Source organism: Marinobacter sp. M-5, assembly GCF_032911545.1.
In the GTDB taxonomy this organism is placed as follows: Bacteria; Pseudomonadota; Gammaproteobacteria; order Pseudomonadales; family Oleiphilaceae; genus Marinobacter; species Marinobacter goseongensis.
This window is the reverse complement of the sequence record NZ_JAWJEK010000001.1, coordinates 345,097-1,267,842: the sequence shown is the minus strand read 5'-3', so window position 1 is coordinate 1,267,842 and position 922,746 is coordinate 345,097. Positions and strand designations below refer to the sequence as shown.

The 922,746-nt window shown below is 58.7% G+C and carries 836 protein-coding genes, 12 tRNA genes, 1 other RNA gene and 3 pseudogenes (2 of these 852 cut by a window edge); 349 read left to right on the top strand and 503 right to left on the bottom strand.

The window, feature by feature from the left end; genetic code table 11:
* Together glk and edd are read right to left on the bottom strand one after the other, a co-directional pair.
* Nucleotides 1-480, bottom strand: the 5' end (the start) of a protein-coding gene (gene glk, locus R0125_RS05810) for a glucokinase (RefSeq protein WP_248180936.1). The gene continues 486 nt to the left of window position 1, outside the view; the window shows 480 of its 966 coding nt (coding positions 1-480); the start codon lies at nucleotides 478-480; its stop codon lies beyond the left edge, outside the window.
* Nucleotides 477-2,297, bottom strand: a complete 1,821-nt coding sequence (edd, locus tag R0125_RS05805; protein WP_317237479.1) for a phosphogluconate dehydratase — start codon at nucleotides 2,295-2,297, stop codon at nucleotides 477-479. Before edd ends, glk begins: the two co-directional genes overlap by 4 nt.
* Before the next feature lie 173 nt (nucleotides 2,298-2,470).
* Between edd and pyk the strand changes: the two genes are divergently transcribed.
* A complete protein-coding gene (gene pyk, locus R0125_RS05800; RefSeq protein ID WP_248180934.1) occupies nucleotides 2,471-3,919 on the top strand; it encodes a pyruvate kinase in 1,449 nt (482 codons plus the stop codon).
* Between the two features lie 59 nt (nucleotides 3,920-3,978).
* Here pyk and R0125_RS05795 read toward each other — a convergent pair whose 3' ends face one another.
* The 3 genes from R0125_RS05795 to zwf are packed head-to-tail and all read right to left on the bottom strand — an operon-like array spanning nucleotide 3,979 to nucleotide 6,847.
* Nucleotides 3,979-4,626, bottom strand: a complete 648-nt coding sequence (locus tag R0125_RS05795; RefSeq protein WP_248180933.1) for a bifunctional 4-hydroxy-2-oxoglutarate aldolase/2-dehydro-3-deoxy-phosphogluconate aldolase — start codon at nucleotides 4,624-4,626, stop codon at nucleotides 3,979-3,981.
* A gap of 39 nt (nucleotides 4,627-4,665) precedes the next feature.
* Complete coding sequence (pgl, locus tag R0125_RS05790; protein ID WP_248180932.1) at nucleotides 4,666-5,385, bottom strand: 6-phosphogluconolactonase; 720 nt, start codon at nucleotides 5,383-5,385, stop codon at nucleotides 4,666-4,668.
* Entirely contained in the window at nucleotides 5,372-6,847 is a 1,476-nt protein-coding gene (gene zwf, locus R0125_RS05785; protein WP_317237478.1) for a glucose-6-phosphate dehydrogenase, read from the bottom strand. The genes pgl and zwf overlap by 14 nt, the downstream gene beginning before the upstream one ends.
* Before the next feature lie 185 nt (nucleotides 6,848-7,032).
* Between zwf and R0125_RS05780 the strand changes: the two genes are divergently transcribed.
* On the top strand, nucleotides 7,033-7,905 hold the full coding sequence (locus R0125_RS05780; RefSeq protein WP_317237477.1) for a MurR/RpiR family transcriptional regulator: 873 nt from the start codon (nucleotides 7,033-7,035) through the stop codon (nucleotides 7,903-7,905).
* Nucleotides 7,906-8,037: 132 nt separating this feature from the next.
* On the opposite strand, the gene R0125_RS05775 is transcribed toward R0125_RS05780, so the two are convergent.
* The 10 genes from R0125_RS05775 to R0125_RS05730 form a co-directional block, all read right to left on the bottom strand.
* Nucleotides 8,038-9,891 (bottom strand): SurA N-terminal domain-containing protein, encoded by a 1,854-nt coding sequence (locus tag R0125_RS05775; protein WP_317237476.1) that lies wholly within the window; start codon nucleotides 9,889-9,891, stop codon nucleotides 8,038-8,040.
* Between the two features lie 197 nt (nucleotides 9,892-10,088).
* Nucleotides 10,089-10,361, bottom strand: a complete 273-nt coding sequence (locus R0125_RS05770) for an HU family DNA-binding protein (protein ID WP_008174603.1) — start codon at nucleotides 10,359-10,361, stop codon at nucleotides 10,089-10,091.
* A 238-nt stretch (nucleotides 10,362-10,599) separates the two neighbouring features.
* Nucleotides 10,600-13,017 (bottom strand): endopeptidase La, encoded by a 2,418-nt coding sequence (gene lon, locus R0125_RS05765; RefSeq protein ID WP_248180928.1) that lies wholly within the window; start codon nucleotides 13,015-13,017, stop codon nucleotides 10,600-10,602.
* A 167-nt stretch (nucleotides 13,018-13,184) separates the two neighbouring features.
* Entirely contained in the window at nucleotides 13,185-14,468 is a 1,284-nt protein-coding gene (gene clpX, locus R0125_RS05760; protein WP_248180927.1) for an ATP-dependent Clp protease ATP-binding subunit ClpX, read from the bottom strand.
* Nucleotides 14,469-14,544: 76 nt separating this feature from the next.
* The gene (clpP, locus tag R0125_RS05755) at nucleotides 14,545-15,180 is read right to left on the bottom strand and encodes an ATP-dependent Clp endopeptidase proteolytic subunit ClpP (RefSeq protein WP_248180926.1); all 636 of its coding nucleotides are present in this window, start codon (nucleotides 15,178-15,180) and stop codon (nucleotides 14,545-14,547) included.
* A gap of 166 nt (nucleotides 15,181-15,346) precedes the next feature.
* Nucleotides 15,347-16,651 (bottom strand): trigger factor, encoded by a 1,305-nt coding sequence (gene tig / locus R0125_RS05750; RefSeq protein ID WP_248180925.1) that lies wholly within the window; start codon nucleotides 16,649-16,651, stop codon nucleotides 15,347-15,349.
* 226 nt (nucleotides 16,652-16,877) lie between these two features.
* Nucleotides 16,878-16,962, bottom strand: a tRNA-Leu gene (locus R0125_RS05745).
* An 81-nt stretch (nucleotides 16,963-17,043) separates the two neighbouring features.
* A tRNA-His gene (locus tag R0125_RS05740) sits at nucleotides 17,044-17,119 on the bottom strand.
* A gap of 90 nt (nucleotides 17,120-17,209) precedes the next feature.
* Nucleotides 17,210-17,286 (bottom strand) — tRNA-Arg (locus R0125_RS05735).
* A 32-nt stretch (nucleotides 17,287-17,318) separates the two neighbouring features.
* Nucleotides 17,319-17,395 (bottom strand) — tRNA-Pro (locus tag R0125_RS05730).
* Nucleotides 17,396-17,635: 240 nt separating this feature from the next.
* Here R0125_RS05730 and folD point away from each other — a divergent pair.
* Nucleotides 17,636-18,493 (top strand): bifunctional methylenetetrahydrofolate dehydrogenase/methenyltetrahydrofolate cyclohydrolase FolD, encoded by an 858-nt coding sequence (gene folD / locus R0125_RS05725; RefSeq protein ID WP_317237473.1) that lies wholly within the window; start codon nucleotides 17,636-17,638, stop codon nucleotides 18,491-18,493.
* Between the two features lie 107 nt (nucleotides 18,494-18,600).
* Here the strand turns inward: folD and R0125_RS05720 are convergent, their stop codons facing one another.
* The 3 genes from R0125_RS05720 to R0125_RS05710 form a co-directional block, all read right to left on the bottom strand.
* Nucleotides 18,601-20,781: a malate synthase G gene (locus R0125_RS05720; protein WP_248185465.1), complete on the bottom strand. Its 2,181-nt coding sequence runs from the start codon at nucleotides 20,779-20,781 to the stop codon at nucleotides 18,601-18,603.
* A 99-nt stretch (nucleotides 20,782-20,880) separates the two neighbouring features.
* Complete coding sequence (cysS, locus tag R0125_RS05715; protein ID WP_317237472.1) at nucleotides 20,881-22,263, bottom strand: cysteine--tRNA ligase; 1,383 nt, start codon at nucleotides 22,261-22,263, stop codon at nucleotides 20,881-20,883.
* Nucleotides 22,260-23,939: a glutamine--tRNA ligase/YqeY domain fusion protein gene (locus R0125_RS05710; protein WP_317237471.1), complete on the bottom strand. Its 1,680-nt coding sequence runs from the start codon at nucleotides 23,937-23,939 to the stop codon at nucleotides 22,260-22,262. Before R0125_RS05710 ends, cysS begins: the two co-directional genes overlap by 4 nt.
* 137 nt (nucleotides 23,940-24,076) lie before the next feature.
* On the opposite strand from R0125_RS05710, the gene R0125_RS05705 reads away from it, so the two are divergent.
* Both R0125_RS05705 and R0125_RS05700 read left to right on the top strand, forming a co-directional pair.
* A complete protein-coding gene (locus tag R0125_RS05705; protein WP_248185462.1) occupies nucleotides 24,077-24,586 on the top strand; it encodes a peptidylprolyl isomerase in 510 nt (169 codons plus the stop codon).
* Nucleotides 24,583-25,308 carry a UDP-2,3-diacylglucosamine diphosphatase gene (locus R0125_RS05700; RefSeq protein WP_317237470.1) on the top strand — a complete coding sequence of 242 codons (726 nt, stop codon included), beginning with the start codon at nucleotides 24,583-24,585 and terminating at the stop codon, nucleotides 25,306-25,308. The genes R0125_RS05705 and R0125_RS05700 overlap by 4 nt, the downstream gene beginning before the upstream one ends.
* Before the next feature lie 50 nt (nucleotides 25,309-25,358).
* Here the strand turns inward: R0125_RS05700 and R0125_RS05695 are convergent, their stop codons facing one another.
* Complete coding sequence (locus R0125_RS05695; RefSeq protein WP_248185460.1) at nucleotides 25,359-26,186, bottom strand: hypothetical protein; 828 nt, start codon at nucleotides 26,184-26,186, stop codon at nucleotides 25,359-25,361.
* Nucleotides 26,187-26,346: 160 nt separating this feature from the next.
* Here R0125_RS05695 and R0125_RS05690 point away from each other — a divergent pair, with 160 nt between their 5' ends.
* From R0125_RS05690 to R0125_RS05680, 3 genes are read left to right on the top strand one after another with little or no spacing between them, the layout of a single operon-like run.
* Entirely contained in the window at nucleotides 26,347-28,260 is a 1,914-nt protein-coding gene (locus R0125_RS05690; protein ID WP_317237469.1) for an LTA synthase family protein, read from the top strand.
* A 44-nt stretch (nucleotides 28,261-28,304) separates the two neighbouring features.
* Nucleotides 28,305-30,113 carry a glycerophosphodiester phosphodiesterase family protein gene (locus R0125_RS05685; protein WP_317237468.1) on the top strand — a complete coding sequence of 603 codons (1,809 nt, stop codon included), beginning with the start codon at nucleotides 28,305-28,307 and terminating at the stop codon, nucleotides 30,111-30,113.
* A 34-nt stretch (nucleotides 30,114-30,147) separates the two neighbouring features.
* Nucleotides 30,148-32,925: a mechanosensitive ion channel domain-containing protein gene (locus R0125_RS05680; RefSeq protein ID WP_317237467.1), complete on the top strand. Its 2,778-nt coding sequence runs from the start codon at nucleotides 30,148-30,150 to the stop codon at nucleotides 32,923-32,925.
* A 31-nt stretch (nucleotides 32,926-32,956) separates the two neighbouring features.
* Here R0125_RS05680 and R0125_RS05675 read toward each other — a convergent pair whose 3' ends face one another.
* From R0125_RS05675 to R0125_RS05665, 3 genes are all read right to left on the bottom strand, one after another.
* Nucleotides 32,957-33,571, bottom strand: coding sequence for a TPM domain-containing protein (locus R0125_RS05675; protein ID WP_248185456.1), 615 nt, complete (start codon nucleotides 33,569-33,571; stop codon nucleotides 32,957-32,959).
* Nucleotides 33,572-33,634: 63 nt separating this feature from the next.
* Nucleotides 33,635-34,375, bottom strand: coding sequence for a TPM domain-containing protein (locus tag R0125_RS05670; protein WP_410797592.1), 741 nt, complete (start codon nucleotides 34,373-34,375; stop codon nucleotides 33,635-33,637).
* Nucleotides 34,376-34,383: 8 nt separating this feature from the next.
* Complete coding sequence (locus R0125_RS05665) at nucleotides 34,384-35,001, bottom strand: LemA family protein (RefSeq protein WP_248185455.1); 618 nt, start codon at nucleotides 34,999-35,001, stop codon at nucleotides 34,384-34,386.
* Between the two features lie 119 nt (nucleotides 35,002-35,120).
* On the opposite strand from R0125_RS05665, the gene R0125_RS05660 reads away from it, so the two are divergent.
* Nucleotides 35,121-35,591, top strand: coding sequence for a hypothetical protein (locus tag R0125_RS05660; RefSeq protein WP_317237466.1), 471 nt, complete (start codon nucleotides 35,121-35,123; stop codon nucleotides 35,589-35,591).
* On the opposite strand, the gene R0125_RS05655 is transcribed toward R0125_RS05660, so the two are convergent.
* From R0125_RS05655 to R0125_RS05640, 4 genes are all read right to left on the bottom strand, one after another.
* Nucleotides 35,578-37,158 carry a PQQ-dependent sugar dehydrogenase gene (locus R0125_RS05655; RefSeq protein WP_317237465.1) on the bottom strand — a complete coding sequence of 527 codons (1,581 nt, stop codon included), beginning with the start codon at nucleotides 37,156-37,158 and terminating at the stop codon, nucleotides 35,578-35,580. The two genes, R0125_RS05660 and R0125_RS05655, sit on opposite strands and share 14 nt — an antisense overlap.
* A gap of 51 nt (nucleotides 37,159-37,209) precedes the next feature.
* Entirely contained in the window at nucleotides 37,210-38,319 is a 1,110-nt protein-coding gene (locus tag R0125_RS05650; protein ID WP_317237464.1) for a hypothetical protein, read from the bottom strand.
* Nucleotides 38,320-38,349: 30 nt separating this feature from the next.
* A complete protein-coding gene (locus R0125_RS05645) occupies nucleotides 38,350-39,579 on the bottom strand; it encodes a nucleoside recognition domain-containing protein (RefSeq protein ID WP_317237463.1) in 1,230 nt (409 codons plus the stop codon).
* Between the two features lie 109 nt (nucleotides 39,580-39,688).
* Nucleotides 39,689-40,459: a ferredoxin--NADP reductase gene (locus tag R0125_RS05640; protein WP_248185450.1), complete on the bottom strand. Its 771-nt coding sequence runs from the start codon at nucleotides 40,457-40,459 to the stop codon at nucleotides 39,689-39,691.
* 134 nt (nucleotides 40,460-40,593) lie between these two features.
* On the opposite strand from R0125_RS05640, the gene R0125_RS05635 reads away from it, so the two are divergent.
* Nucleotides 40,594-41,475 carry a LysR family transcriptional regulator gene (locus R0125_RS05635; RefSeq protein WP_317237462.1) on the top strand — a complete coding sequence of 294 codons (882 nt, stop codon included), beginning with the start codon at nucleotides 40,594-40,596 and terminating at the stop codon, nucleotides 41,473-41,475.
* Here the strand turns inward: R0125_RS05635 and R0125_RS05630 are convergent.
* Complete coding sequence (locus tag R0125_RS05630; protein WP_317237460.1) at nucleotides 41,470-42,075, bottom strand: tRNA-(ms[2]io[6]A)-hydroxylase; 606 nt, start codon at nucleotides 42,073-42,075, stop codon at nucleotides 41,470-41,472. The genes R0125_RS05635 and R0125_RS05630 overlap by 6 nt on opposite strands.
* 258 nt (nucleotides 42,076-42,333) lie before the next feature.
* Between R0125_RS05630 and R0125_RS05625 the strand changes: the two genes are divergently transcribed.
* Complete coding sequence (locus tag R0125_RS05625; RefSeq protein WP_248185447.1) at nucleotides 42,334-44,928, top strand: bifunctional aconitate hydratase 2/2-methylisocitrate dehydratase; 2,595 nt, start codon at nucleotides 42,334-42,336, stop codon at nucleotides 44,926-44,928.
* A gap of 178 nt (nucleotides 44,929-45,106) precedes the next feature.
* Here R0125_RS05625 and putP read toward each other — a convergent pair whose 3' ends face one another.
* The 12 genes from putP to R0125_RS05565 form a co-directional block, all read right to left on the bottom strand.
* Nucleotides 45,107-46,597, bottom strand: a complete 1,491-nt coding sequence (gene putP / locus R0125_RS05620; protein ID WP_317237459.1) for a sodium/proline symporter PutP — start codon at nucleotides 46,595-46,597, stop codon at nucleotides 45,107-45,109.
* A 598-nt stretch (nucleotides 46,598-47,195) separates the two neighbouring features.
* The gene (locus R0125_RS05615) at nucleotides 47,196-47,975 is read right to left on the bottom strand and encodes an AraC family transcriptional regulator (RefSeq protein WP_317237458.1); all 780 of its coding nucleotides are present in this window, start codon (nucleotides 47,973-47,975) and stop codon (nucleotides 47,196-47,198) included.
* Nucleotides 47,976-48,082: 107 nt separating this feature from the next.
* Complete coding sequence (gene tmk, locus R0125_RS05610; RefSeq protein WP_317237457.1) at nucleotides 48,083-48,718, bottom strand: dTMP kinase; 636 nt, start codon at nucleotides 48,716-48,718, stop codon at nucleotides 48,083-48,085.
* The gene (mltG, locus tag R0125_RS05605) at nucleotides 48,715-49,770 is read right to left on the bottom strand and encodes an endolytic transglycosylase MltG (RefSeq protein WP_317237456.1); all 1,056 of its coding nucleotides are present in this window, start codon (nucleotides 49,768-49,770) and stop codon (nucleotides 48,715-48,717) included. The genes tmk and mltG overlap by 4 nt, the downstream gene beginning before the upstream one ends.
* Entirely contained in the window at nucleotides 49,767-50,591 is an 825-nt protein-coding gene (gene pabC, locus R0125_RS05600; protein WP_248185287.1) for an aminodeoxychorismate lyase, read from the bottom strand. The genes mltG and pabC overlap by 4 nt, the downstream gene beginning before the upstream one ends.
* 9 nt (nucleotides 50,592-50,600) lie before the next feature.
* The gene (gene fabF, locus R0125_RS05595; protein ID WP_317237455.1) at nucleotides 50,601-51,848 is read right to left on the bottom strand and encodes a beta-ketoacyl-ACP synthase II; all 1,248 of its coding nucleotides are present in this window, start codon (nucleotides 51,846-51,848) and stop codon (nucleotides 50,601-50,603) included.
* Nucleotides 51,849-51,981: 133 nt separating this feature from the next.
* Complete coding sequence (acpP, locus tag R0125_RS05590; RefSeq protein WP_012136033.1) at nucleotides 51,982-52,215, bottom strand: acyl carrier protein; 234 nt, start codon at nucleotides 52,213-52,215, stop codon at nucleotides 51,982-51,984.
* A 133-nt stretch (nucleotides 52,216-52,348) separates the two neighbouring features.
* A complete protein-coding gene (gene fabG / locus R0125_RS05585; RefSeq protein WP_248185289.1) occupies nucleotides 52,349-53,092 on the bottom strand; it encodes a 3-oxoacyl-ACP reductase FabG in 744 nt (247 codons plus the stop codon).
* A 17-nt stretch (nucleotides 53,093-53,109) separates the two neighbouring features.
* The gene (gene fabD / locus R0125_RS05580; RefSeq protein ID WP_248185290.1) at nucleotides 53,110-54,048 is read right to left on the bottom strand and encodes an ACP S-malonyltransferase; all 939 of its coding nucleotides are present in this window, start codon (nucleotides 54,046-54,048) and stop codon (nucleotides 53,110-53,112) included.
* Between the two features lie 126 nt (nucleotides 54,049-54,174).
* Complete coding sequence (gene plsX, locus R0125_RS05575) at nucleotides 54,175-55,176, bottom strand: phosphate acyltransferase PlsX (RefSeq protein ID WP_317237965.1); 1,002 nt, start codon at nucleotides 55,174-55,176, stop codon at nucleotides 54,175-54,177.
* Nucleotides 55,177-55,219: 43 nt separating this feature from the next.
* Nucleotides 55,220-55,399, bottom strand: a complete 180-nt coding sequence (gene rpmF / locus R0125_RS05570; RefSeq protein ID WP_248185291.1) for a 50S ribosomal protein L32 — start codon at nucleotides 55,397-55,399, stop codon at nucleotides 55,220-55,222.
* A 95-nt stretch (nucleotides 55,400-55,494) separates the two neighbouring features.
* On the bottom strand, nucleotides 55,495-56,043 hold the full coding sequence (locus R0125_RS05565; protein WP_317237452.1) for a YceD family protein: 549 nt from the start codon (nucleotides 56,041-56,043) through the stop codon (nucleotides 55,495-55,497).
* A gap of 129 nt (nucleotides 56,044-56,172) precedes the next feature.
* Between R0125_RS05565 and R0125_RS05560 the strand changes: the two genes are divergently transcribed.
* On the top strand, nucleotides 56,173-56,769 hold the full coding sequence (locus R0125_RS05560) for a nucleoside triphosphate pyrophosphatase (protein WP_317237451.1): 597 nt from the start codon (nucleotides 56,173-56,175) through the stop codon (nucleotides 56,767-56,769).
* A 3-nt stretch (nucleotides 56,770-56,772) separates the two neighbouring features.
* Here the strand turns inward: R0125_RS05560 and R0125_RS05555 are convergent, their stop codons facing one another.
* Genes R0125_RS05555 through rluC form a run of 3 tightly spaced genes read right to left on the bottom strand, consistent with a single transcriptional unit; the run spans nucleotide 56,773 to nucleotide 59,628 of the window.
* Nucleotides 56,773-57,804: a S49 family peptidase gene (locus tag R0125_RS05555; RefSeq protein WP_317237450.1), complete on the bottom strand. Its 1,032-nt coding sequence runs from the start codon at nucleotides 57,802-57,804 to the stop codon at nucleotides 56,773-56,775.
* 30 nt (nucleotides 57,805-57,834) lie between these two features.
* Complete coding sequence (locus R0125_RS05550) at nucleotides 57,835-58,482, bottom strand: HAD-IA family hydrolase (RefSeq protein WP_317237449.1); 648 nt, start codon at nucleotides 58,480-58,482, stop codon at nucleotides 57,835-57,837.
* A gap of 45 nt (nucleotides 58,483-58,527) precedes the next feature.
* On the bottom strand, nucleotides 58,528-59,628 hold the full coding sequence (gene rluC, locus R0125_RS05545) for a 23S rRNA pseudouridine(955/2504/2580) synthase RluC (protein WP_410797558.1): 1,101 nt from the start codon (nucleotides 59,626-59,628) through the stop codon (nucleotides 58,528-58,530).
* Nucleotides 59,629-60,227: 599 nt separating this feature from the next.
* On the opposite strand from rluC, the gene rne reads away from it, so the two are divergent.
* Together rne and R0125_RS05535 are read left to right on the top strand one after the other, a co-directional pair.
* Complete coding sequence (gene rne / locus R0125_RS05540; RefSeq protein ID WP_317237447.1) at nucleotides 60,228-63,338, top strand: ribonuclease E; 3,111 nt, start codon at nucleotides 60,228-60,230, stop codon at nucleotides 63,336-63,338.
* A 3-nt stretch (nucleotides 63,339-63,341) separates the two neighbouring features.
* Nucleotides 63,342-63,884 (top strand): YecA family protein, encoded by a 543-nt coding sequence (locus R0125_RS05535; protein WP_248185298.1) that lies wholly within the window; start codon nucleotides 63,342-63,344, stop codon nucleotides 63,882-63,884.
* Here R0125_RS05535 and R0125_RS05530 read toward each other — a convergent pair.
* A complete protein-coding gene (locus tag R0125_RS05530) occupies nucleotides 63,881-64,765 on the bottom strand; it encodes a PHP domain-containing protein (RefSeq protein WP_317237446.1) in 885 nt (294 codons plus the stop codon). The two genes, R0125_RS05535 and R0125_RS05530, sit on opposite strands and share 4 nt — an antisense overlap.
* A gap of 81 nt (nucleotides 64,766-64,846) precedes the next feature.
* Here R0125_RS05530 and R0125_RS05525 point away from each other — a divergent pair, with 81 nt between their 5' ends.
* The 3 genes from R0125_RS05525 (at nucleotide 64,847) to R0125_RS05515 (ending at nucleotide 66,235) form a co-directional block, all read left to right on the top strand.
* On the top strand, nucleotides 64,847-65,146 hold the full coding sequence (locus R0125_RS05525; RefSeq protein ID WP_248185300.1) for a YciI family protein: 300 nt from the start codon (nucleotides 64,847-64,849) through the stop codon (nucleotides 65,144-65,146).
* A 122-nt stretch (nucleotides 65,147-65,268) separates the two neighbouring features.
* Nucleotides 65,269-65,940 carry a TIGR04211 family SH3 domain-containing protein gene (locus R0125_RS05520; RefSeq protein WP_248185301.1) on the top strand — a complete coding sequence of 224 codons (672 nt, stop codon included), beginning with the start codon at nucleotides 65,269-65,271 and terminating at the stop codon, nucleotides 65,938-65,940.
* A gap of 4 nt (nucleotides 65,941-65,944) precedes the next feature.
* A complete protein-coding gene (locus R0125_RS05515; RefSeq protein ID WP_317237445.1) occupies nucleotides 65,945-66,235 on the top strand; it encodes a PilZ domain-containing protein in 291 nt (96 codons plus the stop codon).
* Between the two features lie 59 nt (nucleotides 66,236-66,294).
* On the opposite strand, the gene rraA is transcribed toward R0125_RS05515, so the two are convergent.
* Together rraA and ppsA are read right to left on the bottom strand one after the other, a co-directional pair.
* Nucleotides 66,295-66,774, bottom strand: coding sequence for a ribonuclease E activity regulator RraA (gene rraA, locus R0125_RS05510; RefSeq protein ID WP_317237444.1), 480 nt, complete (start codon nucleotides 66,772-66,774; stop codon nucleotides 66,295-66,297).
* 30 nt (nucleotides 66,775-66,804) lie between these two features.
* Nucleotides 66,805-69,198, bottom strand: coding sequence for a phosphoenolpyruvate synthase (gene ppsA, locus R0125_RS05505; RefSeq protein WP_410797557.1), 2,394 nt, complete (start codon nucleotides 69,196-69,198; stop codon nucleotides 66,805-66,807).
* Nucleotides 69,199-69,301: 103 nt separating this feature from the next.
* Here ppsA and R0125_RS05500 point away from each other — a divergent pair, with 103 nt between their 5' ends.
* Nucleotides 69,302-70,117, top strand: coding sequence for a pyruvate, water dikinase regulatory protein (locus R0125_RS05500; protein WP_248185305.1), 816 nt, complete (start codon nucleotides 69,302-69,304; stop codon nucleotides 70,115-70,117).
* Between the two features lie 28 nt (nucleotides 70,118-70,145).
* On the opposite strand, the gene R0125_RS05495 is transcribed toward R0125_RS05500, so the two are convergent.
* Nucleotides 70,146-73,070, bottom strand: a complete 2,925-nt coding sequence (locus tag R0125_RS05495; RefSeq protein WP_317237442.1) for an insulinase family protein — start codon at nucleotides 73,068-73,070, stop codon at nucleotides 70,146-70,148.
* Between the two features lie 99 nt (nucleotides 73,071-73,169).
* Here R0125_RS05495 and R0125_RS05490 point away from each other — a divergent pair, with 99 nt between their 5' ends.
* The 3 genes from R0125_RS05490 to R0125_RS05480 all read left to right on the top strand — a co-directional run bounded on the left by R0125_RS05490 (nucleotide 73,170) and on the right by R0125_RS05480 (nucleotide 76,066).
* Nucleotides 73,170-73,643, top strand: coding sequence for a hypothetical protein (locus tag R0125_RS05490; protein ID WP_248185320.1), 474 nt, complete (start codon nucleotides 73,170-73,172; stop codon nucleotides 73,641-73,643).
* Nucleotides 73,644-73,745: 102 nt separating this feature from the next.
* Nucleotides 73,746-75,014, top strand: a complete 1,269-nt coding sequence (locus R0125_RS05485) for an MORN repeat-containing protein (RefSeq protein ID WP_317237441.1) — start codon at nucleotides 73,746-73,748, stop codon at nucleotides 75,012-75,014.
* A gap of 50 nt (nucleotides 75,015-75,064) precedes the next feature.
* A complete protein-coding gene (locus tag R0125_RS05480; protein ID WP_317237440.1) occupies nucleotides 75,065-76,066 on the top strand; it encodes a response regulator in 1,002 nt (333 codons plus the stop codon).
* Here R0125_RS05480 and R0125_RS05475 read toward each other — a convergent pair.
* The gene (locus R0125_RS05475) at nucleotides 76,026-76,616 is read right to left on the bottom strand and encodes a nucleotidyltransferase family protein (RefSeq protein WP_317237964.1); all 591 of its coding nucleotides are present in this window, start codon (nucleotides 76,614-76,616) and stop codon (nucleotides 76,026-76,028) included. The genes R0125_RS05480 and R0125_RS05475 overlap by 41 nt on opposite strands.
* A gap of 162 nt (nucleotides 76,617-76,778) precedes the next feature.
* Between R0125_RS05475 and R0125_RS05470 the strand changes: the two genes are divergently transcribed.
* Complete coding sequence (locus tag R0125_RS05470; RefSeq protein ID WP_317237439.1) at nucleotides 76,779-77,630, top strand: 6-pyruvoyl trahydropterin synthase family protein; 852 nt, start codon at nucleotides 76,779-76,781, stop codon at nucleotides 77,628-77,630.
* A gap of 128 nt (nucleotides 77,631-77,758) precedes the next feature.
* Here the strand turns inward: R0125_RS05470 and R0125_RS05465 are convergent.
* The 3 genes from R0125_RS05465 to gltX all read right to left on the bottom strand — a co-directional run bounded on the left by R0125_RS05465 (nucleotide 77,759) and on the right by gltX (nucleotide 79,514).
* Nucleotides 77,759-77,834, bottom strand: a tRNA-Glu gene (locus R0125_RS05465).
* Nucleotides 77,835-77,841: 7 nt separating this feature from the next.
* Nucleotides 77,842-77,917 (bottom strand) — tRNA-Ala (locus R0125_RS05460).
* A 112-nt stretch (nucleotides 77,918-78,029) separates the two neighbouring features.
* Nucleotides 78,030-79,514, bottom strand: a complete 1,485-nt coding sequence (gene gltX / locus R0125_RS05455; protein ID WP_317237438.1) for a glutamate--tRNA ligase — start codon at nucleotides 79,512-79,514, stop codon at nucleotides 78,030-78,032.
* 154 nt (nucleotides 79,515-79,668) lie between these two features.
* Here gltX and R0125_RS05450 point away from each other — a divergent pair, with 154 nt between their 5' ends.
* A complete protein-coding gene (locus tag R0125_RS05450) occupies nucleotides 79,669-80,610 on the top strand; it encodes a zinc ABC transporter substrate-binding protein (protein WP_317237437.1) in 942 nt (313 codons plus the stop codon).
* A gap of 3 nt (nucleotides 80,611-80,613) precedes the next feature.
* Here R0125_RS05450 and R0125_RS05445 read toward each other — a convergent pair whose 3' ends face one another.
* The 4 genes from R0125_RS05445 to R0125_RS05430 form a co-directional block, all read right to left on the bottom strand.
* Nucleotides 80,614-81,528: an AEC family transporter gene (locus R0125_RS05445; RefSeq protein WP_248185313.1), complete on the bottom strand. Its 915-nt coding sequence runs from the start codon at nucleotides 81,526-81,528 to the stop codon at nucleotides 80,614-80,616.
* A gap of 82 nt (nucleotides 81,529-81,610) precedes the next feature.
* Entirely contained in the window at nucleotides 81,611-82,381 is a 771-nt protein-coding gene (locus R0125_RS05440; protein WP_317237436.1) for an SDR family oxidoreductase, read from the bottom strand.
* Between the two features lie 35 nt (nucleotides 82,382-82,416).
* Nucleotides 82,417-82,824 carry an MAPEG family protein gene (locus tag R0125_RS05435; protein WP_248185315.1) on the bottom strand — a complete coding sequence of 136 codons (408 nt, stop codon included), beginning with the start codon at nucleotides 82,822-82,824 and terminating at the stop codon, nucleotides 82,417-82,419.
* Between the two features lie 32 nt (nucleotides 82,825-82,856).
* Nucleotides 82,857-83,723: a metal-dependent hydrolase gene (locus tag R0125_RS05430; RefSeq protein ID WP_317237434.1), complete on the bottom strand. Its 867-nt coding sequence runs from the start codon at nucleotides 83,721-83,723 to the stop codon at nucleotides 82,857-82,859.
* A 112-nt stretch (nucleotides 83,724-83,835) separates the two neighbouring features.
* Here R0125_RS05430 and R0125_RS05425 point away from each other — a divergent pair, with 112 nt between their 5' ends.
* Nucleotides 83,836-84,894, top strand: a complete 1,059-nt coding sequence (locus R0125_RS05425; protein ID WP_317237432.1) for an AraC family transcriptional regulator — start codon at nucleotides 83,836-83,838, stop codon at nucleotides 84,892-84,894.
* A 36-nt stretch (nucleotides 84,895-84,930) separates the two neighbouring features.
* Here the strand turns inward: R0125_RS05425 and R0125_RS05420 are convergent, their stop codons facing one another.
* Nucleotides 84,931-85,548 (bottom strand): class I SAM-dependent methyltransferase, encoded by a 618-nt coding sequence (locus R0125_RS05420; RefSeq protein ID WP_317237431.1) that lies wholly within the window; start codon nucleotides 85,546-85,548, stop codon nucleotides 84,931-84,933.
* 190 nt (nucleotides 85,549-85,738) lie between these two features.
* On the opposite strand from R0125_RS05420, the gene R0125_RS05415 reads away from it, so the two are divergent.
* From R0125_RS05415 to R0125_RS05390, 6 genes are all read left to right on the top strand, one after another.
* The gene (locus R0125_RS05415; RefSeq protein WP_317237429.1) at nucleotides 85,739-86,590 is read left to right on the top strand and encodes a DUF3883 domain-containing protein; all 852 of its coding nucleotides are present in this window, start codon (nucleotides 85,739-85,741) and stop codon (nucleotides 86,588-86,590) included.
* Nucleotides 86,591-86,724: 134 nt separating this feature from the next.
* Nucleotides 86,725-87,783 carry a tRNA dihydrouridine(20/20a) synthase DusA gene (gene dusA / locus R0125_RS05410; protein WP_317237428.1) on the top strand — a complete coding sequence of 353 codons (1,059 nt, stop codon included), beginning with the start codon at nucleotides 86,725-86,727 and terminating at the stop codon, nucleotides 87,781-87,783.
* Between the two features lie 145 nt (nucleotides 87,784-87,928).
* A complete protein-coding gene (tal, locus tag R0125_RS05405; protein ID WP_317237427.1) occupies nucleotides 87,929-88,894 on the top strand; it encodes a transaldolase in 966 nt (321 codons plus the stop codon).
* A gap of 34 nt (nucleotides 88,895-88,928) precedes the next feature.
* A complete protein-coding gene (locus R0125_RS05400; RefSeq protein WP_317237426.1) occupies nucleotides 88,929-89,378 on the top strand; it encodes a TerB family tellurite resistance protein in 450 nt (149 codons plus the stop codon).
* 27 nt (nucleotides 89,379-89,405) lie between these two features.
* Complete coding sequence (locus tag R0125_RS05395) at nucleotides 89,406-90,533, top strand: 3-deoxy-7-phosphoheptulonate synthase (RefSeq protein ID WP_317237425.1); 1,128 nt, start codon at nucleotides 89,406-89,408, stop codon at nucleotides 90,531-90,533.
* Nucleotides 90,530-91,327 carry a glycerophosphodiester phosphodiesterase gene (locus tag R0125_RS05390; protein WP_317237423.1) on the top strand — a complete coding sequence of 266 codons (798 nt, stop codon included), beginning with the start codon at nucleotides 90,530-90,532 and terminating at the stop codon, nucleotides 91,325-91,327. Before R0125_RS05395 ends, R0125_RS05390 begins: the two co-directional genes overlap by 4 nt.
* Before the next feature lie 66 nt (nucleotides 91,328-91,393).
* On the opposite strand, the gene sthA is transcribed toward R0125_RS05390, so the two are convergent.
* The 10 genes from sthA to R0125_RS05340 all read right to left on the bottom strand — a co-directional run bounded on the left by sthA (nucleotide 91,394) and on the right by R0125_RS05340 (nucleotide 101,752).
* Nucleotides 91,394-92,785: a Si-specific NAD(P)(+) transhydrogenase gene (gene sthA / locus R0125_RS05385; RefSeq protein WP_248184034.1), complete on the bottom strand. Its 1,392-nt coding sequence runs from the start codon at nucleotides 92,783-92,785 to the stop codon at nucleotides 91,394-91,396.
* 53 nt (nucleotides 92,786-92,838) lie between these two features.
* Nucleotides 92,839-93,078, bottom strand: a complete 240-nt coding sequence (nqrM, locus tag R0125_RS05380; protein ID WP_317237422.1) for a (Na+)-NQR maturation NqrM — start codon at nucleotides 93,076-93,078, stop codon at nucleotides 92,839-92,841.
* 12 nt (nucleotides 93,079-93,090) lie between these two features.
* Entirely contained in the window at nucleotides 93,091-94,140 is a 1,050-nt protein-coding gene (locus R0125_RS05375; protein ID WP_317237421.1) for an FAD:protein FMN transferase, read from the bottom strand.
* Between the two features lie 9 nt (nucleotides 94,141-94,149).
* Nucleotides 94,150-95,376 carry an NADH:ubiquinone reductase (Na(+)-transporting) subunit F gene (nqrF, locus tag R0125_RS05370; RefSeq protein ID WP_248184030.1) on the bottom strand — a complete coding sequence of 409 codons (1,227 nt, stop codon included), beginning with the start codon at nucleotides 95,374-95,376 and terminating at the stop codon, nucleotides 94,150-94,152.
* Between the two features lie 37 nt (nucleotides 95,377-95,413).
* Nucleotides 95,414-96,022, bottom strand: a complete 609-nt coding sequence (gene nqrE, locus R0125_RS05365) for an NADH:ubiquinone reductase (Na(+)-transporting) subunit E (RefSeq protein WP_248184029.1) — start codon at nucleotides 96,020-96,022, stop codon at nucleotides 95,414-95,416.
* Nucleotides 96,022-96,687, bottom strand: coding sequence for an NADH:ubiquinone reductase (Na(+)-transporting) subunit D (locus tag R0125_RS05360; protein WP_248184028.1), 666 nt, complete (start codon nucleotides 96,685-96,687; stop codon nucleotides 96,022-96,024). The genes nqrE and R0125_RS05360 overlap by 1 nt, the downstream gene beginning before the upstream one ends.
* A gap of 2 nt (nucleotides 96,688-96,689) precedes the next feature.
* Nucleotides 96,690-97,493, bottom strand: coding sequence for a Na(+)-translocating NADH-quinone reductase subunit C (locus R0125_RS05355; protein ID WP_248184026.1), 804 nt, complete (start codon nucleotides 97,491-97,493; stop codon nucleotides 96,690-96,692).
* The gene (locus R0125_RS05350; RefSeq protein ID WP_248184025.1) at nucleotides 97,486-98,694 is read right to left on the bottom strand and encodes an NADH:ubiquinone reductase (Na(+)-transporting) subunit B; all 1,209 of its coding nucleotides are present in this window, start codon (nucleotides 98,692-98,694) and stop codon (nucleotides 97,486-97,488) included. Before R0125_RS05350 ends, R0125_RS05355 begins: the two co-directional genes overlap by 8 nt.
* 4 nt (nucleotides 98,695-98,698) lie before the next feature.
* A complete protein-coding gene (locus tag R0125_RS05345; protein ID WP_317237420.1) occupies nucleotides 98,699-100,045 on the bottom strand; it encodes a Na(+)-translocating NADH-quinone reductase subunit A in 1,347 nt (448 codons plus the stop codon).
* Nucleotides 100,046-100,297: 252 nt separating this feature from the next.
* Complete coding sequence (locus R0125_RS05340; protein WP_410797591.1) at nucleotides 100,298-101,752, bottom strand: glyceraldehyde-3-phosphate dehydrogenase; 1,455 nt, start codon at nucleotides 101,750-101,752, stop codon at nucleotides 100,298-100,300.
* Between the two features lie 206 nt (nucleotides 101,753-101,958).
* Here R0125_RS05340 and mfd point away from each other — a divergent pair, with 206 nt between their 5' ends.
* Nucleotides 101,959-105,465: a transcription-repair coupling factor gene (gene mfd, locus R0125_RS05335; protein ID WP_317237419.1), complete on the top strand. Its 3,507-nt coding sequence runs from the start codon at nucleotides 101,959-101,961 to the stop codon at nucleotides 105,463-105,465.
* 60 nt (nucleotides 105,466-105,525) lie between these two features.
* A complete protein-coding gene (locus R0125_RS05330) occupies nucleotides 105,526-106,311 on the top strand; it encodes a CsiV family protein (RefSeq protein ID WP_317237418.1) in 786 nt (261 codons plus the stop codon).
* On the opposite strand, the gene R0125_RS05325 is transcribed toward R0125_RS05330, so the two are convergent.
* Genes R0125_RS05325 through R0125_RS05305 form a run of 5 tightly spaced genes read right to left on the bottom strand, consistent with a single transcriptional unit; the run spans nucleotide 106,292 to nucleotide 110,643 of the window.
* Entirely contained in the window at nucleotides 106,292-107,074 is a 783-nt protein-coding gene (locus tag R0125_RS05325; protein WP_248184018.1) for an S-methyl-5'-thioinosine phosphorylase, read from the bottom strand. The two genes, R0125_RS05330 and R0125_RS05325, sit on opposite strands and share 20 nt — an antisense overlap.
* Nucleotides 107,075-107,098: 24 nt before the next feature.
* Nucleotides 107,099-108,340: a mechanosensitive ion channel family protein gene (locus tag R0125_RS05320; RefSeq protein WP_248184015.1), complete on the bottom strand. Its 1,242-nt coding sequence runs from the start codon at nucleotides 108,338-108,340 to the stop codon at nucleotides 107,099-107,101.
* Nucleotides 108,341-108,394: 54 nt separating this feature from the next.
* A complete protein-coding gene (locus R0125_RS05315; protein ID WP_248184014.1) occupies nucleotides 108,395-108,901 on the bottom strand; it encodes a L,D-transpeptidase in 507 nt (168 codons plus the stop codon).
* Nucleotides 108,902-108,960: 59 nt separating this feature from the next.
* Complete coding sequence (locus R0125_RS05310; RefSeq protein ID WP_248184012.1) at nucleotides 108,961-109,635, bottom strand: TetR/AcrR family transcriptional regulator; 675 nt, start codon at nucleotides 109,633-109,635, stop codon at nucleotides 108,961-108,963.
* A gap of 60 nt (nucleotides 109,636-109,695) precedes the next feature.
* Nucleotides 109,696-110,643 carry a hypothetical protein gene (locus R0125_RS05305; RefSeq protein WP_317237417.1) on the bottom strand — a complete coding sequence of 316 codons (948 nt, stop codon included), beginning with the start codon at nucleotides 110,641-110,643 and terminating at the stop codon, nucleotides 109,696-109,698.
* Between the two features lie 198 nt (nucleotides 110,644-110,841).
* Here R0125_RS05305 and R0125_RS05300 point away from each other — a divergent pair, with 198 nt between their 5' ends.
* Nucleotides 110,842-111,462, top strand: a complete 621-nt coding sequence (locus R0125_RS05300) for a riboflavin synthase subunit alpha (RefSeq protein ID WP_248184007.1) — start codon at nucleotides 110,842-110,844, stop codon at nucleotides 111,460-111,462.
* On the opposite strand, the gene R0125_RS05295 is transcribed toward R0125_RS05300, so the two are convergent.
* Complete coding sequence (locus R0125_RS05295) at nucleotides 111,435-112,595, bottom strand: methyltransferase (RefSeq protein WP_317237416.1); 1,161 nt, start codon at nucleotides 112,593-112,595, stop codon at nucleotides 111,435-111,437. The genes R0125_RS05300 and R0125_RS05295 overlap by 28 nt on opposite strands.
* A 120-nt stretch (nucleotides 112,596-112,715) precedes the next feature.
* Here R0125_RS05295 and R0125_RS05290 point away from each other — a divergent pair, with 120 nt between their 5' ends.
* On the top strand, nucleotides 112,716-113,165 hold the full coding sequence (locus tag R0125_RS05290; RefSeq protein WP_248184003.1) for a hypothetical protein: 450 nt from the start codon (nucleotides 112,716-112,718) through the stop codon (nucleotides 113,163-113,165).
* Nucleotides 113,166-113,227: 62 nt separating this feature from the next.
* Here R0125_RS05290 and R0125_RS05285 read toward each other — a convergent pair whose 3' ends face one another.
* The 3 genes from R0125_RS05285 to R0125_RS05275 form a co-directional block, all read right to left on the bottom strand.
* Nucleotides 113,228-114,277: a methyltransferase gene (locus R0125_RS05285; protein ID WP_317237415.1), complete on the bottom strand. Its 1,050-nt coding sequence runs from the start codon at nucleotides 114,275-114,277 to the stop codon at nucleotides 113,228-113,230.
* An 80-nt stretch (nucleotides 114,278-114,357) separates the two neighbouring features.
* The gene (gene can / locus R0125_RS05280; protein ID WP_317237414.1) at nucleotides 114,358-115,035 is read right to left on the bottom strand and encodes a carbonate dehydratase; all 678 of its coding nucleotides are present in this window, start codon (nucleotides 115,033-115,035) and stop codon (nucleotides 114,358-114,360) included.
* A 66-nt stretch (nucleotides 115,036-115,101) separates the two neighbouring features.
* Nucleotides 115,102-119,985 carry an NAD-glutamate dehydrogenase gene (locus tag R0125_RS05275; RefSeq protein WP_248183998.1) on the bottom strand — a complete coding sequence of 1,628 codons (4,884 nt, stop codon included), beginning with the start codon at nucleotides 119,983-119,985 and terminating at the stop codon, nucleotides 115,102-115,104.
* 143 nt (nucleotides 119,986-120,128) lie between these two features.
* On the opposite strand from R0125_RS05275, the gene R0125_RS05270 reads away from it, so the two are divergent.
* Genes R0125_RS05270 through R0125_RS05245 form a run of 6 tightly spaced genes read left to right on the top strand, consistent with a single transcriptional unit; the run spans nucleotide 120,129 to nucleotide 127,119 of the window.
* Complete coding sequence (locus R0125_RS05270) at nucleotides 120,129-121,091, top strand: AAA family ATPase (protein WP_248183997.1); 963 nt, start codon at nucleotides 120,129-120,131, stop codon at nucleotides 121,089-121,091.
* 9 nt (nucleotides 121,092-121,100) lie between these two features.
* A complete protein-coding gene (locus R0125_RS05265) occupies nucleotides 121,101-122,048 on the top strand; it encodes a DUF58 domain-containing protein (protein ID WP_317237413.1) in 948 nt (315 codons plus the stop codon).
* Nucleotides 122,048-122,515 (top strand): DUF4381 domain-containing protein, encoded by a 468-nt coding sequence (locus R0125_RS05260; protein WP_248183994.1) that lies wholly within the window; start codon nucleotides 122,048-122,050, stop codon nucleotides 122,513-122,515. Before R0125_RS05265 ends, R0125_RS05260 begins: the two co-directional genes overlap by 1 nt.
* The gene (locus tag R0125_RS05255) at nucleotides 122,509-123,549 is read left to right on the top strand and encodes a vWA domain-containing protein (RefSeq protein ID WP_248183993.1); all 1,041 of its coding nucleotides are present in this window, start codon (nucleotides 122,509-122,511) and stop codon (nucleotides 123,547-123,549) included. The genes R0125_RS05260 and R0125_RS05255 overlap by 7 nt, the downstream gene beginning before the upstream one ends.
* A complete protein-coding gene (locus R0125_RS05250) occupies nucleotides 123,542-125,368 on the top strand; it encodes a vWA domain-containing protein (protein WP_317237412.1) in 1,827 nt (608 codons plus the stop codon). Before R0125_RS05255 ends, R0125_RS05250 begins: the two co-directional genes overlap by 8 nt.
* Nucleotides 125,362-127,119, top strand: a complete 1,758-nt coding sequence (locus R0125_RS05245) for a BatD family protein (RefSeq protein WP_317237411.1) — start codon at nucleotides 125,362-125,364, stop codon at nucleotides 127,117-127,119. The genes R0125_RS05250 and R0125_RS05245 overlap by 7 nt, the downstream gene beginning before the upstream one ends.
* 21 nt (nucleotides 127,120-127,140) lie before the next feature.
* On the opposite strand, the gene ccmI is transcribed toward R0125_RS05245, so the two are convergent.
* Genes ccmI through ccmA form a run of 9 tightly spaced genes read right to left on the bottom strand, consistent with a single transcriptional unit; the run spans nucleotide 127,141 to nucleotide 134,349 of the window.
* Nucleotides 127,141-128,421 carry a c-type cytochrome biogenesis protein CcmI gene (gene ccmI, locus R0125_RS05240; protein ID WP_317237410.1) on the bottom strand — a complete coding sequence of 427 codons (1,281 nt, stop codon included), beginning with the start codon at nucleotides 128,419-128,421 and terminating at the stop codon, nucleotides 127,141-127,143.
* Between the two features lie 41 nt (nucleotides 128,422-128,462).
* Nucleotides 128,463-128,945: a cytochrome c-type biogenesis protein gene (locus R0125_RS05235; protein WP_248183987.1), complete on the bottom strand. Its 483-nt coding sequence runs from the start codon at nucleotides 128,943-128,945 to the stop codon at nucleotides 128,463-128,465.
* Entirely contained in the window at nucleotides 128,945-129,481 is a 537-nt protein-coding gene (locus R0125_RS05230; protein ID WP_317237409.1) for a DsbE family thiol:disulfide interchange protein, read from the bottom strand. The genes R0125_RS05235 and R0125_RS05230 overlap by 1 nt, the downstream gene beginning before the upstream one ends.
* Nucleotides 129,478-131,475 (bottom strand): heme lyase CcmF/NrfE family subunit, encoded by a 1,998-nt coding sequence (locus R0125_RS05225; protein ID WP_317237408.1) that lies wholly within the window; start codon nucleotides 131,473-131,475, stop codon nucleotides 129,478-129,480. Before R0125_RS05225 ends, R0125_RS05230 begins: the two co-directional genes overlap by 4 nt.
* A 35-nt stretch (nucleotides 131,476-131,510) precedes the next feature.
* Nucleotides 131,511-131,984: a cytochrome c maturation protein CcmE gene (gene ccmE, locus R0125_RS05220; protein ID WP_248183983.1), complete on the bottom strand. Its 474-nt coding sequence runs from the start codon at nucleotides 131,982-131,984 to the stop codon at nucleotides 131,511-131,513.
* Nucleotides 131,985-131,998: 14 nt separating this feature from the next.
* Nucleotides 131,999-132,238 carry a heme exporter protein CcmD gene (ccmD, locus tag R0125_RS05215; RefSeq protein WP_248183982.1) on the bottom strand — a complete coding sequence of 80 codons (240 nt, stop codon included), beginning with the start codon at nucleotides 132,236-132,238 and terminating at the stop codon, nucleotides 131,999-132,001.
* A 4-nt stretch (nucleotides 132,239-132,242) separates the two neighbouring features.
* Nucleotides 132,243-132,986 (bottom strand): heme ABC transporter permease, encoded by a 744-nt coding sequence (locus R0125_RS05210; RefSeq protein ID WP_248183981.1) that lies wholly within the window; start codon nucleotides 132,984-132,986, stop codon nucleotides 132,243-132,245.
* Between the two features lie 15 nt (nucleotides 132,987-133,001).
* A complete protein-coding gene (gene ccmB, locus R0125_RS05205) occupies nucleotides 133,002-133,727 on the bottom strand; it encodes a heme exporter protein CcmB (protein ID WP_248183980.1) in 726 nt (241 codons plus the stop codon).
* Nucleotides 133,717-134,349, bottom strand: a complete 633-nt coding sequence (gene ccmA / locus R0125_RS05200) for a cytochrome c biogenesis heme-transporting ATPase CcmA (RefSeq protein WP_317237406.1) — start codon at nucleotides 134,347-134,349, stop codon at nucleotides 133,717-133,719. The genes ccmB and ccmA overlap by 11 nt, the downstream gene beginning before the upstream one ends.
* A gap of 184 nt (nucleotides 134,350-134,533) precedes the next feature.
* On the opposite strand from ccmA, the gene R0125_RS05195 reads away from it, so the two are divergent.
* Both R0125_RS05195 and R0125_RS05190 read left to right on the top strand, forming a co-directional pair.
* Nucleotides 134,534-135,880, top strand: coding sequence for a flagellar hook-length control protein FliK (locus tag R0125_RS05195; protein ID WP_317237405.1), 1,347 nt, complete (start codon nucleotides 134,534-134,536; stop codon nucleotides 135,878-135,880).
* Nucleotides 135,877-136,194 carry an EscU/YscU/HrcU family type III secretion system export apparatus switch protein gene (locus tag R0125_RS05190; RefSeq protein ID WP_317237404.1) on the top strand — a complete coding sequence of 106 codons (318 nt, stop codon included), beginning with the start codon at nucleotides 135,877-135,879 and terminating at the stop codon, nucleotides 136,192-136,194. The genes R0125_RS05195 and R0125_RS05190 overlap by 4 nt, the downstream gene beginning before the upstream one ends.
* On the opposite strand, the gene R0125_RS05185 is transcribed toward R0125_RS05190, so the two are convergent.
* The 16 genes from R0125_RS05185 to flhA all read right to left on the bottom strand — a co-directional run bounded on the left by R0125_RS05185 (nucleotide 136,191) and on the right by flhA (nucleotide 153,820).
* Nucleotides 136,191-137,297 (bottom strand): AAA family ATPase, encoded by a 1,107-nt coding sequence (locus R0125_RS05185; protein WP_317237403.1) that lies wholly within the window; start codon nucleotides 137,295-137,297, stop codon nucleotides 136,191-136,193. The two genes, R0125_RS05190 and R0125_RS05185, sit on opposite strands and share 4 nt — an antisense overlap.
* On the bottom strand, nucleotides 137,297-139,573 hold the full coding sequence (locus R0125_RS05180) for an ATPase, T2SS/T4P/T4SS family (protein WP_317237402.1): 2,277 nt from the start codon (nucleotides 139,571-139,573) through the stop codon (nucleotides 137,297-137,299). The genes R0125_RS05185 and R0125_RS05180 overlap by 1 nt, the downstream gene beginning before the upstream one ends.
* Before the next feature lie 26 nt (nucleotides 139,574-139,599).
* Nucleotides 139,600-139,992 carry a DUF2802 domain-containing protein gene (locus R0125_RS05175; protein WP_248183973.1) on the bottom strand — a complete coding sequence of 131 codons (393 nt, stop codon included), beginning with the start codon at nucleotides 139,990-139,992 and terminating at the stop codon, nucleotides 139,600-139,602.
* 73 nt (nucleotides 139,993-140,065) lie between these two features.
* Nucleotides 140,066-140,554, bottom strand: a complete 489-nt coding sequence (locus R0125_RS05170; RefSeq protein ID WP_317237401.1) for a chemotaxis protein CheW — start codon at nucleotides 140,552-140,554, stop codon at nucleotides 140,066-140,068.
* Between the two features lie 129 nt (nucleotides 140,555-140,683).
* Complete coding sequence (locus tag R0125_RS05165) at nucleotides 140,684-141,460, bottom strand: chemotaxis protein CheW (RefSeq protein ID WP_317237400.1); 777 nt, start codon at nucleotides 141,458-141,460, stop codon at nucleotides 140,684-140,686.
* Nucleotides 141,453-142,250, bottom strand: coding sequence for a ParA family protein (locus R0125_RS05160; protein ID WP_248183970.1), 798 nt, complete (start codon nucleotides 142,248-142,250; stop codon nucleotides 141,453-141,455). Before R0125_RS05160 ends, R0125_RS05165 begins: the two co-directional genes overlap by 8 nt.
* A gap of 227 nt (nucleotides 142,251-142,477) precedes the next feature.
* On the bottom strand, nucleotides 142,478-143,260 hold the full coding sequence (motD, locus tag R0125_RS05155) for a flagellar motor protein MotD (protein ID WP_248183968.1): 783 nt from the start codon (nucleotides 143,258-143,260) through the stop codon (nucleotides 142,478-142,480).
* A gap of 15 nt (nucleotides 143,261-143,275) precedes the next feature.
* Nucleotides 143,276-144,016 carry a flagellar motor protein gene (locus R0125_RS05150; protein ID WP_248183966.1) on the bottom strand — a complete coding sequence of 247 codons (741 nt, stop codon included), beginning with the start codon at nucleotides 144,014-144,016 and terminating at the stop codon, nucleotides 143,276-143,278.
* A complete protein-coding gene (locus R0125_RS05145; RefSeq protein ID WP_317237399.1) occupies nucleotides 144,016-145,158 on the bottom strand; it encodes a chemotaxis response regulator protein-glutamate methylesterase in 1,143 nt (380 codons plus the stop codon). The genes R0125_RS05150 and R0125_RS05145 overlap by 1 nt, the downstream gene beginning before the upstream one ends.
* 34 nt (nucleotides 145,159-145,192) lie before the next feature.
* The gene (locus R0125_RS05140) at nucleotides 145,193-147,253 is read right to left on the bottom strand and encodes a chemotaxis protein CheA (protein WP_317237398.1); all 2,061 of its coding nucleotides are present in this window, start codon (nucleotides 147,251-147,253) and stop codon (nucleotides 145,193-145,195) included.
* Between the two features lie 16 nt (nucleotides 147,254-147,269).
* Nucleotides 147,270-148,055, bottom strand: a complete 786-nt coding sequence (locus R0125_RS05135) for a protein phosphatase CheZ (protein WP_317237396.1) — start codon at nucleotides 148,053-148,055, stop codon at nucleotides 147,270-147,272.
* A gap of 21 nt (nucleotides 148,056-148,076) precedes the next feature.
* Nucleotides 148,077-148,460 (bottom strand): chemotaxis response regulator CheY, encoded by a 384-nt coding sequence (cheY, locus tag R0125_RS05130; RefSeq protein ID WP_248183959.1) that lies wholly within the window; start codon nucleotides 148,458-148,460, stop codon nucleotides 148,077-148,079.
* Between the two features lie 124 nt (nucleotides 148,461-148,584).
* Nucleotides 148,585-149,331, bottom strand: coding sequence for an RNA polymerase sigma factor FliA (locus tag R0125_RS05125; RefSeq protein ID WP_317237395.1), 747 nt, complete (start codon nucleotides 149,329-149,331; stop codon nucleotides 148,585-148,587).
* Nucleotides 149,332-149,361: 30 nt separating this feature from the next.
* Complete coding sequence (locus R0125_RS05120) at nucleotides 149,362-150,174, bottom strand: MinD/ParA family protein (protein WP_248183957.1); 813 nt, start codon at nucleotides 150,172-150,174, stop codon at nucleotides 149,362-149,364.
* A 102-nt stretch (nucleotides 150,175-150,276) separates the two neighbouring features.
* Nucleotides 150,277-151,590, bottom strand: a complete 1,314-nt coding sequence (gene flhF / locus R0125_RS05115) for a flagellar biosynthesis protein FlhF (RefSeq protein WP_317237394.1) — start codon at nucleotides 151,588-151,590, stop codon at nucleotides 150,277-150,279.
* 61 nt (nucleotides 151,591-151,651) lie between these two features.
* Nucleotides 151,652-153,820, bottom strand: coding sequence for a flagellar biosynthesis protein FlhA (gene flhA / locus R0125_RS05110; RefSeq protein ID WP_317237393.1), 2,169 nt, complete (start codon nucleotides 153,818-153,820; stop codon nucleotides 151,652-151,654).
* A gap of 216 nt (nucleotides 153,821-154,036) precedes the next feature.
* On the opposite strand from flhA, the gene upp reads away from it, so the two are divergent.
* From upp to R0125_RS05095, 3 genes are read left to right on the top strand one after another with little or no spacing between them, the layout of a single operon-like run.
* A complete protein-coding gene (upp, locus tag R0125_RS05105) occupies nucleotides 154,037-154,675 on the top strand; it encodes a uracil phosphoribosyltransferase (RefSeq protein WP_248183953.1) in 639 nt (212 codons plus the stop codon).
* Nucleotides 154,676-154,677: 2 nt separating this feature from the next.
* Nucleotides 154,678-155,934: a uracil-xanthine permease family protein gene (locus tag R0125_RS05100; RefSeq protein ID WP_248183951.1), complete on the top strand. Its 1,257-nt coding sequence runs from the start codon at nucleotides 154,678-154,680 to the stop codon at nucleotides 155,932-155,934.
* On the top strand, nucleotides 155,915-156,769 hold the full coding sequence (locus R0125_RS05095; protein ID WP_317237391.1) for a class I SAM-dependent methyltransferase: 855 nt from the start codon (nucleotides 155,915-155,917) through the stop codon (nucleotides 156,767-156,769). Before R0125_RS05100 ends, R0125_RS05095 begins: the two co-directional genes overlap by 20 nt.
* 20 nt (nucleotides 156,770-156,789) lie before the next feature.
* Here R0125_RS05095 and flhB read toward each other — a convergent pair whose 3' ends face one another.
* The 23 genes from flhB to R0125_RS04980 form a co-directional block, all read right to left on the bottom strand.
* Nucleotides 156,790-157,926, bottom strand: a complete 1,137-nt coding sequence (gene flhB / locus R0125_RS05090; RefSeq protein ID WP_317237390.1) for a flagellar biosynthesis protein FlhB — start codon at nucleotides 157,924-157,926, stop codon at nucleotides 156,790-156,792.
* Entirely contained in the window at nucleotides 157,926-158,711 is a 786-nt protein-coding gene (gene fliR / locus R0125_RS05085) for a flagellar biosynthetic protein FliR (protein ID WP_248183947.1), read from the bottom strand. The genes flhB and fliR overlap by 1 nt, the downstream gene beginning before the upstream one ends.
* A 3-nt stretch (nucleotides 158,712-158,714) precedes the next feature.
* Nucleotides 158,715-158,984 carry a flagellar biosynthesis protein FliQ gene (fliQ, locus tag R0125_RS05080; protein ID WP_248183946.1) on the bottom strand — a complete coding sequence of 90 codons (270 nt, stop codon included), beginning with the start codon at nucleotides 158,982-158,984 and terminating at the stop codon, nucleotides 158,715-158,717.
* Nucleotides 158,985-158,994: 10 nt separating this feature from the next.
* Nucleotides 158,995-159,759 carry a flagellar type III secretion system pore protein FliP gene (gene fliP / locus R0125_RS05075; RefSeq protein WP_248183945.1) on the bottom strand — a complete coding sequence of 255 codons (765 nt, stop codon included), beginning with the start codon at nucleotides 159,757-159,759 and terminating at the stop codon, nucleotides 158,995-158,997.
* 3 nt (nucleotides 159,760-159,762) lie between these two features.
* Nucleotides 159,763-160,239: a flagellar biosynthetic protein FliO gene (fliO, locus tag R0125_RS05070; RefSeq protein WP_248183944.1), complete on the bottom strand. Its 477-nt coding sequence runs from the start codon at nucleotides 160,237-160,239 to the stop codon at nucleotides 159,763-159,765.
* Nucleotide 160,240: 1 nt separating this feature from the next.
* Nucleotides 160,241-160,762, bottom strand: a complete 522-nt coding sequence (gene fliN, locus R0125_RS05065) for a flagellar motor switch protein FliN (protein ID WP_317237389.1) — start codon at nucleotides 160,760-160,762, stop codon at nucleotides 160,241-160,243.
* A complete protein-coding gene (fliM, locus tag R0125_RS05060; protein ID WP_248183941.1) occupies nucleotides 160,755-161,753 on the bottom strand; it encodes a flagellar motor switch protein FliM in 999 nt (332 codons plus the stop codon). Before fliM ends, fliN begins: the two co-directional genes overlap by 8 nt.
* Before the next feature lie 51 nt (nucleotides 161,754-161,804).
* Nucleotides 161,805-162,317 carry a flagellar basal body-associated protein FliL gene (gene fliL, locus R0125_RS05055; protein ID WP_317237388.1) on the bottom strand — a complete coding sequence of 171 codons (513 nt, stop codon included), beginning with the start codon at nucleotides 162,315-162,317 and terminating at the stop codon, nucleotides 161,805-161,807.
* A gap of 195 nt (nucleotides 162,318-162,512) precedes the next feature.
* Nucleotides 162,513-163,754, bottom strand: a complete 1,242-nt coding sequence (locus R0125_RS05050; protein WP_317237387.1) for a flagellar hook-length control protein FliK — start codon at nucleotides 163,752-163,754, stop codon at nucleotides 162,513-162,515.
* Between the two features lie 95 nt (nucleotides 163,755-163,849).
* Entirely contained in the window at nucleotides 163,850-164,197 is a 348-nt protein-coding gene (locus R0125_RS05045) for an Hpt domain-containing protein (RefSeq protein WP_248183938.1), read from the bottom strand.
* On the bottom strand, nucleotides 164,190-165,959 hold the full coding sequence (locus R0125_RS05040; protein WP_317237386.1) for a fused response regulator/phosphatase: 1,770 nt from the start codon (nucleotides 165,957-165,959) through the stop codon (nucleotides 164,190-164,192). The genes R0125_RS05045 and R0125_RS05040 overlap by 8 nt, the downstream gene beginning before the upstream one ends.
* Before the next feature lie 41 nt (nucleotides 165,960-166,000).
* Nucleotides 166,001-166,306: an STAS domain-containing protein gene (locus tag R0125_RS05035; RefSeq protein ID WP_248183936.1), complete on the bottom strand. Its 306-nt coding sequence runs from the start codon at nucleotides 166,304-166,306 to the stop codon at nucleotides 166,001-166,003.
* 101 nt (nucleotides 166,307-166,407) lie between these two features.
* Nucleotides 166,408-166,851, bottom strand: coding sequence for a flagellar export protein FliJ (gene fliJ / locus R0125_RS05030; RefSeq protein ID WP_248183934.1), 444 nt, complete (start codon nucleotides 166,849-166,851; stop codon nucleotides 166,408-166,410).
* Entirely contained in the window at nucleotides 166,851-168,236 is a 1,386-nt protein-coding gene (gene fliI / locus R0125_RS05025) for a flagellar protein export ATPase FliI (protein ID WP_317237385.1), read from the bottom strand. Before fliI ends, fliJ begins: the two co-directional genes overlap by 1 nt.
* Nucleotides 168,217-169,092: a flagellar assembly protein FliH gene (locus R0125_RS05020; RefSeq protein WP_317237384.1), complete on the bottom strand. Its 876-nt coding sequence runs from the start codon at nucleotides 169,090-169,092 to the stop codon at nucleotides 168,217-168,219. The genes fliI and R0125_RS05020 overlap by 20 nt, the downstream gene beginning before the upstream one ends.
* A complete protein-coding gene (gene fliG / locus R0125_RS05015; RefSeq protein WP_282448436.1) occupies nucleotides 169,092-170,144 on the bottom strand; it encodes a flagellar motor switch protein FliG in 1,053 nt (350 codons plus the stop codon). Before fliG ends, R0125_RS05020 begins: the two co-directional genes overlap by 1 nt.
* Nucleotides 170,137-171,828, bottom strand: a complete 1,692-nt coding sequence (gene fliF, locus R0125_RS05010; protein WP_317237381.1) for a flagellar basal-body MS-ring/collar protein FliF — start codon at nucleotides 171,826-171,828, stop codon at nucleotides 170,137-170,139. Before fliF ends, fliG begins: the two co-directional genes overlap by 8 nt.
* A 15-nt stretch (nucleotides 171,829-171,843) precedes the next feature.
* A complete protein-coding gene (gene fliE, locus R0125_RS05005; RefSeq protein WP_317237380.1) occupies nucleotides 171,844-172,212 on the bottom strand; it encodes a flagellar hook-basal body complex protein FliE in 369 nt (122 codons plus the stop codon).
* Nucleotides 172,213-172,437: 225 nt separating this feature from the next.
* Nucleotides 172,438-173,898 carry a sigma-54-dependent transcriptional regulator gene (locus tag R0125_RS05000; RefSeq protein ID WP_248183925.1) on the bottom strand — a complete coding sequence of 487 codons (1,461 nt, stop codon included), beginning with the start codon at nucleotides 173,896-173,898 and terminating at the stop codon, nucleotides 172,438-172,440.
* 22 nt (nucleotides 173,899-173,920) lie between these two features.
* The gene (locus R0125_RS04995) at nucleotides 173,921-175,150 is read right to left on the bottom strand and encodes a sensor histidine kinase (protein ID WP_248183923.1); all 1,230 of its coding nucleotides are present in this window, start codon (nucleotides 175,148-175,150) and stop codon (nucleotides 173,921-173,923) included.
* A 227-nt stretch (nucleotides 175,151-175,377) separates the two neighbouring features.
* The gene (locus tag R0125_RS04990) at nucleotides 175,378-176,832 is read right to left on the bottom strand and encodes a sigma-54 dependent transcriptional regulator (protein ID WP_317237379.1); all 1,455 of its coding nucleotides are present in this window, start codon (nucleotides 176,830-176,832) and stop codon (nucleotides 175,378-175,380) included.
* A gap of 70 nt (nucleotides 176,833-176,902) precedes the next feature.
* Nucleotides 176,903-177,232, bottom strand: coding sequence for an SOS cell division inhibitor (locus R0125_RS04985; RefSeq protein WP_317237378.1), 330 nt, complete (start codon nucleotides 177,230-177,232; stop codon nucleotides 176,903-176,905).
* 73 nt (nucleotides 177,233-177,305) lie between these two features.
* Nucleotides 177,306-178,664: a DUF1329 domain-containing protein gene (locus R0125_RS04980; protein WP_317237376.1), complete on the bottom strand. Its 1,359-nt coding sequence runs from the start codon at nucleotides 178,662-178,664 to the stop codon at nucleotides 177,306-177,308.
* Nucleotides 178,665-178,943: 279 nt separating this feature from the next.
* Between R0125_RS04980 and R0125_RS04975 the strand changes: the two genes are divergently transcribed.
* Nucleotides 178,944-179,438 carry a DUF6586 family protein gene (locus R0125_RS04975; protein WP_317237375.1) on the top strand — a complete coding sequence of 165 codons (495 nt, stop codon included), beginning with the start codon at nucleotides 178,944-178,946 and terminating at the stop codon, nucleotides 179,436-179,438.
* A gap of 45 nt (nucleotides 179,439-179,483) precedes the next feature.
* Nucleotides 179,484-179,744 carry a hypothetical protein gene (locus tag R0125_RS04970; protein WP_248183916.1) on the top strand — a complete coding sequence of 87 codons (261 nt, stop codon included), beginning with the start codon at nucleotides 179,484-179,486 and terminating at the stop codon, nucleotides 179,742-179,744.
* 19 nt (nucleotides 179,745-179,763) lie between these two features.
* Here the strand turns inward: R0125_RS04970 and R0125_RS04965 are convergent, their stop codons facing one another.
* On the bottom strand, nucleotides 179,764-180,264 hold the full coding sequence (locus tag R0125_RS04965) for a cell division inhibitor SulA (RefSeq protein WP_248183915.1): 501 nt from the start codon (nucleotides 180,262-180,264) through the stop codon (nucleotides 179,764-179,766).
* Nucleotides 180,265-180,297: 33 nt separating this feature from the next.
* Complete coding sequence (lexA, locus tag R0125_RS04960; protein ID WP_248183913.1) at nucleotides 180,298-180,906, bottom strand: transcriptional repressor LexA; 609 nt, start codon at nucleotides 180,904-180,906, stop codon at nucleotides 180,298-180,300.
* A gap of 162 nt (nucleotides 180,907-181,068) precedes the next feature.
* Here lexA and R0125_RS04955 point away from each other — a divergent pair, with 162 nt between their 5' ends.
* The 3 genes from R0125_RS04955 to R0125_RS04945 are packed head-to-tail and all read left to right on the top strand — an operon-like array spanning nucleotide 181,069 to nucleotide 183,541.
* Entirely contained in the window at nucleotides 181,069-182,073 is a 1,005-nt protein-coding gene (locus R0125_RS04955; RefSeq protein WP_248183912.1) for an amidoligase family protein, read from the top strand.
* Nucleotides 182,063-182,800, top strand: coding sequence for a type 1 glutamine amidotransferase (locus R0125_RS04950; protein WP_317237374.1), 738 nt, complete (start codon nucleotides 182,063-182,065; stop codon nucleotides 182,798-182,800). Before R0125_RS04955 ends, R0125_RS04950 begins: the two co-directional genes overlap by 11 nt.
* A 54-nt stretch (nucleotides 182,801-182,854) precedes the next feature.
* Nucleotides 182,855-183,541: an SIMPL domain-containing protein gene (locus R0125_RS04945; protein ID WP_317237373.1), complete on the top strand. Its 687-nt coding sequence runs from the start codon at nucleotides 182,855-182,857 to the stop codon at nucleotides 183,539-183,541.
* On the opposite strand, the gene R0125_RS04940 is transcribed toward R0125_RS04945, so the two are convergent.
* Nucleotides 183,538-187,314: a translocation/assembly module TamB domain-containing protein gene (locus tag R0125_RS04940; protein ID WP_317237372.1), complete on the bottom strand. Its 3,777-nt coding sequence runs from the start codon at nucleotides 187,312-187,314 to the stop codon at nucleotides 183,538-183,540. The genes R0125_RS04945 and R0125_RS04940 overlap by 4 nt on opposite strands.
* Complete coding sequence (locus R0125_RS04935) at nucleotides 187,311-189,023, bottom strand: autotransporter assembly complex protein TamA (RefSeq protein ID WP_410797556.1); 1,713 nt, start codon at nucleotides 189,021-189,023, stop codon at nucleotides 187,311-187,313. The genes R0125_RS04940 and R0125_RS04935 overlap by 4 nt, the downstream gene beginning before the upstream one ends.
* Nucleotides 189,024-189,271: 248 nt before the next feature.
* On the opposite strand from R0125_RS04935, the gene R0125_RS04930 reads away from it, so the two are divergent.
* From R0125_RS04930 to R0125_RS04915, 4 genes are read left to right on the top strand one after another with little or no spacing between them, the layout of a single operon-like run.
* Entirely contained in the window at nucleotides 189,272-190,576 is a 1,305-nt protein-coding gene (locus R0125_RS04930) for an acyl-CoA dehydrogenase family protein (RefSeq protein WP_317237371.1), read from the top strand.
* 24 nt (nucleotides 190,577-190,600) lie between these two features.
* A complete protein-coding gene (locus tag R0125_RS04925; protein ID WP_317237369.1) occupies nucleotides 190,601-191,809 on the top strand; it encodes an acyl-CoA dehydrogenase family protein in 1,209 nt (402 codons plus the stop codon).
* Between the two features lie 40 nt (nucleotides 191,810-191,849).
* Complete coding sequence (locus R0125_RS04920; RefSeq protein ID WP_317237368.1) at nucleotides 191,850-192,857, top strand: hypothetical protein; 1,008 nt, start codon at nucleotides 191,850-191,852, stop codon at nucleotides 192,855-192,857.
* Between the two features lie 21 nt (nucleotides 192,858-192,878).
* Nucleotides 192,879-194,366 carry an amidase gene (locus R0125_RS04915; RefSeq protein ID WP_248183904.1) on the top strand — a complete coding sequence of 496 codons (1,488 nt, stop codon included), beginning with the start codon at nucleotides 192,879-192,881 and terminating at the stop codon, nucleotides 194,364-194,366.
* Between the two features lie 23 nt (nucleotides 194,367-194,389).
* Here the strand turns inward: R0125_RS04915 and R0125_RS04910 are convergent, their stop codons facing one another.
* From R0125_RS04910 to R0125_RS04895, 4 genes are read right to left on the bottom strand one after another with little or no spacing between them, the layout of a single operon-like run.
* A complete protein-coding gene (locus tag R0125_RS04910; protein ID WP_317237367.1) occupies nucleotides 194,390-195,019 on the bottom strand; it encodes a tetratricopeptide repeat protein in 630 nt (209 codons plus the stop codon).
* The gene (locus tag R0125_RS04905) at nucleotides 195,016-195,798 is read right to left on the bottom strand and encodes an SDR family oxidoreductase (protein ID WP_317237366.1); all 783 of its coding nucleotides are present in this window, start codon (nucleotides 195,796-195,798) and stop codon (nucleotides 195,016-195,018) included. The genes R0125_RS04910 and R0125_RS04905 overlap by 4 nt, the downstream gene beginning before the upstream one ends.
* Nucleotides 195,785-197,989 (bottom strand): AMP-binding protein, encoded by a 2,205-nt coding sequence (locus tag R0125_RS04900; RefSeq protein ID WP_317237365.1) that lies wholly within the window; start codon nucleotides 197,987-197,989, stop codon nucleotides 195,785-195,787. Before R0125_RS04900 ends, R0125_RS04905 begins: the two co-directional genes overlap by 14 nt.
* Entirely contained in the window at nucleotides 197,973-198,692 is a 720-nt protein-coding gene (locus R0125_RS04895) for a thermostable hemolysin (protein ID WP_248183897.1), read from the bottom strand. The genes R0125_RS04900 and R0125_RS04895 overlap by 17 nt, the downstream gene beginning before the upstream one ends.
* 141 nt (nucleotides 198,693-198,833) lie before the next feature.
* On the opposite strand from R0125_RS04895, the gene R0125_RS04890 reads away from it, so the two are divergent.
* Both R0125_RS04890 and R0125_RS04885 read left to right on the top strand, forming a co-directional pair.
* Nucleotides 198,834-199,535 carry a response regulator transcription factor gene (locus R0125_RS04890; protein WP_317237364.1) on the top strand — a complete coding sequence of 234 codons (702 nt, stop codon included), beginning with the start codon at nucleotides 198,834-198,836 and terminating at the stop codon, nucleotides 199,533-199,535.
* Entirely contained in the window at nucleotides 199,526-200,914 is a 1,389-nt protein-coding gene (locus tag R0125_RS04885; protein ID WP_317237363.1) for an ATP-binding protein, read from the top strand. Before R0125_RS04890 ends, R0125_RS04885 begins: the two co-directional genes overlap by 10 nt.
* On the opposite strand, the gene R0125_RS04880 is transcribed toward R0125_RS04885, so the two are convergent.
* Complete coding sequence (locus tag R0125_RS04880) at nucleotides 200,886-202,496, bottom strand: choline dehydrogenase (RefSeq protein ID WP_317237362.1); 1,611 nt, start codon at nucleotides 202,494-202,496, stop codon at nucleotides 200,886-200,888. The genes R0125_RS04885 and R0125_RS04880 overlap by 29 nt on opposite strands.
* Nucleotides 202,497-202,608: 112 nt before the next feature.
* Nucleotides 202,609-203,043 carry a PAS domain-containing protein gene (locus R0125_RS04875; protein ID WP_317237361.1) on the bottom strand — a complete coding sequence of 145 codons (435 nt, stop codon included), beginning with the start codon at nucleotides 203,041-203,043 and terminating at the stop codon, nucleotides 202,609-202,611.
* Nucleotides 203,044-203,274: 231 nt separating this feature from the next.
* Here R0125_RS04875 and R0125_RS04870 point away from each other — a divergent pair, with 231 nt between their 5' ends.
* A complete protein-coding gene (locus R0125_RS04870; RefSeq protein WP_317237360.1) occupies nucleotides 203,275-204,702 on the top strand; it encodes an alkaline phosphatase PhoX in 1,428 nt (475 codons plus the stop codon).
* 100 nt (nucleotides 204,703-204,802) lie between these two features.
* The gene (locus R0125_RS04865) at nucleotides 204,803-206,971 is read left to right on the top strand and encodes an alpha/beta hydrolase-fold protein (RefSeq protein ID WP_317237359.1); all 2,169 of its coding nucleotides are present in this window, start codon (nucleotides 204,803-204,805) and stop codon (nucleotides 206,969-206,971) included.
* Nucleotides 206,972-207,042: 71 nt separating this feature from the next.
* Here the strand turns inward: R0125_RS04865 and R0125_RS04860 are convergent, their stop codons facing one another.
* From R0125_RS04860 to R0125_RS16595, 3 genes and pseudogenes are all read right to left on the bottom strand, one after another.
* The gene (locus tag R0125_RS04860) at nucleotides 207,043-208,596 is read right to left on the bottom strand and encodes a PAS domain-containing methyl-accepting chemotaxis protein (RefSeq protein ID WP_317237358.1); all 1,554 of its coding nucleotides are present in this window, start codon (nucleotides 208,594-208,596) and stop codon (nucleotides 207,043-207,045) included.
* A 117-nt stretch (nucleotides 208,597-208,713) separates the two neighbouring features.
* Nucleotides 208,714-209,136: pseudogene (locus R0125_RS16600) on the bottom strand (methyl-accepting chemotaxis protein); the annotation flags it as partial.
* A gap of 96 nt (nucleotides 209,137-209,232) precedes the next feature.
* A pseudogene (locus R0125_RS16595) lies at nucleotides 209,233-209,961 on the bottom strand (PAS domain-containing protein); the annotation flags it as partial.
* Between the two features lie 359 nt (nucleotides 209,962-210,320).
* Between R0125_RS16595 and R0125_RS04850 the strand changes: the two are divergent.
* Nucleotides 210,321-211,160, top strand: a complete 840-nt coding sequence (locus R0125_RS04850; protein WP_317237355.1) for a metal-dependent hydrolase — start codon at nucleotides 210,321-210,323, stop codon at nucleotides 211,158-211,160.
* 112 nt (nucleotides 211,161-211,272) lie between these two features.
* Here R0125_RS04850 and R0125_RS04845 read toward each other — a convergent pair whose 3' ends face one another.
* From R0125_RS04845 to R0125_RS04825, 5 genes are all read right to left on the bottom strand, one after another.
* Entirely contained in the window at nucleotides 211,273-212,592 is a 1,320-nt protein-coding gene (locus R0125_RS04845; RefSeq protein ID WP_317237354.1) for an NADH:flavin oxidoreductase/NADH oxidase family protein, read from the bottom strand.
* Nucleotides 212,593-212,674: 82 nt separating this feature from the next.
* On the bottom strand, nucleotides 212,675-213,646 hold the full coding sequence (locus R0125_RS04840; protein WP_317237352.1) for a hypothetical protein: 972 nt from the start codon (nucleotides 213,644-213,646) through the stop codon (nucleotides 212,675-212,677).
* Between the two features lie 729 nt (nucleotides 213,647-214,375).
* On the bottom strand, nucleotides 214,376-214,918 hold the full coding sequence (locus tag R0125_RS04835; protein WP_248183882.1) for a hypothetical protein: 543 nt from the start codon (nucleotides 214,916-214,918) through the stop codon (nucleotides 214,376-214,378).
* Between the two features lie 228 nt (nucleotides 214,919-215,146).
* Nucleotides 215,147-215,223 (bottom strand) — tRNA-Met (locus R0125_RS04830).
* A gap of 99 nt (nucleotides 215,224-215,322) precedes the next feature.
* Nucleotides 215,323-216,663 (bottom strand): acetyl-CoA C-acetyltransferase, encoded by a 1,341-nt coding sequence (locus tag R0125_RS04825; protein WP_248183881.1) that lies wholly within the window; start codon nucleotides 216,661-216,663, stop codon nucleotides 215,323-215,325.
* Between the two features lie 180 nt (nucleotides 216,664-216,843).
* On the opposite strand from R0125_RS04825, the gene R0125_RS04820 reads away from it, so the two are divergent.
* Nucleotides 216,844-218,250 carry a 3-oxoacyl-ACP reductase gene (locus R0125_RS04820; RefSeq protein WP_248183880.1) on the top strand — a complete coding sequence of 469 codons (1,407 nt, stop codon included), beginning with the start codon at nucleotides 216,844-216,846 and terminating at the stop codon, nucleotides 218,248-218,250.
* 180 nt (nucleotides 218,251-218,430) lie between these two features.
* Here R0125_RS04820 and R0125_RS04815 read toward each other — a convergent pair.
* The 6 genes from R0125_RS04815 to R0125_RS04790 all read right to left on the bottom strand — a co-directional run bounded on the left by R0125_RS04815 (nucleotide 218,431) and on the right by R0125_RS04790 (nucleotide 221,267).
* Nucleotides 218,431-218,506, bottom strand: a tRNA-Val gene (locus R0125_RS04815).
* A gap of 14 nt (nucleotides 218,507-218,520) precedes the next feature.
* Nucleotides 218,521-218,597 (bottom strand) — tRNA-Asp (locus R0125_RS04810).
* A gap of 88 nt (nucleotides 218,598-218,685) precedes the next feature.
* A tRNA-Val gene (locus R0125_RS04805) sits at nucleotides 218,686-218,761 on the bottom strand.
* Between the two features lie 175 nt (nucleotides 218,762-218,936).
* The gene (locus R0125_RS04800; RefSeq protein ID WP_248183879.1) at nucleotides 218,937-219,149 is read right to left on the bottom strand and encodes a hypothetical protein; all 213 of its coding nucleotides are present in this window, start codon (nucleotides 219,147-219,149) and stop codon (nucleotides 218,937-218,939) included.
* Nucleotides 219,150-219,254: 105 nt separating this feature from the next.
* Entirely contained in the window at nucleotides 219,255-220,166 is a 912-nt protein-coding gene (locus R0125_RS04795; RefSeq protein WP_317237351.1) for a DUF2846 domain-containing protein, read from the bottom strand.
* Between the two features lie 132 nt (nucleotides 220,167-220,298).
* Nucleotides 220,299-221,267, bottom strand: coding sequence for a hypothetical protein (locus R0125_RS04790; RefSeq protein WP_317237349.1), 969 nt, complete (start codon nucleotides 221,265-221,267; stop codon nucleotides 220,299-220,301).
* A gap of 159 nt (nucleotides 221,268-221,426) precedes the next feature.
* Between R0125_RS04790 and purE the strand changes: the two genes are divergently transcribed.
* From purE to R0125_RS04760, 6 genes are all read left to right on the top strand, one after another.
* On the top strand, nucleotides 221,427-221,918 hold the full coding sequence (gene purE, locus R0125_RS04785; RefSeq protein ID WP_248183876.1) for a 5-(carboxyamino)imidazole ribonucleotide mutase: 492 nt from the start codon (nucleotides 221,427-221,429) through the stop codon (nucleotides 221,916-221,918).
* A gap of 36 nt (nucleotides 221,919-221,954) precedes the next feature.
* Complete coding sequence (locus tag R0125_RS04780; protein WP_317237348.1) at nucleotides 221,955-223,073, top strand: 5-(carboxyamino)imidazole ribonucleotide synthase; 1,119 nt, start codon at nucleotides 221,955-221,957, stop codon at nucleotides 223,071-223,073.
* 71 nt (nucleotides 223,074-223,144) lie between these two features.
* On the top strand, nucleotides 223,145-223,723 hold the full coding sequence (sodB, locus tag R0125_RS04775; protein ID WP_248183874.1) for a superoxide dismutase [Fe]: 579 nt from the start codon (nucleotides 223,145-223,147) through the stop codon (nucleotides 223,721-223,723).
* Between the two features lie 271 nt (nucleotides 223,724-223,994).
* Complete coding sequence (locus R0125_RS04770) at nucleotides 223,995-226,040, top strand: putative bifunctional diguanylate cyclase/phosphodiesterase (protein ID WP_317237347.1); 2,046 nt, start codon at nucleotides 223,995-223,997, stop codon at nucleotides 226,038-226,040.
* 58 nt (nucleotides 226,041-226,098) lie between these two features.
* The gene (locus tag R0125_RS04765; RefSeq protein WP_317237346.1) at nucleotides 226,099-226,686 is read left to right on the top strand and encodes a LemA family protein; all 588 of its coding nucleotides are present in this window, start codon (nucleotides 226,099-226,101) and stop codon (nucleotides 226,684-226,686) included.
* An 11-nt stretch (nucleotides 226,687-226,697) separates the two neighbouring features.
* The gene (locus R0125_RS04760) at nucleotides 226,698-228,617 is read left to right on the top strand and encodes a M48 family metallopeptidase (protein ID WP_317237345.1); all 1,920 of its coding nucleotides are present in this window, start codon (nucleotides 226,698-226,700) and stop codon (nucleotides 228,615-228,617) included.
* A 7-nt stretch (nucleotides 228,618-228,624) separates the two neighbouring features.
* Here the strand turns inward: R0125_RS04760 and gspD are convergent, their stop codons facing one another.
* The 6 genes from gspD to R0125_RS04730 all read right to left on the bottom strand — a co-directional run bounded on the left by gspD (nucleotide 228,625) and on the right by R0125_RS04730 (nucleotide 235,219).
* Nucleotides 228,625-230,580 (bottom strand): type II secretion system secretin GspD, encoded by a 1,956-nt coding sequence (gene gspD, locus R0125_RS04755; protein ID WP_317237344.1) that lies wholly within the window; start codon nucleotides 230,578-230,580, stop codon nucleotides 228,625-228,627.
* A 33-nt stretch (nucleotides 230,581-230,613) separates the two neighbouring features.
* A complete protein-coding gene (locus tag R0125_RS04750; RefSeq protein ID WP_317237343.1) occupies nucleotides 230,614-231,468 on the bottom strand; it encodes a type II secretion system protein N in 855 nt (284 codons plus the stop codon).
* Nucleotides 231,468-232,259 (bottom strand): type II secretion system protein N, encoded by a 792-nt coding sequence (gspN, locus tag R0125_RS04745; protein ID WP_317237342.1) that lies wholly within the window; start codon nucleotides 232,257-232,259, stop codon nucleotides 231,468-231,470. The genes R0125_RS04750 and gspN overlap by 1 nt, the downstream gene beginning before the upstream one ends.
* A gap of 205 nt (nucleotides 232,260-232,464) precedes the next feature.
* Entirely contained in the window at nucleotides 232,465-234,117 is a 1,653-nt protein-coding gene (gene groL / locus R0125_RS04740; RefSeq protein WP_248183863.1) for a chaperonin GroEL, read from the bottom strand.
* A 78-nt stretch (nucleotides 234,118-234,195) separates the two neighbouring features.
* A complete protein-coding gene (gene groES / locus R0125_RS04735) occupies nucleotides 234,196-234,483 on the bottom strand; it encodes a co-chaperone GroES (protein ID WP_213477842.1) in 288 nt (95 codons plus the stop codon).
* A 193-nt stretch (nucleotides 234,484-234,676) separates the two neighbouring features.
* Nucleotides 234,677-235,219: an FxsA family protein gene (locus tag R0125_RS04730; protein WP_317237341.1), complete on the bottom strand. Its 543-nt coding sequence runs from the start codon at nucleotides 235,217-235,219 to the stop codon at nucleotides 234,677-234,679.
* Nucleotides 235,220-235,292: 73 nt separating this feature from the next.
* Between R0125_RS04730 and R0125_RS04725 the strand changes: the two genes are divergently transcribed.
* On the top strand, nucleotides 235,293-236,054 hold the full coding sequence (locus tag R0125_RS04725) for an SDR family oxidoreductase (RefSeq protein ID WP_317237339.1): 762 nt from the start codon (nucleotides 235,293-235,295) through the stop codon (nucleotides 236,052-236,054).
* 77 nt (nucleotides 236,055-236,131) lie between these two features.
* Here R0125_RS04725 and R0125_RS04720 read toward each other — a convergent pair whose 3' ends face one another.
* The 3 genes from R0125_RS04720 to R0125_RS04710 are packed head-to-tail and all read right to left on the bottom strand — an operon-like array spanning nucleotide 236,132 to nucleotide 238,334.
* Nucleotides 236,132-236,443 carry an MGMT family protein gene (locus R0125_RS04720; RefSeq protein ID WP_317237338.1) on the bottom strand — a complete coding sequence of 104 codons (312 nt, stop codon included), beginning with the start codon at nucleotides 236,441-236,443 and terminating at the stop codon, nucleotides 236,132-236,134.
* Nucleotides 236,436-237,812 carry an AmpG family muropeptide MFS transporter gene (locus R0125_RS04715; RefSeq protein WP_410797554.1) on the bottom strand — a complete coding sequence of 459 codons (1,377 nt, stop codon included), beginning with the start codon at nucleotides 237,810-237,812 and terminating at the stop codon, nucleotides 236,436-236,438. The genes R0125_RS04720 and R0125_RS04715 overlap by 8 nt, the downstream gene beginning before the upstream one ends.
* Nucleotides 237,813-237,851: 39 nt before the next feature.
* Nucleotides 237,852-238,334, bottom strand: a complete 483-nt coding sequence (locus tag R0125_RS04710) for a YajQ family cyclic di-GMP-binding protein (RefSeq protein ID WP_317237337.1) — start codon at nucleotides 238,332-238,334, stop codon at nucleotides 237,852-237,854.
* A 117-nt stretch (nucleotides 238,335-238,451) separates the two neighbouring features.
* On the opposite strand from R0125_RS04710, the gene R0125_RS04705 reads away from it, so the two are divergent.
* Nucleotides 238,452-239,423 (top strand): response regulator, encoded by a 972-nt coding sequence (locus tag R0125_RS04705; RefSeq protein ID WP_248183855.1) that lies wholly within the window; start codon nucleotides 238,452-238,454, stop codon nucleotides 239,421-239,423.
* Between the two features lie 341 nt (nucleotides 239,424-239,764).
* Here the strand turns inward: R0125_RS04705 and R0125_RS04700 are convergent, their stop codons facing one another.
* From R0125_RS04700 to R0125_RS04645, 12 genes are all read right to left on the bottom strand, one after another.
* Nucleotides 239,765-240,976 carry an argininosuccinate synthase gene (locus tag R0125_RS04700; RefSeq protein WP_248183854.1) on the bottom strand — a complete coding sequence of 404 codons (1,212 nt, stop codon included), beginning with the start codon at nucleotides 240,974-240,976 and terminating at the stop codon, nucleotides 239,765-239,767.
* Between the two features lie 103 nt (nucleotides 240,977-241,079).
* Nucleotides 241,080-241,838 (bottom strand): transporter substrate-binding domain-containing protein, encoded by a 759-nt coding sequence (locus tag R0125_RS04695; protein WP_317237336.1) that lies wholly within the window; start codon nucleotides 241,836-241,838, stop codon nucleotides 241,080-241,082.
* Nucleotides 241,839-241,939: 101 nt separating this feature from the next.
* A complete protein-coding gene (gene fliS / locus R0125_RS04690) occupies nucleotides 241,940-242,338 on the bottom strand; it encodes a flagellar export chaperone FliS (protein ID WP_317237334.1) in 399 nt (132 codons plus the stop codon).
* A gap of 29 nt (nucleotides 242,339-242,367) precedes the next feature.
* Nucleotides 242,368-243,771 carry a flagellar filament capping protein FliD gene (gene fliD / locus R0125_RS04685; RefSeq protein WP_248183850.1) on the bottom strand — a complete coding sequence of 468 codons (1,404 nt, stop codon included), beginning with the start codon at nucleotides 243,769-243,771 and terminating at the stop codon, nucleotides 242,368-242,370.
* A gap of 195 nt (nucleotides 243,772-243,966) precedes the next feature.
* Entirely contained in the window at nucleotides 243,967-244,404 is a 438-nt protein-coding gene (locus R0125_RS04680) for a flagellar protein FlaG (RefSeq protein ID WP_317237333.1), read from the bottom strand.
* A gap of 71 nt (nucleotides 244,405-244,475) precedes the next feature.
* Entirely contained in the window at nucleotides 244,476-245,306 is an 831-nt protein-coding gene (locus R0125_RS04675; RefSeq protein WP_248183847.1) for a flagellin domain-containing protein, read from the bottom strand.
* A 152-nt stretch (nucleotides 245,307-245,458) separates the two neighbouring features.
* A complete protein-coding gene (locus tag R0125_RS04670) occupies nucleotides 245,459-247,570 on the bottom strand; it encodes a 6-hydroxymethylpterin diphosphokinase MptE-like protein (protein WP_248183845.1) in 2,112 nt (703 codons plus the stop codon).
* A gap of 40 nt (nucleotides 247,571-247,610) precedes the next feature.
* Entirely contained in the window at nucleotides 247,611-248,423 is an 813-nt protein-coding gene (locus tag R0125_RS04665) for a methyltransferase domain-containing protein (RefSeq protein ID WP_317237332.1), read from the bottom strand.
* The gene (locus R0125_RS04660; protein WP_317237331.1) at nucleotides 248,392-249,351 is read right to left on the bottom strand and encodes a hypothetical protein; all 960 of its coding nucleotides are present in this window, start codon (nucleotides 249,349-249,351) and stop codon (nucleotides 248,392-248,394) included. Before R0125_RS04660 ends, R0125_RS04665 begins: the two co-directional genes overlap by 32 nt.
* Nucleotides 249,348-250,337 (bottom strand): N-acetylneuraminate synthase family protein, encoded by a 990-nt coding sequence (locus R0125_RS04655; protein ID WP_317237330.1) that lies wholly within the window; start codon nucleotides 250,335-250,337, stop codon nucleotides 249,348-249,350. The genes R0125_RS04660 and R0125_RS04655 overlap by 4 nt, the downstream gene beginning before the upstream one ends.
* Before the next feature lies 1 nt (nucleotide 250,338).
* Nucleotides 250,339-251,400 carry a hypothetical protein gene (locus R0125_RS04650; RefSeq protein ID WP_317237329.1) on the bottom strand — a complete coding sequence of 354 codons (1,062 nt, stop codon included), beginning with the start codon at nucleotides 251,398-251,400 and terminating at the stop codon, nucleotides 250,339-250,341.
* Nucleotides 251,390-252,124, bottom strand: a complete 735-nt coding sequence (locus tag R0125_RS04645; RefSeq protein WP_317237328.1) for a cytidylyltransferase domain-containing protein — start codon at nucleotides 252,122-252,124, stop codon at nucleotides 251,390-251,392. Before R0125_RS04645 ends, R0125_RS04650 begins: the two co-directional genes overlap by 11 nt.
* 388 nt (nucleotides 252,125-252,512) lie before the next feature.
* Between R0125_RS04645 and R0125_RS04640 the strand changes: the two genes are divergently transcribed.
* Nucleotides 252,513-253,679, top strand: a complete 1,167-nt coding sequence (locus R0125_RS04640) for a flagellin (RefSeq protein WP_317237326.1) — start codon at nucleotides 252,513-252,515, stop codon at nucleotides 253,677-253,679.
* Between the two features lie 95 nt (nucleotides 253,680-253,774).
* Complete coding sequence (locus R0125_RS04635; RefSeq protein WP_317237325.1) at nucleotides 253,775-255,775, top strand: tetratricopeptide repeat protein; 2,001 nt, start codon at nucleotides 253,775-253,777, stop codon at nucleotides 255,773-255,775.
* 7 nt (nucleotides 255,776-255,782) lie between these two features.
* Here R0125_RS04635 and sbcB read toward each other — a convergent pair whose 3' ends face one another.
* The 46 genes from sbcB to cysQ form a co-directional block, all read right to left on the bottom strand.
* Nucleotides 255,783-257,231 carry an exodeoxyribonuclease I gene (gene sbcB, locus R0125_RS04630; RefSeq protein ID WP_317237324.1) on the bottom strand — a complete coding sequence of 483 codons (1,449 nt, stop codon included), beginning with the start codon at nucleotides 257,229-257,231 and terminating at the stop codon, nucleotides 255,783-255,785.
* Between the two features lie 56 nt (nucleotides 257,232-257,287).
* On the bottom strand, nucleotides 257,288-258,172 hold the full coding sequence (locus R0125_RS04625; RefSeq protein ID WP_317237323.1) for a hypothetical protein: 885 nt from the start codon (nucleotides 258,170-258,172) through the stop codon (nucleotides 257,288-257,290).
* Between the two features lie 212 nt (nucleotides 258,173-258,384).
* Nucleotides 258,385-258,753 (bottom strand): histone-like nucleoid-structuring protein, MvaT/MvaU family, encoded by a 369-nt coding sequence (locus tag R0125_RS04620; protein WP_248183067.1) that lies wholly within the window; start codon nucleotides 258,751-258,753, stop codon nucleotides 258,385-258,387.
* A gap of 144 nt (nucleotides 258,754-258,897) precedes the next feature.
* Complete coding sequence (tviB, locus tag R0125_RS04615) at nucleotides 258,898-260,160, bottom strand: Vi polysaccharide biosynthesis UDP-N-acetylglucosamine C-6 dehydrogenase TviB (protein WP_317237322.1); 1,263 nt, start codon at nucleotides 260,158-260,160, stop codon at nucleotides 258,898-258,900.
* Between the two features lie 40 nt (nucleotides 260,161-260,200).
* On the bottom strand, nucleotides 260,201-261,592 hold the full coding sequence (locus R0125_RS04610; RefSeq protein WP_317237321.1) for an MBL fold metallo-hydrolase: 1,392 nt from the start codon (nucleotides 261,590-261,592) through the stop codon (nucleotides 260,201-260,203).
* A 78-nt stretch (nucleotides 261,593-261,670) separates the two neighbouring features.
* Nucleotides 261,671-263,608: a nucleoside-diphosphate sugar epimerase/dehydratase gene (locus R0125_RS04605; RefSeq protein WP_317237320.1), complete on the bottom strand. Its 1,938-nt coding sequence runs from the start codon at nucleotides 263,606-263,608 to the stop codon at nucleotides 261,671-261,673.
* 2 nt (nucleotides 263,609-263,610) lie between these two features.
* The gene (locus R0125_RS04600; protein ID WP_317237319.1) at nucleotides 263,611-264,162 is read right to left on the bottom strand and encodes a sugar transferase; all 552 of its coding nucleotides are present in this window, start codon (nucleotides 264,160-264,162) and stop codon (nucleotides 263,611-263,613) included.
* 1 nt (nucleotide 264,163) lies between these two features.
* Nucleotides 264,164-265,123: an SDR family oxidoreductase gene (locus R0125_RS04595; RefSeq protein WP_317237318.1), complete on the bottom strand. Its 960-nt coding sequence runs from the start codon at nucleotides 265,121-265,123 to the stop codon at nucleotides 264,164-264,166.
* Nucleotides 265,124-265,463: 340 nt separating this feature from the next.
* Complete coding sequence (locus R0125_RS04590) at nucleotides 265,464-266,585, bottom strand: glycosyl transferase (RefSeq protein ID WP_317237317.1); 1,122 nt, start codon at nucleotides 266,583-266,585, stop codon at nucleotides 265,464-265,466.
* Nucleotides 266,586-266,633: 48 nt separating this feature from the next.
* Complete coding sequence (locus tag R0125_RS04585; protein WP_317237316.1) at nucleotides 266,634-268,889, bottom strand: methyltransferase; 2,256 nt, start codon at nucleotides 268,887-268,889, stop codon at nucleotides 266,634-266,636.
* Nucleotides 268,874-270,208: an ABC transporter ATP-binding protein gene (locus R0125_RS04580; RefSeq protein ID WP_317237315.1), complete on the bottom strand. Its 1,335-nt coding sequence runs from the start codon at nucleotides 270,206-270,208 to the stop codon at nucleotides 268,874-268,876. Before R0125_RS04580 ends, R0125_RS04585 begins: the two co-directional genes overlap by 16 nt.
* Nucleotides 270,198-271,037: an ABC transporter permease gene (locus R0125_RS04575; RefSeq protein ID WP_317237314.1), complete on the bottom strand. Its 840-nt coding sequence runs from the start codon at nucleotides 271,035-271,037 to the stop codon at nucleotides 270,198-270,200. The genes R0125_RS04580 and R0125_RS04575 overlap by 11 nt, the downstream gene beginning before the upstream one ends.
* Before the next feature lie 23 nt (nucleotides 271,038-271,060).
* Nucleotides 271,061-272,179: a non-hydrolyzing UDP-N-acetylglucosamine 2-epimerase gene (gene wecB / locus R0125_RS04570; RefSeq protein ID WP_317237313.1), complete on the bottom strand. Its 1,119-nt coding sequence runs from the start codon at nucleotides 272,177-272,179 to the stop codon at nucleotides 271,061-271,063.
* Nucleotides 272,180-272,293: 114 nt separating this feature from the next.
* On the bottom strand, nucleotides 272,294-273,178 hold the full coding sequence (locus tag R0125_RS04565; protein ID WP_317237312.1) for a glycosyltransferase family 2 protein: 885 nt from the start codon (nucleotides 273,176-273,178) through the stop codon (nucleotides 272,294-272,296).
* 330 nt (nucleotides 273,179-273,508) lie between these two features.
* Complete coding sequence (wecA, locus tag R0125_RS04560) at nucleotides 273,509-274,567, bottom strand: UDP-N-acetylglucosamine--undecaprenyl-phosphate N-acetylglucosaminephosphotransferase (RefSeq protein WP_317237311.1); 1,059 nt, start codon at nucleotides 274,565-274,567, stop codon at nucleotides 273,509-273,511.
* 141 nt (nucleotides 274,568-274,708) lie between these two features.
* Nucleotides 274,709-276,475 carry an SLC13 family permease gene (locus tag R0125_RS04555; protein ID WP_317237310.1) on the bottom strand — a complete coding sequence of 589 codons (1,767 nt, stop codon included), beginning with the start codon at nucleotides 276,473-276,475 and terminating at the stop codon, nucleotides 274,709-274,711.
* Between the two features lie 41 nt (nucleotides 276,476-276,516).
* Nucleotides 276,517-277,122, bottom strand: coding sequence for an adenylyl-sulfate kinase (gene cysC / locus R0125_RS04550; protein ID WP_317237309.1), 606 nt, complete (start codon nucleotides 277,120-277,122; stop codon nucleotides 276,517-276,519).
* A 76-nt stretch (nucleotides 277,123-277,198) separates the two neighbouring features.
* Nucleotides 277,199-278,161 (bottom strand): DHH family phosphoesterase, encoded by a 963-nt coding sequence (locus R0125_RS04545; protein ID WP_317237308.1) that lies wholly within the window; start codon nucleotides 278,159-278,161, stop codon nucleotides 277,199-277,201.
* The gene (locus tag R0125_RS04540) at nucleotides 278,158-279,258 is read right to left on the bottom strand and encodes a glycosyltransferase family 4 protein (RefSeq protein ID WP_317237307.1); all 1,101 of its coding nucleotides are present in this window, start codon (nucleotides 279,256-279,258) and stop codon (nucleotides 278,158-278,160) included. The genes R0125_RS04545 and R0125_RS04540 overlap by 4 nt, the downstream gene beginning before the upstream one ends.
* A gap of 19 nt (nucleotides 279,259-279,277) precedes the next feature.
* Entirely contained in the window at nucleotides 279,278-280,309 is a 1,032-nt protein-coding gene (locus R0125_RS04535; RefSeq protein ID WP_317237306.1) for an NAD-dependent epimerase/dehydratase family protein, read from the bottom strand.
* Nucleotides 280,310-280,354: 45 nt separating this feature from the next.
* Complete coding sequence (locus R0125_RS04530) at nucleotides 280,355-282,352, bottom strand: acyltransferase family protein (RefSeq protein WP_317237305.1); 1,998 nt, start codon at nucleotides 282,350-282,352, stop codon at nucleotides 280,355-280,357.
* 70 nt (nucleotides 282,353-282,422) lie between these two features.
* Complete coding sequence (locus R0125_RS04525) at nucleotides 282,423-282,722, bottom strand: YdcF family protein (protein WP_317237304.1); 300 nt, start codon at nucleotides 282,720-282,722, stop codon at nucleotides 282,423-282,425.
* Between the two features lie 451 nt (nucleotides 282,723-283,173).
* Nucleotides 283,174-284,208, bottom strand: coding sequence for an acyltransferase (locus tag R0125_RS04520; RefSeq protein WP_317237303.1), 1,035 nt, complete (start codon nucleotides 284,206-284,208; stop codon nucleotides 283,174-283,176).
* Between the two features lie 174 nt (nucleotides 284,209-284,382).
* The gene (locus R0125_RS04515) at nucleotides 284,383-285,423 is read right to left on the bottom strand and encodes an EpsG family protein (RefSeq protein ID WP_317237302.1); all 1,041 of its coding nucleotides are present in this window, start codon (nucleotides 285,421-285,423) and stop codon (nucleotides 284,383-284,385) included.
* Nucleotides 285,424-285,471: 48 nt separating this feature from the next.
* A complete protein-coding gene (locus R0125_RS04510; RefSeq protein ID WP_317237301.1) occupies nucleotides 285,472-286,305 on the bottom strand; it encodes a glycosyltransferase family 4 protein in 834 nt (277 codons plus the stop codon).
* A 206-nt stretch (nucleotides 286,306-286,511) separates the two neighbouring features.
* Nucleotides 286,512-287,891 carry a hypothetical protein gene (locus R0125_RS04505; protein WP_317237300.1) on the bottom strand — a complete coding sequence of 460 codons (1,380 nt, stop codon included), beginning with the start codon at nucleotides 287,889-287,891 and terminating at the stop codon, nucleotides 286,512-286,514.
* Nucleotides 287,892-288,020: 129 nt separating this feature from the next.
* Nucleotides 288,021-289,171, bottom strand: a protein-coding gene (locus R0125_RS04500) for an IS3 family transposase (RefSeq protein ID WP_410797553.1) whose coding sequence is annotated in 2 segments (ribosomal slippage) — nucleotides 288,021-288,934 and nucleotides 288,934-289,171 — 1,152 coding nt in all. Because the reading frame shifts where the segments join, the coding sequence is not laid out codon by codon here.
* 132 nt (nucleotides 289,172-289,303) lie between these two features.
* Nucleotides 289,304-290,248 carry a hypothetical protein gene (locus tag R0125_RS04495; RefSeq protein WP_317237298.1) on the bottom strand — a complete coding sequence of 315 codons (945 nt, stop codon included), beginning with the start codon at nucleotides 290,246-290,248 and terminating at the stop codon, nucleotides 289,304-289,306.
* Nucleotides 290,249-290,752: 504 nt separating this feature from the next.
* Nucleotides 290,753-291,577, bottom strand: a complete 825-nt coding sequence (locus R0125_RS04490) for a glycosyltransferase family 2 protein (RefSeq protein WP_317237297.1) — start codon at nucleotides 291,575-291,577, stop codon at nucleotides 290,753-290,755.
* Nucleotides 291,578-291,663: 86 nt separating this feature from the next.
* Nucleotides 291,664-292,761, bottom strand: a complete 1,098-nt coding sequence (locus tag R0125_RS04485) for a glycosyltransferase (protein ID WP_317237295.1) — start codon at nucleotides 292,759-292,761, stop codon at nucleotides 291,664-291,666.
* Nucleotides 292,762-293,032: 271 nt separating this feature from the next.
* Nucleotides 293,033-294,487 (bottom strand): MOP flippase family protein, encoded by a 1,455-nt coding sequence (locus R0125_RS04480; RefSeq protein ID WP_317237294.1) that lies wholly within the window; start codon nucleotides 294,485-294,487, stop codon nucleotides 293,033-293,035.
* A gap of 12 nt (nucleotides 294,488-294,499) precedes the next feature.
* Nucleotides 294,500-295,345 carry a sulfotransferase gene (locus R0125_RS04475; RefSeq protein WP_317237293.1) on the bottom strand — a complete coding sequence of 282 codons (846 nt, stop codon included), beginning with the start codon at nucleotides 295,343-295,345 and terminating at the stop codon, nucleotides 294,500-294,502.
* Between the two features lies 1 nt (nucleotide 295,346).
* A complete protein-coding gene (locus R0125_RS04470) occupies nucleotides 295,347-296,063 on the bottom strand; it encodes a class I SAM-dependent methyltransferase (RefSeq protein ID WP_317237292.1) in 717 nt (238 codons plus the stop codon).
* A gap of 18 nt (nucleotides 296,064-296,081) precedes the next feature.
* Nucleotides 296,082-297,221, bottom strand: a complete 1,140-nt coding sequence (rffA, locus tag R0125_RS04465) for a dTDP-4-amino-4,6-dideoxygalactose transaminase (protein ID WP_317237291.1) — start codon at nucleotides 297,219-297,221, stop codon at nucleotides 296,082-296,084.
* Nucleotides 297,208-297,780 carry an acyltransferase gene (locus R0125_RS04460; RefSeq protein ID WP_317237290.1) on the bottom strand — a complete coding sequence of 191 codons (573 nt, stop codon included), beginning with the start codon at nucleotides 297,778-297,780 and terminating at the stop codon, nucleotides 297,208-297,210. Before R0125_RS04460 ends, rffA begins: the two co-directional genes overlap by 14 nt.
* A 1-nt stretch (nucleotide 297,781) precedes the next feature.
* Entirely contained in the window at nucleotides 297,782-298,831 is a 1,050-nt protein-coding gene (locus R0125_RS04455; RefSeq protein ID WP_317237288.1) for a TDP-N-acetylfucosamine:lipid II N-acetylfucosaminyltransferase, read from the bottom strand.
* Between the two features lie 37 nt (nucleotides 298,832-298,868).
* Complete coding sequence (gene rfbC / locus R0125_RS04450; protein WP_317237287.1) at nucleotides 298,869-299,441, bottom strand: dTDP-4-dehydrorhamnose 3,5-epimerase; 573 nt, start codon at nucleotides 299,439-299,441, stop codon at nucleotides 298,869-298,871.
* Nucleotides 299,442-299,450: 9 nt separating this feature from the next.
* Complete coding sequence (gene rfbA, locus R0125_RS04445; protein ID WP_317237286.1) at nucleotides 299,451-300,323, bottom strand: glucose-1-phosphate thymidylyltransferase RfbA; 873 nt, start codon at nucleotides 300,321-300,323, stop codon at nucleotides 299,451-299,453.
* The gene (gene rfbD / locus R0125_RS04440) at nucleotides 300,324-301,196 is read right to left on the bottom strand and encodes a dTDP-4-dehydrorhamnose reductase (protein ID WP_317237284.1); all 873 of its coding nucleotides are present in this window, start codon (nucleotides 301,194-301,196) and stop codon (nucleotides 300,324-300,326) included.
* Entirely contained in the window at nucleotides 301,193-302,275 is a 1,083-nt protein-coding gene (gene rfbB, locus R0125_RS04435; RefSeq protein WP_317237283.1) for a dTDP-glucose 4,6-dehydratase, read from the bottom strand. The genes rfbD and rfbB overlap by 4 nt, the downstream gene beginning before the upstream one ends.
* An 18-nt stretch (nucleotides 302,276-302,293) precedes the next feature.
* The gene (locus R0125_RS04430) at nucleotides 302,294-304,513 is read right to left on the bottom strand and encodes a polysaccharide biosynthesis tyrosine autokinase (protein ID WP_317237282.1); all 2,220 of its coding nucleotides are present in this window, start codon (nucleotides 304,511-304,513) and stop codon (nucleotides 302,294-302,296) included.
* A 16-nt stretch (nucleotides 304,514-304,529) separates the two neighbouring features.
* On the bottom strand, nucleotides 304,530-304,964 hold the full coding sequence (locus R0125_RS04425) for a low molecular weight protein-tyrosine-phosphatase (RefSeq protein WP_317237281.1): 435 nt from the start codon (nucleotides 304,962-304,964) through the stop codon (nucleotides 304,530-304,532).
* An 11-nt stretch (nucleotides 304,965-304,975) separates the two neighbouring features.
* Entirely contained in the window at nucleotides 304,976-306,094 is a 1,119-nt protein-coding gene (locus tag R0125_RS04420; protein WP_317237280.1) for a polysaccharide export protein, read from the bottom strand.
* A 113-nt stretch (nucleotides 306,095-306,207) separates the two neighbouring features.
* Nucleotides 306,208-307,704 carry a capsule assembly Wzi family protein gene (locus R0125_RS04415; RefSeq protein ID WP_317237279.1) on the bottom strand — a complete coding sequence of 499 codons (1,497 nt, stop codon included), beginning with the start codon at nucleotides 307,702-307,704 and terminating at the stop codon, nucleotides 306,208-306,210.
* A gap of 203 nt (nucleotides 307,705-307,907) precedes the next feature.
* Nucleotides 307,908-308,390 (bottom strand): transcription/translation regulatory transformer protein RfaH, encoded by a 483-nt coding sequence (gene rfaH, locus R0125_RS04410; protein WP_317237278.1) that lies wholly within the window; start codon nucleotides 308,388-308,390, stop codon nucleotides 307,908-307,910.
* A 5-nt stretch (nucleotides 308,391-308,395) separates the two neighbouring features.
* The gene (gene cysQ, locus R0125_RS04405; protein WP_317237276.1) at nucleotides 308,396-309,154 is read right to left on the bottom strand and encodes a 3'(2'),5'-bisphosphate nucleotidase CysQ; all 759 of its coding nucleotides are present in this window, start codon (nucleotides 309,152-309,154) and stop codon (nucleotides 308,396-308,398) included.
* A 171-nt stretch (nucleotides 309,155-309,325) separates the two neighbouring features.
* Here cysQ and R0125_RS04400 point away from each other — a divergent pair, with 171 nt between their 5' ends.
* Nucleotides 309,326-310,687: an MBL fold metallo-hydrolase gene (locus tag R0125_RS04400; protein WP_317237275.1), complete on the top strand. Its 1,362-nt coding sequence runs from the start codon at nucleotides 309,326-309,328 to the stop codon at nucleotides 310,685-310,687.
* 88 nt (nucleotides 310,688-310,775) lie between these two features.
* On the opposite strand, the gene R0125_RS04395 is transcribed toward R0125_RS04400, so the two are convergent.
* The 6 genes from R0125_RS04395 to R0125_RS04370 form a co-directional block, all read right to left on the bottom strand.
* A complete protein-coding gene (locus R0125_RS04395; RefSeq protein WP_317237274.1) occupies nucleotides 310,776-311,408 on the bottom strand; it encodes an acyltransferase in 633 nt (210 codons plus the stop codon).
* Nucleotides 311,398-312,312: a lysylphosphatidylglycerol synthase domain-containing protein gene (locus tag R0125_RS04390; RefSeq protein WP_317237961.1), complete on the bottom strand. Its 915-nt coding sequence runs from the start codon at nucleotides 312,310-312,312 to the stop codon at nucleotides 311,398-311,400. Before R0125_RS04390 ends, R0125_RS04395 begins: the two co-directional genes overlap by 11 nt.
* Before the next feature lie 20 nt (nucleotides 312,313-312,332).
* Nucleotides 312,333-312,821 carry a hypothetical protein gene (locus R0125_RS04385; RefSeq protein WP_317237273.1) on the bottom strand — a complete coding sequence of 163 codons (489 nt, stop codon included), beginning with the start codon at nucleotides 312,819-312,821 and terminating at the stop codon, nucleotides 312,333-312,335.
* 272 nt (nucleotides 312,822-313,093) lie between these two features.
* A complete protein-coding gene (locus R0125_RS04380; protein WP_317237272.1) occupies nucleotides 313,094-313,972 on the bottom strand; it encodes a glycosyltransferase family 2 protein in 879 nt (292 codons plus the stop codon).
* 1 nt (nucleotide 313,973) lies between these two features.
* Nucleotides 313,974-315,899 carry a hypothetical protein gene (locus R0125_RS04375; RefSeq protein WP_317237271.1) on the bottom strand — a complete coding sequence of 642 codons (1,926 nt, stop codon included), beginning with the start codon at nucleotides 315,897-315,899 and terminating at the stop codon, nucleotides 313,974-313,976.
* A gap of 83 nt (nucleotides 315,900-315,982) precedes the next feature.
* Entirely contained in the window at nucleotides 315,983-316,411 is a 429-nt protein-coding gene (locus R0125_RS04370; RefSeq protein WP_317237270.1) for a pilin, read from the bottom strand.
* A 389-nt stretch (nucleotides 316,412-316,800) separates the two neighbouring features.
* Here R0125_RS04370 and pilB point away from each other — a divergent pair, with 389 nt between their 5' ends.
* The 12 genes from pilB to R0125_RS04310 all read left to right on the top strand — a co-directional run bounded on the left by pilB (nucleotide 316,801) and on the right by R0125_RS04310 (nucleotide 330,706).
* Nucleotides 316,801-318,516, top strand: coding sequence for a type IV-A pilus assembly ATPase PilB (gene pilB, locus R0125_RS04365; protein ID WP_317237269.1), 1,716 nt, complete (start codon nucleotides 316,801-316,803; stop codon nucleotides 318,514-318,516).
* Nucleotides 318,517-318,518: 2 nt separating this feature from the next.
* Nucleotides 318,519-319,739, top strand: coding sequence for a type II secretion system F family protein (locus R0125_RS04360; RefSeq protein ID WP_317237268.1), 1,221 nt, complete (start codon nucleotides 318,519-318,521; stop codon nucleotides 319,737-319,739).
* 78 nt (nucleotides 319,740-319,817) lie between these two features.
* The gene (locus R0125_RS04355) at nucleotides 319,818-320,693 is read left to right on the top strand and encodes an A24 family peptidase (RefSeq protein WP_317237267.1); all 876 of its coding nucleotides are present in this window, start codon (nucleotides 319,818-319,820) and stop codon (nucleotides 320,691-320,693) included.
* Nucleotides 320,666-321,307 (top strand): dephospho-CoA kinase, encoded by a 642-nt coding sequence (gene coaE, locus R0125_RS04350; protein ID WP_410797552.1) that lies wholly within the window; start codon nucleotides 320,666-320,668, stop codon nucleotides 321,305-321,307. Before R0125_RS04355 ends, coaE begins: the two co-directional genes overlap by 28 nt.
* 34 nt (nucleotides 321,308-321,341) lie before the next feature.
* Nucleotides 321,342-322,385: a hypothetical protein gene (locus tag R0125_RS04345; RefSeq protein ID WP_317237266.1), complete on the top strand. Its 1,044-nt coding sequence runs from the start codon at nucleotides 321,342-321,344 to the stop codon at nucleotides 322,383-322,385.
* Nucleotides 322,382-323,113, top strand: a complete 732-nt coding sequence (gene tsaA, locus R0125_RS04340; protein WP_317237265.1) for a tRNA (N6-threonylcarbamoyladenosine(37)-N6)-methyltransferase TrmO — start codon at nucleotides 322,382-322,384, stop codon at nucleotides 323,111-323,113. The genes R0125_RS04345 and tsaA overlap by 4 nt, the downstream gene beginning before the upstream one ends.
* Nucleotides 323,114-323,153: 40 nt before the next feature.
* On the top strand, nucleotides 323,154-325,514 hold the full coding sequence (locus R0125_RS04335) for a response regulator (protein WP_410797551.1): 2,361 nt from the start codon (nucleotides 323,154-323,156) through the stop codon (nucleotides 325,512-325,514).
* Nucleotides 325,515-325,522: 8 nt separating this feature from the next.
* Nucleotides 325,523-325,729, top strand: coding sequence for a DNA gyrase inhibitor YacG (yacG, locus tag R0125_RS04330; RefSeq protein WP_317237263.1), 207 nt, complete (start codon nucleotides 325,523-325,525; stop codon nucleotides 325,727-325,729).
* A 96-nt stretch (nucleotides 325,730-325,825) separates the two neighbouring features.
* Nucleotides 325,826-326,386 carry a YfaZ family outer membrane protein gene (locus R0125_RS04325; RefSeq protein ID WP_248182994.1) on the top strand — a complete coding sequence of 187 codons (561 nt, stop codon included), beginning with the start codon at nucleotides 325,826-325,828 and terminating at the stop codon, nucleotides 326,384-326,386.
* A gap of 136 nt (nucleotides 326,387-326,522) precedes the next feature.
* Nucleotides 326,523-328,742: a hypothetical protein gene (locus tag R0125_RS04320; RefSeq protein WP_317237261.1), complete on the top strand. Its 2,220-nt coding sequence runs from the start codon at nucleotides 326,523-326,525 to the stop codon at nucleotides 328,740-328,742.
* Nucleotides 328,743-328,846: 104 nt separating this feature from the next.
* Nucleotides 328,847-329,746 carry a glucosaminidase domain-containing protein gene (locus tag R0125_RS04315; protein WP_317237260.1) on the top strand — a complete coding sequence of 300 codons (900 nt, stop codon included), beginning with the start codon at nucleotides 328,847-328,849 and terminating at the stop codon, nucleotides 329,744-329,746.
* A gap of 24 nt (nucleotides 329,747-329,770) precedes the next feature.
* A complete protein-coding gene (locus tag R0125_RS04310) occupies nucleotides 329,771-330,706 on the top strand; it encodes an acyltransferase (RefSeq protein WP_317237259.1) in 936 nt (311 codons plus the stop codon).
* A 26-nt stretch (nucleotides 330,707-330,732) separates the two neighbouring features.
* Here R0125_RS04310 and R0125_RS04305 read toward each other — a convergent pair whose 3' ends face one another.
* From R0125_RS04305 to zapE (R0125_RS04285), 5 genes are all read right to left on the bottom strand, one after another.
* Nucleotides 330,733-333,429, bottom strand: a complete 2,697-nt coding sequence (locus R0125_RS04305; protein ID WP_317237258.1) for a LuxR C-terminal-related transcriptional regulator — start codon at nucleotides 333,427-333,429, stop codon at nucleotides 330,733-330,735.
* Nucleotides 333,430-333,697: 268 nt separating this feature from the next.
* Nucleotides 333,698-335,059: a DUF1329 domain-containing protein gene (locus R0125_RS04300; protein WP_317237257.1), complete on the bottom strand. Its 1,362-nt coding sequence runs from the start codon at nucleotides 335,057-335,059 to the stop codon at nucleotides 333,698-333,700.
* A 33-nt stretch (nucleotides 335,060-335,092) separates the two neighbouring features.
* Complete coding sequence (locus R0125_RS04295; protein ID WP_317237256.1) at nucleotides 335,093-337,000, bottom strand: DUF1302 domain-containing protein; 1,908 nt, start codon at nucleotides 336,998-337,000, stop codon at nucleotides 335,093-335,095.
* Between the two features lie 340 nt (nucleotides 337,001-337,340).
* Entirely contained in the window at nucleotides 337,341-338,525 is a 1,185-nt protein-coding gene (locus tag R0125_RS04290; protein ID WP_317237255.1) for a thiolase family protein, read from the bottom strand.
* Nucleotides 338,526-338,547: 22 nt separating this feature from the next.
* Nucleotides 338,548-339,645 carry a cell division protein ZapE gene (gene zapE / locus R0125_RS04285; protein ID WP_317237959.1) on the bottom strand — a complete coding sequence of 366 codons (1,098 nt, stop codon included), beginning with the start codon at nucleotides 339,643-339,645 and terminating at the stop codon, nucleotides 338,548-338,550.
* Between the two features lie 243 nt (nucleotides 339,646-339,888).
* Between zapE (R0125_RS04285) and R0125_RS04280 the strand changes: the two genes are divergently transcribed.
* Nucleotides 339,889-340,335 carry a YhcB family protein gene (locus R0125_RS04280; protein ID WP_317237254.1) on the top strand — a complete coding sequence of 149 codons (447 nt, stop codon included), beginning with the start codon at nucleotides 339,889-339,891 and terminating at the stop codon, nucleotides 340,333-340,335.
* Between the two features lie 16 nt (nucleotides 340,336-340,351).
* Here the strand turns inward: R0125_RS04280 and R0125_RS04275 are convergent, their stop codons facing one another.
* Genes R0125_RS04275 through R0125_RS04225 form a run of 11 tightly spaced genes read right to left on the bottom strand, consistent with a single transcriptional unit; the run spans nucleotide 340,352 to nucleotide 348,955 of the window.
* A complete protein-coding gene (locus R0125_RS04275) occupies nucleotides 340,352-341,095 on the bottom strand; it encodes a Nif3-like dinuclear metal center hexameric protein (protein ID WP_248182978.1) in 744 nt (247 codons plus the stop codon).
* A 47-nt stretch (nucleotides 341,096-341,142) separates the two neighbouring features.
* A complete protein-coding gene (hisC, locus tag R0125_RS04270) occupies nucleotides 341,143-342,195 on the bottom strand; it encodes a histidinol-phosphate transaminase (protein ID WP_317237253.1) in 1,053 nt (350 codons plus the stop codon).
* On the bottom strand, nucleotides 342,192-343,505 hold the full coding sequence (gene hisD, locus R0125_RS04265; protein ID WP_317237252.1) for a histidinol dehydrogenase: 1,314 nt from the start codon (nucleotides 343,503-343,505) through the stop codon (nucleotides 342,192-342,194). Before hisD ends, hisC begins: the two co-directional genes overlap by 4 nt.
* A 51-nt stretch (nucleotides 343,506-343,556) precedes the next feature.
* Nucleotides 343,557-344,201 carry an ATP phosphoribosyltransferase gene (gene hisG / locus R0125_RS04260; RefSeq protein ID WP_317237251.1) on the bottom strand — a complete coding sequence of 215 codons (645 nt, stop codon included), beginning with the start codon at nucleotides 344,199-344,201 and terminating at the stop codon, nucleotides 343,557-343,559.
* Nucleotides 344,202-344,230: 29 nt separating this feature from the next.
* Nucleotides 344,231-345,493 (bottom strand): UDP-N-acetylglucosamine 1-carboxyvinyltransferase, encoded by a 1,263-nt coding sequence (murA, locus tag R0125_RS04255; protein WP_248182970.1) that lies wholly within the window; start codon nucleotides 345,491-345,493, stop codon nucleotides 344,231-344,233.
* Between the two features lie 30 nt (nucleotides 345,494-345,523).
* Nucleotides 345,524-345,766 (bottom strand): BolA/IbaG family iron-sulfur metabolism protein, encoded by a 243-nt coding sequence (locus tag R0125_RS04250; protein WP_248182968.1) that lies wholly within the window; start codon nucleotides 345,764-345,766, stop codon nucleotides 345,524-345,526.
* Nucleotides 345,767-345,826: 60 nt separating this feature from the next.
* On the bottom strand, nucleotides 345,827-346,150 hold the full coding sequence (locus tag R0125_RS04245; protein ID WP_317237250.1) for a lipid asymmetry maintenance protein MlaB: 324 nt from the start codon (nucleotides 346,148-346,150) through the stop codon (nucleotides 345,827-345,829).
* Entirely contained in the window at nucleotides 346,147-346,800 is a 654-nt protein-coding gene (locus tag R0125_RS04240; RefSeq protein WP_317237249.1) for an ABC transporter substrate-binding protein, read from the bottom strand. Before R0125_RS04240 ends, R0125_RS04245 begins: the two co-directional genes overlap by 4 nt.
* Before the next feature lie 56 nt (nucleotides 346,801-346,856).
* Nucleotides 346,857-347,306 (bottom strand): outer membrane lipid asymmetry maintenance protein MlaD, encoded by a 450-nt coding sequence (gene mlaD, locus R0125_RS04235; protein ID WP_317237248.1) that lies wholly within the window; start codon nucleotides 347,304-347,306, stop codon nucleotides 346,857-346,859.
* A 57-nt stretch (nucleotides 347,307-347,363) separates the two neighbouring features.
* On the bottom strand, nucleotides 347,364-348,146 hold the full coding sequence (gene mlaE / locus R0125_RS04230) for a lipid asymmetry maintenance ABC transporter permease subunit MlaE (protein ID WP_248182959.1): 783 nt from the start codon (nucleotides 348,144-348,146) through the stop codon (nucleotides 347,364-347,366).
* Nucleotides 348,143-348,955, bottom strand: coding sequence for an ATP-binding cassette domain-containing protein (locus tag R0125_RS04225; RefSeq protein WP_317237247.1), 813 nt, complete (start codon nucleotides 348,953-348,955; stop codon nucleotides 348,143-348,145). Before R0125_RS04225 ends, mlaE begins: the two co-directional genes overlap by 4 nt.
* A gap of 217 nt (nucleotides 348,956-349,172) precedes the next feature.
* Here R0125_RS04225 and R0125_RS04220 point away from each other — a divergent pair, with 217 nt between their 5' ends.
* The 12 genes from R0125_RS04220 to yjgA all read left to right on the top strand — a co-directional run bounded on the left by R0125_RS04220 (nucleotide 349,173) and on the right by yjgA (nucleotide 358,413).
* Nucleotides 349,173-350,171, top strand: coding sequence for a KpsF/GutQ family sugar-phosphate isomerase (locus R0125_RS04220; protein ID WP_317237246.1), 999 nt, complete (start codon nucleotides 349,173-349,175; stop codon nucleotides 350,169-350,171).
* Nucleotides 350,172-350,181: 10 nt separating this feature from the next.
* Nucleotides 350,182-350,739, top strand: a complete 558-nt coding sequence (locus R0125_RS04215; protein WP_317237245.1) for a KdsC family phosphatase — start codon at nucleotides 350,182-350,184, stop codon at nucleotides 350,737-350,739.
* A 13-nt stretch (nucleotides 350,740-350,752) separates the two neighbouring features.
* Nucleotides 350,753-351,370, top strand: a complete 618-nt coding sequence (lptC, locus tag R0125_RS04210) for an LPS export ABC transporter periplasmic protein LptC (RefSeq protein WP_317237244.1) — start codon at nucleotides 350,753-350,755, stop codon at nucleotides 351,368-351,370.
* A complete protein-coding gene (gene lptA, locus R0125_RS04205; RefSeq protein WP_317237243.1) occupies nucleotides 351,342-351,899 on the top strand; it encodes a lipopolysaccharide transport periplasmic protein LptA in 558 nt (185 codons plus the stop codon). The genes lptC and lptA overlap by 29 nt, the downstream gene beginning before the upstream one ends.
* A complete protein-coding gene (lptB, locus tag R0125_RS04200) occupies nucleotides 351,877-352,602 on the top strand; it encodes an LPS export ABC transporter ATP-binding protein (protein WP_248182949.1) in 726 nt (241 codons plus the stop codon). Before lptA ends, lptB begins: the two co-directional genes overlap by 23 nt.
* A gap of 144 nt (nucleotides 352,603-352,746) precedes the next feature.
* Nucleotides 352,747-354,276, top strand: coding sequence for an RNA polymerase factor sigma-54 (locus R0125_RS04195; RefSeq protein ID WP_317237242.1), 1,530 nt, complete (start codon nucleotides 352,747-352,749; stop codon nucleotides 354,274-354,276).
* Between the two features lie 85 nt (nucleotides 354,277-354,361).
* The gene (gene hpf, locus R0125_RS04190) at nucleotides 354,362-354,670 is read left to right on the top strand and encodes a ribosome hibernation promoting factor (protein WP_317237241.1); all 309 of its coding nucleotides are present in this window, start codon (nucleotides 354,362-354,364) and stop codon (nucleotides 354,668-354,670) included.
* Nucleotides 354,671-354,769: 99 nt separating this feature from the next.
* Nucleotides 354,770-355,240: a PTS IIA-like nitrogen regulatory protein PtsN gene (gene ptsN / locus R0125_RS04185; RefSeq protein ID WP_248182946.1), complete on the top strand. Its 471-nt coding sequence runs from the start codon at nucleotides 354,770-354,772 to the stop codon at nucleotides 355,238-355,240.
* A gap of 26 nt (nucleotides 355,241-355,266) precedes the next feature.
* A complete protein-coding gene (gene rapZ, locus R0125_RS04180; protein ID WP_317237240.1) occupies nucleotides 355,267-356,154 on the top strand; it encodes an RNase adapter RapZ in 888 nt (295 codons plus the stop codon).
* A gap of 6 nt (nucleotides 356,155-356,160) precedes the next feature.
* Nucleotides 356,161-356,430 (top strand): HPr family phosphocarrier protein, encoded by a 270-nt coding sequence (locus R0125_RS04175; RefSeq protein WP_317237239.1) that lies wholly within the window; start codon nucleotides 356,161-356,163, stop codon nucleotides 356,428-356,430.
* Between the two features lie 94 nt (nucleotides 356,431-356,524).
* On the top strand, nucleotides 356,525-357,886 hold the full coding sequence (gene mgtE / locus R0125_RS04170; RefSeq protein WP_248182943.1) for a magnesium transporter: 1,362 nt from the start codon (nucleotides 356,525-356,527) through the stop codon (nucleotides 357,884-357,886).
* 8 nt (nucleotides 357,887-357,894) lie between these two features.
* Nucleotides 357,895-358,413 carry a ribosome biogenesis factor YjgA gene (gene yjgA, locus R0125_RS04165; protein ID WP_248182942.1) on the top strand — a complete coding sequence of 173 codons (519 nt, stop codon included), beginning with the start codon at nucleotides 357,895-357,897 and terminating at the stop codon, nucleotides 358,411-358,413.
* Between the two features lie 15 nt (nucleotides 358,414-358,428).
* Here the strand turns inward: yjgA and R0125_RS04160 are convergent, their stop codons facing one another.
* From R0125_RS04160 to R0125_RS04130, 7 genes are all read right to left on the bottom strand, one after another.
* A complete protein-coding gene (locus tag R0125_RS04160; RefSeq protein WP_248182941.1) occupies nucleotides 358,429-359,277 on the bottom strand; it encodes a carbon-nitrogen hydrolase family protein in 849 nt (282 codons plus the stop codon).
* Between the two features lie 36 nt (nucleotides 359,278-359,313).
* The gene (locus tag R0125_RS04155) at nucleotides 359,314-363,054 is read right to left on the bottom strand and encodes a YhdP family protein (protein ID WP_317237238.1); all 3,741 of its coding nucleotides are present in this window, start codon (nucleotides 363,052-363,054) and stop codon (nucleotides 359,314-359,316) included.
* 6 nt (nucleotides 363,055-363,060) lie between these two features.
* Nucleotides 363,061-364,539 (bottom strand): ribonuclease G, encoded by a 1,479-nt coding sequence (gene rng, locus R0125_RS04150; RefSeq protein WP_248182939.1) that lies wholly within the window; start codon nucleotides 364,537-364,539, stop codon nucleotides 363,061-363,063.
* 44 nt (nucleotides 364,540-364,583) lie between these two features.
* Nucleotides 364,584-365,162, bottom strand: a complete 579-nt coding sequence (locus tag R0125_RS04145) for a Maf family protein (RefSeq protein ID WP_317237237.1) — start codon at nucleotides 365,160-365,162, stop codon at nucleotides 364,584-364,586.
* Between the two features lie 9 nt (nucleotides 365,163-365,171).
* Nucleotides 365,172-365,648, bottom strand: a complete 477-nt coding sequence (mreD, locus tag R0125_RS04140) for a rod shape-determining protein MreD (protein WP_248182937.1) — start codon at nucleotides 365,646-365,648, stop codon at nucleotides 365,172-365,174.
* A complete protein-coding gene (gene mreC / locus R0125_RS04135) occupies nucleotides 365,648-366,568 on the bottom strand; it encodes a rod shape-determining protein MreC (RefSeq protein ID WP_317237236.1) in 921 nt (306 codons plus the stop codon). The genes mreD and mreC overlap by 1 nt, the downstream gene beginning before the upstream one ends.
* A gap of 110 nt (nucleotides 366,569-366,678) precedes the next feature.
* A complete protein-coding gene (locus R0125_RS04130; RefSeq protein WP_070973515.1) occupies nucleotides 366,679-367,719 on the bottom strand; it encodes a rod shape-determining protein in 1,041 nt (346 codons plus the stop codon).
* Nucleotides 367,720-368,080: 361 nt separating this feature from the next.
* Between R0125_RS04130 and gatC the strand changes: the two genes are divergently transcribed.
* From gatC to gatB, 3 genes are read left to right on the top strand one after another with little or no spacing between them, the layout of a single operon-like run.
* A complete protein-coding gene (gene gatC / locus R0125_RS04125; protein WP_248182934.1) occupies nucleotides 368,081-368,368 on the top strand; it encodes an Asp-tRNA(Asn)/Glu-tRNA(Gln) amidotransferase subunit GatC in 288 nt (95 codons plus the stop codon).
* A 50-nt stretch (nucleotides 368,369-368,418) separates the two neighbouring features.
* Complete coding sequence (gene gatA / locus R0125_RS04120; protein ID WP_248182932.1) at nucleotides 368,419-369,876, top strand: Asp-tRNA(Asn)/Glu-tRNA(Gln) amidotransferase subunit GatA; 1,458 nt, start codon at nucleotides 368,419-368,421, stop codon at nucleotides 369,874-369,876.
* Nucleotides 369,877-369,897: 21 nt separating this feature from the next.
* Entirely contained in the window at nucleotides 369,898-371,349 is a 1,452-nt protein-coding gene (gatB, locus tag R0125_RS04115; RefSeq protein ID WP_317237235.1) for an Asp-tRNA(Asn)/Glu-tRNA(Gln) amidotransferase subunit GatB, read from the top strand.
* Between the two features lie 147 nt (nucleotides 371,350-371,496).
* Here the strand turns inward: gatB and rimO are convergent, their stop codons facing one another.
* Complete coding sequence (gene rimO / locus R0125_RS04110) at nucleotides 371,497-372,843, bottom strand: 30S ribosomal protein S12 methylthiotransferase RimO (RefSeq protein ID WP_248182929.1); 1,347 nt, start codon at nucleotides 372,841-372,843, stop codon at nucleotides 371,497-371,499.
* A gap of 270 nt (nucleotides 372,844-373,113) precedes the next feature.
* Between rimO and R0125_RS04105 the strand changes: the two genes are divergently transcribed.
* The 7 genes from R0125_RS04105 (at nucleotide 373,114) to R0125_RS04075 (ending at nucleotide 380,725) form a co-directional block, all read left to right on the top strand.
* Nucleotides 373,114-373,524, top strand: a complete 411-nt coding sequence (locus tag R0125_RS04105; RefSeq protein WP_248182928.1) for a PilZ domain-containing protein — start codon at nucleotides 373,114-373,116, stop codon at nucleotides 373,522-373,524.
* 160 nt (nucleotides 373,525-373,684) lie between these two features.
* Entirely contained in the window at nucleotides 373,685-374,593 is a 909-nt protein-coding gene (gene cysD / locus R0125_RS04100; protein ID WP_248182927.1) for a sulfate adenylyltransferase subunit CysD, read from the top strand.
* 1 nt (nucleotide 374,594) lies between these two features.
* Entirely contained in the window at nucleotides 374,595-376,253 is a 1,659-nt protein-coding gene (cysN, locus tag R0125_RS04095) for a sulfate adenylyltransferase subunit CysN (RefSeq protein ID WP_317237234.1), read from the top strand.
* A 97-nt stretch (nucleotides 376,254-376,350) separates the two neighbouring features.
* Entirely contained in the window at nucleotides 376,351-377,364 is a 1,014-nt protein-coding gene (locus tag R0125_RS04090) for a nucleoid-associated protein (protein WP_248182925.1), read from the top strand.
* Between the two features lie 52 nt (nucleotides 377,365-377,416).
* The gene (locus R0125_RS04085) at nucleotides 377,417-379,486 is read left to right on the top strand and encodes a phospholipase effector Tle1 domain-containing protein (protein WP_317237231.1); all 2,070 of its coding nucleotides are present in this window, start codon (nucleotides 377,417-377,419) and stop codon (nucleotides 379,484-379,486) included.
* Nucleotides 379,486-380,091 carry a DUF2931 family protein gene (locus R0125_RS04080; RefSeq protein WP_317237230.1) on the top strand — a complete coding sequence of 202 codons (606 nt, stop codon included), beginning with the start codon at nucleotides 379,486-379,488 and terminating at the stop codon, nucleotides 380,089-380,091. The genes R0125_RS04085 and R0125_RS04080 overlap by 1 nt, the downstream gene beginning before the upstream one ends.
* A 37-nt stretch (nucleotides 380,092-380,128) precedes the next feature.
* Nucleotides 380,129-380,725 carry a DUF2931 family protein gene (locus tag R0125_RS04075; protein WP_317237229.1) on the top strand — a complete coding sequence of 199 codons (597 nt, stop codon included), beginning with the start codon at nucleotides 380,129-380,131 and terminating at the stop codon, nucleotides 380,723-380,725.
* 23 nt (nucleotides 380,726-380,748) lie between these two features.
* Here the strand turns inward: R0125_RS04075 and trmH are convergent, their stop codons facing one another.
* Complete coding sequence (trmH, locus tag R0125_RS04070) at nucleotides 380,749-381,495, bottom strand: tRNA (guanosine(18)-2'-O)-methyltransferase TrmH (RefSeq protein ID WP_317237228.1); 747 nt, start codon at nucleotides 381,493-381,495, stop codon at nucleotides 380,749-380,751.
* 175 nt (nucleotides 381,496-381,670) lie between these two features.
* Here trmH and miaB point away from each other — a divergent pair, with 175 nt between their 5' ends.
* From miaB to lnt, 5 genes are all read left to right on the top strand, one after another.
* Nucleotides 381,671-383,017 carry a tRNA (N6-isopentenyl adenosine(37)-C2)-methylthiotransferase MiaB gene (miaB, locus tag R0125_RS04065; RefSeq protein ID WP_317237227.1) on the top strand — a complete coding sequence of 449 codons (1,347 nt, stop codon included), beginning with the start codon at nucleotides 381,671-381,673 and terminating at the stop codon, nucleotides 383,015-383,017.
* Between the two features lie 115 nt (nucleotides 383,018-383,132).
* A complete protein-coding gene (locus R0125_RS04060; RefSeq protein ID WP_317237226.1) occupies nucleotides 383,133-384,116 on the top strand; it encodes a PhoH family protein in 984 nt (327 codons plus the stop codon).
* On the top strand, nucleotides 384,113-384,586 hold the full coding sequence (gene ybeY, locus R0125_RS04055) for an rRNA maturation RNase YbeY (RefSeq protein ID WP_317237225.1): 474 nt from the start codon (nucleotides 384,113-384,115) through the stop codon (nucleotides 384,584-384,586). Before R0125_RS04060 ends, ybeY begins: the two co-directional genes overlap by 4 nt.
* Nucleotides 384,583-385,428 (top strand): HlyC/CorC family transporter, encoded by an 846-nt coding sequence (locus R0125_RS04050; protein ID WP_248182909.1) that lies wholly within the window; start codon nucleotides 384,583-384,585, stop codon nucleotides 385,426-385,428. The genes ybeY and R0125_RS04050 overlap by 4 nt, the downstream gene beginning before the upstream one ends.
* The gene (gene lnt, locus R0125_RS04045; RefSeq protein ID WP_410797549.1) at nucleotides 385,418-386,965 is read left to right on the top strand and encodes an apolipoprotein N-acyltransferase; all 1,548 of its coding nucleotides are present in this window, start codon (nucleotides 385,418-385,420) and stop codon (nucleotides 386,963-386,965) included. The genes R0125_RS04050 and lnt overlap by 11 nt, the downstream gene beginning before the upstream one ends.
* 32 nt (nucleotides 386,966-386,997) lie before the next feature.
* Here the strand turns inward: lnt and R0125_RS04040 are convergent, their stop codons facing one another.
* Entirely contained in the window at nucleotides 386,998-387,549 is a 552-nt protein-coding gene (locus R0125_RS04040; protein WP_248182905.1) for a zinc ribbon-containing protein, read from the bottom strand.
* 195 nt (nucleotides 387,550-387,744) lie between these two features.
* Between R0125_RS04040 and leuS the strand changes: the two genes are divergently transcribed.
* From leuS to R0125_RS04015, 5 genes are all read left to right on the top strand, one after another.
* Nucleotides 387,745-390,330: a leucine--tRNA ligase gene (gene leuS, locus R0125_RS04035; protein WP_317237957.1), complete on the top strand. Its 2,586-nt coding sequence runs from the start codon at nucleotides 387,745-387,747 to the stop codon at nucleotides 390,328-390,330.
* A 1-nt stretch (nucleotide 390,331) separates the two neighbouring features.
* The gene (lptE, locus tag R0125_RS04030; RefSeq protein WP_317237224.1) at nucleotides 390,332-390,904 is read left to right on the top strand and encodes an LPS assembly lipoprotein LptE; all 573 of its coding nucleotides are present in this window, start codon (nucleotides 390,332-390,334) and stop codon (nucleotides 390,902-390,904) included.
* A gap of 2 nt (nucleotides 390,905-390,906) precedes the next feature.
* Nucleotides 390,907-391,914 carry a DNA polymerase III subunit delta gene (gene holA / locus R0125_RS04025; protein ID WP_317237223.1) on the top strand — a complete coding sequence of 336 codons (1,008 nt, stop codon included), beginning with the start codon at nucleotides 390,907-390,909 and terminating at the stop codon, nucleotides 391,912-391,914.
* 99 nt (nucleotides 391,915-392,013) lie between these two features.
* Nucleotides 392,014-392,277: a hypothetical protein gene (locus R0125_RS04020; protein WP_317237222.1), complete on the top strand. Its 264-nt coding sequence runs from the start codon at nucleotides 392,014-392,016 to the stop codon at nucleotides 392,275-392,277.
* 374 nt (nucleotides 392,278-392,651) lie between these two features.
* Entirely contained in the window at nucleotides 392,652-393,101 is a 450-nt protein-coding gene (locus R0125_RS04015; RefSeq protein WP_248182898.1) for an endonuclease, read from the top strand.
* A gap of 91 nt (nucleotides 393,102-393,192) precedes the next feature.
* On the opposite strand, the gene R0125_RS04010 is transcribed toward R0125_RS04015, so the two are convergent.
* The 9 genes from R0125_RS04010 to bioB form a co-directional block, all read right to left on the bottom strand.
* Nucleotides 393,193-394,983, bottom strand: a complete 1,791-nt coding sequence (locus tag R0125_RS04010) for an acyl-CoA dehydrogenase C-terminal domain-containing protein (protein WP_248182896.1) — start codon at nucleotides 394,981-394,983, stop codon at nucleotides 393,193-393,195.
* Between the two features lie 189 nt (nucleotides 394,984-395,172).
* Nucleotides 395,173-396,972 (bottom strand): acyl-CoA dehydrogenase C-terminal domain-containing protein, encoded by a 1,800-nt coding sequence (locus R0125_RS04005; RefSeq protein WP_248182895.1) that lies wholly within the window; start codon nucleotides 396,970-396,972, stop codon nucleotides 395,173-395,175.
* A 241-nt stretch (nucleotides 396,973-397,213) separates the two neighbouring features.
* Complete coding sequence (locus tag R0125_RS04000) at nucleotides 397,214-397,819, bottom strand: putative metalloprotease CJM1_0395 family protein (RefSeq protein ID WP_248182893.1); 606 nt, start codon at nucleotides 397,817-397,819, stop codon at nucleotides 397,214-397,216.
* An 85-nt stretch (nucleotides 397,820-397,904) separates the two neighbouring features.
* On the bottom strand, nucleotides 397,905-398,150 hold the full coding sequence (locus tag R0125_RS03995) for a flagellar biosynthesis protein FlgE (protein ID WP_248182892.1): 246 nt from the start codon (nucleotides 398,148-398,150) through the stop codon (nucleotides 397,905-397,907).
* Between the two features lie 51 nt (nucleotides 398,151-398,201).
* A complete protein-coding gene (gene bioD / locus R0125_RS03990; RefSeq protein ID WP_248182891.1) occupies nucleotides 398,202-398,894 on the bottom strand; it encodes a dethiobiotin synthase in 693 nt (230 codons plus the stop codon).
* 3 nt (nucleotides 398,895-398,897) lie between these two features.
* Nucleotides 398,898-399,713 carry a malonyl-ACP O-methyltransferase BioC gene (gene bioC / locus R0125_RS03985; protein ID WP_317237220.1) on the bottom strand — a complete coding sequence of 272 codons (816 nt, stop codon included), beginning with the start codon at nucleotides 399,711-399,713 and terminating at the stop codon, nucleotides 398,898-398,900.
* Complete coding sequence (locus tag R0125_RS03980) at nucleotides 399,713-400,456, bottom strand: alpha/beta fold hydrolase (RefSeq protein WP_317237219.1); 744 nt, start codon at nucleotides 400,454-400,456, stop codon at nucleotides 399,713-399,715. The genes bioC and R0125_RS03980 overlap by 1 nt, the downstream gene beginning before the upstream one ends.
* Entirely contained in the window at nucleotides 400,453-401,643 is a 1,191-nt protein-coding gene (gene bioF, locus R0125_RS03975) for an 8-amino-7-oxononanoate synthase (protein WP_248182887.1), read from the bottom strand. Before bioF ends, R0125_RS03980 begins: the two co-directional genes overlap by 4 nt.
* A 38-nt stretch (nucleotides 401,644-401,681) precedes the next feature.
* Nucleotides 401,682-402,740 (bottom strand): biotin synthase BioB, encoded by a 1,059-nt coding sequence (gene bioB / locus R0125_RS03970; protein WP_248182886.1) that lies wholly within the window; start codon nucleotides 402,738-402,740, stop codon nucleotides 401,682-401,684.
* A 49-nt stretch (nucleotides 402,741-402,789) separates the two neighbouring features.
* Between bioB and R0125_RS03965 the strand changes: the two genes are divergently transcribed.
* Complete coding sequence (locus tag R0125_RS03965; RefSeq protein ID WP_317237217.1) at nucleotides 402,790-403,524, top strand: ComF family protein; 735 nt, start codon at nucleotides 402,790-402,792, stop codon at nucleotides 403,522-403,524.
* Here the strand turns inward: R0125_RS03965 and R0125_RS03960 are convergent.
* Nucleotides 403,521-404,663 (bottom strand): NAD(P)/FAD-dependent oxidoreductase, encoded by a 1,143-nt coding sequence (locus tag R0125_RS03960; protein WP_317237216.1) that lies wholly within the window; start codon nucleotides 404,661-404,663, stop codon nucleotides 403,521-403,523. The two genes, R0125_RS03965 and R0125_RS03960, sit on opposite strands and share 4 nt — an antisense overlap.
* Before the next feature lie 156 nt (nucleotides 404,664-404,819).
* Between R0125_RS03960 and R0125_RS03955 the strand changes: the two genes are divergently transcribed.
* From R0125_RS03955 to cmoB, 5 genes are read left to right on the top strand one after another with little or no spacing between them, the layout of a single operon-like run.
* Nucleotides 404,820-405,257 carry a hypothetical protein gene (locus R0125_RS03955; protein ID WP_248182884.1) on the top strand — a complete coding sequence of 146 codons (438 nt, stop codon included), beginning with the start codon at nucleotides 404,820-404,822 and terminating at the stop codon, nucleotides 405,255-405,257.
* Nucleotides 405,258-405,267: 10 nt separating this feature from the next.
* Nucleotides 405,268-406,269: a serine/threonine protein kinase gene (locus R0125_RS03950; protein ID WP_248182883.1), complete on the top strand. Its 1,002-nt coding sequence runs from the start codon at nucleotides 405,268-405,270 to the stop codon at nucleotides 406,267-406,269.
* 34 nt (nucleotides 406,270-406,303) lie between these two features.
* On the top strand, nucleotides 406,304-406,657 hold the full coding sequence (locus tag R0125_RS03945) for a kinase (protein ID WP_248182881.1): 354 nt from the start codon (nucleotides 406,304-406,306) through the stop codon (nucleotides 406,655-406,657).
* Complete coding sequence (cmoA, locus tag R0125_RS03940; protein ID WP_248182878.1) at nucleotides 406,650-407,411, top strand: carboxy-S-adenosyl-L-methionine synthase CmoA; 762 nt, start codon at nucleotides 406,650-406,652, stop codon at nucleotides 407,409-407,411. Before R0125_RS03945 ends, cmoA begins: the two co-directional genes overlap by 8 nt.
* A gap of 9 nt (nucleotides 407,412-407,420) precedes the next feature.
* On the top strand, nucleotides 407,421-408,413 hold the full coding sequence (gene cmoB / locus R0125_RS03935) for a tRNA 5-methoxyuridine(34)/uridine 5-oxyacetic acid(34) synthase CmoB (RefSeq protein ID WP_317237215.1): 993 nt from the start codon (nucleotides 407,421-407,423) through the stop codon (nucleotides 408,411-408,413).
* A gap of 68 nt (nucleotides 408,414-408,481) precedes the next feature.
* Here the strand turns inward: cmoB and R0125_RS03930 are convergent, their stop codons facing one another.
* The 11 genes from R0125_RS03930 to R0125_RS03880 all read right to left on the bottom strand — a co-directional run bounded on the left by R0125_RS03930 (nucleotide 408,482) and on the right by R0125_RS03880 (nucleotide 421,467).
* Complete coding sequence (locus R0125_RS03930; RefSeq protein ID WP_317237214.1) at nucleotides 408,482-409,777, bottom strand: adenylosuccinate synthase; 1,296 nt, start codon at nucleotides 409,775-409,777, stop codon at nucleotides 408,482-408,484.
* Between the two features lie 14 nt (nucleotides 409,778-409,791).
* On the bottom strand, nucleotides 409,792-410,973 hold the full coding sequence (locus R0125_RS03925; protein WP_317237213.1) for an ATP phosphoribosyltransferase regulatory subunit: 1,182 nt from the start codon (nucleotides 410,971-410,973) through the stop codon (nucleotides 409,792-409,794).
* A 179-nt stretch (nucleotides 410,974-411,152) separates the two neighbouring features.
* Entirely contained in the window at nucleotides 411,153-412,028 is an 876-nt protein-coding gene (hflC, locus tag R0125_RS03920) for a protease modulator HflC (RefSeq protein WP_248182873.1), read from the bottom strand.
* Between the two features lie 2 nt (nucleotides 412,029-412,030).
* Nucleotides 412,031-413,221: an FtsH protease activity modulator HflK gene (hflK, locus tag R0125_RS03915; protein WP_248182872.1), complete on the bottom strand. Its 1,191-nt coding sequence runs from the start codon at nucleotides 413,219-413,221 to the stop codon at nucleotides 412,031-412,033.
* 77 nt (nucleotides 413,222-413,298) lie between these two features.
* A complete protein-coding gene (gene hflX / locus R0125_RS03910) occupies nucleotides 413,299-414,597 on the bottom strand; it encodes a ribosome rescue GTPase HflX (RefSeq protein WP_317237212.1) in 1,299 nt (432 codons plus the stop codon).
* A 121-nt stretch (nucleotides 414,598-414,718) separates the two neighbouring features.
* Nucleotides 414,719-414,970 carry an RNA chaperone Hfq gene (gene hfq, locus R0125_RS03905; RefSeq protein ID WP_248182869.1) on the bottom strand — a complete coding sequence of 84 codons (252 nt, stop codon included), beginning with the start codon at nucleotides 414,968-414,970 and terminating at the stop codon, nucleotides 414,719-414,721.
* Between the two features lie 34 nt (nucleotides 414,971-415,004).
* Nucleotides 415,005-416,003 carry a tRNA (adenosine(37)-N6)-dimethylallyltransferase MiaA gene (gene miaA / locus R0125_RS03900; RefSeq protein WP_317237956.1) on the bottom strand — a complete coding sequence of 333 codons (999 nt, stop codon included), beginning with the start codon at nucleotides 416,001-416,003 and terminating at the stop codon, nucleotides 415,005-415,007.
* 57 nt (nucleotides 416,004-416,060) lie between these two features.
* Nucleotides 416,061-417,980: a DNA mismatch repair endonuclease MutL gene (gene mutL / locus R0125_RS03895; protein ID WP_317237211.1), complete on the bottom strand. Its 1,920-nt coding sequence runs from the start codon at nucleotides 417,978-417,980 to the stop codon at nucleotides 416,061-416,063.
* Nucleotides 417,981-418,000: 20 nt separating this feature from the next.
* Complete coding sequence (locus R0125_RS03890) at nucleotides 418,001-419,344, bottom strand: N-acetylmuramoyl-L-alanine amidase (protein WP_410797589.1); 1,344 nt, start codon at nucleotides 419,342-419,344, stop codon at nucleotides 418,001-418,003.
* A gap of 60 nt (nucleotides 419,345-419,404) precedes the next feature.
* On the bottom strand, nucleotides 419,405-419,899 hold the full coding sequence (gene tsaE / locus R0125_RS03885; RefSeq protein WP_248182866.1) for a tRNA (adenosine(37)-N6)-threonylcarbamoyltransferase complex ATPase subunit type 1 TsaE: 495 nt from the start codon (nucleotides 419,897-419,899) through the stop codon (nucleotides 419,405-419,407).
* A gap of 5 nt (nucleotides 419,900-419,904) precedes the next feature.
* Nucleotides 419,905-421,467: an NAD(P)H-hydrate dehydratase gene (locus R0125_RS03880; protein ID WP_248182864.1), complete on the bottom strand. Its 1,563-nt coding sequence runs from the start codon at nucleotides 421,465-421,467 to the stop codon at nucleotides 419,905-419,907.
* 131 nt (nucleotides 421,468-421,598) lie between these two features.
* On the opposite strand from R0125_RS03880, the gene queG reads away from it, so the two are divergent.
* A complete protein-coding gene (queG, locus tag R0125_RS03875; RefSeq protein WP_317237209.1) occupies nucleotides 421,599-422,663 on the top strand; it encodes a tRNA epoxyqueuosine(34) reductase QueG in 1,065 nt (354 codons plus the stop codon).
* On the opposite strand, the gene orn is transcribed toward queG, so the two are convergent.
* Nucleotides 422,658-423,200 carry an oligoribonuclease gene (gene orn / locus R0125_RS03870; protein WP_317237954.1) on the bottom strand — a complete coding sequence of 181 codons (543 nt, stop codon included), beginning with the start codon at nucleotides 423,198-423,200 and terminating at the stop codon, nucleotides 422,658-422,660. The genes queG and orn overlap by 6 nt on opposite strands.
* 165 nt (nucleotides 423,201-423,365) lie before the next feature.
* On the opposite strand from orn, the gene rsgA reads away from it, so the two are divergent.
* Complete coding sequence (rsgA, locus tag R0125_RS03865) at nucleotides 423,366-424,421, top strand: small ribosomal subunit biogenesis GTPase RsgA (RefSeq protein WP_317237208.1); 1,056 nt, start codon at nucleotides 423,366-423,368, stop codon at nucleotides 424,419-424,421.
* 15 nt (nucleotides 424,422-424,436) lie between these two features.
* On the opposite strand, the gene motB is transcribed toward rsgA, so the two are convergent.
* The gene (motB, locus tag R0125_RS03860) at nucleotides 424,437-425,396 is read right to left on the bottom strand and encodes a flagellar motor protein MotB (protein WP_248182861.1); all 960 of its coding nucleotides are present in this window, start codon (nucleotides 425,394-425,396) and stop codon (nucleotides 424,437-424,439) included.
* Nucleotides 425,397-425,451: 55 nt separating this feature from the next.
* Complete coding sequence (gene motA, locus R0125_RS03855; RefSeq protein ID WP_248182860.1) at nucleotides 425,452-426,303, bottom strand: flagellar motor stator protein MotA; 852 nt, start codon at nucleotides 426,301-426,303, stop codon at nucleotides 425,452-425,454.
* A 145-nt stretch (nucleotides 426,304-426,448) separates the two neighbouring features.
* Here motA and asd point away from each other — a divergent pair, with 145 nt between their 5' ends.
* The gene (gene asd / locus R0125_RS03850; protein WP_317237206.1) at nucleotides 426,449-427,309 is read left to right on the top strand and encodes an archaetidylserine decarboxylase; all 861 of its coding nucleotides are present in this window, start codon (nucleotides 426,449-426,451) and stop codon (nucleotides 427,307-427,309) included.
* Between the two features lie 51 nt (nucleotides 427,310-427,360).
* On the opposite strand, the gene epmA is transcribed toward asd, so the two are convergent.
* Nucleotides 427,361-428,335 carry an EF-P lysine aminoacylase EpmA gene (gene epmA, locus R0125_RS03845; RefSeq protein ID WP_317237205.1) on the bottom strand — a complete coding sequence of 325 codons (975 nt, stop codon included), beginning with the start codon at nucleotides 428,333-428,335 and terminating at the stop codon, nucleotides 427,361-427,363.
* A gap of 9 nt (nucleotides 428,336-428,344) precedes the next feature.
* Nucleotides 428,345-428,920, bottom strand: a complete 576-nt coding sequence (efp, locus tag R0125_RS03840) for an elongation factor P (protein ID WP_248182853.1) — start codon at nucleotides 428,918-428,920, stop codon at nucleotides 428,345-428,347.
* 45 nt (nucleotides 428,921-428,965) lie between these two features.
* Here efp and epmB point away from each other — a divergent pair, with 45 nt between their 5' ends.
* The 3 genes from epmB to R0125_RS03825 all read left to right on the top strand — a co-directional run bounded on the left by epmB (nucleotide 428,966) and on the right by R0125_RS03825 (nucleotide 434,173).
* Nucleotides 428,966-430,006 (top strand): EF-P beta-lysylation protein EpmB, encoded by a 1,041-nt coding sequence (gene epmB, locus R0125_RS03835; RefSeq protein ID WP_317237204.1) that lies wholly within the window; start codon nucleotides 428,966-428,968, stop codon nucleotides 430,004-430,006.
* 217 nt (nucleotides 430,007-430,223) lie between these two features.
* Entirely contained in the window at nucleotides 430,224-432,023 is a 1,800-nt protein-coding gene (locus tag R0125_RS03830; protein WP_317237203.1) for a GTPase, read from the top strand.
* Between the two features lie 65 nt (nucleotides 432,024-432,088).
* A complete protein-coding gene (locus tag R0125_RS03825) occupies nucleotides 432,089-434,173 on the top strand; it encodes an EAL domain-containing protein (protein ID WP_248182846.1) in 2,085 nt (694 codons plus the stop codon).
* A 30-nt stretch (nucleotides 434,174-434,203) separates the two neighbouring features.
* Here R0125_RS03825 and serB read toward each other — a convergent pair whose 3' ends face one another.
* Together serB and parC are read right to left on the bottom strand one after the other, a co-directional pair.
* On the bottom strand, nucleotides 434,204-435,412 hold the full coding sequence (gene serB / locus R0125_RS03820) for a phosphoserine phosphatase SerB (RefSeq protein ID WP_317237202.1): 1,209 nt from the start codon (nucleotides 435,410-435,412) through the stop codon (nucleotides 434,204-434,206).
* Nucleotides 435,405-437,699: a DNA topoisomerase IV subunit A gene (parC, locus tag R0125_RS03815; protein WP_317237201.1), complete on the bottom strand. Its 2,295-nt coding sequence runs from the start codon at nucleotides 437,697-437,699 to the stop codon at nucleotides 435,405-435,407. Before parC ends, serB begins: the two co-directional genes overlap by 8 nt.
* 269 nt (nucleotides 437,700-437,968) lie before the next feature.
* On the opposite strand from parC, the gene R0125_RS03810 reads away from it, so the two are divergent.
* Nucleotides 437,969-438,223, top strand: coding sequence for a hypothetical protein (locus R0125_RS03810; RefSeq protein ID WP_317237200.1), 255 nt, complete (start codon nucleotides 437,969-437,971; stop codon nucleotides 438,221-438,223).
* Between the two features lie 116 nt (nucleotides 438,224-438,339).
* Nucleotides 438,340-439,977, top strand: coding sequence for a methyl-accepting chemotaxis protein (locus R0125_RS03805; RefSeq protein ID WP_317237199.1), 1,638 nt, complete (start codon nucleotides 438,340-438,342; stop codon nucleotides 439,975-439,977).
* 33 nt (nucleotides 439,978-440,010) lie between these two features.
* Here the strand turns inward: R0125_RS03805 and R0125_RS03800 are convergent, their stop codons facing one another.
* The 3 genes from R0125_RS03800 to R0125_RS03790 form a co-directional block, all read right to left on the bottom strand.
* The gene (locus R0125_RS03800) at nucleotides 440,011-440,595 is read right to left on the bottom strand and encodes a YceI family protein (RefSeq protein WP_248182838.1); all 585 of its coding nucleotides are present in this window, start codon (nucleotides 440,593-440,595) and stop codon (nucleotides 440,011-440,013) included.
* A 67-nt stretch (nucleotides 440,596-440,662) separates the two neighbouring features.
* Nucleotides 440,663-441,214, bottom strand: coding sequence for a cytochrome b (locus R0125_RS03795; RefSeq protein WP_317237198.1), 552 nt, complete (start codon nucleotides 441,212-441,214; stop codon nucleotides 440,663-440,665).
* 285 nt (nucleotides 441,215-441,499) lie between these two features.
* Nucleotides 441,500-441,706 (bottom strand): hypothetical protein, encoded by a 207-nt coding sequence (locus R0125_RS03790; RefSeq protein WP_248182835.1) that lies wholly within the window; start codon nucleotides 441,704-441,706, stop codon nucleotides 441,500-441,502.
* Between the two features lie 101 nt (nucleotides 441,707-441,807).
* On the opposite strand from R0125_RS03790, the gene R0125_RS03785 reads away from it, so the two are divergent.
* Nucleotides 441,808-443,115 carry an EAL domain-containing protein gene (locus tag R0125_RS03785; protein ID WP_317237197.1) on the top strand — a complete coding sequence of 436 codons (1,308 nt, stop codon included), beginning with the start codon at nucleotides 441,808-441,810 and terminating at the stop codon, nucleotides 443,113-443,115.
* Here R0125_RS03785 and R0125_RS03780 read toward each other — a convergent pair.
* From R0125_RS03780 to R0125_RS03745, 8 genes are all read right to left on the bottom strand, one after another.
* Nucleotides 443,099-444,877 (bottom strand): SLC13 family permease, encoded by a 1,779-nt coding sequence (locus R0125_RS03780; protein ID WP_248182832.1) that lies wholly within the window; start codon nucleotides 444,875-444,877, stop codon nucleotides 443,099-443,101. The genes R0125_RS03785 and R0125_RS03780 overlap by 17 nt on opposite strands.
* Before the next feature lie 95 nt (nucleotides 444,878-444,972).
* The gene (parE, locus tag R0125_RS03775) at nucleotides 444,973-446,868 is read right to left on the bottom strand and encodes a DNA topoisomerase IV subunit B (protein ID WP_248182829.1); all 1,896 of its coding nucleotides are present in this window, start codon (nucleotides 446,866-446,868) and stop codon (nucleotides 444,973-444,975) included.
* Nucleotides 446,869-446,953: 85 nt separating this feature from the next.
* The gene (locus tag R0125_RS03770; RefSeq protein WP_317237196.1) at nucleotides 446,954-447,457 is read right to left on the bottom strand and encodes a protease complex subunit PrcB family protein; all 504 of its coding nucleotides are present in this window, start codon (nucleotides 447,455-447,457) and stop codon (nucleotides 446,954-446,956) included.
* Nucleotides 447,454-450,033 (bottom strand): S8 family serine peptidase, encoded by a 2,580-nt coding sequence (locus R0125_RS03765; protein WP_317237195.1) that lies wholly within the window; start codon nucleotides 450,031-450,033, stop codon nucleotides 447,454-447,456. The genes R0125_RS03770 and R0125_RS03765 overlap by 4 nt, the downstream gene beginning before the upstream one ends.
* Nucleotides 450,034-450,309: 276 nt before the next feature.
* Nucleotides 450,310-452,361: a TRAP transporter large permease subunit gene (locus R0125_RS03760; protein WP_317237194.1), complete on the bottom strand. Its 2,052-nt coding sequence runs from the start codon at nucleotides 452,359-452,361 to the stop codon at nucleotides 450,310-450,312.
* 21 nt (nucleotides 452,362-452,382) lie between these two features.
* The gene (locus tag R0125_RS03755; RefSeq protein WP_317237193.1) at nucleotides 452,383-453,393 is read right to left on the bottom strand and encodes a putative solute-binding protein; all 1,011 of its coding nucleotides are present in this window, start codon (nucleotides 453,391-453,393) and stop codon (nucleotides 452,383-452,385) included.
* Between the two features lie 63 nt (nucleotides 453,394-453,456).
* Entirely contained in the window at nucleotides 453,457-454,518 is a 1,062-nt protein-coding gene (locus R0125_RS03750) for a hypothetical protein (protein WP_317237192.1), read from the bottom strand.
* 263 nt (nucleotides 454,519-454,781) lie between these two features.
* A complete protein-coding gene (locus R0125_RS03745; RefSeq protein ID WP_317237191.1) occupies nucleotides 454,782-455,396 on the bottom strand; it encodes a TetR/AcrR family transcriptional regulator in 615 nt (204 codons plus the stop codon).
* Nucleotides 455,397-455,555: 159 nt separating this feature from the next.
* On the opposite strand from R0125_RS03745, the gene R0125_RS03740 reads away from it, so the two are divergent.
* From R0125_RS03740 to R0125_RS03705, 8 genes are all read left to right on the top strand, one after another.
* The gene (locus R0125_RS03740; protein ID WP_317237190.1) at nucleotides 455,556-457,364 is read left to right on the top strand and encodes an acyclic terpene utilization AtuA family protein; all 1,809 of its coding nucleotides are present in this window, start codon (nucleotides 455,556-455,558) and stop codon (nucleotides 457,362-457,364) included.
* The gene (locus R0125_RS03735) at nucleotides 457,361-458,227 is read left to right on the top strand and encodes an SDR family oxidoreductase (protein ID WP_317237189.1); all 867 of its coding nucleotides are present in this window, start codon (nucleotides 457,361-457,363) and stop codon (nucleotides 458,225-458,227) included. The genes R0125_RS03740 and R0125_RS03735 overlap by 4 nt, the downstream gene beginning before the upstream one ends.
* Nucleotides 458,228-458,237: 10 nt before the next feature.
* Nucleotides 458,238-459,854, top strand: a complete 1,617-nt coding sequence (locus R0125_RS03730; RefSeq protein WP_317237188.1) for an acyl-CoA carboxylase subunit beta — start codon at nucleotides 458,238-458,240, stop codon at nucleotides 459,852-459,854.
* 103 nt (nucleotides 459,855-459,957) lie between these two features.
* Nucleotides 459,958-461,118: an acyl-CoA dehydrogenase family protein gene (locus tag R0125_RS03725; RefSeq protein WP_317237187.1), complete on the top strand. Its 1,161-nt coding sequence runs from the start codon at nucleotides 459,958-459,960 to the stop codon at nucleotides 461,116-461,118.
* A gap of 17 nt (nucleotides 461,119-461,135) precedes the next feature.
* On the top strand, nucleotides 461,136-461,957 hold the full coding sequence (locus R0125_RS03720; RefSeq protein WP_317237186.1) for an enoyl-CoA hydratase/isomerase family protein: 822 nt from the start codon (nucleotides 461,136-461,138) through the stop codon (nucleotides 461,955-461,957).
* A gap of 153 nt (nucleotides 461,958-462,110) precedes the next feature.
* Nucleotides 462,111-464,093, top strand: coding sequence for an acetyl/propionyl/methylcrotonyl-CoA carboxylase subunit alpha (locus R0125_RS03715; protein WP_317237185.1), 1,983 nt, complete (start codon nucleotides 462,111-462,113; stop codon nucleotides 464,091-464,093).
* Nucleotides 464,090-464,917: an SDR family oxidoreductase gene (locus tag R0125_RS03710; protein WP_248182802.1), complete on the top strand. Its 828-nt coding sequence runs from the start codon at nucleotides 464,090-464,092 to the stop codon at nucleotides 464,915-464,917. Before R0125_RS03715 ends, R0125_RS03710 begins: the two co-directional genes overlap by 4 nt.
* Nucleotides 464,918-464,984: 67 nt before the next feature.
* On the top strand, nucleotides 464,985-466,814 hold the full coding sequence (locus R0125_RS03705) for a long-chain-acyl-CoA synthetase (RefSeq protein WP_317237184.1): 1,830 nt from the start codon (nucleotides 464,985-464,987) through the stop codon (nucleotides 466,812-466,814).
* Nucleotides 466,815-466,947: 133 nt separating this feature from the next.
* Here R0125_RS03705 and R0125_RS03700 read toward each other — a convergent pair whose 3' ends face one another.
* Both R0125_RS03700 and R0125_RS03695 read right to left on the bottom strand, forming a co-directional pair.
* Nucleotides 466,948-467,925, bottom strand: coding sequence for an NADPH:quinone oxidoreductase family protein (locus tag R0125_RS03700; protein ID WP_317237183.1), 978 nt, complete (start codon nucleotides 467,923-467,925; stop codon nucleotides 466,948-466,950).
* A 131-nt stretch (nucleotides 467,926-468,056) separates the two neighbouring features.
* The gene (locus R0125_RS03695) at nucleotides 468,057-468,623 is read right to left on the bottom strand and encodes a BLUF domain-containing protein (protein ID WP_317237182.1); all 567 of its coding nucleotides are present in this window, start codon (nucleotides 468,621-468,623) and stop codon (nucleotides 468,057-468,059) included.
* Between the two features lie 172 nt (nucleotides 468,624-468,795).
* Here R0125_RS03695 and R0125_RS03690 point away from each other — a divergent pair, with 172 nt between their 5' ends.
* From R0125_RS03690 to R0125_RS03670, 5 genes are all read left to right on the top strand, one after another.
* The gene (locus R0125_RS03690) at nucleotides 468,796-469,416 is read left to right on the top strand and encodes a trimeric intracellular cation channel family protein (RefSeq protein ID WP_317237181.1); all 621 of its coding nucleotides are present in this window, start codon (nucleotides 468,796-468,798) and stop codon (nucleotides 469,414-469,416) included.
* A gap of 148 nt (nucleotides 469,417-469,564) precedes the next feature.
* On the top strand, nucleotides 469,565-470,863 hold the full coding sequence (locus R0125_RS03685; RefSeq protein WP_317237180.1) for an NCS2 family permease: 1,299 nt from the start codon (nucleotides 469,565-469,567) through the stop codon (nucleotides 470,861-470,863).
* 28 nt (nucleotides 470,864-470,891) lie between these two features.
* Nucleotides 470,892-471,434, top strand: a complete 543-nt coding sequence (locus R0125_RS03680) for an adenine phosphoribosyltransferase (RefSeq protein ID WP_317237179.1) — start codon at nucleotides 470,892-470,894, stop codon at nucleotides 471,432-471,434.
* Nucleotides 471,435-471,459: 25 nt separating this feature from the next.
* Entirely contained in the window at nucleotides 471,460-472,122 is a 663-nt protein-coding gene (locus tag R0125_RS03675) for a fumarylacetoacetate hydrolase family protein (protein ID WP_317237178.1), read from the top strand.
* A 50-nt stretch (nucleotides 472,123-472,172) separates the two neighbouring features.
* The gene (locus R0125_RS03670; RefSeq protein WP_248182789.1) at nucleotides 472,173-473,492 is read left to right on the top strand and encodes an ABC1 kinase family protein; all 1,320 of its coding nucleotides are present in this window, start codon (nucleotides 472,173-472,175) and stop codon (nucleotides 473,490-473,492) included.
* Nucleotides 473,493-473,510: 18 nt separating this feature from the next.
* Here R0125_RS03670 and R0125_RS03665 read toward each other — a convergent pair whose 3' ends face one another.
* The gene (locus R0125_RS03665; RefSeq protein WP_317237177.1) at nucleotides 473,511-474,188 is read right to left on the bottom strand and encodes an SIR2 family NAD-dependent protein deacylase; all 678 of its coding nucleotides are present in this window, start codon (nucleotides 474,186-474,188) and stop codon (nucleotides 473,511-473,513) included.
* A complete protein-coding gene (locus R0125_RS03660; RefSeq protein WP_317237176.1) occupies nucleotides 474,188-475,591 on the bottom strand; it encodes an FAD-binding oxidoreductase in 1,404 nt (467 codons plus the stop codon). Before R0125_RS03660 ends, R0125_RS03665 begins: the two co-directional genes overlap by 1 nt.
* Before the next feature lie 201 nt (nucleotides 475,592-475,792).
* Between R0125_RS03660 and serA the strand changes: the two genes are divergently transcribed.
* Complete coding sequence (serA, locus tag R0125_RS03655; protein WP_248182782.1) at nucleotides 475,793-477,022, top strand: phosphoglycerate dehydrogenase; 1,230 nt, start codon at nucleotides 475,793-475,795, stop codon at nucleotides 477,020-477,022.
* An 80-nt stretch (nucleotides 477,023-477,102) separates the two neighbouring features.
* On the opposite strand, the gene R0125_RS03650 is transcribed toward serA, so the two are convergent.
* Entirely contained in the window at nucleotides 477,103-478,407 is a 1,305-nt protein-coding gene (locus tag R0125_RS03650; RefSeq protein ID WP_317237175.1) for a S8 family peptidase, read from the bottom strand.
* A 221-nt stretch (nucleotides 478,408-478,628) separates the two neighbouring features.
* Here R0125_RS03650 and R0125_RS03645 point away from each other — a divergent pair, with 221 nt between their 5' ends.
* A complete protein-coding gene (locus R0125_RS03645) occupies nucleotides 478,629-478,913 on the top strand; it encodes a hypothetical protein (protein WP_248182779.1) in 285 nt (94 codons plus the stop codon).
* Between the two features lie 57 nt (nucleotides 478,914-478,970).
* Here R0125_RS03645 and R0125_RS03640 read toward each other — a convergent pair whose 3' ends face one another.
* Together R0125_RS03640 and R0125_RS03635 are read right to left on the bottom strand one after the other, a co-directional pair.
* Nucleotides 478,971-479,627: an OmpA family protein gene (locus R0125_RS03640; RefSeq protein ID WP_248182777.1), complete on the bottom strand. Its 657-nt coding sequence runs from the start codon at nucleotides 479,625-479,627 to the stop codon at nucleotides 478,971-478,973.
* A 23-nt stretch (nucleotides 479,628-479,650) separates the two neighbouring features.
* Nucleotides 479,651-480,670 carry an alpha/beta hydrolase gene (locus R0125_RS03635; RefSeq protein ID WP_248182775.1) on the bottom strand — a complete coding sequence of 340 codons (1,020 nt, stop codon included), beginning with the start codon at nucleotides 480,668-480,670 and terminating at the stop codon, nucleotides 479,651-479,653.
* Nucleotides 480,671-480,805: 135 nt separating this feature from the next.
* Here R0125_RS03635 and R0125_RS03630 point away from each other — a divergent pair, with 135 nt between their 5' ends.
* Nucleotides 480,806-481,699, top strand: a complete 894-nt coding sequence (locus R0125_RS03630; RefSeq protein WP_317237174.1) for an alpha/beta hydrolase — start codon at nucleotides 480,806-480,808, stop codon at nucleotides 481,697-481,699.
* On the opposite strand, the gene R0125_RS03625 is transcribed toward R0125_RS03630, so the two are convergent.
* Genes R0125_RS03625 through R0125_RS03610 form a run of 4 tightly spaced genes read right to left on the bottom strand, consistent with a single transcriptional unit; the run spans nucleotide 481,677 to nucleotide 485,715 of the window.
* Nucleotides 481,677-481,952 carry a GIY-YIG nuclease family protein gene (locus R0125_RS03625; protein ID WP_317237173.1) on the bottom strand — a complete coding sequence of 92 codons (276 nt, stop codon included), beginning with the start codon at nucleotides 481,950-481,952 and terminating at the stop codon, nucleotides 481,677-481,679. The genes R0125_RS03630 and R0125_RS03625 overlap by 23 nt on opposite strands.
* On the bottom strand, nucleotides 481,949-482,854 hold the full coding sequence (locus R0125_RS03620) for a DMT family transporter (RefSeq protein ID WP_317237172.1): 906 nt from the start codon (nucleotides 482,852-482,854) through the stop codon (nucleotides 481,949-481,951). Before R0125_RS03620 ends, R0125_RS03625 begins: the two co-directional genes overlap by 4 nt.
* Nucleotides 482,847-484,253: a sigma-54 dependent transcriptional regulator gene (locus R0125_RS03615; protein WP_317237171.1), complete on the bottom strand. Its 1,407-nt coding sequence runs from the start codon at nucleotides 484,251-484,253 to the stop codon at nucleotides 482,847-482,849. Before R0125_RS03615 ends, R0125_RS03620 begins: the two co-directional genes overlap by 8 nt.
* On the bottom strand, nucleotides 484,237-485,715 hold the full coding sequence (locus R0125_RS03610) for a sensor histidine kinase (RefSeq protein ID WP_317237170.1): 1,479 nt from the start codon (nucleotides 485,713-485,715) through the stop codon (nucleotides 484,237-484,239). Before R0125_RS03610 ends, R0125_RS03615 begins: the two co-directional genes overlap by 17 nt.
* 262 nt (nucleotides 485,716-485,977) lie before the next feature.
* Between R0125_RS03610 and R0125_RS03605 the strand changes: the two genes are divergently transcribed.
* On the top strand, nucleotides 485,978-486,376 hold the full coding sequence (locus R0125_RS03605) for a DUF4168 domain-containing protein (RefSeq protein WP_248182766.1): 399 nt from the start codon (nucleotides 485,978-485,980) through the stop codon (nucleotides 486,374-486,376).
* Between the two features lie 64 nt (nucleotides 486,377-486,440).
* Here the strand turns inward: R0125_RS03605 and R0125_RS03600 are convergent, their stop codons facing one another.
* The 3 genes from R0125_RS03600 to R0125_RS03590 form a co-directional block, all read right to left on the bottom strand.
* Nucleotides 486,441-487,241 (bottom strand): mechanosensitive ion channel family protein, encoded by an 801-nt coding sequence (locus R0125_RS03600; protein ID WP_248182764.1) that lies wholly within the window; start codon nucleotides 487,239-487,241, stop codon nucleotides 486,441-486,443.
* A gap of 12 nt (nucleotides 487,242-487,253) precedes the next feature.
* Nucleotides 487,254-488,438 (bottom strand): hypothetical protein, encoded by a 1,185-nt coding sequence (locus R0125_RS03595; protein ID WP_317237169.1) that lies wholly within the window; start codon nucleotides 488,436-488,438, stop codon nucleotides 487,254-487,256.
* Nucleotides 488,439-488,522: 84 nt separating this feature from the next.
* Nucleotides 488,523-489,359 carry a 23S rRNA (adenine(2030)-N(6))-methyltransferase RlmJ gene (locus R0125_RS03590; RefSeq protein WP_317237168.1) on the bottom strand — a complete coding sequence of 279 codons (837 nt, stop codon included), beginning with the start codon at nucleotides 489,357-489,359 and terminating at the stop codon, nucleotides 488,523-488,525.
* Nucleotides 489,360-489,490: 131 nt separating this feature from the next.
* Here R0125_RS03590 and R0125_RS03585 point away from each other — a divergent pair, with 131 nt between their 5' ends.
* Nucleotides 489,491-490,819: an MFS transporter gene (locus R0125_RS03585; protein WP_317237167.1), complete on the top strand. Its 1,329-nt coding sequence runs from the start codon at nucleotides 489,491-489,493 to the stop codon at nucleotides 490,817-490,819.
* A gap of 315 nt (nucleotides 490,820-491,134) precedes the next feature.
* Here R0125_RS03585 and R0125_RS03580 read toward each other — a convergent pair whose 3' ends face one another.
* The 4 genes from R0125_RS03580 to R0125_RS03560 form a co-directional block, all read right to left on the bottom strand.
* Nucleotides 491,135-492,103 (bottom strand): thrombospondin type 3 repeat-containing protein, encoded by a 969-nt coding sequence (locus R0125_RS03580; protein ID WP_410797547.1) that lies wholly within the window; start codon nucleotides 492,101-492,103, stop codon nucleotides 491,135-491,137.
* Nucleotides 492,100-493,122, bottom strand: coding sequence for an OmpA family protein (locus tag R0125_RS03570; protein ID WP_317237166.1), 1,023 nt, complete (start codon nucleotides 493,120-493,122; stop codon nucleotides 492,100-492,102). Before R0125_RS03570 ends, R0125_RS03580 begins: the two co-directional genes overlap by 4 nt.
* A 475-nt stretch (nucleotides 493,123-493,597) precedes the next feature.
* A complete protein-coding gene (locus R0125_RS03565) occupies nucleotides 493,598-493,957 on the bottom strand; it encodes a DUF4870 family protein (RefSeq protein ID WP_248182749.1) in 360 nt (119 codons plus the stop codon).
* A 67-nt stretch (nucleotides 493,958-494,024) separates the two neighbouring features.
* Nucleotides 494,025-495,665, bottom strand: a complete 1,641-nt coding sequence (locus R0125_RS03560) for a methyl-accepting chemotaxis protein (protein ID WP_248182748.1) — start codon at nucleotides 495,663-495,665, stop codon at nucleotides 494,025-494,027.
* Nucleotides 495,666-495,975: 310 nt separating this feature from the next.
* Between R0125_RS03560 and R0125_RS03555 the strand changes: the two genes are divergently transcribed.
* On the top strand, nucleotides 495,976-498,183 hold the full coding sequence (locus R0125_RS03555) for a PhoX family phosphatase (protein WP_317237165.1): 2,208 nt from the start codon (nucleotides 495,976-495,978) through the stop codon (nucleotides 498,181-498,183).
* Nucleotides 498,184-498,246: 63 nt separating this feature from the next.
* Here R0125_RS03555 and R0125_RS03550 read toward each other — a convergent pair whose 3' ends face one another.
* Together R0125_RS03550 and R0125_RS03545 are read right to left on the bottom strand one after the other, a co-directional pair.
* Nucleotides 498,247-498,546, bottom strand: coding sequence for a hypothetical protein (locus tag R0125_RS03550; protein WP_248181993.1), 300 nt, complete (start codon nucleotides 498,544-498,546; stop codon nucleotides 498,247-498,249).
* 128 nt (nucleotides 498,547-498,674) lie between these two features.
* Nucleotides 498,675-498,938, bottom strand: coding sequence for a hypothetical protein (locus R0125_RS03545; protein ID WP_248181994.1), 264 nt, complete (start codon nucleotides 498,936-498,938; stop codon nucleotides 498,675-498,677).
* A 182-nt stretch (nucleotides 498,939-499,120) separates the two neighbouring features.
* Here R0125_RS03545 and R0125_RS03540 point away from each other — a divergent pair, with 182 nt between their 5' ends.
* On the top strand, nucleotides 499,121-500,416 hold the full coding sequence (locus R0125_RS03540; protein WP_317237164.1) for an alkane 1-monooxygenase: 1,296 nt from the start codon (nucleotides 499,121-499,123) through the stop codon (nucleotides 500,414-500,416).
* Nucleotides 500,417-500,581: 165 nt separating this feature from the next.
* On the opposite strand, the gene R0125_RS03535 is transcribed toward R0125_RS03540, so the two are convergent.
* Nucleotides 500,582-502,384 carry an acyl-CoA dehydrogenase gene (locus R0125_RS03535; protein ID WP_317237163.1) on the bottom strand — a complete coding sequence of 601 codons (1,803 nt, stop codon included), beginning with the start codon at nucleotides 502,382-502,384 and terminating at the stop codon, nucleotides 500,582-500,584.
* A gap of 149 nt (nucleotides 502,385-502,533) precedes the next feature.
* Here R0125_RS03535 and R0125_RS03530 point away from each other — a divergent pair, with 149 nt between their 5' ends.
* Together R0125_RS03530 and R0125_RS03525 are read left to right on the top strand one after the other, a co-directional pair.
* The gene (locus R0125_RS03530) at nucleotides 502,534-503,529 is read left to right on the top strand and encodes a GlxA family transcriptional regulator (protein ID WP_317237162.1); all 996 of its coding nucleotides are present in this window, start codon (nucleotides 502,534-502,536) and stop codon (nucleotides 503,527-503,529) included.
* Between the two features lie 112 nt (nucleotides 503,530-503,641).
* Nucleotides 503,642-503,806 carry a hypothetical protein gene (locus tag R0125_RS03525; protein ID WP_248181998.1) on the top strand — a complete coding sequence of 55 codons (165 nt, stop codon included), beginning with the start codon at nucleotides 503,642-503,644 and terminating at the stop codon, nucleotides 503,804-503,806.
* Nucleotides 503,807-503,849: 43 nt separating this feature from the next.
* Here R0125_RS03525 and R0125_RS03520 read toward each other — a convergent pair whose 3' ends face one another.
* Together R0125_RS03520 and R0125_RS03515 are read right to left on the bottom strand one after the other, a co-directional pair.
* Complete coding sequence (locus R0125_RS03520; RefSeq protein WP_317237161.1) at nucleotides 503,850-504,869, bottom strand: CNNM domain-containing protein; 1,020 nt, start codon at nucleotides 504,867-504,869, stop codon at nucleotides 503,850-503,852.
* A 107-nt stretch (nucleotides 504,870-504,976) separates the two neighbouring features.
* A complete protein-coding gene (locus R0125_RS03515; protein ID WP_317237160.1) occupies nucleotides 504,977-507,031 on the bottom strand; it encodes an NADPH-dependent 2,4-dienoyl-CoA reductase in 2,055 nt (684 codons plus the stop codon).
* A 407-nt stretch (nucleotides 507,032-507,438) separates the two neighbouring features.
* On the opposite strand from R0125_RS03515, the gene R0125_RS03510 reads away from it, so the two are divergent.
* The 15 genes from R0125_RS03510 (at nucleotide 507,439) to R0125_RS03440 (ending at nucleotide 521,317) form a co-directional block, all read left to right on the top strand.
* A complete protein-coding gene (locus R0125_RS03510) occupies nucleotides 507,439-510,240 on the top strand; it encodes a monovalent cation/H+ antiporter subunit A (RefSeq protein WP_317237159.1) in 2,802 nt (933 codons plus the stop codon).
* On the top strand, nucleotides 510,240-510,611 hold the full coding sequence (locus R0125_RS03505) for a Na+/H+ antiporter subunit C (protein WP_317237158.1): 372 nt from the start codon (nucleotides 510,240-510,242) through the stop codon (nucleotides 510,609-510,611). Before R0125_RS03510 ends, R0125_RS03505 begins: the two co-directional genes overlap by 1 nt.
* The gene (locus tag R0125_RS03500) at nucleotides 510,608-512,125 is read left to right on the top strand and encodes a monovalent cation/H+ antiporter subunit D (RefSeq protein WP_317237156.1); all 1,518 of its coding nucleotides are present in this window, start codon (nucleotides 510,608-510,610) and stop codon (nucleotides 512,123-512,125) included. The genes R0125_RS03505 and R0125_RS03500 overlap by 4 nt, the downstream gene beginning before the upstream one ends.
* A complete protein-coding gene (locus R0125_RS03495; RefSeq protein ID WP_317237155.1) occupies nucleotides 512,125-512,613 on the top strand; it encodes a Na+/H+ antiporter subunit E in 489 nt (162 codons plus the stop codon). The genes R0125_RS03500 and R0125_RS03495 overlap by 1 nt, the downstream gene beginning before the upstream one ends.
* The gene (locus R0125_RS03490; RefSeq protein ID WP_317237154.1) at nucleotides 512,610-512,879 is read left to right on the top strand and encodes a K+/H+ antiporter subunit F; all 270 of its coding nucleotides are present in this window, start codon (nucleotides 512,610-512,612) and stop codon (nucleotides 512,877-512,879) included. The genes R0125_RS03495 and R0125_RS03490 overlap by 4 nt, the downstream gene beginning before the upstream one ends.
* Before the next feature lie 42 nt (nucleotides 512,880-512,921).
* Nucleotides 512,922-513,254, top strand: a complete 333-nt coding sequence (locus tag R0125_RS03485; protein WP_317237153.1) for a Na+/H+ antiporter subunit G — start codon at nucleotides 512,922-512,924, stop codon at nucleotides 513,252-513,254.
* A gap of 118 nt (nucleotides 513,255-513,372) precedes the next feature.
* Nucleotides 513,373-515,682 (top strand): putative monovalent cation/H+ antiporter subunit A, encoded by a 2,310-nt coding sequence (locus tag R0125_RS03480; RefSeq protein ID WP_317237152.1) that lies wholly within the window; start codon nucleotides 513,373-513,375, stop codon nucleotides 515,680-515,682.
* Complete coding sequence (locus tag R0125_RS03475; RefSeq protein WP_317237151.1) at nucleotides 515,679-516,104, top strand: Na+/H+ antiporter subunit B; 426 nt, start codon at nucleotides 515,679-515,681, stop codon at nucleotides 516,102-516,104. The genes R0125_RS03480 and R0125_RS03475 overlap by 4 nt, the downstream gene beginning before the upstream one ends.
* A gap of 34 nt (nucleotides 516,105-516,138) precedes the next feature.
* Complete coding sequence (locus R0125_RS03470; RefSeq protein WP_148609383.1) at nucleotides 516,139-516,486, top strand: Na+/H+ antiporter subunit C; 348 nt, start codon at nucleotides 516,139-516,141, stop codon at nucleotides 516,484-516,486.
* Nucleotides 516,483-517,997, top strand: coding sequence for a Na+/H+ antiporter subunit D (locus tag R0125_RS03465; RefSeq protein WP_317237150.1), 1,515 nt, complete (start codon nucleotides 516,483-516,485; stop codon nucleotides 517,995-517,997). Before R0125_RS03470 ends, R0125_RS03465 begins: the two co-directional genes overlap by 4 nt.
* Nucleotides 517,994-518,467, top strand: a complete 474-nt coding sequence (locus R0125_RS03460) for a Na+/H+ antiporter subunit E (RefSeq protein WP_317237149.1) — start codon at nucleotides 517,994-517,996, stop codon at nucleotides 518,465-518,467. The genes R0125_RS03465 and R0125_RS03460 overlap by 4 nt, the downstream gene beginning before the upstream one ends.
* A gap of 9 nt (nucleotides 518,468-518,476) precedes the next feature.
* Entirely contained in the window at nucleotides 518,477-518,749 is a 273-nt protein-coding gene (locus tag R0125_RS03455; RefSeq protein WP_317237148.1) for a monovalent cation/H+ antiporter complex subunit F, read from the top strand.
* A complete protein-coding gene (mnhG, locus tag R0125_RS03450; RefSeq protein ID WP_317237147.1) occupies nucleotides 518,742-519,149 on the top strand; it encodes a monovalent cation/H(+) antiporter subunit G in 408 nt (135 codons plus the stop codon). The genes R0125_RS03455 and mnhG overlap by 8 nt, the downstream gene beginning before the upstream one ends.
* Before the next feature lie 71 nt (nucleotides 519,150-519,220).
* Nucleotides 519,221-519,502: a pyrimidine/purine nucleoside phosphorylase gene (locus R0125_RS03445; protein ID WP_248182007.1), complete on the top strand. Its 282-nt coding sequence runs from the start codon at nucleotides 519,221-519,223 to the stop codon at nucleotides 519,500-519,502.
* Between the two features lie 171 nt (nucleotides 519,503-519,673).
* Nucleotides 519,674-521,317: a fatty acid--CoA ligase gene (locus R0125_RS03440; protein WP_248182008.1), complete on the top strand. Its 1,644-nt coding sequence runs from the start codon at nucleotides 519,674-519,676 to the stop codon at nucleotides 521,315-521,317.
* A gap of 52 nt (nucleotides 521,318-521,369) precedes the next feature.
* Here the strand turns inward: R0125_RS03440 and R0125_RS03435 are convergent, their stop codons facing one another.
* The 6 genes from R0125_RS03435 to R0125_RS03410 all read right to left on the bottom strand — a co-directional run bounded on the left by R0125_RS03435 (nucleotide 521,370) and on the right by R0125_RS03410 (nucleotide 527,640).
* Complete coding sequence (locus tag R0125_RS03435; RefSeq protein ID WP_317237146.1) at nucleotides 521,370-522,812, bottom strand: alkaline phosphatase PhoX; 1,443 nt, start codon at nucleotides 522,810-522,812, stop codon at nucleotides 521,370-521,372.
* A gap of 10 nt (nucleotides 522,813-522,822) precedes the next feature.
* Nucleotides 522,823-524,559, bottom strand: a complete 1,737-nt coding sequence (locus R0125_RS03430) for an alkaline phosphatase D family protein (protein ID WP_317237145.1) — start codon at nucleotides 524,557-524,559, stop codon at nucleotides 522,823-522,825.
* Between the two features lie 136 nt (nucleotides 524,560-524,695).
* Nucleotides 524,696-525,949 carry a D-amino acid dehydrogenase gene (locus R0125_RS03425; protein WP_248182011.1) on the bottom strand — a complete coding sequence of 418 codons (1,254 nt, stop codon included), beginning with the start codon at nucleotides 525,947-525,949 and terminating at the stop codon, nucleotides 524,696-524,698.
* Between the two features lie 90 nt (nucleotides 525,950-526,039).
* Nucleotides 526,040-526,396 (bottom strand): translation initiation factor Sui1, encoded by a 357-nt coding sequence (locus tag R0125_RS03420; protein WP_248182012.1) that lies wholly within the window; start codon nucleotides 526,394-526,396, stop codon nucleotides 526,040-526,042.
* A gap of 28 nt (nucleotides 526,397-526,424) precedes the next feature.
* Nucleotides 526,425-526,973 carry a DUF4136 domain-containing protein gene (locus tag R0125_RS03415; RefSeq protein WP_317237144.1) on the bottom strand — a complete coding sequence of 183 codons (549 nt, stop codon included), beginning with the start codon at nucleotides 526,971-526,973 and terminating at the stop codon, nucleotides 526,425-526,427.
* A gap of 61 nt (nucleotides 526,974-527,034) precedes the next feature.
* On the bottom strand, nucleotides 527,035-527,640 hold the full coding sequence (locus tag R0125_RS03410) for a YigZ family protein (RefSeq protein WP_248182014.1): 606 nt from the start codon (nucleotides 527,638-527,640) through the stop codon (nucleotides 527,035-527,037).
* Nucleotides 527,641-527,675: 35 nt separating this feature from the next.
* Here R0125_RS03410 and R0125_RS03405 point away from each other — a divergent pair, with 35 nt between their 5' ends.
* Entirely contained in the window at nucleotides 527,676-527,885 is a 210-nt protein-coding gene (locus tag R0125_RS03405) for a hypothetical protein (protein ID WP_248182015.1), read from the top strand.
* Here R0125_RS03405 and R0125_RS03400 read toward each other — a convergent pair.
* Both R0125_RS03400 and R0125_RS03395 read right to left on the bottom strand, forming a co-directional pair.
* On the bottom strand, nucleotides 527,832-529,154 hold the full coding sequence (locus tag R0125_RS03400) for a sensor histidine kinase (protein ID WP_248182016.1): 1,323 nt from the start codon (nucleotides 529,152-529,154) through the stop codon (nucleotides 527,832-527,834). The genes R0125_RS03405 and R0125_RS03400 overlap by 54 nt on opposite strands.
* The gene (locus R0125_RS03395) at nucleotides 529,151-529,837 is read right to left on the bottom strand and encodes a response regulator transcription factor (protein ID WP_248182017.1); all 687 of its coding nucleotides are present in this window, start codon (nucleotides 529,835-529,837) and stop codon (nucleotides 529,151-529,153) included. Before R0125_RS03395 ends, R0125_RS03400 begins: the two co-directional genes overlap by 4 nt.
* 184 nt (nucleotides 529,838-530,021) lie before the next feature.
* On the opposite strand from R0125_RS03395, the gene R0125_RS03390 reads away from it, so the two are divergent.
* From R0125_RS03390 to R0125_RS03375, 4 genes are all read left to right on the top strand, one after another.
* The gene (locus R0125_RS03390) at nucleotides 530,022-530,393 is read left to right on the top strand and encodes a hypothetical protein (RefSeq protein WP_317237143.1); all 372 of its coding nucleotides are present in this window, start codon (nucleotides 530,022-530,024) and stop codon (nucleotides 530,391-530,393) included.
* 56 nt (nucleotides 530,394-530,449) lie between these two features.
* Nucleotides 530,450-531,616, top strand: coding sequence for a GNAT family N-acetyltransferase (locus R0125_RS03385; RefSeq protein ID WP_317237142.1), 1,167 nt, complete (start codon nucleotides 530,450-530,452; stop codon nucleotides 531,614-531,616).
* Nucleotides 531,617-531,703: 87 nt separating this feature from the next.
* Nucleotides 531,704-532,369, top strand: a complete 666-nt coding sequence (locus R0125_RS03380; protein WP_317237141.1) for a hypothetical protein — start codon at nucleotides 531,704-531,706, stop codon at nucleotides 532,367-532,369.
* Nucleotides 532,370-533,143 carry a DUF3750 domain-containing protein gene (locus R0125_RS03375; RefSeq protein ID WP_248182021.1) on the top strand — a complete coding sequence of 258 codons (774 nt, stop codon included), beginning with the start codon at nucleotides 532,370-532,372 and terminating at the stop codon, nucleotides 533,141-533,143.
* 29 nt (nucleotides 533,144-533,172) lie between these two features.
* On the opposite strand, the gene R0125_RS03370 is transcribed toward R0125_RS03375, so the two are convergent.
* The 3 genes from R0125_RS03370 to R0125_RS03360 are packed head-to-tail and all read right to left on the bottom strand — an operon-like array spanning nucleotide 533,173 to nucleotide 534,793.
* Nucleotides 533,173-533,484 carry an AzlD family protein gene (locus R0125_RS03370; RefSeq protein ID WP_317237140.1) on the bottom strand — a complete coding sequence of 104 codons (312 nt, stop codon included), beginning with the start codon at nucleotides 533,482-533,484 and terminating at the stop codon, nucleotides 533,173-533,175.
* Nucleotides 533,481-534,191 carry an AzlC family ABC transporter permease gene (locus R0125_RS03365; RefSeq protein WP_317237139.1) on the bottom strand — a complete coding sequence of 237 codons (711 nt, stop codon included), beginning with the start codon at nucleotides 534,189-534,191 and terminating at the stop codon, nucleotides 533,481-533,483. Before R0125_RS03365 ends, R0125_RS03370 begins: the two co-directional genes overlap by 4 nt.
* A gap of 59 nt (nucleotides 534,192-534,250) precedes the next feature.
* Complete coding sequence (locus R0125_RS03360) at nucleotides 534,251-534,793, bottom strand: hypothetical protein (protein ID WP_248182024.1); 543 nt, start codon at nucleotides 534,791-534,793, stop codon at nucleotides 534,251-534,253.
* Between the two features lie 316 nt (nucleotides 534,794-535,109).
* On the opposite strand from R0125_RS03360, the gene R0125_RS03355 reads away from it, so the two are divergent.
* From R0125_RS03355 to R0125_RS03340, 4 genes are all read left to right on the top strand, one after another.
* Nucleotides 535,110-538,622: an indolepyruvate ferredoxin oxidoreductase family protein gene (locus tag R0125_RS03355; RefSeq protein ID WP_317237138.1), complete on the top strand. Its 3,513-nt coding sequence runs from the start codon at nucleotides 535,110-535,112 to the stop codon at nucleotides 538,620-538,622.
* A 116-nt stretch (nucleotides 538,623-538,738) separates the two neighbouring features.
* Nucleotides 538,739-539,839, top strand: a complete 1,101-nt coding sequence (locus R0125_RS03350) for a Glu/Leu/Phe/Val family dehydrogenase (protein WP_317237137.1) — start codon at nucleotides 538,739-538,741, stop codon at nucleotides 539,837-539,839.
* Nucleotides 539,840-539,931: 92 nt separating this feature from the next.
* Nucleotides 539,932-541,344, top strand: a complete 1,413-nt coding sequence (locus R0125_RS03345; protein ID WP_248182027.1) for a sodium-dependent transporter — start codon at nucleotides 539,932-539,934, stop codon at nucleotides 541,342-541,344.
* A gap of 209 nt (nucleotides 541,345-541,553) precedes the next feature.
* Nucleotides 541,554-542,381: a metal-dependent hydrolase gene (locus R0125_RS03340; RefSeq protein WP_317237136.1), complete on the top strand. Its 828-nt coding sequence runs from the start codon at nucleotides 541,554-541,556 to the stop codon at nucleotides 542,379-542,381.
* Between the two features lie 23 nt (nucleotides 542,382-542,404).
* Here R0125_RS03340 and R0125_RS03335 read toward each other — a convergent pair whose 3' ends face one another.
* The 4 genes from R0125_RS03335 to R0125_RS03320 all read right to left on the bottom strand — a co-directional run bounded on the left by R0125_RS03335 (nucleotide 542,405) and on the right by R0125_RS03320 (nucleotide 546,431).
* A complete protein-coding gene (locus R0125_RS03335; RefSeq protein ID WP_317237135.1) occupies nucleotides 542,405-543,307 on the bottom strand; it encodes an NAD-dependent protein deacetylase in 903 nt (300 codons plus the stop codon).
* 14 nt (nucleotides 543,308-543,321) lie between these two features.
* Nucleotides 543,322-544,053 carry a spermidine synthase gene (locus R0125_RS03330; protein WP_248182030.1) on the bottom strand — a complete coding sequence of 244 codons (732 nt, stop codon included), beginning with the start codon at nucleotides 544,051-544,053 and terminating at the stop codon, nucleotides 543,322-543,324.
* A gap of 187 nt (nucleotides 544,054-544,240) precedes the next feature.
* Nucleotides 544,241-544,810, bottom strand: coding sequence for a DUF1415 domain-containing protein (locus tag R0125_RS03325; RefSeq protein ID WP_248182031.1), 570 nt, complete (start codon nucleotides 544,808-544,810; stop codon nucleotides 544,241-544,243).
* Between the two features lie 34 nt (nucleotides 544,811-544,844).
* Nucleotides 544,845-546,431 (bottom strand): ABC-F family ATPase, encoded by a 1,587-nt coding sequence (locus R0125_RS03320; RefSeq protein ID WP_248182032.1) that lies wholly within the window; start codon nucleotides 546,429-546,431, stop codon nucleotides 544,845-544,847.
* Between the two features lie 183 nt (nucleotides 546,432-546,614).
* On the opposite strand from R0125_RS03320, the gene R0125_RS03315 reads away from it, so the two are divergent.
* Together R0125_RS03315 and R0125_RS03310 are read left to right on the top strand one after the other, a co-directional pair.
* Entirely contained in the window at nucleotides 546,615-546,893 is a 279-nt protein-coding gene (locus R0125_RS03315; protein WP_248182033.1) for a peptidylprolyl isomerase, read from the top strand.
* Nucleotides 546,893-547,855, top strand: a complete 963-nt coding sequence (locus R0125_RS03310; RefSeq protein WP_317237134.1) for a succinyl-CoA synthetase subunit beta — start codon at nucleotides 546,893-546,895, stop codon at nucleotides 547,853-547,855. Before R0125_RS03315 ends, R0125_RS03310 begins: the two co-directional genes overlap by 1 nt.
* On the opposite strand, the gene R0125_RS03305 is transcribed toward R0125_RS03310, so the two are convergent.
* Nucleotides 547,828-549,030, bottom strand: a complete 1,203-nt coding sequence (locus tag R0125_RS03305; protein WP_317237133.1) for a Xaa-Pro peptidase family protein — start codon at nucleotides 549,028-549,030, stop codon at nucleotides 547,828-547,830. The genes R0125_RS03310 and R0125_RS03305 overlap by 28 nt on opposite strands.
* Before the next feature lie 76 nt (nucleotides 549,031-549,106).
* Nucleotides 549,107-549,928, bottom strand: coding sequence for a DUF2059 domain-containing protein (locus R0125_RS03300; protein WP_248182036.1), 822 nt, complete (start codon nucleotides 549,926-549,928; stop codon nucleotides 549,107-549,109).
* Nucleotides 549,929-550,052: 124 nt separating this feature from the next.
* On the opposite strand from R0125_RS03300, the gene R0125_RS03295 reads away from it, so the two are divergent.
* Nucleotides 550,053-550,736, top strand: coding sequence for a lysozyme-like domain containing protein (locus R0125_RS03295; protein WP_248182037.1), 684 nt, complete (start codon nucleotides 550,053-550,055; stop codon nucleotides 550,734-550,736).
* Here the strand turns inward: R0125_RS03295 and R0125_RS03290 are convergent.
* The gene (locus R0125_RS03290) at nucleotides 550,733-551,632 is read right to left on the bottom strand and encodes a LysR family transcriptional regulator (RefSeq protein WP_248182038.1); all 900 of its coding nucleotides are present in this window, start codon (nucleotides 551,630-551,632) and stop codon (nucleotides 550,733-550,735) included. The genes R0125_RS03295 and R0125_RS03290 overlap by 4 nt on opposite strands.
* Before the next feature lie 129 nt (nucleotides 551,633-551,761).
* Here R0125_RS03290 and R0125_RS03285 point away from each other — a divergent pair, with 129 nt between their 5' ends.
* Nucleotides 551,762-551,959 carry a hypothetical protein gene (locus tag R0125_RS03285; RefSeq protein ID WP_317237132.1) on the top strand — a complete coding sequence of 66 codons (198 nt, stop codon included), beginning with the start codon at nucleotides 551,762-551,764 and terminating at the stop codon, nucleotides 551,957-551,959.
* 112 nt (nucleotides 551,960-552,071) lie between these two features.
* On the opposite strand, the gene R0125_RS03280 is transcribed toward R0125_RS03285, so the two are convergent.
* On the bottom strand, nucleotides 552,072-553,754 hold the full coding sequence (locus R0125_RS03280) for an AMP-binding protein (RefSeq protein WP_317237131.1): 1,683 nt from the start codon (nucleotides 553,752-553,754) through the stop codon (nucleotides 552,072-552,074).
* Between the two features lie 413 nt (nucleotides 553,755-554,167).
* Here R0125_RS03280 and R0125_RS03275 point away from each other — a divergent pair, with 413 nt between their 5' ends.
* The gene (locus tag R0125_RS03275) at nucleotides 554,168-555,082 is read left to right on the top strand and encodes a glutathione S-transferase family protein (RefSeq protein WP_317237130.1); all 915 of its coding nucleotides are present in this window, start codon (nucleotides 554,168-554,170) and stop codon (nucleotides 555,080-555,082) included.
* 127 nt (nucleotides 555,083-555,209) lie between these two features.
* Nucleotides 555,210-555,488: a YebG family protein gene (locus tag R0125_RS03270; RefSeq protein ID WP_248182042.1), complete on the top strand. Its 279-nt coding sequence runs from the start codon at nucleotides 555,210-555,212 to the stop codon at nucleotides 555,486-555,488.
* 35 nt (nucleotides 555,489-555,523) lie between these two features.
* Here the strand turns inward: R0125_RS03270 and R0125_RS03265 are convergent, their stop codons facing one another.
* Nucleotides 555,524-555,952 carry an Lrp/AsnC family transcriptional regulator gene (locus tag R0125_RS03265; RefSeq protein ID WP_317237129.1) on the bottom strand — a complete coding sequence of 143 codons (429 nt, stop codon included), beginning with the start codon at nucleotides 555,950-555,952 and terminating at the stop codon, nucleotides 555,524-555,526.
* Nucleotides 555,953-556,085: 133 nt separating this feature from the next.
* Between R0125_RS03265 and R0125_RS03260 the strand changes: the two genes are divergently transcribed.
* Nucleotides 556,086-557,186 (top strand): arginine N-succinyltransferase, encoded by a 1,101-nt coding sequence (locus tag R0125_RS03260; RefSeq protein ID WP_317237128.1) that lies wholly within the window; start codon nucleotides 556,086-556,088, stop codon nucleotides 557,184-557,186.
* On the top strand, nucleotides 557,176-557,982 hold the full coding sequence (locus tag R0125_RS03255) for a DUF1338 domain-containing protein (protein WP_317237127.1): 807 nt from the start codon (nucleotides 557,176-557,178) through the stop codon (nucleotides 557,980-557,982). The genes R0125_RS03260 and R0125_RS03255 overlap by 11 nt, the downstream gene beginning before the upstream one ends.
* A gap of 4 nt (nucleotides 557,983-557,986) precedes the next feature.
* Here the strand turns inward: R0125_RS03255 and R0125_RS03250 are convergent, their stop codons facing one another.
* On the bottom strand, nucleotides 557,987-558,652 hold the full coding sequence (locus R0125_RS03250; RefSeq protein WP_248182046.1) for a protein-L-isoaspartate(D-aspartate) O-methyltransferase: 666 nt from the start codon (nucleotides 558,650-558,652) through the stop codon (nucleotides 557,987-557,989).
* Between the two features lie 225 nt (nucleotides 558,653-558,877).
* On the opposite strand from R0125_RS03250, the gene R0125_RS03245 reads away from it, so the two are divergent.
* Entirely contained in the window at nucleotides 558,878-560,539 is a 1,662-nt protein-coding gene (locus R0125_RS03245; protein WP_317237126.1) for a murein L,D-transpeptidase, read from the top strand.
* 18 nt (nucleotides 560,540-560,557) lie between these two features.
* Here the strand turns inward: R0125_RS03245 and R0125_RS03240 are convergent, their stop codons facing one another.
* Both R0125_RS03240 and mtgA read right to left on the bottom strand, forming a co-directional pair.
* Nucleotides 560,558-561,439 carry a chemotaxis protein gene (locus R0125_RS03240; protein ID WP_248182048.1) on the bottom strand — a complete coding sequence of 294 codons (882 nt, stop codon included), beginning with the start codon at nucleotides 561,437-561,439 and terminating at the stop codon, nucleotides 560,558-560,560.
* A gap of 78 nt (nucleotides 561,440-561,517) precedes the next feature.
* The gene (gene mtgA / locus R0125_RS03235) at nucleotides 561,518-562,213 is read right to left on the bottom strand and encodes a monofunctional biosynthetic peptidoglycan transglycosylase (protein ID WP_317237124.1); all 696 of its coding nucleotides are present in this window, start codon (nucleotides 562,211-562,213) and stop codon (nucleotides 561,518-561,520) included.
* A gap of 156 nt (nucleotides 562,214-562,369) precedes the next feature.
* On the opposite strand from mtgA, the gene R0125_RS03230 reads away from it, so the two are divergent.
* The gene (locus tag R0125_RS03230; RefSeq protein WP_317237123.1) at nucleotides 562,370-562,882 is read left to right on the top strand and encodes a DUF2244 domain-containing protein; all 513 of its coding nucleotides are present in this window, start codon (nucleotides 562,370-562,372) and stop codon (nucleotides 562,880-562,882) included.
* An 18-nt stretch (nucleotides 562,883-562,900) separates the two neighbouring features.
* Here the strand turns inward: R0125_RS03230 and R0125_RS03225 are convergent, their stop codons facing one another.
* Entirely contained in the window at nucleotides 562,901-563,140 is a 240-nt protein-coding gene (locus tag R0125_RS03225) for a TIGR02647 family protein (RefSeq protein WP_248182051.1), read from the bottom strand.
* A gap of 105 nt (nucleotides 563,141-563,245) precedes the next feature.
* On the bottom strand, nucleotides 563,246-564,034 hold the full coding sequence (locus R0125_RS03220; protein WP_317237122.1) for an ABC transporter substrate-binding protein: 789 nt from the start codon (nucleotides 564,032-564,034) through the stop codon (nucleotides 563,246-563,248).
* 294 nt (nucleotides 564,035-564,328) lie between these two features.
* Between R0125_RS03220 and R0125_RS03215 the strand changes: the two genes are divergently transcribed.
* Nucleotides 564,329-565,999 carry a GMC family oxidoreductase gene (locus R0125_RS03215; protein ID WP_317237121.1) on the top strand — a complete coding sequence of 557 codons (1,671 nt, stop codon included), beginning with the start codon at nucleotides 564,329-564,331 and terminating at the stop codon, nucleotides 565,997-565,999.
* Nucleotides 566,000-566,014: 15 nt separating this feature from the next.
* Nucleotides 566,015-566,497 carry a DUF4112 domain-containing protein gene (locus R0125_RS03210; RefSeq protein WP_317237120.1) on the top strand — a complete coding sequence of 161 codons (483 nt, stop codon included), beginning with the start codon at nucleotides 566,015-566,017 and terminating at the stop codon, nucleotides 566,495-566,497.
* On the opposite strand, the gene R0125_RS03205 is transcribed toward R0125_RS03210, so the two are convergent.
* Both R0125_RS03205 and R0125_RS03200 read right to left on the bottom strand, forming a co-directional pair.
* Entirely contained in the window at nucleotides 566,475-566,609 is a 135-nt protein-coding gene (locus tag R0125_RS03205; RefSeq protein ID WP_282448322.1) for a hypothetical protein, read from the bottom strand. The genes R0125_RS03210 and R0125_RS03205 overlap by 23 nt on opposite strands.
* Before the next feature lie 5 nt (nucleotides 566,610-566,614).
* A complete protein-coding gene (locus R0125_RS03200; protein ID WP_317237119.1) occupies nucleotides 566,615-567,511 on the bottom strand; it encodes a DMT family transporter in 897 nt (298 codons plus the stop codon).
* Nucleotides 567,512-567,663: 152 nt separating this feature from the next.
* On the opposite strand from R0125_RS03200, the gene R0125_RS03195 reads away from it, so the two are divergent.
* Both R0125_RS03195 and R0125_RS03190 read left to right on the top strand, forming a co-directional pair.
* The gene (locus tag R0125_RS03195; RefSeq protein ID WP_317237117.1) at nucleotides 567,664-568,362 is read left to right on the top strand and encodes a pseudouridine synthase; all 699 of its coding nucleotides are present in this window, start codon (nucleotides 567,664-567,666) and stop codon (nucleotides 568,360-568,362) included.
* 201 nt (nucleotides 568,363-568,563) lie between these two features.
* Nucleotides 568,564-568,740 (top strand): DUF1328 domain-containing protein, encoded by a 177-nt coding sequence (locus R0125_RS03190; protein ID WP_248182057.1) that lies wholly within the window; start codon nucleotides 568,564-568,566, stop codon nucleotides 568,738-568,740.
* An 82-nt stretch (nucleotides 568,741-568,822) separates the two neighbouring features.
* On the opposite strand, the gene R0125_RS03185 is transcribed toward R0125_RS03190, so the two are convergent.
* Nucleotides 568,823-569,626, bottom strand: a complete 804-nt coding sequence (locus R0125_RS03185) for an SDR family NAD(P)-dependent oxidoreductase (RefSeq protein WP_317237115.1) — start codon at nucleotides 569,624-569,626, stop codon at nucleotides 568,823-568,825.
* Nucleotides 569,627-569,809: 183 nt separating this feature from the next.
* Between R0125_RS03185 and R0125_RS03180 the strand changes: the two genes are divergently transcribed.
* A complete protein-coding gene (locus R0125_RS03180; RefSeq protein WP_248182059.1) occupies nucleotides 569,810-570,517 on the top strand; it encodes a lytic transglycosylase domain-containing protein in 708 nt (235 codons plus the stop codon).
* 77 nt (nucleotides 570,518-570,594) lie between these two features.
* On the opposite strand, the gene putA is transcribed toward R0125_RS03180, so the two are convergent.
* Nucleotides 570,595-574,224 carry a bifunctional proline dehydrogenase/L-glutamate gamma-semialdehyde dehydrogenase PutA gene (putA, locus tag R0125_RS03175; RefSeq protein ID WP_317237114.1) on the bottom strand — a complete coding sequence of 1,210 codons (3,630 nt, stop codon included), beginning with the start codon at nucleotides 574,222-574,224 and terminating at the stop codon, nucleotides 570,595-570,597.
* Between the two features lie 169 nt (nucleotides 574,225-574,393).
* Nucleotides 574,394-577,888, bottom strand: coding sequence for an NAD-glutamate dehydrogenase (locus R0125_RS03170; protein ID WP_317237113.1), 3,495 nt, complete (start codon nucleotides 577,886-577,888; stop codon nucleotides 574,394-574,396).
* A gap of 137 nt (nucleotides 577,889-578,025) precedes the next feature.
* Between R0125_RS03170 and R0125_RS03165 the strand changes: the two genes are divergently transcribed.
* On the top strand, nucleotides 578,026-578,478 hold the full coding sequence (locus R0125_RS03165; RefSeq protein WP_248182062.1) for an Lrp/AsnC ligand binding domain-containing protein: 453 nt from the start codon (nucleotides 578,026-578,028) through the stop codon (nucleotides 578,476-578,478).
* Nucleotides 578,479-578,499: 21 nt separating this feature from the next.
* On the opposite strand, the gene R0125_RS03160 is transcribed toward R0125_RS03165, so the two are convergent.
* Together R0125_RS03160 and yeiP are read right to left on the bottom strand one after the other, a co-directional pair.
* Nucleotides 578,500-578,991, bottom strand: coding sequence for an acyl-CoA thioesterase (locus R0125_RS03160; RefSeq protein WP_317237112.1), 492 nt, complete (start codon nucleotides 578,989-578,991; stop codon nucleotides 578,500-578,502).
* Between the two features lie 5 nt (nucleotides 578,992-578,996).
* A complete protein-coding gene (gene yeiP / locus R0125_RS03155; RefSeq protein ID WP_248182064.1) occupies nucleotides 578,997-579,563 on the bottom strand; it encodes an elongation factor P-like protein YeiP in 567 nt (188 codons plus the stop codon).
* 89 nt (nucleotides 579,564-579,652) lie between these two features.
* On the opposite strand from yeiP, the gene R0125_RS03150 reads away from it, so the two are divergent.
* Genes R0125_RS03150 through R0125_RS03140 form a run of 3 tightly spaced genes read left to right on the top strand, consistent with a single transcriptional unit; the run spans nucleotide 579,653 to nucleotide 582,110 of the window.
* A complete protein-coding gene (locus R0125_RS03150) occupies nucleotides 579,653-580,408 on the top strand; it encodes a 5-oxoprolinase subunit PxpA (RefSeq protein WP_317237110.1) in 756 nt (251 codons plus the stop codon).
* Entirely contained in the window at nucleotides 580,405-581,139 is a 735-nt protein-coding gene (pxpB, locus tag R0125_RS03145; protein ID WP_317237109.1) for a 5-oxoprolinase subunit PxpB, read from the top strand. Before R0125_RS03150 ends, pxpB begins: the two co-directional genes overlap by 4 nt.
* Nucleotides 581,136-582,110 carry a biotin-dependent carboxyltransferase family protein gene (locus tag R0125_RS03140; protein ID WP_317237108.1) on the top strand — a complete coding sequence of 325 codons (975 nt, stop codon included), beginning with the start codon at nucleotides 581,136-581,138 and terminating at the stop codon, nucleotides 582,108-582,110. The genes pxpB and R0125_RS03140 overlap by 4 nt, the downstream gene beginning before the upstream one ends.
* Here R0125_RS03140 and R0125_RS03135 read toward each other — a convergent pair.
* Nucleotides 582,076-582,774: a crotonase/enoyl-CoA hydratase family protein gene (locus R0125_RS03135; RefSeq protein ID WP_248182068.1), complete on the bottom strand. Its 699-nt coding sequence runs from the start codon at nucleotides 582,772-582,774 to the stop codon at nucleotides 582,076-582,078. The genes R0125_RS03140 and R0125_RS03135 overlap by 35 nt on opposite strands.
* A 67-nt stretch (nucleotides 582,775-582,841) precedes the next feature.
* Nucleotides 582,842-585,403, bottom strand: coding sequence for a DUF2339 domain-containing protein (locus R0125_RS03130; RefSeq protein ID WP_317237107.1), 2,562 nt, complete (start codon nucleotides 585,401-585,403; stop codon nucleotides 582,842-582,844).
* A 405-nt stretch (nucleotides 585,404-585,808) separates the two neighbouring features.
* Between R0125_RS03130 and R0125_RS03125 the strand changes: the two genes are divergently transcribed.
* Nucleotides 585,809-586,558, top strand: a complete 750-nt coding sequence (locus R0125_RS03125; protein WP_248182070.1) for a CLCA_X family protein — start codon at nucleotides 585,809-585,811, stop codon at nucleotides 586,556-586,558.
* Nucleotides 586,559-586,561: 3 nt separating this feature from the next.
* Here the strand turns inward: R0125_RS03125 and R0125_RS03120 are convergent, their stop codons facing one another.
* The 11 genes from R0125_RS03120 to R0125_RS03070 form a co-directional block, all read right to left on the bottom strand.
* Nucleotides 586,562-586,945: a DUF2750 domain-containing protein gene (locus tag R0125_RS03120; RefSeq protein ID WP_248182071.1), complete on the bottom strand. Its 384-nt coding sequence runs from the start codon at nucleotides 586,943-586,945 to the stop codon at nucleotides 586,562-586,564.
* Between the two features lie 24 nt (nucleotides 586,946-586,969).
* Nucleotides 586,970-587,329 (bottom strand): hypothetical protein, encoded by a 360-nt coding sequence (locus R0125_RS03115; RefSeq protein ID WP_248182072.1) that lies wholly within the window; start codon nucleotides 587,327-587,329, stop codon nucleotides 586,970-586,972.
* Nucleotides 587,330-587,410: 81 nt separating this feature from the next.
* Nucleotides 587,411-588,358: a sodium-dependent bicarbonate transport family permease gene (locus tag R0125_RS03110; RefSeq protein WP_248182073.1), complete on the bottom strand. Its 948-nt coding sequence runs from the start codon at nucleotides 588,356-588,358 to the stop codon at nucleotides 587,411-587,413.
* Nucleotides 588,359-588,417: 59 nt separating this feature from the next.
* Nucleotides 588,418-588,780, bottom strand: a complete 363-nt coding sequence (locus R0125_RS03105; RefSeq protein ID WP_248182074.1) for a hypothetical protein — start codon at nucleotides 588,778-588,780, stop codon at nucleotides 588,418-588,420.
* A 97-nt stretch (nucleotides 588,781-588,877) separates the two neighbouring features.
* Complete coding sequence (locus R0125_RS03100; protein ID WP_317237105.1) at nucleotides 588,878-589,783, bottom strand: LysR family transcriptional regulator; 906 nt, start codon at nucleotides 589,781-589,783, stop codon at nucleotides 588,878-588,880.
* Between the two features lie 3 nt (nucleotides 589,784-589,786).
* On the bottom strand, nucleotides 589,787-592,327 hold the full coding sequence (locus R0125_RS03095; RefSeq protein WP_317237104.1) for an EAL domain-containing protein: 2,541 nt from the start codon (nucleotides 592,325-592,327) through the stop codon (nucleotides 589,787-589,789).
* A gap of 214 nt (nucleotides 592,328-592,541) precedes the next feature.
* Nucleotides 592,542-592,865 (bottom strand): hypothetical protein, encoded by a 324-nt coding sequence (locus tag R0125_RS03090; protein WP_317237103.1) that lies wholly within the window; start codon nucleotides 592,863-592,865, stop codon nucleotides 592,542-592,544.
* A gap of 23 nt (nucleotides 592,866-592,888) precedes the next feature.
* On the bottom strand, nucleotides 592,889-593,938 hold the full coding sequence (locus R0125_RS03085) for a mechanosensitive ion channel family protein (RefSeq protein WP_317237102.1): 1,050 nt from the start codon (nucleotides 593,936-593,938) through the stop codon (nucleotides 592,889-592,891).
* Between the two features lie 78 nt (nucleotides 593,939-594,016).
* A complete protein-coding gene (locus R0125_RS03080) occupies nucleotides 594,017-595,573 on the bottom strand; it encodes a BCCT family transporter (RefSeq protein ID WP_248182079.1) in 1,557 nt (518 codons plus the stop codon).
* A gap of 250 nt (nucleotides 595,574-595,823) precedes the next feature.
* Nucleotides 595,824-596,273: a pseudoazurin gene (locus tag R0125_RS03075; protein WP_317237101.1), complete on the bottom strand. Its 450-nt coding sequence runs from the start codon at nucleotides 596,271-596,273 to the stop codon at nucleotides 595,824-595,826.
* A 118-nt stretch (nucleotides 596,274-596,391) separates the two neighbouring features.
* Complete coding sequence (locus R0125_RS03070) at nucleotides 596,392-597,093, bottom strand: NAD(P)H-binding protein (RefSeq protein WP_248182082.1); 702 nt, start codon at nucleotides 597,091-597,093, stop codon at nucleotides 596,392-596,394.
* A 168-nt stretch (nucleotides 597,094-597,261) separates the two neighbouring features.
* Here R0125_RS03070 and R0125_RS03065 point away from each other — a divergent pair, with 168 nt between their 5' ends.
* A complete protein-coding gene (locus tag R0125_RS03065) occupies nucleotides 597,262-598,245 on the top strand; it encodes a hypothetical protein (RefSeq protein ID WP_317237100.1) in 984 nt (327 codons plus the stop codon).
* A gap of 134 nt (nucleotides 598,246-598,379) precedes the next feature.
* A complete protein-coding gene (locus tag R0125_RS03060; RefSeq protein ID WP_317237099.1) occupies nucleotides 598,380-598,946 on the top strand; it encodes an outer membrane beta-barrel protein in 567 nt (188 codons plus the stop codon).
* A gap of 95 nt (nucleotides 598,947-599,041) precedes the next feature.
* On the opposite strand, the gene R0125_RS03055 is transcribed toward R0125_RS03060, so the two are convergent.
* Complete coding sequence (locus R0125_RS03055) at nucleotides 599,042-599,458, bottom strand: PilZ domain-containing protein (RefSeq protein ID WP_317237098.1); 417 nt, start codon at nucleotides 599,456-599,458, stop codon at nucleotides 599,042-599,044.
* A gap of 175 nt (nucleotides 599,459-599,633) precedes the next feature.
* Here R0125_RS03055 and R0125_RS03050 point away from each other — a divergent pair, with 175 nt between their 5' ends.
* Nucleotides 599,634-600,524: a haloalkane dehalogenase gene (locus tag R0125_RS03050; protein ID WP_317237097.1), complete on the top strand. Its 891-nt coding sequence runs from the start codon at nucleotides 599,634-599,636 to the stop codon at nucleotides 600,522-600,524.
* Here the strand turns inward: R0125_RS03050 and R0125_RS03045 are convergent.
* The gene (locus tag R0125_RS03045; protein ID WP_317237096.1) at nucleotides 600,496-601,422 is read right to left on the bottom strand and encodes an alpha/beta hydrolase; all 927 of its coding nucleotides are present in this window, start codon (nucleotides 601,420-601,422) and stop codon (nucleotides 600,496-600,498) included. The two genes, R0125_RS03050 and R0125_RS03045, sit on opposite strands and share 29 nt — an antisense overlap.
* A gap of 219 nt (nucleotides 601,423-601,641) precedes the next feature.
* On the opposite strand from R0125_RS03045, the gene R0125_RS03040 reads away from it, so the two are divergent.
* Together R0125_RS03040 and R0125_RS03035 are read left to right on the top strand one after the other, a co-directional pair.
* Entirely contained in the window at nucleotides 601,642-602,970 is a 1,329-nt protein-coding gene (locus R0125_RS03040) for a PilZ domain-containing protein (RefSeq protein WP_317237095.1), read from the top strand.
* A gap of 18 nt (nucleotides 602,971-602,988) precedes the next feature.
* On the top strand, nucleotides 602,989-605,553 hold the full coding sequence (locus tag R0125_RS03035) for an EAL domain-containing protein (protein ID WP_317237094.1): 2,565 nt from the start codon (nucleotides 602,989-602,991) through the stop codon (nucleotides 605,551-605,553).
* A 5-nt stretch (nucleotides 605,554-605,558) separates the two neighbouring features.
* Here R0125_RS03035 and R0125_RS03030 read toward each other — a convergent pair whose 3' ends face one another.
* A complete protein-coding gene (locus R0125_RS03030) occupies nucleotides 605,559-605,990 on the bottom strand; it encodes a DUF3010 family protein (RefSeq protein ID WP_317237952.1) in 432 nt (143 codons plus the stop codon).
* A 64-nt stretch (nucleotides 605,991-606,054) separates the two neighbouring features.
* Nucleotides 606,055-606,399, bottom strand: coding sequence for a PBPRA1643 family SWIM/SEC-C metal-binding motif protein (locus R0125_RS03025; RefSeq protein ID WP_317237093.1), 345 nt, complete (start codon nucleotides 606,397-606,399; stop codon nucleotides 606,055-606,057).
* Nucleotides 606,400-606,622: 223 nt separating this feature from the next.
* Here R0125_RS03025 and R0125_RS03020 point away from each other — a divergent pair, with 223 nt between their 5' ends.
* A complete protein-coding gene (locus R0125_RS03020; protein WP_317237092.1) occupies nucleotides 606,623-607,564 on the top strand; it encodes a sensor domain-containing diguanylate cyclase in 942 nt (313 codons plus the stop codon).
* A 40-nt stretch (nucleotides 607,565-607,604) separates the two neighbouring features.
* On the opposite strand, the gene R0125_RS03015 is transcribed toward R0125_RS03020, so the two are convergent.
* Entirely contained in the window at nucleotides 607,605-608,081 is a 477-nt protein-coding gene (locus R0125_RS03015; protein WP_317237091.1) for an NADAR family protein, read from the bottom strand.
* Between the two features lie 184 nt (nucleotides 608,082-608,265).
* Between R0125_RS03015 and R0125_RS03010 the strand changes: the two genes are divergently transcribed.
* Nucleotides 608,266-608,646, top strand: a complete 381-nt coding sequence (locus tag R0125_RS03010; protein ID WP_248182093.1) for a 3D domain-containing protein — start codon at nucleotides 608,266-608,268, stop codon at nucleotides 608,644-608,646.
* Nucleotides 608,647-608,670: 24 nt separating this feature from the next.
* On the opposite strand, the gene R0125_RS03005 is transcribed toward R0125_RS03010, so the two are convergent.
* Both R0125_RS03005 and R0125_RS03000 read right to left on the bottom strand, forming a co-directional pair.
* A complete protein-coding gene (locus R0125_RS03005) occupies nucleotides 608,671-609,393 on the bottom strand; it encodes a molecular chaperone DnaJ (RefSeq protein WP_317237090.1) in 723 nt (240 codons plus the stop codon).
* Nucleotides 609,394-609,461: 68 nt separating this feature from the next.
* Nucleotides 609,462-610,157, bottom strand: coding sequence for a VWA domain-containing protein (locus R0125_RS03000; RefSeq protein ID WP_317237089.1), 696 nt, complete (start codon nucleotides 610,155-610,157; stop codon nucleotides 609,462-609,464).
* 214 nt (nucleotides 610,158-610,371) lie between these two features.
* Between R0125_RS03000 and R0125_RS02995 the strand changes: the two genes are divergently transcribed.
* On the top strand, nucleotides 610,372-611,040 hold the full coding sequence (locus R0125_RS02995; protein WP_317237088.1) for a glutathione S-transferase: 669 nt from the start codon (nucleotides 610,372-610,374) through the stop codon (nucleotides 611,038-611,040).
* A gap of 10 nt (nucleotides 611,041-611,050) precedes the next feature.
* Here the strand turns inward: R0125_RS02995 and R0125_RS02990 are convergent, their stop codons facing one another.
* Entirely contained in the window at nucleotides 611,051-611,632 is a 582-nt protein-coding gene (locus R0125_RS02990) for a nucleoside deaminase (protein WP_248182097.1), read from the bottom strand.
* Between the two features lie 118 nt (nucleotides 611,633-611,750).
* On the opposite strand from R0125_RS02990, the gene R0125_RS02985 reads away from it, so the two are divergent.
* Complete coding sequence (locus R0125_RS02985) at nucleotides 611,751-612,344, top strand: CoA pyrophosphatase (RefSeq protein WP_317237087.1); 594 nt, start codon at nucleotides 611,751-611,753, stop codon at nucleotides 612,342-612,344.
* Here the strand turns inward: R0125_RS02985 and R0125_RS02980 are convergent.
* Entirely contained in the window at nucleotides 612,331-612,765 is a 435-nt protein-coding gene (locus tag R0125_RS02980) for a DUF4399 domain-containing protein (protein WP_317237086.1), read from the bottom strand. The genes R0125_RS02985 and R0125_RS02980 overlap by 14 nt on opposite strands.
* Nucleotides 612,766-612,974: 209 nt before the next feature.
* On the bottom strand, nucleotides 612,975-613,136 hold the full coding sequence (locus tag R0125_RS02975) for a hypothetical protein (protein WP_248182100.1): 162 nt from the start codon (nucleotides 613,134-613,136) through the stop codon (nucleotides 612,975-612,977).
* Nucleotides 613,137-613,288: 152 nt separating this feature from the next.
* Between R0125_RS02975 and R0125_RS02970 the strand changes: the two genes are divergently transcribed.
* Together R0125_RS02970 and R0125_RS02965 are read left to right on the top strand one after the other, a co-directional pair.
* Nucleotides 613,289-614,251 (top strand): DUF6635 family protein, encoded by a 963-nt coding sequence (locus tag R0125_RS02970; RefSeq protein ID WP_317237085.1) that lies wholly within the window; start codon nucleotides 613,289-613,291, stop codon nucleotides 614,249-614,251.
* A gap of 161 nt (nucleotides 614,252-614,412) precedes the next feature.
* Nucleotides 614,413-614,613, top strand: coding sequence for a CsbD family protein (locus tag R0125_RS02965; protein WP_410797546.1), 201 nt, complete (start codon nucleotides 614,413-614,415; stop codon nucleotides 614,611-614,613).
* A 128-nt stretch (nucleotides 614,614-614,741) separates the two neighbouring features.
* Here R0125_RS02965 and R0125_RS02960 read toward each other — a convergent pair whose 3' ends face one another.
* On the bottom strand, nucleotides 614,742-615,209 hold the full coding sequence (locus tag R0125_RS02960; RefSeq protein ID WP_317237084.1) for a hypothetical protein: 468 nt from the start codon (nucleotides 615,207-615,209) through the stop codon (nucleotides 614,742-614,744).
* Between the two features lie 86 nt (nucleotides 615,210-615,295).
* Here R0125_RS02960 and R0125_RS02955 point away from each other — a divergent pair, with 86 nt between their 5' ends.
* Nucleotides 615,296-615,916 (top strand): DUF938 domain-containing protein, encoded by a 621-nt coding sequence (locus tag R0125_RS02955; RefSeq protein ID WP_248182104.1) that lies wholly within the window; start codon nucleotides 615,296-615,298, stop codon nucleotides 615,914-615,916.
* On the opposite strand, the gene trxC is transcribed toward R0125_RS02955, so the two are convergent.
* Nucleotides 615,882-616,322, bottom strand: a complete 441-nt coding sequence (trxC, locus tag R0125_RS02950) for a thioredoxin TrxC (RefSeq protein WP_317237083.1) — start codon at nucleotides 616,320-616,322, stop codon at nucleotides 615,882-615,884. The two genes, R0125_RS02955 and trxC, sit on opposite strands and share 35 nt — an antisense overlap.
* 148 nt (nucleotides 616,323-616,470) lie before the next feature.
* Between trxC and R0125_RS02945 the strand changes: the two genes are divergently transcribed.
* Together R0125_RS02945 and R0125_RS02940 are read left to right on the top strand one after the other, a co-directional pair.
* Nucleotides 616,471-616,968 (top strand): DUF2780 domain-containing protein, encoded by a 498-nt coding sequence (locus R0125_RS02945; RefSeq protein WP_317237082.1) that lies wholly within the window; start codon nucleotides 616,471-616,473, stop codon nucleotides 616,966-616,968.
* Between the two features lie 127 nt (nucleotides 616,969-617,095).
* Nucleotides 617,096-618,097, top strand: a complete 1,002-nt coding sequence (locus R0125_RS02940; protein ID WP_317237081.1) for an MBL fold metallo-hydrolase — start codon at nucleotides 617,096-617,098, stop codon at nucleotides 618,095-618,097.
* Here the strand turns inward: R0125_RS02940 and R0125_RS02935 are convergent.
* Nucleotides 618,092-618,985 (bottom strand): DUF4124 domain-containing protein, encoded by an 894-nt coding sequence (locus R0125_RS02935; protein ID WP_317237080.1) that lies wholly within the window; start codon nucleotides 618,983-618,985, stop codon nucleotides 618,092-618,094. The genes R0125_RS02940 and R0125_RS02935 overlap by 6 nt on opposite strands.
* A gap of 368 nt (nucleotides 618,986-619,353) precedes the next feature.
* Between R0125_RS02935 and R0125_RS02930 the strand changes: the two genes are divergently transcribed.
* Both R0125_RS02930 and R0125_RS02925 read left to right on the top strand, forming a co-directional pair.
* Complete coding sequence (locus R0125_RS02930) at nucleotides 619,354-621,843, top strand: galactose oxidase early set domain-containing protein (RefSeq protein ID WP_317237078.1); 2,490 nt, start codon at nucleotides 619,354-619,356, stop codon at nucleotides 621,841-621,843.
* A gap of 179 nt (nucleotides 621,844-622,022) precedes the next feature.
* Nucleotides 622,023-622,883, top strand: a complete 861-nt coding sequence (locus R0125_RS02925) for a hypothetical protein (protein ID WP_317237077.1) — start codon at nucleotides 622,023-622,025, stop codon at nucleotides 622,881-622,883.
* 205 nt (nucleotides 622,884-623,088) lie between these two features.
* On the opposite strand, the gene R0125_RS02920 is transcribed toward R0125_RS02925, so the two are convergent.
* On the bottom strand, nucleotides 623,089-624,405 hold the full coding sequence (locus tag R0125_RS02920; protein ID WP_317237076.1) for a ferredoxin reductase family protein: 1,317 nt from the start codon (nucleotides 624,403-624,405) through the stop codon (nucleotides 623,089-623,091).
* Between the two features lie 301 nt (nucleotides 624,406-624,706).
* Entirely contained in the window at nucleotides 624,707-625,387 is a 681-nt protein-coding gene (locus R0125_RS02915; protein WP_317237075.1) for an HAD-IA family hydrolase, read from the bottom strand.
* 180 nt (nucleotides 625,388-625,567) lie between these two features.
* Here R0125_RS02915 and R0125_RS02910 point away from each other — a divergent pair, with 180 nt between their 5' ends.
* A complete protein-coding gene (locus R0125_RS02910; RefSeq protein ID WP_317237074.1) occupies nucleotides 625,568-625,771 on the top strand; it encodes a hypothetical protein in 204 nt (67 codons plus the stop codon).
* 484 nt (nucleotides 625,772-626,255) lie between these two features.
* Here the strand turns inward: R0125_RS02910 and R0125_RS02905 are convergent, their stop codons facing one another.
* The 5 genes from R0125_RS02905 to R0125_RS02885 all read right to left on the bottom strand — a co-directional run bounded on the left by R0125_RS02905 (nucleotide 626,256) and on the right by R0125_RS02885 (nucleotide 630,402).
* Nucleotides 626,256-628,025: a DEAD/DEAH box helicase gene (locus tag R0125_RS02905; RefSeq protein ID WP_317237073.1), complete on the bottom strand. Its 1,770-nt coding sequence runs from the start codon at nucleotides 628,023-628,025 to the stop codon at nucleotides 626,256-626,258.
* 18 nt (nucleotides 628,026-628,043) lie between these two features.
* Complete coding sequence (locus tag R0125_RS02900) at nucleotides 628,044-628,523, bottom strand: peptidylprolyl isomerase (RefSeq protein WP_248182112.1); 480 nt, start codon at nucleotides 628,521-628,523, stop codon at nucleotides 628,044-628,046.
* 95 nt (nucleotides 628,524-628,618) lie between these two features.
* On the bottom strand, nucleotides 628,619-629,071 hold the full coding sequence (locus R0125_RS02895; protein WP_317237072.1) for a DUF1294 domain-containing protein: 453 nt from the start codon (nucleotides 629,069-629,071) through the stop codon (nucleotides 628,619-628,621).
* Nucleotides 629,068-629,523, bottom strand: coding sequence for a CopD family protein (locus R0125_RS02890; protein WP_248182115.1), 456 nt, complete (start codon nucleotides 629,521-629,523; stop codon nucleotides 629,068-629,070). The genes R0125_RS02895 and R0125_RS02890 overlap by 4 nt, the downstream gene beginning before the upstream one ends.
* A 105-nt stretch (nucleotides 629,524-629,628) precedes the next feature.
* Nucleotides 629,629-630,402, bottom strand: a complete 774-nt coding sequence (locus R0125_RS02885; protein ID WP_317237071.1) for a GntR family transcriptional regulator — start codon at nucleotides 630,400-630,402, stop codon at nucleotides 629,629-629,631.
* 218 nt (nucleotides 630,403-630,620) lie between these two features.
* On the opposite strand from R0125_RS02885, the gene lldD reads away from it, so the two are divergent.
* Nucleotides 630,621-631,760 carry an FMN-dependent L-lactate dehydrogenase LldD gene (gene lldD, locus R0125_RS02880; RefSeq protein WP_317237070.1) on the top strand — a complete coding sequence of 380 codons (1,140 nt, stop codon included), beginning with the start codon at nucleotides 630,621-630,623 and terminating at the stop codon, nucleotides 631,758-631,760.
* Nucleotides 631,761-631,838: 78 nt separating this feature from the next.
* Here the strand turns inward: lldD and bcp are convergent, their stop codons facing one another.
* Together bcp and R0125_RS02870 are read right to left on the bottom strand one after the other, a co-directional pair.
* Nucleotides 631,839-632,294 (bottom strand): thioredoxin-dependent thiol peroxidase, encoded by a 456-nt coding sequence (gene bcp, locus R0125_RS02875; protein ID WP_248182123.1) that lies wholly within the window; start codon nucleotides 632,292-632,294, stop codon nucleotides 631,839-631,841.
* Nucleotides 632,295-632,354: 60 nt separating this feature from the next.
* Nucleotides 632,355-632,657 carry a hypothetical protein gene (locus R0125_RS02870; protein WP_248182125.1) on the bottom strand — a complete coding sequence of 101 codons (303 nt, stop codon included), beginning with the start codon at nucleotides 632,655-632,657 and terminating at the stop codon, nucleotides 632,355-632,357.
* Nucleotides 632,658-632,849: 192 nt separating this feature from the next.
* Between R0125_RS02870 and R0125_RS02865 the strand changes: the two genes are divergently transcribed.
* From R0125_RS02865 to R0125_RS02845, 5 genes are all read left to right on the top strand, one after another.
* Entirely contained in the window at nucleotides 632,850-633,611 is a 762-nt protein-coding gene (locus R0125_RS02865; RefSeq protein WP_317237069.1) for an SDR family oxidoreductase, read from the top strand.
* Between the two features lie 27 nt (nucleotides 633,612-633,638).
* Nucleotides 633,639-634,280 (top strand): TetR family transcriptional regulator, encoded by a 642-nt coding sequence (locus tag R0125_RS02860; protein WP_317237068.1) that lies wholly within the window; start codon nucleotides 633,639-633,641, stop codon nucleotides 634,278-634,280.
* Nucleotides 634,277-635,221 (top strand): 23S rRNA (adenine(1618)-N(6))-methyltransferase RlmF, encoded by a 945-nt coding sequence (gene rlmF / locus R0125_RS02855; protein ID WP_317237067.1) that lies wholly within the window; start codon nucleotides 634,277-634,279, stop codon nucleotides 635,219-635,221. The genes R0125_RS02860 and rlmF overlap by 4 nt, the downstream gene beginning before the upstream one ends.
* A gap of 80 nt (nucleotides 635,222-635,301) precedes the next feature.
* Nucleotides 635,302-635,847, top strand: a complete 546-nt coding sequence (locus R0125_RS02850; RefSeq protein ID WP_317237066.1) for a nucleoside 2-deoxyribosyltransferase — start codon at nucleotides 635,302-635,304, stop codon at nucleotides 635,845-635,847.
* Nucleotides 635,840-636,331, top strand: coding sequence for an MOSC domain-containing protein (locus R0125_RS02845; protein ID WP_317237065.1), 492 nt, complete (start codon nucleotides 635,840-635,842; stop codon nucleotides 636,329-636,331). The genes R0125_RS02850 and R0125_RS02845 overlap by 8 nt, the downstream gene beginning before the upstream one ends.
* A gap of 65 nt (nucleotides 636,332-636,396) precedes the next feature.
* Here the strand turns inward: R0125_RS02845 and R0125_RS02840 are convergent, their stop codons facing one another.
* Nucleotides 636,397-636,717, bottom strand: a complete 321-nt coding sequence (locus R0125_RS02840; protein ID WP_317237951.1) for a glycine zipper domain-containing protein — start codon at nucleotides 636,715-636,717, stop codon at nucleotides 636,397-636,399.
* Nucleotides 636,718-637,136: 419 nt separating this feature from the next.
* On the opposite strand from R0125_RS02840, the gene R0125_RS02835 reads away from it, so the two are divergent.
* On the top strand, nucleotides 637,137-637,463 hold the full coding sequence (locus tag R0125_RS02835; RefSeq protein WP_317237064.1) for a hypothetical protein: 327 nt from the start codon (nucleotides 637,137-637,139) through the stop codon (nucleotides 637,461-637,463).
* 110 nt (nucleotides 637,464-637,573) lie between these two features.
* Here the strand turns inward: R0125_RS02835 and R0125_RS02830 are convergent, their stop codons facing one another.
* The 5 genes from R0125_RS02830 to R0125_RS02810 form a co-directional block, all read right to left on the bottom strand.
* Nucleotides 637,574-638,311 carry a hypothetical protein gene (locus tag R0125_RS02830; protein ID WP_317237063.1) on the bottom strand — a complete coding sequence of 246 codons (738 nt, stop codon included), beginning with the start codon at nucleotides 638,309-638,311 and terminating at the stop codon, nucleotides 637,574-637,576.
* Nucleotides 638,312-638,469: 158 nt separating this feature from the next.
* Entirely contained in the window at nucleotides 638,470-639,411 is a 942-nt protein-coding gene (locus tag R0125_RS02825) for a M23 family metallopeptidase (RefSeq protein WP_317237062.1), read from the bottom strand.
* A 150-nt stretch (nucleotides 639,412-639,561) separates the two neighbouring features.
* Complete coding sequence (locus R0125_RS02820) at nucleotides 639,562-640,491, bottom strand: M14 family metallocarboxypeptidase (RefSeq protein ID WP_317237061.1); 930 nt, start codon at nucleotides 640,489-640,491, stop codon at nucleotides 639,562-639,564.
* Nucleotides 640,488-640,784, bottom strand: coding sequence for a hypothetical protein (locus tag R0125_RS02815; protein WP_317237060.1), 297 nt, complete (start codon nucleotides 640,782-640,784; stop codon nucleotides 640,488-640,490). The genes R0125_RS02820 and R0125_RS02815 overlap by 4 nt, the downstream gene beginning before the upstream one ends.
* A gap of 62 nt (nucleotides 640,785-640,846) precedes the next feature.
* A complete protein-coding gene (locus R0125_RS02810) occupies nucleotides 640,847-641,467 on the bottom strand; it encodes a DUF2238 domain-containing protein (RefSeq protein ID WP_317237059.1) in 621 nt (206 codons plus the stop codon).
* 561 nt (nucleotides 641,468-642,028) lie between these two features.
* Between R0125_RS02810 and R0125_RS02805 the strand changes: the two genes are divergently transcribed.
* Complete coding sequence (locus tag R0125_RS02805) at nucleotides 642,029-642,196, top strand: hypothetical protein (RefSeq protein ID WP_317237058.1); 168 nt, start codon at nucleotides 642,029-642,031, stop codon at nucleotides 642,194-642,196.
* A gap of 132 nt (nucleotides 642,197-642,328) precedes the next feature.
* Here the strand turns inward: R0125_RS02805 and R0125_RS02800 are convergent, their stop codons facing one another.
* Nucleotides 642,329-642,745 carry a glutaredoxin family protein gene (locus R0125_RS02800; protein WP_317237057.1) on the bottom strand — a complete coding sequence of 139 codons (417 nt, stop codon included), beginning with the start codon at nucleotides 642,743-642,745 and terminating at the stop codon, nucleotides 642,329-642,331.
* A gap of 108 nt (nucleotides 642,746-642,853) precedes the next feature.
* Here R0125_RS02800 and R0125_RS02795 point away from each other — a divergent pair, with 108 nt between their 5' ends.
* From R0125_RS02795 to R0125_RS02785, 3 genes are read left to right on the top strand one after another with little or no spacing between them, the layout of a single operon-like run.
* Entirely contained in the window at nucleotides 642,854-643,804 is a 951-nt protein-coding gene (locus R0125_RS02795) for a hypothetical protein (protein WP_317237056.1), read from the top strand.
* Between the two features lie 57 nt (nucleotides 643,805-643,861).
* Nucleotides 643,862-644,338, top strand: a complete 477-nt coding sequence (locus R0125_RS02790) for a hypothetical protein (RefSeq protein WP_317237055.1) — start codon at nucleotides 643,862-643,864, stop codon at nucleotides 644,336-644,338.
* The gene (locus tag R0125_RS02785) at nucleotides 644,335-645,375 is read left to right on the top strand and encodes a succinylglutamate desuccinylase/aspartoacylase family protein (protein ID WP_317237054.1); all 1,041 of its coding nucleotides are present in this window, start codon (nucleotides 644,335-644,337) and stop codon (nucleotides 645,373-645,375) included. Before R0125_RS02790 ends, R0125_RS02785 begins: the two co-directional genes overlap by 4 nt.
* Before the next feature lie 17 nt (nucleotides 645,376-645,392).
* On the opposite strand, the gene R0125_RS02780 is transcribed toward R0125_RS02785, so the two are convergent.
* Nucleotides 645,393-645,887: a gamma-glutamylcyclotransferase family protein gene (locus tag R0125_RS02780; RefSeq protein ID WP_317237053.1), complete on the bottom strand. Its 495-nt coding sequence runs from the start codon at nucleotides 645,885-645,887 to the stop codon at nucleotides 645,393-645,395.
* A gap of 411 nt (nucleotides 645,888-646,298) precedes the next feature.
* Between R0125_RS02780 and R0125_RS02775 the strand changes: the two genes are divergently transcribed.
* Both R0125_RS02775 and R0125_RS02770 read left to right on the top strand, forming a co-directional pair.
* Nucleotides 646,299-647,330, top strand: a complete 1,032-nt coding sequence (locus tag R0125_RS02775; protein WP_317237052.1) for an AraC family transcriptional regulator — start codon at nucleotides 646,299-646,301, stop codon at nucleotides 647,328-647,330.
* A 121-nt stretch (nucleotides 647,331-647,451) separates the two neighbouring features.
* The gene (locus R0125_RS02770; RefSeq protein ID WP_317237051.1) at nucleotides 647,452-648,525 is read left to right on the top strand and encodes a class I SAM-dependent methyltransferase; all 1,074 of its coding nucleotides are present in this window, start codon (nucleotides 647,452-647,454) and stop codon (nucleotides 648,523-648,525) included.
* 277 nt (nucleotides 648,526-648,802) lie between these two features.
* Here R0125_RS02770 and R0125_RS02765 read toward each other — a convergent pair whose 3' ends face one another.
* Nucleotides 648,803-649,162, bottom strand: coding sequence for a rhodanese-like domain-containing protein (locus tag R0125_RS02765; RefSeq protein WP_317237050.1), 360 nt, complete (start codon nucleotides 649,160-649,162; stop codon nucleotides 648,803-648,805).
* 315 nt (nucleotides 649,163-649,477) lie between these two features.
* On the opposite strand from R0125_RS02765, the gene R0125_RS02760 reads away from it, so the two are divergent.
* The 8 genes from R0125_RS02760 (at nucleotide 649,478) to R0125_RS02730 (ending at nucleotide 657,108) form a co-directional block, all read left to right on the top strand.
* Nucleotides 649,478-649,765 (top strand): hypothetical protein, encoded by a 288-nt coding sequence (locus R0125_RS02760; RefSeq protein WP_317237049.1) that lies wholly within the window; start codon nucleotides 649,478-649,480, stop codon nucleotides 649,763-649,765.
* A gap of 606 nt (nucleotides 649,766-650,371) precedes the next feature.
* A complete protein-coding gene (locus R0125_RS02755) occupies nucleotides 650,372-650,785 on the top strand; it encodes a hypothetical protein (RefSeq protein ID WP_317237048.1) in 414 nt (137 codons plus the stop codon).
* Between the two features lie 180 nt (nucleotides 650,786-650,965).
* Complete coding sequence (locus R0125_RS02750; RefSeq protein ID WP_317237047.1) at nucleotides 650,966-651,607, top strand: helix-turn-helix transcriptional regulator; 642 nt, start codon at nucleotides 650,966-650,968, stop codon at nucleotides 651,605-651,607.
* A gap of 77 nt (nucleotides 651,608-651,684) precedes the next feature.
* Nucleotides 651,685-652,104 (top strand): MAPEG family protein, encoded by a 420-nt coding sequence (locus tag R0125_RS16590; RefSeq protein WP_410797545.1) that lies wholly within the window; start codon nucleotides 651,685-651,687, stop codon nucleotides 652,102-652,104.
* Nucleotides 652,101-653,087, top strand: coding sequence for a carbon-nitrogen hydrolase family protein (locus R0125_RS02745; RefSeq protein WP_317237046.1), 987 nt, complete (start codon nucleotides 652,101-652,103; stop codon nucleotides 653,085-653,087). Before R0125_RS16590 ends, R0125_RS02745 begins: the two co-directional genes overlap by 4 nt.
* 16 nt (nucleotides 653,088-653,103) lie before the next feature.
* The gene (locus R0125_RS02740; RefSeq protein ID WP_317237045.1) at nucleotides 653,104-653,547 is read left to right on the top strand and encodes a hypothetical protein; all 444 of its coding nucleotides are present in this window, start codon (nucleotides 653,104-653,106) and stop codon (nucleotides 653,545-653,547) included.
* Between the two features lie 103 nt (nucleotides 653,548-653,650).
* Nucleotides 653,651-654,640 (top strand): nitronate monooxygenase, encoded by a 990-nt coding sequence (locus R0125_RS02735; RefSeq protein ID WP_317237044.1) that lies wholly within the window; start codon nucleotides 653,651-653,653, stop codon nucleotides 654,638-654,640.
* Nucleotides 654,641-655,029: 389 nt separating this feature from the next.
* Nucleotides 655,030-657,108, top strand: a complete 2,079-nt coding sequence (locus tag R0125_RS02730) for a putative bifunctional diguanylate cyclase/phosphodiesterase (protein WP_317237950.1) — start codon at nucleotides 655,030-655,032, stop codon at nucleotides 657,106-657,108.
* A 231-nt stretch (nucleotides 657,109-657,339) separates the two neighbouring features.
* Here R0125_RS02730 and R0125_RS02725 read toward each other — a convergent pair whose 3' ends face one another.
* The 4 genes from R0125_RS02725 to R0125_RS02710 form a co-directional block, all read right to left on the bottom strand.
* On the bottom strand, nucleotides 657,340-657,915 hold the full coding sequence (locus tag R0125_RS02725) for a demethoxyubiquinone hydroxylase family protein (RefSeq protein WP_317237043.1): 576 nt from the start codon (nucleotides 657,913-657,915) through the stop codon (nucleotides 657,340-657,342).
* A 43-nt stretch (nucleotides 657,916-657,958) separates the two neighbouring features.
* Nucleotides 657,959-658,288, bottom strand: a complete 330-nt coding sequence (locus tag R0125_RS02720; RefSeq protein ID WP_317237042.1) for a hypothetical protein — start codon at nucleotides 658,286-658,288, stop codon at nucleotides 657,959-657,961.
* 548 nt (nucleotides 658,289-658,836) lie between these two features.
* Complete coding sequence (locus R0125_RS02715; protein ID WP_317237041.1) at nucleotides 658,837-659,301, bottom strand: hypothetical protein; 465 nt, start codon at nucleotides 659,299-659,301, stop codon at nucleotides 658,837-658,839.
* Nucleotides 659,302-659,958: 657 nt separating this feature from the next.
* Nucleotides 659,959-660,324 (bottom strand): hypothetical protein, encoded by a 366-nt coding sequence (locus tag R0125_RS02710; protein ID WP_317237040.1) that lies wholly within the window; start codon nucleotides 660,322-660,324, stop codon nucleotides 659,959-659,961.
* A 72-nt stretch (nucleotides 660,325-660,396) separates the two neighbouring features.
* Here R0125_RS02710 and R0125_RS02705 point away from each other — a divergent pair, with 72 nt between their 5' ends.
* Together R0125_RS02705 and zapE (R0125_RS02700) are read left to right on the top strand one after the other, a co-directional pair.
* On the top strand, nucleotides 660,397-661,230 hold the full coding sequence (locus R0125_RS02705; RefSeq protein WP_317237039.1) for a flavodoxin domain-containing protein: 834 nt from the start codon (nucleotides 660,397-660,399) through the stop codon (nucleotides 661,228-661,230).
* A 300-nt stretch (nucleotides 661,231-661,530) separates the two neighbouring features.
* On the top strand, nucleotides 661,531-662,991 hold the full coding sequence (zapE, locus tag R0125_RS02700) for a cell division protein ZapE (protein ID WP_317237038.1): 1,461 nt from the start codon (nucleotides 661,531-661,533) through the stop codon (nucleotides 662,989-662,991).
* Between the two features lie 44 nt (nucleotides 662,992-663,035).
* Here zapE (R0125_RS02700) and R0125_RS02695 read toward each other — a convergent pair whose 3' ends face one another.
* The 10 genes from R0125_RS02695 to urtA form a co-directional block, all read right to left on the bottom strand.
* Complete coding sequence (locus R0125_RS02695) at nucleotides 663,036-665,309, bottom strand: putative bifunctional diguanylate cyclase/phosphodiesterase (RefSeq protein WP_317237037.1); 2,274 nt, start codon at nucleotides 665,307-665,309, stop codon at nucleotides 663,036-663,038.
* Between the two features lie 231 nt (nucleotides 665,310-665,540).
* A complete protein-coding gene (locus R0125_RS02690) occupies nucleotides 665,541-666,599 on the bottom strand; it encodes an LPP20 family lipoprotein (protein ID WP_317237036.1) in 1,059 nt (352 codons plus the stop codon).
* Entirely contained in the window at nucleotides 666,589-667,914 is a 1,326-nt protein-coding gene (locus tag R0125_RS02685; RefSeq protein WP_317237035.1) for a hypothetical protein, read from the bottom strand. The genes R0125_RS02690 and R0125_RS02685 overlap by 11 nt, the downstream gene beginning before the upstream one ends.
* A gap of 25 nt (nucleotides 667,915-667,939) precedes the next feature.
* Nucleotides 667,940-668,527, bottom strand: a complete 588-nt coding sequence (locus R0125_RS02680) for a penicillin-binding protein activator LpoB (protein ID WP_248182155.1) — start codon at nucleotides 668,525-668,527, stop codon at nucleotides 667,940-667,942.
* Nucleotides 668,527-669,078, bottom strand: a complete 552-nt coding sequence (locus R0125_RS02675) for a hypothetical protein (RefSeq protein ID WP_317237034.1) — start codon at nucleotides 669,076-669,078, stop codon at nucleotides 668,527-668,529. Before R0125_RS02675 ends, R0125_RS02680 begins: the two co-directional genes overlap by 1 nt.
* Nucleotides 669,079-669,401: 323 nt before the next feature.
* Nucleotides 669,402-670,100 (bottom strand): urea ABC transporter ATP-binding subunit UrtE, encoded by a 699-nt coding sequence (gene urtE / locus R0125_RS02670; protein ID WP_317237033.1) that lies wholly within the window; start codon nucleotides 670,098-670,100, stop codon nucleotides 669,402-669,404.
* Nucleotides 670,100-670,924, bottom strand: coding sequence for an urea ABC transporter ATP-binding protein UrtD (urtD, locus tag R0125_RS02665; protein WP_317237032.1), 825 nt, complete (start codon nucleotides 670,922-670,924; stop codon nucleotides 670,100-670,102). Before urtD ends, urtE begins: the two co-directional genes overlap by 1 nt.
* Nucleotides 670,921-672,063, bottom strand: coding sequence for an urea ABC transporter permease subunit UrtC (gene urtC / locus R0125_RS02660; protein WP_317237031.1), 1,143 nt, complete (start codon nucleotides 672,061-672,063; stop codon nucleotides 670,921-670,923). Before urtC ends, urtD begins: the two co-directional genes overlap by 4 nt.
* Nucleotides 672,064-672,066: 3 nt before the next feature.
* Nucleotides 672,067-673,695 carry an urea ABC transporter permease subunit UrtB gene (urtB, locus tag R0125_RS02655; protein ID WP_248182164.1) on the bottom strand — a complete coding sequence of 543 codons (1,629 nt, stop codon included), beginning with the start codon at nucleotides 673,693-673,695 and terminating at the stop codon, nucleotides 672,067-672,069.
* Between the two features lie 104 nt (nucleotides 673,696-673,799).
* A complete protein-coding gene (gene urtA / locus R0125_RS02650) occupies nucleotides 673,800-675,110 on the bottom strand; it encodes an urea ABC transporter substrate-binding protein (protein ID WP_317237030.1) in 1,311 nt (436 codons plus the stop codon).
* Nucleotides 675,111-675,470: 360 nt separating this feature from the next.
* Here urtA and atzF point away from each other — a divergent pair, with 360 nt between their 5' ends.
* From atzF to R0125_RS02625, 5 genes are all read left to right on the top strand, one after another.
* On the top strand, nucleotides 675,471-677,315 hold the full coding sequence (gene atzF, locus R0125_RS02645) for an allophanate hydrolase (RefSeq protein WP_317237029.1): 1,845 nt from the start codon (nucleotides 675,471-675,473) through the stop codon (nucleotides 677,313-677,315).
* A 13-nt stretch (nucleotides 677,316-677,328) separates the two neighbouring features.
* Complete coding sequence (gene uca, locus R0125_RS02640; protein WP_317237028.1) at nucleotides 677,329-680,961, top strand: urea carboxylase; 3,633 nt, start codon at nucleotides 677,329-677,331, stop codon at nucleotides 680,959-680,961.
* A 160-nt stretch (nucleotides 680,962-681,121) separates the two neighbouring features.
* Complete coding sequence (locus tag R0125_RS02635) at nucleotides 681,122-681,844, top strand: GntR family transcriptional regulator (protein ID WP_317237027.1); 723 nt, start codon at nucleotides 681,122-681,124, stop codon at nucleotides 681,842-681,844.
* A 431-nt stretch (nucleotides 681,845-682,275) separates the two neighbouring features.
* Complete coding sequence (locus R0125_RS02630) at nucleotides 682,276-682,545, top strand: ComEA family DNA-binding protein (protein WP_248182169.1); 270 nt, start codon at nucleotides 682,276-682,278, stop codon at nucleotides 682,543-682,545.
* Between the two features lie 108 nt (nucleotides 682,546-682,653).
* A complete protein-coding gene (locus R0125_RS02625) occupies nucleotides 682,654-683,622 on the top strand; it encodes a DMT family transporter (RefSeq protein WP_248182392.1) in 969 nt (322 codons plus the stop codon).
* A gap of 10 nt (nucleotides 683,623-683,632) precedes the next feature.
* On the opposite strand, the gene gloA is transcribed toward R0125_RS02625, so the two are convergent.
* Nucleotides 683,633-684,181: a lactoylglutathione lyase gene (gloA, locus tag R0125_RS02620; protein WP_317237026.1), complete on the bottom strand. Its 549-nt coding sequence runs from the start codon at nucleotides 684,179-684,181 to the stop codon at nucleotides 683,633-683,635.
* A gap of 181 nt (nucleotides 684,182-684,362) precedes the next feature.
* The gene (locus R0125_RS02615) at nucleotides 684,363-685,502 is read right to left on the bottom strand and encodes an alkane 1-monooxygenase (RefSeq protein ID WP_317237025.1); all 1,140 of its coding nucleotides are present in this window, start codon (nucleotides 685,500-685,502) and stop codon (nucleotides 684,363-684,365) included.
* 249 nt (nucleotides 685,503-685,751) lie between these two features.
* Here R0125_RS02615 and R0125_RS02610 point away from each other — a divergent pair, with 249 nt between their 5' ends.
* From R0125_RS02610 to R0125_RS02590, 5 genes are all read left to right on the top strand, one after another.
* A complete protein-coding gene (locus R0125_RS02610; RefSeq protein ID WP_248182394.1) occupies nucleotides 685,752-686,411 on the top strand; it encodes a GntR family transcriptional regulator in 660 nt (219 codons plus the stop codon).
* 182 nt (nucleotides 686,412-686,593) lie between these two features.
* Complete coding sequence (locus R0125_RS02605) at nucleotides 686,594-687,628, top strand: DUF6160 family protein (RefSeq protein WP_317237024.1); 1,035 nt, start codon at nucleotides 686,594-686,596, stop codon at nucleotides 687,626-687,628.
* 65 nt (nucleotides 687,629-687,693) lie between these two features.
* The gene (locus R0125_RS02600) at nucleotides 687,694-688,761 is read left to right on the top strand and encodes a lysylphosphatidylglycerol synthase transmembrane domain-containing protein (RefSeq protein WP_317237023.1); all 1,068 of its coding nucleotides are present in this window, start codon (nucleotides 687,694-687,696) and stop codon (nucleotides 688,759-688,761) included.
* Nucleotides 688,758-690,998: a glycosyltransferase gene (locus tag R0125_RS02595; protein WP_317237022.1), complete on the top strand. Its 2,241-nt coding sequence runs from the start codon at nucleotides 688,758-688,760 to the stop codon at nucleotides 690,996-690,998. Before R0125_RS02600 ends, R0125_RS02595 begins: the two co-directional genes overlap by 4 nt.
* A gap of 82 nt (nucleotides 690,999-691,080) precedes the next feature.
* Entirely contained in the window at nucleotides 691,081-692,028 is a 948-nt protein-coding gene (locus R0125_RS02590; protein WP_317237021.1) for a DUF523 and DUF1722 domain-containing protein, read from the top strand.
* A gap of 66 nt (nucleotides 692,029-692,094) precedes the next feature.
* Here the strand turns inward: R0125_RS02590 and R0125_RS02585 are convergent, their stop codons facing one another.
* From R0125_RS02585 to R0125_RS02575, 3 genes are all read right to left on the bottom strand, one after another.
* A complete protein-coding gene (locus tag R0125_RS02585) occupies nucleotides 692,095-692,823 on the bottom strand; it encodes a DUF481 domain-containing protein (protein ID WP_317237020.1) in 729 nt (242 codons plus the stop codon).
* Nucleotides 692,824-692,835: 12 nt separating this feature from the next.
* Nucleotides 692,836-693,855 (bottom strand): rhodanese-related sulfurtransferase, encoded by a 1,020-nt coding sequence (locus R0125_RS02580; RefSeq protein ID WP_317237019.1) that lies wholly within the window; start codon nucleotides 693,853-693,855, stop codon nucleotides 692,836-692,838.
* A gap of 128 nt (nucleotides 693,856-693,983) precedes the next feature.
* A complete protein-coding gene (locus tag R0125_RS02575; RefSeq protein WP_317237018.1) occupies nucleotides 693,984-694,718 on the bottom strand; it encodes a DsbA family protein in 735 nt (244 codons plus the stop codon).
* A gap of 111 nt (nucleotides 694,719-694,829) precedes the next feature.
* Between R0125_RS02575 and R0125_RS02570 the strand changes: the two genes are divergently transcribed.
* Entirely contained in the window at nucleotides 694,830-695,795 is a 966-nt protein-coding gene (locus R0125_RS02570; protein WP_317237017.1) for a nitronate monooxygenase family protein, read from the top strand.
* Between the two features lie 76 nt (nucleotides 695,796-695,871).
* Here the strand turns inward: R0125_RS02570 and R0125_RS02565 are convergent, their stop codons facing one another.
* The 3 genes from R0125_RS02565 to R0125_RS02555 form a co-directional block, all read right to left on the bottom strand.
* On the bottom strand, nucleotides 695,872-697,407 hold the full coding sequence (locus R0125_RS02565; protein ID WP_317237016.1) for a DUF5666 domain-containing protein: 1,536 nt from the start codon (nucleotides 697,405-697,407) through the stop codon (nucleotides 695,872-695,874).
* A complete protein-coding gene (locus R0125_RS02560; RefSeq protein ID WP_317237015.1) occupies nucleotides 697,404-698,267 on the bottom strand; it encodes a DUF6502 family protein in 864 nt (287 codons plus the stop codon). Before R0125_RS02560 ends, R0125_RS02565 begins: the two co-directional genes overlap by 4 nt.
* A 78-nt stretch (nucleotides 698,268-698,345) precedes the next feature.
* Nucleotides 698,346-699,794: a DUF5666 domain-containing protein gene (locus R0125_RS02555; protein WP_317237014.1), complete on the bottom strand. Its 1,449-nt coding sequence runs from the start codon at nucleotides 699,792-699,794 to the stop codon at nucleotides 698,346-698,348.
* 175 nt (nucleotides 699,795-699,969) lie between these two features.
* Here R0125_RS02555 and R0125_RS02550 point away from each other — a divergent pair, with 175 nt between their 5' ends.
* Nucleotides 699,970-700,143: a DUF6435 family protein gene (locus R0125_RS02550; protein WP_213478078.1), complete on the top strand. Its 174-nt coding sequence runs from the start codon at nucleotides 699,970-699,972 to the stop codon at nucleotides 700,141-700,143.
* A 9-nt stretch (nucleotides 700,144-700,152) separates the two neighbouring features.
* Here the strand turns inward: R0125_RS02550 and R0125_RS02545 are convergent, their stop codons facing one another.
* On the bottom strand, nucleotides 700,153-700,497 hold the full coding sequence (locus tag R0125_RS02545; RefSeq protein ID WP_317237012.1) for a chaperone modulator CbpM: 345 nt from the start codon (nucleotides 700,495-700,497) through the stop codon (nucleotides 700,153-700,155).
* 33 nt (nucleotides 700,498-700,530) lie between these two features.
* Nucleotides 700,531-701,505, bottom strand: coding sequence for a DnaJ C-terminal domain-containing protein (locus tag R0125_RS02540; protein ID WP_317237011.1), 975 nt, complete (start codon nucleotides 701,503-701,505; stop codon nucleotides 700,531-700,533).
* A gap of 132 nt (nucleotides 701,506-701,637) precedes the next feature.
* Between R0125_RS02540 and R0125_RS02535 the strand changes: the two genes are divergently transcribed.
* From R0125_RS02535 to R0125_RS02520, 4 genes are read left to right on the top strand one after another with little or no spacing between them, the layout of a single operon-like run.
* Nucleotides 701,638-702,345: a DUF3348 family protein gene (locus R0125_RS02535; RefSeq protein ID WP_317237010.1), complete on the top strand. Its 708-nt coding sequence runs from the start codon at nucleotides 701,638-701,640 to the stop codon at nucleotides 702,343-702,345.
* Nucleotides 702,342-704,135: a DUF802 domain-containing protein gene (locus R0125_RS02530; RefSeq protein ID WP_317237009.1), complete on the top strand. Its 1,794-nt coding sequence runs from the start codon at nucleotides 702,342-702,344 to the stop codon at nucleotides 704,133-704,135. Before R0125_RS02535 ends, R0125_RS02530 begins: the two co-directional genes overlap by 4 nt.
* Nucleotides 704,135-704,791, top strand: a complete 657-nt coding sequence (locus R0125_RS02525) for an OmpA family protein (RefSeq protein ID WP_317237008.1) — start codon at nucleotides 704,135-704,137, stop codon at nucleotides 704,789-704,791. The genes R0125_RS02530 and R0125_RS02525 overlap by 1 nt, the downstream gene beginning before the upstream one ends.
* A complete protein-coding gene (locus R0125_RS02520) occupies nucleotides 704,788-705,411 on the top strand; it encodes a DUF2894 domain-containing protein (RefSeq protein ID WP_317237007.1) in 624 nt (207 codons plus the stop codon). The genes R0125_RS02525 and R0125_RS02520 overlap by 4 nt, the downstream gene beginning before the upstream one ends.
* A 51-nt stretch (nucleotides 705,412-705,462) precedes the next feature.
* Here R0125_RS02520 and fba read toward each other — a convergent pair whose 3' ends face one another.
* From fba to tkt, 4 genes are read right to left on the bottom strand one after another with little or no spacing between them, the layout of a single operon-like run.
* Complete coding sequence (gene fba, locus R0125_RS02515; protein ID WP_248182199.1) at nucleotides 705,463-706,527, bottom strand: class II fructose-bisphosphate aldolase; 1,065 nt, start codon at nucleotides 706,525-706,527, stop codon at nucleotides 705,463-705,465.
* Nucleotides 706,528-706,580: 53 nt separating this feature from the next.
* Nucleotides 706,581-707,741 (bottom strand): phosphoglycerate kinase, encoded by a 1,161-nt coding sequence (locus tag R0125_RS02510; RefSeq protein WP_317237006.1) that lies wholly within the window; start codon nucleotides 707,739-707,741, stop codon nucleotides 706,581-706,583.
* 29 nt (nucleotides 707,742-707,770) lie between these two features.
* Nucleotides 707,771-708,802, bottom strand: a complete 1,032-nt coding sequence (gap, locus tag R0125_RS02505) for a type I glyceraldehyde-3-phosphate dehydrogenase (protein ID WP_317237005.1) — start codon at nucleotides 708,800-708,802, stop codon at nucleotides 707,771-707,773.
* Nucleotides 708,802-710,802 (bottom strand): transketolase, encoded by a 2,001-nt coding sequence (gene tkt, locus R0125_RS02500; RefSeq protein WP_317237004.1) that lies wholly within the window; start codon nucleotides 710,800-710,802, stop codon nucleotides 708,802-708,804. Before tkt ends, gap begins: the two co-directional genes overlap by 1 nt.
* Before the next feature lie 192 nt (nucleotides 710,803-710,994).
* On the opposite strand from tkt, the gene R0125_RS02495 reads away from it, so the two are divergent.
* The 8 genes from R0125_RS02495 (at nucleotide 710,995) to ovoA (ending at nucleotide 720,745) form a co-directional block, all read left to right on the top strand.
* Nucleotides 710,995-711,996: a metalloregulator ArsR/SmtB family transcription factor gene (locus tag R0125_RS02495; protein WP_317237003.1), complete on the top strand. Its 1,002-nt coding sequence runs from the start codon at nucleotides 710,995-710,997 to the stop codon at nucleotides 711,994-711,996.
* Nucleotides 711,997-712,145: 149 nt separating this feature from the next.
* A complete protein-coding gene (gene metK / locus R0125_RS02490; protein ID WP_317237002.1) occupies nucleotides 712,146-713,336 on the top strand; it encodes a methionine adenosyltransferase in 1,191 nt (396 codons plus the stop codon).
* A 355-nt stretch (nucleotides 713,337-713,691) separates the two neighbouring features.
* Complete coding sequence (gene ahcY, locus R0125_RS02485; RefSeq protein WP_248182210.1) at nucleotides 713,692-715,086, top strand: adenosylhomocysteinase; 1,395 nt, start codon at nucleotides 713,692-713,694, stop codon at nucleotides 715,084-715,086.
* A 12-nt stretch (nucleotides 715,087-715,098) separates the two neighbouring features.
* Nucleotides 715,099-715,968 (top strand): methylenetetrahydrofolate reductase [NAD(P)H], encoded by an 870-nt coding sequence (metF, locus tag R0125_RS02480; protein ID WP_248182213.1) that lies wholly within the window; start codon nucleotides 715,099-715,101, stop codon nucleotides 715,966-715,968.
* Between the two features lie 235 nt (nucleotides 715,969-716,203).
* Nucleotides 716,204-716,962 (top strand): transporter substrate-binding domain-containing protein, encoded by a 759-nt coding sequence (locus R0125_RS02475; protein ID WP_317237001.1) that lies wholly within the window; start codon nucleotides 716,204-716,206, stop codon nucleotides 716,960-716,962.
* Between the two features lie 87 nt (nucleotides 716,963-717,049).
* Nucleotides 717,050-717,721: an amino acid ABC transporter permease gene (locus R0125_RS02470; RefSeq protein ID WP_248182217.1), complete on the top strand. Its 672-nt coding sequence runs from the start codon at nucleotides 717,050-717,052 to the stop codon at nucleotides 717,719-717,721.
* A gap of 13 nt (nucleotides 717,722-717,734) precedes the next feature.
* On the top strand, nucleotides 717,735-718,481 hold the full coding sequence (locus R0125_RS02465; protein WP_282448335.1) for an amino acid ABC transporter ATP-binding protein: 747 nt from the start codon (nucleotides 717,735-717,737) through the stop codon (nucleotides 718,479-718,481).
* Between the two features lie 101 nt (nucleotides 718,482-718,582).
* Nucleotides 718,583-720,745 (top strand): 5-histidylcysteine sulfoxide synthase, encoded by a 2,163-nt coding sequence (gene ovoA, locus R0125_RS02460; protein WP_317237000.1) that lies wholly within the window; start codon nucleotides 718,583-718,585, stop codon nucleotides 720,743-720,745.
* Here the strand turns inward: ovoA and R0125_RS02455 are convergent.
* A complete protein-coding gene (locus R0125_RS02455) occupies nucleotides 720,720-721,853 on the bottom strand; it encodes an ADP-ribosylglycohydrolase family protein (RefSeq protein ID WP_317236999.1) in 1,134 nt (377 codons plus the stop codon). The genes ovoA and R0125_RS02455 overlap by 26 nt on opposite strands.
* Before the next feature lie 82 nt (nucleotides 721,854-721,935).
* Here R0125_RS02455 and R0125_RS02450 point away from each other — a divergent pair, with 82 nt between their 5' ends.
* Nucleotides 721,936-722,469 carry a hypothetical protein gene (locus R0125_RS02450; protein WP_317236998.1) on the top strand — a complete coding sequence of 178 codons (534 nt, stop codon included), beginning with the start codon at nucleotides 721,936-721,938 and terminating at the stop codon, nucleotides 722,467-722,469.
* A 12-nt stretch (nucleotides 722,470-722,481) separates the two neighbouring features.
* On the opposite strand, the gene R0125_RS02445 is transcribed toward R0125_RS02450, so the two are convergent.
* On the bottom strand, nucleotides 722,482-722,970 hold the full coding sequence (locus R0125_RS02445) for a DUF2505 domain-containing protein (RefSeq protein WP_248182226.1): 489 nt from the start codon (nucleotides 722,968-722,970) through the stop codon (nucleotides 722,482-722,484).
* 200 nt (nucleotides 722,971-723,170) lie between these two features.
* Here R0125_RS02445 and R0125_RS02440 point away from each other — a divergent pair, with 200 nt between their 5' ends.
* The 4 genes from R0125_RS02440 (at nucleotide 723,171) to R0125_RS02425 (ending at nucleotide 727,788) form a co-directional block, all read left to right on the top strand.
* Nucleotides 723,171-724,520 carry an adenosylmethionine--8-amino-7-oxononanoate transaminase gene (locus R0125_RS02440; RefSeq protein WP_248182227.1) on the top strand — a complete coding sequence of 450 codons (1,350 nt, stop codon included), beginning with the start codon at nucleotides 723,171-723,173 and terminating at the stop codon, nucleotides 724,518-724,520.
* 2 nt (nucleotides 724,521-724,522) lie between these two features.
* The gene (locus R0125_RS02435; RefSeq protein WP_317236997.1) at nucleotides 724,523-725,257 is read left to right on the top strand and encodes a 16S rRNA (uracil(1498)-N(3))-methyltransferase; all 735 of its coding nucleotides are present in this window, start codon (nucleotides 724,523-724,525) and stop codon (nucleotides 725,255-725,257) included.
* Nucleotides 725,258-725,418: 161 nt separating this feature from the next.
* On the top strand, nucleotides 725,419-726,648 hold the full coding sequence (locus R0125_RS02430) for a DUF445 domain-containing protein (protein WP_248182229.1): 1,230 nt from the start codon (nucleotides 725,419-725,421) through the stop codon (nucleotides 726,646-726,648).
* A gap of 309 nt (nucleotides 726,649-726,957) precedes the next feature.
* A complete protein-coding gene (locus tag R0125_RS02425; protein WP_317236996.1) occupies nucleotides 726,958-727,788 on the top strand; it encodes an HDOD domain-containing protein in 831 nt (276 codons plus the stop codon).
* Nucleotides 727,789-727,809: 21 nt separating this feature from the next.
* Here the strand turns inward: R0125_RS02425 and R0125_RS02420 are convergent, their stop codons facing one another.
* On the bottom strand, nucleotides 727,810-729,129 hold the full coding sequence (locus R0125_RS02420; RefSeq protein ID WP_248182233.1) for a YihY/virulence factor BrkB family protein: 1,320 nt from the start codon (nucleotides 729,127-729,129) through the stop codon (nucleotides 727,810-727,812).
* 199 nt (nucleotides 729,130-729,328) lie between these two features.
* On the opposite strand from R0125_RS02420, the gene R0125_RS02415 reads away from it, so the two are divergent.
* Nucleotides 729,329-730,588 carry an OmpP1/FadL family transporter gene (locus R0125_RS02415; protein ID WP_317236995.1) on the top strand — a complete coding sequence of 420 codons (1,260 nt, stop codon included), beginning with the start codon at nucleotides 729,329-729,331 and terminating at the stop codon, nucleotides 730,586-730,588.
* Between the two features lie 35 nt (nucleotides 730,589-730,623).
* Here R0125_RS02415 and R0125_RS02410 read toward each other — a convergent pair whose 3' ends face one another.
* Nucleotides 730,624-731,556 (bottom strand): D-2-hydroxyacid dehydrogenase, encoded by a 933-nt coding sequence (locus R0125_RS02410; RefSeq protein WP_317236994.1) that lies wholly within the window; start codon nucleotides 731,554-731,556, stop codon nucleotides 730,624-730,626.
* A 75-nt stretch (nucleotides 731,557-731,631) separates the two neighbouring features.
* On the opposite strand from R0125_RS02410, the gene tmpT reads away from it, so the two are divergent.
* From tmpT to R0125_RS02390, 4 genes are all read left to right on the top strand, one after another.
* A complete protein-coding gene (gene tmpT / locus R0125_RS02405; RefSeq protein WP_317236993.1) occupies nucleotides 731,632-732,285 on the top strand; it encodes a thiopurine S-methyltransferase in 654 nt (217 codons plus the stop codon).
* A gap of 365 nt (nucleotides 732,286-732,650) precedes the next feature.
* Nucleotides 732,651-734,573: a PrkA family serine protein kinase gene (locus R0125_RS02400; protein ID WP_317236992.1), complete on the top strand. Its 1,923-nt coding sequence runs from the start codon at nucleotides 732,651-732,653 to the stop codon at nucleotides 734,571-734,573.
* A gap of 33 nt (nucleotides 734,574-734,606) precedes the next feature.
* Complete coding sequence (locus R0125_RS02395) at nucleotides 734,607-735,902, top strand: YeaH/YhbH family protein (protein WP_317236991.1); 1,296 nt, start codon at nucleotides 734,607-734,609, stop codon at nucleotides 735,900-735,902.
* Nucleotides 735,899-737,458 carry a SpoVR family protein gene (locus tag R0125_RS02390; RefSeq protein WP_248182240.1) on the top strand — a complete coding sequence of 520 codons (1,560 nt, stop codon included), beginning with the start codon at nucleotides 735,899-735,901 and terminating at the stop codon, nucleotides 737,456-737,458. The genes R0125_RS02395 and R0125_RS02390 overlap by 4 nt, the downstream gene beginning before the upstream one ends.
* Nucleotides 737,459-737,461: 3 nt before the next feature.
* On the opposite strand, the gene R0125_RS02385 is transcribed toward R0125_RS02390, so the two are convergent.
* The 4 genes from R0125_RS02385 to R0125_RS02370 all read right to left on the bottom strand — a co-directional run bounded on the left by R0125_RS02385 (nucleotide 737,462) and on the right by R0125_RS02370 (nucleotide 743,968).
* Nucleotides 737,462-739,558 carry a TonB-dependent receptor gene (locus R0125_RS02385; protein ID WP_317236990.1) on the bottom strand — a complete coding sequence of 699 codons (2,097 nt, stop codon included), beginning with the start codon at nucleotides 739,556-739,558 and terminating at the stop codon, nucleotides 737,462-737,464.
* Between the two features lie 129 nt (nucleotides 739,559-739,687).
* A complete protein-coding gene (locus R0125_RS02380) occupies nucleotides 739,688-741,829 on the bottom strand; it encodes a TRAP transporter large permease subunit (RefSeq protein WP_317236989.1) in 2,142 nt (713 codons plus the stop codon).
* Nucleotides 741,830-741,832: 3 nt separating this feature from the next.
* Nucleotides 741,833-742,972, bottom strand: a complete 1,140-nt coding sequence (locus R0125_RS02375) for a putative solute-binding protein (RefSeq protein WP_317236988.1) — start codon at nucleotides 742,970-742,972, stop codon at nucleotides 741,833-741,835.
* Between the two features lie 96 nt (nucleotides 742,973-743,068).
* Nucleotides 743,069-743,968: a bile acid:sodium symporter family protein gene (locus tag R0125_RS02370; RefSeq protein WP_248182249.1), complete on the bottom strand. Its 900-nt coding sequence runs from the start codon at nucleotides 743,966-743,968 to the stop codon at nucleotides 743,069-743,071.
* A 271-nt stretch (nucleotides 743,969-744,239) separates the two neighbouring features.
* On the opposite strand from R0125_RS02370, the gene R0125_RS02365 reads away from it, so the two are divergent.
* Nucleotides 744,240-745,709 carry a wax ester/triacylglycerol synthase family O-acyltransferase gene (locus R0125_RS02365; RefSeq protein WP_317236987.1) on the top strand — a complete coding sequence of 490 codons (1,470 nt, stop codon included), beginning with the start codon at nucleotides 744,240-744,242 and terminating at the stop codon, nucleotides 745,707-745,709.
* Nucleotides 745,710-745,739: 30 nt separating this feature from the next.
* Here the strand turns inward: R0125_RS02365 and R0125_RS02360 are convergent, their stop codons facing one another.
* Nucleotides 745,740-746,432, bottom strand: coding sequence for a Crp/Fnr family transcriptional regulator (locus R0125_RS02360; protein WP_248182254.1), 693 nt, complete (start codon nucleotides 746,430-746,432; stop codon nucleotides 745,740-745,742).
* A gap of 118 nt (nucleotides 746,433-746,550) precedes the next feature.
* Here R0125_RS02360 and R0125_RS02355 point away from each other — a divergent pair, with 118 nt between their 5' ends.
* Genes R0125_RS02355 through R0125_RS02345 form a run of 3 tightly spaced genes read left to right on the top strand, consistent with a single transcriptional unit; the run spans nucleotide 746,551 to nucleotide 749,331 of the window.
* Complete coding sequence (locus R0125_RS02355) at nucleotides 746,551-747,321, top strand: class II aldolase/adducin family protein (protein WP_248182255.1); 771 nt, start codon at nucleotides 746,551-746,553, stop codon at nucleotides 747,319-747,321.
* Between the two features lie 12 nt (nucleotides 747,322-747,333).
* Nucleotides 747,334-747,927: an HD domain-containing protein gene (locus tag R0125_RS02350; RefSeq protein ID WP_248182257.1), complete on the top strand. Its 594-nt coding sequence runs from the start codon at nucleotides 747,334-747,336 to the stop codon at nucleotides 747,925-747,927.
* Nucleotides 747,928-747,966: 39 nt separating this feature from the next.
* Nucleotides 747,967-749,331: a GntP family permease gene (locus tag R0125_RS02345; RefSeq protein WP_317236986.1), complete on the top strand. Its 1,365-nt coding sequence runs from the start codon at nucleotides 747,967-747,969 to the stop codon at nucleotides 749,329-749,331.
* A gap of 10 nt (nucleotides 749,332-749,341) precedes the next feature.
* Here the strand turns inward: R0125_RS02345 and R0125_RS02340 are convergent, their stop codons facing one another.
* Nucleotides 749,342-749,971, bottom strand: coding sequence for a TetR family transcriptional regulator (locus tag R0125_RS02340; protein WP_248182261.1), 630 nt, complete (start codon nucleotides 749,969-749,971; stop codon nucleotides 749,342-749,344).
* Nucleotides 749,972-750,161: 190 nt separating this feature from the next.
* Between R0125_RS02340 and R0125_RS02335 the strand changes: the two genes are divergently transcribed.
* Together R0125_RS02335 and R0125_RS02330 are read left to right on the top strand one after the other, a co-directional pair.
* Nucleotides 750,162-751,265: a ferredoxin reductase gene (locus tag R0125_RS02335; protein WP_317236985.1), complete on the top strand. Its 1,104-nt coding sequence runs from the start codon at nucleotides 750,162-750,164 to the stop codon at nucleotides 751,263-751,265.
* Between the two features lie 23 nt (nucleotides 751,266-751,288).
* The gene (locus R0125_RS02330) at nucleotides 751,289-752,368 is read left to right on the top strand and encodes an acyl-CoA desaturase (RefSeq protein ID WP_317236984.1); all 1,080 of its coding nucleotides are present in this window, start codon (nucleotides 751,289-751,291) and stop codon (nucleotides 752,366-752,368) included.
* Between the two features lie 48 nt (nucleotides 752,369-752,416).
* Here the strand turns inward: R0125_RS02330 and R0125_RS02325 are convergent, their stop codons facing one another.
* Nucleotides 752,417-752,854 carry an RrF2 family transcriptional regulator gene (locus tag R0125_RS02325; protein ID WP_248182266.1) on the bottom strand — a complete coding sequence of 146 codons (438 nt, stop codon included), beginning with the start codon at nucleotides 752,852-752,854 and terminating at the stop codon, nucleotides 752,417-752,419.
* A gap of 395 nt (nucleotides 752,855-753,249) precedes the next feature.
* On the opposite strand from R0125_RS02325, the gene moaA reads away from it, so the two are divergent.
* Nucleotides 753,250-754,242 carry a GTP 3',8-cyclase MoaA gene (gene moaA / locus R0125_RS02320; RefSeq protein WP_317236983.1) on the top strand — a complete coding sequence of 331 codons (993 nt, stop codon included), beginning with the start codon at nucleotides 753,250-753,252 and terminating at the stop codon, nucleotides 754,240-754,242.
* A 51-nt stretch (nucleotides 754,243-754,293) separates the two neighbouring features.
* On the opposite strand, the gene hemN is transcribed toward moaA, so the two are convergent.
* Nucleotides 754,294-755,703, bottom strand: coding sequence for an oxygen-independent coproporphyrinogen III oxidase (hemN, locus tag R0125_RS02315; protein ID WP_317236982.1), 1,410 nt, complete (start codon nucleotides 755,701-755,703; stop codon nucleotides 754,294-754,296).
* Nucleotides 755,704-755,916: 213 nt separating this feature from the next.
* On the opposite strand from hemN, the gene R0125_RS02310 reads away from it, so the two are divergent.
* A complete protein-coding gene (locus R0125_RS02310; protein ID WP_317236981.1) occupies nucleotides 755,917-757,449 on the top strand; it encodes a cryptochrome/photolyase family protein in 1,533 nt (510 codons plus the stop codon).
* A 107-nt stretch (nucleotides 757,450-757,556) separates the two neighbouring features.
* Here R0125_RS02310 and R0125_RS02305 read toward each other — a convergent pair whose 3' ends face one another.
* A complete protein-coding gene (locus tag R0125_RS02305; protein WP_317236980.1) occupies nucleotides 757,557-759,245 on the bottom strand; it encodes an HAD-IA family hydrolase in 1,689 nt (562 codons plus the stop codon).
* A gap of 64 nt (nucleotides 759,246-759,309) precedes the next feature.
* On the opposite strand from R0125_RS02305, the gene R0125_RS16585 reads away from it, so the two are divergent.
* Nucleotides 759,310-759,453: a DUF2256 domain-containing protein gene (locus R0125_RS16585; protein ID WP_248182271.1), complete on the top strand. Its 144-nt coding sequence runs from the start codon at nucleotides 759,310-759,312 to the stop codon at nucleotides 759,451-759,453.
* Nucleotides 759,450-760,976 (top strand): FAD-binding domain-containing protein, encoded by a 1,527-nt coding sequence (locus tag R0125_RS02300; RefSeq protein WP_410797588.1) that lies wholly within the window; start codon nucleotides 759,450-759,452, stop codon nucleotides 760,974-760,976. The genes R0125_RS16585 and R0125_RS02300 overlap by 4 nt, the downstream gene beginning before the upstream one ends.
* A 20-nt stretch (nucleotides 760,977-760,996) precedes the next feature.
* Here R0125_RS02300 and R0125_RS02295 read toward each other — a convergent pair whose 3' ends face one another.
* Nucleotides 760,997-761,521: a hypothetical protein gene (locus R0125_RS02295; protein ID WP_317236979.1), complete on the bottom strand. Its 525-nt coding sequence runs from the start codon at nucleotides 761,519-761,521 to the stop codon at nucleotides 760,997-760,999.
* Between the two features lie 164 nt (nucleotides 761,522-761,685).
* Nucleotides 761,686-762,036 (bottom strand): DUF3147 family protein, encoded by a 351-nt coding sequence (locus R0125_RS02290; protein ID WP_248182275.1) that lies wholly within the window; start codon nucleotides 762,034-762,036, stop codon nucleotides 761,686-761,688.
* Between the two features lie 234 nt (nucleotides 762,037-762,270).
* Here R0125_RS02290 and R0125_RS02285 point away from each other — a divergent pair, with 234 nt between their 5' ends.
* Together R0125_RS02285 and R0125_RS02280 are read left to right on the top strand one after the other, a co-directional pair.
* Nucleotides 762,271-762,963 carry a HupE/UreJ family protein gene (locus R0125_RS02285; protein WP_410797587.1) on the top strand — a complete coding sequence of 231 codons (693 nt, stop codon included), beginning with the start codon at nucleotides 762,271-762,273 and terminating at the stop codon, nucleotides 762,961-762,963.
* A gap of 15 nt (nucleotides 762,964-762,978) precedes the next feature.
* Nucleotides 762,979-763,674: a hypothetical protein gene (locus R0125_RS02280; RefSeq protein WP_317236977.1), complete on the top strand. Its 696-nt coding sequence runs from the start codon at nucleotides 762,979-762,981 to the stop codon at nucleotides 763,672-763,674.
* 43 nt (nucleotides 763,675-763,717) lie between these two features.
* Here the strand turns inward: R0125_RS02280 and R0125_RS02275 are convergent, their stop codons facing one another.
* The 3 genes from R0125_RS02275 to R0125_RS02265 are packed head-to-tail and all read right to left on the bottom strand — an operon-like array spanning nucleotide 763,718 to nucleotide 766,714.
* Entirely contained in the window at nucleotides 763,718-764,461 is a 744-nt protein-coding gene (locus R0125_RS02275) for a copper resistance protein B (RefSeq protein WP_317236976.1), read from the bottom strand.
* Nucleotides 764,458-766,164, bottom strand: a complete 1,707-nt coding sequence (locus tag R0125_RS02270; protein WP_317236975.1) for a copper resistance system multicopper oxidase — start codon at nucleotides 766,162-766,164, stop codon at nucleotides 764,458-764,460. The genes R0125_RS02275 and R0125_RS02270 overlap by 4 nt, the downstream gene beginning before the upstream one ends.
* A gap of 13 nt (nucleotides 766,165-766,177) precedes the next feature.
* The gene (locus R0125_RS02265) at nucleotides 766,178-766,714 is read right to left on the bottom strand and encodes a plastocyanin/azurin family copper-binding protein (protein WP_317236974.1); all 537 of its coding nucleotides are present in this window, start codon (nucleotides 766,712-766,714) and stop codon (nucleotides 766,178-766,180) included.
* Nucleotides 766,715-766,867: 153 nt separating this feature from the next.
* On the opposite strand from R0125_RS02265, the gene R0125_RS02260 reads away from it, so the two are divergent.
* From R0125_RS02260 to R0125_RS02245, 4 genes are all read left to right on the top strand, one after another.
* A complete protein-coding gene (locus R0125_RS02260) occupies nucleotides 766,868-767,533 on the top strand; it encodes a response regulator transcription factor (protein WP_248182282.1) in 666 nt (221 codons plus the stop codon).
* Nucleotides 767,520-768,878: a sensor histidine kinase gene (locus R0125_RS02255; protein ID WP_317236973.1), complete on the top strand. Its 1,359-nt coding sequence runs from the start codon at nucleotides 767,520-767,522 to the stop codon at nucleotides 768,876-768,878. The genes R0125_RS02260 and R0125_RS02255 overlap by 14 nt, the downstream gene beginning before the upstream one ends.
* The gene (gene cadR / locus R0125_RS02250; RefSeq protein WP_317236972.1) at nucleotides 768,875-769,333 is read left to right on the top strand and encodes a Cd(II)/Pb(II)-responsive transcriptional regulator; all 459 of its coding nucleotides are present in this window, start codon (nucleotides 768,875-768,877) and stop codon (nucleotides 769,331-769,333) included. Before R0125_RS02255 ends, cadR begins: the two co-directional genes overlap by 4 nt.
* A 94-nt stretch (nucleotides 769,334-769,427) precedes the next feature.
* A complete protein-coding gene (locus R0125_RS02245; protein ID WP_317236971.1) occupies nucleotides 769,428-770,072 on the top strand; it encodes a cation transporter in 645 nt (214 codons plus the stop codon).
* Here the strand turns inward: R0125_RS02245 and R0125_RS02240 are convergent.
* Both R0125_RS02240 and R0125_RS02235 read right to left on the bottom strand, forming a co-directional pair.
* Nucleotides 770,040-770,525: a DUF6174 domain-containing protein gene (locus tag R0125_RS02240; RefSeq protein WP_248182398.1), complete on the bottom strand. Its 486-nt coding sequence runs from the start codon at nucleotides 770,523-770,525 to the stop codon at nucleotides 770,040-770,042. The two genes, R0125_RS02245 and R0125_RS02240, sit on opposite strands and share 33 nt — an antisense overlap.
* Entirely contained in the window at nucleotides 770,525-772,171 is a 1,647-nt protein-coding gene (locus tag R0125_RS02235) for a M12 family metallo-peptidase (RefSeq protein WP_317236970.1), read from the bottom strand. Before R0125_RS02235 ends, R0125_RS02240 begins: the two co-directional genes overlap by 1 nt.
* A gap of 90 nt (nucleotides 772,172-772,261) precedes the next feature.
* Here R0125_RS02235 and rrtA point away from each other — a divergent pair, with 90 nt between their 5' ends.
* Nucleotides 772,262-772,858, top strand: a complete 597-nt coding sequence (rrtA, locus tag R0125_RS02230; protein ID WP_317236969.1) for a rhombosortase — start codon at nucleotides 772,262-772,264, stop codon at nucleotides 772,856-772,858.
* Here the strand turns inward: rrtA and R0125_RS02225 are convergent.
* Complete coding sequence (locus tag R0125_RS02225) at nucleotides 772,848-773,768, bottom strand: AEC family transporter (RefSeq protein ID WP_248182292.1); 921 nt, start codon at nucleotides 773,766-773,768, stop codon at nucleotides 772,848-772,850. The genes rrtA and R0125_RS02225 overlap by 11 nt on opposite strands.
* 170 nt (nucleotides 773,769-773,938) lie before the next feature.
* On the opposite strand from R0125_RS02225, the gene R0125_RS02220 reads away from it, so the two are divergent.
* Complete coding sequence (locus R0125_RS02220) at nucleotides 773,939-774,643, top strand: Crp/Fnr family transcriptional regulator (protein ID WP_317236968.1); 705 nt, start codon at nucleotides 773,939-773,941, stop codon at nucleotides 774,641-774,643.
* A 54-nt stretch (nucleotides 774,644-774,697) separates the two neighbouring features.
* Here R0125_RS02220 and wrbA read toward each other — a convergent pair whose 3' ends face one another.
* Nucleotides 774,698-775,297, bottom strand: a complete 600-nt coding sequence (gene wrbA, locus R0125_RS02215; RefSeq protein WP_317236967.1) for an NAD(P)H:quinone oxidoreductase — start codon at nucleotides 775,295-775,297, stop codon at nucleotides 774,698-774,700.
* Between the two features lie 196 nt (nucleotides 775,298-775,493).
* Here wrbA and trhA point away from each other — a divergent pair, with 196 nt between their 5' ends.
* Entirely contained in the window at nucleotides 775,494-776,165 is a 672-nt protein-coding gene (gene trhA, locus R0125_RS02210; protein ID WP_248182295.1) for a PAQR family membrane homeostasis protein TrhA, read from the top strand.
* A gap of 18 nt (nucleotides 776,166-776,183) precedes the next feature.
* Here trhA and R0125_RS02205 read toward each other — a convergent pair whose 3' ends face one another.
* Nucleotides 776,184-777,428 carry a hypothetical protein gene (locus R0125_RS02205; protein ID WP_248182297.1) on the bottom strand — a complete coding sequence of 415 codons (1,245 nt, stop codon included), beginning with the start codon at nucleotides 777,426-777,428 and terminating at the stop codon, nucleotides 776,184-776,186.
* A gap of 299 nt (nucleotides 777,429-777,727) precedes the next feature.
* On the opposite strand from R0125_RS02205, the gene R0125_RS02200 reads away from it, so the two are divergent.
* On the top strand, nucleotides 777,728-778,183 hold the full coding sequence (locus R0125_RS02200) for an EVE domain-containing protein (protein WP_248182400.1): 456 nt from the start codon (nucleotides 777,728-777,730) through the stop codon (nucleotides 778,181-778,183).
* An 82-nt stretch (nucleotides 778,184-778,265) separates the two neighbouring features.
* The gene (locus R0125_RS02195; RefSeq protein ID WP_248182298.1) at nucleotides 778,266-779,096 is read left to right on the top strand and encodes an ion transporter; all 831 of its coding nucleotides are present in this window, start codon (nucleotides 778,266-778,268) and stop codon (nucleotides 779,094-779,096) included.
* A 34-nt stretch (nucleotides 779,097-779,130) separates the two neighbouring features.
* Here the strand turns inward: R0125_RS02195 and R0125_RS02190 are convergent, their stop codons facing one another.
* The gene (locus R0125_RS02190; protein ID WP_248182300.1) at nucleotides 779,131-779,502 is read right to left on the bottom strand and encodes a SirB2 family protein; all 372 of its coding nucleotides are present in this window, start codon (nucleotides 779,500-779,502) and stop codon (nucleotides 779,131-779,133) included.
* Nucleotides 779,503-779,683: 181 nt separating this feature from the next.
* Between R0125_RS02190 and fabA the strand changes: the two genes are divergently transcribed.
* Together fabA and fabB are read left to right on the top strand one after the other, a co-directional pair.
* The gene (fabA, locus tag R0125_RS02185) at nucleotides 779,684-780,205 is read left to right on the top strand and encodes a bifunctional 3-hydroxydecanoyl-ACP dehydratase/trans-2-decenoyl-ACP isomerase (protein ID WP_248182302.1); all 522 of its coding nucleotides are present in this window, start codon (nucleotides 779,684-779,686) and stop codon (nucleotides 780,203-780,205) included.
* An 11-nt stretch (nucleotides 780,206-780,216) separates the two neighbouring features.
* Nucleotides 780,217-781,428, top strand: coding sequence for a beta-ketoacyl-ACP synthase I (gene fabB / locus R0125_RS02180; protein ID WP_317236966.1), 1,212 nt, complete (start codon nucleotides 780,217-780,219; stop codon nucleotides 781,426-781,428).
* A gap of 6 nt (nucleotides 781,429-781,434) precedes the next feature.
* Here the strand turns inward: fabB and R0125_RS02175 are convergent, their stop codons facing one another.
* Entirely contained in the window at nucleotides 781,435-781,791 is a 357-nt protein-coding gene (locus R0125_RS02175) for a helix-turn-helix transcriptional regulator (RefSeq protein WP_248182306.1), read from the bottom strand.
* Nucleotides 781,792-782,281: 490 nt separating this feature from the next.
* On the opposite strand from R0125_RS02175, the gene sufB reads away from it, so the two are divergent.
* The 7 genes from sufB to R0125_RS02140 all read left to right on the top strand — a co-directional run bounded on the left by sufB (nucleotide 782,282) and on the right by R0125_RS02140 (nucleotide 788,538).
* Nucleotides 782,282-783,730, top strand: a complete 1,449-nt coding sequence (gene sufB / locus R0125_RS02170) for a Fe-S cluster assembly protein SufB (RefSeq protein WP_248182307.1) — start codon at nucleotides 782,282-782,284, stop codon at nucleotides 783,728-783,730.
* 65 nt (nucleotides 783,731-783,795) lie between these two features.
* Entirely contained in the window at nucleotides 783,796-784,566 is a 771-nt protein-coding gene (gene sufC / locus R0125_RS02165) for a Fe-S cluster assembly ATPase SufC (protein ID WP_317236965.1), read from the top strand.
* A gap of 11 nt (nucleotides 784,567-784,577) precedes the next feature.
* Nucleotides 784,578-785,864, top strand: a complete 1,287-nt coding sequence (gene sufD, locus R0125_RS02160; protein WP_248182309.1) for a Fe-S cluster assembly protein SufD — start codon at nucleotides 784,578-784,580, stop codon at nucleotides 785,862-785,864.
* Nucleotides 785,865-785,870: 6 nt separating this feature from the next.
* Complete coding sequence (locus R0125_RS02155; RefSeq protein WP_248182310.1) at nucleotides 785,871-787,124, top strand: aminotransferase class V-fold PLP-dependent enzyme; 1,254 nt, start codon at nucleotides 785,871-785,873, stop codon at nucleotides 787,122-787,124.
* A gap of 13 nt (nucleotides 787,125-787,137) precedes the next feature.
* Nucleotides 787,138-787,491: an iron-sulfur cluster assembly accessory protein gene (locus R0125_RS02150; RefSeq protein ID WP_317236964.1), complete on the top strand. Its 354-nt coding sequence runs from the start codon at nucleotides 787,138-787,140 to the stop codon at nucleotides 787,489-787,491.
* Nucleotides 787,492-787,533: 42 nt separating this feature from the next.
* Complete coding sequence (gene sufT / locus R0125_RS02145) at nucleotides 787,534-788,076, top strand: putative Fe-S cluster assembly protein SufT (protein ID WP_248182313.1); 543 nt, start codon at nucleotides 787,534-787,536, stop codon at nucleotides 788,074-788,076.
* Nucleotides 788,077-788,538, top strand: a complete 462-nt coding sequence (locus R0125_RS02140) for a SufE family protein (protein ID WP_248182315.1) — start codon at nucleotides 788,077-788,079, stop codon at nucleotides 788,536-788,538.
* On the opposite strand, the gene R0125_RS02135 is transcribed toward R0125_RS02140, so the two are convergent.
* Nucleotides 788,539-789,744, bottom strand: coding sequence for a flagellar assembly protein T N-terminal domain-containing protein (locus R0125_RS02135; RefSeq protein WP_410797586.1), 1,206 nt, complete (start codon nucleotides 789,742-789,744; stop codon nucleotides 788,539-788,541).
* Nucleotides 789,745-789,774: 30 nt separating this feature from the next.
* The gene (locus R0125_RS02130; RefSeq protein ID WP_248182317.1) at nucleotides 789,775-790,311 is read right to left on the bottom strand and encodes an LPP20 family lipoprotein; all 537 of its coding nucleotides are present in this window, start codon (nucleotides 790,309-790,311) and stop codon (nucleotides 789,775-789,777) included.
* Nucleotides 790,312-790,587: 276 nt separating this feature from the next.
* On the opposite strand from R0125_RS02130, the gene traF reads away from it, so the two are divergent.
* The 5 genes from traF (at nucleotide 790,588) to trmL (ending at nucleotide 795,575) form a co-directional block, all read left to right on the top strand.
* On the top strand, nucleotides 790,588-791,832 hold the full coding sequence (gene traF, locus R0125_RS02125; protein WP_317236962.1) for a conjugal transfer protein TraF: 1,245 nt from the start codon (nucleotides 790,588-790,590) through the stop codon (nucleotides 791,830-791,832).
* An 82-nt stretch (nucleotides 791,833-791,914) separates the two neighbouring features.
* Complete coding sequence (locus R0125_RS02120; protein ID WP_317236961.1) at nucleotides 791,915-793,036, top strand: multifunctional CCA tRNA nucleotidyl transferase/2'3'-cyclic phosphodiesterase/2'nucleotidase/phosphatase; 1,122 nt, start codon at nucleotides 791,915-791,917, stop codon at nucleotides 793,034-793,036.
* A 3-nt stretch (nucleotides 793,037-793,039) separates the two neighbouring features.
* On the top strand, nucleotides 793,040-793,783 hold the full coding sequence (locus R0125_RS02115) for a pteridine reductase (protein ID WP_317236960.1): 744 nt from the start codon (nucleotides 793,040-793,042) through the stop codon (nucleotides 793,781-793,783).
* Nucleotides 793,784-793,927: 144 nt separating this feature from the next.
* On the top strand, nucleotides 793,928-795,106 hold the full coding sequence (locus R0125_RS02110) for an acetyl-CoA C-acetyltransferase (protein ID WP_317236959.1): 1,179 nt from the start codon (nucleotides 793,928-793,930) through the stop codon (nucleotides 795,104-795,106).
* Nucleotides 795,107-795,110: 4 nt separating this feature from the next.
* The gene (gene trmL, locus R0125_RS02105) at nucleotides 795,111-795,575 is read left to right on the top strand and encodes a tRNA (uridine(34)/cytosine(34)/5-carboxymethylaminomethyluridine(34)-2'-O)-methyltransferase TrmL (protein WP_248182403.1); all 465 of its coding nucleotides are present in this window, start codon (nucleotides 795,111-795,113) and stop codon (nucleotides 795,573-795,575) included.
* A 90-nt stretch (nucleotides 795,576-795,665) separates the two neighbouring features.
* On the opposite strand, the gene secB is transcribed toward trmL, so the two are convergent.
* Both secB and R0125_RS02095 read right to left on the bottom strand, forming a co-directional pair.
* On the bottom strand, nucleotides 795,666-796,166 hold the full coding sequence (gene secB, locus R0125_RS02100) for a protein-export chaperone SecB (protein ID WP_317236958.1): 501 nt from the start codon (nucleotides 796,164-796,166) through the stop codon (nucleotides 795,666-795,668).
* Nucleotides 796,167-796,195: 29 nt separating this feature from the next.
* The gene (locus tag R0125_RS02095) at nucleotides 796,196-796,612 is read right to left on the bottom strand and encodes a rhodanese-like domain-containing protein (protein WP_248182328.1); all 417 of its coding nucleotides are present in this window, start codon (nucleotides 796,610-796,612) and stop codon (nucleotides 796,196-796,198) included.
* A gap of 143 nt (nucleotides 796,613-796,755) precedes the next feature.
* Here R0125_RS02095 and gpmM point away from each other — a divergent pair, with 143 nt between their 5' ends.
* The 4 genes from gpmM to R0125_RS02075 all read left to right on the top strand — a co-directional run bounded on the left by gpmM (nucleotide 796,756) and on the right by R0125_RS02075 (nucleotide 801,774).
* Nucleotides 796,756-798,303, top strand: coding sequence for a 2,3-bisphosphoglycerate-independent phosphoglycerate mutase (gene gpmM / locus R0125_RS02090; protein WP_317236957.1), 1,548 nt, complete (start codon nucleotides 796,756-796,758; stop codon nucleotides 798,301-798,303).
* The gene (locus R0125_RS02085) at nucleotides 798,300-799,445 is read left to right on the top strand and encodes a murein hydrolase activator EnvC family protein (RefSeq protein WP_410797542.1); all 1,146 of its coding nucleotides are present in this window, start codon (nucleotides 798,300-798,302) and stop codon (nucleotides 799,443-799,445) included. The genes gpmM and R0125_RS02085 overlap by 4 nt, the downstream gene beginning before the upstream one ends.
* Before the next feature lie 110 nt (nucleotides 799,446-799,555).
* Nucleotides 799,556-800,947 carry a S41 family peptidase gene (locus R0125_RS02080; protein WP_317236956.1) on the top strand — a complete coding sequence of 464 codons (1,392 nt, stop codon included), beginning with the start codon at nucleotides 799,556-799,558 and terminating at the stop codon, nucleotides 800,945-800,947.
* Nucleotides 800,947-801,774, top strand: a complete 828-nt coding sequence (locus R0125_RS02075; protein ID WP_248182335.1) for a divergent polysaccharide deacetylase family protein — start codon at nucleotides 800,947-800,949, stop codon at nucleotides 801,772-801,774. The genes R0125_RS02080 and R0125_RS02075 overlap by 1 nt, the downstream gene beginning before the upstream one ends.
* A gap of 1 nt (nucleotide 801,775) precedes the next feature.
* On the opposite strand, the gene hisF is transcribed toward R0125_RS02075, so the two are convergent.
* The 5 genes from hisF to R0125_RS02050 form a co-directional block, all read right to left on the bottom strand.
* Nucleotides 801,776-802,549, bottom strand: coding sequence for an imidazole glycerol phosphate synthase subunit HisF (gene hisF / locus R0125_RS02070; protein WP_317236955.1), 774 nt, complete (start codon nucleotides 802,547-802,549; stop codon nucleotides 801,776-801,778).
* Nucleotides 802,550-802,560: 11 nt separating this feature from the next.
* A complete protein-coding gene (gene hisA / locus R0125_RS02065; RefSeq protein ID WP_317236954.1) occupies nucleotides 802,561-803,298 on the bottom strand; it encodes a 1-(5-phosphoribosyl)-5-[(5-phosphoribosylamino)methylideneamino]imidazole-4-carboxamide isomerase in 738 nt (245 codons plus the stop codon).
* A complete protein-coding gene (gene hisH / locus R0125_RS02060) occupies nucleotides 803,292-803,933 on the bottom strand; it encodes an imidazole glycerol phosphate synthase subunit HisH (RefSeq protein WP_317236953.1) in 642 nt (213 codons plus the stop codon). The genes hisA and hisH overlap by 7 nt, the downstream gene beginning before the upstream one ends.
* Before the next feature lie 28 nt (nucleotides 803,934-803,961).
* Nucleotides 803,962-804,555 carry an imidazoleglycerol-phosphate dehydratase HisB gene (gene hisB, locus R0125_RS02055; protein WP_248182341.1) on the bottom strand — a complete coding sequence of 198 codons (594 nt, stop codon included), beginning with the start codon at nucleotides 804,553-804,555 and terminating at the stop codon, nucleotides 803,962-803,964.
* A gap of 107 nt (nucleotides 804,556-804,662) precedes the next feature.
* Nucleotides 804,663-805,124, bottom strand: coding sequence for an SRPBCC family protein (locus R0125_RS02050; RefSeq protein ID WP_317236952.1), 462 nt, complete (start codon nucleotides 805,122-805,124; stop codon nucleotides 804,663-804,665).
* Nucleotides 805,125-805,308: 184 nt separating this feature from the next.
* Here R0125_RS02050 and R0125_RS02045 point away from each other — a divergent pair, with 184 nt between their 5' ends.
* The 4 genes from R0125_RS02045 to R0125_RS02030 all read left to right on the top strand — a co-directional run bounded on the left by R0125_RS02045 (nucleotide 805,309) and on the right by R0125_RS02030 (nucleotide 809,170).
* Nucleotides 805,309-807,558, top strand: coding sequence for an AsmA family protein (locus tag R0125_RS02045; RefSeq protein ID WP_317236951.1), 2,250 nt, complete (start codon nucleotides 805,309-805,311; stop codon nucleotides 807,556-807,558).
* Nucleotides 807,555-808,622, top strand: a complete 1,068-nt coding sequence (mutY, locus tag R0125_RS02040; RefSeq protein ID WP_317236950.1) for an A/G-specific adenine glycosylase — start codon at nucleotides 807,555-807,557, stop codon at nucleotides 808,620-808,622. Before R0125_RS02045 ends, mutY begins: the two co-directional genes overlap by 4 nt.
* Nucleotides 808,623-808,701: 79 nt before the next feature.
* On the top strand, nucleotides 808,702-808,974 hold the full coding sequence (locus R0125_RS02035) for an oxidative damage protection protein (RefSeq protein ID WP_248182345.1): 273 nt from the start codon (nucleotides 808,702-808,704) through the stop codon (nucleotides 808,972-808,974).
* A 120-nt stretch (nucleotides 808,975-809,094) separates the two neighbouring features.
* A tRNA-Phe gene (locus R0125_RS02030) sits at nucleotides 809,095-809,170 on the top strand.
* A gap of 142 nt (nucleotides 809,171-809,312) precedes the next feature.
* On the opposite strand, the gene R0125_RS02025 is transcribed toward R0125_RS02030, so the two are convergent.
* Nucleotides 809,313-809,468 (bottom strand): hypothetical protein, encoded by a 156-nt coding sequence (locus R0125_RS02025; protein WP_248182347.1) that lies wholly within the window; start codon nucleotides 809,466-809,468, stop codon nucleotides 809,313-809,315.
* A gap of 227 nt (nucleotides 809,469-809,695) precedes the next feature.
* On the opposite strand from R0125_RS02025, the pseudogene R0125_RS02020 reads away from it, so the two are divergent.
* A pseudogene (locus R0125_RS02020) lies at nucleotides 809,696-809,974 on the top strand (calcium/sodium antiporter); the annotation flags it as partial.
* Between the two features lie 5 nt (nucleotides 809,975-809,979).
* Here the strand turns inward: R0125_RS02020 and R0125_RS02015 are convergent.
* The 8 genes from R0125_RS02015 to dctP all read right to left on the bottom strand — a co-directional run bounded on the left by R0125_RS02015 (nucleotide 809,980) and on the right by dctP (nucleotide 818,182).
* A complete protein-coding gene (locus R0125_RS02015) occupies nucleotides 809,980-810,420 on the bottom strand; it encodes a DUF4124 domain-containing protein (RefSeq protein ID WP_317236949.1) in 441 nt (146 codons plus the stop codon).
* Nucleotides 810,421-810,469: 49 nt separating this feature from the next.
* Complete coding sequence (gene glcF / locus R0125_RS02010) at nucleotides 810,470-811,678, bottom strand: glycolate oxidase subunit GlcF (protein ID WP_317236948.1); 1,209 nt, start codon at nucleotides 811,676-811,678, stop codon at nucleotides 810,470-810,472.
* A 61-nt stretch (nucleotides 811,679-811,739) separates the two neighbouring features.
* Nucleotides 811,740-812,804, bottom strand: coding sequence for a glycolate oxidase subunit GlcE (gene glcE, locus R0125_RS02005; RefSeq protein ID WP_317236947.1), 1,065 nt, complete (start codon nucleotides 812,802-812,804; stop codon nucleotides 811,740-811,742).
* Nucleotides 812,797-814,269 (bottom strand): FAD-linked oxidase C-terminal domain-containing protein, encoded by a 1,473-nt coding sequence (locus R0125_RS02000; protein ID WP_248182357.1) that lies wholly within the window; start codon nucleotides 814,267-814,269, stop codon nucleotides 812,797-812,799. Before R0125_RS02000 ends, glcE begins: the two co-directional genes overlap by 8 nt.
* 40 nt (nucleotides 814,270-814,309) lie before the next feature.
* Entirely contained in the window at nucleotides 814,310-814,735 is a 426-nt protein-coding gene (locus R0125_RS01995) for a GlcG/HbpS family heme-binding protein (RefSeq protein WP_248182359.1), read from the bottom strand.
* Between the two features lie 33 nt (nucleotides 814,736-814,768).
* On the bottom strand, nucleotides 814,769-816,322 hold the full coding sequence (locus tag R0125_RS01990; RefSeq protein ID WP_317236946.1) for a TRAP transporter large permease subunit: 1,554 nt from the start codon (nucleotides 816,320-816,322) through the stop codon (nucleotides 814,769-814,771).
* Nucleotides 816,319-817,032, bottom strand: coding sequence for a TRAP transporter small permease subunit (locus tag R0125_RS01985; RefSeq protein ID WP_317236945.1), 714 nt, complete (start codon nucleotides 817,030-817,032; stop codon nucleotides 816,319-816,321). The genes R0125_RS01990 and R0125_RS01985 overlap by 4 nt, the downstream gene beginning before the upstream one ends.
* 97 nt (nucleotides 817,033-817,129) lie before the next feature.
* Complete coding sequence (dctP, locus tag R0125_RS01980; RefSeq protein WP_317237947.1) at nucleotides 817,130-818,182, bottom strand: TRAP transporter substrate-binding protein DctP; 1,053 nt, start codon at nucleotides 818,180-818,182, stop codon at nucleotides 817,130-817,132.
* Nucleotides 818,183-818,520: 338 nt separating this feature from the next.
* Between dctP and R0125_RS01975 the strand changes: the two genes are divergently transcribed.
* The 6 genes from R0125_RS01975 (at nucleotide 818,521) to astE (ending at nucleotide 823,761) form a co-directional block, all read left to right on the top strand.
* Nucleotides 818,521-819,279 carry an FCD domain-containing protein gene (locus R0125_RS01975; RefSeq protein ID WP_317236944.1) on the top strand — a complete coding sequence of 253 codons (759 nt, stop codon included), beginning with the start codon at nucleotides 818,521-818,523 and terminating at the stop codon, nucleotides 819,277-819,279.
* A 153-nt stretch (nucleotides 819,280-819,432) separates the two neighbouring features.
* Nucleotides 819,433-820,203: an ABC transporter ATP-binding protein gene (locus tag R0125_RS01970; protein ID WP_248182363.1), complete on the top strand. Its 771-nt coding sequence runs from the start codon at nucleotides 819,433-819,435 to the stop codon at nucleotides 820,201-820,203.
* A 101-nt stretch (nucleotides 820,204-820,304) separates the two neighbouring features.
* The gene (locus R0125_RS01965) at nucleotides 820,305-821,057 is read left to right on the top strand and encodes a transporter substrate-binding domain-containing protein (protein WP_317236943.1); all 753 of its coding nucleotides are present in this window, start codon (nucleotides 820,305-820,307) and stop codon (nucleotides 821,055-821,057) included.
* 51 nt (nucleotides 821,058-821,108) lie between these two features.
* On the top strand, nucleotides 821,109-821,813 hold the full coding sequence (locus tag R0125_RS01960) for an ABC transporter permease (RefSeq protein ID WP_248182366.1): 705 nt from the start codon (nucleotides 821,109-821,111) through the stop codon (nucleotides 821,811-821,813).
* A 3-nt stretch (nucleotides 821,814-821,816) separates the two neighbouring features.
* Entirely contained in the window at nucleotides 821,817-822,539 is a 723-nt protein-coding gene (locus R0125_RS01955; RefSeq protein WP_317236942.1) for an ABC transporter permease, read from the top strand.
* A 160-nt stretch (nucleotides 822,540-822,699) separates the two neighbouring features.
* Nucleotides 822,700-823,761, top strand: a complete 1,062-nt coding sequence (gene astE / locus R0125_RS01950; RefSeq protein WP_317236941.1) for a succinylglutamate desuccinylase — start codon at nucleotides 822,700-822,702, stop codon at nucleotides 823,759-823,761.
* Here the strand turns inward: astE and R0125_RS01945 are convergent.
* Both R0125_RS01945 and R0125_RS01940 read right to left on the bottom strand, forming a co-directional pair.
* Nucleotides 823,718-826,744 carry an efflux RND transporter permease subunit gene (locus tag R0125_RS01945; RefSeq protein ID WP_317236940.1) on the bottom strand — a complete coding sequence of 1,009 codons (3,027 nt, stop codon included), beginning with the start codon at nucleotides 826,742-826,744 and terminating at the stop codon, nucleotides 823,718-823,720. The two genes, astE and R0125_RS01945, sit on opposite strands and share 44 nt — an antisense overlap.
* Entirely contained in the window at nucleotides 826,744-827,823 is a 1,080-nt protein-coding gene (locus R0125_RS01940; protein ID WP_248182371.1) for an efflux RND transporter periplasmic adaptor subunit, read from the bottom strand. Before R0125_RS01940 ends, R0125_RS01945 begins: the two co-directional genes overlap by 1 nt.
* A 206-nt stretch (nucleotides 827,824-828,029) precedes the next feature.
* On the opposite strand from R0125_RS01940, the gene R0125_RS01935 reads away from it, so the two are divergent.
* The gene (locus R0125_RS01935; protein ID WP_248182373.1) at nucleotides 828,030-828,680 is read left to right on the top strand and encodes a TetR/AcrR family transcriptional regulator; all 651 of its coding nucleotides are present in this window, start codon (nucleotides 828,030-828,032) and stop codon (nucleotides 828,678-828,680) included.
* Here the strand turns inward: R0125_RS01935 and astB are convergent.
* From astB to R0125_RS01905, 6 genes are all read right to left on the bottom strand, one after another.
* On the bottom strand, nucleotides 828,671-830,011 hold the full coding sequence (gene astB / locus R0125_RS01930; RefSeq protein WP_317236939.1) for an N-succinylarginine dihydrolase: 1,341 nt from the start codon (nucleotides 830,009-830,011) through the stop codon (nucleotides 828,671-828,673). The two genes, R0125_RS01935 and astB, sit on opposite strands and share 10 nt — an antisense overlap.
* Before the next feature lie 28 nt (nucleotides 830,012-830,039).
* Complete coding sequence (astD, locus tag R0125_RS01925; protein WP_317236938.1) at nucleotides 830,040-831,515, bottom strand: succinylglutamate-semialdehyde dehydrogenase; 1,476 nt, start codon at nucleotides 831,513-831,515, stop codon at nucleotides 830,040-830,042.
* A gap of 47 nt (nucleotides 831,516-831,562) precedes the next feature.
* The gene (astA, locus tag R0125_RS01920) at nucleotides 831,563-832,660 is read right to left on the bottom strand and encodes an arginine N-succinyltransferase (protein ID WP_317236937.1); all 1,098 of its coding nucleotides are present in this window, start codon (nucleotides 832,658-832,660) and stop codon (nucleotides 831,563-831,565) included.
* Between the two features lie 34 nt (nucleotides 832,661-832,694).
* Nucleotides 832,695-833,711 carry an arginine N-succinyltransferase gene (locus tag R0125_RS01915; protein ID WP_317236936.1) on the bottom strand — a complete coding sequence of 339 codons (1,017 nt, stop codon included), beginning with the start codon at nucleotides 833,709-833,711 and terminating at the stop codon, nucleotides 832,695-832,697.
* Nucleotides 833,712-833,721: 10 nt separating this feature from the next.
* Nucleotides 833,722-834,945, bottom strand: coding sequence for an aspartate aminotransferase family protein (locus R0125_RS01910; RefSeq protein WP_317236935.1), 1,224 nt, complete (start codon nucleotides 834,943-834,945; stop codon nucleotides 833,722-833,724).
* 68 nt (nucleotides 834,946-835,013) lie between these two features.
* A complete protein-coding gene (locus R0125_RS01905; protein WP_317236934.1) occupies nucleotides 835,014-836,465 on the bottom strand; it encodes an exonuclease domain-containing protein in 1,452 nt (483 codons plus the stop codon).
* 161 nt (nucleotides 836,466-836,626) lie between these two features.
* On the opposite strand from R0125_RS01905, the gene R0125_RS01900 reads away from it, so the two are divergent.
* The gene (locus tag R0125_RS01900; RefSeq protein WP_317236933.1) at nucleotides 836,627-837,841 is read left to right on the top strand and encodes a DcaP family trimeric outer membrane transporter; all 1,215 of its coding nucleotides are present in this window, start codon (nucleotides 836,627-836,629) and stop codon (nucleotides 837,839-837,841) included.
* 494 nt (nucleotides 837,842-838,335) lie between these two features.
* On the opposite strand, the gene R0125_RS01895 is transcribed toward R0125_RS01900, so the two are convergent.
* From R0125_RS01895 to aceE, 3 genes are all read right to left on the bottom strand, one after another.
* The gene (locus tag R0125_RS01895) at nucleotides 838,336-839,589 is read right to left on the bottom strand and encodes an NADH:flavin oxidoreductase/NADH oxidase family protein (RefSeq protein ID WP_248181308.1); all 1,254 of its coding nucleotides are present in this window, start codon (nucleotides 839,587-839,589) and stop codon (nucleotides 838,336-838,338) included.
* 170 nt (nucleotides 839,590-839,759) lie between these two features.
* Nucleotides 839,760-841,448, bottom strand: coding sequence for a dihydrolipoyllysine-residue acetyltransferase (gene aceF, locus R0125_RS01890; protein WP_317236932.1), 1,689 nt, complete (start codon nucleotides 841,446-841,448; stop codon nucleotides 839,760-839,762).
* Between the two features lie 10 nt (nucleotides 841,449-841,458).
* Nucleotides 841,459-844,131 (bottom strand): pyruvate dehydrogenase (acetyl-transferring), homodimeric type, encoded by a 2,673-nt coding sequence (gene aceE / locus R0125_RS01885; protein ID WP_248181312.1) that lies wholly within the window; start codon nucleotides 844,129-844,131, stop codon nucleotides 841,459-841,461.
* 639 nt (nucleotides 844,132-844,770) lie between these two features.
* Between aceE and R0125_RS01880 the strand changes: the two genes are divergently transcribed.
* The gene (locus tag R0125_RS01880) at nucleotides 844,771-846,135 is read left to right on the top strand and encodes a lysine 2,3-aminomutase (RefSeq protein WP_317236931.1); all 1,365 of its coding nucleotides are present in this window, start codon (nucleotides 844,771-844,773) and stop codon (nucleotides 846,133-846,135) included.
* A 53-nt stretch (nucleotides 846,136-846,188) separates the two neighbouring features.
* Here the strand turns inward: R0125_RS01880 and R0125_RS01875 are convergent, their stop codons facing one another.
* Nucleotides 846,189-847,226 (bottom strand): AraC family transcriptional regulator, encoded by a 1,038-nt coding sequence (locus R0125_RS01875; protein ID WP_248181315.1) that lies wholly within the window; start codon nucleotides 847,224-847,226, stop codon nucleotides 846,189-846,191.
* 136 nt (nucleotides 847,227-847,362) lie between these two features.
* On the opposite strand from R0125_RS01875, the gene R0125_RS01870 reads away from it, so the two are divergent.
* Complete coding sequence (locus R0125_RS01870) at nucleotides 847,363-848,457, top strand: fatty acid desaturase (protein ID WP_317236930.1); 1,095 nt, start codon at nucleotides 847,363-847,365, stop codon at nucleotides 848,455-848,457.
* A 10-nt stretch (nucleotides 848,458-848,467) separates the two neighbouring features.
* Here the strand turns inward: R0125_RS01870 and R0125_RS01865 are convergent, their stop codons facing one another.
* Nucleotides 848,468-848,788, bottom strand: coding sequence for a hypothetical protein (locus tag R0125_RS01865; protein WP_317236929.1), 321 nt, complete (start codon nucleotides 848,786-848,788; stop codon nucleotides 848,468-848,470).
* A gap of 61 nt (nucleotides 848,789-848,849) precedes the next feature.
* Nucleotides 848,850-849,713 (bottom strand): thioredoxin, encoded by an 864-nt coding sequence (gene trxA, locus R0125_RS01860; protein ID WP_248181321.1) that lies wholly within the window; start codon nucleotides 849,711-849,713, stop codon nucleotides 848,850-848,852.
* A 196-nt stretch (nucleotides 849,714-849,909) separates the two neighbouring features.
* Here trxA and lon (R0125_RS01855) point away from each other — a divergent pair, with 196 nt between their 5' ends.
* Nucleotides 849,910-852,360 carry an endopeptidase La gene (gene lon / locus R0125_RS01855; RefSeq protein ID WP_317236928.1) on the top strand — a complete coding sequence of 817 codons (2,451 nt, stop codon included), beginning with the start codon at nucleotides 849,910-849,912 and terminating at the stop codon, nucleotides 852,358-852,360.
* A gap of 101 nt (nucleotides 852,361-852,461) precedes the next feature.
* Here the strand turns inward: lon (R0125_RS01855) and R0125_RS01850 are convergent, their stop codons facing one another.
* On the bottom strand, nucleotides 852,462-852,956 hold the full coding sequence (locus R0125_RS01850; protein WP_248181707.1) for a MarR family winged helix-turn-helix transcriptional regulator: 495 nt from the start codon (nucleotides 852,954-852,956) through the stop codon (nucleotides 852,462-852,464).
* A gap of 279 nt (nucleotides 852,957-853,235) precedes the next feature.
* On the opposite strand from R0125_RS01850, the gene R0125_RS01845 reads away from it, so the two are divergent.
* The 6 genes from R0125_RS01845 to R0125_RS01820 all read left to right on the top strand — a co-directional run bounded on the left by R0125_RS01845 (nucleotide 853,236) and on the right by R0125_RS01820 (nucleotide 859,307).
* Nucleotides 853,236-854,192 carry a tetratricopeptide repeat protein gene (locus R0125_RS01845; RefSeq protein ID WP_317236927.1) on the top strand — a complete coding sequence of 319 codons (957 nt, stop codon included), beginning with the start codon at nucleotides 853,236-853,238 and terminating at the stop codon, nucleotides 854,190-854,192.
* 173 nt (nucleotides 854,193-854,365) lie between these two features.
* Nucleotides 854,366-855,478 carry a branched-chain amino acid ABC transporter substrate-binding protein gene (locus tag R0125_RS01840; protein ID WP_317236926.1) on the top strand — a complete coding sequence of 371 codons (1,113 nt, stop codon included), beginning with the start codon at nucleotides 854,366-854,368 and terminating at the stop codon, nucleotides 855,476-855,478.
* A gap of 161 nt (nucleotides 855,479-855,639) precedes the next feature.
* Nucleotides 855,640-856,563 (top strand): high-affinity branched-chain amino acid ABC transporter permease LivH, encoded by a 924-nt coding sequence (gene livH / locus R0125_RS01835; RefSeq protein ID WP_248181326.1) that lies wholly within the window; start codon nucleotides 855,640-855,642, stop codon nucleotides 856,561-856,563.
* Nucleotides 856,563-857,834, top strand: a complete 1,272-nt coding sequence (locus R0125_RS01830) for a high-affinity branched-chain amino acid ABC transporter permease LivM (RefSeq protein WP_317236925.1) — start codon at nucleotides 856,563-856,565, stop codon at nucleotides 857,832-857,834. The genes livH and R0125_RS01830 overlap by 1 nt, the downstream gene beginning before the upstream one ends.
* Before the next feature lie 6 nt (nucleotides 857,835-857,840).
* The gene (gene livG, locus R0125_RS01825; protein ID WP_317236924.1) at nucleotides 857,841-858,596 is read left to right on the top strand and encodes a high-affinity branched-chain amino acid ABC transporter ATP-binding protein LivG; all 756 of its coding nucleotides are present in this window, start codon (nucleotides 857,841-857,843) and stop codon (nucleotides 858,594-858,596) included.
* 9 nt (nucleotides 858,597-858,605) lie between these two features.
* On the top strand, nucleotides 858,606-859,307 hold the full coding sequence (locus R0125_RS01820) for an ABC transporter ATP-binding protein (protein ID WP_317237946.1): 702 nt from the start codon (nucleotides 858,606-858,608) through the stop codon (nucleotides 859,305-859,307).
* 87 nt (nucleotides 859,308-859,394) lie between these two features.
* Here R0125_RS01820 and R0125_RS01815 read toward each other — a convergent pair whose 3' ends face one another.
* Nucleotides 859,395-859,829: a hypothetical protein gene (locus R0125_RS01815; RefSeq protein ID WP_248181331.1), complete on the bottom strand. Its 435-nt coding sequence runs from the start codon at nucleotides 859,827-859,829 to the stop codon at nucleotides 859,395-859,397.
* 322 nt (nucleotides 859,830-860,151) lie between these two features.
* Between R0125_RS01815 and R0125_RS01810 the strand changes: the two genes are divergently transcribed.
* The 3 genes from R0125_RS01810 to R0125_RS01800 all read left to right on the top strand — a co-directional run bounded on the left by R0125_RS01810 (nucleotide 860,152) and on the right by R0125_RS01800 (nucleotide 863,413).
* Entirely contained in the window at nucleotides 860,152-860,616 is a 465-nt protein-coding gene (locus tag R0125_RS01810; RefSeq protein WP_317236923.1) for a DUF3015 domain-containing protein, read from the top strand.
* Between the two features lie 89 nt (nucleotides 860,617-860,705).
* Nucleotides 860,706-862,571, top strand: a complete 1,866-nt coding sequence (locus tag R0125_RS01805; protein WP_317236922.1) for a DUF4105 domain-containing protein — start codon at nucleotides 860,706-860,708, stop codon at nucleotides 862,569-862,571.
* Nucleotides 862,541-863,413, top strand: coding sequence for an alpha/beta hydrolase (locus R0125_RS01800; RefSeq protein WP_317236921.1), 873 nt, complete (start codon nucleotides 862,541-862,543; stop codon nucleotides 863,411-863,413). The genes R0125_RS01805 and R0125_RS01800 overlap by 31 nt, the downstream gene beginning before the upstream one ends.
* 114 nt (nucleotides 863,414-863,527) lie before the next feature.
* On the opposite strand, the gene pnp is transcribed toward R0125_RS01800, so the two are convergent.
* The 13 genes from pnp to ftsH all read right to left on the bottom strand — a co-directional run bounded on the left by pnp (nucleotide 863,528) and on the right by ftsH (nucleotide 878,226).
* Nucleotides 863,528-865,642, bottom strand: a complete 2,115-nt coding sequence (pnp, locus tag R0125_RS01795) for a polyribonucleotide nucleotidyltransferase (protein ID WP_248181709.1) — start codon at nucleotides 865,640-865,642, stop codon at nucleotides 863,528-863,530.
* A 375-nt stretch (nucleotides 865,643-866,017) separates the two neighbouring features.
* Complete coding sequence (rpsO, locus tag R0125_RS01790) at nucleotides 866,018-866,287, bottom strand: 30S ribosomal protein S15 (protein ID WP_248181337.1); 270 nt, start codon at nucleotides 866,285-866,287, stop codon at nucleotides 866,018-866,020.
* 90 nt (nucleotides 866,288-866,377) lie between these two features.
* Entirely contained in the window at nucleotides 866,378-867,298 is a 921-nt protein-coding gene (truB, locus tag R0125_RS01785) for a tRNA pseudouridine(55) synthase TruB (RefSeq protein ID WP_317236920.1), read from the bottom strand.
* Entirely contained in the window at nucleotides 867,295-867,717 is a 423-nt protein-coding gene (gene rbfA / locus R0125_RS01780) for a 30S ribosome-binding factor RbfA (protein ID WP_248181340.1), read from the bottom strand. Before rbfA ends, truB begins: the two co-directional genes overlap by 4 nt.
* A gap of 25 nt (nucleotides 867,718-867,742) precedes the next feature.
* Nucleotides 867,743-870,301 (bottom strand): translation initiation factor IF-2, encoded by a 2,559-nt coding sequence (infB, locus tag R0125_RS01775; RefSeq protein WP_317236919.1) that lies wholly within the window; start codon nucleotides 870,299-870,301, stop codon nucleotides 867,743-867,745.
* 18 nt (nucleotides 870,302-870,319) lie between these two features.
* Complete coding sequence (nusA, locus tag R0125_RS01770) at nucleotides 870,320-871,813, bottom strand: transcription termination factor NusA (protein ID WP_248181343.1); 1,494 nt, start codon at nucleotides 871,811-871,813, stop codon at nucleotides 870,320-870,322.
* 42 nt (nucleotides 871,814-871,855) lie between these two features.
* Nucleotides 871,856-872,317, bottom strand: a complete 462-nt coding sequence (gene rimP, locus R0125_RS01765) for a ribosome maturation factor RimP (RefSeq protein WP_248181344.1) — start codon at nucleotides 872,315-872,317, stop codon at nucleotides 871,856-871,858.
* 359 nt (nucleotides 872,318-872,676) lie between these two features.
* A tRNA-Leu gene (locus tag R0125_RS01760) sits at nucleotides 872,677-872,761 on the bottom strand.
* Between the two features lie 7 nt (nucleotides 872,762-872,768).
* On the bottom strand, nucleotides 872,769-873,137 hold the full coding sequence (gene secG, locus R0125_RS01755) for a preprotein translocase subunit SecG (RefSeq protein ID WP_248181345.1): 369 nt from the start codon (nucleotides 873,135-873,137) through the stop codon (nucleotides 872,769-872,771).
* A gap of 42 nt (nucleotides 873,138-873,179) precedes the next feature.
* A complete protein-coding gene (gene tpiA / locus R0125_RS01750) occupies nucleotides 873,180-873,944 on the bottom strand; it encodes a triose-phosphate isomerase (protein ID WP_317236918.1) in 765 nt (254 codons plus the stop codon).
* A gap of 75 nt (nucleotides 873,945-874,019) precedes the next feature.
* Complete coding sequence (gene glmM, locus R0125_RS01745) at nucleotides 874,020-875,363, bottom strand: phosphoglucosamine mutase (protein WP_248181349.1); 1,344 nt, start codon at nucleotides 875,361-875,363, stop codon at nucleotides 874,020-874,022.
* Complete coding sequence (folP, locus tag R0125_RS01740) at nucleotides 875,360-876,193, bottom strand: dihydropteroate synthase (RefSeq protein ID WP_317236917.1); 834 nt, start codon at nucleotides 876,191-876,193, stop codon at nucleotides 875,360-875,362. The genes glmM and folP overlap by 4 nt, the downstream gene beginning before the upstream one ends.
* Before the next feature lie 89 nt (nucleotides 876,194-876,282).
* Nucleotides 876,283-878,226, bottom strand: coding sequence for an ATP-dependent zinc metalloprotease FtsH (gene ftsH / locus R0125_RS01735; RefSeq protein WP_248181351.1), 1,944 nt, complete (start codon nucleotides 878,224-878,226; stop codon nucleotides 876,283-876,285).
* A gap of 416 nt (nucleotides 878,227-878,642) precedes the next feature.
* On the opposite strand from ftsH, the gene yhbY reads away from it, so the two are divergent.
* Nucleotides 878,643-878,954 carry a ribosome assembly RNA-binding protein YhbY gene (gene yhbY, locus R0125_RS01730; RefSeq protein ID WP_248181352.1) on the top strand — a complete coding sequence of 104 codons (312 nt, stop codon included), beginning with the start codon at nucleotides 878,643-878,645 and terminating at the stop codon, nucleotides 878,952-878,954.
* Between the two features lie 90 nt (nucleotides 878,955-879,044).
* Here yhbY and greA read toward each other — a convergent pair whose 3' ends face one another.
* The 7 genes from greA to grpE all read right to left on the bottom strand — a co-directional run bounded on the left by greA (nucleotide 879,045) and on the right by grpE (nucleotide 888,805).
* Nucleotides 879,045-879,524 (bottom strand): transcription elongation factor GreA, encoded by a 480-nt coding sequence (greA, locus tag R0125_RS01725; protein ID WP_282448249.1) that lies wholly within the window; start codon nucleotides 879,522-879,524, stop codon nucleotides 879,045-879,047.
* Nucleotides 879,525-879,528: 4 nt separating this feature from the next.
* Complete coding sequence (gene carB / locus R0125_RS01720; protein WP_317236916.1) at nucleotides 879,529-882,744, bottom strand: carbamoyl-phosphate synthase large subunit; 3,216 nt, start codon at nucleotides 882,742-882,744, stop codon at nucleotides 879,529-879,531.
* An 83-nt stretch (nucleotides 882,745-882,827) separates the two neighbouring features.
* Entirely contained in the window at nucleotides 882,828-883,952 is a 1,125-nt protein-coding gene (gene carA / locus R0125_RS01715; RefSeq protein ID WP_248181355.1) for a glutamine-hydrolyzing carbamoyl-phosphate synthase small subunit, read from the bottom strand.
* A gap of 195 nt (nucleotides 883,953-884,147) precedes the next feature.
* Nucleotides 884,148-884,948: a 4-hydroxy-tetrahydrodipicolinate reductase gene (gene dapB / locus R0125_RS01710; protein WP_248181356.1), complete on the bottom strand. Its 801-nt coding sequence runs from the start codon at nucleotides 884,946-884,948 to the stop codon at nucleotides 884,148-884,150.
* Nucleotides 884,949-884,959: 11 nt separating this feature from the next.
* On the bottom strand, nucleotides 884,960-886,090 hold the full coding sequence (gene dnaJ / locus R0125_RS01705; protein ID WP_248181357.1) for a molecular chaperone DnaJ: 1,131 nt from the start codon (nucleotides 886,088-886,090) through the stop codon (nucleotides 884,960-884,962).
* An 80-nt stretch (nucleotides 886,091-886,170) separates the two neighbouring features.
* A complete protein-coding gene (gene dnaK / locus R0125_RS01700; protein ID WP_317236915.1) occupies nucleotides 886,171-888,096 on the bottom strand; it encodes a molecular chaperone DnaK in 1,926 nt (641 codons plus the stop codon).
* A 112-nt stretch (nucleotides 888,097-888,208) separates the two neighbouring features.
* Nucleotides 888,209-888,805 (bottom strand): nucleotide exchange factor GrpE, encoded by a 597-nt coding sequence (grpE, locus tag R0125_RS01695; RefSeq protein ID WP_248181360.1) that lies wholly within the window; start codon nucleotides 888,803-888,805, stop codon nucleotides 888,209-888,211.
* A gap of 241 nt (nucleotides 888,806-889,046) precedes the next feature.
* Here grpE and recN point away from each other — a divergent pair, with 241 nt between their 5' ends.
* Complete coding sequence (recN, locus tag R0125_RS01690) at nucleotides 889,047-890,726, top strand: DNA repair protein RecN (RefSeq protein ID WP_317236914.1); 1,680 nt, start codon at nucleotides 889,047-889,049, stop codon at nucleotides 890,724-890,726.
* 108 nt (nucleotides 890,727-890,834) lie between these two features.
* Here recN and fur read toward each other — a convergent pair whose 3' ends face one another.
* Nucleotides 890,835-891,245, bottom strand: a complete 411-nt coding sequence (gene fur, locus R0125_RS01685; protein ID WP_248181363.1) for a ferric iron uptake transcriptional regulator — start codon at nucleotides 891,243-891,245, stop codon at nucleotides 890,835-890,837.
* 122 nt (nucleotides 891,246-891,367) lie between these two features.
* Between fur and R0125_RS01680 the strand changes: the two genes are divergently transcribed.
* Complete coding sequence (locus R0125_RS01680; RefSeq protein WP_248181365.1) at nucleotides 891,368-891,694, top strand: outer membrane protein assembly factor BamE; 327 nt, start codon at nucleotides 891,368-891,370, stop codon at nucleotides 891,692-891,694.
* An 8-nt stretch (nucleotides 891,695-891,702) separates the two neighbouring features.
* Here R0125_RS01680 and R0125_RS01675 read toward each other — a convergent pair whose 3' ends face one another.
* The 3 genes from R0125_RS01675 to R0125_RS01665 all read right to left on the bottom strand — a co-directional run bounded on the left by R0125_RS01675 (nucleotide 891,703) and on the right by R0125_RS01665 (nucleotide 894,121).
* Nucleotides 891,703-891,984, bottom strand: coding sequence for an RnfH family protein (locus tag R0125_RS01675; protein ID WP_248181367.1), 282 nt, complete (start codon nucleotides 891,982-891,984; stop codon nucleotides 891,703-891,705).
* A complete protein-coding gene (locus R0125_RS01670) occupies nucleotides 891,981-892,427 on the bottom strand; it encodes a type II toxin-antitoxin system RatA family toxin (protein WP_248181370.1) in 447 nt (148 codons plus the stop codon). Before R0125_RS01670 ends, R0125_RS01675 begins: the two co-directional genes overlap by 4 nt.
* A 71-nt stretch (nucleotides 892,428-892,498) precedes the next feature.
* The gene (locus R0125_RS01665) at nucleotides 892,499-894,121 is read right to left on the bottom strand and encodes a sodium-dependent transporter (RefSeq protein WP_317236913.1); all 1,623 of its coding nucleotides are present in this window, start codon (nucleotides 894,119-894,121) and stop codon (nucleotides 892,499-892,501) included.
* 180 nt (nucleotides 894,122-894,301) lie between these two features.
* On the opposite strand from R0125_RS01665, the gene smpB reads away from it, so the two are divergent.
* The 3 genes from smpB to ssrA all read left to right on the top strand — a co-directional run bounded on the left by smpB (nucleotide 894,302) and on the right by ssrA (nucleotide 896,831).
* Entirely contained in the window at nucleotides 894,302-894,781 is a 480-nt protein-coding gene (gene smpB / locus R0125_RS01660; protein WP_248181374.1) for an SsrA-binding protein SmpB, read from the top strand.
* A 212-nt stretch (nucleotides 894,782-894,993) separates the two neighbouring features.
* A complete protein-coding gene (locus R0125_RS01655) occupies nucleotides 894,994-896,406 on the top strand; it encodes a wax ester/triacylglycerol synthase family O-acyltransferase (protein WP_317236912.1) in 1,413 nt (470 codons plus the stop codon).
* Nucleotides 896,407-896,467: 61 nt separating this feature from the next.
* Nucleotides 896,468-896,831: a transfer-messenger RNA gene (ssrA, locus tag R0125_RS01650) on the top strand.
* Nucleotides 896,832-896,881: 50 nt separating this feature from the next.
* Here ssrA and R0125_RS01645 read toward each other — a convergent pair.
* The 6 genes from R0125_RS01645 to R0125_RS01620 form a co-directional block, all read right to left on the bottom strand.
* Nucleotides 896,882-898,057 (bottom strand): Arm DNA-binding domain-containing protein, encoded by a 1,176-nt coding sequence (locus R0125_RS01645; protein ID WP_317236911.1) that lies wholly within the window; start codon nucleotides 898,055-898,057, stop codon nucleotides 896,882-896,884.
* Nucleotides 898,027-898,215, bottom strand: a complete 189-nt coding sequence (locus tag R0125_RS01640) for an excisionase (RefSeq protein ID WP_317236910.1) — start codon at nucleotides 898,213-898,215, stop codon at nucleotides 898,027-898,029. Before R0125_RS01640 ends, R0125_RS01645 begins: the two co-directional genes overlap by 31 nt.
* 41 nt (nucleotides 898,216-898,256) lie before the next feature.
* Entirely contained in the window at nucleotides 898,257-900,815 is a 2,559-nt protein-coding gene (gene mobF / locus R0125_RS01635; protein ID WP_317236909.1) for a MobF family relaxase, read from the bottom strand.
* Nucleotides 900,793-902,523 (bottom strand): type IV secretion system DNA-binding domain-containing protein, encoded by a 1,731-nt coding sequence (locus R0125_RS01630; protein WP_317236908.1) that lies wholly within the window; start codon nucleotides 902,521-902,523, stop codon nucleotides 900,793-900,795. Before R0125_RS01630 ends, mobF begins: the two co-directional genes overlap by 23 nt.
* Nucleotides 902,524-902,567: 44 nt before the next feature.
* Nucleotides 902,568-902,852: a hypothetical protein gene (locus tag R0125_RS01625; protein ID WP_317236907.1), complete on the bottom strand. Its 285-nt coding sequence runs from the start codon at nucleotides 902,850-902,852 to the stop codon at nucleotides 902,568-902,570.
* Between the two features lie 77 nt (nucleotides 902,853-902,929).
* A complete protein-coding gene (locus R0125_RS01620) occupies nucleotides 902,930-903,889 on the bottom strand; it encodes a hypothetical protein (RefSeq protein ID WP_317236906.1) in 960 nt (319 codons plus the stop codon).
* Nucleotides 903,890-904,311: 422 nt separating this feature from the next.
* Between R0125_RS01620 and mads1 the strand changes: the two genes are divergently transcribed.
* The 8 genes from mads1 (at nucleotide 904,312) to R0125_RS01580 (ending at nucleotide 918,783) form a co-directional block, all read left to right on the top strand.
* The gene (gene mads1 / locus R0125_RS01615) at nucleotides 904,312-904,500 is read left to right on the top strand and encodes a methylation-associated defense system helix-turn-helix domain-containing protein MAD1 (protein WP_317237945.1); all 189 of its coding nucleotides are present in this window, start codon (nucleotides 904,312-904,314) and stop codon (nucleotides 904,498-904,500) included.
* A 12-nt stretch (nucleotides 904,501-904,512) separates the two neighbouring features.
* The gene (locus R0125_RS01610) at nucleotides 904,513-908,085 is read left to right on the top strand and encodes a helicase-related protein (protein ID WP_317236905.1); all 3,573 of its coding nucleotides are present in this window, start codon (nucleotides 904,513-904,515) and stop codon (nucleotides 908,083-908,085) included.
* Nucleotides 908,082-909,446: an AAA family ATPase gene (locus R0125_RS01605; RefSeq protein WP_317236904.1), complete on the top strand. Its 1,365-nt coding sequence runs from the start codon at nucleotides 908,082-908,084 to the stop codon at nucleotides 909,444-909,446. Before R0125_RS01610 ends, R0125_RS01605 begins: the two co-directional genes overlap by 4 nt.
* A 1-nt stretch (nucleotide 909,447) precedes the next feature.
* Nucleotides 909,448-910,083 carry a retron Ec78 anti-phage system effector HNH endonuclease PtuB gene (gene ptuB / locus R0125_RS01600; protein WP_317236903.1) on the top strand — a complete coding sequence of 212 codons (636 nt, stop codon included), beginning with the start codon at nucleotides 909,448-909,450 and terminating at the stop codon, nucleotides 910,081-910,083.
* A gap of 9 nt (nucleotides 910,084-910,092) precedes the next feature.
* The gene (locus R0125_RS01595) at nucleotides 910,093-912,903 is read left to right on the top strand and encodes a DUF1156 domain-containing protein (RefSeq protein WP_317236902.1); all 2,811 of its coding nucleotides are present in this window, start codon (nucleotides 910,093-910,095) and stop codon (nucleotides 912,901-912,903) included.
* A gap of 10 nt (nucleotides 912,904-912,913) precedes the next feature.
* Nucleotides 912,914-915,769 (top strand): ATP-binding protein, encoded by a 2,856-nt coding sequence (locus tag R0125_RS01590; RefSeq protein ID WP_317236901.1) that lies wholly within the window; start codon nucleotides 912,914-912,916, stop codon nucleotides 915,767-915,769.
* 1,132 nt (nucleotides 915,770-916,901) lie between these two features.
* Nucleotides 916,902-918,128: a hypothetical protein gene (locus tag R0125_RS01585; RefSeq protein WP_317236900.1), complete on the top strand. Its 1,227-nt coding sequence runs from the start codon at nucleotides 916,902-916,904 to the stop codon at nucleotides 918,126-918,128.
* A gap of 58 nt (nucleotides 918,129-918,186) precedes the next feature.
* Nucleotides 918,187-918,783 (top strand): exopolysaccharide biosynthesis protein, encoded by a 597-nt coding sequence (locus R0125_RS01580; RefSeq protein ID WP_248181378.1) that lies wholly within the window; start codon nucleotides 918,187-918,189, stop codon nucleotides 918,781-918,783.
* An 18-nt stretch (nucleotides 918,784-918,801) separates the two neighbouring features.
* On the opposite strand, the gene R0125_RS01575 is transcribed toward R0125_RS01580, so the two are convergent.
* The 3 genes in view from R0125_RS01575 to R0125_RS01565 are tightly spaced (at most 46 nt apart) and all read right to left on the bottom strand, a layout consistent with a single transcriptional unit that may run on beyond the window.
* Entirely contained in the window at nucleotides 918,802-919,680 is an 879-nt protein-coding gene (locus tag R0125_RS01575; RefSeq protein WP_317236899.1) for a hypothetical protein, read from the bottom strand.
* Nucleotides 919,681-919,726: 46 nt separating this feature from the next.
* On the bottom strand, nucleotides 919,727-921,397 hold the full coding sequence (locus R0125_RS01570; RefSeq protein ID WP_317236898.1) for an acetolactate synthase large subunit: 1,671 nt from the start codon (nucleotides 921,395-921,397) through the stop codon (nucleotides 919,727-919,729).
* Nucleotides 921,398-921,432: 35 nt separating this feature from the next.
* Nucleotides 921,433-922,746, bottom strand: the 3' portion of a protein-coding gene (locus R0125_RS01565; protein ID WP_317236897.1) for a hypothetical protein. Its footprint extends 717 nt past the window's final position; only the last 1,314 of its 2,031 coding nucleotides appear in the window; its start codon lies beyond the right edge, outside the window; the stop codon is at nucleotides 921,433-921,435.

The window sequence follows — 922,746 nt, the reverse complement described above, 5'->3', positions numbered from 1 at the left end:
CTCAGTCATCAGCGGCACCCAGCCATTGGTGATCGGCACCAGCCCTGAAACTCCAAGCCCGGTACCCGGGCCCATCACCAGTCTGGGCCGGCGGCTGTCACCCGGCCCGCCGCACACATGGACCAACTGATCGGCCGAGACATGAGGCACACCCAGCGCCATGGCGGTAAAATCGTTGATCACCTTGAACGCCCGCCACTGGAATTGCTGGCGCAGCTCTTCGGTGTCAAAACGCCAATGGTTGTTGGTCATCCGCACCCGGGTGTCCCGAACCGGGGACGCGACCGCCAGGCAGGCTTCAGCAACGGCCTCAATGCCCGCTTTGTTGAGGTAATCCGCGATGGCCGCGCCCAGACTGTCGTAGTCCCGGCAGGGCAACACAGCAATCGCTTCGGGTTTGACCTGACCCCCGCGCACCAGCGCAAAGCGGGCGTTGGTTCCACCAACATCCCCGACCAGGGCGAATTCGTGATCGGTCATGCGTTGTGGTTCCAGAAAAAACAGGCGCCTTCCTCGGGGTGACTGGCAGAACGCCGCATCCAGCCAAACAGTTCCCGTCCGTAGCCCTGATGAGACCGGGCCAGATCGGCTTTTTCCGAATCACGGGCCGCCAATTCGTCCGCATCAACCAATACGGACAGATCACCGTGTTCCGCGTCCACACGCACCAGATCACCATCGCGAAGCCTCGCCAGCGGACCGCCATCCAGCGCTTCCGGATAAACATGAATGGCCGCTGGCACCTTGCCCGAGGCCCCGGACATTCGCCCATCGGTAACCAGCGCCACGCGGAACCCGCGGTCTTGCAGCACACCCAGGTAAGGCGTCAGTTTGTGCAACTCCGGCATACCGTTGGCCTTGGGGCCCTGGAAGCGCACCACGACCACACAATCACGATCCAAATGGCCCGCCTCAAACGCGGCCTTCAGGTCGTTCTGGTCATTGAACACCACTGCAGGCGCTTCCACCAGGCGGTGTTCCGACGCCACCGCCGACACCTTGATCACCCCGCGCCCGAGGTTACCATCGAGCACTTTCAACCCCCCGTCTGGTGCAAAAGGCGCGGCGACAGAACTGAGCACCTCTGGTGCCTGGCTGGTTTGCGGTGCCGGCGACCACACCAGCTGGTCGTTATCCAGCTCCGGCATGCGTGTGTACTGCTCAAGCCCCGGCCCCATCACGGTCTGCACGTCATTATGAAGAAAGCCGCCGCTCAGCAATTCGCGGATCAGGAAGGGTGTACCACCGGCCTCGTGAAACGCGTTGATGTCCTCCTGGCCATTGGGGTAAATGCGGGTCATCGACGGCACCACCGACGACAATTCGGCGTAGTCGTTCCAGTCAATGATTACGCCCGCCGCACGGGCAATCGCAATCCAGTGAATGGTGTGATTCGTGGAACCGCCGGTCACCAACAGCGCCACGAGGGCATTGATAATGGCCTTCTCGTCCACCATGTCTCCCAGACCCAACTCGCCGCCGTGGGGTTGTGACAACCGGATAACCTGCTCGGTTGCGGCACGGGTCAGACGGTCGCGAAGCGGTGTGCCGGGATTCACGAAGGCCGCGCCGGGCAAGTGCAGGCCCATCACTTCCACCAGTAACTGATTACTGTTGGCCGTACCGTAGAAGGTGCAGGTACCGGGACTGTGGTAAGACTTGCTCTCCGCCTCCAGCAGCTCCTCTTTCCCGATTTTGCCCTCGGCATACAGCTGCCGGATACGCTGCTTTTCCTTGTTCGGCAAGCCGGAGGGCATCGGGCCGGCCGGCACCAGAACGGTGGGCAGATACCCGAAACTGAGGGAGCCCATCAACAGACCCGGCACGATCTTGTCGCAGATACCCAGCAACAGCGTGGCATCAAACATGTTGTGGCTCAGCGCCACTGCAGTGCTCATGGCAATGACATCCCGGGAAAACAGGCTGAGTTCCATCCCGGGCTGGCCCTGGGTCACACCGTCGCACATGGCCGGTGTGCCGCCGGCAAACTGTGCTACGGAACCCATACCGTGGGCCGCGTTGCGAATAACGTCGGGGTAACCGTGGTACGGCTGGTGCGCCGAGAGCATGTCGTTATAGGCAGACACAATGGCCACGTTGGCCTTGTTCATGAATTTCAATGTGTCTTTATCCGACGCGTTGCACGCGGCGAATCCATGGGCGAGATTGCCGCAGGATAGTGAGCTGCGGTGAGGCGACTGCGCCTTCAGCGCGTTCATTCTTGCGAGATAGCCCCCGCGGCTGGCGCGGCTGCGCTCAATGACTCGCTGGGTCACCTTTTTAACCACTGAATGCATGCGGGTCTCCTCCCTGTATGGTTATGACATCTGGTATTAGACGTAAGTGTACACCCGGGTTCTCGGCCGTCACCTGAAAGTCATGGCGTGGTACGATAATAACCGCATCGGCCGCAGTTCGATCCGCGCCGTCCCCTCAGTCACCAAGGTTTCTTCACAAGGACATTCAGACCATGCTCAGGCGTACCAAGATTGTCGCCACCCTCGGCCCCGCAACCGACTCGCCGGAATCCCTTGCCGCCGTTATCGCGGCGGGTGTGGACGTCACCCGGCTGAACTTTTCCCACGGCAGCGCCGAGGACCACATAGAGCGCGCACGGCGAGTGCGGGAAACCGCCGCCTCACAAGGTCGGTTTGTAGCACTTCTGGCCGATCTCCAGGGCCCGAAACTTCGCATTGCCCGTTTCCGTGACAACAAGGTGACCCTGAAGGCCGGTCAGGAATTCGTGCTCGACGCCAGCATGGACAAGGAAAACGGCGATGAGCACCGGGTCGGCATCGACTACGAGCAGCTGATTGACGACGTGGTAGCCGGCGACATCCTGGTGCTGGATGACGGCCGCATTGAAATGGAAGTGACCGCCGTTGATGGCAGCAGCATCACATCCCGAGTGCTGATCGGCGGTCCCCTCTCCAACAACAAGGGCCTGAACAAGCGCGGCGGCGGTCTGTCCGCCGACGCGCTGACGGACAAAGACAAAAAAGACATTGTGACCGCTGCCCGCCTCGGCGCAGACTACGTCGCGGTGTCGTTTGTTCGCACCGCCGAAGACATGCATGTTGCCCGCAGACTGCTGAGCGACGCCGGCTCCGAAGCATACCTGGTGGCCAAAATCGAGCGGGCCGAGCTGGCGCATGACAACGCCGCTCTGGACGCGGTAATCGAGGCGTCGGATGCAGTCATGGTGGCCCGTGGCGATCTGGCCGTTGAAATCGGCGACGCGGAGCTGGTGGGCGTGCAGAAGCACATCATCCAGCGGGCCCGGGTGCTGAACAAGGTGGTCATCACCGCCACCCAGATGATGGAATCCATGATCGACAACCCGATGCCGACGCGCGCCGAAGTATCCGATGTGGCCAACGCGGTCATGGATTACACCGACGCCGTGATGCTGTCCGCCGAAACCGCCGTGGGCGATTACCCGAAAGAAGCGGTCGAAGCCATGGTGCGCATCTGCCTCGGTGCCGAGAAGCACCCCTCGATGCACCAGTCCAAACACCGCATCCACGAGAGCATGGAAATGGTGGATGAAGCCATCGCCCTGTCGGCCATGTACGCCGCCAATCATCTGGAAGGGGTTGCGGCCATCATCTGCATGACCGAAACCGGCGCAACGCCGCTACTGATGTCTCGCATCAAGTCCAGCCTGCCGATCTTCGCATTCTCACGGCATCACTCCACCCAGCACCGGGTTGCCATGTTCCGGGGCGTGCAGACAGTTCCGTTTGATTCCGCAAAAATTCCCAACGAACGCACCAACGCACTGGCCGTCTCGGAGCTGGCGAATCGTGGCGTGGTCAAGGCCGGCGACCTGGTGGTGATGACCAAAGGTGATTACGTGAACGCCCAGGGTGGCACCAACACCATGAAGATCGTACGGGTAGGCAACGACATCCGCTGACAACACCGGGTGAGCGACCATGGGTATGGTCGCTCACCACACCCAACTGCCCCCCGCTCCTAGAGACCCGCCAGGCTCTCACGGGCCACTTGTGAAACGGCGGCCCAGTCTTTGCCCGCAATCGCCTCGGCCGGGGTTAGCCAACTTCCGCCCACGGCGTGCACATTACCGAGCGCCAGGTAATCCCGAGCGGTTTCACGGCGAATTCCCCCGGTCGGGCAGAAGGATACATCTGGAAAGGGTCCGGCAAAGGCTTTCAGCGCGGGTATACCGCCGGCAACTTCAGCGGGAAAGAACTTGAATTCACGGTAACCCAGGTTATACCCCACCATCAGCTCCGAAATGGTGGAAATTCCCGGCAACAAGGGCGCCTCTGACGTCAGACCAAACTCCAGAATGGCCTCGGTGACACCCGGTGTGATGACGAACTGCGCGCCAGCCGCCTCGACCTGCCGATACTGGGCGATGCTGGTCACAGTGCCGGCGCCCACCCAGGCGTCCGGGATAGCCTGACGAACCGCTTCAATGGCTTTCACGCCGTGCTCGGTACGCAGGGTGATCTCCAGCACGCGGATGCCTCCATCCACCAGCGCCCGGCATAGCGGTATCGCATCATCGGGGTCGTTGATGGCTATCACCGGAATCAACGGTGAGGCCGCGAGCACCGTCTGCACGCGCTCACGATGGAATTCGGACAGTTGGTTCATGATCTTCTCCATTAAACGGACAGGAAAAATCGCGCCGCCTCAGGGGCTCCAGAACACCTGCAACCCGGGCTTCAAAAACGCACGCACCGGCATCGCCAGGACATCGTCCGGGTTTTCAAACGCCCGCTTCAGGGTGTCCAGCTTGTCGGCGCCTTTCAGGTGCAAAACGGTGAAACGGGCCTCACTCAGCACCGGTCGAGTCAGGGTAATCCGCGGCTGCGCCTGAGACGGCGGCGTCATAGCAGCGACCACTTCGGGACAGCCAGCGTCCATTGCGAATGGCAGTTCCGGGGCATCCGGGAATAGAGAGGCGGTATGGCCATCATTGCCCATCCCCAGAACAAGCACGTCCAGTGGCTGGGCCAGAGCAGCCAATTCCGCCCGGACCGCATCCAGACCCAGGGCGGGGGTTTCACCCTCCTGCTTCAGGGAGAGATAACGCGCCGCCGCGGCCTTGCCCTGCAGCACCGACGACTTCACCAGGCGGGTATTGCTGGCCGGATCCGCTTCGTCCACCCAGCGCTCATCCGCCAGCGCAACCGTGACGCCGGACCAGTCCAGATCCTTGTTCGCCAGCGCCTCGAAAAACGGCACCGGTGTTGAGCCGCCGGACACCACCAGCGTCGCCTGCCCGGCTTCAGCCAGACGGCTACGCAACACCTCGGCCACCGCATCCGCGAGCGCAAGCGCCACCTGCTGCGGACTGTCACCAAACCGTTGCTCAATACCGTGGGGCAGCCGAATCTCAGGCGTCTTCATACCAGCTCCTCCCGTCCCGCGTGATCATCGCAATCGACGCTACTGGCCCCCAGGTGCCCGCCGCGTATCGCTTCGGAGGTTCCCCGCTGTCATTCCAGTTGCGGATCACACGGTCCACCCATTTCCAGGCATGCTCGACTTCGTCCCGACGCACAAACAGGTACTGGTTGCCTTTCATCACCTCCCACAACAGCCGCTCATAGGCATCGGGAATACGGTCGGTATCGAAGGTTTCCGAGAACGTCAGCTCCAGCGGCCCCTGGCGCAGACGCATGCCCTTGTCCAGCCCCTGGTCCTTGGTCAGGATCTTCAGTGACATCCCCTCATCGGGCTGGAGGCGGATAATCAGCTTGTTGTTGGCCAGATGCTTCTGATCCGGATCGAAGATGTAATGAGGTGCCGGCTTGAAGTGGATAATAATCTGCGACAGCTTCTCCGGCAGCCGTTTTCCGGTACGGATGTAAAACGGCACACCGGACCACCGCCAATTCTCGATCTCGGCTTTCAACGCCACGAAGGTTTCGGTGCCACTCCCCTTGTTAGCCCCCTCCTCCTCCAGATACCCGGGCACCGGCTTACCGTTGCTGGTACCCGCCGTGTACTGACCTCGCACCACATGGCTGTCCATCAACTCCGGAGTGATGTCCCGCAGGGCTTTCAGCACTTTCACCTTCTCGTCCCGAATGCTGTCAGCCGACAGGTCCGAGGGCGGATCCATGGCGATCAGACACAGCAGCTGCAACAGGTGGTTCTGGATCATGTCACGGATCTGGCCCGCTTTATCGAAATACCCCCAGCGCCCTTCAATACCCACGCTCTCGGCAACGCTAATTTCCACATGTGAGATGTGGTTCTGATCCCACTGGGACGCAAACAAATTGTTGGCAAATCGCAGTGCAATCAGATTCTGTACGGTTTCCTTGCCCAGGTAATGGTCGATGCGGAAAAGCTGGTCTTCGCGATAGACCTCGCCCAGCTCATCGTTGATCACCCTGGATGAGGCAAGGTCGTGGCCGATCGGTTTCTCTACCACCACCCGGGTCTTGTCTGTGCAGCAACTGGCACTGCGAAGATTGCGGGAAATCTCGCCGTACATGGCCGGCGGCGTGGCCATGTAAACAATAAGGTTGCTGTCCGGCGTACCGCGCCACTCGTTGAGGGCGGCGAAACCGGCTGAATCGGTGAAATCCAGATAAAGATAATCGATGCGTTTCAGGAAGGTCTCAGCGAGGGCCTCGTCAAACTCTGCCGGCTTGACGTGTTCCCGGAGCTTTTCCCTCAGGAGCTTTCGAACACCCGAGGTGTCGGACTTGTCCCTGGCAATCGCGAGGATACGGCTGCCCTGATCAAGCAGACCGGAGCGGTCAAGCTGGTACAACGCCGGAAAGAGCTTGCGCTGCGCCAGGTCCCCAAGGGCACCGAACATCATCAGGTCTGAGCGGGTATGGTCGTTATCAGCCATTGCTTCCTTCTCTTTTAACAACGCCAGATGTAGTAATTCTTAACAAATAATGACACCGGGGTTCGATTAATCCAAGAGTTAAATCGCGTTTCTGATATTTTTACTACCGCATATTCCGGGAAAACACGGTATAATCACCAACAATTACGCTAATGACCGCCGATGAATTCAGGGAGCACCTTTCCATGACCGCGCACCAGGCGAAACGCGACGACAACCTGATTGAAGACATACAGTCCCGCCTCGACAGCCTCAACAAATCCGAGCGCAAAGTGGCGGAAGCCATTCTCCGGGACCCCAGCGCAGCCACCCGCTACAGTATCGCAGCCCTTGCCCGTGCCGCAGACGTGAGCGAGCCCACCGTAAACCGGTTTTGTCGCGGGTTTTCAGCGACCGGTTTTCCCGACTTCAAGATTCGCCTGGCCCAGAGCATTGCCACCGGCACCCCCTACGTGGGCCAGAACGTCGAGCCGGACGACAGTGTTGCCGAATTCGCTGACAAGATCATGCTGAGCACGATCGCCAGCCTGGACAAGGCCCGCCAGGCGCTGGACCCAAAGGCCCTGGCCACCGCCATCGACTATCTCATTCAGGCCAAACAGATCAATTTCTTCGGCATGGGGGGCTCCGCGCCGGTTGCCCTCGACGCCCAGCACAAGTTCTTCCGTTTCAATATTCCGGTGATGTCCTACGACGACGCTCTCATGCAGCGCATGGTCGCGGCCGGCTCCAGCACCGGTGACGTCATCGTGATGATCTCCTACACCGGCCGCACCCGCGAAACCGTCGACATCGCTAAAATTGCCCGGGCCAACGGCGCGACTGTGATTGGCATTACCAATCCGGACTCCCCCCTCGCGGACGCCTGCACCGTGGTCCTGGAAGTCACTGCTCCAGAAGACACGGAGGTCTACATGCCCATGTCATCGCGGATCATTCACTTGACGGTGATCGACATTCTGGCGACCGGCGTCACGCTCAAGCGTGGAGCCGACTTCCTCGGCCATCTGAAAAAGATCAAGGAAAGCCTGAAACCCACCCGCTTCCCGTCCGAGTAGCCCTGCCTTAAAAGGTAGCAGAGTCAACGGAGCCTGATCCCTGCTGGCGCGAAAGCGTGACGATTCGCCCCAACAAAAAAACCCGGCCAACGCCGGGTCTTGCAAAAAAGGCACCCCGCAGGGTGCCTTATCTCAGTTCCGGGTCACTTCCGCCCTTTCCCGAAGGTATTGCTGATAGGCCGCATACTCCCGCTGCCCCTCCATGGACGCCAGGAAGCCACGCAACTGATCCAGCTCACCGCTGTCCTGGTCAATATCGCCTTCGTTCACCCTGTCCAGGGCGATGATGGCGACACCGCTGCCGGCCAGCGCCTTACCATAATTGACCGAGCCTTCCTGCGGACGATCAATCGAAAACACTGCCGAGATAAGCCCACGGCCAAGGTCGGACCCGCTGCGGGACTGAGCGGTGTATTCCGTCCATTCCCCAACCGCCAGCGCCTCAACGTCGGTACCCGCCTCCAGCTCCGCGATCAGTGCGTCAGCCCGGTCTCGCAGGGCTTCGCGGGTTTTCTGCTCGAGCAGCACAGAACGAATCTCTTCCCGAACCTCGTCGAGAGGGCGCTCCTCAGCTTCGTAATAGTTCTTGACCCGGGCCACCACCGAAACGTTGTCGCCCACATCGATCAGTTCGGTGTTGAAGCGGTCTTTCACAACGTCATCGGAGAACAGTTGACGCACCAGACCGGCATGGTCAAACGGTGCACTGCCGCCGTCGCGGGTGACATCGCTGGTCTCGCGAATCTCCAGCTCCAGCTCCTCAGCCGGGCCGTTGAGATCGTCCGAAGCGTAGGCAGAATCTGCCAACTGCGTGCGCACCTCGGCGAACCGCTCCTGCGCCTGACGCTCGGCCAGGTCGCGACGCAACGCATCTTCCATCTCTTCCAGTGGCGGCACATCCGACTTTCTCACGTCCAGGAGCTTGATCAGATGCACACCAAAACTGGTGGTGACGGGATCCGACACTTCACCCTTTTCAAGCGCAAACAGCGTCTCATCAAAGGCCTCGTCATAGACACCACGCCCGGCAAAACCAAGATCCCCCCCTTCGGCGGCGGACATGGAGTCTGCCGAGAACTCTTGCGCCAGATCCTCAAACGCTTCTCCGGCTTCCAGACGCTCCTGAATGGTGGCCATGGTAGCCGAAGTATCTGCCCCTTCTTCCAGCAGAATGTGCGCCGCACGGCGCTCTTCCGCCGCCAGATCCGACGCGCGGTCCTGGTAGTAGGCCTGCAGATCTTCCTCGCTCACCTCAACAGTTTCTGCCAACGCTTCCAGAGAGAGCGCAATGTATTCGGCGTCCACGCGCTCCGGCAGGCGATAGTCGTCCAGATTGTTCTGGTAATAGGTTTCAATGTCGTTGTCACTCACCTCGATGCCCTCGCGGACATCCTCAGCGGACACCGTCACCACCCGGAAATCCCGGGTCTGGTTCTGGATCCGCAGCAGCTGGGCAACGTTCTCATCCGTCACCACACCGCTCTGGGCAATGCCGGCGCGGATCTGGTTCACCACATACTGTTTGCGCATGGCTTCGCGGAACTCCCCGATACCCATGCCCATGTTGCGCACAGTCGCCACAAACCGATCCTGGTTGAACGTTCCGTCCACCTGGAACTGGGGCATCTGGGTAATCAGCGAGTCGATGTCCTGATCAGACAGCTCCAGACCCTGCTCATTGGCATCCTGAATCAGTACCTGCTCCTGGATCAGTGACTCAAGGACGTCGCGGCGGATTTCGTCTTCATCGAGCATGGCCGGGTCGGGATTCTCCATCGCCGACAGGCGGCGCTGGCCCTCCATCTGGACCACGCGCAGGAACTCCCGCTCAGTAATGGCTTCACCGTCGACGCTGGCGACTTCCGATTCACCGGAGAAACCGCCGATGATGGATTCCACACCCCACAGAGACATAACAACAATCAACAGACCAATGATGATTTTGGCAATAGTGCCCTGGGAATTATCCCGAATATCTTGAAGCATGTTTCTCCCGAATCCCTGATCAGAATCGAACCAGTGGCTGGCGCGACATCTTTAAAGCCGGAGGCTTAACGTAAAAAGGCGCACCCTGAACGGAATGCGCCTTGAATTCATCTGGAGCGGGCTGGCTTCGGAGCTGACCCCGGGCCAACCGCTCCGGCAGCACCCGCATGACCGGTGCTGCCTGAGAAAGAAACCGTTTACTTAACGGCGTCTTTCAGGGCCTTACCTGCCTTGAACCCAGGCACTTTGGAGGCCGGAATCTTGATCTCGGCACCAGTCTGCGGGTTGCGACCAGTACGGGCAGCACGCTCTTTAACAGAGAAAGTGCCAAAACCGATCAGAGTAACCTGATCGCCTTTTTTCAGGGCACCGGTGATGGAGTTGGTCATTGCGTCCAGAGCACGGCCAGCGGCGGCTTTGGAGATATCTGCGGACTCTGCAATTGCATCGATAAGTTCGGACTTGTTCACACTAAACCCCTTCGATTTCAGGTTGAAGATGTTATAGGTTGGATTGTTTTTTCTCGGACGTTCTCGACTATCGCATAAGCGGTCAGAGAATTCCATTCTTCAGTTTTTTTATTCCTTGCGGTTGTTAACCGGTATTCGGAATAGGCACTTACTGCGCGGGAGCCCTTGGTATTGGCTGCTTCACGGCGAAACAGTTATACCAACGGGCTCTCAGGCATGTCAACAACTCATCAAGGGTTTAATGTGTATTTATGCGTTCCGCACTGTCGGAATCGTCGTCCCTGGGTTTGCCGGAACCGGTTTCCGATGACGAATCCGCCGACCGCGGTTCCGGCGGATACGCCAGCGCCACATCCAGCACTTCGTCGATCCATTTCGCCGGGATGATCTCCAGCGATTCCTTGATATTATCCGGTATCTCCTTGAGATCACGAACATTTTCATCTGGGATCACAACGGTTTTGATGCCCCCGCGATGGGCTGCCAGCAGCTTCTCCTTGAGCCCGCCGATAGGCAGCACTCGGCCCCGCAGAGTGATCTCACCGGTCATCGCCACATCAGCCCGAACCGGAATTTTGGTCAGCGCAGAAATCAGTGCGGTGCACATGCCGATACCGGCACTCGGACCGTCTTTCGGCGTTGCGCCTTCCGGTACGTGCACGTGCAGATCGTGTTTCTCGTGGAAATCATCGGCAATCCCGAGACCCTGTGCCCGACTCCGGACCACGGTCAATGCGGTCTGGATGGACTCCTGCATGACGTCACCGAGTGAACCGGTTTTCACCACACGCCCTTTGCCACTGGTCAGCGCACACTCGATGGTGAGCAGCTCGCCGCCAACCTGAGTCCAGGCCAGACCAGTCACCTGCCCGATCTGGTTGGTTTCTTCCGCCAGACCATACTTGAACTTCTTGACGCCGGAATAGTCCTCCAGCATCTCCTGGGACAGGGTTACCGAAGCCTTGTCGCCGCTTTCAACGTGCTCGCGCACCACCTTGCGGCAGATCTTGGCGATCTCGCGCTCCAGACCCCGCACACCGGCCTCACGGGTGTAGTACCGGATCAGGTCACGCAGCGTCTCTTCCGGGATCGTCAGTTCGTCCTTGCGCAGGCCATTGGCCTTGATCTGCTTCGGCAGCAGGTAGCGCAACGCGATATTGACCTTTTCATCCTCGGTGTAACCCGGGATACGGATGATTTCCATCCGATCCAGCAGCGCCGATGGGATGTCCATGGAGTTGGAGGTACAGACGAACATCACGTCCGACAGATCATAGTCCACCTCGAGATAATGATCGTTGAAGGTATGGTTCTGCTCCGGATCCAGCACCTCCAGCAATGCAGACGCAGGATCACCACGGTGGTCCATGCCCATCTTGTCGATTTCGTCGAACAGGAACAGCGGGTTCTTCACGCCGACCTTGGACAACTTCTGCAGCAGCTTGCCGGGCAATGCACCGATGTAGGTCTTGCGGTGACCACGAATTTCCGCTTCGTCACGGACGCCACCGAGGGCCATACGGGTGTACTTGCGATTGGTCGCGCGGGCAATGGATTGGCCGAGCGAGGTCTTACCCACCCCGGGAGGCCCGACCAGGCACAATACCGGCCCCTTCACTTTCTTCACCCGACTTTGCACAGCCAGGTATTCCAGAATGCGCTTCTTGACCTCATCAAGCCCGTAGTGGTCCTTGTCGAGGATCTCACGAGCCTTTTCAATGTCGTGACGAACGCGGCTGCGCTTTTTCCACGGTACGGCCAACATCCAGTCAATGTAGCCGCGCACTACCGTGGCCTCGGCGGACATCGGCGACATCATCTTCAGCTTGTTCAGCTCGGCCTCGGTTTTCTTGAGCGCTTCCTCGGGCAAGCCGGCTTCCTCAAGCTTCTGCTCAAGCTCCTCGAAGTCGTTGTTGCCCTCACCCAGATTACCCATTTCCTTCTGGATAGCCTTCATCTGCTCGTTCAGGTAATACTCGCGCTGACTGCGCTCCATCTGCTTTTTGACGCGGCCACGGATCCGTTTCTCAACTTCGATCAGGTCGATCTCGCCGTCCAGTTTGCCCAGCAGCAGATCCACCCGCTTGCGCACATCCAGCGCCTCGAGCAATTCCTGCTTTTCCGGAATCCGCATTTCCAGATGCGCCGCCATGGTATCGGCGAGGCGCTCCACATCAGTAATGCCGGTAAGTGCGTTGGACACCTCCGAAGGTACCTTTTTGGACAGCTTGACGTACTTCTCAAACTCGTCCATCAGGGTTTTGACCAAAACGTCCTCTTCGCGATCCGGCAGGGTGTCCTCGTCCATCATCACGGCTTTGCCCGACAGGTAGTCACCCTCCTCGATGCCGCTCAGGGTGGCCCGGGCATTGCCCTCTACCAAAACCTTTACAGTACCGTCCGGCAAACGCAACATTTGCAGCACCGTCGCCAACGTGCCCATATCGAACACATCATCCGGGCCGGGCTCGTCAGTGGAGGCATCCCGTTGTGCGACCAGCAGAATTTCCTTGCTGCCCTCCATTGCGGCTTCCAGTGCCTGGATGGATTTTTCGCGCCCCACGAACAAAGGGACGACCATGTGCGGGAACACCACCACATCTCGCAACGGGAGCAACGGGTATTCGTGCACAGACTCTTCAGGTATCCGGGTCATAAGGAATCCTCTGACGACGTTTCTTTCAGCATATCACCCATCATTGGGGCGACAGCGAAAATTGCAATCTTTTTACCAAATGAAACAGGCGGGGAAACGCGGTTTACAGAACAATAAAAAAGGGCGTTGCCGCCCTTTTTTATACGTCACAATCCTCCCGGAACGACTCAGTCCTCCGGAACCGCCTTGGCGTGGTCGCTGCTGGCGTAGATCTTGAACGGCTCGGAATCGCCGCTGATCACGCTCTCGTCGATCACCACCTTGGTGACGTCGTGCTCGGAGGGAATCTGATACATGGTATCCAGGAGGGTGGCTTCCATGATGGAGCGCAGCCCCCGGGCCCCGGTTTTCCGCTCCATCGCCTTGCGGGCAACCGCCCTCAGCGCCTCTTCACGGAAATCCAGCTCCACACCTTCCATATCGAACAGCTTCTGATACTGCTTGGTCAGAGCGTTCTTGGGTTCGGTGAGAATCTGTATCAACGCTTCCTCATCCAGCTCGGTCAGCGTTGCCACAACCGGCAGACGACCCACGAACTCGGGGATCAGGCCATACTTCACCAGGTCCTCGGTCTCGACATCCTTGATGATGTCGCCGGTGTTCTTGGTGTCATCCGGGCTTTTCACCGATGCGGAGAAGCCGATGCTGCTGCGCTCGGAGCGCTCCTGAATCACCTTGTCGAGACCGGCGAAGGCACCACCACAGATGAACAGCATGTTGCCGGTATCCACCTGCAGAAACTCCTGCTGCGGGTGCTTGCGGCCGCCCTGGGGCGGAACCGAGGCTACCGTGCCCTCGATCAGCTTCAGCAGGGCCTGCTGCACCCCTTCGCCAGACACGTCCCGGGTAATCGAGGGGTTGTCCGACTTGCGTGAAATCTTGTCGATTTCATCGATGTAAACAATGCCTCGCTGGGCCTTGTCGACGTCGTAATCGCACTTCTGCAACAGTTTCTGGATGATGTTTTCAACATCTTCGCCCACGTAACCGGCTTCAGTCAGGGTGGTGGCATCGGCAATGGTAAACGGTACGTTCAGCATGCGCGCCAGGGTTTCAGCCAGAAGAGTCTTACCGCTACCGGTCGGACCGATCAGCAGGATGTTGCTCTTGCCCAGTTCGACCTCGGCCTTGCCCTCACCATAGCGCAACCGCTTGTAGTGGTTGTAGACCGCCACCGACAGTACGACTTTGGCGCGATCCTGGCCAATGACGTACTCATCGAGCGTATCGCGAATTTCAGCGGGAGTGGGAAGACGGTCGCTGGCTTCTTCCTGCGCATTCTCCTGAATCTCTTCACGGATAATGTCGTTGCACAGGTCGACGCACTCGTCGCAGATGAACACCGAGGGCCCTGCAATGAGCTTACGGACTTCATGCTGGCTCTTTCCACAAAACGAGCAGTAGAGCAACTTGCCGTTATCGTCGCCCCTGCCGTTTCTTTCATCTGCCATTGAAATACCTCTGATCTTGGTTTGCCGGCGTTACTGGCTGATACGCCGGCCAAGGATGATGCGATTACCTTCAGTATTATTTATTCGGTACGCGCTTATCAAGTATAGAATCAATCAGGCCGTAGTCTTTGGCCTGCTGCGGATCCATGAAGTTATCGCGATCCGTATCCTTTGAGATGGTCTCCAGATCCTGACCGGTATGATGGGCAAGGATGGAATTCAGGGTGTGGCGGATCTTGAGAATTTCACGGGTGTGAATTTCAATGTCCGTGGCCTGTCCCTGGTAACCGCCCAACGGCTGGTGAATCATTACCCGCGAATTGGGCAGACACGCGCGCTTGCCCTCTGCACCACCTGCCAACAGAAACGCCCCCATGCTCGCCGCCTGACCGACGCACAACGTGGCCACGTCCGGCTTGATAAACTGCATGGTGTCGTAGATGGACATGCCGGCCGTAACCGAACCGCCGGGGCTGTTGATGTAAAGATGGATATCCTTGTCCGGATTCTCGGACTCGAGAAACAGAAGCTGCGCAACAATCAGGTTGGCCATGTGGTCCTCAACCTGGCCCACCATGAAGATCACCCGCTCCTTGAGCAACCGGGAGTAGATATCAAAGGAACGCTCACCGCGAGCGGTTTGCTCAATAACGATCGGAACCAGACCGGAACTGGTTACCATTGCGGGACCATCAATCGGTTTTTGCATCATGATGCGCCTGAACTCCTTCTGGACATTGGGGCGTGGCCTCTGGCCACTGCGTTATCAGTCTTATACACCCTATACTCTGCCACCACGGGGCCAAGATGAAAACAGCCGGACATGCCGGCTGTTTTCCCTTTTCGGCCAACAGGAGCCTTTCCGACTCCTGACAAGATCAGCGCTGGGGCTGACCGGCCTGAATGGCTTCTTCGTACTTGACCTTCTTCTCTTTCACTTTGGCCTGCTCAAGCACGTAATCCACAACCTGGTCTTCCAGCACGGAGGACTCGATCTGAGACTTCTGCTCGGGGCTGCTGTTGAAATGGGCAACCACGTCCTCAGGCTGTTCATACGTTGACGCAATTTCCTGGATCTTTTCGTCAACCTTGGCCTGATCCGCTTTCAGGTCATTCTTCTTGACTACTTCCTGGAACAACAGGCCCGTTTTCACACGACGCTTGGCCTGATCTTCAAAGATTTCCTTCGGCAACTGCTGGAAATCCACCTGCCCACCGAAACGCTGAACCGCGTCCTGACGCAGGCGATCAATTTCCTGATCCACCAGTGCCGCGGGAATATCAAGCTCGGTCGCTTCCAGAAGGCCGTCAACCACGTCGTTCTTGACCTTGGTGGAAATCGCCTGCTTCAGCTCACGCTCCATGTTCTTCTTCACTTCTTCACGGAAGGCTGCTTCGTCGTCTGCCTCGATACCGAACTTCTTGAAGAATTCGGTGTCGAGCTCCGGCAGCTGGGGCTCTTCAACCTTGTGAATGGTGATGGCGAACGTGGCCGGCTTACCCGCCAGATCCTCGTTGTGGTAGTCCTCGGGGAACGTCACCTCGATTTCCAGTTCTTCGCCGGTCTTCCCGCCGACAATGCCCTTTTCAAACCCAGGAATCATCTGGTCCGAACCCAGTGTCAGACGGTGACCTTCGGCCGCGCCGCCCTCGAACTCTTCACCGTCAATGGTGCCTTTGAAGTCGATAGTCACCACGTCCTTGTTCTTGGACTTGCGCTTGACTTCTTTCATGGTGGCCTGCTGACGACGCAGGTTATCGATCATGTTATCGATGTCCTTGTCGCTGATGTCAGAGGTCAGTTTTTCCACTGAAATCTTGCTCAGGTCACCCAATTCGATTTCCGGCAGCACTTCAAAAACGGCAACGAATTCCAGATCCTTGCCTTCTTCCATCACTTTCGGCTCAAGCTTCGGCCAACCCGCCGGGTTGATGTCCTGCTCCTGCAGCGCCTTGATGTAGTTGTCGCGCATTGCCTCGCCAACCACTTCCTGACGAACGCTGTCACCGAAACGACGCTTGACCACGCTCATGGGTACCTTACCCGGACGGAAGCCATTCAGGCGTACGGTGCGGGCAGTTTCCTGCAGGCGCTTCTGGACCGCCTGGTCGATTTCCTGGGCGGGCACACCAATCGTCATGCGACGCTCGATGTTGGAGGTCGTTTCAACAGACACTTGCATGGAAGATCCTCAAATAACAGGTTCAGTATGTGAATGAAATTAAACCGAAAAATCCGTCTCCGGGCAGCTTCCCGCAGAAGGACCGAAATTTAAAAGCCGGTAGTTTATCACGGTTTACCCCGCCGAGAGAATCACCCGACTCGCGCCGCTTGCGCCGGTGCCGCAAAGCCGTTGATCGCGATAAACAAGGTACAGAGATGGGGACAAACCGAAAAAAAGAAAGGGGTGGTGCGCGAGGAGAGACTCGAACTCTCACGGGTTGCCCCACTGGAACCTAAATCCAGCGCGTCTACCAGTTCCGCCACTCGCGCACAACAGGATGAAGAATGCTCGATCGCGTCGTGCCAATCGATGAACTCATCAACATGCGGAATCAACATCTGAAAGAAAAGTGGGGTGGACGAAGGGGTTCGAACCCTCGACCGCAGGAGTCACAATCCTGAGCTCTACCAACTGAGCTACGTCCACCACATCGGGACATGCCTTGCGGCATTTACATCTGCTTACGTCAACTTTGCTGATTCGGCGAGTCCAGAGCGGACCTAACCAACGGCTTAATGGCGCGCCCGGCAGGACTCGAACCTGCGACCACCCGCTTAGAAGGCGGGTGCTCTATCCAGCTGAGCTACGGGCGCTTGACCGTTCGCCCACCTGAATATTCAGAAAGTGGTCGGGGTAGAGAGATTCGAACTCCCGACATCCTGCTCCCAAAGCAGGCGCGCTACCAGACTGCGCTATACCCCGTCTGAACTGAACAACAAGTGCCTCAGCAAAGTTGGCGCGCATATTACCGGCGCCGACCCCTGCCGTCAACACAGATTTGGAAATTGATTGAAGCGGCAACAGATTAGCTGACCGCGCCCGCGCCATTTGGTTCCCCGAACCGGCCCCTGTCGCACCTGCCGTCAATTGGAGTTCGGGTCCAAGCATGAGACAATGCTCGCCCTTTATTTTGCCCAACCGACAAGACGACAAGACAGAGACATGAGCGCCAAACTGATCAACGGAAAAGAGATTGCTGCCCGGGTTCGCCAACAGGTTGCCCACGGCGTGGAAGCCCGTCGACAACAGGGCTTGCGAGCCCCGGGGCTGGCCGTCGTGCTGGTGGGGAACGATGCCGCATCCCAGGTCTATGTCGGCAACAAGCGTAAGGCGTGCGACCAGGCCGGCATTCTGTCGCTGTCTTACGACCTGCCTGAAGACACCTCGCAGGAAGCCCTCGAGGCTCTGGTTGAGGAACTGAACGAAAATGCGGCGGTGGATGGCATCCTGGTCCAGCTTCCACTGCCCTCACACCTGGATGCCGACCCCATTCTGGTCAAGATCCGTCCGGACAAGGACGTGGACGGCTTCCACCCCTACAACATCGGCCGCCTGATGCAGCGTAAACCCGCCCTGCGCCCCTGCACGCCCGCGGGGGTTATCACCCTGCTGGACAGCATTGGCACCCCCTACAAGGGGCAGCACGCGGTGATCGTGGGCGCTTCCAATATTGTGGGCCGCCCCATGAGCATGGAACTGCTGCTGAAAGGTGCCACTACGACAGTCTGCCATCGCTTTACACCTAACCTGGAGAAGTTTGTCGGCGAAGCCGATATCCTGATTGCCGCCGCTGGCAAGCCGGGCCTGGTGAAAGGCGAATGGGTGAAAGCCGGCGCCACCGTGATTGACGTGGGCATTAACCGGATGGAAGACGGCAAACTACGAGGCGATGTGGATTTCGACACCGCCGCCGAGCGCGCCGCCTACATCACGCCGGTGCCTGGCGGCGTGGGCCCGATGACTATTGCGACCTTGCTGGAGAACACCCTGTACGCAGCGAACGAGCTGCATCAGGACTGAGGGCTGGCTTGTCGGATTACGCTTCGCTAATCCGACACCAGACCGGAACGTAGCTCCCACAAAAAAGCCCCGCTCGAGAGCGGGGCTTTTTTTATGACGCCTTAAACTTACTGGCCGTACTTGGCTTTCGCCTTCAGGCGGTACGCGTGCAGCAGTGGCTCAGTGTAGCCGTTCGGCTGCTCGCGACCCTTCAGCACCAGATCCAGTGCAGCCTGGAACGCGACACTGTCGTCAAAATTCCCGGCCATCGGGCGATAGGCGGCATCACCGGCGTTCTGCTTGTCGACCACCGCCGCCATGCGCTTCATGGTCTCCATGATCTGCGCTTCGGAGCACACACCGTGATGCAGCCAGTTGGCCAGCAACTGAGAGGCAATCCGCAGTGTCGCGCGGTCTTCCATCAGGCCCACATCATTGATGTCCGGCACCTTGGAGCAACCCACACCCTGATCGATCCAGCGCACAACGTAACCAAGGATACCCTGGGCGTTGTTATCGAGTTCCTGCTGAATGTCCTCGGCAGACAGAGACGCGGGGTCGTCCATCACCGGCACGGTGAGAATGTCGTCCAGATTGGCACGGGTGCGGCTCTCCAGCTCTTTCTGAATGTCCGCTACGGACACCTGGTGGTAATGGCTGGCGTGCAGCGTGGCTGCGGTCGGCGACGGTACCCAGGCGGTGTTGGCGCCGGCTTTCGGGTGACCAATCTTGGCGTCCAGCATGCCGGCCATCAGGTCCGGCATCGCCCACATACCTTTACCAATCTGCGCCACGCCACGGAAACCAGCTTCGAGGCCGATGTCCACGTTCCACTGCTCATAGGCATTGATCCAGGTAGCCTGCTTCATAGCGCCCTTGCGAATGAATGGCCCCAGTTCCATAGAGGTGTGAATCTCGTCGCCGGTGCGATCAAGGAAGCCGGTGTTGATGAACACCGCACGGTCTTTGGCAGCGTGGATACAGGCTTTCAGATTCACCGTGGTGCGACGCTCTTCGTCCATGATGCCCACTTTCAGGGTGAAGCGCGGCAGGCCAAGGGCATCTTCAACGCGACCAAAGAACTCGTTGGTGAACGCCACTTCTTCCGGCCCGTGCATCTTCGGCTTAACAATGTACATTGAGCCGGTGGTGCTGTTCTGGAACTTGCCCTTGCCTTGCAGGTCGTGGATGGCGATCAGCGACGTGATCAGACCGTCCATCAGCCCTTCCGGGATCTCATTGCCGTCTTTCAGCAGCACCGCCGGGTTGGTCATCAGGTGACCCACGTTACGAATGAACATCAGGCTGCGACCTTTCAGGCTCAGCTCGCCACCGTTCGGTGCGGTGTAGCTGCGATCCGCGTTCATCTTACGGGTCAGCTGCTCACCCCCTTTCTGGAAGGTTTCCTGCAGATCACCTTTCATCAGGCCAAGCCAGTTGCGATAGGCCAGAGCCTTGTCGTCGGCGTCAACCGCGGCTACCGAATCTTCGCAGTCCATGATGGTGGTCAGGGCGGACTCCATCAGCACATCTTTGACATTGGCGCCGTCGTCTTTACCGATCGGGTGGCTGGCATCAATCTGGATCTCGAAGTGCATGCCGTTCTTGACCAACAGAATGCCGGTCGGCGCATCGGCAGCGCCGGTGTAGCCAACGAAGCCGGCTTCGTCTTTCAGGCCGGTGCTTTCACCGTTCTGCAGCTTGACCACCAGCTTGCCACCGTCAATCAGGTATTTCGCGGCATCCTTGTGACTGCCAGACGCCAGCGGTGCCGAGCTGTCCAGCAGATTGCGGGCCCACTCGATCACCTTGGCGCCACGCACCGGGTTGTAGCCGCGACCCTTGTCGGCCCCACCTTCCTCAGAAATGGCATCAGTGCCGTACAAAGCGTCGTACAGGCTGCCCCAGCGCGCATTGGCAGCATTCAGTGCAAAGCGCGCGTTCATGATCGGCACCACCAGCTGCGGGCCGGCCATGGTGGCCACTTCCGGATCCACGTTGGAGGTGGAGATCTTGAACTCGCCCGGCTCATCCACCAGGTAACCGATGTCTTTCAGGAAAGATTTGTATTCGGCCATGTCCAGCTTCTGACCCTTGTGGTCACGGTTCCAGCTGTCCATCTTTTCCTGAATAACATCGCGCTTGGCCAGCAGCTCGCGGTTGCGCGGCGCCAGCTCGTTCACGATCTTGTCGAATTCAGCCCAGAATGTATCTGCATCGACACCGGTTCCCGGGATCGCTTCATTGTTCACGAAATCATACAGATTCTTCGCGACCTGAATGCCGCCGATTTGTACGCGTTCTGTCATCGTTGTCTGCCTCAGTGGGTTAATTTCCCGACTCCCCTGTTCCCGGAGAGTTGTTCTATCAAAATGAGCGCCGGATTGTACGTGAAAATCCGTAAGGGGTCAGCCCCGGCGCCAGGTCGTCCCTTCACGGGAATCGTCAAGAATGACGCCTTTCTCAGCGAGTTCGTCCCGGATGCGGTCACCTTCGGCGAAGTTTTTGGCTTTGCGGGCGTCAGCGCGGGCCTGAATCATGGCCTCGATGTCCTCCGCGGACAGCTCCCCTCCAGAGTCTGCCTGGAAGAACGCCTCCGGATCCTGTTGCAGCAGGCCCAGCACGCCACCCAGCCGCACCAGCACGGCCGCGGCCTCCCGGGCCTGCTCGTCGCGCCCCTCGCGCCGGTGCTGGTTGATGTCGTTCGCCACGGCATGAAGCACGGCAATGGCACCGGCGGTATTGAAATCGTCGCTCATCACCTCTTCGAAACGCTGATCATGCCCGGTTAGGGCCACGTCCTTGGCGGGAATCACCCCGCGCAGGGCGTGATAGAGCCTGGTCAATGTACGGCCAGCCTCCTCCAGACTCTCCTCCGAGTAGTCCACCTGGCTGCGGTAGTGGCTGGACACCAGGAAATAACGCACAATTTCCGGCGGGTACTTCTCAAAAATCTCGCGAATGGTGAAGAAATTACCCAACGACTTGGACATCTTCTCCTTGTTCACGCGAATAGCGCCGGCGTGCATCCAGGTATTCACAAAGGTCTTGCCGTTAGCGCACTCGGACTGGGCAATCTCGTTCTCGTGATGCGGAAACAGCAGATCCGGCCCACCACCGTGAATATCAAAGGTTTCACCGAGACAGCAGTTCGACATCGCCGAGCATTCGATGTGCCAGCCAGGGCGACCATCGCCCCAGGGCGATGGCCAGCTCACTTCACCCGGCTTGGCGGCTTTCCACAACGCGAAATCCGCCGGGCTGCGCTTGGCCTCCTGCACATCGACACGGGCACCGGCCACCAGATCTTCCAGCTTTTTCTTGCTGAGCTTGCCGTAGCCCTCGTAGGACTCCACAGCAAAGTACACATCGCCATTGTCCGCCGCATAAGCGTGGCCGCCGGCCACCAGCGTGTGGATCATCGCAATGATCTCGTCAATGAATGCGGTGGCCCGGGGCTCCTCGGTGGGCGACAGCACTCCCAGGCGCGCCTCGTCCTCGTGCATGGCACGGATCATCCGGTCGGTCAGAGCGGAGTATACCTCTCCGTTTTCATCGGCGCGGCGCAGGATCTTGTCATCAATATCGGTAATGTTGCGCACGTATTGCACATCAAAACCGCTATGGCGCAGATACCGTGTAATCACATCGAAAGCCACCAGCACCCGGCCGTGTCCAAGGTGGCAGTAGTCGTAAACGGTCATGCCGCAAACATACATGCGGACCTTGCCCGGCTCGATCGGCTTGAACTCTTCCTTGCGCTGCGTGAGCGTGTTGTAGATGCGGATCACTTGCCCCCCTTACCCCAGGAATCCCGTAGCGTGACGGTGCGATTGAATACCGGCCGGCCGGCGTTGGCGGTGAGCGCCCGATCGCAGAAAAAGTAACCCTCGCGTTCGAACTGATACGGCAGGTCGGTGCGTGGCTGCGCCAGGCTTTTCTCGACCCGGGCACCGGTCAGACACACCAGGGATTCCGGATTGATGTGATCCACGAAATCACCGCCCTTGTCGCTGTCCGGCGATTCGTGGGTAAACAGGCGATCGTACTGGTTGATGTCAGCCTCCACGCTGTCGGTCGCAGAGACCCAGTGAATCACGCCGTTCGGCTTATAGCCCTCCGGGTTGACACCGAGAGTGTCGGGATCGTATTCGCATTTCAGTTCCACGATTTCGCCGCTGGCATCGCGGATCACCTCACGACAGGTCATAACGTACCCACCCCGGAGGCGAACCGCCTGATCCGGCGCCAGGCGTTTCCACTTGCGAGGCGGCTCCTCAGCAAAATCCTCACGATCAATGAACAGGGTCTGGCTCCAGGGCGCTTCACGCTCACCCATATCCGGGTTCTGAGGATGCACCGGCAAAACCAGCGTTTCGGTCTTGTCGGCCGGGTAATTGGTCAGGGTCACTTTCAACGGACGCAGCACACACATGGCGCGGGGAGCCCGGGTATTGAGATCCTCACGAATGGCGTGCTCCAGCATGCCCATGTCCACCGTGCCGCCGGCCTTGTTCACACCAATCATGTCGCAGAATGTGCGGATGGATTCCGGCGTATAGCCGCGGCGACGCATGCCGGAAATAGTCGGCATGCGGGGATCGTTCCAGCCATCAACCAACCCCTCGTCCACCAGGCGCTTGAGCTTGCGCTTGGAGGTAATGGTGTAGTTCAGATTCAGCCGTGCGAATTCTATCTGCCGCGGGTGGCAGGGGCCGGAAATATTGTCCAGCACCCAGTCATACAATGGGCGATGGTCCTCGAATTCCAGCGTGCACAGGGAATGGGTAATCCCTTCCATGGCATCGGAAATCGGATGGGTGAAGTCGTACATCGGGTAGATGCACCACTTGTCGCCGGTTTGGTGATGGTCGGCGTAGCGGATGCGGTAAAGAATGGGATCCCGCAGATTGATATTGGGCGACGCCATATCAATCTTCGCCCGCAACACCAGCTCGCCGTTCTGGTGTTTGCCGTCACGCATGTCGCGGAACAGCTGCAGGCTCTCTTCCACCGGGCGGTCCCGGTAGGGGCTGTTTTTGCCGGGTTCCTTGAGCGAGCCGCGGTATTCGGCCATCTGGTCCGCCGTCAGCGCACACACGTAGGCCTTACCCTTCTCAATCAGCTCTTCGGCAAAGCTGTAGATGGCGTCGAAGTAGTCCGAGGCGTAGCGAACCTCACCCGCCCAGGTGTAGCCCAACCATTCCACGTCCTGCTTGATAGCGTCGATGTATTCCTGCGACTCTTTCTCGGGATTGGTGTCGTCGAAACGCAGATTGCACTCGCCACTGAAAGTGCCGGCAATCCCGAAATTCAGGCAGATCGACTTGGCGTGCCCCACGTGCAGGTAGCCGTTCGGCTCCGGCGGGAACCGGGTCACCACTTGGCCGCTGTGCTCGCCTTTGGCAATCGCATCTTCAATCAGGCTCTGGATAAAGTTATGGGCTTTCTTTGACTCGGCGCTCATAGGTTCTCTGTCAAAAGGGAGTGGATCTGAAACCGCTTATTATACTCACAAATGCGCCTCTAACTCATGCACACGCACAAACTCTTCAGTACAATAGTGTCACAAGCTATTCTTATCCCTTGATACAGGAAAACCTGATGATTCTGCTGAAAACCTCCCACGGTGACATCACACTGGAGCTGGACTACGAGAAAGCGCCGGAAACCGCAAAAAATTTCGAGCAATACGTTCGTGACGGCTTCTTCGACGGACTGATTTTCCACCGTGTTATCAGCAACTTCATGATTCAGGGCGGCGGCTTCGAGCCCGGCATGACGCCGCGCAAAACCCGCGACCCGATCCAGAACGAGGCAGACAACGGCCTGAGCAACATGCAGGGCACCATCGCCATGGCCCGCACCATGGATCCGCACTCCGCCACAGCCCAGTTCTTTATCAACGTTGAAAACAACGGCTTCCTCGACCACACCGCCAAAAATGCCGAAGGCTGGGGTTACTGCGTCTTCGGCAAGGTGGTCAACGGCATGGAAACCGTGAATGCGATCCGTGCCGTGCGCACCACCATGAGCGCCGGCCATCAGGACGTCCCCTCAGAAGACGTGGTCATCGTGAAAGCGGAGGTAGTCGAGGGCGGAGGCGCGGTGTGACCACGCTGTTCATTTCCGATCTGCACCTCGAAGAATCCCGCCCGGACATCACCGACGCCTTTCTGGGCTTCCTGGAAACCCGCGCCCGGGGTGTAGAGCAGCTCTACATCCTGGGGGATTTCTTCGAAGCATGGATCGGAGACGATGAACGCACGCCACTCCAGGACACCATTGCCGGCGCCCTGAAAGCACTCAGCGACAGCGGCACCGCCATTTTCCTGATGCACGGTAACCGAGACTTCCTGATCGGCGAAGACTTCTGCACCCGCGCCGGGGCCACCCTGCTGGATGACCCCACGGTGGTGGATCTGTACGGCACCCCCACCCTGCTGATGCACGGCGACAGCCTGTGCACTGCCGATGTGGAGTACCAGAAGTTCCGCCAGAACATGCGCAACCCCCAATGGCAGCAGATGATACTTCAGCGCCCACTGGCAGACCGTCAGCAGATGGCCCGCCAGTTACGGGAAATCAGCATGGCCAAAAACCAGGGCAAGGAAGAGTTCATCATGGACGTCACCCCGGAAGAGGTGGTGAGCGTGATGGAAGATCACGGGGTACAACGACTGATCCACGGCCACACTCACCGGCCGGCAGAGCATTCTCTGGAAGCGAACGGCAAACCCGCCAGGCGTATCGTGCTGGGCGACTGGGACACCCATGTCTGGTGGCTGAGCGTTGAGCCGGGCCGCGAGCCCGTGCTGGACAAGACGCCACTCTGAACGCTCCGGAGGCCGCACAGAAGGCCATGCCGAATCGGGGCGGGCGCCAATCAGCCCCCCGATTCGCCAGGCTCCCGATAGGTCTCCAACCGTTTGAGCCAGCCTGGCAGCCAGCGCTCTCGCTCAATGGGCTTGTCTGCATTATGCGCCCGCCGGGTCAGCACCTCCGCGGCGGCGGCCCGGAAGCGGGGCAGCACCGGGCTATCGGCGGAGTCAGACATTGCGAGCAACACCTGCAACAACCCCCATCCCTGCCCCTCGTAGCGCTCGGTCGGGCTCAACCCCTCTCCCTTGAAGTTAACGTAGTCAATCACCGCGTAGGTGCCGCCGGGGGTCTTGCTCAACGCCTCCAATTGCTGACGAATCGACGCTTGCCTGGCTGACGGGGCCGCGGCAATGATTTTCTCGAGTGATTCCCGGGCCCGGCCGACAATGAATGCCGCCTGTTCGCCCTTGGTGTCTGCCAGAAACGCCCGCAGCGCCTCGATTCGGTTGCTGTCCGCGCTGGCGAGAAATTGCGCCCGATCAGCCCAGGGTGCTCCCGGCACGGGAGTCTTGTTGAGCCACTCGGGCACGGCAGCGGACCGGTCCTGCATGTGACGTATCAGCGTCGGAAAGCTCTCCACAAACGGCCCGCTCACGCCCTCGGGGTACCAGATGAAATGGCCGATTCCCAGTGAAGGGAACGCCTCGCCACGGTTCCAGTGCACCAGACATTCGCGGCGACCGGCACACTCGTTGCGGAATACCTGCTGGCCCACCCACTCCAGCTCCTGCTCGGTCAAAGACAGCTGTATGGAATACTCACGGCCAGACGCCGACGCCAACATCAACAATGCCGCCAGACCCAATACCAAACCCACCCAGGACGTTCTCACTCAGTGCTCCGGAATTCATAAAACCCCCATTAAACCACTGACGGCCCTTTCCGCGAGATTAATTCTGGGACACAGAGGCGACAGGACCGCCGGAACAGTTGAAGCCTGAAATCACAGGCGCATACTGTACGATTACATTGGACACAGGAACTCCGCCACCATGAGATTTCTCACGGTTCTGACGGACCGTCGTTTTTTACTAACCGTGTTACTGGCACTGGGCTGGTTGCTGTTGGTTCGTGCCGGCGTCATTCTCCAGAGCGGGGTCTGGCCGAGCCCGGTGGGCACCATCGGCGGCGACCTCGCCGGGGCATTTATTCTGGCGGTATTGCTCACCATCACCAGAGGGCCTTTCCGCTTCGCCCTGGTTCTGCTGCTTGGCTGCGCCGCATATGTGGCAGGCATGCATCTGACGGCCCACGGCACCCTGTTCCAGCTCGCTTTTGCCGGCAAAGGTATGGACCCCACCTTCATCACCGGAAGCCTGATCAATGTGTACCTGTTTCTCCTGCCGCTGTACCTCGTTCTCGCCTGGGGACTTCACCGCGCCCACCGTGCCTTGATACCCGACCCTCCGCGGGGCTTTTGCAGCCTGACTGTGTCCGCCGCAGTTGTGGTTGCCGTCTACTCGCTGTCTTTTCCAAGCCTGACCACGCCAGCCAACAACGTCGTGGCCAGTGTGTTCGCGCAAATTCCCGGCACCATCGTCAACCCGGTTGGCACCGCGATTGGTGATGAAGCGGTAGAAACCGATGAGACACTGACGTCGAAAACCAATTTTTTTCACCAACAGGTCACATCACGCCCCGACACCACCAAGCCGAACGTGCTGCTGATCATGATTGAGGGCCTGTCCGGCGGTTACTTTCCCAGCATCAGCCAGTATCACGACCTGCAACCCACCGTGGTGCTTGAGCATCTGGAGGACACACTGGCGAACAAGGGCTTCCGGCTTTATCGCAACACCCTGAGCATGGAGCGTCAAACCGACCGTGGCACCTTCGCCATCCTGTGCGGGCGCTACCCGGACTTCCGCCGCCCCTCCCGGAAGATGCTGGACGTCGTTGAAGAACGTACCTCACCAGACTGCCTCCCCTCCAAGTTGAAGGATCATGGCTATCACACCGCGTACTGGCAGGCCGCGCCCATTGAGTACATGAAGAAAGACGAATTCATGCCGAAGGCGGGATTTGTGGATGTGACCGGCGCCGAGCGTTTTGTCTCTGCGGAAAACGACGTCGGCGAAGCCGGGCCCAAGGGCAGCGACGGGACTGACGCCAGCGAGACTGCAGAAGGCTGGGGCCCACCGGATCCCGTCTACTTCAGGGATGTTACCGGGCGGTTGACCGAACTGAACCGGGACACGTCACCCTGGTTCGTGACCTTGCTGAACGTGGGCACTCACCACCCGTTCGACATCGGCGAAGAAGCCGAACAAGACACCGGGACGCAGGCTGGCGAGGCGCTGATGGAATCGGCAGAAGCGGCCCTGATCGAGCCACAACGGGCCCGCCGCGCCGCAATGAAAGTCATGGAAAAAACCCTGGGTGAGTTTCTCGACCGGCTGGAAGCCGAAGGGATCCTGGAGAATACCCTCGTGATCCTGACGTCCGACGAGTCCGGCGGATTCGTGCGGGAGGATCATGAAACGCTCCCCCTCAATAGCAACCTCGGCGTGCTCGCCGTTCGCCCGCCGGATCTGGCCGATCTTGAGCGCTACGCGCCGGCCACGGCACTCACCGCCCAGCTGGATATACCCATGACCATTCTGGATGCCACGGGTAACGGTAAGCATGCCGGCGATATGGTAGGCCGCAGCCTGCTGGTCACCGACGATCGCCAACCCCGCGACATCATGCTCGCCGACACCTACACCGGGCTCAAGTATTTCCTGCGCGAGAGCGGCCAGCTGCTCTCCTGCACCGAAATGCTGACTCGCTGCACTTCGTGGTCCTTCGATCCCAGGCGGGTTTTTGGCTCCTTCCGGGAAACGGAGGAACCGCCCTTCCTGTCCCTTGAGGAGCGCCTGGCCCTGTTTGAGAATGCCGCCACGCCCGATCCGATCGAGGAATGAATCGTACCCACAGCACCAACCCGGAGATCTGACATTAGCGGCCTATGAAGACGCTGATTACCAGCACAATCAATATCCTCCACAGCCGCCGCCGGGCCCTGCTGACTTTCTACCTGTTCTTCTCCGGGCTTGCGATGGCGGCGCTGACCCCGGCCATTACCTGGGCGCTGGCATCCCTGCGCCCGGTGACCGGGCGGGCCGCAATCAGCACCGGTGGCATCATGGAGTTCCTGGTTTCTCCGGGAGGCATCCTCTGGGCGGTGCTCACGCTCAACCTCTCTGTGCTGGTGATTCTGTTGCAGCAGGCGGGCATGACCCTGATCGCGGCCTCCCCGCCCTACCGGCACTACCGGACTGCCCTGAGTGCGCTCTGGGGCGCAGCGCGGAAGTTTCCGGCACTCATCCAGCTGACCCTGATCCAGGTGTTCGCCCACCTGTTGGTTGCCATGCCCTTTCTGGTCGCTATCGGGCTCGCCTGGTTCTCGTTACTGGCAGACTTCGACCCTTACCTGTTACGACTGGAGAAACCCCCGGAGCTGTGGTGGTTTGCCGGCAGTGCCTTGCTGGCGCTGGTCGGACTCATCCTCTGCAACGGCACGCTGTACCTGCGCTGGATCCTGTCGGTGCCCTGCCTGATGCTGGAGGGGGCCAGCCCAATCCGGGCCCTGACGGCAAGCACCCGCCTCACCCGTGGACACAAAGGGCATGCCACCGGCGTACTGTCGTCCGGGTTCGCAGCGGTACTGTTATTGCCCGTTCTGGTTACCCTGGCGTTCGATCAGATTGCAGCGGCTCTGTTTGCCATTCTGCCGGAGCAGACGAGTGTCCTGGTTCCGTTCGTGGTGATACTCATCGCCTGCTACCTGCTAATCGGCATCGCGGTCACTTTCTTCGGCACGGCGGCCTATGGCGCCTTCATCGTCAGTCTGTATCAGCGGGCCAGCGGCAACAACGTGTCCGCGCCTGAGCCCTCCCTGCGCTATCCAATGCCCGAGAACGCCGGCCCGAAAGCATGGATCGCCGAGGCGCTGGTGATCATCCTGGCTTTCGGCCAGGCGTGGCTGGTGCTCGGGTCGTTGGAGCAACAGGAAGAGGTCACCATTACCGCACACCGGGGCAGCGCGCTCAAAGCCCCGGAAAACACCATTAGTGCCATCGAACAAGCAATCGAAGACGGTGCCGACTACATCGAAATCGACGTCCAGATCACCGCGGATGGCGTGCCGGTGTTGTGGCATGACTCTGACATGAAGCGAATTTTCGGCTTGCGGGAACGAGTCAGCGAGACGTCTTTTGCCGACATCCGCGACCTCGACGCCGGTACCTGGTTTGACCGGCAATTCGGTGATGAACGGATTGCCACGCTGGCCGATGCCATCGACACTGTGCGTGGTCGCGCGGGTCTGTTCATTGACCTGAAGCCTGACCGCCACACCCCGCATCTGGCGCGGGCAGTCGTTGACCTGCTGCACCAGCAGGACTTTGTGGACGGCACCATGGTGGCCGCCGCTGACTGGTCAACGCTGCAAGAGGTAAAACGGCTTGAGCCCGGCCTGAAAACCACCTTGCTGGCGCAGTTCGTGGTCGGGCCGCTCTGGGAGGACAACTACGATGTACTCGGGCTGCGCATGAATCGCGCCACGCCAGCGGCGGTGGCCCGGGCGCATCGCAGCGGTAATGAACTGCACGTGTGGACGGTAAACCAGCCGGCGGCGATGTCCCGATTCATCGATATGGGTGTGGATAACATCATCACTGACCGACCCGACGTGCTGTCAGACCTGTTGCAAAAGCGCGCCTCCCTCTCGGATACCGAGTTGCTGGCCACCAAGTTACGCAACTGGTTGCGTTAACACCAATTGGAAATGGTGTAATCTTGACGGACACATGCCCACAGCAAACTCCCGACGCAAGGACCGCCGCAGAATGAACCACCGCCTGCCCCGCCTCTCAAAGCTCGCCCGGGCTCACTGGTTACTGGCGATATGTCTGATCCTCAGTGCCGCCTTGCCCGCCACCGCTGAGGAAAACGACACCGCGGCCGCTGAACAGGCCAGTGCCGGGAGCGCCGGGCAATCGGGCGAAGCCGAAACCGAAACCGACGGTGAAAAGGAAAAGGAAAAACCGGAAGAGGCCCGCCCTGCGGTTCAGCCCGAATTGGAAGCGGCAACCGAGGGGCCGCCGGAAATAAAACTGCCCGATGCCGAGACCGCAGACATTCGGCAGCAGATACGGTCCCTGAGAACCTCGCTCGATCAACGTCAGGTGGCGGTGGATTCTACCCGCAACCGACTTACCTATGCTGAGTCCCTGCTCAACCGCCTCCAGGATGAATACGACAGCTTCGAATTGCGGCTGGAGAAAGCCGGGCTGAATCTCACCGGCGATTACGCCGGCCTGCTGCAGCAAAGGCTGGAGCGCCTTCGTCGCCAGGAAATCGCAGAGGATCTGATCCGCGGCATTGAGAATCAATTGACCACCGCACGGGAGGAACAGCTGCGGCTGGAGGAATTCGAGGCCATCATCGATCCCGGCGACGATGCCCGGGACCAACTGAGAAGCCTGCGAGCCAATCTGATCCGCCAGCTCCACAAGGCAGTCACTGAACACATCGACGTGCTCAACGAATATTACAGCACAGTGTCGGCACTTCAGGGGCGGGTAGAGGCTTACCAGACACTCCTGCAACAGCGCCTGTTCTGGCTGCCCAGTGCGCCGACGGTCGGAATGGATACACTGACAGAACTCTTCAGGTCAGCCGCCTGGCTTGCCTCGCAGTTACAACTGACTCCGTTCACTGAGGCCATCGGTGACTCCGTGTCAGAGCGGGACGGGCGCATAGCCTTTCTGGTTTTGGCTCTGGTGCTGCTGCTCATCAAACGCCGCTCCATCAAAAGCAACCTCGATACCAACCGCCGCCACATCGGTAATGTCGGACGTGATCGTATCGCCTTTACCGTATTCGCCTTCGCCAACAGTCTCTTACTGGCCTTGCCCGGTGTACTGATATTCGCGCTGGCCGCGCTCCTGCTGATGGAAGGCAACGACTTCTTCGCCGCCCTGTCCCGGGGCTTTACCGCAGCCGCCCTCATCGCTCTGCTACTGAACTTTATTCATGCGGTCGCCCGCAAAGGTGGGCTGGGAGAGGCCCATTTCCACTGGCACATCGACTCCCTGCGCGCCATTCGCCGGGAGCTGCCAATCCTGCTGGCGGTCATCATACCGATAACTGTCATCACGCCGATTACCGCAACGCCGGATGGCGCAGACTTTGATGACAGTCTGGGGCGGCTGCTCTTCATTATCGCATCCATAGCGCTGTCTACCTTCGCCCAACGCATCATGGGCGCGGTCAGGGCCGACCGCCCCGGCAGCCGCTTCCTGCGGCTACTTCACGCTCTGGCCGTCGCCACGCCGCTGGTACTTGCCGCTGCGTCGCTGCTGGGTTATCACTTCACGGCCATGGAGCTGGAGCGCAATCTGTTCATCAGCATCTGCTGGGTGGCATTCAACGCCATGCTGTTCTATCTCGGATTGCGGGCACTGGCGGTAAGAGAGCGGCGGCTAACGCTGGAACGACTACGGGAGCAACGGGCCGCCGAGCGTAAAAAGGCCGAGACTAAAGAGGCCGCCGATTCCTCTGGCGAGGGTGTGCCACAAACCCTGGAAATGCCGGAAATGGATCTCAGGGACATCAACCAGCAAAGCACCTCGCTGTTGCGAATCCTGGTATCGGTGCTGACCATCAGCGGCTTATGGTTGCTCTGGGCCAGTCTCATTCCAGCACTGCAACTCTTCGATAACATCACCCTCTGGACCATTACAACCGGCATCGAGAGCGCGGATCCTCTGCCCATCACGCTCGGGGATCTCATGCTCGCAGTGGTGGTGGCTTTCGGCACCGTGCTGGCCGTCAGGAATCTGCCCGGCACACTGGAAGTGATGGTGTTGAGCAGAATGCACCTGGAGCCAGGAACGGGCTACGCCATCACCACCATCACAACCTATATCCTGGTGTTTCTCGGGGTGGTGATCTGCCTCGGGGTGATTGGAGTGCAATGGTCAAAACTGCAATGGCTGGTGGCCGCGCTGGGTGTTGGCCTGGGTTTTGGTCTTCAGGAAATTGTTGCCAATTTCGTTTCGGGCATCATTCTGTTGTTCGAACGCCCGATCCGCGTTGGTGACACCGTCACCATTGGCGGCATTACCGGCACGGTGTCACGCATCCGCATACGCGCAACCACCCTGGTAGACTGGGATCGCAAAGAGCAGATCATCCCCAACAAGACCTTCGTCACCCAGGACCTGACCAACTGGACCCTGAGCGATCCCATCACCCGCGTCATTCTGCATGTCGGGGTGGCCTACGGCTCGGACGTGGACAAGGTTCAGGGCATACTTCAGGAGGTGATTCACAGCAACAAGCGGGTGGTTGCCGATCCCGCGCCGGCCGTGTTCTGCGTCGGCCTCGGTGACAGCAGCATCGCTTTCGAGCTGCGCATCTTCGTAAAAAACATTCTCGACATCATGCCGTTGTCCCACGAGATCCACGCTGCGACCACCCGCGCCCTGCGCGAGGCAGGGGTTGAGATTCCCTTCCCCCAGCGCGATATCCATGTACGGACGCTGTCCGGCCTGGAAGGGCAGAAGCGCTCCAGCGACTAGCCCCGCGTTGCCAGCTTGCAGGCAACGCCTGTTACAGCATGACCAGGCGGTTCGGCAGCTCGTTTTTCTCACGGGTCGCCGGAACCTGAGCCTTGAGCTGATCCCCGCAGGCCCCGATGGCGTCTACAAAACCCTCAAGGGTTCGGCCCTGGCGGACCTTGGCGGTGAAGTCGCTCACAATGCTTTCCCACACCTGGTTCTCGATTTTGCTGGAAATGCCCTGATCCACCAGAATCTCCACGTAGTGTTCGGCTTCGGACACGAAAATCAGTATGCCGGTACCCCCGGCGGTGTGGTGCAGATTCTGTTCCAGAAACTGCCGCCGGGCCAGATTGGAGGCTCGCCAGAAGCGCACCGCCTTGGGCACCAGCCAATGACTTCCACCAGACACCCGCACCAGCAGACACAGGCCGATGAAGGTGCTCCACTGGGCCATTAACAGCCCGTTCACGCCAAACCAGCCGGTAAGAAAATTCACGGCACCGGGCACCAGCAGCGCCACAATACCGGCCCAGAGCAAGGGGATATAGGTGTAATCGTCGGAGCTTCTGGCCAGCACCGTGACCAGTTCGGCGTCGGTTTGTTGCTCGACCTCGGCGATGGCCGCGGCCACCTGCTTTTGTTCACTTGCACTCAGTAATGTCATGATTGTTTCGTTCTCATGGGATCAGAAAGAGGTGCTGCTCAGGCGCTGACCAGATCGGCCGCGTTACCAACCACCGGAAGCGCCGCCACCACCGAAACCGCCTCCGCCGCCACCGAAGCCGCCACCACCAAAACCACCGCCACCACGGCCGCCCATCAGCGCGCCGGCCGCGAGGCCACCCAGCAGGGCACTGCGCCCACGTCCGCCGCCCATACCGCCAAAAAACGAGAGAATTACAATGGCGAAGAACAGGATGGCAAGAGCCGGATGTGGTTTGTCATCGCGCTTGTCCGAGCGGGACTGCGGAACCGCAAGAGGCTTGCCCCCGAGCACCTCCAGCATCGCTTCGGCGCCATTGACAATGCCAGTGGGGATGTCACCGGCGCGGAATGCCGGCGTGATCACCTGGTTGATAATGGTCGCCGAGGCGGCATCGGTCAGGCGCCCTTCCAGCCCGTAACCCACCTCGATGCGGATTCGGCGCTCTTCTTCCGCCACAATCAACAGGGCACCATTATCCTCGCCTTCCTGACCAATGCCCCAGTGGCGACCGAGCTGATAGCCGAACGCCTCAATGGGGCGACCCTGCAGGTTCGGCATGGTGACCACCACCACCTGTTCAGTAGTGGCTTGCTCATGGGCCGCCAGTATTTCATTGAGCCGGCTTTCAACCCGAGCCGGCAGCATATTGGCGTTGTCCACCACCCTGCCCGTGAGTTCCGGGAACTCCGGACCTGACTGAGCCGCCGCGTGCGCTGGCATCAGTGCAGCCAGCGCGGCAATCACCCCTACCCGACAGACCATCAGAAGCATCAGAATTCCACCTGCGGCGGGTTTTCGGCCCCCGGACTTGTGGCCTCGAAGTTAGACCGCAATTCCAGATCACTGTAGAGGAAGCTATGCCAGAGGCGGCCCGGGAACGTGCGGATTTCCGTGTTGTACCGCTCGACTGCCTGGATAAAGTCGCGGCGCGCCACGGCAATGCGATTCTCAGTGCCCTCCAACTGCGACTGCAACGCCAGGAAGTTCTGGTTGGATTTCAGATCCGGATACCGTTCCGACACCGCCATCAACCGGCTCAAGGCGCTGCTCAGCTCGCCCTGCGCCTGCTGGAACTGCTGCAACCTCTTCGGGTCATTCAGGATGCTCTCATCCACCTGAATGGAGGTGGCGCGGGATCTCGCCTCGATGACAGCAGTCAGGGTTTCCCGTTCCTGAGTGGCAAAGCCCTTGACCGTTTCCACCAGATTCGGCACCAGATCGGCTCGGCGCTGATACTGGTTCTCTACCTGCGACCAGGCCGCCTTGACCTGTTCATCGTAGGTGGGGATATTGTTGATACCGCAGCCTGTCAGCAGCAGTGCCAAGAAAGCAAGAACCGAAAGCCTTACGCCGGCGCGGCGGGGCAAGAAGGCAGAACTGTTCACCATGGTGTCTCCGTTCCCTGAAAGTGGGTAAACCCACGTTTGTTGACGTAAGAACGGTAACACAACGGCGCTTTCAAGTGGGGGTATCTGAGAGCCGTCACACAACCCGGGGAGGATCTGCCATGCTAAGAAACGGTCTCGTTATCACGGTGCTGGCTCTGGCTGGCTGCCAGTCGCTGCCATCCGCCGAGGAGGGGCGTGCCAGAGGCGTGTTTTTTGTGGCGAGCGAAAACTGTTTGTCGACATACATTGAGGATCAGAACCGCCTGCATCTCGGCCCCTGCCTGACCATTACCGCCGTCAATGGTCAACCACCAGCGGTGCGGCCCGACGGGTTTATCGAGCTGCCTGTCGGCGACCCCACGGAGCTGGCGCTGGATTGCGTGTACCGCCACCAGGATGGAACCTTTCGTGAACAGCCTCGCACTGGCAAATCCCTTGTCCTGTCACCGGAGCGGTTTACCGAGCCCGGCCAGCGCTGGTACCCCGGCATCCGCACGGCCGGTCATGATGCCGTTCACCATCGTGACACCGATTGCACACCGTCATTATCACGCGCTGCGCAACCGGGGGCATCCGTCAACGGGCGGTAACCCGCAAGAGCCGGCCCCGGGGGCTGTCCGTGAGCAGATAGATGGCGCCCTCCGGACCGGTTCTGACATCGCGGATACGCTCATCCAGTTCACCAAACAGCGTTTCCATGTCCACCGCGCCATCGTCCGCCAGCACCACCCGATGCACACTCCTGTCAGCCAACGCCCCGACCAGCAAATTACCTTGCCAATCCGGAAACTGGTCCCCGCGAACCAGCGCGAAACCCGACGGTGCGATTGAGGGCGTCCAGTGCAAGGCTGGGGATTCCATGCCCTCGTATTCGGTGTAAGGCGTGACCCGCGCGCCGGTGTAATCCAGGCCAAGGGAGACCACTGGCCAGCCATAGTTCTTGCCCGGCTCGATCACATTGATCTCATCGCCTCCTCTGGGACCATGTTCGTGGGCGATCAGGCGGTTCGACTCGCGGTCGAAGACCAGGCCCTGCACATTGCGATGCCCATAGCTGTAGATTTCCGGCAGCGCGCCGGGCCGGTTAACGAAGGGATTATCCTGCGGGGTCGAGCCGTCCCGGTTGATGCGCACGATGGTTCCGATGTGACTGCTCAGTTTCTGGGCCTCTTCGCGATAATCGAAGCCATCACCGAGACTCACCACCAGCGACCCATCCGGCAACCACGCCATTCGGCCCCCGTAATGGGCATCGCCCTCCTTGCCGGGGCGGGCCCGGAAAATCTCTGTGACCGCCGCAAGGCGCTCCTGGCCCCGCTCCAACCGGCCGCGGGCAACGCAGGTATGGTTTTCTGCGCGGGTCCCGCAGGCGTACGCCAGGTACACCTCGCGGCTGCGCTCGAAATCCGGCGCGATCACGACGTCGAACAGGCCCGACTGACCCGAGGCGAAGACCTCAGGCACCCCCATTACCGGGTCAGGGCTCAGTGCGCCGGTCTGATCCAGTATGCGCAGTTGCCCGGTGCGTTCTGTAATCAAGGCCCCGCCTCCGGGCAAAAAAGCCAGCGACCAGGGATGCTCCAGCCCCTCGGCCACGGTTTCCACCCGGTACTCCGCAGACGGCTGTGCCCGTGCCTCCTTAGTCGGCGAGAGCGCGACACACCCGAGCATCAACAGCGCCACCGTGCCTCTGGCGGGACGGCTCAGCCGGCGAGCGGTCAGTGCCGCAAACAGCCAGCCGGACAATGCGGCCGTGGCCAACATGGCCAGCAGTCCACCGGCGCCGCGGGTGGCGGCTATCAGGGTGGGCATGGGGGCCAGGGCGTCTACCAGCCGCAACGTCGCCCACAAACCGACAGCGGCGCCCAGCGCCAGAAAAGGCGCTCGCGCACCGAGGCCAAACCGGTAGACCAATTGAGCAGCAACCACTTGCGACACCAGAAAACTGGTGCCAAACACCACGGCGTAGATCGGGGCGAAATTCATCAGATCCTCGAAAGTGGTCTCCAGCCGCGCCGCTATGCCGATATCCACCCCGAGATTTTGCAGTGCCAGAAGATTGACCTGGGTTTGCACCAGCGTTCCTGTACACACACCAAACGCCAGCGCCAGCAGGAAACCCACCATGATCCTGCGCCATCCCGTGCGATTTTCCATTCTCGAAACTCCCCTTATGCCCTGTCCCCTGCTGAACGCGCAGCGATTGAATCAACGATAATCCGGATACCTCGGCGCTCTGCCCGCCAGCCGAACCAGCATCGCCAGCAGCCCTTTCAGTACAAGGATTGCCGGCAGCAACAACCAGCTCATCAGGTACAGCGCCGGCGCCAGAATCAGCAGCCACCCCATGATCTGGATCGCCAGCGGCGACACGCCCAGCACATCCGCGATACCGGCAAACACGTCATTGATGATGCCGGGGTGCCGCAGAACCAGGTACCCGGCCCCGATGATCGCTGGCCACTTTGCGTACCGCGCACTGCTCAGAATCAGCCGGCCGCCGCCAGTAATGCGCGCGGCCAGAGCCGCAGAACGGGTGGACACCCCGGCACTGCGGGTGGCCGTGGCGGCAGCGCGCCCGGCCCGGAGCAGTTTCACCGCACTGGCAAACACCAATACGTCAACGGAGGCCCAACCGATGTCACTGGCGGTAATCTCGTCACCGGTGCGATACCGGGTTTCCAACTGGCGCACACCACTGGCAAAGAACTGGCCGATGCCTTCCAGCACGCGTTCGGTTTGCACCCATTGAGTGTTGCCTTGGGCATCCATCACGAACTGACCCAGGAAATCGTGGCCCTCGGCGCGGATAAAGTTCACCGCATACCAGCCCCTTTCTTCTGGCGTGAGGTCGCCGCTGCCCGCCGGTTCCCGCGCGTCTGCACTACCCTCCCCGCGCAGCTGCGCCCAATATTCCCGGGCCCGCTGGTATTGCTGCGAGGCGGCATTCATCCACTCGATGGACGTAACGGGCTCTTGCAGGAAATAATCAATGGGCGGTAACACATGCTCCCCGTAGCGGCGCAGCACCTCCTGGAACTCGGCCTCGGCGGCGTAGAGAGGAAAAACCCTGCGGGCCATCTCGGGGTAGCTCAGCAGCGCCGCCTGGGCTTTCAGCAAAAGCAAAGGGTCGTCACCGAGGTCGACAAGCGCGGCCTGAACCTCAACCGGCTCATGCCGAAGGGCATCGAAGTGGGGCATCAGTTCCCGCGCCTGCACAGTCACCAGCCGCTCCTCGACCAGCATCGGTCGGGACACTGCGCTGATCAGCACCGCCAGTGCCAGCGCGAGCCCCAGAATCACCATGGTTTTTCTCAAGTGTCCACCCCTGCCGCAGTCACCGTGCCATTAACCAAAGAACCAATAGCATACACCGATGGCGGTCACCATACCGGCCAGGTCCGCCAACAGCGCGCAGCCCAGTCCATGGCGAATCCTGCTGATACCGACGGCGCCAAAATACACCGCCAACACATAGAACGTGGTTTCGGTGCTACCCTGCATGGTTGCGGCCATCAGCGCCGGGAAACTGTCGACACCAAAGTTGTCCATGGTTTCCAGCATCATCGCGCGGGCACCGCTTCCGGACAGCGGTTTGATGAATGCCGTCGGCAGCGCGTCTACGAATCGGGTGTCCCAGCCGAACCCCTCCGCCAGCCAGCGGATACCGTCCAGCCCCGCATCCAGCACCCCGCTGGCGCGCAGTACACCCACCGCAATCAGCATGGCAATCAGGTACGGCAGCAAGGTGACGGTGAAGCCGAGCCCTTCTTTGGCGCCCTCGATAAAGGCGTCGTAGACATTGACCCTGCGCAATGCCCCGATCACCAGGAACCCCATCACGATACTGAACAGGGTCAGATTGCCCACCAGCGTGGAGGTGGCCGCCAGCGCATGTGCCGACATCCCCGCCAGCATCGTTAACAGCAGCCCTAGCCCGAGCGCGCCGGCCAGCAGATACGCCAGCACCACCGGCTGCCATAGTTTCAGCCTTTGCATCACCGCCACACTGAGCAGCCCTACGAGGCTGGACGCGGTGGTGGCCAGTAGAATCGGCAGGAACACCGATGTGGGGTCTGCCGCACCCTGTTGCGCCCGGTACATGAAGATGGTGACTGGCAGCAAGGTCAGCGAGGAGGTGTTGAGCACCAGAAACAGGATCTGTGCATTGCTGGCAGTATCCCTGCTCGGGTTAAGGCTCTGTAGTGCATGCATGGCCTTGATCCCGATGGGTGTGGCGGCATTGTCGAGCCCGAGGACATTGGCGGCAAAGTTCATGCTGATCAGTCCCATGGCGGGATGGCCGCTGGGTACTTCCGGCATCAGCCTGCGGAACAGTGGGTCCAGCGCTCGCGCCATCAGGCGAATCAGCCCCGCCTTTTCAGCGATAGCCAGAAACCCAAGCCACAGGGTCATGGTGCCCGCCAGCACGATGATGATGTCGACACTCAATCGGGCCATATCGAACAGCGCGGCAACCAGGCGGCTGAAGACTTCAGAATCGCCCATCCCCAGCCATTGCCAGAGCGCAGCGACAAAGGCCGCAATGAAAAAGCTCAGCCAGATTCCGTTTAACATGCAGCGTCCAGACGTTTGATCAGGCGATATCAATGGCCAACAAAAAACCCCGAAGCTCTCACTCCGGGGTTTTCGTCAGGCCGGTCTGGCCAGCAGTATAGGCGGGCTGTTACTGCTCCACAAACGCCCGCTCGATCACGTAATGTCCGAGATCGCCGCCACGGGCTTCCTTGAACCCCATGTTGTTGAGAATGCTGCAGGTGTCCTTGAGCATGCTGGGGCTGCCGCAAATCATGAAGCGGTCGTTCTCCAGATCGAAATCCGGCAGATCGAGATCGCGGGTCAGTTTGCCATTTTCCATGGCATCGGTCAGACGCCCCTTGTTACGGAACTCTTCCCGGGTCACGGTCGGGTAGTAAAGCAATTTGCCATCCACCATCTCTCCGAAGAACTCGTTGTTGGGCAGTTCCTCGATTTCCTGCTGGTACGCCAGCTCGGAGATGTAGCGGACACCGTGGGTCAGGATGACCTTGTCATAGGCCTCGTAGACCTCGGGATCCTTGATGATGCTCATGAACGGTGCCAGGCCAGTGCCGGTGCTGATCAGCCACAGGTTCTTGCCGGGCAGCAGGTTGTCCATAATCAGGGTACCGGTAGGCTTGCGGCTCACCAGGATCTCGTCGCCCACCTGGATTTTCTGCAGCCGCGAGGTCAGCGGGCCGTCCTGAACCTTGATGGAGAAGAACTCCAGCTCTTCCTCGTAGTTCGCGCTGGCGATACTGTAGGCGCGCATCAGCGGCTTGCCGTCAGTTTCCAGGCCAATCATGGTGAAGTGGCCGTTCTTGAAACGAAACCCCGGGTCGCGGCTTGTGGTGAAGCTGAACAGGGTGTCGTTCCAGTGGCGGACGCTGGTGACTTTCTCTTTGATCAGGTTGCTCATGATAACTCTCGCCTGTTCGTTTCGCTTTGAGTGGAAGTTCTGAATTGCATAAATAGTAACCCGCAGCTAACCTATCGACAAAATGGGATATTTTCATAACCTTATTCGGCCTAATCGATTACGGCAGCGTCTTCATGAAATACAGTTTCCGCCAACTCGAAGTTTTCCTTGCCGCGGCCCACTTCCAGAACATCACCCGGGCCGCGGAATCCCTTGCCATGTCCCAGTCTGCGGCCAGTAGCGCGCTGAAAGAGCTGGAAAACCAGTTCGACATCCAGCTGTTCGACCGGGTGGGCAAGCGTTTGCAACTGAACGAGCTGGGGCGGTTGTACCGCCCCAAGGTGGAGGCGCTGCTGGCCCAGGCCGGCGAACTGGAGCAGGCGTTCAGCAAGCACTCCGAGGTGGGTGCATTGAAAGTGGGCGCCACCCTGACCATCGGCAACTACCTGGCCGTCGGTGTCATGGCCCAGTACATGAACACCCCCACCCGACCAAAGGTTGCCCTGGAAGTTGCCAATACGCGCACCATCGCCAAGCGGGTGAGTGATTTCGAGCTGGATATCGGACTGATCGAGGGTGAGCTGCAATCGTCTGAACTGGAAGTGATCCCCTGGCGCGGCGACGAACTGGTGGTGTTCTGCTCGCCAGACCACCCGCTGGCAGCAAAACGAGCACTGAACGACAACGATCTGCGCAGCGCCACCTGGGTCATGCGGGAACCGGGCTCCGGCACCCGTCAGAGTTTTGAGCGCGGCATGCACGGGCTGCTGCCTGATCTCAACATCCTGCTCGAACTGGAACACACCGAAGCCATCAAGCGGGCGGTGGAGGCGGGATTGGGTATCGGCTGTCTGTCGCAGGTGTGCCTCGCGGACGCTTTCCGCCGAGGCAGCCTGGTGCCGCTGAGCGTGCCGGAAAGCCGATCATTCGATCGTCAGTTCTACTTCATCCTGCATAAACAGAAATACCGCAGCGCCGGCATTGATCGCTGGATGGCCCTGTGCCGCGAGCTATAACAGCGGCCCACTGTGAAAACGGAACTCGTTATCGGGCTGCTCGACCAGAGTCCGTTCAGCCTCCCGGAAAACCGCTAACCGCTCATCCACGGGGCTACCGTTGGCCTGCTCCGCCAGCTTGAGGTAATCCTGATAATGACGGGCCTCGGATTTCAGCAGGCTGGTGTAAAAATCCGCCAGCGTTTCATCGAGGTGCGGCGCCAGCGCCGCAAACCGCTCGCAGGAGCGGGCTTCGATGATTGCGCCGACGATCAGCACATCCACCAGCCGCCCGGGGTCGTCCGAACGCACGTGCTGCCGCAACCCCGCCGCGTAACGGGCCGGGGTGAGATGATCGTAACGAACGCCGCGCTTGTTCATGATCGCCAGCACCTGCTCGAAATGCCGCAACTCCTCACGCGCCAAACGGGACATTTTGTTAAGCAGTTCGGTGTTGTCCAAGTAGCGATACATCAGGCTCAGCGCTGTCGAGGCGGCCTTTTTCTCGCAGTGGGCGTGGTCGATCAGCATCAGGTCCTGATGGTCCAGGGCGTTCTCGATCCAGCGATGGGGCGTTCGGCAGGGCAGAAAGTCGTGAATCTCTTGCAGGGCGTCGGTCATATCTCTGTTACGGCAGCAACGATTGGGGAAACGGAGTATAACGCACTTAACAGAGGACTCCGACCACTGTCCAGCTTAACTTTATACGGGGTTTCCTATAGAATACAGCGCCAGATCAAGGAGTCTCTGAATAAATCCTGAAACCCCATCGGTGATTTGAGGCCTTATTCAGAGGCTCCTGCGGCCTTTCCGCCAAAAACTCCCGCCAGGCACTGTTGCCAACGGCGCGGGACATTCCAACTGATGAGGGTCCATATCGTGTTAGAAGCCTATCGTGAGCACGTTGCTGAACGTGAAGCCCTGGGAATCCCACCCAAGCCCCTGAACGCAGAGCAGACCGCTGCCCTGGTCGATCTACTCAAGAACCCGCCAGCCGGCGAAGAGAATACACTGGTTGATCTTCTCGAAAACCGTGTACCGCCGGGCGTGGACGAAGCTGCGTACGTAAAAGCGGCCTTCCTGACCGCCATTGTTAAAGGCGAAGCCGCTTCCCCGCTGATCGACAACAAGAAAGCGGTTCAGCTGCTGGGCATGATGCAGGGCGGCTACAACATTGCCACCCTGGTTGACCTGCTGGACAACGCCGAACTGGTTGATCTGGCCGGTGAAGAGCTCAAGCACACCCTGTTGATGTTCGACGCGTTCAACGACGTCAAGGAAAAGATGGACGCCGGCAACGCCGTTGCCAAGTCTGTGGTTGAATCCTGGGCCAACGCCGAGTGGTTCACCAATAAGAACAAGGTACCCGAGAGCACCAAGATGGTGGTATTCAAGGTAACCGGTGAAACCAACACCGACGACCTGTCCCCCGCTCCGGATGCCTGGTCCCGCCCGGATATCCCGCTGCACGCTCGCGCCGCCTACAAAATGGAACGCGACGGCCTGAAGCCGGAAGAGCCCGGTGTTACCGGCCCCATGAGCCAGATCGACGAGATCAAGGCCAAGGGCCTGCCCGTTGCCTTTGTGGGTGACGTTGTCGGTACCGGTTCCTCCCGTAAGTCGGCCACCAACTCGGTACTGTGGTTCTTCGGTGACGACATCCCGGGTGTGCCGAACAAGCGCGCCGGCGGTGTCTGTATCGGTAACAAAGTCGCTCCGATCTTCTTCAACACCATGGAAGACGCCGGCGCTCTGGTTTTCGAAGCACCGGTTGATGACATGAACATGGGCGACGTGATCGAAATCCGCCCTTATGAAGGCAAGATTCTGAACGAAGCCGGCGAGACCATCTCCGAGTTCAAGTTCAAATCCGATGTCATTCTGGACGAAGTCCAGGCCGGCGGCCGTATTCCGCTGATCATCGGCCGTGGCCTGACCGCCAAGGCCCGTGCGGCACTGGGCATGGGCGCAACCGACCTGTTCCGCCTGCCAAACGATCCGGAAGCCGGCACCAAAGGCTTCACCCTCGGCCAGAAGATGGTCGGCAAGGCCTGCGGCCTCGAGGAAGGCCAGGGCGTGCGCCCGGGTACCTACTGCGAGCCGCACATGACCACCGTGGGTTCCCAGGACACCACCGGCCCGATGACCCGTGACGAGCTGAAAGATCTGGCGTGTCTGGGCTTCCAGGCCGATCTGGTGATGCAGTCATTCTGTCACACCGCTGCTTACCCCAAGCCGGTTGACGTTGAAATGCAGCACACCATGCCGGACTTCATCCGTAACCGTGGCGGCGTCTCCCTGCGCCCGGGCGACGGTATCATCCACTCCTGGCTGAACCGCATGCTGCTGCCTGACACCGTCGGCACCGGTGGCGACTCCCACACCCGCTTCCCGATGGGTATCTCCTTCCCGGCCGGTTCCGGTCTGGTTGCCTTCGCCGCAGCCACCGGCGTTATGCCGCTGGACATGCCAGAATCCGTTCTGGTGCGCTTCAAAGGTGAAATGCAGCCGGGTATCACCCTGCGCGATCTGGTACACGCGATCCCGCTGTACGGCATCAAGCAAGGCATGCTGACCGTCGAGAAGAAAGGTAAGATCAACGAATTCTCCGGCCGCATTCTGGAAATCGAAGGTCTTGAACACCTGACCGTCGAACAGGCATTCGAGCTGTCTGACGCTTCTGCCGAGCGCTCTGCTGCGGGTTGTACCATCAATTTGTCGGAAGAGTCTGTCGCCGAGTACCTGCGCTCCAACATCACCATGCTGCGCTGGATGATTGCCGAAGGTTACGGCGATCCGCGTACGCTGGAGCGTCGTGCCAAGCAGATGGAAGAGTGGATTGCTGATCCCAAGCTGATGCGCGCTGACCAGGACGCCGAGTACGCCCACGTGGTAGAAATCGATCTGGCCGACATCAAAGAGCCGATCGTATGCTGCCCGAACGATCCGGACGACGCCAAGTTCCTGTCCGAAGTCGCTGGCGACAAGGTGGACGAGGTCTTCATCGGTTCCTGCATGACCAACATCGGTCACTTCCGCGCGGCCGGCAAACTGCTCGAGCAGCACAAAGGTGCCCTGACCACCCGTCTGTGGATGTCTCCGCCGACCAAGATGGATCAGGCGCAGCTGATGGAAGAAGGCTACTTCAACACCTACGGCACCGCCGGTGTGCGCACCGAAATGCCGGGCTGCTCCCTGTGCATGGGTAACCAGGCACGTGTGGCTGCCAAGTCCACGGTGCTGTCTACTTCCACCCGTAACTTCCCGAATCGCCTCGGCGATGGTGCCAACGTGTACCTGACCTCTGCGGAACTGGCTGCGGTGGGTGCGGTTCTGGGCAAACTCCCGACTCCGGCGGAGTACATGGAGTACGCCAAGAACCTGAACAGCATGTCGAAAGAGATCTACAAGTATCTCAACTTCGACCAGATGGAGAACTACACCAAGAAGGCCGCCGAAGCGAACGTCGCTTAAGCACTGGCCTTCTGCCTCGAAGTTAAAGAGGCAGTTCCATGAAAACGCCAGCCTTCGGGCTGGCGTTTTTTTGTTTATAGCATCGGGCCTCCCGCCCCGCTGCCAGGCACCCCAAAACAAAAAAAGGGGCTCCCGAAGGAGCCCCTGCAATCACTCAGAGCGATGTTTCCGCTCCTGGTTACCGCTCAATGTGCTGGTATTCGCCAGCATCGGCAGTCGCCAGACTCACCACAATGATAGCGATCATAGCGGCGGCAAAGCCGGGAATGATTTCGTACACACCCGGGCCACCCATGAATTCACCGTTCCAGCCCAGTGAAATCCACGCCATCACAGTAGCTGCACCCACCACCATGCCTGCGATAGCGCCGGCACCGTTGGTACGCGACCACATCAGCGACAGGATGATCAGCGGACCAAAGGCCGCACCGAAGCCTGCCCAGGCGTTACTGACCAAAGCCAGTACCTGGGAGTCAGGATCCGACGCGATCACGGCCGCAACCAGACCGACCAGAACAACACACACACGGCCAACGCCAACGCATTCCTTGTCGGTGGCTTCCTTGCGCAGGAACAGACGGTAGAAGTCCTCAGTCAGCGACGAGGAAGACACCAGCAACTGACTGGAGATGGTGCTCATGACCGCTGCCAGCAGCGCTGCGTAAAGGAAACCGGTGATCAGCGGGTGGAACAGCAGGTCCGAGAGGATAATAAAGATCGTTTCGGGATCGGCGATGTCCATGCCGTTACGTACGGCGTAGGCTCGACCAAAAATACCCAGTGAGATGGCACCGATCAGGGAAATACCCATCCAGCCCATGCCGATATTGCGGGCAATGGGCACATCTTTCAGCGTGCGGATGGCCATGAAGCGAACAATAATGTGCGGCTGGCCGAAGTAGCCCAACCCCCAGGTAACAGCAGACAGCCAGCCGATGAAGGTCAGCCCCTCGGTCCACGACAGCAGTTTGGGATCCACCGAATTGAGGGTCTCGGTCGCTTGCGCGAACCCGCCACCGCCTTCGCCGAACAGCACCACCGCCGGCATGATCACCAGTGCCAGCATCATGATGCAGCCCTGCACAAAGTCAGTCATGCTCACCGCCAGGAAGCCGCCAACCACCGTGTAGGCCAGTACTACGCCCAGGGTGATCACGATACCCACGGCGTAGTCACTGAGACCACCGAAGTTGAAAATTCCGGCAAACGCGCTTTCAAACAACTTGCCGCCGGCGACCAGGCCAGACGCGGTGTAGACCGCAAAGAAAATCACAATAACGATGGCGGATACCGTTCTCAGCGACAGCGCCTGAGTCGGGAACCGGTTCGCGAGGAACGACGGAATGGTAATGGCGTTGCCGTAGTGAACCGTTTGCTCGCGAAGACGCGGCGCAACCAGGGTCCAGTTGACGAACGCACCCACAAACAGGCCAATACCAATCCAGGCGGATGCCAGGCCAGTAACGTAGAGCGCTCCGGGCAGACCCAGAAGCAACCAACCGCTCATATCCGAGGCACCGGCAGACAGCGCCGCCACTTTCGGGCTGAGGGCGCGACCACCCAACATGTAATCCTCAGATGATGAGGTGGATGTGCGCATTGCATAAATGCCAATGACAATCATGAGCGCAAAGTATGCAAACAGACTGATCCAAACTCCAATAGCCATAAGGCTCCTCCAGTTCATTAATCGGGCATTCGCCCGACTGTTTGACGCGCTTCCCGGGCTGAGTCCGACAGACGCGTCAATTGTTGTTATGTCTCTTCTGCTTTAAACGAGTGAGAACGCACTAGCGCCTACAACGCAGGCTGATACATAAGTGTGACTACCTCCTTATCCAGTTGATGGCGTGTTGCTCTGTGACAAGAGCCCCGGGCTCCTCAAACTCTCCCAACGGCACACGGAAGCAAGGGCGCATTTACGGCCGCTGAACGGCCACACTCTCACCACCGCATCCGTCTGATTACAATTAATATAGCAGTTACCGGCTTTTACGCGTTGTTCGCTATAAAAAGCGTTACTTTTGCTGCCGATGGTGAAAGCGGACGGGGCAACAAAATAACCGGGAACGCAGGACGCCGGCAAAGGCATACCGGCGATGTGGCGGGGCTCAGCGGATGGCTCAAGAACCTTGTTGGCACTGAACATAATGGCGGTTTCCGCAGAGTGACACACAGGTATACGTTAGTGTTACTACGGATCATCGACTTACAGAATCCTACGATTCTTTTGCAAATTCATCCGAAAGTAGCCGTTTTTTATGAAATCAGGCGACTTTTTCGCCAACACGCAACCGCGTTGGTGTGGTGCCCCTATGTTTTCGCAGGGCATTGGTGAGGGCGCTTTGAGAGGAAAAACCGGTCCGGTAGCTGACTTCAGACACCGACAGCCCGGTTGACACCAGCAATTGCGCGGCCTGGTCCAGGCGCGTTTTAAGCAGAAACTGGTGCGGGGTAACACCGGTCACTTCACGGAACATCTCGTGAAATCGGCTGACACTCAGGCAGGCGACGCCGGCGAGGTCGTGAACCGTGATCTTGCGATGCAGGTTTTCCATGATGTAGCGACGGATCGTGTCCGGGCGAATGAGCTGGCGATTAACCGGCGCCGAACGCTGGTTGTTCAAGCGCTCGGCCATGCAATGCAGGATGCTGCCGGCAAGATGGCGTTTCATCCCCTCGTTGGTCGGGGCGCGGTCAAACTCGCCGGCGGCGAATTGCACCAGCCCCTGAAGCTTGCTGTCCATATCGAGGGTTCTGGGCCGTTCGAACAACGGCGCCAGGCGCTCGTAGTCGCCGTGGTCAGGGCTGGTCAGGGCCGACATGTAGGGATCGAGATTGATTACCAGAACGTGATTCTGGTTGTCGCCACAGTAATCGTGACGGGCGCCGGTGGGCACGAGGCAGGCACGCCAGGTGTCAAGGTGAGCCCCGGTTCCGTCGACACTCAGGTCCGCCTCGCCCCTGACACCCACCACGATCTGATGGTGTTCATGGCAATGCTGGTGTGACGCTGTCGGAAGCTTCAACAAGAGTGCGTTCAACATACCCGGATCCCGAATTAAAACGATCTGGTGCACCGATTAAATCAGATATGAACAGAGTTTGCACGAAACGGCCGGGAACGTCCGATTTCGGGTGTGCAGCACCGGCATCACTCTGCCGTGGCCACCAAAGTCCGAAGGCGCTCAGCGACGTCGGCGGTGACCACATCCAGGTCTCTGGCCGCATCAACAATTTGATAGCGGACAGGATCCCCATGGGCCCGCCGCAGGTAGGTCGCACGAATGCGCTGGAAAAAATCCACCGCTTCCTGCTCGAAACGATCGAGCTCACCACGGTGGCGGGCACGGGTCATGCCGGTCTCGACCGGTGCGTCCAGAAGAACGATCCGGTCCGGCCGCACTTCACCCTGAACCAGCTGTTCCAGCAACGCAATGCGCTCTTCCGGCACACCACGCCCGCCGCCCTGGTAGGCAAAGGTGGCATCGGTGAACCGATCGCACAGCACCCAACGGCCAGCATTGAGCTCCGGCAGAATGCGGGTGTGCAGATGCTGCGCCCGGGCGGCGAACATCAGCAACAATTCGGTGATGTCGTTCACCGGCTCGTCCCGCGGCGTCAGTAGCAACTCACGAATGGCTTCCGCCATCGGGGTACCCCCGGGTTCCCGGGTCACCACACAGTCAATGCCCAGCGCTTCCAGCGTGTCGGCCGCCGTGCGCAACTGGGTCGACTTGCCGACGCCCTCGGTGCCCTCGAAAGTAATGAACAGGCCGCGCCGGCTCATGGGTTGTCCTCGGACACCGCCGGTGCCGGCGACGAGCGATAATCGGAACGACGATTGAGCTGAAATTCCCTTACCGCCTTCTGGTGCTCACTGAGCGTTCGGGAAAACTTGTGGGTACCGTCACCGCGGGCGACAAAATAGAGACTGTCGCCGTCCTCCGGGTTGAGTGCCGCATGGATCGCCTCTTTCCCCGCCAGCGCGATGGGCGTCGGTGGCAAGCCGTCAATACGGTAGGTATTGTAGGGCGTGTATTTCTGCAGATCCTTGCGGGTAATGCGGCCAATGTAGCTATCGCCCATGCCGTAGATAACGGTCGGATCGGTTTGCAAGCGCATACCCTTCTCAAGGCGCCGCACGAAAACACCCGCGACCTGCCCGCGCTCATGGGGTGCGCCGGTCTCCCGCTCCACGATGGAAGCCATGATCAGCGCCTCATAGGGGGATTCGTAGGGCAGCCCTTCCGCGCGCTTCTCCCACTCTGCCTCAAGTACGTTGTTCAGGCGCTCGAAGGCGCGGCGCAGCATGTCCAGGTCGGTGTCATTGCTGGTGAACGAATAGGTATCCGGAAAGAAACGGCCCTCAGGGTCCTCTCCTTCGGCCCCCACCGCGGTCATGATCTCCTCATCACTCCAGTCGGTGGTTTCCTTGCTCAGCCGCTCACTGTTCGCCAGCGCCTGGCGCATATCCTGAAAGGTCCAGCCTTCAATAAACTGGATAGACCATTGCTTGGTGTCGCCGGCCACCAGCTTCGCGAGCAAATCCCGCGCGCTCATGCCATCGGTCACCTCATACTCACCGGCCTTGATTCGAGCCTCCTCCGGATGGAGACGGCCGTGCACACGCAGCCACAGGGCATCGGGCAAAAAGCCCTCAGCCTCAAACTGGCGCGCCAACTGACCAAAGCTGGTGCCCTGGGGCACGTCGAACAGGACCGGCTCCTGCAGCCTCATGGGCGCATCGAGGGTTTCCAGACCCTGCCACACCCACAACGCGCCACCTGAAGCGGCCAGTACCACGAGACAAACAACGGATATCAATAGCTTCCGGATCAAACCTGGGTTTCCACTAGATCGAGAGGGTTGAAGATTGTCGCAAGAGCGCTGTCCACTGGCAAATCCCGGCCGTCCAATCCGCGAACCGGCACCACGCCAATCAGGCTGTTCATCAGGAACAGGCCCTGACAACGGTCCGGATCCAGCGCCGAGGGGGCAACGGCGCCCTGCTCTACAGGCTCCCCGCCCCGCTCCAGGGTTTGCACCACGTGATCCCGCATCACGCCGGCCACCGCCAGTTGCGACACCGGCGGGGTCAACCAGCCCTGCGAGGTTCTGACCAGCAGATTGGTGCGGGTGCCCTCAACAAGGTCTCCCGCCGGATTGGTCATGATCATCTCGTAAAGGTCACCGGTCAGCTCGCGGCTGGCCATCACCTGTTCGAGACGATTCAGCGTCTTGATGCCTGCCAGCAGAGGGTTGACGGTCAGGGGAAACGCAGACTGCGCAGCCATGACTCCGTCATGACCCGGATGGTGAGGCAACGCCGCGGCAGACACCACCATGGTCGGAACCAGATCGGCCGTTGGCCGGTAGCCACGGCCACCGGCACCGCGGGTCAGCACCAGTTTAAGCACCCATCCGGAGGCACCGTAAGCGCCCCCGTATCGACCGGAGGCCTGACGAATCACGCCCCGCACATCAGACTCGGTCAGCGGAATTCCCAGGACAGCCGCACCGGCCACCATCCGCGCCACATGACCGGACAGCAGAACCCCACCGCTTCCGTGCATGCGAATGGTCTCGAACAGGCCGTCGCCATAGGCGAGACCGCGATCCGCTGCCGGAATGCCGGCGTCATCTGCCCAGTACAGATTCATCGGTGCGGGTCAGTCTTCGAAGCGCTGGAAGATCAGGGTACCGTTGGTACCACCAAACCCGAACGAATTCGACAGGGCAATCCGGATATCGGCTTCTCTGGCGCCACTGGCAACGAAGTCGAGATCACAGCCTTCATCCGGATTGTCCAGATTGATGGTCGGCGGCAACACGCCGTCGCGAATGGCCAGCACAGAAAAAATGGCCTCTACCGCCCCCGCAGCGCCCAACAGGTGCCCGGTCATGGATTTGGTACTGCTCATGGCGAGCTTGTCGGCGTGCTCGGAAAACACCTGCTCTACCGCAGCCACCTCGGCCACGTCGCCGACCTGGGTCGAAGTGCCATGGGCATTAATGTAACCGATGTCTGCAGGCTGGATGCCCGCATCACGAATCGCGTTCTTCATGGCTCGGGCCGCGCCCTCGCCGGACTCCGGCGGAGCGGTGATGTGGTGGGCATCATCGCTCATACCAAACCCGATGACCTCACCGTAGATGGTGGCACCGCGACGACGAGCGTGCTCGAGATCCTCCAGCACCATCACACCGGCACCGTCACTGAGTACAAAGCCATCACGCTCGCGGTCCCACGGCCGGCTTGCTTTTTCCGGCTCGTCATTGCGGGTCGACAGGGCCCGGGCAGCGGAGAACGCCGCTATGCCGGTGCGGGTGGTGGCCATTTCCGAGCCCCCGGCCAGCATTACATCCGCATCACCATAGGCAATGGTGCGGGCGGCGTAGCCGATGTTATGCGTACCGGTGGTGCAGGCCGTGGTGATGGCAATGTTGGGACCGCGATAACCGAAACGGATGGCCACATTCCCGGAGATCATGTTGATTACCGAGGCGGGGACAAAGAATGGTGACACCTTGCGGGGACCGGACTTGTCCATGGCCAACACACTCTTCTCGATGAACTCCAGGCCCCCAATCCCGGACCCGATGGCCACGCCCACCCGCTCATTGTCCAGCTCGGTGTAGAGTTCGAGACCACTGGCTTCCACTGCTTGCTGGGCCGCGATGAGGCCGTAGTGGATAAAGGCATCCAGTTTGCGGGCGTCCTTGGTGGACAAGTAGGGCTCAAGGTCCAGATCTTTGATGGCTCCGCCAATCCGGGTGTTGTAGCCGGAAGCATCGAAACGGTCGATCATCCCTATACCGCTCCGCCCTGCCCGGATTCCTTCCCAAGAGGACTCGACGCTGTTCCCCAGCGGCGACAGCATGCCCATGCCCGTTATTACAACACGTCGTTTTGTCATAACCCCTTTCACCTGGTGTGGATGGTGTGATGTCGAAAAGCCAATCGAACCGGAAAGTCAGCCAATAAAAAAGCCGTCCTCCGAATCAACCCAAGGACGGCTTTCTGGCCTGGCTTATACTACGTGCTGAGTATCAGGTGTGCGCGACGATGTAGTCGATTGCATCCTGAACACTGGCCAGCTTCTCGGCTTCTTCATCGGGAATTTCAGTTTCGAATTCCTCTTCCAGTGCCATGACCAGCTCAACGGTGTCCAGTGAGTCAGCGCCAAGATCCTCTACAAAAGAAGATGAGTTCTGAACTTCGGACTCTTTTACGCCCAACTGTTCACAAACGATCTTCTTCACGCGCTCTTCAACTGTACTCATAATGTCCTCACTTTTGTGTCAACCAAGCAACCTAAGTGTTGCCAGTTTAGTTTAAACCCTACCTGCAAACAAGCAGGGATTCTGTCTAACATGTTGTGCGACAAGGAGTTGCGCACAAGCCCGGTTCGCGGGCCTATCCCATGTACATGCCGCCGTTTACGTGAATGGTTTCCCCCGTCACGTAAGCAGCCGGTTCGGACGCCAGGAAGGCCACCACAGCGGCAACTTCTTCCGGTTCACCCAGACGACCCGCGGGTATGACTTCCAGCATAGCCTCACGCTGCTTGTCGTCCAGTTTTCGCGTCATATCCGTGTCGATGAACCCCGGCGCCACACAGTTTGCGGTGATGCCACGATTCGACATTTCTTTTGCAAGGCTGCGGGTAAAGCCCTCAACACCGGCTTTCGCGGCACAGTAGTTGCCTTGCCCCGGGTTGCCCATACCGGCCACCACGGAACTGATATTGATAATGCGCCCCCAGCGGGCCTTTGCCATGCCACGAAGCACCGCCTTGCTGGTCCGGTAAACGCTGGAAAGGTTGGTTTCCAGCACCGATGTCCAGTCGTCGTCCTTCAAACGCATCAGGAGGTTATCACGTGTGATGCCGGCATTGTTGACGAGAATCAACGGCGCGCCAGACTTTTCCGTCACGGCCTTCAGACCCGCCTCTATGCTGTCGGGATCGGCGACGTTCATGACAATACCGTAACCGTTCAGACCCGCTTCTTTCAGCGCTGCGGTGATGGATTCGGCGCCCTCGGCGCTGGTAGCGGTTCCCACCACTTCGACACCCTGTTCCGCCAATGCCCGCGCAATGGCTTTGCCAATACCACGGGTTGCACCGGTGACCAGTGCGGTTTTGCCTTCAAGAGACATGTGGTGCTCCCTGTTGTTTACGACTGTCCGAATGCATCCAGCGCCTTGGCGATCGCATCCGGTTCCTCGATTCCATACACCGACAGATTGCGGTCGATACGCTTGATAAGACCGGCAAGCACCTTGCCGGAACCGCACTCCACTGCGCAGCTTACCTCTTTGCCGACCAGTGTGCGTACCGAGTCGACCCACAGTACCGGTGAATGCAACTGCTTGACCAGATTGGCTTTCAGTGTAGCGGAGTCCGACTCGGCTGAGGCGTTAACATTCTGTATGACCGGTATGACAGCATCGTTAAAGCTGACGTCGTCCAGCGCCTCGGCCAACTCCGCCGCAGCGCCCTTCATCAGGGCACAATGGGAAGGCACGCTGACCGGCAGCGGCATGGCCTTGCGGGCCCCTTTGGCCTTACAGGCTTCGATAGCCCGATCCACCGCGGCGGCCGAGCCGGCGATGACAACCTGGCCGGGTGCGTTGAAATTGACTGCCGACACCACGTCACCTTTTGCGGCTTCTTCACAGGCCGCGATCACGTGCGCATCTTCCAGACCGAGAATCGCGGCCATTTTGCCCTCACCCGCTGGCACTGCGGTCTGCATCAACTCACCGCGCAACCGCACCAGTTTGATGGCGTCGAAGAAATTCAGGCTCTCGGCGGCGACCAGCGCACTGTATTCGCCCAGACTGTGGCCCGCCACAAAATCCGGCTTGCTGCCGCCTGCCACAAACCACTGGCGCCACAAAGCCACACTGGCCGTCAGCAGTGCGGGCTGTGTCACCGTGGTCTGGTTCAGCTCCTCTACCGGGCCTTTCTGGCACAGCTGCCACAAGTCGTAACCAAGAAGTTGAGACGCTTCCGCGAAGGTCTGTTCGATGATGGGCCAGTGCTCGGCGGCGGCAGACAACATGCCAACCGACTGAGACCCTTGTCCGGGAAAAATAAAGGCTGATTTCATAAGCGGGATCTTATCGTCATTGGGGGGTTGCGGGAGATTAGCCAATAGTACAATTTAAGGCATGATCCGGCCAATGTACCGGTCAGAAGGGGCAGACTTTAGTCTCAGGGCTGATTCCGGACAGGATCAGATCATCAAATCGTCGAGGCGCTCGTTGATCCGCTGGGGCACGTCAAGCTCGACTTCCTTCACCGCCTGACGGATGGCTGCCAGCATGGCACGCTCATTGGCATTGCCGTGGCTCTTGATGACAACGCCCTGCAGTCCCAGCAGGCTGGCGCCGTTATGCCGGGAAGGATCCATCAACTGCAGCAGACGCCCGATGATGGGCCGGGCCAGCAAACCCACAAAGCGGCCATACAGCGTTCGGGTGAACGCCTGCTCCATCAGTTCGATAAGCAGGCCGGCCACACCCTCACCGGTCTTAAGCGCAATATTGCCGACAAACCCGTCACACACTACGACATCCGCCACATCGCGGAACAGGTCACTGCCCTCCACGTAGCCGATGTAATTGATGGTGTCGCACTGGGCCAACATGTGGGAGGCCAGTCGCACCTGCTCATTACCCTTGATCTCTTCCTCACCCACGTTGAGGAGCGCCACCCGCGGTTCAGGCTGGGCGCAGATGGCCGACGCCATCAGCGACCCCATCAGCGCATATTGGTAGAGATTCTCCGCAGTGGAATCGACATTGGCACCCAGGTCCAGCACATGACAACGGCCACGCAGAGAAGGAATCAGCTTGGAAATGGCAGGACGCTCGATCCCCGGATACATCCGGATGATAGAACGGCCAAAGGCCATCAATGCGCCGGTATTACCAGCACTGACGCAACCACGGGCCTCACCGTCCCGGACCAGTCCGAGCGCCACCGCCATGGACGAGTTGCGCTTGTGCCGCAGGGCATGAGAGGGCCTTTCATTCATCCGCACCACATCCGCCGCTTCCGCAATGCGAATTCGGGCATGGCCCGGATGCAACAAAGCCTCGAGCTCGCTCCGGATTCCAACCAGAATGAGACTCAAGGCTTCGTTTTCACGGACCGCATCCAGGGCCGCGGCAACAACAACAGCCGCTCCGCGGTCGCCGCTCATGGCGTCGATCGCAACGGTGACGGGCGTCACCGGTTTTACGTCCTGCACTGGGCTACGGCCTGATTGCAACGATTTACTCGTCGCGCGCTTCAATTACCTGCTTGCCACGGTAAAAACCGTCCGGAGACACGTGGTGACGACGATGAACTTCACCAGTAGTGCTGTCGGTGGACAGAGCTGCGGCGCTCAGGGCGTCGTGTGAACGGCGCATGCCACGCTTTGAACGGGTCTTTCGGTTTTTCTGTACAGCCATGATTATGCTCCTGACCTGTTAACGTAAACTAAAACAGTAACGTGTGTTCATTCATATCGCGCTGGCGTCCCGCAGGTCACCGCGCCCGGTTAATGCTACTTTGTCTTGAGACCCGCCAGCACGCTGAACGGGTTCTCGCCTGAGGGCGTTTCCGGCTTTGCGGGCTCGGATTCAGGCTCGTAAGCTTCGAGATCTTCCCGTGCCGGGCACGCGTTCCGCTCATGGAGCGGGAACGGTGGCAGCACCAGCAGCAGCTCGTCTTCGCACATCGACCAGAGGTCTGCGCTGAAGTCGTCCGTCAGGAACGGTTCCAGCTCTTTTGGCAACTGCTGCGCCTGCTCATCACTGGTGACCAGCCCCAGGGTAAAATCGGATGTCAGCGTCTCGCGCATGGGGTTCATGCACCGCTGGCATTCCAGATCAACCGGGACCTGCAACTCACCCGACACAATGCGACGACGCTGGCTGTCCATGGTAAACGACAGCCGAACCCGGCACACCGCCCCATCATCAAACCCAAAAACCACTTCGCGGAAACGAGGCAATCCGATCAGAGGAATATCTCCCTCCAACACAGTGTTCTGCTCCGCCAACCGGTAAGGATCGACAGCTCTGGGCAACTCGGCGTTTGACGCTTTTGACATAGGCGCGCAATTTTAGGGGGCGGACCGCCCGCTGTCAAAGACTTCATTGCCTTTTACGACGCGCTTCCGGTATGAATAGGGGTATTCAACGATCATTCCCGGCACAGGCCGGATCAATCAGGCGACTTCATGACTTCCCGACCACTGCTTCTGGCGTCCTCTTCCCCCTATCGCAAGGCATTGTTGCAAAGGCTCGGAATGCCATTTGTCACCGCCAGCCCGGACATCGATGAGACCCCCGCCGTCGGGGAATCCCCGCATCACCTGGCCATCCGCCTGGCGCAACAAAAGGCCCAGGCTCTCGCCCCGAGCCATCCCGGACACTGGATCATCGGCTCCGATCAGGTGGCCTGCCTGCCCGACGGGACACAACTGAGCAAACCCGGCAGCCATGAACAGGCGGTTCGTCAGCTCTCCCGCAGCAGCGGCCAAACGGTTTCGTTCCTGACCGGCCTGGCGCTACTCGACGCCGACACGGGCGCCCTCCAGACCCACTGCGAGCCGTTTCAGGTGCACTTCCGCACCCTGACCCACAAAGAGATCGAACAATATCTGGAGCGTGAAACACCGTACGATTGCGCCGGAAGCTTCAAGATGGAAGGGCTTGGCATAGCGCTGTTCGAGTCCCTGGAGGGCCGGGACCCGAACAGTCTGGTTGGATTACCGCTGATCGCGCTGGTCGATCTGCTTCGCAACTGGAACCTGAACCCGCTGCTGACAGACTGAACCCTAGCGCAACTCGAAGCGGGCCTCCATCAGGCGATTGGCCAATCCGCTGCCGACCGATACTCCGAACTGATCGACAATGTCCTGGAACGGGGACTTGCGGCGACTGTAGTCAACCAGATCCTCCTGACCGACCACCTGACGCGCCACGTGTGAGGCACTGCCAAGTCCGTCCACCAGGCCCAGCTCAAGGGCCTGCTCGCCGCTCCAGACCAGCCCCGAAAACAGCCGTTCGTCGTCGGAAAGCCGGTCGCCACGGCCTTCACGCACCTTTTCAATAAACTGCTGATGGGTAGTCTCCAGCACGTCCTGCCAGAACGCCACTTCATCGCCGTCTTCCGGCGAGAATGGATCCAGAAACGCTTTGTTCTCACCCGCGGTATAAAGCCGACGCTCCACGCCGATTTTTTCCATGGCGTCGGTAAACCCGAAGCCACCGGCCACCACTCCGATGGAGCCCACCAGACTGGCCTTGTCCGCGTAAATCTCGTCCGCGGCAGCAGCGATGTAATACGCTCCGGAGGCACCCACATCGGAAATCACGGCATAGACTTTCTTGTCGGGGTACTCGCCCCGCAGACGCTGAATCTCGTCATACACATAGCCGGACTGCACCGGGCTGCCGCCACCGCTGTTGATACGCAGAACCACCGCCACGGAATTATCGGCTTCAAAGGCCTTGCGCAGGGAGCCCACGATATTGTCAGCACTGGCCAACTCATCGGCGGCAATCAGACCGTTGATTTCAACCAGCGCCGTGTGCTGTCCTGTGGTCGCCTCCAGACTTTCTCCAAGCGGAAAACGGAATAAAAGCACCAGCAGAAACAGATAGCCGAAGGTCAGAAACTTGAAAAAGATCCCCCAACGGCGACTCTTGCGCTGCTCGGACTGCAGCGACAGCACCAGCTTTTCGATCAGCTTCCAGTCGCGACCGGTCTCCGGCGGCAGATTGGGCTTCCCACGCTTCCCGGACTGGGGCGCCGGTGCAGGCTCATCTCCCCACTTTGGCTTGTCATCCGAATTCCAGTCACTCATACCCTGTTTCCTTATTACATCCGACAGGCATCACAGACCCAACACTTCCCGCAAATCCGGGACCGAGTCCACGATCGCATGGGGCGCATAATGCCCCAGAACATCCCGCTTATGCACGCCCCACTCAACGCCGATCGACGGCATGCCAATGCACTGCGCCATCTCGAGATCGTAGCGGGTATCACCAATCATCACCGCCTCGGCGGGCTTGATGCCGTAGAACGCCAGAATTTCCTGCAGCATCGCGGGGTGGGGCTTGGAGCGGGTCTCATCGGCGCAACGGGTAATCTCGAAATGAGGTCCCAGGCCGCTCGACACCAACGCCCCTTCCAGGCCTTTGCGGCTCTTGCCGGTCGCCACAGAACAGCCGCGGCCGCCAGCCCGGATATCAGAAACAACCTCCGCCATGCCGTCAAAGACATTCTGCGGGGTGGTTCCCTTGGAGAAGAAATATCGACCGTAGCCCTCGCGAATGGTGTTCATCTGCTCGCGACTGATGCCCGGATACAATTTCTCCAGAGCCTCGACCATGCCAAGGCCAATGATATCCCGGTAGGCCTCCCGCTCGAGCGCGGGGTAACCCAGTTCAGTCGCGGCCTGATGAAGACTGTCCGCAATGTGCTCCACGGAATCTACCAGCGTGCCATCCCAGTCGAATATGACGACTTTCACATCCATAGATCGGTTCCTGTTGTACCAACCTGCGCACAACCCGCAGGCAGCCTATCGGCCTGATTGTTGGCGGGCCGCCAACCTCGCCAGCACATGCTGGAAGGCCTCGTCATAGGGTGCTTCCAGTCGCACCGGCTCGCCGCTCACCGGCAACGAGAATTCAAGAGCCCGCGCGTGCAGCATCAGCCGCTGCCCGCCGGCCGCCCGAAACGCTTTCAGGCTGCCATCATCCATATACTTGTCGTCCCCGGCAATCGGATGACCTGCCCACATGGCATGAACCCGAATCTGGTGGGTTCGACCGGTCACCGGCGAAGCCTCCATCAAGCTGTAGCCTTCAAACGCCGAGAGACAACGGAACAGGGTCAGCGACGCCTTGCCTTCTTCATCCACCCGAACCCGGCGCTCACCGTTGGGCATTTCATAGCGCAGCAACGGCTCCTCGACGCGATTGACCGACGCAGGCCAACTTCCCGCCACCAGCGCATGATAATGCTTGCGGATGCGTTTATGGCGAAGCTCGTCCTGCAGGTAGCGCAGCGCGGAGCGCTTCTTTGCCACCATCACCAGCCCTGACGTATCGCGGTCGAGGCGATGAACCAGCTCAAGAAAACGAGCCTCCGGTCGTGCCGAGCGTAGCACCTCGATCAGCCCGAAGCTCAGACCACTGCCGCCGTGCACGGCGATACCCGCAGGCTTGTTAACCACCAGCATCTGCTCGTTTTCGAACATCACGGCAGCTTCCATGACCGTCTTCACGCGGGAACCCGGCGCAACCTGTTGCGGTTTCTCCTTAACGGTGATGGGAGGGATACGCACATTGTCACCGGCCTTGAGGCGGGTATCCGGCTTCACCCGGCCCTTGTTGACACGCACCTCGCCCTTGCGAATCACCCGGTAAATGATGCTTTTGGGCACACCCCGCAACTGGGCAAGCAGGAAATTGTCCAACCGCTGACCTTCGTTGTCTTCCTCCACGGATACGTGACGCACGCCCTCCCGAACCTCCCTTGCGGGCTCCGCGGCCCGCGTATCCGCAGGCGCTGACGACCGCTGGGGCCGGCTTCCGGTTCTCGGCTTGTGATCCTGGGCAACGCCGCCTCGCCTGGGCGCAGAGCGCGGCGCCTGCCTGTTTCTGGGAGCTTTGGTCATGAATACCTTATCGATGGCAGAACTGCGGGATTGAAGCCCTGACAGAATACTGTTATATTCCGGCGTGCTTTTCCGTTTGTCTACGGCCTGACCATTTGAGTCAGAAGCCGGAGCGGCAGAAGTATACCGACACTATTTGAGAGTTTGAACGCCGCAGGCCCAATCATTAGCGGGCGCGGCGATTAAAATGCTCCCCGGCCATCACGGCAGGTCAATAACAGGCCTACAACCGGATCCCGGGAGAGCGAAAACAACCGTACGGAAAACCGTCGGGCGACATCGCGAAGAATCATTACCAGCACGCAGGGCCGGGCCGTCCAGCTTACGAATACGACGTGAGACCCAGGCACCAGTGTGAACCTGAAAACGGATAACATGCGTCAACAGACACTTACCTTACACGACTTCTCCCTGCCCTCTGGCAGTCGGACCGTCGGCGGTGGTCTCAGGCTTTCGGGGCAGCTACCCGGAAAAGCCTGATCCGTCTGGCCGCCGGCTTGCTTCTGTAGTAGGAAGCCCGCGGCACGCACGTTCTGCTTCGCAGATGCATCTCCCCCCGGTTTTCTGTCCAAACCAAACGACAGGAAACCTTTCTTTCCATGAAAAGAATGCTAATCAATGCAACTCACCCTGAAGAGTTGCGCGTCGCCCTCGTTGACGGCCAGCGTCTGTTTGATCTCGACATCGAATCCAGCTCCCGTGAGCAGAAAAAAGCCAACATCTACAAGGGTCGCATTACCCGTGTAGAGCCCAGCCTTGAAGCCGCTTTCGTCGACTTCGGTGCGGATCGGCACGGCTTCCTGCCCCTGAAGGAAATCTCCAAGGAGTACTTCAAGAAATCCCCGGGCCAGATCGAAGGCAAGATCAACATCAAGGATGTGGTATCCGAAGGCCAGGAAGTCATCATTCAGGTCGACAAGGAAGAGCGCGGCAACAAGGGCGCAGCCCTGACCACCTTCATCTCCCTGGCAGGCCGCTATCTGGTGCTGATGCCCAACAACGCCCGCGCCGGTGGTATTTCCCGCCGCATCGAGGGTGACGAGCGTGCCCAGCTGAAAGAAGCGATGAACGACGTCCAGGTACCGAAATCCATGGGCATCATCGTTCGCACCGCTGGCATCGGCCGCACCAGCGAAGAGCTTCAGTGGGATCTGGATTACCTGGTGCAGTTCTGGGAAGCCATCACCCAGGCCGCTGGTGAGCGCAAGGCGCCCTTCCTGATCCATCAGGAAAGCAACGTGATCATCCGCGCCGTGCGCGACTACCTCCGCCAGGACATTGGCGAGGTGCTGATTGACGCCCCCACGGTGTACGAAGATGTGCTGAATTTCGTCCGTGCCGTAATGCCAACCTTCGAGAACAAGATCAAGCTGTACAAGGATGAAATCCCGCTGTTCAGCCGCTACCAGATCGAAGGCCAGATCGAAACCGCCTTCCAGCGTGAAGTGAAGCTGCCCTCCGGTGGCTCGATTGTGATCGACCCCACCGAGGCACTGGTGTCTATCGACATCAACTCCTCCCGTGCCACCAAGGGTCATGACATCGAAGAAACCGCGCTGCAGACCAACCTGGAAGCAGCGGAAGAGATCGCCCGCCAGCTGCGGCTGCGCGACATGGGCGGCCTGATTGTCATCGACTTCATCGACATGACTCCGGCCAAACACCAGCGCGAAGTGGAGCAAAAAGTACGCGAAGCTCTGGAAATTGACCGTGCCCGGGTTCAGGTCGGCAAGATCTCCCGTTTCGGCCTGCTGGAAATGTCCCGCCAGCGCCTGCGCCCTTCCCTCGGCGAAACCCGCAGTGAAGTGTGCCCGCGCTGTGAAGGCCAGGGCACCATCCGTGGCATCGAATCCCTTGCGCTCAGCATCATGCGCCTGATCTACGAGGAATCGTCGAAAGAGAAGACCGGTGAGGTCCGCGCCATCGTGCCGGTCGCCGTCGCCACCTTCCTGCTCAACGAGAAGCGCAAGCAGCTTGCCGATATCGAGAGTCGCCAGGAAGTGAGCGTCGTGGTTGTGCCTGCACCACACATGGAAACCCCGCACTTTGAAATCGTGCGTATGCGTGACGACGAAAGCGGCGCCGAGCACGTGTCCAGCTATCAGGTCGCCGAGGAATACGCCCAGCACGAAGAGGAGGTGTTCCAGGCCCCCAACGCCCAGCCGCCTGTTCGCGAGCAGGCTGCCGTGAAAGCCATTCGCCCCGTTGCTGCCCCGGCACCGGCAGCCGCCGCTGCACCGGCACAGCCGGCCAGCGAGCAGGAAGAAGGTCTGTTCCGCAAGCTCGGCCGCAAAATCGCCTGCTTCTTCAGCGGCGAAACGGAAACCGGAGGCGAACAGAAGCCGAAAACTCAGGGCGCCCGCGATGATCGCCGTACCCAGGGTCGTCAGGATCGCCGCAAAACTCGCGTAGCACGCGACGATGACCGCAGTGGCAACCGCAGCGGCAATGAACGCCGCCAGGGTGGTCAGCCGAATCGTGGCGGTGATGAAAACCGCAATCGTAACCGCAATCGTGGCGATGATCAGAACCGTGGCGGCCAGCAGACCCGCTCCGGTGCTGGCGGCAACGCAGCCAACAAGGACGGTGAAAATAAAGGCGGTGACAACCGTCGTGGCAATCAGAGCCAGGGTCGCGGCCAGGGTCGCAATCGCCCTCAGCGGGACCAGAAAGATCAACGGGATCAGAAAGACCCGAAGGATCAGAAGGAACAGAAGGACAACCGCGAAAAGCCGGACAACGCCGCCAAGGCAGCACCCGAGAAAACCGGTGGTGAAGAAAAGCGTCGCAAGCCGCGCCGTTCCCGCAACCGTGACGGTTCTGCGAGCGAGTCACCGGCGTCAACTCCAGCCGATCGGAAAGCGTCTCGCAGTGAACGGCACCAGAAGGATACCTATCCGGAGGACCGCCAGGATGCACCGAAAGCAGACGTAAAAGCCGAAGCCGCTCCCAAGGCTGCAGAAGCTCAGGCCACGCCGGTGCAAGCGCCAAAAGCCGAGGACAAGCCAGCCGAGCAGGCGCCTGCAAAGACCGACGTTAAAGCCGACGACAAGGCCGACAGCAAACCGGCGCAGAAACCAGCTTCAGCTCCTGAGGCCGCCAAGGCAACGCCTGCAGCTGCGGCTGACACCGAGGCCAAGGCTGAGAGCAAGCCTGCCAAACAGCCGGAAACCAAGCCGTCAGAGCCATCGGCAGAGGCACCGGAAGCCGCCAGCAAACCCGCTGACAAGCCCGCGGAAGAGCCAGCCAAACCTGCCGAACCTGCCAAGCCGGCGAAAGCCGAAGCGGCTCCGGAGACGCCCAAGGCCGACACCGACAAGCCGGCAGCTCCTGCGAGAAAGCCCAAGGCAGCGCCGAAGGCGGACACCAAAGTAGACGCCCAGCCGCAACAGCCGGCTGCCAAAGCCGAAAAGTCAGGTGCCAAAGCGGAGCAGCCCGAAGCCAAAGCGGAGCAGCCTGCACCGAAAGCGGAAAAGCCAGCCCCGCAGCCAGAGAACGCCAAGCCTGCGGCCGAACCGGCAGCGAAGGCGGAAGCACCTGCGAAGCAGCCAGTCCCGGAAAGCAAGCAACCGGAAAAAGCAGCCGAACCTACAAGCGTTGAAAAGGCACCGGATGTACCGGTAACGCCCGGACGCGCCTACAATGATCCGCGAGAAGTTCGCAAACGTCAGCGAGCGGCGGAAGAGGCCAAAAAGGCCGGGAGCAACTAAGGCATGCTATCCAATTCGGACATCGAAGCACTGGAAGACATTCTGTTTGCGGAGCCCTGGGGTGATGATGCCCTGGACTTTTTCGGGCTTCACGGCGTGGTGTGTGCCAGTGTTGTCGGACCGGTGGAGCTGACCGCTGAAGACATGTTTCGCCTTGCCACGGGAAGCGACCAGCTTCCCGACGGTCAGGTGCCGGAGATCTTCAGCCAGTGCGTCAGTCAACTGACCCGTGCCATGGCTCACGCCCTGGACATGGGGCAGCCCCTCGAACTTCCTGAGCCGGAAGACGGCGACCCGATGAACGCGCTTGAAAACTGGTGTGCGGGTTTCGTTGACACGTTTATGGAAAGTGAAGACGAGTGGTTGCAGGGGGGTGGCGAGGAAGAAACCGCCGACCTGCTGGTGCCGATGCTGACCCTCTCGGGTCTGTTCGAGGATGAGGACTTCCAGAATGTCCGTAACAGCGAGAAGCTGTCCCGACAGATGGCGGACGCTATTCCCGACTCACTGACCGACCTGTATCTGCTGTATCACGCCCCGGATTAAGCCGGCGCGGAACAGCCCACAGGTTCTCTGAAATAATGCCAGACCGGCTCCAGCCCGTCTGGCATTTTCATGATATGGCCCAGCTCACACCAGGGGGCACCGGGAAAGTGAAAATCACTGCCCTGGGACGCCAGTAGCTCCTGCCTTAGGCACAATTCCGCCAGAAAACCCAGATCACCACTGGACTGCCCCGAGGTAGACACCTCGATGGATCGCCCACCTGCCCTGATGAAATCGTGAACGAGGTTTCTCAGCTTGGTGGCCGTGAGCTTGTATTTGCGCGGATGGGCCAGAACCGCAATGCCCCCGGCATCGGTAATCCACTGCACCACTTCTGTAAGGTCCGGCCAGAACGCCCGGACATCCCCCGGCTTACCGGCTCCCAGGTAGCGCTTGAACGCCTGGGCGCTGTCTTTCACCTTTCCCTCATCCACCAGAACCCGGGCAAAATGCGGGCGGCCCGGCACATCACCGCCGGCCGCCGCCGTGGCTTTGTCCAGCAGGTCCGTCACCCCGATCTTCTGCAGTCGATCAACGATCATCCGTGCCCGCGCCCAGCGGTTTTCATGCTGCCGCGCCAGCGCCTGCCGGAAAGCAGGGCTGTCACCGTCAAAATCGAGGCCCACGATGTGGATGGTCTGGGTTTTCCAGAGGCAGGACAGTTCCGTACCGTTGATCAGTTTCACACCGGATGCCGCGGCCTCAGCGCGAGCCTCAGGCAAACCCTCGATGGTGTCGTGATCGGTGAGCGCCAGGTGAGTGACCCCCTTCCCGGCTGCCCGGCGCACCAGTTCCGCAGGCGGCAGCGCGCCGTCTGACGCGGTGCTATGGCAATGCAGATCAATGCAGAAAACAGACTCTTGGGGTATAGTCACATTCATTCCTGAAGCTAAAGGGCAAAACACGCTGGCAGTGTACCAGCCAACGGATTGCCTGTACCAAACAACGTTCCGGAGAACCCTATGTACTACGCCATCATCAGCGAAGATGTGGAGAGCAGCCTGCCGTTGCGCCAGACCGCGCGCCCGGCTCACATCGAGCGGCTGCAGGCGCTGAAAGCAGAGGGCCGGCTGTTGGTGGCGGGCCCTCACCCGGCGCTGGACACCCCCGAGCCCGGAGACGCCGGCTTCACCGGCAGCCTGGTCATCGCCGAATTCGATTCCCTGGACGCCGCACAGCGCTGGGCAGACGCGGACCCCTACGTAGACGCCGGGGTATACCAGAAGGTAACGGTTAAACCGTTCAAGGCCGTTCTGCCGTGAACCAGGCAATGCGTCCATGAGCGTATTGTAATAATACGCCGCTTGAATGCAGGGAAAGCTGTGACAAAATTGCGCACTTATAATCTTATGCCCGACACTCGCCAAACTCAGGAAAAAAGCCCGTGACGCTCATTCGCCTCATTCTCAGTGTTCTCGTTGTCGTCTCCTCCGTAGCGGTTGCCCAGGCGAGAACCGTGTACGTCGATGACCAGCTCTACCTGCCGGTCCGGTCAGGCCCGGGCTCCCAATACCGAATCATTGAAAATGCGGTACCCAGCGGCACCGCGCTGCAAGTTCTTGAAGGTGAGAACGAAAATTACACCCGGGTGCGCACCCCCAAAGGCAACGATGGCTGGGTGTCGACGCAATACCTCAGCGATACCCCCATTGCACGAGACCTTCTTCAGCGTGCCACCCGCAACCTGGAGAGCGCACGCAGTGAGCTCAACCAGACCCGGGAGCAGCTGAAAGAAGTCACCGCAGAGCGGGACGAACTGCGCAACTCCGAGACGTCACTGTCAGGCCGCACGGAACAATTGCAGCAGGAGCTGAGCCGCATCAAGGAAGTGGCTGCTGATTCCCTGAATCTTCAGCAACGAAATGGCGAACTGCGTGAAGAGAACCAGAAACTGCGGAACGATCTGGAAGTACTCACCGCCGAGAACGAGCGTCTTGAAGCCAGCAAGGAATCCGATTTCATGCTGCTGGGCGCTGCACTGGTGCTGGGCGGGGTTCTGCTTGCCCTGATTATTCCAATGCTCAAACCAACAAGAAAAACCGATAACTGGGCGTAACTCTATGAAAGATTATTCGGAAAAGCGCGATTTCCATCGCATGCAGGTGAACTCCGAGATCGAAATCACCAACAGCAAAGGTGAAACGTTTATCGGCACCTGCCGCGACCTGAGCGCCGCCGGCATGCAGTTGTACGTTGACCGCCCGGTGGTGGTCGGCGAAGAGCTGAAAACGGTGCTCCGCCCCACCAGCGATCAGTTTCCACCACTGGAAACGGTCTGCGAGGTGGTTCGCTGCGAACCTGAGGGCGAGGGCTTTCTGCTCGGAGCCAACATCAGCGAAGTTACCCGCTGACACAAAAACGGCGGCCAGTGGCCGCCGTTTTTGTTGGTATTACCGCTCTCTGACACGCATCAGACCAGCGGCTTTTCGGACACGATAATGCCATTGTTGTCGGCATACACGTAGTGACCGGGCTGAAAGGTCACACCGTGGAAGGTCACCGGCACGTTCAGATCCCCCAGGCCACGTTTTTCGCTCTTGCGCGGAAAGGTTCCCAGCGCCTGCACGCCCAGTGCAGTGTTGCCGATTTCATCCACATCGCGCACGCAGCCATAAATGATCAGGCCGGCCCAGCCGTTGCTCGCGGCCTTTTCTGCCAGCATATCGCCCAGCAGTGCGTGGCGCTTCGACGCACCACCGTCCACCACCATGACCCGGCCGTTGCCCGGTAGACCCACCTGCTCCTTTACCACGGAGTTGTCTTCAAAGCATTTTACGGTCACGATTTCACCGCCAAAGGCCTTGATACCGCCGTAGTTGTTGAAGCCGGGCTCGGCGACCAGCACTTCCGGAAATTCGTCACACAGGTCCGGGGTTATGATATCCGTCACGTTGTTACTCTCCTTCTCCGGGAAATGAATTCAGTCGATCTTTTCGTCGGCCAGGAAGAACCAGGTATCCAGTACCGAATCCGGGTTCAGTGACACCGTATCGATCCCCTGATCCATCAGCCACTTGGCGAGATCCGGGTGGTCCGACGGTCCCTGCCCGCAAATGCCGATGTACTTGTTGGCTTTCTTGCAGGCCTGGATGGCGTTAGACAACAGGGCCTTGACTGCATCGTTCCGTTCATCAAACAGGTGCGCGATGATGCCGGAATCTCGGTCCAGACCGAGGGTAAGCTGGGTCAGATCGTTGGAGCCGATGGAGAAGCCATCAAAATGCTCCAGGAACTGATCCGCCAGAATGGCGTTGGCCGGCAGCTCGCACATCATGATCACGCGCAGTCCGTTGTCGCCACGCTTGAGACCATTTTCCGCCAGCAGGCTGACCACCTGTTCCGCTTCACCAACGGTGCGCACAAACGGCACCATCACTTCCACGTTGGTCAGGCCCATCTCGTTGCGCACCTTTTTCAGGGCACGGCACTCGAGCTCGAAGCAGTCACGGAAGGTTTCGGAAATGTAGCGGGAGGCGCCACGGAAGCCCAGCATCGGGTTTTCTTCATCCGGCTCGTACAGCGTGCCGCCGATCAGGTTGGCGTATTCGTTGGACTTGAAGTCCGACAGCCGAACAATCACCTTCTTCGGCGCAAATGCAGCCGCCAGGGTGGAAATGCCCTCCACCAGCTTGTCCACGTAGAAATCCACCGGGGAATCGTAGCCTGAAATGCGCTTCTCAACGGTTTGCTTGATGTCACGCGGCAGGCCTTCGAAGTTCAGCAATGCCTTCGGGTGCACACCGATCATGCGGTTGATGATGAACTCCAGACGGGCCAGCCCCACCCCTTCGTTGGGCAGTGCCTGGAAATCAAACGCCCGGTCCGGGTTGCCGACGTTCATCATGATTTTGAACGGAATAGCCGGCATGGAGTCCACGGTGTTTTCCCGCAATTCGAAGTCCAGCGCGCCCTCGTAGATCATGCCGGTGTCGCCTTCCGCGCAGGAAACCGTCACGGCCTGGCCGTCTTTCAGCACTTCGGTGGCGTCACCACAACCCACCACCGCCGGAATACCCAGTTCGCGGGCGATGATGGCGGCGTGGCAGGTGCGCCCGCCGCGATCCGTCACAATGGCGGAGGCCCGCTTCATGACCGGCTCCCAGTCCGGATCGGTCATGTCGGTGACCAGTACATCGCCTGGCTGGACCCGGTCCATCTCATTGATGCTGTTCACAATCTTGACCGGACCGCTGCCGATCTTGTGGCCGATACTGCGCCCCTCCACCAGCACCTTGCCGGTTTCGTTCAACAGGTAACGTTCCATCACGTTGGCAGAGGCGCGGCTCTTGACAGTTTCCGGGCGCGCCTGAACGATGTAGATGCGGCCGTCGTCGCCGTCTTTCGCCCACTCGATGTCCATCGGGCGCTGGTAATGCTTTTCGATGATCATGGCCTGTTTGGCCAGCTCTTCCACTTCGGCATCGGTGATGCAGAAACGGTTACGGTCTTCCTGCTCCACCTTCACGGTTTCCACAAACTGACCCTCACCCGGGCTGGTGTGGTAGATCATCTTGATGGCCTTGCTACCCAGGTTACGGCGCAGAACCGCAGGGCGACCAGCTGCAAGTGTCGGCTTGTGGACGTAGAACTCATCCGGGTTTACCGCACCCTGCACCACGGTTTCGCCGAGGCCGTAGGAACCGGTTACGAACACCACATCGCGGAAGCCGGATTCGGTATCCAGGGTAAACATCACACCGCTGGCCGCTGTTTCACTGCGCACCATCTTCTGAATGCCCGCAGACAGCGCCACCAGCTTGTGATCAAAGCCGTGGTGCACCCGGTAGGAAATCGCGCGGTCGTTAAACAGCGATGCAAACACTTCTTTCACCGATGTGCGCACCTGCTCCAGACCCACCACGTTCAGGAAGGTTTCCTGCTGGCCGGCAAACGAGGCATCGGGCAGATCTTCCGCGGTGGCGGACGACCGCACGGCCACTGCCATGTGGTCGTTGCCATCGCGCAGTTTGGCGTAATTGTCTGCCAGCGCTTTATCCAGAGCATCCGGGAACGGGGTGTCGATCACCCACTGACGGATCCGCGCGCCCACTTTCGCCAGCTCATTGACGTCGTTCACGTCCAGGGCGTCCAGCGCCTGGTCGATTTTGTCTTTCAGACCGTCAGTAGCGAGGAATTCACGGTAGGCATGGGCCGTGGTGGCAAAACCACCGGGAACGGTAACACCCGCATTGGCAAGATTACTGATCATTTCACCGAGGGAGGCGTTCTTACCGCCAACCCGGTCAACATCGGACATTCCCAGGTGGTCAAACCAGATAATGTAATCTTCCAAAGCACGTCTCCCTTGATTCATTAGAGCAAACTGCGCTGCGCAGTCTCGAACTTGGCGTGTATGATACTGTAACCTGTGGCAATTACCTAGGGTACCCGTCGAATCCGGAGCCGGACGAACTACCATGAAACGAACTGCATTCTTTATCTCTGACGGCACCGGCCTGACCGCCGAAGCCCTCGGCAACAGCCTGCTGGCCCAGTTTGAAAAAATCGATTTTGAGCGCGTGACCGTGCCCTACATCGACGATCAGGGCAAGGCGCGTGACATGGTCAAGCGCATCAACAAGGCATCGGAAACCGACCAGAGTCGCCCACTGGTTTTCGACACCATCGTGAACGGCGACATCCGTGACATTATCTCCACCGCTGACGGATTCATGGTGGACATTTTCGGCACCTTCCTGAATCCGCTAGAGCAGGAACTGCAGTCATCGTCGTCCTACTCGGTGGGTAAATCCCACGCCATCAGCAACGAAGGCAGTTACGAGCGCCGCATCAAGGCGGTTAACTTCGCCCTGGACAACGATGACGGCGCGCGCACTCGCCACTACGACGAGGCAGATCTGATTCTGGTGGGCGCCTCGCGCAGCGGGAAAACCCCCACGTGCCTTTACCTGGCGCTGCAATATGGGGTGAAAGCCGCGAACTACCCGATTACCGAGGAAGACCTGGAAGACCAGCAGATGCCCGGGGCCCTGAAACCCCACAAGGAGAAAATCTTCGGGCTGACCATTGAGCCGGAGCGCCTGGCCACCATCCGGAATGAACGGAAGCCGAACTCACGCTATTCCTCCATGAAGCAGTGCATGCACGAGATCGAGGAGATTGAGCTGATGTATCGCCGTGAGCGGATTCCCTTCCTCAACACCACGGCCTATTCCGTGGAAGAGATTTCAACCCGGATCATGGTCGCCACCGGGTTGAAACGTAACCGCTGACTCGTTGGGCCGGCGGTTCAGGGGCGGATCACAGCTCCTGGATGGCCAGCCCCAGCGCCTCCGCCCTGGCCCGGTTTTCCGGGCTGGTTACCACCGCAACACTGGCCTTCTCCGGCACCAGCCACTGGCTCGCCACCCGTTTCAGGTCCTCCATTGTCACCGCCAACACCCGCTCACGGAACGTGGCCCGCTGCTCTGGTGTGCGACCAAACAGCTTGTTGTGGAAGGCATGGCGCGCAGCACCGGCCGGTGAACGCGGCCGGTCCAGCTGCCCCACCACACCGAGAATAGACTCCTCCAGCTCCTGCGGATCGTGTTCGGCTTCCTGCAACCAGAGCAGCGCGTTGTCGAAATCCTCAAGGGTTTCCTCCATGCGCGGGTCGCGGTACGAGAAGAACCGGAACGCGCCGTTCACGCTGTCCTGTCCGGCGCCACCACCGTAGGCGCCGCCTTTTTCACGGATCGCCCGGTGCAGGTACCCGTTGCGCAGGAAGCCGCCCAATACCGTCAATGCCGCCGCGTCGGGATGATCCACCGCCACGGTGTTGTAGGCCTTGGCGCAGAAATTCACCTGGGTCGAGGTCACCCACGCCTCGCGGGTGGCGTAGTTCACCGGTGCCATCTTCCAGGGCTCCCCCGCGGTTGCGGCCACCGGCTCCCAGCAGGATTTGAGATCGTCCAGCATCGGGTCGAGCTGATCCTGCTCGCCGATCACCAGGAATTCACGGGCCTGCTGGCGAACTTTCTCGTGCAGCGCCGCCAGACGATCACAGAACGCCTGCAGCTCCGCCGGATCGTTCAACGCTTTGTCGAGGGCTTTGGTGCCACGAATGGCTTCCAGACCACCGATGCGGAAGGAAAGCCAGGCGCCCGGGCTCATACCCTGAGACGCAGCCCCCATGGCCAGGCCATGACCACTGCCGGTGACGGCCTGTTCGCGACGGGCACGAATCTGCGCCACCAGCTCACGCACCCGCTCGGTTTCATCGAAACGGGCCCCGTGGAAAACGTCGTTAAGCAGCCTGGTCAGCGCACTGCGATTGCGAGCCAACGCCTTACCGTTGAAGATCAGGTAACCGGTCAGGTCCTGGACGTCATCAATCCGCCCCTTGGCGGAAAAGGATGCGCTGATACCGCCGGATTCGGCGGAAATGCGGTCCTGCATCTGGAGGTAATCAAGATCGCCGCAGCCCACCTCTGGAATCAACGTGGTGTAATACGGCAGCAGCAACAGCTCTTCTTCGGTCAGTGCCGGTACCGGCAATACCACCTGCTCGTAAACCAGACCATTGGTGCCACGGGCAAACACCGTTGCGGCGATGTCGCCGTCGTAGCGGCTTTCCGGCTCCGGCATCTGCAGAGGCACATCAGACAGATCCACCTTGGGCAGGATGGAATCGTCGTCCTTGCGCTGTTGTCGTTCTTCCAGCGCCTGCGCCCGCTCGACGATCTGGCGCACCTCGTCATCGGTCAGCGCGGCTTTGCGCCGTGCCAGGGCCTCGCGAATGGCCTGCTGACGGTGGCTTTCCAGCTTCTCGTCAGGACGCAACGTCAGTGTGACCCGATGGGGATTCTCCAGCAGCTTACTGCGAATCAGCCCCGGCACATACTGGGGATCACGGATCTTCTCACGCATGTGCGCCAGCACCGGCTCCAGGTCCAGCAGCTCCACCGGATCTCCGCCGTGGACCATCGGCGAAATGGCGCTCATGATCAGTTGCAGGCCATAGGGGAACTGGTCGCCGGCAATTTCCCGCTGGTGCAGTTCGAGCTGGTGCAGAATGGCTTCCAGGCGATCTTCGCTGACCCCCTCCTCGACCACCTTCTGTAGTGTTTCTTCGATCAGCGCTTCGAGTTCCTTGTGCTGCTCCGGCTCGCTGCCTTCAATACCGCACACAAACGTCATCTCGCGGTTGGAGTCCTCCAGACCGCACATGGGCGATGGCGAATGGCCGATATCAGTGGTTTCCAGGGCCCGCATCAACGGCGACGCACTGTTCTCCAGCAGAACCGCAGAGAGCAACTGGCCCTCCAGGTTTTCCTGCAGATCAAAGCTGTGGCCCAGCAGCCAGCCCATCACGATGTGGGTTTTATGGTCGGTGGGTTCGCCCTCGTTGACGGCGTAACCCTGCTCCACCCTCACCGGCGCAAACAGACGTTTCTCGTCCCGCACCGGCAATTCAATGTCCAGCCGATCAAAGCGCTTCAGCGCCAACTCCTCGAAGCGTTCGTGGTGCTCATGGGCGGGAATATCACCGTAGGTGGCAAAGATGGCGTTACTGGGGTGGTAATGGTGACGATAAAACTTCACCAGATCCTCGTACTCCAGATCCACAATGTGGTCCGGCTCACCGCCACTGTTGTAGTGGTAGGTGGTGGTCGGAAACAGGTGGCTCGACAGGTTCTGCCACAACTGGGAGGTGGCGGAACTCATCGCCCCTTTCATCTCGTTATAGACCACGCCGCGGTAGACCAGATCCGTTGACGGATCCTCCGGCTTGTCGAATTCCAGGCGATGGCCTTCCTGGGCGAAATCCAGCGGATCCAGCTTGGAGAAAAATACCGAATCCAGATACACCGACAGCAGGTTGTCAAAATCCTTGCGGTTCATGCTGGCGAACGGATAGGCCGTCCAGTCGCTGCTGGTAAAGGCGTTCATGAAAGTGTTCAGTGAACGGCGGATCATCATGAAAAACGGATCGCGCACCGGGTAACGCTCGCTGCCGCACAGCGCCGTGTGCTCCAGAATGTGGGCCACGCCGGTCGAATCCATCGGGAAGGTTCGCAGCGCCACAAAGAAAACATTCTCATCATTATCGGCGGCCAGATGCAGGTGTCGCGCCCCGGTTTTGCGGTGGCGGTACTCTTCCACGGTGACATTCAGCGTGCCGATCTGGTGGCTGCGAAGCTTCTCAAAAGCAGGATGGGTTGCGTTGTCGATCACAGCGGCCATTCAGTCTATCCTGTCGTTAACAAATTGAGAGTTGTAGGGTAACACGGTCTATCGATTATCATGCATCCGTCCTGTAACCAGAAGGTAGCGCCCGAATCCATGACCATTGCAGACAGCCATACCACCCCGAAAAAGGGTTCCGTTCAGGCTCCGGAAGTTGCTGCCTGGTGGGCCGAGCGCCGCCGCTATATCGAGCAGATCCGCAAGGTGCCGGAGGTTCGGCAGCGCTACTGGCGGGAAGCAGCCGTTTACCTGCTGCGGAGAATTCTCTGGTCGTTCGGCTTTTTCCCGGTGTTTATCGCCTTCTGGGTGCCCTTTGTGCTCTCCAGCTTCAATCCGGTGGTCATGGCCTCGGATCTCATCCCCATGCTGCAGAACTTCGTGGAATCCAACCCCGAAGTTCAGGCAACCACCTTGAGCACCCTGGCCATTGCCTGGGCCTCGGTGGGCTTCTTCTTTCTGGTGTTCGATTTTGTGCTGACCCCGTTCCGCTCACCCTATGAATATGAAGCCGACGTGTATATGCGCTCCTGGGAACAGCTCAATCATGACCAGCTTCCGGCCAAAGTGTGATACGGCCTGCATTCTCGTTAAGTTCAGACACTTTCTGTTACATAACGTTGCATTCACTGGTTAATATGATGGCGTCCGGAATGCAGGAATGCGAGGTTTCCCATGGTCGATTTCAGACCCCTTCTGTTCATCAACGCACTGGCCCTCATGCTATTGGTCACGGCAGGGTTTGCCTCGGTGCGCGAGGACAAGCCGCTGGTTGACGCGTTCAGCGCCGAAGCTCCGACACAGTCCCGGCCTGCCCCGGAACCCGAGCAGTTGTATGAGTCGCCACAGAACACTCCGGTTACCGTAGACGCGCCCCGCGAGGCGATCACTGCCGAGCCCTTCTCGATTTCTCCGATGCCGGAAAACCCGACGGTGGTTGCGCGGGCCGAGCCACCCTCCGCTATGAACACCCGCACCGACGTCGCCCCGGAACCCGTGGCACCGCCCCCGAGCACCGGGAAACTGGTGCTACGCTCGAATGTGGTGGGCGACAAGGTCACCATCAATGGCCGGCAATACGGCGCCACCCGCCTCGACCTGGAACTGGATCCGGGCCGCTATGAGGTCACCATCAGTAAAAACGGCTTCAAACCCTGGAGCCAGACCGTCGCCATGGAGGCTGGCCAGAACAGAACCCTGATGGGCAAGCTGGAGGCCTACACCACCGTCAATTTCCGCGATGGCACCTGGATTGGCGGCGTGCGCACCGGCGACGGCAACTACAAAGACAGCAACGGTCTGCGCTATGAAGGGCATTTTGTCGATGGTCAGTTCCACGGCAAAGGCACCGCCTGGTACGCCGACGGTAGCCGCTACAGCGGCGACTGGAATGAAGGCCGCCGCGAGGGTGAAGGCGAGTGGCGCAGCGCCGACAACAACCGCTACACCGGCCAGTTCCTCGCCGACCAGTTTCACGGCCAGGGCACCCTCACCCTGGAGAACGGCGACATCCTCACCGGTCAGTGGGCAGAGGGCCGGCTGAACGGTCACGGATCCATGACCACCGCTGACGGCATGCTTTACGTGGGCGGCTTCCGCAATGATGAGTTCCACGGCAGCGGCAGCCTGACCTACCCCGATGGACGGCATTACGAGGGCGAGTTCTCCAACGGTGATTTTCACGGCAACGGTGCTGAGGTATTTGCCGACGGCAAAAAATACGAAGGCCAATACATTGAAGGCAAGTTCCACGGCAAGGGCCTGCTACGCAATCCCAACGGCAGCTCCATCGAAGCCACCTTCAAGCTCGGCGAACCCTACGGCCAGGTCCGCCTGACCACCGCGGCCGGTGAAGTCTTCACCGCCCGCACCACAGAACCCGGTGTGTGTTATCGGGACAAGAGTTACCGGGCCACCCAGTGCCCGCAACTGGAAGGCTGGTAAGTCATCAGCCCGATAATGAACGCAAAGCCCTGACAGGTTGAGGTTGTGACATGGCGATCAAGAACGCACTTCTGGTAGACGACTCTAAGGTAGCGCGATTTGCCCTGAGCAAACTGCTGGAAAACCGGGACATGGAAGTCAATATGGCGGGTTCTGCGGAAGAAGCTCTGGATTTCCTCAACAGCAACCAGCGTCCGGACGTGATTTTCATGGACCACCTGATGCCCGGCATGAACGGTGTAGAAGCCACCAAGGCCATCAAAGGCAATCCCACCACAGCCGGCATCCCCATCATTATGTGCACCTCGAAGAAGTCGTCGTCGTTCATGGAGGAAGCCCGCAATTTTGGCGTATACAACATCCTCACCAAACCACCCCAGACCGAAGGCCTGAGCCTGGTGCTGGACCAGCTCGACAGCGATGTGACCCAGGGCGCGATCTCCGGGGAGCCTATTGTGGTCGCCAAAGAGCCGGAGGTAAAAGCCGAGGCCGAAGACGACCTGGTCGAGCAGATTGCCCGCTCGGCGGTCAAAACCCACATCAACAACCGCCTGCACGAACTGCTGAGCGATCTCTTTGATGAACAGTACGACCACCTCAAGCGCGCGCTGGACGATGCCAGCAAGAAACAGGACGCCGCTGTTGAGGAAAAATTCAAGGCTGTTTCCGAGCTCATGGATGAGCGCACCCGCAACCTGAGGGACGATGTCGCCGCCGAAGTGAACCTTAACCTCGGCCGGGAACTGGCCGAGCTGAAGAAGGAACTGGCCCGCAACAGCGGCTTCACCGGTGAGCACATGGCAGAGCTGAAGGACCACATCACCAGCGTACAGACCATCGACACCGAGTTCTGGCAAACCCTGCAATCGGAGGCCATCCAGCAAGCCCACGAGATCTCCCGGGAAACCGCAGAGGACATCGCCCAGCGCACCATCGATCTGTTCGTGGCGCAGCAGCGCGCCGCGACCTCGAAGCTTTACACCCTGGGGTTAGCGGTCAGCCTGGGCGTCTTTACCGTCGGCATTGCCTGGTTGTCGGGCCTGTTCGGCTGAGCCGCAGCCTGACCGCCGCCCAGTCCACCGGGGTGTCAACGTCGTCTGCCACCCCGGGGATCTCCACGCGGGTGGCACCGGCGGCCAACAGTACCGACGCCGCCCCGCGATCCCCCTCAAGGGCCAGAATATCCGGCCACAACCAACGCGGCAGCCAGGCGGGCACCCCGGGCCAGCCGCCATAATCCGCTGCAACCGGCTGATCCGGCATGAAACGCGCGGCCTTCCCCATCGCCATCAGTGCGGCCGGTTCCAGTAACGGCTGATCCGCCAGCACCACAAACACCCCCCGGGCGTCTGCTCCCAGGCTGGCGATTCCCGCCCGCAATGAGGCTGCCATTCCCTCGCGCCAATCCGCCACCGGCAACCAACACGCTGGCTGAACTCGACCGCGAAAACGCATCAGCGGATAACCGGCACCGGTGGCAACCGTCACCCGGCTACTCATCAGCCTGGCTTGCCGTATCGCCTGATCCAGCAGCGTACCCTGCCCGGTCTCCAGCAGGGTCTTGCTGCGCCCCATACGCCGCGAGGCACCGGCTGCCAGCACCAATGCGGGGAATTGCTCATGGCTGGCCTTTGGTGATTTGTCTATGGTGTGGCCCTCCCACGGGACAGCAAATTAACGCAGACACATCGACAGACTGCTCGCGTACCCGGATTTTTGCTAGAATCCGCCCATCAATCAACCTCATCCTGTTCGGACTTCTCGATGAATCACCTGTTTGTGGACAATCTGACCGTTATCGATTTCGCCTACCTGGATCCGAACCGGGGTCTGGTGGGTGAGAGCTGGATTGCCGACGTGGTCCTGGGCGGCGAACTGGACGAGCAGGGCATGGTGTTCGATTTCAGCAATGTGAAACGCACCATCAAGCGGGTGATCGACGAGCTGGTGGACCACCGCCTGGTGGTGCCCCGGGGCTACGAGGGCGTTGCCTGGACCGAAGAAGAGTCAGACACCTTCACCTGGACACTCACCGACGGCTCACGCATTGTTCACCGCGGGCCGGATGAGGCCGTTGTCTGGTTGTCTGCCGAGCGCGTGGTGCCCTCCGCCGTGGCGGCGCTGCTGGAGCGTGAATTATTGGCGGTGCTGCCGGGTAACGTGACCGATGTGCAGATACACCTGCGCGAGGAAGTGATCGAAGGCTGCTACTACCACTATGTCCACGGCCTGAAGAAGCACCTCGGCAACTGCCAGCGCATCGCCCACGGCCACCGCTCCCCCATCCGCATCGATCGCAATGGCCACCGGGACTACGACCTTGAGAAGCGTTGGGCAACCTTGTGGTGTGACATCTATGTCGGCTCGGAGGAAGACGTCAGCGGGCGCTGGGTGGACGAGAGCGGCGTGGCCTACGTGACCTTCGAGTACGAGGCCAATCAGGGCGAGTTCGCGCTCACCCTGCCGGAGCAGCGGGTGTACATGATGAGCACCGACACCACGGTTGAGCTGATTGCCGCGCACATGGCGGGTGAGCTGAAAGCGGAGTTCCCGGAGGATAGCATTCGGGTGAAGGCGTACGAAGGCGTTGGTAAAGGCGCTATCGCCTCTCGCTAGGCTCTCTGATCAGAGCCTGCCCGCAACAGCTTCAGAGAATGTTAATCAACTTTCTTCCCGACACAAAAAAACCGCCCGAAGGCGGTTTTTTTGATGGCTTTCCGGTGGACTAAACCGTCAAGCCGTATTGGCGTCCCCTAGGGGGTTCGAACCCCTGTTGCCGCCGTGAAAGGGCGGAGTCCTAGGCCACTAGACGAAGGGGACTAGAAATTGGTGGAGCCAAGCGGGATCGAACCGCTGACCTCAACACTGCCAGTGTTGCGCTCTCCCAGCTGAGCTATGGCCCCTCAACGGCTGCGTATATTAAGGATCCGCCCTATGGGCGTCAACCTTTAATCTCCATTTTTTTCAGTTTTCTGAACTTCCCTGTTCATTCCGTTTAGTTCTTCACCAAAGCGGTTATTCCGCGAGCAACGCGGCGTATTCTTTCTCCACTTTCTTGGTTTCTTTCTTCGAGAAGCCACCCATCACGTCCAGGGCATGGCGTAACCGTGAGCGGGTCATATCCGGACCCAGCAACGCCATGGAATCCATCACCGACCAGGAATTCGGCGTGCCGGCGATGGCCACGAAGATGGAAAACATGAAGTCGCCCATTTTCAGGTCCATGGCCTTGGCCAGGGTCTTGATGTCGGCAAAGATGGTGTCCTTGCTCCAGTGGCGCTGGGCCTCCAGCTTCCACAGGGTGAACTGCAGCACCCGCTTGACCTGAGCTTCCTCAAGCTTGTTGTGGGCAAAGTCTTCCGGCTTGAGGTTGAGCATGCCGGCGAACATGAACGCCGCCATGGGCGCCACATCGGAAAACACTTCCGCCCTGCCCTTGATGTGCGGAATCAGCGCACGCAGGGCGTCTTCGTTGAACCACCAGTGGCGCATCTTCTCCACGAACTGGTCGTCGCTCAGATCCTCGCGCAGCCACAGGCCGTTCAGCCAGCGCAGTTTTTCCACATCGAACACCGGGCCACCGAGGGATACCCGCTGAATGTCGAAGTTCTCGATCATCTCGTTGAGGGTGAACTTTTCCCGCTCGTCGGGCATAGACCAGCCCATACGGCCGAGGTAGTTGGTCACCGCCTCCGGCAGGAAGCCCATGCGCTCGTAGAAATTGATGCTGGTGGGGTTCTTGCGCTTGGACAACTTGCTCTTGTCCGGATTGCGCAGCAACGGCAGGTGGCACAGCTCGGGCATGTCCCAGCCGAAGTACTGGTACAGCAACTTGTGCTTGGGCGCGGAGTTGATCCACTCCTCCCCCCGCAGCACGTGGGTGATTTCCATCAGGTGGTCGTCCACCACGTTGGCAAGGTGGTAGGTGGGCATGCCATCGGATTTCAGCAGGATCTGACAGTCCACCTGGGACCAGTCGATCTCGATGGTGCCACGGAGCATGTCGCGAATCTCGCACACCCCCTCATCCGGCACCTTCATACGGATCACGTAAGGATCACCGGCGTCCAGACGACGCTTCACCTCTTCCTCGGACAGCTCCAGATCGCCCTTGATGCCCGGGTTCAGGCCCTGGGCCTTGCGCTCCTCGCGGATGGCGTCCAGTTCTTCCGGGGTGCGGAAGCAGTAGAAGGCGTGACCGGCGGTGACCAGGTCCAGGGCGTACTGACGATAGGAGTCCTTGCGCTCGGATTGCCGATAGGGGCCGTGCGGGCCGCCCACGTCCGGCCCTTCGTCCCAGTCCAGACCGAGCCAGCGCAGGGCGCGCAGAATGTCCTGCTCGGACTCGCCGGTGCTGCGGGCCTGGTCGGTGTCTTCGATACGCAGAATGAACTGGCCGCCGTGCTGACGGGCGAAGCACAGGTTGAACAGGGCCACGAAGGCGGTACCAACGTGTGGATCACCGGTGGGTGACGGGGCAATTCGGGTACGTACGGTCATGAAACAATCCTGGTAGATAAGTGGCCGACTGGAAAGCCACGCATTATAACGGCCCGGGAGCAATTTCGCATGAGGGCAGCGCCACACAACCTTTCGCTGAGAATGCAATTGTTATATTATAACGTATCAATTCAGAATCAGAGCCCGATCTCTCATGCCCAATCCTTCTCGAACCAGCGCCGTTGCGCTGGGACTGGCTGCGCTGCTCAGCCCGCTGTCCACCCTCGCTGCCACTCAGGTAGTGACGTCCATCAAACCGGTCGAACTGCTGGTCAAAGCGGTTGCACCAGAAGATGTGGAAGTCACCAGCCTGGTGCCGTCAGGCTCCAGCCCGCATAACTACACCATGCGCCCCTCCCAACGCCGGGCTCTGGAGAACGCCGACGTCATCTTCTGGGTGGGTCCCGAAATGGAGACCTTCCTGTCGCGCCTGCTCGGCGGTGAGGAGTTCAGCCAGAGAACGGTATCGCTGATGCACGGGGATGAGGTACCGGCAGCAGAGGCTGTTGATGCGCACCATCACGACCATCATGACGATCACAACGACGCCCACAGCCACGGTCATGGCGACGGCGAAGACCCACACATCTGGCTCGACCCGGCACTGGCCCTGGACATGGCACAGGATATCCACCGGGCACTGTCACAGCTTGAGGGTGCGGACACCGAGGCCCTGGATGCCAATCTCGCCCGCTTCGAAACCTCACTGCACGAAGCCGAAGACAACATCCGCCATCGCCTTGAGCCGCTGGCAAATATCAGCCTGTTTGCCTACCACGATGCCTTTACCCGTTACGCCGGGCACTTCGATCTGAAACTGGAGGGCGTGCTCACGCTGAATCCGGAACTGTCTCCAGGCGCCCGCCACATTGCCGAGGTGCAGGACAAACTGCGCGCTGCCAATCAGCCCTGCCTGCTCACCGAACCCCAGTTCAACCGCCAGTGGTGGCGCTCCATCACTAACGGCCTGGACATCACCTTCAGCACCTGGGATCCGCTGGCCACAGACGTTGAATCCGACCGTAACGGCTACGTGAACTTCTTGCAGGGTATTGCGGACAACGCGCTAAGCTGCCTGCCAGAGAAAACCCGGTAACCCCTACCAGAGCACACCGAGCACAAGGGGAATCGACATCATCGCCAGCAATGTCTGGCCACTGATGATGCCGGCCATCAACGGCGCGTCACCACCGAGCTGACGCGCCAGGATGTAGGACGACGTCGCCGTGGGCAGCGCCGCCAGCAGCACAGCCACCTGCACTAACATTCCTTCCAACCCCAGCAACAGCGCCAACCCGGCGGTGATCAGCGGGAACGCCACCAGCTTGGCCACCGATGCCACCAGAAATGGCATGGATGCACCCCGCAAAGCTTTCAGCTGCAACCCGGCGCCGACGGTCATCAGCCCCATGGGCAACGCCAGATCGCTCAACGGCGCCAGAATACCGGCCACCAAAGGATGGAAGCCGATCTGGAAGAAACTCCAGGTCACACCGAACACCGAACCCACGATCAGCGGGTTGGTCACGATGGCTTTCAATACCGGCCGCCACTGCAGTGGCCCCTGCCCCGCCGTCAGCGAGAACATCAGAATGCAGAGCAGATTCAGCAGCGGCACCTTGACGGCCACGGCAATGGCGATCAGTGACAGCCCCTCATCACCCAGCAGCATGCCGGCCGCCGCCAGGCCCACGTAGGAATTGAACCGGATACCGCCCTGAAACACGGAAGAGAATACCGGCCCGGGCCAGCGCCAGACCGCTTGCAGTAGCGCCAGTACCAGCGTCATCACCAGCAACATGGCCACAATCAACAGCAGGATGTCGCCGTAGGCGGAGGCGGGCAAGCGGGCCTGGCCCAGCTTGTAGACCAGCATGGCGGGAAACAGCACGTAGTAGGTAAAGCGCTCGGCCTGCAGCCAGAAGCCGTCGCCGGGAAAATTCCAGCGTCGGAACAGATGCCCCATCACGATCAGCGCGAAAACAGGCACCAGCGCCTGAACCATCACCGGCATTGCGTCATTCCCCCGAGCCCCGTGCCTGTAGAGCCCGAGAGAATAACAAAGTCAGCCCGCCGGCGTCTTGATGCCGCAGATCCTACTTGCGCCAGAGCTTGCGCAGCACGGAGCGGGTAACGGAGGCCGGCGCCGACCTGGCAACGGGCCACAACGCACGGAACTGCAGGGAGATAGGCCGATGCAGGCGCGGCTGTTCCACCTGCGCCCAGACCTGAGCTGCCACCAGATCCGGTGTCAGATTCACCCCCAGGCGCTCGAACAGCCGGGAACTGTGCTCGTTCTGCTGCACCATGGCGGTTCTGACAAACGGCGGCATCAGATCGCACACGCGGATACCGTGGGGCTCCCACTCAATATCCAGCGCCTCCGTCATGGCCCGTACCGCGTGCTTACTGGCGGAATAGGACGCAAAATCCGGAATGCCGTAGGCGGCAGAGGCCGAGCTCATGTTTACCACCTGAGCGTCCGGCGTGGCTTTCAGATACGGGAACGCCGCATGCAGCACCGTCATCAGGCCGATCACGTTGATCTCGACCACCGCGCGATGGTCCGCCAATGCAATCTCCTCGAACGGCCCCACCCGCAGAATGCCGGCGTTGTTGTGCAGCAGCCGCAGCTGGCCGCCGGTGCGCTCGGCAAACTCCGCAAGGCCCCGCTTCACCGAGGCTTCATCCACCACGTCCATCACGTGAGTGCTGCACCGATCGTTACCCAGTTCTTCCCGTAACGCCGCCAGCGCCGCCTCATCCCGATCCGCTGCGCCGACAAACCAGCCTTTGGCGGCAAACAGCAGCGCGGTTTCACGACCGATACCCGCGGCCGCGCCGGTGATAAAAATGCAGTCTTTCATGGACAATCCCTGTAATGGTTATCGGAGCGCTTCGGTCAGCCGAGCAGCAAGCGGTAAACCATCACCAGCACCAGCACGATCTGGATCAGGAAGAACGTCGCCCGCAGGAGAATCTGGATAAACGAGGTGCCGCTGATGTGCACCACGCTCTGGGCAATGCGCGCGTACAGTACGAGCGCAGCCAGCCCACCGATCGCTTCCAGCCGGTTCATCAGCCCGGCCACCACCACCACCGCCGCAAAGACCGCGAAGTTCTCGATGCAGTTCAGGTGCGCCGCCTTGGCCCGCTGCAGAATCGGCGCATCGATGGGCTGCTTGTTGCGCTCCCAGCTATCAATGGGTTTGGCGCCAGTGAGGGCTTGAGGCACACGGGGCACGGCGTAGATCAGCGCCAGGATCAGCATCCATCCGGCGTACAACAGAACAGCGGTGTAAGCGGTCATTCAGTCTTCCTTTTTTGTTGAGTTTTGGGATCTTACTCGCCGAGCCATTTCACCTTGGCTTTTTCAACCAGGGAACGGGCATCGTGATTCCAGGGGTGAAACCCCGGGCTGTAAAACTTCAGGTAGGATGGCACAAGTTTGCGAAACACGCCGGGCTTGCCCCACATGTATTTGAACGCACCCGCCCAGGACTTCAGATTGCCCAGCTGGCCATCTTCTTTCATCAACTGTACCAGGTGAATGCTGGTAAATACGGGAAAAAGCACACTCACCACCAGCATTTCCTGCAACCGCACACTCTCACGGCCACCCACGGCCTTGTAGACGTCAAACGCCACCGCCTTATGCTCAGACTCCTCAATAGCATGCCATGCCCAGATCTTGGCCATGCGGGGGTCCATTTCATCCAGCGCGTCATACTTCAGCAGGAACTCTTCCGCCATCAGGGCCGTGAAATGCTCAACGGCGACGGTGTGGGCCAGTTGCCGCTCGGGGCTGAAGTTCTTGCGCATCCAGTCCATGAACGCCTGAATTTCGGTTTCCAGGCGACCAAGACCAATGCCCCGCTCCTCCAGGAAGCCATTCAGCAGCTTGTGTTCCCGCGAGTGGTGCGCCTCCTGCCCGATAAACCCACGCACCGCTTTCTTCAGTTCCGGATCGGTAATACGATCCTGGTAGTGGCGCACGGTGTCAATGAAGAAGGTTTCGCCCGGTGGGAACGATGCAGACAGCGCTGCCAGCAGCAGCGTTTTGACCGGATCGTTGTCCCACCAGTATTTCGGCGTATCGTTCGCCAGATCGATGTTCGGGCGGCGCACCTGGGGAATCACGCTCAAGGGCGACTTGGCAGGCTTGCCTCCGGACAAAGGAATGGCTTGGGCATTCACGGCTGAGCTCATGGGCAGACTCCTGAATTCGGGATTTCTTGTAATCTGGCCTACAGAGTACTGGTCAAGGCCCTGCCTCCGTGAGATGTTTGGCGGACAAAGCACTTGTCATTGGTGGCCAACCTTGAGCAACACCCAGCCTACAAGCATTCCGACTGACCTCCCGGGCTGGACCCAGCAGCCGAACCAGCCCGTGACCTACCCCCGCATGTTTGTAGAAGTGGCGCGGGAGCTGGGCGCGGAACCCGCTGACATACTGCAGCAGGCCGGCCTGCCCCCCGGTGCACTGGATGACCCCGCCGGCCGCATCTCCTACCTGCAGACCCTCCACGTGTTCGCTGCGGTACATGCAGCCATTGGCGACACCGCGCTGGGGTTCGACAACGGCTTGCGCCTGCCCCTGACCGCGCACGGCAGCCTGGGCTACGCCCTGATGTGCGCTCCTACCCCACGGGAAGCCATCGCGATTCTGGAGCGATTCTGGAACCTGCGGGGGCGCGGTGTGTTGATGACCGTCCGCCAGACCGAAAACCAGCTGTTCTTCGAAATCGAACCGGAAGTGCCCCTGCCCGAGCCGCTGCGGGAAATGATGTTCAGCTCCATCCTGACCAGTATTGTGCGTGGCATGGAGTTTGTGCAGCCGATGCAACCCAGTGAACGGGAAATCTGGCTGCGGGGGCCCGAACCCCCGGGATACCAGCGTCGCAAGCACCAGGTGCCGGGGGTCAGGTTCAACATGCCCAGCGCCGGTGTGCTCCTGGGCGGCGATGCCGCGTGGCTGGACGAGCCCCTGCCCACCGCCAACCCCGAAGGCCTGGCCCAGGCGCTGGCCCAGTGTGAGCGGGAAAGCGCACTGACCGAAACCGACAACGACATCGCCCGCCAGATCCGCGCGCACCTGGTGCTGGAACAGAACGGCTACCCCACCCCCGAGCAACTTGCCAACAAGCTGTGCCTGACACCCAGAACCCTGCGCCGGCGCCTGCATGAACAAGGCCTGAGCTACAAACAGATTCTGGATGACGTCCGCCGCCGCGACAGCTGCCACCTGCTGGCCACCTCCGACCTCGAGATCCAGAGCATCAGCGAACTGCTGGGCTATGCGGACCCGGCGAATTTCACACGGGCGTTCAAGAGTTGGACCGGGAAGGCGCCGCGGGTTTGGCGGCGGGATAATGATTAGATGCCAAGCCATTCGGCCAGTTGAAGGTTGGATCTATCAGTCCTGCAGGGTTTCTCCGTTGGACCGTTGATAGACTGCCGTTTCCCACCACACATCCGGGCGATTGAGCTGATCGGTGCGCGGCATCTTTGATAAAGGAACCGGCATTACCGCACACTGACGAGCAAGCCTGTCTAGCTCGACTCTTGAAACCGCATAAAACTCCCGCTCACCATCCCCCGGCCCGTGCCGCAGAGTTATGACCAGCAACCCGGAAGGCCCCAGCAATTCCGTCAGTATTCGGAACGCCCTTTCCCGTGCGGTCGGCGGCAAGTGCATCCAGACTGCGGACACCAGAATCAGATCGAACCGGTAACTCAGCTTGCGAATCTGAGTAAGGTCGGGCATCGAGTCGTCGACCCACTGGATACTCCGGTGAGCAGTAGCCGACTCACCCAACCTCCGAAGCTCGGCCGCTGGTTCAACCGCAACGACATCCCAACCCCGCTCAGCCAGAGCCAATGCGTCCCGCCCACTGCCGGCACCGACATCGAGGGCCAGTCCGGTTTTGTCGTCCAGTTGGGGAATCCAGTCGTTGTGGACCTGTTCGAAGGACAGCGACTGATACTGAGCAAAGAAGTCTTCGGCCCGGAGGTTATAGGGATTCAATGGCATTCCCGTTTTGTTCCCTTCACTGAACTGCTTTGGGATAGCGTTTTGCTGTATTTGAACATAGCCGAATCATATCGGTACTTCCCGTCAACAGTCTCGCTATTGTTCAGAAAAGTGAACAATTGCCACGCATTGGATACTGGGGCACTATGCCTGCAGCCCCAAATTTCAGACGAATGAGAGATCAGCTCCCATGGCCACTGGACAGCATTGGACCGACCGAGAAATTGCCTTAACGGTCGCTGATTACATGAAAATGCTAACGCTGGAGCTAGCTGGACAGAGCTATAACAAAACTACGCATCGGAGGGCTCTCCTAGAGCAGTTGGACGGTCGCAGCAATGGCGCGGTTGAGCTCAAGCACCAGAATATAAGTGCCGTTCTCCGCGATTTGAACTGTTTCTGGATTCCCGGCTACAAGCCGAGGGCTAATTATCAAGAGGCCTTGGCACGTTACCTCGAAGCATGGATCAATACTCACCCGGAGTTCGATCGCGCTTCACAGTTTGCAGTGGAGCAGCCCGCCTTTATGCCCAGCGGCATCGAGCTTTCTAAACTTTTGGTCGATGCACCAACGCCCTCGAACGAAGTAAAAGAAAATCACCCGGCTTACGCCGTAAAGAGGTCGCCCTCAAAGCGCGACTACGTTGCCCAAGAGGCCCGCAACTCTGCTCTTGGTTCCGCTGGTGAGTTCTTGGTGATGGAGTACGAGGAATTCAGGCTCAGATCCGCAGGCAAGAAAGCTCTCGCGGATCGCATCGAGCACGTTTCGCAATCACAGGGGGATGGCCTGGGTTATGACATCCTGTCTTATGAAATCTCGGGGAAAGAACGTTTTCTGGAGGTAAAAACCACCGCTTTCGCGAAAGAAACACCGTTTTACGCCTCCAGAAACGAAGTTTTGTTTTCAGAAGAATTCCAAGAGCAGTTTCATCTTTACCGTCTTTTTGAGTTTCGGAAATCGCCAAAGCTGTTTTCATTGCCGGGAGCTATCGGCAATCACTGTTTCATGGACCCTGTCAGCTTTGTCTGTAAACTCCGCTGAGCTGAGTACTGGTGTATCCTCAAAGAGTTTCCCGCCTCCAATCTGTCTAGTTATTCGCCGAAACCCTGCGGAATCACCCCCTATATTCCTGATAGAATACCCTCCACGTAAATGTTTTCCGAAGTGGACACCCAATGATTTCAGAGAGTAAAGCCGAACATCGTGCAGATTCGGTTAAAGACGCCAGTCATTCCGTGACGGAACTTTCTCGGAAATTCTGCGTGGCCCCCATGATGGACTGGACCACTACCCACTACCGTTATCTGGCGCGCCAGCTCAGCCGCAATACGCTGCTGTACACGGAAATGGTGACCACCGGTGCGCTGATTCATGGCGATACCGCCCGTTTTCTGCGCCATGACGAGGCGGAGTATCCGCTGGCGTTGCAGCTGGGCGGCAGTGATGCCGGTGAGCTGGCGCATTGCGCGACGTTGGCGGAGCAGTATGGGTTTGATGAGGTGAACCTGAATGTGGGCTGCCCCAGCGATCGGGTGCAGAACAACATGATCGGTGCCTGCCTGATGGGGCATCCGGACAAGGTGGCCGAGGGGGTACGGGCAATGATTGACGCCACCGGCCTGCCGGTCACGGTCAAGCACCGGATCGGGATTGACGGCCGGGAGTCCTGGGACGATCTGTGCGAGTTTGTGGAAAAGGTTGCCGCCGCCGGTTGCCGTACGTTTATTGTTCACGCCCGCATTGCCATCCTTGAGGGCCTGAGCCCCAAGGAAAACCGCGACATTCCGCCGCTGAAGTACGACTGGGTGTATCGTCTGAAGGCGAAATACCCGGAGCTGGAGATCATCATCAACGGCGGCATCAAGACCTTTGAGGAATGCCACCAGCACCTGCAACACACCGACGGCGTGATGCTGGGCCGGGAGGCGTACCACAACCCCTGGTTGCTGGCCGGCGTCGATCCCGAGTTCTTCGGGCAGGCCGCGCCGGTACAGAGCCGCCATGAGGCGTTGCGGGCGACGCTGCCCTTTATTCAGCGTGAGCTTGAGCGGGGCGTGTTTCTTACACACATGTCACGTCACCTGCTGGGGCTGTTCCACGGGCAGCCCGGGGGGCGTCAGTTCCGCCGCCACATCAGCGAGAACGCCCACAAAACCGGGGCCGGGCTGGAAGTGATCGAAGACGCCCTGGCGCGGGTCCACGAGTCCGAAAAACCGGTGATAGCGCCGGCTTAATCGGATCTATACCTTTTGTTGTCTTGTTCCTGTCAGACCAGCCCGTTATTGTAGGGAAATTGCCGCAAACTCTGCGTGAGATGCGCGCCAACACCCAGGGAGCGGGTGCTCCAATAACGAATCAACCGGGACGACAGGACGACGAATGACCAGCAAACTTGAACAACTGAAAACCATGACCACGGTGGTTGCCGATACCGGTGATCTGCAGGCCATTGCTCAATGGCGCCCGGAAGATGCCACCACCAACCCGTCCCTGCTGCTGAAAGCGGCGGCGTCCGACGCCTACCGCCCGATGCTGGACAAAGCCATAGCCATGGCCAGCCGCCAGGGCGGGTCGGATGCCGAGCAACTGGCGTACGCCACCGATACGCTGGCGGTGCTGGCCGGCCGCGAGATTCTGGAGCTGATACCCGGTGTGGTCTCCACCGAAGTGGATGCCCGCCTGTCGTTTGACACCGACGCCACCCTGGCCCGTGCCCGCCGCCTGATTGAGCTTTATGACCAGCAAGGCGTAGACACCAGCCGGGTGCTGATCAAGATTGCCTCTACCTGGGAAGGTATTCGCGCTGCGGAGCAGTTGGAGAAGGAAGGCGTTCACTGCAACCTGACGCTGCTGTTCTCCTTCATTCAGGCCGCCGCCTGTGCCGACGCCGGGGCGTTCCTGATCTCCCCGTTCGTGGGCCGTATTCTGGACTGGCACCTGGCCAACAGCGGCCGCGACAGCTACCCGGCGGCGGAAGACCCCGGCGTGCAGTCGGTCTCGCGCATCTACAATTACTATAAGACCAACGATTACAAAACCGTGGTCATGGGCGCGAGCTTCCGCAACATCGGTGAGATCGAGATGCTGGCAGGTTGTGACCGCCTCACCATCAGCCCTGCCCTGTTGCAGGAACTGAAGGACGACGCCGGCACGCTTGAGCGCCAGCTCTCTCCTGCCACAGCCAGTAGCCAGGACAAGCCCGGCACACTGGATGAGCGCCTGTTCCGCTGGGAATCCAATGAGGACGCCATGGCCACCGAGAAGCTGGCCGACGGCATCCGCCGCTTCGCCGCGGACCAGATTGAGCTGGAGAGCCGGGTGCGCAAGCGGGCGAGCGCCGCGTAACCCTATTCGCAAACACCGGAGGATCCGCCCCACCATGATCGAACGCCTGAAGCAGTTGTTTGCCCCCAACGAGGGTGATGCCCGCGAAGCGCCGGACCCGCATCAACTGGCCGTCGCCGCCAACGCCCTGATGGTGCAACTTTCCCGTGTGGACAACAACGAAGACGACCGGGAACTGCAAGCCATTCTCGATCTGGCGGTGAACGTGCACCAAGTGACCCGGGAAGAAGCGGAAGACATCCTGCAGAACGCATTAAGCCACGCGGATGACGCCACGTCGCTCTATGAGTTCACCGGGCAGATCAACGAACACCTGGATCAGGCGGCCAAGCAGTCGTTGCTGGAGAACATCTGGCGGGTGGCGTTTGCCGATGGCCGCATCGACAAGTACGAAGAACACCTGATTCGCAGAATGGCGGACCTGCTCCATCTCAACCACCGCGAATACATGCAGGCACGCCACCGGGCCGAAGCCGCGAGCTGACCCCAAAGCACCGAACAAGGAGCGATCATGTTAGCCATTCTTCATCCCGACACTCCGTTGGACAGCGAAGCCTACCGGCAGACCCTGCACTTTCTGGAGCACCTGCCCGGGGTCACCGTGCGGGTTCATGAGATTCAGGGCGCCACTCAGCGGTTGACGGAAATCTACCTGCTCGGCGATACCAAGTCCCTGGACAAGGAGGAGATCGAGGCCCTGCCTGCGGTGGAGCGGGCGATCCGCATATCCGACGACTACCGTATTCTGGGTCGCCATCGGGATGATCGCCGCCAGACTGGCTTTACCTACAACGGGGTGGAGTTCAGCCAGTCAAACCTGAACATCTTCGCGGGACTGTGCGCCGTGGATGTGCCGGAGCACGTCGAGATGATGATGCAGGCGCTGGAAGAGCATGGCGAGGTCTGCACCCGCATGGGCGCCTACAAGCCGCGCACCAACCCCTATTCGTTCCAGGGCCACGGCAAGGGGTGCTTGCCCTGGGTGTTCGAGAAAGCCGGGAAGCATGGTATCAAGGTGGTTGCCATGGAGATTACCCATGAAAGCCACATCGAGGAGATCGACACCTGCCTCGAAAAGCTGGGCCGCCCCACCGGGGTGATGCTGCAGGTGGGCACACGCAACACCCAGAACTTCGAGCTGCTGAAGGCCATTGGCCGCCAGAGCACCTACCCGGTGCTGTTGAAGCGGGGGTTCGGTATTACCCTGAACGAATCCCTGAATGCGGCGGAATACCTGGCCAGCGAGGGTAACGCCAACGTGATCTTCTGTTTGCGCGGCATGAAAACCGAAGCCGGCCAGCCGCACCGCAACATGGTGGATTTTGCCCATGTGCCTGCGGTGAAGCGATTGACCCGTATGCCGGTGTGTGTGGATCCGTCGCACTCGGTGGGCAGCCGTGACCGGGCGCCCGATGGCATCCTCGATGTCATGCACGCCACCGCTCAGGGCGTTATTGCCGGCGCCAACATGGTACTGGTGGATTTCCACCCGAAACCGGAGAAAGCGCTGGTGGACGGCCCACAGGCCCTGCTGATGCGGGAATTGCCGGCGTACCTCGAAGACATTCGCCTGTGCCACGACACCTGGAAGCAACGCCAGGCCATTTATCAACGCTTGAAGGAATCAGCCACAGAATGATTGTGTACGGACACCGGGGTGCCAAGGGCGAAGCCCCGGAAAATACCCTGGCGGGGTTTACCCACGCCTATCGCCACGGCATTCGTCATTTCGAGTTTGATCTGGTGCTATCCAAAGATGGCAAACCAGTGATCATTCACGACCTGACCGTGGATCGCACCACGGGCCAGAAAGGCGCGGTGGCCAATTACACCGCAGACGAGCTGGCCGCCATGGACGCCCGGCGCAGCGGCACACCGTGGCCCCGCAAGGCGGGCGTGCCCTCGCTGGAAGATCTGCTGGACGAATTTCCGGATCTTGAGCACCTGCAACTGGAGGTCAAGAAAGACAGCCGCCAGCGGCTCAACGTCCTGTGTAATCGCCTGACCGAGATCGTTCAGCGGCGGAACCTGTATCAACAGGTGGCGGTGACGTCCTCGGATACCTGGTTCCTGCAGCAGATGCGCCGGCGCGACACACAGATCCGGCTTGGCCTGGTCACCGAGAAGAAATTCCCGCGCCCGGTCAATCTGGCGGCGCGCCTGCATTGCGATTACCTGTGCATCAACTGGAAAATCTGCAGCAAGGCCATTGTGGAGGACGCCCACCGGCGCGGCATGCACGTGTCCGCCTGGACGGTGAACCGTATCCACGACATGCTGGAGCTGGAGCAGCAGGGGGTGAACAGCATCATTTCGGACTTCCCTACCAGCACCCGCATGTTCTTCGATAACCGTGCCAATTCCGTTCTGGCCCTGACCCGCAGCGATTCGGCAGACAGCACCGGCGAGCCCGCGGCCCTGCCCACCAACTGATCCTTCGGCCATAAAAAACCGGGTGGCGGACTTTCCTCCGGCACCCGGTTTCTGGCTTCAGCCCACTCAGAAAATGCGATTCAGGCCGTTCAGCGCCGCCACCCGGTAGGCTTCCGCCATGGTCGGGTAATTGAACGTGGTGTTGATGAAATAATTCAACGAATTGGCTTCGCCTTTCTGGTTCATGATGGCCTGACCGATGTGGACGATCTCGGCCGCCTGGTCGCCAAAACAGTGAATGCCCAGAATTTCCCGTGTCTCGCGGTGGAACAGGATCTTCAGCATGCCTACCGCATCGCCGGTGATCTGCGCTCGCGCCAAATCCTTGAAAAACGCCTGGCCCACTTCGTAAGGCACCTTGGCTTCGGTCAGCTCGCGCTCGGTTTTGCCGACAGAGCTGATCTCCGGGATGGTGTAAATCCCTGTGGGTACATCCGAGACGTAGCGGAAATACTCGTCATGAACAATATCAGACGAGGCTGAGCGGCCCTGATCATAGGCGGCACTGGCCAGGCTCGGCCAACCGATCACATCGCCGGCGGCGTAGATGTTCTCGACCTCGGTGCGGTAATGCTCGTCCACCTTCAACTGGCCACGGCCGTTGGGCTCCAGGCCCACGTTTTCCAGGCCCAGCTTTTCGGTGTTGCCGCTGCGCCCGTTACACCACAGGAACGCATCGGCGCGAATCTTTTTGCCGGATTTCAGCGACAGCACCACGCCGGCATCATCGCCGTCGACCCGTTCGTATTCTTCGTTGTGCCGCACCAGCACACCGTTGTTGCGCAGGTGGTAGCTCAGTGCGTCGGAAATCTCATCGTCGAGGAAAGTCAGCAGTCGGCTGCCCGGGTTAATCAGGTCCACTTTCACGCCCAGGCCTGCAAAGATCGAGGCGTATTCCGAACCGATAACGCCGGCACCGTAAATAATCAACGTGCGCGGGGTGTGGGAGAGGTTCAGAATAGAATCCGAGTTGTAGATTCGGTGGTGGCGGAAATCCACATCCGGCGGCAGATACGGCCGCGAACCGGTGGCAATGATTGCCTGCTTGAAATGCAGGATTTCTGCCGACTTGGCGCCACGTACCTCGATCCGGTTAGCGTCCAGGAAATAGGCGCGACCGTTGATCAGCTCCACCCGGTTGCGGGCATAGAACTGGGTGCGCAGCTTGACCTGCTTGCCGATCACTTTCTGGGCGTTCTGCAGTACCCGCGGGAACGAGAACCAGCGCGGCTCACCAATGTCGCGGAACATCTGATTGGTGTTAAAGGTGATGATCTGCTTGACGGAGTGACGAAGCGCCTTGGAGGGGATGGTTCCCCAGTGGGTGCAGTTACCACCAACGGTGGGCTTGTCTTCGATGATCGCGACACGTTTGCCGTGTTTCGTCGCATTCATCGCTGCACCTTCTCCGGAAGGACCAGCGCCGATAACGACGACGTCGTAATGATGTTCTGCCATGCGTGCAGTGACTCCTTAAGTACGTCGCAAGTGATACGCGTGAAACTGTCTTATTATTTCCTGGTGGCGTCGTAACTCAGCGAGTTCGCAGCATTGCCCTCGTTGGCAACCCGCTCATTCTCCTCTTCACATTTCTGGGTGTTACCGCCACAAATATCACAGGACTGGTTGATACCCAGCGCCCCGATACCACCACAGGTGCCGCTGATGGGCTTGCGGCCAAAAATAACGCCCACCGACATGGCGGCCACCAGAACCGTAACAATCAACAAAACCAACAGAAAGGTACCCATAAGGCCTCCCCTTTACTGAGTAAGGTACGACGTGAATGCGGGGGTGTGATGGCTCTCGAACCCGCCATCACGACGCACAATGAAATAAGCCGCTATGTTTTCGCGGGTGGCCAACGCCTGTGCCCGTTCGTATCCCATAACGTTGAACCCCGTTGCCAATGCATCCGCCAGCATGGTGTTCTCGGCGATCACCGTGACCGACGCGAGATTGTGCACGATGGGCCGACCGGTATCTGGATCTATTGTATGCGAATAACGACGGCCTTCCGATTCGTAATAGTTACGATAGTCGCCGGACGTCGCCATGGCATGCTGGTCGAGCGCCACCACCCGGTTGATCTGGCGCTGCTCCGACACCGGCTCTTCGATGGCCAATCGCCAAGCGCTGCCATCCGGTTTGCGGCCGTTGACCCGCACTTCCCCGCCGATCTCGACAAGGTACGACGCCACACCGGCATTCTCGAGATAGCGGACGACGGCGTCGACCCCGTACCCCTTGGCGATGGCCGAAAGATCAATGTACTGGGACTTGCTGGCCCGGATTGCCGGGGGCTCCGCTCTCAACTCGAGCTTTTCGTACCCGGTAGCGTCCAGACGTGCCGCCAGCTCGTCGTCATCAGGCACCGTGTCCGGGCGGGCTTCAGGGCCGAATCCCCAGAGATTGACCACAGGGCCGATGGTGATATCAAACGCACCCCCGGTCAGGCTGGATACGTCGACCGCGGTGGCGAGCACTTCGTGAAGCGGCACGGAAATATCAATCCAGTCGGACTGATCTTCGCGACCGTTCAGGCGGGAGAGCTCGGAATCCTCACGCCAGGTCGACATGGAAGCGTCAACCTCTTCAAGAACCTCTGTTATGCCCTCGCCCAGATTCTCAAGCGAGGCCTCGTCGTCGGTCAATACGACGTTGATATGATAGCGGGTGCCGAAGACAGGTCCGGCAATTTCCCAAATCTGTTGCTGCTTCTCAAACGAACAACCCGCCAGCGCGACCAGGGCCAGCGTCATGAGGACGCTGGCCACTGCCACCCTGGCGGGTCGGAACATGCGGGATGTCATCTGAGCTGATTACCCTCCGAAGTCATCCAGCATGATGTTCTCGTCTTCGACACCCATATCTTTGAGCATCTTGATGACGGATGCGTTCATGATTGGGGGCCCACACATGTAGAACTCACAGTCTTCCGGCGCCGGGTGGTCCTTCAGATAGTTTTCGTACAACACGTTGTGGATAAAGCCGGTCGGGCCTTCCCAGTTATCTTCCGGCAGCGCGTCTGACAGGGCAACGTGCCACTCGAAGTTGTCATTCTCTTCGGCCAGGCCGTCGAAGTCTTCCACGTAGAACATCTCGCGGACACTGCGGGCGCCGTACCAGAAGCTGATCTTGCGCTTCGAGTTCAGGCGCTTGAGCTGGTCAAAGATGTGGGAGCGCATCGGCGCCATGCCGGCACCACCACCGATGAACACCATTTCGGCATCGGTCTTCTTGGCGAAGAACTCACCAAACGGCCCCATCACCGTCACTTTGTCACCCGGCTTCAGGTTGAACACGTAGCTGGACATGATGCCCGGCAGGTGATCAGTGCCCGGGGGCGGTGTCGCGATACGGATGTTGAACTTGAGAACACCTTTCTCTTCCGGATAGTTCGCCATGGAGTAGGCGCGAATGGTGTCTTCCTTGTTGATGGCCTTGTAACGCCAGATGTTGTGCTTGTCCCAGTCTTCGTGGAACTCTTCCTCAATAACGAAATCCTTGAAATCAATTTCGTACGGAGGGCACTCAAGCTGAACGTAACCGCCCGCGCGGAAGTCCACTTCCTCACCTTCCGGCAGCTTCAGGACCAGTTCCTTGATGAAGGTGGCCACGTTGTGGTTGGACACCACTTCGCATTCCCACTTCTTCACGCCGAAGAACTCTTCCGGCACTTCGACCTTCATGTCCTGCTTTACCGGCACCTGGCACGACAGGCGCCAGCCTTCTTTCTCTTCACGGTTGGTGAAGTGGGTCTTCTCGGTGGGCAGCATGGCGCCGCCACCTTCCAGAACCTTGCACTTGCACTGGGCACAGGTGCCGCCGCCGCCACAGGCGGAGGACAGGAAAATACCATTACCTGCCAGCGTTCCCAGCAGCTTGCCACCGGCTTCGGTGGTCAGCGTATGTTCCGGGTCGTCATTGATTTCGATGGTCACATCACCGGTGCTTACCAGCTTTGAACGGGCCGCGAGAATAATCGCAACCAGCGCCAGTACGATAACGGTGAACATGACCACGCCAAGAATAATTTCAGTACTCATGGTCTCGCCTTTTCGTTAAACCGAATCACCGGGTTGATTACAGTGAAATACCTGAGAACGACATGAAGCCAAGTGACATCAGACCCACAGTGATGAAGGTGATGCCCAGGCCACGCAGTCCCGGTGGCACATCGCTGTACTTCAGTTTTTCGCGGATGCCGGCCAGCGCGACGATCGCCAACGCCCAACCCACACCGGCACCGAAGCCGTACACCACACTCTCGCCGAAGGTGTAGTCCCGCTCAACCATGAACAGCGACGCGCCCAGAATGGCGCAGTTCACTGTGATCAGCGGCAGGAACACACCCAACGCGGCGTAAAGCGAGGGAATGTACTTGTCCAGTACCATCTCCATGATCTGAACAATCGCAGCGATTACACCGATATACGTAATAAGTCCGAGAAAGCTCAGGTCCACGTTCGACAACCCGGCCCACTCCAGCGCGCCGTCACGAAGGATGCTGTTGTACAGCAGGTTGTTCACCGGCACCGTGACCGTGAGCACCACCACAACGGCGATACCCAGACCCGTAGCGGCTTCGATCTTCTTCGAAATCGCCAGGAATGTGCACATACCGAGGAAGAAGGCCAGCGCCATGTTCTCAACGAAAATGGCCTTCAGAATCAAGCTGATATAGTGTTCCATCAGAAGGCCTCCTTGGCGGTTTGGCGCGACATCTTGTAATCCGCCTCTTCGATCTGGTCAGGCTTCCAGACACGCAGTGCCCAGATCGCAAGACCGATGATGAAGAACGCGCTCGGCGGCAGCAGCATCATACCGTTCGGCACGTACCAGCCGCCTTCGTTGACCACCGGCATCAGGGAAATCCCGAACAGGGATCCTGCGCCCAGCAGTTCACGGAAAAACGCTACAAAGAGCAGCAGTACTGAATAGCCCAGGCCGTTACCGATGCCGTCGAGGAAGCTCAGGTAAGGACCGTTCTTCATCGCAAAGCCTTCAGCGCGGCCCATTACGATGCAGTTGGTGATGATCAGACCCACAAACACCGATAGCTGCTTGGAGATCTCGTAGGCGTAGGCCTTGAGCACCTGGTCCACCACGATAACCAGCGAGGCGATGATGGTCATCTGCACGATGATCCGGATACTGCCCGGAATCTGGGTGCGAACCAGCGATACCGCCAGGTTGGCAAACGCCGTTACCGCGATAACCGCCGCACACATAACCAGGGTTACGTTCATGCTGGTGGTCACCGCCAGTGCCGAGCAGATCCCGAGGATCTGCAGGGCGATCGGGTTGTTACTGAAAATCGGCTCGAAGAGAACCTGTTTGGCTGAAGCGTCTGCCATGATCAGACCTCCCCTTCACGAAGTTTTTGCAAGTAGGGCGCAAAGCCGCGCTCGCTCATCCAGTAGTTGACGAGCTGCTCAACACCGCGGCTGGTCAGCGTCGCTCCGGACAGCGCGTCCACTTTGTGCTCGCGATCCGCAGCATCGGCACTAACGCCGCCTTTCACCAGGCGAACCTGGGGCTCGGCCCGCTCGCCGTCGTAGACCTCTTTACCCACCCACTGCTGCTTCCAGCGGGGGTTATCCACCTCGCCACCCAGACCCGGGGTCTCGGCGTGCGCGTAGAAACCCAGACCTTCGATCGTGTTCAGGTCACCTTCCAATGAGATGAACCCGTACAGCGTTGACCACAGGCCATACCCGTGAATGGGCAGCACCACGCGGGTGACTTCGCCGTTCTCGCTCATGGTGTAGATCTTGGCAACGTTCGGACGACGTTTGATGCCGGCCTTGTCCTCGGACGACGGAATATTGGTCGACATACTCGGGTCCGATGCTGCCTTGTACATGTCGTACTTCATCGGATCCTGCACATTCACCACGGACGGTTCAACGTACTCACCGGTGTTGAGATCGACCAGGCGCACCTCGAACTCGCCGAACAGTTCCTCAATTTCTGCGGCACTGGCGCCTTGCGGCAGCAGGCCGGCAGCCGACAGGATGTTGGTTTTGATATCGAGGTTCTGGTTCTTCACCTGCGCCGGTCTGAGCACGACGGCAGCAGTAGACACCACCACCGAGAAAAAGATACTCAGAACTGCGGCAACAACCAGTGTTCTGGAGACGGTTTCTTTAGCTTTAGCCACGAGCAAGCCTCCGTTTGATGTTGGCCTGAACCACGTAGTGGTCCATCAATGGCGCAAACAGGTTGGCAAAGAGGATGGCCAGCATGATGCCCTCGGGGAAGGCCGGGTTGACCACACGGATCAACACTGTCATCACACCCACAAGGATGCCGAAGCACCAACGACCGGTGTTGGTCATGGCCGCAGAAACCGGGTCCGTGGCCATGAACATCATACCGAACGCAAAGCCACCCATGACCAGATGCCAGTGTGCAGGCACGGCAAACATGGGGTTGGTATCGGAGCCGACAATGTTCAACAGTAAGGACGTGGCAATCATGCCGATCAGCACACCCCCGACAATGCGGTAGGAGGCAATTTTCATCGTCAACAGGATCGCGCCGCCGATCAATACGGCCAGGGTGGAGGTTTCGCCCATGGAACCCTGGATCGTGCCCATAAAGGCGGACATCCAGCCAATCTGGGTCTCCAGCGCTTCCAGGCCGCCACTGGCAGCCCAGCTCAGCGCCGTAGCGCCACTGAAGCCGTCGACAGCGGTCCACACGGTGTCACCGGAAATCTGCGCCGGGTAGGCGAAGTACAGGAACGCACGACCGGTCAGGGCCGGGTTCAGGAAGTTCTTGCCGGTACCGCCGAACACTTCCTTACCGATAACCACACCGAAGGTGATACCCAGGGCCACCTGCCACAAAGGAATGGTCGGCGGGCAGATCAGTGCAAACAGCACCGACGTGACAAAGAAGCCTTCGTTGACTTCGTGACGGCGAACCGTCGCGAACAGCACTTCCCAGAAACCACCGACCACGAAGGTGACGGCGTAGATGGGTATGAAGTACGCCATGCCATATACGAAGTTGTCCCAGACACCCGCACCGGCGCCGGTGACGGCAAGCGCCTGAATGAACGCAGTCCGCAGGCCGCCGTCGCCGATCAATGCATCCGGATTGGTTGCAAGGTAACTGTTGGCCTGAAAGCCGATGTTCCACATGCCGAAGAACATCGCAGGGAAAGTACACATCCACACGGTAATCATGATGCGCTTGAGGTCAACGCCGTCACGCACGTGTGCCGTGGTGGAAGTCACTTTGCCAGGGGTGTAGAAAATGGTGTCTACGGCCTCGTAAAGCGCATACCAGCGCTCGTACTTGCCGCCCTTCTCAAAATGATGCTCGATTCCATCGAGAAACTGTCTGATAGCCATCGTATTAGCCCTCGATCTCGATTCGGGTCAGGTTCTCGCGGAGAATCGGACCATATTCATATTTACCCGGGCACACAAAGGTGCACAGCGCCAGATCTTCTTCATCCAACTCCAAAGCGCCGAGCTTCTGTGCCATTTCGGTATCACCGACAATCAGCGACCGAAGCAGCTGGGTGGGCAGAATGTCCAGCGGCATGATCCGCTCGTAGACACCGGCCGGAACCATCGCGCGCTCACTGCCATTGGTGGTGGTGGTGAAATTGAACAGCTTGCCGGACATCAACTTGGACACGTAGATGTTCAGGGTAGAGAACCGATTCGGCCCCGGAGACAGCCAGCCCATGAATTCGCGCTTGTTACCCTCTTCCAGTACCGAAACCTGATTGGCGAAACGGCCGAGATAGGCACAGGGGCCGTCGCTGCGGCGACCGCCGAATACCGAGCCGGAAATCACCCGAACGTCGCAGTCTGTGGCCACTTCGTCTGCCAGCAGCTCGTCCAGATTGGCACCAACACGGGTGCGCACCAGACGCGGCTTGGCGGCTTTGGGCCCACCAATGGCGACAACGCGCCCGACCGGAAGTTCCCCGGTTTCGAACAGTTTGGCGATGTCGATGACGTCCTGATAACCGATGGACCAGACCAGCTTGTTGCCGGCAATCGGATCGAGGTAGTGGATGTGAGTACCCACGTTGCCCGCCGGATGCACGCCGTCAAACTGATGAACCTCAACATTATCCGCCTTGGGAACCGGCACGTCTGAGCCGGGCTTGCCGGTCACAAACACCTTGCCGGTGGTCAGCTTGCCCAGGATTCTCAGGCCTTTTTCGAACGTGGCACCGTTTTCACGGATGATCACGGTCGGGTCAGCGGCCAGGGGATTGGTGTCCATCACAGAGACGAAAATGGAATGAGGCGCTGAATCGATGGTGGGCACCTTGCTGTAGGGACGCGTTCTCAGCGTTGTCCACAGACCGGATTCAACCAGATTATCAACCACCTGCTGGCGTTCCAGACCCGCCAGGTCGGCATCGCTGTAGCGCGCGAAGGTTTCCGCGTCATCGCCATCGATCTCGACGACAACCGACTGGAACACGCGGCGCTCACCGCGGTTAATTTCTTTCACCACACCGGCAGCCGGTGAAGTGTAACGAACGCCCTCGGTCTTCTTGTCCGTGAACAGCAGCGTACCGCGCTTGACACGGTCTCCCTCTTTCACAGCCATCGTCGGCTTCATGCCGTTGTAGTCAAAACCGATCAACGCCACGTGGCGAACGGCTTTGCCATCAGTAATGGTCTGTTCGGGAGCGCCGCTGATGGGAAGATCCAGGCCTTTTTTGATCTTGATCATTAGCCTCATCCAATCATCAGAAACTATTCTATGGATTTGTAACGCCAGACACCTGCGGCCCAGGAAATGTTGAGAAACGGGGTGCCAGACGTACCCAAAATCGCGCCAATTATAGAGATTAGTTAACCTCATTTCCACCAGAAACCCCGCGGACTTTGTGCACGAACGTAACTTGCGGCGGTTTTTTCGGGGCCAAAAAAAGAAACCCCGCCAGCGCGAGCTGACGGGGTTTCGCGATCCTTCAGGGAAAGATCAGTCGCGGGCGCGCTTGGGGAAAATCGGGTAAGTCACGCCGGCCATCTGGTTCACCACACGAACCACCTGGGCACTGTAGCCGAACTCGTTGTCGTACCACACGTACAGGATCAGTCGCTTGCCACCGGCAATGGTGGCCTGGGAGTCAACGATACCGGCATGGCGGGAGCCCACGAAGTCGGTAGACACTACTTCCGGCGAATTAACGAAATCGATCTGCTTCTGCAACTCAGAGTGCAGCGCCATTTCACGCAGGTACTCGTTCACGCCCTCAACGTCCACGTCCTTCTTGAGGTTCAGGTTAAGAATGGCCATGGACACGTTCGGGGTCGGCACGCGGATGGCGTTGCCGGTCAGCTTGCCTTTCAGTTCCGGCAATGCCTTGGCGACTGCCTTGGCGGCACCCGTCTCGGTGATCACCATGTTGAGCGCGGCACTACGACCACGGCGACTGCCCTTGTGGTAGTTGTCGATCAGGTTCTGGTCGTTGGTGTATGAGTGAACGGTTTCAACGTGGCCGTCCTCGATACCGTATTCGTCATGAATCGCCTTCAGTACCGGCGTGATCGCGTTGGTGGTACAGGAGGCCGCTGACAGAATCTTGTCTTCGTCAGTGATCCAGTCGTTGTTGATGCCATACACGATGTTCTTGATGTCACCCTTGCCCGGCGCAGTCAGAATCACGCGGCTCACACCCTTGGACTTCAGATGCAGGCTGAGGCCGGCCTCGTCGCGCCAGATACCGGTGTTGTCGATCACGATGGCGTTGTCGATGCCGTAGGCGTTGTAGTCTACCTGGTCCGGACCTTTGGAGTAGATCACCTGGATGTAGTTTCCGTTGGCGATCAACGCGGAGTTCTCGGCATCGACAGTGATGGTGCCATCGAAAGGACCGTGCACGGAGTCACGACGCAGCAGGCTGGCGCGCTTCTCCAGATCGTTCTCGGCGCCGCCCTGGCGAACCACGATCGCGCGCAGGCGCAGGTTGTTACCGCCACCGGCCTTTTCAATCAGGATGCGTGCCAGCAACCGGCCGATACGGCCGAAACCATAGAGGACAACGTCCTTGGTGCCATTCTCGGCGTTCTGCTCGGACTGAGCCGCGTACTGACCCACAATCGGACCGATTTCACGGTTGAGAAAATCCTCAAGCGAACCGCCTTCGGCCTTGAACTTGACCGCCAGCTTGCCGATGTCCACGTGGGCAGTGCCAAGCTCCATCTTGTCCATGGCCTGCAGGATGGGCAGCGTGTCATGAACCGACAACCCGCTGTCTTCTACCTGGCGCACAAAACGGTGAGCACGAATGATTCCGATAACCGACTGGTTAATGATGGCGCGACCGTAAACGGAGGTCACCACGTTGTTCTTGCGGTACAGGCGGCCGATCAGCGGAATCATCGCTTCCGCAGTGGATTCTCTGTCGGTCCAGTTAGACAGGTGCTGGTTGATCTGTTCGTGACTCACGCTTGAACCTCTGCAGTTGGCACTTGGAAAATAGGGCGCATATTATCCAACTTAAACCGCCAGACCGCAAATACAGACGCTGATTCCGTTCGTAGACGCTCTGCCCTGCATTGCGGACAGGCCGCTTGCGGGCATGTAGAATACGCGCCTCGCCGCCCCGGACTTTACACAGCAGGAGATTGAACACACCCATGACCGACGGTGCCTCTTCCCGGAATGCCCCCGCGCTGGTCGCCCCGGCTTTTCCCGCCAAAGCCGGCGATCATCGCCAATGGGGCCAATTGCATGGCAGCAGTGATGCACTGGCCATCTGCGAGAGCGCACGCCAGCATCATGGCCTGACCCTGGTGATCACCCGCAGCACCGACGAAGCCATTCAGCTTGAGCAAGCCATGCGCTATTACCTGGGGCTGCCGGCGGAAGAGGACGGTGCCGCGTTGACCGGCAGCGGGCTGGAGTTGCTGTCGCTGCCGGACTGGGAAACCCTGCCCTACGACCTGTTCTCACCGCACCAGGACATAACGTCTCGCCGTATCCGCACCCTGCACCGCCTGCCGGCCACCCGCCACGGCGTGCTGGTCGTGCCGGCGCGCACGCTGATGCACCGGTTGCCTCCGGTGAGCTATTTGCAGGGCAACACACTGTTGCTGGAAGTTGGCCAGTCGCTGGATATCGACACCTGGCGGCTGCAGCTGGAATCCGCCGGCTACCGCCATGCCGAAAATGTCTATGAGCACGGTGAATATGCGGTGCGGGGCGCCATTCTCGACATTTTTCCCATGGGCGCCACACAGCCGTTCCGCATCGACCTGTTCGATGACGAAATCGAAACCCTGCGTACGTTCGATCCGGAAACCCAGCGCTCCATCGACCGCATCGAGCGCATTGAACTGCTGCCGGCGAACGAGTTCCCCTGGAACAAGGAGGCCCGGTCCGGCTTCCGCAATCGCTGGTTCGAGCACTTCCCCCACGCCGACAAGAACGCCCCGATCTATCAGGACGTGACCCACGGAATTACGCCTCCGGGCATTGAATATTATCTGCCGCTGTTTTTCGACGAGACGGCCACGCTGTTCGATTACCTGCCAGCGGGCACCCACGTGTTTACGGCGGATGGCCTCAACGAGGCGGTTTCCCATTTCGACGTGGACACCCGCGCCCGCCACGAAGACCGTCGCCACGACCGGTTGCGCCCGATTCTTCCGCCGACCGAGCTGTTCCTGCAGCAGGACGAACTGTTCGGGCACCTCAAGCATTTTCCGCGCGTGACCATGACCACCGGTAATGTCGACGGCGCCGGTGCCGAAAACTGCGGCGCCGCAGAGCTGCCCGATGTGGCCATGGACGGGCGCGCTGCCGATCCGGCAGGACGCCTGAAACGCTTCGTTGAAGAGTTTGCCGGGCGCGTGCTGCTGTGCGCCGAGTCATCCGGTCGTCGGGAAGCCTTGATCGACAACCTGTCGGATCAGGATGTAAAGCTGGAGACCCTCGACAGCTGGCAATCGTTCCTCACCAGCCCGGACTGCAAGCTGGGCATCACCATCGCCCCCATGGAACAGGGCCTGCTGCTGCCCGGCCAGGGCCTGGCGTTGATCACCGAAACCGCCCTGTTTGGCGAGCGGGTACTGCAGCGGCGGCGGCGGGAAAAACCCACGGAAGTGGACGACTCCGGCTATCGCGACCTGTCCGAACTGCGCATCGGTGCGCCGGTGGTGCACATCGACCATGGCGTGGGCCGGTATCAGGGCCTGGAAACCATTACCGTAGAGGGCGAAGCCAACGAGTTTCTGATGCTGGAATACGCCGGCAATTCCAAGCTGTACGTGCCGGTTTCCAGCCTCCATCTGATTTCCCGCTACAGCGGTTCCGACACCGAGCATGCGCCCCTGCACAAGCTGGGCACCGACCGCTGGAGCAGCGCCAAACAGAAAGCGCTGGAGAAAATTCGCGATACCGCGGCAGAGCTGCTGGATGTGTACGCGCGCCGCGAGGCCCGCAAAGGCTTCTCGTTTGAGGATCCGAAGGAAGCCTACCGCAGCTTTGCTGCCGGTTTCCCCTTCGAGGAAACCCCGGATCAGCAGATCGCCATCGAGTCGGTATTCGAGGACATGACCAACGAACGCCCCATGGATCGTCTTGTTTGCGGCGATGTGGGCTTCGGCAAAACCGAGGTGGCGATGCGCGCCGCCTTCATGGCGACCTTCTCCGGCAAACAGGTGGCGGTGCTGGTGCCCACCACCCTGCTCGCCCAGCAGCACTATGAATCGTTCCGCGACCGCTTCTCCGATACCGCGGTGAATGTGGAGCTGCTCAGCCGCTTCCGCAGTGGGGCCCAGACCAGCAAGGCCATGGCCGCCATCGAGGCGGGCAATGCAGACATCGTGATCGGCACCCACAAGCTGCTTCAGGGCGACATTAAATTCAAGAACCTGGGGCTGGTGATCATTGATGAGGAACACCGCTTCGGTGTGCAGCAGAAGGAGAGGCTGAAGGCCCTGCGCGCCGAAGTGGACATGCTGACACTCACCGCGACACCGATTCCCCGCACCCTGAACATGGCCATGGGCCATCTGCGGGATCTGTCGATCATCGCCACGCCGCCGGCGCGACGGCTGTCGGTGAAGACCTTTGTGCGTCAGCGTGACGACGCCATGGTCAAGGAAGCCATCCTGCGGGAAATCCTGCGCGGTGGTCAGGTGTACTTCCTCCACAACGACGTGTCCACCATCCAGAAGACCGCCGAGGACCTGCGCAGGCTCATTCCGGAGGCCCGCGTCGGCGTTGCCCACGGCCAGATGCGCGAGCGGGAACTGGAACAGATCATGTCGGACTTCTACCACAAGCGCTTCAACGTGCTGGTGTGCACCACCATTGTGGAAACCGGTATCGACATTCCCAGCGCCAATACCATCATCATCGAGCGTGCTGACAAGTTCGGTCTTGCCCAGCTGCACCAGCTCCGGGGTCGGGTCGGCCGCTCGCACCACCAGGCCTACGCCTACCTGCTGACACCGCCACCCCGCTCCATCACCGCAGACGCAAAAAAACGGCTGGATGCCATTTCCGAAGCTCAGGATCTTGGGGCCGGCTTCATGCTGGCCACCCACGATCTGGAAATCCGGGGCGCCGGCGAGCTGCTGGGAGAGGAACAGAGCGGCCAGATCGAGAGCATCGGCTTCACCCTGTACATGCAGCTGCTGGACGAGGCGGTCAAAGCCATTCGCGAGGGCCGCACGCCCAACGCCGACCTGCCCCTGAGCCACGGCACCGAGATGAACCTGCGCATTCCGGCACTGATCCCGGACGATTACCTGCCGGATGTGCACAACCGGCTGATGCTCTACAAGCGCATCGCCAGCGTCGGTAAAAAAGAAGAATTAAAAGAACTTCAGGTTGAGATGATTGATCGCTTCGGTTTATTACCGGATCCGGCAAAGAATCTTATGCGCCAGACCGAACTTCGCCTGCAGGCGGAGGCACTGGGCATCGTCAAAATCGATGCAGGAAAGGAGTGGGCGCGGCTGGAATTCGGCGCAACCACGCCGGTTGATCCGCTGGTTCTGGTTAAAAAAATGCAATCGGCACCGGACCAGTACCGACTCGAAGGGGCCAACAGTTTCCGGTTCCGGCTGAAGGATGACTCAACCGGTGGTAAACTCGACGGCATTTCCGACATGCTCGGCCAGCTGACTGCCTGAAACACCGGCAGCGGCCCGCCGACAGACAGCAACTGACACAGTGGAGTACAGCCCTTGCGAATGCCCGGTTATGCCCTGCCCGGAAAGGCCCTGATGACCTTCGCCGCCGCCCTGCTGGCGCTGGCCCCGATGTATGCCGGTGCCCAGTCACGGGACAACTACTACCGGGCCGAAATCGTGATTGTGGAGCGCATTGTCGACCCGGCAAATGTGCAGGAGCGCATGGCCAGCCGCGTGCCGGAATCGGCCGACGACATCACGGGCATGATGAAAGTGGTCGGCGTGGACGGCAGCGTTCAGTCCACCCTCAACCTAGCGCCGAACAGTGATCTGCGCCTGCGCTCCGCCGCTCAGAGGCTGGAAAACAGCGGTCGTTACCGGGTACTGATGACCGCAGGCTGGTACCAGTCCTTTCCACCGGATTACGACGGCGAACCCCTGCGGGTCGCGGTGGGCGACTGGCTGGCCGATGCCGGCCATCGTGAAGTGGAAGGGCATATCACCATTGATCGCCAGCGTTATCTGCACGTGGGCGTAAACCTGAACCACTGGCAACCTGCCGCGGCCTCGATCAGCCCGGTTCAGAATGATGAGCGCATCGACAACAATGCCGCTGAAACCGGCGATTCCGATGCATTCGACACACCGGTAGAGGGTGACGGTTCAACCGGCTCGCTGGCCAACGGTGGGGACATCAACCCGGACAACGCCCCGGCCGCACTGGCGGCCAAGGCGGAACTGCTGACATGGATTCGGGAAACCCGACGCATGCGCAGCGAGGAAGTTCATTTCATCGACTCCCCCACCATCGGCGTGCTGGTATTTTTCAGGCGGGTTGAGGACTGAGGGCGCCAAGCCCACCGATGGATTCTTCGAGAATCCGTTTGATCCCTGACATGCCCTGATCAATGGCGGCCTCGATTTCGTCCATGGTAATGATGTGATCGGACTTGCCGGCCGCCCAGTTCACCACCAGACCCAGGCACACATAATTCAGCTTCAGCTCGGCGGCGAGCGCCGCTTCGGGCATGCCGGTCATTCCCACCAGATCGCAGCCATCCCGCTCCATGCGGACAATTTCAGCCGCGGTTTCCAATCGCGGCCCCTGTGTCGCGCCGTAGACACCAAAATCCGAGAATGTCAGGCCAAGATGACGAGCCGCCCCGACCAGCGCCGCTCGCGCCGATTCCGTGTAGGGGAAGGTGAAATCAATGTGGGTAACGCCGTCCAGCTCACCTTCGAAAAAGGTACTGGCGCGCCCCCAGGTGTAATCAATAATCTGCTCGGGGATGACAATGTGGGCGGGCCCCATCGCCCGATGGATGCCGCCGACGGCGTTAACGCCCACCACGGTTCTGACCCCGGCCTTTTCAAGCGCCCACAGGTTGGCCCGGTAGTTCACCTGATGGGGTGGAATGCGATGGGGATTGCCATGGCGCGACAGGAAAATCACCGGCTGGTCACCCAGCCGCCCTTCAACCAGCGCGGATGAGGGATCGCCCCAGGGCGTTTGCACTTCCCGTTCGCCGGTGATTTCAAGGCCCGACAGCGTTGTCAGTCCGGTACCACCGATAATGCCGACCGGGGCCGGCGCTGCTGCACTGCTCATGAATTCACTCTCTCCTTGGTCATCTCAGTCGGCACCGCCGGTGGCTTCCGCTGACGACCCATGGCGGGTGCGCTGGGAGGCATGGGATTTGTCAGATCCTTCGTCGTCGTTCTCGATGGGCCCGTCGTCGCCAACCTTGTCGGATTTCTGGCTGTCTGCGCTGGCCAGGCGCAGGCTGTCCGCCACGTGCAAGGTGCGTGTCGGGAAAGCCACTTCCGCGCCATGACTCTCAATGATTTCACTGATCTTCAGCAACACGTCCTGTTTGACCTCATGGAACTTCACCCACTGGGTCGTCTTGGTAAAGCAGTACACCATGATATCGAGGGAAGACGCGTTGAACGCGAGGAAATTGACGATCAGCGTCTGCTCACTTTCTATGTCTTCGTGGTTCTCCAGCATGGTGCGTATTTCAGAGACTATGGTGGAAATCTCGCGAACATCCGCGTAGCGAATACCGATGGTTTCGGAAATACGACGGTGGCTCATGCGGGACGGGTTCTCGACCGCAATGGTGGTGAACGCGGCGTTGGGCACATAGAGAGGGCGCTTGTCGAAGGTACGCACGGTGGTCAATCGCCAACCGATGTGCTCAACCGTGCCCTCAATGTTCCGGTCCGGTGAACGCACCCAGTCGCCGACCTTGAAGGGCCGGTCCAGGTGGATAATAAAACCGCCAAAGAAATTGGCCAGCAGGTCCTTGGCAGCGAAACCCACGGCAATGCCTCCAACGCCACCAAACGCCAGCACACCGGAAATGCTGTAGCCGAGGGATTGCATGGCGATCAGTACCGCGGTGATGATCACCACCGCACGGGACAGCTTGCTGACGGCATTGACGGTGGTGTAATCCATCGGCGCGGCCATCTTCACCGGCGACGTCAGGATACCCTCCCCCTCTTTGATCAAGCGCAACAGCGCCCACACCAGCACCCAGACAAATCCGATCTGCAGCAGTTTGTCATTCACCGCGAATATTTCGGCTTCAGAATAGCGGTAGGCCACTTCGGCGGCCCAGTACACGCCCTGTATCCAGACGAACGCGACCACCGGCTTTCTTGCCGCGTGCAGAAAGGTGTCATCCCAGAGGTTCTTTGTTTTGGCAAAGCGCCTTTCCAGGGCGCCCACAATGAAGCTCGCCAGGTAGGCGGCCGTCGCAGTCCCGGACACCAGGGCGAACACCACGATGCCCACTCGCCAGTTTTCCGACAACAGGTCCCAGTTCTGGATCCAGCCGTTTATGGTCGCCTGCATTTCTCCGATCATTCATGTCCCCGGTGATCAATTCAGTGTCAGGTGAATCTGGGCGGTCGAAGCCGCTCAGGCCTCGTCGATAATGACAACGGTGCCGGGCTCGACCAGATCGAACAGCGCGATGACATCGGCATTGCGCATACGGATACAGCCGTGGGACTTTGCCACGCCCATGGGCTCGGTGTCCGGTGTGCCGTGAATGTATATGAAGCGCCGAAAACTATCGACCCCGGCACCGCGATTTTTTCCGGGCTCGCAGCCGCACAGCCAGAGAATACGGGACAGAATCCAGTCACGCTGAGGATGCCGATCGGCCAGTTCTGGAGAGTAAATTTCGCCGGTGGGGCGACGGGCAACGAACACGGTGTTTTCCGGCAGGCCCGCGCCCACCATGGCGCGGATAACGTGCTTGCCACGGGGGGTGCACCCGCTGGCGTTCTGCTCGCCGGGGCCGTTCAGTGCGGTGGACACGGGCCGTTCAAACAGGCGGGTACCGTCGGCACCGATGAGCGCCAGAAATTGGTCAGCAATACTGATTCGCAGGTAAGGCGCGGCGCCCTCTTGGATACGCATGTGCAGCTAAGCTCCGGATAGCCATGGCCAATCCGGAAGCCTAACCGACAGCAGACAATTCAGGCAACCGGTGCTTCGCTGAGCGAGGGCATCAACATGGTGTCCTGAGCCTGCATGCCTGCGGCCAGGAACGGCACCAGGCGGGCTGCGATTTCCTGCACGGTTGTCTCCACACCCAGCTTGTTCTGCAGGATGTCTCTGAGGGCATCACTGCTGGACATGGTAAACGCGGTAGCGCCGAGCATGAACTGGATGCGCCAGTAGCGGTCAACCGCGGACAGCTGCGGCGTGGCTTCCTTGAGCAGACGCATGAAGCGGCTGAACGGCTGGCTGTATTCCTGCTCCAGAAACTTGCGCAAATGCCCCTGAGACTGAGTATAGGCAAGACCGAGCAAGCGCATAAAAATGGAGATGCCGTTCTCGTTGCGCTGAGGCATGCGCACGGCACTTTCGGTCAGGGCCCAGAGGGTCTGGTTGAGTGTGGGCGGATGGCCATCACAGCGCTCCTCCAGATCGTTGAACGCGTTTTCCAGAGTGGCCGAAAATGGCGTCAGGAAACGGGCAAATACCGCATGAATGAGCGCGTTCTTCGACCCGAAATGGTAATTGACAGCCGCGAGGTTCACTTTAGCCTTACTGGTGATCATTCGCAGCGAGGTTTCGGAGAAGCCCCGATCGGCGAACAACTCTTCAGCAGCATCCAGAATGCGGTCAACGGTATCAGACTGAGCCATATTGTTTTCAGTGCCTCTAGCAAACGTCTGTTTGAAACATACGTTTGAGGCACCGTTATGTCAAGCTCTCTGCCCCGGCGACGCGGCCACCGACGCCCAGCCCCGGTCCATGGCTTGTTGATTGCCATCAAAGAAGGCTTTCTGCACCCGGTCATACGCCTTTTCCGCCTCCAGAAGATAGATCAGATACAGACGGATGTACTCGCGGCGGGTCATGTTTCGGGCCAATGCCCGCTGCTCGGACAGCGCCAGCAGTTCACTGAACCGGGAGGAACGGAGCGAGGTGTTGAATTCCGCCATGCGGGCGCACTGCCAGACCAGTCCTTCCTTACCTTCCAGGTGCTCAATATGCTTGCGGGCATCCCGCAACAACCGCTGGCGTTTAATCACCAGATCCAGGTAAGACGGGCGTGCGGTGTAAATTCGGCGGATGGCCGGCACGCCCAGCATCAGGATGATAACGAATGCACCGAACCCGCCACCGGCAATCCACGCGGGAATAAACCCGGTGAGGCCGCTCAGAAACACCAGCGCGGCCACCAGCGCACTGAACAGCCAGAGGTCACGGTTACGCCTTGCGGCGGCGAGGGAATAGTTGTCGGGCCAGCCCGACATCGCCAGGAGGTCGAAATCCATCAACAGCACCCGGTCGCACTGCTTTAGCATCAGGCGTAACGTGCGTTGCCGGGTTTCCGCCAGGGCTTTTTCAATCGCTGCCGGACTCTCCTCCTGCTCAGGCTCGTCCTGCCCGGACTCCGGTACAGCCGGTGAGGTCGCTTTGGCGGGTTGGGCCGGGGCCTGGTCACCCCGGTCAGCATCGCCCAGCGGCGGCTCAGCACCCTGAGCGGCCACTGTGGGGTCTTTCGCCGGCGGCGGCGCCACCGTCGATACCGCCTGTGACGTGGCGGGTGATGGCGACATAATTGGCGCAGGCACCGGGTCTGCCGCGCGGCCCTGTCGCAACACCGGCTCATCAGGCATCTGCTCCGCGCCAGTGGCGGCCTTCAATCTGCTCTCTGCCATAACTCTGTACAAGCGACGTCCGCTGCCAGCGGCCCGCCACGCAGCCTCTTTGAATGGATTCTATTCAGGCTATCGGCCATTTGCCGGGAACCTTGAACCCTTGGCATCGCCGGGTCGTATCGCTATGCTTTCCCGGAGTTTCCAGGCGGCCAGTTGCAGCCGCCCCTGACCAGAGGCAAGTTCATGTTTACAGGTATTGTCCAAGGCGTTGCCACCATCGAGACAGTGTCCCCGGCCCCGGGTCTGAACACTTACGCCATTCGGCTTCCTGCCGGACACACCGGGGGTGTGACCATCGGCGCTTCCGTGGCGATCAACGGCACCTGCCTGACCGTTACCCGGCAGGACGGTGACTGCCTGTATTTTGATGCCATGCAGGAAACCCTGAGGCTGACCACCCTCGGCGCCCTGGGCCAGAACGATCGGGTCAACTTCGAGCGAGCGGCGCGAATTGGCGACGAAATTGGCGGGCATCTGCTTTCGGGCCACGTTCACACCACCGCCACGGTCACCACCATTGAACGCCCGGAAAACAACGTCACCCTGGAATTCGAGGTGCCGGACACCTGGGCGCGGTACATCTTCCCCAAGGGCTACATTGCGATCAACGGCGCCAGCCTGACCATCGGCGAAGTCACCGGAAACCGGTTCAATGTGCACCTGATCCCTGAAACCCTCAGGGCCACCACGTTCGGCGACCTCCAAGAGGGCAATGTTGTCAACATCGAGATCGACAGCCAGACCCAGACCATCGTCGACACCCTGGCACGGCTCGGCTACGACCGACCTGCTCCGCTGTCCTGATGACGGGCAGAGAACACCACGAATTTCGGATCGGCCTGCAGCTGCTGAACCACCGGGAAGTAACGCTTGAGACTGCGGTGGTAACCAAGGTGGCGGTTGCCCACGATTAATAGCTGCCCGTCTCGGGCGAGATGTTGGGCCGCCTGCTGAAACAGCCGCAGGGCGATGTGATCCCCGACCACACCGCCTTCATGGAAGGGTGGGTTCAACAGGATCAGATCAAACGCCCCGACCTCAGCTGGCACACCGTCCGCGTGGTGGAATTCTGCGACGGCATCGGGCGCCAGTTCCTGCACGTTGTGGCGGGCGCTCGCCACGGCCTGACTCGACACATCACTGAACACCACCGCGGCCCCCGGCCGCGCCCGCAGCAGTTCGAGACCAAGAACGCCATTACCGCAGGCGAGATCCAGCACCCGGGCATCTACAGGCAGTGACGCCGCACTATGGCCAATGGCGGGAAATAACAAGCGGCTGCCAATATCCAGACGCTCCCGGGCAAACACCGCCGGCAGGCCCTCCACCGCCCGATTGTAGCCATCGATCACGTAACCCTTCCACTGCCCCGGCCATCCGTCCAGTGTGGCACTGCCCTGCCCGCAGACCACCACGCGGGCTTTCTTCCGGGCCGGGCATACCTGGCGGGTCTGGAGCAGTTCGTTAAACACCTCGGCACTGCGATCCGGCAGGTGCTTGATCATGCCGCCGGCAATGACCACACCATCGGGAGCCAGAACGCTGTTTACCCACCGCAGCAGCCAGCTCAGGTAGTCCAGTTGGCGGGGAATGCGCATGACCACGGCGTCAAACGGCCCCTCTGGCGGTGCCAGCCAGCTCAACGGGGGGGCGGCAATCAGGTTATTGGCCACGCTGTTGCGCTCGAGAGCGTTGGCTAGGGAGGCGCTGTCGGCCAGGGACACGGTATCGAACTGGCCAAGCCCCAGCGTCAACGCACCGAACTGATCGTCCAGCACCAGCACCCTTGGCGGCCCGCCGGTGGTGGTAATCCATGCAGCAGCCTGCTCCAGCAAAAGTTCGTCTGCAGCATCCCAGGCCCTCAGGGTCGGGTCGGTGTTGCCGGGACGCTCCAGACTCAGATTCCGATAGGCGGTTTTCAGGGTGTTGCTTGTCATTTCAGGCACCAAATCAGACAGGGTTCAGACGCGCATCCATTCTAGGCTGATTATTCTAGAAATTAACCCTATGGTGTTTTCCAAGTTGTTTTGAAACCGAACGCACACGAGAGACACCCTATGATCCGCGACTCCATCAAAACCCGTTTTGAATCCGTTCAGGCCGCCGGCAAGCGTTTTGAAGACCAGCTTCGCCCGCAGCTGGACAAGGCGTCCGTCGAGCTGAAGAAAGTACTGGCCAGCCTGGGTGCCGACGTGTCTGAACCCCGTAGCCTGTCTGAAGTGGTCAGCCAGATTCGCAGCAAAAACCCGACCTTCCGCGAGCTGACGCTGCGCCTCGACGTGGCAACCTACGATCTGCGTAAGAAGCTGTGGTGGGATGCCAACATGATGACCGCCTACTTTACTGACAAGGCCGGCAAAACCTACGAGGCAGAGGTCAAGCCCAAACTGACTGAGGCCCGCAACCGCGCCGAGTCTGAAGCCCGCCGCTTGCTTGAGCAGGTGCGTGAGCTGGCGCCGCGCCGTCCGGCCCCCGAGCAGGCCGAAGAGGCCGGCAAGCAGGACTGATTTCAGGTTGGCTCCGTCTTAGTGTTGGAAGCAACCTTTTGCCCCTCACCCCAGGGGCTTTTTTATGTCTGGCGTTTGGCGGAATACACCGTGAAGCGCTTGTCGCTGGCGAGGCGGGTGACCGGTCCGATCGTTCTGCGGATCAACGCCTCATAGGGCAAGAAACTGTTCGCCACCAACCGTAATTCCCCTCCAGGCTGAAGATGCGCTGCCGCTTGCCGCAGAAATTGCTCCGTCATGGTGGTATCGGTGCGCACACCAGCATGAAACGGCGGATTGGTCACAATGGCGCGGTACTTCCGGGTTACCGCAGCCAACCCGTCGGATGCCAGCACGTCTCCCAGGGTCTGGTTTTTCTGGTAGGTCGCACGGGTGCAAATCACCGCCTGTGACTGCACATCCACCGCATCAATCGGCGCGGGTTCGGTGCCGCCAGCCCGCTGCCACGCCTGAATCCAGCTACCAATCACACCCGAGCCGCAGGCAAAATCCAGGGAATGGCCCCGGGGCAGCGGCAGGTCCGCCAGGGTTTGCAGCAGCATCAGGGTGCCATGATCCGGTTCGCCGTCACTGAAGATCCCCGGTAACCCGGCCACGGACACCTGAACACCGGCGGCGTCGACGATATGCCAGCTCATCCAGTGCTCAAGGTCAAACCCGCCAGCAGTGGCAAAACTGTCGGCCAGCCACACCTGGCAATGGCGGGCACTGTCGACCTTGCTGGCCTCCGGCGCCACCGCCTTGAGCTGCTTGACGGCACCGGCGATGCCTTCGCGCTTCTCTCCGATCAGGATCAGTCTCGCCCCGGCAGCCGCCAGATACCCCGCCAGAGCCAGACGGAAGGCCAGTTCTGCCCGCGCCTTGGGCAGAAACACCACCACCGTGTTGGCAGCATTACCCTGCAGGGCCGTGTCGTCATAACCGAAGGCCATTTGCCAGCCGTTCAGGGCCGGAGTTCTGGCGAACACACCCGCATGATCCGTGAGCGCCAGGCCGCCGCCGGGCAAGTCGGACAGTAGCGAGGTATCGGACAGGCCGATCAGGGCCAGACGGCCGACAATGAGATCACGATTCTTGAGCAGGGCTTCGTGGGCGTTGGGCAGAGCAGACATGACGTTCGAGTATCCCGGGCTGGTGTACAGGCGGGATACTCTAACCGGAAATGGCTCCGGAGTCTTGGGAGAGTTGGCGGTTACTTTTTCTGACGCCCAGACCGGACAGGCCGCAAAATCAGCTCTTCGACGCTGTTGGTCTGCACCGCATCGCGCTCTTCCTCACTGGCGATGGACAACCCCATATCCCGCAGGATGCCGTCGGCGACATCGTAGACGAAGCCATGAACAGTCAATGGCTGGCCCCGGCGCCACGCTTCCTGCACGATGTTGTTCTGACACACGTGACCCACCTGCTCCACCACGTTCAGTTCGCAGAGGCGATCCACCCGGTCCTGATCATTGGACAGAGCATCCAGCACCGATTGGTGCTTGTCGCGCACATCCTGGACGTGGCGCAGCCAGTGACTGATCAGGCCAAAGCCCTCGTTCATCATCGCCGCCTTCACCCCGCCGCAGCCATAATGGCCAACCACCAGGATGTGCTTGACCTTCAGCACCTCGATGGCGAACTGAAGAACAGAGAGGCAATTGAAGTCGGTGTGTACCACCACGTTGGCAACATTGCGGTGAACGAACAGTTCGCCGGGCATCAGATCAACGATCTGGTTTGCCGGAACGCGGCTGTCCGCGCAGCCGATCCACAGATACTCCGGCGCCTGCTGATTCGACAAACGATGAAAAAACTGGGGATCCTGAGCCTTGATGCCGTCGGCCCAGGATTTGTTTTTTTCCAGAAGGTGATCAAGCTGCCGCATTTGCATTCTCCCCGTTAAATGAACCTGTAGCGGAATTGAACGGGAATCAGCGGCTTAACGCAATACTCAGTTTGTCTGAATGCTTCCATCCACGTGACTGCTGTGCATCGTGGATTGCGCCAGATCCAGCAATTCCCGCAGCGCCACCGAGAACATGGCGTACTCCGGTTCGCGGACCCCCTTCAATTCGGTGAGCATGGTTTTCCAGCGACTGATCATGCCGTCATGTCTGGCCATCCAGCCCTCCACGCAGCTCGGGACGTCCTTGGCATTGCCGGCCAGCTTGAGCACCCCGGTGGTGAGGGCCCGCTGTTGCCAATCCAGATCCTCGCGGAAGCTTTCCCGCGCCAGCGCCTGCCAGTGCGACGCCGGAATCAGCGCGGCGATGGCATTGGCAAACCAGCTCAGATCCAGCCGTTCGCCCAGATCATAGTAAAGGTTGGCGACCGTTTTCAGCGGCAGTCCGGTGGCTTCCCGGGCCTCGATGATACCCAGCGAGGAATACAGGTAACTCGTGCCCGCCAGCACCGAGGCCAGCTCCTTGGGCAGCCCGGCTTCCAACAGCTCGTTAAAACGTTTGTCCCAGTGAGACCGCGCCTGTTCGCCAAGGTAATCCGGCAGATCAGCGGTGATTTTCCAGACGCTGTCAGCAAACCGCTCCATGTGGCTCTGGATGCTGAGTTCGGCACGACGATTGCGCAGCAGCCAGCGCACCGAGCGCCGCACCAGTCGCATCAGGTCGTTCATCAGCTCCATCTGCAGTTTTGCCGGAATGTGGAAGTCGAGAGATTCGATCCGGTCCCACCAGGTGTCCAGGCGGAACACATCCCGCGCGATGATCCAGGCCAGGGCGATCGACGCCGGATCAGCACCAGTAGACTGCGACAGGCGCTCCACAAAAGTAATCCCCATGTGATTGACCATATCGTTGGCGATCTGAGTGGCAATGATTTCCCGCCGCAGCTGGTGCTCGCCGAGCTCATCGGAGAACTTACGGGTCAGTGCCTGCGGGAACACCTTGTACATTTCGCCCGCCAGCAGGGGTTCGTCCGGTAATGAGCTGGCAATCAGTGTCTGCTTGAGATCCCCTTTGACGTAAGAAATCAGTACCGACAGCTCCGGGCGGGTCAGGCCTTTCTTGTCGAGCTTGCGTTCAGACAGTGTCTCGTCCTCCGGAAGGAATTCCAGGGCACGATTGAGCTTGCCCTCGCTCTCGAGGGTATTCATCAACCGCCGATATTCTTCCATACGGCCAGTGGCATCGACGCTGGCGATACTGATGGCCTGGGTCTGGCGGTAGTTGTTCTTCAGCACCAGATCGCCGACATCGTCGGTCATGTCCTCGAGCATAACGTTGCGCTGCTTGGCGGTCAGATCGCCCAGGGCCACCGCCCGGTTGAGCAGGATCTTCATGTTCACTTCGTGGTCGGAACAATCCACGCCGCCGGAGTTGTCGATGAAATCAGTATTCAGGCGGCCACCGTTAAGAGCGAACTCAATACGGCCCAGTTGGGTCATGCCCAGATTGCCGCCCTCACCCACCACCTTGCAGCGCAATTCGGCACCGTTGATTCGCAGACCGTCGTTGGCCTTGTCGCCGACGTCACCGTGGGTCTCCGCCTGCCCCTTGACGTAGGTGCCGATGCCACCAAACCAGAGCAAATCCACCTGTGCCTTGAGAATATGGGTGATCAGCATGTTTGGCGGCACCCGGTCCGACTTGATGCCCAGCAGCTTCTTCATTTCCGGGCTGACCGGAATGGACTTGGCGCTGCGACTGAAAACACCCCCGCCTTTGGAGATCAGCTTGCTGTCGTAATCGGTCCAGGACGAACGCGGCAGCTTGAACAGACGCTTGCGTTCCTTATAACTCTTCTCGGCATCCGGGGTCGGGTCGATGAAGATGTGCACATGGTTGAACGCCGCCACCAGGCGGGTTTTCTCGGAGCACAGCAGGCCATTACCGAACACGTCGCCGCCCATATCACCAATGCCGATGGCGCTGAACTCGTCCAGCGCAGGATTGATGCCCATTTCGCGGAAATGCCGCTCCACGGACACCCAGGCGCCGCGGGCAGTAATGCCCATCTTCTTGTGGTCGTAGCCATTGCTGCCACCGGAGGCAAAGGCGTCGCCCATCCAGAAGCCATATTCGGCAGAGAGGCCGTTGGCAATGTCGGAGAAAGTGGCTGTGCCCTTGTCGGCAGCGACCACCAGATAGTGGTCGTCGTCATCGTGACGAATCACCTGCTCCGGAGGCTGAATGCCGGCGTCCACCAGGTTGTCGGTGATGTCCAGAAGGCCGCGGATAAAGGTTTTATAGGCTTCGATCCCTTCCGCCTGGAAGGCTTCCCGATCGGAAGGGTCTGGCAACCGTTTGGCTACAAAACCGCCTTTGGCGCCCACGGGCACGATCACTGCGTTCTTTACCTGCTGGGCTTTCACCAGGCCAAGAATCTCAGTGCGGTAGTCCTCGAAGCGATCAGACCAGCGCAGCCCGCCGCGGGCCACTTTGCCACCTCGCAGGTGCACCCCTTCAACCCGCGGCGAATACACGAAGATTTCAAACATCGGCATCGGCAGCGGCATGTCCGGAATCTGGGTGGGATCGAATTTGACGCTGATGTAGGGCTTGTTGTTGCCGTCATCATCGCGCTGGAAATAGTTGGTGCGCAGGGTCGCCTGGATCAGTTCCAGGTACAGGCGCAGCACGCGGTCTTCACTGAGGTTCTCGACATTGTCCAGGCCCGCATTGAACTCGATCTCCAGCTTCTGCTGGGCGGCCCGGCTCTTGCCTTCGCTCTGGTAACGCTCGGGATTGAAACGCACTTCGAAGAACTCGAGCAGCATCTGCGCCAGATCCACATGATTGACCAGAGTGTTGGAGATGAAGGTCTGGCTGTTGGAGAAGCGGATCTGCCGCATGTAGCGGGCGTAAGTCCGCAACAGGGCGATCTGCCGCCAGCTCATGTAGGACGACAGCAGCAACCGGTTGAAAGCATCGTTCTCGGCATCGCCATACCAGACCCGGCGGAACAGATCCTCGAAGATCGGACGGATGCGGTGGATATCCACCACACGGCCGCTATAAGCCTGCAAGGTGAAATCGTGGATCCACACCACCTTGCCATGCCGGTCGCTGACTTCGAACGGGTGCTCACCGATAACACGGAAGCCGAGGTTATCGAAGATCGGCATGACATCCGACAGTGGCAGGGGCTCGTCAGCGTAGAACAGCTTGAAGTGAAGAACGCTCTCCTCTTCCTCCAGCGCTCGGTAGAAACTCATAGTCAACTGCCCGGCAGCGGCGCCGGCAATGTGCTCCAGATCGATGGCAGCGCGGCGGGGCGAGAACATGTCGGTGTAACTGGCGGGGAAACCGCCGGAATACAGCCGGTGCAGCTCGTTGCCCTGCTCTTCACCGTACACTTCATTGAGCGCCTCCCCCAGGCCATCCCGCCAGGACTGGGCCAGTTCGATCACTTTTTCGCGAATCTCGGCAATCGGCAACTGGCGGTTTTCCACCTGGGGAACGCGGATGGTGAACTGCACCCGCGCCAGTACCGACTCCGAAAAGTGGGTCACAAATTCGATGTCTTCCGCTTCCAGGCGATCCAGCAGCACCTGCTCCACCTTCAGGCGCAACTCGGTGTTGTAGATGTCCCGCGGAAAGAACGCCAGACAGGTCACAAACTGGCCATACACGTCCTCGCGCATGAACAGCTCGATCCGGCGCCGCTCCTGGATGTAGAGAATGCTTTTGGCCACACCCAGCAGCTCCTGGGGCTCGATCTGGAAAAGCTCGTCACGGGGGTACAGCGTCAGGATCTGTTCGAGCTCCTTGCCGGCATAATCTTCCCGCAGGAAACCGGACTTCTTCATCACCAGCTCGAACTTGCGGCGCAGCAGCGGGATTTCGTCCGGCCGCTCGTTGTAGGCGCGGGCGGTGTACAGTCCGAGAAAGCGGCGTTCACCCACCACTTCCCCTTTACTGTTGAATTTCTTGACTGCGATGTAATCCGGGTAAGCCGGGCGGTGAACGCGGGACCGCTGCGCCGATTTGGCAAAAATGAAAATGTCGTCGGTGCGGGTCATCTCGTGACGGGTTCGCTGGGGCAGCTCGTTCAGCCGCACCCGGTCCGGCCGCTCGTTGTTGACCCGCAGAATACCGAGCTCGGAATTCTCCACCCGGCGAACCACCATGCCGCTCTTGTCCTTGGCAAAGTCGTATTCGTCATACCCGAGGAAGGTGAAACGATCCCCCAACAACCAGGTCAGAAACGCCCGCGCTTCTTCCTTGTCGTCATCGCTGATGCCTGCCGTGGTGGCATCCAGTTCCGCCAGAATCTCGCTCACCTTGCCGGTGACCACCGGGAAATCCTCGACGGCGATCCGCACTTCGTGGAGGATGGTCTGCAGCACCTGCTCCAGCTCACGCAAATCCTTCGGGTCGCTGTGGCGGTCAATCTCCAGCACAATGAATGCTTCGTACTCGGAGCCGGCGCTGGATTTCTTGGTGGAATGCAGTTTCTGCAGCTTGCCGTCAGCGTTGCGGTCAACCCGCAGGATGGAATGCTGGATCGAATGAGTACCGATTTCGCGCTGGTTGATGGCAATGCGCAGGGAATCGATCAGGAACGGAATATTCGGATGCAGGATAAAGATGACAGTGTGGGTGGACTGCCAGCCATCGCTCTCCAGGTCCGGGTTGAACACCGCCACCGGGGTTTCTTCCGCACTGCGTTTCTGCAGGAACTGCCAGGCCGCGAGCACCGCTCCGTAGGTATCCGAAAATCGTCGACTGACCAGCTCCTCAAGGGGAATATGCGCGTAATGTTGCTTGGCAAATTCACTGATCTTTTTTGCTTCGGTTTTCGCAATTTTCTGTGCGAAAGCTTCAGCCAGCTGTTCGAAGAACTGATCCTTGCTGGCCACCGTCAGCGCATTCATAGTCAACCTCGGTTAGTGTGAAATAAACGTAATCAGGGTATCGTCACATAAGCATAGTCAAGCCCTTGATTTTTGCCGACCAAATGCCAAAACTGCGGCAACTACGTACGCAAAGAGCCTCCACACAGGAACAACGATTACCCATGTCATTACAGCATACGTTCGGGGAGCTTCGATCTCAGTTAGCCAAAAGGATCATAGGTCAGGAAAAGCTGGTAGACCGGCTGCTGATTGCGTTACTGGCAGACGGTCATCTGCTGGTAGAAGGGGCGCCGGGTCTGGCCAAAACCACGGCCATCAAGGCACTTGCGGAGCATCTCGAAGGGGACTTTCACCGAATCCAGTTCACCCCCGACCTGCTGCCGTCGGACGTCACCGGCAGTGAGATCTACCGCGCCGAAACCGGCCAGTTCGACTTCCAGCACGGCCCGATCTTCCATAACCTGGTGCTGGCTGACGAAATCAACCGGGCACCGGCAAAAGTGCAGTCGGCGTTGCTCGAAGCCATGGGCGAGCGCCAGGTCAGTGTCGGCATGCGCACCTTTCCCCTGGACCCGCTGTTCATGGTGATGGCCACCCAGAACCCGATCGAACAGGAGGGGACCTACCCGCTGCCAGAAGCCCAGCTTGACCGTTTCCTGATGCACGTGGTGATTGACTACCCGTCGGCCGATGCCGAAAAAGCCATTCTCCATCTGGCCAGAAACGATTACCGCCAGGGACAGCCGGCGGTGGAAGTGCGGCTGAGCGCGGACCAGGTGTTCCAGGCACGCCGCGAAATTGGCGACATCTACATGGCCGAGCCGGTCGAGCAGTATCTGCTGGCGCTGGTATTGGCTACGCGTAACCCGCAAAGTCTGGATCCGGAGCTGGCGCGCTGGACGGCCTTTGGCGCCAGCCCCCGTGGCACCATCGCGCTGGATCGCTGCGCCCGCGCCCTGGCCTGGCTCGATGGCCGCGATTACGTCAGCCCGGACGATGTGCGCCAGATCGCTTTTGACGTGCTTCGCCACCGCATTCTGCTGACCTTCGAAGCGGAAGCCGAAGGAATGACGGCTGACATGGTGATTCAGAGACTGATTGATCACGTTCCCGTAACCGCCTGATCACACGCAATGATGCTTTCGCCTCACGCCACCCATATCGACCTGCCCGCGCTGATCCGCCTTCAGGCGGACGCCAGGGCCCTGAAGCTGCCAGCCGCGCGGCCGGTGCGCAGTCAGCAGGCCGGCCTGCAGAGGTCTCCACAACGGGGCAGAGGCATGGCATTCGCGGAGGTGCGGCAGTATCAGCCGGGTGATGACATCCGCAGCATAGACTGGCGGGTGACCGCCCGCCGCCAGGCCCCCCATACAAAGCTATACGAGGAGGAACGGGAGCGCCCGGTTCTGCTGCTTTGTGATCTCGGGCCCACCCTGTTTTTTGCCAGCACAGGGGCCTACAAACAGGTACGCTGCGCGCAAATGGCCGGCATTCTGTCCTGGCTGGCGCTGTGGTCCGGAGATCAGGTCGGGGGCATTGTATTCAACGGCCGGGAGCTGACCGTGCAGCGCCCTGCCCGACGCAAAAAATCCGTGCTGCAACTGCTCGACACCCTGGCGAAACAACAGAGGCTACCGGACAACCCGCAAGCGCCGGATGTGCGGGCAACCGCGCTGACGGCCAATCTGGATACCGCGCTTGGCGAGGCCCGACGCGTTGCCCACACCGGCAGCCGCATCTTTGTGATCAGCGATTTCCTCAACCTCACCGCGGATACCCCCCGACTGCTGGGCGCTCTGGCCCGGCACAATGCCGTCAGTGCCCTGCGCATTGCCGACCCGTTGGAGCTGGAGCTGCCGGATAGCGGGCGCTTCGCCGTGGCCGGTGAGGAAGGCCCGGTGTGGTTCGATGCCGGCAATCCTGCATTTCAGCAGGCCTGGCACGACAAAGTGGCGCATCACGAAGCCGATCTTGCCGACTGTTTCCGAACCGGAGGGGTCCGGCCAGCGACCGTAATGACCGGCGATGAGCCGGCCATCGTGCTGCAATCCCTGCTTGGCCCCAGAGGGAGGATCGGCTGATGGAACAGGATCCGCTGAGCCAGCTTCGGGATATCCAGCTTCCCGAAACCGGCGGCTTCTGGCCCCCGGCACCGGGCTGGTGGCTGCTCCTGGTTCTGGTGCTGATCGCACTGATGGCCCTCTTCCTGATGATCCGTCGCCGCCGGCGCAGACACCGCTGGTTGCGGATTGCGCGCCGGGAGCTGGACCTGCTTGCCCGGTCCCGCACCGCCTCTCCCGAGTGGTTTGCCCAACTCAATGCCCTGCTGAAACAGTGTGCCCGCACACGCTACCCCACGGAGCGCCCGGAGGCCATGAGCGGCGATCAGTGGGCGGACTTCCTGTTGAAAACCAGTCCGCAAGACCGGGTGGCGTCGCGGCCTGCCGTTGAGGCCATGATCACCAGCAGCTGGCAACCGACAGCGTCGGCGGATCCGGACAGCGCTATCGCGTTCGCACGGGCGTGGCTTGGGGGTCAGTCATGCTGAGTCTTGCCTATCCCTGGGTGTTGCTGTTGGTGCTGGCGCCGCTGTTGGTCCGCCTGGTCCGGCGCTCGGGGCAATCGGTCGACGCACCGGTGCTGCCCGTCGGGCACTGGCTGTCGGATCTCCCCGGGGTTAGCCGCAGTGGCAGCCGCTTGCCCTGGTGGCAGGGTGTGTTTCTGCTGCTTGCCTGGCTGTTGCTGGTGGTAGCGGCAGCGCGCCCTCAACACGTGGGTGAGCCCGTGCAAATGCCGGTCAGCGGCCGCGACCTGCTATTGGCAGTGGATATCTCACCCAGTATGGATGAGCAGGACATGATCATTCAGGGCCGCGGCATCAACCGCCTGCAGGCGGTCAAGCGGGTGGTGGATGACTTTATCCAGCGTCGCGAAGGGGATCGCCTGGGCCTCCTGCTGTTCGGCACTGAACCCTATATCCAGGCGCCGCTGACCTTCGATCTGGCGACCGTACGCACACTGCTGAATGAAGCCGGAATCGGCATGGCCGGTCGCGCCACCGCCATCGGCGATGCTATCGGACTCGCGGTCAAACGATTGCGAGACCGCCCTCAGGAGCAGCGCGTGGTGATCCTGCTGACCGATGGCGCCAACACCGCCGGTGAGATCACCCCCGACAAGGCCACCGAAATTGCCAAGGCAACCGGTGTGCGCATCTACACCATCGGCATTGGCGCCGAATCCATGATCCAGCGCGGTTTGCTGGGCTCCCGCCAGGTGAACCCGTCACGGGATCTCGATGAAGCCCTGCTGGAACGCATGGCCGAGCAGACCGGCGGCGAGTTCTTCCGCGCCCGCAGCCTGCCGGAACTGGAGATGATCTACCAGAGTATTGATCAGCTCGAACCCATTGAGCTTGAGGGCAAACATTACCGCCCGGTGACGGACCTGTTCGTCTGGCCGGCTGCCGCGGCGGTCTTGGTCTGGCTGTTATTACAGGCACTCAAACTGGCGCGGGTGGCGGGCGTACGCAATCCCGATAATCCGCGTCAGCGGGGACAACGGAGGCCGCGCCATGGCTGACTTCCACTTCCTGCGCCCGCTGTGGCTGTTGCTCCTTCTGGCCATTCCATTCCTGCCAGTGATGTTCCGCAAGGCGCGCCAGAGTGACAGCGGCTGGGCACGCATCATCCCGGATCGGTTGCTGCGCCCGGTCATCACCCGCCATGGTCAGTCCAGCGGGCACAGCCGGTCACCCTTGCTGGTGGCCGCCGCAGCGCTGCTCGTTCTGACCATTGCGCTGGCAGGGCCCGCCTGGCGTCAGGTGCCAACGCCGCTGCAGCAACAGAATGACAGCCTGGTGGTGGTACTGGATTTGTCGTTGTCGATGCTGGCCACGGACGTGGAGCCCGATCGTCTGACCCTGGCAAAGCGCAAGATCCGCGACATTCTCGATCAGCGGGAAGGCAGCCTCACCGCCCTGGTGGTGTATGCGGCGGACGCCCACGCTGTCAGCCCTCTGACGGACGACCGCAACACTATCGTCGGCTTGCTCGATGTGCTCGATCCGGTGATCATGCCGGCGCCCGGAAACCGGGCCGATCTCGGCGTTGCGCGGGGGCTGGCGTTGCTGGAACAGGGTGCCCCCGGGGACGGTCAGCTGCTGCTGTTGACCGATAATGTCAACGACCGCTACCAGGACCAGATCACGGAAACCCTTCGAGACAGCCCGTTCCCACTGAGCACCCTGATCGTCGGCACTGCGGAAGGTGGCCCCATTCCGTTACCCAAACAGGGCTTTATCCGCGAAAACGGCAGTATCGTCATGGCCAAGGCCAGTCCGTCGGCATTGCAGCAATTGGCCAGCCGCAACGGTGGCCGTAGCCAGCGCCTCACCATCGACGACACCGACATCAATAACCTGCGCCTGCGGTCCGAAGACGCCGGGGAGTGGCAGGACAGCGAGCGGGATCTCACCGTCAATCGCTTTCAGGACGACGGTTACTGGCTGCTATGGCTGGCCCTGCCGCTGATTCTGATCGGGTGGCGTAAAGGCGCCCTTGCCCTGATGTTGTTCACTCTGCTGCCACTGGCACCCAGGCCCGCAATGGCACTGAGCTGGGCAGAACTCTGGGCGCGCGAAGACCAACGGGCACCTGCAATGATCGCCGAAGACCCGGCAAGCGCTGCCACGGAACTGGAGAATCCGGAGTGGCGCGGCAGCGCACACTACCGGAATCAGGATTACGAGGCCGCGGCGGAAGCGTTCGACCGCGCCGCCACGCCGCGGGCCGATTACAATCGCGGTAACGCTCTGGCCCGCGCCGGCAAACTGGAAGAAGCGATCAAGGCCTATGACGACGCGCTGGACGCAGAACCCGACATGGAAGATGCCCGTGTCAACCGGGATCTGGTGGAGCAACTGCTGAACCAGCAGCAGTCAGAAAACCAGTCCGGGGACGGCGACCAGGACCCGGACAATCAGAACAGCGACGATAATGGGAGCGACAGCGACCAGAATCAACAAGGCAATGACAGCAACAACGGTGAACAGGATCCCGACAGCCAGCAGGGCGACCAGACTGGCCAGGAGAGTGGCCAGGAAAGCAGCGAAGAAACCGGCGAGCAGCAGAATAGCCAGAGTGGTGCGCCGTCAGACCAGGAGAATGGCAACGAGCCACCACAGCAGCCCTCTGGCACCGAAAAGTCTGCCACGGCGAATGACGCCAACGGCCAGCAGCAACCGGCGCCGGCAGAATTGACCGAAGCGCCCCTGACTCAGGGCCAGGAGCAGTGGCTGAGGCGGATTCCGGACGATCCGGGCGGACTGTTACGGCGGAAATTCCTGCAGCAGTACCAGCAACGAGATACTCAATCCGACGAGGGTGATACCCCATGGTAAACCGGCTTGCGACCCCCTTCTTCCTGACCGCCATGCTGTTCTGCCTGGCGTGGCCCGCCTGGGCCGAGAATGAACTCACGGTAGAGCCGGACAGAGCACAACTCTACGAGGGCGAGGTGCTCACGCTCAATGTGCGGGGCAGCATGAAGATCGACATCAACCTCGGCAACCTGTTCGATCTGGACATTTCCAACCTGCCGTCACCGGACATCGAAAAAGTCGAGGAAGACTTCGAGATTCTCGGGCGCAACCAGCGCTATAGCATCCGCACCGTCAACAATGAAATGGTGGGCGAAATCACTTGGACCTTCGAGCTGGCGCCTAAGACCACCGGCAGGCTGACCATCCCGGCCCTGACCTTCCAGGACGCCCAATCAGAACCGGTGGATATCAATGTGATGAGCGGAAGTCCACCGCAGCAGGACAGCGAGGAACCGCGGGACAGTTTCATTGAGCTGTCCACTGACAAAGACGAGGTGTTCGTTCAGGAACAGCTGGTGCTGACCATCAAGCTGTTTTTCAGCGGCAATTTGATCCGTGGCGAATTGTCCGAACCCGAGCACCCGAACGCGATCATTGAAACTCTGGGCAAACAGCGGGAGTACAGCCGCTACCGCGACGGCGCACGCTTTCGCGTGGTGGAGCGGCGTTACGCGATCTATCCCCAGCAGCCCGGGGAATTCACCCTCAATACTATCCGCTTCGAGGGGCGGGCACGCACCCCGGACGGCCAACTCAAGTTCCTGCGTGACAGCGAGGACCTGTTCGATATCCCGGTGAAAGCCATACCCGCCAGTTTCAGCGGTGATACCTGGTTGCCGGCGCGCAGCCTGGAGCTGACAGAGTCCGGGCTGCCCGAAAACCAGACACTGACCACCGGCCAGAATCTGACCCGCACACTGGCACTGAAGGCGGAGGGATTGCCCGCAGAAACGCTGCCACCGTTTACGGAAATGGACGTGCCGGGCATCCGCACCTACCCGGAAACCCCCGAACGGAACACCGACGCCACCGGCGACGGCCTCACCTCTAGCCTGACACAGACCACGGCCATGGTGCCCGTGCAGCCAGGCAACCTGATTGTGCCGGAGATACGCATTGCGTGGTGGGACACCGAGGCGGATGAGGAAAAATACGCCGTGATTCCTGCTCGAACCCTGGCCGTGAAGGCACCACCGGGTCAGGCACCGGCGCCGTCACCCCGCCAGGACAAAAAGCCGGATACAGGCGCCGACACCGCCCAGCAAGCTGCCCCGGCCATGCCGGGGAGTTCCGGTTTCTGGCCGTGGCTCAGTCTGATTCTGGCCCTGGCCTGGCTGGTAACAGCGGGCTTGTGGTGGCGCACAAGGGGCAAAAAGGATGCGGGGCAGCGCGGCCAGCCGTTGGCCACCGACGAAGGCGAGAAAGTCCTGTTCGAGCAGCTGTGCAAAGCGGCCACCACCGGATCCTCGAACACCCTCAGGCTGCTGCCGCAATGGGCGAACCGGCATTTTTCCCACCGCAGTGGTATCGACCACCCGTTTGACAGCGTTGCCGAGGTCACAGCCCATGTGGGCGATGCGCGCCTGAGTGAACAGCTTGAGGCCCTGCAGCGCCACCTGTTTGGCAAGCCCGGGCAAGAACAGGAACCGTGGCACGGTTCAGCGCTGGTCGCCGCCCTCAGGCGGGTTCGCGGCGATCGTGCTTCCCTCGCCAGCCAGGCAGACAGCCTGCCTCCGCTGTACCCGGAAGGGCTGACCGGTCACTCGTGAGCCCGGGCCTGACGGCCGGCTTCAGTCCCGCAGCTGGTGGTCAATCACCAGGGTTGCAGCGACCTCCCGGTTATCGGTCACGGCAACCGGATCCGTCACTACACCCTGCCAGTCGCCTTCCTGGGCCTTCGCCGTACCGGACGGCGACAGGCGAGCCACCAGCAAGACTTCGGCGGCTTCCGACACGCGGTTTTCCGGCGACATGGTGTAGCGGTCGTCAAGTCGGATGTCCGCTGGCAGATCCCCTGCGGTCAGACGCGCCACCGCTAGCGGAACGCGATTCTCCCGATCCGTGCTGCGGGCAAACACAAACAGCGTGGTGTCATCGGGGATCTGTCCTTCGAAGGCTTCCGTCAACTCAACCCGTACCGTCACACCGGGTCCGTTGGCCTCTGCGACCTCCTGTTCTGGCGCATCCCGGCCGAGTCGTTGATAGGCCTCGCGGATGCCCTCGCGAATGGACGCGATCTGCGGATGATCTGGTGCCACGTCGACAATGCGTTCCCAATAGCCTACAGCCTGTTCGTAGTTTTCCCCGCTGAACGCGGAGATGCCCAGCAGACCCAGTGCATTGACCTCGTCCGGATTCAGCGCTCGCGCCTTGCCGATCGCTCGGGTGACGTCATCGTTCAGTGCGCCCTGACTGTTAAAGAACAGCGCCTGGGCAGACAGCCCCCAGGCCGTGGCTTCGGACTGTTGGTCATCCTGCACCTGGCCGGCCAGCTGTTCAAACGCCCAGGCTGCATCCTCGTATTGCTCCAGACGCATGTAGCTGCGCCCGAGCATGGCCCAGCCCTCGGTATTGTCAGGCTTGGCTGCCAGGCGTTCCCGCAATTGTTCGGTGAGCCGGGTCATCTGCTGAACACGGTCGCCAGAGGAGGCCGTCATTTCCTGCATCGCACGGTACTGCGCAACGTCCTCCATGGCGCCCCACTGCTGGTACATGTACACCGCAGCCGCAGGCACCGCCAAAAAACTCAGCAGGGCAATGACCAGGGCGCTGCGGCGTCCCCGCCCCGGCGTAACCCCACCCGCCGAGCCATTGTCAGCGTCAGGGACATCGTCCAGCATGCTGCCCGCCAGCTCTTCGCGCAGTTGCCGGTAATTCTCTTCATCGAGAATGCCGGCCTGGTATTCGCTGTCGAGCTCCTCCATGCGGGAACGATAGGCCATCAGATTCTGATTACGCAGATCCAGTTGGGCGCGACGATCCGCGCGGTGCGAAAACAGCGGCCAGATAATGAAAGCCAGCGACAGGCATATCAGCGCTGCGGCGAGTATCCAGAATAAAGTATCAGTCATAGGAGTTTCGTAACGTGTTGGAAGGGAGTGGAAACATCAGATCAGGAGTGGCTGTTCCGGTCTTCGCCGGCCAGCAACCGGCTGACCCGGGCCTGCTCCTCGGAAGTAAGGCTGGCGCCCTGCTCACCGCGGCGGCGCGACCGTATCACAATGCCGCCGACCACCAGCAGGCCGATACCCACGGTAATGGCGGGTGTCGCCCACAGTAAAAAGGTACGACGGTCCACCTCCGGGTTGTAGCGCACAAACTCGCCGAAGCGATCCACCAGGGCACCGACAATGGCGTCGTCTGACGCGCCATCCTGCATCATCAGGTAGACCGCATCCCGCATGTCCTTTGAGATCGGTGCATTGGAGTCGGCAATGTTCTGATTCTGACACTTCGGGCAACGCAGCTCGGATATCAACTCGCGGTAGCGCTGCTCCTCCGCCAGGTTATCAAAGCCCTGGACGTTCGCCTCGTCGGCGGACACCGTCTGTGGCAGCATCGCCAGCAGCAGACACATGGCAAACCACCGGGCCATCACGCGCCCTCCCGGTATCGAGTCACCAGCGGTTCCAGGTCTTCTTTCCAGACCTTTTCATTCACCACCCCGACATGGCGGTGCCGCACAATGCCCTCGGCGTCAATCACGTAGGTTTCCGGCGCGCCGTAGACGCCCAGATCAAAGCCCAGCGTACCCCGGGGGTCGTAAAGGGTCACCGCATAGGGGTCACCCAGGCGCTCCAGCCAGACCAGCGCATCTTCGCGATTGTCCTTGTAGTTTAGGCCGATAATACGCACGCCCTTGTCCTCCGCCAGCCACAACAGGTCGTCGTGCTCGTCGCGGCAGGCGGGGCACCAGGTGCCCCACACGTTCAACAGAGACACCTCGCCCCTGAAAACCTCACCGTCCAGTTGCCGCTCAGCGTCAGCGAGATCGGACAGGTTAAAAGCTGGCACGGGTTTGCCAATCAACGCAGATTCCAGCCGATTGGGATCTTTGCCGATACCTGCGAAAAGCACCACGCCAAGCACGATGACCAGAATCACCGGCAAAAACAGGAACAGGCGCTTCATGACAGCGCCTCCGCCGCGTCGCCCCGGGGCTCGGGCGTAGTGGCGGCGCGCTTCTCAGTAGCCTTGTCGCGGACACGATAGCGCCGGTCCGCGATGGCCAGGAAGCCGCCGGCGGCCATGAAAATCGAACCCAACCACAGCCAGCGCACCAGCGGCTTGTATTGCAGCCGGATCGCCCAGGCGTCGTCGCTGATGCGCTCACCGACCGCGACAAACACATCGCGGAACAGTCCGGCGTCAATGCCTGCCTCGGTCATGACGCTGCGCTGCACGAGGTACTGGCGTTTTTCCGGATGCAGGATCGAGACAGCATCTCCGTCCAGCGACACTACAAAAGTGCCATACTGGGCGGAAAAATTGCGGCCCTGGCGATCCCCGATCTCGATAAACTCGACCTGGTAATCCCCCACCATCGCGGTGTCACCCGGACTCATGCGCACATCACGTTCGATCCCGTAATTGGAAACCACGGTGGCACCGGCCATGGTGATGGCCATGCCCAGATGCCCCAGCACCATGCCGTAATAGCTCCGGGACTGGCGCTTGAGGCCATACAGCCGCCCTTTTCTGGACGCCGATTTGTCCCACAGATCCCAGAGGGTCGCGACCGATACCCACACCGCTGCGAAACAGCCCATGAAGGCCCAGGGCTTGAATCCACCATAGACCACCATCAAAACGGTGGTTACCAGCAGGCTGACCGCCAGCGGCCACAACAATTTACGACCCAGCCAGCCCCCGTCGGTTTTCTTCCAGCGCGAGAACACTCCGGCGCCCATCAGCAATCCGGTCGCCACGGCCAGCGGGCTGAAGGTGAGATTGAAGAATGGCTCACCGATGGACAACCGCCCCATGTCCAGGTAATCCAGCACCAGCGGGTACAGGGTTCCGATCAGAACCAGCAGTGTGGCAGCCACCAGCAGCACGTTGTTCAACAGCAGGAAAATCTCCCGCGACATCGAGCCGTAGCGGGAACGGACATGCACGACCGGGGCACGAACCGCGTAAAGTATCAGGCTCGATACAATGGTGATGGCCAGCAGCGCCAGCAGGAAAGTACCGCGCTCAGGGTCGGAAGCAAACGCATGCACCGAGGTCAGTACACCGGAGCGGACCAGGAAGGTGCCCAGCAGGCTCAGCGAGAAGGTGACGATGGCCAGCAGTACCGTCCAGCTCTTGAACACACCGCGTTTTTCCGTCACTGCAAGCGAATGCATCAGTGCAGTGCCCGACAGCCAGGGCAGCAACGAGGCGTTTTCAACCGGATCCCAGAACCACCAGCCGCCCCAGCCAAGCTCGTAATAAGCCCACCAGCTGCCGAGAGCAATGCCCAGCGACAGAAAGGCCCAGGCCACCGTGGTCCAGGGGCGCGACCAGCGAGCCCAGGCCGCATCCAGCTTGCCATTGATCAGCGCGGCGATGGCGAATGCAAAGGCAACCGAGAAGCCCACATACCCCATGTACAGCATCGGCGGGTGGACGATCAGCCCGAAATCCTGCAGCAGCGGATTCAGATCGTTGCCGTCTGCCGGCACGTTCGGCAGCATCCGGTCAAACGGGTTGGACGTCAGGATGGTGAACAGCAGGAAACCCACGGTGATCATGCCCATCACCGCCAGTACCTGGGCAATCATCACCGACGGCAAGCGGCGGCTGAACACCGCGACGGCAAGCGTCCAGCCTGCCAGCATCAGAATCCACAGCAACAGTGAGCCTTCATGGCCGCCCCAGACCGCACTGAACTTATAGTACCAGGGCAGCATACTGTTGCTGTTATTGGCGACATAGGCCACGGAGAAGTCATCAATCAGGAAGGCGTAGGTGAGAATCGCGAAGGCAATGGCGACGAACACGAACAAGCCGGCCGAGAGCGGGCGTGCAAACGCCTGCAGATTATCCCGGCCGGTTACCGAGCCCGCCAGCGGGACCACAGAAAGAAGCACAGCAAGTAGTAGCGCAAGTATCAGCGCAAACTGTCCGAGTTCCGGATACATCAGACCTCTCCCAACGTCAGCAAATAGAAATCGTCTCAGTAGGCCGTGTCTGCGCTACTGCTGTCACCGGCCTTGAGCTTTGCCGCCGAAGCTCTTTCCAGGGCTTCGGCCACTTCCGGTGGCATGTAATTCTCGTCGTGTTTCGCCAGCACCTGATCGGCCACAAACCGGCCATTGTCGGCCATCCGGCCCATGGCGACGACTCCCTGCCCTTCGGCAAACAAGTCCGGCAGAATGCCGGTGTATTCCACCAGCACGGACGCATTGAAATCGGTGACCTTGAACTCCACCTTCAGGCTCTCCGGGTCCCGCAGTACCGATCCTTCCTCGACCATACCGCCGGCTCGGATTCTGACATCCAGCGGCGCTTCACCGGCCGCGATCTGGCTGGGGTCGTAGAACAGGTTGATATTCTGGCGCAGGGCATAGGTCGTCAGCCCGACAGCAACGGCAATCCCTGCCAGTAGAAACAGCACAATGGTCAGTCGTTTTCTTCGAATCGGATGCATCGGTTTCCTGCCGTTCAGTCTTGAGATTCGTGAACCCGGTTGAAGCTTGCGCCAACCGCGGCCTGGGGGGTAGCAGACTGACCAGCCGCAGCGCGGGCCATGTCGCGGCGCTGGGCAGACACCACCCGGCGGCGCTGCAGCAGTGACCAGTAAACCAGCGCCCCCAGCAACAAAAAGAACACACCATAACAGGTCCAGACATAGGGACCGTGGCCTTCCATGACGATAAGCGCAGTCAGAGAATCAAACGCCATGTGATCAGTTACCCTCCGCCTGCACCAGCTCTTTAACCCAGCGGGTACGGCGTTCGCGAATGAGTATTTCCGTTTGCATGCGCAGGCAGGCAAACCAGCCAAAAATCAGATAAAGCCCCAGCACCGACAGTAAAAGAGGCACCCACATTTCCATGGGCATGGAGGGCTTTTCCGTCAGCTTGAACGTGGCGGGCTGGTGCAGCGTATTCCACCACTCAACGGAATACTTGATGATAGGTATATTCACCACCCCCACCAGCACCAGAACCGCCACCGCCCGCGCCGAGGATTTCTCATCGGAAATCGCCGCGCCCAGGGCGATGACACCGAAATACAGAAACAACAGAATCAGCATTGACGTCAACCGTGCGTCCCAGATCCACCAGGTGCCCCAGGTGGGCTTGCCCCAGACCGCTCCGGTAAACAGAGCCAGGAACGTGAGCACCGCACCGACCGGCGCCGCCGCTTTGACAAACACGTCCGCCAGCTTCATCCGCCAGACCAGAGTGACCAGCGCCGCCGACGCCATCATGACGTATACGGATTGGGCCAGAAAGGCGGATGGCACGTGGATGAAGATAATCCGGTAGCTGTTCCCCTGCAGGTAATCCTTAGGGGCAAACGCCAGCCCCCACACCAGGCCGGCAAACAACAGCAACGCCCCGCCCCACAGCAGCCAGGGCATCAGCCTGGTCGCAATACCGAAGAACCACTTTGGCGAGCCCAGCTTGTGAAAGAATTGCCACATCCGGTGATACCTTTTTTAACTGTTTGACAGACTGATTCGCAATGCCGCCGCCGACGCGAACGGAGCCAGCGTCAGAGCGAGCACCAGAAATGCTCCCAGCAGCGCCATGTAACCGCCCACCGGCGCACCGTCCGTCGCCGCTGCCACCGTGCCAGTGCCGAAAATAAGCACGGGAATGTACAGCGGAATAATCAGCAGAGACAAGAGCACGCCGGCCGACCTCAAACCCAGGGTGAGCGCGGCACCAATGGCGCCGATCAGGCTCAGCACCGGCGTACCGATCAGCAGCGTTAGACATAAAACCGCAATAGAGTTCCCGTCCAGATGTACCATCACCCCGAGAAGAGGCGCCAGCAACACCAGCGGCAGTCCGGTCAGCACCCAGTGCGCCAGAGTTTTAGCCAGCACCAACAGGAACAGTGGCTGCGGCTGCAATACCAGTTGCTCCAGCGTGCCGTCGTCAAAATCGTGGCGGAACAGGTGATCCAGAGACAGCAACACCGAGAGTAACGCTGCCACCCACAGGATACCGCTACCGGCCTGCTGGAGAAATGACACTTCCGGACTGACCCCGAGCGGAAACAGCGACACGACCATGACAAAAAACAGCAGCGGATTCAGCAGATCCTGGCGCTGACGGAAAGCGGTCTTGAGATCCCTCAGGAAAACGGCTTTCATCGCGGGGAGCACGCCGATCGCCTCATGGGCCAGACGCAGGCGCACGCGAGCATCAGAAGCCATCGCCACCCCCCAGGGATATCCGCTGCATCGAGGGCAACCGGAGGTCATGGTGCGTGGTCACCACGATTGCGCCGCCCTCTTGAGCCCGTTGCACCAGCAGGCTCTCAAGCGCTTCCACGCCGTCCATATCAATCGCTGTGAACACTTCATCGAGAATCCACAATGGCTCGTCGGCAATCAGCAGCCGCGCCAGCGCTACCCGGCGTTGCTGGCCGGCCGACAGCCGGCGACAGGGCACATCCTCAAAGCCGTACAGGCCGGTACCGGCCAGTGCCTGCATCAGCACGACGTCACTCACGGTTTTTCGTCCGGCCATCAGCGCCCGCAGGTTCTCGAGCGGTGTCAACAGCGGCTTGATGCCCGGCCGGTGGCCGATGTAGAGCATGTTATGGAGAAATTCTTCACGCCGGTGTGCACGGGGCTCGCCGAGCCAGTGCAGGCCTCCGGACCAGGCGTCGTTCAGGCCCGCCAAAATCCGCAACAGGGTCGTTTTACCGGAACCGTTGGGGCCCTCGACACGGGTCAGGGTACCGGGCAGTATGGAGAAACAGAGATCCCGGAACAGTATCCGGTCGTCACGCTCACACTGCAGATTCATGGCCTGTAACAACGGCTCAGACATCAGGGCCCCAGATTTTGCACAACACGGGTCGCGGAGATCCGTCGTTGCAAACATTCGATTCTGCTTCCTCATCATCAACGGGTTGAGGGAAAACAGAGGTTTCAGGCAGGCAATGGTTACCGGCGCGGCGTATTATAACGAAACCGTGCCTTGAATACTCTTGTCCGGAATCAAATCGATACAGATGAAATTACCAAACGGTAACCCCACACCACCGCCAACCGGCGACCAGCCCCGACCGCTGGCGTCGACCGCTGGCCGTGAGCCCCAACAAACGACGACGGCTGTGTCTGCACGCCAGCAGCTGGACCAGTTGAAGGTGGCGAACCGGGAAACACTGCTTGCCCGTGTTGCCGAGGTGATAAACCGCCAGCCTGGTGCCGGGGCGCAACTGTTGCTGGAGGTACGAGGGCGTACCCTACCCGTACAGGCGGCGGTGGGGGAGACCGCGCTGGAGCCCGGTGACTGGGTGAAGATCATGCGGGCCGGAAATGAGCTGCAGTTGCTGGGCAAACTGGCACCGGCCCAGGAAGCCGGCATCGCCCGCGCGCTTGCGCAACGGCTGCCCTGGCAGCAAAGCATCGACGCCGGGCTGGTGCGAATCCTCGCCAGTCTGGCACAGGGCATGCGCCCGGACGCCGGCGGCAGCGCGCCGCCCTCGGCGCTAAAGCCACAACCCCTGCCCGCCCCGGTGCGCCAGGCGATTGAGCAACTGCTCAGTCGCCTGCCGGTCAGCACCAATCTCGCCACCCCGGGTACCAGCAACGAAGCCGGCCAGCAGGTGCGCCAGTGGATCGCCGAAAGTGGGCTGTTCGCAGAAGCGCGACTGGCCCAGTCCCGCGATCCTGCACTTCCGGACCTGAAGCTGGCCCTGGCCCGCATCATCACCACCCTTCTGACGCAACAGGGCAATGGCCCGGAACAGTTCAACCGGCTGACAGCCCTCGCAACTCCCGCGCTGATTCAGGCCCCGCTGCAATTTCCCAACGCACTGGCCCCGCCGCCGCCACAGAGCGCCACCGAGCCGGCAACGGTGGGCCAGATGCTGCGCCTGCTGGCCGGCATGCTGAACCGGATCACAGTAAACCAGTTGCACAGCCAGGTATTGTCCACTCGCACCACGGCAGACGCACCGGCGCCGACGACAACGCTGTTGCTGGAGCTGCCCTGGGTAACACCACAGAACGAGCCCCGGCTTGCCCAGTTGCGAATCGAACACGAACGCCAGGATGAAGGCAGTGCTGGCACCAAACGCGCCGCCGGCATTGCCGAGTGGCGGCTGTCTCTGGCCATGGATCTGGACGATGCGGGCCCGGTTCACTTTGATGTGGCACTGCGCCAGCAACAGGTGTCTGCCAGAGTGTGGGCCGAGAAGCAGGCCACTCTGGCCCACGTGCAACAGTCGCTACCCTCGTTACGCCAGAGCCTGTCGGAACTGGGCCTGGAGGTCACCGACCTGGAGTGCCGCCGGGGCAACCCCAAGGGCGCTACCACGCGACTGGAACACCGTTTAGTGGATACCCGAGCATGACAGAAGACAAGCACAAACAGGCCGCCAATGCGGCGGTAGCGCTGAAGTATGACGGCAAGACCGCACCCACTATTGCCGCCACCGGCACCCATGAGCTGGCCGAGGAAATCATCCGGATTGCCCGGGAACACAACGTGCCGCTCTACGAAAACCCTGAACTGGCCAGCATTCTGGCGCGCCTCGACCTGAACGAGGAGATACCGGAAACCCTGTACCAGATCATCGCGGAAATTCTGGCCTTTGCCTTCAACCTGCAGGGTAAGACGCCCGAGGACGCCGGCAAAGCTCCCGCGCCCGGCAGCCAGACACCTTAGCCCTGAATCACGGACCGTAACGACCACGCCTGCCGCCAGTTGTCTGCTTTGCGAGGTGACACAGCGGTCTCGAAATAGTGGCGAAGTCGGCGGCGATCGTCGGGCTGGTCCTTGAGAGCGGAGCCCACGATGTGGTGCATCAGGTGCTCCATCGTCATGGCGCCGCCGCCGAAATACCAGGCGTTCAGACAGGCGGCGTGCCCGACCGACACAGCTTCTGCGGTGGACAGTGCCGAGCCGGCAAGGCGATCCGTGCTGCGCCCGTCTACCGACTGGCCATTGCGTAACTCATGGAACATGGTCACCAGCACCTCGATCACCTGCGGGTCCACCTCAACGGTGACACCCGCCTTCAGGTTTTGCTTACGAATCTCCCGAAGCACAACCTCCATCTCGTCGTCCACCCGGCGGATCGGCCGGATCTCCTCAAAATCCATACGCCGCTTGAGGGCCGCACTCATGGTGTGTACGCCCTCATCAATGCTGTTGGAGGTTGCCAGCAGGTTAAACCCCTCACGAGCGAACACCACGCCGTCGTCACCAGGCAATTCCGGGATAACCACAACGCGGTCCGACAACACCGACAACAGTGCATCCTGCAGCGCTTGCGGGCATCGCGCTATTTCCTCAAACCGGACCAGACGTCCCTCAATCATGCCCCGTAACAGCGGGCTCGGCACCAGGGCTTTGAGGCACGGGCCCTCGCTTTGCAGGATGGCCTCATTCCAGCCATACAACAGCTGGCCAACCTGGCTCACTGCCCCGCCCTGCAGGGTCAGGGTGGAGCTGCCGGAGACTGCGGCCGCAATCAATTCCGACAACCAGGACTTGGCCGTACCCGGCTCACCCACCAGCAAGCAACCCCGGCTGGTGCAAAGCGAGACCACAATACGACGAACGATTGCCGGGTCCGCCACAAATTTTCGTTCAATACCGAGCTTGTCGTCGCCGAGCACAAAGCGCTCCACCGATCGGGGCGACATCTGCCAGCCCGGCGGTACCGGGCCATCATCCTGCGCAATCAGTCGGCCCAGCTCCCCGGCATAACTGACCTCCGCCGGATCCCTCTGGGCGGCTCTTACTGATGTAATGTTATCACCCATCACACGACCCTCCTGCCGCCACGAAGCTCCGGAGCCATGCGTTCCCGCGGGAGAATACGCGGCACCTCGGACAACGGGATGACACCTTCAATGACATGATCAAGCGCACTGTCACGCATGGTGATCAGTCCCGCATCAAGCGCCCGCCAGCGCAACTCGCCAATGGGAGGCTGACTGGAAATCGCGTTGCGGATATCTGCATCCACCTCCATATACTCGACAACGGCCACCCGTCCGTGCGTGCCGGCTCCGTTGCAGTGGCCGCAGCCGGTACCGGCGAAACACCGGAAGTTGGCCGGTGTGCCCTCCGGAAACAACTCGGCCAGAATGGCCGGATCCGCTTCCGCAGGCTGCCGGCAATGGGTACAGATGCGCTTGGCCAGGCGCTGAGCAATCACCGCCATCAGCTCACCGGCCATAGAATTCGGATGCACACCCAGGTCATACAGTCGCTGGAGTGAGTCTACGGCATCGTTACAATGCAGCGTGGAAAGCACCACATGACCGGTCTGGGACGCACGAATCGCCTCCAGTGCGGTTTCCTGGTCACGAATTTCGCCCACCAGAATCACATCCGGGTCTTCCCGCACGAACGCCCGCATGGCATCGGCGAAGCTGAAGCCGATATCCGCCCGCACGCGGGTCTGCTGGACATTATCGATGGCGTATTCGATGGGATCCTCCACCGTGATCACTTTGCGGCGACCGTCGTCAGCGAGGTTCTGCAGGCCGGCGTAAAGTGTTGTGGACTTGCCGGACCCGGTGGGCCCGACCACAAGCAGCAGGCCCGCCGGGTTATTCAGCAGGCGCTGATAGCGCGCGCCGATCACTGACGATATCCCCAAATCTGCAATGGTCATGGCTCTGCCGGTCTGGGGCAGCAGCCGGATGATGGCATGCTCGCCATGAAGTGACGGCTGGGTCTGGATTCGCAGATCGTATTGCGCATCACCCAGCTGCAACCGGGAGCGTCCGCCCTGGGGTAACCGATGCTCGGCAATATTGAGCTCGGCTCGGAGCTTGATGACGTTGATGACCCCCTTTATTTCCCGGGGCGACAGTTGATACTGGGACAAATCGTGCAAATCACCGTCCGTTCGCAGGCGGATGCGAACGCGATTGTCATATTGTTCAATGTGGATATCGCTGGCCCGCGCACTCACCGCGTCCAGAAGAATGGCTTCGTAAACAGAGACCAGATAGGGACTGATGCTGTCATCGCCCGTGCCGATGAGGTCGTTCGCGGTGCGGGCCCCTGTGGTGTCAGCGCCTGAATCCGATGATGCGTGATCGGCCACGAAGCGGTTGCCCCGGGTCGTCAGGTCCAGTGACGTCCACAAGCGGCGGAAATCCGTCGGTGTCACCAGCTGGCACTCGATTTCCTGATCGGGGCTCATGCGTTCCAGCTGATCGGTGCGTGCATCGGGATCGTCAGTGACCAACGTTAGCTTGCCCTCGTTTGATGCCACCGGAATCAGCCGTGACAGGTCGAGAAACGTTCGGGAAAAACGGCGGAACAGCTCCGGCTCCAGCTTTGGCAGCAGCTGATCGGCATCCATCAGGGTCATGCCCCGTTGCTGCGCCAGTGAGCGGTACAAACCGGACTCTTCCAGGTTCAGCCTGTTTCTGAGCACATCCAGCAAACGGCGGTTCTCGGCTGCTGCCTCGATTTTGGCCGACGCCAGGGTTTTCTCATCGACCATACCGAGATCAATCAGCACCTGTTCCGAGTTCCGATTGAAGTCCACCCAACCGAGAGTACGTGCCCGCTCCAGCTTGCCCGCCTTCCGCACGAACATGGCGAGACTGGGTACCGGCCCTGCGCGGCCTTCAAGACAGATCAGGTGCCCCCCATCCACCAGGTAGTTCACCATTGCCTCGCGACTCACCGAAAAGGTGGTACAGATGATGGTATCGCAGGGGGTATCGAGCTCAAGACCGTCCTCCAGCGGTGACGCAATGACCTCGATGTTGTGTAATCCGAGTCGTTGGAACCGCGCTTTCGCCGCATCAGCCACCAGCACATTCCGGTCGACATAAAACACCCGCCGTGCCAGCGCGGCCAGCACAGCGGCGAGATAGCCGGAGCCACCCCCCACATGCATGACCTGCTGATCGGGCTCGACTTCAGGAATAAGCGCCAGAATGTGGCGGACAGTTTCTTCGCGGGGGATGGAGTGGCCGGTTATGGAATGAACCAGATCGGCACCGGCGACAAATTCAGGGCGGCGAACAGCAGCGAGGGCCTCGAGGGCCCTGGGGTATAAGTGTTTCATGCAGCGACATCCGTAACGTCATCAGGTCACGCGGCCTGCCGTTTTCGCAACGCAGAGACCAGCTCGGCTTCGGGACGGGAAATACCGCACGTGTTCATAAGATCGTCGATATCCGCGCCGAGATCAACCAGGCGTGATGCTTCGTCGTAAGAAATTCTCAGGGGATCGTTCTGGCGCATCTCGTCCAGCGCGCCGCGCAGTTCGTGCAGCTGACGCTCACAGGTCACCAGGCGCTGGCCCACGCCCATGCTGCCGCTGGTGGTCGCGTGGAGTTCGCGACCGAGGGTGTCGCACCGCTGCTTGAGCTGACTGCGCAGGCGGCGAAGCTCACGGCGCGACAGGATACCCTGAGCGGCCAGCAGCGCAATAACGACGGTGGTCATAATCCAGGGGATCAGGGAAGCGTATTCTGCAAACATGATGAACGTCCTCAGCTAGGTTAAGCCACGGGAGCGTTCATCATGCCGGCCTGCTCCGAAAAAGGTTCGGAGGTTACAGTGACGCGATTTCAGCCCACTCGTGGTCTGACAACATCTTGTCGAACTCGACCAGAATGATCAGTTCGCCATCTTTATTGCACACGCCCTGAATAAACTTGGCGCTTTCCTCGTTACCCACGTTCGGTGCGGTTTCAATATCACTGGACTTCAGGTACACCACCTCGGCCACGGAATCCACCAGGATGCCCATCACCTGGTTGGCCGATTCCATCACCACGATCCGGGTGGCGTCGGTCACTTCCGAATCCGCCAGGCCGAAGCGGCGACGGGTATCGATGACGGTGACCACGTTGCCCCGCAGGTTGATGATGCCGAGCACGTAATCCGGCGCACCCGGTACCGGGGCAATTTCCGTGTATCTCAGTACTTCCTGAATCTGCATGACGTTCAGGCCGTAGGTCTCGTCATCCAGGCGGAAGGTCACGTACTGGAGTACCTGATCGTCCTGGGCCTGATGTTGTTGTCCGCTCGGGGATGCCATAGCGTTATGTCTCCTCTGTGGCTGCCCGGCGGGCAACCTGATCGTCAAAAAATCATCATCAGTGCCCAATACTATAGTTAAGGGCACAAACCGTGCCAGCACAGCACGGTATCAATCCGTAACGTCTTGTCAGCTCAGATCCAGGTGGTGTTCGCGCTCGGCGCGCACCAGCAGATCGGCCATGGTGCGCACATCAATCAACGCGCACATGTGATTGACAACGGTACCCGCCAGCCAGGGGCGTTTGCTGCGGGCGGTGCGCCAGCGCACTTCGTCCGGCTTCAGGGTGAACGACTGGGCCACATCGTCACAGGCCAGACCCCACTCACTGTTGTCCAACCGGATCACAAAGCGGTAGTTCTCCCGCGCATTCGGCGGCACACGGCCGGCCATGATCCACTCGGCGGTGTCCACCACCCTCAGGTTCTGATCCCGATCGGCACGGATCCCCATGTACCAGCGGGGGCTGCCCGGAATCGGTTTAATGTTCTCTTCAATACGGTGGATGGCACCCAGCAGAATCAGTGGTACCGCCAACTGCAAGCCCGCCACGGTAAATATCAGGCACTCGAACGGCTGCCCCGACCATTCCGGGCGCGACGGCGGCACTGCCGGCTCCTCCGGTTGCTGCGGCAAAGGCTCGGCCCTGGGCACAGGTTCTGCCACTTTTCTGGCAGCAGGCTCAGGTGCCGGGGATACCGCCACAGGCTCGATCTCGACCGCCTGCGCCTCCTGCGCCTCCTGTACCTCCTGCACCTCTTGAGAATCTGCGACTGTCTGGATTTCCCGAATCTCTTCGACGTCCGCCTCGCGTGCCGTATCGGTTGCGGTGTGCAGCAACTCGTCCAGATAACTGGCAATGGCGCTGGCGGGATCCGCCAGCTTCGTCAAATTATCGTCAGCCATGTTTATGCTCCCGCCCAGCTCCGGTTGTCGCCAGCAGATCATCCAACAGGTGACTGTAAGCCCGCACGCCATGGGTACCGGCGTCCAGCGACGACGGCACCACACCGGCCTGGCTGGCATCGCGGAATTTGGTGTCAACCGGGATGGCGAATCGCCACAGGGTGTCCGGGTAGGTCTTGCGAAGCAGGTTCAGGCTTTTGACGGAAGCCTGGGTGCGGCGATCAAACATGGTGGGCACAATGGTGTAGGCCAGCTCGTTCTTCTGAGAGCGCATCACCATTTGAAGGGTATGCAGCATACGCTCCAGGCCCTTGATCGCCAGAAATTCCGTTTGCACCGGAATGACCAGATACTGCGCGGCGGCCAGGGCGTTCACCATCAGCACCCCCAGTGACGGGGTGTTATCGAGGATCACGTAGTCGAAATCGTCCCACAGCTGGGCCAGCGCCCGGGAGATAATCAGCCCCATACCCTCAACGCCGACCATGCGCCGCTCCAATGTTGCCAGCGCAGTGCTGGCTGGCAGCAACGAGACTCCTGAGCAACTGGTTTCGGTGACCAGCTGGGCCGGCAGGCCTTCGGGCACTTTGCCCTGATGTTGAAACAGATCGAACACACTGTGGGCGAGGGTGTCAGGGTCGTATCCGAACCAGCTGGTCAGTGAGCCATGGGGGTCCAGATCCACCACCAGCACACGCTTTCCTCGCCCGGCCAGCAACCCGGCCAGCGCCACCACCGAAGTGGTTTTTCCGACACCGCCTTTCTGATTGGCTACCGCCCAGATTCGCACGTTACGCTCTCCACTCAACCTTTCCCGGTCATGCTGACACACAAAGCCCCGGCCCTACCTCAAAGTATCGGCCATACAAGGGACAACTTGAACAACTCCGGCAAGGTTTTGCCGAAACGGATTATCCGGGAGAGTAAATACAGAAACTGTGCCAACCTTCCTGTACGCATATGCCACCGTGACGCTGACGTGCTTGCGGCAAAAACTGTCAGACGAGGTCCGGCCGTTCAGCGCATGGCGCCGCGGACGCTGGCATCGCGGGAGATCATCAGCACCACACGCCGGTTGCGGCGCCGGCCTTCTTCGGTATCGTTACGGGCAACCGGTTGATGCTGGCCGTAACCGACGGCCGCCAGCCGCTCCGCCTCGACGCCTTCCATGGTCAGGATACGCACCACCGCGGCAGCACGGGCCGTCGACAGTTCCCAGTTGGAGGGAAACGCATTGGTGCGGATGGGGCGGTTGTCGGTGAATCCCTCCACCTTGACTGCGTTGTCACGATTGCGCAGCACCCCGGCGATCTTCGCCACCACGTCAAAGCCATCGTAATGGGGTTCGGCAGCGCCACTGCTGAACAGCAGGCTGTCGGGCAGGTTGAGCTCCAGCCAGCGCTCATTGGTCTCCAGCGTCACAACGCCCTGGGTGATCAGTTCGTCAAACTCCAGCGCCAGCTGATCGGCCATGGCCCGCAGGGCCTCGGTTCTGCCCTCCTCACTGACGTCCGGATTGCGCGGTGCTTCGGTGACTTCCGGAATGATCACGTCATCGGCGGAAGCGGCGTCTCCCTGACGCGGCTGGTTGCCCACGGCAATGGGCTCGAAGGAGCGCTGGGGCACATTGAACACACCGGTCAGGGTCTCGGAGAGTACCTTGTACTTGCCTTCGTTCACCGACGATACCGAATACATCACCACAAAAAACGCGAACAACAGGGTGATGAAATCGGCGTACGAGATCAGCCAACGCTCTTTGTTGTGGAGATCTTCCTCGGTCTGCCTGCGTCGCCGCATACGGTTACCCCACCCTCACTGCAGGAAACCCCGCAAACGCAGCTCTATGGATTTGGGGTTTTCACCCTCGGCGATGGCAATGATGCCGTCGATCATCATGTCTTCGTAACGAGTGCGCTCACGGACTATGCCACGCATCTTGTTCGCCACCGGAAAGAACAGCAGGTTGGCCAGCGCCACCCCGTAAATGGTCGCCACAAAGGCGGTCGCGATACCGCTGCCCAGGGACTGGGGATCCTCAAGGTTGGTCATGACCTGAATCAGGCCCATCACCGCGCCAATGATGCCAATGGTGGGCGAGTAGCCGCCCATGGCCTCAAACACCTTGGCAGACTCAAGATCCCGCTGCTCGCGGCAATCCAGATCCACTTCCATGATGCTGCGGATAGTTTCGGTTTCAGCACCATCCACCAGTAACTGCAACCCCTTGCGGGCGAAGCGTTCCGGCTCTTTTTCCGCCAGGCCTTCAAGACCCAGAAGGCCCTGTTTACGGGCCTTCACGCTCCAGTCGATCACCTTGCCAATGCCATCTTCGAGACTGACGTAGGGCGGCACAAACACCCAGCGCACCTGAACAAAGGCGCGTTTCAGCAGGGGCCAGGACGTTTGCAGGATGGTGGCCGCCAGGGTGCCGCCGATAACGATCAGCGCCGCCGGGCCGTTGAACAGGGAACTGATGGCTCCGCCCTCGAGCAGATTGCCGCCCAGAATGGCCGCGAAGGCCAGAATGATGCCGAGCAGGCTGAGAATATCCATCAGCTCACCCCCTCTATCAGCCGCGGGCCGATGTCGTTGAGCGGAAGCACCTCGTCGCTCAGGCCGGCCTTGGCGACGGCCATGGGCATGCCGTAGATTACCGAGGTTTTTTCATCCTGGGACCAGATCAGCGAGCCGCTCTGCTTCATCAACCGACAACCTTCCTTGCCATCGGCTCCCATGCCGGTGAGGATGACCCCGAGGGTCTTGCCGGGGAAGCTCCGGGCCAGGGATCCGAAGGTCACATCCACGCAGGGCTTGTAATTAAGGCGGTCGTCTCCGGGCAGGATACGCACCCGCGCCTGGCCGTTGCGGTTCTCGATCATCATCTGTTTACCGCCGGGGGCAAGCAGCGCCAGCCCCGGGCGCAGGATGTCGCCGTCTTCCGCCTGGCGGACCTCGATCTGACACAATTTATTGAGACGTTCGGCAAACGCCGGCGTGAAACTGGCGGGCATGTGTTGCACCAGCACGATGGGGGCAGGGAAATTCCCGGGCAACGCGGTCAGCACCCGCTGCAGCGCCACCGGGCCACCCGTGGAGGTACCGATCGCCACGACCGCGAAGTGCCGCGCTGGCCCGCGCCGGGGCGGCCGTTGCGCAGTCTGCGGCTGCGGAGCCGGAGGAGGCACCCGGGTTGTCGGCGCAGAGCGCTCAATGCGGGCACGGTTAGCCGGAGTTTCTCGCGTAGCGGGAGCGGGAGCCGGCGCCGGCCTGGGCAAGGGCGAGGCTTTGCCGCCTGGCCGGCTGCCGGCCACATCCAGCACCCGGTCAATGAGGATTCTCTGCAACTGGCTGGAATCCCGCGCGATGTCCTCAAAATTCTTGGGCAGGAAATCAACCGCCCCGGCCTCAAGGGCGTCCAGCGTGACCCGGGCACCCTCGTAAGTCAGTGAGGAAAACATCAGCACCGGCGTCGGGTGCTTTTTCATGATCTCCCGCACCGCCGAAATGCCGTCCAGAATCGGCATCTCATAGTCCATAGTGATGACGTCAGGGCGCAGCTTCTCTGCCAGTTCCACACCTTCGCGGCCGTTGGTGGCTACCCCCACCACCTTGATCTGACCGGATGCGGTCAGGATTTCCGTCAGGCGCTTGCGGAAAAATCCTGAGTCATCAACAACCAGGACAGAAACTGTCATCCATTTCTCCTAAACCTTGTCCACTCCCTGCGCCTCAACCGTAGTGCTGCAGCAGGCTGGGAACATCAATAATCAGGGCAATGCGACCATCGCCGGTAATGGTGGCACCAGACATGCCCGGCGTGCCCTGCAGGGCACGGCCCAGAGGTTTGATCACCACCTCTTCCTGACCCACCAGCTGGTCCACCACGAACCCGACCTGCCGTGTTCCCATGGCTACAATCACCACATGGGCGTTTTCTGGCTCCTGTTGTGCGCGCGCGCCTTTCACCAGCCAGCGCTTGATATGAAACAGCGGGAACACCTTGTCACGGACCACAATACACTCACGGCCGTCCACCACGTTGGTCTTGCTCAGATTCAGGTGGAAAATCTCCACCACATTCACCAGCGGCAGGGCAAAAGACTGATCCCCCAGGTTGATCATCAACGTGGGCATGATCGCAAGCGTCAGGGGCACCTTGATCACGATGCGTGAGCCTTTGCCAAGTTCCGACTCCACGCCGAGCTGGCCGTTCAGCTGGCTGATCTTGGTCTTGACCACGTCCATGCCGACACCGCGGCCGGACACATCCGAAATCTGATCCTTGGTGGAAAAGCCGGCGGCAAAAATCAGATTATAGCATTCGGTGTTGGTCAGCCGATCTGCCGCATCCTGATCGTAAAGCCCCTTTTCCACGGCCTTTCGACGCAGCACATCCGGGTTCATGCCAGCACCGTCGTCCTCAATGGACAACAGAATATGGTCACCCTCCTGCTCCGCGTTCAGCGTGACGGTGCCGACCCGGGGCTTGCCGGCTTTCTCGCGAACGTCGGGCGCTTCAATGCCGTGATCCACGGAGTTGCGGACCAGGTGAACCAGCGGGTCCGACAGGGCCTCGACCAGATTCTTGTCGAGGTCGGTCTCCTCACCGTGCATCACCAGGTTCACTTCTTTCTTGAGACTACGGGCCAGATCACGGACCACCCGAGGGAAACGGCCGAAGACTTTCTTGATGGGCTGCATGCGGGTCTGCATCACGGCCGCTTGCAGGTCGGTGGTGACCACATCGAGATTGGAGACCGCCTTGTGCATGTGCTCGTCTTCGCTCTCGGCACCCAGGCGCTGGAGGCGATTACGCACCAGCACCAACTCGCCCACCATGTTCATGATGTCGTCGAGACGCTTGGTGTCGACCCGCACGGTGGTTTCAGCCACCGGTGCGTTATCCTTGGCGGGCGTCGCAGCGGGAGCTTTGACCTCGGCCCGGGCGGGCGCCGGCGCCGGTTTACTGGCCTCGGCGGGCACCGCCGCAGCAGCGCCGGCAGACTTGTCCGCTGCATCCGCGGTCGGACTTCCACCCTTACCGTGAAGCTGATCCAACAAGTTCTCGAACTCGTCGTCGGAAATCAGATCATCCCCACCGGCCGCCGCTTCCGGCGCAGGTACTTCTTCATCCGCTGGCGCGCCGGCGAATTGCCCCTTGCCGTGGAGCTGGTCCAGTAAGGCCTCGAATTCGTCGTCGGTGATGTCGTCGCCACCGTTGCTACCGTGGTTACCGCCATCGGAAGCCAGTCCGGTCTCGGCGGCGGCTGCCTCATCCGGCGAGGCTTGGGCAGGATCATCGCTCAACGCGTCCAGCAGCTGTTCGAACTCGTCATCGGTGATGTCGCCGTGGTCGTCGCCTGCCGGCTCAGCAGCGGCTGGCGTGGCGGCAGCGGTGGTCGCCGGTTCAGCAAAGGCGTCCAGTCGGGCGATCAGAGCCGCCGGGGCCGGGGTCAGCTCCTCGTGATTGCGGACCTGCTCGAACATGGCGTTAACGTTGTCCAGCGCTTCCAGCACCACGTCCATCAGCTCCGAGTCCACTTTGCGTTTGTGATTGCGGAGAATATCGAACACGTTTTCAGCGGAGTGGCAGCAATTGACCAGGGCGTCCAACTGGAGGAAACCGGCACCGCCCTTTACGGTGTGGAAACCGCGGAAAATGGCGTTGAGGAGATCGCTGTCGTCGGGATTCTGCTCCAGATCGACCAACTGCTCGGACAGTTTCTCGAGTATCTCGCCAGCTTCAACCAGGAAGTCCTGCAGGATCTCTTCATCGGCATCAAACGCCATGGGTTACCCTCTTGATTCAGAATCCGAGACTGGACAGTAGGTCATCAACATCATCCTGACCCGATACCACATCTTCGCGTTCCTCGGCTTTCACCTGCGGGCCAACGCCCTGCTCTGCCGATACTTCCTTTGACTCGATCTCGTGCACGGTGCCCGTCAGCTGGTCCACATGGCTGGCCATGACCACCAGGCTCAACAGGTGTTCTTCCACTTCCTTGACCAGGGCAGTGACTTTCTGGATCACCTGTCCGGTGAGGTCCTGGAAATCCTGGGCCAGCAGAATTTCGGACAGATTGCCGTAAATCGTGTCGGCATCCCGGTTCAGGGTGATGAAAAAGGTGTCTATCCGGCCATACAGATCGCGGAACTCCGCCGGCTGCATCTCCCGCCGCCGCAAGCGTTGCCATTCATCCCGCAGACGGGCCGCTTCATCTCGCATGGCGTGCGCCTTTGGCATAGCGTCTTCCACCAGGTCCATGGTGCGGTTGGCGGCCTGGCCGGTCATTTTGACCACGTATTCCAGGCGGTCGGATGCGTCGGTCATTTTCGACAGCGCTTCCTGCTGCTCGGCGTTACGAGGGTCAATCTGGAAATTACGAATGGCCTCGTGGAGGCTGCGCGTCAGTCGCCCCACCTCCCGATACAGACTCTGATCCCGAACCTCGCTGAGGTCATTGATCAGGGTCATGGCACCGGCATAATTACCGGCGTTCACCTGTTCCGCCAGGGCGTTGGCCTGCTCGCGGAGCTTTTCAGTTACCTCCGGGTCGAGGTCCTGCGGATTCTTTTTGCTATCGCTCATGAGAGCCCATCCGACCTCTGGTTACTGGATTCGTTCGAAGATTTTCTCAATCTTCTCCTTGAGAACCGCAGCCGTGAACGGTTTGACCACATAGCCGTTTACCCCGGCCTGCGCCGCCGCCACGATCTGATCCCGCTTCGCTTCGGCGGTTACCATCAACACCGGCAGGGTCTTGAGGTTGTCGTCCGCCCTGACGGCTTTGAGCAGATCAAACCCGGACATACCCGGCATATTCCAGTCGGTGACCAGAAAATCGTATTTACCGCTGCGCAGCATGGGCAACGCGGTGTTGCCGTCGTCCGCTTCGTCGGTGTTGGTAAAGCCAAGATCGCGCAAGAGATTCTTGATGATCCGTCGCATTGTAGAAAAATCATCCACAATGAGGATTTTCATGTTCTTGTCCAAAGGGACCTCCAGTTTGTGACACCCGGAATGCATTTTATCGTTCTGCCGGTGTTTCGGCAGGCCAGCGGATTAGCCGCTTATTGTGTGGTGTTTGGCCCGGTTGTAAAGCGCCGGTTACCAAAAGCTACAGAGCGCCACTCTCCTGCTGCCAGCCTGACAGACGCCCTTTCAGTCGCAGGGCAGCCTGGCTGTGAATCTGGCTGACCCGACTTTCACTGACCCCTAGAACCGCACCGATTTCCTTGAGGTTCAACTCCTCCTGGTAATACAGGCTGAGTACCAGTTTTTCGCGTTCCGGCAATTCCTCAATGGCCTCTGCCAGACTCCTCCGGAAGGCATCGGAGGTGATGCCGTCCAGCGGGTTATCACTGGCGTCTACTTCTTCTATCGGCAGCTCGCCGGATTCATTGAGCTCATCGAGACTAAAAAGACGACCACTGTTGGCATCGCTCAGGCTGGAATGGTACTCCTGCAGGCTGACGCCCAGCTCTTCCGCCACTTCCTGATCCTGGGCTTCCCGACCACGACGGTCCTCCACGGCCTTGATGGCCTGGGAAATCCGGCGGGCATTACGGTGAACAGAACGGGGAACCCAGTCGCCTTTGCGGATCTCATCCACCATGGCCCCGCGAATGCGGATGCCGGCGTAGGTTTCGAAGGTAGCGCCCTTGGCGGAACTGTATCGTTGGGCCGCTTCCAGCAGGCCGATCATGCCGGCCTGCATGAGGTCGTCGAGTTGAACCGATGCCGGCAATCGAGCCATCAGGTGCAACGCGATCTTCTTGACCAGTGGGGCGTGTTCCTCCACCAGTCGGGAGCCGCTGCTTTCAACGGCTTTTTGGTACATTCCCAGGTTTTTCGCCAATGCCATGTATCCAGCTTCTTGGTGACAGGATCAATTTCAGACTTCGACGAGCCGCTCCACGAAAAACTCCAGATGGCCACGGGGAGACGACGGCAATGGCCAGCTGTCGACTTTTTCAGCCAGCGCCTTGATGGCCAGCGATGCCTTCGCTCGCGGGTAGGCTTCCAGCACGGCCTTCTGCCTCTGCACCGCTTTCTTGACGGCCTCGTCGTAAGGCACCATCCCTACATATTGTAGTGCCACATCGAGAAACCGCTCGGTCACACGGGTGAGTTTTTCAAAAAGATGCCGACCTTCCTGCTCGTTGCGCACCTGATTGGCCAGAATCCGGAACCGGTTGGTTCCGTAATCACGGTTCATCAGTTTGATCAGCGCGTAGCAGTCGGTAATGGAAGTGGGCTCGTCACACACCACCAGCAGGAGCTCCTGGGAGGCGCGCAGAAAACTGACCACGGATTCGGAAATGCCGGCTGCGGTATCGACGATGAGCACGTCAATCTGGTCGCCCAGTTCGCTGAACGCGTTGATCAGGCCGGCGTGCTCCATGGCGCTGAGCTGCGTCATGCGCTGAGTGCCCGACGAGGCGGGCACGATGCGGATGCCACCGGGGCCGTTTACCAGAATATCCCGCAGGTCGCAGTCGCCGGCGAGCACATCCGCCATGTTGCGGTTAGCGGTGATGCCCAGCAGCACATCAATGTTCGCCAGGCCGAGATCTGCATCCAGCAGCACGACCCGTCGGCCCTTCTGCGCCAGGGCAATACCGAGGTTAACCGAAACGTTGCTCTTGCCAACGCCGCCTTTGCCGCCGGACACCGCAATCACCTGTACCGGATGTGGTTTGCTCATACTTGGTTCGTCTCTCGCCACGTTTGACCGAAGGCTCTGTTGTTGTTCAACGGCGCGGTCTGCGCGCCGGATCGTTCGTCATCCGGTACGGCAGGGTTTTGTTCAGGCCCCCTCTGCCACCGCCTGCTGTTGCTGGAGTGTTCTCAGCCGCTCCACCGCCAGGCGGATTAGTGGAACCGCCTCGGCGTGATGCAGGTCTTCCGGAATCTTCTGGCCATCGGTGTAATAGGCCACTGGCAAACCGGACTCCATGACAAACCCCAATGACTCACCCAGTGTAAGGGCTTCGTCAATTTTGGTCATGACGCAACCTGCAAGATTTGCCATCTTATAGCAATGCAACACGGATTTCATAATGCGCGGCTGGCTGGTGGCTGAAACCACCAGATGGGTACGGATGCGGTGGTGGCTGCGGGCGAGTTCAGACAGCTGCTGCTGGTACCCTTTATCGGAGCTGGTCAGGCCGGCAGTGTCGATCAACACCAGGTGGCGATCTGAAAGCTCGTCGAGAATATCGTCCAGGGAATGGCTTTCATCCACCACCCGCACCGGCACGTTGAGAATACGACCGAACACGAACAGTTGCTCGTGGGCCGCAACACGGTAACGGTCAGTGGTCACCAGCGCCAGGGAATCGGCGCCGTGCCGCAGCACATGCCGGGCCGCCAGTTTACCGATGGTGGTGGTTTTGCCAGAGCCGGTCGGTCCGACCAGCGCGTACACACCGCCCTCGTCCAACCATTCCTGACGGGCAGTTTTAACACCGGTGGCCAGCATCTTCAGCGACTGCTTCCAGCCATCCTCGAGGCGGCCACCCTTATGACGACGTGACAGTGAGTTGGCAAGCTCCAGTCCGAGACCAAATTCCTGCAAGCGCTCGGACAACCGTTGCTGCACCGCGTTGGAGGCGGGGCTCGCGGGCTCCACCTTCGGATTCGGGGCGCCCATCAGGTCACGCAGGGAGCTGATCTCGGCGCGCATCTGTGCCAGTTCATCGGAATAGCGGCCACTGGCCTGTGCCGCCGCAGTGGCAGGCGCGGCAGATGCAGCGGCTTCGGGCTCGAGTTCCAGAGTGGCCTCATCAAGAAGACCGGCGGCGCCGGCGTAGCCTGACCCGAGACTTGCACGTTTTTCCCGCACCTCGCGAATGCGATCTCGGGAACGACCAAGCTCCTGTTCCAGCCGGCGATGTTGTTCCGCCTGCATCTCCGCCAGTTTCGATCCGTTGGTGGCTTCGCGGGCCCGATCACCGAGACGCTGACGCGCCATGTTTTCGTCGTAATCCAACGCCGTCACAATCTCGACGCCACCGTCCACCCGGCGATTGGAGAGAATCACGGCGTCCGGGCCCATCTGTTCCCGCACCTGCTTTAAAGCTTCGGCCATGCTCTGAGCAAAAAAACGTTTTACTTTCATGATGCCTCATCCTCCACCGGCAACGCCGTGCCTGCGTTGTCCGCTTTGCCGTCCGCGGCCGTTACTGGCCGACGGAAGCCACAATGGTGATCTGTTTGTTGTCCGGAATTTCCTGGTAGGAAAGCACGTGCAGCCTTTCCACCCCGTAACTGGCGAACTTCGCCAGCACCGGCCTGAGCGGGCCCGACACCAGCAGGATTGCCGGTTTGCCAAGCATCTCCTGGCGCTGAACACTCTCCTGCAATGAACGCTGCAGCTTCTCGACCATGTTTGGCTCCAGTACCAGCCCGATGTCTTCCTGACCGCCGGATTGTTGACTCTGTTGCATAGACTTCAGCAATAACTGTTCCAAGTCCGGATCAAGGGTGATCACCGGTATTTCCTGCTCGTTACCGCAGATGCTTTGCACAATCATCCGGCGCAGCGACTGACGGGCTACCGTCGTGAGCAGCTTGGGGTCCTGACTTCTGGGGTGAACATTGACAATGGCCTCGGCGATGGAGCGCATGTCGCGGATCGGCACCTCTTCCTTGAGCAGATTCTGCAGCACCTTCAGCAACAGGCTGATGGACACGGTGGTGGGTACCAGCTCTTCCGCCAGTTTGGGAGACACTTTTTCCAGCTGGTCCAGCCACTTCTGGGTTTCTTCGTGACCGAGCAGCTCGTGGGCGTGTTTCTGCAGCACCTGGTTCAAGTGTGTGGCCACCACAGTACTGGCATCCACCACGGTGTACCCCAGCGTCTGGGCCTGGTCTTTCTTTTCCGGTTCAATCCAGCAGGCATCCAGACCAAAGGCCGGGTCTTTGCCCTCAATACCTTCAATTTTGCCAAAAACCTGGCCCGGGTCGATCGCCAGCTCCCGATCCGGATGAATGTCCGCCTCGGCCAGCGTGACCCCCATCAGGGTGATGCGATACACGTTGGGCATCAGGTCGAGGTTGTCGCGAATGTGCACCGAGGGCATCAGAAAACCCAAATCCTGGGACAGCTTTTTGCGCACGCCCTTGATGCGACTCAGCAGTTGCCCGCCCTGGGACTTGTCTACCAACGGAATCAGCCGGTAGCCCACTTCCAGCCCCACAATGTCGACGGTTGCCACATCATCCCAGCCCAGTTCCCGGGTTTCCCCGGGTGCCGGCAGAGCCTGCCCGTGATCGCCGCCGTCGGCACCCGCAACCAGATCGCGGCCTGCAGGCCGGGCACCGCCACCCCGCACCGGAAAGGCTTGCTCTTCCTCGATGGTCTGCTGCTCCCGCTTCCAAATAAAGTAGGCAGCAGCCGCGGCGATACTGCCGAGACCCAGGAACGCCACGTGGGGCATACCGGGGATCAGACCAAGGATGATCAGGATCGCGGCAGCAATGCCCAGCGCTTTGGGGGCGTTGAACATCTGATGAAGAATCTGCCCGCCCATGTCCTGACTGGAGGTCACACGGGTGACCATGATGGCGGCGGACGTGGACAGCAGCAGCGACGGAATCTGGGCCACCAGACCATCACCGATGGTCAGCAGTGCGTAATTCTGCATCGCCGTGCCGAAATCCAGACCATGCTGCACCATACCAATGGCGACACCACCGATGATGTTGATCGCCAGAATCAGCAGGCCGGCAACGGCATCGCCTTTGACGAATTTGCTGGCACCGTCCATGGAGCCGTAGAAATCCGCCTCCTGGGCGATTTCTGCGCGCCGGAATTTCGCTTCGTCCTGATTGATCAGGCCGGCGTTGAGGTCAGCGTCGATGGCCATCTGCTTGCCCGGCATGGCGTCCAGGGTAAAACGCGCACTGACCTCGGACACCCGGCCGGCGCCCTTGGTGACCACCAGGAAGTTGATGATCATCAGAATGGCAAACACCACCAGGCCGACGGCGTAATTGCCGCCAATCAGCACCGCGCCGAAGGATTCGATGACCTTACCGGCGGCATCCCCGCCTTCGTGCCCCTCGAGCAGAACAATGCGGGTAGACGCCACGTTCAGCGCCAGACGCAACAATGTGGCCACCAGCAGCACGGTGGGAAAAGACGCAAACTCCATCGGCCGCAGCGCATAGACACACACCAGCAAGATCACGATGGAAAGAGTGATGTTGAACGTGAAGAACACGTCCAGCATGAACGCCGGCATGGGCAGAATCATCATGCCCAGCAAGCCCATCAGCATGAGGGGCACGCCCAGGTTTCCCCGCGTCAGGGATTTGACGTTATTCAGGACTAAAGCTCTGTCCATACCTGGAAACTCTCCGCGTGGCCGTGCCTGCCGGCATTCAAGGGGTCGGATTTCTGACGCTGATGCGCCGTTTGAAAAGGTGATCGCAAGATCCGTACCAGCCCTTACGGGTTTTCCTTTTTCAGTGCCTGACGCGACCTGTCAGATACGGTATCCTTGCGCCATTTACTCCGACACAGCCGGCTTATACCCGGTCTCAGACCCAGAGGTGACGACATGCCAATCCACGAGGTTAAACACCCACTGATCCGCCACAAACTCGGCCTGATGCGCCGCGCGGACATCAGCACCAAGAATTTTCGTGAACTGGCACAAGAAGTGGGTGCGCTACTGACCTACGAAGCCACCAAGGACTTCTCCCTGCAGGAAAAAACCATCCAGGGCTGGGCCGGGCCGGTTAAGATCGAGCAGATCCAGGGCAAGAAAGTCACCATCGTTCCCATCCTGCGCGCCGGCATGGGCATGCTGGATGGCGTATTGAGTCTGATCCCGGGCGCACGGGTCAGCGTGGTTGGACAGATCCGTAACGAGGAAACGCTGGAAGCCAGCACCTACCTGGAAAAGCTGGTGGGCGAGCTTGATCAGCGCATGGCGATGATCATCGACCCCATGCTCGCCACCGGCGGCTCACTGATCTCCACCATCGATCTCCTCAAAAAGGCCGGCAGCACCGAAATCCGCGCGCTGATTCTGGTGGCGGCCCCGGAAGGCGTAGAGAAGGTGCTGGAGAAACACCCGGACGTGTCGATTTATACGGCCTCAATTGACGAGCGCCTGAACGAAAAAGGCTATATCCTTCCCGGACTTGGTGACGCCGGCGACAAAATTTTCGGCACCAAGCAGAAGGACGTCTGATCATGCAGGACCACACCAACGACCCGACCTGGAAGCAGGCCGTCGCAGGCTCACAAATGCTGCTGGTGGCGTTTGGCGCACTGGTGCTTATGCCGCTGATAACCGGCCTCGATCCCAATGTGGCCCTGTTCACCGCTGGCCTGGGCACGCTGATTTTCCACATTGTGACCGGTGGTCAGATTCCGATTTTCCTGGCGTCTTCCTTTGCCTTCATCGCTCCGGTTATTGCTGCCAAGAGCAAGTTCGGCCTGGAAGAGACCCTCGGCGGCCTGATGGCCGCGGGCGTGCTGTACATCATTCTCAGTGGCGCCGTGAAACTGCGCGGCACAGGATTCATTACCCGCCTGTTGCCACCGGTCGTGATCGGCCCGGTGATCATGGTGATTGGTCTGGGGCTGGCGCCGGTGGCCGTGCACATGGCCTCGGGCCGTGCCGGTGACGGATCCGCGCAGCTGGTGCCTTACGACACCGCGATCTGGATTGCGATGACCTCCCTGCTGGTGACGGTGATCATGGCGGTGTGGGCGAAAGGCATTTTTCGCCTGATTCCGATCATGTTCGGGGTGATCGTCGGCTACCTCCTCTCGGCCTTTGCTGGCATTGTGGATCTGACGCCGATCCGCGAGGCCGCCTGGCTGGCAATTCCTGATTTCGTCGCCCCGGCCTTCAGCTGGAGCGCCATCCTGTTCATGATCCCAGTCGCCATTGCGCCCGCCATCGAGCATATCGGCGACATCCTGGCCATCGGCAACGTCACCCGCAAGAATTACCTCGAAAAACCCGGCCTGCACCGCACCCTGCTGGGTGACGGTCTGGCCACCAGCGCCGCCTCGCTGCTTGGCGGGCCGCCCAACACAACCTACTCCGAGGTAACCGGCGCGGTGGTACTGACCCGCAACTTCAATCCGAAAGTGATGTGGTGGGCGGCGATCATTGCCATCGTGCTGGCGTTCGTCGGCAAGTTTGGTGCAGCGTTGCAGACCATCCCGGTTCCGGTTATGGGCGGCATCCTGTGCCTGCTGTTCGGCTCCATTGCCGTGGTCGGCCTGAACACCCTGATCCGCCATCAGGTGGACCTGTCCCAGGCCCGCAATCTGGTGATCGTCGCGATCACGCTGGTATTCGGCATCGGCGGCATGGCCATCGGTCAGTTCGAGGGCATTGCCCTGTGTGCCGTGGTGGCGATTGCCCTCAACCTGATACTGCCCGGCACGCGCGAAGCCTGGGGAAAGGCCATCTATGAGCAAAAAGCAGACTGACAGTTCCGGCATCAGCTTCACCGCCCTTTACACCGGTGCCGTCTGGCACCGGAACGGGTTGTCCGATGACGTTCTGAGTACCGAACAGGGCCGCTGGCTTTATCATTTGATGAGCCCTTTCGAGACCGCCAGCAAAGCTGCCATCGGCGGGAATCTCCGCACCTTTCTGCTGCAACGACACCTGATTATCGACCATCTGATCGACCGGGCTATCGTTGAAAATGGCGTTGACCAGGTGCTGGAAATTGCCTGTGGCATGTCCCCACGGGGCATCCGCCTGCGGGAAAAGCACCCCACCCTGACTATGGTGGAGGCAGACCTGCCGGACATGGCCTCCCGCAAGGCCGCCAGACTCCTGGCGGCGGGCCGTCTTGGCGAGCATCATAAGGTGACCCCCATTGATATCCTCGCGGATTCCGGCGACCACACCCTGGAAGCGGTCATTGCCCGCGCCTTCGACAACACCAAACCCATTGTGGTGATCACCGAGGGCCTGACCAGCTATTTTTCCCTTGAGGTGATCACCGGCTTCTGGCAACGACTGGCCCGCACTCTGGCCATCCGCCCCGGCTCGCTGTATCTCTCCGAAAGCTACCTGATGCCGCGGCAACCGCTCCTGCGCTCATCCCTGAAAGCCCTGGGCGGCATGCTGGGCACCATGACCCGCAGCCAGGTCAGCTTCCATTTCGACAATGACCAGCAGGCCCACCACCACTTCCGCGATTGCGGGTTTCCCTCGGTGAGGGTGTATAACCCGACGGAGTTTTACGGGCTGCTGCCGATTCCTGAAAGCCGGCATGATCCGATGGTTCGGGTTGTTGGGGCTTCGGTCTGAGCTATCGAAAATAACCAGGATCAAACGTCGCGCCGCATATCCGGCGGAATAGGAAAGTCCGGCATGCCAGGCCGATCACCCCGTCCCTTACGGAACTGGCGTAGCTGGAACACGTAGGCCAGAACCTGGGCAATGGCCATGTAAAGGCCATCCGGAATCTCGCCGCCGATGTCGGTATTGTGATACACCGCCCGTGTCAGCGGCGGTGTCCGCAGGATTTCCACCTTGTTCTCGCGGGCAATCTCCATGATCTTGAAGGCCACCTGATCGGCGCCTTTTGCCACTACAATGGGCGCCGCCATGGATTTCTGGTCGTACTTCAGCGCCACGGCGTAATGGGTCGGGTTGGTGATAACCACATCTGCGCCCGGTACATCCTGCATCATCCGGCGCTGAGCCGTTTCCCGCTGCAACTGGCGAATTCGGCCTTTGACCTCCGGTTTACCTTCGGTGTCCTTGTACTCGTCCTTGACCTCCTGCTTCGTCATCCGCAGCTTCTTCTGGTGATCAAAGATCTGGAAAGGCACGTCGACGGCCGCGATGATGATGGTGGCGGTCGACAGCACAAAGAAACTCCAACCCAGAGTCCACAGTACGTGCTCCATAGCCGGGACCGTCGGTTCCTCGGCAATGCTCAACAGGTCGTCGGTGCGCAGGTTGAGTATCAGGATCGCGACCGCCAGCACCAGGCCTACTTTCAGGATGGCCTTGACCAGCTCGATCAGGGAGCGCAGGGAAAACATCCGCTTCAAACCTTTGATCGGGTCCATGCGGTTGAGTTTGGGGGCAATGGCTTTGCCACTGAACAGCAGCCCGCCGATGCCGATGGAGCCGGCAATGGCGGCAATCAGCAGCACAAGCAAAATGGGAGACAGCGCAAGGGCCGCCTCTTTGGCCGAGCCGATCAGCTGGACGCTCATATGGCGGGTGTCGAAGATGGCGGAGCGTTCCAGCACAAAGCTGTCCCGCATGATGCCCTCCAGCGACGCGCCCAGGCTGCTGCCAAACATCAGCAGACCACCGGCGCCAGCCATCAGCACGGCCATGGTGGCCAGCTCCTTGGAGCGCGCTGTCTGGCCATCCTCCCGGGCTTTTTCAAGCCTTCGGGGCGTGGCCTCTTCGGTTTTCTCCTGACTGTTGTCGTTTTCTTCAGCCATCAGGGCTGCCCCTGCAGGTTTCTCATGAACTCAAACGTTTCCCGGGTGTACTGGTCGAAGTGCGGCAGAAAGTTGGCGTGCAGCACCCAGATGGAGAAGAGTCCAAAAATCAGGCCAATCGGGAAACCAAGCGCAAAAATATTCATCTGCGGTGCCGCCCGGGTCATAACGCCGAAGGCGATGCTAACGATCAGCACCGCGGACACTGCCGGCAGGGCCAGCAACATGGCGGAGACAAACATCCAGCTGATCCGGTGCGCCAGCTCCCAGACGCCCTCCTGCCCCAAGCCACCAAAACCGATGGGCAGAGTGCGGAAACTTTCAATAAAGACCTCGAACATCACCAGGTGGCCGTTCATCGCCAGAAACAACAACGTGATAGTGATGGTGTAGATTTGCGAGAGCACCGGCACGTTGACGCCGTTGGCGGGATCCACCATCGAGGCGAAGCCCAGGCCCATTTGCATCGCGATCATCTGCCCGGCCACCACGAAGAGTTGCCAGAGTGCGGTCATGGCAAAGCCCATACCGATGCCGATCAGAATTTGCTGCAGGGTGATCACCACGGCATCCGCGCTCAGGGCGTCAACCTGCGGCACGGGGGGAATCATGGGCACGATCAGTATGGTCATCAGAATGGCCAGCCCGAGACGGACCCGGGTGGGCACCAGCTGGGTGCCGAAGATGGGAATTACCATCATGAAGCTGGCCAGCCGGAACAGCGGCCACAGATGCTGGCCAGCCCACTGGCCGATCAGATCAGCACTGAGTTCAGTCGGCATCATGGGTTAGCCAATGATGTAGGGAATACTGGATATCAGGCGTTGTGCATGATCAAGCAGCTTGGTCAGCATCCACGGCCCGGCCACGATGATGACAATCAGGGTCACCAGCAGCCGCGGCAGAAAGCTCAGGGTCTGTTCGTTGATCTGCGTGGCGGCCTGGAAGGTGCTGACTACAAGACCGATCACCAGGCCCGGGCCGATAATCACCGAAGACAACAGCACAATCATCCACAGCGCTTCGCGCAGAATGTCAATAACGGTTCCCGGTGTCATAAGCGACTCCCTAGAGGCCGTAACTGGCGGCCAGCGTACCCATGATCAGCGCCCAGCCATCCACCAGTACAAACAGCATGATCTTGAACGGCAGCGAGATAATAATGGGCGAGAGCATCATCATACCCATCGCCATCAGCACGCTGGCCACCACCATGTCGATGATCAGAAAGGGTATAAACAGAATAAACCCGATCTGGAATGCTGTCTTCAGCTCGCTGGTGACAAACGCCGGCAGCAGCACCCAGAATGAAACATCCTCCGGTGAATCGTACTGTTCATCAGCCAAGCGCATGAACAACCCGAGATCGCTCTCCCGGGTCTGTGCCAGCATGAACTCCCGGAACGGCAGGCTGGCCCGTTCCACCGCCTCCAGCGAAGTGACCTCTTCCGCAAGGTACGGTTGCAGGCCCACTCGATTGGCTTCTTCCAGCACCGGCTTCATAATGAAAATACTGAGAAACAACGCCAGGCCCAGCAGGATCTGGTTGGACGGTGTCGCCTGCAACCCCAATGCCTGACGCAGGATGGAAAACACGATGATGATGCGGGTGAATGAGGTCATCATCATCAGCATCGCCGGCAGGAACGTCAGCGCCGTCATCAATGCCAGGATCTGCAGGGTGACCGAATACTCCTCGACCCCCTGCTCTTCTCCCGGGGTCATGGTGAAGGCGGGGATGCCAGGCAGGTCGGCCAGGACCGCCGGGCTCCAGCCACACAACAGGATCAGCGGCAGCAGCGCCAGGGCGCGTTTCAGGAGAAGCGGGCTCATCGGTCAGTCTCCCTTTGTGGACCGGGATGTCCACGACTTGCCGATCATGCCCTGAAGCCGGCGGGCAAACTCGGTGGACCCGGTCTGATCGGGCGTCACCACCGGCTCATCGAATACCTGCAGGGTGCGGATCGTTGAGGGCGTAATACCGACCAGAATCTGCTGGCCGCCCACCTCAATCAGGGCGATCCGTTCCCGTGCGCCCAACGCCATCACCGAGACCACCTTGATGGCCTGATTGTTCATGCCGGTCATGCCGTTCATGCGGCGGATGATCCAGGCGCACCCGTAAATAATGGCGATGACAGCCAGCAGGCCGCCGCCGAGACTCAACATGGTGGCCAGGGTGTCTGGCGCGCTGGCCGTCTCTTCCCGGGCCGGGGCTTCTTCCGCTATGGCCAGCACGGGAAGCAGGCTGACACTCAGAGCCGAGACCGTGCGCAGTAACCGGGACCTGAGGACGCGTGGCTGCCAGCCCATCTTACTTCTGCAACCGTTTGATGCGTTCGCCCGGGCTGATCACGTCGGTGAGACGGATACCGAACTTCTCGTTCACCATCACCACCTCGCCATGGGCGATCAGAGTACCGTTGACCAGGACATCCAGCGGCTCACCGGCCAGGCGGTCCAGTTCGATCACCGAGCCCTGGTTCAGTTGCAGCAGGTTGCGGATGGGAATCTGGGTGTTGCCCACTTCCATGGAGATGGTGACCGGAATATCGAGAATGACATCCAGATCCGGTGCCGGGCCGCTGCCCTGGGAAATTTTGGACGATTCCTCGAACTCCTCCATGGGTGCGGCACGAACGCTGGAACCACTGCCCTTGCCGTCGCCGTCGCCATCGCCCGCATCAGCCGATTCGGCTTCCGCCATTGCCGCGGCCCAATCGTCCTCGCTGGAGTCCTCGTCGTCACCGGTCTCCTCCATGGCGGCCTCCCACTCGGCGGCGAGCTTTTCGTCTTCGCTGAGTTCCTGGTCGTCTTTCTTGTTGTCGTCAGCCATTGCGTCCCACCTTCAGTTGTTTCTTGACCTTGGGCCCCGTGGCCCGCTCGTGAATTCTCAGCGCCAGTTTCCCGTCACGGGTACCCATGGTGGCTTTGTACACCGGTATCCCGTTAGCGGTCACCGTCAGAAAATCGGGAATCTCCACCGGGATGATGTCACCGGTCTTCAATTTTGCGATGTCACGAAGCGAGATCCTTCGCCGGCAGACCATCGAATTGACCGGGACACTCACGTCCTTGATGTCTTCCTGCAAAGCATTCACCCAGCGTTCGTCGACGTCGTCTATGTCACTCTGAACCCCGGCGTCCAGCACTTCGCGGATGGGCTCGATCATGGAGTAAGGCAGTGCCATGTGCAGCTCACCACCGCCGCCATCAAGCTCGATGTGGAAGGTGCTGACCACCACCACTTCACTGGGACTGACGATGTTGGCCATGGCCGGGTTCACTTCCGAGCTGAGGTACTCGAAATCGACTTTCAGCACGGCGTGCCAGGCTTCTTTCATGTCGTGAAAGACCTGGTTAAGCACCATCTGCACAATCCGGGTTTCGGTGGGGGTGAACTCACGCCCTTCAATCTTGGCGTGACGGCCCTCGCCGCCGAAGAAGTTGTCGACCAACTTGAAAACCAGTTTGGCATCCAGCACGAACAGCGATGTGCCGCGCAGCGGCCGGATCTTGCAGAGATTGAGACTGGTGGGCACGTACAGAGTATGAATGTATTCGCCGAATTTCATGATCTGCACCCCGCCGGTGGACACATCGGCGTTGCGGCGAAGCAGATTGAACAGGCTGATTCGGGTGTAACGGGCAAACCGCTCGTTGATCATCTCCAGGGTGGGCATGCGGCCACGAACGATCCGGTCCTGGCTGGCCAGATCGTAGGACTTTATCCCGGCCTCGTCGGTTTCCTCATAGGTATCGATGTCCCCGTCATCCACACCGTGGAGAAGGGCATCGATTTCATCCTGTGACAGTAAGTCCTGCATACGTTTTCCTGCCCTGACAAGCCGCCCGTTACCGGGGCCTCATAATACTTTTCATTGAACAACAAAATTCCGGAACAATACCCGTTTCAGGGGGGATTCACCCTCCTGCTCAAGCACCCGGTTGATGGTGGTCAGCATGCTGTCGGCCAGTGCCGCCCTGCCCTCCGGGGTCTGCAATTCCAGGAATTGACTGCTACCCAGCAGACTGACCAACTGACTGCGAATCAACGGCATATGCAGCTCAGCCGCAGACAGGGTCTGAGGGTTGTCGGCCTCGAGCGAGACGAACACCTGGGCGTACCGCTGACGTCCGCCACCCTCGGACTGAACGGTAGTAACCAGCGCTTTCTCGATATCGATGTAGACGCTCGGTGCGAACAACTCCGCGGCTTCCTGCGGGGCCGCCTCACCCTCGGACATGCCCGGCAATCCGCCGCCGAGAAACCACAGAGTGCCAACAACAGACAGCGCCACCGCAAGCACGATCACCAGTGCCAACAGGATGATCTGTTTGAGCTTGCCTTTTTTTGCGGGCGGAGCCGCGGGGGTCGTGTTTTCAGCCATAAATTGCGATTCGCCAGAAATCCGTCATCCGGATGGTGTATTGGGTCCTTTCAGAGTCATCAAGCAAAGGATGGGCCAAAAGACCAAATTGCCCGATTCAGAACAGCAGTTTAGCGTTGTGGGGAGGGATGGGCAAAGGAGAATAAAGCACGGGGCCCGAGGGCCCCGTCAGACAGGTCAGGCAGGTCAGGCAGGTCAGGCAAAAATATCGATTTCACCTTTCCAGGTAAGATCCAGGCCGCCGGACGCAACGCCCAGTTCATCCTGAGCGGATCCCGCCAGGTCGGAATCCGGGGTGTTGCCGGCGTTACCGGATTCACCACCCGCATCCTGGCCACCCGCCTGTTGCTGCGGCGAATCGGCAACATCAAACTGCTCGAGAGACAATCCGTGCTCACTGAGCATGTCCCTTAACCGGTGGCTGTGCAGTTCAAGCTGGTCTCGCACCGCGGGGTTAGCTGAGTGAACGGTGATGTTAGCCTGCTCATGCTGGACCTGCACCCGAACCTCCATGGGCCCCATATCCGGCGGTGTGAGATGAATCTCTGCCACCGACAGTTTGTTGGCCGTCAGCCAGGCCAGCTTCCCGATCAACTTGTCGCCCCATTCGGCGTGTCCGACCGGCACGTCCACCGACGTGGCATAGCCCCTTAGACCGGCGCCCTCAGCAGGCAGCCTGGCGGTCGCGCTGGCCAACTGCTGGCCAGACACGTCCGCCAGGGACTGTACCCGCCCGGAAGCCAGCAGCGAAGTGTTGTCCTGGGCGCGTCCGGATTCCGCACCAAGCGCGGTCAGCGCTTCAGAAAACTGAAAGCCTGCAGACTGGCTGGCGCCCTTGCCGCCGCTGTCCGCCTGATTACCCGGAATCATGCCTTTCATACCAGGTAGCCCGGCCAGCACGCCGGCAAGACCCTGCATACCCGGAGGCTGCCCCATGCTACCGGGCATACCCCCTGAATTGGCACTCATGGCGTTGGTACCGCTCATCCCCGGGTTCGCGGCGCCTGTTGCTGGCACCACCAGTGCCTGCAGTTCGGCAAAGGTCAGCGCTACCGCATCGGTCTGGGGCTCAAGGTCGGCAGTGGCTGCCCCGTTTTGCGCGACCTCTTCCTCCGTGGCGGAGGTCTGGCCGGCTTCGGTCGGCGTGTCATCGGTGGCGGTTGTTGACGCTTTGCGGGCAGACTCGCTGGTGTCCGCGCGCCTGTCGCTCTCGGCCGGGGGCTCGGTGCGCTCGTCCGGTTTCTGACGGGCCTTTTCAAGGGCCCTGGCATCGTCCCGGCGATCCGCCTGTTTCTGGTCAAGCCGCTTCTGCTCCGCGCGGGACACGGAATCGAAACGACTGTCTGCGGATTTTTCAGAACCGGTTGGCGGCTTCTTGCCGCCAGTGTCGGGCTGTGCCCCGGGGGCCGGGGTTTGTGGAAGAACCATCTGGGACATGGCAACCTCTTGCCGCTTTTACAGGTTAGGAGTAAGAAACATCCTCGTTTCCTGAGTTACAGCAAAAGCAATGCCACTCTCGTTTGAGCCCGGGTTCAATCGACCATGAAACTTTCCAGCATCTCCTGAACCTGGCGGAATTCTGACTCGACCCTGTCCAGCATCGGCCCGGCGTCAGCCAGACGTCCTGCCCGACCGGCGTCCTCCACGTCCATGCACAGCGCCCCCAAACGTGGCGCACCGATATTGATGGAACTGCCCTTGAAGCTGTGGGCGGTTTTGGCGAGCGCGTCGGCGTCTCCGGCTTCCAACGCCGTCCGCAACGCAGACACACGCTCGGCCGAATCACTGATGTAGGTTTGGATCAACACATCGAACTCGTTTTCCATCACATCCTGAAGCTCAGCCAGAGCCTCTTCATCCAGGTGCGGTCTGTCATTCATGACTAACCCCCGATTTGGTGACGGCCGGATTTTCTGACTTTCCGGCCTCTGAAAAGTGCCAATCATATACGATTTCAACATGATTTCCGCGCTCTCTGAAGGTCAGCGGCCCTGCCAGACGGTGCAGCAACATCAAACCGCGCCCGGCATAACCCCGCCCGGCCTCCGGTGGCTGACCGTGTTTGTGGAAGTCGAAACCCCGGCCGCTATCCTCACAGACCACCACCAGCCGACCACCGTAATCGGTCATGGAATGGGTGAGGCTGAATTTGATGAAGTGCTCCTCAATTTCATTAAGCCGCTTTTCTCGCTCTTCATAGTAACGCCCGAAGCCTTCTGCGGTTGATTTCCACTCCGACGGTAACCCCAGGATGCCATGCTCGAGGGCATTGGTGTAAAGCTCCGACAGCAGAGTGTAGATTTCCCCACTGCGACGCCGCAGCCCCGGGACTTCCATGCAGATATGCAGCAACAGCGGCAGCGGGCTGAACTGGCCCAACGTGCGGTCGCGGATCTGATAGGTGCAACGCCATTCTGCCGGCCCTTCCAGCGCAGACAGCTGCAAACGGTCAGAGAGGCCCTCCAGCGCGGCACCGTCGGCCATTTCAAGGGTCACCAGGGTCAGGTCGTCCTGCTCAAGCAGGCCACCGGAGAACTCGTGTAACCGGCCCATTACTGCATCAAACGGCGTTTCGCCATCCTTGATACCGCGCAGGGCGGCGGCCACGCCGTTGTCGCCGAACATGTCGCCCCCGGCGTTTCTGGTTTCCATAACACCATCGGTCATGAACAGTAGGGTATCGCCGGGGCAGGTCTTCAGGATGGTCATTGCCGCATTGAAGCGGGTCGCATCCAGCACCCCCAGCGGCAAATGCGCGGAGGGCAGCTGGACGGGCTCTGCGGCCGTGCGAATAACCCAGCCATCAGGAAGCCCACCGTTCCACACCTGAATCTGATTCAGGGCAAAATCCGCCTGAATCAGCGCGGCGCAGCAGAACATGCCCGACGGCAGAATACGCTTGAGTTTCTGATTGATCTCCCTCAGCACGTCACTGGCGCTGAACCCCTTGCTGGTCATCCCGTAGAAAATCTCGGCAACCGGCATGGCGCCAATGGCCGCCGGCAAGCCATGCCCGGTGAAATCACCGATGAGGAGCTGTATACCACCGTCGGGCCGTGGGCAGGCAAACAGGATATCGCCGTTGAAGATCGACATGGGCGAGGCATGGTGGCGAATGCTGGCGGCATCCAGGCATCCGGTGTGGGCCACGTTCTCGAACACCCGCTTGGCGATTTCCTGTTCTTCGGTGAGTTTGCGATTCTGTTCGTGGATCAGATCCCGCTGATCGCTCAGCGTTTCATGCATCAGGCGCATGCGGTTAAACGCGTTGATCTTGGCCTCGATAATGACCCGGTTATAGGGCTTGGTCAGAAAATCGTCACCGCCGGCCTCCAGGCATCGGGCGAGCGCATCGGCATCGGACAGGGAAGTGAGGAAGATCAGCGGCACCAGGCGCTCGCCGGCCAACGTCTTGATCTGCCTCGCCGCTTCCATTCCGTCCATGCGGGGCATCAGCGCGTCCAGCAAAACAATCTGTGGCGAGGCCTGACGGAACAGTTCCACCGCCTCGGCGCCGTTAGCGGCGTCGAGCACCTTATGGCCGAGGCGACGTAACAGAGTCTTCAGAATGAGGCGATCGCTGTCGCTGTCGTCGGCAATCAGGATTCTAAGTGGCTGATTATCGGATGGTGCATCCTCCACAACGGGCCTCCCCAGGTGTCTGTCGAGGGTTTTACTGCCGGTCAGTGGATGGCAAACAACTGCTCGAAATTGGATATGGCCAGAATACGACGAACGTCACTGTTGCAGTTTTCAATACGGATGCTGGCGTTGTCGCCGCCGGCGTAATCGCGCAACAGCAACAACATGCCCAGGGCTGAGCTGTCCAGATAGGTGGTGTCAGTGAGGTCCACCACAAACGCCTTCACCTCCTGATCACCATGTTCGTAGGCGTCACGGAAGGCCTGGTGGGTGCTGAAATCGAACCGCCCCTCAATTTTGATGGTCAGGGTGCGACCGTCTTCGCTGCGACGCGTCTGAATAGGCATTCCTGATCCTCCGTGGGAATTGACCGAAAAGGCTTTACACCGATAAGAATAGCTCAGTGCCGATGATTTGCACCCGGCTCAAGCCGGCAATTCACGGGAAATTAGCGGCGGCGACGGGCGAACGCGCGCCCGGCGGCTTCATCGGACAGTTTCTGCTCTTTCAGGTCCTGCTCGCGCTGCTCCTGCTGGCGACAGGTCTCGATGTACTTTTCCATGCCGCGGCGGCGCTCCCAGGCCATCTGCCACTGCCGGCGCGCTTCATCAAACTTTTGCTGGAGCATATCCAGCTGTTTGTGCTGTTGCCGCAGCACCTGATCCAATTGCGAGATAAACGCCTGCCAGGCCTGCAGACGGGTCACCGATACCACGCCCTGCTGGTTGCTGCGGATCTGGTCGCGATACTCCTGTTGGTAACGGTTCAGGTCGTCGATCTGCTGCTGCTGGGCTTCAACCTGCTGGCGGGCTTCCCCGAGTTTTTCCAGGGCTTCCTGCTCCTTGCGCTCCTCAAGCGTTAACACCACGGCAAGCCGCCGGGAACGCAGCATTACTCAGATTCTCCGGTAACTTTTGGCACACCGGCTTTCAGGCGCTCAAGAGAGCGGCGCTCTGGCACCACCGCCAGCAACTGTTCAATGCTCTCCGCCAGTGGCGAACTCTCATTGAGCCCCTGCTGGAGGAACTGCCGCATGTTGCTGATGTGGGTCATGGCGAAATCGGTTTCCGAATCCGACCCTTTTACATAGGCGCCCACGCTGATCAGATCCCGGGCCTGCTGATAACGGGAGTAAACCTGTTTGAACCGCTGTGCCCGCGAGAAATGCTCCAGCTCGGTCACCTGGGGCATGACCCGGCTGATGGACGCTTCCACATCGATGGCCGGATAATGCCCCTCCTCGGCTAGTCGGCGGGACAACACAATGTGCCCATCGAGGATGGCTCGAGCAGCGTCAGCGATAGGGTCCTGCTGGTCATCGCCTTCGGTCAACACGGTGTAGAATGCCGTGATCGAGCCACCCCCGGGGCGGCCGTTCCCCGTGCGCTCGACCAACTGCGGCAGTTTGGCAAACACCGAGGGTGGGTAACCCTTGGTGGCCGGCGGTTCGCCCACCGCCAGCGCAATCTCCCGCTGAGCCTGGGCATAGCGGGTCAGGGAATCCATCAACAGCAGCACGCGTTTGCCCTGATCGCGGTAATATTCCGCGATACGGGTGGTCAGCATCGCCGCACGCAGGCGCATCAGCGGCGAGTCGTCCGCGGGCGCTGCCACCACCACGGAACGGGCCAGCCCCTCGTCGCCCAGAATATCCTCGATAAATTCTTTGACCTCACGGCCCCGCTCACCAATCAACCCGACCACGGTGACATCGGCGTCGGTAAACCGGGTCATCATGCCCAGCAGCATACTTTTACCCACACCACTGCCGGCAAACAGGCCGAGGCGCTGGCCCTGACCCACGGTCATCAGTGCATTGATAGCGCGAATGCCCACGTCCATGGACTGCCGCACCGGCGCCCGGTCCAACGGGTTGATAATATCACCGTGAATGGAGACCCGAGCCTCGGTTTGCAGCGGGCCCTTGCCGTCCAGCGGCTCGCCACTGCCGTCGACCACACGGCCCAGCATCTGCGGCCCCACCGGCACGCGGCTGGCGGCGGAAAGGGGCACCACCCTCGCACCCGGACGCAAGCCTTCGATGGCTGTCAAAGGCATGAGGTAGACCCGATCGTCCTCGAAGCCGACCACTTCGGCTTCCACGCTGCCGGTGCCCTGGCCCTGTATCACACAGCGATCGCCCACCACCATGGGGCACCCCACACATTCCAGGGTCAGACCCACCATGCGGGTCAGCCGTCCGGACAGCTCTGGCTCGGGTTCCTTGTTCAGGGAACCCTGCAACCGGTCGAGGCGATCAGCCAGGTTGCCGATCATCGTCCTCGCCCTCGTCCTTGGTACTGGAATCGCTAACGCTGTTGCCGAGCACATCCCGATGGAAATCCGTAAGGTCATCCATCATGACGTTGAGGCCCTCTCCGTCAGAAATCTCTTCGGTGTTCAACTGCTGATCCAGCATGCTTTGCACGGCTTTCTGGAAGCGTTTTTCCACGGTGAAATCCACCAGGCTATGGCGGGTTTCCAGCTTACAGCCACCGGGAAGAAGGGTGTCGTCCTCGACCACCGCGCTGGCGGCTTCGAATCGCTCCGCCACTTGCCTGACCCACTGGGCATCATCCGGGTGAACGTGGATGCGTACATTGTCACTGGTAGATGGCAGTGCGGCCATGGCCTTGCGCACCACCTGCTGAATCTGGGAGGAATCGATGGAAAGCTCACGGTAAACCACGGTGCGCGCCAGCACTGTGGTGAGGTTGATCAACGCCGTTTCCAGTTCGTCTTCGTGGCGGCGGATCGGTATCAACAGCTCGCCCATCAGGTGCTCAAGGCGGTCCATGCGGGATTCGGTTTCCTTGCGGGTTTCTTCCAGGCCGGCCGCCTCGCCTACCGCGCGGCCCTCGGCAAAACCGGCCTCATGGCCGTCCTTGTGGCCCTGCTCCCGACCTTCATTGAACCCGGCCTGATAACCGGCATCACGACCCTCGGCGTGGCCATCTTCCCGGGCGGCCTGGCGGATATCCTCAATATCCTGCGCGGTCAGTGGTTTGACGTCCCGCTCCTCCTCCCGTGCCACTTCGTTGCCACGGGCATCCAGCAGCGGCAACTCCCAACGCTCGTAAGCGGTGAGCTGCTCTTTGGGGATGCGGTTGAGGCTTTTCTCGCTGTCTTTCATCACATCATTTCTTCGCCAGCGCCACCGAGGGTGATTTCACCGGCTTCGGCCATACGGCGGGCAATGGTAATAATGTCTTTCTGGGCAGACTCCACTTCACTGACCCGGACCGGCCCCTTGGCTTCCAGGTCGTCCTGCAGCAGTTCGGCCGCTCGTTTCGACATGTTCTTGAAGATCTTGTCCTGTACACCTTCGTCGGCGCCTTTCAACGCAACAACCAGCACTTCCGAAGACACTTCGCGCAGCAGCGCCTGGATACCCCGATCGTCGATATCCCTCAGGTTATCGAAGACGAACATCAGATCCTCGATGGTGGACGCCAGATCCGGATCCATGTCCTTGATGGAGTCCATCAGCCCGCCTTCAACACTGCGATCCATGAAGTTCATGATATCCGCTGCTCGTTTGACACCACCAATCCGGCTGGTCTGGGCGGCCGAGCCGCCGGAGAACTGCTTCTCGAGGATGTTGTTGAGTTCCTGCAGCGCTTGCGGCTGGATACTCTCCAGAGACGCCACACGCATCATGACATCCAGACGCACCTTGTCATCCAGAGTGGCGAGGATCTCCGCCGCCTGATCCGGATCCAGATACGAGATGACAATGGCCTGAATCTGCGGGTGTTCGTACCGAATGATATCGCCGACCGCGCGGGGCTCCATCCATTTCAGAGTATCGAGACCGGTGGTGTTGCCGCCAATCAGAATACGGTCGATGAGGCTGGACGCCTTGTCGTCGCCCAGCGCCTGGGTCAGCATGCTGCGTATGTAGTCGTCGTTGCCGACGCCGAGGCCGGTCTGGCCACCGACGGCTTCCACAAACTGGTTGAGCACGAAGTTGACGTCGTCTTTGCTGACGTCACGCATCTGGGCCATGGCCACGCCGACGCGCTGCACCTCTTTGGGACCCATGTGCTTGAGCACTTCCGCCGCATCGGTTTCACCCAGCGACATCAGCAGTATGGCTGCCTGCTCCACCCGGGGAATCTTGCGTTGCGGTTTTTGCGGTGCCGTCTGGGCAACCTCCGCCGGACGATTGGTTTCTTCAGTCATCGACATTCACCCACTGGCGCATGACCTGAGCCACCCGGGCCGGGTCCTCGGCAATCAGGCCTTTCAGTGCATTCAACTGTCTATCATAGCTGTCCGTTGCCCCCGGCAACAGCAGTTCGTCCTGGGAGGACATGGCCTGGCGCAGTGCGTCGCCGCCTTCGATCTGGTTCAGGCCTCCATAGTTTTCCTCGTCACTGCTGTCGCGACGCTCGTTACGGCCACCACCGGACAGGCTCTTGAGCGTCGGGCGCAGCAGGCCCAGCACCAGCACCAGAATGACCAGCCCCGCCAGCACCTGCTTCATCAGGTCCCAGAACCAGGGCTGCGTCCAGAAACCCGGACTCTCGAATTCAATCTGCTCCTGGGCAGCAAAAGCCGTGTTCATCACTGTCACGCTGTCGCCCCGGGCGGCAGAATAGCCCACGGCATCCCGCACCAGCATATTGAGGCGCTGCAGCTCCTGCTCGGGCCAGGGCTCATAGCTGACTGCGCCGGTTTGCGGGTCAACCACCTTCATGTCATCGACCGCCAGTGCCACGGTCAGGCGTTTCACCCGGCCCAGCTCCTGGCGGATGTAACTGACCGTGCGATCCATTTCGTAATTACGGGTGGATTCACGGCGCACATTGACCGGTTGTGGCGCTGGCTGGCCATCCTCGCCTTCGACGTTTTCCGGCACCTGAGCCGCAGCCGGCGGCTGATTCGCCAAAGCGCCAGGAATGCCCCCTACCCCGCCCCCGGTGCGCTCTTCGCTCATTTCACGCTCACTGCGGATAGCCTGTTGTTCTGGGTTGAACAGCTCTTCCGCCTGTTCAACCGACGAGAAGTCCAGATCGGCTGTCACTTCCGCACGATAGCGACCGTCACCGACAATCGGACCGACCAGCGACGCGACTCGTCCGGTCAGGCGCTCTTCAACGCGGCTGGTATAGTCGTACTGATCTTTGATCTGCTGGCTGTTACTGTTGCCCTCGCGGCCGGTCAGCAGGCTGCCATTCTGGTCCACTACCGTCACGTTGTCTTTACTCATGCCGGGAATGCTGCCGGCCACCAGATTCACGATGGCGGCAATGTGTTCTTTCTCAGGCTTGCGCCCGGCGAAAACATCAAGAAACACAGATGCGGTGGGCGTGCGGGCATCGCGGACAAACACCGAACGCTCCGGAATGGCCAGGTGAACGCGCGCCGATCTGACACCACGCATAGCCGCAATGGTTCGCGCCAGTTCGCCCTCGAGACCACGGCGGAAACTGATCGTTTCCATGAATTGGGACGTGCCCAGCCCGCGATCCTGGTCCAGCAGCTCGTAGCCCATGGTCTTCTCATCGGTGACGCCCTCAGCAGCCAGTTTCAGACGGGCGTTGTAGACTTCATCCGATGGGACGAGCAGGGCCCCGGAGCGAGGGTCCATGCGGTAGGTGATACCGTTCTGATCGAGGATCGAGGTAATGTCTTGCGGGTTGTAACCGGACATGTCCCCCACCACGGGCTGATAGTTCGGTTCCTGCGCCCAGAGCACGACCGCCACACCCAGTGCAACGCTGGCCGCCAGGCCCACCATCAGACCAACCTGGCGCAGCAGATTAAGCCGATTGAAACCGAACAGCAGATCGCTGCGGCTTTCCGTGTTGTCGTTATCGGCGGTTGCCGGCATTTTGGCGGTTTCTGCAGGTACGCTGGCCATTGGGTTACTCCGCTATTACACCGGCATGTTCATGATGTCTTCGTAGGCCTGAACCACCCGGTTACGAACCTGGGTCAGGGCTTCGAAGGAGACTGACGCCTTTTGCGCGGCGATCATCACCCGAGTGATATCGACATTGGGATCGCCCATGTCGTAGGCCGTTCTCAGATCGCCAGAGGTCTGCTGAAGTTCGTTCACATTGCCCACTGCGCGGCTGAGCATATCCCCAAAGCTCGGGGTTTCGGGGCTCTTGTCGACTCGCTCGGGGCCGTCGATCCGACCACGGATGTTGTTATCCTGCTCAACACGCTGATTCTGCATCATCTGCGAACGCATGTTGCGGATTTCCGACAAAACACTGTTGATATCTGCACGCTCGACCATAACTGACTCCCCGGAGTGGTCTGACTGACAACCATCCATTGAACTCTGATTCTGTTAGTGGCTATAAAGCAAACACCAGGCCAACGAGGGAATAGTCTTTTCTTTCATTGCATTACGAGGGATTCAGGAAGGGAGGGATCCGCTGGTGACGGGGATTTGACAGAAAAAAAGGGCACCTTGGGGTGCCCTGAATCGTGCCTTTGCATTCTGTGTGAAGCAGTGGGGTCAAGCCATGGCCAGTTCGGAATCCAGGTCAATACCGGCATCCCGCATCTGGGCAAGCTTGTAACGAAGGGTCCGGGGACTGATACCGAGTTGCTCGGCTGCCCGGTTACGGCGGCCGCGCTCCTTCCTGAGCGTACTGATAATAATACGGAACTCCTGTTGCCTAAGATCATCCCCCAGTGACGCGGCACTGTCGGCGACGAGCGGGGATTGCCCGGTGGCATCCGGCTCCGGCATGCCCGCCCGGGACTCCGGCATCTCGGAAAGCGCGTTACGATCAGGCACCGGCGCGGCCGGGAACGAGGCAGGGCCGCGATCCACCCGCCCGGTAATCCCGAGCTCGAGGCACAGGTCGGCGTCATGTATCACGTTGCCCTGGTGCAGCACCAATGCCCGCTGAATGGCGTTATCCAATTCGCGCACGTTGCCCGGCCAGCCGTGACTCATCAACGCGGTGCGAGCGTCTGGCGCAAAGCTGATGCCGGTCAACTTCATCTTGCGACAGTGCTTTTTCAGCAAATAGCTGGCCAACGGCATGATGTCCAGCACCCGCTCCCGCAATGGCTGCCAGTGCATGGGAAACACCGTCAGCCGATAGTAGAGATCCTCGCGGAACTTGCCTTCGCGGACATAATCCCCGAGATCCCGGTTGGTGGTGGCCACCACGCGCACATCCAGGGAAATGGTTTTGCGCCCACCGACGCGCTCCACCTCACGTTCCTGCAACACCCGCAGCAACTTCGACTGCAGACCCAGGTCCATCTCGGAGATTTCATCCAGCAAAATGGTCCCGCCATTGGCCTGCTCGAACTTGCCCGGCGATGACGCCACCGCACCGGTGAAGGCGCCTTTTTCATGACCGAAGAGAATCGCTTCCAGCATGTTTTCGGGGATCGCGGCGCAGTTGATGGCCACAAAAGGTTGGTCGGCCCGTGGCGACTGCTGATGAATGTAGCGGGCGAGCACTTCCTTCCCGGTGCCACTTTCCCCCGAGATCATCACAGTGGAATCACTCCCCGCCACTTTCGCGGCCAGCTGGAACATACGTTTGCTGATGGGGTCTTCCGCCACCGGCTCATCGCTCAGTTTTGTGCGGACACCGCCCACCACTTTGGTGACCGCCTCCACCAAAACCTGGGGCTCGAACGGCTTGACCAGATAATCAATGGCACCGGATTGCATGGCAGACACCGCGTGGCTGATCTGGCCATAAGCGGTAATCAGCATCATTGGTAGCCCAGGGTACAGGCGCTGAACTTCCGCCAGCAGCTCGTGACCCGACAGGCCCGGCATGTTGACATCGCTGACCACCATATCCACGGAAGACTCCGCCAGGCGGGCGAGGGCCTGCTGCGCGTTCGCCGCTTCACACACCCGGAACTTTGCCAGTTCCAGCGTTGTCACCAGCGCTTCGCGCAGATCATGATCATCCTCAACTATCAGAATCCGGGCTTTGGCCATGGTTGCCTCCAATGACTGTTCGTTATTTTCCAACCAGCGGCAGGGTCAGTGTCGCCACTGCCCCCCCCTGCTGCGAAGATTCAATGGCAAACCGCCCCTGATGGGCTTTCACCACAGCCTGCACCACGGCGAGCCCCAGCCCGGTACCGTGAGACTTGGTGGTGTAAAACGCTTCCATCAGCTGACCGGACTGCGCTGCGTCGAACCCCGGGCCGTTGTCCACGACACGGATCACCAACTCGTTGCCGGCGGGGAATAGCTGGACCACCACCCGGGTGGCGCCGGCTTCAAGGCTGTTGTTCACCAGATTGGTACAGGCGCCCACGAGGGCGTCCCGATTGCACATCAGCCGACTGTCACTGACATGGCTGTCCAGCCGGACCTCAACCTCCGGCGCCAGTTTGAGGCCGTCCAGAGCGGAACCCACGGCGCTGGCCAGGGTCTCCGCGGAAAGCTCCTCCGCCAGGCGGGTTTCCCCGCGGGCGAAAATCAGCATGTCTCGCACCTGCTGCTCAAGATGGGTCAGCCGTGACATCAGCCGTGATACGCAGCGCTGGCGCATTTCTTCATCCAGGTCGTCCTGGCTGAGGTGGCCACCGTAGAGAATCGCCGCAGACAACGGTGTGCGAATCTGATGGGCCAGTGATGCCACCATCTTGCCCATGGCGGACAGACGCTGGGCATGGGCCAGCTGCGCCTGAAGGTGACGGGTTTCTGTCAAATCGGTGAGCAGGATCAACTGGCCCGGCTGGTTTTCCATGGTGCGGATTTCAATGCTGACCCGGCGCCCGTCTTTCAGGGACACCTCGTGACCGTCGTCCCGACGTGGCGCGAAACAGCGACGAATGACGTCCACCCAGCGCTCGTTGTCGAGGGGCTCGCCGAGCAGACCGATCGCGGCGGGGTTGGTCTGAGTCACCACGCCCTGTTTGTCCAGTACGACAACGCCGGCCGGCAGCGCGTTCAGCAGTGTTGAGAGTCGGTCCGCCAGCTGCTCTTTTTCTTCCAGCTCCTGCTGGCGCTGCAGCGATTCTGCCGTCAGTTCACCGGAAAGCTGATTCACGCGGGATTCAAGGGTGCGGTAGGAGTCGGTGATCTGCCGCGACATCTGGTTGAAGAGCTCCAGTGCCGTATCCACGGCTTCGTCGTCCTGCTGTGGAAACAGAGCGGTAACCTTGTCGTTCACATCCGCCGCCGCATTGGCCTGGGCCTGCTTGGCGGATGACTGCACAACAAAATGTAGCTGACTCATAAACGCGTCCCCTGACTCACCCGACCAACGGGTCAAACTCTTCGGATGGTTTGTTTGCAGGGACTTAAGCCAGCATCATGCCAACTCGGGTTTTTCTATATTTTTCAGAGGTCAGGAAAACATGGCGCTGGGGAAACGACGGTTTTATGTCGGTTTCCCCGGTCGGAAGCGGAGGTGGTTACGAAGGTTTGACGTAGGCGATGGGTCGTTATGTTACGGGAACAGGGTCAGGAGTCTTCGGACTCCTCTTCCTCCCGGAGCCCATACTTGCGCACCTTCTCCACCAGCGTGGTGCGGCGGATCCGCAATTTCTCGGCGGCACGGGCAACGACGCCACCGGCCTCATCAAGGGCCTGTTGAATCAACTGCTTTTCGAGGTTGGACAGATAATCCTTGAGATCCAGACCGTTCACCGGCAACAACGCCGGTGCATCCAACCCGACAAGACCGGGCACGCCGGATGGCATGCCGGAATCTTCGACCGGACGGTTTTCGTCGTAATCATCCACGTAGCGGAATTTTTTCGGAAGCTCCTGAACCCCGATCACACCATAGGGATGCATGATCGCCAGGCGCTCCACCAGATTTGCCAGCTCACGGACGTTTCCGGGCCAGTCATGGCGGCACAGACTCATGATCGCAGCGGAATTCATTCGCAGGGAGCCGCGCTTCTCTTTTTCCATACGGGAGATCAGTTCGTTGATCAGCAGGGGAATGTCTTCCACCCGCTCCCGCAAAGCCGGCATTTCGATGGGGAACACGTTCAGGCGGTAGTAGAGATCCTCGCGGAAATCACCACTGCCGATCATGTCTTCCAGATGTTTGTGAGTGGCCGCGATGATGCGCACGTCGGCGGACAGGGTCCGGTTGCTGCCGACTCGCTCGAACGTGCGCTCCTGCAGGACCCGCAGTATTTTGACCTGCATGTTCAGGGGCATGTCCCCGATTTCGTCGAGAAACAGGGTGCCGCCCTCTGCCATCTCGAAACGACCCACCCGGGCGGTAATGGCCCCGGTGAAGGCGCCTTTTTCGTGGCCGAACAGCTCGCTTTCCAGCAGCTCCCCCGGGATGGCGCCGCAGTTCACCGGAACGAAAGGTTTGTCCCGACGGGTGGAGTGGTAATGCAGGTTTCTGGCCACCACCTCCTTGCCGGTGCCCGATTCGCCGGTGATCAACACACTCACTTCCTTGTCAGCCACCTGCTGCATCAGTTGGCGAACCGACTGTACCCGACGGCTGGTGCCGACAAGGCTGCGGAATAGCTGCAGACCTCGTTGCTGGCCTCGCTCTTTGGAATGGATGAACTGATCCCGGAAAATCTGCGCCCGGTAGAGTGAATCCACGAACTTGGTGTAACTCAATGGCCAGGTCATACGGGCGATGATACGGGCCAGAACATCATCGGCAACGCCTTTCAGCGAAGGGTCGCCCACCATCAGCACCGGCACGCCCTGCAGTTTGCTGCAAACCTCGGAGACGGTTTGCTGGACACTCGCGTCCTCGCCGTCCAGCATCGCGACCGATACCGATGCCAACTCGGTCTCATCACCCGTGGCGAGCAGCGCTCTGGCTTCATCACCGGCAATAACCTGCTCTTCTCCGATGAACTCCAGAATGGTGACCATGTCGCGGCGGCGAGTGTCGTCCTCGCTCAGCACCAGCATTTTGTTATTCTTCGGCATCCCGTTACATCTCTGAGAGGATTTGAGCGATATTTAAGACTTTAAAAGCGTGAGAGTCAATTTTATGACGCTATTTGGTGCGGTTCGTTGAAACGTTTTGATACGCGCGTGCTGCGGTACGGTTACGGTTGACGCCCTTCAGCGCCTGACGGGCTTCATCGCGGGCTTCCGAGGCTCCCGCACTGGCAGCGTCGCAAAAAGTTTGCAGCCTGGCCAGACGTTCGCGGACCGGCTCGGCTTCCAGCTCGCCGGCCTCCAGTTGTGCCATAATCGGCTCAACGGTCACGCGCACGCGGCTGTTCAGCTCGGTGAGACGATCCCATTCCTGATCCTCAAGCGATTGCTCCAGGCCCTCGATCAACCGGTCCAGTGCTTGCATGTGCGTCGAAGTCTCAGCCATGGGGTGTATCTCCTGCGCCTGACGTAGGGCCAGATGAGCCGGGCAGGCGCCTCGCCCCTGCCCTTCTTGCCTGTTAACGACGCGCCGCCCGGCGGGCTGCGGAGGCCGTAAACTGGTTGCCACGGAAACCCGGCGCGAAATTGTATGCCGAGAATCCGTCATCAAGACCGTCGATGTAATAACGACCCGATTTCAGATCGTATGTCATTTCCATGGTAGTCCAGAACACCGGTTCGCTGTAGAAACTGATGTTATGGGCTTCCGATACGCGCCACAGGTTACCCTCTGCGTCGTATGCCTCTGACGCGAGAATCTGCCAGCTGTCCTCATCGACATAGAAGACCCGGCGGGAGTAGATGTGGCTGATGCCTGTACGCAGCCTTGCCTCCACAACCCACGCGCGATGCAGTTCGTAACGGGCCAGTTCCTGGTTGATGTGACCCGGGCGGATCACATCATCAGGACGAACCTCTTTCTCGTGCAGGCGGTACGCATTATAGGGCACAAACACTTCGCGCTTGCCCTTGAGCTCCCAGTCGTACTGGTTCGGCGCGCCATTGTACATATCCTTCTGATCCACCGACCGCAGAGAAGAAGAATTCGGCAGGTCGGTTTCGTAAGCCAAATTCGGCGAGCGACGCAGACGGCGTGAGCCGGCATCGTAACGCCAGGCCAACCGGGGGGAACGGATCTGATCGAGGGTTTCGTGGACCAGGGTAATGGTACCGGCCAGATTTGATGGCGCAATGGTGTCGGTCTTCAGGTAAAAGATCTTGTTATCAATATCGTCCAGATCGGCCCCACGGCGGCTGTACGCGAAGTAATAATTGTACTCGTTAACCACCGGGTTGTAGGAGCCATTTACCTGCGGAGTGGCAGATGCGCTGCGAAACGACAGCTCCTCGCCACGATAACGAAGAATGTGGTTCCAGATCACCTCCAGACCGCTTCCGGGAATCGGGAACGGGCTGGTCATGATGGTGTCGCGGACACCGTTGCCGTTATCCAGCAGCTCAGCGGACACTGCATTTTCCCGAAACTTGTCATACACATGCTCAGGGAAGGCCGCGGTACGACGTGTCTCATAAACCGGCATTAAGAAGTCAGGGCCGTACTGCTCAAGCATCTTGATATGCCCGGCCGTCAGCCTGTCGCGATAAAGATCAAGGTTCTCTGCAGTGATGATGAACAGCGGCGAGTCTTCGGGGAACGGGTCGGTTTCCACCTGCCCCGACTTCCAGTCAGCAGGCGGCGTTGTCAGCCCTCCGGTCCACTCGGGGATACTACCGGATGCATTCCCTGCTCTCTCGGCACCGACCGGAGTGAGTTCGTTGCCCAACCTCTGAGCTTCCGACTGCGTGACGGCGGCCGTCGCAGTGCCGGACATTCCCAACCATGCTAACGCTACACCTGTGACCACATGCTTACGCATATTTAACGTACCTCCCTTATGCCGTTGACCGCCCTGCCGCAAAAAAACAGTGCTCTCCGCTCGCGATTGCGAACCGCTGAAATCGCTCAAATCTCGTTCAGCGGGCGGCCTTTTTGCCAAATTCAAACGGGCGTTTCAAGTGAATGTTTGTAGTTTCTTGTTAAACCCGTGACGACCAACACAGGGGAGGAAATGCAACTGTAAATATGATAAGCTGATGAATTAATTTAATGGGCGCTTATTCCCGACTCGGCCGTCCATCTTTTTTGGCAGGTAATCATGGCGTCACAGTGGTATTCACTGGTTTCCCAAAAGCTGTTCATGGCCCGGGTGCTGTTACGGCAGGCTGACACCCCCTCCAGCGGGGAGGACGCCAGTGACGCCTTGCAGCGGGAAGCAGGTCTACAGGGCAGCATTGAGCTGACGCTGCGGGCAAGGCGCCTGTTACTGATCATGGTTGCGAAGCTGTACCAACAGAAGCAAAGCGATCCCGAAACGCTGGAGGCACTGGTCACTTTGCTTGGAGAGGACAACCCGGAAACCGCTGAGTTGCTGACTCTGGCGCGCAAAGGCGGCAGTTGGTGGAACCACCTGGATCAACTGGAGGCCGCGCAGGCCAAGCCACCGGCAACTCGAAAAACGGTCAGTGCGGAGAATATCATTGCGATATCCGCGGATTCCGGTCCTGACCGTTCTGCGGCTGCTCTGGGTAAAGTGCTCGACGCGTTGAAACAATTCGCCGATACCCTGGAAGAACGCCACAGCGAGTGGTAAATCGCGAGGCACCACAGGGTCGAATACAACTGAAAGGTTATGTGAATGTCACCATCTTTTTTCGAAATTGTACAACTGAGCGATGGCGATTATGCGTTGCGTCGCATTGACGACGATGCCGCACCACTGGTCCGCATTTCGTTTTCGTCAGAGGCCCGCGACATGATGGAAGATCGCGAAATGGCAGTTGCCAAAGCCATGATTGCGGCTGGCATTGAAGCGGTAGGCAATGTTGCGCACGATATTGACTGGGAAGACGACGACGCGGAAGCACAGGACGCGCAACCGTCCTACACCCTCCACTGAGTGAGATCCGCCAGCGCTCTCAGCGCTGGCGCAAAACCACCCCATGACTGTTGCCCTGAGCGGACGCCTTCTGTAGCGCTTCCAGACCTTCCCGGCCCAGCTTGCGGGTCCACATCACGACCGCATGACAGGTTCCGGCGCTGAGCGCCCGTTCCGCAAGATCCCGCGCCGGGTAATCCGGCGTTGAGCGCAACACCAGCAGCTCACCTGCTACGATGCCATGCATCTTCTGCCACTTGCTGACCAGCGCCTGAGGCGGATCGATCCATGCCAGCCAGCGCTTCTCCTGGTTCAACTGGGTCAGCATGGGCAACAGCAGCTGAAAATTCTCTACCTGACCCTCCGGCAGAATAATCTCAGTGACGTTACCTGTGACCGGCGCAGCAGGGTCGGCTCGCTTAGCTCTGGCGGAACCGGCCCGAACAACGGCTGACTTTCCCGACAGATGGCTGGCCGGCGCCTGAAAGCCGAATGCTGAGCCGGAATACGCCATATTCTGATTAAAGCTGAGTTGTTCCATGATGCGCCTCGTCTTCTGGTTGACCGTTGGAGATCAGTGCATATCCGAACGACGGATAACACCTACGCCAAGCCCTTCGATAAAGATCTCCTGCTCCCGCAGATCGACTTCAATCGGGACGAATTCTTCGTTTTCCGCAATCAGGAATACCTTGTTGCCCTCTTTCCTGAAGCGTTTCACCGTGACCTCTTCGCCAACACGAGCCACCACCACCTGACCGTTGTGAACGTCCTGCGTGCGATGAACCGCGAGCAGATCGCCATCCAGAATGCCGATGTCTTTCATGCTCATGCCTCTTACCCGCAACAGATAGTCCGCTGAGGGCGAGAAAAAGTCCGGCTTCAGGGTGCAATGGTCTTCGATGTGCTCCTGAGCCAGGATCGGGCTACCGGCCGCCACCTGACCAATCACCGGCAGGCCCAGGTCGGCTTCCGCCTCAGGCAACCGGATACCGCGGCTTGCGCCCGGAACCATCTCAATCGCGCCTTTGCGCGCCAGCGCCCTCAGATGCTCCTCGGCGGCGTTGGCTGAGCGGAACCCAAGTTCCGCGGCGATTTCCGCGCGGGTCGGCGGGTATCCGGTTTCATCCACGTAGCGCCGGATAATATCCAGTACCTGGCTTTGCCTTGCTGTCAGCTTCATGAGGTTGCCCCGTTTATCCTGTTTTTATATACAGTGAATTGACTATATACAGTGTTTTATCCAGTGTAAAGACTGCTTCCTGTATTTTTTGTCAGCAAGCCCCGGGCTCACCCTGTTGGGGTCTGTGTTAAGGTAACGGCAACCTATTGTGGAGGCACAGGAATGAGCGAATCACAGGCGTGCAGGATGCCGGACATACTGCGAACCGCATCCGGCGAAGAGCGGCGTGTCGGCGTCGAAATCGAACTGTCCGGACTGAGTTACGAGGACCTGGTCAGACTCTCGGAGAAACTGCTGTCCGGCGACGCACATGCTGCATCCCGGTATGTCGCCGAGCTGGAAACCGACTTGGGCAAATTCACCATCGAACTGGACTCCGATCCGATCAAGGATCTGGATCTCCAGGATGAGCGCCTGCCGGAGTCCGTGCGCGAACTCGGTGGCCAGGCCATGGACGTGATCGATGCGGCCGCGGAGAAGATCGTGCCCCTGGAGATCGTCAGCCCACCGCTGCCGTTTTCGACGCTCGAGCGCATCGAGACCCTGTGTGACGAACTGAGAAAAGCCGGCGCCCTGGGCAGCCGGGAAGCGCTGTACTATGCCTTCGGGCTGCAACTGAACCCGGAGCTGCCGGACCTGGAGGCGCCCACTCTGGTGCGTTACCTGCAGGCATTTGCCGTGCTCTACGAGTGGCTCAAAGGTCGTCATCAGGTGGACATCAGCCGCAAATTCACCAGCTACATTGAACCCTGGAGCAGCACCTACACTGACAAACTGCTTGAGGACGATTACGCTCCAGACGTCGAACAGCTGATGCGGGACTACCTGAAATACAACCCGACCCGCAACAAGGCTCTGGATCTGCTGCCATTGTTCGCGCACCTCGACAGCCGCTTGTTGGCGGAATTCGTTGAAGACGAACGCATCAAGAGCCGGCCGACCCTGCACTACCGCCTGCCCGATTGCGACATCGACAACCCGCAGTGGCATTTTTCTACGGTATGGAATGACTGGGTGGTGCTGGAGCAGCTGGCCAACAATGCCGCAGAGCTGGCGGAACTCAGGGAAGCGTTTCGAAACAGCCGCAAACTGAGCCTGCGCAACCTGACCCAAAGCTGGCCAGACACCTGCAACCAGTGGCTGCACGACCGGGGCTATGTCCGATAACGCCGTCGACAGCCCGGATTTCCCGGGCCTGACCATAGGAATCAGCGGGCCGGCGAGGCGCAGTCTCGCCCACCGGCTGATTAACCTGGGGCTGAAACTGCATGGCGCGAGAACCCATTACATCCGCCCGGGCTCAACGGTGGATGTCTCGATGCTCGACGGCCTGGTGCTGTCTGGCGGCACCCATGTGGCCCCGGAACTGTTCGGCCAACAGTCAACGGTAACCGCCCGCTATGATACCCGCCGGGACCAGACCGACCAGCGGCTTCTGGCCGACGCCCGCCAGCTGAAACTGCCCGTGCTGGGGATTTGCCGGGGCGCCCAGTTGATCAACGTTTTCCATGGCGGCTCGCTGTGCCAGAACGTGACACCGCTGCGGGTTCACACCCGGCATCGGCCACTGCTACTGCCCATGCAAAGGGTCAGACTGGTCCGGAACAGCCGTCTCGGCCGGTTGATGCACAGCCCCGCAATTGGCGCCAATCGTATCCATAGCCAGGCCATCATGCGGCTCGGCAAAGGCTTGCGGGTCGTGGCGGTAGACAACGACTGGTTTGTCCAGGCTATTGAAAATACCGGTGACCAGTGGCTGATGGGCGTTCAGTGGCACCCGGAATACCTGCTCTACCATGCCGGACACCGGCGCATTTTCAGCCACTTTGTTCACGCCGCCCGAGAGCGCAAGCTGATGAGGCTGAACGAGGCGGATGCCCGGACCCAGGCATAAAGCCCGGCTCCGGGACACGAAGACCAAGACCCAACACAGAACGGAGATCTGACGATGCTTGATGCCCTGAAGAAACACCTGGTGCCCGGCCTTGCGGTGGTTTTACTCCCCCTCGCCGCCCAGGCCGGCGAAGTGACCCTGACCGGAGAAGGCGCTGTCAAATACACCCCTGACAGTGCCCGAGTGCGGTTTACCGCCTCCGCGGAGGACAACCTGCCGGCCAACGCGTCTGACGAGGTCAACCGGATGATGGCCCAGTGGCGCAGTGCCATCGACGCCTATCGCGACCAGCTCGACGAGTACAACGATGCCGACCTGAATATGTACACCCGGATGATCCCGATGCAGGAGCGGGACCAGGAGCCGGAGAAACGGGCGGTGGCATCGCAGGCCGTCAGTTTCACCATTGACGATCTGGCGCTGCTGAACCCGTTGCTGGCCGAAGCCCAGAAGCTGGGCATGGATTACCACCTGGGTGCCGGCAACTTCTATCACTCGGATGAGAACGGCCTGCAGAAGCAGGCGCTGGCAAGGGCCATTGCCGATGCCCGATCTCGCTGCGACTTCGTGGCCGAAGAGCTGGACATGTCCTGTGGGGAGGTGGTCACCCTCAACATCAACGGCGGACATCACCCGATTCCGATGATGCGGGCGGAAGCAATGTCCGCTGGCGATGCAGTATCCAGCATCAGCGACCGGGAACTTCGCGCCAGCGTCAACGCCACCTTCAAGCTCGATTAGAAGTCCCGGGTGTAGAAAATGTCCAGCGATGCGGCCAGGCCACTGGCCGCTTCCAGATAGAAGTAGCGGCCCAGATCATAGCGCAAGGCGACAGTGGTGATGGGTTCAAATATCCCCACGCCGTAGCGCAGGCTCAATTTATCGGTGATATAGCCGCTGGCCACTACTGAAGCCTCGTCGCCAGCCCCCTCTGTTTCGAGCATCAGGTTTCGGATGCCCAATTCGTCCCCGATACCCTGGGTGAGCTTGTTGGCCTGAGTCAGCCCCAACGAAATAGCCGCCTGACTCATCTGCCCCTCTTCGCCCTGGCTCTGCGGCGCTCTCCCCAGAATCACATAAGACAACGCGTCGCTCTGGGGCATGGATGGCTCGGAAAACACCTCGGTTTCCGGCTCGCTAACTGGCCCACTCAGGCGGATACCCGCCACGACCGAATCCACCCGACGAACGGCTTCGATGTCGAGGTAGGGTTCAGTCAGGGATCCGACGAAAACAACCCGCGCCCGGCGCAGGTCCAACTCTTGGCCATAGGCTTCGTATCGGCCATCGACCAGTTTCAGCGAGCCGCGGGTGTCCATGTCATTGCCAATTCGCAGCGTGCCTTTCAGGTCACCGGTCACACCGAAGGCATCGAACGTCACCTTGTCATCACCAACCACAACGGTGATGTCCATGTTCAGAGCCTCAATCGCCCGTTCCTCCGGTTCGACGCCCACGATCACTTCGTCTTCGGACACCGACACCGCCTGCGGCGGCAATGCCTGCACCTCAATTTCGCCGCGGGGGACATCCACCCGCCCCGTCACTGACAGCGCGCCTTCCCGGAAGGCGATGGTGATGTCGGGCGCCACCTCTACCTGTGCGTAAGGATCGTAAGTGATCGGCAGGCGGTCGCCGGTAACGGTGACTTCAGCCGAGGGCTGGTTCTCCCAGTCAAAGGCGCCGGTGAGCCTCCCCTTCGCCCGGTCACTGCTGTTCCAGCGTCCGCTGAGGTCGGCCGAGTAGCCGTTCAGCTGCAGGGCAATCACCACATCGTTCAGAGGGAGCGGAATGGACGGGTCAACGAAGCGCCCGCCAGTAAGCGCCACTTCGCCGTTAACCGCCGGCCTCAGCAGGGGCCCGGATAACCGGCCTTCACCATTGAGTTCCCCCTCGAATTCTTCCAGCCCGGCAATCACTCCGGCAAGGGCAATGTCGAGACCGGCGAGGGAAAAGCGGCCGGTCACCGGCCGCGCTTCGGTCGTCGGATCCACGGAAAGGTCCAGATCAAACTGGCCGAGTTCGGGGCCCGCGAGATTCACGGTGACATCCGCCACTTCAGGTTTCATGGCGACGTTTACGGTGAACGTGTCGTGCCGGAGCGTCTCCCACTCCTCCAGTACCCGAACCTCGAAATCACCGGCACCGGCATCCACGGAGAAAGTGCCGTCCGGCCCCTGATCAGTCATGGTGAGATCAAGGGTTGCGTTCAGGGCGGCATCCCAGCGCAGGGTGTCCGGCAGCAACGGCGCCAACGCCGATGTCGGGAAGTTATCAATGCGGTAGGCCAGCGCCGGCTCCGGAAGCAGAGTCTGATCCTCGGCACAGATGGAACTGTCCTGCCAACGCCAGCACTGGCTACCCAGGGTCAGGGTTCCATTTTCCCGGTACGCCATCTCCGCCGGCTGATCCAGCGACCAGGTCTGGGACGCGCCGGGCAAGTCAATCCTCCCCTGCTCGATCGCGCCCTGCCAGCTCTTCCACGCGTCCCCGGCAACGCCGGCCAGCGCCATGGTCAGCTCTGCTTCGTCATGCAATGCGGACAACGTTAACCGGTGGCTCTGTCGAGTTCCGTTCAATTCCAGCTCCAGCCCAGCGAGGCTCTGCTCACCAGAGCGAATCTCCTGCGCTCGCGCCGACGCCGCAATCCGGCGTCCACCCGGGAGACTGGCATCCACCGCCACCTGTGACACCGCCGCCGCATCCTGCCAGACCAGATCCGAGCCGCGCAGGCTCAGGGTTCCCTCGGGATCATCAGGGGTGCCGCCGGTCACCGTCAACGTGGCGGCCAGCTCCCCCGCCAGGCCCGGCACCAGAATACCCGGATCCGGCAGGTTGATCTGCAGATCCCCCGCCAGCGTTTCGCCCCAGCGCCCGCTGCCGTTGACGCGGTTGTCCCCCAGCTCGCCGACCAGCTCCGAGACAATCCAGGTGCCGGCGGCCAACTCCAGCTGCCCCCGGGTTTTCGCTGGCTCGTTCTGCCATTGCCCGACGATATCCCAGTCGGCGGTCATGTCCGGCTGACCCTCCGCGCTCAGACGCCCCTGGCTGCTGACTTTCCCGTCAAGTCGGGCCTCCAGTGCCGGCACCCAGTAGCCGGGATTGAACTCGTCGAGCGTGATACCGGCGTCCCAACTCAACTGATCGGCGAAACCGATCTCCGCCTTGCCGCGAAGCTCGCCGGCCCCGGTACTGACCAGCAGCTCGGTCAGGGAAACCGATTCCAGGTCGCCGGCCAGCGCGGTATCCAGTTCTGCATCGCCATAGGGCCCGGTCACTGCGGCCTCAAGCTGCGCATTGTAACGACCGTCCCGGTATTCGAGATCGCCCTGCAGTTGGCGCAGAGTGACCGGAGGCTGCGCCATGTCGGGCAGCAGCGTGTGCCAGGGGAAAGCTGCCAGGGCGACCGACAGCTCAGCGTTCAGAGCCTCCTGCCAGCTCACATCGCCGGTCAGCGCCAGCGTGCCCGGTTGTGGGCCGTCCTGCGGGCCGGTCAGTTGCAGGCTGACATCCGATGCGCCAGCGGTGGTCACAAGCCCCTGCAGTGACACCGTGACCGGACCGGCGGTGCCCGGGAGTACCGCGTTTGAACGGGTTGCGAAGCCCTTTTCCAGGCTGCCGTCCAGCGCCAACCGCCAGTCTTTCAGAGTGAGTGTCGGTGGCAAGGCGTCCAGCGCCAGGAACGACGGGGATTCCAGTTCAAGCTGCAGGGGCAAACGCTTGTCCAGCGGCGCAGCCCGGCCCCGCAACGACGCCTCCAGGTACCCACGGCTGCGAGCCGAAAGCCTGAGGTCCTCGGCACTGCCGGTGAGATTCAACGCAATCTGCCAGGCGTCGCCCCGGGGTGGCGGCAGAGACACGTCCACATCGAGGTCAAGTGGCCAGCCGCCCCGGGTTTCCAGACGCCCGGACGCACCCACCGCAATCTCGTCGAGGCGGTAACGGGCGTGCTCCAGAGTCCAGTCCGCCCCGGATCCTCCGGCTTTGAGTTCCAAACTGTCCCACACCTTGCTGCCATCCAGCGTGAAGCGGCCCAGCTGGACATCACCAATGCGCACGCCCACAGGCAGATTGACGACGGGCAGGCTGATATCCCCGCCCGGCTCCTCCGGCTCGCCAGAGGGCTGCAGTGTCAGATCGATGGTTTGCGCATGCAGCGTGTCGAGGCACAGCTCCTTACTCAGCAGACATCCGGGCGACCAGTCCACCACCACTGCTTGCAATCGCACCCCGGTGCCGTATCCCTGCCAGATCACCGACTCGGCCTGCCAGTAGCCGAACAATGAACCGCGGTCGCCCTCAACGGTCAGGCCAGGCACCTGGTCAATGGCCCAGGCGGTGCCGGTTTCCGAACGCAGCACCAACAATAGCGCAGCCACCAGTGCCAGCGGCAACAGCAGCGCCAGCAGCAGAATCACCAACAGCCAGAACCGCCAGCTCCGGCGTGGCGTGCCGGCGTGCGCGGTCGGCTCAGCGGGAGCGGCCGTTGCCTTGTCGCGGTTGTCGTCCGTCACAGCTCTGGCCCCATGGAAAAGTGAATTCGCCAGTCGCCACCAAACTCGTCATCCAGCCCATGGGCAATGTCGAAGCGGATTGGGCCGACCGGACTCACCCAGCGGATCCCGATACCCGCGCCGCTGGCACGGGGGTCCAGCAAGTCGTTCATGGCGTTGCCTTCATCATAAAATGCCGCCATGCGCCAATTCGTGACAAATTCATACTGGTACTCGACGCTGCCCACCAACAGATAGCGTCCACCAATCGCCGCACCATTTTCGTCCTTCGGCGACAGAGTTTCGTACCCGTAGCCACGCACGCTCTGGTCGCCGCCGGCGAAAAATCGCAGGGAGGGCGGCACATCGTCAAACTGGTTGGTCGCAACGCCACCGAACTGGAAACGCGTCAGAAACCGATGTCGGTCCGCGAGGGTATACAGCCCGCGCGCAAGAAAATTCACGTGCAGGATGTCCACATCGGAGAGCGCTGCTCGATGAGAGCCCCTGACGTCCGCCTGCACCCGATACCCCCGGGACGGATCGAGGGGCGAATTAGCGTGGAGTTTGGAATACCCCAGCCCTGGCAGCAAGAGACTGCTGGTTTTACGATCATCCTCACCGATGCGGAAGCGCTCACCTTCCCAACCCAGGGAGGCCACTTGAAGCCATCCGGAGTCGAGCTGATGCTTCCACTGCTGTCCCAGTGTCAATAATTCGGACTCCACATCCTCGATGTCTTCTCGCTGATATCCCGCACCGAAGCGAATAGAGTCCGTCATGGGTGGGTCGAGTGGCAACTCATAGTAGGTACTGAGGTTCTGGCGTGGTTCGGACACCTCCATGTCCGCCCCACGACGGTGCCCCATCCGATTGATCCAGTGCTCCCGCCAGTTAGCACTGAAGCGAGGCCCCACATCGGTCGAGAAACCGACGCCGGTCGCGACCGACCTCGGTGGGCGCGTGGTCAAACCAACGTCAACGGGAATCACACCGTTGTCTGCATTGGTTGGGGACGCATCAATATCCACGCCGGAAAAATAGCCGCTGTCAGACAGGTCCCGGTTCAGCTTTGCGACCTCATCTGCATGGAACAGTTGCCCGGGCTCGATGGTGACAAACTGTTCAAGCAGGCTGTTTTCGAACCCGTGCCCCTCCTCGAAGGTCACTTTTCCGAAGCGGTATCGCTCCCCGCTACGAAAGTTAATGATGATATCGGCGCTGCGCTGCTCGGGATTGACCTCGAGTGTACGACTGACAAACTCACCGTCAAAGTAGCCCAGCCGGCGGGCTCGGTTCTGAATGGACTGACGCAGGCTGCTGTACTGGCCGTGATCCAGCACATCGCCTTCCGTGGGGGTGTCTGGAATGGCGCTCAGGAAGCTGTCGTCCGCCGATGCTGGCCCTTCAATCCGTACGACCCTTGAACGGACGCGCACCGGCTCACCCGGAATCACCTTGAGCGTCAGTAACGCAGGCTCGTCGCTGTCACCTTCGGACACCGTCCAATCAACGACCGGGCTGTAATAGCCCAAAGCTTTGAGTGCCTGCTTTACCTGTTTCTCTGCCGTGCGTGCGTAGCGCCTCAGGTTATCCGCGCTGCGGTCTTCGACCACCCCCAGAAACACCTCGGCGTTTTCCTGGAGCTGCGGGTAATCACCCTCCACTTCCACGCTCACCTGATTGGCCCACAGCTGGCATGGCACCATCAAAAGCAGGGTGATCAACACATGAATGCCGGGAGGGAGGCGGTGTCTGGAGAGGAGTAGCATCCGAATATGAATCGTCTTTGTTATAGGGAGAATTCAAGGCTGCGCGGGAGTTTACCGGATTGACCAGACCGACCACTACCCACGCTCCTTATGCCAATGGCTGACAGACGCAACGCGCCCATGATCAACCCTGATCAATTTCAACAACAACCAGTCTGATAGTAACAGGCGCGCCGGGTTCCCGCCGCCTTCAAAGGAGACCCACAATGACCAGGGATCCCATCGGTATGGCACTGGCCATGATGAATCGCCTTGCCGCCAACCCCTTACTGGACCGTTTCGGGCTGCGCACAGCCACTGAAAAAACAGCCTACCACGGTACCCGCATCGGATTTCGCACTCTGGCGCTGGCCGGGCGGGAGTTCAAGCGGGTGTCGAACTGGCTGCCCCGCAAAAGATTACCCGGAAAACCCGCACCGATACTGTTTGACCTTACGCTGGATGAAGACCAACAGATGATCGTGGACAGCCTCCAGCGACTGGCGCGGGACACCCTGCGCCCGGCCGCCGCAGGGGCTGACGAAGCCGGCGCCATGCCGGCGGATGTGTTTGACACCACCACCGAGCTTGGCCTGGCCCTGTACGCCGTGCCCGCGGAGTTCGGGGGCGTGGCCGAAACACAATCACCGGTGACCAGCGTGCTGATCGCCGAACAACTGGCGTGGGGCGATATGGGCCTGGCCGTGGCGTTGCTGGCGCCGTTCAGCGTGGCCCAGGCCATCACCCGCTGGGGCACCGGTGAACAGCAGTCCCGGTACCTGCCCGCGTTCTGCGAACCCGAACCCCCGGTAGCCACCATTGCCATGGACGAGCCAAGGGCGCTGTTTGATCCCCTGACGCTGAGCACTCGCGCCGACACCACGCCCAATGGCTATCGACTCAATGGCCAGAAAAACGGCGTGATCCTGGGCGCCCAGAGCGATCTGATGCTGGTCTCCGCCAGCCTGAATGGCCGCCCACGACTGTTTATCATCGAAAGCGGCACCCCGGGACTGATCTGCGAGGCGGATCCCGCCATGGGCCTGCGGGCCGCGCAACCGGCCACCATTACCCTGAAAGATGTCAACGTGCTCACCGATGCCCTGCTGGGTGACGACGACTTCGATTACCAGGCCTTTCTGGACATGGGAGCCCTGCTGCGCTGCGGGCTGGCAATCGGCACCGCCCAGGCGGTAGTGGATTACGTCATCCCCTACTGCAATGAGCGGGAAGCCTTTGGAGAGCCCATCAGCCATCGACAATCCGTGGCGTTCATGATCAGCAATCTGGCCATCGAAACCGAGAGCATGCGCATGCTGACCTGGCGCGCGGCCAGCCGGGCAGAGACGAACCAGACCTTTCACCGGGAAGCCTGCCTCGCCAGGCTACTGTGCAATGAGAAGGCCATGGAAATTGGTACCAACGGAGTTCAGCTGCTGGGTGGCCATGGCTTTGTAAAAGAACATCCGGTTGAACGCTGGTACCGCGATCTGCGGTCTGTGGCCACTCACACCGGCGGCGTCCACGCCTGAGCCTGAGCAAATCTGGAGCACCCCATGTATCTGGAAATACCGAAAAAATTTTCCCCCATTGTGAATCAGGCACGCCAGGTGGCGCAGGAAGTCTTCCGCCCCATCTCCCGCAAATACGACCGCGCGGAACACGCCTATCCCAAAGAACTGGATATGTTTGCCTCCATCATGGACGGCATGAACGACGGTGCACCCGACGGCGGTGCCGGCGCCGGCAAGCTCGCCCGCTCCGGCGGCAATGGCGCCCCGGGCAATCGTAACGGCACCAACATGAAAACCGTGCTGGGGCTGACCGAACTGTGCTGGGGCGATGTCGGTCTCGCCCTGTCCATCCCCCGTCAGGGGCTCGGCAATTCCGCCATCGCGGCAGTGGCCAACGAAGAACAGCTGGCGCGCCTGGGAGACACCTGGGCCGCGATGGCCATTACCGAGCCAGGGGCCGGTTCCGACTCCGCGGCCATTCACACCACCGCAAGAGAAGACGGCGACCATTACGTGATCAACGGCGAGAAAATCTACGTCACAGCCGGCGAGCGTGCCAACGCCGTGGTGGTGTGGGCCAGTCTGGACCGCAACAAGGGTAAGGCCGCCATCAAGTCCTTCGTGGTGGAGAAAGGCACACCGGGCATGACCCTGGAGCGACTCGAGAAAAAACTCGGCATCCGCGCCTCCGACACCGCCGCCATCCGCTTCGAGAACTGCCGGGTGCCCAAGGAGAATCTGCTGGGGGATCCGGAGATCAGCGTCAACAAGGGCTTCGCGGGGGCCATGCAAACGTTCGACAACACCCGCCCGGTGGTCGCTGGCATGGCCATCGGGGTGGCCCGCGCAGCGCTGGAACGCACCCGCCAGATCATCGCGGAGTCCGGAATTGATCTGGACTATCACACCCAGACCTGGACCCAGCCGGCGGTCAGCCGGGAGCTGCAACTGCTGGAGGCGGAGCTCGAGGCCGCCAGGCTGCTGACCCTGAAAGCCGCGTGGATGGCTGACAACGGCCTGCCCAACTCGAAAGAGGCCTCCATGGCCAAGGCCAAGGCCGGGCGGGTGGGTAACACCATTACCCTGCGCTGCGTGGAGCTGTGCGGCAGCCTGGGCTACGGCGAAACCGAGCTGATCGAGAAGTGGGCGCGGGATTCCAAAATTCTGGATATTTTCGAGGGCACCCAGCAGATTCAGTTGCTGATCATTGCCCGGCGCCTACTCGGGAAGTCGTCGGCCGAGCTCAAATGAGCTAACCTGTGAGAAAATTCACAGAAATTCAGGCACCTGAATGCTGAAGATCAACCGCGCAAATCTCAAGAAAAGCCATCAGACGATCTGGCTCACCATCGACTTCCTGATGCTGGGCCTGCTTATTCTCAACCTGTCCCTGATCATTTTCGATTCCATCTATGCCTTCAGCGCCATCGAAGGCTTTTTGGCCGACCATGTACCCGGTTTTCAGGCGTTCTACGACCCGATCCACGAGAATTTCCTGTTCTATGACCTGATCTTCGTGGGCATCTTTCTTACCGAGTTCTTCGTGCGCTGGGGCTATGCGGTAAAAGCCAGCGTGTACGACCGCTGGTATTTTTACCCGTTTATCCACTGGTACGACCTGGTGGGCTGTATCCCGGTGGGCAGCTTCCGCTTCCTGCGGATTCTTCGCGTTATCTCCATCATTTACCGGCTGCATCAGTACAAGATCATTGATGTCACCAGCATGCGCGTCTACAAGTTCGTGAACTTCTACTTTGAGGCGTTCATGGAGGAGTTGTCGGACCGCATCGTGCTCAAGGTGCTGTCGGGAGTACAGCAGGAAGTCAAACGGGGCTCGCCGCTGTTCGAGCGGATCCAGAACGACATTGTCTACCCGCGCAGGAGCATGCTGACCGACTGGATTTCCGGGCGCGTGGCCCAGGCCGCGCAGGAAGGCTATGTCCCCAACCGGGGCGCCCTGCGCAGCTACCTGGAGGACCGGGTAGATCACGCCCTCAAGCAGAATCTGGAGCTGTCGCGGCTGAAATACCTGCCGGTGGTCGGCCCGCAGATACAGGAGACCCTGGAAGAAGCGGTGGGCGATATCGTTGCCAATGTCATCCATCAGATTCTGGAAGACCTGGCGTCGGCCTCCAACCATGCGTTCATCGAGGACATCGTCAACGTCTTCATCCCGACGCCGGACGACAGCGCGGAGGAGACCCCGGAGAATCAGGCCGTGATCAACCTGATCCTGGAAATCCTGGATGCCGTGAAAACCCAGGTGCAAGTCAAACACTGGCGCGAAGACCTGCCATAACAACCCAAAGAGTCAAGACTCATGCCTTCATCACAACCGGCACTGCACTACCGGCCCGCTCATGAGCTGGTTCGGGAGCTCAGTGACGGCACGCTCACCAGCGAAGCCGTCACCCAACACTTTCTGGACCAGATTCGCCGTCACAACGGCAGCATCAATGCCGTGGTTACGGTGGACGAGGAACAGGCACTGAAAAAAGCCCGCGCAGCGGATGAGAAACGGGCTGGCGGCGCCAACCTGGGACCGCTCCATGGGCTGCCGCTCACTCTGAAAGACACCTGGGAAGTGGCCGGCATGACCTGCACCGCCGGCGCCCGGGCCCTGAGGGATTACACACCCCGTCACCACGCCGATGTGGTGCAGCGTCTGGAAGACGCGGGGGCGATTGTCGTCGGTAAGACCAATGTGCCGATTTACGCCACCGATCTGCAGAGTTACAACAAGCTGTTCGGCGTCTCCAACAACCCGTTCAACACCGACCACACCCCCGGCGGATCATCCGGTGGCGCCGCCGCCGCGCTGGCCGCCGGCATGACGCCATTGGAGGTGGGCAGTGACCTGGCCGGCTCGATCCGCACCCCGGCCCATTTCTGCGGTGTGTTCGGGCACAAGCCGTCTCGCGCCCTGGTGTCGTTCCGCGGCCACATCCCCGGACCGCCCGGCACCCAGTCACGGCCGGATCTGGCCGAAGGGGGACCGCTGGCGCGCAACGCGAAAGACCTGCAACTGCTGCTGGACGTCATTGCCGGCCCCACGCCGCTGGACGCCCGTACCTGGACCATCAGCATGGCGCCTGCCACCGTTTCCTCCCTGGATCAGGCCCGCGTGGGCCTGTGGCTGGAAGATCCGCTGTGCCCGATAGAACAGGAACTGACCGACGGCTACCGCGCCCTGGGGCGGGAACTGGAGCAGCGCGGCGCCCTGGTGGCCAACGCACAACACCCGTTGCTGGATCTCGAACACATTCTGCCGCCCTATTTCAATTTGCTGGGCAGCCTGTTGAGCACTTCTCTCAAACCCGCCCAGCGGCGGCAGATGCTCTGGGTCGCGCGGCTGGAAAAGTGGCTGAAATTACTGGGCCCGCTAACCGCCTTTATCGGCGAATACGGACGCGGTGTGAACCAGCCGGTGCATCAGTGGATCGCAGTCAGCGAAACGCGGGAGAAGATGCGCGCAGAGATCGCCAGCCTGTTCGAGGAGTTCGATGTGCTGCTGACGCCGGTCACGCCCACCACCGCCATACGCCACGATCACAGCCAGCCGGTGTTCAAGCGCCGCATCGCCGTTGCCGGCCAGCCGCGGGCTTACATGGATCAGTTCTGCTGGATTGCCTTCGCCACCCTGCTGGGCTTGCCGGCCACGTCGGTGCCGGTGGGGCGGAGCAAAGACGGGCTGCCGTTCAACGTACAGGTGATCGGTGCCCCCGGCAAAGACCTGACCACCCTGCGCTTTGCGGAACTGTTGGAGCAGGCGGGGCTTGCCGGGTTCACGCCACCCGCGGGTTTCTGAGCCCCAGGGGAACGGAGCCGGTTTCAGGAATTGGCCAGGCGTGCCAGTCGTTCACGGATTTCCCGTCGCCGGCCCTGATCTGCAACCTCGCGCCCACTGCGATCCGGCGCGGCGAGGGCACGTTCCAGGTACTGTCTGGCGCGGGCCTTTTCCCCCTGTTCGAGCAGGTAATCCCCGAAGAAAAAGTTCGGATCAATGCCGTCGGGGTTGATTGCCAGCGCTCTCTGCAAATACCGACGCGCCTTGTCATCGTCACCGAACCCCAGTGGCCATCCCGGTACCTGATAGTAAAGCGAGCCGAGTGAGGTATACGCCGAACCTTCCAGCGCCGTATCGTCAATCTCCAGCGCTTTTTCAAGCTGGCGGCGGGCATCCTTTACCAACCCGAGCGCACCCAAGCCCCCCTTCTCGCCTGCCCATGTGCTCAGCACAATGGCCTGCCAGATGCGAGGCTCGGCACGGTCCGGGTAAGTCGCTACGAACCCCTCGGCGTCTCTGGCCAGGGCCTCAAACGCCTTGGCTTTCTCCTTTCCGGGCAGCTGATACTGAATTTCGGCCCAGCGTTGCTGAACGCGGGCAAGGTCCGCTTCGACGCTGTCTGCCAAGGTCGGTACAGCCCACAATAACGTGAACAACACGCAAAGCATTTTCATGATGAGGCTCCTGATTGGAGAAATCGCCGGATGACCGGCAGTTGTTTGAACATCGCCCTGTCCACCAACCGCGGCAGCACACTGTTGATCACCACGAACAGCCGTTCTGGCCAGCCCATAAAACAGCGGCGCTGATCCCGGGTCATGGCCTGAACGATGTTGCGGGCGACCCGCTCGGGTGAGTCCACCGAATTGCCAAGTGCCTGGTTCAAGCGGTTAACCGCTTCCGGGTTCATTGCCGTTGCGGTAGCGCGGGGGGCGGCGTAGAGCACTTTGACCGGGGTGTCGGCCAGCTCCCTGCGCAGGGCTTCGGTGAACCCCCGCAGCCCGAACTTGGTGGCACAGTAGGCGGTATAGCCCGGGAAACCGATGCTGCCGAAGGTGGAGCCGACGAACACCAGTGCGCCCTCACCGACCGCGCTGAATCGTGGGGCAAAATGACGGGCCACCAGCATGGGGCTGCGCAGATTGACCGCCAACTGGCTGTCGATGGCAGAGACCGGCGTCTGCGACAACGCGGAAAACTGGTTCTGGCCGGCACAGTGAATCACGCCGTAAATCTCCGGCCAGTTATCCGTGATGGTCTGAAGCTGCTCCTCCAGATCCCCCGCTGCCAGATCCAGCTGAACCGCGGCAGCGCCGGCAGGAAGCCGCAAACCCTCAGACTGCCGCGACGCCACCAGCACTCTCGCCCCCTCTGCCAGCAGCATGGTCATCAGCGCCTGACCAATACCGCCAGTGCCGCCCAGCAACAAAAAACGACGTTCACGCAGCTGCATGGTCCGTCTCCTTCTGCTGGGCTGCCTCGCTGGCCGGCAACGGAATGCGGTGCAGCATATCGCCGTACAGGCGATACACCACCCGGGCAGAGTCAATGATCGCCTGCTGGTCGTCGGGGTCGGTGATGCTGTTCATCAGGTCGCGAAAGAACTCGAAATGCCCCTGATCGAGCTCGCCGTGGGAGTACAGATAGCTAAACGCCTTGTCCGGCAGCTGCAACTGTTGCTGAATCTGTTGCGCCAGCGGGGTTGCCAGCTCAATGGACGTACCTTCCAACACCTGCACCATGCCGAAGAAGGCCGCAGGATTGCCGCGGTCAATCTGGTGGTACAGGTAGGCCACCATCAGTTCGATCGACAGATCCGGCTGGCTGGCGCGGCGCTCCTCGCGGTCCTCGCCGCAGGCTTGCAGGTCGTCAAGAATCCACTCGTGGTGGCCGTACTCTTCTTCAATGTATTCCACCAGCGCCTTACGGACGCCTTCAAGACGCTCCGGCAAGCGGCCACCGCAGGCCATCATCAGTGGCACGGTGTGTTTGACGTGGTGAAAAGCCTGGGTCAGGAACCAGGTATAACCTTGTAGCGTCATCCGCCCCTGCTGGACAGCCTGCACTACCGGTGCTCCGGTGACGTGGGTGCGGGCCTGGGCGGTTTCGGTTTGGAGTCGGTCAAAAAATGCCATGGTCGTTCCTCTTGGCGTGATCGGGTTGATCGGAGTGATCGGGAGTATCAAGCTCATCGGGTCGCTGTTGGCGATCAGACGGGGCAGATCAGTGTGAATGCGGTGCCGCATCAGCCGGCCATTGGCGGTGAGATGGCCACCGGCGGCAGACAGCGGCGCCACCAGCCGGTAGATGTGTGACAACCGGGCGTAATCCGGCAGCCGGTCGTTAAGCTGATGACAGACGGCGGCCAATCGTTGCAGCGCTTCGGGGGAGTCGGTGTGGAGCCCATAGATCAGCGCACGCGGCCGGGCCTCACCGTCACCGAATACCAGCGCCTGCTGTGCGCCCAGAGTCTGAATCAGTTCGCTCTCCAGCCATTCCGGGCTGATGTTGCGACCAAAACTGGTGATCAGCAGGTTCTTGGAGCGGCCGTCCACCGTCAGGAAGCCATCGTCCGACAGACTCCCCAGATCCCCGGTATCGAGCCAGGAGCTCTGGGGCACGGCGGCACCCAGATACCCGAGGAAGGTATTACCGCGGATCAGGATGCGGCGCTGCTCATCGACACGAACCTCAACATGATCCAGAGAGCGTCCGGCGGTGCCCGGGCGATTGTCGGCCGGCGTGTTCAGTGCCACTACGGAGCCACACTCCGACAGTCCGTAGCCTTCGAACAGCGGAAGTCCCAGTGCGTGTGCCCTGGCCAGAAGCGCGCTGGCCACTTTGCCACCGCCGACCGCAAGAAACCGGAAGCGGTCGGTTTGCAGTGCCCCGCGCTCTGCCTGCTGCACCAGCAGCCTGGCGAGCTCCGGCACCAGTATCAGTGACTCCGGTCGCCAATGGTTCACGGCAGCCGCCAGCCGGCTTGCATCGACACCGCTGCTGCCACTCATACCGAGCGCAGCCAGCGGCTCCACACGCACCGTCGACCCCAGCAACAAGGGCAGATAGAGACCGGCGACATTTTCCAGAAGAGTCGCCAGGGGCAAGATGCAGAGGTGAGAGCGGCCGGCGTGGGCGCGAAGACGGTCTTTCAATGCGCAGGCGGTCGCGGCCAGATGCGCCCGCGAGAGGCACACGCCTCTGGGCAGGCCGGTACTGCCTGAGGTAAAGGTGATTTTCGCGGTGCCGGTGGGCAGGTCAACCACCTCGGTCGACGCATCCAGCCGGCTTAACGACACGCCATCACTCAACGCCTCCTGCCCGACCGTTGCGTTCGACCAGAGCAAGGCCTGCAGGCCCGCCGCGCGGATCAGGTGCGCTTTCTGCTCGGCCGAGAAGAACGGCGGCACAGGCACACACACCACGTTGGCACTCAGGCAGGCCAGATCGGCGATCACCCAGCCGGGTGTGTTATCGCCGCATAACCCCAGGCGTTGGATACCGCGGGCCTGCAGTTGATCGGCCAGCGCCTTCACGGCCTGAAACAGTGACATGTAGGAATACGTCAGATCGCCGGACACCAGAGCGGTCGCGTTCGGCCGCGCGTCGACCACGCTCCGGAACAGATCAGCCAGTGTGGCCATAACCACCTCCCGTTGCCCAAGCGGCGCTTGTGACCATCGTCGCGCTGGCATCAATACTCTGCACGTGCCGAAGCAGGCCGCGCGCTCGAAGGCTTTCGAGGCCCTGGCGGACATTGATTGCCAGCACCCGCGGCTGGCATTCATAGTACCGCCCCCAGGTCTGGCCGGCGCCCGCAAGGCGATCGGGGTCAGCGCCCCCCAGATCCACCACGTCAATGCCCAGGTGCTGAAAGCTGTTTCGCAGCTGGGCGGTACCGGTACACACGACCCACGTCAGCCCCCTCTGATTCAGCCGAACCGCCAGCGCAGCAAACAGGGGCCGGCTGATGCCGGTTTCGACACCGGCCAGGTGGGCGATTTCCACGACGGACGCCCGCTCAGCGCCTGCGCACGGGAGGCAGGCCTCAATGGGCCGGTCCAGGTAATCTTCCAGGAACAGTCGCTCCACGGCGGCGTTGCGCACGCCGACTGCAGCCAGCAAGGTGCCATGTTCGGACACCAACGCCATGAGTGGCGGCATGTGCAGGGTCGGGCGTGCCCCGTATGCCTGCTCGAAGCGCCGGCGAATGAACGCGGCGGCTCGCTGCTCACTGGCGGTGCGCGGGCGCAGCTCGCACAAATGGCGATGGCCACAACGCACCACCGGTTCGGCTTCCGCTGATGCAGGATCAATACTGGTGGGCATGGTCAAACATTCGGTCATAAGAATCCCCCTCGACTGGCCTCCAGACTAAGGGGAAAGACTTAAGGCTGGCTTAACGGAGCAGGATCGATTTCTTAAGCCGGTGTTAAGGTTTCTGTGCCAGAATCAGGTGATATCCACTCTGGTGACGGAACTGACCGAATGCGCATTCTGCTTGTGGAAGACGATCACATGCTGGCAAACACCATGCTCACTATGTTGCGAGATGATCAGCACACCGTAGACTGGCTCGACGACGGCCAGCAGGCGCTCAATGCACTGACGGGCGAGCACTTTGATCTGGCCGTCCTCGACCTGACGTTGCCCAGGCTGGACGGTCTGGAGGTGCTGGCTCGTGCCCGCAGTCGGGGAACGAACACGCCGGTTATTATCCTGACCGCACGCGCGGGACTGGAAGAAAAACTGCAGGGGCTGGACGCCGGTGCCGACGATTACCTCACCAAACCCTTTGCCATGGCGGAACTCAAGGCCCGCATCCGCGCGGTCACCCGCCGTGGCACTAACGGCAACCAGGCTGCCAGTATTGGCCTGAGCCTGGGCAACCTCAATCTGAATCCGGACTCCGGCCGGCTCACTATCGGCGAACAGACCGTCAGCCTGCCCCGCAGCGAGGTCCAGATACTGCACTATCTGATGCGCAACCCGGATCAGGTGGCCACCCGCCGGCGGCTGGAAGAGCAGCTTTATGGCTGGGACCATGGTGCCGAGAGCAATGCCCTGGAGGTTCATATCCACCACCTGCGCCGACGGGTTGGCAAAACGGTGATTCGCACCATCCGCGGCGTGGGCTACCTGCTCGACAGCCAGCAGGCGACCCGATGTGGAGCGCCGGCATGTCCCTGACCCGCACGCTGATTTTGCTGGTGGCCTCCATTGTCATGCTGATTGCTGTGGCGGCCGCCACCTGGAGCTACCTTGAAAGTAACCACGAACTGGAGGAACTGTTCGATGCGGAACTGGCCCAGAGCACACGCATAGTACAGGGGCTGGTGCAGCACCTCGCGGCAACGCAATCGTACGAGGAGCTGGCAGGTGCGCTCAAACAAACCCTGCAACTGCCGCAGGGTGCGCTGAACGAGGACGACTACGACGAGATTCTTCCCGATGGCACCGGTCACAAGTACGAGAAGAAACTGGCGTTCGAGGTCTGGACAGCGGCTGGTGAACCGGTGCTCGACACGCTCGCAGCGAATGATGATCAGCTCCTGAATTCCGGTTACGCCTGGTCAGAGGCAACCGGATTCCAGTGGCGCACCTTCACCCTGCAAGATCCCCAAACCGGCTACTGGATACGCACGGCCCAACGCGAGGACATTCGCCAGGAGCTCAGCCAGGAACTGGCGCTGAGCAACATCCTGCCATTGCTTGCCGCGTTGCCCCTGCTGGTTATTGCCGTCGCCTTTACCATTCAGATGGGATTCCGGCCGCTGCGCAAGCTGGAAAAACCCATCCGTCACATGGACCCCGAGCGCATTCACCCACTGGACACCCGCCACGCCCCCAAAGAAGTCAGTGGTCTGGTGGGCGCGGTCAACGGACTGCTGAAACGGCTGGATGATGCCCTGGAACGGGAACGCCGGTTTTCCGCCGACGCAGCGCACGAACTGCGCACACCACTGACGGCGTTGCGGCTGAATCTGGAGCGAATCGATGAACAGTATCCGGGCGAATTCAGCGATCTGACCGCATCGGTGGATCGCATGGTGCACCTGGTGGAACAGATGCTGCTGCTGAGTCGGGTAGAATCCGGTGCCGGCTTCAGCCCCGAGCGCCAGAATCTGTCAGACATTATTGCCCAGAGCATTGCCGACGTGGCCCCACTGGCACTGCAGAAGCGGATCGAGCCATCTCTGGATGATCAGGCCGGGCAATCGATTATTCGTTGCCAGGCGCCGCTGGTGACTTCACTGATGCGATCGTTGCTGGCCAACGCTATCCAGTACAGCCCACCGGGCACGTGTGTGGAGACCCATCTGGAAACAGCGGATGACGGTTATCGGGTGCTGATCTGTGACCAGGGCCCGGGCATTCCCGAGGATGCCCGCGAGCAAGCCCTGAACCGCTTCACCCGCCTCGATCAGCGCATGGGATCTGGCGCAGGTCTGGGCCTGGCCATCGCCCGCCACATTGCGGAAATGCACGGCGGGCGGTTGGCCTTGATGGAGCGGCGAGACGGTCAGCCGGGGCTGTGCGTCAGCGTGTGGTTCCCGGCTCATCGCTAGCCCGCATCATGTCCGCCGCTTTTTCAGCGATCATTACCGCCGGGGCATTGGTGTTGCCGCCGATGATGCTGGGCATGATGGACGCATCCACCACCCGCAGGCCTTCCAGGCCATGAACCCGAAGCTGTGGATCAACCACCGCCATATCATCGATACCCATTTTGCAGCTGCCCACCGGGTGATAGACCGTGTCGGTGCGGGAACGGAGCACGTTGCGGATATCGTCGTCGGTGCTGACGTTGCCGGTAAACGGGTCACTGGTGATAAACCGCGACAGCGCCGGGGCTTTCATCAGTTTGTCAGTCATCTTGTAGCCCTTGACCATGGCTTCAATATCGTCCGGATGGTCAAAGAACTTCGGATCGATCACCGGCGGCGTCTGCGCGGAGGCATCTTTCAGAGACACTGTACCGCGGCTCTTCGGCCTGAGCAGGCACACATGGCAGGAGAAGCCGTGCCCGCTGTGCAGCGTGCGGGCATGATCATCCACCAGCGCAACCACAAAGTGTAGCTGGATATCCGGTGCCGCCTGCTCGGGACCGGTCTTGAGAAAGCCGCCGCCCTCGGCGAAATTGGAGGCCAGCAGGCCGCGACGCTCCTTGCGGTAACGCAGGAACTGGCGGATGCCGTGCAGCCCGCCTTTCAGTGACAGACCCAACAGATTGGCATCGCTGGACTTGTAGCCGAAGATGAAATCGGGGTGGTCGTGCAGGTTCTTGCCCACGCCGGGAAGGTGATGCAACACCGGCACACCGACCGCGGTCAACTCATCGGCATCACCGACGCCGGACAGCATCAGCAGCTGCGGCGACTGGAAGGCACCGGCACTCAGTACCACTTCCTTACGAGCACGAATCTGCCGTAGCTGGCCATTCTGCAGAATCTCCACACCCACAGCTCGCTTGCCCTCGAACACGATTCGTTGCGCTAGAGCATCGGTTTCAATGGACAGGTTCGGGCGTTCGAGGTGGGGCATCAAATAACCGCGGTAGGTACTCCAGCGCTCGCCGTTGAGCTGGGTAACCTGATAGAGACCGATCCCCTCCTGCTGGGGACCGTTGAAGTCCGGGGTCAGCGGGTAGCCGACCTGGCGGGCAGCCTCAAGATAGTGCTGCTGGAACGGGTTGTCGCTCTGCAGATCACTGACTTTGAGCGGGCCATCGGTGCCGTGCCACTCATCATTGAGGGTCTGATTACCCTCGGATTTGCGAAAGTATGGCAGCACGTCCTTGAAGGACCAACCCTCATTGCCCTGCTCAGCCCAGTGATCGTAGTCACTGGCGTGACCACGAATGTAGGCCATGGCGTTGATGGCCGAGGAACCACCCAGCACCTTACCCCTGGGCTGATAGCCCCGGCGCCCGTTCAGCCCAGGCTGAGGTACGGTTTCAAAGGCCCAGTTATTGATGTTTTTAGGCACCATGGCGACCACCGCGGCGGGGGTTTGCACCAACCAGCTGGCACCTTTACGGGAACCGGCTTCGATCAGCGCCACGGTGGTGTTGGCGTCTTCGCTCAAACGCCCGGCCAGCGCGCATCCGCTGGAGCCACCGCCCACAATTACATAGTCCACTGTCTGCATTACTGAATACCCTTTGAATTCTTGTTATGGAGAAGAACGTCGCAGCCTACCTTTGATGAGAGAGTGGGCGAAGTGACACCAAACCTGAAGGTGAATCCGGGCCACTTTGCACTTATTGACATCCAGCCGGAACATCACGCTCCACGAGGGTGATGATGCGCTTGAGGAAACCCTTTTCGCTCATCACCGGCAGATAACGGGATGCCAGCTGAATTCTGTGCCCGTCGGCATGAACGTGGGTGAAAAGCCCCCGGTGCGCATGGCCTGTGACCAGCTCACGCCAGAACGTGATGTACGCCTCGCTGCCAGTGTATTGTGTATCGCACAGAACCCGGTGGTGTTGGCCCACCAATTCATGCTCCTGATAGCCCACCGCTTCCCGAAACAGGGGGTTGGTGCGTTCAATCAGCCCATCGGGAGACATCACCAGCACCGCCTGGTGGTCCTCGATGACCGCGAAGTCCGCTTCCAGCTCTCTGAGCTTCTCCTCTGCTGCCGCCAGTTTGTCGAGGGCGGCCTGAAGTTCTCTCTTCGTTTTACCAAACATCACCACTATGACCATCCCATCCGAACACCAGTCTCTCGACCTCGAGGCCAATCCGAGAAGTCTATACGTTGTATCTGAGGGACTCGATGAAAACCCGCACGAGAAGAACATCTGTTTGTCAGCGAAACCACCATTGGACTGCCCACCGACAGGATAACAGTCACCGAAACGTAACACTTCGTTACTATCCTCCGTCAGAAGAGTGAGCTTATTCGGTGCGAGGCAGTGGTCATGGACAATCAAAGACGTCGTTTATTACAGATGTTGTTCGTCGGCGGTTCGGCGATGGCGCTGGGCGCCTGCGGTGGCAGTACGCGGACCCCGGGTACGCCGGAGCAGACCGCGACCACGCCCCCGACGAATACCCCGCCAACGCCTGCGAGCCCAGAGGCGTTGGCCATACAGCTGCCCTTGCAGCAGGGCCCCCTGATGGGCATTGGCGCACTGCAGGACAGCGGCGTTGACGGTGTGCTGATACCCCCTGAATTTGACATTCGCAGAGTGGCGATCTCCGGGCTCACCGCCTCCACCTTCCTACCTCTGCCCTCACTGGGACTGATTACCTATCCCTGGCACACCTTTCCGGACGGCGGCGCCGTATTCGATCTCGACGACGGCGGTTGGATCTACGTTTCCAACAGTGAAACCATGTTGACCGGTGGCGTCGGAGCGCTCCGTTTCGACCGTGACGGAGCGATTACCGACTCCTACCCCATCCTGTCGGGCACCCGACGGAATTGCGCAGGTGGCCCAACGCCCTGGCAAACCTGGCTGTCCTGTGAAGAGGTCGACGATGGCAAAGTTTACGAGTGCGACCCGCTGGGCACACCGGATACGGCGCAAGAACTGCCGGCCCTTGGCATATTCAACCACGAAGCTGTCGCGGTGGACCTCGAGACCCGTACGCTCTTTCTGACCGAGGATGCCGGTGACGGTCGGCTGTATCGTTTCCGCTCCAGCGGCATGGCGCCTTCCATCAACGGAGAGCCGGGCCTGGATATGCAAAATGGCACTCTGGAAGTGCTGGAAATTCAGGGTTTCGAGTCCGGCAACTATCAGGAAGACCTTAACGAAGCCCGCAAAGTCGCGCGCGTGACGTGGGTGCCCGTGGTATCGCCCGAAAGGGCTCAGTCCGAGGTTCGTTCAGAAATCCAGATGGCTACAGGCATGGGCGCACCCGGCACTATTTTCAAAGGCGGCGAAGGCATCTGGATTCAGGAAATCCCCCGCGAGCAACAGCAACGCGTCAGCGCCACACAACATCCGCTGCGAGCGGTGGTTTACTTCGCCTGTAAGGGCGATAACCGGGTTTACGCCCTGGATGTGGATAACGACCTGATCGAAGTGGTCTTCGATAATGACCAACTGATGGCGCCGGACATCCCCTTTGACGATGTCGACAACCTCACCGTATCGCCCATGGGCGACATCATCGTCTCGGAAGATGGCGATGCCATGCGGCTGATGGTCATGAACCCGAACGGTCCATCCAAGATATTGCTGCAGGTGCCCGGCGGAGGCAGTGAGCTGACGGGTCCGGCCTTTACGAGAAATGGACAGTATCTCTATTTCAGCTCCCAGCGGGGGAACGCGTTGGGTAGCGGCATCCCGGGGCTTGGCATCACCTATGAGCTCGAGGTTCCCGAGAGATTCCGCTGAATATTGACCAGATTGACGCTCCAACTGATTGCCCGAGACACGCACTTTGCAGTGGCTTTGTTGTTAGTCTTTTCCAAAATAAACAACAACAGGCGAATCAATGAAACAGCTGCATAAACTTGGCTTGGCCATTCCGGTGGGACTTCTGCTTGGTTGTGGAAGCGAGTCAGGAGAATCCACTGCTTCAAACGGCACGGTACCTGCCGCCGAAGCCGCGGCTCCCCAGGTTGCTCAGGAGCAGGCGGCGGACTGCTCGAAAAACAGCTGGATAGCCGGCTCGGTCGAGTGGTGCGAAGGCAAACTCACCTACTACGATTATGTGTATGACGATTACGGTGCCGACCGCGGCCTGATTTCCCCGGCGCCTACTCTGCTCAATGTGCTGAACAGAGGCGGGCAACTGGGCTCGCCGGTTGCGAATAACCCCGGTTTGTTGTCGCCAACCGCCGGTGACGAGCGGTATCCCGAGGGGCTTCTGAATACCGCAGACCTGGTCAAACTTCACGTCGAAAATCTCGATGGTACCCTCAGGATTACCGCGGAGCTGAACACCCTGTTCAACCCGGGCGATGCAATCCTCGGCGTGGCGTTGGACCTGGATCCTGGCCAGTCCAACGGCGGAGGCGACTGGGGTCGGGTCGATGTTGCCAGCGAGGGTTGGGATCAGGTCCATTTTCAGGACAACGGCGACCCCGACTCCAATGAACTGGTGCTGACGATTCCCGCTCCCGCAGCTGACAACTACCGACTCCAGGCCGTCGTTGCCCAGGCCGATGGTACCGTTATGAATGTTGCGTTCCGCGGCATCCATGAAGGCGCATCCGCCGATGGCGGTGTGAACCAGGTGTTGCCCGCTGCCGGTAACTGGTGGGATGACCATCAGGCCGAGGCACTGGGGCGTGGTGACATCAGCGAATTCGGGCTGACGATAGAGCGTCAGGATTTTGAAATCCGGCGATCTGATGATATCGACTTACCCAGCGGCTTTTATCAGCGGGTGTACACGTCGGATTACCCGTTGGGCGAAGGCGTTGCCATACCGGGGGTTAACGGTCGAGACGGCGGCGGTACCTTCTGCGGTCAGTCCTTCAACTATCTGGGCAAGTATCAGCCTTATGGCATTTACGTCCCCGAATCGGCTGTCCAGCCTGAGTCCAAGCCGGGCATGATGGTCGTTATGCATGGCTGTGAGGCCAATCACGCCAGCCAGATCAATCAGCCAAACATGCAGCAGCGATTCGGCGACGCGCTCAATCGCATCCTGGTTTCCCCTCTGGGACGCGGACCTTACGGGTTCTATACAGGCCCCTCCGAACGCGATGTGCTGGATGTGATGGACGATGTTCAGGACACCTACCCGGTTAATCCGAAACAAGTGTTCGCCTCCGGATACTCCATGGGGGGTTACGGCGCCTTGCATTTCGCAACCCATTACCCGGACCGCTATGCTGGCATGGTCAACTGGGTGGGCTACACCGGTGACCTTCTCAATATCCCCGAATTTACCCCTGTCGTCGATGAACTGCTGGAACAGGGAACAGAACTTGTGCTGCGCCCGATCCTCGGCGAAATACTGGGCAGCATCACAACTCCGGCAGAAGGGTTTGCCAATGTAGTGGATTACGTCGGAAATCTTCGCCACATCCCCAGCGCTCATTTGTATGCGGCGGCAGACGAGCTTGTTCATGTGAGTGAAGCCCTGGCCATCGCCCAACGGCTGTCAGCGGCAGACAATCTGGAATACAACTTTTACCTGCATCCTGTGGCGGAGCATCTGACGTTCCTGGTGCTGGATGACTGGCGTAAAGAAGCCCTGGTTTCAGCCGGTTGGGTGCTGGAAGAGAATCCTGTCAATGTGGTTTATACCTTCGACCCTACGTTTGATTACCCGGAATTCGACATCAAGCATGATTCGGCCTACTGGATCAGCAACCTGGTCGCCCGTGAGTCCACGGCAGCCCGGGTTGAACTTAACAGCTCCGGGTGCCGATCGCTGACAGAAGAGGCGTCCACCGAACTCACCGGGGGACTGGATCCCGTGCCCTGGAGCGGAACCCGCAACGAGGTAGCCGAACAGCAAGGTCCTGCGACGAGCAGACTGACCGGAACACTGGAGAATGTCGGCAGTGCGACTATCGATGTTGACGATACCTGCTTGGCTGACATGCCGATTTACTACCGGATCGAAAGTGACGGAGATGCCTCCATCACGTTCAGCGATGGCAGGACACTGACTCTTGAAGACGGTTTGCAGGAGGGCGTCTTGTAAGAGAGCGCTCCTCAGAAACGCTCACTCACTGAAAAACGAACGTGGCTCAACGAATTCGTTGAGCCAGTCACTTATTTGAATCTCACCACCAGCTCGTGAAGGTCACCGGCGATCTTCTCCATTTTCTGGACGCTGGCGGTTGATTGCTCGCCTTTATCCAGGTTATCTGCCGCCAGCACGGAAATCTGCTCAACCTGCTCATTGATCTGGTCAGACACCTGAGCCTGCTCCTCGACGGCCGCGGCCATCTGGGTCGCCATTTCCGCGATGGTGCCGACAGACTCGGTAATCTGCCCCAGCGCGTCCTCAGCCTCCAGCATGCGCGCCAGCCCTTCATCAGCTGCCCGATTCCCTTCGTCAGCCACCTTGACCGACGCAGACGATCTGGCCAGCAATGTGTCAATGATGCCGTGGATTTCCCGGGTTGAATCCTGGGTCCGTTTTGCCAGTCCACGCACCTCATCGGCTACCACCGCAAACCCTCGCCCATGCTCACCCGCTCTGGCCGCCTCGATGGCAGCGTTCAAGGCAAGCAGGTTGGTCTGGTCCGCAATTTCCTCGATAATTTTGGCGGCGCCGGCAATTTTTCCGCTCTCCGTGGCCAGCTCAGTGACCGACTCCGATATCCCATGCACCTTCTCTTTGAGCTTCTGAATCGATTCGCGGGTCGAGATGACCACCGATGCGCCCCGGTCCGCGTATTCCCGCGCGCCCTCAGCTTTCTCCGCCGTTTGCTGAACGTTGGCAGACACCTCACCGATGGTTTGCGACATCTCATGGACGGCCGCCGCCACTTGCTCAGTCTCGGCCTGCTGCTTTTTCAACGTTTCCTGAGCTTCGTAGGTGATTTCCAGCCCCTGCACAGCGCCAATCTTTACACTGCCAGCCGCGTCTTCGATCCGGGTCAGAACGGCATCCAGGTGCGCCTGCTGGGAAAGCACCGCGACCTTTACCCGGCCCAGCTGTCGGTCGTCGTCCGTGTAGCTACTGGCAGCAAGATCGTCAGTGAAAACCTTACTCATCAGTTGTGTGACCGACCGAATGAGGGCGTCCTTGGACAGCTTCATCCAGATCGCGTAGGCAATAACGCCAACAGACAGCACAATCTCTGAAACAACTTCCTGCTGGTAGAAGAACAATCCGGCAGAAATCACCAGCACCGCCACGAGGAAGAGAGTGCTCACCGCAATCCGTTTCCACCACGGGGTTCCGGTTTTGCCGCGCCGCATATCCGCGTACAACTTTTCAGCTCTCGCCACGTCTTCCCGAGCCGGGCAGGATCGCACAGATTCATAGCCGACAACGTCCCCGTTTTGCGTGACCGGCGTGACGTAGGCACTGACCCAATAGAAGTCACCGTTCTTGCGGCGATTCTTCACCAGACCCATCCAGGGGCTACCGGATTTCAGGTGAGACCACATGTTCTCGTAGGCGGCCGGGGGCATATCCGGATGCCGAACAATGTTGTGAGGTTGGCCAATAAGCTCGTCACGGGTAAACCCGCTCACCTCGACAAACGCGTCGTTGCAATGGAGGATCTTGCCTTTGAGATCCGTCGCCGATATCAATTTCTGCGACTGCGGAAAGGTTTTTTCATTGTTTGTTATTGGTAAATTTTTGCGCACGTTAAGTCCTCAAATCATCCGGTTATGTATGCAACTCCTACATAGATTCTTTATCGGCAAGGGATCGAGAATCTTCAGTACCGATCTAACAAAAAAACAATCGCAATGACTCTTTCATTACCCCGAACTGGACATCATCGCAGCCAGCTCACTAATACCCCGATCCACTTCAGTGATACCCTCGGCAACCGAACCGATGCGCTCCGCACTATTTTTTGATAGCCCACTCACGTTATCCATTGTGCCCCTGAGCTCCGCAATCATGGCATTGTTCGCCGCTACGACATCTGAGATTTTTGCAAGAGATTCGGCAGTCCTTGCAGCCAGTGTGCGAACTTCATCGGCTACTACCGCAAACCCACGCCCAACCTCGCCTGCCCGTGCGGCCTCAATAGCAGCGTTCAAGGCGAGCAGGTTGGTCTGATCGGCCACTGCCTGGATCGTGGTAACAATACTGTGGATCTGGGCGGCCTGCCCCTCCAGACTCTCGCTCAGTTTCAGGGCACCCTCGATCTCCGCAGCGACCCGATCTGACACCCTAACGGCCTCCTCGATGGCGTGCGTTGACTGATTGGCGATCTGCGACGCCTCTTCCGAAGTAGCCGCAGCGGATTCCCTGGCCTCCTGTGCCCGACTCACCTGTGGGGTTATGTCCATGGCAAACTTTACAATTTTACTGACGCGCCCCAGCTCATCGAACACCGGGCTGTAGGTCGCCTCAAGCCAGATCGAGCGACCTTGCCGGTCTTTACGCTCGAACCGACCGGAAAAACTTTCACCTGATGCCAACTTTTGCCAGAAATTCGGGTTTTCGCGGTAAAAAGCGTCAAAACAAAACATTTTGTGGTGCTGACCCACAATCTCGTTCAGCCCATAGCCCATGGCGCTCAGAAAGTTCTGATTCGCATCCAGTACGATCCCCTCGGGCTTGAATTTAATGACCGCCATGTACGTATCAAGAGCCGCCAGCAAGGCCTCTTTATCCGCGTTTTCTGTATGGGTCCTGGTCACGTCTGCGGCAATTTTTATGATTTTTACTACCTGACCTTCACGATCTCTGACCGGAAAATAACTCCCCTCAAGCCAGAGCTTTTTTCCTTTCGCATCAATTCGTGGAAGTCGTCCCTGGCGGTAACTCCCACCCGCCAGCTCGCGCCAGAAATCCTTGTACTCCTGGCTGCTCGCATAGGCTTGCTCGCACAGCATCCGATGGTGCTTGCCAATCAGTTGGCTCTCGTCGTAACCCAGCAGCTCAAGCAGCGTATCGTTGACGGATTGAATGATGCCCTCAGGGCTGAACGTGATGAAGGCAACCGCTCCCTGAATGGCCTGCAAGGTACTGAGGAGTTCCTCATTTTCGGCCATGCACATGTCCAGCTTTTGAGAGCTGTCCGTATTTTTCGATTTTTTACCGAACATTTTCATCCCTCAGATACCGGACCGCCGGGCAAACCCGGGCAGTCCGGAAGCGGCAGAGAACACGTTGATGAGAAATAACCGAATAGCTTTCCGATTAATTGCAATTCTCAAGCACTAATAAGTTTTATACCCCAAATCGCGGCGAGCTGTGATTGTCATTTGTAATGAACTGTCACCTCTTGAACCTTTTAGTAGTATTGAGTAACGCCGCCCAATCGGATAACCAGTTGTCCCAAAAGGGCAAGTCCGTTCACCCGTCACGCCACTATAACTCGGTTCCAAGATCGACAAGAGAGGAGCCTGTTGTGGCTACAACGAAAGCAGTTTCAGCATTCCCAGTTCGCCGGCAGGATTTTGAATTCGGAGAAGTTCCGAGATACTGGGTAAACGGCGACGCCTTCATGACCCATGTATTTAACGGCATGTCAGCCTTGTTCCCCGATGGCGAACGATTCTTTGTCGCCAGCGTGCGGGCCGTTCGCGAGGCAGTTAATGACCCGCAACTGCAGAAGGACATCGGCGCCTTCATCGGCCAGGAGGCGATGCACGCAAAAGAGCACGAGAAATTCAACCGTGGTGCCGTCGACAACGGCTATAACCTGGAAGCGCTCGAGGGATGGACGCGTAAATTCCTGTCAGTTGCCGACCTGCCGGGGCTCAGCAACAAAAAAGTCCGCCTCGCGGCAACGGTGGCTCTCGAGCATTTCACCGGCATACTCTCCGCACAGCTGCTGCGCCGGGACGACATCGTTGAATCAATTGATGAATCCATGCGCAACCTGTGGATGTGGCACTGCGTAGAGGAGAACGAGCACAAGGCCGTGGCCTTCGATACCTATAAAGTCGCGTACGGTGAGGGCGCACTCAACTATGCCATTCGTATGGGCACGATGATGCTGGCAACACTGCTGATCATGGTGGCCATCCATGCGTTCGTTGCCGAACTGTTGCGTCAAGACGGCAAGCTCTTCAGCGGCAAGGAATGGAGAAGCGGGCTGACCCAGTTGTGGGGGCGCACGGGCATGTTCAAGCAGATCATCCCCGAGTTCTTCGACTACTTTAAACCGGGCTTCCATCCCTGGGATCACGACACGGAGTTCCTCCTCAAGCGCTACCGCAAGCGCATGGGCTTCCAGAGCCACTGAGGCCCCCGCACCCTATTCGCCCTGCACGACGCAACCGGGATAGGGAGTCACCGCAGAGCAACCGGGTCCCCGGTTGCTCTCGCACTACTCGGGCAAACCCTCAGAAAGGGTGTCACCGAGAACGCTTTTTCACCCGCCGGGCCTGACCGAGCTCATCCATAAGGTAGGCGCCAATCGCCCTGAGGATGCCCATGCGGGGATCCGCCGCCTCGTTGTCCGCAAGCCGGAAGATTTGCTGGTAGTACCATGCCTGGCCACCCAGCACGTTAAGGACCTTGATCGGCATCAGCGGACTGGCCGGTGAAAAGAAGCCCTTCTGGGCAAGCTTGACGTGATCCTCGTGGCAGACGGTTTTGTCGATACGCCCCTCAAGCAGATCCCCGGGCGTGTCCGGGTCTGTGCAGAGCGGCCGGCCAAGGCCAATCACATCGGTTTCACCAGTGGCGACCACTTCCTCCATGAAGGCCCGCGTGCGGAAACCACCGGTCACCATCAATGGGCAATCGCAGACTTCGCGGATCTTCTGGGCGTAATCCAGGAAATAGGCCTCGCGCTTACGGGTACTCTCCCGCATGGCCGGCCCCTCACTCGCGGTGTCCGCATCGCCGCTGTACCCGAGTAGCCGGGGCTGTTCGTAGGTGCCGCCAGAGACTTCAAGCAGATCGATTCTTTCTTCGTTCAGCCAGCGCACCACCTGCACACTGTCCTCAAGCGTGAACCCGCCCTTGCGGAAATCGTCCGAGTTGAGCTTGACCGCCACCGGAAAGTCCGGCCCCACGGCTGCCCGCGTGGCGCGAACCGCCTCCAAAAGGAAGCGGGCGCGATTTTCCAGCGAACCGCCCCAGCGATCGGTCCGCTGGTTGGTCACCGGAGACAGAAACGACGACAACAGATAGCCGTGGGCGCCATGCACCTGAACGCCGGTGAAACCCGCATTCTTGGCAACCCGGGCAACGTGGGCGAACCGCTGGATAAAGTCGAGGATCTCAGCTTCCGTCAGCGCCCGCGGACGGGCATAGTTACCCAGCAACGAAAGCTGAACGGCAGACGGACCCATAGGACGGTTGGTGACGTACCGCGGCGATTGCCGACCCGCGTGGGAGATCTGCATCCACAAGTGGTTACCGTTCCGCGTGCCCGCTTCTGCCCAGGCGCGCAATTGCGCCATGTTCTCCGGCTCGCCCTCTGTTGGCGCAGGATCAATCGCCACGTTACCCGGCCGTTCCAGCACTCGCCGATCAATCATTACGTTGCCGGTAATCAGCAGCCCTGCCCCGCCATCGGACCAGCGCCGATACAGGGTTTCATGCCGTTCGGTGGCGCTCAAACGGTCGTCTGACAGGCCCTCGGTCATGGCCGCCTTGGCAATGCGATTGGGTAAAACGGCGCCGCAGGGGAGTTCGAGGGGTTGCGCTAAAGGTGATTGATGCATCGGGTTATCCTGTGTATTTGACGAAGTAGAGCCCACAACCTGCGGGCTCTATTCTTACCGATGGACAGTTGCCCTGGTCAGATCACCAGCTGTACTGGTATGCCAGTGTGAACATCCAGTCCATCTCCATTTGAACGCCATTGTAGTCCTGATGAAGCGGCAGCGAGAGCTCTGCTCCCAGACGCTGACCGCGAATGGCCCCGCTCTGGCCCACCAGATTGGCACCGATGGCCACGTCGACAAAATCACCGCCGTAATTCTCCGGATTCGCTGTCTGAATCGGCGCACGAATTCGCGAGTCATCCCCGTCAATGGCGTCCTCAGTACGGGCAGTAAGACGCAGCGATGTGCTCATCCATGGCAGAACACGATAAGCCCCCCAACCGGTCAGCTCATGCTTATCGCCCAGAGTGTAGTCTTCGTCATTCTCACCAAGACGAACAACGGCTTTGTACTGCCCGCCCCAACTCACCAGTCCATCCCGTCCGTTGTAAGTTACACCAGGCTCGAGATCATAAGTGCCGGAACCTAACTGCATGGCATAAGGCATACGCAGTGTGGGGCGCGTGTTCATAGGCGTCAGCACATCGTCCTCCTCGTCAATCGAGCCTGTTGGCAAACTGAGGCCCGCATTGAGATGAACGCTGTGTTTCCCCTGTTCGTAAACCGGAATTAACGCTCCGATTTTGGTATCGCCCCAACCCCGGTTATCCGTAGTGAACTTCCCGAGCCGCGTTGTGCCAGAACCGCCCTGAAAGGTCAGATGGTCCATCTCTTTCTCGATGTAGTTGGCCATAAGCATAAGCGTCACTTTATCACTCGGCGCGTACATCAGACCCAGCATGTGCATTTGCGTCGTCATCTCAAGCGGCACCACCCTGAGTGTTTGGGGCTGCATGGGCTGGCCCGCAAAAGGATTGCTGACAGTGGACACAATCTGCTCGGGGGAAATGCTGTCTCTGCCTTTCTTGTTATCCTTCATGGACATGTTCATGAACCGGTATGAAAACATCCACTCGCCGGCGTTATGGGTGTGGTCACCCATTACGCCCATTGGCGCGTGACTATCCGGGGTAGGACCCGCCTCATGCGCGTAAACGCCGGTTGAAAAAACTGTGGCACATAACAGCACGGCGGCTGTGCCGGCCGGTTTCACTGGAATCAACATAGAATATCTCCACGCGTCCCTCCCAAACCCTGTTTCAGGCGGAATGAGGGCACTGAGTTTGATTTAAGACTGATTAGCTGCTTAAAACGGCGAGTGGTGGAGCCCGCGGGAGATTGTTACGGAGATGCGGCCTTGCTGCGACCATCGAGACCAGCGGAATACCATGGATCTCAGTGGCTGCGATGAAGGGGGAAAAACTGCTGGCTGAGAGATCAGCAAAAACGAACGAAAGCGCGTCGAATTCGCACAGCTCAAACCCAAGGCTTGCAGAACTGGCATTATGGGCATGCTCGGAAGAGCCAACGTCCTGCCACGCCCCAAGGAGCTGCACCGACTGAGCGTCTCCGCCACACAGCATAAAGATCGACAGGGTTGCGCCTGAGTGAAGTGGCGCAGGCATATAACCCGGGGGCACAATCGCTCTGGAGAAAACCACAAGCAACAAAAAAGGCAGCAATGTCTGACGAACGCCAGGACGGCACGTTCTACTGGCAGGAAACTTTTCCGATGAGCCCATATGTCTTGTTTATTGTAGGTTATATGACAAATTTTCGCGGTCAGACTAACATAAAACCTTATCGATTCGACCCTCTGCCGCCTGTTCGCTCGGAATACTCAACCGGATACTCCGATTTGCTCGAACAACCGGTCCAGATTGTCCTCGATGACATCCGCGATCGTAACAATTAGTCGCCTGTCGTTTTCGCGAACCGCCACTTTATGAACAGCCTCGACCGTGGATCTGCCATGCCATTCGTCAAAGGCTATGTGGTGCAAAGGCGCATTCTCATCTCGCGCCTGATTCAGCACTTCCAGCGCTACATCAAAGTCGAAGCCCAGAAAGACGTCAGGCCCCTGCCGCGTTGCCAATAGTTGAATGACATCGAACTGCTTACCAAAGCAGGCCCACGATATTCCCTTGTAGTCATTCAGACAGTCCCTCGAAAGCCACTCAAAATAGGGCGGGAGCTCATCAAGGAAGTACACAATTTTTTCCATATCCCCTTCGTAGCAGGCCTGACAGAAGGCTTGCTTAGCATTACGCTGGAACTGCCCGAGAGCAGCGCCTCGGAGATTTGTTGCCGCTTCCTCGAAATGGGTGCGCAAATCTTCCAGAGATATGTCTTTATCCGTGCTGAAGCTCTGTTCACTGTTCATGGCGTATTGGCGTTCCGAAAGACTGTTCTTTTCAGTTATTTTTGATGGCGCCCGTCTGGCAAAGGGAACGAGACGTTATCACAAGTTGCAACTGACCCTTTACAATATACGAGAACAATCGGAACCCGGATTCGCTTGCACACGCCTAACCTTTTCGGTTCTGATTTTTTTGACCCCAGAACGCAAAAAAGGCAGATCAGTAATATACTGATCTGCCTTTCTCGAATATGGTAGCGGGGGCAGGATTCGAACCTACGACCTTCGGGTTATGAGCCCGACGAGCTACCAGACTGCTCCACCCCGCATCAAACTGGTTGTTTCTCGGGGATGCCCCGATCAACAAGGTGCGCATGATAAGGGGCAGGCCCGTGTGTGTCAAAGGAAACAGGAAGTTTTTTAAAAACTTACCGTTCCAGGATGGCTGTTACCCCCTGGCCGCCAGCGGCGCAAATAGAAATCAGGCCGCGGCCGCTGCCTTTCTGCTCCAGCAGCTTGGCCAGAGTCGCGACGATACGCCCGCCGGTGGCGGCAAACGGGTGCCCGGTGGCCAGGCTGCTGCCCTTAACGTTCATCTTGCTGCGATCAATGCTACCCAGCGGCTTGTCCAGACCCAGACGCTCCTTGCAGAAGGCAGGATCTTCCCAGGCCTTCAGGGTAGACAGCACCTGAGCGGCGAACGCCTCGTGAATCTCATAGAAGTCGAAATCCTGCAGGGTCAGACCGGCTTTGGCCAGCATCCGCGGCACGGCGTAGGCCGGCGCCATCAGCAGGCCTTCTTTCTTTTCCACAAAATCCACGGCGGCCACTTCCGAGAAGGTCAGGTAGGCCTGCACTTCAAAGTTGTGCTCTTTCGCCCATTCTTCGCTGGCCATCAGAACGCAGGAGGCGCCATCGGTCAGTGCCGTGCTGTTGGCGGCGGTCATGGTGCCGTTATCCCGATCGAAGCAGGGCTTCAGGCTCGCCAGTTTTTCCAGTGTGGTATCCGGGCGCAGGATATTATCCTTGTCCAGCCCCGCCAGCGGGGTGATCAGGTTATTGAAGAACCCTTCGTCATAGGCTTTGGCCAGTTTCTGGTGGCTCTCAAATGCCAACTGGTCCTGCTCATCCCGCGGGATGCTCCATTCATGGGCCGTCACCTGGCAGTGGTCGCCCATGGACAGGCCGGTGCGGGGCTCGCCGTTCTCCGGGATTTCCGGCGCCAGGTGGCTGGGGCGGAAACGGCCGATAATTTTCAGGCGCTCACCGGCGGTCTTGGCACGATTGAGGTCCAGCAGAATTTCGCGCAGGCCCTCGCCGACGCCAATCGGCGCATCTGACGTGGTATCGGTACCACCGGCAATGCCGCATTCAATCTGACCCAATGCAATCTTGTTGGCCACCAGAATGGCCGCTTCCAGCCCGGTCCCACAGGCCTGTTGAATGTCATACGCGGGTGTTTCGGGCGCCAGGCCCGAGCTCAGAACCGACTCGCGGGTCAGGTTGAAGTCACGGGAGTGCTTGATCACGGCACCGGCAACCACATCGCCCATACGTTGGCCCTGCAGGCCAAAACGATCCACCAGTCCCCGCAGCGCAGACGTCAGCAACTCCTGGTTACTGATCTTGCTGTACGCGGTATTGGAGCGCGCAAAGGGAACCCGGTTACCACCAATGATGGCCACCCGGCGAATGCCCTGGGCGGACGCTTTGGTTTTCGCCCGTGACGCGGTCGTTTTCTTTTGTGTGGTTTTCTGAGCCTGTGCCATGATGAGATCCTGTATTAACGTGTGTATCCATTGCGAAGCAGTCTAGCGCCAACGGGTTCTGGCTCATTGGCATGCCTGACATCCCGGTCAGAGCATTGAGTCAATCCAAATGCGGCCTGAATCCTTAATCTGTACGGCAATTCACAACCGTTAAACGCTTAAGTGTAAAAGGAAGCTCTTATGTCTGACCTCTATCTGAAATTCGTCAACACGCCGGTGGGCAAAACCACCGCCCAGACCCTGGGCTTGCCCTCCCCGGTTCAGCTGGCCCGTTGGAAGCGGTCTGACCAGCCCTTTATCGAGGGTGATGTTCTGGTCGGGGCGGCGTCTGGCGCCAAGGCCATCGCCGCCATTGGCAGCGTTCTCGGAGCCAGCGCCGCCAAGGTGCATCACGCGGACGGTATAGATACTCTGAAGGATTCAGCGAAGGCTGGCAACAAGGCCCAGCCACTGACCCTGGGCGACGACATCAGCCAGAAATTTTCGGCCCTGGTGTTCGATGCCACCGGCATGAAAGACACCACCGAGCTGCGGGCGATCTATGATTTCTTTCGCCCGACCATCAAAAAGCTCGGCGGCAACGCCCGGGTACTGGTGATCGGACAGGATCCTGCAACCTGCCGCAAGCCGGCCCAGGCGGCGTCCCAACAGGCGCTGGAAGGGTTTGTTCGTGCCGTCGGCAAGGAAATCGGCAAGAAAGGCGCCACCGCCAATCTGCTGTGGATGGCACCCGGTGCCGACAAGCAGCTGGACTCCAGCATCCGCTTCTTCCTGTCTGCGCGTTCAACCTACGTGTCCGGTCAGGTTGCCCGTGTCGGTAAAGGCGTGGCGTCGCCGGCCACCAATCCGGTTGCGCCGCTGTCTGGCAAGGTCGCGCTGGTCACCGGTGCCTCCCGCGGTATCGGCGCCTCCATTGCCGAGACCCTGTCCCGCGATGGCGCAACGGTGATTGGCCTCGACATCCCGCCGGCGATGGAAGAACTGCAGAAAGTGACCGATGCCATCAAGGGCAAGGCCCTGGCCTGCGACATCACTGATGCGGCGGCCCCCAAGCTGATTGCGGACTTTGTGGAAGAGCATTTCGGTGGCATCGATCTGGTGATCCACAACGCCGGCATCACCCGCGACAAAACCCTCGGCAACATGCCGGAGCATTTCTGGGATATGACCATCGCGGTGAACCTGACGGCAGAAGAACTGATCGATGAAGAACTGATGCACCGGGAACTGCTGCGGGAAAATGGCCGCATCGTGTGCATTTCATCCATCAGCGGTATCGCCGGCAACTTTGGCCAGACCAACTACTCCTGCGCGAAATCCGGTGTGATCGGGTACGTGGAAGCCATGGCCAAGCAGCTGAAGAATGGCATCACCATCAACGCCATTGCGCCCGGTTTCATCGAGACCCAGATGACCGCCGCCATGCCCATGACCATTCGTGAAGCCGGACGGCGGATGAACAGCCTGTCCCAGGGTGGCCAACCGGTGGACGTGGCCGAAGCCATCGCCTGGTACTGCAACCCAGGCTCAAGCGGCGTCAATGGCAACGTGGTACGGGTATGCGGACAATCGTTGATTGGCAAGTAAGGCGATAGTCTTATCGTGGTGTCGGATTACGCCTTCGGCTAATCCGACCTACGGGTGTTGGCGTTGGTCCTGATGTAGGTTGGATTAGCCGAAGGCGTAATCCAACAAACCAACCGCTCAGACACGCAAAAGCACCGACAGCCATGCAGCACGGTGAGCGAAAAATCTTCGAGGAGAAAATGGTGGGTGGTACTGGGATCGAACCAGTGACCCTCGCCTTGTAAGGGCGATGCTCTCCCAGCTGAGCTAACCACCCGGGAATAAAAGAGTTGGCGGAGCGGACGGGACTCGAACCCGCGACCCCCGGCGTGACAGGCCGGTATTCTAACCAACTGAACTACCGCTCCGCATCAGTTTCAACCTTTTGGGGCCGTGAAGCCTGGCAAGCTGAAACCTGAAACCGGACGGGGTAGCCCGGTGATGCCACATGAAAGATGGTGGGTGGTACTGGGATCGAACCAGTGACCCTCGCCTTGTAAGGGCGATGCTCTCCCAGCTGAGCTAACCACCCAGCTTTCATGCTTTGCTCTCACTCATCGCTTTCGCGATCTCCTGAGTCAGCGCTGCTGTCTCAATCAAGTGAGACGCGCATTTTAAGCATTTGTCCGACGGTGTCAAATATTTTCCGGAAATTTTCTGGATAAAGCGGCAACCGATTAAAAAGCGGGCACTTTTTGACCAGATCGTCAGGAAGACGGGCCACGCCGCTTATCGCTCTCCACCACTTTCAGCACCGGGCCATTCTGGCCCGCGTCCTGTGCTTTCTTTCGCAGCGACAACTCGCTGACCCTGAACTTGCGGTCACCCGGCAAAGCCTTTTCGGCAAGCGAGCGATTGACTTGATCCAGGCGACGCCGAAACGTCTCCAACCGCTGCCGCAACGAATCCTTAAACGACATATCCTTTTACCTTGTGTGTGTAACTAGCCACAGTGTAGTAACGCTATCGAATTTCGACAATTGTGACTTTGCTCACACCTGATGTCGCTTCAGTCAATCACCCCGTCAGAAGACCCACCAACCGCCAGAACTCTCCGCTTCGGCCCGTCGCTGCCGCTCATTCTCAATGGCCGCATACTCGCTCTCCAACTGGCGGATTTTACCGTCTGCCTCAAGGGGCACTGTTGGGCCACCACCGAATGGCCAGAGCCAGGAGGGCGAATCGTATTTGCCCTCCTTCTTCAGCCGCTCGATTTCCAGCTCTCGCTCCTCCTCCAGCAACTCCATTTTGCGGGCGTAGTCAAAATCCTCATTGACCTTGGCGATGGAAACCGCAGCGTGGTTCGGCGCCAGCAGGTCACTGTTCAGAAAGCGCGTGGACACCAGCTCCTCTGCCTGCATGGCGTATTGCCGCGGTACCAACTGTAGATCACCCTGGGCCAGCGGGTGCTCGGGATCAAGATCCGGATGGGGTTGCTCCGGGGCGATCAACTCGTTGTATCGCAGGTAATAGACGCGCCCGGCCTCGACCTGCAAGGTAGCGTCGGCAATCAGGCTCAGGCTGAAGGAATTGAGCCCTTCAAGCCCCAGCAGCGGGCGGCGCATGGCGATGTGGCGCTCACCAGGGCTGACCTCAAGCCAAGTGAAACTGTCGTTGCGGATGTTGAAATAGTGCTTGTCGTCCACGTACACGCTCGGGGCTTCAATCTCATCCGCCGCCCATTGGGAATGGGTCCGGTAAAAATAGATCAGGGCATTTTTCTGGTTCCACTGATCGTTATCGATATGGACAAAATCGTGCCCGGACACCGGATGCAGGAACGACCCGACGCTCTTGCCAATGGACTGATAGACCGTACAACCGGACGTCAGAACCACCAGGGCGAGAACGGCGACGGGGAACCGCAGCGAGCGACAGGCTCGTGGAATGAACGCCGCGGTGACACGGCGCTGGGCGAAAGGCAATCGGGTTTGCATTGTTGTTCACTCTTCATCCTTTTGCGAGTTGCCCGATCATAACAACTGCAAAACGGCAGAACTGAGAGCTACCGCAAGAGATGAATACAAACTGTTACAAACCCAGCGGCCCGGAAACCGGGCCGCCTTAGGCTACTGGCTGGCGGACTGATTCCGCAGGTTATCCACCTGTTCGGAGAGGCGCACGAGGCGCGACGTCAGTTGCGACCGCGAAGCATCAATCGACTCGACGGTTTCCTTCAGGCGGTTCAACTCGGTGCGCACCGAGTTCACTGCAGAACCATCGGCGACATTCTCCACGGTGCGTTCAAGAGCACTGATACGCCCTTCCATGCCATCGAGACCCAGTTTCTGCTCCCGCTCGAATCGCTGAATACGATCATCCACCAGCTGGTCCACACCATCGAGGGCCGAATTCAGCTCCGTCAGGCGCTTATCTGCCTGTTCGGTCGACTCTTTCAACGCTACGATCTGCTGTTCCAGCTCTGTCTTCAGCGACGCCAGCTCACCGGTCAGCGAGGACTCCAGGCTGTCTATGGAGGCGGCCAGCGCCTCGCGGGCATCACCCTCCTGTGCCAACTCCCCGGTCAACGTCTCCAGACGTGCCTGATGATCGTCCAACCGCTTCTTGTTGCGCTCATTAGCGATGGCCCACAACTTACGGATTTCACTGTCGGCGGTATCCAGACGATCGTTCTGATTGCTCAGTTTCTGCTCGATCGACTGCCCCCGCTCCTCCAGATTCTCGCCGGTTTCAGACAGATCCCCCTCAAACCGTGCCAGCGCCAACTTGCTTTGCCGCGCCCAGTAATCCGCCTCTTCCAGCTGGCCTTCCAGCGCCTCAATCTGCTGCGCCTGAGTGAACCAGCCGCCTCCGGCAACCGCCGCTACCAGCACCAGCGCCAGCCAGACGCCCAGCTGGCCGCCGCCATTGCCACCGCTGCCGGATTGCGGCGCGCGGGGTCCGCCGTCGTTACCCATGCCTCCGCCTGTTTTTTTCGACTGCCCGGCGTGCTTTTTAGCAGGCTCAGGGTTCTTCCTGGCGCCGCCGATAGGCGGATCGGCGCGCAGTTCATCGTCATCTGGACGGATTGGTTCCATTACAGCTCCCGGAATATGGACGGTTCAGGTAACAACGCCCGATAATACCCGCTCTCAACGATTCATTGAAATGACAGCCCGTCAACAAAGCATGGTTTGCATGGTAATTAGCCAAAACATACAATGGCCGGCTTTCCAACATACACAGGACTGTGGCATATGCAGCCGCTTGTAGGTCTGATCATGGGCTCCAAATCGGACTGGCCCACCATGGAACACGCCGCCAATATGCTCGATAAGCTTGGCGTGCCCTTTGAAACCAAAGTGGTGTCTGCCCACCGCACGCCGGATTTGCTGTTCGACTACGCGAAAACCGCCTCGGACCGCGGCCTGAAAGTGATCATCGCCGGCGCCGGTGGCGCGGCTCACCTGCCCGGCATGGTGGCATCACAAACCTCGTTGCCGGTGCTCGGCGTTCCGGTTCAGTCCAAGGCCCTGAACGGTCTCGATTCCCTGCTGTCCATCGTACAGATGCCAGGGGGCATTGCGGTGGGCACACTGGCGATCGGCAAAGCAGGCGCCACCAACGCCGGCCTTTTGGCCGCGCAGATAATCGGCACGTTCAGCGATGACGTGCGCAAAGCCGTTGATGAGTTCCGGGACACCCAGACGCAGACGATTCTGGACAATCCCGACCCCAGCGATCAGTAAACCGGATCAACCGAGCTGAAAGGCAGGAGAACACAGATGAGAATTGGTGTACTGGGCGCCGGCCAACTGGGACGAATGCTGGCACTGGCCGGATACCCGCTGGCCAAGACTTTTGTTTTCTATGACATGTCCGGCAGCCCCAGCGCCGGGCTGGGCGAAGTCATCATCGACCGGGACGGCCAGTATCTGGACGATTTCCTGTCCCGGGTTGATCGCGTCACCTACGAATTCGAACACCTCCCGGTCGAGGTGGCAGAGAAAATCGCCACCTGCAAGCCGGTGCACCCCTGCCCCCGCGCATTGCAGGTCTGCCAGAATCGGGAAGCCGAGAAAACCCTGTTCGGTCAACTGGGCATCCCGACGCCGGAGTGGAAGATTGCCGACAGCGCGGAATCCCTGAGAGCGGCAGCCGAAGCCCTCGGCTGCCCGGTGGTGGCCAAGTCCAATACCGAAGGTTATGACGGCAAGGGCCAGGCCGTGCTCAGAACCCCGGAAGACGCCGAAGCCGCCTGGAACAGCATCGGCCACCCGCGACTGATCGTGGAAAAGTTTGTCGACTTCCATCGGGAAGTGTCGATCATCGCCGTGCGCGGTGAAGACGGCGCCCTCGCCTTTTACCCGATGGCCGAGAACACCCACCATGAGGGCATCCTGCGCTATTCCATTGCCCCTGCGCCGAAGCTCGAGAACCACGTACAGGAAGACGCCGAGCGGTACGTCAAATCGCTACTGAACGAATTGAACTACGTGGGCGTATTGACTCTTGAGCTGTTTGAAACCGCGGATGGCCTGGTCGCCAACGAAATGGCCCCGCGGGTTCATAACTCGGGACACTGGACCATCGACGGGGCCATGACCAGCCAGTTCGAAAACCACATCCGTGCGGTGAGCGGCCATCCGCTGGGTAATGTGGCGCCGCGGGGCTTCAGCTGCATGATCAACATCATTGGCGAGCACGGCGACGTTGAACGCATGCTGGAACTGCCCTACGCTCATGTTCACCTCTACAACAAAGGGGAGCGTCCGGGCCGCAAGCTCGGACATGTGAATATTCTGGCAGACAGCTACGACGAACTGGTTTGGCGGGTCAAGAATTGCGCACAGTTTCTTCCCGGCAGTCCCGAGTTTAAAAGTTCTTTAACACCAAGGGGTTGATCTGACCCAGATCGCCCTTATATTGAACTTACGTACATCCACATAAACAGAGAGACAGGGAGAACGACCTCATGGCATTTGAACTTCCCGCACTGCCGTACGAAAAAAACGCACTGGAACCGCATATTTCTCAGGAAACGCTTGAGTACCATTACGGCAAGCACCACAACACCTACGTCACCAAGCTCAACGGCCTGGTTGAAGGTACCGACAACGCCAACAAATCGCTCGAAGACATCATCAAGAGCGCCAGTGGCCCGTTGTTCAACAACGCCGCACAGGTCTGGAACCACACCTTCTACTGGCATTGCCTGAGCCCGAACGGTGGCGGTGAGCCGACCGGCGCCGCTAAAGACGCGATCGAGAAAGCGTTCGGTTCCTTCGAGGACTTCCAGAAGGAGTTCAACGACAAGGCCGCCAACAACTTCGGCTCCGGCTGGACCTGGCTGGTGAAGAAGGCCGACGGCAGCGTTGCTATCGCCAACACCAGCAATGCCGAAACGCCGCTGACCGGCGCCGACAAGCCGGTGCTGACCGTTGACGTCTGGGAACACGCGTATTACATCGATTACCGCAACTCCCGCCCGAACTACCTCGAGGCATTCTGGAAGCTGGTCAACTGGGATTTCGTAAACGAAAACCTCGCCTGATCCGGCTTGCAGCACCAGGCAGGGCTCGCCCTGCTGACAGAAACGCCCGCGTCATCGCGGGCGTTTCTGTGTCCGGCGTACAAAAACCTTACAAATTGATACACCTGCCCCGTGCAAACTTCTAAAAAAATTGTCGATACTGAAGGCAGCAATCCGAAACTGAACCATACTTTAAAACAACAACCAGCCTCAGGTCCGCGAATAGCGTTTTCGCTCTTCGGGTCGAGACAGGGGCAATGGATCACATCGAGCCTCCATGCGGAAAGCATTCGTGGTTGAAAATCACCTGAGTTATCGAGTCCTGCGCTGGGTATTGGGCGTTGCACTGGTGACTGGCGTGGTCGTCAGCGCGATTCAAGTGACGCTGGACGCTGGCAGAGTATCCCGCTCTCTGGATGAGCAAGCGCAGCAAACCATTGCCCTTGTCCGCGATGCCGCGACGCAATCCGTTTTCAGTATCGATGATGAATTAGCCCAGCAAGTGGTCGACGGCCTGTTTGCGCAGGAAGCCATTCACATGGCCCGCATTACCCACCCCGATGGTGAGCCGCTCGGTAAGGGGACGCGACCGCTGCAAATGAGTGCCTTCCGACCGATAACCGATCCCATTTTTGCGCCAGAGCGTCAGTATCGCGAGGCGCTGTCACGGCATGGAAGTCCCGGCACGGTCTACGGCCATCTCGACATCCACTACGACACCGCCCATGCTGCCCGCACCTGGCTGGAGCGCGCATCGGTCACTTTCGCATCGGGCATCGCCATTGCCATCGTCCTCGGTCTGGCCTTATTTGTTGTTTTTTACCTTCTCCTCACCCGCCCGCTGATGCGTATTGTCCAGTCCGTTACTTTGGTTGATCCAGCACAGCCCGAAGACCGCCTTATCGTGCTCCCAGGTGGACACCGATCAGACGAACTCGGCCTCTGGGTCAACGCCACGAACGACCTGCTCATCGCTATCGGGGAGACTCAGAGGCGCCATTGGGAAGCAGAGGACCGGGTCAATCGCCTTGCCCGATATGACCAGTTAACCGGGTTGCCGAGCCGTGAGACCTTTATGGAATTGCTGCAGGCAGACCTTGACGAAGCCCAGCAACAGCGTCGTGTGCTCGCTCTGGTGGTCTGTGGTATTGATGATTTCAAGTCGATAAATGAGCAATGCGGTTTCCGTACCGGGGATCTGCTGTTGCAGACCGTGGCCGATCGGCTGACCCAACGCCTCGGGGCAAGTCGGTTCACCCTCGCACGACTTGGAAGCGATCAGTTCGGTATCGTCGAGAAAGGCCTGCATGACGGATATCAGGCGGCAAAGACCGCCGATCAGATACTCGCAAGCATCAGTGAAACAATGGTCTTCGAGGGCCAGGCCATTTCTATGACGGCTACCCTTGGCATTGCTATGTTCCCGGCAGACGCCCGCGAACCCGACAGGCTCCTCCAGAGTGCGGAGCAGACCATGGCACTGGCAAAACAGCACGGCCACAACCATTTCCAGTTCTACGTTGCCAGTATCGACAAGGAAATCCGCGAGCGGAAGCAGCTGGAAAAAGATCTCTCGCAAGCGCTGGCCGGTCACCAGTTCCACCTGGTCTACCAGCCCCAGATCAACCTCGAGACCCGTCGCATCATCGGCGCCGAGGCGTTGATCCGCTGGGAGCACCCGGAGAAAGGCCTGGTACCACCCGATCACTTCATACCCATTGCCGAGGTGAATGGCTCCATTGTCGAGATTGGTCAGTGGGTGCTGGATCAGGCGTGCTGGCAGGCGGCACGGTGGGCCGAAGAAAGCATGCCACTGCGGATTGCGGTGAACCTCTCCGCCGTTCAGCTGCGCCAGCCCAGCATTGTAGATGATGTTCTGAACACTCTGAAGCGCCACAACATTCCCGCCGGTCGACTGGAACTGGAGGTGACCGAAACCAGCTTCATGACCAACCTGGAAGACGCCGTGGCCAAGCTGCACCGGCTGCACAAAGCCGGCATCAGCATCGCCGTGGATGACTTCGGCACCGGCTATTCTTCCCTCACCTATCTGAAGCGGATGCCCGTGCAGCACCTCAAGATCGACAAGCAGTTCATTCGTGACCTTCTGGTGAACGAGGAAGACACCCGCATCGCCAACACGATTATTGATCTGGGCAAGAGCCTGAATCTCTCGGTGGTCGCCGAGGGGGTGGAAACGGCCGAACAGGAGTATTACCTGACCCAGCGTGGCTGCAAACTGGCGCAGGGCTATTTCTTCAGTAAACCCCTGTTGCCCCGAGATTTTGAGACCTTTGTAGCTGGTTTTCACCAGAAATTAATGGAAAATAACGTCTGATCACACAAGGCATCGGGCGCCGCCGCCTGAGCCACCCCATTCCGTTTGAGGAGTCGCCATGGGAACCACCATCATTGGCATTGCCGTTATCGCGGTTGCCGTTTTCTACGTTGTCTACATCTACAACCGCCTGGTGTCATTGCGCAACCAGTTCAAGAACGGCTTTGCCCAGATCGACGTGCAGCTTCAGCGCCGTCACGACCTGATTCCTAATCTGGTGGAGTCCACCAAGGCCTACATGGCCCATGAGAGCAATACCCTTACCGCGGTCATGGAAGCACGGAATAACGCCGTAAGCGCCCAAAAGGACGCCGCCCGGGACCCCGGAGAAGGCACCAAGATGCAACGCCTGGGCTCCGCTGAAAACCTGCTGACCAAGGCACTGGCAAACTTCTACGCGGTCTCTGAGAACTACCCGGAGCTGAAGGCCAACGAGACCGTACAACAGTTGATGGAAGAGCTGTCCAGTACCGAAAATCGTGTGTCCTTCGCACGCCAGGCTTACAACGATGGCGTGATGGGCTACAACATTTTTCGCGAGCAGTTCCCCAACAACGTCGTGGCCGGCCTGCTGGCCTTCAAACCGACCGCCCAGCTCGAGCTGGAATCGCCTGAGGCCCGCCAGGCGCCCAAAGTCGCCTTCTGAAGCAGGCTCTCATGGCTCATCCCGGTTTCTTCCAGCGCCAGGCCAGTGCCCGGCGCAACACTTCGGCACTGGTTGCCCTGTTCCTGGTGGCCGTCACACTGATTACCCTGGCAGTGTGCGTGGTCGGATATTTTGTCACCCGCAGCGAAAGCTCCGGGCTGGCCTTCCACCACTGGCTGCTCAGCCAGCACGGCCTCCTGACCGCCGCGGCCGTCGTGCTGCTGATTGGTGGCGGGTCGCTGGTGCGCTGGGTGGACCTGGCCGGCGGCGGTGAACGGGTGGCGAAGATGGTCGGTGCCCGGGAAATCGACCCGGACACCCGAGACGCTGACGAACGCAAACTGCGCAACATTGTCGAGGAAATGGCGATCGCCAGCGGCGTCACCGTCCCCACCCTGTACGTGATGGATCAGGAAACCGGCATCAATGCCTTTGTCGCCGGCTACAGCCCCGGTCAAGCGGTGATGGTGGTGACCCACGGAGCGCTGACCCAACTCACCCGTGACGAGCTTCAGGGCGTAGTTGCCCACGAATTCAGCCACATCTTCAACGGCGACATGCGGCTTAACGTGCGGTTGATCGCCATTCTCGCTGGCATTCTCATGCTCGGCCAGATCGGCGGTTTTCTGCTGCGGGCTGGGTCATTCCGATCCTCGAGATCATCCAGAGATGGCCGCGGCCAGGCCGCCATCGGATTGATCGGCCTGGCCCTGTTGATCATTGGCTACATCGGCGTGTTTTTTGGCCGGCTAATTCAGGCCGCGGTATCGCGGCAACGGGAGACGCTCGCGGACGCGTCCTCGGTGCAGTTCACCCGCAATCCGGAGGGCATTGCCGGCGCCTTGTTCAAGATCGGCCTCAAGGGCGGCTACCTGGACACCACCAGCCACGCTAGTGACATGAACCACATGTGCTTCGGTGAAAGCGCCCGGATGAAGCTGTCATCGCTGCTGGCCTCCCATCCGCCCATCGAAAAGCGCATCCATGCGATTCAACCGGGCATGCTGGCCCGCTTGCGCAGTCGCCTCCGCGACACAGAAGCCGCACCAGGACCATCACACACCCGGCAACCCTCAGCGTCGGCGGAACGCCCCGCCCAGGCATCGGGCTTTGCCGGCACCCCTGCCAGCGGTTTCTCTCGTCAGGTGGGGTCGGCATCGGCCGCCGGTGAGTACTACGCTGTTGATCTGCTGGCCAACCTACCGGCTACTTTTCGCAGCCTGCTCTATACCCGGTCCGGAGCGGTCCAGCTCTGTTATGCCCTGCTGCTCTACTCCCTGCCTCGCTCCGAACAGGACGCGGCCCTGGCGCGGATTGACGCACATCCTTTGCTCGGCCCGCAACGAGACCTGCTGGACAAGTTTCTTCCGACTCTGGAGCGCCAGGGCGAACGACTTCGCTTCCCGGCGCTGGAATTGGCAATGCCGGCACTGCGCAAACTGGATTCGGATGAGCGGGCGGGGCTGCAAGCTGCGGTTGGTGACCTGATCCGCGCTGACCGTAAAGTCTCACTGTTTGAACTGGCCATGAGCAGCTTTCTGAATCGCCACCTGGCGGCCGACTCTCAGCGGGTGGTGCCCGTGACGCACCGGAACTATAAAGCGGTATTGCCGGCTTTGCGGGTATTGATGAGTCTGCTGGCGCGCGCCGGAGCTGAGAACAGACACGGCGCAGAGGCCCTTTACCAGCAGGCCATGGCGGGTTTCGCGTCATCGGAGGGGGAAAGCCAGCTGGCGCCCAGAGTCTCTCTGAAGGAACTGCAGGAGGCCCTGCACACGCTGAACCGGCTATCCCCTCTGCTGAAACCGGCGGTTATCGACGCGTGCGGGCATTGTGTCACCCACGATGGCCGTGTGGATACTGCCGAGTACGAACTGATGAGGCTGGTGGCGGATCAGCTGGATTGCCCGATGCCGCCACTGGCCGCCTGATGCTCTGTTACTGAATTCGCTCGGTTCCCGGATTAAACAGCGTTTCAATTTCCGGGCGTTCATCCACCTCGGGAAGGCCAAGTTTCTTACGCACGCCCAGATTGATTTCCCACAAACTGTTGTATTTCTCGCTGGTCATTGCCACCGCGTCGGCCTTATCAAGCATGATTTTGGGACGCAGGAACACCAACAAGTTGCGCTTTACGCGGCGCTCCGATTCTGAGGAAAACAGCCGCCCGAGTACCGGAATGTCGCCCAGCAGCGGCACCTTGCTGCGGTTGATCATCAGGTCATCCCGGATCAGACCACCCAGCACAATGGTTTCGCCGTCATCGGCCAGTACCGTGGTCTTGATCTCGCGCTTGCTGGTGATGATGTCTGACGCATCTTCAACGCTGTCTGCGATGTTCTCGGTCGTCTGCTCGACCACCAACCGCACCAGACCGTCCGCACTGATAGTGGGAGTAACCTTGAGAGTCAAACCAATATCCCGGCGCTCGATGGTGGTGAATGGATTGGTGGTGCCGTCGCCGGTCACAGTGGACTGACCGGTTCGGAACGGCACGTTCTGACCCACGATGATTTCCGATTCCTGGTTATCCAGCGTCAGGATACTCGGCGTGGACAGCAGGTTCGCGGCGGCAGAGGTAGACAACGCCTGCAGCAGAACGCCCCAGCTCAGACCGTTCTCGTCTCGCTGACCGGCACCCACGGTAATACCCCCGGTGGCTGGCGTAATCGCGGATTCGGTCAGGATGGCGCTGAGCACATCCCCAAGGCTGCGACCGACGTTGCCGAAGTTGGAACCGATGATCGGTGTTGACTCGCCGGACTCATCGGCTATGGCAACCTGAACCCCCAGGTCTTGGCCCAGCTCATCGCTGATTTCAACGATGGCGGCCTCGATCAACACCTGTGCCCGACGAACGTCCAGCTGAGTCACGATCATTTCCGCCTCCTGCATCAGCGACGGCTCACCGCGCACAACCAGCGCGTTCAGGCCCTCATCTGCAAACACAGAGAAGCTGGTGTTGCGCCGACCGGAGGATCCCGAGCCGGAGCCATTGCTCCCGCTCGCTTCCTCGACCAGCTCGCCCATCACGCCACTGAGCAGTTCCGTCAGGTCTTTGGCATTAGCGTGTTTCAGACGAATGACCTTAGTGGTGCCACCGCTGGCGGCGGGCTGGTCAAGCTTGCGAATCAGCCCGCGCATCTTGTCGCGGAAGGTCTGATCGCCCCGCAGGATCAGGCGATTACTGCGCTCATCCGCAGTCACACTGTATTTGCGGGCAGCGTTTTCACCCCCGGACTTGCCCAGCTCGTCCGGCGCCAGCTCCTGCAACAGTTCGACCATGTCGCCTACCCAGGCCTCATCCAGCTGAATCACCTCCACTTCGTACTTGGAGGGGCTGTCGAGTTCACGAACAATCTGCTCGATCCGGCGGATGTTCGAGGCATGGTCGCTGATGATCAGCGCGTTGGCCGCCGCAACGCCGGCCAGATGGCCGTATTTTGCCACCAATGGTCGAAGAATCGGCACCATCTCCAGGGCGTTGGCGTTGTCAATCTGGATCACCCGGGTGACCAGCTGTTCAGAGGGCACCTCGGAAAACCGGTCCAGCGATTCGGCGGATTGTTTGGCGTCTACCTGCTGGACTACCTTGATCACTTCCTGTCCCGGAATCGCTGTAAAGCCATGCACCTGCAGCACCGCCAGAAACAGGTCGTAGATTTCGTCTTTGTTCATCGGGGCGCTGGAAAGCACGGTTACCTTACCCTTGACCCGGGGATCCACCACAAAACTGTACCCGGTAATATCAGCCACCTGGGTGACAAAGGCCCGGATATCGGCGTCCTTCAGGTTCAGTCTCCAGGTCTGGTCCTGCCCATGAGCGACCGACATCAGTGGCATCAAAAGGACCAACGCTATGGCCCGCAACAGATTCGTCTTATGGTTATACATCTGGCGATTTCGTCCTGTTATTGATGAACCCGGTCAGCGCCACTGCTCGGGTATGGCATAGCTCACGGTCAGGAGAGTTCCGTCCCGTTCAATTTCAATGTCCAGCTGGGATTGCGACCGCCAGCTTTCCAGTAACGACTTGTCCTGCTCGAGATCACCCAGTTGCTGCCCATTGATCGCGGTGATCACATCCCCGGCTCTGAGGTTAACCGCATTGAGCATGGCATTGGAACCATCGTAGACATATCCGGCGCTGCCGCCGTCGTCCGCCGGGCTCAAGCCGTAGGCGGCAAGAGCCGCGGCGCCCTGACTGTCGAGCTGTTCCCGCGCGCTGGCCAGAAACTCGTCGGGCGACGTGTCCGCCGGTCCCGGAGACCCGTCCGCAACCAGAGTGTCATCCCCGGTTTGCTCGTCAAAGGCAAGAGATTCGTAACGACCGTTGCGGCGAATCAGAATGCGCCCAGTTTCGACTTCCGCGAGCTCAGCGTTGCCCGGCAGTGTGTCACCCACACGATAGTGCGCTGTCTCACCGTTACTTCCAGCAACTATAGCACCAGAGTCCTCCGGACGCTCCGCCAGCAACACGCCTTCCAGCCTTAATCGCAGGCCAGTCTCCGGGGCCGAGCGGCGCACCACGTCCGCAACCCGCGACTCGCCTTCCAGCCTGCCGAACAGTTCGTAATTGGCAATCGCGGTGGACGACGCCCTGCCCTTACCACCATTCAAGCCCTGTGCAACCGGGCTGGCAGCCACGGGCTGCTCGTTCCAGGCCATTAACCAGGTCATTTTGGCCAGGGTCATGCCCAGATAGAGCGTCAGCGCCACCAACAGAATATTGGCCAGGGAGCGGGCCACTCGGGCCTGGGCGCGCACCGGAAGCGTTGCCATCACAGGCCCCCCGGCAACAGTGGTTGCCGAACCCGGAAAATAACGTCGCCGGGCTGAGCCGACCCGGACCAGGGCTGATCAGCGAGGTCCACCATGCGCTTGAAGACGCGCAGCTCCAGGGTGCCGTTCCAAAGTATGTTCGCATCCGCAGCGGGGCCTTCGCCCCCCTGCTCACTCACAACCAGCGCCAACCCGCCGTCGGAGGTGGACAGATCCGCTTCCATAGCCGGAAACACGGCCTGCCCGGTCTGATTGCCCATGGGCCAGGTCACCAGACCTCCGCCCCAGCGGCCATAGCCACTGGCATTCGCGAGACGGTTGTCTTTCAGACTCAACTGCAGGCGATCAACCAACACATCACCTTCAATCATCGCGCCACCGCTCTGGCGGATCAGATTCTCGAACTCGGCCACAGCAATGCGGCCAGTGGCTGCCAGATTGACCGTGGCCGGCCAGCCCACGGTGACGTCACCGTTGAGCGACGATTGCGATGACGCGATGGTCAGCGATACCGGCAGTTGCAGAGAGGCCAGCGATGGCCAGCCCAGAGCCCAGTTGACCCGTACCGGATAGCCGGCAGCCGTCACACCGGCCGCCCCGCTCCAGACCGTACCGGACACCTGGCGGACCTGAATCTGAGGCGGCAAAGTGACATACGCCGACGCCTGATGCCACACCCAGCCTGCGGGCACCCAGATAACCAACGCAACCAGATAGACAAGCACACCCGCCAGAACCAGCAGAAGTACCTTGCCGGGGCGGAGGAAAGCTTTGGGTGCGGATTCAGTCATTCGGCGACACGTTCAAAAAAGGCTGGTTGCCGAGTCTAGCAAAGGGAATATGGCAGGTCATGAAGGAAATGCACAAAGGTGACGGTTTTTCTTGTCAGATCACGCCGACACGCGGGCATAAAAAAACCCGCACGTTACCGTGCGGGTTCTTCGGGGCTCCGATGGCAGAGTTTCCTCACCAGCGGAGCGGAGTACGCAAGGGGGCTTACATCATGCCGCCCATGCCTCCCATTCCACCCATGCCGCCCATGTCGGGCATGCCGCCACCGGCTTTCTCGTCTTCCGGTTCGTCAGCAATCATCGCCTCTGTGGTAATGATCAGAGACGCCACGGAAGCAGCGGCCTGCAGCGCGGAACGGGTCACCTTGGCAGGATCCAGGATACCCATTTCCAGCATGTCGCCGTATTCTTCGGTCGCTGCGTTGTAACCGTAACTGCCTTCACCGGCGCGGATGTTGTTTACCACAACGGAGGCTTCGCCACCGGCGTTGGTCACGATCTGACGCAGCGGAGCTTCCATGGCGCGGCGCAGGATGTTCACACCGGCTTTCTGCTCTTCGTTAATGACGTCAACCTTGTCCAGCGCGGCAATGGCACGGATCAGGGTCACACCGCCACCCGGTACAATGCCCTCTTCCACCGCGGCGCGGGTAGAGTGCAGCGCGTCTTCAACGCGGGCTTTCTTCTCTTTCATTTCCACTTCAGAACCGGCACCAATCTTGATGACGGCGACGCCGCCAGCCAGTTTGGCCACACGCTCCTGCAGCTTCTCTTTGTCGTAATCGGAGCTGCTGTCTTCGATCTGCTTGCGGATCTGCTCAACGCGGGCTTCGATATCGCCCTGGGCGCCAGCACCGCCGATCAGGGTGGTGTTTTCCTTGGTCACGTTGACACGCTTGGCGGTACCCAGGTCGTCCAGCGTGGTGTTCTCCAGGGTCAGGCCCACTTCCTCGGAAATCACAGTACCACCGCTCAGGATGGCGATATCCTGCAACATTTCCTTACGACGGTCGCCAAAGCCGGGCGCCTTAACGGCGTTGACTTTGACGATGCCGCGCATGTTATTCACCACCAGCGTGGCCAGGGCCTCGCCTTCGATGTCTTCAGCGATGATCTGCAGCGGTTTGCCAGCTTTGGCTACCGCTTCCAGCACCGGCAACAGCTCACGGATGTTGGAGATCTTCTTGTCGACCAGCAGGATGTACGGGTCATCCAGCTCGGCGGACATGTTGTCCTGGTTGTTGATGAAGTATGGGCTCAGGTAGCCGCGGTCGAACTGCATACCTTCAACCACGTCGAGCTCATCTTCCAGGCCACGGCCTTCTTCAACGGTGATCACGCCTTCCTTGCCCACACGCTCCATGGCGTCGGCAATGATCTTGCCGATGCTCTCGTCGCCGTTGGCAGAGATGGTGCCCACCTGGGCGATGTTGCGATTGTCGTCGCAGGGCTTGGACAGGTCACGGATCGCCTGAACCGCGGCGATGGTGGCTTTGTCGATACCACGCTTGAGGTCCATCGGGTTCATGCCGGCGGTGACCGCCTTGATACCTTCGCGAACGATGGCCTGAGCCAGAACGGTCGCGGTGGTGGTGCCGTCACCGGCGGTGTCGTTGGTCTGGGAAGCCACTTCCTTGACCATTTGAGCGCCCATGTTCTCGAACTTGTCTTTCAGCTCGATTTCCTTGGCCACAGACACACCGTCTTTGGTCACGGTGGGGGAGCCGAAGGACTTCTCCAGAACCACGTTACGGCCTTTCGGGCCGAGGGTTACCTTGACGGCGTCTGCCAGGATATTAACGCCTTCAACCATGCGCTTACGCGCGCTGTCGCCGAATCTAACGTCTTTTGCTGCCATGTCTTCAATTCCTGTTCGTTAAACCGAAATCGTTGAATCAATCGGATTAATGAGAGTTCGTGCCGGTCGCTTCAGCGATCACTCAAGCACGCCGTAGATGTCGTTCTCGCTCATGATCAGGAGCTCTTCGCCATCGACCTTGACGGTGTTACCGGCGTACTGACCGAAAACCACGGTGTCACCTACCTTGACCGCCAGTGCACGGGTCTCGCCGTTGTCGAGGATACGGCCATTGCCCACGGCAAGAACCTCACCCTGGGACGGCTTTTCCTTGGCATTACCCGGCAGCACGATGCCACCTGCAGTTTTCTCTTCTTCTTCCTTTCGGCGTACGACGACACGATCGTGTAGCGGACGAATTTTCATTGCTCGGTTTCTCCAATAGTCAGATTAATGTGGCAATGACATTGTTGATTTAGGTCGGATTAGCGAAGCGTAATCCGACAAATTGCCCGGCCGTTAACCGCCTGTTTTTCGGAGGTTAAAGACCCGCAGCGAACTTGTGAGTCCTATTTGGGGTAGCCTGAAGGTGTTTTCAACACCCGGTGCTAAAAATTTTTCACTTTTTTTCGATGCGATCCCGGTCACTCTCGGTCTCATCCCGGTACTCGCCTTCAATGATGTCGCCGTTGGCGTCCCGGCCAAACGGCCGCTGGCGTTCGAAGGGGCTCTCCTGCCCGCCGAACGGATCCGGCCCGAACGGCCCCTGGCCTCCTCCGGCGCGGAAGTGAAAGCTGCGGCCCTGCCCCGACATCACCATGCGCTTCATCGCCTGGGCGACAAACCAGTGACGGGTACCGGGCAGCAGGCAAAGGAAGCCGATGGTGTCGGTGATAAAGCCCGGGGTCAGCAACAAAGCGCCGCCCACCGCCAGAATCAACCCTTCGGCGACTTCCTTCGCCGGCAGCTCACCGCTGTTCAGCCGCTGGTTCGCCCGCAACAGCGTCGCCAGCCCTTGCTGACGAAGCAGCCAGGCACCCACCACCGCCGTCAGCAATACCAGGCCGACGGTGTTCAACACGCCGATGACACCACCGACCTTGATCAGCACCGCCATTTCGGCGATGGGCATAATAATGAAAAGAAACAGGAAAACGGGCAAAATGCCTCCTCATAAAAACCACGCAGACGCACAGAAAACGTAAAACCACCTGAGAACTCAATTAGGGCAAAACATGAAACTTCAAGATTCCGTGATTGCAATCACCGGCGGCGGCCAGGGCCTGGGCCGCGCCATGGCCGAATACTTCGCTGGCAAGGGCGCCAAACTGGCACTGATCGACCTGATGCCGGAAAAGCTGGACGAAGCCGTCGCTGCCTGTAAAGCCGCCGGTGTGGACGCCAGAAGCTATGTCTGCAACGTCGCCAAAGAAGAAGACGTTGAGAAAACCTTCGAAGCCATTGTGAACGACTTCGGCCACCTCAACGGCCTGGTCAACAACGCCGGCATTCTGCGCGACGGCTTGATGGTCAAGGTAAAAGACGGCCAGGTCGAGAAGCGCATGGAGCTGGCCCAGTGGCAGGCGGTGATCGATGTAAACCTGACCGGCGTGTTCCTGTGCGGCCGCGAAGCCGCCACCCAGATGATCAAGAACGGCGACCAGGGTGCGATCATCAACATCGCCTCCATCTCTCGCGCCGGCAACATGGGCCAGAGCAATTACTCCGCCGCCAAGGCCGGGGTTTCTGCACTGGTTCCGGTCTGGGCCAAAGAGCTGGCCCGCTACGGCATCCGCTGCATGGGCATTGCCCCGGGTTTTATCGAAACCGAGATGACGGCCTCCATGAAGCCGGAAGCACTGGAAAAAATGACCGCCGGTATCCCGCTCAAGCGCATGGGCAAGCCGGAGGAGATTGCGTCCGCGGCGGCGTTTATCTTCGAGAACGATTATGTGTCCGGGCGGATGATCGAGGTTGATGGGGCTTTGCGGCTCTAGTCGTTTTGACTCCCTGGCCGGCCCTCTTGAACCGGGGGCTGGCTTTTGGTGTGAGGGCTGGTCCCGGCCCTACCACCTCACGGCTGCCATTGAAACTTCCGCATGGCAACCCGACCGTTTAGGACTTCCACGCCCTCTTCTCGCAATCGGTACACCTGAGTTTCGTAAGGATCGGAGCCTTGTGGAAACGCAATCTGGCCGTTGCTGCGAATCACCCGGAACCAGGGGATTGAGTGGCCCGCTGGCAATTTACCCAAGGCGCGGCCCACGAAGCGTGCCTGTCGGCCCAGACCGGCCATGGCAGCGACCTGGCCGTAGCTGGCGACGGAGCCGGATGGTATTGCAGCGACTACCTGCCAGATTTTTTGCTCTTTGGTGGGTTCAGGCATAGCGTTCTGGAACGGGCTCCGCTTCCTCTTTTCGGGGCGCCAAAGCATCCAGCCGAGCCCCCTGGCGGATCATAAAGATGGCCAGCAGGATGGCGGGCACCCCCATAAAGCCCGCGACGAGGAAGAACTGGGCGTAGCCGAAGTCCGCCACCACGATGCCCGAGAAGCCGCCGAGGAATTTGCCCGGCAGAGTCATCAGAGAGCTGAACAACGCGTACTGGGTGGCGGTGAAGGAGGCACTGGTCATGCTGGAGAGCCAGGCGATCAGGGCCACGTTGGCGATACCGCCACTGAGGTTATCGGCGCTGACCACCGCCGCCAGGGTATAAATGTTTGGCGGATACTGCGCCAGGACCACGAACAACAAATTGGTGGCCGCCGTCATGATCGCGCCCAGCAGAAGAATATTGCGAACACCGTATCGCACGACCATCACCCCGCCTAACAGCGAGCCGGCGATGGTCATGAAGAAGCCGAAGATTTTGGTTACATCCGCCACCTGGGTTTTGCTGAACCCCATAAAGTCCAGGTAGAACGGATTGGCCATCACCCCCATGGCGATGTCGGATATCCGGTAGACCGCCACCATCACCAGAATCAGGATCGCCAACTCCTTGTAGCGGCGGAAAAAATCCAGGAACGGGCCGGCGACGGCGGCGTAGAACCAGCCGATCATGCGCGCCACGCGGGGGTTCAGGTGGGCGCGCTTGCTGGCTTCGTGCTCGATCTTGTGGGCGATGTCCTGGGCGGCTGCGAAATGGTTTACCCGAGGCTCACGCACCACCAGAACAGTAATAGCGCCAACGCCCACCAACAACGCCATCACCTCATAGGACACCTGCCAGGACCAGAATTCCGCCAGGTAAAGCGCACCGGCCCCGGCCACCAGCAGTGCCAGCCGATAACCGAAGATGTAGGTTGCCGCCAGGGCTGCCTGCAGGCGCTCCTCGGCAATCTCGATGCGGTAGGCATCAATGGCCACATCCTGAGTGGCGGAGGAAAACGCCACCAGCAGGCCGCACAGGGCCATCATTTCCGGGGCCGTGATCGCATCCACGTGGGCCATCAGATACAGCCCGGTCGCGATCCCTGCCTGGGCCAACAGAATCCAGCTACGGCGCTTACCCAACAGCCGGTCGAGCAGCGGCAGCTTGAGCCGGTCCACCACCGGTGCCCAGAACACCTTGATGGAATAGGTAATGCCCAGCCAACTGAAAAAACCGATGGTGGCGGTCTCTACCCCCACATCCGCCAGCCGCGCATTCAGCGTGGAAAACACCAGCAGAAACGGCAGGCCTGCGGAGAATCCGAGAAACAGCAGCGCAATTACCTGCCAGCGGGTGTAGGTGTGGAGTGCGTCCCTGAACAAGGCCAGGCGGGTTCCGGATTCGATGGTGCAGCCTCCGGATCAGTCGCGGAAATTATTGAACTGCAGAGGAATCTCCAGCTCGGTTTCTTTCAGCAGGGCGATGGCGGTTTGCAGGTCGTCGCGCTTCTTGCCAGTTACCCGCACCTTATCGCCCTGAATGCTGGCCTGGACCTTCAGCTTGGCTTCCTTGATCAGCTTGACGATCTTCTTGGCCATATCGGTTTCGATGCCCTGCTTCAGCAGCAAATGTTGCTTGACCAGCTTGCCGGACTTGCTTTCGCCGTCCTCTGACAGCGCGCGGCCGTCAATCTTGCGCTTAGCGAAGGCCATCCGCAGCATGTCCATTAGCTGCTCCAGCTGAAATTCCTGCTCGGCGCTGATGGTAATGCCCTTGTCATCATGCTCGATAGTCGCCTCGACATTCTTGAAATCCCAGCGAGTCGCGAGATCTTTTTTGGCCTGGTCCACGGCATTGGTCACTTCGTGCATATCGATTTCTGAAACTATGTCAAAAGAGGGCATGGTCGTTATTCTCCGAATTCCGTTAGGGGTATACTCTGACCTAGAAAATAAGGGCAAAGCATAGCAAGACCCGCACCTTACCGCATCTGACAATGGACTGGTTAAAAGTAGATAACAATGCCAAATCTGGATCTCCCCATCCTCGTAGTAGACGACGCAAAGTTCAGCAGCATGGTGGTTGGCCGCACCCTGAAGAACGCCGGCTATCGCGATGTGCGCATTGCCAACAACGCGCCGGCGGCCCTGGCACTGATTGAACAGCGCCCGGTGAGCGTGCTGATTGCGGACTGGCTGATGCCGGAAATGGACGGGCTGGAGCTGACCGACCAGGTGCGTCAGCAGGACGAGCAGGACAACCACTACACCTACGTTATTCTGCTGACCGCCCGCGAGAGTGTGGAGGCGCTGTCCGAAGCCTTCGATCGGGGCGTGGACGATTTCATCTACAAGTCCGACATGACCAAGCAGCTGATTCCCCGTATTTTCGCCGCCGACCGTATGGCGGACCGGCAAAACACCCTGCTGCGAGCCAATTCCCTGCTGATCGAGAACAACCGCGAGCTGGAAGCGACCAACATCATCGACCTGGAAACCGGGCTGTGCAACAACAAGTACGCCCGCGAGCGCCTGGGCAAAACCCTGCGCCACGCCGAATCCCGCAATGGCGCTACCGCCTATGTGTTGTGCGGCATCCGTAACTGGCAGGAACTGAAGCGCAAGCATCCTCCGTCCGTGATGAGTGAGCTGGCAATCGGTATCGCCCGCCGCCTGAGCCACCTGATCCGACCGATGGACGCGCTGTGCCGGGTGGGCGACAATCAGTTCGCTATCGTCGCCCATTTCCCCACCAGCGATAACTGCACCACCACTGCATTCCGGAGGGTGTTTGACGGCATTAACCACAAAGCCCTGAAAACCACCGCCGGCTATATTTCTGTGGAAGCGGGCATGGTGCTGTGCAAATCCGACGCCCAGAATGGCACCCCTGGCGTGCAGGACGTGGAGCGCGCGGCTGTTCAGGGGTTGGTGGACGCGTATGAAACCCGGCGTTTCACCGAAACCGTGCCGGAGTTGAAGGCCAGCGCCTGATTGGCCTGTCGGATTACGCTTTGCTCATCCGACAACACATTCCGTAACACCTGCACACACTTCACAAACAGACTCCCCGGCGCGGAAGCCCTATTCTGCAAGGGTGGATTCAAGCAGTATCCGCCCATTGGCGGAGGAGCCGTGCAGTACCTCCGCCGCCGTATGGGAAACGAGTCCACCGGACTAGCGAATTTTTCAGGCACTTTCGTTTTTTCCTCGAGATTTGTTTTCAAGCCAGCTCACACGAGCTGGCTTTTTTATTGGGCAAACAAAACTCAAGGCAAAAAAACGCCCGGAACGTTCCGGGCGTTTGCAGGCGGTTCTGACAGAACCCGCTCAGATCAGAGCTTGCGGCCTTTGCCAGCGGCAATGCGCAGGCGCAGGGCGTTGAGCTTGATGAAGCCCTCTGCGTCCTTCTGATCGTAGGCACCCTGATCTTCCTCAAAGGTGGCGATCTTCTCGTCAAACAGGGAGTCGTCAGACTTACGTCCCACCACGTCCACATTGCCCTTGTAGAGCTTCAGGCGAACGGTGCCGTTGACGTAATGCTGAGTCTGGTCGATCAACGCCTGCAGCGCTTCCCGCTCCGGCGACCACCAGTAACCGTTGTAGATCACTTCCGCGTAGCGCGGCATGATGCTGTCCTTCAGGTGAGCCACTTCCCGATCCAGAGTGATGGACTCGATGGCACGGTGCCCACGCAGCAGAATGGTGCCACCCGGAGTCTCGTAGCAGCCGCGGGACTTCATGCCCACGTAGCGGTTCTCGACAATATCCAGACGACCGATACCGTTGGCACCGGCAATCTTGTTCAGGGTTTCCAGTACCACGTGAGGCTTCATTTCCTCACCGTCGATGGCGACGACGTCACCCTTGCGGTAGGTCAGCTCCACATACGTGGGCTGGTCCGGCGCGGCTTCCGGAGACACGCTCCAGCGCCACATGTCTTCCTCGGCTTCCGCCCAGGGATCCTCAAGGTTCATGCCCTCATAGGAAATGTGCAGCAGATTGGCATCCATGGAGTACGGGGACTTACCCTTCTTCATTTCTACCGGAATGTTGCGCTCTTCACAGTATTGCAGCAGTTTCTCACGGGAGTTCAGATCCCACTCGCGCCAGGGCGCAATCACCTTGACGCCCGGCTTGAGCGCATAGGCACCCAGCTCGAAGCGCACCTGATCGTTCCCTTTGCCAGTGGCGCCGTGGGAGATCGCGTCTGCACCGGTTTCGTTGGCAATGTCGATCAGACGCTTGGCAATCAGCGGGCGAGCGATGGAGGTACCCAGCAGGTACTCGCCCTCGTAGATGGTGTTGGCACGGAACATCGGGAATACGTAATCCCGCACGAACTCCTCGCGCAGGTCCTCGATGTAGATCTCTTTTACACCCAGTGCTTCCGCTTTGGCACGGGCCGGCTCAACTTCCTCACCCTGGCCGATGTCGGCGGTAAAGGTGACCACCTCACAGTTGTAGGTGTCCTGCAGCCAACGAACAATCACAGACGTATCCAGGCCACCGGAATAAGCCAGCACCACCTTGTTGATATCAGACATACCCTTGCTCCAAATCCTGAAATCGGGGTCAGTAAAATAAGGCGCATATTGTACGGGAGCGCGGGAGTAATGGCTATTGGGCAAAAAGTCGGGAACCCGACGCTTACTCAGCCTGGCCGAAAAAAATGCTTTGCAGCTCGCCACTCTCGGCCATGGCCTCGAGGGCGCGGGTGAACTTATCCGCATGGTCCTCGCTACCGCTTCGGGAGCGACCGCTTCGGGAGCGGTACAGCATGGCCGGCTGGCCCTGCACATGCCGCTGATAGCGGAACTGGCGGAATGTCACATCCCGCGACTCGATGGTTCGGAGAATATTGTGATCGCTGGCAAGGATGGCGGCGACGCGGCCCATCATTAACAACTCCATGGCCTGGCCCACACTGTTGACCGGCACTTTGACAATGTCAGCGTTGTTCTTGAACGCTTCGCCCAGGTAGGTTCCGCGAATGTAGGCCACGCGCTGGTCTGCCAACGATTGGAGGTCCAGCGGGTAATCCGTATCCGCCGCGGCCAGGAGCAACAGGTTAACATTCATAACCTTGTGTACCGGAACCGCTTTTTCATCCAGCTCCGGGCTCTGAAACAGAAAGGTGAAGCCAACATCACCGGCCGTAATTTCGCGGATAACCCGTCGCAGCGGTCGCAGCTCGGCGCGGATCGGAATGCCCGAGATGTCCGACAGGCGATTTGCCAGCCTGATCAGGCTACCGCGCTGTTCCCCGCTCTCGGCTTCATACGCCCAGGGCCAGACATCGGGGATAGAAAAGGTCGCGTAGGTGGGTTCCGCGCGGGCAGAGAAAGTGACTGTGACAAGCAACGCGCCTAAACACCCGGCAACCCACGAGAGCCAATAACGAGACATGTGTAACAGGGCCTTGCTCGAGTTCAGAAACGGATAGAAAGTATAGCTGGCAGGATGGAACAATGGCCCGTATATCGGGCCATTGTTATCGGGAACTAGGCTTAAACGGCCTGCTGCTGGTTGACGACTTCCTCGCGGATGCCGTCCCAGCCTTCCTTGATGGCGCGCAGGAGGTTGGCGACTTCGTCGAGTTTGGACGGATCATTGTGGACATTGGCCTCCCACAACGTGCGTTCCATGTAGTCATAGAGCGCATCCAACCGCTCGGCCAGTTCGCCGCCCTGCTCTTTATCGAGGAAACTGCGAAGGCCGGCCACAATGTCGATCACCTTAACAATCAGCGCGCCCTTGGCCTGATGGTCGTTGGCCTGCATTTTTGCCTTGGCCATATTGATGCGCTCCAGCGCACCGTTGTACAACAGCTGAATCAGCTTGTGCGGATCAGCATCGGTGATGCTGGTCTGGGTATTGATTCTCTGATATTGCTGAAGACCGTTCATGCTATAACCCCTTAACTGTCCTGTTCAGACTAGCGCTCATTGCTCCTGGGCGCCAGCGCTGCCAATTGCTGGCTGACAAAGTCACCCGTGCTGTTCAGTCGTGCAATGAGTGAATCCGCGGCAGAGAACTGGTTGAACAGGCGCTCCTCCAGTGACTGCAACCGCAGCTCCAGGCGATCCCGTTGGTCCTGGATTTTTTCCAGGTCGTCGTTCAGTCCTTCGGTTCTTGCGGCCAGCGCACCATCGCTGGCCAGGAAATTGGTCACCACATTCACCGTGCGCTCAGCGATGCCCTCTACACCATCTTTCTCCGCAAACAGTGAGGTCATGGCCTCCGGAAACGCCTCAAGTTGTTCCGTAAAACGCGCCTGATCAAATTCCAGTTTGCCGGTACTCGGATCCGTCTTGATACCGACATCCGCCAGCATCCGGATCGGGGACTCTTCCAGCCCCGGGGGAATCTCTGTCAGCATTCGGCGCAAGTCACTCTGAATGTTGCGCACCGTGGAGTCACCCGTAAGAACCGCGCCACGACCAGATTCGGCGTCGAAGCCGGAGACTTTCTTGACCACGTCCTGGAACGCGTTGAACTTGTCCACGAAAGCCTGAACATTGCTGGCAACGGCCTCTGCATCCCGCTGGATCGTGACCGCAGAGGTACCCACTGACTTCAGGTCGAATGTGACACCATCAATCACCCCCTCCACCGAGTTGGTGGGCCGGCTGACCGCGATACCGTTAATCTCGAGTTGCGCATCTTTGGCGGCCACTGTTTCTTCAAGATTACTGGCCGTGCCGTTGAACGCGAACTGGCTGAGGCCACCGGCGTCTGTGTTGTTACCATCGCTGTCGGTTACCGATACCTGCACGGCATTCTCAAGGCCGGATTCCTCAGCCGACAATACCAGGCGGAAACCGGAACCGGTGTCTACCACACCCGCGGAGACCCCGGCATTCGCGTCGTTTATGGATGCCGCCAGGCCTTCCAGGGTGTTGTTACTGCCGTCCACGGTGATGTTCGTGGTAACCCCGCCCACATCGAAGGTCAGCGTGCCCGTTCCAACCGTGGTGGTGTCACGATCCGCAAACACGCCGGACGCCAATGATTGAGACTGGGCAAGCTGAGTCACATTCAGACTGTACGAACCGCGGCTGGCACTGAGCGCATCCACCGAAACTCCCGCCACACTCTCGTTGGAGGAGCTGGATGAGAACGCCTTCATGCCCTCGGGGCTGCTGAGCTTTTCCATAGAGGCTCGCATCTCCTCCATGGCACTGCGAATGGCGCCATAGGCAGAAATGCGGGTCTCTGTGCGCTGCTGGCGCTGGTCAAGGCGAAGTTCCGTGGGCCGTCGCTCAGCATTGACCAGCTGGTCGAGCAGGTCGGCACTGAAAATGCCGGAACCCGCGCCTAACGATGTGATTGATGCCATGACCGTGCCTCCTGAAAGGCTGAATTAACCAAGTACCTGTTTATCGGCACCGAGCGGCAAAACTTTGCCCTATCAGACCCTGTTTTTGTAACAGGACGTAAACCCCGGGCGCTCAATGCAGAACACCGCCGGCCCTGTCAGGGGGCGGCGGTGCTGAAATGCCATTATTCAAGCCAAGCTCAAACCGGCAAGGTTTTACACTTTTGCATTGAATAACGTCAGCGGTTCATCCTGCTGCAAGTTTTCTGCCAACCTCAACGCTACCTCGTCAGGGATCTGTCGCACAACTTCTCGGGTTTCCTGATCCACCACACGCACGATGGTCTGGCCGATGTCGTTGTTCACTTCGAACTGCAGATCCCGCTGGACCGTCTGGACATAATCGTTCAGACGGGAGACCGCTTCATCCAATGCTTCCCGCTGCGCCTCGTTCCGACTCTCAAGCCTTTCCGCTTTCGAGGGATCCTGGACACTGATGGATTGGATGGGTACTGGCCGACCAGCAGAGGACACGAACGACTGAGCGGAGGCATTGCTGCCTTCGACCTGAGGTGACGCGGACGCCCGAGCCGGAGCTTGCTCACTGGAGCGGACCAGCTTCAGATCCGGGCTAATAAGGTTCACGTCATTCATAGCTCACCCCGCTATCTTCTAACGGCGAGAAGCTACCCCGGGAGTGGGGTAGCTTTGCCGCGTTGTCCCAATTACTGCAGGAGGGACAGAACCTGGTTCGGCCGGGCGTTCGCCTGTGCCAGTACCGAGATACCAGCCTGCTGCAACACGTTCGCCTTGGAGAGCTTGGCGGTTTCTGCCGCGAAGTCTGCATCCACGATCCGGCTGTTGGATGCGCTCAGGTTCTCGATGTTGGTCGCCAGGTTGTTGATGGTGCTTTCAAACCGGTTCTGCACCGCACCCAGATCGGACCGGAACGAGTTTACGGTGTCCAACGCGGTGTCCAGAGTGTCCAGGGCCGCAGAAGCGCCGCTGGCGGTGCTGATATCGAGGGCAGCCACCGACAGACCCGAGGCAGACATGTCCTGATCGAAAGACACGTCAATGGTCTGGCCGGCGTTGGCGCCCACCTGGAAAGAAACCGCGTTACCACTGTTCAGCTGGCCGTCGAGCACACTCTGGCCGTTGAACTGGGTATCTGTAGAGATACGGGTGATCTCGTCCAGACGCTGTGACACTTCGGCTTGAAGCAGAGCACGGTCTTCGTCGGTGTTGGAACCGTTGGCAGCCTGCACGGCCAGCTCGCGGATCCGCTGCAGGTTACCCACGGTCTCATTCAGGCCGCCCTCGGCCGTTTGCACCATGGAGATTGCGTCGTTAGCGTTACGCTGAGCAACGCTCAAGCCACGAATCTGGGTGTCAAAGCGGGTGGAGATCGCCAGGCCAGCGGCGTCGTCTTTGGCCGAGTTGATGCGCAGGCCAGAGGACAGACGCTGAAGTGCCTGGTCAGACAAACCCTGTGAACGGTTCAGCTGGTTTTGTGCGTTCAGTGATGCGACGTTGGTGTTGATGCCGAGAGCCATAATGCTTCTCCTAAAAACGATTTTGTTTCATTTGAAAGAGGTCTGGCTCCCGTCTCGTTTGTTTGGGGTAGCCGCCCTACTGAGTTGCTTAACGGCGCCCTGTCGACATCCTTTAGGAAAAAAGACGGTTTGTTTGTTACGGATTGTAAGGCCTAGGAACCCCCCTGTTCGTAGAGCTCTGGCTCGGGGAATCGAATACCGGTTCGAGACCAGGGGTTGTCTGCCATCGGGCGGGCATCGGACATCACACGCTGAAAATGATCCGGCAGCGCCTCCAGCAGATCCACCACCTGATCCCGCCATAACCGGATGAACTGGTCGCGCCCTTTGCCATCGTGACACGCCAGCCCATGAGAGAGGCCGACATGCACCAGTCGCAGCACGCCACCCTGCAATACCTGATTCATCGCCAGTTGCGCTCCGGTCACCCCTACGCCGCCCGGTTTGGGCTTTATTCTGGTAATTGATGTCTTCAGCTCATTGGCAAGAAGCGCAAGATCCCGGGCCCCACCCAGCTTGGTTTTCTTCACCAGCCTGGCGAGCGCACCGGTTTCCCGGCGGATTTCCGCCACCAGATCCGGTAGCGCTTCGTCCATGGTGTCGCGGCCCAGGTCTGCCTCTATTGACTGAAAACGCTCATCCAGGCTGGGCAAGTCCGCAGCACTGAGACCCTCAATCCGTTTGACGAAATCCTCCTCCGCGAGCCAGACGGTACCCTCGATCTCGGCACCGTCCGCGCAGTTGAACACCTCCATGGATGACGCCGCGCTTTCCAGGTCCAGCAACAACTGCTCCACGCTGCGTTTGGCGCTGTAATAGTCGCTACGGGTGTAAATCCTGCCGCCCCCCACCCCGGGCACCTCAAAGACGGGGCGCTTCCGCTTTGCCACTTTGGCGCGGAACTGCAAGGCAAAATCGGTGTCCGCCTTATCGCCGTGAATGGAGGTGCTGGCGTGATCCTTATCCTTGCTCTCGAAGCCGTAGTCGGTGCCAAACAGGAACAGCTTGCGGAAGCCCAGGCTGTAGCTGATCGACAAGGCCGCGTTGGTGCAGGTCGGGTTGCACCCGGGGAACCCATCACCGGGAATGCCCAGCAGGGCCGGCACCGCGTTGTCCGATTTGAAGTAGTATCGGGTACGGCCGAACAGCTCGGGCACGTGGGGGTTGATCTCATTCACCGCCAACAGCGGAATATCCTTCAGCGTGTCAGCGCCCAGGTCCGCGTGGATCTCATAGATTGAGTAGCCGGGGTCAAGCTCAACGTGCAGATCCGGCTTTATTCCCGCCATCAGCAGAGGGCGCAGGCCCGTACCCGCACTGACGATCAGAACGCGATCCCGGACCGATTTCAGGCTGTCGATGCGATGGTCAATGGAGGGCCCACTGCCCACCACGACCAGCGGATACTCGCTGGCGGGCAGGTTTTTCTTCTTCAGGTAACAGATGCCCTTGCTGACGTTGAAGGCGGTGTTTCGCAAACGAATCAGCTGATCATCGTAGTTGGACCAGTGGGCCGCAATCGTTGCAACGTCCTTGGACACCTCCATGGCCGCCTCGGCCAGCTCAATGTCCGCCAGGTGATTGTAGTAAGTCGTCATGAAGGGGTAGAACGGCACCGCGCCCTTGAGATGCCGCGCCAGAATGCTCTGGATATTTTCGCTGCCATTGCCAAGACCGATGGCAAAATTGATGGAATGCCCGCGCCGCTTGAACTTCGCGCAGATCGCCGCCCAGTCCACTGTAAACAGGCTGAGAGCGAACTTCTCCGGCTCTCGCTCAACGATGAACGCGCTCACCACCGTGGTTCTCTCCAGCACGGCCTGAATATGAAAGCCCAGACCGCACCCGAGAAAGACAATGGAAGGAAAAAAATTGTTGCCGCGCAGGTACCCTTCAAAGTTCTCGGGGGTAACCGGGCTGGCCTCAAGCAAGTGGCGCACCCTGACTGACGCGAAGCGATCAGCGGGGTATGAAGACGGCCACTCCGGCGCAAAGGTTTTCAGCGGTTTCTCCGGCGGATTCTCCTTGAGAAACTGCAGCGCTTCGTCTTCTGAATATTCCTTCGCCAGCCCCCGGTAACACGACTGACCATCAATCGTCATGTCCAGATCTTTGGCCCCGGGCGTCACCACCAGTTCGGCGCGGGTCAGCATTTGGTTCTCAAGAATCTGATAAATCTTCGGCAAGCTCACTTTGAAGAAGTCCAGGTTCTTTTGTTTGCGCCTCAGATAAACCTGTGCGGCGGTATCCGGGTTGTTGCTCATCTAAACCTCGCCGTGTCTGGCATCGAATTCATTTATCTGTTCAGGGCCGGGGGCCGCGTCGGTACAGCCGGGTCATCATCGAGCCCCAGTAGGCGTGATGCACGTCCGGCAGCGAGCCCTGCACCGCGCGCAACCAGTGATGATCATCCGCGTCCGAGCGATATACAGATTCCCGGTACAGATCCACATGATCGATCAGCACAAAACCCCGTTCGGCCAGCAACTGGTCAACCAGCGCCGAGGTAAAGTGCTGAAAGTGGCTGGGATAATGATGTTGCACCCAGCGGTCCCGATAGAGGTTCGCAACCGTTGACGAGGCATCCGGCGTCGCGGTAATAAAGAAAGCGCCCCCCTCAGCCACCAGGTCGGTCAGGTCCGCTACGATACCCCGAAAATCCAGCAGGTGCTCCAGAACCCCCCTGAGCGTTACCAGCTGCATCGACCCGGGCTCACAAGAGGCCACCGTTTTGCGGTAACCCTTCTCTACTAACTGCTCAACAGCCCCGGGTGACAGATCGTCGCCGTATGCGGCACTGGCCGGCACATTGCCGTCGGAAACCAGCGCATCCAGAAAATAGCCGCCAGAGGCGCCATAATCAAATACCGGCGCAAGGAGTGGGTCACCCAGCCGACCCTCCAGCCAGCGAATCTCCTGGCGGTAAGACACCGCACGAGCAAGATTCTTGGCTTCAGACTTCTGATGATTGTTTTCATGGTACCGGCTGTAATGCTGATCGATCTCTTCCGGTGTCGGTGCCGGCACCGAACAGATGTACAGGCAGTCATTGCAGCGCTGGTATCGCCCGGTCCAGGGCTTAAGGTCAGTGCCCCCGCAAAAACGGCATTGCTTCATGGTGCGCTTCCTTCTTGATCAGTTGATAGATAAGCACTTGCCAGAAGGACTCATCTATTTCCGCCTCCAGGCCACGGCATGCCCGCGCCATCTCTGCCCGCTGGCCGCCATTGTCGCAAACGAAATTGATCGTATTCTCCAGTTCAGCAATGCTGCTGCCGGTTGATCGCCGGGAACAACCGGACAACTCCAGAAAGCGGTATGCCGGGGTAAAATCGGAACGGCTCCGAATAACCGTCGGGATGCCGAGCAACGCGATTTCAATAGCACTCAACCCACCCTGACAGACCACCAGATCACACTCAGAAAACACGTAATACGGAAACGGATCAGCGGGATGGTCGTACAGTTTGTGCTCGAGAAAGTGCGAAAGCGTGGGATGACGGCCCGCCTCATTGGCCATCGTCAGGATTTGATGGCCGGATTGGCCCAAAGCGCGCTCAAGAACCGGGGTAAGACCCTCAACATCCGCGCCGCCCATCGAGATGCCGATCGTCAACGCGCCACTGTTCCGATCATGCGGCCCCACGATGGCTTTCGGGCGATTACAGAGAATGGCAGACAGATCGGTGAGAAAATGACCCGGCACATGCATTCCATTAAGCGCAGGGGCAACCACCAGATCGACCACATCATTGACGTCTGACATATACGACAAGGACGCCACCGCACCTGCCCGCACCTTCAGGCCAAGTTCCTCACGCAACTCCAGGCCATCAACGAACGCAATATCCGCCCGGACCGGGTGCTGGAGAGCAAACGCCTGTTCGAGCTCGGGATTCGCCCAGCCCTCCCTGTTGACGATTTTCAGTTCCACATCGAAGGATGGCGACAGTATGCGCCGCAGAATCAGGCAGCGGGACACATGCCCCCAGCCAACACGGTGGCCGATCTCTGCGATGAGCACCACCTTTGGCCGGTTGATCATTGAAGATGCTCTTTGCAGAGCGGAGTTCGCTTTTCCACGGCTGAATTGAGTGTCTGGCCTACAACGCCCTCAAGCTCTCCAACCGAAAAATCCCGCTCCGGGCGCAAGGGGACAAAATCCTCCGTGCGCAAGACATGCCCGGCAGGAAGGTCCCGGCTGAAGTAAAGACCGCGGCGGGCGCGACGAGCGGTGTATTGTTCAGCATCCGTCGGCTCTGTGCGCACCGTTTCCAGCGCCGGTTTCACGCTGCGAACCATGCGGCAGTATTCGGCCAGCCCGGCCGGCGTGACCGAGTGTTTGGCATCAAGCCCACCGTTGTCCGCGGAAAGCGTAAAATGCTTTTCAAACCATTCCACGCCGAGCGATGCAGCCAGCATGGCTGCACCATAGCCAAGCGAGTGATCCGAATAACCAATCGGAACCTGGTAGCGATTCTGCAACCAGGGGATGGAGCCCAGCATTGACTCATCACACCCGTGGGGGTACGCCGCAACGCAGTGCATCAGCACAATATCGGAGGTATGTCTCATCAGCCGTTCAACGGCCTGATCAATCTGTTCCGTCGTGGACATTCCGGTTGAAATGATCACCGTTCGACCGGAACGGCCAACCGCATCCAGCAACTCCATGTAATTGTTGTCGCCACTGGCGACTTTGACGAACGGCGGGTCGGTTTCGATCAGCTCATCCAGCGAGCGCAGATCAAAGGGGGTTGCTGTCATACACCGATAGCCGGCAAGGCTGGCCGCCCGGTCTGCGGTCTGCCGATACTGCTCATGGGGTATGCGGGAATGACGCCTCAGCCAGCGCACCTCATCGATATCGTAAGTACCGTATTCATACTGACCGTCCGCATAGATTTCCTCATCACGAATCAGCTGGAACTTCACATAATCGGCTCCCGCCTCAAGCGACGATGCCACGCATCGCCACAGCAAGGGCACGGACCCAAAGTGATTCATGGCGGCTTCAGAAATGATCTTCACATTACACCTCCAAAAGCTTCAGAAACCGCCGGATACCCGCTTCCTGCGTCTCCCGCAATTGCTGCCAGCGCGCGGGAGGCTCCACGGAAACAGGAAATGAGTCCAACCGGGACTCAATTTTCCCGAGTGTCGAATCACGATCTTCCACAATGTTGAGATCATACTGACTCATCCCCAGGGCATCGATCAGGCTTTCCGAACGCTCATCGTAGGACAGGTTCAGCGCGGGCCGCCCCAGAGACCAGAGGGGCAGACTGGTATGGACGCGAAAGGAAATAGCCTCGCTGACGCCGTCCAGAATCTGAAAATATTCATAAACGTCGCTCGTGTAGAGAATCTCCCTGCCAAACGACATGGCGTACTCAATATCCCTCTGATCGTTGCATAGCACCATAGCCGGCTTGCCCTGCCTGCGCTCAAGGATTTCGAGGCATTGCTCGGAAAGCGTGTGGACACGAATTTTCTGTGACAAGGGTACGTTCATCTGCTCTGGGTTCCGCACCGCCAGCATCGGGTACCGGGTCTCCGCCGATGGACTCGCTTCGAACTCCGCCGCTGCCAGTTCCGAGATGTACACCGAGGGACAGCCGCCCACCTGATGGTCAGAATGTTGCGTCAGGGAGTCAATGTGCCTTCTGGTCGCCTCATCCCGTGAGAGAACGACATCGGCCCGCTCAAGCAGCGCCCGCAGGTCCGCATCGCTGATGGCATCGGTGCGTCGAACGTAGGACAAATCGGGGCCGTAGATGCGCCCGTAGGAGGAAGAGTAAATCAGCATCGGACGGCGCAACGCCTGCAGTGCAGTCCGGTCTATCGAAATCTCGCCGTTTTCAAACAGGTTACCGCCACCCACAATCACACCGTCTGCGGTCTGATTGATGTCGTACACAATCTGTTTGGTCAGCCCCGCCTTGGAGCCAAAACCTGACGCCGGCACAGTGATAAAATTGATACCGCAACCCGACAGACTGGCCACCATCCGCCGGACCGACTGCTGGATCATGAAATTGCCGATATTGAAGCCCGGACCAAACGGACAGATGTGGTAGATATTAAGTCGCACCAGAGCGCCTCCTGTTATAAGCATAGTTTACACGCTCCACACTTCCGGGGCGGGTTCTCTGAAAATCGGGATCGGTCCAGAGCGCGCGAAAAAATCCGGCATCTGTCGCATCATCAATGGTTAGCCGAACGCCAGGATCAAAGCGGGCCAGATCCAGGTCGCCGGCGGTAACCCCGAACACCGCGCGCGACGGAAGTTGCTGGGTAACCGGTGTTATGTGTTCGAGCTGCTCGGGTGTGGCCTGATCCAGATTGACGGCGTTGATCATGGCCGCCCGGAACATTTCGAGTGACACCCCATAAGGAAAGCTTCGATCAACCAGATTCGTGATGACGTGCACCTGATCATCCATTCCCTGTAACTGCGCCGCCGCAAATTCGATCAGGGGCTGGAGGAGAAGCGGGCTGTCGGCGTTGACACGCCAGAGCCAACACTGGGGGTGGGCAGCCGCAATGGCGGAGAGCCGTTTCAACGGCGCGAAATGATCGGTGACGGCAGCGACGCCCGCCAGCCTGGCCTTGTGGACCAGAGGCTCGTCTACCGCGCGCGACGTCGTTGCGATAATCGGCTCGATGACGCCTGGCACCTGCTCAGCCATCCGCCCCAGTTGAACCAACAGCTCATCAATAACACATTGTCCCCCGAGCAACGGCTCAAGGACCTTACCGGGGAGTCGCCGGGAATCCAGCCTGGCAAAGATGACCGGAATAATCGATGCGCTCACACCCGCCTGCCCCCAACTCGCCTAACCATGCTCAATCGCTCACTTTTTCAGCCCGAATTCGACACAATAACATGTTAAAGATACAGGTTTTATGCAAGAGGAAATTGGTAGCCCTCTGTAAACGAAACCGCCCAGCGGGGCATTCAGTCTGAACCGGGCGGGCGGCAAGTCGCTGCCGCCAAGCGCCGTCAGCAATGTGGCAGCAAACCGCCAACCTCTTTTGGTGCCATCTTAAAAAAGCCTAAAAATCATCAGGCTGGACCGCTAATAAGATATTGGCATGAACTTCGCTTTGTCTCCCGTAAATCGGCAACACAACGAATAATGGCCGGCAGGGGCACAACGCAACAGGGTCCTCTAACCGGCACTTCTGTCCAGGAGACACACCATGCCTCAGATCATTAATACCAACATCGCGTCGCTGAATGCCCAGCGTAACCTGAATGCGTCACAAACCGATGCCAACACGGCTCTGCAACGTCTGTCCTCCGGCCTGAGAATCAACTCAGCCAAAGACGACGCTGCCGGCCTGGCCATCTCAGAGCGTTTTCAATCCCAGATCACTGGCCTGAACATGGCTCAGCGTAACGCCAACGACGGCATCTCTCTGGCACAGACCGCAGAAGGCGCGCTGGACGAAATCACCGCCAACCTGCAACGTATCCGCGAACTGGCGGTGCAGTCCGCCAACGGTTCCAACAGCAACTCCGACCGTGAGGCACTGAATCAGGAAGTGCAGCAGCGGGTGGCCGAGATCAACCGCATTGCCGGCCAGACCTCCTTCAATGGCCTGCGCGTGCTGGACGGCTCCCTGCCGACACAGACCTTCCAGGTGGGCGCCAACACCGGCGAAACCATTCAGGTTAACGGCCTTGATGCCCGCGGCAGCCAGCTCGGCTCCGTCATCGGCGACACGTCCGGCCTATTAAACGCCGACGTAAGCGGCCTGACTGTGGCTGAGCGCTTCGAGAATGGCGAAACCGTCGATTTCACCGTGGACCTGCCGCTGCTGGACGGGTCAGGCACCACCACCCTGAACATTACAGATGCCAGCTCACTGCAGGACATCCTCGGTCAGGTGAACGCACAAACACCCCAGACCGGCATTACCGCCTACCTGAACAAGAACAACGACGAGATCATTTTCTCCTCGGCGTTCGATCAGCCCTTTACGGTCGATGTTACCGTCGCCAGTGGGACGACCTTCTCGGTCGCCACGACAGTGCCGGATGACCTGGTCACCGTGAATAACACGGATGTCTCTACTCAGGCTGGCGCCGACCTGGCCATGATTTCCCTGGACTATGCCATCGAACAGATCAACGGTCTGCGGGCCGAGCTGGGTGCGGTCCAGAACCGTTTCGAGTCCACCATTGCCAATCTGAGTACCACGTCCGAAAACCTCTCGGCTTCCAACAGCCGGATACGGGACGCTGACTTCGCCAAGGAATCGGCGGAGCTGGCCCGGACCCAGGTACTGCAACAGGCCGGTCTCTCGGTTCTGGCCCAGGCCAATGCCCGACCGCAGCAGGTGCTGCAGTTGCTGCAGGGTTAATAAGAAAGACAGGCTGATGTCGGATTATGCCTCAGGCTAATCCGACCTACTTTCAAGATCGGAATACTGCTGCGGCAGGTTGTACGAGGTGTCCCATGCAAGCACAGCATCACATTCAGGCTTCAGAATCCCCACAGGCGCACGTGGCGCGGCTGGTGTTGCAGGCGAACCTGGCTTATGGCGAGTCCAACAACGGGACAGCCTCGTTTGTTCAGCGTCTCAAGGCGAGACATGAATGCCGCAGCTACCTCGATGAAGCGCTGGCACAGGAGCCGGACCACGCCGCTGCACTGGGGCTGCTCGGGCGGGTAGAACTGGATGATGGCCAGCTTGAGAAAGCCCACACCCTGTTCAATGCCAGCCTGAACCTGCAACCGGGCCAGGCGCAGCAATACGCCAACCTCGGTTACTGGGCGATGAAGAGTGAGCGCCCGGCACTGGCGGAGCAGTATTTCCTGCAAGCCCTGGAATTCGACCGGCAATCGGCCGCCTCGTTCTGCGGAGTAGCCCACGCCAAGCGGCTTCAGGGGCAGTTTGATGTGGCGTATCTGCACTATCGCAAACTGCTGGAGAGCGGTGCCCACTGGGATTCCGTCTACAGCGGCATGGTCACCTGCGCGACGCACCTGGACATTACCAAGGCCGACGCCGCCCTGGCACAGGATGCCATCGCCCTGCTGAACAAGAGCGGCCTGCCCCACCAGGAACTGGGCCGCTTCGTGGCGGCGATCATTCGCCAGCAATATGACCTGGACAACCCGCAGGCGCAGATCTTTCTGGATGCTGCCAGCGAGGACGAACTGTTGATTCTGGCGCTGGAGAAAACCCTGATGCCCGACCCGGCGGTGGAAGAACTGGCCGCTATGCTTCGCCGCGCGGTCATTGCGGAAGTGGCGCACACAGCAGAACTGCGGGAAAGCCTGCAGCCGCTGACCCTGGCGCTGGCCCGCTACGCCGACCGCACCGGCTATGCGCTGTGTGCCGACGAAGACGAAGAGCGCCTTGTCGACACCCTCAACAACAGCCTCTGCGCCCAGATCGCCATGGGCGAATCCCAGGACGCCATGACCGCCTCACTGATACTCAGCGCCCTATACGGCGCCCTCTTTCACCAAACGTTCGCCGTTCACCTGGGCCAATGGAATCTGGTGGACTGGCCGCTGGCCATGCAGCCGGTGCTGGCGGCGAGTTATTACGAGCGCGCCACCGAAGAAGCCATCAAACAGAATTTTGACGAAAAAGCCGACGAGCTGTGCCTGGACAAGGCGGACGTCCCCCAGGCCTGGCCGAGCTGGTCACAACTGGCCTATCACGTCGGGAGCAGCCTGAAAACGCTGATGGCAGAGGAATTACAGCTGCCCACAGACAGCCTTCCGGCCACCCTGCGCATTCTGGTGTGCGGTGCGGAATCCGGCCAGCGAGCGATGGAACTGGCCCACTACCTGGATGATGTGGAAGTGATTGCGGTTGACGAGTCCCTGGCCAACATTGCCAAGGCTACTCGCATGGCGGACGACATGGGCATGGACAACATCGTGTTCTGGCCCTGGTCGATTGCTCAGCGCTTCGTTGCCGATGGGCACAAAGTGCATTGGGTAGAGGTGGGTCGCTTGCCGTCCACCGCCATGACCGACGTATCTCTGGCTGCGCTGGTGAGCTCCGCGACCCAGAACGGCGCCGTGGTGCATATGCACACCGCCGTTGCCGAGCAAACCGAAGGCGACCGACAGATTCGCAAACTGATCAGCCACCACAAGCTGCAACCCACGCGCACAGCGCTCCGCCAGCTCAGGCGCATGGTGCTGACCAACAAGCACGACAACCATTGGCAAAGCCTGCTCAACGAAGCGGACTTCTACTCCCTCGGCGGCTGCCGCGACCGCTGGTTCCGCCCCCAGGACGTCCACCAGTTGCAAGAGCTGATGGCACTGGTCAGCAACGAAGTGGAGTGGAAACTGGTCAAGGCGCGAGACACCGACGGCCACACCCTGGCGACCGCACCGGTACAGAAGCAGGTGCAGGCCGAAGCGCTGGGCAGTGAGGTTCAGAGCCTGATGGGACAGGGGCTGAGTGTGTACTTCGCCAAGCGGCGGTGATTGGGCGTCACATATAAGGAATCAACGATTCCCCATACAAATGCAGATCCTCCAGGATCTGCATTTTCTCAGGCGCTAACGTCGGGTCCGCCGCCAGCCGCTGCAGCTCCTTCCCATACGCCTCCAGCGACCACCACCCCTTCTTCGGCTGCATCAAACGCTGGCTGCGAAACGTCTCCCAGCGTTCCATTTCCTCACCAATCAGGCTCCCCGGGTAATTGCGGGCACGGTAGCGAAACAGCAATTCCTGCAATCGCTCGTCCTCAAAGCGGACATCCAGTTCCCCCAGAGTCTCCACCGGTTGCTGAATCACCCAGTTGAGCTTTTCCCGATCGGTTTTGCTGATAAAGCCCCCGGCGTAGAGTTGCTCATCCGGATCGCTCAGATCACTGCCCTCGAACTCCCGGTCAAACGCCTGGGCAATCCGCGCGGGCAGATCCGTGGCCTTGCGCAACAGGGCGAGATTGGCGCGCAGCTGGTCACCGTCCAGCGCCAGCTCGCCCAGCCGCTCCGGTGACAAGGTAGACAACATGTTCGCCGGCGCCAGCACCGGGCACTTGTTCAACTGCACGCCCTTCAGGGGAAACCGGCTGACGCCCTCCCCCAGTTCCGCCTGGGAAGTGAATACCCGCTGACGAATCTCGTCAACACCGGCGTGAATCAGCGCACTGGGGTCTTCCCGCAGATCGTAAACGATCACCAGGTTCTTGTTGGTCGGGTGCTCGGCCACCGGAGCCACCAATGCACAGCAGCCTCTGGATGCCGGGTACTTGGCCGACACATGGAAGACCGGCTTCAGGGTAGCGGTATCCAGCATGGCGCGGGCGGAGTGCTTGTCTTTGTTGTTCAACACAAAATCGAACAGCTTGGGCTGCTTTTCCTTGATCAGCCTGGCCACGGCAATGGTGGCTTCCACATCCGACATGGCATCGTGGGCGGCCTCGTGAGCAATGCCGTTGGCAACGGTCAGTTCCTCAAGGCGAAAGCTTGGGCTGCCATCTTCCTTGCGGGGCCACTCGATCCCCTCCGGGCGCAATGCGTAGGTCAGCCGCACCATATCAATAATGTCCCAGCGGGAATTGCCGTTCTGCCATTCCCGGGCGTAGGGATCGCGGAGATTGCGGTACAGGGTGTGGCGGCTTACTTCGTCATCGAACCGCAGGCTGTTGTAGCCCACCACGCAGGTGCCTGGCTGACTGAAGGCCTCGTTGATCTGGGCAATAAACTCCGCCTCCGGGAAGCCGTCCTGAAGGGCTTTCTGAGGCGTGATACCGGTAATCAGGCAGGCTTCCGGAGAGGGCAGGTAATCGTCCGCAGGTTTGCAGTAAATCACCAGCGGGTCTTCGATGATGTTCAGATCCGCATCGGTCCGCACGCCGGCAAACTGCGAAGGCCGGTCATGAACCGGGTCCACGCCGAAGGTTTCATAATCGTGCCAGTAAAAAGAGCGGATCACCGGGAAGACTCCTGCGTCAGGTTATAAACCAAACGCAGTGTAGTGGAATACGCCCATCAAAACATCCCGTTACCGCGGTCGATGTAATGGGTCTGCTCCCGCGGAATACCGTTCTGAAACACCGTTTCGGCATTCAGTGTCATGCTGGTGGGCAGGTTGAGAAACACCCCTTTCGCGGCCTCTATCACGTTGCCGCCCTCCGGGCTCTGCCAGCTCACACCCTCGCGCTGAAACGAGAGAAAGAAGTCGTTGGTGAATTTGGCGGGCGCGCCCTCTACGTCCGGGGCATCGCCAATGTCCAGGGTACGCAGGTAGCTCAGCGGTGCGCAGTTGCCTCCACCGCTTACGCTGCAATCGGTTGCCTCACCGGCGATCCCGAAATGACTGGCGCGGAAATGGGTGGCATTGGTGTTGGCATCAAACAGCGTGACCGGTGCGGTGGTGCCGTCCGCCTGCTCGATCTGCAACCCAATGTTGCCACTGAAGGATTCCATGTCCGAAGAGAAAGTGCCGCGGGCCTCGCGGAAGCCCATGCGGAAGCCGGCCAGTTGGTTGTCCACCTCCGCCAGCTCAATGTACGGCTTCAGCCCCACAAATGGCACTGTGTCGCCAGCGCGGTAGGTCTGGCCGTCAATGCGCTGAACGCCGTCTTCGCGGGCAATGTGGCCCAACGCCACGTCTGCTGCCAGGAAATCGGCGCCACCGTCTATGCTGCCCAGCGTCATGCTGTCGGCATTCACACGGGTTTCCGCATCCATGGTGAGTGACATGCGGGTGAACTGATGCACGCCGTCCGTCAGGTTTTCGATGGCCATGAAGCCCTGCCCCTGCACTTCGCTCATCTCCTGTTCGGAAATGGGTTCCAGCTCAGCCTGGGCAACGGGCGCAATACCCAGGCAAGCCAGTGCAAGAACAGCGTGTCCGTACGCGTTCTTTGTCATCGTTTTGCGTCTCTGAATCGTGTTTCGGCCTTAATTGTAATGTTATGTAGTCGATTGGCCGTGGAAGCAGTATAGCCCAGGCGTTGAAGCCAATAGAGTGAGCGCTGTCACACGCAGAGATGACAATGCGTTAAGGAAAGGGGGAGTATGAGTTGTGTCACAGATGGGGGGGGAGCGGCTGCGCCCTCTCAGGAGAGAGGGCGCGAACGGAATCAGTCCTGCTGCCAGCTCTGCACAGCATCTTTTCCGTGCTTCTCACGCCACTCGTTCAGCGTCTTGTGATTGCCACCACGGGTCTTGACCACTTCACCGGTGTGCGGGTTCTTGTAGGTCTTCAGGGGGCGCTTGGCACGGGTGCCAGCCGGCGCATCCGCTTTGCCGCCGGCAATGGCGGGGTCAATCGCACCAAGAATCTGCAGCACGTCTTTCGGCGACTTGTTGTACTCTTTCATCAACGCGCGAACTTTGTTCTCGAATTCCAACTCACCTTTGAGAGCCTGATCCTGCTCCAGCTGCGCCAATTCTGCAGAAAGCTTTTCCATAAGCTGTTTCTTCTGGTAGTAATCGTTAATCTTTGCCATGAATAAAAACCCTTATGATGTATGACCAAAAATCACCGCAAATAATAGGTTAAATACGCCATCAAGGCAAAGCACTTTATTTACTGATCAGTAATAAAAAAACCAGCCATAGGCTGGTTTAAATAATGATGAACTGAAAACATATTACAATCGTAAGTCGGCTTCGCCTAATGGCAGCACACCTTTCAGGTCAAACAATACACCGTTATCTTTCAAAAATGCGCGCAGTTCGTGTGAGGAAAGTGCGGCGTACTCCCGATGGGGCACGGCCAACATAACGGCATCATATTCACCTTGATGTGGGTTATCCAATAATTCGATGCCGTATTCGTGGCGGGCTTCTTCGTTGTCTGCCCAGCAATCGGTGATGTCGACGGTGCAGCCAAAATCCTGCAATTCGTTAACCACATCAATAACGCGGGTATTTCGTAAATCCGGACAGTTTTCCTTGAAGGCAAAGCCCATCACCAACACGCGGGCCCTGGCAATCGTATGCCCGGCCTTGATCATGGCCTTGACCAGTTCGGCGGCCGCATAGGGCCCCATGTTGTCGTTTACCCGGCGACCGGCCAGGATAATCTCAGGATGATAGCCAGTAGCCTGCGCTTTATGGGTGAGATAATACGGATCCACACCGATACAATGGCCGCCGACCAAACCCGGCTTGAACGGCAGGAAGTTCCATTTGGTTCCCGCCGCGGCCAGCACCTCATGGGTATCAATCTTCAAACGAGAAAAGATCATCGACAGCTCGTTGATTAACGCAATGTTCAGATCCCGCTGGGTGTTTTCAATGACTTTCGCGGCTTCGGCGACTTTGATAGAGCTCGCTTTATGGGTACCTGCGGTAATTATATCGGCATAAAGCGCATCCACTTCCTCCGCGATTTCCGGCGTGGAGCCTGAGGTCACCTTCATAATAGTAGTGACGCGATGCTCTTTGTCGCCGGGATTGATGCGCTCGGGGCTATAACCTGCATAAAAGTCCTGATTGAACGTCAGGCCCGAGACTTTCTCCAACACAGGAACACAGACTTCTTCGGTTGCCCCCGGATACACCGTCGATTCATAGATCACAATATCGCCGGCTTTAAGCACTTTGCCCACGCTCTCGCTGGCCTTGAGCAGCGGAGTAAGATCGGGCGATTTGAATTCATCGATCGGCGTTGGGACGGTCACGATATAAATCTGACAGTCGCGAATGCCATCCACGGAGTCCGTAAATGACAACCCAGAAGAGGCTGCCAACTCCTCTGAGGAAACCTCACGGGTGAAATCTACGCCGTCCCTCAAATCAGCAATGCGCTTTGAGTTGACATCAAAGCCAACGATCTCCCGCTTTTCACCAAACGCAGCAGCCAAAGGCAAGCCGACGTAACCCAGGCCGACAACGGCTATCTTCTTCATAGACAGTCAATCCTTTTTATAAGAGCGTTACCCGAGGCACTCACGGAATCATTATCCCTGTGTGACCCAAGTCATGAAACCTGTATTTCAGTGCACGCTTGGCGCCGGGATCACCATGCACAATTCGAATCTCGGACGGCGCCTGCGCGATACCCTCAACAAACCGAATCAGATCGGACTGCCCGGCGTGGGCTGAATACCCTCCCACCTTGTGAACCTGCGCCCGAATCTCGTAACGCTCGCCGTCAAGTTCCACCCAACCGCCTTGAGGGCCATAAGTAAGGATATCTCGTCCCGGAGTGCCCGCAGCCTGGTAGCCCACAAAAAGCACATCGTTGCGACTGTCCCCGAGCATCGTTTTCAGGTAATTGACTACCCGGCCCCCGGCGCACATCCCAGAGCCCGCGAGCACGACGCAGGGCCTATTGGTTCTGGCAAGATAATCAACTGCTTCGAGATGGTCACGGTGATCGCCTATGACCGTGAGTTGCTCGAAAGACAACGGATGGCGTCCGTCACGAACCAATTCCGTTGCCTCATCATCCCAGAAAGGCCGAAGGCGATCGTAAATGCGGGTAAACTCGGCCGCCAGTGGTGAATCGACAACGATTTCAAGATCGTTCCAGGTGAGCTTCGGGTCACTGACCGGCGTGTCGCCAAACTCCGCAATCAGGCTTTCAATTTCATACAACAGTTCCTGGGTGCGTCCAATACTGAACGCGGGCACCAGTACCGTGCCGCCATCTTCCAGTGCATGCTCCAGAACCGCTTTCAAACGATAGCGCCGGGTTTCCCGATCCTCGTGGTCCCTGTCACCGTAGGTGCTCTCAATAACGAGACGGTCCGCTTTTTCCGGCGACTGCGGCTCCGGCAACAGCGGCGCGTGCGGTGCGCCCAGGTCTCCACTGAACACAACACGCTCTTGCGTCCCACCGATGCGGGCATCGCATTCCACATACGCTGAACCCAGAATGTGGCCCGCTCGCTGCAACCTCACCTGCAGCGAACCATCACTCTCATCGAAAACAGAGTGCCATTGCTCATAAGGCAGCGGCACGATTCGAGAGCGAATCAAACCCAATACCCGCTCAATCAGGGACCGATCTCGTGTAAAGCCGATCTTCAGTGCATCTTCGAGGATTTCCGGAAGCATGATGGCCGAAGGCTCAGAGCAGATGATCGGTCCGTCAAACCCGGCGGAGAGCAAATAGGGGATGCGACCAACGTGGTCGATATGAACGTGGGTAACAATCAAGGCGCGAATGTCGTCGATCGGGAAATCAATCGTCAGGCTGTTAGCATCTGCGCCCAAGCTCTGATCATTGCCCTGGAATAAGCCGCAGTCAATCAGAACGGCAGCGCTACCAACATTGAGTTGATGACAGGAACCGGTGACGCCGTTGGTGGCGCCGTGGTGTTGGATGTCAATCATGAAAACGTCCGTGTTTCAGAAAATGAGTGCTTTTCCAGACACTCCGGTAGGTCAGGTATAGCAATAACGCGACCAAACCTAAATGGGAAGCCGCCGCACATTACCTTCGTTTGTCTCATCCCGTGGCGCTTCGATACCAGCGCGCCAAACCAGATCCGCTACATCACTGTTCGGTGCGTACCCTGTGGGAGCATCCTTCAGAATCTCTGTTACCGCACGGCAGTCAAAATTCTGACTGGCGCGTCTCAGCTTATCCAGCGTCGTCTCGACGCTTACCCACGGCATCGACGCCTCTCGCGCCATCATAATCCTGGGGTGCGCGGTGCCTTGCGGATCATCTCCAACCAGAAGCTCCTCATAAAGCTTCTCTCCCGGACGCAACCCCGTGAATACTATCTCAATATCCCCGTCAGGCTCTCCTGTGGTCCTTTCATCCAGTCCCATCAGATGAATCATCTTTCGCGCAAGGTCAGCAATTTTAACGGGTTCGCCCATATCGAGCACAAACACTTCACCGCCACTGCCCATGCTTCCAGCTTGCAACACAAGCTGACTGGCCTCTGGAATCGTCATGAAGTAACGAATGATATCGGGATGAGTGACGGTAACCGGCCCGCCATCACGAATCTGATCACGGAACAGAGGAACCACGGATCCTGACGACCCCAAAACGTTCCCGAAACGCACCATGGAAAACACGGTATCACTCTGGCGTTGCGCCAAACCTTGTAAAACAAGTTCCGCCAGACGTTTGCTCGCCCCCATCACATTGGTAGGTCGAACTGCCTTGTCTGTTGAAATCAGAACAAATCGCTCCACACCGGTCGCCAGTGCGGCTTCCGCTGCGTGCCAAGTGCCGAACACATTGTTCTGTACACCTTCAATGACATTCTGTTCAACTAGTGGCACGTGTTTATAAGCCGCTGCGTGGTATAAGGTCTGAATACCGAATGCCCTCATGACCACCTCACAACGGCGACGGTGAGTTGCGCTGCCCAACACAGGATGGAGCATAACGCCCAGCCCCTCAATCTGGTTGATTGATTGCAGCTCTCTCTCGATGGCATAAAGGGAGAACTCGGACTGCTCAAACAATACCAGCGCCCGGGGTTTGTAGCGCAAAATCTGGCGGCAAAGCTCTGAACCGATAGATCCACCTGCGCCGGTCACCATCACGGCTTTCTGATAAAGACTATCGGCAACCATTGCCGTATCCGGGCGCACAGGATCACGCCCAAGCAAATCCGCGATATCCAGGTCCCGAATATCGTTGATCCTCGCCTGACCCGCCACCAATTCGGACATGGAAGGCACGGTCTGAACGGGAATGGTCAAGGGTTCCAGGCGTTTAAGCAGATCTTTCCGATCTACCGTCGATTCAGCGTCCAACGCTAACAGTATCCGTCGCACACCGTGCTTCTGAGCGTGCTTGGCAATATGTTCGATACTGGCAACCGGCAAGCCATTAATCATGGCTTTGTGGTTAGAGCGCAGAAGCGACACGAACATTACCGGACGGTACTCAGTGCCTTGCTGCAGGGCGGACGCCAGCTGCATGCCCGTTTCCCCCGTGCCAACAATAGCCACCGCTTCTTTGGCACGCTGACGGGGGTGGTTGACAATGATGCGGACACCGAGCCGAGTGCCGCTGACGAAAAGAAAAGCCAACGCGCCATAAATAACCGGCACCGAACGTGGTATGAAGGCCTGTAGCAGGTAGCCCAACACCATCAGCGACAGGCTGGACAGGATCACTCCGTAAATAATGGTCAGAAAAGCTTTGTCACCGAGAAACCGGATGACAGCCCTATAGAGACCCAGCCTAATGAACACCGCTATCGTGAATATAACTGTTATCGACGCTGCAATCACCTGATCCTGGTTTGGCACCCAAAGATGTTGCTCTAATCTCAGCGCAAAAGCGGCCCAAATTGAAAGAAAAAGCATGACCACGTCTGATGCGACAGAGATAACCCGCTTCTGGTATCTAGGTAGGTTCAAAAACGTTGTGATCACTTTCAGTCCCTTAAACGATCGCCGGCACCCTTTCCCAGCACCGTCAAAGCAATGTACCTGAAATACTGGAGGATGTTCAGTTTCACCAACATCGCCTTATCAGTTTCAGCCAGCAAACGTGGCGTAGACATGTCTATATCATTAATTTGCGCTAAGCCGGTAATACCAGGGCGGGCATCGAGCACCCCGCGCGAATCACGCTCTGCAATTAGCTCATGTTGGCTAAATAGGCAGGGCCTCGGCCCAACTAAACTCATTTCGCCCTTGAAAACGTTCCATAGTTGGGGCAACTCATCCAACTTGGTGCGGCGGAGAAACCGACCAAACCGCGTCACAGAGGCGCTGCTAGCGAGGTGGCTCGCCACAGAAGCGGTGTCAACTGCCATCGTACGGAACTTTATCAACGTGAAAGGCTTTTTCCAGCGACCTACCCGTTCCTGACGGAAAATTGGTGATCCTGTGTCGAGAAAAGCTATCCCGTAGATCACAACCAATACTGGTGTCGTCAATATGAGCCCAATCAGCGATAACAGAACATCGCATGCACGAATCACGTCAATAGTCCCGTTTCGCTTCGCAACATCGTCGTAACCCCTCATCAACGGAAATTGGCGGCTCCCAATTCAGCAAATCACGAACCTTGGTAATATCCACCTGCAGCGAACCCAGAAGTCGTTGTGCCTGCATCTTTCTTCCAAGTACAAACGCAGCGAACTCAAGAAAACGATTAGGCACCGGAATTAATATGGCCGTTTTTTCAACGGCGGTCGCTACCCGACGAAGGAGTTCAGGGGTTGACAGATCATCACCGTCACTAACCAGAAATAGCTGGTTCGCAGCCTTTGGGTGGACCATACACACCGTGACCAGGTCCACTAGGTTCTTCAGCGACACAAAAGAGCGTTTGTTCTCCACTGCCCCCAGCGGCAATGGCAACCCCCTACAAACCAAAGCTACCAAACTCGCAAAATTGCCTTTTACCCCCGGACCATAAACGAGCGGAGGCCGGATCACGACAATCTCCATATCGGTATCCCGCCCAATCTCCCATAGCCCCTGCTCTGCCTCAAGCTTTGAGATGGCATAAGCATCCGAGGGATCCGGAGCATCGCCCTCTTTGAACGGTACACCCCGCAAGGTTTGCTCTCCGTTCACTTTGATAGAACTAATAAACACGAAACGGCGAACGCCTGCTGCTGCGGCTTGCCTTGCAAAATTCAGTGTGCCGGCAGTGTTCACCTCCCTGAAAGCCGCAAGACGATCTGCGACTTCATCGTGCGTCGAATTTAGCAGCGCTGCGGTATGAATAACCACTTTTTTGTTGCGTAACAGGGCTGACCAATCTGTCTTCGAGTGTATGTCACCTATCTCCAACATGCCGTCAATCGGATTTCTCTGTGCCGATCTCACCGAGCCGCTGACCCTGAGCTCAGGAAGATCCCTCAAATTTTTGACGAGAGCCTGCCCGACAAACCCACTGGCGCCCGAAACTAGAACCTCCATTTTGTCAGCCATTTCTCTCTTTTCCAACCGAATCGATGTTGTCATTGACCACAGGCAGGGTATAGGCCCCCCCCTGAGTATTTAAGATCTCCGGAACAGAAGAGGCAGTCTCACCCGGGAGCTGAACTTAACCTGCTGTAACGCCGCTACTGAATACATCGGGGCCGTACTGGCCACAGGGGTCGCTCAGATCACCACGAGCATCATGAAATTCTGAAAGGGTTTACTCCAGTTCACTAGCCACTGGTAGGTGACCCACCTGCCTAACCAAGCGAATTGCCGAGGAACTAGAACTTAAACACACAAGCAGTAATTTGCGGAATTTCAAGGGCATAATGACTTGGCAATACCCTTAAGCGCTTTGCTCTGATAGGCCACCCAGTAATCCTGAGGCCTCAAACCTTGCCTCCCAACAATTGTCACGCAAAAACAATCCTGAGTCCTCTCCGTAAGTGTGCTTGAGTGCGGCTTCAGCCATAATTTCGATATCTTGCCTAGTTTCGGTAAGAAATGTCCCCGGTTCACACTCGCGAAAGCCCATCTCACCAAATTTCGTAGATAAGATCGGCAGTTGCAGAGCCCGGTATTCATAGAACTTAATAGGATCTACCGAGCTCGTTAGCTGATTTCGTTTAAATGGGATTAATCCAACATCGAAGGAATTCATCGCCTCCATTGCTTCCCTATGGCTACAAGGCGGGCAGAATGTAATATTTTCAGGAAGGTTGTCCGGAGGGCTCTGACACACGGGGCCAATCAGCCGGATTTCGTCGTTAGGTCGACACATCGCTAGAGTATCGATCCACTCCCAGTCGAACCAAGAGCCAATAGTCCCAACGTATCCGAATACGACTCTGCCACCTCCCCTCCGCCCTGCCCTGAACTCGTCAGGCATCATATTTTTATCCAGGCCATTAGGTACCAGTGTCATCCTTTTGCCGGCCCCACTCCAACGCTCCCGGAGTGCCGAGCTCGATACAAATAATTCGCCAGTTCGCTCAACAACACAGCGCTCGCGTTTACACATAGCAATTCGCGAGAGGCCGTAGTAAAAGGCCGGAAAGTCATCCATCGCGTCGTAAAACGAACGAACGCCAGACAACTGTGACAACACCTGCAGAGCCAAAACCGAGGGCTTACCAACACCTATCAAAACGTTTTTTTCTCGCCCGAACTCTTTAGCCTGCTCTAATACATCAGACCAAAATAACCTATTTACTACACCTGAACCCGGCAGTGGCTCAATAGGAAGAGATCGCGGGCAAACTCTCTGAATCCATTGCGGGAGTTCGCTGCACTGCGTAACGCTATCTGCCCTCAATCTCCCAAAATCCGCTAAGACTGGAAAGCGCGTGGGATACGGTTCAATCCAAAGGACCTCTCCACCAGTGCGCTCGTGAAACCACTGTACAAACTTGTGAGGACGTTGAGCAAAACTCGACCACGGCACCGGAGATAAGTAGATCAGTTTCATAAACGAGCATCTTTCGGTCGCTTAAAGAGGTTCTTGCACTTCCGGCAACTATTCACTTAGTTCCTCAAACTTATCAAAACAAACGCTGATCGCCTTTGCCCTCTGGTCCCAATCATTTTCATCAGCGAGCTGCGCAAGACGCTCTCGAAAAGACGCGTCGTTCTTTTTTGCGGTTGCGTCGTCCAATGCCTTGCTCAGCTCTTGTACTGAGCCTCCCCTGAAAACCTCTGGATATTGAACGCACTCCCGCATCTCAGACGTCACAATGACCGGCTTCTCAAGCGCAAAATACTCAAATAGCTTTAGCGGAGAAGTTGTGCGAGCTATTTCGCCAGGCTTAAACGGAATAAAACAAACATCAAAACGTCTTGCGTAAGCCGGTAGGATTTTGTAATCCACCGCACCAAGGTAGAGAACATTATCGGCTGAAGGGAGTTTCTGGGCTCCGCCATAGTAATCCGGGCCGATGAATACAAAGCCAAGGTCCGGTCTTTGCCGTATCAGTTCCGAAAGAGCCTCATACCAGAGCCATGGGGCAAGCGCTCCAAAATAACCCACAACAGTTTCATAACGATCACTAAAAGACTCAAGTTTCTTGGGAATAGATGTATCGGCGTGACCCGGATTGCGATAGTGCCGAGTATCGACACCATTTTGTGCCAGTATTACGCGCTCTTCTCCAACAAACTTGACAGCCTCATCATATAACTGGCCGGCAGAGGCCACAATGAAATCTGCTCCGCCATTAAAAGCAAAATTTTTCAAAGCTAAAAGTCTTTTGATATTCTGCTCGTCACCACTAATCTCTGGGTCTATGTGGTCGATATATTCATAGAGCAACACACCGCTTTCGTCTCTCTTCTTCACACTTTCAGGAGTGTGAGCGTAGGCGGTAGAGTACAGGGAACGTACCGCGCCTTTTATCTGATCGACCTCATGTCGGTTAGTAATCCAAACATTATCAGCCACCTCGCGAAATCCATTCACATCATCACCAGCCCAGTTGTCTGTGCGGTAAATGACCAAGAAGCCCAGACGCCCCATTGCTGCGCTAATATGCTGAGGCCGCTGATATAGAGGAACATTCCAATCAATAACTAATTCCTGTATGAATATTCCTTTGTAAGAGTCTCTTTTCGAGAGAATCAGCTCTTTAAATTTAAGCCAAGACAAGTCGTTGTGACTTAATGATGGACCACTTGAGCTGCTTTCGACAGGTAACCCTCTAAAATATCTTACTAGTCTGTGGCGAGGCCCCTGAAGCGCTCTCCGCATAAACGGGGGAAGACTCCAAAAAATATACTTCCCCAAACGATAAATGCTGACTAATGGAGATTTTACAAATTGACCGCCAATCCTCAACGGCTTCGTTAGCCGCCACGAACTTGATGCCTCGATTTCATCAATGAGTACTTCAAGCTCTTTGACATAGTTGTGAAGAGGTTCAAGTTCCGCAAGCTTTACGTCGTTTTCGGATAAAAGCCGATCTTTCTCAAACAGCGCTTTTTGGCCACGCTCGAGTTCGCTCAAGAGCTCCGATAAACGCGCGCCCTGTACTTCCACGGACTCTTGCAATTCATTGAGTTTGGTCTCAGTATCGTGCTGCTCTATCGAAATATCGTTAAGAACGAGGTTCAACGACGACAGCCAATCTTTATGACCATACACCAAAAGAATCTGCTCGCCAGACCATTGAGTATCCGGCAGACTACGACAATCAACGACTTTAGAGTGACAAAGCTGGAAACACGTGTTGACCTCAGATGGTATATTCTCTGGCAGAAAGGATGCGTGATGCTCGTCAATTCGATCCAGCTCCCGAAATGGGAGGGCCAAAACTATCGCTTTTCGCGACCTCTCAGCGAGCCTCTCCAGAACTCGGTAAGGCGCATGAAAATGCTCAAGAGTGTTCGAGGAAAATACAACATCGAAGCAAGAATTGGACCGATCACTTCCTACTTCGATATTTTCGTCAAGCCAGTTTTTGGCCTGGAAATTGATGGCTTTATATCGCCCTCTAGCAGCACTGATAGCGACTTCTGAAAAATCCAAACCGGTTAATTGAGATCGGTCAATCGATTCAGCAAGTGCGTCCGTACCATCACCCTCAGCACACCCCCAGTCTACTACTGACAATTTTTCTCGACGAATTTCACGTAACAGCCATGCAGGGGTATTTTGCAGCGCGAGCCTGGCAAAGAATCGAGACTGAGCAGGACCATCATTTTCGTCCCAATCATTTGAGAAACGGTCATCCCAATAAGACTTAGAATTGATTGGTCGTGGATTTAAGTTGTTCGGCATGGTTCTACCTTCACACTTTTGTCAATGGGGGGCTGAAAGATCCCGAAAAAACGCGCCTCGGAAAGAGTAGAGAAATAATGTGCGCCCTCAAAATACTCGTAGTAATGAATATCTTGGTGTTGACGGTTTTCGACTGCGGCAACCAACAAATATTTTCCGCTAACCAAAGGGTTTGTGAGTCTGAAACACACTTCAAATTCCGCCTCTTCGGGGAGAGACAAGCGATCGAGATCATGAGTGGTGGAAACGATTAAGTCAGTGCCTTGGAGATCCTTAATCGCAAAAGCTATCCCTAGGTGCTGTCTCGGAATGTCGTCCGGTATTTTCACGCCGATTACTATATTTAGAAGACAGCCCCATTCGTGGATATCCTTGCGAATGCCCTCTGAATTGCAAACCGAAGCGCTGAGTATTGTACCTTTGTGAGAGCCCCAGTGAGTTACCGGTCGACTATCCAAACCAGCTCCGGCTACAGCAACGTCGTCGCGTATCCCATCGCCAGCATTCAGTTCGGATTTCGCTGCTTGGTCTGCTCCACTTAAATCAGAGCCGTCTTCATCCCTGAACATAAACTCCATATAGCGTCCCGTTACAGGAAATACATCGCCGTCTTCCACGAGATTCCCATTACTCAGCCAGATCGCTCGATCACAGAGAGTGCGCACTGAGGACACATCATGACTCACAAATAAAATGGTCGTACCCCTCTGTTGGATCTCTTTGATCCTGCGCATGCACTTCGCTACGAAGCGCGAATCCCCGACCGCCAACGCCTCATCGATAATCAAGATGTCCGGATCAACGTGAATTGCGATCGAGAAGGCCAACCGAGCGTACATACCGCTTGAATAGGTTTTGACAGGTTGGTCAATGAACTCCGCTAGCTCTGAAAATGCCAACACATCGCCCATGCGTTGCTCCATCTCTTCCTGAGGGAACCCGAGAATTGCGGCGTTGAGCAGAACATTTTCTCTACCAGTAAATTCCACATTGAAGCCGGCGCCAAGCTCTAGTAGGGCCGCTACACGACCATTAGTCGTCACAAGACCCGCAGTTGGAGTGACAGTCCCGCAAACCATTTGCAACAGCGTGGATTTTCCGCTCCCGTTTCGACCGATTATACCAACCGTCTCACCCTTCTTTATCGAGAACGAAACATCCCTAACAGCCCAAAACTCTCTAAAATACTGGGGTGGCTCAAGCCCAATCAATTTTTTGAGCTTGGGCATAATCATTTGCTTAAGGCGGTCCTTCGGCTGACTGAAAACCTCATATCGCTTGCTTAAGCCGTCCACAGAGATTGCAATATCAGAGGACATCTGCGAATCCTTGTCTCGTCTTCTGAAACCAGCCAAAACCAATACAAAAGACAATCGTAGCGGCCGACATATACACAAACAAGCCTTCAAAGTCAGGTGGTGTGCGCCAGATCAGAACATCCCGCGCCTGCTGAATAATAAACGTCAAAGGATTCGCCAAAAAAAGCTTCTGATAGACCTCCGGGAGTCTTTCTATCGGAAAAAATACCGGCGAGAGAAAAAGCAAAACGCTAGACAGAACCCCCATTGTTTGAGCGATATCTCGCAGAAACACACCGAGAGAGGCTAGAAGATAAGCCACGCCAAGCGCAAGAGTCACGAGAGGCAACATTACAAGAGGCATGTAGATTATCTGCCATCCAGGGATGCCTATGAGAACCAGGTACGCCACACACCAAACCGTTAAACTGATGCAAGCATGAATCAGCGCACTTAGCACCGCGATCCAGGGCATAAGCTCCAGAGGGAAAATAACCTTCTTGACGTAGTTAACGTTACTCAAAATTAGGGTTGGAGAGCGGGTTAAAACCTCAGAAAGAAAACTATGCATTATAAGCCCGACGAAGAGGACAACCGCAAATACTCCTTTCCCCTCCTCCTGGCCTTCGATGGGTACTCCCCACTTGGTTTTAAATACAACTGAAAACACAAACGTGAACACCGCCAACATCAGCAGCGGATGTAGAAAGGACCAACCAATTCCTATCACAGAGCCGCGATAACGGCCTACGACGTCCCTTTTCGTCATTTGTCTGACTAAACGGCTGTGATGCTTGGCAGAGCTGAAGAACTGAAAAACCGAGGCACGTTGCGAGGCATGCGGATTCATTGAGGGTACCGTAATACGAGTGGTTATGTACGAGCTAAAGCATCACGGATACGCGCGCAAGCCTTTCCATCTCCATATGGATTGTGAGCATAACTCATCGACTGGTATGCACGTTCACAGGAAAGCAAAGAATCAATTGCGCCCGTGATAGCGCCAACTTCAGTGCCAACAAGCTTCACAGTACCCGCCTCTACAGCCTCTGGACGCTCGGTTGTATCGCGCATGACCAACACCGGCTTACCCAACGACGGCGCTTCCTCCTGTATACCGCCCGAATCAGTAAGAATGATGTAAGCTCGGTTCATTAAATACACAAACGGAAGATACTCAAGCGGCTCAATAAGGTGGATGTTAGGGCTTTCTCCGAGTAATCGCTTAACCGGCTCTTGCACATTTGGATTAAGATGAACCGGGTAAACAATCTGTACATCCGGATGGCATTTTGATGTCTCGGCGAGCGCCTGACAGATTCGCTCGAACCCTCCACCAAAACTTTCTCGACGATGCCCCGTCACAAGAATCAGCTTTTTGTCATTACTCAAAAATTCGAATTTCTCTTGTTGCTCCCGCGCCAAACCTTGATCAGACTCCAGTTTGTGCACAACCTCTAACAGTGCGTCGATAACCGTATTGCCCGTTACAAAAACACTTCCCGCCGCGACACCCTCATTCACTAGGTTTTGACGAGAGGTTTCTGTCGGAGCAAAATGTTTCTCTGCCAACACGCCCGTAAGCTTACGATTCCCCTCCTCCGGCCACGGCGAGTACAAATTCCCTGTTCTCAAGCCGGCCTCTATGTGACCCACCGGAATTTGCTGGTAATAAGCTGCAAGGCTGGCTGCAAAAGTAGTAGCGGTGTCGCCATGGACTAGAACCATATCGGGCCTGAACTCGGACAAAACTGCCTTCATCCCGACAAGAATGCTGGCTGTAACATCCGTCAAGTCTTGGCCGGGTTTCATTACGTTCAGATCATAATCAGGAGCAAGCCCGAACAACTCAATAACTTGATCGAGCATCTCCCGGTGCTGAGCCGTAACACACAGCCGGGCATCAAATCGCGGGTCTTCGCTGAGCTGTATAACCAGAGGGGCCATTTTGATGGCCTCAGGACGTGTTCCAAAAACTGTCAGAATCTTCATTAATTCATCTATTCCTGATTTCCATTTAGCGCGCTACTCGATCCTTTCACGAGCGAGGTGGATCCTATCTCGTTCTAGCCAACTCTTCAATCACCAAGATCAAGCGTTAACCCTCTACTCACGTAAGGTGCCGTCGTGCATGGGAATACTCCAGATACGCCAGCCATGGCTTCGAAAAAAGCTCCAGGCTGATTTAATGAACATCTTGCGATGTAAACTGCTTTTCCCCCCTGCGTTACCTCCCGCGTGCCGAACACACACCGAAGGATCATACACATGAAGCCAGCCTGACTTACGAGACCGCAGCGCAAGATCGAAATCCTCAAAGTACATAAAATATCGCTCATCGAATCCACCGACATCGCGCCACAATTCATCTCGAGCAATCAGAAAACACCCGCTACACAGCTCCACTCCCGGCAGAAATCTGTTAGTAGAACAATCCCCATACTCATATCGATCATTCAACCGCACCAGCGCTGGAATTCGATCCAGCGTCCTTAAAAGCCTAAACCCTAATACAGCCAGCGAGGGATATCGTTTGTGCCCAGGGCTCTCTTGGTGCCCAGTCCAATCAAAAATCCGAGGGCAGACAAACCCCCAACAAGAATTTTCACACAACCTTGACAATGCATTAGAAATAGCTTTTTTCTCAGGTGCAACATCGGGATTCATTATCAAGATGCACCGCTTGGCACCGTTACTCAAACATTCTGCAAGAATATGATGGTTTATAGTTAGGTTGTTTGTGCCGCCATAACCCAAATTCGGCTGCTTCAGCAATAACTGAAAGGGCCACTCAAAACACTCAAGTATCTCACTCTCGACTCGGTCTGAGTTGAGGTTTTCAGGTCCGTTATAAGCCAGCCAGAGTGTTGCCGCAGAGAGCTGCCCATCCAAGCGCGCTTGATCCAGACTCCGGGACAAGGTTCTCAAACATTCGAATAGCACTGCTGGCGACCAGTCGTGAACAACAATTGAAATCTCAAGCTTTGTCATCGTGTTGCTTTATCTCCGGATAACATCGGATTGCGGTGGTTTAGCCCAGTGACTTAGTCAAAGCTACACCGTCTGACACGCGAGCGTGACTCTGGGGATCATTAAAGGTGCTAAGCGGGCATGGTAACTGACCTGCTCAATCAGGCAAACTGGATAATCAATCGTTTCACGGCTCGGCAACTGGTAAATGAGCTGGGGCTGAGGAGACAACTACCGGAAGAGCGCACCCACAGAGAAGCTAGTACTATTTCCGAAAGTTGAGTGAGTACCTGTTTTTAGATACCGGAATGAGCTGGGGGTCAGTTAATCACCACAGATTTCAACAATAACTCACGTCTTGACTCGGTTTCGAAACAAAACCAACAACCGCCACGCATGACTCAAAGCCCAGTCATACGCCGCGAACACGCCCACAAACAGCGTGAACATCAGCCACTCCGGCACCTGAAAGTACTCCCCCGCCAGCCCAATCAGTGCCAAAAACAGCGCCACCGTCGTGATCGCCACCAACGCCTGGCGATCAGTAAACCCAGCCCGCATGAAGATATGATGCAGATGCTCCCTGTCGGGCTTCATCACCGATTGCCCCTTACGGGCGCGGCGCACCATGATGGCTACCATGTCCATCAGCGGCAACGCAATCAGCCAGAGCGCGGTGACCGGGCGAAACGCCTGGGCCTCGGGCTGGGTGCCCTTGACCAGCAGCCAGACGATGGAGAAACCGATAAACATGGAGCCCGCGTCTCCCATGAAAATGCGCTTACGAAACGGAGGCATTTTCAGGTTCGCGGCCAGGTAGGGCAGCAGCGCGATCGCGATCGCAAAAGCCAGTACCAGTTCCGAAAGGTTGCCAGGACCCAACAGGAACAGCAGTGACAGAGAGAACAGCGCGATCAGACTCATGGTGCCGGCGAGGCCATCGATGCCATCCATCATATTGAAGGCGTTGGTGGCGCCAATCACTGCGGCAATGGTCACCAGCGGCCCCAGCCAACCGAGCTCGATCACACCCAGACCGAACAGATCACCAAAATGCACCAGCGATATGCCCGAGCCATACGTCAGTAACGCGCCCAGCGCCACCTGCGACCACAACCGGAACTGCGGGGGCAAATCGCAAGCATCATCGACGGTACCCAAAACAACCAATAGCAGCGACGCGAGCAGGTAAATCCCGTAGCCGCCTGCCAGCGGCATGGAAATCATCCACGCGGCGAACAGGCCAATGAATGCACTCAGGCCACCAATCAGCGGAACGGCTCCCGTATGCACCTTGCGATGATCCGGGATGTCCAAAAGGCGGAAGCACATAGCGAAAGGCCGGAGAAGCAACAAAGACACAAACGCGAAGAAACCCGAGGAAAGGCCGACAGAACCTACAACTTCCATATACTTCCCTGTGTTTTTGGGACTGTTCCTTCTAGTACGCGGCGAGGTTACCTCATAGTTGCAATTTGAGATAAGAAACACAGCATTATTTTACAATCTATGACAGGGAATAGTGTTAGGGAGGGATGTGCGAGTCGTCTTCTAAAAACGCCACACATTGGGGATAAGCAGAATTGCGACCGACGCCACCAGGCAGCTCAAGGGCAGCCCTACCCTGGCGTAATCGCTGAATCGGTACCGGCCGGGGCCGAAAACCATCAGGTTGGTCTGGTAACCCAGTGGCGTTATGAACGACGCCGATGCGGCAAACATCACCGCCACGGCAAACGGCAGGAAATTCACACCCAACTGCTCCGATACCGCCATGGCAATCGGAAACATCAACACCGCAGCCGCATTATTGGTAATCACTTCGGTGAACACGGCCGTCAACAGGTACACCAGGGCCAGCATCACCCAAGGGGGCCACTCGCCAGATCCGAGCAGGCCACCGGCCACCCATTGGGCTGCGCCGGTTTCGGTCATGGCATTTCCCAGTGCGAAGGAGGCCGCAATGACCACCAGTACCGGCAAGTCCACACTGCGCCGCGCCCGGCTGGCGGTAATGCAGCGCGACACTATCATGCCGCCCGCTGCCAGAAACGCCGCCTCCATGATACTGAACAAACCCGAGGCACTGGCCACTACCATCAACAACAGGATCACCAGGGCACGGGGCGCTTTCCGGAAATCCGGGGGCGTGGAATCGTTCAGGGCGCTGACCAGCAGAAAATCCCGCCGGAAGCGGTACTGCTCGGCAAACTGATGGCTGGCTTCCAGCAGCAGGGTGTCGCCAATCTTGAAGGTAATATCCCCCAGCTTACCGGGCACCCGTCGGCCCTCCCGGGACAGCGACAGAATCACCGCGCTGAAGCGGGTACGGAAACGGCTGTCGCGAATGGTCATGCCGATAGCGGGAAACTCCGGGCCCAACACCACCTCCACCAGGCAACGCTGATGGTTCGCCACATCCAATTTGTGCACATTTCCGCTGGCCGGCTTGAGGCCATGAATGCGCCGAAGCTCACTGGCGCACTCCGGCGCCCCGACGAAATAGAGTTTGTCGCCAGGTTGCAGGGTGCGGTCTGGCTCCACGGCGGTAATCAACCGGCCACCCCGATCAATCTCGGTGAGGTAGCCGTGGTTCAGCGCCCGCAACCCGGCCTCAGCAATGGTGCGGCCAACCAGCGGCCCGGGGCTGACCACTTCCACCTCCACGCCGTACTGGCGCACCTCCGCCAGCTCCTCGGTGACACCCCCTCGGTCCGGTAGCAAGCGACCGGCAAACAGCACCAGAAACCCACCGCCCACCACCAGCAACGGCACCCCCACCCAGGCCAGCTCAAACAGCCCCAGCTGGATGCCTACCTGGCTTTGCAGCAACCCGTCTACCACCAGATTGGTACTGGTGCCGATCAACGTGCAGGTGCCCCCAAGAATGGCGGCGTAGCTCAGCGGCAGTAACAATTTGGAAGCCGGAATACCCAGACGTTGGGCCCAGTCCTGAATGGCGGGAATAAACATCGCGACCACCGCGGTGTTGTTCATAAAACCACTCAGCACGCCAGTCGGTGCAATCATGCGCAGCTGCGCGCCACGCTGGCTTTTCGGGTGGCCTAACAACAAGCGGGCAATCCACTGCACCGCACCGGTTTCCTTCAACCCCGCGGCCACCACATACAGCGTGGCAATGGTAATCACCCCCGGATTGCCAAACCCCACCAGCGCACCAATGGGCTCAAGCACGCCACTGATCAGCAACAGCGCCAACGCCGCCATCAACACCAGGTCCGCAGAGATCCGGGTCAGCGTCAGTGTCGCGAGCACGCCCGCAAGAGTAATCAGCGTGAAAACGGCCTGCCATTCCATATGGCTATGAGCTTCCCTGATAATTAAAGCAATGTGGACATTCAGGCATTGCGGGCAATCAATTCGCGCTCCAGCAGATAGGCAATCACCGACTCAACACAGTCATCCACCGAATGGCAAGACGTGTCCAGGCGGATTTCCGGATGCGCCGGCACTTCGTAGGGGGAGTCGATGCCGGTAAAGTGCCTGATCTCGCCCGCGCGGGCTTTTTTGTAGAGCCCCTTCGGATCCCGCGATTCACAGGTTTCCAGTGGCGCGTCCATGAACACTTCAATGAACTCACCCGCCGGGAACAGCTTACGCACCATGCGTCGGTCACTGGTGAACGGCGAAATGAATGCACTCATCACAATCAGCCCGGCGTCCGCGAACAGCTTGCACACCTCGCCCACGCGACGAATGTTCTCCACCCGGTCTTCATCGGAAAACCCCAGATCATTGCACAGACCGTGGCGCACGTTGTCACCGTCCAGCAAAAAGGTATGGTAACCACGCTCATGCAGGGCCACATCCAGAGCATTGGCGATGGTGGACTTGCCGCTGCCGCTCAGCCCCGTAAACCAAAGCAGGCAGGGCTTCTGGTTTTTGTTGGCGGAGCGCTCGGCGCGGGTGATTTTGTGGTCATGCCAGACAATGTTTGACGCCAAAGTACCATTCCTTCTGGTCTCAGGTGGGTTTGTGGGTTTGTCGGATTACGCCTAAGGCTAATCCGACGATAAATGCTCAGGCCCAAAATTCCGCCATCACGGCTAAAAACTCTTCCAACTGCACCGCAGGCAATTCATTTATGCCGGCAGCGGCCTTCCGCCCCCCACCCGTAGGAAAACGGCGAGCCATCTCATCCGCCCCGGACCGGTTATTCAGCGGCGCGCGAATACTCACCAGATAATCGCCACCGGGGTTCTCTGTCACTATGGCACAAGCCTGATCCGGGTGCCGATTGGCCAGCTCGTTGCCCAGCACACCGCTCACCCGCCGTGCCCAGGCTTCATCCGGCAGCTTCACCACCAAAGACGTGGCAGTTTCCGCCAGCACCGGCGCCGCCAGGCCCTTCGCCATATCCGCCTGATACCCGTCGCGCAGCTGTTGCCAGGCCACCGGTGCCGCGGCAATCAACTCCAGGGGGTCAGCGAACATCACGAACTCCCGGTACAGATCGGCCGGATGAAAGTGTAAATCCGCCACCGTGGCGCCGTAGCCGTTGTAATTGATACACACCCCAAGCGCCTTCAAGGCCTCAGCTTGCTCCGGCGACAAACCGGCTTTTTCTGCCAGCGATTCCGCCACCGCATTCAGGTTGTCTCCGAAAGCCGCGGCAATTGCCCAGTGATGGAAGCGGCCACCCAGGTGCTGGTCCACCAGCAAACTGGTGCACGTGGTCGGCTGCGTATCAATCAGGGCAGTAAAGTTGTTGGAGCTCGGCAGCGTGTCACCGGGGAAGTGGTGGTCCACATAGAACACCGAGCAGCCCGCAGCCAACAGCTTGTCCACCGCCGCCCGGTTTTTGTCGAGGCTGACATCGAGAATAGTGACCCGGGCCGGCGTTTCCGCTGGCACCTGTTGCGCCAGGGCAATGTCCCGTTTTACGCCGGTGATCAGGGTGGCTTCGCAAGGCTCTGCCAGGCGAAGTTGAATCAGCGCGCAGATGCCGTCTGCGTCGCCGTTGAATACGTCATACACCTTCATAAACACTCCATATACGCCTGCACCACCCGTTCTTCACTGAACTCTCGCTCCATGCGACCCCGGGCGGCATCCCCCGACTTCTGCAATGCCTCAACACCCACGCCCATAGCCCGTCGCATCTGCCGGGCCAAAGAGTCCGCATCGCGCACGTCACACAACCACCCGGTCACCTCTGGCTCAATGGCATGGCGGCAGCCAGGCACGTCGGTCACTATGGCAGGGCGGCCCATGGCGGCGGCCTCCAATACTGTGCGTGGCATGCCTTCACGGTAGGAAGGCAACACCAACACGTGGGCCTGCTCGATCAACGGACGAACGTCGTCTGTAGCGCCCAGGTATTCCACAATGCCCTCAGCCTGCCACTGATGAACTTCGGCTTCCGAAATCGCTGTGCGGTTGCTTACCCCCAACGGACCCACCAACAGACAGCGCACCTCCAACCCTTCGGCATTCAGCTGCCGGCAGGCTTCAGCATATTCCCGCACACCCTTATCACCCAGCAAGCGGGCAATCATAATGAAGGTGAAGGGCCCACTTTTCGGGAGAGGCGAAGTCTGAAACCGCAGTAAATCCACTCCGGAACCGGGCAACAGGGTATAGGGTGTATCCCCCAACAATGCCTTGCCTCGGAACACGCCCAGGTCTTCCTCGTTCTGGAAGAACAGTTTTCGCGCACGGCGGTTCACCAGGCCATACACCTGCCGCACCCGCCGAAACAGCCAGGAATCGTGAATAAACGCCGTACCCAGGCCGGAAATATTATTGGCAAACGGAATTTTCTGCAGCGCGCACACCAGCCCGCAATAGATGTTCATCTTCACCGTGAAGTTGAACACGAAGTCCGGCCGGTAACGGCGCATCACCGCCCAGATAAACCTCAGGCTTTGCAGCTCCTGCAGTGCGCCCGTGCTCTTGCCATCCAGCGGCAAGGCAATGTGCTCCGCCCCCAGCTCATCCATCAACCGTTGGCTGAAATCATCCTGCGGCGACAGACATATCACCCGGTTGCCCTGCTCGCACAATGCGCGAATGGTACTGGCGCGGAAGTTATACAAATACCAGGAGGTATTAGACGTAAGAAAAACTATCGGCTTCAACTGCTTACCACCTGCGCGTTCAATGCTCCAGATACCAAGGCATAGCCCTGGCAATCCCCTCAACAATCCGGAACTCCGGCGCATACCCCAGCTTACTGGCCGCCTTGCCAATATCCGCCTGAGAATGCCGAACGTCCCCCGGCCGGAAATCCCGGTACACCGGCGCCTTCTCATACACCACGCCATTTCCCGCCAGGGCACTCTTCAGTGCGGCAAACAGATCATTCAGTGTGGTGCGGTCACCCACCGCCACGTTGTAAACCTCATTTTTGGCAGATTCCTCCGCCGTGGCCGCCAGCACGTTCGCTTGCACTGCATTTTCAATGAAACAGAAATCCCGGCTGGTATCGCCATCGCCGTTGATGAACACATCGTCACCCCGCACCATGGCGGCGGTCCATTTTGGAATCACCGCTGCATAAGCGCCGTCCGGGTCCTGGCGCTTGCCAAACACATTGAAGTAGCGCAGGCCTATGGCCTTGAAGCCATAACTGCGGGCGAACACCTCGGCATACAGCTCATTCACATACTTGGTGACTGCATACGGCGACAACGGCTTGCCGATGTTCTCTTCCACCTTCGGCAACGCCGGGTGATCGCCATAGGTGGAGCTGGACGCCGCATAAGTGAAGCTCTTTACCCCCGCATCCCGAGCCGCCACCAGCATATTCAGAAAGCCGGTAATATTGGCCGCATTGGTGGTGATGGGATCATTCAACGACCGGGGCACCGAACCCAGCGCCGCCTGGTGCAACACATAATCCACACCCTCGCAGGCGCGTGCACAGTCTTCCGGATTACGGATATCGCCCTCGATAAACTGAAACTTCGCCCACTGTTCTGCAGACACCAGGCTACGAACCTCATCCAGATTGCGCTGGTAGCCGGTGGCGAAGTTGTCCAAGCCTACTACGCGCTGGTTCAGCTTCAGCAGATGCTCCAACAGGTTGGATCCGATGAATCCGGCTACGCCAGTAATTAGCCAGGTTTTGGGTTGTTTGGGGAGTTGGTCGAGAAGTTGCGGGTAGTGGAACCTATCAGCAGAGTGCATTCAAAAACCTTTGAGAATTTCTGGGCGCTAACAGCAGGTTTCGCTTCAGGGGCCCGCGCCAGCTAATCCAGAACCAGCATTCGGTACATCTTGTGATTGGTCTGCTAATTGCTGTACCGATCCAAGTAAATCATATCTCAACCCAATGAGCTCTGAACCTTGATCAGAAAGGTGTCCGACATCCCGATAGATATTGATTCCATCAACGAGCGTAGGGCATTTTCCCCTATCACAGATGTACTGCCCCAGATCCAGAACAGGCAATGCCAAGTCTGGCCGCGCAAGGAATGTCATGACAGCGATGTGCTGCTCTGAAAGTTCTGCGACAGTGAAAGCACAATCAAATACTTCATTGCCTTCAAATATCAAATTGTAAGTTGAACATTTCGAGAGGTTCTCGCCGGTTCGGGGGGGGGGGGAGACAAAAACGGGTTTCTTTCCGAGGCTTTCTACGAAAGCGGCGGTCTCGTTCATGGCTGCCAAAACAACTTCTTCTGATGCTGGTCGGCGAGCACCTGTAGCGTCATAAATCTCATTAAATAGAATGCCCAAAGGTGAAGACATGATGACGTACTCGATGTCGTTATCATTTTTTAGCCAGTCTCGAACCTGGTCATTGAATGAGACACAACTTCGAGACCAAGCCTCAGGGTATTTTCGATTTGTAAGCGCTACTCCAAGAATTGGTGAACAGACCGATTTCGTGAATTGGATCAGGTTTTTGCCTTCTAGACTGGGGCTTGCAAGAACTGCTTGGGCCAGATGCATGGCAAAGCTGTCCCCCCAAAGCATAACTCTCGGGTCAGGCCCCGTTCGGCATTTTTCGGATGTTGTGAATGTGCCCTCACATTCAGAGTCGAGGCCGTGATTAACCTTAATGCGTTCAGCAATGTTGATTTCTGAAAAGGGAACGCCGGATGGGGCGACTCTGTCAGGTAATCCGCTGTTGAAATGTCCGTATAGCCCTGAGGTAGTAAAAATAACAGTCCCAATAGCGGCGTAACTGAAGATCTGCTTTCTAGAACGGGTGAAGGACAGCTCTCTGGTCCGGAAAGGCTGCTCAATGTACTTCCAGGTGATGAGAGCCAGTGTAAGAGATGCGATGGAAAGCCCAAACATCAGTACCCAGCCGGGCTCGGAGGCACTTCGAATCCTGGCAAAGGCCAGAAGTGGCTGGTGCCAGAGGTAGGCACTGAAGCTGATCAGGCCGATCCCAACCAAAATACGGCTCGCAAGGATACGGTTTACCAGATTCTGTTCATGGCTATACAGAATGATGAGTGCAGTTCCCAAGACTGGTGCGAGAGCATACACCGATGGAAACGGAGTGGTTTCGTCGAAGAAGAAAATTGAATATGCAATCAGGGCCAAGCCTGTGCTTGCTGCCATAGAATTTGGTTTGGGTGACCGCTGGAACATAAGGAACGCACAAATTGCGCCGACTCCCAGTTCCCAGGCACGGGTTGGTAACAAGTAAAAGTTTGCAGTTGGATGGTTTCTCCATCCATATTCAGACAACAGAAAGCTCAGAAATGAGAGGCCGATAATTACGTAGAAGATCGGCTTCTTTCCAAACCGCCATAGCATCAATAGCAGGAGCGGAAAGAAGATATAAAACTGTTCTTCCACTGCAAGACTCCAGGTATGCAGCAGCGGGTTTTCTTCGGCAGCAGGTGCAAAGTATCCTGATTTTCGCCAGAACAAGACGTTTGATGCGAAAAATGAAATCGCCACGAAACTTTGGTAAAAGTTCTTGAGTTCTTGCGGAACCATCCAGAGCCAGGCGAATGGAACGCAGCAAATCATTACGAAGAATAGTGCCGGCAATATTCGGCGAGCGCGCCGTTCGTAAAACTTGGCGATAGAGAAATTCCCTTCACTCATCTCACTGATGAGGATATTTGTGATCAGATATCCGCTAATCACGAAAAAGACATCAACGCCTACATAGCCACCAGAGAACCATGAGAAGCCGGCATGGAAAAGAATAACCGGCAAGACGGCCATTGCTCGTAAACCATCTATTTCCCTTCTGTACTGCATTCCGAATTACCTGTTGTAGATATGAAAAAACTCAAGTATGCCGCTTTGAGTGAGATCGAAAGATGGGTTCCTACCGCCCCACCAGGCGCCTGACAACTTCCTTAATGGCCCGACTGCCGCCATCCAGCGCACTGGTCTCAGGGAGCAAATTGCGCCACTTGGGCCGAGACAACACCTCGTGGTCGGTTGCCACCGGAACAACCTCTAAGCCATGAGTATCGAGCAACCTCGTTGCCCTTGGCGTATGGTGGGCACAAGTGACTAGGAGAACTCTGCTAACGCCCTGCTCTGCCAGTATCTCCGCCGGAAACTCTGCGTTCTGGCTCGTGTTACGACTCCGGTTTTCCAGAACCATGGCATTTCCCGGCACGCCGAGATCCGCCTGAAACTAATGCACGCCCTCTGCCTCGGAGGTGGCGCCAAGCTCAGGGTCGCCGCCAGCAGTCAGTGACGCAAACGGTGCTTTAGAGGCATGGAACAAACGGGCCGCATGCCACAAACGATCAGCACCGGATTCCAGATTCAGATACAATTCACTATGGCCAGCAGGCGCCCCCCCACCACCACTATTACTTTTGCGTGAGAAACGCCTTGAACTGCTATAGATGGTTGTTGGTATTCCAGATAGCCGAGCACCTAGTCGCTAGCCACAGGTAAGGACCAGGACCAAGGCAGCGCTATGACACCAAACCATAAAGCCAGCCGCTTGCGGTCCGCCAATATAAAGAAAAGCCCAAGCAAACCACCAAATAGTGCCACGCCCAAAGGCAATATCAGAGCTCTAGCAAACTTGGAAACTACGAAAATGATTTATTCGTCAATCAGTCTCTGGCTGATTCAATCTCGAAATTCTTTGTCTTAGCACGAAAATACTGGTTAGTTTTCGATTTGCACCAAGTAATGGCATGCTTTTCATACAAGGCAAAATAGATAATTCCAACGACCAGAGAAACGCCAGTAATAGCCCAAAAAGCCAAAATTGGAGACCAAGATTCAGAAATGGTCGGCAGAACTCGTGCCAGAACAGACTGCACGGGGCTGTGCACCAGATATACAGAGTACGAAGCCGCACCGAGATACAGAAGAAACCGAGGAGCCGGCACCTCCAGGTTTTCGACTTTCGTGAACAGTACAATCATCACGGCAAACACCAGCCCTATGTATATCCGGCTGAAACCGTTGATCACCAGCACATATAACGCGCTCGCCAAAACCAGAAATCCCGCCCAATATCCAAAGCGGCTCAGGCGGATTTGCGGACACAAATATACTGACATCCCAACATAAAACCAAAGATTCAAAGGGTTCAAGAAAATCTGAAGAAAGCCTGATTCAGGTACTTCAAGCAGCTGCCGCACGAATACAATTGCAACCAGCCAAGTCCCCATCACCCCAATGAACAGCACCCTGGAAACAAAAAACGACGCAAACAGAAGATAAAAAAGCAATTCATGCTTAAGCGTCCAAGCAACGCTGAGTGCAGTAGCCTGCACTGTCGGTATCAATGTGAAGCTGGTCAGCAATCCAATTTCTCGATCTCCTGCACTCATATTTGGCAAGAGTTGGTACGCAAAATAAAGTGCAACCCCAACGGGCAAGTACGGCACATAAATTCTGACGAGTCTGTGGGAAAAGTACTCTCCAAGTGTTTTACCCGCCTCGAGCATTCTTGAAGAGGAAAAAGCAATGATAAAACCCGAAAGAATAAAGAAGAAGTCCACGCCCAGGAAACCTCGGGCAAAAAACGGATAGTTCACGCCGCCAAAGAAAGCACTGGCCGTTAATTCGGCATGGTGCAGAAGCACCCAGACGGCTGCCCCCCCCCTCATCACTTCTAGCCACAGATACTTTTTCACATGGTCTCTCTTTGAAGATTGAAGCAAACGGCATTCCTTCGAGCACAAAAAAGCAGGCAAAAGCAGTGTCTAAAAGAACGCAAATGGATACAGAAACCGAATGCCGGTAATATCTGCCAAAAGGTTTAGGTCCAGTCACCCTGACTTTTTATTTTGCCAAGCTAGAAAATCGACTCAATGAAAAGGAGCAAACCTATATGGCAGCCAGGCGAAAGCATGATTTGCGAGAGTTAACCACGCAGCAAGCGCCAATGTGTAATAAGCCATCACAGCAAGCATGACCACGCCACGCCCCTTTGGGTCTTTGGCAATGAAAGGGAGCCTCGAAAAAACAAACAATTGAATGGGAATCAGATAAAGGGCAACCCTATCGGTAGCAGTTGAAGAGAGAAACACGAGGGGTATGCAGGCTAACGAGAAAATCGCCATCCATGTCCAAAGCCTTCGCTCTTTTTCGTTTAGCCGCAGAGATCGCGAAAACACCATAAAAAGAAGAGCAGGCACTACATTCATCAATACTCGTATTACGCCCCCCCGGGAATGGTAATCTGCCTCAACATAATTCGTCCAAAACCTATCTATGGAATCAAAAAGAAACAGATACCCGCCAACAGCGGTAATGATTCCGACCCAAAAAAGGCTCCAAAACCGGTTAGTCGTGGAGGACAGAGCAGCTATCGGAAGCATAAGCACTGCCGATTTATGGAACGTTGCCCCCAGCAATACCCACACAACAAACCATACATTCTTTCCCGAACCGAGGGCAGCTAAACCCAACAACAAAAAACCGAGGGCAGCCGATTGCCGTGTGTACCCCATTGCGACAACAATGATCAGGTACGGCACCGCCACCAGTAAAGCCAACCACGGCAATGGCTGACTTCTGGAGAAGTTGACGACCCCAGCCATCACCACTGCACCGCAAAAAAAATTGACCAAATAAATGTCGCCGCCAATCTGCCCAACAATCCAGTTAACCAAGTAATAGCCAGGATCACCTCTGTTGAATACTTCTGCGAAGGTATACGTTTTCAAATGCTCGAAATGCATCAGGTACGTAATCCAATCTCCGCCAACCTCCAGCCTATACCCGATCACGGTTGAAAAGAACAACCACACCAACCCCCAAGCCATTGCTGACGCCCGCTCATTGAGCCGTGCAGAAGACAAAAGGGTGAAAAACGGTATGGAGAAAAAAAACCAATATGGCAGCATTAAATGGGCGCTTTAAGGTAGGGCACAGGAGTGTCTGAAAAATACAATTCAAAAATCTTCAAAAATACGCTGATACATTGACCCAGCGATGCCAATATCGTATTTGGTGATTGCGGCCTCTCGAGCTCTTCTACCCATGGTTATCCTCAAATCAGGGTCAGCCAAAAGGGCCTTGATCGATTCATACCACCCGTCAGTATCTACAAGGTAACCAGTTTGGCCATGCTCAATAACATCGTTGTTGAAGCCAACGGCGCTGCCGACGGAGGGGATACCGACAGCTTTATACTGGATGATTTTGAACGAGCACTTACCCTTGCACCAGTCATTGTCAAATAGGGGCATCAACCCGATATCGAAACTCTGCAAGATCGAAAGCTCATCATTCGCACTCCATTTCACGAACTCAGCTCCCAGCTCACCGAACAGGCGCTCATTCACAGCATCACTACAAATCACAAACCGGAAGTTAACCCCATCGGCCCTGAGCCGTTTTACTGGCTCTATCAGCTGCGACAAGTAGGGAAAGTTACCACTCGTACCAATCCAGCCAACCACCGGCACACCATCCAAACGCTGTCCAGATTCTTTAGGCAAATACTTTTGGGTATCAATGCAGGTGGGGATCACCTCAACATCCGCAGAATCACGTACATACTCCGCAAGCCAGGAGTTGCCCGCAACTACCTTATCGCTAGCCCGAAAAACCTTCTTCAGGGCACCATTACGGGAGCCTGACAGCCCTCCATTACCTCCAAGAAAAACCGCATCGTCAAAGTCAAAAACAAACCCTTGCGTTTTCATGGCAAGCGCCCTTTCCGCTCGCGAGTTCCAAGGCCAGGCGAGTCGCTGAACCATCACTGGCCCCTCAGGCTTGTACATGGCTGTTCTTGCATATCTGGAAATACGGCAACCTGCACGATAAGCCCTTCGAGCTACTCCATTTCCTAATTTGTGGTCCAACTGCCCGTACCCGTACACGGTATTAACACGCCAACCCTGCGCTGACAGGTATTCTGCTACTGGCTCTACCCGAAACCGAGACGCCGGCACATCCTTACCACCACAGAAAAAAGTGACCGGCTTAGTCATCCTTGAACACCACCTTTTCTAAGCATTTCATTAACAACCAATCGAAGCTTGCCGTTTGCTCCTTTCGGAATCTCACTCAATTCCTGAAATTCGAGAGTGATTGGGTATCCAAGTGCACGCTCAAACTTATCTTTAACGGCAGCGCTAACTTCCGTGGACTCAGCCCCATCTGCCAAAACCGCCCGCACACAAAAATCGTCATAATCTCTTTGTACCACCTGTGCCTCATGAAGGCCGCTAACTTCTTTCAAGGTTCGATAGGTAAACATCCCCATCCGCTTGCCGCCGCGTACCAACACCATATCCTCAATGCGACCTTCCACTGACGCGATCGTTGGTGTTCTCATACCACACCCGCACTGGTTCTGATTCTGGTGGCTCAACCCCTTCACATAATCGCCAGTGCGATAACGAATCAGGGGCGTTCTATCCTGGATAAAGCTAGTCACGACAAGCTCACCATCGCCCTCGAATGCGGTATTACCGTCAACTACAACCTCGAAGATGCCGGACTCCCATCGTACGTGATAGGTTCCGTACTTGCACTGCTGGATAATAGGAACACCCTCGCTGGCAGCGTAGTAATCCAGAACTTTTGCACCTGAGAGAGATTCCAGCTCCTCGCGCACGGCAGGTGACAAAGTTTCAGCCGTTGTCACAATCGCTTTTAAGGAGCTAAGTTTCACTCCAGCTCGGTCCATTAACCTCAACGTCTCCAAAACTCCAGATGAATAACCGTCCATTACTTCCGGAGCAAACCGGGAAAGCTTCTGGCTAATTGTCTGCTGGTGATCTGCATTAAGATGGTAACTGGATACAAGCAGCTGGTTTTCAGTTGGAACATATAACCAGGGGCGGGAAATTTCTTTGGAGGGATCCGCAATGATCCTGCCAGAGAGGCGAACAGATGGCGAATTCTTGCTCACACCAGCGAATTCCAGGTGCTGCTTGAGTAACGCAAAACGACGTTGCATAGAAGACTTACAATGCTCCACCTTCATGGGCGAGCCAGATGTGCCGCTTGTTGCACTAACCAGCCATTTTTTGACGTTGCGGTTGAAAAACTGTTCGGGTGCCCGACGCAGCTCATGTTTTTCAAGCACCGGCAATGAACGCACGAGAGATTCGAAGTCCAACTCTCTATCAAGCGCTAAACTATTGTAGTGAGCGGTGCCAGTTTTAGCAGACTCTACTAAACTCAACAATTCAGTCTTTTGCCATGCAGTTTGTTCAGCAAGCCCGTACTGTATTGAATCTGCAAGGAATGCCGAGAACCGAGCAAACTCCGTTCCGTATCGCCCTGCTGAGAGTTTTAACCCCATACCAGCTGCCAAAATTGCCCGTACTGAATAAGGTAACTTTTCGAACTTAATCATCATTGAGCCTAACGAATGAAATGTGACTGAAAATTAAAGACCAAACGAGACCATCATTCTGGGAAGTCATTACCTTATAGCCAAAATAATTAAAGAAACACTCAGTTCGAGTGGCAAGCCCCCGATATCCTAGACACCTGACAGCTTTGTGAAATACTGCTTTTCGAAGTCCACGGGGGACAGCCCACCGTTATTTCCATGCCGGCGAACCGGGTTATAGAACATCTCAATGTAATCGAAGATATCCTGCCGGGCTGTTTCCCGATCCTTGTATATTTTCCGTTTCACTCGTTCACTCTTGAGCAACGAGAAGAAGCTTTCGGCAACCGCATTGTCGTGACAGTTTCCGCGACGGCTCATGCTGGGTTTCAATTGGTGGTCTTTCAGGAAGTCTCTCCATTCACGACTGGTGTACTGCGAGCCTTGGTCTGAGTGAATCAGGACCTCCTGTTTCGGTCTGCGCCTCCAGGAAGCCATCAGCAAGGCGTCCATAATCAGGTCCGTCGACATCCGTGGCTTCATAGACCAGCCCACAATTTGCCGGGAGAACAGGTCTAGAACTGTGGCGAGATACAAGAAGCCCTCGTGAGTCCGAATGTAGGTAATATCAGTCACCCATCGCTCGTTTGGCTTCTGAGCCTCAAAATCGCGATCCAGATGATTGGGCGCGACATGAGCGGACTCTCCGCCGTAATAGCCTTTGTGGCGTTTGTAGCCGCGCTGAGCACGAATACCTTCCGTCTTCATCAATCGGTACACCCGATTTTTACTGCATCTCTCGCCGAGGTCTTTGAGATCCAGGGTGATATTTCGGTAACCGTAAACGCCACCACTTTCGAGCCAGGCCTGCTTAATCAATCCCACCAAGCGACGGTTGGCCTTGGCGCGAGGACTTTCCGGTTCATGCAGCCAGGCATAAAAACCACTGAAGTGGACTCCCAGCACTCGGCACATCACACGGACTTGAAATTCACTCTGGTGAGCCCTGATGAAGCGATACTTTACTTGGACTCTTTGGCAAAGAACGCTGCGGCCTTTTTTAGTATGTCGCGCTCCTCACTGACCCGCCGCAACTCCGCTCTCAGTTTGCGTAGCTCATCCTGCTGCTCACTGATCTGTTGATGTTGACTGCCAGCATCACCGTACAGCTTGATCCATTTGTGCAGACTGGCCGAGGTAATCCCCAGCCTCCGACACACATCAGTCACTTTGTAGCCACGCTCCGTGACCTGTTTGACCGCCTCAATCTTGAATTCCTCGGAGTAACGCTTTCCGCTCATTGCCAACGCCTGTAGATTTGCGTTTAGTGTAACGCTATCAGGCGTCTACTGTATCGGGGGCTTGCCAGAGTGTGGAAAAAATATCAGGTTACCCGCAGGTGGATGCCGAAATTAAGAAGAGCACAAAAATTCTCAACCGACCAGTGACTGATGACTGACCGAGCTGTAAGTTTCGACCGCTTCAAGCGCCCGCCGATAAGAATCCACGCTTGCCTGCAATGAGTACTGTGCCGCTCCTAATTCTCTTGCGCGTGTTCGAAAGCCTTCACGGTCCGCCAACACGCTCTCAACGAACCAACAGGCAGCATCCTCCAGCGCTTCTTGGGTGTGCTCCTTCATCAAATATCCAATTTCTTCAGTTATGCCGTCAGTATCACCAATTCCTTTCGTTGCAACGAGCGGAACGCCACATAAAAGATACTCGCCAACTTTAACGGGCGACACACCCTGCATGGAGAATGATGTCCGCCGCAGACCTAAACCGAGATCCGCACTTGCAACGATTGAAGGTACCTTATCGGGCTCAACAGACTTGATTTCAATTTTCAACTTCAAGTCATCATGATTGTCAATTTCACGGGCAGCAATCTCCGGGGAACCAGTAAGAAATAGAAGACGAGTATCGGATCGATAGGCAAGCACATGTCTGAAAAATGCAAGCATTTCAGGCAAACAATACTGCTCTCCGAGGGATCCGGAATAAATAATAAGAGGGGCTTCGGGGTCAACTCGCAACTCTCGGCGAATACGGGCCCTTTCACTACCATCTGTTAAAGCGAATTTCTCTGAATCTCTCCCATTGTTAACTCGGAAAAATATTGACTCAGAGGTCCCAGCGCCCGCACGAGCATAGAGAATTTGAGAAGCCTTGTCCGTACGAGTCAACACAACACTTGATTTGCGGATCCCCAGAGCTTCAATATCTCGTAAAACACGGTAAACGAATCCCCTCGATGATAAACCAGCGAAGTCAACGCGTTCATCGATTGGCAAACCATCAGCATCGAAAACCAGGGGAAGGGAGATATGCTTCAACGCTCGCATAGAGGAGAACAAAGGCAATGTGCTCCGAGGCATTAGGACATCAATCTCCCAATCGTGAACTGCTCGCCGGATGTCCCTCGCCCCCTTTATGGCAGAGGCATATGAGCCAACCGACACTGGTTTCCGCCACACATGAACTGAGCGATACGGAACTCCGGCGTTCATACATGCTTGGCGTGTTTGTATGAGTTGCTGAGTTGAGCCCCAGGTAAACTGAATAACGTGAAACTCCCAGCCATACTGGTTTAGGCTACGAAATATCGGTAGAAACAAACTCTCTAAGTAAGACACCTGTGGACCGTCCCATGTAACGAACAATACCTTCATATCGATCTAATATCCTTCCAAAAGATTCTATAAATATCGGCACGGGCGACAAAGAAACGATCCTATAAATTTACCTATTCCGCACGTCGGTGAAAAATCATGCCTATCGAGAATTGAAAAAGTATCACGCCCGAAATGAGCGTTTCACTGTTAAGTGTTTTGATTTTACGATAAGTGCCAGCAAAAACATCTATGTAATGTTTTACATGATCATCCCTGATTCACGCACGCTCTCCGTATTTTGTAAAGCGCTAACAACGCTCGGTCAGGTCTAAATATTCGCAGCCATGACCGAAATAAAATACGTTGCACGCGTTGCCGCTGGGTCGTCAAACAAGAATCACTAATTCTCGGCATATTTACGCTTAAACGTATAAGCCCAAGATAACCCGATTCAAGCCCATCCACGTCAGACATAGCCGAATTCTCTTGCAGCCGGTATTCATATACAGTGTCCCTAATAGCCCCGTAATTCAATCCCGCGTCATGTGCTAACGTGAGGAAGAACACCAAATCCTCAGAGTGGCTGAGGTCTCTTGAAAACCGGTGGTCTCCAAGTTTTTCGCGTCGAATCATGTACAAAACACCGAAGAAAACGCCGGGCTCGAGTCGAGCAAGTCTTTCCAAGAGTGGCCCTTTTTTTAGGTCTGGTTTGTACCGACGCAGCAACTTTCCGTCAGACGTAACATGTACGCCAGCATTAACAATATCCACATCTGGAAACGCATCAAGGAAATCAGCACGTGCGCTGAGAGCGTTCGCAGGCAATAGATCATCAGCATCCAAAAACGTAATATATTTTCCCTTAGCCAAATCCAAGCCAACGTTTCTCGCAGCACTAACACCCAAATTCTGTTGATGCACAACCTGGATCCGAGGGTCATCTAGGCACTCTAGAATTTCGGCTGTACCATCCGTGCTACCATCATTTACGATGATCCATTCCCAATTTTCACAGGTCTGCGCTTCTACCGACGATACGGCCTCGCGTATAAAACGTTCTCCATTATAAACAGGTGTGATGATTGAGATCATAATTTTTAACGCTTCAATTAGAACTGTCGATATACCAAAAGGTGAGTAAATTTCAAATTGACTGCCTTTGGAATCACAATATTGATTTAAATAAGCAGGAGTCCAAGGGGACCAATCTCCTGCGCAATTCGATTGACATGCTCGGAATATGTGTTTTTCACAGCAAAATTTTGCCTGTGAGCAATAAGTTCGGGAGTGTTCCAATCAGACGGATTCTTAACAATCTCGGTAAAGGCTTGAACATACGCATCACGGCTTATCCGCATCTCTAAGAGATCTGAACGCCCCTCATACTCAAGGGTTCGTGTAGCTAGGACGCACCTACCAGACGCAAGGTATTCCATTATTTTGTGGGGATTGGCTAGTTGCGCGAGATGCTCATCAGCTTGGTACGCTACGAGTAAAACATCCGCAAGTCGAAGAAAGTGGCCTAACTCAGCAGCGGGTCGCCTACCCCAGAATTTTACATTAGGCACGGAGCCAGTTAACGCATGCAGGCCTTTACCGGCGGTAAAAGAACCAACAAAGTGAAACTGCACGTCAGGGTGAATATTGACTAGCCGGGCCACTAGGTCTACGTCGAGATAGGAAATATCGAGATTTCCCGTTAGAACAGCATTCACACCCTTCTTAGCAAACTCAGGTTCCAAACCATTTGGCAGTGAGACTCTGTTCCCTATAGGCGCATAGCCATGAGTAATTCGAACAAGTTGATTAGCAAATGGTGCGATAAGCTGCTCTATCGGAGCAGAAACGGCTATGGAGAGATTAGCCGTCGACGCAGCTACATCAGGTTGGAAGTTTTGGTTTAGGTCTACCTGCTGATATATTTTTAGCCGGTCGCCCGCGAACCTGAAATCGAAAAACCGTGAATTTTCAAAATTCCAGATAACATCAATTCTCTGCCCTATGCGCCGTTCAAGTCGATGAAGCCACCGCCTTTCAAATATACGCCTTATTGTCGCAGGAAACCGCCGTAGGCCGATTGCCACTCGAGGCGCACGTAATATTCGAAGCCGACCCTGAATTTCACAAATATCCTCTAGACATATCTTTTTATCCAGAGAAGGAGGGCCATAAAAAATTATATCATGCCCCCTTCGAGCTAGCTCCATCGCATAATGATGTTTGCTTACAAAGTGGCCGTCCCAGGCTTCGGGTGAAATAATGAGAATAGTAGTCATAAGAACGTTTCATGAACTGAGTTGGCAAAGTCATATTTTAACGTGAGTTAAAATTCATCAAGCTCACATGGGAACTCACTCTTAGATGAGTTTCTGTGAAACTTAAATACTAATTAATGGTTCGATCGTAAAGCGTTTGCCCATATCAGGCTGAGATGATTTAACTATATATCCAGTAAATTGGCCACTAGGACCAAATTAGCCTGTCAATCGGGCTGATCCTCTTAACACAGTCAGATAATAGTGCTATTATATTTTTATCCAGCTTATTTTATGCCTTGCTCCCCACTGAAACAATAAAGTTACGGATAAAATTACGAAGATTCTTTCCATTTAAAACAAAAGAAACTATAAAATAAAAAAATATACCCGATACAACTAGTATAATTAATGTTAGTATATTTTGCTCCCAAGTGAAAAACTCATAGATCGCAGCAACCCCAACCCCCATTACGCCCGAAGACAGGAGGGGCTTGACTATAGTCCCGAAATACTCTTTTGCACAAGGGCCAATCAACCGACGCACCCAAAAAAAGTAAGCAACTATTAGCAGCACGAATTGCGTTAATAGCATCGCAAATGCGACCATTTCAATACTACCCGCTAAACTACTAAAAAATACCACTGCCGGAATTATGAACAACAGGAAAAAGTTCCAATAAAACGACCAATTCGCTTTACCCAAACCCATTACCAAGGGACTATTCATATTACCCAAAGAGCGAAGGAGCACGTAGCCACAAAGAATACTGAGGACTGAGCTAAGATTCGTCCATTTATCTCCCAATAACACATTAACAAATACAGGAGAAACGGCAGCTAACCCTATAAAGAGAGGAGCTGAAACCAAAAGTACATTTGCAATCATAGTCAAGTAAATGTCCTTGACTTCATCCAAATCGTTCTGTCTCTTTGATACTGCTGGAAATGCCACTCTAGTTGCGACACTGTTTATCTGCTGCATAGTTTGCAAAGTTATCTGACTTCCAATACTGTAAACACCTAGAGCAGTGGTGCCCATTGTCTTACCTATTATTATCTGATCCGCACGTGAGTTAATCAAATTCATCGACATCGCTGCTGTCTGATACAGTCCGAAGGACAACATTGGTATTACAGATTTGAAAGAAAGGCCAAATCCATTTAACAGATTTTTTTGAAGGCCATAAATAAATGCTAAACCATTCCGAATAATGACAGCTGCCAGCTGGCTTATCACGATTGACCAAATGCCCCAGCCCAAACTAACAAGAGAGATCGCCACAAACACATTAATCGCTGCTGAAACCATTGATATTAATGACATTACCTTGAATTTAAGCTCTTTTTGCAAAAGAGCAAATACTTGCTGGCCTACTGCGCTGATCAAAACCGTTAGCCCGGCTACAGAAATCAGGTCAACCAGTTGCTCGCGTTCGAAAAAAGTTGCAACTAACGGCGCCGACAAACAAATCAGGAAATAGCTCGCTGCAGCAAGAATCCAGTTAAAGGAGTAAAGTGTTGCCAGCTGTTCGCTCGTGGGATGTTTGTAATGAACAAGCGCCTGTGTGATCCCCATCTCTGAAAACAACCTGAAAATCTCCAGAGCCACCCAAATAATAGCGACTGTTCCCATGACCTCAGGACCAAGTATTCTAGCTACAAACAATGCTGAAATTAACTGCAGTACGCGAGAAAAAATAGTTTCAAATGCAACCCATTTTGCGCCACTTATAATTTCGGACATGTTTCACCAAAGCTACTGAGTATATCCATATTTTCGCATTTCGTTGCCGCAAATCCGTTGAAAAGCTTCATGCTGTTCTTCGGTCCAATTTTCAGGCGTATTCGCCGATTCACAAACCCTGTTAGCGTTTATCTTTCTCTCAACATGCTTTCGCCAATGGCTCTCTTCTATTTCCATACCTAAAACAGACGCAAATTTTTCATTAAAGTATGTATAATCATTTATTAAGTCCTCAAAATTTACAGTGGTTTCACAACATTCGTTTAACCACCTGTTCTCTTCCGACCACATAAAGCAAATTTTCTCGAATCTCGAAAATTTTACCCATTGATCCTTATTAACGATTGAGGAGTGAGGAATCATATCCCTATATGCCCAATCTAACTTTGTAAATGTCGCTCGGTTCATAATTGATGAAACTACATCATACCCGTTTCGAACCAAATGAATGACCGGTGCATCAGGTACAAGACAGCGAATATCTTTAACATGTCTCCGAAGAGCACCATTTACTTCTCCGTATCGCAAACCTCTTTTTTTTCGAAGAAAAATTTCTTTTATACGAAACCTCGAAATATAAGCATGCGAATTCACAGGATTCTCAAGTGCTAACCGATGCCAATATTGCTCTCTATGAATTGGCTCATGCTCGACTTGTACACCGATACATTCATTCAATAAATTTGTGAATAATGCCGTGCCAGTTCTCCCCGTACTGGTCACTAGAAAAAAACTATTATTTAACTCTTTTAACACACGCTCTCGATTCGTCGGAATCATTCTTATCAGCCAGTAATAAAGGAAATGCCCACCTCGAAACCGACCGCAAATTCGACGTATCAAATCAACAAAGTTCACTTTATACCTCTTTATCAATGGTGCTTTGATGTGGTTTGACCGCAGTAATAAAGTACCCAAAGCTCTCAAGATCCCAATCCTTGTCCGCTTTATCGAGAATCGGAGCAATAGACTGACATATATACCATAAGGGAGTCAGGGCCCACTTAAGCATTAATCGCATTGGTTCTCGCCCAGCAATGAATCTTGTACTGAAATAGTTAAATTTCAGGACCATTGTTGTAAAGAAACCTGACTGAGCTTCTATTCTGATATCAGAAAACCCCGCTTCTTGTAAGAGATATGACAGCCCAGAAGGAGTATATCGGAAATAGTCATGGGGAAATTCATGGATATGCCACTGCCAAGGTACTTGAACTACTAAATCCCCACCCGGTTTAAGTATTCTGTATGCTTCACTTAGCATTGTCTCTGGATCATAGAGGTGTTCAATAACCGAGATTGAAACAACGCTATCCGCCACATCTGATTCTACTGGAATTATTTTATTTAAATCTGCAGCAATATCGGCTTTAGTTTCATGCAAGCTACCAGCCCAGTCTACGCCAGTATATTGTTTTGCGTACTTAAGGAAGAACTCTCTATAGGGAGCCTCCCCGCACCCTAGATCGAAAATATGTCCGTGGAACTTGGAAGAGTTTTTTTCGAGAAAGCGGTCAGTTATATTATAAACTAGCCAATTATGCGGTAGCCGATTCTTGTGATATATACTGATCATAAAATTTCCATGTTGCGTTCATCGTACTTTTCGATAAAAATCATTGACTACTTCGATCACGCTATTTTGACTAGCTTCATCAAGACCAAACCATAAGGGCAAGCGAACTAGCCGCTCACTCTCTCTAGTAGTATAACGGTCTTCTCCAACAAAATGACCGAAGACTGTTCCGGCTTTGGAGGTATGTAGCGGAACATAGTGAAATACCGCAAGAACATCCCGCGTTTTGAAATATTTAAGGAATGCCGTGCGCTCCTCCAACCCACATGTTTTCAGGTAAAACATGTGGGCATTGTGGGTGCAACTGTCTGGAATAGTTGCAAGCTCGATCAGACCTTCTTTGACCAGCGGTTGAAGTCGTTGCCAGTAGATCTGCCAAGCATCTAAACGCGATTCATTGATTTCGGTTGCGCACTCCAACTGTGCCCACAGGCAGGCTGCCTGCAATTCGCTGGGCAAGTAACTGCTTCCAATATCCACCCATTGATACTTGTCTACCATGCCCCGAAAAAACTGGCTACGGTTTGTGCCTTTCTCTCGGACGACATCGGCACGGTCTAAAAATCGTTCTTCGTTTATAATCAGCAGGCCACCTTCGCCACCGCTAGTGTAGTTTTTGGTTTCGTGGAAGCTATAAGCACCAAAATGACCAATAGTTCCGAGCGCTCGCCCTTTATAACTGCTCATCATGCCTTGAGCAGCGTCTTCAACTACAAACAGGTTGTAGCGCTCAGCAATATCCATAATAGCTAGCATTTCGCAGGCAACGCCGGCGTAATGGACGGGTACTATGGCTCGGGTGCTGGTCGTGATTGCCGCTTCAATTAGTTTTTCATCAATATTCATGGTGTCGGGGCGGATATCCACGAACACAATTTTTGCACCACGCAGTACGAACGCGTTTGCTGTACTAACGAAGGTATAGCTCGGCATAATTACTTCATCACCAGGCCCTATTCCGATCAAAATAGCTGCCAACTCCAGTGCAGCAGTACAAGAAGGGGTGATCAAAGTTTTCTTAGCTGGCAAATTAGTTTCGAACCAGCTCTGACATTTCTTACCGAATGGACCGTCGCCGGACATTTTTTTACTTTCAAGCGCCTGTTTTATATACGTTTCTTCAAAGCCCGTGAAAGGTGGCTTATTAAATGGAATCATTTTTCAGCTCTTTCAGAAATTCCGCTTCGAGTTCCAACAAATCCTGCTTACGATTCTTGATTCTGCGGGCAGGGTTGCCTACATAGATGCCCCAGGGATCAGTGCCCTTATTCACCAGCGTCATTGCACCAACGGAGCATCCTTCTCCAATTGTCACTCCGGGAAAGATAATTGACCCGGCACCCACGATAACCTGTCTTTCAAGGATCACTTCGGCCAGATATTCATCTTTGAATTTCTTAGGCACTAAAGAATTCACCATTGTGCTACCGCTATAATCATCAGACTGAGCAAAAATCTTAACGCCGTAAGCTAAAGTGCAGAAATCAGACAATGTTATTCCTGGAGCCCCCCCAGCCACTAAACACATAGTGGTAACGTGACAATATTTACCAATTGATACTTTGCCCGATAGAACACTGAAGTCATCAATTCGTGAATAGTCTCCTAATACAATAGATTCTGGGTTGTATATACTCGCTTTGTCGCTCACTTTTACATTTTCACCTACAGCCTTGAACCCCATCGCCTTTAACTTTTTTTTACTCAGATAGGCCATTTTATCCCTCAAAAATATCCGTCAGTTGCTTAACCAGCGTAGCCCTCGAAAAGTATAAGCAAATTGCACGCGAATTCTCTTCCGCTTCTTTTGGCGCTATACGGCAAAGCTCTATATTTTCGACGTCATTCAGCTTAACCCCTAAATTGGTGAGAAAGTGCCAATGGCTCAGGTTCTTCCGCATAAACACTGTTTTCCCAATACTCAAAAGCGTAATGGTATTCCCCATGGCCTGCTGCCTCTGATGATTGAAAATCACAATATCAAGGCTTTGCAAGAACTCGACATACTTTTCAAACGGCATGAAGTCTGTCATGGGTACAAACTTATCTCCGAACCACTCTTTACCCGAACTAATTACTTTCTTGGCGTGTTTTTGATCACCATAAGATAGGGGCGCAAAAATTTTAATGGCTTGTCTCTTGAACGGCAGCAGCCGCCCCAATGCTTCGATGTGATTATTGCTTGGGTCTGCCGAGTTGCCCAGGAGTATGTGCAATTCTTGACGTTCCGGTGTAGTGCCTAGTTCACGAATCATTTTGGGTTCAACCACATTACTCAGGTACATGATACATTCGTGATAGGTGCCTGTAGCTCCATACCATTCTTGAGCCCGTTCCAGGTCACCTTTTATATAGGTTACTAAATGCCCAACCCTGCTGATAACAAAACGACGCAGAAGTTCATTTATATGTGATCGCCAGTAAGTTTTTAAATTGTTGTACTGATATAAATCTCCGCCCCAGATTAGCCAATAGCATTTGGGCAGTAACCACGGACATAAAACTAATAGTCTTACTGTGTTGATATCAAAAAGCCCGTGAAGCATGACTTTTCTAGCTTGATGCATCTGCTTAAGTAACCTGAGGTATCCCTTGAGCTTGCACCATCGGCCAGGTTTACAATGATATGTCGTTTTGTCCAACTTAACTGGATATTGTTGTATCGACCCAATGAGCCAGAATTTATGAACTTCTTCCTGAAATTCCTCCCTAACAAGATTAAAAAAAGGGGGAATAAATTTATCTAACTGTGTGACATGAAGTATCAAAACCGTTCCTTCTCTCGTCAGCCCGCCACTTTACTTCTCAACTATTTGCAACAGCTGTTTTTCGCAATTCATCAATGGCCTTTTCGAAGCCTTGGGCTTCTTTATCTTTGACGGATAACAACAGGGCTTCCGGTTTAATTACGCCCCAGTTCACCTTCAGGACTGGGTCGTTCCAACGGATGGAGCGTTCGTACTCAGGCGCATAGAAGTCCGTGCATTTGTACTGGAAATCAGCTGTGTCACTGATCACCAGAAAACCATGTGCGAATCCTGGTGGCACCCACAACATGCGGCTGTTCTCTTCTGAGAGGTACTCGCCCACCCAATGGCCGAAGTTAGGTGAGTTGATACGAAGGTCCACGGCGACATCGAACACCGCGCCAAGAGTGACCCGTACCAGTTTGCCCTGGGGCTGTTTGATCTGGTAATGCAAGCCGCGTAATGTGTTTTGGACTGAGCGGCTGTGGTTGTCCTGCACGAAGGTTGCGTTTATACCCGCTTTTTTGAAAACTTTATCGTTCCAAGTCTCCATAAAGAAGCCGCGTTCGTCCCCAAACACTTTGGGTTCGATGAGTTTAACATCTGGTATTCTCGTTTCAGTGATTTTCATAGCCTTCGTCTACTTAGCCGTTTTTATCAATTTTTTCAGGTATGCGCCGTAGCTGTTCTTTTTGAGGGCTTCCGCCTCGGCGTGGAGCTCTTCTTCCCCAATAAAGCCCATTCGATAAGCTACCTCTTCTAGGCAAGCTATTTTAAGGCCTTGGCGTTTTTCGAGGGTTTCAATAAAGCCAGCGGCATCGTGCAGAGAATCAAAGGTACCCGTGTCCAGCCAGGCGAAGCCGCGGCCTAACAACTCAACGTTGAGATCGCCTCGCTCGAGGTAGACCTGGTTTACAGTGGTGATTTCAAGCTCGCCCCGGGCGGAGGGCCTCACCGACTTGGCAATCTCGACCACATCGTTGTCGTAGAAATAGAGGCCGGTCACTGCGTAGTCGGATTTCGGGTGGGCTGGCTTTTCTTCGATGGAGACGGCTCGCTGGTTGTCGTCAAACTCCACCACGCCAAAGCGTTCCGGATCGGTTACCTGGTAGCCAAAGACCGTGGCCCCCTTGCCCCTTGCAGCGGCGGCTTGCAGCAATTTGCTCAGGCCCTGGCCGTAGTAGATGTTGTCACCCAACACCAGGCATACGCTGTCTTGGCCAATGAAATCCTCACCAATAATAAACGCCTGCGCAAGGCCGTCTGGGCTTGGCTGTGCTGCATAACTGAGGTTGATGCCCCACTGGCTGCCATCTTGCAGCAGGCGTTTGAAGCCGTCCTGATCCTCAGGGGTGGTGATCACCAGGATGTCCCGAATGCCCGCCAGCATCAGTACCGAAAGCGGGTAGTAGATCATCGGCTTGTCATACACCGGAAGAAGTTGTTTGGAGATACCACGAGTGATGGGGTAAAGGCGGCTGCCAGAGCCGCCGGCGAGGATGATCCCTTTCATTTACTGCTCCAGGTATTCACCGAGGGTGAGTGTCAGCTGGCTTTGCCAGTTGGGGAGTTGAATATTCAAGGCTTTTTCCAGCTTGGTCACACTCAGTCGCGAATTCAGCGGGCGGGTGGCTGGTGTTGGGTAGGCACTGGTTGGAATCGCTTGTGCGTTTTCAGTATCCAGTGTCAGCTCCAACCCAAATTCTCTTGCCTGCCGGAAGATTTCCCGGGCAAAGCCGTGCCAGCTGGTATTACCATTGGGAGCCAGGTGGTACAGGCCTTTCGCAAGTTGACTGTGGATAGCCAGCGTCGTGATCTGGGCAATCAGCCTGGCTGGCGTCGGCGCACCGATCTGATCTGCGACGATACTGAGCTCGGTTTTACTTTGGGCCAGGCGCAGCATGGTTTTCATGAAGTTGTTGCCGCGGGCGCTGTAAACCCAACTGGTCCGAAAAATGAGGTAGTCCGCGCCGCTCTGTGCAATGGCCTGATCACCCTGTAATTTGGTTGTCCCGTAGTGGCTCAGGGAGCCGGTAGCGCTGGTTTCCTGCCAAGGTGTCTCACCGGCGCCCGGGTAGACATAGTCACTGCTGTAGTGCACCAACCGAATACTGTTGGCGGCCGCGTATGCCGCCAGTTGTTCAGGCAAACCGGCATTCAAACGCTCTGCTTCGGCCTGCTGCGCTTCGGCGGCGTCTACGGCCGTCCAGGCTGCGGCGTTTATGATCAGGTCTGGCCGGGTTTCAGCCAGGCACTGAGCCACTGCCTCGTTGTCCAACAGATTTACTGCGCTCCGGCCCGGGGCGATCAGCGTGCCTAGCGGGGAGAGGGTTCGGTGTAATTCAAAACCTACCTGCCCGGTTTTTCCGAGCAGTAATATATTCATGCTCCTGCTCCCTCACCCAGACGTTCCCGTTGGTAGCTGCCGTCCTGCACCCGCCGGCACCAGCCCAGATTATCCAGATACCACTGCACCGTTTTGCGAATGCCGGTTTCGAAGGTTTCCTCTGGAGCCCAGCCCAGCTGTTGCTGGATTTTGCTGGCGTCGATGGCGTAGCGCCTGTCGTGACCGGGGCGGTCTTTGACGTTGGTGATCAAGTCTCGATAACTCCGCTCCTGCGGGCGGAGTTCCTGGAGGATGTCGCAGATGGTGTGCACAACTTCGATGTTCTGTTTTTCGTTATGGCCGCCGATGTTGTATGTCTCACCGGGTTTGCCTTCGGTGACCACTTTATAAAGCGCGCGGGCATGATCTTCCACATACAACCAGTCGCGGATCTGGTCGCCGTTGCCATAGACCGGTAACGGCTTGCCTTCAAGGGCATTCAGAATCATCAACGGCACCAGTTTTTCCGGAAAATGATAGGGGCCGTAATTATTCGAGCAGTTGGTGACCAACACCGGTAAACCGTAGGTGCGTTGCCAGGCCCTCACCAGGTGATCGGAACTTGCCTTGCTTGCCGAGTAAGGGCTGCTAGGCGCGTAAGCCGTTTGCTCAGTAAAGAGGTGTTCGTCCGCATTCGCTGTTTCAGCAGGATGTGGCAGATCGCCGTAAACTTCGTCTGTACTGATGTGATGAAAGCGAAAATTGGCTTTGCGCTCTGCGTTATCCAGGGCCTGCCAGTATTGGCGGGCGGCCTCCAGCAAAGTGTAGGTGCCTACGATGTTGGTCTCGATAAATTCCGCCGGGCCGTCTATTGAGCGATCCACGTGGCTTTCCGCGGCCAGGTGCATGATGGCATCTGGCCGGTGTTTGGCCAGCACGCGGTCCACCTCGGTGCGGTTGCAGATGTCGACTTGTTCGAAGGTGTAGCGGGGGCTGTTACTCACCTGGCCGAGGGACTCCAGGTTGCCTGCGTAGGTGAGCTTGTCGAGGTTGATAACCTCATCCTGAGTATTCTGCAAAATATGGCGGATTACAGCGGAGCCGATGAAGCCCGCGCCGCCGGTAACAAGAAGTTTCATGATGGGAATGGGCTGACTCTAATCGGATTTGTAGGCGTAATTGTAGTAACCGTAATAGCCGTAAGCGGTCGCCGCTTTCTTTTCCATGGCGTTGAGAATGGTGCCCTTGAGGGTGACACCGCCATTCGCCAGCCGGGTTTCGGCAATCTGGATTTCCTTTGGCGTGTTCATACCGAAACGAACAACCATCAAGGTGGTGCCGCACTGCTTACCAATGATGGCCGCGTCCGTTACCGCGAGGATCGGTGGGGTATCCACGATCACCAGATCGAAATTCTGACTGAGGTAATCCAGGAACTCGGTAAACCGGGCCTGCATCAACAACTCGGAGGGATTGGGTGGCGCACTGCCGCGGCTGACCCAGCTCAGGCCATCCAGGTCCGACGCTCGCACAGCCTCTTCAAAGCTCAGCTTGCCGGAAAGCAAGTCGGAAAGGCCATTGGCGGAGTCCTGGTTAAAGACTTCATGCACGTGCCCTTTGCGCATATCGCCGTCGATCACCACCACTTTCTGGCCGGCTTGGGCACAGACAGCTGCCAGGTTGGCAGACATAAAGCTTTTACCAATGCCGGGGCTGGGGCCGGTGATGACCAGGCGGTTGTCGCTGCCCTCCATCATGGCGAAATGCAGCGAGGTGCGCAGGCCGCGAATGGCTTCTATGGAGAGGTCGGCGGGATTGCGCGTGGCTAACAAACCCTGCTTGGGTGCCCCCTTACGGCGCCGCCGATTCGCTGAGCTGCCCTTTTTTTCGCGGCGCTTCTCTTCTTCAGACAGCGGCACCGTGGCGTAGACGGGCAAGTCGAGCTCTTCCAGCTGCTCTGGTGAAACAATGCCCCGGTTGAAGGCGGCACGGAGCAGAACGATCACCATGGCGAGTAGCAAGCCGGTCATGGCTGCCACAGCAACGATCAGATTCCGGCGCGGCGCCACCTGGCCCTGGGTGACTGCGTCGTCAAGGATGCGCACGTTGCCCACTGTGCCGGCGCGCACCAGGCGCAGCTCCTGCATACGGTTCAGCAACTGCACGTATATTTCTTGGGTCACTTGCACGTCTCGGCTCAGGCGCAAGACCTGTTGCTGAGTTTCGGGGAGATCGCCCGTGCGATCTTCAAGTCGATCTTTTTCCCGCTGGAGCTGCTCCTTTTTTTCCAACAGTGAGCGGTATACAGGGTGATTCGGGGTGAAGCGCCGTGCCAGCTCGGATTCCTGCAGTTCCATCTCGTTCAGGCTGGCTTCTATGTTCACCAGACTACTGAGGGCGTTTTCAGTTTCAAAACTGAGATCGATACTGTCACTCTGCAAGCGGTACTCGTTCAGCCGGTTTTCAGCTTCTGTGAGCTGCTGGCGAACACTGGGCACCTGCTCTTCCAGAAATTCCAGGCTCTTTTCCGCTTCCGCTGCTTGCCGGGCTATGTTCTGGGTGAGGAAAACCTGGGTGGTCGCGTTCAGGCTACTTACCAGCTCTTCCGGATCCGTTCCCCGAAGCACAAGGCTGAGAATCCCGGTATCTCCTCCTTGTCCGAGAATTTCCAAACGGTTTTTCAATCCTTTAGTAGCGGCAAGGCGGCTCTTTTTGATGATGTTGAACGTTGCACCTGCAGGGGCGTTCAGTTCCGCCACAGTCAGCTCCAACCAGGGCTCTTCTATGACAAGCTTCTGGCCTTCCCTTCCTTGGCCCAGCACCTCGCCTTCAGTATTAATCAATTGGAAACGGCCGCCACCCAGGGATTCCAGCAGGAACGCCAGCGTGCTGCTCTCGTAGCTTGCCACCAGTTCCTTGATAGTCAGACTCTCACCCGCCCAAACCGAGGCACTGCCTTCCATAAAGCCCGGGCGGGAAATGCCTTTGCGGCGGAGCCAGTCGCCCACAATCGGCAGACTGACTGGTTGCACTTCGACGTCGAGATCGGTCTGGTCGACCACTTGGCCCAGAATCAAGCGGGAACGAAGAATCTCGATTTCGGTACTAGTATCGCTGCTTTGTCCACCGCCTAACATCTCCGCCATATCCGCGCCCGGGATAGTGCCGGACTTCTTCTCTATCTGCACCAGCGCATCGGCTTGGTAAATGGGAGTTGATAAAGTGGCGTGGGCAAACCCCACCAGCGCCAGGATTACCGTGAGCGCAGCAATAAAAATTCTATGATCCCAGAGGCTGCCTAACAGGAAGCCAATGTCGATTTCATCGTCGTTCTGGCGGCTTTGTTTGCCGGGTGCAGTTGAAACGGGTTCGCTCATTCTTTGCTCTTGCTCGTTATTTTAGCTTGGGCAGCCAGGCCTGGACGGCGTTCTGGATCATGTCATGGACGTGTTCAAACGCCTCTGGGCTTTTCTTGTACGGGTCGGGAATATCCGGCTTGCCGGGCAGCCAATGGCTGAGCAGCATGGTCTTGCCAGCCGCTGCCGGGTCTTGTGACCGTACCTGGGCTCGCTGGCTCTCGCTCATCACCAGAATCAGGTCAGCCCGGCGCAGGTGCTCCGTATCTACTTGCCTCGCCTTATGTGCCCTGACGTCCAGCCCGGCCTGTTCGGCCAGACCGGCAGCCGTCGGGTCGGCGCCATGGCCTACCAGCGCGCCCAGCCCGGCGGATTCCACGATTTTGCCCGGCAGGTTGGCTTTCAGCAAAGCCTCGGCTACCGGGCTGCGGCAGATGTTGCCAATGCACAATACCAGAATGTGACCAAACATGGTGTATCAGCTTACTCCGTAAGATTCACTGCGCTGTCACCCAGGAATAATGCACTGAACGACGGAACCAGCAACGAGATAACACGATTCCAACGCGCAAGAGGCGCTGCGGTTACGTACACCAGGTCCCGATTGTTCAGAGTGAAGCTGTCAGCCACCACCATTGCGGTGGCGTCTTTCAGGTTCAGTTGGTACAGGTCGATCAGATGCTCGCTGTCTGGCCCTGCCTGCTCTGATCGGCGCACCACAAACACGCCGGTGGCGTCAGACTGGCGCTCGTTCAGACCGCCCACATTGGAGATGGCTTCTGCCAGCGTCAAACCGTTACGGCCCATGGGCAGGGTTTGCGTTGAGGCTACCTCACCCAGCACGAAAACCTTTCGATCGTTGCCCAAGGGGACATTGATTACATCGCCACTTTGCAGCAGTACGTTGTGCTGTTTATTGCCTTTCTCTAACACGTCTTTCAACGATAGGCTGTAATCGCGGCCATCCCGGGTCAGCACCACATGGCGCCAGTCGCCGTTCTCATCGAGGCCGCCGGCCTGACTGATGGCGTCCACCAGCCGGGTGGGGATGTTGGTCAGCGGGTAGACGCCCGGAGTTTCTACCGCGCCGCTCACGTAGATGCGCTGGCTGCGGAAGGCAGCGACAGACACGTCTACCTGGGGCGCTTCCAGGAAATCGGATAACCGGTCTGCAACCTCTTCCCGCACTTGCTGAGTGGTCTTGCCGGCCACGTTGACGTAACCGATGTACGGGTAATAAATGTCGCCGTTCTCATTGACCACGTTGCCCGATTCCTGCGAGCTGCGCTCAGAACCGGCGGGTATGGTCAGTTCCGGGTGATCCCACACGGTTACCTGCAACACATCGCCGATGCCAATGCGATACTGGAAATCGCTGTCTTCCAGAAGAATCTCTTCCGGGGGGCTCGGTATTTCAGCCACGATCGCCTGGCGCAAATTAGCCGGCCCGATACGGCTGACGTTCACCAGGTGGCTGAAATCCTCTTCCGGCGGGGCCTCGTAATCCGGGTTCCAGCCACTGGTTTCAATGTGGGAGCCGGGCGCAAAGGCACAGCCCTGCAGTGTGAGCAGAGCCAGGGGGAGCAAAATCCTTAATACCATGTGTAATGCCAGAACTGTCTGTCGGTTGTTAGGCTGATGATCATAGCCTGATTCGTGGGTTGTTGCAGTAATCAACGGCTATGGCCCGTAGGTCATGTGTTGTTGATTTGTAATCAGAACCGATAGCGCCAGCTGGCGCCTGCGGACCACTGATCCAGCTCCTCACCAATCAGTTTGATTTTCTTGTCGGTGCCGCGCAGGTTCAACTCCAGTTGGCCCTTGAGAAAGGCCATACCATAGCCCAGGTTAACAATGCCAACAGTCTGGCTGGCCCCGGGGATAAAGTAGCGCACGTTCGGATCCGGGGTCACGGCACGCACCTGGCCCGTGCTGTTCAGCTCGGCGTAGCTGACGGTGACAGACAGGTTACTGCCGCTATCAAAAAACTGGTGGGCACCCAATGTGAGCGCTTCGGCATCACCCTCAAAGGTGCTGGCTATATTGCGACCATGATGGCGATAGCCGGTGCGGTAATTGAAATGCTCGAAGGTGATTTTGGGTCTGGCATTGCCGAGAAAATCATCGGCAATGGTGTTGGTGTATTCGAGGAACCACTGTTGGTCTGACTCGAACAAGCCGGTGGTCCAGTCTGAACCGATCAACCAGGATTTGCGGGCCGGAAAGGCCCCGGCTTCGTCTTCACCCATCATTTGGGTGTAGAAGCCCATGGATTGTTCGCCGATGGCGAAACCGTAGCGTACATCGATGCTGCCCAGCTGATTACCGGGATCGTTGTCGCCACCATCCTGGCTGTTGTCCCGGCCGATCAGCGCATCCAGAAACGATGAGCCGTCTTTCGGGCGCCCGTCTCCGCCGAACATGATGGCGCGGGAAATGCCGATGTCCAGGCCCTGAACCGGGCGGAAGGTAAAGCGCATGCCGAACAGGGAGGGATCGGTGATGGCGCGCTCATCCTGAAATTCGCCACCGAACACCGTGAGGTTCCACGGACCAATCCAGCTCAGCCAGGGTGTGGCGGGGGCCAGATCACGCTTGCGGTTAATCCAGATCGCCGGCACCGGCCGCGCGTTGTTCGAGAGAATCAGGCTGGATTGCCACCCCGGCCCCCACCAGCGGTCGATCGCCCCGGCTCCCAACACCCAATTTCCCAAAGTGCCGGCAAGGTAACTGCCGTCATAACGATAGGGCTCGTCGTCGGTCGGGTTGGCCACCACAGAGGGTGACAGGCCCACCGCCCAGTGCGCGCCCTGCCATTGCAGGTCCAGCCTGACCTGGCCTTCCTCCTGCCGGCCACTGCCGAAGCCCTGCACCAGCGGCTGCTCGGAACTGCCAGCCAGGGTGAGTTCCGCTCGCCCACCGTCCTGGAACTGTTCGCGCTGCTCGCTACGGAGATACGCCATAGCGCCAGCCGTGGCCGCCGCATCGGTGGTAACGCTGGGGTTGATGTCTTTCGCAACGGAGCTCCACATGATCGGCCAGGTCGATGTGGTGCGATCGAAGTGACCACGGTCAGCCAGCTTTTGCAGGGCGTGGCGGGCCCGCACATCGCCCGGCTCAAGCCAGGGCGCAGCGTGCAGCGAGGAGGCATGGATAGCAGCGATCAGGCACGCTACCGCCCCACCGACCAGGGTCCAGCGTTTTGAGGTCATAAATGTTCTGTCTGTAGTTGGCAGGGAGGCAGGCACGGAGGGAGAATCATTCCCCCGACTGTATCCCTGTCAGGATTATTACGTATGTGTAAGAGCGCACTCGATTCTACGTTATCGTATAATACAAACAAGTTAAAATTAGACGATACCCGCCTGTTAATCGGCCTGATCTGCAAAACCTTGTCATACGTTCGCATTTGCAACTATTTTCCCCTGATCGCCCCGACAGACACGCTGATTGCCTGCTGCTTTTGCATGAACTGTATCAACACAATCGCGCGCTCCTCGCCGTCGTAAGCTTTGAAAATAGCGTCGATGCCCTGAAACGGTCCGTCGCTGAGCTCAACGGGCTGCCCGGGCTTGATGCCCCCCACGTCTGCCACCGCATGCAGACTGTCTTCGATGTGCTGGATTACCTCATCCCCGATGGCGGCCGGCTTGCCCGCAAACCCCACCACTCGCAGCACGCCCCGCGTGGAGCGCAGCTTGGCCCACATGGGGTCGGTTTGTTCCAGATGGACGAACAGGTACCCCGGAAACAGCGCCTCCAATTTTTTGGAGCGCTTGCCCGCTTTGATTTTTTCCACGGTGATTTTCGGGTAGAAGCAGGTGATGCCCTGGTTCTGCAGGTTGTCCAGCGCACGATCGCCTTGGGCGGGCTTGTGTTGCAGTGCGTACCAGGTCATGCGGCTTACCTTCCGTGGGCAATAAAAAAGGGATTGAGCAGGTCTTCCTTGCCGTAGGTGAGCGGCGCTCCGTCAAGCGTCTCCACGCGCCCACCGGCGGCAACCAACACCGCGTGGGCGGCGGCGGTGTCCCATTCGCAGGTAGGTCCCAGCCGGGGGTACACGTCGGCACGGCCTTCGGCGATGCGGCAGAACTTCAGGGAACTGCCCGCCTGCACCAGTTCATGCTCACCCAGCGTTTCGATGAACGCCCGGGTACCGTCATTCAGATGGTTTTTACTGGCCACTACCCGCTTTACGGTATGGGGTTGTGCCCCATCCATGCGGTGCACTTTGCCCGCCCGGTCACGCTTGTGAGCGCCCTCACCTTTCACCCCCCAGAACGCCTCTTTCAACGCCGGGGCGGTAACCACGCCCAGCACGGGCTCGCCGTTTTCGATCAGCGCAATGTTCACCGTGAACTCGCCAGAGCGCTGGGTGAATTCCCGGGTGCCATCGATGGGGTCAATCAGCCAGAAGGTTTGCCAGTGTTGCCGCTCTTCCCAGGGAATGGTTGCACCCTCTTCCGAGAGGATCGGAGTATCCGGCGTTAGCGCCCGCAATCCTTTGACAATTACGTCGTGGCTGGCCACATCCGCCGCGGTGATGGGGGATTTATCTTCCTTGAACTGAACCTTGAAGTCCGACTGATAGATGTGAAGTACCCGCTCGCCGGCCTCATCGGCAATGTGGATCACGGCGGGCAAAAAATTGCTGTGGTGCATCGGGAGCGTCCTGCTAGGAAAAGGCTATGTAGTCTAACGGAGAGCAGTGGGCAGTGTCAGGCTTGGGTATGGAATCAGGCGCCGCGATCTCTTCGTTAACCGACCCACATCAATTCCACCTTCCGGGCTTTGAGCTACGCTATGGAGAGTTCGCACTGAAAGGACTCACTCATGAAACTACGCTTCCTTGGTGGCGCAGGCACCGTTACCGGGTCTCGCTACCTGCTCTCGGACGATAAACACCGATTGCTGGTGGACTGCGGCATGTATCAGGGCGTAAAAACCCTACGCAAGCGAAACTGGGCCCCCTTCCCCGTCGACCCATCGACGATCGACGCAGTCGTGCTTACCCATGCCCATATTGACCACAGCGGCTACCTGCCTGCCCTGGTGAAAAACGGGTTCAAAGGCAAGATCTACTGCACGAAAGCCACCCATGCGCTGTGCAAGGTACTGCTGCCTGACGCCGGTTTTCTGCAGGAGGAAGACGCAAAGTATGCCTTCCGCAAAAAATTCTCCAAGCACGAGCATCCAGAACCGCTGTTCACCGAGAAAGATGCGTGGGAGGCACTCAAACACTTCGAGTCTCTGCACTACCACGAGGCCTTTGAGCCGGTGAAAGGCATGGAAGTGATATTCACACCCGCGGGCCACATTCTTGGGTCTTCCTGCGTACACGTGACCCATAAAGCCAGTAACCGAACTGTGGTGTTCAGCGGTGATGTCGGGCGGCAGGATGACGTCATCATGCGGCCACCCGAGCCGATCGCCAAAGCGGACGTTCTCATTTGTGAGTCCACCTATGGTGATCGCGCCCATGCCGTGACGGACCCGGAGGAAGAGCTGGCGCAGATCATCACCCGAACTGCTGGCCGCGGCGGCATCGTGCTGATGCCAGCCTTTGCGGTGGGCCGCGCGCAGATGCTGCTGTACCTGATACACAAGATTATGGGCCAGCAACGCATACCCAAGTTGCCGGTGTACCTGAACAGCCCCATGGCCATCAAAGCCACCGAAATCTTCTGCAAGCACCATAAAGAGCACAAACTCAGCGCCGCCGAATGCGAAATGATGGATGACCAGACCCATTTCGTCCGCACCGTTGAGGAATCCATTGAGCTGGATTCCGCACGTTATCCCTGTGTGATTATTTCCGCCAGCGGCATGGCCAGTGGCGGGCGGGTGCTGCATCACCTCAAGACGCTATTACCCAACCCCAGGAACAGCGTGGTGTTTGCGGGCTTTCAGGCGCCGGGTACTCGCGGGGATGCCCTGGTGAACGGAGCAGAATCCGTGAAGATCTACGGGGAGTATTGGCCGGTGAAAGCCGAGATTTACAACCTGGATTCTTTGTCTGCTCATGGGGATTACAATGAGATTCTTGAGTGGCTGGGGCAAGGTTCTCTGGAGCCGGAGAAGGTTTATGTGACCCATGGGGAGATGGTGGCTAGTGATGTAATGCGTAAGCGGATTGCGGAGCGGTTTGGGTGGGAGGTTGAGGTGGCGGAGTTGTTTGATGAGGTGGGGGTTTAGAACCAGCCGCTTAAGCCTTTAGCTCACCGAGGCACTTCGGCCACGGGCATGACGAGCATTGTGGTCAGAACACCCATCCCTGAGTGACTCACAAAGATCTGTTTATATATCCAGAAGCACCGCCAAACTGCGCTTTTTCAACCAGGCTTGAATAATGAATTTCATCCCTTTTCCCAATCGCTATCGGCTTGACCGGAACGACTATTTCAAATGGCTCCACGTCAGTGGTAAGAACCACTCCCATGCCGATAATAGCGCCCTCACCCACATTTACCCCTGGCGCAATGCTTACGTTAATTCCAATCCACACATTGTGGCCAATAGTAACGGGCTTAGCGATATTTACAGAGTCATAAGGCAATAGATCACCCTCATAACGATGATTTCTCGAATAAAGCGTAAAATTTCGGGAAATGTGAACATTATCACCAATAACAACGCCACCTTCGGCCCGAATAAATGCACGATCATTTATATGAACATTATTCCCTACAACCATTTGAAACGCACCAGAAACTGAAACGCGACCATTTAATCTCACGCCTCGACCGCACTCAGAAAATTTTCCCTTTTGAAACTCATTCACACCAATGTAGTATACCGATCTGAGCATAATCAGAAATTTGCTAGTAACATAAAATGGGAAAAATAGAACCCGTATTTTCGAAAAACACACGTCAAGTAAAAAGTTCACAAAGTCAAAAAACCGTTTATTGTGCATGGTTACCACCAAACTTTCTAATAGCGAGAAAAGCGCCGCCAATTGCAAGCATCAACGCCACCTGAACAGTAAGTAAAACATGTACTTTGACAGCAATTTCCAAGGCTTCGCCTTGCGAAAAACCAAACATAATAAGACCGCTAACCCAAGCAAGCTCAAATGTTCCTACATTAGCAAAGCCTTGAACTGGCATTAAGGACAAAGGAACCATAATCACTGAAACAATTACCATTGACGCGGGTTTAACATCGTAGCCCAAAGACATCGACAAAAAATAAAAATTTCCCAGTATACAAAACCAAATCAAGCTAGTTAGAACGATCATCTTTATGAAAACTAACGGCCTGAACCGATCAATATCTAATACTTTATTCCATATTTGACGAAACACTCCGGAGCATTTAGCAAGGAAAAATATCAACAATAATAAAAAGAAAATCACTGTGATAGTGAAAAAAGTATATGTGCTTTGATTTATCCCTAGATCTTCAAAAATTTTATATGCTTCAGCCCACAAAAAGACCACTATCACAGTAAGCGTTAAAATAAATAAAAAGTCCAGTATACGACATAAGAAAAGCGCCGCACCCGACTCACTTAACGATTGATTAAGGAAATATTTGCACAACAAAGGAAAAGACAGTTCACCTAGTTTGAGCGGGAAAAAATAATTTGACGCACCGTGAACTAATGAGACGCCGTATAATATATAAGGCGAAACATTCGATACTAGTAATTCACAAAACCTAACTGAGCGAAACACATAATTAATCATGAACAGAGCGAACGAAACACAGAAAAAAAACCAGTCTATTGAGTAGGTAAAAGGATTCACAAAGTTCAAACCAGAATGCCAGAGAACACCCCCCAATATGAGCAGACTGAATATCGTTGAAGCAACCACCCTAATAATAAATGAACGACTCACCGCTGATAACCATATTGTTCTAAGAGGTCGCCGCAAATATCCGCCAGCATTTCATCTTCATCAGCTGAAGCGCCTTTGTAAGGCTGTGCGCCTATGTTATACCGTTCGGAAATTAATTCCGTTGCAGCGCCAGCTTTATCATTCGACATTCCGAGCCATATCAACGTATCGAGAAACAACTCTTGATCTGAGAAAAGATCTTCAAACCTCACTACCCGATATCTTTCACCCAAGTCGCGACAATCATTCTCAATCACTCGATTGACGAGCGTCCAGAACCAAAACAATCGCACATGCTGGGACATTTTCAGCCAAAGGCGCGCGGTTTTAATCCCAAGATGTCTCGGCTTAATCAACCAATAAGGAAAGAAGCGACTCACCAAACCCTTGAAGCCTCTAAAAACACCATGTCTGAGATGTGATTCAGCATATGTTTTTGGATCTCGAACAATATGTAAAATTCGCACCCCTTCAAACTGATCCACGAGCAGATCGCACAATCCAAACATGAAATTGTTGGACTCGACATATATTTCATGCGCCTGCCTTTGAATCAGACCGCCTCTGAAGAACCTAATAAAAAACAACGACCATCGATCTGATAATAATCCAGAAGCACGAAGAGTCGAAATGATCCTGAAAATCCTGCTCGGGCTCGGCTCATGATAAGCTGAAATTGTGTCTCCGCTGACTTGATGCAGTACTTTAGCCAGGGACTGTGTACCAGTCCTACCCGTTGACACAATGAAGCTACATCTCATTCACGCTTCCTCCCCAACGAAATATAAATCAGGCTAGTAACTTGCTCGGAAATTAGTCCAATAAGAAATATAATGACACCGGTTGTTAAGAGCAACGCAGACATGTTCGTAAACCTGCCCATCTCTATAAGGGTATATATGGCGTAGACTGAACCCATCAATAAGAAAGAGATTGAGATCGGAAAAAAAACCTTGAGCGGACTATATAAAGTCGCGACCTTAAAAATGATTAACAGAAAACGAATGCCATCTTTGATCGGATTTAAGTGACTCTTTCCAGTTCGCTTTTTAACTGATATCGGGTAGTAGCCTACCGAGTAACCAGCTCGAAAAAACGCCATAGTAAGGGTTGTCGGATAGGAAAACTTATTTGGCAAGAGTTCAAGAAACTCTAGAGCCTTCAGACGCTTGACAATGCGAAAACCAGATGTCAAATCGAGAATTTTCTGCTCAGTGATTTTGGACGCAAGAAAGTTATATATCTCATTTGCAAGATGCCTATGGTAATTTGCCTGTCCTGATTTCGAGCGCGCACCGACAACCATGTCGTAACCACCGGACTCCAAATGACTGAAAAGCGTCTTGATATCGGAAGGACTATGTTGCCCATCTGCATCCATCATGACTATTAGCTCTGATCTCGCACTCAGGATTCCAGTCTTGATTGCCGCTCCGTTGCCCTTTGAATACGGATGACAGATCACCCTAGCACCAGCTAGCTTGGCTTTTGTTGCAGTGTCATCTGATGACCCATCATCGATCACCAAAACCTCGTTCACAAAGCCAATCTTGACCAGTTCGCTCACGACCTGCTGTATTGTGCCTGCCTCGTTTTTCGCAGGAAGAATAACGTCAATAGATCCAGATACTTTCATCCTAATTCACACCCTTGCGTTCTGATCGTTGAACCTTAAATGCCTCAATTACCTCTTTCACATCGTTCAACTCAATACTGTTCTTTTTCTTCTCAAGCGGATTTATAGAAGAGTTTATATGATTTTCGCTTCTTTGAAGAAATTCTTCTGCATCTTCAAATAGGCCAGCTGAACCGAGCAAATATGCAGCATTGAGTAAGTAACCAACATCGTTTGAAAGGTCATAATTAGACTCCAGATAATAGATTGACTTCCCAAGATCGCCCTGTATTTTCGCGAGCCTTGCCATGTTGTTTTCGATACTGATTCTAGCACCGGTAACCTGGTGAAAAGAGCTGGACTCCAAGTATGCTGAAATGATCGTCTCCAGATCATTCAAATCCAGATCACAACGATCAGTACCAGCTCGCTCAGTTAGCCAGTTCAAGCCCTCAAGACTTGCATGTTCAAATTTTGCTCTCTCGATCACATGCAGAAGTTCTTCAAGATCGTATTCAATAAAACTTCCATTAAAGTGGTTGCACCTGTCCACAATAAAACCATACAAATAGTACCCGGCATCGTTTGTCGTGTTGGCCTGACCATCTCTGAAAACTTTTTTTGCTTGAATAAAACGGCCCTGCTCAAGCTCATGTCGGACGACCTCCAACCTCGCTCTGAGTGATTCAGGTTTATCCTGTAGCCAAACATGAAACAAAACCCCGGATTGACCCCACGTCGATGCTGAGCTATGTGTTACAAAAGCCAAAATAAGAATATATGGTATAAAAATGAGAACCGTTATTTTTTTTGCTAAAAAGGTGTATGTGCCAACAACAATTGCAATCCAAAGTCCGAGCAATGGTAGATAATTCCTATGCTCAAAATATAGTTCTAACGGTAAAAATGTTGACTCTAATATATGACCGAACAAAAACCACCCAATACCGAAGAACGCCAACGGTATTTTCCGGCGAAACAATGTACTGAATGCAAGAGTTCCAAGCAAAAAGCACCAGCTGAGAAATGTAGAAATCGGCTGAAACAGTTCTCTTGACACCTCATAATCATCGTGAAATGCGCCTGTCGCTGACATTCTAGGAATAAATATTTGCACCAAATAATCTAAAATCACCCGGCCTTGCGTCATTAACCTCTCGATCATCGTAAAATCACGCTTGGCATATAGCTCATGCATTCGTGAAGCGTTAATACCATAATACGACACGAGCATCAGCACTAAAACAGCCGAAAATAAGATTGCTGTTTTGTATAAATGAGGGCTCTCATTTTTTGACTGCTTAACCAGGAATCCCATACAAGCTGCATAAAATACGACAGAAACGGCAGTCTCTTTGAACAACAGCCCGATCAACGTAACTATGCCCGATAAAAAAATAAAAGCTGTTGCTTTCAGCCTATTATCTTCACTCCATGCATATGTCAACAATATAAGAGCTAAAACGGACATTGTTCCTGACAAGAGTGTCATCCGCTGAATTGTCATAAATACTGCTGAGACCTGGATCGGTGAAATTGCCCAAATTAGCGCAATTACGAAACCCAAAAATACAGACTCTTTTTTCGAATCTTTTTTTACTATTAATAAAATACGGTAAACAAGCCAGAACACCAGTAAAGCATTTAAAGTATGAATTAAGACATTGGTAAATTTAAATTCTAACGCGGGCGCAGGCCATGCATTATCATCTATTAGTAGCGCTAGAAAGCTTAAGGGTCGTCCGGTTGCACTTGATCCGCTACTAATGAGATCAAGAACTTCGGCAGCAGTATCGATTTCTCCATCGTTACCTGCCAGTTTCTGGAAATGAATTGGATCATCCAGAAGGAATGGACCGGTAATCCCGGGCTTGTACAGAAGAATAACTACCGTCAATAGAGCAAAGGGCAAAAGTAGTGAAAGTATGTATTTCCAATCTGCACGCATAATTAATCCAAAAAAATAGCCGGCTTGTAGGCCGGCTATTTCAAACACTTTCAAGAGTATGAACGGTAAGCGCTCAGCCTCAGTTAGCGGCAGTTAGCCGGACGATATTTAGCTTCCACGTCACCGCCATTACACGTCCATTCGACGCTACCTGCAGTTACAGAACCACGATAAACGATGTTTGAACCTGCAGTCACGCCTGCTGCTGCCTTGAACACAACAGAAATAGTCGTATTGTTAATCGCAACGTTGCTTACGTACTGGGAATTGGGGGAGGTGTAACCTGCACTAGTAGCGTTGTTCGGCCAGTTTGACGTAGAAATTCGGTATTCAGACACAGTAGTTCTCGCAGCATTAGCAGCTGCGATGCCTTCAGTAATCTTTGCGCGAGTAGTGTAGTCCTGGTAGGCAGGAATCGCTACCGCTGCGAGTATACCGATGATTGCTACCACGATCATCAATTCGATAAGCGTGAAGCCCTGTTGCGCCCGGTTGATCTCGATATTTTTCATTATTAAACCTCTGCGTAATTCAGTTTTAGTCTCAAAATGACCCCACAGTTGGCGACTATTTACCCCAACCGTCTTGAGCCCTGCATCATTCAAGCAGGTCGCATGCCAAGTTCGTTAGTCAACGCGCGAACTCTTTGGTTTCAGTCACTCAGTCGAGTACCTACCATGGCGGAATCGCCGACCAATTGTAAAAAAATGTCAATTTGCGTCAGTCGGTGACAAAAATGGGCACCCCAGAGCACCATAATGCGGCCTAAAATCAAACTCTCACCGAATTGAGGCCGGCGTTACAGTTGGTGACTTCCAAAACCAATCCCAGCCAACTAAACTCAGGTTAACTCACACTAACCAAATTTTCAGCAACTTAGGCAGCAGTCCTTATATTTTTTATGGCTACCAATAAAAGCAATGTCACGCTCACAGGTCTCGCGCGCCGATTTGTCGAAGATGGCCTACTTGACGAAGCCACAGCAAAGGATGCATTTCTCCAAGCATCTCAGAATCGCATACCTCTGATCACTTACCTGGTACAGAACAATTTAGCGAATAGCCGTGGGCTGGCGTTTTCCGCTGCCATGGAGTTCGGCGTATCGGTGTTGGACCTCAGCGCCTTTCTGCCAGACATGCTTCCTGAGAAAGTGGTCGACGAGAAACTCGTACGCAAGCACAACGCGCTTCCGCTGTATAAAAGGGGTAATCGACTTTTCATTGCGGTCTCCGACCCCACGAACATCCAGGCCCTTGATGAAATCAAATTTAATACCGGACTGAGCACAGATGCAGTATTGGTCGATGACGCCAAGCTCCGAGAGGCCATCGACAAATATTTGGAGTCACAAGATACATCGATGGGTGATCTAGACGATGCCGACCTTGAGGGCGTCGAAACCGAAGCCGGCGATCAGGATGATGATGGCAGCGTTGCCCTAACCGAAATCGACGACGCACCCATTGTCAAATACGTCAATAAGATGTTGCTTGACGCCATTCGTGGCGGTGCCTCGGACGTTCATTTCGAGCCCTATGAAAAAATCTACCGCGTTCGATACCGAACTGACGGGATGCTCAAGGAGATTTCCCGCCCGTCTATAAAACTCGCACCGAAAATTTCCGCACGTGTAAAAATCATGGCGCAGCTGGACATCTCTGAGCGCCGGGTTCCTCAGGACGGGCGGATCAAGATGAAGCTTTCCAAAACCAAAGCCATCGATTTCCGGGTGAATACGCTGCCCACCCTTTGGGGTGAAAAGATTGTTCTGCGGATTCTGGATCCGAGCCAGGCTAAGCTGGGTATCGATGCGCTCGGGTATGAAGAAGACCAGAAACAACTTTACCTGGACGCCCTGAAGCAACCCCAGGGCATGATTCTGGTCACGGGACCCACTGGCTCTGGTAAAACGGTATCGCTGTACACCGGTTTGAACATCCTCAACACCGCTGAGATCAACATTTCCACCGCGGAAGACCCTGCGGAAATCAATCTTGAAGGCATAAATCAGGTAAACGTGAACAATCGCGTGGGTCTGGGGTTTGCAGAAGCGTTGCGGGCGTTTCTGCGTCAGGACCCGGACGTCATCATGGTGGGTGAGATCCGGGACCTCGAAACCGCCAACATTGCCATCAAGGCCGCGCAAACGGGCCATATGGTTCTCTCCACACTCCACACTAACAGTGCGGCAGAGACGCTGACCCGGATGATGAACATGGGCGTGCCTGCTTTCAACATTGCGACGTCTGTCAGTCTTATCATTGCCCAACGACTTGGGCGGCGCCTGTGCGTGGCCTGTAAAGAACCCTTGAAAGTGCCCACCGACATCCTTTTGGAGGAAGGGTTCACACAGGAACAAATTGATACAGGCTTCACGTTGTACCGCCCCAAGGGCTGTGATAAATGCAATGGAGGATATAAAGGCCGCGTCGGTATCTATGAAGTGGTCAAGATTACCGACGAGCTGGCAAACATGATTATGGAAGAGGCCAGCTCCATTCAAATTGCAAAACAGGCGCAGGCAGACGGCTTCAGGAATCTACGCCAGTCGGCCCTCCGAAAAGTGATTGAGGGCGTGACCAGTCTAGAAGAAGCTAACCGCGTGACGAAGGATTAAGCATGGCAGAGAAAGCACAGAAACTGGAATCGTTTATCTGGGAAGGCAAAGACCGGAAAGGCAATAAGTCGAAGGGCGAGTTGCTTGGATCTAATCTTGCGCTTGTCAAAGCTCAGCTTCGCAAACAGGGCATAGTGCCTGACAAGGTAAAAAAGAAGCCCAAACCGTTGTTCGGCAGCAGCAAGAAGATTACTCCTTTCGACATTGCCATGTTGACTCGGCAGCTCGCTACAATGATGAAAGCAGGCGTTCCGCTTGTACAAAGCTTCGACATAGTTGCGGATGGCCTCGAGAACAAGGGGCTGCAAGATCTCGTAATGAGCATTCGCAACGATATTGCGTCCGGCACCAGTTTTGCTGGCGCCCTCAGTAGACATCCAAAGTACTTTGACGATTTGTACTGCAACCTCGTTGACTCGGGTGAAAAGGCGGGCGCGCTGGAACAGATGCTTGACCGAATCGCTACTTACCTTGAAAAAACAGAAATCCTGAAAAAAAAGGTCAAGAAGGCGATGACGTATCCTATTGCCGTGGTGGTGGTTGCCATTGTTGTGACTGCAATTTTGTTGGTGAAAGTGGTTCCTCAGTTTGAAGCCCTGTTTCAGGGATTTGGTGCAGACCTTCCTGTTTTCACTCAGATGGTTGTCGGATTATCAGAATGGATGCAGCAGTGGTGGTTCGCGGTGCTTCTAGGAATCATGGGTACTGTATTCGTCTTTAAGGAAACTAAACGCCGATCGCAAAAGTTTTCTGACGCTGTGGACAAGTTTAGTCTCAGAATCCCGATTGTCGGCGAAATATTGGATAAATCTGCAGTAGCGAAATTCGGCCGCGTTCTATCAACCACCTTCGCAGCAGGTGTGCCGCTGGTAGATGCGCTTGAATCAGTATCTGGAGCGACAGGCAACGCTGTATATCGCGACGCAATCCGGACAATAAAGAACGATGTCTCCAGTGGCACTCAACTGCAGGCATCAATGCGCCGAGTTGACGTTTTTCCTACGATGGCGGTTCAGCTTACAGCCATTGGCGAAGAATCCGGCAATCTGGACGAAATGCTGTCGAAGGTGGCGGAGCATTACGAAGCAGTAGTTGATGATATGGTCGATAATCTGACCGCCCTAATGGAGCCAATGATTATGGCGGTTCTTGGCGTGCTAGTAGGCGGTTTGATCGTTGCCATGTACCTGCCGATCTTCCAGATGGGCATGGTCGTCGGCTAACGTTTCCTCTGTGGCGTCGGGTTACACTCCACTAATCCGACCCACCCTTCCTTCATTTTTTGCTTGTCCGGAAAATTCATGCAATTCCTTGATGCTCTGCTATCCACACCCTGGCTCATCTACTTCACCGTCATCTTAATCTCCCTCTGCATCGGCAGTTTCCTCAACGTGGTGATCCTGCGCTTACCAAAGATGATGCAGCAGGACTGGCGCTGCCAGTGTGAGGAGTTTCTGGAGTTGCCGGAGGGCCAGCGCAAGCCGGAAACACCCATCACCCTCTCCTCGCCAGCCTCCACCTGCCCGTCGTGCGGCCACCGCATCCGCGCCTGGGAGAACATTCCGGTCATCAGTTATCTGTTGTTGCGGGGTCAGTGCTCCGCCTGCAAAACGCGGATCTCACCGCGCTATCCGATGATTGAGGCGATCACGGCAGCATTCTCCGTGATTACCCTGGCCATTCTGGGGCCGACGGAAGCGGCGTTGTGGGCGTTGCTGCTGGTGTGGTCGCTGGTTGCGCTGACGATGATCGATTTCGATACCCAGCTGCTGCCAGACAGCATCACGCTGCCACTGATGTGGCTGGGCCTGGTGCTGAACTATTTCGGCGTGCTGACGGACTTTCACAGTGCGTTCTGGGGCGCGGTGGCCGGTTATCTGTCGTTGTGGTCGGTGTACTGGCTGTTCAAGCTGGTGACCGGTAAAGAAGGCATGGGCCACGGCGATTTCAAGTTGCTGGCGGCGCTGGGCGCCTGGCTAGGCTGGCAGTTGCTGCCGGCGGTGATTCTGCTGTCATCGGTGGTGGGGGCCGTGGTAGGTATTTGCCTGATTGTGTTCCGTAATCGGGGACGTGAGGTGCCGATTCCTTTCGGGCCCTATCTGGCGGCGGCCGGGTTGTTATCCTTGTGGTTTGGTGCCGATATTCAGGCATGGTGGTTCGGGTTCCTGGGGGTTTGACGGTGGTAGTGATCGGTTTGACCGGCGGCATTGGCTCTGGCAAGTCCACAGTGGCCCGGCTGTTCGGGGATCTTGGGGTGCATTGGGTGGATGCGGACATCGTCGCGCGGGAAGTGGTTGAGCCGGGCACCCCTGCGCTTGCCCACATTGCTGAGCATTTCGGGCCAGACATCCTCCTGCAGGACGGCCATCTGGACCGCGCGCGGCTGCGCACGGTCGTCTTCGAGCACACAGAAGAGAGGGCGTGGCTGGAAGCACTGCTGCACCCGGTGATCCGCGATGAGCTGATTCGCCAGCTGCATTCCCGGGATACGGACCCGGCCTACACCCTGCCCTACGTGCTACTGGTGTCGCCCTTGCTGCTGGAAACCGACCAGCATGAACTCGTGAACAAGGTGATTGTGGTCGACGTGCCCGAGGACGTTCAGATTGAACGCACCATGGCGCGCGACGCCAATCCCCGTGATCAGGTGGAGCGGATCATTGCCGCCCAGATGCCCCGCGAAAAACGCCTGCACAAAGCGGACGAAGTGGTTGATAATACGAAGCTGATAAGCGACGTGGAACGTCAGGTCAGTGAGCTACACACACAGTTTAAGGTGGCCTTTGGGTAAGCCTTTAATAAAGCGAACATGGGCTGTCCTCGGAATGGGCTGTTTGTTGGCCACGGCCAAGGTTAGCGCCGCTGAGCCGGTGTTTGTTGTGCAGGACCCCGCCGTTGGCGATGTGCTTTCCCCCGCATCGCTGCCCCCGGATTTCTTCGACTTCTCCCCCGACGAGTACTGGCTTGAGCCCAGGGATTCCTACTGGATGAATTTCAGTAACTGGGTACTGCGCCAGGAGCGCACCCAGAGCGAGCGCATCCAGGCCCTCGGCGAATGGGCGGATCGCACCTTTTCCGGGGAAGACGCCGGGCTGCCCAACAACCAGAGCTATCTGAGGCTGGGCTTTGCGACCGAGTCCGAATACGGCGACCCGGCCCAGTTCGAGCCGGAAGCCCGGTTCCGGCTGGACGTACCCACCGTGGAAGAAAAACTGCGGCTGGTGATCGAGAGTGAGAGCGACGAGCTGATCCCCCTCTCGGAACGGCGCCGTGACCGCGCGCTCACCGAAGATGAGCGCTCGGAAACCGAGGCCACCGGGGCCCTGCGCTACCTGTCGGAGGTGGGCGACGCCATCAACCTCAGCAACGACGTGGGTGTGCGGCTGAGATTCCCCACCGACGCCTTCTGGCGCGCCACGGCCGACAAGCGCTGGCAACTGGATGAAGATTGGAGTCTGAAAGCCCAACAACGACTGTATTATTTCCACCAGGATGGCTGGGGTGCCCGCAGTTCGGTAGCGGTCGGCCGCGATCTTGGCAATGGTTGGGATTTCCTGTCCGCCAGCGAGCTGGAATGGGTCCATGACGACCGCATGTTCGACGTGGCGCAAACCTTCAACTTCTACAAGCGCCTGAATAACCGCTCCACGCTGAACCCCCGCTTCGGTATCCTTGGCGAAAGCCAGCCCACCTGGCGACAAACCTCCCTCTTCGCTGACCTGACCTACCGTTACCGGTTGCACAGTGACTGGTTGTTCGGAGAGATCATTCCGGCGCTGGAATTCCCCCGTGACGAGAGCTTTAAAGATCGGGCTTCTCTGATTCTGCGAATCGAATTGTTTTTCTCTGGCCAAATTGACCGACGATGACCTACACCCCGCAAAATGCCCTGACCCTGACGCCCATCGCCTACACCCGCTCCTGTTTCAGCGACAAGTTCGGCGTGCCCCGGCAGCCGGGACTGACCCGGTTCGCCCGCGCAGACCTGTTGATTGAGGCGCCCTTTGATCGCGAAGAGGCCTTCCGCGGACTGGAAACCGCCAGCCATCTGTGGCTGACCTTTCAGTTTCATGAGGCGGTACGCGAGGACTGGCGGCCGGTCGTGCGCCCGCCGCGGCTCGGCGGCAATCGCAAAATGGGGGTCTTTGCCAGCCGCTCGCCGTTCCGCCCCAACAGCCTGGGGTTGTCGGTGGTGCGCAATGAGGGCCTGTGCCGCAGAAACGGCCAGCTGGTCCTGCAAATCAGCGATCACGATCTGATCGACGGCACCCCGATTCTGGACATCAAACCCTACCTGCCGTTTTCCGACTCGGTCCCCGGGGCCACTCTGGGCTGGGCGGACACGCCCCCCACCGACCGCATGGCGGTGGTGTTTCTCGATGAGGCCACAACCCAGCTGCAGAACCTGCCGGCGGATCGCTATCCGCAATTACGGGAGCTGATCGAGGATGTGGTCAGCTACGACCCCCGCCCCTCGTTCCGCCGGGGCCGGGACGAAGATCGCGTTTACGGGGCGCACCTGTATGATCTGAACGTGCGTTTCCGCTTTGTTTATGACAACGCCGGAGAACGTGTCGAAGTGCTAACTGTCTGTTAAACTGGCGGCTGTTTGGACAAATGTTCATCAGTCACAGGGAATGCGTGTCTTGCCTTTGATCCGGTTATTCAAACGAATAGGTGTACGGCCATTGGCAGCCCGGTTGCTGGTCTACGTATTGCTGTTCAGCGTGGTGCTGTCTCTGGCGGCAACCGGCCTGCAGATGATCGGCGAATACGATCGCCGCACCGAAGACCTGCGCTACACCCAGCAGCGGGCCGCGGATCTGATTTCCGGCTCGATGAGCAACAACATCTGGCTGATGAACTTCAGCGAGGTGGCCAACAGCCTCGATGACATGCGCGCCATGCCCGTGATCCAGCACGCCCGGGTGGTCACCTCCAACGGTGAGGCGTTCAGTACCGGCACCTATCCCGAGGGGCGGGTGATTTCCCAGTCGTTCCCGCTGATACTCAACCGCCCCCAGTACACCGGCCCCCGCAACCTGGGCACGCTGACCGTGACCTCTTCTGTTGAGCAGGTGCACGACGAACTCATGGACCGGGCGCTGTTTACCCTGCTGTTCCAGTCCCTGATCGTTACGCTGGGCACCCTGGGGCTACTGCTGATCGTGCGACTGACCCTGTCACGACATCTGGAAACCATGGCGGATTACGCCGCCCGCCTGAATCTGGACGCCCTCATCGAGCCGCTGAAACTGCGCCGCAAGGCTCCCCGGTCAGCCGATGAGCTGAGTGAGCTTGAGCAGGCCCTGAACACCATGCGCCTGCAATTGCTGGAGGACACCCGCTCCCTGCGCCAGACCACTCTGCAATCCCAGGGCGAACGTGATGAGGCGGTGCGCGCCAACCACGCCAAGAACCAGTTTCTGGCCAACGTCAGCCACGAATTACGCATACCGCTGCAATCGGTGCTGGGCTACGCCACCCTCTTGGGCGACACACCGCTGGATCAGGAACAGCGGGAGTTCGTACAGACTCTGCTGAGCGCGTCCGAGAGCCTGTCCGCCATCATCAACGACCTGCTGGACATCTCCAGCATGGAGGCCGGCAAACTGGTGCTGGACGACCTGCCCTTCGACCTGCGGGAAACCCTGAACGATCTGGTGCACATGCTGGGTACCCGCGCGCGGGAAAAAGGGCTGGCGCTGGAACTGCGGGTGGATGAAAACCTGCCCTGGGCGCTTCGTGGTGACCCCGTGCGCCTGCGCCAGATCCTGCTGAATCTGACCTCCAACGCCATCAAGTTTACCGATTCCGGCCATGTGCTGATCAGCATTGAAGTGCTGGGCCGCAAGGACAACCGGGTACGCCTGCGCCTGGCGGTGGAAGACACCGGGGTCGGCATCAACCCGGAAGACACTCCGCTGGTGTACGAGCCCTACATGCAACTGGGCCAGAGCTTCCAGCGCCAGCTCCCCGGTGCCGGCCTGGGTCTGACCATCTGCCGCCAGCTGGTCAAACTGATGGACGGCTCCCTGGACCTGGAAAGCCGGCCCGGCGAAGGCTCCACCTTCTGGGTGGAGGTGTCGCTGCCGGTGGCGCCGGAGAGCACCACCCGCGTCCGTCCTGATACCCGCATGATCCGTGGCAAGCGCATTCTGGTGGTGGACTCCTACGAGCTGTCCCGCAAGATTACCCTGGAAATGCTGTCCCGCTTTGAATTGCAGATCGAGGCCGTGAAGGCCGCTGGTGAGGCCCTGACCTCCGTGCGGCTGGCTTCCGATAACCAGCAACCCTACGACGCGATTGTGCTGGACGGTTTTGTACCGGATATGGACAGCGATCTGCTGTGCCGCCAGATCCGCAGCAACCCGCAGTGGACCGGCACCCGCCTGCTGGTGTTGTCATCCAACCCCCAGCGGGGCGATGCCGAGCATTTCCGCCAGGCCGGTGCCGACGCGTTCCTGAGCAAATCCCTGCGGGAGTCCTGCCTGACCCCCATCCTGCATCAGCTTTTTGCCGACCGCGCCGCCGGTGACCGGCGGTTCCTGACTCGCTTTTCCCTGCAGGCAGTCAGCGACACCTCCCGCCGTCGCGAGTTACCCTGTGGTCGCATGCGGGTGCTGCTGGTGGAAGACAACCCGGTCAACCGCACCCTGACCCGGCGCCTGCTGGAAAAATTGGGCTGCGATGTGATGACCGCCAATGACGGCGAGGCAGCGGCCAGTTTATTACAATGGCACCCGTTCGATCTGGTGTTCATGGATTGCGTGATGCCGCGGGTAGACGGGTTTGAAGCCACCCGCCGCTTGCGCCAGTGGGAAAGCGAGAAAAGCCGTAGCCGTGTACCGGTGGTGGCACTGACCGCCAGCGCCATGGAAGAGGACGAGGAAAAATGCCGCGTGGCCGGAATGGATTCCTTTGTTGCCAAGCCTGTCAATATTGAAATGTTGCGGGCAGTACTGGAACAATACTGCAGTATGTCCACACCATCCTGAAGGTTGTTATGAACGTAGAGTGCCCCAACTGCAAAAAATCCGTGGAATGGAGCGAAAAAAATCCCTTTCGCCCGTTTTGCTGCGAACGCTGTAAACTGATCGACCTGGGTGCCTGGGCCAACGAAGAATACCGGGTGCCGGCCCAGAATGTGTCGCCGGACGATCTTGACCAGCTCGACACCATTGACCCCCAGGACGGAAATACCCGTCACTAAAGCCTTATTAACAAGCCCTTACCCCGTTTTAAGTTGAGCCTCCCGCGTCAGCTCGGTACCATTTTACGAATTCACTGACCCATAAAAGGTAGAAGAATGAAATTGACCCGTATGTCCGTTCTTGCCCTGTCTCTGGCCGCTGCACCGGCCATGGCAGCTGATCTCGACCTGAGCCTCACCAACGATTCCGTGAAGGGCCAGGTGAACTTCTTCGGCGTGAACTCCGACCTGCAGTTGGGTACCGGCTACACCTACCATGAGGGCAGCCGCCACATCGGCAACGTGGATTTCCACGCCCAGGGCCGCACCGCACTGGGCAATCTGCCCACCACCGCCGGCATCGGCCTGCGTGCCATCGGCTGGGACGATGACGATCTGGACGGCGGCGCCGTGGCCCTCGGTGGTTTCGCCACCGTCAACATTCCCGACGTGCCTGGCCTGTCTGTGACCGGTGGCCTGCACTATGCACCGAGCATCCTGTCGTTCGGTGACTCCGAGGACATGACCAGCCTGGAACTGCGCGCCAGTTACCGCGTGATTCGCAACGCCGAAGTGTTCGCCGGATACCGGTACCTGAACACCGATCTGGATTCCCCGCTGCGCGGCGACGTGAATCTGGACGAAGGCGTGATGGCAGGCATGAAGATCTTCTTCTGAACCTGACTGTTCCTTCGATTGAGTCAGCGGGCGCCCCATCGGGCGCCCGTTTTCGTTTCGTGCCCTGCCTCACTCTTTGCAACCGGCGCCCTTGCTAGACTGCCCGCTCATGTTTCGGGAATGGACTATCACTGGCATGGTTTCGCACGCTTTCTCTGGTCATCACGAATCCCCTCACCTGCTCGGACGTCCCGGGCTTCGCCTGCTGACGCTGATCCTGACCGCCGCCCTCCTCAGCGCCTGCGGGGGCAGCAGCGCGACAGACGAAGCGGGATCCCGGGGCAACAGCTTCCCGCCGGCCAAGAATGCACTGGATGATTTCAGCTCCGGCAGCACCGGTGATTCCAACAACACCAACGGACTGGCGCAGAACGAGGTCCGTGTCACCGTGGAGGTGCCCGCAGCGGTGGCACCAAACGGCGAGCCCACCCGTCGGAACCTGCGTATCGTGGCGCCGGACCGGCTCGAGGTGTATCGCACCGGCCCCAGTCTGCGCCCTCTGGGCTCTGTGAATATATCCCGGCGCACCGAGGATAATGGCCGCGAGGTCATAGCATTTGAAGACGGCCTGCCTCTGGCGCCGGATGTCATCATCGAGGCGGTTTACGGCAACACCCGCATGCGGGCCCTGGCGGCGGATTCGGATCGGGACGTGAAGGTGAATCCGTTCTCCGAGTACCTGGTGACCAACACCCTGGCTGGCTATTCCAACACCCAGTTCCGCGAGATTCTGGACTGCGTGGACGACGCCAGCGGCGAGCTGTGCCTGAACAAGTATGTGTGGTCCACTCTGGCAGATCAGGTACACGATTTCGAAATTGACATTCCGGACAACCGGGATCTCGGTGAAGCGCTGGACCTGCTGGGCAATCGTGGCGATTTCGCCGGCTACGTCGCCAGCATGGCGGAGTATGCACTGCTGGATGAGCAGTCTTCCGGGCGGATCAGTGCCAGCTCCGCCGATTACAATTCGGTGTTCGTGGGCATGGAGCTGGGCCAGACATTCCGGGAACCCAGTATTGCCGGTTCCGGCCAGTGGGGTGTTCGCACCGCCCAGGAAGAAAGCGTGACCGACAACAACGGCACCGGCTACGTCTACCCGGCCCTGACCCTGACCAGTTTCGACGCTTTCAACATTCGGGTGACGTCTCTGGCCAACGACATTCCCTACGATCGCGAGGCACTCATCCATCAGGCCGGCAATAACTTCTTCGAACGCGGCTCCGACCAGTGGGATCTCAACACCCACGCCTCCTCACCGGGCGCTGCCACGCTGGTGGACGAAACTCGCCTGCTGGCCGGGCGCGCGTTGTACCAGAGCATTACCGGCGAGGGCAGTTCCGAAATCATCGGCTGGACCCGAAACCCCTACTATCTGGATGCCTTTGTCAGCGCCACCGGTGGCGACAATGACGCTCCGGACCGGGTGTTGAGCGGCTACTTCAGTGCCGGCAAAGCCATTGAGCTGGAATCCAGCGCCGGTGAACTGAAACGCCGCCGCACCCTGGAAGATCATTACGTTTCGGTGCTTGAGGTCAATCTCCTGCGCGATCAGGGGTTCAGCCTCGAGTCATTGAATGGCAAAGACTACAACGTGGTGTACCTCGCCAGCCGTTTCAGCGAGGGCAGCGAACCCATACAGATTGAATCCGGCGCAGGGACATGGGGTATCAGTGGCAACACGGTGGCGCAGGTCATGCCCACCCTTACCATGGCGCGGGCCAGTGACGGCACCGTGAGCGGTCCGGTGGCTGGCATTCGCGATGGAAACCAGACCATCAGTACACGGCCCTCACGACTCAGCGTCGGAGACCGGGAGATTGGCCGGCTCAACCTGGACATCAGCAATTCCGCCGGTCAATTCGGCACCCCGCAGCTGGGTGCAGGCGCCAGTAACCCGGATGGCTCGCTCCTGGCGTTCAATCTGGACAACGGCGTGACCGGCGACGGCATGCTGGTGGCTGCCGAGCAGGCCGCCAGCGCGCCCGCATCCGGACGCTTTCGGCTTCAGGGATTCAGCATGGGGCTGGCTTTCGGCGAGAACCGGCTCCGCCATTTTGACAATGCCCTGCTCACCATCAACTCGTCCAGCGACGCAACCCTGGCGCAACGCACCATCGACATTGTGCATTCCGTAGCAACGGAGAGTGTCTCCACACCGGTGCTGGATGACGGAGACAACGTGGCGCTCGCCTACACTGCGGGTATGGGCGGCCAGGTGACCTTTGCGGCGGGGGATCTCACGCTGGAAGGCTTTGTGACTGCCGACCAGGACCAGTTTTTCCTGCAATTGCGGGACAGCGCCGCCGGCGAGCAGAGCCTCGGTTTGTTAATGGCCACCCGCCTTCCGGACTGATTGTCGGGTTAGCGCAGCGTAACCCGACGCCCGTCTCAACCTGGCGTAAAACCGGCGTATAACCTGTTATAATTCGAGGTATGTCGAATCTATCGCGAGGTTTTATGTCTGCTGGACTCCGGGCGCTTTTGCTGGTTCTTCCTCTGGTGGCTGCGGTCATCTGGGGCAGTATTCACACACCGGATCCCGTCCCGGGCGAAGACGATGACGTCGCTCTCTCGTCCCTTCCCCCTCTGCCCTCCTGGGCAGGCGACGCGCTGCCGGATTTCAACCAGTACCGGGATGCCACCGAACGCAAGGCGGCTTTTTTCTCATTCCTCTATCCCCGCATTGTGCTGGCCAATTCCCGCATCCTGATTGAACGGGATTATCTGGAGGCGCTCTCCCGAAAAGACCAGCTCAGCAGCACCGAGCGCACCTGGCTGGCAAATCAGGCGCAGCGGCTGAGGGTTGACGAGGAACCCGGAAGCCCCGAGCTGTTCGATCTGCTGCGCAAACGGCTGGATGTTATATCACCGTCGCTGGTGCTCGCCCAGGCCGCCAATGAGTCCGCCTGGGGCACCTCACGCTTTGCCACCCGGGGTAACAACTTGTTCGGCCAGTGGTGTTTCTCCAAGGGCTGCGGGCTGGTGCCCCTCGGACGTGCCGAGGGGGCCACCCACGAAGTGGAGAAATTTACCTCTCCCTATCGCTCGGTGCGGGCTTATATCCAGAACCTGAACCGCCACCCGACCTATCAGGTATTACGGGATGTGCGTCTGGAACAACGGGCCAACGGCAAGCTGGCGTCGGGGTCGGCACTGGCTGCCGGCCTGATCGGCTATTCCGAACGCGGCGAAGACTATGTAAAAGAGATTCGCAGCATGATCCGCTACAACAACCTCAACTACTTTGACCTGGCGTTCAGCGACTCGGTGGACGGCAGCACCAGCATAAAGCTGAAGCAGTTGGCCTCGGCCAGCCGAGAGAACAGCCTCATGCCTGACCACAAAACCGCGGATTGACGCATTACCGGGGGATTTCCAACGATGCTAGACTTTTTACCTGCGCCGCTGAAAGGCACACTGGCGGCGCTGCTGATACTGCTGAACACCCTGATCCTGTTTCCGGTGCTGATTGTGTTTGCGCTGCTGAAACTAATCATCCCGGTGACGTCCGTTCGCAAGCTTTGTACCGTTGCCCTCAACACCATCGCGTTTATCTGGATCGGCTTCAATAACCGGTTCCTGGATCTGCTTCACCGGATCGACTGGGACGTGCGCGGCGCCGGGAATCTGAGCCGGGAGCACTGGTACTTCGTGACCTGCAACCACCAGAGCTGGGCCGATATCCCCGCCATTCAGTATGTGCTCAACAGCCGCATTCCCCTGCTGAAATTCTTTCTGAAAAAAGAACTGATCTGGGTGCCTTTTCTCGGCGTGGCCTGGTGGGCACTGGATTTTCCGTTCATGCACCGGCACACCAAAGAACAAATCGCCCGCCGGCCTGAGCTCAAGGGCAAAGACATTGCCGCCACCCAGGCCGCGTGCGAGAAATTCCGCTACACGCCGGTTACCATCTTCAACTTCATGGAAGGCACGCGCCTGACCCCCGCCAAGCACGCGGGCCAGAAGTCTCCGTACAAGCATCTCCTCAAGCCACGGGCCGGTGGCACGGCCTTCGTGCTGGGCGCCATGGGTGAGATGCTGCACACCATGCTGGATGTGAGCATTGTGTACCCGGATGGCAACTCCGGCTTCTGGGATTTTTTGTGTGGACGCACCCGCCGCATCGTTATCGACGTTCAGGTGCGGGAAATTCCCCAGCGTTTCCTGGGCATGGATTATGAGGGCAGCCGCGAGGTGAGAACCGATTTCCAGCGCTGGGTCAGTCAGTTATGGGCGGAAAAAGACGCGCGGATCGAAGCCCTCAAGAACGAAACCGAAGGCAACCCGGAAAACGTAGGTCGGGTCAGCGAAGCGTAACCTGACATCCGACACTCGGCACCCGCTCACAGAAGCCCCAGCTCCCGCGCCCGAACGATGGCCTGGGTGCGGGATTTCACCTCCAGCTTGGCGTTGATGCGCCGGGCATGGGTTTTCACCGTGTGCAAAGAGATGTGCAGGCGGTCGGCAATCTCCTGGTTGGAGAGACCGTTGGCGATCAGCTCCAGCACCCCCTGCTCCCGGTCACTGATAGGCTCGGCCAGCGGTACGGCGTTGACCTTGGCGGCTGACAAACCATAAAGCTGCCCCAGCGCGCGGGTAAACTCGCCCTCCGGCAATTGCGGGTAGGTTTTCTCCATCAGCTCGCTCATTTCTGCTCGCAACTCTGCGAAAGGGCTGATGAAATGCTCGCGCGCGGCCACATTGACCGCCTGGGACAGCAGTTTCTGGGCCGCGCCGACACCCTTCTCCCGCAGGACCACCACGCTTTCCAGCAACCGCAGATGCAGATCTACCGCAAACGGTGTCACCCGCCCACTGTTGAGCCGGATGCTCCTGAGCGAATCTGCGGCTTTCACATCATCACCACGGGCCAGTGCGATACGCACCTGCAATGCATCCAGCAAACCGGGCATCATGGGGATCAACTCGGGTACCCGACGGCTGGCCCGGTAGGGCTGCAGGCGCTCCATGGCATGGCTTGCGCTCTCGATATTGCCCGTCGCCAGCCAGCAACTGGCTTTTAGCGCCTCCAGGACAGGCAGATAGGCCGATTCGTCCACCTGCCAGGCATGCATCGTACGCTCTGCCCTGCCGATCCACACAAACGCGTCCCCAAGTCGCCCTTGAGTACGGCAGATCAGCACCCGCAAGGCCATGGCCAGCAACAAGCCCAGGTCATGGGTCTGTTCTGCGTGCCGGCCACAGGAGACCAGCAGTCGATCCGCTTCCGCCTGGCGCCCTTGGTGCCAGAGCACCAGTACCAGGTTGAGCTGCAGGCGTGTCTCGCCGACCCGTGTCGGGCGCAGGGTCTCATTCATGATGGTATCGAGCCCGGTACGCAGCAGTTGCTCTGCATGGCGCAAGGCGCCCTTACCGAGCTCAATCCGCGCGTGGGTGTACACCGCCAGTACCTCCGCCCCCATGTCTCCGGCTTCCCGCGCCAAACGGGTCGTAGCGCGGTTCGCCTCACGGGCTTCGGCAAATCGACCGGCGGCGCAAAGCGCACTGGATCGCACCATTTGCGTTACCAACTGCCCCTGGGTGGACAGTGTCTCGGCCGACAGCGCAAGGTCAGCGGCTTCCAGCGCCTCCTCAACGTGACCTTCACCCCGCAGGATAAACGCCTTGAGCGCGTTGACGCGGCCCGCCATGGCGTCGTTGTCCTGCGCCCCAAGGCCATCCATCAACGCTCTAGCCTGCCCGAACTGGCCGCCGATGGCATGGACCCAGCTGTACACCACACGCAGACGCGCGCTTTGCTCCAGCAACCCCATAGGCAGCGTGCGGCGCAGACGCAGAAGCGACGCCGTATCCTGTCCGATCAGCAGCGCTTCTGAGCCTTCAGACGCAATGCGCACCGCCTCATCACTGTTCTCCGACAACAACGCATACCGGAGGGCTTCCGGCAGCTGACCGCGCTGGCTGAACCAGCGGCTGGCCGCCAGCGCGCGCTCGCAAGCGCCATCAAGAACAGAACTTCGCAGCCATTCGTGCAGCAACGGATTGAAACGAAACCAGCGTCCACGCCCGGACAGCGAACGCAGCGGGAGCCCCGCTTCCGCCGCCACCGAAGGCCGGAATCCCGGATCGCAGGCAGGATCCGTCAGGCACCCGAACAGGTCGTCCGACACCAGGTCCATCTCGGCCATGATTCGCAAAGACCGTTGTTGTGGCGGAGTCAGACGGGCAAGCACAGAGTCCCGCAGAAACCGTTCAACGCTGATGGTTTCCTGGATCGGCACCCGTGATTCCGCCAACACCGAGAGCTCGCGTTGATACAGTGCCAGAGGCGTCACCCAGCCATCAGTGATGGAATAAAGGTGATCCACAGCCACCGTGGTCAGCTGGCTGGTGGCCAGCGCATGGTCATAGAACTCAAAGGTTTCCCGGCGGGTCAGCTCAAGGGATTCCGGTCCAAAACGAGTGAACCGGCCCTCCAGTTCCGACTTATGGGTTTCAAAGGGCAACGGCTTGCGGGATACCATTGCCAGTGACAGACCTTTCGGCAACTCGACCAGCAACTGCTCGAGCAGCTCAATAACCACCGGATGGCTCAGAGCGCCAAGGTTATCCAGCACCAGCACGCCATTACGATCAGCCTGCTGCCAATACTCATTGGCCAGCATCAATGACAGCGCCTCGCTGAGGTTGGCCGATGAGTGAATCAGGGAGGTATCCGCAGAAGCCTGGGGGTCCAGAGCAATGGATAACAAGGTCAGCAGGCGGGACGGCTCGTTATCCTGAACGGTGACGCCGATCCATTTGACCCGCTCCGACCGACAGTTGGCCGCATGCAAAGCGGATAGCAAGGCGTGAGATTTACCGTAACCGCAGGGTCCCTCAAGATACACTACCGCGCCGGGTTCAAGCGCAGCCTGAATCCTGGCGGTGAGCGCCGGTCGTTTGAGATCCCCGGAAGGTGGAGACGGTATCCGGACCCGCTGCTTGAGCAGATCCCTGACCAGTTCACCGCGATAACCTCCTGCCGCAACCGACTGGAACTCGTCGTTGGCGGCACTGCCATCGTCAAATGGTTTCACACTTCGCCCCGTTCAAGTCCGGCAGACGGGCACGCGAAATGCCCCATCATTTCCGGAATATGCATTCGATGCATGTTTATGCGGCGACCATCGTCGGGTACGCCTTTAGTATGAGTGAGAGGTTAAACCAAAGGGGGGGTTAGCTGCAAAACTTTGACTTGCTGACGGTTATTTTCGTGGCAAATAAATAACGCCGAAGTATCAGAACATTATGGCAGGCAAAAAAACGGCGGGCCGAGGCCCGCCGTTCTCAGACAAATGTTCTGTCTTACCGCGTACCGGCGCGGCGCAGAGCGGCCGGCGTGTAGTCACGGGAGCTGCGGCTGACACCGAAGGTGTACGGATCGTTCTCTTCGTTGGTCAGGCCAAGGGCCAGGTAACGACCTGAGAGCAAATCGTACAGCGTCTCAATGGCATACCACGGGACTTGCACATCATAGAACTGCATGGCGTGCGCCTCGGCAACGCGCCACAGTTCACCGCGACCATCGTAGTGATCGATCACAGCGGCCTGCCAGGTATCTTCATCAATGAAGAAGTCACGCTGGCCATAGATGTGACGTTCACCCTCTTTCAGAGTTGCACGCACGTGCCAGACACGGTGCAGCTCATAGCGCGCCAGGTCCTGATTGATATGACCGGCTTTGACGATGTCGTCGTAGCTCACGCTGCGATCAACCAGCTTGTAGGAGTTGTACGGGATGTACATCTCTTTCTTGCCGACGATCTCCCAGTTATAACGGTCAGGAGCGCCGTTGAACAAGTCAAAGTTGTCGGTGGTACGCATACCGTCTGCTGCGGTACCCGGTCCGTCATAAGCCACCTGAGGCGCGCGACGGACGCGGCGCTGGCCGGCGTTGTATACCCAGGCACGACGGGCTTCAGCCACCTGGTTCAGCGTGTCGTGAACCAGCAAGACGTTGCCTGCGAGTCGAGCAGGTGCAGTGATTGCCTGCTTGAAGTAGAACAAGACGTTGGGATCCTTGGCAGGATCGAAGTCTTCGAGGCTGGCACGCCATGTGAACTCGTCCTGGAATTTCACCACGCTGTAAGCGCCGTTTTCAGTCGGTGTCACCTGCCCAACGTTTCGCTGAACGGATCCACCGCGGTAGCGGGTGATGTGGTTCCAGATGGCTTCCACACCCTCTTTAGGAAGCGGGAACGGAACACCTTCCTGGTAGTTCTCGATCCCGTTGCCCCCTGCGACCAGTTCAGACGTCGTCGCGTTTTCCACGGTCTGATCCATAATGGCCTCAGGGTAAGTCGCGGTACGGCGAGTCTGATAGACCGGGATCTTGTAGGTGTCGTACTTCTTGATCATCGCGACCTGGCCCGCGGACAACTTATCCGCGTATTCGTCAACGTTGCTTTGATCAATAGTGAACTTGACCTCATCGCTCGCGAACGGATCCAGATAGATACCGTCGTTGTTGTAGCCTGCCGGTGCTTGTTTCAGACCACCGTCCCAAGCTGGGATCTCACCGCCGTTGCCGGCTTTTTCAGCGCCAACGGGAGTCAGAGAGGCACCCAGTTTGGCGGCTTCCTCAGAGGACACCGCGCCGAAGGCGTTGCCGGCAACCAGAGTTGCAGCCAATACGCCGGAGGCCAGTAGTTTCTTGTTCAGTTTCATTTAAATTACCTCGTTAAACGAATTCGTTCCGGTTCAGAATGAGTAGGAAACGCTCGCACTCACGAAATCACGGTCGGTCCGCTCATTGAACGGTTTGCCACCGAAAAAGTTTGTGTAGCCGATGTTGCCGGTGATTCTGTTCTGATATACGCCCTGCAGGGATATGCCCACGGCTTTGTTGCCCTCGTTGAAAGCACCGCCCGGTTGCGGGCTGTAGCCTTCTACGTCATGACTCCAGGCCAGCTGCGGAGACAGGTTGATGCCAGCGATGGCGTTCGGATAATCCCAGACCAGACGCGCGCGATAGCCCCACGAGAAGTCTGTAGTGAAGCCTTCGTTGTTGCAGTAGTTGGTGTTGATGTTTGCGCCACCGGCACAAATATCCGCACCGCCGAGAGTTGCCAGCGGAATTTCACCGACCCCGAAGGTACCGGAGCGGCCATACCGGGCCTCGTCATAGTCTGGCAGATCATGAACGTAGGTTGCCCCGAATTCCGTGATCAGAGACATACGGCTTGCGCCCATGACCTGGTCGAAGAACTTGATCAGGGTGAACTGAGCCTGCGACACGTTGAAGCGATCGAAACCGTCTACCGGTTGTCCGGCAAGCGATGCACCACCGGCCTCTGCCACGCGCTGACGTTCCAACAGACTCAAAGGAGTCTGGTTGCCATCAGCTGCGGTCCGGGCCTGAATGCCGCCGAGCAGCAGTTCAAACGCGTTCCACTGAAGCGGGACATTGTCACGGAAGCTGTACTCAGCACCCAGCGACCAGCCACCTGGCGTCGTGGTATTGATGCTGATGCCGTACAGGTTGATGTTCTCCGGGTACTCGATGAAGTAGCTCGGGAACGCAGCCGTTGGTTCATTCGGATTGTTGGTCTGCGTGCCCACCGGGCTGGCCGGGTTGTTTACCAGACCACTCACGTAAGGCAGACGGCTGTTGTACTTAATGTAGAAAAAGCCAATCTCCGAATCGTTCAGTTCGGGAACATACCAGCGCAAAGCCACGCCGAACTGATCCTTGGAGTCAGCATCCTGGTCACCCAGACGCGGCGCGATGAATCCTTGAGCAAACGCCTGGGAGTCGGGCAACTGTCCGGCAAGGAGAACAGGGCCACAGCCATCACCGGCGAAGTCGTTGGTCGAGAAGAAGGTGCCGCAATCATCCGGACGAACCGGCTCCCAGTCAGCCTGGACGAAAGCCTCAACGGTAACGTTCTCTGTCAGGCCCGCGGACGCGTAGAACAGCTCCACAGGCAAGAGAGCGTCTTTGAGCTCCGAGCCCGGGGCACGGAAAGCCGGCACGTCGATCGGGTTGATGACGTTGATGCCGCCCGGGATGAACGTACTCTCACCCCAGCTCACAACCTGTTTGCCGTAGCGCAAGCTCACCGGTACGTTACCAAAGTACCAGTCTGAGAAAACGTAGGCGTCAAGAATTTCACCGCCGGAGGCGTTGTCTTTGACGTCGTCATTCAGCTCACGTTGCTGACCCACGTCGTCAACCGCGCGATCCCCGTCTTTCAGTTCGAAATCGTAGAAATAACGACCACGCAGCAGACCGCCGACGCGGGTCAGATAGGTGCCGTTCACATCGTAGTTCAGGAACAGCTCACTGTTGCCCTTCACAACGTGGGAAACCAGATCACCCTTGTCGAAGTTGAGGTTGCCGTCGTCGTAGTTATTGGTGGAGGCACCAATGTTGGCCAATGGCTGGCCCGGCGCGAATTGCGGCCCCAGGTTACCCTGAGCGATCAGACGACGGTCACGCTCCTGAGTTCTCCAGGTCGCACCGTAGGACAGCGTGGTGTTGAACTGGGCTTCTACGTCGCCCACGTAAAAGGAATAAGCCATTGTCTGCCCGGACATGCCGGCCGCAACCGCCACGGCCAGCGGCAGTTTGCTCCACTGTCGCAAGTGTTGAGTTTTTTTTGTCATTGGAAGACTACTCCATTGTTGTTTTGAGTCGCTGCTCTGCTTGTTGGTATTCACGATGTCAGGAGGCGCTCCATGCACACTACTCGTGATACTGGCACTATAGCTAACGGCTTCGGGCGCTTTGATCAGTCAAAAGTATGATTTTGACACACAACCGGTCCCGGCCCGGTCACCTCGCACTGAATCACTATAGACAACAAAAACAGATGCAACCACCGAGGAGGTACGAAGCAAACAAGGATAGAGATGCACTTTAAAAACAGAGAAAGGATAAGAGGTCAGGTCGGATCTTCAAAACCAGGGAGAGAACCGTTCCTCCCCCCGGTTGGTGCTGGCGTGATCAGAGCAATTCGATGGCCATCGCCGTGGCTTCGCCGCCACCGATGCACAATGCAGCCACGCCCTTTTTCTTGCCATAGCGCCGCAGTGCGTACATCAGGGTGACCAGCAGCCGGGAGCCGGTAGAGCCAACAGGATGGCCCTGGGCGCAGGCGCCACCATGGATGTTCACCTTTTCCGGATCCAGACCCAGCTCGCGGATCGGCATCATGGCGACCATTGCAAACGCTTCGTTGATTTCGTACAGATCAACGTCGCCCTTGCTCCAGCCGGTTTTTGCGAACAGCGTCTCGATGGCGCCGACCGGGGCACAGGTAAATTCAGACGGATGCTGAGACTGGGTGCTGTGACCAACAATACGAGCCAACGGCTTGAGGCCGCGCTTCTCGGCTTCGGATTCGCGCATGAGCACCAGTGCCGAGGCACCGTCCGAAATGGAAGACGCGTTGGCGGCCGTCACGGTGCCGTCTTTGGCAAACGCCGGGCGCAGGCTCGGAATCTTCTCGATGTTGGCATTATGGGGCTGCTCATCGTCTTCCACGACCACATCGCCTTTGCGGGTTTTGACCGTGACCGGAATGATTTCGTCTTTCAGCAGGCCTTCCTCGATGGCTTTCTTGGCACGGGTCAGTGAGGTGATGGCGTACTCGTCCATTTCTTCACGGGTATACCCTTTCTTGTCCGCCATTTCCTGGGCAAAGGCGCCCATCAGGCGACCGGTTTCTGCGTCTTCCAAGCCGTCCAGGAACATGTGGTCCTGGGGCGCCTGACCCGGCCCCATGCGGAAGCCCTTACGCACGCCTTGAAGCACATAGGGGGCGTTGGACATGCTCTCCATACCGCCAGCCACCATGATGTCATTGGTACCGGCCTTGATCAGGTCGTGGGCGAACATTGCGGCCTTCATGCCGGAGCCGCAGAGCTTGTTGATGGTGGTGGCGCCAGTGTTGTCCGGCAGACCCGCCTTGCGCATGGCCTGACGGGCCGGGCCCTGCTTCAGGCCGGCGGGCAGGACGTTGCCCATGATCACTTCCTGGACATCCGCAGGCTGCAGACCGGCGCGCTTTACCGCCTCGGCGATGGTGATGGCACCCAGCTCAGGGGCGGTGACGTCGGCCAGGCTGCCCTGAAAGCCGCCCATCGGGGTGCGTACGCCGCTGACGATCACTACATTATCTGTGCTCATAGCTTGAATCTCTCTGTTGGTTTTAGGGTTTGTGAGCCGCTTCGAGGTATTCCTGTGACTGCATTTCCAGCAGTCGGGACTCGGTGCGCTCAAATTCGAAACTCAGCCGGCCACCGGCGTAGAGATCGGTAATAGGCGCCGCCGCGGACAGGATGACCTTGACGTTGCGGTCGTAAAACTCGTCGATCATGTTCACGAACCGCCGCGCCTGATCGTCCTTGTCGCCGCCCAGTACGGGCACGTTACTGATAATGATGGCGTGAAACTGGCGCGCGAGCTCAATGTAGTCGTTCTGGCTGCGGGGCCCGTCGCACACATCCTTGAAATCAAACCACACCACGTCGTCGGCGTGGGCGATGGCCGGAATCTTGCGGCCGTTGATCTCCATGGACTTGCTGTGTTTCGCCGCTTCCACCGCCAGCGCATCGTAACTGCTGCGCAAACTGACATCGGCCTCGGCATCCAGCGGGAAATGGTACAGCTCCGCCTGCTCCAGGGTACGCAGGCGGTAATCCACGCCCCCGTCGACGTTGACCACATCGGTGTGTTTTTTAACCAGCTCGATCGCAGGCAGAAAGCGGGCGCGCTGAAGCCCATCCTTATACAGTCCGTCAGGCACAATATTGGAGGTACAAACCAGGGTGACGCCACGGCTGAAGAGCCCGTCCATCAGCGTCGCCAGAATCATCGCGTCGCCAATGTCGGAAACAAAGAATTCGTCGAAGCAAATGACCCGGGTTTCATCGGCGAATTTTTTCGCCACCAGTTCCAGCGGGTTCTTCTCACCCTTCAGGGCTTTGAGCTCGTTGTGAACACGCTGCATGAACCGGTGAAAGTGCACCCGCATTTTCCGATCGAACGGCAGGGCCTCATAAAACGTATCCATCAGGTAGGTTTTTCCGCGGCCGACACCGCCCCAGAAGTACAACCCTTTGACCGGCTCCTGCCTGCCTTTTTTCAGTTTGATGCGGAGTTTTGCCAAACCTTTCTGACGCTGGCTTTCGGCGGCCACCAGTTTGTCGTAAAGTGACTGCAATCGCTGAACCGCATCGGCCTGGGCCGGATCTTTCTGGAAATCCGGGCGTTCAAGATCCTGCTGGTAGCGTTGCCAAGGGGTCATGTTAGCGGTCATCAAGCCTGTTCCCGAAGAGTGGTCGTTCATTTACGGCGGCGTATTGTGGCCGATTTTGGGTTTTTTCGCCATGTTCGCCCGGCCCGGAGGGACACGGTGAGCAGAGAAGGCAAGGGAGTACGACGCAATACGACGATTGGCGCAAGCATTGCGGATGGGCGCGGGCGATCTTGAACGTTATACTTCGACATTGGGCTGAGCTCTTCATATTGTTAAAGGACGACATATCTTATGACGAACCTGATTCTGGCAGCCGTTGCCGCATTGGTTGTTGGTGTGATCATTGGCGTACTGGTCGGTCGCTCCGGGCAGACTACGAATTTGCGCCAGCGCCGTGTCGAGCAACAGATTGAAGAACTGCGTAGTGAGTACACTCGCTACCAGGCTCAGGTGAATGAGCACTTTATGGAATCCGCCCATCTTTTGCGCCGCTTCAACGACGCCTACCGCGATGTGAATCAGCACATGGCGCGTGGGGCGAATCGTTTGTGTAATGATGAGGACTGGATGCAGGAGCTGGAACAGGAAGCCTCTCGCGCCCGGCTTGAAGGCGGCCGCGATGATGGCGTGGAACCGCCGCGGGATTACGCGCCCAAGGCAGGACCGGAAGATACCGGAACCCTCGCCGAAGACTTCGGGCTCAAGAAGGGCGACAAGCCGCCTACTTCAAAGGTCTGATCGTGCAGTGCAGTGATCAGACCGGGTTATCGCAATCGATAAACCGGTGATCCACATCAAACGCTTGCTCAAGCGCCTTACCCAACGCCTTCACACCGTAGCGTTCCGTGGCATGGTGGCCCGCCGCATAGTAGTGGATACCGCATTCCCTGGCGGTGTGAGTGGTCGGCTCTGAAATTTCGCCGCTGATATAGGCGTCCAGCCCGGCCTCCAGCGCCGTAGTAATGAAGCCCTGCGCGGCACCGGTGCACCACCCTACCCGTTTGATCTCTGATTTTCCCTCGCCAACCCACAGCGGTTCCCGGTGGAGCCGCTCGGAAATCTGTTGGCCGAACGCCTCCGGGCTGATCGCCTGCGGCAGCTCGCCCTCCCAGACCAGCCCGCCGAGTGGGCGGGGATTCTGGATACCGAGAACGTCGGCGAGTTGGCGATTGTTTCCGTAGTCCGGGTGGTCGTCTAGCGGCAGGTGATATGCGACCAGGTTGATGTCGTGGTCAAGCAGTTGCTTGATGCGCTGGCGTTTCATGCCCTGAATACGCTGGTCTTCGCCTTTCCAGAAGTAACCGTGGTGGACGATGATCATGTCGGCTCTGGCTTCGATGGCGGCATCGATCAGGGCTTTGGAGGCAGTGACGCCAGTGACGATGGTTTTGATCTCGTCTTTGCCTTCGACCTGGAGGCCGTTGGGGCAATAATCCTGGAAATTTTCTGGCTGAAGCCACTGCTCGATCGTGTTGAGAATGTCGTTGCGGTTTGCCATGCAGTCTCCGCCTTTCTTCAGACCTTGGAGTTATCGGCCTCGGGGGTTTACAGAGCTCTAATACCCTCAATCAAAGCATTATTCTGCTCTGGCGTTCCAATCGTGATTCTCAGGAACTCATTGATTCTGGGTTTGTTAAAGTGACGAACGATAATGCCCTGCTCTCGCAGGCCTTTAGCCAACGTTTCGCCCGCAGTGGTTTCGTGGCGGGTAAAGATGAAGTTGGCTTTGGACGGCAGCACTTCAAAGCCGAGACTTTCCAGTGCGCTGGTGACACGCTCGCGCTCAGAGATCACGCCATCGCAGCATTTCCGGAACCAGACTTCGTCTTCATAGGCGGCCTTTGCGCCCGCCAGTGCCAGTCGGTCCAGAGGGTAGCTGTTGAAGCTGTTTTTGACGCGATTCAGCGCTTCGATCAGATCCGGATGACCCACGGCAAAGCCGACGCGCAGACCGGCCAGTGAGCGTGCTTTGGAGAGCGTCTGCGAGACCAGCAGGTTCGGGTAGTGATCCACCAGTGTAATCGCACTCTCGCCGCCGAAGTCGATGTAGGCTTCATCAACCACCACCACACGGTCCGGGTTCGCCTGCAGAATCTCTTCTACGTGCGGCAGGCCGAGATAGCGACCGGTCGGGGCGTTCGGATTCGGAAAAATCACGCCGCCGTTAGGCTGCTGGTAATCGGCCGGGTTGATCTCGAAAGTGTCCGTGAGCGGCACGGTCTTGCCTTCGATGTTGTAAAGGCCGCAGTACACCGGGTAAAAGCTGTAGGTGACATCCGGAAACAGCACGGGCTCACCGTGCTGGAACAGGCCGTAAAAGATGTGCGCCAGGACTTCGTCCGAGCCGTTGCCGAGAAAGACCTGACCAGGGCTGACCTGATGGTAGTCGGCAATGGCCTGGCGCAGGCTGTCGCCTTCCGGGTCCGGGTACAACCGGAGGTTGTCGTTCAGCTCCGCTTTGATCGCTTCGATCACTTTGGGTGACGGGCCAAACGGGTTTTCGTTGGTGTTCAGCTTCACCAAATTCGCCATTTTCGGCTGCTCGCCCGGCACGTAAGGCACCAGGTCCTTGACCAGCGGGCTCCAGAATTTACTCATTGTTCACCCTTAATCCGATACTCCGCCGAACGGGCGTGGGCGGTCAGGCCTTCGCCCCGGGCCAACACAGAAGCAACACGCCCCATCCGGTCCGCGCCGCCAGCACTGAAACCGATGATCGACGAACGCTTCTGGAAGTCGTAAACCCCCAACGGCGAGGAGAACCGTGCCGTACCGCTGGTGGGCAGCACGTGGTTGGGCCCGGCGCAGTAATCGCCCAGGGCTTCGGCGGTGTAACGGCCCATGAAAATAGCACCGGCGTGACGGATCTCGTCAACCAGGGCTTCGGGGTTTTCAACGGAAAGCTCCAGGTGCTCCGGCGCAATGCGGTTGGAAACCACTGCCGCTTCGCTAAGATCGGCCACCTGGATCAGCGCCGCGCGGCCGGTCATGGAGGTGCGGATGATCTCGGCACGCTCCATGGTGGGCAGCAGCTTGTTAATACTGGCTTCCACCGCATCCAGAAACCCTGCGTCGGGGCTGATCAGAATCGATTGCGCCTGCTCATCGTGCTCGGCCTGGGAAAACAGGTCCATGGCGATCCAGTCCGGGTCGGTTTTGCCGTCACAAATCACCAGAATCTCCGATGGTCCGGCGATCATATCGATACCAACGGTGCCGAACACCTCCCGCTTGGCGGTGGCGACAAAAATATTACCGGGGCCCACGATCTTGTCGACAGCGGGAATGGTTTCAGTGCCATAAGCCAGCGCACCCACCGCCTGCGCGCCACCCACTGTAAAAACACGATCAACGCCCGCAATCGCTGCAGACGCCAGCACCATGTCATTCACCACGCCATCGGGCGTTGGCACCACCATAATCACTTCGCTCACCCCGGCCACTTTCGCGGGAATCGCGTTCATCAACACAGACGACGGATACGCTGCCTTACCACCCGGAACGTAGAGACCGGCGCGATCCAGCGGCGTCACCCTCTGGCCCAGAACCGTGCCGTCTTCATCCTCATACTGCCAGGACTTCTGGTTCTGTCGCTGGTGATAGTCCCGAATCCGCGCCGCCGCACTCTCCAGTGCCACCCGCTGATCCTGCGGGATCACCTCCAGCGCCGCTTGCAGCCGCGTCTGATCCATCTCCAGCTCGGAGACACTGCCAACTGTCAGGCGATCAAACTTCTCGGTAAATTCCAGCACCGCCTGGTCACCGCGGGTTTTCACCTCATGCAGGATATGACGCACCGACTCGTTCACCTGATGATCCACGCTGTCGTCCCAGGCCAGCAGTTTGGCCAGTACACTGTCGAAGTCACTTTGGGAGGCGTTTAATCTGGTGATATTGATATCGGTCATCTTGAGTTCCTGAGTCTGACTTGGTTAACCCCGATAAGAGTGTGCAAAGCCTTAACTTTCTCTCCGCTTTTCTACGGCAGCGGACATCTTTTCGATTATGGGGTTAATCTGCCCGTGTTTCATCTTCATGGACGCACGATTCACCACCAGCCGGCTGCTGATGTGTTCAATCAGGTCCCGCGACTCCAGACCGTTGGCCCTCAGAGTGTTTCCGGTATCGACAATATCGACAATCTCATCAGCCAGATCGAGAATCGGTGCCAGCTCCATCGCGCCGTACAGCTTGATGATGTCCGCCTGCCGGCCCTGGGCCGAGTAGTAACGGCGCGCCAGATTCACAAACTTGGTGGCCACGCGAATTCGACCAGCCGGCGCCGGCTTATCCTTGGGGCCCGCCGTCATCAGGCGGCAGCGCGAGATATTAAGATCCAGCGGCTCGTACAGCCCATCACCGCCGTGCTCCATCAGCACGTCCTTGCCGGTCACCCCCAGGTCCGCACCGCCGTACTGCACATAGGTCGGCACATCCGTGGCACGGATGATCAGCACCCGCACATTGGGATCCGTGGTGGGGAACACCAGCTTGCGGGATTTCTTGATGTCGTCGACCAGCTCAATGCCCGCCTCTGCGAGCAACGGCAGGGTTTCATCGAGAATACGTCCCTTCGACAGCGCGATGGTGATGGAATCGGTCATTGGTCCTTCCGGTTGCTGGGCCGTTTCAATCATGCTGGCAGGCGGCGAATGGTTCCGCCCAGCAGCTGCAGCTTCTCTTCAATACATTCGTAGCCGCGGTCAATGTGGTAGATGCGGTCCACAATGGTGTCGCCTTCTGCCACCAGGCCGGCGATTACCAGGCTGGCGGAGGCCCGCAGATCGGTTGCCATGACCGGGGCGCCGGTGAGGTGATCCACCCCCTTGATGATGGCCGCGTTACCTTCGAGGGTAATGTCCGCACCCATACGGATCAGCTCCTGCAGATGCATGAAGCGATTCTCAAACACCGTTTCCACGATGGTTCCGGTACCTTCAGCCACCGCGTTCATGGCCGCAAACTGCGCCTGCATATCGGTAGGAAAGGCCGGATACGGTGCAGTGCGGATGTTGACAGCTTTCGGGCGGTTGCCCTTCATGTCCAGCTCGATCCAGTCCGGCCCCGTGGTGATGTGAGCGCCGGCCTCTTCCAGCTTCAGCAACACGGCCTCCAGCAGGTCTTCACGGGTGTCTTTCAGCTTCACCCTGCCGCCGGTTGCGGCGGCAGCCACCAGATAGGTTCCGGTTTCGACACGGTCAGGCAGTACGTTGTAGTGACAGCCGTGCAGGCGTTCCACACCGTTGATTTCAATGGTCGCGGTGCCGTGACCTTTGATGTCGGCGCCCATGGCAATCAGGCATTCCGCCAGATCCACTACTTCCGGCTCGCGCGCGGCGTTTTCAAGAATGGTTTTACCGTCCGCCAGCGCAGCGGCCATCATCAGGTTTTCCGTACCCGTCACCGTCACCGTGTCGAGGAAAATGTGGGCACCTTTCAGGCGACCGTTGGTCTTCGCCTTGATGTAGCCGTTCTCCACCTTCACTTCCGCGCCCATCATTTCCAGACCGTGGATGTGCAGATTCACCGGCCGGCTGCCAATGGCGCAGCCACCCGGGAGCGACACTTCCGCCTCTCCGAAGTGCGCCACCAGCGGCCCCAACACCAGAATTGAAGCACGCATGGTTTTGACCAGTTCGTATGGCGCATGGAAATGCTTGATGGTGTTGGCGTGCACTTCCACGCTCATTTTCTCATCAATCAGCAACTCCACACCCATGCGCCCCAGCAGCTCGATCATGGTGGTCACGTCATTGAGGTGCGGCAGATTGCCCACGGTGACGGGTTCGTCCGCCAGCAGCGTGGCCGCCAGAATGGGCAGTGCGGCGTTTTTGGCGCCGGAAATCCGGATTTCGCCGTTCAGGGGCTTGCGACCCCTGATCAGAAGTTTGTCCACAATAGTCTTCCTGTTATTGGCGGGCCGTGATCAGCCCTGGCGCGCGGCCCACTCAGCCGGTGTGAATGCTTTCGGGTGCAGAGCGTGAATGGTGCCGTCCATAACCTGCTGGAACAGCGCCTTGTTGATCAGTTGCTGCCGCTTGATGGTCGGCAGGCCCTCGAAGACCTCCCCGACCACTACCACCATGTAATGGGTGCCATCGACCTGAACCTGAACCTCACAGTCCGGCAGGGCCTGCTTCACCAGCTCGGTAACTTCGGCGGCTTCCATAAAAAATCCTCGGGTGTTGATAAATCAGAGGCGAGATTGTACCCAATTCTGCGGGCCGGGTCAGCCGGACGTTTTGTCATGAAAACCCGGGAGCTGATCATCGAGGTTGCTGAGGGAAGCAAGCGAGACAAGCCGGTCACTGACACCGGCGAAGACCAGGGCGTGGCCCCGGGCAGCAGCGTGGCGCTGCCAGCAGAGTAACAGCGACAACACAACGCTGTGGGCGGACCCCATCGCCGAGAGATCCACCGTCAGGTTGCCCGCGGCAGAAGCGATCAGTGCCTCGCCCTCCTTGCGAACGGCGAGCACATTGAGCGGATCGATGGCCCCGCTCACCGTCAGGGTACTCCCCGCCAGAGTTGCCCGGGCCGGGGCTTGGGTCATGACTTGTCGACTTCGTCTTCAAGCTTCAGTGATTCGACGGCATCACTCCAACCGTCGATCACCGCCTGCACCTGACCACGATTCTGCTCCATCTCCTGAGCAAAGCGATCACGGAACGCGAGACCGATATTGATACCTTCCACGATGACGTTTTCCATCATCCAGCGGCCTTCGCTGGTTTTGTACATGGAATAGGTTACGGGGTAGCGATTACCGCTTGCGGTCTGCACTTCCATTTCAACCGTGGCACGATCACTGTTGCTGGCATTGATTTCCGCACCCTTGACCTTGATGCTGAAGTCATCGGCACTGACCAGTGCCTGGGCATAGCTGTCGAACATGCTGCGTTTGAACTTGACGACAAATTCATCCCTCTGTTCCGGCGAGGTCTGGCGGGCATAGCGCCCCATCACACGCGCCGCGATCCGGCGGAAATCGACGAACTCCCGCAGTTCCTTATCCATGCTGACGTAGAACGCTTCGGGATCGCGCTCATACAGACCTTTTTCTTCATTAAGCTTGTCGACCAGCCGCTGGGTGTTTTCATCGACGTACTGGATCAGCTCCTGCTCCTGCTGCGCCTGTACCGGAAGCGCCAGCGCCGCCATCACAAAGGCGATGAGCAGCATACTGCGTCTGATCAAAACCATGATTTTCTCCTGTAACATGTCCGTTCCTTTTGTCCCTTTATCCCGCATCTACCGAACTATTTGCCCGATGCAAAGTTGGTAATCAGGCGCTCGAGATTCATCGCCGACTGGGTTGAATAAAACGTGTCGCCCGCGTTGAGAGAGTCCATATCTCCGCCAATCGAGATATCAATGTACTGCTCCCCAAGCAGACCGGATGTACGTATTACTGCGGAACTGTCTGCGGGAATGTTGTCCACATCCGCATCTATCGTCAGTTCCACTCTCGCCTGAAAGGTGTCTCTGTCCAGGGTGACGCTTTTCACCGAGCCCACGGTGACCCCGGCCATGGCCACTTTACCCCGCGGAGTAATACCCCCCACGTCATTGAAGTTCGCATACAGGGTATACGTGTCAGCGTCGCTTTTCGGCGACAGGCCACTGACCTGTAGCGCCAGAAACATCAGCGCAGCCAGCCCTGCAATGATAAACAGACCGGTGACGATTTCAGTAGTTCTCTGGGCCATTTCCTGCTCCTGCTAAACGCTGTTGAATTCCACAACCGATCCGACTGCTCATACTGCTCAGAAGTCCCCGAACATGACAGCCGTCAGCACGAAGTCCAGGCCCAACACGGCCAGAGACGAATAAACGACGGTTTTGGTGGTGGCCGAACTGATCCCCGCTGACGTGGGCACGCAGTCATAGCCCTGGAACACCGCAATCCAGGAGCACACGAAGCCGAACACAACGGTTTTGATCACCCCGTTGAGCACATCCTGGGTGAAGCTCACCGAAGACTGCATATTACCCCAGAACGACCCTTCAAAGACCCCCAACCATTCAACACCCACCAACATGCCACCCCAGATCCCGACCACCGAGAAGATGGCCGCCAATATCGGCATGGCAATAAAACCGGCCCAGAGCCGGGGCGCGATCACCCGCCGCAATGGATCCACGCCCATCATTTCCATGCTGGACAACTGTTCAGTAGCTTTCATCAGACCAATTTCGGCCGTCAGCGCCGATCCTGCGCGCCCGGCAAACAGCAGGGCGGTCACCACCGGCCCCAGCTCGCGCACGAGCGTCAGCGCTATCATTTGTCCGATCGCCGCCTCTGAGCCGTAGTCACTGAGAATGGTGTAGCCCTGAAGCCCAAGTACCATGCCAATGAACAGGCCGGATACCACGATGATGGCCAACGACAGCACACCCACCGAATACAGCTGACGAACGAGCAGCGGGAAACCCACAGAAGGACGTGGCACACCGGTCAATACACCAGCGAGGAAACGCCCTGCCCGGCCCACAGTGGCAACCACATCGAGGCCCACGCGGCCGAGCGAAGCAATACGATCCATCATGCCGAACCTCCACCGAGTCCCCAGTCCGCTCCGGCGTCATCGGCCGGGTAGTGGAATGGCACCGGGCCGTCCGGGTGGCCGTTGAGAAACTGCTGCACCCGCTCGGAGGGGTGCTGCCTGAGTTCCTCGGGGGTGCCCTCTCCGATGATCTGGCCGTCGGCAACAATGCAGGCGTAGTGGCAGATACTGAGAGACTCAGGCACATCGTGTGACACCAGAACACTGGTCAGCCCCATCGACAGGTTCAGGTCCCGGATCAGCTTGACCAGAACGCCCATGGCGATGGGATCCTGGCCGGCGAACGGCTCGTCGTACATGATCAGCTCCGGATCCAGCGCGATACTGCGGGCCAGGGCCACCCGGCGGGTCATGCCACCGGAAAGCTCTGCCGGCATCAGACGCCGCGCACCGCGCAGCCCCACCGCCTCGAGCTTCATCAGCACGATGTCGCGGATCATGTCCTCCGGCAGCGCCGTGTGCACGCGCAACGGGAAGGCAACGTTCTCGAAAACGCTCAGGTCGGTAAACAGCGCGCCGCTCTGAAACAGCATGCCCATTTTTTCCCGCAGCGTGTACAACGCCTTACGCTTGAGCTGAGGAACCGGCTGCCCGGCCACCACGATGGAGCCGGAATCCGGCCGGAGCTGGCCGCCGATCAGCCGCAGCAACGTGGTCTTGCCGGTGCCGCTGGGCCCCATGATGGCGGTGATTTTGCCACGGGGGATGTCCAGACTGACACCATCGAAAATGCGTCGGCCCGAGCGGCTGAAAACCACGTCCCTCAGGGTTATGTAGGCGCCTGAATCCATAAACAGTCCCTTTCAGTGTGGGCTAACATTATGCGAAGCCGCGGTGAAGCTCAATCTGCACAAGATAAAATGTCCTGATGGCAACAATCAGATTCCCTGAACAAAAGCCCCGTAGCGACGGGAAGTGATATACTCCCGCCACATGACCAAGCCCCTGTGGCGACAAGGCCCTAACACGACGAAACCCAACGATGACAGAGTGCAAGCCGGAACCAGCATGAGCAACAGCAACAAGCCCACAGCCGACATCGAGCAGAAATACCGGGACGCAGCCATCCGCGCCATCGACATTGAAAAAGACGCCATCGCCGCGCTTTCGGATCGCATCGACGACGAATTCGTGCGGGCCTGCGAGGTTATCATGGCCTGTAAGGGTCGTGTGGTGGTGACCGGCATGGGTAAGTCCGGCCACATCGGCAACAAGATTGCCGCTACCCTCGCCAGTACGGGCACACCGTCTTTCTTTGTACACCCGGGCGAAGCCAGCCACGGCGACCTGGGCATGATTACCGGTCAGGACGTGGTCTTGGCCATCTCCAACAGCGGCAACACCAGTGAAGTAGTGACCATCCTGCCGTTACTGCGCCGCATGGGCGCACCGCTGATCAGCATGACCGGCAACGCGGATTCCACTTTGGCCAAAGAGGCCGTAGCCAATCTCGATGTCAGTGTTGCACTGGAAGCTTGCCCGCTCGGCCTGGCGCCCACCTCCAGCACCACCGCCACCCTGGTCATGGGCGATGCCCTGGCCGTGGCGCTGCTGGAAGCGCGAGGCTTCAGCGCCGAGGACTTCGCCTTCTCACACCCCGGCGGCAGCCTCGGCCGGCGATTGTTACTGCGGGTTTCCGACATCATGCACACCGGCGACCGGATTCCACGGGTTACCGGCGACACAACCCTCAGCGGCGCCCTGCTCGAGATTTCCCGCAAAGGGCTGGGCATGACCACCATTGTGGATGAAGCCGGTGAACTGACCGGAGTATTTACCGACGGCGATCTGCGCCGGACGCTGGATAAATCCATCGACGTGCACACCACCCCCATCAGCGACGTGATGACCCACAACGGCAAAACCATTCAGGCCGATCACCTGGCCGCGGAAGCCCTGAACATCATGGAAGAGCTGAAAATCAACGCGCTGCCGGTCACCGATGCAGACGGCCACCTGGTCGGCGCCATCAATATGCACGACCTGCTGCGCGCAGGCGTCATCTGAGGTGCCTGGCATGTCCGAATCCCTGCGTCCACAATGGCCGGCAAGACTTCTGAAGAAAGCGGCCAACATTCGTCTGCTGGCACTCGACGTCGACGGCATCATGACCGACGGCAAGCTGTTTTTCAGTGCCAACGGCGATGAGCTCAAGGGCTTCAATATCCTGGACGGCCTCGGCCTCAAACAGGTGATGGCCGCCGGCATTACCGTGGCGGTGATCACCGGGCGCTCGTCCCCCCTGACCCTGAAGCGGATGACCGACCTGGGCATCCCGCACCTGATGCAGGGGCGCGAAGACAAGCAGATCGCACTGCAGGAACTGGCGGACACCCTGGGCATCGAAGCGGAGGCCATTGCGTATATGGGAGACGACCTGCCCGACCTGCCCGCCATTCGCTTCGCAGGCCTGGGCATTACCGTTCCCAACGGTTACTGGCTGGTACGGGAGCAGGCCGATGTGTGCACCCTGGCCGCCGGCGGCAGCGGCGCGGTAAGGGAAGCCTGTGACCTGCTGCTGACAGCCATCGGCGAGCTTGACAGCACCCTTGCGCCCTACACCCGGGCCCACTGAGGATAACGCTGGCATGAACCGCAATCTCGTCTCCACCATGATGCTTGCCAATCATCCACTGCTGCGGGGAGTTGCGCTTGCCTGTACGGTTGTGGCCCTGATTGCACTGATGTGGCAGAGTGACGAACCCGTTCAACCGATCGATGCGGCAGCCCTTCGTGGCCAGTCTGAACCCGACGGCTTCGTGGTCAACGGCCGATACCTGTCATTCGACGATACCGGCAAGCTGACCGCGCGCTTCGAAAGCCCGCGAATTGAACAGTTTGAAGCCGACAATCTGGCCACCATGGAGTCGCCACGGGCGCAACTGTTCACCGAAGGCGAGACCGAACCCTGGCGACTGAGCGCGAATTCAGGCGTTCTGCAGGACAACAACGACCTGCTGGAGCTGGAGGGGAACGTTCATGTCATTCGCAACACCGAAGGCGGCCGCCAGGTGACGCTGACCACCACGCGACTGACGCTGGATAACGGCAGCCGCACGGTCTTTACCGACGCACCGGTGGAGCTGACCGATGCCTTCAGCGTTACCCGGGCAATCGGCATGAAGGGCTGGCTGGATGACCGCATACTCGAACTCGACTCACAAGTGGAAGGACGCTATGAGCCTGGCCAACAAGCCAAACCGTAAACTCATCGCCACGCTGGCAGCGCTGCTGTTTGCCGGCTCCGCCGCGGCGTTCAATCTGGACTCCAATGTACCCATTACCGTCAACGCGGATAACGCCAGGCTCGACGACGGCAAGGGCATTGCCACCTACACCGGCGATGTGGTGATGACCCAGGGCGAGACCGAACTGACCGCAGACCGGGTGGTGCTCTACCGGGATGAGACCGGCCTGCAGCGCATCGAAGCCTCCGGCCAGCCTGCGCACTACCGGCAGGCTGCCACAGAGGGCCAGGGCAAGACCGATGCGAAAGCACTGAACATCACCTATTCGGCACCCGAAAGCCTGCTGACGTTTGAAAAAGAAGCGGTCATCGAGCAGAACGGCAACCTGTTCCGGGGCGACATCATTCATTATGATAGCGTCCAGCGAGTGGTCACCGCCGAAGGTGCCGCAAACGACAACAATGGCAGCGGCCGAGTGGAAATGGTAATTCAGCCGCGCAGCCGCCAGAACACACAGGATCCGGATGGCAGTTCTCAGGGCCAGTAACCTGGCGAAAAGTTACAAGCAGAAGAAAGTGGTCATTGACGTCTCCCTGGAGATCCGCAGCGGCGAGATCGTTGGATTGCTGGGCCCCAACGGCGCCGGAAAAACCACCTGCTTCTACATGATTGTCGGGCTGGTTCCGGCGGACCACGGCCGCATCACCATCGACAGCCAGGACATCACACCCCTGCCCATGCACGGCCGGGCCCGCAAGGGTATCGGCTATTTGCCCCAGGAAGCGTCGGTTTTCCGCAAGCTGACCGTGCGCGACAACATCATGGCGATTCTGGAAACCCGCAAGGACCTCAGCAAGGCCGACCGCGATGCCAAGCTGGAGGAACTGCTGGAAGAGTTCCACATTACCCACATTCGTGACAGCGTCGGCATGGCGCTGTCCGGCGGCGAGCGGCGTCGGGTGGAAATCGCCCGCGCGCTGGCCATGGAGCCGGCGTTCATTCTGCTGGACGAGCCCTTTGCCGGGGTCGACCCGATCTCGGTCAGCGACATCAAGCAGATCATCCGCCACCTGCGCGACAAGGGTATCGGCGTGCTGATTACCGATCACAACGTGCGGGAAACCCTCGACATCTGCGAAAATGCCTACATTGTTTCCGGCGGCCACATCATCGCCTCAGGCAATTCCAGCGAGATTCTCGCTAATCAACAGGTGAAAGAAGTGTACCTCGGCAATGAGTTCCGGCTCTGATGTCATACTGGCCCCAATTGTCATGAACAAGACAAGCAAGTACACTCGGCAAAGAACTTGCTTGTTCGGGCAAGTGACCAGCATACATAGAATTTTTTGCAACCAGACAAAAGGCCGGTGCGATCGGGTGACGGATTCTGAACCATGGTTATGAAAGCGTCATTACAGCTGAAAATGGGTCAGAGCCTGACCATGACGCCGCAATTGCAGCAGGCGATCAGGCTTCTGCAGCTGTCAACGCTGGACCTCCAACAGGAGATCCAGCAGGCACTGGACTCCAACCCCATGCTCGAGACTCCGGAGGACGACGACACCCCGGAGGCGAATGACGATGCACGGGATACCGAGGCCGAGCAGGTCCAGGTAGAGGAGACTGCGGCTGCAGCCGAATCCGCCAGTGACTGGGACGAATCCGAGAACGGTCCCGACTGGGCATCCGAGAACGACATTCCCGACAACATTCCGGACGACCTGCCTGTCGACACCGCCTGGGACGACATCTACCAGTCTGCCCCGGCTCCGGCCTCTCGTAACGACGACGAGAATGACAGCGATTTCGAAACCCGCAATTCTCCTGCGGAAACCCTCCAGGATCACCTGGATTGGCAACTGAATCTCACGCCTCTGAACGAGCGGGACCGGGCCATTGCCCATGCCCTGATGGATGCGGTAGATGAGCGTGGGTATCTGACCTCGCCCATTGAAGAGATTCACTCCGGGCTGCTGGACGAAACCGAAGACGACCCGCTGGAGCTCGACGAAGTCGAAGCGGTACTGCATCGCCTGCAGCACTTTGACCCACCCGGCGTATTTGCCCGTGATCTGCAGGAGTGCCTGCTGATTCAGCTCAACCAGCTGCCGCCCGAGACACCCTGGCTGTCGCAGGCGCGCCTGGTGATCACCCATTACATTAACCTGCTGGGCAATCGTGACTACGCGCAACTGCTGCGCCGCAGCCGCCTCAAGGAAGACCAGCTGCGGGATGTCCTGACACTGATCACCAGTCTGAACCCGCGCCCGGGAGATTCCGTGGATCGGGCAGAGCCGGATTACGTCATCCCCGATGTGATCGTCCGCAAGCACAATGAGCGCTGGCGCGTCGAGCTGAACCCGGAAATCGCGCCACGCATCCGCGTGAACGCCAGTTACGCCTCGCTGATCAAGCGCGCTGACAGCAGCGCCGACAACACCTACCTGCGCGACCAGCTGCAGGAAGCCAAGTGGTTCATCAAGAGTCTGCAAAGCCGCAACGAGACGCTGCTGAAAGTCGCCACGCGGATTGTGGAGCACCAACAGGGCTTCCTCGATCAGGGCGAGGAATTCATGAAGCCGCTGATTCTGTCCGACATCGCCCAGGCGGTGGAGATGCATGAGTCCACCATCTCGCGGGTCACCACCCAGAAGTACATGCATACCCCCCGCGGCATCTTCGAGCTGAAATACTTTTTCTCCAGCCACGTCAGCACCGACGAGGGCGGAGAGTGTTCCTCCACCGCAATCCGTGCCATGATCAAGAAGCTGATTGCGGCAGAAACTCCGAAAAAGCCATTGAGCGATAGTAAAATTGCAGCCATGCTAGGAGAACAGGGCATCAAGGTAGCCAGACGGACAGTAGCCAAATATCGTGAGGCGATGCACATTCCGCCATCCAACGAGAGAAAGCGGCTGGTTTGACCCGACAGGATCCGCCGGTGGGACATTCGCCGGCACACCGTCAGCCCCTCATCCGGGGCGGGCACGATGACAACAGGAGACGCCTATGCAACTCAACATTTCAGGCCACCATGTAGAATTGACTCCCTCCCTGAAAGAATACGTGTCAGGCAAATTTGAAAAGCTCGAGCGCCACTTCGATCACATCAGCAACTGCCAGGTCACACTGGAAGTTGAGAAGGTGCGCCAGCTTGCGGAGGCAACTCTCCATGTCATCGGTGGTGAGATTCACGCAAAGGCAGAGAGTGAGGATATGTACGCCGCTATTGATGCATTGGTCGATAAGCTGGACCGTCAGATCCTCAAGCACAAGGAAAAGAACGTTGATCGCATGCACGGTAACGGCGCTCGCTAGGGCACTGCTTTACCAGCACTCAACCTGATCGAGCTGCGGCATGACACACGTGCCGCAGCCTTTTTTTTACGGAAACCTTCACGGAACTAAAGTCGATCCATGAGCGACACGTCCCTGACTATCGAAACCATTCTTTCCCCGGAGCTGACCCTTTGCCGGGTGGCCGCGTCCAGCAAGAAGCGGGTTCTGGAATTTATTGCAGAGCTTGTGAACCAGCAGGACGCCACACTCAGCGAAACGCAGATCTTCAACAATCTGATTTCCCGGGAAAGGCTTGGCAGCACTGGTATCGGCGAGGGCATTGCCATCCCTCACTGTCGCCTGGAAGGGCTTGACCGGGTGATCGGTGTGCTCCTGACCCTGGAAGACGGGGTGAGTTTTGACGCCATCGACAATCAGCCGGTAGACCTGGTGTTTGCCCTCATCGTTCCCAAGGAGGCCACCAGCGAACACCTCGAACTGCTCAGCCAGCTGGCGGAGAAGTTCAATGACCGGAATTTCTGTGATCAACTGCGGCAGTGCAGCGATGCCCCGGCGCTCTTCAGCCGAATGACTCAAAGCAGCGACTGACCGCATTCCAGCAGAGGCAACAGGCAATGAAACTGATCATAGTCAGTGGCAGATCCGGCTCCGGGAAGAGCACGGCGTTACATGTCCTTGAGGACCTGAGCTTTTACTGCATCGACAACCTGCCCATCGGCCTGCTGTTTCCACTGACCACAGAGGCCACCAGCCACAGTACGTCACCGGGGCGGTTGCGAAAAATGGCCGTCAGTATCGACGCGCGCAATCTTGCCGGTGAGCTGTCGAATTTCGAGACCATCTACCGCCAGCTTCAGGAAACAGGCGTGACCGTTGAGATTATCTACCTCGACGCCGACGAACAATCCCTGCTTCAGCGCTTTCATGCCACCCGACGCAAGCATCCGTTGAGTGATGACAAAACATCGCTGCGGGAAGCGATTGGCAACGAGAAAAAGCTGCTGGAGCCGCTATCGAAACTGGCCGATCTCTACGTCGACACCACCGGCCTGTCCATGTACGAACTCAGGGATATGGTCAAGCAACGTATTGTTGGCCGCAAGGATCAGGAACTGGCACTGCTGTTCCAGTCGTTCGGGTTCAAGCACGGCGTGCCACTGGACTCGGATTATGTCTTTGACGTGCGCTGCCTGCCGAATCCCTACTGGGATACAAGCCTGCGGCAGTTTGTGGGCACTGACCAACCGGTTATTGATTTTCTCGAGAAAGAACCGCTGACCCGCAAAATGGTGGACGACCTCACCGGTTTTCTTGAGAACTGGCTACCCTCATTCGCAGACAGCAACCGCAGCTACATGACCATCTCCATCGGTTGCACCGGGGGCCAGCATCGTTCAGTGTACGTATGCGAGCAGATCGGCCGGTATTTCCGCACCCGGTACAACAACGTCCAGGTTCGACACAGCGAGCTGCCTCACCTGCAGAACCGCGAGCTAACCTGATCCATCATGATCCGCCGCACCGTCACCATCATCAATAAACTGGGCCTGCATGCGCGGGCCACCGCCAAGCTGGTCGCCACCGCGTCGACCTACCGGAGCACTGTGAGAATCAGCAGCAAGGGCCGGGAGGTGGACGCCAAGAACATCATGCAGGTGATGATGCTGGCGGCGAGCAAGGGGACCGAAGTGGAGCTGGTGGCAGAGGGCCCGGACGAAGAGGCTGCCATCGACGCACTGATCGAACTCATTAACGACTACTTTGGCGAGGGTGAGTAGCGCTCAGTCACCTGCGACATTCACCTACAACTCTTTCTCACCTGTGACGCCTAACTCCGCTATAATGCGAAGGTTTTCTGACTGTGGGTGATTCATGACCGATATTCTGGAAAAAAGCCAGGCCCGCCAGCGCCTTCGCTCTCTCAGCGAAGCGCTGGACAGTGGTGCGCTGAAACAGGTTGCCCGCATCCTGAATGGCGGCCTGAGCCCCAGCGATATCGCCCACCTGCTGGAATCATCGCCACCTCGCCAGCGTGCACTGCTGTGGAATCTGGTCGACAAGCAACTGGAAGGCGAGGTTCTCCAGTACCTCAATGACGACATCCGGGGCTACTTTCTCAGTCAGCTGAACGCCCAGGAACTGGCCGACATCATCGAGGATTTCGAATCCGACGATCTCGCCGACTTACTGCAGCAGCTGCCGGACACGGTTATCCAAGAAGTGCTGGATACCATGGACGAGCAGGACCGGCAACGGGTAGAGGAAGTACTCGCTTACCCGGAGGACACCGCCGGCGGCCTGATGAACACCGACACCATCACGGTGCGGCCCGACATCAGCATCGACGTGGTACTTCGTTATCTTCGCCGCCACCGTAACCTGCCACCAATGACTGACAGCCTGATCGTGGTCAGCCGGCGGGATGAATTCATCGGCATGCTGCCGATCACCAAGATGCTGGTGTCGAACCCGGCGTCAACGGTCCGGGAGGTGATGGATACCGATATCGAGCCGATTCCGGTCACCCTGTCCGACACCAAGGTGGCGACCCTGTTTGAGCGTTACGACCTGATCTCCGCACCGGTGGTCAACGACGAGGGCCACCTGCTCGGGCGCATCACCATCGATGACGTGGTGGATGTTATCCGTGAAGACGCCGACCACTCCCTGATGAGCATGGCCGGTCTGGACGAAGACGAAGACACCTTCGCGCCTATTCTGAAAACCACGCGGCGCCGCGCGGTGTGGCTGGGCATCAACTTGCTCACCGCATTCACCGCCTCCGCGGTTATTGGTCTGTTTGAGGAAACCATCGCCAAGGTGGTGGCGCTGGCCGTGTTGATGCCGATTGTTGCCAGCATGGGCGGCATTGCAGGCAGCCAGACCCTGACCCTGGTCATCCGCGGCATGGCCGTGGGGCAGATCAGCGGCGCGAACGTCGGCTGGCTGCTCAACCGGGAGTTTGTAGCGGGCATTCTCAATGGTCTGTTGTGGGCCGTTGTGGTGGCGACCGCCGCTACCCTCTGGTTCCAGGATTATCTGATCGGCGCCATCATTGCGGCGGCTCTGGTCATCAACCTGGTCGCAGCCGCGCTGGTAGGCACCGTGCTGCCGCTGTTTCTCAAGTCACGCAACATCGACCCTGCCCTGGCAGGCAGCGTGATCCTGACCACGGTAACCGATGTGGTAGGCTTCATGTCTTTCCTCGGCCTGGCCACCCTGTTTTACGCATAGGCAATACCATGACTGATCACGACAACGACAGCCCCGAATACCTCGGGCCCAGCAAATCCCAGCTCAAGCGGGAATCCCATGCGCTCCAGGACATCGGCAAGCGGATGCTGGAACTGAGCAACGATCAACTTGATACGCTGAGCATCAGCGACACGTTGCGGGCGGCCATCGAGGAGTCCCGGCGGATACGCCAGAACGAGGCGAAGCGCCGGCACCTGCAGTACATTGGCAAGGTCATTCGTCAGGAAGACGACCCCGAGGGTCTGAGGCGTGCCATCGATGCCTTTGACGCCGGCAGCGAAGAGCACACTCGCCGTCATCACCTGGCAGAACGATGGCGCGACCGGATGATCAGCGAGGGTGACCCGGCGGTGGGTGAATTTCTCGATTACTGTCCTGGCGCCGACGTGCAGCACCTCCGCAACCTTGCCCGTAATGCCCGGAAAGATGTGGAGAAGCAAAAAAACACCGGACAGGCGAAGAAGCTTTTTCGCTATCTGCGGGAATGCATTGACGACATCGCCTAACTCGCCAGACCAGCATCAGCCGCGGGTCAGGCGCCGATGTTCCCACACCGGCATGCGGCTGCGCACGTTGTTGAGGTGATCCGTGTCGAGCCCGGCGGTGATCACCCCCGGCCCCTCATCAATTTCTGAAACCACTTTTCCCCAGGGGTCGCAGATCAGACTGTGACCATAGGTGCGACGGCGCTCGCTGTTCTGCCCGCCCTGCCCGGGGGCAACCACCCAGATCTGATTCTCGATGGCACGGGCGCGGATCAGTGCATGCCAGTGGGCGTCGCCGGTTTGCCAGGTGAATGCGCTGGGTAGACACACCCAGTCAACGCCCAGCTCTCGCAGGGCCCTGAACAGCTCCGGGAACCTCAGGTCGTAGCAGACCGCCAGTCCCAGAAGCCCGGCCGGTGTCGGCACGGTCACCAGCGCGTCACCGGGCTCGAACGTGTCGGACTCGCGATACTGCCCATGAGCGTCTTCCACCGTGGCATCAAACAGGTGGATCTTGTCGTAGCGAGCCACTTCCCGCCCCTGATCGTCAAACACCAGGCAACTGGCTCTTGCCCGCCCCTCGATCATGGAACCGTCAGGACGGTTTGCCAGCGGCAAAGAGCCCCCCACAATCCACAAGCCCAGTTGGCGTGCCTGCTCCGCCAGGAAGCGACGGATCACCGGCTCGGCCGAGACTTCCTGCTGGCCGCACGCCACCATCTGCGAGGTCGCCAGCACCGCAAAGTTCTCCGGCAACACCGCCACCCGGGCACCCATCTTCGCCGCTTCCGACAACAGTCGCCCTGCCTCGGCGAGATTCGCCTGCAGGTCGTGCGTACTCACCATCTGTATCGCGGCTACGATCTGATCGGATGGATTCGTCATCAGCAGACTCCCCTAGTTTGTTCCACCGGCCCGAGGTCACTCACCACCACCGAAAACCCGACGCAGGTTCACCTCGGGTTCGTCCCAGCTGCCGGTTACACTATAAGATGCACTGGTCAGTTTGCTCAACGGGTCACCGAGGATTTTGTCCAGCACGAACAAGGCCCCACCGATCGGCGCACTGGCCCCCATCAGCAACGCGGCCAGTGGCAGGTTCTGCGTCAGCGGCAGCACCACCACCAGCTGCATGTCGAGGGTCTCTTCAACCATGCTGGTGGTGCCGGACAGGCGGAAAGCGCCCGAGGGACCGACCACCTGCAACTCAGGGTCCCAGGTCAGCAATCCCCGGGTCATCACTGCTTTGCCGGAGATGGCATCGAATGCCACGCCCGCTTCATACAGATCCGAGAAATCCAGCTGCAAGCGGCGCCACAGCGTATCCGAGTTCAGAAGATTGAACACCCGGAAAACCTGGGCGGTGTTGTTGCGCTCCAGAATCACACCGTCGTCCAGTCGCAGACTCACTGAACCGCTCAACTCTTCAAGCATGAAACCATTGGGGCGCCCGGGCCAATCCAGATCCAGTTGCATGGCGGTTTTATCATTGCGAAGTGGAATTTCAGAGCCAAACAGGTTGCCAAGGTCCGCGAGTGTTCCGCCGCTGATCTCCCCGACAAAGCGGGTAGTTTCACGGTCGCCGGCAATGCTCCAGATCATTTCGCCGGCGAGACTCAGGGAATTGAGTTCACCTTCGATGCTCTCAACCTGCAAGCGATAGGGTTGCGGGCGCAGAAGGAATGACCAGGCACCCAGTGCCTCGTCGTTCAGCGTCAATTGCGCGATGCGCACATCGATATCCGGCCACTCGCCGATCTCGAGGTTGCGGAAGGCTTCCAATTGCTCGTCAATGCTCAGTTGTTCAGGTTCCGGATCGCCGGGGTCGCCGCCATCACTGAACAGGTGCAGGCTCTCGAAGTCTGCCGTGATCGCCTCGTCACCCTCAGGCAACACCACCCTGGCGACCGCCCTGTCCGACTGGGTATTGATCACCCACCGGTCACCCAGATCACTGGCGGATATGTCGATGTCGGTCAGCAACTGGCGGCCCAGCCAGAGCCGGCTGATACTGATAGCGAGACCGCTGTCACTTCGCAACATATCCAGCGCCAGACGGTTTTCCCACGTCACAGCAATACCGACACCAGTCTCGCGTGCCGGGTCGATAGCAATGCTCAGCGGTGCTTCCTCTTCGGCGGTTTTGGCCAGGGGCTCAGGCCAGTTTACCGATGCGCCTTTCAGATTGGAGCGCAGGGTGACGATCGGGGCACGATGCTTGGCTACGTCCAGCGAGGCGGTGTAATCGGTAACCCCCTCAATGCCGAGGTTTTCCACGCCGTCGTAGCCACTGCGACGGAACAGACCGGGGAAACTGACTTGCCCCCGCTGCTGGATCGTCAGGGCGTCGTCGGCGCCACCTTGCCGGAACGACACCCTCACCGGGCCACCGAGGAACTGTGCCCGCAAGGGGTCACCGGCAAAGCCTGTACGAGTGCTGTAACGAAGCTGTCCTGCAACCTGCTCCCAGACCAGCCCTGCGGCAGCATAAGTGACCTTCCCGTTGTCTGTACCAACGGTGACCTCTACCTGCGGTTGCGTATCGGCCGGCGCTGTTCCAAGCGGCAACGCCAGAGCCAGATCCAGAGTATAATCCCCATCAATACCGACACTGCCTCCCACGCCACCGGCCATTTCCCCCAGCGGACTGTTCTGCAGCCAGTAAGCCACGGCGGAGCCTGGCATACCGGCTTTGGCATCCACTTCCAGAGTCAGGCGATCATTGACCGGGTTAACCCGGACCTCGCTGGGCGACAGCGTCAACTGACCGGTGCGGCCTTCCTCCAGGCTGACGCGAGTGCGGCCACCGTGTATGAACACCTCACCACGGGCATTGTCCACTGCGGGCCAACGCTCATCATAGCGCACACTGGCGTTGTCGAAGCGGTAACGCATGGATGATACAAACGAGCCCTTGGGGGCATCACGATCAATCTGGCCGTGGCCGTAATAGACGCCCTCGGTAATATCCGCCTGGGTAATGGCCGTGGTCAGCCACTGGTAAAGCTCCGGATTGACCACTTTGACCGGCACGAAATCCCCGAGCATGTCGGCCCTGCCATCCCGAACCCCCACCCGCAAGCTGAGGTTATCCTCGCCCCCACGATCCAAGCGCAGATCGAAAGCGCCACCCAGGGAAGTCTGCTCGCCATAGGCCATTTCCAGGCTGTCGGACCAGACCCGGGTGATGTCGCCATCAAGTTGCCAATCCACTTTGCCCTGAAAACGGGACAGCAGCCAGTCTCGACCGAACAGTTTCGGAAAACCCAGCGTCACGTCCCGGCTGTCGGCGTCGACGTACCCATGGCGCGCTGTCATCACCAGTTGTCCGTTCAGACCGCGAACGCCCGGCGCACCGCCATGGGCCGCCACACTGACATCATCCAGCAATGCTGATAGATGGAAGCCGTCATCCGTGTCGTCAGCCAGACGGAACCGGAGATCGTCAAGCTCCCCACCCGGCTGATAATTTTCCAGGGCGTCACGGGCGACAGCCGGCAATAGCCCAACACCGGTAAACACCTGGCTGATGGGACTCAGGGGAACGTCATCGGCGATAATATCTATACCGCCTTCCAGCTGCAGAATCCGGAGACTGAACGGGGAAACCTGGACACCATCCCAGGTCCACTCGAGGTTGGTCAGGTGGATTTCACCGGCGCCGGCCAGGCTCTCCAGATCCGCCGGACTCGCTTCCGTCAACGCCGTCTCACTGCGCCGCCAGCCGAAACGGGTACGAATGGTTTCCAGCGGCGCCAGCGATTGCCTGCCCACGCCGAGTTGCAGGTAGGGCGTTTCCACGGTGCCCGTCGCCTGCTCCAGACGGCCATTGCGGAAGGTCAGCCACGCCTCGCCGCCCAGATCAAAACCCTCGACACGGATATCACGCCAGGCGTATTCGTCAATCAGCCCATCGAACAGCCGGCCAGAATTCACATTCACGTACAGCTGGCCGTTAAACCCCCCTCGGAAAAAACGCTGACCAAGCAGGCTGAAGCTGGCGAGTTGCTGCGTGGTACCGGCCTGCATGGCACGGCCTGAGGCCTGGAAGAGCCCGCGGCGATAGACCAGATTCAGCTGTGGTATGTCGACATAGCGGATTTTGCCGTTGTTGTCCCGAATCCCCAGGTTCACCCGGGTGATTCGCACACTGGGGTCTGACAGCCAGGCACCAGCCAGATCCAGCCACTTTTTCAGATCGTCGGTCACCGGCTCCGGCAGGTCCGCGCCCTCGACCGACACATCACCCGCCACAGTCTGGTTCAGCGTGACTTCGAGACCGTCCGCCTCGAAATCCGCGAATACGATGCGCAGTCGGAAGAGCGAGGCCAGGGTATCCAGGCGGATGCGCAGGTGCTGGAGGGTTCCCACCACCTCTCCTTCCGGCTCGCTGCGGACACTCAGATTGCGGGCTTCAATCGATGGGTCGAGCCAGTTCCAGCTGGAGCGGAGGGCGCCGATGGAGATCTCGTGCCCCAGCTCGGCAGATAGCCGGTTCTCGATATCAGTGCGGAAGTTATCGATGTTCTGGGTCAGCTGTCGGCCAATGCCGGCATACAGTGCCAGCAGCACCAGAGCCGCCAGCAACAGCCACCACACCAGGCCGGCCAGTCTGGATAACAGCCGGACCGAAGTGCTCTCCGGATCCTGTTCGTTACTCATGACTGTCTACAAAAGCACCACGTCATACTGTTCCTGACTGTAGAAGGGTTCTACCTGAAAGCGGATGGTTTTCTCTATGAAGGTTTCCAGGTCCGCGACGTTGTCGGATTCCTCATCCAGCAGCCGGTCCACCACACTCTGGGAGGCCATCACCAGATAACTCTCGGCGTCATAGGCGCGATTTACCCGCAAGATCTCCCGAAACACCTCATAGCAGACGGTCTCGCTGGTTTTGAGGAAGCCACGACCATCGCAAATAGGACAGGGCTCACACAACACCTGGCCCAGGCTCTCGGTGGTGCGCTTGCGCGTCATCTCCACCAATCCCAGTTCCGACACGCCGGTGATCTTGGTCTTGGCGTGGTCCCGCTCCAGCATTTTCTCGAGCATGCGGTGCACCTGGCGCTGGTGCTCCGGATCATCCATGTCGATAAAATCGATAATGATGATGCCACCGAGGTTGCGCAATCTCAGTTGCCGGCTGATCGACCGGGCCGCTTCAAGGTTGGTCTTGAAGATGGTCTCTTCAAGATTGCGATGCCCGACAAACGCCCCGGTGTTGATATCAATGGTGGTCATCGCTTCGGTCTGGTCAATGATCACGTAGCCGCCGGATTTCAGCTGCACTTTGCGGCTCAATGCCTTCTGAATCTCGTCTTCAACGGAATAAAGATCAAAAATCGGGCGTTCACCCGGGTAATACTCCACCTTTTCCGAGAACTCGGTAACAAACTCCTCAACGAAGCCCATAACCCGCTGATAGCTCTCGCGGCTGTCGATGCGGACTTTCTCGGTCTGGGGACGTATCAGATCACGGATGGTGCGGATAAACAGCGGCAGGTCCTGATACACCACCGCGGGCGCCTGTACCCGGGAAATCCGTTCGTGGATCGAATGGCTCAACCGGTGCAGGTAGTTCATGTCGCCGATGAGGTCATCGGAGGCTGCGGCTTCGGCGGCGGTGCGAATGATATAGCCACCCTGCACGTCGGACTCTGCGGCCGCGGCCGTCTCGACGACGGATTTCAACCGCGCCCGCTCGTTTTCGTCTTCAATCCGCTGGGAGATACCAATATGGCTGGTACCGGGCATGAACACCAGATAACGCGACGGGATCGACAGCTGGGTCGTCAGTCGGGCGCCTTTGGTTCCGATCGGATCCTTGGTGACCTGCACCACCAGGGACTGGCCTTCGCGCAGCAGGGTGCGGATGTCAGGAACCACTTTGGGGGTGTCGTTACCATCTTCGGAGGACTGCCCGTTGACCACGTCAGACGCGTGAATGAAGGCTGCCCGCTCCAGGCCGATATCCACGAACGCCGCTTCCATGCCGGGCAACACCCTGACCACTTTGCCCTTGTAGATGTTGCCAACGATACCCTTGCGGCTGGTTCGCTCGATGTAGGCTTCCTGCAACATGCCGTTTTCGACAAGCGCCACCCGCGTTTCGACCGGGGTTACGTTGATCAGTATCTCTTCGCTCATTGTGGTTCCTTTGCAATTGATGCGAGCCAGACCCTGTGGGCTCGTCAGTGCCAGGCTTTCCAGACCGGGTATCCTGCCCGTGACAGCAGCTCGGCCGTTTCCTGGAGCGGCAACCCCACTACGGAACTGTAACTGCCGCGAATCTCCTTCACAAAAATACCACCAAGTCCCTGAATTCCATAACTTCCCGCCTTGTCCATTGGTTCACCGCTGGCCACATAGGCGCGAATTTCCTCATCAGAGAGTGCGCGAAAGGTCACATCGGTGGTGACCACGCGGGCCTCACAGCCTCTGGCCGACGCCAACGCAACAGCGGTCATCACCTGATGCGTCTGCGCAGACAGCCGCGTCAGCGTTGCAACCGCCTCGGTCGCGTCCACAGGCTTGCCAAGAACCTCACCATCCAGCACCACCGTGGTATCAGAGCCGAGAACTAACTGGTTAGAACCCGCGATACCGGCTAACGCTTTCTCGCGGGCCAGGCGCTCAACATAGGCAAGTGGGCGCTCACCGGCCCGCACCGTCTCATCAATACCGACCGGCCGGGACACAAAGGACAGGCCAATCTGCGTCAGCAGCTCAGCGCGTCTTGGGGAGGCGGATGCCAGAACGAGGGTCTGCATGTAATGGTCCTACCCCAGCTTGCGATTGAGGTTATCCAGCAGAACGCAGACCACGGGCCATACCAGGGCACTGGTCAGAGCCGGCCATAAATAGCTGAATCCGGCGTCTTCCCCGCCCAGCATCTGCTTGATGAAGTGCACCAACATCTGGTTGATACCCAGCAGCAGAAACACCATCAGGCATTGCTGAGGCATCGGGTACATGCGCAGCCGCTGATGAATCGTCAGTACCAGAAAGGCAACGAGGGCCATCGCCAAACCGTTGACGCCCAATGGCGTTGCCTCCAGCACATCCAGCGACAGACCAACGCACCAGGCCAGCAGAATGCCGAACTGGGCGGGTGCCCGGAAGGTCCAGTAAAACACCATCAGCCCCAGCCATTCCGGGCGGAACTCGAACCAGCCAATGGGGAACAGTGAAATGCTCAGCACCAGCGAGAGAACGACACTCAGGGCAAAGACCGGATAACTGATTACCGATAACATCAGCGCACCTCGTCCGGGTCGGTTTCAATGCCGACGGCAGGCTGGCCCTGACCATGCTCATTGCCGTCTTCGTCTACCTCGCCTTCCGGGGAAAAAACCACCAGCACCAGTCGGCTCTGATTGAGCCGCGCTTTCGGCGTGGCTTCAATATTCACGAACGGTTCGCCGGATTCCTTGGTGATGTTTTCCACTTCCGCCACCGGGTAGCCTTTCGGGAATCGCCCGCCGAGACCGGAACTGACCAGCAGATCCCCCTCGCGGATGTCGGCGGTGTCCGGCACGTGAACCAGCTCAAGCGCGTTGATATCGCCGTTGCCCAGGAGAATCGCGCGCAGGCCGTTGCGAACCACCTCAACCGGTACGGCGTGGCTGCTGTCGGATACCAGCAAGACCCGCGACGTGAAGCTGCTGGTTTGCTGTACCTGCCCCATCAGCCCGTGGGCATCCAGGATGGCCTGACCGACGGTGACACCGTCCCGGCTGCCTTTATTGATAATGACTTCATGAGAAAACGGGTCGGGCGACACACCAACGATCTCACCGACAATAACGCGGTCATCGAGAACTTCCGAGGAATTCATCAGACGGCGGAGTTCATTGTTTTCCGAGGCCAGCGCGGCGTATTTCAGCGCCCGCCGTTCAAGAATCAGCAGCCGCGCGTTGAGGTCTTCGTTTTCGGCGAGCAGATCGTCCCGGGTGGTAAACAGGCCTTCGATCCAGTTCTGCAACTCGTAGGGGGCATTGCCAAACCAGTGCACCGGCGCCAGCCCGGTACCAATCACGCTGCGAACGGAGGTCAGTTTGTCGAAGCGGGCATCCGCCACGATCAGCACCGCCGAGAGCAGGATCACCAGCAACAGACGCAAGCCGGGTACGGGGCCTTGAACGAAGATGGTTTTAATGGCTGCTACCCCCGCCATTATTGACCAGGCAGATACGACGACCGCCGCAGCGGAGGTCCACTTGCGGCGGTCGGGGGCGGAGGGGCCCTGGCCGGAGTAACGTCAGGCGTAATGCCAGTACCACGGTTTTACCCCTCCTGGGAGAACATTCCGATTCCGCCACGATCGATCACTTCCAGAGCCTTGCCGCCGCCGCGGGCGACGCAGGTCAGCGGATCTTCAGCAATGATCACCGGTAGCCCGGTTTCCTCGCTGATCAGCTTGTCCAGCCCGCGGAGCAAGGCGCCACCACCGGTCAGCACAATGCCGCGCTCGGCGATGTCGGAAGCGAGTTCCGGTGGGGACTGTTCCAGCGCGCTCTTTACCGTCTGAACGATCTGAGCCAGGGATTCCTGCAGGGCGTCGAGGATTTCCTCACTGTTCAGGGTGAAGGCTCGGGGAACACCTTCCGCCAGGTTGCGGCCGCGCACGTCGATTTCACGGATTTCGAGGCCTTCGTAGGCGCAGCCGATCTCGTGCTTGATGCGCTCGGCGGTGGAATCGCCGATCAGACTGCCATAATTGCGACGCACATAGGTCACGATGGCTTCGTCAAACTTGTCACCCCCTACCCGCACGGATTCAGCGTAAACAATGCCGTTCAGGGAGATAATGGCGATTTCGGTGGTGCCACCGCCAATGTCGACGATCATGGAGCCGCTGGCTTCCTCGACCGGCAGGCCAGCGCCAATAGCGGCGGCCATAGGCTCTTCGATGAGGAACACTTCACGGGCGCCGGCACCAAGAGCTGACTCGCGGATGGCCTTGCGCTCTACCTGAGTGGACTTACTCGGCACGCACACCAGTACTCGTGGGCTCGGTGTAATAAAGCTGTTCTCGTGCACTTTGTGAATAAAGTGCTGGAGCATTTTCTCGGTGACCACGAAGTCGGCGATCACGCCGTCTTTCATCGGGCGGATGGCGGTAATGTTCCCCGGGGTGCGTCCCAGCATGCGCTTGGCTTCGGCGCCGACTGCAGCCACCATCTTCTGGGAACCACTGGTGCGAATGGCCACAACAGAAGGCTCATTCAGCACAATTCCGCGCTCGCGCACGTAAATAAGGGTGTTGGCGGTGCCCAGGTCGATGGACAGGTCGCTTGAGAATAAGCCTCGGAGTCTTTTGATCAACATTCGTGTAGTTTCAACCTGAGAGTTGCAGTCGCAGAAAAGATGCGGCAACTTTAGCAGTGAGCACCCCTGCAGGCAAGGCACGATCGGGCCCTGAGCCTGTCAGTTAACACTTTGCCACAAAAACCTACACCCTCCCGCTGATGTCGGAATCTGTTACCATATCGCCTTTATTTTGACTGTCGGCGCACGAGCCGCCGGGAATCACCTTTCCGAAACACGCTGTGAATACGTCCCTGTGCGCTTGGGCTCCGCCATCCCTGGCTCCGCACAGTTTCGGAAAGGTGATTACCGGCAGCTCCCAAACTCTGAGTTGCGCTCAACTTAAGTTACTGAAATTTCACCTACCCTGGGAGGCAATGTGACCATTTCCCGCAAGGACATTGAGAAAGTCGCCGTGCTCGCCCGCATTCGCGTGGACGAAGAGCAGGTGTCGGCGCTTGAGAAAGATCTGGGTAATATCCTGGACCTGGTTGACCAGCTGGCAGCAGCGGACACTGCCAACGTGGAGCCCCTGGCTCACCCCCTGGATGCAGTGCAGCGCCTGCGCGCAGATGAGGTGACGGAGTCCAACCAACGGGAGGCCTTCCAGGCCATAGCGCCGGCGACCGAGAACGGCCTGTACCTTGTGCCTCGGGTCATCGAGTAAGCAAAGACAACTGAGTGATCGGACGAACAGCGACTCAAGCAGGACGTAACATGCATAACAAATCGGTAGCAGAGCTCTCCCGGGAACTGGAAAGCGGCAAGATTTCCAGTGTAGAGCTCACCCAGCAGTTTCTTGACCGCATCAAGCGCGAAGACGGTCAGTTCAACAGTTTTATTACGGTCACTGAAGAGCAGGCCCTGGCGGACGCCAAAGCGGCGGACGAGCAACGGGCGGCGGGCAATGCCACTCTCTGGACCGGGGTGCCGTTTGCCCACAAGGACATTTTCTGCACCACCGGCGTGCGCACCACCTGCGGCTCAAAGATGCTCGAGAACTTCGTTCCGCCCTACGACGCCACGGTCACGGAAAACTTCCGCAACGCCGGTGCCGTTTGCCTGGGCAAGACCAATATGGACGAATTCGCCATGGGGTCGTCCACCGAGTCCAGCTACTTTGGCGCAACCACCAACCCCTGGGGGCTGAGCCAGGGCGATAAACGGGTTCCGGGCGGCTCTTCTGGCGGTTCTGCCGCGGCGGTGGCGGCGCGGCTGGTGCCAGCGGCGACGGCAACAGACACCGGCGGTTCCATCCGCCAGCCGGCGGCACTGTGTGGCATTACCGGCCTGAAGCCCACCTATGGCCGCGTTTCCCGCTACGGCATGATCGCCTTCGCCTCCAGCCTGGACCAGGGCGGCACCATGGCGCGCACCGCTGAAGACAACGCGCTGATGCTGAATGTGATGGCCGGCTATGACCCGAAGGATTCCACCTCGGTGGACCGTGAGGTGCCGGATTACACCGCCACCCTGAACGAGCCTTTGAAAGGCCTGCGCATCGGGCTGCCGAAAGAGTATTTCAGTGACCAGCTGAGCCCGGCGATGGAACAACAGGTTCGCAACGCGGTGAAGGAATACGAAAAGCTCGGCGCGACAGTTAAAGAAGTGTCGTTGCCGAACGCCCGACTGGCGATTGCCGCCTATTACGTGATCGCGCCGGCGGAAGCCTCCGCCAACCTGTCGCGGTTTGACGGCGCCCGCTATGGCTACCGCTGTGCCGATCCGAAAGACCTCATGGATATGTACACCCGCACCCGGGCCGAGGGCTTTGGCGCCGAGGTGAAGCGACGGATTCTGGTGGGCACCTACGCCCTGTCCGCCGGTTACTTCGATGCTTATTACCTCAAGGCACAGAAGGTTCGCCGCCTGATCCAGCAGGATTTCGTCAACGCCTTCAAGGACGTGGACGTACTGATGAGCCCGACCACGCCATCTCCGGCGTTCATTCAGGGTGAGAAGACCAACGATCCGGTCACCATGTACCTGGAAGATGTGTTCACCATCGCCGTCAACCTGGCGGGCGTACCGGCCATGTCGGTGCCGGCCGGCTTTGTAGACGGCCTGCCGGTGGGACTGCAGATGATCGGGGATTATTTCTCCGAAGCCCGCTTGCTGAACGCCGCCCACCTATTCCAGCAGGCAACCGACTGGCACCAGCGTGAAGCGCAATAAGCCCGAGACAGGAGAATGAGTATGCAGTGGGACATTGTGATCGGGCTGGAAATCCACGTTCAGCTCGCCACCAAGACCAAGATCTTTTCCGGCTCGAGCACCGCCTACGGCGCCGAGCCCAACACCCAGGCCAGCGCCGTTGACCTGGCCATGCCGGGCACCTTACCGGTTCCGAACGAGCAGGCATTCCGCTACGCGGTGATGTTCGGTCTGGCGGTCAACGCCGACATCGAACGGCGCTCGGTGTTCGAGCGCAAGAATTACTTTTATCCGGACCTGCCCAAGGGCTACCAGACCACCCAGCTGGAGCGCCCCATTGTCGGCCCGGGCTACGTCGACCTGGACCTGGCCGGCGGCAAAACCAAGCGGGTGCGCATTCACCACGCCCACCTGGAAGAGGACGCGGGAAAATCCCTGCACGAAGACTTCCACGGCATGACCGGTATCGACCTGAACCGCGCCGGCACTCCGCTGATCGAGGTGGTCACAGAACCGGACATGACCAACGCGGAAGAAGCGGTAGCATTTGCTAAAAAGCTGCACGGCATCGTGACCTCGCTGGGCATCTGCGACGGCGACATGTCCCAGGGCTCCATGCGTTTTGATGTGAACATTTCACTCAAGCCCAAAGGCTCCGACACTCTGGGCACCCGCACCGAAACCAAGAACCTGAACTCCTTCCGCTTCATGGAGCAGGCCATCGCCCATGAAGTGGAACGGCAGATGGACATCCTCGAGGACGGCGGCACGATTATTCAGGAAACCCGCCTGTACAACGGGGACCGGGACGAATCCCGCTCCATGCGGACCAAGGAAGAAGCCAACGATTACCGCTATTTCCCCTGCCCCGACCTGTTGCCGGTGGAAATCGACGAATCGTTCATTGAGGAGGCCCGCAACAGCCTTCCGGAACTGCCGGACGCACGCAAGGCGCGCTTCATGGAGCATTACGGCCTCAACGACTACGACGCAGGCCTGCTCGCCGGCGATTCGAAACTTGCGGCGTTCTTCGAGGAAGCGGTCAGCCACGGTAAAGACGCCAAACTGACATCCAACTGGATTCAGGGTGAATTCTCCGCACGGCTGAATGCCGAGGAGAAATCGGTCGCCGAATCCCCCATTACCGGCGCTCAGCTCGGCGACCTGGTGGTGCGCATTGCCGACAACACGATTTCCTCCGCCGGCGCGAAGAAGGTGTTTGAAGCCCTCTGGTCCGGTGAAAATGACAACGTTGACGCCATCATCGATGCCAAGGGACTGAAGCAGGTATCCGACACCGGCGCGCTGGAGTCGATGGTCGATGAAGTGCTCGCTGGCATGCCGGATCAGGTGGCTCAATACCAGAACGAGGACGATCCCAAGAAGCGCAAGAAGATGCTCGGCGGGTTTATGGGCCCACTGATGAAGGCGTCCAAGGGACAGGGGAATCCGAAGCTGTTTAACGAGATTCTGGTTAAGAAGCTCGGGGGGTAAGTGGTTCGGCCTGGGTCTTGCGTTCACGGCACGGACCCAGCCTGTTTGTTTTGCGGGAGGGCCTTGGCTGGACTATAACTGCGAAGACCGAAGGGTGTGTTTGCTGCCCCTCCCCGAAGCAAACAGGCCAGGAGCCCAGGTCAGAAGCTACCCGACAAGCCGACCCCATAGATCATGCTCATCCGCATGCTCAACAACCACCTGAACCATCTGCCCAGGCACCAGATCGGTCTCGTCGTTGAGGTAAACCATGCCGTCAATCTCCGGCGCATCCGCCTTCGAACGGCCAATGGCACCTTCTTCGTCCACCTCGTCAATCAGCACATCAATGGTCTTGCCAATCTTGGCCTGCAGGCGAGCGGCTGAAATCTCGGCCTGCTTCTCCATGAACCGGGCCAGGCGCTCTTCTTTTACTTCCTCAGGCACTGCACCTTCGATCTCGTTGGCCTTGGCACCTTCCACCGGGCTGTATTTGAACGCCCCCACGCGGTCCAGTTGCGCCTCGTCCAACCAGTCCAGCAAATACTGGAAGTCTTCCTCGGTTTCGCCCGGGAAGCCGACAATGAAGGTGGAGCGGATGGTCAGCTCGGGGCAGATCTCACGCCACTTGCGGATGCGGTCCAGAGTCTTGCTGTCATGGGCCGGGCGCTTCATGGCCTTGAGCACTTTCGGGCTGGCGTGCTGGAACGGGATGTCCAGGTACGGCAGGATCTTGCCTTCTGCCATCAGCGGAATCACATCATCCACGTGGGGATACGGGTAAACATAGTGCAAACGCACCCACACACCCATCTCACCCAGCGCTTCACACAGCGACTGCATTTTGGTTTTCAGCGGCCGGCCCTGCCAGAAACCGGTGCGGTATTTGGTGTCCACGCCGTAGGCTGAGGTGTCCTGGGAGATCACCAGCAGCTCTTTGACCCCGGCATCCACCAGGCGCTGGGCCTCGTCCATGACATCACCGATGGGGCGGCTCACCAGATCGCCGCGCATGGACGGGATGATGCAGAAGGTGCAACGGTGATTGCAGCCCTCGGAAATCTTGAGGTAGGCATAGTGCCGCGGGGTCAGTTTCACGCCCTGGGGCGGGACCAGATCAGTGAACGGGTCGTGCTCGCGCCTGGGCGGCACGAACTGGTGAACCGCACCAACTACCTCTTCATAAGCATGGGGGCCGGACACCGCCAGAACCCCGGGATGGGTCTCGCGGATCTTGTCTGCCTCAACACCCATGCACCCGGTGACGATCACTTTGCCGTTTTCGTTGATAGCCTCGCCGATGGCGTCGAGGGATTCCTGCTTGGCCGCGTCTATGAACCCGCAGGTGTTAACCACCACAATGTCGGCGTCGTTGTAGGTTGGAACAACGTCGTAGCCGTCGAGCCTGAGCTGGGTGAGGATACGCTCGGAATCGACCAGGGCCTTGGGACATCCAAGGCTGATGAAGCCGACTTTGCCGTTGCCGGTGACTGGGGTTTGGGGGTGATCTGTCATAAACGCGTTCGGAGTCCTGGGGCGTGATGCCCACCGATGAATTAAGGTAGACAGTTTACCCCAGCCCGCCCGGGGCCTGAAGCAAAACCAGGGGAAAAGCGCCATCAGCGCTTGCGAACTCGCCTGCAGTGAACTTTGATTTTTGACGGAACGTTCACAAATTCTTCATAAAACTGCCACTAACGGCGACAGGCATCTTGCTGATCACTAATTAAACAACTAGACTTTCAGTTGGTTATAGCTGAAAACGACCGAATCAGAAGAGCCAGAATGAAAACAGTTGCCGTAAAATCGAATCTACGCAATCAACAACGCGTCGATGTCTCGACTCAAGTCACGATCGAGAGACACGACGGCTGCTGTCTCGACTGCACGATTTCAAACCTCTCTCGCACTGGCCTGATGATTTCGTGCAGCCAGGAGCTGGTGAAAGAGCTGGTGCCCGGCCAGAAAGCCCCGGTCCCAGGCAGCTGGATTCCGGTAAAAGCGCGGTTCTCCGTGCCCGTAGTGGCGACTCAGCCTGTGGCGGTGATCGCTGACGGCAACATCGTTCACATGCGCCGCATTGCGCGCGACGAGTATCAGGTGGGCATCCAGTTCGCCGAATTCGAGGGTAACGGGTACGATTACGTGGATCGGTACGTCAGTACCCTGCTGTCGTCCGCCGCGTCCCTGTCCTGAGGTCCCGGCTCTGGTTGCATAGAACCGCGAACATGCTCCCGATATATTCTTATAGCACCAAACTCTAGTTGGACACCTTCTTATACCCTAATCGCCTCTGGTATGATTGCGCTATTCACACGCAAAGCCCATTCGGTTCGCAAGGCGGCAACAGAGTATAATGACCACATACAACCTGACCCATCTCAAGCAGCTGGAAGCTGAAAGCATCCACATCATTCGGGAGGTCGCGGCTGAGTTCGACAACCCGGTGATGCTCTACTCCATCGGCAAGGACTCCGCGGTCATGCTGCATCTGGCGAGGAAGGCGTTCTACCCCGGCACGCCACCGTTTCCCCTGATGCACGTGGACACCACCTGGAAGTTCCGGGACATGATCGACTTCCGCGACCGCAAGGTGAAGGAATACGGTCTGGACCTGATCGTTCATAAGAACGAGGATGGCATCAAACAGGGTATCGGTCCGTTCACCCACGGCAGCGCCAAGCATACCGATGTGATGAAAACCCAGTCCCTGAAGCAGGCCCTGGACAAGTATAAATTCGATGCCGCCTTCGGTGGCGCCCGTCGGGACGAAGAGAAATCCCGCGCCAAAGAGCGCGTGTACTCCTTCCGTGACGAATACCATCGCTGGGATCCCAAGAACCAGCGGCCGGAACTCTGGAACACCTACAACGGCAAGATCAACAAGGGCGAAAGCATCCGCGTATTCCCGCTCTCCAACTGGACCGAGCTGGATATCTGGCAGTACATCTACCTTGAAAACATCGAGATTGTTCCCCTGTACTACTCCGCTGTGCGCCCCGTGGTTGAACGGGACGGCACGCTGATCATGGTGGACGACGATCGCATGCCTCTGAAGGAAGGCGAAAAGCCGATGATGAAATCCATCCGCTTCCGCACCCTGGGCTGCTATCCCCTCACCGGCGCGATCGAGTCTGAGGCCACCACGCTGCCTGACATCATTCAGGAAATGCTGCTGGCCACCAGCTCCGAGCGTCAGGGTCGCGTGATCGACCACGATTCAGCCGGCTCCATGGAACAGAAAAAGCGGGAAGGGTACTTCTAAGATGTCACACCAGTCTGATCTGATCGCCGAAGACATTCAGGCCTACCTGAAGCAACACGAGAACAAGGAACTGCTGCGTCTACTGACCTGCGGCAGTGTTGATGATGGCAAGAGCACCCTGATCGGTCGCCTGCTCCACGACACCAAGATGATCTATGAAGATCATATGGCCAGCCTGAAAACCGACAGTGCGAAGATGGGCACCACCGGTGAGAAGCTCGACCTGGCGCTGCTGGTGGACGGCCTGCAGGCAGAACGCGAGCAGGGCATCACCATTGATGTAGCCTACCGCTATTTCTCCACCGACAAGCGCAAGTTCATCATTGCCGATACACCGGGTCATGAGCAGTACACCCGCAACATGGCCACCGGCGCCTCGACCGCGCAAGTAGCGATCCTGATGATCGATGCCCGTCACGGTGTGCTGACCCAGACCCGCAGGCACTCCTTCATCGCCTCGCTGCTGGGCATTCGCCACATTGTCGTGGCCGTCAACAAGATGGACCTGGTGGATTTCAGCGAGGAGCGTTTCAACGAAATCAAGGACGAATACCTGGCCTTTGCCACCAAGCTCGGCCTGAAGGATATCCGTTTCGTGCCGATCTCGGCCCTGGAAGGCGACAACGTGGTCAACCGGAGTGAAAGCACGCCTTGGTTCACTGGCCAACCGCTGATGGAAATTCTGGAAACAGTGGAAGTCTCCCGCGACAAGGATCTGGAGCATTTCCGCTTCCCGGTGCAGTTTGTTAATCGTCCCAACCTCGATTTCCGGGGATTCTGCGGTACCGTTGCCTCCGGCGTTGTCCGCCCGGGTGACAAAGTGATGGCCCTGCCCTCGCGTCGCACCAGTACCGTGAAGGAAATCGTCACCTTTGAAGGCAACGTTGAAGAGGCCTACATCGACCAGGCCGTCACCCTGACGCTGACCGATGAGATCGACGTCAGTCGTGGTGACATGCTGGTCAAGGCCGAAGACGAGCCGGAAGTGGGCAACCGCTTCAACGCCAACATCGTGTGGATGACCGATGCACCGCTGGAAACCGGACGCCTTTACGACATCAAGCTGGGCCCGACGTTCACCTCCGGTACGGTCAAGAAGATCCACCACCAGACCGACGTAAACACGCTGGATCAGAACGCCAACCCGGCGGCTCTGGAACTGAATGAGATCGGCCTGTGCGAACTGACCCTGAGCCAGCCGGTGGCCTTCGATGCCTACCCGCGCAATCATGCTACGGGCAGTTTTATCGTCATTGACCGTTTGAGCAACGTCACGGTGGGCGCGGGCATGATCGCCGGTACCGCCAGTGACGTGGAATCTCTCGAACCGGTCAGCATGGATGAGCGGGCACGCCGCCTGGCTCAGAAACCGGCCATCATTGCCTGCAGCGGCAAGCAGGCCCAGGCCCTCGCGCTGGCGGTGGAACGCGCACTGTTTGATCAGGGCAAGACCACCGTGGTGCTCAGCGAGGACAACGCCGGTGGCCCGGATGACCGGCGCCGTACCGCCCAGTTGCTCTCTGCCAACGGCCTGATCGCCATTGCAGTGAATCTGGGCACCGATGTGGCGAACGCCGCGGTATTCGCTGACAGCGATCAGGACATCCCCGCTGCCGTAAATGAGTTGGTGCAGGATCTGGTTCGCAGCAAGCGGATATAACGTCTGGGCTCAGCGCCCCGAAAATCGGTACAATGCCAAGCCCTGAAGGTCAGCCCTCAGGGCTTTGTTTTTTTATTAACCAGGGAAAAGCGATTTCATGGCCATCAAGCAGCTTCGCACTCTTTTCGCCAGCCAGTATCAGCCCGGACAACCGGCACGGATTCGCCCCGGCGAGGTCCTGTCTGAGCCAGGTGGCGACTATGAGGGTCTTCACAAGCAGATGAAGCGCCTGTTCAACACCAAGCCGGGCAAGAAATACGGCCGCTTTTCCGACGATATCGGCGAAAGTCCGTTCAGCAGCTGGCTGAAGGATTACCTCGAGGACAAACAGTCCTTTACCGCCCTCACCGACCGCCTGTTCGGGCAATGGCAGGAACTTCTGAACGGCGCCCAGGAGGAATTCGAGGGGCATCTGATGATCGTGCACGAAGCCCTGGCGGACTCCGAAGTGGTCTACCTGCTGGTGATGGAAAACGACAGCGCCATGCGCTTTGACGCCAAACAGACCCTCGACGCTACCGATATCCTCAGCCTGTCACGCCTGAACCTGGCGGTGCGCATCGAACTGGACGACTGGCGTGGAGAAAATCCCGGTGAGAACTACCTGACCCTGGTTCATTCCCGCGGCACCGGTGAAGGCGGCGACCTGTTCATCAAGTTGTGCGGCTTCACCAACCAGGTTGACGTGGAAAAGGAAACCCTCACGTTTCTGGACGCGGTGGAAGCTTTCGCGAAATCCTCTGAGCCGGAAGAAGCCGGCAAGGTACGTGCCCGCGCCTACGAATTCTGCAAGGAACAGCACGCACTGGGCGAACCGGTCGCCATTGAGGCGCTCTCCGGTTATCTGGACGAGAACCAGCCCCAGCGCTTCAAGGATTTCGCGTCCCAGACCGCCGAGCTTCCAGAAAGCGGCGTACTGCACCCGGATCATCGCAAGGTGAAGAAGCTGGTCCGCATTGCGGGATCCGGTGGCGGCATGAGCGTGTCCTTCTCTTCCGACCTGGTGAACCAGGCCATCTATTACGACAAGGACAAAGACGCACTGACCATCACCAGGCTTCCCAAAGCCCTGCGCGAGCAGTTGCAGCGCTACCTGGAAGATCGCAGCTAGAATTCGATCCTGAAATGTGACAGGGACAAGTCACGTTTCGCGGGATTCCGCTATGCTTGCCGGGCCCGAACAAATCAAGAAACGTCAGCAAGGAGCGGTGACGATGCAATTGAAACGGTCAATGGAATTGACCCCGTATGATCTCCCCCGAATAGAAAACCCTTTCCTCGCCGCCGCGGAAGTCGGTCAGCTCATCAGCTCCGGACGCCTCTCCGGCGTGGAACTGAGAGCCCTTCTGCGAGTTCGCCCAGACAGTCGGGAGCCACTGCCAACCCTGGCCACCAGGCAAGTCGCGGACGGCGATCTGTTCCTGGTCCACGGCCCGTTCGATCCGGGGCCGCTATCCCCGGTGATTGACTGGCGTGACAACCCGGAACTGCCGGCCGGCGGCGAATGGAAACCGTCGTCACCACTGCCCTTCGGCCTTGGCTATGCCCTGCAGGAACTGAACCATCGACAACTGACACCGGACGACGTCAGGCGCGGCCCCCTTCCGGGCGCTAGCAGCCCAGCCGCCGAACGCGCGCCCTCACGTGACCCGAGCCCAGCCCGAACCGAAACCAGCGCCACTTCCGCCTCTGTCATGGCCACCACCCTGGCCGGCATAAAACTCGCCAACGAGTCCGGTCGGGTGCCGGAGAAAGCGGAAGAGCCGGAGATTCATGTTGAGGTGGGCATCTTTACTGATGGGACGTTGAATAATGCGTTTAACAGTCAGCAGATGGAAGACATCGTCGACAGGGAATGCCTGACTCCGTTCGAGAACAATGAGATTGATCAGGAAGAGTGTGAGCGACGCTTGGGGTTGCTGATGGGGACAAGCTACGCCAACGCGCCAAGCAATATCGCAAAACTCTCCAATCTGTACGCAGAGGGCGAGACCTCGCATCACAATGGCAAAACGATCCGCGTCAGGGCCTATGCGCCGGGCCCAGGCTCGAAAACGGGTGATAGTGACTCTGTTTTCGGTGCGGCAACCGGAATAGGTGACACTGGAGTCATCATGCAAGTAGAGCGAGCATTTAAAGTTGCCTCTAACCTCCTGCTGGCGCGCTTACGAGGCAAGACAATCAGTTCGTTGAGCGTCGATATATTCGGATTCAGCAGAGGAGCGGCAGCAGCGAGGCATGCTGCCCACGAGATAAGCCTGGGGCAAAACGGGTTATTCGTAAAACTACTAAAAAGAGGCGGCGCAAATCCCCCCGAGCAAATTGAGACTCGATTTGTCGGTTTATTTGATTGCGTTGCGGCGATTGTCAATCCAATCGCCGGCGACCTTTCTGCAAGCAACAACAAAAATCATCCGGTTGAGTTATTTTTGGATCCGAAGAAAGTTACGCGTGCGATTCACTTAACTGCACGCCATGAACACCGAAAACTGTTTGCTCTGAACAGCCTCCAAAATATCGATAGGTCTATGCCAGATAACTTTCGCGAGATCGAACTTCCCGGAGCTCACTCAGATATAGGGGGCGGATACCCCGACATCATGCAGGAAAAAGTTCTTATCAGTCCGTTTTACCCGATCCCGCGAAACCGTCATAAATGGCCGGAACAAACAGTTCAGTGGGATAACCTCGAATCCTTGAGAAAGAAGATCGAAGAGGAGGGCTGGATAGGGAAGTATAGTTCCGCGCACAGAACAGGCGACTCCCGCACGGCGAGCCAGGGTGTTGAACCTTTATTGGAAATTATTCTGAGACATCGTGCCCACCCATCTCCCGACGGTCATACTGAGATTGCGTTAGAAATGGTCAGGGAAATCAACGCCGAATACTCACGAGTTACATTGCGCATCATGCACGCACTGGCTTCAAAAGCTGACGTGCCACTAAATGCGATTGATCAGGCAGATCCAGCTCTCAGCATTCCAAAAGAGCTTAACCCCATCCACAAATCGCTTGATTCGCAAATTTCAGAGGGTAAGGACCAGCCAACACTTCACGGGGACCAGATGCAATTAATCAAGCAAAAGTACGTTCATTTCTCTGCCCACTACAATAGCCTGGAGACTCTCATCGCTGGCCGCCCGGCGAGACTAGAGCTTTTCCGCAATATGCGACCAAACATTCCCTCGTCTGACAGAGACAGATTGGTACATCCGAACTCGGGGTCAGTTTAATGCACTTTTTCTGTATGAGAATCTCACTTTTTATTTTTTTACTCACAGCTCAAGGCTGCGCATCCGTCCCCTATTACAATCAAGACGATTTCAGGCTCGTTACAGTGGGAGCGCCCAAGCACTACAACGTTTGGGTACTGGACATGTTCCTTGAAAAAAGCGGCGAGCGAGGCTGGCGACAGCCGATTGGAAGTGTTGGGTGCTGCTGGCAAGGACCGTCGGGCCCCAGTGGAACGGGTTCGATGGCTGACCCATTCCCAGAACTGATCTTTTTGCATTGGTTTTCTTTTGCCGAGCAAAAATTTTACGCCCATATGATTCATGTTCCGGAAAACTTGTCCGAGCGCATGCGTGAACCAGCTCCGCAGATCACAAACGTTGATACTCGCTTGGTGCCGAGACACACACTGACGATCGGGCTGGCGCCCGGTGGAACCATCGTTATGTGGATTCTCAATCAAGGTGGCAATGAGATCGAAGTGATGCGCATGCAATCCGGGACTGTTGAAGGGGACCCCTCGCACTTCGAGAAGAGAACTGAGGAGTATCTCGAACAGCACGGTGACTACCTCAAAGAAAACGGCTTACAACTGGACAGATGGTGAGCCGGGGGCTTCTGATGTATTCAAACATGGAGGTTAAATGCACGCATTAGTTCAATTCATCGTTTGTATCATGACGCTCCGTACGCTTACAGGATGCGCAGCAACTAGCAAAGAAGAATACTGGAGAGTAGCCGTTGGCGCCCCTGAGAATTACCCCGTTTGGGTGACGGAATTGCAGATGGAAAAGCCGGGAGAAAGAAGTTGGCGGCAACCCGTTGGGAGCGTTGAATGCTGCTGGAAAGGTGACGTAGGGCCCCGAGGAAAAGGATCAAAGGTCGATCCGTTTCCGGAGATAATTTTCTTAACCTGGTTCTCTTTTGCGGAGCAAAAGCACTTTGCAAAACTCATAACGCTGTCACCCGACCTGTTGGAACGGATGCGAGCCAAGACTGTGGTTTATGGCTCAGAGGGAAGCTTTGAAGATGTCCGACACACGCTGATCCTTGGGCTCGCGCCCGGTGGTAAGGTGGTCGGATGGATTCTCAATCAGCGCGGCAATGAGATAGAGGTCTTGCGAACTCAGGCATCTGAAATCGCCGGAAATCCTGACGATTTTAAAGTGGGAACCGAGCAATACTTGAAAGCTCACGGTGACTACCTCAAAGAAAACGGCCTACAACTGGACAAGTGGTAAACCGAGAGCCCCAAGGAATCGGATCAGTCCTGATCCATTTCCTCGGCCGCGGCTTTCCGATGATCATCCCAGCGGGGGCGGTTCTTGCGCAGTTCGCGCACGCCCTGCATCCAGCCGACCCCATCAACGAGCTCGCCGGTGTCCGGGTCTATCGGTGGGTACGGCAGGTTGCGATCATCGCAGTAGCGTTTCACAGTGGGCTGGCACCAGCAGAACAGCAGGCGGTTATATTCATCGTCCGGTAGGCGACGCTCATTATAGAGCCCTGCCGCTTTGCGCTGGCGCTGGGCCTCGGCCAGGATAATCGCGCAGGCGGCGGAGACATTCAGGGACTCGACCATGCCCATCATCGGAATCACGATGTGCTCGTCCGCCTGGTCCGCTGCATCGGCGCTGACGCCGTCCACTTCGTTGCCGAGAATAATGGTGCACGGAACCGTAAAGTCCGCCTCCCGGTAATCGATGGCGCGGTCAGAAAGTTGCGCGGCATAGAGCTTGTGGCCCTGCCCTTTCAGCGCTGTGACCGCGTCGTCCATGGTCCGGTGAGTATGGGTAGTCACCCAGGTGTAGCTTCCGCCTGCGGTCTTGCGGAAGGCTCGGAAGCCTTCCCGGGGCCAGACGGTGTGCATGTTGGCGAGGCCGAAGGCATCGCAGGAGCGGATGATCGCCGACAGGTTTCTGGGCTTGTGGACCTGATCGGTGAGAACACGGAGATCCGGTTGACGGGTGTTCAGGGTTTGCTTGATTCGGGCAAGGCGTTCGGGAGTCATGAGCTGTATCGAATTGGTCAAAAAACCGCATAATACCACAGCCCATCTAGCAACAAGCCGAGACAATGGTGGTTGCAGATTGATCACCCCGTTATAATGACCAGTTCCTTTTTTGCTAGCGCCTCTGATTACCTGTCCAGGCCCGGCGCACCATCCATCAGATTACGTGAGAACCATGGCCAAGAAGCTGTACATCAAAACCCACGGCTGCCAGATGAACGAGTATGACTCCGCCCGCATGGCAGACCTGCTCAAGACTGGCGACACCGTTGAAATGACGGACACGCCCGACGACGCCGACATCCTGCTGCTGAACACCTGCTCCATTCGCGAGAAAGCCCAGGAGAAGGTGTTTCACCAGCTTGGCCGCTGGAAAAAGCTCAAAAGCAAAAAGCCGGACATGATCATCGGGGTGGGCGGCTGCGTAGCCAGCCAGGAGGGCCAGGCAATTCTGGACCGGGCGCCCTACGTGGACATGGTATTCGGCCCCCAGACTCTGCACCGCCTGCCGGATATGATTACCGAGGTGCGCGCCAAGGGAAACGGCGTTGGCGTGGTGGATGTCAGCTTCCCGGAGATCGAGAAATTCGACAACCTGCCGGAACCGGGTGCGGACGGCCCCTCCGCGTTTGTCTCTATCATGGAAGGCTGCAGTAAATACTGTACGTTCTGCGTTGTGCCCTACACCCGGGGCGAAGAAGTCAGTCGCCCGGCCGATGATGTGGTGGCCGAAGTGGCCCACCTGGCAAGCCAGGGCGTGCGCGAGGTCAATCTGTTGGGCCAGAATGTGAACGCCTTCCGTGGTGAAACCCACGATGGCGACACCATGGACCTGGCCGAGCTGATCACCCTGATCGCCGCCATCGATGGCATTGATCGTATCCGCTACACCACCTCGCATCCGGTGGAGTTCACGGACGCCATGATTGACGTGTACGAACAGGTACCGGAACTGGTCAGCCACCTGCATCTGCCGGTTCAGAGCGGTTCCGATCGCATCCTGGCGGCCATGAAACGCGGCCACACCGCGCTGGAATACAAGTCCAAACTCCGCCGCCTGCGCAAGATTCGCCCGGACATCAGCTTCTCCTCGGATTTCATCATCGGGTTCCCGGGGGAAACCGAGAAAGACTTCGAGGACACCATGAAGCTGATCAATGACATTGGCTTCGACATGTCCTTCAGCTTCATCTACAGCGCCCGCCCGGGAACTCCAGCATCAGACTTGCCGGATGACACGCCGATGGAGGTGAAGAAACAGCGCCTGAGTATTCTGCAGGACCGGCTGAACCAGAATGTGATGGATATCAGCCGCAAGATGGTGGGGTCAACACAGCGGATTCTGGTGACGGGCCTGTCCAAAAAGGACCCCGGTGATTACGCTGGCCGCACCGAGAACAACCGGATCGTGAATTTCCGGCATGAGAATCCGGGCATTGTAGGGCACTTTATCGACGTCGAGATTGTTGAGGCTTATCCCAACTCGCTTCGGGGCATTCCTGTGGGCGCTGAACTGTTTTAAAGACTCGGTCGGATTCGTCCGGGTTGCGGAGACAACACCAGGCACCAGCCCTACCCCAACACCCGAACTACCTGCTCCCGTAAAAAACCAGGGGAGTAAACAAAATGGAGCACCTTTGAAAGAAAACGATTCCAGACAGTTTGACCTGCACCCGGTTGATCAGCGGCGGCTGACCACACTTTGCGGCCAGTTTGATGAGCACATCAAGCACATTGAGCGGCGTATGCGGGTCAACATCGGTCGGCGCAACCACCATTTCCGGGTCGAAGGCGAGACCGAGCATGTTGCTGCGGCGGTGGAAGTTATCCGCCATCTGTATCGCGAGACCGAAGCCACGGAAGACATCTCGCCCGACACCGTGCACCTGTTCATCCGCGAAACCGGCTTCGAACGGCTGCCCGAAGACGTTCCCTACGATGGCTCGGTCACCGTGATCAAGACACCGAAGCTGCAGGCCAAGCCCCGTGGTGCCAACCAGCAGAAGTACGTGCACAGCATACGCACCCACGACATCAACTTCGGGATTGGCCCGGCGGGTACCGGCAAGACCTGGCTGGCGGTGGCCTGTGCGGTGGAGGCGCTGAAAGATGAGCAGGTCAAACGCATCCTGCTGGTTCGACCGGCTGTAGAGGCAGGCGAAAAGCTCGGCTTCCTGCCCGGCGACCTGGCCCAGAAAGTGGACCCCTACCTCCGGCCACTCTATGACGCCCTGTATGAAATGCTGGGCTTCGAACAGGTTACCCGATTGATCGAAAAAAGCGTGATCGAGATTGCACCGCTGGCCTTCATGCGTGGGCGCACGCTGAACAACTCGTTCATCATCCTCGACGAAAGCCAGAATACCACCCGCGAGCAGATGAAAATGTTTCTGACCCGCATCGGCTTCGGGTCAACCGCCGTGATCACCGGTGACACCACCCAGGTGGACCTGCCCCGTGGACAGAACTCCGGCCTGATTCACGCCGCTGGCGTGCTCAGCGAGGTCTCCGGGATCGGCTTTACCCGGTTTGAATCCAAAGATGTGGTTCGTCACCCGTTGGTGCAGCGCATTGTTGAAGCCTACGACTCCTTTGACGACGGGAGTTCAAGCGGCCAGTGAGCGAGCTGACAGTAGATTTGCAGCGTATGACTGACGCGGATGGAATCCCTGCGGACGAGGCGTTCGGGCAATGGGCCCGGAAGGCGTGGCTGGGAGACGATCCGTCTGAAGTGACCATCCGTATTGTGGACGTTGACGAGAGCGCCGAGCTGAACAGCCAGTACCGGGGAAAAAGCGGCCCGACCAATGTGCTGTCCTTCCCATTTGAGGCGCCAGCGGGTATAACAGTTCCGTTGGCCGGTGATCTCGTCATTTGCGCGCCAGTCGTTGAAAAAGAAGCCAAAGATCAGCACAAAACGTTGGCGGCCCATTGGGCTCACATGGTGGTGCATGGCATGCTGCATCTCCAGGGTTACGATCACATTGAAGACAACGATGCCGAGGTCATGGAAGCCCTCGAAATCCGGCTGCTGGAGCAGCTTGGACATGGCAATCCTTACGAATCAGAGGAAACGGAAAAAGACTCATGAGCGACGATCAGTCGAGTCGCAGTCAGGGCAACAGGTCCTGGCTGGAGCGTATATCACAGGCCTTTTCCAGTGGGCCTGAGTCCGTAGAGGACGTGCTGGAAATCCTGCGGGATGCCGAATCCCAGGAGATTATCGACGCCGATGCCATGAGCATCATCGAAGGCGCCATGCAGGTCATCGACATGCGGGTGGACGAGATCATGATCCCCCGCTCGCAGATGGTCACTGTCAAGGCGGCTCAGGACCCCAAAGAATTCCTCGGCGAAATCATGTCATCCGCCCACAGCCGATTTCCGGTGATTGGCGACAGCCAGGACGATGTTATCGGCGTGTTGCTCGCCAAAGACCTGCTGCCGCTGGCTCTGAACAATGAGCTGGACTGGAACCACACCCGCGAAATCCTCCGGCCACCCACATTCGTGCCCGAAAGCAAGCGCTTGAACCAGCTGCTGAAAGAGTTCAAGGAAAACCGCAACCACATGGCCATTGTGGTGGATGAATACGGTGGCACAGCGGGCCTGATCACCATCGAGGACGTGCTGGAGCAGATCGTCGGCGAGATCGAGGACGAGCACGATTTCGACGAGGAAACGCACATCAAGGCCCGCGGTGATGGCACCTACGCCGTCAAAGCCGTCACGCCGGTTGACGATTTCAACGAGTTTTTCAAGACCGAACTGGATGAAGAAGAGTTCGACACCATTGGTGGCGTTGTGCTGAAGGAATTCGGTCACCTGCCCAGACGGGGCGAATCGGTTGCATTTGGCGGGCTGCAATTTACTATTGCGAACGCTGATAACCGAGTCATCCGTCTGCTGCAGGTAACCCGAAGTGAGCAATAACGACACCCAGGCCCGAATTCCCGATACCCGCCTGTCCGAGAACCGCGGGCTGCTGATTGCCACCCTGGTGGTGGCCGGCGGGCTGCAAACCCTGACGTTCTCGCCCTTCCACTGGTGGTGGCTCGGCCCGGTATCGGTGACACTGATTCTGCTGGCCTGTGTGCCGCTGGCGCCACAGAAACTCTTCCGCGCTGGCTGGCTTACCGGCCTCGGGCTGTTCGGCAGTGGCGCCAGCTGGGTCTACATCAGCATCAGCGAACATGGCAACACCTCCATTCCGGTGTCCCTTCTCCTGACCGTCGTCTTTGTTGCCGGGCTGGCCCTGTTTCACGGGCTGGCGTTCTGGGGCTGGGGCAAACTCGCGAAAGAAAGCTATGTGCGGCGGCTGCTGCTGTTCCCGGCCATCTGGATTCTTGGGGACTGGGTACGGGGCTGGCTGCTGACCGGCTTCCCATGGCTCTACCTCGGCACCGCCCACGTGGACGGACCGCTCGGCGCCTTCGCCCCCCTGGTGGGCGTGCATGGGGTGACGCTCTGGGTCACCATCACCGGCGTGGCATTCTTCGCGTGCTGGTGGCTGTATCTGAACCGGCGCACCGCCAGCGCCGCAATGGTTGTTGTGGTCGTCCTGCTGCCCTGGGTTACCGGGCCTGCTCTTTCCAAAGTGGAGTGGACTCAGGTCAGTGATGAACCCATCACCTACGCTTCCATGCAGGGCAACATTCCCCAGCAAATCAAGTGGGATCCGGACTTCCTGCGGGATCAGATCATCGTGTATCTGGGCCTGACTGAAGAGGACTGGAACACCGATCTGATCCTCTGGCCGGAAACCGCCATCCCCATTCCCCAGGACAGCGCCGGCAAGATTATTGACCACATCGACGAGGAACTGGGCGAGCGCAGCACGCTGATCACCGGCATTCCCTGGTACGGCTTCAGCGATCGCATCGAGGATTTCACGTTCCATAACAGCATCATGGCCATCGGCAACGGCGAGGGCATGTACCACAAGCAGAAACTGGTGCCGTTCGGCGAGTATGTTCCGCTGCAACAATGGCTGCGGGGGCTGATTGGTTTCTTTGATCTACCCATGTCCAGTTTCAGCCGGGGGCCTGCCAACCAACCCCCGTTGATCGCCAACGGCCACCGCATCATGCCCTTCATCTGCTATGAGGTGGCGTATCCGGACTTCGTCGCCCGTAACGCCCGCAACACCGACATGCTGCTGACCATCAGCAACGATGGCTGGTTCGGCGACTCCATCGGCCCGCTGCAACATCTGCAGATTGCCCGCATGCGGGCGCTGGAAACCGGTCGCTACATGTTGCGGGGCACCAACAACGGCATGACGGTGGTGATTGACCAGCATGGCCAGATCAGCGAGTCGATCCCCCAGTTCACCCGCGGCACGCTGCGGGGTGAAGTGTTTGCCGCCAGCGGTAACACGCCCTATATGCTAACGGGCTCCTGGCCAGTCCTGACCCTGGCACTCATCCTGATTGTGTTCGTCCGTGAGCGCATCATTCCCAAGCCGTAGGTTGGATTAGCGACGCGTGCTCCGACCCACGATCAGTCTGGCTGGTTGCGGGGCCAGCGACTGGTTACCCGCTCGTAGTAGTGGGAGCCACAGGCCTCGCAGGGCTCCAGGTGACTGGTCGCGGTCAGGCAGCGCATGTGGTTGCAGTTCAGGCACTGGAACATGCCGGCCGTCGCCACCTCCCCGGAGATGTAGTGGCCCACCTCCTGATTTTCCAGTTTCTGTTTCAGCTCCAGGGTATCCACCAGGGTCTGGTCAGCCACCGACAGCAACCGGTCCGACAGCTCGTGCTCCAGCAGCGCGATGTCCAGCTGCAGCCATTCCTTCAACCCTTCGCCGGTTTCATCGACAAAGTGTAACAAGTGCTGCAAGTCCCGCTGCAGGTAATCACCGAGCAGGTCGGCCTCTTCCCGTGTCATCTCATCCAGTTCGTACTCCACCTCAACGGCTTTGCGGACCTCCTCGTCCAGGGTCTGTAGCGACTTCTCCTGTAACTCGTTAAGGCCTGCTTGCACCCTTGCCAGCATACGGTCATAAACTTCCAGTGCTTTCCCGGACAGGTGGTTACGCTCAGTCTCGGTCATCGGTGACTCCTTTTGAACGTGGGGGGCGTTGGCAGCCAGGGCGACCTGCGCCACTGCTCTAAGTCTGGCACAGGTTCCGCAAATTGGCAGACTACCTGTTAGTCCTTGTGTGCGTTAGAATGTCCGGCCCGCTCCGGACATCGTTTTGATACAGGGTTTTATTTTCCACACAAGGTAATTTCGGTAATGGCAGGAATGGACGAGCAATACAATCCACGTGACGTAGAACAGAGTGCACGCACTTTCTGGGAAGAGAACAAAACCTTCACCGTCAGGGAAGAGCCCGGCAAACCGAAGTACTACTGCCTGTCCATGTTCCCCTATCCGAGCGGCAAGCTGCACATGGGGCACGTCCGCAATTACACCATCGGCGATGTCATCTCCCGATATCAGCGCATGCAGGGCAAGAACGTCATGCAGCCCATGGGCTGGGACGCGTTCGGATTGCCGGCGGAAAACGCCGCCATTGCCAACCGAACGGCGCCTGCCAAGTGGACCTACGCCAACATCGAATACATGAAGAATCAGCTCAAGCAGCTCGGCTTCGGGTACGACTGGGACCGCGAACTGGCCACCTGCAAGCCGGACTATTACCGCTGGGAACAGTGGTTCTTCGCGCGCCTCTACGAGAAGGGCCTGGTGTACAAAAAGATGTCCACCGTCAACTGGGACCCGGTTGATCAGACGGTTCTGGCCAACGAACAGGTGGTGGATGGTCGCGGCTGGCGCTCTGGCGCGCTGGTCGAGCAGAAAAAGATTCCCCAGTGGTTTATCCGCATCACCGATTATGCCGAAGAACTGCTCAACGACCTGGATCAGTTGGAAGACTGGCCCGAGCAGGTCAAGACCATGCAGCGCAACTGGATCGGCAAATCTGTGGGCACCGAACTGACCTTCCCGCTGAAAGGCAGTGATGAGGGCCTGACGGTCTACACCACCCGACCGGATACCCTGATGGGGGTCAGTTACATGGCGGTGGCTGCAGAGCATCCGCTGGCCCGGGCCGCTGCCGAGCGTCACCGGGATGTCGCCGAGTTTGTGGACGAATGCCGCAACAGCAAAGTGGCCGAAGCCGAGCTCGCCACCATGGAAAAGAAAGGCATCGACACCGGGTTCAAGGCCATCCATCCGCTGACCCAGGAAGAAATTCCTGTCTGGATCGCCAACTTCGTGCTGACAGACTACGGCACCGGCGCCCTGATGGCGGTACCCGGGCACGACGAACGGGACCACGAATTCGCGCTGAAATACCGCCTGCCGATCAAGCAGGTGATCGCCGCGCTGGATGGCCGCGAAATTGATGTACAGGAAAAGGCATTTACCGAGAAGGGCACCCTGGTGTCTTCCGGCAAGTACAGCGGCCTGACCAGCGATGAAGCCTTTGATGAGATCGCAAGCTATCTGGAAGACCAGGACATTGGCCGCCGCACCGTTAATTACCGGTTGCGCGACTGGGGCGTGTCCCGACAGCGTTACTGGGGGGCACCCATTCCGATGATGACTCTGGCGGACGGCACCGAGCGCCCGGTTCCGGATGACCAGCTGCCGGTAACGCTGCCGGAAAACGTGGAAATGGACGGCGTTCAGTCGCCCATCAAAGCCGACCCTGACTGGGCGAAAACCTCTTACAACGGCCAGCCTGCTACCCTGGAAACCGACACTTTTGACACCTTCATGGAGTCTTCCTGGTACTACGCCCGCTTCTGCAGCCCCAACTACGACCAGGGCATGCTGGACCCGGCCGCGGCCAACTACTGGCTGCCGGTAGACCAATACATTGGCGGGATCGAGCACGCGATCCTGCACCTGCTGTATGCCCGTTTTTTCCACAAACTGTTGCGGGACGTAGGCCTGGTCACCAGTTCCGAGCCGTTTAACCGCCTGCTCTGCCAGGGCATGGTGCTGGCGGAAACCTACTACCGGGACGACGCCAACGGTGGCAAGACCTGGATTTCCCCCGCCGACGTAACCGTGGAGCGAGACGCCAAAGGTCATGTTACCGGTGCGGTCCACAAGCAGGACGGGCAACCGGTGGAAGTGGGCGGCGTCACCAAGATGTCCAAGTCCAAGAACAACGGCATTGATCCCCAGGCCATCATTGATCAGCACGGCGCCGACACCGTGCGCCTGTTCATGATGTTTGCAGCGCCCCCGGAACAGTCCCTGGAATGGTCTGACAGCGGTGTCGAAGGCGCACATCGCTTCCTCAAGCGCCTCTGGCGTCTGGTGGGCGAATTGAGTGACGGCGGCGCTGTTCCGCCGCTGGACGTTGATGCCCTGAACGATGCCCAGAAAGATCTGCGCCGCAAAACCCATGAAACCATCGCCAAGGTCAGCGACGACATCAGCCGCCGGTTGACCTTCAACACCGCCATTGCGGCGGTGATGGAGCTACTGAACGAGGTCAGCCGCCTCGGCGACAATGAACCCCAGAGCCGCGCCGTGCGTCAGGAAGCGCTGGAAGTGGCCGTACTGATGCTGTCGCCGATCGTACCCCACATCTGCCACCGCCTCTGGCTGGCGCTGGGTCATGACACCCCGGTGGTGGATGCCACCTGGCCAAGGGCAGACGAAAGCGCCATGGTGCGCAGCCAGATCCAGGTCGTTCTGCAGGTGAACGGCAAGGTTCGTGCAAAGGCGGATGTGCCGGCGGACATCGACAAGGCGGGGCTGGAAAAGCTCGCCCTGGAGAACGAGAACGTGGTTCGTTTCACCGAAGGCCAGACGGTCCGCAAGGTGATCGTGGTGCCCGGCAAACTCGTCAACGTGGTGGCCAACTGATATGACCCTGAGAGCCCACACCGCCAGGATTGCCCGCCTTAGCGGCGTCGCAACACTGTGCCTTGCCCTGGCAGGATGCGGTTTTCAATTGCGCGGTGCCCCTCCGGTGCCGGCGGGTCTTCAGCCGCTAGCAGTGTCCTGCGTTGAGCAGATTCCAGCCGAGCTCTGCCAGGCAGTAAAAGAACAACTGGAGCTTGGCGACATCGACGTACGCTCGCCCGATGAAGCCGATTTCCTCCTGCGCCTGCAGAGCTTCGAACAGGACCGGCGCGCCAATGCCATTACCGCGCAGGCCGCAGCCGCCGAATACACGCTGCGACAGATTGTTACTATCGAGGTGCTGACCCGCGAGGAACTGCCGCTGATTGCCGAAACCCGGCTCAACAGCAGCGAGACCTACCGGTTCGACGAAACCAACGTACTGGCCAAACAGCGGGAGGAGCAGGAGCTTCGCCAGCAACTGTTCGACCGCCTGGCACAGCAGATCATCTTTCGCCTCGCGCCGCTGACCGACGCCCGCATTGCCGAAATACGGAGAGCGGCGGAAGAGGATAGCAGCCAGGATAGCCGCTGATTATGAAAACCCAACCGGCGCAACTTCCGCAGCTACTGAAAAAGTCCCTCGCACCGGTATATCTGATCTCCGGGGATGAGCCGCTGCTGGTTCAGGAAAGTTGCGATCAGGTTCGAGCCGCCGCGCGCGCAGCCGGATTTCACGACCGCATGACTTATCATGCCGATCACCAGTTGGACTGGAACGCCGTAGGCGAGGAGTTCAGCGCGCTGTCCTTGTTCGCGGAAAAACGCCGCATCGAGATACATCTGCCCACCGGCAAACTCGGCGACGGCCGCGCCGTGCTGGAGCGTGTGCTCCAGAATCCCCCGGAAGACATCATCCTGATATTGATCAGCGCCCGGCTCGATGCCGCCGAAACACGGCGTAAATGGTACAAGGAGCTCCAGAACAAAGGTGTTCACGTGCCGGTCTGGCCGGTGGACGGGGACAAGTTTGCCGGCTGGCTGCAGCAGCGAGCCACCGCCCGCGGGTTGCAGCTTACCCGCGGTGCGCTCGCCATGCTCGCGGAACGGCTCGAGGGGAATCTGCTTGCCGCCAGTCAGGAGCTCGATCGTCTGGCACTGTTTGGCGACGCAAAAACCATTGATGAGGAGGCCATAGAACAGGCGGTGCAGGACAGCTCCCGCTTCAACGGCTTTGAGCTGGTTACCGAGCTGCTTGCCGGTCGCGCTGCGCATGCCCGCAAGATGATCGGTGTGCTTCGGCAGGAGGGCGAGAACCCGCTGGGACTGCTCGCGGTTCTGACCCGTGACCTGAATCTGACACTGGAACTGAGCGCGGCCCTCGGGCGCAGAGAGGCCCCCGCCGGCTTCCTCAAACAGCGCGGCGTGTTTCAGCCTCAACGGGCACGCATCATTGAGCACGCCGCGCGCCGCCTCTCCCGACCGCAGCTGCACAAAGCGCTGGAACTGTGCAGCAGCATTGATCGCGCCACCAAGGGTTTCGATCCCGGCTCGCCCTGGCATTTCCTCGAGGATATGGCGACCCATCTCCACCGCCGCACCTGATCCAGATCCATCCCGCACCGCCCCTGTGAACGGCACCCTTGCAGCTTTTCGAATTCCGGAGCATTGTAGAAGCACCATCACTCAAAGGAGGTGACTGATATGAATCTTCAGGAAGAACTCAAAAAGCTGTCGGAAAAAATCAGGCAGTATCGTGACGAGGCCCGGGTTCAGCTGCATCTGGCACGGGAGGACGTGAAAGACGAGTGGGATGATCTCGAAAAAGACTGGGAGAAGTTCCGCAACAAGCTCGATCTCGTGCTGCACGATGCCGAGGATGCAACCCACGATGCCAAACAGACGGCGCAACGATTGGGCGAAGAAGTGCGGGCCGGCTATGAACGCATCCGCGACCGCTTGAAATAACGACGCAACGAGTTAACACAATAATACAAAACAAGACACCAGAGGCTCTGATTCACCGAGCCTCTGTGCCATACTTCACAGTGTTTAGTGAACCAAGCGTCATTTTCTTGTCCATCACGGGTTAACATTCAACCAAGGGTGGCCTGAATAGCAAAGGCGTTTGCAGACACTGCGAGGTATAAACCGATATGAATAAAAAAAGACTAACCTTACTGACACTCTCTCTCCTTCTGTTACCCCCGCTAGTTATTGGTCAGAACACCCGATTCAGTGATCCCGATACGGTTGCGCGAGACCAGTTCTGGGGCACTCTTTACGCTGACGGTGGCACATCCTTCTTTTGTGAAACGCCTTTTACCAGCAAGGGCTTCATCATGACCGAAGGTCACGTCTACCCACTGGCGGTCGTGCGCAGCTCACTGGGCTGCGGCACATCAAACCAATGCAGCAATGACGATCGCTATCGGCAGATCGCTTCCGATCTTCATAACATGGTACCGGTAGCTACCCGCGTGGAAATACGTCGCCGCAACGCCCGCTATGAGCAACTGGGAGCCGGCGCCCGGGAGGACGAATGCGGCAATCGCGAAAGCGCGCAGTTCTTCGAGCCCCCGGCCCCGGTCAAAGGCGACGTGGCACGGACCGTCGCCTACATGGTCGATACCTACGATCTGCCCTGGGTGGGAACCTCCACCGTATTCAAAGGCTGGAACAGGGTGGATCCTCCGGATGACCGGGAGCTGACCCGACACCGTGAGATCAGCGAGCTTCAGGGCAATGACAACCCGTTTGTCACCAATCCCGACCGGATGGCAAATCTGTAGCTCTTCCCGGGTTATGTCTACGGACAAAAAAGGCAGATCCCTTCCGGGATCTGCCTTTTTCATGTCCGCAATATCTTCTGAACGCGAGCGATCAGAATTCCTCTGCAGTTAACGCCATCATCGATTCACTGCCACTGCGGATGCCTTCCGCCAGTGACACTGTCTTGGGCAGCAGGCGGTCGAAGTAGAAACGTGCGGTCTTCAGCTTGCCGGTATAAAAGCCGGACGTGTCGCCCTCGGCTTTTGGAGCCGCGGCCTTGACGACTTTCGCCCACATGTAACCCAGCGCGGTCAGACCGAACAGGTCCAGATAGTCCACGGAGGCAGCACCGACAGCATTGGGGTTGTCACCCGCCTGCTTGATCACGTGCTCGGTAACATCGGACAGGCGCTCGAACGCAGCCGCCAGAGGCTCGAGGTAGGGGCGCAGGTTCTGATCGCCGCTGTTTTCTTCGATAAACGCAGCCACGTCGTTTGCGAACAGCTCATAGAGTTTACCCTGGCTGCCCACCACCTTTCGGCCCATGAGATCCAGCGCCTGAATGCCGTTGGTGCCCTCATAGATCTGGGTGATACGGCAGTCCCGGACCAACTGCTCCTGACCCCATTCGCGGATGAAGCCGTGACCACCAAAGACCTGCTGACCCATGATACAGGCATCCAGACCACGGTCGGTCAGGAACGCCTTGGCGACCGGTGTCAGCAACGCCACCATGCCTTCGGCGTGCTTGCGACGCTCGTCGTCTTCGGCGTACTTGGAGATGTCCAACCACTGGGCAACGTAGGTCGAGAACGTACGGCCGCCTTCCACATAGCTCTTCATGGTCAATAGCATGCGGCGAACGTCCGGGTGCACCAGAATCGGGTCGGCCGCTTTCTCCGGCTGTTGGGCACCGGTCGGGGCACGGCTCTGGGTACGATCAAGCGCGTACTCACGGGCGCTTTGCAGTGAGGCCTCAGCGGCACCAATGCCCTGGATGCCAACACCCAGACGCTCGTAGTTCATCATGGTGAACATAGCCGCCAGGCCCTTGTTCTCCTCACCTACGAGCCAACCCTTGGCGCCGTCAAAGTTCATCACGCAGGTGGCTGAGCCCTTGATGCCCATTTTCTTCTCGATGGAGCCGCAGCTAAAGCTGTTACGCTCGCCCAGGGAACCGTCTTCATTGACCAGGAACTTCGGCACCAGAAGCAGGGAGATGCCCTTCGGGCCTTTCGGGGCGTCGGGCAGCTTGGCCAGCACCAGGTGGATAATATTCTCCGCCATGTCGTGCTCGCCCCAGGTAATGAAGATCTTGGTACCTGTGACGTTGAAGGAGCCGTCGCTGTTCGGCTCGGCTTTGGTGCGGATAATACCCAGATCGGTACCGGCATGAGGCTCGGTCAGATCCATGGCGCCGGACCAGACACCGGAATACATGTTGGGCAGGTACTTTTCTTTCAGCTCCTGGCTGCCGTGGGCATCAAGCGCCAGGCAGGCACCGGCAGTCAGCATCGGTGCCAGGCCGAACGCCATGTTAGCGCCTTGCATCATTTCTTCGAACTGGGCGACCAGGGTTTTGGGCATGCCCATACCGCCGAATTCCGGGTTACCACCCAGGCCGTTCCAGCCACCTTCCACGATGGTCTGATAGGCTTCCTTGAAGCCTTCAGGGGAGGTCACCTCACCGTTGTTCCACTGGGTGCCCTGCTCGTCACCCTCCCGGTTCAGCGGCGCAAGCACGCCACTGGTGATTTTCCCGGCTTCTTCCAGAATGGCGTCAGCGGTGTCCGGATCCACGTTCTCCGCTACTTTTGGCAGCGAAGCCCAGAGTGCCGGGGCATCGAAAACTTCGTTCAGAACAAAGCGCATGTCACGTAAAGGGGCCTGATAATCAGCCATCAAAAACTCTCCAAATTGCAGTCAGTCTGTCGGCACGCCCGCTATGATGGGCTTTAACGTGCCGCTCGGCTATGTGTCCGCTCAAGGTTATTTTTATCGGGCAGTATTCTACCCTATTGGCGTCGCTAACTCATGAAAAAAGCCCGCCTCCGGGGAGAGCGGGCTTTTTCTGGATTACCTGCCCGCGCCTCAGAGGGCGAAGGCTTCTTCCGGCATATCCATCAGGCTGTCAGCACCGGCCAGCATGCTCTCGGCGTGAGCCTTGGCACGGGGCAGCATACGCTTGAAGTAGAAGCGCGCAGTCTGAACCTTGGCGTTGTAGAACATTTCTTCCGTGGTTCCGTCGGCCATCTTGTCCAGCGCAACCTTGGCCATGCGGGCCCAGAGGTACGCGAATACGGCGTAACCGGAATACATCAGGTAGTCCACGGATGCAGCACCGACTTCCTCGCGGTTCTTCATCGCAGTCATGCCGATCTTCATGGTCAGATCGCCCCACTCTTTGTTCATCGCCGCCAGCGGCTCAAGGAATTCCTTCAGCTGGTCGTTGTCAGCATTTTCCTTGCAGAACACATGTACCTGCTTGGTGAACCCTTTCAGAGACTCGCCCTGGGTCATCAGAACCTTACGGCCCAGCAGGTCCAGCGCCTGGATACCGGTGGTACCCTCGTAGATCATGCCGATGCGGGCGTCACGTACGTTCTGCTCCATGCCCCACTCGGCGATGAAACCGTGACCACCGAACACCTGCATGCCCAGGTTGGCAGCTTCATAACCGATTTCGGTCAGGAACGCCTTGGCAATCGGTGTCAGGAAGCCCAGCGCTTCGTCAGCCGCCTTGCGCTCTTCCTCGGTCTTGCCACGCTGAACGACGTCAGCCTGCTGTGCGGTCAGGTAAATCAGCGCACGGGCGCCTTCGGCCACGGCTTTCTGGGTCAGCAGCATACGACGCACGTCCGGGTGAACGATGATCGGATCCGCAATACCTTCCGGGTTCTTCGGGCCGCTCAGGGAGCGCATCGCCAGACGATCCTTGGCGTAGGTCAGGGAGCCCTGGAAACCCAGTTCCGCAGCGCCCAGACCCTGAATCGCTGTACCGATACGGGCAACGTTCATGAAGGTGAACATGCAGTTCAGGCCCTTGTTCTCCGGCCCGATCAGCCAGCCCTTGGCGCCGTCGAAGTTCATCACACAGGTGGCGTTGCCGTGGATACCCATCTTGTGCTCGATAGAGCCACAGGAAACCGCATTACGCTCACCAGCAGATCCGTCTTCGTTCGGCAGGCTCTTGGGTACGATGAACAGGGAAATACCCTTGGTGCCTTCCGGCGCGCCCGGCAGGCGGGCCAGAACGATGTGCACAATGTTCTCCGCCATGTCGTGCTCACCGGCAGAGATAAAGATCTTGGTGCCGGTAATGGCGTACGTGCCGTCCGCATTCGGCTCAGCCTTGGTACGCAGGGTGCCCAGGTCGGAACCGCAGTGCGGCTCGGTCAGACACATGGTACCGGTCCACTCACCACTGATCAGTTTGGTGAGGTAGGTCTGTTTCTGCTCTTCGGTGCCGTGCTCTTCGATGGTGTTGGTGGCGCCGTGGCTCAGGCCCGGGTACATACCGAACGACCAGTTACAGGTGCCGACCATCTCGCTCATGACCAGGCCGAGGGAGCTTGGCAGCCCCTGACCGCCGTAGTTGGGATCGGCAGTCATGGACGGCCAGCCACCTTCTACGTACTGCTGATAGGCTTCCTTGAAGCCGGTCGGCGTTTTCACACCGTCTTCGCTCCAGGTGCAACCTTCGCGATCACCAACCTGGTTGAGCGGAGACAGAACCTGCTCACAGAACTTGGCACCTTCCTGGATAATGGCGTCAACCATATCCGGAGTTGCATCCTCGGCACCTTCCAGATTGGCGTAGTGCTGCTCGCTGTCCAGCAGCTCGGTCATTACGAATTTGATGTCACGCAGGGGCGCTTTGTAATCAGGCATGGAATCCACCTCAGATGTTCGGTCCTGTCCGCAACACAGGTTGCAGCTCTCGGCCTTGGGGTTTGCTCAGACACTGCGACGCTATCGCATCACAGCCTTAATTAAACACTTGTTTGAAACATACGTTTAGAGGCACAGAATTGTCAATAGCCGCTTCTGAAATTTGTGTTGCGTTTTGTGGCCAGGACAGCCAGGGCAAAAGGCTTGCAACCGAAAAAAGACAGGGAGAAAACTTATGGAATCAGGCGGTTACCGATCGGTTACCACCGAGCTCCGGTTCACTGATGCGAGATACAGCCTGATAGGTTTCGCTGGCCTGACGGGACAGTCCGGGGCGCTCATCGCCACGCTCCTCCGACATCTCCCGCGACACCTCCACCTGAGCCTGCAGCATAGTCTGCATTGCCTGTGCCGCAACGGACCGATCCTGCGCCGAGGGTTCCGCCGGGGCCATGGCCGCCGCCCGAACCACGCGCATTTTCTCGATGGTGGCCTGCGGGTCCCCCTCAACCGGAGCGACATCGATGGAGACTTCACCGCCCACAGCATACTGAGCGCCATCCGGTCCACGTTGGAAGACGTAGGAAATAGCGCCGGCGTATTGGCCGCCAACGGCCTGATGCGCGGTCTCGTGGGCCCTGACTTCACGATCGCGGGCCTTGAGTTCTGACAGCTCCTTCAGCTGCGCCTCGTCCAGATTCTGACCGTTGGCCGCCGCATTTCTGGCCGCGGATTCCCTGACGCGCTCAACCTGATCCGGATTCTCACCACCACGCGGGCTGGCGCCAGAAGGTTTAGTGCGTCCATAGGCCGCAGTGTTTCCGTCCGGCGGAAGGACAGGAGACATTCCTGAATACAGGGAGGGAGAGGGTCCGGATATCATCGAGTCAGGCGACCGGGATCAACGGGTGTCAGGCAAACATCAGGCCCGCTCAGGCCTTGATGTCCAGCAGAGTGCCAAGAGTTTCGTCGGCGGTTTTGACCACTTGGGCGGACGCCTCGACGCTGCGCTCGTATAGCTTGAGATCAACGATCGGCTCGATCAGGGAGTTGCCGCCGTCGGCCGTACCCTGAGGACCGTCGGCGCCACCGCGGGCGATTTTCCGGGCAGCGTTCTCCATGCCCATCATGCCGTCCTGGATACCCTGAATGCCAATTCCCAGTGCGTTATTGATCATGACCAGACCACCAGATGACCGAATATTGACTCCAGTAAGCCACAAACCTGGTCAATTTTCAAACAAAACATCCACAGTCAGGTGCCGCGCCAGTTCGGCGGGGTCCGGCTGCACTTGCCAGGGAATCACTCCCAGGCAGGGCGCTCCGAGCCCCATCAGCAGGTAGTTCAGGGTTTCCTGCTCACAGCTCATCACCTCCTGATCAGGCCGGTTCGCCACCCAGCCTGCGAGGGTCAGGCCGTCATTGCGAATAGCCTCGGCACTCAGCAGGGCATGATTGATACACCCGAGCCGGAGGGGCACAACCAGTATCACCGGTATGCCCATTTCTCCGGGTACTGCCGAATAGGTTTCCCGATCGTTGAGCGGCACCCGCCAACCCCCTGCCCCCTCGATCAGCAACAGATCCGCTGGCCGGACCTGCATGCCCCGGCAGAAACCCACCAGGCGCTGCGCCGTCAACTGCCGCCCCGCGATTTCCGCCGCCACATGAGGCGCAATGGCAGGCTTCAGGGCAATGGGGTTGACCTGATCATAAGGCAACGACTCGGTCATCGCCGACTGCAGAATGAGCGCATCCTCGTTCCGCAATCCGTAAGGCGATTCATCGCATCCGGAGGCAATGGGCTTCATCGCAAGGGTGCGTTTGCCCAGGCCTTTGGCGGCCTCAAGGATAGCCGCTGAGGCGATGGTTTTTCCCACACCGGTGTCTGTTCCGGTAACAAAAAAGGTTTTTTTGGCCATGACTCACTTACCGTATGCAATCCAGCATGCTTCGTAGGATGCGGAAATGGACCCGCATGATCGTTTCGGATAATGCTCACACATCGCCCGGACGCGGCCCGGAGCGGTCAGCGTGTTGCGCCGATCCGCTCCTTTGTAGACCGCACCCAGGTGTTTGAGCTCACGCCCCAGCGTAAGCGGCGAAGCGTAATCGAGCTCTATCGTTTGTGTGTCCAGCCCGGCACCCGGTAGCTGATGATGAACCTGCTTTGCCACCGCCGCCGCGGTATCGAACGCATTGACATGGCGATGGCCGGGATCCGCCTGCGCCCACGCCTGCGCGAGTTCCCGCAGGCTGCCTTCGAGCAGCGTGGAACATTGCAGCACGCCCCCTCTGTTCAGCACCCGGCGGCATTCTGCAAACACCCGATCAGGATGCTCACACCATTGCACCATCAGATTACTGAACACCACATCAAAGCTGCCGTCTGCAAACGGCAACTGTTCGGCGTCGGAGACCACCCAGCGGATGCCTTCCGGACTGTTCCTGCGCGCGTGGTCAATCATACCGCCGGACAGATCGACGGCAGTCACGTGAGCCCCGGGGTAACGCCGGGCCAGTTGGCGGGTGAAATAACCGGTACCACACCCCAGGTCCAGGATGCGCAGGGGCGCGCGGCCTGGCTCGAACGGCGGCAGCCGCGCGATCATGAAGGCTCCCATCCGTTGCTGCAGACGCGAAGCCATCTCGTACGTCGCTGTTGCCGCGCCGAAATCCGTCGCAATCTTGACCTTTTCAACCGGCGCGGCCAGCGAACCGGGCTTCATCGGCATACCCATCAAACCTTCCCGCCTGCTTCCTCAAGAAATGCTGCCATCATCTGCCAGCAACGCTCAGCCGCCTGTCCTGCCGGCCAGTGCGCCATGCCGCTGACCACACGCGCCTGATGACGCCCGGCTATGCCCGACCAGCCCGCCCAGGGCCTGACCACGGCATCCCTCTCGCCCAGCAAGTGCAACGCGGGCGTGGTCGATTCCGCCCACAGTGCCCGCTGGTCCGCCAGGCGAAGCCACTCCAACCCTTTGTCGAGATTCGCGCCAGACACCGGCGAACCCGCTTCGAGCCAGGGCCTCAGCTGTTGTCTGAGTCGCCGCTCGCCTTTATCGCCGTTGACCAAAAGCCATAAAAAATGCGACCACTGGCGCGCCGGATCCCGGGCAATGCCCGTGGCAAAATGATTGAAGTCGCCGGCCGGCATACCGGAACGCCAGCCCCCGGCGGCAGTGAAACGAGGAAATCCACCGACCGTGATCACGGCGGTCACCGCACCGGACCGTCGGGCTGCCGCAGCCATCGCAACCTGGGCGCCGAGCGACCACCCCAGCCAGACCGCCGGCTCCGGATGCCGGGCCAACAGGGTGTCGGCGACGTCCGCCACGGAATCGCAGGCGGTCATGAGCGCGTCGTCCAGGCTGATCAGCACCGTCTTGCCGGGCCAGCCGTCATACAACCCTGAGAGCATCTCGCAGCGCACACCCCAACCGCCTACAACAACCAGCGTGCCGGCGGACACTTCACTCATGCAGTTTGTTCCACCGCGGGGCCAGGGCCGGCCGCCTCTTCCGGATAACACTCCGCCAACCCGTGCAGCAGCCGGTCAACGTCGTCCAGAGTGTGCGAGGCGCTGAATGTCACTCTCAGCCGCGCTTCTCCCTCCGGCACCGTCGGTGGCCGTATGGCGGTCACCAACAACCCCCTGGCCTCAAGCGCCTCGCTGAGCGCCAGCGCCGCCCAGTTGTCGCCGACCATGATGGGCTGGATCGGGGTAGCCGAAGGCATCAACTGATAACCCAGTGCCGTGGCACCGCTGCGGAACCTGTTTACCAACAGGTCAAGATGCGCTCGACGGTCATTCGCCTGCTCAATCAGATCGAGACTGGCACAAGTGGCCGCCGCCAGCGCTGGCGGCATCGCCGTGGTGTAGATGTAGGTACGGGCCTTCTGGACCAGATAATCCGTGAGCACCCGGGGGCCGGCCACAAAGGCACCGCTGGTGCCAACGGCCTTGCCCAGGGTGCCAATCAGAACCGGCACATCGTCTTCTGACAGCCCCTGAGCTGCGACACTGCCACGCCCCTCGGGTCCAAGAACACCCAGACCGTGGGCGTCATCAACCACCAGTAGCGCATCGTGAGCGCGACACACGGCGGCCAGCGCCTTCAGTGGGGCGACATCGCCGTCCATGCTGAACACCCCGTCAGTGACGACGAGTTTGTGGCCGGGCGTCTGCGCCAGCATGCCCTCAAGAGCCGCCACATCACCGTGGGGATAGCGCCGCACCCTGGCGCGACTGAGAATACACCCGTCAATAATTGAGGCATGGTTGAGGCGATCCGAGAAGATGGTGTCGCCACGCCCCGCCAGCGCCGAAATGGCCCCCATGTTGGCCATGTAGCCGGTGGAGAAAAACAACGCCGAGCTGCGCTGGGTATAAGTCGCCAGGCGCTCCTCAAGCCGGTGATGGGCGTCGTGATGACCACAGATCAGGTGGGACGCAGCACCGCCCAGCCCGGTTTCCGGCAGGGCATCGCGGAGCGCTGCAATATTGGCGGGATGATTCGCTAGCCCCAGATAATCGTTACTGCAGAACGACAGCAGGGGCCGGCCTCCCGCAGTCAGCTCGGGCTGCTGGGGACCTGAAATCAGCCGACGGGTCCGGTACAGACCCGCCTGTTTACGCTGCTCGAGTTCTGCCGCAAAATCACGCACGGGTCAGTTCCTTGGCAATGAGCCCGGCCATGGCCGGTTTACGCGGATTCCCGCGTGGCGTCGTAAAACATGTGGCGAGTCGCCTCGTATTCCACCGCCTCGGCAATGGTCTCCTCCTCCTGCTCCTCGCTTGCACACTGCTCACGCTGCTCGGGACGAATGCCCAGGCGACGAAACAGCGCCATGTCGGCATCCGCTTCCGGGTTGGACGTGGTCAGCAGCTTTTCGCCGTAAAAGATGGAGTTAGCGCCGGCCATGAAGCACAGGGCCTGCATCTGCTCATTCATGTTCTCGCGGCCGGCGGACAGCCGCACATGAGAGGCCGGCATCATGATGCGGGCGACCGCGATGATGCGCACGAAATCGAACGGGTCCAGATCCTCCACGTTTTCCATGGGCGTGCCCTTGACCTTAACCAGCATGTTCACCGGCACGCTTTCCGGGTGATGAGGCAGATTCGCCAGCTGCATCAGCAGGCCGACCCGGTCATCCTCGTCTTCACCCATGCCCATGATGCCGCCGCAGCACACTTTCATGCCGGCCTTGCGCACGTTATCCAGGGTGTCCAGGCGGTCCTGGTAGGTACGGGTGGTGATGATGTGACTGTAGTACTTCTCGGAGGTGTCCAGATTGTGGTTATAGTAATCCAGACCGGCTTCCGCCAGCTCCGTCGCCTGATTTTCCTCGAGCATGCCCAGCGTCATACAGGTTTCCAGGCCCAGAGATTTGACCTGTCGGACCATGTCGAGCACGTAGGGCATATCCTTCTTGGTCGGGCTGCGCCAGGCTGCGCCCATGCAGAACCGCGACGCGCCTTTCTCGCGGGCCGCTTTCGCTTCTGCGACCACTTTCTCAATTTCCAGAAGCTTTTCTTTTTCCAGGCCGGTGTTGTAGTGACCACTCTGGGGGCAGTACTTACAATCCTCGGGGCAGGCACCGGTCTTGATGGACAACAGGGTGCTCACCTGCACTTCGTTGGGATCGAAAAACTCCCGGTGCACGCTCTGGGCGCGGAACAGCAAATCGTTGAACGGTAATTGGAACAGCTCGCGGGCTTCCTGCAGCGTCCAGTCGTGGCGGAGTGTGGTAGCGGTCATAATCGGGCCCTGTTAACCTTTCGAGGTCTACTGGTTTACGGATAAGCGAATGATAAAGGGACTGGAACTGCTGTCAACCTTGATTGGACGAAAGGTTAACAGCGAAATGCGGGCAGGACATTGCGTGGCCTGCCTGGATCACCGCGCCATCAATGGCTTATGCGACGGTTGCCGCGCCGACCTGCCGGTGAACCGCTGGCGCTGCCAACGCTGCGCCCTTCCTCTGGCCATACCCTCAGGCACCCTCACCTGTGGCGAATGCATGCGCACGCCGCCAACGTTCACCCGCACACTGGCCCCCTGGCGCTATCAGTATCCGGTTGATGCCATGATCGGTCGCTACAAATATCGCGGCCAGCGCAAATTCGCGCGGCCGTTGGTAGCGGGATTGGGGGACTATCTGGAAAACCACCTGCGTACCTGCCCCGAGTCCGTTCCGGAGCTGATCATTCCTGCGCCCATGCACCGCCGTCGCCGGCGGAAAAGGGGCTTCAACCAGGCTGATGACATTGCCGAGGCATTATCCTGCCGTCTTGCCATTCCCTGGTGCGCCCGCACTGTCAGGCGGAGCCGGCACGCCCGGCCCCAGCGGGATCTCGGCCGGGCGCAACGGTTGGCCAACCTCCAGGGGGTATTCACCGTCACGCGCCCGCTGCCTCTCCGAATCGCCATTGTGGATGATGTCATTACCACTGGGGCCACAGTGCGCAGCCTGACCGATGCGTTACGGGATGCCGGTGCTGAGGATGTTCAGGTGTGGGCTCTGGCCAGAACCCCGGGCTAGAGCCGGTCAGCAACATACCCGGCAATCGCAAGGCTCGCGGTGAGCCCCGGGGACTCAATGCCGAACAGATTCACCAGCCCCGGTACCCCATGGACATCCGGTCCGTCAATTCTGAAATCCACGAAGCCGCTGCCCGGCCCTGCCAGCTTGGGCCGGATACCGGCATACGCCGGTTGAAGTCGATTGACGTCCAGCGCGGGCCACCACTGCTGGATACCCCGAGCGAACACACTCACCCGCTGCGGATCCACGGTGTAATCCTGCCGTGTTATCCACTCGACGTCGGGCCCGAAACGGGCCTGCCCGGCAAGATCGAGCGTCAGGTGAACGCCGAGGCCACCAGGCTCCGGTAACGGATAAACCAGGGTGTTAAAAGAATGGCGCCCGCTGTAGGCAAAATACACGCCGCGTGCCAACCATTGCTGCGGGACCGCCGAGGGCTGCAGTCCCTGCCACTGTCGGGCCAACGGTATCGCACCCAGCCCGGCCGCATTCACCACGGTGCGGGCTGTCACCCGGCAGGGCGCGGCGCCGCCGATGGTCAGGTGATGCTCGCCCGCCCGAGAGCAGGCAGCCTCCACCGACGCGCGGGTCACCAGTTGACCACCGGCGGCTTCCAGATCCGCCAGCAAAGCCAGCATCAGGCCGTGGCTGTCAACGATGCCGGTCTCCAGGGAATACAGCGCCCCAACAACCTTCAAACCTGGCAGGGCGGCCCTGATCGCCTCTGCTTCAATAAGCGCCAGGTCGACGCCGTTGCGACCGGCCTGATGCTGCAGGCGCTGCAACTCCGCCCTCTGGTCCGGATGAGTCGCCACAATCCACTTGCCGGTTTTCCGGTGATCGATCTGTCTTCGCTGGCAGTAGTTGTACAACATCCGCCGACCCTGCACGCACAGCTGCGCTTTCAACGACTGTGGCGGGTAATAGATGCCGGCGTGGATAACCTCACTGTTGCGGGAGGAAATGCCCTCACCGATCGATGCACCCTGCTCCACAACCAGCACGTCCCGACCCCGCAGCGCCATTTCCCGCGCGATAGCCAGACCCACCACACCGGCACCGATGACCACGGCATCCATCTGAAAACGTTCCAACCGAGAACCTTCCAGCATGTCCGGCTTTGCCCGCTTTTCCATGTCCACCCGATTGAATCCGGCCAGAATTGAGAGGATGAGAGTATCGCAGAACGCAGACCGAAGGAAAAAGCCTGCAGCAGCGCTGCATTCGCATGACGATGCTGGCGAGGAAACGGTATACTTCAAGCTCACGTACATGCAGGAAGCAGGTGTGAGATGTCAGACAGGAAGCAGTTTTTAACGGTGATGCTGGTTGCCGCCCTTTTCGTGAGCTGGCTCGGTTGGCGCGGGTTTGAGGTGATCAGCCTTAACCAGACGCTCAAGGCCGATGAGATGGTGGCGAATTACCCTTACCAGCACCGCGTGCTGCGGGTGGAAGGCTCCACTGCCATCATGAGCTCACTGCGATCCCACGACACCTCCACCCGCTACGCGCTCACCACCATATTTCCCGTCATGCGCAACCTCAGGGAAGGCGACCGCGGCTGGCAAATGGCAGAGCGGGAACTGGCCCGGGTACAGGCGCGTGCCGGCAATCTGGTGCTTAGCGCGTCGGGCATCACGCGCGTTCGCTGGGAGCTCGACGAGAACTGGTACCACCTCAACAACATGCAGGTCCGCAGCATGCTGGCCCGGCAGGAATCAAGGCACTGAAAACGACTCTATGACCGAAACCTCCAGCCATCCCTACGACGCCCTCACGCCGGATACCATTCTCGATGCCATGGAAAACGCGGGCTTTGTCATCAACGGGCGGCTGTTCGCGCTAAACAGTTATGAAAACCGCGTTTACCAGATCGGCATCGAGGACTCCTCGCCGGTCATCGTCAAATTCTACCGGCCCGGCCGCTGGTCCGAGGCGCAGATCCGTGAGGAACACCGGTTTACTGCCGAACTGATCGAGGCACAGATTCCGGCAGTCGCTCCAGTGACGCTGCCCACGGGTGACACCCTCGGCCGATGGCACGAATTCCTGTTCGCCGTATTCCCTCAACGGGGTGGTCAGGCACCGGACACCAGCGTCACCGATACGCTCTACCGCCTCGGATCCTGGCTCGGACAGCTGCACAATGTGGGGGCCACGACACCGTTCGAGCACCGCCCGGCCGTGGCCATTCTTGACGGCATCACCAGCAAGAACCGACTGCTGATTGAGGGCAACTGGATTCCCGCGGATCTCCGCCCGGCCTGGGACAGCCTGATTCCCGACCTGCAGGACGCCTGTGCCCGCCGCATTGACGACGCTGGCGACGTGGGCAGCCTGCGCCTGCACGGCGACTGCCACGCGGGCAATATCCTGTGTCGGGAGGAACAGATGCTGTTTGTCGATCTGGACGATTGCCGCAGCGGGCCCGCGGTGCAGGATCTGTGGCTATTGCTTAACGGCGACGATGCCGAGCGTGGCGCGCAGTTTGGCGAACTGCTCGAGGGTTATGAGATGTTCCGTGACTTCAATCGCCGCGAGAGGCATCTTATCGAGCCACTGCGTTGTCATCGCCAGATTGCCCACTGCGCCTGGCTGGCCAACCGCTGGGACGACCCGGCATTCCCAAGGTTCTTTCCTTGGTTCGTGCAGCCAAGGTTCTGGTCAGATCAGATTCTGTCCATGCGGGAGCAACTCGCTGCCCTGCAGGCACCCCCCATCAATATTCCCGGCCAGTACTGATAACGGCCGAACCGACTAACCCGGAGATGTTCTGATGAGCGAGAAAGAGGCCACATTCACGGTCCGCAGTCTGATCGCCACGGCCATCGGTGCCGTGATCGCCACCGTTGTCGTACTGGAAGTCAGCGGCCGCATTGATCACGACAACAACAAAGACAACATTCCGGTGGGCGAGTTCCAGGCCATTCACGTCACCCCCGGGGAAGAGTTCCGCATGTCACCCAAATCGTCGGAACTCCACGCCGCCTGCGAGCAGGGCTACCTGGCCATCGCAGCGGATATTGATCCGGACTTCCGCGGTATTGTGGTGGACCACAAGAACCGTGGCGTGCGTTGTAGCCGCGGGCCGGCGCCGGAGGCAGCAGAGGACGCATCCGGCAATGACTGACAAGCCCCAAAAACCGCCGGTGCAGGAAACCGACCGCCTGTTTGCCACCGAACGCAATCCAGAGGACTTCCGCTTTGATGCGTCGGTGGCGCGGGTGTTTCCGGACATGATCCGGCGCTCGGTACCGGGCTACACCACCATCATTCCGATGATCGAAGTGATCACCGAGCAATATGCCCAGGCCGGCAGCAACTGTTACGACCTCGGCTGTTCGCTGGGGGCGTCCACCCTGGCCATGCGCCACGGCATTCCGTTTGCGGACTGCATCCTGACCGGTGTCGACAATTCCGATGCCATGATCGAGCGTTGCGAGCACTACATTGCTTTGGATGACCACCCTCTGCCGGTGCAATTGCGCTGCGAGGACATTCTCAGAACCCCCCTTGAGAACGCCTCCGTAACCACGCTGAACTTTACGCTGCAGTTCGTGCCGCCCGGTGAGCGGGCCAGACTGCTGGCGCGCATCGCGGATGCCACCCGCCCCGGTGGCGCACTGATCCTGTCGGAAAAGATCCGTTTCGAATCACCGCAGGATCAGGGCATCCAGACCCGGCTTCATCACGAATTCAAGCGCGCCAATGGCTATTCCGACCTTGAGATCAGTCAGAAGCGCTCAGCGATCGAACAGGTGCTGATTCCGGAAAGCCTTGAGGAGCACCGGCACCGATTGCTGGAGGCGGGCTTTGACCAGGTTATCGTCTGGTACCAGTGCTTCAATTTCGTGTCCATGCTTGCCGTCAAATCCGGCGTTTGAGGAGTCACCATGGCAACGTTCGACTGGCAGCACTGCTACCAGCCACTTCTTGAGGAACTCGCGAACGACGGGCAGAATCACTGGGCAGACACCCTCAGGGGCCAGCTCCGGCGCCGGTTTGATGAGAACCCCCACGGCGATATTGCCCGCTGGATGGGTGCGCTGGACCAGCTCCCGGACATCGATCACCCGACCGTTCGCCTCGACGCGTCCGCCATCACTCTGGGCAGCGATGCGCCGCTCACCCAGACCCAACATGCGCAACTGCAAAGCGGTCTGCGGGGTCTGATGCCCTGGCGCAAAGGGCCGTTCGACTTTTTCGGCACCTATGTGGACACCGAATGGCGCTCCGACTGGAAGTGGGACCGCGTCGCCCCCTACCTGGCAGACCTCCGCGGCCGCCGCATTCTCGATGTCGGTTGCGGCTCGGGTTATCACTGCTGGCGCATGCTGGGGGACGACGCCGCCCGGGTGATCGGCATTGATCCGGGCCTGTTGTTCCTGTTCCAGTTTCTCAGCGTTAAACACTACACCCCGGACGCACCGGTGGACCTGCTACCAATACGCATGGAGGATCTGCCGTCGGGGCTTGAAGCCTTTGACACCACGTTCTCCATGGGAGTGCTTTATCACCGCCGCTCGCCGCTGGATCACCTGCTGGAACTGAAGGACACTCTTCGTCGCGGCGGTCAACTGGTTCTGGAAACGCTGGTGGTGGATGGCCCCGAGGGCTACAGCCTGATGCCGGAGGACCGCTACGGCCAAATGCGTAACGTGTGGTTCCTGCCCAGCTGTGACACGCTGCTGCGCTGGCTTGGCCGCACCGGGTTCCGCAATGCCCGGGTGGTGGATGTTACCGACACCACCATCGACGAGCAGCGGCGCACCGACTGGATGCGTTTCAATTCGCTTGAAGATTTTCTCGATCCAGACGATTCCGGCAAAACCATCGAAGGCTACCCTGGCCCCAAACGGGCCACCGTCATTGCCGAAAAACCCTGACCGCAGCCGTTTTCACCCTGCAAGAACAGAAAAACCCGCTCGTAAGCGGGTTTTTCATAGCGTCGGCCTTACTCGCCGAAGGGGTGTCGCAGGGTAATGGTTTCCACCCGATCCGGACCGGTCGAGATGATGTCGATCGGCGCCTCGATCTGCTCCTCCAGGAAACGGATGTAGGCGCGGGCATTTTCCGGCAGCTGCTCCAGGGTGGTCAGACCCACAGTGCTCTCTTTCCAGCCGGGAAGCTCGGCATAGACCGGTTCGATATCATCGTAGGTGTCGCAACCAATGGGCGGGCGGAAGATTTCGCCGTTCGGGGTCTTGTAGCCGACACATATTTTCACCGTATCCATGCCGTCCAGCACATCGAGCTTGGTCAGGCAGATGCCGGACACACTGTTGATCTGGATGGCATGGCGCAGAGCCACGGCATCGAACCAGCCACAACGCCGGGAACGGCCAGTGGTGGTGCCGATCTCATTACCCTTGACCGCCAGGTGCTGGCCCATATCATCGAACAGCTCGGTCGGGAACGGGCCGGAGCCGACACGGGTGGTGTAAGCTTTGGTAATACCCAGCACGTAATCGAGGAACAGCGGGCCAAAACCAGAGCCGGTTGCGGTGCCGCCGGCGGTGGTGTTCGACGACGTGACATACGGATAGGTACCCAGGTCGATGTCCAGCAGCGAGCCTTGCGCGCCCTCGAACAGAATATGCTCGCCGCGCTTGCGGTAGTCGTGGAGCATGTCGGTAACGTCGGCCGCCATGGGCAGAATTTCCTCGCCCATCTGTTTCAGCTCGGCCAGCGCGGCATCGATGTCTTCGGCCTCTTCCTTGAAATACTCGGTGAGCACGAAATTGTGGTACGACATGATCTCCCGCAGCTTTTCCTCGAACGACACAGGATTGAAAAGATCACCCAACCGGACACCGCGGCGGGACACTTTGTCCTCGTAGGCAGGGCCGATACCACGGCCAGTGGTACCGATCTTGTCGTTTCCCTTGGCGCGCTCGCGGGCCTGGTCGATGCGAACATGGGTACGCAGAATGATCGGGCAAGCCAGGCTGATACGCAGGCGGTCACGCACCGCCACGCCGTTGGCTTCCAGCTCGCGCACTTCCTTCAGCAGCGCTTCCGGGGAGAGCACCACACCGTTACCGATCATGCAGTGGACGTTCTTGCGCAGAATGCCGGAGGGAATCAGGTGCAGCGCCGTCTTCTTGCCTTCGATCACCAGCGTGTGACCGGCGTTGTGTCCGCCCTGAAAGCGAACAACGGCTGAAACCTTGTCCGTCAGCAGATCAACGATTTTACCTTTTCCCTCGTCACCCCACTGGGTGCCCAGCACAACTACATTTTTACCCATGATTCTCTCTCAATTCAGCCCAGTTGATCCACGACCCACTGGCCGTCACGGTTTACCAAAATTCTGTCACAGCCACGCTTTGCGGGATCTGTGTCTGCATCCTCGGGCAATGCCCGTACAACGCTTTCCGTCATCCGCAAACCGGCAATCACACTTTCCAGCGCCGGGTCGGCATCGGCCGGCGCCCAGATCGCACCGGCTCGCCGCGAGACTCGCTCGCCCAGCGACACCAGTGCGCGAATATCAAGGCTGAAGCCCGTGGCCGGCCGGGCACGGCCAAAATCGCTGCCAATTGAGTCGTATCGACCGCCTTTGGCTACGGCATCGCCATGACCCGCCACATACGCGGCGAAGACGAGCCCGGTATGGTAGTTGTAACCCCGCAACTCACAGAAATCGAAACCGAAACTGATTTCCGGAAAATCCCGTGTCAGCAGATCCGCGACACGCCCCAACTGATCCAGGGCGGCGGTCAGCGCTTCCGGACCGCCGGCCAGGATCTGTCGCGCATCGGCCAGCGCTTCCGGACCGCCGCTGACCCGCGCCAGCGCGCGCAGGCGGCCACCTGCAGAGTCCGCGGCACAGTCTCCCAGCAACTCATCCAGCTCCGGCACCGACTTCCGCGCCATGGCGTCGAAGATCGCAGCTGAGGTATCGCGATCGAACCGGGCCTCACCCATCAGCGTTTCATAGATTGAAACATGCGCCAGATCCAGGTGGATTCGAGGCAATCCCGCCACCCGCAGGGTTTCCAGCATGAGGCTGATCACTTCCAGATCGGCAGACTCGGAAGCACTGCCAAACAGCTCACAACCGGCCTGAATCGGCGTGCGACCCGTCAGCATATGGCGCGGGCGGGTGTGGAGCACATGCCCGGCGTAGCACAGGCGGGTAATCCCGTCCTGGCCGAGGGTATGGGCATCAATGCGTGCGGCCTGCGGCGTCATATCGGCGCGCACGCCCATCATCCTGCCGGTAAGCTGATCGGTCAGCTTGAAGGTTTGCAGCTCCAGATCGTGACCGGTCCCGGTAAACAGGCTTTCGAGGTATTCAATCAGCGGCGGGATGACCAGTTGGTACCCCCAGCGCTGGCAGGTGTCCATTACGTCGCGGCGCAGGGATTCTATCTGTCCTGCAAGAGGCGGCAGAATGTCTTCCACGCCATCGGGCAGCAACCAGCGATCTGATACTGTCATGAGATTCCGTTGTCCGTTCTGCCCCGCGTCGACCAGAGGCGGCGGGAGTGCACAGGATTTAGGGCGAAGTCGGGAGCAGGAGAAAACCCGAACCAAAACCGGCCGAATTTTACACTGTTGCCAGACACAAAAAAACCGGAATACCGAGGTATTCCGGTTTTGGATTCAGGCAATGCCTCTTAGCGGGCGCCCTGAGGATCCTTGAGGTACCGCAGGAAATCGCTGTCAGAGTCGATCACCATGATATCGTCCTTGCTTGAGAACGTGTTCTGGTAGGCCTGCAAACTGCGATAGAAGCTATAAAACTCCTGGTTAGAGCCATAGGCATCGGCGTAGATGCGCGACGCTTCACCGTCGCCCTCACCGCGCGTCTCCTCTGCCTGGGAGAACGCCTCTGCCAGCACCACCGTACGCTGACGATCGGCGTCAGCGCGAATACCCTCTGCCAGCTCGCGGCCGCGGGAGCGAAATTCCTGCGCCAGCTTTTCACGCTCGGTCGCCATCCGGCGATAAACGTTCTCGCTGACCTCGCCCGGGAACTCGATCGCCTTGACCCGGATGTCCAGAATTTCGATGCCGAATTCCTTAATCGCGGTTTCATTCGCCCGATCGCGCAGGGTGTGCATCAGTTCGTCGCGCTGCCCCGATACCACCTCGACCATGGTGCGAACACCGAATTCGTCGCGGAGCCCGTTGTCTACCCGCGACTGCAACAGTGACTGTGCACGGAACTCATCACCACCGGTGGCACGATAGAACTGATCGACGTTGAGAATTTTCCAGGCGATGTACGAATCTACATCCAGCGGTTTTTTCTCAATGGTCAGGTACTGACGTGACGGGAGGTCCATGGTCAGAACTCGAATATCGAACTCGCGGATCTGATCAATCACCGGCACCTTGAAGTGCAGGCCTGCCTGCAGATCGGTCTGTACCAACTCACCGAAACGAAGCTTCACGCCACGGTGGGTCTCCGGAATGATGTACACGCTCGACAAAACCAGCAGGACTACAATGAGGGCCCCTGCGAGGCCCACTACACCTTTGGGTCCCATAATTATCTGCTCCTCCGAATGCCAGTATCCTGCCGTCCGCGCAGCTCCTGAATGACCTGATCTGTCAATGTCTGGATATTGACCTCACCGTCAGAGCCGCCCGATGAACTGCTGTTGCCGCTTCCCATTCGGTTCTGGGTCAGCCGATCCAGTGGCAGATACATCATATTGCCACTGCTCTCGGTGTCGACCAGCACCTTGCTGGTGCTGGAAAGCACACCCTCAAGAGCCTGCAGATACATGCGCTCTCGCGTTACCTCAGGGGCCGTCCGGTACACCTCCAGCATTGCAAGGAAACGGGCGGTTTCACCGTTTGCTCGCTCAATGACCTCCTGTTTGTAGGCCTGAGCTTCTTCGATCATGCGCTGAGCCTGACCCCGAGCTTCCGGAACCACCTTGTTGCGGTAGGTCTCGGCTTCTTCTTTCACGCGCTGTTCGTCTTCGCGGGCACGCTGAACCTCACGGAACGCATCCTGAACCGCATCCGGCGGCTGCGTGCTTTCAACGTTGACCCGAACAATCTCAAGCCCGGCGCCGTAATCCCTCAGGAACGTCTGCAGACGTTGCTCGACACGAACCGCCAGCTCGGCACGCCCCTCGGTGAGCACCTGATCCAACGTGGAGCTGCCGACTTCATGGCGCAGGGCGCTGTCTGTGGCAAACGCCAGTGCTTCGTTGGAGTCACGTATGTTGAGGACGTAAGCCTTGGCGTCGCCAACCCGGTATTGAACCTGCAGATCAACCGTCACCAGGTTCTCATCCTGGGTCAGCATCTGACCGCTTGATTCTGCCGTGCGCACGTTGGTGACGCGCACCTTGGTGACGTCGTCAATCAACGGAACCTTGAAACGCAGACCCGGGCTCTCGGTGCGACTGAATTCACCGAAACGCAGCACAACAGCGCGCTCCTGCTCGTCTACCGTGTAAAACGACTGGAAGATGACATAACCCACAACGAGGATGCCGGCCAAAGCCAGAATGGCGCCGAACCCACCGCTGTTTCCGGATGACGAACCACCGCCGGACCCACCGGAGCGGTTGCCCTTGCCGCCCAGCAGCTTGTTGAGTTTGTCGAGGCCTTTTTTCAGTGCCTCATCCAGGTCTGGCGGACCCTGATCATTGCCGCGACGACCACCACCGGTTCCCCAGGGATCGTTGTCGTTACGGTTACCACCCGGTTCATTCCAGGCCATAGTGCTCTCCGTTCCTGACTAATAGAATGGCTGCAAATACTAGGGATTTATAAGCGCCCCGGCAATAGCGATACCGTTTACTCTGTTCCTGCGTCAATTCTCAGATCCTGTTCACGCACATCCGCGCGGCTCAATAACTGAAGCCAGTCGCGATTCTGCAGTCGCACTTCCAGAGCCGTGTCACCGCTGTCGCGGTGCTCTTCAGTCACCACCGACCCGGCCTCATGCAGCAGGGCCCGCAACTTTCCATCTTGCGGCCCCAGCAGGACATGGTGGTGGACCACATCCTCTGCGAGGCGCTCGACAACCGCGTCGAACAGCCCCTGAATGCCCTGCCCGCTGACCGCCGAAAGCCACACCCTCACCGGCAGTCCATCCTCGTTACGTTCCACACGGGGGGTAAAGTCGTCCAGCAAATCGATCTTGTTGAACACCTGAAGCATGGGAATTTCGTCTGCTCCGATTTCCGCCAACACTTCCTCAACCTGCTCCATGTTTTCATCCCGACGGCTGTCATGACAGTCGATGATGTGCAGCAACAGGGTTGCCTGGGTGGTCTCCTCCAACGTCGCACGGAACGCCTCCACCAGCTTGTGAGGCAGATGGCGAATGAAGCCCACCGTGTCCGCCATTACGACCGCTCCGATATCGGGAAGTTCCAGACGACGCAGCGTCGGGTCCAGGGTAGCGAACAGCTGATCTGCAGCATATACGGTCGAAGTGGTAATACGGTTGAACAATGTGGACTTGCCTGCGTTGGTATATCCCACCAACGATACCGTGGGAATGTCCGCACGCTTGCGGGCACGGCGACCCTGGTTGCGCTGCCGGCGCACTTTCTCAAGGCGTTTGTGAATGGATTTGATCCGCTCACGCAGCAGCCGCCGGTCGGTTTCCAGCTGGGTTTCACCCGGCCCGCGCAGGCCGATGCCGCCCTTCTGGCGCTCCAGGTGGGTCCAGCCACGGATCAACCGTGTCGACATGTGCTCAAGCTGAGCCAGCTCGACCTGGAGTTTGCCTTCGTGAGTGCGCGCGCGCTGCGCAAAGATATCGAGGATTACCCCGGTCCGGTCAAGGACCCGGCACTGGAGCTCGCGCTCGATGTTGCGTTCCTGGGAGGGGCTGAGCGAGTGATTGAACAGCACCACGTCTGCCTCGTTGGCATTGACCGCGTCGCGAATCTCCTCAAGCTTGCCTTCCCCAACGAAGAGCCTGGGACTCGGCTGTTTTCGCGAGCCCGTAACCAGACCCACGGGTTCAACACCCGCAGAAGTGACCAGCTCGCGGAACTCATCGGGATCTTCAGACTCCTCGTGAGAGGTAAAATCAATGTGGACGAGGATCGCCCGTTCACCAACGTCGGGACGCTCAAACAATTGGCAGCAACTCCTGGGTCATCAAAAAAGTGTCTGGTGCATAAAAACAAACACCCGCGATCCTCAGAACCCTTGCGGGCTCATCGGAAACGCGGGTGGCAATGCCGGAGAACCGGGCAACTCAGTCTTCAGCCTCACCCTCTCCGCCAGGAGCCTGCTGGGGAATGCGCACATTCCGGGCCGGCACCACAGTCGAAATCGCGTGTTTGTAGACCATCTGGCTGACCGTGTTTTTCAGCAGAATCACGAACTGGTCAAAGGATTCAATCTGGCCCTGCAGCTTGATGCCATTGACCAGAAAGATAGAAACCGGAATGCGTTCCTTGCGCAAGGCATTGAGGTAAGGGTCTTGTAAAGAATGCCCTTTTGACATGTGTTTTCTCCTGTTTATATGTAAGTGCAGATCGTCATTTTTCAGAATTAAATGTGGCGCGAAGTCTGATATTTTTCAAGGCTGCCTCAATGATATGTTCGTCATCACTGGCAAGCCAGGTCACATCGGACCACTTTCGCAACCAGGTCAACTGCCGTTTGGCGAGCTGGCGGGTTGCTGCCACTCCCTTGCTGACCATGGTGTTGTAATCGTCATCACCGGCCAGGTAGTGCCATGCCTGTCGATATCCGACGCAGCGCATGGAAGGCAGACTGACATTCAGATCCTCACGACCCATCAATCCGCGGACTTCCTCAAGGAAGCCCGCATCCAGCATGTTCTGAAATCGCCGGGAAATACGTTCGTGAAGTACCTTTCTGTCAGGTGGAGCGACAGCAAGTTGGACAACAGTATACGGAAGCGACGAGGTTTCGTCTGCCTGCCATTGCGTAAAATAGGTGTAATCCTCGACATTTGCGCCAACCGGCCCGAGATTCCCTGCCCCTGCAGCCTGCGCCCGCCAGAGCTCGGAAATGGGCCTGCCGGTCAAGCGGATCACCTCCAGCGCCCGCATCAAACGCTGCCGGTTATTCTGATGGATCAGATCCGCCGCAACCGGATCGCGGGCCCTGAGCTCATCGTGCAGGGCTGCCCACCCCAGGGCTTCCGCCTCCTGCTCCAGCGTCCGCCGCAGCTCCGGGTCGGCAGAGGGCAGATCAGACATGCCATGGAGCAGCGCCTTGAAATACATCATGGTACCGCCAACCAACAGGGGAATACGGCCTCGCTGGCTGATTTCCGCCATTTCCCTCAGGGCGTCACGGCGGAAATCCGCGGCGGAGTAGCGCTCTGTCGGATCACAGATATCGATCAACCGGTGGGGCGCGCGGGCCAGCTCAGAGGCGGTGGGCTTGGCGGTACCGATGTCCATGCCACGGTATATCATCGCTGAATCGACGCTGATTATGTCACAGGGCAACTGCTCACACAGCGCCATTGCCAGGTCGGTCTTACCAGACGCGGTTGGCCCCATCAGAAAAATGGCCGGTGGCAATGACGGTGCTCCGGTCGGGATTTCGTTCCTCACACGTCAACGCCCCCGCAGGAACAGCTTGTCCAGCTCGGACAAGGTCACCACCGTCCAGGTCGGGCGACCGTGATTGCACTGGCCACTGCGCTCGGTGGCTTCCATATCCCGCAGCAAGGTGTTCATTTCCGGAATGGTCAACTGACGGTTCGCCCGCACAGAGCCGTGGCAGGCCATTGTACCCAGCAATTCATGGGTCACCGCCTCGACACGATCGCTCTGACCGTTCTCGATAAGGTCCGCCAACACGTCCCGAACAAGCTGCTCGGTGTCGGCACCGCGCAACAGGGCAGGCACCTGGCGAATGGCCAGGGTTTCCGGCCCGATCCGCTCCACCTGCAGCCCCAGTTGCTGAAGCTCGCTGGCGTGGGTTTCCGCCAGCGCCGCCTCTTTCTGGCTGACCGCAAGTGATACCGGCACCAGCAGGGGCTGACTCTTTAGGTCCTGCGCCTCCAGTGCCCGCTTCATGCGCTCGTACGTGATGCGCTCATGAGCTGCGTGCATATCCACCACAATCATGCCCTGACGGCTCTGGGCAAGAATATAGATACCGTGGAGCTGGGCAATCGCATAACCGAGGGGCGGCTCTGCTTCACTGTCTACCGGCGGTGTTGGCTGCCCGGCCGCGAAGTCACGAGCCGGCGCGTCCTGGGGAGCATTCACCAGCCCCCCGCTCTGATTGAGGGATTGATAGAAGCCCATCTGGTCCCGCGCCTGCCACTGGTGCTGCGGCGGCTGAGACTGTGTACTGCCCGAAGGCGCGTCAAACACCGATGCCGTTTCCCCCCAGCTTCGACTGGCAGGCCGCTCGGCCTGGCCAGCGACACCAGGGTAGGCTGATTGCGGGCCCGCTACAACAGCTGACTCCGAACCTTCGCGCACCGCAGATTGGGCAACGGCGCCCCGCAAATGGTCGTCTGGCCGCACATCCGCCAGAGCTTTGTGCAGCGTCCGGAAGATGAAATCGTGCACCAGACGGCCGTCGCGGAATCGCACCTCGTGCTTGGTAGGGTGCACGTTGACATCCACCGTGGCCGGATCCACTTCCAGATAGAGCACAAATGCCGGGTGGCGATTGTTGTACAGCACATCGCGATAGGCCTGGCGCACTGCATGAGCCACCAGGCGGTCACGGATTACGCGGCCATTGACGAAGAAATACTGCAGATCGGCCTGACTGCGGGAGAAGGTGGGCAATGCCACCCACCCCCAGAGTCGCAGGCCCGTGGCCTCGGCGTCAATGACCACGGCGTTGTCGATAAACTGTTGCCCACACAGGGCGCCGATGCGCCGCTCTTTATCCAGCGGATTCGCGGCCGGGCGCAGGCTCTGGATCACCCGCTGGTTGTGGCGCAGGGTGAAACCCGCATCGAAACGGCTCAAAGCCTGCCGGCGCACGCACTCGTCAACGTGGTTGAATTCGGTCTTTTCGGTGCGTAGGAACTTGCGGCGGGCCGGTGTATTGAAAAACAGGTCCCGCACCTCGACGGTGGTGCCGATCGGGTGCGCCGCCGGGGATATTCGGGCGTCCATGTCACGCCCCTCAACCTCGACGCGGGAGGCCGCCTCCTGATCTTCGGTACGGGACGTCAGCGCCAGCCTGGATACGGAACTGATACTGGCCAGCGCCTCACCACGAAAGCCCAGCGATGCCACCGCCTCCAGATCGTCGAGACTCTCGATCTTGCTGGTGGCGTGGCGGCTGAGTGCCAGCGGCAGATCGGCTTCTCCGATTCCGAAACCGTCATCCCGCACCCGAATCAGTTTCACACCACCCTGCTCAATATCGATATCGACACGGCTGGCGCCGGCATCCAGGGCGTTTTCCACCAGTTCCTTGACTACGGAGGCCGGGCGCTCCACCACTTCGCCGGCCGCAATCTGGTTGGCAAGCCGTGGTGACAGCAATCGTATGGCGGGCATAGTACGGGCGAACCTCTTGATCAGGATGCGGGAATGCGAATGGTTTGCCCTACCATAACACGGTCGTTGTTCAGGCCGTTAAACCGCATCAGCTCGCTGACGGATGTCTGGTACTCCCGCGCCAGCGTGGACAGCGTGTCTCCGCGGCGTATTCGGTACTGACTGATACTGCCGCCAATCTTGCCGCTGGCTTTCTGGTGGGCCAGCAAGGTGCCAGGGGGCGGTGTCTTGGCAAAGTAATCGTAAATACCATCAAACACGGCGTTGGCCAGCTTGCGTTGGTAGGCAGAGCTGGCCAGGTTTCGCTCCTCCTGCGGATTGGAGATGAAACCGGCTTCCACCAGCAACGAGGGAATATCCGGTGACTTCAATACCACGAAGGCCGCCTGTTCCACGCCCCGCTTGTGCAGCTTGGTCACGTTTCCGAGCTTGCCCAGAATCGAGCTGCCCACACCGAGGCTGGAGTTGATGCTGGCGGTCATGGAGAGATCCAGCAGCACGCCCGCAAGCATCTCATCGCGCCCATTGAGGGAGACGCCACCGGCGCCACCGATCAGGTCCGAGCGGTTTTCGCTCTGCGCCAGCCAACGTGCGGACTCACTGGTTGCCCCCCGCTCTGACAGGGCGAACACCGACGCGCCGCTGGGTTGCGGCGTGCGGAATGCGTCCGCATGAACGGACACGAACAGATCCGCATTGTGCTTTCTTGCCAGCAAGGTGCGGCTGCGCAGGTCGATGTAGTAATCGCCAGTACGGGTCAGCTTGGCGGTGAATCCCGGATTCTCGTTGATCAGACGCTGCAAGGTCTTGGCCATGGAAAACACCACGTCTTTCTCGCGGGTTCCTCTCGGGCCGATGGCGCCGGGATCTTCACCACCGTGACCGGCATCGATCACCACGACAATGTCGCGCTTGCCATTCGGGTTCTGCGCCACGGTTGGCGTGGCAGGCTTCTGGGTTTTCAGGCCACCCTCATCAATCAGATCAACCACAAGGCGATGGCCGTATTGTTGATTAGGCTCAAGCTGAAAGCTCCGCGGCTTGATGTCGTCCTTGAGGTCCAGCACCACCCGCAGATCATTGCCATTGCGGCGGGCACTGCGGATTCGCTTGATCGGACTGCCCGACAGATCGAGCCCGGAGAAATCGGTTCTCAGGTCGACATTCTTCATGTCGATCACCAGCCGCGCTGGGCCGGTCAGCGAAAAGACGTTGTGGTCCACCTTGGCGGCAGTGTCCAGCACCAGCCGCGTGTGATCGGGAGCAGGCCATAGCCGCACGCCCTCAACGCCCGTAGCGGCCGAAAGCACGGCCGGCCAGGCCAGCAATGTCATCAGCGCTACAGACGCCAGCGATTTTCCCATTGCCTTGATGTCTTTCATACTGCGTACCCGCTTTTTTATCCTGTTCCGCATCGAGGCGGATTATCCTGTTTCAGCACTACTAAAAGCTACCACCAACCTGGCTCCAACATCCGTTCCAGCCACGATATGCGCAAGACGCCCCTTGCCCTCCTGCACCAGGGCAACCGTAAGATCTGCCGTCGGCAGAACCCCCTGCCCCCGCTCCGGCCACTCGATCAGGCACAAGGCGCCGCTCTCGAAGTAATCGCGAATGCCCATGTACTCCAGTTCTTCCGGATCACCCAATCGGTACAGGTCAAAATGATAGGCCGCAGGGCACAAGTGTTCGTAGGGCTCCACCAGCGTGTAAGTGGGGCTTTTGACCGCCCCCACATGCCCCAGGCCGCGGATCAGCCCGCGACTCAGAGTGGTCTTGCCCATGCCGAGGTTACCCTCGAGAAAGATCGTCACGCCCCGGCCTGCCGCTCTGATCAGGCCCGCAAGCCGTTGCCCCAACGCCTCGGTTTCCGCCTCGTCGGCGAGAAAAACCCGGGTCCCGGACTCAGTTGATTGCATAGCCATCATGGTTCCAGTGTTCCCTCGTAGATGTTGAGCTGCTCCGCCTCGGCCAGCACCGACGGCAAAGCGTCAATCACATCGGTCGGCAGCAGGCCCATGTACCCCTTGCTCAGAGTTGCCCGCTGCGCCGCTGCCAGATGCAGGGCTGCGCCCATTCTGGCAGCCGTGGAGGGATTCCCGAACTGGCCGTACAGAGCACCGACGATACCGGCCAGCACATCCCCCATGCCGCCGGTTGCCATACCCGGATTACTCCCACTGACAATGGCTGGCAGCGCTTCCTCACAACCGACCACGGTACCGGCGCCTTTCAGCAGCACCGCGCCACCGTATACCTCGCAAAGTTTCGCCGTCGCCTTGAGCCGGTCAGCTTCAATTTCCGCCACCGGGCAACCCAGCAACCGCGCCGCCTCCCCGGGATGGGGGGTGAGAATGTGGTCGTTCTCCCGAATCGCCACTCGCGAAGCCATCAGATTCAACGCATCGGCATCCAGAACCCGGGGCTTTCCACTGGCCACCACCTGCTGCAACATTTGCTGGCCCCAGGCGCTCTGGCCAATACCCGGACCGCAGACAATCACGTCCGCCGCCTCCGCCAGGGCGGGCAATTCCGACCCATGGATCAGCCCCTGCACCATGATGGAGGGGCACCGCGCCAACGCCGGCGCCGCATGCTCGGGTCGGGTGGCCAGGGTAACCAGGCCGGCGCCGCTGCGGGCCGCCGCCTCAGCCGCCAGGATCCCTGCTCCGCCGAAACCCCGATCACCGGCCACCACCAGCACGTGCCCGAACCGCCCCTTGTGGGCGGTCAGTGGCCGGCGGGGCAGGCTCGCCTGCAGTATCGGCCAGTCAATGCGATGGGCTATTGGCACCTGGCCAGAATGCGCCAACCATGGCTCCGTTCCCAGAGGCTCAAAACAGAGAGCCCCACACACTTCCGGCCCCTGACCCGTGAACAGGCCCGCCTTCAGGCCGATAAAGGTCACGGTAAGATCGGCACGAACCACATCACCCGGCGCCGCACCGGTGGTGGCATTCAACCCGGACGGCAGATCCACCGCCACCACGGGGGCGGGCGAGTGCTGGCATCGCCGGATCATCTCTGCGAACGGTTCCCGGGGCACGCCGGCCACACCCGTACCCAGCATGGCGTCCACAATCAGCGACGCGGACGCGAAGTGCTGATCACGCTCCGAGGCGGACAGCGTTTGCAGGTCCTTGACCTCGACACTGTCACCGCAGGCTTTCTGCCAGGCCCGGCGGGCATCGCCAGACAGTTTCTCCACCGGTGCAACGGCCAGGCAATCAACCGGTATACCGTGGCGCTGGGCGGCCGCTGCCACCAGATACCCGTCACCGCCGTTATTACCGGCGCCACAGAGCACCATAAGCCGGCCTGGCTCGGGCCACCGCTGCATCAACCGGCGGAACACGGCGGCCGCTGCCGACTGCATCAGCCCGAATCCATCAACCCCCTGCTGATCAATCACATAGCGATCAATCTCCCGCACAGCGTCTGCGGAGTACAGGTCTTCTGGTAGACTGTGGCGATCAGTCAGGCGCATACAACCGCGCTCCAGCTAAAGAAATCAGTTTAAGAAAATTGGCCAGATACCTGTAAAGCATAGCAAAACACAGAAAAAGGTCATAACTTAATCAGATTAAAATTCCGTACGCTCACGCTGTTTGCACAAACATGACCGAGAAATCCGCCGAAGCCATTGAAAACCTGCCAGATTCCGTACGCACCTGGGCGCGGGAACTGGGCTTCAATGACGTGGGCATCACCCACCCGGACACCGGTGTGCATGGTGAGCGCCTCAAAAGCTGGCTGGCAAAAGGCTATCACGGCGAGATGGCGTACATGGGTGACCATGGCGACAAACGCTACACGCCCACTTCGCTGGTACCGGGCACCCTGCGGGTGATCTCGGTTCGCATGGATTACCTGGCCGCGCCGGACAACCCGAAACAAGCACTCACTGACCGGGAACGGGCCTATGTCACTCGCTATGCCCTCGGCCGGGACTACCACAAACTGATCCGCAAGCGCCTGGCGACTCTGGCCAAACGCATTGACGAAGCCGTCAGTGGCCACGATCACCGTGCGTTCGTGGACAGTGCGCCGGTTCTGGAACGCGCGCTGGCCCAGCGCGCAGGCCTGGGCTGGATCGGCAAGAACAACATGCTGATTCATCCCAAGGCCGGCTCGTTTTTCTTCCTCGGTGAAATTTTCACCAGCGCGCCGCTGCCAGTGGACGAGCCGTTCGAAACCGATCACTGCGGCAGTTGCAGCGCTTGCCTGGATTTATGCCCCACGGACGCCTTCGCCGGACCACACCAGCTGGATGCCCGCCGCTGCATCAGCTACCTGACCATTGAGCTGAAAGGCAGCATTCCGGAAGAATTCCGCCCCCTGATGGGCAACCGTGTCTTCGGCTGCGACGACTGCCAGCTGGTGTGTCCCTGGAACAAATTCAGCAAACCCAGCCGGGAGCCGGACTTCCAGCCACGCCACGGCCTGAACAACAGCGAGCTGGCCGAGCTGTTCCTGTGGACCGAGGAACAGTTCCTCAAGCGCACCGAAGGCTCTGCCATTCGCCGCACCGGTTACGAGGGCTGGCTACGCAACCTGGCCGTCGGCCTTGGTAACGCTCCCTCCACCATACCGGTGATCGAAGCCCTGAAACAGCGAGCCGATCACCCTTCGGAGATGGTACGGGAACATGTGCAATGGGCCCTGAGACGGCACGGTTTATAGTTTGAAGAAGGTGGCCCGGTAGTGGCGCAGCTCGTCGATGGAGTCGCGAATGTCGTCCAGTGCCAGGTGACTGCCTTTCTTTTTCACACCCGCCAGCACATCCGGCCGCCACCGTCGCGCCAGCTCCTTGATGGTGCTGACGTCGAGATTACGGTAATGAAAAAAGTCTTCCAGTTCCGGCATGTACTTCACCAGAAAACGCCGATCCTGGCCGATGCTGTTGCCGCATAGCGGTGATTTACCCGGCGCCACATACTGTTTCAGGAACTCGATGGTTGCCAGTTCGGCTTCCCGCTCCGAGATTTTGCTGTCTTTCACCCGCTGGGTCAGACCGCTCTGGCCATGGGTCCGGGTGCACCACTCGTCCATGGCGTCCAACAGGCTGTCCGGTTGATGGATAGCGATCACCGGCCCCTCGGCCACCAGGTTCAGTTCCGAGTCGGTGACGATAGTCGCCATCTCGATGATTTTTTCTTTTTCCGGATCCAGACCGGTCATCTCCAGGTCGATCCATACCAGGTTGTTCTCGTCCACCATGCGTAATTCCTCGAAACTGTCGGGTTGGTGCAGGGCACCCGCCAGTGCCCGTAAAGTCAGATACATTCTCAGAGGTTGATGCCGATCGTGCGGGCTGCGATCCTCAGGTTAGCGTATGATGGCACAGCAAAACCTACCCTTCATCAGGATTTCAGCAACTTCTCTATGGCAAAGCGGCGACTGAACAAACAGCAACAATGGCGTATCCAGAAAATTCAGGCGGAACGCACCGCACGGGTTTCGCGGAAGGAAAAGGCCATTGGGGAACTGACGGAAGCCGGCGAGCTGGGGCCCGAACAGCAGGGGCTCATTATTGCTCATTATGGCCAGCAGCTGGACGTAGAAGGGCTGGAAGGTGAACATCGGGGCCAGGTGGTACGCTGTTTTGTACGGGCCAACATTGATGGCCTGGTGACCGGCGACAAGGTGATCTGGCGGCCCGGCAAAAGCGAGACCGGGGTCATTGTTGCCCGTTGTGAGCGCACCAACCTGCTGCAGCGCCCGGACAACTTCGGCGCACTGAAACCCGTAGCCGCGAACATCGACCATATCATTCTGGTGATTGCGCCGGAACCGGAGCCCCACGACAACCTGATTGACCGCTATCTGGTGGCGGCCGAAAGCACCGACATCCCCGTGGTGATCCTGCTGAACAAGACCGATTTGCTGACAGACCGAAACCAACAGGCCATTGATGAGCTGCTGGAGCGCTACGAGACATTGGGCTATGACGTGGTGCGCACCTCCGCAATGGACTCAGGCAGCACGCCTTCCCCACAGGTGGAGGATCTGGTGCGGAACCAGACCAGTGTGTTCGTGGGCCAGTCCGGCGTCGGTAAGTCGTCGATCATCCAGACCTTGCTGCCGGATGAGTTGCTGCGGGTTGGCGCCCTCTCCGAGAGCACGGGCAAAGGCACACACACCACCACCACCGCGAAACTCTTCCATCTGGCGATTGGCGGTGATCTGATTGACTCTCCCGGGATCCGGGAATTCGGCCTGTGGCACATGACACCCCAGGAGCTGGAATATGGCTTTCGGGAAATTCGCGACCTGATCGGCCAGTGCAAGTTCCGCAACTGTCGCCATCTGGGGGATCCGGGCTGCGCCATTGATGCGGCCGCGGAAGAGGGGCGCATCAGCTATCCGCGCCTGAAGAGCTTTCACCGCATTCTCAAAGACATGACCGAGCAACAGGCCCGCGGGCTCAAGCTGGACTGAACACCGCTCGGGTGATTACCAGTTCAGCTCACCCTCAGCCGGTGCCTCGCGCTCCTGCAGCCAGTCACCCTGCTCCAGGCTTTTCATCGCTGCGTCCTGCTCCGCCTCGGTGGGGAGCGTCAGGTCAATCAATGGCTCATCGGATTGACCGGCGGCGTTCTGAATACCATCCGCCGTTTTCTTGTTGAGCACGATAATCGAGATCCGACGATTCACCGGCGCGGTGGCGTCGTCCTTATCAAACAGCACCGAATCACTCAAACCCACAACCCGGGCAATCTGCTGCGAGCGCACACCACCGGCCACCAGCGCCCGGCGTGCCGTGTTGGCGCGATCGGCAGACAGCTCCCAGTTGGTGTACCCGGGACGACCGTTGAACGGTGTTGAATCCGTATGGCCGGTAATGCTGAGCTTATTGTTGACCGCCCCCAGCGGCTTGGCGAGCTCAAACAGGATGTCCTGAGAATAATATTTGAGCTCGGCCCGGCCACTGTCGAACATCGGTCGCTGGGAGCGATCGACGATCTGGACACGCAGGCCTTCGCTAGTCACGTCAATCAGCAGCTGATCCTTGAACTCCTGCAGGGTGTCACTCTGTTCGATGCTTTCCTTGAGGTCCTGGAACAGCTCCTCCATCTGCCGCTGCTCGAGCGTTTCCGCCAGCTCTTCGACCACCTGATCCTCAATCTGGATGTCGCTCCGCTCGACATCCTGGGTGCTTTCGTTGATCACAGAGGCACTGCCTTCTAGATCCACCGGGTTGGGCGATCCTCCCTCGGTGAACCCGATCGGATCCTTGAAATACCCTTCCACCGCAAGCTTCTGCTCCGGCGTTGCGGTCGCTGTCAGCCATAACACCAGAAAGAACGCCATCATGGCGGTGGCAAAGTCGGCAAAAGCCACTTTCCAGGAGCCGCCGTGATGGCCCCCGACAACCTTCTTCTTGCGTTTGACGATGATCGGTTGTTCTTCCACTAACCTGCTCCAACAGCCCGGGGGTCGTTACGTCGGCTTCGTTACGTCAGCTACGTTATTTCGAGCGCACGTGGTCGTTGAGCTCCTGGAACCCGGGCCGCTTGTCGGTGGGCAATGCCTTGCGCCCGAACTCGATGGCCATCTGCGGCGCCTGTCCGGACACGGTGGCGACAACCGAGGCTTTCACACATTCGTAGGCTTTCAATTCGTACTTTGCGGCATGTTCCAGGGCAATCGACGTCGGCCCCACAAACCCGTAGCCCATCCAGATACCGAGAAAGGTACCGACCAGCGCCGCTGCGACGCTCAGGCCGATCTTTTCCGGGCCTTCGGTCAGAAAGTTCATGGTGATCACGATACCCAGCACCGCGGCTACGATACCCAGCCCCGGCAGGGCGTCGGCAATCTTGTTAACCGCATGGGCAGGCTCTTCCAGCTCATGCTGGCGGCTGTCGATCTCGTTTTCCATCATGCCCTCCAGCTCATGGGTCGCCATGTTGCCGGAGCTGATAATGCGCAGATAGTCAGTGATGAACGACAACAGGTGCTTGGATTTCATGATGGCCGGGTATCGTGAAAAGATCTGGCTGGATTCGGGGTCGTCGATATCCTCCTCGATGGCCATCACACCCTGCTTGCGGGACTTATCAAAGATGTCGTATAGCAGGCTGAGCAGGTCCACATAGAATGCTTTGTTGTAGGGCGACCCTGTCAGCAGCCGCAGACAGGCCTGAAACACCTCTTTCACCGTGTGCAGCGGGTTGGAGATGATGAAGGAGCCGACCGCCGCACCCCCGATGATCAGAATTTCAGTGGGCTGCCACAACACCGCAAGGTTTCCGCCGTGAAGCACGTAACCGCCAAGAACACTCGCAATGACTACAACCGCACCGATAATCAGCAACATGGGGGGAGCACACGCCTTATGTAGTGGTTTTACCTGACCCGATCATAGCAAGCACCGGGTCCAACCGAGAAGCGGTGAAACAATTTCTATACACGCCGCTGTATTTGGTAAACTTCGCGCCTTTGAGCGCAAAGGAACCCGTTTCATGTTCGACAAGCTTTTTGTTCTGAGCCAGTACGTCACCCCGCAACTGGCGCTTTCCCGGCTTGCCGGCCGCCTCGCGGACAATGACCGGTCGCCGGCGCTCAAGAACCGCGTCATTCGATGGTTTATCGGCCGCTACGGCGTAAACATGAGCGAAGCGCTGGAATCGGAGCCGGAAGCCTACCCCAGCTTCAACGCCTTCTTCACCCGCGCCCTCAAACCGGGCCTGAGACCAGTGGACAGCGGCAGTTCGGTTCTGGTCAGCCCGGTGGATGGCGCCATCAGCCAGCTCGGCCGGGTTACCGGTGACCGCGTTTTTCAGGCCAAAGGCCAGTCGTTCAGTCTCACCGAGTTGCTGGGCGGTGACGATGCGCGCGCGGAAGCGTTTACCGAAGGGGAATTTGCCACTATTTACCTATCGCCTAAGGACTACCACCGCATCCACATGCCCCTGGCCGGCCGGCTACGGGAGATGGTCTACGTGCCCGGCAAGCTGTTCTCGGTGAACCCGGTGACGGCGGAAAACGTTCCCAACCTGTTCGCCCGTAACGAGCGGGTGGCCTGCATTTTTGACACCGATGCCGGCCCGATGGCGCTGGTGCTGGTCGGGGCGATGATCGTGGGCAGCGTTGAAACCATCTGGGGTGGCGTGGTGGCGCCGGGAACCGGCCTGGTCACCAGTACCCGTTACGACGATGACCAGCCTGCCATTCAATTCGAGAAAGGCGAGGAAATGGGCCGATTCCGGCTGGGCTCCACCGTGGTACTGGTCATGCCCAAAGGCGCGGTTGCATGGAATGACGACGAGGCACCGGGTAAAACGGTGCGCATGGGCGAAGCCTTTGGCACCACCGGATCCTGAATCCTTCCACCCGCCCAGCCCCCTCGACATCGACTCCGGTTGCGGCCGGAGTCAGGCGATTTCCAGCGGAAAGGCCACCACGTCAGCAATGTTGTTGCTGCCCAATTTCAGCATCAGCAGCCTGTCCAGTCCCAGAGCCACACCGGCACAGTCGGGAACACCGGCCTCAAGAGCCGCCAGCAACGCAGAATCCACTGCCATTTCCGGTTTGCCGGCCAATCGGCGAACCCGGTTGTCTTCGTCAAACCGCCGACGCTGCTCGATGGCATCGGTGAGCTCCCAATAGCCGTTGCATAGCTCGACCCCACCCACGTAGAGCTCGAACCGGTGGGCCTGACGGACACCATCAAGCTCGCTGACTTTCGCCAGGGCCGCCTGGGATTCCGGGTAAGCGGTGATAAACACCGGTCCGAATCCCGCCAGCGCGGGTTCCACCAGATAACTCATCAGCAGATCCAGGCAACCGTCGCGCCCGAGTGTCAGGGTTTGCTCCGGCGCCAGCCACTGCTCGCAACGCCGCCTCAGTTCGGTGTCCGCAACCCGGAACGGATCGACACCGGCGAACCGCTCAAGGGCGTCGCGATAGCTCAGAACCCTCGGGCGCTCGCAGCCGAGCCAGCCCACCACCAGGTCGCTGACCTCCGCCATCAGGTCGGTATCTGTAAACCCGGGTCGGTACCATTCCAGCAGGGAGAACTCCGGATTATGACGGGAACCCCGCTCACCGTCGCGGAACACCCGGGCAACCTGATAGATAGGGCCTGACCCGGCAGCCAGCAACCGCTTCATGTGGTATTCCGGGGACGTCTGTAGCCAGCCACCGCCGCTGGCTCCAGCCACCGGTGCCGCGTTGGCCGCAATACCATCGAGGTTGGGGTCGGTTACGCCGTGGCGCCCCAGCACCGGCGTTTCCACTTCCAGCACGCCCCGTTGCGCAAAAAAGCCGCGCAACCAGGCTAACTGGCTTGCGCGGCTTTTCAGGGCACCCAGCGAGGCACGTGGCTGCCACTCCGGTGCATCAGTCACGGGATCAACCTAGCTGCTCTTGACGCGGTTAACATACTCACCGGAACGGGTATCCACCTTCAGCACTTCGCCGATGGTGATGAACAGCGGGACGTTAACAACAGCACCGGTAGACAGCGTGGCCGGCTTGGAACCGCCCTGGGCGGTATCGCCTTTCATGCCCGGATCGGTATCAACCACTTCCAGCTCCACAAAGTTGGGAGGGCTCACGGTGAGCGGCGCACCGTTATAAAGGGTCACCGTGTAAACGTCCTGCTCTTTCAGCCACTTTACGGTATCACCCACCGCTTTGGCGTCTGCCGGGTATTGCTCGAACGAGCCATCCGTCAGCATGAAATGCCAGAACTCGCCATCGGTATACAGGTATTCCATGTCCTGCTCGATTACATCGGCGGATTCCAGACTTTCGCCCGATTTGAACGTGCGCTCCCACACCCGGTTGCTCATCAGGTTACGCAGTCGTACCCGGTTAAAGGCCTGGCCTTTGCCCGGTTTGACGAATTCGTTCTCAAGAATCACGCAGGGGTCGCCATCCAGCAAAACCTTAAGACCGCCGCGGAATTCGTTGGTAGAATATGAAGCCATGAAATGTCCACCTGAAAAGATGCAATTAAAATTTCAAAGGTCGCTATGATACAGCGAACCCCCACCCGTATAGAAGCCCGCCCGGCCGATAACGACTCCGCCAGCTGGCAGCAGTTGTTATCCGGGGCCATCACCTCACCGACGGCGCTGCTGGAACGGCTGGACCTGGACCCCCGACTGTGGCTGCAGGGCGCAGAGGAGGGTCATCGCCTGTTTGCCATACGGGTTCCGGAGCCCTACCTGAGCCGGATAACACGGGGAAACCCTCAAGACCCTCTGTTACGCCAGGTGCTGCCCCTCAGTGAAGAAGGCGTTCTGGCAGACGGCTATGTCTCGGATCCGTTGCAGGAAGTGGGCGCCTCGGAAACCACCGGCCTGATCCGAAAATATCAGAGCCGCGCACTGCTCATGGTGACCGGTCAGTGCGCCATCAATTGCCGCTACTGCTTTCGCCGCCATTTCCCTTATGATGAACATCGATTGTCACCGCTTGACCGCGATCGCGTGATCGATACCCTGCGGCAGGATACCCGGATCAATGAGGTGATCTTCAGCGGTGGCGACCCCCTGGTAGCCAGTGACCGGCTGCTGGCAGCCTGGACGGCGGCCATCGGCGAGATTCCCCATATCCGCCGCTTGCGGATCCACACGCGCCTGCCGGTGGTCATTCCGCAACGGGTTTGCGATTCATTATTGGCCTGGCTGTCCGAAACCCGTCTTCAGACCGTGATTGTGCTGCACATCAATCACCCGGCGGAGCTGGATCTGGCCACACGATTGGCGTTGGCGAGGCTGCGGGCCGCAGGGGCCACTCTGCTGAACCAGAGCGTCATTCTCCGGGGCGTCAATGACAACGCCGAGGTTCTGACCGAGCTCAGCGAGGCGCTGTTTGAGGCGGGGGTTATGCCGTATTACCTCCATGCCTTCGATCCGGTTGCAGGCGCGCATCATTTTGATGTGAGTGATGACGCCGCCCGGGCCCTGGTGCGCACAATGCTTGCCAGTCTGCCGGGCTTTCTGGTGCCAAAGCTGGTCCGCGAGATTCCCGGCAAAGCCGGCAAGACCCCCATCGACCTGTTTGCGTGACCTTTTTTGGCAAAGCTGGCCCAGAATCACTTGTGAAACTTTGTGAACTCGTGATTTTCTCGCTTTTTGTTCTGCCTTTGCTATTTTAAAGTTCAAATTGTCCTACGATAAAAACCTGTATTCACGGCGTTTTCCGATTTAACGGGCAAAACCCTCGGCAGCCGTATATGACAACACTCAGGGTCCCGGTTGTGGCCCATACAATTGGCGCGTACTCATGGAAGGAATGACTCTGAAACCGGATCTCCGGGTTCCTGATCAGAAAACGGCAAGTCTCTCATTTTGCGAGACGTCTCCAAAAGCGTTCCGGGACTGGATCAACCAGCTACCAATGGCCAACATCGGCGAGTCGTCCCGCCAGCTCTATCACGCCATCATCGAGCTGAACCACCTGTTTGTCCCGGCTCAGCAGCGCCTGCAGTTTCTGGAGCTGATCCGCCCTAAAATCCACTTTGTCTGTGCGGAGCTGTCCCGTCACTACCTCGGCATGGCGGTAGCACTGCCAGAGAAACATAAAAAAATCGCCAATCTGTCCCAGGCCCTGCAACTGCACTGCGCCAGCGGTTACAAGCTGTGCGTACTGGAGTTTCTCGATAACGGCGGCCTCGACAAAAACCGCAAAGGCGTCGCCACGTCGGTGCACCGGGCCATCTCGGAACTGGCCGCCACCATTGTCAGGGCACATCAGCTCTACTGTCCCAGCCCGTCGCACAGCTGGCTGGAGTGCCACCGGCTGTTCCGGTTCGCCCACCGCAACAAGCTGGCCACGGTGACGGTGGACGACGCAACCCTTGTGCACCGCCGCAGCAGCACGGTTGAAGACAGCTACAAGCGGATCCTGTTGCTGGGCTGCGCCCGGGCTAACCAGCTGCGACAGAACGAGCTGCTGCAAACCTACGAGCTGTTCGAAACCTGGACCGAGCACACCCAGTGCGGCCCGGATCTCGACGACAGCCTGTTTGCCGTCAACATGGAACGTGATGCACCACCGGTTTACCGCAGCCTGCTTGAGCAGAAACCCGGCGCAGACACCTTCGGCTTTGATACTCGGAAGTTGTCCCGCATGCTGGCAGAAGGGCTCCACGCCGGAACCGATGCCAAAAGCGCCGCCACGGCGCTGCAGTTGCCGCCCCGCGCCAGCGAGACTCTGCTCACCCACCTGTGTCAGGCCCTCGGCATTTTGGCCAAACGCAATTTCAACCGTATTTCCAGCCAGGGCACGCTCGAACTCTGTGTCGGCCTGACCGCTGCGCACTATTTCATCGCCGGCAAGAAACATTTCAGTGAATTTGTCAGTGGCCACGACAACGGCGGTAACCGCGAGAGCAATCTGTTCATGCGCTCTTCCCACGCGGATGACGCCTGGGCCGGAGCGCACGATGCGGCACCGGCGGATGATCGCATGCACGCTTCCGACGCCCCCATCAATTTCCGTGGCAGCCACGGTCAGGTGCCCCAGACCGGATCCGACAAGGCGGCTCCCCGGTCCCACCGGGCACTGCTGGTTAACACCAGCCCCGGGGGCTACTGCGTAGCCTGGGAAAGCAATGTACCATCGTCATTGCAGACCGGAGAGATTCTCGGAGTGCGGGAGCAGTCCACCCATCCCTGGAGCGTGGCAGTTGTTCGCTGGATACGACAGGTCCGCAGCCAGGGCACGCAGATCGGCATCGAGCTGCTGGCACCCAGCGCCTCCCCCTGTGGCGTGCGACTGATCCAGAAAATCGGCAACAGCAGCGAGTTTCTGCGAGGTCTGTTGCTACCGGAGATCAGTGTGGCTAACCAGGCTGCTACACTGATAACACCGAGGCTCCCTTTTCAGTCCGGTAGCCGGATCTCTCTGCTTCATGATGGCCGCGAAGACAACGGCCAGTTGTTGCAGAAGCTGTCGGCCACCGGCAGCGTCAGCCAGTTTGAGCTCAAACTGATGAATTCCGGCACCACCGGCAGCAGTACCGCGCCTCCGGCGGCCGGCTCCAGCGGGGATGAATTTGACTCTCTGTGGCCCTCGCTGTAGCTTCAGCACCTCCGGTGCCGTCGTCGGGGAGGCACTGTCCACGCCTATCACGAGACGTCTGACGAATGCAGAAAAAGAACACGACCGTACACCTTCTGATCCTGGATCCATCACAGAACGACGCCGAGTCGCTGGTCAGTCTGCTGAGGAATTCCGGAAAAGCCACGCGGGCCCATCGCATTACGTCCGAAGAAGACCTGGAAGAAACGCTGAAGAGCGGAAGCTGGGATCTGCTCCTGGCCCGCGACATCGAGCAGGAATTCAGCGCTGACGATGCCCTCGCGATGATCCATCGCCTCGACAAGGACATTCCTTTCGTTCTGCTGACCGATGAGTACAGCCGCGAACGAACCGTCGCGGTGATGCGGGCTGGCGGCCAGGACACCGTGCCGTTCGATTACACCGACCAACTGGTGCTGGTGGTTAACCGCGAATTGGCCGCTCTCGAGGGGCGCCGCCGGAGGCGGACACTGGAATCTCATCTGCGAGAAGCAGAGCAGCGCTGCCAGCTGCTGTTGGAAAGCTCGAAAGACGCCATTGCCTACATTAACGATGGCATGCACATCTACGCCAACCAGTCGTACATGGAATTCCTCGGCTACGACGATATCGATGACCTGATCTGCATTCCGGTGCTCGACACCCTCAACCCCGAAAGTCAGGACAAATACCGGGAATTTATGAAGGCGTTCACCGAGAGCGGTGAAGACGGCATGACCCTTAACTGTGTTGCCCGTCGCAGCGATGACCACGAACTGAACGTGGTCATGTCGGTGTCCGCCGCGACCTACGACGGTGAGCTCTGCACCCAGATCGTATTGCAACCGGAGCACAGTGATGCGGAACTGGAAGAGAAGCTGCGCCAGATCAGTAGCCAGGATTTGCTGACCGGTCTGTACAATCGCCAGCATCTGATGGATGCGCTAGGCCAAGCGGTGGCCAAAGCCGGCAGGGACAATGAGACTGGCGCGCTGGCGTACATCGCGCTGGACAATTTCATGAGCCTGAAAGGTCAGGTAGGCATTGCCGGCGCGGATCTGCTGCTGGGCGACCTGGCTAACATTCTTCGCGAACACGCACCAGACAACGCTATTCTGGCGCGCCTGAGCGATGACGCCTTCTGCCTGCTCTGCCAGCCCGGCGATGACAAGGCGCTGGCAGCCGAGTGCAAGCGCCTCTGCAAGGCCGTTGAGGATCACCTGTTTGAAATCAACGGGCGCACGGTGCAACTTACCCTCAGCATCGGCGTTGCCGCCATTACCGAGAATTCGCCCAAGGCACCCGATGTCATGGGGCGTGCCCACACGGCCTCGTCAGAGCTCAAGAAGACAGAGGGCCACGCCAATGGCAACGGCGTGCTGATTTACAACCCTGCTGACTACGAAACGCTGGATGAAGGCAACTCAGCAGAGGCCATCCAGCAAGCACTGGATGAAAACCGCTTCCGCCTGCTGTTCCAGCCAATCATCAATCTGCGTGGTGAGGGCGAAGAACACTACGAGGCTCTGGTTCGAATGCTGGACAAGGATGGCGAAGAGGTCTCTCCGTACGACTTCCTGCCGCCCGCGGGTCCCACGGACATGTCCATCAAGATCGATCGCTGGGTCATCCTGCAAACCATCAAGCAATTGTCCAGCCACCGCTCACGGGGGCACGACACCCGGCTGTTCCTCAACATCACCGGCGAAACCCTGGAAGACAAAACCTTCACGCCCTGGCTCAGTGTCGCTCTAAAGGCTGCGAGACTTCCTGGTGACTCGCTGATTTTCCAGATCCGTGAGAGCGATGCCAACAACTTCATGAAACAGGCCAAGGAGTTTGCCAAGGCGGTTCACGAGCTGCATTGCAAGGTGTCGATCAGCCAGTTCGGATGTGCACTGAACCCGTTCAACACCCTCAAGCACATTGAAGTGGACTACGTGAAGATCGACGGCTCGTTCACCGAAGAGATCCAGAAAAGCGAGGAAGCCAAAACAGAGGTCAAGGAAATGGTCAAGAGCCTGCAAAGCTCGGACAAACTGACCATCATTCCGCTGGTGGAAAACGCGGGTGTGCTCGCCACCCTGTGGCAGGCGGGCGTGAACTACATTCAGGGTTACTATCTGCAGGCACCGGTTCCGGAAATGAACTATGACTTCGGGGATCACTGACGCGCAGGATCCCCTCCCGTCAATGATCCGTTACTGATCCTCGCTTTCGCGGTATCCGATCAGATAGAGAATGGCGTCCAGACCGAGCGTGGATATCGAGTGTCGGGCTGATTCCTTGACCACCGGTTTGGCACGAAACGCCACTCCCAGCCCGGCCTGGCTGAGCATGGGCAGGTCGTTGGCGCCATCTCCCACCGCAATCACCTGCTCACGGGAAATGTGCTCCCGCTCCGCGATTTCCAGCAGCAGTTCCGCCTTGCGTTTGCCGTCCACAATCTGGCCGGATACGCGGCCGGTTACCTTGCCGTTCTCGATTTCGAGCTCGTTGGCGTGGATGTAGTCAATACCGAGGTTACGCTGCAGGTGGCGGGCAAAATAGGTAAAGCCTCCTGACAGGATCGCGGTGCGATAGCCCAGGGACTTGAGGCGGCGGATCAGATGCTCAGCGCCCTCGGTCATCTTCAACCGGGCGGCGATTCCTTCCAGTACCGACTCGTCCAGGCCCTTGAGCAACGCCAGTCGCTCGGCAAAGCTCTGGCTGAAATCCAGCTCGCCCTGCATGGCACGCTCGGTGATCTCGGCTACTTGGTCGCCCACGCCGGCCTCGCGGGCAAGCTCGTCAATCACTTCGGCTTCAATCAGGGTGGAGTCCATATCGAAAACCACAAGCCGGCGATTGCGACGAAAGATGGAATCCTCCTGAAAGGCAATGTCGACGTTCATTTCACCGGCGATATGCAGAAAATCTGCCCGCAGCTGCTCGAGATCCGATGGGGTGCCGCGCACCGAGAACTCGACACAGGCGATGCGGTTCTCCGCCGGATTCAGCGACGGTCGCGCGGACAGGCGGCTGATGTTGTCGATGTTCAGCCCGTGGCGGGCAGTGATCGCCGACACTCTGGCGATCTGCTCAGCCTTGATGTCCCTGGACAACAACGTCACGATGTAACAGGCGCGATTTCTGGCGGCGGCCCAGGTCTGGTATTCCTGCTCGGTGATCGGGGCAAAGCGTACCTGAAGATCCAGCGCATGAAGGCGGAACAGCAGGTCACGAATCACCGGAGAGGATTTGGACGCATCTGGAATCTCGATCAGGATGCCCCAGGTGAGGTGATCGTGAATCACCGCCTGGCCGATATCCAGAATGCGGACATCGTATTGCCCCATAATGCCAGTGATTTCCGAGGTGAGCCCGGGTTTGTCACGCCCGGACACGTTGATCAGGACCAATTCACTCACTGTCGGTGAACTCCTCTTCGGTGACCGTTCCGGCAGCCGGAATCACGTCAATGCCGTCCACCCGCTGCAACCCGCGGGGGAGTTTGTGGCCCCGGCGGCCACGCTCGCCCAGATAGTGCTCCAGGTCACGGAACTGCAGTCCCATCTTGCGCTTGCCGGCGCGAATCTCAAGGTTGTCATCCTCGGCGAACACCACTACCGCAACCACGTACTCCTCACGGTTCTGAACCCTCGCCGAGGGAATACTGATGAGTTTGTTGCCCTTGCCTTTGGCCAGTTCAGGCAGTTCATTGAGCGGGAACACCAGCATCCGCCCCTCGTTGGAAATCGCACCGAGGAACAACGGCTTGTCGGTCGCGGGCACCACCACTGGCGGCATAATCCTGGCGCCTTTGGGCACACTGACCACGGCCTTGCCGTTGCGGTTCTTGCTGATCATGTCCTCCAGCGAAGTGACGAATCCGTACCCGCCGTCAGTCACCAGCAGAACCTTGCGGGAGGGATCGCCCATCAACAGGCCCGAGAAGGTTGCACCCGAAGGCGGATTGATGCGCCCGGTCAACGGCTCGCCCTGCCCACGGGCCGACGGCAGACTGTGCGCCATCAATGAATAGGCCCGTCCGGTCGAGTCGAGGAAAATCGCCTGCTGGTTGTTACGCCCTCTGGCGGCCATGGCGAAACGGTCGCCGGACTTGTAACTCAATCCCTCCGGCTCGATGTCATGCCCCTTGGCTGCCCGCACCCAGCCCTTGTCCGACAGCACCACCGTGACGGGGTCGTTGGACACCAGGTCCAGATCACTGAAGGCGCGGGCCTCCTCACGCTCAACGATCGGGGAGCGACGGTCATCGCCGTAGGTTTGCGCATCGGCCAGCAATTCGGATTTGATCAGTTCGCGCAAACGCGTTTCTGATCCGAGAATGGACTGCAGCTCGTCACGCTCGGCGGACAGTTCGTCCTGCTCACCGCGGATCTTCATTTCCTCAAGCTTGGCCAGGTGGCGCAGCTTCAGCTCCAGAATGGCCTCCGCCTGATCCGGCGACAGCCCGAAGCGCGACATCAGCTCGGCCTTGGGCTTGTCCTCGTTGCGGATGATTTCGATCACCTCATCGATGTTCAGATAGGCAATCAGCAAACCTTCCAACAGGTGCAGCCGCGCCAGCACCTTGTCGAGGCGGTATTGCAGGCGGCGGGTCACGGTAGTGCGGCGGAAGCTCAACCACTCCGTCAGCATCGTTTTCAGGCCCTTGACGGCGGGCCGGCCATCGTTGCCGATGACGTTGATGTTAACCCGGTAGGTTTTCTCCAGATCGGTGCTGGCAAACATGTGCGCCATCAGCCCATCCAGATCCACCCGATTGGAGCGCGGCACAATCACCAGGCGAGTCGGGTTTTCATGATCTGACTCATCCCGCAGATCCGCCACCATCGGCAGCTTCTTCGCCTGCATCTGCTGGGCAATCTGTTCCAGCACCCGGGCACCGGACACGTGGTGAGGCAGATCAGTAATCACAATCTCACCGCTGTCCCGCATCCATTTGGCGCGCATGCGCAGGGAGCCGCGACCGGTCTCATACATCTGGCGGATGTCTTTTCGCGGCGTAATGATTTCCGCCTCGGTGGGAAAATCCGGACCTTTAACGTGTTCACACAGGTCGTCAACGGTGGCCTCGGGCTCATCGAGCAGGCGAATACAGGCCGCCGTCACTTCACGCACGTTGTGGGGCGGGATGTCGGTGGCCATACCCACCGCGATGCCGGTGGTGCCATTAAGCAGAACGTGAGGCAACCGCGCCGGCAACACCGACGGCTCATCCATGGTGCCATCAAAGTTCGGCACCCAGTCGACGGTACCCTGGCCCAACTCGCTCAGCAGCACATCGGCAAAGGCCGCCAGCCGGGATTCTGTATACCGCATTGCGGCGAAGGACTTGGGATCGTCCGGAGAGCCCCAGTTACCCTGACCATCCACCAGCGGATAGCGATAGGAGAACGGCTGGGCCATGAGCACCATGGCCTCATAGCAGGCGCTGTCACCGTGCGGGTGAAACTTACCCAGTACATCACCCACGGTGCGGGCAGACTTCTTGTACTTGGAGGTAGACTTGAGACCCAGTTCCGACATGGCGTAAACAATGCGCCGCTGAACCGGCTTGAGACCGTCACCCACGTTCGGGAGCGCACGATCAAGGATGACGTACATGGAATAATCGAGGTAGGCCTTTTCCGTGTAGTCCCTCAGCGAAACCCGCTCAAAGCCTTCGTCCGTCGTCTGAAACTCTGGCATGGATGCCTCTTTTTACCTGTTGTGAATTCTGCCGGCTTTTGTGTCCGTTCACCGGAGTCGCCCGGTACTGAATCGGAGGCCACATTATATGGACGCGGGCGCTGATACACCAACAACCGCCACGCAATAGTTGAGACCCCGTAAATTTCGAATACCGTCAATAGCCATTTCCAATAGCGGAATTCCCGCATGGAGAGTCGGTAATGCTGCCCGTATGCTCGCCTGCAGTGAATAGATGACCGTTTTTCACCCTGAGCAAGCGGAACACTATGAAACCGAACATCAAAGCCTGCGGGCAAGCCATGGTAACCGCCATGGTCAATGCGATACTCGCTCTGGCGCTGATGCTGCTGGTGGAGTTTGCCATCAGCGGCACCTTCCAGGTCGCGGAGCCCTATCTCTGGGCCGGCCTGTTAATCTGGCTGGTGATCTTCGTGGCCCAGTTCTGGCGCCAGCGCCATCTTTGCCGATCAGACGACCAACAATTCATCAAACACCCCGCAAAAACCACCGACCTGCCCTGACCTTCCCGCGCCCCGGCCCGGTTGCCCGGGCCCGCCGGCGAAGTTTCGTGATTAAATCGCAAATGCTGCTAATGTAAAGGGAATCAACCTCGATCTCCTGACAGGTAGGCATTTTCATGAACTTGAGCACCTCCATCGGCCTGCGCACCAAAATAGCCCTGCCCTTCGCCATCACAGCCATTGCCCTGATAATCATAGGCCTGTTCAGCGTCAGAACCGTGCAGAATCTGGTCTCGGATGCAGACGCCATTGCTGACCAGTTCCTGCCCGCAGTCAGTGAGGTGCTCAACGGCGATCGCGACCTCTACCAGGCGCTGGTGGCTCAGATGGCACTGATTGATGCAGCCCGTGCCGGTGAACCCACCAAGGGTTTTACCGGTGACTTCGACGAGAACGTCCAGCAAGCCAAAGACCGCATGGGCCAGGCATCGAGGCGACTGTCCGGGACCGGCGTTGCCTCGATACTGACAGGTTTTGATGCCGCATTTGAGCGCTGGGAACAATCGGCAAGGAACGCGATGGCGATGGCCACCGCCGGTGACAGCCGGGGCGCCCGCGCCCTGATGCAGACCGAGGGAGCCCCTAAGTTTTCCACCCTTCGGGATTATTTTGACACAGTTGGCCTTCACGCCGACGAACTCGCCCACGGGAGAGCCCGGGAAGCATCGTCAGAGGGTCAGAACAGCTCGGTGGTGATTCTCGCCACCACCGCCGTGGCGGTCTTGCTCGGCGTGATTCTCTTCCTGGCCTTCATCAGGATGATCATTGGATCCATTGCCGTGCTGCGCAGACAGCTGGACAACATCGCCCAGGGAGAAGGCGATCTGACGCGCCGCATCCCGGTGGAGACCAATGACGATCTCGGCCAACTGGCCACCAGCTTCAATCAGGTGCTCGCCAACCTTCAGACAATGATCGGCGCCATTCAGCAGCTCAGCAACAAACTGGATGATGGTGCGCAGGAACTGGCCACCGCAGCACGGGACAACAACAACGGCATAAGCAAACAAACCGACTCCATTTCCATGGTGGCCACCGCCGTCAATGAAATGCAGAGCGCCATTGAGGAGGTGGCGGGCAATGCCTCCCGGGCGGCGGAAATTACGCGTTCAGCGCAGGAGAAGGGCAACAACAGCGCCACCATCATTCGCAGCTCGTCAGAGCAGGTACGGCGCCTGGCGTCTCAGATCAACAAGGCCGTGGACGTTATCCGCAAGCTCGCACAGAATTCGGAGAACATCACCTCGGTGCTGGATGTCATCCGCGGCGTAGCTGACCAGACCAACCTGCTGGCACTCAATGCCGCGATCGAAGCGGCGCGGGCCGGCGAGCAGGGGCGAGGGTTCGCGGTCGTTGCCGATGAGGTACGCACCCTTGCTCAGCGAACCCAGCAATCTACAGAAGACATCCAGGCCATGATATCCACGCTGCAAACGGGCGTATCGGATATCGTCGCGGTAATGGAAACGGGCAGCCACGAAGCGGTGGAAACCGAGAAGCTGGCCACCGAAGCCGAAAGTGAACTGAGCGGCATTCTGGCGGCCATGGCGGACATCAGCGACATGAACATCAGCGTGGCATCGGCCACTGAAGAGCAAACCCAGGTGGTGGATGAAATCAATCGCAGCGTGACTGAGATCAACGATCTTGCGGCGGAGAGCGCGCGTCGTTCGGAGGGAATCGATTCCATCAGCAAATCCCTTGCGGGTTATGCGGATGATCTCAAAGGTCAGACTGGCCGGTTCCGGGTCTGATCCGGAACCGGCACCCCTGACCTGCAGGCCAGCTTATTGGCGAATGCCCTCTACCGAAATCTCGATGTGGACGGTCTCAGAGGCTTTACCGAGATCCATGGGAATGCCGAAATCCGCCAGCTTCAGCTCGGTTTCCGCTTCGAACCCCATGCGGTAGCCGCCCCAGGGGTCTTCGCCATGGCCCAGCAGTTCCGCTTCCAGAGTAATTTCCCGGGTAACACCCCGGAGTGTGAAGTCACCGATGATATCGGCCTCGTCGCCATCGTCGTCCAGCACGATCCGGGTGCTTTTGAAAGTGGCTTGCGGGTACTCATCCACGTAGAGGAAATCCTCGTTGCGCAAATGCTTGTCGCGTTCGGCGTGGTTGGAATCCACGCTGCTGGTGTCAATGCTGACCTCCACTGAGCTGTTTTCCGGGTTCTCCGCGTCATACACGAACTGGCCATCGAAATCGTTGAAACGACCATAGAGCCAGCTATAGCCCAGGTGGGAAATCTTGAAGGTGACAAACTGGTGAGCGCCTTTCTTGTCGAACGCGTAGGTGCCAGTGTGTTCCGAAGCCTGAACAGCCCCGACAAGCGACAGGGATACGGCAGAAGCCAGCAACAGTTTTTTCATAACACTCTCCTTTGATGAAACAGCCCGATCAGGGGCGAGTCGATATTCGATTCAGGGATTGCAAACACTATCGGTAAATACCCAGCATCCGGCGCAGGGTGTCGTCTTTGTCCAGCACATGGTGTTTGATCGCCGCCAGGGCGTGAATCACAGCCAACACGACAATTGCCCAGGTGGCCCAGTAGTGCACCTCTCCGGCGATGTCCTCCATACCTTTCACCCGCCCGGTTACGGACGGTACATCAAACCAGTTGAATACGCTGATCGCGGAGCCGTCAGCGGTGGAAATGAGGTAGCCGCTGACCATGGCGACGAACAGCAGCACATACAAAAGCCCGTGGGCAACGTGCGCCGCGAGCACTTCCCAACGCTGGTGGCTCGGCAACGGGCGGGGCGTCGGATTCATCAGGCGCCAGACCACCCGCAACACCACAGCGATGAACAGCAGGATCCCGATGCTTCGGTGAATGTCCGGACCAAGCCGGTACCACTCGTCGTAATACGAGAGACCCACCATGTAATAGCCAAGGCCAAACAGACCAAATACGGCGATCGCCACCAGCCAGTGCGCCACGATACTGACCACGCCAAACTGGCTGGACGAATTGCGGATTTGCATGAAGAGAAAAACCTCGCTCCCTGATTGATTTACATTCTCGATGGTCAAGTCTAGTAAGGCAGGCGGCCAAAACCAACCAAAATGTTTTGGATACCAACATCAGAATTTCTGACCGAACCCCACCCGGAAAGTTCAGATTCCCATTATGGGCGCTTCCACCGGACCAGCCCTGCCGACCTTCACTTCGGTTAACCGCTATATCAAAGGTCTGATACGGGTAATACGGATTGTTGGAAATGATCAATGCGATAGACTTTACCCATACTTGAAACCCGGTTGGGTGACTCATTGACCGAGAGGCTTGAAGATGGAAATTGAATTCGACGAAAGCGTTGTCGTACCCAGCAACAACTGATGCTCTGGCGGCCTGAACAGGGCCGCTGCATTGTCCGCCCCGGCGGCATCGATCACACTCACCTCACTCTTTTCCCGGTTTTTTACATTAACGGGTGGCAATACCGCGTAGTTTTTGGCAATCTTTCGCAACTGCATTGCTGACACCTCGTCCCTGAACAGGCATCTGCAATATTTATCTACAGTTCGACCGGCCCGCGCTGATGTCGATGTCTTCGTTTTTAGACCCTGAAGAGCCTATGTCGCGAACCCTTCCTGATACGATGGCAGCACCGGATATTGATCTGCTGTCCCCCATGCTCAACAAGGAAGGTGATTCATGGACAGCAGACTACCAGGGCCTGACCCTTCGAACGGCACTGCAACCGATTTACAGCATCTCCCATAAACGGGTGGTGGGGTATGAGGCACTGATTCGCGCCTTCGACACGGATAATTCGGCGGTATTGCCGATCCACCTTTTCGGACTGCCAGCCTCCAACGCGGAGAACCTGCTGCTCGACCGGCTGTGCCGATACCTGCACATTCGCAATTACTCCGGCTTCCACGATCAACTCAACTGGCTGTTCCTGAACGTATCGCCGCAAGTGGTCACCAGCGGCAGCCGGGCAGACGCGTTTTTCGGCCAATTGCTAGAGAAAACCGGATTGCCCCCACATCGAATCGTCATGGAAATCGTGGAACAGCCCACGGACGATGCCGACCGGCTGCGGGAAACGGTTGCCTATTACCAGAACCTGGGCTGCCTGACAGCGATCGATGATTTCGGCGCGGGCCACTCCAATTTCGAGCGTATCTGGAACCTGTCTCCGGACATCGTAAAGCTGGATCGCAAATTGCTGACCCGGGCCACTGACGACCACAAGGCCAGACAGATACTCAACGGGATCGTGTCCCTGCTCCACCAGTCCGGCTGCCTGGTGTTGCTGGAGGGTGTGGAGACACGGGACCAGGCGCTGATAGCGATCGACGCCGGTGTGGACTTTGTCCAGGGTTTTTATTTCAGAAAGCCCAGTATCCTGTTGGCCGACATACCAACCGAAGCCGCCGACTTCGATCATCTGCTCAACGAGTACAAAAGCCAGAGTTTGGTCACCCGGGACCCGACCCAGCAGCTGATCCGTTTTTTCTCGGGGTATTTTCAGAACACCGTGGAAAAACTCAATAGCGGCGCCAGTCTGTCACAGGCGTGCGCCCTGCTGCTGGGGCACCCGGCGGTGTCGCGGTGTTATCTGGTGGATGATCGGGGAGTTCAGATCGGCGACACACTGGTGTCGGACGCCATGGCAGGCAGCCTGGACCCCCGCTTCCGACCACTGGAGAGCACCACCGAGGCGGATTGGTACCGGCAGCAATACCTGAGGCAGGCGCTGGCTCAGCCCAAACGGCTGCAGGTGACAGCGCCCTACCTGTGCATCACCGGCGCCTACATGTGCGTGACGCTATCACTGGGCTATTATCACCAGAACCCGCGGCAGGACGAGCTGAGGGTATTGTGCTGCGACATTCTCGCCAATCCCACGGACGGCATCAGGCGACTGGACTGATACCGTAGACCACGCTGATGACCGCCACGGTCAGCAGGCCGATGAACAGATTCATCGGCACCCCTACCTTGACGAAATCCGAGAACCGGTAACCGCCGGGGCCAAACACCATCATGTTGGTCTGGTACCCCAATGGCGTGGCGAAACTGGCCGATGCCGCCATCATGACCGCAATCACGAACGGCTCCGCCGGCACACCAAGAGATGTGGTCATGGACAGCACCACCGGGATTACCAGCACAGCGGCGGCATTGTTGGTGATCACTTCCGTGAGCACCGACACCGCGAAATAAACCAGCAGAATGGTCAGTAACGGATGGCCGCTACTGATCCCGAGGATGCCTTCCGCCACGTACCCGGCCGCTCCGGTTTGCTCGAGCGCGGCGCCAAGGGCGAAAGCGGCGGCTATGGTCAGCATCACGGGCACGTCAACGGCCTTCTGGGCCTGTCCCACCGAGCAGCAACCACTGAGAATCATCAGCGCAGCGCCCATCAGTGCAGCGTTCAGCATGCTCAGCAGACCACCGGCGGCGGCTCCCACCAGTACCAGCAGGATCGCCCATGACAACCAGGCACGGTCATGCCGGGGCGTCTCGGTTTCCAGATCGTTGATCAGCAGGAAATCCTTGTTGTAGCGCTGGCGCGTCACGAACGCCGGGCGGGCTTCCAGCAGCAGCACGTCGCCCGGCTTCAGGCGGATGTTGCCGAGATTGCCGGAGACCCGCTCACCTCCCCTGGCTACGGCCAACACAACGGCACCGTAGCGGTCACGGAAACGAGCATCGCGGATGGTCAGCCCCAGCACTTCCGACTGCGGCGACAGCGCCGCCTCAACCAGCCGGCGCTCCGCCCGGTCTTTGCTCAGGCTGGGCTCATCATCGTGTACCGACGGCACGATGCCGTTAATGCGCAGCAGATCGGAAATGGCCTGGGTATCGCCGGCAAACACCAGCCGATCGCCGCCTTGCAGCCGCTCCTCGGAGGGCACCGCGGTGACCACGCTGCCGTCCCGCTCGATCTCCACCAGGTACAGTCGTTCGAGCTCTCGCAGGCCGGCCTCACCCACGCTCTTGCCCACCAGTGGGCCATCAAAGGCAACTGCCACCTCCAGAGTGAACTCCCGCATGGAGCCGAATCTCTGCTGATCCTTACGGTCCGGCAGAAAGCGGGGCAACAGCAGCAGCATCACCGCCAGGCCGATGACCGCCACCGGCAAACCCACGGCGGTAATGGAGAAAATGGAAAACCCCGCTTCCCCCGTCAGCTGCTGATACTGGCCGTTGACCACCAGGTTGGTGCTGGTTCCGATGAGCGTCAGGGTGCCGCCGAGGATGGCGGAGTAGCTCAGGGGGATCATCAGTTTGGACGGGGCAATGCCGATTTTCCGGGACCAGGCGTGAATCGCGGGGATCATCGTGGCCACAACAGGGGTGTTGTTCAGAAAGCCGCTCAGCAGGGCCACCGGCAACGCGATACGGGCCTGGGCCGAGCGCACCGAGCGGGGGGAACGCAGCAAGTGGTTAACGATCAGGTCTACGCCACCGGAATGGTGGATGCCCGCCGCCACCACGAACATGGCCACCACAGTGATCAGCCCACTGTTACTGAAGCCCGCCAGGGCCTGATCGGCGGTGATGATACCACTGGCGCTGAGCACCACCAGCACGCCCATCATAACCAGATGGGGGCCGAATCGCCCAACGCTCATCAGTAACAACGCAACGCCCGCCAGGCTCAGCGCAAACCAGCCCTGCCAGTCCATAGATCCTGCATCCTGAGAATAAAGGACGCAGGATAACGGCTTTGCCGAATACTTAGAAAGAATAAAGGATGCTTTTTAAAGCACTTTCAGCAATATCAGACTTCGATGTCCGCCATATTGCCGTAAGTTTCCAGCCACACCCGCCGATCAGACGCCCGCTTCTTGCCCAGTAGCATGTCCATGCGGCTGTCGGTGTCGTCGCCGTCCTCGATGGTAAGCATCACCAGCCGGCGGGTATCCGGGGCCATGGTGGTCTCACGGAGCTGAAGCGGATTCATCTCACCCAAGCCCTTGAAGCGGGTGGTCTGGATCTTGCCACGGCGATTTTCCGCCGCCAGGCGGTCGAGAATGCCCTGCTTCTCATGCTCGTCCAGCGCGTAAAAAGTTTCCTTGCCCAGATCCACCCGATACAGCGGAGGCATCGCCACGAACACGTGCCCAGCGGCCACCAGCGGGCGGAAATGTTTGAGGAACAGCGCACACAGCAAGGTGGCGATGTGCAAGCCATCGGAATCCGCATCCGCCAGGATGCAGATCTTGTTGTAGCGCAACCCGGCAAGATCGTCAGAGCCGGGGTCAACGCCGATGGCCACGGCAATGTCATGCACCTCCTGGGAGGCCAGAATCTCACCGGAATCCACTTCCCAGGTGTTGAGGATTTTGCCGCGCAGCGGCATCACCGCCTGGAATTCGCGATCCCGCGCCTGCTTGGCAGAACCCCCAGCGGAATCCCCCTCCACCAGAAACAGCTCGGAGCGGTTGGTATCACTGCCCGAACAATCGGCCAGCTTACCGGGCAGCGCCGGACCGGAGGTGACTTTCTTGCGGGCAACCTTCTTGGATGCCCGCAGCCGGCGTTGCGCGTTGTTGATAAACAGCTCCGCCAGAATCTCCGCCACATCGGTGTGCTGATTCAGCCACAGGCTGAAGGCGTCCTTGACCACACCGGAAATAAAGGCTGCGGCCTCGCGTGAGGACAACCGCTCCTTGGTCTGGCCGGAGAACTGTGGTTCCTGCATTTTGAACGACAACACGTAAGCACAGCGTTCCCAGATATCCTCCGGAGACAACTTGACGCCGCGGGGCATCAGATTACGGAACTCGCAGAATTCCCGCATGGCTTCCAGCAGACCGGTCCGCAATCCGTTCACGTGAGTCCCGCCCTGGGCGGTGGGAATCAGGTTCACGTAGCTTTCCATGACCGCTTCGCCCCCTTCCGGAAGCCACTGGATCGCCCAGTCCACCGCTTCCTTGTTGCCGGAGAAGCTGCCGGTAAATGGGTCCAGTGGCACCGCCTCGATATCCGCCAGCGCCGTGCGCAGATAATCCCGCAGTCCGTCCTCGTAGCACCATTCGTCCTTCTCGCCGGTTTTCTCCTGCAGAAAGGTGACCGTCAACCCCGGGCACAGCACCGCTTTGGCCCGCAGGTTATGACGCAGACGGCTGACCGAGAAATTGGGGCTGTCAAAGTAGGACGCATCCGGGGTGAACTTCAGCCGGGTACCGGTGTTGCGCTTGCCCACCGTATCGATCACCGCCAGCTCGGAGGCTTTGTCGCCGTTGGCGAAAGTCATGCGATGCAGCTGACCGTCCCGCTTGATGGTCACCTCAAGGTGGGTCGACAGTGCGTTGACCACCGACACCCCCACTCCGTGCAAACCACCGGAAAAGTTGTAATTGCCCTGAGAGAACTTGCCGCCGGCGTGCAGCCGGGTCAGGATCAGCTCGACACCCGGCAGGCCTTCCTCTTTGTGTAGATCCACGGGCATACCGCGGCCGTCATCCTCAACGCTCAGGGATCCATCACTGTACAACACCACATCGATCCGGCGGGCGTGGCCGGCAAGCGCTTCGTCGACACTGTTATCGATGACTTCCTGCGCCAGGTGGTTGGGGCGGCTGGTGTCGGTGTACATGCCGGGGCGTTTGCGAACCGGGTCCAGGCCGCTCAGGACTTCAATGGCGTCGGCGTTATAGTCTTGCTGGCTCATAGGAAGGAACAGACTCCGCGGATTTGTTATAAAACTGGCCCATAGCTTAGGGATTCGCGGAGAAAGATCAACGGTTGTTTTCGCGTCAACGCTCGCGGGTCAGGGTATCCATGCCGGCACCGGACACTTTCAGGCGATCCCAACCCTCAGGTGTTATCGCAAGCACCGCGCAGGGGGTGGTCAGTACCTGAGCCACCAGGGTGTCTGCTGCGGGCTGCCGGACCGTCATGGTCACCTCCAGCGTACCGTCGCGGATCTCGGACTGATCAAGCGTGACACCATAGCCCCCGGTGGGTTTCTGGCCAAGACTGACCAGAACCAGATGCTCACGCTCGAAATCCACGGCCCTCAAGGTATCCAGCGGCAGATTGCGGGTCGGCAGGCCAGACAGCCGTTCGATCTGACCGGCGCTGTCCAGATACACCAGCCCTGGAGCGGCGAGACCGCAGTGGTCTGACTGGGTTAGCTGGCGCGCCAGCGGAGCTCCTTCTGCGGTCTCCCCGCGGTTAACAGCGCACCCCACCAGCAATCCTGCGGTCACCAGCAAACTGACGTATCGGGTAGCGGGGCGGCCCTGCAATGGGTTCAACGGTTGGTCTCCACAGCTCTCACCGGCTCGTTTGGTGCCGTTTCAACAGATTTCAGACGATACCCCTCGAATCCATAGCGGGGCATGCCCATGGAAGTGATGGTCGGGCGCCTGAAGCTGGTACTCAGTGTGACATCCGCCAGCGGTGACTCGCCAATGACAATTTTTTCAGGCAGCCCGTTTACCGGGTACTCGGCGCAGGCTTCGCCGTTTTCACAGATCAGCCCGTTGTTGTCCATGTCTGTGCCGGCCACCAGGAAATACTCACCGGGTGGCACATCGTCAAAGCCATAGCGATACTGCCCATCGGCCGCCTCGACCACGCTCTGGGCCATGGTGTCGCGGTCATCATCGGTGCTGACCAGCAACACATAATGACGGCCGGCGTTCAGGTCTTCCGAAGAGCCACCGAACTGCAGGGTGATCGGCACGGTTAAGGTCCTTTCAGTAGAACTGTCCGTGCTGGTGTACCTGGCCTCCAGAGTGAACCTGTAGGATTCCGTCTGGTCGAGACCTTCAGTGTTCACAGATACGCTCACGGGCTCTTCCAAATTGAGAACACCGGTCTGGAGACTTGTACTAAGCCACGCTGGTGGCTCTGAAACGCTCAGAATATTGATAGCGATACCCGGATCAGAGGGGTACTTCAACAATTCCAGGCTCTGCGAGTTAACGACTCCGTTGAATTGCAGCGTCGACGGACTTGAGGCAAGCACCGTGGAAAAGTCTCCATCCAAAGCCGCATCTACCGATTTGAGCGCATCAATCATACCCGCGCCATATTCCGTAGAGTTGGGCGGAGAATTGGTCAACTCACCATTAACCAACAGGGTGAAAAACATGTCCGGTGTCATGCCGGGCTGGGCGGATTTCATTAACGCATATATTCCCGATACATGAGGCGCGGCCATGGAAGTACCCTGCAATCCCGCGTATCCCGGCACGAACACGCCGCCGTCGTCACTTCCCCAGGCACTGGGGATGACATCAGCAACCCCATCCTGATTGGCGTCACGACTGGCATCGCCGCCCGGCGCCACCAGATTCACCGAAGCGCCAACATTGGAATAGGAGGCTCGGACACCTGCCCCGTCAACCGCTCCGACGCCGACTACATTGGAGAAGGCAGCCGGGAATGTGGGTTCGTCGGTGCTCTGGTTGCCCGCTGCCGCAACCACAAGCTTGCCGTTGCCGCCGGCCCAGGCCCGGTCAATGGCGTCCTGCAGGCTCTGGCTGGGCCCCAACCCGCCGAGACTGAGGTTAATCACGTCAATTTCGCTACGGGTGGCGGCCCAATTAATGGCCGCTATGAGGTCGGCCGAGTTGCCCACCCCATCCTCGCCCAACACCCGCACAGGGAGAATGTCTGCCTCCGGCGCCACACCAATCACACCCTGAGTGTTATCGACCGCACCGGCAATACCGGCCACATGAGTACCATGGAAATTACTGCTCTGGGCCTTACCATCACCGGGATCGGCCGGGTTGGTATCGCGCCCCAGGGGATCACGGAAACGGTTGTCAATGTCCAGCTCTGCGGATACATAGTCCATAATCTGGCCCGGCAGTGTCACCACGTTCGCCACCAGGTCCGGGTGCCAGGCGCCCCCGGCAGCCGGCGTGTTGCGGAACAGCCCGGTGTCCATAACAGCGATACCTACCCCCACGCCGACATCCGGGGCCACCTGCCAGGCCAGCGGCAGATTAATCAACGGATAGTTCCACTGGCGGCTGTAGAGGGGATCGTTATCCGGCTCGACCACCTGAGCGCTGTACAGGTAGTTCGGTTCCGCATGAGCAATGTCCGGGCGCTGCTGCAAATCCCGGATCCAGGCCACGGTGTCTTCGCGGGCCTGTTTCGATGCCTGTGCCGACAGGGCCGACAAGGGTTGCGCGGTGGTCCGGCGGAGATGCCAGGAATTGCCGCCCAGCCGGCGGGCATTGTTGGCCGACATAGCCTGCGCCACCGCGCCGGCATCTTCGGCTGACATCAGTGCCGGCCGCAAAGTAACAACCGCTTCATCGAGCAGGAAATCCGGCTCAACGTATCGTGTGCTCATCACACTTTGGGCGCCTTCAGTCGCAAGCGTCAGCACATAACGAAATGGCGACCCTCCAGAGGTGCTGACCTCAATCAGGTACTCACCCGCTTCAAAGTCTGACGGCAGAACGGCCGAAATCGAGCCAAATCCCGAAGAATCGGGAGGGCTAAACGGAGACTCTTGACCGGTGTCCGCATCAATAATTCTGACCTTATATCGAGGACTCAATAAAGAACTCAGGAAAAACGCATCGGGCGAGCCGAAAACCTGAAGACTGATGCGATCACCGTCAGACAGATTGGCCGCGTAGGTATCCACCCGGTCCTCGGGGTATTGGAAGGTATCGGACGTTTCCGTGTTGTAACGCCCCGAAGTCGCGCTCAGATAACCACCGATCACGGCCGTGTTCGGTAAAACCTGCGCAGATCCGCGGTCGTTGTTGGTGCCGCTGACACCCAGGCGAATATCATCAGCGGTATCCACATCCACACGGGTGCGGCTCTCCATGGCAATGACACCGGATAGATCAGGCACAGGTTGAGCGTCGGACGATGATCCGCCACCGCCTCCGCCGCATCCGGACACCACGGTGCCCGCGATCAAGAGAATACCTGCACACCATCCTGCTCTTATTGTTTGCATCTACCCGATTCCAGTCGCGATTGCTTGCCCAGTGCTCAAGGATACAACACTGCATGACTTAGTAGTTGACGCTTTCTGTTGTGCTTACGTTCCCGAACTTTTTCCGGATGCAAAAAACCGCCGACAGGTTACCCAATCGGCGGTTTCAGGTGCTTTACGCCCTTCTGATTACAGAGCGTAGAACAACATTGGCACGAACGCTGTCAGCAACAGGGTCGGACCCATCACGGCCAGCGGCAGCAGTAGGCGCTCATAGCGATGCCAGAAGGAACCGGTACGCTCCGCAGCCAACACTTCGGTTTCGCCAACGACCTGCCGGGTAAGCAGGTGGTTCAGTGCCACCGGCGGGCTCAGATAGCCCAGCTCGAAGGCAACCAGACACACGATCCAGAAGTGCAGCGGGTCGATACCCAACTGAATTGCCGGTTGCGCGATGGTGGCAGACACCAGGATGACCGCGCCGAACGGATCCATCACCATGCCGATCACTGTCAGCATCACTACGATCACCATCATGGCGATCCATGGGCTGGTCAGGCTCTCGGGGAACAGGGCATGGACAATGTCCGAGCGCTCGAGAATACCGCCGAGACAGATCGAGAAGCCGATCAATGCCAGCAGGGCACCGATGTGAACCGCAGAATCACTGGCGGCCGCTGTGCTTCGCACCCAGAAGGCCTTTGCACGGCTTTGGCCCTCGTCCCGGCTGTCTCTGCCGGCATCCAGATAAACCAGACCCAACATCACCAGCGGCAGAATCATCGGCGCACTGTACTCGTTGAAGCCCAGCCCCAGAATAATCCAGATACCGAGAATCACGGCCAGGGCAACGGCTGCGTAAGGAGCCAGCGGCTTGAACTGTTGCAGGGATTCACGGAACGCACCCGGAGCCGGGCGCGGACGCCAGTTACCCTGAGTCTTGCAGACAATGATCGAGAACAGCGTGGCCGAGAACATGAAGACCCAGAAACCCCAGCCGTAAAGCTCGGTAGTGGTCACCTCCTTGTTCAACGCCGCCACAACCACAATCAGCAGGCACGGATTGAGCACCACACCCAGACTGCCCGACATGGCGGTGGTTGCCAGCGACAGCTGACGCCCGGCGCCGGCACGACGCAACTCATCGTAGACGACGCCGCCCACGGCCAGGATGAAGATACCGGAGGCCCCGGTAAAGGCGGTCGGGAACGCTGTAGCAAAGATCATCACCGACGCCAGCATGGGGGCTGGCAGCTGGTAGGGCTTGATGATGTTCAGCAGCAACTCCGGTATCCGCGTCTGCTTGAGCGCCATACCCACCAGAACGTAGAGCCCGATGTTGATGAACATGGACGACAGGTTCGCCATCATGCCGAAGTAGATCGCCAGCCCCGAGGAATACCCGTCCACGAAGAAGAAGTAGCTCATGGCGATCAGGCCCATGCCGCAATACAACGGAATGACCAGGCCGGAGGATGCATTAAGATTGCCGGGCTTCATGCGCTCAGGAATACTGAAGAGACGCACCAGGTTGATGACGATGAACAGTCCGAACACCGCGGCCCAGGCATACTGCAGCGTCATCGTCCCTTCCGACCCCGGCGATGTCGATAACCTCCCGGCGTATGACATCAGCGAGAACACCATCAGCCCGTTCACGGCCAGCTGCGTACCCTGGCTCAGGCGCCACTCGGCGCGGTTGCGAGGCAAGCGCAGCGCGATGTGATCGGCATCCAGCGCCGAAATCGCTGCCGCCATGGCAAACATCGCAATGAACAGGAACTTGGTCAGCTCGATGTTATCCAGCAGGAAAGACGCAAACCCCTGCTCTACCGACTTGAACACCGCCAGAGCAGCGGTGGCATGTTTCTGATTTTCCTCGAACATGACATGTTTCTGTTCGCACAACGCCACATTGCGTTCCAGCGATTTACGGATAGCGTCGGCATCCGGTGGTGAGCTGAACAGATCGTCGGGATCGGGCTCGTAGGCATCTAACCGCGCCTGCACCCGTGCATCGATATCTATCGAGAGCTCACAGGTAGGCTCAGTCGCGTCCGGATCAAGCAGGTAGTAATTCGGCCAGGTCTGTTCCCCCACCCAGAGCATTCTGGAGTGGAGGGAATTGCCCATGCCAAGCAGGAGGGTAAACAGCAGAAGCAGCAGGAGGATTACCCCGTGCGAACGATGCACGGGGTAAAGGGTTTTAGAACCTGCCGCTGAGAGGGCTCGCCAGTTCATGAAGGATCAGCCTTGAAGTTATTATTCGCGATCGCTTGCGGTGCATTCAGACGCAGACGGGTTGCTGGAGCAGCGGATCTTGCTGAGCAGGCTCATCATCTTCGGGTGGTATACCTTGTCTGCACCGTCAGTGCCATCCCGAAGCTGGAGGCGGTTGTCGCGGAACATCTCCTGGTAACCTTCAATATCAGTCTCTGAAATCTGGATCCACTGTTTTTCCGGGATTGCTTCTTCCTGGCCACGGATCAGGTTCATGGCCTGGCCGTACATGCCCCAGGCCACTTCACGGGACTTCTGTGCGGTCTCGGCATCCAGCGCGCCTTCACGAGCAATCACCTGGATGGTGAGCTGTGCCAGTGGGTAATCAACAATACCGCCGTTGTCGCCAACGCCCTTGTACAGTTCCAGCGCCTCGTAGGCGAAGGCCGGGGCATAGGCGGTGTCCACGGAGCCGTTATTGAACTTACCGGCAAAGTTGGTGATGTCGGAGGGCACAACGGTGGCCTTGACGTGGTTGACCATGTGAATGGCGTCTTTCTGGTAATCCAGGGTTGCCATGCGCTTACCGGCCAGCTCACCCGCCGTGTCGATGCTACGATCATTTACAAACAGGTATCCGGCGCCGATGGGCACGATCCCCAGCACTTCGTAGCCACCCTGCTGCATCAGCGGCGCCGCCTTGGGCTGCGCCAGCGTGGCCAGCACGGTCTTCAGGTCGTCATAGCTCGGAATCGCCCCAACCGCACTGATACTACCGGCGAACTTGTTGAACGGACGGGTGCGCAGGTCGGTAGCAGCAACGGCATCACACTGGCCGGAGTTGAAGTCGCCCACCGCAACGCCCTCGTCGGTGTAGGGGCGCAAGTCAAAATCGACGCCGTGGGCTTTCATTTCAAGGGCGTAGTCCTTGACCATATTGAACATGTCACCGTTAGCGCCGATGACGTCGAACACACACATCTTGATCGGTTCAGCCGCGGCAAAGGGTGCAGCAGCAACCAGGGACAAGGCAGCAAGGGATTTGCGGATCATAACTGACCTCCGGGTCATTCTTGTGTTTGTAAGAGTTTTCTTTCAACGCCTGTGGACGCCTGCTTACAGCAGGTCGTCCAGGTTCATAGTCTCGACTTCTTCGGCACGTTCAGGGCTCATCTTGCCGAAGAAGCTCTGGGGCGTACGGTAACCGTAATTCGCGGTCCAGTGTTTGTCGGAAGAGAACTGGATAATGTCGCGAGCGATCTCGTCGATTAACCGGTAGTCGTCGTTGACGACGATGGTGTTCTCGGCCTCCGCGAACCGTGCGATGACGTCTTCCAGAACGTCCGGACGACCGAAAGTTTCTGCGGCAACCGCCTCAAGTGCCATGGCAACCCGGAAGCCCTTGGCAACGGCCAGCTCAGAACTGTTCTCGAGAACAGCCCAGGGATCTGGTGACAGTGCCGGGCGGGTGTCGGGCAACAACAGCCATACCAGGCTACGAACCGCATTCGGGAGCCCGCCCCACTTTTCATTGTCAATACAGGTGGCAGCACGCTCAGCCTGGGGCGCGATGTTACGGGGCACACCCGCCATGGCACCGGAGTTGGCGTCGTTGACGATCGCCTGCATACCCGTCAGAACGCCGACCAGGAAGGTGAGCTCGTCCTGGTCGGAGAACAGGAATGGGCACTCGAGTGTCTCGGCTCCCGGGTCAAAATCGTAGGCCGCTATGGCACGCTGAAAGGCCATGTAGCGACGCTGTGCTGTTTCAGCATTGAGGCGTTTGGCGCGTTCGCGGGCGTCTTTGGCCGCCGGCACGTTGCCCGCGTAATCCTCACGAAGGTACTCCAGCTCCGCTTCCCAGGCACGTTTCTCCGAGCAATTGGCTGCGAGCAGCATGATCAGTGAGCCGGGGATATCGGGTGGCGCGGTCACCCGTGAAAAAGAATACAGCAGCGGATCGAGCCCCTCCCCCAGCGAACAGGCCATTTCCGTGTCAGACATTTGCAACACATAAGGTGTCGCCTCTCCCTCAGCGTAGTTGGAGAGCACAACGCCTGTTGTGGTGTAGATGGGATTTGCCGAACAGCCAGCCAGGAGGACCAGTGCAGCGAGGGCAAACAGCTTGTTGCGCATGGCAACCATGCACCCGACGGTTTTATCCAGTGAAGAGATCATAATTCGCCTTGTGTTCTAAGTTGTTTTTATAAGTTCGGGGTGTCTTTACACCCCATGCACCTTCGACGCCTGAAAGAATGCGGCGATTCTTGTCTTACAAAAATGGCTCGAATGCCGACCGGGTCATGCCGATCAGGCCAATGGCCCGGCAAGAGAGGAGATTCCTGAATTTATTTTGATTCAAATCAATAACTTCAGAAAGGACACATTCACAGTACATTTGTACCATTAATGAAACATTTTGCCACTGTGTTCCGGGCGGGCTAGTCAACCAACCCCATCATCGCGACCACCTGATCCGTCAGACCGTCAAGACCCAGCCCGCCATCCGGGCGGTACCAGGTCACGGTCCAGCTCAGGGCACCGGTCAACAAACGGCGCACCACAAACGGCTCGGCCCGCAGGTGGCCTGCCGCTTTGACCGCGTCCAGCACATCCAGCCACAGCTGCTCATAAATATCCCGCAACTCCAGCACGGCGGCCTGGGCGTCCTCCGAGAGGCTGCGCCATTCAAACACCAGCACTGCCATCGCCTCCCCGGTCTGCCCGTTGATCGATTCAAGCTCGGCACGGATCAGCGCCCGAAGTTTGTCCCGCGGGGCATCCACGGCGTCCATCGCGGCTTGCATCAATGCGGTGTTAAGACGAATGGTTTCAACCATCACCGCCTTGAGAATGTCTTCCTTGGTGCGGAAATGGTGAAACAGGCTGCCGGACTGAATGCCAACGGCTGCTGCCAGATCACGCACTGTGGTGCGCTCGTACCCTTTGTCCCGGAACAACCGGGCCGCTTCCTTTAACAGGCGCCCGCGAGCGCCAGCAGGATCGGAAACCAGGTTTTCTGCAATCAGGGAACGGAGAATGGCGTCTTGAGTCACGGGCTAGTCCAGGCGGCGAAACGATTTTGTAATTCTACCCGCAATTTGCCTGTTTACAAACCAAGCGCTTGCTTGGTATTGTCGTTTTTATCCTAAGCCAACCTCCGTCAGTGACGCGCACTCTGCTCCTGAACGGCCACCGGTCACAAGGCAACAACCATGGCAGATTCTCAAAAAACCGTTCGTATCGGCTGCTCTGCAGCCTTCTGGGGCGACACCGAAACCGCGGCGGCCCAGCTCGTTCACAAAGGCAATATCGACTATCTGGTGGCCGACTACCTGGCGGAAATCACCATGTCGATAATGGCCGGCCAGAAGATGAAAGACCCCACTCAGGGCTATGCCCGGGATTTTGTCCAGACCGTGATGGCACCGCTTCTGGGTGATATAAAGAGGAAAGGTATTCGTGTGCTGGCCAATGCCGGCGGTGTGAATCCGGTGGCCTGTCGCGATGCCCTGCAGGCGTTGTGCGAAAAGGCCGGCGTGGAACTGAATATCGCACTGGTGCTGGGCGATGACCTGCTGATGAAAAAGAAACCGCTGGCAGAATCGGGCATCACCGAGATGACCACCGGCCAACGGATGCCGCCGATGATGGTCAGCCTCAACGCTTACCTGGGCGCACCCGGTCTTGTAGCCGCTCTGGAACAGGGCGCGGACATAGTTATTACGGGCCGCGTGGCAGATAGCGCATTGGTACTGGCGCCCCTGGTTCACGAATTCGGCTGGAGCTGGAGCGATTACGACAAGCTCGCCCAGGGCAGTCTGGCCGGCCACCTTCTGGAATGCGGCGCGCAATCCACCGGCGGCAACTTCACTGACTGGCAGCAGGTCGCCGACGGCTACGCTGACATGGGTTTCCCCATTGCAGAAATCCGCGCCAATGGCGACTTCCTGATGACCAAGGCAGACGGCACGGGCGGAATGGTCAGCCGCGGCACGGTGGCAGAGCAGCTGGTCTATGAAATCGGTGATCCCCGTGCCTACCTGCTGCCGGACGTCACCTGCGATTTCACCGGTGTGGAGCTGACCGAAACCGGGAAGAATCAGGTCACTGTAAGCGGTGCCCGCGGCCTGCCGCCCACCGACAGCTACAAGGTGTCCGGTACCTGGCCCGACGGCTTCAAGTGCACCGTCACTTTCCTGCTTGCCGGCCTCGACGCGAAAGCCAAGGCGCAAGCCGTCGCCGAGGCCATTCTGGCGAAAACCGCCCGCATGTTCAGTGAACGCGGCCTGCCGGATTACACCGAAACCAGCGTTGAATTACTGGGCACAGAAGCCACCTATGGCGCCCACGGCCAGCGCCAGGATTGCCGGGAAGTGGTGGTAAAAATAAGTACCGCGCACCCCAAGAAAGAGGCCCTCGTGTTGTTCTCCCGCGAGATCGCCCAGGCCGCTACCGGCATGGCTCCGGGCATCACCGGCATTGTCGGCGGCCGCCCCACGGTGTGGCCGAAGATACGCCTTTATTCCTGCCTGGTGCCGAAGTCCGAGGTCACCGTGGCGGTTGATCTGGGCGGTGAGAAACAGACCGTCACAGTGGACACCGCCGGTGGCTTCGATGCCACCGCCGTGGCCGAACAGGCGCCCACCGAGGCATCACCGGCAACGGACACCACCGTTCGCCTGGTGGATCTGGCCTGGGCCCGCAGTGGCGACAAGGGCGACCACAGCAATATCGGCGTGATTGCCCGCCACCCGGATTATGTGCCCTTTATAGCAGAGGCACTGACCGAATCGGCCGTGGCCGAGTGGATGGCCCACACGCTGAACCCGGAAACCGGCAGAGTCACCCGGTGGGCCCTGCCCGGCTTCCACGCTTTCAACTTCCTGCTGGAACACAGCCTTGGCGGCGGTGGCGTTGCCAGCCTGCGCATTGATCCGCAAGGCAAGGCCTTCGCCCAGCAATTACTGGAATTCCCTGTGCCCGTTACCCGGGCCGCTCTGGAAAAAGGACAACGTTCATGAGCTATCAATCCATTTTTCACCCTGACCTGTTCAAGGGCCAGACCTTTATCGTCACCGGCGGTGGTTCCGGCATCGGCCGCTGCACCGCCCATGAGCTGGCCGCGCTGGGTGCCCGGGTAGCGCTGGTCGGTCGCAAGGCGGAAAAGGTCGAAGCGGTGAAAGCGGAAATCATTGAAGACGGCGGCATTGCCTCTGCCCACGCCTGCGATATCCGCGAGGAAGAGTCGGTCAAAGCTACGGTGAAGGCCATCATCGCCGAGCACGGCGGGCTGCAGGGCGTGGTCAACAACGCCGGCGGCCAGTTCCAGGCCCCACTGACCGGCATCAGCCAGAAAGGCTGGGAAACCGTCGTGCGCACCAATCTGACCGGCGGCTTCCTGATGGCGCGGGAAGCATACACTCAGGCGTTGTCCAAAACCGGCGGCTCCATCGTCAACATCGTCGCTGACATGTGGGGCGGCATGCCCGGCATGGGTCATTCCGGCGCGGCCCGCGCGGGCATGGTCAACTTTACTCAGACCGCCGCGGTTGAATGGGGCGCATCCGGTGTGCGTGTCAACGCGGTGGCCCCGGGCTGGATAGCCTCCAGCGGCATGGACAACTATCCCGAACACATGCGCCAGTGGATTCGCAGCCTGGGCGACAACGTGCCCATCAAGCGCATGGGCACCGAATCGGAAGTCAGCTCCGCCATCTGCTTCCTGCTGAGCGAGGGCGCCGCCTTCATCAGCGGTGACTGCCTGCGTATCGACGGCGGCGCCTCCCAGGGCGGCCGGGTCTGGCCACTGCCTAAAGCCAAGAACAACGAACCCTACAACGGCTTCCACCGCGCCATCACCCCGAAAGTGTTGAGCGAAGACTGAGGAGCACATAATGCAGGTCATCGAATCCACCGTAAGCCCCCAGTCGGACGACTTCCGTGCCAACGCTGAGGCCATGGAAGCCCACATCACCACCTTCCGTGAGGTGGAACAGAAAGTGCTGGATCTGGCCGAGGCGGCCCGGGAAAAGTTCACCAAGCGGCGCAAACTGCTGCCGCGGGACCGGATCAACCGACTGCTGGACCGGGGGGCGCCGTTCCTGGAACTCTGCTCACTGGCCGGCTACAAGATGCACGATGACAAGGACGGCAGCATGGCCGGTGGCGGCATTATCGCCGGCATCGGCTACGTCAGTGGCATTCGCTGCCTGGTGGTCGCCAGCAACAGCGCCATCAAGGGCGGCACCATCACCCCGGCTGGCCTGGACAAGACCCTGCGCCTGCAGCAGATCGCCATGGAGAACAAACTCCCGGTGGTGTCGCTATCCGAGAGCGGCGGCGCCAACCTGAATTACGCCACGGATATTTTCGTGCTCGGCGCCCGCGGCTTTGCCAACCAGGCCCGCATGTCGGCCGCCGGCATTCCCCAGGTGACGGTGGTGCACGGCAACGCCACCGCCGGCGGTGCTTATCAGCCGGGCCTGTCGGATTACGTCATCGCCGTGCGCGACCAGGCCAAGATGTTTCTGGCCGGCCCACCGCTTTTGAAAGCCGCCACCGGTGAAGTGGCCACAGACGAGGAACTTGGCGGCGCCGAAATGCACGCCCAGGTTGCCGGCACCGCCGAATACCTGGCGGAAGACGACGCCGACGGCATCCGCCAGGCCCGCAACATTCTTGAGGCCCTGTCCTGGAACGAACAGCTGCCACCGAAACGGGAACTGCAGTGGGAAGAGCCACTGCATCCGGCGGAGGAGCTGCTGGGCGCGATCCCGGCAGATTCCAAAAAGCCCTATGACGTGCGCGAGATTCTGGCGCGCATCGCCGACGGTTCGAAGTTCATGGACTTCAAGAACGAATTCGACGACCAGACTGTGTGCGGCACCATCCGCATCGAGGGTCATTCCGTTGGCATTATCGGCAACAACGGCCCGATCACCCCGGCCGGCTCCGCCAAAGCGGCGCAGTTCATCCAGCTCTGTGACCAGGCTGGAACCCCTCTGCTGTTCCTGCACAACACCACCGGTTTCATGGTGGGCACGCACTCGGAACAGAACGGCATCATCAAACACGGCTCGAAAATGATTCAGGCCGTGGCCAATTGCAGGGTGCCAAAGGTCGCAATTGTGATCGGCGGTTCCTATGGTGCAGGTAACTACGCGATGTGTGGTCGCGGTCTGGATCCGCGATTCATCTTCGCCTGGCCCAACAGCCGCACCGCCGTCATGGGTCCGGCCCAGGCCGGCAAAGTGATGCGCATCGTGGCGGAGGACAAACAGCGCCGCAGCGGCATGGAGCCGGATCCGAAGACCCTGGATTTTCTGGAGCAGGCCACGGCCAAGAAACTGGAGGACGGCTCCACGGCCCTGTTCGGCACTGCCCGGCTCTGGGACGACGGCCTGATCGACCCGCGGGACACGCGGCGGGTCGTGGCTTTGGTTCTGGACGTGTGCCGGGAGGCCGAGGCGCGGCAGTTGCGGCCTAATACATTTGGGGTGGCTCGGCTTTGATTCTGGTTTTCTGGAATCGGTCCCCCACACCCGCCACCCAAGCTTGAGGACCTGCACCGACACAAGCAGGCACGAACTCGATCATCAGTAGGAGAACAAGAACATGAAATTCACAGCCGAACACGAAGCCCTGAGAAAAACCGTCCGCGACTTCGTGGAGAAGGAAATTAACCCCCATTGCGACGCCTGGGAAGAAGCCGGCGAGTTCCCGATTCATGACCTGTTCAAGAAACTCGGCAACCTCGGCCTGCTCGGTGTCCAGAAGCCGGAAGAGTACGGCGGCATGGGGCTGGATTACAGCTACAACCTGGTCGTTGCGGAAGAGCTGGGCATGGCCCACTGCGGCGGCGTACCGCTGGCGGTGGGCGTGCAGACCGACATGTGCACTCCTGCCATCGCCCGTTTCGGATCCCATGAACTCAAACGGGACTTCCTGACACCCGCCATCGCCGGCGACATGGTCGGCTGTATCGGTGTGAGCGAAGTGGGGGCAGGCTCCGACGTTGCCGGCATGAAAACCACCGCCAAAAAAGACGGCGACGACTACATCATCAACGGCTCCAAGATGTGGATCACCAACAGCCCGAAGGCCGACTTCATCTGCCTGCTGGCCAACACGTCCGACGACAAGCCCCATAAGAACAAATCGCTGATCATCGTGCCCATGAAAACTCCGGGCATTTCCTTCAGCCCGCACCTGAACAAGTTGGGCATGCGCTCATCCGAAACCGCCCAGATTTTCTTTGACGACGTGCGCGTGCCCCAGAGCAACCGCATCGGCGCCGAAGGCACCGGCTTCATGATGCAGATGCTGCAGTTCCAGGAGGAGCGCCTGTGGGGTGCCGCCAACGTGATCAAGGCGCTGGAGAACTGCATCAACATGACCATCGATTACTGCCGCGAGCGCAAGACTTTCGGCCAACCGCTGATCAACAACCAGGTAATTCACTTCCGCCTGGCCGAGCTGCAAACCGAAGTCGAGGCCCTGCGCGCCCTCACCTATCAGGCCTGTGAATTGCACATTGAGGGCAAAGACGTAACCCGCCTGGCGTCCATGGCCAAGCTCAAAGCCGGACGCCTCGGTCGCGAAGTAACCGACAGCTGCCTGCAGTATTGGGGCGGTATGGGCTACATGTGGGACAACCCGCTGTCACGCGCGTTCCGGGATGTGCGGCTGGTGTCCATCGGCGGCGGCGCCGATGAAATCATGTTGGGCATCATCTGCAAGATGATGGGAACCCTGCCGGGCAAGCGCAAAGACTGATCAGGTGGAGTCTTGATATGAGCCAGCTACCACACTGCGAAACACTGCGTCTGGAAAAGCAGGGCCCCGCCCTGCACGTCACCATCAACCGCCCGGACGCACGCAACGCCATGAGCCTGGAAATGGTGGCGGAACTGTCCGCACTGTTCACGCAAGTTGAAACCGACCTCAGCATCCGCGCCGTGGTCATCCGCGGCGCCGGGGGCCATTTTTGCGCCGGCGGTGACATCAAAGATATGGCCGGAGCGCGGGGGCAGAAAGCCGCCAGTGACGAGGCCGATCCGTTCTACCGCCTGAACCGGGCGTTCGGCCAGATGATCCAGCAGGTCAACGAATCCTCCAAGGTCGTCATCGCCATCACCGAAGGTGCAGTCATGGGCGGGGGTTTCGGACTGGCCTGCGTATCGGACGTCGCCATCGCTGGCCCCACCGCCAAATTCGGCATGCCTGAAACCTCCCTCGGGGTTATCCCGGCGCAGATCGCGCCGTTTGTGGTTGAACGCATCGGCCTGACCCAGGCCCGCCGGCTGGCGTTGCTCGGTCTGAGGATCGGTGCCGACGAGGCCTGTGCTCTGGGCATTGTTCACCAGGTTGCCCCGTCGGAGGAGCAGATCGAAGACATGCTGGGCCAGGCTCTTGAGCGTGTCCGCCTGTGCGCACCAAAGGCCACCGCGGAAACCAAGGCGTTGCTCCACCGCGTCGGTCATGAATCCATGGGTGGCCTGCTGGACAGCGCTGCCGAAAAATTCGCCGCCGCGATCCGGAGTGATGAAGGCTCTGAGGGCACCATGGCGTTCATGCAAAAACGTCCGCCAAAGTGGGCAGGCGACGCTGATTGATAGCGGGAGCGCATGTGTGCGGGAGGCTTTCCAGAAAATTTCGGAGGCCATGGATGGCCGGAGAGAAGCGCACACGGATGTGCTTGTAGCGGTTTTCTGGAAAGCCTCCCACACACAGGCGCGGACAGGCACCAAAACAAAGAGAAGAGCACCATGCTAAAGAAGCTCCTGATAGCCAACAGAGGCGAAATAGCCGTCCGGGTCATCCGCACTGCCAAAGCCCTGGGATACCGCACCGTAGCGATCTACTCCGAAGCTGACGCCCGTGCACTGCACGTGCACGAGGCCGACGAGGCCGTTTGTGTCGGCCCGGCTCAGGTGGGCGCTTCCTACCTGAATGTGGACGCCATCCTCGAGGCCGCCAGCAAAACCGGCGCCGACTGCATCCATCCCGGCTACGGCTTCCTCTCCGAGAACGCGGGCTTCGCCAACGCCTGCAAAGACGCGGGCCTGGTCTTCGTCGGGCCACCGGCCAGCGCCATCGAACTGATGGGTAGCAAACGCCGCTCCAAGATCGCCATGCAGCAGGCCGGCGTTCCCGTGGTTCCCGGCTACGAGGGCCCTGTCGAAGGTAACACCGCCAGCGATAACGAACTCATCAGCGCCGCGGCTGACATCGGCTACCCGTTGATGATCAAGGCGTCCGCCGGTGGCGGTGGCCGCGGCATGCGTCTGGTGCAGGAAGAAGGCGAACTGGCAGACAACATCAAACGTGCCCGTTCCGAAGCCAAACAGGCCTTCGGTGACGGCGAACTGATCCTCGAAAAAGCCGTAATCGAACCCCGCCACGTGGAAATCCAGGTCTTTGCCGACCGCCACGGCAACGCCGTCTACCTCGGCGAACGGGACTGCTCGGTGCAGCGGCGCCACCAGAAAGTGGTGGAAGAAGCACCCTCCCCGTTTGTCACGCCGGAACTGCGCCAGGCCATGGGCGAGGCGGCCGTGAAAGCCGCGCTGGCCTGCTCCTACGAGGGCGCCGGCACCGTCGAGTTCCTGGTGGACAAGGATCGCAACTTCTACTTCCTGGAAATGAACACTCGCCTGCAGGTAGAACATCCGGTCACCGAATTGATCACCGGACAGGATCTGGTGGCGTGGCAATTGGCCGTCGCGGAAGGACAGCCTCTGCCTCTGCAACAGCAGGATATCCAGCTCAATGGCCACGCCATCGAGGTGCGCCTGTACGCGGAGGATCCGGCACACGAGTTCACCCCGCAGACCGGCCCACTGTACTCCTTCCAGCCGGCACTGGGCGAAGGCCTTCGGTACGACACCGGCGTGCGCTCCGGCGACACCATCACGCCGCATTATGATCCCATGCTGGCCAAAGTCATTGCCTGGGGCCAGAACCGTGACGAGGCCCGCCGCCGGCTGATCAGGGCGCTGGAAGACACCACCGTGTTCGGGGTGACCACCAACCGTTATTTCCTCAGCCGCATCATCGCCAACGACACCTTCGGCGCGGGCGGAGCTACCACGGCATTCCTGCAGCAGGCCTTCCGTGACGATCCATCATTGGCGCCCTTTTCCCCCGGCACCCGCGAACTGGCTCTGGCCGCCTGCGTGCTCGATCATGGCATTTCGGGCCAGAGCGGCTGGAGCAATGCCCCGTCCACTATGACCCCGATGAAGCTGGACACCGGCGACGGAACTGCGGAACTTCTGGTTCGCAAGACCGGCCATACCGTGTCTGTCAGCCAAGGCGACAGTCACCACCAACTCGTCTTGGAAAGCCTTGGCGATGGCCTGTTATGCATCATCGACAACGGCGTACGTCACCGTTGCCAATATCACCGCGAAGGCGATTCCCTATATTTGCAGGCGTTCGGGCAAGCCTGGGCGGTGCGGGATGTGACCCACCAGCCGGCGGCAGGCGCTAATGGCGCCGGCAGCGGCAAGATTCAGGCCTCCATGGATGGCGCCATTATCGATGTGCTGGTGGCGCCCGGAGAAACCGTCCAGCAAGGCCAGACACTGGTTATACTGGAGGCCATGAAAATGGAGCATCCGGTCAAGGCTGATCGCGACGGTGTGGTCGGCGAGGTGCTGGTCAGCAATGGTGATCAGGTCAAACGCAGCCAGTTGCTGGTGAACATCGCCGCAGGCGAGGCGGCCGAACAGGAGGCCAGCGCATGAGCAGCCTGAACAGACGAACCGTGTTCATCACCGGCGGCAGCCGGGGCATTGGCCGCGCCATTGCCCTCGCCTGCGCACGACAGGGGGCAAACGTGGTGATCGGAGCCAAATCCGACACCCCGCACCCGAAACTGCCCGGCACTATTCACAGTGTGGCTGAGGAAATTCGTGCCGCCGGCGGGCAGGCGCTGCCGCTGGTGCTGGACGTTCGCGATGAGGAACTGGTGCGGCAGCGGGTGAACGAGGCGGCCGAGCATTTTGGCGGCATCGACGTACTGGTCAATAACGCTGGCGCGATTCGTCTGACCGGCGTGGAGAACCTCAAGGCCAGCCGTTATGACCTGATGCACCAGGTTAACGCCCGTGCGGTATTTCTTTGCAGTCAGGCAGCACTGCCCTGGCTGAAGGCGTCGAACAACGCTCACATTCTGAGCCTTTCGCCGCCGTTGAATCTGGACACCAAATGGTTCGCCCAGTACGGACCTTACACGACGACCAAGTACGCCATGACTATGCTCAGCATGGGGATGGCAGAGGAATTCAGGCGTTACGACATTGCCGTTAACTGTCTGTGGCCGAAAACCCTGATTGCAACGGCCGCCATTGAGTTTGAAGTGGGTGGCCCGCAGATGATGGCCCAGGGTCGCAAGCCCGAGATCATGGCCGATGCCGCCGTCAGTATTCTCAACCGGCCCGGCACCAGCCTGACCGGACAGGCACTGATCGACGAAGACGTCCTGAGAGAAGGCGGCGTGACCGATTTCGAACAGTACCGTTACGCAGACGGCGACAAGCCGCTGCTACCGGATCTGTTCCTGGATTAGCCCCGGCGGCGGATGGTGTCCCGGGGCGATAACAAGACCACAATTCAACACCCTTACGGAAAGCACCATGAGTCAAGACAACGTTTCAGCCCGTGACATCGTCCGCAGCATTCCCGGCATCGTTCGCCGCTTCCCGGCCATCGCCAAGGGCTACTATTACTACTCGGTCAAGAACGAGAAGAAGGAGCTGACCCTCGGCGTTCTGGTGGAGCGTAACGCCGAGAAATACCCGTCCCGCCCGGCCATCGCCTACGAAGACCGTAGCATTAGCTGGTCCGAACTCAATAACTGGGCCAACCGAATCGCCAATTTTCTGTTGGCCCAGGGGCTGGTCAAGGGTGATGCCATTGCCGTCTTCCTGGAAAACCGACCGGAGTTGCTGGCCGTGGTCGCCGGCGCTGCCAAGATTGGCGTTTCCTGCGCCATGCTCAACACCTCCCAGAAAGGCAAGGTGCTGGAACACAGCGTCAACCTGATCAAACCGCGCATGGTGGTGGTCGGCGAGGAACTGATCGAGCCGTTTGATGCGGTGAGAGACGACCTGCAGACCCGCCATGGCACCCCCTTTCTGTACCTGGCGGACGCCAATACCCAGAGCATGTTCGGCGACGCGCCGGAAGGCTACGTCAACATGGCGGAAAAAGTGAGCGCCTACAGTGGCACCAACCCGGTGCTGAGCAACCCGCCCAGAATGGGTGACACCGCCATCTACCTGTTCACCTCCGGCACCACCGGCTTGCCCAAGGCCGCGCCCGGCAGCCATCGCAAGTTCGTGAAAGCGTACGGCGGCTTCGGGTTGATGTCGCTGGCCATGGAGCCGGAAGATGTACTGTACTGCACGCTGCCGTTGTACCACGGTACCGCCCTGCTGGTGTGCTGGGGCTCAGTGCTGGCCGGAGGTTCGTCCATCGCACTGCGCCGCAAGTTCTCCGCCAGCGCCTTCTGGGACGATGTACGCCGCTACAAGGCCACCACCTTCGGCTACGTGGGCGAACTCTGCCGTTACCTGCTGAACCAGCCGGCGAGCGAGCAAGACCGTAACCACAACCTGACCAAGATGATCGGCAACGGCTTGCGGCCGTCCATCTGGAAGGAGTTCAAGCAACGTTTCGGCATCGAAACCGTGGCGGAGCTCTATGCCTCCAGTGAGGGCAACATCGGCTTCTCCAACTTCTTCAACATGGACAACACGGTCGGCTTCTCTACCGCCCCCTACAAGCTGGTCAAATTCCACGAAGGCACCCGCGATCCGATCCGCAACAAGAAGGGCTACATGGAAACCGTCCGCAAGGGCGAGCCCGGCCTGCTGATCGGCGAGATCACCAAGAAATGGTCGTTCGAGGGTTATACCCAGAAAGACGCCACCGAGAAATCCATCCTCCGCGACGCCTTCAAGAAAGGCGATGCCTGGTTCAACACCGGCGACGTGCTCAAGGAGATTGGCTGCGGCCACCTGCAGTTCGTGGACCGCATGGGGGATACCTTCCGCTGGAAAGGCGAGAACGTCTCAACCACCGAGGTGGAAAACATTCTCGACGGCTCCGGCATGGTGGAAGAGGCCATCGTCTACGGCGTGGAAATCCCAAAAACCAACGGCAAGGCCGGCATGGTGACGCTGGTGCCCCAGAGCAACGGCAGCGAATTCGACATCAACAAGCTGTTCGCCTACCTGAAGGAGAACCTGCCGGCTTACGCCATTCCAGTGTTCGTCCGCGTGACTAAGGCCATCGAGAAAACCGGTACGTTCAAGTACCGTAAAGTGGATATCCAGAAAGCCGGCTATTCCCTCGGCAAAACCGGTGAGGAGGTGTATGCCCGGCTGCCACGCACCGATGGATACACCAAGCTCGATAAGAAGCTGGTATCGGAGATTGACGACGGGAAGGTTAGTTTCTGACTTTGAATGAACCCATGCCCCTGAGCTTTGGATCTATCTGAGAGGCTGATGAGCCGTGTCGGGCAGGCCTGCCCGACATGGCGTCACCACCACATCAAGCAGGCTACGATAACCGAACTCCCAAGCTTTGACCCTAGCCGACCTTGAGCACCACCTTCCCGGTAGCACGGCGTTCGGTCAGTGCACCCAGAGCCTTGGCATAGTCCTCGAATTCGAACACTTCGCTGATCTTCGGATCGATTTTGCCCTCGGCGTAAAGCTTCATCAGCTCCATCATGTTCTGGGCGCTGGCCTGCGGCTCGCGCTGGGTAAAGCTGCCCCAGAACACGCCGACCACGGAACAGCCCTTGAGCAGCGTCAGGTTAGCGGGAATCTTGGGGATGTCGCCAGCAGCGAAACCGATGATCAGGTGGCGGCCGTTCCAGGCCATGGCGCGCAGGGCCTGCTCGGTGAATTCGCCGCCAACCGGATCGTAGATCACATCTACGCCCTTGCTCTTGGTCAGCTTCTTCACCGCCTCTTTCAGGGGTTCTTCGGTGTAGTTGATCAGGTCGTCAGCGCCCGCGGCTTTCGCGACCGCCAGCTTTTCCGCGGAACTGGCCGCGGCAATCACATGGGCGCCCATGGCCTTGCCCAGCTCGACCGTGGCCAGACCCACACCGCCGCTGGCACCAAGCACCAGCAGAGTTTCTCCGGGCTGGATGTTGGCGCGCTGTTTCAGGGCATAGTAGGAGGTGCCGTAGACCATGGAGAACGCGGCGGCCTTTTCATCAGGCATGGCGTCGGGTATCGGCAGCAGATTCTGCTCCGGCGCGACGATTTCTTCGGCGAAGGCGCCGTAGCCGGTGAGTCCGGCCACCCTGTCACCAGGCTTGAAGCGAGTCACCTTCTCACCCACTTCAAGGACTTCACCGGCCATTTCACCGCCGGGTGAAAACGGCAGTGCCGGCTTGAGCTGGTATTTGTTCTCGATGATCAGGGTGTCGGGGAAGTTAAGGCCCGCAGCTTTGACGCGGATTTTGACACCATAGCCCTTGACCACAGGGCTCTCGATGTCTTCGATCACCAGCTTGTCAGCCGGACCGTACTCCTTGCAGAGGATGGCTTTCATTCAATGACTCCATGGTTGTAGGCATAGGGGAATACCTTGTCTTATGCCCATCAAGCTAAACAGAGTCACTGCATGAAGCAAATAAAGATCTCTTATCTCACCGCATTAGCAACGCTTATAGGGAAGCACCGTCACAGCAGCGTGGCGGTGAATGCCAAAGCACCGATCAGGCAGACGGCCGCAACAATCAGTCCGGTACGAATGACCGGCGAGAGTGCCCCGGGTGTCGCCTCTGTCCGGACCGGCCCATCGTGGTTGACCAGCTTCTGATCCTGGCTCGACCGGCGGATCAGCCCGATCATCTCTTCGCACTGCTCCCGTGAGAAGTCGGTCGGGTTGAAACGCTGCATGCCATGCTTTCCCAGGAGGCGTCGGACATCGGCCGACGTGGGCACGTATTTCATCGACCAGTTGGTGAAGGTGTGTTCGGCCAGAGGCTCCTCGAGAAGCGTGCGCACGTTGCAGTGCCGGTCATCGCAAGCGATACGCTCGTAGGTCCGCCGGAGCGCTTCTTCTTCACCCTCCAGATACTGAAAGAAATGATCGTCGCCGTAATAAAGACCGCCCACCAACTGACTTTTACCGTTGTTACGCCGGGAGGCCATCAGGATTCGCGCAACGTGGGGCTCAACCCCTTTTTCCACAGGTTGGGCTTCGAATGTGGCTTCACTGGCGTAGGCCAAGCGCATCAATGCCATGTAGGACTCCGTACTGCTGGCAATCGGTAAGGTGAACCTGAAATACGTTTGCAACCGGCTCGGGGATCACCCCGGACCGAGAGCCGGGGGTGAATCCACCGGCGATTTAAGCTATCCTTCGCGCACTCAAACCGGCCGGTCCGCCACTGTTTCCCGCCTTTCAGGGTCTGCTATGTTCGACATAATCTATCTTCTTGAAATGATTGGCATCGTTGCATTTGCCGTTTCAGGAATGATTGTTGCCCGCTCCAAGAATATGGATCCTGTGGGCGTGTTTACCATCGGGTTCATTACCGCACTGGGTGGCGGTACCCTGCGGGACCTGATGATGGACAATCACCCACTGTACTGGATCAAGCACCAGGAGCAGCCGATCCTGATTCTCGCCATCGCAATCGTGTTCAGCTATTGGCGCCGGGCGGAGCGGATTCGTGAATCCGGGATTGTGTTCCCCGATGCCATCGGGCTGGGCATTTTCTCGATACTGGGCGCGCAGCTGGCTCTGGATCTCGGGCACTCCTGGTTCATCGCCTCCCTCCTCGGGGTGATGACCGGCACCTTCGGTGGCTTATTACGGGACACCCTGTGTAACGAGGTGCCCTACATTTTCCGCAAGGACCAGATCTACGCCTCGATTTCCTTTGCCGGTTGCTGGCTCTATTTCGTGTGTCAGTGGTTGTTGGAAAGCGAAACCATCGCCCTGACGGTTGGCCTGCTGTTTATCGTGTTTGTCCGGATGCTTGCCGTCCGTTTTGATATCCGCCTGCAGCGGGACGCCCATCAACAGCGTTGAGCACGAACCGGCAGGATGAACCGGAAATCATCCCTTGGCCTGAGCCGTCTCAGCCGGTAACATTGCCGTTTTTTTCACCCAATTCAGTTTCACCGATCCAGTTCCGAACCGTAACCCTACCCAGCACGCAGTGAGGCAGACACCCGTCATGCTTGAGCGACTATTTCAGTTAAAAGCCCATGGCACCAACGTTCAAAGAGAAGTGGTGGCTGGCATAACCACCTTCCTGACCATGGCCTACATCATCGTGGTCAACCCGGGCATGCTTCAGGCAGCGGGCATGGATTACGGTGCGGTGTTTGTGGCCACCTGTCTCGCGGCCGTCATTGGCACCCTGATCATGGGCCTGTGGGCCAACTACCCGATTGCCCTGGCCCCGGGCATGGGCCTTAACGCGTTTTTCTCATTCACCGTGGTTGGCAGCATGGGCTGCAGCTGGCAGGTGGCCCTCGGTGCGGTGTTCATCTCCGGTTTCCTGTTTTTCCTGCTGAGCATTTTCAAGGTCCGGGAGTGGATCATCAACAGCATTCCACTGTCCCTGCGTTTCGGCATTTCCGCCGGTATCGGCTTCTTTCTGGCGCTGATCGCCTTCAAGAATGCCGGCGTGGTGGTGGATAACCCCGCCACACTGGTCGGCATGGGGGACGTCAGAGTTCCCGAGGCACTGCTGTTCTTCGGTGGATTTGCGCTGATCTGTGCCCTGGCGTTTCGCCAGGTCACCGGCGCCGTGATGATCGGCATCATTGCCGTTACCGTGATCGCAATGATGCTGGGCCTGGTGGAGTACAACGGCTTTGTGTCCGCCCCACCCAGCATGGCACCGACCTTCATGCAGCTGGATCTGGCCGGCGCCTTCAACGTGGGCATGATCAGCGTGATCTTCGCGTTCCTGTTCGTGGACCTGTTCGACACGTCCGGCACCCTGATCGGCGCCGCCCAGCGCGGCGGGCTGCTGGACAAGGACGGCAAACTGCCCCGACTTGGCCGCGCGCTAATGTCTGATTCCGTGGCCACCATGTCCGGTGCAGCCATGGGCACGTCCACCACCACCAGCTACATTGAATCCACCGCCGGCATTTCTGCCGGTGGTCGCACCGGGCTGACCGCGGTGGTGGTTGCCGCGCTGTTCCTGGCGTGCCTGTTCCTGTCGCCCATCGCCAGCGTGATTCCCCCCTACGCCACCGCACCGGCATTGCTGTTTGTCGCCGTGCTGATGACCTCCGGGCTCAAGCTGATCGACTGGGACGATGTTACCGATGCCGCCCCGGCCGTGGTGACCGCGCTGATAATGCCGCTGACCTTTTCCATCGCCAACGGCATTGCCCTGGGCTTCATTACCTACGCCGTACTGAAGGCACTCGCCGGCCGCTGGTCTCAATTGAACATCAGCGTGGTGATTATTGCTGTCATATTCGTGTTGAAATTCATGTTCCTGGACGCGGCGTAAGCTGCCTCCAGCGCATATCGGACGACTTATGGATTACTTCTCAGAGAGCATCAAGAAAGCCATCCGCACCGTGCCCGACTGGCCCAAGCCCGGCGTAGCGTTTCGTGACATCACGACGGTTCTGCAGGACCGCACGGCGTTTCGCAAACTGATCGATGCCTTTGTGCACCGTTACCACGGCCAGGCCATCGACGCTGTGGCCGCCGTGGACGCCCGCGGCTTCATCATCGGCTCGGCGCTGGCCTATGAGCTCAACGCCTCGCTGGTGCTGGTGCGCAAGAAAGGCAAGCTGCCGTTTGACACGCTGGTGGAAGATTACGAGCTGGAGTACGGCACCGCGTCCGTCGAGCTCCACAAAGACGCCTTCAAGCCCGGCGACAAGATCGTGCTGGTGGACGATCTGATTGCCACCGGTGGCACCATGCTGGCCGCCTCGCGGCTGATCCGCCGTATTGGCGCGGAGATTGTGGAAGTAGCCGCGATGATCGATCTGCCGGATCTGGGCGGTTCCCGCAAGCTGCAGGACGAAGGGCTGACGGTCTATACTGTGTGTTCGTTCGAGGGCGAGTAACACCAAGCGCAATCAGGAGGCGGTCATGCCCGACTATCAACACCACTGGAAGGACGGCACCCCCGTTCATCTGCCCCTTGGCAAGATTGTCTGTATTGGCCGCAATTACGCGGAACACGCCCGGGAACTGAACAACCCGGTTCCGGACGAGCCGTTGTTGTTTATCAAACCGTCCACCGCGGCGGTGCACATCACTCGGCCGCTGGATTTCCCCCGGGATCGAGGCGACGTTCACTTCGAGACCGAACTGGCGGTATTGATTGGCCGGCCACTGGCCAATGCCTCGGCCACCGAGGCGGAGGCGGCCATTCTCGGCTATGGTCTGGCGCTGGATCTGACGCTGAGGGACGTCCAGAGCAAGCTGAAAGAAAAAGGCCAGCCCTGGGAACGGGCCAAAGCTTTTGACGGCGCCTGCCCACTGTCGCCGTTTGTCAGTGTCGACAAGCTCCGCAGGGATCACCTCACCTTTACCCTGGACATCGATGGCCAGCGCCAGCAGACCGGCGATACCCGCGAGATGCTGAACGCCACTGTGCCGTTGATTGCTCACATGAGCAGCCAGTTCACGCTGTTACCGGGCGATGTGGTGCTCACCGGCACGCCAAAAGGCGTAGGCCCACTGGTCTCAGGCCAGACGCTCTCGCTGGAACTGGACGACGTGCTGTTTGTCGAGACCACTGTGCTCTGACGCCGGTTCCTGTACTCTGGTCCAACCGCCCGTCAGGACGTATATCAGGCATGGCAAAGAAACCGGTTACTTCACGCAGTGGACGATTCTTCAAGCTCGCAGGCATGACCGCCTCCGTGGCCGGGCAGTACGCCGGGCAACGGGCGCGCAGGCTGTTTCGCAGTGAGGAGGACAACGAGGGTGCCCGCACCGAGAGTTATACCCGTATGGCGGACCAGATTGCCGATACCCTGGGTGAACTCAAAGGCGCCGTGATGAAAGTGGGGCAGATCGCCTCGCAGACCCAGGATTTCCTGCCTAAGGAATTCTCTGACGCCCTGCAGAGACTGCAGAAAGAAGCGCCGCCGATGCCGTTCGAGGTCATTGTCGCGCAGGTGGAGTCTGAGCTGGGCCAACCGGTCTCCGACCTGTTCGAGTACCTCCAGGAAACGCCCTACGCCGCCGCATCCATCGGCCAGGTTCACCGGGCCCGCCTGCGTGATGGCACCGATGTGATCGTCAAGGTTCAGTACCCGGGGGTCGATGAATCCTGTGACAGCGACCTGAAGCAGCTTCGCCTGGCGCTCAAGCTTGGCGGTTTGCTGAAGATGCCGAAAGAACATGTGGACCAGCTGTTTGGCGAAATCCGCGTGCGTCTGAAAGAGGAGCTGGACTACGAAAACGAGGCCCGCAACCTGGAGGCGTTCCGCCGGTTCCACGCCAAGGACGACTGGATCATCATCCCGCAGGTGTTCGACAGCCACTCATCACGGCGGGTACTGACCATGGAACTGGTCGAGGGCGATCACATCAGCGCCATCACACCCAGCAAGTACAGCCAGGACACGATCAACCTGATCGGCCACCGGATTTTCACCATGATGGCGGACCAGCTGTTCGGGTTTCAGTGCATCCACGGTGATCCCCATGCCGGTAATTTTGCCTATCGCCCGGACGGCTCCGTAATTCTGTATGACTTCGGCTGCGTGAAGAAACTCAAACCGGAAATTGTCGAGGCCTACCGCAAGACACTGGTATCGGCACTGGCAGAAGATTACGCAGCGCTGGATCGACACCTGATCGACCTGGGCGCGCGGGTCGAATCGCAGCCAGCGGTGGATGAGGCGTACTACGCCATGTGGCGGGACATCCTCATCGTGCCGTTCGATCAGGACGAGCCCTACGATTTTGCCGAATCGGACATCCACCAACGGGTAGCCGCCAAAACAACCACGGTGTTCAAGTACCTGGACTATTTCAAGCCGCCGGTGGAAAGTATCTTTATTGACCGGATGATCGCCGGGCACTACTGGATGCTGAAACGTCTCGGTGTGCAGGCGGCCTTCCGCAACGAGTTGGAGAAATACCTGCAGCAAACTTCCAAAGGCTAACGCTGCGATTGCGAACGGTCAGCCCAGTGCGGCCATCCATTCGGCGACGCCCTCGCAGGCGCCTTTGCGGATAATCCGGGCACGGGACACAGAGGCGGGTTCGCCTGGATCAATCACAGTGATAGGTACGTCGAAATCGGTTTCGTATACCAGGCCAGCAGCGGGATACACCTGTAGCGAGGTCCCCACGATCAGCAGGTGGTCGGCGGTACGGACGACCTCCGCCGCCTTTTCCAGCATCGGAACTTCCTCGCCGAACCAGACAATGTGAGGGCGAAGCTGGGCGCCCTGATCGCAGGTGTCCCCCATGCTGATATCGCGATAGCCGATGTCATACACCAGCTCAGGAAAGCGGGAACTGCGGGCCTTGGTGAGCTCACCGTGCAGATGGATCACGCTGGAGGAGCCGCCGCGCTCATGCAGATCATCCACGTTCTGGGTGACCACGGTAACGCGATAGCGCTGTTCCAGCTCGGCCAGCAGCCGGTGGGCCCGGTTCGGCAGTGCAGATTGAAGCTGGCGGCGGCGTTCATTATAGAACCGCAGCACCAGCTCCTGATTGCGGGCAAAGGCTTCCGGCGTGGCCACGTCGTACACACTGTGCTGCTCCCACAGCCCCCCGTTATCACGGAAGGTAGAGAGCCCGCTTTCGGCACTGATACCAGCGCCGGTCAGTACCACGATGTGATCCTGCATCAGTCGAAGATCTTGCCCGGGTTCATCACACTGTTGGGGTCGAACACCTGCTTGATACCGCGCAGATAGGCAATTTCGGCCTCACTGCGAGTGTATTGCAGGTAGGGCTTCTTGGTCATGCCCACGCCGTGCTCGGCGGACACACTGCCCTGGTAGCGCTCGACGATCTCGAATACCCACTTGTTGACCTGCTGGCACTTCTCGAAGAAGTCTTCTTTTGCCATGTCTTCCGGTTTGAGGATATTCAGGTGCAGGTTGCCATCGCCGATATGACCGAACCAGATGATCTCGAAATCCGGATAATGCTCGGTCACTACCGCGTCGATTTCCTGCAGGAAACCGGGCACTTTGGACACCACCACAGAGATGTCGTTCTTGTAGGGCGTGCGCGGCGCGATGGATTCGGAAATCCGCTCACGCAGCTGCCACAGATTCTGGGCCTGAGTCTCGCTCTGGCTGATCACGCCATCCAGCACCCAGCCGTTCTCCACACACTGCTCGAACAGGCTCATGGCGTCGTCCATCACTTGGTCGGACACCGCCTCGAATTCCAGCAAGGCGTAATACGGCGCTTCGGTTTCGAACGGCGCCTGCACCTGACCGTGGGCCAGCACATGGCCCATGGCCTGATGGGAGAAGAACTCGTAGGCGGTCAGATCAATCTGCTTCTGGAAGGTCTGCAACACATCCATGGTGTTGGTCAGATCGTTCAGGCCCAGCACCAGTACGGTCAGGTTGTCCGGCTTGCGGGCAAGCTTCATGGTGGCTTCGGTGATGAAGCCCAGGGTGCCCTCGGCCCCGATAAACAGGTGCCGCAGATCGTAACCGGTGTTGTTCTTCTCCAGATCTTTGTTGAGATCCAGCACGTCGCCCTTGCCGGTCACCACTTTCAGGCCGGCCACCCAGTCCCGGCTCATACCGTAGCGGATAACCTTGATACCACCGGCGTTGGTGGACAAATTGCCACCCAGCTGGCTGGAGCCGGCGGAGGCAAAGTCTACCGGGTAATAGAGACCGTTCTCTTCCGCGAAGGTTTGCAGCTGCTCCGTCACCACGCCGGCCTGGCATTTGACTGTGCGGTCGCTGGCGCTGAAATCCAGAATCTGGTTCATGTTATCGAACGCCACCACCACTTCGCCGTTGGCGGCCACCGCGCCGGCACTCAGGCCTGTGCGACCGCCAGACGGCACCAGGGCGACCTGATTGTCGTTGGCAAACCGAACCAGCGCCTGCACCTGCTCGGTGGTTTTCGGCAACACAATGGCCAGCGGCTTCGGCGGATAGATTTTAGTCCAGTCCTTGCCGTAGTTTTCCAGGTCCGCGGGGTCGGTCAGCACCTTGCCCTGGGCATCGCCGGTGGCAATCAGATCTCTGAGAGAGTCGATAATCTGTTCAGAATTCATGAGGCTAAAGGTCTCGTAAGGGTTCGACGGCCGGTCATTTCGAGCCTGATCGCTGGGCAATCGCCAAACAGTTAATTCAGGCAATCCGACGCGCTGTGAAAATCTGCGTTTATGGTATCATACCGCCCCTGTTCTGTGAGCCAGCCTGACGATCACTGGTTCCAGGTCATTTCACGTGACGAAAGGTTCGGAAGCAAGCCCATGTCAAATACGTCTCTCGAAAAGAGCAAAATCCGGATCCTGCTGCTGGAAGGCGTGCATCAATCTGCTATTGATACCCTGAATGCCGCAGGCTATACCAACATCGAGTATCTGACTCACTCGCTGGCCGAGGAAGACCTGATTGAGAAGATTGCCGATGCGCACTTCGTCGGGATCCGCTCGCGCACCCAGCTGACCGAGAAAGTATTTGATGCCGCCAGGAAACTGGTGGCCGTGGGCTGTTTCTGTATCGGCACCAACCAGGTGGATCTGCAGGCCGCGACCCGCCGTGGCGTTGCGGTGTTCAATGCGCCCTTCTCAAACACCCGCAGTGTGGCAGAACTGGTGCTGGCACAAGCGATTCTCCTGCTGCGTGGCGTGCCGGAGAAAAACGCCATGGCGCACCGTGGTGAGTGGCTGAAGTCCGCCAAGAACAGCTACGAAATCCGTGGCAAAAAGCTGGGCATCATCGGCTACGGCAACATCGGCACCCAGTTCAGCGTGCTGGCCGAGGGGCTGGGCATGGATGTCTACTTTTATGATGTGGTTTCGAAGCTGTCGATCGGCAACGCGACCCAGGTGGGCACCCTGCAGGAGCTGCTGAACATCTCTGACGTGGTCAGCCTGCACGTTCCGGAAACACCGGCCACCAAATACATGTTCAAGGCGGAGCAGTTCGCCCAGATGAAGCCCGGCTCCATCCTGATGAACGCCTCCCGCGGCACCGTGGTGGACATTGATGCCCTGGCCGATGCCCTCAAGAGCGGCAAGCTGTTGGGCGCAGCCATCGACGTATTCCCGGTGGAGCCAAAGTCCAACGACGAGGAGTTCATCTCTCCGTTGCGCGAGTTCGACAATGTCATTCTGACGCCCCACGTGGGCGGGTCCACCATTGAGGCCCAGGAAAACATCGGCCGCGAAGTGGCAGAAAAGCTGGCCATGTACAGCGACAACGGCACCTCCGTGTCGTCGGTGAACTTCCCCGAGGTGGCTCTGCCCTCCCACCCGAACCAGCACCGCTTGCTGCACATTCACGAGAACGTGCCGGGCGTGATGACCGAGATCAACCAGGTGTTTTCCGAGAACGGCATCAACATCTGTGGTCAGTACCTGCAGACCAAGGAAGACATCGGATATGTGGTGGTCGACGTGGACAAGGCCTATGGCGAGCTGGCGCTGAAGAAGCTGCTTGGAGTGAAAGGCACGATCCGCTGCCGCGTACTGTTCTGATACAACGAACAGGACGGACCTAAAAAAACGGGAGCCATTGGCTCCCGTTTTTTTGTTCCGGCTACATCACAATCTGATGCTTACTGCGGCACCCGCATCAGCAAGTTCGGGGAGCCTGCACCGAGACCACTAAGGACGTTGCTGGTGGACAAATCCAGGACAGTCGCCGCGACCTGATCCGGCGAAAGATTTGCCTGCTCGCCGAGAATCAGCGCAGCCATGCCCGCAACGTGCGGGGAGGCCATCGAGGTGCCACTGATGGTATTGGTTTCCGTGTCTGACTGGAACCAGGCGGCTGTGATGTTGGAGCCAGGCGCGAAGACATCGACGCAGGAGCCAAAGTTGGAGAAAGACGAGCGCTGATCGTTACGGGTGGTGCTGCCCACCGTGATCGCGCGTTCCACGCGGTTAGGCGATCCGGAGCAAGCATCGGTGTTATTGTTACCGGCGGCAACAACAAAAGTCACGCCCGCCGCAATCGCACCACGCACCGCATTATCCAGTGCCACGGAATTGCCGCCACCGAGAGACATATTGGCAATGGCGGGGGCCTGATGGTTCGCGGCTACCCAGTCTACGCCCGCAATCACATCCGCGTTAGCACCGGCACCAGAGCAGTCCAGCACCCGCACCGCCGCCACCGACGCCGACTTGGCGACACCGTATTGCGTACCCACCGCGGTGCTGGCCACGTGAGTGCCGTGGCCATTGCAATCGGTCACATCGGTGGGGTCGGCTTCGCCACCCAGGTTCAGCAGGGGCCCGAGCAGAGGCAAGCTACCGAAGCTCAGGAGCCCGGCTTGGTTGGCGGCGAAGTTCCGTCCTTCAATGACCCGGCCGGAGAATTCGGCGTGACTGGGCCGTATGCCGGTGTCGATAATGTAGACATTGCTGCCCGCACCACCAACGACGGGATAACGATACAGGCTGTCGAGCGGCAGGAAACTCTGATCAACCCGATCCAGCCCCCAGGTGGCGTTTTGCTGCTCCTGCAGGCTGACGGTCACGACACGGTCAGGTTCTACCGCCAACACGCCCGGCAGTGCCGACAGCAGGCTGGCCTGCCCCTCGGTCAGGGTGACCGCAGCTCCGGTGAGCGCTGCGCCGTACAGGTGGAGTACTTCGCCGCCCCCCACCGCACTCAGCAGTGACTCGACACTGGCTTGCAGGGAGGGTAGCCCCAGCAACTCCGGAATCCGGCTGTCGAGCGTGATGATGTACCGGCCCGGCAACAGGTCTCCGGGCTTCAGCGACTCATCGACACTGGGCTCGGGCTCGCCAATCCCGAGAAGGCCCAGTCCGCCCAGCAAACTGCCGTGAAGCATGGGGGCGGAGGCGGCCAGAGCGAGGCCTAGGCACATTGAAGGTATGAGTCTGCGGGTCATGGAGGCGATCCTTGGTTGTGGTTGTTCGCTTCTGATAGTTGAGCCGTAATCTGGCACAGAGCCGGCAGCAGACCCATGTCAACGAGGGCCAAATCCCGGTATCCGAACCGCTTTTAAGACGCCGCTCTAACGCCTTGACTTGAGAATCCCCGGAAAACGACCATGCTTATGGCAGTACAGGCGTTTTATCAACACACACGTTCACCAACAGGAGCAGTGATATGTCGATGAAGGAGTCCCTGTTACGCAAGCTGGAAACCCAGACAGAGCGCTGGAGTAAGCAAATCGACAGCCTGAGGGCTGACGCTGAACACAGAATGGCCAAGGCGAAAGATGACCAGGCCGAGGCCGAAATTCAGCGACAATTCTCTGAGAAGGTGCAGCAACTGGAGGACCGGATTGAGGGTGCCCGCCAAAAACTCGGAGAGATCCGTGATTCCGGCGAGGACCAACTCAAGAATCTGAAAGACCGAATCGAGGAGTGGCTCCCCAGCAACACCAACTGAGGGCATGAAAAAACCCCGGCGCACCAAAGCGGCGGGGTTTTTTTTGGCTGGACGCGCTTACTGCATCGGCACCAATGTCAGTTCAACCCGACGGTTCTGTTCCCGGCCGGACGCTGAATCGTTGGAGGCAATGGGGTAACGCGGACCGTAACCCACAGCGCGGGTGCGCTTCGGTTCAATGCCCTGGTTCAGCAGAAAATCCCGGACAGAACCGGCACGCCGCTCGCTGAGCAACTGGTTGTAACTCTGGGAACCGGTGCTGTCCGTGTGGCCTTCGATCTGAATGATGGTCTTGTCAAATTCCTGCAGCACCAGGCCGACCGACTCCAGCGTATTGCTGAAGGTCGGCTTAATGGTCGACTCGCTGGTATCGAACGTGATGTTGCCCGGCATGATCAGCTCGATCTCGTCACCGTTACGCACCACTCGAACACCGGAACCTTCCAGCTGGCGACGCAGCTGGGCTTCCTGCTTATCCATGTAGTAGCCGATGCCACCGCCAATGGCCGCTCCGCCAGCGGCACCGATCAGCGCGCCCTTACCCCGATCACTCTTGCTGGAGGTCGCCGCACCCACGGCTGCACCCCCGATGGCACCAATGATGCTGCCCTTGGTGGCGCTGGAGGTTTTCTCTTCGCCGGTGTAGGGGTCATACGTCATACAGCCGCCCAGACCAACTGTGGCAACCGCGAAAGCGAGAATAGTTTTCTTCACAGCATTCTCCTGAGATTGTTTTACTAGCAGGCCTCGGAAAGGGGCCTTGCGTGGTCGTTCAGAAAGGTATCAATGATGGTATTGAATACCGTTGCTTGCAAGTCTTGCGCTTCATTCACCAGATGATGACGACCGTCCGGTATTCGCAGTTCCTCAACCGAGGAAAATTTGTTTCTGATAATCCGCAAATTGTGTTGCCAGTCTACGGTCAGGTCTTTTTCACCCTGAACCACAGTAATCGGGTATTTGACCGGTCTGGCGGATTCGATATGCGGCACCCACTGCCTCAGGGCACTGACCCAATCCACGTGAACCGCCCGTGCCTGAAGCGGATCGTGCTCCCGAAGGAACTGCAGAAAGCGGGTGTTGCCGCTGTTCTGCGAGAATACCCGTCGCCAGCGTGTCAAAAACGGCTTGGCGATACTGTGCAACATCTTGGCGCCCAGCCAGCCTGCGGGTCTGACCAGGGGGGCCAGTAAAACAACGCGGCGGAAATCAGAGCTCTGCTGGTCATGGTGATTGGACAGCAGATAATCAATCAGAATCGCTCCGCCGGTGCTCTGGCCCACGGCGTACCAGGGCTCTCTCACCTTACCTTTTACCCCCGCGATCACTTCCGACAGCACCGCCTGATACTCGAGGAAGCTGCCAATGGCTGCAGGCGTCCCGCTGGACAGGCCGTGGCCCGGCTGATCATAAGCCAGCACATCGAACCCGGCACCCAGACAACGATCTATCAGCTGGCTGTACAGCCCCACGTGGTCAAAGTAGCCATGCAGAATAAACACGGTCCCTTTGCTCACAGCACCGTCCGGTGAACGAAAGTAATGCACCATCACTTGATGACGCCCTGCGCTGACATACCCCTGATGGTACTGCACATCGGGGTGCTCCACCCAGAGATCCAGCCCATAAAACCGGCAGTAGGCGACCATTTCATCGCTCAGTTCCCGGTTTCCTGCAGGGTCGAACGGCTCCAGGCGCGCCAGTAGCGAGCTACGGTGCCAGTCCGGGATTTCTATGGTATCTGTTTTCCAGTACACGTAGAGTTACACGCTTGTCATGAATGTGTCGTATTGATGGCCCTGAAGCCCCTTGCTCACATGAGCGTTCGGCACTAGGTTAGCACACCACCGTCTCATCACGGGCAGAACCTGATCATTCTCACGGAGAAATCCATGCTGCAAAATGTGCTTGAAGCCAGCCTGCGCCAGACCATGTGCCGAATCATCCGCCCATGGCTTCACCCGGCATTGCCAGTCTCCCTGCAACGTTCCCTGATTGCCCAGGCTTACCGCAGTTCGGTTCCACCCCGGGCCAGCAGGTTCACCAGCGTCAGTATCGGCGGGATACCGGCCACTCGTACCGAGCACGGGCAGCCCGGAACAGGCATCGTGCTTTACCTGCACGGCGGCGGCTACATCATCGGTTCGTCTTCGACCCATCGCGGCCTGACCGGCCATCTCGCCAAAGCGAGCGAACGCGCCGTCATTACGCCCGATTACCGACTGGCTCCGGAGCACCCGTTTCCCGCCGCACTGGAGGATGCCGAGGCAGCCTATGAAGCTCTTCTGACGGAGGGTCATGATCCCGCGTCCATCGCCATCGCCGGCGATTCAGCCGGTGGCGGCCTGACTATTGCGCTGGCCATGAGGCTGCGAGACAAGGGCAGGCCACTGCCGGGTTCACTCGCGGTGTTGTCGCCCTGGGTCGACCTCACGCACGAGCACCTGTACTCGCCGGAACGCGAACCGGTGCTGCAGCCCCGCTGGATCGACAAGGCTGCGCGCCTGTATTGCGGGCAGGAGTTGCGCACCCATCCGTTCATTTCACCGATTTTTGGCGATCTCAACGGCCTGCCACCGCTGCTGATCCAGGCGGGAAGCGAAGAGATTCTGCTCAACGATGCCCGGCGTCTCGCGGATCGCGCCGCGCAACAGGGTGTCGACACAAATCTCGAGATCTACAACAGCCTCTGGCACGTGTTCCAGGTGCACGCCGGTCAGCTTGACCGCGCAACCGACGCCATTAAGGTCATCGCCAGCCACATCAGCCAATCTCAGGCAAGGTAATCTCACCCCGCACCAGCGCCTCCTTGCGGGCTCGTGGCCACTGTTTGAGGTGCCACTCCAGCCGGGAGGCAACACTGCGATCGTTCACCGTTACCGAGAACACCAGTTCCAGCGGTCCCTTGCCCCTCAGGCTGCGGGCGCCCCTCGGCGCTCCGGCCTGATGCTCGGCAAACCGTCGCGCCACATCGGTGGTAATACCGGTGTACAACGCACCCCGTGCCGTCCGCACCATGTAAAGATGCCAGCGGCTCATGAACCGCTCACTCCGGCCAGCTTTGCCCGGGTTTTGTGCTGCTGGACCCAAAGCCCGGCGACAATGAGCACCAGCCCCACGTAAGTTGATGGCAGGATCACCTCGCCCAGAATCATCGAAATAAACACCAGAGACAGAAACGGCGAGATGAAAATCAGATTGCTCACACGGGAAGTGTTCTCGGCTTTTTTCATGGCGTAGGACCACAGCACAAAGGCGATGCCCATCTCGAACACCCCGACATAAACCGCCGCCGCCATCGCGGTGCCCGGCGCAACATCAAAGCCGTCGGTCAGCGCACAGACAGCGACGATCACCGGCAGCCCGCAAAGAAAGTTGAGAAACAGCCCCACCACCGGATCTCGGGTATCCCGGGTGGCGATAATCCAGTAAGACGCCCAGATCACCGTGCTGCCGATGGCCAGCCCGACGCCGAGCGGATCGGAAAACGTCAGCGACAGCACATCACCACGGGTGGCAATGACCACCACCCCGGCATAACAGACCAGGCCCGCCACCACGTCCAGTCGTCGCAGGCGCTGACCGAGAAAGGGCACCGACAGGTAAGCCAGCACCAGTGCCCAGGTGTAGTTCAGTGGCTGCGCCTCCTGGGCGGGCAGGCGGTCAAAGGCTCCGAACAACACAAAATAGTAGAGACAGGGATTGATCAGCCCCATTCCCACAGATTGCAGATACTGCCTGCCGGACAGTTCGAACACCCGATGCCATCGCCTCTGAGCCACCAGAATCAGCGCCATGACCAGCACCGATGCCGAACAGGCGATCGCCAGCATCTGGACCGGCGACAGGTCCCGCAACGAGAGCTTGAACGCGGTGGCCACCGTCGACCACAGCAAAACCGTGGCCAACCCGTAAAGCATGGCCTGCTTCTGATCAGGCATTGCTCTCTCCCGACTCGGCGTCGAGCCAGCGGTAAAGCGTGCGGCGATTGACCCCGAGTATCTGGGCCGCCCTGCGCTTGTTACCATCCACCGCTTTGATGACTTTGCTGACGTAACCCTGTTGCACCGTCTCCAGGGTTGGCCACTCGGCCAGGTTGCCGGAACGGGTATCGGTTTCTCCGGACGGCGGTTCCGCCTGGCGCTTCCGGATCCGTGCCGGCAGGTGCTCGGGCTGGATGACATCACCGTCACAGAAGGTCACAGCCCGCTCGATGGCACTGCCCAATTCCCGCACATTACCGGGAAATGGGTAATCCGTCAGGGTTTGTGATGTCACCTCACTCAAGCGCATGAACCCGCGGTTATGGCGGCGGGCCGCCTCACGGAGAAAATGCATCGACAACAGGTCGACGTCGTCGTCCCGGTCTCTTAACGGCGGGACCAACAAGGCGAGTGTTTCCAGCCGGTAATACAGATCCTCCCTGAACGCGCCCTCCTCGACGGCCTTGAGCAGATTGACGTGGGTCGCCGCGATGATGCGCACATCCACTGACTCCTCGTGATCAGCACCCACAGGTTTGATCGTGCCTTCCTGCAGCACGCGCAACAGCTTTGCCTGCAAGGCCAGCGGCATTTCACCGATCTCATCCAGCAGCAGCGTGCCACCGTTCGCCTCCGCAAACAGCCCCTTACGCGCCTGTTTGGCACCAGTAAACGCGCCTGCCTCGTGACCAAAAAACTCGCTTTCCATCAATTCCTGGGGAATGCCTGCACAGTTGACCGGCAGAAAGGGCCGGGCTTTCCGATCGCTCTCATCATGAATGGCATGGGCCACCAGCTCCTTACCGGTGCCACTCTCGCCATTGATCAAAACCGCGGCACCGCTTCGTGCCACCTGGCGGATTTCCGTGCGCAAGCGGCGCATGGCCGCGCTGTTACCCACCAACCCCATTGACGCGTCGTCGTCGCTGCGGGATTTGTATCGGGCGAGCTCACTGGTGATTGCCGCCTGGGACAACAAACGTCTGATTTTCAGCCGCAGGTGATCGGTCGACAGCGGTTTGGTAAGGAAATCATCTGCACCGGCCTTCAGGGCATCCACCGCCTGATCGACCGTACCGAACGCGGTGATGATAATGAAGGGCACCGAACGTCCCGCCGCCTGGAGCTCCCGCAGCACCGACAGACCGTCGTCATCGGGAAGTCGCAGATCCGATACGATCAGATCCGGCATGCTGGCCCGCGCCTTGGTTTGAGCCTCCTCTGCCGTGGCCGCGACTTCCACCCGGTAGCCATCCAGTTCCAGCTCTTCCGCCAGCAGCGCGCGCAGGCTGGCATCGTCCTCCACCAGCAGAATGGTGGGTTGATGGACCGAAGACAGGTCAGAGTTCATCGGCATTTACCTCCGTCCAGAGCAGACTCATGCAGCAACCACCGTATTGGCTTTCGCCAACCTCCGCGTAGCCACCGTGTTCTTTCAGAACGCTACCCACGACTGCCAGACCCAGGCCGGTGCCCTGACCGGCAGGGCGGGTGCTGTAGAAAGGTTCGAAAACACGCTCCCGTACCTCCGGGGCGATGCCCGGACCGTCATCTTCCACTCGCACTTCCCACTGCTTGTCCCTGCGCAGCAGCGACACCTCGACGAGGGTTTGACTCGCCTGGCAGGCATTGCGAATGACATTCAGACAGGCCAGCTCCAGCCGAGTGGGCTCTGCCTTGATCTCTGCCAGCTGGTCCAGCCCATGGGTCTTCACGCAGGTGGCGCTGCATTTGGGGTCATCCCCGAGTCGCCGTGTGACGTCCCGTAGTACCGCCGCCAGGTCCGTGGTGCGCCTTGAATCCGGCACATGGCGAAAACAGTCCAGCAACTGCTGGATGATCAGCGTCATCCGCTCCACCTGATGTTCGATATCACCCAAGTGGCGATCCTGACCAGCCTGCAGGCCTTCACGTCGCAGGATATTGGCGCGCCCCTGCACAACACTCAGAGGGGCACCCAGTTCGTGGGCCACACCGCCGGCCACCCGGCCGATCATTGCGACCTTTTCCTGGTACTCCAGCCGCTCCGCCAGTTCCCGCTCGCGAATGACCCGCTCACTGATTTCCTGCTCTGCCGAGGTCATACGCTCGCCCATATCCTGCAAGCCTTCGTGTATCTGTCGCAGCTCGCGGGGACCGCCGGCCGGTTCATCCACACGCCAGTTGCCCGGCTCCATGCCATACATGATTTCCAGCAAGCGACTGACGTGACGACCCACCGCGCCGTAATGGCCAAGCACGACCACCAGAATCACCGACAGCGACAGGGCGGACCAGATGATAACGGCCCACAGCCGGCTCGAAGCCACCCGTTTGTGGAAATCACTGCGCTTGCGGGTAATCTGCAAGAGGCCCTGAATGCGGCCATCCTCAGCCACCAACGGGGTGAACTGGGAAAATACGGATTCACCATCCACCCGGCGGAATGCCCCGCCCAGTTCACCGCTGGCAATCACCCGCTCTGCACTCTCGCTGCTACGGACGTCACTGTCGGCAACGCCCAGGCTGGCCACCTGGTTGCCCGCGTCATCAAAAACCGAGGCACCGTACACACGACCGATCCGGAAGATGGACTCCAGTGATTCACCCATCACGATCTCGTCACCTTCCGACATAGCTCTGGAGAGCGGGCCACTGACCGCTCTGGACACCAGCTCAAGGTCCTCACGGAGACGCTCATTCAGGTTCCGCTCAACCGCAGTCAGGCCGAAGTATATCGCCAGGCCACTGAACAGCATGAGCGGCACCACGATACTGAGAACCAGCGTCAGGCGCAGAGAACGGAACATTCTCCCCGCCTTGAGTACCGGGCGTTGCATAACGGTCACTCCGACAAAATGTCACACATTTTTGCCACATGTGGCATTTAGCCACAACCTCCTTTACACAAAATTAACCACTGAAAAACCTATAAACTATTGTTTTAAATGCGGTTATATTTTTTTAAAAGAGATTGGCACGCCATGTGAAGAGACTCAGAGCACGAAGAGCCATTCGCTGAAACGGCAACGATGAATACCAGTGGCTGAGCCCGGCACGGGTCGGGTAGACAGCCCTCAACCAAAGGAAAGGAGTATCGCTATGAACAAACTACTCACATCACTGACGGTTTCCATGGCACTGCTCGCAGCCGGTCCTGCGCTGGCACAGCAAAGCCAGCAACAGGAGCCGGCCCAGACCGGCCAGGAAGGCTACAGCGATCCGGCCGCGGCGGGCAGCCAGAGCACCAACTATAACGACGCGGAGCTGAAGAAATTTGTTGAGGCACAAGCCGGCATCAACAGCATCCGTGACGAGTATATGGCGAAAATCGAGGATTCAGAGTCTCAGGAGCAGGCTCAGGAACTACAGATGGAAGCCAACGATGAGATGGTTAGCGTGATCGAGGATTCCGGCCTCGACATTCCGACCTACAACGCGATCGCCACGGCTTACAACAGCGAGCCGAGAGTGCGTAACCGCGTAGACGCACTGATGTAAGCCGTCCACCTGCCATCAGCGTCAGCCCAGAGCCCCGCTCCGGCGGGGATTTTTTTGTGCCCGGTCAGACCGTTGCAACGGGTACCGATACCAGCCGCACCCCTTCCGCAGCGAGCGCTTCCGACCCGCGCATGGTGAGGTCCGTCTTGAAACGGAACTGATCCCGGGGGTCGAGCGGGTAGGCCTTGATTTTGTACTGCATCCCGTAAGGCTTGTTCTGCACCGACACCCTGACCGGCTGCTGCGTTTTGACCAGGGGGCTGGTGAAGGCAACGTCTCGCAGTGTATCCAGAATCGCGCGGACGTCATGATGGGGTTCAGCGTGGAACTCGGTGACGCACATCAGGTTATCGGAGCCGTCGTTTCCGTTGGCAATCAACGCCGTCCACAACGTGCTGTGGGGGATGATCACCACGTCGTCGTCGGGTGTCACGATCTCCGCAGAACGGGTACCGATGGACTTTACCTCGCCATATTTGCCATTTACGTCGATCCAGTCTCCGGGACGATAAGGCATCTCATAAAGTGTCACAATGCCGGCAATCAGGCTGTTGGCGTAGTCCTTGAAGGCAAACCCGAGGGCCAGCGCCAGGGCGCCGAAAATCGCAATCATGTTTTCGAACGACGGCTCCACCAGAACCGGAACCACCAGCACGATGGTGACAATGATCACCAGCAGCCGAACCAGTGGCACCGACGCCAGCAGATACAATCGTGCCTTGCCACCGAGCTGATGAGCCACCCGCGGCACAAGGTTCTGCACCACCATGATCACGGCGGACGCCAGCACCACCAGAAACAGGGCCTCCAGTAGTGCATCGACAGTTATATCGGAAAAGGCCGCGCTCAGACCAAGGTCACCCATGCTGTACTCCTGTCAAAACGGATCGACGGGGAAACCGTCGCTCTGCAATTGCCGCCGAATAGCCGGGTAACCGAGCGGGGTGATCCGCCACCTGGCCCCCTCCTCCTGGAAAGCCACCAGATCGGCCCGCCGCAACCGATTCAACACCAGAGCCACTTCATGCCCGGTCAACCCGGTGACCAGTTCAAGGCGGTCTTCATTGAGCGCGTCGTGCAGCAGCAACGCGTGCAGGGTCAGTGCCGCCCCCCGCCCCACCGTGACCGGCATCGAAGGCAGGCTGAGTTTTTCCAGCGGCGCGACCCAGCACGCCGGCCGGGTCGCCGGATGATGATCATCCTGCCTGTCGCGTGCCTGCTGCTCCTCGTCCGGGCGAGCCCGCAAGGCCTTTTGCCAGATTGCCAGGGCCACACCGGGAATACCCCGGGAAAGTGCGGCCAGATCACGAAGGAAACTGGCAGACTTCTGACCTTCATCGAGCTGATCCGCGGCAGCGGGCAGAACCCACAGCCCGCTGTCCGACATACGCGCCACCACGCCCTGCCGATTGCGCCGGGATGCCAGGTCATTGAGCCAGTGCCCAAGCAGCTCCCCGTGCATGGGAGCCGGTGTCAGTGCCTTAAAACGGGCGTCCGGCAGGCAATGACTCCAGAACTGCCAACACCAGCTGGTACAGCCCACCAAACCCTCGCCGGCACGGCCGGCGGCGACACGCTTCAGCAGCTCCCGGATCAGTTCGAGGCCCGAGCGATGGCGGAGCCAGAATGCCGAGAGTTCCGGAATCACCCAGGGCTGCGTCAGATCGCAGGCGTCCCACCAGGCCCGGGCGTCTCCCGCAGACAACAGCAGGTTATCCGGGGGCGTAATGAGTCGACGGGAGGCGCCATGCGTATCGTCCGCCAGCACCTGCAACGCCTTGTGTATGCCCGAGAACGGCGGCGCCACCAGAAACGTCACCGGGTTGTCCGCCGCACTTTCCTCGGCAGACGCCAGTAACAGCATGGCCATCCGCGCGTAATCCCGATCCGGCGCAAACCGCTCTAACTGAAGTTGCGACAGCACGGGCAGGTCATCAAGGCTGTCGAAGGCCTCATTATCCGGCGCGATACCGGCGCGAAGCTGGCCCCAGACGTTCCGAACAGCGCCCTTGATGGACCGGTGCACGGAGGTTTCAGGGAGCCGCCACTCTTCAATGGGCATCAACCCACCGGGCAACTCCGGAAGGATCGTTTGGTGTAAGGCATCATTCGCCAAGCGGAGCACTCCCATACAGCAAAACGGGTTTTATTCCGGCACCAGCCAGTTCATCGAGGTCGATACGTCGAGCGCTTCCTCACCCGACACCTCGGCCAACATCGCCGCCAGGCGCTCTTCAAAACCCCATGGCGCATTCACCACCAACATCCCGGAGCCGACCATCCCTCTGGTGGGTGGGCGCTTAAGGTGCACTTCACTGCACAGCACCGGCTTTACCGGACCGTCCACCACCGCACGTTTCAGCACCTGCTCATGGCCTGTCGTCAATATCGGATACCAGACAAGATAGACGCCATGGCGGCATTTGCACCAGGCCCTCCCCAGAGTATCGGCCACCTGCTGATAGTCGGATTTGATTTCGTAGGACGGGTCCATCAACACCAACAGCCGCGGCGCCGGCGGTGGCAACTGCCGCAACAACCCCCGCAGACCATCCTCACGGAAGACGCGGACCTGACCACGCCCGGCCCAGTCCGACAGCTGCTCGCCCTCAGTGGGATGAAGTTCGAAGGCGGTGAACGCGTCCTGGGCACGCTGGAAACGCCGGAACCACTCCGGTGAACCCGGATACTTACGCAAGGGCAAGCCGGGCGGGTTCATCTTCGTCAACACGGCCAGCAGCGGCTGCCAGTCATCACCCAGAGACAATCCAGCCGCCCAGAGCTTCTGCACGCCCTGGTCCGCCTCGGCAGTCTTACGGGAGCGTTCACTGCTCAGATCGTAAAGGGCACTGCCGGCGTGGGTATCAAAACATGCAATCCCGCCCGGCTTGGCCTGCATCATGCGCAACGCCAGCACCTGGGCGGCGTGCTTCTGGACATCCGCAAAATTGCCGGCGTGAAAGCCGTGTAGGTAACTGAGCATGGAGCATCCTGTGGCCGTTCATCATCGTTAGCACGCATTAGGCCCGAACATCCTCAGGGGGGCAAGCCAACTGGGGCCCAGGCGTTGGCCCTGTTATGATGCCAGCAACCCCGCATTCATTGGAGACAACCTTGTCCGCGAAAGCTACGTCAGCCAGATCCGGCAATGCCACAGAGCAGCTCTACGCACTGATCGCCAACGAGGAAGACGCAAGAGTCTGCAAAGACATTCCCGAGGAAGCGTGTCGGGAAGTGCCCCGTAATTTCTTTCTTATTCTGGCCAGCAACGTACTGACCAAACTCGGTGATCTGCTGATCAGCCCAAAGACCGTGCTGGCCTGGTTGCTGAGCGCCGTGGGCGCGCCGGCGCTGGTGGCCTGGCTGGTTCCGATCCGGGAGTCCGGATCCATGGTGCCACAGATGGTCATCGCGGCATGGGTGCGACGCAAGCCCGTACGCAAATGGTTCTGGACCCTTGGCAGTGTCGGCCAGGCCATCAGCGTTGTGGCTATGGCCGGCAGCATCTGGTTTTTCGAGGGTTATGTGGCCGGCGGCGGCCTGATCGCCGCGCTGGTCGCGTTTTCCCTCGCCCGGGGCTTTTGCTCCGTCTCCATGAAAGATATCCAGGGCAAATGCATTCCGAAAACCCGCCGCGGACGGTTGTCCGGGCTGGCCACAACCATCGGCGGCACCGCAACAGTGGTACTGACAGCGCTACTGTTCTGGGACCGGGGCGACCCTGGCGTCGGATTCTATACCGTGCTGCTGTTGCTCGCCGCCGGCCTCTGGATCATCGCCGGCATACTGTTTGCCAATATTCAGGAACATGAAGGCGAAACCGACGGCGGTGACAACGCCATCCGTGAGGCCTTCAACAGTCTGTACTTGCTGAGAGACGACGCGCCCTTCCGGCATTTCGTTATCACCCGGGCCCTGCTGCTGTGTTCGGCCCTGGGCGCCCCTTATTTCGTGGTACTGGCGCAGAAAGAGGCCGACAACGATTGGTTGTTGGGTGTTTTCCTGTTGGCAAGCAGCCTGGCCAGTTCCGTGAGTGCCAGCTTCTGGGGCTGGATGGCGGACACTTCCAGCCGACGGGTGATGATCCGCGGTGCCTCGATGGCCAGCGCTGTGTGCCTTCTGGTGGGCGTGATTGCCCTGTTTGCAGGCGAACGAACCGGCACGACCTGGTTCTATCCAGCGGCTTTTTTTATTCTGAGCATAGCCCATGCCGGCGTTCGCCTGGGCCGCAAAACCTATCTGATTGACATGGCCGGGGGCAACAAACGCACCGACTACACCGCGGTGAGTAACACGGTCATCGGTGTTCTGCTGCTCGTCATCGGCGGCTTCACAGCACTTGTTTCACTGGCTTCAGACATTGCCGTCGTTGTGACCCTGGGGCTGATGGGCCTGGCGGGGGCACTCAGTGCCATGCGCCTGCGGGAAGTCACCAACGATTGACCAAGAAAACCATGAACTGAATCACCAGGATCAATGTTTTGCTGCCCCGGTCCAGTAACATTCAACCACGAGCAGAACTCCATGCCCGGTGTGGTGGACGTGCAAACCAGTAGGCTGATCCATACGGCCTTTGGCTGGTACGCGATGACGCGCGAACACTATGACCGGTGCCCTGTGTGCCGAAGCTTACATTCTAAACCAGAGCCGGATTGCCTGATGGCGCCGGAGGGTTTTCAGCGCCCTGAAAAAAACCCGCATCGTGATGCGGGTTTTTCAGTTTTTTACTCTGACTGCAAACGCGCCGTACCTGCGCGCCTACAGCGCGGTGGTACTGGCACAGGCGCCGATCACATTCAGCTCGCCAACGACATTGAGCAATCCGCCATACTGAATATCCACAGCGTTGAACGCCAGCGTGGTATCCGCCAGCGTAAAGGCAGCCGCCGCGTCTCCTAACAAGCCCAGCAAGTCCAGAGTCAACACCTCCGTTCCGGAGAAAGTCTCCTGCACGACGCCATTAAGCCTGGTGCGGATGGTGACGTCCTCCAGCAAAGCCAGACTCACCAAACTTCCCCCCGAACCGCTAAGGGCAATGCCGAGCCGGTTCGGCGCCGGGTAGGTAAACGAATCCTCGATATTCAACGTAACGCTGCCACCCACGTTCGCCGTCAGAATCAACGACGTTGAGTTTGTCAGAATCTGGTCAACTGCGTTATCGGGATTCTGAACGGCACAGGCCAAACAGAGGCCGCCGATCGTTCCATTGGCGACAACGACGTTGTCCGGCCCATTCACCAAAGGCTTGAAGGGGTCATCAACGCCCAATCCGCAGGCGTACTCGTCTTCGCCGTCTGCCAGGGTACAGGCGTCGCCGACGCCATCGGTATTGGTATCTTCCTGACCCGGATTGGCAACGGTAGGGCAGTTGTCCGTCGAGTCGGGAACACCGTCCTCGTCAGTGTCACGGGGATCGTCAGCGGGATCACACAGGTCGTCCGGGTCCTGCGGACAAGGGTCAAACGGATTGTCTGTGCCGTCGCCATCAATATCCACATCACAGGCATCGCCCACGCCGTCACCGTCCTGGTCTGCCTGATTGGCGTTCGGCACCAGTGGGCAGTTGTCCGTCACGTCCGGGGTGCCATCGCCATCGCTGTCTGCCGCACTCAGATCTCCGCCGACGGCACCGTCCGAGCCACCAGTACTGTCCGACTTGCAGCCGCCCAGCGCCAGAGTTGCGGCGAACAACAAAGCCAAATACCACTTGAATCCGTTCATGTTCATTGTGTCGCTCCTGTGCCAGCTCCGCGGGAAATCACGTTGAATTCGACGCGACGATTCCGTTCGCGTCCTTCTTCGGTATCGTTGCCGCGCACCGGCTGTGACTCACCATAACCGTTGGCACGCATCTGGTCCGGAGAGACACCAAGATCGATCAGATAATCGCGCACCGAATCGGCGCGGCGCTGGGAGAGCTCACGGTTGTATTCCTCGGCGCCCACACTGTCGGTATGACCAGCCAGCTCCACCCGGAGATCGGCCTGCCCTTTGAGCGCATCCGCCGTGCGAACCAGCAAATCCCGGGCATTGGCGGTCAAGCGGTCGGAATTGAAATCGAAGGTCACACCCAGCAGGACCACGGATTGCGCCCTGTCGGTCTTAACGCAACCCACGGAGTCCACTTCCAGTCCTTGCAGGGTATTCGGACACTGATCCACGCCATCAACAACGCCGTCGGAATCGGAATCGGCGAAGTCCTTCTCGACCAACACCTCGCGCTCGACAATGGTGGTTTTCTCAATGATCTGCCGGCGAACCGCGCCAATTGGCACAGTCAGCCCCAGACTGAAGTGAATATCAGATTGCCCACTGTCAAAGGAGTCGTAAAAGTAGCGGGCATCACCGCGGATACGGAGCCCGGACTGAGTCAGCGGAGATGTCAGCAAGCCAAGGCCGGCATTGGCAAACCCACCAAACTCACTGGAGGAATTATTGGCCACGTCATTGCGGGAAACGCCTCCACCGATCAGCGCATAAGGCGAGAACTCGTTGTCGCCGAAAAAGCGATAGCTGATGTCCGCGCCCAATCCCTGTTGGTAATAGTCGGTAAACCCGGATTCACCGGTTTCAATCACGCCGCCAAAACCCTGGGGCTCGAACCACCAGTGCTTATCCAGACGGACGCCGTAGATGGCTCTGACCGCAGAGCCGTACTCATCGGTTCGGTCGCTGTCGGGATCGATGTAGACGCCCATCACGGATAACTCACGGGTGTGCTGGATGCTGTCTGCAGCCAGACCCATACCGGGGACAAGGGTTATACATAAGCCAGTAGCCCATAGGGCAGGGATTTTCGTTGGATTCCGCATTCCTGATGTTCTCCATCTCACGATACCGTGGAAGCTGACATGTCGTCACTCTGAACAAAACCTTTAAAAGTATAGGAGAGAAATTAGTAAAAGCTTGGTCCGGACGCCGAAAAATGGCGTCAACAAAGCAATGACACTTTTGAGTGACGGATTCCGGAGTGAGCGTTGATCAAAAGGATGACTGAAAGGAAAAAAGAGTGATCTTCCCATGCAATTGAATTGCATGAATTTTAAAAAACGCGACGCTCTCTCTTGGACAGAGGCAAACGAGGACGGAGGACAAACGTCATTATTTCGTCACTGAATCATTCATCTCAGCGACTGCTGAATTATCAAAACTAATTCTGGAATGTTATCAAAAATTGACCTGGATCAACGGAGCTGGCCCATAAAGACACCCCTGACACCCTCACAACGACTTGCCATCGTTGAGCGCCAGGGCCCCCTTGACGATCCGGTAAATGAACCAGATGGCGATGCCGAGCAGAAAGAACCAGCCAATGATCAGCGGTGCGGTCAGCGTGCCGATGACCAGCCACAACAGCCCGATCCAGAAACTGCGGATCTGCCAGCGAAAGTGGGACTCAATCCAGGTGCCGGCGACGTCGTCCATCTTAACGTAATTGATGATCACCCCGATCAACGCGGTGATCCCGATGAAGAAGAACAAGCCCTGGAGAATATAAACCAGCACGGCCAGGTTGCGAGCAGGATCGGTGCGGCGTGCAACGGGGTCGGAATCGGCGGGAATGAAGTCGTGGTCAGCCACTGGGTGCTCCTATCGGGTCATTACCGCGAGTCTACCACCGGGCTGGCAGCCACGGAACGTCTAAACCTCAGTGATTGTCCGGACGGTAGCCGACCCGGAACCCACCCCAGTGGCGGCCGTTCACGAACACTGGTACGGAAAGGTCGTGCATGATTTCGCCGGTGTCGCGGCGGTAGGTCTGCAGCAGCATGTCCTGGGTGTGGTTGCCGCAACGGGCTCCGGTGCGATCGTTGAACATACGCTTGCTGCGGCTCTTCACCAGATCCGCCTCCGGGTTACCTGTTGGAGCGTGGGCAAAATCCCGATTATGAGTGGGCACATAACCGTCTGGTGCCGTGGCGATGGCGAATACCACCGAATCATGTGAGTCCTTGACCTGCTCCTGTACAGGTGGCAATTGCTGGTCGGTAAACTGGTCGAACGCGCTGGAAAACTTTGGTGGCCAGGTGTCTGGAATCGGCGTGCGAGTTCTGTCGAACAACGCACCTTCTCGGATCTTTCCCTCGCCAATGGCCGCTTCAAGGAGTTTTCCGATCCGGTCTGCCCCGGCCCGCGCCTGCTCGTAAAAGTAACGGTGGTAACTGGCGTCACTGTTCAGGGCAAAGGCCGCGTTTGCCTGCTCCGCCAGTTCCATCAGCGTTGCGGCCTGCTCCGCCAGCGAGACGACACTCTGATCACTCTCGGAAATCTGGTCGCGCACGGTCTCGATCGCGCCGTACACGCGCTCCAGACTTTGCTCGTTGTGCTGATCGCTTTCCGCGATGCTGACAACCCGCTGCCGCAACTGGTCGGACTGGTCGCGGATCTGATCCAGTTGCTCACCAACACTCTCAACAGACGTGAGCCCCACCTCAACACTGCGCGCCAGATCTTCGATTCGGGATACGATGAGGGTGGTGTCCGTGCGGATTTCCTGCAGGGTTTCTGCCACTTCGCTGGTCGCCTGCGCGGTGCGCCCCGCCAGTTGTCGCACCTCATCTGCGACGACCGCAAATCCCCGCCCCTGATCACCGGCCCGAGCAGCCTCTATGGCTGCATTCAGTGCCAGCAGGTTGGTCTGTTCAGCAATGCCTTGGATAGTGGAGGTCACGCCCTGAATGCGATTGGATTTCTCATTCAGCTCCTGAATCAGCGTGAGATTCTCACCGGATTGCTGATGCACCATACGCACGCTTTCGATGGCATCGGTCAGTGACTGCCGGCCCTCTGCGCTGATCTCGCTGGCTTGCCGCGCCATAGCGGCAGCATCGGTTGCCTGGCGCGCCGACTCCCGCACGGTCTCGGTGATCTGGCCCGTGTAATCGGCCATCTGTGCGGTTTCTTCGACCTGTCTGTCCAGGCGCAGCTTGAGCTGATCGGCCGCAAACGACACCTGGGCGGCGGAAATGGCGTTCTTGTCGGCGCTGCCTGAGAGCGTGCTCACCAGCGCCCTCCCCGCCCGCGCATCTGCAAGCAGGCGCTCACAGTGGCCATGCAGCGGGCTCTTGGCCGGCAGCTCTTCGGAATCCAGTGCTTTCAGCCCGAGCTCAACCGGTTCCAGCACCCGCAACACTAGGTAAACCGAAGCGGCGACCAGCCCCACGATCACACCCACCAGCATTGACACGAACTCCAGTCCCATCAACGGCGATATCAATGCGGCGCCAACGGCAACACACAAGCCGATAGCCAGCCCAACCAACAGCACAGGACGCGCAAGTAATCCCATGGCAACCTCGTTTTTATCGTTATCAATGAATACTGCATGCCACTGAAGGCCCCTCTCGAGAGTAACCAATCGAACCGTTTTAATAACTGAGACTTTAGTTGATTTTACCGCCGGCCAGGCAGCACGAAAGGGCAGCCACGACCCGGCAGAATCCTGTCAAAAATCTTTTACCGTTCTGTCACCGGCCTGAACCCCGGGTGTCACAAAACTCACGGATGCTCTCCGATGAGCCCCCTCATATCCATATAAATCGGCCAAAGGGGCGAACTCTTTTACCGCATCATTTTTTAATCAGAGACCAAGGAGAGAGATGGGGCACCATCCGGTTGAGGACAGCAACAACAGCAATAACCGTCCGTTTGAGGAGATCATCAACGCCAGGCTTTCCCGCCGCAGAATGCTGACCGGAACGGCATCGGCGGCCACCGTCAGCGTTCTCGGCGCCTTTGGCCTGGCCGCCTGTGGCGGCAGCCGCAGCAGCAACAGTGGCAGTGCCGGTACGCCGGCAGATACGGGCGGTCTCACCGTCGCCCCGAACAAGCTCGGGTTCCGCGCCGTGCCCACCAGCCTCGAGGACAGGGTGATTGTGCCCGAGGGTTACCGTGCTGACGTGCTCTACGCCAAGGGTGATCCGCTGATCAGCGGGCTGGCCCCATTCCGCAATGACGGCACAGACGTGGACTATGACAATCGCTCTGGCGATGAACACGACGGCATGCACTTCTTCGGACTGAACAGCAACGGCCAGTACGACGCCACTGTTTCGGACCGCGGCATTCTGGTACTGAATCATGAAAACCTTGAGGACACGACGCTCCACGAGACCACCACTGCAAAACAGGACGCTATCGACGCCAGTGACGCGGCTACCCTGAAGAAAATCGTCGACCGCGAAATGGGCGGGCATGGCGTGTCCTGCGTCGAGGTCAGAAAAACCGACGGTAAATGGTCTGTGGTGCTCGACTCCCCCTACAACCGCCGGCTCACCATTTTTACAGAAATGGACATGAAGGGCCCTGTCGCCGGTGCCGATTTCGTCAGAACCCGGCTGTCTCCAGACGGCAGCAAGCGCTTCGGCACGATGAACAACTGTGCTAATGGCTACACCCCCTGGGGCACCTACCTGGCGGCCGAGGAAAACTGGTACGCGTATTTTGCTACGCTGGAGACGGCCGAACTCGACGCCCTGTCCGACAAGGAAAAGGCCTGGGTGGCGCGCTACGGGATCGGCGCCGCCTGGGCCTACCGCCAGTGGGACCTGGTCTCTGGCGACCAGTACGCCCGCTTCGACATTTCCGCCATGGGCGCCTCTGCCACTGATGACTTCCGCAACGAAGCCAATGCTCACGGCTATATCACCGAGGTTGATCCTTTCCGGCCAGCCCAGAAGCCACGGGTGCGTACCGCGTTCGGCCGCTTCTCTCACGAAGGTGCCTGGGTCGCACCGGTAAAAGCTGGCCAGCCGGTGGTGATCTATTCTGGCGACGATTCCCGCCGCGAATACATGTACAAGTATGTTTCTGCGGTGGCCTGGGATCCGGCCGACGCCAATGCGGGGCTGGTCGCTGGCGACAAGTATCTCGATGAGGGCACGCTCTACGTGGCAGTCTTCAATGAGGATGGCTCCGGATCCTGGAAGGCGCTGAGCATCGACAACCCGGAACTGGCCGGTACCCAGACTTATCAACTGGATGACACCACCAGTCTGGATTTTGACTTCCAGAATCAGGCCGAGGTTCTGGCCAGCGCCCGCCTCGCTGCCGACGTGCTCGGCGCCACTCCAATGGATCGACCAGAATGGGCCGCCGTCAACCCGCTCAATGGCGATGTCTATCTCACCCTCACCAACGGCAACGCAAGCAACCGGCCGGCAGACCAGCTGGATGGCGCCAACCCACGCGCGATCAATGCCAACGGGCACATTATTCGCTGGAAAGAGGACAACGCCAATCATGCCGCCACGGCGTTCGAATGGGATATCTTCCTGTTCGGAGCGTCAGCCGACGCAAGCACCGACTTCAATGTGTCCGGCCTGACCGCAGACAACGAATTCTCCAGTCCGGATGGCCTGTTCATTGATCCTCGAGGCGTGCTCTGGATTCAGACAGACGACGGCTCCAGCGGTATCCGCAGCACCACCAACAACCAGATGCTGGTGGCCATTCCCGGCACGGTCGGTGACGGTGAGAGCGTCACGGTGACCACCTCCGACAGCAGTGATCAGGCTTCCACCCCCACCTTTGTGGGACAGAGTGCCGAAGCGGTGCAGTTGAAGCGGTTCCTGGTAGGCCCCCGGGGCTGTGAAATCACCGGCATTACGATGACCGCCGATGCCCGTTCGCTGTTCATCAATGTCCAGCACCCGGGCGAAGGCGGATCGGCGGCGGAGTTCAACCGCGACGTCAGCACCTGGCCGGCAACCTCCGGCGACGCAACAGCGGTCGGTGAAGCCGACAATCGCCCACGCTCAGCAACCATTGTGATCTATCGGGAAGACGGCGGCGAAATCGCTATCTGACCTGGCAGGCATAAAAAAAGCCGACCACAGCAGTGGTCGGCTTTTTTGCTGAGGTCCGAAGGCTTATTTATCGTCTTCGGTCACCTCGTCCCAGCCCTCTTCCATGGAATCACCGGCTTCGTCCGCCGCCTCACCCATTTCTTCGCCCGCGTTCTCTGCACCTTCCTGCAGCTCACCCATGGCGCTTTCATCCTGGCCAGTCATTTCCTCAGCGCCTTCCTCGATGGAATCGCCTGCGTCATCCATCATTTCGCCCGCGTTTTCCGCGGCTTCCTCAAAATCGGCACCTTCGTCTTCCTGACTGCAAGCGGCAAGACCCAATGTCATCATCAGAGCCAGTGCACTCAAAGTTAGCTTGTTCATACCATGTCCTTTCGTTGGCGAATGTATATAACAGAGACAAGTTTATGGCCGACGGCCGGGGTAAGCAATTACACCGGCATTACCCTTTTGTTAACTCTCACAGCAAGTTAGCAGCACTCCATGGCCATTCAACCGATCCCGCCTGATATCTCCAGCCCGTCAAGCATCACGATGTGGTCCAGCCGCAACAGCTGACCGCGACCGATCAACACGAACTCCCGACCGGCACGGTTGAACAGGTCGCGGATACTGTCGTGAACGATCTGCACCTGCCCCGCATCATCCCGATATACAATCTCCAGCAACCGCGCAGATGACAGGTACTCGCGAAGCAAGTGATGAACAGAACAGTGCGTTGAGGACGTCGCGTTGGAGAAATTCCCTGTAGCCATGGCTGGCGCTTCCCTGTGTTTGACCGGCGATCATCAGTCTGGCCCAAAACCGGACACCTCGCCAGTTTCCAATTTTTGACACCATAACCATGGCCCCAAACGACCAGTTTTCACACTCCATGTTGCACTGTCAGATTGTCCGACATAAAGTTAAGGCACATCCTGATGACTGGAGCCCAACAATGAACGCAAAAACCCGCGACAATATGCACAGCCAGGCGACACAGACCGCCGTTGAGAGCGTCAACGCCCCTGCCGCCTCGTCAAAGCCCGGCAAGGACTGGAAAGACCCGAAACGCTACCTGTGGCTGATGGGGCCGGCATTACCCGGCATCGGCCTTGCCGCCCTGGCCGGCTACGCCGTGGCCCCGAAAAAACTGCGGTCACTGGCCTGGACCGGTCCCGCCCTGGTGCACGGCGTCATTCCGGCACTGGATCGCGCCATTGGTGAGGACAAGAGCAACCCGCCGGAGTCCGCGGTGAAAACCCTGGAGCAGGACAAGTACTACGACCGCATCGTGAAGGCCTTCATCCCCACTCAGTACGCCATGACCTTCATGGGCGCCTGGCTGGCCAGCCGCAAGAATACGCCGCTGGCTGACAAGATCGGCATCACACTGACGGTCGGCGCCATCAACGGCGTTGGCATCAACACCGCCCATGAACTGGGGCACAAGTCCAACAAGCTCAACAAACTGATGGCCATGGCCGCGCTGGCGCCCACTGGCTACACCCACTTTGTGGTAGAGCACAATTTCGGCCACCACAAGCGCGTCGCCACACCGGAAGACCCGGCCAGCAGCCGCATGGGTGAGAGTTTCTGGAAATTCCTGCCCCGCACCGTGGTCGGTGGTATCAAGTCCGCCGTCAAGATTGAAAAAGCGCGGCTGGCACGCAAGGGCAAGGGTTTCTGGACACTGGACAACGAATTGCTCCAGGGCTGGGCCATGAGTGCCGGCTTCTTCGGCGCCACCACGCTGATCTGCGGCCCGCGCGCAGTGCCCTTCCTGGCGGCCCAGGCGGTATACGGTGCCAGCCTGTTGGAGACGGTCAACTACGTCGAACACTACGGCCTGCTGCGTCAGAAAGACAGCAAAGGCAAGTACCAGCGCACCCAGCCAGAACACAGCTGGAACAGCAATCACATTGTAACCAACCTGTTCCTGTACCAGCTGCAGCGCCACTCGGACCACCACGCCCACCCGACCCGCAGCTTCCAGGCACTGCGTCACTTCGAGCACGCTCCGCAGTTGCCGGGCGGTTATGCCTCGATGCTGCTGCCGGCGTATCTGCCGTCCTGGTGGTACGAGATGATGGACAAGCGGGTGATCGATCACTACGAGGGCGATCTGAGCAAGATCAATTGGGATCCCGATCGCAAGGAAGAGCTGATGAACAAGTACGCCGACTATGCGGCGGCGGTAGCGGCTGAGGCCAAAAACCAGAAGGATTCCTCTTCCTCTGAAGAAGCTGCCTGATTTAACGGAGAAGGCCCGGTCAACGGGCTGATCTTTCCGGGCGCATACGGTTGATGCGGCTTCCCGGGACCGGCTGTGGCCAGGGATGGCCGCATCAGAGCCTGCATGGACGCACTTGCGGCGTGTCCCGGGAAGCCATACCAACCGTTTGTGCTTACTCCAGACTTAGAACCATTCGGACTTCATGTTCAGACAGGTATCATCCTGATTCCGCAACAACACCAGATCCTGCGCCACCGTCGGCAATTCCCAGTGGAAGAAATACTGGGCCGCCTGCAGTTTGCCCTGATAGAAGTTACGCTCATCGTCCGTGTTGGCTGACGCCAACGCCTTAGCCGCTGCGTTAGCCTGACGAAGCCACATCCAGGCCACGATGATGTGACCGAACAGATGCAGGTAGCAGGACGCGTTCGCCAGAGTTTTGTCCACTTCACCGCCCATCAGCGATTTACCCAGACTCTGGGTGACTTTCACCGCCTGCTGCAGGGTTTCACTCAAAGACAGCGCCCATTGCTGACAGCGGTCGGTGGTGGCCGCTTCCAGGTCCACCTGCATTTCCTGCATCAACAGCTGCAGGCCGTGGCTCTGGTCCTGCCAGATCTTGCGGCCCAGCAGGTCCAGTGCCTGGATGCCGTTGGTGCCCTCGTGGATGGGGTTCAGGCGGTTGTCGCGCCAGCACTGCTCCACCGGGTATTCGCGAGTGTAGCCGGCACCACCGTAGACCTGAATGGCCAGGTCGTTGGCCTTGGGGCCGTACTCGGAGGGCCAGGCCTTGATCACGGGGGTCAGTAAATCCAGCAGTTTGCCGGCTTCCATGCGCTTCTGTTCGTCGGGATGGGTGTGCTGGTCGTCCATCAGGCGGGCGCCGAACAGGCACAGGGCCAGTCCGCCTTCGCTGTAGGCCTTCTGGGCCAGCAGCATGCGGCGAACATCGGCGTGGTCGATGATCGGCACCTGTGGGGATTCCGGGTTCTTTTCACTGGCCTTGCGGCCCTGCAAACGGTCTTTGGCGTATTCCAGGCTGTGCATGTAACCACGATAGCCGATCACGGCCGCGCCGAAACCGACGCCGACACGGGCTTCGTTCATCATCTGAAACATGTACTTCAGGCCCTGGTGGGGCTCGCCGACCAGGTAACCGTGGCAGGGCGCATCGTCACCGAAACTCAGGGCGGTAGAGGTGGTGCCGCGATAGCCCAGCTTGTGAATAAGACCGGCAAGGCTTACGCCGTTGCGCTCCGTGGGGTTGCCCTCCTCGTCCACCAGAAACTTGGGCACGACAAACAGGGAAATGCCTTTCACCCCCGCCGGTGCGCCTTTGATTTTAGCCAGTACCATATGAACGATATTCTCGGTGATGGACTGCTCTCCACCGGAGATGTAGATCTTGGCGCCTTTGATCAGGTAGTGGCCATCCTCGGTGGGTGACGCCGAGGTGCGGATGTCTGCCAGGGAGGAGCCGGCGTGGGGCTCGGTAAGCGCCATGGTGCCACTGAAGCGGCCGCTGAGCATGTGCGGCAGGAAGGTGGTCTGCTGCTGCTCGTTGCCGAACACCCGGATGAGGTTGGCGGCAGCCGTGGTCAGAAACGGGTAGCCAGCCGTGCCGGGATTGGCGGCGGTGAAGAAACCATTGCAGGCGGCCATGACCGATTCCGGCAGCTGCATGCCGCCGAGCTCGTAATCGTAGCGACCGGCGATAAAGCCGGCTTCGGCGTAGGCGTCGAACGCTTCTTTGACCTGGGGCAGCATGTCGACTTCGCCGTTGACGAATTTGGGCTCGTCTTTATCCGCAGCGCTGTTGTGGGTGGCAAATTTTTCCCTGGCCATTTTGTCGGCGGTTTCGATGACGGCCTCGAAGGTATCGCGGTTGTGTTCGCTGAAGCGCTCGCGAGTGATCAGGCTGTCGGTATCGAGGACTTCGTAGAGCTGGAACGCCAGGTCGCGGCGGTCGATCAGGGTGTCGGTCATGCTTGGTCTCCTGTTAGTTGCCGATAGCCTCTCATACCTCCGTTTTTCGGGGAACCGGCATTTATGACATAATCATGGTGAATATCGCCAATCGACTCTGAGCAACCGGTGAACAAGAGTCCGGCGATCGGGCGTGAAAGGGAGCAAGCATGCGAACGGTTTCTGTCATCGGATTTGATGGAGCGCTTGCCAGTGCCATTACCGGCATCATCGATCTTTTCCGGCTGGCCGGAGTCACCTGGGCACGGATTAACGGAGAAGCGCCGGAGCCGCACTTCGCCACTCGCCTGTTGACCCGGGACGGAGCGCCCTGCCGTTGCATCAACGGGCTTACCATCCTGCCAGACGGCGCCTGGAATGATCGAAGCCCGGCACAGAGCAACGCCGATCTGGTCATCATTCCCACCATCGGCGGGCCAATCGAGCCGGTGTTGAGCCAAAACCCGGAACTGATTGCGTGGCTGGGTGGATTTCAGTCTTCCGGCACAGGGCAGGTTCAGGTGGCCAGTAACTGCACCGGGGCGTTCATGCTGGCCGAGGCGGGTTTGTTGAACGGACGGCAGGCAACCACCCACTGGGGTTTCAGTAATCAGTTCCGGCAACGATATCCCGCGGTGGATCTGCACCCGGACAAGCTGGTGACGGTGGACAACCACATTGCCTGCGCCGGCGGCGGGATGGCGTGGTGGGATCTGGGGATTTATCTGGTGGAACGGTTTGCCGGGGCGCAGGTGGCGCGAGAACTGGCCAAGGCGTTCGTGATTGATGTGGGGCGCACCAGTCAGGCGCCCTACAGCGCCATGCAGGCACGCCGTTATCACTCAGACGCGGCAATTCTGAAACTTCAGGACTGGCTGGACCGTCACTTCAGTGGGGCAGTCACTTTGGCCGGTCTGGCCTTATTAAGCGGCCTGACGGAGCGGTCGTTGATTCGCCGCTTCAAGGCGGCCACCGGCGATACGCCCACGGGCTATCTGCAGGTTCTGCGCATTGAGGCGGCCCGCCAGCAGTTGGAATATTCCAGAATGGCGGTTGAAGAAGTGACACGGCGGGTTGGTTATGAAGACGTCAGTTCTTTCAGCCGCCTGTTCCGCAAACACACCGGCCTGGCGCCGGGGGCCTACCGAGCGCGGTTCGGACGGTAATGTTCAGACACCACCCACTGGCCCGCGTTATGCATCGTTAGTCATTGAAGGCCATGCCATGGCCGGTAACGTAAAGAATACCGACACAGGTGTAAAAATGGGGAGGTTCGCCATGACCGCACCGATCAGACAAAGCCAGGCAGACATCCTGAGCAAGCTGTACGACATGAAACAGAAGCAGATTGCCCAGGCCGCGCAACAGGGAAACAGCTTTCGCAATCAGGTACTTGAGGCCGAAGCCGAGGCCATTTTCAATGCCCTGAAAGCGGTCCGCTGACCCCCTTTCCGGCCGCCCGCTCCGGCAACCCACAGCGCGGCATTCAGGAGCCGTATTTCTTCAGGCGGCGGCTCCAGCGTTGCTTGGCGTAGCGGCGCAGGTTGGAAACATTGTCGGTTTCGTCCATGATCTCGGTGCCCAAAAGCGTCTCCAATATGTCCTCCAGCGTCACTATTCCCAGCCAGGTACCCAGTTCGTCATACACCACCGCCAGATGCTGGCGCTCCCGCAACATGTCCGAAAACAGAAACTCAATATTAGTGTTTCCTTTCACCCGCTTGATCTTCCGCATGTGATCGAGCAGTTTCACATCTTCGTCCAGGGTGATCAGATCGGCCCGGTGGAGGTAGCCAAGCGCCTCACCGTCTTCATCAATCACCGGATAGCGTGAGAAAGGCGACTTCTTCACCATCTCCCGGAACTCCGTCATGGTGATCGCCGGTGGAATCACCTTGCACACGGTTCTGGGCGTCATTACCGCGCTGGCCTTGATTTCATGGAACCTCAGCACGTTCTGAATCATTCTCCGTTCATCTTCGTCCAGCGCCTGCTGATCGCGACCGATCTCCGCCAGGGCGCTGATTTCGGCGCGGATATCCACATCGACCTCACCGGAACCGATGCGGCGGGTGATCTGCTTGGACAGCCAGATGAATGGCAGCAGCGACTTGATCATGAACCCGAGAATGGCAGGCAGGCGCGGCGCAATGGTGCGCCAGTATTTCGCACCAATGGTTTTGGGGATGATCTCAGAGAAGATCAGGATCGCCAGAGTCATGATGGCCGAGGCCGCCCCCAACCAGGCTTCCCCGAACACCACCGCAACTTGGGCACCCACGCCGGTGGCCCCTACTGTGTGAGCCACCGTGTTGAGAGTCAGGATTGCTGACAGTGGATCGTCAACGTTGTCCTTGAGTTTGCGGAGTTTGGCAAACAGTTTCGGGCTATCTTTCTTGAGAGACGCGATATAACTAGGCGTCACAGACAATAGCGAGGCTTCAAGTATGGAGCACAGAAACGAAAAGCCGATCGACAGAACGGCGAATGCAACCAGGAGCGTCATAGAGACCTTGTGGACAGGAAGATATCGAAATTTTAACGAACGACCACAGGATTCGCTATGTTTTTAGCCTGGATTTCACACCCATCAGGCTCGTGGTCTGGCGGGGCTCAGAGCCCCGCTGCCACTTCTGTTCCCTGTCGGATTGCGCGTTTGGCGTCCAGCTCCTCCGCCACATCGGCACCACCAATCAGGTGGGCGCGAACGCCGGCTCCGGCGAGCTGGTCGTACAGTGCGCGGAACGGCTCCTGGCCGGCACAGATAATCACGTTATCCACGTTCAGCACCTTGCTCTCTGTCAGCTTGCCGTCCTTGTCCTTGATGGAAATGTGCAGGCCTTCATCGTCAATGCGCTCGTAACTGCAACCGCGCAACATGTCCACGTCGCGGTGCTTGAGGCTGTTGCGGTGCACCCAGCCCGAAGTTTTGCCCAGACCGCCGCCGACCTTGCCAGACTTGCGCTGCATCAGGTAGATCTTGCGGGGAGACGACGTCGGCTTGCGCTCCGCCAGCCCACCCGGGCCCTCAAACTCCGGATTCACGCCCCACTCCGCCTGCCAGTCCGCCACGCTGACCTGCTCGCCTTCCGGGTGGTGGCTGAAATCGTGGGTGAGAAATTCACTGACGTCGAAGCCGATACCACCGGCACCGATAACCGCCACACTCTGGCCAACCGGCTTGTTGTGTCGCAGCACATCCAGATACCCCAACACCTTGGGGTGATCGATGCCGTCGATGTTCGGCGTACGGGGCTTGACACCGGTTGCGATGATCACGTCGTCAAAACCGTCTTCGGTCAGTTGTTGCGCGTCAACGCGGGTGTTGAGCCTGAGATCAATCTCCAGCAGCTCGATCTGGCGCTGGAAATACCGCAGGGTCTCGTAAAACTCTTCCTTGCCGGGAATCCGCTTGGCGTAGTTAAACTGACCACCGATCTTGTCGTCTGCTTCGAACAGCGTCACGTTGTGCCCCCGCTTGGCCGCCGTGGTGGCCGCTGCGAGCCCGGCAGGCCCGGCGCCAACCACTGCTACGCGGCGAACAACCGGCGCAACGGTCAACACCAGTTCGGTTTCATGACACGCTCGGGGGTTCACCAGGCACGACGCACGCTTGGCCTGAAAAACATGGTCCAGACAGGCCTGGTTGCAAGCGATGCAGGTGTTGATCTCATCGGCACGGCCCTGCTCGGCCTTGCGGACAAATTCACTATCAGCCAGCAGCGGTCTCGCCATGGACACCATATCGGCCTTGCCGGCCGCGAGGATGTCCTCGCCCTTTTCCGGGGTATTGATGCGGTTGGTGGTGCAGATCGGGATGTCCACTTCGCCATAGAACTTGGCCGTCACATCGGCGAAACCGCCGCGGGGCACTGACGTTACGATGGTGGGCACCCGCGCCTCGTGCCAGCCAATCCCGGTATTGATGATGGTGGCGCCGGCCTGCTCAATGGCCTTGCCCAGCGTCACGATCTGATCCCAGGTCTGGCCGCCCTCGACCAGATCCAGCATCGACAGTCGATAGATAATGATGAACTCGGGCCCCACCGCTTCGCGCATGCGGCGCACAATCTCGACCGGCAACCGCATGCGGTTCTCGTAGGGGCCGCCCCATTTATCGGTGCGTTTGTTGGTTCGCTCGCACAGGAACTGGTTAATGAAGTACCCCTCGGAACCCATCACCTCGACGCCGTCATAGCCGGCAAACTTCGCCAGCTTCGCGGCATCGACGAAATCGTTGATCTGACGTTCCACACCCTTGGTAGAGAGCGCCCGGGCCTTGAACGGACTGATCGGCGCCTTGGTGGCGGACGCAGACACAATCAGCGGCTGGTACCCGTAACGGCCAGCGTGCAGTAACTGCAGGCAGATCTTACCGCCGGCCTCGTGCACGGCGCCGGTGACATGCCGGTGCAACAGCGCTGTGGCTCGATTGTTCATGGTGGACGACAGGGGCGCCAACTGCCCGACCAGGTTGGGTGAGTATCCGCCGGTGACCATGAGCCCGACCCCGCCTTCAGCCCGCTCCGCAAAATACCGGGCGAACTTATGGATGTTCCAGAAGCGGTCCTCGAGACCGGTATGCATGGACCCCATCAACACCCGGTTCTTGAGTTCCGTGAATCCGAGATCGAGAGGCTTCAACAGGTGCGGGTAGGCTTGGGTCATGGGGTATCTCTTGGTGTTTTCTGGGAAGCCAACATGGTAGCACAGCTAACTACGACTAATGTATGACACCCAAAGGGCCTATAAACCGGATTAATGGCCAGTCGACTTGACCTGCGGGACCGGCCACGTATCATCGGTGCTCGTATCAGACGAGCGGAGCACCCATGACCGAGAGGTCCGACGTGTCACACCAACCCGGTTATTTTCCGGCTACAGCCGAGGTGCATCTTCACCGGGGCCGTCTTCCGTATTTTCCAGACCCACCGCGTTCAGACTGAGTGTCCGCCGCTGACCGCGATTGCACGCGGTAATGCATCGACCGGTGCAGAACAGGTGGCCGGAGACTAAGCTCAGACAACGATTAAACCTCCATCCATGAAATACAAGAAACCAATAAAGAGGTTGCGATGTCGCTACCGCTGGTTGTTTTACTGCCCTTTTTAGGTGCTTTAGCCGCGCCGCTGTTCGCCCAAGGCGGGCGTACGGCCATTGCCATAGCCGCATCGGTGCCAGCTCTCATAGCCCTGGCAGCGCTGTATCCGCACTGGCAGACCCTGGCTGACGGCGGCGTGGTGCTGCACAGCTACCCATGGCTGCCACAGCTCGGACTGTCGTTCAGTTTCCGGCTGGACGGCCTGTCGTTACTCTTTGCGCTGCTGATTCTGTTGATCGGCCTACTGATTATTCTTTATGCCCGCTACTATCTGAAGCCCCAAGAAAACGTCGGTAAATTCTACGCGCTGTTGCTGTGTTTCAAGGGCTCCATGCTCGGCATCGTGCTGTCCAGCAACCTGCTCCTCATGATGATTTTCTGGGAGCTGACCAGTCTGACCTCGTTCCTGCTGATCAGTTTCTGGACCCACAAACAGGACGCGCGCCGGGGCGCCCGGATGGCGCTGGCAGTGACCGGTGGTGGTGGTCTGGCACTGCTTGCCGGCATTCTGATCATCGGCAATATTGTCGGCAGCTTCGAGCTTGACGCTGTGCTGGCCGCCGGCGACCAGATCAAGGCTCACAGCCTCTACCCCGTTGCCTTGACCCTGGTGCTGCTCGGGGCCTTTACCAAGTCGGCGCAGTTCCCGTTTCATTTCTGGCTGCCCCACGCCATGCAGGCACCCACACCGGTTTCCGCCTACCTGCATTCCGCCACCATGGTCAAAGCGGGCATATTTCTTATGGCCCGCCTCTACCCTGCCCTGGCAGGCACCGAGCAGTGGTTTTACATGGTCAGCTTTACCGGCATGGCCACGCTGCTCATTGGCGCCTATGTCGCCATGTTCAAACATGACCTGAAGGGCCTGCTGGCGCACTCCACGGTCAGCCACCTGGGCCTGATTACCCTGCTGTTTGGCATGGGGACTCAGCTGGCCGCGGTGGCGGCGGTGTTCCACGTGATCAACCACGCCATCTTCAAAGCGTCGCTGTTCATGGCGGCGGGCATTATTGACCACGAGACCGGCACCCGTGACATGCGGCGTATCAACGGGCTCTGGCGCTACATGCCCCACACCGCCACCCTGGCGATGGTGGCGGCCTCGTCCATGGCAGGCATTCCTCTGCTGAACGGGTTCCTGAGCAAGGAGATGTTCTTCGCCGAATCACTGGCACTGAATCTCCCGGGGCTCTGGGCCTGGCTGCCACCGATCGTCGCGACCCTCGCCGGGGTGTTCGCGGTGGCCTACTCAGCCCGCTTTATCCACGACGTTTTTTTCAACGGCAAACCGGTCGACTTGCCAATTTACCCGCCCCACGAGCCACCGCGCTATATGAAATTTCCGGTAGAAATCCTCGTGTTCGCCTGCATCATGGTGGGCCTGTTTCCCGCGGTTTCTGTGGGGCCACTGCTGTTCATGGCAGCTTCGGCAACGCTTGGCGGTGATGTGCCAGAGTACACCCTTGCGATTTACCATGGCTTCAACCTCCCGTTGTTCATGAGCTTTTTGGCCCTTTTCGGTGGGTTGCTTATGTACAGTCAGCGTCAGCGCTTTTTCGACTTCCACGCGCGGTTCAAGGAGATTGATGAGAAAGCGGTATTCGAAGCGGCCGTGCTACGCATAGTCGATCTGGCGAACAGACTGACTTCTCGGTTGGAGAATGGCTCGCTTCAGAGGTACGCCATGCTTCTTTTCGTGAGCGTCATTGCAGTCGCAGCCCTGCCGATTCTTGATCTCGGTATTTTTGTTGGCGCGAACGGCCTCAGCCCAGTGGATTTGCCAACGGCGATCGCGGCCGGGTTGCTGATTCTCTGCGCCCTGACCACAGCAGCCCTCCACCGGCAACGGTTCTATGCCCTGGTGCTTCTGAGCGTTGTGGGTCTGGTTGTGGCGCTGGCCTTCGCCCGATTCTCGGCACCAGACCTGGCCATGACCCAGCTTTCCGTTGAAGTGGTGACCATCGTTCTCCTCATGCTGGCGATCTTCTACATGCCTAGCTGGACGCCGATTGAAACGCCACTGAAACGTCGGCTCAGGGACATTGCCATCGCGGCGACCGCCGGCTTGGGCATGGCATTGCTGACCCTCGCTATGCTGACCCAACCGTTCAGTTCGATTTCTGATTTCTTCCTGGAGAACAGCAAAACCGGCGGCGGAGGGACCAATGTGGTCAACGTAATTCTGGTGGACTTCCGCGGATTTGATACGCTGGGCGAAATCACTGTCCTGGCCATTGCGGCCCTTGGCATTTACGCCATGCTCAAGAACACACCCCTGACGCCACCGCCGAGCGACGGGGAGGGCCACGCCTGGACAAGGGACTCTCACCCGCTGATGCTGCAGTTGATTGCCCGGCCCATGCTTCCATTGGCTCTGATGGTGTCCGCGTTCATTTTCCTGCGCGGCCATAATCTTCCAGGCGGTGGATTCATCGCCGGTCTGATCACCTCGGTTGCCCTGATCCTTCAGTATATTGCCGCTGGCATGAACTGGACCGAAGACCGGATTTCTTTCCGTTACCATAACGTCATCGGTTTAGGCCTGTTGTTCGCAACCGTCGCGGGCGCCGGGAGCCTCGCTTTCGGCTATCCATTCCTGACTTCCACATTCGATTACATAACCTGGCCCGTCGTTGGCAAATTTGAGGTTGCGTCTGCCCTGGTATTTGATCTGGGCGTCTATCTGACAGTTATTGGCGCTACCCTGCTTGCGTTGGTCAGTATCGGTCGGCTGTCTCCCCACTCCGCCATCAATAGCAAAAAGGAGGCTGCGTAATGGAGCTGGTTTTCGCGCTTGTCATTGGCGCACTCACGGCATCAGGAATTTATCTTATCCTGCGCGCTCGCACCTTTCCGGTAGTCGTCGGACTGACCCTTTTGTCTTACGGAGTGAACCTTTTCCTGTTTTCCAGCGGGCGCCTGGCAACAGGTAAACAGCCCATCCTTGGTACCGCAACCAGCTACTCTGACCCTCTGCCACAGGCACTGGTACTGACGGCCATCGTTATCGGCTTTGCCATGACGGCATTTGTTGTTGTGTTGTCTCTGCGCAATCTGGCCGACAACGAGGACGACCATGTGGACGGCAAACAACCCTATAAATCACCGGCACCGGAGAAAGAAGACGTGGAGGTAACCGGTAAATGAACCACTGGCTTACCGCACCCGTTCTGATTCCCCTACTAGGTGGCATTCTTCAGGCCTTCATGGGCTATGCACCGATCAGCCTTCGGCGGACGCTGGCGCTGGCTACATCTGTCCTTATGCTGGTATCCGCCATTATCCTTCTGGCACTGGCGGACGACGGCACTTACCGGATCTATGCGTTCGGTAACTGGCAACCACCATTCGGGATAGTCCTCGTGCTGGACCGGCTCGCAGCCCTCATGCTGATCCTGACAGCCGTTCTTGCCCTGTTCTGTCACATCTATTCGATCGGTGGCGCAGATGAGGGCAATCGCCAATTCCATGCGCTGTTTCTGTTCCAACTGATGGGCCTGAACATTGCCTTCCTCACCGGAGACCTGTTCAACCTGTTCGTGGCTTTCGAAGTTCTCCTGATTGCCTCCTACGGCTTGTTGATGCATGGCGGCGGGACTGTAAGAACCGTTCCAGGCCTGCATTATGTTGTGCTGAATCTGATTGGCTCTGCGGTCTTCCTGATCAGTGTCGGCATGATCTACAGCGTCACCGGCACTCTGAACATGGCAGATCTGGCGGTCAAAATCCCCGAAGTTTCCGGAGAGAGCCTGAATATCGTCAAGGCCGGTGGCATGATGTTACTGGTGGTCTTCGGTCTGAAGGCAGCCATTCTGCCCCTGTGCTTCTGGCTACCCAGAGCCTACTCAAAAGCCACCGCACCGGTCGCTGCACTGTTTGCCGTGATGACAAAGGTTGGTATCTATGCCATTTTGAGGGTGTATCTGCTGATTTTCGGCGACGATGCGGGCGAACTATCGAATCTCGGCATGGACTGGCTGTTCCCCATTGCCCTTGCCACCCTCGCGATGGGCGTTATCGGCGCGCTGGGATCCGGCAGCCTGAAAACGTTGGTCGCCTGGCAGGTCATCATTTCGGTGGGTACATTGCTGGCGCCAATTGCACTTGGCTCCGAAGCCGGCCTGTCTGCTGCGCTCTTTTATCTACTCAGCACGACCTGGACAGTAGGTGGTCTGTTCCTTGTGTCGGAGCTGGTGGCCAATCAGCGAGGCTCGGCCGGGGACCGCATCATCACGGCTCCCAGAATGCACAACCGAACCTTTCTCAGCGTGCTTTTCCTGGTTGGGGCTGTGGCTGCGGCAGGCCTGCCGCCACTGAGCGGCTTCTTCGGCAAGGTACTGATCCTGAAATCCGTTGAGCCGGGAACCGAAATGGCCTGGCTCTGGTCAGTCCTTCTGGTCGGCAGCTTCCTGACCGTTATCGCCTACAGCCGCGCAGGCAGCATTGTTTTTTGGCGAACAGTAGAGGGCCACGTGGAAAAAACAGCCCCACTCAACGCCAGAATTTCTGTTGCAGCCGGCGCACTGACTGCACTGGCGGTGATTATGGTCATACTTGCTGGCCCGATTACCCGATACACCGATGCAACAGCAGCGCAACTGCACAATCAGGATGCCTACATCGAAATCCTACAAACCCCTATGGTCAGGGAGGATAACTAATGCTTGATCGCCTCAGTTTCCCTCAGCCCTGGCTGAGTCTGATCCTTTTTGTCACCTGGCAATTTCTGAGTGACGGAATCAGCGGCGGCAGTCTTGTCCTCGGTCTTATCCTGGCGTGGGGTATACCGCAGATGACTCAGGGTTTTTGGCCTGACCCTCCAGCATTCATCAACGCCTGGAGAATGCCCGCATATCTCATGCGAGTTGTCCGTGACATTGTGGCAGCCAGCTTCGAGGTAGCAAGACTCATTCTCAGCCCGCGTCCGGTGCGCCCTGCATTCGTCTGCTATCCCCTGGAGCTGGAGCACCCTCTTGCCATAACGATTTTGGCCAGCACGATTTCCCTGACGCCGGGTACCGTCAGCGCCGATGTCAGTGATGACAACAAGCTGCTGTTGATTCATGCCCTCGACGCGGAAAATGATCAGGAAGTCATCGACACAATCCGCAACCGTTATGAGAAGCCTCTGCTGGAGATGTTCCGATGATGATTTTCGCTCTCTACATCACCATTGCCATGGTCACGCTGGCGGTGCTTTTGAACGTTTACCGCCTGATCAAAGGCCCGGACGCACCGGACAGAGTCCTGGCCCTCGATACGCTCTATATTAATGCCATCGCTCTGATCATCCTGTTGGGCATCACACTGGGTACACGTATGTACCTCGAAGCGGCCCTGCTCATTGCCGTTATGGGCTTTGTCGGAACCGTTGCCATGGCCAAATATCTGAAACGGGGCAGCGTCATTGAGTGAGCCCGCGCCAGACAAAACCCTGTTTTTGGGAGGACAAATCGGATGAACCCGTACGCTGAATACGCCATCGCCCTGCTGCTATTGATCGGGGGGGCGTTTACCCTGATAGGCGCCATTGGACTCGCTCGCCTTCCGGATTTTTTTACCCGCCTGCATGGGCCCACCAAGGCTACCACGGTCGGAGTAGGTGCTATCGTGATCAGCTCGGTGATCTACTTCAGTACAGTTGGACAGGGCATTGGTATTGAGGAGTTCCTGATTACGGCCTTTCTGTTTATGACTGCCCCCGTAAGCGCCAACTTCCTCGCAAAATCAGCCATGCATCTGAAGGTTAAAACCACAGAAAACACCCGGGGCCAACCCTGGGACCAATGAGTCTACCGACCATTTTCTGAGAACCTTTTTCACCAAGGAGTCGTATTAAATACTGGTTTTAAAAAAACGCCGTTAACCGCAGGACGTTTTAACTTGGGTCGTAAAGGAGCACCCTTGCATGATGTTACTGGCTGTGCTTTCGGGATTTTTGCTGGCGGTGGCGGTTCCCGCGCTCTATCGCGTGGCAGGCAAACACATTGGCTGGGTGCTGGCCATTCTCCCCGCATTGCTCACGGCCTATTTTGTCAGCCTCATCCCGGCGGTCAGCGGCGGTGAAACTCTTCTGATTCGTAACCAGTGGATGCCCGGCCTCGGCGTCTCGCTGGACTTCATGGTTGATGGCCTGGCTCTGGTCTTCGCGCTTCTGATCAGCGGTATCGGAACGTTTATCCTGATCTATGCCGGCTCCTACCTCCAGGGCCACAAGGATCTCGGCCGATTCTACGTCATCATGCTGTCGTTCATGGCGTCGATGCTTGGGCTGGTGTTATCCGATAACCTCATCACTTTTTTCGTGTTCTGGGAACTGACCAGCATCACGTCCTACATGCTGATCGGCTTCAACCATGAAGATGCAGAAGCCAGGAAATGCGCCCTGCAGGGGCTCTTCGTCACAGCGGGAGGCGGCCTGGTACTGATGGCCGGCCTGATTCTCCTGATCTTCATCACCGGGAGCTATTCGTTCTCCGAGATACTGGCATCCGACCTGGCCATTCACGACCATGGTTTCTACACCGCAGCGGCGGTTTGCATACTCATCGGAGCCTTCACCAAATCTGCGCAGGTACCATTTCACTTCTGGTTACCCAATGCCATGGCTGCGCCTACCCCCGTTTCTGCCTACCTGCACTCGGCGACCATGGTCAAAGCCGGCGTCTATCTGCTGGCGCGCCTGAATTCATCCATGGACGGGGATGCGCTGTGGAGCAACTCCCTGATGTTTTTTGGCGCTGCAACCATGCTCACTGGCGCCTACCTGGCCTTCAGTAGCACCGGCATCAAGAAGGTGCTGGCCTACTCGACGGTCATGGCGCTGGGCACCCTCACCATGCTCATCGGGATCGGCACAGAAAAGGCGATCATCGCTTTCGTCTGCGTTCTGGTGGCGCACTCGCTGTATAAGGGCGCCTTGTTCATGCTTGCGGGCGCGCTGGACCACGAAACCGGCACCAAAGACATCACGAAAATGGGCGGGCTCTGGCGCAGCATGCCCAGGACTGCGGTAATTACCGGGCTGGCTGCATTGTCGCTGGCAGGTCTTCCGCCACTCTTCGGTTTCGTTGCCAAGGAATTGATGTTCGAGTCGGTTATCAACTCGCCGGTGTGGCCCTGGGCGCTCCTGACCGCGGCTGTCGCTTCTTCGATTCTGGTCGTGGCCGTAGCGGGACTGGTTTTCCTGAAGCCGTTTTTCGGTCCCGTTCGCATCACTCCGAAACAGCCCCACGACGCCCCCGCCGCCATGTTGATTGGCCCGGCCGTATTGACCCTGCTGGCGCTGATTTTTGGCGTGGCGCCGTTTGTGCCCGCAACCTTCGTGCTGGATGCCACAGTCTCATCCGTCTATGGCAGTGGGGTAAAGTCGGCTCTGGCCCTTTGGCACGGAGTAAATGTTCCGTTGATGCTGTCTGGCGCCAGCCTGCTGGCGGGCTCCCTGCTTTTCGTAACCTGGCAGCGGCTTCATCCAACGCTTTACGCCGTCAACACGGCCACCAGCCGCTTTGGTCCTGAGGCGGGCTTTTTCCGATTCATGCTCGGGATCACCCAGGTTGCAAGCTGGCAAACCCGAGTCCTGCAGAACGGGGTTCTCGGCATCTATCTGCTGATCCTCGTTCTGGTCACCTTCGGTCTGACGGGCTATACGCTGTTCACCCGCCACGGCTTTCAGCTGGATTTCGATTTCAGCAACGGCTACTTCTACGAGTTTGGCATCGCTCTTCTTATTGTCGCGGCAACCGTCTTTGCCAGCGTCACCCGGTCCCGGCTGGGCTCCGTTGCCTCGGTCGGTGTGCTGGGTTTCGGGGTGGCCCTGATATTCATCCACTTCAGCGCTCCGGATCTTGGCATCACGCAGCTCCTGGTGGAGACGCTGACTGTGATATTGCTGGTTCTGGTGCTCTTCAAACTGCCGCCTTTCGTCAACCTCTCATCGCCATGGGAACGTTATCGGGACCTGGCGGTGGCGGTTTTTGCCGGCGCGATCATGACCCTGCTGATGCTTGCGGTGCTGGATATCCAGTACTTCGACAGTATCTCCAGTTATTACATTGAAAACAGTTATGGCCTGGCCTTCGGCAAAAACATCGTCAATGTAATTCTGGTGGATTTCAGGCAGCTGGACACCCTTGGAGAAATCTTTGTTCTGGGCCTTGCGGCGATGGGTGTCTACTCGATGGTCAAACTCAGGGCGGAGGACCAGCATAAGCCATGAAAACCAACACGCTCATTCTCCACACCGCCGCGCTTGCCATTATGCCGCTACAACTGATGTTTTCGGTGTTCCTGCTTCTGCGCGGGCACGACGAACCCGGCGGCGGTTTTATCGGTGGACTGGTGGCGGCAAGTGCTTTCGTGCTCTACGCCTTTGCCTTTGGGGCTGAATCAACCCGCAAGCTGCTGCGTGTCAGCCCGCGGGATATTCTGGCGGCCGGTTTGCTCTTCGGTCTCGCCTCAACAATCCCTGCCTTCTGGACTGGCCAGGCCATGCTTACCGCACTCTGGTGGGAGGTTCCACTCCCCGGTGAAGGCTATCTGAAACTATCAACCGTTCTGATTTTTGACGTTGGCGTGTACCTGGCCGTCCTGGGCACGCTGATGACCTTTGTGATCAGCCTGATGGAGTCGGAAGAATGAATCGTGCATTCATTGACAGGGAGGTGGCTCAGTTATGGAAACCTTGATGGCCTATGTCGTCGGGCTGCTTTTTACAGCCAGCATATACATGATGCTGCGCCGCTCTATCGTCAAACTCGTCATTGGCCTGATCATTCTGAGCAATGCGGCCAACCTTCTGATTTTCGTCGTCGCGGGTTTGACCCGGGGCGCGCCACCTCTGATTCCTGATGGGGCGAGCGAAGTCGTTGGCGCAGTGGCCGACCCATTGCCACAGGCCCTTATTCTCACCGCCATTGTGATTGCTTTCAGCGTCCTGGCGTTCGCCGTGGTTCTGATCCGTCGTGCCTACGAAGTGGTCGGAACCGATGACCTGGACAAGATGAAGGATACGGATACTTGAACCCGGAACTCGTTCTCCCGATCCTGATACCCCTGACAGCCGGAGCTCTGTCCCTGGCATTCTGGCGCTCCATCAAGCTTCAGCGGATCCTTGCCGTTATTGCCACCGGGCTGTTGCTGGCGGCCGGCATCTGGCTCATGCGCTCAACCATTGAGCAGGGCTTCCTGGTGGTGGAAATGGGCAGTTGGCCTGCGCCCTTCAGCATTGTGCTGGTGTCCGATGTTCTTGGCGCCATCATGATTGTGCTAACCGGCATTATCGGCCTTGCCATCGCAATCTATTCGCTGGCATCAACGCCGAAAGGTCATGAAAAATTCGGTTATTACCCCCTGATGCACCTGCTGCTTGCCGGCGTGGCCGGAGCCTTTCTGACTGGCGATATTTTCAACCTGTTCGTCTGGTTCGAGGTGATGCTGCTCGCATCGTTTGCTCTTCTGACCCTGGGCGGAGAACGAGCCCAGATGGAAGGCGCCATCAAGTACGTGACCCTGAACCTGTTCTCGTCGGCTATTTTTCTCTCCGCCGTCGGCCTGCTTTACGGGATGGTGGGCACCCTGAACATGGCGGACATCGCCCAAAAACTGAACAGCGTGGAAGACCCGGGCATGGTGACGGTGGTCTCCTTGCTGTTCATGGTATCGTTTGGCATCAAGGCGGCAGCGTTCCCGCTGTTTTTCTGGCTCCCTGCCTCCTATCACACGCCACAAGTCGCCGTCTCAGCACTGTTTGCAGGGCTGCTGACCAAGGTCGGGGTTTACGCGCTCTATCGGGTATTTACGCTGATCTTCACGCAAGATGTCGCCTACACCCACACCATACTGCTTTGGGCCGCTGCCCTGACAATGCTGACCGGCGTGCTCGGCGCCGCGGCGCAGTTTGAATTCCGGCGAATCCTGTCTTTCCACATAGTCAGCCAGATCGGCTACATGCTACTGGGGCTGGCGCTATTCACGCCTCTGGCCCTGATTGGTGGCGTGTTCTACATCATGCACCACATCATTGTGAAGACGAATCTGTTCCTGGTAAGCGGCATCACCTACCGTCTCCTTGGGAGCTATGAGCTGAAGAACCTGGGCGGAGTTTACCGTCAGCGCCCGTACCTGGCTCTGTTGTTTTTGATCCCGGCGCTGTCGCTCGCCGGTATTCCGCCTTTGTCCGGCTTTTTCGCCAAGTTTATTGTGGTGAGAGCAAGCCTGGAGGCCGGTGAATATGTGGTCTCGGCCATCGCTCTGCTGGTTGGCTTGCTGACTCTGTATTCAATGATCAAGATCTGGGCGGAAGTGTTCTGGAAAAAGGTTCCCGACCATGTGACCGATGTCCGCAGGCTCAACGGCGAGATAAAGGACGCGCACAACTGGGCCTACTATGTGCCGGTGGTCGGGCTTGCGGCTTGTACGCTCATTATTGGTCTTTACGGGCAGCCCATTTACGTTCTGGCCGAGACGGCCGCAGACCAGTTGATGAACCCGCAGCTATACATAGAGGCGGTTCTTGGAGGGATGCCGAAATGATCGGTCTGTTCTGGAACCTGCTACTTGCAATCGCCTGGGTGGTTCTCAGTGGCAGCGTCACTGCCATGAACCTGCTGGCCGGTTTCTGTTTTGGCTACATTGCGCTCATGGTTCTACAAAACCAGGTGCCGGCTTTGAAGGGCTACTCCCGGAGAATTCCGAGACTCATCGCCTTCCTGGCCTTTTTCCTTAAGGAGCTGGTGAAATCGAACCTGCGGGTTGCTTACGATGTCGCCACGCCGGTTTGGCACATGAAGCCCGGTGTCATCGCATTCCCGCTACAGGCAAATACCGACATGGAGATCATGTTTGTCAGTAGTGTGATCTCCCTGACACCAGGGACTCTCAGCCTGGATGTGTCCGATGATCGACGGGTGCTGTTTATCCACGCCATGTTTCTTCAGGACGAGGAGCAGCTCAGAAATGACCTGAGAGAACTGGAACACCGAATCCTCAAGGTTATGCGCTAGGAGGCCACCGTGCTCGGAATCGCCATTAATATTGTTTATCTCATGCTGTCCCTGGCGTTACTTTTTGCCTTCATCCGGTTAACCCGGGGCCCTTCCCTGGCAGACCGAGTGGTTGCGCTTGAGCTGATTGCATCCGTGGTGGTTGGCTATGTTGGTGTTCATGCCATTGATACCGGTGTTTCCAGTTTTCTTGACGTGGCTATCGTGATATCCCTCACCGCTTTCCTCGCGGCAATCGGGTTCGCCAGGTTCCTGGAGCGCGGAGGCGTCACGGATGAGTGAAATTTTCGTTTCCATCCTCTTGCTGGCAGGGGCCTCGTTCATGGTGCTTGCAGCCATCGGCATCGTGAGGTTGCCGGACCTGCCAACACGCATGCATGCATCCACCAAAGCGGGTGCGATGGGCGCCATACTGACGATGGCCGGGGTGGCGCTGCATTTCTCCGACAGCGCTGTCGCGGCACGGGCGATCGCCTTCATCGTGTTTATTCTTTTAACGGCTCCGATAGCGGCCCACGTCATCGGCAGAGCGGGATACTTCACTGGAATAACGCTGTGGAGCGGCACCACCAAAGACGAACTGCGTGAGCGTTACGATCCGGACAGTCACAAGCTCTACAGCGGACTTGAGAACAAATCGGAGCAGGCTGCCTCATCCAGGAAGCGGGACGATTCAGATTGATGATTTTGTCATTGGAAGTGCAAGAAAATCCCGTATAGTAGGCCTCCAAATTTTTTCCAGGAGCCCAGCACATGCTGAAAGTGAACGAGTACTTCGACGGCAAGGCCAAATCCATCGCGTTCCAGACCTCCACTCTCCCCGCCACCGTGGGTGTTATCAGCCCGGGTGACTATGAGTTTGGCACCAGCAAGAAGGAAACCATGACTGTCGTCAGTGGGGCCCTGACCGTGCTGCTGCCAGGCATGGAAGAGTGGATGACCTACGGTGCCGGCGAAAGCTTCGACGTGGCCGGTCAGGCCAGCTTCAAAGCAAAAACCGATATCGATACCGCCTACCTCTGCACTTACGAGTAACCGTCAGCTCACTGTCACCTGAGCGACATCCCAGAGCGAAATGCAGTATTCCTAACACCTGATTCGCTCTGGCTTTTTTCCTCTTTTCAAGGTTTTCGTTTGCCGAAAAATGTGTCAGATTTACCCCTGTTTCTCGCATAACATCAATAACTGAGAAAGAGGTACCGAGTAATGGCACAGACCCGAATTCTTCCGCCAGCGGACAATGCCCATCAATACCCGTTGCTGATCAAACAACTGCTGCTTTCCGGTCCCAGGTATTCGCCGGATCAGGAAATCGTTTACGCCAATCGCAGCAAGTACACCTACACCGATCTAGTCGAGCGGATTCATCGCCTGGCCAATGCCCTCACCGATGCCGGCGTAAAGCCCGGCGACACCGTCGCGGTGATGGACTGGGACACGCCACGTTACCTCGAGTGCTTTTTTGCCGTACCGATGATCGGCGCCGTGCTGCACACCATCAACGTGCGCCTGTCTCCGGAACAAATCGTGTACACCATGAATCACGCAGAAGACGACGTGGTTCTGGTGCATGATGACTTCCTGCCCATTCTGGAAGGCGTCAGCGGCGAGATCAAAACCGTCAAAAGCTACATTCAGCTGACCGACGAGAGCACCGCCAAGGCCACCAACCTGGAGACGGCCGGCGAGTACGAAGCCCTGCTGGCGAGGGCCGGAACCGAGTTTGATTTCCCCGATTTCGACGAAAACAGCGTTGCCACCACGTTTTATACCACCGGCACCACCGGCAATCCCAAAGGTGTGTTCTTCAGCCATCGTCAGTTGGTGCTCCACACCCTGGCCATGACCGGGTCGCTCTCAGCCTACGACGAGATGCCTCTGCTGAGATCCTCAACGGTTTACATGCCGGTCACACCGATGTTCCACGTGCACGCCTGGGGCGTGCCCTACGCAGCCACCATGCTGGGTATCAAGCAGGTCTATCCGGGTCGTTATGAACCCGAACTGCTGGTGGACCTGCTCAAGGAACACAAGGTGTCTTTCTCACACTGCGTACCGACCATCATGCAGATGATGATGGGTACCGAATCCATCAAGACCGCGGACCTCAGCAACTGGCACGTGTTGATTGGTGGCAGCGCCCTGACCCGGGGATTGTGCGACGCGGGTGCGAAGCTTGGCATCCGCATGTACACCGGTTACGGCATGTCTGAGACCTGCCCGCTGCTGAGCGTCACTCACCTCAAGCCGGAAGATCTGGAACTGCCGTTGGCCCAGCAGACCGCCAAGCGGGTGAAAACCGGGATCGCCGTGCCCATGGCCGAACTGGAAATTGTGGATCCGACCGGTCATCCGGTGGCCCATGACGGCGACGCCAAAGGCGAGGTGGTGGCCCGGGCCCCATGGCTGACCCAGAGCTACTTCAAAGAACCGGAAAAAGGCCAGGAGCTCTGGGAAGGCGGCTGGCTGCATACCGGTGATGTCGCCAGCATGGAACCGGACAACACCCTGGTGATCAAGGACCGCATCAAAGACGTCATCAAGACCGGTGGCGAATGGCTGTCCTCACTGGATCTGGAGAACCTGATCAGCCAGCACCCGGCAGTGGCCGGTGCGGCGGTGGTGGGTATTCCGGACGAGAAATGGGGAGAACGCCCACACGCGCTGGTTACGCTCAAACCGGGCGAACAGGCCAGCCTGGAAGACATCCAGTCGCACCTGAAACAGTTTGTGGAAGCCGGCGAGATCAACAAATGGGCCATTCCGGCACAGATTGATTTTGTTGATGATATCCCCAAGACCAGCGTCGGCAAGATCAACAAGAAGCTGATACGGGATCAGCTGAAGTAACGCCGAAACAGGGGACGGATGGCCATGATCATCCGCCCCCCGTTTAACGGCCTTAAATATCCTCGGGCAGGATCAGTTCGTAGACCATCCCGAGCCCGTTGGTAAACCCGCCCAGACCGTTTCGGCCGCCCCGGTCCGACGTGAAATACATTCGTCCACCATCCGGCGAGAACGCGATCCCTGCAATTTCCGAGGCGTCCTGCCCGACTATCTGTAACAGCGGTTTCAGGTTGCCATCCGGAAGGATCACTACGACCTGCATGTCACCCCCGTCCTCCGCCACCAGAATGTCCCCCTGCGAGGTGACAAACAGGTTGTCCACACCGGAGAGAATGTCGTTTGGCGCAACCGCCGTGGCGCGGTCATAGATCACTTCAATGGTCTGGGCCAGCGTATCGACGGCCCAGATCCGGTCATCGCCCTTGGTGGCGAAGTAGACAACGCCGCGGAAGAACCAGACACCTTCGCCGCCATCGAAAACGGTCGATTCCGGTAACCGGTTCTGGTGCTGCGGTTCGTGGGGGTTCTGGACATCCACCCAGGTGATCGCCTGGGGCCCATCCACGGCAGCTTGCACGCCATTTCCGCCCACAGCCAGCATTTGCAACCGGCCAGCCTGCAAGGCGGCTCTGTCGCTGCCTTCCGGCCAATCAGAAGGATCCGGAATCCATCGGTAAAAGCGTCCGTCCGGCATGTCCTCTGTGAGGTAGAACAGGCGCTCGTCCGGATCGATGGCAGTGGCTTCATGGGAGAAAAAGCCGAGTGTCGGTCGCGGCACACCATCACCGGGCTGATACGGGTCACACTCCCAGACCTGGCCGTTGGGGAATTCCTCACAGGACAGCCAGGATTTCCAGGGGGTCACGCAACCGGCGCAGTTGAAGGTCGTGCCAGTGAGGATGGTGTACGAGTCCACCAGCGTCCCGTCCGGATCGAAAACCAGCGTGCCCACCTGAGCCAGGCCCGGAGTGAACTCCTCAAGCACATTGGTAAGATCCGCCAACTGGGGGAAGGTGAAGCCGATGCTGCCGACGCCGGGCACTTCGCTGTTGCTGATGTAGATCCAACCGCCGTTATCACGGGGCACCACCCCACCGCCATCCGGGAAAATATGCCACGGCCGGTTCCCGATACCCCCGGTGCGGGGACCCATCACAGCCATCCCTTGGGGCTGTGGCAACTCTCCGTTGATCGCCACAATCCGGGTGGCAAACCCCTCGGGCGTGCGAACGCCATGAACGTCGGGTGCCCGCAAAGGACCGATATTCCTGAAACGCCCGAGAAGCTTTTCAACGGTTTCGGGCAGTACTTCTCCGTCCGGAGCCTCTCCCATGCCCGGCGGTGGCGGCAGGGTGGCGCCTGAGGCGCCGGAACCGGAACCGCCACACCCCGACAACCACGAGGCAGAACCCACGGCACCTGCGGTAAAAAACAGGGTTCTCAGAACGTCTCGGCGCGACCAGTGGGGACCCTGGGGGATAATGAATCGGGACATCGTGTACTCCTTAGCTGACAGTTTCACGCACGGGCGGATGCAACAGCGCCGTGCGGACGGCGCGAGGCGTGGACCGGGGCCGATCCTGGTAAATGCGGCTGCTGCCGCTGTCGACACCCACCACCTTGCTCATGGCCAGATCAATCTCGCCGAGCTGATCGACACTGGAGATGCTCCTGACATACAGAAACTCGGCCTGGGTACGCTGGGCTGTCACATCCACCAGCATGAAGCCCGGCGATTTGAGCTCCACGTACTTCATGTGCGGATTGGCCAGCTGGACAGCGACACCCGCAAGACCGGCGATTTGCTCGGGAAAACCCGGAGAGGTAACCGAGGGCGTCACGAACTCGGCGGCAAGGGGATCCGTCAGCGCGTTCTCCAGCAGACTGCCGGGATCCGCGTAGACTTCGTTTGCCCAGGAGGTGTGGATGTCCCCGGTGAAAAATACCGTGTTATCGATGCCCTGCCCGGACAGGGTCTGGAGTATCGCCTCCCGGTCAGCCACATAACCGTCCCACTGGTCCATGTTCAGTGACAGCAACTGACCGTTGAAGGCGGAGATATCCTCCAGCCCCAGGGTGCGGGCCGCGTCCAGCGTCCGGACAATGTTCAGCTCGGAAAACATGACCTGCTGACCAATCATCCGCCAGTGGGCGTCGGACGTCATCAGACCCTCCCTGAGCCAGCTCATCTGCTGCTCACTCATGATGCGGCGCTGGTCGTCAAAGCGGGCGGGATCGGCAGGCGAAGACACCTGCGCATCCCGACCCTCAAGGCGGGTGTCCAGCATAAAGAGGTCAATCAACCGGCCGAACTCGAAGCGTCGCCAGATCCGACCGCTGTCTGCGACCACCTCGCGAATCGGCAACCACTCGAAATAGGCCTGGATCGCGGCCTCACAGCGATTGGTCCAGGCGCCCTCGGTCGCTTCATCGTGGTTCTCCGCGCCGTCCCGATGACTGTCGTTGGCAGACTCGTGGTCATCCCAGATGCAGATCATCGGAAACTGCTGATGTACCGCTTGCAAGTTGCTGTCGGTCTTGTACTGGGCGTGGCGCTGCCGGTAATCCGACAGTTCGAGAATCTCATGGGCAGGCAGCGGGTCGCGGTCGGGAAAGTCACCGTACTCACCCGGACCGTATTCGTAGATGTAGTCACCGAGGTGCAGGATAAAGTCCAGGTCGCTCTGGTCACTCACGGCTTTATAAACGGAAAAAAGACCAAAGGCATAATTCGAGCAGGACACCACGGCGAATCGGGCACGTTCAGCCGGCATACCCGAAGCTGGGAAGGTGCGGGTTCGGCCCACCGGGGAAGTCTGATCACCGACAGAAAACTGATAGTAATACCAGGTGTCCGCCTGCAATCCCGCCGCATCCACCTTGACGCAAAAATCCTGAGCCTGTCCGGTGGTTGTCTGGATCTGACCGACGCGTTCCTGCATGTCCCGATCCCGGGCAACGGTTACCCTGACCGGTATGACACCTGCGTCCCGGGCAAGCGCGTCTGCCGGAGTGACACGGGTCCACAGCACGACGCGGTCGGCGAGAGGATCGCCTGAGGCAACGCCGTGGTTGAATGCGACCGCAGGAGCGCGCTGACTGTTGCTGTCACCGGCGACGTTACCCGGCCCGGAGACTCTGGCCGCGGCCCCGCTGCCCGAACCACCGCCCCCACAGGCCGTCAACGCGCCGAGAGATGTGGCGGCGAGGCCCTTGAGCACCAAACGGCGTTGCTTGTTCATTCTGCTCTCCGGATTCTTGATTGTGAGCCGACGGTCGTCGATCACTTGTTGTGATGGAGATCACAGATTGAAAACAGTCTATTACTCGCGAATGACAGGCACCCCGCACATTGGGCCAAATTAACCGGTTACGGATCTACAAACCGCAAAACGCGAAATCCACATCCGGCGTGCGACCGTCAATGATGTCCGCTATGGCCGCGGCAGAACCGCAGGAATGGGTCCAGCCCAGGGTGCCGTGGCCCGTATTTAGATACAGATTGCCGAAATGACTTTTACCGATGTAGGGCACATTGGATGGCGTTGCCGGGCGCAGTCCGGTCCAGAATTCAGCCTGGTCCCAGTACGCGGCCTCAGGCATCACTTCCGCGGTGCGGCGGACGATCGCCCGGCACCGGGTGTAATCCAGATCCCGGTTATAGCCGTTGAGCTCGGCGGTGCCGGCAACACGGATGCGATCCCCGAGGCGTGAGTACACCAGTTTGTACTCGTCGTCAGTCAGGCTGACCTTGAACGCCGCGGCCTCGTTCCTGACCGGTACGGTGATGGAATACCCCTTGGCGGGGTAGATATTCAGGAACAGACCCAGTTGCCGCGCCAGTATCGCACTGAAGCTGCCCAGGCTAAGCACATAGGCATCGGCACGCTGGGTTTCGTGGCGGCCCTCACAGAGGGTCTGCACACCAAGAACCCGCTCCCGGGTCTTGTCGAAACCGAGGATGTCGGTGCCGTACAGAAAGTGCACGCCGGCTTCCTCTGCCTTGCGCGCCAGTGCCTGGGTGAACTTCCGGGCGTCGCCGGATTCGTCCTCGGAGGTGTAAGTGGCCCCGGCGATGCGATCGCGGATCGGCGCCAGCGCCGGCTCCAGCTCAACGGCGCGGGCAGCATCGATCACCTGGCGGTCGCAACCGAGATCCCGCATCAGCCGTGTGGGCTCAAGAGCGGCATCGAATTCCTGCTGACTGGTGTAGAAGTGCAGTATGCCCTTCTCGAGGTGATCGTACTCCAGCCCGGCCTCCTGGCGCAGGGCCTGCAACTGCGATCGGCTGTAGGTACCCAGGTTCACCATCTGGCGAATGTTATAGGCCGCACGCGCCGACGTGCACTCCTTGAGGAAAGACAGCGCCCAGCGCCACTGGGCCAGGTCAAAACGGGGCCGGAACAACAGCGGCGCGTCCGGTTGGGTCAGCCACTTGAGTACTTTCAACGGCGCCGAGGGATTGGCCCAGGGCTCGGCGTGAGACACCGATATCTGCCCACCGTTGGCATAACTGGTCTCCAGGCCGGCTTTGCTCTGCCGGTCAATAACGGTGACCTCATGGCCTTGTTTGCGCAAAAACCAGGCGGTGGTAACACCAACAACACCTGCACCCAGCACCATTACGTGCATCCTTATCCTCCGCTAAGCGTGAGTCCCGTGCGGGACACCATGGACCGGGCCCCAGTCTAGCGTCCGGGGCCGGCATTGGGTGTTAGATCATCAGCCGCCGGCCCGTTTGACGGTCCAGCCTTTGGCCTGAAGCAGCGGCACGAGGATGTCCCGCTGGTCCCCCTGGATTTCAACGACACCGTCCTTGACGGTGCCGCCGGTCCCACACCGGGCTTTCAGTACCTTCGCAAGGGCCTTGAGTTCTTTATCGTCCAGGGGGATTCCGGTCACAAGGGTGACGCCCTTGCCCTTGCGACCCTTAGTTTCGCGACTGACCCGCACCACCCCGTCACCGGCCGGCCGGGACGGCTGGCCGCAGCAACAGTCAGCAACGGGATGGCGGCAGTCCGGGCACATGCGGCCCTGCTCAGTGGAAAAAACCAGGCCACCAGCGGATCTCGACTTCATTGGTACTCCGATTACAGTGTTTCACGCCCTACTTCAGTCCCGGGGGGTACTCGGTAAACATGTCCGCGACTACTTCGTCGATCAGCTCGCGGCGGTATTCCGGCGATTGGTCCTCGTTGAGGTAACGCCGGCTTGCCGCACGCCACACCACACGCTCGCTCTGCGCATCAACAAGCTCGACCACCAGCTTGCCTTCCTGCACTTCACGAATCGGCGGTGCCGTAGACAGCCCCCAGCCAAAGTTACCACGACCGATGCCGAGACCGAACCCCAGGCCGGAACGTTCGAGCCGTTCCTCCTCGACAATTTGCCAGGTCACCAGCAAATCCGCGACATCTGCCCCGGCCTTGTCGAGCCCCTTCCGGTTCAGCTCGCGCTCAACCGCAGCGCGAATCCGGCTATCATCCAGCGATTCGAAAGACGCACTGTCGCCACCGCGCTCGGGGAATGCCCAGGATGAGTAGTTACCGAAAACGGCGGCCGAGTCGTAATCGGTCACCACGTTGCTGGCACAACCGGCCAGCAACAGCATCGTCAGGGATGCCACAACCGCGCGAATCGTCATAGTACACCTCATGTCTGATTTCCTTGTGTAAAGTATACGCACTCCGAACGGTCAGAGATGTAGCGAGGGTTCCCTACCTTTCGAAACGGTAATCGAGTTTGTGGGCCTCACAAAAAGCGGCAAAGGCCTCGCTATGATCCGCCGGCACCTGCACCCGCGCGTTGACGCTGGCACCGTACTCCACCGCGACCAACAACGCCTCGTGAGTTTCGCACCAGTGCCGCAAGGGCTGCTCATCGGCAAACCCCATGGTCACATCAACCGCGTCCATGGCCTGCTGCACCGACCGTTCCACTGCAGACAACACGCTCTCGGCAGCTCCGGCGTAGGCGCGGACCAGGCCGCCAGCACCCAGTTTGATGCCGCCAAAATAGCGAATCACCATCACCAGCACGTCCCCCATATCCTTGTGCTGGATCACCCCGAGAATCGGCTTACCCGCGGTGCCCGACGGCTCGCCATCGTCGTTCATCGCCGCTTCCGCCGCCGATCCCGGGCGCCCCAACTGGTAGGCCCAGCAGATGTGGCGGGCGTCCGGATGATCCCGGTGGGCCTGATCAAGCCACGCGCGCACCTCGTCACGGCTGCTCACGTGAGCAATACGGGCGATAAACCGGCTTTTCTTTATCTCCGTTTCCCGCTCAAGGTATCCTGCGGGAACAGGGTAGTTCTTGTTCATCTACTCGCGCTCCGCGCACACCGAGGAAATCCAACGTGGAAAATGAAGACGATCCCGTCTCAGCTGGCACCGCACCGCCTGCGAAAATCCGAAAAGCCGGCTGCGGCATCCGCTATGACGAAGGCGAAATTGAGGGCATCGATTTCTCTCGCGCAGCGGAACTCAAACCTGACGCCCCGGCTACCGATGTGTCAGCTGACATCGGTAAAGACCGGCAGGATGACGGTCACCCGAAGCCCGCCTGAAACAGCAAGGTCTGCCCGAATGTCACCATCATGGGCCGCCACAATATCCCGCGCAATGGCCAGCCCGAGGCCCCAACCCTTACCTCCACGGGATTTGTCAGCCCGGTAGAACGGCTCGAACAGATGGGGCAGCATCTCCGGGGGCACCCCCGGGCCTTCGTCCTCGATCACCGTGACCAGAGCGCCATCCACCTTGTTCATGCAGACGTGAACCGCATGACGCGGGCTGGTGTGATCGAGGGCGTTCTGTACGATGTTATCGAAAGCCCGTTGCAACAATCCCTGATCTCCCAGCACGGATACCCCCGGACAATCCGGACTGATCGTTAACTGGCAGTCCACCCCCCGATGCTCGGCATAGTCGGCTGCGTCCTGCAGCACATCGTTGATCACGATCACCGGCTGAACCGCCTCGCGGGGAATGTCGCGCCCCTCTTCCGACACCCGATAGAGCGTGAGAATCTGCGAGGTCATGGCTTCCAGGCGCTCGTTCTGGCGGAGAATGCTCGCCAGCAGGTCTTCGTCCGTTCCGCTTTCACTGGCCAGTTCGATGGCGATCCGCTGCCGGGTCAGCGGCGTTCTCAGGTCGTGGGAAATGTCCCGCAGCAGATGTTTCTGCCGATCAAGCAGACTGCAAAGCTGCTCGGTCATGGCGTTGAAAGCAGCCGCCAGCTGCCCGACTTCGTCCCGCCGGCCGGCAATCTGGTCACTGACCCGCAACTGGGTGTTACCGCCAGCGATGTCCCGGGCAGTGGTTTCCATATGTCGGAGCGGTCGCGAGACCAACCGGGCAATCCACCAGCAAGCCAGTGTAATCAACACAAAAGCAAGCGCCATCTCCAGCACACGGAAAAAGCGCGGGTCGAGCCAACCCTCACCGTCCATCCGTGGCCAGGCCACCAACCGGTACCCCTCACCAACCTCAATCACCGCGGGGCGCTGCCGGTACCAGCCTGACTTCAGGCGCTCACGGATGGCCGAGGGCAAGCGGCCATCCTGCTCATCGTTCTCCACCAGAATGAGGTGCAGTTCCAGGCGTTCGCCCTGCGCTCTCAGAAAGCGCCAGGCCGGCCCCCGGCCCTCACTCCGGCGCACCGTTAATGCCTCCAGGCCCAACTCCCTCAGGCCGACCTGACGCTCGATGGACGCGCGCTCACGATCCATAAGCGCCCGTGTGGCAACGTTGCTGATCAGCATGGTGATCGCCATGGCCAGCCAGATAGACAGGAAAATTCGCCAGAACAGCGGAAACACCACGCGCCGCGTCATGCCGGCACCCGATAGCTGTAGCCCAGCCCTCGTACGGTCTCGATCCGTGGCGGATCGTCGTTACCCAGCTTCTTGCGCAGGTTGCTGATGTGCATGTCCAGGGTCCGGTCATGGGCTTCGAGCCGTCGTCCCAGCGCCCACTGCATCAGGTCGGTTTTACGGACCACGCTGCCGGCATGGGCGAGCAACACCTGAAGCACCTCATATTCCGTGGCGGTGAGTTCGAGCGGGTTGTCATCCTGATAGATCCGGCGATGGGCAGGCTCCACCCGCAGGTCGCCATAGGTGCGGGAAGCGTCCAGATCAACCGCCTGATCCCAGGCGATGCGGCGCAGCAGGGCCTGCAGCCGCGCCACCAGTTCCCGCGGGTTACAGGGCTTGGGGATGTAATCGTCGGCCCCCACCTCGAAGCCGACAATGCGGTCGGTCTCATCACCCCGGGCCGTGAGCAGCACCACCGGGAGGTGGGTTTCGGCACGCAGGGCCCGCAACACGTCGAGTCCGCTGATGTCCGGCAACATGATATCCAGGACTACAATGTCGCAGTTCTGGCCACGGGCCAGCGACAGCCCGTCGTTGCCGGTCGCCGCCTCGCGCACACTGAAACCCTGATTGGTCAGGTAGCGGGCCAGCAATTGCCGTAGCTCATCGTCGTCCTCAACCAGCAATACCCTGTTCTGCATGACTCTCCTCCCGATTGACACGATTCAGTCTAACACGCTGGCCTGCGGTGTCTTTTTCTGGCGATTTTCCTTTGCACAACCTTTACACGGCACTGACACCGGCTGACAGGTTTGTCCGTTAGCATAATCCTCACTGTCACGGGGCTGCTTCGGCGGCTCTACCAATGAGCAAGAGGGTCCAACGATGATCAAACACCCATCCCCCCGGTTTCTCGCCAGCGTCTTTCTGTCCGCAGCGCTATTGGCCAGCCCGCTGGCGCTCGCCGGCAATCACGGAGACAAACATCACGGCCACCACGGCAAGTACAACAACGCCGAAATGTGTCAGCAGATGCGCAACGGCACCGGCAAATTCAGCCCCGAGAACCGCGAGGCGCGGATGCAGGAATACCAGGCCAAAATGGAGCAGCGCCACGCCAGGATGGCCGACCGCCTCAAGCTGACCGACGAGCAGCGCGAGATCTGGGACGAGATCCATCAGGAGAAGCAAGAGAAACGCGCCGCTAAGATGGAGAAATGGCAGGCGAAAATGCAGGAACACTGCGCCAGCCAGTGATCAGTTGCGGGGTTCTGGCGTATGGTATCGGGTATCACCAAGGAGGTTGCCCGACCATGGCCGAACCCGGCTCCCCAATTCCGCTCGTTCGTTTCTGCACATCCATCGAAGACATTGCAGAACCGGACTGGGATGCATTCTGCCCCGGCTCGTACCCGTTTCTCAAGCACCGCTTTCTGCGGGCACTGGAGGCCAATGGCTGCACCACCAGTGAATCCGGCTGGACACCCGCACACCTGACTTTCTGGCTGGACGGCGATCTGGCCGGCGTGGCGCCCGCGTGGCTGAAAGCCCACTCCATGGGCGAGTATGTGTTTGACTGGGCCTGGGCCGATGCCTACCGGCGCTACGGCGAAGAGTACTACCCCAAACTGTTGATCGCCGTGCCGTTCACCCCCTGCCAGGGGCCGCGCCTGCTGCTGGGTGAGACCCTGCGCAAGGGTTTGACGCCCGAGCTGCTTCACAAACTGCTGGACAGCGCCTGTGATGCCCTGGGCGCCCACTCCTGGCACGTACTGTTTCCCAACGCCGATGATCAGCAACTGCTTGAAAAGACCGGGGAGCTGCACCGTCTCGGGTGCCAGTTCCATTGGCGCAACCATGGATACCGGGGATTCGACGATTTCCTCGGCGCGCTCACTTCACGCAAGCGCAAGTCCCTTCGTAAGGAACGCCGACAGGTCAGCGAGTCCGGCGTATCTTTCCGGCGTTTTTCCGGCACAGACATGCCGGCGCAGGTGCTGTCGGCCTTCTATGTGTTCTATCAGGCAACCTATCTCAAGCGGGGCCAACGCCCTTACCTGAATGAGGCTTTCTTCCGCCAGCTGCGCACGGCCATGCCCGAACAGCTGTACCTGGTGATGGCGATCAGGGACGACGACATGATCGCAGGCTCTCTTTTCCTGACCGGTGATGACACACTTTACGGCCGCTACTGGGGCTGTCTGGAAGAGTACGACTTTCTGCATTTTGAAACCTGCTACTACCAGGGCATCGAGCTGGCCATAGATCTCGGCCTGTCCACTTTTGACGCCGGCGCCCAGGGCGAGCACAAGCTGATCCGTGGCTTCGAGCCGGTGGTCACCCACTCCTGGCACGGCATAGTCCATCCGGGATTTCACGAGGCCATTGAACGATTTACCGCCGAGGAGGCGGAACACGTCCGGCGCTATGTTGATGATGCCAGGGAGGCCCTGCCGTTCCGACAGGAGAATACTGGTTAATTTTTATACGATCTTGTAATAACCTGAGCGTGGGTTTCCTGATAATTTCAGAACCCCTCCTTCAGGCATCGGGACAGGTCACACACCATGGATACGGATCAGATCATCAGCCTCATGGACCAGAACAGCATTGCCCTCGTGATATCAGCGGTCGCGCTGATCGTGGCGGTGGGCACTCTCGTATATTCGTCCAGCGCCCGGCGAAACCAGGCTTACCTGGATGCCCAGCTCAAGCAACGCACGGAAACCCTCTGGCGCGATATGGACGAACTTCGCATCAACCAGTTCAATGGCACCCCGCCGCCCCTGCTCGGTGCCGCAGGCGGTGCTCCCGAATCGGCCCAATTCTCTGCCGAGAAGGCCGCGTACGACATTATCTGGCCGCAACTGTGGTTGCTGCACGACCGGCTGGACATGTTCCTGCGCACAGTGGAATCCGGCGAGCCGGCCGGTGAACTCCGGCTGGAAGCGCGTAACGCCGCACTGGAAGCGAGGAATGCGTTGAATCGTCATCGCCCCTACTGCCATGAGGAAGTAGACACGCTGGTCACCAGGGTGATTGATACGGAGATCAAGGCACATCTCGCCGCCTGCCAGTACATGGATCTGCTGAAAGATACCGCCACCTCCGACACCACCCACGACCGCAATATCCAGCGGGAGAAATTCCACCTGCTGTACGATGGGGAGGCGCGGGAACTGATGAATCAGGTGGTTTCCATTATCCGACGACGCACCCTCAGGACAAGCTGAATGAGACGATTTTTGAAAGTAACCACCTGGTTCTTCGGTGGTTTGTTCATGATGTTGGCCGGCCCTCTGCTGCTGGCCACCAGCGGCACCCTGCACAGCGCCGAAAGCTGGCAGACCGCGTCCAGGGACAGCGCCGGAATCGCCCCGCTGGCGGCGGAAACCGAAGAAGCCATCATTCAGGTGTACGGTGCCCGGGCCTGGAGCTGGCGCGGCTATTTTGCCGTGCATACGTGGATCAGTACGAAAGAAAAAGCAGCGGAGCAGTATTACGTGCATGAGGTGACTGGCTGGCGTCAGTACGTGGTAAATTCACGCCCCGGAGACCCGGACCGCCGCTGGTATGGGGCCGAACCGGTGCTGTACGCCGACATTCGTGGCGAGGAAGCCGAAGCCCTCATTCCCGGCATTTACGAGGCGGTGCAGACCTACCCCTATCCAGACGAATATGAAGCCTGGCCCGGGCCCAACAGCAACACCTTCGTGGCCTGGGTGATTCGCGAAACCGAGGGCCTGGACGTGGCTCTGCCGAACCATGCCATCGGCAAGGACTATCTGGGAGATCGCGTGGGCGCATCGGTCCCCGGCGGCTCGGGCTATCAGCTCTCACTGGGGGGCTATTTCGGTTTGCTGGCCGGCGTTCGGGAGGGGCTGGAGCTGAACGTGCTGGGCTTGTCGCTGGGCATAAACCCGCTGGGTCTGGGTATCAAGCTACCGGGCATTGGTGAGCTGGCACTGAGGAATACCAATCCGATGGCCTCCGAATCTGGAGAGTAATGTCAAGACGACGGTGGCCTGCCCGAAGCTCAGAACAGATAACGCACCGCCGCAGCGGCGGCAATCCCGGCAGCGATCGACGGCAGCGGTTTGCGCAACACCAGCATGGTCACTGCGGTGACCAGCAGAGCCGCTCGGGCGCCGGCATCGCCGTCAAAGGCCATGGGCACAACAATGGCGATCAGCACCGAGCTGGCCATGGTGTTGATAAAGCTTTCGACGCGCGGGCTGATCCGCACGAACGACATGGCGAACACGCCGCCATAGCGGGTTGCCAGCGTCACCACCGTCATGATGGCGATGAGCAGCAATATGCCGGAGGTGCTGGTCTCGATGGTCATACCGGTTTTTTCTCCAGCCAGAACAACCCGACCACGCCACCCGCCAGAGCGCCGACCACAACGTGTGTGTGAGGGGGCAGATACCAGTAGGCGGCCAGCGAGGCGGCCGCGGCGACAGCCCAGGCAACCAGAATGCGAGGGGATTTTTTGCCACCCAGAGCCATAGCGAGCAGGAAGCAACCGAGCACCATGTCCACGCCCAGGCTCTGGGGGTCTTGCAGCAGGCGACCGAAGTAAACGCCCATCAGGGTGCCGATCATCCAGGCCAGCCACAATGCCAGCCCGCCGCCAAGAATCACTTCCAGATTACGCCGGCCACTCTGATATTCCTGGGCCGACACCGCCCAGTTGGCGTCGGTCAACAGCAGCAACACGCCATAGCGCTGACGGGGCGGTAACTCTTTGAGCATCGGGTACAGTGACGCCCCCATCAACAGATGGCGGGAGTTAATAGCGAACACCACGGCGATCAACGGTAACACCGAAACCTGGGCGCCCCACATATCGACGGCCGCAAACTGGGACGCGCCGGCAAACACGGTTGCGCTCATCAGCAACGCCTGCAGCGGCTCCAACCCCTTCTGGATGGCGGCCAGGCCAAAGGCAGCACCAAACGCCACCACAAACAAGGAGATGGGAAGCAGCCGGACAAACTCAAGGCGCACCTTGGCCGGCTGAAGCTGATAAGGATAGGAAGCGACAGACATCAGAGAAAACTAAGTCAGAATCCTCAATCAGCGTATAGGTAGTTACCCGCAGACACGGCCTAATGCACGATGTGCACCCGACCGTCTGCCGCAGCAAACGGGTTGTTGAAGCTGCTGCCCTCGCCCTGCAATTTCGCTTCAGGGTGATTCCTTGCCATCACTTCCTTCATTTGCTCTGCATCGGCCTTGGGCACATCCACCATGACCAGGTGCCGTCCGGATTCGATGTCACCGTGGAATTTCCGGATGCGGTAGTTCTCCGTGCCGATACCGCCAAAGCCGCCGAGCCAGCCGCCGGCAATGACCGCGAACACGCCCATCGCAACATATGCAGAGAGCGGCCAGCCAAAGCCGCCCCACGTGGCAATGGGCACCACGAAAAACAGTGCGAACAGGCCACCGATGATCATTCCCCGTTCCACAAACCGGGGCAGATCGGTCTTATCAAGCACGCTGGCGGTGTGCAGCCTGTGGGTATAGAGCCCTGCCTCATCCTTGCTGAAGATGTGGAACCGCCAGTCGGTAATGCCACGCTCGTGCAGATCCTCGGAAATACTCTCGACACTGTCGATAGTGTCCACCAGATAGAAGAGCCGTTTCATAATCGTCCTCCACTCAGATGCCCTGAGTCAGATGATGTGACTTGATTATAAAACAACCAACACAGCTAACCTGATGATTGTTCAAATCGTTTTACGATAAGCAAAACCGGGATATGGCGACTGCATCTAAAGATTCCGGTTTCAGCGTTGACGTTAACGTCAATTGCAGCTAATTTGTTTTTCGTTCCGCCCCAAAAGGGCACTCCAGAACGGAGCACCGGGACACCTGAAATCGAACCGCCGGCCAAAAGCCGGACGACAAGAACAAGATACCCGCTCATGCCGAGATCCGGCCAGGTGGGAGAGGATTTCACACATGCCACATGTTTCACGCACCCCCGACGGGCTGCGTCCCGTCAGCCTTGACGATGTCTGGGAAAAAAATTCCGGCACTGTCTACATGAACGGCAGCCAGGCCCTGGCCCGCCTTCCCCTGCTGCAAGCCCAGCTTGATCGCGCCAACAGCCTCAATACCGCCGGCTTTATTTCCGGCTACCGCGGCTCGCCCCTTGGCGGTTTCGACAAGGTGCTGTGGAAAGCTCGCGATTATCTGAAAAAACAGAACATCCACTTTCTCCCGGGCATCAATGAGGACCTGGGTGCGACGGCGGTCTGGGGCGCCCAGCAGGTCAATATCTTCGAGGGCGCCCAATACGATGGCGTGTTCAGCCTGTGGTACGGCAAGGGTCCCGGTGTCGACCGCACCGGCGATGTCTTCAAACACGCCAACGCAGCCGGCACCTCCCGTTTCGGTGGTGTGCTGGCCGTGGCCGGCGACGACCATGCCTGCAAGTCCTCCACGCTGCCCCATCAGAGCGACTACGCCTTTCTCGATGCCGGGATGCCGGTACTGAACCCGGCGGGCATCCAGGACATTCTGGACATGGGCCTGTATGGCTGGGCCATGTCCCGCTTCAGCGGCTGCTGGGTGGGCTTCAAGGCCCTGGCAGAAAACATGGATTCGTCCATTTCCGCCAACATTGATCTCAGCCGCATCGACATTCGCCTGCCACGCGAGTTCCCGATGCCCGAAGGCGGGCTCAATTCCCGCTGGCCGGACAAACCCATGGCGCAGGAGGAACGCCTGCACCGCTATAAGCTGGAGGCCGCCAAAGCCTTCTGCCGCGCCAACCGGCTCGACCACACCGTGTATTCCGCCCGCCAGCCGAGATTTGGCATTGTCACCACCGGCAAAGCCTATCTGGACGTGATTCAGGCCCTGGCCGACCTCGGGCTGGGCCAGGAAGAACGCGAAACCATCGGCCTGACCGTCTACAAGGTCGCCATGCCCTGGCCGCTGGAGCCGGAGGGCATCTACGAATTTGCCACGGGCCTGGAAGAAATCCTGGTAGTGGAGGAAAAGCGGGGGCTGATCGAGGATCAGCTCAAAACCCAGCTCTACAGCTGGCAGGATGGCCAACGGCCCAATGTCATCGGCAAACGGGACGACCACGGTCACGATCTGCTGCCGACCATTGCCGAACTGACCCCCGCCATGGTGGCCCGCGCCATCGCTTCTCGGCTCGACGGCCGCTACTGCAACGACACCCTGCAGAAACGCCTGGACTTCCTCACCGAAAAAGAACACAGCCTCGCCAACCCGCGGGAGCGTCTGGAGCGCACCCCGCACTTCTGTTCCGGCTGCCCCCACAACACCTCCACCCAGGTGCCGGAGGGCAGTCGTGCCCTGGGCGGCATCGGTTGCCATTACATGGCCACCTGGATGGATCGGGGCACCGACACCTTCACCCAGATGGGTGGCGAGGGCGTGACCTGGCTTGGCCAGGCGCCCTTTACCAGCCAGAAGCACGTGTTCCAGAATCTCGGCGATGGCACCTATTTCCATTCCGGCGTGCTGGCCATTCGCGCGGCCATTGCCTCCGGCGCCAACATCACCTACAAAATTCTCTACAACGACGCCGTGGCCATGACCGGCGGCCAGCCGGTAGATGGCACCCTCAGCGTGCAGCAGATCAGCCACCAGCTCTACGGCGAGGGCGTTCGTCGCATTGCCGTGGTCAGTGACGACATTGACAAGTACCCGTCCCGCGCGGACTTTGCCGACCGCACCACCTTCCATGACCGCAACGACCTGGACGCGGTTCAGCGGGAACTGCGGGAGCTCGAGGGCTGCTCGGTGATCATCTACGATCAGACCTGCGCCGCCGAAAAACGTCGCCGTCGTAAACGCGGCACCATGGCCGATCCCGACCAGCGGGTGATGATTCACTCCGACGTGTGCGAGGGCTGTGGCGATTGCGGCATCCAGTCCAACTGCCTGTCGATCCTGCCCAAGGAAACCGACGCGGGCCGCAAGCGCACCATCGACCAGTCTGGCTGCAACAAGGATTTCTCCTGCGTGCGTGGCTTCTGCCCCAGCTTTGTCACCGTCAAGGGCGGCAAGCTAAAGAAGCCTGCCGGCGTCAGCGCCGACGTCGACTTCCCTGCCCTGCCCGAGCCAACACCGGTGTCCGGCAACGCCCCCTACGGCATTCTGCTCACCGGCGTGGGTGGCACCGGGGTGGTGACCGTCAGCGCCCTGCTGGGCATGGCGGCTCACATCGAAGGCAAAGGAGTGTCGGTGCTGGATCAGACCGGCCTGGCGCAGAAGTTCGGCGCCGTGGTCAGCCACATACGCATTAGCGACCGCCAGGAAAACATTCACGCGGTGCGGATTCCCGCCGGCGAAGCGGACCTGATGCTGGCGTTTGACCTGATGGTGGCGGCCACCGACGACGCCCTGGCGAAACTGGACACCCGTTTTTCCCGCGCGGTGGTCAATGCCGAGCCGGCGATGCCCGCAGCGTTCACCCGCGATCCGGATATCCAGTTCCCCGGCGAATCCATGGAGCAGAGTGTGCGGGAGGCCTGCCGCGCCAACGGCAGCTGGTTCCTCGATGCCGGTGGTCTTGCCAAGGCGCTGATGGCCGATGGCATGGCGGTGAACCTGTTCACTGTGGGCTTCGCCTATCAGCAGGGCCTGCTGCCCCTGAGTGCCCAGTCCATCGAACGTGCCATCGAGCTGAACAACGTGTCCGTCGAGAAAAACAAGCAGGCCTTCCTGTGGGGCCGCCGCGCTGCCCATGATCTGGAAAAGGTCAGGGCGCTGGCGTTCCCGGCACCGAAAGCTGCCGGCGCACAGACGGTTCAGGTGATGGAAACCACCGATCAGTTGATCGAACGCAACAAGGCGCACCTGACCGACTATCAAAGCGTCGCACTGGCCAGACGATACGAGAAACTGGTGCGCGCTGCCGAGAAAGCCATTGCTGGCAGGCTGGGCCGCGACCCGATGCTGTTCCGCGCCATTGCCGAGAACTACGCGAAGGTGCTCGCGTACAAGGACGAGTACGAAGTGGCCCGCCTGTTCAGCAATGGCAGCCTGCGCAAGCAACTTGCCGAAGAGTTCGAGGGCGAAGTGGAGCTGGAATTCAATCTGGCGCCCCCGCTTCTGAGTCGCAGCAAGAACGGGGAACGGCCGAAAAAGCTCAAATTCGGAATGTGGATGGAAACCGTGTTCGCGCTGCTGGCCAAAGCCCGGGGTCTGCGCGGCACCCCGCTGGACCCGTTCGGCTACACCGCCGACCGCCGGCTGGAACGCAGGATCATCCGGGAATACGAGGCCGACGTGGCCTTCCTGCTCCGGCATCTGAGCTCGGATCACGCCGTGGCGGCCCGCAACCTGGCTAGCCTGCCGGCCAAAATCCGCGGTTACGGCCCGGTGAAAGAGCACGCTTACCAGGCCACCCGCAAGGAACGCAACCAGTGGCGGGCCGAGCTCAACCCGCAGGCGCGGGAACATCAGCAAATCGCCAACGCGGCGGTCTAAACTGTAAACAGGGCGGCCGGCCTCTACCTTGGGGCCGGGCCGACTGCCCGCTCCATCAAGTCGCTTCCGCAGGCCTCACAAGGGCAGCGGCGGCCACGGACGAGAGGCAAAACGCCATGAACGTATTCAGCCATCCCGAGTTCGACAACCACGAACACCTGTCCTTTTTCTGTGACCCGGAAACCGGACTGAAAGCCATTGTGGCCATCCACAACACCTCCCGCGGCCCGGCCCTGGGCGGATGCCGCATGTTCCCCTACGCCACAGACGAAGAAGCCCTGCGTGATGTGCTGCGGCTGTCCCGGGGCATGACCTACAAGTCTGCCCTGGCCAACCTGGATCTGGGCGGCGGCAAGTCGGTGATCATTGGCGATCCCCGCAAAGACAAAACCGAGGCACTCATGGAAGCCCTCGGCCGCCATCTGGAAAGCCTGGGCGGCCAGTACATTGCCGCGGAGGACTCGGGTACCAGCGTACCGGACCTCAAGGCGATGGGGCGTCACACCCGGCACGTCGCCGGTATTGCCGACCGCACCGGTTTTGACGGCAACCCCAGCAACGGCGACCCCTCGCCGGCCACGGCCTATGGCACGTTCATTGGCCTGCAGGCCGCTGTAAAGCACAAGCTGGATCGCACCGATCTGACTGGTCTGAAAGTCGCCATTCAGGGCATTGGCAACGTCGGTTTCCGGCTCGCCAGGCACCTGAAAGAGGCGGGCGCGGAGCTGTGGGTCTACGACATCCACGAGGACAACATGCAGCGGGCAGTGGATCAGCTGGGCGCCAGACCGGCGTCTGCTGAGGACATTCTGTTCCTGCCGGTGGATGTGGTGGCTCCCTGCGCCATGGGCGCGGTGCTGAACGGCGACAGCATCCCGCGGCTGCAGGCTCCGATCGTTGCCGGTGCCGCCAACAACCTGCTGGCGCGCCCGGAACACGACGCCATGCTGCGGGATCGGGACATTCTCTATGCCCCGGACTTCGCCATCAACGCCGGCGGTATCATCGATGTGTTCTATGAGCGCACCGGCGCCACGCCGGGCACCGTGCGCGCCCATGTGGACACCATCGGCGACACCCTGACCGAAATTTTCAACCGTTCCAGCCGTTCAGGCCGCCCCACCGGGGCCACCGCTAACGAACTGGCGGAAGAGCGGTTTCACAAACATACCGCGGGTGCCGGGCTGGCGCCTGAGCGGTTGGCTTGCACCGGGTAACCTGACACCGGTGCACCCCCCTTGGGAGCTGCAGGCTTCTGCAGTTCCTCTTTTTTAATCCCTGACAAAAACAAGTACCGCAGGAGATCGTCATGTCTGTCACTTCATCAGGTTCGGCCACCTATCCGGGGGCACTGGAAGGCGCCAACGCCAGACGCGGCCTCTGGTCGTCGCGCCTCGCCTTTATCCTTGCTGCCACCGGCTCCGCCGTCGGCCTCGGTAATATCTGGAAATTTCCCTACGTTACCGGCGAGAACGGCGGCGGCGCCTTCGTTCTGGTGTACCTGCTCTGCATTGCCATTGTCGGCATCCCCATCATGATGGCAGAAGTCATGATCGGCCGGCGCGGCGGGCGCAGCCCGGTCAACAGTTTGCGCCTGATTGCCGAGCGCGACCGGTTGAAACCGGCCTGGAAACTGGTGGGCGCCGTCGGCGTTCTGGCGGGCTTCCTGATTCTTTCGTTCTATTCCGTCATCGGCGGCTGGGCCATTTCCTATGTCGGCACCACCGCCAGCGGCCAGCTCACCGGCCAGTCTGCCGACGCGGTTGGTGCCATTTTCTCGGGGCTGCTCAGCAACCCCACGACCCTGCTGGCCTGGCATACCCTGTTCATGGCGATGGTCATGGTGGTGGTCGCACGCGGCGTGCGCGCCGGCTTGGAGCGGGCCGTCAGCATCCTGATGCCGGCCCTGTTCGTGTTGTTGCTGGTGGTGGTGGGCTACGCCATGACCACCGGCCACTTTGGCGAGGCCGCAGCTTTCCTGTTCCAGCCCGACTTTTCCAAACTCACCACCGCAGGCATTCTGGTGGCGCTGGGCCATGCCTTCTTCACTCTTAGCCTCGGCATGGCGGTGATGATGGCCTACGGCTCTTACCTGCCGAAAAACATCTCCATCGCCAAAACCTCGATCACAGTCTCTGTCATCGACACCGGCGTGGCGCTGCTGGCGGGCCTGGCCATCTTCCCGATTGTGTTTGCCAATGGCCTCGAGCCAGGCGCCGGGCCCGGTCTGATTTTCCAGACCCTGCCCCTGGCCTTCGGCCAGATGCCCATGGGCACCGTGTTTGGCACCCTGTTCTTTGTACTGCTGATCTTCGCGGCCTGGACGTCGGGAATTTCCCTGCTGGAACCGATTGTGGAATGGCTGGAGGAGCAAAAGGGCATGAACCGAGCGGTCAGCACCCTGGCGGCCGGCATTGTCTGCTGGGCACTCGGTATTGCCTCGATCCTGTCCCTGAACCTGTGGGCGGATGTGGCCCCACTGGGCTTTATCCCGATGCTGGAAGGCAAGACCATCTTCGACCTGCTCGACTTCTTCACCGCCAACATCCTGCTGCCGCTGGGTGGGTTGCTGGTGGCGCTGTTCGCCGGCTGGGTGATGTCCCGCCAGGCCATGGAAAACGAGCTGTCGCTGTCGCCGGCGATGTTCAACCTGTGGTTGGTGACCGTTCGCTTCGTTACACCGGTGGCGGTAGCGGTGGTGTTTATCTACAACCTGCTGTAAGGCGCCAGGGAGGCGGTGTTTGCCGTCTCCCTGCCCCCCCTTACCGCCTTTTGCCCCCTTGCCCCGACTGTACTTCCTGCCCCAATGCTTTACGTCTTTTCACACCGTTTTACAGCTGTGACCACATTCTGTCCCTTTCTAACCGGCCAAAGCGGATGGGCGTCCCGTAAAGTGAACGGCATAGAACAATGGATCAGAGAGGTCACACCATGTCAGCAGTAACCGCATCGTTTCCCGTACGCCGTCAGGACTTCGGTTTTGAGGAAGTGCCACGGCACTGGGTCGACAGTGACCCGTTCATGACACACCTGTTCAATGCCCTGTCCGCGCTGTTTCCGGATGGCGAGCGTTTCTTTGTGGACAGCGTCCGCGCGGTACGCGACCAGATCAATGATCCGCAGCTGCAAAAGGACATCGGTGCCTTTATCGGACAGGAAGCCATGCACGCGAAAGAGCATGGCCACTTCAACGAAGGCGCTATCAATCAGGGTTTTGACATCAAGAAGCTGGAAGGCTGGACCCGGGGCTTTCTGTCGGCGAAGAACCTGCCGCTGCTGAACAACAAGCGCGTGCATCTGGCCGCCACTGTGGCCCTGGAGCACTTCACCGGTATTCTCTCAGCCCAGCTGCTGAAGCGTGAGGATCTGGTCAACTCCATCGATCCTTCCATGCGCACCCTGTGGGCCTGGCACTGCGTGGAAGAAAACGAGCACAAAGCTGTTGCCTTCGACACCTATGAGAAGCTCTACGACAAGGGCGTGGCGGACTACGCGATTCGCATGGGTAGCATGGCACTGATCACCGCGCTGATCATGGTGGCGATCCACTCTTTTATCGTGGAGCTGATGCGCGAAGACAAGCAGCTGCTGAACCTGCGCTCCTGGGCCAAGGGTCTGAACCGCGTGTGGGGCCCCAAAGGCCTGTTCACGGCGATCGTTCCGGAGTACCTGGATTACTTCAAGCCGAACTTCCACCCCTGGCAGCACGACACCGAATTTCTGCTACGCAAGTGGCGTAAGCAGCTCAATCTCGCCTGAGGGTTCGCCCCATCCAGGCCCCCTTACAACCGCTCGAGCGAGGCCCTGAGGGTCTCGCCGATGCGGGCATTCAGTTTCAGCGACACCAGCTCATCAGCCCGGGTGCGCCCAAGATTCAACGTGGCAATGGGTTTGTCCCATTCGGACGCGTAGCGGCAGAAGCGAAACCCCGAATACACCATCAGCGATGAGCCGATCACCAGCAGACTATCGCAGGCCTTGAGGGCATCCAGCGCAGAAACCACCCGCTCTTTGGGCACAAAATCCCCGAAAAACACCACATCCGGCTTCAGAATACCCCCACACTTCGGACAATCCACCAGACGGAAATCCGCGAAATCCACATTCAGATCCGCATCCCCGTCCGGCGCGGTGTCGGCGGTGTACTGCCGGAATCCGGGATTGAGATCGGCACAGCGGTCGTGCACCTCATCCCGCGGGCAGCGATAACCACAGCTCATGCACAGCACCTCATCGGCGCGACCATGGAGATCGGTCACCGCGTGGGTACCGGCTTGCTGGTGCAACCGGTCCACATTCTGGGTTACCACCCGGTGGCTGTGGTTGAGTCGTTCCAGTTCGGAGATGCAATGATGGGAGGGGTTCGGCCGGGCATTCCGCATCACCGGCCAGCCGATCAGGCTGCGGCCCCAGTAGCGGCGGCGGGTGTGAATGTCTTCCATAAACGCGTTGTGCTGAACCGGCTGCTTGCGCTTCCAGGCGCCGTCACCGTCCCGGTAATCCGGAATGCCGGAATCGGTGCTGACCCCGGCACCGGTCAGAACCATCAGCTTCGGGTAGCGGTGAATAAACTCTGCCAGCAGCGCCCCCGCCTCGTCCGGCTCGTGCAACACCGGCGGCTGCGCCGGATCGGGCAGACGCTGGCTGGAGCGGAACGGTCGGCTTCGATGGGTGGTCACAGGCACACAGACTCCGGCTTTCAGCCCGGCTTGCGGGCCACATAAACAGTATTGAACGATTCCCTGTTCTGGAACGGGTTGTAGAAACTTACGACGTGGCAGTCCACATCGATGAACACCTCCCGCAACACCGCCATGAATGCCTCATCCTCGCCCTCGTTGGACCACATGGCAAACACGCCCCGGGGCTTGAGCTGACGTGCCATCAGGCGCAGGTTGTTGGTGGTGTAGAAACTCGCGCTGGAGTTATGCAGCAGCGCCCGCGGCGAGTGGTCGATGTCCAGCAGAATGGCATCAAACCGCTTACCCGGTAACGCGGGATCAAAGCCTCCGGTGTCCGGATCGGCGATGGCCAGCTCAAAAAAGCTGCCATGGATGTAGCGGTTCCGTGCATCGGCATTGAGGTCTTTGCCCAACGGCACCAGCTCCTGCTGATGCCAGCCGATCACCGGTTGCAGGTACTCCACCACCAGCAGCTCACTGACACGCGGGTGCTTGAGAGCCGCCACGGCCGTATACCCCAGCCCAAGACCGCCCACCACCACACTGAGGCTATCCCCTTCGGTCTCGCCCAGCCCGATATCAGACAGCGCGACCTCGGCGTCCACAAACATGCTGGACATGAGGAATTCCTCGCCCAGCTTCACCTCATAGATGTCGCGATCGCCAATGGCCGGGATGCGTCTTCGGCGCAGGGTGATCTCACCGATCACCGAGGGCTGGCTGTCTATTTGTTCGAAAAGCAGTCCCATTTCTTACGACTCTTCTGGTGTGGGGGCTGGTTTTACTTGGGAGTTGCCTCTACCAGCCTGATAGTCCGTGCAGTCACCGGTGGGTCGGGCCGTCCAAAACACGCTCAAGCCCATCCATGGGGCGCTTGGGCTCCGCCATCCCTGGCTCCGCACAGTTTTGGACGGCCCGACCCACCGGCTCTTTGTTCTACTCCCCTGTCCGCTCTGGTAAAGCGTTACTGAAGCATGCTGCAAGAGTATTACGCATTTTGTCTTCGCCCAATTTTTCCATCAGCTCAATGTTTCGTTGGGGGATTTCATCCACATCCGGATAACTGTCAATCGCTGCTTCCAGGCTGGCTTCCCGCAACAGGTGAAGCATCGGGAACGGGGAACGGTTGGTGTAGTTCTCCGCCGCGTCAGGTTCCGTTTCAGCGAACTGATAATCTGGATGAAAGCTGGCGATCTGGTAGACGCCTTCCATATCCAGGTAGGCTAACAGACCATCTGCCGCGTCCAGGAATTCATTGTAGAGACCAAAGTCCCGAAGCACACCCGGATGGATCAACAGAGCGGTTTCGATCTCGGGTTCGTCATCCAACCGTTGAAGCTCGGCGTGCAGCGCCTGCAGTAACTCATCTTCCGTCACTGCCTCCGATACGACAAACCGAACCCGATTCCGGACCAGTTCCCGTTTGGCGAACGGACACAGGTTATATCCCACGACCACGTCTTCGACCCACTTTCGAGTCGCATTAATAACTTTGTTCTCACCCATGCGCTTGCCGTTTCCTTGATTCAGTCAAAGGCCCCTACAGGTACCCCTGACTCCTCAGATAATCATCGTAAGACCCGCTGAAGTCAGTAATCCCGTCGGCCTTGAGTTCAATAATCCGAGTAGCCAAAGAAGAAACAAACTCCCGATCGTGGCTGACGAAAATCAGCGTACCCGGGTAGTTCTCCAGCGCCAGGTTCAGCGCCTCGATGGACTCCATATCCAGGTGGTTCGTCGGCTCATCCATCAGCATCACGTTGGGCTTCTGCAGAATCAGCTTGCCGAACAGCATACGCCCCTGCTCACCACCGGAAATCACCCGCACGGACTTACCGATATCATCGCCGGAGAACAGCATCCGCCCCAGCGTACCGCGCACCAGTTGCTCACCACCGGTGGTCCATTGGGCCATCCAGTCCGACAGCGTATCGTCGCTGGCGAAGTCCGCAGTATGGTCCTGGGCGAAATAGCCCACCTCGGCGCTGTCGGTCCACTTCACCTCGCCGCTGTCCGGGGTATAGGCGCCGGCCATGCACTGCAGGAGCGTGGTTTTACCAATACCGTTGGGGCCGATGATGGCCACCCGCTCGCCGGCTTCTACCTGCAGGCTCAGGTTCCTGAACAGAGGCTTCTCATCAAACCCCTTGCTCATCTTGTCGAGGGTGACTGCCTGGCGATGCAGCTTCTTGCCCTGTTCGAAACGGATAAACGGGCTCACCCGGCTTGAGGGCTTCACCTCTTCCAGCTGGATCTTGTCGATCTGACGGGCGCGGGAGGTGGCCTGCTTGGCCTTGGAGGCGTTGGCGGAGAAACGGCTGACGAACTGCTGCAGCTCAGCAATCTGCGCCTTTTTCTTGGCGTTGTCCGACAACATGCGCTCGCGGGCCTGGGTAGCGGCTGTCATGTATTCGTCGTAATTGCCCGGAAACAGGCGCAGCTCGCCATAGTCCAGATCCGCCATGTGAGTGCACACGCTGTTCAGGAAGTGGCGGTCGTGGGAGATGATGATCATGGTGCTGTTGCGGGCCACCAGGATGTTTTCCAGCCAACGGATGGTGTTGATATCCAGGTGGTTGGTGGGCTCGTCCAGCAGCAGCACGTCCGGGTCGGAGAACAGCGCCTGGGCCAGCAGAACCCGCAACTTCCAGCCCGGTGCGAGGGCGCTCATGGGGCCGTCGTGCTGTTCCAGGGGAATGTCCAGGCCCAGCAACAGTTCGCCGGCGCGGGACTCCGCCGTATAACCGTCCATTTCGGCGAACTGCACTTCCAGATCGGCCACGGCCATGCCATCTTCCTCACTCATTTCCGCGAGGGAATAGATGCGGTCGCGCTCTTTCTTGACCTGCCAGAGCTCTTCGTGACCCATGATCACCGTGTCCATGACCGAGCACTCTTCATAGGCGAACTGATCCTGCCGCAGCTTACCCAGTCGAATGTTGGGCTCCAGCATGACCTGCCCGGAGGACGGTTCCAGGTCGCCACCGAGAATTTTCATGAACGTGGATTTACCGCAACCGTTGGCGCCGATCAGGCCGTAGCGGTTGCCATTGCCGAATTTGACGGATACGTTTTCGAACAGGGGCCGGGCCCCGAACTGCATGGTGATATTGGCGGTGGAAATCAAGAAACTGACCTGTCTGTGTGAGGGCCGGATGCGCCGGCAAAGAAAAGGCGGCATTGTACAGGTTTGCGGCCGGAACCGTGAGGCCGCAGAAACACGGATAAAAAGCACTTGCCTCCGGCCGGCAGGGCGGGCAGCATTCCTACCCTGAAGTATTCATTCACCAAAACCTACAGGACACTATCCATGACACAGGCAACCGCACGCCACATCCTGGTCGACAGCGAAGCAAAATGCGAAGAGCTCAAAAAAGCCATCGAAGGCGGCCAGGATTTCGCCGACGCGGCGAAACAGCACTCCTCCTGCCCTTCCGGCCGCAACGGCGGTGATCTGGGCTCGTTCGGCCCGGGCCAGATGGTGCCGGAGTTTGATAAGGCGGTGTTCAACAGCGAGCTGAACACCGTGATCGGCCCGGTCAAGACCCAGTTCGGCTACCACCTGCTGGAAGTGACCAGCCGGGGCTGATGAGAACCGGATCCATCCTGCAAAACCTCTGCAGCGGCCAGCTTCTACAAATACTGGCTGCGGTGGGGGTTGTTCTGATCGTTCCCCTGTTTTTTGTCGGTGGGCCGGACTGGTCGTCGACGCCCCTGGACAGGGCTTTGTGGGATCTTGGCCATCTCATCTTTTTCGCGCTGGCCACCTACGCGGTCCAGCCGTGGCGCTGGCTGCAGGGCTGGCGTTTGTGGCTGACCGTCACTCTGGTGGTACTGGCGATCGGTATCGCCATCGAATTGCTGCAGTCCGGACTGGCGCGGCAGGAAGACTGGCGCGACGTACTGCGCAATCAGATGGGCACCTGGCTGGTGCTTGCCTGGCACCCCCTGCTTACGTCCAAAACCCGCACCCCGGGCTCCACGCGCGCACTGGCGCTAGCGTCGCTGGCACTGGTTATTTTTGAACTGGGTGCCGCCGGCGTGGTGGCCTCGAGGCAGTTCGAGATCAACAGCCAGCTCCCGCTGCTGTACAACTTTTCCCACGAACAGCCCACACGTTTCTGGCGCGGACCGGTGACGCCCTCATCCCTGCATGCCGGGGCCAGCGAGCGGACTGACGGGAAAAGCCTGGAGATCTCACTGAACACCAAACTATACTCCGGCGCGTCTCTGGACAACCTGGCACCGGATTGGCGCGGCTACGACCAGCTCAGGCTGTCGCTGTTCAATCCCCACAGCGACAGCTTCATTATGAATCTGAGAATCAACGACGTCGCCCACGAGCGCGAGGCCAACACCTACGGCGATCGCTTCAACACCCAACTGGAACTGAAGCCGGGGATCAACCGTTTCACCTTGAACCTGGACGACGTTAAGAACGCGCCGGGAACCCGCACCATGGACATGTCCGACATCCGCAGACTGGGGCTTTTTGTGATCCGGCTCCCCCAGCCGCGCACCGTCTACCTGACAGAGCTGAGGCTGGACTGAGCCAGCGACCAGGGATTCGTAGTCAGGGCTTCGGTGCCGGCGTCCGTGACCAGCAGAGTCTCGCTGCAACCGATCCCCCACTGGCCCGGTATTCGCAGACACAGCGGCAGATGAAACACCATGCCCGGTTGGAAACGTGAGGATTGCCCCCGGGCGATGAACCCGGACCCTTCCACCCAGGAAGGCGGAAACTGCGCACCCACGGTGTAGCCGAACACCCCGGAGAAAAACACCTCACCCGCCAGCGGTGCCAGCGCTTTTTCTCCGGCGCGGGCTGCGGCATCGAAACTGACGTCCGGCCTTATTGTCTCGAGCAAGGCCTCCACCACCCGACGGCAGCCGTCAAACACCCGCTGCATTGATCGGGTCGGCACTCCGGCGACCACTGTCTGCATCATCGGGGCGGTATACCGTTTCCAGGCTGCGCCGAATTCCAGAAACACCGGGTCGCCCGGCTCAATGGCAAAGCGTTTGTGGTTGGTGTGGATAATGCTGCTGCGGTGACCGACCGTGACAATGGGCTGCATACTCATGAACTCACTGCCAGCGGCCAGCAGCGCCTCGGCGCCAACCGCGGCGATCTCGTTGTCGGTGACGCCGTGCCTGACTGCCGCCACTGCTGCCTTCAGGCCCAGGCCGGTTGTGTGCGCGCTGCGCCGCAGACAGGCCAGTTCCGCCGGGGATTTCACGATACGCACGCGCTTGAGGAGCAAGGCGCTGTCGACAAACCGGATATCCGGCAGGCGGGTCCGGACACCCTCGATCACACCGTGCCGCAGGGAGCCGTGCCAGAAATCAACGCCGACCCGCTCCTCGAACCCCGACAGCGCTTCGACCAGTGGCTCCAGCACCTCGCCGATGCCTTCCCAGCGATACCCCACCACCTGTTCCACCCGGGTGGTGACCATGGCCGGCCCCATCTCGATGGAGGGCACCTGCAACAGGAGGCTGGCAGGCGTCACCACCAGCGCCACGTGCACCGACACCTCGAAGGTGCTGTAGCCGGTCAGGTAAAAGATATCGGAAGGGTCAGTGAGCAGAAGCGCACTGATGTCGTCTCGGGCCATACCCGCCCGCACCCTGGCCAGCCGGGACTCGAATTCTGCGGGTGGGAACGGACACTCCGCGCCCCGTGCGACACTGGACAGTGCAGTCTGGTAGGCATTGAAGTCCATGGGGCATCCTCCCGCAAACGCTTCCTTTCAGAAGGGTGGACCCAAAACTTCCGTTGATCAACTCTCGGCCCGGGAATCAGCTCCCGGGATTGAGAAAGCGCACCATCTGGCTGCCAATGGACTCAATCGGGGCAGTAATGGCGCGTTGAATGCTGTTAGTGACCACGCGGGAGAAACCGGAGCCCGCGTCACTCTCCAGAAATGCAATGTACAGCGCCAGTTCCTGCGCGCTGATGTCGCGATAGGTAAACAGGTAGCTGTCGAAAACCTGCTGGTTCACCATACCCTCAAGCATGCCGCGCTGGCTCTCGATCTGCGACTGAATCTGCTCGAAGGACGCCGCATCGCTGCCTTTCAGAGCGGATAACGCGGTCGCCAGGCCCAGCTGCACGGCAATGGAGGTGTCGACCGCGCTCTCGGTTGCGCGCGAGGCCTTGTCGAAACGGTCAAACATGTCGACACGCTCGCTGCCGCGGAAGCGCCTGTTGAGTTCCGCTGCGCGGGTCTGGATTTCCGCCCAGGCTTCCGGCCGCGACGCGGCGATTTCCGCAGCGGCAATTTTCTGCGCCAGCGGGGTGTCGTACCAGTCCATCACCGACTGCAATTGCGCATCGCTGAGCGTGGATTCCAGGTCAGCGGTGATCTCCGCCTGAATCTTCTGCGCGTTAAAGCTGTTGCTGACCATGTGGCCAATGGTGTCTGCCGCGAACGGCGGCACCCGGCCACTTTGCTTGAGCCCGTCGCGGATACCCTGGCTCATCATCGCCGGGTACTGGGCAACGATGTCATCAATGGGTGATGCCGCCAGCACTGCATCGGCAGATGGAGCGGCCTGAGCCGTCCCCCACAAAAGAGCGACGGAAACTAAAACCGGTTTAATTTGGGAAAATGCTTTCATGGCCTATCATCCGAGAAGATTGATGGGCGGTTTATGCCACGGTAAAAGCACCCCCTGCAAGCGATACCGGGTGTGGTTTGATGACAAATTGGTAGGGTAACGGAGGGTTCTGGTTTTCCAGCCCATGAGTAAGCTCAGCAAACGTCTTAATGTTTGGAAGTCTCGACTGAAGTGGTACGGGCTGCCGGTGCTCGGCCTGGTGATCGCCAGCTGGGCAACCCTGAGGTTCAGCCTGCTTGAGCCTGAGCCGCCCCTGCAGCAGGAGAACGTGTGTGAGATCTTCCGCGAACAACCGGTGTGGTATGACTACGCCAGACAGTCCGAGGAGAAATGGGGCACGCCCATCGCTACACAGATGGCCTTCGTGTATTACGAATCGTCCTTTCGGAGCCACGCGCGCCCCCCGCGACGCACGCTCTGGGGATTCATACCCTGGACCAGACCAACCTCGGCGTATGGCTACGCGCAGGCGCTGGACCCGGCCTGGGGCGAGTACCTGGAAGCGAACGGTGACGGGCCCTTTGTGGTGCGGACCCATATGGAACATGCCCTGGATTTTGTCGGCTGGTACAATTATCTGACCAACCGCCAGCTCGGCATTCCCTTTCACAGCCCGCGCAACCTGTACCTCGCCTACCACGAAGGCCGCACCGGCTATGCCCGACGAAGCTATGAGGCCAAACCGCGCATCGTCGAGCTCGCCTCACGGGTGCAAACCCGCGCCTATCGCTACGACAACCAGTTGAAAAGCTGCGAGAAAGAGTTCCAGTGCTGGCGCTGGTATCAGTTCTGGCCGATCTGTGGCTAGGCCTGGCGCCGGGGTTCGATCAGCGTCTGCAGTGACTGTAATCGCTCCACCAGATACTCCATGACGATCCTCACCCTCGCCATTTGCTGGGTGTCGTGGTTGACGTGCAGCCACAAATCAACGCTCTCGCCTTCCAGAGGCTCCGACAGCCGCCGCAGCTCTCTCGCGCTTTCCCCCAGGTAACACGGCAGCACCGCCAGGCCGGCGCCTGCGATGGCCAATGCGTGCATCGACTGCAGGCTGTTGCAGCGAATCACCGATGGCACATTTTTCAGATGCTTGCGGTACCAGCGCCCGGTCGCCAGGTGGCTGAAGGTCTCATCCGGAATGATCCATACGCAGCCCTCCGGGTGACTCTCGACGTCCATATTGCGATGTCGCCGGCAGTACTGCGCCGAGCCATACACCGCAGACTCAACGGCGGCGACGCGCTCACCCTCCAGAGTTGCCTGGGGCTTGTTCTCGGGGCGCAGGGTCAGATCCGCCTCCCGATGACTGAGGTTGGCCACGTCGTTATCGGTCAGCACTTCCAGCTCGATATCCGGAAACTCCCGCACCAGATCGGACAGTATCGGGCTGAGCAACGGCGCCATCATGGCATCCTCCGCCGCCAGGCGAACCTTGCCTACCGGTGCGGAGTCCTGGCCGACCAGCTTGCGCTCGAGATTGTCCATCTCGACGGTCAGCCGCTGGGCTTCCCTGAACGCGGTTTCGCCCACCGGTGTGAGCTGCAAACCGTCCCGGGAACGCTCGAAAAACTGCACTCCCAGAGCCTCTTCCATCTGGTCGAGCCGCCGCAACACCGTGGTCTGGTGAACACCCAGAATGTCGCCGGCCCTGGCGAGTGTTCCGCCTATTGCCAGTGCGTGAATATATCGAAGATAATCCCAGTCCATAGTTACTGCATATTTGCAACGTGAGTACGGATTTTAACGTATTTATGCTGCAAATAAGAACCCTTAGAATTGTTTGTAAATTAAAGATAGATCCCTAACTAACCCACCCCCTACAAGGAGGAAGGCGCTATGACTCAGAAGCATATCGCAACCGTTCACCCGCTGCCGTCCAGCATCCTCCACAACAGTGTTGAGGTCAGGCGCCAGTATACCCGCGCTGCCACCAGGCAGGCGGTTCAGTTCATCGGCAGGAAGCTGCGCATTGCAGGTCGTCGCGCCCAGGCTGCAACTACGGACATGCCCCAGGCAATGCAAGGCGGCCACTGAACCCGAAGCGGGCGTCAGGAGCAGGGAAGGGTTTGCGCAAAGATGTGAAAAAGGATGTCAGGAACACCGGTGGCGCCGCAGGCACGGTCCACCGGTGTTTTTCGTTGTAGACTCAGAACTCCCAGACCACTTTGGTCTTCTGACCGAACCACTCGTCCATCTTCCGGTTGTAGTAGTCCTCAATCACGTTGCGTTTGATCTTCATGGTAGGCGTCAACATGCCGTTTTCCATGGTCCAGGGGTCCTTGACCACTACCACGAACGCGAGCTTTTCATGGGCTTCGCATTCGGCATTCACCGCTTCCAGCTCCTGCGCCAGCTCCTGCTCGAGCTCCGCACGACTACCACCGGTTTCCAGCGCCTCCCTTGCCTCATCCGACAACAGCACCATCAGGCATGGCTGCGGCTGATTGGCACCGGCCACACACACCACCTCGGCTTTCGGATGGTTGAACCGGTTCTCGATAGGAACCGGCACCACGTACTTGCCTTTCGAGGTCTTGAACAGATCCTTGACCCGGCCGGTGATCCGCAGGCAGCCATCACCATCAATTTCGCCCATATCACCGGTTTTCAGGAAGCCGTCATCGGTTACATCTTCCCGGGTTTTCTCTTCGTTCTTGTAGTACCCGAGCATCTGGCCGGGGCTCTTCACCTCGACCTCATCACCCTCACCCAGGCGGTGCTCGACCCCCGGATTGGCCATACCCACGGTGCCGACCTTGGCCTGGCCGGGGCGGTTGGCGTGGGAATAACCGAAGTTCTCGGACATCCCGTAGACCTCCAGCAGCTCGAGCCCCAGGCCGCGATACCAGGCAATGATTTCGCCGGACAGCGGCGCAGCGCCGGTGAGAGCCGCGCGGCAGTGATCCAGCCCCAATTGCTTGAGCACTTTTTTCTTCACCACCGATTTGAGAATCGGAATGTTGAACAGCACTTTCTGCTTTTTCGGCGGCAGCTTGGCGTTAACGCCCAGGTAAAACTTCATCCACAACCGCGGCACCGAGAAGAACAGCGTCGGTCGGGCCCGCTGCAAATCCTCCTGGAAGGTATCCAGCGAGTTGGCGAAATACAGGTGGAAGCCGTAATACAGCGACTGGGTTTCCACCGCCGCGCGCTCGGCAACGTGGGCCAGCGGCAGGTAGGACAGCATGCGCTCATCCGATGACACCGGGAACAGCTGCTGCAAACCATCGGCCACTGAAATCATAGTGCGGAAACTGTGCATCACGCCTTTCGGGCGACCGGTGCTGCCGGAGGTGTAGACAATGGTCGCCAACGCGTCCGGGTCGGGCAGTTTCGGTTCAGCCGGCTCGCATCCGGCAATGATGTCCAGCCACTTCGGCGTGTCGTCCCGCGGCGACATGGGCAATGAGATCATCGGCAGTTCCGGCGGTATGTGGCCTTTGATGTCATTCCAGCCATCGGCGGTGCCATCGAGCTTGCCCAGAAACAGCAGTTTTGCCTCGCTGTGTTCAAGGATGTAGGCCGCGGTGTCACCGTTGAGGGTCGGGTATAGGGGAACAGACACATGACCGGCCGCCCAGATGGCCAGATCCGCGAGGATCCAGTGGGCACTGTTTTTGCCAAGAATGCCGATGTTGCTGCGTTCGGGTAACGCCAGGCTGTTCAGGTGAGCCGCCATGCGCGACACCTGGTCCGCAGCCTGGCTCCAGGTGATGTCTTCGACCCGCCCGTCCGGAAATGGCTGGGTCAGGTATACGTTGTCCGGATTCTTGTTTGCCCAGTAGTACAGGCAATGAAGGGAGGATTGCTTCTCAAGGTCTACAGCCATCTTGGGCTCCTTGTTGTTATTGTCAGACACGGACTGACTCTTTGTTTCAGGTCATCTGCATACTACCGGCATTTCACCCTTACTCAATAGCCGCTGGTGCCTCAAAAACTGACTGATTGTTACTTTATTGCAGGCCAGCGCGCAATCGAATCGTGACAGTTGCGCAGGATGGTCTACAGTTGGTGGCTCAGCGTACTAAACAGGGTCACTTCCGGAGATGCCCATGAAAACAACAAATCGCTCTTACCTGATCTTCCCTGCCTGGGGCTTCATCCTGATGGGTTCTGCGGCCTTTATCTATTGTGCCTCGGCCGGGCTTTTGGTTTCCTAGGTCAATCCCACCGGCAGTCATCGCATGATGCCCCCTGATCCGTGTATGCTCTGAGCACTCACAAAAGCCAGGGACCACATCCATGCAAGAACTTATTCTGTATCACTATGCCATGTCACCTTTCGGTGAGAAGACGCGGGCCATGCTCGGCTATGCCGGCCTCAGCTGGCAGTCTGTCATCGTGAAAGAGATGCCGCCGCGACCCGTGCTGGACAAGCTCGCCGGCGGCTACCGGAAAATCCCGGTGGCGCAACTGGGGGCGGACGTATTCTGTGATACCCGCTCTGTCGCGCGGGAAATTGCGCGGCTCAGTGGCAAGCCCGAGTTGATTCTGGAACAGCAGCCACAGGCGGTGCAGGACTTTGTGCGGGAAGCCGATCTCGAGGTATTCCTGGCCTGCGTGATCGCCGCCAGTGACGGCCGTATGCTGAAAAAGCTGATCCGTGAAACCTCTCTGTACAACACCTTCCGCTTCCTGAAAGACCGGATCAATATGGGGCGCAAGGCCCGGGTAAAGGCGCTCAAGGGGCCTGAAGCCAAGGCTCGGGTGCTGGCGCACATGGCGCAGATGGAAGGCATGCTGGAACAGGACTTCCTGTTCGGAGACACACCCTGCGTCGCAGATTTTTCTGCCTACCACGGACTCTGGTTCGCGTGTGACCTGGCGGGCAAGCCCTGGCTCCGGGATTACCCGCGAGTTGAAGGCTGGCTTCAACGGATGCGATCCTTCGGCCATGGCCAGCGTGCAGAAATCACGGATGAACAGGCTCTGGATATCGCCAGAACCGCCGACCCCAGAGCACTGGAGGCAGCCTCTGAACACCCCCTCACCGGGCAGGCTGTGACCGTGGCGCCAGACGATTACGGCCGTGACCCTGTGCAGGGCCTGCTCCTGTTCGGCAATGAGCACACCACCATCCTGAAGCGGGAACACCCCAGAACCGGGACCGTGCACGTGCACTTCCCGGCGCAGGGTTTTGCCATAACCGCTGCCTGAGCCAACGCCCGGAAGCACGCACTGACAACTGTATACATATACAGCTTCGGTGCGCTACACTGCTTTCCATTCGTAACGACTCTCCCGCGCCGCGCCCTGCCGGCGGGGGACCCCATTGGAGAGATTCATGGCTGTACAAGCACTGTACTACTCGGAAAGGGATGGACTGGAGATGGCGCTGAAAAACCCGGATACACTGCTGTTTTCATCCAAAGCGGACGCCGATGCACGAGACAAGGTGCTGGAACTCGCGGAAGAAATCACCCAGTTCCTGCAGGCTCGGGTTGAGGGCATGGACGAGGCCCTGGCGGAAAAAGCGGCGCTGGCCATCGCCGAGGAAAAAGACTTGTTCGGCCGTGCACTGAAAAAGCCGTCGTTGCTGAACCAGACGGCGCTGACCGAGTAACAGCGGCGTCCGCGCTCAGGGAGGAGCGCACAGCCTCAGCGCCGGAAGCGCGTTTCCAGCACCACCGACGAGTTGGTGCGTTCCACCCCCTCCAGATTGCCGATGTCATCCAGAACCGAACTCAACTCCTCCAGAGACTGGGCCTGAACAATCGCGATCAGGTCGTACTCACCGCTTACCGAAAACAGCTGTGACACCTGACTGATGTTTTCCAGTGCCACGTTGGTGCGCGACGTCAGCTTCTGAATCACCTTGATGGAGACGTGAGCCTCCACCTGGCTGGCTTCGAATCGGTCCCCCAGCTGCACCGAATAGCCCTTGATCACACCGCTGCTTTCAAGGCGCGCCAGCCGATGCTGCACCGTCGAGCGGGACAGGTTAAGCGCACGCGCAAGGTCCGACACACTGGTTCTGGCGTTCTGCCGCAGCAGCAACAACAGCCTCTGATCCTGTGTTCCAAGCATAATGCCCACTCATTTCGTCATTTTGATAAATGATTTCATTATTCCGTTAATTTTGCCACTACAAACCGGCATTGCTCCCTTACATACTGCCCCAATACAAACAATCAGAACCGATCCGCCGCGGGGTTACACCATGATTATTCGCCCGATCCAGCATCAGGACCTGGAAGCACTGCGTGCCATCGCCCGGGAATCCGGCCCGGGGTTTACCTCACTGGTGGATGACCCGGACTTTCTGAGGCGCAAGATCGCTCTCAGTATCGACAGCTTTGCCCGATCACCCCGGACCCCTGACGATGAGCATTATCTGTTCGTGCTGGTGGATGAAAACAGCGGACGTGTCATGGGCACTACGGCCATCGAAGCCCGCGCCGGGCAGGATCGCCCGCTGTTTCATTTTCGACACAGCGCTGGCGCTCTGGGAACGGCGGATGAACCAGACCAGTTGATCCGTTGCAACCACTACACCGGTTGCAGCGAAATCTGCAGCCTGTATCTGCGGCCAGGTGATCGGCGACCGCAGGCGGGCAAACTGTTGTCAAAAGTACGCTTCCTGTTCATGGCCCAGCACCCACAACGCTTTGAGGACACGGTGATCGCCGAAATGCGGGGAGTATCAGACGAGCACGGCCAGTCGCCTTTCTGGAACGGGTTACGGGCGCAGGCGGGCAACCTCGATTTTGCCACGGTTACGCGCCTGGCCGGCACCGGCGACACCCGCCTGCTCGACAAGCTGCTACCTGGCGGGTCCCTGTGCACCGCTTCCATCGGTGAGCAGGCTCGCCGGGTGATCGGTGAGGTTCACGAGCGCACCCGGCCCGCCCTGAAAATGCTGACGGACGAGGGTTTCCGCTACACCGGCTATGTGGACCTGTTTGATGCTGGCCCTACCGTCGAGTCACCGCTTGCCGGCATTGCCAGCATTCAGGGTTCTGAGGCCTGCCGGGTTCAGGTGGTGGATGACAACGTACCCGCGATCACTCGCAACCGGCCGGGCCACCTTAACCAGGCCCTGTTACTGACCAATGGCGGTGTCCGCGATTTTCGCGCTACGATCACCCATGGGGCAACCTGGCTGCCGCACCACCGTTTGCTGAGTGTTCCCCGCTCTCTGGCCGGCAAACTGATGCTGGAAACCGGTTCGGTCGCCCGCTGTCTTGCACTGGCTCCAACCGCAGACCAGAAACAGCCACGCAGGCACTCACCGTTACTGGAGGCCCGCTATGCACACTGATCGGGAATCGCTGTTCCACCACTTGTGGGAAGACTACCGCAGAGTGACCCCTTCGGCCGAAGGCCTTCACCGCATTCTGGGCGCCGAGGAGGGCCAGGGCATTGTCAACGACCACATCGCCCTGCGCACCTTCAACCTGGCCCCGGTAGGGCTGGACGCCCTCGCGGAACACTTCACCTCGCTGGGCTATTACGCCGGTGGTGAGTACCGGTTCGGCGCCAAAAAGCTCTATGCCCGCCATTATGAACACCCGGACCCACTGGCCCCGAAAGTCTTCATCTCCGAATTGTTAACCGAGCAATGCTCGCCTGATCTGCAGGCTGTTGTCCGTAACCTGGTGGCCCAGGTGTCGCCCGCCAGCGTGTCCGCCGACAATTTTCTGTATTCCGGCCGCCACTGGGATCTCGATTACGCCACCTACCAGACCTTGTTGCAGGAAAGCGAATACGCCGGATGGCTGGCTGCCTGGGGCTTCCGTGCCAATCACTTCACGGTCAGCATCAACCAGCTCGGGCAGTTTCACAGTGTCTCAGGCATCAACCAGCTGTTGAAAGACAAGGGCTATCGGGTCAACAGCTCTGGCGGCGAGATCAAGGGGTCGCCTGCAGAGCTGCTTGAGCAGTCGTCGACCATGGCCGACCGCATTCCGGTGCAGTTCTCTGACAGGACGGCAACCATACCCAGCTGTTTCTATGAATTTGCGCTGCGCTATCCCGACGCCAGCGGCCAGCTGTATCCGGGCTTTGTCGCCGCGTCGGCCGACAAGATCTTCGAGAGCACCAACACAACGGGCTGATGGGCTAGCGGTTCTCTGCGGGCCAGCCCTCGGCACCTAACAGAGGAACGAAGCGCACTTCTCCCAGGCTTTCACGCTCGAACCCGGAGCGGGACACCCGGGTGATGAGCACCAGCTCCTGACCTCCGAATTCCGAGCCGACCGGCATCACCAGCCGACCCCCGATGACAAGCTGATTCTTGAGGGTTTCGGGAATCCCCGGGCCGCCCGCCGCCACCACAATGCCGTCAAACGGGGCTACCTCCTGCCACCCCAGTGTACCGTCACCGCAGCGCACATGGACATTCAGGAAGCCCTCAGCCAGCAGCACGCGGCACGCCTGCTGCGCCAGTTGCGGAAGCCGCTCGATACCGAACACCTCCCCGGCAATGCAAGCCAGCACTGCCGCGCCATAACCTGAGCCGGTTCCGATATCCAGCACCTTCTCTCCGCCCTGCATCGACAGGGCCTCCGCCATCAGTGCCACGATGTAGGGCTGGGACACGGTCTGGCCATGGCCGATGGGCAACGGGCCGTCGTCGTAGGCCTGCTCGCGCAGCTCGTCCGGCACAAACTGCTCCCGCCTGACCCGACGCATTGCAGCCAGAACCGCGGGCGAGAACTGGCCCCGACCGCGGACCTGGTAATCCACCATCGACGCCCGGCGGGCGGTAAAATCGGGCGCGTCCATTCTGTGCACCTGATGCAAAGGGGTGAAATTCCAGCCTACCCCTGCCCTGACGCGCTCCCCTTGACGCCGGTCAATATCCAGACCGATCCGCCGACCGAAGGCTTCACCCCGGGCTGTCACATTGCATGTCACCCGGGGCCGCAGGCAAAGCTTCTGCTTTTGTCTCGAGCTGGAAAGGACTAGGATTGTGTGAACCAATTCATGTTTTCTGGGCGGAGAGGCAGAATGACCTCAGGTTCCATGGCAGTAAGAGGGATGCTTCTGTCAGCCTTGTGCCTGTGCTCCATGGGCAGCGTGGCCAACGACACCATCCGCACCCGCATGGGCGCCATAGATCTGGACTTCCCCGTCAGCGCCCTTGGCAAGATTCTCACCAGCGACAAGACCCTCTCAAGCTTCTATCGGGAGCGGGATTATACCCTCGCCTGGAGCGAGGCAGCGGATCGCCGGGCTTTGCTCGATGCCGTAGCGGCAGCACAACACCATGGCCTGTCCCCCAACGACTACAACCTGGCGCAACTCACGCGCGTGGCTGCCGGCGATACCCGGCACCTGGACGCCGAAGCCCAGGCCGACATCGATCTGCTACTGACCGACAGCGCCCTGCTGCTGGCGTCTCATTTGCGCTACGGCAAGGTGAACCCGGAAGATCTGCGTCCGGAGCCGGACGCCAGCCACCCGGACCGCGGCATCGACGACCTTCTGGCGGAGGCCCTGGCGGCCGACAACGTTGAGCAAGGGTTGAAACGCCTGGCCCCCGCCACGCCGGGCTATCAGCAATTGCTGAGCGCCCGGGCGGCCGTGGCTGCGCTGATGCGTGAGCCCTGGGAACGCATCCCGGAGGGCGAGACCATCCGGCCGGGAAACAGCGATGAACGCGTGCCGCACGTCCGGCAACGGCTGAGGGCTCTGGGTGACCACCCCCACCCGGACAGCGACGCCCCAGAAGCGATTGCCACCCGGCACGACCGTGCCCTGGTGGCCGCTGTGCAACGATTTCAGGCACGGCACGGGCTGGATGACGACGGCCTGATTGGCCGGGATACCCTGGCCGCGATAAACCTCACACCGGCAAAGCGCCTCACCCAGATTGACGCCAACCTGGAGCGCTGGCGCTGGCTGCCAGAGCAACCCGGAGACACCTACATCGTTGTCAACGTGGCCGGATTCGAGCTCACCATGATTCGCAAGGGTGAGGAGGTTATGCGCACCCGGGTGATTGTGGGCCGCCCCTACCGTCAGACGCCGCTGTTCAGCGACAGCATTCGTCACCTGGTTATCAACCCCAGCTGGACGGTACCCCGTAGCATCATGATCGAGGACCAGTTACCGGTTATTCGCCAGAATCCGGACTATCTGAGCAACCTGGGCTTTTCGTTGTATCGCGGCTGGGGACCCGACCGCATACCGGTCGACCCGGATACCGTTGACTGGTGGGCGCTGTCTGAAAACTACTTTCCGTTTCAGCTGATTCAGGAACCCGGCCCGAGCAATGCCCTGGGGCAGGTGAAGTTCATGTTCCCGAACGAATTCGATGTGTATCTGCACGACACCCCGGCCCGGCACCTGTTCGCCAGCAGTCAACGCTCGTTCAGCTCCGGCTGCATCCGCGTGGAAAACTCCCTGGAACTCGCCCGCCTGTTGCTGGAAAGCCAGAACGGATGGTCCGGCAACCGGCTGAATCGCGTGCTCGACTCCCGCGAGCTGACCAAGGTCTATCTTGAAAACCCGGTACCGGTGCACCTGGAATACTGGACGGCATGGGTAGACGACGCCGGCACACTGAACTTGCGCGACGACATTTATGAACGCAACGGCCCGGTCACAGCCGCGTTGGAAACCTCACTGGACTATGATGGCCGAATTCATCAGGCCAGTGCCAACTGAGCGTCCTTATCAGCCATTTTAACTGGCTGCGCCCCGCAACATCGCCTGCATCAGTTCATTGGCATCGAATTTGGTCAGTGCCTCGTTGGCGCCGACCTGATTGGCATAGCTCAGGCTCATCTCACTGTTCAGTGAGGTGTGCAGGATGATGTAAGGCTGCTTGAGCGCGGTGTTGTCACGAATGGTGAATGCCAGCTCGTAGCCATCCAGCCCCGGCATCTCGATATCGCTGACCAGTATGTCCACCGGGCGCCCGTTGCTGTCCGCTTCCAGCAACATCGTCAACGCGTTCTGTCCGTTGGTGGTCACTTCGTAGGAAATGCCCTTGTTGTCGAGAACGTCCGACAGCTGCTTGCGGGCCACCTGGGAATCGTCAACCAGCAGAATGCGCTGGGCACGCAGGGTTTCGCTCTCCCTATCGGTCAACGCCGCGGCTTCGGCGTCCACTGCAGCGGGATAGACTTTGGAAAGCAGCAGCTCCACGTCCAGCAACTGAATCAAATCACCCTCAAGGTCAATCAAGCCAGTCAGGAAGGCCTGATCGCCCAGCGCTGCCGGGGGCGACTTCACGTTTTTCCAGTCCGCTTCAATAATCTTGTTCACGCTTCGCACCACGAAACCGATTTCCTGGCGCTGGATATCGGTCACGATGATCGATGCCGACGTCAGCTCGTCCGTCGTCAACGCTTGGCCACCGACGGCCGCAGCCATATCGATGACCGGCACGGCTGCCCCACGGAACGACATGGTCCCCAGCACCGCAGCGTGGCTGTGTGGCAATCGTGTCAGGCGTGCAAACGGCAGGATCTCGCGGATTTTCAGCGTGCCGATGGCGAACAGTTTCTGACCGGTGAGGCTGAACAGGAGTAACTTCTGGGCGTGGGCGGTTTGTCTGGGCATTTAGGGTGCGAATCCTTCGGCAGCGTGAAACAACATAAATACTCTAGCAGAGCCGTCACGCGGAAGGGTATCAGTAATCTACAGTCCGCGAAGGTAACCCGGCCCGTTCAACTGCTGCATTTGCCGCTGAACCCAGGCAGCGCGCTCCCACACGTAGGGTGACGGATCGCCCGCACTGAGCACTTTCGGATTGGGCAACACTGCCGCCAACCGCGCCGCCTGGGAACGTGAGAGGTCGCGGGCACTGACACCGAAATAGGCCAGGCTGGCGGCCTCGACGCCGTAGATGCCGGGACCGAATTCGGCGATGTTGAGGTACACCTCCAGTATACGCTGCTTGGTCCAGAATGCCTCCAGCCCCAATGCCAGACCCGCCTCCAGGGCTTTGCGGATAAAGCTCCGGCCATTCCACAGGAACAGGTTCTTGGCGGTTTGCTGGGTGATGGTGCTGGCCCCACGGAGACCTTCGCCGGCCCGGTATTCATCAAGCGCTTTGCGGATCGCGGCAAAATCGACCCCCCAATGCTCCGGGAAGCGCTGGTCCTCACTGGCAACCACCGCCAGCGGCATCCACGGTGAAATCCGCCCATAATCGATCCATTGATGATGTACCTTGCCGTCCGCCTTGCCCAGACTGTGAGCCAGCATGAAGGCCGTGGTCGGCGGATTCAGGAACCTCAGCACCAGCAGTGTCGTTACCAGCAACACAGCAATGCCCGCCAGGAACCAGGCAACATGACGGGTAAACCGTCGGAATACGGATTTCTTGGCCAAACAGGAACTCCCACATGCCTGCAACTATGCTCAGAGGTGAGTAGTATGTCGTTAATTCTACCCCGTTTGAATTACGGCTCCGTCAGGCAGCGTGCATTCATCGGTACCCGCACTGTCGGCGTATAGATCTACACTACCCGCTTCGGGATCAGGTCAATGGTAGAGCATCTGGAATGCGATCAGGGCGTGCGCCTGTTACTGACGCCCAATCGCTCGCTGGGCTGGCAAGGCAACGTGCGGATCTGGCTGGTACTGTTTGTGATGTCTCTGGTGATTTCCATGGGTATGGCGATTGCCGGGGCATGGGTCATTGTGCCGTTTGCCGGCCTGGAGCTGGTGGCGTTGGCTGCCGGCATTTATGTCACGTCCCGGAACTGTCAGGCCCGCGAGGTGCTGATGATTGGCCCCGGCGGCATTACCCTCGAAAAGGGGCGCACCACGAAACACAGCGAGTGGCACTTCCCCGGCCAATACACCCGGGTAAGAGTCCGCTTGCCCCGCCACCCCTTTGCACCACCCAAGCTGTTCCTCACGCACCGGAATCAGACGATCGCGCTCGGCCCATTCCTGAATGTGGAAGATACCCAGATTCTGCTACGGATTCTGGAGGGAAAAGGCGTGACGCTGGATCGCCAGACACCGTCACCGAACGTGAGCTTCTGGTTCTGATGTCCGGCAACCGGACGGTCAGGGACTGGTGAGGATCGATTGCAGTTTCTGGGTGAGTTCGACCGCCTCGCTGCCGAGTGCGGTGAGATAGCCACCGTCGTTCTGGGATATCAGTCCTTTGTCATACAACCGCTGCGCCGCTCTCACCGATTCTTCGGATGCGGAGTGCTGGTGCACCTTGATGCCCTCCAGCGCGGACGTGGAATGGAACAGGGCCAGCAGGTTAAGTTCAGCAAGATGATCAGGCGAAAAAGCCATGGACGATCCTCGTTAACATTGGGAGTTTCCCTTTAAGTTCTATACGAGGATCGTGCTTTCTACAACGTCTTTTCACCCCTGATTGTCAGCCCGCAGGCTGTTGCCTCACTCCGCGGCCGGAGCGGTCTGACTGACCAGGCCGTCCAGCTCGCCGTCTCGACGCGCAGCATCCAGTGCCGCCTGCAGTTCCTCGACCACCGCAGGATCGGTTTCGTTGCTGAATGCCAGATACATGGGAGTCTCCCGGAAGGTCAGCACCGGCAGCAGATCGGAGATTCCATGCTCATCCTGCGCCACCTGGGGCCCGACCAGACCGTCGGTCACCCACAGATCCGCCTCGCCCAGCGTCAGGCGACGGGGGTTCACGTCACCGGACACGCTCATCACCACCTCAAACCCCTGACTGACCAGGTAGTCGGACATGACATCGCCCTTGTAACCGGCAATCCGGTAATCCTTGGCGTCTTCCAGAGACGTCAGCGTGATGTCAGAGCCCGGGGCAGCGAACAGGGTCCACTTGATCGGGGCCAGCGGGCCCACCCACTGGAACTGTTCCTCCCGCTCATCGGTGCGCGCGGTGCAGAACAATCCGTGGTTTTCCCGCCCCTGGACCCAGCTGTAGGCATAACTCCAGTCACGCATCTTGATCACGTAGTCGTAGTCCACCCTGGCCAGCATGGCTTTCACCATTTCGCTGCAGATACCGGTGATGTCCTCCTCACTGTGCGCAAATCCCTTGCCCGTTCTGGTCTCGTTATACGGAGGGTAATTCTCTGTGAAAATGTACAGCCGTTCGGAGGCGCTGGCACGGCCGGCCAGTATCAGCAGGCAGGCCAGGACACACAGCAGGGCGCTGCGGACTCCGGTCATGGACGGTGTCATTGGGTAAGACATTCTTTTATCCCTTTTGACGAAGCGGGTTTGTCTGTTATGGAATAGGTGCATAAGTAATGCACTGGCATAAATTGTCAGCGCTTCTGATCGTTTATGCCATCCCGACATCATTACCTGATACGGATCGAATGTCAGTCACAAAACGTATCCGGGCTCCGGCGAGGCCACAGTTAACGTTTACGCCGGGAATGGCGCTCAGTTCACACAAGGATTCAACCAACGCCGTAATGTAATGCGCGACGTTTTCAGTTAAAACATCCGGTACTGCACAACAATAACGAACAGGCTTCTTCTATGACGGATAACACACAAGCGGAATCGGAAACCTTCGATTTCATCATTGTGGGTGCCGGAACCGCGGGTTGTCTGCTGGCCAATCGCCTCAGCGCCAACCCGGAGAACCGGGTGCTGCTGGTCGAAGCCGGTGGCCGGGACAACTACCACTGGATCCATATTCCCGTTGGCTACCTGTACTGCATCGACAACCCACGCACCGACTGGCGCTTCCGTACCGAGCCGGCAGCGGGATTGAATGGCCGCTCGCTGATCTATCCCCGCGGCAAGACCCTCGGGGGCTGCTCCAGCATCAACGGCATGCTCTACATCCGCGGCCAGCAACGAGACTACGACCACTGGGCCGAGGTGACTGGTGACGACGCCTGGCGTTGGGAGCACTGCCTGCCGGATTTCAGGCGTCATGAAGATCACTACCGTCTGGACGACGGCGGTGATGCAGACGGCCACCATGGACAGTTCCATGGCCACGGTGGTGAGTGGCGGGTGGAGCATCAACGCCTGCACTGGCAGGTGCTGGAGGATTTCGCCGAGGCTGCGGTGCAGGCCGGCGTGCCGCGGACCCGGGATTTCAACCGGGGCGATAACGAGGGCGTGGACTACTTCGAGGTCAATCAGCGGGCCGGCTGGCGCTGGAATACTTCGAAAGCGTTTTTACGACCGGCCGCCAAACGCCGCAACCTGACCGTTCGTCATTCCACTCAGGTGCTGGGACTTGAAATGGACACCCACAACGGTGACGCACCCCGCTGCAGCGGCGTGCGACTGTCGGCACCGAATGCCGCAGAGATACGGGTACGAGCGACCCGCGAGGTGATTCTGTCCGCAGGCGCCATCGGTTCACCCCAGTTGCTGCAGTTGTCCGGGCTTGGCCCAGCCGAATTGCTGGGCCAGCACGGGATTCCGGTCGTGGCGGATCTGCCCGGGGTGGGCGAAAACCTGCAGGATCACCTGCAAATCCGCTCGGTGTACAAGGTGCACGGTGCCAACACCCTCAACACCATGGCCAGCTCGCTGCTTGGTAAGGCCAGGATCGGTCTCGAGTATCTGCTCAAACGCTCCGGCCCCATGAGCATGGCACCCTCCCAGCTCTGCATCTTCACCCGCAGCTCCCCGGAGTTTGATTTCGCCAACATTCAATACCATGTGCAGCCCCTCAGCCTGGATGCCTTTGGTCAGCCCCTGCATGGCTTCGCCGCCATCACCGCCAGCGTGTGCAATCTGAATCCCGCCAGCCGCGGCACGGTGCGCATCCGCAGCGCTGACCCCCGCGCGGCACCGGCCATCGCTCCCAACTATCTAAGTACTGAAGAGGACCGTAAAGTGGCGGCCGACTCCTTGCGGGTCACCCGTCGGATCGCCCGGCAAGCGGCTTTCGCGCGCTACCGGCCCGAAGAATACAAACCCGGCGTTCAGTTCCAGACCGATGACGAACTGGCCCGCCTGGCCGGTGACATCGGCACCACCATCTTCCATCCTGTGGGCACGACCCGTATGGGGCGTGCGGACGACCCGATGGCCGTGGTGGACTCTCACCTCCGTGTCAGGGGTGTTCATGGCCTGCGGGTGGTCGATGCCGGTATCATGCCCACCATCACCAGTGGCAACACCAACTCGCCCACGCTGATGATCGCGGAAAAAGCCGCAGCGTGGATTCTGGCGAATAAATGATCAGGAGAGGGACACATGGACAATGGGGAAACCGCCACAGGCAGCTCGGATCTCGAATCAAGACAGCGAGCGACCCTTGCCCGTCTGGACAGGTTTTCCCGCATCACCGACACGGCATTCCGTATCCCTTTCACCGGCATCCGTCTGGGGCTGGACCCGATCATCGGTCTGGTGCCGGTGATCGGCGACATCATCGGGCTGGTGCTGTCGCTGTATGTGCTACTGGAAGCCCAACGGGCCGGAGCCAGCAAACGGATCAAAGCGCACATGGTGAAAAACATGCTGATCGAGACGTTTGGTGGCATGGTGCCGGTGGTGGGTGACGCCTTCGACATCGTCTACAAGGCCAACACCCGCAACACCCGTATCCTGCGGGAATACCTGGAGAAGGAACTGCAGACCCCGCCCGCGCCGAGCTTTCCCTGGAAGCAACTGGTTTTCCTTATCGTTCTGCTGGCCATCACCACCGGACTGATCATACCGCTGCTGTCAGGCTGATCCGGCACTGGTTATCACCGACCGGCCGATGACCCGGAGTGAGCGGGGCCGCCAGCACGGCGAGGGTGGCTTCCCGCTCGAGGCACAAACGCACACCGCGGTTCCCGATCATTGCGTTCAGGTCCTTTTTGTCGCTGTCCGGGTCACTACCAGTGCAACGCCGGCAATCGATATGGCGCCGCCGGTCATCGCCAGCACGCCCAGACGCTCATCAAACAGCCAGAATGCCTCCAGCGCGGTGACCGGCGGCACCAGGTAGAACAGACTCGCCACCTGGGACGCGGCGCCCTGGCGAATCAACCACATCAGCAACAGAATAGCGCCAATGGATACCCCGAGAATCAGCCACGCCATGGACAATTGCAACTGCAGTGACCAGGTCACTTCCCGGGTTTCCAGGGTGAAGGCACCGAGGGCAAAGAACGCCGCCGCGGCGCTGTACTGAATCAGGGTGCCAGCGACCAGGTCGGCCTGGGTGCCGTGGCGCTTCTGGTAAACCGTGCCGAGCGAGATACCGGTGAGCGAGAAGCCCGCCCATACCAGCGTCCAGAGCGGAAAGCCGGCACTGCCGACCCGGTCGCCGGCGAACTTCTCCAGCAACACCAGAGTCACCCCGATCAGCCCCAGCCCCAGCCCTAGCCACTGCCGACCCGATACGCCCTCCTTGAGAATCACCACAGCGGCCGCCGCGGTCACCAGCGGCTGTAGCCCGACAATCAACGACACAATGCCCGATGGCATGCCACCCTGAATGGCATAGTAAACGCCGCCCAGGTAACAGCCGTGCACCAGCAACCCGGTCACCGCCAGATGCCCGGCACTGCGCCAACCCGGCCAGCGCGTTTTCATCACCCAGGCCAGCCCCGCCAGCAGCGCGAGCGTCAACAGCATGCGGATCAGCAGCAATGTGAAAGGCTCGGCATAGGGCAGCCCGTACTTGGCACCGATAAAACCGGTACTCCACAGCCACACAAACAGAGCCGGAACAAGATAGGTAAAGAACAGGGATCGCATGGAACTCACCGGAATGAACAACGTTCAGGATCTATCTACTGTAGTTGTCAGCAGGCAATCATTACAGATACAGAATGCCACCTTTAGAACCAACACAGGTTGGCCACCAGCTGTGCTGGGACCCGGGGTGGCAAACGGCTATCATCTGCGCCATGAAACTCTCACGCATCCTCAGCAACCAGAACGGTGTCAGTCGCCAGCGCGCCAACGCGCTGATTGCCGCTGGCCGCGCCACCATCGATGACCGGGTATGCAGTGACGCCGCACGGGACGTGAACCGGTTCGAAACAGTCAGGGTGGATGGCCGGGTAATCCAGCCCGGGCAATCCGCCCTTTATCTGATGCTGCACAAACCCGCAGGCTACCTCAGCGCCACCCGGGACGATCTCCACCCCACCGTGCTGGCACTGGTGCCCCCGGAGCTCCACACTGACCTGCACATCGCCGGGCGCCTGGACCGCGCCTCGACCGGTCTGCTGATTCTGACCAACGACGGCAACTGGTCGCGCCGCCTGACCGAGCCCCGCGTCAAGCTGCCCAAGGTATATCGGGTGACGACCGCCCATCCGATTACAGCGGACACATCCCGCTGTTTTGCCGAGGGCATCTGGTTCGACTACGAGCAGCTTCGCACCTCCCCGGCCAGCCTGGAGATTCTGGGTGGCAACGAAGCCCGGGTCACCATCTACGAGGGCCGTTACCACCAGATCAAGCGCATGTTCCACGCCATCGGTAACCGCGTCACCGCCTTGCACCGGGAGCAGATGGGCGACATTCGCCTGGATCCGGCGCTGGCTCCGGGTGACTACCGGTCTCTACTCCGTGAAGAGACACTTTGCGTTCCGGAATAACCCACCACGTCCGCATGTCGACCGCGAACACCGTAACTTATGAAAGCGTAATAGTGCGCCAATAAACAGTATATATCTTTCAGAAACAGAGCGTTAAAAACGGCAGAAAGGTCTGACCCATGGCCGGCCGAGTGTCGCCGTTTGTGCAAAACAGAAAGCTGTGCCACGTTGATAAGCGAAGCCATTAAAGGAGGAAAGGATATGCTCTATTGGGCTGTCGTGTGTCTTGTGATCGCAATCATTGCGGGCGTGCTGGGCTTTGGCGGCATTGCCGGCACAGCAGCAGGCATTGCGAAAATTCTGTTTTTCATCTTTCTGATCCTGCTGGTGATTTCTCTGGTGGCCAACGCCATGCGGGGCAAGGGCCCGAAAATATAGCCACCGCTTCAGCAGGTCCGCAGGCTGCCAACTGCTCACGCCACAACCGACGAGCAGTTGGCAGTGTCCCTAGCTCACTGTATTAATCGCGACCCATTTTCTGCTTCAGCAAGCGGTCCATCTGGCGGAACGCTGGCTGAGTCAGCCGCGTGACCGGACCGGGCAAAGCCGCCAGCGCCAGACTGCCCACGGTGCCAAGCGGACTGCCAACACGGGCCGGTTTCTTCCGGACCGCCTTCACGATCCACCCCGCGGCTTTTTCCACATCCATCATCGGCATGTGGCGATAGATGCTGGTTCTCGACGACATCGGTGTGCGCACCATCGGAAAATACACCACCGTCACATCAATGCCCCTGTCACCCAGTTCCGCCAGCAGCGACCGGGAAAAAGACTCCAGTGCAGCCTTGCTGGCAAGGTAGGCGGAGAACAGCGGAATCGGCACCTGGGAGGACAGGGTGGATATGTTCACCACCTGCCCACTGCCCTGCTCCAGCATCCGTGGCAGCAGCTTCAGGGTCAGGCCGACCGCGGCAATGTAATTGATGTTGATGGTACGTTGGTAATCGTGGAGACGATCCAGTGCACCGGTGATAGGCCGGCGAATCGAGTGCGCCGCATTGTTCACCAGCACATCGACCTGCGGATGATCGTCAAGAATGCGCAGGGCGCACTGATCCAGCGATGCCTCGTCGGTCAGATCGGCCGGGTAAATCCAGGCCTGCCCACCCGTTTCCACGATGGCCCGTTGCACCTCGGCAAGTTCCTCTTCCCGACGCGCCACCAGGCACACCTTTGCCCCCAGACCGGCCAACTGCCTGGCCGCCACCGCACCGATACCGCTGGATGACCCGGTAATCACCACGGTTTTTCCCGCTAGCCTCATGTTCCCTGCCCTGTCGTTGTTGTTGATTTTGCAGAGTAGAGCCGCTCCCGCGGGATTACAATGACCGGAACCGCCATCACATTTGCGGATAAGTACACGAACCGTTACGTTTCATACGCGACACAAGGACGTATACTTGCCGTTGATAAGAAAGACTTCGTTCAGGGCAGATGTGAGTGCGCAATGACCAGCAGTAAACGAATCCCGGGCTCACTGATTGTAGCGGCGTGGCTGACGCTGATAAGCGCCCCGACGCTGGGCGACACTGTGAAACGCGTGGTTCACCCCGACGGGTCGGTGGAATACACCAACGTCAACAGCAACGCGGGCAGCCCCCGCGCCTCCAGCAAAAACGAAGTGGTCTATCGCTACCGCGACAGCAACGGCGTGGTGGCCTACAGCAGCAGCCGGCCGGCCGATGCCAACTTTGATGTGATCCGCTTTCACTGCTACGCCTGCGATCCCGAATCACGGGTCGACTGGCGCACCACCCCCCTTTTCCTGAAGCCCTACCGGGATGAAATCGAGACGGCGGCCCGCCAGTTTGACCTCGACCCCGCCCTGGTCCGGGCCGTCATTCATGCCGAATCTGCGTTCAATGCCGCAGCGGTTTCGCCCAAGGGCGCGCAGGGACTGATGCAACTGATGCCCGGCACGGCGAGGGAGCTGGCAGTGACGAATGCGATGAACGCGGCTGAAAATATTCGTGGCGGCGCCGATTACCTGGCCCGGATGCTCAAGCGTTTCAATGGGGATACCCGGCTGGCTACCGCGGCCTATAACGCCGGTCCGGGTGCGGTCGGGCGCCACGGGGGCATACCGCCCTACGCCGAAACCAAGGCCTACGTTGAACGGGTGGGCATACTGCACGAACGCTACGCCGCGAACTAGAGCGCAGCGCCGCTCGGGAAAGGATTGCGGGGCGCTTTGCCCCGATCCCTGGGGCACAGGTTCCCGCCGGTCAGACTTTACTCCGACGCCGCAATCAGACTGGCGTTACCGCCGGCCGCTGTGGTGTCGACGCACAGGTGGCGCTCGATCACAAAGCGCTGGTCAAGGGTGTGCTCAGTGATCAACGGCAGCAGGGCACCGTCCCGCTTCGCCAGTGCCTGGCGATATTCCCGCAACAGCGACGCTTCCGCACAGCTGACAACCGCAGTGAATCCCCGCGCCTGCTCCAGCGCCAAGGGCTCCAGCAAGCCATTCACACCCGCTATGGGCAGGCCGGCTTTCGCAGCCCGGGCGACGGTGTCTTCCACATCCGGCGCGATCACCACCACCTGGTTGCCCTGGGACAACGCCGTGGCTGCCTGTTCCAGTGCCGTTTGCTGGTCTGGCCCCAGGCACACCACAACACCACGGGCGTGATTGCTCAATCGGTTCAATTCACCGGTCGGTCCCGGCAGTTCCTCGGCATGGGCGTCCAGCGGTGCAGGCACCTGGCCGAAAATCGGCGTCAGAGCTTCGATCCGAGCCTCCGGTTTCAGGGGCTTCACGTCCTTGACGCTGCCGATCAGGCTTTCCAGCTTCTTGATATCGATGGCTTTGGCACCCGACCCGGCCGCGCGTTCAACCGCACTGCCCTTGAGGAAGCGACGCACATACTGCGGCCCACCCGCCTTCGGACCGGTACCAGACAGCCCTTCACCGCCGAACGGCTGAGAACCCACAATGGCACCGATCTGGTTACGATTGACGTAGGTATTGCCCACCTTGATGCGGCTGGAAATGCGCTCGACACGGCGGTCAACGCGGCTGTGGATACCGAACGTCAGGCCATAGCCCTTTGCGTTGATGGCATCCACCACCTTGTCGATGTTTTTGGCTTCGAACGTCGCCACGTGGAGAACGGGGCCAAAGATTTCCTCTTCCAGTTCTTCTATGCCGCTCACGCTGAGCACCGCCGGCGAGACAAACAGCCCCTTCTCCGGCACGTTCAGTTTCTTCAGCAAACGGCCCTTGCGCTCGAACTGGTCGCAATGGTCAACAATCTTCTTGCGGGCATTCTCATCGATCACTGGCCCCACATCGGTGGACAGCCGCCAGGGATCGCCGATGCCCAGTTCTTCCATGGCGCCGTACAGCATCTCCAGCAGGTTCTCGGCGATGTCCTTCTGGACATACAGCATACGCAGGGCCGAACAGCGCTGGCCGGCGCTCTGGAACGAAGACGCCAGCACATCCCGCACCACCTGCTCCGGCAGCGCGGTGGAGTCCACAATCATGGCGTTCAGACCGCCGGTTTCCGCCACCAGCGGCGCGTCCGGCGTCATGTTGTCGGCCATAACCTTGTCGATACGCTGGGCCGTTGCGGTGGACCCGGTGAAGCACACGCCGGCCACCCGTGAATCGGATGTCATCGCTGCACCCACGGTTGCGCCGGTACCCGGCACCAGCTGGATGGCATCGGTGGGGATACCGGCCTGGTGCATCAGTTCCACCGCGCGCACGGCAATCAGGGATGTCTGCTCCGCAGGCTTGGCCACCACGGTATTGCCGGCTGCCAGGTTCGCCAGGATCTGCCCGGAGAAGATCGCCAGCGGGAAGTTCCAGGGCGAGATACAACAGATCACGCCCCGCGCCTCGCCGCTGTCTTTGTAACGCACCGCCTCGTTGGCGTAGAACTCGGCAAAATCCACCGCTTCGCGAATCTCGGCAATGGCATCAAGCAGGGATTTACCCGCCTCGCGGGTGGCCAGCGCGAACAATTCATGGGCGTGTTCCTCGAAGAGCAGACCCACCTTGCGCACGCAGGCGGCGCGCTCTTCCGCCGGGGTCGCAGACCAGCTGCGGAAACCGGCAACCGCAGCACCGATCGCAGTGCTCACGTCGGCATCGTTCGCCTGGGTAACATGACCGACCAGATCCTCCGGATTGGCCGGATTACGCACCACCTGCACCTCCGTGCCGGCGACGTCACCCGACATCACCGGGCCACCCTTCCAACGGTAATCCCGGAATGCGTTACGACCGTCATCAATCTCTTTCACCGTCACCGGATCGGTAATGTCCCAACCCTTGGAATTGCGGCGCTGCTCCCCGAACAGCTTGAACGGGTGCACAATCGCCTTGCTGGAGATCTTGCTGCCCATTTCCTCCACACTGTCGATGGGGTCCTTGGCAATGTCCTCCGGCGTGATGCGGGTGTCCACAATCTGGTTAACGAACGAGCTGTTGGCCCCGTTCTCCAGCAGACGACGCACCAGGTAGGCCAGCAGATCCTTGTGCGGGCCGACCGGGGCATAAATACGACAAGGCACACCACTCACTTTCAGCACTTCGTCGTGCAGGGACTCACCCATGCCATGCAGACGCTGAAACTCATAGTTTTTCACGCCGCGAGCTTTTGCAAGCTCAAGGATCGACGACACTGAGTGGGCGTTGTGGGTCGCAAATTGCGGGTAAATCCGGTCTGCCATGTTCAGCAGCTTGGTGGCACAGGAGACAAACGACACGTCGCTGCAGGCCTTGCGGGTGAACACCGGGAAGCCATCCAGCCCCATCACCTGGGCACGTTTGATTTCCGCATCCCAATAGGCGCCTTTGACCAGGCGCACCATGAACCGGCGATTGTGCTTCTCCGCCAGACCGTAGAGCCAGTCCAGTGCGAACGAGGCGCGCTTGCCATAGGCCTGTACCACCACGCCAAATCCGTCCCAACCCTCCAGCTCGGGATCGGCCACCAGGGCCTCTATTACATCCAGCGACAGATCAAGACGATCCTGTTCTTCGGCGTCGATATTAAACCCCATGTTGGCGGCGGCAGCCTTTCTCACCAGCTCGCGGGCACGGGGCAGCAGCTCGTTCATCACCCGCTCTTTACTGCCGTACTCGTAGCGCGCCAGCAGCGCGGACAGTTTGACGGAAATCCCCGGATTCTTGCGAACGTCGCCCTCACAGCTCTTGGCAATGCTGTCGATGGCGTTGGAGTAGGATTCGTAATAGCGCTTGGCGTCGTCGTCGGTGCGAGCGGCCTCCCCCAACATGTCGTAGGAGTAGGTGTAGCCCTTGGCCATGTACTCTTTGGCTTCGTCCTGGGCTTCCCCGATGTCGCGACCAAGCACGAACTGACGCCCCATTTCCTTCATCGCCTGACCCGCCACTGTGCGCACCACCGGCTCACCGAAGCGTTTAAGCAGTTTCCGCAGGGTGTCGCCAATGGTATTGCGCTCGGAGTCCTTCAACAGGTTACTGGTCATCAGCAGCGCAACGGTAGCGGTGTTGATCAGCGGCGAGGACGCCTTGCCTACGTGGGCACCCCAGGCGCCGGAGGTAATCTTGTCTTCGATCAGCTCGTGGATGGTGGTGTTGTCAGGCACTCGCAGCAACGCTTCGGCCAGACACATCAGCGCAACGCCCTCTTTGGTGGTGAGGCCGTATTCCGCCAGGAACTTTTCCATGATGGTGGATCTGGCGTTCTTGCGGACGCTGCGCACCAGGTCGGCGGCGCGGGCAGAAATGGCCTCACGCTCGGCCTGGGACAACTGAGCGCCAGCAATCATCTCCTGAATGACGGTGTACTCGTCAGCGAGATAATACTCACGAATCGACTGCCGGCTATCAACGAGCTCCGGCGTCACGGATTGCTGCGGTCTCATAGTTGTACCCTCTTGGTTGTTTGTCTCTCCGGCATTCTACCGAGATCAACAAAGACAATTTGCCTGTAAAATCCAGACTAGCATGCCATTGCGTCTTTTTTCGCCGGGGAAAAAACTAAACTAATTCTCATGTACCGGTAATATTCAGACGCTTTACCTGCCTCCTCTTTCAACCTGCCTGCAGGGCCAGCTCCCTCAGCACTCCGTGCGCTACCGAGAACACGGCGCAATCCACATCGTTGGCGGACTGCATATCATTGAGCATCTTCTCCCACCGGCCGAGCACCACCTGCTTGTCGTCAAACCACGCCGCCAGACACTGTTCCGCCGAATCGTTGTCCGACTCCCGCCGTGACAACACACCGGATGTCAGGTTCCGCAACTGATGATCCAGCTCATCGCGGTAGTGAAGGGTTGCCAGTACCTGCCAGTGTCCCTGGGCGCGAAACCCCCGCATCTGTCTGTCCAGCCAGATCAGATTCAGGCTCTCCCCCAACCTGAAATACACCCAGGCCACGGTTTCCAGTGCTTCGCCCGCGTGTCGGCTGATCTCGATCATGTCCATCAACCAGTAACGGCTTTCTGCCGAGGCGCACCAGGCCGCCAGGCCTTCCGGTACATTGTTCCTCACATACTCATCATAGCGTTCCTGCCACCGACTTGCAGGGATCACCGAGGCAAGTCGCTCCCCGGATACCAGGACGTCCGCGAGAGGCTCGCGGTACTGATCCACACAGGACACCGGGTCCAGTCCCTGCCGGTGGTTTTGCAGCAACCAGATGGTGCTGCGTGTGACCAGCCGCACCGCGTCGGCAAGAAGCCCCGCCTGCATTTCGGCATGGATATCCTTATCAAGCGATTCTATAGCTATCCATTGGGCGTCTACGTCGTGTATCCGCAGGGAGATCAGGTAGGCCGCCACAATCTGGCCCGCCTCCACGCCCGTGGCGCTGCGAACCCGGTCGAACCAGGTGATGCCCATGCGATTCACCAGATCATTGGCAATCTGCGTTGCCGCGATCTCCGCTCGCAGCGGGTGCCCGTTCACCGCCTCCGGAAACGTGGCCAGCAATGACGCGGGAAAAGCCGAATGAAGGGCGGCATTGAATCGCGGATCGTGCACGATGGGGGATGCCACCAGGGCCTGTTTCAACTCGATCTTGGCGTAGGACACCAGCACCGCGAGCTCCGGACGCGTCAGCCCGGCGCCGAGTGCCCGCCGAGCCCGCAGCTCATCATCCGACGGCAGGCATTCCAGCGCCCGATCCAGCTTGCCCTCGGACTCCAGGCGGCGCATCAGCCGCTCATTCTGATCCGCCGCTACCACAGCGCTGGCCTGCGCCATGCTCAGGGCCAAGGCCTGGCGGTAGTTGTTGGCAATCACGAGAGTGGCCACCTCCGGGGTCATGGCCCGCAGCATGCGGTTACGCTGCATCAGCGGCATGCGCTGGCGATGCACCAGGTCATTCAACAGGATCTTGATGTTGACCTCATGGTCCGAGCAATCCACGCCCCCGGCATTGTCGATGAAGTCGCTGTTGGCCAGCCCGCCAAGCCGGGCAAATTCAATCCGGCCGCGCTGGGTCACGCCCAGGTTTCCGCCCTCCCCCAGCACCTTGCAGCGCAGCTGATCGGCATTCACTCGCACCGCGTCGTTGGCTTTATCGCCCACATCTTCATGGGATTCGGATGCCGCTTTTACATAGGTGCCAATGCCCCCGTTCCACAACATGTCGACGGGTGCTTTCAGCAGTGCACTGATCAACTCGGAGGGCGCCAGCGCCTGCGACCGGATACCCAGCAGTCGCCGCAGTTGCGGCGACACGGGAATGGACTTCAGGGTTCGTGGGAAGACACCGCCGCCTTCGCTGATCAGGCGGGTGTCGTAGTCGGCCCAGGTCGACCCCGGCTGGTTGAACAGGCGCTTGCGCTCAGCAAAAGCGACCGCAGCCTGCGGCGCCGGATCCACAAAGATGTGCTGATGGTTGAACGCAGCCACCAGCTGAATCCGGTCCGACAGCAGCATGCCGTTGCCAAACACATCGCCCGCCATGTCACCGATACCGACTACGGTGAATTCATCGCGCTGGGTATCGATACCCAGCTCCAGGAAATGGCGTTTGACCGACTCCCAGGCTCCGCGGGCGGTAATACCCATTTTCTTGTGGTCATAACCCTCGCTGCCGCCGGACGCAAAGGCATCCCCCAACCAGAAACCGTATTCGGCGGCCAGGGCGTTGGCGATATCGGAGAATGTCGCCGTGCCCTTGTCGGCCGCGACCACCAGGTAGGTGTCGTCGCCGTCGTAGCGGACCACATTCGCAGGGGGCACCACCACGCCATCATCAAGATTGTCGGTGATATCCAGCAAGCCACGGATAAAAGTCTGATAACAGGCCACACCCTCGGCCCGGAACTCCTCCCGTGAGGCATCCGACGGCGGCCGTTTGACCACAAAACCGCCCTTTGCGCCCACCGGCACGATGACCGAGTTCTTGACCTGCTGCGCCTTCACCAGGCCCAGGATCTCGGTGCGATAATCCTCGATGCGGTCCGACCAGCGCAAACCGCCGCGGGCCACCGGACCGGCCCGCAGGTGAACCCCTTCTACCCGCGGAGAATACACGAACACCTCGAATTTCGGGCGGGGTTTGGGTACGTCAGGGATCGACGTGGGGTCCAGCTTGAGTGACAGATAACCCAGAAACCCGCCGTCCTCGTGACGCTGAAAATAGTTGGTGCGGAGCGTGGCCCGAACAAGCACGAGGAACCGCCGCAGGATACGATCATCATCGAGACTCTCAACGGCCTCAAGCGCCTCCCGGATGTCGCTCTCAACCTGTTCGACCCGCGCCTCCCGGGCCGGTAAATCCGGGTCGAAGCGGGCCTGGAACAGAGACACCAGACGCGATGTGATGCCCGGATGACGAGCCAGAGTGTCGGCGATGAACGCCTGACTGAAACCGAAACGGATCTGCTTGTTGTATCGTGCATACGCCCTGAGCAGGGCAACCTCCCGCCAGCCAAGCCCGCACATCATGATCAGCTGATTGAAATCGTCGTTCTCGGCAAAACCGTTCCAGATTTCACGGAACGCGGCCTGCATCAGCGGCTGGACCGCGTTCAGATCGGTCCCGGCGCAGCGGGCGTGAACCTCCACGGTAAAATCACTGACACCGAACATCCCGCCGTCACGGCGACGAATCCGGTACGGATGCTCTCCGAGAACCCGCATGCCCAGGTTTTCGAGGATCGGAATCACATCCGACAGCACAACCGGGTGCCCCTCGCTATAAAGCTTGAAATGACAACCGGATTCGCCGGGATCCCGCGGCTGATAAAAGCGCATGGGCACGTCCGAGCTGACGGCGATGGACTGGACCTGCTGGATATCCGCTATGGCCTCGGCAACGGAAAAGCGGGCGCGGTAGGCAGAGGGAAAACCACCACTGAATACCCGGGCGTAGCTGCCACCGATGGATGCCCCGAAACAACGCACCAGCTCACCGTGCAGATCGTCGTCCCAGGAGCGGGATTCCTGGACCATGCGGGCAACAATCTCCCGCAGCTCCAGCGACTCATCGTTGTCAGGAGCCTGATCCTGGAGGACATCCGCAAGTTGTTCCAGCAGGGTTTGTTTTTGTAGTGTGCGGGCATCGGTCATCGAAACTCTCCGGTCTGGTGATCAGCCCAGTATAACCAAGGCCAGAAAGTCGCTTTGACCATAGTGTTTCGAATAAAAGGTTTTTTGATTATATTGAATGCAGGAATCAGCCGTTAATCCAGCCTGGAACCGGTAACATGGCCGAATTGGATAGAATCGATCAATCCATTATTCGTGAACTGCAGAAGAATTCGCGGATTACCGTCACCGAACTGGCGTCCCGGGTTGGCCTGTCGAAGACCCCCTGCCAGGTGCGGATGCGGCGTTTGGAGGATCAGGGGTATATCACGGGTTATACCGCGCTGGTGAACCAGACCAAGCTTGGCCTCAGTCACATCGCCTTTGCCCAGGTGACTCTGAACGACACCAGCAGCAGTGCCCTTGCGGCCTTCAACAAGGCGGTGAAACAGATTGCCGCTGTTGAGCAGTGCCATATGATTGCCGGCAATTTCGATTACCTGCTGAAGGTGCGGACCGGCAACATGGCGGAGTACCGGCAGGTGCTCGGTGAGGAGATTTCGGCCCTGCCACACGTGCTGCAAACCAGCACCTTCGTGGTCATGGAGAACGTCCGGGACGCTGGCCTCTGATTCCGTGCCAGCGTTCAGGGCTCAGCGGCTGGAGAGCTTCTTGCGGGTTTCCAGGCGCCCTTCCCGACGGATCTCGGCATTGTCATAACGGCGCTTCTGCTCGTCGGTTTCCGGGATCACTTGCGGCACATCCACCGGCTTGTCATGCTCATCGAGGGCCACAAAGGTGAAGAAGGCCGACAAAATGTGGCGCACGTCGCCGGTGTAGCTGTTTTCCGCTTCCACCCGCGCGCCGATTTCCATGGATGAGCCCCAGCTGCGATTCAGCGCCAGGCTGAACAACAGGGTGTCGTTGCCCTTGGCGGGCGCGCGGAAATGGATGGAGTCCACCGCCGCGGTGACGCAGACATGAGCCGAGTGGCGCTCTGCCACCACCAGCGCAAGCCGGTCACACTTGGCCATGATCATGCCACCGAACACCGTATCGTGAGCATTCATGTCATTGGGAAACACCTTGTAGACGTGTTTCTCGATGGCGGAGGCAGAGACGGGTCTGGAGGTTCGATCGGTCATGACAATCAGGCCCGACCCAGGAACCGACGCTCGTCCACGTTGATCTTGATGCGATCGCCGGTGGAAATATGCTCGGGCACCTGAATCACCAGCCCGGTGGCCATTTTCGCCGGTTTGGTGCGTGCCGTGGCCGAGCCGCCCTTGACCGACGGGTCGGTTTCCAGAATCTCGAGGTCCACGGTCGGCGGCAGGGCCAGCGCCACCGGTGCATCGCTGACCAGAACCGCCATCAGGCCCTGGGTCTCCTCGCTGATGAACAGCAGCTCCTCGGCAATGGCCTCACGGTTCAGGCTGTACTGGGTGAAGTCCTCGGTGTCCATGAACACGTATTCGTCACCGTCAGAATAAGAGAACGACACCGGCCGACGCACCAGGTCCGCCAGGCTGAGCATGTCCGAGTCCTTGAAGGTCTCATCCAGCTTGGCCCCCGTGACGACATCGTACAGGCGCATGCGGTACAGACTGCCACCGGCACGGCCCTGGGGCACCGAGCGTTCGATGTCCTTCACGAAATAGGCTCGGCCCTCATACTCGACCGCGGAGTTTTTCTTGATTTCACTGGCTTTCGGCATGTCTGAAGCTTCCAAACAAAAAATGGGACAATAGGTGTGCTGATATATCATGAAGCGGTGCGAGAATCGAGAGACACAGAGAGGACACCATGAAAACGTTACTGCTGAACGCCGACATGGGGGAAAGTTTCGGCCCCTGGGTGATGGGGCTGGATCATGACGTGATGCCGGAAGTCGACCTGGCGAACATTGCCTGTGGCTTTCACGCCTCCGACCCGGACGTGATGCGGCGCACCGTGCGCCTCGCCGCTGAACATTCCGTGGGCATCGGCGCCCACCCGGCCTACCCGGATCTGGTGGGCTTCGGCCGGCGCGCCATGGCCTGTTCACCGGCGGAAATCGAGAACCTGTTGCTCTATCAGGTGGGCGCGCTGGCCGCCATGTGCCGTGCCGAGGGCACCGAGGTGCGCTATGTGAAACCCCACGGTGCCCTCTACAACGACATGGCCCGCACGTCGGAGATCTTCGGTGCGGTGGCCCGGGCCATCAAGGCCTACGACCCGACCCTGCCGCTGATGACACTGGCCACCCGGAATACCCGCGAGATCCGCGCGCTGGCGCAGGAGCATGGCATCACACTGTGGTTTGAGGCCTTCGCCGACCGCGCCTACGACGGCGAGGGCCGGCTCGTATCCCGGGCCGAGGCCGGCGCTGTGCACCATGACCCCGACGTGATCCTTGAGCAGGCCCGGCGAATTGCCAGCGGGCTCCCCCTGACTGCCAGCGACGGCAGTGACCTGATTCTGCAGGCGGATACCCTGTGCGTGCACGGAGACAATAAAGAGTCGGTGGCTTCCGTGCGCGCCATCCGCCAGATGCTCACGACGTTGCAAGGACCGGCATGAAATCGTTACGCCTGCCGTGTCTTGAGCGGGCCGGCCTGGATGGCTGGATGGTGCGGCTGTTTGACCGCATCGAGGAAAACAACCTGCTGTGGCTGGCGGCCCTGGCCGGGGAATGCGAAACCGAATTCGGCGACACCCTCGTCGATCTGGTGCCCTCCTACACCACGCTGCTGGTGGTGTTTGACCCGTTCCGCCTCACGCCCTGTGACGCGAGACAGAAACTGATAGCCATTCTCGCCCGGCTCGAACCCGCGGATGCCGGAGCCACCAGCAAACAGCACTGCCTGCCCACCTGGTATGACCCGCGCAGCGGTCCTGATCTGCAGCGGGTGGCGGAACTCTCCGGGCTGTCGGTGAACGCCGTGATTGACGCGCACAGCGCCCGGGATTACCGCGTGTTCGCCCTGGGCTTCGCCCCCGGTTTCGCCTTCATGGGTTTGCTCGACACTGCGCTGATCTGCCCCCGCCTGGACACGCCCCGGCAACACGTGCCGGCGGGCAGCGTCGCTATTGCCGGCCAGCAGACCGCCGCCTACCCGGCGGCCACCCCTGGTGGCTGGAATCTGATCGGACGCACCCCCACCCGCTTGTTCGACCGCGATCGCGACGGCTTCAGCCTGCTTCAGGTAGGCGACCGGGTACGCTTCGTGCCGGTAGATCAAGCCACCTTCGAGGCCCGGGGCGGCGACACCAAAGCGGTCAGCCAGCCTGGCCCGGCGCAGGCCCGATGAGCGACAGTGGCCTGAACGGATTCCGTGTAGCCCGCACCGGTCCGCTAGCGCTGCTGCAGGACGCTGGCCGTTTTGGCGTGCGCCACCTTGGTGTCACCCAGGGTGGCCCGGCCGACCTGCACGCCTGGGCCTGGGCCAATCACCTGGCGGGCAATCCGTGGGGCGCGGCGGCGCTGGAAATAACCTTCGGTGGCCTGGTGCTTATCGCCGACCGGGACCTTACCATTGCGCTGACCGGCGCCGACCTGAGCATCACCTGCAATCGGCACCCGGCTGGGCGCTGGCAAACCCTGAACCTCAGGGCCGGTGATACGCTGGCCTTCGGCACACCCATCAACGGCTTGCGCGCTTACCTGGCGGTGGCGGGCGGATTCCGGGGTGATGCCGTGCTCGGCAGTGCCGCGTGCGTGGTACGAGAACAGATCGGAGGCTTTGACGGCCGGGGAACCCCGTTGCGTGAGGGGGACGGGCTGACCGTGTATGGCACGTTAGCCACACCCGCACAGCGAATGGCACCGCACTCGGAACAGCAGGATTACCGCCTCCCGGCCACGCTGGACCTGCTTCCGGGCGCGCAGATAGCGTCGTTCACTGGCAGGAGCCTGTTCGATGCGTTCAATGCCGAATGGCAGGTGGATCAGCGCGCAGATCGGATGGGGGTTCGCCTGACCGGCCCGCGACTGCAGTGCTCAGTCACCTCGCTGGTTTCCGAAGGCATTTCACTGGGTGCGGTGCAGGTGCCGCCGGACGGTCAGCCCATTGCGTTGCTGAACGACCGCCAGACCATTGGTGGCTACCCGCGTCTCGGCAACCTGACGCCTCTGGCCGCCAGCCGTCTGGCCCAGTGCATGCCGGGGCAGACGGTGCGTTTCAGAGCCGCCGGTATTGATCGCACGTTGCGGCAATACCGGCAGTTTCGGGAGGAGTTTTGCGGGCTCAGCCACGGAGGCCGAGATTCTCCGCATCTTTGACAATGCTGCGGTCGAGCAATGACAGGTAATCGGCTTTCGCTTTCACCTTGGTTTCCCGGTGAGCCCGCATGTTCAGGGTCTTGAAGTGGCTGGCCAGCTCGTTGGCGCGCTCGATCAGCTTGTCCTGAGCCACCACTTCGTCGAGGAAACCGGCCGCAATGGCGCCTTCCGGAGTGTAGATCTCCGCGTTCACCACGGACCGGTAGAAGTGCGCCGGCGCCAGTCGATGACGGGCAATCTCGATACCGGCGTGATGCATGGTCATGCCGATGGCAACCTCATTCAGGCCCAGCTTGAAGGGCCCCTCAATGCCAATGCGGTGATCCACGGAGAGCAGGATAAACGCGCCTTTCGCGATAGCGTGGCCGCTGCACGCGGCGATCACCGGCAGCGGGAACGCGGCCAGACGGCGGGTCAGCTTGGACCCAACGGTGACCAGTGCCGCCGCTTCGTTCGGACCTTTCTGCATTTCCTTCAGATCGTAACCGGCGGAAAACACGCCCGGCTGACCGGTGAGGATAACCACGGCCTTGTCCTGCTCGGCCTGATCCAGCGCGGCATTCAGCCCCTCGAACACCTCGTGGCTGAGCGCATTGGCTTTACCGTTGTTGATCACGATGGTCGCGATGCCGTCGTTCAGTTTGTAATCTACCAGGTCCGTCACGGGCCAGTCCTCTTGCTGATGGTGAATCATTGATGGGGTGAACTTTGCCAGCTTACGGCCAGCATGGCTACTCCCGAAGGCCATCCGGGCCCGCCATTGGCGCGTCTGCCAACGATGTTCTGCGGGCCCGGCGGTAAAGCCAGGCCAGACCCAGCAAGGCCAGGCCGAGCCCCATGAAGGCGGCCACACGCCAAAGCCCCTGCAGGCCAGACATATCAATCAGGAAAATCTTGCCAATCACCAGACCCAGTAACGCCATGCCCGCCTTATACAGTACCGGGTGATGACGCCCGGTGGCGTACAGGATTGCGACGATGGCATACGCCATCCCCACCACGGAATAACTGTAAAGCTCACCTTCGGAGACACCGGAGGACAGGGCCATGTCACTGCCCTGCCAGAGCTGTCGGATTTCAAAGGCGGTGAACAGCAGAAAGCCCGCCGCCGCCACACACAGCGCCCAGAACCGAGGTGCCAGCTGCGGGAACCGCGACACGGCCAGCGCCAGCAGGACCGGCGCGCCATAAGCCAGTAACAACAGATTGAACACCGGCGTGGCGCTGATGGCCTCGGAGCCCCACCAGGGATTGTGCCAGGTCAGCAGCGTCAGATAGCTCATACCGGCCAGGCCCAACAACACCCACGAGAACAACCGGTACAGCCAGGCCAGGGACTCACTCACCCGCGCCCGCACGCCGTAACTCAGGCTCAGGGCACCCCACAGTAGTGTGTTCAGTGCCGCCTCGGTAAAGCTGTACTGCTGCGTGAAAATGTCGCCGTCATAGAGCCAGTAACGCAGTTCCGCACCCAGAAACAACACCAGCAGGTGCAGGGTCGCGGCTTCCAGCCAGGGGCGGATCGCGGTGTTGCGGGCAGCCAGCCAGGTTGCCACACCCGCACACAGTGTGGCGCCGCCATAGGTCCACAACGACCAGTGCGCCTCGGTGTCGTAGCCTGCCAACCACGGATTGAAAGTCAGGCGGGCGACCACCAGGGCAAGCGCCAGTTTCAGCAGCAGGTGCAACTGCGGCATCCGGTAGCGGCGCGCCAGCCAGGTGAGACTGACAAACTGAACCGATAACGCGAGCGTCAGTGAGGCCTCGCGGAATACCATCACCGCCGCCAATGAGTAGCAGATGTGTGCCGCGAGAATCGCCCAGACAACGCCGCTGCGGCCGTTGGCCCGCCGCTCCAGCCAACCGGCGATGACGCCATACAGGCCCGCCAGAATCAGGGTTGCCGTTGCCCAGGTCAGCGACAGTTCAGCACGCTGAATCAGTAGCCATCCCAGAACCAGCCAGACCACCGGCGCCAGCAGGGTGAACGACGCCCAGCGCTGACGCTCCGGCGCCCGCACCCAGTGCCAGAGCCCCAGGCCTGCTGTCAGCACCGCAGCGAGCATCAGGTAGGCCACGAAGTCCCGATGGAGCATGACCGGCATCGCCAACCGATAGGTGCCGTCAACATTGATCACCGTTGCCAGCATCAACCAACCCACGGCGCTAGCCAGCACCGCGCCCCAGGGCAGATACCACAGCGCGCCGCGGCTCTGGGGCACCAGTGCCGCTACCGGCAGAATCAGCAACCAGCTCAGCATCAACGGGTCGGACATGCCCTGGCCGCCAATCGACAAACCCCACAGCGCCAGAAGCACCAGCAGCACCTCTCGCAAGCGCGGCACTCCGCTGCGGATCCTGCCCGCCACCAGCGCAAATGTTGCAAACAGACCCGCCAGGTACCAGGGCATAAAAACCTCCGCTGGGGCCGCGGAACTGGCCACAAGCCACCACAGCACGGCACCGGTGACTGTGGCATACCAGAGCCAGTCGCGGAATACGTAGCGCATGAGCAACAACGAGCTGAGAGATATCAGAAAGCTGTAGGCCAGCACAAAAGCCACGTTGCCGCTGTCGCCGCCCACTAACAGCGGCACCAGATAGGCACCGCTCAGCCCCATGATGGCCAACACCGGCCCATGCAACAGCGCCAACACCATGGTGCCCAGGGAAACCGCGGCCAATCCCGTCAGCCCCACCGTGGGCCCGATCAGCCCGTAGTGGTGAACGCCAGCCAGCAAGGCCGCATAGAGCGTGATGCTGCCGCCGCCCGCCAGCGCCGCGAAGACATCATCGCTGCCCCGGTGCCGCCGCCGCAGCCATTCGGCGCCGCCGTGCAGGGCCAGGCCACTGATCAGCGCCAATAACAGTTGTTGCACCGGACCTATGTAGCCGGCACTGATCGAATGGCTGACCATGAAGATGCCCGCCAGCGCGACACTCAGGCCACCGAGCCAGACCATCCAGTGTTCCTTGAGGGCGCTGAAAAAGCGGTCAACATGCGGGGAGGGGTGACTCCCGGTAGCCACCGGCTCATCCGGTTCACCCGGCTCGTCCAGCTCAAGCGGCGGCAAAGGCGTTATCCGGGGCTCGTCCGGCACAGGGTCGCTGGCCGGCGGCACCGCGCCCTTGAATTGGTTCACCTGCGCCCGCAGTGACGCCACTTCCTGCGTCAGCGCCGCGACCTGTCTGGCCTGCTGATGGCGCTGTCGAAACGCCAGAAACCCCAGCACCGAACCAACCGGAACCAACAGCGCAAATCCAACCACAACAATGATCAGTAATGCTTCCAAGCCCTGCTCCCTGCGTCAGTGATTCTCGGGTGCGTTCCCCGTTCAGGTACCCGCCTTCCCGAACCGGGATAGTCTAACCGGTTCCGCCCGGTTCACCCAGACGTACCGGGCTCAACACGGGACCGTGGTCACACTCCGCCCGCGGCGCAAAAAGTTGCTAACAAAAACTGTGGATAACTGTGTTAGCAACGGCGGGAAAGGCTCGCTGAAACCCTTTGCCACGGGGGTTCTCATAATATGACCGTAAATTGACCGCACTCTCTTTTTATCGTGGCCCGACTTTCCCACAATGATTGACCTTGACGTTATACACAGCAACAATACTGTATATCCATACATGTTATTATAAACGGTCGGCGCCGCAGCGATGGCCCGTTTGCAGTAACCGGCAAGGAATGTTTCATCATGAGGTTTTCGGAGCAGCAACCGGGCTTCGCCACCATACGGCGGCGCTTTGACTTTCGCAGCATCGAGATCGGGCGCTGGGTGTCGGAGCCCGAGCGAGATCGCGCAGCAACACAGTTCCAGCAAGCGCTTGATGACCTGATGTCGGTACTGCGGGGGCCGGAACACCTGATTTCACTGAGGCAGACCCTGGGGCTGCAATACGGCATTGGCGGCAGGCCCGGCGTGGCAGCCCATTACATTCCGGCAACGCGGCAGCTGGCTCTTGCCAAGAACGCGGGGGCCGGCAGCCTGGCCCATGAATGGTTCCATGCCTTTGATCACTACATGGGCAGCCGTATGTTCAAGGGCTCCCAGGGGGCGCAGTTTGCGTCCAGCGCCTGGCTTGACCACGCCAAACCCGACGCCCATCCGCTGAATGCCCTGCTGGGCAACTGCTTTCAGGTGATTATCCTGAACCGCGAGGGCTCATTGCCCAGCGAGCTGTTTGAGCAGTCGAGCAAAACCGACCGGGAGCTGGGGGTTCTTTACTACGCCCGGCCAGAAGAGTTGTGTGCCCGCGCCTTCGAGGCCTTTGTTGAAGACAGCAACCCCGCCAGCCCGTTCCTGGTTCGTGGCAGCCGCCACTCCGACGAGGCCAGAGCGGGGTTGTATCCTCAAGGTGAGCACCGGGAACGCATCAACATCGCTTTCGAACACTACTTCAGCGCGCTGGGCCGCGCCCTTTACCGGGAACTCGACACGGCCTGAGCTCTAGAAGTTCGACAGCTCGTCCTGCAGGTCCTGCCTGAGCTCATCCGGCTCGGTGATCCACAGGGTTTTGTCCAGCCCCGGAAACACGCCGATGTCCAGGCCGTCTTTGGCCAGACCGGGAATCCACTTCTTGAGAAAATCCGGCAGCGACAGACTCTTTGGTGTGAGTTCGTCACCGCTCTTGGCGTACGCTGCGGCGAAATCAGCGCTGGGCCAGACCGGCAGGTATTCCACATCGCCATCGTCGGCAGCAATTTTCAGAAACCGGTTCTCGGCATTCACCAGAATCCAGATTTCCCGTTCCTCGCCAACCTGGCTGAGGAAATAGTCGTACCGCTCCTCACCATCAAGTTCGAGAATGGCAGTCAGCTCTTCATTGGTCATGGTTTGGCTCTCTGTTCCCGGCCTTCAGTGTTGGGCCAGGCAATCCGTCATGGTAAGGGCAACATCCCGGAAGACCGCCTCAGAGCGGATCGTTTCCGGAAAACTGTCGTAAATCGCGCGTCGGCACAGGGAATTGCGGGACTCGCTGCGCTCAACACACCCGGCATATGCCTGACTTCCCGCCGCTTCACCGGTGATGTCTTCGCAATGCTCGGGAATCCGTGACACAACCCAGTCCACCACTTCCCCACGCTCCACCGGATTCGCCGCCGGATTGGCGAAACGAGCGGGATCGCCGGCATCGGGCTTGTCACGGGTCAGATCCCAGGCAACATAAACGAGCGCAGCTGAAACCAGTATGACGGTCGCTTTGGGGAATTTCATTGAGGTGTTTCCGGTTGTTTAAGGCAAATGGCGTGCCCAGCATACGCCAAGAGCTTCACCCCCAGAAGACCCTGTTCCACCTCAGGCCATCAAAAATTCCAGGAAGTAGCTGTACAACCCGATACCGACAATCACGTTGAACGGAAAGGTCACACCCAGTGACGCCAGCATGGCCAACCCGATGTCCGCGTCGGGAATTCCGTGCCGGACGGCCACCGGTGCCGCGATATAGGAGGCACTGGCCGTCAGGGTACCCAGCACCACGATGGTTCCCGGTTCCAGACCAAGCCACACGCCAGTCAGCAGGCCGGGGATCGAGAGCAGCGGGGGCAGGCAGAGCGCGAAGGCAATCACCCGCCAGTGGCGCAGCTGGATCTTGCGCAAGGTGTCTGCCGCCACCAGCCCCATTTCCAGCAGGAACAGCGACAACACCAGCGAGAAGGCCCCGGTCAACGGCGCGGTGACACCATCTCCGTTATCCGGCCCATACAGAATGCCGATGATGACACCGCCCACCAGCAACACCACACTGCGATTGGTCAGAGTTTCCTGCCATAGGGGCGTGCCCGTCCCACTCATGCTGGCGCCGCCCTGCTGATAGCGCCGGTACAGCCACAGCCCGGTCAGAATAGCCGGCAATTCCAGCAGCACCAGGTAAAGGGTCACTTGTCCGCCGGTCGCCAGGCCTCTCGATTCCACCCAGGCCAATGCCACCGCGAACGTGCCGGCACTGACCGAGCCGTAGTGCGCACAGAAACTGGCGGCGTCAGCCACGTTCAGACGCACCAGATGGCGCAGCAATGGAAACAGGATCAGCGGAATCACGAAGCCCAGAGCGATAACCGCCAGCACCTGCGACAGCAGCCCCCAGTGCAGGTTGCCATGAAGCGCCATTCCGCCCTTGAGACCGATGGTCAGCATCAGCAGCAGACTGAGAATATCGTATACGGCCTTGGGAATGGTCAAATCCGAGCGCAGCGCGCCCGCCACCACACCGAGCAGAAAAAACATCACGATAATATCGGGCATTGCAGAAAAATCTCCGGCAAAAGAAAGGGCCCCGCAGGGCCCTCAGAGGAACAATGACATCACGCCGATCCCGCTCGCTGGACCGCGGGCCTGAAGATCACGTCGCTCAGGGGGTAGCCGGCGACGACTGATTTACGCTCTTCCGCTGGCGTAACCTCAAAGAGGTGGTACGCCTCAGGGCCAAACGGATCCAGCGCGGTATCCAGATACTGGTAGCTGTCTGGTACCGGATCGCCGGAGTACACCACCACGAACTGTCGTTCAACCGTCGGAATGGTGACATTCAGGGGCTGCTCGACCCACAGATAGACCCCTTTTTGCGCGACCAGGTATTCGCATCGCACGATCTTGCAGCCCTCTCGCAGATTAAGGGTAGTGGGCTCTTTGCCGCACTCGAGACGGAACTTGTGGATAGTTTTCATGGACGACTCTCCTGTGATGGAACACGGTTTCATCATCCACCAACAAAAGATCGAAAAGAACAAAGTTTTATCTGATTTATAGATCGGTTTTTTCGAGCTAATCCATCAGCTCCCGACGTTCCTTTAACAGCTCCGTGACGGCGTCATTATGACTGCCGCGGGCTCGGGTTACAGCGTAAAGGGTGTCTCTGACATCATCGATACTGGCCACGTGCACCACCTGATACTGCCGGCACACCTCATCGCGAATCGAGGTGGGGGCGGCGAAATACCCTAGCCCATGACGGCCGAACACCTTGATCAGCGCACTGTCGTCCACCTCCGCCACCACATTCACGCGAATGCCCTGGCTGGAAAACCAGTTCATCAACGCGTTGATGTAGGGAGCGTCGAGGGACGTCGCCAGAAACGGGCGGCCGTTCAGGCTATCCGGAAAATTGCCGGACAGGCTGTCTGCCAGCTCTGGCGCCGCGTACAGAGACATGGTGGAACTGGCGAGGCGGTAACTGCGGAACTGACTGGCCTCGCCGAAACCGGGCTGGCGATCGGTCAACACCACATCAAGCTCGCGTTGCCCCAGGCGCTTCAGCAATTCCGGCGTGTCGGCGGTGCGACAACTGAGTCGTACCTCACGGCGCAGAGACAGGGCGGGCTTCGTCAGATAGTAGGCGATGAGCTTGTGGATCGATGCGGCAATTCCCACCGACAGGCTTAACGGCCGATGTTCCGCCGGCTGGCGAAGCACATCGGTCAACGCCTGGGCGGTCTGAAACATGTCATCGGCGTAACCGAACACCGTATGCCCGAAATCCGTCAGCTGCAGCGCCCGATTGGCACGGCGAAACAGCGCGTTACCGAGGGCGGCTTCAAACGCAGCCAACTGACCGCTGAGGGTCTGGGGTGTCAGCGAAAGATGTTCAGCGGCCCTGACAATGGCGCCTTCGCGGGCAATGACCCAGAAATAGTAAAGATGGCGCAAATTCAGGTTATCGAGGTCAGACACCTCTCACCCCCTTCCAGGTTTAACGCGGGTCAGGCAACCAAGTGAGACCGGGTATTGGGCCAGCCACTCCCGGAGTTCACTGAGTGGCAGCGGCCCGCACAACCAGAACCCTTGCAGCCGGTCACAGCCCAGGTCCCGCAGCAAACGCGCCGTGGTCTCGCGCTCAACCCCTTCCGCCACAACGTGGTAGCTGAGACTGTGAGCCATATTGACGGCGGTTCTCACGATCACCCGGGAACTTTCACTGCTGTCCACGTCCTCAACCAGGGAGCGATCCAGTTTGAGCTCATTGGCCGGCAGCTGCCGCAGATAGGAGAGCGAGGAATAGCCGCTGCCAAAATCGTCGATGGAAATCTGAATGCCGGTTTCAGCCAGTTCCGCCAGCGCAACCAGGCCCCGTTCCGGATCTTCCATGGCGGCGGTTTCGGTCAGCTCCAGAGTCAGTCGTTCGGCGGCCAGATCGTGGCGCCGGAGTGCCGATGCAATCAGGCGCTTCAGCTCGCCGGAGCCCAGATCCCGTGCGGAAATGTTGATGGATACGGTCAGCCCCGGAAACCCGGCCGACAGGTCCGCCAGATCACGGATGCCCCTCTCTATCGCCCACCGGGTCAACTGGGTGATCACACCGGTTTCTTCTGCCAGCGGGATAAAATCCGCCGGGAACACCCAGCCCCGTTGCGGGTGATGCCAGCGGATCAACGCCTCAACACCGATCACCGCACCGGTTTCCAGGCACAGCTTGGGCTGGTAGTAGAGTTCGGTGCGATTTTCCTGCAACGCTTCCCTGAGATCCGACATCAGGGTCAGCCGGCTTTCACTGTAGATGTCGAGATCCGGTGAGTAGAACCCGGTCTCGAACGGACCATGGGGGGCGATCTCCATACCCACATGGGCATTACGGAGCAGCAGCGCCGCGGTGTCACCGTGCATCGGGTAGCTGGCCGCCCCGAATTTCGGGTGCAGTTCGATGGCGAGGTTGTCCAGAGAGATAGGCTCTGCCAGACGTCGCAATGCGCTGTTCAGTTCTGCAAAGTCGTCGGTCACCTTGTTGGCGTCGACCAACACGCCGAAACTGTCGCCGGACAGCTGATACACCAGCTCCGATCGCTCCTGCCGCTGCGGCCGATGCAATATCGGCAGTTCGTTGGCAAGCCGGGTCATCTCCCCCGCCAGGCGCCGTAGCAGCCGGTCGCTGCGGCTGAGCCCCAGGGTACGATTGATCTCGTCCAGGCGGGTGATACGGGCTACACCAATCATGTAGTGGCCACTGGGGTCGCGCTTCAGTTGCTCGTTGACCATACGCTCGAAACGATTCCGGTTGGGCAGTCCGGTAACGCAATCGTGTGTCATGGCTTCCGCCAACCGGTTCTGCGCTTCGCTGCGCGCCTTCTCCTTCCGCAGACTGTCTGCCTGGGCGAGGATCTTTTCCTCACGCTCCCGATACAAACGATCCGCCAGCGCCAGGGTGAGGATAAACGCCTCCAGCCCGGAGCCGATCTGCATGGCATGCTCGGTCATGAAATTTTCCGGAAAGAACCCCAGAGATCGGCCGGCGGTGGCCAGAACACCGATGGTGAGCGGGGTCCAGGCAATGGTGAAGAATGCCCCGGCCCGGACCCCGGCGGCCCAGGTGATGGGGCCGGCCACGAACAGCAACGAGAAGAATACCAGTGCAGAGAGCGCCGACAGCATGATCGCCGAGTTATAACCCAGTGTCAGCGCGGCCATGAAATTGATCACCTCAAACACGATCATCGCCCGAATGGCGATGTCCAGTTTCGGGCTGTGGGTGGGAATTTTCAGTAACTCCCGGCAGAACAGCACCGAAAACAGCGCCAGTATCGGCATCGACACCAGCAGCGCCCGGGCATGGAGTGACGGCGCGTCCGGGTACAGCAGCTGGAAGCTGTAGCCCTTGATGGATGCAAAAAAGAGCAGATAACCGGCGATGGCCAGCGCATAGTACAGATAGAGTTTTTCCCGCAGCGTGAGAAACACCGCAAGATTGATCAGGATAATGACCGTGAGGCTGCCGTAGTAGAAGAAGTTCAGCTTCTGCTCATTGGAGGCAGCGCTGAAAAAATCGTTCGCCCGCCAGAGATTCAGAGGAAGAATCATTGAGCCGTCGGTCCGCGCCCGGACATACACCGTGCGCGCTCCGCCAGCCGTCAGGTCCAGTCGCAGCAGCATATTAGGATGGTCAATCTGGCGCGGGTAAAACGGCCGGGTGTCACCGGTTCGAAATTCCTCCACGACTTCGCCACCGGAAACCACGTGGAAAACCACATCATCCAGTTGGGAGTAGGCCAGCTCCGCCACCAGGTTCAGCGGCTCCGCTGTCCGGTTTTCCAGGGTGAATCGCAACCAGTAAGCCGACGAAGTAATGCCATAGGTGGCACTGCCGGAGGGAACAGACACCCACTGATCGTCTGCAAGCCGGGTGACCCGAGCAATGTCCGCCCGCCCCTGCGGGTCCTCCCACACTTCGAAATGAGCCGGGATGGATGAAGCCGCGGTGATGGTAATCGGCTGCGCGGCCGCCATCGCTAACGACCCGACACCCCAGAGAAGCACTGCAACCAACCATTGCAAAACGCGGATCAGAACGACCACATGCATACCCCAACGTTGGTCATTGGGCTTTCCTCTTGCTCTTATCATTGTGATGTATCACCCATCGTAGCGCCGAACAGCCTTCAGTTCGACCTGTTTTACATCACAACATGCGCCTGTTCGCACCGGCCATATCGCGAAGCGATTAACCGAAATACTCCTCAATCCAGGCGAAAAGCGTGCCGGCATCCATGTCGGACAGAGGCATCTGTTTGAAGTCGTTGCCGACTTCGTTATCAATGGTGACAAACTGGTAGAGCAGGTTGCCTGGTTGCCTGTCATGCAGGATCAGCGTTATCCGCCGGCGGGTGCGCAGGCAGTCGATAGTCATGACATCAGCGGGGATCCCGGAGTCACGCATACCGCGACGCACTTCGATCACCGGATTGATATGCTGGTGCGTGGCCTGAACTCGGGCGTGGGCATCGCTGGCCATATCAGACAGGGTTTTCAGGGGATCTTCAGACATTAACTCGGGTTCTCCTCTGCGTTTCAGCTTTCCATCAGCCTGGCTCTCACGCGCGGCAACTGGGCGGGATACTGTTCCTGAATGAAGGTTACCAGCCCTTCCCGTACTGCACATCTCAAATCCCAGTTCCGACTGGAATCCGCAGCGCTCATCAGAAACCTCACCTGCATGGCCTGATCGTTGGAATCGGTGACCTGCACCGTTGCCAGTTTGCCATCCCACAAGTTCGACTGCTCCAGCAAGCGTTTGAACTCTTGCCGCAGCGGTTCCACCGGCATGGTGTAGTCTACCCAGATAAACACGGCACCCAGCAGATCCGCGGTATTGCGGGACCAGTTCTGAAACGGATTTTCGATAAACCATTGCAACGGCACGACGAGGCGGCGGAGGTCCCACACCCGCAACACGACATAGGTGGCGGTGACCTCCTCCACCCAGCACCACTCTCCCTGCACGTGCAGTACGTCGTCGATGCGGAACGGCTGGGTAAGCGCAATCTGCATGCCGGCCAGCAGGTTGCTGAGCACCGGCCGCGCCGCGAATCCCAGAATAAGACCGCCCACCCCCGCCGACGCCAGCAGGCTGGCGCCCATGTGCTGGACTGACTCGAAGGTCATCAGCGCGGCACCAAAACCGATAATCACGATGAGAATGTTCAGCGCCCGGACCAGAAAGCGGGTCTGGGTTTCGACCTTGCGCGCCCGTTTCCATTGCCCCTCAAGCACCGGATTGAGCGCCACAATCACCTCACCGATGGCCGACGTCAGCCGCACCGCCGCCCAGGTAATGGCGAGAATAAGCAACAGCGTGGTCACCTGCTGGATCGCCCCAATCAGGGGCAGGTCGTCCGACGCCGCTTTCAGGGTGCCTGCCAGCGCCAGCAGGCAGAATACCAGGCCGAGCGCCCCGGCCGACGCATCGAGAAACAGCCGCGGCACCGCTCTGGACTCCGAGAAATGACGAACCAGCGCCAGCGTCAGCCGATAGATCACATAGGTGGCCACCACGGCAAAAACCGCCGAAACACCCGGCATCCACCACGCCTTGAAGCCGGCTTCAAATGCTTCCAGCATCCGCCCTCCGTGAGCCTGTTCAGGTAAAAAACGCCGGGCGACACCGGATATCCGGCGAGCCGCCCGCTCTCTGGAAGACTAGACCAGCCCCTGTTCCCGTGCCATCGCCATGGCCGCTTTCGGCCCGGTCCACAGCGAGGGCAGGATAATCAGCGACACGGGTATCGCCGTCAGCACGATGAACTGCTGCAACACGCCAATCTGACCGGCACCCATGTACAACAGAATCGCCGCCATCAACGCCATAGCACCGCCCCAGAACACGCGAATCCACGGGTTTGGTTCGTCATGGCCGGCGCCGACCATGGCAATGGAGTAGCTCATGGAGTCGCCGGTAGTGGCCACAAAGATGGTGGTCAGCAACAGGATGGCTGCCGCCATCCAGGTGCCGCCCGGCAGCGCCTGGGCCACCGTGAGTGTTGCCACATCAAAGCGGAAATTGTTCAATGCCTCGGTCAGATCAAAGGTACCTGCCAACTGGTGGTAAATGCCGGAGCCACCCAGCAGGGTGAACCAGATAGTGGTGGCAATGGGGGCCAGTACCGCGACCGCGAGGATCATTTCCCGAACCGTCCGGCCACGGGAGATCCGCGCCACAAAGACTGCCATTAACGGCGTGTAGCCAATGAACCAGGCAAAGAAAAACACGGTCCACCACTTCATCCACCAGCCGGGTGCGGTCTCAGCCGTCAGGGTGGCCATCGCGAAGAAGGAAGTGACGTATTCGCCCATGGACTGGGTGTAGGTGTTAACCAGAAACAGAGTGGGTCCAAAAACGAAAATGATGGCGGCAATGACCAGTGCCAACAGGACGTTGAAGCGACTGAGCAGCTGAATGCCTTTGTGAAGCCCGGTCATGGCAGAGGTCATATAAACACCAGCCAGGATAACCAGCACCGTGAGTTGGGTGCCGAACCCGTCCGTAATACCGAACAGTTCGTGCAGACCAAAACTCATCTGGGTGGCGAGAAACCCGATGGGGCCAACCGTGCCGGCAACGACCGCAATCACGCAGAAGGCATCGATCACACCGCCAATGCGACCCTGAATCACCTTCTCGCCGAACACCGGGTACAAGAGGGTTCTCGGTTGCAGGGGTTTGCCCTGGCCGTAATGCGCCCGGGTCAGAACCAGAGCAGTCAGGGAGCCCAAGACCGCCCAGGCGAGAAAACCCCAATGGGTAAAGGACTGCGCCATGGCAGGCGCCACTGCCGCCGGGGTTGCAGCTTCGGTGTCGAAGGCCGGTGGAGTCACCACGAAATGATAAACCGGCTCACCGGCAGCGAAGAACACACCACCGCCCGCCAAAAGGGTACACATGATCATCGACAACCAGCGGAAACGGCCGATTTCCGGCCGGTCCAGTCCACCGATTCTTGCCGCACCCGCCCGACTGAGCGCGGTACCGATGGCGATAAAAAATGTCAGCAATAACAGCACCTGGAAAAAAGAGCCAAGGTACGCGGCGGTCCAGGTGAAGCCCCGCCCAATCAGATCCGCAACGTAGGTACTGTCGAGCACCGAGGCCGCAACAAACAGCAGAATAAAGCCAACAGTCAGCACCAGAACAACGGGATCACTGTCGGCGAGCGCCCCGGATCGTGCCCGCGAAAGGGGTTGGGATTTAACGGTCATAGAGTCTGCCTCTCGATGAAAAAGCCGCGCAGGCTACAGGAAATCTGGCGATCCTGCACGTTCATAGAAAACACTACGTGGTGTTCATCGATGCGGACGTCTACCGATATTCGAAAGGCACCTGACGCAGGATACGTTCGACCGAACCATCTTCCCGCATGCTGTTGATTGCTTCATTGATGGGCGCGATGAGCCCGGACGGGGAGAAGCCACGCGAACGCGCGGCTCCGCTCTGACATGAATTGGAGGGTTACTGCTGCACCTGCTCGAAGTAACCGGCAAGACGCTCTTTGTTCGTCACCGCAGCAGCGCTCAGCTTCTCCACAGCGGCTTTGGCGCTGTCGTAGTTCACCGCTTCACCCACCTGAATCACACCGGCCATGTTCAGAACTGCATGGGGTGTGCAGTTGAAGACATAAACGCCCTCCTCGTTAAGGGTCACAGTGATCTCTTCATTGATCGCTCCCTGCCATCCTTCCGCGCCTTCCGGCACTGCGACGGATGCAGAGTTATGGGCCTGGTCGGCCAATACAAACTTCACCGTATCGCCCGGCTCAGCTTTCAGAAACCCGGGTTCGAAAACCATGGCGCCATCCGCACCGGAATTCTTCATCTCGATCACATGTTCGGCCGCGAGAGCCGCACCGGAGGCCAGGGTGAGCGCAACAGCAGCCAGGATGTGCTTGAACGTAAATCCCATAATGACTTCACCTCATTGGTTGTTGACTAACAATCCCCCAGGTTTACGCCGCCCCGTGAGGCAGGGATTAATCCGAGCGTTAAGGGTATGTGCCTATGGGAATGGAGGAACGACCAACCTAGTGACCGGCTCTCCCGGGGGACTGGCCCAGCCTCACCTGCTGGAGAATGTCAGCGTATTCGAGAATGCGCTCAAAGGGTGCAGCGGAGGGATTTTCAGCCAACATAGCAACTTCGTTGACCATCGCTGACGCAACCGTCTCCGCACTGATCGCGCGATACCTTTTCAGAGGTCCGATCAGGCCATAATTAGCCAGCGGCATTACCGCCATCCCCAGGGATTCCGCCGTGCGCCGCTCGTCCCGATCGCCCAGCAACAGGCTCGGATGATAAACCGCCAGGTACGCAAACCGCAGCGCCCGAACGGCGTCCTCGAGCTCCCCCTTAACCCGGCTGTAGAAGACCGACGAGGTGGCCGACGCGCCAACAGCGGACATCAGGATAAATGCTCGGGCGCCTGCCATCTTCGCCAGTCTGGCCGCCGCCAGGGCGTAGTCATGATCCACCTTACGGAACGCATCGCGGGAGCCGGCCTTGTGGATCGTCGTGCCAAGACAGCAGACCACTGCGTCCACGTGAAAGATCGCCGCATGGGCCTCCAGCGCATCGAAATCGACCACATGCTGAGACAGCTTCGAGTGCTCAAGGGCAAGCGGTCGGCGCACCGGTGCCACCACAGACGTCACGGCCGGCGTGGCCAGCAAGCCCTCAAGAACCAGACCACCGGTCAATCCAGAGGCTCCCAGAATCATCACGTTCATTACACTCTCCATGCCTGATGTCAGGGCGTAAAGCATATCCAATCAGCCAGCATCATCGCCACCTGACCTGGCCCAGGAAATTGGCATTTCTTCGGCTGACCTGAAAACCAGAGCCAATGGCAGCCCCGGAATGCTGTGTTCTCCTTGTTCAAAAGAGGAGCCATCGCCATGCTGATCCGTACCCTACTGCTGATAGTTACCCTGTTATGCAGCGCCACGCCCCTGTCTGCCCAGAACTGGAGCGATTACCCTGACACACTCGCGCCATTCAGCTACTCCGAGCAGAATCTGGCCGAGCATTGGCAGACGCTGACCTATGGGCTTCGGGGCCCACTGCCCACGGCAGACAGCCTGAGAGAGGATGCCGAGCGCTGGCCGGAGATGTACGGCTACACCCAGGCACACCTGCAGTCTATCGCCAATACCCACCCAGAACTGGCTCATCTCTCCGAAGGCAACCTGGACGAGCATTTCGACGCTTATGCCGCGGAACTGCGCAATGCCTGGAGCCTGCTGTTCAACGGCCGCTTTCAGGAAGCGCGGGATCTGGGGCTGGCGCTCGGACCCGCCGGCTATTTCCCCGGGCTGTACGCCCAGGCGCTCTACGCCACGCTGATCGAAACCGATCCGGACAAGCGACATAGCCTGCTGGAAGAGGTGATCCACCTCACTCGGGACATCATGCCCATGGCCCCGGATCACCCGATGATCCGCTTTGGCAATGCCTATGGCAAAGCGCGGATTCTCGAAGACCTCTCCGCGACCGAGGCGCTTGGCACCGGGTATACCTCGGAAATACAGGACACCCTGGAAACACTGCTGGATGAAGACGCCAACAACGTCTACGCCATCACCCTGCTGGCCGGTGTTCAGGCCGGCATCATCGAGAAAGCCGGCGGCTTTGTCGCGCGGCTGACATACGGCGCCAAGCAATCGTCCGTGGTGGAGCTGTTCGAGCAAGCCCGGAAAATCTCACCGAAGTACCCCGGGGTCTACTACGAATACGCCCGGGCCCACCTGAAAATGAACGGTGACGACGGCAAAAAGGCGGCGCTGCCGCTGCTGGAGAAAGTCGACAGTATGCAACCGGTCAGTGCTGAAGAAGCCCTGTTGATCCGCGCAGCAACCCGATTGCGTGGCATTTTACTTTGAATCCGTTGCCAACCGGCGGCCCGCGCGCAAGGTGCGGGAAAGGATTAACGGAAATTCAGGTTCTAAGGTTCGACAACCGACAGGAAGTTGACTACTTTTTAACCGACACCATCTTGGCAACGGAGGCTAGGATCATGAACCCCGTCATTCCTCTCATTCTTGCAGTTCCCTTACTTGCAGTTTCTGGCAACGCCCTCGCTGGGAGCGACAGCGGCCTGTACCTGGGCGCATCCATCGGCGAGGCGCAGCTCGACTTCGACGATGACCGTCCAGGCGCCAATGACATCGATGTCGACATCGATTTCGACGACGAAGATACCGCCTACAAGGTTTTCGCGGGCTACAATCTCGGGTTGATCCCGTTGGTCGACCTTGCCGTTGAGGGCGCCTACGTGGATTTTGGCAAGTTCCGAGGCGATATCGGCCCGCTCAGCGACGCCGATTTTGAAGTGGACGGATGGACCGCCGCCGCCCTGGCTGGCGTAAAGCTCGGCCCCGTCGGTATATTCGGCAGAGCCGGCTTCATCAGTTGGGACGGTGACCTGGACGACATTGGTGACGAAGACGGCACTGATCCGTTATATGGTGTCGGTGCGCGGATCACCCTGTTCTCGTTCCAGGTTCGCGCCGAATATGAGCGCTACGAACTCGACAACTTTGATATCGATTACTACTCCGTAGGGGCCGCTTACACCTTCTGATCGTTCTCTCCGGGCAGTGCTTCAACCACTGGCGGTCCCGGCAATTCCTGCTCAACCTTTCTCAATGCGACGTCGATGCCAATGTCGTCGGGCGTCTAACCGGAAAAGATGTCTGCAAACTGGCGACCATAGCGCTCAATCCACTCCCGCGCTGCCGTCTGGCTGTCCAGTTCACGTCCGTCCTTACAGAGCGCCTGACGGAAGTGCTCGATCTGGCAAACCTGCTCCACCATTTTGCTCTTAAAAGACTCCGACTCATCGCTGAAGCGGATCGCCACCCGATATCTGTCGGCGATTCGCCGGCACCTCACTACCTCGCCCGAGATTCTGTAATCCTGTTGCAGCGAGGGGATGCCCAACTCCACCGGCTCATCCCGCCGGAGTTTGTTGCGCAGGCTGCAGGCCAGACCGCCCTGGCTGATATCACACAGGCTGGCTTCATCGCCGCGAGCGCTTTTCGCTGAGAAAACGAGAATCGGGAAGTCTGTGGGATGACGTATGAAGCGTCGCACATGTCTTCTCCCTGAGGTTGATGGTTTCCATGAAGCAAACCCGGCTCTTATTACTCAGTATAGGCCGGCTTGCCAATGAAATCCGGGCGGATCTTGATGTCCCGCACCTCTGGTGCCAAGCTTCCTGCTGATTTCCCGGTTCCTAACCCACGCAACCCACAAGAAGGCTGTTACCATGAATGTCGTCAGAACCCCGGATGCACGATTCGATCGACTGCTGGATTATCCCTTCGAGCCGCACTATGCGGAACTGGGAGACCTGCGGATGCATTACGTGGATGAGGGACCCGGCGATGCCAGCCCGATTCTGATGATGCACGGCGAGCCTACCTGGTCCTACCTCTATCGTCACATGATTCCCGTGTGTGCCGCCGCCGGCCACCGGGTCGTTGCGCCTGACCTGATCGGCTTCGGCAAGTCCGACAAACCCACGTCCATCGACGACTACAGCTATCAACAGCATATGGACTGGATGCAGGCGTTTATCGATCAACTGGATCTGAACAACATCACACTGGTCTGCCAGGACTGGGGTTCCCTGCTGGGACTGCGACTTGCCGCGGAAAACCCCGACCGCTTCCGCGCCATCGTGGTCGGAAACGGCATGCTGCCAACGGGCGACCAGAAAGCGCCACTGGCGTTCAAGATCTGGAAGAACTTTGCCCTGCACAGCCCCTGGTTTCCCATTGGCCGCATCATCGACGCCGGTTCTTTCCGCAAGCTGGGCCCGGATGAGCTACGCGCCTACGATGCTCCTTTCCCGGGCAGGAAATACAAAGCAGGCACCCGGGCATTTCCACGCCTGGTCCCCATGCGACCGGACGACCCCGCCAGCGAAGCCAACCGGGGGGCCTGGCGGGTGCTGGAACAATGGCACAAGCCGTTCCTGACCACCTTCAGCAATGGCGACCCGATCACCCGGGGTGGTGATGCCTACATGCAGAAACGCATCCCGGGGGCTCAGGACCAGCCCCACGTTACGCTCAAAGGCGGACACTTCCTGCAGGAAGACTCGCCGGTGCCATTTGCTCAGGCAATCAACAACCTGCTGGCAACCCTGGGGTAAGTTCGAACGCCTCGCCCAGCGTCCGGATGCACGCGAGGGGCTGGTCAATCAGGGGCACGTGGCCGCTTTTCTCCAGGGTCACCATGCGGGCGCCGGGGATCAGATCCGCCATAACTGCCTGACCGGGCCAGGGGTACATTTCCGAGCGGCGGCCGGCCATCACCGTGGTCGGCACCATCAGTTCCGGCAGGAACCCCCGAAAATCGTACCCCTGTTCCGCATAGGCCCGCATGTGCTGGTACAGAGTGTACCAGTTGTCCACCGGCACCAGCTGCCGGGCAATCCCGGGCACTCGCATCAACCGGCCCGCCGCCCACTTCATCCAGCGGCGGCTGAGGGCAACTTCCATGAACTCGGCCAGATCCTCCTGGAACTGGTGGCGCAGGGCCATAGGCAATTGGGCAAAGGGTGTTTCGGGATCAATACGCGCCAGTTGCTCCAGCAGCGGCCACCACGACTGGATCCGGTGTGGGCCGTGCTCGCCAAAAATCCCCCAGGGCCAGCCCGGACCGTGAGCAATGCACGGCGACTGGTCAATGTTGACGTAATGACGCACTGCGCGGGAACCGAAGAGCTCCATGTAGCGCAACGACGTGCTTGCTCCCATGGAAATACCGCCAAGGCCCACCGGCTCGCCCACGCTGTATTCGCGGATGACTGCGTCAAGGTCGCGGGCATGGCTGGTCAGAACACAGGCTTCACTGCAGGCCAGCCGCGACGAACCGCCGAAACCCCGCAAATCCGGGAGTACAAACCGGAAGCGATGCGCCAGCGGCAACACAATGGGCAGCCAGTGACGGCTGTCCATGCCGAAACCGTGCACCAGAATAACAACCGGGCCGCGCCCGATCTCCCTGACCTTTAGCCTGGCGCCGTCGTGTGCCGTTACTCGTGCCATAGTCTTTTGACCCAGTCTGAATGAGGGCCCTATTGTCCACACGCTGGCCGTCCCGACTATGGGCTGTAGGGCCAGAAACCGGGGCAATTGATCACTGCACATGCCTCAGACTGCGGTTAGGGCTTTTCAGAGCGCTGAAACATGGCGGCTTTCTGTGGTTTGGTCCAGACTGTGTTAGGAAAGTGAGTATCCGTTTCGAAAGCGCGTCGGGAGCCTGCCATGATAAGGATGCATGGAGAGTATCGCCGGCATTTGCGATCCGGGATTCGTGTCCCGGTGGTTCTGACGTATGCCAATCACACAGTAGAAGCCAACACACTGGATATATCGGCTGGAGGATTGCGGCTGAAAAGGCCGGAGCGGGTGTATATCCGCCCCGGTGAAAGCGTTGACGTGGACTTTCGCAACATGGCCGGCACCAAGGTCGCGGCAATGGTCACGCACAGCGGTAAGTCTCACATCGGTTTGAAGTTCTATCGCAGACGATTTTCCGAAAGTGAGCTGACCACGCTCTATGGCGCCGCACCCGGCTGGCAGCGTATGACAGCCAAAACTAAGCGGGCACTCTGGAAGAACAGCCGCCGCTTCGCGGTTTTTCTGGCCAACACCTATCTGCGCGCGCCCCTTCACGCCCTGGCCCAGCCACAGTTCCTGTTTGCGGTGTACGGGAATCAGGACCAGGCCGGGGCCTATTTTACACCCGGCATGGCAAAGCGTATGCCCTCCAATATGGTGCTGGGTTTCATCCGCAATGAAGACATGCGCGGCCTGATGGTGGCGTCGCAGTTTCTGGAGCATGAGCTGGAAGCGGATTCCGATAAGGTCCGGCTGTACATGGAGCGATTGCAGCAGGACTACCCCAACGTGCAGCGGATCGCCCTGGTCGGACGCCTGCCCAATTTTGTCATGAAAGCCGGCATCGAGATTGCGGATCCGCTGGTAGAGGGCAGTCTCGGAACTCGCTACATGATCTGGGACGTGGCGCGCCAAATGCTTGAGCGCCCTCAATATTGCAAGCAGACCAGCATCGTTGTGCTCGGGGGCGCCGGGCGCATCGGCAACGCAGTGTGCCGGGACCTCACAAACCTGTATGACCGGGTGATCGGATTTGACCCGCGCTATGAGGAAGACCAGGAAATCGTCACGGACGGGGGCACGATACTGCACACCTCCTCCCTCGCCCATCTGTTGGACGAGAAGCTGTTCATTGGCCTGACCCACCACGGCGATGCCGTACTGGAGCTCCAGCAATACATCAGCCCGGGCGCCCTGATTGCTGATGACACTCACCCCTGCATCAGCCTTACCGCCCGGGAACGCCTGCAGGAAAGTCAGATCGCGGTGGAGAAGGTGGTGCTCTCCCATGAGGAATTTCTGATGTGGCCGCGCATGCCGGCCTGGAACAACCGCGATATTCCGGGCTGCCTGGTGGAAGCCCTGGTTCTGCTCCGGCAGCCGGGCGTTGGCAAAGGTGATTTTTCCGCCTTCTGTGAGGAAGCCGAGTTTCTCGGCTTTACCGGCCGGCTGATCAGCCCGCTGGACGAGTAAGGTGAACAGGGATGCGCCATGAGGAATCGCAACCAATGGGCAGCAGGATGGCTGGTGATATTGCTTCTGTTCGCCCTGTCCGCCAGTGGCCAGGCACTGACGGTGCAGGGCGACACGGGTCGTTACCGCCTGAATCACCTCATAGACTATTTTGTCGGCGATGAGCAATCCCCGGGTCAGGCACTGCAACGGGGACAGTGGCAAGCCAAGCACGATGACAGCGTGCTCAATCTGGGGTTCACCGATCAATCGGTGTGGCTCAGAGCATCCCTGACCATCCCTGAACCCCTGAACCGTCAGTGGTACCTGGTGATTCCCTATCCCCTGCTGGAGGAAGTAGATCTCTACATCCTGCGCGATCGGCAACAACTCCCCATCTACCACATCAGTCGCGAACAAAGTGAAACCCGGCGACAACAGCCCCGTAGCTATCAGGTCGCCCTGCCCTTACCCCGCGACCTGCAGGGTGACTTGCAACTGGTGCTGCGAGCGCGGTCCGCAACGTCATTGCAAGTGCCACTGGAACTCTGGCGCGAGGACCGCCTGCTGACCCAGTTTTCCCTCCGCAGTCTATACTGGGGCGCCTATTTCGGGGTGCTGTGCGCCCTGGTGATCTACAATCTGTTCCTGTTTTTGTCCCTCCGGGATTCAGCCTACGGCTACTACGTGCTGTACATCGTATCGATGAGCCTGGTGATGCTGTGTATATCCGGGGTTGGCAATGCGTGGATCTGGGGCGGGCACCCGCTGCTGACCCGTTACGCCCTGCCCCTCAGCACCGCTCTGGTGTCACTTTTTGCCCTGCTTTTCGCACGCAGCTTCATGAAATGGCAGGACATTTCTCCTCGCTGGGATCGCAGCATGAAGGTTTCGGCAGGTCTTGCCGGCCTGCTGGTGGTCTACACCTGGGTTGATCCCACACGCGGCGCGCTGTTCGCAGGGCTGCTGGCCACGCTGGTGATTTTTCTGCTGATCGCCGTGGGGCTGGCGGGCCTGAAGGCCGGCGTCGCTATTGCCCGCTATTTCGTGTTGGCCTGGACGACCTTCGCCGTGGGGGCTTCCCTGTACCTGCTGAATGTTTTTGATCTGTTACCAGTGAACCTGATTACCAACCATGCCATGCAAGTGGGCTCCGTCGCCGAGGTACTGTTGCTCTCCTTCGCGCTCGCCCACCGCATCAAGGAAGAACGGGCACGCAAACTGGCGGCCCTGCGCAAACAACAGATGGCCGAGCGCCAGGTCCGGGATCTGGAATTGCTGTCGATGGAACAGGCCATGCACGACTCAACCACCCGGATGCCCAATGCCTCGCTGCTAAATCAGCAGCTACACACCATGATGCGGGCGAACAGGCGGGTCGCGCTCACACTGGTCCATTACCCACAGATCAAGGACATCGCCTCCAGCATGGGCCACCGGTTGGCGGAGGAAATGTTCTGCCAGTTGATGAGTAAGCTCAACCATACGCTGGCGGGTCTGCAAGGTGTGATCTGCCTCGAAAGCCGGCAGCGCGCCTACCTCGCCATTCCCGAATTCGGTTCTGCAGCGTTCCTGATAGACCTGGCGCACATTGAAGGCCCGCTGGAGCCGTTCATCGAACAGGTGGTGGGGAATCACGAGATCTCGGTTCATGCCGTCAGGCTGCCGGTGTTCATGAATCTGTGCTGCGGCGTAGCTATAGCCCCGGAGCATGGTGACAGTACCGAGATCCTGTACCAGCATGCCTCGGCGGCCCGCGACCGCAGCGAGTCGAGCAAGGTTCCGGTGCAGGTCTACAACAACGAGATATCCGATTTCGCACGGCGACGCCTGGATCTGGTGACCGCCCTGCCCCCGGCGATACAGGCCGGGGAACTGACGCTGCACCTGCAACCCCAAATGAGCAGCAGTGGTCACAAGCTGGTGGGCGCGGAAATCCTGCTGCGCTGGCACAGCGCGCGTTTTGGTTCGGTTTCCGCACGGGAGGTGATCGAGATTGCGGAGAATGCCGGCCTGATGGACCTGCTGTCACGCCACATCATGACCCAGGCGTGCAGAACCATGCAGACCCTGCATGAGCGCCAGGTGGACATCAACTGCAGCATTAACCTGTCGGTTCAGAATCTCACCAACAGCCACTTTGTCTCCTTCGCCCTGACCGACATCCGGGAGCATGACATTCCCATGAACCGGGTGATCTTCGAAGTGACAGAAACCGCCATGATGCACAATATGGAGGCAGTGATCGGGTCGCTGTTGAAAATTGCCAATAGCGGCTGCCGGATCGCCCTGGATGATTTTGGTACGGGTTACTCGTCGTTGGCGTACCTGAGCCGCCTGCCCATCCATGAACTGAAGATTGATCGTTGTTTCATCAGCCAGATGTGTTCCAACCAGAATGATCTGGGCATCGTCCAGAACACACTGAAACTGGCGCGCAGCATCAAGCTGGAAACCGTGGCCGAGGGCGTGGAGGACGAAAACACCCGTGAGTTACTCAGTCAGCTTGGCTGCAACCGGTTGCAGGGATACCTGTTTGCCCGGCCAATGCCACTGGACACCTTCTGCGACTGGGCAAAGACGCTGAAAGGCTCGCCCTGCTGACACGGCTATTTCGCCATGTGCCCCACGTAGGCGGCGGTAAAGGCAGTCTCCTGGAAAACCTTCAGCCCGGTATCCGCAAACGGAATCGGCAGGGGATGGGCGGCCAGCGTGGACTTGATCAGTGCCGGTGGCAGCAGCCTGACGTCCAGTCCGGGCTGGTCGATCAGTTGGATGGCCGCCTCCAGCTTGAAGCTGATGGCACCCCCGGCAAACTTGCCCTTGGGCATCCGCTCCTTGATCGCCACTCCGGTTACCCCGTGCTCGGTCAGCAAGGCGGCGAACGCCGCCTGGAACTGCTTCAGGTCCTGCCGGGTGTGGTTCTTGCTCAGCGACAGCTTGCGCACCTTGCATTCCGGCAGGCTGAACTGCCCCCGGTCGAGCTTCAGCAAGCACACCACCGCATCGCTACCGGTCAGTTCCACTCCGCAAATAATCATGGCCTTGCTCTCTTCAATCGCTTCAATCGCTTCAATCTTCTGGCTGGACGAACCCTGCGCCCATTCAACCACAACACTTCTTGAACTTCAGACCGCTGCCGCAACTGCATGGGTCATTGCGACTAGGGGCTTTCGCCACCGTGATCGTCGGCCCCTTGTTCAGGATCGCAGTCAGTTCCGCAATGGATTCAACAGCGCCCTCGCGGGTGTCTACGTTGATGTTCGCATACAGGCCGGCCTCGGCCACCTCAGCCGCAAGTTCCAGCTTGCGCGACTCACTAGTGACCACCAGGGTCAGCGGAAATTTCTTGCTGCCGCTTTTTTTGCTGGCGTTGGTCTCAAAGCCGCCGTAAGCGGTATGGTGCTGGCGCGCATCCTGCCGGCCCTTGAAAAAAAACTTGTCTGACATATCGAATTCCTGGAGGTAGGGAGCGTAACCAGTCAAGCATTCACAGGCTGGCTGTCACTGGACGGAACCTTTTAACACGCTTCCGAAATTGACGATATAGGTACCGTGCGATACTCCCTCAGTCAACAGGGGCCGCGAGGGAGATTCATAAGGCATTTGCCACCCGAGCACGTATAATTATGGACATGTAGTCACACTATCCCTTGCTGAGTTGTTCCTGCCCATGGCCGATCAAAATACCGACAAGCTCGTTGCGACCTCTCAGGCTTTGTTGCCGTTCATCGAGTCGTTGCCCGATGCCGTCGTCATCGTCAACGCGAGTCACCAGATCGTACTGGCCAACACCCGCGCCGCAGAGATGTTCGGGCACGAGATTGCCGCCATGATGGGTTCTGACCTCAAGATGATCATCCCGGCGCACCATCGGAAAAGGCATGCCGGAAACGTGACTGGCTACTTCGAGACACCTCATGCCCGGCCCATGGGCGCAGAGAAACGCTTCTCAGGACTGCGCGCCGATGGCACGGGGGTGCCCGTTGATATCATGATTAACGAACTCACGCTGGACGGGGCGCCGGCTGCCATGGCGCTGGTCAGAGATGTCACCTATCAGAGGGCGCTGGAGGATCGGCTGACGCTGGAATCTCTGACGGACGAAATGACCGGTTTCTACAACCGGAAACACTTCAAAACCCAGCTAAAGGCCCAGTACGCCGGTTTTGTTCGCTCGGGCCTGCCCGCTTCCGTAATCATGTTCGATTTCGATCACTTCAAGGCCATCAATGATCAGTTCGGCCATGCCAGCGGCGACATGGTACTGATCAAAGTCGCACAGATGATTCAGAGGGAATTGCGGCCAACGGATGTGGGGTGCCGTATCGGCGGCGAAGAGTTTGCCATCATTCTGCCCAATACGTCCCTGGAGGAGGCAGCGGCGTTTGCTGAACGCATTCGTCAGCGCACCGAGGCCATGGAGCTCAGGCACGAAGACACGTCTTTCCACGCCACCATTACCGTGGGCGTTGCCTCGTTTTCAAAATCCGACACCTCCCACGATTCATTAATGCGCAAAGCGGACAGCGCGCTCTACGCAGGCAAGGCCAGTGGCCGCAACTGCGTCAGAATCACCCGGGATGACGAAGCCACACCCCTTGCTTCTCCGTGAGCGTCCTTGCAGAAACGGCAGCCCCAAAGCGCAATGCCGTTCATGAAGCCTTGCGCTCTTCAGCCAGTTTACCCCTGACCTTCATCAGCACCTCACCGTACCGGTTGTCGCCGCGACGGTCCCGGCCACAGCCCCAGAAGTAATCGAAGTTGCTGTTCTCAACGATATTCCTGTCGCCGGTGTCGAGAAGTTCCTGTGCCAAATGCGGGTACGTACAGCAGCGGGTGTACACGGCTCGCGTCATGATGGTTTCACGCACCCGCTTCCAGTCCGGCCGCAGGCTTTTATGGCGTTTACGGCCCAGCTTTCTTGCTTGCATGGGCGTGGCTGCCATGCGCACCTGTTCCTGGCGGATTTCATCGGTGAATTTCATGCCCTGAAAATAGTGTTCCACCGTGGGCCAGACCTTGCCTTCCAGCTCAAAGCTGAAAGCCGCATGGGTGCCCAGCGGATTGTCGGGGTCGGCCCGTGAAATGTACAGATCGTTCTCGCCGCTGTTGGGTGGAAAAAGAGACATGGATACAAAACCTCGGAGTGAAGATAAAGTGGCGCTGGTGTTCAACTACACGGATTATTACTGAGCCTGAGCCAATGGTCACGTCAGCGGCGGAAACGCGCTGACTTTTCCGCAGATGAATCTTTCCCGGTTTTCTTACGTACCTTCTCTGTACAGTTATTGAAAATAAAAGGAAAGTTTCGTTATGCGCACTTTGTTCATCGCCCTGGCAGCCACCACTCTTATCGGCTGCAGCGGCGGAAATAGCCAAACCCAGGAAGTTACCGCAACCGCCTATAACTCCGTCACCAGCCAGACCAAGGCCGGCGACCCGGCCCTGACCGCCTGGGGTGACACCCTCAAGCCGGGCATGAAAGCCATCGCCGTTTCCCGTGATCTGATCGAAGATGGACTGACTCATGGGACCGAAGTGACTATCGAGGGCATGTCGGGTACGTACATCGTGCGGGACAAGATGAACAAACGCTGGAAAGACAAGATCGACATCTACATGGGTGTGGATGTCAAAGCGGCGAGGGACTGGGGTAAACGCACCGTCACCATCTCCTGGAATGAAACCGAATAGCAGGGCGCGGCCCGTGCAGGACAATCAGCCCAGCAGGCGCTCCTTGGCTTCATTGACGCGCGCTGCAAGATAGTTGCTGCCTCCACGATCCGGATGCATTCTCTGCATCATACGGCGGTGGGCCTGAATGATCTCCTCGCGGCTGGCACCGGGTGCGAGCCCGAGGATGTCGAAGGCCTCGCTCTCAGTCAGCGGGCCACCGGCACTGGTGGAACCGCCGTCAGTGCCGCACGGGTCTTCAGGCTCGTCATCCACCCGCCAGGAATCCCCGAACCGGCGGTCCAGATAGGTCTCCAGCAGCCGGCCTGAATCCTCATCCTGCTCCCGGCAATAGCGCAGCAGCTCGATAAACTCCTTCTCGCTGAGCTCTGCCAGCTCTCGCCCCGCCATCGGTCCCTTGAGGACACGGCCACTCATGGTGCCGGAATCATGATCCAGAGTCATAGCGAGGACGTCGCTGGACACCTGGGACTGATTCCCGGAACTCGCTGTCGTGCCACCATGGCCCGCACCGCCAACTCGCCCTGTCAACAGCGAAGGCAGCACACGACGCAACAGCGGATACAGGAACGCCAACAACGCAAACACGAAGTGCAAACGGCCGGTCAGGGCCAGCAGAACTACCAGTCCGATACCCGCCAGTAACGCCAGTTTGATAACCGCCGGCTTGCGCCGACCGGGCGGCTGGCTGCGCAGCCATGCCCAGGCAACAATCGACGCTCCAATCACCAGTAGTGTCAGTGGCACTCGGATACCCCGGGCGGATCCGCCCAACAATGAATTGACGTTTGTCTGCTTTTAACCGCCCGCACGCGCTACCGGATTTGTCGGGTCAGGCGCTTCACTTCCTCGGAACTGCGGCTGGAAAAATCCCCAAGCGCCTTGGTGCCTCCGGAAGCATAGACCGCCACTGCCGCCATAAGATCCCTGAGAACCTGTGGGCTGGCGCGATCAAAGGGTGCGTAGGCGCCACCCGACAGTTTGCTTACCTGTTTGAACACCGCCCGGGCATGGGCATCGTTGCCCTCATGAAACATGAACACCGGGGTTCGCAGCATGCCCAGCTCGCCAGCTGTGTGGCAAAGATCGTCCACCGGTTCCTCGCAACAATCGCCAATAAACACCACGGCTTTCACCGCCTCGGCCCGGGTCTCCTTGACGGCGTGGGCCAACACCCGGCTGATCTGGGTGCGACCACCCAGGCAGGACACCCTGTTCATCAGCGTCAGCAACTGACCGGTTTCCGTCACAAAGCCTGTGGCCTTGAACTCGCCAAAGCCCCGATAGTAACAAAGCTGAATGGCCAGGCCGCCCAGATCCCGAGTCGCCATAAACAGTTCACTTTGCAAATGGCAGGCCTGATCCCAGGTGGCTTCACGACTGGCGGTGGCGTCCAGAGCGAAAATCAGCCGGCCCTGCCCGCCACCGTGCGTCGGCAGCGTGCGAACCTGATGGATAAACTCGTCGATGGATTGCTTATCGGATCTGGGGCGTAGCTCTTTATCGGACATAAGACTCTGGAAACCGCCTGCGCTGCAACACTGATAGTATAATCGTAGGGTAAAGACACCCCAATTCACAGGTTTAAACGGCTCCGGTAACGACAGCAAATCCGCATAAACTATCCCGAAAAGCGACGCAAATCACGGTGGCGGTGAACCAAAACGCGATTTGCGGCCTACACTGCTAACCTGCTCATTATTTCGATGCGAACGGAGTTTCTGCATGATTACAGTTCATCACCTCAACAATTCCCGCTCACAACGCGTTCTCTGGCTGCTGGAAGAGCTGGGCGTGCCTTACAAGATCCAGCGTTACGAGCGTGATCCCAAAACCATGCTGGCACCGGCAAGCCTCAAAAAGATCCACCCGCTGGGGAAATCTCCGGTCATCACGGACGGTGACTTGGTGGTGGCCGAATCCGGCGCCATTATTGAATACCTGGCCCACACGTACGGCAAAGGCACCATGCTGCCTGAGAGTGGCGGCCAGGCGTGGCTGGATTACACCTACTGGTTGCATTACGCCGAAGGCTCGCTGATGCCACCGCTGGTGATGCGCCTGGTTTTCGAGAAAGTCAAAACCAGCCCGATGCCGTTCTTCATCAAGCCCGTGGCAAAAGGCATCTCAGACAAAACCAATGAGATCTTCATCGGCCCGATGATCAAAACCCACCTGGACTTTGTTGAAGCCCACCTGACGAAAAACACCTGGTTTCTCGGAGACAACCTCAGCGCCGCGGATATCCAGATGAGTTTTCCGCTGGAAGCGTCCGTGGCGCGGGGCATCGTCGGCGAGCACCGGCCCCACATCAATGCCTGGGTGCAACGCGTGCACGCCCGGCCGGCTTATCAACAGGCGCTGGAAAAGGGCGGGAGATACGATTTCGCCTGAACGGCGACCATCAGTTTTTTGACCTGTGCAGGGCGCTGACGCCCTGCCAATCCTCCAGATCCTGCTCGGGTTTTTCAGAGCGAAAGCGGGCATAGAGCGCAACACCCCGTGCATCCTCGAGAATATCCACCCGAATGCCCCTCTCTTCCAACGCCGCTTCGGTGCCGGAGGCATTCGTTACATCACCTACCACAACGCGGCTGAATCCTCGCATTGCAAGCAGCGTGGCGCACACCTCACAGGGGCTAAGGCTGGTGTAAAGCGTGGTCTGGCTGAAATCAAGCCGGCCTGCGTCACGAATGGCAGACGTCTCGCCGTGGTTGTAGGGATGGTTCTCCTGAACCAGCGTGTTGTGCCCCTTACCCACAATCCTGCCGGTGGCATTATCCACAATCACAGCACCAATGGGGCAGCCGCCCTCGTTGTAGCTCTTCTGCGCCAGCAACACCGCGATGCGCATGCGGTCTGCATCCGTCAACGCCTGTGCGAATTCGTCACCCATAAGCACGGGCAGGCTTCGGGTTGGCATATGGGCAATGGCCGTCAAGGCCTGTTCGTTTGCCTCGGACTGTTGATTCAGGAGCGGTTTCATAGGGATCTGGCGGAATCCTTGATGGGATCATGAATGAATGGGCGGCCAGTGGTTCAGTTGCGGATCAGCCGCCCCTGTGGCCCACTGTCAATCAGCATACAACAAAGGACAGCGCGCTGTGATAACCCACTCCTGGGCCAGAACCCTGCGCCCCCAAAAGCTGCCGTTCCGGCGCCATCTGACGCGAGCCTCAGTGGCGTTGATCTATCGCAAAGCGGATGACGGCGGCGTCGAATTGATGTTTATCCAGCGGGCCCGCCGGCAAGGCGACCCCTGGTCCGGCGACATGGGCTTTCCGGGTGGGCGCATGCAACCGGAAGACGCCACACCCCGTGCGGCCGCTGAGCGGGAAACGCTCGAAGAAACCGGCGTCGATCTCCTGCGCCATGGCCGCTTTCAGGCCCGGCTCTCGGACCTGATCACCCGCCATCATAGCCGCTGGCGCCCCATGGTCGTCACACCCTACGTGTATCAATGGCATGGCACGCAGCCGGTCACGCTGAATCATGAAGTGGAACAAATAGTGTGGGTTCCACTGGACTACCTCGCCGCCCGAGAAAACCAGAGCAGGCTGCCCTGGCGCACGCCCGTAGGCACTCTGAACCTGCCTTGTTGCCGCTACCAGGATTACTGCATCTGGGGCCTGAGCTACAGCATGTTGCAGGAGCTGCTTGTGCTGGGCACAAGCGCCGTCGCGATTACTCCACCGTGATGGTGATTTGCTCGGACATCACCGGCGGCTCATGGGGTACGTGCAGGTGGTCTCCCACCAGCAATTGCAGTGTATGCTCACCGGGCGACAATTCCAGGGTGGTCTGGGTTTGTCCACCGCCAAAGTGAATATGGCGGTCATCCGCCGGCACCGGCTGGTTCATGGCGGGCAGATCGTCGACATCCACAAGCAGGTGATGATGGCCGGTGCTACCGCGCTCCACACCCGCCGGAGCCACGCCCAGCCCCTCCAGACCAAACCTCACCGTTACTGGCGAACTGACAGTTTGCCCATCCATTGGTGAAACAAAATACACCGCTGCGCCGTCAGGCGCGGGCGTTGCGCCATGGGCGGCGGAAACCATTGAAACTGCCAGCACGGAGTAAAGGAAGAAACGTTGTGTGTTGGTGATCATATTCATGACCCTTTCCTTGAGTGAGGGAACCGTTCCACAAGGGTAGGACACATTTTACGATCTTGCCGAATATTGGCATCGTCGCTTGCCGGGGCGCAGATGGGCAGCAGCAGCGGGTTTGGCAAGGGAGAGAGCTGGCGCTCAGAGAAGGGATTCAGGCTTGGCGGTGGGTCGGTGAGAACAGGGGCATTATCTGCCCCCGGGCACCGGCTACATCAATTGCTTTTCAGGTTGATCTGCTTCGAACCTGTAGAGGCGAATTGTCCACTTTTACCTTTGCCAACGTACTCAACAACGCCGCCTGCTTTTAAAAATGCCGCGGTCTGCTCTTCGATCGTGGCGGTTGTTAACGTCGCTTTTGCGGGTTTCTTGCTCATGGTAGTCCCCTGGTTGCATGCCGGCTTGCTCGCCAACAACAGTTGGCCAGTATAGCTGAAACCGGGAAACATTGCTGGAGTATGTGGCCGCACCGGTCCATTTTGCGGTTTAATGCGGCAGACACCCATTTGCCTGCAGATGCTCCCTCACTATGCGCACTGTCACATCGCCCGAGCAAACCATCTCCGAAGCCGAGATCGAGCATGCTGTCCGCGAGGGCATCAGACGCTACTTCGACGACTGTCGGGCACGGGTGCCGACGTTTATCGATCGCCACTTCCATTACCCCGGCGCCATCACCACCAACCGCAGGGCGTTGGGTTGGGACATGTTGCGGGCACCGATCAATCTGCTGTGGGCACCCATATATGCCCTGGCCTGCCTGACGAAGATTCTGCTGCCACGACGAACAGGTCTCATATGGCTGCACAGCCTGGCTGATCGTGTGCCGGCTGGGTTCACCACCCGGGTACAGCATCACATCTCGCAGCTGATCCTCGTGGAGTTGCTGAACAATGGTCAGGAGAGCCCGCTCATTGAGCGCTACCTGGTTGAGGCCCTGGAGGCCGTCTATGACCGCCACAATTGCGAGTCAATCGACCACCAGAAGTTCAGCGAGCTGGTACACCCTCTGATCGCAGACACCCTCAGCCAGTACCGGGTGACTCGAACGGCCGCGGCCGATATCACCAACAGTATTGGCTGCACCGTGCTTGGCGCGTTCGCGTTCCAGAAATTCACCCCCGGCGGCATTGGGCTCGGAGTGGTGCTTGCCTCCATGATGGCGAAGACGCTGGCTGCCAGAGACTTTATCCTGGGCGAAACTATCGGCGGATGGTACTACAGCGTATTCCCACCGGAACCTTCACTGGCAACAACCGCCAGCGTTATGGTCGCGGTGATGGCAGCCCTGGCAGCGTTTGCGGCCTTATCCGGTGTGATTTTCGATCCCGTTCAGGCGGCGATCGGTCTGCATCGCCGGCGCCTGCACAAACTTCTGGATCACCTTCAGCAAGACGTGACACTGAGCACCCAAAACAGCTTTCGGCCAAAGGATCAGTTCGTAGCGCGGATTCTGGATACGTTCGATATGGTCCGATCAGGTTTTTTGTAGGGCAAGAACAACGCAGGAGAGCCCACTGGAACGTTTCACCTGAACCAACTGTAATTGTCGAACAACTCGTTGTGTGGCACGTTGAGAGGTGCAGTTACGTAATAGCGAAATGACTTGCTGCTATTGCGGTATTCAGTTCGACTCAAATTCACGGAAAAAGGATGACCGAGATGAACAACGATACTCTGGAAGGTAACTGGAAGCAGCTCAAAGGCAAAGTAAGAGAACACTGGGGCAAGCTGACCGACGACGACGTCGAGGAAATCGCGGGCCGCAAAGATCACTTTATTGGCAAAATTCAGGAAAAGTACGGCCTCAAGAAAGACGAGGCAGAGAAAGAGTGGGACAAACTCACTAAATAAACCTTGCCTGAGCCAGGGATACGGCTTCGTTTTTGTATCCCTGGTGCGTCGCAACCAGCAGACCCTCCGAAACCTGCCTCACCAACCAGGCGCACCAAGACGGCAGCCAGTGAGATTGGGCCCCCTGATCAAATGTCCTCGACAACCTTGCCGACCTTCTGCTCTGCGTTCTGCAAAGCGTCGGAGAGTTTGTCGAAGACATCGTTAAAGCCTTCCTTCATGGACTCCCAGGTGAAATCGGCGCTGTCCTCCATGCGCTCGTGCCATTCAGTGATCCGGGCCCGTTCCCGGTGCAGGGACGCCAGCGCAGTCTGCGACTGGGCGCGGGCGATCTTGTCGGCCTCCTGCCAGTCGGTCTCCAGGCGGTCTTCCAGGGTCGCGATACGGTCATCAATGGCGCCGAGCACGTCCTTGATGTCAGTCATCAACCGTTCCCGACGTTCGGCGCTAAAATCCGCCAGCTCCTCATCGAGCTGTTGCATTTGCTCGCGCAAGGACTCCACCGCCATTTCGCTGTCATCTTTGGCGGCCTGTGCCAGTGGCATCATCAGGACCAGTAGCAGAGCACTGGCCAGCAATCGCATCGGAGTTATCAAAACCGGGTACCTCTTCTGGATCAACATTTACGTCCCATGTACGATGATACCAATCGGAAGCCTTCTCCGCATGGAGACATGACGTAATGGTCACCAACCTGCCCTTTTCCCAAGCTTGTGAGAACAACAAATCGCCGATCCTCGAGAAGCTCCGTGAGATCTTCGACACCCCGGGCATCGTTCTCGAAGTGGGCACCGGCACCGGCCAGCACGCCGTGCATTTCGCCACCGCCATGCCTCACGTACAGTGGCAACCGACCGACCATCCCGACGCGGCGGGAACCTGTCGCCCCCGGCTGGCGCAGGCGTCGTTGCCCAACATCCTGCCAGTGATCGACCTCGACGTCGGCTCGGCCCAATGGCCTGTTGAGGCCTTTACCTGGGCCTTCTCAGCCAACACTGCCCACATCATGTCGTGGCCGGAAGTGGAACAGATGTTTCGCGGTATTGATGAACGCCTGTCAAAAAACGGCGCATTCTGCCTGTACGGTCCGTTCAACCACCAGGGCCGGTTCTCCAGTGACAGCAACCGACAGTTTGATCAGCACCTGCGGGCCCGCGCCGCCCACATGGGCATCAGGGATCTGGAGGACCTCTGCGCGCTGGCGGGGACGGTGGGCCTTACACTGGCGGAGAATTACGCCATGCCGGCAAACAACCGATTGCTGGTGTTCAAACCAATCCGTTCGACTGGAGCCACTGGCTGATCTGCGCCTGATTCATGGCACCACTCTGACGGGCCACCTCGCGGCCATTCTGAAACAGGATCAGCGTCGGGATGCTGCGAATACCAAATTGGCCAGCCGGCCCGCGGGCCTGTTCGGTGTTCAGCTTGGCAAAGCGCACCTTGCCCCGCCAGGCTTTCGCCGCCTGCTCGAACTGCGGCGCCATCACCTTGCAGGGGCCACACCAGCTAGCCCAGAAATCCACCAGCACCGGCACATCACTGCGCGCGGTATGGGCGGCAAAGCTCTGGTCACCCAGATCCAGAACCTGATCCGGCCACAACGGCTGCTTGCAGGCACCGCAATTGCCGCCGGATGACAGCTTGTCCGCGGGCACGCGATTCACTTTGTGGCAATGGGGGCACACGAGGTGTCGGGTGTCAGTCATGGTGAGTCGGTCTCTGAGTCGCTGTTGGAGAGAATAATCTGGGCACATGGAGAGAATTCAAGCGCCCGGGTTCCCCACCCTTTTATTATGCACCCACTGCCCCAACTATACTGTTAATTGTCACTAGAACACCTTTCAGGAAGTCTTAATGAACGCTATTTTCAAGCAATTCCTTTTGGTCTCCAGCATCTATCTATTAGCACCCTCGGCTGACGCCTTTAGCCTCAGCAACACTATTTCCAGCGGAACACAAGCGATCTCCTCGGCAACGGAAGTCACTGGTGAAACGCAGCAACTGGTCGGTCAGCTCCAGAATCAGCTAGGTGTTACCAAAACGCAGGCGACGGGCGGTACCTCTGCGCTATTGCAACTGGCGAAAAATCAGCTCAGCCCAGACTCTATCGGCACCCTGACCAACAAAGCGTCGGGCCTGTCCAGTCTGATGGGCGGTGGTGGTAGCCTGAGCAGCAGTCTGCTGTCCAATGTCTCGTCCATGGACGGCGTGCAATCGGCTTTCTCCGCGCTGGGTATGGACAGCGCCATGATCCAGCAGTTTGTACCGATCGTGATGGACTTCCTGGGCGATCAGGGCGTTGGTTCGTCGTTACTGGGCCAATTGCAAAGTCTTTGGGCACCTGCTGGCTGATTGGGCGGTCAGGAATCCGATCGACCATCGCCTGTGCCCACACGAAGCTCTCCGCCGGCAATACAGGCGCTGCTATGGCCTTCTGGCTCTATCGTGGCAGTCGCAAGAACAGCGTTGAGACCAACCCATGACCATCGACCGTGAACGCCTGGCAGCGCTTGCTGCCGAGCCCCACTTTTACCGGGGCAAATACAGAAACCTGGAACGCTCAGAGCAGCACGGCCTGGGGGATTTCCTGCGCTGGCAACTGGCGCCCGGCCGCCGCTTTCCGCCGGGTAAACGCTACACCCTGCTGCGCCCGGATGGCCACCTGCTGATGAGTCCGCCAGAGGCCCCCCAACTGACGTGGCTGGGGCATGCCTCGTTTCTGTTTCAACACAAGGGCCTGAACGTGCTGACCGACCCGGTGTTGTCGGACCGTGCCAGCCCCTTCCGGTTGATCGGGCCGAAGCGCTGCACACCCCCCGCCCTGACGGTGGCGGACATGCCGCCGATCGACCTGGTACTGATTTCCCACAATCACTACGACCATCTCGACGAGGCAACGGTGCGCCAGTTGCACCGACGGTTCGGGTCTGACCTGCGCTTTTGCATTCCCATGGGGTTGCGCCGCTGGTTCGAAAAGCGTGGCATTCATAACCTGGTGGAGCTGGACTGGTGGCAATCCGCGCCGCTGACCGGCAACAGCGAGGTGTTCTGCCTGCCGGCTCAGCACTTCAGTGGACGAACACCCACCGACACCAACGCCTCGCTCTGGTGTAGCTGGCTTCTGGAGGTGGACGGTTTTCGGCTCTATTTCGGTGGTGATACCGGTTATGGCAGGGTGTTTCGCCACATCGGCGAGCTGTTTGCGCCCATTGACCTGGCGCTGCTCCCCATCGGTGCCTATGACCCGCGCTGGTTCATGGCCCCGGTGCACGTGGCGCCAGAGGAAGCAGTGCGGATTCACCAGGACATTGGCGCCCGCCAGTCGGTCGCCATGCACTGGGGCACATTCGTGCTCACCGATGAACCCATGGACGAGCCACCGCGGCGACTGCGGCTGGCGCTGGAAAGGCAGGGCTTGAATGAGTCGGCATTTCGGGTGATGCAGCACGGGGAGGTGTGGTCGCCGCGCGCCAGACTATAGTCTGATGAGCCCTTTACCCTGAGCGTGCAGCCAACGCCGCCAGTCCGAACCCAGCATGGTCAGGCCACCAAGGTAATTATCATCCACCAGATAATATGAGAGCGTGCGATCACCCCGGTTGAAGTTGTGCATCAACCGCACCAAAAAGTTTCGCCGGGTCGGTTTGGACAGAAGAAAAAAGACAAACTCGCCGGACTGCGCTCGCAGGCTTCCGTGCCCTGCCATCTCGGAATGCCGCCACTTGTTACTGGACAGTTTCAAGAATTCGTCGATGTCTGTTAAACGGTCCTGATCAAGGGCTTGAGCGACGACCCAACGATTGACCGGGTGCGGTTCAAAATACAACCCCGATTCGTCACGCTCCAGCATCTCCATCTGCTCGGCAAGCCCCTCATTGAGCCAGGCAGGCGCATAGGGGACGATGGTATCAACAACCGCGTGACTCACCTCATGCTTGATCGTCCTGAAAGTCAAGCCTCGGTCTTCCTGCATGTAAACGACGATTTGATGCTCAGAGGGGATATACAGACCGTAAGACGCCACGCCCAAGCCTCTGTCATTGCGAACCAGGTAGTTACGGTAAACAGTGTAATCTTTCAAAATCAATATATTGACCGGCACCGTCCGGTACATATCAAAAGACATCACGCGGTCGAAAAACTCATAGACATTATTTACACCGTCTACAATGCTCTGGTTTTCTTCGTCACTCAGTTCGACGTCCACCGTTTCAACTTTAATATCAAAACGCGACCAGTCCGATGCCGTTGGCCTCACGTTGACCACTTCCTGCTCAACGCGATGATCCTGTCGGTCGCTGAAGTGAACCTTCCCGTTCTCATCTACCCATTTATAAATCTTTGCGCTGCCAGAGTTCGCAACGATCATGAGAATCGAAAACACAAGGGCTGGACTGACGGCTTTCCCTGACCTTTTAAACACTGCGCGTTACCCAACCAAGACATGGAATAGTGATGACCAGTAGCAAAAAGGTACAGTGAAAAACCAGTCCTGCCAACACGAGTCGTGGCATAAATGTGCATGTGCCAGCCTTCCTGGCTGGTGATCAAGACCACGCTGGACAATGCAGCGCGGACGGATATTCCGTTCGGGGAACTCTCAAAAAAGTGACATTTTCTGAAACTAAACCTGCCCCCCTTGCGTACGTTGATTGGACGTTCCGGCCAATCAGCCGGGCGACACACACAACAAAAAGCGGAATCGTTCACAAAATGACCTCCGCAGGAGAACGCAAAATGCGACTCGATAAAACCTACAAGCGAGCAGCACTAGCATCAGCGATGGCACTTGCCATTGCGGGGACACCGGCGGCATACGCTGGCCTATTGGGCGGATTGCTGGGTGGCGATGGGGAAAGCACCGGCGACGGCCAGCCTTCCGACGTCACCGGCGACGTTGGCTTCTTCAGCGAGCCTTTCTCTGAGCCCACCATTCAAGTGGACGGTGAGCAAATGGCGACCGGCGAGCGCTGCATCGAGGGTGCCGACGGCTCCCTTCAGTGCAAGCCAACAGCGGGCACCATTGCAGTATTAGGCGGTGATCGCTTTCTTTATCTGAATGCGCTCGAAGGTACTGAGAACGCAGAACTGGCAGTCATCGCCCAGTTTGGCGAGATTTCTGTGAACGACCAGTCACGGGTTATGACCCTGGACGAGAACGATCAGCCCACCTGGGTCAAGCCCACACCGATCGACGGCGGCGCTAATCCCGATGGCAACGACAGCACGACGCTGACCGGTGGTCTGCTCGATACGTCTAACAATACCGCCAAAAATGACGGCGCGCTGTTCTGTGCCGACGTGGTGTTTCTGCCAGACGGCAGAATGATGGCGGTCGGTGGCACCGACTACTATTCCGAGCCAGGCATCGACGGCCTACCGGTAGGTGTTGTGGAACTGGAGGGCCTGAAGTCCTCGCGCATCTTTGATCCGGCAACCAATACCTGGAGCCAGAGCGGCGACATGGAGTTCGGTCGCTGGTATCCGAGCCTGGTGAGCCTGGCCAACAGCGACGTATTCGTGGCCAGCGGCGTCACCAAACTGCTTAAGCCGGTATACCCGGAGGATCCCATCCAGTCCGGTCGTAACGTCGCACAGACCGAAACTTATGATACCGAGAACGGCACGTGGAGCAACAACGGCACGGCTGCTCAGCGCTCACTGCCGCTGTTCCCGCGCATGCACCTGTTGCCGAACGGGCACGTTTTCTATAACGCAGGCGGCCAGGCGTTCAATCCCTTCGGGCAGGCCTATGACCAGGCGCTGTGGAACATCGTCGGAACCTACAACCCTGAATCCAAGCAATGGACCGACCTCGGGTACGCCGGCCTGCCGCTGCGGCTGAATGATATCGGCCTGGGTGCACTCAGCACCACGCTCAACCCGACCAATACCGATCCGGATCAGGTGGAGCGTCTTCTGGGTGATCTTGTTGGCGCGACCCTTGACGATCCGACGGCTGCCATCAATCAGCTACTCGAAACGCCGGTCGATGACCAGTCACTTGAGCGGGCCATCGGCTCCGGCATGCGCGGTTCGACCTTCTCGATTCAGCTGCCGCTGCGTCCGGATGCGAATGGCGGTTACCACGAGTCCGAGTTTCTGACGGCCGGCGGCGTGCCAACCTATGGCGCCGCAGGCAGCCCGGGCGGCTACTTTCCGATCTCTTCGTCGCGTATCGACACTGTCACCACCAACGGTGCTGACATGGCTTACGAGTCACGTCTGACCGGCTCCCTCAACCAGCCGCGCTGGTATGGTTCTGGCGTAATGATGCCAGACAACAGCGTCATGGTGTTCTCCGGTGGAACACGCGATGGCGTGGTAGCAACCGGCTTGGAAGGCGCGATCATTCAGTCTGAACGTTTCGACATCGAGACCGAAACCTGGAAGCCAATGGCCTCAGCGAACCGCGAACGGACCTACCACAACACGGCCGTGTTGATGCCTGACGGACGAGTGATGATTGGTGGTCATTCACCCATCAACACCGCCTACGCTTCGTTCATTAACCTGGACGAACTGGGATTTGCGGACTATGCCGGGCGTGACCCGTCATTTGAGATCTACACGCCACCCTATGCCACGCGTGACGACCGCCCGGTGATCGAAAAAGCGCCTGTTGCATTGATGACGAATGGCGGCGTTTTTGACATCAAGACGGATCGGCCGAATGTTGACCAGGTCATGCTTATCCGCCGCAAGGCGACCACCCATCTGGTCGACGGCGATCAGCGCGCGGTGGAGTTGCCGATCGTAGATCGCAATAGCGCCAAGGTGAGAGTCAAGATGACCGCCAACCGCGCAGTCTTGCCAGAAGGCCAGTACATGATGTTTATCAGCTATGAAGCAGATGACGGCATGCGTGTACCTTCGGAGTCCACACCCGTTCGCGTGCTCGCCGATCCCAGTGGGTCTGACAGCGCGCTCACCCAGCAGCTTGAGCCGGCGCCAGCCGGGGCCGAGGACAGCGACGGTGGCTTGATCGACGGTCTGCTCAACGCGGATGTTGGCACGCTGCTGCAACCGATCTTCGATATTGGTTCAGGTGCGACCAGCGCCGTGCCGACTCTGGGTCAGCTTGAGGATGGTACGCCTCAGTTGATCAATGAACTTGGCGTTGCGTTCGAAGGCGGCATCTCGGTGCTTGGGGATACCATCACAAGCCTGCCCGAGGCCGGTGAAGGCCTGATCGTTGACTTCACCGATCAGAGCACCGAAGGGTGAGATTCTGCCTCAACCACAGCCGGCCCCCTCGGGGCCGGTTTTTCGTCTCATGCTTAACCGTCACCCTGACCTTGCTGTGGGCGGCAACCGCACACAGCCACGGCAGTGGTTCGGACCGGGACAAAGGCAGCATACGTGCCGTGCTCGATCCGTTACCGCCCGCCCTGTCGGAACTGCGAGTGCAGTTACGCAAGACGCTGGCACCCCAGCTACTGGTGGCCAATCCCACTGATAAAACATTAACGATCAACGACGAAGCTGGCCGGCCTTTCCTGCGCATTGGCCCGGAACATACCGAAGGGGACCTGGGCGCGGCGGCGTTCCACCGTACTAACACCCTGATGGCGCCCGGCGCGATTCCGGCAGACGCATCCAGCAAGTCACGCTGGACGGTCGTCGAAGCCTCACCGAACTGGGGCTGGTTCGACCTGCGGCTGCGCACGGACCCTGTAGACGCCCCCCATCAAGTGGTTGACGCAGGTGAGCCAGCGTCCGTCGGCCGTTGGTCGGTGCCGGTGCGATTGGGTGATACCGCAAGCGCGATCTCCGGTCGATTCGAGTATGTGCCCCCCGTGGACGGTATCGTCAAAGCACAGGTGGTGGATGTCGGTGCGTTGAAAGGTCAGGCGCTGGTACGCGCGATGGCTGGCAGTGCACGCCCGGGGCTTTTCCTGTCTTACCGTGGCGACTCGGCGTTGACGCTCATGGGTGAGCAAGATGAGCCCTTTCTGCGTTTTTCGCCACAGGGCGTGGAGGCCAATCGTCACAGCCCGACCTGGGCCAAAATTGCACCTGCTGGCGCACCCCCGTTTGTCGAAGGCAAGGACAACGCCGGAACGGAATGGGCCTCGGTTTCGGGCGGCCCCAGCTACGGGTGGATAGAACCACGTGCATCCTATTCCGGCCAAGTTGAGGATCCGTCTCAGTCGAGTGTTGTTAAACGCTGGCAAATACCGATACGCATCGGTGACAGCAGCAGTCGTATCCAGGGCGAAACTGAATGGCTCCCCGTTAAGCCGGTTGCTGACAAGGGGCTCTAACCCCTTGTCACTCTTGTCACTATCACGGCTATTACACAGGTGACCAAATCCAGCGGCGCGCTGGAACAGGGCTTAAAACAAATCTTCCCCGGTTTTTTCCATGAATCAGCGTAATACAAAAACGAGAAGGATCAGGCACAAGGTGATATTCAGACCCCAGAGGATCAAAGAAACCCGTCGCCGCTGACCCACACGCTTGATTGGATTAGTCATAGCCGAACCGCTCCGACAGGATACGGTGAGAGGGCGTGCCCCTTTTGACCAGGTGATCTTCAACGATATCCATCATGACCGCCGGTCCGCACATCACAAAGACCCATTCGCTGACCTCCTGCTCTGAAAATACGCGATCTATCAGTGCTGCATCTATGAAGCCTGTCTCTCCGTGCCAAGTCTCTGGCGGCTCTGACAGCACATGGACAACGTTCTCCGCACCCAGCCCCCCATTCAACTCGTCACGGTAGGCAATCTGTTCAATGAGCCGATTTCCGTAGATCAGCTTCACCTTGCGCGAATCACCAGTCTGGCGCATTTGCCTGAGTATGCCCAGCAGCGGAGCAAGGCCAACACCACCTGCGATCAAAGCAACCCCGGGTTCAGCGCGGCTATCGACAGTCAGATTGCCATAAGGGCCGTCAAGGTAGGCGACTGTTTCAGCTTTTATCTGGCCAATGGTTCGGGTGAAATCGCCAAGCTCTTTAATCATGAAAGATATTTCTGGTCCGGCTGCCGGCGCTGAGCAAATGGAGAACGGGTTTTCTTTCATCGAGAAGGGATTATGCCCCACATTCAGCCAGACGAATTGCCCGGCTTTGTAATCAAGACCACGATGACCGTCCGGTTTCACGGTCACTTCCCATTGCTTTGGCGTCAACTGGACTACCGAGGTCACGCGCCAGGGGCGTGCCCTCTGCAGCAGGGGTGCCAGCAGGTAAACCGTCAGCAGTGACCCAACAGCCACACCCGTCATTGCCAGCCACACCCAACACATCACAGGCTGCGATCCGTAACGCCCGGCATACACCGTATGATGCAACAGCAGAACCGCGATCAAGAGCGCGCCGACCCCATGTAAAAGGCGCCATGTCTCGTATTTGAAGCCCAGTTGGGTGCGCCCGATTGCCAGTACCACAAGGCCTGGAAGAAGCAGATAGGCGGCAATGCCTGTCGACAGCGCGGAAAAATCGGTCGTGAGCGTCAATTCGCGCGTAGGGTCCCAGGGGCGTTGACCACCTGACGGTGTGCCCTGGTAAAGAAGCGGGTGCAGCAGAGCAAAAACCAGGGCCGTGCGAGCCATGATCTGGTGAAACCGCATGGTCACATCCAGTCCGATGCCATTTGAAATGGTCTTGAAACGGCCGGACAGGATGAATTCAATGAGGACCATCGAGAAGGCAAGCATGCCAAGGCCAGATGCCAGTTCCTGGTGGAACTGGCGTGGCGGTCCGCCGAACCACGCGGACAGGATCAGCGGCAATGTAACCGCAACAAGGTAAGCAACGATCAAAAAGAACGGTTTCATCTGTCTAGTCTGTTTCATTTACTCTGACCCTACTATTCAGTCCTCCCGCAAAACCGGAACTGGTTTGTTTTCCAATGGCACTGTGCCCCCCCTCCTACCCACGAAGAACAGTCCAGCCACGTATAAAACATCAGCAAGACCACTGAAAACGCATGCAAAGGACAGAACGAGTGTAAGGGCCATGGCTTCGACCCGCGCGCAGTCGCGGCACGTCATGCCAAACTCCAGGTTCGCGAGCCGGAGGTCGCATGTCTGAACGAGCCCCGAGCCCACTTGCCGAGCTGCAAGCACGACTGCGGGACTATGTTCTGGGTGACGGTAGCGACATCAGTTTGTCTGCCACCTCAACAAGCGTATCGCCAGTGACGTCGGCGGGTAGAAAGACATCTCCGGGCCTGCACTCAAGGCGTGCACACCAACCCGACAGTGCACCGGCCCGTTTCGCGCCATGGCAATCCCAGGCATGCACGGCAACCAGTGCCAGGCGATCGATAGGCGTATCCAGGCGTTTGGCGGCGAAACGGTAAATATCCGGATGAGGCTTCCAGACACCCGCATCCTGCGCAGTAACTACGTGATCAACAAACACGGCAAGCCCTGCCCCCTCAAGAAAGCGGCGTGTTTTGTCAGGGCTGTTAACAGTCAGGCAGCCAACGATCACCCCCGCCTCCGAGATTTTCTTCAGTGCTGGCGCGGCGTCGTCGAAAGTGGGCAGCGTAGAGAAGCCGTCAACGACATACTCAATATCACGCTCACTGAGCATATATTTTGTTTCCGTGCGGAGTGATTCCCGTGCAACGGCATCGAAGGGTGCCGTATCACCGGCGAGGGTCAGTGCCATGGCGTCACGTTGAAAGCGCAGGAACCAGGGCTCCAGGAGTATCGCTGGCTGGCCAACCTCTTCCAGCCGGGTTGCCAGTGGATGCAGATCAATCAATGTCTCAAGGACATCAAATAAAACGACGTTCGGTGGGCCAGCCATGACGAGCCTCCCTATGCCGTTGTTGATTTAAAAAAGTGTAGCTCAGGTTATCGCAGTATGCTGTCCCTACCTTTTTCTTGTTAACTTTTTATTGAATGATACTGACGCAGGGTAGACATGATGACCGGCTCGCCGAATCTACCTATGTCACGAATCTGAAAGGCAGGGGGACCTCGGCTTATGGAAACTACAGATATCTTCCTGGCACTGCTCTTCGGCTGTGTCGGTTTCGGGTACTTCATGCACGGGCGGCGCAGGCAGAACATCGTCACCCGTTACTGCGGCATAGCGATGATTCTGTACCCATACCTTGCGAGCAGCACCTGGGAACTGTTGGCGGTGGGTGTCGGGCTGATACTGGCCCCACGGTTTATAGAGATTTAGAAGAGATCGGGAGAGCCGCGGGCAGAAAGACATGTCAGACCCTTTGACGGCCACCCGTCCGACCGTACAAACTCATATCGGAGTCTCCCACACGGCGAAATAGTGAGCGCACCTCCAATGCCTGAAAAAGTGAAAACCAGGGTTCTCTTCCATTCCAAATGCCTGAACATATACCTTGTGCGATATCCCGAGGGCCACAGCGTAGGACGCCACGTCGACATGGTCTCCGAAGGCCCGCTGTACAAACTTAACTGGGTTCTCGCCAAGCCCGGGGCCGGAGGCGAATTCATCTGTGAGAAGACTATGTTTAATCTCTTCGGGAGGCTATATCTCTTTCGCCCGGATCTTTACGAGCACCGCGTGTCAACAATTGAACGCGGGAATCGCTGGTTGTTGAGCTTTGCGCTAACCCCCGGTTAACGTGGTGCAACTACACAGGCGGTCTGCGCCGCTCACGGGCAGACCGCTTTGAAGGCTCAAGACCTCAGGCTTCGTTCGCCTTACGATAACTGCCCTGGTAATCAAACACCCGTTCCTGCACCTGCCAGAAATGCTTCTGCTTGCGGGCAATCACGAAATCCGGGGCCGGCAACAGGGCCTGGTTTTCCAGCACCTCATCCACCCTGCTGAACGTTTGCGGGGCCCGGCCGTTCGCGAAACGACGCCCGAACAGCTTGTTAAACACATGACGCTGCGCCGGCTTGCTGAAATCAAACGACTCGCGGAGTTCCTCGCCATCTTCACCGTGATAGGTGATCCTCAGCTTGCGGCCATCCACCGTTAACGCAATCCCGGCGCAGCGGATCACCATGGCATCCTTGAGTTTCAGCGCGTCCCGCAGCTGATCATCCGGGTCGATGATGGCGTTGCGGCACTGGTGGCAGTTGCGGGCGGCAATATCGTTCTCGCCACCGCAGTGGGGGCACTCCTTGAACCGGAAACGGTAATCGCACTGTTGCGGCCGCCCGTTCTGCACGGCAGGATTTTCGGCATCTGCAGTCTCAATCAGCCCCTGACATCGACGCCCGTAATGCTCGATCACATGGCCGTCATCGTCGGTTTCGCCCCAGAAGATATTGGCAAACCCACAGCCCGGGCAGAACACCTGCACCGGCTCACTGTCCGGGTTGGGTTTCGGCTCCCCTACCTCCGGGTGATGCAGGTTCATAGGGTTGCCCGCGTAATCAATCACCAGGCAATCCGGCTTGCCTTCGTCCAGGCGAAGACCGCGGCCGACAATCTGCTGATACAGGCTGACCGACTGGGTAGGCCGAAGAATGGCGATAAAGTCCACATGGGGCGCATCGAAGCCTGTGGTGAGCACAGACACATTCACCAGATACTTCAACTGCCGTTGTTTGAAAAGCCGTATCAGCGAGTCCCGATCCTTCAGATCGGTCGCGCCGGTCACCAGAGCGGTTTCGTCTTCCGGCAGATAACCGGTGATTTCCCGCGCATGGTCCACCGTGGCCGCAAAGATCATCACCCCCTTGCGCTCAGCCGCCAGCTCCATCACCTGCTCAATGATGGCTCGGGTCACCCGCTGGTGTTTGCCCAGCAGCTGGTTGACGTCTCTCTCGGTGTATTCGCCAAAGCGGTCCTGCGCCAGTGCGGAGAAATCGTATTGCGCCACCGCAGCGTTCACCAACTCAGGCCGGGTGAGATACCCGCGATTGATCATGTAGCTCAGCGGCAGCTCAAAAATGCAGTGCTGAAAGGGCTTGTCCTCTTCACTTCGAACAAAGCCCCGATAGTGATAGCGATAGATCCAGCCCATGGCCAGTCGATAGGGTGTGGCGGTCAGCCCCAGCACCTTGAGGGAATCATTCTGCCGCCGCAGCAGCTCGATGATTCGCTGATACTGGCTGGTGTCCTCACCACTGACCCGATGGCACTCATCGATGATCACCAGCGAGTATTCATCCCGGAACTGATCCAGATTGGCCGATACCGACTGCACACTGGCAAAGGTTACCTGGTGCCGGCTTTCCTTGCGCTTCAGTCCGGCGGCGAAGATGCCGCCGGTCAACCCATAGCTCTGGTATTTGGCGTGGTTCTGCTCCACCAGCTCTTTGACGTGAGTCAGCACCAGAATCCTGCGCCGGGCGAGGCGGGCCAGCTCGGCAATAACCAGACTTTTACCCGCACCGGTGGGCAGCACGATGACCGCAGATTCATCGGACTGGCGGAAATGGTTCAGCGTGGCCTCAACCGCTTCCTGCTGGTAAGGCCGCAGCGTGAAAGGCGCCGTCATGTTGCAGGGTTTAATCGATCAATGATGCCCACCCGGCCCATGGGCGTGGCCGTGAGCAATCTCTTCCGCATCGGCGTCCCGCACTTCGATGACTTCAATATCGAAGGTCAGGGTTTTACCCGCCATCGGATGGTTGGTGTCGACATCCGCAAACTTGAGGCCGACCTTGGTGACCACCACATGGCGCGGGCCCTGCTCGGTTTGCACCTGGGCGACCATGCCCGGCTTCCAGCGTTTGGCGCCCATCAAATGCTTGACCGGCACGCGCTGCACCGCATCGCCTTTGCGCGGACCATAGGCTTTTTCCGGCGTGACGGTAACGCTGAACGTATCGCCGGCTTCGCGACCTTCGAGGGCGTCTTCCAGCCCCTGGATAATGCCGCCGTGGCCGTGCAAATAGGCGTTCGGCTCGCCACCACGGGAGTTTTCCACTTCCTTGCCCTGCTCATCACGAACGCTGTAATGAAACAGGACCACCTGGTTTTTTTCGATTGGCATAAGGTTCTCTGCGATGGTTCAAAGTGCGCCATTATAGCCAGTAGCGACGCAGACTTCAGGGATAGAAAACCAGAACCTCCGCGATTTTCAGCCAGCTACCAGACAAGCGGCTGCAAAGGCCTCGACAGATCAAAGCCCAATTGCTGCCGCAAAGCGCTCGCCTCCGGCGCCATAAGCAACCAACCCAGAGCACCCACATTGGACAGAACCGCCAGCCAGAAAACAAACTGATAGCTGCCCTTCCGCGTTTTGTGCCGAAAAACCTGCTGGGCCAGAAGCGCTCCGGGCCAGCCACAGCAAAGCTCGAAAAGGTGCAGCGTGTTCTCAGCGGTGCGTTGTGCACCCCGCTGCGCCGCCCGTTTATCGATCCAGTACATCACGAACAACACCAGACTCATCCCGCTGTAGAGCGCCAGGATCGACACCGGCAGATAACCCCGCTGGAGCAGGCCCGCCAGAATGGCGAAAAACACCAGCACAACCGCCGCGGACACCCAGACGCCCGAAGCGACACTGGCGCCAACCTTTGCCGCCCTATGCGAACTCACAGATACCGCCCACCAGCACCAACCACCACTACGATCAACCCAAGAATCAGGTTGGTACCCACCAGTTTGCGGATCTGCCCCACCTGGCGCCCGCCTTCCTGGGGATCCTGGTTGGCAACAGCCTGCTTCAGGCGGCGGAAAGGCGCAAAATAGACGTGGAAATACAGCAGGATCATCACAATCCCCAGCCCCTGCATCACGTGGATGTGCCAGCCAGCTCCCGCCATGCCGCCGAACACGCTGAAGATCATCCAGTAACCGGTCACCAGCAACAGAATCACCGCCGCCCACACCCACCGGAAAAACCGGGACAGGGTGGCACACCAGAGCGCGCCCCGCTGTGAGGCATCAATCACCTCAATGACCGCCGGGCGCAGGGCCATGTAGGCGAAAAACATACCGCCAACCCAGATAACGGCAGAGAGAACGTGCAATGCGATGGCAAGACTCATAAAGCAACCCCGGAACAGATATGTGTGCGAAGAGCATAAGCCGCACCAGCGGCAACAAACAACAAGGCGCTCACCTGATGGGTAACGACGCTGACAACCCTGGCTTTATGTTTGCGGCCGCTCACGCCGCTGAGCGCGGGCCAGCCGACGAATTTCTTCCTCGCGCTCGTCCAGCACGCTCTGCACAAAACGGATGTGCTCACCCGCAATGCGCCTGGCATCCTCGGCACGGCCTTCCATGATCGCGTCGAACAAGGCCTGGTGCTGCGAAATCAGGGTGTGCCGGGCATCGCTGCGCAGTGCATACATGCCGCCAATATTGGTCACCACACTGCGTTTGAGCAGATCGAACAAACCGCGAATGGTGTGCAGCAGCACCAGATTGTGGCTGGCCTGGGCAATCGCCAGATGAAAACGCGCATCGGCGGCGCCTTCTTCTTCCCGGCTTGCCTTGGGCTCGCGGGCATAGCAGGCCTGCAGCTCATCAAAAGCAAGCTGCAGTTGCTGACGATCAAGGTCCGTGGCGCGGTGGGCGGCGTAGTAGGCGCCATCCGTTTCCAGCGTATGACGAAACTCCAACAGATCGCGGCGGGTTTCGGGCCGGCTTTCCAACAGGTTCATCAAAGGGTCGCTGAAGCTCGACCCCAGCGAGTCGCACACGTAATTCCCGCCGCCCTGGCGACTGATCACCAAGCCCCTGGCCGCCAGCTTTTGCAGCGCCTCGCGCACGGAAGGCCGCGAAACGCCAAATTGCTCGGCCAGGGCCCGCTCCGCCGGCAGGCGCTGGCCCGGCTGCAGCGTGCCTTCCAGTATTAGGGTTTCCAACTGCTCTACGATGTCGTCAGAGAGCCGGTGCTGGCGAATTTGCCCTACTTCCATTACCGATCCTTTGGTCTTACCAATGTACAAAAATCATAACCAACGACTCACTTATGATCAATAAAAATCCCCCTTCCTTTACCAAAACGCCATTTAGGGGTTTGACACCGCATTGATGCTTTTTTAATCTAGTGGGATAAAAATGATTAATTGGCCTTACCAATTTACTAAAACCTCTCCAGACCACGGGCTATCAAAGAGCCTCTGAGGAATCCGCGATGATCATTTCCGCCTCGACCGATTACCGCGCTGCTGCCCAGCGCCGCCTGCCCCCCTTCCTGTTTCATTACATCGATGGCGGCGCCTACAACGAGCACACCCTCAAGCGCAACGTCGCGGACCTCGCCGACATCGGTTTGCGCCAGCGGGTCCTCAAGAACATGGAAGACCTGAACCTGGAAACCAAACTGTTTGACGAGACCCTGAACATGCCGGTGGTTCTGTCACCCGTTGGCTTGACCGGCATGTGCGCCCGTCGGGGCGAGGTGCAGGCAGCGCGCGCGGCAGAGAGCAAAGGCATTCCCTTTACCCTGTCCACCGTCTCGGTCTGCCCGATTGAGGAAGTCGCACCGGCGATCAACCGTCCCATGTGGTTCCAGCTCTACGTGCTGAAGGACCGCGGCTTTATGAAGAACGCGCTGGAACGGGCCAGGGCCGCCGGCGTCAAAACCCTGGTGTTTACCGTTGATATGCCGGTGCCGGGCGCCCGCTACCGGGACGCGCACTCCGGCATGAGCGGCCCCAACGCGGCCATGCGCCGCTACCTGCAAGCCATGACGCATCCGCGCTGGTCCTATGATGTGGGCCTGCGTGGCAAACCCCACGACCTGGGCAACATTTCCGCCTACCGCGGCGAATCGACCGGCCTGGAAGACTACATCGGCTGGCTCGGCAACAACTTTGACTCTTCCATTTCCTGGAAGGATCTGGAGTGGATTCGCGAATTCTGGGACGGACCAATGCTCATTAAAGGCATTCTGGACGCGGATGATGCCCGGGATGCCGTGCGCTTCGGCGCGGACGGCGTGGTGGTTTCCAACCACGGCGGCCGTCAGCTTGACGGCGTTCCATCCACCGCGCGTGCACTGCCGGCCATTGCCGATGCAGTCAAAGGCGACCTGAAAATTCTGGTGGATTCCGGCATTCGAACGGGGCTGGATGTACTGCGCATGCTGGCGTTGGGTGCCGATTGCACCATGCTCGGCCGCGCCTACATCTACGCCCTCGCTGTCGACGGCCAGGCCGGCGTCAGCAATCTACTGGAGTTGATCGAGAAAGAAATGCGGGTCGCTATGGTTCTTACCGGCGCCAAATCCATCAGCGAGATCAATGCCGACCTGCTGGTCTCTGAATCCTAGCGGTATATAGCCCCCTCGGCCTTAGCTGCGTCCCCAGGGGGCAACACCGGCACCCCAGTGCCATCGGCAAAGCAATCGTCAGGTCAGGTCATCCAGTATTTCCTGCACATGCTCGGCCGGCTTGACCTTGCCGTAATGGCGCAGAATCAGCCCCTTCTCATCGATCAGAAACGATTCCCGGTTAACAGACATCACCTGTTTACCGTACATATTCTTCTCCTTGAGCACCTCGTACTGGTTCACCACCACTTCCTCCGGGTCTGCCAGAATCGGGAAGTTCAGCGATTCTTTGCGGGCGAACTTTTCGTGTGACTTGACTGTGTCGCGGCTGACACCGAGTACCTGCACGCCCTGACTGCTGAGCTCATCCAATCGATCCCGAAACTGCTGAGCCTCGGTGGTGCAACCGGGCGTCGCATCACGCGGATAAAAGTAGAGCAGCACTTTCTGCCCCTGATAATCAGACAGCGTGTGCGCTTTGTTTTCCTGGTCGTGCAGCGTGAAATCGGGTGCCGTTTTGCCTTCCCAACCCATCGTGTTTTCCTCCATATTCAGTGATTTCTACCGGTGCATCTGCTCCGATTGTGGTGGTTTTTATGAAACCTGCGAATACGCCGACCTTACCCGCGTCATGACAAGCCGCGCATCCTCCGCTTTCATCCCGTGCTTGCGCAACTGCGGCATCACCATCGCCCCCACCTTGTAGCAGCGTGATGGGGCAATGCCGTGCTTCGAAAATACCTCTGCAATCGCTTGCGACCCGGCCTCCGGATTGGACTTTATCAGCTCGCCAATCTCGATCGCGCAAGCTTCTTCAGCGGGGTTTTCGGTGTGCTTGCTGCGGCGGATCAGAAACACCGCAACAACCACAAATAATCCAATAATGAGAAACTTCATCGCACTCTTGCCCTTGCCCGTTCGCCCAAACAGCAGTCCTTCACACTGTACCGTTTCAAAGGCCAACGCGCAGCCCCAAGAGACAACCGCCTCCCGAGTGGGACTCAATGCAATAAATAACCACAGGTCATTTACAATTTCTGACCACCCCTGTATGTTAAGTGACCATCGTTCACTTAAATGGAGCAGATCATGTCCTATGTGGTTATCACCGGCGCCAGTGCCGGCATCGGCGAGTGTTTCGCCCGGGCACTCGCGAGTGAAAAGCAGAACCTGATTCTGGTGGCCCGCCGGGAAGAGCGCCTCAATACACTGGCCGACGAACTGAAGCAAGAGCATGGCATCGAGGCCGTTGTCCTGAAAGCCGATCTGGCAGATCAGGCTGGCGCAGAGGCCCTGGCAAAACAGATTAACGAGGGCAGCTGGGCGCTGTCTGGCCTAATCAACAACGCCGGCTTTGGCGACCGCGGCGCCTTTGCCGATCTTCCACTGGAACGTCAGCTGGCGATGATTCAGGTGAACATTACCTCCCTGGTCTCCCTGACCTGGCAACTGCTGCCCTCCCTGCGCAAGCAGCCGGGAAGCTTTGTGATTAATGTGGCGTCCACCGCGGCGTTTCAGGCCGGACCGAATATGGCCATCTACTACGCCACCAAGGCCTTCGTGCTTTCCTTCTCCGAAGCTTTGCATGAAGAGCTGAGAGGGGCAGGCGTTGCCGTGAGCACGCTGTGCCCGGGCGCCACCGATTCCGAGTTTGCCCAGGAAGCCCACATGACCGACACCAAACTGTTCAAGGCCGGCACCATGACGGCGGAAGCGGTGGTCCGCAAATCCCTGGCCCAGCGCCGAAAAGCTATCGTAATTCCGGGGCTGCGCAACCTGCTGATGGTGTGGTCTGGTAAACTCTCGCCCCGAGCCGTGACACGACGACTGGCCGGCTGGCTGCAGGCCTGATGCCGGCCTACGCGCGAGAACATTGAGGTGGTTTTGAGGCACAGATTATGCGGCGGTAAACAGCGCGCCCGGTCCGAGTCCGACAAGGCGCAGCGGGAGCAACAGATACTCGATGCGGCGGAAGGCCTGTTTCTGGAACATCGCTTCCACGGCCTGACCCTGGCCGATGTCGCCCGTGAAACCGGGCTCACCAAAGCCGCGCTGTATCGGTATTTCCGTAGCAAAGAGCTGCTGTTTATTGCCGTATACCGCCGGGCCATGACCGGCTGGGCGTCAGACGTGGAAGCGGTGGGCCCAGACGGTTTTCCCGACCAGTTTGTTGACCGCATTCTGGCCCACCCCGTGTTTTGCGGCCTGACCGCCATCCTGCACATTGCCCTGGAAACCGGCCTGAGCGAGGAAGAAGCCCGGGAATTCAAACTGTTCCTGCTGGCTCAGACCCGCCGCCTGACGGCCGTTATCGCCGCAGCGACCGGCCAGGAAGAAGCCACCTGCCTGCGCTACCTGATGCAATGCCAGCAGGCGTTGATCGGCTGCTGGCACATGTCCCACCCGCCGGAGCCAGCGCGCAAAGCCATGCAGGTGGAACCGTTGACCGTGTTTCAGGTGGAGTTTGCGGACACGCTTCGGCATCACCTGCGGGTTTTGACCGAGGCGTTCATATTGTGAGCACCCACCACCAAAGCAAACCAACCCGTGCCAAATCCCTTCGCAAAGGCCTGCACCCGAGAAACCTGCACAACCAGGGCTACGACTTCCCGGCCCTCATAAAAAGCCACCCGGCACTCGTCCCCCATGTGAAACCGAACGCCCATGGCGAGCTTTCCATCGATTTCGCAGACCCGGTGGCCGTGAAAACCCTCAACGCCGCGTTATTAGACCGGTACTACCACATTGCCGATTGGGACATTCCCGAGGGAGCGCTTTGCCCACCGATCCCGGGCAGAGCCGACTATATCCACTTCATGGCGGACTTGCTGGGAATTGGGCCCGGGCCTGAACAGCCCAGCATCAAGCTACTCGACATAGGCACGGGAGCCAATGGCATCTACCCGCTACTGGCCTGCCAGATTTACGGCTGGCAGTGCGTCGGTAGTGATATCAACACCCAGTCGCTTGAGAACGTCGCCACGATAATCGCCAACAACCCCGCCCTCAAAGACTGCTTCACACTGCGCACGCAGCCCGATAAAAACCACATCTTTGAAGGGATCATTCAACCCGGGGAGTTCTTTGACGTCAGCGTATGCAACCCGCCCTTCCACGCCTCGCTCGATGAAGCCCTTAAAGGTAACCAGCTGAAGCGCAATAACCTTGCCCGTAGTCGCGGTGACCAACAAGCAAAACCCAAATCCCCCACCCTGAATTTTGGCGGGATGGGTGCAGAGCTTTGGTGCAAGGGCGGTGAACAGCTGTTTCTGAAAAAGCTCATTAGAGAAAGCCGGGTGTATTCAACTCAATGCCGCTGGTTTACCAGCCTGGTTTCAAAAGCTGACAATATTAAACCGGCAAAGAAGTTGATTCGTAAACTCGGTGCCGTTGATGTACGGGAAATCGAGATGAAGCAGGGAAACAAGATTACGCGGGTATTGGCCTGGACATACCTCTGAGCCGGTCTCGATGTGGTAGATGGTCACGAGCCCAGAAACCAGACCTGTCCCGGATTAACGATCTTTCTGAAGAGGCCCCTATGGCAAAGCCAAAACGCATCTACCTCGCCGGCCCGGAAGTCTTCTTCCCCGCGGAGGAACACGAGGCCATCGTGGCCGAGAAAAAACGCCTGCTCCGGGAAAGCGGGTTCGAGGGCGTCGACCCACTGGATACCGCGATGACATTTTCAGGGCATGAGGCAAAACTCAGGCGCGGCCATCGGATCTACCGGGCCAATCGCGAACTGATGGACAGCTGTGATGCCATCATCGCCAACCTGACGCCGTTTCGCGGCATCAGTGCCGACCCGGGCACGGTCTATGAGGTGGGCTATATGGTCGGACAGGGCAAGCCCGCCCTCGGGTTTACCCTGGACAACCGATACTACCGCGGGCGGGCAGGCGACGCCGAACTGGACGAGCTGGGCCATACCATTGAGGACTTTGAGATGCGCGACAACCTGATGATCGAAGGCGGCATCCATGGTGCCGGCGGCCAGTTGTTCGTGGCCGACCAGCCAGGCGAGCACCGGTTTTTTTCGACCGAGCTGTTTCACCGCTGTGTGATGGCCCTGGCCAATGCCTGAACAAACCCCACTGCAAACCCTGTTAGACACCCTCCCCCAAATCGGCCGCGTGGAATGGATCGGCATCCGCCCCGCCCGGGGTGAGCCCATGGAAGCGCGCGATATCGTAGCGGTCACCCCCGGCAAAGGCCTGGAAGGCGACCGGTTCAAAGGCCGCGAAACCAGCAAACGGCAAGTGACCCTGATCCAGAAAGAGCACCTGTACGCCATCGCCTCCTACCTGCAGCGGGACGCCATCGCACCCGAAGTTTTCCGGCGCAACATTGTGGTGTCTGGCCTGAACTTGCTGGCCCTAAAAGGCAAACGGTTCCGCATCGGCAATGCAGTGCTGGAATACACCGGCCTGTGCCACCCCTGCAGCAAAATGGAAACCACGCTCGGGCCCGGCGGTTACAACGCCATGCGCGGGCATGGGGGCATTACCACGCGGGTGGTTGAGGCGGGGGATATTGCCCTTGGGGATGAGGTTCAGGTTCGAAAATAAAAAAGCCTTTCCGCTGGAGAAAGGCTTTTTGAAGCGCACAGATCAAATTGCAGGCTTGTCGCGTGTCAGCAGTTGCCCTTTTTCGCCTGGCCCGGTGGGCAGAAATGGCCACCAGACTTCCGGTAAGACCGGCGATCATCGTAGTCATGACGGCGGCGATCATGGTCGCGATCGTATTCTCTATGATCTTTGGTAGAAATAGCTGTTCCGGTTGCCGCACCGACGGCACCGCCCAGAATAGCACCATCTCTTCCACCTACCTCGCTGCCGATGGCAGCCCCAATCGCTCCGCCAATACCTCCACCCAGAGCGGCGTCGGCTGTATCGTCAGCAACGGCACCCAATGAAGTGGCACTCAGAGATAAAAAAACGAGCAGTGATTTCATTTTCATTGGTTTAAATCCCATTGTTCAGGTGGTCTGGCCTAGCCACTATGGCGGGAAGGAGACCATTGTCTCCATCGTTCCATCAGGCACTTGCCAATTTTTTGAACCATCCGAGAATATCAAAAATATACGTGAAGCCACCCGTTAAATTTTATTTACATTTCAATGGGTTAAAAAATTTTAAGACACGCTGGGGGGGCGGGGTTTCCGAACACAGCCGGACCATAGGTCTGATCTCTGAGCATCCCCGATTTTTTTCAAATCCCTTGTAACTTTTTGCCACTTCAAGCCTCTTACTTTTTGTTGTCTATCGTCAGGGTATGCACCGCGCAAGTGGTGGGCTCGATCAAAAATGACACGCCTGTCTCCTTGCGAAAGGTCCGATGCCAGTCATCGGATACGCTACAGGAGGGCAAATCATGAAACATACATTGATGTATTCCGCATCCCTGTCACTACTGCTGGCCGTTTCTCCGTCATACGGTGATCAGTGGGAACGGCAGCTGGGCTACGACGGCGTCGCCCGGAACGTCTCAAGCACCGAAAGCATTGTCCGCCATGATTGGTCAGAAGTGGAAGCCGACCGCCGGACGCAGCTGGAGCGAGGTGCAGACCAGGAATCAGCCTTTGATATCGATAGCCTGCCACCTACGGCCGCCGGACCGCAGGAAACCAGAGACAGGTATGTTGATTGGTTAGAGGTAGAAATCAACCGTCGGGAGCAGCTGGAGCGTAGCGCCTACTGAGGCGCGAGGTTTGCTTCCGTAAGTGCGAATCGCCAGGGCTTCGGTCCTGGCGACCGCGATGGGCTCAAGCCTGGGCGATTCATGCCCACGCGACGTGTTTGTGCTTCCAGTCATTTTTTGAAGAACCTTGGGTTTCGTTCAATAAAGGAATCAATCCAGCGCTCCAGAAACGATTTTCTGTCAGCACTCTTCAGATAGCGCCATCCCAGTACAGAAATCACCAGGGCGCCGGTTGCATCCACGATGAGGTCCCACATGGTATCCGTTAACCCGGACGGGTCACCAAGCATCGGCTTTTGCATATTCATGCCGAACACGCCATCCATGGTGAACTCAAAAATCTCCCACAGCGCGCCCACGCCCAGGGCAAACACAAAGGCAAAGAAGGCAACGAAGCCCGGCTTCATATGCACATGAATCTTCTCGGTCTCGTTCATGACGTGCACCAGCAGAAAACCGAGAATGCCCAGCAGGAACCCTGACGTAGTGTGCAGGGCCACATCCCACCACCAGAACCGCGTGTAATAGTCACGGATCTCTCCGAGAAACAGCGACGCAAAAACAAACCCGATGGCAGCCAGCTGCAGCTCAGGCGGAACATGGATGCGGAAACGGCGCTCAAACAGCAGCGGAAAGAAAGTGATGGCGATGATCATTGACGTCAGGAAGGCGGTAAACCAATTCTGGCTGAGGATGGCCAGGACGGTTTCACCCACCAGTATCAGTTGGAGAACCAACGTGATCCTTTGGTGTGTTACACGTATGCGCATAAGTTTTAAAACTCTTGCTTCACGAAACGGAATACTATCATTCTTCGGTGGAAAACTTCCTCTCGAAGCCGCTGCCATCCCGTCTGGCCCGATGCCCAGCCCTACGACACCGATCTCTTTACGCTGGTTGCCTTTGTCATCGTCTGGCTGAACCGCAGGACCATGTTCACGCGCAAATACAGCATTACCGAAGTCGTTCCTGCAGGCCAGGCGGCCTGAGATCGCGCTCTGTGCGATTAAAAACTGAGTCTGTCATTGCGCACCAGAAATCTGTTATTGATGGTAATCCACAACGGCTCGCCAGAGAGGGGCGCCTCCTCCGGCAGTCCTTTCTGAGCATGCAGATGCAAGTGTGGTTCCGAGCTGTTCCCCGAGTTGCCCATCTGTCCCAGCAAGTCACCGGTTGTTACCCTGTCTCCGGTCGCAACAGCAATGCTGCGCTGGCGTAAATGCGCAAGAATCGCGAAAAAATCCCCGCAATTGATAGCCACATAGTTGCCAGCCATGTGGTCACGGTCCATTTCAGGAACCGGCATATCTTCTATTCCATCAACCACCAGGGCTACTTCGCCCCCGCATGGCGAGAGCACCGGCACGCCAAAGGTTGTGTATCTGGCGGGATCTGTCGGCCGCCAGCCCTTCTTGTGAAACCCCAGAGGGCTGATACGGAATATATCCAGGGCCTTGCTCTGGCCGCGCCACGGGCGAAAACGTTCGACTGTCTGGTCCAGGGTTTTGAGGTGCGCATTGATCATCGGTGCGCTGCCGCCATGGGCGATGAGGTAGTGCCCTGGCGGAAAGGGCGGAGCTATGTCCACCACCGTTTCCGCAGGCAGCACTCGACCGTTGATTGCGTGCCATGCCAGGTAACCACCGGGTAAAGCCACCGCCAGGATCATGACCGAACTCGCCGCTGACGCCCGCCATATGCCGGTGCCGGGGACACCTTTTCGGAGCAGATGGGTCGCCCCGATAAGGATCAGTAATAGGCCGTAGGCGTAAGGCACCCAAAATGGCAGCACAGCCCACAGAAACGCAAGGCCAATACCCAGCAGCACGGCCGCTACCGAAATCAGCTGAAGCCCCCACGCCAGCCAGCCCGACGCCGGATAAAATGCCACCCATGCCAGCAGCGCCAGCGGCAGAAGAACCTGTGTGAGCATTACCATCCAGGACATCGGTCAGGCCTCTTTCCTGTGCCACCAAAGAACCAGGAGAGCGGCAGCCAGGAGGTTGCCGGTTAGCATAAAGGGATACATGTCTGGCGAGATCCGAAGCCACTCGCCGGGAAGACGGCGCCCGTCAACCCAACAAACAAACCTCCGGAATTACTCATGAAGAAACGAAAGCGCGTAGTCAATCGCCGCACACACCGCGGCAACCTGCGCGGCGTTGCATTGCTCGGGGGTCACCCGGTCGCTGTCCGGGTAGACCTCGGTGGTGGTCCGGTAGCGGGCGTTGGTCATGCTGGTGCATAGGCCAAGCTGCGCCAGCGGATACTGAATAACACCCCGATCGGCCGCTGGCGAACCGAGGATCTCGCCGTTGTCATCCGCCGGCGCGATATGGGTGATCTTTTCCACCGCCTTGATCAACGCCTGTTGGAATTCCGGGTTCGGGCTCTCGGTGTCATCCACCAGGTAGAAGCCGTCCGGAATGTCCCCGGGCTCAAACGGTTTGCCCTCACGGGCCGCAAGTGCCGGGCGGAATTGAGTTTCGTCGGTATCGGTGGTCTCGTGCAGGTCGATGTGCAGCAGTATTGACTCCTCTATCGAAGCGACCAGCTGCATGAGCGCCACTGACTCCCCGGCCTGCCCGTCATCACTAAACGAGCGGTTGGGATCAATCGCGTTCGCGTTCCAGCGGTGGATGCGTTCGTAAGCCCAGGGGCTGACGCAAGGCGCGACCAACAGGTTCACTCGACCGACATAATCCGCTGCCTGCTGCTCAACGAACTGCAGCGCACCGTGAACACCGCTCGTTTCATAGCCATGCACTCCGCCCGTTATCAGCACTACGGGCCGATCGGCACGCCAGTCGCGACTGCGGATTGCCATCAGCGGATAAACGTCCGGGGCGTAAGCCAGACGACCATACTCTTGCACATCGAAGCGCGAACGCAGCCGCTCGACGACGCTCAACACGTCTGACTCGTAACTGCGTCGACGGGTCTGCCGTGACAGCCACTCAGCACGTTCCGCAGCGCCCCAGGGAGTGCCGGGTGTACCGATTGGATAAGCCGCTGAAGCGGAGTTCATATCGTGGAGATGCCGTCGATCTCAGTCACTGTTTTGACGTCCGCCCGCTCAATAATTTTCACGAGGGTGGATTGAATCGTTTCATCTTCCCGGGCGTCACCGCCACTTACAAACGTTTGCTTCTGAGGATCGGCGCCCTCTTCTTCAGTAAATGAAACAACAACTTCGGTGGCTGAATCCGGTGTTTTACAGGGGCCTGCTTTACCGAAGTACTCCAGCGAAACCAACGGGTAGCCGTGAAAGCCCTTCTTAACCTGCTTTGCAATGCGCTTCTTTGCTTTATCCAAATGCATATTGGGGGCCTGTCACGGATCGTGTTATGTGGGTACCGGATCAAACCGGCAGTTCAATAATCTCACCTACCACACTGTCTTCGCTCATCCTCAGCCGCCCCTGACAGTTGCGCGTCGTGCCAGCGAGACAAACACACCACCGCGCTGATTGCACCTATCAGCGCCAGGAACATGTCGGACTGGGTATCCCAGACGTATCCCTGGGTTCCGAGGAACGCCTCCGCCGCCTCGTCCGACAACAGCGCCACCCACCATTCGATCAGTTCGTAAAAGGCGCTGAAGGCCAGTGCAATGGAAACCACAAACAGCACCAGCCAACCACCACGCCTAACCACTTCGCGACGCACAAGAATCTCCCGCGCGATTAACGCTGGCACCAGGCCTTGGAAAAAGTGTCCCAGTTTGTCGTAGTTATTTCGCTGACTGCCAAACAAGCCGTCAAACAGCGGCACCTCGGCATAGGTGTAATGACCGCCCACAAACAGAATCACGCAGTGGGCCAGTATCAGCGTGTAGAGCAATGGAGTGAGCGGGAATCGCCGGTACGTGGCTAACAGAACCAGAGCGCCGACCATTCCAGGCGATGCCTCAAGGACCCATGTCCATTGATCTTTCGGTTCAATGCCCGACCAGATCAGCACACTTGCAAACACCAACGCCCAACAAACAGCCCATGGATTCATCAAATAGTGCTTCCGCCACCTGTTCTGTATGAACGACGCGTGTTAGGCCATAGGCCATCAACGTGTCTCTCCTTAATGTAACTCATGGGGGGCCAAAACCCTGCACATTCCCCTTTCGCGGTGCCGAACTTATGGTCGGCGTTTGCGCTTTTCCGGTTTCGGCTTTCAATAAAGCCACAGCAACACGCAGGCAACGCCAAAAAGAAGCACACCAATATGAACCGCAAAGTGCCGTGGGGTCGTTGGGTTAGGCTTGCTGGGGAAACTAAAATAATCCTCACCAAACAGCCCGACGCCGCAGCCCTCACAGTAGTTTTGTGAGTAAGAAAGCCTCAGTGCAGCGGGCTCAAACTTTTTCCGACAACTGTAACAACTGGGTTTAAACATCCGGGGCTCCGTACAGACCTATTAGTTTCATTGTATTCTCTGGAGCCAACTTCAAGAAGTGCTGCAGCTGACGGCAGCCACGACACATACATGTCACTCTTGGTAGGGGCTACTACTTTAACTGCAGACGCTGTCTACTGTTCGTGGGTAACTCAGAGAGAGAGGGATAGTGTTATGGAATACGAACACGCCATTGTAAAAATGAACGGGGACGTCGCTAACCTGCTGTGCAACGGCTGCGGCCTCGTTATCGCCGAGGGCAAAGAACACGAGGACCGCGAGCATTACTGCACCCTATGCATGAGCGGCAACTGCAAGGCTAAATTCAAAAAAGAACCCTAAACCGGGCAGAGAGTGCAGCCAGGAAACTAAACTGCTGAATTTCTCAGACTTTTAAAGTGTATAAGATCTCAATACTTACGAAAAAATAGAGCACCGGGACAGATCTAATTTTTAGCTGCAGGCCTTCCGGGCTTACGAGTTTCTGCCCAGGTTTCCAGCACCCGGCTCAAACCGCTCCTGCAGCCATGCCCTGATGTCATCAGACTCGTACAGCCATCGCTCACTGCCGTCATCCTGACGCATCTTCAGGCAGGGCACCTTGATGTGACCACCGCCGGCCTCCAGCGCGGCACGGTGCTGCAGGTCATGCTGGGCATCTCGGGTTTCAATGTTCAAACCCAGCCGGGCGATTTCCTTGCGCACCTTGATGCAGAATGGGCAGGCTTTGAACTGGTACAGGGCGAGATCCTTGCTGGCCTCGTCGACAAGGGCCTGCTGTTCAGCGCTGCGGGTAACGCCTTTGGGCGTGCTGAGCTTTTCGCTGAGCAGCATGAACGGCGTCAGAACAAGGCGCAGGGCTCGGAAAAAATAACGAATAATGACTCTCATGGGTAACCCTCAAACTTCGAATTGGAGGTAATCTACAGGGTGCCGGCACTCGCGTACACCTCATTTCCGCTACTATCAAGGTAAGTCGGTGTTAGAGGCACAGCCGCTATGGGACTGTCGATAAAACAATCGGAATTTACGACGGAAGAATTTGACCGGTTTGCAGCCAAGGTGCGAACGGACCTTACCGCCCTCACCCGCCTTCTGAATCGGCCCGGCTTTGGTGAGGGAGCATCTTCCATCGGTGCCGAGGTCGAGTTCTACATCGTAAACCCGGACCTGCGTGTTCAGCCGATCAACACAGAACTTGCCGCCCGCGTTCAGGATCCACAACTGACGGTGGAGCTCAACCGCTTCAACCTCGAATACAACCTCAGCCCCCAGGCCTTCAAGGGCGCCCCCTTTGCCAGAACCGAGCAGGAACTGCTCGGGGCCATGCAGCGCATCAACCAGCACGCCGCCCCATTGAATGGCGAACTGGTCCCCATCGGCATTCTACCCACGTTGCGCCAGTCCGATATGGGCGCGAAAGCGATGACCGACGAACCCCGCTACCATGCGCTATCCAACGCACTGATCCAGCAACGGGGCGAGCCCTTCAGCATCCATATCGGTGGTAACGACGTCATCGACCTGGAAGCGGACGACGTCACTCTGGAAGGGGCGACCACCTCGTTCCAATTGCACTGGCGCGTTCCCGCCCGCCGCTTTGCCGACTATTTCAACGCCGTGCAGCTGGTGACGCCCATTGCGCTGGCGCTGGCCAGCAATTCGCCCAGCCTGTTCGGCCACCACCTCTGGGACGAAACCCGTATCGCCCTGTTCAAACAATCCGTCGACAGCCGGTCGCCCAACCACAGAACCTGGAAACACCCGCCACGGGTCTATTACGGCAACGGCTGGGCCCGCAGCGCCTGGGAGCTGTTTGCCGCCTCGGCATCCCTGTATCCCCCCATCCTGCCATTGATGTCGGAAGAAGATCCGATGGCGGTGATTGATCGGGGAGACGTACCGGAACTGACCGAACTGCGGCTGCACCATGGCACAACGTGGCCCTGAAACCGGGCCATTTTTGATCACACCGACGGCGGCCATCTGCGCATCGAGATTCGTTCCATGCCGGCCGGACCCACGGCCGTGGATATGTGCGCGAACGGGCTGTTCGTGATCGGAGCGGCGTTGGCGGTACTCGACGATATCCGTCACCTGACGTCGATACTTCCCTTCCATTACACCGAACACAATTTCTATCGGGCCGCCAAATACGGCATCGGCGCAGACGTCATCTGGCCCCACAAAGACCAGGTACAGTTACAGGATACCCCCCTGTTGAACGTTGCCCGTGACCTGCTGCCGCGCGCCCGGGAAGCCTTGCAACGAACCGCGGTGGACGAGGCGGAAATCCACCGCCTGCTGGGCATCATCGAAGGCCGCATTCAAATCGGGATGACGGGCGCCCGATGGCAGCGCCAGATTACCGAGTCTTTTTTAAGGACCCAGACTCCCGACGAGGCGTTCAAGAGTATGCTGTCTCTTTACATGGGCAATCAGAAGACAAACACACCCCTGCACGAATGGACCTTGTCATCGTGAGCCACTTGCACACCTTGGATTATCTCAACAACCCCTCACCCCAGACCTTGGGCCCCTCGCCCCTGGAGTGGCTGAACCGGCTGCAACGGCCCACGGTGGTTCGCGTTACTGGCCGCGACCCTTCCAGGACCCGGGCCATGGCAACGCTGCTTCACGGCAACGAACCCTCAGGGCTGTTCGCGATTCACCGATGGCTACTGGAACAGCACACCCCGGAGGTCAACCTGCTGTTTCTTCTGGGCGGCGTCCTCCCCGCGAAAACACCGCCGATGTTGACGCTGCGCCAACTGCCAGACGGACGTGATCTGAACCGGTGCTTCAAAGAACCGTTTGAAGGCGAGGAAGGCGCCATTGCCAAGGCCATGCTGGCCGAGCTTCAGACCGCCAACCCCGAGTGCTTGCTGGACGTGCACAACACCTCAGGCACCGGCCCTGCCTTCGCTGTGTCCATCACCAACGACGCCGCCCATCAAGCGTTGGCGTCGCTCTTTACCGACCGGCTGATCATGACGGATCTTCGCCTGGGTGCACTGATGGAATATTCCGAGCAAGAGGTGCCCACCGTGACCATCGAGTGTGGCGGGACTCAGGATGATTACGCGCACCAACTGGCGTACGAAGGGCTTGTTCGGTATGCCTCACAATCTGACGTGCTATCACTGGAAAAAACGGAATGGAACGTTGCGGTACTGCGCAATCCGATTCGAGTAGAACTGGCACCCGATGCGACGATCGAGTACCGGTTAACGCCCAGTGGGCAGGCGGACCTCACGATTCCGCCCGACATCGAACACCGCAATTTCGGGATTGTATCGCCGGATGAGCCGCTCGGATGGGTTGGAAAGAAAGGCCTGGACGTGCTCACGGCGATCAGCCACAACCGCACCGAAAACATGGAACAGGTACTGCAAATCAGGGATGGGCGAATCTACCCCGCCCAGGCCCTCAAGGCCTTCATGATCACCACCAACCCGGTGATTGCGAAGAGCGATTGCCTGTTCTATGCCGTCAAGGCGACGGGCGACCCCATTTTTTAAACCCTGGCGAGCCGCTTTCAATCGTAGATGGCCCGCTCTCTCGCATCCCGTTTTCGATCAGGGTCTTCCTGGCTGCGCGTGGCTGAAATGGCATTGAGGTAGTCAGCGGGCACGCCGGTTTCTTTCGCACCAGCAATAACGTGATTCAAATACCAGGAGTGCGGCAGCAAAGATGGATCCGTTGACGTTGCACAGTACGTAAGAGCGTCAACGGAATTGCCGAGAGCATCCGCCACCGTGACCTGCTTTTCATCGTAACCGAAGCCCAACCCCTCAGCCCTGTCCAGCGGGCTTTTCTCGTCGCGCGGTATCTCAAACAGTGCGCCAATGACGAAGTCCTCCGGATTTCCGGTAAACAGTGCGTCGCATTTTGCGGATTTGTCTTTCCTGCTCCACTTATGAAACCGAAGGGCATGCTCAACGAGCGTGAACATACCGATTCGCTCCGCGCTTGGAACCCTCGCTCTTAATCTGAGGAGTGACATATTCGAGCCGTAAGCAAAATACTTCATGCTGCCTCCGTGTCTGCACTTTTGACTCAGGAATCTGGAGTCGTAATCTCAGCAAAACTCGGACAGGTTTATTTTTCCTGTTTCATCCATGATTTTTTTTACCGCCGATCCGGGAGAATTAATCTGTTTAGATTTACCACAACAGACGTCGTACTTATGGGCACCTAACCTGCTCTCCACTGACAAAAAATTCATCGTTCGGTTAGGTCGCAAAGCGAACATTCTGACCGTAGTACGCAGGCCTCCGTTTGAGTCAGGGCGTGTCATGCGTATCGGGTTGGATCTACACTGGGCACTCCTTCCTCCTGATTTATCTTTGCGATAGGCAGACAAAGAATCTGTCACGGTTTTTATTAAAGCGCTTTCCTATCTCGGTTGTGGTTGAATGAAATGGTAAAGGAGGCAACCACTATGAGTGAGGATATGCTTTCCGGGTTACTTCGGAGCATCCGCCTTCGCGGGGCGGTGTTTTTCAATGTTGAATGTCGTGGCGCCTGGGTGACTGAAGCGCCGGACTCAGCGCTGATTGCCAGCGTCGTCATGCCTGCCTCCGAGCACCTGATGGAATACCACGTCATTCTGACTGGTACTTGCTGGGCGGGCATCACGGGCGAACCACCTTTCGAGCTGAACGCCGGGGACGTCATTCTCTTTCCCCACGGCGATCCTCACGTTATGTCCAGTGCGCCCGGCTTGCGTTCCCAGCCCGACCTACCCTCACTGATTGCCGCTCTGAAACAGATGGTCGATTTACCGTTCATGGTTTGTCTGAATGGCAACAGACGCTTCCAATCCGCTATTCCTCAAACCGAAGCCACCTCCTCTCCGCCCGTTGCCAAGCTACTTTGCGGCTTTCTGGGTTGTGATCGCGGCCCCTTCAATCCACTACTTCGGGCCTTACCGCGAGTCATTGTTGCCCGTGCCAGCGAATTATCAGATATCAACTGGGCGGGCCAGCTCGCCAGGCTCGCAGACCCCGAATCGCGCGTCGGCCGGTCGGGGAGCGAGGCCGTCCTTGAACGGATGAGCGAGATGATGTTTGTAGACCTGATCAGCCTGTACCTCAGCAATCTGCCGCAAGGTCAGACCGGTTGGCTCGCAGCCCTTCGTGATCGAAATGTAGGCCAAGTTCTAGGAGCGATGCACAGTCAGCCGGCGGAAGCCTGGACCCTTGCGAAGCTGTCGGACCAGGCTGGTCTCTCACGTTCGGCCTTGCAGGACCGGTTTGTTGAACTGGTCGGTCAGCCCCCGATGCAATATCTGAGATGCTGGCGAATGCAGGTGGCATCCAACCTGTTGATGGAAAGCAACGCGAAAATAGCCACCATTGCCCACGAAGTGGGTTATGAATCAGAAGAGGCCTTTAGCCGCTCCTTCAAGCGCGTCTTGGGGCAATCTCCTGCGGCCTGGCGCCATGGGCGATCCTCCCAACAACTCCGGTAGTTCAGTCATAAACGTCGGACGAATGATCATTCTGTCCCAAGGGTAATCCCAGCACACTAAACACGTCGGCTGCGCACCAGTACAGCAGCTCAAAACCTCTGGGATTTATGGGAGAACGATCATGGAAGCGATCCAGGTTTTTGATGAAAACAAACTCAACGCCTTTGTGGGACAGATACTTGGCGATCTTGGCGGTGCCTACAGTGCGGCGTTGGTCAAAATTGGTGACCGGCTGGGGTTGTACCGGGAACTACAGAGTGGCGGGCCTGCCACCTCGACCGAGCTGGCCGAACGAACCGGCTATTCTGAGCGCTACCTGCGCGAATGGCTTTCCCACCACGCGGCGTCCAACTACCTGGACTACGACCGGACAACCAAACGTTTTCGGTTGTCACCGGAACAAGCCATGGTATTCGCCGACGAAGACAGTCCGGTGTATATGATTGGCGGCTTCGAAAACGCCTTCACCACCCTTGAAAACGAGCCCAAGGTCAGCGAAGGGTTCCGTACCGGTGAAGGGGTTGCCTGGGGCGATCAGGCCCACTGCATGTTCTGTGCGGTCGCCAAGTTCTTCCGACCCGGGTATAACCACAACCTGATACAGAACTGGCTGCCAGCTTTGAGCGGCGTAGTCGAGAAACTGGAAGTGGGTGCAAAAGTGGCGGACATAGGCTGCGGCCATGGCCATTCCACCCTGCTGATGGCAGCGGCGTTTCCAAACTCAACATTCATCGGGTACGACTTTCACGGCGGCTCTATCAATGCGGCAAATGACCATCGTGATGAGCACGGCCTGGACTCTGACCGGGTGAGGTTTGAACAGGCTACTGCCGACGACTTCACGGAGGGTGATTTTGACTTGATCACCTGCTTCGATGCCCTTCATGACATGGGAGATCCAGTGGGCACAGCCGCTCACATTTCCCAAAAGCTCAAGTCCGATGGCACCTGGATGGTGGTTGAGCCTATGGCAGGAGACGAGCTGACTGAAAATTTCAACCCGGTCGGACGTTTATTCTATGCCGCATCAACCACGATCTGCGTTCCAACCTCACTGGCGCAAAAGACGGGCCTTGCTTTGGGCGCCCAGGCTGGCGAGCGCAAGCTGACAGAAGTAATCAAAGCGGGCGGTTTTCAGACGGTGCGCCGGGCGACGGAAACACCCTTCAATATCGTTCTGGAGGCGCGTCACTGAGAAGAGCGTTTGATCCCCGTGAAGAACAATTCTCGGGGATTCTCTGCGCGAAAGTAGGCATAGAGCTTCATGCAGTGCTGATCTTTCAGGACATCGACCTTAGTGCCTCTATCTTCCAACCGCGTTTCAGTGCCAGAAGCGTCCTAAAACCGCCCCTGAGGTGAGGGTGTAGGAATGTCCGCTTTTGTTCAAGACTTTTGGAAGCTCGGCCTGGTCGCAAAGCGATCCTTCATGTTTTGAAACATCTGCAGCGAGGCACTGACAAGACACAATTTTCTCAGTTACTCGTTGCGGATAAATCTCGTTTTTGAAGAGCATCCTCGATGCCACCTTCATTGATGACATTGCTGTAGCCCAATGCTTCTAGGGTGTTTTTGGCAACTGCTGCTCGCCCGCCGCGTGCACAATAGAGGTGAATCTCTGTTTCTTTATCAGGAAACATTTCTGCTACGCGAGTTCCAACATCGGTATGAGCAATCAAAAAATCACCGTCGATATGAGCTTTTTCATATTCAGCTTTGGACCTGACATCTATCCATACCGATTCTCCTGCAACTATCGAAGAAAACGTAACGAGCGCAAAAAAGATCATCGCCCGTTTAGCGTGCCTCAAACAATTCACATTCAAGATTTGCACGAAATATCCCTCCAATGTCAGGGCTTCACCGCTGATTTTTGTCGCTCGGACTCCCATTACATCGCAGACGGCCAACGCCGTCTAAGCGAGTCGCAAAGCCAACGTTGAGATTTGGTGTACCGCTGAGCTAGATGCGCCTGCAGCCGCAGAGAAAAAATCGTAACGCAGCCCCAAATTTTATTATCGTTCCACTCAATCATTACAGCAATGTCGATTTAATGTATTGGATGAATTGCAAATACACTATGCTCTTGGCCGAGGAAGACAACCGCTAAGACTTCAAAGACACCCAAAGCCCCTGATCAGGAACCTACTGTGAAACTACTAAAAATTACAGCTGCCGGCCTGCTGGTTGCTCTGCTTTCTTCGACCTCCTATGCTGATGACTCCGAGAACCGATCAGTGGAAGTTTTTAAACAGGTTCTTGATGACGGTAAGGTTGACCACGTCCAATACGACCTGAACGAGCTTGAAGCAAGGATAGAAAACAGCCAGCGAGAACGCATGCGTGAAAAGGCAAGAAAAGCAAATGAAGAGGGGCAAGGCGAAGGCTCAGTGAGCTCGGAAAACGCAGACCTAGAGGGCGCTTCTTCGGGCGACTAGTGTCAGGCGGCAATCGTCTCTCATTCTGGCCCGCTCCCAAATGTTCTTTTTTTAAGGAGTTTGGAAAGCTCGGCCCGGTCGCAAAGCGATCTTTCATGCGGATAGGTCACGATTTCAACTGCGAAAAATCAGCGCCTTTTTTGGCTGTTTGCAGCAACAAAGTAAAACACGATCGCCTTAACGGGCGCGGTTTTCATATTACTGGCCGTGTTGGAGTTTTGCTCCGCGGGTGCAACCGCCCGCCCGACAGTGCTGGGTCAATCGGTTAGCCTGGTCGTTCGAGAAATTTATAGAATATGCCGACGCCAGATGTACGTTGGTTCCCTGGTTATATTGCTAAGCTGGGGCGTTTTTTGTGCAATTTTGCCGTCAGCTTCTTTTTCTGGCGCTACTTAAATGGCCTGTTGAGCTACAGATTCAGCTTGAGCATTCTGGCGGGCGTGCCAGAATCGGTGTGGGTGACAGACTGCGCTGACGTGGGGCAACGAAGCGCGAATTAGCAAGAGCAATCGACCTGGCCAAATAAAGTGGTCCATGTCTAGCACCTGGTTCTGAGGCAGTTTTTCTACAGACTGCATTTCGTTCGTTTTATCGGGAGGTTAGAACATGAGCCGTTGGATTGGTCTCGCATTCCTGGCTGCTGGGGCAGTCAACATTCTTGGCATGCTGGTGATTTCGCGTGGTTTCACCAATGACGTCCTAGCAATTGCCGACCCCCATGTATTCTCGACTTTTGGGCAGGCAATGATTGTGGTTTGGGGCATGGCGTACATCTCCGTTGCTCAGTCATGGAGAATGGTGCCATGGCTTTGCTTCGTATTCTTTATCGAGAAGATGTTCTATGTCGGTGTATGGTTCATGTGGTGGGGGAGTTCCGCCGATCAATTCGCTTCTATTCTGGAGCAGGATCGCCTGACCGCGTTCTTTATCGCAGGGTACGGTGTAAACGACTTAGCGTTTGGGTTGCTGTTTCTGTTCGCTGGCGTTCTTGCCAGGCGTTACAGCGTGTCCGCTGAGTAAGCACAAGCGATGGGAGTGAAGCAGCTTTGTTGGCGAGCGGGTATTTGAACGATGCCAAGCGAAACCTCGCCCATTCTGTTAGTGGGTGCAAATAGTCAAATATTCATAGGTCCTTTGGGTCGTGGGCGACGGCACTCCCATGGAGCCAATGTTGCCCTGGTCGCTCTCGAGAAACCTCTTATGTTGAGAGCGGGGGCCGACCAGCACTGGAGCGAATACGAATCAACCCTCATCCCCGCTGGAACGGCCCATGAACTGGACCCTCAGCAGGGCTGGTGTGCAGTTATTTACAGTGATATCCACGTGCCACGCTGGCAGGCGATGCAGCCTTGCCCAGGTCAACCACCGCTGAAAGGTTTGGCAGAATGTGATGGGCTGAAGAGTTCGCTTCAGAAATTGATCCAGGCGCAAACGCTCGATGCCGACTTGCAAAATCAGCTAAGCGCTGCACTCACAAAAAGTCTGGGCACCGCTCCGAAAAATTTCAACCGCATGCAGCAAGCGTTACGAGCTCATCTTCAGGAACATGGTGAGCTTAATCTCAACGCATTGGCCTCCCATATGAATTTATCCTCGAGTCGGGTGCAGCACCTTCTTATGCAGGATCTGGGCTTGAGTTATAAACGCCTGCAACACTGGGTCCGCTTTCGAAGTGCGATGCAGGAAATCGAAAACATGCGTTCATTGACCGACGCGGCACTAGAATGGGGCTTCAGTGATTCATCGCACTTCAGCAATGCTTTCAGGACTATGTTCGGCATCAGTGCGAGAGAAGCCGGCATTACGGGCGACAGACTCCGGCTTTGGCCGTTAACCGAGTAGTTTTTAGCAGATTTTTGCAAGTCAGCAATGTATGACTCAGGGCATCATCGACACTCAACGTTAAGAGGTCATGAGCCATGCTTAAGAGTCAATTACTTAACCCACTTTTCATATATGCACTTCTTACTGCCGGCTTGGTCGGTGTTGTATTCACGTATCGGACTGCATTGGTGCTAATGCGCCGATCTGCCGCCAATTCGTGGCCTCGCTCAAAGCCTAAAGCCGAGCCATTGCTGATACAGCGAGCCCACGATGCGCATAAAAATTGCGTTGAAACCTTTCCGTTGTATTTGGTGGCCTCACTTTTAATCGCAAGTAATAGTGACGTTCTTCTGGATTGGGGGGGATGCATATCCTGGTTGGTTGGTATGCGTCTATTGCAATCTACAATTCACGTCATCGGCACACAACCGACATTGGTATTCACCAGGGGGCTTTTGTACGCCGGACAGTTGTTGGGCTTGATGCTCCTTTCACTGGCAGGAGTAATGGCATGAACATAGATACCGCGGCTATTCAAATGCAAACCCGTGTTGGGGATGTGAGTCACAATTTAGAGCTAACCGAAAAAATGATTCGAGAGGCAGCGAAGAGCGGCGCTCGGCTAATTGCCCTTCCTGAATTCTTTACGAGTGCAATTACTCCCGATGAACGCCCCTATGCCGCCGTTTTGGGTGCGCACAACACAGCTGTCAGCTTGTTGCAGCGATTGGCCAGCGAGCTTGATATCTGGATAGGTGGATCGCTCCTCCAGGAGGATCACGGCGAAATATACAACCGCTATGTCTTCGCCGAACCTAACCATCGTCTCCATACCCATGACAAGGACATACCCACCATGTGGGAAAATGCCTTCTACGTTGGTGGAAATGATGACGGCGTAATGCAGTCTGACCTCGGCGTGGTGGGTGCCGCCGTTTGCTGGGAGCTGATACGCGAACAAACCATTCAGCGTATGCAAGGACGCGTGCAGGTCGCAATGACCGGTACACACTGGTGGACAGTTCCCAGCAACTGGCCGGGATTGAGCCACAAAAGCGTGCTTTTGGGTACCCTGGCAAGACGCAATGCTCAGTTGAGCCAAAACGCGCCATCAGAATTTGCCAAACGCCTTGGCGTGCCTGTCCTCCAAGCGAGCCATTGCGGGCAGTTCTCTGGCCGCTTCAAGCTCCTACCTGGACTAGAGACGACGTTGCCGTACACCACACATTTCGTCGGCGCGACTCAGATTGTTGACGCTGACGGCAACGTCTTAGCCAGTCGTCACACCGACCAAGGTCCCGGCATCGTGTATGCCACCATCAAAATCCAACAGCCCTCGCTCACTGATGGACATACAAACGACCGCTTTTGGGTTCCTCGCTTGCCATGGCTAATGCGTCGTTACTGGGACCAGCAAAACTGGGCGACAAAACCAGTCTACGCCAAAAAAGGCCGACAGCTGGGACTGGCTGCGGCTAAAAGAAACTCCCTCAAATAAACGCAGGATAATAACGATGACTAATTTACCGAGTGCAGATTATGTAGCCTTGCTTTCCGCCGGCATCTTTTTACTGGTTGGAATGCTGACAGGTATTTGGAAGTACTGGCACATGATGCGAAGCAAAGATGCCACAGCACCCACTTATGTGGACATATGTCACCGCACTGCTTTGATGTATGCCTTCGCCTGCATAGTGCTTCAACAACTTGCTCTCCATAGCAGCTGGTCGGCGGGGGTGAATTTAGCAGCAGTCGCCATCCCGATCCTTTGGTTTGCCTCAGCAGTATTTACCTATGCAGTCCATGGCTGGCTAAAAGATACTGACAATCAACTACGACGTCCCCATCGCCTCGGTGGAATCACCATCTCTGGCAACATCATCCGTACATATATGCTAATGCTTATTCTGGGCGAGATCGGGGGAACGGCGATACTTGTGGCCGGTGTTCTCGTGTAGTTGCCCTCGCCAGCTTGATCTCTTTTGCGCACGAGAGACGGCTGGCCATCGACGGTCGTAGCTTTTCTCTGCAGCTTCGTTAACAGTCAAAAGGACAGTCCCGGTGGATTTACGAGATCGTTTTCTAATTGAACACCCCGTACTTCAGGCAGGAATGGGCGGCGGAATCGCTGGTGCAGATTTGGCAGCAACGGTTACAAATGCGGGCGGCCTGGGAACGGTAGGCTTTGCGCCACCACAGGATTTTGATCGTGAGATTTCACGTACTAAAGCCGAGACTGAGGGTAAGACTTACGCGGCAAACTTGTTGCTGCCGCTTACGTTACGGGCACATGTTGATTCTCTGTTGCAGCACAAGGTTCCGATCGTCACGATGTTTTATGGGTTTAATGCCTCGGTCATGCGCGCAGTCAAGGATTCAGGTGCTCTTGTTATCTATCAAATAGGCAGCGAAGAAGAGGCGGCGCGTGTAGTTGCTGCTGGGGCCGATGCTCTGATTGTTCAAGGCGTAGAGGCCGGCGGCCACGTTCGAGGTAAAGAGCGACTCACTTCTATCCTTCCCAAAGTTCGTGCTCGTTTTCCCGACACTCCTGTAATTGCTGCTGGTGGAATTTACGACCGTCAATCAGCGTCCAACGCAATCGCAATGGGAGCGGATGGTGTTGCAAGCGGCACTCGTTTTTTAATGACTAATGAGAGTGGCGCACATGCTGCCTACAAAAACCTTCTCGTAACGGGGAGCGAAACTACAATCACAACATTGTTTGGTTTGGGCTGGCCGGATCCGCACCGGGTTTTAATAAACGAAGCGGTCAAACGTTGGTGCAACGATCATGGCGACCCGCAGAGAGCCATACGGATTCTGAACTGGCTAACGCAGTTTGGCTCGAAATACTCACCGCCCAGTGTGCTCAAGAAGCTGGTACAGGCACAGCGAGTGGATCGACCGTTATTTACGCCCATGCTTGCCGAAGCAGGTATGAGCGAACCACTGATGGAAGCCCTGGCTGCTTACGCTGGCGAATGCGTAAGTGAGATAGACACGCTCGAGCCTGCAGTGTCTGTAGTGGAATCCCTGGCGGCCGGTTGTTGACGGCGAACGAATCTCTGCAGACGGCATTAGACAATGCAAGCCATTTTTGCTGTTGCATCAACAGGCGTGGCCTCAACTCAGACACTGTTGCCAAAACTGAATGTTCGCTTTTGTTTAGCTCGGGTCGCAAAGCGAACGTTCGTGTAAGGCGGTCGATGTCAATGGCATGGCCTCTGCTTGAGTCTGCGGGGGAGCAGGCGTTGCGAGGCTGACACCTGCGCTCGGGATTACTTTGTGTCGCTGTTGATCGGTGCGAGAGCTACACTCTTCCATATAAGCACTATTCGATGCCTCTTAACTGAGTGTCGCCAGCGTTTGTGTCCACGTCAGGTCTGGAAAGTCCGTGGAAAGGGCCGGTGTAATCTCCCCCACAAGAAGGCAACTTGGCGATGAACCAGAATTATCTGTACGAAGCGGTGTTTCGTGAAATCCTGCATGAAGTACACATCTGGCAGCTGGTGCGAGACGACACAGGCCGGATAAAAACCTGGCGGCTGCTAGATGCTAACCCATGCGCGCTGAGGAACTGGGGCAAAACACTTGCCGAGGTGCGAGGCAAAACTACCGACGAGATATTTCCGGGTGTAGGGGCCACCGAAATGTTCCTGCCCATCGTCGAAAAAATTTTCAGGGAAGGTAAACCCTACTTCTGGGAAACCTATTTCGAAGGTACGGACCAGACCCTCCAGATGTCCAGCATTCCCCTCGACGACCTGTTTATCAGCACAGGCATCGACGTTTCATACATCCGAAGGTCAGAAAGAGCATTAACTGAGTCACAGCAGCGACTTGCCATCGCCACCGGCGCCGCCCATATCGGCATCTGGGAATACAATATCAACTCGCGGCAGCTGGTCTGGGACGACAGTATGTATCAGATTTACGGCCTTTCGGCTTCAACGAAGGAGCTGGCCTTTGAAACCTGGCAACAATCCTTGCACCAAGAGGACGTTAAAGAAGTAACCCAGGCAATGGAACACTCAATCACGAACGAGCGCGATTTCAAGAGTGAGTTCCGAGTTATCGATCGAGAAACCGGCCGAACCAAGCACATCCTTGCCGATGCGGTGTTTAGAAAGGGGAGTAACGGCGAATCTGACAAAATGATCGGGGTCAACATCGATATTTCCGACCGCAGACGAGCAGAACAGCGAATTGAAGTGCTTTCCTACTTCGACACCTTGACCGGCCTGCCTAACCGGTCAATGATTGAAGACCGTCTGAACCAGTCTATTGCTCTAAGTGAGCGCACCCAGAACTATAGCTCCCTGCTGATTATCGATATCGACAACTTTCAAAAAATCAATGACATGAAAGGTCATGCCGTTGGCGACGAATTGCTCAAAGCCCTTGCCAATCGTGTCAAAAAAGAAATTCGAAAAGCCGATACCTTCGGCCGCTTCGGGGGGGACGCCTTCGTTATCATCCTGAACAACCTGGACAAGAACATAAAAGCGTCATTGAAGTTTTCGGAGCATTTTGCCCAGAAGGTGTGTGACATCATAAGCGCCCCATTCGAGTTGTCGGAGGGTAGGCAAACCATCAACGTCAGTTTTGGCATCAGCCTGTTCAAGAACGAACCGTCGCCCCACGAAATCCTTCGTCAGGCGGATCTGGCAATGCACAAGGCAAAAGAGTCCGACCGGAACCGGATTCAGTTTTATGACCCCCAAATGCAAAAGCTTTTCCTGGATCGAGTAGAGATCGAAAACGAACTACTCGCGGCAATCAACGAGGGGCAGATTGAACTTCATTATCAGATTCAGATAAATGATAGTGGAAGAGTCAGGGGTGCCGAGGCCTTGGCGCGCTGGCAGCATCCGGAAAAAGGCACCATCCCACCCTCAACGTTCATACCCGTTGCCGAAGAGACCGGAATGATAAAGGAACTGGGGGCCTGGATTTTCAAAACGGCTTGCCACGACCTGAAAGAGCAGATTCAGCAACATGTGGATGATGACTTTGTTCTGGCCGTCAACGTTAGCGGCTTCCAGATCTTTGACGAAGACTTTGTCGAAGCCATTCAGAGTCACATCATCAAAAGCGGCGCGCCAGCATCGCAGTTGAAAATCGAAATCACCGAAAGCGTGATTATTCACGATTCAGAGACGATGCATAAAAAAATGTTGGCGCTGAAGGACATCGGCCTCAAATTCTCTCTGGACGATTTTGGCACCGGTTTCTCGAGCCTGGTCAATCTGAAACGACTTCCCATCGATGAACTGAAAATAGATCGGTCGTTTATTCAGGATATTCTGTCAGCTCCCAACAGCACCGCCATCGCCCGATCTGTCATTGCACTCGCAGAGTCGCTGGATCTTGATGTCATTGCCGAGGGAGTGGAAGAGAGTAGGCAGCGTGACTTGCTCAAAGAAATGGGCTGCACTGCTTACCAGGGCTACTTTTTCAGTAAACCGCTACCACTGCTCGATTTCCTTGCCTTGGTCAAAGAACGGACCGGCCGCTGACTTCACAATCGTCAATGCAATACTAATGTGGGTGTACGCTTTTGTTTCGGGTTTGTTGAGCCAGACCTGGTCTCACAGCGTGCATTCAGGCGCTTAGACTAACGCGCTCCGTTGGAGAAATTTGGGCTCGTTTCAGGAGTGCCTGCATTACCGAAGGTGTGACGATAGTTGCCGTGTAAGTGCATGGGTACCTTCATGCAGTGGTGTGTAACACTCAATAAACAGAACCGATTAAACCGCCTTTGCAAATTTGACTGCAATCTGAGAACCGAGGCGAACGAGATGCATCCACAGCCGCAGATAGAGTGGCTTACTCAATAACGATCGCTGCTTCGCATCGTCTCTGTGGTGAACCTCCTCCAATCGACAATATTCAAATCCAGCCAACACTTTTATCTCAGACTCGCGCACAACCTGAGGTTTGAGCACTTTTATCTGCTCGCGATAGTGCTCATCCACAAATGTCTCAACTGCTTCAATTGTCGCGAAGACTGCACGATTTCCAACGAGCGCTGGGATCCAACCTGTCAAAAATCCTGCAAATCGCCAAAGTGGTAGCAACATGCTCGGACGATAACAACATTGTAGGTCTTCGAAAAACTTTAGGTGCTCGGTTTCTGACTTCAGATGAGCCAACGCAAACTGACGCATTTCTGCGTTAGGGCGCGTCGCCAGTATGCCCCTGTAAATCCAACAGGCACCAGTCTCGCCGGCATGGCTACACCTCAACTCCCGCTGAAATCGGACACTCACTCCAGTGGTTTCGAGATGCCTTAGCTGGGTTTTATCAAGCATTAACTCTGACACTTACCGCTCCCGATACTGGCCACTTATAAACATGACAGCGGGGCTAATCCCGCCATCCGGGTATTCGTTCATCCAAGAGAACAACCACAACAGAAACCTCGGTCTCGCTTAGTGCATGTCTGTGATTGAAGGCGTCGAGCAAGTCGGCGGTTGTCTCCTCTCTGAGCCGTCGCTCGTAGTCGTGAATATTGAGACTCTGAAGTGCAGCCAGGCTCTGTGCCGACAAAAGTACCGTGATAACCGATGCCAACAGCAACAGTGTTGCTGCTGAAAATGCGAACGGCGCATCAATCAAGAAGTTCACGTCACTGTATGCGTACACCAGCACGCAAGGCACCGCGACTAAACCCATCATCACGCCTAGCCATTTCATACCAGTGGCCCGAACCAGTCGATGATCCTGGAAATCTCTCAGACGGGGGAAGGAACGTTCAGAAGCTTGATACCTATGATCCATTGCTTGGCACGATTTACGCAGTTGACGTATAAACCATTACGACCGATGACCCGTTCTGGGTTAGCACTCGTCATGCCAATGGATGACATACTTCTGCAGGATCCCCGCATCACCGATTTATGCTGTAGCGATACCTTGAACCATTCAGATAGAGCGAGATTTCGCTCGCACCCCAAAACAAAAAAAGCCGCGCTTGTAGGCGCGGCAACACAAAGGATCCAGACATTTAGCATGAGACGGTGAAAAATACGCTTACGGAGGTCCGACGGATTAAAAAGTTTTGTTGAACGAGCAGCCGTAGCGCGAAAAGCAACAAGGCTTTAGTCAGAGCTCCCCTCTAACACCTCAAGATCATGAGGGTTCTACCCCGTTACTGCGGGCATTCCCAAAGAGAGGCTTGACTTACTCCGATACGCATAACGCACCCCAGGGTCAGGAGGATTGACAAAACGCACGATTCCCTATCACCGGTCGAAATTGGCCAAGGTGTAATCCGTCATCGCAGCTTCGACTGCGGTTTTTATCGTTTGAAGCACGGCGTCAGCCTCCTTAGATGCAAACATCTCGCCGTAGTCTTTAACATAAAGCACCGTCGAGTCGGAGTCCTCGCTACCGAACTGAATGGCGAGGGAAAAGACGGAAGTTTGGTCGACGTTGAGGCATCTGACGCTGACACTCAGGTGGACTTCTCCGCGGCGCCCTGGCTTTGGCTCAACTTCCGATCCCTTGATGACGCTTGCCACGGCGTCTTTTAGCTCGCGCTCCGTAATCACGCAGGCATCTCCCTTAAAACCGGCAACGTAGTCCAGGATGTTGGGATCAGCCTTTTCAAGAGCACTCATGTACCAGGATGGCGGGAAACCACCATGGGCCGCGCTGGTGACCAGGAGCAGCGCAAGCACGCATAAACTCAGTCGGGAAAACATCATTGAGCTCCAAATTTTAGACAGAGACTGATTTTTTAACCAGCAGCTCGCCTTTAAGCAAGCCCGCCACCTTGATGAAAACCTTTACGTACCCCGGAAACCTCCGACCACCAGATCAGCTCCCCACAATCTTGCTCTGGACGAATCAGGCGTGCCCACCATCATATCGTCGAAAACGTCCTACACGGCTTTGACATACAGCTCATAGCCCTCCCCGAGGAAAACCTTGGCCACAAGGCTACCTCTGGGGGTTTAGTACCAGACAGACTATGTGTCAGTCCGGGCACTCAATATCAGGCGCTATGTGCGATTGTTTTTGCCTACAAGCTTGCGCTGAAACGGGAATGTTTACGGGAGGACATGTTCAGGTCCTCAGCTGCACCTCTGATTTGCTACCTATAGTCATGGAGCCGCCCAATGTAATCGAACACATTATTTTGTATTTCGTTGGCGACGCCATTTGATCGCTCACCAGTTATCAAGAAAGCTTGTTTCCTTACCATTTCAGGGTGAAGAAAATGGGTAATTGATGGCGCTCCGAGGGTTCGCTTTTGTTTAACGCCGAAACTGGGAGCAGAGTCATTGCAGACAGCCCCCGGAAACCTGAGAGCTAGAAAATTCTGGCTGACTGGGCGGCCTGAACCATGGAATCCGACTGCTTTACTCGGAGGGCGGCAAGACGATGGTGTCGCCTTCTTCGATCACTCCCGTGCCGACGTTCTCTCCGTTCTGGAACCATTCAAGTTCATTCCCGCTTATCTGTGCTGCATAACAGCCGAAGTCAGTCCCCGGGTAACAGACACCCTCGGCTCTGATTTCATAATTTCCGCCGCCAAAAGCATCTTTGTAGGTGCCGTCTGCCGCGAAGTAGCTTGAATAGACGTCGCTGCCCATACTGCCTTTAAAGGTATTGCCGACCAGTGCGACTCTGACCTCGTCAGCGCTGGAGGCGCCAAGCGCGACTCCAGAAAAAACACATGAAACTGTAGTCGCCAAAGCCAAAACGCTGTTTTTGAGAATACGCATACTCAACTCCTGTTGATCGCCAATGTTCTGTTAATTACGGGGCCCCGGTTTAAAGGGCTCAAACGGATATGGATGAGCGCGATATTCCACCCTATATTTGTGGCAATGACAGACCCAATCGACAAAGAAAAACGCTGCTTCCACAGCGGCGGGCGCATTCTTCTCGCCTTTGCCAGCCAGACTGGCACTGCAAAAGCCCTTGCAACACGGATTTATGAACACAACTCATCCATGTGCGATCTGGTAAATCTGGCTGAGATTGCACCCGAGACGCTGGAGCAATACGGGCGCCACATTTTTATTGTCTCGACATTTGGTGATGGAGAGGCGCCCACCGAAGCACGTCCCTTCGCACAGGCGCTCGAGCAGTCGAGCATCAATCTGGACCAAGTAAAATTTGCGGTGCTGGCTCTGGGTAACAGGCAATACTCAGACTTTTGTGGTTTTGGTAAACATCTGACCCAACAACTGCTTCGTCAAGGCGCGGACCCGCGAGTTCCGACCACCGAATTGCATCGTAATGACGCCGCCGTGTTCAGCCATTGGTGGCAGAAGCTGTCGGAAACCTTTGGCATCGCGTTGGAACCCGATATAAGCGACTGGGAAGTTGCGACCGTGATGGATACGGAGGAGCGAAACGAGTCAGCGCTCGACCTCGTCTTTTATATTCAGTGCCTGGAGCACGAGCAGGCGACGGCTCTTCGCTTTAAGCCCAAACGAAAAAATCCAGAATTCGAGCCATTTGTCGCCGAGATCAACCCGGCCCCCTCGAGTCCCTTTACCCGCATCCGAATCACCACGGACCATACAAAGGTCGATAAGAGCGGAACAGCCAAACTACTGCTGTCTGCACAGCCAGGCGATAAATGGCACGTTCAGGTGAAAGACTCAAAAAATGGCGACTGAGCGGCTTCTTTGGGCAAATCGAGAGGGCGTTGGCTTAGGCTCAGTAAAGGCTAATCGCGTTCGTTGCGAAATCAGACGCAGAGGTCGCGAAGCGAACATTCAAGCGGCTGGAGCAATACTCTCCCCCCGCTGTATTAAGCCTCTTTTTTAGGAATGTTCGCAGCGACAGGGCGGAACCCGAGGCTTGCCGAATAGAGGAGGTGTGTCAGGGTTAATTTGATACTCATACAGAAATCTAGCGTATCAAACCACCATGTTAATAAACTCATCAGTTCCATGATGAAGACTGTGGTGAAGAATATGACAGCACAACATCGCGTCGCTTGGCGGTCCTTCCCGACAGGCCCCGTGACAGCAGCGTATAAACGCATGGTGGATGTGGGGGAGGTGCGACGAGATGACGCGCAGGTCGCTCTGGCGGCAAAATTCGATGCCCTGCACGAGTCTCTTACCTCGCTCCCACCAGTACCAGTACGCAGCGACGAACCGACAGAGGGCAGCTTTAAAAACAGCAGTCCACTGTTACGGTTACTGGCGCGATCCTTGGCACACGCTCAGTCTTTTCTTCGAAAGAAGTTCCATTTGTGGTCTTTTGGTCCACCACCGCGAGGCATGTACATTCATGGACCTGTCGGGGTCGGCAAGAGCTTTCTAATGGATCTCTTTTACGCGTCGGTTTCTGTTCCTGATGATAATTCTTGCTGTACTAATGACAGCCACAAACACATAAACATAACCAAACGCCGCGTCCACTTTCATGAGTTCATGCTAGACGTCCATCATCGCATCTTTGCCTACAAACAGGAGTACCCACGAGGCGATGCGATTCCCATCATCGCGCAACAATTGGCACAAGAAGCCCAACTCCTCTGTTTCGATGAATTTCAAGTGACAGACGTTGCCGATGCCATGATTTTGAAGCGACTGTTTTCATTATTATTGGATTTGAATGTGGTGGTAGTGGCTACCTCGAATCGCTCTCCCGATGCCTTGTATGAGGGAGGCATTAACCGCTCCCTCTTTTTGCCATTCATAGACATGTTAAAACACACATTCGACATTATTTCCATGGAGGATTCCAGCAAGGATTATCGACTTGAAAATCGAGCGGATGGTCAATCCTATTTTTGGTCAAACAAGAAAGTTCATAGTGATAATAATAGTAAAAACAACATGCAAGCGCAGTTGGAAAAAATATTTGGTAGCGCTGCATCCGGAACTGAGGCCGAGATCATTCCCGTCCTTTTTGGTCGCACCGTCCAGGTGACCCGATTGAATGACCGGTGCGCCTGGTTTGACTTTTCCGAGTTGTGCTACCAACCGCTCGGGGCGGCCGATTATATTTCTCTCTGCCGCCGATTTCCGGTCATCATCATGGAGCGCGTCCCCCAACTGGACGCCAATCACCTCAACGAAGCACGACGATTCGTGACCCTCATTGACGCGTGTTATGAATCTCGCACCCGCTTGGTGCTGGCGGCACAAGTCCCGCTCGACGAGTTGTTTGTTGATTTTGAAGCGCAAGTCGAAAGCAGCGACGGAGATGAAGAATTGATTGTCAATGAAAAGGGAGGAAACTCAAGTTCCTTTGCGACCACCATGATTCGCACCAAAGAGGGAGAATATTATGAGTGGTCGGCGACGGGTCGAATTGGCGTGTCGCTGGCACAATTATCGTCTGCCAATGATCTCGCCTTTTCCTTTCGACGAGCCGCTTCTCGGTTGGTTGAAATGGGAGGAAATGAATGGGGACGGCAATGACTATGTGATCCGGTCGGCCCACCCGCCCGGCCTCGCGGTAGATGCTATGCTGACGCAGGATTTCTTGTCGACGAGTCCAGGTAGTCCATCAGATCGGCGCGGGTCATGGGGCGGGCATACAGATATCCCTGCAAACCAGTCAAAGACTTTTCGTGAAGTATGCGAGCCTGGAGCTCAGTTTCTACACCCTCTGCAATAACTTCCAAGTGGAGGCTTCTTGATAGTGCAGCCACGGAATCCACGATGGCTTCTCCGGCGGCTGTTTGTCCCAGCTCGCGAATAAAGCTTTTGTCGATTTTCAACTGATCCACGTCCAAACGGTGCAGATACGCCAGAGACGAGTAGCCAGTGCCAAAATCATCAATTGCGAACCGAAATCCCCGCTGCCGCAAAGCCTGCATCTGCTGATAGGTTTCCTGTTGTTGGCCCATCAAAAGACTTTCGGTGATTTCCAGGGTAAAGCGGTCTGCCGTCAGGTCATACTTTGCCAGGAAAAAATCGAGACGTTCGGTGAGCTTGTAGTTTTGGAGCTGGAGCGGGCTGATATTGATGGCAAGCCGAAAGGCTGGCGGCAATCGATCTTTCTTGCGCAATTCTGCGAGCATCTGGCAGCTCTGTTCGAACACGATATCCTGAAGCTGATAGATCAATCCTGCCCGTTCCGCCACCGGGATAAACGCATCCGGGGGGATGGTGTCTTCTTCCGGGTCAAACCAGCGCAGCAATGCCTCTGCGCCGAAAAGGGCCCCGTCTGGTGTCAACTGAGGCTGAAAGTAGGCCGCAAAATCCATGTTCCGAATGGCGTGAACCATCCGACGCTCCAGATCAAGGCGCCGGTCAGCCTCCCGTTGCAGCGATTCTTCAAAGAACGCGACTCGATTGCCACCATGACGCTTGGCTTCATACATCGCGGCGTCTGCTTTGCGTAGCAGGTCTTCTGTTTTCAATCCGGGCTTGTCGGCCAGGGCTATTCCGACGCTGACGCTGACGCTGTAGGCATGGCCCTGACTTTCCAGGGGTGCATTGAAGCAATCGAGTATCCTATGCGCCACTGCTGTTGCGGATTCGGCCAGCTCATCCTTACCTGTTAAAGGCTCGCGCAACAACACAATGAACTCATCCCCACCCAGACGCGCGACTATTTCCGAACGGCGCGTCTGATCCTCAAGCCGCCGTGCAACCTGCTGGAGCAGCAAGTCACCCTGTTGGTGTCCCAGGCTGTCGTTGATGCGTTTGAAATCATTAAGATCGAGGAACATCACTGCGCCGCTGGCGTGGCCGCGATTCACCTCTTCCAGTAGCTGTTCCAGCTGTTCCTCAGCATGGCGGCGATTGGGTAAGCCGGTAAGCGCATCGAACAACGCCAAGCGGGCAGCGTTTTCTTCGGCGCACTTGCGGGTCGTGACTTCACGGGCCATCCACAAGACATAGGAGTCATCAAGACCCTCGGTATAAAAATCATCGACGATCGCGGTTCTGCCCTCGAAAACCCGGCGCTCGCCTTCCGTCACAACTTCATACTCGAAAATCTGCATCTCCCCGGTCGCGAGGGTCTCGCGCGCTACCGTCATCACCTCTTCAGCGAGTTCGGGGGCGAACAGGTTTTCTATTGACTGGCCCCATAGTGTCTCTGATGGTGCCATCAGCTCGAAGGTATCACCGCAAAAATCAATATAGTGACCTGACAGATCAAGCACGATAGCCACATCCGGGATTACCTGCATGACAGCACTCAGCCTCGCGTTTATCTTTCCCAAAGCTGCAGTAAGCCGGGACTGCTGTTCAGCCAGCCTGTAATGATCAATGACAAGCAGTGCGAGGGCAGAAAAAGCCTGAATCAGGTACAAATGCAAGCGTGAGGGAGAGCGCTGGTCAGGATAGTAAATGGCAAAACTGGCGAGAACCGTGCCGTCGGAAGCAATGATAGGATTTGACCAGCAGGCGCCCAGTCCGTTGAACATGGCCAGATCCCTAAAGTCCTGCCAAAGCGGATCGGTCGCGATATCGGTTACCACCACCTGCTCTCGACGAAAAAGTGCGGTGCCGCAAGAGCCGATGCCTTCACCTATCGTCACTCCATCGATAGCCTCGCAGTAGGCCTCCGGCAGGCTGGGAGCGGCGCAGTGTTTAAGTCGTTGGCCATCAAGCAACAAAATGGAGCAAAAGGCGCTGTCGTCCTTCAGAGCTTGTTCTATCTCGCGGCAAAGCAAGTCCATGCTGGAGACCAGACCATCGCCACGAATAGCTCTCTCCAGAACCTTTCGCTGGATCTGGTATATGGCCAACCTCTGGGATTCGTCTAATTCGCTCTCGTCCATGCAAGGACCTTATTTTGATAGCTTCGGCTTTACCTCGACCCCAAATTCTATTGCATTTAATCGCCAGCATAAGCTGGCGCGGGACATCGCTTAACGGTTGTCGCTTAACAAAGCGTCAAAGCGGCATTGCAACCGGATGAAACACGGCAGATCGTTTGAACTGTCCTATGTAACTATGGCTCAGGGCATGCCTATACGCCACTCGAATGCCTGTATCAGTTTCTCCGCAGACTAGAGTTTTCCGCCTGCAAAGGGGCCTGGCAAACCCGGGTCGCTTGATAGCAATTCGAACACATGGTCCGGTAATGTCTGGTTGAGTTCATCCCGGGCCCGCTGTTGCAATAAACCGGGTTCGGCAGCGGATATCTTCACCGGCCAGCGTTTCTTCGCCAACACAGTCTCCTGGTACTGCAGCATCAGCTCGTAGGAGCCACGCAACCAGAACCAGCCCTGCTGTTCACTGACCGGCGCCAGATCGGAAAACCCGCGTAGTACATAATCTGACTGCGCCACAGTCTTCACGCCAAGCCTGGTCAGGGCACGCTGTAGCTCTGCTTTCACCGATGGATCATCGGCCTGAACCGTGATCGGCAGGGTGCCCAACGCATTGCGAATCAGGGTGTCCACCGCCGCCTGGTCGTACTGACCGGTAACCCCCTGGCCGTCGGCTACAATGATCAGATTCTCGTTGAGCTGATCTCGCTGAATCTGGGCGCTGCGGGCACGTTTCAAGGCGTTGAGGGCGGATATCGGATTGTTAGCGGTAACACTGGCGTAGCGAATCAGATCCTTGATCTCGCGGTCGGAAGTCAATATGGACTGGCGGAAGCGGCTGGCGGCAGGTTGTTTGGCCAGCACAGCCAGGGCGTGAACCCGTCCTGGATTATTGTTATCGTCCCAGTACTCAACAACCCGCGCACCTTGCAGTACCTGTTGGGTCTCAGTGCTCACCGCGCGGGTAACCCTTTGTTCGTTGGTAATCTGCAACTGCCCCGGCCCGGCATTCATCTGAGCACTGCTAAAGTCTGTCGAGCGTTCCTGGACGCTCACTTCAAATATCTTGGCCAGGTTGCTGATCGCCCGATCCGATGCCCTTTGCCGGTCATCGGCTGATCCCGTCGCCGAAAGATGCGTGGCCGCCGGATAGGCCGATTCAGGGTTATTCAGCCACTCCGGTCTATCAGGTATGGAGCTACAGGCAGTCATAGCCAGAACACTCAACACAACCAGCAAACCGGCCAGGGTCTTTGGCTGAATCAAAGATGAACTGAATGCAGGTCTATTGTTCATTAGGCTGTCCTTCGATAGATTCCAGGCCCTCATAGGGCGGATAACTGAGCAGGCGATTATTCAGACTGGTTACCAACACGACACCGTAATGGCGTGAGCCAAGCTTGTTCAGCGCTGGTAACTCGACGTTCTTGGCGACGATCCCGACCGAGGCATCCAGAGGCGTCACCAGCCGCGCCAACTGGATAGACGAGGGCAGCATATTCCAGCTACGCACATCGGCCTGCTCTGACAGCAAACCGGCAATATTGGCCAGGAAACCGCCAAGTTCTCCACTTTCTCTCGCTTTCCTGACCATCTGGTATTTGGTAATTGCCCGAACGGTCGCCGCAGCCATGGTTTTTGCACTCTGCTCCGCAAGGTCTTCACGCGCCCGTTGTTCGATCATTTCTATCACTTCGGTATTTCTGAGGTCTCCGGCTTTGATCGAAAGATGCCTGGTCTGGTAACGCGATGGCGGATAATGAGGCATGACGATGCTGATCTGCGCCTCCAGATTCGGATCAAACACCAAAAGGCGGGTTTCGGTTTTATTGGTAACCACACCATCGTGGTAAAACACAATCCATTCGCCTTCATGAGCCCCGGGCAATGAGGCCTCGCGGCCAAACTCACTGACGTATCGCTGATACTCTTCATCGTTACGGTTTTCATTGTTTCGGCGCAAGCTGACATGCAACAGGCTGGTAGCCAGGGCCTCAGGAACCTTTTCTTTACGAGCCCTGATGATCTGGTGCGCCCGGCGATAGCTGATCATGGCATCATCGAGTTCACCGTTCATTTCGTAAACCAGCCCTGCTAAAAAGCGCACGCTTGCCAGTTGCCCGCTGACAGACTCCGTGTCTCCCAGCTGACTCATGGTGACATCCGCCTGCAGCATTTCGACCCGCGCGCCGTCCCGGTCGCCACTGAACAGATAACCCATGGCCAGCATGGCATGCACCAGCACCTGTTCACTTGGCGTTCCGCCATAGCTGCGAAGCGTCTCGTTGGTCGTCAGGGCACCAAAGTTTTCGGACAGACTGACCGCCTTCAGAGACATCATGATCGCCTTGGCCTGCTCAAGATCCTGTCGGCTACCGGCCAGGTCTCCGGTGTAGAACTTCAGCAGGCCCCGATTCAGCAGGTACTGGCTTCTGTCACGGTCTGGCGGATCAATGTCTTCCAGTTTTGCCAGGGTCTTTTCAGGGCCTACCGCCGGCAGCTCTGCCGAAAGCTGATTGATTTGCCAGGAGGTGCATCCCTGCAGATACAACAAGCACAGCAACACCACTGGACTCGCCAGAAACCGGAACACATGCATCTCGCCAATCACGGTCTATCTGTCATCCAAAAGCAGACTAATAGCGGATGGACGGGTTTTTAATCAGCTTCTTGATTTTCTTCTGACCCAGCCAGACCTTGCGGTTGTCGGCCATGCTGATCAGGGTAAGGTCGACCTGATAGAAACGCACCTGTTGTTTGCCCTCGGCATCAATGATGGTGTTGATCTGTCCGGTCAGCATGAAATCTGCGCCCAGCTCCTGACCTGCGGCGTTGCGGGTATCATCCCGGGCATTCAGATCCTGATCGAGGCGCTCATCACGTATTTCGCCACGCTCGTCTTTCGACGCGACAAAATCCACGCGCCCGGAATTGACCAGTTCACGCTCCATATCGGCGACAAAGGTTTTCAGGTTGATGTGTTCATGGCTCAGGTTACGAACCGTGCCCACAATCACCGCAGGCCGCTCACCGCTTCGGGTAGTAAAATCAGTGATCCAGGGTCGGGACAGGACATCCTGAATCATCTCCTGGGCCACCAGCCGTGAATCGCTGTCATTCCAGGCGCCGCTCAGATCAATCGTGCTGTCACTGTCTACCCGCTCAACTGATGTTCCGCAGCCGCTGAACAGCAGGACTGCAAAAATAACTACCCAGATTTTCATTACTGTTGTCCTTGCACGAATCGTTCGAAGTTGGCGTTGGCCTTGCCAGAATAAAACGCCTTGAAATTATCAGACAGCTTGCTGGCCGTTTGGATAGAGTCGTCCAGCGCCTCCATATCCATTTCCGCGAAGGAAAAGACATTGCCAGTGTTGCTGTCTTTCCAGCGCGCCTTGATTCTGACGCCGTTCAGCGCCGTTCTGGTTGAACTGACCAGGGTCTGTTCGATACTGCTGACGGCCGAATCTCCTGTGCTGGACGAATAGTCGCTCAGGGTGCTGTCGACATAGCTGGAGACTACCCGCGCAACCTCTGCTCGGGCCCTGCTGTCTGCTGTAGAGATCTGCAACGACTGATTGTTCAGGGGCGGTGCATAGGCAACCCCCTGAATATAGCGACCGTCATCGTCGTCAACAGCCTGGGTGCCTTCATTAACCCAGTCAGGGGCACCTGATATGCCCATATCGCTTTCAAGGGTTTCTCTGCTGCTGCAAGCAGCCAGGCCGGCCAGAACGGTCAGGATCATGGCGGCCGATAGTGAACGCTTCAACATAGGTGTTTTACTCCTGGCGCTTGTGCCGTAAATACTTGATGTCGAGAATAACCTAAGTTCCGGTTTCAATCATCAAAGCTAGCGTTATGGCGGTTACTCAGCCTCAAGGAATGAGGGCGCACTCATCAATTCCCAGAGGCGGGTCTGAGATGTAGATGAAGCCTCGAGAAAAGTCAGGTCAAAGAATCAAGTCTCGCAGAGAACGGAAATGATCAATCAATCCCGGACCGTATTTTAAGATTTTCCTTGGCCGCAACGGGCGGAATGTCATCGTTGAATGTGTGAGGCCGGTATCGATTAGAAACCGGCATCGTGGCCGGTGGCTAGACCGTCAGGTGCTTCCTGATAAGTTCATCTGTCAGACCCGCAATCTCGTCTTCTGCAACTCTCCTCCCCCGATCCAGAATCGCAAACCGATCTGCATACTTCCGCGCAAACGGCAACTTCTGCTCAACCAGGAGAACGGTGAGTCCATCCTCCTCAATCAGCCTACGAATAACCTCGCCAATCTGCGCCACAATATTCGGCTGAATCCCCTCCCCCGGCTCATCCAGAATCAACAGCCTGGGCTCAATCACCAACGCCCGCCCAATGGCCAGTTGCTGTTGCTGCCCACCAGACAGGTCGCCACCTCTGCGGTGTTTCATTTCCTTCAGCACCGGAAACAGCTCATACACCCGCTCGGGGATTTTCTTGCTGCCATCCTTACGCACCGCCAGGCCGGTGCGCAGGTTTTCTTCCACGGTCAGTAGCGGGAATATCTGCCGGCCCTGGGGCACGTAACCAATGCCCAGTCTTGAGCGGTCTTCGATTTTCTTTTTGGTGAGCTCCACGTCCTGCGCAAATTCGATGCTGCCGGTTTTAGTGGTTTCCTCGCCCATGATGCATTTCATCAAGGTGGTTTTGCCCACGCCGTTGCGGCCCATTACGCAGGTGCACTGGCCCTGGGGTACGTCCAGGTCCAGATCCCAGAGGGTGTGGCTTTCGCCGTAGTATTGGTTGAGCTTCTGGATCTTCAGCATTACGCCTCCTCCCCGAGATAAACCTTGATGACTTCCGGGTCATTGGACACCTGGTCCATGGTGCCTTCGGCCAGCACGCTGCCCTGGTGCAGCACGGTGACCTGGCGGGCGATGGAGCGCACGAAGCCCATGTCGTGCTCCACCACCACCACGGACTGCTTACCGGCCAGGCTGGTGAGCAGTTCGGCGGTGCGTTCCATTTCCTGTTCGGTCATGCCCGCTACCGGCTCGTCCACCAGCAGCAGCCGGGGTTTCTGCATCAGCAGCATGCCGATTTCCAGCCACTGTTTCTGGCCGTGGGAGAGGATGCCGGCGGGCTTGTCCCGCAGTTGTTTCAGACCAATCATTTCCAGCACTTCGTCGATGCGGTCGCGGTATTCCGCTTTCATGATGGCAGTCAGCGTGGGCCAGATGCGCTTGTCGGCGGCCATGGCCAGTTCCAGGTTTTCGAAAACGGTGAGGGCTTCAAACACGGTGTGTTTCTGGAACTTGCGGCCGATGCCCAGGCTGGCGATGTCCGGCTCGTTCATGGTGAGCAGGTTGTGGCGGCTGCCGAACCATACCGAGCCGGTGTCCGGCCGGGTTTTACCGGTGATGATGTCCATCATGGTGGTTTTGCCCGCGCCGTTGGGGCCGATGATGCAGCGCAGCTCGCCGTCGTCGATGGTGAGATTGAGGTTGTTGATGGCACGGAAGCCGTCAAAGCTCACGTTGACGTCCTCGAGGTACAGGATCGGGCCATGGCGCACGTCCACCGGGGAGGCCTCGGGCGCAAGGAATTCGAACACCCGGTCACGGTTGCTCAGTTGCTCGAATACGCTCATGCGCTGGCCTCCTTCGACTGGGGTTTATAAGAGCCGTTTTCGGTCGTGTCATCGTCCTCCTGCTTGCGGCGTTTCTGCAGCAAACCAGCAATGCCCTTGGGCAGGAACACGGTCACCAGCACAAACAGGCCGCCGAGGGCGAACAACCAGGCGTCCGGCATCACGCCGGTGAACACGGTTTTGGCGTAGTTCACCAGGATGGCGCCGATCACCGCACCGTAGAGGGTGGCGCGACCACCCAAGGCAACCCACACCACGATCTCGATGGAGAACAGCGGCGAGAATTCGCTGGGGTTGATGATGCCCACCTGGGGCACGTACAACGCCCCGGCCACACCCGCCAGCATGGCGGACACCACGAACACGAACAGCTGCACCCGTTCCACCCGGTAGCCCAGAAAGCGGGTACGGGCTTCGGCGTCACGGCAGGCGATGCTGACCCGGCCCAGCTTGCTGGTGACGATGCCGCGGCAGATCACGTAGCCGACGGCCAGCGCGATGCCGGTGGCGATGAACAGCCCCAACCGGGTGGCGTCGGTGCGCAGGTTAAAGCCGAGGATGTCGCGGAAGTCGGTCAGGCCGTTGTTGCCGCCAAAGCCCATTTCGTTGCGGAAGAACGCCAGCATCAGCGCAAAGGTCAGCGCCTGGGTGATGATCGACAGGTACACCCCGGTCACCCGCGAGCGGAACGCCAGGAAGCCGAACACCAGCGCCAGCAGGCCCGGGGCCAGCAGCACCATGATGAAGGCGAACCATGCCATGTCGAAGCCCTGCCAGTACCAGGGCAGCGAGTCCCAGTTCAGAAACACCATGAAGTCCGGCAGCACCGGGTCACCATAAGTGCCGCGATCGCCGATCTGGCGCATCAGGTACATGCCCATAGCGTAGCCGCCGAGGGCAAAGAAGGCGCCGTGGCCGAGGCTGAGAATACCCAGGTAACCCCACACCAGGTCCACCGCCACCGCCAGCAGCGCGTAGCACAGGTATTTCCCCAGCAGGGTGACGGTATAGGCGCTGACATGCAGCGCATGGCCTTCCGGCATGATCAGGTGCAGCAGGGTGACCAGCGCCACCGCCGCGAACAGCACCCCGAGAAAGACCTGGGTGGAACGTTCCTGCAAAGGTCTTGTTAACCACATAGCTCAGCCCTCCGCAGCCCGGCCTTTCTGGGGAAATAGTCCCTTCGGCCGTTTTTGAATGAACAGAATGATCAGCACCAGCACCATGATCTTGGCCAGTACCGAGCCGGCCCAGGGTTCCAGAATCTGGTTGATGGTGCCCAGTGACAGCCCCGCCAGCAGGGTGCCCCAGAGGTTACCCACGCCGCCAAACACCACCACCATGAAGGAATCGATGATGTAGTTCTGGCCCAGATTGGGGCCGACGTTGGTGATCTGTGACAGCGCCACGCCCGCCAGCCCGGCCACGCCGGAACCCAGGCCGAAAGTCAGGATGTCTACGCGGGTGGCACGAATGCCCATGGAACGGGCCATGGCGCGGTTCTGGGTCACGGCCCGCACTTCCAGGCCGAGGCGGGTCTTGCGCATAATCAACATCAGCCCGGCGAATACCACCAGGGCAAAACCGATGACGTACATGCGGTTCAGGGTCAGCGACAGCGCGTCGTTGATCACCAGCGAGCCGCTCATCCACTCCGGGGTGGTCACCGAACGGTTGAGGGGGGAAATCACCGTGCGCACCAGTTGCTGCAGAATCAGGCTGACACCGAAGGTGGCCAGCAGGGTTTCCAGCGGGCGGCCTTTGAGGTGCTGGATCACGCTGCGTTCGATGGCGATGCCCGCCAGCGCCGCGACCAGAAAGCCGGCGGGAATGGACAGGATCAGCGCCAGCCCGGGCTGGCCCGGTAACAGCTGCTGCATGCCCCAGGTGGTGTAGGCCCCCAGCATGATCAGTTCGCCGTGGGCCATGTTGATCACGCCCATCACGCCAAAGGTGATGGCCAGACCAATGGCCGCCAGCACCAGCACCGAGCCGAGAGACAACCCGAAATACAGGGTCTCCGCAACGCGGTTCATTTGCAGTTTCTGCTCGATAGAGACCAGCGCCTGTTTGGCGCGAGCGGCGGCTGCGGGGTCATCCCCGGCCACGGCGTTATTGAGGGCGGCGCGGGCGTTACTGTGGAGGCTTCCGGTCAGTACGTCGATGGCCTCGACCCGGGCCTGGGAGTCGCCCTGCTCCAGCTGGTAAATGGCAACGGACTCTTCAATGCGATTGCGAACCGGACCCGGCAGGTCCCGTTCCAGTAATTTGTTCAGTGGGTTCACCACACTGTTGTTCACTTTGCCCATCATGGCTTCGGCGGCGTTTTCCTGAACTTCGGGGTCGTCCGAATACAGGTCCAGCATGGCCAGCACGCCTTCCAGTTTGCCGCGGATGGCATTATTGATGTTCACCCGGTCCAGCTCCCGTCGGGAGATCTCGCCCAGGTTGTCACCGGTAAGCGGGTCGGCAATGGTCCAGTTGCGGCCTACGTTGCGCAGCACTTCCACCACCTGCCCGGTGTTTTTGTTGCGACTCAGACGGTTATTGCCATAAGCATCCAGCCAGTCTCGGGCGCGGGGATCACCGCTGTCGACAATGGCTTCAATGGCGGCGTCGATTTGCCGTGGGGAGGCGTCGGCCAGGTCCGCGAGCAGCGCCTGACCGGGGTCGGCTTTTACCGGGCTGGCGACGATGAATGCGAGTGCCAGCAGCACGGTCAGGCCCAGGCGTTTGAGACAAGGGGATGCGAGCCATCGGGAGATGCCCATGTGTCCGTCCTGTTGTTGAAGAGAAAGGATGGGTTCGGAACTCGGGAAACACCCGGGGCGCTCACGCGGCCCCGGGGTTCATTCTGCGAGATGTGATCGGCAGATCAGTCAGCGTCGGCCAGGGCCTGCTCGCCGGCAGAGGCGCCACAGGTGCCGGATTTGACGTTGAAGTTGCCGCACTTAAGCGGCGCACGCCAATCGGCAATCAGGTCACGGGAACCCGGCAGGAAGTCAGACCAGGCATCACCCGCCACGGTGGAGGAGGTTTCCCACACCACGGAGAACTGGCCGTTGTCCTGAATCTCGCCGATCAGCACCGGCTTGGTGATGTGGTGGTTCGGCATCATGGTGGCGTAACCGCCGGTCAGGTTGGGAACGGCCACGCCGATGATAGCGTCTTTCACCGCGTCCACATCGGTGGTGCCGGCTTTCTTCACCGCTTCCACGTACATGTTGAAGCCAATGTAGTGAGCTTCCATGGGGTCGTTAGTCACGGCTTTCTCGTCGCCCTTGTACTCAACCCAGGCGTCGATGAAGTCGTAGTTGGCGTCGCTGTCCACGCTCATGAAGTAGTTCCATGCGGCCAGGTGACCCACCAGCGGACCGGTGTCGATACCCGCCAGTTCCTGCTCGCCCACGGAGAAAGCCACCACCGGGATGTCGGAAGAGGCGATGCCCTGGTTGCCCAGCTCACGGTAGAACGGCACGTTGGCGTCGCCGTTGATGGTGGAAACCACTGCGGTCTTCTTGCCGGCGCTGCCGAACTTCTTGATATCAGACACAATGGACTGCCAGTCGGAGTGACCGAAAGGCGTGTAATTGATCATGATGTCGGCTTCGGCCACACCCATGTCTTTCAGGTAGGTTTCCAGAATCTTGTTGGTGGTGCGGGGGTATACATAGTCCGTGCCCGCCAGAACCCAGCTCTCAACGCCCAGCTCGTTCTTCAGGTAGTCCACCGCCGGGATGGCCTGCTGGTTCGGCGCGGCACCGGTATAGAACACGTTTTCTGACGACTCTTCACCTTCATACTGCACCGGGTAGAACAGCAGGCCGTTGAGCTCTTCCACCACCGGCAGTACCGACTTGCGGGACACTGACGTCCAGTTGCCGAAAATCACGTCTACCTTCTCTTTTTCCAGCAGCTCACGGGCTTTCTCGGCAAACAGCGGCCAGTTGGAGGCGGGGTCGACCACAACGGCTTCCAGCTGACGGCCGTCTATGCCGCCTTTGGCGTTCTGCTGTTCGATCAGCATTTCCATGGTGTCTTTCAGGGCGGTTTCACTGATCGCCATGGTGCCGGACAGAGAGTGCAGGATGCCAACCTTGATGGGATCTTCCGCGGCCATGGCGTGGAAGGATACCGACAGCGCCAGAGCAGAGAGGCCCAGCTTCACGTGTTTTTTGATGCTCATGTTGTGAGTCCTTTTACTTTGTTGGGTTTTACCTGATAGAGAGTGTCGTTCGTCGTAAACGCACTTCCCTCTCTGCATCTGCTGTTCCACATTGCCCATATATTCCGCAAAAACAGCAACTTATCTAGTATACAAGCAGATCGATTCGTACCCGGCCAGCACCAAACCCCCCTTAACTCACTGTTTTACGGTTCTGTTTTGGTGCGCCCGCACCGGCTTTGGGCGCTCACTTTTGGAGCGCCATTTCCGCAAAAAACACTATCCAACTGTTTTTAAACGCTTTTAAAGAAAGTTTGTCAAATGGCACGGGCATTGCCAATCAGGATGTATACAAGATGACAAACTGCACGAGGACAACCCATGCCTTCAACAACCGGATGGACACTGCATGACTGGCGCGCCGCCTACGGTCAGGGCCAGTCGCCGGAGTCCCTGCTGGGCGAATTGCTGACCAGCCTGGATACCACCCCTAATAAAGACGTGGCCTGGATCTCCCTGATCGATCAGGCCGGCCTGAAGAAAGCGCTGGCGGATCTGGACCAGCTGGCGCAACAGTCCGGCGGTAATCGGGCAGCGCTGCCTTTGTATGGTGTACCGTTCGCAGTGAAGGACAACATTGATGCTGTGCGTTTCGAGACCACCGCTGGTTGCCCTGCCTACGCCTATACACCCCAGCAGGACGCCGCCACCGTCGCCCGCCTCAAGGCCGCCGGCGCCATCCTGATTGGCAAAACCAACCTGGATCAGTTCGCCACCGGGCTGGTGGGCACCCGCTCGCCGTACGGAGCGGTGCCCAACACCTTCAAACCGGAAGTGGTCAGCGGCGGTTCCAGCTCCGGTTCCGCGTCGGTGGTGGCCCGCGGGCTGGTACCGTTTGCCCTGGGGACCGACACCGCCGGTTCCGGCCGGGTGCCGGCGGGGCTGAACAACCTGGTGGGGCTGAAACCCACCAAAGGTCAGTTCAGCATTGAAGGCGTGGTGCCGGCCTGCAAGTCCCTGGATTGCGTGTCGATCTTTGCCCTGACGGTGGGCGACGCCGGGGCCGTGCAGCAGGTAATGGCCGGCTATCAGCCGACCGATGCGTTCTCCCGCCAGGCGCCTACCACCCTGCCCGACGATGCACCGGCCATTCGCCGGAACGGCCCCATCAAACGCCTGGCCATTCCCGAACAGCCCCAGTGGTTCGGGGATCAACAGGCGGAAGCGGCCTGGAATACCGCCCTCAGTAACTGGCGCCAGCAGGATGTGGAGCTGGTGCCGTTGGATTTTGCGCGGATGTCGGAACTGGCGGCACTGCTGTACGAGGGCCCCTGGGTCGCAGAACGCCACGCGGCAGTGGAAGGGTTTATCGCGGAGCACGCCCGCGAGATGAATCCGGTGGTGAAAGGCATTATCGAAAAAGCCGCCAACTTCACCGCCACCGATGCCTTCAAGGCCCAGTACCGCAAGGAAGAGCTGGTGCGCGCCATTGATGGACAACTGCAGGATATCGACGCCCTGCTGGTGCCTACGGCCCCTACCGCCCCGACTATTGACGCGGTGAATGCGGACCCGGTCACTCTCAACAGTCAGCTGGGCACTTACACCAATTTCGTCAACCTGGCGGATTTCTGTGCCCTGGCGGTGCCCGCCGGTTTCCGCGACGACGGCCTGCCTTTCGGAGTCACCCTGATCAGTGGTGCCTGGAAAGACGCCGAACTGCAGAGGCTGGCCAGCCAGTGGCTGAACGCCCACCCCACCCCGCTGGGCGCTACCGACCTGAACCGCCCCATCGAAGAACCGGCCGCCCCGATGCCGGCGGACACCATTACCGTCGCCGTGGTGGGTGCTCACCTCAGCGGCATGCCCCTGAACACCCAGCTCACCGAGCGCAACGCGGTGCTGCTGGAGCAGACCACCACTTCAGCCAACTACTGCCTGTACGCCCTGCCCAACACCACACCGCCGAAACCGGGGCTCAAACGGGTTGGCCCGGAAAACGGCCGCGAAATGATCGTGGAGGTGTGGCAGATGGCCAGCTCTGAGTTCGGCTCCTTCGTTGACCTGATTCCGGCGCCCCTGGGCATCGGCAACGTGGAGCTGGCCGATGGCCGCTGGGTCAACGGCTTTATTTGCGAAGGCTACGGCTTCGAAGGCGCCCGGGACGTGACCGAATTCGGCGGCTGGCGCGCCTTCATCACCGCCCTCAAATCCGGACAGGCATAAGGAGAGCCCAACCATGTTCAGCAAAGTATTGATTGCCAACCGCGGTGAGATCGCCGTACGCACCATTCGCACCCTCAAGGCCATGGGGGTGGGCAGCGTTGCGGTTTACTCCCATCAGGATCGCCACAGCCTGCATGTGACCAGTGCCGACGAAGCCGTGGCCCTGACCGGCAATGGCGCCAGCGAAACCTACCTCGACAAGTCACAGATTCTGGCCGCCGCCAAGCAAACCGGCGCAACCGCCATTATTCCCGGCTACGGCTTCCTGTCAGAGAACGCGGACTTCGCCGAAGCCTGCGAAGCCGAAGGCATTGCTTTTATCGGCCCCACCCCCACACAGATGCGGGAATTCGGCCTGAAGCACCGGGCGCGGGAACTGGCGGAAGCCGCCGGCGTGCCCCTGGCTCCCGGCAGCGGTTTGCTGAATAGCCTGGACGAAGCACTGGGCGTGGCAGACAACCTGGGCTACCCGGTGATGCTGAAAAGCACCGCCGGCGGCGGTGGCATCGGCCTTACTCGTTGCAACAGCGACAGCGAACTGCGGGAAGCCTTCGAAACCGTGCGCCGCCAGGGCCAGAGCTTCTTCAACGACAGCGGCGTGTTCCTTGAGCGCTTCATCGCCCGCGCCCGCCACGTGGAAGTGCAGATGTTCGGTGACGGCGAAGGCAATGTGGTCGCCCTGGGCGAGCGGGATTGCTCCCTGCAGCGCCGCAACCAGAAAGTAGTGGAAGAAACCCCGGCCCCGAGACTCCCGGCGGCCACCCGCCAGAAGATGCTGGATGCCGCCGTGTCCCTCGGCCAGTCCGTCAATTACCGCTCCGCCGGCACCGTGGAATACATTTACGACGAGGAGCGGGACGAATTCTACTTCCTGGAAGTGAATACCCGCTTACAGGTGGAGCACCCTGTGACCGAGTCCGTCACCAGCCTGGACCTGATCGAGTGGATGCTGAAAATCGCCGCTGGCGAGAGCCCGGACCTGGCTGGTTTCCAGCCAAAACTGAACGGCGCGTCCATGGAAGTGCGCATCTACGCCGAAGACCCACTGAAAGACTTCCAGCCCTCCCCCGGCGAACTGACGGATGTGTACTGGCCGGAGGACGGCGTGCGGGTCGACACCTGGGTAGAAAACGGCAGTGAAGTGTCGGCCCACTATGACCCGATGATCGCCAAGCTGATCGTGCACGGCAAAGACCGCGACGACGCCCTGGCAAAACTGCAGGCAGCGCTGGCGGAAACCCGGCTGATGGGCATTGCGACCAACCTGGATTACCTGCGCCAGGTAGTGGCCCAGAAGAGCTTTGCCGACGGCGTTGTGTCTACTCGCGCGCTGGAGACCTTCGAGTTCAAACCGTCGGTGGCCGAAGTGGTCAAACCCGGCACCTACACCACGGTGCAGGATTACCCCGGCCGCGTGGGTTACTGGAACATCGGCGTGCCACCCAGTGGCCCGATGGACGACTACGCCTTCCGCATCGCCAACCGCATCGTTGGTAACCACCACGAAGCGGCGGGGCTGGAAGCCACATTGATCGGCCCCAGCCTGAAGTTCCACAAGGACTCGGTAGTGGCGCTGACCGGCGCACTGACCGAAGCCACGCTGGACGACAAACCGGTGGAATTCTGGAAACCCATCACTGTCAAAGCCGGTCAGGTGCTGGCCGTCGGCAAAGCCATCAAGGGCTGCCGCACTTACCTCTCCGTCCGCGGCGGCTTTGATGTACCAGTGTATCTGGGCAGCCGTTCCACCTTCGCCCTCGGCCAGTTCGGCGGCCACGGCGGCCGGCCCCTGCGCCCCGGCGACATGCTGGGCATCAGCCAGATCAACCTGCCGGCCTGCACCACCACCGCCCCAACCCACGACGCCGCCCCGGCGGACCCGGACCTGATCCCGTCCTACCCGGATCATTGGGAAATCGGCGTGCTCTATGGCCCCCACGGTGCCCCGGACTTCTTCACAGAAAGTTCCATCGAGAAATTCTTCCAGCAAGACTGGGAGGTGCATTACAACTCCAACCGCCTGGGCATCCGCCTGAACGGCCCGAAACCCGAATTTACCCGGGAAGACGGCGGCGAGGCCGGCCTGCACCCATCCAACATTCACGACTGCGAATACGCCATCGGCTCCATCAACTTCACTGGCGACATGCCGGTGATCCTCACCAAGGATGGCCCCAGCCTCGGCGGCTTCGTGTGCCCGGTCACCATCGCCAAGGCCGAGCTGTGGAAAGTCGGCCAGGTCAAACCCGGCGACACCATCCGCTTCGTCGCCATTGATAACGACACCGCGGTGAAACTGTCCGAACGCCAGGAACTGGCCATCGCCAGCCTGATGGCGCCACCGGAAGTCGCTCTGGTTGCGCCCCAACTGGCACCGCTGAGCGACCTGTCCGCCACCATCCTCGCCCACCTTCCCGAGAAAGACGGCCGCCCGGAAGTCACCTATCGCCAGGCCGGCGACCAGTACATTTTGCTGGAGTACGGTCCCAACGTGATGGACCTGGGCGTGCGCATGCGCATTCACGCGCTGATGGAAGCCATCGCCGACGTGCAACCCGGCGGCCTGCTGGAACTCTCCCCCGGCGTGCGCTCGCTGCAATTGCGCTACGACGCCCGCTTGCTGTCACAGCAGGCATTGATGGAATACCTGCTGGACCTGGAAGAAACCCTGCCGCCCACAGACGAGCTGAAAGTACGCAGCCGCGTGATCCACCTGCCCATGGCCTTCGAAGACAGCGCAACGCTCGAAGCGGTGGACAAATACCGCCAGTCCGTCAGAGACACCGCACCCTGGCTGCCCAACAACGTCGACTTCATGCAGCGGATAAACGGCTTGCCGACGAGAGAGGAAGTGCGGGACGTGCTGTTCTCCGCCCGGTATCTGGTGCTCGGCCTCGGCGACGTATATCTGGGTGCCCCCTGCGCCGTTCCGCTCGACCCAAGGCACCGGTTGCTCACTTCGAAATACAATCCGGCCCGAACCTACACGGCGGAAGGCACCGTTGGCATCGGCGGCGTCTACATGTGCATCTACGGCATGGACTCCCCTGGTGGTTACCAGCTGGTAGGCCGCACCCTGCCAATCTGGAACAAATACCTGAAGAACCCCCAGTTCGCCGAAGGCGCCCCCTGGCTGCTAAGGTTCTTCGATCAGGTGTGCTATTACCCGGTGACAGAGCCTGAGCTGGACGAAATGCGCGATCAGTTCCGCGCTGGTCAGCTGGAAGTGAAGATTGAGGAAGAAACCTTTGATCTGAAATCCCATCAGGCTTTCCTGGACGCCAATGCCGACTCCATCGCCGATTTCCGGAAACTTCAGAAGGCGGCCTACGCCAAAGAAGTGGCCCTGTGGAAAGACAGCGAGGCGGAAGAGCTCGACAAACTGGCGAAAGCACCGCCAAAAGCAGATGTCTCCGACCTGGAGAAATTCGGTGAGCTCATCAGTGCCGAAATCGCCGGAAACATCTGGAAATGTCTCGTTAAGCCCGGTGACATCGTGGCCGAAGGTGATCCATTAATCATCGTAGAAGCTATGAAAATGGAGTTCGAAATAAACGCGACCCTTTCCGGAGAAATCAGTGCATTGCATACTTCCCCCGGAAAGGCCGTAACCCCTGGCGAACCAATACTAAGCATTAAGGTTTAGAGGACTCCAGCACCAGAGTATGTAGCGGTGGTGGGGGGAGTCTTTTTTCAAAACGTCGCCTGTCTGAGCAAAGCGAGTTTAAGCGACGTTTTTAAAAAAGACTCCCCGCTCCGCCGCCACCCCCAAAGTGCAGTGCGATAGTCATCAGAAGAGCACCATCATGACCAGAAAACCCGCAGCAAAACGCAAAGAGAGTATGGCCGATCGGGTATACGAAGCCCTTAAAGAGGACATCTTTGAGTTTCGGTTGATTCCTGGTGACAAGTTCAGCGAAGGTGATGTCGGCACCCGACTGAGCGCCAGCCGAACGCCTGTAAGGGAAGCACTTTATCGCTTGCAGCGAGAGGGGTATGTGGAGGTTCTTTTCCGCAGTGGCTGGCAGGTCAAGCCGTTTGATTTTCAGCAGGTCGAGGAACTCTATGATCTGAGGATTACGCTGGAACGGGCCGCCATGCACAAGATCTGCGCTCTGGACGAACAGCCTCAGGCCGTGCGAACGCTAACCGCGATCTGGAATCCGGATCATCCGTCAGAACGAGCGGTCGGCAGCACCGTGCGGGCACTGGATGAAAGCTTCCACTGCGACCTGGTCGCAGCCGCCGGCAACCGGGAGATGACCCGTATCCATCGGGAGATCACCGACCGGCTGCGAATCATTCGTCGGCTGGATTTCACCCGGGACGACCGGGTGGATGCCACCTACGTGGAGCACTCGGAGATTCTGGCCGCCATCCGCTCCGGCGAAGCCACCGCCGCCGCGGACAAACTCACGCAGCATATTCGCACCTCCCAAAAGGCCGTTCGCGAGATCACCATGGAGCGAATTCGCGAGGCGGCCGCGGCCCATCGGGGCGGGCAAAATATTGCCTCGGAGACCGCATAAATACTGAATTCAGGTTCATTTTCGGGCCACGCCAACGGCTCACGAGTCTGTGGGATATATCGCACAACAGCGGGAGCAATTGTCCGATATGTGCAGATCAGGCCATCTGTAGAATGCTCATTGTCAGGGATGACAAGCCAGCAAGGAACGTTGGTCAAGGATGATGACTCCAGGGATTTGGAGCAGCCCACGGATCAGGGCAGACAGGGACGACCACCAGGGATGAAGCACACAGGACGTGTGTAGCCTGAAGGATCAGGCGGGGGTCAGCCACGGACAAGGGATCACAGGGAAGGTGGTCCTGTTCCGTGCACTTTTTTGCCTTCCAGTTCTTGCTCACCTGCAACAATCTTCCGACCAGCGAACGTCCTGCTGACTGCGTTCTGGCATCTAACCATAACGAAAGTATTCAGACTCAGGAGCTCACGCCCATGAAATCCACGCCAATGATGGCCACACTGGTTCTTCTTTTCAGCCTGCTGTCCGGCTTCGCCTACGCCGAACCGGCCGCCGTCAACATCAACACTGCCGATGTGGAAACCCTCGCCAGCCTGAACGGCATTGGTGAGAGCAAGGCCCAGGCCATTGTCGCTTACCGCGAAGCCAACGGCCCTTTCCAGTCCGCCGACGACCTGGTCAACGTCAAAGGCATTGGTGAAGCTACCGTTGCGAAGAACGCCGACAGCCTCGCCATCGAGTAAGCATTGCCCAGCGGAGCCACCGGCTCCGCGACCTTCTGCCGCTGGCGTTGCCCGGATCGCACTGATAATCTCACGCCCTTGCTCAACACCAAGCCAGGTCGCTATCCGATGATTCACGGTGCACTTCTTATTGCCCTCGCCGCCTTGCTCTGGGCCACAACCGGTATCGTGGCCAAGTTCCTGTTCACCGGAACCGAACTGCAAGCCATCACCCTCGGATTTTTACGCCTCGCGGTCGCGCTGCCTTTCTTTTTCGTGCTGATGCTCCGGGAACGCCGGGATACAACCGGCCAGCCCTCAGCGCGCCAGCGGCCGCCGGGGATCACCCTGAAAGCCTTGCTGCCACTGGCGGCCCTCGGCCTGTTTCAGGCCTGCTATCAAGGCAGCTATCTGATTGCGGTGGACCTGACCGGGGCCGGCATTGCCACCCTGATTGCCCTGTGTCTGGCGCCGGTGCTGGTGGCCATCATGGCCGCGCCGCTGCTGGGTGAAAGACCGGGGGTGATCACCGTGCTGGCATTGGTGGCGGCGATTATCGGCACCTCCATGCTGGTCGTCAGCGACATGGATACCGCCGGGGAGCTTCGCCTGGCGGGCATTCTGGTGGCCGTCTTTGCCGCCGTGGTGTACGCCGGCTTCACCCTGACCAGCCGCCACACCTCCACCGGCACGCCGGTGTTCACCACCGCTTTTATCTGCTTCGCCACTGCGGCACTGATCCTGCTGATGGTGCTGCTGGTCACCGACGGCTTTGACGGTATCGAAACGCTGGGCATCCGGCACTGGCTGATGGTGGGCTACATTGGCGTGGTACCCACCTGCATCGGCTATCTGAGCTTTTTTGCCGGTATGAAAACCACACCTGCCACTTTGTCCAGCATCATCGTGACGCTGGAACCGCTGTTCGTCGCCTTGCTGGCGTGGATAATTCTCGGGGAGGTGCTGGGGGTTATCGGTGTGCTTGGCGCGGTGATCCTCACCGCTGCGGTCATCGTGGCCTCGCAGAGCAGCGCCAGAACCCTGCCCGGCGCAGTGCGAGCAGATGACCACCCGATCAGCGGGCGTCAGGCCGACTGACGCCCGCCTGTCAGCCGTCTTTGCGCTGCTTTTCCAGCATGTTCGGCTGCAGGATCTCAATCCAGTAACCGTCGGGGTCCTTGATAAAGGCCAGGCCTTTCATCTTGCCGTCGTCCGGCTTCTTCACAAACTCCACCCCGAGCGTTTCAAAACGCTCACACGCGGCGTAGACGTCCGGCACCGCCACGCCGATGTGGCCAAAGCCCTGGGGTTCGTCATTGCCGTTGTGGTAGCTGAAATCCGCATCGTTTTCGGTACCCCAGTTGTGGGTCAGCTCCAGCATGGCCTCGCGGCCGAAGATGAAAGTGGTTCGGTGGGCGTCGTCTGTCGGCACGGTGCTTGCCTGGCGGTCGTCCAGGTAGGCGAGGAAGTACAGGGTGAATTTCATCTCGGGGAAATCGAGCTTCCGCACCAGGCGCATGCCCATCACGCGGGTGTAGAAATCCATAGAGCGCTCGGGGTCTTTGATACGCATCATGGTCTGGTTGAAAACGTAGCCTTCTGTCTCCGGAACCGGTGCTTCGTGCAGGCCGGCGGCCTGTTCAAAGTGCTTGGGCATGGTTTTTCCCTTTGTTAATTGCTTGGGTTAAACGATATACCTGCGTGCGTTACCGGTGGATTTCAAGGGTGCTTCAAGGGGACCAAAAAAGGCCCCGCAGTCAGAGACCGAACCTGCGGGGCCTGAAAGGGCCAGTTTCCTGGCACACGCTTCAGAGACGCTCTGAAGCCTCTGGAGAGGCTCAAGAAGCCAGCTGATGCTCCTCACCCCGGTAATACGCCTCCACCCGGGGGTTCATAACGCGCTTCCAGAGGGGCGGCACCATAGCCAGGACGATCATGGCGGAGTAGCCGGCCGGCAGCTGGGGCGCGATGTCATGGTGACGCAGCACCTGGTAGCGGCGCTTGGCGAACGCGTGGTGATCGCTGTGGCGCTGAAGCTGAAACAGGAACACGTTGGTCAGGAAGTAGTTAGAATTCCAGCTGTGCTCGGGAGTGGTGCGCTCATAGCGGCCGTTGTCCAGCTTGCGACGATGCAGGCCGTAATGCTCGAGGTAGTTGACGATCTCCAGCAGGGTGAAGGCGAAGAAGCTCTGACCCAGGAAGAAGGCGGCGCCGAGCCAGCCGAAGGCCAGGGTGAAGCCAATACCTACCAGTGCACTGATGCTGTACCACCAGATCAGCTCGTTGCGCCAGCTCAGGGCTTTGTGACCTTTGCGCTGCAGGCGCTGGGCCTCGAGCTTCCAGGCGTTGAGGAAGTTGCGCACGTAGGCCTGGGGCAGGAACTGGTACAGCGACTGGTTGTAACGTGACGACGACGCATCTTCCGGGGTAGACACGTGCACATGGTGACCTCGCAGGTGCTCCACCTTGAAACCGGCGTAGCAGACCAGTGACAGCAGGAACCCGCCGGCCCAGGTTTCCAGGCGGTCGTCTTTATGGATCAGTTCGTGGGCGACGTTGATGCCCAGCCCCCCGACGATGCCGATGGATACCACCCACCCCAGACCGCCAGCCACGCTGAAAATACCGGAGGCCAGCGTCGCCATGCCCCACACCAGCAGGACCGCAAAGCCGGCAACCCAGCCCAGGGTGATCACGCGGTAGAAGGCTTCGCCGTTCATCACCGGCACGTCGGTTTTCTCATCCGGGTTCAGGGAATCCTTGCCCAGCAACATGTCGAGCACCGGAATGATGCCGAACACCACCACCGGCACGCCCCACGCAAACATGTTCAACAGATCGGTGGCCTGGCCGGCGGCCAGCAGCAGCGGTGGCAGTATCAGCGGCACCATGGCAATGAGGTAGCTGTATTTTTTCAGGGTAAGCAGCACCTTGCGGCGTGCGCTTTCACTGTTGAAACCGATGGACCGGGTACTCATAAAATGAACCTCGCTTGATTTCCCGTTATGCTTTTCCTGATTATTGTCCTACAATATAGCAGTCGTCAATCTATTTGATCGTTTTTTTCATTACCGAAACAAAATTGCGACACGGATCAATACTTTGACTCCTTCTGCGAATCTCTCCTTTGGCAAGGCTGTGGTAAACTCATGAAAGACGCACCCATGGATAGCGGCCCCTCGCCCACTGCGGCGAGCCGGCTAAAACAATCGGTTCAGAGAGCCATTATGGATTTTCAGGTTCCCAACACCCTCGCGGAACAGATCGCGAATTACCTTGCCGAGCGCATCATGACGGGCCGGATCCGGCCTGGTGAACGCATTCATGAGGCCACCACGGCCACGGAGCTGAAGGTGAGCCGCGCTTCCGTCAAGGAGGCGCTGTACACCCTGGAGCGGTGGCACCTGGTTGAAATCACTCCACGCAAGGGCGCGTCGGCCTCCAAGCTGGACCAGGCCCACGCCTCGGAGCTGTACGACGTCTACATGCACTTGCTGATGATGCTCGCGGCGCGGGTCAGCGAGCGCTGGCAAGAGAAGGACAAGCAGCCGATGATGGATGTCGCCCGCAACGTGATCGAGCAGATGAACGAGCCCACTGCCAACGTCACTGCCATTGTTGAAGCCAGCTTTGAAGTGATGGAGGTGTGCTGCGAGGTGGTAGGCAACCCGTATCTCACCGAGGCCCTGTCCAATTTCAAGCCGGCGGTCAGCCGCGCCTACTACCTGAGCGCTGAGCGCTACCGCCAGGGCCTGGACCAGACCAGTCAGTTCTTTACCCAGCTGCCCCAAGCTGTTCTGGCGCGGGACGCGGATCGGGCCCAGGCTCTGATCCGGGAATTTGCCGAACATCAGAAAGCCCTGATTCTGCAAGCTCTGGCCTCCTGACACCGGATTCAGGCAGGCCAGGCCGTGTTGTGACTCAGCTCACAGACCTTCTCCACATTCCCGCTTATCGTAACAACGTGTAACCAGACCACATGGATGCTGCACCGGTTCTGCTGTCCCCTGCGGCCATAAAACAATAAACAGGCCGGCGCCTGGCCGGCCCAGATGATTCCGGGGCCACCATGACCAACAAACTCCCCCGCTCTGCCAAACGATGCACCCGCTGTCACCCGCGCTCATGGCCCGTGGCCGCCGCTGCCGTGCTGGTGGCTTTACCCGTCAGTGCGGATTTCCGTCCCCTGGATGACCGCGATATGGGGCACATCACCGGTCAGGCCGGAGTCACCATTGAGCTGGAAACCAAGCTGGATATCGGCAGACTGAGCTGGCGTGACGAGGGCACGCTGAGCGTGAATGACTTGAGCCTGTCCGGCCACGACGGTTCGGTACTGGACAATCTGCAGATCACACTGGACATCGCCGGCGAGGGTGAAGTGCTGGAGCATGGCTTCTCGGAGATCGCCCGCCGAGCCAACGCCGGTCTGCTGGACGCAAGCGACCCGGACGTAGCCGATGCCCTGGCCCGCTATTCCGTGGCCGGTGAATTTGGCAAGCAGTTCAACAGCGGCGACCTGGTGATTCACCTGGGGGCCGTCAACACCGGCGACCCCACCAGCCTTGACGATTACCTGAATGCGATCGACTTCCAGCTGGAGGTGGGCAGCCTGCAGACCGAGGGCAGCGGTGGCAGCACCACGATGTTTTCGGACGTGCTTCTTAAAGGCTATGTGGGCCCCACGGACCTGGTCATCCGCAACGGGGGCGACGCCACCCGAACGCTCTCCAACGGCACGGTGGTGTCAGGGTCTGAGTTGCAACTGGACACCCACTTTGAAGTCACCGACGGCAGCCTGAACTGGGATGTGGCCGACCTGATCTTCATCTTCAACTTCGCGGCAGTTGGCATCGAGGGGCTGCAGATTCATAACCGTCGCGGCGACGATACCCTCGGGCATTTCGGCATGGCCCACGCCACCGCCAGATTCTCCAGAGGCACCAGCGCCGCCTCCGGCAAGGAAGGCCTGTCGATCCATAACGTGGAGTTCCGCGCCGACATCGATATGCCGGTGTTCCGCATTGGTCCCGAAAGTATCGGCAGTGTGTCGTTCACCGACTTCGCCATCACCGACACCACCCTGATGGTGTATGGCCACTAGCGCAACACTGGACAGCGGCCTTACCTCTGCCTGTAAACTGCCCGTCTCTCACTGACGGGCAGGCCATGACGGATTCCACCGACCTTACATACACGAAAAAGACATCCTGGCGGCGGCTCACCCTGTTCAGCCTGATGTTCATCATCCTGACCGGCATCGGGCTGTACGCCGTGTACGACCGGTTCGCCGGGCGAAGCCTGACCTTCGACAGCCGTCTGATCAACCCGGCCACGGTAACAGCGGTGATCGCGTTACTACTGGTCTACTTCAGCGCCGACGGCCTACGCCTGCACTTCACCCTGCGGGCACTCGGGCACCGGCTCCCCCTGCCCGCAATTTTCCGCCTGGTGTTCATTAACCTGTTTTTCTCCAACGTCACACCCATGGCCACCGGCGGCGGTTTCGCGCAGATCTGGTACCTGCATCATCATGGCGTGCCCGTGGGGCGGGCAACCGCAGCCACCACCATCCGAACGGTGCTGGCGGTGGTGTTCATATTCTCGCTCACCCCGGTGTTCCTGCTGACGCTGGACGCGTTCAACGGTCGCTCACTGGGCGGAAACCTCGGTGTCGCCCTGGCGGTTATCATCGCGCTCTACCTGGGATTTTTCGCGGTGTTGCTGTTCCGCACCCGCTGGCTCATCGGCCCACTCAGCGGGTTGCTGGGCATGCTGCATCGCGCCCACCTGATTGGGGAAAACCGCCACCGACGCTGGCAGTTCAAGGCGCGCCGCGAGATGCTGCGTTTCACCAAAAGCTTCAGTGACTACCTGCGAGGTCGGCCGCTGTTTGTCTGGTTGTCGGTGGTTTTTACGGCGGTGTTCCTGCTGAGCCTGTTCAGCTTTCCGGCACTGCTGATGGTCAGTCTGGGATACGAGGTGGACTATCTGGTGTCACTGGGCTTACTGGTAGTCACCACCTTTATTATGTACTTCTCACCCACCCCCGGTGCGTCGGGCATCTCAGAGGGTGTGTTCGGCAGCTTTTTCCGCGATATTCTCTCGGGTAACCACCTGATTCTGGTCATTGTCAGCTGGCGGCTACTGACCATCTATCTGGGCATGCTCATCGGCCTCGTGGTGCTTCAAAGGGAACTGCTCAGACAGCGCAGACATGTGGGAGGAACGGAATGATCCTGCGTAATCCGCTGAAATGGTTGTTTTACGTTTGCCTGCTGATTGTCATTCTGCTGGTGGGCTACAAAGTCTATCTGAATGTTTTCACCGAGGATTACGCCGGCATCCACACCGACCAGGTGGAACGCATCGAGCAGCTGGTGGCGCCCGGCCAGCCGTTCAGCTTTGCGGTAGTTGGCAACATCAACAATTCCGTGGGGGTATTCGAGGAGCGCATGATTCCCCTGCTCAACGATGCCGGCGTCGACTTCATGGTGTCTGCCGGCAACGCCGTCAGCGGTGGCGGCGAAGACAAATACCGGGCCCTGCACGGCACCCTCAGCCACCTCGAAATGCCCTACCTGCTGACCTTCGGCGCCCATGAGTACGAGGATTTCGGCAGCTTCCGCTTCTACGATCATTACGGCCCGCACTTTTTCAGCGTCATCGCCGGGGATGCCCGGCTGATCTTCCTCGACAGCACCGGCAAAACCCCCTGGCAATGGCAGATGCGCTGGCTGGATGATCTGCTGAGCCAGGGCACCTCCCGGGCGCGCCTCGTATTTATTGGCCATCCGCCGTTCAAGCCCGCAAGCAGCCTGCCCTTTGACCGCGACGAGGATTACCTGAGCCCGCCGGAATTTCGCGAAGCCTTGCTGGACATGGCTGACAGACACCAGATTGACCGGGTGTTCTCCGCCAATCTGTCGGCATTCGCTGAAACCGGGCGGGGTAACACCGGATACATTGCCACCGGGGGTGCGGGCGGGCTGGTGCTGAACGACGACACCAGCTTCTACCACTACGTGCGGGTGGACGTTGATGCAGACGGCCAGGTCAGCCACACCCTGCAGCGGGTGGAGGTGGGGCAGGATCCGATTCTCAAACGACTGGAAAGCCTGTGGTTCTTTATTTATTCGTTGTTCTACACCGGCTATCTCAACTTCCTGCTGATTGTTGCGGTGTTTATAGCGGTCACCATCAAGCTGTACGGCGCCATCTTTGTCGGCAAGGACTACTACCCGGACTATGATCTGGACCCCGCGCCCTGGCTGGGCAAGCCGCTGCGGGTGGCCATGTTCACCAACAACTACCTGCCGTTTATCGGCGGCGTCCCCATCTCCATCGACCGGCTTCGGCGTGGACTGGAACAACTGGGTGACGCCCTGCTGATCGTCGCGCCACGATACCGTGGCGAACCCCATGGCGAAACCGGGGTGCTGCGGGTGCCTTCCCTGCTGGCCATGGGTGAAAAACGGGAATTCCGGCTGGCGAACATCTTCCTCGCCCGCATTCGCAAGCAGGTGCGCCGGTTCCGCCCGGATGTCATCCATTTACACCATCCGATCTGGCTGGGTTCATTGGGCCTGTTTATGGCGCGGCGGCTGGGTATACCGGCCATCTACACTTACCACACCCGGCTGGAGCACTACGCCCACTTTGTGCCGCTGCCGGGGATGCTGTTCCGCAACCTTATTTCCCACGCGCTGATCAGGCGGTTCGCCAACAAATGTGACGGCGTGATCGTGCCCACCTACTCCACCGAAGAATATCTGCGCATGATCGGGGTGAAAGCCCCGACCTATGTTCAGCCCACCGGGATCGAGTATCAGCGTTTCCAGGAGGTTGACCCCGCCGAGGTCAGCGATCTTCGCAAGCGGCTGGGGCTGGGCAGAGAAAAGATCTTCATCAGCGTATCGCGGCTGTCGAACGAGAAGAACATTGATTTCATGATCGAGGCCATCAGCGCGTTACGCCGGGAAACCCGGGTGCCGTTCCGTTTCCTGATGATTGGCGACGGGCACCAGCGGGACCGCCTGCAAGGCAAAATTGAACAACTGGATCTCGCCGGCCACGTAACGCTGGTCGGTGCGGTACCACCCGAGGCGATGGCCACCTGGTACAAGCTGGGGGATGCGTTCCTGTTTGCGTCGAAATCGGAAACCCAGGGCATGGTTATTCTCGAGGCCATGGCCGCCGGACTGCCCGTGGTGGCGGTGCGCTCCAGCGGTATCGAGGATGTGGTTCGCCACGGGGTAAATGGCTTCAAGACCCCGGAAAAGCAGGATCAATGGCGTGCCTGCGTCAGACAGCTGCTGGAAGATGACGACCTCCGCGCTGAGTTGGCCACCCAGGCGCTGGCCTTTGCCGAAGACTTTTCAGTAGAACGTTTCGCTGACGACGTGCGGCATATTTACGCCACCACGCTGGCGCTGGTGGACAAGAAACGGAAGCGCCGTCGCTCCGGAACCTGACGCGGCGATTTCGCCGGCGGCGCTGATCGGTTTACACTGGAAACACGTATTTTCTGTGTATATTCACGACCGGAGAGACAGCGTGAGCGGCATCCCCGTTGGAATCAGCACCTGCTTGTTGGGCAAGGAAGTTCGCCATGATGGCGGGCATAAGCATTCCCGTTACTGCACCCAGGTGCTTTCCAGACATTTCGAATTCCGCGCCATCTGCCCCGAGCTCGAGGCCGGGCTGGGCGTGCCCCGGCCCGCGATTCACCTGCGCGAACACGACAACGGGCTGCGGTTGATTGAAACCCGGGGCGCCGCCGACCATACCCCCGCCATGCAGACGTTCATTGACCGGATCCTGCCGGAGCTGGCTGACCTTCGTGGCTATATTCTGATGGCCAAGTCGCCCAGCTGTGGCATGGCGCGTATCAAGGTGCACAATGAGGAAGGCCGGGTTACCCGCCGGGATGGCCGGGGCATGTTCGCAGACGCGTTAATTCGCGCCTACCCACTCATGCCGGTGGAGGAAGAGGGCCGCCTGAACGACGACAAGCTGCGGGAAAATTTCATTGAGCGGGTGTTCGCCTACGACGACTGGATGCAGAACGTGGCGGGAGCCAACCTCTCGGCAAAAGCACTGATCGAGTTCCATACCCGCCACAAGTTTCAGCTGCTGGCCCATTCGGAACGGCTGTATCGCCAGCTCGGCCCCATGCTCAGCGACCTGAAATCCGAGCCCCTGGCGGATCTGGCGGATCGCTACATTCAGGGTTTTATGGAAGCCATGGGCCGCCGAGTCAGCCGTGGCTCCCACGTTAACGCTATGCAGCACCTGATGGGCTATCTGCGGGATTCCATGGCGGACGAAGACCGCAAGGTGATGATCGAGCAGATTAAGGCTTACCATCGCGGCGAGGTGCCCTTAGTGGTCCCGATGACCCTGCTGCGCATGGCGCAGCGCCGGGAACCGGTGGACTATCTGAGCACTCAGCACTACCTGACGCCCTATCCCGATGAACTGGGACTGCGCAACCGGGTGTAATACCGCCGGGTCACGCCAAAGAAAAACGGGCCCGTCAGGGCCCGTTCTCGTGTTGGCTGGCTGAGATCAGAAGCCGTAGAGCACTGAGATGGAGGTTTCGGTGTCGGTGTCGTCAGAATCCGGCGGCGCGTCCGACACGTGCTTGACCCGGTAGGCCACTTTCATCGACAAATTGCCAACAATACTGGCCTGGATCGAGGTTTCCGATTCAGTAATGACGTTGTTCTCATCAAGGCCGATTTCGGAGCTCAACTTCTGGCGAAACAGAGACGTTTCGGAGAGACCGTAATCGAACTGGGCAGCCAGTCGCGCGATGGCCTCTTCCTCTTCCCGGTTTCCGTCCTCGTCCGGCTCCTCCAGCTTATTGAACCGGTAACCGAGACCGGCCGACAGGTCGAGGAACGTGCGGTCATTCCAGTTCAGGAAGCGGTTACCGTAACCGGTCGTGGCCGATGACTGGAAATCGTACCCGGAGAACCGGTCGTCCTCGTAACCGCCACGCAGGAACAGGTACTGGTGCTCATCAAACTTGTAGTTGGTCTCAAGCTCGGCGCGGTAACGCTCGGCGGTGGTTTCATCCTCTGCTTCGGAATACACCGAGCGGAAGTCACCGCTGTTCCGCCACTTCGTCACTTCGTGAATCAGACCAAGACGGCCGTTCACGTTGGTTTCCTCGGTGTTGCCGGTAGTTTTCAGCACACCCAGCTCCGCCTCACCTTCCCAGTCTCGCGCGTCTGCTGCCGCCAGGGGCGACACCAGAATCGCGGTGATGGCCGTTGCCTGCTTCAGTCCCATGGAATCTCCTTGTTACACGTTCACGGATTTTCCGGTCTGCTCGCCCGCCAGGCTCTTTCGGGCCTGACGTTCCCGCTCCGCTTTCTTGCGGGCCTTGCGCTCGGCAATGGTACGGGCCGCTTCGCCACCCACATGGGCTTCGCCGCGCTCTTCCGCCAGCCGCATCTGCTTTTCCCGTTCGGCAAACCGTGCTTTCTGCTCTTCCGTCAGTGACTCGACGCACTGATGGCAACTCACGCCCTGCTCGTACTCCAGGCGCTGCTTGTCTTCTTCGGTGATTGGCCGGCGGCAGGCGTGGCATTGGTCATAGCCGCCACGTTCCAACCGGTGATTCACGGTCACGCGATCATCGAACACGAAACATTCGCCCTGCCATAGGCTCTGTTCCTCGGGCACCTCTTCCAGGTACTTGAGGATGCCGCCGTGCAGGTGATACACCTCTTCGAACCCTTGCTCTTTCAGAAACGCCGTGGATTTCTCACAACGAATACCGCCTGTGCAAAACATGGCGACTTTCTTGTGTTTTGAAGGGTCCAGATGTTCCTTCACGTACTCTGGGAACTGTCGGAAGGTGTCAGTGGCCGGGTTGACGGCATTTTTGAACGTTCCGATCTCCACTTCGTACTGGTTGCGGGTATCTACCAGAATTACGTCCGGGTCCGAGATCAGATCATTCCAGTCTTTTGCCTGCACGTAGGTGCCAACGATGCGCCTGGGGTCGATCCCCTCAACACCCATGGTGACGATTTCTTTCTTGAGCTTCACTTTGGTGCGCTTGAACGGCTGGATATCCACGAAAGATTCCTTGTAATCAATGCCGTCGAAACGCTCATCGCTGCCCAACCAGGCTTTGACAGCATCAATGCCGCCACGGCTGCCGGCGATGGTGCCGTTGATGCCTTCCCGCGCCAGCAACAAGGTGCCGTGCACGTCTCGCGCAAGCAGCACATCCAGCAACGGCTGGCGAAGGGCTTTGTAATCATTCAGAACTGCGAACTTGTACAGTGCGCAGACAACCACATCCTGACTCATGTCTCTCTCCTGCGGGCCGGACCGTAAATCCGGAGCATGGGGTGAAAAAATCCCCTGTTGCCGGCGATCGCTGGATCGGGAGGCAGACAGGGGACCGAAATTCTAACTAACCGGGCATACCAATCAAGTTAATCCTGATTACCATTTGCCAATTCGCGCTCCACCACGGCAGACAACTGGCCCCAGCCCGGACGGCTCAGGCGGATATTGTCGACCAGCACCGTGGGGGTGCTGGTCACCCGCATCTGCATCGCAACCTGCAGGCTCTGCTCCACCGCTTCCCGGTGCAATTCGGTTGTCATGCAGCGGCGGAAACGGCGCTCCTCGAGACCCAGGTCGCTGGCGTAGCGGGAGAAGGTGGTCAGGGGATCACCGGACCCGCTCCATTCGGTCTGCATGCCATACAGCTCGTCGTGCATTTGCCAATAGGCGCCCTGATCGCCGGCACAGCGGGCGGCCTGGGCGGCGGGCACGGCGTTCTGGTGCTGTTGCAGCGGCAGGTCAAAGTACACAAAGCGGACCTTCCCGGTGTCGACGTATTCCTCCTTCAGCCGTTTGCTGGCGTCCGAGAAGCGTCCGCAGGCAGGGCACTGGTAGTCGGCGAATTCGCGGACCACCACTGGCGCGTCAGCGTCGCCGACGGAAATGCCATAGCGATCAAGCGCTGCGGGGAAGGCGTCTGCACCGGGGGCAGCAACCGGAAGCTCGTCCGACGTTTTGTCCGGCGCCGCCGTCAGGAAGAACACTCCGATGATGGCGGCGAGGATCGCCAGAGCCGTTACGCCGAGCACCAGAGGTTTGCGGCTCTGGGTTTTTTCCGGTGATGGCTGGCCGGTTTCCTTGCGTCGTTTTGCTTCACCCATACGAACTCCTTGTTATTCTCTGCTGTGTTGTTTATTGGTTTTCAGGGGTTTGTGAGCACGCTAAGATCCTTTATATCCTACAAAAGTTCCAACAAAAATTAAGGAATGCTCATGGCTTTGCCTGATTCTCTGAAGAACCGCCTGTCTCTGCCGCTGGTGGCCGCCCCCATGTTTCTGATCTCCGGCCCCGAACTCGCCCTTGCGTGTTGCAAACAAGGCATCGTGGGCAGCTTTCCGGCGCTGAACCAACGCACCAGCGAAGGTTTCGAGCAGTGGCTGATTCAGATGAACAACGAACTTGAGGCGCTCCGTGACGCGGATCCCGACCACCCGCCGGCGCCCTATGCGGTCAATCTTATTGTTCACCGCACCAACCCCCGCTGGCAGGCGGATCTGGAACTGTGTGTGAAACACCGGGTGCCGATTATCATTACTTCGCTGGGTGCAGCCAGCCAGGTGGTTGACGCGGCACACAGCTACGGCGGCCTGGTGTTCCACGATGTGACCAACCAGAAACACGCCCGCAAAGCCGCCGAGGCCGGCGTGGACGGCATCATTGCGGTGGCCGCCGGCGCTGGCGGCCATGCCGGCACCATCAACCCGATCGTCCTGGTGCACGAAATTCGCGATGTCTTTGACGGCGCCATCCTGCTGGCCGGCGGGCTGTCACAGGGTGAGGACATTCTGGCCGCCCGGGCCATGGGGGCCGATCTTGCCTACATGGGCACCCGGTTTATCAACACCGAGGAATCCCAGGCGGACGACGCCTATCGCAACATGATCATCGAAGCGGTGTCCGGCGACATCATTCATACCCCGGCGGTTTCCGGCGTCCCCGCCAGCTTCATGCGCCAGAGCCTGGAAGCGGCGGGCTTCCCGATGGACAAACTGCATCAGGCCGGTGATGTGAACTATGGGGAGAAGCTGAAGCCCATTGACGACGAGGCCAAGGCCTGGAAAACCGTGTGGTCGGCGGGACAGGGCGTGAGCCAGATTCGGGATGTGGTGTCGGTGCAGACCCTGGTGGAGCGTCTTGAGCGTGAATACCGTGAGGCACAGCAGAGGCTGTGTAGCTAGAATGTGCAGCTAGAACGCGAAGCTCGACCCGGGCGAGCCATTCACTGGTCTGTCCCGGGTCGGCAACGGGTAGCGGTCAGTCGTCGCTGTCGTCAGCCCCCTCGTCTTCCAGCTCCACCTCATCGGCGACGTAGTTATTGCTGCCAACGGGACGCTCGCTGTAATCCACCTCAAGCAGCGGGCGCTGGCCCTCGCTCAACAAGTCTTCAATGAAGGCCCGGCTAGTACCCTCGAAAGCCGCATCGTCAGCGGCGATCCTCACCCCCAGTACGGTAATGGTGGTACTATCGATGGCGGTAAGGCGCCCGGTCAGCTCAAACTCGGCATCCTCGATGGACTCCCGCTCGATCTTGACCGCTTCCAGGAACACTGTGCCTGTCTGATCAGACCGCTCAATGCCCTCGACCTCCAGCTCGAAGGCGCCGTTGAGGTCGTTGAACCCGATGCGGCGATCATCCTCATCGTCGCTGATAATCGTCAGCGGGGTGACCTGCACCAGCACACCGCCCACCCGGAAGGACCTCGCCTGGGGATCGATGGACGCTGTGTCCACAGGGCCCTCCACTTCCGCATTGGCATCGCGGATGTCGATTTCCTCTGCTTCCACCCGGCCGTCCGCCAGGAAGTCACCCTCCACCTGAATCAGCAGGCCCGGCTGCAGGTCACTGGCGGTGATGCCGTCATCGAACACGCCGTCGCCGGGTACCACAACGGTCAGGCCATTGATGGTAAAGGTGCGATCAGTTGCGCGGTAGGCGGTGGCAACCGGCCCGGCAAACTCGATGTCATCGCCTTCGCTGCGTTCATAGCGGCGGGCTTCGTCCCGCTCCAGGCTCGTCGCACGAATGGCGGGTTCGCCGTCGAGGGTGACAATTTCACCTTCGGCTTCCACTCGGAACCCCGGCGTTTGCAAATCCGATGGGGTCAGCCCGTCTTCGAACGTTGTATTCTGCTCGTCGAACTCAACTAGGAAACCGTTGATCCGGAACTGGTTCACCCCGACGGTGCCGGGGTCACCGTCAATGCTGCCCTCAATTTCCACCTCACTGGCGGGCCCGTTCAACGCCCCGATGTAACTTGCCCGGTAGTTCCCGCTCGGGAGGCGCCAGCCGCTGACACGAATGACGTCCGCATCGGCCAGTGTTTGCAGCGAGACACCCCGGAAGACGGTCTGCTTGTCCGCGACGATGGTCTGGCCGTATAGGGTGAAGGTCACACTTTCCCGTATGGAACTGTTATCCGGGTCAGCGACCGCCACCAGATTACCGATCTCGCCGCGGAAGGTGTCATCGTATTCCACCCGCTCAGCGGTACCCGTGCCATCGCTGCGCCACTGGCCATCAACCCTCAGGATCATGCCTTTATCAAGCTGGCTTTCCGTGGTGATGCCGTCATCGCTGGCGACATTGCCGTCAGTTTCGAAGCGGATGCCGTTAACGAACACACTGCCGAATCCGGACACCGGGCCAACGCTGGCTCCGGTGCCGCGAATACCGCCGTCGGCCACACCAATACCACCGTCACCACCTCCGCCACCACACGCGGCAAGCAAGGCGGCGCTGAGTGGCACCGCAGCCAGAGTCAGGTGGCGGATCGAGAATGTCGATTTCATTGATTGCTCTCCATGTCCGGATCCGGCTGTAACGGCTCCTCGAAATAGAAAATACTGACGCCGGTTCTGACCGACTCCCCGGTCTGGTCCTTGCCCCCGGCACCGGCGATGTCCCGGTCGTGGGGGCCCAGCCACTGGTCCAACTGCTCAAGGAGTTCCTGGGACCGGGCAGCGGCATGTTGCCGCCAACGGGCCATGATTTCCGGCGGAACGTTGTTGTACGTCAGTGTGCGCTGGAACAGGGGCTGACGGTCTGATTCACCACTGACCAGATTATGATCAATCGTAACGATTAAATCCGATACGTCTTCACCGAAGATCTGGAGCATTTCCTCGTTGTCCCCCGCCGGCACATAGGCGCGCTGTTTCAGCACCAGATGGCCGGAATCACCGTCGACCGCCACAACACCCACCCGGACCAGTTCGTCCAGCACCGCTCTGGGCGGCATGTCGCCACTGTAGCGCTTGACCAGCTCGCTGAAGCTCATGGCGCCGTCAAACGCCAGCAGCGCGGGCTCGCCGTCCCGGTTCTGGAACGCGGCGTCATGCACCCAGCCGGAGACCACGCGAGAGGCCCGGTTGGCCTGGCTGGCGGTGGCGTTGCCCGCAGGCTCGCCCGCCAGGTTCTCCCGGTGCCGCCTGACTTCTTTCCGGGTCAGACCGGTCATCACCGCCGCCCGGGAATCCGTGGGTTTCCTGCGTCCGTCGCCAAAATCTTCCAGTGCCGCTTCCACGTAGGCCCGCTTGACCAGGTCCGCAAACTCACCGAACGGTATCCCGTTGCGGAGCAGGAGCCGGGCAAGGGGGCGCAGAATTCGATACAGCGCCCGATGCAGAGGTGGGGTGTCGGAATGTTTCATGTTTGGGATTGTATTCCCATGGCAACATCAAAACCAGAAACACCCGGTGATGTAGTGTTCACCGGGTTTACGCTTCGGTCAGTCGTCCTTTTCGATGTCTTCAATGACGTAGTCACCACCGGCATTAAGGGTGTAGTCCACTTCCACCTCATCGCCCACTTGCAATCCTGAGAGGTCTGAAGTGCCACGCTGCAATTCCAGCCCAAGAACAGTGACGGTGATGTCGGTCACTGCAGTGATCCGGCCTTCCAGCTCAAAGCCATCGTCGCTGTCGTCCTCTCGCTCGACCGTGATGGCCTCGAGAAACCCGCCCTCATCGGAACGCTGGCGACCTTCGACTTCAACGAAATCGCCAACATTCAGAGTTTCAATGTCGCGGGTTCGCAGCGTGATGCGGTCGTCATCGTCATCATCGTCGTCCTCAATCAGCGTGGCGTTGGTCAGAACCACGCGCACCCCACTGACAACCAGGGTCTCGCTGTCAGGTCTGGACTCGATCACGCCCTCCAGCTCGGCGTCGCCATCCCGCGGCTCGATTTCTTCCGCCATCAGCACACCGTTGCGGTATTCACCTTCCACTTTGACCAGCAAACCGTCAGCCAGGTCGCTTTCCCGCAGGCCATCGTCGAACTCGGTGCCGCCATCAACCTGCACCTGAATACCGTTGATGAAGAACGTGCGGCTGGTGGCGTTTATGTCGTAAACACTGCCGGCAATCTCCACGTCGTCGTCATCGTCGAACAGATCGTCTTCGTCGTCGATTTCCCGGGCAATCAGCAGGGTGCCTTCCGCATTCAGACTGCCCTCCGCTTCCACGGACAGGCCGTTTTGCAGATCGCTGGCACTCAGGTCGTCATCGAAAACAGCGCTGGTGTAACTGACCGGAAACCCGTTGAGGGTGAAGGTCTGGGCCTCGGCATCCAGATTCTCCACTACGCCCGCGATTTCCACTTCATTGTCGTCATCAAAATCCACCCCGATGGTCCGAACGCCGACAAAACTGGCGCGGAATGAGCCGTCCGCCAGCGGCCAGCCACTGACCCGTACCCGGTAGGTGTCCGGCGCAACACCGTTCAGTTCAACCGGGCTCAGCCCTTTGAATACGGTTTGACCATCCAGGCGAACCGTCTGGCCGGCAACGGTCAGCTCACCCACGTTTTCCACCTCATCCCAGGTGGCGGCGGTCAGCGGGCCCCGCAGGGTGTCGTCGTAGTCGATCCGTTGAGCCTCACCCTCACCACGGCCATCCCAGCTACCGCGCACCTTGAGGATCATGCCTTTCTCAAGCTGGGTTTCCCGCTCGATCCCATCGTCACTGGTCACTGCGCCGTCTGTCCGGAAGCGCGTTCCATTGACGTAGACGCTGCCAAAACCGGATACCGGCCCGACACTGGACCCGCTGGATGCACTGACGCCGTCCGACCCACCGGAACTGCCGCTTCCACCGCCACCGCAGGCAACCAGTGCACTGACGAGCGCACCACCGAGGGCAAATCTGATCGCTGTAGCCAAGGCATTGTGTTTCATCGTTCTTCTCCAGATTCGTTTTCCGCTTTTCATTTTTGGGATATTTTTCCCATTTACTATTTGGGAATTTAATCCCATTTTTATCGGTTGTCCAGTTTTTGCTCATTAAGAATTTGTGAACTTTTGCCCCCCGGGCGCGTAAGCTCTCCAGACACCATGTGAAAGGAGAGACACCATGCTGGGATTTTTAAAAGGCGATCCGAAGAAGAAACTGCAGAAAGCGTATGAAGACAAGCTCGCCAAAGCGCTCCATGCGCAGCGTAACGGCGATCTGCGAAGTCATGGCACGCTTATGGAAGAAGCGGAGAAAATCTACGCGGAGATACAGGCACTGGAAAAGCAGGCGTGAGCCGGGGAGTTACCACTCCCCCATCAGTTGCCGCAGTTGCTGGTTCAGCCGGTCAACCTCGCGGCGCATCTGCTGAACCTCGTCCAGCAGATCCAGAGACATAGCCAACCCGGGCAGGTTGATATTGAGGTCGTGCTGTAACCGTTGGGCTTTGCGCAGCCGCGCGAGGGCGGCCAGATCAAATTGCCACTGGCGCTCTTCCGGTCCCTCCTCCACCGGGGCAATGATGCCGTAGCTGACAAGCTTGATAACAAACTCCGCATGGCACTCGCCCCGCTCGCAGATTTCGCGCAGGGTGAGGGTCATCTGCGGTTCATCCACGTCGACGGTCAGAATCGAATCTTTCGCGATCATTTCCAGCTCCTCTTACCGAACCTGTACCTGAACCTAAACATGGAGCTTGCTGCGGGGATTGAAGTTCACCTCAGCCTCAGCCAGCGCCTGATAGAGCTTTTCCGCTTGCTCGGAGTGCTGTTCCGGCATCACGATCTGAAGCAACACGATCTGATCCCCCGGGTGCTTGCCCGGTAGCCCCTTGCCCTTGAGGCGAAGCCGGCGTCCGCTGGATGACCCCCTGGGCACCTTCACTTTCACCCTGGAACCCACCGTCGGCACCGTAATCTGGGCCCCCAGCGCGGCCTCCCACGGCGCAATGGGCACTGTGACCACCACATCCCGCCCCTCGACACTGAACAGCGGGTGCGGTGCCAGCTCCACTTCGATCAACAGATCGCCGGCCTCGCCCCCGCCGATACCGGGCGAGCCCTGGCCTTTCAGGCGCAGGTGCTGGCCCTCGCGCATGCCGGCAGGGATTTTCACTTTCAGGTTCTTCTGGCGCGCGACGATGCGGCCATGGTCGTCAGCCTCATGCACCCGGAACGACACCTGCTTTTCACAGCCCTGGAACACCTCTTCCAGAAACAGCGCCAGCCGGGCATGAACGTCTTCTCCCCGCATGCGATTACTCTGGCGGAAACCACGACCGCCGCTGAAACCCTGGCCTGAATTGCCACCGCGGCCCCCGCCGAAGATTTCTTCGAAGAAGTCACTGAACTGGCGGGCATCGGCGTCGGTGTAGCCGCCCCGGCCGAAGCCGGACGCGCTCTGCCAGCCCGGTGGCGGCTCGAACGAGCCGTCGGGCCGGGCACCGTATTTCCGGAGCTCGTCATACTCTGCCCGCTTTTCCGGGTCTTTAAGTACTTCGTAGGCTTCGCCGAGGTCTTTGAATTTGGCGTCGGCATCGTCTTCCTTGCTGACGTCCGGATGGTATTTGCGGGCCAGCTTGCGATAGGCCTTTTTGATGTCCTCAGGGGAGGCAGACTCGCTCACACCGAGTACGGCGTAATAGTCTTTGAAGTCCATGGATTTCCTCATCTACGGTCATTATCAATTCCCGCATTTAGCCTTTAGTATAGGCAGCCGCCGACACTCGGCAATGAACGACCCTGGTTTTTCCTGTAACAACGGCCAACGCACACGGTGCTCCCACATTCCATGATTCAGTCCCCACTCCGACAACCCGGTGTTGCCCGGTCGCGGCTGCTGCAGCTCACGGCTTCTGCCGCTGGCATAAAGACCGACGATGCCAGCCTGCCCTGCGTCGCCGAGCGTCTGGGCCGGTTGTTCGGCCTGGGAGACACCATGAGCCTGGATTCGGCGCTGTCCTTCCGTGGTGGCACGCCCGCCGGAGTAACGCGTGCGGCGGTCGAGCAACTGGCACGGGAACTGGCCACCACCCGTCGGGCATTGGTTGAGCGGATTCAGCGCTACGGGCACGAGACGGAGGCGGACGATCCGGCGGCGTTCGAGCCCTATCTGAACGCCTGGCTTACCCTGCAACGCAAAGTCGCCGCCAGCAGCCGCCAGTTGCGGGACAAGGTCCGCAAGGCGATGAAAGATCAGAGCCCGACCCTGGCCCGGCTGGCGGAGCTGGATGCGGTGTTCGACCACACCATGGCCGGCTACACCAGCCAGTGTTTTTCGCGAATTTCAACGGTGCTGGAACAACGGTTCCAGACCCTGAAAACACCCCCTGAGCAACTCTCCGAGCACGCCCTGCATGCGGGCAACCCACCCACTGACTGGCGCCACCGTTACTGCGAGGAAGCGCAGACTCTGTTACTCGCTGAACTGGATGTTCGGCTGGAGCCGGTGCTGGGGCTGCTGGAGGCCTGCCACAACGAGGCGAGTGATTCACCATGACCAGACTTTTCTTTTTTCTCGCGTTTGCCCTCGGCCTGGCCGTGGCGGCCTGGATTGGCCACAGCTTTCTCGGTTCCGATCGGCTGGCGCTGACCGTGACCGTCATTATTGCTGCGGTGTACGGGCTGGGTTTTGCCGAGCTGACCGGGTTCCGGCGCACGACACACCAGCTGGCCGAACGCCTGCGCTCCGCCCCGGATAACCGCGGGCAGATTGAGCGCTGGCTGTCCGGCTTGCCGGAACCGGTGCAGTTCGCCATACAGAAGCGCCTGGACGGCCACTCCACCGCCTTACCCAGCCCGCAGCTCACGCCCTACCTGGTGGGCCTGCTGGTTATGCTGGGTCTGCTTGGCACGTTTGCCGGCATGATCGTGACCCTCAACGGTGCCGCCTCGGCGCTCGATGGCAGTACCGAACTGAGCGCCATTCGCAGCGCCCTCGCCGCGCCCATTGCCGGTCTCAGCCTGGCTTTCGGCACGTCCATTGCCGGTGTGGCCGCTTCCGCCATGCTCGGGCTGGCCTCCACTCTCAGCCGACGCGAGCGGCTGCAGGTGTCCCGCCAGCTGGACACCACCCTGCGCCAGCAGCTGCACCATCTGTCCGCCGACTACCAGCGCCAGCAAGCGTTTCAGGCATTGGAATCCCAGGCCCGGGCGCTGCCGGATATGGCGTCGGCCATGGAAGCCATGACCGCCCGCATGGAACAGCTGGGCCAGACCCTTGAGCAATCCCTGACCCGCAACCAGCAGGAATTTCACAGCACCGTCGGAAACCACTATCAGACACTGGCGGATTCCGTGGCTCAATCCCTGGAGTCGGCTCTGGACGCCAGCACCCGCCTGGCGGCAGAGCGCGTAGAACCGATTGTGGAAAAAGCGATGACGGGCCTGAACGAAGAAGCCGGAGAACTGCACCGAAGCTGGTCTGATACCGCCGAACGGCAACTCACGGAGATCGCCGAAGCCTTCCGGACAACCACGATGGATGCGGGGGAACGCTGGCAGCAGAACCTTGCGACCCAGCAGGCGACGTCGGAACAGAACGCCCTGCGCTGGCAGGAGAATCTGGCTACGCTGATCGACGGAATCAGTGAACAGCTCACCGCACTCCGGGACCAGGAAGCGGCCAGAGGCGAGGCAGCGACTGACCGCCTGGCACGGCTGGAGAATACCGTAAGCGACCACCTGACCCAGCTGGGCACGGGCCTGGAAGCACCCATGACCCGACTGATTGAAACGGCTTCGGAAACGCCGAAAGCCGCCGCCGAGGTGATCAACCAGCTGCAACAGGAAATGGCCCGCAACAGCGAACGGGAAAACCAGTTGCTGGCGGAACGCCAACGGCTGGTTGAGGAACTGGACAGCCTGCTGGACTCTCAGCGCAGCAATGCTGACAGTCAGCGCCAGGCCGTTGACGCCCTGATCAGCGGCGCCGGTGACACCCTCACCGGGATCAGCGAACGATTCAACACCCTGATTGCGGAACAAAGCCAGCAGCTTGGCAAACTGGGCGACGACATTGCCGGCAGCAGTCAGGAAGTGGGCGCCCTCAGTGAGGCCTTCCACCAGGCAGTAGCGTTATTCAGCACCTCCAATAGCAGCCTGCAGGAAACTCTGACCAACATTCAGAAGGCGATGGACAGCGCCAGCAGCCGGCATGATGAACAACTGGCCTACTACGTGGCACAGGCCCGCGAGGTCATCGATCTGTCTGTCAGCTCCCAGAAGGACGTTATCGATGCCGTCACCGCCCTGCGCAGGGGCCAGCCAGAGCCTGCCGGGGCCAACTGATGGAACACCTGGAAGGCGACGAACAGCAGTCCACACCGATCTGGGCGATCTTCTCTGACCTGATGGCGGCGCTGGTGGGTATTCTGGTGCTGATTCTGGTGTGGGTGATCGGCGTACAGCTGGAGCTCAGTCAGTCTCTGGCGGAGGAGACGGAGCGCCGGGTGGCCGAGGAAGAGCGCCGCATGGCACTGGAACAGGCGTTGGAAGACCCGCTCACCAAGGGCCTGGTGACCTTCCGCGATGGCCGCATCGGTATCAGCGGTAACGTGCTGTTCGAGCTGAACTCGGATCAGTTGCAGGCAGACGGCGTGGCCGTGCTGCGGTCACTGGTTGCACCCCTGCAGACCTACCTGAACCAGCACGACGAGCTGCTGATGGTCAGCGGCTTCACCGACGACCTGCCCATGCACCAAGGCAATCGCTATCAGGATAACTGGGGGCTGTCGGCCCAGCGGGCGTTGACGGTCACGCGTACCCTGATGGAACTGGGCCTGCCTGCAGACCGGGTCTTTGCCGCGGCCTTTGGCCCGCACCACCCGGCGGTGCCCAATGTGGATGCTGGCTCCCGCGCCCAGAACCGGCGGGTGGAGATCAGCACCGTGCCACGGGCGCCGGCTATGGCCGCCGAAACCGGCAGCGGAGACGGAACCGAATGACAGACGTCACTGAGCCGGAGGCGATTGACCAACTCCTCGCTGACCTGAAGCAGGCGGGTAAAGATCAGGTGGATCCGGTCCACTTCCGTTACCTGGAAGTTCTGGAGCACAGACTACGAGCAAAAGGACTGCAGGGCAGCCGCCACTGGCAGAAGCTGGCGCAGGCCGTGGCGGAGTATCAAGCGAGGTCCGAACAGCAGGCTGGCGCAGAACAACCGGAGCTGTCTGGCCAAACCGGGCAGCGCTCACCCTTGCAGCTTCTGCTGGAGGCTCTGAATCACTCAGCGGAACCGCCCGCAACACACGCCCCTTCCTCCCTGGAGAGGCTCATTTTCGGTGAGGAGCCGGGGGAGGCCACGCAGTCGGCCGCAACCAACCGTTCGCCCCGCCCGCTCAAAGCCATGACCAGAGCCCAGGCGGACCGGGGCCATCAGGCCCTGCATGAGCGCATTCGCCAGGCCATTGAACAGACGCCGGAAAACGCCGGGCCGATAAACGCCCACCGGTTGGTTAGCCGTGCGATTGCCACCATGGAGACGTTGTCGCCGGAGTATCTGAACCGGTTCGTGAATTACGCGGATACGCTGTTGGCGCTGGAGCGGTTGGCAAAGAAGGGATAAAAAAAGCCTCCGGAAATTCAGAAGAATCCGGAGGCTTCTGGCGCCGGGGCGTTATCGGACCTTGGGGTCCAGCTCGCCAGCAGCATAACGCTCGAACATGCGGTCGAGGTTGATCGGCTTGATCTTGCTGGCGTTGCCGGCACAGCCGAAGGCTTCGTAGCGTGCGATGCACACTTCGGTCATCGCCTTCATGGTTTCCTTGAGGAACTTCCGCGGGTCGAATTCCGCCGGGTTTTCTGCCAGGAAGCGGCGAACGGCGCCGGTGCTGGCCAGACGCAGGTCGGTGTCGATGTTGACCTTGCGCACGCCGTGCTTGATGCCTTCCACGATTTCTTCAACCGGCACACCGTAGGTTTCCGGGATTTCGCCGCCGTATTGGTTGATGATCTTCAGCCATTCCTGCGGCACTGAGCTGGAGCCGTGCATGACCAGATGGGTGTCCGGGATGCGGGCGTGGATGGCTTTGATCTGGTCGATGGCCAGAATGTCACCGGTCGGCGGACGGGTGAACTTGTAGGCGCCGTGGCTGGTACCGATGGCGATCGCCAGGGCGTCCACGTGGGTTCTCTTGACGAAGTCGGCGGCTTCTTCCGGATCGGTCAGCATCTGGCTGTGGTCCAGAGTGCCTTCGGCGCCGATGCCGTCTTCTTCGCCGGCCTGGCCGGTTTCCAGGGAACCCAGGCAGCCCAGCTCACCTTCTACCGAGACACCACAAGCGTGGGCCATTTCGACGGTACGGCGGGTGACATCGACGTTGTACTCGTAGTCGGTCGGGGTTTTGCCATCTTCACCCAGGGAGCCGTCCATCATCACCGAGCTGAAGCCCAGCTGGATGGAGCGCTGGCACACCGACGGGCTGGTGCCGTGGTCCTGGTGCATGACCACCGGGATATGAGGCCATTCTTCGATGGCCGCGAGGATCAGGTGGCGCAGGAACGGGGCGCCGGCGTATTTGCGGGCACCGGCGGAGGCCTGGACAATCACCGGGGAGTCGGTTTTGTCGGCGGCTTCCATGATGGCGCGCATCTGTTCCAGGTTGTTGACGTTAAAGGCTGGTACACCGTAACCATGCTCGGCGGCGTGGTCCAGCATTTGCCGCATCGAAATCAGGGCCATGGGTCGTCTCCTTCAGTTGAATTTGGGAATCGTTGAATGCGTTCTGAAACTCGTTATGCGCCGCGCTCTTCCAGTACAGCCACTGCCGGCAGGGTTTTGCCTTCCACGAATTCCAGGAACGCGCCACCACCGGTGGAAATGTAGGAGATTTTGTCAGCCACGCCGTACTTGTCAACGGCCGCCACAGTATCACCGCCCCCGGCCAGTGAGAAAGCGTCGCTTTCGGCGATAGCTTCCGCCAGAGCCTTGGTGCCGTTGCCGAACTGGTCGAATTCGAAGACGCCGACCGGGCCGTTCCAGAGGATGGTTTTGGCGTTTTTCAACAGCTCGGCGAACTGACCGGCGGTTTCCGGGCCGACGTCGAGGATCATGTCGTCGTCGCTGATGTCGGAGATGTTCTTGGTGGTGGCGGTGGCGGTTTCGGCGAATTCGCTAGCTACCACGACGTCCACCGGCAGCGGGATTTCCACGCGGCTGGCGATGTCTTTGGCGGTGTCGAGCAAGTCGTGCTCGCACAGGGATTTGCCGACCGGGTGGCCCGCGGCCGCCAGGAAGGTGTTGGCGATGCCGCCGCCGACGATGATCTGGTCACAGACGTTTTCCAGGGCGTTCAGTACGTCCAGTTTGGTGGAGACCTTGGAGCCGCCAACGATGGCCACCACGGGCTTGGCCGGGTTGTCCAGGGCTTTGCCGAGGGCGTCCAGTTCAGCCGCGAGCAGCGGGCCGGCGCAGGCTTCGGCGGCGAATCTGGCAACGCCGTGGGTGGAGGCCTGTGCGCGGTGGGCAGTGCCGAAGGCGTCCATAACGTAAACGTCGCACAGGGCGGCGTACTGCCTTGCCAGGGCTTCGTCGTCTTTCTTTTCGCCTTTGTTGAAGCGGACGTTCTCGAACAGGACTACTTCGCCGTCGGCCACTTCAACGCCGCTCAGGTAGTCTTTGATCAGGCGCACTTCCTGGCCCAGCACCTGGCTGAGGTGGTCGGCGACCGGCTTCATGGAGGAAGCTTCGTCGTACACGCCTTCTTCCGGGCGGCCGAGGTGTGACATCAGCATGACTTTAGCGCCGGCGTCTCTGGCGGCCTTGATGGTCGGCAGTGACGCGCGGATGCGGGCGTCGCTGGAGACCTTGCCGTCTCTGACCGGCACGTTGAGGTCTTCACGGATCAGCACCCGCTTGCCGGCGAGATCCAGGTCGGTCATTTTTTTAATGGCCATGTCGTTCGTCCCTTCAACAAAATTTCAGATTAGGAGTGTTTGGTTAACCAGCTTTTGCTGACATCGAGCATCCGGTTCGCAAACCCCCACTCGTTATCGAACCAGCACAGCACTTTCACCATGGTCCCCCCGGTCACCCGGGTCTGGCCGCCATCCACGATGCCGGAGTGGGCGTCGTGGTTGAAATCGGAGCTGGCCAGCAGTTCATCGGTGTAGCCAAGTATGCTTTTTAACGGGCCTTGGGCGGCCTCTTCTAGCAGTTTGTTGACCGCGGCCACGTCGGTAGCCTCGCGCACGTTGAGCACCATATCGATGGCGGAGACGTTCAAGGTGGGCACCCGCATGGCCACCGCGCTGAACTTGCCCTCCATGTGCGGCAGAAGACGCTCGATGCCTTTGGCCAGGCCGGTGTCTACCGGTACGATGTTGTGTAACGCACTGCGCGTTCGGCGCAGGTCCTGGTGGTGGTAAGCGTCGATCACCGGCTGGTCGTTCATCGCCGCGTGGATGGTGGTGGTACTGCCCTGCTCCACGCCAAAGGCTTCGTCCAGAACCTTGATCACCGGCACCAGGCAATTGGTGGTGCAGGAACCGGCCGCCACGATGGTGTCTTCGCCAACCAGATCCTGATCGTTGATGCCAAAGACCACGGTGCGGTCCACATCCGACTCCGCCGGCTGCGAAAACAGCAGGCGTTTCGCCCCCGACTGGATGTGTTTTTCCGCGGTGGCGCGGTCGGAATAGGCACCGGAGCACTCCATCACCAGATCCACATCCAGCAGACGCCAGGGCAACTCTGAGGGTTCCGTATGTCGCAGCACACGGATGGCATCACCGTTGACCATCAGGTCCTGACCCATCACGGCGATCTCGCCCCGGAAGCGGCCGTGAGTGGAGTCGTAGCGAGTCAGATGGGCAATGGTATCGATGTCCGATAGCTCATTGATGGCCACCACCTGCAACTGGTCGCGAAAGCCATTTTCGTAGAGCGCGCGCAACACACACTGGCCGATACGGCCATACCCGTTGATCGCGATGCGAAATGGCTTGGCGTTGCTCATCAAGCGTCCAGCAGTTCCGCAGCGACTTCCAGGATGTTGTCGACGGTGAAGCCGAATTCCTTGAACAGCTCGCCGGCGGGTGCAGACTCACCAAAGGTGGTCATGCCGACAACGCGGCCGTCCAGACCCACATATTTATACCAGTAGTCGGCAATGCCGGCTTCGATGGCGATGCGGTTGGTGACTTCCAGAGGCAGCACCTGCTGCTTGTATTCGGCGCTCTGGGCGTCAAAGGTGTCGGTGGACGGCATGGACACAACACGCACCTTGTTGCCCTGCTCCCGCAGTTTGGCGGCAGTGTCCTGGGCGAGGCCCACTTCGGAACCGGTGGCAATCAGGATCAGGTCCGGGGTGCCGTCGCTGTCGGACAGAACGTATGCGCCTTTGGCAACGTCCGCCAGTTGCCGGGCATCACGCTGCTGGTGCGGCAGACCCTGGCGGGAGAAGACCATGGCGGTGGGGCCGTCTTTACGCTCCAGCGCGGCTTTCCAGGCCACCGCGGATTCCACGGTGTCGGCCGGGCGCCAGGTGCTCATGTTCGGGGTGGTGCGCAGGCTGGCCAGCTGTTCGATGGGCTGGTGCGTGGGGCCGTCTTCGCCCAGACCGATGGAGTCGTGGGTGAATACATAGATGGAGCGCTGCTTCATCAGTGCCGCCATGCGTACGGCGTTGCGGCAGTATTCCATGAAGATCAGGAAGGTGGCGCCGTAAGGCACGTAGCCACCGTGCAGGGCGATGCCGTTCATGATGGCGGCCATGCCGAACTCGCGCACACCGTAATAGATGTAGTTGCCGCTGGCGTCTTCTTTAGTGACGCCTTTGGAGCCGCCCCAGATGGTGAGGTTGGAACCGGCCAGGTCGGCGGAGCCGCCCAGCAGTTCCGGCAGCAGCGGGCCGTAGGCGTTCAGGGTGTTCTGGGAGGCCTTACGGCTGGCAACGGTTTCGCCCTTGTCCTGACACTCCTGGATGTAGGCCTGGGCCTTCTCGGAGAAATCGGCAGGCAGGTCGCCGGCCATGCGGCGCTTGAACTCGGCCGCCAGTTCCGGCTCGGCTTTCGCGTAGGCCGCAAACTTCTCATCCCATGCATTTTCCGCAGCGGCGCCTTTCTCTTTGGCATCCCACTCGGCATAGATCTCTGAGGGTACGTCAAACGCGCCGTGGGCCCAGCCCAGCTGCTCGCGAGTCAGCTTAATCTCGTCGTCACCCAGCGGGGCGCCGTGGCAATCTTCTTTACCCTGTTTGTTGGGGGAGCCGAAACCGATGATGGTCTTGCAGCAGATCATGGTGGGCTGATCGGTGTTGGCGCGGGCCGCTTCGATGGCGGCGCGCACGGCGTCGGCGTCATGGCCGTCAACGGCGGGAATCACCTGCCAGCCGTAGGCTTCAAAACGTTTGGGGGTGTCGTCAGTGAACCAGCCTTCCACTTCACCGTCGATGGAGATGCCGTTGTCGTCATAGAAGCAGATCAGCTTGCCCAGACCCAGGGTTCCGGCCAGGGACGCCACTTCGTGGGAAATGCCTTCCATCAGGCAGCCGTCACCCAGGAAGGTGTAGGTGTAGTGATCCACGATGTCGTGGCCGGGACGATTGAACTGTGCCGCCAGCGCTTTCTCTGCCAGGGCAAAACCGACCGAGTTGGCAAAACCCTGCCCCAGGGGACCGGTGGTGGTTTCAACGCCCGGGGTGTAACCGTACTCCGGGTGGCCCGGTGTCTTGGAGTGCAGCTGACGGAAGTTCTTCAGATCTTCAATGGAAACGTCATAGCCACTCAGGTGCAGCAGCGAATACTGCAGCATGGAGCCGTGCCCGTTGGACAGCACGAAGCGGTCGCGGTTTGCCCACTGCGGGTTGACCGGGTTGTGGCTCAGATAATCATTCCACAGTACCTCGGCGATGTCCGCCATACCCATGGGCGCACCCGGGTGGCCGGATTTGGCTTTCTGAACCGCATCCATGCTCAGCGCGCGAATGGCGTTGGCGAGATCTTTACGAGAGGGCATCAACGTTTCTCCAGTGCTTTATCGGGAAAATAGAACTGCGCAAAAATAAGGCGCGTATTTTCGCCGATTACTGTGTGCCGGGGCAAATCGGGTTTCCCGAAACAGGCCAACTTCCGAGAACGCCAAATCTATATCAATATTTTTTGATATGGCTATTGATTGACCAGCCGAACCCTCCTAAACTTGCCCTCCATGACATCCATGAACGCACACGCCGCCGATCTGTCCTCCGTGGACGCTTTGGCCCCGATCTACAAAGCGAGCGGGGATCCGCTGCGCCTGGAGATTCTGCGCGTGCTGCGCCGTGACACTTTCGGGGTGCTGGAGCTGAGCCAATTGTTCGACATGCGCCAGTCCGGCATGAGCCACCACCTCAAGGTGATGCACAAGGCCGGGTTGCTGGAGCCCCAGCGGGAAGGCAACGCGATTTTCTACCGCCGCCCCCTGAGCCTGGACAGCGACAAACTGACGGACCAGACCATCCGGCAGGTTTTCGATACCGTGGATCTGGTGTCCCTGCCCCCGCATCTGGAAGCGAAGATCGAAGCCATCCGCAACCAGCGGGCGGATCAGTCGCAGGCCTTTTTCTCGCGCCATGCCGAGCAGTTCCGCGAACAGCAGGAACTGATCGCCGCGTTTGACCTCTACGCCGAGCCGGTTGCGGATCTGCTGCGCAAACGTGCCAGCAAACATCCCTGGCGCACAGCGGTGGAAATCGGTCCCGGGGAAGGCGCATTCCTGCCGACCCTGTCCCGACTCTGCGACCACGTGGTGGCGCTGGATAACAGCCGCGACATGCTGGCCAAGGCCACCCGCACCTGTATTGACCAGCGGCTGAACAACGTCGACCTGATCGAGGGTGTAACCGACAACCTGCTGGCACGGGGCGATGCCTTTGACCTGGTGGTAGCCAACATGGTGCTGCACCACGTGCCCAGCCCGGCGGACATATTTCTGGATGCGGCAGCGTTGATGAACAACGGCGGCTGTCTGGTCATCAGCGACCTGTGCAGCCACGACCAGGACTGGGCCAAGGAAAACTGCGGCGACCTCTGGCTGGGCTTTGAACCGGAAGAACTCACCGCCTGGGCCGCTGACGCTGGCCTGACCGCGGGCGAGCAACTGTTTATAGGATTGCGCAACGGTTTCCAGATTCAGGTACGGGAATTCTGGAAGAGCGACAGTCCGGGCTGACGACCCGGATCTCAATATCAACAAATTTTGATATACAGATACGTAGTTTTACGTATGCTTACACGAACCAACAAACCGGTAGCCGGAAGGTACTTTAAGAAAGTCACTTACCGGTCTGAATTTGAAACGCTCACAGAGGAGCACGCTTAATGGCTGACTACAATATCTTCACCTCCGAATCGGTCTCTGAAGGCCATCCTGACAAACTGGCCGATCAGATCTCTGACGCGGTGCTGGACGCCATCCTCGCCGAAGACCCCCACGCCCGGGTTGCCTGCGAAACCATGGTAAAAACCGGCGTCGCGATTGTCGGCGGTGAAATCACCACCAGTGCGTGGGTCGATCTGGAAGACCTGGTACGTGGTGTGATCAAGGACATCGGCTATACCTCTTCCGACGTGGGCTATGACGGCGACACCTGCGGCATCATCAACATCATCGGCAAGCAGTCTGTCGACATCGCCCAGGGCGTTGACCGCCAGAAGCCGGAAGACCAGGGCGCTGGCGACCAGGGCCTGATGTTCGGCTACGCCAGCAACGAAACCGATGTACTGATGCCGGCCCCGATCACCTTCTCGCACCGCCTGGTGCAGCGCCAGGCCGAAGCCCGCAAGAGCGGTCTGCTGCCATGGCTGCGCCCGGATGCGAAAAGCCAGGTGACCTGCCGCTATGAGAACGGCCGCGTGGCCGGTATCGACGCGGTGGTGCTGTCGACTCAGCACGATGAAGACGTCACCCAGGCCGACCTGAAAGAAGCGGTGATGGAGCTGATCGTCGAGCACGCCCTCCCGGCCGAACTGCTGCACAAAGATACCCAGTTCCACATCAACCCCACCGGCAAGTTCGTGATCGGCGGACCGGTTGGTGACTGTGGCCTGACCGGCCGCAAGATTATCGTCGATACCTACGGCGGCATGGCTCGTCACGGTGGCGGCGCGTTCTCGGGCAAAGACCCGTCGAAGGTTGACCGCTCGGCCGCCTACGCCGGCCGTTACGTCGCCAAGAACATCGTTGCCGCCGGCCTGGCCGAGAAGTGCGAGATTCAGGTGTCCTACGCCATCGGTGTGGCACAACCCACCTCGATCTCACTGAACACCTTCGGCACCGGCAAGATCAGCGACGACAAGATCATCGAACTGGTGCGCCAGAACTTCGACCTGCGTCCCTACGCGATCACCAACATGCTCGACCTGCTGCACCCGATGTACCGGGCTACGGCAGCCTACGGCCACTTTGGCCGTGAGCCACAGGAAATGACCGTGGGCGGCAAGACGTTCACTTCGTTCCCGTGGGAGAAGACGGACCGTGCGGCGGCTCTTAAGGACGCTGCCGGTATTTAACGGTTGTGAGTCCGGCTCTTGAGTTGGACCTCTGTTATTGCTCGGCCCGCTGCCTGTGGGGGTGGCGGCGCTGAGGGCTGATCAGAGAATGGCTTTGTGCCTCTGCAATCAGAACAGGGAGGCCCGAACGAGAATTTACGGCGTATTGTCTGACCGCATGCGCCAAAAGCGAGGCTGAGGGATCGGGGCTTTGCTTTCGCGGAATTTCGAAGGCCATGGATGGCCTGAGAGAAGCGCACATGGATGTGCTCGTAGCGGTTCCGCGAAAGCAAAGCCCCGATCCCGACCCGCACCCAAATTAGCGGCATCGGAAATCAAACTCCGGGGCCAAAGAAAGCTGACAGGAGAACACCAAATGAGCACTCCAGCAGAAAAGCTGAACACTTTTGAAGACTTCAAAGTACGCGATATCTCCCTGGCCGACTGGGGCCGCAAGGAGATCAACATTGCCGAAGGCGAAATGCCAGCGCTGATCAAGCTGCGCGAAAAGTACCGCGCCGAGCAGCCGCTGAAAGGCGCCAACGTCATGGGCTGCATCCACATGACCATCCAGACCGCCGTGCTGATCGAAACTCTGATCGATCTGGGCGCCAACGTTCGCTGGTCGTCGTGCAACATCTTCTCCACCCAGGATCAGGCCGCTGCCGCCATCGCCGCCAAAGGCATCCCCGTGTTCGCCTGGAAAGGTGAAACCGACGAAGAGTACGACTGGTGCCTCGAGCGCACCGTCGGCGCCGATGTCGAGGGCTGGGAGCCCAACATGATCCTGGACGACGGCGGCGATCTGACTGCCCTGCTCCACGAGAAGTATCCGGAAATCCTGGCCAACTGCCACGGTGTGACCGAAGAGACCACCACCGGCGTTCACCGCCTGCAGGAAATGCTGCGCGACGGCAAGCTGAAGGTTCCGGCCATCAATGTGAACGACTCCGTGACCAAGGCCAAGAACGACAACAAGTACGGTTGTCGCCACAGCCTGAACGACGCCATCAAGCGCGCCACCGACCACCTGATGTCCGGCAAGAAAGCGCTGGTGATCGGCTACGGCGATGTGGGCAAGGGCTCCGCGGCTTCCCTGCGTCAGGAAGGCATGATCGTGAAGATCACCGAAGCCGATCCGATCTGCGCCATGCAGGCGTGCATGGACGGTTTTGAAGTGGTGTCTCCGTACATTGACGGTGTCAACACCGGCACCGAGGCGGGTGTGGATCGCGCACTGCTGCAGAACACCGACCTGCTGGTGACCACCACCGGTAACATGAACGTATGTGACGCCAACATGCTCAAGGCTCTGAAGAGCGGTGCGGTGGTGTGCAACATCGGTCACTTCGACAACGAAATCGACACTGCCTACATGCGCAAGAACTGGCAGTGGGACGAGGTCAAACCGCAGGTGCACGTTGTGTATCGCGACAAGGCCACCAATGACCACCTGATCCTGCTGTCCGAAGGCCGCCTGGTGAACCTGGGCAACGCCACCGGTCACCCGTCACGGATCATGGACGGCTCCTTCGCCAACCAGGTGCTGGCGCAGATGTTCCTGTTCGAGCGCAAGTTCGCTGACCTGCCGGAAGACGCTCGCGCCAAGGGTGTGTACGTTCAGGTACTGCCCAAGCATCTGGACGAAGAAGTGGCTCTGGCCATGGTGGAAGGTTTTGGTGGCGTCATCACCAAGATGACCCCGGAGCAGGCTAAATACATCGGTGTACCGGTCGAAGGCCCGTACAAGCCGGAAAGCTACAAGTACTGATCGGGTATCAAGATGGAATCCCAGACACAGTTCAAGCGCCGTTTCAGCTTTGAATTTTTCCCGCCCAAGACCGACCAGGGCAAGGAAAAACTGCAGAACGTGCGAAACCAGCTGGCCGAGGTGAACCCGGATTTCTTTTCGGTCACCTTCGGCGCCGGAGGCTCCACCCGGGAGCGCACCATTGAAACCGTGCTGAACCTGCACAAGCAGGGCATTTCCACGGCGCCGCACCTGTCCTGCGTGGGGGGAACCCGCGCAGAGATCGGTGAGCTACTGGACGTGTACAAGGCCAACGGCATCAACCGCATTGTCGCCCTTCGCGGCGACATGCCCTCGGGCATGGGTGCGGCCGGTGAGCTGCGCTACGCCAATGAGCTGGTAGCCTTCATTCGCGAGCACAGCGGCGATCATTTCAACCTGGAAGTGGCCGCCTACCCGGAGTTTCACCCCCAGGCCCGCAGTGCCGAGGAAGATCTGAAGAATTTTGCCCGCAAAGTGGAAGCCGGCGCCAACAGCGCCATCACCCAATACTTCTTCAATGCGGACAGCTACTTCTACTTCATTGACCGCCTGGAAAAGATGGGCGTCACCATTCCGGTGGTGCCGGGCATCATGCCCATCGTCAACTTTTCCAGCCTGGTGCGGTTCTCGGACATGTGTGGGGCGGAGATTCCGCGCTGGATTCGCAAGCAGCTCGAAGCTTATGGCGACGACAGCGATTCCATCCGCAAGTTCGGTGAAGAGGTGGTTACAGAAATGTGCGAAAAGCTGCTCAAAGCCGGTGCGCCCGGATTGCATTTCTACACCCTGAACCAGGTTGAACCCAGCATCAGTATCTGGAAAAATCTGGGCATCAGCGAGCGGGAGAAGATCGCTTTCTGATGTTATCCTCAGTGTTGGATTACGGCCCGTAGGGCCGGAATCCAACACACCCAGCTTGCCCCTCCTCTCCGCACCCCCCCCCAAGCATTTGATTTTATGCACCTCTCCCGTTAATGGTCTAGAGTGAATTCGATGCAGTCCCATTAACGCTCTCCGACAGGCGCTGTCACCAACCGTGCCCGTCGGCTTGCCTTACCGGGCAAAGGGAGCCTCATAAGAAAGAGAAGGAGAAAGCATGAACACAAAATGGATGAGAACACTCGGAGCCAGTCTGGCCCTGACCGTGGCCGCGGGCACCGTAAGCGCGGAGACCCTGCGAGTCGTCACCGACCCCAGCTTTGTTCCCTTCGAGATGATGGACCCGGAAACCGGTGAAATGATCGGTTTCGATATGGAGATCATCCGTGAGGTGGCAGACCGCGCCGGCTTCGAAGTCGACCTCAATACCATGGATTTCAATGGCATCATTCCTGCGCTGCAGACTGGCAATGTGGATATTGCCATCGCCGGCATCACCATCACCGAAGAGCGCCAACAGATCGTCGATTTCTCCGATCCGTACTACGACTCCGGCCTCCGCGTTCTGGTTCGCGCCGACAACGACAACGTTGAGGCGCTGCCCGATCTTGAGGGCAAGAAGATCGGCACCAAGATCGGCAGCACCAGCTACGATTACCTGATGAAATCCCTCGATGAGAACGACGGAGTAACGCCCTACCCGGGCAGCTCCGACATGTACATGGCACTGATGTCCCGTGCGATCGACGCAGTGTTCTACGATGCGCCCAACGTGGGCTACTTCGCCAGCACCAAAGGCAAGGGCAAAGTGAAAACCGTTGGTAAACTCTACGAGGGCCAGCAATACGGCATCGCCCTGAAAAAAGGCAGTGAGTGGGTGGATGACGTGAATGATGCCCTCGCCGCCATGAAAGAAGATGGCACCTACAAGGCAATCTACGAGAAGTGGTTCGGCGAAATGCCGGAAAGCGAATAAGGCCGCACGGTTTTATCGGCCTGACTCCTTGCGCCGGGGCCCTCGCCCCGGCCGCATCTGACGTCCACTTCCTTCGGAGGCGCAATTGTGGAATTCCAGTTTCAGTTCGACTGGCAAGCCGCCATCAATTCCATTCCTTTCCTGCTCAAGGGCATTCCCTACACCTTGCTGATCTCATTCGGTGGCCTCGCGATTGGCTTCGCCTTGGGCATCCTGTTCGGCCTGCTCAGCATCAACAAGAAATGGTTCCTGAAATGGCCCGCCACCGCCTATATCGAAATTTTTCGTGGCACGCCCATACTTGTGCAGGTTCTGTTTATCTTCTACGGCCTGCCGGATCTGATCGGTGGTCCGATCGACCCACTCACGGCCGGCATTGCTGCCATTGCGTTGAACTCCGGCGCGTACATCTCGGAAGTGGTTCGCGGTGGGGTTCAGTCCATCGACAAAGGCCAGACCGAAGCCGGGCTTTCCCTGGGCTTGTCCCGCACCCAGACCTTCTGGTCCATTATCTGGCCACAAGCCTTTCGCCGCATGATTCCGCCGCTGGGCAATCAGGCCATTGTCAGTATCAAGGACACCTCCCTGTTCTCGGTCATCGGCGTTGGTGAGCTGGTTCGTCAGGGCCAGATCTACATCGCCAACACCTTTACGGCCTTCGAGGTGTATTTCGTGGTTGCCATCCTCTATCTGGCCATCACCCTCACCCTGTCCCTGATTCTGCGCTTGGCTGAGCGGCGCGGACTGGCATCTGTCTGAAGGAATCGTAGCCATGACTCAGATTGTAAAAATGCAGGGCATGAACAAATTCTTTGGCAAACTGCATGTTCTGAAAGACATCAACTTGTCCGTTGAACAAGGCGAGGTGGTGGTGATTATCGGGGCCAGCGGCTCCGGCAAGTCTACCCTGATCCGCTGCGTGAACGGCCTCGAGGCGTTCGAATCCGGCACGCTTGAGGTAGACAGCCACCCCCTCGAGCCCAAAAGCGGCAACCCCGGCTCACTGGCTGAAATCCGCAAGGAAGTCGGCATGGTGTTCCAACAATTCAACCTGTTCCCTCACCTGACGGTAAAAAAGAACATCATGCTGGCGCCCATGAAGGTGAAGAACGCGCCGCAAGTGATCGCCAACGCCACCGCCGAACGGCTGCTCAACCGGGTGGGTATTGGCAGTCAGGCCGACAAGTACCCCAGCCACCTGTCCGGCGGTCAGCAGCAGCGGGTCGCCATCGCCCGGGCCCTGGCCATGGAACCTCGGCTGATGCTATTCGACGAGCCCACCTCCGCGCTGGACCCGGAAATGATCGGCGAGGTGCTGGACGTGATGCGGGAGCTGGCCAAGGAAGGCATGACTATGATGGTGGTCACCCATGAAATGGGCTTCGCCCGCGAGGTGGCCGATAGGGTGATCTACATTCATGAAGGTCAGATCGTCGAGGAAGGCAAACCCGCAGATGTGTTCGACAACCCGCAGAACGAGCGTACCCAGGCCTTCCTGTCCCGAGTGCTCGCACACTGACAGGTCGATCAGTGACTGACGTTTTGAAGGATCGTTGAACCATCTCCATGTGGTTCAACGTATTGCTTCTCTAGTTCACTCACAACAGGACGTGCTCAACCATGACGTTAGAAGCCCACAAAAAAAACGCCCCGGCCGATCCGCTCAGATCTCATCAATCCTCACCGACGATTTTGAGAACACCCAATCTTGCGGAGGGCGACCCTGAGGCCAAGCGCAGGGAAATTGCGGCTTACTTCACCAATACTTTCGACGTCTACACGCGGCTGTTCGACTGTCTGGATGGTGATGAGGGCTTCTACCAGAAATCAATTCCGCTGAGACATCCGCTCATCTTTTATCTCGGCCACACCGCCACCTTCTTCGTCAACAAACTGGTGCTCGCCAAGCTTCTACCGGCACGTATCGACCCACGCATGGAGTCGGTTTTTGCCGTGGGCGTGGACGAAATGAGCTGGGATGATCTGAACGACGCGCATTACAACTGGCCGGCGGTGTCTGAAGTGATGGCCTACCGCGCCAAAGTGCGCGCCGCCGTGCTGGAGCTGATCGAGTCTCTGCCCCTGGCCTTACCCATCAACTGGGAGAACCCCTGGTGGCCGATTGTGATGGGCATCGAGCACGAGCGCATTCACCTGGAAACGTCTTCGGTGTTGATCCGCCAGCACGATTTGAGCAAAGTCCGGCCGCAACCCGATTGGGCGCCCGTGATTGAAACCGGGGAGGCGCCCGAGAACGAGCTGATCACCGTCCCGTCAGGCACAGTAAAGATCGGCAAGTCCTACGACGACGCTTACTACGGCTGGGACAACGAATACGGCGAGCACCGGGCGGACGTCGAAGAGTTCAAAGCCAGCCAGTACCTGGTGAGTAATCAGGAGTTTCTGGAATTTGTTGAAGCCGGTGGTTATGAGCTGGATACATTCTGGAGCGATGAAGGCCGTGCGTGGCGACAGTTCGCAGATGCCAAACACCCAACCTTCTGGAGTTGGCACAACGGCTGGCACCTGAGGCTGATGACCGAAGAAGTCGAGATGCCCTGGGATTGGCCGGTGGAAGTGAACTATCACGAGGCCAAGGCCTTCTGCGAGTGGAAGCGGGAGCACACCGGCCTGCTGATTCGCCTGCCCACTGAAGATGAGTGGTATCGGCTATGTTCAGTCGCGGGGGTTGAAGAAGTGGATGACCGCCCCGCCCATGCCAATTTGCACCTGGACCATGGTGCCTCGCCCTGCCCGGTGACCCGCTTCCGGCACGGGCAGTGGTTTGACGTGGTTGGCAATGCCTGGCAGTGGGTGGAAACGCCCACCTATCCCTTCGACGGCTTCAAGGTTCATCCCCTCTACGACGACTTCACCACGCCCACCTTCGACGGCCAGCACAACCTGATCAAAGGCGGGTCGTGGATCTCCTGTGGTAACGAGGCCCGACTCTCGGCCCGTTACGCCTTCCGCCGCCACTTTTTCCAACACGCCGGGTTCCGGTATATCGCATCCGATGCGGATGCCGTGCAGCCGAACAGCTATTACGAGAGCGACCGGCTACTGACCGAATATGCGGAATTCCACTTTGGCGATCGCTGGTTCGGCGTGGACAATTTTCCGAAAGCGATAGCGGATATTGCGCTCGATGCCATGGTCGGCAAGGCCTGCGGGAAAGCCCTGGATCTGGGCTGTGCCTGTGGCCGCTCCAGTTTCGAACTGGCGCGTCAGTTCGACGAGGTTGAGGGCGTGGACTTTTCCGCCAACTTTATTCGCCTTGGTGTCGAGATGGCAGAACAGGGCATGGTGCGCTACGCCCTGGCGGAGGAGGGTGAGCTGGTCAGCTACCACACCCGGACACTCCGGGAGCTCGGATTGGAAGACAGTGTCAGCAAAGTTTCATTCCATCAGGGCGACGCCTGTAACCTCAAGCCTCAGCTCAGCGGTTACGACTTGGTGTTGGCGGCCAACCTGATTGACCGGCTCTACCGACCCAGACGTTTCCTGGACAGCATTCACGAGCGCATCAACGACGGTGGCCTGCTGGTGATCGCCTCACCCTATACCTGGCTGGAAGAGCACACGCCGAAAGAGGAGTGGATCGGCGGTTTCAAGAAAGACGGCGAAAATTACACCACGCTGGACGGCCTGAAAGATCATCTCAGCAGCCACTTCAGACTGGTGAGCGCCCCCCGCAAGGTACCGTTTGTCATTCGGGAGACGCAGCACAAGTTCCAGCACACGCTGTCAGAAGTGACTATCTGGGAGCGACTGACGCGCTGATCAGCGTATCGATTTCCTGGCCAATGGCCTCGTGCGCCACCAGCTGCTCGAACCCGCTGGTGGCGACTGAGTCACTCAGAAGTCCCAACAGTACACCGAGCACCATGCCACGGTGCACATTGTCGCCGCCCAGATTGGTGTTCACACGGAGCGCCAGCCACGGGTCCTCGCGATATTTGTAAGCAAGGTACAGCACCACTGGCCAGGAGTCGGATATATAACAGGCCGAGGAGTACAGCCGGCCCACCACCTGATGATCAGGCAGGTTGCGCTTCACCAGACTGGCCACATCGAGCCCCGGTTTTCCCTTTCCGGCCTCTGACAGAAGGGTCGTTATCCCTTGGTCGTCCGGCGCGTCCAGTAACCCACAGAGTAGTTTCACATAGCGGTCACACACCCTCATCAGGCTTTCGTCCGGATGGGTCAATGCCAGGTGATCACGGCACACCGCCTGAATGGAGGACAGTGCAGTGCCGGCCAGCCTGTGGGCAAATACCAGGGCGGCAACAGTCACCAGCCCGCCAACCGACGGCGTATCGTGGGTAATCATCGCACACTGTTCCGGTGGCAGCCCCCGCTGCAGGTTGGCGAAAAAGCCGCGGTGGTAGGATTCGGCGTAGGTGTCCCCGTGCGCGGGCGGGTCAGCCGTCATAAACCCGATGTAGGCCGAAAGAAACGCTTCACGGTCGTAGCCGCCCGAAGACGCCGCCAGCGAGCGCATCAGCACGCGTGTGCAGTGGGCATTCAACGTATTGTCACCGGCACCCATTCCGTGATGATAATGAACGTTGGGCACATTCCAGTGGTGTGCCCGGCCTTTCAGAATCAGACCGCCCACGACCTCCGGCGTCTGATCGCCGGAACCGGTGCGGCCATGATGACGTCCTCCGCTGCGGGTGGAATGCAACGACATGATCGAAGACGGGTGAAACGCCGGGGCGGACTCAAACCGTTGAATCCCTCCGGGGAACGCCCGCTCGATATCCAGCGGGTTGTAATACCAGTGCACCGGCATCGCCAACGCATCTGCGATAAACTGGGTTTTGAGGGCGCTGGAAACGCGGCCCGACAGAGAACTGTTCGCCGAATTGCTCGTATCGTTCTTCATCGCGGTCAAAGTACCTGCTTTATTTGCCTGAGATACCAGTGCATACGACACACAAACATCAATTGGCTTTGAGGGTCCCGTGATGAGTCTGATTTCCAAGCCCTTCGATGACAGTGGCGTTGAGCTGGTCGACCGCATCGCCCTCTACGGCAGCGCGATTTCCGCACGGGTCGAACATCTGCGCACGGCTTCCCGTCGGCCGGGGGTAACAGACGTCAACTATTCGGGGCTTGAGATCGGTATGGCGCTGTGTGATGCCCTGAACCAGATCATCGGCGCAACGCGGCAGGAAACTTACCGCAGTGAATGTGCCCGCGCCGCGAGCACGCTGTTTCTGGAGGCGGCCATGGCAGGTGAGCCTTGCGGGGATCAGGACCTTCTGATGGCCACGGCCGCCTCGATATCACCGGATCCGGTGCTGAAAGACGCGATCGAGGACATCCTGAGGGATCCGGAGGTCCTGCCGGCCGATGACGGGGTCACCACACAAACGGTGCTGCTGGCGTTGGTGTGGTCGGCGCTGGTGTTTGCCATGGAGTCGACGTCCTTGCCGGCGGCGCGGCAATGCGTGCGGCAGCGTATCACCGGCGGGGCATCCGCATTGCCCCACCACTGATTATTCAACCGGTTACAACAGCTCCCGGTTCACGCTGTATTCCTGCTCGATTTTCACGCGGGAATCCTCCGCCAGGAACTTGGCCACTTTCTTACCGAGAAACGGCACATCGCAGCGCACAGTCAGACTGACGTGGTTGGTACAGCGTTCCGGCGATCCGGTGAGTCTCATGACACCGTGAATCTTTGCCGGCACATTCTCGATGCGCACGCGGAATTCGCAATGCCACTCACCGTCGTTCTTGCGGAACCAGTGTTCCTCCTGCCGTACCTGATTCCACTCCCGGTGGAAGCTGGCCAGCACGCCGGGCACTTCGGCGGAGGTCATCATTTCCCGCTCCACCACCAGCTTGGCGGACAGATCGTCGCGGGTAAGCTCGGCCACGCGCACGTTACGGGAGCCCAGTTTGCGGTTTTTTTCGATGATCCGGTTTTCGTCGAAGAAGGCTGCCAGCACCTGGTCAAGCCCTGCTTCGTAGGGATGGTTCAGTTCGAGTTCCATAGTAGCCTCCAATCACAATGACTCAATTGTTGCGGGCGGCAGTTGCGCAAACATTGGCCGGCTGGTCAGGTTGTGAAGGCTGCGTGGCCAGAGTGATTTTGGTCACACTCTAGCCGTCCATACCCCCGGCAAGTATCATGGGCGCCCTTAATGTTTCATCCGTTACCGAGCACCCTACCGGGCCGACAGGAGACTTTTTGATGCGCAACGCCGATCTCGTCGCACGGGACCTGAAATCCGTCTGGCACCCCTGCACCCAGATGAAAGACCACGAATCCCTGCCGCTGGTCCCGATCAAACGGGGCGAAGGCGTCTGGCTGGAGGATTTCGAGAACAACCGGTACATCGATGCCGTCAGTTCCTGGTGGGTTAACCTGTTCGGACACGCCAACCCCCGCATCAACGCCGCCATCCAGGAGCAGATCGGGCAGCTCGAGCATGTGATTCTGGCGGGCTTTACCCACGAACCGGTGGTGAATCTGTCCGAGCGGCTGATAGAAGTCACGCCGCAGGGTCTCAACAAGTGCTTCTACGCCGACAACGGCTCTTCAGCGGTGGAAGCGGCGCTGAAGATGAGCTTTCACTACTGGAAAAATCACGGCAAGCCGGGCAAGAAGAACTTCGTCAACCTGAGCAACAGCTACCACGGTGAAACCCTGGGCGCGCTGGCGCTGGGGGATGTGGCCCTTTACAAGGACACCTACCAGCCACTACTGATGGAGGTGCTCACCGCACCGTCTCCGGACGCCTGGTACAAGGAAGCCGGCGAAACCGACGAAGACTACGCGTTGCGCCAGTTCGAGGCCATGGACAAACTGCTGGCCGAGAAGCACGACGAAATCTGTGCGGTGGTGGTCGAGCCGCTGATCCAGTGCGCCGGCGGCATGCGCATGCACCACCCGATCTACCATACCAGGCTGCGCGAGGCCTGCGACAAATATGGTGTACACCTGATTGCTGACGAGATCGCCGTCGGTTTTGGCCGCACTGGCACCATGTTCGCCTGTGAACAATCCGGCATCACCCCGGACTTCATGTGCCTGTCAAAGGGGCTGACCGCGGGCTATCTGCCGCTGTCGGCGGTGCTGACCACCAACGATGTCTATAACGCCTTTTACGACGACTATGAGACCCTCCGGGCGTTCCTGCACTCCCACAGCTACACCGGCAACCCCATCGGCTGCGCTGTTGCCCTGGCAACCCTGGACATCTTCCGCGACGACAATGTGATCGAGAACAACAAGCGCCTGTCCGCCTGCATGGCGGAGTCGGTGGCGCATCTGGCGGATCACCCCAACGTGGGGGGCATTCGCCAGCACGGCATGACCCTGGCTATCGAAATGGTGAAGAATAAAGCCGACAAAACGCCGTTCCCCTGGCAGGAGCGGCGCGGCATCCGGGTCTACAAGCATTCACTGACCCGCCAGGCACTGCTGCGGCCATTAGGTAACGTGCTGTACTTCATGCCGCCTTACGTGATCACCGAGGATCAGATCCGCCACCTGGCTCAGGTGGCCACCGAAGGCATCGAGATTGCGGTCAGAGACTGACCATGCGCATCCCCCGCATCTACACCGACTCCCCTCTCACTGAGGGGCAAGTCGCGGCGCTGGACGACAACGCCGCCCAGCACGTTGGCCGGGTACTGCGCATGCAGCCCGGCCAGGAACTGCTGCTGTTCAACGGCGATGGCCAGGATTTCCCCGCCACTATCACCAGCGCGGGCAAAAAACAGGTGGAGGTGCAACTGGGCAGCCCGACCGCAAACACCACCGAATCGCCGCTGGAGATCGTTCTGGGTCAGACCCTCTCGAAGGGCGACCGCATGGATTACGCGGTGCAGAAAGCCGTGGAAATGGGGGTCACCCGCATTGTTCCGCTTACCACCGAACGCTGCGAGGTCAGACTCAAGGGTGATCGGGAAGACAAGCGTCTGCGCCACTGGCAGTCCGTCGCCATCAGCGCCGCCGAACAATGTGGCCGCGCACGGGTACCGAAAATTCTGCCGGTGATGACAGTGAACGAATGGTTCGAACGCACCGGAGATTGCGATCTCAGGCTGGTGTTACACCATCGTACGGAACAGTCCCTGACCGCCCTGAACAAACCCGTCCGGATAGCCCTGATGATCGGTCCGGAAGGCGGACTCAGCGGCGACGAAATCGCTGCCGCCGAGCACGCAGGCTTTCTGCCCGTGGCGCTGGGGCCCCGCGTACTGCGAACCGAAACCGCGCCGGTGGCCGCCATGGCGCTGTGCCAGTGGCTTTGGGGTGACTTCGGAGGCTAACCGGACCGACTGCGCAGCCGCCTCTGTTTGGCGTATCAGTCATTGACAGGACGCGGGCTGGCTAACATTATCCCTGTCGGACAGAAGCACTGATGAGAGCGGCGCCCAGGTCGGGGTGGTCATGCTCCGCAGCAACAATAACGAATGATTGCGAGTATTGGATGACTAGCCTGTTTACCAACCCTGAATTCTGGCAATACATCAGCATCCCGGTTATTGCCGCCCTGATCGGCTGGAGCACCAACTGGCTCGCCATCAAGATGACCTTTTACCCGCTGGAATTCATTGGCAAGCCTCCCCTCCTGGGCTGGCAGGGCATCATTCCCTCCAAGGCCCGCAAAATGGCCGCAATCAGCGTGGACGCCACCATCTCGAAAATCGGTACTGTGGAAGAAATTTTCCAGCAGATTGACCCCCAGGTGCTCGCCCAGCACATCATTGAAAACGCCGAACCGCGCATCGAAGAGTACGTGGACGAGATGATGCTGCAGGAATACCCCACATTCTGGGAGAACCTGCCCAACTCGGCCCGTCGCATGGTCTATGACCGGGTCCGCAAGGCCACGCCGCAGTTGGTGGACAACCTGGTCAGCGACATTTCCGTGAACATCGAGGACCTGCTGGACATCAAAGGCATGGTCATCGACCGTCTCGCCAAGGACAAGCGCCTGCTGAACCGTATTTTTCTGGAATGCGGCGACGTGGAATTCCGCTTTATCGTCAATTCCGGGCTCTACTTCGGCTTCCTGTTCGGCCTGATCCAGATGTCAGTGTGGTACTTCTATCAGAGCTGGTGGGTACTGCCGTTCTTCGGCCTGCTGGTCGGCTACGCCACCAACTGGATTGCCCTGAACGTGATCTTCCGACCGCTACACGAGAAAAAAATCGGGCCTTTCCGGCTCCAGGGCCTTTTCCTCAAGCGCCAGAATGAGGTGGCGGAGTCGTTCTGCCACATCGTCACCCACGAAATTCTCACCGTTGGCAACATCATCAACGCCATCATCGAGGGTCCCAAGGGCGACCGGGCGCGCAATATGGTGAAAAAGCACATCAAGCCGCTGGTGGATGAAACCGCCGGTATGGGCAAGGCTCTCACCCAGATGGCGTTCGGGCCCACCGGGTTCGCAAGCCTGAAGCAGAAGGTGGGAGAGAAGGCGATCTCCATCTCGCAATCGTCCTTCAACAGCCCCATGTTCGAGCAGGATCGCGCCCGCGCGGTGGAATCGATCATGGTGGAGCGGATGATTGCGCTGTCGTCGGAGGAGTTCCAGGACCTGCTGCGCCCGTGCTTCCAGGAAGACGAGATCAAGCTCATTCTCGTGGGTGCATTCCTGGGCATGATGGCCGGCGTCGGCCAGTTGATCTTCGTGTTTGGCGGGGCGCTGTCCTGATCATCAGCGTGCCATTTTGCTGTGCATAAACCGGAGACGTCTCTATACTGGTCGTAGGCGGGTGCGTACCTTTTAGCGACTGAAGAGATCCGGAGGCAATGGATGCCAGGCTTTTTTTCCTGGGTATCAGATTTTTTTTCGTCAAACGGGCCGTCAGCCCCGCAAGCTGAGCCAAGGTTGTTCAACCCGGTCAATCGCAATTCCGCCACCTCCGAACAGGAAATCGCCCTCGTCCGGCGCCTTGAGGATCATCTCTTTTGCTGGTTGCTTGATTCACCACCCGCAGGGCTGAGGGCGGACGTCCCGCGCATGGCGACAACCCTTGACCAGCTCGGAGAGCGCCTGGCGACATCGTCCATTGACGAATTGCCCCGCCAACCCATGAGCTTGCCCATGCTGATGCGGGCACTGTCTGACGAATCGTCCGACCGCCAGCGCCTGGGGCACATTATCCTCAGCGACCCCGCGCTGACCGATCAGTTACTGCAAATCGCCAACAGCCCCTATTTCCGCTCGGGCGATCAGGCCATCGAGTCCGTCGACCAGGCCATTTTCTTGCTGGGCATTGATGGTATCCGGAATGTGATTTCAGCGGCGGTAATGCGGCCTATGATGGTGGCCCGCAACAGCCGCGAGGCGCTGTTTGCGCAACGGGTCTGGCGCTGGGGGCTGGCCTGCGCACGCTCGGCGGAACTGATCGCCAAGCTTCAGGGCCAGGACACCAACGCGTTCTTCATGGTCGGGCTGTTGCCGGCACTGTCCTATATCACCCTGCGCCGAGAGTTGCAGCGCATCTATCGCGGCCGCGCCGTAGGCGCAGAGCCAGAGCCGGTGGTCATTCGCCAGGCGCTGGCCCGCTATCAGTGGACCACCTCGCAGCTACTGGCCAACGAATGGAACCTGCCCCCGCAATACCATGCCTATCTGCTGGCGGCAGAGCGCCCCTCTCCGCGACAGGCCCACACACCACTGAACGATGGCATGATCATCGGCAGTCGGGAAGTGCTGCGCCACGCCCATCAACGCAACATGGCCGAGGATAACCTGAGAACGGTAATCCGCCTTGACGATGGCCAGTTCGACCAAGTACGCCAGGTTCTGCTGCAGATGTTGGAAGGCAGCAACAGAGCCCGCCCCTGAGGCGAGGCAGGGCTCTGGCCGTCAAACTTTGCCGGGCGCCTCGTCCTGATTCAGCAGGTCGGCAAAGGTGGTGGGATGCTGGCCAGGGGAGGTGTTCTGCAGGCCTGCTGGCAATACCTTCGGCAACCGGTCAACCACCCGGTCTTCATCATGGCGGATGGCATCCAGCACACCGTCTACCGTGATCAGGTTCAACGCCCGCCCGGGAATGAGCTTGTCGCCGTTGCTGCCGGCCAGTGTGAGAAACCCGGCGCGGATCAGTTTGTCGCTGACGCCGCGGGTGACCTCGCCGGGTACCCGCAACTGCTGTTCCAGCCACTCCTGCTGCGGGGCGGATTTCCCCTCACTGAACGGTTTGGCCACCATCCACATCAATACTAATCCGACCTTTTCCTGCAACTCCGCTGACAACTGCACCTGGTGCCGCTTGGCGACAGATCCCGGATTCTGCAGATAGAACGACAGGCTGGCGCCCAGCAGCAGAATCATCCAGTTCAGGTAGATCCAGATCAGCAGGATGATGCCGATGGCGAAGCTGGAGTAGATCGCCTCGTATTTGGCCGACCCCGCCACGAAAGACGCGAACAGCATGCCCGCGGCCTGCCAGGACACGCCCGCCACCAGGCCACCGATAAAGGCGTAACGCAGTTTCACCCGGGTGTTGGGAATGAACACGTACACGAAGGTGAAGGCGCCGACGACCAGCATGAAGGGCGTGAATCGGGTCAACACGATGATCAGCGACCCGAAAGGCTCTATGGCAATCAATGATTGCACGATGCTCGAGGAGAAAATTGTGGCGCTGACGCCGATGGCGGACACCATCAGCAGCGGTCCCACCATGATCACGCTCAGGTAGTTGCTGAACCGCTGGGCCATGGAGCGCATGTCCGGCACCCGCCAGATCATGTTGAACGAGCGCTCGATCTTCTGCACCAGCGACACCACCGTGTAGACCAGCAACGCCAGCCCGACAGACCCCAGCACCCCCACTTTCATGTTGTCCACAAAGCCCAGAATCTGCTCCGCGATCTGGATGCCTTGCGGCCCCATGGGCTCGAAAAACTGGTACAGGAACGGTTCCATACGCTGATGAACCCCCAGCGCCTTGAGTACCGAGAAACTCAGGGCCAGCAGCGGCACGATGCTGAGCAGGGTGGTGTACACCAGGCTCATGGAGTGCAGTGTCAGGTTGCCGCTGATCACATCCCGCGCCAGCGCGTACAGGCTGCGCCCGGTTTTGTAGAGCCAGGTCCAGGGCCAACGCTCGGGCGGATTCGGGTTTGCCAGAATCCATTTCTCGCCGGCGTTAAGCCGTTCTTTCAATTGGAAGGAAGCCACATAACATCCTGTTTAAAAAAGTTGTTGTAAGAGTATGGGCAGTCAGCCGCAGGATTCAACCACCAGAATGCTCCCAACAGAGTTGACTGCCCACGGCTTCGAAATATCAATATAGCATTGTCTTATTTCTACTTATGCCTGAATAACGGTATAACAGCGCCCACTTCTTAAACCGAACCAGGCAGACAGGTACTTCATCATGCAGTTGAAGTTGGCTTTCACTACGCTGGCCGTTGCCAGTGTTGCTTCCGCGCCGGCACTGGCCACCAACGGCTATTTCAAACACGGCTATGGCACCATCAGCTCCGGCATGGCAGGCGCCGCTACGGCGTTTTCCCAGGACAGCATCGCGGCTGCCTCCAACCCTGCGGGCATGGCCTTTATCGGCAACCGGGTAGACGCAGGGGTCGAGCTGTTCTCGCCCCGCCGGAAGTTCACCGTTGAAGGGGGCAACGCGACGCCTCCGCCGGGCACCTTCTACCTTGCCCCGGGCACCCGCAAGAGCCGCAACAATCTGTTCGCCATCCCCCACTTCGGCGCGAACCGACAGCTCAACCGTGACCACAGCTTGGGCGTTTCAGTGTTTGCCAACGGCGGGCTGAACACCGAATACGGTAGCAGCAACGGCGGCGCTTTCGGCGCAGGTTCTGCGGGGGTCAACCTTGAGCAGCTGTTTATTGCGCCTACCTGGTCCTGGAAATTTACAGACAACCAAGCCATCGGCTTCTCCCCACTGATCGCCTATCAGCGCTTTGAGGCGAAAGGACTGTCCAGCTTCGGAGCGTTCTCCTCGAACCCGGATGCCCTCAGCAACCGCGGCACTGACGACGCTTGGGGTTACGGTTTCCAGATTGGCTGGCAAGGAGAGGTAACCGAAAATCTTCGCGCTGGGGTGAGCTGGCGTACCATCCTGGAGATGGAGGAGTTCGAGAAATACGAGGGGCTCTTTGCCGAACAGGGCGATTTCGACATTCCCCAGATGTTCAGCGCAGGGTTTGCCTGGTCAGGCATTCAGGACCACTGGCTAGCCCTTGACCTGCAGCATATCCGCTACAGCGAAATCAACAGTGTGGGCAACCCGTTCCTGCCTAACGTGCAGACAGCCCGCCTGGGCGACGATGACGGTGCCGGCTTCGGCTGGGACGACATGACCATTGTGAAACTGGGATGGCAGTGGCAGCAGAACGCGTCACAAACCTGGCGAGCAGGCGTCAGTTACGGCGGCCAGCCGATCCCTGACGAAGAGGTTCTGTTCAATATTTTGGCCCCAGCTGTGCCGGAGTGGCACTTTACCGGCGGCTTTACCCACACCTTCAGTGACGATCTGGAAGTGTCAGGTATGGCTTTCTACGCACCGGGGAAGAGCCTGAAGGGCGACAACCCCCTCGGCCCTGGCCAGAGTATCGAGCTGCGAATGTACCAGATTGGCCTGTCCGCAAGCCTGGGTTATTTATTCTGATAACGCCGCGCGACGTTCCCCTGAATTGTGCTTACTCAGCAGGCGGCGAGGTTGCGCGCGGTAATGTCAACAATCCGCTGGCGCGCCTCCCGGCTGGCCCAGGCCGAATGGGGGGTGATGATCAGGTTTGGAATGTCCTGCGACAACAGCGGGTTGCCATTGCGGGGTGGTTCTTCGGTGAGCACGTCAAACCCCGCACCGCCGATGGTGCCCGCCCGTAATGCGTCTGCCAGCGCCTGTTCGTCCACCAGCCCGCCGCGTGAGGTGTTGATCAGCAGCGCGTCCCGCTTCATCAAGGTCAGCTCTTTGGCACCAATCAGGTTGCGGGTTTCGTCGGTCAGCAGGCAGTGCAGCGACAGCACGTCTACCTGCGGTAACAATTCCTCCAGAGGCACACGGGCATAGCCATCCAACTCGCCCGCCTCCTGCCCCGGACGAGCCCCCAGCAAAATGTTCATGCCGAACGCCCGGGCCCGCTCCGCGACCCCCTGCCCCAGATCGCCGTAGCCGATGATGCCCAGGGTGCGGCCCTCCAGCTCCATGATCGGGTGGTCCATCAGGCAAAACATGGAACTGCTGGCCCAGCGCCCTGCCCGCACGTCTTTGTCGTAATCCAGCAGCCGGGTGGCCAGGGCCAGCATCAACGCCAGGGTGTGCTGGGCCACGGTCGAGCGGCCATAGTGGGTCACGTTCATTACCCGGATGCCGTGCTCTCGCGCCGCCGCCTGATCAATGTTGTTGAGGCCGGTCGCCACCACTGCAATGGTACTGAGCTCCGGGCAGGCCTGAAAATGTTCTCCCTTGAGCACCACCTTGTTGACGATGACCGTATCGAAGCCACGGACACGCTCAACCACCTGATCCGGCGCCGTTCTGTCGTGTAGCACCAGATCGCCGGTTACCTTTTCAAGGGGCGACAGATCCACGTCGCTGCCGAGCGTATCCGCATCAAGGAACACCGCTTTCATTCGTTTCTCCTTCACCAAGACCGTGACAGATTAGGGTAGACTGACACAAACCGCCAACAGAAGGATGGGCTGACGATGGAACACGAATTCTGGCACGAGCGCTGGGCAAAGAAGGAAATCGGCTTCCATGAGGGCACAATCAACCAGTACCTCCACGACCACTGGCCGGAACTGGCCGGCAATGGCAAGGAGGCGGTGCTGGTGCCGCTGTGTGGCAAGGCCCACGATATGTGGTGGCTACACGACCGCGGCCATCCCATCATCGGTGTGGAGCTCAGCGATATCGCCTGCAAGGATTTCTTCGAGGAAGCCAGCGAGAAAGCCATGGTTCGCCCCGGCGAGCCCTTCACCCGCTTCAAGCACGACGACCTGGAAATCTGGTGCGGCGATTTCTTCCAGCTGGTGCCCGATGACCTCAAACACATCCGGCTGGTCTACGACCGTGCTGCCCTCATCGCCCTACCACCTCACATGCGCAAGGGTTATGTCGATCACCTCACCGCGGTCATCCCCGACGGCACCCGCATTCTGCTGATTACCCTCGATTACGACACCGAGATCAAGGGGCCGCCGTTCAATGTCAGCGACTCGGAGGTTCATGAACTTTACTCTGGTGACTTCGAGATTGAGCACATTTTGACCAACACCCTTGCTAAAGATCACCCGTTTACCAAGCGGAAGGGGCTTTCTGGGGCTACCGAAAGTGTGTTCAGGCTATTGAAGAAGTAGCCTGGTTGTTGGGGGTATCGGCGGATATGGGGGTGGTCCTTTTTTCAAAACACCGCCTGTCTGAGTGCAGCGAGTTTAAGCGGAATTTTTAAAAAAGGACCACCCCCACGCTCCCTCCCCCTGATAGCAGCAACAGAATTTAATGAACCTTAACCGTAATACCACTGTCGAAGACCCCGAGCGTGAACTAAGCTCACAGTAACCAAACCGACATCAAGCGCTCAGCGTACATCGGTTAGAAGTATCCATTTCTTCCACCCATAACTAACTACACCGCCCAGGTTGGCGGAGCCAACAGCAACGGGGAAATTGCGTGAACTGAAAGCTGTCTATACCAAGACAAAAGAGCGAGCGAGGGGCCATCTATGAGCATACTGCAGCACTTCAAAGACCGGTATGAAGCAACTCAGGAGGAAGAATACTCCCTTGAGGAATACCTGGAGATCTGCAAACAGGACCCAACGGCATATGCCACTGCCGCGGAGAGGATGTTACTGGCTATCGGCGAGCCAGAGGTTGTTGATACTTCCCGTGACTCCCGGCTGTCACGCATTTTTTCCAACAAGGTGATCAAGCGTTACCCTGAATTCTCCGAATTCTACGGCATGGAAGACGCCGTGGAGAACATCGTTTCCTTCTATCGCCACGCCGCCCAGGGGCTCGAAGAGAAGAAACAGATTCTGTACTTGCTGGGCCCGGTAGGGGGCGGTAAGTCCTCCCTCGCTGAAAAGCTCAAGTTCCTGATTCAGAAAGTGCCTTTCTACGCCATCAAGGATTCCCCGGTGAACGAGTCGCCGTTGGGACTGTTTGATCCGGCTGAAGACGCGAAGATTCTGGAGGAAGAGTACGGCATTCCTGCCCGCTATCTGAAGTCCATCATGTCGCCCTGGGCGGTCAAGCGCCTGCATGAGTACGGCGGTGACATCAGCCAGTTCCGGGTGGTGAAGAAGTATCCGTCGGTGCTGGATCAGGTCGCGGTTTCCAAGACCGAACCCGGTGATGACAACAACCAGGATATTTCGGCGCTGGTGGGCAAGGTCAACATTCGCATGCTGGAGGACTATTCCCAGGATGACCCGGATGCGTACAGCTTCAGTGGCGGTCTGTGCAAGGCCAACCAGGGGCTGATGGAATTCGTGGAGATGTTCAAGGCCCCCATCAAGGTATTGCATCCGTTGCTGACCGCCACCCAGGAAGGCAACTACAACACCACCGAAGGCATGGGTTCGGTGCCGTTTGACGGCATTATTCTTGCCCACTCCAACGAGTCGGAATGGCAGACGTTCCGCAACAACAAGCACAACGAGGCATTTCTCGACCGGGTCTACATCGTCAAGGTGCCCTATTGTGTTCGGGTATCGGAAGAGATCGAGATCTACAAGAAACTGCTCAAGCACAGTTCCCTGTTCGGTGCGCCCTGCGCCCCGGATACCCTGGACATGCTCGCGCAGTTCTCGGTGCTGTCACGGATCAAGGAGCCGGAAAACTCCAGCGTGTTCTCCAAGATGCGGGTTTATGACGGCCAGAACATCAAGGATACCGATCCGAAGGCCAAGTCCATCCAGGAGTATCGCGATGCCGCGGGGGTCAACGAGGGCATGGACGGTTTGTCGACCCGCTTTGCCTTCAAGATTCTCTCCAAGGTATTCAACTTCGATACTGCGGAAGTAGCCGCCAACCCGGTGCACCTGCTGTATGTGATCGAAAAGCAGATTGAACAGGAGCAGTTCCCGCCGGAGACCCAGGAGCGCTACCTGCGCTTTATCAAAGAGTTCCTGGCACCTCACTACGTGCAGTTTATCGGCAAGGAAATCCAGACCGCGTACCTGGAGAGCTACAGCGAGTATGGCCAGAACCTGTTCGACCGCTATGTGACCTATGCGGACTTCTGGATTCAGGATCAGGAATACCGGGATCCGGAAACCGGCGAGATTCTCGATCGCTCGGCAATCAACGACGAGCTGGAGAAGATCGAGAAGCCGGCCGGCATCAGTAATCCCAAGGATTTCCGCAACGAGGTAGTCAACTTCGTGCTGCGGGCGCGAGCGAACAATCAGGGCCGCAACCCGTCCTGGCTCAGCTATGAAAAGCTGCGCAGTGTGATCGAGAAGAAGATGTTCTCTAACACCGAGGACCTGTTGCCGGTGATTTCCTTCAACCCGAAGGCCAGCAACGAGGATCAGAAGAAACACAAGCAGTTCGTCGAGCGAATGGTCGATCGAGGCTACACGGAAAAACAGGTACGGCTTCTGGCCGAATGGTATCTGCGCGTCCGCAAGTCTCACTAAGTCAGTGATGGCTCACTGAACTGGAGTAACTCTATGGGTATGACCCACATAGTCGACCGCCGGCTGAACGGTAAAAACAAGAGCGCGGTGAACCGGGAACGGTTCCTGCGCAGGTACCGGCATCACATCAAGAAAGCGGTAGCCGACGCGGTGCAGCGCCGGTCCATCACCGACATCGAACGGGGCGAGAAGGTCAGCATTCCGTCCCGCGACATCGAGGAACCCATCTTTCACCATGGCCAGGGCGGCAAGCGGGAAATGGTGCACCCCGGCAACAAGGAATTCATCACCGGTGACACCCTGCCGAAACCACCCGGCGGTGGTGGCGAGGGGCAAGGCCAGGGCCAGGCCAGCCCCGACGGCGAAGGCATGGACGAATTCGCCTTCCAGATCACCCAGGAAGAATTCCTCGAGTTCCTGTTTGACGATCTGGAGCTGCCTAACCTTGCTCGCAAGAAACTCAAAGACACCGAGGCATTCAAGTACGTGCGCTCCGGTTTCTCCACCCAAGGGGTGCCGGCCAAACTGGATGTGGTGCGCTCGTTGCGGGGTGCCCACGCCCGACGGCTGGGCCTTGGCGGTGCCCGCAAGAAAAAGATCCATGAGCTGGAAGCACAACTGGCGGCCCTGAAATCCGCCCCGGACGATCTCGACCCGGCGTTCAGCCACGAAGATCAGATCCAGGTACTGGAGGAGGAAATCACGCGGCTGAAGGCCAATGTGAAGCGCATTCCGTTCATCGACGAGATCGACCTGCGCTACCGTCAGCACCTGAAGCAGCCCAAGCCCGCCACCAGCGCGGTGATGTTCTGCCTGATGGACGTGTCCGGTTCGATGACCCAGATGCACAAGGACATCGCCAAACGCTTCTTCATCCTGCTGTATCTGTTCCTGAAGAAGAACTACAAGAAGATCGACGTGGTCTTCATCCGCCACCACACCAGCGCCAAGGAAGTGGACGAGGAGGAGTTCTTCTACTCCCGGGAAACCGGCGGCACCATTGTGTCCAGTGCACTGAAGCTGATGCACAAGATCATCGAATCCCGTTATTCCCCGGCGGAGTGGAACATCTACGCCGCCCAGGCGTCCGATGGCGATAACTGGAACGACGACTCACCGGTATGCGGCAAGCTACTGGAGGACAACATCCTGCCGCTGGTGCAGTACTTTGCCTATGTGGAAATTACTCCTCAGGATCATCAGATGCTGTGGTACGAGTACGAGAAAATCCACGAGCGATTCCCCCAGAGTTTCGCCTTGCAGCAAATTGCCGACCCCGGTGAGATCTACCCGGTATTCCGCCAGTTGTTCGAGAGGAAAGCCGCATGACTGACATCGTCGACCGTCCGAACGCGCCGGACAGTGGTCAGCCCGCAACCAGAGAACCCATTTCCACCAGCTCGGAATGGACCTTCGAGCTGATCCAGCAATACGATGACGAAATTGCCAAGTGCGCCGCCGAGTTCGGTCTCGACACCTACCCTAACCAGATTGAAGTGATCAGTGCCGAACAGATGATGGACGCCTACAGCTCCGTCGGCATGCCGGTGGGCTATAACCACTGGTCGTTCGGCAAGCAGTTTCTCAGCACCTCCAAAGGCTATCAGCGCGGTCAGATGGGTCTGGCCTACGAGATTGTGATCAACTCCAACCCCTGTATCGCCTACCTGATGGAGGAAAACACCCTGCCCATGCAGGCGCTGGTGATTGCCCACGCCTCCTACGGCCACAATTCCTTTTTCAAGAACAACTACCTGTTCCGCACCTGGACTGACGCCAGCGCGATCATCGATTACCTGGTGTTTGCCCGCCATTACGTGGCGGAGTGCGAGGAGCGCCACGGGGTGGATGCGGTGGAGCAGATTCTCGACTCCTGCCATGCGCTGATGAACTATGGCGTGGATCGCTACAAGCGCCCGGCGCCGATCTCGGCATCGGAAGAACTGCGGCGGCAGAAAGAGCGGGAAGAATACCAGCAACGCCGGCTGAACGATCTGTGGCGGACGATTCCGAAAATGGGCGAGGACGACGATCCGATCCGGCGCAAGAAGCGTTTTCCGGAGGAGCCCCAGGAAAATCTGCTGTACTTCATCGAGAAGAATGCACCGCTGCTGGAGACCTGGCAACGGGAAATCATCCGCATCGTACGTAAGCTGGGCCAGTACTTTTACCCCCAGCGCCAGACTCAGGTGATGAACGAGGGCTGGGCCACGTTCTGGCATTACACCCTGATTCACCGCATGTACGAGAAAGGCCTGGTGAACGACGGTTTCATGCTCGAGTTCCTGCAGAGCCACACCGCCGTGGTCTACCAGCCGCCGTTCGACAGCCCCTGGTATTCCGGCATCAACCCCTACACCCTCGGTTTCTCCATTTTCACCGACCTGCGGCGGATCTGCGAAAACCCGACCGAGGAAGACCGCCACTGGTTCCCGGATATCGCCGGCACCGACTGGGTGGAATCCCTGCATTTCGCCATGAAGAACTTCAAGGATGAGAGCTTCATTCAGCAGTTTCTGTCGCCCAAAGTGATGCGGGATCTCAAGCTGTTCTCGATCCAGAACGACGATCAGGAAGACGTCTATCGCATCACCGCGATCCATGACGATCCTGGCTACCGGGTGCTGCGGGAGAAGCTGGCTCGCCAGTACAACCTCAGCTACCGGGAACCCAACATTCAGGTGTGGAACGTGGATGTGCGGGGCGACCGCTCACTGACCCTGCGGCACATTCCGGTGGACCGGGTACCGCTGGGCCAGGAAACCGAGGAAGTGCTGCGCCACGCCCACCGGCTGTGGGGTTTCGACGTGCACCTGGAGAGTGTTGACGAGGGTACGGTGGTAGAAGAGTATCATTGCCCGCCCCAGGAGCTGGAGGAGGAGTAATCCTCAGAAGGACCACTCCACACCGGCATAGAAGATACGCCCCGGGCCCGGCTCGAAATAGCGTCGTTCCTCCACCGGCCGGTCGGCGTTGGCGTTGATTCGTACGTTGGCAAAATAGTCTTCATCCAGCAGATTGCGAATGCCGGCGTACAGGTTCAGGTTCTGCTCCGCCAGCCGCACGCTGTCCCCGGCCCGCAGGCCCAGCAGCCAGTAATCACTGACCCGGGTCTGGTTGCTGTTTTCCGCGTACAGATCGCCCACATACTGCCACTCCAGCGCCGCAAAACCGCGGCCCTGCCCGCGCCACTCCAGTTCGGTGACCCAGTGTTCCCGTGGTAACCCGGGCAGGCGATTGCCGCTGGCGTCGTTACCCTGCTCATCGGTGAAATCGTCCAGTTCGTAATCCGCCAGGGTCAGTGCCGAGCTCAGCCGCCAGGCGTAGGAAATGTCCCAGGCCAGCCCAAACTCGACACCGTCGCGGCGGGTGCGCCCGGCATTTTCAAAGAAAGTGCGCCCGCCCTGCTCGAACGGCAGTATCTCGTCATCTACGCGGATAGAGAACAGCGCCAGGTCGTAACTCACGCCACCCCCCAACACGCCCCGCAGGCCCAGCTCCCGGTTGAGGGCTTGCTGGGGTTCGATATCGGGGTTGAAGCCGCCGCTGCCATCGGGATTGGCAAACTCGGTGAAGGTGGGCGATTCGAACGCGGTGCCGACGGTGCCGTAGATCTGGTGACGGGGCCCCAGCCGGTAACTGAGCCCGGCCACGCCACTGGCCTCACGAAACGTGCGGCTGCCGGAATCGTCACCGTCCACCAGGCGGTGATCATCAATTGACAGCCGCAGGCGGTCAAAACGGGCGCCGAGAGACAGGCTCAGCTTGTTCGTCAGCGCGAGATCACCCTGGGCAAACAGGGCGGCGTTGGTCGCGTTCTGGGTTTCGTCCTGGGTCTGGCCGGTGACCTGCCCCCCGAACGACACTTGGTAGCGGCGGCGTTCGTCGCGTTGCCGGTGCACATCCGCCCCCACGAGCCAGACCAGAGGCAAACCCGCCAGAGTGGACTCCTGCTGATAACTGGAACTGATGCCGTAGAACTGGCGATCGAAGGCCACCCGGCTGGCACCGGGGAACGGTAACTGCTGGGCAAAGTCACGGCGACTGAAAAAGGTGTTCACGGTAAGCTGCCCCGGCACGGCGACGGCTTCCTCATACTGCAGGCCCAGCGTCTGCTGATCGACGCGCTGACCGGCATCGAGCTGCCTGGCCAGGAAAGTCGCCTGATGCGGGTCCTCTTCGGCCTGCGCCCGGGTCAGTCCACCGGGATCCTCGGATTCGGGGTTGTGCAGGGCGTTCAGGGTTGCCGTCAGCCGCCGCCCGGGCACCAGCTCATGGCTGAGGCGACCATTGAACAGGCCTTTTTCGGCGGTGCTCTGTTCCCGGTGACCATTCACATTGAGCCACGACAGGGTGGCGATAGCAGCGGTGTCTCCAGCGCGGGCATTAGCCTGTACCGCCGCCTTGCGGTAATCGTCGCTGCCGCCGTCAAGACGCAGGCGAGCCCCCGGGGGCAGCTCATCCCCGCGCGCAGTGGAGACATCCACCACGCCCCCGGCGGCATTGCCATACTGCACGGACGACGGTCCACGAATCACCTCGATGCGCTGGGCCGAGTCCAGATCCACCGCATCAATCTGGGATTGGCCATCCGGCAGGGTGTAGGGAATGCCATCCACCTGCAGCCGGATGCCGCGGATCCCGAAAGGCGCACGGGCGCCGAAACCACGGGTGGACAATCTCAGGTTCTGAGCAAAGTTATACCGGTTCTGGAAAAACAGCCCAGGCACGGTATTGAGCGACTCATCCAACTGCAGGCGCTGCTGCCCCCGGCGGATTTCGGGAGCGTTCACCACGCTGACCGCGGCGGGGGTATCGTACAGATCACGCACCATTCGCGGCGACGTTACCTCCAGCACCATGTCACCGGCCTGGTCATCCTCTTGCGCGGCCTGCGCCGCCAGCTCGCCCAGCGGCAGCAGACCGGACACGCCAACCGCCATCACCACCACACGCCGCGCGAACCCGCAACCCCGTACGTTCACTCTAGCCCCCTGACGCCAGTTGCATCGTATCCTCCAGCCGAGGCACCAACAACAGCGTCAGACCATTGAGAAGAAAGTTCATACCCACACTCCGACTCGTTTACATCAACACCAGCCTGAGCATAGCCACTAACCCGGTGGCTGGATACCCAGCAACAGTTGGAAGGCCGTGTCCCACCAGGCCGGCAGATACGTGACCATGATCAGCGTGCTCCCCATCACCAGCACTGGGAGAATGAAGCGGAAATTACGTTGCCAGAACGTGCCGTACAGGCTTTCCGGCGAGGTGGGCACACCCACCACCTGGCGTGTCAGCAGATGGTTCAGCGCCACCGGCGGGGTCAGATACCCCATCTCGAACGCCAGCACAGTCATCACCCAGAAGTGCAGTGGATCAATGCCGTTATTCAGGGCAATGGGCGCCAGCGTGGCATTCACCAGCAACACCGCACCGTAGGGATCCATGATCATGCCGATGAACACCAGCAAACCCATCAGTAGCGTGAGCGTCAGCCACACCGACCCCAACTGTTCCGGGAATAACTCCAGCAGGCCCGAGCGTTCGATCAGACCACCCACGCTGACGGACAGCGCCATCAGCATCAGCAGGGCACCGATCAGGGCACTGGATTCACGGGTAGCGCGCAACACAGACGATGAGAATCCGGTCGGCAGCGGGCCGCGGGCGTTCTGTGGCGGCTCGTCCGTGTCGGGATCCGATGACTTAAGCACCAGACGCTCGAACGCAAGCACCAGCAGCAGAATCAACGGCAGGATGGCCGGCGCCGAGAACTCGTCCAGACCGCGATCCAGCAGTAGGTTCCACAGCAGGATCACGCCGGCAAAAATGGCCACGTAAGGCACCAGCGGCAGCAGTGCGCGCAGCATGCCGGGCACCGCCTCCCGCAGCGGGGCAATGCGTCCTTTCGACGGCCCGCCGATCAGGAACACGTAAATCGCGTACACCGAAGCGGTCAGCAGCAATACCCTGGCGCCGGCACTGAACATTTCATCGGTGGTCACACTGTTGTTGAGGGTGGCAACGATAACCACCAGCAGGCAGGGGCGCAGCATGGTGCCCATAGAACCGGAAATGGCGGTGGTCGCCAGCGCGAGTTGCTCGGATGTGCCGGCGCGCCGCAGCTCCCGATACAGGGTCAGGCCCGCCGCCAGAATGAAAATACCGGACGCACCGCTGTAGGCCGTGGGCAAGGCGGTGAGCAGTAACACCACCACCCCGAGCCATTTCGGCGGCAACTTCCAGGGCCGCAGAACATCAAACACCTTGCGGGGAAGATGGGTGCGCGCCAGCAACATACCCACCCACACATACAGGCCCAGATTGAGGAACAGCGCCGACAACTCCGCCATCATGGTGAGGTAGACGGCAATGCCGTGGTAGAAGCCATGAAACGCAAACTGGATGGAGGCGGACACGCACATGAAACTGTACAGCGGCACACTCAGCATAGCCCGGGACCAGCTTCCACCAACAGGCAGGTCGTTGCGTTGCTGAAACAGTTGCCACAGAGAGATCAGGGTGAGCGTACCGAAACCTGCCACCCAGATATCGTGCATGAACAGATGCGCCAGAGGCATACCAGCATCCGCCTGAGCCAGTTCCTGCTGACGGTAGAGCCAGGTAGACGCGGTCAGCAAGCCGTTGGCCACCAGCTGCGATACCGTGGCGACGCGGTCATCGAGACGGCTTTCCACCGGTCGCAGGGCAATGTGCTGGCGCCCGAGGGTGGCGGCCGCGGCGCAGAACAACAGCATCAACCCCAGCAGCACCCGGCGGTTTCCGGTCACCAGCAGCACAGCCTGTGACAGCCCGGTCTCCATCAGGGCGAAAGCCTGAACCCCGGGACTGTTGATTGACTGCAGGCGCTCCCACCTGGCGAGGCGGTTCTCACAGGCGCGCGATGTCGCCATAACCGAGGCACGAATCTGCTCCCGGTCGATCTTTTCTCCGAACACATCGGCAAAAGGGTCAGCGGATTTTTCCGCTTTTTTAGCCGCGACGGCCAGGTCTACAGCCGCCTCTTCGTCGCGCACGATCTGGCAGTCCGGCGCGCTGATCTGATCGATCACCCGCAGGTTGAAGTAGTCCGGCCAGGTGTCACCGCCGATTTCCAGCAACCGCGAATGCAGGGTTTCACCCACCGACGCCAGCAGCGTCAGGACCAGAATGACCAGCATTGGCGCACTGGCCAGAGTAAGTGACCGGGTGCGGCTGCCCGCCGCAGGGTACGTCCGGGAGTCGGTGGTCATGGCTTACTCCACCGGGTTACTGCATTCCTCCCGGCTGCCGTCCGTACGGCACCGGATCTTGCGCTGCAGGGTCAGCATGTCCCCGCTGTAATAGCCTTGCTCGCGCAACTCCAGCCGCGCCTGCTGCATCAGCGTGTCGTATTCGCGGCGATCCTCAGCAGGAATTTCGATCCACCACTTGTCCGGCACCTTGTCCTCTTCCATGCGGATGCGGCCGATGATTTCATCGAAACCCTGGTAGAAAGCCTCCCGCACGAACTGCGCCAGTTCATTGGGAATAACCTCTTCGCGACCGATCAGTTGCATGGTGATGTGGGTCAGCGGCAGGTCGATAATGCCGCCATCCGGCTCCAGCCCCTTATGCAGTTCCAGCACCTCATAGGCCGCCAGCGGTGCCGCCAGCACGTCGACCACACCGGTGTTGAACATGTTGGGGGCGTTGACGATGTCGGCCACCACTGGCGTTGCACCGACGCCGGAAATCATTTCCGCCTGGGTAGGATCGTAATCCAGCACCACCACGCGCTTGCCGGACGCCTTCGCCAGGGTGTTGATGCTGCGGTCATTAACAAACACATGGGCGGCGCCCGCCGGTGCAATGCCCATTACCACGTAACCGTTGCTGACCATGCGATCCGCACTACGGGGATCCGCCATCAGCTGCAGGCCGAGGCGCATCTGTTCGCGCTCGGGGAAGCCGCCAATGGAATCCAGCGTCCCGGTGTACTGATTGAACAACCGTGCCCGCAGCCCGCTCATCAGGGCGGCATCACAGGTGCCGGATTTGAGCTCCTCCACCATCACCGATTCGCTGGTGTAGGGCACCATTTCCACATTGATGCCGTACTGGAGGATTTTACGACGCTGATCCTGAGCCGCACCGTAAATGGGCCCGGAGCGGCCAAAGATATCCCATACGCATACCCGGTAGATCCGGTCTGGCTCGGGCTCCAGCCCGGTCAGTTCCTGCATGGCCTCGACCCGCTCTTCGAGGGGCAGACTCTGGTCGTAGATGGTCGCCCGCAGGTCCTCACTGGCCCAGGTCAGGACCGAGAAGCAAGACAATACAGCGGTGGTAACCAGAAAGAGGCACTGGGTGACCCAGTGGCGTAATGGCGATGTTTGAAAGACAGAAGGCATCATTATTGTTATCCCGAACTGAATATCTGAGCGCTCAGGGTAACAGCGATGCAGCAATGCCCCTCTGTCTCTGGTGGCAGAGGGGCACTGGCAGATTTGTCAATCGGCGGGACGGGAAACGGGTGCCTGCACGTTAGATTTGGGGATGATCCTGCGGCCGTACATCGCCAGCAGGAACCCGATCGGGAACATCAACACACCGTAGACCGCGGCAGGAATCGACATGGCACTGGATTCCAGCAAGGTGAGTGTGACCATCAGCGCAATGGTGCTGTTTTTCACGCCCAGCTCTACCGCAACCGCCAACGACTCGCGCTGGGTCAGCCCCGCGACGCGCCCGGCCAACAGGCCCAGCGCAATACCGGCAATGTTCAGCAACAGGGTTGCGGGACCGGCCTGCTTGAGCAGATCCCAGATCTGGTCTCGCACGCCAACAATCAGCCCGACAATCAGAACCGCCAGCACCACGCCGCCAAATATGCTGACCACGCCTTCTGCTTTTCTCGCCAGTGCGGGCTTGCGGGTGCGGAAAAGCATGCCAATGGCCACCGGGAACAGCACGATGCCAACCAGCATGCCCACCGTTTTACCCACCGGCAGCACGATGGTTTCCTGGGTGCCCATGTAGAGGTCCAGCGCCATGTTGATGAACAGCGGCAAGGTCAGGATGGTAATCAGACTGGCGGTGACGGTCAGCACGATCGACAGCGCAATGTTGCCCCGGGAGAGCAATACAAACAGATTAGAGGTGGTTCCGCCGGGGCAGGCAGCGATAATCACCAGCCCCACCGCAATCGCCGGCGGTACGGCCAACAGCGTGGCCAGTGCGAAGGCAATCGTCGGCATTACAAGAATCTGCGCCACGGTGCCCACAATCAGGCCTTTCGGGTAGACCGCCACCTGGCGAAAATCCCGAACGGTCAGGGTCATACCGATGCCGATCATGATGATGAACAGGGCGATCGGTAACCCGGCAGAAATCAGTGGACTTGACTCCACGGTGCCTCCACATTGTTGTTTTAATGAAGTTAGTCGGCCAGCGAAGTTAGCACAAGGCAACGATGCCTGGTGACAGGGATTTGGCAACAAGATGTAACACAGCCGCCAGCCGTGCCTGCAGGCCAGCGCCGCAACGACAATAAAGCCGAACCTTTACAGCCGATGAGCGTGTGTTTAACGGTTGTAGTTGCGTATACTTACGCTCCTCATCTAATAAAAATACAAACAGAATCAAGTCGAACGGACTCAAGGACAAGCAAGAGGACACTGAATGAAACGCCTGGGCACACTGGATGCATCCTGGTTGGCGGTGGAATCGGAAGACACTCCGATGCACGTGGGCAACCTGCAAATTTTTTCACTCCCTGACGACGCACCCGAGACTTTCCTCCGGGACATGCTTGCACGCATGAAAGAGGACGGTGAACTCGCGCCCCCGTGGTGCTATAAACTGGGGTATTCCGGCTTTCTCGGACGCCTGGTGGCGCCCATGTGGAAGACCGACAAACACCTGGATCTGGACTACCACGTTCGCCACTCAGCCTTGCCCCGCCCGGGCAGCGAGCGGGAGCTGGGCATTCTGGTGTCGCGATTACATTCCAACCCGCTGGATTTCTCCCGCCCGCTCTGGGAGTGCCACATCATTGAGGGGCTGGAGAACAACCGGTTTGCGCTCTACACCAAGATGCACCATTCGATGATCGACGGCATCAGTGGCGTGCGGCTGATGCAGCGGGTGCTGAGCACAGATCCCGCTGAAACCAACATGCTGCCGCCCTGGTCGGTGCGTCCGGAGCGCAAGCGCGGCAGCAAGACCGACGGGGAGGGCAGCATTCCGGCGGCTTTTTCACAGGCCATGGACGCACTGAAGCTGCAGGCGGACCTGACACCACGGCTGTGGGGCGCGATGTCGCGGCTGGTCCAGTCAGCGCGCCACCCCGAAGGCGGCCTCACCACGCCGTTTGCCGGGCCGGTGTCGCTACTGAATCACCGGGTCACCGGCCAGCGCCGCTTCGCCACCCAGCATTATCAGCTGGAAAACCTCAAGGCCTTGGCCCACGCTGCCCAGGGTTCGCTGAACGATATCGTGCTGTACCTGTGCGGCACCGCCCTGCGCCGCTTCCTGATCGAGCAGGACCACATTCCGGACACGCCTTTGACCGCTGGGATTCCGGTCAACATCCGCCCCGCGGATGATCAGGGCACCGGCACCCAGATCAGCTTCATGATCGCGTCGCTGGCTACGGATCAGGCCGACCCGCTGACCCGGCTGGCCCACATCAAGCAGTCAACCCGCCGCGCCAAGGAGCACCTGCAAAAGCTGCCCCGCAAGGCGCTGACCCAGTACACCATGCTGCTGATGTCACCGTACATCCTGCAGCTGATGTCCGGCATGGGCGGGCGTATGCGACCGGTGTTCAACGTGACCATTTCCAACGTGCCGGGCCCGGAGCAGACGCTGTATTACGAAGGCGCAAAACTGGAAGCCATGTACCCGGTGTCGCTGATTGCCCACGGCGGTGCACTCAACATCACCTGCCTGAGTTACGCGGGCTCACTGAATTTCGGTTTCACCGGCTGTCGCGATACCCTGCCGAGCATGCAGAAACTGGCGGTGTACACCGGTGAGGCGCTGGAGGAACTGGCGGGGCTGATTCTGCCCCCAGCGGCGAAGCCCGCTGCCAAGCCGGCGGCGCAACCCCGGAAAGCCGCGCGCAAGAAAGCCACACCCAAGACCTGAGACGACGCCGGCCCCAGCAGCGGGCCGGGGCTAGTCAACGGTCTCCATATGACGCTGCAGGGCGGCCGGATCGGTCAGTTTGATCCGGCCATAACCCAGTTGCAGCAAACCCCGCCGTTCGAAATCCTTGATCCATTTATGCACACCCTGGCGGGTCATGCCCATCATGTTGGCGATGTGCTCGCGGGTGATCCAGATGGTCACCGGCTCCGAGCCTGCCTCTCCATTGCCCTGAATTTCGGCCAGAAACAACAGGCGACGACCAATCCTCGCGGCAATGCCCCGCAGCGCATCGTCCTCAATAATCGACATCGCCGCCCACAAACGGCGGCTGACCATATCGAGGATCACCGGGTAGCACTGGGGGTGCCTTGCCATCAGATGACGAAAGGTGTCGCCGGGCATTTCAATCAGGGTGGCCGCCTCGTGAGCGGTTGCCCCGTAGACCCGTCGCATTCCCGGGGAAAACACCGAGTCTCCGAACCAGGTGCCGGCACTGAACATGATCAGCGTGGCCTCCCGCCCGGCTGGATTGACCGAACTGATCCGCACCACACCGGAGGCAATCACGTTGAGGGTGGAGGTGGCCGAACCCTTGCTGTATATCAGCTCGTCAGCCTCGAACCGGCGGATGCGGGCAATCGCAGCAAGCTCGTCCAACGCCGGTTGGGGAAAGCCGGAGAACAGCGGGCAATCGGCAAGCACAGTCTGAATATCGGTCATACCCCGAATTGTAAACCAATTGACAGTGTTCGCCGATCACTCTTCCCTACACTCGGTGGTAGATCAGGGCTTCGACCACAACAAACGCCAACAAGAAATCCGATTAGAGAGGCACGCCATGTCAGCACAGCTTTCAATTCCGTCAAAAAAAGCGTCCGTCAGCGAGGAAGAGTGGCAGTTGCGGGTGGATCTTGCCGCCGCCTACCGCCTGGTTGCCCTCTATGGCTGGGACGACCTGGTGTTTACCCACATTTCCGCGCGGATTCCGGGCGATGAGCATCACTTCCTGATCAACCCCTACGGCATGATGTTCGAAGAGATCACCGCCTCCAGCCTGGTGCGCGTGGATCAGGACGCCAACAAGATCAACCCTGATGACTTCGACATCAACCCCGCCGGCTTCACCATCCACAGTGCCATTCACGCCGTGCGGGACGACGCCGCCTGCGTGATGCACCTGCATACCACCGACGGCATTGCCGTGTCGGCCCAGCAGGACGGCCTGATGCCGCTGTCACAACAGAGCCTGTTTGCGCTGGCCAGCCTGTCGTACCACGACTACGAAGGCGTAGCTCTGCGGGAGGACGAGAAAGCACGGCTGCAGAAAGACCTGGGTAATACCAACTACATGATCCTGCGCAATCACGGCCTGCTGACCACCGGCAGCAGCATTGCCGACGCCTTTCTCGCCATGTACATCCTGCAGACATCCTGCGAAATCCAGGTCCGTGCCCTGTCGGGCAACCGCCCGCTGACACCAATTCCAACGGGCATTGTCGACACCATCAAACAACAGGCCGATCAGGTCACCAAGGGTCTCGGCGGCAAGCTGGCGTGGCCGGGGCTTCTGCGCAAGCTGGACCGTATCGACCCCGGCTTCCGGCACTGAGAGGAGATCCCCATGAACCATCAAGCCGAAAAACAGGCCACGTTTACCCACATGAAAGACGGCAAACCCGAGGATTGGCAAATCATCGCCTCGTCCTTCGGCGAATTCGCCAGAGGACTGCCCGAACGCATTCTGGCACACCTGAAGTTGCTGGAAGGCGATTTTGGCGGCTTTCCCGTTGACCGCCTGAGCCACTGCCTGCAAACCGCCACGCTGGCCCATCGCGATGGCAAGGACGACGAGTACGTGGTGTGTGCCCTGCTGCACGACATTGGCGATACCCTGGGTTCCTACAATCACGCCGATGTGGCCGCCGTGCTGCTGGAGCCGTTCGTCAGTGAGGCCAATCACTGGATGGTGAAACACCACGCCATTTTCCAGGGCTATTTCTTCTTCCATTATCTGGGCATGGACCGGGATATGCGGGAGCAGTACCGCGACCATCCGCATTTCCAGCAGACCCTCGAGTTCGTTCACAAGTACGACTCGCCGGCGTTTGACCCGGACGCAGACAGCCTGCCGTTGTCCTACTTCGAGCCTATGGTCCGTCGGGTGTTCGCGCAACCGGTACGCTCGCTGTACAAGGACGCCGAAGGGGTCATGTAACCCCCGGACTTCCAAACAACAACAAACGGATTGATCCTCATGCTTGCCAACCTGGGCCTTCTGGCCGGTCTCGTCCTGTTAATTATCATGGCGCTGCGGGGCGTCAATATCCTGATTGCGGCGCTGGTCTCCAGCCTGCTGGTGGCGGTCACCAATGGCCTGGGCATTTCACCGACCCTGCTGGAGCATTTCCCGTTCGGGCCGCTGGGCGCGTTCAGCTTTGCCGGCAAGTTTTTCGTGCTGTTCCTGGCCGGGGCGGTGTTCGGCAAGATGATGGCCTCCAGCGGGGCCGCAGGCTCCATTGCCAGCGCCATTACCCGCGGGCTGGGTGTCAAACACACCATCCTGATCACCATGCTGGTGTGCGCGTTGCTCACCTACGGCGGCGTGGTGGTGTTTGTGGTGGTTTTCACCATGTACCCACTCGGTGTTGCACTGATGCGCGAGGCCAACCTGCCCAAGCGTCTGTTTTGCGGGGCCATAGCGCTTGGCGCCGGCACGTTCACGATGACCGCCTTGCCGGGCACCCCGTCCATTCATAACGTCATTGCGGCATCTGCCCTGGGCACAGACCTGTTCGCAGGCGCCCTGATCGGCCTCACCGCAGCGGTGGTAATGTTTGTGGCAGGCATGGTCTATCTGGAACGCCAGTGGACCAAGGCCCGGGCGATGGGTGAAGGCTATGCGGTGAATGCCCAGGACGAGTACATGGAAAGCATGGCCCCGGCTCTGAGACACGGGCCCAGGTGGCAGCTGAGCATTCTGCCGCTGGCGCTGGTACTGGGCACGATCATTCTACCGCGGCTGCTGATCGCCCTGGGACTGGCCGACAGTGATACCGCCGTGATCGGCTTTGCCAACGGCGAGCCGATCATCTGGCCCAGCATTGCACTGGTGATCGGTGCCGCAAGCTGCGTACTGCTGTTCCCGGATTTTCGCCAGAAAGCCATGGAAAGCATGGGCGCCGGCGCCAACGATGCCATCATGCCCCTGCTCAACACCGCGGCGGTGATCGGTTTCGGCAGCGTGGTCACTCAGACCGATGGTTTCAGTGCGTTCGCTCAGTGGGTACTGGATCTTCCGCTGCCACCGCTGCTGTCGGTGTTTGCGTCGGTCAGTGTGGTGTCAGCCATTGTGGGCTCCGGCTCTGGTGGGTTACAGATCTTCATGCAGACCTTCGCAGAAAACTACCTTGCCATGGGGGTCGCACCGGAGGAGCTCCACCGTATCGCAACGCTGGGCTCTGGCGGCATTGATTCCCTGCCACATTGCGGTGCCGTGATCGCGATGCTGACGATCATGGGCCTGAAGCATAAAGAGGCGTACAAGGACATTTTCGTGGTTACCGTCGCCATACCCGTACTGGCAACACTGATCGCCATCGGCGTGGCTTCGCTGGTCTGAGGCGGCGGGTTCAGGCGCCCTCACTCTTCCAGTGGGCGGCGCCTACAAAGATCAGCTGCAGAAAGCGGGTGGTGCGTTTACGGATCTGATCGATCTGGTAGTCATCATCCGGTGACACCCCCAGCAGGTCGGTCAGGCTGAACGCCACGCTGCGGACCACCAGGTCACAGGTCATTTCCAGATCGCCGTCACTCAGATGCTCAGCTAGCCGCAGCCGCCGCAGATCGTTGGCCAGCTCACTGGCAAAGAACCGCATTTCGCTGCGAATGCCTTCCTGCACGGCCCGGCTTTCTCCGGCCAGGCCCTGGGCCATAAAAAAGAAGAAACTGCGGTTGGCCTGTACATGGTTAATAAAAATGCCCACCGATTCTTCCATCAGTTTGTCGGCCTGCAGTACGTTGTTGCGGGCCTCCCGCATCATGCGCCTGAGCACCAGCCCGAGTTCGTCCACCAGCTGTAACCCCAGGTCGTCCATATTTCGGAAGTGACGATAGAAGGACGTGGGCACCACACCCGCCTGGCGAGTCACCTCGCGAATGCCGAGACTGGCAAAATGACGGCCCTTGCCCACCAGCGTTAATGCCGCAGCCATCAGTTTTTCCCGCGTTTCTCCCGGCTTGCGCCGCTGCTTTTCTGCCATGCCTTCACCGTACTGCAGGTTTCAGTTATATCCGGTACACAAGTGTACACATTCCGGAAACATAAAGTACATCACGCTTGTCATTTTGCGCCAACAGCGAGAGCACTGATTGCTCGCCAACACCTCCGTGTGTACAGTCGTACACATAAGTGAACAACTGTACACAACGGTACAGATGGAGAGAGCCAATATGTTATCCAGAATTGAAAGATCATCCGCACTACAGTGGCTGGGCAAGCAGCTTTTTAACCGGGAAGACCCGGCTGCCTTTTTCGACCCGCTGCTCGAGCGCATCAACCCCATGTGGGTACAACAGTACACTCCTGCCCGTGTGGAGCGCATTGTTGACGAGACTGCAGACACCAAAACCTTCGTACTCAAGCCGGCAAAACGCTGGGCCGGGTTCGAAGCCGGTCAGCATGTGAACATCTGTGTTGATATTGACGGTGTACGCCGTAACCGAACGTTCAGTCTGTCCAGTGCCCCGGCGCAATGGCAGGACAACGGCATCGTGACTCTGACCATCAAACGCCTGCCCGGCGGACGGGTCACCAACTGGATGCACGACAACCTCGAAGCAGGTGACACCCTCGGCCTGGGCGAGGCCTTTGGCGAGTTCCTGGTGCCGGAGATCAGTGAACCCTTGTTGTACATCGCCGGCGGCAGCGGTATCACACCCGTGCTGAGCCAGCTGGAAACACTGGCAGCCGCCGATTACCAGGCACCAGTCACGTTGCTGTACTTCGTGCGCACGCAGGCCGACATCATCGGCGCCGAAAAGCTCTACAGCCTGCGGCAGAACTGGCCCGCCCTCACTCTGAACGTGCTGGCGACCAATGAGAGCGAACAACCGCGTTTCCTGCGTGAAAGCGATCTGGAAGAGGTGCCGGAGATCACGGCGCGGCGCTGCTACCTCTGCGGCCCCAAGGGCCTGATGGATCTGGCCGGCGATCTGCTGGACCGCCAGGGTATTGCCCAGGACCGCAGACACAGCACCTTCTTTGCCGCGGCCAAGGCCGCGCTGGACACCGACAGCCTCGGCGGCGCCGTCCACTTCAGCCGCAGTGATCTGAACGTTTCGTCGGAAGGCGATGCCGTACTGCTGGACATCGCCGAGGCAGCAAAACTGTCACCCCGTTACGGGTGTCGCATGGGCATCTGCCATCAATGCAGCTGCAAGAAAACCAGCGGCACCGTTGTAAATCGTTTAACCGGAAAAAGCTCCGGGCCCGGAGAGGAAAACATCCAATTGTGTATATCCGTCCCCCAAGGCCCCGTCACCGTCGAGCTTTAACTGAATAGAACAGGAGCACTAACATGAAACAGATGACCGAAGCACAACTGAGTGTACTCGAGCAGGACCTGAACGCCATCCGCGATGAGGTCATTGCTGACCTGGGTGAACGCGACGCCAACTACATCCGCCGCGTGGTGCGCCTGCACCGCGCACTGGAAGTGGGCGGCCGGGTGATGATGCCTTTCGGCTTTATCCCGCCGGTATTCGTGGCGGCTACGGTCGCGCTGGGCATTTCCAAGATCATCGAGAACATGGAAATTGGCCACAACGTCATGCACGGCCAGTATGACTGGATGAATGACCCGTCATTGCACTCGCAGTCCTATGAGTGGGATACAGCGTGCGACAGCGACTCCTGGCGGTTGACCCACAACTATGAGCACCACACCTACACCAACATCATCGGCAAGGACCGGGACTACGGTTACGCCCTGCTCCGCCTGAGCGATGATGAAAAATGGCGCCCTGCCCACAGCCTGCAGTTCGTCAACTACGTGCTGCTGAGCGTATTTTTCCAGTGGGGTGTGGCACTGCACGAAATGGAGTTCGAGCGTGTGCGCCGGGGCGAAGTAACGCTCAGGGAAAAACTCCCGTTCCTGAAGGGTTTCCTGCGCAAAGGCGGCCGCCAAGCCTTCAAGGATTACGCCTTCTTCCCGCTGCTCACCTTCCCGGTGGCGCCGATCGTGCTGGCGGGCAACCTGGGCGCAAACCTGATTCGCAACCTGTGGTCATCCACGGTGATCTTCTGCGGCCACTTCACCCAGGACGCGGAAACCTTTAGCGAGGAAGAATGTGTGGGGGAGAGCAAAGGCCACTGGTATCTGCGTCAGCTGACCGGATCGTCCAACTTCTCCGGCAACAAATTTGTGCACCTGCTGAGTGGCCACCTGAGCTACCAGATGGAGCACCACGTGTTCCCGGATCTGCCAGCTCACCGCTATCCGGAAATTTCCGAGAAAGTGCAAGCGGTGTGCAAGAAACACGGCATTCACTACAACACCGGCAGTTTTGCCAAGCAGTACGGCACCGTGCTCAAGCGCATTGTCAGCTATTCACTGCCGGATCGTGTGCGCCAGCGCATCGCCCCACAGATGGCCTAAGCCCGGCCTTGGTCGCCATCGGACAGTCCCGGTGGCGACCTTTCTGTCTCAGGCTATCTGCAAGAGCCGCAGTAATTGCGGCCGATGCTGTTCCTGAATGATGTCTGCCAGGGTGTACTTGTCGAGCGCACGGAGGAACGCGTCAAGCGCTTCCGCAAACATCGATTTCAGGCCACACACCGGCGCGATGCGGCATGCATTCTTCGAGGAAAAACACTCAACGATGCTCATGTCCTGCTCGGTTTCACGAACCAGTATGCCCATGTTGATGTCACCGGGCGCCATGTGCAGGCGCATACCCCCTTTCTTGCCGCGAACGGTTTCGATGTAGCCTTTCTTGTTGAGCTGGTGGACCACTTTCATCAGGTGGTTCTTGGAAATCTCGTAGCTATCAGCAATTTCCTGAATGGTGGTCAGACGATCACCCTGCACTGCCAGATAGATCAGCACGCGAATCGAATAATCTGTGTAACGGGTGATGTGCATTCAAATACTCCAGGGAAGCAGTTAACCGGTTCACACGACGGCCTGGTGCTCAGGAACGCCGACATTGTGAATACTTGGGGCTGTGCCCAAATCCGGCAAAGATATACGCAAGAACTTTGAATCCGGTTCTCCCGTTCACCGTGCCTGTGCCCGAAGCCGCTGCACCGCGACAAAGAACGCAAGTTGTACCGGCAATTAATGCACAGGTCTTCCCAGTCGCCGGAGCGAAACCAGGCGCGCGACGTGGTCCTCATCATTGAGGTCTTGAGCGTTACCTGGCAGGTGGTGGCCCTTGATCATTCCGGGCGTGCTATCAGAAGGATTGATCCGGCAGGCGATCCTTGTTCTACTGAAGTTCAGACATCGAACAACAGTGCTGTAACAGGATCGCCTCCATGCCACAGACTACGCTGACAGACCGCTTCGGCCGCACCGTTAATTATGTGCGTCTGTCCGTTACTGATCGATGCGATTTCCGCTGCGTGTACTGTATGGCCGAAGAGATGACATTCCTGCCGCGTCAGCAGGTGCTTACCCTGGAGGAAATTGCCAGGGTAGCAAGAACGTTTGTCTCCCTGGGCACTGAAAAAATCCGGCTGACCGGAGGCGAGCCCCTGGTGCGCAAGGATATCCTGGAGCTGGTGAAGGAAATCGGCGGTTATGGCCTGCGGGATTTTGCCATGACCACCAACGGCAGCCAGCTGCCAACCATGGCCGAACCTTTGCGCAAGGCGGGGCTGAACCGGCTCAACATCAGCCTGGACTCTCTGGACCCAGACAAATTTCATCGCATTACCCGCACCGGACGGCTGAGCCAGGTGCTGGAAGGCATTGAGGCGGCCAAAGATGCGGGGTTCCAGGGCATCAAACTCAACACCGTGGTGATGAAAGGCGGCAACGATCAGGAAGTGCCGGAGCTGGTAGAGTTTGCCCGCAAGAAGAAGGTGGACATTACCTTTATCGAGGAAATGCCACTGGGCGAGATCTCCGATCACGATCGCGGGTTGGTGCTGTGTACCAGTGACGAAGTGCGCGGCATCATCGGCCAGCATCATGAACTGACGCCGACCCCGGAGGATTCCGGCGGCCCGGCCCGCTATTACCGGATGGCCGACAGCGACATCCGGGTTGGTTTCATCTCCCCCCACTCCCACAATTTCTGCGCCACCTGCAATCGTGTCCGAATGACCGTGGAAGGCCGCCTGTTGCTCTGCCTCGGCAACGAGCATTCGGTGGATCTGCGCCATGTGCTGCGCGCCCATCCCGAGTCGGACGCGCCTCTGCGTCAGGCCATCATCGATGCCATGGACCTGAAGCCTGAACGCCACCACTTCTCGACCGATGGCGACGTGCAGATCCTGCGGTTTATGAACATGACCGGGGGTTGATTTAGGTCGGTTGCCTCAGATCCATCATCCAGATGGACGTCGAAGATTCCATCAGATGATCCGCGAGAATCGCTGGCTTGCCCCCGACTTCCTGTACAGATCAAAAATCTGGCAGATTGCCCGTATCAGCAACCGCCCCGCGGGCAGCACCTGCAGCGTTCGGCCGTCGTCGGAAATCAGTTGGTCGCGCATCATCGGTTGCAGCCGGCGGAACTCGTCGGCGAAGTAGCGATCCGGGTTCTCACCCCATTGGTCCGCAAACCGCTGCCGCTCCAGCCGGAACTGGCAGATCAACTGGCCGATCACCCAGCGGCGGATACGATCGTCCCGGGTCAGGTTCACGCCTTTGGTGATGGCGAGCTGCCCGGCGTCTATGGCCGCTTCCCAGACCGGCAGGTCGTGGTTGTTCTGGAAATAGGCATCGTCGGTCTGGCCGATAGCGGACACCCCCAGCGACACCAGATCACAGTCGGAATGGGTGGTGTAACCCTGGAAGTTCCGGTGCAGCCGCCCTTCCTTCTGGGCCACGGCAAGGCTGTCGTCCGGCCTCGCGAAGTGGTCCATACCAATGTATTCGTAGCCGGCCTCCAGCAAGCGGTTGATGGTGTTGTGGAGGATGGTCAGCTTCTGCTGTGGTGTTGGCAGGGTATCCGCAACGATGCGGGTTTGCGGGTAGAAGCGGTCTGGCAGGTGGGCGTAGCTGAACACCGAGAGCCGGTCCGGCGCCATGTCGATGACAGCCTCCAGCGTTGCCGCAAAACTCTCCGGCGTCTGATGGGGCAGGCCGTAGATCAGGTCCAGATTGATGGATCGGAAACCGAGTCGACGGGCTTCGTTCAGCACGGCCTCGGTCATCTCCCGGGGCTGGATGCGGTTGACGGCTTTCTGCACCTGGGGATTCAGGTCCTGAACCCCCAGGCTGATACGGTTGAAGCCCAGATCCCAGAGCGTCGGCAGGGTGTCCTGATCCACTTCCCTCGGGTCGATCTCCACGCTGTAGTCCCGCTCTTTATCGCGCTGCAGATTGAACAGCTCGCCATAGCCCGCCATCAAATGAGCCATCACGTCTTTTGGCAGGAAGGTGGGGGTACCACCGCCCCAGTGCAGTTGACGCACGGGTCGCTCGGCGCCAAACAGCCGCGCCTGCATAGCGGCCTCTTTCAGCAAGCGCTCCACATAGGGCATGGCCTTGTCACGTTTCTTGGTGATCACCTTGTTGCAGGCACAGTAGTAGCAAAGGTGCGCACAGAACGGCAGGTGCGTATAGAGTGACAGAGGCCGGCCACTGGCTCCGCTGCGGGCAGCCGCCTGCACCATGTCCGTCAACGGATAATGCGGGTCGAACTCAACGGCTGTCGGGTAAGAGGTGTAGCGCGGGCCACTCAGATCATAGCGCTGTATCAGCGCATCATCCCAGATGAAGGGCTGGCAGGTGGAAGCAAGTGCGGAACTGGAAGCCATGGTCAAACTCGGAACGTGGGGAAGGGTCAGATCAGAATGCCGCCCATAGTAGGGCAACCTGAGGGTGTCCGATTTGATACGGATCAGCTTACGGGCCTCAAACTGGCCCGGGACACATTCAATCCCACCGTCACCTGAACCACCCTTGTGCCTCCGGCGTATTCCCACTACCCCTGATTGAGGCCCACCCGCACGCAAAGGAGCACCCCGGCCATGGCAAACCTGATCCTGATCCTCGGCGATCAGCTGACGACCGACATCAGCGCACTCCAGAACGGCGACCGCCAGCGGGATCGGGTGGTGATGGCTGAGGTACACGACGAGGCCAGCTACACCAATCACCACAAGAAAAAGCTGGTGCTGCTGTTCAGCGCCATGCGCCATTTCGCGCGGCAACTGGAGGCGGATGGCTGGCAGGTGCACTACCAGCACTATCACCCGGACAACGAAGCACAGAGTCTGGAAGCGGTCATCGCCGGCCAGCTGAGAGATGCCGGCGTAGACCGGGTGATCACGACCGAGTGCGGCGAGTGGCGTCTGCACGAGCAGATAAGTCAGTGGCATGAGCGGCTGGGGATGCCGGTTGAGATCCGCCCGGACACACGCTTCATTGCCAGCAAACAGGAGTTCGCCAACTGGGCCGAAGGTCGCAAACAGCTGCGGATGGAGTTCTTTTACCGGGAAATGCGGAAAAAAACCGGATTACTGATGACCCCTGAGGGCAAGCCGGAAGGTGACCAGTGGAATTTCGATGCTGACAACCGCCGCAAGTGGACCGGCAAGCCACCGGCACCGGCGCCATTCCGGGTAGAGCCTGACGCCATCACCACAGAGGTGATCAAGCAGGTGGATGAATACTTTGCCGATCACTTTGGCACCACGGAAGATTTCCATTTCGCCGTGACCGCTGATGATGCGGCGCAGGCACTGGATTACTTTATCGATTTTGCTCTGCCCTGTTTCGGCGACTACCAGGACGCCATGTCCGATGACGAGGACTGGCTGTTCCACTCCATCCTCTCTCCTTACATCAATTCCGGCCTGCTGGATCCAATGGCGGTGTGTGAGGCTGCTGCCCAGGCCTGGTATGGCGGACGCGCACCGATCAATGCGGTAGAGGGTTTCATTCGCCAGATTCTCGGGTGGCGGGAATTCGTGCGGGGCCTCTACTGGTTGAACATGCCGGGCTATGCTGCTGAAAACCGACTTGGCAACAGCCGTGCCCTGCCCTGGTTCTACTGGACCGGCGACACCAAAATGCGGTGCATGCACAAAGCCATCGACGCGACCCGCCGCAACGCCTATGCCCACCACATTCAGCGCTTGATGGTCACGGGCAATTTCGCGCTGCTGGCTGGGATCAAACCGGAAGAGATCTGTGACTGGTACCTGGCGGTGTACGCCGACGCCTACGACTGGGTGGAACTGCCCAATGTGCTGGGCATGGTGATGCACGCCGATGGCGGTTACCTGGGCTCCAAACCCTATGCGGCCAGTGGCAAATACATCAACCGGATGTCGGATCATTGCAAGAGCTGCCACTACAAGGTCAACAAATCCACCGAAGGCGATGCCTGCCCCTTCAATGCCCTGTACTGGCATTTTATCGATCGCCACCGCGATGATTTCGCCAACAACCCGCGCATGGGGATGATGTATCGCAACTGGGACAAACAGAAACCGGAGCAGCGCGCGGCCCTGTTGAAGCGAGGGGAACAGCTGCTGATCAACATTGAAAAGCTGTAACGGAACGTATAGCGGGCATTGCTAGCAGTAACCGTGACGATCGATGCCTCGGCATGTCGGCGAGCAAGCAACAGATCGCCCTGTCCCGCCTGGACCGGGACTGACTGTCACGGCGGCCCGACTTCGCAGGCCAGCACCAGGGCCCAGAACTCCGAGAAATCATTTACCACAGCATCCGGCTTGTCCGGGTGTTTGTGGGTGCCCGGGAAGATCTTGTTGAGCCATGGCTGGTCCCATTGCGCGCCATTGAAAAACACCGAGGTCATACCGGCGCGCTTGGCCGCAATCACATCGGTGGTGCTGTCACCCACATACCAGACGCTGGGGTCCGGCGGGTAATCCAGCTTCTGCACCGCCAGCAACAACTGGTCTGGGTGCGGCTTGCGCAACGGCGTGTCGTCACCACACACATCTACCTCGAACAGTTCGGTCCAGCCGGTGTTCTCCACCGCCGCCAGTTCGTGCTCAAAAAATTCCCGGTCGCGGTTGGTGATCACGCCCACCTGAATACCCAGTCTTGCAAGGCCTTCCAGCACCTCCCGGACTTTCGGCTCGAACGCCTTCACCGTGCCGTAGTGGTTGCGGTAGTGATGATTGAACGCCTTGTGAGCAACCTGCTTGGCTTCCTGATCTTCCCCGAACAACACCTCGAAAATGTCGGTGCGGGATATCTTGCGGTCCGCCTTCACCTTTGGGTGCAGCCGGGCGTACTCCCGCACATAGGCAACCAGCCGGACGTCTTCTGGCGTCTTGCTGTCTTCCGGCGCCACCATCCGGTTCATCAGCTGCAGCGTGTGGAAATCCGGCAGCATGTCATCCACCGCGTGATACATGGCGTCCAGGGTGTCCACCAGGGTGGCGTGCCAGTCAAACAGAATCACCGATGGCCGGATCAGCCGCACAACCGCGGGGTGCCAATCCGGCTCGATCCGTGGCTCCGGGCGCGGAGGTGGCGGAAACGGGCGCGGCCGGACTTCCGCCGGAGACTGGCGAAAGGTCCCGGGTTCATTACGCTCCAGCAGGGCCAGTAAATCCATCAGATCTTCAAAGCTGTCGAGAATCGCCGCGGGCGCGTCACGACGGGAGAACCAGCTGTCGATGCGCCCCGGCTCCCAGCAGGCACCGTTGTAGAAGATTCCGGACACACCGGCCTTGTTGGCCGTCAGCATGTCCACGTAACTGTCACCGACATACCAGGCGCGATTGTCTGCCGGCAGCCCCAGCGTCTCGAGAACCTTGAGAATGACCTCCGGGTCGGGCTTGTACTCGGTGACATCGTCCGCGCACACGGTGGCGTCAAACAGATGCTGCCAACGGCCCTCATCCACTGTGAGCAGCTCCTGGTCAAGAAACTCCCGGTTGCGATTGGTGGATACCGCCAGCCGCATTCCCATGGCTTTTAGCGCCGAGAGGTATTCGTATGCGCCCGGCTGGAACGGCTTTACCTGGCCAAAATAACGGCGATACGCCGCGTTATAGGCCTGGTGGGCAATCAGTTTGGCGTCTTTGTCGTCGCCAAAAACAGCGTTGAAGATGTCGGTCCTCGACACCCGGCGTTCCGCCAGGATGCGCGGATGCAGTCGCCGGAAAATCCGTATGTAGCGTACCAGCCGGGCGTCGTCCGCGGTGCGGCACTGGTCTTCCGGCAGCAGCCGCTCCACCAGACCCAGTTCCTCCAGCTGAGGCAGCATGTCTTCCATGGCGCTGAACATGGCGTCGTGGGTATCCACTAACGTGCCGTGCCAGTCGAAAATCAAGACCGATGGAGACTGGATATCGTCACTGAATCGGGCCATCAACAATCCCTCAGAGCCTGGAAAACGTAGAAAAACTACCTTCAGTAAAAACCATTTGAGTCTGATGCACAAAAAACCGCATTTGCCGGAGAAAATCTGCCCGATCTGCCAGCGCCCGTTCGTCTGGCGCAAGAAATGGGCGAAAGACTGGGACAGCGTGCGCTACTGCAGCGAACGCTGCCGCCGCTCGCGAGGCGCATCGTCATGACCACGGTGGTGTGGTTCAAACGGGATCTGCGCACGGGCGATCACGCCCCCCTGGTGGCGGCAGCCAGCCTCGGAGAACCGGTTATTCCGTTGTACGTCATCGAAGACGACTACTGGCAGTTGCCGGACACCAGCGGCCGCCAATGGGACTTTGTTCATGATTCACTGAACGACCTTGACCGCCAGCTCCGCAACGCCGGCTCCCGGTTGGTCGTCATGCGCGGTTCGGTGATCGAAGCATTGCGGCGGCTCCGTGACAGCCACTCGATCCAACGGATTTTCTGCCATGAGGAGACCGGGGGCCAGTGGACCTTCGAGCGGGACCGGGCCGTGATCGGCTGGTGTTCTGAAAATCAGGTGGAGTTCCGGGAATGGAGCCAGTTCGGCGTGGTGCGGCGCCTGAAAGACCGGGATCTGTGGGACAAGGCCTGGACCAACCTGATGCGCCAGCCGGTGCTGGCGGCCCCGCCTCTGGTGCCCGGTGGGGAAGGCGTTAACCGCATCGAGCGTCAATCCTCAACAACGGACTTTACGCTGATGGACCACTGCCCCGATCGACAGTTAGGCGGCAGCGCCCGGGGTGAAAAACTGCTGGCGTCCTTTCTCGATCGTCGGTGCGTGGGTTATCAATACAACATCTCCAGCCCACTGACGGCGGTTCGTGCCTGTTCCCGTCTGAGCCCGCACATCGCCTATGGCTCCGTCAGCCTGCGAGACATCTACCAGCAGGCCAAAGCCACCGGCAGCCATCGCAACACCCTGCCCCGGAAGCACAAAAGCCTGACCAGCTTCCGCTCCCGTCTGCACTGGCACTGCCACTTCATCCAGAAACTGGAGGACGAGCCGGAACTGGAATTCCGCGCCATGCATCGCGAACTCGAAGGCATGAAAACCGGCCCGAACGATTCCGAACGCCTGCAGCGTTGGCAGGAAGGCCAGACCGGCTGGCCGCTGGTGGACGCCTGCATGCGTGCCCTGCAACACACCGGCTGGATCAATTTCCGCATGCGGGCGATGCTGATGGCCGTGGCCAGTTATCAGCTATGGCTGCACTGGCGCGATCCGGCCCTGCATCTGGCCCGCCTGTTCACCGATTTCGAACCGGGAATTCACTATTCCCAGACCCAGATGCAATCAGGCCTCACCGGCATCAACGCGCTGCGCATCTACAACCCGGTGCTGCAAAGCCAGAAGCTGGATCCACAGGGGGAATTCATCCGCCGCTGGATTCCGGAGCTGGCCGGCGTACCGGCCGAGATGATCCACACACCCTGGCTGATGACGCCGGCACAGAAAGAGCGGTTTGGCGGCAACACCTACATAGCGCCGGTGTGCGACCATGAGCAGGCTGCCCGCGCCGCCCGCAAGGCGGTGGGTGATTTTCGCAAGCAACACGTCAGCCGGGAAGAAACCGGCCGGGTGCTGGACCGCCACGGCAGCCGCAAGGGGCCAGTTCAGAAGCGACCCGCTGTGCCGGGCAAAGAGCAGGAGAAAGAAGAGAGCGATCAGCTGTCACTGTTCTGAGCACAGCCTTAAACAGAAGCTTACCGGCTCTGTTGGCCCTGATGCTGCAGCATCTGTTCCATCATCAACTGCATCTGGTTCATTCGGTTTTCCATCATCTCCAGACGCTGGTCGTTGCTCATGCCCGCACCAGCGCGACCTTCCTGATTGGCGCCGGTCTGTTTTTTGCTCTGGTTGTTCATCATCCCCTGATTCTGGCCCATCATTCCCTGGCCGTGGCCCATCATGCCCTGGCCGTGGCCCATCATGCCCTGGCCGTGGCCCATCATGCCCTGCCCTATCATGCCGCCTCCCATCATGTCCATATGCTTCTGCATGGACTCCATGTGCTGCATCCGAATACGCTCACGTTCTGCGTCCGACTCGGCATTGCGCATTTCCTGCATCATGCCTTGCATGCGCGACATGTTTTCATTCATCTGTTGCATCTGTTCCGGATTCATCATGCCACCACCCCCCATTTGACCGGGACTGCCCTGTGCAAGGGCAAAGGCGGGTAATGCGGCGATAACGGAACACGCAATCAAACGGCTTAATCTGTTCATGACATTCCCCTTATAAGCTGTATTGGTCTCCACCCTTCTCAGTAAAGACCATAGAACTGAATCGGGGCTGAATGTGGCTTTTTAATCAGCGAATTTTTGACCTGAGTCATGCCCGTGATCCCACTACGGCAAGGCAACTCCCGAGCGCCAGACAACATCCCCGGTCAGAGCAGGAAAACGCCGAACCGCCTCATAACCAACGCCAGTGCAGCAAAACAGGCCATCGTAAGGACGGCACTGGCACCGAGGGACATCCAGAAACCCAGTCGCGGTAGCAGGAAGGGAAAAAGCAGGAACATCGGCAAGGTCGGCAGCACGTACCAGAACGTATACCAGGCGTGATTGCTGATTTTCTCCATCGGCTGGTGCTCCATATACAGCCAGATCATGGCCAGCACTGTGACCATGGGCAGCGCCGCAATCAGCGCGCCGATCTTGTCACTGCGTTTTGCAATTTCTGAAATCAGCACCACCAGAGCGGCGGTAATCGCGTACTTGGTAATCAGCCATGCCATTGCAATTTCCTCCGGGCGTCAGCCGCCCTAAGCTCGCGGAAAGACGAGAGTGATTCGAGTAGGAACATTTATCTTTTTTAATCGCCGCCGCCATAGCTGAGGCAGCATCTTCTGGCACAATACCGTCAGTAAATCCGATGGGTGCATGCGCGGCGGCACGGCGCACAGGTTACCAAACATTCTGGAGTCACCATGCTAGCAAATTATTGTGACGGCCCTTGGCGCAGCAGCACGATGGCCGCGCCGGGCCGCCTTGCCTGGTTGTTATTGATTCTCGGGCTATTGGGATTCAGTAGCGATACCCTGGCCCACGCCGTCGCCCAGGGCGATAAAGGGTATATTCAGGAAATAACCGGCGTAAACCTGATCGCGTTTATCTATCTCGGGGCCAAGCACATGGTCACCGGTTATGACCACCTGCTGTTTCTGCTGGGCGTCATTTTCTTCCTCTATCGCATGCAGCACATTGCCGTTTATGTGAGCCTGTTCGCGCTGGGGCATTCCACCACCATGCTGCTGGGCGTGTACTTCAATGTGGGCATTAACAGCTACCTGATCGATGCCATCATCGGCCTGTCCATCGTGTATAAGGCGCTGGACAACATCGGGGCCTATCAGCGCTGGTTCGGTTTTCAGCCCGACACCAGGGCTGCGACGCTTATTTTCGGGTTGTTCCATGGTTTTGGCCTGTCCACCAAGATCATCGAATACGACATCTCGCCGGACGGGCTGATTCCGAATCTTCTCGCGTTCAATGTGGGCGTGGAGATCGGACAGCTGATTGCCCTGGCCATGATCCTGATTGTTATGAGCTTCTGGCGTAAAACCGATGGCTTTTTTCGCCACGCCTACACCACCAACGTGGCCATGATGAGTGCAGGCTTTCTGCTCTTTGGCTATCAGCTCACGGGTTACTTTGTCGCCTGATTCTGGAGATCTGTTATGTACAACACCGATATGCCCAGCCGGGAAGAATTGCCCAGCACCGCGAAGCTGATCCGCTCCACCCTCATCGCCTCCATCGTGGCACTGATCCTGCTCATGACCGTGGTGATGCCCGCGGAATACGCCATCGACCCCACCGGCGCCGGCCAGCTTCTGGGGCTGACCGAAATGGGTGAGATCAAGACGCAGCTGGCTGAGGAAGCCGCCGCTGACGAGAATGCCGAGATGGTTGCGGTGCAGTCCTCCGCCAGCCAGCCGGCGCCCGACGTTGCCGAGCCGATGACCGAACCGATGGCCGAGCCTGTGGCCGAACCGAAAGTTGCTGCGGTGCCGGAACCGGCCCCCGTGGAAGCAGCGGCCTCCGCACCGGCGGAACCTCAGTGGCAGGATGAAGTCCGCGTGGTACTCACACCCGGCGAGGGCACGGAATTCAAGCTCACTATGGAAGAAGGTGCCGTTGCCCGATTTTCCTGGGTATCCGAGGGCGGCCCCATCAACTTCGACACCCACGGCAACGGCAGTGGCCAGTCGATATCCTACGAAAAGGGTCGCGGCGTGCCGGAAGACCAAGGTGAGCTGAAAGCGGCTTTCACCGGCAATCACGGCTGGTTCTTCCGCAACCGGAATGACAGTGATATTACCCTGGTGCTGCGCACCGGTGGGGACTATGGCGAGCTGAAAAAGCTACTGTAACGAACCTCGCCCGAAGGCTGGGAGCTGGCCTTGTGGCCGGCTCTCAGAACATAACCCTTGCGCCGACCACCGCAAACCAGTCTTCGGTACTGCCGCCAGAATCTCTGGCCAGATCGGCGGTGTCGCTGAATGTGCGCTCATGCACCACGCCGATGTAAGGCGAGAATGCCCGGTGGAACAGGTCGTAGCTCAGGCGCAAACCGACCTCGGTAGAGTTCAGGCCCTTACCAACGCCAATTTCCCGGTCTTCGGAAAACGCCACCAGACTCTCGAAGGTGGCTGACACTATCCAGAAGTTGGTGATCAGCAATTCGTATTCTGCCTCGAAGTCCACCGAGGCATCGCCTTCATCACTGACATACAGGTTGGTGTCGATCTCGAACCAGTAGGGCGCCAGCCCCGTGAACCCAAGCACCCCATATACCCGATCCTTTCCTTCCGGGGTATCCACACGGATACCCGCTTTGGCGTCCCAGAAGTCATCCACGGGAACCTGGGCAACGAACTGGTTTTCCAGGGTTTCCCAGGCGTTGTGGGCTTCTTCCCACTCGCCTTCGAACAGCCAGCGGAACTTAAGCTCGTCGGTGCCGTAGAAGGCATCGCCCTCGATGACCGCCAGTTCTTCATCGGCGTCACTGTAGCGGTACTCCAGTTTTTCCGCCGACACGCCCCAGAAGGTTTTGGCGGTCTGGGTTTTCTTGGCCGCATCTTCCTGAGCGAACGCCGGGCCGGTCAGCGTGGCCATTGCCAGTGACAGGCCGCACAGGGCTGGCATCAATCGCTTCATGACTCACCTCCCTGTTGCCCGCCTTGCTTGCCGTCGGCCACGGTGCTGTCCGGGCCGCCCTCCACCACAATCTTGCGGAACATGCCGGAGGCGGCGTGGTACGACAGGTGACAGTGGAACGCCCACTCACCCGGTGCATCCACCTCGGTTTCCATGTAAACGGTGGTCGCCGGTGCCACACTGATCACGTGCTTGATGGGGTTCCACTTGTCTGCGCCCACATCAAGAATCGACCACATGCCATGAAGATGCATCGGGTGGGTCATCATGGTCTCGTTGACGAATTTGAAGCGAACCCGTTCGCCGTATTGCAGCACAACCGGATCAGCGTCTTCGTATTTGACGCCGTTGATGCTCCATTCGTAACGCTCCATGTTGCCGGTCAGCCGCATCTCGATTTCGCGGGTGGGTTCGCGGTCTTCGTACAAGGGCTTCTGAGCCTTCAGGTCGGCGTAGGAAAGGAACTTGCCGCCGTTGCTGGCTGCCGGTATCAGGCCGCTGCCTTTGGCGTAGAACGGATCTTCCGGCAGCGCACTGTCGCCGCCATGGTTCATGCCACTGTGGTCCATGCCAGCCATGTCGTCGCGATTCATATCGCCATGATCCATGCCTGCCATGTCACCCTGATCCATGCTGCCGTGGTCCATGCTGCCATGATCCCTATGTCCGGCCATATCGGCCATGGTCAGCAGCGGCGCGTCACGCATTTCCGGCACGTCCGCCACCATGCCCTCTGCCGGCGCCAGGGTGCCGCGGGCAAAGCCGGAGCGGCCCATGGATTCGGCAAAAATGGTATAGGCCTGCTCATCCCTGATATGCACAATCACGTCGTAGGTTTCCGCCACGCCGATACGGAACTCATCCACATTCACCGGCTGCACGTTATTGCCGTCTGCCTGCACCACCGTCATCTCCAGACCGGGAATGCGTACATCAAAGTAAGTCATTGCAGACGAGTTTATGAACCGCAGGCGAACCCGATCTCCTTTCTCAAAAAGTCCTGTCCAGTTCTGCTCCGGCCCCTTGCCGTTGATCAAAGCGGTAAAACCCTGAACGTCTTCGATATCCGCTTTCATCATGCGCATATCGCCCCACATCATTCTGTCCATCAGGGTAGCCATGAAGCCCTTATCGCCGGATTCTTCGATAAAGTCCCCGACCGTCTGCTGCTGGCGGTTGTAGTAATCCGCCGACATTTTCAGGTTACGCATGATGCGGTCGCCAGAATGGGGATGTTTGTCGGTCAGCTGCACCACGTATTCCCGGTCATACCGGAAGGGTTCCCGGCCTTCCGGCTCGATCACGATGGCACCGTATGCGCCGTTGGGTTCCTGGAAGCCGGAATGACTGTGGAACCAGTAGGTACCAGCCTGAACAATGGGAAAGTTGTAGGTAAAGGTTTCACCGGGCTTGATGCCGGGAAAGCTGATGCCCGGCACGCCGTCCTGCTGGTAGGGCAGAATCAGCCCGTGCCAGTGAATAGAGGTCACCTCGTCCAGATTGTTGGTCACGTTGATGGTGACCTCTTCTCCTTCCTTGAATCTCAGTATGGGGCCCGGAGAGGCGCCGTTGTAACCAATGCCTTCCTTGACGAAATCGCCGGTGTCGATCTGCACCCGGTCAACGGAAATGTCGTACTCACCGGCATTGGCCGCCAGGGAGGCAAAACCGGCCAGCATGGCGATCAGAATTGTTTTCTTCATATCACAAGCCCGCTTATTCAAAATCAATATCGCCATACATGCCCGACTGGTAATGGCCCGGCACGTTGCAGGCAAATTCAAGGTCGGTGGCTTCGGTGAAGGTCCAGATGATTTCCCTGGTCTCTCCCGGTTCCATCAGCACGCTATTGGTGTCGTCGTGTTTCATGGAATGGCCGTTGCCCATATCCATGTTCATCATTTCCTCATCAATCCGATCGCCCTTGATCACGCCGTGCTCCACCATCATCTGCATTTCTTCCTGATGGGCTTCGTGCATCTCGGCAGTGCCGATATTGAATTCGTGCACCAGGGCGCCCTCATTCTTCACCCGGAAGCGGATAGTTTCACCGGGCTTTACCGAGATGGATTCCGGCTCGTAGTAGTTGTCCATCATGGTGACATCAATAGTGCGGGACACGTCTTCGGCCTTGCCCGGTTCGCCGACAGCGCTGCTGCCATGATGCCCGCCATGTTCACCGGCGGCGTACAGGCCAGAAGAGAAGGCCAGAGCAAGGGCGGGAAAAAGTGCGTTTTTAAGGATTGGATTCATTATTTTCTCCTGAAAACAGATAGGTATTCTGCTAATGCCAATCACTCTGCCGCAGCAACCTGAATTCTTGCTGAATTTTCCGATGAACCATTTTTCAGGTTACATTCAGCAAAAGGCCCTAAACTCAGACACTCCTTCAACACGGGAACCTTCATGCGATTGCTTCTGGTAGAAGACGACGCCTTGATTGCCGACAGCCTTAACCGCCAGTTGACGGCGGCCGGTTTTACCGTGGATGAAGCCCGAACGGCAAAACAGGCAGAACAACTGGGCAAACAGGAAGACTATCGCGCGGTAGTACTGGACCTGGGACTGCCGGATGGCAACGGCCTGGACGTGCTCAAAAGCTGGCGTGCGGACAAACTGGCCATGCCGGTGCTGATTCTGACCGCGCGGGGCGACTGGCAAGACAAGGTCAACGGCCTCAAGGCGGGCGCCGATGATTACCTCGCCAAGCCCTTCCAGACGGAAGAACTGTTAGCGCGGCTGAACGCGCTGATCCGCCGCAGCGAAGGCCGGGTGGAGGCCAAATTGACCGCCGGCGGTTTCGAGCTGGATGAATACCGCCAATGCCTGCAGACCCCGGATGGCCAGGAACATTCCCTGACCGGCACCGAATTCCGCCTGCTACGCTGCCTGATGAGCCGCCCCGGCCAGCTGTTCTCCAAAGAGCAATTGCTTGAGCAGCTGTACAGCCTGAACGACAGCCCCAGTGACAACACCATCGAGGCCTACGTGCGCCGGTTGCGGAAAATCACCGGCACCGACGCCATCACCACCCGTCGCGGCCAGGGGTATATTTTCAATGTTATGGATTGACCCCCGCAGCTCCATCCGCAAGAGCCTGCTCACGCTGCTGTTGCCGGCGGCCATCGCCCTGATGGTTGCCGCCTGGATCGTTCACGGCCTGCTGCTGGAGCGCATGGCCCGGGGGTTTGTGGAAGACCGCCTGCAGGACGAAGTGGCTTTTCTGGAACATCAGCTGCGGCAGTCCGGGCCCGACGAAATTCGTGACATCGCCGCCGGTGATTATTTTGAGGAGGTGTTCCACCACGCCTTTGCATTGCGGATCGGGGAACAGATGCACAGTTCTCCGGAGCTCTGGACACCGGCACTGCAGCCACTACTGGTCGACGCGCATAGCGGATTTGTGCGCGAGACTCGCGCAGGCGCCGACGCCGCCATTGCCGATTTCCTGGCGTACCGCAAGGCACTGACCCTGGATGGCGAACCCGTGGTCATTGTGGTGGCCGAGGATCTGACCACCTTGCACCATAGCCAGCAGGAACTGCACATCTGGACCGCCGTGGTGTCCGGCATTCTGCTGGCATTGCTGTTACTGGCGATCTGGCAGGCCATCCGCCTGTCCCTGCGCTCGGTCGGCCGGCTTCAGCAAGGGCTGACCTCGCTGCAATCCGGCGCCAGCCACCGGCTGGATGTGAACGCACCGGCGGAGTTCCAGCCCCTGATCCGCCAGCTCAATCACCTGCTGGACACCCTGGATCAAAGGCTGACCCGCTCCCGCGACGCCCTGGCCAATCTGTCTCACAGCGTGAAAACCCCGGTCTCGGCCATCCGCCAGGTGCTGGAAGACGACACCCGCGCCCTGGACCCGGAAATGCGACAACACTTGGCCCAGCGGCTGTCCGACATCGACCGCCAGCTGGAGAGTGAAATGCGCCGCAGCCGCTTTGCCGGCCCGCAGGCGGGTAAGGCGGGGCAGCCCGTCAATCAGGCGCGGGAGCTGCTGTGGATGCTGGGCCGACTTTACCCTGACAAGAACTTCGAGCTGGATACCGAGTTGGCACCGGAGACCCGCTGGCCCATCGAAGAACACGACCTGAACGAGATACTCGGTAACCTGCTGGACAATGCCGGTAAATGGGCAAAGCGCAGCGCCGTGGTCGAACTGACCGAATCCGGTGACCGGTTGATGATTACCGTGGAAGACGACGGTGCGGGAGTGAACCGGGATGCGTTACCGGACCTGGGCACCCGCGGCGTTCGGCTGGACCAGCAGACCCCGGGGCATGGATTGGGCCTGGCCATCGTCAGGGAGATCACCGAGCGTTACGGTGGTAACCTGAACTTCACTACAAGCTCGCACGGCGGGCTCCGAGCCATGGCCAGTTTTCCCGGCGTCGACAGAGGCATAAAACAGTGAGGATCGGTGAGCTCGCAAAAACAACGGCCATTCCCGTTGAGACCATCCGCTACTACGAGAAAATAGGCCTGCTGCCAGAACCTGTCCGCAATGCCAGTGGCTACCGCGCCTACCGCAGCGCCCACCTCGACCGCCTGCAATTCATCAGGCGCTGCCGTGATCTCGATATGGCCCAGGATGAAATCCGCGAGCTGATTCGGCTCACCGAACAGCCGGAAGCCGATTGCGGTGAGGTGGATGCCCTGTTGGCTCATCACCTGGATCATGTACGCGAACGCCTGCGGGAACTGGCCCGGCTGGAAGACACGCTGGTGCAGCTCCAGCAGGCCTGCACGGAGGGTCGCACGGTGCGGGAATGCGGCATTCTCGACGGGCTAAGCGCCGAACCCGACGCGGAGGCTCCGGCGGATCGTCACAATCACGTGCCGGGCAGCCATCGGCCGGGCCGGCGCTGAAGTTGGTCACTGCGTAAATAAAGTGCACACGCTGGTTGACCCTGTAGCAACTACAGGGTTTTTAATGAATGCATTCTGACCATTGGAGGTATTCATGACGTGCTGCTCGGTTCCCGAACCCAAATCCCCGGACCCCCGTTTTCGCCAAGCCCTCTGGGTCGCACTGTGGATCAACCTCGCCATGTTTCTGGTGGAGGGCGTCGCCAGCCTGCAATCCGGATCCGTGTCCCTGATGGCGGATGCTATCGACTTTTTCGGTGACAGCGCCAATTACCTGCTGTCGCTGTCCGTGCTCTCCATGGGCATGCTGTGGCGCGGCCGCGCTGCCCTGGTCAAAGGTATCACCATGACGCTATTCGGCCTGGTCGTATTGGGCCGCGCCGTCTGGATTGCCCAGAGCGGCGCCACCCCGGAACCACTGACCATGGGTGCCGTTGGCTTACTGGCGCTGGTGGCCAACGTGGCGGTCGCCCTCCTGCTCTTCAAATTCCGTGAAGGCGACTCCGACATGCGCTCGGTTTGGCTGTGCAGCCGTAACGATGCCATCGGCAATATGGCGGTCATGGTGGCGGCACTGGGGGTGTTCGGCACCGGTACCGCCTGGCCGGATCTGGCCGTTGCCGCGGTGATGGGCGGTCTGGCGGTCACGTCGGGGGTCAGCGTGGTGCGCCATGCGCGCAGTGACATAGACAGCGCGAAACAGGCGTCAGTCCGGGGCGTTCACCCTGAAGTCCGTTAATTCGTATTGGAGTTCGTCGTCAGCAATCATCGGGTGGCCGTCATAATCAATGCGGCGGGGAAACCCGAAGTGCGAGTCGTATTCCACCTCGAGCTTGTAGGGATCGCGCTTTGCTGACTCGGCGATGAATTGAAACAGCCCGGCAACGGTCAACCGTTGGCTATCCAGTCGATGTGGCTCCTGCAGCGGTTGATCCAGGCCTTCAATCTTCACCACCGCGCCCCCCGCAACGCTCACCGCGAGCGGCTGTCGCAGGTCCGGTGGGCAGAAACAGGTCTGAGTAACGGTCACCCGATAGCCTGAAACGGCGTGGGCATCCCAGAGCGCCTGTGCCTGCTCAAGAGTCTCAGGTGCCGAGTCCAGCGGACTTTTCGCTATTACGTCCGACACCTGAGCCCCACAACCGACCAGCCACAGCCCGAGAGCGGTTACCGACAGTCGCCGCACCCACATCACGCCGGCCTCCTGCGCCGCAGGCCGACACCGGCGATGCCTGCCAGCAACCATATCCAGTGGATGGCGCCGCCGCCCCCACTGCTGCCGGACTCAGAGCGGGTGGCGACAGTGGTCCGCGGCATGGCGGCTAGCCCGGCGTCATCCGGGGCGGGCGAGTCCGGGCTGGCGGGTGTCTCGGGGGCCTCCATCGGCGCAACGGCAATCTCGGTAAACAGCGAATCGTTCCCGATTTCGATGTCTATAACGTCACCGGTCACGCTGATCAGCGCTACGGTGTTCAGCAATGTGAACGTTGAACCAGAGCCAGCCACAGCGTCGATACTCAATTGGAGATCTGCTCCGGGGCTCACGTCATTACAAACAAAAGACGTATCGTCGAGCAAAACACAGGGCGCTCCATCCACGGTGACGCCTTGCAACTGCCCCTCGTCCTCACCAACGGATCCGGCGATCGTCAACCCATCGGCGGGCTCAGCGGCCTGGCGATACGTCACGTTGAAATGAGATTGAAAGCTGGCACCCTGCATGACGTCGACCGGATTACCCTCAACCGCGGCGATACCGGCATCGGCAGGGAAGTTGAAGCATTGCTCGACGGCGGCGAGGCCGGAGATCTCATCACTGATCTGGGCGAATGAACAGCTCGAAAAGGACGAGGCAGCGCTGCTCACATAGGGGCTCATGATGTCCACACCCGCCGCACAGCTATTGCCATCGCCATCGTGCCCCGAACCCAGGTTATGGCCGATTTCATGGGCCACTACAACCGCCGTGGTGGCGTTCGAATCGAAAGCATTGGTGATACCGGTCCCGTATCCGCTGCTACTGCAAACGCTGCCCACGTAGGCAAGCCCGGCAGTGGTGCCATCAAAATCACGACCACTGATGAAATGGAAAATCGATCGGTTGCTTTCGAGAAAGGGAATGGCAGACGCAGCGCGCTTGTCTCTGATATCACTGAGCAGCGTTCCGGCATCCTGACTGCCAGTGAACAACGGCTCGTCGAGGAACGTCAGGGACAGGGTGTCGAACTCCATGCCGAACTGGTCCGCGTAGAACCCCTCCACCATATTCAGGATTGCGCCCGCTCGGCCCTCGAAATCATCCGCAAAGCGGGTCTGAAACACCCGATCGAACGCCAGTTCCAGCTCCAGCATCAGGCAGACGCCATTTACCCTGTCAGCACACAAGGTGGCGTAACTGGCGGAGGCCGCCTGCGCCATGGCAGTGCCGGTCAGGCTGTCCGGTGTAATGACAGAATCACCATGGATGTGGTCAAGGCCGCACTGGGGAGCCTCCATCTGACTGAAACTGAAGCTGGCCGCCTGATCCGAATGAAAGGATCCGCCCAGGGTATGCAGGCGCCCGAACACGAAGGCCAGCCCCTCCCAACCGCTGTCGAGGCGAGAGATTCTCACCCAGCTATCGGGATCTTCGGGGAAATGCCCCCGATAATGCTTACCGGAACTCACCGAGTCTGACTGGCCAGCCACATGGGTCGACCGACTCGGTTGCAACAAGGCGGTGTAGCCGTGGCCATCAATCCAGATACTTTTCTCCACCGGTTCACTGGCGACTGATGTCGCGGCAATCAGCAGGAGGGTGAAGAACGAAGCAACAACCTGTATAAGCTTGATTGGCATTGAGCTGTCCTGAGGTGTCCGAAGAGTTAGAATGAAAGTTAATCAAATCACCCGCGGGGCACCATCTGCTTTGCGTAACGTAATGTATTTATGAGGACTGTTTCCCACTCATCCCTGCTCCCATGCTGGCGACGTTTTGCAGTACTGGCCGCGTTGCTTGGCGCTGCCTTCCTGTTGCCGCCGGCACCCCTTGAATGGTCCCGCAACGCCATTGCCGGTGGCGAATACTGGCGCCTTGTTACCGGGCACTGGGTCCACATGGGGCCCTATCACCTTTTGCTCAATCTGGGTGGATTGCTGATCACCGGCATGCTGTTTACACGGCATCCGCCACTGCTCCTGTGGGCTGGTTTCCTGATCGTGTCGCCAGTCGTTGTGTCTGGAGGCCTGCTTGTTTTCGTTCCCGAGCTGGCCTGGTATCGCGGGTTTTCAGGCTGCCTTCACGGACTCGTGGTGTTCACAGCAATGCACAACCTCGTAAAGGAGAAGCGCTGGAGCCTGATGATTCTCGGTGTTGTTGCGGCGAAGCTGGCTCTGGAAACGGTTGTGTCACCGATAACCGGCGAGAACTCACTGATCGGCGGTGTGGTGATTCCCCAATCCCATTGGCTTGGCGCAGTAACCGGTCTGGCGGCCGGCATAGCCGTGGGCATCAGCAACCGCTTACCCAGGAACGTCAGGGAATAAACAGCGCCACCATCACCGGAATGAACGCCAGCGCAAACAGCGTGCTGAGCAGTGCGGTGCCGGCGGCCTGCCTGGGCGCGGTGTCCAGCAGAGTGGCAATCACCACAGTATTGGCAGCGATGGGGGTGATGGAAATCAGAAAGATGGCCTGGTAGACCGCCAGGTCATAGACACCAAACAGATTGGCGTCCAGCCACCAGAGCCCCAGGGCGACCAGCGGCCAGGTGACAAACTTGCCCAGGAACGCCAGGCCGGTGAACTGCAGGTTGCCGGCCAGCCCGCGAAAACTGAGGATGCCCATGCCGATGATCATCATGCCGAGAACGCTGTAGGCGCCCCGCAGGTTGTCGAACAGCGGGGTAAATACCTCGGGGATCGAGACGCCGGAGAGATTCAGGGCCACGGCCAGAGCGAAGGCGTACACCGAGGGCAGCTTCACCACACGCAGCAGGGAATCCCGCAGGCTGTATCGCCCTCGCGCCGCCAGATAGAACCCCACGGAATTCTCGAACAGCGTGGTGCCGAGCATGCACACAATATACAGCGCCAGTCCTTCCTGGCCGAACAGCAGCAACGCCACCGGAATACCGAAATAGCCGGTGTTCCCGGTACCCACGGATAACGGCATCAGGCTGGCGCTGTCATCGGTGATGACTCGCCGCGCCAGCCAGAGGTGGCCAGCACCGATCACCGAACACAACACGAACACCAGCACCGGCAGCAGGATCACCTCGACCGACAGCGGCGCCGCCATCACACCGGAAAACACCACCGAGGGGGTCATGATGTAGAGCATGATGCCGGCGATGTGTTTGCCGCTCGCCTCCAGGTAGCGCCCCGCCAGCCACCCCAGCACAACGGTGACATACAGGGGAATCAGCTTGTAGAACAGGGCCAGCGCGGCTGTCATGATTGCTCCGACAATAGCGGGATCAGGGTCAGGGCAGGAAGTTTATCATCAGCCGCCAGGTTCCGCTGTTATTGATCCGACCTATAATGCTTAATGATTTAAGTCATTTAACATGCATTTCACTTAGTAGAATACTGTTAACTTTCCGGCCAGATATGAGCTCGCAGGCTATGAAACTCCCCTCCGCATCGTCTCTGTCATCCGCCCCCTGCTATCGGGGCAGTCACCATCCAGACATCATCGACACGCCGTCCGCTCCCGCGCAGCAGGCACTGATTCACGGTTTGAGCCGTGTTTTCGGCATTCACCTCAACAGCGACCCGAACACGCCGGACTGCCGCTTTCTGAGTGATCTGTCACTTCTGTTCCGGCAGCAACGTGTGGACGCCGAGCACCCGTTGGAGCGGCATGACCAACCCTGGAGTAACGTGTATCTGGTGCAGTACGGCATTCTGCGCCTGTTCCGTGAGGCACCCAGTGGCAAAACCGCCATTCATCACTTCTTTTCCGAGGGTGACCTGGTATGGCCGGTGTTCGGGCGCAGCCGCACCGCCCGCAACACGCTGTGCCTGACTTCGGTGACACCCGCCACACTTTGGGCCGCTGACTTCACCGCCTTTCGCTCAGCACTGCAGAATCACGGAGACGGCGTCTGGGCCAACTTTGCCCTGGCACTGACTGAGGAGCTGGCCGAGCTGACCAGCATGCGGGAGTTCCGCAAACAGACCCTGCCGGCAAAGGAACGGTACACCCTGTTACTGGAAGAATACCCGGAGTTGCTCAAAAGGGTGCCTGATAACCAGCTTGCGTCCTGGCTGGGCGTAGTGCCGGCTACGTTCTCGCGGATCAAGAGCGCCCTCAGGAGTGCACCATAAACAAAAAAGGCAGGCCTACCTGGCCTGCCTCCTGCTCGGATTGTCCCGGCACATTCAGCCGTGCAGCCTGACCGCCAGCTCTGCCACGTGCTTGCCCTGATACCGGGCGATGTTCAACTCCTTCTCACTGGGCTGGCGCGAACCGTCACCACCGGCAATGGTTGAGGCACCGTACGGCGTGCCGCCATTCACCTCGGAGATGTCGAAGAAGTCGGGAATGCCGTAACCCAGCGGCACAATCACCATGCCGTGGTGTGCAAGGGTGATCCAGAAGGAACTGATCGTATGTTCCTGGCCGCCGCCGGTGCCGGTTGAGGTAAACACGCTGGCAACCTTGCCGTGCAGCTTACCTTCGGCCCACAGCCCACCGGTCTGGTCCAGGAAGGTGCGCATCTGCCCGGCCATGTTGCCAAAGCGGGTCGGAGTGCCGAAGATGATGGCGTCGTAATCCGCCAACTCTTTGGGGTCCGCCAAAGGTGCGCCCTGATCTTCCTTGCCGCCGGCGCTCCGAAACGCCTGATCGGGCATGGTCTCAGGCACGCGCTTGACGATGACCTCAGCGCCGGAAACAGCCTTGGCACCCTCGGCGATGGTGTTCGCCATGGTTTCGATGTGACCATACATTGAATAATACAGAACAAGAATCTTAGCCATTTTCTGAAACCTCCTGGGTCTTCATTTGTGATATGGATTCAGATTAGCCAAGAGCGGGAAACGGTAAAACCGGAAGATTTCCGCAAAGTCATTCAGTTTTTTCGAACAAACGCGTACAGCGGTCATTAGCGAGCCATTGCGTACACGTGTACGCTCAAGTACCTTAGCGCTCATGATTCACAGAGATCCCACCCCGATGACAAGCTCTGAAACCAGCACACAAAACACCCACCAGCGCATTGAGGAGTGGCTGAACAGCGCCACCCACGGCCTTGGCGCCGCGCTCAGTGTAGTCGGAACTGTGGCTCTGATTGCCGCCGCCAGTCAGATGGGCGATGCCTGGAAAATCGTCAGCTTCAGCATCTTCGGCGCATCGCTGATCCTGCTCTATCTGGCATCGGCGCTCTACCACGGCACCCGTCACCCGGAGCTGAGATCCCTGTTCAAAACCCTCGATCATTGTGCGATTTTCCTGCTGATTGCCGGCACCTACACGCCGTTCCTGCTGGTCAACCTGCGGGGCACAACGGGCTGGACGCTGTTCGCGATCATCTGGTCGCTCGCGTTCGCCGGCGTGGTGCTGAAAGTGATTTTCAGAAACCGGTTCAAGCTTGCGCGGGTGGGAATTTACATCGCCATGGGCTGGCTGATCACCTTTGCCTCGTCCGATCTGGTGGCCAACCTGAGCGAGACCGCCCTGTACCTGACCATTGCCGGCGGCGTGGTCTACACTGCGGGCGTCATTTTCTACCTGGCAGACCGCATTCCCTATATGCATGCGATCTGGCATCTGTTCGTGATTGGCGGCAGCGCCCTGCACTTCAGCGCTATCTACTACGGCGTTCTGCCCCACACCGCCGCGCTGTAAGGCAGAACGCTCACCCGCTCACTCGTCGTGAGGGATCGGGTCCGGGCTGCGATCCCAGCCCACCAACGCCAGTGTTGCCACCACGCCGAGCAACAGACCTTGCCAGGGTTCAAAAAACGCCAGCGCCGCACCAATCAGCACTACGGTTCCCCGCGAGGCGTTATCCCGTGGAATCGACATGGCAATGTAGGCGCAGGCGAAGCCGGTCAGTACCAGCGTCAGCGACAGCGCTATGCCCAGCAGCGGCTTCAGGCCTGTCAGAAGCGGCAGCAGGAAGTAGATGAACGGCAGCCCCATCAGATAGTAGGACGCCAACCCGCTGTGCAGGCTGCCCATGGCCTTGGGCCCCTGTTTCCAGCGCTGCACCACAATCACGTGCACCCCGGTCCAGACCGCGCCCTGTGTCGGAAAGAACGGCGCGACAATGCCCATGATGGTATTGCGAATCGACAGTGAGAAATGGGTGCGGTTCAGGTTGATATCGATGTGCTCGTCTTTGCGCGCTTTCAGACCATCACGCAGCACCTCATTGCCGGTCACCAGATCGCCGAACAGAATAATGTACGCAATCAGCGCCAGAGGAATGCTCTGCAGGATCATCTCCTGCGACGGCCAGCCATTGACCAGCGGAGACGCTTTGGCGAAGGCCTCACCCAGTGGTGGCACAATGAAGCCCCACTGGATGTCGAAGCTCACCTCGCCCACCAGCGGCCCGATCATCGCCGCCGCCAGAAACCCCGGCAACAACCCCAGCGAACCCAGCAGGAAGAAGAACCGGTTCCGTGCCTTGAGTTTCTGCATCGGGACCGAGAACGTGAAAATCAGGCAGATTGCGCAGGCAAGCGCGGTGGCAATGGGCTGCTCCAGCAGGAAGCGCTCGGCGTCATCAACAAACACCCGCTTGAGTGCGGCAATAGCGGCGCCCAGTATGATGCCGGCCTTGAGGGTATCCGGCAGCCAGATCACGAAACGCCGGCCCAGCCCGGTGATGCCGAGCGCAAGCACAAGCGTGGCGAAGACCAGACTCAACGCCGTCATGGCCTGGAAGCGGGCCATCGGGTCTTCATACCCGCCGATAACAAACGCCAGTATCAGCGGCAGCGCCGGGGTAATCCATCCCCCGGCATAGGGTTCGCCGAACACTATGACTGCGGAGGCGATCAGGGAGGCATGAATCATTGACAGAGCGACAGCTTCCTCGAAACTCAATCCGAAAAACGCCGTCATCACCGGGATCAGTGCCAGCCCGGTCGCTGCTGACACAAAGAGCCCCTGTATAAATTCGGACCAACACAGCCGTGTGTGGTAAAACGGAACGCGGAAAGTGAATGGCCCCCAGCGCCACCCGGCTAACTCAGGTCTTTCTGCCATGATCGGTTACTCGCTTTTTTTGGATTTATTGTTCGTGAGATGATTATGGAAAGGGTTTCACCATAGCGCGAATGAATATTACTGATCGACGCGCATAAACAGTGATAATCCCCGAGCCATATCGATGCCTTGGGCCGTCCACCACTCCATTGCCTGCCCGAACTGACATGAACTCGATCGAGGACCCCGGCATGCCCAAATGGCTGGTAAAAACAGAACCATCGGAGTGCAGCATTGACGATTTCGCCAATGCCAGCGGGCAAACCATCCCATGGGATGGAGTTCGCAATTATCAGGCCAGGAATTTCCTCCGGCAAATGCAGGTCGGCGACCAGGTGCTGGTTTACCACTCCAGTTGCAAACACATCGGTATTGCCGGTGTCGTCAAGGTGGTGGAGCCCGCTTATACGGACCCGACACAGTTTGATCCGGACTCACGGTATTACGATTCCAGGAGCGCACCAGACCAGCCTCGCTGGCAGGCGGTTGATATGGCGTTTGTCAGCAAACTGCCACGCCTGCTGGCTCTTGACTCGATAAAGCTTCGCCCGGGACTGGAAGGACTGCCGTTGGTCAAGAAGGGGAACCGACTCTCGGTGATGCCGGTCACCGAAGATCAGTGGGCCATCCTGCTGGCCGATCGCTGATCAGAGGTGGATCTATCCAATCCGGTCCGGGGCCGATAAAATTCTACCCCCTCGCCCGCAATCTCTGGAGCTCTTGTTCACCATGTCGTCAGAATTGAGTCCTGTATCCGGTTTTGAGCAACTGCGCCGCATTGAAGCCAGCAAGCTGTTCCAGGGCGCCGTCATCGCCATTATCATCCTGTCTGCCCTGACCATCGGCGCCAAGACCTACGATATGCCGCCGCTGATCGAGCAGAGTCTCAGCCTCCTGGACAACGCCATCACGCTCTTCTTCCTGATGGAAATTCTCTTTCGCTTCGGGGTATGCCAGGACAAGAAGCGCTTCCTGCTCGATGGCTGGAATCTGTTCGATACCCTGGTGGTCATCGGCAGTCTGATTCCGCTGGATAATTCGGAAGCGGTGTTGCTGGGTCGCCTGCTTCGGGTATTCCGGGTGTTGCGACTGGTCTCGGTGGTGCCGGAGTTGCGTTTCCTGATCAACTCTCTGCTCAAGGCCATCCCGCGCATGGGCTATATCGTGCTGCTGATGTTTATTATTTTCTACATCTACGCGGCCATGGGTTCGATGTTTTTTGCCAGGGTGGATGAAGTGCTGTGGGGCGATGTGTCCATCGCCATGCTCACCCTGTTCAGAGTTGCCACGTTCGAAGACTGGACGGATGTGATGTATGCAACCATGGAGCACTACCCGCTCAGCTGGATCTACTACCTGACCTTTATTTTCCTGACCGCGTTCGTGTTCCTGAATATGATGATTGGCGCCATTCTGGAAGTGATGAGCGAGGAGCAGAACGCCAAACAGGCGCAAGAGGCCCATGACGAGAGAGATGAGATCGCCCGTCAGTTAAAAGCGGTGCAGGAGCAGTTGCAGATACTGAGCGAACAGATGGCGAAGAAACCGGGGGACCGCTAGCCGGCCCCCGGATGACCGATCACGCAGGCGGTGCTCAGAACGGCTTGGCAATGGCCAGATGGAATATCGCCATCACCTGAATGAACGCCAGGACCGTGGCAGTCAGGCGCACCGGCAGGCTTTTGGTCTGTTTCAGCGCAAACACACCCGCCACAATGTAACCCACCAGCAGGAAGATCTTGGCCGTCACCCAGCCGTGAACAAACGGCATCCACGGAGTCACAAAGATCAGACTGATAGCTGCCACCAGCAGCACGGTGTCGTTGGCATGGGGAATCCAGCGCAATGGCGTCTGCCGCCAGTTAGGTTTGCCTACCGCATCCAGCAGCAGCCGCAGTGCGAGCAGTACCACGGTGAGGTAAGCCGTGGTCATGTGCAGGCTTTTGAGTATCATGTATGTGCTCATAGGTCCTTCCGTTGTGGATCAAAACGATAGCCGCATTGTACGCACAGTTGGCGAGACTGGGGTATGGTATTTCCTTGACCCCGTTGCTCCGCGGCGGCAATCATCAACTAATGGTCAATACCCATCCGCAAATTTCCCGCTACAGTATAAGAAACCATTTTGTAACAGGGATAACCGCACAATGCCCCCAGAACAGTACCCCGACCACTTCGACAAAGAAGACCTCATCAAGTGTGGTCACGGCCAGTTGTTTCCCGGCGCGATGCGACTGCCTATTGACGAAATGCTGATGGTGGACCGCATCACCCACGTGGGCGCGGGCGATGGCCTCTACGGCAAAGGCAGCCTGGTGGCGGAACTGGATATCGATCCGGACCTGTGGTTCTTCCGGGTCCATTTCCAGAGTGATCCGGTGATGCCAGGGTGCCTTGGGCTCGACGCCATGTGGCAGCTGGTAGGGTTCTATCTGGCCTGGTCCGGCGGCGAGGGCAAGGGTCGGGCACTGGGTGCCGGAGAAGTGAAATTCTTCGGCCAGGTACTGCCCACCAACAAGAAGGTGCGCTACTACCTGGACATCAAACGCCTGATCAAGCGTAAACTGACCATGGCCATCGCCGATGGCCGCATGGAAGTGGATGGCAAGGAAATCTACACCGCCAAAGACCTGCGGGTAGGCCTGTTCACATCCACCGATGATTTTTAGGAGCTCACAAGATGCGTCGTGTTGTCGTTACCGGCATGGGGATTGTCTCCAGCCTTGGCACCAACCAGAAAGAAGTTTCCCAGTCCCTGAAAGAGTCGCGCTCCGGCATTGGCTTCAGTGAGGAGGCCCGCGATAACGGCCTTCGCAGCCACGTGTGCGGCCAGATCAATCTGGATCTCAAGGAACTGATTGATCGCAAACTCTGGCGCTTCATGTGCCCGGCCTCCGGCTACACCTACCTGGCCATGCTCGAAGCCATCGAGCAGGCCGGCCTGACCGACGAGCACATCAAGGCGGACACCACCGGCATCATCTTCGGTCAGGGCGGCGCCTCGACCGTGGAACTGCTCGATTCCATCGACACCCACCGCGAGCGCGGCATTCGCCGTGTTGGTCCCTATCGCGTGCCACGCACCATGGGTAGCGCCATCAACGCCTCGATCGCGACCGGTTTCGGTATTCGCGGCATCAACTACGGCATCACCTCGGCCTGTGCCACCAGCGCGCATTCCATCGGCCATGCCGCCGACCAGATCGCGCTGGGTCGCCAGAACGTGATGTTCGCCGGCGGTGGTGAAGACATTCACTGGACCCTGAGCCTGCTGTTTGACGCCATGGGTGCGTTGTCTACCAAGTACAACGACACCCCGGAACTGGCATCAAGGACCTACGACGCCGACCGGGATGGCTTTGTGATCTCGGGCGGTGGCGGCGTGCTGGCACTGGAAGCCCTGGAACACGCGGAAGCGCGGGGCGCAAACATTCTGGCGGAGCTCGTCGGATTCGGCGCCACCTCTGACGGCGCCGACATGGTCGCGCCAAGCGGTGAAGGCGCTGTGCGCTGCATGCAGCAGGCGATGAAGGGCCTGGACGGCGACATCGATTACATCAACACGCACGGCACCAGTACACCCGCCGGCGATGTGACCGAGCTGAAAGCGCTGCGGGATACCTTCGGCGACAGGATTCCACCGCTGAGCTCCACCAAACCCCTGTGCGGCCACGCCCTCGGCGCGGCGGGTGTGCACGAGGCGATTTACAGCCTGCTCATGCTGCGGGAAGGCTTCATTGCGCCGTCGGCCAACATTCAGACCCTGGATGAGGGCGCCGAAGGCTACCCGATCGTGCGGGAGCGCATGGACAATCAGAACCTGAACCTGGTGATGAGCAACAGCTTCGGTTTCGGTGGCACCAACGCCACCCTGGTGTTCAGGAAATTCTGAGGCGGCTCAGGACAGCCTGACCGAACGGTATTCAGCCGGGGATGTTCCCATCCAGCGCTTGAAAGCCCGGCTGAATGCGCTCAACTCCGAAAACCCGAGCTGCTCGGCAATTTCCACCAGCGGCTTGGTTTTGTCCTGCATGTAAGACAGCGCCTGCTTGCGGCGAACGTCCTCCAGCAAGCGGGCGAAGGTCAGCCCCTCACGTTTCAGTTTTTTGTGCAGCGTGTACCGACTCATGTTCAGCTGCGACGCCACCACTTCCACACCAACCTTGCCGCGGGCAAGTTGCACGCTGATCAGGGAACTCACCCGGACACTCAGCGAAACCCGCACCACCTCTGGCGCCAGAGGCTTTGATGCCATGCCTGATACCTCCTCAACCGGGCCTGTGGCCCACTAAGCCAATGAACAGAGCGTACACATGTTAGCCGAAAACAATCAATACGACTTTTGCGCTCGATCAACGTTGCACTCACAAACCGCTGACATTAACCGGCAACCATTTCAGCAAGGTTGCAGAATGCCCGGGAGACAAGACCTGGTAGCCAGCACTTAGTGCCCCAAGGGCCGATTAAGGTATAATCAGCGCACGCACGATTTAATACCTGACTATTTTACTCTGGTATTGTATAATCGCTGCCCAGAAGCAACGGATTCAGCCCGTCGAATGACCCCTTGCGGACATCGGGCACATCACAATCCGTCATCCAAAAAGCGATTGCAGGGCGTACTCACAGGATGAGCGACCACTGCAACACCTGAACTGATGACATCCGCCCGACAGTTCCAACAGCGATGCTGCCGGCGACACCAAGGGCCCTGCGCCCACGATGAGAGATACGGAGCGACGATCATGGCGACCACCGATAAAGAGGTGAACGAGCTGATCAAACGGGAATACGAACACGGTTTCATTACTGAAATCGAATCCGACACGTTCGAACCCGGCCTGAACGAAGACGTAATCGCCCGCCTTTCTGCGATCAAGAAAGAGCCGGAGTGGATGCTGGAATGGCGCCTGAAAGCTTACCGTCGCTGGCTCGAAATGGACGAGCCAGACTGGGCGCACGTGGGCTACCCCAAGGTGGATTACAACTCCATCTCCTACTACTCCGCGCCCAAGCGCAAAGAAGATATGCCCCAGAGCCTGGATGAAGTGGATCCCGAGCTGCTGAAGACCTACGAGAAACTGGGCATTCCCCTGCATGAGCGCGAGAAGCTGGCAGGCGTGGCCGTGGATGCGGTGTTCGATTCCGTGTCCGTCGCCACCACCTTCAAGGAGCCGCTGGCCAAAGCCGGTGTGATTTTCTGCTCCATCTCCGAAGCGGTCCGTGATTATCCGGAACTGGTGCAGAAGTACCTGGGCACCGTGGTTCCCCACGGCGACAACTTCTTCGCTGCCCTGAACTCGGCGGTGTTCTCCGATGGCACCTTTGTCTATGTGCCCAAGGGCGTGCGCTGCCCGATGGAGCTGTCCACCTATTTCCGCATCAACGCGGCCAACACCGGCCAGTTCGAACGCACCTTGATCATTGCTGAAGACAGCAGCTACGTCAGCTACCTGGAAGGTTGCACCGCACCGATGCGCGACGAAAACCAGCTGCACGCGGCGGTGGTCGAACTGGTGGCACTGGACGATGCCCAGATCAAGTATTCCACGGTGCAGAACTGGTACCCGGGAGACGAGAACGGCAAGGGTGGCATCTTCAACTTTGTCACCAAGCGCGGCGCCTGCATTGGCAAGAATTCCAAGATTTCCTGGACCCAGGTGGAAACCGGCTCGGCCGTTACCTGGAAGTATCCCAGCTGCGTGCTGCGGGGCGACAACAGCGTCGGCGAGTTCTATTCCGTAGCGCTGACCAACAATTTCCAGCAGGCCGACACCGGCACCAAGATGATTCACCTGGGCAAGAACACCTCCAGCACCATCATCTCCAAGGGTATTTCTGCCGGAAAGAGCTCCAACGCCTACCGTGGCCTGGTGAAATTCGGCCCGGGAGCCGAGGGTGCCCGCAACTTCACCCAGTGCGACTCACTGTTGATCGGTGATCGCTGTGGTGCCCACACCTTCCCGTACATCGAGAGCAAGAATAAATCCGCCATCGTCGAGCACGAGGCCACCACCTCCAAGGTCAGCGATGAACAGATGTTCCTCTGCCGCCAGCGCGGCATCGAACCGGAACAGGCGGTTTCCATGATCGTGAACGGCTTCTGCAAGGAAGTGTTCAAGGAGCTGCCCATGGAGTTCGCCGTGGAAGCCGGCAAGCTGCTCGAAGTGAGCCTTGAAGGCTCGGTGGGTTAACGGCCGCTGCACCTTATTGGCAGATAAACGAATTCATACTGTTCAGAGAAGAGAGAATCCGACAAATGCTCAGCATCAAGAACCTGCACGCCTCCGTCGAGGGCAAAGAAATCCTCAAGGGCATCAACCTGGAGATCAAGGCCGGGGAAGTTCACGCCATCATGGGCCCCAATGGCTCCGGTAAGAGCACCCTGTCCCAGGTGCTGGCAGGCAACGAAGCATTTGAGGTGACCGAAGGTGAAGTCACCCTGAACGGTGAAAATCTGCTGGAGCTGGAAACCGAAGAGCGTGCCCGCGAGGGCATCTTCCTGGCGTTCCAGTATCCGGTGGAGATTCCCGGGGTCAGCAACCTGCAGTTCCTGCGCACTGCGGTGAACGCCATGCGTCAGCACAAGGGCGAAGGCGAAATGAACGCCGCCGAGTTCATGAAGCTGGCCAAAGACGTGTCCAAACAGGTGGACCTGGACCCGGCGTTTCTCAAGCGCGGCGTGAACGAAGGCTTCTCGGGTGGCGAGAAGAAGCGCAACGAGATCATGCAGGCCCTGCTGCTGCAGCCGAAGCTGGCGATCCTGGATGAAACCGATTCCGGCCTCGACATCGACGCCCTGCAGGTAGTGTCCAACGGCGTCAACGCACTGCGGGCCGAGGACCGCGCCATCCTGATGGTGACCCATTACCAGCGCCTGCTCAACCACATCGTGCCGGACTACGTGCACGTTCTGGCCGGCGGCAGGATCGTCAAATCCGGCGGCCGAGAGCTGGCCCTGGAGCTGGAAGAGCGCGGTTACGGCTGGCTCGGCATCAAAGACGAAGAAGCAGCCAACTCAGCCAACTGAGGGAGAGCGGAATGAAATCAGCACCAACCTTATCCGCCGCGTTCCTCCATCCGGCCGGGCAATCGCTGCCTGAGCCGCTGCTGGCGCTGCGCAAGCAACGGGGCACGGCGTTGGTGGATATGCCTCTGCCAACCCGAAAAACCGAAAACTGGAAGTACTCCAGCAAGTACCTGAAGCTGACCGACGAGATAGCCATTTCGCTGCCGGCGGATCGCAAATCGGGCAGCAGCCTGGCCGTGCCGGGCTACAAGGTCGTATTCCTGAACGGCGTGATGATGCCGGAAGCCAGTGAATACCCGGACCTCAGTGGCATCACCATCGAGCGCTTCAGCGACCTGGATGACGACACCGCCACCACCCTCGCCGAGCGTATGGACAGCACGCTCGACAACAACGCTGTGCAGATGGCGCGGCTGAACTCTGCCCGCTTCGAGGATGGCCTGCTGATCCGGCTCGCAGCAGACGCCGTGCTGGAGCAACCGCTGTTCATCGTTCACGAAGTCACCGCGGACGCCAGCGGTTCGGCGTACCCGCGCATCTTCGTGGAAGCCGGCCGCAACAGCCAGATCACCCTGGTGGAGGAGTACATCTCCAGTGGCAGCGAGTCGGTCATGGTCAATACCGTCACCGAGCTCGCCCTGGCCGACGGCGCCAACGTCACCAGCATTCGCCTCAACACGGAAGGCGAGAACGTGCAGCACATCGGTGCCACCGGTGTTCGTCAGCAGCGCAGCTCACGCTTCGAGAGCCACTGCGTCGGCTTTGGCGGTCCGCTGCGCCGGCACGACCTGCAGGTTCGTCTGGAAGGTGAAGGCGCCGAGTGCAAACTCAACGGCGTGGTGGTTACCCAGGGCAAACAGCATTACGACAACCACACCACCATCGAACATGTGGCCGCCCACTGCAACAGCGAGGAAACCTATCGCAATATTGCAGCGGACCAGTCCCACGCGGTGTTCAATGGCCGCATCCATATCCATCAGGATGCCCAGAAGTCCAATGCGGACATGAACAACAAGAACCTGCTGCTGTCCAATGGCGCAGAGATCGACACCAAGCCGGAGCTGGAAATTTACGCCGATGACGTCAAATGCGCTCACGGCGCCACCATCGGCCAGCTCGATGAGGTTTCGTTGTTCTATCTGGTGTCTCGTGGCATCGGCCGGCGGGAAGCCAACGTATTGCTGACCATGGCCTTTATCAACGAACTGGTTGAGCAGATTCCGGTGGCACAGGTACGGGAGACCGCCCAGGCCCGGCTGAACCAGTTCTTCGACCAGACTTTCGAGGGGGCGTAACCGGTTATGACCGACCTGTCCGTGGCAAGAACAGCACACCAATCCGCGTTTGACGTAGACGCCATTCGCCGTGACTTTCCGATCCTGTCACAACAGGTGAACGGCAAGCCGCTGGTGTATCTGGATAACGGTGCTTCCGCCCAGAAACCGACGGCGGTGCTGGATGCCATGGACCGTTATTACCGGGAAATGCACTCCAACGTTCACCGGGGCGCCCATACCCTGGGCGACCGGGCCACGGCGGCGTTTGAAGGTGCCCGGGAAACCGTGCGCGGCTTCCTGAACGCGGAAAGTACCAGAGAGATCATCTGGACCCGCGGGACCACCGAGGCGATCAACCTGGTGGCCAACGGCCTGGCCCCGCGCCTGAAGGCGGGTGACGAAATCCTGGTGAGCCATATGGAGCACCACGCCAACATCGTGCCCTGGCAGATGATCGCCGAGCGCACCGGCGCGAAAGTGGTGCCCATTCAGGTCACACCGGAAGGTGAGCTGGATCTGGACTCGTTCAACAGCCTGCTCAACGATCGCACTCGCATCCTGGCCATCACCCACGTATCCAACGTGCTGGGCACGGTCAATCCGGTGGCGCCACTGATCGAACAGGCCAAGGCACGCGGCGTGGTGACGCTGCTGGATGGCGCCCAGGCGGTGCCCCACTACCAGCCTGATGTGCAGGCACTGGGCTGCGATTTCTATGTGTTCTCGGCCCACAAACTGTTCGGGCCCACGGGCATCGGAGTGCTTTACGGCAAGGCACAATTGCTGGAGGAGATGCCCCCGTACCAGGGCGGCGGCGAGATGATCGAGCGGGTGTCGTTCGAGCGCACCACCTGGAACACCCTGCCCTACAAATTTGAAGCCGGCACCCCGGCTATTGCCGAGGCGGTTGGCCTTGGCGCGGCGGTTGACTACCTTGGCGGCCTGAACCGGCCAGCCATGGAAGCAGCCGAGAAGGCCCTGCTAGACCGCGCCAACCAGCTGGTGGAAACCGTGCCGGGCATGGAAGTCATTGGCACCGCGAAGCACAAGGTGCCGGTGATATCCTTCAAGATTGCCGGCCTGCACCCCAGTGATATCGGCACGCTGCTGGATCAGCAGGGTATCGCCATACGCACCGGCCACCACTGTGCCATGCCGCTGATGGATTTCTACGGAGTTCCCGGTACTGCCCGGGCCTCCTTTGCGTTCTACAATACGTTGGACGAGGTGGAGCAACTGTTCGCCGCCTTGCAGAAAGTCCAGCGTCTGTTTGCCTGATGGAGGTGACCTTATGACAGCCGAAATCTTCACCCCGACGGTCGCCGTCACCATGACCCCCAGCGCCGTCAAGCACGTGCGCAAACAACTGGATAAAAAGCCGGACGCCAAGGGTATCCGGCTGGCCATCAAGAAGAGTGGCTGCTCCGGTTTCAAGTATGAAACCCAGTGGGTGGAAGACACCGCCGCTGACGACAAGGTGTTTCATATCGATGGCGTGGACGTGTTCGTGAAGGAAGAGCACCTGCCGCTGGTGAACGGCATCGAGATCGACTTTGTCACCGAGGGCGTGAACTCCATGTTCCAGTTCCGCAATCCCAACGCCACGGCCGAGTGCGGCTGTGGTGAGAGCTTTACTGTCGCGTAAACTGCGGCGCCACAGATTGAAAACAGCGAGGCCAGAACAGGCATGCAAGAACGGGAAGTCGTCCTGACCAAACGCGAGGTGGAAGCGCGCCTTGTGCCTTCCGGCACGGAAATCATGATTCCGTCGGATACCTTTGTGACCATCACCCAGTCCCTGGGCGGCACGTTCACCGTGGCGGTCAACGGCAACCTGGCCCGCATTGAGGGCCACGACGCCGATGCCCTCGGCAAGCAGCCGCTGGAAAGCAGTTTCGATACCCCGGAAGACGGCACCGTCAATGAAAACCAGGTGTGGGAAGCCATGCGCAACTGCTACGACCCGGAAATTCCGGTCAACGTGGTTGATCTCGGCCTGATCTACGAGTGCAACATCGAGAACGGGACCGAGGAAGGCAACCACATCTTCGTCAGAATGACCCTGACGGCCGCCGGTTGTGGCATGGGCCCGGTGATCACCGAGGACGTCCGCCGCAAGCTCGAGCACGTGCCCAATGTGGATAAGGTCACGGTGGAACTGACCTTCGATCCGCCCTGGAGCAACGACATGCTCACCGACGAAGCCAAGCTTGAATTGGGAATGCTGTAAATGACCGCCAGCAAAGACACTTTCGTGAACAACCCGCTCGGGAAAGACACCACACTGGACGATGTGCTGGACGGCTTCGAGTTTCTGGACGACTGGGAAGAGCGCTACGCGTTTATCATCGATCTGGGCAAGCAGTTACCCGCGTTTCCGGAACAGGCCCGCATTGAGGAAAACTACGTGCACGGCTGCCAGAGCCAGGTGTGGCTGACTCATCATTACGATGAAGACAGCGGCAAGCTGTTTCTGTTGATCGATTCCGACGCAATGATCGTGCGCGGCCTGGCCGCTATTATCCTGGTGGCCCTGAATGGCAAGAGCCCGCGGGATCTGCTGGCCACCGACATCGACGAGCTCTTCGAGAAGCTGGATCTGTTCCGCCACATCTCGCCGACCCGCGGCAACGGCCTGCGGGCCATGGTCGGCAAGATTCGCGACACGGCTGCCCGGGTGGCAGTTGCCTGATTACCAGATAATCGCCACATCATCTCGCTGAATATTGATCTCGCCGCCCGACAGCGGCATCTCGCCATTGCTGAAATCCGGGTGCACGTTGCGCAGCGTCACCCGGGTCTGGCTGTCTGACAGCTCCGGCGTCCCGCCAAGCGAGTCGAAGAAACGCTGACTGCGATACAGATTCAGCTCATCCCCCGGCCGCAGACCAGCGGTCGCGCCGGATGCCAGCGTGACACGGTTACCATCGACCCGGGTAACCCGGGTAATAAATGGCTGACAGGTCAGCGCCTCCTGCACTGCCGAACCCATGTCCGCCATCACCTTACCCACTGCCTGACCGTAAGCCGTCTCGTCAAAGCCGGCTGAATCAAAACCCGCTGATGCACCCGGGCCCGCATCCCATTTCGCTTCCGTGGCAAATCGTTGCTGGTAGATCGACGCGCCACTGAATCCGTCAAACACCATCATGTCCGCCACAAAGCGCCGGTTCTGGTTGGCGGCACCCACCCCCCGTTGAATGCGATCAATCACCGATGTCCCCCACGCGGCAGGATCGGAAACGCCGAGATCCCGGATCACGCCGGTGACCACAAACTGCACATCCATTTCACGCGCTACCTGGATCACGTTGGTGAGGCGGTTATCGAAACCCTGTTGTGTGGGCGCGTTGAGCAGATCCTGGAACAGACGCGACGTGGTAGCGCCGAAGACCTGCAGGCGCCCGGTCTCGTGCAGGGCAGCCTGCAACCGCTGCGGCAAGATTTCGCCGGCATCGCTGATACGACCAACTCGCGCCTGATCCGGATAAAGGATCGGGAAACCGGTGACCGCCACCCGCTTTTTCAGGTCGGCGGCGTCGCCGGCACCGCAACTGGCACCCTCTGACATGTCGGCCCGCACCGTGACGCGCAGCAAATCACCACGGCGGTATTCATCCACGATGCGCGCGTCTCTCGCCCGCGCTGACGACGCCACCTGAACCCGGGATTCGGTCACCACGCCATTCTCCATGGTGTCGTGACTACTGATCTGCGCCTCATACTGCAGCGACACATCGCGCAGGGCCGCCTTGCGCGCCTGCTCCCGCGCCGCCTCCAGATCACCGTTGTAGATGGTGGCGTGGCCCACGCCTTCCAGTACCACGGCCTGGGCCACAGGGTAAACCAGCAGGTTAACTGCCAGGGTTACTAACAGGAGAATCCGCGCAGCGTTCATGGGCATTCGGTCACTCATTCAGGCATTTGGTCAGTCAAGGTAATACAGCGAATCAACACTGCGGCTCTGGACGTCACCGGTGCTGTCGTTGTCTGTGGGCATGGGGATCGGGCACAGATCCTGAACCTGCCGGTCGGAAACATCGGCAACACAGGCGCGGAACCGCGGCTCCAGCTTCAGCTCCATCACGGTTTCAATCACCCCATCACTGTGCTCATTCACCGCCACCATTTTGGCGCCACGGATGTAGCTGTCGACATAAGTGCGGAACATGTCGTTGCGCAACACAAAGTCATTGACCGTAGAGCTGCCATAGACCACGGTGCCGTACACTCGCTCAGCCAGATTGCGATAGGCATCCAACTGGGAGGCACGCCTTGCCAGCAGTCGCTTACGGGTGTTCAGGCGATCCCCCGACACATCCTCATAGGTGCCGAAACCGCTCACCCGAACCGTGATCGGATCCAGCTTCCGGTCTCGGTCGTCACCTTTCTGATGGCTCCCCATCGGGGCGCAGCCTGCCATTGCCAGGGCCAGCAGGGGTACCACTATCCAGCGCAGGGTCATGTTCATTCTCCGCAAAGTCTCGTTTCAGGGCTCCAATTGTCTGTTCCATGAAAGAATCACGCCATGTTTCCTAACCCCTTGATTAGCTAAACGACCTCCACCGAGCCACACCGTTTCCGCCCCAGGCGCCGGGGACGGGCGGCAAAAAAATACCGCCATTTACATCCGGAAAACAAACCGTTACTAATTCACCGGTGTGTGGGCTCGGAAACTCTTTTAACCTGACAGGCGTGTCACCGAGCCCCCATATAACAAGAGCAAACAGGTAACCGCCACATGATTGATCATCGTCTGAGCAAGCTGTCCATTACCATCGGCCTCTCCATTGCCACCTCTGCCGCCTTCGCGAGCCCGCAGGCCTTCATGTCCTCGCGCTCATTTGCCATGGGTGGCACCGGCGTGGCTGTGGCCCAGCCGGCGGCGGCCGGCATGGCCAACCCCGCCATGCTCGCAGCGGACCATCACCAGTGGGTGGACGAATTCGGTCTCATACTGCCGTCGGTGAACGTGCGCTTTGCCGATGACAAAGAAACCATCGACCAGATTGATGATATCCAGGACACCATTGAGCTCGTGGAACAGAGCGCCAACCGCGCCGACGTGGCCGGGACCCAGGACGCCGCCGGCGCGCTGCGGAACCAGCTCAGCGACCTGAATCGCGACACCATGCGCGGAGATGTCGGTTTCGGTGTCGGTGTGGCGATTCCCACGTCATCGGTCTCCGTGGGGTTCTTCACCAGCGCCAGCCTGCGCACCACCGTTCGCGGAAACGTGACCAACGACGACCTGCAACGGCTGGAGGATATTGAAAATGGCACCATCGACGCGTTGGTGGGCGGGCGCGAGATTGGCGACAACCTGACGTCCGATGGCACGGTGCTGGCCTCTGCGGTTGCGGAAGTGGGCATCAGCCTCGCCAAAAGCTTCGAGCTCGCCAACGGGCAGCAGCTGCAAGTGGGCGTTTCTCCCAAGTACGTCCAGATGCGAACCTTTGAGTACGTTCAGACTGTCGGTGACTTCGAGGATGACGATTTCGACGATGACGAGAACGAAACCAAAGACAGCGGATTCAATTTCGACCTGGGTGCCGCCTATTCGTTCGGCGAGCAGAACCAGTGGAATGCCGGCGCCGTGGTTCGTAACGTGATCCCGATGGACCTCGACTCCGTCCGTGGCCGGGAGATGAAACTGGATCCCATGGTAACGGCCGCCATCGCCCATCGGGGTACTTTCCATGTGGTGACCGCCGAGCTCGACCTGACCAAACGGGAGGCGTTCGGTTACGAGGATGATACCCAGTGGCTGGCGTTGGGCGCTGAATTCGACGCGTTCCGCTACGCCCAGCTGCGCACCGGTATCCGGCAAAACCTGGCCAGCAACGACAATAACGACGGCATAGAAGAGAAAACCCAGCTCACCGCCGGTGTCGGGCTGTCGCCCTTTGGCGCCCGTCTCGACATCGGCGTGTTGTTCAGCGATGCGGAGGTCGGGGCCGCCATCGAACTGGGCGCGTCGTTCTGACAGAACGCGGCCGGTTTGCCTCGGCCGCGCCCAGCGCCGATAATCCACCGGACATTTCCCGTATTGGAGCACTCCCGGGCATATGGATATCTATCTGGTGGGCGGCGCGGTCCGCGATGAACTCCTCGGTCTCGAAGTGAAAGACCGGGACTGGGTGGTGGTGGGCGCCACACCGGACGACATGCTCAAACGCGGTTTCAAGCAGGTGGGTGCGGACTTCCCGGTCTTCCTGCACCCCGAGACCCGTGAAGAGTACGCCCTGGCGCGGACCGAGCGGAAAGCGGGTCGGGGCTATCATGGTTTTACTGTGTACAGCGCGCCGGACGTCACTCTCGAAGACGACCTGCGCCGCCGCGACCTGACCATCAATGCCATGGCTCGCACCGAAGCCGGCACCCTGGTCGACCCCTTCAGCGGTCGGGCTGATCTCGACGCCCGGACGCTGCGGCACGTATCCGCCGCGTTTGCCGAGGACCCGCTGCGCATACTCCGCACCGCGCGCTTTGCTGCTCGCCTTGCCCCGATCGGGTTCCGGGTGGCGGATGACACCATGGCGCTGATGCGGCAGATGGTGGCAGACGACGAGGTCAGACATCTCGTCGCCGAACGGGTCTGGCAGGAAATCCAGCGCGCCCTCCATGAAAACGAGCCCGGCACCTTCTTTGAGGTACTGCGGGACTGCAACGCCCTCGCAGTAATGATTCCGGAGCTCGCCCCCGGAGGCACCTTCAAGGCGGCATTGACGGCCCTTCGCCGCGCCTGCAACAGCAGCGATGACACCGACACCCGTTTTGCGGCGCTGCTCTCTCCCCTGCCAGAGGACGACACCCGGGCCCGCGCGCGCGCCCTCAAAGCCCCTAACGACTGCCAGGATCTGGCCAGACTGACCAGCCAGCTTTGTCATACCCTTCAGCAACAGGACACTGCCGGCGTTGATGAGAGCACCTTGTTGGAGATTCTCGACGGCTCCGACGCATGGCGACGCCCGGAGCGGTTCCAGCGTTTGCTCACGACCCTGTTCTGCGCACTGCCCGCGGAGATTCATGGCCTGATCCGGCTGCTCAAGGCCAGCGAACAGGCCGCCACCAGCGTTGAGGCCAGGGCGTTGCTGGCGCAGGGATTCGAGGGCAAGGCGCTGGGTGAAGCGATCCGGCAGGAGCGTCTGCAACGTATCGCCACACTGATCCATCAGCAGCAGGCCTGAGCCATGACTACCCCCTCCGTTGTCCTCATCACCGGCGCAGCTCATCGTCTTGGCGCCCGCACCGCCGAAGTCATGCACAGCCGTGGCTGGAACGTGGTGATCCACTACCGCTCCCGCAGTGAACAGGCGCAAGCGCTGGCCGACCGGCTGAACGGCGAGCGTCCGGACTCTGCAACGACGGTGCAGGCGGATCTGAGCGAGCCCGAGCAGGTGACCGCTCTGGCCGGCGCGGCAATATCCGCCTGGGGTCGGTTGGATGGCCTGGTGAATAACGCCTCGGTGTTCTACCCCAACCCCACCGAGGCCGCGACCCTGAGCGACTGGCACACCATCATGGGTGCCAACCTGCAGGCGCCGTTCTTCCTCGGCCAGGCCTGCCTGACGGCGCTGCATGAAACCGGCGGGGCCATTATCAACCTCATCGATATCTACAGTGAAAAGCCGCTGGCCGACCACCCGCTGTACTGCAGCAGCAAGGCCGGTCTGGCCGCCCTCACCCGCTCCTGGGCGAGGGATCTGGCGCCGGCGATTCGCGTCAATGGCGTTTCCCCGGGCGCGATCCTCTGGCCGGAAGGCGAAGGCGAGGTGGATGAATCACACCAGCAATCGATTCTGGCCAGAACCCCCTTGGCCAGAACCGGCAACCCCGACGATATCGCCGGCACCATTGCCTTTCTGATGTGTGATGCACCTTTTATCACTGGTCAGATTATTGCGGTTGATGGTGGTCGTAGCCTGAACATGTAGCACCAAGACTGAGTGAGCGGAGGCGGGGCACCTCTCGACTTTCGTAGCTTTGGCCGCTCTCCACCTTTCCGATACAATGAATGCATCATTGACTCCCCAGCGCGAGGACACCAAATCCCGCGTAATCAGAACCGGAGAAAACCTATGCGTGATGTCGTCATTGTTGCCGCCAAACGGACCGCCGTGGGCAGTTTCGGCGGGGGACTGTCGAGCCTGCGGGCCGACCAGCTCGGGTCGGCGGTGATCAAGGCCCTTGTGGAGGAAACCGGCATCCCGGCCGGGCAGATCAATGAGATCGTCCTCGGCCAGGTGCTCACTGCCGGCTGTGGCCAGAATCCGGCGCGCCAGGCGGCCATCAACGCCGGCGTGCCCGCTTCGGTGCCCGCCATGACCATCAACAAAGTCTGCGGTTCGGGTCTGAAAGCCGTGCATATGGCGGTGCAGGCAATTCGCACCGGCGATGCCGAGCTGATGATTGCCGGCGGCCAGGAGAGCATGAGTCAGGCGCCCCACGTGTTGCCGAACAGCCGCAACGGCCAGCGCATGGGCGACTGGAACATGGTGGACACCATGATCAAGGATGGCCTGTGGGATGCCTTCAACGATTACCACATGGGCGTGACCGCCGAGAACATTGTCGATAAATACGGCATCAGCCGGGAAGAACAGGATGAATTTGCGGCTGCCTCACAGCAGAAGGCCGTGGCCGCCCGCAGTGCCGGCTATTTTGACGGTCAGATTGTTCCGGTCAGCATTCCACAGCGTAAAGGCGATCCACTGGTGGTCGACAAAGACGAGAACCCCCGTGACGGCGTCACCGCCGATGGCCTCGGAAAACTGCGCCCGGCGTTCAAAAAAGACGGCACGGTGACGGCGGGCAACGCGTCATCCCTCAACGATGGCGCCGCCGCGGTAATCGTCTGCAGTGCTGACAAGGCAAAAGAGCTGGGGCTGACACCGCTGGCGACGATCAGGGCCCACGCCAACGCCGGCGTTGATCCCACCATCATGGGCACCGGCCCGATTCCGGCGAGCCGTCGCTGCCTGCAGCTGGCGGGCTGGAGCGTGGATGATCTGGATCTGATCGAGGCCAACGAAGCCTTCGCGGCCCAGGCCATTTCGGTGAACCGGGAGCTTGGCTGGGACACCACCAAGGTCAACGTCAACGGCGGTGCGATCGCCATCGGCCACCCCATCGGCGCGTCCGGCTGTCGCATCCTGGTCAGCCTGCTGCACGAGATGCAGCGCCGTGATGCCAAGAAGGGCCTGGCCACTCTCTGCATTGGCGGCGGCATGGGCGTGGCCCTCGCGGTTGAGCGCTGATTCCATGCTGCATGTGGTGCTGTACGAGCCGGAAATTCCGCCCAATACCGGGAATATCATCCGGCTGTGCGCCAATACCGGGTGTCGGCTGCATCTGATTGAGCCGCTGGGATTCAGCCTGGAAGACAAGCAGATGCGGCGGGCGGGGCTGGACTACAGCGAATACGCCACGGTGACCGTGCACAAGGATTACCAGGCTTTTCTGGATAGCGAACAACCAACAAGACTGTTCGGATTGACCACCAAAGGCAGCCAGCCCTATCACGAGACGGCGTTTCAGCCGGGGGACTACCTGATGTTCGGCCCGGAAACCCGGGGCCTGCCCGCCGCTGTGCGGGAATCGCTGCCCGCCAACCAGCGTCTGCGGGTGCCGATGCGCCCGCAGAGCCGCAGCCTGAACCTGTCCAATACCGCCGCTCTGGTGGTGTACGAGGCATGGCGGCAACTGGGGTTTGACGGTGCCGTCTGAGCACCGCGGCAGAAGCGGTGGCAGCAAAGCCCGGACATAAAAAAACCGGCATGCGCCGGTTTTTTTATGGGCAACTCATGGGGAATTCCCTCAGTGAGTCTGCTCCTCTTTGGCTTCACCCACGCCTTCTTCCTGCTTGCGCTTGAGCGCCTGGGCATAGATAGCGTCAAAGTTCACCGGTGCCAGCATCAGGGCCGGGAAGCTGCCTTTGTTCACCACGCCGTCAATCGCCTCACGGGCATACGGGAACAGGATGGTCGGGCAATACGCGCCGAGCATCTGGCCCAGCTGCGGACCTTCAATGCCCTGCAACAGGAACACACCGGCCTGCTGAATCTCGACGATGTACGCCACCTTCTCACCCATTTTTGCGGTGACGGTCAGGGACAACACCACTTCATACTGGTTGTCGCTCACCTTGTTGTGGGAGGTGTTCAGGTCCAGGTTCACCTGCGGCTTCCACTGCTCCTGGAAGACCACCGGCGAGTTGGGAGATTCGAAGGACAGGTCCTTCACATAGATACGCTGCAGCGCGAATTGCGGCTGGTTCTGGTTTTCGCTGCCGGCGGCGCCTTGCTGATTCTCAGCCATGTTCAATCCTTTTCGTATTATTCAGTGTTTTACTTCTTGACCAGAGGAAGGTTACTGCTTTTCCAGTCCGCAATGCCACCATTGAGGCGGACCACGTTCTCATATCCTTCAGCTTTCAGCTGCTTGACCGCCATCGCGGAATGCTGGCCCATCTTGTCGGCCACAATAATCTGCTTGTCCTTGAACTTTTTCAGTTCATTGGCGCGGCCTTTAATGGCGTTCAGCGGGATATTGACCGAACCGGTAATGCGGCCCTCCGTGAAGTCTTTGCGATCACGGATATCCACCACCACGGCTTCGTCACGGTTGATCAGACTTACCGCTCCCTGCGCTGAGATCTTCTGCCCGCCACGGCGGGACTCCAGCAGCAGAATCGCCAGCAGGAAAGCAACGAACAGCGACACCAGAATGTAGTGGTTGACGGCAAATTCAATAAACCTGTCCATGAAAACACCCAGTTAATTAGTTTGGCGGGATTATACACACCCGGCTCCGGTGACAGAAGGCAGACCTACGTGGCCTGACGGAATGAAAACGGTTAGAATCTGCACTTCCCTTTACAAACTTCAAAACCATAGCGGATCAAGTGATGACTGCGACGCGTAAGCCGACTGCACTGATTATTCTGGACGGCTGGGGCCACCGCGACCCAGCCGACGACAATGCCATCAGCAACGCCAACACCCCCTTCTGGGACAAGCTCTGGCAGCAACAGCCGAAAACCCTGATCAACACCTCCGGTATGTTTGTGGGGCTGCCCCAGGGCCAGATGGGCAACTCCGAAGTTGGTCATATGAACCTGGGTGCCGGCCGCGTGGTGTATCAGAGCCTGACCCGCATCGACAAAGACGTTGAAGACGGCACCTTCGCAAAAAACCCGACACTGTGTGCCGCTATCGACAAAGCCGTAGGTAATGGACGTGCCGTTCATCTCATGGGGCTGCTGTCACCGGGCGGTGTGCACAGTCACGAGGATCATATTATGGCAACGGCCGAGATGGCCGCCGCCCGGGGCGCGAAGGAAGTGTATATTCACGCCTTCCTGGACGGTCGCGACATGCCACCGCGCAGCGCCAAGCCGTCGCTGGAAAAAGCCTCCGCCAAACTGAAGAGCCTGGGTGTGGGTCGTGTTGCCTCCATTGTTGGACGCTACTACGCCATGGACCGCGACAACCGCTGGGACCGCGTGGAAGCGGCTTACAACCTGATGACCCTGGGGGATGGCGAGTTTGTGGCAGCGGACCCGATGTCGGCTCTAGAGCAGGCCTACGAGCGCGGTGAAAACGACGAGTTCGTCAAACCCACCCGCATTCACAGTGCCGGTGAGCCAGAAGGCACCATCAACGACGGCGACGCGGTGCTGTTCATGAACTTCCGTGCCGACCGCGCCCGCGAAATGACACGCACCTTCGTGGACAAGGATTTTGACGGTTTCGATCGTCGCAAACATCCGGAACTGGCGGATTTTGTGATGCTGACCGAGTACGCGGCTGATATCAGAACCGCCTGCGCCTACCCGCCGGAGCATCTGAGCAACGGTCTGGGCGAATACGTCTCGGCGCTGGGAAAAACCCAGCTGCGCATCTCCGAAACCGAGAAATACGCCCACGTGACCTTCTTCTTTAACGGCGGCCTGGAAACGCCGTTCGAGGGTGAAGATCGTATTCTGGTGCCCTCCCCCAAGGTGGCAACCTACGATTTGCAACCGGAGATGAGCGCCCCCGAAGTGACCGACAAACTGGTCGAGGCGATCAAGAGCGGCAAGTATGACCTGGTGATCTGCAACTACGCCAACGGCGACATGGTCGGTCACACGGGCAAGCTGGATGCGGCCATCAAGGCCGCCGAATGTCTGGACCAGTGCGTCAAACGCGTTGTCGAGGCGCTGGATGAAGTTGGCGGTGAGGCGCTGATCACCGCCGATCACGGCAACTGCGAGCAGATGACCGACCCCAGCTCCGGCCAGGTTCACACTGCGCACACCATCGGCCCGGTGCCGTTGGTGTACACCGGGCACCGCAAGATCAACCTGAAGGATGATGGCAGTCTGAGCGATGTGGCGCCATCACTGCTGACCCTGATGGGCCTGGAGCAACCAGCGGAAATGACCGGGCACAGCCTGGTAGACATCGATTGATCCGGCCTTTGCTGACCCGACTGCTGCTGATAGCGGCACTGCTCTGCAGTGCCCTGCCGGCAGTGGCCGAGGAAGAAGTGACCCCCGGCCAGATCAGGGCCCTGAAGGAACAGATCGCCGACATTGACCAATGGCTGGCGAAAGCCGAAAAGAACCGCTCCTCACTGGAACGGCAGCTGACGGACCTTGAGCGGGACATCGGCCGGCTGACCCGCGAACGGCGGGAGCTGCGGCAGCAGACGAAAGAACAGCAACAACGCCTGAAAGACCTCGAAAAACAGGAAACTGACCTCACCCGAACCCTGGCAAGCCAGCGCCAAAGCCTGAAAAAGCAGATCCGCGCCGCCTGGATGGAAGGCGACGCGCCAGCGGTCAAAGTTCTGCTCAATGAAATTGATCCGGACAGGATCGCCCGCACCATGACCTACTACGAGTATCTGAGCCGGGACACAGTACAGCGGCTGGAAGTGTTCAACGAGAATCTCCGGCAGTTGCGTGAAACCCGTCAGGACGTTCAGGTCACCCGCGTTCGCCTTGGCAAGCTGGAAAAGGACGTTGAACAACGCCAACAGGAACTGACGGCCAACAAGTCCAAGCGCCAGAAAACCCTCGCCTCACTGAATTCCGAGATCAGCGACCGCAAAGGCGAGCGGGAAGAGCTGGAGGCTGACCGGGAGCGCCTGGAGCTGCTGCTGCGGGAGGTGGAGGAAGCCATCGCCAGCATACCGTCACCCAACGAATCCAAGCCGTTCAAATCTCTACGCAACAAGCTGCCCTGGCCGGCCAAAGGCAAGGTGTTCAGCAATTTCGGCGAGCGCTATGCCGACGGCAAACTGCGCCGCAACGGCCTGATGATGAACACCACAGAAGGCGCTGACATCCGCGCCATTCATTATGGCCGGGTGGTGTTTGCCAATTGGCTCAGGGGCTTCGGGCTGATGACGATTGTCGACCACGGTGACGGCTACATGACACTTTATGGTCACAGCAGCAGCCTGTTCACCAGTCCCGGAGACTGGGTGGACGCCGGCCAGACCATCGCCGCCGCCGGCCGCACCGGCGGCACCGAAGATCCCGCACTCTATTTTGAAATCCGCCACAACGGCAAACCGGTCAACCCCCGCGGCTGGCTTGGCAAGTAAGCCCCCTCCTGGGCCGGATGGCCAAGGGCTGACAAACCGGGACAGTAACGCCATACTGTCCGGACGGGCAGGGAACTGTTCAACCATCGGAATAAACACAGGATAAGTGAATGAGACGGGCCAGAAGTACACATCATGCCAACACCATCCGCGCACTGACTCTGATTGCCTGCTTTGTTGCACTTCCCGGCCTCAGCCACGCCCAGGCATCTGATGACCGAACCGATGAACTGCTTGAGGGCGTGCAGAACGGTGAACGGGTCCAGATTCAGTTACCCGATCCGGAAGAGCAGCTTCCGCTGGACGACCTGCGCAAATTCACCGAGGTGTTCAGCCGCATCAAAGACGCCTATGTGGAAGAAGTTGACGATCGCGAACTGCTGGAGAGCGCGATCAAGGGCATGCTGTCAGAACTCGACCCCCATTCCACGTACCTGGCCCCGAAAGATTATGAGCAGCTGGAAGAAAGCACTTCCGGCGAGTTTGGCGGGCTCGGCATCGAAGTGGGCATGGAAGACGGCTTCGTAAAAGTTATTGCCCCGATTGATGACACCCCGGCCCAGAAAGCCGGCGTGCAGGCAGGAGACCTGATCATCAAGCTTGGCGACCAGCCGGTCAAGGGCATGTCGCTGGGGGAAGCTGTCAAGCTGATGCGTGGCAAGCCCGGCTCCGTCCTCACCCTCACCATCATGCGTGAAGGCGAGAGCGCACCCATCGAAATCGACGTTGAGCGCGACATCATCAAGGTCACCAGCATCAAGTCACGGCTGATCGACAACGGCTATGGCTACGTGCGGATCACACAGTTCCAGGCCGATACCGGCACCCAGTTCAAGGACACCCTGAACAAGCTCGAGGAAGATTACGGCAAAGACCTCGACGGCCTGGTCATCGATTTGCGAAACAATCCCGGCGGCATATTGCAGGCTGCAGTTGAAGCCGCGGATGCCTTGCTGGACGAGGGACTGATCGTCTACACCGAAGGCCGCATCCAGAGCTCCCGCCTTCGTTTCAATGCCAAGGCCGGCGACCTGATGGAAGGCACCCCCATTGTGGTACTGATCAACGGCGGCTCGGCCTCGGCCTCCGAAATCCTTGCGGGTGCCCTCCAGGACCACGAGCGCGCGGTGGTCATGGGCACTCAATCGTTCGGCAAAGGCAGCGTGCAGACCGTTATTCCGCTGGATGAGACCCACGCCATCAAGATGACCACGGCCCGCTACTACACGCCGGATGGCCGCTCGATTCAGGCCAAAGGCATCAGGCCCGACATTGAGGTCAAGCCCGCCGAACTGCAGGAGATCGAGGGTGGCCCCTTCTTTACCGAGGCTGATCTGAGTGGTCATCTGGAGAGCGAGGGCGAGGACAATGCGGCGGGACAGGCTCAGAACGCCTCCGCGGCCGAGCGTGATTATCAGCTGCGCTCGGCGCTCAACCTGCTCAAGGGGCTGCGCATTCTAGACAAGCGCAACAACGGCTCTGACCGGACCAGCATGGATTGATGCCCTTGAAACGACTGCTTATTCTGGTTGCCGCGACTCTGGTGGCATCCTCCGTCAGGGCAGATACCCCCGGCCCTCGCGATGCCGGGCAAATGCCGCCCACCATCGCCATCATCATTGATGATATGGGGCACAATCTTCACGAAGGCACGCGGCTGGTCAATCTCGAGCAGCCGGTGACCCTGGCCTTTCTGCCCTACCGCCGGCACACCGTGCCACTGGCAAAGCTGGCCCATCAGAGACAGAAAGAAATCATGCTGCACGCCCCCATGGCCAACACCCGTAATTTCGGGCTCGGACCCGGCGGGCTGACATCGGATATGGATTCACAGAGCCTGAAAGGCACCCTTCGCCGGGCGCTGCAGTCCATCCCCCACGTCAAAGGCGTCAACAACCACATGGGCAGCCTGCTGACCCAGCAGCTCAAGGCGATGGATTGGGTGATGTCGGAGCTGGACCGGTACCCGGTGTACTTTGTCGACAGCCGCACCATCGCATCGTCCATCGCCGGTGAGGTGGCCGATGCCTATCGCATTCCCACCCTGACCCGTGATGTGTTTCTGGATCACGAGCAAACCGAGGAGTACGTGGATCGGCAATTCAAGCTATTGATCAAGCGGGCGAGGGAAAACGGCAGTGCCGTGGGCATTGGCCACCCGCACAAGGTCACCGTGGACTATCTGGAGAAGCATCTGCCGATGCTGGATGAACAGGGCATTGCGGTGGCCACCGTGAGTGGTCTGTGGGCGATGAGAAACAACAACCGCCCGATGTTTGCGGAAGGCGAAAAGCAGACCATAAGGCCTGCTTACGCCCGGAAAGAATAGATTATTCCCTTACCTCAATCCCCTGGGCTTTCATAAACGCCTTCGCTTCGGGAATAGTGTGCTGGCCAAAGTGGAAAATCGACGCCGCCAGCACCGCGTCCGCACCGCCTTCGGTGACGCCGTCCGCCAGATGCTGCAACTCGCCGACGCCACCGGAGGCAATCACCGGCACCGACACCGCATCGCTGACCGCGCGGGTCAGACCCAGATCAAAACCGATCTTGGTGCCGTCACGATCCATACTGGTCAGCAATAACTCACCAGCGCCCATCTCTGTCATTTTCCGGGCCCACGCCACCACATCCAGCCCGGTGGGCTTGCGACCACCGTGGGTAAATATTTCCCAGCGCGGGGCTTCACCGTCTGCCGACACCCGTTTGGCGTCAATCGCCACCACGATGCACTGACGACCGAACCGCTCCGCCGCTTCGCGCACAAATTCCGGATTGAACACCGCCGCGGTGTTGATCGAGACCTTATCGGCGCCGGCATTCAGCAGCTTGCGAATGTCCTCGACGGTACGCACGCCACCCCCGACAGTCAGCGGGATAAACACCTGGCTGGCCATGCGTTCCACGGTTTCATAGGTGGTGTCGCGGCTCTCGTGGCTGGCAGTGATGTCCAGGAAGGTGATTTCGTCGGCGCCCTGCTCGTTGTATTTACGGGCCACTTCCACCGGGTCTCCGGCATCACGGATATCGACAAAATTCACGCCTTTTACCACGCGGCCCTTGTCCACGTCGAGGCAGGGGATAATGCGTTTGGCCAGTGCCATCGTCGGTATCCTTATGCCTGGAGGCTGTCGCAATAGGCCTGGGCCTCTGCCACATCCAGAGTGCCTTCGTAGATGGCGCGGCCGGTGATGGCACCGAGGATGCCTTTGTCGGCCACGGTAGCCAGACGCTTGAGGTCATCCATGTTGGTGACACCGCCGGAGGCGATCACCGGAATACCGCCGGCTTCCGCCAGCGCCGCTGTCGCTTCCACGTTCACGCCCTGCATCATGCCATCGCGGCTGATGTCGGTGTAGACGATGGAATCCACGCCATCATTGGCAAAGCGCTTGGCCAGATCGGTGGCCATCACTTCCGACACTTCCGCCCAGCCGTCGGTGGCAACACGGCCGTCTTTGGCGTCCAGACCCACAATGATGTGGCCCGGGAATTTTTTGCACATCTCGGTGACAAACTCGGGCTCTTTCACCGCTTTGGTACCGATGATCACCCACTGCACACCGGCCTTCAGGTAGGCTTCGATGGTGTCGGCGGAACGGATGCCACCGCCGATCTGGATCGGCAGGTCCGGATACTTGCGGGCAATAGCCTGAACAATTTCGCCATTCACCGGCTCGCCGGCAAATGCGCCGTTCAGATCCACCAGATGCAGGCGGCGGGCGCCGGCGTCCACCCAGCGGGTGGCCATATCCACGGGATCGTCACCGAACACAGTGGAATCGTCCATGCGGCCCTGGCGCAGGCGCACGCACTTGCCGTCTTTCAGATCAATGGCGGGGATAATCAGCATGTTCCGGTCCAGTCAGTAAAGTTTTTCAGTAACTGCAGCCCCGCCCGGGCGCTTTTCTCCGGGTGGAACTGCGCTGCAAAAATGTTGTCTTTTGCCACCGCGGCGGCCAGATCCACACCGTAACGCGTGCGGCCGGCCATATCGGCATTGCCCTCGGCCTCGGCGTAGTAGCTGTGCACAAAATAGAAACGGTCGCCGTCGGGGATGTTGTGCCACAGCGGATGTTCGAAGGTCTGGTAGACCTCGTTCCAGCCCATGTGAGGCACTTTCAGGCGCTCACCGTTCCCGCTCAGGTCATCGCCAAAGTAGCGTACTTCCGAGGGGAACAGCCCGATGCAGTCGACGCCGCCGTTTTCTTCGCTGCGGGACATCAGTGCCTGCATGCCCACGCAGATACCCAGAAACGGGCGATCCTGCGACACCTCGCGCACCAGGGTGTCGACACCCAGGCGGCGGATTTCGGCCATACAGTCCCGGATAGCGCCGACGCCGGGCAGGATCACCCGGTCGGCTTCGCGGATGGTTTCGGCGTTGTCAGTGACCAGTACGGTGGTGTCCGGGGCTACGTGCTCTACCGCTTTTTTGGCAGAGTGCAGGTTGCCCATGCCGTAGTCGATGATGGCAACGGTTTTCATGGTTGATGCGGTGTCCTTGGATGACCGTTTACAGAGAGCCTTTGGTGGACGGGGTAATACCCGCCATACGCTCGTCCATCTCGATGGCCATGCGCAGGGCACGGCCGAAAGCCTTGAACACCGTTTCGATCTGGTGGTGGGTGTTCTTGCCTTTCAGGTTATCGATGTGCAGGGTCACCATGGAATGATTCACAAAGCCTTGAAAGAACTCCGCGAACAGATCCACATCAAAGCCGCCCACGGAGCCGCGGGTGTAGGGAACGTCCATCATCAGGCCCGGACGCCCGGACAAGTCGATTACCACCCGGGACAGGGCTTCATCCAGCGGCACGTAAGCATGACCGTAACGACGGATACCTTTCTTGTCACCCACTGCCTGCCGGAACGCCTGCCCCAGGGTAATACCGATGTCTTCCACGGTGTGGTGATCGTCGATGTGGAGATCGCCCTTGGAGACGATGTTCAGATCCACCAGCCCGTGGCGGGCGATCTGGTCCATCATGTGCTCGAGGAACGGCACGCCGGTATCAAAAGAAGACGTACCGGTGCCATCGAGATTGATCTCGACAGTGATCTGGGTTTCGAGGGTATTTCTTTCTACCCGAGCCTTACGTTCGGCCATGGGGACTCCAGGTTATAAAGGGCACAATGCCGGAAAATGTTGATTGGCGGATTATACCTTTTCTGGATCCCGGAGTCCCACAATGACGGCGTCGATACCCGGGGTGCTCAGAACGCCTTCTTCAGGTTGTTCATGTAGGTATCCACCAGGCTGTTGAACTCGTGCTTGATCACCGGGCTGATCGCCAGCTTCAGCAGGCTCGGCAGCGGCACCGTGAGTTCTGCACGGGTCTGGAACCTGACCGCGGTGGTGTTATCACCCTTGGCCTTGAGGGTCCAGGAGCCCCGAACCACCCCGTTACCCTCACCCTTGACCGGTTCCCAGGTGATGCGGCCGCCGTCTTTGTCTGCCGCGTACTTGCACGCGTACACGGACTGGATCGCATGCTTGTCCACGCCCACTTTTTCCATTTCCCAGCGGTACGTGTTGTCGCCCAGATCCACCAGCTTGTCGACTTTCGGGAAGTGACTCGCAGAGCGGGGCACATCGGCCAACAGATCGAATACTTCATCGTAACCGCCCGGTATTTCAAGTTCCCGGTTCAGTTCGATCGATACAGTGATAGCCACAGCCAACTCCTTTTTATCGTTGTAGGTTTGTCTTCAGGACAATATGAAAAAACAGTGTGCCTATTTTGGCCTATCAATACCGTATTGTCATACATCGGCGCTTTTATTTTGTTACCCCTGCGTTATCCTTAGATTTACTCACTTTGCGGCACCTGAACGCATCAAATGGAAGGAAGCCTGAAATATGAAAGCTGTTCGCTACATCGCCCTCGCCATTGTCGGCCTTATCGTGCTGGCTATTGCAGCCGTGGCCGTCGCCGTTCTGGTCATCGACCCCAACACCTACAAACCCCAGATCGAGAAGGCGGCCGAAGATGCCACCAACCTTGATCTGATCCTGGAGGGCGACATCGGCTGGTCGTTCATTCCTCTGGGCCTTGAGCTCAACAATGTGGAAGCCATGCTGGAAGGCGAGCGCTTTGTGCGCCTGGACCAACTCGTGGCCCAGGTGGATTTCTGGTCGCTCATTGCCATGTCACCGCGGGTCAACACCTTCCTGCTTGACGGGCTTGATGCCCGCCTGAACGTTGACAAAGACGGCAACGGCAACTGGACACGCATCATGCCTGAGGGTGACGCCACGGGGGAGGACACCGCGGCACAGGAGCAGGCAGCGGCTGATAAACAGGCAACTGAACCGGCGGACACCGAAGCACCGGCCGGCGACAGTGAGCCGCTGAACTTCAACGTTGAGAATGTGCAAATCAGCAACGCTCAGATTCATTACAACGACGCGAGCACCGGTCAATCCGTGACCCTGGAAGACTTCACGGTCAACGCCAGCGAGATCACCCTGGGCAGCAGCTTTCCGCTGGACATCAGCTTCCGTTTCGAAACCAACCAGCCCCAGTTTGCCGTAGACGGCCGCCTCAGTGCCCGCCTTGCGGCCAACGAGGCCCTGAACGAGTTCGGCATTTCGGAACTGGACGCGACCTTCGACATGAACGGCGAGCCGTTCGGCGGCAAATCCGTTACCGCCAAGCTGGCTGGCGCCGTTGAAGCTAATCTGGAGAACGAAACCGCCACGCTTAACGGCTTCACCGCCAGCCTCGCGGACCTGAAACTGAATGCCGATCTGGCGGTTAACGGCTTCGGCGACAAGCCCGAGCTGAAGGGCGAAATGAGCATTGACCAGTTCTCGCTGAAGAAGCTGCTCGCGGCCCTTGGCCAGCCCGCCATTGAGACCGACGATCCGGACGTACTCGAAGCCATTGCCTTCTCTACTCAGATTGGTGGGCCGGCCGGCACCGTGGCACTGAGCGAATTGACCATCAGCCTCGACGACACTACCTTCACTGGCGGCGGCAGCTACACCCTCAACAACAGCGCAGTGGTGCTAGCTCTGCAGGGTGATGCCATCAACGCAGATCGCTACCTGCCACCGAAAGCGGAGGAAGGCGAGACCGCTTCCGAGGAATCGTCCGACGCCGCTCAGGACGGCGACGCTGGTGAGCAGGCCACGGCTGCCGCAGGCGCCCCAGAAGAGTCCGACCTGCTGCCACTGGAAACCCTGCGCACCCTGCTGCTGGACATTGACATTGGCCTGGGCGAGCTGGTCATCAGCAACCTCAACATCAATGAAATCAAGTCGTCCATCACAGCGAAAGACGGTCTGATGAAAGTGGAGGAGTTCAGCGGCAAGCTCTACTACGGCAGCTTCGACGCCAACGTCACGCTGGATGCCCGCAAAGACAATCCCACATGGGCTATCGGCTCCAAAGTAGTCAACGTGCAGACGCTGCCCCTGCTGACCGACCTCGCAGAGGTCGACATGCTTTCAGGCGGCGCCAACCTGAATCTGGATATCAGAACCGCAGGCAACCGCATCTCTGCACTGCGGAACAATGCCAAAGGCGATATCAGCTTCAACCTCGCCGAGGGCGAATTCCGCCAGATGAACCTGACCCGCATGGCCTGCCAGGGCATTGCGCTGGCGAACCAGGACACCCTGAGTGCCAACGACTGGGGTACTACAACGCCATTCAATGACATGAAGGGCACGCTCAAGATTGATGGCAATACACTGAACAACACCGACCTGGTGGCGGCGCTCGCCGGTATGCGTCTGGAGGGTAATGGCACCGTGGATCTGGAAAAAACCGAGCTGGACTACGAGATCGGCCTGAAAGTGGTGGGTGAGATCCACCGCGACGAAGCCTGCCGCGTAACCGAGTACGTAAAAAACGTGGTGATTCCGGTCGAATGCCGCGGCAACTTCTCCGAGGATCCTGCAGGCCTGTGCTCTTTCGACGGTTCACGCTTCCGCGACACCATCAAGGACATTGCAGCCAATGCGGCACGCGCCAAAGTGAAAGAGGAAACCGACCGCGCCAAAGCCAAGGCGGAAGAGAAAGCCCGCGAGAAAATCGATGAGAAGCTGGGCGAAGAAGGCGGCAAGATCAAGGATGCGGTCAAAGGCCTGTTCAACCGATGAGCGACCGGTTTGCCCGGGAGCTTCTGGCCTGGTACGACCAGCACGGCAGGCACGACCTGCCGTGGCACCACAATCGTAGTGCCTACCGGGTCTGGGTATCGGAGATCATGCTCCAGCAGACCCAGGTCGCCACGGTCATTCCCTACTTCGAGGCTTTCATGGCTCGCTTCCCGGATGTGGAAACGCTGGCGGCGGCCCCCGAGGACGATGTACTCAGCCACTGGTCCGGACTGGGCTATTACGCCCGGGCCCGCAACCTGCAGAAAGCGGCGAGAGCCGTGGTCAACGAGTTCAGCGGTGAATTTCCCGACGATCAGCAGCAACTGGAAGCGCTGGCCGGGATCGGCCGCTCCACCGCCGCCGCCATTCTGGCGCAGGCGTTCGGCAAGCGCGCTGCCATTCTTGATGGCAACGTCAAAAGGGTACTGGCACGCTACCACGCCGTACCGGGTTGGCCCGGACAAACCAGCGTACTGAACACGCTCTGGCAGCACGCCGAGCAACACACACCGCACAGCCGGGTTCGCGATTACACCCAGGCCATCATGGACCTGGGCGCCATGGTCTGTACCCGCTCCCGCCCGAAATGCCAGCAATGCCCGCTCCAGAGCGGCTGTGTCGCCTACGAGAATGACGACATCCGCCTGTACCCGGGCTCCAAGCCAAAGAAAGCCAAGCCCGAAAAGATTACCTGGATGGTCATTCTCGAAGACCATGCAGGTCGTATCCTGCTGGAAAGACGCCCACCCAGTGGCATTTGGGGCGGCCTGTGGAGCCTGCCGGAACTGGACCCGGCCCTGGGTGCCGATGAGCTGCCCGAAGCCTGCGGGCAGGCTTTCGGCTTTGCCTGCGGCGATGCGGAACTGATTGGCGGCTTCCGCCACACGTTCAGCCATTACCACCTGCACATCCAGCCCGCGAGATTGGCGGTCCATTCCACGAACACAACGGTGAGTGACAACGACGGCCAGCGCTGGCTGCACCGGGATGAAGCCCTCACCCTCGGCTTGCCGGCCCCGATCCGCAACCTGCTGACCAACCCCGAACAGCCGGCCCTCATCTGACCACCGGCTTATCTGTTATCATCGCGCAACGTCAGACACAGCGCCGGGTTAACCGGCGCCCGATTCAACAGGACCCGATATGAGCCGCACCGTTTTCTGCCGCAAATACCAGCAAGAACTGGAAGGACTGGACTTCCCCCCGATGCCTGGCAAGAAAGGCCAGGAAATCTGGGAGAACGTTTCCAAGAAAGCGTGGGAAGAATGGCAGAACCAGCAAACCATGCTGATCAACGAAAAGCACCTGAGCCTGATGGACCCGAACACCCGCAAATACCTGCAGGCGCAGATGGAACGCTTCTTCAATAACGAGCCGTTCGACAAGGCCGAAGGCTACGTGCCACCGGAGCAATAGGCGCAATTGATTAAAGCCTGAGCAACCGCTAAAAGATCCGGAAATATTTGGCTTACAGCCTTGACTCAAAACAGTGAAACCGGTTTAATAGCGCCCCGTTGCACAGCAGACGCGCAACACGCCCGGATAGCTCAGTTGGTAGAGCAGGGGATTGAAAATCCCCGTGTCGGTGGTTCGATTCCGCCTCCGGGCACCATTTAGAATTCTGATGAAGCCCGCCTTTTGCGGGCTTTGTTGTTATTGGTCCGCCGTTATTTCCTCACCCTGCCCCAACGGTTTGCGCCTGGAATTAAAGCGATTGACCGCCGCCAACCCGAAAGACTTTCGTAAAACCGCAGTCATGCAGCCTTGCGAAAATCCTCCGCCCGCACACACTTGTCGCGCTGACGCTTGTACTTGCTCTTGTCCTCAACCACTCGCATCTGGTACTTCGGTGTTTTCAGGTCGCGCTTGATGGCGCTTTCCTGAGTGGGTTTTGCCCGTTTACTGGCCATGAGATTTCTCCTGTTGGCGCTGCTGAGAATGTGCGCAATCAGTTTAGCACTTTTCCGCAAGGTGCCAGCGCCCGCTATGGTTCTGGGCGTGACAATCAACACTCTTGACCCTGCCTTGCCGATTGCAAATGACTGTCGGTTAACCGCAGACTGTGCACTCTGATCGTGACCGACTGACACCGCGAGGATCCATAATGCTTCCAGCTCTGCTTGCCATTGCCGCCTGACTGGCCCTGCTGGTCTGGAGTGCCGATCGTTTTGTCGAGGGCTCCGCGGTGACCGCGCGCCATTTCGGCATGCCGCCGCTGCTGATCGGCATGGTGGTGGTGGGCTTTGGCACGTCGGCCCCGGAAATGGTGGTTTCCGCGCTGGCAGCCTCGCAGGGCAATCCCAGGCTGGCGCTGGGCAATGCTTACGGCTCCAACATTACCAATATTGCGCTGATACTCGGCATCACCGCCATAATCTCGCCCATTGCCGTGCACTCTCAGGTCAGGCGCAACGAGACGTTTTACTGCAGAAGACACTCGCGGCTGAGCGCCTGGCTGACACTGCGCCGCTGACGCCGCAGACGGTTGCCCTGATCGTTGCTGTAGCCGGCACGCAGCTGCCGCTGGATACGGGCGAGGCGTTTGCGGTAGCCGGCACACTGCTTGTCGTTACTGGCGCTGGCCAGCCCGGTCGAACTCCGCGACCGGGTGCGTGACGACGACGCCTTCAAACTCTGGCGGATATCCTTTCGAATCGTGTTCACCCGCCTGCCCTGCTCCAGGTTTTCTGACATGGACCCCACCGACGGCTGTTTCAGCGTCACGGTCTCGTGGCTCTGGTTACGGGGCTGGGTATCGGTGAAGTGCACTACGCCCTGGTCGTCTGTCCAGGAGTAAACACCGGCAAAGGCGGGTGCTGAGAATAATGCAGATAACAGAAATAGCGCCATGGTCCCTGGCATAAGATTCCACTCCCTGTGGTTTCAAATGAGCCGGGGACTATAGCAGATGTTACTGGTCCAGTAATTCGATCCAGTGCTGAACCGGCAAGGCGGAGCGGGTTTCCAGATGCATCTGACAGCCGATGTTGGCCGTCACGATGCGGTCCGGATTGTCGACGGTGAGCGCCGTGAGCTTGTTGGCTAGCAGCTTCTGGCTCAGTTCCGGCTGCAGCACCGAGTAGGTGCCCGCCGAACCGCAACACAGATGCTTGTCCTTGGTGGCCGCCAGGGTCACACCGGCCCGCGCCAGCACCTGCTCCACCACGCCGTTCTGCTTCATGGCGTGCTGCAGGGTGCAGGGGCAATGGAAAGCGACCTTGCCCGGGTTCTGCCGCACTTTCAGCTTCTCCAGATCCTGGCTGAGCAAGAAGGCGCCAAGATCGACCGTCAGGTCGCTGACCTTTTGCGCCTTGGCGGCGTAAACCGGGTCGTGTTGCAGCAGGTGCCCGTAGTCCTGCACCATGGCACCGCAGCCCGACGCGGTCATGATGATGGCCTCAGCGCCGGCTTCGATGGCGGGCCACCAGGCGTCGATGTTCTGGCGCATGCGCTCCAGGGCCTTGTCATGTTCCGACAGGTGGTGATTCACCGCACCGCAACAGCCCGCTTCCGGGGCTTCCACCATGGTAATCCCCAGACGGTCGAGTATACGGGCGGCGGCGGCGTTGGTGTTGGGCGTGGCGGATGGCTGAACACAGCCGGCCAGTGCCAGCACAATGCGGCTGTGGCTGGCCGCCGGCCAGGGGGTGGCCGCTTTTCTCGGCGGCACTTTGGTGCGCAGTTTTTCCGGCAATGCCGGGCGGAACAGCTGGCCCAGCCGCAGTAACAGTCCGAACAGCCGGCGATTGGGGATCACTCGGGCCAGCGCCCAGCGCATCCACCTGTCTTTGGGCGCACGCGGCATTTCCTGCTCCATCAGTCCGCGGCTGATGTCCACCAGGCGGCCGTACTGCACGCCGGAAGGACAGGTGGTCTCGCAGCTGCGGCAGGTGAGGCAGCGGTCCAGGTGCTCGCGGGTTTTTTCGGTAACTTCCGCGCCTTCGAGGAACATTTTCATCAGGTAGATGCGGCCGCGGGGGCCGTCGCGTTCGTCGTTCAGCTCCTGGTAAGTCGGACAGGTGGCGGTGCAGAAGCCACAATGGACGCAGGCCCGCAGGATGGATTCGGCCTCCTGCCCTTCCGGGGTGTTGGCAAATTGCTGTACTAGATTCGTTTGCATGGTTTACCTATAAGTTCGGTGCTCAAGCGCCAGCCCAGCGCTTCCCGGACATCTCAGTTGACTACAGCCAGCTGTATAGCCGCCCAGGGTTGAATATGCCGTCAGGGTCGAACGAGTTCTTTACACGACGCTGAATCCCCTTCAGGGCATCCGGCTGGTGATGCATCACCTCCCCTGCCCGATCGCCGCCACGGAACAGGCTGACCTGACCGCCCGCCGCTTTCGCCAGGGCTTCCATCTTTTTCTGATCCGCATCACCGCGATACCAGCGCTGGGAACCGGCCCAGTCGATCAGCCAAGCGCCGTCGAGCACGGGGTTGGCAGCGGTGGAGCCGATGGAGAAGCGCCATAACGGATCGCCGCCGGTGAAGAAATCATGCTGCATATCCTGAATCTGGCGCCAGAACGGATCACCGTTTTCCATGACCTCGCCGGTCCATTTTTCGGCCGTGGCTTCCACCGCAGAGCGGGCGCCGGAAAGGCGCAGGTATACTTTGTCATCGTGCCAGCAGGCGGCGGTAATGGGTTTGGGTTCGGCGGCGCGGCTGTTCATGTAGTGGATGACGTCGTCCATCGCCATGTCCTGCACCAGAGTCAGGGTGGCGGCAGGTCTGGGCATCACTTTCAGGCTGATTTCGGTCATCACGCCGAGAGTGCCCATGGCGCCGGCCTGGAGGCGGGAGACGTCGTATCCGGCAACGTTTTTCATCACCTGACCGCCAAAGCGCAGATGCTCTCCCTTGCCGTTGATCAATCGCACTCCCAATATCTGGTCACGCACGGAACCGGCCCAGGGCCGACCGGGGCCGGAGAGGTTGCAGGCCAGGGTGCCGCCGATGGTGCTGTCATCGCCAAAGTGTGGCGGTTCAAAGTGCAGAATCTGCCCTTCTTCGGCGAGGGTGGCTTCGATTTCGGTGAGGGTGGTGCCGGCACGCACGGTGAGCACCAGCTCGACCGGGTGGTAGTCCACGATGCCGCTGTGCTCGGCGAGACTCAGTGTGCCTGCGTCCGGATCGGCGGCACGGCCCACGAAGGCTTTGGTGCCGCCGCCAACGATGTTGAGTTTGTAGCCGGCATTGCGGGCCTGGAGCACCTGCTCCTTCAGTTGTTGGGAATGATCAGCCATGAGCCGCTTCCGTATGGTCGTGCTTGTGTTGTTTGTGTTCCAGCGAGCGGTATTCCTGGCAGAACCGCAGGGCAGGCACGCCCTTGCCCGGGTTGAGGATGCCGGCAGGGTCGAAGGCGGCCTTCACGTCGTGAAACTGCTGCAGTTCCTCGTCGTTGAACTGCACCGCCATCTGGCGGACTTTCTCCACGCCAACGCCGTGCTCACCGGTGATGCAGCCGCCTACTTTCACGCAGAGTTCGAGAATGCTGCTGCCGAACGCCTCGGTGCGCTCGAACTCACCGGGCACATTGGCGTCAAACAGGATCAGCGGGTGCAGGTTGCCGTCGCCGGCGTGAAACACGTTGGCCACGCGCAGGCCGAACTGTTCGGACATCTGCTCCATCTGCGTGAGTACGTTGGCGATTTCACGACGCGGGATGGTGCCGTCCATGCAGTAATAATCCGGTGAAATGCGGCCTACTGCCGGAAATGCGGACTTGCGTCCTTTCCATAGCAGCGCGCGCTCTTCCTCACTCCGGGAGGTGCGCACGGAGGTGGCGCCCAGCTTGCGGAACACCTCTTCTGCCTCAGCGATGTGTTCCAGCACCTCCTCTTCGGTGCCGTCCACCTCGCACAGCAGCAGGGCCTTGGCGTCACGGGGGTAGCCAGCCTGGGCAAAATCGTCGGCGGCAATGATGGCGTGGCCGTCCATCATCTCCAGGCCTCCCGGGATAATGCCATGGGAAATGATACCGCCCACGGCGTCACCGCCTTTCTGCACACTGTCGAAGCCGGCCATCACCACCCGCGCCACTTCCGGCTTGGGCAGCAGTTTGACCTGCACTTCGGTGACCACGCCCAGCAGCCCCTCGGATCCGGTCAACAGCGCCAGCAGGTCCATGCCACAGCTGTCGAGCCCGTCACTGCCGATGGTGACCACGTCGCCCTCGGCGGTGACCATTTCCACGCTGAGGATGTTGTGCACGGTCAGACCGTATTTCAGGCAGTGCACGCCACCGGAGTTCTCGGCCACGTTGCCACCGATGGTGCAGGCGATCTGGGAAGACGGGTCGGGGCCGTAGTAGAGGCCGTATTGCGCCGCTTCCTCACTGATGGCGAGGTTGCGAACACCCGGTTGTAGCCTCGCCGAACGTGCCAGCGGATCGATGTGGATGATGCGGTTGAACTTGGCCAGCGACAGCACCACGCCTTCCTTGTTCGGCATGGCGCCGGCACTCAGCCCCGTCCCCGCGCCCCGGGCAACCACCGGCACGGCATTTTCATTGCAGATCCGCATCACCCGTTGTACCTGTTCAACGGTTTCCGGCAGCACCACCAGCAACGGCATTTCGCAATACATCGACATGCCGTCGCATTCGTAGGGCTTCATGGTTTCGTCATCGGTGATGACGTAGTCCGGGTCGATGAATGCCCGGAACTGCTCTGCCAGCTCGGCTTTGCTGACTTTCGGTTTGGTTGTCATATCAATCTCTGGCTAGGAATATCTTCAGCTGTGACAGTCATCAACCGCGTTTGGTTTCAAAGTGGTCGATACCGGCCTGGGCACAATCCATGTCCTGTTGCGGGGTACCGGAGCTGATCCCGATACCCCCAACCACCTCTCCGCCGACAAGCACCGGCAGGCCGCCACCCACGGAACTGATGCGCCCGCCTACCTCGGTATGAATCCCGAATGCCAGGCTGCCGGGTACATTGACCTTGTTGTAGTCGTGGGTGGCTTTTTTGGCGGCAGCGGCGGTAAAGGCCTTGTCCTGCGCAATGGTAACGCTGGTGATCTTGCCCCCATCCATGCGCTCGAATGCAATCAGGTTACCGGACTCGTCAACGATCGCAATGCACATCGGCACTGCGATTTCGCGGGCTTTTCCGGCAGCGCCTTCGATCAGCATCCGCGCATCAGCGAGGTCAAGCCGGTTAATGGTCAGCATAGTGTTGTCCTCCTGTGATTCAGCAACGGTCGATTAGCCATAAACGAGATTGGGCAACCAGGTCACCACGCCCGGTATCAGCACGCAGATGAACAGGCCGAACGCCTGAATGGCCAGGAACACCAGTGAAGACTTGAAAATCGTGCCCATGGTAATGTCCGGCGGGCAAACGCCCCGGATGTAGAACAGCGCATAGCCAAACGGTGGACTGAGGAACGACATCTGCATGTTCACCAGATACAACACACCGAACCAGAGCACCACGTCCTCCCCTGGCACGCCCGGCAGACCAAACAGACCCGGGAATTCCAGAGCTTCAACAATCGGGATGAAAATCGGCACCGCCAACAGCAGGATGCCAACCCAGTCGAGGAACATCCCCAACACCACCAGCAGCACCATCAACAGCAGCAAGACGGCGTAAGGCGACAGGCCAATGCCCAGAATGGTCTCGGTAATGAAATCCTGTCCGCCCTGCAGGATATAAAATCCGACAAAGACTGATGCACCGAACATGATCCACAACACCATAGCGGATGCCTTGGCGGTGGTTACCGACGCATCGCGCAGTGTGGCAATGGAGAACACCTTGTGCTTCATCGCCACCAGGATTGCCCCGAAAGAGCCAATACCGGCCGCCTCCACCGGAGTGGCAACACCGCCAAACAGCAACCCAAGTACCAGGAAAACCAGCACTAGCGGCGCGATCAGGTCTTTCAGCAACAGCAGCTTTTCTTTGAGTCCGATCCGCTCTTCTTCCGGGACCGGCGGCCCGAGTTCCGGATTGATTTTCGAGCGAATACCCACGTAAAGGATGTAGAACGTGGATAGAATCAGACCGGGAATCACCGACCCCAGGTAGAGTTCACCGACCGACTGCTGTGCAACCACGGCGTAGAGGATCGCGAGAATTGAGGGCGGGATCAGGATGCCCAGGGTGCCCCCGGCCATGATGGATCCCAATGCGATCTTCTGGTCATAGCCACGCTTGAGCATCGCCGGCAACGCAATGATACCCATGGTGACGACAGCAGCGCCGATAACTCCGACCATGGCCGCCAGAATCGTGGACGCGAGTATGGTCGCAATGGCAAGACCGCCGCCAAGACCGCCCATCCATTTGTAGACCACGTTGAACATCTCCTCGATCAGGCCGGCCCGCTCCAGCATAGAGGCCATGAAGATGAACAACGGAATGGCTGCCAGATCCGAGTTGGTCATCATCGGAAAGATCCGGCTTGGGATGATGTTCAGCATCATCGAATCGCCCACCAGATAGATGAAGGCAACACCGAGGCCACCGGTGACGAAGGCCAGGGGCAGCCCCATCATCAGCAGCACTGCCAGGGAGCCAAACATGAGATAGGTCAGCGGACCTATTTTTACGTCCGACAACATGCCTGAGAGCTTGAACAGGAATTTGTCATCGCTCCAGGGGTCGTAAAAAAGGATGTTGATGACTTCCACCAGCACTACAAAAGCAAGGAGAACCGTGGCGATAATCATCAGCCAGGTGCCGAGCTTGCCGATCAGGGGATTGCCGGGGTTGGGGCTGGGATTGGAGCGGGTCATGGTATCTGAGCTCATGCGTGTTGCTCCCGGCCAAGCCTGATAAATATAGCGATGTCCTTGATCAGTTTGGACAGGCCAGCAAGGAAGAGCAGCGTCGACCCCAGCAGCATCACGCCCTTCACCGGCCAGTATTGAATGCCCCAGGTTTCAACGGTTCGTTCATCCATCGAATAGGAGTTCTCCATGAAGGTCCAGGAGGTAATCATCAAAGCGATCGCGAACATGAAGAAAAACATGGATGTGAAAATATCCATGCCCACACGCCCCCGCTCTGGAAGGAAGTTATAAACCACGTCTACCCGCACATGGGAGCCGTGAAGCAACGCAAACGCACCGGCCATCAGGTATTGCATTCCGAATAGCAGGAAACTGGCCTCATGCACCCAGATAGTGGGCTGGTTGAACACGTAGCGCATGACCACTTCAAAGAAGTAAAACACCACGGCATTCACGGTCCAGAAGGAAATAAATACACCGGATTTCTCGCTGATCCAGTCCACCGCGTCAGTGAACCCGTTGCTGGCATCGCTGTAATCCACCTGTTTTTGCAGTTCGGCTTCTATTTCAAGAAGCTTTTCTTTGGCCTCGGCATTCTTATCCACGGCCTGAACACCGCGTCGGGCGAGCCAACGGTCCAGCGCCATCATGATCAGCGGCATCAACGCCAGCCAGCCCCAGTAGAACCAATGGGGCATCACAAAGCCGAAAGCACTCAGATCAGACATGTTGTTATCACCTTAATCACAGCGCGGGGAAGGGAGGCGGTGCCACCAAGCACTTCCTACCCTTCCCCGTGATCAGTTTTATTGTGGTTATAAAGGCTCACATCCCTTCAATGTCTTCCTCGTCGATGTAGCCGACGGTGTCGTTCATCATGTATTCCAGCTGAATATCCAGAATTGCTTTGGCATCCTTATTCTTGCTGGCCCAGTTGAACCAGATAGGAATCGCCGCTTTACGGAATTCATCCAGATCCGCCTGGCTCAGACGGGTGACGGTGTCACCGTCAGCCTTGAACTTCTTCATGGCTTCGATGTTGCGCTTCTGAATGGTCAGGTAGTGCTTCTGGGAATATATCCGGACTTCGTCCTCAACCAGTTGTTGCAGTTTAGGATCCAGCGCGTTCCAGGCACGCAGGTTAACGGTCAGATCCATCAGATCCACTGGCTGGTAAATCGACATAACGCCAGGAGGTCCGAACATGATGTAGTCGGTTACCTGGGAGAAGCCCAGCTCATAGTTCACCGCCGGGCCAACGTAGTCCGCTGCGTCGATGGTGCCTTTTTCCAGAGCAGGGAAGATATCTGAACCCGGCAGACTGACGGTTGAAACACCGAACTGCTGGAATACTTCAGCCACCATGCCGCCCGGCACACGCATCTTCATACCTTTCAGATCTGCGAGGCTGTTAATCGGCTTTTTGGAGTGGATGATGTTGGCGTCATGCTGGATCGGGCCGACATAGAACAGGCCAAATTTCTTGTAGATTTCGCGGGTTGTTTCCAGCATGCCCAGCGAGTAGAACATGATGTCCCACTGGTGGGGCTGATCCGGTCCGGCAGGGTAGGAAGACAGGAACACAGAAGCCGGGATCTTGCCGGACCAGTACAGCGTAAACGGGTTCATACCCTGCAGCACGCCGTTACGGACTGCTTCGAACAGGGCGTTGTTGTCCGCAGCAACCGATTTGGCCGGGTAAGGTTTGAAGATCAGCTCACCACCGGATTTCTCCTCGATGCTTTCGCACCACTCCTCGAACAGATCGTAACCGACGGTGCCGGCGTCCCACACTGACTGCAACTTCCAGGTGGTGGCAGCGTGCGCCTGGCCGGCGCCCATGAACATTGCCCCGCACAGTGCGGCGCCTACAGCCATGGCCTTCAGGAAACTCGTGCGTGGTGGCGTTGCACCCGCGTCACAGCGACTTTCAGCATTGTTGTTGGTGTTCATCGACACATCTCCGTCTCGCTTGTTGTTGTGCAGAGTAAGGCCAACACCGGCCGATGCCGGTATCACTGAAAGCTTCGTAGGCAGGTGCGGTTTAGTCCAGCGAATTGCCAACTGGTCGGACCAGTTTTTTCGTAGGGTGAAATGGACGGAATCGGCGCGATAAGCCATAGTTAGGGGCCTGAAACGCATTTGAACAGAAGGACATTCAGGGCATACATCAACCCGCAACTGGTCCGACCAGCAGGACCTGACAGGCATACCGGATGGGCATATCACAGGAAATATCCTATCGGCTGGAGCGGCTGATCCTCGACGGCGGCCTGGCCCCCGGGCAGAAAATTCCGTCAGAACGGCAGCTGGCAACACGCCTCGGCGTATCGCGCGCCATTCTCCGCGAGGCACTCCACGAACTGCAGGGCCGGGGCGTGATCGAAACCCACCACGGCAAGGGCTCGTTCGTGGCCAGTATCGTTCCGTCCACTGTGGATCTGGATGATCGCAGCCCGCTGATGCATCTGTTCGCAGGCCACCCTCGCACCCTCTACGACCTGCTGGAAGTCCGGGAGCAACTGGAAGGACAGGCAGCCATGCTGGCCGCCCAGCGCGCCACCAGCATGGACAGGCACCGCATTACCAAAGCATTCCGCATGCTGGAGAGCACTGACCCGATGAGCAATGCCAAACCCGACCACGGCTTCCATCAGGCGATTGTCGAGGCCTCCCATAACCCGATACTGGTGCATGTTCTCAACGGTCTGAAAAACATGATGTTGCTGACGGTTCAGGCGTCCGTTGCCAATCTGAACCCGCGTGAGGAAATGCGACATTCCATCATGAGGCAGCACAAACAGATCTATCAGGCCATCATGGCCGGCAAGCCCACCGCGGCCCGCAAGGCCGCAACCGCCCATGTGCGTTTTGTCGGCGATTCCATGCGCAGCCTCGAGAGCCAGGGCGCAAAAGTAATCCGCATCTCACTGAATTCGGAAGCTGCTGCTCCCGGAACCAGCGCCTCCCCCTGAGGCGGCAAAAACCTTGCATTGAATATTCAGTGCGACACAATGTTGTGTTGGGATCGATAGAGAACTGCGGAAAAGCGACGGTAAAGGGTCTTGATTTCCGCCGCTACAGTCCGTAAAACTTGCGCCTTTGAAAGACAGCCTCAGGAGTCACCCATGGCGGACCAAGCGCCTTTGATCTGCAGGGATATTCACAAAACCTTTGATCAGCTGGAAGTGCTTAAAGGTATCTCACTGGAAACCCGCAAAGGTGACGTGGTGTCTCTGATTGGCAGCTCCGGCTCCGGCAAGAGCACGTTCCTGCGCTGCATCAATCTGCTGGAAACCCCCACGTCCGGCGACATTATCGTGCACGGCGACCCAATACGGTTCACCACCAACCGTCGCGGCGAGCGTATTCCCGCCGACAACAAGCAGGTGGAACTGATCCGCGCCAAACTGTCGATGGTATTCCAGAGTTTCAATTTGTGGTCTCACATGACCGTGTTGGAAAACATCATCGAAGCGCCGGTCAACGTGCTCAAGGTCCCCAAAAAGGAGGCCATCGAGCGGGCCGAGAGCTACCTGAACAAAGTCGGCATCTACGAGCGCAAGGACTACTACCCGGCCCAGATGTCCGGCGGCCAGCAGCAACGTGCGGCCATTGCCCGCGCCCTTGCCATGGAGCCGGAAGTGATGCTGTTTGACGAACCGACATCGGCTCTGGACCCGGAACTGGTCGGTGAAGTTCTGAAGGTGATGCAGAGCCTGGCTGAGGAAGGCCGAACCATGATCGTGGTCACTCACGAAATGGCATTTGCAAAGGATGTGTCAACTCAGGTCCTGTTTTTGCATCAGGGCGTTATCGAGGAACAGGGTACACCACAGAAAGTGTTTGATAACCCGGACTCGGAACGCATGAAACAGTTCCTGGCTCCCAAGTTCTGACACTCGGTGCTATCTTGAACCGGTGAGGACGTAAAAAACGCCTGAAAAAGGCGTTGATAAAAAATAAAGCCCAAAAGGCAAAAACACTGGAGAAGTGACACATGAAGAAACTGATTGTTGCAGCAAGTTGTGCCCTGGCGCTGGCCGCTGGCGTTGCACAGGCCGAGGAACGGAACCTGCGGATCGCCTTCGACGTGCCCTACGAGCCGTTCGAATACAAAGATGAAAACGGCGAGCTGACCGGCTTCGAGGTGGAACTGGCGGAAGCCATGTGCGAAGAGATGAGTGCCAACTGCGAATTCGTGATCCAGGCGTGGGACGGCATGATCCCGGGCCTGCTGGCCCGCAAGTTTGATCTGATCATGTCCTCGATGTCGATCACCCCTGAGCGCGCCGAGCGGGTGCTGTTCTCCGAGCCATACTACAACACCCCGGGTGGCTGGTTCGGTCCGGAAAGCTTCAACACCGACGTCACTGATATGGACGCCATGAAAGGCAAGACCGTAGGTGTTCAGCGTGGCACCACCATGGACACTTACGTGACCGAGGAAATGGGTGGCATTGTGACCATCAAGCGTTACACCACCGCAGACGACATGGTTCTGGATCTGGAAGGCCAGCGCCTGGACGTGGTGTTCGTGGACTACCCGGTCGGTGAACAGACTGTTCTCAACAAAGAAGGCTTCAAGGAAGTGGCTGAGCCGGTCAAGCTGGGTGAAGGTGTCGGCGTTGCCATGCGCAAGCGCGACGCGGACCTGGCTGAGGACGTCAACGCCGCCCTGAGCACTCTGAAAGAAGATGGTACCTACGACACCATCATGGATAAGTACTTCGCTTACGACATCAAGATGTAAAACTGCTCAAGGGGCGATCACGTTGGTCGCCCCTGCTTACCGGACGTTCCCATGCTCGATTTGAAAGGCTATGGCCCGGCTCTGTTGGACGGAGCGGTGGTCACCATAGAACTGGCCTTCCTCTCCCTCGCTGTTGCCATCACTCTCGGGCTGATAGGCGCCTCAGCCAAGCTGTCGGACAACCGCCTGGCCAAAGGAGCAGCCACCACCTACACCACGCTGATTCGTGGTGTCCCTGACCTGGTAATGATGCTGCTGTTCTATTACGGCGGACAGGTTGCGGTCAACATGCTCTCGGACCATATCTGGGAGACCTATGAAATCGACTTTTTCTTTCAGTTCGACCCCTTTATTTCCGGTGTGGTCACCATCGGACTGATTTTTGGCGCCTACATGACGGAAACCTTCCGCGGCGCCTTTCTGGCGGTGGAGACTGGCCAGATCGAAGCCGCCCGGGCCTATGGCTTCACCCGCTTTCACACCTTCCGCCGCATCATGCTGCCGCAAATGCTGCGCCATGCCCTGCCCGGCATCGGCAACAACTGGCAGGTGTTGCTCAAAACCACCGCGCTGGTGTCCATCATCGGTCTCACCGATATGGTGCGTGTGGCCGAGGAAGCCGCCAAAGCGGAGCGTATGCCCTTTCACTTTTTCATTCCGGTGGCGTTTGTCTATCTGGCCCTGACGGCCGGTTCGGAGCTGTTTATCAAATGGCTGAACAAGCGTGCCAATGTCGGCGTGGTTCAGGGGGGTTGAGGTATGCCTGATTTCATCGCCGAATGGCTCGACAAGAACGACATATTTACCGCTATGACCCTGATGGAATACTGGGGCGGCATGGTGACCACTGTGCAGCTGGTGTTCCTGTCTCTGGTGATTGGCCTGGTGGTGGCCGTGCCGCTGGCGATTCTGCGTACGGTGAAGAATCCTTTCATTTCCGGTCCGGTGTGGTTTTACACCTACATTTTCCGGGGCACGCCACTGCTGATCCAGCTCTACATCATCTATTACGGGCTGGCTCAGATCGAGGGTATCCAGGAGACCTTCTGGTGGCTGATTTTCCGGGAGCCGTTTTACCCGGCGCTGTTGGCGTTCACTCTGAACACGGCGGCCTACACCACAGAGATTATCCGCGGAGCCATTGTGTCGACCCCCAATGGCGAAATAGAGGCGGCGAAAGCCTATGGCATGAACTGGTTCATGCGCATGCGCCGCATCGTCCTACCGAGTGCTGCGCGGCGGGGTGTGCAGGCCTACTCCAATGAGGTCATCTTCATGCTGCATGCCAGCGCGATTGCCAGTGTGGTGACCATCGTGGACCTGACCGGGGCGGCGCGGAACATTTATTCACGGTTTTATGCGCCGTTCGATGCGTTCATTTTTGTGGCGTTGTTGTACATGCTGCTGACGTTTGCGCTGGTGTTCGCGTTCCGCAAGCTGGAGAATCATTTGTTGAAGCATCAACGGCCTTTGAATTCCTGACCCTCTTCTGCAGGCTGATGGTGCAAGGCCAGCCAACAGGAGCGCCTCCCGGGAACCGCTACGAGCACATCCATGTTCGCTTCTTTCAGGCCGTCCCTGGCCTTCAAGATTCCCGGAAGGCGCTCCTGCCGGCTGGCCCCAGACTCTTTCCGGAGATTCCATGAAAGTTTATGAACATCTCTTTGATCATCACGTCGACTGGTTGGCTCATACGCTTGCCAACTCCGACGCTCCACTACCCGAATTAAAAACCCAGCTGCGCGACGGCACACGTGTAATTCGCCGTGCAGTCGGGGTTCTCGAACTCAGTCCCCCTTCCGATCGCCCGATTCCGAATCATGACGCCTTGATCATTTCCGCCGGTGTTCACGGCAACGAGACCGCGCCTATCGAGGTGCTGAGCGCGCTGGTGACCGAACTGTTTAATGGGAAGTGGTCGTTGGCTTGCCCGGTGCTGCTGATTCTGGGCAATCCGCCGGCGATGGTGGCCGGGGAGCGCTTCCTTGAGGTGAACATGAACCGGTTGTTCCACGGTGCCCATGGCAAAGCGGCGTATCAGGAATTGCCCGAGGCCGCGCGCGCGCAGTTTCTGGAGGACACGTGCCGGCAGTTCGCGACGCGGCATCCAGACAATCTCTGTCACTATGATCTGCACACGGCGATTCGCCCCTCGCGACGGGAGAAGTTTGCGTTGTACCCGTTTGTTGAGGGTCGGGAGGTGCCGCAGGCGCAGTGTGATTTCCTGCTGGAGGCCGGAGTGGAGACGCTGCTGTTGCAGCATCGGGCCGGCACCACCTTTTCGTCATTCTCGGCGTCGGTGCTGCGGGCCGAGAGTTTTACCGTGGAGCTGGGCAAGGTTCGGCCGTTCGGCCAGAACGATCTCAGCCGGTTCCGGGGCATCGCCGACGCCCTGCGGCGACGCATGAGCGGCGGCGCGCCGATTCCGCCACAGCCGCCCCAAGATCAGCTTGCGGTCTTTGAGGTGGTACATGAAATTCTCAACACCGGTGACAGCTTCCGCTTTCATGTACCGGATGATGTGGCCAATTTCACGGAGTATGCCCCCGGCACCCTGATCTGGGAGGACCAGGAGACGCAGTATCGGGTCGGGCACTCGCCGGAATCGATTGTGTTTCCCAACCGGGATGTCCCGGTTGGCCAGCGAGTGGGTCTGTTGATCAGGCCGGTGCGTTTTCCGGCTCGGCCACTTTGCAGCGGATAACCCGGGTGCACACGGCGGGCACGACCAGCAGGGTCAGCACGGTAGACGCGAGCAGGCCGGAAATGATGGCCCAGGCCATGGGCGGCCACAGGGTGGAGCTGGAAAAGGCCAAAGGCAACAACCCTGCCACGGTGGTCGCGGTGGTCAGCAAAATGGGTCGGGTGCGCTGTTCCACAGCAATGCGCACGGCGTCGCGGATGGCTTCCCCTCTGTCCAGCTGACGATCCATTACATCCAGCAGCACAATAGCGTTGTTCACCACAATGCCCACCAGCGCAATCACGCCCAGCAAAGGCTGGAATCCGAATGGCGATCCGGATAACACCAGCCCCGGAATGATGCCTACGGTAGCGAGCGGCACGGTCAGCAGAATGACGCCGACCCGACGGAAGGAATTGAACTGAATCAGCAGGAAGAACAGCAGCAACAGCATGCCGATGGGTGCCGTGGTCAACAGAGCGCTGTTGGCATCATCGGAACCCTCGGCGTCACCACCCATCTCCAGCCGGGTGCCTGGCGGCAACGGCTTATCCTGCAGGTTGGCTTCCAGCCCCTGCAATGCCTGGCTGAAACTGTAACCGGTCAGCAGGTTGGCGGTGACGGTGTTCATTCTTACGCCATTGCGCAGGTAGCGCGCAGCCGGCTGCCATGAGGTTTCCAGAGAGGCGACGGCGGACAAGGGCACAGCCTCGCCGCCGGCATTGTAGATGTTCACCGACAACAATCGGGACAGCGATAGACTGGTGCCCTCCTGGGATCTCAGCACCAGCGGGATCGGGTCTTCCTCCTGGCGGTATTGCTCAGCCACCACCCCGAAGCTTTGGCCATAGAGGCTCTGGGCCACATCCGAGCGGCTGATGCCGTAACGGGCGGCGCTGGCGTCATCAACGTTGATGGCAATGCTGGGCACACCGATGTCGAGGTCATGGCGCACATCCACGGTACCATCGATGCGGCGCAAGGCCGAAAAGACCTGTTCAGCAGCGGCAACGCGGGTATTGTCATCCGCATGGAAAACCCGGATTTCCACCGGTGCAACCCGCGGCGGTCCCTGGCCCAGAATGCCGACGGACAGGTTCAGTTCCGGCAGGTGCGTTTGGGCGTAGTCGCGGATCCAGGGGATCAGATCGGTGGTCTCTGCCAGGGTTGATGTCGACACCACAATGCGGCCACGGTTTGGTGCCTGCGGCGCTCGCTGCAAGTTGTAGTAGAAACTCGGCCCGGTAAACCCGGTAAAGCGATGCACCCGCACCGCTTCCGGGCGCTCGCGGATGGCACGTTCCAGGTCTGCGGCCACCGATGACGTCCGCTCCTGGTCTGTGCCCTCCGGCATGTAGAGTTCCACAATGACCTGAGGGCGATCGGCATTGGGGAAGAACTGCAATTTCATGAACGGCGTCAGTGCAAGGCTGATCAGCACCAGAACAAGTCCACCAATCATCAGCTTGCCCGGCATCCGCGCGACCAATCCGCCGAGAAAAACAGCCAGTCCGGCCAGCCGGTCGTTCTGACCGGTTTTACGGGGCTTGAGAAAGCGCGCGGCCAGAAGGGGCACCGCAGAAATTGCCAGCAGGTAACTGACGGACAGAGTCAGCATGATCATTACCGGCACACCCCGAGTGAAATCGGCGGTTCCGCCTTTCGACAACAAGAGCGGCGCGAACGCCGCCAGCGTTGTGCCGGTCGAGGCGCCCAGCGGACCGGCGAGCTCCCGTACCGACACCTTCAACGCATCCAGGCGGCGCATGCCCCGGTCCAGATAGCCCTGGATGCTCTCGACAATCACAATGGCGTTATCGATCAGAATGCCCAGAGAGATGACCATTCCGATCACCGCAATCTGGTGCAGTACTCCGCCCCCGAGGTCGTAGAGTCCGACACTGATCATTGCCACCATCGGCAGGATCGAGGCGACCAGCAGTCCCATGCGGATGCCCATGCCAGTAAATACCACCGCCACGATGATGATCACTGACATCAGCAGGCTCAAAGCCAGATTGTCGAGGCGCTGCTCCACCTTGTCCGGCTGGAAGAACATCTCCCGCACTTCGTAGGGTTCGAAATCCGCTTGAATATCGGACAACCGGGTTCTGACCCGCTCACCAAAACGGATGGCATCGGTGGTGTCTTCCTCCATGATGACGGACACCAGCACCACCCGTTCGCCATCAAACCAGGTTTCCGGCTGGCGCGGTTCCTGTGGCCCCCGCCACACCTCCGCCGCGGCGGCGAGCGGTACCTGCGAGCCATCCGGTAATTCAATGGGGGTAGCGCGGATGGCGTCGATATCGGCGAATTCGCTGTTAGGCAGCACCGACATGCGGCGGCCATCCACCACGACAAAGCCGCCGGGGATGGTCTGGTTGCGCTGGGACAGGGTATCGAGAACCCGTGCCGGGGAAATACCGAGCCGGAACATGGCGGCGTCATCCAGAGCCAGGGTGATCTGCTCGTCGGCATCCCCTTCCAGTACGATTCGCGACACCCCGGGAATGTTCGCCAGGTTCCTTTTCAGCCGCTCGGCCACCTTGCTCAGCTCGGTGACCGAAGACGAACCACCCACCGCCAGCACGATGGCGGGAATATCAATCAAGCGATCGTCGAGGGACATCTGCCCCACATCTCCGGGGAAATCCTGTCGCGCCCGGTCCATGGCCTGACGCACACGATCCCACGCCGAGTCGGTGTCGTAGATGGTATCGTTCAGCCGCACCTGCACAATGGCTACCCCGGTTCGGGCGGTGGCCTGGGTGAAATCCACTTCCTCCACCTGTCGCAGCTCATCGGTCAGCGGGTTGAGCACCAGTCGTTCCACCGCATCTGCAGTCGCGCCCGGATAGTTGACCGTCACTGTGCCGGCCCGGTACGGAAATGAGGGATCTTCCTGACGCGGCATGGTGCTGTAGGCTGCGATACCCAGCAGGCACAGCATAGTCACCACCATGCCCAACAAGCGTTGATAATTCAGCAGCCGGGCGGCCATCACTGCACCTCCACGGCATCGCCATCAGCGAGGCGCGTCATACCGGCGTATATCACCCGATCTCCGGGGGCCAGATCGTCTGCGCCCACCACCACACGCTCACCGATAACGCGCTCAACCGTGACCGGCACACGGCGGGCGATACCCTCGGTAACCCGGAAAACGCTGGCGCCACCGGCGGATTTCATCACCGCCAGCAGAGGAACCGTTGTCGCCACCACCTCTGCGGGGGTGATCCCGACTTCCACCGGCTCGCCCGGTTCCAGGGTGTCGGCAGGCACACTGACCAGCACCGGGTGCAGTTCACCCCGGATACCGCCGGCCTGTGCGATTTCAATAATGGAGCCGGTTTCCGGCGGTTGGCGACGATCTTGCACAGACCACACTGGCAACAACTGGCCGAGGGTCACATGGTCCAGCATGTAGGCAGGCACCCGAACTTCCACCTCCCGGCCCTTGGGCGAGGACAGTCGCATCACCGGTTGGCCGGCGGCCACGAACTCGTCACGCTCCACCAACAGGGCCTCAACCCGGCCGGCAAAAGGGGCTTTCAGGACACTTTCCTCGAGTAACCGGGTGGCCTCGGCCAGCGCCGCCTGCGCGGTGGCAACACTGGCTCGCAGCCCGTCGCGGCGGGCGGCAATCTGTTCCAGATTCTGCTCGGAGACCACGCCCCGCTCGTGCAGCTGGCTCGAGCGTTCCCACTCGCGTTTTGCCTGATCAAACTGGGTGTTCAGTTCGTCGAGCCGTGCCCGGGCCGAATCCCGCGCCGGCTCAAGAGCCGGATTGTAAACCCGGGCGAGCACGTCACCGGTCGCCACTTTCTGACCGAGTTCCACGGCCCGCTCCCGTAAGGTGCCGCTGACCTGAAACGTCAATGTGGCCCGTTGAGACGCACGCACAATGCCGGAAAACCGCAGCGAGATACCTTCTGTCTGGCCGCCGGTCACCTCTGCTGCGCGCACGGTTACCGCATCGGGGGTGCTCTGCGGCGATGCGCTCTGAGACTTGCAGCCCACCAGGGCCAGCACGGCCAGAGTAAGCAGCAGTGGTGCGAAGAGGATTCGATTCGAGGTCATGGCGCGCCCTTCCTTCCGTGTCTGTAATGGTTGTAGGCTCCCCGTCCTCGGAAGCATGGTTGTTGGAAACAGTCGATTTCACGAATACCCGTTGTTATCGACATAATGTCAGCCTTTGACAATTTGTCAATAATCGGCTTTCATTCCACATCAGGTCTCATTATTCGATCGTTTCTATCAACCGGATGTAACCATGGGAAGTCACCGTGAGTGAGAAGTTGAAAACACGCCGAGAGCGCGAGAAGCAGGCCCGTTTCGATGCCATTCTGGACGCCGCCGAACGGGTGTTCTCGGACAAGGGCTACGATCGCTCCTCGATGGATGACATCGCCCGCACCGCAAGCCTGAGCCGGGCATTGCTCTACGTGTATTTCAAAGACAAGGCCGCCATTCAGCGGGGCATCATGCTGCGGGCCGGCCAGAGCCTGTGCCGCCGCTTTGAACAGGCACGGGACACCGCCACCACCGGGCAGGCGCAGATCAGCGCGATGGGCGTGGCCTACTGGCGCTTCTATGTGGAGGAACCGGATTACTTCTCGGCACTGACAAAGGCTTCGACCGCCATGACCGAGGCGGACGAGCAACAAGCCCAGGACATGCTGTGCTCGAAATCGGAACTGATGGATCTGATGGTGGGGGCGATTCGTCTGGGGCTGACGGATGGCACCCTGAATCGTGAGCGGATAAGCGATCCGGAGCAGACCGCACTCTATCTGCGCGGCGCGCTGCACGGGGTGATTCTGTTATGCCAGAGCGAGATTGGCGAGCGGCTGGGTATGCCGGGCGCCGCGGACTTCTCCGCCGACACGCTGATCCGTCACACCATGGACATGCTCACCTGGTCTATTCAGAGCTGAAAGTCATACACTGAACCCAGTCCCAGAACGCCGGTGAGCTCGTCCAGTGCCTTGCGAACTTCGTCCAGCAGCATCGGGTCTGCCAGGTCTTCTGTCGCCAGCTCGTCCCGATAGTGGGCTTCCACCCAGGTGGTCAGGCGTTCGTACAGGGCGTTGTCCAGCAAGACGCCATGGTGCATGGCCTTGAGCTCATCGTCATTGAGTGCAACTCGCAGGCGCAGGCAGGCCGGGCCGCCCCCGTTCCGCATGGACTGCTTGACGTCAAACACCTCAACGCCCGTGATCGGGCCATTCCCCATCACCAGTTCGTCCAGATAACGGCTGACTGACGCAACTTCACGACATTCGCCGGGTACCGCCAGCAACATACCATCGGCCGTATTCAGCAGCTGGCTGTTGAACAGGTAGGAGGCCACCGCGTCCTCGATGGGAACCTCGGCCTGGCTGACCCGCACCGCCTGCAACTCTGCATCGGAGAGCCGGCTGCGGATATCCGCCAGCAACCGCTCCTCGTCCAGGAACGCCATCTCGTGATAGAACAGCGTGTTGGCGTTGCCAACAGCAATCACGTCGTTGTGGAAAACGCCAGCATCAATGGCTGCCGGATTTTGCTGTGCAAACACCACATGGCGGTCGCTGAGCCCGTGCAGACGCGCAACTGCCTGAGACGCCTCAAGTGTCTGGCGCGCCGGGAATCGGCTGGGTGCCGGCGCCTGCTCGTTGAACGCCACCTGGCCGTACACGAACAACTCCACCCCGGGGTCGCCATGGCGACCACACAGACGGGTGTGGTTGGCCGCACCCTCGTCCCCGAAATGACTCACTGACGGCAACGCCGGGTGGTGCGCAAACCAGGCGTCATCCGAGAAGATCGACTTCAGCACCCGACCGGTCACCACATGCTCGATGGAGCGGTGGAACTTGGCGCTGAGATTGGCCGGGGTAAAATGCACCCGGTGATCCGCAGTATCGGCGCTGGGCGACACCGTGGCGGCGTTGGCCGTCCACATGGCAGACGCCGATGACACCGCCGCCAGAATGGACGGATTGTGACGGGCCGCGGCCTCCAGAATGGCTTTGTCGGAACCGGTAAATCCCAACGCCCGCAAGCTCGGAATGTGAGGCCGCTCGTGGGGCGGCAGGATGCCCTGAACGTAACCCCGATCCGCCAATCGTTTCATTTTGGCCAGACCCTGCAACGCCGCCTCCTTTGGGTTGGACACCGCGCTGACATTGGATTTCGACGCCACATTACCCCAGGACAGCCCGGCGTAATTGTGGGTGGGGCCGACCAGGCCATCGAAGTTGGCTTCTACCGCGTGCTTGGGCATGTGTGGGTCCGTCGTCAGTGGTCAGTAATCAGTCGAAACTCAGTCCGGGTGCGAGGCTCTCCGGCCGCTCGCTCTTTGTAGCTTCCAGGGATGCCATTGGCCAGGCGCAGTAATCCGCAGCGTAGTAGGCACTGGGGCGATGATTGCCACTGGCACCCACACCACCAAAGGGCGCGGCACTGCTGGCTCCGGTCAGCGGCCGGTTCCAGTTGACGATACCGGCCCGCACTTCATCCGCCAGACGCTCGTAGAGCTTGCGATCGTCGCTGAGAATTCCGGCAGACAGGCCATAGCGGGTGTTGTTCGCCAGCTCCAGGGCATCATCGAAACTCTTGTAGCGATACACCCTCAGAAGCGGCCCGAAGAACTCCTCATCGTCCAGCTCCATGCCGGTCGCATCCAGAATACCCGGCGACAGAAGCCCGGTCCCCGCCCTGAGCTGTTTCATTTCCAGCACCGAAGTGGCGCCCTTCTCGATCATACGGGCCTGCGCCGCCAGCAGCTTATCCGCCGCCTCGGCGGATATGACCGACCCCATGAACGGCTGTGGGTCGGCGTCAAATTCGCCCACCTGTATGCGTGCTGCGACCTCGGTCAGCCGCTCGATGAACTGATCACCCTTGGTACCCTTCGGCACCAGCAGACGTCGCGCACAGGTGCAGCGCTGGCCAGCGGACAGAAACGCCGATTGCAGGGCGTGGTGGACGGCGCCATCAACATCGGCAACATCCTGAACAATCAGTGGATTGTTACCCCCCATTTCCAGGGCGAGAATCTTCTCCGGCTGGCCGCCGAACTGTTCATGCAACAGGTGACCCACCGTGGAGCTGCCGGTAAAAAACAGGCCATCAATACCCGGATGGCGAGCCAGGGATTTGCCGGTGGCGGCGGCGCCCTGCACCAGGTTGATCACCCCATCGGGCAACCCCGCATGCTCCCAGAGCTTCACCGTCATCTCCGCCACGCCGGGCGTCAGTTCACTGGGTTTGAACACCACGGTGTTTCCGGCAAGCAGCGCAGGCACAATGTGACCGTTCGGCAAATGCCCCGGAAAATTGTAGGGGCCGAAGACCGCCACCACGCCGTGGGGGCGATGACGGAGCACCGCATGACCACCGGCGACATCGGACTCCGAATGCCCCGTGCGCTCGTTGTAGGCATTCACCGAAATACCGATCTTGCCAATCATCGCCGCCACTTCGGTGCGGGACTCCCACAGCGGTTTGCCGGTTTCCAGGCCGATCTGGTGCGCCAGCTCTTCCTTATGGATTTCCAGCTGGTCAGCAAAAGCATCGACCACCGCCTTGCGCTCGGTGAAGGGTTTTCGGCGCCAGCCGACAAAACCCTTGCGAGCCTCGCGCACGGCGGCATCCACGTCCTCCAGGCTGGCACTGGTGCCTTCCCAGACCGTATCACCGGTCACCGGCTGCACCGATTCGAAAGGCGCTCCGTGGCCCTGCAGCCAGAGACCATCAATAAACAATTCGCCTGTCAGACTCGCCATAACGTGCATCTCCCGGTTCTTGAATTCGGTTTCATCAGCCTGATCCCTCAGAAACGGCTGGCGCGCCCTTTCTCTTTTTCCTCGCCTTTGGCGGCGGCAATCTGCGGGCCGGCATCTCTCAATGGTGCCAGGCGAACCTGATCACCGGATTCCACCAGCAGAGCGTGCGCCACTTCTTTGGGCACTGAGACAGTATCAGGCCCGATGCAATGCGCGGGTATGGTGGTTACCCGAAAGTCGCGGAACGAAAGATTGGAAATCATCACCCGTTCCGCGGTAGCCACATCCAGATCCACCGCCTTGCGGCTGATCAGCACGTGCCGGTGCACACTTTCCCGCACGGTACGGATATTGTGAACGAAAGCCTCCACCACCGGACCGCCATCAAAGATGTCCACCAGACCGTTGAAGTTGAACCCCTCGGCCTGCAGCATCTTCAGTGCCGGTGCCGTATTGTCATGAACCCTGCCGATCACCGCGCGAGCCGCGTCCGGCAGCATAGGCACGTAAATCGGGTACTTGGGCATCAACTCGGCGATGAAGGATTTGTTGCCCAAACCAGACAGCATGTCGGCCTCGCTGAACTCCATGTCGAAGAACTGGCTGCCCAGGGCATCCCACAGCGGGTTACGTCCCTCCTTGTCCGAAACACCCCGCATCTCCGCAAACACTTTGTCCGAGAAATGCTTACGGAAGCTGTCCAGGTAAAGAAACCGGCAGCGGGACAGCAGTAAACCATTACCGCCACCGCGGTGGCTGTCCGATAACAGCAGCGAGCAGATTTCGGTGGTATCGGTCATGTCGTTGGACAGGTGCAGGGTCGGTGTCCGTACGTGCACTCCCAGCTCCCGCGAGGCATTGACGGTGACACTCAAACGGTAATTGTAGAATACCTCGTCCAGCCCCACCCGTGCCTGAATGCCACTGATGCCCACACACTGACCAAGTTCGGTATCCTCCAGCGCAAACAGATAGAGACCGGCCTCCGGCGCGCAGCGCTGATTGAACGTTTCACGGGCGTGGTTGATCTTGCGCTCTAACAGCGCCCGATCCGCAGGCAGCGTGGTCAGGCCCTTGCCGGCGTTCTGAGCCATGACATACAGGTCGTCAAGATCCGTTTCCAGTAGCGGGCGGATTACCAGCATGGGCACCTCACGCTATGATCAGGTCGTGTAACGTTCATAGTGGTGCAATCCTTACCTCGTCACCGGCACTGCGTGACAGCAGCTTCCAGGTTTTCACCGGCACCTTGACCTCGGTCTTCAGGGATTCTCCGAGACCGGTCAGGGTGCAACGGAAGTCCACGCCCCGCCCGGCGGAAATCAGGCAGGTTTCGCCCTCGTCACCTTGGGAGGCATGCAGCGTGGTTTTGCGGCTGGTGACCAATGTCCTCAGACTGTCGGTGCGTGCTTCCAGGACCGGGCCGGCGTCGAAAATATCCAGGTAGCAGCCTGCCTGAAAACCCTCCTGTTGGAGCAGCTCCCAGGAGGGCAGCGATAAGGCATGCGGCTGCCCCAACGCCTCTTTTGCAGCAGCGGACAGCAAGGTAACGTATATCGGGTTGGGCGGCATCAACTCGGCGATGAAGGTTCTGCTCAGCAAGCCGGAGTGCTTGTCTGCGGTGTCAAAATCCATATTGAAAAAATGCCGCCCCAAGCTGTCCCAGAACGGCACCGAGCCGTCGCTGGCCTGCACGCCCTGAATCTCCACCACCATGCGGTTAGAGAAGCGGTCGCGGTTTTCCGCCACAAACATCAGCCGGGCGCGGGCAAGCAATTCGAAGGGCTCTTTGCCCCGCAAGGCCGGATCAATGGCAAAGGCGCACAGCTGGGTCATGTCAGTCAGCGCATGAGACGGATACAGCACCTCGACCCGGCGGGACACGCCCAGCTCGTGGGAGGCATGAATCAGCGCATCGCGGCGGTAGTTGTAGAATGGCTGCCCGTTCCCCGCCCCGGCATCAATGCCCGCCACACCATGAATCGTTGCGGTGTCGGTATTCTCCAGCACAAACAGGAAGCGGGCAGATTCACCGGCATCCGGTCGGCCGGCAAACGAGCGGATGGAATGGTCAATCTTTCCCGCGACAGCCTCTTCCTGCTTCGGCAGAGTCGACGACAATCGCGTACCCTGCTCGCCGGAGATGTCCAGCACACTCCGCAGATCCTCTCTTTGAACTGGCCGAACCAGCCACATAGAGCCTCCCTTATCTGTGTGTGGCAACAAGCTTTTTCACGGCAGCTTCGAAACGCTCCAGGGCATCGTCGATATCGGAATCCGGAATAATCAGGGACGGCGCCAGGCGCACCACGTTAGCGCCGGCAATCAGCACCATGACACCTTCGTCCAACCCGGCACTCAGGAACTCCTTGGCCTTGCCCTGCCAGGCCTCAGCCAACACGCAACCCAGCAACAGACCGGCGCCGCGAACCTCGCTGAACACACCATAGCGCTCGCCGATGTCCATCATGCCTTTGCGCAGATGCTCGGAGCGAGCCTTCACCCCCTTGAGAATGTCCGGCTGGCTGACGGTATCAACCACCTTCTGGGCAACCGCGCACGCCAGGGCATTGCCGCCATAGGTGCTGCCGTGAGTACCCACACCCAGGCTGGCCGCCACTTTGGCGGTGGTCAGCATGGCGGCAACCGGGAAACCACCTCCCAGGCCTTTGGCGCTGGACAGGATGTCGGGGATCACACCGTACATCTCATAGGCAAACAGGTGCCCGGTGCGACCAACACCGCTCTGGACTTCATCGAACACCAGCAGCGCATCGTGCTCATCACACAGCTGGCGCAAGCCTTTCAGGAACTCGGGGTCGCCGGGCATGACGCCACCCTCGCCCTGGATGGGCTCCACCACCACAGCACAGGTCTTGTCTTTCGAGATCAGCTTCCTGACCGACTCAAGATCGTTGAAGGTGGCGTGATGAATACCGCCCGGAGCCGGCTCGAAACCTTCCAGATACTTGGGCTGACCACCGACACTGACGGTGAACAGCGTGCGTCCATGGAACGAATTGGTGAACGAGATAATCTCGTTTTTGTGCGGTCCGAAATGCTCCCACGCGTAGCGGCGGGCCAGCTTGAACGCCGCCTCGTTGGCCTCCGCGCCGGAGTTGGCGAAGAACACCCGCTCGGCAAAGGTCAGGTCGCACAGGGTTTTGGCCAGCCGCAGAGCAGGTTCGTTGGTCATCACATTGGACAGGTGCCAGATCTTCTCAGCCTGATCCATCAGCGCGCCCACCAGGCCCGGATGAGAATGCCCGAGACAGGTCACAGCAATACCGCCCTGGAGATCCACGAACTCTCGCCCATCCTGATCCCAGATGCGTGAGCCCTCACCCCGCACCGGGACAATGGAACCCGGGGCATAATTGGGCACCATGACGTGTTCAAAAAGTTCGCGACTGACGGGATCTCTGTTCATCGGGCTCTCTCAGCGGTTCGTGCATAACGGTTAAAAAAGAATATAAAGCAGCATTTATCATACGCCACTCAGGGCATCAACACATCCGGTTCCCCCACCGCCGGCAATTCCAGCACGGTCAGATTACGCCCGTCCCGCCCCATCAGGGTCTTCACCAGCAGCTTGTAGGAATCCAGGTCAAAGGTGACGGCCTGGCCACGCAAGGTGAGGTCATGGAGCTCCTCCTCACTGTGCACCGTCGCCACATGCATCCAGTTATAAACCACCAGAATGTCGGTGTCTCCGCTGAATTCGTTGCGTTCCACCACACCTACCGGCCCCTTCCATGGCCAGGTATTCAGGCGCAGAGCGTGGAAGGCAATCTGTACCCGCAGGTTATAGCGCACCACGTCTTCATGCCCCTCACATGCCCCTTTACAGCGCCCAAGCGTACGCTGAAAGCAGGGACCCTCGTGCTCCGGTTCCAACCCCAGTAATCTATTGCACAATTCGTTCTTCGCGGCGATGCCGCTGAGCGCTTTTTCCGCATCGCGCTTGCTGCGAAACAGCCCGTAATAATCCCCCAGCCGGTGCGGCTGGATTTCCCTGACCAGCCGCGCCTGCAGGTAGCCTGCGTCGGTGGTGGCAAGCTCGATACTGACCAGAGATTTCGCAGCCCGTGACCGGCGGTTGAAGAGAGGCTTCAGCGCTTTGATCTGCCTCAGCTCCAGCAACAGCGCACCCAGCTCGCCCGCCGTTTCGGTCCACTCTACCCGCCGCAAGCTCTCCGACATCCGCACCCCGCGGGTGGAGTTGTGGTCACCGGAAAAATGCGACGCCACCCTCTGCGCAATATTGGTGCTTTTGCCCACATACAACAGCGCATCGTTCTCGCCATAGAACCGGTAAACCCCCGGCCCTCTGGGCAGCTCATCGAGAGTATCCAGCGGCAAATGGGAGGGAATACTCGGGCGTTGCAGCAATGCCTTGAGCGCGGCTCCGACCACATCGGGGCCCTTGTCTGCCAGTGCATGGGTAAAGAACTCGAGCATGGCAGCCACATCCCCCATGGCCCGGTGCCGCTGCACCTGAGCGAGGCCGTGGCGCTCGATCAGGGCGTCCATGTTATGGCGCCGAAATGCCGGATAGAGCCGCCGCGACAGCTTTACCGTACACAGCACTTTTGCCGAGAACAACCGCCCCAGCCGCCGGAATTCCGCCTTGATAAACCCGTAATCGAAGCGGGCATTGTGGGCAACGAATATGGTGCCCTTGAGCTGCGCTTCTAACTCGTCGGCAATGTTCTCGAACACGGGCGCGTCCGCCACCATCTCATTGGATATGCCGGTGAACCGCTCGATGAACGGTGATATCCGCGTTTGCGGATTCAGCAGCGTCTGCCATTCACCCACCACCTCACCGGCCCGCCAGAACCGGATACCGATTTCCGTGATCCGGTCGCGGGCAGAACTGCCACCGGTGGTCTCGATATCGAGGAAAGCAAACGTTGAGGTTTCCAGATCAGTACTTTTGGAGGTCATGGGATGATTTTACGCCGAATCTGGAATCGCAGATGTATGTAACACAACGATTTAGACCTATAGACATTCGTCTAATTAATGATCGATTTTGTTTGAAATGTCACAATTTCGTAACTACTTTGAAATGGGTCCAACAACAATAATGTGTGGAGACAACAACAATGCAAAGTAACAAACTGAGAATGGCAATTCGGGCAACCGCCGCAGTCGCCGTTTTAGGGGTTGCCGGCCAGGCCAACGCGGTGAATTTCAACGCCGGTGATTACGAGATGAATCTCTACGGCTACGGTCGTCTCAACGCTTCCTACGATGTTGACAGCGACCAGGCTCTTAGCACCCGCTCGGGCTCCTTTTCAGGCCTCGCGGGCAACGATGATGCCGCTGACGGTCACTTCGGCGCCGATGCGTTCCAGAGCCGGATCGGTCTCACCACCATGACGCCGCAGGGTGTCAAGATCAACGTGGAAGGTGACTTCCGCGGCAGCGGCGGCGGCTCCCTGCGTCTTCGCCACGCATACGGTGAGTACAGCGGCGTGCTGATGGGCCAGACCTGGTCCAACTTCAACAGCTTCGTGGGTAACACGGCGACACTGGACTTCGATTCACTGCCAGGGCTTGCTGGCCTGCAGGGCCGCGTCGCGCAGGCGCGCTATACTTCCGGCCCTCTCTCGGTATCCCTCGAGGATCCGCAGGCATCTATTCTGGGAGCCACAGAAGTCACGGCTGCCGGCACCCAAGTGGGAGTTGACGCCAACGGCGATCCAGTTTTTGTGGGGCGTTCAACCTCGTCCACCCAGAAAGATAGCCTGCCCGCGTTGACGGCAAGACTGGAAGATTCCGCAGGCGGTTTGTCATACTCAGCCGCTGTCCTTGCGCACCAGATCGGGTATGACGACGGCACGAACGACGAAAGCGCAGTCGGCTTTGCCACCTTTGTTGCCGCCAAGATGGCGCTGACTGACATGATCACTATCCAGGGCACACTGAGCTATACAGATGGCGCCAACAGCTTCCTGTACCGATCTGGTGAGAACTTTGGCGCTGAAAGCGCTTACATTGATGGAAGCGGTGATGTCGAGACCATCTCTGGATATGGTGGATCTGTAGGCGCGGGAATTAATCTCGGCGGCGGACGCAGCGTCAACATTGGCTATGGCCTCGTCGAAGTGGATTGGGACGATGCAGAAAGCGATCTCGGCACCGCGGAGGTTGCAGATAAAAGCGAAACCAACTCTGCCATCATGGCCAACTACCAGTGGACACCGGTTAAGAACGTGATGATGGGCGTTGAATACCAGTTCCTGGATCGCGAAAACGTTGACGACACCGATGGCGATGCAAGCCGCATCCTGTTCGCCGCTCAATACAACTTCTAAGCAACGTTAGAAGTCAGCTCAAAAGAAACCCCGGCCCCGGCCGGGGTTTCTTTTTTGGTGCCCGTACCACAAAGCTGCACCAAACCAACGCGCCCGCCCGATATGTTCTAAAGCCCGCAAACGCATTTTGATCGGAAATTCAACCACCTGCTTAAATTTCGATCACTTGGCACAGCTGATGCAGATGCAGAGATGAAGCCGAGTGACGGACTCCACTCCGCCACTGTTTGCAACCAACAGAGGTGACACCATGAAAAAATCAACCGACCACAGCCTGCTCTTCGAACTGACCCACCCCTTCGAAGCCGCCGTGATGCAAGACCTCCACGACTACTTCGACTGGATGTACTTCGCAAACTGAAAAAATCACTCAAGGCCAAAAGGCATGGGCTGAGGGTATCTGGTAAAAAACGCCGCCTGTCTGAGCGCAGCGAGTTTAAGCGGAGTTTTTTACCAGATACCCCCAGCCCGCGCCCCACTCCCGACTTTGAGCGTTACTCGCCAGCCCGAAGCCGAGTCCGCACCCCCCGCGTCGCCATCACCCCGATCACCTCCAGTAACGACAACATCCCGCGATCATGCGTACGCGGTGCCTTGCCTTTGCCGATACGACCCAACTGCCGGGTGTACCAGCTCACTTCCATCAGTGCCATATCGTCAATCAACCGGATGCCGGTCTTGATAGGCCGCACCGCGCTGGTGAAAGACTCACCGGCCATAATCCGTTTCGGGCAATCCGGCTCCACAGCCAGCGGACGGGCAATGCCCACAAGATCCGTCGCTCCGGAAGTCACCGCATCAGCCATCCCGGTCTCGGTACGGAAGCCACCGGTCACCATCAACGGCACCTCCACCCGCTCCCGAACCTTCTCCGCAAACTCCAGGAAATACGCCTCGCGGGCCAGCGTGCTCTGCTTCACCTCTCCCCCCTCGGCTCCCTTCGCCATGGCAGGATTCTCGTAATTGCCACCGGAAATCTCCACCAGATCAATGCCCTCTTTCGCAAGCGCATCAATCACCCCCAGGGACTCCTCCTCGGTAAAGCCACCTCTCTGGAAATCCGCCGAATTCAGCTTGATCCCCACATTGAAACCATCACCGGTGACCGCACGGATCGCCCGGTACACCTCAAGCACAAACCGCATACGGTTCTCGGCCGAACCACCCCATTCATCCGTACGCTGATTGTGGTGCGGCGACAAAAACTGACTCACCAGATACCCGTGGGCACCGTGAATCTGCACACCGTCAAAACCCGCCTTCTCTGCAATCGCGGCGCTGCGGGCAAAGCGCAGAACAATTTCCTCGATCTCCGTGCCCGTTAACGCCCGCGGCGTCGCAAACATACCGCGCAATTCCTTCTTGAACGGAATCGCACTGGGCGCCACCGTGTCACTGTTGAGCATTTTCGGGCTCTGCTTGCCGGGATGATTCAGCTGCATCCAGATCTGGTTGCCGCCCGTCTTGCCGGCATCCGCCCACGCCCGCAACAGCACCAGATCCCGCTCATCCTCCAGCACCACGTTCTGGGGTTCGCCGATGTGCCGACGGTCCACCATCACGTTACCGGTAATCGACAACCCCGTGCCGCCCTCTGCCCAGGTGCGATACAGCGTGACCAACTCCTTGGTGACCCGGTTATCAATGGTCCCGAGGGTTTCACTCATAGCGGACTTGGCGAAGCGATTGGGGATCACGGAACCGGTCTTCAGGGTAAGCGGTTGCGACAGGATTTCGGCGGGTTTCATGGCGGGCCTCTTTTATCGGTATCGGGATAACTCCTGAGGTGATGTTGGATAGGAAGCTGACCAAAGGCATTGGCCGATATGACACAACGGGAAGGCGATGAAAAGCACGGGAGCCAGCCCGGTGAGGCAGTTCAGGACCGTCTCATCGGGCTGGCTCCCGTACAACGCAATCACAACAAGAGCGTACGAATGTCCCCAAGGAGCTGGCTCAGCAGCGACGTGAAGCGCGCCGCATCGGCCCCGTTCACCGCGCGGTGATCGTAGGACAGCGACAACGGCAGCATCAGCCGTGGCTGGAAATCCTGACCATCCCAGACCGGCTTCATCGCCGCCTTGGATACCCCGAGAATCGCCACCTCCGGCGTGTTCACAATGGGCGTGAACGCCGTGCCACCGATACCGCCGAGACTGGTGATAGTAAAACAGGCACCCTGCATTTCCGCCGGCTTGAGCTGCTTGTCCCTGGCCTTCCGGGCGAGCTCGGCGCTCTCCGCGGCCAGCTCCCACAGCCCCTTCTGATCCACATCCCGGATCACCGGCACCATCAAGCCATTGGGCGTATCCACCGCAATGCCGATGTGAATGTAGTGTTTGCGGACCACTTCCTTACGGTCCATATCGAGCGCCACATTGAACTGCGGCAATTCCGCCAGCGCCGTGGCACAGGCCTTCAGCAGGAACGGAAGCGGTGTTATCTTCACACCCTTCTTCTCACCGGCCGCTTTCTGCGACTTGCGGAAGTCTTCCATATCGGTAATGTCCGCATCCTCGAACTGGGTCACGTGGGGTACGTTCAACCAGCTGCGCTGCATGTTGTTGGCCGTGGCAAACATCATGCGCGACATGGATTCACGCTCAATCTCGCCAAACTGGCTGAAGTCCGGCAGCTTCACGCCGGGAATACCGGCACCGACGCCACCCGCCACGGTGCTGCCCTGCTGCGTCTGCTGCAGCTGGCTCTTCACGTAGGCCTGAACGTCGTCCTTGAGGATGCGATTTTTCGGGCCCGAGCCTTTGATACGGGCAAGGTCCGCACCAAACTCGCGGGCCAGCTTGCGCACGGCCGGGCCAGCGTGGACTTTGGCGCCCGGGGTAGGCGGTTCATAGGTTGCCGATGACGGCTCAGGCGTGGACTCCTCGCTCTTGCTTTCAGACTCGCCTTTGCTTTCGGGTTTGTCGTCACCTGGGGACTCTGCTGATTCGGCAGATGTGTCCTCCTCGCCACTCGCTTCTGCGCCCTCACCAGCGCCTTCAACAACAGTCATCTCGACCAGATCGTGGCCTTCCGAGATCTTGTCGCCCTCGGACACCAGGATCTTGCCGATCTTGCCGGCATAGGGAGAAGGAATCTCCATGGTGGCCTTGTCGGACTCGACGGTGACCAGCGGGTCGTCCGCTCTGATCTCATCGCCTTCGCTGACGTTGATCTCGATTACCGGTACATTGTCGAAACCGTCCAGTGCTGGCACCTTCACGGTTTCGTTGCGGGAACCGCCGGATTTTTTCGGCGCCGGTTTTTTCTCTTCTGGCTTGCCTTCCGATTTGTCGTCAGCCTTTTCGTCCTTGCCTGAGCCGGCTTCCTCACCAGCGCCCTTGTCGTCATCCGAACCACCGGCATCGCCGCTGGCTTCCATCATGCCAACCACGTCGCCTTCTTTGACCTTGTCACCGACCTTGACGGTGATCCGGGTGATTTTGCCGGCGCGCGGCGATGGCAGCTCAACCGATGCCTTGTCGGACTCTACCGTCAGTATCGGATCCTCCTCTTCGACCGAGTCCCCCTGGCTGACGAGTATTTCAATGACCTCGACCTCGTCTGCACCGCCAAGATCCGGAACCTTGATTTCCTGTTCACTCATGGCGGTCTCCTTAGCTCAGCACCGGGTTCGTTTTGTTGCGATCGATTCCGTACTTCCGCATGGCTTCGAGAACCACGTCCTTCTTGACCTCACCGTCTCTCGACAACGCCACCAGAGCGGTCACCGCGACGTAGTAGCGATCGACCTCGAAGTGGCTCCGCAGTTTCTCGCGGGTGTCACTGCGGCCGAAGCCGTCGGTGCCCAGGGTCAGGTAGGTTTTGGGGATATAGGCACGAATCTGCTCAGACCACAGCTTGATATAGTCAGTCGAAGACACCACCGGACCCTGTTGCTTCTCCAGGCACTGGGTGACGTACGCCTTCTTCGCAGTGTCATCCGGGTGCAAGCGATTCCAGCGCTCGATGTGCAGACCGTCGCGGGCCAGCTCATTGAAGCTGGTCACACTCCAGACATCACTGGCCACGCCAAAGTCGTCCTTCAGCAGCTGGGCCGCTGCACGCACTTCGTTGAGGATGGCACCGGCACCCAGCAACTGAACCCGTGGGGACTTCTTCTTGCCATCGGTTTCAACGGATTCAATCTGGTACATGCCCTTGATGATGCCCTCTTCCACCTTCTTGCTGTCTTTCGGCATGGCGGGCTGTTCGTAGTTTTCGTTCTCCATGGTCAGGTAGTAGAAGACATTCTGGTTGTCTTCAAACATTTCCTTGATGCCATGCTGAACCACCACGGCCATCTCGTAGCCGTAGGCCGGATCATAGGCCTTACAGCTGGGAATGGTCTGAGCGAGGATGTGGCTGTGGCCGTCCTGGTGCTGCAGGCCTTCACCGTTGAGCGTAGTGCGCCCGGCGGTACCACCAATCAGGAAACCCCGTGCCTGGATGTCACCGGCCGCCCAGGCCAGGTCACCCACGCGCTGAAAACCGAACATGGAATAGAAGATGTAGAAGGGGATCAGCGGGAAGTTGTTGGTGCTGTAGGAGGTCGCTGCGGCCATCCAGGCTGCCATGGAGCCATCCTCGTTGATGCCTTCCTCAAGGACCTGACCCTTCTTGTCTTCCTTGTAGTACATGATCTGTTCACGATCTTCGGGCACATACTTCTGGCCTTCCGAGGTGTAGATACCCAGCTGGCGGAACATGCCTTCCATTCCGAAAGTACGGGCCTCATCCGGCACGATGGGAACGATACGCTTACCGATACGCTTGTCTTTGGTCAGAGCCGTCAACAGGCGCACAAACGCCATGGTGGTGGAGATCTCACGGCCGTTGGAGCCTTCCAGCAGAGCCTTGAAAGTGTCCAGCGACGGCGCCTGCAGTGGCTGGCAGTCTTTGCGGCGCTTGGGGTAGAAACCGCCCAGTTCCTGCCGGCGCTTGTTCATGTAGACGATTTCCGGGCTGTCCGGCGCCGGACGGTAGTAAGGCACGTCTTTGAGCTCTTCATCCTTCAGCGGTACTGCAAAGCGGTCCCGGAAAGCCTTGAGCTGTTCGATATCAAGCTTTTTCAGGGAATGCGCCGTGTTCTGGGCTTCGCCGGCGCTGCCAAAGCCATAGCCCTTGATGGTATGGGCCAGGATAACCGTCGGTCGTCCGCCGTTGTTGTGGATGGCGCGATGGTAGGCTGCGTAGACCTTGTACGGGTCGTGGCCACCGCGGTTGAGCTTGTTGATGTCCTCGTCGGTGAGGTTTTCCACCATCTTGGACAGCTCCGGGTATTTTCCGAAAAAGTGCTTACGGGTGTAGGCGGGGCCATTGCTCTTGAAATTCTGCAGGTCGCCGTCCACCGCTTCGTCCATGACGCGCTGCATGAGGCCGTCCCGGTCCTGCTCAAACAACGGATCCCACATGCGACCCCAGACCACTTTAAGCACATTCCAGCCGGCACCGCGGAACACGCCTTCCAGCTCTTGAATAATCTTGCCATTACCCCGTACCGGGCCGTCCAGACGCTGCAGGTTGCAGTTAACGACAAAGATGAGGTTGCTGAGATTCTCGCGGCCGGCCACAGAGATGGAACCCAGGGTTTCCGGCTCGTCGCACTCGCCGTCTCCGACAAAGCACCAAACCTTGCGATCGCCCATGTCGATCAGTTCGCGGCTGTGCAGATATTTCATCACGTGGGCCTGATAAATGGCCTGGATCGGGCCCAGGCCCATGGACACCGTGGGGAACTGCCAGTAGTCCGGCATTAGCCAGGGATGGGGGTAGGACGACAGGCCGTCGCCACCCACTTCTTCCCGGTACTTGTCCAGCTGAGCTTCGTCAAAACGCCCTTCCAGATAGGAGCGGGCGTAAATACCCGGTGAGGAGTGGCCCTGGAAGTACACCAGATCCGACTCCCGCTTTTCATCGCCGCCATGGAAGAAGTAGTTGAAGCCGACATCGTACAAGGTGGCCGCCGAAGAGAATGAAGACACGTGCCCGCCCAGTTCACCCGGGCGCTGGTTGGCCCGCAGTACCATGGCCATGGCGTTCCATCGGATCAGCGAGCGAATGCGGCGCTCCATGAACAGGTCACCCGGCATGCGGGCTTCCTGGGTCACGGGGATAGAATTGCGGAACGGAGTAGTAATCGAATACGGCAGCTCGGTGCCGTCACGGCTGGCACGTTCGGAGAGCCTTTCCAGAATGTATTTGGCGCGGTCCACGCCTTCCTGCTCGATCAGAGATTCCAGTGCATCAAGCCATTCACTGGTCTCGACGGGATCATCGTCCTGGTACATCAAACCCTCCCCTTGGCATCAAAAGGCAGCTCCGGCCACGATCAGCAGCCCGGTGCCTGCGGTGTCGATTCGCTGCGGTGAATTGCAGAACCTGTTGTTTTTCGGTGTTCCTGCTGATGACAACCTCCATCAAGCATAGAACAGCTCTGCCGAATTTCCTGTCCGGACGCCTTTGTTCTCGGGCTTTTGGCCAAAAACATCCGGCCTTGCCAGGAGTATTGCCCTGGCCACCTGTAAACGTAGTTTTATTACTACATTAGACGCAGAGCAAACGCGCATTCCTGCAAAAAAATCAAAATTCGCGCTTTTCTTTCGGTTAGTTACGCAATAATGGCGCGTTTTACCGCCACAAACAACCGCATTCAGACCAAGGTCGTAGTAATCCTATCTTTCACTTTATTCATTGCCACGCTAAATGATTTTCTAACCAGAGAAGACGAAAAATCGCTGCTTTTAACGGCTTTTTGATGCTTTTAGTAACATTTATCAGGATCGATACAACCCGTGGCTTACGTCTATTGATTAGACCTGAAAATAAAAGACGATTTATGTATACTGCCTGCCCGTTTTTTAACCAGCGGAGCGGTAGCCCACCAGCCCTACCCTCCGGACATTGGCATTCAACCCAAAGGGCGATCTATGAACTCCATCGTCACGTTTCCGAACCGCATCCCCACGGCCGAGTTCGAAGAGAGACGCTTCAAGGTCTACACAGACCGCCAGCTCGACAAGATTGAGGTGATCCAGAGCCTCCCGGAAGACACCCTGTTTGAAATGAAGGTAGTGGCCAGCGTGCTGCCATTCCGGGTCAACGAGTATGTGATCAACGAACTGATCAACTGGGACAAGGTTCCCAATGACCCCATCTACCAGCTGGTGTTCCCGCAAAAGGGCATGCTGAAGGATGAACATTTCGAGCGTATGGCAGCCATGCACCGGGACGGTGCCGACAAGAAAGACATCCAGGCCGTGGCCAAGGAAATCCGTGACGAACTGAACCCCCACCCGGCCGGGCAGATGGAAATGAACATGCCGGAACTGGACGGCGAGGTGCTGGACGGCGTTCAGCACAAGTACAGGGAAACCGTGCTGTTTTTCCCGGCTCAGGGTCAGACCTGCCACTCCTACTGCACCTTCTGTTTCCGTTGGGCGCAGTTTGTCGGTGACAAGGACCTGAAAATGGCCAGCACCGAAGCGGAGAAACTCCACGGCTACCTGCAGGAGCACACTGAGGTCACGGATCTGCTGGTCACCGGCGGCGATCCCATGGTGATGAAAACCAAAAATCTGGTGCAGTACCTGGAACCGCTGCTACAGCCGGAGTTCGATCACATCCAGACCATCCGCATCGGCACCAAGGCGCTGACCTTCTGGCCCTACCGTTTTGTGACTGACAAGGATGCCGACGAACTGATCGACCTGTTCGCCCGCCTGGTGGATGCCGGCAAACACGTGGCGATCATGGCCCACTACAATCACTGGCAGGAAATCACCACCGACATCGCGGAGGAGGCGATCCGTCGCATCCGCGCCACCGGGGCCGAGATTCGGGCGCAGGGACCACTGATCAAGCACGTGAACGACAATGCCGAGGACTGGGCGCGGTTGTGGAAGAAAGAAGTGCAGTTGGGCATCATCCCCTACTACATGTTCGTGGAGCGGGACACCGGCGCCAAGAACTACTTTGAAGTGCCGCTGGCCGAGGCGTTCCAGATCTACCGCGAAGCCATGAAGAAGGTATCTGGCCTTGCGCGCACCGCCCGCGGTCCCAGCATGAGCGCCGGCCCCGGCAAGGTGGAGGTTCAGGGCATCACCGAAATCCATGGCGAAAAGGTGTTCGTGCTGCGCTTCCTGCAAGGCCGCAACCCGGACTGGGTGCAGCGCCCGTTCTTTGCCAAATACAGCGACACCGCCACCTGGCTTCACGAACTGGAGCCGGCGTTCGGGGAGGAAAAGTTCTTCTTCGAGGACGAATTCGAGCAGATGAAAAAAGGCAACGCCTGACCTGCAGGACGATTGCCCGGGCAGGCTTGAGCACCGGAACGATACGGCGCCCGTCAGGCCTGCCCGCCAGCCTCCCGGCTTTTGAGGTAATCCCGCGGTGAACACCCGGACCACCGGCGAAAGGCGCGGCTGAAATTGGTGACGTCCGAGTACCCCAGCAGATCCGATACTTCTCCGATACTCCTCTGATTGAGCAGTAACAACCGCTCGGCGTGGTGTCGGCGGATGGTTTCAACCAGCTCGCGAAAGACCACCCCTTCGGCCTGAAGCCGACGCTGCAATGTCCGCGGCGTGACGTTCAACTTCTCCGCCACCGCATCCATCGAGGCAAAGCCCAGCTCTTCATCGAAGACCAGGTCGCGCACCTGTCGGGCCAGCGATCGACCACCACCCAGCCGCCCCAACTCTTCCTTGCATTGCTCCCGGGCAATCCGCGCCGCCACCGGGTCTGACATGACCAGCGGATAGTCCAGAATGGCGGCATCAAAAACGAACCCATTAAACTCACCGTCAAACTGCAGGGCACCGGCCATCAGGTGCTCGAAGCGTTCCATGTAGGGTGGGCGCGGAAGTTTCACCACACCCTTGCCCTTCAGCTTACGCCCGGTCAATGCTTCGGCCATGGCGGCAAATCCGGTCAACAGGAACTGCGCGCCTACCTCACCCAGCTGGAAGCGCTCGTCACGCTCGTCGAGACTCAGCCTGACGGTGTCGCCGGCGCGCTCGATGCGCAGCTGAAGATCAGATGATGGCATGCTGAAGTAGGCGCGGGCGATATCCAGAGCCTCGCCGAGAGTGCGCGCCACCATCGCCGCCTGGCCAATCACCCCGTGACAGGACACCTTCATCTGCAGGCCCAGCAGAAAACCGATGCCTGGCTCGCCAGTCAGCGTCACCGCGCGCTGGATCAGGTTGGCGAAGCGGTCCCGGGGCAGGCGGTAACCGCTGCGCAGCAGGTCTTCCAGCGTCAGCTGTTCATCCGCCAGCAGCCGATCCGTCGATACGTTCCAGCGCTCAACCACGTCGAGCAGCAGCAGAACGTAGGTGCCGGGAACCGTCGGCTGACTGGAAACGATAGGAACGGTTGTCATTGTCGTTGTCGCCTAATGATCGTTTTTTGTCGTCTGGACATATCCGGTTTCAGACTCATCCCCGGCACAATATCAGCAGAAGATACCAGGATCAGGTACCTGGATGCCGATACCACCCGTTAGAAGGGCCAAGACCATGTCTGTAGATCCAAGCACCATGACCGATGCCGAGAAGACCGACCATATCCGCAAAACCATCCTTGAGGAAGGCCGGGCGCTGCGTCGCCGTCATCCTTGGCTTGAGGCCCATCAGAATCTGATTGGTGCCAGCATCATGGTGGTGTCGCTGCTGGGCATGATTGCCAGCGGTACGCTCTACGTGATGAACGTTATCCCCTGGTGGCTGTGCATCCCGGTTACGGCGATCTTTGCCTCGTTGATCCATGAGCTGGAACACGATCTGATTCATCTGATGTACTTCAAGAACCGTCCCTGGGCCAATAACCTGATGCTGGCCGTGGGCTGGCTCGCCCGCGCCAGCACCGTCAGCCCCTTTGTTCGCCGCAAGCTGCACCTGCATCACCACAAGTTCAGCGGCACCGAGAGCGACCTGGAAGAGCGCGGCATCACCAACGGTGAGCGCTGGGGCCTGCGCCGGCTGATGATGACCGGCGACAACATGCTGGCCGTGTTCCTGCGCCCGCTGACCATGCAGCGCGCCGTGCGGGACTACATTCGCTCCCAGAAGCCGGCCTCCCGGGGCGAGGTGCACAAGATGCGCATCCAGCAGTTGCTGGCCTATGCGCCGCTGGGCAACCTCTACTACGCGCTGTTCCACGGCTGGGTTGCTGCCCATGTGGTGCTGTTTTCGGCGCAGGCCATCGGCAGTCCGATCGCCCTGTCCGGGGAGCTGTCCTCCGCCCTGTCGATCCTGAATACCTTTGCCGTGGTGTACATGCTGCCCTCGTTTCTGCGCACCTTTTGCCTGCACTTCATCAGTTCCAACATGCACTATTACGGCGACGTGGAAGCCCGTAACGTCATGCAGCAGTGCCAGGTGCTCAACCCCTGGTGGCTGCTGCCGATGCAGGTGTTCTGCTTCAACTTCGGCAGTACTCACGCCATACACCACTTCGCCGTGCGGGAGCCGTTCTACATCCGCCAGTGGACCGCCCCGAAAGCCCACGCGGTGATGCGTGATATGGGCGTGCGATTCAACGACTACGGAACGTTTCTGAGGGGCAACCGTTTTCATCGCCACGCCAATGCCGGCCAGCAGCGCACGGCCTGAGCGATGCCGGCTAGCGACGGTGCTTGGGGACAAAATCGTCGGGTTTGTCCCTGAGCCACGCCACAAACACCTGCACTTCCTCCAGCTCCAACAGCTTTTCCCGGGTGTTGTAGTACAGCCCCAGCTCGTATTCCGGACAGGCCTTGTGAATGGTGTTGTGGCAGGGCCGGCACACCCAGAGCGTTCGGGTGATCAGCTCTTCCTTCGGGAACAGCTTCTGAAACCGTTTCTTACGGTGTAGATGCCTGGGAATCAGATGATGGCGGGTCAGCTTCGATACCGCTCGCTGGCAGAGTTCGCAATGTTCGGGCTTTGGGGGGAGATGTACCATGATTGCACAGGAGTAACGAGCCTCTGTCACTCCTGTGTACGGCGGAGGGCCAGTGCCCGGATCAGTGCATCAGGGTGTAGAGCTTGCGCCGATACGTCCGCACGTCCGGGTTGTTGTTACCCAGCTTGTCGAACAACTCGATCAGTGTGGTCTTGGCCACCTCATCCTTGTACTTGCTGTCCACCCGCATCAGACGGATCAATAGCTCCATGGCTTCGGCATTGTTTTCACCCAACACGTGGTGCAGTGCCAGTTGATGCAGGGCGTTGGGATCTTTCGGATCCTGTTCCAGCGCCATTTCCAGATCCTTGATGGGCGGCAGCTCCGCCGACTGCTTGAGGAACTTCACTCGCGCCGCCAGCTGCTTGGCCTGATGCTGCATTTTCTCTTCCGGCGGCAGGCTGGCAAGCACCTGTTCCGCGGTTTCAAGGTCGCCCTGCTCGGCCTTTAGCTGAGCCAGGTCGATCAGTACCTTGAGGTTCTCCGGATCTTTCTGGTTCATTTCGGTCAGAATCGTCAGCGCAGCCTCCGCATCGCCGGCTTCCCACAACCGATGGGCCTTGTCGTAAGGATCTTCTTCCGGCGCCTCGACATGCTTGTCGAGCACCTTGCGGATCTCGCTTTCCGGCAGCGCACCGTTGAATCCGTCCACGGCCTGGCCGTCTTTCACCAGAATGATGGTTGGCAGGCTACGCACCCCCAGCGATGTCGTCAGCTGTTCCTGCTCGTCCGCGTTGACCTTGGCCAGCAGAAAACCGCCCTCGTATTCGTTCGCCAGTTTCTCCAGCAGCGGCATCAACTGCTTGCAGGGCGCGCACCATTCAGCCCAGACATCCACGAGAACAGGCGTGGTGGCGGAGGCCTCCATAACCTTTTGCTGGAAGTTCTCCATCGTGGCTTCGAAGATATAAGGGGACTGGTTCATCAGTAGCACCTGAACAGAAGGTAAATTTTCATCGGATTTGCTGTGGTATTGGGGGCAAACCGTCACATTTCAAGGTACGTACACATCTTCGCCTGCGCTCCTTGAAAATCGGGCAGCCGGCGTTACATAAGGTACTAATGAAACGTCGGGGCCAGCGCCCCTGTTCCCACACTTCGCGGATGGAAGCTTGCACGGCATGAACGACGACAACCGTAATGACGCGTTTGAAGAATTCGAGGAAGACGTCACCGAGTACATTGGCAAGGACGAGAACAGCAAGAGCCTGGCGCTGCCCCAGCAGACCATGCCGCGGCGCATGTACGTGCTGCCGGTATCCAACCGGCCGTTCTTCCCGGCCCAGGTACAGCCGGTGGTGGTCAATCAGGACCCCTGGCATGAAACCCTCAAACGTGTGGCGGAGACCGACCACAAGGTCCTTGGCATCTGTTTTGTCGACAGCGTAGCGGCGGACGGCGGCATCCCACCCAGTGACGAGCTGGAAACCACGGGATGCGCGGTGCGGGTGCATCAGGCCCAACAGGAAGGTGGCAAGGTACAGTTCATCGCTCAGGGTCTGCAGCGGTTTCGTATCGTTCAGTGGCTGCGTCGCAAACCACCCTATCTGGTGGAAGTGGACTACCCGAATGAGCCCGAGGAAGCGGCAGACGAACTCAAGGCATACACCCTTGCCATCATCAGTGCCATCAAAGATCTGCTGCGTACCAACCCCCTGTATGGCGAGGAAGTGAAGCAGTACCTGTCCCGCTTCGGCCCCGATGACAGTTCCCCCCTGGCGGATTTTGGCGCGTCCATGACCAGCGCCCCCGGCCGCGAGCTGCAAGACGTGCTGGACACCGTGCCCTTGTTGCGCCGCATGGAGAAAGTGCTGTTATTGATGCGCAAAGAGCAGGAAGTGGCGCGGCTGCAGAGCGAGATCAGCGAGGAAGTGAACGAAAAGGTGCAGAAGCACCAGCGGGAGTTTTTCCTCAAGGAGCAACTGAAGGTCATCCAGCGCGAGCTGGGTATGGCCAAGGACGACAAGACCGCCGACGTCGAGCGCTTCGAGGAGCGCATGGCGAAACTGAACCCGCCGGACCAGGTACGTGAGCGCTTTGAGGACGAGCTGCAGAAACTGCAGATCCTGGAACAGGGCTCGCCGGAATACGGGGTAACCCGCAACTACCTGGACTGGCTCACCCAGGTGCCCTGGGGCGTAACCTCCGACGATCACTTTGATCTGGCCGAGGCCCGCCGCATTCTCGACCGCGATCACGACGGCCTTGAGGATGTTAAAGACCGAATTGTCGAGTTCCTCGCCGAAGGCACCTTCAAGAACGAGGTCAGCGGGTCTATTTTGCTCCTTGTAGGCCCGCCCGGCGTCGGCAAAACCTCCATCGGCCACTCTGTGGCAGACGCGCTGGGCCGCAAGTTCTTCCGCTTCAGCGTCGGCGGGATGCGCGACGAGGCCGAGATCAAGGGCCACCGCCGCACCTACATCGGCGCCATGCCCGGCAAGTTCGTACAGGCCCTGAAAGACTCCAAAGTGTCCAACCCGGTGATCATGCTGGACGAGATCGACAAGATCGGGGCCTCCTACCAGGGCGACCCGGCTTCTGCCCTGCTGGAGACCCTCGATCCGGAGCAGAACCGGGAGTTTCTCGATCACTACCTGGACGTGCGCATGGACCTTTCAAAGGTACTGTTCATCTGTACCGCCAACCAGCTGGACACCATCCCACGGCCCCTGCTCGACCGCATGGACGTGATCCGGCTGTCCGGCTACATCGCCGAGGAAAAACTGGCCATCGCCAAGCATTACCTGATGCCGCGGCTGCTCAAGCGAACCGGACTGCTGAAAAAGCAACTCAACATCACCGACGCCGCCATCAAGCAGGTCATCGAGGGCTACGCCCGGGAAGCCGGTGTGCGAAACCTGGAAAAGATGCTGCACAAGATCATCCGCAAAGGCATCGTGCGCCTGCTCGAAACCCCGGACACTCCGGTGAAAGTGGGCGTGGCTGACCTGCCCCATTACCTTGGCCAACCGGCCTTCCGCAAAGAAAAGTCTCTCAAGGGCACTGGCGTGGTCACCGGTCTGGCCTGGACCGCCATGGGCGGCGCCACCCTCAGTATTGAGGCCTCGCGCATCCACAGCTCGCAACGGGGCTTCAAGCTGACCGGCCAGCTCGGCGACGTTATGAAAGAGTCCGCGGAAATCGCCTACAGCTACGTGTCGTCAAACCTCAAGCGCTTCAAGGGCGACCCCACATTCTTCGACAAATCCTTCGTGCACCTGCATGTGCCGGAGGGCGCCACCCCCAAGGACGGACCCAGTGCCGGCGTCACCATGGCCACCGCTCTGCTCTCCATCGCACGGCGGGAAGCGCCTCAGCAGAACATCGCCATGACCGGCGAGCTGACGTTGACTGGGCAGGTATTGCCGGTTGGCGGCATTCGCGAAAAAGTCATCGCCGCCCGCCGGCAGAAAATCAGCAACCTGATCCTGCCGGATGCGAACCGGGGCGATTACGAGGAGTTACCGGACTATCTGAAGGAGGGCCTGACGGTGAATTTCGCCAGGCATTACAGCGATGTGTTTCAAGTGTGTTTCGGCAATAAGCCGAAGCGGGGCTCGTCGGTGCATTAATCATTCATGTGTCGGATTACGCGTTGCTAATCCGACCTACGAGGCCAAGAAAACCCAGGGGAGGACAACTGAGAGTCGATCGGTGTCAGGGCACATAAACGTCAGGCCTTCTCCTTCCAGCCATCGTCCTTCAACACCGGCCCCACATCCAGCACCGGCGAAGCATCGATATCATCCGCATCCATCATGTTGGCCACCCGCTGCAGTGACGCGATGATCATAGTCTGCTCCCACTCGTGCAGGCTCTGAAACTTCTTGATGAAATCCTCCTGCAACGGCTGCGGCGCGCGGGCCAGGATGTCCGCGCCATCCTCGGTGAGGTGGGCGTGCACCTTGCGCTTGTCCTGAGTGCTGCGCACCCGGTAAACCAGTTTGCGGTGTTCCAGACGATCCAGAATCGTGGTCACCGTCGCCTGGCTCAGGCTCACCTTCTCGGCAATGGTACCGATCGTCACCTCACCCAGATCACGGATGCTGCGCATGATTAGCAACTGGGGGCCGGTCAGGCCGGCATGCTTGCTCAAACGCTTGGAATGCAGATCCGTGGCGCGGATAACACGCCGCAGGGCCACCAGCACCTGTTCATAATTGTTCACGATTCCACTCCGATCCGGGCCATCGGCCGCATTCTGATTCACATCGGAGGCATTGAGCTGTTTCGAGTAAAGCACTTTGCTACTCGCCATCGGCTTGAGCCTCACTTGCCTTTTGCAACTTGTTTATACCTCTAACTATTAGAGGTCGTTATTCCTGTAAATGCAAGTCGACACGTTACAACCATGTGATGCAATTGCCTGTCGGTCATCCTGCATTTTTTTGACCCGCCACTATGCTAAGGTCACCCCTTTTGATTCACCGCTCACGGACAAGGCTCAATGACCACGCACGATATACGATACCCATTCCTGACGAATTTCCGCTTCCTGCCGCTTCTGGTTGGCGTCCTTTTCGCCCTGCTCCTGAGCACCGGGGTGCAGGCCCAGGAGGCCGGCGCGTCAGCGGATGAACCGACGGCCGAGGATGTCGAGCAGCGCATCAAAACCCTGGAAAAGCCCATGTACACGCCCTTTGTGGAGCTGTACCTGCTGGAGGAAAGCAAAGCCCTGCGCAAGGAAATGCAGAACACCCGCGCCGAGCTCATCGAGAAGGTTGTGGACAAGGAGCTGTCAGTGGCCGACAAGACCATGTCCTACGCCACCGATACCGTGACCTACTTCTTTTACCTGATTGCCGGTGCCACCTCGATTCTGGTGGTGATTGGCTGGAACTCCATCCGTGACATGCGTAACCAGCTCACCAGTCTGGCCGAGAAACGGGTGAACGAGCTGGTCGTCGAATACGAGAAACGTCTCAAGTCCATCGAAGAGCAGCTGCAGCAGAAGTCCGACATCATCCATCAGAACCAGGCGGAAATCGAGCGCACCAACGAAGTGCATTCTCTGTGGCTGAAAGCCAGTCAGGAAACTTCGCAGCAAAACAAGATCGGCGCTTACGACCAGATTCTCGATCTGCGCCCCGACGACGTCGAGGCGCTCAGCTATAAAGCCGACGCCGTGCTGGAAATGCAGGAGCCGCTGTGGGCCATCAGCTTGTGCCAGCGCGCCCTCAAACTGGCGCCGCAGAACGGCCACGCGCACTACCAGCTGGCATGCGCCTACGCCGAAATTGGGCGCTGGGACGATGCCGTCGCCACCCTGCAGAAGGCCATCGACATTTCCGAGGCCTACCGCGATGATGCCTCGGTGGACCCGAGCTTCGAGCAACTGCGGGACCACGAGCGGTTCAGAGCCATGGTTTTTCCTGACACAGACGACCACAATCCGAACGACTGATCACAGACCGGCACGGTCTTTGCTCCCTCTCTCAGCCGAAAACAACCACGACAGAGACCCATCATGTTCCGGAGCGAAGACTGGCCCGATATGCTTGACAAGCTGCAGGGTGTGGTGTTTGTTTAACTCTCTGAGAACATAAGAATAACCCTGAACAAAACAGGACCGACCCAATGAAAACGTCAGTAAAGAAACTCGTAACTGCAGTTAGCGCTTCTGTAGCCCTGATGGGCGCCGGCCATGCCGTCGCCGAAATCAAGATTGGTATCGCCGGCCCGGTCACCGGCCCCGTTGCCCAGTATGGTGACATGCAGTTCTCCGGTGCCCGTATGGCCATCGAACGCATCAACGCCGATGGCGGCGTGAGCGGCGAGATGCTCGAAGCCGTCGAAGTGGATGACGTGTGTGACCCCAAGCAGGCAGTGACCGTCGCTAACCGTCTGGTCAACGACGGTGTGCGCTTCGTTGTTGGTCACCTCTGTTCCAGCTCTACCCAGCCGGCGTCTGACATCTACGAAGACGAAGGCATTCTGATGGTGACGCCGGCTTCCACCAGCCCCGATATCACCGAGCGCGGCTATGAACTGGTGTTCCGCACCATCGGTCTGGACAGCATGCAGGGCCCGGTTGCCGGCAACCATATCGCCAGCCTGAACCCGGAGCGCGTGGCCATCGTTCACGACAAGCAACAGTACGGTGAAGGTATCGCCACGGCGGTGCGTGACACCCTCAAGGACGCCGGCGTGGAAGTGGCGCTGTTCGAGGGCATTACCGCTGGCGACAAGGACTTCTCCTCCCTGGTCACCAAGCTCAAGCAGGCAGATGTGGATTATGTCTACTACGGCGGCTACCACCCCGAGCTGGGCCTGATCCTGCGGCAGGCGCGCCAGGCGGATCTTGATGCGATCTTCATGGGCCCGGAAGGCGTTGGCAACAAGGACATCAACACCATTGCCGGCGATGCCGCCGAAGGCTTGCTGGTCACCCTGCCACCGGCCTTTGACGAGAAAGCCGAAAACCAGGGTCTGGTAAAAGCCTTCCAGGACAAAGGCGAAGACCCCTCCGGTCCATTCGTACTGACCTCCTACACCGCCGTGCAGCTGATCGCCGAAGGCATTGAGCAGGCCGGATCCACCGATCCTTTCGACGTTGCCGCCGCACTGCGCAGCAACTCCTTCAACACCCCGATCGGCACCGTTGAGTACGATGAGAAGGGTGACATGAAGTCATTCGAGTTCGTTGTCTACGAATGGCATTCAGATGGCAGCAAAACTCCGGTAAACTGAGCCGAAATCATTAAAAAACGGTAATACTGAGAGCACCTTCTCACCGCGATCCGGGAGAAGGTGTTTTTCTAGGCTCCTGTTGATCCTTCCCATACCCGCGCCGTTACCCCGGTGCGTCTGTGTGGCCAGTGGAGGGGGCAGGCTTTCGGAGTCCCAAAACCATGCAAGACCTCCTTTATTTTTTCCAGCAGCTCATTAACGGGCTCACGATCGGGAGCACCTACGCCCTGATCGCCATCGGTTATACGATGGTTTACGGCATCATCGGCATGATCAACTTTGCCCATGGTGAGATCTACATGATCGGCGCCTACACCGCGCTGATTGCCATTACCGGCCTTGCTGCCCTTGGCATCGCCTGGTTACCGGTTATTCTGATCGTCGCGCTGGTCTGCGCCATGATTGTATCCAGTTCCATGGGCTGGGCTGTGGAGCGGGTGGCCTACCGTCCTGTTCGCGGCCGGCATCGGCTGATCCCGTTGATCTCGGCCATCGGCATGTCCATTTTCCTGCAAAACTATGTGCACCTCGCCCAGGGTTCACGAAACATCGGTTTTCCTGCCCTGATTGAAGGCGGCTTCCGTTTCGGCAGTGCGGATTCGTTCCAGACCTCCATCTCCTACATGCAGATCACCATCTTCATCACCACACTGGTCTGTATGACGCTGCTGTCCCTGTTCATTTCACGATCCCGCATCGGCCGCGCCTGCCGGGCCGTGTCTCAGGATCTGGGCATGGCGAACCTGCTGGGCATTGACACCAACCGAATCATTTCCGCCACCTTTATTATTGGCGCCGCCCTGGCTGCGGTGGCGGGTCTGCTGCTGGGCATGTATTACGGTTCCATTGACCCCCTGTTCGGCTTCATTGCAGGCCTCAAGGCCTTTACTGCCGCCGTGCTTGGCGGCATTGGCAGCATACCGGGCGCCATGCTCGGCGGCCTGATTCTTGGCGTGGCCGAGAGTATGACCTCGGGCTACCTCAGCGGCGAATACAAGGACGTGGTGTCCTTTGGCCTGCTGATTCTGATTCTTCTCTTCAAGCCCACGGGCTTGCTCGGCAAACCGGAGGTCGAGAAGATCTGATGGCTGCTCATAATCTGAAACATGCGCTGTTCTGCGCAATCGTCACCCTCGTCATTGCCTATCCGATTCTTGGGTTCAACCTGGTTTCCTCGGGGACCAACATCGTTCTGGAGGGCGCCAAAACCCACACAATCGGTCTGGTTCTGCTGGCCGCCGTCGCGGTGTTCCTGTTCCAGCTGTTCCGAGACAACATCATGGGCCTACTGGGTAAAGCGCCAGCGCTCAATCCATTGGCAAACCGTCAGCCCATGGAGCAAAGCAAACGACTGAAGCTCGAGTCCACCCTGCTGACCCTGATCATCGTTGGCGCACTGTTCTGGCCGTTCTTCGTGTCCCGGGGTTCGGTCGACCTGGCAACGCTGGTACTGATCTACGTCATGCTGGCCCTGGGCCTGAACGTGGTGGTCGGACTCGCCGGCCTGCTGGACCTTGGCTATGTGGCGTTTTACGCTGTGGGGGCTTACACCTTTGCCTTACTGTCCCAGTACTACGGCGTCTCCTTCTGGTTCGCCCTGCCCCTGGGCGCCTTGCTGGCGGCCCTGTTCGGCCTGGTACTGGGCTTCCCGGTACTGCGGCTCAGGGGCGACTATCTGGCGATCGTCACCCTCGGCTTCGGCGAGATAATCCGCATCCTGCTGAATAACATGACCAACCTGACCGGCGGCCCGAACGGCATCGGCGGGATTCCCGACCCTACCCTGTTTGGTATGGAATTCGGGCGTCGTGTGAAAGAAGAAGGCAATACCTCGTTCCACGAAACCTTCGGCATCGCCTACAGCAGCGAGCACAAGATCATCTTTCTGTACCTGATCGCGCTGGTGCTTGCGGTGATTACCGCACTGGTGATTCGCCGCCTGATGCGCATGCCCGTTGGTCGTGCCTGGGAAGCGTTGCGGGAAGACGAAATCGCCGCGCGCTCTCTGGGGTTGAGCCGAACCGCCGTAAAACTGTCCGCGTTCACCATCGGAGCGTTTTTCGCCGGTTTTGCCGGGACTGTGTTTGCCTCCAAGCAGGGCTTTATCAGCCCGGAATCGTTCGTGTTCCTGGAATCCGCGATTATCCTGGCCATCGTTGTGCTCGGTGGCATGGGCTCGCAGATGGGCGTGATTCTCGCCGCCATCGCCGTCACCATCCTGCCGGAGCTGGCGCGGGAGTTTTCCGAGTACCGGATGCTGATCTTCGGTGCGGCCATGGTGCTGATGATGGTGTGGCGACCGCAGGGGCTGATGCCCATGCGTCGAATCCATATTGAGCTGAAATCACAGGAGTAACGGACGATGCTAGAAGTACAGAATCTGTCCATGCGCTTTGGCGGACTCCTGGCAGTGGATCAGGTCTCACTGGACGTTCAGGAACATGAGATTGTCTCTATCATCGGCCCCAACGGGGCCGGCAAAACCACCGTATTCAACTGCATGAGCGGTTTTTACAAGCCCACAGGCGGGAAAATCCTGTTTGAAGACCGGGAGATTCAGGGCACGCCGGATTATCGGATTTCCCGGCTGGGCATGGTGCGCACGTTCCAGCACGTACGCTTGTTCAACAGCATGACGGTGGTGGAGAACCTGCTGGTGGCCCAGCACCGTCATCTGAACACCAACCTGGTTTCCGGATTGCTGCGGACACCGAATTACCGTGCCCAGGAGCAAAAATCCCTGGACCGCGCCTCATACTGGCTGAAGCGGGTGGGGTTGCTGGAGCTGGCGAACGTGGACGCCGGCAACCTGGCTTACGGCCAGCAACGGCGGCTGGAGATTGCCCGCTGCATGGTGACCGAGCCGAAACTGCTGATGCTGGATGAGCCGGCTGCGGGCCTGAACCCATCAGAAACCCGCGACCTCAATCAGCTGATCGTCAGCCTGAAAGAGGATTACAACGTCTCGGTGGTGCTCATCGAACACGACATGAGCCTGGTCATGGACATTTCCGACCGCATCAACGTCATCAATCAGGGGCGCCCCCTGGCCAGTGGCACGCCGGACGAAATCCGCAACAACGATGACGTCATCAAAGCGTATCTGGGTGAGGCCTGAACCATGTCAATGTTAGTACTTGAGGATGTCCATACCCACTATGGCAAGATCGAAGCGCTCCACGGGGTATCCGTGGAGGTCAACAAAGGGGAGATCGTTTCACTGATTGGTGCCAACGGTGCCGGCAAAACCACCTTGCTGATGACCGTATGCGGAAGCCCCCAGGCCAGCTCTGGCCGGGTCATTCTGGAAGGACGGGACATTACCCGGGATCCCACCGCCAGCATCATGCGGTCGGGTATCGCCATTGTGCCCGAAGGCCGGAGGGTGTTCTCCGGCCTGACGGTGGAAGAAAACCTCCACATGGGCGGATTTTTCAACACCAAAGCGGAGATCCGCAAAAGCCAGGATCATGTGTACGACCTGTTTCCGCGACTCAAGGAGCGGGAGCACCAGCGTGCCGGCACCATGTCCGGGGGCGAGCAGCAGATGCTGGCGATTGGCCGCGCGCTGATGAGCAAGCCCAGCATGATCATTCTGGACGAACCGTCTCTGGGGCTTGCCCCGCTGGTGATCAAACAGATCTTCGAGATCATCGGTCAGCTGCGGGAAGAGGGGATCACGGTGTTTCTGGTGGAGCAGAACGCTCACCAGGCACTGAACCTGGCAGACCGCGGCTACGTGCTGGAGACCGGCAGGATCCGCCTGCACGATACCGGGAAGAATCTGCTGGCAAACCCAGACGTGCAGAATGCCTACCTGGGCGGCTGATTCGCGCCGGAACTGGAGTCGCAGGTACCAAAAAGCCGGAGCATGCAGCCATGCTCCGGCTTTTTGTTCTGGCACATCCGAGCGCGATTACTTAACGCTCTTGATGGTGCCCTTGTAACCTTCCACGGTCACGTCGATGGTGCCGTACACCAGGTAATCGTTCTTCTTGACGGTGTAACGCGGCGCCACAATGACGTCTGCGCCAGACGCAGAGATGGCATTGAAAGCGGCAGCGGACTTGACCGAAGCCACCGGATCCAGACCACCCAGACCGAACGCGCTGCCGCCGCCGTTACCGTATTCCATACCATCGGCGAACTGGTTGTCGTCGCTCATGGTGAAAAACAGAACCTTGGTAGCAGAAGACTGACCGGTGATCTTCTCGCCCACTTCGATATCAGCCTTGATATCGGTGCCCACGGAACCGTTCAGGGGAACCGGGCTGGAGCTGACGTTCAGGGAAGAGCAGCCGGTCATTGCGCCGGACAGCAGCAGGCTGGATACGATAAGTGCTTTTTTCACAGATAAGACTCCATGTGTTGTGTGTAAGCCTTCATGGCCGCGCGCACTATACCGAAACGCCCTTTTTATAACAATAGTTTCATTTATGAGAATCTTAAAGACGTTTTTGGAATATGAACACGTGATCATATTTCTGCGCTTTTCGGGACAAATCAATAACTCACATCATCACACACTTGCCTTTCCGGGAATTGGACTATACTCACTTGAACGGTCAACCTGTCTCCACGGGAAATCAGTCAGGGCCGTTACCGTGCACGCGCCACCAGGGGGTGGCCGGTGCGGAAAGCGACGAGAGCTAGACCACAACAAGGAGTGGATAATGAAAAAACTGATCGCAGGTGCAATTCTTCTGGGCGCTTCATCCATGGCTTTTGCACAGCCTGGCTGTGGCGTGGGTGCCATGATCTGGAAGGGCCAGTCCGGCATTGCCCCTCACGTTCTGGCCGCAACCACCAACGGCACATTCGGTAACCAGACCTTCGGTATGACCACCGGTACGCTGGGTTGCCAGACCAACCAGTCTGTCCAGTCCATGGCGATGTACATGGACAGCAACATCGACAAGGTCGCCCGTGACATGTCTCGCGGCTCTGGCGAAAACCTCGATACCCTCGCCGTTCTTCTGGGTGTAGACGAAGCGGATCGGGATTCCTTCCGCCAGATCCTGCAGGACAACTTCGCAACCATTTTCCCCAACTCGGAAACCACCTCCGGTGAAGCCGTCGATGCCATCGTGGCGCTGCTGGAAAAAGATCAGACCCTGAGCAAATACGTAGCAGCCTGATCGCTCAATACCAAGGGAACCGGTGCACCAGGGACGGTGCACCTCCCTGCTCCAACCCATCCGCCCAACCCGGATTCGACCGACTATCCATGCGCACTACGCTCCAGTACGGGCTGGCCTTGATCTGGCTGGCATCAGGCACGCCGGTATACGCCAACCCGCTTCCCGACACAGGACAACTGCACGAACACCCCGACTGGCTGACGCTGCTCCACTACCAAAAGAACCGGTACACCAACGGTTACACCAGTCAGGCCGACGACGACGCCTTTTTCCTCAGCGATGACGGCAAACACTCACCCGAGTCGGAACTGCGGACAACCCTGGCAGCGATTTCTGCGCCCGGCGAGGGCGACGGTCATGCCCGCTGCCGTTTTCCGGCCCGGGACCGCTGGCTGAGGGAGCAACTGGCGCTGCCGGAGACGGACATTGAATGTCCGGAATACGACGACTGGAAAACGACCCTGAACACCGAAACGGTGACACTGGTGTTCGCCGCGTCTTACCTGAACAGCCCGTCGTCCATGTTTGGTCATACGTTCATCCGCCTTGACCCACCCCAGGATGACGACGAGGCCGACCTGTTGCTGGCCAACACTATCTCCTACGCTGCCGACGCCGCGGCCCACGACAGCGAAATCCTGTTCGCCTACAAGGGCATCTTTGGCGGCTATCCCGGCATCACTTCCATCAAACCCTATTACGAGATGGTACGGCTGTACTCGGACATCGAGCATCGGGACCTGTGGGAATACCAGCTCAACCTGACCCAGGACGAAGTGGACTTCATGCTCGCCCACGCATGGGAACTGAGAGACATCAATTTTGACTACTACTTCTTTGACGAGAACTGCGCTTACCGCCTGCTGGCGCTGATTGACGTGGCGCGCCCGGGCACCGACCTGCTGGATGAAGTCAGCACCCATGCCATTCCCTCGGACACCGTGCGCTGGGTGGTCGACAAGGAGCTGGTGCAGGAAGTGAAATACCGTCCCTCTGCCGCCACCAGTGTGACTCACTCCCTGAACACCTTGCCGGGGGACCACCAGACCCTCGCGTCGGCCGTGGCCAATGGCTACGTGGCGGTGGACTCGCAGGAGGTCAACCGGCTCCCCGACCGTGAGCGGGCACACCTGCTGGACGCCACCTACGACTATGTGCGCTACCAGAGCGAAGCCGACGCCTGGCCCCGGGAACACGCCGCGCCGCTGTCACACGCCCTGCTACGAACCCGCAGCCAGATCCGCGACGTTGCCGCCGCCGACAAGCCTCCAGAACCAGAGGTGCGCGACGACCAGGGCCACGACACCTTCCGCTTCAGTGTGGGCGGCGGTCGCATGGGTGAACGCAACTTCAGCCAGTTGACCCTGCGTCCGGCCTATCATGACGTATTGGACCCGCCCGCCGGCTATCGCAGTGGCGCCCAACTCCAGTTCCTGCGCCTGGACGCCCGTTATTACACCGATAACGACGAGTTGCAGATGGAACAGATCGTAGGCGTGGAAATCCGCTCCCTGTCACCCCGTACCCCCTTCTTCTCACCGCTGTCGTGGCAGGTGGGCTTCGGCGGCCGCCGCACCGACACCGAAACCGACCGCGTGTTCACACCCTACCTGGAAGGCGGTGCAGGCGGCAGCTGGATGCTGGGCGCGAAGATGCAGGCGTTCGCCCTGGCCACCGCCGACCTGGAGATCGACAACGACCTCAACAAAGGCTACGACGCCGCACCCGGCGCCGACCTGGGACTGCTGCACCAGAACAACCGCTTCAGCCTGATGGCCGGGGTAAAAACCAAAGCCTGGATCGTGGGCAACCAGCACCGCCAGGATCAACTTTACACCCGGGCCGGCTGGCACCTCGGACGGGATTTCAGTCTGTTCGGTGAATTCACCCGGGAAGACCACTACGACAGGTACCGCACCACATGGCAACTGGGACTGCACGCCTACTTCTGAAGACGCTCACAGGTATCACTCTGGCCCTGACCCTGCTGCTGCAAACCGGTTGCAGCAGCGTGTTTTTCTACCCGGACAGAGTCACCTACATCACCCCCGACCGGCTCAACCTGGAGTATGAGGACGTCCTCCTCGACACCGGCGACGGCGAAACCCTCCACGGCTGGTGGCTGCCCGCTGACGCCCCTGAGGACAGCGCCAAAGGCACCGTCTACTTTCTCCATGGTAACGCCCAGAACATCAGCAGCCACCTGATGAACGTCGCCTGGCTGCCCGGCAAAGGCTACAACGTCTTCCTCATCGACTACCGCGGCTACGGCCGCTCCACCGGCGCGCCGGACATCGAAGGCACCCTGCACGACAGCGAAACCGGCCTGCGCTGGCTGATGGCGCAGCCGCAAACCGACGGCGCCCCGGTTTACCTCCTTGGCCAGAGCCTGGGCGGCGCGCTGGGCATCGCCCTCGCCAGCGAATGGATACAGCGCAAGGAGAAGCCCGCTCTCAACGGTGTCATCCTCGACGGCACCTTCTCGGGCTTTCGCGGCATCGCCCGGGAAAAGCTGGGCAGCTTCTGGCTGACCTGGCCGTTCCAGATTCCCCTTAGCTGGACCATCACCGACAAGTACGAGGGCGTGGACCATATCGGCCGCATCAGCCCGGTGCCGTTGATGGTGATTCACAGCCAGCGAGACGGGATTATTCCGTTTCATCACGGCGAGGCGTTGTATGAGGCGGCAGAGGAGCCCAAACAGTTTCTGCCAACGGACACGCCTCATGCGGCGACGTTTGTGATTCCGGCTTATAAAGAGGTTGTTTTAGGATTCATGAGTAGGCATCGCTGAACCGGGGGACGGGGTTGCACGAGAGCAAAAAAAGCCCGCCAGACTCCGAAAAGTGGCGGGCTTTTTTGTCGGATGACGCCTACGGTTCATCCGACCTACCTGAAGGGGTAAACCTTAGTCAGAGAAATCAGTGGGCTGATCGCCTTCCTTGATTTCTTTCATGGACAGCTTCACGCGACCACGGTTGTCCACATCCAGCACCTTGACCAGAACTTCCTGACCTTCGCTCAGCACGTCAGTCACGTTCTCGATGCGTTGATCGGAGATCTGGGAAATGTGCACCAGACCGTCTTTGCCCGGCAGGATGTTCACAAAGGCACCGAAGTCCACAATGCGCTCAACGCGACCCTTGTAGATAGCGCCAACCTCGATCTCCGCCGTGATTTCCTTGACCCGGTTCACCGCCGCCTGGGCCGCTTCCTGGTTGTCTGCGTAGATCTTCACGTTGCCGTCGTCATCCAGATCAATGGAAGCACCGGTCTCGTCACAGATCGAACGGATCATCGAGCCGCCCTTACCGATCACGTCACGGATCTTCTCTGGATTGATCTTGATGGTGGTGATGCTCGGCGCACGGGCAGACAGCTCGGCACGTGGCTCGGAAATCACCTTGTTCATCTCGTCAAGGATGTGCAGACGCGCGGCATGGGCCTGCTCAAGTGCCAGCTCCATGATCTCGTCGGTGATACCGTTGATCTTGATATCCATTTGCAGGGCGGTCACACCCTCTTTGGTACCGGCAACCTTGAAGTCCATGTCGCCCAGGTGATCTTCATCACCCAGGATGTCGGTCAGAATCGCGAACTTGTCGCCTTCCTTGACCAGACCCATAGCAATACCGGCCACCGGCGCCTTGATCGGCACACCGGCATCCATCAGCGCGAGACTGGAACCACAAACCGACGCCATGGAGCTGGAGCCGTTGGATTCAGTGATCTCAGACACCGCACGAATCGCGTACGGGAATTCTTCCAGCGTCGGCATGACTGCCAGCACGCCACGCTTGGCCAGGCGACCATGGCCCACTTCACGACGGCCCGGCGTACCCACACGGCCCGCTTCACCAACCGAGTACGGAGGGAAATTGTAGTGGAACAGGAACGGGTCCTTGCGCTCGCCTTCCAGCGCGTCAATGATCTGCACGTCGCGGGAGGTACCCAGCGTAGTGGTCACGATAGCCTGGGTCTCACCACGGGTGAACAGCGCCGAACCGTGCACGCTGGGCAACACACCCACTTCGATCTGGATCGGGCGCACGGTCTTGGTGTCACGGCCATCGATACGCGGCTTGCCGTCAATCACCTGCTGACGCACAACCGACTTCTCGACCTTGCCGAAATACTTTTTCACGTCATCGGCAGAAGGCTGGCCTTCTTCTTCACCGGCCAGCTTCTCAACCAGCGCCGACTTGATCTCGCCCAGACGCGCATAACGCTCCATCTTGTCGCGGATACCATACGCTTCTTCAATCGCCGCAGACGCTTCCGCTTTGACCGCGCTCATCAGCTCGGTGTTTTCGACAGCCGGCTGCCAGTCCCAACGGGGCTTACCGGTTTCAGCGGCAAATTCCTTGATGGCAGTAACGGCAACCTGCATTTCCTGGTGAGCGTACAGAACAGCACCCAGCATCTGGTCTTCGGTCAGGCCCTTGGCTTCGGATTCAACCATCAGCACCGCGTCTTCAGTACCGGCAACCACCATGTCCAGCAGTGAGGATTGCAGCTCTTCGAAGGTCGGGTTCAGAAAGTAGCCACGCTCGTTGGTGTAGCCAACGCGGGAGGCGCCGATCGGGCCGTCAAACGGAATACCGGAGATGGACAGGGCCGCAGACGCCGCCAGCATCGCGGCAATATCCGGATCCTGGTTCTTGCTGGACGACATAACCGTGGTGATGACCTGAACTTCGTTCATGAAGCCGTTCGGGAACAGCGGACGAATCGGACGGTCGATCAGACGGGACGTCAGGGTTTCTTTCTCGGAAGGACGACCTTCACGCTTGAAGAAACCACCGGGGATTTTACCAACAGCGTAGGTCTTCTCGAAGTAGTTCACAGTCAGCGGGAAGAACGGCTGACCCGGCTTGGCTTCCTTGGCACCAACCACGGTACCCAGAACGGAAATGTCGTCGATGGTGACGAGCACAGAACCGGTTGCCTGACGGGCAATACGGCCGGTTTCCAGGGTGACGGTCTTGCCGCCGAGCTCAAAACTTTTTCTTACGGGATTCAGATCCACGGTAACTCCTGAAATTATCTTGTCCAAATTGACGCGGCCACTTCGCCCCTGCGAACCGACCGTTACCTCTGCAGGACAATGACATGTGATCTGAAGGCAACCCGTCTGAAAGCTAACAGGCTGTTGCAAAACCCCGGAGACTGAAACTGATTGCCCGAAGACAATTTCCCGGCCGGGCTTTTCAACAACCTGCTATCAATTTCGGCTTTCCATGACGACAGGGAATCCCCCGTTGATCACTGACACACTCGCTGCAGTTTTACTGATTTGAGAAAAGCACAACTGGCGGGGCACCCAAGGCACCCCGCCAGTTGGTGGCCAGTCAGCCCGGTAAAGGGCCACTGGCCGTCAGGTCGTTTGACGACCGGATTAGCGACGCAGACCAAGACGCTGGATGAGTTCCAGGTAACGGTCAGCGTTCTTACGCTTGAGGTAGTCCAGCAGCTTACGACGCTGGTTTACCATCCGGATCAGACCACGGCGGGAATGATGATCCTGCTTGTTGGTCTTGAAGTGATCCTGCAGCTTGTTGATGTTAGCGCTCAGCAGTGCCACCTGAACTTCAGGGGAACCGGTATCGCTATCAGCTTGCTGAAAATCCTTAACGATCTGTGCTTTCTCGTTGGCAGACAATGCCATAACTCACCTCATGGTTTGCGATGCTATTGAATACGGCCGAACCACGCATCTCTACAGCCCGGCTAACCGACGTCCGCGGCAATGCCCGCGTCAGCCGTTCTTCACCAGCCGGCGAGGCACCAGCTTGGTGACCTCCCCTTCCGGGAAAGCTTCTGCCAGCCCGACAAAGCGTTCATCGCCATACAGACGAACAAACCCTTCATCCAACTGGTCCGATATTCTAACTGGTTGGCCGTTAATAATCGACATCAACGCCGGCCCGCTCAGTGCCCGCTCCGGGAACATCGAAAGCGCCGCATCCGGTGCCACCAGCAAACCGTCCAGACTCTCGTCGCGCTCACGCATGGCTTCGAGCCGGTCCACAGGCACGGCATCCGCGAGCGTAAAGCCCGATGCCATGGTGCGGCGCAAGGCAATGACATGGGCACCGCAGCCGAGCGCTTCACCGATGTCCTCCACCAGCGAGCGAATGTACGTACCCTTGGTGCAGCTGACGGCAATATCCAGCTCATCTTCGCGAACATCCAACAAGGTCAGTTCGTAGATGGTCACCGGGCGCGCCGGACGCTCGATCTCGATGCCCTCGCGGGCGTATTCGTAGAGCGGGCGCCCCTTGTGCTTGAGCGCCGAGTACATCGAGGGCACCTGCTGGATGGCTCCGCGGAAACGGTCGAGAACCGGCTCCAGGGCCGCGGCATCGAGGCCGGCCGGAACCGGCTTTTGCTCAACCACGGCGCCTTCGCTGTCCCCGGTCTCCGTACGCACACCCAACCTGGCCGTGGCGATGTAGGCCTTGTCACTGTCCAGCATCATCTGGGAAAACTTGGTCGCCTCCCCGAAGCACAGCGGGAGCACCCCGGTCGCCAGCGGGTCCAACGCGCCAGTGTGGCCCGCCTTGGCCGCCCCGAACAGGCGCTTTACCTGCTGCAGAATGCCATTGGAGGTAACATCCTGCGGCTTGTCGATGACCAGGATACCGTTGACATCACGGCCTTTGCGTCGGCGACTCAAGCGTCTCGCTCCGGATCGTCCGTGGCGTCGTCTTCCCGGGACACCGCCGGCTTGTCGTTAACGGCTTCACGGATCAGGTTATCCATCCGGCGACTGTAGCCCTGCAGGGTATCGAAATGGAAGCGCAACTGCGGCATCACCCGCAGCTTCATCGCCCGCCCCACCTGGCCACGCAGGAATCCGGACGCTTTGTTCAGCGCCCCCAGGGATGCCTTGACCTCGGGAGACTCCTCGGTCAGCTCCTCGGTCGACAGCAGCGACACGTAGATATCGGCATACCCCAGATCGCGGCTCACCTTAACGGCATTCACGGTGACCATGCCGACCCGCGGGTCTTTGACCTCCCGCTGGATCAGCTGGGCCAGTTCACGCTGCATCTGATCGCCGATGCGATCAACACGACTGAACTCTCTAGGCATCAGACTTCCTTTAGGTTCAGAGGCATCACGCGCCGGTGGACTCGAGCTTGCGCTCGACTCTGACGCGATCGAACACTTCGATCTGGTCACCGACCTTGACGTCGTAGCCCTTGACGCCGATACCACACTCCATGCCGTTGCGGACCTCCGGTACGTCATCCTTGAAGCGACGCAGGGATTCCAGCTCGCCCTCGAAGATAACCACGTTGTCACGCAGGACACGGATCGGCTTGTTACGGTAAACGTTGCCCTCGATCACCATGCAGCCAGCTACCTGACCGAACTTCGGTGAGCGGAACACGTCACGCACATCGGCAATGCCCACGATATCTTCGCGGAATTCCGGTGCCAGCATGCCGGTCAGGGCCGCTTTCACGTCATCAATCAGGTTGTAGATGATGCTGTAGTAGCGAAGATCCAGACCTTCCTGCTCCACCAGACGCTTCGATGCGGTATCCGCACGAACGTTGAAGCCGAAGATGACCGCGTTGGTTGCCATGGCCAGGCTCACATCCGTCTCGGCAATACCACCGACACCGGAGGATACGATCTTGACCTGGACCTCGTCGTTGCCCAGATCCTGAAGCGCCTTGATGATGGCTTCCAGGGAACCACGAACATCGGTTTTCAGGACCACGTTGAGGGTTTTCACCTCGTCCTTGCCCATGTTCTCAAACAGGTTCTCGAGCTTGGCCGCCTGCTGACGCTGCAAGCGCTGCTCGCGCTCACGGGTCTGACGGAACTCCGCCAGCTCTTTCGCCTTGCGCTCGTCCGCAACCGCGAAGAACTCGTCACCGGCATCCGGCGTGCCGTTCAGGCCAAGAATCTCCACTGGAATGGACGGACCAGCTTCCTTACTGGGCTTGCCCGCTTCGTCCGTCATGGCGCGCACCTTACCGAAGTAGGAACCCGCGACCACCATGTCACCCTGACGCAGGGTACCGTTCTGTACCAGCACGGTGGCTACGGAGCCACGGCCACGTTCCAGGCTGGACTCGACCACCACACCCTTCGCCGGGGCGTCCGGAGAGGCCTCGAGCTCGAGGATTTCGGCCTGCAACACCAGCGCTTCCAGCAGGTTGTCGATACCTTCACCGGTGTGCGCGGAGACCGGCACGAACTGAACGTCACCGCCCCAGTCTTCCGGAATGACTTCCAGCGCCGCCAGTTCGTTCTTGATGCGGTCAGGATCGGCTTCTTCCTTGTCCATCTTGTTGATGGCCACCACGATCGGCACACCGGCGGAACGGGCATGTTGCACCGCTTCCTTGGTCTGCGGCATCACGCCGTCGTCAGCAGCAACCACCAGCACCACAATATCGGTGCACTGGGCGCCACGGGCGCGCATCGCGGTGAATGCCGCGTGGCCCGGGGTATCGAGGAACGACACCATGCCGTGATCGGTTTCCACGTGATAGGCACCGATGTGCTGGGTAATGCCACCGGACTCACCGGAAGCCACCTTGGTGCGACGGATGTAATCCAGCAACGAGGTTTTACCGTGGTCAACGTGACCCATCACACTGACGACCGGAGCGCGCTTGGCCTTCTCCTTGCCCTCGAAGGAGAATTCGCTCAGAACCTCCTCCTCGAACGCATCCTCGCTGACCAGCTTCGGGGTATGCCCCAGCTCTTCGGTCACCAGAACGGCGGTTTCCTGGTCCAGTGCCTGGTTGATGGTGGCCATGACGCCCATACCCATCAGTGTCTTGATTACGTCTGCCGACTTGACTGCCATTCTCTGGGCAAGGTCGCCAACCGTAATGGTCTCGGGAATCTGTACTTCTCTAACCATTGGTTTGGTCGGTCTCTCAAAGGCGTGGCGTTTCTCTTTCGGTTTCTTCTTCGCACGCAGCGGCTTGCGCAGCGTGGTGTCTTCCTCGTCCTCGCTGATGATCAGCGGTTCGTCAACCGGGCGGCTGCGGGGTCCGCGATGGCCCGCCGACTTTTTCTTCGGCTTACCCTCGTCCGGCTCATCACCGCGCTCACGCACTTTTTCTTTCTTTTTCTTCGGCTTGCGGTCTTTGCCCTCGCCCTCTTCAGGCGGCGGAATCGGCATATCTTCCGGAGCCGGAATCGTGACTTCTTCCTCTTTCTTCGCGGCCTTGGCTGCGGGCTTCTCTTCCGCCGGCGCCTGGTCGGCGACCGTTTCTTCTGCTGGAGAGGTCGCCTGCGTTTCCGCCTGCGGTGCCTGCTCCGCGGTCACCTGCGGCGCTTCTTCAGCCACCGGTTGCGTCGCCGGAGTCTCAACGGCTGCTTCTTCCGCTTTAGCCGCGTCGGCTTCCGGGGCCAGTTCAGCACGCTTGATGTACGTGCGGCGCTTACGAACTTCTACGTTTACGGTTTTGGCGCGGCCAGCTTTCAGAGTGGTGGTGGTTTTACGCTTCAGAGTAATCTTGTTGGGCTCTGCGTTTGTATCACCGTGATTCTTTCTCAGATAAGCCAGCAACTGCTGCTTCTCATCGCTAGAGACAGCATCGTTCTCGGAACGGGCTTGCAGCCCGGCCTCAACGATCTGCTTCAGCAAACGATCCACGGGAGCGCCTACGTCTGCGGCCAGTTGTTTTACCGTTACTTCAGCCATACAGGTCCTCCTCCCGAATTAAGCCTGGTCTTCAAACCAGGGGGCGCGCGCAGTCATAATTAATTGGCCTGCGCGCTCTTCATCCATACCTTCAATTTCGAGCAGATCATCAACTGACTGCTCGGCGAGATCTTCCATGGTACGAACACCGATACCCGCCAACTTGAAGGCGAGACTGCGGTCCATACCGTCCATGCTGAGAAGATCTTCCGCGGGCTCCGAGCCTTCAAGCGCCTCTTCGCTGGCCAGGGCCTGATTCAACAGGACATCCTTGGCACGGCGGCGCAACTCGGTGACGGTGTCTTCGTCGAACCCGTCGATGGCCAGCATTTCTTCCATGGGGACGTACGCCACTTCCTCAATGGACGTAAACCCTTCTTCGATCAGTACGCCGGCAAACTCCTCATCCACATCCAGATTGCTGGTAAAATGCTCGAGCAGGCGGTTGTATTCCTGCTCCTGACGCTCACCCGCTTCCTCTTCCGTCATTACGTTCAGAGTCCAGCCGGTCAGCTCGGTGGCCAGGCGCACATTCTGGCCATTTCGGCCGATGGCCTGGGCGAGATTATCTTCCGCTACGGCCACTTCCATGGTGTGACCGTCTTCGTCCATCACGATGGAGGCGACTTCGGCGGGTGCCATGGCGTTGATCACCAGCTGCGCGGGATTGTCGTCCCACAGCACGATATCAACCCGTTCACCGCCCAGTTCGTTGGACACGGCCTGTACACGGGAGCCCCGCATACCGACACAGGCGCCCACCGGATCAATACGGCGGTCGTTGGTTTTCACCGCGATCTTGGCCCGGGAGCCCGGATCCCGGGCAGCGCCACGAATCTCGATCAGCTCCTCGGCGATTTCAGGTACTTCGATACGGAACAGTTCGATCAGCATCTGCGCATCGGTGCGGCTGAGAATCAGCTGCGGACCACGGTGATCGGTCCGGATCTCCAGCAACAGGGAGCGAACGCGATCGCCCATGCGGAAGGTCTCGCGTGCAATCAGATGCTCGCGGGGTAGCAGCGCTTCGGCGTTGGCGCCGAGATCCACAATCACGTTGTCACGGGTCACTTTCTTGACCGTTCCGGATACCAGCTCGCCCACGCGATCACGGTAGCTGTCCACGATCTTGGTGCGCTCGGCTTCGCGAACCTTCTGGAAAATGATCTGCTTCGCGGCCTGCGCACCGATACGACCGAAGGCTACCGATTCGGTTTTCTCTTCGTGGATATCACCAGGCTTCAGCGCGGTGTCAATTTCTTCCGCCTCCTGCAGTGTCAGCTCGGTGCCCAGCGCCGGTACCGCATCATTGTCCACCACCAGCCAGCGGCGGAAGGTTTCGTATTCGCCGGTGCGACGATCAATGGAGACCCGGATATCAGCCTCTTCGTCGTCGTAGCGTTTTTTGGCAGCGGTGGCGAGCGCCAGCTCGATTGCTTCAAAAATCACATCTTTCTCGACACCTTTTTCGTTCGAGACGGATTCGACCACCAGCAAGATCTCTTTACTCATTGGATTGCCCTGCCCTTAAAAATAAACTTTGCATCCACCGACTTACTCAAAAACCGGAACGATGTTGGCTTTCTCGATACTGTCGAACGGCAACAGATACTCGTGGTCGTCAACCACGATCACCACGTCGTCACCCTCCACGCCCTTGATCAGGCCCTGAAATTTGCGACGCCCCTCAAAAGCCATTCGCAGCTTCAACTGAACCTTGTGCCCGGCAAACGCCTGGTACTGTTCGGGGCGAAACAGCGGCCGGTCCATGCCCGGAGATGACACCTCCAGGGTATATTCCGTCTGGATGGGGTCTTCCACATCCATCACGCCGCTGGCTTGCCGACTGACCTTTTCACAGTCGTCTACGCCGATGCCGTTTTCCGCATCGTCGATAAAGATTCGTAGCAGGGATTCATGGCCCCGGGCGCGAAATTCAATACCCCAGAACTCGTACCCCAGGCCTTCAACCACCGGCCTCAGTATGTCTTCCAGTTGCTTTAGCTTGGCTGACAAGGTTTCGCTGTCTCCATCTCTTGATTTTCAGAACCCGAATACGTTTCGACGCCCATAAATTTCCGAACCCCGAAAACAAAAAAAGGGCTGTTTATCAGCCCTTTTTATGCACCAGGACCTGATGCGCCAGGCCCCTTAATCAAAAAGCCCCTAACGAGTGGGGCCTTTTGTTGCAAGAACTCACAGGAAACATACCCATCCAGACCGCTTCCTGCTGACAGACACCTGGCCTGTCTGGAGCCGCTTCGATAACCCGAAGCCTACCCCAATATCCGCCGGAGTATAGAGACGCCGGCAAGACTGGTCAAGGACTGACCAAAAAAAACGGCCTGGGAAATCCAAGCCGTTTTTCTTCAATATGGTGCCCAAGGCCGGACTCGAACCGGCACGGCTTTCGCCACTACCCCCTCAAGATAGCGTGTCTACCAGTTCCACCACTTGGGCAACAACCTTACTCGAGCTCGGGAAGTTCATCTGAGGGCTCCCCGCTCTCGCTTTCACTTTGCTCAACATCGGCAGGGGCAGAGGAACGGGGAGACTCCTGAACGACCGGAATACCGGCCTGTCCAGCGACTTCCGCACGCTGCTTGGCGAAGATTGCCAGTGAAAAACTCGTCACAAAAAACACAACCGCCAAAAACGTGGTCATGCGCGTCAGGAAGCTACCGCTACCCTGACTACCGAATACCGTCTGTGAGGCACCGCCGCCAAAGGCCGCGCCGGCATCAGCGCCCTTGCCCTGCTGGATCAGCACCAGACCCACCAGCGCCACGGCGATAACCACGTGCACAACGACTACCAGTGTTTCTACCCAATCCATAAAGACTCTCTAATGACTCTTGCTAATGGCTTTTACAAACCTTTAACGTTCAGGACCCGCCGGCATAGCCTGGCAGATACTCATGAAATCTGTTGCAACCAACGATGCCCCGCCGATCAACCCGCCGTCAATATCCGGCTCGGCAAAAAGCGCGGCTGCATTATCCGCTTTTACACTGCCGCCGTAAAGCAGGGAAATGGCTTCGGCTGGCGCACCCATGTCGCTCAGAACGCTCCGGATAGACTGATGCATGGCCTGGGCGTCACTGGATGTAGCGGTTTTTCCCGTGCCGATGGCCCAGACGGGCTCATACGCCACCACAATCTTCTGCCACTCGCTACCCGACACATTGCCCAAACCCTTGCGAACCTGCGTGGCGACAACCTCTTCGGCCTGCCCCGCCTCACGCTCAGCCAGCGTCTCGCCGACACACACAATGGCGACAACCCCTTGCGACAACAGCTGTGTTACTTTTTCCGCAACCACAGCGTCTGTTTCAGCGAACAGTTGTCTGCGTTCAGAGTGTCCTACCAGCGCGTAGCGGCACCCGCAGTCTCTGGCCATCGCCGCTGACACCTCACCGGTGTAGGCTCCGGAATCCCAACGGGCCACGTTCTGCACGCCGACTGCAATCTGCGCACCCGCCAGAGACGTCACATCCCCGATATACAGGGCGGGAGGAATAATAACAGCCTCCACACCATTATCAAGCGACGGCAACTCTGACCGGACATAGCCCACCAGGTTTTCCACCAGGTCTCTCGACCCGTTCATTTTCCAGTTTCCGGCTACGATCTTACGGCGCATAACAGCCCCCATATGCAAGGGAGGGCGCACTATACAGCAGTCCACCCGACCAGACAACACTCCCGCGCCAGTTACTCAGCTGCGGGAGTTCTCGACAACTGCCGCCAGCTCTTCCGCTATGCGGTTGATTTCGGACGCATCCTGCCCTTCCGTCATGACCCGGATCAGCGGCTCCGTGCCAGAGGCCCGCAGCAACACCCGACCAGTCTTCCCGAGGTGCGACTCCGCTTTGTGCACGGCGCTGACAATGTCTTCCCGTGACAACGGATCGAAGCGTTTGGCGACCCGCACATTGATCATCGTCTGCGGCAACTTGCTCATGCCCTTACGGACCTCGGCGAGAGTCTTGCCCGTGCGCCGCACCGAGAGCAACACCTGCAGCGCGGACACAATGCCGTCGCCAGTAGATGTGCAGTCCCGGATCACCATATGGCCAGAACCCTCGCCGCCGAGCAACCAGCCATTTTGCAACAGCCGCTCCATGACGTAGCGATCCCCCACCTTGGCGCGCTCGAAATCAATGCCCTGCTCCCGCAGAGCCAGTTCCACTCCCAGGTTGGTCATCAGGGTGCCGACCACGCCACCATTCAGAGTGCCGGCGGCATGGCGCTGGGTGGCAATAACGAAGAGCAGCTCATCGCCGTCCACTTCTGTACCATCGCCATCTACCATGAGCACGCGATCCCCGTCACCGTCAAAGGCAATACCCAGGTCGGCTTTCTTTTCCAGCACCGTTTGCTTGAGCGCGTCCAGATGGGTAGACCCGACATCCTTGTTGATATTCAGCCCGTCCGGGTCGGCCCCAATTGTCGACACCTTCGCACCCAACTCACGAAACACCTTCGGGGCAACGTGGTAGGTGGCGCCGTGAGCACAATCAAGGACGATATGGAGGCCCTCGAGAGTGAACTCGTTGGGCACCGTACTCTTACAGAATTCCACGTACCGGCCCGGCGCGTCGTCCACCCGCGACGCCTTACCCAGATCTGACGACTCACACACCCGGATAGGCTCGTCCAACCAGCGCTCAATCTCCGACTCCAGGGCATCGTCGAGCTTGGTGCCGTTGGCGGAGAAAAACTTGATGCCGTTGTCATAATGGGGGTTGTGGGAGGCGCTGATCACAATGCCCGCTGATGCACGAAACGTACGGGTGAGGTAGGCGATGGCCGGCGTGGGCATCGGCCCGAGCAGCTTCACATCCACGCCCGCCGCGGATAAACCTGCCTCCAGCGCGGATTCGAACATGTAGCCGGAGATCCGCGTGTCCTTGCCGATCAACACACTGTTGCGCTGACCGGCACGCTTGAAGGCCTGACCGGCCGCCCAACCCAGATGCAGCATGAATTCGGGGGTAATAGGGTGCTCACCCACACGGCCTCGGATGCCGTCTGTGCCAAAATATTTTCTGTCGGTCATCGACCTGCCTCCTTCATCGCCGCCACCACACGGACAGCGTCTGCGGTTTCCCTGACGTCGTGGGCGCGAATAATCGATGCGCCCTTCATAGCCGCTATTGTCGCGGCAGCAAGACTTGCGGGCAACCGTTCATTCACGTCATGCCCGGTGATTTGGCCCAGCATGCTTTTTCGGGAAATCCCCACCAGCAGCGGATGACCCAGTATGTGCAGCTGCTCCAGCGACGCCAGCAACTCGATATTGTGCTCGAGGCGCTTGCCGAACCCGAAGCCCGGATCCAGGATGATGTGCTCAGACCGAACTCCGGCCGCTTCGACCACGCGCATGCGCTCGGTCAGGAAAGAACTGACGTCGCGGCGCACGTTCCGGTAGGCGGGATTGTCCTGCATGGAGTCCGGCTCGCCCTGAATGTGCATCAGACACACGGGAATATCGGCTGCGGCGGCGGCCTCCGGCGCACCGGCGCGCTGCAGCGCCCGCACATCGTTGATCATACCGGCGCCCAACCTCGCGGCCTCTGCCATCACCTCAGGCGCGCTGGTGTCGACTGAGATAATGGTATCCAGCTCGCGGGCAATCGCCTCGACGACCGGGCAGACCCGGTCGAGCTCCTCGGCCACGGACACCGGTTGCGCTCCCGGCCGGGTGGACTCGCCACCCACATCGATAAAGGTTGCACCATCGGCCACCATTTCACGGGCACGGGCCAGCGCGGCATCCGGCGCGTTGAACCTACCGCCGTCGGAAAAGGAGTCCGGGGTGACATTGAGTATGCCCATCACGTAGCAACGGGACATGGTCAGCATCCGACCGGCAAAGTTGATCTCCATAGCCAACCCTTGTGAATCTGCACAAATACAAACGCCGCCCCTGGAGGGGCGGCGCAGTCAATTCAAACTAATATCTTCGCGGCGTGGACTCAGTGCTCGCCGGCTGGGCGCCCAACGCCCGGCTGCTTGCCGTCGTCCGAGTTTCGCGGTGCCGGCGCGGCCTCTGGCTCTTCCGCTGATACACCACCAGTCGGCCCGCTGTCACCCCAGCCTTTCGGCGGGCGGGGTACCCGACCTTCCATGATGTCGTCAATCTGGAAGCGATCGATGGTTTCGTACTTCATCAACGCATCTGCCATCAGGTCCAGCTTGTCACGGTTATCCACCAGCAGCTGCTTGGCCTTCTCGTAGCACTCATCAATGATGTTGCGAACTTCTTCATCGATGCGCTGAGCCGTCTCCGGCGAGTACACCGTCTGGCTTTGCCCGGCGGAACGACCAAGAAACGGCTCTTCGCTGTCGGTGTCGTACTGCAGCGGACCCAGCTTCTCGGACAAACCCCAGCGGGTGACCATATTACGGGCCAGACTGGTGGCACGCTCAATGTCGTTGGACGCTCCGGTAGTGACACCATCGAAGCCCAGGGTCAGTTCTTCCGCAATTCGGCCACCGAACAGGCTGCAAATGGAGCTGGTAAGGAACCGCTTACTGTGACTGTACTTGTCCTCTTCCGGCAGGAACATGGTCACGCCCAGAGCCCGTCCGCGGGGAATGATGCTGACCTTGTAGACCGGGTCGTGCTCCGGCGTCAGACGACCCACAATGGCGTGGCCGGACTCGTGATACGCGGTGTTCCGCTTTTCTTTCTCGCTCATCACCATGGACTTGCGCTCGGCGCCCATCATGATCTTGTCTTTGGCGAGCTCGAATTCTTCCATCGATACCAGGCGCTGGTTACGACGCGCCGCGAACAGGGCGGCCTCGTTCACCAGGTTGGCCAGGTCAGCGCCGGAGAAACCCGGGGTGCCGCGGGCAATCAGCGCCGGCTCAACACCATCCGAGAGCGGCACTTTCTTCATGTGCACCTTGAGAATCTGCTCGCGGCCGATGATGTCCGGCAGGCCAACCACGACCTGGCGGTCAAAACGACCGGGGCGCAGCAGCGCGGGGTCCAGAACATCCGGACGGTTGGTGGCGGCGATTACGATAACGCCCTCGTTACCCTCAAAGCCGTCCATCTCAACCAGCAACTGGTTCAGTGTCTGCTCGCGCTCGTCGTGACCGCCGCCCATGCCGGCGCCACGATGACGGCCAACCGCATCAATCTCGTCAATAAAGATGATGCAGGGGCTCTGTTTCTTGGCCTGCTCGAACATGTCGCGAACCCGGGATGCGCCAACGCCCACGAACATCTCCACGAAGTCCGAACCGGAGATCGAGAAAAACGGCACTTTGGCTTCGCCGGCAATGGCCTTGGCCAGCAACGTCTTCCCGGTACCCGGCTGACCGACCATCAATACACCTTTGGGGATGCTGCCGCCGAGACGCTGGAACTTGCTCGGATCGCGCAGGAAATCCACCAGCTCCTTGACGTCTTCCTTGGCCTCATCAACACCCGCCACGTCGGCAAATGTCGTCTTGATCTGATCCTCGCTCATCAGCCGAGCCTTGCTCTTGCCGAACGACATGGGGCCTTTGCCACCGCCACCGCCCTGCATCTGTCGCATGAAAAACACGAACAGCGCGATGATGATCAGAATCGGGAAAGCAGCAACAAGCAACTGGGTCCAGAGGCTCTGGCGTTCTGGCTCTTTGCCGATCACTTCCACCTGGTTGGCGAGCAGATCGTCCATCAGCTTGTTGTCAGCAATCTGCGGGCGGATGGTCTGAAACTGCGACCCGTCGCCACGCGTGCCCTGAATTTGCAGGCCGTCGATGGTCACCTGACGGACCTGTCCGTCCTGCACCATCTCGACAAACTGCGAGTAGTTGAGCTGTTGACCGCTGGTGGTGGGAGAGAAATTCTGAAACACCATCAGCAGTACGGCGGCTATGATTAGCCAGAGAACCAGATTTTTTGCCATATCGTTCAAGGATCGTCACCTGTGAATTGAAAGGTTGACCGTGTTCAGGGAAACCTTTTCGAACACCTTACACCAATTGTACGCCCATCCACCAGAATCAGCCCATCCGTATCTGCCACCGGCCTGCGCCGGCCAACGCTCTCCGTGCGCGATATCACCGATCTGGCTTGCCGGGACTGCTGTCTTAGGCAGTAACGCATTGGCCCTACCACTCATATTGGGCGCCCATACCGAAATTACAATGTCTTGCTGTCATTCTCTATTGCCGGAGGACACGCGCAAGCCACCCTGCCAAAGAACCCCTCGATACGTGGTATTGGCCATTTCTCCGCCGTGCCGATCTGTTACAATCCGCCGATTATACGATTGCAGCGGCCGCCGCGCCGCTGACGTTTTGTTAATTGCATCCATTAAGAGATTACATCATGAGCCTTTCACCGGAACAGCGACGGGAATACCGGGGCATTGCCCACAACCTGAAACCCGTCATCATTGTTGGCGACAAGGGGCTGTCGGAAGGACTTCAGGAAGAACTGGAGCGTGCCCTCAACGACCACGAGCTGATCAAGGTCAAGGTTGCCAGCACCGACCGCGAGGTTCGCCAGGAAGCCATCACCGAGCTTTGCAAGGCGTCGGGGGCGGAACTGGTGCAGACCATCGGCAAAATTGCGGTGATCCTGCGTCGGGCGAAAAAACCCAATCCGAAGCTCTCCAACCTGCTGCGCAACAAGCAGTAAATCGACGGATTGCCCGGGCGGGGAACAAAAAAGCCGGCTGTGAACACCACAGCCGGCTTTTTTAATGCGCGGAGCGAACCCCGGCCCGAGTCACACGTACTCGACTTCCTCGATTTCATACTCCACCGTGCCGGACGGCACGCGGATGGCAACCACGTCGCCCTCACTCTTGCCGACCAGGGCACGAGCAATGGGTGAGGAAATGGACAGTTTGCCGGACTTGATGTCAGCCTCATCTTCACCAACGATCTGGTAAACCACCTGCTCATCGGTGTCCATGTTCAGCAAATGCACCGTGGTGCCGAAGATCACCTTGCCGGTGTTCTCAATCGTGGTGACGTCGATCACCTGCGCTGCCGACAGCTTGCCCTCGATCTCCTGGATGCGGCCCTCAATAAAGCTCTGCTGTTCACGCGCCGCGTGGTACTCAGCGTTCTCTTTCAGATCGCCATGCTCACGGGCGTCGGCAATGGCCGCAATCACCCGCGGACGATCCTCGGACTTGAGCTTCTGAAGTTCTGCGCGAAGACGGGATTCACCCAGCTTCGTCATGGGTACTCTGTCAGCCATAATCTTACTTTCCTGCGTGTAGATCCTGGAGGCGACGAACCGTGCGCTCCGGGCCGAATTTGATGGCCCGGCAGAAAGCTTCGCCACCTGCCAGCGTCGTTGTATAGGTCACTTTGGTCTGCAAGGCGGACTGGCGAATCTGCGCCGAGTCAGAAATGGCCTTGCGCCCTTCGGTGGTGTTGATAATCAGCTGAACCTGACCGTTCTTGATGGCATCCACAATGTGCGGACGACCTTCACGGACCTTGTTCACGCGCTCAACCTCAATGCCGGCTTCTTTCAGGGCCTTGGCGGTACCGGTGGTGGCAATCAGCTTGAACCCGGCATCCACCAGATCCTGCGCCACCCGGGCAGCGCCGGGCTTGTCCACATCACGCACCGACATGAACGCAGTACCCTTGCCAGGCAACCGCTCACCAATGGCCAACGCAGCCTTGGCAAAGGCTTCATCGAAGCTGTCGCCCAGCCCCATGACTTCACCGGTGGATTTCATTTCCGGGCCAAGGATCGGATCCACCGCCGGGAACTTGTTGAACGGGAACACCGACTCCTTCACTGCGTAGTAGGTCGGCACGATCTCTTTGGTGAAACCCTGCTCGGCGAGCGATTTGCCGGCCATGACCCGGGCAGCCACTTTCGCCAGCGACACGCCGATGGCCTTGGATACGAAGGGTACCGTACGGGACGCGCGCGGATTCACCTCGATCACGTAGATCTTGCCATCCTGCCACGCCAGCTGCACGTTCATCAGGCCAATTACATCAAGCTCGATAGCCATCTTGCGCACGGCTTCACGCATCTCGTCCTGCACGTCTTTCGACAGCGTGTAGGGCGGCAGCGAACAGGCAGAGTCACCGGAATGCACGCCGGCCTGCTCGATGTGCTGCATGATGCCGCCAATAACCACATCCTTGCCGTCGGAAATGGCGTCAATGTCCACCTCGATGGCGGCATTCAGGAAGTGGTCAAGCAGCACCGGGCTGTCGTTGGATACCAGCACGGCGTTGCGCATGTAGCGTACCAGCTCGGCTTCGTCGTAAACGATCTCCATGGCGCGGCCACCCAGCACGTAAGACGGGCGCACCACCAGTGGATAACCGATTTCCCGCGCCGCCAGAATGCCTTCCTCGTGACTGCGTACGGTGGCATTTTCCGGCTGCAGCAGCCCCAGGCGGGTGATCATCTGCTGGAAACGCTCGCGGTCCTCGGCGCGGTCGATCGCGTCCGGGCTGGTACCGATGATCGGTACGCCCGCCGCTTCCAGACCCCGGGCCAGCTTCAGGGGCGTCTGGCCTCCGTACTGGACAATCACACCCTTGGGCTTTTCGACGTTGATGATTTCCAGCACGTCTTCCAGCGTGATTGGCTCGAAGTAAAGGCGATCGGAGGTGTCGTAGTCGGTGGACACGGTCTCCGGGTTGCAGTTGATCATGATGGTTTCGTAGCCGTCCTCACGCATGGCCAGGGCAGCGTGAACACAGCAGTAATCAAACTCGATACCCTGACCGATGCGGTTGGGACCGCCACCAATCACCACGATCTTGTCGCGGTCAGAGACGTCGGCCTCGCACTCTTCTTCATAGGTGGAGTACATATACGCGGTGTCAGAAGCGAATTCCGCAGCGCAGGTGTCCACCCGTTTGTAAACTGGACGGATGCCCAGATCGTGACGCAGCTTGCGCAGGCTGACCTCGGAAATGCCCAGCAACTTGGCCAGGCGGCCGTCCGAGAAGCCCTTGCGCTTGAGGCGGAACAGGGCATCGCGGTCGATATCGGCCTTGCCGGCCGACTTCAGGGCCTGCTCCTCACGGATCAGGTCCTCAATCTGCACCAGGTACCAGGGGTCAACGTGGGTGTTGTTGAAGACCTCCTCGACGGTCATACCGGCACGGAAGGCGTCACCGATGTACCACAGGCGCTCGGCCCCGGGCACATTGAGCTCCTGGGTCAGGGTTTCCTGGCCGTCGGTGGTATCCAGCTCCACCTTCTCCTCGAAGCCTTCGGAACCCACTTCCAGGCCACGCATGGCTTTCTGCAGGGATTCCTGGAAAGTACGGCCAATGGCCATGACCTCACCCACGGATTTCATCTGGGTGGTCAGACGGGCATCGGCCTGGGGGAACTTCTCGAAGGTGAAACGCGGAATCTTGGTAACCACGTAATCGATGCTGGGCTCGAACGACGCTGGGGTGACCCCGCCGGTAATTTCGTTGCGCAGCTCGTCGAGGGTATAGCCCACCGCCAGCTTGGCCGCGACCTTGGCGATCGGGAAGCCGGTGGCCTTGGAAGCCAGGGCCGAGGAACGGGACACCCGCGGGTTCATCTCGATCACTACCATACGGCCGGTATCCGGATTGATACCGAACTGCACGTTGGAACCGCCGGTTTCCACCCCGATTTCACGCAGAACCGCCAGCGAGGCATTCCGCATGATCTGGTATTCCTTGTCGGTCAGGGTCTGGGCCGGCGCCACGGTGATGGAGTCACCGGTGTGCACGCCCATGGCGTCGAAGTTCTCGATGGCGCAGACGATGATGCAGTTGTCATTGCGGTCGCGGACAACCTCCATCTCATATTCTTTCCAGCCGATCAGGGACTCGTCGATCAGCAACTCGTTGGTCGGTGACAGGTCGAGACCGCGGGTACAGATCTCCTCGAACTCGTCGCGATTGTAGGCGATACCGCCACCGGAGCCACCCATGGTGAACGAGGGCCGGATGATGCACGGGAAGCCGATATCGTCGGACGCAGCCCAGGCTTCCGCCATGGTGTGCACGATGGTCGCACGCGGGCATTCCAGACCGATCTTTCTCATGGCCTTGTCGAAGCGGTCCCGGTCCTCGGCCTTGTCGATGGTGTCGGCGTTGGCACCGATCATTTCCACGCCGTGCTTTTCCAGTACGCCGTGCTTTTCAAGATCCAGCGCGCAGTTCAGCGCGGTCTGGCCGCCCATAGTGGGCAGCAGTGCGTCGGGCTGCTCTTTCTCAATGATTTTTTCGACGGTTTTCCAGGTGATCGGCTCGATGTAGGTGGCGTCGGCCATCACCGGGTCGGTCATGATGGTTGCCGGGTTGGAGTTAACCAGGATGACCCGGTAACCCTCTTCCCTCAGGGCCTTGCAGGCCTGGGCTCCGGAGTAGTCAAACTCGCACGCCTGACCGATCACGATAGGGCCGGCGCCCAGGATCAGAATGCTTTTAATGTCGGTACGTTTTGGCATCTCTAGGTAAACCTGTCAGCAACTTTTAAATTCTTGCATCGCAATGTGCGGCGCCTGTATGGCTCTTGGACCCTTCCGCGGGCCTAGCGGGCTTCCATCAACCGAATGAACTGGTCAAACAACGGTGCCACATCGTGCGGGCCCGGGCTGGCTTCAGGGTGCCCCTGGAAACTGAACGCCGGCTTGTCGGTACGGCGAATGCCTTGCAGCGAACCATCGAACAGGGACTTATGGGTCGCCTGCAGATTGTCCGGCAGACTGGCTTCGTCCACGGCAAACCCGTGATTCTGACTGGTAATCATCACCGTGCCATCGGCGAGATCCTGCACCGGGTGGTTGGCTCCGTGATGGCCATGACCCATTTTCACCGTTTTGGCACCGCTGGCCAGCGCCAGCAACTGGTGCCCCAGACAGATACCGAACACCGGAATGTCGGTTTCCAGCACTTCACGGATGGCGGTGATGGCGTAATCGCAGGGCTCCGGATCGCCCGGGCCGTTGGACAGGAACACACCGTCGGGATTCATCGCCAGCACCTCGGCGGCCGGCGTCTGTGCCGGTACCACCGTGATGTCGCAGCCGCGGGCCGCCAGCATGCGCAGGATGTTGAGCTTGACGCCATAGTCCCACGCCACCACCTTGAACCGAGCCTCGCTGCGCTCACCGTACCCTTCGCCCAGGGTCCACTCGCTCTGACTCCAGCCCCAGGCCTTGTCGGAACTGACTTCTTTCGCCAGATCCATGCCCTTCAGGCCCGGGAAGGCGTTCGCCAATTCCAGCGCCCGCTCGGCGGTGGCGCCCTCGCCTGCCACCACGGCACCGTTCTGGGAACCTTTGTCACGGAGGATGCGCGTCAGGCGACGGGTGTCGATGTCTGCAATGCCTACAATGTTGTTGCTGCGCAGGTACTCGTCAAGGGTGCCGGTGCTGCGCCAGTTGCTCGCAATCAGCGGCAGGTCGCGAATGATCAGGCCCGCAGCCTGGACACGATCCGATTCCACATCCTCCTCGTTCACACCGGTGTTGCCGATGTGCGGGTAGGTCAGGGTGACAATCTGGCGGGAATAGGACGGATCGGTCAGGATTTCCTGGTAACCGGTCATGGCGGTGTTGAACACCACTTCGCCGCTGGTCTCTCCCTCAGCGCCAATGGCGGTGCCGTAAAACAGGCTTCCGTCTGCGAGTGCAAGGATTGCAGGTGTGCTCAAGGCTTGTATCCTCATCGAGTGGCGTAGAAGTTCGTCACGAACAGGAACGCAAGCGCAAATTCAGGTTGCAAAAAAGCGAGACAGAGTCGTAACCCGGTCCCGCTTTTTTTTGAAACTTTTTCAAAACTACGCTTGGTGCAGTTAAACCGCCTTATTGTAAAAACATTGGCGCTTTATGTCCACGAGTAGCACAGCTTATTTCAAGTCCAGAACGTCCTGCATGTCGTAGAGCCCGGCCGACTTGCCCTGCAGCCACAGTGCAGCCCGCATCGCGCCCTTGGCGAAGGTCATACGACTGCTGGCCTTGTGAGTCACCTCTATGCGCTCGCCCTCAGTGGCAAACAGTACGGTATGATCACCCACAACATCCCCGGCGCGAATGGTTTCGAAGCCGATTTCCTGGCGGGTGCGCTCGCCGGTGAAACCTTCGCGACCGTAGACAGCGCAGGCCTTCAGATCGCGACCAAGGGCGTCGGCCACCACTTCGCCCATGCGCAGCGCTGTGCCGGAGGGCGCGTCCTTCTTGTGGCGGTGATGGGCCTCGATGATTTCCACATCGTAGTCATCCCCCAGCGCTGCTGCTGCCGTGCGTAGCAGGTTCAGCACCACGTTCACCCCGACACTCATGTTGGGCGCAAACACCACCGGGGTGGATTCCGCGGCGACCGCCAGCTGCGCCTTCTCAGCATCGGTCATGCCGGTGGTACCGATAACGATCATCTTGCCGTTGGCCTTGCAGAACTCGGCATTCTCCAGGGTCAGATCCGGGAAAGTGAAATCGACGAGCACGTCGAAATCGTCCTTCACCTCGGCCAGACTGCCGGCCATGGCAACACCGGTTTTGCCTAGGCCGGTCATTTCGCCGGCGTCAGCGCCGATCAATGAACTTCCGGGCTCAACAACCGCCGCGCCCAGCTCGAGACCCTCGGTGCCGTCAACGGCTTCAATCAGCACTTTACCCATGCGCCCGGCGGCGCCGATGATTGCTACCCTCATGGTCTCCGTCCTCAGAATTTCATTTCGTCAAAGAAGCTTTTCACACCCTCAAACCAGGAGGTTTTTTTCGGGGCATGGTGCGTGCCGTTGGTGCCATCCAGGGTTTCCTGGAACTCTTCCAACAGCTCTTTCTGCCGCTTGGTCAGGCTCACCGGAGTCTCCACCATCACCCGGCACAACAGATCCCCGGCGGGACCACCACGCACCGGGCTGACACCCTTGTTGCGCAGGCGGAACAGTTTACCGGTTTGCGTTTCAGGGGGAATCTTCAGTTTGACCCGGCCGTCCAGCGTCGGCACCTCCAGCTCCCCACCGAGAGCCGCATCGACAATGCTGATGGGCACTTCACAGTAAAGGTTACGGCCATCACGGCTGAACAGCGAATGCTCACGAACCGCGACCTGCACGTAGAGGTCGCCAGGCGGCCCACCGTCCATACCCATTTCACCCTCACCGGACAGGCGAATACGATCGCCGGTGTCCACGCCGGGCGGCACCTTGACGGACAGAGTCTTTTCTTCCTGAACCCGGCCCTGGCCATGACAGACCTTACACGGATTTTTGATCACCTGACCAGAACCCCGACAGGTCGGGCACGCCTGCTGAACCGTAAAGAAACCCTGCTGCATCCGCACCTGCCCCATACCTTTACAGGTACCGCAGGTTTCCGGACGTGAGCCCTTTTCAGCGCCACTGCCTTCGCAGGTATCGCACTCCTTGTGTCCCGGTATGCGAATCTGGACGGTTTTGCCTTTGACCGCCTCTTCCAGGTCCAGCTCGAGGGTGTATCGCAGGTCCGCGCCGCGGGTGTTGCGACCACGACCACCGCCACCACCGAAGATGTCACCGAACACATCACCAAAGATATCGGAGAAGCTGCCGCCCCCGCCGCCGCCAAAGCCGCCGCCGGCCTGGCCGTCCACACCGGCATGACCGAACTGGTCGTAGGCCGCCCGCTTGGACTGATCCGCCAGGATCTCGTAGGCTTCACTCGCCTCCTTGAACTTGTTCTCGGCGTCGGCGTCGTCCGGGTTACGGTCGGGGTGATACTTCATTGCAAGCTTGCGGTACGCCCGCTTGATTTCCTTCTCGTCCGCATCCCGGGACAACCCGAGAGTCTCGTAATAATCGCGCTTGGCCATGCTTTTAAAACCCTGTTTTTAAAACGCGGAAAACGCGAGACTCATCCCGCGTTTTCCAACTGCCTGATGTACGTCAGAATTTACCGCTTTTCGTCGTCTTTGACTTCCTCGAACTCGGCGTCAACGGCGTCGTCAGAAGACTGGGCACTGGCACCCTCGCCCTCTCCGGCCGGCTGCGCCTGGTCCGCCTGATCTGCGTACATCTTCTGAGCCAGCTCGGAAGACACCTCAGTCAGCTTCTGGGTCTTGGCTTCAATGACGTCCTTGTCTGAACCGGCAAGCGCTTCTTCCAGCTCTTTCACCGAGGCTTCGATAGAATCCTTCTCACTCTCGCTCACCTTGTCGCCAGCGTCTTTCAGAGTCTTGCGTACGGCGTGCACCATGGCGTCGCCCTGGTTGCGAACCTGCACCAGCTCTTCGAACTTGCGGTCTTCCTCGGCGTTGGCCTCGGCGTCCCGCACCATCTTATCGATCTCGTCATCGTTGAGGCCGGAGGAGGCCTTGATCACGATGGACTGCTCCTTGCCGGTCGCCTTGTCTTTCGCGGACACGTTCAGGATGCCGTTGGCGTCGATATCGAAGGTGACTTCGATCTGCGGAACACCACGGGCAGCCGGCGGAATGTCGGCCAGATCAAAACGGCCCAGCGACTTGTTCTGTGCCGCCTGCTTGCGCTCACCCTGCACCACGTGGATGGTGACCGCCGTCTGGTTGTCATCCGCGGTCGAGAAGGTCTGCGACTTCTTGGTCGGGATGGTGGTGTTCTTGTCGATCAGCGGAGTTGCCACGCCACCCATGGTCTCGATACCCAGGGTCAGCGGGGTTACATCGAGCAGCAGCACGTCTTTCACGTCACCAGACAGAACCGCCGCCTGGATGGCAGCACCCATGGCTACTGCTTCGTCCGGGTTGACATCTTTACGGGCTTCTTTGCCGAAGAACTCTTTGACCTTCTCCTGCACCAGCGGCATACGGGTCTGACCGCCCACCAGGATAACCTCGTCGATCTCGGAGGCCTTCATTCCGGCATCCTGCAGCGCCACTTTGCAGGGCTCGAGGCTGCGCTGAACCAACTCTTCAACCAGCGACTCCAGCTTGGCGCGGGTCAGCTTCACGTTCATGTGCTTGGGACCGGACGCATCCGCCGTGATGTACGGCAGATTGACGTCGGTCTGCTGGCTGCTGGACAGCTCGATCTTGGCCTTTTCGCCAGCTTCCTTCAGACGCTGCATTGCCAGGCTGTCGCCACGCAGATCGATACCGCTGTCTTTCTTGAACTGGTCGGCCAGGAATTCGATGATTTTCAGGTCGAAGTCTTCGCCACCCAGGAAGGTGTCACCGTTGGTAGCCAGCACTTCAAACTGGTGCTCGCCGTCGACGTCGGCAATTTCAATGATGGACAGGTCAAAAGTACCGCCACCGAGGTCATAAACCGCAACCGTGCGGTCGCCGCTCTTCCTGTCCAGGCCATAGGCCAGTGCCGCAGCCGTCGGCTCGTTGATGATGCGCTTGACGTCGAGACCGGCGATCTTGCCAGCGTCCTTGGTGGCCTGACGCTGGCTGTCGTTAAAGTAGGCCGGTACGGTAATGACTGCCTCGGTCACTTTCTCGCCCAGGTAGTCCTCTGCGGTCTTCTTCATCTTCTTGAGAATTTCTGCAGACACCTGCGGCGGCGCCATTTTCTCACCCTTTACTTCTACCCAGGCGTCACCGTTGTCGGCCTTAGCGATCTTGTACGGCACCATCTTGATGTCTTTCTGGACCACATCGTCCTCAAAACGACGGCCAATCAGACGCTTGATGGCGTACAGGGTGTTGTGCGGGTTGGTCACCGCCTGACGCTTGGCAGACTGACCTACCAGGGTTTCGCCGTCGTCGGTGTAGGCGACGATGGACGGGGTGGTGCGATCACCCTCGGCGTTTTCAATAACTTTTACCTTGTCGCCATCCATAATGGCTACGCAGGAGTTGGTGGTTCCCAGGTCAATACCGATAATCTTGCTCATTGAGTCACTCCAATTCGTTTGTTCAATCCGATGGCGGCATCGCTGTCGCGATGCCTGACATGCAATCTGGCGCTGTCCGTTTACTGCCTATATTGGCGCCTTAATAAACTTTTCAAGCCTGTTCGTCGATTTTTGGTGCGTTGCTGGCCTGAGCCACAACCACCATGGCAGGACGAACAAGGCGCTCATTCAGCGTGTAACCCTTCTGAACAACCGCCACCACGCTGTTGGGCTCGGCATCCGGCGCCGGCACCATGGACATGGCCTCGTGGAGCTGCGGATCAAAGGGTTCGCCAACAGGATTCAACTGGGCAACGTTGAACTTCTTGAGGCTGTTCATGAACAGACTCAGGGTCATCTCCACCCCTTCACGGATGGAGGCAACCAGTTCGCCGGCAGACTCGTGACCCTCGGTGCTCTCGACCGCTTTCTCAAGACTGTCAGCGACCGGCAGCAGCTCTTTCACGAACTTTTCAAGAGCAAACTTGTGGGCTTTCTCTACGTCCATCTCCGCGCGGCGACGAACGTTTTGCATCTCCGCCTGAGCCCGCAGCATCTGCTCCTGGAATTCCTGCACCTGTGCCTGCAGGGCTTCGGTCTCGGAAAGCTCGCCGGCCTGCGCTTCGTCGGCCGCCTCCGCCGCTTCACTTTCAGCGGCGGCCTTCAGCTCTTCCTCTACCTGCGCATTGCGATTGTCGTCAGCACTCATGGCTACTCCTGGTCGTTCATCCGCGGCCGCCGCAGCGACCGGTTCGACATGTCACCCGCCCCAGGGGGGACGGATCAAATAGGGTTGCGAACGGATATGGGGCCCGTTACGCCGGTTTCAACCTTGCAGAGTACATTTATGCGCAATTTCACCCCTGCGCATTTGCAAACCAGAAGAACCCTGTATATATTCACAGTCACTGTATGTACGCACAGTATTTTTCAGAGCGGAGGTCACCTGCATGCTCACACAGCTCACCGTTTCCAATTACGCCATTGCTGAAAGAGTCGAACTCCAGTTCAGCAAGGGTATGACCGCCCTGACCGGAGAGACCGGTGCAGGCAAGTCCATTGTGCTGGATGCGCTCAGCCTCGCCATGGGCGGACGGGCCGACGCCGGCGCCGTTCGCCATGGCGCAAAGCGGGCAGACATCACCGCCTCCTTTGATGTATCGCGGATTACCGAGGCACGGTTGTGGCTGGAACAACATGAGCTGGATGACGACCATGACTGCATCCTGCGCCGGGTGATCAGCAAGGACGGCCGCTCACGGGCATACATCAATGGCCAACCCTGCCCACTGGCAGACCTGAAAGATCTTGGCAGCCGGCTGATGGACATTCACAGCCAGCACCAGCACCAGTCGCTGCTCCACAAGGACACCCACCGCAAACTTCTGGACGAATACGCCGGGGTGGAAACGCTGGCCAGTGACACCCGCGAAGCCTGGAAAATCTGGAGCAAAACCCGCCAGCGCCTGACCGAGCGCCAGCAAAATGCCGACGAAGCCGAGGCCCGCCTGCAGCTGCTGCGTTACCAGGTAGAGGAACTGGACCGCTTGGCCCTGGAAAGTGGCGAGCAGGAAAACCTTGAGCAGGAACAAGCCCGGCTCAGCCACGCTGACACGGTGCTCCTCAACAGTCAGCAGGCAGCACTGCTGTGCACCGAGGAAGACAACAGCGCCGCGGATCTTGTCCGCCAGGCTCTGCAGCAACTGGAAAACCTGCCCACCGAAGTGCCGGCGCTGGCTGACACCATCCAGATGCTTAATGACGCGCAGATCCAGATCAGCGAAGCCGGCGACAACCTGCGCCGTTTCGTCGAAGATTACGAGGCCGACCCGGCGCGCCTGGCGGAGGTGGAGGAGCGCCTGAGCGCCATCTACCAGATGGCGCGCAAACACCGGATTACACCGGAAGAGCTGCCGGAATTTCACCAGCGCCTGAGCGCTGAACTGGCATCACTGGATGACGGCGAAGGCAGCGTTGAGCAACTGGAAGCGGAGCTGCAAAGCCAGCGCACGCACTTCGACGAACTCGCAACCCGCCTGTCCGAGGCCCGCCAAGAGGCCGCTGCGAAACTGGATCAGCGAATTGCCGACGAGCTGGCACAGCTGAGCATGCCGGCAGTGCAGTTTGTCACCCACCTGAACCGGAATGGTGCCAACGAGCCTTCGCCCTGCGGACTGGAAGACGTGGAGTTTCTGGTCAGCGCCAACCCCGGACAGCCGGCGCGGCCGCTGGCAAAAGTGGCGTCGGGTGGCGAGCTGTCGCGAATCAGCCTGGCGATCCAGGTAGTGGTGGCGCAGACATCCACCACCCCGACCCTGGTGTTTGATGAGGTGGACGTGGGCATCGGCGGTGGCACTGCAGAGGTAGTCGGCAAGCTACTGAGGACTCTGGGCGACGACGGTCAGGTCCTGTGTGTCACGCATCTGCCGCAGGTGGCGGCCCAGTGTCACCAGCACCTGTTCGTCAGCAAATTCACCGAACAGGATGCGACCTTCTCGAAAATTGAAACGCTGGATGATCACGGGCGGATCAGCGAAGTGGCCAGAATGCTGGGGGGCGTCGACATGACCGAACACACCATTGCTCACGCCCGGGAAATGTTTACCAAAGGCCAGGCAACCCATCACTGAGAAACGAGCACATTCCCCTCTCGATTGCGAGAGTTGTTGGGGCGGGTTAATACCCGCCCCTTTTTTTGCGTTGACCTCCGCACACAGCACCGGCCAGTGCAGTAATGCTTACTTCTTAATGGGTTTGACGTACAGAATCAGGCTGTGGTCGACAATCTCGAAGCCATGCTCTCTGGCGATTTTCTGCTGACGCTGTTCGATCACCTCATCCACAAATTCCACCACCTCACCGGTCTGAGTGCAGACCATGTGATCGTGATGGTCGTCGCCAGCCATTTCGAACACCGCATGGCCGCCCTCGAAGTTGTGGCGAAGCACCAGGCCTGCTGCCTCAAACTGGGTCAACACCCGGTAAACGGTTGCCAGCCCCACGTCATCGCCCTGCTCCAGAAGCTTCTTGTAGACATCCTCAGCACTGAGGTGATGTTCCTCGGAGTTCTCGAGAATGTTGAAGATCTTGACTCTCGGCAGAGTAACCTTGAGACCGACTTTTCGTAATTCGGCGTTTTCAGATGACATGTTACTATTCACTCGTTGGTGTGCCCCACGGCTTCGGGTATGATGAAGCCGCATTTTGACGGTAATACCGTGTCACACCTGCCTTTGGCAGGCGATTTCAAGATAGAGGATTTCCCCCGGCGATGCAAAAGCTCACAGCTCTCATTCTCACTCTCATCATGACTGGCTGTGCCTTCCCCGGCGTTTATAAAATTAACGTCCAGCAAGGCAACATCCTGACCGACGAAGAGCTGACATCCCTGTCCGAAGGCATGTCCCGCAGCCAGGTACACTCGGTACTGGGAAGCCCGCTGATGCTTAACCCCGTGGACCCCTCACGGGAATACTTCATTTACACGTTCCAGCGGCGCGGCGGCGATATCGAGGAACAACGGGTAATCGTCTATTATGACAACGACCTGTTCTCCCACTACGAAGCCCAACTGCTGGAGGAGACCCCGGCCTACTGAAGCCGGTTTCAATCCTTCTTCTTCGCCCGGTTCAACCGGGCCTGCTTGGGATCAATCTTCAGGGGCCGGTAGAGTTCCACCCGATCACCGTCGCGTAACTCGTGACTGGCCGGCGCCTTGATGACCTTCCCAAAGATACCCATATCATTACTGTCCGGATCAATTTCCGGGAACACATCAACAATGCCCGAACGCTTCACCGCCTCCAGCGCGGTGGTTCCCTCCGGCACCTGCAAACCGATAATTTCTTGCTTGTCCGGACGGGCGAATGCCACCTCGACCTGAATCATTGCGCACCTCCGGTGTACACCTCATCCGCACGGCGACAAAACGCATCCACCATGGTATTGGCCGCCTGACTGAATACCGGACCGAAAGTCATGCGGGAGAGCGACCCGGAAAATTCGAATTCGAGGGTAAGAATCACCTTGCAGGCGTGGTCGTCGAGGGATTTAAAGTGCCAGCGACCGCTGAGGTTGCGGAACGGACCATCCACCAGACTCATTTCGATGGTATCGGGAAGCAGGATCTGGTTGCGGGTGGTCAGACGTTGGCGGATACCGCCCTTCGCCACGTCCAGCGACGCAGTAATCTGCTCGTTATCCTGATCATGAATCTCGGCGCCCGCACACCAGGGTAAAAACTCGGGGTAACGGGCAATGTCGTTGACCAGATGAAACATGCGCTCGGCGGAGTGCATGACCAGGGCCGATTTGTCGATCTGATGAGGCATTGGAAGCGGGTGTCCTGCTGACAATCTCACTGAAATAGGGTGAAAGCGGACACACTCGGAGCCCGCCGATTTCAGACGCTATGATAAAGGATATCGCCCTGCTTTGGGGCTTTTTCCGGCGCCGGTTCCGGTTTCGCATCCTCCTCATGCCGGGCGGGCTGCGGCTTACCCTCCTTCACTGCGGGCGTCGGCGTCACCCCATGATCAGCAGACGGCGCCGGCTCGACCTCCTCGGGCTGGAGGACGCCCGGATCGGCGACCACCGGATCCACCTGACGACACCAGCGAACTTCTTCCTGATTGTTGTCACACAGATTGTCGAGCGAGAACAGGGTGTAGGAAATGCCGATGTACGCCACCACCACCGGCAGCACCAACCGCATCACCCAATACCAGATACGGCCGAACAACCTGGGCGTGTTGCCAATGATCGTGAAAGACAACGAACGGGTCAGACACCAACCGGTGAACAACGCGATGAGAATGGCCACCAGCGGAATCAGCAGCCCGCCGGTGATCAGCTCCAGCCAGCGGAACAGGGTGCCCCCGGCCAGACGGATGTCTGACCACATATTGAACGACAACAGGGTGATCAGGCCGGCCAGCCACACCAGCACCCCCATGATGAAGACCGACCAACCGCGGGGAGCACCGGTCCACTCCCGGAACCATCCCACCACCGGTTCCAGCAGGGCCAGAGCAGAGGTCCACACCACCAGCACCACCAACAGGAACGCTGCAGCGATGATGAACTGGCTCCCGGGCAGCGGCGCCAACGCCACCGGCAACGACACGAACAACAGGCTGAAGCCGCGCTCGCCGTCAAAACTGCCGTCCGTGGTGGCGGTAGCAAAAATCAGCACACCGGCCAGAATGGCGACCAGTGTGTCCATTAACACAACCGCCAGCACCGAACGCTTCAGGCGCACCCCGGCAGGCGTGTAGGCACCAAAAATGGCCCACACCCCCATGCCCAGCCCGAGTGTAAAGAAAGCATGGAATAACGCCGCCTTGACGCTGCCTGCCCCCACGTCCGCAGGCCGGAACTGTAGAATGGCCGAGATCGCGCCACCAAGACGGTCGTGCCACGCCGCCAGTGCAAACAGGCCGAGGAGCAGAATCAGCGAGGCCGGCACCAATGCGCGGAATACCCGCTCCAGCCCCTGCACCACGCCCTGAATGGAAACCCAGATCACCAGCACCAGAAAAAACAGGTGCCACGCCATGAACACCTTGTAGTCCCGGGTGTCGGACACCAGACCGGACAAAACTGCCGTGGCCTCTGCCTGACCCGCGTTGGCGAAGACCCCGAACGCACCATAGAACACATAAGCCAGCGCAATGGAGCCGAACACCGCGGTGTAAGACAGCACCAGGAACGCAGCAATCACGCTCAGACGCCCGGCAAACATCCACCATCGGGAACACCGCGCGCTGCGAATGTAACCGTCCATCGCCAGCACGATGCCGTGCCGCGAGTGCCGCCCGATCGCCGCCTCGGTGACCATCAGAGGCAAGGTGACAAGCAGCAGGCAAGCGACGTACAACAAGATGAACAGACCACCGCCGTGCTGCCCCGCCAGGTAGGGAAACTGCCACAGATTGGCAAGGCCCACCGTTGCACCAACGGCGGCCCAGAAGAAGGTCGACTTGCGGGTCCAGGACCCGATCGGGGTTTCATAGGGTGCAGGCATTCATCGTTCCCGAAAAGCTGAGCCTCGCATTGTAGCGGATACGCCACGGTTGCTACGACCACCGAAGAGGCCCCTCGCGCTGAATTCGTGACCGGTCTGGCACTCCTGGGCTACAATGCGCGTTTTACCGGGGCGCGTGTCGCCCGGCAAATTCCTTATCCGACGCCGGATTACCGATTCATGAGCAAGAAAAAACCCGCACCTCAGAGCAGTACTATCGCGCTGAACAAAAAGGCAAAACACGAATATCACATTGAGGAGCGCTACGAAGCGGGCATGGCCCTGCTGGGCTGGGAAGTCAAATCGTTGCGTGCCGGCAAGGCGCAGCTGACCGACGCCTACGTGCTGCTCAAGGATGGGGAAGCCTGGTTGCTGGGCGCAAACTTCACCCCGCTGATTGCAGCGTCCACCCACGTGATTGCCGACCCGACCCGCACCCGCAAACTGCTGCTGCACGCCAAGGAAATCTCCAAGATCGTCGGCAAAGTGGGTCAGGACGGCTACACCTGCATCCCGCTGGCCCTGTACTGGAAACAGAACAAGGTGAAATGTGAGATTGCTCTGGTGAAAGGCAAGAAGCTGTTCGACAAGCGCGCCACCGAAAAAGAACGCGACTGGAACCGCCAGAAGCAGCGTATTCTGCGCGAAGCCAACGTCTGATTCCGATCCCGGATGCGACATCCGGTTATGTCGCATCCGCATTCTCTTCCCCCCCTGTTCTGATCGGCCTATACTTTCTGGTCTCACCGCCGACAGGCCACCCGGATCCCAGACACAGGGATCGCTGGATAGCTGGATAGCTGGATAGCTGGAAAAAAAGGGTGCGCACGTTGTCCGTTCGGCAAAAGGATTGCACGTAGAACGGAGGCCCCATGTCACAAAGTAAGACTCCCATGTCAGCCGTGGATCGTTCCTGGTTGCGCATGGACAGCCCCACCAACCCGATGATGATTTCCGCAGTGCTGGTGTTCGATCAGCCCATCGCCATCAACCGCCTGAAACGCACCCTTAACGAACGTTTCCTGTGTTTTCAGCGATTTCGTCAGCGCGTGATTCATGAGGGCGAGCGCGTGTACTGGCAGGATGACCCGCTGTTCGATATCGACAACCACATTCACCGCATCGCCCTACCCGGCAACGCAGGCAAGGATGAGCTACAGGCGCTGACCAGCGACCTTAACAGCACCTCCCTCGATTTACGCCGGCCGCTCTGGCAGATTCACTACATCGACAATTACGGCGGTGGCTGCGCCCTGCTGATCCGCATTCACCATTGCATCGCCGATGGCATTTCCCTAGTGCGGGTGTTGCTGTCACTGACCGACAAAACTCCGGAAGCCAAACTCAGCCGGCTGTCGATGCCGCCGATGTTACCAACGGTCACCCCCGGCAGCAGCCTCAGGCGCTTCACCAACCGGGTACTGGATAGCGGGCAAGCCGCCCTGGAACAGAGCCAGTTGTTTATCCAGTCACTGCGCCAGGAGCCGGACTACCCTCTCAAGCTGGCCACCACAGCCGGCAACATCGCCATGGATCTGGTCAAACTGGGGCTGGCACCTTTCGAGCCGCGCACCGGATTGCGCTCACCACTGTGCGGTCGCAAACAGGTCGCGTGGGCGGAACCGCTCAGTCTGGCAGAGGTAAAACTCTGCGGCCGTGCCTTGCGGGGCAGCGTCAACGACGTGCTGCTGTGCGCCGCCACCGGTGCCTTACAAAGGCACTTCCGGGAGACCGGCGAACACATTCCGGATTGCGGCATCCGCGTAGCGGTGCCCTTCAATCTGCGACCGCTGCGCCAGCCCATCGAAACCCTGGGCAACCAGTTCGGGCTGGTGCTGGTGTCCCTGCCAGTGGAGGTTAATGACCCGGTGATGCGTTTCCGCCAGGTACAGGAGAACATGAATCGTCTCAAGCGCTCCTATCAGGCCCAGGTCACTTACAGTCTGCTGGACCTGTTCGGCCGCGGCCCGGATATACTGGAGCGGCGCGCGCTGGCGCTTCTCAGCAACAAGGCCTCCGCCGTGCTTACCAACGTGCCTGGCCCGAAGGAAGCCGTCTATCTGGCTGGCGCCAAACTGGTTCAACCCATGTTCTGGGTGCCGCAAAGCGGCAGCATCGGTATCGGTATGAGCATCTTCAGCTACGCCGGCACGGTGCAATTCGGGATCACCATCGACCGCAATATCAACGCCGATCCCGATGCCGTCATGGGATATTTCCGCGACAGCTTCGCCGAACTCAAGGACATCGCACTGCAACGAACCGAACACCGGGCCGCCGTGTGAAATAAAACTTCACCAATCCGCCCTTGAAGTTGCCGGAGCGGCCCACATATACTGTCGGTAAGGGGACGACATGGCTTCGACGCTGGTGGCGAACCCTTGGGTGCATGTCGAGATGGCAGCCAATCTCGTTAATCCAAAGCTGCAACGCAATAGTCGCAAACGACGAAAACTACGCACTAGCAGCGTAAGCTGCTAGTCGTCCTGACTGGGTCGCCCGTAGCCCAGAGCTACATCTCAGGACGTCATCGCTTACGGGATGCTCCGTTATCCAGAGTTCACTGGCTAGCGGCTAAGATTCAAAGAACTCGGTTCTTGCACCCTGGCTCTCGGGTCGCTTGAACTTAAATCAATAGAGAGACGCTAAACATGTAGATCTCAAGGCATAGTGCTGGCGGACGCGGGTTCAATTCCCGCCGTCTCCACCAAACAACCCGTTCAAAGCCCCTGTTTTCAGGGGCTTTTTTCGTTGGGAGGCTCAAAGATTGGCGGTCACCCCCACTTTAACCCCATTTTGACGCACGAACGCATCCAATTTGCTGCTCTCTTTAGCCTGATTAGACATCTCTACCCACTTTGAGTATCGAGTCAGCGTCATCTGAGTCGTGGAGTGTCCCATTTGTTTAGAGACCCACATTACATTTGCTCCAGCTATAAGGTTCAGCGTGCAGAACGTGTGCCTCGTTTGATAAGACACTCGGTGACGCAACCCCAAAGACCTCAGACAGCGATTCCAAATCATGCGAATAGGCTTATTCGTAATCAAAGGGGTTCCCACATTGGGATTAATGAATATCTCTTCTCCTCTCAGGAGTGAATGTTTCTTCTGTCTTTTTAAAGCGTCACGAGAACGAGCGTTTAATTCAACGTCCCGAACGGTATAAGTCTTAGTGCCCTTAAGCTTCCCCTCAACGCGGGCTCGCTGAACGCGAACCTTGCCTTGAATCCAATCCACGTCATCCCACCGAACGGCCAGCAATTCAGACGATCGCAAACCAGAGAAGAACGCGAATTCGAAGAAGTTCAGGAAAACCTCGTGCTCATTGCGAGAGAGCCAACCGAGCACCAGCTCGATCTCTTCCAAATTGAGCGGGTCCGGCTCGGTCTTCTGAACCTTGGCGAATTTAAGACCGGCCGACGGATCATGGCTTATGAGGCGGTCTGCGATGGCATATTTGAAAATGCCACGAAGAGGCACAATCGCATTGTTTCTCGTCTTATTTGATGACCACGCTATGTCACTCATCAAATCGACCAGGTGCGAATACCTAACAGCGTCAACGGGCATTTCACCTAACCTGGGCACGAAATAGCGATTAACCCCATTTCGATACTCTCGTAGAGTCGATGCCGAAACCGTCAGACTTCTCAAATACTTGGAAGCCAGCTCACTAAACGTTGGAACGTCTTCTTCTGGCAACTCACCAGCAATGGCTGTGGCATTACGCGAGTCGGGGAAAAACTCTGTCAGCTCAAAGCAGCCTGATCGAATGCGTACCAGAATTTCCTCCCGCATACGCGCAGCCCGTTTTACATTAGCTGGCGTAGGAGCAACTTTCCAAGTTTCCTCATACCGTTTCCCACGCCACATAAAGCGTATGGCAATACTCGACTCGCGAAGCCTTACGCCTTTTGGTAATTGGCTTTTACCCATTTTTGATACTCCTCGATATCAAAATGGATTCGGCCATCGGGACCTCGATAATAGTGGATTCCCTCAACAAGCACACCATCATGTATTTTTTTATGTAGGGCGCCCTCCGAGTAGCCCGTCAGTTCTGAAAGCTTTTTCAATGTCACGATTTGAATCATGACTCACCTCTTTTCAAAATTTTTAATCGACAGGCTTTTCTCTAGAGATCAAGCTCCAGCTCAAACTCTTTCGTAACCTCGGCCTTTGAAATCTCAAGGAGATCAGAGCTTTCTAAAAACTCGATCGCGAGAGACGGTCGCTTATTTCGGGACATATTTTTCGCGAGCACGTCGAGTCGTTCACTATCGTTAGAAATCTGGCCTCGGTCTCTGTTGCCGCTTAGCGCATCGATCTCTTCACGATTGAAAAACCAATGGCAATTGCCTTTGTGCCGGGAGCCAGCCACATAGGACGCGGCCCGATCCATGCCTGAAGTGTAATAAACGAATACATCTCCCTTCACCGTGCTTCCTTGGCTTGCGTAAACGGTGGTGGCATACGCTTGGGCTAAGCACAACGGGCCTTGATCGTCACAATAATCCGACTGCTTAAAGGACACTGTGCGGCCATTATCACAGCGCACGGTAAAGTTCAGGTCCGCACTGTTTTTTTCCACTCGTTCAATGGTACCCAGATCGCCGTTGGTAAAACCTCGAGGGTAATCATTTCGGGTAAAGCGCACCCGTTCCCCGGTAGAAAACTGAAAACGCATGACTTGCTTGCTGACCCGACAATCGGTCTCGATGTTCTCTCGCCCGACTAGGCCATGCTCCTGATAGTAACGGCGCACGGACTCATTTAAAGGCTGTACGTCACGCCAACGCTGAGCCAGGATCATCGCCTGCTTATCCGGATGCGTTTCCTGGAACTTCTGCCAACTTTGCATTAGTTGTTCTCGGGCATCGGCACTGTTATCCCCAAAACTCAACAAGCCGCGGGCCTGATACGCATGCAAAGCACTCTTGGCGTCTCCGGCGCGGAGTTGCTTCACAGTTTCACGGGCCCATAACTCGTCCTGACGACGAACAATCTCGATACGGGCGCAGCCTTGGCGTCGAGACAAGAAGCTTAGGCTGCCACCATGGCTAATTGCATCCATCTGTTGCTGTTCACCGACAAGAATCAGCTTACCGCTGGCCTGCCTCACGGCATCCACGAGGCGCAGTAAGTCCAGGCTCGAGAGTTGGCCAGCTTCATCAACCAAAAGCGCGGTGTTATCCAGTTGAAGCCGGTCATGTTCCAACTCGTTTAATATCTTGGCTAATGTATAGGATTTAATTCCGGTCTCGGCTTCCAGTTGGTTCGCAGCTTGGCGCGCTACAGTTGCCCCAATTACTTTGAAGCCAGCGGCCTCATAAGCGATCTTAACTGCTTGCATCGATGTTGATTTTCCAGCCCCGGCGGCACCCTGAAGGATATCCAAACCACTCTGGCAGACACTAAAAACACCCTCGGCCTGTTCATCGGATAATGCGAAACCCTGACGCCTGGCTTGCTTTTGTATGGCGTCTTGAATGATCTGTTCCGATAACTGATATTGTGCTTTCTGTTGCAGCTGATCAGCCAGACGAATAAGTTCTTGCTCCTTGCCGATCATCTCTGGTGTTGAAAAGAGTTGGTTGTTTGCTTCATCGCGACCCAATGCAATAACCTCCTGCTGTTCGACCAGGTGTTTCACCGTGCACTCAATATCCCGTAAATCCGCATGATTCCACTGGGCCTCGAGGGCTATGGCAAAATACAGGTCTTGCAGGCGAAATACCGCTTGCTTCTCAACTACCTTTTCAACAATGGAGGTTAAAGGTAATGGGTTGCTCTCGAACATGGGATGGCCAACACGCAAGGCTTCGGCCTGTCGGGCGCTTAGCCCCAGTGTGTCCAGCTCCTGATGCCACTGGCGAAACAGGGCTGGACGATCCACTTGTTGCTTGTGGATTCGCGTGATGAGCTTGATGGCATCGCCAATGGTGGAAGCACTGCTGCTAACATTCCCACCATCCAGGGCCGCTTCTATCGCTTCTGCCCGCTTAGAAAAATGCTCGCAGATCTGCTGCGGAATGCCTTGAACTTCAAAGTGTGCTTTGCCTTCGCGCTTCTCAACACCAAAGCCAATCTCACGCAGATGGTTGGCCAAGGCTGAACGGTAAACGGCCCCGGCGGCCTTCTGCCATAAGAACAATTGACGAGATTCTAGGGTGCCCCACGTGCCGTCTGTTCTTGGCGCTGCGTTGGCTACCAGGCAATGGGTATGAAGTTGCGGATCTTGGGCACGACTGGTTGAGTGCTCGAATAACGCGGCAACCAATCCGGTGACGGCCTCCTGTTCGTGACCAGCATGGCCACGCCTTGTAACACCCGCGTGCTGCTCCAGAAAGCTGAGGGCCTGTTTAACGGCCTTTAGCTGCCCTGCCTGAATCAGTTGACGTAAATCAGCGTCTGATCGTGCCCATAAAATCGATAAAGACTTGGGTGCTGAGAATGTCAGGTCCCAACCAGCGCGATGGTGATCGCCAGGATTCTCGCAAAGTGCAGTTCCGTCCGGTGCGCAGCCACGAAAAATGCTGCGGTAGTCTTTGGTATCGACTTCGCCTTGTAGCCCAGATAAGCGCGCGCCCAAACCAGCCCACCGGCCAGCAGGTTCGCCGCCTGAAATGTAATAGTCCTCACTGGCTAAATTGGCGTAGTAGTCCAGGTTGTTAATCGAATTCATTGACAGCATGACGTCGCCTCCGTAACTGGTCACGGCGGCTGGCCGCTGGCGTAGACTTGTCAGTCGATGGGCTCGGTCGTGGCGCCTGAGTTAACCAACTTGCGGGGCAGTGCTCTGGGGCATGTTTCAACAGGTTCGGCACAGGCCAGAGCAATCGGTAAACAGCTTGCCAGCCGGGAATGAGCAAATAGCCTTCGGCACCACGCCGTCCGGCTTGGGGAAGCTGCACTAAATCCGAAGGATTAACCAAGGCTTGGGTCTCATGATGCCAGTTAGTAATCGGCGCCCCCTCTGGCCCGGCGCTACTGGTTGGTCGCTCCACCTCTCGCTCTCCAAAAGCTTTGGCAGTATAGGTCGCCGTCTCGCCTGCGGCACCGACGCGCATCGATGCAAACACCGTGAACATGTTTAGCAACGAATCGGCACCGCGTTCGCTGTACAGCTGCTGCAATTGTGAGATGGATTGGGTACCCGCGACCAGTCTGCATCCTTTACTGCGACCTAGCGACATCCACTCCAAAAGCGACTCGTTGCGAGGTAGGTTGGCCAGCTCATCTAAAAACAGCCATAGCTCACGAGTCGTGGTGTTGGTCTGTGCCAGAATGTTCGAAGTCATGAGCGCAATCAATGCATTTGCAACCGGGGCACCAATGTCCTTAAAACGCTTGTCGGCTTGAACTAAGATCACAGGCTTGTCAGTGTCAGCCTGCTGAACCCACTGCGTCATGGAAAAGCCGTTCTGGTAAGCGCGGGGCCACGCATCGGCAAGGGTATAAATCCAGCCGAGCGAGCCTAAGAGCTGGGCGAAAAAACTCTGTGTCGTCTTAGAGTTTTCGGCAATGAATCGCGCTGCCCTCGGAAAATGTTCAGCTAGCAGGTTATTCAGCGTCTTCTCATCGAGTGAAAGTGTGCTGGCTAACTCCAACCAGCCCCAACGGCGGCTAGTGTTGTTAAGAATCTCTGTCACACCGGTAAAAATCATCCGTGCACCGTTCGACCATAATGGATCATCCGAATCTGGAATCAGACGTTCGGCAATCAGCTGAGCGCGAGTAGCATTGCTGGCATCGGCGCTGATGCTCCATGCTTTGCTACGCCTATCCCAGGGCGCAATGAGGATGCAGGTCTGAGGGTTGAAGAACAAAGAGGTAAACTCTCGCTTCTCGTCATATATGAAAGCACGCTCGCCTCGTTCAATTACTTGCTGAATTAACGGCTTTATAAAGATGGTCTTACCTGTGCCTTGTGCGCCGGCCACGAAAATATTGCCGCTCTCACGGACACGGGGAATGGCGATTTCTGGGTGTAGTTTCAAACCTGGTTGAGGATGATCCCGGCGCTCTAGTTTTAGCCGCTGTTTCGCATGTTGGATGGCACAGTTGTGCCAATACAGTCTGGGGCCAGCTATATGTTGCAGACCGTCTCTGCCTCCGGGGAAATAAAAGAGGCGACCAGCTGTATAAGCACCAATCGAGGCTGCCAGCAGAGGTGCGACGGCATGAATGACGAAATCAACTGTCCATCCGTAGTCGTTAATCTGCTGCCAATAATGTTCCCAGCCTTTTACGCTGTGACTAGAGAGCAAAAGTTTTACTGACTGCCACAACGATGGCCAATGATCTGAAAAGCGCCCCCAATCAGAGCCAAGATGCCAAGTGAAAAAATACAGCAGACTCAAAACTGAGAAGAAGGTGATCGCCACCACCACAGCGATCACACCCCAGTCCTGACGGCGAGCAGAGGGTGGGAGGTGTTGGCCCATTACCACTTTACCCCCCTCCGCTGAAGTTGCTGCAGCACTTCTTTCCGTTCGTTCGGTTGCAGCCCAACAACTGCGCACAGCATTTCAAAAACGATTTTGCGCTGACGTTGTTCCAGACGAGATAATTGTTGCTGAATCTGCTGCTGTAGTTCGTGTTGAGACCATGCACCGCGGACAACCTCTGCGATGGTACATCCTCGTTGCTCCGCCTCCTGTTGAAGCCGCAGATAATCTTGCATAGGAAACCTAGTCGTAACCGCCTTACTCACATCTCTGGCTTTCATACTGAAATCCTAGAAAACAATAAATATTACATACACTTAATAGCGTATTTTTCGCGAAACGGTGCGGGGGGTTGAAATCATTCAGGAAGCACGAGCCAAGGGAGTTCCTTCTCGATAACAGGACGCCACTGATTCCACCACGGGTGAGTGGGGTCTGTGCTCATCAGCTCAGTGTCTGACAGGACTGAATTTAGAAATTCGAGATTTTGCCCAGAAGGGCTAATTAATCTTTGATCAAGCATGTAAAGGTCATTCCTGATCGTGTTGAAAGTCAAACCGCGAATCTTTTGGCAGTCCTCACTAAGAGTCTGAAATACCCTCCTGGCGATGTCTTCGCGCTTAAACTTTGGGTTGTCAATCTTAATGAATATCGCATATTCATACAGAGCGCGCCGGCGTGATTCGGCTTGACTAAGGTCATCTGTCAGAAGACGCTGCTGAGCGTACGTAACGAAGCGCTCTTCTGCTTCTTCGAGGGTTGGCACGCGCCCGCTGCGGCGATCTTCAAGCGCCAACTCTCTCAGGGGTCCCGCGAGAGCAGACTTCAGTAATCCAGCACCATCTGCCCAATAACAAAACTCATACGGCTCCACATAGTAGCTATTGCCCTCGGGCACAGCAGTAAGCTCTTTCAGTAGGATGGCTTCGCGCGTTTTGATAAATCCGCGCTCCCGTTCTTCTCTCCAGTCATTGTTGTATTGGCCTGGTTCAAACTGAAACATGAACGGATCCATTCCGACTGACAAAGAGGCCGCCTCATCCACCGTCCAAAGGCGCTTTTCTGCATACTCTTCCCAGATAAAATCTCGACAGTCCATCCAAGGTACAATCATGGTCCTCAATATAGGATCAGGGAAAAGAACTCCTTGAAGCGCATAAATCACCTCTTGTCGCTGAAGTAACATAGACGGTTCGAATGGGTGACCTTCTTTTAGCAATAGCCTGACCGCTTTGCGCACTCTCCGCTCAGTGTTCCTATACTCAGCAGAATCGACATTGGGAAATTCTTTGCTCGTCTCAAAATCATAATCTGACATTTTCTTTCCTCACGTTTGCGGATTTATCGCAATCAAAAGTGACGAAATTGGACTTGTTGTGTCCACAACAATGAAGATTTTTTTCGATTTCTTGAGGATAAATGTTGTTAAATCCCGAAAGCCTCTCTCTCAGGGCTTAATTTTGCTTGGACCTGTAACCTCATGTAGTTGCCTCCGCTAAACGGGACACCACCTCATTTTCTAAAAGCCAGTTACGCCTTTAGAACCAGCCCTTTGTCCCTTGCCGGTTCTTACAAGCAGCTTAGGGCATTAAATATTCTGCTCAGCCGTCCAACAGCACATTTATGTGACTCAAAACCAGCGTCTCTGACATAATCAGGCAAAACCCCATCAAAACCGGCAAAACCAGAAGTTCCATTTACACACGCAGGCTGGAAACCATGAAAACCCAGGACAACAACATGGTCGATATGGCAGATCGGTGGCTCTCGATCAGCGAGATATCCCAGTATCTGGGCGTTTCCAACGACACTGTGTACAAGTGGATAGAGCAAAAGGAGCTTCCAGCCCACAAAATTGGTCGACTCTGGAAGTTCAAGAAGGATGAGGTCGATGAATGGGTCCGCTCTGGTAAGGCTGCCGAAAAGTAGGGAAACAGCAACATGCTCAAGTTGGAAGATATAAAGAAAGACGCGCAAGTTCGTGGCATCCAGGGCGATGAAGTTGTCCGTGTCGTACAGACAGAGCAAGTCGGCGAGCACGCTCTCACGGTTTACTACAAAGACAGCCAGGGTCGCCTTAACGAGCAAATGCTGTTTCGTTCTGATGAATCGCGCCTGGAACTGGCTGAGACTGGTCGCCCGTGGGCATTTGATGCGCCAGGTGCGGACTTCAAGCTTGGCCTAGAAGCCTACCGTATAACCCAGGCCGCTCTGTTTGACCCCATGATGGCGGTGCACACCTCCAACGTAGAGCCTCTGCCACATCAGATATCGGCAGTCTATGAATCCATGCTGCCTCGTCAGCCGTTGCGATTTGTGCTGGCCGATGACCCCGGCTCGGGTAAAACCATTATGGCTGGTCTGCTGATTCGTGAACTGCTGATGCGCGCGGATGCCAAGCGAATCCTCATTGTTTCGCCAGGTGGCCTTACCGATCAATGGCAGGATGAATTGCTGGAAAAGTTTGGCGTTCAGTTCGAGATTTTCAGCCGTGAAAAGCAGGAACAGTGTGCCTCCGGTAATTTTTTCGACGAAGCCAACCAGCTTATCTGCCGTCTGGACCAACTTTCCCGCAACGAAGATTACCAGGAGAAACTTAAAAACACTGAGTGGGACCTGATCATCGTTGACGAAGCTCACAAGCTTTCAGCCAACTACTTTGGCAACAAGGTCAACAAGACCAAGCGCTTCCAGCTCGGCGAGCTATTGGGCTCAATCACCCGTCACTTCCTGCTAATGACCGCTACTCCACACAACGGGAAGGAAGAGGACTTTCAGATCTGGCTCTCCCTGCTGGACGGTGACCGTTTTTATGGCAAGTTCCGCGAGGGGGCTCACAAGGTTGATGTCTCCGACATGATGCGGCGCATGGTCAAGGAAGAACTGCTCAAATTTGATGGTACGCCACTTTTCCCAGAGCGACGTGCCTACACGGCAAATTATGGCCTCTCAGACGCTGAAGCAGCGCTTTATGCGGAAGTGACAGACTACGTCCGAAACGAGATGAATCGGGCCGACAACCTCGATGGGAAGCGTAAGGGTACGGTCGGTTTCGCGCTGACCATGCTGCAGCGCCGTCTAGCCTCAAGCCCAGAGGCCATTTATCAGTCGCTCAAACGCCGGCGGAAGCGCCTTGAATCTCGCCTGGATGAAATGAAGCTAGTGGCACGAGGCGAAGGGATTAAGAAATCGGGTCAAAACGGTGTCGCCGAAACACTGGGCGAATACCAGGTCACGAAACAGGTTGATGTGCCCGAGAACATCGATGAGATGGATGAAGAGCTGAGTGCCGAAGAATACGAGATGGTCGTCGATCAGGTGGTTGACCAAGCCACGGCTGCTGAAACCATCCCAGAGCTGGAAGCCGAAATCCTGATCCTTAAAGACCTGGAATACCAGGCAATGACAGTTGTTCAATCCGGCAACGACAAAAAATGGGAAGAGCTCTCTCACCTACTGCAAGACCGGCCCGAGATGTATACCGCCGGTGGCAGCCGCCGTAAGCTGATCATCTTTACCGAGCACAAAGACACTCTGAACTACCTGGTCCATCGCATCAGTGGACTCCTGGGCGACCCTAATGCAGTTATCACCATTCACGGTGGCACCAACCGTGACGCTCGACGCAGAGCACAGGAAGAATTCCGAAACGATCCCGATGTACTGGTGCTGGTCGCAACAGATGCTGCAGGCGAAGGTGTAAACCTGCAGAACGCCAGCCTAATGGTTAATTATGATTTGCCATGGAACCCAAACCGACTCGAACAGCGTTTTGGCCGTATCCACCGAATTGGTCAAACTGAGGTATGTCACCTCTGGAACCTAGTCGCCAACGAAACCCGGGAGGGCGATGTATTCCAGAAACTGTTCGACAAGCTGGAAACTGAAAAGCAGGCATTGGGCGGCAAGGTCTTCGATATTCTCGGCGAAGCATTTGAGAATAAATCCCTTAAGGACTTACTCATTGAAGCTATTCGTTACGGCGAATCGCCAGAGGTCAAAGACAAACTGAATCAAGTAATTGACGGTGCTCTGGATACCGATCACCTCAAAGAGATTCTGCGCCGCAATGCCCTCGTTGAGCAGCATATGTCGCTTGATGACTTGTACGCTGTGAAAGAAGAAATGGAAAAGGCAGAAGCGCGAAAGCTTCAGCCCTACTTCATCCGCGCCTTCTTTACAGAAGCTTTCCAGATACTGACAGGAGAGATGCGTCCTCGAGAAGCCGGGCGCTATGAAGTACGCCATGTGCCAGCAGCCATTCGCGAGCGAGATCGCATTATCGGTGAGAGTCGCACCCCGGTTCTGAAAAAGTACGAGCGTATCTGCTTTGAGAAGCAGCTTGTTCGAGTGACTGGAAAACCCATGGCCGATCTAATTCACCCCGGCCATCCGCTGATGCATGCTGCAACTGACCTAGTGCTTGAGGCTCACCGCAGCAAACTCAAGCAGGGTGCCGTATTAGTAGATCCGAATGACGACGGTATTGAGCCGAAAATTCTGTTCATGGTCGACCACACAATTCGCGAAGGCATCAATGATGGGGGCGACAAAGACAGTGGAAAATCCACTATCGCCTCTCGCCGCTTACAGTTTGTAGAGATTGATCAGCACGGCGAGACTTTCCATGCTGGCTGGGCACCTCACCTTGATTTGCAGCCCATCGATACATCTGACCACAAGCTGGTTCAGGACATCCTGAATGCCCCTTGGATCACCGGAAATCTTGAAGGCCTGGCGCTTAGTCATGCTTCCCAACATCTGGTCCCAGAGCACTACCAGGAAGTTAAAACCCGCCGAGAGCGGCAGGCAGACAAAGTACTAACGGCAGTCAACGAGCGGCTAGTGAAGGAGATCAGCCACTGGTCTGACCGATACATCAAACTCACCGACGATATGGCTGCGGGCAAACAGCCCCGTATGCAACCAGAGATGGCACGTCGACGAGTCGATGAGCTGACCGAGCGTTTAAACCAACGCAAAAGGGAACTGGCTGCCATGAAAAACGTCGTCTCCAGCACACCTGTTGTGATTGGTGGAGCCTTGGTGATTCCTCAAGGACTGTTGTCGATGCGCAAAGGCGAAACCACATTTACCGCGGATGCTCAGGCACGCGCGCGCATTGAGCAGGTTGCCATGACTGCGGTTATCGATAACGAGCGGGCTCGCGGGCACTCAGTGAAGGATGTCTCTGCTGAAAAGTGCGGCTGGGACGTAACGGCGAGGCCCCCGGCAAACTCTGATGGATCATTGCCCCCTGACCGGCATATCGAGGTCAAAGGCCGCGCCAGGGGCCAGGACACCATCACAGTTAGCCGCAACGAGATTCTTTATGCACTCAACCAGGCCGAAAAGTTCTGGCTCGCCATTGTGGTTGTCGACGGTGATCAGTATGAAGGCCCCTACTACGTGCGAAACCCCTTCACGGTGGAGCCAGATTTTGGCGTCCCATCCGTCAATTATGAATTGAAATACCTGCTCGCCAAAGCCGAGCCTAAGGAGCTAACCCCATGAGGCTCGAAACTTTACAACTCACTAACTTTCGACGCTTCAAGCACCTGGAAATCAGTTTCCATAAAAACTTGACTGTGTTGGCGGCGCGAAACGGACAAGGCAAAACGTCAGTGCTTGATGCCGCAACTATTGCGCTGGGCACTTTCGTAGGTGCTTTCGATTTGGGTAAGGCCAAACATATTGAACAGAGAGACGCCCGCTACAAGCGCGAGAAAAACAAGCCAGAGAGTGAGCAACAGTTCCCTGTTGAAGTAAAAGCATCGCTTTCGGGTCTTAAGAACCCAGTGTTGCGGAAACTCAGCGGCGCTAAAAACAAGACCACGACAAAGGACGCGGCTGAATTGGCGGCACTCGGCAAGAAGATGATGACTCAAGTGCGAAACCTTGAACCAGTTGCTCTGCCCCTGCTCGCTTATTACGGCTCTGGACGGTTGTGGAACGTGCACAAAAACGTGACCCGCAAGTCAGTGCTCAGTGAGAGCCGTACCATGGGCTATGAGGACTGCTTCAGCTCTGCTTCCAGCTTTACTCAGGTTCAGCAATGGATGACCAAAGCCACCTTTGCAGCACTGCAACAGAAAAGCATGCAGGCCTACGAAGGTTACAACATCGCTGACCAAATCGAGGGTATTCAAGAGACGGTTAATACCGTGCTTAGCGTCGAGGGTTGGAGTGGATTCCACTACAGCGTCCACCATGAAGAGCTGGCGATGACGCACGAGGATCTTGGTGTACTACCAGTTTCTCTGCTCAGTGACGGCGTTCGCGCCATGGTCTCTCTGGTAGCCGACATGGCCTGGCGTTGCGCCAAACTGAACCCCCAGATGGGCGCAGATGCTCCCAGCAAAACAGAAGGCATCGCTTTTATCGACGAAGTCGACATGCACCTACACCCGAAATGGCAGCAAACGGTAATTGGTTCTCTCCGCGCTGCCTTTCCGCAGGTGCAATTCATCGTCACTTCTCACAGCCCCCAGGTGCTGTCCACAGTGAAATCTGAATCCATCCGACTCATTCGTAGTGAGCAGGACCCTGAAACCGGAGAGATTCAATCAGACGCGACAATACCAACCGTGCAGAGCCGTGGCGTCGCCAGCAACGAAGTAATGGCTGAGCTGCAAGGGATTGACCCCATACCCGGCGTTGAAGAGGCGCAGTGGCTCAAAGACTACAAAGTACTTATAACGTCAAGCCAGAGTTCGCCTGAAAACGAAAGCAATAAGCAGAAACTCAAGTCCAAGATTCTCAATCATTTCGGTGAACAGCACCCCGAATGGCTGGAGTGTCAGCGTCTTGAACGTTTGCAGCAAATGAAAATCAAGCTGAGAGGGAAAACCTCCGCTAGCGGGTCAAAGGACTGATATGCACCAGCTCGACAGACCACCAGCGCCAGGTTGCCTCAGCAATTTTCAGCATGGCCGCGATAATTGGGGCCGCGTTACGCCTGCAGATAAAACTGAAATCTGGGCCAGCCTGAATATGATGCAGGGTAATCGTTGTGCCTATTGCGAATATAATATTCGTACCGAGCCCGACAGTCACCACGCCCATATCGAACATTTTCGGCAAAGAAGCCGCCATCCTCAGGGAACATTTGACTGGAACAACCTGTTTGGATCCTGTAACCGCCCAGACAGCTGCGGCAAACATAAGGATGGGCAAGCTTATCAGCCTCAAGATCTTATCAAGGCCGACCAGGAAGACCCAGAATACTACCTGCGCTTTTTATCAGACGGCCAGGTTGCACCTGCAGACAATTTAACGGAACAAGAACGACACAGAGCCGAGGAAACCATCCGGATATTCAATCTAAACGGGTCTCTGCGCCAAATTCGAGAAACCTACGTGATGGGATACCAGGATACCGCCGAAGAATTTTTGGCCCTTGCCGATGAATTTGACGAAGACGAATGGCGCCCCCTGCTAGAGCAGGAACTAGAGGCTATTTCTGGCCAGCCGTTTGAAACTGCCATCCTCCACATTCTACATATCGCCTAAGAGAGAATCATGACTGTTATTAAGGCCCCTAAAAAGCTTATCGAAGTGGCGTTACCACTAGATTTTATAAACCACGCCGCATCTGCTGAAAAGTCAATTAGAAAAGGGCATCCCTCAACATTGCACATGTGGTGGGCACGTCGACCACTTCTCGCGGCTCGTGCAATTATTTTTTCCCAAATGGTAAACGATCCCGGCGGTGAACGAGGATGGGCCAAAGGAAAATCAAAAAAAATCTGCGAGGAAAAAAGGAATGAAATTTTTGGCGTCCTAGAAGAACTTTGCCAATGGAAAAACAATAATAATTCCGAAGTATTAAACCGTGCAAGGTCCCTAATTGTGGAGAGTTGGCGCGAGACATGCGAATTAAACGGGTTGAAATTTGACGACAAGGACTTAAATCTCGCCCTTTGGGACCCATTTTCTGGAGGAGGGGCTATTCCTTTAGAATCAAGTCGCTTAGGGCTTGATGTTTACGCTTCAGACTTAAATCCAATACCGGTTATGCTTGGCAAAGCGAGTCTTCAGATACCTGCGGAAATTTCGAAATATTCACCAATATCGCTGCAAAAAGGCCAAATGACAATCAAAAACCGTCATGGCTATGAAGAATTGGCACAAGATATCATTTTTTATGGGGAGTCATTACTAGAGAAAGCACGAAAATCTTTAGGCGACATTTATCCAAAGTATTACAACGAAAAAGATTCTACCTATGAAGACGTTATTTGCTGGATTTGGGCAAGAACTGTAAAAAGTCCCAGCCCTGCTTTTTCAGATTGTGATGTTCCACTCGTAAAGTCGTTTACTCTATCAACAAAAGGAGACGGCGTATATTTAAAACCAGTCATTAATAGAGAAGAAAGGAGTTGGCGCTTTGAAATCGTTAATAAATTTGACAAGCCTGAGCAAGCAGGAATTGTTGGAAGAAAAGGCGCAACATGTTTAATGTCTGGGAGTAACATTCCTCTTAAATATATCAGGGAGGAGGGGAAGCATGGCAGAATAGGCCATAAACTCATTGCAATAGTGACCAAAAAGAAGAAAGGGAGAGGGTACTATCCAGCCGACCCGAAACATGAGGAAATTGCGAATAACGTCGAAGTTAGCGACTTTCCCGTAGGTGAAATTGACCATTGGGCAGGATGTACGAACTCTGTCGTTTATGGAATGGATCGTTTTGAAAAGCTTTTTACCAACAGGCAACTTAAAACGCTGACCTATTTATGCGATGAGTTGAATAATATAAAATCAGAAATAATAGAAGATTTCCATTCGACCCACCCTGAAAGCTCCTGTGAGGCCAAGAATTATGCAAATTCAATATGCCTTTACATAGCATTTTCGATATCAAAAACGGCCAATAGAGCAAACTCGATTTCTGCATGGATGCCTTCTGTCGAATGCCCAGGCCATCTATTCTCTAAGCATGCGATTCCCATGAACTGGGACTACTCTGAAACAAACATACTGTATGGCCCGAGTGGTTCATTTTTATCTATGCTTACAACCACGGCTGACGGATTAAAAAATTGTTACACAAATTCAGAATCAAATTCAAAGGCCTTTTTTGCTGATGCAGCATCTTGTTCAGAAGTAAAAAATGTCGTTATATCCACAGACCCTCCTTATTATGACAACATCCCTTATTCAAATCTATCCGACTTTTTCTATATATGGCTCCGAAGGTCTTTGAAGGATATATCGCCTAGCCTTGTCCCAACGATGCTAACTCCCAAACAAGAAGAGCTAGTTGCAAATCAATTTAGACATGGTGGTAAGGAGCAGTCTGAGAACTTCTTCATGAATGGCATGAAGAGGACCTTTAAGAATCTTGCAAATGCATCGTCTGAATTTTATCCAATGACGATTTATTATGCATTTAAACAGTCAGAAACAAAGGCAGGAAGCACGACTTCCAAAGGTTGGGAAACATTTATAGAGTCGATTGTAGAGTCTGGGTTGATGATAACGGGGACATGGCCACTCAGGACAGAACGTGAAAATCGATCTCGTAACCAGGGTGCAAATGCTCTTGCGTCATCTATTGTATTGGTCTGTCGGAAACGTGAATCAGCCGCAGAGTCCATTTCTCGTCGTGACTTCCAGCGCCAGCTGCGGGCAGAAATGCCTGAAGCCCTAGAGACCATGATTGGCGGCCAAACAGGTCAAACACCAATTGCTCCAGTGGATCTCGCTCAGTCGGCTATTGGCCCTGGCATGGCCATCTACTCAAAGTACGAGGCAGTATTGAACCAGGACGGCACCCGCATGAGTGTCCACGATGCCCTGGTGCTGATTAACCGTGCGATTACTGAGTACTTAAGCCCGGATTCCGGCAGTTTCGATGCGGACACGCAGTTTTGCTCAAGTTGGTTTGAACAGTATGGCTGGAGCCATGGCCCGTTTGGCGAAGCAGACACTCTCGCCCGTGCCAAAGGCACCAGCGTGGATGGTGTAAAAGCCGCAGGCGTGGCTGAGTCCGGCAGCGGCAAGGTCCGCCTGCTACGCTGGAACGATTATGAGTCCGACTGGGATCCCACTAAGGATGATCGCACCCCCGTTTGGGAGGCCTGCCACCAGATGATCCGTCGCCTGAACAATAGCGGCGAGTCCGCTGCTGGGGAACTGCTGGCTAAGATGCCTGAAAAAGGCGAAGCCATCCGCCAACTGGCCTACCACTTGTATACCTTGTGCGAGCGCAAAAAGTGGGCTGAAGAGGCCCGCGCTTACAATGAATTAATCGCTTCGTGGCATGCAATTGTGGCGGCATCTCATGATGTCGGCCACAAAGGTGAACAAACCGGACTGGATTTTTAAGGAGTAATTCATGAGCTTGAAACCCTGGACCGAAATAGCCCGCCCACACAAAGACGTACTGGAGGGCTCCTTCAAACAGTCTGAGTTTGCCGCCGATATTACGCAGGTCGCCAGCGGAACTGCACCAGAAGAATATCAGAACGCGGAGATGTTCTTTTCACGTACCTACATCACCGAGGGCATGCGGCTGCTGCTGATTTCTGTGGCTCAACGATTAGCCGGTCAGGGCGGTGATCCCGTTGTGCAGCTGCAAACAGCATTCGGCGGTGGTAAAACCCACACCATGCTGGCGGTTTATCACCTGGCTAACCGTGAGGTCAGCACAGACAAACTCATGGGCGTTCCTCCAATTCTGGACGAGGCAGGCATCAGTGAACTACCGCGAGCCCGAATCGCTGTTCTTGATGGCATCCGCCAGTCTCCCAGCCAATCCAGCACTTATGGATCGATTACCGTAAATACGCTCTGGGGTGAGCTTGCTTGGCGGCTGCTCGGTCAAGAAGGCTATGCCTTAGTAGCAGACAGCGACGCGGACGGAACCTCTCCCGGCAAGGAAGTATTGAAAGAACTTCTTACCAGGGCTGCTCCGTGTGTGATCCTGGTTGACGAGCTTGTCGCCTATATACGTCAGCTGGAGTTAGGCAAGCAGTACAAAGGTGGCACTTTCGACAGCAATATCAGCTTTATTCAGGGGCTGACCGAAGCCCTCAAGGCCGTGCCTAACGCTATCCTGCTTGCCTCTTTGCCAGAATCTGAGCTTGAGGTTGGCGGCACAATGGGCCAGCGTGCTCTCAACTCCCTGGAAAAATACTTCGCCAGGGTGGAATCGGTCTGGAAGCCAGTGGGCTCAAGCGAGTCTTTTGAAATAGTTCGGAGGCGCCTGTTCGAAAGCTCTGGTGAACGCGGGGAAATAGAGGGAATCAGCCGCCAGTTCTCAGATTTTTATCGCCAGCATGCGGATAAGTTCCCGGTGGAAACTCAATCCAACGAATACTTTGAACGCATGTGCTCCTCGTACCCTATTCACCCCGAGGTATTCGACCGTCTGTATGAAGACTGGTCCACGCTCGACAAATTCCAGCGCACTCGGGGCGTATTGCAGTACATGGCTATTGTCATTCATCGGCTTTGGAACGATGGCAATAAAGACGCCCTCATCATGCCCGGTTCATTGCCATTGGACGATGCCAGCGTTCGCCACAAAAGCATTCATTATCTTGCTCAAGGCTGGGAGCCTGTCATCGAGAAAGAAGTTGATGGGCCTCGATCTGTTCCGGCTGATATTGATGGCCACCATACGCTGTTTGGCGGCGTTCAAGCTGCCCGTCGCACGGCACGTGCCATTTTCCTTGGCAGTGCGCCCTCATCTCAGGAACAGATGATTCGCGGCATTCAGACCGAGCGGATTTTGCTGGCAACTGTGCAGCCAGGACAAACCATTGGCGTATTCGAGGACGTACTCAAGCGCCTCAGAGATCGCTTGCACTACCTCTATGCAGAACAGGATCGCTACTGGCTCGACACCAAGCCCAACCTTCGTAGGGAAATGGAGAGCCGAAAGCAAAACATCAGTGAACGGGACGATTTGATTCCGCTACTTAAAGACCGGGTAAGCCGGGTATTTGGCCGGAATCACCAGTTTAGTGGAATCCATGTGTTCACGCCCTCTGCAGACGTCCCTGATGACTACGGCACGGGCCCTCGCTTGGTTGTACTGCCCACAAATGCCGGTTACAGCCGCACCGATACTAACCAGGCTTTCAGCGAGGCGGAAAAGATTCTGCGCAACCGTGGCGACCAACCTCGCCAAAAACAAAACCGGTTAATCTTCCTGGCACCAGATTTTGATGTCGTCAGCCGCCTGAAAGAACAGGCGCGCATTTATCTCGCCTGGCGTTCAATCGTGGCGGATATCGAAAGCGGGACACTCAATCAGGATTTGTCTCACCTGAACCAATCCAAGCGCAGTCGAGATGGTGCCGAACAGTCGCTAACCCAACTAATCAGGGAAACCTGGAAATGGCTTTTGGCTCCAGTCGAAGACTTTGTAAAAGGCCGCCCGGAACTTAAGTGGGAAGTCGTAGCCATCGCCCCGACAGCACAGAACCTTATTCAAAGCATTGAGGAGAAGCTTCGGGAAGAAGAGTGGATGGTGTACGAGTGGTCCCCAATCCATCTGCGCAAGGTCCTCGCGGACTGGTACCTGAAAGATGGGGTCACTGAAATCAGTGCCCTCAAGGTTTGGCAGGACTGTTGTCATTACCTTTACTTGCCTAGATTGGTTAACGACCAGGTATTCCGCAATGCCATCGCTGAGGGCGTCGAAACCGAGGACTTCTTTGGATTTGCAGCTGGTAAGGAAGGCGACCGCTACCTGGGATTCAGTTTTGGAAAGAATTCACTGGCATCACTCGACGAATCCTCACTACTGATCGACCGAGAGACGGCAGCGGCTTACGCAGAGACACTCCGAGCGGCCCAACAATCCGACCCTCAACCTGAGCACCCAGGCACCGGTGGAACTGGCTCAGGCAACACCTCTGGTCCCAGTGGTAGTGGCGACGCACTAACTCCGCCGACAGACCCCTTGAGTGTACATGGCGACAAAGGGCACGAGTCGACTGCTGCAAACAAAACACACTTCTACGGCACAGTGGATCTGGATGCGGTTAAAGCCAAAATGGACTTCGCAACTATTATGGATGAGGTGATCCAGCAGTTTACTGCTCAGGTTGGCGTTGATGTGACCATTTCCGTGGAAATTGAAGCCCGAAAGAAGGATGGATTCGACGAATCGCTACAGCGGACGATCAAGGAAAACTGCAATGTTTTGAAGTTTAAGTCTTCTGAATTTGAGGGGGATTGATCTGATTCATCAGTCTCCGCCAATCCAGGAGCACCATGCGGCGATAAAACGTAAATAAATATTCATAGCTGCCCATTCCATCGCAGGTGACCGTTCAGGCGGTCACCAAGCTCGATAGTTAGCCGACTCAAGGCTTGCCCCCATTTTCGGATTGGCACGGCCCATTGCTTTGAGGCTTTCTTGATTGCGAAGAGCGCCACCTCCGGTGCGGCACCTTCACTGGAGACCGACTTACGGCGTTTGGTGGATTTTCGGATAACGCTACCGAGTGGCCTCATGGCACTGTTGGTGTAAATCAACTTTTGGTTGATCGAGGCGACCAATTACAGTTCCTGACGACAAGCGACAGTACATTGATAGCCCCTCGCCACCAATAGAGCCATTCCAATGGGATGGTGCACGTTTACGAAATGGAGACCCATGACTTTATTGTAGCGTCGCTCCGAACATTCCAGATGACAACCAGAATACTGACAGAACGCCCGAATTTTCAGATTACCTAGCGAGAGCAACAGATTCCACTCCCCCAATTTTGCCCCCATTCAAGTACATCAGAGTATGGTTAAATCAGATGCCCCGACGGCCAAACCCACTAATAGTTAGATCTGATTCTACTTAGCCATACCTTGCACGGGTTCAATTCCCGCCGTCTCCACCAACCAAAACGAAAAAAGCCCCTGATTTCAGGGGCTTTTTTTTGTCTTTATCTCATCATAACGCCGACCCGCCCGTAGTTCTCATTAGCAGCACAACTGTTCACCCTGTTATCCGCAGTTAACACCATCGTGTCTAAAAACTTTACATATTTCTCGGGAAAGCCGAATGGGAGTTTTGCAAGCAACTCATAAATAGGGAAAAACAAATTATGGAGCGACTTATGCACATCTGTTCGGTAACTGAAACATTTTCTGCGGGAGCGCCCAGAGAGCGACAGTAACGAAGCCCACAGTGGCATCAACATTCACTGCGACACCCATTCTGGCACTTCTGCGATAAGCATTATGGGCTTCTGTTTCGGGACCCGGGATCTCTCCGGGTGAACAGTGGACGGCATTCCTGGCCAGGTATCGCGTAGCTTTGCTTGGCCCGAACGCTTCCCGCCATGGGCGGGCCTCGGCATGTTGGTGTTCTGATGAACTTAAAATCAATCGTTTTTGGTTTCTGTCTGCTCCCCACACTATCGATCTCAGCTGGTGAACCCCCGCCAACCCGATTCGACTCCAGCAACGACAACTACATTCTATCGGCTGACCTGGAGTTAGTTGGGGGAGTTTTCATTAACGACCATCTTGAACAAGGCACTGCGGGGCGCGAGAATCAGATCAAGATGACCCGCGCCTTGCTCGGCCTTGGCCTCCAGAAAAGCAGCTGGCAATCCCGCCTCGAACTTGTCGGCATTGGCGATGAGGTATACCAGGATCCCGATGACAGGGCCTACCAGGACATCTATCGCAATCTCGGCACCGATATTTACTATTACGGCGATTTCCCGGTCCGCGAAGTTTGGGTCGGTCAGGATCTGCGCTGGGTATTTTGGCGTGCAGGAAGGGTCATCAACCTGATAGGGGAGCCCCCGGGTGGTCGGTTTGACACTGCGGGTGAGTCGCCAAACGCCGTGCTTCTGGCCACGGGCCTCTTCAACGGCGTACAGGCCGGGGTGCGACTGAAGGATGAGCGGATCAACCTTTCAATAGGGATATTGGGCGGCAATGACCACCCAAGACTCGGTGCCAACAACTATCTTGACGGCAAATTAGACGTCAATGAGAAGGGGAATAATACCCCCGCGTTTGAGGTGTACACATCGTTCCAAGCTCTTGATAATCTCCGCCCCTACGCAGGTTACTTGTCCAACAAAACCGGATCAGCACCGGGGTCCTTCGAATCCGGGAAGCATAACGACATGCGCCTGGTTTATGGTGTTGATTACCAACCCTACCGGAGTAACCGAGTGGCGGTAGATATCGGGGCACAGGGCTTTCAGTTCACACGTGGGCTGACAGAAGCGGGCAGTCAGGGCGAGGCGACACCGTTAGAATCCTACGATATCGATCAGAATGGCTGGTTTGCCACCGTGAACCTGTCGTTTCCCGGCGCGGGGATCTCTATTCGCTACACCCGTGAGGAAATGGATCGGATGGATCCAATCGCCTGGCGTGACATCGCAAACTTTGATACGGATCATCCGGTCAACGACGCTCGCGAGACCCGAGACATCCTATCGGTCGAGAAAGCCTTCAAGTCCGGATTTTCTTTGCGTGGATTCTATCGCCAGGATGATGTTCCGTATCTAACCGGGGGCGACGAGGAGCTGGAGGACCGAGCGGGCCTCGTATTCAGCTACTACGTTACTCTGTAGTATCAGGCGCCCCCCTCTGGCGCTGTTTTCCGGCGAACAGAGATGGTAATTTCTCGCGATGCGCAACGGTAACGACCCCACCACCATGACCCAGCTTCTCGACCGCATTCGCGATTCAAGCGAGGGCTTGGAGCAGGTATCTGTGCGCGACATCCTGGAGGCCGTCGGGGAGCGGTCGTTCGGGCCGGTGGTGTTGTTGGCGGGGTTGATCACGCTGGCGCCGCTGGTCGGGGACATTCCCGGCGTGCCCACGCTGCTGGGACTGGTGGTGTTGCTGACGCTGGGGCAGCTTTTGTTCCGGCGGCACACCATCTGGCTACCAGACTGGATAGCGGGGCGTCAGGTGCCCCGGGCGAAACTGGTCAAAGGGGCAGACTGGCTGCGTAAACCGGCGCGGTTCCTGGACCGGGTCACCAAACCCCGGCTGACGCTGCTGGTCAACGGCCCCGGGCTCTATGTCATGGCGCTGCTGTGCATGCTGGTCGCGGCGGCCATGCCGGCGATGGAGGTGGTGCCGTTCAGTGCCAACGGTGGTGGTGCCGCCTTGATGGCATTCGGGCTGGCGATTGTAGCCCGTGACGGTCTGGTGGCACTGCTGGCCACCACGTTTACCGGGCTGACCTTCTGGGTCATTCTCAACAATCTGGCGTTCTGATCACTCCGAGGGGCCCGACTACCCGGGCTCACGGCTCTGCTGAAGATTGCGAAAGAACTGTTCCGAACGCGCGCGGATGTCCTCCAGCGTGGCCGCCCACGCTTCCCGGTGTTGCTCGAACGTGTCACCGCTGAGTTCGGCAAACCGCTGGCCGGTCTGCGCCAGGGTACGCGAGGCTTCAGCCAGTGTTTGCAGGGTGGGTTCGGCCAGGTTTTCTCCGCTGGTTTCCAGGACTTTTGCGGCCTGCTCCAGCGTCCTGCGATCGCTCTGCGGTGCCTGCCGATTCTCTTCAAGCGCACGGTTCATCGACTGCTCGAGCTCTGCCATGGCACCCTGCAGCATCCTGCCAAATTCGTTGACGGTCTCCTCCGTGCGGCGTGACATGTCCGTCGAGTACGCTTCCAACTCCCGCGCCATCTCGTTCAGGCGCTGTTGCATGTCATCGGAAGACGAGGTGAAACTGGCGGTAATGCGGTCGCTGATCTCGCTGAGCTGGCCCATCAGGTTGCTTAGTGGGGACGGGTTCATAATGGCGTCGCCGGTGCGACCGTAATCCACCAGCCATTGACCGTTGCGTTCCACCAGATAGGTAATCACTTCCCGACGCTCGTTGATACCGCCGTTTTCCGTCGGCAAGCGGGTCACGATCGTGGCGTCGGCGTTGTCGATCACCACCCGCCCGAACGACGGCACCACATCGGCCCAGTCACGTTCGAAACGGTCAAATTCTTTGGCATCGATCAGCGTGGAATAATCAACCACATCACTGACATCGTTATCAGCCATGGCCTGCCAGAAGGCGGCGGCCACGTCTTGCGGGGTATTGGGTTTACTGCAGGCGGCCACCATCACCGCCACCGACAACCAGACACACACTTTCAAGATACAACGCAGCATCCAACCCTTCCTCTGAAAACTGACCGGGCTGTTGATCATACACCGCTTACAGGTTGCAGGTCAGCTCAGCCAGTTCCTCGTCAAACACCCGCCGGTTCTCGCTATAATCCACCGGTACGTCCACCAGGTGCACGCCGCCGGCGCCGAGGGCAGCTTCCAGTGTGGGCCTGAGATCCTCGGTGCGGGCCACGCGGTGCCCGTTGGCGCCGTAGGATTCGGCGTACTTCACGAAGTCCGGGTTGCGGTAATCCAGACCATAATCCGCAAAGCCTTCCTGAGACTGCTTCCACTTGATCATGCCATAGGCGTTGTCGTTGATGATCAGCACCACGAGGTTCAGACCCAGGCGCACCGCGGTTTCCAGCTCCTGGCTATTCATCATGAAGCCGCCGTCGCCACAGATCGCCATCACCTTCTGGCGGGGATACAGCATGGCCGCCATCATGGCGCTGGGCAGGCCGGCGCCCATGGAGGCCAGCGCGTTATCCAGCAGTACAGTGTTGTTGTCATAGGCGGGATAGTTGCGGGCAAACCAGAGTTTGTACATGCCGTTATCAAGGGCAATGATGCCGTCTTCCGGTATCACCTGGCGTACGTCATGGACGATGCGCTGCGGGATCACCGGGAACCGCGGATCCTCACGCCGGGCGGCCAGGTGCTCATCGACCGCGGCTTTCACCTCCATGAAGCGACTGAAGTCGTGATTGCCGCAGGGTCCGCAATGTTCGGCCAGGTATTCCACGCTGTTGGCAATGTCGCCCACCACCTCATGCTGGGGGAAATAGACCGGGTCCACGTCGGCGCCGCTGAAATTGACGTGAATAACCTGCTTGCCACCGGGGGTCATGAAGAACGGCGGTTTCTCGACCACGTCGTGGCCAACATTGATCACCAGATCGGCGTGATCAATGGCACAATGCACGAAGTCTCCGGCCGACAGGGCTGCGTTGCCCAGGTATCGGGGATGGCGCTCGTCTACCACGCCCTTGCCCATCTGGGTGGTAAAGAAAGGAATGTTGCTGCTGTTGACCAGCTGTATCAGTGCTTGGGATACCCGCTTACGGTTGGCGCCGGCGCCAATCATGATCAGCGGGTGCCGGGCACTGCGGATCATCTCACAGGCTTTCTCCAGGCTCTTGGTGCTGGCCGTCGGCCGGCGGGCATCGCTGGGTTCGAAAATATGGGTGTCCGGCGCCGTCATTTCCGAGGCAATGTCTTCCGGCAGTTCGAGATGAACCGCCCCCGGGCGCTCCTCTGACGCCAGCCGGAAAGCCTCCCGCACTTTCGCGGGAACGGTGTTGGCGTTGCTGATCTGGCGTGTGTACTTGGTCAGCGGACGCATCAGGTCCACCACATCCAGAATCTGGAACAAACCCTGTTTCGAGGATTTGATGGGCTTCTGCCCCGAGATCATCATCATCGGCATGGCGCCGAGCTGGGCGTAAGCGGCGGCAGTCACCAGATTCGTCGCGCCCGGACCTAGAGTAGACAGACACACCCCCACACGCCCGGTCAGACGGCCGTAGGTAGCCGCCATAAAGCCAGCAGCCTGTTCATGGCGGTTCAGCACCAGGGTGATGCTGGACTCCCTGAGAGCTTCAAGGAAGGCGAGATTCTCCTCGCCCGGTACCGCGAAGATGGTTTGAACCCCTTCATTTTCCAAGGCACGCACGAAGATTTCGGCACCGTTCAGGTGCCTGATGCCAGTGCCGGTCATACCTTCTCCTGATCTGTGTTCCTGTTCCGGGCGGATCACGCCTCCGACGGTGGCGGCTCTGCCTGCAGTGCGATATCAGCAGGCACGCGATCACGGCCCCAGCTGTCGGAGACCCGATCGATCACGCGCTGCAGTTCGTCCCCCCCCACATCCGCCGGCTCGCCGCGCTCCAGGGGATCGTAGTGGTAGATGTAAAGCCTTGAGGCAAACTGCTCGAACGGCAAAGACGCTTCGCCGAAGCGCTCGCCCTGGCGGGCGGTACTGACCACCACGCCGTCGCCCCAATTCTGACCGCTGTCGTTGTTGGGGTTGAAGAAGTACACCCGCATGACCTCCTCCGGGTCCAATGCCACCCGCAGAATGGTGATGGCGTGCCAGCCGATGAAGCGGGCAGCGCTGTCTGTCACCGCCACGCCCGCCGGTTGCGGATGGATCAACGGCTGGTTGCCGTTGTAGTAGGGGTGATAACTGGCGTAGAAGTGGCGCAGAAAACCTCCCAGGTCCTGAAGGTTACCGGTTTCCACATCCACATTGATGGCAAATCCACGGCCGGCCGACCAGCCATGGAATTCCGGGTTGACCCACTTGTGCGGATCACCCGGGCGGTCCACACACAGCCGCCCCATTTCCGCGTAAATACGATCCAGGTGAGGCACCACCACCAGCGAGACCGGATCCAGATCGAGGGTAACTTCCGAGGCCACACCGCTCACGCTCTTCACCGACGACACCGGCTTGCCCTCGAAGTGCATAATGATTTCGTTGTCTCGCGCCGCCCAGGCCACCATCTGCAGAAGATAGTCGGGGTCGTTGTAGGCCCACATGGACAACGCCCGGGCCGACTGACAGGTCGGGTTATTGCCCTGCCCGACGCCCAGGGGCTGGCCCAGCATGTTCATCACGCCCTGGATCAGCCACGCACCGGGCTGCGGGGAGTGACCATAGGCCAGATGGATACGTTCGCTTGCCGCTGGGCAAATATTCAGCAGCACCTGCCGCCACAAGGCCGGCGCCACCGGCGGCTGGTACAGAATGCCCCGTTCCAGCATCAGCGCCAGACCATACAGGCCCTGGGCGGTCTCCGGGAAAACCCCCTCAACCACCAGCGCATGCACCAATTCCCTGTAGCACAACAGGCAGTCGCGGCCAGTGCTGGAGAGGCCCAGGGCTTCGGTCAGCAGTCTGTCCTGTTTGTCCAGAATATGGCGCACGAATGACGCGTGATACGGCGACACCAGACCGGTGTCATGCATGGACCGGGCAAAACCGGTGGCTTCGCTCTGCAGCGCGACCTCGTCCATGGACTGCAGCCGCTCTTCATAGACCGCAATGCCGGGATCCTCACGGCA

Bases quoted from the DNA above. Each gene is read 5' to 3' on its own strand.
- R0125_RS05655 (WP_317237465.1), bottom strand. From the start codon at position 37,158: ATGGAAAATCGCACGGGATGGCGCAGGATCATGGTGGGTTTCCTGCTG.
- yhbY (WP_248181352.1), top strand. From the start codon at position 878,643: ATGAGCCTTTCACCGGAACAGCGACGGGAATACCGGGGCATTGCCCAC.
- R0125_RS04325 (WP_248182994.1), top strand. From the start codon at position 325,826: ATGAAATTGACCCGTATGTCCGTTCTTGCCCTGTCTCTGGCCGCTGCA.
- folD (WP_317237473.1), top strand. From the start codon at position 17,636: ATGAGCGCCAAACTGATCAACGGAAAAGAGATTGCTGCCCGGGTTCGC.
- R0125_RS05535 (WP_248185298.1), top strand. From the start codon at position 63,342: ATGCTATCCAATTCGGACATCGAAGCACTGGAAGACATTCTGTTTGCG.
- R0125_RS04885 (WP_317237363.1), top strand. From the start codon at position 199,526: ATGTCCCTGACCCGCACGCTGATTTTGCTGGTGGCCTCCATTGTCATG.
- motD (WP_248183968.1), bottom strand. From the start codon at position 143,260: ATGCGGCGACGCAGGCAGACCGAGGAAGATCTCCACAACAAAGAGCGT.
- R0125_RS03200 (WP_317237119.1), bottom strand. From the start codon at position 567,511: ATGCGATCCCTGTTCTTTACCTATCTTGTTCCGGCTCTGTTTGTGTGG.
- R0125_RS04825 (WP_248183881.1), bottom strand. From the start codon at position 216,663: ATGGCACAGGCTCAGAAAACCACACAAAAGAAAACGACCGCGTCACGG.
- rsgA (WP_317237208.1), top strand. From the start codon at position 423,366: ATGGCAAAGCGGCGACTGAACAAACAGCAACAATGGCGTATCCAGAAA.
- R0125_RS03930 (WP_317237214.1), bottom strand. From the start codon at position 409,777: ATGGGTAAAAATGTAGTTGTGCTGGGCACCCAGTGGGGTGACGAGGGA.
- R0125_RS04865 (WP_317237359.1), top strand. From the start codon at position 204,803: ATGAAACAGCTGCATAAACTTGGCTTGGCCATTCCGGTGGGACTTCTG.
- rfbB (WP_317237283.1), bottom strand. From the start codon at position 302,275: ATGAAACTTCTTGTTACCGGCGGCGCGGGCTTCATCGGCTCCGCTGTA.
- R0125_RS02540 (WP_317237011.1), bottom strand. From the start codon at position 701,505: ATGGACTTCAAAGACTATTACGCCGTACTCGGTGTGAGCGAGTCTGCC.
- R0125_RS01845 (WP_317236927.1), top strand. From the start codon at position 853,236: ATGACCACGCACGATATACGATACCCATTCCTGACGAATTTCCGCTTC.
- R0125_RS04005 (WP_248182895.1), bottom strand. From the start codon at position 396,972: ATGCCTGATTACAAAGCGCCCCTGCGTGACATCAAATTCGTAATGACC.
- R0125_RS02995 (WP_317237088.1), top strand. From the start codon at position 610,372: ATGATTACAGTTCATCACCTCAACAATTCCCGCTCACAACGCGTTCTC.
- R0125_RS03205 (WP_282448322.1), bottom strand. From the start codon at position 566,609: ATGATCGGGAACCGCGGTGTGCGTTTGTGCCTCGAGCGGGAAGCCACC.
- R0125_RS04105 (WP_248182928.1), top strand. From the start codon at position 373,114: ATGAAAACAGTTGCCGTAAAATCGAATCTACGCAATCAACAACGCGTC.
- R0125_RS01840 (WP_317236926.1), top strand. From the start codon at position 854,366: ATGAAAACGTCAGTAAAGAAACTCGTAACTGCAGTTAGCGCTTCTGTA.
- gloA (WP_317237026.1), bottom strand. From the start codon at position 684,181: ATGCCCAAGCACTTTGAACAGGCCGCCGGCCTGCACGAAGCACCGGTT.
- wrbA (WP_317236967.1), bottom strand. From the start codon at position 775,297: ATGGCTAAGATTCTTGTTCTGTATTATTCAATGTATGGTCACATCGAA.
- R0125_RS01970 (WP_248182363.1), top strand. From the start codon at position 819,433: ATGGCGGACCAAGCGCCTTTGATCTGCAGGGATATTCACAAAACCTTT.
- R0125_RS04875 (WP_317237361.1), bottom strand. From the start codon at position 203,043: ATGTTTGGTAAAACGAAGAGAGAACTTCAGGCCGCCCTCGACAAACTG.
- ccmI (WP_317237410.1), bottom strand. From the start codon at position 128,421: ATGACTGATACTTTATTCTGGATACTCGCCGCAGCGCTGATATGCCTG.
- fliM (WP_248183941.1), bottom strand. From the start codon at position 161,753: ATGCAGGACTTACTGTCACAGGATGAAATCGATGCCCTTCTCCACGGT.
- R0125_RS03075 (WP_317237101.1), bottom strand. From the start codon at position 596,273: ATGGGATTTACGTTCAAGCACATCCTGGCTGCTGTTGCGCTCACCCTG.
- R0125_RS05020 (WP_317237384.1), bottom strand. From the start codon at position 169,092: ATGAAAGACAGCGAGAAAAGCCTCAACCGCATCCCCAAAGAGCAGCTC.
- R0125_RS04750 (WP_317237343.1), bottom strand. From the start codon at position 231,468: ATGGCAACGCTTCCGGTGCGCGCCCAGGCCCGAGTGGCCCGCTCCCTG.
- R0125_RS03755 (WP_317237193.1), bottom strand. From the start codon at position 453,393: ATGATCCGCAAATCCCTTGCTGCCTTGTCCCTGGTTGCTGCTGCACCC.
- R0125_RS04580 (WP_317237315.1), bottom strand. From the start codon at position 270,208: ATGTCCTCTGATATTGCAATCTCTGTGGACGGCTTAAGCAAGCGATAT.
- bcp (WP_248182123.1), bottom strand. From the start codon at position 632,294: ATGGGTTGGGAAGGCAAAACGGCACCCGATTTCACGCTGCACGACCAG.
- R0125_RS04985 (WP_317237378.1), bottom strand. From the start codon at position 177,232: ATGGCTGAGACTTCGACGCACATGCAAGCACTGGACCGGTTGATCGAG.
- R0125_RS02025 (WP_248182347.1), bottom strand. From the start codon at position 809,468: ATGGCCAGTAAACGGGCAAAACCCACTCAGGAAAGCGCCATCAAGCGC.
- R0125_RS03385 (WP_317237142.1), top strand. From the start codon at position 530,450: ATGGCCGAACCCGGCTCCCCAATTCCGCTCGTTCGTTTCTGCACATCC.
- R0125_RS16590 (WP_410797545.1), top strand. From the start codon at position 651,685: ATGCTTAAGAGTCAATTACTTAACCCACTTTTCATATATGCACTTCTT.
- R0125_RS04530 (WP_317237305.1), bottom strand. From the start codon at position 282,352: ATGCAGTACAGAAGGGAAATAGATGGTTTACGAGCAATGGCCGTCTTG.
- R0125_RS02930 (WP_317237078.1), top strand. From the start codon at position 619,354: ATGCGACTCGATAAAACCTACAAGCGAGCAGCACTAGCATCAGCGATG.
- R0125_RS04565 (WP_317237312.1), bottom strand. From the start codon at position 273,178: ATGACAAAGCTTGAGATTTCAATTGTTGTTCACGACTGGTCGCCAGCA.
- R0125_RS04625 (WP_317237323.1), bottom strand. From the start codon at position 258,172: ATGACAAAGAACGCGTACGGACACGCTGTTCTTGCACTGGCTTGCCTG.
- R0125_RS01910 (WP_317236935.1), bottom strand. From the start codon at position 834,945: ATGAACAGAGATCCCGTCAGTCGCGAACTTTTTGAACACGTCATGGTG.
- R0125_RS03890 (WP_410797589.1), bottom strand. From the start codon at position 419,344: ATGGGAAAATCGCTGGCGTCTGTAGCGCTGATGACATTGCTGGCCTGG.
- R0125_RS05395 (WP_317237425.1), top strand. From the start codon at position 89,406: ATGTTAGCCATTCTTCATCCCGACACTCCGTTGGACAGCGAAGCCTAC.
- yjgA (WP_248182942.1), top strand. From the start codon at position 357,895: ATGACTGATCACGACAACGACAGCCCCGAATACCTCGGGCCCAGCAAA.
- R0125_RS01955 (WP_317236942.1), top strand. From the start codon at position 821,817: ATGCCTGATTTCATCGCCGAATGGCTCGACAAGAACGACATATTTACC.
- R0125_RS03395 (WP_248182017.1), bottom strand. From the start codon at position 529,837: ATGCAGAACAGGGTATTGCTGGTTGAGGACGACGATGAGCTACGGCAA.
- R0125_RS05490 (WP_248185320.1), top strand. From the start codon at position 73,170: ATGACCATTGCAGACAGCCATACCACCCCGAAAAAGGGTTCCGTTCAG.
- R0125_RS03740 (WP_317237190.1), top strand. From the start codon at position 455,556: ATGGCAGATTCTCAAAAAACCGTTCGTATCGGCTGCTCTGCAGCCTTC.
- R0125_RS04490 (WP_317237297.1), bottom strand. From the start codon at position 291,577: ATGATCTCAATCATCACACCTGTTTATAATGGAGAACGTTTTATACGC.
- R0125_RS02275 (WP_317236976.1), bottom strand. From the start codon at position 764,461: ATGAAGCGATTGATGCCAGCCCTGTGCGGCCTGTCACTGGCAATGGCC.
- R0125_RS03700 (WP_317237183.1), bottom strand. From the start codon at position 467,925: ATGAAAGCCATCCTCTGCAAGGAGTACGGTCCGGCTGACAAGCTGGTG.
- R0125_RS05245 (WP_317237411.1), top strand. From the start codon at position 125,362: ATGGTAAACCGGCTTGCGACCCCCTTCTTCCTGACCGCCATGCTGTTC.
- R0125_RS04485 (WP_317237295.1), bottom strand. From the start codon at position 292,761: ATGACTACTATTCTCATTATTTCACCCGAAGCCTGGGACGGCCACTTT.
- R0125_RS03440 (WP_248182008.1), top strand. From the start codon at position 519,674: ATGGCACAGACCCGAATTCTTCCGCCAGCGGACAATGCCCATCAATAC.
- R0125_RS01585 (WP_317236900.1), top strand. From the start codon at position 916,902: ATGAACTTAAAATCAATCGTTTTTGGTTTCTGTCTGCTCCCCACACTA.
- R0125_RS03000 (WP_317237089.1), bottom strand. From the start codon at position 610,157: ATGTCCGATAAAGAGCTACGCCCCAGATCCGATAAGCAATCCATCGAC.
- R0125_RS03305 (WP_317237133.1), bottom strand. From the start codon at position 549,030: ATGGACTTCAATGCCTACCAGACTGCACTGTCCAGTGTCGCACGGGGC.
- R0125_RS03680 (WP_317237179.1), top strand. From the start codon at position 470,892: ATGGATTACTTCTCAGAGAGCATCAAGAAAGCCATCCGCACCGTGCCC.
- R0125_RS04245 (WP_317237250.1), bottom strand. From the start codon at position 346,150: ATGACCCAAGCCCCGGCCCGGGCAACTCTGGCGGGGAGTACCCTGACG.
- R0125_RS03695 (WP_317237182.1), bottom strand. From the start codon at position 468,623: ATGGCATTGATGCGCTTGGCCTACGCCAGTGAAGCCACATTCGAAGCC.
- R0125_RS04240 (WP_317237249.1), bottom strand. From the start codon at position 346,800: ATGGTTTTGATCAGACGCAGTATGCTGCTCATCGCCTTTGTGATGGCG.
- R0125_RS03785 (WP_317237197.1), top strand. From the start codon at position 441,808: ATGTCGCGAACCCTTCCTGATACGATGGCAGCACCGGATATTGATCTG.
- R0125_RS02330 (WP_317236984.1), top strand. From the start codon at position 751,289: ATGAAACAGATGACCGAAGCACAACTGAGTGTACTCGAGCAGGACCTG.
- R0125_RS02355 (WP_248182255.1), top strand. From the start codon at position 746,551: ATGTCAGCACAGCTTTCAATTCCGTCAAAAAAAGCGTCCGTCAGCGAG.
- R0125_RS01940 (WP_248182371.1), bottom strand. From the start codon at position 827,823: ATGACCTCGAATCGAATCCTCTTCGCACCACTGCTGCTTACTCTGGCC.
- R0125_RS05275 (WP_248183998.1), bottom strand. From the start codon at position 119,985: ATGAATGCGCTGACGGTGGCCAGCAAGGATCAGTTCTTCGAACAGCTG.
- tmpT (WP_317236993.1), top strand. From the start codon at position 731,632: ATGGAACACGAATTCTGGCACGAGCGCTGGGCAAAGAAGGAAATCGGC.
- R0125_RS02260 (WP_248182282.1), top strand. From the start codon at position 766,868: ATGCGATTGCTTCTGGTAGAAGACGACGCCTTGATTGCCGACAGCCTT.
- R0125_RS05225 (WP_317237408.1), bottom strand. From the start codon at position 131,475: ATGTATCCGGAACTCGGACAGTTTGCGCTGATACTTGCGCTACTACTT.
- mobF (WP_317236909.1), bottom strand. From the start codon at position 900,815: ATGCTGTCAATGAATTCGATTAACAACCTGGACTACTACGCCAATTTA.
- R0125_RS05265 (WP_317237413.1), top strand. From the start codon at position 121,101: ATGATGCTTTCGCCTCACGCCACCCATATCGACCTGCCCGCGCTGATC.
- astD (WP_317236938.1), bottom strand. From the start codon at position 831,515: ATGGCGAGTCTGACAGGCGAATTGTTTATTGATGGTCTCTGGCTGCAG.
- R0125_RS05560 (WP_317237451.1), top strand. From the start codon at position 56,173: ATGACTTCCCGACCACTGCTTCTGGCGTCCTCTTCCCCCTATCGCAAG.
- fabG (WP_248185289.1), bottom strand. From the start codon at position 53,092: ATGTCTCTTGAAGGCAAAACCGCACTGGTCACCGGTGCAACCCGTGGT.
- R0125_RS05680 (WP_317237467.1), top strand. From the start codon at position 30,148: ATGCCCACAGCAAACTCCCGACGCAAGGACCGCCGCAGAATGAACCAC.
- acpP (WP_012136033.1), bottom strand. From the start codon at position 52,215: ATGAGTACAGTTGAAGAGCGCGTGAAGAAGATCGTTTGTGAACAGTTG.
- R0125_RS05230 (WP_317237409.1), bottom strand. From the start codon at position 129,481: ATGAAGCGCCTGTTCCTGTTTTTGCCGGTGATTCTGGTCATCGTGCTT.
- R0125_RS02530 (WP_317237009.1), top strand. From the start codon at position 702,342: ATGACCAGACTTTTCTTTTTTCTCGCGTTTGCCCTCGGCCTGGCCGTG.
- R0125_RS01820 (WP_317237946.1), top strand. From the start codon at position 858,606: ATGTTAGTACTTGAGGATGTCCATACCCACTATGGCAAGATCGAAGCG.
- R0125_RS02965 (WP_410797546.1), top strand. From the start codon at position 614,413: ATGACCGAGATGAACAACGATACTCTGGAAGGTAACTGGAAGCAGCTC.
- R0125_RS03925 (WP_317237213.1), bottom strand. From the start codon at position 410,973: ATGACAGTATCAGATCGCTGGTTGCTGCCCGATGGCGTGGAAGACATT.
- R0125_RS03315 (WP_248182033.1), top strand. From the start codon at position 546,615: ATGACACAGGCAACCGCACGCCACATCCTGGTCGACAGCGAAGCAAAA.
- R0125_RS02360 (WP_248182254.1), bottom strand. From the start codon at position 746,432: ATGACCGATATTCAGACTGTGCTTGCCGATTGCCCGCTGTTCTCCGGC.
- grpE (WP_248181360.1), bottom strand. From the start codon at position 888,805: ATGAGTGCTGACGACAATCGCAATGCGCAGGTAGAGGAAGAGCTGAAG.
- R0125_RS04310 (WP_317237259.1), top strand. From the start codon at position 329,771: ATGCTAGACTTTTTACCTGCGCCGCTGAAAGGCACACTGGCGGCGCTG.
- R0125_RS03495 (WP_317237155.1), top strand. From the start codon at position 512,125: ATGCTTGATCGCCTCAGTTTCCCTCAGCCCTGGCTGAGTCTGATCCTT.
- ccmD (WP_248183982.1), bottom strand. From the start codon at position 132,238: ATGGCGTTTGATTCTCTGACTGCGCTTATCGTCATGGAAGGCCACGGT.
- R0125_RS03520 (WP_317237161.1), bottom strand. From the start codon at position 504,869: ATGACGCTCCTGGTTGCATTCGCCGTTCTGTCGATCGGCTTTTCGTTT.
- R0125_RS04950 (WP_317237374.1), top strand. From the start codon at position 182,063: ATGTCCGATAACGCCGTCGACAGCCCGGATTTCCCGGGCCTGACCATA.
- putP (WP_317237459.1), bottom strand. From the start codon at position 46,597: ATGGCTATTGGAGTTTGGATCAGTCTGTTTGCATACTTTGCGCTCATG.
- R0125_RS03285 (WP_317237132.1), top strand. From the start codon at position 551,762: ATGACTCAGAAGCATATCGCAACCGTTCACCCGCTGCCGTCCAGCATC.
- rpmF (WP_248185291.1), bottom strand. From the start codon at position 55,399: ATGGCTGTACAGAAAAACCGAAAGACCCGTTCAAAGCGTGGCATGCGC.
- R0125_RS02195 (WP_248182298.1), top strand. From the start codon at position 778,266: ATGTCGTCAGAATTGAGTCCTGTATCCGGTTTTGAGCAACTGCGCCGC.
- R0125_RS02150 (WP_317236964.1), top strand. From the start codon at position 787,138: ATGACAGCCGAAATCTTCACCCCGACGGTCGCCGTCACCATGACCCCC.
- fba (WP_248182199.1), bottom strand. From the start codon at position 706,527: ATGGCCCTGATTTCGATGCGGCAAATGCTGGACCACGCCGCCGAGCAT.
- atzF (WP_317237029.1), top strand. From the start codon at position 675,471: ATGCCTTCAACAACCGGATGGACACTGCATGACTGGCGCGCCGCCTAC.
- gspN (WP_317237342.1), bottom strand. From the start codon at position 232,259: ATGACTGAATCCGCACCCAAAGCTTTCCTCCGCCCCGGCAAGGTACTT.
- R0125_RS04430 (WP_317237282.1), bottom strand. From the start codon at position 304,513: ATGAGCGAACCCGTTTCAACTGCACCCGGCAAACAAAGCCGCCAGAAC.
- R0125_RS03260 (WP_317237128.1), top strand. From the start codon at position 556,086: ATGATTATTCGCCCGATCCAGCATCAGGACCTGGAAGCACTGCGTGCC.
- R0125_RS04725 (WP_317237339.1), top strand. From the start codon at position 235,293: ATGAAACTTCAAGATTCCGTGATTGCAATCACCGGCGGCGGCCAGGGC.
- R0125_RS03650 (WP_317237175.1), bottom strand. From the start codon at position 478,407: ATGACCCGCAGACTCATACCTTCAATGTGCCTAGGCCTCGCTCTGGCC.
- fliF (WP_317237381.1), bottom strand. From the start codon at position 171,828: ATGGCCAGCGTACCTGCAGAAACCGCCAAAATGCCGGCAACCGCCGAT.
- purE (WP_248183876.1), top strand. From the start codon at position 221,427: ATGCAGCCGCTTGTAGGTCTGATCATGGGCTCCAAATCGGACTGGCCC.
- groL (WP_248183863.1), bottom strand. From the start codon at position 234,117: ATGGCAGCAAAAGACGTTAGATTCGGCGACAGCGCGCGTAAGCGCATG.
- R0125_RS04890 (WP_317237364.1), top strand. From the start codon at position 198,834: ATGCGCATTCTGCTTGTGGAAGACGATCACATGCTGGCAAACACCATG.
- R0125_RS04905 (WP_317237366.1), bottom strand. From the start codon at position 195,798: ATGCAGCTGCGTGAACGTCGTTTTTTGTTGCTGGGCGGCACTGGCGGT.
- hisC (WP_317237253.1), bottom strand. From the start codon at position 342,195: ATGAGTAAATTCTGGAGCCCGCTGGTCAAGGACCTGGTGCCTTACGTG.
- tig (WP_248180925.1), bottom strand. From the start codon at position 16,651: ATGCAAGTGTCTGTTGAAACGACCTCCAACATCGAGCGTCGCATGACG.
- dapB (WP_248181356.1), bottom strand. From the start codon at position 884,948: ATGAGGGTAGCAATCATCGGCGCCGCCGGGCGCATGGGTAAAGTGCTG.
- R0125_RS02375 (WP_317236988.1), bottom strand. From the start codon at position 742,972: ATGATGCCTTCTGTCTTTCAAACATCGCCATTACGCCACTGGGTCACC.
- R0125_RS03390 (WP_317237143.1), top strand. From the start codon at position 530,022: ATGATCAAACACCCATCCCCCCGGTTTCTCGCCAGCGTCTTTCTGTCC.
- mads1 (WP_317237945.1), top strand. From the start codon at position 904,312: ATGGTCGATATGGCAGATCGGTGGCTCTCGATCAGCGAGATATCCCAG.
- R0125_RS04765 (WP_317237346.1), top strand. From the start codon at position 226,099: ATGGGAACCACCATCATTGGCATTGCCGTTATCGCGGTTGCCGTTTTC.
- R0125_RS02690 (WP_317237036.1), bottom strand. From the start codon at position 666,599: ATGAACAATAGACCTGCATTCAGTTCATCTTTGATTCAGCCAAAGACC.
- R0125_RS02900 (WP_248182112.1), bottom strand. From the start codon at position 628,523: ATGCCAATCGAAAAAAACCAGGTGGTCCTGTTTCATTACAGCGTTCGT.
- R0125_RS03675 (WP_317237178.1), top strand. From the start codon at position 471,460: ATGCCCGACTATCAACACCACTGGAAGGACGGCACCCCCGTTCATCTG.
- R0125_RS03365 (WP_317237139.1), bottom strand. From the start codon at position 534,191: ATGTCTGTCGCTTCCTATCCTTATCAGCTTCAGCCGGCCAAGGTGCGC.
- R0125_RS02790 (WP_317237055.1), top strand. From the start codon at position 643,862: ATGCCGGCCGGACCCACGGCCGTGGATATGTGCGCGAACGGGCTGTTC.
- R0125_RS03805 (WP_317237199.1), top strand. From the start codon at position 438,340: ATGAACTTGAGCACCTCCATCGGCCTGCGCACCAAAATAGCCCTGCCC.
- R0125_RS04015 (WP_248182898.1), top strand. From the start codon at position 392,652: ATGACCGAAGGTCACGTCTACCCACTGGCGGTCGTGCGCAGCTCACTG.
- R0125_RS02750 (WP_317237047.1), top strand. From the start codon at position 650,966: ATGTTGAGAGCGGGGGCCGACCAGCACTGGAGCGAATACGAATCAACC.
- R0125_RS02410 (WP_317236994.1), bottom strand. From the start codon at position 731,556: ATGAAAGCGGTGTTCCTTGATGCGGATACGCTCGGCAGCGACGTGGAT.
- lldD (WP_317237070.1), top strand. From the start codon at position 630,621: ATGATCATTTCCGCCTCGACCGATTACCGCGCTGCTGCCCAGCGCCGC.
- upp (WP_248183953.1), top strand. From the start codon at position 154,037: ATGCCAATCCACGAGGTTAAACACCCACTGATCCGCCACAAACTCGGC.
- efp (WP_248182853.1), bottom strand. From the start codon at position 428,920: ATGGCTTCATATTCTACCAACGAATTCCGCGGCGGTCTTAAGGTTTTG.
- R0125_RS01900 (WP_317236933.1), top strand. From the start codon at position 836,627: ATGCAAAGTAACAAACTGAGAATGGCAATTCGGGCAACCGCCGCAGTC.
- trxC (WP_317237083.1), bottom strand. From the start codon at position 616,322: ATGACTGACACCCGACACCTCGTGTGCCCCCATTGCCACAAAGTGAAT.
- lptE (WP_317237224.1), top strand. From the start codon at position 390,332: ATGACCCTGAGAGCCCACACCGCCAGGATTGCCCGCCTTAGCGGCGTC.
- R0125_RS04155 (WP_317237238.1), bottom strand. From the start codon at position 363,054: ATGAGTAACGAACAGGATCCGGAGAGCACTTCGGTCCGGCTGTTATCC.
- R0125_RS02740 (WP_317237045.1), top strand. From the start codon at position 653,104: ATGACTAATTTACCGAGTGCAGATTATGTAGCCTTGCTTTCCGCCGGC.
- R0125_RS04575 (WP_317237314.1), bottom strand. From the start codon at position 271,037: ATGAATCCGCATGCCTCGCAACGTGCCTCGGTTTTTCAGTTCTTCAGC.
- R0125_RS04595 (WP_317237318.1), bottom strand. From the start codon at position 265,123: ATGGCTGACAAAATGGAGGTTCTAGTTTCGGGCGCCAGTGGGTTTGTC.
- R0125_RS02775 (WP_317237052.1), top strand. From the start codon at position 646,299: ATGAGTGAGGATATGCTTTCCGGGTTACTTCGGAGCATCCGCCTTCGC.
- leuS (WP_317237957.1), top strand. From the start codon at position 387,745: ATGGACGAGCAATACAATCCACGTGACGTAGAACAGAGTGCACGCACT.
- R0125_RS03410 (WP_248182014.1), bottom strand. From the start codon at position 527,640: ATGAACAAGAACTACCCTGTTCCCGCAGGATACCTTGAGCGGGAAACG.
- R0125_RS05310 (WP_248184012.1), bottom strand. From the start codon at position 109,635: ATGGCTCAGTCTGATACCGTTGACCGCATTCTGGATGCTGCTGAAGAG.
- R0125_RS01965 (WP_317236943.1), top strand. From the start codon at position 820,305: ATGAAGAAACTGATTGTTGCAGCAAGTTGTGCCCTGGCGCTGGCCGCT.
- glcE (WP_317236947.1), bottom strand. From the start codon at position 812,804: ATGGCTGATCATTCCCAACAACTGAAGGAGCAGGTGCTCCAGGCCCGC.
- fliP (WP_248183945.1), bottom strand. From the start codon at position 159,759: ATGAGCCCGCTTCTCCTGAAACGCGCCCTGGCGCTGCTGCCGCTGATC.
- R0125_RS03190 (WP_248182057.1), top strand. From the start codon at position 568,564: ATGCTCTATTGGGCTGTCGTGTGTCTTGTGATCGCAATCATTGCGGGC.
- trmL (WP_248182403.1), top strand. From the start codon at position 795,111: ATGCTGCATGTGGTGCTGTACGAGCCGGAAATTCCGCCCAATACCGGG.
- coaE (WP_410797552.1), top strand. From the start codon at position 320,666: ATGGTGGTTCGGGTTCCTGGGGGTTTGACGGTGGTAGTGATCGGTTTG.
- rluC (WP_410797558.1), bottom strand. From the start codon at position 59,628: ATGACCAAAGCTCCCAGAAACAGGCAGGCGCCGCGCTCTGCGCCCAGG.
- ptsN (WP_248182946.1), top strand. From the start codon at position 354,770: ATGAGCGACACGTCCCTGACTATCGAAACCATTCTTTCCCCGGAGCTG.
- R0125_RS04145 (WP_317237237.1), bottom strand. From the start codon at position 365,162: ATGCAGACCCTCGTTCTGGCATCCGCCTCCCCAAGACGCGCTGAGCTG.
- parE (WP_248182829.1), bottom strand. From the start codon at position 446,868: ATGAGCCAGCAAGACTATAACGCCGACGCCATTGAAGTCCTGAGCGGC.
- lptB (WP_248182949.1), top strand. From the start codon at position 351,877: ATGGCAGTTCTCAGGGCCAGTAACCTGGCGAAAAGTTACAAGCAGAAG.
- R0125_RS03300 (WP_248182036.1), bottom strand. From the start codon at position 549,928: ATGAAAGCATTTTCCCAAATTAAACCGGTTTTAGTTTCCGTCGCTCTT.
- astE (WP_317236941.1), top strand. From the start codon at position 822,700: ATGAAAGTTTATGAACATCTCTTTGATCATCACGTCGACTGGTTGGCT.
- R0125_RS02190 (WP_248182300.1), bottom strand. From the start codon at position 779,502: ATGAGCACATACATGATACTCAAAAGCCTGCACATGACCACGGCTTAC.
- asd (WP_317237206.1), top strand. From the start codon at position 426,449: ATGTTCGACAAGCTTTTTGTTCTGAGCCAGTACGTCACCCCGCAACTG.
- R0125_RS05100 (WP_248183951.1), top strand. From the start codon at position 154,678: ATGCAGGACCACACCAACGACCCGACCTGGAAGCAGGCCGTCGCAGGC.
- R0125_RS01995 (WP_248182359.1), bottom strand. From the start codon at position 814,735: ATGCTGACCATTAACCGGCTTGACCTCGCTGATGCGCGGATGCTGATC.
- R0125_RS03800 (WP_248182838.1), bottom strand. From the start codon at position 440,595: ATGAAAAAACTGTTGCTGGCTTCTGCCGTATCCCTGTCGCTTGTCGGG.
- R0125_RS05470 (WP_317237439.1), top strand. From the start codon at position 76,779: ATGAATCACCTGTTTGTGGACAATCTGACCGTTATCGATTTCGCCTAC.
- R0125_RS05515 (WP_317237445.1), top strand. From the start codon at position 65,945: ATGAAAGATTATTCGGAAAAGCGCGATTTCCATCGCATGCAGGTGAAC.
- hemN (WP_317236982.1), bottom strand. From the start codon at position 755,703: ATGGCTTCCAGTTCCGCACTTGCTTCCACCTGCCAGCCCTTCATCTGG.
- R0125_RS05125 (WP_317237395.1), bottom strand. From the start codon at position 149,331: ATGGCATTGGCGAAAAACCTGGGAATGTACCAAAAAGCCGTTGAAAGC.
- R0125_RS05630 (WP_317237460.1), bottom strand. From the start codon at position 42,075: ATGACCGACGCCCTGCAAGAGATTCACGACTTTCTGCCCTGCCGAACG.
- tsaE (WP_248182866.1), bottom strand. From the start codon at position 419,899: ATGCAATCAACTGAGTCCGGGACCCGGGTTTTTCTCGCCGACGAGGCG.
- R0125_RS02865 (WP_317237069.1), top strand. From the start codon at position 632,850: ATGTCCTATGTGGTTATCACCGGCGCCAGTGCCGGCATCGGCGAGTGT.
- R0125_RS05685 (WP_317237468.1), top strand. From the start codon at position 28,305: ATGAAGACGCTGATTACCAGCACAATCAATATCCTCCACAGCCGCCGC.
- R0125_RS02365 (WP_317236987.1), top strand. From the start codon at position 744,240: ATGAAACGCCTGGGCACACTGGATGCATCCTGGTTGGCGGTGGAATCG.
- R0125_RS01985 (WP_317236945.1), bottom strand. From the start codon at position 817,032: ATGTCTGATCTGAGTGCTTTCGGCTTTGTGATGCCCCATTGGTTCTAC.
- ovoA (WP_317237000.1), top strand. From the start codon at position 718,583: ATGACGTTAGAAGCCCACAAAAAAAACGCCCCGGCCGATCCGCTCAGA.
- R0125_RS02595 (WP_317237022.1), top strand. From the start codon at position 688,758: ATGATCCTGCGTAATCCGCTGAAATGGTTGTTTTACGTTTGCCTGCTG.
- R0125_RS05635 (WP_317237462.1), top strand. From the start codon at position 40,594: ATGAAATACAGTTTCCGCCAACTCGAAGTTTTCCTTGCCGCGGCCCAC.
- R0125_RS05250 (WP_317237412.1), top strand. From the start codon at position 123,542: ATGGCTGACTTCCACTTCCTGCGCCCGCTGTGGCTGTTGCTCCTTCTG.
- R0125_RS02795 (WP_317237056.1), top strand. From the start codon at position 642,854: ATGGGACTGTCGATAAAACAATCGGAATTTACGACGGAAGAATTTGAC.
- ptuB (WP_317236903.1), top strand. From the start codon at position 909,448: ATGCACCAGCTCGACAGACCACCAGCGCCAGGTTGCCTCAGCAATTTT.
- R0125_RS05565 (WP_317237452.1), bottom strand. From the start codon at position 56,043: ATGTCAAAAGCGTCAAACGCCGAGTTGCCCAGAGCTGTCGATCCTTAC.
- sufD (WP_248182309.1), top strand. From the start codon at position 784,578: ATGAAATCAGCACCAACCTTATCCGCCGCGTTCCTCCATCCGGCCGGG.
- R0125_RS03030 (WP_317237952.1), bottom strand. From the start codon at position 605,990: ATGATTATTTGCGGAGTGGAACTGACCGGTAGCGATGCGGTGGTGTGC.
- R0125_RS02285 (WP_410797587.1), top strand. From the start codon at position 762,271: ATGGCCGCGCCGGGCCGCCTTGCCTGGTTGTTATTGATTCTCGGGCTA.
- ccmB (WP_248183980.1), bottom strand. From the start codon at position 133,727: ATGGCTTCTGATGCTCGCGTGCGCCTGCGTCTGGCCCATGAGGCGATC.
- R0125_RS04920 (WP_317237368.1), top strand. From the start codon at position 191,850: ATGCTGAAGATCAACCGCGCAAATCTCAAGAAAAGCCATCAGACGATC.
- R0125_RS03460 (WP_317237149.1), top strand. From the start codon at position 517,994: ATGATCGGTCTGTTCTGGAACCTGCTACTTGCAATCGCCTGGGTGGTT.
- R0125_RS03490 (WP_317237154.1), top strand. From the start codon at position 512,610: ATGATGATTTTCGCTCTCTACATCACCATTGCCATGGTCACGCTGGCG.
- R0125_RS03020 (WP_317237092.1), top strand. From the start codon at position 606,623: ATGGCCGATCAAAATACCGACAAGCTCGTTGCGACCTCTCAGGCTTTG.
- R0125_RS02240 (WP_248182398.1), bottom strand. From the start codon at position 770,525: ATGTGGGTGCGGCGACTGTCGGTAACCGCTCTCGGGCTGTGGCTGGTC.
- R0125_RS04720 (WP_317237338.1), bottom strand. From the start codon at position 236,443: ATGCCTGAACCCACCAAAGAGCAAAAAATCTGGCAGGTAGTCGCTGCA.
- sthA (WP_248184034.1), bottom strand. From the start codon at position 92,785: ATGGCAGAACATCATTACGACGTCGTCGTTATCGGCGCTGGTCCTTCC.
- R0125_RS02980 (WP_317237086.1), bottom strand. From the start codon at position 612,765: ATGAATATGATCACCAACACACAACGTTTCTTCCTTTACTCCGTGCTG.
- R0125_RS02990 (WP_248182097.1), bottom strand. From the start codon at position 611,632: ATGAAACCGCTCCTGAATCAACAGTCCGAGGCAAACGAACAGGCCTTG.
- R0125_RS02850 (WP_317237066.1), top strand. From the start codon at position 635,302: ATGGCAAAGCCAAAACGCATCTACCTCGCCGGCCCGGAAGTCTTCTTC.
- R0125_RS04460 (WP_317237290.1), bottom strand. From the start codon at position 297,780: ATGGCCTATCTGAGTAAAAAAAAGTTAAAGGCGATGGGGTTCAAGGCT.
- R0125_RS03215 (WP_317237121.1), top strand. From the start codon at position 564,329: ATGACGGATAACACACAAGCGGAATCGGAAACCTTCGATTTCATCATT.
- R0125_RS03780 (WP_248182832.1), bottom strand. From the start codon at position 444,877: ATGGACTGGCAGGGCTGGTTTGCGCTGAGCCTGGCGGGCGTTGCGTTG.
- R0125_RS05645 (WP_317237463.1), bottom strand. From the start codon at position 39,579: ATGTTAAACGGAATCTGGCTGAGCTTTTTCATTGCGGCCTTTGTCGCT.
- livH (WP_248181326.1), top strand. From the start codon at position 855,640: ATGCAAGACCTCCTTTATTTTTTCCAGCAGCTCATTAACGGGCTCACG.
- R0125_RS04380 (WP_317237272.1), bottom strand. From the start codon at position 313,972: ATGAAAGTATCTGGATCTATTGACGTTATTCTTCCTGCGAAAAACGAG.
- R0125_RS03540 (WP_317237164.1), top strand. From the start codon at position 499,121: ATGAACGCAAAAACCCGCGACAATATGCACAGCCAGGCGACACAGACC.
- R0125_RS02705 (WP_317237039.1), top strand. From the start codon at position 660,397: ATGAGCGCGATATTCCACCCTATATTTGTGGCAATGACAGACCCAATC.
- R0125_RS02780 (WP_317237053.1), bottom strand. From the start codon at position 645,887: ATGAAGTATTTTGCTTACGGCTCGAATATGTCACTCCTCAGATTAAGA.
- recN (WP_317236914.1), top strand. From the start codon at position 889,047: ATGCTCACACAGCTCACCGTTTCCAATTACGCCATTGCTGAAAGAGTC.
- R0125_RS03960 (WP_317237216.1), bottom strand. From the start codon at position 404,663: ATGGAAAAGCGGGCAAAGCCGGACATGCTGGAAGGTTCTCGGTTGGAA.
- R0125_RS01655 (WP_317236912.1), top strand. From the start codon at position 894,994: ATGTCACAAAGTAAGACTCCCATGTCAGCCGTGGATCGTTCCTGGTTG.
- R0125_RS01975 (WP_317236944.1), top strand. From the start codon at position 818,521: ATGGGCATATCACAGGAAATATCCTATCGGCTGGAGCGGCTGATCCTC.
- R0125_RS01875 (WP_248181315.1), bottom strand. From the start codon at position 847,226: ATGACAACCGTTCCTATCGTTTCCAGTCAGCCGACGGTTCCCGGCACC.
- R0125_RS05440 (WP_317237436.1), bottom strand. From the start codon at position 82,381: ATGAAAGACTGCATTTTTATCACCGGCGCGGCCGCGGGTATCGGTCGT.
- R0125_RS03995 (WP_248182892.1), bottom strand. From the start codon at position 398,150: ATGATCAATAACGCACTGGGAATTGGCATTCAGGGTATCCAGGACGGC.
- ccmA (WP_317237406.1), bottom strand. From the start codon at position 134,349: ATGTCTGAGCCGTTGTTACAGGCCATGAATCTGCAGTGTGAGCGTGAC.
- R0125_RS04375 (WP_317237271.1), bottom strand. From the start codon at position 315,899: ATGCGTGCAGATTGGAAATACATACTTTCACTACTTTTGCCCTTTGCT.
- R0125_RS03950 (WP_248182883.1), top strand. From the start codon at position 405,268: ATGACCGAAACCTCCAGCCATCCCTACGACGCCCTCACGCCGGATACC.
- R0125_RS03590 (WP_317237168.1), bottom strand. From the start codon at position 489,359: ATGCTCAGTTACCTACACGGCTTTCACGCCGGCAATTTTGCGGATGTC.
- R0125_RS02225 (WP_248182292.1), bottom strand. From the start codon at position 773,768: ATGACAGCCGCGCTGGCCCTGTTCTACAAGCTGATTCCCCTGTATGTC.
- R0125_RS03620 (WP_317237172.1), bottom strand. From the start codon at position 482,854: ATGCCTGATCAGAAGCAGGCCATGCTTTACGGGTTGGCCACGGTTTTG.
- R0125_RS02565 (WP_317237016.1), bottom strand. From the start codon at position 697,407: ATGAAATCGACATTCTCGATCCGCCACCTGACTCTGGCTGCGGTGCCA.
- lptC (WP_317237244.1), top strand. From the start codon at position 350,753: ATGAACCGCAATCTCGTCTCCACCATGATGCTTGCCAATCATCCACTG.
- trxA (WP_248181321.1), bottom strand. From the start codon at position 849,713: ATGAACCAGTCCCCTTATATCTTCGAAGCCACGATGGAGAACTTCCAG.
- R0125_RS02675 (WP_317237034.1), bottom strand. From the start codon at position 669,078: ATGTTGAAGCGTTCACTATCGGCCGCCATGATCCTGACCGTTCTGGCC.
- R0125_RS04335 (WP_410797551.1), top strand. From the start codon at position 323,154: ATGCGTGTCTTGCCTTTGATCCGGTTATTCAAACGAATAGGTGTACGG.
- fabF (WP_317237455.1), bottom strand. From the start codon at position 51,848: ATGACAAAACGACGTGTTGTAATAACGGGCATGGGCATGCTGTCGCCG.
- sufT (WP_248182313.1), top strand. From the start codon at position 787,534: ATGCAAGAACGGGAAGTCGTCCTGACCAAACGCGAGGTGGAAGCGCGC.
- gap (WP_317237005.1), bottom strand. From the start codon at position 708,802: ATGAGCAACGCCAAGCCATTTCGCATCGCGATCAACGGGTATGGCCGT.
- R0125_RS03360 (WP_248182024.1), bottom strand. From the start codon at position 534,793: ATGAAACGGCTCTTCTATCTGGTGGACACTATCGACAGTGTCGAGAGT.
- cysD (WP_248182927.1), top strand. From the start codon at position 373,685: ATGACCACATACAACCTGACCCATCTCAAGCAGCTGGAAGCTGAAAGC.
- R0125_RS02475 (WP_317237001.1), top strand. From the start codon at position 716,204: ATGAACACAAAATGGATGAGAACACTCGGAGCCAGTCTGGCCCTGACC.
- R0125_RS02175 (WP_248182306.1), bottom strand. From the start codon at position 781,791: ATGGCATCAAAGCCTCTGGCGCCAGAGGTGGTGCGGGTTTCGCTGAGT.
- sodB (WP_248183874.1), top strand. From the start codon at position 223,145: ATGGCATTTGAACTTCCCGCACTGCCGTACGAAAAAAACGCACTGGAA.
- sufB (WP_248182307.1), top strand. From the start codon at position 782,282: ATGGCGACCACCGATAAAGAGGTGAACGAGCTGATCAAACGGGAATAC.
- trmH (WP_317237228.1), bottom strand. From the start codon at position 381,495: ATGACTCCCGAACGCCTTGCCCGAATCAAGCAAACCCTGAACACCCGT.
- R0125_RS05345 (WP_317237420.1), bottom strand. From the start codon at position 100,045: ATGATCAAGATCAAAAAAGGCCTGGATCTTCCCATCAGCGGCGCTCCC.
- R0125_RS03955 (WP_248182884.1), top strand. From the start codon at position 404,820: ATGTCAGACAGGAAGCAGTTTTTAACGGTGATGCTGGTTGCCGCCCTT.
- R0125_RS03240 (WP_248182048.1), bottom strand. From the start codon at position 561,439: ATGCCCAGACAAACCGCCCACGCCCAGAAGTTACTCCTGTTCAGCCTC.
- R0125_RS04000 (WP_248182893.1), bottom strand. From the start codon at position 397,819: ATGTCTCCTGTCCTTCCGCCGGACGGAAACACTGCGGCCTATGGACGC.
- R0125_RS02270 (WP_317236975.1), bottom strand. From the start codon at position 766,164: ATGAAGAAAACAATTCTGATCGCCATGCTGGCCGGTTTTGCCTCCCTG.
- R0125_RS04250 (WP_248182968.1), bottom strand. From the start codon at position 345,766: ATGGAAGCCGCCGAAGTTACCGAGCTGGTGAAGCAGGCCCTGCCGGAC.
- lon (WP_317236928.1), top strand. From the start codon at position 849,910: ATGAACGACGACAACCGTAATGACGCGTTTGAAGAATTCGAGGAAGAC.
- R0125_RS02115 (WP_317236960.1), top strand. From the start codon at position 793,040: ATGACTACCCCCTCCGTTGTCCTCATCACCGGCGCAGCTCATCGTCTT.
- R0125_RS03480 (WP_317237152.1), top strand. From the start codon at position 513,373: ATGATGTTACTGGCTGTGCTTTCGGGATTTTTGCTGGCGGTGGCGGTT.
- R0125_RS04635 (WP_317237325.1), top strand. From the start codon at position 253,775: ATGCAAGCACAGCATCACATTCAGGCTTCAGAATCCCCACAGGCGCAC.
- R0125_RS04315 (WP_317237260.1), top strand. From the start codon at position 328,847: ATGTCTGCTGGACTCCGGGCGCTTTTGCTGGTTCTTCCTCTGGTGGCT.
- gatB (WP_317237235.1), top strand. From the start codon at position 369,898: ATGCAGTGGGACATTGTGATCGGGCTGGAAATCCACGTTCAGCTCGCC.
- R0125_RS04360 (WP_317237268.1), top strand. From the start codon at position 318,519: ATGGCAGAGAAAGCACAGAAACTGGAATCGTTTATCTGGGAAGGCAAA.
- R0125_RS03245 (WP_317237126.1), top strand. From the start codon at position 558,878: ATGACCTCAGGTTCCATGGCAGTAAGAGGGATGCTTCTGTCAGCCTTG.
- secB (WP_317236958.1), bottom strand. From the start codon at position 796,166: ATGGCTGAGAATCAGCAAGGCGCCGCCGGCAGCGAAAACCAGAACCAG.
- R0125_RS04075 (WP_317237229.1), top strand. From the start codon at position 380,129: ATGCACGCATTAGTTCAATTCATCGTTTGTATCATGACGCTCCGTACG.
- R0125_RS03220 (WP_317237122.1), bottom strand. From the start codon at position 564,034: ATGTCTTACCCAATGACACCGTCCATGACCGGAGTCCGCAGCGCCCTG.
- R0125_RS05430 (WP_317237434.1), bottom strand. From the start codon at position 83,723: ATGAGCTCAGCCGTGAATGCCCAAGCCATTCCTTTGTCCGGAGGCAAG.
- R0125_RS02415 (WP_317236995.1), top strand. From the start codon at position 729,329: ATGCAGTTGAAGTTGGCTTTCACTACGCTGGCCGTTGCCAGTGTTGCT.
- R0125_RS02440 (WP_248182227.1), top strand. From the start codon at position 723,171: ATGCGCAACGCCGATCTCGTCGCACGGGACCTGAAATCCGTCTGGCAC.
- dnaJ (WP_248181357.1), bottom strand. From the start codon at position 886,090: ATGGCCAAGCGCGATTATTACGAGACTCTCGGGTTGTCCCGGGATGCG.
- mutY (WP_317236950.1), top strand. From the start codon at position 807,555: ATGAGCGACCGGTTTGCCCGGGAGCTTCTGGCCTGGTACGACCAGCAC.
- mutL (WP_317237211.1), bottom strand. From the start codon at position 417,980: ATGCCCGCCATACGATTGCTGTCACCACGGCTTGCCAACCAGATTGCG.
- R0125_RS05190 (WP_317237404.1), top strand. From the start codon at position 135,877: ATGACAGAAGACAAGCACAAACAGGCCGCCAATGCGGCGGTAGCGCTG.
- R0125_RS04585 (WP_317237316.1), bottom strand. From the start codon at position 268,889: ATGCCGAACAACTTAAATCCACGACCAATCAATTCTAAGTCTTATTGG.
- R0125_RS04980 (WP_317237376.1), bottom strand. From the start codon at position 178,664: ATGCGTAAGCATGTGGTCACAGGTGTAGCGTTAGCATGGTTGGGAATG.
- R0125_RS05525 (WP_248185300.1), top strand. From the start codon at position 64,847: ATGTACTACGCCATCATCAGCGAAGATGTGGAGAGCAGCCTGCCGTTG.
- nqrE (WP_248184029.1), bottom strand. From the start codon at position 96,022: ATGGAACACTATATCAGCTTGATTCTGAAGGCCATTTTCGTTGAGAAC.
- R0125_RS03345 (WP_248182027.1), top strand. From the start codon at position 539,932: ATGTCTGTCACTTCATCAGGTTCGGCCACCTATCCGGGGGCACTGGAA.
- R0125_RS02710 (WP_317237040.1), bottom strand. From the start codon at position 660,324: ATGCGTATTCTCAAAAACAGCGTTTTGGCTTTGGCGACTACAGTTTCA.
- R0125_RS03355 (WP_317237138.1), top strand. From the start codon at position 535,110: ATGCCACATGTTTCACGCACCCCCGACGGGCTGCGTCCCGTCAGCCTT.
- R0125_RS04680 (WP_317237333.1), bottom strand. From the start codon at position 244,404: ATGAATGACGTGAACCTTATTAGCCCGGATCTGAAGCTGGTCCGCTCC.
- R0125_RS03290 (WP_248182038.1), bottom strand. From the start codon at position 551,632: ATGGACTGGGATTATCTTCGATATATTCACGCACTGGCAATAGGCGGA.
- R0125_RS02235 (WP_317236970.1), bottom strand. From the start codon at position 772,171: ATGCCAATCAAGCTTATACAGGTTGTTGCTTCGTTCTTCACCCTCCTG.
- R0125_RS05145 (WP_317237399.1), bottom strand. From the start codon at position 145,158: ATGACAGTTTCTGTCCTGGTTGTTGATGACTCAGGATTTTTCCGCAAG.
- cmoB (WP_317237215.1), top strand. From the start codon at position 407,421: ATGGCAACGTTCGACTGGCAGCACTGCTACCAGCCACTTCTTGAGGAA.
- R0125_RS04880 (WP_317237362.1), bottom strand. From the start codon at position 202,496: ATGCAGACAGTGGACTATGTAATTGTGGGCGGTGGCTCCAGCGGATGC.
- R0125_RS03555 (WP_317237165.1), top strand. From the start codon at position 495,976: ATGGGGCACCATCCGGTTGAGGACAGCAACAACAGCAATAACCGTCCG.
- hflK (WP_248182872.1), bottom strand. From the start codon at position 413,221: ATGGCCTGGAATGAACCGGGTGGTAACCGTAACGACAACGATCCCTGG.
- R0125_RS05795 (WP_248180933.1), bottom strand. From the start codon at position 4,626: ATGAACCAACTGTCCGAATTCCATCGTGAGCGCGTGCAGACGGTGCTC.
- queG (WP_317237209.1), top strand. From the start codon at position 421,599: ATGACCGAGAAATCCGCCGAAGCCATTGAAAACCTGCCAGATTCCGTA.
- R0125_RS03165 (WP_248182062.1), top strand. From the start codon at position 578,026: ATGGCCGAATTGGATAGAATCGATCAATCCATTATTCGTGAACTGCAG.
- flhA (WP_317237393.1), bottom strand. From the start codon at position 153,820: ATGGACAGAGCTTTAGTCCTGAATAACGTCAAATCCCTGACGCGGGGA.
- R0125_RS03645 (WP_248182779.1), top strand. From the start codon at position 478,629: ATGTCGATGAAGGAGTCCCTGTTACGCAAGCTGGAAACCCAGACAGAG.
- R0125_RS03140 (WP_317237108.1), top strand. From the start codon at position 581,136: ATGAGCGACAGTGGCCTGAACGGATTCCGTGTAGCCCGCACCGGTCCG.
- R0125_RS04425 (WP_317237281.1), bottom strand. From the start codon at position 304,964: ATGTTTGGTCACATTCTGGTATTGTGCATTGGCAACATCTGCCGCAGC.
- R0125_RS04760 (WP_317237345.1), top strand. From the start codon at position 226,698: ATGGCTCATCCCGGTTTCTTCCAGCGCCAGGCCAGTGCCCGGCGCAAC.
- infB (WP_317236919.1), bottom strand. From the start codon at position 870,301: ATGGCTGAAGTAACGGTAAAACAACTGGCCGCAGACGTAGGCGCTCCC.
- R0125_RS04555 (WP_317237310.1), bottom strand. From the start codon at position 276,475: ATGGAATGGCAGGCCGTTTTCACGCTGATTACTCTTGCGGGCGTGCTC.
- R0125_RS05180 (WP_317237402.1), bottom strand. From the start codon at position 139,573: ATGAAACACTTATACCCCAGGGCCCTCGAGGCCCTCGCTGCTGTTCGC.
- ppsA (WP_410797557.1), bottom strand. From the start codon at position 69,198: ATGAATCAAGGGAGACGTGCTTTGGAAGATTACATTATCTGGTTTGAC.
- rbfA (WP_248181340.1), bottom strand. From the start codon at position 867,717: ATGCCTAGAGAGTTCAGTCGTGTTGATCGCATCGGCGATCAGATGCAG.
- R0125_RS04945 (WP_317237373.1), top strand. From the start codon at position 182,855: ATGCTTGATGCCCTGAAGAAACACCTGGTGCCCGGCCTTGCGGTGGTT.
- tsaA (WP_317237265.1), top strand. From the start codon at position 322,382: ATGACCTACACCCCGCAAAATGCCCTGACCCTGACGCCCATCGCCTAC.
- R0125_RS03375 (WP_248182021.1), top strand. From the start codon at position 532,370: ATGAGACGATTTTTGAAAGTAACCACCTGGTTCTTCGGTGGTTTGTTC.
- R0125_RS05415 (WP_317237429.1), top strand. From the start codon at position 85,739: ATGGCCACTGGACAGCATTGGACCGACCGAGAAATTGCCTTAACGGTC.
- R0125_RS01675 (WP_248181367.1), bottom strand. From the start codon at position 891,984: ATGATTCAGGTCGAGGTGGCATTCGCCCGTCCGGACAAGCAAGAAATT.
- R0125_RS02400 (WP_317236992.1), top strand. From the start codon at position 732,651: ATGAGCATACTGCAGCACTTCAAAGACCGGTATGAAGCAACTCAGGAG.
- R0125_RS05320 (WP_248184015.1), bottom strand. From the start codon at position 108,340: ATGATCGGAGAAATGCAGGCGACCATAAACGGCTGGATCCAGAACTGG.
- rfbC (WP_317237287.1), bottom strand. From the start codon at position 299,441: ATGAAAATCACTGAAACGAGAATACCAGATGTTAAACTCATCGAACCC.
- R0125_RS01645 (WP_317236911.1), bottom strand. From the start codon at position 898,057: ATGGGTAAAAGCCAATTACCAAAAGGCGTAAGGCTTCGCGAGTCGAGT.
- fliN (WP_317237389.1), bottom strand. From the start codon at position 160,762: ATGGCTGACGACAACAAGAAAGACGACCAGGAACTCAGCGAAGACGAA.
- hpf (WP_317237241.1), top strand. From the start codon at position 354,362: ATGCAACTCAACATTTCAGGCCACCATGTAGAATTGACTCCCTCCCTG.
- R0125_RS05705 (WP_248185462.1), top strand. From the start codon at position 24,077: ATGATTCTGCTGAAAACCTCCCACGGTGACATCACACTGGAGCTGGAC.
- R0125_RS05270 (WP_248183997.1), top strand. From the start codon at position 120,129: ATGTCATTACAGCATACGTTCGGGGAGCTTCGATCTCAGTTAGCCAAA.
- R0125_RS03015 (WP_317237091.1), bottom strand. From the start codon at position 608,081: ATGTCTCTTTTTCCACCCAACAGCGGCGAGAACGATCTGTACATTTCA.
- R0125_RS04040 (WP_248182905.1), bottom strand. From the start codon at position 387,549: ATGACCGAGACTGAGCGTAACCACCTGTCCGGGAAAGCACTGGAAGTT.
- R0125_RS05675 (WP_248185456.1), bottom strand. From the start codon at position 33,571: ATGACATTACTGAGTGCAAGTGAACAAAAGCAGGTGGCCGCGGCCATC.
- R0125_RS16585 (WP_248182271.1), top strand. From the start codon at position 759,310: ATGCACAAAAAACCGCATTTGCCGGAGAAAATCTGCCCGATCTGCCAG.
- hisG (WP_317237251.1), bottom strand. From the start codon at position 344,201: ATGACCGATTCCATCACCATCGCGCTGTCGAAGGGACGTATTCTCGAT.
- fliR (WP_248183947.1), bottom strand. From the start codon at position 158,711: ATGATGCCGACTGAACTCAGTGCTGATCTGATCGGCCAGTGGGCTGGC.
- R0125_RS01810 (WP_317236923.1), top strand. From the start codon at position 860,152: ATGAAAAAACTGATCGCAGGTGCAATTCTTCTGGGCGCTTCATCCATG.
- R0125_RS03150 (WP_317237110.1), top strand. From the start codon at position 579,653: ATGAAAACGTTACTGCTGAACGCCGACATGGGGGAAAGTTTCGGCCCC.
- livG (WP_317236924.1), top strand. From the start codon at position 857,841: ATGCTAGAAGTACAGAATCTGTCCATGCGCTTTGGCGGACTCCTGGCA.
- R0125_RS02800 (WP_317237057.1), bottom strand. From the start codon at position 642,745: ATGAGAGTCATTATTCGTTATTTTTTCCGAGCCCTGCGCCTTGTTCTG.
- yeiP (WP_248182064.1), bottom strand. From the start codon at position 579,563: ATGCCGAAAGCCAGTGAAATCAAGAAAAACTCCGCGGTCGAGTATGAG.
- fabB (WP_317236966.1), top strand. From the start codon at position 780,217: ATGCGTCGTGTTGTCGTTACCGGCATGGGGATTGTCTCCAGCCTTGGC.
- R0125_RS02825 (WP_317237062.1), bottom strand. From the start codon at position 639,411: ATGTCCTGGATGGTAATGCTCACACAGGTTCTTCTGCCGCTGGCGCTG.
- R0125_RS05400 (WP_317237426.1), top strand. From the start codon at position 88,929: ATGATCGAACGCCTGAAGCAGTTGTTTGCCCCCAACGAGGGTGATGCC.
- R0125_RS03605 (WP_248182766.1), top strand. From the start codon at position 485,978: ATGAACAAACTACTCACATCACTGACGGTTTCCATGGCACTGCTCGCA.
- uca (WP_317237028.1), top strand. From the start codon at position 677,329: ATGTTCAGCAAAGTATTGATTGCCAACCGCGGTGAGATCGCCGTACGC.
- R0125_RS04010 (WP_248182896.1), bottom strand. From the start codon at position 394,983: ATGGCTGATTATCAGGCCCCTTTACGTGACATGCGCTTTGTTCTGAAC.
- R0125_RS03830 (WP_317237203.1), top strand. From the start codon at position 430,224: ATGGAAGGAATGACTCTGAAACCGGATCTCCGGGTTCCTGATCAGAAA.
- R0125_RS02585 (WP_317237020.1), bottom strand. From the start codon at position 692,823: ATGGGACTGAAGCAGGCAACGGCCATCACCGCGATTCTGGTGTCGCCC.
- R0125_RS03125 (WP_248182070.1), top strand. From the start codon at position 585,809: ATGAGGTTTTCGGAGCAGCAACCGGGCTTCGCCACCATACGGCGGCGC.
- R0125_RS02220 (WP_317236968.1), top strand. From the start codon at position 773,939: ATGAAACTCCCCTCCGCATCGTCTCTGTCATCCGCCCCCTGCTATCGG.
- R0125_RS05195 (WP_317237405.1), top strand. From the start codon at position 134,534: ATGAAATTACCAAACGGTAACCCCACACCACCGCCAACCGGCGACCAG.
- bioD (WP_248182891.1), bottom strand. From the start codon at position 398,894: ATGGCCAAAAAAACCTTTTTTGTTACCGGAACAGACACCGGTGTGGGA.
- R0125_RS04415 (WP_317237279.1), bottom strand. From the start codon at position 307,704: ATGACCTCAAAACGCTGGACCCTGGTCGGTGGGGCGGTAGCGTGCCTG.
- aceE (WP_248181312.1), bottom strand. From the start codon at position 844,131: ATGTACCAGGACGATGATCCCGTCGAGACCAGTGAATGGCTTGATGCA.
- R0125_RS03160 (WP_317237112.1), bottom strand. From the start codon at position 578,991: ATGACCGATCGAACCTCCAGACCCGTCTCTGCCTCCGCCATCGAGAAA.
- R0125_RS03705 (WP_317237184.1), top strand. From the start codon at position 464,985: ATGAGTCAAGACAACGTTTCAGCCCGTGACATCGTCCGCAGCATTCCC.
- mreD (WP_248182937.1), bottom strand. From the start codon at position 365,648: ATGTTATCGGTAATCAGTTATCCGGTCTTTGCCCTGAGTGTCGTTCTC.
- R0125_RS02600 (WP_317237023.1), top strand. From the start codon at position 687,694: ATGACGGATTCCACCGACCTTACATACACGAAAAAGACATCCTGGCGG.
- R0125_RS03025 (WP_317237093.1), bottom strand. From the start codon at position 606,399: ATGTCAGACAAGTTTTTTTTCAAGGGCCGGCAGGATGCGCGCCAGCAC.
- R0125_RS03230 (WP_317237123.1), top strand. From the start codon at position 562,370: ATGGTAGAGCATCTGGAATGCGATCAGGGCGTGCGCCTGTTACTGACG.
- R0125_RS03310 (WP_317237134.1), top strand. From the start codon at position 546,893: ATGAGAACCGGATCCATCCTGCAAAACCTCTGCAGCGGCCAGCTTCTA.
- R0125_RS03050 (WP_317237097.1), top strand. From the start codon at position 599,634: ATGAATGTCGTCAGAACCCCGGATGCACGATTCGATCGACTGCTGGAT.
- pyk (WP_248180934.1), top strand. From the start codon at position 2,471: ATGCTCAGGCGTACCAAGATTGTCGCCACCCTCGGCCCCGCAACCGAC.
- fliJ (WP_248183934.1), bottom strand. From the start codon at position 166,851: ATGCTGCGTTCCCGGCGGCTTGCCGTGGTGTTAACGCTTGAGGAGCGC.
- R0125_RS02265 (WP_317236974.1), bottom strand. From the start codon at position 766,714: ATGAATCCAATCCTTAAAAACGCACTTTTTCCCGCCCTTGCTCTGGCC.
- bioB (WP_248182886.1), bottom strand. From the start codon at position 402,740: ATGACCGCTACCACACTCCGCCACGACTGGACGCTGCAGGAAGCCCGC.
- R0125_RS03730 (WP_317237188.1), top strand. From the start codon at position 458,238: ATGCAGGTCATCGAATCCACCGTAAGCCCCCAGTCGGACGACTTCCGT.
- greA (WP_282448249.1), bottom strand. From the start codon at position 879,524: ATGGCTGACAGAGTACCCATGACGAAGCTGGGTGAATCCCGTCTTCGC.
- R0125_RS03295 (WP_248182037.1), top strand. From the start codon at position 550,053: ATGAGTAAGCTCAGCAAACGTCTTAATGTTTGGAAGTCTCGACTGAAG.
- R0125_RS02870 (WP_248182125.1), bottom strand. From the start codon at position 632,657: ATGAAGTTTCTCATTATTGGATTATTTGTGGTTGTTGCGGTGTTTCTG.
- orn (WP_317237954.1), bottom strand. From the start codon at position 423,200: ATGGTGGACGAGAACAACCTGGTATGGATCGACCTGGAGATGACCGGT.
- tkt (WP_317237004.1), bottom strand. From the start codon at position 710,802: ATGCCCTCTCGTAAAGATCTCGCCAACGCCATTCGCGCGCTGAGCATG.
- R0125_RS02625 (WP_248182392.1), top strand. From the start codon at position 682,654: ATGATTCACGGTGCACTTCTTATTGCCCTCGCCGCCTTGCTCTGGGCC.
- R0125_RS02130 (WP_248182317.1), bottom strand. From the start codon at position 790,311: ATGACCCTGCGCTGGATAGTGGTACCCCTGCTGGCCCTGGCAATGGCA.
- R0125_RS04970 (WP_248183916.1), top strand. From the start codon at position 179,484: ATGTCACCATCTTTTTTCGAAATTGTACAACTGAGCGATGGCGATTAT.
- hisF (WP_317236955.1), bottom strand. From the start codon at position 802,549: ATGGCACTGGCCAAACGCATTATCCCCTGCCTCGACGTGGACAAGGGC.
- R0125_RS03560 (WP_248182748.1), bottom strand. From the start codon at position 495,665: ATGGGATTACTTGCGCGTCCTGTGCTGTTGGTTGGGCTGGCTATCGGC.
- R0125_RS02140 (WP_248182315.1), top strand. From the start codon at position 788,077: ATGACCGCCAGCAAAGACACTTTCGTGAACAACCCGCTCGGGAAAGAC.
- R0125_RS03060 (WP_317237099.1), top strand. From the start codon at position 598,380: ATGAACCCCGTCATTCCTCTCATTCTTGCAGTTCCCTTACTTGCAGTT.
- R0125_RS02310 (WP_317236981.1), top strand. From the start codon at position 755,917: ATGGCAAACCTGATCCTGATCCTCGGCGATCAGCTGACGACCGACATC.
- R0125_RS04320 (WP_317237261.1), top strand. From the start codon at position 326,523: ATGGTTTCGCACGCTTTCTCTGGTCATCACGAATCCCCTCACCTGCTC.
- fliE (WP_317237380.1), bottom strand. From the start codon at position 172,212: ATGGTCGAGCGTGCAGATATCAACAGTGTTTTGTCGGAAATCCGCAAC.
- rng (WP_248182939.1), bottom strand. From the start codon at position 364,539: ATGAGCGAAGAGATACTGATCAACGTAACCCCGGTCGAAACGCGGGTG.
- carB (WP_317236916.1), bottom strand. From the start codon at position 882,744: ATGCCAAAACGTACCGACATTAAAAGCATTCTGATCCTGGGCGCCGGC.
- R0125_RS03665 (WP_317237177.1), bottom strand. From the start codon at position 474,188: ATGCAGGATCACATCGTGGTACTGACCGGCGCTGGTATCAGTGCCGAA.
- urtA (WP_317237030.1), bottom strand. From the start codon at position 675,110: ATGAGCATCAAAAAACACGTGAAGCTGGGCCTCTCTGCTCTGGCGCTG.
- R0125_RS04660 (WP_317237331.1), bottom strand. From the start codon at position 249,351: ATGATCAACCGGCCAAAGGTGGTGCTCATCGCAGAGATCGGCCACCGT.
- R0125_RS04840 (WP_317237352.1), bottom strand. From the start codon at position 213,646: ATGGGCGTAATGGGTGACCACACCCATAACGCCGGCGAGTGGATGTTT.
- R0125_RS03600 (WP_248182764.1), bottom strand. From the start codon at position 487,241: ATGGGTGACCTTGGTCTGAGCGCGGCCTTTTCCGATATAACTGTCGAT.
- R0125_RS05495 (WP_317237442.1), bottom strand. From the start codon at position 73,070: ATGGCCGCTGTGATCGACAACGCAACCCATCCTGCTTTTGAGAAGCTT.
- R0125_RS03550 (WP_248181993.1), bottom strand. From the start codon at position 498,546: ATGAACAAGCTAACTTTGAGTGCACTGGCTCTGATGATGACATTGGGT.
- R0125_RS03170 (WP_317237113.1), bottom strand. From the start codon at position 577,888: ATGACCGATGCCCGCACACTACAAAAACAAACCCTGCTGGAACAACTT.
- R0125_RS03670 (WP_248182789.1), top strand. From the start codon at position 472,173: ATGGCAAAGAAACCGGTTACTTCACGCAGTGGACGATTCTTCAAGCTC.
- R0125_RS04345 (WP_317237266.1), top strand. From the start codon at position 321,342: ATGGGCTGTTTGTTGGCCACGGCCAAGGTTAGCGCCGCTGAGCCGGTG.
- R0125_RS02720 (WP_317237042.1), bottom strand. From the start codon at position 658,288: ATGAAATGGCTAGGCGTGATGATGGGTTTAGTCGCGGTGCCTTGCGTG.
- R0125_RS05235 (WP_248183987.1), bottom strand. From the start codon at position 128,945: ATGGCCCGGTGGTTTGCCATGTGTCTGCTGCTGGCGATGCTGCCACAG.
- astB (WP_317236939.1), bottom strand. From the start codon at position 830,011: ATGCCCAAGCACGCGGTAGAAGCCAACTTCGATGGCCTGGTCGGCCCC.
- R0125_RS04495 (WP_317237298.1), bottom strand. From the start codon at position 290,248: ATGCCTCGGAGCACATTGCCTTTGTTCTCCTCTATGCGAGCGTTGAAG.
- dnaK (WP_317236915.1), bottom strand. From the start codon at position 888,096: ATGAGCAAGATTATCGGTATTGACCTGGGAACCACCAACTCCTGCGTA.
- R0125_RS03475 (WP_317237151.1), top strand. From the start codon at position 515,679: ATGAAAACCAACACGCTCATTCTCCACACCGCCGCGCTTGCCATTATG.
- R0125_RS03660 (WP_317237176.1), bottom strand. From the start codon at position 475,591: ATGAATTCTGAACAGATTATCGACTCTCTCAGAGATCTGATTGCCACC.
- R0125_RS03255 (WP_317237127.1), top strand. From the start codon at position 557,176: ATGCACACTGATCGGGAATCGCTGTTCCACCACTTGTGGGAAGACTAC.
- R0125_RS05295 (WP_317237416.1), bottom strand. From the start codon at position 112,595: ATGACAAGCAACACCCTGAAAACCGCCTATCGGAATCTGAGTCTGGAG.
- R0125_RS03270 (WP_248182042.1), top strand. From the start codon at position 555,210: ATGGCTGTACAAGCACTGTACTACTCGGAAAGGGATGGACTGGAGATG.
- R0125_RS02445 (WP_248182226.1), bottom strand. From the start codon at position 722,970: ATGGAACTCGAACTGAACCATCCCTACGAAGCAGGGCTTGACCAGGTG.
- R0125_RS02970 (WP_317237085.1), top strand. From the start codon at position 613,289: ATGCGCACTGTCACATCGCCCGAGCAAACCATCTCCGAAGCCGAGATC.
- traF (WP_317236962.1), top strand. From the start codon at position 790,588: ATGATTGATCATCGTCTGAGCAAGCTGTCCATTACCATCGGCCTCTCC.
- R0125_RS01915 (WP_317236936.1), bottom strand. From the start codon at position 833,711: ATGTGGCTGGTTCGGCCAGTTCAAAGAGAGGATCTGCGGAGTGTGCTG.
- zapE (WP_317237038.1), top strand. From the start codon at position 661,531: ATGACAGCACAACATCGCGTCGCTTGGCGGTCCTTCCCGACAGGCCCC.
- R0125_RS05690 (WP_317237469.1), top strand. From the start codon at position 26,347: ATGAGATTTCTCACGGTTCTGACGGACCGTCGTTTTTTACTAACCGTG.
- yacG (WP_317237263.1), top strand. From the start codon at position 325,523: ATGAACGTAGAGTGCCCCAACTGCAAAAAATCCGTGGAATGGAGCGAA.
- R0125_RS02755 (WP_317237048.1), top strand. From the start codon at position 650,372: ATGAGCCGTTGGATTGGTCTCGCATTCCTGGCTGCTGGGGCAGTCAAC.
- serA (WP_248182782.1), top strand. From the start codon at position 475,793: ATGTCAAATACGTCTCTCGAAAAGAGCAAAATCCGGATCCTGCTGCTG.
- R0125_RS01605 (WP_317236904.1), top strand. From the start codon at position 908,082: ATGAGGCTCGAAACTTTACAACTCACTAACTTTCGACGCTTCAAGCAC.
- R0125_RS03210 (WP_317237120.1), top strand. From the start codon at position 566,015: ATGGACAATGGGGAAACCGCCACAGGCAGCTCGGATCTCGAATCAAGA.
- R0125_RS01575 (WP_317236899.1), bottom strand. From the start codon at position 919,680: ATGCTGCGTTGTATCTTGAAAGTGTGTGTCTGGTTGTCGGTGGCGGTG.
- R0125_RS05485 (WP_317237441.1), top strand. From the start codon at position 73,746: ATGGTCGATTTCAGACCCCTTCTGTTCATCAACGCACTGGCCCTCATG.
- R0125_RS01680 (WP_248181365.1), top strand. From the start codon at position 891,368: ATGCAAAAGCTCACAGCTCTCATTCTCACTCTCATCATGACTGGCTGT.
- R0125_RS04480 (WP_317237294.1), bottom strand. From the start codon at position 294,487: ATGTCCGAAATTATAAGTGGCGCAAAATGGGTTGCATTTGAAACTATT.
- R0125_RS04355 (WP_317237267.1), top strand. From the start codon at position 319,818: ATGCAATTCCTTGATGCTCTGCTATCCACACCCTGGCTCATCTACTTC.
- dctP (WP_317237947.1), bottom strand. From the start codon at position 818,182: ATGGCTGTAGGCGCCGCACTGTGCGGGGCAATGTTCATGGGCGCCGGC.
- metK (WP_317237002.1), top strand. From the start codon at position 712,146: ATGGCTGACTACAATATCTTCACCTCCGAATCGGTCTCTGAAGGCCAT.
- R0125_RS04295 (WP_317237256.1), bottom strand. From the start codon at position 337,000: ATGACAAAAAAAACTCAACACTTGCGACAGTGGAGCAAACTGCCGCTG.
- R0125_RS04990 (WP_317237379.1), bottom strand. From the start codon at position 176,832: ATGCCGAAGAATAACAAAATGCTGGTGCTGAGCGAGGACGACACTCGC.
- fur (WP_248181363.1), bottom strand. From the start codon at position 891,245: ATGTCATCTGAAAACGCCGAATTACGAAAAGTCGGTCTCAAGGTTACT.
- R0125_RS03185 (WP_317237115.1), bottom strand. From the start codon at position 569,626: ATGAGGCTAGCGGGAAAAACCGTGGTGATTACCGGGTCATCCAGCGGT.
- pilB (WP_317237269.1), top strand. From the start codon at position 316,801: ATGGCTACCAATAAAAGCAATGTCACGCTCACAGGTCTCGCGCGCCGA.
- R0125_RS05185 (WP_317237403.1), bottom strand. From the start codon at position 137,297: ATGGGTGATAACATTACATCAGTAAGAGCCGCCCAGAGGGATCCGGCG.
- wecB (WP_317237313.1), bottom strand. From the start codon at position 272,179: ATGAAGATTCTGACAGTTTTTGGAACACGTCCTGAGGCCATCAAAATG.
- R0125_RS05450 (WP_317237437.1), top strand. From the start codon at position 79,669: ATGCCCAATCCTTCTCGAACCAGCGCCGTTGCGCTGGGACTGGCTGCG.
- pabC (WP_248185287.1), bottom strand. From the start codon at position 50,591: ATGAATCTGTACTGGGCAGATGACGCCGGCATTCCGGCAGCGGATCGC.
- holA (WP_317237223.1), top strand. From the start codon at position 390,907: ATGAAAACCCAACCGGCGCAACTTCCGCAGCTACTGAAAAAGTCCCTC.
- R0125_RS05000 (WP_248183925.1), bottom strand. From the start codon at position 173,898: ATGGCCAAAGCCCGGATTCTGATAGTTGAGGATGATCATGATCTGCGC.
- R0125_RS02830 (WP_317237063.1), bottom strand. From the start codon at position 638,311: ATGGCAGCGGCTTCGAGAGGAAGTTTTCCACCGAAGAATGATAGTATT.
- can (WP_317237414.1), bottom strand. From the start codon at position 115,035: ATGCGGCAGCTTGATCACCTTCTGGAAAAAAACAAATCCTGGGCCGAC.
- R0125_RS02910 (WP_317237074.1), top strand. From the start codon at position 625,568: ATGGAAACTACAGATATCTTCCTGGCACTGCTCTTCGGCTGTGTCGGT.
- edd (WP_317237479.1), bottom strand. From the start codon at position 2,297: ATGCATTCAGTGGTTAAAAAGGTGACCCAGCGAGTCATTGAGCGCAGC.
- R0125_RS02465 (WP_282448335.1), top strand. From the start codon at position 717,735: ATGACTCAGATTGTAAAAATGCAGGGCATGAACAAATTCTTTGGCAAA.
- R0125_RS03580 (WP_410797547.1), bottom strand. From the start codon at position 492,103: ATGAACATGAACGGATTCAAGTGGTATTTGGCTTTGTTGTTCGCCGCA.
- R0125_RS03595 (WP_317237169.1), bottom strand. From the start codon at position 488,438: ATGCCCATTGAAGAGTGGCGGCTCCCTGAAACCTCCGTGCACCGGTCC.
- R0125_RS02200 (WP_248182400.1), top strand. From the start codon at position 777,728: ATGCCCAAATGGCTGGTAAAAACAGAACCATCGGAGTGCAGCATTGAC.
- R0125_RS02255 (WP_317236973.1), top strand. From the start codon at position 767,520: ATGTTATGGATTGACCCCCGCAGCTCCATCCGCAAGAGCCTGCTCACG.
- R0125_RS04925 (WP_317237369.1), top strand. From the start codon at position 190,601: ATGTATCTGGAAATACCGAAAAAATTTTCCCCCATTGTGAATCAGGCA.
- R0125_RS04675 (WP_248183847.1), bottom strand. From the start codon at position 245,306: ATGGCTCTCGGCATCAACACCAACGTCGCATCACTGAACGCACAAAAC.
- rfaH (WP_317237278.1), bottom strand. From the start codon at position 308,390: ATGACCTGGTACGCACTGCAACACAAGCCCGCCCAAGGCGATCGTGCG.
- R0125_RS05140 (WP_317237398.1), bottom strand. From the start codon at position 147,253: ATGGCGTTTGATGCCGATGAAGAGATCCTGCAGGACTTCCTGGTTGAA.
- R0125_RS03570 (WP_317237166.1), bottom strand. From the start codon at position 493,122: ATGGGTCTGGCTGCAGACAGCATCCAGCACACCCGTGAGTTATCCGTG.
- R0125_RS03115 (WP_248182072.1), bottom strand. From the start codon at position 587,329: ATGAAATTCCCCAAAGCGACCGTCATACTGGTTTCAGCTGCGCTCGTT.
- tpiA (WP_317236918.1), bottom strand. From the start codon at position 873,944: ATGCGCCGTAAGATCGTAGCCGGAAACTGGAAAATGAACGGGTCGAGA.
- R0125_RS02305 (WP_317236980.1), bottom strand. From the start codon at position 759,245: ATGGCCCGATTCAGTGACGATATCCAGTCTCCATCGGTCTTGATTTTC.
- tal (WP_317237427.1), top strand. From the start codon at position 87,929: ATGACCAGCAAACTTGAACAACTGAAAACCATGACCACGGTGGTTGCC.
- R0125_RS03750 (WP_317237192.1), bottom strand. From the start codon at position 454,518: ATGATCTCTTCACTGGATAAAACCGTCGGGTGCATGGTTGCCATGCGC.
- R0125_RS03350 (WP_317237137.1), top strand. From the start codon at position 538,739: ATGAACGTATTCAGCCATCCCGAGTTCGACAACCACGAACACCTGTCC.
- R0125_RS02920 (WP_317237076.1), bottom strand. From the start codon at position 624,405: ATGAAACCGTTCTTTTTGATCGTTGCTTACCTTGTTGCGGTTACATTG.
- mgtE (WP_248182943.1), top strand. From the start codon at position 356,525: ATGACCGATATTCTGGAAAAAAGCCAGGCCCGCCAGCGCCTTCGCTCT.
- R0125_RS03510 (WP_317237159.1), top strand. From the start codon at position 507,439: ATGTCGCTACCGCTGGTTGTTTTACTGCCCTTTTTAGGTGCTTTAGCC.
- R0125_RS05445 (WP_248185313.1), bottom strand. From the start codon at position 81,528: ATGCCGGTGATGGTTCAGGCGCTGGTGCCTGTTTTCGCGCTGATCGTG.
- rfbA (WP_317237286.1), bottom strand. From the start codon at position 300,323: ATGAAAGGGATCATCCTCGCCGGCGGCTCTGGCAGCCGCCTTTACCCC.
- R0125_RS01960 (WP_248182366.1), top strand. From the start codon at position 821,109: ATGCTCGATTTGAAAGGCTATGGCCCGGCTCTGTTGGACGGAGCGGTG.
- R0125_RS03070 (WP_248182082.1), bottom strand. From the start codon at position 597,093: ATGAACGTGATGATTCTGGGAGCCTCTGGATTGACCGGTGGTCTGGTT.
- R0125_RS02325 (WP_248182266.1), bottom strand. From the start codon at position 752,854: ATGCACATCACCCGTTACACAGATTATTCGATTCGCGTGCTGATCTAT.
- R0125_RS03470 (WP_148609383.1), top strand. From the start codon at position 516,139: ATGGAAACCTTGATGGCCTATGTCGTCGGGCTGCTTTTTACAGCCAGC.
- putA (WP_317237114.1), bottom strand. From the start codon at position 574,224: ATGAGACCGCAGCAATCCGTGACGCCGGAGCTCGTTGATAGCCGGCAG.
- R0125_RS02345 (WP_317236986.1), top strand. From the start codon at position 747,967: ATGCTTGCCAACCTGGGCCTTCTGGCCGGTCTCGTCCTGTTAATTATC.
- R0125_RS05530 (WP_317237446.1), bottom strand. From the start codon at position 64,765: ATGAATGTGACTATACCCCAAGAGTCTGTTTTCTGCATTGATCTGCAT.
- R0125_RS04975 (WP_317237375.1), top strand. From the start codon at position 178,944: ATGGCGTCACAGTGGTATTCACTGGTTTCCCAAAAGCTGTTCATGGCC.
- R0125_RS01880 (WP_317236931.1), top strand. From the start codon at position 844,771: ATGAACTCCATCGTCACGTTTCCGAACCGCATCCCCACGGCCGAGTTC.
- pgl (WP_248180932.1), bottom strand. From the start codon at position 5,385: ATGAAGACGCCTGAGATTCGGCTGCCCCACGGTATTGAGCAACGGTTT.
- R0125_RS03105 (WP_248182074.1), bottom strand. From the start codon at position 588,780: ATGAAAACTATCCACAAGTTCCGTCTCGAGTGCGGCAAAGAGCCCACT.
- R0125_RS02555 (WP_317237014.1), bottom strand. From the start codon at position 699,794: ATGAAACACAATGCCTTGGCTACAGCGATCAGATTTGCCCTCGGTGGT.
- mlaD (WP_317237248.1), bottom strand. From the start codon at position 347,306: ATGGCCCAGAGAACTACTGAAATCGTCACCGGTCTGTTTATCATTGCA.
- R0125_RS03810 (WP_317237200.1), top strand. From the start codon at position 437,969: ATGAAACCGAACATCAAAGCCTGCGGGCAAGCCATGGTAACCGCCATG.
- R0125_RS03110 (WP_248182073.1), bottom strand. From the start codon at position 588,358: ATGCCCGATATTATCGTGATGTTTTTTCTGCTCGGTGTGGTGGCGGGC.
- hfq (WP_248182869.1), bottom strand. From the start codon at position 414,970: ATGTCAAAAGGGCATTCTTTACAAGACCCTTACCTCAATGCCTTGCGC.
- R0125_RS03280 (WP_317237131.1), bottom strand. From the start codon at position 553,754: ATGGCTGTAGACCTTGAGAAGCAATCCTCCCTTCATTGCCTGTACTAC.
- moaA (WP_317236983.1), top strand. From the start codon at position 753,250: ATGCCACAGACTACGCTGACAGACCGCTTCGGCCGCACCGTTAATTAT.
- R0125_RS02395 (WP_317236991.1), top strand. From the start codon at position 734,607: ATGGGTATGACCCACATAGTCGACCGCCGGCTGAACGGTAAAAACAAG.
- cmoA (WP_248182878.1), top strand. From the start codon at position 406,650: ATGACTGACAAGCCCCAAAAACCGCCGGTGCAGGAAACCGACCGCCTG.
- ccmE (WP_248183983.1), bottom strand. From the start codon at position 131,984: ATGCATCCGATTCGAAGAAAACGACTGACCATTGTGCTGTTTCTACTG.
- cysQ (WP_317237276.1), bottom strand. From the start codon at position 309,154: ATGCACCACAGCAATTTTTTGCCCGCCGTGATCCACATTGCCGATGAG.
- R0125_RS03400 (WP_248182016.1), bottom strand. From the start codon at position 529,154: ATGACGCGGCGCGTGGTGTTTCCGCTGTTCTGGCGAATTTTCCTGTCT.
- R0125_RS02350 (WP_248182257.1), top strand. From the start codon at position 747,334: ATGAACCATCAAGCCGAAAAACAGGCCACGTTTACCCACATGAAAGAC.
- lptA (WP_317237243.1), top strand. From the start codon at position 351,342: ATGAGCCTGGCCAACAAGCCAAACCGTAAACTCATCGCCACGCTGGCA.
- R0125_RS02560 (WP_317237015.1), bottom strand. From the start codon at position 698,267: ATGAAACATTCCGACACCCCACCTCTGCATCGGGCGCTGTATCGAATT.
- R0125_RS05120 (WP_248183957.1), bottom strand. From the start codon at position 150,174: ATGAGCAAACCACATCCGGTACAGGTGATTGCGGTGTCCGGCGGCAAA.
- R0125_RS03435 (WP_317237146.1), bottom strand. From the start codon at position 522,812: ATGTCCCGATTCATTATCCCCCAGGGTCCCCACTGGTCGCGCCGAGAC.
- metF (WP_248182213.1), top strand. From the start codon at position 715,099: ATGGAATCCCAGACACAGTTCAAGCGCCGTTTCAGCTTTGAATTTTTC.
- urtE (WP_317237033.1), bottom strand. From the start codon at position 670,100: ATGCTGAAGATCCAGAAGCTCAACCAATACTACGGCGAAAGCCACACC.
- R0125_RS04085 (WP_317237231.1), top strand. From the start codon at position 377,417: ATGCTTGCCGGGCCCGAACAAATCAAGAAACGTCAGCAAGGAGCGGTG.
- R0125_RS03880 (WP_248182864.1), bottom strand. From the start codon at position 421,467: ATGCGCCTGACTGATCGCCACAGTCTACCAGAAGACCTGTACTCCGCA.
- R0125_RS04395 (WP_317237274.1), bottom strand. From the start codon at position 311,408: ATGCACAATAAACGGTTTTTTGACTTTGTGAACTTTTTACTTGACGTG.
- R0125_RS05290 (WP_248184003.1), top strand. From the start codon at position 112,716: ATGATCCGCGACTCCATCAAAACCCGTTTTGAATCCGTTCAGGCCGCC.
- R0125_RS03415 (WP_317237144.1), bottom strand. From the start codon at position 526,973: ATGAGGTGTACTATGACGATTCGCGCGGTTGTGGCATCCCTGACGATG.
- R0125_RS04965 (WP_248183915.1), bottom strand. From the start codon at position 180,264: ATGGAACAACTCAGCTTTAATCAGAATATGGCGTATTCCGGCTCAGCA.
- motA (WP_248182860.1), bottom strand. From the start codon at position 426,303: ATGTTGCTGATTATCGGTGCGGTTGTAGTCATTGCGAGTGTTCTTGGC.
- R0125_RS01665 (WP_317236913.1), bottom strand. From the start codon at position 894,121: ATGCCTGCACCCTATGAAACCCCGATCGGGTCCTGGACCCGCAAGTCG.
- R0125_RS04420 (WP_317237280.1), bottom strand. From the start codon at position 306,094: ATGGTATTAAGGATTTTGCTCCCCCTGGCTCTGCTCACACTGCAGGGC.
- R0125_RS02520 (WP_317237007.1), top strand. From the start codon at position 704,788: ATGACAGACGTCACTGAGCCGGAGGCGATTGACCAACTCCTCGCTGAC.
- nqrF (WP_248184030.1), bottom strand. From the start codon at position 95,376: ATGAGTACTGAAATTATTCTTGGCGTGGTCATGTTCACCGTTATCGTA.
- urtB (WP_248182164.1), bottom strand. From the start codon at position 673,695: ATGGGCATCTCCCGATGGCTCGCATCCCCTTGTCTCAAACGCCTGGGC.
- R0125_RS03425 (WP_248182011.1), bottom strand. From the start codon at position 525,949: ATGCACGTAATGGTGCTGGGTGCAGGTGTTGTTGGTGTTACCACCGCC.
- R0125_RS03760 (WP_317237194.1), bottom strand. From the start codon at position 452,361: ATGAACTGGCGAGCCCTCTCAGCGGCAGGTTCTAAAACCCTTTACCCC.
- gpmM (WP_317236957.1), top strand. From the start codon at position 796,756: ATGACTGCGACGCGTAAGCCGACTGCACTGATTATTCTGGACGGCTGG.
- R0125_RS05165 (WP_317237400.1), bottom strand. From the start codon at position 141,460: ATGGCTGACGATAATTTGACGAAGCTGGCGGATCCCGCCAGCGCCATT.
- R0125_RS03080 (WP_248182079.1), bottom strand. From the start codon at position 595,573: ATGACCGTTAAATCCCAACCCCTTTCGCGGGCACGATCCGGGGCGCTC.
- mfd (WP_317237419.1), top strand. From the start codon at position 101,959: ATGACCGACGGTGCCTCTTCCCGGAATGCCCCCGCGCTGGTCGCCCCG.
- hisA (WP_317236954.1), bottom strand. From the start codon at position 803,298: ATGCTGATTATCCCCGCCATTGATCTGAAAGACGGCAAGTGCGTGCGC.
- R0125_RS03340 (WP_317237136.1), top strand. From the start codon at position 541,554: ATGTCAGCAGTAACCGCATCGTTTCCCGTACGCCGTCAGGACTTCGGT.
- R0125_RS02575 (WP_317237018.1), bottom strand. From the start codon at position 694,718: ATGGGTGAAGCAAAACGACGCAAGGAAACCGGCCAGCCATCACCGGAA.
- R0125_RS03430 (WP_317237145.1), bottom strand. From the start codon at position 524,559: ATGAACAAGCAACGCCGTTTGGTGCTCAAGGGCCTCGCCGCCACATCT.
- nusA (WP_248181343.1), bottom strand. From the start codon at position 871,813: ATGAGTAAAGAGATCTTGCTGGTGGTCGAATCCGTCTCGAACGAAAAA.
- hflC (WP_248182873.1), bottom strand. From the start codon at position 412,028: ATGGGACCCAAAGGTGTAGTGGGCCTCGCAGGGGCCCTCATTGTAGTC.
- R0125_RS03630 (WP_317237174.1), top strand. From the start codon at position 480,806: ATGCTGCAAAATGTGCTTGAAGCCAGCCTGCGCCAGACCATGTGCCGA.
- R0125_RS02510 (WP_317237006.1), bottom strand. From the start codon at position 707,741: ATGGCCATTAAAAAAATGACCGACCTGGATCTCGCCGGCAAGCGGGTG.
- R0125_RS03035 (WP_317237094.1), top strand. From the start codon at position 602,989: ATGAGGAATCGCAACCAATGGGCAGCAGGATGGCTGGTGATATTGCTT.
- glcF (WP_317236948.1), bottom strand. From the start codon at position 811,678: ATGCAAACGAATCTAGTACAGCAATTTGCCAACACCCCGGAAGGGCAG.
- R0125_RS03420 (WP_248182012.1), bottom strand. From the start codon at position 526,396: ATGAAGTCGAGATCCGCTGGTGGCCTGGTTTTTTCCACTGAGCAGGGC.
- R0125_RS03715 (WP_317237185.1), top strand. From the start codon at position 462,111: ATGCTAAAGAAGCTCCTGATAGCCAACAGAGGCGAAATAGCCGTCCGG.
- R0125_RS04670 (WP_248183845.1), bottom strand. From the start codon at position 247,570: ATGAGCAACAACCCGGATACCGCCGCACAGGTTTATCTGAGGCGCAAA.
- glmM (WP_248181349.1), bottom strand. From the start codon at position 875,363: ATGACCGACAGAAAATATTTTGGCACAGACGGCATCCGAGGCCGTGTG.
- R0125_RS05720 (WP_248185465.1), bottom strand. From the start codon at position 20,781: ATGACAGAACGCGTACAAATCGGCGGCATTCAGGTCGCGAAGAATCTG.
- R0125_RS02635 (WP_317237027.1), top strand. From the start codon at position 681,122: ATGACCAGAAAACCCGCAGCAAAACGCAAAGAGAGTATGGCCGATCGG.
- R0125_RS04835 (WP_248183882.1), bottom strand. From the start codon at position 214,918: ATGAACAGTGAACAGAGCTTCAGCACGGATAAAGACATATCTCTGGAA.
- R0125_RS04050 (WP_248182909.1), top strand. From the start codon at position 384,583: ATGAGCGACGATCAGTCGAGTCGCAGTCAGGGCAACAGGTCCTGGCTG.
- R0125_RS02845 (WP_317237065.1), top strand. From the start codon at position 635,840: ATGCCTGAACAAACCCCACTGCAAACCCTGTTAGACACCCTCCCCCAA.
- R0125_RS02680 (WP_248182155.1), bottom strand. From the start codon at position 668,527: ATGAAAATCTGGGTAGTTATTTTTGCAGTCCTGCTGTTCAGCGGCTGC.
- R0125_RS05325 (WP_248184018.1), bottom strand. From the start codon at position 107,074: ATGAGCAGTGCAGCAGCGCCGGCCCCGGTCGGCATTATCGGTGGTACC.
- R0125_RS03825 (WP_248182846.1), top strand. From the start codon at position 432,089: ATGCAGAAAAAGAACACGACCGTACACCTTCTGATCCTGGATCCATCA.
- R0125_RS04175 (WP_317237239.1), top strand. From the start codon at position 356,161: ATGATCCGCCGCACCGTCACCATCATCAATAAACTGGGCCTGCATGCG.
- R0125_RS04665 (WP_317237332.1), bottom strand. From the start codon at position 248,423: ATGAAGCAATGCCGTTTTTGCGGGGGCACTGACCTTAAGCCCTGGACC.
- flhB (WP_317237390.1), bottom strand. From the start codon at position 157,926: ATGGCTGAAGAAAACGACAACAGTCAGGAGAAAACCGAAGAGGCCACG.
- R0125_RS03710 (WP_248182802.1), top strand. From the start codon at position 464,090: ATGAGCAGCCTGAACAGACGAACCGTGTTCATCACCGGCGGCAGCCGG.
- R0125_RS05550 (WP_317237449.1), bottom strand. From the start codon at position 58,482: ATGGATGTGAAAGTCGTCATATTCGACTGGGATGGCACGCTGGTAGAT.
- R0125_RS04795 (WP_317237351.1), bottom strand. From the start codon at position 220,166: ATGCAAACCCGATTGCCTTTCGCCCAGCGCCGTGTCACCGCGGCGTTC.
- R0125_RS04195 (WP_317237242.1), top strand. From the start codon at position 352,747: ATGGTTATGAAAGCGTCATTACAGCTGAAAATGGGTCAGAGCCTGACC.
- trhA (WP_248182295.1), top strand. From the start codon at position 775,494: ATGACAAGCTCTGAAACCAGCACACAAAACACCCACCAGCGCATTGAG.
- R0125_RS02810 (WP_317237059.1), bottom strand. From the start codon at position 641,467: ATGAATCCATGGGCTGTTTGTTGGGCGTTGGTGTTTGCAAGTGTGCTG.
- gspD (WP_317237344.1), bottom strand. From the start codon at position 230,580: ATGTATAACCATAAGACGAATCTGTTGCGGGCCATAGCGTTGGTCCTT.
- rfbD (WP_317237284.1), bottom strand. From the start codon at position 301,196: ATGAATATATTACTGCTCGGAAAAACCGGGCAGGTAGGTTTTGAATTA.
- R0125_RS02120 (WP_317236961.1), top strand. From the start codon at position 791,915: ATGGATATCTATCTGGTGGGCGGCGCGGTCCGCGATGAACTCCTCGGT.
- R0125_RS03195 (WP_317237117.1), top strand. From the start codon at position 567,664: ATGAAACTCTCACGCATCCTCAGCAACCAGAACGGTGTCAGTCGCCAG.
- R0125_RS02835 (WP_317237064.1), top strand. From the start codon at position 637,137: ATGAAACATACATTGATGTATTCCGCATCCCTGTCACTACTGCTGGCC.
- R0125_RS05095 (WP_317237391.1), top strand. From the start codon at position 155,915: ATGAGCAAAAAGCAGACTGACAGTTCCGGCATCAGCTTCACCGCCCTT.
- R0125_RS05300 (WP_248184007.1), top strand. From the start codon at position 110,842: ATGTTTACAGGTATTGTCCAAGGCGTTGCCACCATCGAGACAGTGTCC.
- R0125_RS01990 (WP_317236946.1), bottom strand. From the start codon at position 816,322: ATGAGCTCAGATACCATGACCCGCTCCAATCCCAGCCCCAACCCCGGC.
- R0125_RS02430 (WP_248182229.1), top strand. From the start codon at position 725,419: ATGACTAGCCTGTTTACCAACCCTGAATTCTGGCAATACATCAGCATC.
- R0125_RS02610 (WP_248182394.1), top strand. From the start codon at position 685,752: ATGGATTTTCAGGTTCCCAACACCCTCGCGGAACAGATCGCGAATTAC.
- tviB (WP_317237322.1), bottom strand. From the start codon at position 260,160: ATGAAGAAGATAGCCGTTGTCGGCCTGGGTTACGTCGGCTTGCCTTTG.
- R0125_RS05035 (WP_248183936.1), bottom strand. From the start codon at position 166,306: ATGCCTATTCAGACGCGTCGCAGCGAAGACGGTCGCACCCTGACCATC.
- R0125_RS03095 (WP_317237104.1), bottom strand. From the start codon at position 592,327: ATGGCGGCCGCGCAGCCGATTACCATCACCGCGGCTTCATCCATCCCG.
- R0125_RS04225 (WP_317237247.1), bottom strand. From the start codon at position 348,955: ATGGATTCAGGCGCCTACATAACCCTGAGGGACGTGGTTTTCAGCCGC.
- R0125_RS04080 (WP_317237230.1), top strand. From the start codon at position 379,486: ATGCACTTTTTCTGTATGAGAATCTCACTTTTTATTTTTTTACTCACA.
- R0125_RS03545 (WP_248181994.1), bottom strand. From the start codon at position 498,938: ATGGCTACAGGGAATTTCTCCAACGCGACGTCCTCAACGCACTGTTCT.
- rapZ (WP_317237240.1), top strand. From the start codon at position 355,267: ATGAAACTGATCATAGTCAGTGGCAGATCCGGCTCCGGGAAGAGCACG.
- urtC (WP_317237031.1), bottom strand. From the start codon at position 672,063: ATGTGGTTAACAAGACCTTTGCAGGAACGTTCCACCCAGGTCTTTCTC.
- R0125_RS03120 (WP_248182071.1), bottom strand. From the start codon at position 586,945: ATGACCAATGAAGAGCTGACTGCCATTCTCGAACTTGATGGTGAGGAG.
- fliD (WP_248183850.1), bottom strand. From the start codon at position 243,771: ATGGCATCAATCACATCGTTAGGCGCGGGTTCCGGCATTTTCAGTGCC.
- R0125_RS02935 (WP_317237080.1), bottom strand. From the start codon at position 618,985: ATGATCGTTGCGAACTCTGGCAGCGCAAAGATTTATAAATGGGTAGAT.
- R0125_RS02295 (WP_317236979.1), bottom strand. From the start codon at position 761,521: ATGAACAGATTAAGCCGTTTGATTGCGTGTTCCGTTATCGCCGCATTA.
- R0125_RS04515 (WP_317237302.1), bottom strand. From the start codon at position 285,423: ATGCTGCCATATTGGTTTTTTTTCTCCATACCGTTTTTCACCCTTTTG.
- tmk (WP_317237457.1), bottom strand. From the start codon at position 48,718: ATGAGCCGGCGCGGCCTGTTCATTACTTTCGAGGGCACCGAGGGCGTC.
- R0125_RS02945 (WP_317237082.1), top strand. From the start codon at position 616,471: ATGAACGCTATTTTCAAGCAATTCCTTTTGGTCTCCAGCATCTATCTA.
- R0125_RS01595 (WP_317236902.1), top strand. From the start codon at position 910,093: ATGACTGTTATTAAGGCCCCTAAAAAGCTTATCGAAGTGGCGTTACCA.
- R0125_RS05150 (WP_248183966.1), bottom strand. From the start codon at position 144,016: ATGGATATTCTCAGCCTGCTCGGCATCATTCTGGCCTTCGCGGCCATT.
- R0125_RS02730 (WP_317237950.1), top strand. From the start codon at position 655,030: ATGAACCAGAATTATCTGTACGAAGCGGTGTTTCGTGAAATCCTGCAT.
- R0125_RS04545 (WP_317237308.1), bottom strand. From the start codon at position 278,161: ATGAAGGTGTATGACGTATTCAACGGCGACGCAGACGGCATCTGCGCG.
- R0125_RS04790 (WP_317237349.1), bottom strand. From the start codon at position 221,267: ATGGAACCAATCCGTCCAGATGACGATGAACTGCGCGCCGATCCGCCT.
- R0125_RS02770 (WP_317237051.1), top strand. From the start codon at position 647,452: ATGGAAGCGATCCAGGTTTTTGATGAAAACAAACTCAACGCCTTTGTG.
- R0125_RS02035 (WP_248182345.1), top strand. From the start codon at position 808,702: ATGAGCCGCACCGTTTTCTGCCGCAAATACCAGCAAGAACTGGAAGGA.
- fliI (WP_317237385.1), bottom strand. From the start codon at position 168,236: ATGATCGGCAACCTGGCTGATCGCCTCGACCGGTTGCAGGGTTCCCTG.
- R0125_RS01905 (WP_317236934.1), bottom strand. From the start codon at position 836,465: ATGACCTCCAAAAGTACTGATCTGGAAACCTCAACGTTTGCTTTCCTC.
- R0125_RS03790 (WP_248182835.1), bottom strand. From the start codon at position 441,706: ATGCAGTTGCGAAAGATTGCCAAAAACTACGCGGTATTGCCACCCGTT.
- miaB (WP_317237227.1), top strand. From the start codon at position 381,671: ATGGCCAAGAAGCTGTACATCAAAACCCACGGCTGCCAGATGAACGAG.
- R0125_RS01870 (WP_317236930.1), top strand. From the start codon at position 847,363: ATGTCTGTAGATCCAAGCACCATGACCGATGCCGAGAAGACCGACCAT.
- R0125_RS04710 (WP_317237337.1), bottom strand. From the start codon at position 238,334: ATGCCCTCTTTTGACATAGTTTCAGAAATCGATATGCACGAAGTGACC.
- fabD (WP_248185290.1), bottom strand. From the start codon at position 54,048: ATGAAATCAGCCTTTATTTTTCCCGGACAAGGGTCTCAGTCGGTTGGC.
- R0125_RS05315 (WP_248184014.1), bottom strand. From the start codon at position 108,901: ATGCGTATCCAAGAGGGCGCCGCGCCTTACCTGCGAATCAGTATTGCT.
- R0125_RS04290 (WP_317237255.1), bottom strand. From the start codon at position 338,525: ATGAGCACAGATAATGTAGTGATCGTCAGCGGCGTACGCACCCCGATG.
- R0125_RS02000 (WP_248182357.1), bottom strand. From the start codon at position 814,269: ATGACAACCAAACCGAAAGTCAGCAAAGCCGAGCTGGCAGAGCAGTTC.
- R0125_RS04895 (WP_248183897.1), bottom strand. From the start codon at position 198,692: ATGACCGAATGTTTGACCATGCCCACCAGTATTGATCCTGCATCAGCG.
- R0125_RS03945 (WP_248182881.1), top strand. From the start codon at position 406,304: ATGAGCGAGAAAGAGGCCACATTCACGGTCCGCAGTCTGATCGCCACG.
- hisB (WP_248182341.1), bottom strand. From the start codon at position 804,555: ATGGCCGAACGTAAGGCTCGGGTAGAAAGAAATACCCTCGAAACCCAG.
- R0125_RS05390 (WP_317237423.1), top strand. From the start codon at position 90,530: ATGATTGTGTACGGACACCGGGGTGCCAAGGGCGAAGCCCCGGAAAAT.
- groES (WP_213477842.1), bottom strand. From the start codon at position 234,483: ATGAAAATTCGTCCGCTACACGATCGTGTCGTCGTACGCCGAAAGGAA.
- R0125_RS02615 (WP_317237025.1), bottom strand. From the start codon at position 685,502: ATGAGTACCCGGTCCATCGGTTTCAACAGTGAAAGCGCACGCCGCAAG.
- R0125_RS05360 (WP_248184028.1), bottom strand. From the start codon at position 96,687: ATGGCAGACGCTTCAGCCAAACAGGTTCTCTTCGAGCCGATTTTCAGT.
- R0125_RS04590 (WP_317237317.1), bottom strand. From the start codon at position 266,585: ATGAAACTGATCTACTTATCTCCGGTGCCGTGGTCGAGTTTTGCTCAA.
- gltX (WP_317237438.1), bottom strand. From the start codon at position 79,514: ATGACCGTACGTACCCGAATTGCCCCGTCACCCACCGGTGATCCACAC.
- R0125_RS04955 (WP_248183912.1), top strand. From the start codon at position 181,069: ATGAGCGAATCACAGGCGTGCAGGATGCCGGACATACTGCGAACCGCA.
- R0125_RS02715 (WP_317237041.1), bottom strand. From the start codon at position 659,301: ATGATGTTTTCCCGACTGAGTTTATGCGTGCTTGCGCTGCTCCTGGTC.
- R0125_RS03725 (WP_317237187.1), top strand. From the start codon at position 459,958: ATGAAATTCACAGCCGAACACGAAGCCCTGAGAAAAACCGTCCGCGAC.
- R0125_RS04090 (WP_248182925.1), top strand. From the start codon at position 376,351: ATGGCCATCAAGCAGCTTCGCACTCTTTTCGCCAGCCAGTATCAGCCC.
- R0125_RS02095 (WP_248182328.1), bottom strand. From the start codon at position 796,612: ATGGACAGGTTTATTGAATTTGCCGTCAACCACTACATTCTGGTGTCG.
- R0125_RS02630 (WP_248182169.1), top strand. From the start codon at position 682,276: ATGAAATCCACGCCAATGATGGCCACACTGGTTCTTCTTTTCAGCCTG.
- nqrM (WP_317237422.1), bottom strand. From the start codon at position 93,078: ATGGGTACCTTTCTGTTGGTTTTGTTGATTGTTACGGTTCTGGTGGCC.
- R0125_RS05500 (WP_248185305.1), top strand. From the start codon at position 69,302: ATGAAACGAACTGCATTCTTTATCTCTGACGGCACCGGCCTGACCGCC.
- R0125_RS04800 (WP_248183879.1), bottom strand. From the start codon at position 219,149: ATGTCGTTTAAGGATTCGTTGCGGCAGCGGTTGGAGACGTTTCGGCGT.
- R0125_RS05780 (WP_317237477.1), top strand. From the start codon at position 7,033: ATGACCGCGCACCAGGCGAAACGCGACGACAACCTGATTGAAGACATA.
- R0125_RS02450 (WP_317236998.1), top strand. From the start codon at position 721,936: ATGAGTCTGATTTCCAAGCCCTTCGATGACAGTGGCGTTGAGCTGGTC.
- astA (WP_317236937.1), bottom strand. From the start codon at position 832,660: ATGCTGGTAATCCGCCCGCTACTGGAAACGGATCTTGACGACCTGTAT.
- R0125_RS01865 (WP_317236929.1), bottom strand. From the start codon at position 848,788: ATGGTACATCTCCCCCCAAAGCCCGAACATTGCGAACTCTGCCAGCGA.
- R0125_RS01580 (WP_248181378.1), top strand. From the start codon at position 918,187: ATGCGCAACGGTAACGACCCCACCACCATGACCCAGCTTCTCGACCGC.
- fliL (WP_317237388.1), bottom strand. From the start codon at position 162,317: ATGGCTGAAAACACGACCCCCGCGGCTCCGCCCGCAAAAAAAGGCAAG.
- R0125_RS02545 (WP_317237012.1), bottom strand. From the start codon at position 700,497: ATGATCGCGAAAGATTCGATTCTGACCGTCGACGTGGATGAACCGCAG.
- fabA (WP_248182302.1), top strand. From the start codon at position 779,684: ATGCCCCCAGAACAGTACCCCGACCACTTCGACAAAGAAGACCTCATC.
- R0125_RS05420 (WP_317237431.1), bottom strand. From the start codon at position 85,548: ATGCCATTGAATCCCTATAACCTCCGGGCCGAAGACTTCTTTGCTCAG.
- zwf (WP_317237478.1), bottom strand. From the start codon at position 6,847: ATGGCTGATAACGACCATACCCGCTCAGACCTGATGATGTTCGGTGCC.
- R0125_RS04215 (WP_317237245.1), top strand. From the start codon at position 350,182: ATGTCCGAATCCCTGCGTCCACAATGGCCGGCAAGACTTCTGAAGAAA.
- R0125_RS02290 (WP_248182275.1), bottom strand. From the start codon at position 762,036: ATGGCATGGCTGATTACCAAGTACGCGATTACCGCCGCTCTGGTGGTG.
- R0125_RS02340 (WP_248182261.1), bottom strand. From the start codon at position 749,971: ATGGCAGAAAAGCAGCGGCGCAAGCCGGGAGAAACGCGGGAAAAACTG.
- fliQ (WP_248183946.1), bottom strand. From the start codon at position 158,984: ATGACACCGGGAACCGTTATTGACATTCTGCGCGAAGCGCTGTGGATG.
- R0125_RS04640 (WP_317237326.1), top strand. From the start codon at position 252,513: ATGCCTCAGATCATTAATACCAACATCGCGTCGCTGAATGCCCAGCGT.
- R0125_RS02580 (WP_317237019.1), bottom strand. From the start codon at position 693,855: ATGAGTCAGGATGTGGTTGTCTGCGCACTGTACAAGTTCGCAGTTCTG.
- R0125_RS04620 (WP_248183067.1), bottom strand. From the start codon at position 258,753: ATGGCAAAGATTAACGATTACTACCAGAAGAAACAGCTTATGGAAAAG.
- R0125_RS03010 (WP_248182093.1), top strand. From the start codon at position 608,266: ATGCGCACTTTGTTCATCGCCCTGGCAGCCACCACTCTTATCGGCTGC.
- R0125_RS04535 (WP_317237306.1), bottom strand. From the start codon at position 280,309: ATGCACTCTGCTGATAGGTTCCACTACCCGCAACTTCTCGACCAACTC.
- R0125_RS05045 (WP_248183938.1), bottom strand. From the start codon at position 164,197: ATGAATGACAGACCGCACCTGGATGAAGAGGCTCTGGCTGAGCTTCAG.
- R0125_RS04845 (WP_317237354.1), bottom strand. From the start codon at position 212,592: ATGCATCAATCACCTTTAGCGCAACCCCTCGAACTCCCCTGCGGCGCC.
- R0125_RS05050 (WP_317237387.1), bottom strand. From the start codon at position 163,754: ATGTCCCAGATGGTTCTTCCACAAACCCCGGCCCCCGGGGCACAGCCC.
- R0125_RS05330 (WP_317237418.1), top strand. From the start codon at position 105,526: ATGCCCGGTTATGCCCTGCCCGGAAAGGCCCTGATGACCTTCGCCGCC.
- R0125_RS03250 (WP_248182046.1), bottom strand. From the start codon at position 558,652: ATGGACGCGCCCGATTTTACCGCCCGCCGGGCGTCGATGGTGGATTAC.
- R0125_RS03515 (WP_317237160.1), bottom strand. From the start codon at position 507,031: ATGACCCAAGCCTACCCGCACCTGTTGAAGCCTCTCGATCTCGGATTC.
- R0125_RS01830 (WP_317236925.1), top strand. From the start codon at position 856,563: ATGGCTGCTCATAATCTGAAACATGCGCTGTTCTGCGCAATCGTCACC.
- urtD (WP_317237032.1), bottom strand. From the start codon at position 670,924: ATGAGCGTATTCGAGCAACTGAGCAACCGTGACCGGGTGTTCGAATTC.
- sufC (WP_317236965.1), top strand. From the start codon at position 783,796: ATGCTCAGCATCAAGAACCTGCACGCCTCCGTCGAGGGCAAAGAAATC.
- R0125_RS01945 (WP_317236940.1), bottom strand. From the start codon at position 826,744: ATGGCCGCCCGGCTGCTGAATTATCAACGCTTGTTGGGCATGGTGGTG.
- R0125_RS02975 (WP_248182100.1), bottom strand. From the start codon at position 613,136: ATGAGCAAGAAACCCGCAAAAGCGACGTTAACAACCGCCACGATCGAA.
- R0125_RS04900 (WP_317237365.1), bottom strand. From the start codon at position 197,989: ATGGCCACACTGGCTGATCTGTTCCGGAGCGTGGTCGACGCGCGGCCG.
- bioC (WP_317237220.1), bottom strand. From the start codon at position 399,713: ATGGGTATGCCGATGAAGCCCGGTTCGCTGGCCGCGCCGGTTGAAAAG.
- R0125_RS03965 (WP_317237217.1), top strand. From the start codon at position 402,790: ATGATAAAGGGACTGGAACTGCTGTCAACCTTGATTGGACGAAAGGTT.
- folP (WP_317236917.1), bottom strand. From the start codon at position 876,193: ATGGAGATCAACTTTGCCGGTCGGATGCTGACCATGTCCCGTTGCTAC.
- R0125_RS05210 (WP_248183981.1), bottom strand. From the start codon at position 132,986: ATGTGGCAATTCTTTCACAAGCTGGGCTCGCCAAAGTGGTTCTTCGGT.
- R0125_RS03380 (WP_317237141.1), top strand. From the start codon at position 531,704: ATGGATACGGATCAGATCATCAGCCTCATGGACCAGAACAGCATTGCC.
- R0125_RS04275 (WP_248182978.1), bottom strand. From the start codon at position 341,095: ATGGCAAACCGCAACGACATTCTCAACACGATCGAGCAGTGGCTTCAG.
- R0125_RS03500 (WP_317237156.1), top strand. From the start codon at position 510,608: ATGAACCACTGGCTTACCGCACCCGTTCTGATTCCCCTACTAGGTGGC.
- R0125_RS04370 (WP_317237270.1), bottom strand. From the start codon at position 316,411: ATGAAAAATATCGAGATCAACCGGGCGCAACAGGGCTTCACGCTTATC.
- R0125_RS03610 (WP_317237170.1), bottom strand. From the start codon at position 485,715: ATGCAACGCCCGGTACTCAAGGCGGGGAGAATGTTCCGTTCTCTGCGC.
- R0125_RS02885 (WP_317237071.1), bottom strand. From the start codon at position 630,402: ATGGAAGTAGGGCAAATTCGCCAGCACCGGCTCTCTGACGACATCGTA.
- R0125_RS02455 (WP_317236999.1), bottom strand. From the start codon at position 721,853: ATGAAGAACGATACGAGCAATTCGGCGAACAGTTCTCTGTCGGGCCGC.
- R0125_RS04300 (WP_317237257.1), bottom strand. From the start codon at position 335,059: ATGAAACTGAACAAGAAACTACTGGCCTCCGGCGTATTGGCTGCAACT.
- R0125_RS03090 (WP_317237103.1), bottom strand. From the start codon at position 592,865: ATGTCTGAAGATCCCCTGAAAACCCTGTCTGATATGGCCAGCGATGCC.
- R0125_RS05255 (WP_248183993.1), top strand. From the start codon at position 122,509: ATGCTGAGTCTTGCCTATCCCTGGGTGTTGCTGTTGGTGCTGGCGCCG.
- R0125_RS03085 (WP_317237102.1), bottom strand. From the start codon at position 593,938: ATGCTGGAAGCATTTGAAGCCGGCTTCAAGGCGTGGTGGATGCCGGGT.
- R0125_RS02390 (WP_248182240.1), top strand. From the start codon at position 735,899: ATGACTGACATCGTCGACCGTCCGAACGCGCCGGACAGTGGTCAGCCC.
- flhF (WP_317237394.1), bottom strand. From the start codon at position 151,590: ATGAAAGTAAAACGTTTTTTTGCTCAGAGCATGGCCGAAGCTTTAAAG.
- ahcY (WP_248182210.1), top strand. From the start codon at position 713,692: ATGAGCACTCCAGCAGAAAAGCTGAACACTTTTGAAGACTTCAAAGTA.
- R0125_RS02890 (WP_248182115.1), bottom strand. From the start codon at position 629,523: ATGAGTCTTGCCATCGCATTGCACGTTCTCTCTGCCGTTATCTGGGTT.
- mnhG (WP_317237147.1), top strand. From the start codon at position 518,742: ATGAGTGAAATTTTCGTTTCCATCCTCTTGCTGGCAGGGGCCTCGTTC.
- R0125_RS01800 (WP_317236921.1), top strand. From the start codon at position 862,541: ATGGCAACTGGGACTGCACGCCTACTTCTGAAGACGCTCACAGGTATC.
- R0125_RS02805 (WP_317237058.1), top strand. From the start codon at position 642,029: ATGGAATACGAACACGCCATTGTAAAAATGAACGGGGACGTCGCTAAC.
- R0125_RS05775 (WP_317237476.1), bottom strand. From the start codon at position 9,891: ATGCTTCAAGATATTCGGGATAATTCCCAGGGCACTATTGCCAAAATC.
- R0125_RS02915 (WP_317237075.1), bottom strand. From the start codon at position 625,387: ATGGCTGGCCCACCGAACGTCGTTTTATTTGATGTCCTTGAGACATTG.
- R0125_RS02080 (WP_317236956.1), top strand. From the start codon at position 799,556: ATGAGACGGGCCAGAAGTACACATCATGCCAACACCATCCGCGCACTG.
- R0125_RS02425 (WP_317236996.1), top strand. From the start codon at position 726,958: ATGGCGACAACCCTTGACCAGCTCGGAGAGCGCCTGGCGACATCGTCC.
- R0125_RS04695 (WP_317237336.1), bottom strand. From the start codon at position 241,838: ATGTCTCGTTATTGGCTCTCGTGGGTTGCCGGGTGTTTAGGCGCGTTG.
- R0125_RS03445 (WP_248182007.1), top strand. From the start codon at position 519,221: ATGCTGAAAGTGAACGAGTACTTCGACGGCAAGGCCAAATCCATCGCG.
- zapE (WP_317237959.1), bottom strand. From the start codon at position 339,645: ATGACCCCTTGGCAACGCTACCAGCAGGATCTTGAACGCCCGGATTTC.
- R0125_RS05665 (WP_248185455.1), bottom strand. From the start codon at position 35,001: ATGGTGAACAGTTCTGCCTTCTTGCCCCGCCGCGCCGGCGTAAGGCTT.
- R0125_RS02940 (WP_317237081.1), top strand. From the start codon at position 617,096: ATGACCATCGACCGTGAACGCCTGGCAGCGCTTGCTGCCGAGCCCCAC.
- R0125_RS03265 (WP_317237129.1), bottom strand. From the start codon at position 555,952: ATGCTTGGAACACAGGATCAGAGGCTGTTGTTGCTGCTGCGGCAGAAC.
- rffA (WP_317237291.1), bottom strand. From the start codon at position 297,221: ATGATTCCATTTAATAAGCCACCTTTCACGGGCTTTGAAGAAACGTAT.
- R0125_RS03690 (WP_317237181.1), top strand. From the start codon at position 468,796: ATGTTCGACATAATCTATCTTCTTGAAATGATTGGCATCGTTGCATTT.
- hisH (WP_317236953.1), bottom strand. From the start codon at position 803,933: ATGAAAACCGTTGCCATCATCGACTACGGCATGGGCAACCTGCACTCT.
- R0125_RS05555 (WP_317237450.1), bottom strand. From the start codon at position 57,804: ATGAGTGACTGGAATTCGGATGACAAGCCAAAGTGGGGAGATGAGCCT.
- gatA (WP_248182932.1), top strand. From the start codon at position 368,419: ATGCATAACAAATCGGTAGCAGAGCTCTCCCGGGAACTGGAAAGCGGC.
- R0125_RS03065 (WP_317237100.1), top strand. From the start codon at position 597,262: ATGCTGATCCGTACCCTACTGCTGATAGTTACCCTGTTATGCAGCGCC.
- R0125_RS01620 (WP_317236906.1), bottom strand. From the start codon at position 903,889: ATGTCAGATTATGATTTTGAGACGAGCAAAGAATTTCCCAATGTCGAT.
- R0125_RS03180 (WP_248182059.1), top strand. From the start codon at position 569,810: ATGACCAGCAGTAAACGAATCCCGGGCTCACTGATTGTAGCGGCGTGG.
- R0125_RS05710 (WP_317237471.1), bottom strand. From the start codon at position 23,939: ATGAGCGCCGAGTCAAAGAAAGCCCATAACTTTATCCAGAGCCTGATT.
- fliG (WP_282448436.1), bottom strand. From the start codon at position 170,144: ATGACTGAAGAAACCAATCGTCCGGCGGAGGTTGCCCAGACGGCACCG.
- R0125_RS03720 (WP_317237186.1), top strand. From the start codon at position 461,136: ATGAGCCAGCTACCACACTGCGAAACACTGCGTCTGGAAAAGCAGGGC.
- R0125_RS02815 (WP_317237060.1), bottom strand. From the start codon at position 640,784: ATGCATTTGGATAAAGCAAAGAAGCGCATTGCAAAGCAGGTTAAGAAG.
- R0125_RS02605 (WP_317237024.1), top strand. From the start codon at position 686,594: ATGACCAACAAACTCCCCCGCTCTGCCAAACGATGCACCCGCTGTCAC.
- R0125_RS02245 (WP_317236971.1), top strand. From the start codon at position 769,428: ATGACGTGCTGCTCGGTTCCCGAACCCAAATCCCCGGACCCCCGTTTT.
- R0125_RS01625 (WP_317236907.1), bottom strand. From the start codon at position 902,852: ATGAAAGCCAGAGATGTGAGTAAGGCGGTTACGACTAGGTTTCCTATG.
- R0125_RS05640 (WP_248185450.1), bottom strand. From the start codon at position 40,459: ATGAGCAACCTGATCAAAGAGAAAGTCACCAGCGTCCGCCACTGGAAC.
- wecA (WP_317237311.1), bottom strand. From the start codon at position 274,567: ATGGAAGTTGTAGGTTCTGTCGGCCTTTCCTCGGGTTTCTTCGCGTTT.
- R0125_RS02955 (WP_248182104.1), top strand. From the start codon at position 615,296: ATGGTCACCAACCTGCCCTTTTCCCAAGCTTGTGAGAACAACAAATCG.
- mlaE (WP_248182959.1), bottom strand. From the start codon at position 348,146: ATGATGGATCGTATTGCTTCGCTCGGCCGCGTGGGCCTCGATGTGGTT.
- R0125_RS02745 (WP_317237046.1), top strand. From the start codon at position 652,101: ATGAACATAGATACCGCGGCTATTCAAATGCAAACCCGTGTTGGGGAT.
- R0125_RS03525 (WP_248181998.1), top strand. From the start codon at position 503,642: ATGACCGCACCGATCAGACAAAGCCAGGCAGACATCCTGAGCAAGCTG.
- R0125_RS04505 (WP_317237300.1), bottom strand. From the start codon at position 287,891: ATGATTAAGTTCGAAAAGTTACCTTATTCAGTACGGGCAATTTTGGCA.
- R0125_RS01590 (WP_317236901.1), top strand. From the start codon at position 912,914: ATGAGCTTGAAACCCTGGACCGAAATAGCCCGCCCACACAAAGACGTA.
- R0125_RS05175 (WP_248183973.1), bottom strand. From the start codon at position 139,992: ATGTTTGCAGAATACGCTTCCCTGATCCCCTGGATTATGACCACCGTC.
- rpsO (WP_248181337.1), bottom strand. From the start codon at position 866,287: ATGGCATTGTCTGCCAACGAGAAAGCACAGATCGTTAAGGATTTTCAG.
- R0125_RS02300 (WP_410797588.1), top strand. From the start codon at position 759,450: ATGACCACGGTGGTGTGGTTCAAACGGGATCTGCGCACGGGCGATCAC.
- R0125_RS02135 (WP_410797586.1), bottom strand. From the start codon at position 789,744: ATGAACGCTGCGCGGATTCTCCTGTTAGTAACCCTGGCAGTTAACCTG.
- R0125_RS01570 (WP_317236898.1), bottom strand. From the start codon at position 921,397: ATGACCGGCACTGGCATCAGGCACCTGAACGGTGCCGAAATCTTCGTG.
- R0125_RS02550 (WP_213478078.1), top strand. From the start codon at position 699,970: ATGCTGGGATTTTTAAAAGGCGATCCGAAGAAGAAACTGCAGAAAGCG.
- R0125_RS02905 (WP_317237073.1), bottom strand. From the start codon at position 628,025: ATGACGGCGCCTTTCACGCTGCGGCCTTACCAGCAGGAAGCGGTTGAG.
- R0125_RS02840 (WP_317237951.1), bottom strand. From the start codon at position 636,717: ATGAAATCACTGCTCGTTTTTTTATCTCTGAGTGCCACTTCATTGGGT.
- R0125_RS04280 (WP_317237254.1), top strand. From the start codon at position 339,889: ATGACGAACCTGATTCTGGCAGCCGTTGCCGCATTGGTTGTTGGTGTG.
- lexA (WP_248183913.1), bottom strand. From the start codon at position 180,906: ATGAAGCTGACAGCAAGGCAAAGCCAGGTACTGGATATTATCCGGCGC.
- R0125_RS03275 (WP_317237130.1), top strand. From the start codon at position 554,168: ATGCAAGAACTTATTCTGTATCACTATGCCATGTCACCTTTCGGTGAG.
- R0125_RS03980 (WP_317237219.1), bottom strand. From the start codon at position 400,456: ATGAGTGAAGTGTCCGCCGGCACGCTGGTTGTTGTAGGCGGTTGGGGT.
- R0125_RS05260 (WP_248183994.1), top strand. From the start codon at position 122,048: ATGGAACAGGATCCGCTGAGCCAGCTTCGGGATATCCAGCTTCCCGAA.
- R0125_RS01640 (WP_317236910.1), bottom strand. From the start codon at position 898,215: ATGATTCAAATCGTGACATTGAAAAAGCTTTCAGAACTGACGGGCTAC.
- R0125_RS04470 (WP_317237292.1), bottom strand. From the start codon at position 296,063: ATGATCAGTATATATCACAAGAATCGGCTACCGCATAATTGGCTAGTT.
- R0125_RS03530 (WP_317237162.1), top strand. From the start codon at position 502,534: ATGCGAACGGTTTCTGTCATCGGATTTGATGGAGCGCTTGCCAGTGCC.
- R0125_RS04020 (WP_317237222.1), top strand. From the start codon at position 392,014: ATGAATCTTCAGGAAGAACTCAAAAAGCTGTCGGAAAAAATCAGGCAG.
- rrtA (WP_317236969.1), top strand. From the start codon at position 772,262: ATGAGGACTGTTTCCCACTCATCCCTGCTCCCATGCTGGCGACGTTTT.
- secG (WP_248181345.1), bottom strand. From the start codon at position 873,137: ATGGATTGGGTAGAAACACTGGTAGTCGTTGTGCACGTGGTTATCGCC.
- lon (WP_248180928.1), bottom strand. From the start codon at position 13,017: ATGACCCGGATACCTGAAGAGTCTGTGCACGAATACCCGTTGCTCCCG.
- hisD (WP_317237252.1), bottom strand. From the start codon at position 343,505: ATGACCGATATCAATATCACCAGATTAAACGCCTCCCAAAGTGACTTC.
- rimO (WP_248182929.1), bottom strand. From the start codon at position 372,843: ATGACAGATCACCCCCAAACCCCAGTCACCGGCAACGGCAAAGTCGGC.
- pxpB (WP_317237109.1), top strand. From the start codon at position 580,405: ATGAAATCGTTACGCCTGCCGTGTCTTGAGCGGGCCGGCCTGGATGGC.
- R0125_RS02155 (WP_248182310.1), top strand. From the start codon at position 785,871: ATGACCGACCTGTCCGTGGCAAGAACAGCACACCAATCCGCGTTTGAC.
- smpB (WP_248181374.1), top strand. From the start codon at position 894,302: ATGAGCAAGAAAAAACCCGCACCTCAGAGCAGTACTATCGCGCTGAAC.
- R0125_RS05170 (WP_317237401.1), bottom strand. From the start codon at position 140,554: ATGGCATCCCCGAGCGGACAACAACATCAGGCCCAGGACGATCAGGTA.
- R0125_RS04930 (WP_317237371.1), top strand. From the start codon at position 189,272: ATGACCAGGGATCCCATCGGTATGGCACTGGCCATGATGAATCGCCTT.
- R0125_RS01895 (WP_248181308.1), bottom strand. From the start codon at position 839,589: ATGAAACCCGCCGAAATCCTGTCGCAACCGCTTACCCTGAAGACCGGT.
- R0125_RS02695 (WP_317237037.1), bottom strand. From the start codon at position 665,309: ATGGACGAGAGCGAATTAGACGAATCCCAGAGGTTGGCCATATACCAG.
- R0125_RS02820 (WP_317237061.1), bottom strand. From the start codon at position 640,491: ATGAACTCCGCTTCAGCGGCTTATCCAATCGGTACACCCGGCACTCCC.
- R0125_RS04610 (WP_317237321.1), bottom strand. From the start codon at position 261,592: ATGATTGACATCCAACACCACGGCGCCACCAACGGCGTCACCGGTTCC.
- R0125_RS02045 (WP_317236951.1), top strand. From the start codon at position 805,309: ATGAAAGCTGTTCGCTACATCGCCCTCGCCATTGTCGGCCTTATCGTG.
- R0125_RS02380 (WP_317236989.1), bottom strand. From the start codon at position 741,829: ATGACCACCGACTCCCGGACGTACCCTGCGGCGGGCAGCCGCACCCGG.
- R0125_RS03505 (WP_317237158.1), top strand. From the start codon at position 510,240: ATGGAGCTGGTTTTCGCGCTTGTCATTGGCGCACTCACGGCATCAGGA.
- R0125_RS01805 (WP_317236922.1), top strand. From the start codon at position 860,706: ATGCGCACTACGCTCCAGTACGGGCTGGCCTTGATCTGGCTGGCATCA.
- R0125_RS03625 (WP_317237173.1), bottom strand. From the start codon at position 481,952: ATGAGCCGCTGGCATCTTTACATGGTGCGGACGGCACGGGGTGCGTTG.
- R0125_RS05660 (WP_317237466.1), top strand. From the start codon at position 35,121: ATGCTAAGAAACGGTCTCGTTATCACGGTGCTGGCTCTGGCTGGCTGC.
- R0125_RS02570 (WP_317237017.1), top strand. From the start codon at position 694,830: ATGGCTTTGCCTGATTCTCTGAAGAACCGCCTGTCTCTGCCGCTGGTG.
- R0125_RS05615 (WP_317237458.1), bottom strand. From the start codon at position 47,975: ATGTTGAACGCACTCTTGTTGAAGCTTCCGACAGCGTCACACCAGCAT.
- R0125_RS02525 (WP_317237008.1), top strand. From the start codon at position 704,135: ATGGAACACCTGGAAGGCGACGAACAGCAGTCCACACCGATCTGGGCG.
- rne (WP_317237447.1), top strand. From the start codon at position 60,228: ATGAAAAGAATGCTAATCAATGCAACTCACCCTGAAGAGTTGCGCGTC.
- R0125_RS03615 (WP_317237171.1), bottom strand. From the start codon at position 484,253: ATGCCGATGAACTCTGACCTGTCTTCGGTCCATCAACCCACCATTCTG.
- R0125_RS04910 (WP_317237367.1), bottom strand. From the start codon at position 195,019: ATGAAAATGCTTTGCGTGTTGTTCACGTTATTGTGGGCTGTACCGACC.
- R0125_RS02495 (WP_317237003.1), top strand. From the start codon at position 710,995: ATGACATCCATGAACGCACACGCCGCCGATCTGTCCTCCGTGGACGCT.
- R0125_RS04220 (WP_317237246.1), top strand. From the start codon at position 349,173: ATGAGCAACAGCAACAAGCCCACAGCCGACATCGAGCAGAAATACCGG.
- R0125_RS04870 (WP_317237360.1), top strand. From the start codon at position 203,275: ATGGACAATCAAAGACGTCGTTTATTACAGATGTTGTTCGTCGGCGGT.
- R0125_RS01610 (WP_317236905.1), top strand. From the start codon at position 904,513: ATGCTCAAGTTGGAAGATATAAAGAAAGACGCGCAAGTTCGTGGCATC.
- miaA (WP_317237956.1), bottom strand. From the start codon at position 416,003: ATGGGGCCAACCGCGTCTGGTAAGACCGACCTGGCAATGGCGCTGTGT.
- mreC (WP_317237236.1), bottom strand. From the start codon at position 366,568: ATGGCGGGGGTAGCAGCCATTAAAACCATCTTCGTTCAAGGCCCCGTA.
- R0125_RS04820 (WP_248183880.1), top strand. From the start codon at position 216,844: ATGTCTGACCTCTATCTGAAATTCGTCAACACGCCGGTGGGCAAAACC.
- epmB (WP_317237204.1), top strand. From the start codon at position 428,966: ATGATACAGCGAACCCCCACCCGTATAGAAGCCCGCCCGGCCGATAAC.
- parC (WP_317237201.1), bottom strand. From the start codon at position 437,699: ATGCCAGAGTTTCAGACGACGGACGAAGGCTTTGAGCGGGTTTCGCTG.
- R0125_RS02535 (WP_317237010.1), top strand. From the start codon at position 701,638: ATGATTCAGTCCCCACTCCGACAACCCGGTGTTGCCCGGTCGCGGCTG.
- R0125_RS02335 (WP_317236985.1), top strand. From the start codon at position 750,162: ATGTTATCCAGAATTGAAAGATCATCCGCACTACAGTGGCTGGGCAAG.
- R0125_RS03325 (WP_248182031.1), bottom strand. From the start codon at position 544,810: ATGGGTGAGAACAAAGTTATTAATGCGACTCGAAAGTGGGTCGAAGAC.
- R0125_RS05670 (WP_410797592.1), bottom strand. From the start codon at position 34,375: ATGGTCTGTCGGGTAGGGGTGATTGCCGCGCTGGCTGCACTGATGCCA.
- R0125_RS03370 (WP_317237140.1), bottom strand. From the start codon at position 533,484: ATGACCATCGAGACCAGCACCTCCGGCATATTGCTGCTCATCGCCATC.
- R0125_RS02110 (WP_317236959.1), top strand. From the start codon at position 793,928: ATGCGTGATGTCGTCATTGTTGCCGCCAAACGGACCGCCGTGGGCAGT.
- R0125_RS04915 (WP_248183904.1), top strand. From the start codon at position 192,879: ATGCCTTCATCACAACCGGCACTGCACTACCGGCCCGCTCATGAGCTG.
- clpX (WP_248180927.1), bottom strand. From the start codon at position 14,468: ATGGCAGATGAAAGAAACGGCAGGGGCGACGATAACGGCAAGTTGCTC.
- R0125_RS02015 (WP_317236949.1), bottom strand. From the start codon at position 810,420: ATGCCAGGGACCATGGCGCTATTTCTGTTATCTGCATTATTCTCAGCA.
- R0125_RS02280 (WP_317236977.1), top strand. From the start codon at position 762,979: ATGTACAACACCGATATGCCCAGCCGGGAAGAATTGCCCAGCACCGCG.
- R0125_RS04780 (WP_317237348.1), top strand. From the start codon at position 221,955: ATGAGAATTGGTGTACTGGGCGCCGGCCAACTGGGACGAATGCTGGCA.
- R0125_RS03535 (WP_317237163.1), bottom strand. From the start codon at position 502,384: ATGACCGACACCCTGATCGACCGCCGCGACCTGGCGTTCCAGCTCTAC.
- R0125_RS01670 (WP_248181370.1), bottom strand. From the start codon at position 892,427: ATGCCTCATCAGATCGACAAATCGGCCCTGGTCATGCACTCCGCCGAG.
- R0125_RS05135 (WP_317237396.1), bottom strand. From the start codon at position 148,055: ATGAGCGATAGCAAAAAGAATCCGCAGGACCTCGACCCGGAGGTAACT.
- R0125_RS05435 (WP_248185315.1), bottom strand. From the start codon at position 82,824: ATGACCGCTTACACCGCTGTTCTGTTGTACGCCGGATGGATGCTGATC.
- R0125_RS05375 (WP_317237421.1), bottom strand. From the start codon at position 94,140: ATGACATCCCGCATGTTCCGACCCGCCAGGGTGGCAGTGGCCAGCGTC.
- R0125_RS03330 (WP_248182030.1), bottom strand. From the start codon at position 544,053: ATGGGACTGCTTTTCGAACAAATAGACAGCCAGCCCTCGGTGATCGGT.
- R0125_RS04700 (WP_248183854.1), bottom strand. From the start codon at position 240,976: ATGTCTGATATCAACAAGGTGGTGCTGGCTTATTCCGGTGGCCTGGAT.
- R0125_RS04705 (WP_248183855.1), top strand. From the start codon at position 238,452: ATGCCAAATCTGGATCTCCCCATCCTCGTAGTAGACGACGCAAAGTTC.
- R0125_RS03685 (WP_317237180.1), top strand. From the start codon at position 469,565: ATGCTTGAGCGACTATTTCAGTTAAAAGCCCATGGCACCAACGTTCAA.
- R0125_RS03045 (WP_317237096.1), bottom strand. From the start codon at position 601,422: ATGGCACGAGTAACGGCACACGACGGCGCCAGGCTAAAGGTCAGGGAG.
- dusA (WP_317237428.1), top strand. From the start codon at position 86,725: ATGATTTCAGAGAGTAAAGCCGAACATCGTGCAGATTCGGTTAAAGAC.
- R0125_RS04995 (WP_248183923.1), bottom strand. From the start codon at position 175,150: ATGAGTCAGCTACATTTTGTTGTGCAGTCATCCGCCAAGCAGGCCCAG.
- R0125_RS03485 (WP_317237153.1), top strand. From the start codon at position 512,922: ATGAACCCGTACGCTGAATACGCCATCGCCCTGCTGCTATTGATCGGG.
- R0125_RS04160 (WP_248182941.1), bottom strand. From the start codon at position 359,277: ATGACGAATCCATCCGATCAGATCGTAGCCGCGATACAGATGGTGAGT.
- R0125_RS03735 (WP_317237189.1), top strand. From the start codon at position 457,361: ATGAGCTATCAATCCATTTTTCACCCTGACCTGTTCAAGGGCCAGACC.
- R0125_RS03225 (WP_248182051.1), bottom strand. From the start codon at position 563,140: ATGGCTTTTTCGCCTGATCATCTTGCTGAACTTAACCTGCTGGCCCTG.
- R0125_RS04400 (WP_317237275.1), top strand. From the start codon at position 309,326: ATGAAACTACGCTTCCTTGGTGGCGCAGGCACCGTTACCGGGTCTCGC.
- R0125_RS05480 (WP_317237440.1), top strand. From the start codon at position 75,065: ATGGCGATCAAGAACGCACTTCTGGTAGACGACTCTAAGGTAGCGCGA.
- R0125_RS05285 (WP_317237415.1), bottom strand. From the start codon at position 114,277: ATGTCTGCTCTGCCCAACGCCCACGAAGCCCTGCTCAAGAATCGTGAT.
- cysN (WP_317237234.1), top strand. From the start codon at position 374,595: ATGTCACACCAGTCTGATCTGATCGCCGAAGACATTCAGGCCTACCTG.
- R0125_RS04510 (WP_317237301.1), bottom strand. From the start codon at position 286,305: ATGTACAAGCCTGAGGGGCCAGTGATGGTTCAGCGACTCGCCTGGCCT.
- fliO (WP_248183944.1), bottom strand. From the start codon at position 160,239: ATGGGCTGGCAGCCACGCGTCCTCAGGTCCCGGTTACTGCGCACGGTC.
- aceF (WP_317236932.1), bottom strand. From the start codon at position 841,448: ATGAGTGAACAGGAAATCAAGGTTCCGGATCTTGGCGGTGCAGACGAG.
- R0125_RS03795 (WP_317237198.1), bottom strand. From the start codon at position 441,214: ATGCAAATCCGCAATTCGTCCAGCCAGTTTGGCGTGGTCAGTATCGTG.
- R0125_RS03040 (WP_317237095.1), top strand. From the start codon at position 601,642: ATGATAAGGATGCATGGAGAGTATCGCCGGCATTTGCGATCCGGGATT.
- R0125_RS02435 (WP_317236997.1), top strand. From the start codon at position 724,523: ATGCGCATCCCCCGCATCTACACCGACTCCCCTCTCACTGAGGGGCAA.
- clpP (WP_248180926.1), bottom strand. From the start codon at position 15,180: ATGATGCAAAAACCGATTGATGGTCCCGCAATGGTAACCAGTTCCGGT.
- R0125_RS05350 (WP_248184025.1), bottom strand. From the start codon at position 98,694: ATGGCTATCAGACAGTTTCTCGATGGAATCGAGCATCATTTTGAGAAG.
- R0125_RS02075 (WP_248182335.1), top strand. From the start codon at position 800,947: ATGCCCTTGAAACGACTGCTTATTCTGGTTGCCGCGACTCTGGTGGCA.
- fliS (WP_317237334.1), bottom strand. From the start codon at position 242,338: ATGAACGGTCTTCAGCAATATCAGAGAATCAATACCCAGACCAGCATC.